The sequence below is a fragment of the Roseovarius sp. B08 genome, from assembly GCF_051417955.1.
In the GTDB taxonomy this organism is placed as follows: domain Bacteria; phylum Pseudomonadota; class Alphaproteobacteria; order Rhodobacterales; family Rhodobacteraceae; genus Roseovarius.
This window is the reverse complement of record NZ_JBPRLW010000001.1, coordinates 731,497-1,634,736: the sequence shown is the minus strand read 5'-3', so window position 1 is coordinate 1,634,736 and position 903,240 is coordinate 731,497. Positions and strand designations below refer to the sequence as shown.

Genomic DNA, 903,240 nt, shown 5'->3' with positions numbered 1-903,240 from the left:
GTTGGGGGTCCCCTCGCTGAAGTGAGGGGCGTTCTGGAAAGCACCAATCGGAGCGCTTGCCATGCCCACAGGGCTGTCGGAAAAACCACCTTCCGAGAACGCACCGACAGCCATGCTGATGAGGCCACCAGCGCCGCCGATGCTGTCGAGAAAACCACCACCGCCGCCGATTCCGCCAGCGGAGGCACTGCGGACCATCGAGGCATGCTGCTGTCCACCGGCCTCGATTGCCGTGCGGACGCGGGTCGCGTGCTGTCCGCCGCTGGTGGTGGTTGCCATCCGTACCTGCTGACCGTGCTGTACCCCTGCGAGGCGGGTTGCGTTCGCGGCCTGCTGGCCTCCTACGGCGTGCGCCTGCTGCGTGAACTGGCCTGCCTGCTGACCGCCCTGAGTCATCGCCTGTGCAAGCTGCTGGGACACGGTCTGACCTGCCTGCATCATGGCGGTGGAAATGTGCTGACCGGCCTGTACGCCGCCGTTGGCGACGGCTGCGCCCTGTCCGGCGGAGGGGTCATCGCCCTGTGAGTTGAAGAGACCGCCGAGGAGGCCACCAAGTCCGTTGCCTTCGCCACGTCCAAGGAGGTTCGCGAGTTCCGCGACGGCCTTGTCCGCTACGATGTCTGCGATCACGCCGAGGATGGAGTCGCCCAACGCTTCGATGTCAAACTTACCAGTCTTGATCATCTCTGAGATGGAATCCCTCAGGGAGTTGATTGCGCCCATTTCGATCTGCTGACCGGCCTCAATCCAGTTCGGGACGGAGTCCATCCATTCCTTGACGGGGTCCCGCGCAACCTTCCGAAGCTCTTCGTTAAGCTTCGCGGCGGCGTCGATCTGCCGGATCATCGCCTCAGTCTGCTGATCGACCTGCCCTTTGCCGGTGGTCATGGCTTCCGCCATCGCTGCCGCGCCCTGCGCGGTCTGGAACTGCCCACTTGCCAGAAGCTCCAATTCGATCCGCTCCGCCTGAAGGGACGTGAGACGCGACGTCAGACTATCATTCAAGGATTCGACCGCCTTCTGCTCTTCGCTGAGCGCCGCCTTGCGGGACCCGCCGCCACCGCCAGACCTGCCAGCCTTGCGGGCCGGTCGATTGGCTTCAGAGAGGGCCTTGCGAAGCTCTTCCTGCTTCTTGGCTGCGGCGTCGAGTGCTTCGATTGCCTCCAACTGCGGCGCGATCTGGTCAACGGTCAGATGCTGGCCCCGGTCGGCGGCGGTGGTCACCATCTGGTCAAGCTGGACTCGGCGGTTGGCGGCGGCACCGGACAAACCATCGGTGATCTGAAGATTGAGCGCCTTGTTCTGTGCCCGGATAGAGGCGATCTGTCCTTCAACGCTCTTGCCCATGACTGCGAGGGCGGACGGAACGCCGTTCAGGTTTGCGAGAAGGCGGGCGGCTTCGTCTGCCGCCGTGCCAATCGAATAGGTCAGGTTAGAGGCCGCGCCAGAGGCGTTGCCCGTGGCGTCGGTGACGCCGTTCTGCGCTGCCATAAGGCGCATGGCGGCGTCTTCGGCGCGGACAAGCTGCACCAGCACCCCACGGGCGGTACCTTCGCTCTTGTCGAGGCCGCCGGTCGTGGACTCCACGGCCTGACGGAGTCGGGTTACCGCTTCGGCCTGCTGCTCGAAGGTCCTAGCACTCTTGACCTGATTCATGAGGTTCAAGAGGTTCCGGGCCTGATCGTTCGTGGTCTCAAAAGCGCGGCGAACGGCGTCAACATTGCCCGTGAACAGATTCCCGTCGCTGGTCAGGCCGTCGCGGATGCTGGCGATCATATCGGCATTGGCCATGCCCGCTTCCAGTTCCGCGACCTTGCGCAGGCGTTCAAGATGTTCATCGAGAGCCGTGTTCAAGTGCCCATATTCTTCGCGAAGCTGACGCAAATTGTTCCCGGCAAGCGTGTCGGTGGCGCGGCGCAGTTCGTTGATGCGGGACTCCGCGTCGGACAGGCTGTCAGAAAAGCTCCTCGTTTCTTCCCCGGCTGCGAAGAACCACTTCGCGACGGCTGCACCCGCGGCGACCGCGCCAATCGTGATCAATGAAAGCGGATTAACAAGCGAGGTGAACCCCGCAAGAAGCGTACGGAAAGCGCTGCCGCCGGATGCCTTCAAGGCCTGCATCTGAGCGGCAAGCTGGGACCCCTGCTGGAGACTAATCATGGCGACGCTCTGGAAACCCATCTGCGAGGTAATCAGGACGTCGCTAAGCTGGTGCCCTACCATGATGCCCTGCTGCGTGCTCTGCGTGCTGCGCTTCATGGCGGCGTTGTACTGGTCAGTCGCCGCTGACGCGGCCAGCATCGACTGGGCAGCATCCTGTCGGGCCTGAGCCGCGCGCGCGGCGCTGATCATGCCTGCCTCTTCCAGTTCGGACAGGTCACTGAGAGCGCGGGCATAGCGCATGGAGTTTGCGCGGATCGGGTCATAGCGCTGCGCCAAGGTTTCGAGGCGGTCGGAGTGGTGAGAGGCCGCGTCAGCGGCACGGCGGTGAGCACGGGACTCCGCTTCAAGGTCATTGGCAAGCCGCTTCAGTTCCGCGCTGGTATCACTGAAGGAACTGCGGGCCGTTCGAACGTCCAGCCCGGACTGCGCGGAGGTGAGCGCCCGCTTCATGTTCACGAGATCACGGTTAAGACGGTCGATTGCGTCGGTGTTGCCAAGAGCGGTGAAACGCTCTGTGAGCCTCTGAACTTCGTTCTGGCTCGTACGCAACGCCGCACTGCTGGACAGGGCGACACGCTTCATTTCGGCGGCGACGCGTTCGGATGCCCGTTCGGCCTGCCCCTGCGCCTTGGTGACGTTGTTTGCTTCGCGGGTAGCGGCCTTCAGGCCGGACACGTCCACCTTGGGGCTGATGTTCTTAAGCTTCGTGAACGCGCCTGCACTGTCCCGCTCAAGGTCGCGGACCGCCGCCTTGACGGCATTGATTGCGCCGACAAATTCGCGGCTTCCGCGCTTGGCGGCGGCGGCGTCGATCTTCAAACGGAGTTCATGGGTTTCGGCCATTTCTGGGCCTTTCTTTTTCGTGACTGCTCGGAAAAGGAGACAACGGTCAGGCCGTCCAGTGGCAGCCAAAACGGGCTGACCGTTGTCAAGTGCATGGCGGAGAAGAGGTGCCGCCTAACTGCTAGAGATATTCACATAATACATTATCTTTATGTGATCTGGCAAGGAAACGGGCCGAACGGGTCACGGTCGGGCCTGCAACTCGATCTCGCTCGATTTTGAAATTTTCGGACGCGGGATTCTGATCCGGAGAGGTCGGGGGTCGTTTTGGGGCTGGGTCCCCGGTCGGGCAAAATTTGCATGGCAGCAGAACAAACGTAACAAACATGACATAGAAAAATCGCGGCGCACTTTTCGGCGGGTTTGCACCACCTATGCGGACAGCATCTACGCCCGATTTCGCCCCCCACCCCTAGTACCGCCTTGGGTCCCATGCACTAAATATAGTGCCTAAGGGATTGAATGGCGTTAAGTCTGCTAACGCAGACAACATCTGCTTCACCCGCTCACGCGGGGGCGCTGCCCTGTCCCGCACCTGTTTTGTCAGTGGTTTTCAGGCCGGATTCAGCCTGTTTAGGGCGTTCTTCACAGTCTGTGGATACCAGACCTTCTTGCCTCTTGGCGTCTCGACACCTGCCTTCGTCAGGGCGTCTGCGATGGCCTGATATGATGACTTAGCCGCACGCATCGGCAGGGCAATCTGGGCGATATTCTGGGCGTGATTGTCAGCGATACGTCGATTGGCAATGGCCGCGTTAGCGGCTCCGCCCCTGTCCCCCCCAAGGACCGTCCCCTTGGCCTTCACAGAGGCCAGACCTGCTTTGGTCCTGATGCTGATAAACTCGCGTTCCTGTTCTGCCAAGGATGCATAGATATGAAGCTGGAAGTTGTCCGCCTGAGGCATGCTCACGACCTTAAAACTAACGGTTTTGTCATCGAGAAGCTGTGCGATGTGCAGGACTTTCCTAGACAGCCTGTCGAGCTTACTGACAAGGAGCGTCCCGCCGATGCGGCGGCAATGTGCTAGCGCCTCAGACAGCCCCGGACGCCGCCTAGGATCGTCGTGCTTACCGCTGGCAACATCCTGATAGGAGGCCACTAGAGCCGCGCCCTCGCAGGCGTAGTTGGCAAGGAACAGGCCAATGTCTCGGCGCTGCGCCTCCATTCCGTTTCCGGTGCGGTCTTGCTTGGCAGACGACACCCTATAGTAGGCGATGAAAGGACCTTCGATGCAGTCATTTTCAGCCATGTACAACCCTCTCTACAACCATCCATTGTTCGTTGAGATTCTTTAAGGGTTTTATACGTCGCCCAAGGCATGATTCGCCAGTGAAATCAACGCCTTGAATCCGAAACGATCTGTTTCCGTGTGTCTTGCGATGATTTGCAAAGCGTATATCAAATGTATATACCCTATGAGGGTTTGCAAGTCGGCGTTCGACGGCGTCTGCGACGCCGCCTATCAGATATTCGGGCGCGGCATGTTATCTACTTAACTAGACTCAACTTCGCTTGCTCAGGGCGGGCCGGAAGATGTCCGGCAAGGTCGAAAATCAGCGTTTCCACCTCTTCCCAAGGCAGGTTCAGTTCCTTCGCAATCTCAGACCGGGTCACACCGTTTTTCCAGAGTGCAGCCAAGACCTTCCCTAGAACCGTTGACGTCTCGCGCTCCACTCCAACCGGTTCGGCCTTTCTATACCCACGCTGTCCCAGTTCAATGATGATCGAACGGTAGTGCCAATCACTCAGCATCCCTAATCCATGCAGCCTAGTTGCCAGCGCCATTGCAGAGACCTTCCAACGCTGCTTAACCCTGATAATCTGCGAGGCGCTATAGGCGCGGGCAAGGCTGCTCTTAATGTCCGCCTCGGGCATCAAGAAGGCCGATGCGAATTGGTCTGCCTGCTTTTCGGCGTCCTCAATCTGGGCCGACTCCCTTGCCGCGTGGAAGTGCAGCACAAGGTGTCCCAGTTCATGCGCGGAGTCGAAGTTCGACCGCTCCGCCGTCTTGCGTTGGTTCAGGAACATGTAGGGCCGTTCGGCGTGCCAAAACGAATAGGCATCGACGTTCGGGGTGTTCTCGGACAGGGAAAGCACCCTGATACCCTTGGACTCGTAGAGCTTGAGAAGACTCCCAATCGGTCGATCACCTAGCCCCCAGTGCTGGCGCAAGAGGCGCGCGGCGACTTCGGGGCGGTCCCGCTCTTTGCTCAGGTCTATAAGGTCCGGCGCGGGCAGGTTGAAGTGACGCTCGATCCAGTCATAGAAGGCGATACCAATCGACCCCGCAGCCAAGGACGCATTGCGTTCCGCCGCGCTCATTTTCTTGAGGCTTCGGAACGACACGGCCTTCGTTTCGAGGGTTTCCGGGGCTTCCATGAAGAAGAAGTCAACGGGGTAGTCTAGGGCGCTCGCGAGCTTCTGCACCGTGGCGTCGTCGGGTTGGTGCCCGTTCTCAGCCTTGGACACAGTAACAGGTGTCAGGCCTGCAGCTTCTGCGAGTCCCTTCCCGGACAGCTTCCGCCTAAAGCGGGCCATCTTGAGTCTTTCTGCGCTGAACATCACAGGTTGTCTTTGATGCTTACTGGCACTTCGAAGTCGTCGAGGGGGTCGGCCTCTGGGTCGATACGGGCTTCCCAGTCTTCATCCGGGCGGTCCACGAAAATGCGTTCGCGGAAGTCTGCGTACCGTTGATTCTCGATGATGGGGCTGGACAACTCAACGCTGCCGTCTTCGCCGACCATGACGAAGTAGGTGGCGACCTGATCGCCGTGTGGGTCTTTCACATCGTCGCGGGGGACTCTGTCGTGGTCGGTTTCAAGAACCATGCCGTAGTGCTCGAACAGGGGAAAGCTGCACATCCGCTCCGCAGCGGGACCCTTTGCCGAACGTGGCATGGGTTTGAAGACCGGATCGCACGCCTTGTCCACGTTCTGGTAGCCAATACGGATTCCCCGCTCGCGGTTGATCACAGCTTCCACGCCAAGCGTGCGGTCTATCACCCACTCGCCGTCCAGCACCTGAGCGCGCAGAGCCTCCACCCCCGGATGTAGGCTAGCGTCCCCGGCGCGTTCAGCGGCATGAGCGGGCTTGCGTCGTCTGCAGCCGCACGGGCAGAATCGCGCACGGCGAGAAGCTGCGGCAATGTAAGGCCAAAGTCGGCGAGCCTTACTTCGGCGTCAGATGGGTTATCGGTGATTGCGGTGTTGAAGGGTGCCATGCCTGCCTCGTTTAAGATTCTACCCCACATTAGAGGGGAAAAATCTTAAACGCGCAAGCCCCCAAAATCATGATCGCCGACGCGGGGCAGAACCGCCGGGAGTTGCGGGAGTTGGCGGGAGTTGGCATTTCAACTCCCGCCCCAAGTTTATCTATATTTTACAGGGCGTTACGAACAAAGGGCGGGAGTGCGGGAGTTGCGGGGGTATTCTGAGGGTAGATGAGAAAAATTATTTTTCAGGCATCAAAAGGAGGGGATCAAAATATTATTTTCTGTAGAGGCTGAGAGGGCCGAATAACTCCCGCAACTCCCGCACTCCCGCCCCCGCCTCGCAAGCCCCTGATAAAAAGAAAAACTTCCGCCGGGAGTTGCGGGAGTTTTGCCGGGAGTACGGGAGTTACTCCCGCGCTAGGCCAGATTCAGTTCCAACCGATAACACTTGGCATTTGCCTTGGAGTCGTGTTCCTGCACAAACCGCGCCTCGTACGCCTTGCCGCCAATTTCGACGCGGTACGTCCGCTTTGCCGCTGCCTTGAACCGGAGTCCGGCCTTGCGTGTGTTCTCGTACCGTACTTCCGTTTCGTCACCGGTGAAGACTTCCCGATAGCCCCACTGGTCCAGCCGGGGCGTGTCCTCCATCGCGTGGAGAATGTCGAACATGCCGAACTTACCGGCGGCGGTTTCCTCGTCGGTCTTCGATCCGATGTAGAGGCGCGCGTCAGCATTACCGTGCATGGTTCCGGCAATCGCCTGCATGACAGACGACATTTCATCGTCGCGCCCATCTGAAAGTCCGGTCAGTTCAGACTGGTTCCCCATGAAGCCGCCCACGCCAGCCGCCTTGAGAATGCCGCCCATGACGCCTGCCCAGTTCTCAAAACTGGCCAACGTGTGGTCGCTGCGCTGCATCCCCTCCGCAACCCAGTGCTGAATGATGGTCAGGCAAGCGTGGACCAACCCCGCCCGGTGTTCGAGCGTCCACGTCCGAACGTCCTTATGCCGCCAGCCGCCTTCAGGTACGAACTTCGCCGGGTCCACGGCCTTCCGGTCCAGATCAATGAGAATGCAGCGGCGCAAAAGTTCGTCACTCATGGTCAGCGTGTTGGCCGCGAACACCCATGACGACATGATCTGCACCAGTGCAGTCTGTGTCTTGCCAAGGATACGCGCACGATAGCCGGTATCCGGCGGCGTCATCGCAGAGGCCAGTTCCGCCGAGTCCATCTCGTGATTGATGTTGTCGAAGAAGACTGCCGGTTCGCCGTCCAGCAATACCGCAGTGAGTGTCTTCGCCAGTTCATCCTTGTTCTTCGGCATGGGCAAGGCGGGCGCGGGAGCACCACTGCGGATCGTCGTGCAGACGTCTACCAGATACCCGGCTCCGGTCCCCGGCGCAGGCTTGTTGACCACGTGCCCCGGCGTAGCACCGCGGATCATGTTCCGGGCAAAGTGCAACAGGATGAAGGTCAAGGAATTGGCCACGGCGGGGACGCCTGACGGCGTAAACGTCTTTTCCATGATCTCCTGCCGCGTCAGACCGCCCAGCGGAAAGTCGGCAAGGCATTCCTCCACGATGAAACGCGCGGCCTCCTGTGCCTCTTCGGCAGTCGGGCGCGGGCTAACGCCCGCCAGCACCAATTCACTGTCCAGATACATCTGCGACCCGGCGTGATACCCGTTCGCCGTCACAAGCGTCCCGTCCGCCGCGAAAAACGGCGTGTCCACGACACCGCGAAGAGGCAAGGCGAATTCCGAGAGGTCCGACGAAAACAGGTCATCTACCACATCGTAGGGCGGATAAACGTGCTGCAACTCACCCTCGCCCTTCGGCTTCCAGAACGTAGTGACCTTGCCCAGTTCATGCCGCCGTCCGGCACGGTCCAGCGTCTTCAACCGCCCGCGCCGAACGATTGCCGGGGCTTCCATGTACTCGAACAGGAAGGGGGAGTTTTCATTCGCGGCCCTGGCGGCGTCAGCCGCATAGCGCGTCTGATCCGGGGCAGGTTCAGTGATGTACATGCCGCCTGAGAATTCCTGATCCTTTTCCCGCTTGCGCAGCTCTTCTTCCAGCTCCTTCCAGAACTTCTTGATCTCCCGCTTGCCGAGATTGGTGCCCTTCGCCAGAACCGCCGTCACGTTGGCCTGCACCGTGAGGTCTACGCCTTCGCGGAACAGCTTCTTGATGAACTTGCGAATGTCTTCTTCGCTGCTTTCCGAATTGAACGCTTCCGCACGCTGCTCGGGAGTCTTGCTTTCGCCTGCGCTCCCTTCTTCTCCCAATTCACTAGGGGTCAGCTCTTCGAAAGGACCCGGCGGCTCGGGTGTGTCTGCCATAAATGACGGGGCTTCCAGCCATGCCGGATCAATAACTTCGTCTTCAATCCATCGCCGGACATAATCTACGGTGTGGTAACGTTCCTTGCAGGTATGCTGGCACAGGGCCATGGCGTAGCCGTATTCGCTGTCAGGTGCGTTCCAGACCGTCGTGGAAGTGGGGCCGCTTTCGCTGGTGTGTTCATCTGAGAACGGACATTCGACATGCAGGCGGTCACTGGCTTCTTCCTTGGCCACGTGTGAGCCTGCCAACATGTCCGCCAGCATCCACCGCTTACCATAACTGCGATAGAGCGCAGTCACGTCGACTCCAGTGCTGGTGATAACGTCAGGAATGGAAGAGCTTCCGATGGCCTTGGCTGCCTTCAGATACGGGTTGTTCTCGCCCTTCGCCTTCTCAGGAATCTCTTCCCACCGGACGGGACGTCCCTGAAAGACGGCGCAATACCATTCCGCATTGGTGCGGTGCTTTGCGACATACAGAATCCGCGACGGGTCGGTTGCGACGGGATCAATGGTCACGCCCAGAAGATCGGCAATACCGCGGACCTTGTTTGCCCAGATTTCCCCGCCCTTCTTGGGGCTGGGGTGAAGCTCTGAGACGTCTACAGGCTCGTCAAGGAGGGCAACAGCACGCATCTTCTGAAGCGGCGGGCAGGACCAGACACACTGCTTCTTGCCGTCAATGTCGGCGCGGGGGTCCACCAACTCGCACTGGGAAATGAAGGCTTCGGAATACGTCTTCTTACTCCGAAGGAAATCCCGGACGGTTGCCGTGGAAATCTCTTCGCCGTACTTCAGAATCGTGTCCACCTTTTCGCAATCGGTGGTTCGTGCGTGGTTATGAGAGGTGTAGAGGACGATTGCGAGGCCCGATGCTTCGCACCGGTCGATAACGTCTGACAGAGGCTGTTCCGGTTCAATGTCCAGACCGATTGCCACCATGTGGCGCATGTTCTCCGCAGCGCGTTCACCATTGGCACTGGTGCCGAAGACGTACCCCGCGCCGTCCTTGCGGATGTCTTCGCGGTGCCACGTCAGAGAGTCTTCAAACCACTCGCGCCACGTCTTCTCCTTAGAGCGCCAGCCGCGCTGCTTGATCCTGTCCCAGTGACGTTCGATGAAACGCGCGCGGCGCTCCAAAAGCGCCTGCCATTCCGGCGCGTCTTCGCCGCGCAACTCAGCATCGTTCCAATGGGTGCGGGCGTTGTTCACCGCCAGCTTGATATTACCTGCCATTTACTCTTCTCCGTGCAGCTTAGTTTAGCATCGCTTGACCTCCTCTTTCTTGGTCGGCAGGCCCGCTAAACGCGGGCCACACCAATTCGATTAAACCCCGCGCAGCGCGGCATTCACCAGCCGCGACTCCTGCACGAGATACCCGGCAAGCTCCTCGATCATTTCGAGCATCTTGATCCGCTGGTGAGGGCCTCGCTCCTCCAAGGACTTGTCCGCAATCTCGTGCGAAAGCTTGATGATCTTGTCTTCCATTCTGTGTCCCGTCATACTAAATGTTGATTCCCAGTTTCGGTGGCAGGTACTACGTAAACCGCTGGAAAAGCATCCGTCAATCGCGATTTGAAAATCATACATAGCCATAAAAAACTGGCGAAATTCACTTTTCCGCTTCAAGCTGAAAGCCCAAATCAGGACTGCGCTCGAAGCTTAAATCCGCAATGCAGTAAATCAACATATTGTGTTTTGCGCAGGCGCGGCGCACAAGCTTGTTGCGCAAACGGAAACCGATTGTTTCGCCTGCTCAAGCGTAATCGTCGACGATCTCGGCAAGGTCGTCGGCGAGCTTTTCCGGATATGCTGCGACTTCGAGGCGCTTCGCCCCATGTCCAACATACCACTCCTTAGACGCGGGCCGCTTGAAGCCTGCCGCCTTGAACACGCGGCGCGTCAGCGCCGCATCCCCGCCAAGGGCGTCCCGAAGCCAATTAAACTCGATCCTCACGCCACCATTGCGTGCACCTACGGCGCGCAACCGGTCGGCGAGGTCGTCAATCATGTCTTCGTCGTAAGTCGTCTGGTGGGGCAACGCCCCGAGATGGTGCTTCCTCATGTCGTTTTCTCCTTAGATATTTTCGTGGCGCGAGGGGGCGAACTCAGCGGCGAGGATTTTCTCGATCCCCCTCTGGACGCTGGCCAGATGACTCTTGAAAGTTTCGAGGTCGGGAAACAGTAAGCGGGCGTTGTACCAAAGCTGGCGACGCCTGTGCATCCGGGCCAGCGCCTGCTCCATCGGCAGGGGTGAATTCTTACGCGGCACGGCGCTGCTCCAAAAGTTCTTCGACCTCACGCTTGAGCCGTTCGGACTCTTCTGCATGCTGTTCATCCGTCCAGTCCTGTCTAAGCGCCATGGCCCGCTCCCAGCGTTCCCGATGCGCGCGGCGGCGGTTGATCTGCGCCTTGGACAGCTTGCCGTCATTGAAAGAACCCGCGCCACCGGGATTCTCATCCAAAATGCTAGCCATGCCCGTGCTCCGCGCGGTAGCGCAGTGCATTCCTGCGGCGCGCTTCTGAAGTAAGGTCTGCCGGTACAGTCGCAGGTTCATCTTCAGCCAAGCCTTCGGCGGGGGCGTCCAATGCCGCACAGACTGCCTGATATTCTTCTTCAGTGAGGTTCACGGAACTATCGGGGCGGTAGGTGTAAGACCCAGCAATAACCCCGCCTTCCACATACACCGGTGGACCGTCCGGCGCGTCCCGAATATCCGTGGCAACGTCATGGCGCTCAAACAGAAGGTGGTATGTACCGGCGTGGGCGGCGTGGGGCCAATCCTCCTTGATGGTGGCCACGGTACGGTCTACGCGGCTCATACCAAGCCCCACTTACGCGCCATCGACAAGCGAGTACCTGCGTCCTCGATTTCGCTCAGCATCTCCAACCGCTCTGCGCGAGAGACGGTGTCCGCTTCGGCAGGGGCGGTGGCAATCCCAAGCTCGCGCGCCTTCGAGATACGGCGCGACGCCGAACTGGCCCAGCGGTCGGGGTGGACGTCGCCCTTCCCGCGATTGACCTGTGATACGGCCTCTGAGCGAGCTTCTGCGTCCCCCTCTGCAATACGGCGGGCCAGCGCGGATTCATGAAGCGCCGGAAGTGCTTCCAGTTCAGCAATGTAATTGTCTGCATCCATCTTGCCGCCGCCATTTCCGAGCGCTGCAAGGCGTGCTTCGCGGATGTCCAGAACCTGCGCAGGTTCGATCTGAACGCCGCGTTCCGCCGCGTCCGAAATCACCTTCTCGCAGATTTCGGCCCATCGCTCTGCGATGACCTGCGAGCCGCGAACAAGGTCCAGAAACGTGTCGTGGTTAGCCATGTTATGCGGCCTCCTTAATGTTGGTGTAATTGCAAATGGCAAATGCGGGAGACATTCGGTCCATGTCAGGAACGTCCCCGGCCCGGAAGACGAACTTCAGCACGTCGGGCTGCAGGACGATCAGGACCCGCAACAGTTCAAGGTTCTCGACTACGGGGGCGGCGCAGACGTTGCTGTTTGCCACGCTGACCACGAAGAAATTCTGGACCTTGCTCAAGCGCGTCCGGGCATCTTCAGGCATCCATTCAATCAAGCCTCGGGCGACCTCTGCGGCTTCAACACCGCCGACATATAAGGTATCTTCAGGGGCGTAGCGGCGCTCAAAAGCGCCGGAATAGCGCCCTTGGCGACTTCGCGCGGGCGAACGGTCGGCAGGGCTTCTGCCAAATTGTAAAGGCGGGTGCCGCGCGACCCGGAACGATAGGTGGCGCTGCGGAGTCGTCGCCCCGCCGTCTCGACGCAGCACCCGCAGGCCCGCGCATAGTCATGCTGATTGATTTCCATGCTAATCCTCAAAGGTCGGGAAAATTTGTCGCACAGTCAGTTTGTGCTTGACAAAACAAATAGCATAATTCGAATCGGATGTCGATGTTTTGGAAAATTCGGGTCAGGGTCAGTATTGCTGACCCACCTTGGTGGCCCGAAACCGGACCGCCGCACGACAATAAAAACGCCCCGCCGTGATGGCGGGGCGCTGTGCTTTACGAGCGTCGCGTATCTGGACGCGCCTCGAACGTTTTGACAGTCTCTATCATTAGGGGGCGACACACCGGCCCTTAGATTTGATTGGAGGAGCTGAGTGAACTACGCCGAACAGTTGATTTCGATAGTTGAGGCGGGCGGCAAGGTCGTTGGCTCAGTGTTTCTTGCCAGCACGGCAGTACTTGCTTTCGAGTACTTTTTGCCCGGCCTATTTGTGGGGCTGCCCGCTTGGGTACTTCCCGGCGTAAGGGTTGTCGCAATCGTCACATTCACGCTTTTCATTGCAGCGCTCTCAGGATCGGCGCTCAAGCACCTTACCAGCCTTGGAAAAAAGATCACCGCCCCGATGCGCCGCGAGACGATCCGGGCCAAACTATTGGAGCTACACCACCAAGAGGTTCTGGTCCTGTGCAAAGCACTTTCCGAAGATGAACGAGTGCTTTGGATAAACCCGGATTTAGCAGTGACCATCAGCCTACAGGATAAAGGCCTCATCAAGAGTTATTTTCTTGGCGTCGGGTTTGGAGACGGGACTACCAGCTTCAGGATTCCAATGGAAGTGTGGAGGGCTTTACTCGGAATGGAAGAATTCAGGATGCAGGACAAAGCAGCGCTAGCACGTGCGCTAAAATCGAACAGCACGGATGCTCAGATATTAGCGCTCTTACCGCAATCCCACCCCGCGATCAGCGCCATGTGAGCCTCCACTCATGTGTCTACCCTGTACGTCGGCGCGCCTTAATTTCCCCACGGACCGTGAACGAGTCGCCTTCGCGTTCCGCACGTTCGCACTCACGCGCTACAGCCGCATACAGAATCCCTTTCTCTTCGATGCTACAGCGCTGCTACAGTTGCCCACCCCGCTGTAGCAAAATCGTAGCAGTAGCAGGAATTTTCCGTCCCGCCGAAGTTATAAAATCTAATTTTTGTGTTTAATTTCAGTGTGGTGCGGGTGAAGGGACTTGAACCCCCACGCCTTGCGGCGCCAGAACCTAAATCTGGTGCGTCTACCAATTCCGCCACACCCGCATCGAGCCGCGTCTTAGCAAAGCCTGAAACAGGAAGCGAGTGGAATTTCCCGCAATACGGCCCCACCAAATATGCCGCGCCCTTGAACAAAAGGCGCGACATTGACGAAATGTTGACGTATGGTGATGAAAAATTCGAGGCAGAAAACAGAGCGAGATAGCCCATGGAACCGAAAACGGTCGGGCGCACAGGCGGGACCAACCCGTCCGGGGCCAAGGTGCAGGCCAGCGGCTTTGTCGCGGGCGCAGTAATAATGACATTAGAAGGCGAGAAGGCGGTGGAAGATCTCCGTCCCGGCGACCGCGTGATCACGCGCGACACCGGCATGGCCATCCTTCGGGACATATCCTCGGCGACCCTGCGCACCCGTGCGATCCGGATCCAGGCCGGCTCGCTGGGCCACACCCGCCCGGTGCGCGACGTGCTGTTGCCGTCAGGGCAATACCTGCTGATCCGCGACTGGCGCGCCGAGGCGATGTTCGGCGCGAAACGGGCCATGGCACAGGTATCGCAACTGGTCGATGGCGAGTTCATCACCGACGAAGGCGAGGCCGAGATGACGCTCTTCACCCTCGACTTCGACACGCCGCACGTGCTCTACGTCGACGGGCTCGAAGTCGCCAGCACGGCCGATATCGCCGCGTTGTCGAAAGCGGCCTGACGCGCCCGCCCCGGGCCTCGGACCCGGGACCTCGCCCTCTCAACCGAACAGATCCCGAAAAACCTTCGGCAGCTCCTCCGGCAGATCCTCCGCAATCAGCCCCGGCCCAAAGGCGCGCGCGCACTCGACGTGCAGCCAAGCCGCGGCCTCCGCCGCCTGCATCGGCCCATGCCCCCGCGCCAGCAAGCCGGTGATAAACCCGGCCAGCACGTCCCCTGCCCCGGCCGTCGCCAGCCACGGCGCCGCGCGGTCATACTGCGCGGAATTGATGCTGCACCGCCCGTGCGGCGCCGCGATCACCGTGTCAGCGCCCTTGAACAGCACCACGCAGCCGGCACGCGCCGCCGCGTCCCGCGTCGCGTCCACCTTGGAGTAGGCCGGGCCTGTAACCGGGGTCGCGTTCAACCGTTCGGCGATATCGGGGAAAAGCCGCGCAAACTCGCCCCCGTGGGGCGTCAGCACGCAAGCTTCGTGAAGCATCCCGAACAAATCCTCGGGTTCCTCGACAAACGCCATCAGCGCATCCGCATCCATCACCGTAGGGCGGGCTTCCACCCCGCCTTGCCCCAACGCAATCGGCACAAGCTCCCGCGCTCGCTCGACGCCCAGTCCGGGCCCCAGACAGAGCGCGCTCAGCCGATCGTCCTTCAGCACCTCCGCCAGCCCGTTGCCCCCCTCGATCCGCGACAGCATGATCGACGTCACCTGGCAGGCCACCTCCTGCTGCGCCCTCGGCGGCACACCGAGGCTGACCAGCCCCGCCCCGATCCGCAGCGCGCCCCGCGCCGCCAGCCGCGCGGCGCCGGTGCGTCCTGCACCGCCAGAGAGGACAAGGGCATGGCCGTGAGAATATTTGTGGGCCGCCGCCTTGCCCAGCCGAGCAATTGGAGACCCCACAAGCCGAACCATGCCGCCCGGCGGCACCGCCGGGCAGCCTCCGACCGCCCCCCTCGGGCGCGGGCTTCACCCCCACCCGCGGCCAGGGGCCGCCCTCAAGGCCAATGTCTGCCACGACCACCTTGCCACAGGCGAAATGCCCATCCCCGATGAGATGCCCTTGCTTCATCCCATGGAACGAGACCGTCAACTGAGCGTTCAAGGCGCTGTGCACGCGCCCCCCGCGTTCTGGCCGAAGGGCCTTGCCGCTGTCGCTACATAGCCCGCTGGGAAGGTCCACCGATACGATGCGCATATTCGGATGCCGGAAACTTCGCGCCCTGCCCCGCTGCTCATTGATATGAAAAAAAGCATCCGAGAGATCGACAACAGGCCGCGTCAACCCGGTCCCGAATAACGCATCTACCAGCAAGTCGGGCAGGTCCTGCGTCCAGTCTGCGATAGCGCCGACGTCCCCCATCTCCGCCCACCGCTCGTAATTGACCCGCGCATCCGGCGACAGCTTGGCGGCGTCGCCATAGAGAAACACCTCAACCTCCCAGCCCCAGTCCTTCAACAGCCGCGCCACCACGAACCCGTCGCCGCCGTTATTCCCCGGCCCGCACAGCACCACCGCCCGATGCGGCGCCTTCGCGATCTCCGGCCATTCCTCGAACACCGCTTCGACCACGCCGCGCCCGGCGCGCTCCATCAGCTCCAGCCCGGTCACCTCGCCCGAGGCAATCGCGGCCTCTTCGATGGCCCGCATCTGCGCCGCCGTCAGTAATTCGGTCATTCCCGCTCCATAACGATTCATTTTCGCACAAAACTCAGGCATATTGCCCAAATTTTAATCACACGATTGGATCACCCTGCCGCAACTCCGCCCAAACCCCTATCCGATTGTGCCGCGTTACCAGAAATGATCTGCAAATCCCGCAAGTCAGTCGGAGGAGTCGACCCATGAAAAAAATCGAGGCGATCATCAAGCCCTTCAAGCTCGATGAAGTCAAGGAAGCGCTTCAGGAGGTGGGTGTGCAGGGCCTGTCGGTGATCGAAGTCAAGGGCTTCGGCCGCCAGAAAGGCCACACCGAGCTTTACCGCGGCGCCGAGTATGTCGTCGACTTCCTGCCGAAGGTGAAGATCGACGTCGTGCTGGACGACGATCAGGTCGACGCCGCGATCGAGGCTATTGTCGATGCCGCAAAGACCGACAAGATCGGCGACGGCAAGATTTTCGTCAGCCCCATCGAACAAGCCATCCGCATCCGCACCGGCGAATCCGGTTCGGACGCGCTTTAAACCTACACTTGGAACCAAAACGAAGGGATCAATGGACATGAGCGCAAAAGATCTGCTCAAGACGATCAAGGACAAGGAAGTCGAGTATGTCGACATCCGTTTCACGGACCCCCGCGGCAAGTTGCAGCACGTGACGGTCCTGGCCGATCAGGTCGACGAGGATTTCCTCGAGGAAGGCTTCATGTTCGATGGCTCGTCCATCGCGGGCTGGAAATCGATCGAAGCCTCCGACATGAAACTGATGCCCGACACCGCGTCCGGCTACATCGACCCCTTCTATGCGGAAACCACGATGTGCCTGCACTGCTCGATCGTCGAGCCCGATACCGGCGAATCCTACGAGCGCGACCCGCGCGGCACCGCCGAAAAGGCCGAAGCCTACCTGAAATCCAGCGGTCTCGGCGACAGCGCGTTCTTCGGTCCGGAAGCCGAATTTTTCCTGTTCGACGACGTGCGGTTCTCGAACTCGATCAACAAGGTCTCCTATGAGGTCGACGCGATCGACGCCTCCTGGAACACCGACACCGAGTACGAGATGGGCAACATGGGCCATCGTCCGGGCGTCAAGGGCGGCTATTTCCCGGTGAATCCCACCGACGAGGCACAAGACATCCGCTCGGAAATGCTCTCGACCATGAAGCGCCTGGGCATGAAGGTCGACAAGCACCACCACGAGGTGGCGTCGTGCCAGCACGAGCTTGGCCTAATTTTCGACAGCCTGACCAAGCAGGCAGACGAACTGCAGAAATACAAGTACGTCATCCACAACGTCGCCGCCGCCTACGGCAAGTCGGCCACGTTCATGCCCAAGCCTATCGCGGGCGACAACGGCACGGGGATGCACGTCAACATGTCGATCTGGAAGGACGGCAAGCCGCTCTTCGCCGGTGACAAGTATGCCGACCTCAGCCAGGAGGCGCTCTACTATATCGGCGGCATCCTGAAGCACGCCAAGTCGCTCAATGCGTTCACCAACCCGTCGACCAACAGCTACAAGCGTCTGATCCCGGGCTTCGAGGCTCCCGTGCTGCGCGCCTATTCGGCCCGCAACCGCTCGGGCTGCGTCCGTATTCCGTGGACCGAGTCGCCGAAAGCCAAGCGCGTCGAGGCCCGCTTCCCCGATCCGTCGGCAAACCCCTACCTGTGCTTTGCCGCGCTCCTGATGGCCGGCCTCGACGGCATCAAGAACAAGATCGACCCGGGCGAGGCGATGGACAAGAACCTCTACGACCTGCCCGCCGAAGAGCTGGAAGGCATCCCGACCGTCTGCGGCAGCCTGCGCGAAGCCATGCAGGAGCTTCAGGCCGATCACGAGTACCTTTTGGCCGGTGACGTGTTCACCAAGGACCAGATCGAGGGCTATATCGAGCTCAAGATGGAAGAGATCGAGACCTACGAGCACACGCCGCACCCGGTCGAATTCGGCATGTACTACAGCTGCTGATTGATCAGTCGGCTGAGACCCAAGCGGGCGCCCTTTCTGGAGGGCGCCCGTTTTTTTGCGCATATCACTGTGAAAAGCAGCGGCATGGCATCCAAAACAGGCGGATATCCGCTCGCCCCGGCACAGCGCCCAATTGGTTCCACATTTGAAACACACTGATTTCATTTACGAGATGAAAGATTGGTTAAGTGCGGAAACAACCGGGGTTTGTGAAATGCCTGATACTGAAAATCACATCATGGCGGGGCTGGTCTTTACCGAGGAGAAGCGTATCGACCTACTGGATATGGTCACCCGCACAGTGAAAACCTTGAGCGGACTCTGCCAGGATGTCCGGTCGCTCGGATTGCATACTGAAACGGTCGCCGGGATCGAGGCCGCGCATTGCCGCATCAGCCTTACGCTAAGCCGAAATGTCCTCCTGCCCGGTCTTGCACGGCCGGCGAGTGTCGTGTTGCGGATCGACGTCCAAGGCCTTGAACATGCGTCGCCCGACACCGGTCCGGCGATCGACGCCGTTCTGGCCCGCGTTGCGATCGAGCTCAGTGACCACCTTCGTCCGCCGCATCTGCAGTGGGTCGAGCAAGAGGCGCTACTGTCGGCTGCCGATGTCACGATGGCCTGCGAGCTTGCCGCGCATGATACGCCCGCGGACGACACGCAGAAGGACCAGGCGTTGCGCGCCCGTGCCGCTCTGACCAGGGTCGAGGATTTACATACCAAATTGGATGAGCGGCTGGCACGCATGCCCCCGCCAGCGGTGCATTTCCTGCCCTCAAAGGTTTTAATCGACGTGTCCGAGGGCATCATCGAAGACACGCCGGAGATGATCGCCCCGTCCATCGAGAACATAGCCGAGGAGACCGATCGCCTTCGCCTGTCGGCCTGGTTTCTGACTTTCGCGGTGGCTTGCTTTGCACTGCCGGTCGGGCTGACGCTGGTGATAATCAATCTGGTGAAAGGTGAAAACCTGCGCCTCGCCGGCCAGGCGGCGGCACTGTCGGGGCTTTTCGTGTCGCTTCAGACAAGCGGCGCAACCGCCGCCGCAGCGCAGGTGGTTCAGACTGTTCTGCACTGACCTGCTGCCTCCCGACGCGGCTTGACGAAAAACAAGCTCGACCTTTGGGGAACGGACGCGCCCGATCGGCCGTTTCTTACCCCGAGGGGCGGCGTTCAGTCGCCCGTTCCAGTGTGTCGAACGTCATGGAGAATTGACTTTGTTCCCCTGACCCGCTCGACTAACATCGCCTGTGTCTGACTTGGAGCTGCCCAATGTACCCGAAACTTAAATCTCGTTTTTTTGCGCTTGCCGTTGCTTGCGCCGCCACCGCAACGGCCGGCACCGCTGCCTATTCCCAATGTGGCAACAACGCCAACGGGTTCGAGCAGTGGAAGTCCAGCTTCGCCCAGCAGGCCCAGGCCGCCGGCGTCGGCCAACGGGGCCTTCAGGCGCTGGCCCAGACCAGCTATGCCTCCAGCACCATCGCCGCCGACCGCAACCAGAAAAGCTTCCGCTATTCGCTGGACAAGTTCATGCAAGTGCGCGGCGCCAACACGATCATCTCGCAGGGCCGCCAGCGCAAGGCGCAGAACCCCGGCTTCTACAACTGGATCGAACAGAATTACGGCGTGCCCGCCGGTGTCATCATCGCCATCCACGGCATGGAAACCGGTTTTGGCGGTTTCATGGGCGACAGCTCCGTCGTCTCGGCCATCGTGACCCTGACCTACGATTGCCGCCGCTCGGATTTCTTTCGCCCGCACGCCATCGGCGCGCTGAAACTGGTGGATCGCGGCTCGATCACCGTCAACACCCGCGGCGCCAAGCATGGCGAGCTGGGCCACACCCAGTTCTTGCCCGGCAACGCGCTCACCTACGGCGTCGACGGCAATGGCGACGGGCGCGTGGACTTCTACAATCAGGCCGATGCCCTTGTTTCCACCGCGAATTTTCTACGCCGCAAGGGGTGGCAGCCGGGCGCCGGCTACCAGCAGGGACAGCCGAATTTCCGTGTGATTCAGCAATGGAACGCCGCCACCGTTTATCAACAGGCGATCGCGATCATGGCCGCCAAGATCGACGGCTGAGCACCGCAGGCTTGACGCAGCGGCACACCATGCCTATCTGCGGGTCTCACGGGCGTCAGGTCCCCGCCGCCCGCAGGCCGCCCGGCCGTGGTGAAGCCCTGACAGTGACATTGCATCGACCCGGGGCTCGACCGGGCAGCAACGCGGGCCCTGCCGATCTTTTCGCCCCGTTTGGGATCAATGCAATGACACAGACCACACTTCCCCCGCGCGACGTGCTGAAAGGCCATGCGCGCAATCTTCGCCAGACGCTGGGACGCGCCGGAACGCCGATCAGCCACTCCACCGCGCTCGAACACGTGGCCCATCAATGGGGCTTTCGTGACTGGAACACCCTGTCCGATGCCGTGCCGGTCGCCGCCCCCCGCGCCTGGACACTCGGTCAGCGCGTCTCGGGCCGCTACCTCGGTCATGACTTTACCGGCACCGTCCGCGCGGCGCGCCGTCGCGGACCGAATCATGTGGAGTTGGGCATCGACTTCGACACCCCCGTCGATGTGGTCGCCTCGCCGCGCTTCAGCGCCTTGCGGCAACGGGTTACCTTCACCATCGGCGCCACCGGACGCACGGTCGAGAAAACCTCGGACGGGCAGCCTCACGTTGTCCTCGACCTGACCTGAGGCAAAGGGCGTGCCGCGCCGGTATTAAGCGCGGCACGCCCCTTTTAATTCAAGGCTTCGGATCCCCTATCCGGGATCGCAATCGTAATCTTGCCGCAGTTTTTTCCCAAGCCGGTCGCAGTTGCTTCATAGATCTTGGTCCGCCCCTTTCCTTGCAGGCCAGGCATGCACGACGAACGGCAGACATCTATCGCGACCTTCGGTTATCGCCATGCGCCCCCGATGCAGGCCGGTGATATCGTGCAGGCGATCGACGAGATGCTGCAAGGCACCGACGCCCAGCCGCGCCGGATCACTTGGGTCAGCGACGCCCTTGCGATGATCGACCGCATCGACGTGCGCGTCGCGATGGCACTTTTGCCGCCCAGCTGCGAGGATCGCCAAACGCGCCTTGTCCTTGCCGTCGGGCGCGCCCCCATCGCGCCGGCCGATGACGACCTGCTGGGCCCCTCCTTCGTGCATCTCGCCGACCGGCTGGTCTATCGCATCTGGGTAGACATGCCCTACGACACGATAATGCGCGGCGAAACGCCCGAGCCGGTCGACCACGACCTCATCCTGTCGCTCTGTGATCTGCTGCGAAAGTCGTCCCGCGGCTCCGACTCCTCGGCCACCGCCAACATGCAGCCTGTCGGGGGCCGAAGACGCACTTCGGCCACCATGCCCGCCGAAGAGCGGTTCGACGTGATCCTCGCTGACGATGTGGCGGACATCATCCCGAGCGTGCCCGCCTGGCTGGAAAAACGCGCCGCGCCCACCAAGCCGCTGCGCTTGACCGTGCATACCATGGCGCTGACGATCATGCTCTACTCCGCCCCGCTCGGCGCGTTTCTGTTCACCTATTCCGTGCTCCGCGACATCACCGGCGACAACTGATCCGTCCCGTCCGCGCCAGCCGTGAAAAATGAAACGGGCGGCACCTCCCTGGGTGCCGCCCCGCCTGTATGAAGCCCGTTTCTCCGGCTTTTTGTCTGTTCGCCCGGGTCAAGGACCGTGCCCACCCGGCACTTTCATTTGCTATTGTCCCTAATAGCGAAACAATTTGACCGAATTAAGGCAATCTATTCACCTCTGGCCCGCGCCGGGTCACGTGTACCGGCTGACCATCCGATAGGCCTTGCGCGGTCCCGTCACGGCCCAGGTTGCCGTCCACTCCGGCCAGAGCGTGAAATCATAGGCTACGTGATACATATCCGGATCGCACCAGTGCCGCGCCTCTGCGCTGTCCGTTATACTGTGAAAGAACCGCGCGTCCTCGAACAACACATCGATCCCGCCGCCCTTGCCGACCCGCCACAAGTACCCCCGCTCGGCCCGCATCGGCCCCTGCCCGGCCACGGTCAGCACACCGGTCTCGCGATAAGACAGCCCGCCGTCATCGGGGACAAAATACGCCGTGCCCTCGAACCGTGCGGGCGGCGCGCCCGCGTGCACCACGTCGCGCTCCAATCGCCACTTTCCTTCGAATTCTGCCAGTTCCGGTACCAATCGCCACGCCCGTCTTGCCGCCACCCGTTCCTCCGTCTAAACCGCGCCCGACACCCATTCAATCCAAAGGTCCGTTCGCATGATCCCTCGCTATTCCCGCCCCGACATGGTCGCCATCTGGGAACCCGCCACCAAGTTCCGCATCTGGTACGAGATCGAGGCCCATGCCTGCGACGCCATGGCCGACCTTGGCGTGATCCCGCGAGAGAATGCCGAGGCCGTGTGGAAGGCCAAGGATGTGCAATTCGACGTCGCCCGGATCGACGAGATCGAGGCCGTGACCAAGCATGACGTCATCGCCTTCCTCACCCACCTGGCCGAGCATGTGGGCTCCGAGGAAGCCCGCTTCGTCCACCAGGGCATGACCTCGTCGGACGTTCTGGACACCTGCCTCAACGTCCAACTCGTGCGCGCCGCCGACCTGCTGATCGCCGACATGGAGAACCTGCTCGCCGCCCTCAAGCGCCGCGCCTTCGAGCACAAGATGACCCTGCGCGTTGGCCGTTCGCACGGTATCCATGCCGAACCCACGACCATGGGCCTCACCTTCGCGCGTTTCTACGCCGAGATGGACCGCAACCTCACACGCCTGCGCACCGCCCGCGCCGAGGTCGCCACGGGCGCCATCTCCGGCGCGGTCGGCACCTTCGCCAATATCGACCCGCGGGTCGAGGAACATGTCTGCAAGCAATTGGGCCTCACCCCCGAACCGATCAGCACGCAGGTCATCCCCCGCGCGACCGCCACGCCGCCTTCTTCGCGACCCTCGGCGTCATCGCCTCCTCGATCGAGAACGTCGCCATTGAGATCCGCCACATGCAGCGCACCGAGGTCCTCGAGGGCGCCGAATTCTTCTCGATGGGCCAGAAAGGCTCGTCCGCCATGCCGCACAAGAAGAACCCGGTTCTGACCGAAAACCTGACCGGCCTCGCCCGCCTCGTCCGCATGGCCGTGATCCCCGCGATGGAAAACGTGGCCCTCTGGCACGAGCGCGACATCTCGCACTCGTCGGTCGAGCGCATGATCGGCCCCGACGCGACTGTGACGCTCGATTTTGCGCTGGCCCGCCTCACCGGCGTCGTGGACAAGATGATCATCTTCCCGGAAAACATGCTGGAAAACATGAACAAGTTCCCAGGTCTGGTGATGTCCCAACGCGTCCTTCTGGCCCTCACCCAGGCCGGTGTCAGTCGCGAGGATGCCTACGCCATGGTCCAGCGCAACGCGCTCAAGGTCTGGGAACAGCGCACGGATTTCAAAGAGGAACTTCTGGCCGACGCCGAAGTCGTCGCCGCCCTGGGCACCGATCAGATCGAAGAGAAATTCGACATGGATTACCACACCAAGCATGTCGACACGATCTTCACCCGCGTCTTCGGGGAAAGCTGAATTTCCGGGCAGATCGGGCGATACGCCGCGCAAGTCCGGACCAAAACACTGGTCTGAATCCGATTCCGTGTTACCATCGGGGTTCCAGTGAAAAGGAGTTCAATCCATGAAGTCCAAGACCATTACCACGTCCCTGGCCCTCGTTCTGGCCTCCACCCTTTCCGCCGCCGCGATGTGCCCTGGCAAGTCGCATCAGGCTGCCTCCTGCGCCGAAGGCATGGTGTGGGACAAGACGTCCGGCACCTGCATCGAACAGACGATGAGCTGACCGACGCACATTTCCCAAGCCGAGACGGCGCACCCGGGACCGGGCGGCGCCGTTTCAAATTTTAGCTTTAGACATTTCTTCACCCCTCCTGCCCTAGTGTGCCGGAACCTGATCCGGGGACTGGAATGAGCAGCAGTAATTTTGGGCAACTGGCGCTTCCGGGGCCGTCCGCAAACGCGGCGGCCCAGCTGACCCGCCGGCAAAAGGCCGCGATCATCGTGCGGTTTCTCATCAACGAAGGCGCCGACGTGCCCTTGCACGACTTGCCCGACGAATTGCAGCGCCGCCTGACCCAGCAGATCGGCACGATGCGCTATGTCGATCGCTCCACCCTGGCCGATGTCGTGGCCGAATTCGCCTCCGAGGTCGAGGCGATGGGCCTGACCTTCCCGCGCGGCGTCGCCGGGGCGCTGACCGCTCTCGACGGACGCATCAGCCCGCAGACCGCCGCCCGCCTGCGCAAGGAGGCCGGCGTGCGGCAGTTCGGCGACCCGTGGGAGCAGGTTCGCGCCGCCGATACCGAAGATCTGCTGGATATCCTGCAATCCGAAAGCACCGAGGTCGCCGCTGTCCTGCTGTCCAAGCTCGACGTGGCCCGCGCCGCCGAACTCTTGGGCAAGATGCCGGGCGACGCCGCGCGCCGCATCGCCGTCGCCATGTCTCAAACCGGCGCGGTCACCCCCGATGCCGTCGACCGGATCGGCCTGTCGCTCGCCGCGCAACTGCACAGCATTCCCGAAACCGCCTTTCCCGACGGCCCCGTTGAACGGGTCGGCGCCATTCTCAACTACTCCCCCGCCGCCACCCGCGACGACGTGCTCATGGGCCTCGACGAAAGCGACCAGGGCTTCGCCGCCAAGGTGCGCAAAGCGATCTTCACCTTCGTCAACATCTCCGAACGGCTCAATCCCATCGACGTGCCCAAGATCACCCGCGATGTCGATCAGGCCGCGCTGATACAGGCACTGGCCCATGCCCAGACCGCCGACGAGACCCGCCTCTCCGCCGACTTCATCCTCGAAAACATGTCGAAACGCATGTCCGATGCCCTGCGGGAAGAGGTCGAGGCATTGGGCAAGGTCAAACCCAAGGACGGCGAAGCCGCCATGACCGAGGTGGTCAACGTCATCCGCACGCTCGAGGCCAGCGGCGAATTGCAACTCATCATTCCCGACGAGGAAGAAGAGGACGGTGGCTGAGGCTCAGTCCACCGGAAATATGAAGCATTTGTCGCGCCGGATGGTCAGCCACATCGGCGTGTCGTTCTGCGGTAGAAATACCGCCGGCACCGTCACCTTGAAGCGTGGTCCGCCGAATTCCATTTCGAACTCGACCAGGCTCTCGCCGCCCATGAACCGCGCCCGCTTCACCACGCCGCGCACCGCCGTGCCGTCGCTGATCGTTGGCACCGGCCCCTTGCCCGCGCGGTCGAAATCCAGCTTCACATGCTGCGGGCGCACCACGATCTCCACCGCCTGCCCGTCCGGCACACCGGGCGCCAGGAACTGGCCGAACGGCGTCTCGGCCAGCGCGCCATGCACCTCGCCGCGCACCACGTTCACGTCGCTGAAGAACGAAACCGCCGCGCGGTCCGCCGGCGCGTTGTAGATATTGTAGGGCGCGCCCTGCTGCACGATCCGGCCGTCGCGCATCAACGCGATCGTGTCGGCCATGCGCATCGCTTCCTCGGGCTCGTGCGTGACCAGCAAAACGGCGGTGTCCTGCTCGCGCAGGATCTCCAGCGTCTCATCCCGGATGCCGTCCCGCAGCCGGTTGTCGAGACCCGAAAACGGCTCGTCCATCAGCATGATCGAGGGCCGCGGCGCCAAGGCACGGGCCAGCGCCACCCGCTGCTGCTCGCCGCCCGACAACTCGTGCGGAAAATTCCGCGCATAGCCTTCCAGCCCCACGCGCTCCAGCAACTCGCCCACGCGCGCGGCCTTCTCGTCGGCCGTACCGCCAAGGCCGAATGCTACGTTCTCTCCTACGCGAAGATGCGGAAACAAAGCGAAGTCCTGAAACATCAGGCCGATATGGCGACGCTCGGGCGGCACGCGAAAGACGGTGTCGCAGACCAGCTTGCCATCGACCCAGATTTCGCCCGCGTCCTGCATCTCGACGCCCGCGATCATCCGCAGCGTCGTTGACTTGCCACAGCCCGACGGCCCCAGAAGGCACGTCACCTGCCCCGGCAGCACCGACAGCGACACGTCATCCACCACCAAGCGCCCGTCGTAACGGCGCACAAGGTTGCGTGTCTCAAGGCGCGGGGTGGGATCCTGCACGTCTGCCTCTTCGCTATCCCGATCAAATGCGTCGGGCTTGTCGTCGCAGATAGCAACCCCGCCTGCCCCGCGCAAGATGCCCGGCACCGCGCCCTTGCAAGCTCCGTCATCCGCGCACACCGGCTCCGAGCCAAATCGCACCGCCTCAAAGCGATCTCCTGCCGGCGCGCCCGCACCCGACGCCCTGCGCGATCGTTACCTGGGCCATACTCCGCGCGCCATCCCGCGATCTTTGCAAGTTCACGCCGATGTGCGCAGAGGTCAGTTTTTTCAGACTATCGCGGCACGACAGTTGTGCCTAACTGGATCGTACGAACGAGCAGCAAAAACAAAAAAACCATCTACGGAGCCTACCGATGCGAAAATACGTGATCTCCATACAGGTCGCCTTGATCGCCCTTCTGGCCATCACCGGCGCCCTGGCCAGCCCTGACACGCCCCCCGCCTGCCCGCTGGGCGAAACCGCGCAGGTCGAAACCTGCAAAAAATAACAGGTCTCAGCCGCCCCGCGCTTTCTCGATCGCGGGGCGGATCTGGCTCTCCATCACGCGCTCGGTGATCGGCCCCGGAAAGCGCAGCACGACCCGCCCCTCGCCGTCGATCACATAGGTCTCCGGCACGCCGTAAAGCCCCCAGTCCAGCGCCATGCGCCCGTTCGGATCCGCCCCGATGGCCGTGTAGGGATCGCCCAACTCTCCAAGAAACCCCAGCGCATTGCCCGGCTGATCCTTGTAGTTCACGCCGTAAATGGTGACGCCTTCCTCGGCCAGCGCCTCCAGATGCGGATGCTCCACCCGGCAGGGCGCGCACCAGCTGGCCCAGTAATTCACCAGCTTCACGCCGCCGCTGCGCAGGTCGGCATCGGTGAACGGCGTTTTGCCGTCCAGCGGCGTCAGCGCCACCGCCGGGGCCTGTTTGCCCTCGATGGCCGAGGGCAGCGCATCGGGGTCATCGCGCTGCATCCCGATATAGAACACCGCGGCCAGCGCCGCGAAGATCACCGGCGGCAATACCATCAGGAAAGAGGTTCTAGGCATCCGATTTCCGCTTTCTTTCAACGTCTTTCAACGCGTTCTTCACGCGCACCGACCGCCGCCAGCTGAACACGACCAGCGCGATCAACAGCACCAGCGACACCGCGTAGGATGACAGCACAGCCTCGGCGTATTTTCCAAGATCCGGCATCACGCCTCCATCCGGTCACGCGCCAGAAGCGCCCGCATCCGCCGCGCCCGGATCTCGGTTTGCGTGCGCAAAAACACCAGCGCGATGAACAGGAACACGAACCCCGCGATGCAAACCAGCAGCGGGAAATAGAACACGTCCGCCACGTTCTCTTCCTTGTCGAGGCTCAGCGACGCCCCCTGGTGCAACCCCTGGTTCCAGAACAGCACCGCATAGCGGCTCAGCAGGGCAAAGACCGACCCCACGATGCACAGGATCGAGGTCAGGTCAGCCGCCGTGTCGTCATTCTCGATGGCTTCCCACAGCGCGATGTAACCGAGGTAGAACAGGAACAGGATCAGGAACGACGTTAGCCGCGGGTCCCAAGCCCACCACGTCCCCCACATCGGCTGGCCCCAGATCGCCCCGGTGGCCAGCGCGATCACCGTCATCACCACGCCAACCGGGGCGGCCGCGCGGGCTGCCAATGCACTCACATGGTGCCGCCGCACGACCCAGATCAACGATGCCACCAGCATCATGATCCACGCGTTGATCGCCATCAGCGCGCTCGGCACATGCAGATAGATGATCTTGACGGTCGATCCCTGCCGGAAATCGTCCGGCGTGAAGAAGAACCCCCAGATCAGCCCCGTTACCAGACACAGCACCGCCAGCACCGACACCCACGGCAGAACCTTGTCGGTCGTGTCGATGAACTTCTTCGGGTTGGCGTATTCCCAGAGTGATGCCACGCGCGCAGATCCTTTCATTAACGCAGGTTGACCCTCAATACCGCAGCCGATGCAAAAGGCAAAAGCGCGATGGTGCCGCAGGTGATCCCCGCCAGCATCAGCATCGGCGTCGTGTAATCCTGCCCGTCCACGCCCCGCCGCGCCATCTCGGCGCCAAAGATCAACGTGGGTACGTAAAGCGGCAGCACCAAGAGGCTCAGCAACAGCCCGCCCCGGCGCAGCCCCACTGTCAGCGCCGCCCCGAACGCACCGATCATGCTCAGCGCCGGAGTGCCAAGGAGCAGTGACAGGACCAATGGCCCATAGCCCTGCACAGGCAGGCTCAACAACACGCCAAGCACAGGCGCCGCCAGCACCAGCGGCAATCCTGTCGTGATCCAGTGCGCCAGTCCCTTGACGGCGGCCACCGCCTCCATCGGCAGGGGCGCGGTCGCCAGCAAATCAAGGCTCCCGTCCTCCCAATCGAGGGCGAAGATCCGGTCGAGCGAAACCAAGCAGGCCAGCAGCGCCCCGATCCACAGGATGCCCGCTGCGATCCGCGACAACAATTCCGATTGCGGCCCCACGCCGAAGGGCACCAGCACCACGACGATCAGGAAAAAGGCCAGGCCCAGCCCGAACCCGCCCCCGGCCCGCACGGCCAGCCGTATGTCTCGCAGCAGCAGCGCCTTCACAGGAACGCCTCGTCGAAGTCATCCAGCCCCTGCCGCACCGCGCGAAACGGCGCCACGTCCAGCATCCTCGCCTCGTCCAGGCCCAGGTCGATATGCGTGGCCAGCACCGCGATGCCGCCCTCGCCCAGATGCGCCCGCACCACTGCGGCGAACATCCCCACCGCACGCGCATCAAGCGACACGGTCGGCTCGTCCAATATCCAGATCCCCCGGCCCGTCACCAACAGTCGAGCCAGCCCCAGCCGCCGCTTCTGCCCGGCCGACAGTAATCCCGCGGGCCGGTCTGCCAGTGCCTCCAGATCATAGGCCGCCAGGGCCCGGGAAATGTCTTTGCGGCCAAAGACCTGCGCCCAGAAGCTCAGGTTCTCCGACACGCTCAGCGCAGGCTTGATCCCGTCGGCATGGCCCGCGTAAACCACGCTGTCGGCCGGGTACTCTACGTCTCCCGAAACCGGCGGTTGCAACCCGGCCAGCGTCCGCAACAGCGTCGTCTTGCCCGCGCCATTAGGCCCGCGCAGCACCAGCGCCTCGCCCGCCGCCACGGCAAAGCTCAGACCGTCCAGCACCCGCACGCCGCCGCGCGCCACGCAAAGGTCCCGAACCGTCAGGCGCATCGCCGGCCCACCGCTCTCAGACCGGCAACAGGGCCACGGCCACGCGCCGCCCTTCCGAAATCAGCACGTTGTAAGTCCGCGCCGCGGCGGGCGAATTCATCGCCTCCACGCCGATGCCAGTCTCCTCCAGCGCGGTGCGGAACGTCCCCGGGACATGCGCCGTCTCGGCGCCCGTGCCGATGAACAGCACATCGACCTTGTCCACCAGGTCCATCAGCGACGCGCTGTCCTCGTACCCGCCCCAGGCTTTCACCCCGTCCGGGCCCACGCAGACCGCGCCCTCGACCGCCTCTCCACCCACGCGGAAAAAGCCGGGGCCATAGCCGTCGATCGGCTTCGCATCGGAAAAACTCACCTCGTTCAGGCGCATTGCGTCCTCCTCAGTCCCACAGCGGCAGGCCGGAAATGACCGCCAGCGCGATCACCCCGTAGGCGGCCCAGCGATACAGGCGCTCGCGCGTCGGGTCAAACAGGGCCTGCCCGATCAGCGTCGTCATCAGGTAGGGCACCGACATGACAACGGCTAGCAGGGTCAGTTCCCACGTCACCGCCCCCTGCCACAGCAGGTTGGCGATCAGGACCACGTCCAGTGCCGCCAGGAACAGGATCGTGTTGCCCCGCACCGACTGCACCGCCGCCTGGCCCGACAGGTAGAACAAAATCACCACCGGCCCCGTCAGGCCCGTCAGGCCCCCCACGACCCCCGCCGCGGCCCCTATCGCCAACAGACCCGGCTTGGTGATGCGGCGCGTATAACGCCAGCCAGCGATCAGCGCCGCCAGCATCCCCGCCGCAACGCCGGTGATGATCCAACGTACCGTGTCATTGTCCAGCAGGTCCAGCAGCGCCAGGCCCAGCGGCACCGTAACAAGGGCCGCCAGCACCAGGACACCGACCTCCTTCGGCTCCCCCTGCTGCCACGCCCGGCGCAGGATCACCGCGTTGCTTGCGATGCCCGTCAGCATGATCACCACGATCACTTCCTTGGGCGTGAGGAAGATATTGGCCACCGGCACCACGATCAGCGCCGTGCCAAAGCCGGTGAACCCGCGCACCAGCCCCGCGACACCGATGGCGAAACACAGCCAGACCAGCCCCGGGGTGGCCAGCACCCCGCTCAGGACCTCAGGCATCTATATTCGCGAACTGCGTCCCGGCATTTGCGTCGGGCTTCGACCAGTCGCGTTTGACCCCCAGCCACAGCAGTACCGTGCTGGCCACGAAAACCGAACTGTAAGTGCCTACGATCACGCCCCAGATCATCGCGAAGACGAAGCCACGGATCACGTCGCCGCCCAGAATGAACAGTGCCAGCAGCGCCAGCAGCGTGGTGACAGAGGTCATCATCGTTCGGCTCAGCGTCTCGTTGATCGAGATGTTCAGCACTTCCTTCAGCGGCTTCTTCTTGTATTTTCGCAGGTTCTCGCGCACCCGGTCAAAAACAACCACCGTGTCGTTCAGCGAATAGCCCACGATGGTCAGCAGTGCCGCGATGATCGCAAGGTCGAACTGGATCTGCACCTCCGAGAAGATGCCGATGGTCAGCACCACGTCATGTACCAATGCTATGACCGCGCCCAACGCGAACTGCCACTCGAACCTCAGCCAGATATAGACCAGCACCGCGCCGATGGCCAAAAGCACCGCGATCACCGCCGTCTGGATCAGTTCGCCCGACACTTTCGGTCCGACGCTCTCGACCGAGGTAAAGGTCAGGTCGGGCACCACCTCCTGCAACGCCGCCTCGACCTCCGCTATGGTGGCCGCCGACACGCTTTCCTGATCATCCTGCGCCTGGATGCGGATCATGGTCACGTTCTCGTCCGGACCAAAGGTCGGGTCGAACACCTCGGTGATGCTCACGTCGCCCAGCTCCAGCGGCGTGATGGCGTCGCGGTACTGCCCCACGTCCACCGTCTCGGCGCTCTGTGTGCGGATCGTCGTTCCGCCGCGGAAATCGATGCCGAAGTTCAGCCCCTGCAACAGGAACGAGACCAGAGCGACCACGATCAGGACCCCCGACAGGCCCAGCGACAGCTTCCAGCGCTTGAAGAAATTCCAGTCGGTGAACGTCGGCACCAGCTTCAGCGACCGTCCCTGCAACACGGTCTTGGGCCGCTTGCGCTCGAACCACATGACCGCGATCAGGCGCGTGACGAAGATCGCCGTAAAGACCGAGGTGATGATCCCCAGCCCCAGCGTTATGGCAAAGCCCCGCACAGGGCCGGAGCCCATGGCGTACAGTATCAGCGCGGTGATGAAGGTGGTGATGTTCGCGTCCGTGATCGCGCTCAGCGCTCTTTCGTAGCCAAGCTGGATCGCCCGCGACGCGCCCTTGGCGGTCTTCATCTCTTCCCGGATACGCTCGAACACCAGCACGTTGGCGTCCACGGCCATCCCGATGGTCAGCACGATCCCCGCGATGCCGGGCAATGTCAGCGTGGCCCCGATCAGGCTCAGGAGGCCGAATATCAGCCCCACGTTGATGATCAGCGCGATATTGGCAAACAGACCGAACACGCCATAGCTCGCCCACATGAAAACCAGCACCATCACGAAGGCCACGATGCACGCGATCTGACCTGCCGCGATGCTGTCGGCGCCCAGTTCCGGCCCGATTGTGCGCTCTTCGAGGAATTCAAGCTCTGCGGGCAGCGCACCCGCGCGCAGCAACACGGCAAGGTTCGTGCTGTCCTCTACCGTGAACTGCCCGGTGATGATGCCGGTGCCGCCGGGGATATGCGCCTGGATCACCGGCGCGCTGATCACCTCGTTGTCCAGCACGATGGCAAAGGGGTTGCCGATGTTCTCGGCGGTATAGTCCCCGAACTGCCGCGCCCCCGTGGGGTTGAAGCGGAAGGAAACCGCCGGCCGCCCGTTCTGGTCGAAATCGGGCTGCGCATCCACCAACTGTTCGCCCGTCACCACCGGCGCACGCTCCAGGATGTAGAACACGCCCTCCTCGTCCACCGAGGGCAGGATCTCGTTTCCGCCGCCCGGGTTCTCGTTGCCGTTCGTCGTGCGGCTCACAACCGGCTGGAATGTCAGCTGCGCCGTGGTGCCGATGATGTCCTTCAACTCCGCCGCACTGCCCACGCCCGGCACCTGGATCAGGATGCGGTCGGCTCCCTGCCGCTGGATCGTGGGCTCGCGCGTGCCCATCTCGTTGATGCGGCGTTCGATGATCTCGCGCGCGGTGCGCACGGTCTGCTCATCGCTGGCCTGCCGTTCGGCCTCGCTCAGCGTGACGACAATCGCGTCGCCCTCGACATTGACCGCGATGTCGTTCTGCCCCGCCCCAGTGACACTGGCCACCGGACGTGCCAGCCCGCGCACAAGGCTCGCGGCGTGCTCCGCCTCGCCGGGATTCTCGACCAGCCGTATGCGCAATTCCGGCGCGTCGGTGTCCTGCAGGCGGATCGGCCCCACCCGGTCGCGCTCCTCGCGCAGCAAATCGCGGATCTCCGGCCACATCGCCTCGATCCGCGCGTCATAGACGTCCTCGACCTGCACTTCCGCCAGCAGATGCGCCCCACCCCGCAGGTCGAGACCAAGGTTCACCAGCCCAGAAGGCAGCCAGTCGGGCCACATCTCGGCCTGTTCCTGCAGCCCCTCGCCTTCGCCGCCCATCTCAAGCGCCATGGTGGCGTCGTTATGGGTCTCGACCCGGGAATAGAACGCGTTGGGCATCGCCAAAGCCAAGCCCAAGGCCACGACGCCCCAAATCACCACACGTTTCCAAAGGTCGATCTGAAGCATCTGTAGTGCCTTTTATGTCTCTAGAGGGTCTGTCGGCCGGGCTGAGCGCCCCGAAATCAGTCGGCGGGCTCGGTCTTGGACAGAACCTGCGCCACGGTGTTGCGCACGATGCGCACCTTCACGCCCTCGGCGATCTCCACCTCGATCTCCTCACCTTCCTTCACGCGGGTCACCTTGCCGATCATCCCCCCCTGCGTGACGATCTGGTCACCCTTGCGCAGTGCGGCCACCATCGCCTGGTGCTCTTTCATCTTCTTCTGCTGCGGACGGATTAGAAGGAACCACATGATCGCGAAGATCAGGATGAGCGGGATGAATTGGCCAATGGCTTCCATGCGAATCTTATTCCTTTTCGGGCTTTGCGAGCACCCCGGCCCGCGTTTGCGCGAACCTAAGTCCGGCTTTTGCGTTTTGCAAGGCGCGAACCGGGGGGCCTGCGGCAATGTCGCAGGGGCGCCGCAAACGCCTGTATATGGAATAAATCGGCTATTATCCCTCGCGCGTTACTTGCTACAACCCACCCCACGACTCAACCTGACGCAAGGACCAAGACGATGCACGACATCCGCGCCATCCGCGAAAACCCCGCCCAGTTCGACGCCGCCATGGCCCGTCGCGGGGTGTCGAGCGCGTCGTCCGAGATCCTCGCGCTGGACGAGGACCGCCGCGCCAAGATCCAGGCCGCCGAGACCGCGCAGGCCGATCAGAACAAGGCCTCCAAGGAAGTGGGCGCCGCCAAGGCCAAGGGCGACGAGGCCGAGTTCGAGCGCCTCCGCGCGCTCGTGTCCGAGAAAAAGGCCGAGGTCGCCGCGATGCAATCCGAGGCCAAGGCGCTCGACCAGAAGCTGACCGACCTTTTGATGACCCTCCCCAACCTCGCGCTCGACGACGTGCCCGAGGGCGAGGACGAGGACGACAATGTCGAACTGAAACGCTGGGGCACCCCCGCGAGTTCGACTTTACCCCGGTCGAGCATTACGACCTCGCCGGCGTCAAACCCGGCATGGATTTCGAGCTGGCCGCGAAACTCTCCGGCTCCCGCTTCGTGGTGCTCTCGGGCGCAGTCGCCCGCATCCACCGGGCGCTGGCGCAGTTCATGATCGACACCCATGTCGAGGAAAACGGCCTGTCCGAGACCTGGACCCCGTTCTGGTCCGCCCCGAGATGATGTACGGCACCGGGCAACTGCCCAAGTTCGGCGAGGACAGCTACGAGACCACCAATGGCTGGTGGCTGGTGCCCACCGCCGAGGTGACGCTGACCAACATCGTCAACGGCTTGGTGGTGGACGAAGACACCCTGCCCCGCCGCTATGTCGCCCACACCCAGTGCTTCCGCTCCGAGGCCGGCAGCGCGGGCAAGGACACCGCCGGCATGCTGCGCCAGCACCAGTTCGAGAAGGTCGAGATGGTCTCGGTCACCCATCCCGACACCTCCCTCGATGAGCACGAGCGTATGACGAACTGCGCAGAAGGCATTCTCGAACGCCTCGGCCTGCCCTACCGCACCATCGTGCTCTGCACCGGCGACATGGGCTTCGGCGCGCGCAAGACCCATGACATCGAGGTCTGGCTGCCCGGTCAGGGCACCTTTCGCGAAATCAGCTCGGTCTCCGTTTGCGGCGATTTCCAGGCCCGACGCATGAATGGCCGGTTCAAGCCCGCGGATGGCGGCAAGCCGCAATTCGTGCATACGCTCAACGGCTCTGGCCTTGCCGTGGGCCGCTGCCTGATCGCGGTGCTGGAAAACGGCCAGCAGGCGGACGGCTCGGTCGACCTGCCCGAGGCCCTGCACCCCTACCTGCGCGGCAAGACCCGGCTTCTGGCGGACGGTACGCTGGGCTAAGCCGCCCGAACGCCTCCGGCGTCCCCACGCGTCCCGGGCTTGACCCGGGACCTCTTCTTTCACGTGCGATGCCCACCGCCCGCCACATTGACCAATCCTTAACCGTCCCGCGGCATCCTTACCGCCGTGAAACAAATTTTGTATATACGCCGTATTGACGCAAAATATACATGCGTCATAAATTCGTTACATGAAAACTGAAAAGCACACCCTCGCGGCGGCGGCTTTTCTGGTAACGAGCACGCTGGCCGCTCCATCGAACGCCCTGTCCCTCGCCGAGCAGGCACAGGCCTTCGCCACCTGCGCCGGGCGCTACTCCGCCATGGCCACGCGCCAAAGCGCGACCCACAATCCCGACAGCGACGCGACCCGGCAGTTGCAAACCAGCTTCGAATCCCTGTTGGAGGCCACCCTGCCCCATGCCGCCGAGGCCGGCATAGACCCGCGCCGCGCCCGCAGCTGGCAGGCGTCGGGCTGGTCCGAAATGGCCCACCTCATGCGCCTGCAACAACGCAGCGCCGACGTCACCCATGCCGACCGCGCCGCCCGCGACATGCGCCGCCGCCTCTCCACCTGCCGCCGGCTCATCCTCTGACGCGGCAATTTCCGCGCCGCGCCCACTGGTCATTCCGCGCCCGTCAGCCTAGGTTGCATTCCTGAAACCGCAGCGTGACAGGGCCCCGCAGAATGGCGCAATCCGACAACCCCGCCGATCCGTTCAAAAAGGCGCTGGCCGAGGCCACCAAGGTACTGGCCGACGACCCGGAACTGAACGTCTCATACTCGGTCGATCCCGCCGGGGTGTCGGGCGATTCCATGCGCCTGCCCCAGATCAGCCGCCGCATGACCAAGGACGAGGTGCTGCAGGCCCGCGGCACCGCCGATGCGCTGGCCCTGCGCCACAAGTATCACGACGCGGGCACGCATACCCGCTACTGCCCGCCCGGCGACATGGCCCGCGACCTTTACGAGGCGATGGAAACCGCCCGGTGCGAGGCGATGGGCGCGCGCCACATGCCCGGCACCGCCGGCAATATCGACGCCAAGATCGGCGCCGAGGCCCGCCGCCGCGGCTATGACCAGATCACCGACCCCGCCGAGGCGCCGCTGGCCAACGCCGCGGGCTACCTCATCCGCCACCTCGCCACCGGGCGCGAGCTGCCTGACGGCGCGCGCAACGTCATGGAACTCTGGAAGGGCTTCATCGAGGAACAGGCCGGCGGCACGCTCGAAAACCTCCAGGCCAAGCTCTCCGACCAGTCCGAATTCGCCCGCTTCGCCCGCCAGATCATCGACGACCTGGGCTATGGCGATCAGCTGGGCGACGACCCCGACGCGCTCGACGACGACGAGCAGGAGCAGGAGGCCGAAACGGACCAGGACGAAGAGGAACAGCCCGACAGCACCGGCGAGGATGACAGCGACGAGGCCGAGGCCGACGCCGATCCCGAGCAATCCCAGGACCAGCAGCAGGACGAGGCGCAGGCCCAGGTCAGCATGGACGACATGGCCGACCAGGAACAGGGCGACGAGACCGAGATGCCCGAAGGCGAGGCGCCGCTCGATCCCCCCGCGCCCCAGCCCTTCTCGGACGCCGACCCGAACTACGCCGTCTACAATTCCAACTTCGACGAGGAAATCCACGCCGAGGACCTCGCCGAGCCGATCGAGCTCGAACGCCTCCGCGCCTTCCTCGATCAGCAGTTGGAGCCGCTCAAGGGCGCCGTCAGCCGGCTCGCCAACAAGCTGCAACGCCGCCTGCAGGCGCAACAGAACCGCTCCTGGGAATTCGACCGCGAGGAAGGCATCCTCGACGCCGGCCGCCTCGCCCGCGTGGTGGCCAACCCCACCACGCCGCTCAGCTTCAAGGTCGAAAAGGACACGGAATTCCGCGACACCGTCGTCACGCTCCTGCTGGACAATTCCGGCTCCATGCGGGGCCGTCCCATATCCATCGCCGCCATTTGCGCCGACGTCCTTGCCCGCACGCTGGAACGCTGCAACGTCAAGGTCGAGATCCTCGGTTTCACCACCCGCGCCTGGAAAGGCGGCCAGAGCCGCGAAAGCTGGCTGAACGAAGGCCGCCCGCAACTGCCCGGCCGCCTCAACGACCTGCGGCACATCATCTACAAGTCCGCCGACGCGCCGATGCGCCGCACCCGCGCCCATCTGGGCCTGATGATGAAAGAGGGCCTGCTGAAGGAGAACATCGACGGCGAGGCGCTGGAATGGGCGCATCGCCGCCTCGCGGGCCGCCGCGAGGCCCGCAAGATCCTGATGGTCATCTCGGACGGGGCGCCGGTGGACGATTCCACCCTCTCGGTGAACCCGGCGAACTACCTTGAAAAGCACCTGCGCGACGTGATTGCCATGGTCGAGCGCCGCAAGCAGGTGGAACTTCTGGCCATCGGCATCGGTCATGACGTCACGCGCTATTACAACCGCGCCGTCACCATCACCGACGCCGATCAACTGGCCGGGGTGATGACCGAACAGCTCGCCGCGCTCTTCGACAGCGACCCGCGCGCCCGCGCCCGCGTGATGGGCATGCGCCGCGCCAGCTAGGCCCCTGAAGGATCTACGAATCCTCGCCGTCGCGCATGCGGAATTTTGCAAAATTCCGCGCTGGAAAATTCAATTTTCCAATCCGATTTCTTGCAAGAAATCGGCCCCTGTCACAGCCGCACTTGCACTTCACCCCGCGCGGCCCTAGCACTTTGCCCATGACAGATTTGCCCGACACCGTCTTCCAGTCCTTTTCCGGATCCTCCTCGCCCGACCAGGGCCCACCGCGCCTGAAACTCCTGCGCGCTGAACTGGAGCGTGACGGCATCGACGGCTTCATGATCCCCCGCGCCGACGCGCATCAGGGCGAGTACGTGGCGCCCGGAGACGAGCGGCTGGCCTGGCTCACCGGCTTTACCGGCTCCGCGGGCTTCTGCATCGTGCTGCGGGATATTGCCGGCGTCTTCGTCGACGGCCGCTACCGGGGTCAGGTCCGCGCCCAGGTCGACACCGATCACTTCACCCCCGTCGACTGGCCCGACACGCGGCCCGCCGGCTGGCTGAAGACCCACCTGCCTCGGGGCGGCACCGTGGCCTATGACCCGTGGCTCTACACGCCCGAGCAAATCGCCGCGATCGAGGAGGGCCTCAAGGGCACGCAAATCACACTCAAACCCACCGACAACCTCATCGACCGCACCTGGCCCGACCGCCCTGCCCCGCCCACGGGCGCCGTGCGCGTCTACCCCGACGACCTCGCCGGCAAATCCCATGCCGACAAGCGCCGCGAGCTTGCCGCAACCCTGCGCGCGGACGGCCATCGCGCCGCCATCCTCACCCTGCCCGATTCCATCGCGTGGCTTCTGAACATCCGCGGCAGCGACATCCCCCGCAACCCGATCCCCCACGCCTTCGCCATCCTGCACGACGACGCGGCACTGGACCTTTTCATCGACCCGGCCAAGCTCGACAACGCCGTGCGCACCCATCTGGGCGACGATGTCACCCTCGCCATGCCGCAGGATTTCACCCCGGCCATCAGCGCACTCTCCGGCCCCGTCCGGCTCGACCGCGGTTCGGTGCCCCTGCGCATCGTGTCCCTGCTCGAGGATGCAGGAACCGAAATCGCCTATGACGGCGACCCGTGCATCTTGCCCAAGGCCTGCAAGACCGACGCCGAGATCGCCGCCACGACCGAGGCGCATCTGCGCGACGCCGCCGCCATGTGCACTTTCCTTGCATGGTACGACGCACAATCGCCCGGCACGATCACCGAGATCGACGTGGTGAAAATGCTCGAGGCCTGCCGCCGCGCCACCGGCGCCCTGCTCGACATCTCCTTCGACACCATCGCCGGCTCCGGCCCGCACGGCGCCCTGCCGCATTATCGCGTCTCGGAGGCAACCAACCGCACCCTGCAAGAGGGTGACCTGCTGGTGCTCGACAGTGGCGGGCAATATCAGGATGGCACAACCGACATTACCCGTACGCTCGCCGTGGGCCAGCCGGGCGACACCGAACGCGCTGCGTTCACCCGCGTGCTTCAAGGCATGATCGCCATGAGCCGCGCGCGCTGGCCCAGGGGCCTTTCGGGCCGCGACCTCGACGCCATCGCGCGCTATCCTCTATGGCTGGCCGGGCAGGATTACGACCATGGCACCGGCCACGGCGTCGGCGTGCATCTGTGCGTCCACGAGGGCCCGCAGCGCCTGTCGCGCGCCTCGACCGAGCCGCTCAAACCCGGCATGATCCTGTCGAACGAGCCGGGCTACTACCGCGAGGGCGCCTTCGGCATCCGCATCGAGAACCTCGTTGTCGTCACCCCCGCACCCGCCCTGCCCGATGGCGACCACACGCGTGAAATGCTGCACTTCACCACACTCAACTACGTACCCGTCGACCGCCGCCTCATCGATGCGGACACGCTCACCGGCACGGAACTCGAGTGGCTGAACGACTACCACGCCACCTGCCGCACCCGGATCGGGCCGCGCCTCGACACCACCGCGCGCCACTGGCTGGAACAGGTGACCGCCCCTCTGTGACATCCCCCTGTCACACGGACGGGTCACACAAGCGCGGGCCAACGGGTTGACACCGGGCCGCGTCCCGGTGCCTATGACACAACACGAGGGAAGGAAGAAAAGACATGGCAGCGATCACGATCCACAAGGCAGAGGGCACATGGACGGTCCGCGCAGGCGGCGCGGTGCTGGTCGAAAGCAGGAACGCACTGGTTCTGGCCGAGGATGGCCTGAACGACGTCATCTATTTCCCCCGCGAAGACATCGCCATGGCCTTCCTCGACGAAAGCGACCACCGCACGACCTGCCCGCACAAGGGCGAGGCCCGCTATTTCTCGATCGTCACCAAAAGCAAGACTTTGGAAAACGCCGCCTGGAGCTACGAGGACCCCAAGTCCGACGTGGCCCGCATAAAGGACCACCTCGCCTTCTACTCTTCCGATGACGTGACGGTGGAAAAGGTCTGACGCGCCAGATTATTCGTACGAATAATCTTACCTGAAATTCTTCGTACGAAGAATTTCAGGCCCCCGCGACCATACCGCGCCGCGCTCGTCGGCACGGGAACGGCACCAGCTTCTCGCTCTCTTCATCCCACAGCTTGAGCCGGAAACTCGCCAGCGCCTCGCGCCAGCGGATCTCGTCATGCACCCGCAACTCGTCGGGCAGGTTCTTCTGTGCCCGGCGCAGATTATAGGACGGGATCTGCGGGTTGTAGTGATGCAGATCGTGATAGGCGATGTTGCCCGTCCCGATATCCCACCAATGCCCCAGGTCCAGGCTCGACGAGCCTTCCAGCGTCGCCTTGCGGAAATCGAGGTCGGGCTTGCGGTCCCAGTAGGTGTCCTCGAAATTGTGCTGCAAGTAGACCAGGAACACCCCGATCACGCCGGCCAGCAATGCGCTCGTGCCCAGCACCACCAGCCCCGGCACGCCCAAGAACGTCCAGACAATGGCGACATATGCGGCGACGGCCAGGTTGTGCGCAACCACGCCCCACGGACCCACCTTCATGGTGTTCACCGGCCAGCGATAGGCGATGAAATAAGCGTAGATGCCGCCCAGGCTCAGCATCACGACCGGGTTGCGATAGATCCGGTACCACGTCCGCGTCCAGACCCCTGCCTCGCGCCATTCCTGCAAGGTCATGGTATAGACCTCGGTGGTCTCGCGGTGCTCCAGGTTGCCGAGATAGGCATGGTGCTGGTTGTGATTGAACTGCATCACCCGGTAGGGCGTCAGCGAAAACACCGACAACACATGCCCCGCCACGTCGTTCAGCCATCGTGTCGCGAAGAGCGAGTAATGCCCGCAATCATGCTGCAACACGTAAAGCCGCACCGACGCGAAGGCCAGGATGACCACGCAGGGCAGCACCGCCCACCATGCAGGCCACGCCCACGCGCCCAGGCCCAAGGCGGCGAAGTAGACCGCGAAACTCGCGCCATAGCTGAGCGCGCCCATCGCGTCGGACTTGCGCGTGTAATCCCTCAGGTAATCGCGGATTGTCATGGCGAAACGCCTCCACAGGCAGGAAATCCGTCAAAAAACGTAACCAGAAACACCCTTTACAGGTTCAATTTGAAACTATTTCAGTCATTTGCAAGAGTCGGCAGCGAAATTCCGTCAAGCCGCCTCCCGCAGCGAAAAATGAGAGGCATCATGTTCAAGGTCAAGGCCGTCTTCGCGCTCGTCGCCGCCATTCTCTTCGCCCTGTCCCCGGTCTACAGCGCCGGCTTCAACGGGTTCAGCGCCGACCAGTTCCCGATCCCGCAGGACAACCCCCGGTGCAGCCCGCGGGCTATGCTTTCTCGATCTGGGGGCTGATCTATATCTGGCTTCTGGCCGGGGCGCTCTTCGGGCTCTTGAACCGCCACGACGATCCCGCCTGGGACACCATGCGCTGGCCCTATATCGCCAGCCTCGTCATCGGCGCGGCCTGGATCCCGGTGGCCAATATCAATCCCGCCTGGGCGACGGTCCTGATCTGGATCATGTGGGCCACCGCAGCGCTGGCCTTCCTGCGCATGGGGCACCGCGACCGGATCTGGCTGCGCGCGCCCATAGCCCTTTATACCGGCTGGCTCACGGCGGCATCCTGCGTGGCGCTCGGCCTCTTTCTGGCGGGCTACGGCTATGTCTCTGAACAGACCGCCGCCCTCGCCATGATCGCGCTTGCCCTCGTGCTGGCCGCCATTCTGCTGACGCTGCGCCCCGACACGCCGGAATACGCCGTCGCGGTCGTCTGGGCCCTGATCGGCATCGGCGTCGCCAATGCCGAGCCCGTCAACTGGCCGGTGCTGGCGCTCTGCGCCGCGGGCCTCGTCGCATTGTCGGTGCTGGCCCTGCGCACGTCCCGCGCCTAGCCCTGCCCGCGCCCCTTGATGTGCTTGCGCAGCTTCGACGGCCCGGCCTTTTTCTTGGCCTTGTAGGGGTTCTTGTCCGACTGTGACCGCAGGGTCAGGCGGATGGGCGTGCCCGGCATGTCGAAATCGTCGCGCAACCCGTTCACCAGATAGCGCGAATAGCTCGCCGGCATCTTGTCGGGATGGCTGCACATCACCACGAACCCGGGCGGCCGTGTCTTGGCCTGGGTCATGTAGCGCAGCTTGATGCGCCGCCCGCCTGGCGCGGGGGCGGGTGCGCCTCCAGCATCCCCGTCAGCCAGCGGTTGAGCCGCGCGGTGCTGACCCTCCGGTTCCACACGTCATAGGCCTTCTCGACCGCGGCACGCAGCCGGTCCAGCCCCTTGCCCGTCTTGGCCGAAACCGTCACCAGCGGCGCGCCGCGCAGCTGCGGCAACAGCCGCTCGAACGCCTCGCGCAGGTCGCGCAGCTTGCCCTGCTTGTCGTCTTCGATATCCCACTTGTTCACCGCCACGACCACCGCCCGACCCTCGCGCTCGGCCAGGTCGGCGATACGCAAATCCTGCTGCTCGAACGGAATGGCGGCGTCCAGCAGAACCACCACGACCTCGGCGAATTTCACCGCGCGCAGCCCGTCGCTCACCGACAGTTTTTCCAGCTTTTCCTGTACCTTGGCCTTCTTGCGCATCCCCGCAGTATCGAAGACCCGCATCGGCAGCCCGTCCCAGTCCGTCTGCAACGAAATCGCATCCCGCGTGATCCCGGCCTCCGGCCCGGTCAAAAGCCGGTCCTCGCCCAGGATCCTGTTTATCAGCGTGGACTTGCCCGCGTTGGGCCGCCCCACAACCGCCACCTGCAGGGGGCGCGCCTTGGTGGGCTTGCGCACACCGTCGGGATCGGCCTCGCCATCCTCGTCCACGGCCACGTCCACCTCGGGGGCTTCCGCCTCGGCCCGCTCGGCATAGCCGTCGGCCAGCGGCAAAAGCGCGGTGTAAAGGTCGTGCATCCCCTCGCCATGCTCGGCCGACAGGCGAATGGGCTCACCCAGCCCCAGGCTGTAGGCCTCCAGCACACCGGCATCCGCCGCGCTGCCCTCGGACTTGTTGGCGGCGACAAAGACATGGTCCGCCCGCTTGCGCAGGATCTCGGCGAACATCTCGTCCAGCGCGGTCACCCCGGCCCGCGCATCGATCAGGAACAGGCACACATCGGCCATGTCCACCGCCCGCTCGGTCAGCTTGCGCATCCGGCCCTCGAGGCTGTCGTCGGTGGCATCCTCCAGCCCCGCGGTGTCGATCACCGTGAAGCGCAGGTCGGCCAGCCGCGCATCCCCTTCCCGCAGATCGCGCGTCACGCCGGGCTGGTCGTCGACCAGCGCCAGCCGCTTGCCCACAAGCCGGTTGAACAGCGTGGATTTGCCCACGTTGGGGCGGCCCACGATTGCCAGTGTGAAACTCATCTTGTCAGGCTCCGGATCGGATGAACCGCGCGGACCCTGCGCATCAGGGCCCTTGAGGCCGCCCAGTTACACCATGTCCGGCTTAACGGAAAGCCATCAACTGGCCCTTGGACGACACGACATAAAGCGTGCCTCCGGCCACCACCGGGTTGGTCGTCGCTCCGCCCGGCATCTGCACCTGGCCCAGCGCCGCGCCGTTCGTGGGGTCATAGAATCGCATCAACCCGTCGCTCGACGCGATGATCAGGCGGCCACCGGCAATGATCGGCCCGTGATGGGCAAATATCCGCGCCTGTTTCTTGGGCTTCGACTTGGTGAAGAACGGCAGTTTCACGCCCCACAGCCGCCGCCCGTCGGATTTTGCCAGCCGCAACAATTCGTTTCGGTCCGACACCATGAAGATGGAATCACCCGCCGGCCACACCCGGTTCAGCGGTCCGTCCGCTGCAGTCCACAGCCGCTCGCCATTGCCCAGGTTCAGTGCCACGGTCCGCCCGGTATGATTGCCCGCAAAGATCGTGTTGCCGTCGATCACCGGGTCGCCGGTGACATCGGCGATCTGCCCGCTGGAATAGCCCTGCCGCCTGCCCGCGATCTGCGCCGTCCAGCGCCGCAGCCCGCCTTTCAGGAACGCGCCCTGCACCTCGCCCGAGCCGAAACCGAAGACCACGTACTTGTCCGTCACCGCAGGCGACGGCGCGCCCAGAACGTTCTGGATGTCCGGCGTCGCCTCCAGCTGCCAGGCGATGCGGCCGTCGGTGCGGTCCAGCGCCCAGGCCAGCTCGTCGCCCGCCACCACGTAAACCAGGTCGCCCGCCACCGTGGGGCTGCCCGATCCGGTCGCGCGCAGGTTCTGCTGCCATTGCTGGGTGCCTGTCGAAGCATCCAGCGCGGTCAGCAGGCCAAAGCCGGACGACACGAAAAGCTGTCCGTTGTCATAGGCCAGACCGCCGCCGCTGCCATCGATGCTGCTGTCGTTCGCGGGCACCAGGTCGCGGGTCCAGACCTGCTGGCCCGCGGTGGTAAAGGCCGAGACCTGCGCTCGTGCATCGAGCGTGTAAACCATGCCACCGCCCACCACCGGGTCGGCGGTGATGCGCGACTTGCGCCCATCGCCCTGCCCGATGTTGGCCGTCCAGGCCAATTGCGGCGTGCCGCGCAGCGCCGGATGCGCCACGCGGGTGCGGGCGTTGGAAATACTCTGGGCCCAGCTGGCGTTGCTACGGGCCGCCGGCAGGGCCAGAGGCGGCACGCTGCCCGTCACCGTCTGCGCCGCCAGATCCGGCTCGCCCTGCTCGGTCTGAAGGATCTCGCTGATCTCCTGGCGTTCGCCGGTCAGGATGTTTTCCTTCTTGGTACAGGCCGCGACGAGGCACAGCGCACTCAGGCCAATCACTCCCGCTAACGTCTTCACCGCTGTCGCCCCCGTACTTGTCCTCGCGTCGGCCCGGGTCCGGGCCTGGGTCACGCCTAGTTGCCGTCGGTCGTGCCGCCCGGCTCCTCTTCAATGTCACCGTCCAGCGCAACAATCAACTGCTCGGCGCGCCGACGCAAGCCCGCTGTGGCTTCCGCACTCTCGTAGATCCCGCGCAGCCGCTCCAGCGCAGCGTCCCGGTCGCCGGCCTCCAGATCGACCAGCGCAAGCTGCTCCTCGGCCAGCAGACGCACGATCCCGCCGCTCGCCGCCATGCCTTCCAGCCGGGCGCGCTTGTCCTCGTTGCTCAGGCCCGACCCGGGCAGGGCCACGGCCTTCAGGGTCGCGATCTGGCGATAGACCAGCGGAACATCGGGCGAATCCGCCAGCGTCAACAGCTGCTCGACCGACTCCGGGGCAATCTCCGCCCCGCTCTCTCCCGCCGCCAGCAGCCCGACAATGGCCTTCGCCCCGCCGGTTTCGGGCTGGATGGCGTCCAGCGCCGCGGTGCGGGCCGCGCGGTCCTCCTCGCCCAGCGCCGCGATGATCGCATCGCCCAGCGCCTGCGCCTCGGCCCGCTCCTGCGCCTTGTGCCATTCGTTGTAGGCCGCGCCGCCCACCAGCAACAGGACCGCCAGAATGCCGATCCATCCGTACCGCTTGAAATTCCGGTACAGGCGGTCGCGGCGAACCTCTTCGGTCACCTCGTCGATGAAACTGTCAGACTGGCTCACTCCGGGCTGCCTTTCCTTGCGATTTCGCCCCTCTTACCGTGTCGTTCCGGCCCTGCCAAGGGGCGCGCGGCCCGCTCTGCCGGCCAGCGCCCGCACGGACCCGTAGACCGGCTTGATCATTCCGCTGAAAAGAACTAATCTGAACTCGATAGTTCAGCGCATAACGCACCAAGACGCATGGCCTTGCGGGCCAAGTGCCTGTAAACACATGTAGACGACGCTCAGAAAGCCTTTCCATGCGACTGTTTCCCATTCTCGCCGCCATTTTGGTCAGCGCAATGATCTATGCCCTCGTGATGGAACGCGAGCGCATTGCGGCACTTTTCGCCGCAGAGGGGGATACCGAACAGACCGCCGCGGTCACGCCGGAGACCGAAGAGGCCGAACCGCTCGCCGAAACCGAGGCAGAACGCGATGGCACCGTCGGTGTCGTCGCCCTGCGCTCCACCGCCCGCACCATCGACAGCGCCGTCACTGTAAGGGGCCAGACCGAGGCCGACCGCCAGGTCGAACTGCGGGCCGAAACCGCGGGACAGATCGTCTCGGATCCCATTCGCAAGGGCGCCTTCGTGGACGAAGGCCAGACCCTCTGCCAGCTCGACCCCGGTACGCGCGAGGCCAACCTGGCCGAGGCGCTGGCCCGCCTGGCCGAGGCCAAGTCCCGCATCCCCGAAGCCGAGGCCGCCGTACCCGAGGCCGAGGCCCGCATCGAGGAAAGCCGCGCCCGCCTGGTCGAGGCCCGCGCCGTGCTCAGCGAGGCAGAGATAAACGCCAACGCCGCCGACAAACTCTCCACCGACGGCTTCGCCTCGCAAACCCGCGTGGCCCAGACCAAGGCCGCCGTCGAAGGCGCCAAGGCCCAGATCACCAGCGCCGAGGCCGCACTCAAGGCGGCCCAATCCCGACAGGAAACCGCCGCCGCCGGCATCGAAGCGGCCCGCTCCGGCGTACAAAGCGCCGAGGCCGCCGTGGCCTCCGCCCGCAAGGAAATCGACCGGCTGACCATCAAGGCGCCCTTCTCCGGCCTGCTGGAATCCGACACCGCCGAGCTTGGCAGCTTCCTTCAGGCCGGCACGCTCTGCGCCACCGTGATCCAGCTCGATCCGATCATGCTGGTGGGCTACGTCCCCGAAACCGAGATCGGCAAGGTCAGCCTCGACGCCCCCGCCACCGCCCGGCTGGCCTCGGGTGGCACCGTCAAAGGCACCGTTACCTTCATCTCCCGCGCCGCCGATCCCACCACCCGCACCTTCCGCGTCGATATCCGCGTCCCGAACGAGGATCTCTCCCTGCGCGACGGCCAGACCGCCGAGATCCGCATCGACTCCGCAGGCGTCAAGGCGCATCTCCTGCCGCAATCGGCCCTCACGCTCGACGATGACGGCGCTCTCGGGGTCCGCATCGTGACCCCGGACAAGACGGCCCGGTTCAAGCCCGTGACCCTGCTGCGCGACAGCCCCACCGGTGTCTTCGTCACCGGCCTCGACGAGACCTCCGACGTCATCATCATCGGTCAGGAATTCGTCGCCGACGGCGTGCCGGTGAAACCCGCCTACCGCGAGGCGATCCAATGACCGGAATCGTCGACTGGGCCTCGCAACGCGCCCGGATGGTGATCGCCTTCATCATCCTGTCGATCGTCGCCGGGACCACAGCCTACATATCCCTGCCCAAGGAAGGCGAACCGGATATCGAGATCCCGGCCCTCTTCGTCTCGGTCAACTTTCCCGGCATCTCGGCCGAGGATTCCGAGAAACTGCTGGTCAAGGTCATGGAAACCGAGCTTTCAGACCTCGACGGCCTGAAGGAAATGACCGGCACGGCCGCCGAAAACTATGCCGGCGTGGCGCTGGAGTTCGAATTCGGCTGGGACAAGACCCGGATCATGGCCGACGTGCGCGACGCCATGAACGCCGCCGAGGCCGACTTCCCCGAAGGCGCTGAGCAATACACGATCAACGAGATCAACTTCTCCGAGTTTCCCATCATCATCGTGTCGCTTTCCGGCCCCGTGCCGGAACGCACGCTGGCCCGCATCGCCAAGGACCTGCAAGACCGCCTCGAAGGTCTGGAACCGGTGCTCGAGGCCGGCATCGCCGGCAACCGCGACGAGATGGTCGAAGTGGTCATCGACCCTCTGCGGCTCGAAGCCTACAACGTCACCGCGAACGAGCTTCTGAACGTCGTCCAGAACAACAACCAGCTCATTGCCGCGGGCGAGGTCGACAGCGCCCAGGGTGCCTTCTCGGTCAAGATCCCCTCCTCTTTCGACGACACCCGCGACATCTACGACCTGCCCGTCAAGACCAACGGCGACCGCGTCGTGACGCTGGGCGATCTTGCCCGTATCAACCTCACCTTCGAGGACCGCGCCGGCACCGCCCGCTTCAACGGCGAGACGGCCATTGCCCTGCAAGTCGTCAAGCGCAAGGGCTTCAACATCATCGACACCGCCGCGCTGGTGCGCGAGGTCGTGGCCGAGGCCGAGGACAACTGGCCGTCCGAACTCCAGGTCGCGGTACAGGTCGACACGTCCAACGACCAATCGCGCATCATCGCCTCGATGGTTTCGCAACTCGAAGGCTCGGTGCTGACCGCCATCGCGCTGGTGATGATCGTCACGCTGGCCGCTCTCGGCATCCGCCCCGCCCTTCTGGTGGGTTTCGCCATCCCCACCTCGTTCCTGCTCTGCTTCGCGCTTCTGGCGGTGATGGGCGTGCCGGTGTCGAACATCGTCATGTTCGGCCTGATCCTCGCCGTGGGCATGCTGGTGGACGGCGCCATCGTCGTGGTCGAATACGCCGACAAGCGCATCGCCGAGGGCGAAGGCCCGATGCACGCCTACGTGGCCGCCGCCAAGCGCATGTTCTGGCCCGTGGTCAGTTCCACCGCCACCACGCTCTGCGCCTTCCTGCCGATGCTCTTCTGGCCCGGCGTGCCGGGGCAGTTCATGATGATGCTGCCCGTCACGCTCATCTTCGTGCTCTCGGCCTCGCTGTTGGTGGCGCTGGTCTACCTGCCCGTCATGGGCGGCGTCACGGGCCGCATCGAACGCTGGTTCACCCAGCGGATCGACTCCATCGCCACCACACGCTGGTATCTCCATATCGCGCTCGCCGTGCTCGCCGTGGGCGGCCTGATGCTGGCCGGTCAAGCCATTGGCCCCCTCGCCCAGCAGGCCGGGGCACAGTTCGCGGGCATGGACGGCGGCAACATTCTCGGCTCGGTCATCCCGTCGCTGCTCACCGCATTCGGGCTGGGTCTGGGCATGGTCATCGCCGGCGGCGTGGCCCTCGCCGGCGCGCTGACCGCGCTCCTTTGCGTGCTTGCGCTGTTCCGCCGCTTGTCGCTCTTGTGGCAAAGCCTCGACGCCTGGCAGGCGCGCAAGCTGCCCTTCCCGGTGGCCCGTGGCCTGATCTTCGCGGCCGCCGCCATCGGCGTCGCCTGGGCCTCGGGCATCGGCTGGACCGCCGCGATTATCGTCGCCCTGATCGTCTTTGGCGCCATCGCCATCGGGCAATACACCCGACTGCACCGCGCCCGGCGCGTCGACGCGGGCTACCGCCGCTCGCCCTTCGGCTGGGTGATCCATGCCATCGCCGCCAACCCGATCATGCCGCTGGTGGCCTTCTGCGCGATCTTCGTCTTCGTCGGCTCGGTGCTGATGTACTACGTGAACAACAACAACGGCACCGAGTTCTTCGTGGAATCAGAGCCCGAGAACGCCATCGTCTACGTCCGCGCCCGCGGCAACCTCTCGATCGGCCAGAAAGACGCGCTGGTCCGCGAGGCCGAAGCGGTCGTGCTGGCCCATCCCAACGTCCTCTCGGCCTTCTCCTTCGCCGGCGATGGCGGGCTCAACAACAACACCGGCGGCGCGCAGCCCCCGCTCGACACCATCGGCCAGGTCCAGTTCGAGCTGATCAAGTGGGAGGACCGTCCGACCACCTATGAGACGTGGTTCACCATCCCGGTCCTCGACTATGACGTGCAGCGCCGCGTCAACGACCCCGTGGCGGACGGCGAACGCACCATCGACCAGCTGACCGCGCAGCTTGAACAGATCCCCGGCATGAAGGTCGAGATCCTGTCGCTCGAACAGGGCCCCGCCTCGGCCAAGCCCGTGCACCTGCGCCTCAAGGGCGACAACTGGGAAGAACTGCAAGCCTTCACCGCCGCGGCCCGCGAGAAGTTCGAGGGCACCCGCGGGCTGGAACTGATCGAGGACACGCTTCCCCTGCCCGGCATCGACTGGCAGATCGACGTCGACGTGGAAAAGGCGGGCCGCTTCGGCGCCGACGTGGCCACCGTGGGTGCGATGGTCCAGCTGGTGACGCGCGGCATCCTGCTCGACACCATGCGCGTGCCCTCCTCGGACGAGGAAATCGACATCCGCGTCCGCCTCCCCGAGGAGGACCGTGTGCTCTCGACCCTCGACACGCTCAAGGTCCGCACCAATGACGGCCTCGTGCCGCTGTCGAACTTCATCACCCGCCAGCCGGTGCCGAAACTGGCCCAGATCGACCGCGTCGACCAGACCCGCTATTTCGATGTCAAGGCCGCCGTGACGGACGGGCTCACCGTCACCACCACCGGCGAAAACGGCGAGGAAACCCAAGCGCCCCTCACCGCCAACGAGCGGATCGAGACCCTCACCCAGTGGCTCGAAACCACCGACATGCCGCGCAGCGTCTCCTATGAATGGACCGGCGACGCCGAGGACCAGGAGGAATCAGGCACCTTTCTGCAACAGGCCTTCCTGGGCGCCCTGGGGCTGATGTTCATCATCCTGCTGGCGCAGTTCAACTCGGTCTACAACGCCATTCTCGTGCTTCTCGCGGTGGTGCTTTCGACCACCGGCGTCCTGATCGGGATGCTCGTGATGAATCAGCCGTTTTCCATCATCATGACCGGCACCGGAATCGTCGCGCTCGCGGGCATCGTGGTGAACAACAACATCGTGCTGATCGACACCTACCAGGAATATTCCCGCTACATGCCGCGGATCGAGGCGGTCACCCGCACGGCAGAGGCGCGCATCCGCCCCGTCCTGTTGACCACGATCACCACCATGGCGGGCCTTGCCCCGATGATGTTCGGCCTCAGCCTCGATTTCTTCGCCGGCGGCTACACGTTCAACAGCCCCACCGCGCTCTGGTGGAAGCAGCTGGCCACCGCGGTCGTCTTCGGCCTCGGCATCGCCACGGTGCTCACGCTGGTCTTCACCCCTCCATGCTGGCCCTGCGCATCTGGGCCACCACCTACGTCCTCTGGGGCGCCCAGCTTCTGGCCAAGCTCTCCTTCGGCCGCACCAGCCGCGCCGCACGCGACTGGGCCCTCTCGCGCCAGGCCGCCCGCGTCCGCGCGCCCGAGATCATCTGGACGGAAAGCGTTTCCGATGTCGCGTACCAGGACGACACGCCCAGGGACAAATCCCTCCGTGCCGCCGAGTGACCCTGTGTAGGGTGGGTGAAAACCCACGTCCCCTCACGCTTCATGCTCCGACGCCAGGTGCAGCGACACGATCCATTGTCCGTCAGACGTCTCGCCATCAAAGACCACTTCCTTGCCAACCTGCAATGCCAGCCAAAGCCCGGGAAAATCGGACTTCCTCGCCCGGAACAGGGGATTTGCGGCCGTCGCGCACCAGATATGCGCGACATCTCCATCTTCCGAGAAATACAGAATCGTCCCGCGGTACATGTCACCTCTTGCTCAGCGCGCCGTCAGCGTCGGCCGTTCGCACCAAAACCAGAAGTAACTCGTAAAAACGCGGCCAGGGACTCGCGCTCTACCGCATGTCGCCCAAACTGTTCCACAGGAAAATAGCCGGATGACGCGACGTATCCAGCAAAGAAAATCCAAGCCTTCAAACAAGGGAAATTCGTCCGCAGGACCGGGGCGCGACGCGCGGTTTTTCGCCGGTGCGGGCCGCCTTGTCCTCCACGACGCGCCTCATGCGCCCGGCCCGTGCTCTCTTTGGCGAATCAGGCCGCCCGCTCCCGCTCGCTGGCCTGCCGCGCCCACAGGCCGGCATAGCGACCCTCACGCGCCAACAGCTCGGCATGGGTGCCTTCCTCGACGATCTGTCCGTCTTCCAGCACCACGATCCGGTCGGCATCGGCCACCGTCGACAGCCGGTGCGCAATGGTGATCACCGTGCGCCCCTCGCCGGCCCGGCGCAGCGCGTCCTGGATCTCGCGCTCGGTCTCTGTGTCCAGTGCCGACGTGGCCTCGTCCAGCAGCAGGATCGGCGGGTCCTTCAGCAGCGTGCGCGCAATGCCCACCCGCTGCTTCTCGCCACCCGACAGCTTCAGCCCGCGCTCGCCCACCTGCGTCTCATACCCCTTCGGCAAGCTCTCGATGAATTCGTGGATCTGCGCCGCCTTCGCCGCCGCCTCGATATCGGCCTGCGTGGCCCCCTCGCGGCCATAGGCGATGTTGTATCCGATCGTGTCGTTGAACAGCACCGTGTCCTGCGGCACCACGCCGATGGCCGCGTGCAGGCTTTCCTGTGTCACGCCGCGCACGTCCTGCCCGTCGATCTCCAGCGCCCCGCCGCTCACGTCATAGAACCGGAACAGCAGCCGCCCGATCGTGGACTTGCCCGACCCCGACGGCCCCACCAGCGCCACGGTCTCGCCCGCCGCCACGGTCAGAGAGATGCCGTGCAGGATCGGTCTTTCGGGGTCATAACCAAACGAGACGTCCCGAAACCGCACCGCCCCGCCTTCGATTTTCAAACCTTTTGCATCCGGATCGTCGGTCACATCCGGCGTTTTCTCTAACAAATCGAACATTTCCGCCATATCGACCAGGCTCTGCCGAATCTCGCGGTATACCGTGCCCAGAAAGTTCAGCGGCATGGTGATCTGGATCATGTAGGCGTTGACCATCACGAAATCGCCCACCGTCAACGCGCCGCTCTGCACCCCCATCGCGGCCATCACCATCACCGCCACCAGCCCGCCGGTAATCAGAAAGCTTTGCCCGACATTCAGGAAGGCCAGCGAATAGGATGTCTTCAGCGCCGCCGTCTCGTAGCCTTCCATCGCGCGGTCATACCGCGCCGCCTCGCGCCCCTCGGCGCCGAAATATTTCACCGTCTCGAAATTCAACAGGCTGTCGATGGCTTTCTGATTGGCGTCGGTGTCCTGCTCGTTCATCCGCCGACGCAGCTTCACCCGCCACTCCGTCACCTTGAAGGTAAAGATCGTGTAGGCCGCGATCACCCCCATGACCACGGCAAGGTACGAAAAGTCGAACAGCGTCCACAGCACGACGCCGATCATCAACAACTCCAGAATCAACGGCCCGACCGAGAACAGCAGGAACCGCAGCAGGAATTCGACGCTCTTCACGCCGCGCTCGATGATCCGGCTCAACCCGCCGGTCTTGCGCGTCATGTGAAAGCGCATCGACATCCGGTGCACATGCTCGAACGTCTCCAGCGCCAGCCGCCGCAGGCCGCGCTGCGCCACGGGGGCGAAAATCGCGTCGCGCAACTGCTGGAAGCCGACGTTCATCAGCCGCGCCATGCCATAGGCCACAGTCAGACCGATGGCGCCCGCGCCCAGCATCCACGCCGCCGTCTCGCCCTCCCCGGCCAGCTTGTCCACCGCCGCCTTGTAGAAAAAGGGCGTGCCCACGGCCACGACCTTGGCCATGACCAGCGCGATCATCGCCAGCACCACCTTGCGCTTGGCCCAGGTCTGCCCCTCGGGCCACAGGTACGGCGCCACGCGCCGGATCACCTGCAAGCCGTTCTCAGGCATTTCCGTCGCTGTCGTGGGTCTTCGCCGCATCTGGTCTCCTTCGCTTGTGCGTCACATAGGCCAAGCCCGTTCCCAAGGCCAGACGCACCGCCGCACAGGAGTGTCGCAGTTTCTGCATTTGCCCCGGAACCAAACCCGGCGTCCCGCGTTTCCGTGCCAAGCGCAGGCAACGTGCCTCGGTAAACGGAGAAAGAACATGCGTTTCATCGCAGCTCTCACTGCCCTTTTCGCCCTCGCCGCGTGCGAGACGACCGAAGGGTTCGGGCGCGACCTGTCCAACCTCGGCGACAGCATCGAGGAAGAGGCCGAAGAAAACGATTGAGCCCTCTTTCAGGCGGCGTCGTGATCCCCGATCCAACCTTTATCACGGCGTTTGCCAAGGAAAGTTACAAAGGCCCCGGCGCATCCCGCGTCGGGGTTTTTCCTTGCCGGGCCTACTCCGCATGGTCGGGTATGGTAAAGACCTGCCCCGGATAGATCAGGTCGGGGTCTCGGATGCGGTCGCGGTTGGCCTCGAAGATCCGCACATACTCGATCCCCTCGCCGTAGTTGCGCCGCGAAATCCCCCCACAGCGTGTATCCCGGCTGCACCGTCACCGCCTGCACCAGCTTGCCCGCCTGCGTGGCTTCGGCCAGCAGAGTCTCGTCCTCGCGCTTGAACGGTGTCTCGACCCGGCTGGTGACGTTGCCGTCGGCATCCACCTCGTCGATCCGCAGCGTATAGACGCCGGTATCCACCTCCGGCAGGTCCGACTGCCAGCTGCCATCCGCCTCGATCCGCGAGGTCGTGACCGGCGTGTTGTCCAGGTAGACCCGCACGAACCCGTCCTTGGCGCCCCGGCCGGACAGTTCAACCTCGCCGGTGTCGGAATAACTGATCGCGTCCAGCGCCACGACAGACATCACGTCGGGGCGGGCATCGCCCGGCGCGGGTTGGATCACGCGCACGCCATCCGCGTCGGACATCAGCACCGCCGCCCCCGGCGCATCATCGCTGACGTCGCTCGCGCCATCGCCAGTGCCTTCGGCGGCAGGGCTTTCGCCCGCCGTATCGCTGTCCTGCCTCGTCCCGGCCTCCCCCGTCACCGCAGCCGTCACCGTCTCGTCGTCCCCGGCGCCCGTGGTGTCGGTTTGCTCCGTGCCGGCCGCATCCTTCGCCGCGTCTTCGCTTCCTGCCCCTGTGGCGGCGGCGGCTTGATCCACTCCGGCGGCGCCTGTCGCCGCGTCGCCGTCTTCGGTCTGCATGGAAACGGCGGCCTGATCCGTCCCCGCATTGTCCGGCGCCGTGGCGTCACCTCCTGTGCCTGTGGTGGCGGCTTGCTCCGTACCGGCCTCGCCCGCAGCCACGTCGTCCCCTTCGGCCTCGGTGGCAGCGGCAGTCCCGGCCCCGTCAGCCGCACTGTCCGACTGCAACTCGGACGCAGTCCCGGTCTGCGCCCCAGTCTCTCCACCCTCGGCTTCTGCCTCCGGCGTAGCGGCCCGCGCCTCGCTCTCCTGCGCGGCGGCCGACGTCTCACCGTCGCGCGCCGGTGCCGCGGGGTCAGACAGCGCCGCCGTTCCGATCTCGGGCGCGGCCTCCTCCTCCACAGCATCCGCCACGGTGTCTGCGCTCGTCCCGTCCGGCTCCACGGCCTCTACCGGCTCGGCAGCCTGCATTGTCGTGTCGGCAGGCGCCACGGCCTGCGCCTCGTCATCAGACGTCGCACCCTCCGGCCCCGAGGCCTCCAGCGCCGCGACCGCATCCCCGCCGGCCACGTCCGGCTGCCTCGGCGCCCGCAGCGGCGCGATGATGATTTCCCCTTCGCTGACAACATCTTCGCCCGTCTCCGGCGAACGCATGCTCAGCGACAGTACCCGAGGCTCCTCGCTCGGGTCGACCGTCACGAACTCCACGAACTCGCCATTGCCCTCGGGCACGAAACTGCGCAGCACGTCGCGGTCCAGCCGGATCGCGGTTTCCCAGCCCGGCTCGGCCCGCCCGGCCACCAGCATCTGGCCATCCGGGTCCAGCCGAAAGGTGTTGACCTTGGGCGGCGCCGGCATCTCCGGCGCCGTATCGGCGGTCTCGGCCTCCGGGCGCTCTGCCGCGTCAGCCTCTGTTGTATCTGTGGCCTCGGCCTTCGCCGCGTCCTCCGCCTCCCTGGTTCCGGTCTCCGCCGTCTGCCCAGCCTGGCTCCCGGCGCTATCGGCCGGCGCCTTCCCCTCGCTCTCAGGAGCCGTGCCCGCACCGCTCTCCGCAGTTGCGGTCTCCGCCGTGGTCGCGTCGGAACTGTCGCCAGTGCCGCCCGTCCCCCGCTCCGGTGCATCCAGATCAGGATCGAAGACGCCCGCAACGTACAGTCCGACCACGACAACCAACGTCCCGACCGCCCCCGTGATCGCGGTACCGTATCCTCCGGCCATGCCAGACTGCTTGCTCATATCCCGTTATCCCCCGACCGCGCCGACAGCTCTGCGGTTGCAGGAGTTTAGCAACACCGGCTAGAACGGTCAAAACAAGCCCCTCCAGCCATTGGTGATTTCATGTCCAAGCGTTCCGTCTGTGTCTTTTGTGGCTCACGCAAAGGGCAAAACCCGGCCTACGAGGCCGCGGCGACGGAACTTGGCACCGCCCTTGCGGAACACGACATGCGGCTGGTCTACGGTGCAGGCGACGTGGGCCTGATGGGCGCCGTGGCGCGCGCCGCCCAGGCCGCCGGGGGCGAAACCTTTGGCGTCATCCCCGACCACCTCGTGAAATGGGAAGTCGGCAAGACCGACCTCACCCGCTACGTCGTCACCGAGACCATGCACGAGCGCAAGAAAGTCATGTTCATGAACTGCGACGCGGTTGTGGTCCTGCCGGGCGGCGCAGGCTCGCTCGACGAGTATTTCGAGGTCCTGACCTGGCGCCAGATCGGCCTGCATGAAAAGCCTGTTTTCCTATTGAATGCCGAAGGCTACTGGACAAAGCTCATCCAGCTGATCGACCACGTCATTAATGAGGCTTTCGCTGACACCTCCCTACGCGACTACACAACAGTCGTCGACACGGTTCAGGACCTGATGGAGGGCCTTGGTGCCACCGGCCGGTAACGCCAGCGCGCCAGGCTGTAGAGCGCCAGCGCGGTCCAGATCATGACGAAGGCGACCATGTGCCAGCCGGTGAAAGCCTCGGCAAATATCAGAACCGCGACGGCGAATTGCAGGCTGGGATTGAGGTAGGACAGCACGCCCACGCTCGCCAGGTCGATCCGCCGCGCGCCATAGCTGAACAGGATCAGCGGCGTGGCCGTCATCGGCCCGGCCAGCATCAGGGTCAGCGCCAGCGCCCAGGATCCCCCGTCACCGCCCCGCCCTGCACCGCCGACCAGACCAGCCATGCCAGTGCCGGGGTCGCCAGCAGCAGCGATTCCGCCGTCACGGATACGACCGGGCCCACATCCAGGTGCTTTTTCAACGCGCCATAGGCGCCGAAACTGGCCGCGATGCTCAGCGCGATCCACGGCGCCACACCCAGGCCCGCGGTCAGAACGGCGACGGCCAGCGCCGCCAGCAGCACCGCCAGCGCCTCGGCCCGGCGCAGCCGTTCGCCGAAAAACAAAAGCCCGAACAGCACCGCCACCAGCGGGAAGATGTAGTATCCCAGCGACGCCTCCAGCGCCTGCCCCGACTTGATGGCCCAGACGAACAGCATCCAATTGAGCGCGATCAGCACCGACGCTCCGGCCAGGATGCGCAACGTGCCGCGCCCGCGCAGCACGCGCAGCGGTGCACCGACCCGGCCCTGCACACCGAGGATCAACAGGAAGAACACCGCGCCCCAGAGCGTGCGATGCGCCAGAATGTCCAGCACCGGCAGCCCCGCCAGCAGCTTGTAGAACAGGCCGGAAAGCCCCCAGATGGTACAGGCCAGGATGATGGCGCCGACGCCCTTGGCGGTTTCGGTCATGCAGGGTGGCTCCGACAAGAAAACCCCGGCCAAGCGGCCGGGGGCTGAAATCAGATGATTGGAGGTCGCTGGCACCTACATGCGCGAGGCGACGTTTTCCCAGTTTACCAGCTTGTCGAGGAAGTTCGACAGGTAGTCGGGCCGCTTGTTGCGGAAATCGATATAGTAGGAATGCTCCCACACGTCACAGCCCAGCAGCGCGGTCTGGTTGAAGCAGACCGGGTTCACGCCATTCTCGGTCTTCGTGACCTTCAGGCTGCCGTCGGTGTCCTTGACCAACCATGCCCAGCCCGAGCCGAACTGACCGCCACCGGCGGCCTTGAACTCGTCCTTGAACTTGTCGACCGAACCGAAGCTGTCGTTGATCGCCTTCTCCAGCTCGCCCGGCATCTTGCTGTCCTCGGGCGTCATCATTTCCCAGAACTGGTTGTGGTTCCACAACTGGCTGATGTTGTTGAATATACCCGACTGCGCGACAGCGTTGGGGTCATAGGTGCCCTTGATGATCTCTTCCAGAGACTTGCCGTCCCACTCGGTCCCTTCGATCGCCTTGTTGCCGTTGGTGACATAGGCGTTGTGGTGAATGTCGTGGTGGTACTCCAGCGTCTCCTTCGACATGCCTTTGCTGGCCAGCGCGTCATGTGCATAAGGAAGATCGGGAAGTTCAAAAGCCATTTGGGGCCCCCTGTTCTTTGAGGTGATATTGCGCGACTACATGGTAGCCTTCGAGGATCAACGTCAAGGCTGTTGTTTTGTTCCTGCGCTGCGGGCGGGCTGTGCGCGGGCGCAGAGCCTGAAAAAACCGCATGATCGTCAGACCTACGTAGGGTGGGTTTCCAACCCACCGCCCCACACAACAGAAACCACGCGCCCGTCGCTGGAACCCCGTGCAGATCCTCAGGCGAAAAGCCCCGTCTCGCCCCCCGGCTCCGCCGCATCCTTGAGCAGGTTGAACGCATATTCCGCCACCGAGCGGAAGCAGACCACCCGGATCGTCTCGCCATCCACCATCCAGAACGCCGCCGCGATCTGCGCCATGCGCGTCAGCCGGATCTGCCCCGGCTCGAACGCGCCGGGTGCCATATCGACGGGACAGAGCTTTGCGATGATCTCGCGCGCGGCCTCGCCCGTCAGCTGGAACACCGCCCGCGCGTCCGACACGTTGACGGCCAGGAAATGCTCGCCCTTCAACGCCGTTTCCAGCGCCGCCAGCGCGTCACCGACACCCTCATAGGGCACCATGAGCAGCAACTCGTCCGGCGACATCCACGCCGCGCCCTTGTCGCCCGACACCGCGATCTCGCGCTGTCCGGGCAGGTCCACGCCGCAGGCTTCCTTGACGGCTTTCTTCATCTTGGCCGACGACAAATCCCCGCGCAGCGTGATCATGCCCACCAGGCCCATCTCCCGGACCTCCACGTAGCCTTGATAAACCGCGCCTTGCAAAGCACTGACAGCCTTAGACATTCTGCTTCTCCCCTTCAGGGTCATAGAAGACCGCGCTGACGATCTTGGTGGGCACCGTGGTGCCGTCCACCTTGGCGAACTCGATCACCTCGCCCATCCGGTCCGGGCCATGCTTGACCAGACCCATGGCAATCCCCCGCTCCAGCGTCGGCGAATAATAGGTCGAGGTCACCCGCCCCTGCACGTTGCGCTGCCCGTTGGCATTGTCGCCCTCGGCCACGCAATAGGCCCCATCGGGCAGGACCGATCCGTCCACCGTCTGCAAGCCCACCAGCTGCCACCGCTCGGGATCGACCATATGACTGCGCTGTTGCGCGCGCTTGCCGATATAGTCGTCCTTCTTTTTCGAGATGGCCCACTGCATGCCAAGGTCCTGCGGAATGATCGTGCCATCCGTCTCGTCCCCGATCATGATGAAGCCCTTCTCGGCCCGCATCACGTGCAGCGCCTCCGTGCCGTAGGGCATCACGCCGAACTCTTTCCCGGCCTCCAGCAACTGATCCCAGAACGCCCGGCCCTGGCTGGCCGGCACGGCGATCTCGTAGCTGAGCTCGCCCGAGAACGAGATCCGGAACACCCGCGCCTTGACGTCGCCAAACTCGATGTCCTGCCACGCCATGAACGGCAGCGCCTCGGCGCTCAGGTCCGCATCGGTCAGCTTTTCCAATGCTTTACGGGCATTGGGCCCGACCACGCCGATCTGCGCGTATTGCTCGGTCACGTTGGCGACATAGACCTTCCAGTCCCACCACTCGGTCTGCAACCACTCTTCCATATGCGCATGAATGCTGTCGGCACCGCCCGTGGTGGTGTGGCACAGGAACGTGTCCTCATCCAGCCGCGCCACCACGCCGTCATCCATCAGGAACCCGTTCTCGTTGCACATCAGGCCATAGCGGCAGCGCCCGGGCTTCAGCGTGCTCATCATGTTGGTATAGAGCATGTCGAGGAACCTGCCCGCATCCGGCCCCTTCACGATCAGCTTGCCCAGCGTGGACGCATCCAACAGGCCAAGGCTGCCCCGCGTCTGGTTGATCTCGCGCTTCACGGCCGCACCAATCTCCTCGCCCGGCGACTTGCGGAATGTATAGGGACGCCGCCAATGGCCCACCGGCTCCCAATAGGCGCCGTTCGCCTCGTGCCAGTCATGCATCGGCGTCTTGCGCAGCGGCTGGAATATCTCTCCCCGCGCCTCGCCCGCGATCGACGCCATGGAAATCGGCGTATAGGGCGGCCGGAACGTGGTCGTACCGGTCTGCGGAATCGGTTGATTCAATGCATCAGAAAGGATCGCCAAGCCGTTGATATTGCTCAGCTTGCCCTGGTCCGTCGCCATGCCCAGCGTGGTATAGCGCTTGGCGTGCTCGACGCTTTCATACCCTTCGCGCGCCGCCAGCTGCACGTCCGACACCTTAACGTCGTTCTGGTAATCCAGCCACGACTTCATCCGCAGCTTCACGTTGGCGCCCTGCGGCATCATCCAGATCGGCTGAATGACGTTGCTCTGCACGCCCTCCGCCTTCGGTTTCTCGGCCTTCTTCGGGGTCTTGCCCACCGCCTTGGCCGCCGCACGGCCCGCATCTTCGGCATCGGCCAGCACCGCGCCCAACTCCATCTCGCCACTCGCGGTTCCGGCGGTCGACACGAACGCCTCGCCCGCCGCCCCCGTGGGGGCCTTTTCCGGGTCGGGCCGGAACATCGCCTGTGTCTCGTCCCACAGCAATTTGCCGCCGCAATGCGACCACAAATGCACCACCGGCGACCAGCCGCCGGACATCGCCACCGCGTCGCAGGCGATCTCTTCCGTGACCGCGCCCTCGCCGGCTTGTGCACAGATACCCACACCGGTCACGCGCTTGCCGCCCTTGACCGATGCAATCCCCTTGCCGGTCTCCACGCGGATGCCCGCGGCCTTGGCCTTTTCGGCCAGCGCGCCCGCGCCCGCCGCCCGCGCGTCAATGATTGCAGGCACGTCGAGGCCCGCCGCCTTCAGCGCCAGCGCGGTCAGGTAGGCGTCGTCGTTGTTGGTCACCACAACCGTACGGTCCCCGACGGAAACCCCATAATTTACGACGTAATCGCGCACCGCCGAGGCCAGCATCACGCCCGGCACATCGTTTCCAGCAAAGCTCAGAGGCCGCTCGATCGCGCCTGTCGCGGTCACGATCCGGCCTGCACGAATGCGCCACAAACGGTGCCGCGGCCCCTTGGCTTTGGGTTTGTGATCGTTCACCCGTTCATAGCCAAGAAGGTAGCCGTGGTCGTAAACGCCCGCCCCCATCATGCGCAACCGCATGGTCACGTTGGACATTTCGCCCAGCTCGGCGAGCAGTTCATCCACGAACTTATCCACAGGCCCATCGTTGACAGTCGCATCGTAAAGCGGACCATCCACCGGCGTCCGTCCGCCCCAGGCGGCAGTCTGCTCCATCAGCAGCACCTTGGCACCCGACGCCCCCGCCGCACGGGCCGCCATCAGCCCCGCGACACCGCCGCCGATCACCACCACGTCGTAGAACGCGTAAAGATGTTCGTACTTGTCGCCATCCTTGTCCTTGGGCGCCTTTCCCAGGCCCGCGGACTGCCGGATGAACGGCTCATAGACGTGCTTCCACAGCGGGCGCGGATGGATGAACATCTTGTAATAGAACCCGGCAGGCAGGAACCGCGACAGCTTCGCGTTCACCGCCCCCACATCGAACTCCAGGCTCGGCCAGTGGTTCTGGCTCGTCGCCTCCAGCCCGTCGAAAAGCTCGGTGGTCGTCACCCGCTGGTTCGGCTCAAACGTCTCGCCCCGGCCCATGTTGACCAGGCCGTTGGGCTCTTCCCCGCCCGACGCCACGATCCCGCGCGGGCGGTGATACTTGAAGGACCGGCCCACCAGCATCTGGTCGTTGGCCAGCAGGGCCGAGGCCAGCGTGTCACCCTCGAAGCCCTTCAACCGCTTGCCGTTGAAGGTGAATTCCATCGCGTGCGCCTTGTTGACCAGACGCCCGCCCGTTGCCAGACGCGTGCTCATGAAAACTCTCTCCAGCTCCAGCCCGGCACCCGGGCCGAGATCTTGTCCTTGATGTCCTTCGGCGGCTCGGTGGTCTGCGCCGAATAGGTCCCGTAAACCTCCAGCGTCACCGTGTTGCGCGCGGCGTGAAACCACTTGCCGCAGCCGTTGCTGTGCCGCCAGCGTTCCAGGTGCACGCCCTTGGGGTTCTCGCGCTGGAACAGGTAGGCGTGAAAATCGTCATCGCTCGCACCGGGTCCGAACCGCTTCAGATGCGCCTCGCCGCCGCCTGCGAACTCGGTTTCCTCGCCCTTCACCCCGCAATAGGGACATTCCAGGATCAGCATGCCATCCACCTTTCCATGTTGTCTGCGCCAGGCACGACAAAGGCGGGCACCACATGGCACCCGCCCAAGCAATTGCAATCAGTTCCGCCGACGCGGAACGTGTTATTCTGCGACAGCGCCCGTGCTTGCCACGCCGTCCGCCGGCGTGTCCGGCACGATGAAGCCGTCCGGCACGTCGGACAGGTCCGGCACGGTGCCGTTGCCCAGCGACCCGGCAAAGACCAGCGCGCCCAGCGCGACGACAACGACGAGGACCCAGAAGAGGCCTGCACTGCCCGCGTCATGGACAGGCATGCCGTAGCCGCGCCTCTGCTGCCATTGTTCGTGGTCAGACATCTCTCGAACTCCTCATGGTGGGAGTTCAACCATGCGCCTGTCGGATGATGCGCGGAAGCACCGGCAAAACCCCGCGCAGGGTTTGGGCCGGTTCCTGCAACTTTCGCGGGAAGGGATGGGCCGCTTTCCGCCAAGTGTGGGCATACCGACACAGGGGCGTCACACACCCCTGCGCCGAGCCACGCAAACAGGTCGGGGCCGGTTGCGGCCCCGAAACCGTTATTGCTGGGTTTCGCCTTCCACGTTTTCGGCAGCGCCCTCGACGTTCTCGGCAGCGCCTTCGACTTCTTCAGCCGCGCCTTCGACAGCGTCGGCGGCGTCGTTGGCCGCGTCGGCGACGCCGTCGGCTGCCTCGTCAGACGTTTCGACCGAAACATTGACATCGGACGCTTCGCCACCGTCGCCCGCGGTGTCGGCGCCGTCGCCACCGAACATGATCCATGCGATGATGCCGACAGCGATGACAAGGCCGCCCACGATAAAGGCCATGGTTGCGCCGCCACCGCCGCCTCCGCCACCGGAATGCTGCGGCGGGGGTGTCGTATTGTTTGTATTGTAATCGGACATCTCGGTTCTCCGTTCCTTCTGGAATCCGACACCCTAACGCCCAATATGGCTCGGCGGTTCCCCATCAGTGCGCGACCCCGGCGGCAACGCTCTCATCGATGAACCGCCCTTCGTAGAACCGCTCCAGCCCGAATTCGGCCGTCAGCGGCGAATACCCCTTCGCCATCAACTCGGCAAAGCCCCAGCCCGAGCCCGGGATCGCCTTGAACCCGCCAGTGCCCCAGCCGCAGTTGATGAACACGTTCTCCACCGGCGTCTTCGACAGGATCGGCGAGCGGTCGCCGGTCATGTCCACGATCCCGCCCCACTGCCGCAGCATCTTCAGGCGGCTGATCATCGGGAAGGTCTCGATCAGCGCCCTGACCGTCTCCTCGATATGGTGAAAGCTGCCCCTCTGGGTGTAGTTGTTGTAATTGTCCGCACCGCCGCCGATCACCATCTCGCCCTTGTCCGACTGGCTCATGTAGCCGTGCACCGTGTTGGCCATCACCACCACGTCCATGCAGGGCTTGATCGGCTCGCTCACCAGCGCCTGCAGCGCGACGGACTCGATCGGCAACCGGAACCCGGCCATGTCGGCCAGATGCCCCGAATGTCCCGCCACGACGATACCAAGCTTGTCGCAGGCGATGTCGCCGCGGTTGGTGCTCACGCCCGTGACCTTGCCACCCTCGGTGCGGATACCCGTCACTTCGCATTTCTGGATCACGTCCATGCCCATGGCCGAGCACGCCCGCGCATAGCCCCACGCCACCGCGTCGTGCCGCGCCGTGCCGCCCCGCGCCTGCCACAGCCCGCCCAGCACCGGATAGCGCGGACCCTCCAGGTTGATGATCGGGCACAGCTCCTTGACGCGGCTGGGGCTGATGAACTCGGTCTTCACGCCTTGCAATGCGTTGGCATGCGCCGTCCGCTCGTACCCCCGCACCTCGTGCTGGGTCTGCGCCAGCATGATCACGCCGCGCGGGCTGAACATCACGTTGTAGTTCAGGTCCTGGCTCAGCGTCTCATAGAGGCTGCGCGACTTCTCGTACATCGCCGCAGAGGCATCCTGCAGATAGTTCGAGCGGATGATCGTCGTGTTCCGCCCGGTATTGCCACCGCCCAGCCAGCCTTTCTCAAGGATCGCCACGTTCCGGATCCCGTGGTTCTTGCCCAGGTAATACGCCGTGGCCAGGCCATGCCCGCCCGCGCCGATGATGATCGCGTCGTATTTCTTCTTCGGCTCCGGCGAGGCCCAGGCCCGCTCCCACCCCAAGTGATATCTCAGCGCTTCTTTCGCGACGGCAAAGGCGGAATAACGTTTCATCAGGCGGGTCTCGCTCATGGCACAGAATGGGTCCGGCGCGGCACAGATTCGCCCCCGCGCCGCATCATTGCCCCCGTATGTATCAGACGGGCCAGAACGCCGACACCTGATGCGGCACGAAAGGCCCGGTTTGCGACATGCCGCCGCCGATCCGCCCCTGCGACACCAAGGGCGACCACTTGCCCCTTTCGGTTTGGCCGCCCAATCGTTAAATCACCCCCGAAGACAGGGAGTTCACATGACATTCTGGGTGCTCGCCATCGCCTTGGGTCTCGCCTGTGCCGCCGTTCTCGGGCTGGTGCTGTTCCGTGGCCGTGTCGGCGACGCGCCGCCTGCCGCCTATGACCTTCAGGTCTACCGCGACCAGCTGAAAGAGGTCGACCGCGACCTCGCCCGCGGCGTCATCACCCCCGAGGATGCGGAGCGGACCCGCTCGGAAGTCTCCCGCCGCATCCTCGCCGCCGACGCCCAACTTCAGGCGACCGGACAGGCCGGCGCCCGGCCCGCCCTCCCGGGCAGGCTGTTCGCCGCCCTCGCCCTTCTTGGCCTCGTCGCAGGCGCCGGCTGGCTCTACACGCAGATGGGCGCGCCCGGCTATGCCGACATGCCCCGCACGGCACGCCTCGCCGCCTCCGACACGGCCCGCGCCAACCGCCTGCCCCAGGACGAGGCCGAAGCGCGCTTCGAGGCCTCCCAGCCCGTCAGCCCCGATATGGACGAGGTCGATCCGCAATATCTGGAACTCATGGAGCGTCTGCGCGAAGCCGTCGAAAGCCGCCCGGACGAGCTTCAGGGCTACGTTTTGCTGGCCCGCAACGAGGCCGCGCTCGGCAACCTTTCCGCCGCCGCGAAGGCCAAGGGCCGGGTCATCGAACTCAAGGGCGACGCCGCCAACGCCGGCGACTATGCCGAACTAGCCGACATGATGATCTCCGCCGCCGGCGGCTACGTCTCCGCCGACGCCGCCGAGGCCATTCGCGCCGCCCTCGCCCACGATCCGGCCGAGCCGCGCGCACGCTACTACATGGGTCTCTACATGATCCAGGTCGACCGCCCCGACATCGCCTTCCGCACCTGGGACCGCCTCTTGCGCGAAAGCGCTCCCGACGCCCCCTGGACCGCCCTCATCCGCCCCAGGATCGAGGAACTGGCCTGGCGCGCCGGCATCAACCGCTACGATCCCCCCGCAGAGAATGCCGCCCCCGGCCCCTCGCAGGGCGATATCGACGCCGCCGGCGACATGAGCGCCGAGGACCGCGCCACCATGATCCGCGGCATGGTCGACCGCCTCGCCGCCCGCATCGACGAGACCGGCGGCACCGAGGCCGAATGGGTGCGCCTCTCGAACGCCTATGCCGTGCTGGGCGATTTCGACGCGGTGCGCGACCTCATCGCCCGCGCGCAGGACCGCTTCGACGACCCCATGGTGATCGACACCATCACCAACGCTGCCAAGCAGGCCGGTTACTCCGAATGATCATCGAGGATTTCGCCGAATTCGCCGCCGCCCTGCCCGGCTTCCGGCCCCTGCTCGCGCTCGACCTCGGCACCAAGACGATCGGCGTCGCCGCCTCCGATGCGCTTCTGTCGTCCGCCAACCCGGTCGAGACCATCAAGCGCACCAAGTTCACCGCCGATGCCGACCGCCTGCTGGCCATCGCCGCCGACCGCACCGCCGCCGGGATCATCCTCGGCCTGCCCCGCAACATGGACGGCTCCGAGGGTCCGCGCTGCCAATCCACCCGCGCCTTCGCCCGCAACTTGGCGGCGCGCACCGACCTCGCAATAGGCTTCTGGGACGAGCGCCTGTCCACCGTTGCGGCAGAAAGAGCACTGATCGAGGCCGATTTGACCCGAAAGCGTCGCGCAGAGGTGATCGATGCCGTGGCCGCCGCGTATATCCTGCAAGGAGCGCTGGACCGAATCCGCCACCTGAAAGCCGAGACATGAACGACAACCCCGTCTGGAACCGCAACGAGATCGAAAGCCCTTGCGTGCGCATCTGCGTCGTCCACCCCGAGGCGCGGATCTGCACGGGTTGTTATCGCACCATCGACGAGATCGGCCGCTGGTCCAGGATGACGCCCGACGAGCGCCGCGAGGTCATGGCCGACCTGCCCGACCGCGCCGCCACCCTCACCAAGCGCCGCGGCGGCCGCGCCGCCCGGCTGAAGCGCGGCTGAACCCGCCCGCACGGACGGCCTCCCTCGGCGCACCGAAAAATTGCAATTTTTCGGCCCGGAATTTTGCAAAATTCCGCACCCCGCTCCGACGTCACGCCCAAAGCAACCCTTCAGGATAACGCCGCAACTATTGCGCCCCGGCAAACGCACCGTACGCTCTGTTCATTTCACCCTTCGGCCAATGGCACCGACGGAATACCACCCGGATACCGACGCGATACCGACACGGAATTCACGGTTTTCCCGGCGTTAACCGTCGAGTCGCCCGACCCTCAGGGCGCAGTCAGCCACTGATGGCCCAGGATCGGCCATTCGGGCCTGAAATAGACGATCATCCGCCCCTCGTCCGGTGCCTCCGCGCCGTCCTCCCACGGTGCCACGCCATGCAAGGCCAGCCGGTGAACGACATAAGCCTCCCCCGGTCTCGCCGGCAGCAGAACCCTCTCGCACGTGTCGAACACCTCCCGCCGTGCGGCCTTGTAGATATCCGTCAGATCGACCCTGTCCCACGCCTCCGGCGGCACGCCTTCCAGCGCCTCGGCAAAGGCCGCTCGCATCACTTTATGACTGCCTTCCCAGACACTTAGCGGGCTGGCGCCAGTGCCGCACTCCGTCACCGGCAACCCCAGGATATATGCGTGCCGCTCCTTCAGGAACCGCCGCCGGTCCGGCCCTTCCAGCAACAGCCCGTCCACATGCGCCGCGTCCCGCCGCAGCCTGTATCCGAACGCCGCGTCCCCCTCGCCCGCCTTGGGCCGGGGATAGCCCGGATACATCACCGACACCTGCCCCCGGTGCAGCGGAAGCCGCCCATAAAGCGCCGACACCGCCTCCCACGCCTCTCCCGTCAGCGACCCGGCCTCGCCCACGGCCCCGTCAGGCGCATTGGGCAGGGTCTCCACCCCCACGAACCACGTCCCTTCGCAATACATCCAGCGCTGTTCCTCAGGCGCTCTAACCCTCTCTTTCGCAACGGAAAACGCCGCCTCGACCCAGGCCTTCACGGCCGGTTCATACGCGAACCGCGCCCATCCCCTCTCAAGAAATTCCTTCACGCGGCGACCCCCGTCACCTGCGCCAGCGCCTCCTCGACCAGCGCCGTTCCGGCGCCCGGTTTCGTGGCGCGTTCCGACAGCACCCGCCGCCACGCCCGCGCCCCCCGGCTGCCCGGCAAAAAGCCCCAGCATGTGCCGCGTCACCTGATGCAGCTTACCGCCTGAAATCAAATGATTTTCGATGTAGGGCAGCATGGCCTTCACTGCCTCTTCTCCCGTCCGGTCCGGCCCCGGTTCGCCGAACACCCGCCGGTCAACCGCGCCCAGGATATCGACCGGTCGGTGATAGGCCGCCCGCCCCAGCATCACACCGTCCAGCCCGGCCTCCAGACGGGCCACCGCCGCGTCCAGCGTCTCAACCCCACCATTCAGCGAAATATGCAACTCCGGAAACTGCTCCTTCATGCGCGCCACAAGGTCATAATCCAGGGGCGGAACATCCCTGTTTTCCTTGGGGCTCAGCCCCTGTAGCCACGCCATGCGCGCATGAATGGCGAACCGCTGCACCCCCGCCGCGCTGACCGTTTCAAGGAACGCCGGCAACACCGCCTCGGGCACTTGGTCGTCCACCCCGATCCGGCATTTCACCGTCACCTCGACATCCACCGCCGCCTTCATCGCGGCGCAGCAGTCCGCCACCAGTTCCGGCTGTTTCATCAGCACCGCCCCGAAGGTGCCGGACTGCACCCGGTCGCTTGGACAGCCTACGTTCAGGTTGATCTCGTCATAACCGGCCTCCGCCCCCAGTCGCGCGGCCGCCGCCAGTTCTTCCGGCTCGGATCCTCCCAGTTGGAGCGCCACCGGATGCTCTTCCGGTGCATAATCCAACAGGTGCAGCGCCCCACCGCGTACCAGCGCGGGCGCCGTCACCATCTCGGTGTAAAGCAACGCGTTTCTCGACAATAGCCGATGCAGGAACCGGCAATGACGGTCGGTCCAATCCATCATCGGGGCGACAGAGAGGCGAGAGGCATGTTTTGCGTTTGGCGTCATATGCTTAAATCATATCTCAGCTTGCACTCACCGGCAGTGATTTCCTGTGGTTCCCGAAGATTTCCCTCGGTTTCCAAGGGTTTTTCGACCGCATCTGCTACCGAGTAGCATTATCCCCGCGCGCGCGTCACCTCCGAACCGGGTTTCGGCCGGACGATCATATATACAGAAGGATATCTTTCCAGCCGCGCAGCGGAATCCCGCGCGGCAATGACGCCATGCCCCGATAGAGCCGTGTCACCAGACACGGTGACGATCCCGCCAAGGACCGTCACCGCGGCATGGCGCGCGCAGGCCACACAAGCCCCGCCGAACCGCCTGACCCGAGACGCGGGCCGCGTCTCAGAACGCTTGCGTCAGCGACACCTTGAACGTCCGCCCCGGCGCCTTGCGCGTGGGAGAGGACAGGTGCCCGACATAATCCTTGTCGAACGCATTCTCGATCCCGAACCGCACCTCGGTGCCTTCCAGCCAATTGGTCTCGGGCCTCCACGTGGCGCGCAGGTTGTGTACCGTGGTGTCGCCCAGATCCGCGCCAAGCGCGTCGAACCGATCGGCAGCGTGCACCACCTCCCAGCTCAGGTCCAGGTCGTCACCGACCCGCTGACCGACCGTCAGCTGCAGCCGGTCGGCCGCACTGTTGCGCCAGGTATCGGAGGTGCCGTCGGGGTTGTATTCCCGCCCCTCGCCGACATGCCCCGCCAAATCGACGTAAAAGCCGCCCGCGGTGCCATAGGACGCCTCCAGTTCCAGCCCCTCGGTCGTTACGCCGTCAAGATCGGTCCCGGTCACTCCGGCCACGGTATAGGTGGTGATATCCCACAGTTTCGTCTGGTAGAGGTTGCCGCGCACGGTGAACGAGTCACCTGCCGCGAACACGTCGGTGCCGGTATAGGCGGCGCCGATCTCGAACGTATGCGACTTTTCCGTCATGGCCAGCCGCCGCTGCGAGGTGGGCGTGGCATCGAGGTCGTCAATCAGCGGCAGACCTTCGGTATAAGCCGCGCTGCCGAACAACGAGAACCCGTTGCCGAAGTCATAGGCCAGCGCCAGCCCCCCATCAGCGCGTCGTTGCTGTAGCTGTCGGGCACCCCGGCCAGCGGCGCCGAGCTTTCGATCTTTGAGCTTTCATAGCGCAGCGCCGGCGTTACCGTCACCGGCCCGATCGTCATCTCGTTCACCATGAACGCGGCAAAGCGGTCGTCGGTGCCGCCCGGCGCGGCGGCCGCATCCAGGCGCTTCTTGTGAATGCCTTCGATCCCCGCCAGCATGTCGTGCTCCACCTGCCCCGTCGTGAAAAGCGCCCGGTTGGAAATCGTCAGCTTGGTCGTCTCGTAGCGGTTGTCTGCACAGATCACACCAAAGAACGGGTTGGCGCAGAACACGTCCACCGGCTGCCCGCCCTGGAAGGGCGAGCTTCCGTCGATATAGGTCGTGTCGATTTTCTGGTCGGCATAGGACAGGTTCGCCCGCAGGTCGATCAGGTCGCTGAGCGGATTGAAGCGATATTCGACGGTCGTCTGTTTCGTGTCGGTGAGGCGATCGACCCGGCCAAAGCTGCCCGCCGTCGTCTCGAACTGATCATAGGGCACGTCCTTGTCGTCGGCCTCGGTCCGCGAATGGCTGAACATCAGCGAATGCGCGTCTTCCTGCCCAAAGGTGAACCGGGCCTTGGCCAGGAAAGACGGCGTATTGAAGGAACTGTTACCGATCTTCGTGCCGTCGCCGGCTTCCAGCGTGCCTTGGTCACGCCAGGTATAGTTCAGCAGGAACTCGGCTCCCTTGGCGGGCATCCACGCAAGGTTCGTCGAACTGGTGAAGCCATGTCCGTTCGAGCTGAACTCCAGCGTCTGCGACCCGCCAAAACCGGGCAGCCCGCCGGTGAAATCCGATGCGTCCTTGGTCTCCAGCTTCACGACTCCGCCAACGATGCCCGACCCATAGGCGAAGCTGCCGATCGTGCCACGGATCACCTCGACTTCCTTGTAGAGCAGCGGGTCGGTGAACAGCTGCGTGCCAAGCCGATAGATCTCTTCCGACCCGACCGAGGCGCCGTCGATCTGCACCGCGATCTTCTGGTCCGAGCCGTAAGTGGTGTTGGCCCCGAACCCGCGGATATTGATCCCCGACCCCTGCGGCGTGGTGCCGTTCACCAGCGTGACCCCGGGAACCGAGTCAATCAATTGCGCGACCGTGCTGGCCTGCCGGTCCTTGATTTCCTCTTCGTCTACGACTGTCCTTGGCAGCGCCGTGCCGAATGTCAGATCCCGTTTGCCGGGGGTCAGGACCAGGGTCCCCAAAAAGCCGGGCTCTTCCTGCGCCATGGCCGTTCCGGCCAGGGAGAGGCAGACGAGCGCGGTCGTCCCACGCATGAATGTGGTAAGCATGAACGCCATCCTTCTTGCACGTTTTTCACCGGTGCTTGCGAAGGGCTGGCGCGGTAGATTGATTGATTGCGATGCACATCATCGCGATGGGTTGCACCGTTACTCTTAACCGACTAAAACAGTCAAGTACTTAGTCGACAGCCACGCTCCACAGCATCGCGAGCCAAGCCATCGGACCCAGCTTCATTCCGAGGATGCCCAATGAGCGAGCGATCTGCCCCCACCCCCGATTCGATACGCGCCTTTCAGGCCGACAACCCCAAGATGCGCACCCGCGATCAGGCCGATGCGCTGGGGATTCCAGAGGCGCAGCTTGTCGCCGCCCATGTCGGGCGCGGCACGGTGCGGATTGCCGCGCATCCCGACCGGATCATCCCGGCCGCCGAGACGCTGGGCGAGGTCATGGCCCTGACGCGCGTCGAGGCCTGCGTGCACGAGAAAGTCGGCGAATACGGCAACTACCATCCCGGCGAACATGCCGCGATGACCCTGACGGAAAATATCGACCTGCGGATCTTTCAGTCGCACTGGGTTCACGCCTTCGCCGTGGAAGCCCCGTCGGATGACGGCCCGCGCCGGTCGCTCCAGGTGTTCGACGCCGCCGGCGACGCCGTGCACAAGATCCACCTGCGCGAAGCCTCGTATCATGACGCTTGGGCGGGTGTCCTCAAAGACCTCACGCATGAAGACCAGACCGAAGGTCAGACCGTCGCCGCGCGCAAACCCGTCGAGGCCCCGAAATCGCGGCCCGACAAGCTCGACATCCTGCGCGAGGAATGGGCGCGCCTGACAGACACGCACCAGTTCCTGCGCCTGTGTTCCAAGCTGAAGATGAACCGTCTCGGCGCCTACCGCATCGCGGGCGCGCCCTTCGTGCGACAGCTCGATCCCACCGCGGTCGATGCGGTGCTGCACGCCGTGCGCGATGCCGGGATCGAGATCATGCTCTTCGTCGGCAACCGCGGCTGCATCCAGATCCATTCCGGCCCGATCCGCACCCTGCGCCCGATGGGGCCGTGGCAGAACGTGATGGACCCCGGATTCAACCTGCACCTGCGGCGCGACAAGGTGGCCGAGGTCTGGGCCGTCGAGAAACCCACCCAACGCGGCCCCGCCATCTCGGTCGAGGCGTTCGATGCCGAAGGCGGCCTGATCTTCCAGACCTTCGGGCTGGGCAAGGAAGGGCGCGATTCGCGGCCCGAATGGGGCCGGATCGTCGCGGATCTGCCTTCGCTTGAAGAGGTGCCGGCATGATGTGCAGCAAGTCGACAGGCGCCGCGATTGCCGCGATCTGCACCTCGATGGTCGGGGCCTTCGTCGCCCTGGCCGTCAGCGCGCAGCAGGCCGAAACCCCCGCCAATCCACATGCCGAGATCCTGTCCATCGGCGGCGCGGTGACCGAGATCGTCGCCGCGCTGGGGCAGGACCACCGGCTGAAGGCGCGCGACACCACCTCGACCTACCCGCCCTCGGTGCAAGACCTGCCCGACGTGGGCTACATGCGCGCACTCTCGCCCGAAGGCGTCCTGTCGGTGGGCCCGACGCTCATCATATCGGGCGAAGGCGCCGGCCCGCCCGAGGCGCTGGACGTGATCCGCGCCGCAGATGTTGAGTTCGTCGAAGTGCCCGACGCCCTGACCACCGACGGCATCCTGCGCAAGATCGACATCGTGGGCGAGGCACTCGAAGTGCCGGACCGGGCCGATGCGCTCGCCGCCAAGGTCGAGGCCGAGATGCAGACAGCCATCGAGGACGCCCGCCGCCCCGAGGCCGACAAGAAGCGCGTGCTGTTCGTGCTGTCGACTCAAGGCGGCCGGATCAACGCCTCGGGCACCGGCACCGCCGCCGACGCGATCATCCGCATGGCCGGCGGTGTGAATGCGATCTCTGAATTCGAAGGCTACAAGCAGGTCACCGACGAGGCGATAGGCACCGCCGCGCCTGACGTGATCCTGATGATGGACCGCACAGGCGATCATGCCGCCGACGATGATACGCTCTTTGCCATGCCCGCGATCCGGCTGACGCCCGCGGCACAGGACCGCGCGGTGGTGCGCATGGACGGCCTTCTGCTGCTGGGCTTCGGCCCCCGCACCGCGACGGGCATCCGTCAGCTGAACGCCGCACTTTACGAAACGGACAGCTAGACCATGGCCGCCCTCACTGATATCGACGCCGCCCCACGTGACCGCGCATCCCGCGCCCGCGTCCTGCATTGGGCGCTGGCGGCCGCGTTGGTCCTCGTGTCCCTCGCCAGCCTCCAGGTGGGCGCGACCGACGTAACCCTCTCGAACCTCGCGGCCAAGCTGGCGCGGGGCGAGGCGCTGACCCAGATGGACCGCGTCGTGCTGTGGGATATTCGGCTGCCGCGCCTCGCCATGGGCGGCCTTGTCGGCGCGGCACTCGCGGTGTCGGGGGCCGCAATGCAGGGGCTGTTCCGCAACCCGTTGGCCGATCCCGGTATCGTCGGCGTGGGCGCCGGCGCCGGGCTGGGCGCCATCCTCGCTATCGTTCTGGGCGGCCTGCTGCCGCCCTGGGTGAACACCCTCACCGGCAACCAGCTGACGGCCTTCGCCGCGTTTCTCGGCGGCTGGGGCTCGACCCTCCTGCTCTACCGCGTCGCCACGCGCCACGGGCACACGTCTGTGGCCACGATGCTGCTGGCGGGCATCGCGCTCGGGGCGCTGGCCGGGGCGGTCTCGGGTATCCTGGTCTATATCGCCGACGACACGCAATTGCGCGACCTCACCTTCTGGGGCCTCGGCTCGCTGGCCGGGGCCAGCTGGGCCAAGGTACTGACGGCAGGGCCGATGATCCTGCTGGCCATCGCCGCCGCGCTGACGCTGGGGCGCGGCCTGAACGGCCTGGCCCTGGGCGAGGCGACGGCGGCCCATATCGGCGTCAGCGTCCAGCGTCTGAAATCCATCGCGATCCTCGCCGTCGCTGCGGCCACGGGCGCCGCCGTCGCCGTCTCCGGCGGCATCGGCTTTGTCGGCATCGTGGTGCCGCACCTTCTGCGGCTCGCCTCCGGCCCCGACCACCGCACGTTGCTTCTGAACTCGGCACTGCTTGGCGCCATCCTGCTGATCCTCGCGGACGTCATCGCACGGGTCGTGATCGCCCCCGCCGAACTGCCCATCGGGATCGTCACGGCGGTGCTCGGGGCGCCGGTCTTTCTGTGGATCCTGCTGACACGCCGGGGGCTTGCCGACCTATGAGCTTCACCGCCGAAAACATCCGCGTCTCCTATGGCAGCCGCGAAGCTCTGCGCGGCGTATCGCTGATAGCCGATCCGGGCAAGATCACGGCCATCGTCGGCCCCAACGGCTCGGGCAAGTCCACCCTGCTCGGCGCGATGACGGCCTCCCTGCGCCACAACGGCGCGGTCCGCCTGAACGGCCGTGACGTCGCGGCGATGAAACCGTGGGAACTGGCCGCCGAACGCGCGGTGTTGCCACAAGCGGCGCGCCTCGCCTTCCCGTTCACGGTGATCGAGGTGGTGCGCCTCGGTCTGCAATCGGGCTCCGCCGGCGACCGCCCCGAGGTGCCCGTACAGGCCCTCTCCCGCGTCGGCCTTGCCCATTATGCCAACCGCACCTTTCAGGAGTTGTCCGGCGGCGAGGCGCAGCGCGTCATGCTGGCCCGCGTGCTCGCCCAGGTCTGGAGCCCGGTCGAGCATGGCCGCCCCCGCTGGCTGTTGCTGGACGAGCCGGTCAGCAGCCTCGATATCGCGCACCAGTTGCAGGTGATGGAGATCGCCCGCAGCTTCGCCCGCGCCGGCGGCGGGGTCATCGCCGTCATGCACGACCTGAACCTGACGGCACTTTTCGCCGACCGCGTCGCTGTCCTGTCCGAAGGGCAGCGTCTGGCCTTCGGCACGCCGGCCGAGGTGCTGACCGATGCCACCCTGTCGCGGGCCTATGGCTGCGAGCTGCGTGTTTGCTCTCCACCGCCCGTCGGTGTGCCCTATATACTGCCGCACGCGGCCTCTGCCTGAAAGGATACCCGGTGCGCCTAGCCATTCTCTCGCTCTGCCTCGCGGCCCCCGCGCTGGCCCAGCCCGCCGCGGATATCGTCATCCTGGGCGAGGTGCACGACAATCCCGACGCCCATCTGGGCCAGGCCGCGGCGATTGCCGAATTGCAACCCACTGCCGTCGTCTTCGAAATGCTGACCGCCGACGAGGCCGCCCGCGTCGATGTCGATCGGTCGCTGGCCGAAGAGGCATGGACCGCCAGTGGCTGGAGCGACTTCGACATTTACGCCCCCATATTCGATGCGCTGAGCGAGGCCCGGATCATCGGCGCCGCGGCTCCGCGGGACAGCGTGCGCACGGTCTATACCGAAGGTGCCGCCAAAATCTTCGGCCCCGACGCCGCGCTTTATGGCCTGGACACGGCCCTGCCAGCGGATCAGCAAAGCACCCGCGAGGAGATGCAGTTCGCCGCCCATTGCGAGGCCATGCCCCGCGACATGATGGCCGGGATGGTCGCCGTGCAACGCTACCGCGACGCGGTGTTCGCCCGCGCAGCACTCGAGGCGCTCGAACGCCACGGCCCGCCCGTTGCCGTGATCGCCGGAAACGGCCATGCCCGCACCGACTGGGGCATTTCCGCGATGATTGCCCGTGCGGCCCCTGAAGTCACCACGCACTCCATCGGCTTCGTGGAGGCCGAAACCAACGGGCCATTCGACGAAACCCGTATCGTGCCCACGGCCCCGCGCGACGACCCCTGTGCTACCCTCACCAACCAGTAAGGATCCCCGGATGCATCTCGCCATGAACCGCTTCACCGTGCCTCTCGAAAACGCCGCCGAGTTCGAGGACCTGTGGCTGAGCCGCGAAAGCCGCCTCAAGGACATGGCGGGCTTCGTATCGTTCCACATGCTCAAGGGTCCCGAGGAAGACGGCCGCGTGCTCTATGCCTCGCACACAGTCTGGGAAACCGAAGAGCATTTCCGCGCCTGGACCACCAGCGAGGAGTTCCGCGCCTCCCACGCCCGGGCAGGCCAAAGCCGCAAACTGCACGAAGGCACACCGCGTTTCGAAGGGTTCCGCGCGATCCAGAAGATCGACGCCGACGCACCGGCATGACCCCGCAGGTCACGCGTACGGCGCCGGTCTTTCGCAGCTTCGACGAGGCCCGCGCGCGGGAATTCTACGTCGACTGGCTGGGATTCGAATGGACCGGCCAGGTCCGCGTGTTTGATGGCTCTCCGCTCTATGCCTTCCTGCGTCTCGGGGGTTTCCACCTGCATCTGACCGAGCACCATGGCGATGCCACACCCGGTTCGACCGCCATGGTCCATGTCGACAACCTGCGCGACTGGCATGCGGGTCTGCCGCCCAATGCGAACATGCGCCCGGGACTCGAAGCGTTGCCCTGGGGTCTGCAGATGGAAGTGATCGACCCGTTCGGCAACCGCCTTCGGTTTCTGGATCAAGCCGACGACGCGTAATTCCTCGCGCTTCTATGTCCACCTGCCTCACAACCTTTCTTGACTGAAACAATCGGAATAAGGTACGAACGGGTAAATCCCGACTCGAAAGGTCGGGTTTCTTTTGGCCGCACCCGCAGGAGGCCACCGGAAAGGTTGCTGCATGACGACAACTGAGCCCGCCTCGAGCCCCGCACCGGACACGTCCGGCATCGCCACTCACGATGCCCGCGATCTGGTTCCCAACGGCGTCACCGCCAACATCGCCCTCGACGGCCAGGTCTACACCCTGCGCATCACCCAAGCCGGCAACCTGATCCTGACCAAGTGACCCCCGATCCCGATCCACTTCAGACCCAGCCACACTCCAGCGAGGCCCCATGCCGAAAGTCCCAAGTCCCTGCATCGACGTCTGCAAGTTCAAACGCGAAGGCCACTGCATCGGCTGCTCGATGACCAAGGCTCAGAAAAGCCTCTTCAAGCAGCTTAAAAAGGACAAGCAGCGCGAAGCCTTCGTCGAACTTCTGGTGGCGCAGCAGGCCGTGATGGGTCGCTACAAGCACTGGGAGGCCGCCTATGCCAAGAAATGCCGCAAGAAGAAAGTGACGCTCACCGCGATCGAAGGCGGCAAGGCCGCCTGAGGCGAATGCATCCCCACGCCGTACATCGCGAATGACACAAGATTAGATTTTAGGACAATCCACCGCTCATGACCTCAGCACTGCGCCTTCCCCACCATGACGGCTTGCATGACAACCGGACCGAGACAGGTCACACGCCTCTGCTCGACCACCTGCGCCACGCCGCCCGCGACGCGCGGTGCAAAAGCTATGTCGACCTCTTCGGCGCCTGCGCGGCACTGTCGGTGAACCGCGATGTCGCCACGCAGGCGGCGTCGGACGTGCTGATGCGCTGCCTGTCGCAGGCGCTCGGCCGCCGGCCGATCCTGTTCCGTGCCGGCGAACCCGAAACCTCATTCGACGAGGACTGGCTCCTGGCCCTCGCCCGCAGCCTCCAGACCGGCGACACGGCCAGCTGCACCTTCTTGCTGCATTCCCGCGTTCCCAAGCATGCGCACCGCAATCTCGTCTTTCTGCTGGGCAATGTGGCTGACAATTTTTCTCAGATTTAGAAAGATTCTAAAGTATCTTGCCGAATGCTGGTTCAGGCCCTATCTTCAGCCTGCAAGCCAGCCAATTGCCAGCCAGCAAAACTCCCTAACAACCTAGGAGGCGAGAATGACCGAAACGGCACAATCTCTTTCGACCGATGCCAATGCGCAGATAGCCGAGGCTCTCAACCAGTGCGTCGCGGAAACCGCCGTGACAACGATGCTGGCCCAGAATTTTCACTGGAACGTCACCGGCATGGCCTTCGGCCCGCTGCATGAGCTGTTCCAGACGATCTACGAGGATCACTTCGTGGCGCAGGACGACCTGGCCGAGCGGATCAAAGCGCTTGACGGTCACGCCGAAGGCGTTCTGGCCGGTATGATCAAGCGGTCCAAGGTTCCCGAGGCCGAAGGCACACCCGCCGCCGAAGAGATGATCCGCATCATGAAAGAGGCCCAGGAAACCCTCGCCGAAACTCTCGCCGGCGCCGGGGAACTGGCCGCCAAGCATGGCGATACGCTGACCGAGGATCTGTGCATCGCGCGCGGCCAGGCGCACGAGAAATTCGCCTGGATGCTGCGCGCCCACCTGCGCTGAGACCTGCCGCGCCGCGACGCTCCAGCGTCCCGGCCGGTCCCTCGCACTTCTTCGCGTCCTGCCGGGCGGCGGCAGCCTGCCGTCCGGCCGCATGCCCGATCCCCGCGTGCAAAAGTTGACTTTTTAAATCGGGAATTGTGAATCCCGACAATTTCAGTCAGACTATTGTCGAACAATCGATTCCCGGCGCTTTTGACCCGGCTCGACCGATGCGACAATCGAAGGATCCTCCCATGCCACGTCTCCTGCCGGCCGCAACAACCATCGCCCTGTGCCTTGGCGGCACTGCCCAGGCCCAAAGCGCCGCCGAAGTTCTGGACACCTATGCCGACATCGCGCAGGCCAATTATGCCGACAGCCTTGCCTCCGCCCAGGCTCTGCAACAAGCCGTGACCGAGCTGATCGACACGCCGTCGGCTGACACCATGCAGGCGGCCCGTGCCGCATGGCTTGCCGCCCGCGTCCCCTATCAGCAGACCGAGGTCTTCCGCTTCGGCAATGCCATCGTCGACGACTGGGAGGGCAAGGTGAACGCCTGGCCGCTGGACGAAGGTCTGATCGACTATGTCGACGGCGCCTATGGTGGCCCGACCGATGCCAACCAGCTGGCCGCGCTCAACGTCATCGCCAACCCCACCTTCACACTGTCCGGCAAGGAAATCGACGCCACCGGGATTACGCCTACCCTTCTCGAAGACACCCTGCACGAGGCGGACGGGATCGAGGCCAATGTTGCCACCGGCTATCACGCGATCGAATTCCTGCTCTGGGGCCAGGACCTAAACGGGCACAAGCCCGGCGCGGGCAACCGCCCCTGGACCGATTATGCCGAGGGCGAGGACTGCACCCACGGCAATTGCGACCGCCGCGCCGCGTATCTGTCGGCGGCCACCGATCTGCTGGTGTCCGACCTCGAATGGATGGCCGCGCAGTGGGCCGAAGACGGCGCCGCCCGCGCCGCCCTGATGCAGGACGAAACGGCAGGGCTTTCCAGCATCCTGACCGGCATGGGCAGCCTCAGCTACGGCGAAACGGCGGGCGAGCGGATGCGCCTCGGCTTGATGCTCAACGACCCCGAGGAAGAGCATTCCTGCTTTGCAGACAACACCCACAACGACCACTTCTACAACGGTGTCGGCATCCGCAACGTCTATCTGGGCGAATACATCCGCACCGACGGCACAAGTGTCTCCGGCCCCTCCCTGTCCGATCTGGTGGCCACCGACAACGCCGAGCTTGACCAGGAAATGCGCACCCGTCTGTCCCAGGCCGTGCGGGCGCTTGGCCGCATCAAGACGGCAGCCGAGGCGGGCTTTGCCTACGACCAGATGCTCGCCCGTGGCGATGAGGGCGGCGAGGCGCTGATCATGGGCGGCGTCGACGGCCTGATCGCGCAAACGCGTTCGATCGAGCGTGTCGTCTCGGCCCTGAACCTTGACGAAATCGCGATCGAAGGTTCCGACAGCCTCGACAATCCCTCTGCCGTCTTCCAGTGAGACCCTCACGCGGGAGGGCGCGCGTTGCACCTCCCGCCCGTTCACAGCCGTCCGCCATGATCGTCAAACCCGTTGCCCGGCTGCCCCTCGCGGCGGCGCTCGTCCTCACCGCGCTCCCCCTCGCACACGCTGGCGACAGCGCAGCGCCGCCCTGGGACGGCTTAACTGACCCGCACCTCGATATCGTACCACGCACTGCCGCCGAACGTGCGCGCATTGCCGATGTCACCGCCCTGCCGCAGGATTTCTCCACCCCTGGACCTTCGAGGAAAACGCCGCCGGGGCACAGACCGTCCGCGTCCGCACCACACCCGACGCGTTTTCCCAGCCCGCCGCCAACCTGACCTTCGCGCAGGAGCTCGACTTTCGCGTCGGCAACGGCCTTTTCCGCCGGCTCTGGGTCTCGCCGCCCGCCTCGACCATCGCGTCGGATGGCCTCGGCCCTCTCTACAACGCCCGCTCGTGCCAGCGCTGCCACCTCAAGGACGGGCGCGGCCATCCGCCCGAAGGCCCCGACGACAGCGCCGTCTCGATGTTCCTGCGCATCTCGGTCCCCGCCGCGTCCCCGCAGGAGGTCGAGGCGTTCATCGCAGGCACCCACCCAACCGTGCCCGACCCCACCTACGGCACGCAGTTGCAGGATTTCAGCCTGCCCGGCCACGCCCCCGAATACCGGCTCAAGGTCACCTATGACGAGGTCACCGTGCCGCTCTCGGGCGGGCAGACCGCATCTCTGCGCCAGCCCACCTACCGTGCCGCCGACCTTGGCTACGGCCCGCTCGCCGACGGCGCGATGCTCAGCCCCCGCGTGGCGCCGCAGATGATCGGCATGGGCCTGCTCGAGGCGATCCCGGCGCAGGACATCCTCCGCCTTGCCGACCCCGAAGATGCCGATGGCGACGGCATTTCCGGCCGCGCACAGATCGTCTGGTCCGACGTCCACGACCAACCGATGCTGGGTCGGTTCGGGCTGAAGGCGGGCAACCCAACCATCCTTGAACAGGTCGCCAGCGCCTTTGCCGGGGATATCGGCATCTCCAACCCCATCCACCGCGCCGGATCCGGTGACTGCACCGACGCGCAGACCGACTGCACCGCCGCGTTGCATGGCGGCGACCTCGAACAGGGCGGGTTCGAAATCGACCAGGCCGGCCTCGACCTCGTCACGTTCTACAGCCGCACGCTCGGCGTGCCCGCCCGGCGCGACGTGGGCGATCCGCAGGTGCTGGCCGGGCGTCGCGTGTTCTTCGAGATCGGCTGCGCGGCCTGTCATCGCCCCAACCACGTCACCCACCGCCTGAAGGGCGAGAACCCCGCCAGCTTTCAGCTGATCTGGCCCTATACCGACCTGCTTCTGCACGACATGGGCCCGGGCCTTGCCGACAACCGCCCCGAGGGGCGCGCGGGCGGCACCGAATGGCGCACCGCGCCGCTCTGGGGCGTGGGTCTGACCGAAACGGTTTCGGGCCACACCAACTTCCTGCATGATGGCCGGGCCCGGTCCTTGCTCGAAGCGGTCCTCTGGCATGACGGCGAGGCCCGGACGGCCCGCGACCGCGTGGTGCAAATGCCGCCCGAAGACCGCGCCGCCCTGATCCGCTTTCTGGAGAGCCTGTGAAACGTCTGTCCCTTCTTGCCCTCGGTGTCAGCCTCTTGGCCGTCCCCGCCCTCGCCGATATCGACGATGCGCTCGACCAGCATATCCTGCCAGGCTTGAAGCATTTCGCAGCTGCAAGCGAAGCACTCGCGCAGACGGCGGAGGCCGATTGCCGTCCCGAAACCGTCCGCCCCGCCTACCAGCAGGCGTTCGACGCCTGGATGCCCGTGGCGGACCTGCGGATCGGCCCGTCCGAGACCGGCGCGCTTTCCATCGGCTTCTGGCCCGACCCGCGCGGGTTCACCCAGCGCACCCTCAGCCGCCTCATCGCCGAGGCCGACCCCGTGGCGCAGGACCCCGCCGCCTATGCCGACGTCTCCATCGCCGCGCGCGGCTTTTTCGCGCTGGACATGCTGCTCAATGACCCCGACTTCTCGGGCTATGGCGCCGACAGCTATACCTGCACCCTTGTCGCCACCATCGCGGCGGACCTTTCCAGGCAGGCCGATGCCCTGCACGCGAACTGGTCCGGCGATTTCGCCGCGACGCTACGTAGCGCGGGCGACGCGGGCAACGCCGACTACCTCTCCCTGGCCGAAGCACAGCGGGCCCTCTTCACCCAGATCCTGTCCTCGCTGGAATTCACCACCACCAAACGGCTCGGCCTGCCGATGGGTGAGTTCGACCGCCCCCGCCCTGCATTGGCAGAGGCACGTCGGTCGGGGCGGTCCCTGCGGAACGTACTCTTGTCTGTCGAAGGCGCGCACAACCTCGCCCACGCGCTGGCCGATCACGACCTGCCGGACACCGACGCGGCCTATGCGCATGTTCAAGAGGTCGCCGCGCATATCGAGGACCCGACCTTCAGAGACGTGGAAACACCGCAAGGCCGGCTTCGGGTCGAAGTGTTGCAACAGGCCATCGAGGATCTGCACGAGGCCATCGCCGAAGATGTGGGCGCCCCGCTCGGCATCGCGCCGGGCTTCAACGCCCAGGACGGAGACTGAGCCGATGACCACGCGCCGCACCTTCCTCGCCAGCCTGCTGGCCGCCGGCACCGCACCGCGTCTCGGCTGGGCGGCGGCGGGCAATCCCGCCTTCCTCGCCGCCGCGAAAGAACACGATGAAAGCTTTGCACTCTATGGTCTCGACACGGACGGCCACGCCACATTCCGCATTCCCCTGCCCGCGCGTGGCCATGCCGGTGCCGGACATCCCCGCCGGGCCGAAGCCGTTGCCTTTGCTCGCCGCCCCGGCAGATTCGTGCTGGTGATCGACTGCGCCCGGGGTGAGGTGATCCACCGTCTGACACCGCCGGCAGGAAACCAGTTCAACGGCCACGGCGTCTTTGCCGATGGCGGCACAAGGCTTCTGACCAGCGAACAGGCCAGCGCCACCAGCGAAGGCCAAGTCGGCATCTGGGACGTGGATGCAGGCTATGCGCGCATCGGCAGCTTTCCCACCGGCGGTATCGGACCGCATGACCTGCGGCTCATGCCCGATGGCGCCACGCTCGCCTTGGCCAACGGCGGCATCGCCACGGATCCCGCCGACCGCACCAAGCTGAACCTCGACACCATGCGCCCCAACCTGACTTATCTCGACCTCGCGGGCGAGACGATCCAGCAGGTTACGCTGCCACCCGATCTGCACCAAAGCTCGATCCGGCACCTTGCCATACGCGGCGATGGCCTGGTGGGTTTCGCCATGCAATGGGAAGGCCTGCCCGACAGCGCCACGCCCCTGCTCGGCCTGCACCGCATCGGGCAGGAGCCCACCCTTGCCGCCGCGCCGCTGGCCGACGAACTGGCAATGCAGGGCTATGCCGGCAGCATCGCCTTCAGCGGCGATGGCCGCGAACTCGCCATCACCTCGCCCCGCGGCGGCCGGCTGCACCGGTTTTCGGATAAGGGTGACTTTCTCGGCGCCGTCTCGCGGGCCGATATTTGCGGCCTCGCCCCACGCGGCAAGGGCTATCTTGCGAGCGACGGGCTTGGCGCCCTGTTCGACGTCCGATCCGACGAACGCCGGGCGCTCGAACGGCACGCCTGTGCGTGGGACAACCACATCGTGACACTCTAGAGTGCGGACGCCTCAGAACATCACGCGTGGCAGCCACGTCGCCAGGGATGGCCAGATCCAAACCACGGCGACGCCCAGCGCCTGCAACCCGATAAAGGGCATCACGCCGCGATAGATATGGCCGGTCGTGATCTCCGGCGGCGCAGCACCCCGCAGATAGAACAACGAGAACCCGAATGGCGGCGTCAGGAAGGACGTCTGCAGATTGATCGCCAGGATGATCCCCAGCCAGATCGGGTCATGCCCCAAGAGGATCAGCGACGGTGTCACCAGCGGCAGCACGATCACCGAAATTTCCACGAAATCGAGGAAGAAGCCCATGAAGAAGACGATGATCATCGTCACGATCAGCGCCCCGGTCGCCCCACCCGGCAGGTTCGCCAGCCAATAGGCCACCCGGTCCTCGCCGCCCAGCCCGATGAAGACGAGCGAGAACATTCCCGCGGCCAGGATCGTGGCAAAGATCATCGCCGTCATCGTCATGGTCGAGGTGACGGCATCATGCGCCACCCGCTCGGCCAGTACGTTGCGCAGCGCCGCCAGCACGCCCAGCACGCCGATCACGGCCAACAGGATATACAGACCGCCCGCTACGTAGGACCCTGCGCCCAGGTCACCGCGTTGCAACCGCACCGGAAACACCCCCGCCGCGATGGCCAGCACGATCAGCGCAGCGGCGGCGAACAGGATCAGACCGCGCGCCCGCCCCAGCCGCGCGCCCGACATCAAAAGCGCGCCCACCGCCCCCACGGCGGCGGCCTCGGTCGGCGTCGCCAACCCGCCCAGGATCGAGCCCAGCACAGCAAAGATCAGCAGCACGGGCGGCACGATGGCCCCCAGCACCTCACGCCCGCTCGGCTTGGCCATGGTCGCGTCCGCAGGCGGCATGTCCTGCGGACGCAGCGCACCGCGCACCAGAACATAGATCAGGTAAAGCGACACCAGCACCAACCCGGGGATCAATGCAGCGGCAAAGAACTGCCCCACCGACAGCGCCTCGACCGAGAACTTGCCCTGCTCGTACTGCGCCTGCTGATAGGCATTCGACATCACGTCGGCGAGGATAATCAGCAGGGTCGAGGGCGGGATGATCTGCCCCAGCGTTCCCGCGGTGCACACGATCCCGGCCGACACGCTCGGATTGTATCCCGAGCGCAGCATCGTCGGCAGCGCGATCATCCCCATCGCCACCACCGTCGCCCCCACGATGCCGGTCGACGCCGCCAAAAGCGCGCCCACCAGGATCACGGAAATACCAAGCCCGCCACGCAACGATCCGCAGGCCCGGCCCATCGTGTCCAGCAACTCCTCCGCGATGCGGCTTTTCTCCAAAAGCGCGCCCATCAATACGAAAAGTGGTATGGCGATCAGCACCTGGTTCGAGATCAGCCCGAACACCCGTTGCCCGAACGCCCCCAAAAGCGAGATATCCATCGCGCCCAGCGCCCAGCCCAGATAGGCGAACAGCACCGCGATACCGGCGATGCTGAACGCCACCGGAAAGCCCGAGAGTATCGCCACCACCAGGGCCGCGAACATCAGAAGATCGAGATATTCCGTCACGCCGGCTCCTCCCCGACGAAAAGCCGCAGCAGGATCGCGATGGATTGCAACGCCACCAGCACGCAGAACACCGGGATCAGCGATTTCAGCAGGAACACCGCCTCGATTCCTCCGACCGAGATCGGCCCTTCAAGAATTTTCCAGGAATTTCGCACCGACGGCCACGACCACCAGATCAGCGCCACCATCGAGGGCAGCAGCAAAAACAGATGCCCGGTCATGTCGATCCACCGCCGCGTGGCCGGGGCGGCCTTGGCATAGAAGATGTCCACCCGCACATGCTTGTCCACCAGCAGGGTGTATCCGGCCGCCAGCATGAACAGCGTGGCGTGGAGGTACAGCACGCTTTCCTGCACCCAGATCGAATTGACGCCGAAGACATAGCGCCCGACGACGATGCCGAACTGCACCAGCACCATCAGCAGCGCGAACCAGCGTAGAACGCCGGCTATGCCGCGATTGATCGCGTCGATGATTCCTGCCAGTGCCAGCATTCTCCGGCCTTCCCTGCCCCTTTGGTCGTGGCGCGCGAGGTTGCCCCCGCGCGCCCGATGTTTCAGTAGCCCATCACCTCGGCGCGGGCATTCATCTGCCCGTTGTCGGCATAGGTCATGTAGGCCCCGATGCTGTCGCGATAGGCGACAAAGCTTTCGGTGATCCGCTTGACCAGTTCGTCGTCGTCCTGGCGCAATTCGTCGATCACTTCCTTGGCGGCCTCGCCCATGGCGTCGATCACCTCTTGCGGGAACTTCTTGACCTGCACGCCGTCTTCCTCGACCAGTTTCTTCAACGAGGCCGCGTGCTTGGTGGTGTACTCGGTCCAGACCGGGTTGTAGAGGCTTTCGCACGCCACCGACACCGCTTCTTTCAGGTCGTCGGACAATGCGCCGAACACCTCGGCATTCACGCCGCATTCCTCGGCCGAGGACGGCTCGCCCACGCCGGGCCAGTAATAGTTCTTGGCCACCTGCTGATAGCCCAGCGCGCTGTCGGTCCAGGGCCCGATGAACTCGCCCGCGTCCAATGCGCCGGTCTGCAACGCCTGGAACATGTCCGGCCCGCCCATTGCCTCGGCCGCCATGCCCAGCTTGGCGCACATCTCGGAGGCAAGGCCCGTGGTGCGGAACTTCAGCCCCTTCAGATCCTCGACCGAGTTGATCTCGTTGCGGAACCATCCACCCCATTGCGGGCCCGAGTTGCCGCACAGGAACGGCTTGATGCCGAACTGGCCGTACATCTCGTCATAGAGCGCCTGTCCTCCACCGTGATACAGCCAGCCCACCTGCTCATCGGCGCGCAGGCCGAAGGGTTGCGAGCCGAACAGAAGGATTCCCTTGGATTTCGAGCCCCAATAGGCCGGCACCGCGTGATATAGCTCCGCCGTGCCTTCGCTGACGGCGTCGAACACGCCGCGCCCGGGGACCAGTTCGCCCGCGGCGAACAGCTTCACCTCGATCCGCCCGCCCGACAGGGTGGTGATCCGGTCGGCCAGCATCTGTGCGGCGACACCGGGGCCAGGCAGGTTCTTGGGCCATGCCGTGACCATCTTCCATTGCTGCACGTCCTGCGCGATGGCCGGGGTGGCCAGCGGCGCGGCGGCGGTGCCGATGGCGGCGGTCGTCAAAAATTTACGTCTATCCATGGGTCTCTCCTTGTTGGTTGGTGGTGTTTGGTATTGTTTCATAGAGGCGCCTCGCACGTTTTCCCAGCAGTCGCGCCGAAGCTGCGGTTTTTCAAGGCCGCAAAGCGGTTTGCAGCAAGCGGCGCCGGCCCGAGGTCCGATCTCGGGCGCGGTTGATTAATTTCCGTGCCATGGCACGCGCGTCGCCACAGTTGGCAAGCTGCATCCCTGACGCTGTCGGCCCTGTCCATAACTCAGTTCCCCAGGATGCCGGGCAGACGCAAGCCGTGATCCTTCGCGCAGTCGATCGCGGTCTCGTAACCCGCATCCGCATGGCGCCACACACCCGACGCCGGGTCGTTCCACAGCACCCGCTCCAGCCGTTTCGCGGCCTCCTCGGTCCCGTCGGCCACAATCACGACGCCCGCGTGCTGGCTGAACCCCATGCCGACACCGCCGCCGTGATGCAGGCTGACCCAGGTCGCGCCGCTCGCGGTGTTCACCAACGCGTTCAGCAAGGGCCAATCGCTCACCGCGTCCGATCCGTCCTTCATCGCTTCCGTCTCGCGGTTCGGACTGGCGACCGAGCCGCTGTCGAGGTGATCTCGACCGATCACGATCGGCGCCTTCAACTCGCCACTCGCCACCATCTCGTTGAACTTCAGCCCGGCCCGGTGCCGGTCGCCCAGCCCGATCCAGCAGATCCGCGCAGGCAGCCCCTGGAAGGAAATCCGCTCACGGGCCATGTCCAGCCACGTGTGCAGCTTCTCATTCTCGGGGAACAACTCCTTCATCGCCTGGTCGGTCTTGTAGATATCCTCGGGGTCGCCCGACAGCGCGCACCAGCGGAACGGCCCGATCCCCTTGCAGAACAAGGGCCGGATATAGGCCGGCACGAAACCGGGGAAGGCAAAGGCGTTCTCCAGCCCTTCTTCCTGCGCCACCTGCCGGATGTTGTTGCCGTAATCCAACGTCGGCACGCCATCATTCCAGAAATCCACCATCGCCTTCACATGCACCTTCATCGACGCGCGCGAGGCCTTTTCGACCGCCTTGGGGTCGCTCTCACGCTTCTCGCGCCACTCGGCCATGCTCCACCCCTGCGGCAGGTAGCCGTTCACCGGGTCATGCGCGCTGGTCTGGTCGGTCACGATATCGGGCCGCACGCCGCGCTTTTGGATTTCGGGAAAGATATCCGCCGCATTGCCCAGCAGCGCGACCGACTTGGCCTCGCCCGCCTTGGTCCAGCGGTCGATCATCTCCAGCGCCGCGTCCAGGCTGTCGGTCTTCTCGTCCACATACCGCGTGCGGAGGCGGAAATCGATGCTGTCCGGGTTGCACTCCACCGCCAGACAGCACGCGCCCGCCATCACCGCGGCCAAGGGCTGTGCCCCGCCCATGCCGCCCAGGCCGCCGGTCAGAATCCACTTGCCCGTCAGGTCGCCGTCGTAATGCTGACGCCCGGCTTCGGCAAAGGTCTCGTAGGTGCCCTGCACGATGCCCTGGCTTCCGATATAGATCCACGACCCGGCCGTCATCTGGCCGTACATCATAAGACCCTTTTTATCGAGCTCGTTGAAATGGTCCCAGTTGGCCCAATGCGGCACGATATTGGAATTGGCGATCAGAACGCGCGGCGCGTCCGCATGGGTCTTCACGATGGCGATAGGCTTGCCCGACTGCACCACCAACGTCTCGTCCGTCTCCAGATCCTTCAGCCCGGCAACGATCCGGTCGAAATCATCCCATGTCCGCGCGGCACGCCCGATGCCGCCATAAACCACCAGTTCATGAGGGTTCTCGGCCACGTCGGGGTGCAGGTTGTTCATCAGCATCCGCATCGCCGCCTCGGCCTGCCAGCTCTTGGCGGTGATCTCGGTGCCGGTCGGCGGGTAGATGTCGCGCAGGTTATGGCGGGGATTGGTCATTCGGGCCTCCAACGTATCAGATCTTCGAGAATGGTCTTCAAATGCGGGCGCAGACGGTCGGCGCGATCAGGCGCATACTCCCACGGCGGGCTTTCCTGCATGTAGGTGGACTGCGCCAGTTCCATCTGGATCGCGTGCAGGCCCTCCTCGGGCCGGCCGTAATGCCGCGTTGTCCAGCCGCCCTTGAACCGCCCGTTCAGGATGGCGCTGTACCCTTCGGCCGCCTCGCAGACCCCATACACAAGCGTCTGGATCGGTGCCGCACAGGTCCGGCCCTCGTCGGTTCCGACGTTGAAATCAGGCAGCGTCCCGTCGAAAAGATAGGGTATCTCCGACCGGATCGAATGGCAGTCATAAAGTACCGCGAACCCGTGTATCCCGCGCACTCGCTCCAGCTCAGCCATCAACGCCGCGTGATAGGGCGCGTGATATGCCTCCCGCCGCCGCGCGATCTCGGCCTCGTCGGGTTCCGCCCCCTCGCGCCATATGGGCTGCCCGTCGAAATCGGTCACCGGGCACAGCGACGTGGTGTTCTGACCGGGATAGAGACTCACACCCTCCGGGTCGCGGTTCACGTCGATGACATAGCGGTGGATGGTCGTGCGCACCGTGGTCACGTCGCCCACCAGCCCGGCGTAAAGCTGATGAATATGCCAGTCCGTATCGGCCAGCCCTTGCCCGGTCTCGTTCAGCCCTGCGGCGATATCACCGGGAACATCCGTGCCCGTATGGGGCAATCCCAGAACCAGCGGGCTTTGCCCGCGCGTCACCTCGAGAAAACTCACAGCCCGACCTCCACGCCCGTCTCGCGCGCCAGCGCGTCCTCGCGGACCAGCGCCGCTGCCCGCTCCATGTCGGGCGCCATCATCCGGTCTTCTTCCAGCCGCGGCACCTCCGCCCGGATCGTCGAAATCGCGCGTTGCAAGGCTTGCGACGTCACCAGCGGCGCGCGCGCCTCGATCCCCTGCGCCGCGCACAGCGCCTCGACGCCCAGGATCATCGACAGGTTCGCGTTCATCCGGCGCAACCGCCGCGCGCCATGGGCGGCCATGCTCACATGGTCCTCCTGGTTGGCAGAGGTCGGCGTGCTATCGGTCGAGCACGGATTGGCCAGGTGCTTGTTCTCGCTCATCAGCGCCGCCGTCGTCACCTCGGCGATCATGAAGCCCGAATTCAGCCCCGGCGCGGGCGTCAGGAATGGCGGCAGGTCATGGCTCAGCGCCGGGTCCACCATCAGTGCCACCCGCCGCTGCGCGATGGCCCCGATCTCCGACAGCGCCAGCGCGATCTGGTCGGCGGCAAAGGCCACCGGCTCGGCATGGAAATTCCCGCCCGAGACGATCCCCGCCTCGATCACCAGCGGATTGTCCGTGACGGCATTCGCCTCGATCTCCAGCGTTTTCGCGGCAAAGCGCAGCAGGTCCAGCGCCGCCCCCGCCACCTGCGGCTGGCAGCGGATGCAATACGGATCCTGCACCCGGCTATCGCCTTCCCGATGGCTCTCCCGGATCTCACTGCCCGCCATCAGTGCCGACATGGCGGTGGCCACGTCGATCTGTCCGGCATGGCCGCGCAGACTGTGTATCTCCGGTTGCAGAGGCTGGGTTGATCCCATGATCGCGTCGGTCGAAAGCGTTGACGTCACGATCGACGCGCGAAGCGCGCGCACGCCGTCGAACAGCGCCGCCATTGCGCAGGCGGTAGAAAACTGCGTGCCGTTGATCAGCGCCAGCCCTTCCTTGGCCCCCAGCACCACGGGCGTCAGCCCGGCCTGCTTCAACGCATCGCGGGCGGGCATCCGCACGCCGTCCAGCAGCGCCTCGCCCTCGCCGATCATCGCGGCGGCCATATGCGCCAGCGGGGCAAGGTCGCCCGACGCACCCACCGACCCTTGCGACGGGATCACCGGAACCACGCCCCGCGCCAGCATCCCCTCGATCAGCGCACAGATCTCCCACCGCACGCCCGAGGCGCCACGCCCCAGCGACAGCAGCTTCAGCGCCATCATCAGGCGCGTGGTTTCAGGCTCCAGCAGCTCGCCCACGCCGCAGCAATGGCTGAGGATCAGGTTGCGCTGCAACGTCTCCACATCCTCGGGCGGTATCCGCACCGAGGCCAGTTTGCCGAACCCGGTGTTCACCCCGTAGACCGGCACATTCCCGCGCGCCGCTTCCGCGACCTGCCCTGCCGCCGCCTCAATGGCAGGTCGCGCATCCGGTGTCAGCACCGCCGCCACACCCTCGCGCCACAGCTGCTCCAGCGTGTCCAGCCGGGTCTCTCCCGGCACCAGCGTCAGGGTCATGTCCGGCCTCCGAATATCCGTTTGTGCAGCGGGTTCACCCCGATGCGATAGCTCAGCTCCGCCGGTTCCTCGACATCCCAGATGGCCAGGTCCGCCCGCATCCCCGGCGCGATCTCGCCCCGGTCATATAGCCCCAGCGCCTGCGCGGCATGGTGCGTCGTGCCCGCCAAAGCCTCGGCCGGGGTCAGGCCGAACAGCGTGCAAGCCATGTTCATCGCCAGCAGAACCGAGCCCATCGGCGACGATCCGGGGTTCCAGTCCGTCGCCACCGCCATCGGCACGCCATGCGTGCGGAACGCCGCGACCGGCGGCTTTTGCGTCTCGTGCAGCGTGTAGAATGCCCCGGGCAACAAGACCGCCACGCTGCCCGCTTCGGCCAGCGCCCGGGCGTCATCCTCGCTCGCATACTCCACGTGATCCGCCGACAGCGCACCGCGCTCCGCCGCCAGCTTCGTCCCGCCGATACTGCTCAGCTGCTCGGCATGCAGCTTGACTGGCAGACCCAGCGCCGCGGCCTTGTCGAACACCCGCGCGATCTGGGCGGTGTCGAACGCGATCCCCTCGCAGAAGCCGTCCACCGCATCGACCAGCCCTTCGGCATGGGCCGCCTCCAAGGCGGGCTGGCAGATCTCGTCGATATAACTGTCCGCATCCGTCCCCTTGGGCACCGCGTGCGCACCCAGGAAAGATGTCACCACCCGGACCGGACGCGCCTCGCCCACCGCGCGCGCCACGCGCAGCATCTTGAGTTCCGTTTCTATATCAAGGCCATAACCCGACTTGATCTCGATCGTCGTGACCCCTTCCGCAATCAGCGCATCGGCCCGTGTCAGCGCCTGCGCCAGCAGCAGATCCTCGTCCGCCTCCCGCGTCGCCGTCACGGTCGAGACGATCCCGCCCCCGGCGCGCGCCACCTCTTCATAGCTCGCCCCCTCGAGGCGCATCTCGAATTCCCGCGCGCGATTGCCGCCATGCACGATATGGGTGTGACAGTCGATCAGTCCGGGCGTCAAAAGCCGCCCTCCGGCATCGATCACCTGCGCGTCCTGCGGCAACTCGGCAAGCTCGGCCATCGGCCCGATCCAGTCTATCCGCTCGCCCTGCACCTGCACCACCGCGTTGCGACGCAGGCCATAGCCATCTTCGGAACCGTCCATGGTCGCAACGGTGGCATTGGTGATCGTCAGGTGATCCGGCATCGTGACCTTCCTTGCAAAGCGGGCTACATAACGGTAATATGTAGGTACATATTTTGTCAATGGAGATCGCCCGTGCAGGAAATCCAGTCTCGCCAGACCCTTACTCCGGATGGCTGGGTCAGCGACCTTTGCCTCACCATCGAGCAGGGCCGCATCACGCGAATCTCCCGCAGCCCTTCGCCGGACGCGCAGCCTGTCGACCTGCTGCTGCCTGCTCCGGTCAATTTGCACAGCCACGCCTTTCAACGCGCCATGGCCGGGCTGACCGAAACCCGCGGCCCCGACCCGCGCGACAGCTTCTGGACATGGCGGAAACTGATGTACCGTTTCCTAGACCGCCTCACGCCCGATCATGTTCAGGCCATCGCGGAGCTCGTCTTCATGGAAATGCTCGAGGCCGGCTACGGCGCGGTGGCCGAATTCCACTATCTGCATCACGACATCGGCGGCAAACCCTATGCCGACCTGGCCGAAATGGCCGCGCGTATCACGCAGGCGGCGCAGGATACCGGCATCGGCCTCACGCTTCTGCCGGTGCACTACATGCAAGGCGGCTGCGACGGGCGCGCGCTGCAAGGCGGACAGCGCCGCTTCGGCAGCGATCCCGACCTTTTCGCCCGGCTGCACGCCGACAGCGCCGCATTGGTGGCCAACGGACCCGAGGATTTCGCCATCGGCGTCGCGCCCCATTCCCTGCGTGCCGTCCCGCCCGAGGCGCTGGCCCAGGCGCAGGCCATCTGCCCCGACGGCCCGATCCACATGCACCTCGCCGAACAGGTGGCCGAGGTCGAGGAGGTCGAGGCCCACCACGGCGCCCGCCCGGACGAATGGCTGCTGGACAACGCGGCGGTCGACGACCGATGGTGCCTTATCCACTGCACCCAGATGACCGACGCCGAAACGACCGCCCTGGCGCAAACCGGCGCCGTGGCCGGACTCTGCCCCATCACCGAATCCAGCCTTGGCGACGGTATCTTCAACGGGACCACCTATCGCGACGCCGGGGGCCGGTTCGGCATCGGCTCTGATTCCAACATCCACATCGCCCTGTGGGAGGAGTTGGCCACGCTCGACTATTCCCAACGCCTGCGCGACCGCAGCCGCGCGGCGATGGCCACGGCGGACCACTCCACCGGCCGCGTGCTTTTCGACGCGGCCTCCCGCGCCGGGGCGCAGGCGGCTGGCCGCGCTTCGGGGCAGATCGCCGAAGGCCAGCTGGCCGATCTCATCGCGGTCTCCACCGACAACGAGTTCCTGTGCAACCGCACCGGCGACGCGGTCCTCGACAGCCTGATCTTCTCCGGTCGCGGCCGCGCGTGCGTCACCGATGTCTGGAGCGCGGGCCGTCACATGGTCGAGGACGGCCGCCACGTCGACCGCGACCGCATCACGCGCACTTTCCTCGACGTCGTCACCACGCTGGGACAGGACATATGACCTCCGAGTCCCGCCTGTCGTGGAGGGAAGTCCGCGACCGGATCCACGAACAGATCCTCACCGGCCGCTACGGCCCCGGAGACCGCCTGCCCCGCGACGCCGACATCGCCGAAGATCTCAGCTGCGCCCGCTCCACTGTCCAGCGCGCGATGCAGGATCTCTCCGACAGCGGCCTCGTGGAACGCCGCCGCAAGGGCGGCACGCGGGTCCGGGCCGAACCTGTCACCCGCGCCACGCTCGACATTCCCATCACAAGGCGCGAGGTGGAACAGAGCGGCGCGCGCTATGGATATCAGCTGATCCGCCGCCGCATGGCCCCGGCGCCGCGCGGCGTCGTCGCCGCCTTCGGGCTCGGGGCATCCCGTCCGATGCTTCGCGTCGAGGCGCTGCACCTGTCCGACGGACGCCCTTACATTTTCGAGGACCGCTGGATCTGTCCCGAAACCTCCCCCGAAGTGCAAAACCTCGATTTCACCGGCCAGAGCGCGAACGAATGGCTGGTTCTGAACAAGCCCTATACACGGCTCGACCTGCGGTTCTACGCCATCTCCGCCAACACTCGATTGGCCGACCTGCTGGAGGCCGAGCCGGGCGCAGCCCTTCTGGTGATCGAGCGCACCACCTGGATCGAGGACGCCCCCATCACCACAGTCAAGGCAATCACGACCCCCGGCTACCAGCTTCTGACCGGCACCTGACCCGGGTCAGAGGCACTCCGCCAGCGCCGTCGCAAGGTTACGCAAAAGCTGCGGATAAAGCTGCACTCCGGGCTCCAGATCCGATCCCAACGGGTCGATCACGCCGACATTCACCGCGGCTCCGTCCGTGACAGCCTCCACGATGCCCCGGGAGAATTGCGGCTCCGACATGACGCAGGTCACCCCGGCCTCACTGACCCTGTCGCGGATCTCCGCCACCCGCGCCGGGCTGGGGTCCGACGCATCGGAAACCGAAATCGCACCCGACGCCGTCAGATCGAACGCCGCCTCGAAATACTGATAGGCGTCGTGGAAGACGATAAAGCTGCCATCCCGCGCGGGCTCGAGAATACCGTCGATTTCGGCCTTCAGGCTGTCGATCTCCTCGCGCCCGGCCGCGGCGTTGGCGTAATAAGCCCCGGCATTGTCGGGATCGGCCGCCGACAGCGAGGCCGCAATCGCGTTCAGCCAGGTGGCCGCATTGTCGGGCGACAGCCAGGCGTGCGGGTCGTGATCTCCGTGCGCGTGCCCGTGTCCGGCATGGTCCTCGTCGTGCTCTGCGTGCTCGTCATGACCATGGTCCGCATGATCTGCGTGGTCATGCTCGGCATGGTCGTCATGGCCTGCCTCTTCATGCGCCTCGTGGTCATGGTCGGCGTGCTCGTCATGGCCCGCCTCTTCATGCTCCTCGTGGTCATGCTCGGCGTGCTCATGCGCGGCGTCGTCTTCGTGCCCGTGATCATGCGCGTGGTCGTCATGGCCTTCGTCCCCGTGGTCGCCATGGTCATGCGCCTCGAACAAAGCATTCTCGCGGACCGGCAACTCGACCGTGCCATCCGCCTCCATCAGGGTCACCACCCGCGCCTCGCCCGACAGCGTGCCCAGCGCATCTTCCAGCCAGGGCGTCAGGTCCGGACCGATCCAGAACACCACGTCCGCGTCCTGCATCGCCGCCGCTTCCGACGGGCGCAGGCTGTATTCATGCGGACTGGCGCCCGGCGCTACGATCAGAACGGGCTCGCCCACCCCATCCATCACCCGCGCCACGAGCGAATGCACCGGCGCGATATCCACCGCCACTTGCGGTGCCTCGGCCAAGGCGGGTCCGGCCAGAACAGCGACCGCGGCGGACAAGGGAAGAAGGTTTCTGGACATTGGCGACCTCTTGTGATTGTATAACATTTCCTATCGGATACACGAACTGTTATACTATGACAAGTAGCGCAAGATCAGAAGACACGCCGCCGACCGACCCGGTCGGGTTCGAGACGCATGACCACGCCAGTTGCATCGCCTCCGCCATTGCCGAGGCCGAGGCGCATTGCGCCCGCGAGGGCCTGCGCTTCACGCCGGTCCGGCGCAAGGCGCTTGAAATCCTGTTGCGCGAACACCGGGCACTGGGTGCCTACGAGATGCTTGATGCCCTGCGCGAGGCCGGGTTCGGCTCGCAGCCGCCGGTCGCCTACCGCGCGCTGGAATTTCTCGTCGGCCACGGGTTCGCGCATAAGATCGAACGGCTCAACGCCTTCATCGCCTGCGCCCATCCCGGCGCGAACCACTCGCCCGCCTTCATGATCTGCCGAAGCTGCGATTCGGTCGCCGAGGCGCAGGCCACCCCGGCCCGCGGCGCCCTGGGCGATGCCGCCCGCGCCGCCGGTTTTCGGATCGAGCGGACCGTCGTCGAGGCCGAGGGCCTCTGCCCCGCCTGCTCGGAGAAGGCCGGGACATGAGCCTCGTCTCCGTCCAGAACATCAGCGTCGGCTACGGCGCCACTAAGGTATTGCGCGACGTGAGCCTGGAAATCGACCCCGGCGAGATCCTCACCGTGGTCGGCCCCAACGGCTCGGGCAAGACGACCTTGCTGCGCGCGCTCATCGGCGCGGTGACGCCGGCCTCGGGCCGGATCGAGCGTGGCGCCGGGCTGCGCATTGGCTACGTGCCGCAAAAGCTGCATATCGACCCGACACTGCCGATGACCGTGTCGCGTTTCCTGCGCCTGCCCGGCGGCGCGACCCCGGCCCAGATCGCCGCCGCCCTCGACCGCGCCGGCGTGCCCGACCTGTCGAACCGGCAGATGTCGGGCCTGTCGGGCGGTCAGATGCAACGCATCCTCCTGGCCCGCGCCCTGATCGGACAGCCCAACCTGCTCCTGCTCGACGAGGCGACGCAGGGTCTCGACCAGCCCGGGTCTGCCGCCTTTTACCGCCAGATCGAAGAAGTTCGCGCCGCGACCGGCTGCGCCGTTGTGATGATCAGCCACGAACTGCACGTGGTCATGAGCGCCTCCGACAGGGTGATCTGCCTCAACGGACATGTCTGCTGCGAAGGCACGCCCGAGATCGTCTCGGCGGCCCCCGAGTACCAGGCCCTGTTCGGCACCGGCACCGGGGGCGCGCTGGCGCTCTACCGGCACGACCATGACCACAGCCATGACGCCACCTGCGGTCACGACCACGCGCACGACGACTCCACGACGAAGGCTGCCGAATGATGCTGGACGATTTCATGACCCGCGCCGCACTGGCCGGCATCGGCGTGGCCTGCGCCGCCGCTCCTCTGGGCAGCTTCGTCGTCTGGCGGCGCATGGCCTATTTCGGCGACGCCACGGCCCATGCCGCGATCCTCGGCGTGGCGCTGTCGCTGGCCTTGCAGATCTCGATTTTCGCCGGCGCCGTGGCCGTGGCGCTGGCCATGGCCCTCACCGTCACCGTTCTGACCGGCCGCGGCTACGCGATGGACACGCTTCTGGGCGTGCTGGCGCATTCCGCGCTGGCCTTCGGGCTAGTGGCGGTGTCATTCCTCTCGGGCATCCGGATCGACCTGATGGCTTATCTCTTCGGGGACATTCTTGCGGTCTCGCGCGGCGATCTCGCGGTTATCTGGGGCGGCGCGGTGCTGGTGGTGGCCCTGATCGGCTGGCGCTGGTCCGCGCTCCTGACCTCGACCCTCAGCCCGGATCTCGCCCATGCCAGCGGCATCGACCCGCGCCGCGAGCAGCTGATCCTCACCCTGGCGCTCGCCATCACGGTGGCTGTGGCCATCAAGGTGGTCGGCGTTCTGCTGATCGCCGCGATGCTGATCATCCCGGCCGCCGCCGCCCGGCCACTGTCGCACACGCCCGAACAGATGGCCCTGTTCGGCGCCGTCATCGGCGCGGTCTCCGCCGTGGCGGGGCTGCACTCGGCCTATCTGCTCGACACGCCGGCGGGGCCCTCAATCGTCTGCGTCGCGGCGATCTTCTTCGCACTCACCAGCGTTGTGCGCGGCCTGCGCGCCTGACCGGTCACGCTCGCGCCGGCCCGTACCGGACCCGGTGGCAAAGCGTGGCCGCATCCTCCAGTATCGCGCCATAGTCCTCCTCCAGGCGGTCGAACGCCGTCTCGCCCGAAATCAGCACGTCCAGCGCGGGGTCAACCAAAAGGTCCAGCGCCTTTTCCAACCTGCGGCGATAGCTCCAGCGCGCCCGGCGCCCGGGCGGCACCTGTCCCACCTGGCTACCGACGATCCGCAGGCGACGCTGGTGAAACGCTCCGCCAAGCGGCACCTCGGGCCGGCGCGTCCCGAACCAGCTGGCCTCGACGATGGTCGCCTCCATTCCCGGCAGCCCGATCGCCGTCGCCAGCCCCTCCGCGCTTGCCGAGGCGTGGACCACCACGTCGCGCTCGCCCGCCGCCTGTCCCGGCGCCGCGAAGTCGCAGCCCATGGCCTTGGCCAGGGCCGCCTTTCCCGCGTCGACATCCACGAGGCACACCTCCGCCCCCGGCATCCTTGCGCACAGATATCCCGTCAGAGCGCCGACAACGCCCGCCCCGACGACCGTCACCCGGTCGCCGGCCGACACGCCGGAATCCCAAACGATGTTGAGGGCGGTTTCCATGTTGGCGGCCAGCACCGCACGCTTGGCCGGCACGCCCTCGGGCACCGGCACGGCGGCCTCCTGCGGCACGGCGAACCGATCCTGGTGCGGGTGCAAGACAAAGACGGTCTGCCCCTTGCCCGAACCTTCCGCCACGCGGCCCACGGCGGCATAGCCATACTTCACCGGAAAGCTGAAATCGCCTTCCTGGAACGGCGCCTTCATCGTCTCGTGCTCGCTCTCCGGCACGCCGCCGCTCCAAACCAGCCGTTCCGTGCCCCGGCTGATCCCCGAATAAAGCGTTTCGACCTCCGCCATGCCCGGCCCGGCCTTGAACGCGGTCTCGCGCATCGCGACCGCACCCGCGCCGGTGATCCAAAGGGCCCTGGCCACGCCGTCGCTCACAGCGCGTGTCCGGATTTCAGCGCCTTCACCGCCAGATAACCGCTGTTATGGAGGTTCTTGCCGACCCGCAGCGGCAATTGCTCGACAACCTCGATCCCCTGCGCCCGGAACGTGTGCACCTTGGCGGGGTTGTTGGTCAGCAGCCGCACCGCCCCGAAGCCAAGGTTACGCAGCATCACCGCCGCCACGCGGAAATCTCGCTCGTCATCCTCGAACCCCAGCGCATGATTGGCATCCACCGTGTCCAGCCCCCGCGATTGCAGGTCATAGACCCGCATCTTGTTGGCCAGCCCGATTCCGCGCCCTTCCTGGTTGAGGTAAAGCAGCAGGCCCGCGCCCTCCTCGCCCATGCGCAGCATCGCCGCGCGAAGCTGCGGCCCGCAATCGCATTTCAGACTGCCCAGCACATCCCCGGTGAAGCACGCCGAATGCAGCCGCGCCAGCACCGGGCGTGCCGGATCTGGCGTGCCGATCTCGAACGCATAGTGCTCTGTCCGGCCATCGGGGTCGCGGAAAACGTGCAGCTTGCCGCTGTCATGCGCCTCGACGGGCAGGCCGGCCGCGGCCACCGGCGACAGCGCGGGTGTCTGCGCGAAATGGCTCAATGCCTCGGCCAGGTCGACCGCCGTCATGCTCAGCCCCTCGGGTATCGCCCGGTCGTCGGCCAGCGCGAAGATCAGCGCCGCAGGCAGCAGTTCCGACGACTTCACCACGCTCAGCGCCAGCCCGTGCAGGCGCGCCTCCCGGTCCCTTACCCGGTGCAGCGGCGCGACCGGACCCGCGGTATCCTGCCCGGCATCGGCCAGCCGCATGAACCAGGCGAGGTCGGCCTGTTCCGGCGGACGGATCCGCACCGGCAGATCCCAGATGTCGGCACTTTGCACGGGCGCCATCGCGGCCCTGGCCCGGTTGCCCGTCAAAACCAGCTCCGGCACACCGAAAAGGTCGCGCAACGCGTCCAGCCGCGCCTGTGTCAGTGTCTCGGCCGCCACCGCCACGGCGCGAACCGGCCCATCTGTCAGAAGGCATGGCAGCCCAAGCCGCAGGTCTGATTGCACCCGGCTCAGGCGTTCGGCGACACTGGGAAGAAGGCTTTGAGGAACTGGGGACATGTGCGGTACTTTCGGACTATCGGTTGGGGTATCTGGCATGGGGGCATTTCCTTCAGTGCCGCAGCGCGGGACGTTCGCGCACGCGATGCGGCCACAGCACCTGCGCCGGCGGTGCCGGTGCCAACGTACAATCGAAGAGCACGTCGGACCCCAGGCCATACACCTCGGTCTTGGGACGCAACGCCTCGGCCAGGCAGGGCACGGGCGACGTCTTCAGCCCGGTCGGCCCGGCCCCGATCAGCAGCGGCGCCACGGCCACGTGCAGCCGCGTCAACAGGCCCGCCTCCAGGAACTGCGCGATGGTGATCCCGCCGCCCTCGATCAGAACGTGATCCAGGCCAAGCCCCCGCAGCGCGGCCAGGATCTGGCCCGGCGAGATCCATTCGCCACGCGGCAGCCGTATCACCTCCACGTCTTCGGGGCGGGGTTTGTCCACCGCCTGGATCACGATCCGCCGGGCACTTTCGTCGCGCAGCAGGCCGGCATCGTTGGGCAAGCGGCCGTGGGGGTCGATCACCACCCGTGCCGGATTGCGCCCCTTGGCCAGCCGCACGGTCAGGCGCGGGTTGTCATGCAGCGCCGTCTTCACACCGATCACCACCGCGTCGGCAAGCGCGCGCAGCCGGTGCAAGTGAGCCAGCCCGTCCTTGCCCGAAATGTCCTGCGCGTCGCCCGACTCGGTGGCGACGCGCCCGTCGAGGGACTGCCCGATCTGCGCGATCACGCTTTGCCCCGACACCGTGCGCGTCATGCCGCCATACAGCGTCAGCGCCGCGCGTTCGCCCGAGTTCCAGTCGCCGCAGCACAGGCACGCCTCGTCTTTGCGTGCGGCCAGGATACGGGCCCAGACCCTTGGGGTGACATCAATCATTTCCATGCTTTACTCCGATCATCCTGCCCGGCCCGGTGTTGCGGCGGGAGCGCCAGAAGGTCCCTGTGCCCGACGCTCAGCGCGGTATGACCCGCCGCCCCGCGCCTTGTCTCCGCCCAGCGATCCGCCCTGGCCTCTCCGGCCTCCGCGGCCGCCTTGCCCACGCCGTTCACGAACTCGGCCTGCAAGGCCGCGTCGTCCGGCCCGAGGCGCCAGACGCTGTCGGCCAGCGTCACCGCGAAGCCCCGCGCCTCGAACGCCTTCGCGGTCAGCTTCGCGGCCTCCGGGCCCATCGCCGCCTGTCCGCCCTTGTCGCCCTGCTGATGCCGGTTGAACGCCGCGATCACATCGGCCTCTGCCGCCCCTGGCGGATCCCACCGCATCCGCCCGTCAAAACTCAAGGCGGCGTAGAACGGCAGCCCCGCATCCCCCAGCCTTTCGGCAAGCGCGTCGGCCCAGCCGATGCTCATCAGGTCCAACAGGGCCGAAGCCGTCACCAGCCCCACATGCTCCAGCGGCAGGCCGTCCACGTCCCACGCACTGGCCTGGACGCAGTCGGCCATCGGGTGGCGCGCCTTGGCCACTTGCAAGTGCTCCGCGTCGGTGTCCAGAAAACACCACTCCAGCCTGTCGTAGCCCGCTGCCGCAAAGGCCCGCGCGGTCGATCCGGTGCCGCTGCCAAGGTCCAGCACGCGCATTCCCGGCCGCACGCAATCCGCGGCGCGCGCCAAAAGCGTCGCGTCCCGCGCCGCGTGGTCCGCCGCCTCGCGCAGGCTCAGCCAATCGGCCTGAAACTGTGTGTCAGATATCTGATTCATACCACCCACGCGCCACATGGCTTTCATGAAGCTGGACCCGGATGCGCTTGACTCGCCCGCCGTCGCCAAGCCCTTCCGATTTCGCCCGATCCCGAAGCTGCGCCCAGATGTGGTGGCACAAGAATTCGGTGGTGGTGATCCTGCCCTCGAACTCGGGCTTGTCATCCAGGTTACCGTATTTCAGCGGCTCCAGCGCGGCATTAAGCGCTTCGGTCGCCAGACCGATATCCACGACCAGCCCGTTTTCGTCCAGGTCCTCGGTATAAAACGCGGCATCGACAACAAAGGTCGCTCCGTGCAGGCCCTGTGCGGGGCCGAAGACCGGGGATGGCAGGGAATGTGCGATCATGATGTGATCGCGGACTTCAACAGCGAACATAAGACTTCCGTTTCCTGAAGTGATGCGGCGCAAAAGCCGCTTTTTTCCGATATGTTAACCGGCTCATGAGCCAATCCGTTCCAGAACGCCGGCGAAAATGCGTGCGGTGTGATCCCAGCCGGTCAGGGACTGCGCCCGCGCCTGCGCGGCGGCGGCGTAGTGCTCCGCCGTACCGGGGTCTGTCAGCAACCGCTCGATCGTACCGGCCAGCGCGCCGGGGTCGTCCGGCGCCACCAGCAGCGCGGCCTCCCCCACCGTCTCCGGTACCGCGCCCACCCGGCACGACACCACCGGCAGGCCGTGCAGCATCGCTTCGCTCAGAACCATGCCATAGCCTTCGTACCGCGTGGCCAGCGCAAACAGGCTGGCGCGGGCATAGGCGTCCTGCAACGCCCCCGCGCTGACCTCCCCTGCAAAGGTCACGCGATCCTGCAAACCCAGCTTGGCGGCCTGCGCCTCCAGCGCCCGCGCGGTCTCGGCGTCATGCGCCTTGCCGACGATCTCGGCCTGCCAGTCCAGCGCTTTCAACCGGCTCAGCGCCTCCAGCAACACGTCATGCCCCTTGCGCCGCGCCAACAGCCCCACCGACAGGATCAGCGGCGGCTCCGCCTTCTTCGTGTGGGATCCTACCGCGTCTATTGTCCGCTCGAACCCCGGATGCGCGACCGTGACCTTGTCGCGCGCAACTCCAAGCTCCCGCATCACCGTTCCGGCGATATGCGCGCTCGGCACGATCACATGCGCCGCGCGGTCCAGCACTTCGGCCTCGTTGCGCAATAGCGCCCGCGCCCGCCCCGGCTCCAGCCCGCTTTCCAGGCCCAGCGGATGGTGCACCATGCCCACCACGGGTGCCGCGATCGCGGCCATCCGGGCGGGGTCCATCGCTCCCAGAGCCAGCCCGTCCACGATGATCGGGCGACCGCGCGGCACGGCGGCCAGCGCATCGAACGTGGCCTGCATGTCCGCCGCGGAGGGCACGGGGAAACTGCCTGGCAATTCCAGATGCGCCGTGTCGAAGCCCATCGCGTTCAGCCGGTCCAGAACCGTCGCGTCATAGACGTAGCCGCCCGTGCGCTGATCCTTGTCTCCGGGAATGGCGAACACCGCGCGGCTCATGACGGCCCTGCCCTTTCCGGAGCCGCGCGCACACCGCCCGGCACCCACAGGAACGCCAGCCCCGGCAAGGCGGACACCAGCATCATTGCGCCATAGCAGATACCCATCGCCACCCCCGCATTGGCATCCAGCCCGATCAGCGGAAAAAGCGCCGCCGCCGCCCCCTCGCGCCAGCCCCAGCCCGCGACCGACAGCGGCACAAGCATCGCGCAGAAGACCAGCGGCAACACCGTGAACAGCCCTTCCGGCGGAATGACCGATCCGGTGGCCCGCGCCGCGGCATAAAGGCCCAGAACCAGCAAAAGCGCTCCCAGCAGCGCGTGCACGACGATCCGCTGGTGCCCGATCAGGCGCCACACCAGCGCCGGAAAGGACCGGGTCGTTTCGAACCGCCGCGCGCCCCACAGCGCCACGGCGCACAGCACCGGCAGCGCGACCAGCAGCGCCCACACCCCGCCGGGCCACGCAATCCCGCCGGGCACCAGCACCGCCCCGATCAGCCCCAGCGCCAACAAAGCGAACATCGCCACCTGCCCCATCAGCCGCTCTGCCGCCACCGACTGCCCGGCACGTGCAAGGTCGGCCTGCCGCCGCACCCGCACCGCGCGCCCCACATCGCCCAGCACACCGCCGGGCAGGACCGAGTTGATCAGCTGTGCCACGTAGTATTCCCGCACCGCCGCGCCGAACCCGATCGGTATCTCCAGCGCCTGCGCCGTCAATTGCCACCGCCGCGCCATCGACAGCGTCGCCAGCGTCAACGCCGCAAGGCTCACCGCCAGCCACCCCCAATCGGCCCGCGCCAGCCGTGCGCCCACTTGGGCGGTGTCGGTCCACCACAGCATCGCGGCCATCAACGCCGCCGAGACCAGAAGCTTGATCACCCACATCTTCATCGCGCCACCCCCGCGATCTGCTCGATCGAGGAAAAGGCCCGGATGAACTCGTTGCGGAACCCGTCCATCCGCCACGCCTCGAGGTCGGAGGCCGGAACCATTCCCTCGCTCCATCCCCAGCCGTCGATCATCGCCAGAACGTCAGGCGGCGCGATCATGTGTACCGGTACGTCCCGGTTCTCGCTGCCTGCCACGAAGCCGGCCGCCTGGTGGTCTCCGGCCACGATCACCAGCGGTGCCGCTTCCCCCAGACGTGCCACGTGCGAAAAGACCGCGTTCAGCGAATAGTCCACCGACCGGCGATAGGCGTCGCGCACCGCGTCCCGGTCCTTCCACAATTCTTTGGGCGTCGGTCCTTTCGCGGCCATCTCGTTGAACTCTGTGCCGTCGCCGATCGCGCCCCATGGCAGCATTTTAGGAACCGGCGTCCACGGCGCGTGCGACGAGATCAGCGCAACCTGGATGAAATCCGGGCGTGGATCGTCGGGCAACAGGTCACCATAGGTTGCCAGCGTGAACTGGTCGGGCATCGTGACCCAGTTGAACGGCGCCCCATCATAGGGGATGTCCTTGGCCTCGAACACGCGCTCGAACCCCATCGCGGCGCTTTCTGGCCAGGCCATCGTGATCGCCGGCATCACCGCGGCGGTGCGATAGCCCGCCTCTGCGGCCAGCTGGAACAGCCATTTCTGCCCGCTTGCAATCATCGCGCCATAGCGCGCGTTGTCCGGCGTCCAGAGCCCGCTGCCGAACGCCCCATGTGCCAGCCAGCTTTGCCCGCCAGCGGTGGGCGAGGTCAGCCAGCCGCTCTTGATCTCCAGCCCCGCCGCTGCGATCTCTTGCTCGGCACGGCGCAGCGTGGCTACGTGGGTCGGGGCGTATTCCGGGTTGTCGATGCTGGCGCGCCCATAGCTTTCGACCCAGATCAGCAGGATATCGCGCCCCTCCAGCCGGTCGAACGCACCCGCGATGTCGCGCATCGGATCGGCCTCCGCCGTCTGCCGGAACCGTGCCAGGTCCGCCACCGTTTCGCGCGCGTCGCCGATGCGGGCGACGGCCACGCGCGTGGTCCGGGCTGATCCGGGCGGACTTTGCTCGAACGTCCAGTAGCCCAGGTGGTGACCTGTATCCGCCACCGCCCAGCCGCCGGTCGCAAGCGCCGCCACCAATGCAGCCGCCCGTGCCGGCCCCGGCAGGTAGAGCCGGCCCCACGCCTTCAGCCCGCCGCGCAGCAGCATATAGACAAGCACCGTCGCCAGAATGCTCCCCACGACCACCAGGCTCGCGCTCGCGGTCCCGATACTGTCGCTCAACAGGCCGAAACCCGCCTCGACCAGGAACAGGTCCGATATCGGGTTGAAGGCCCGGTTATAGGCCGTGAAGCTCCCCAGGTCCGCCAGTTTCAGCAGCGTGACCGCCACGATGACCAGCGCCAGCCCCGACGCCACGCCGCGCGTCCCTCCCAGCGCCATCATTGCGAACAGCAGCACCGACAACTCGATCGGCCAATAGGCCATCCCGGCATAGCTCATCTGACCCGGATGGTTGGGCAGGGCCAGCACGCAGAACATTACGCCCGCCGCGGCAATCAGGATCAGGGCACGGATCATCGGCGGTGTCGCACCAGCCAGGCGGTATCGATGGCAAAGGACAGCACCAGCAGCATCGAGGCCACCAGCGCGACCGGACCGGCGATGCCTGGCGAAATCAGCGGGCACGTCAGCACGATCAAGGTCCCGACCTGCACCACGCAGATGGTCTTGCGCCGCATCGATTCGGGTAACGCGCCGCGCAGCAGCGGCCATGCCAGCCCCGCCAGCACGAAGACATAGCGCATGAACCCCAGCATCAGTATCTCCGCGCCCGTCCGGCCCGACAGCAGCAGCCACAGCGCCAGCACTGCGCCCAGTGCCGCATCGACCTCCATGTCGAACCGCGCCCCGAAGTCGGATTTCAGCTGCGACCGCCGCGCCAGCCAGCCGTCCACGCCGTCCAGCGACAGGATCGTCAGTCCGACCCAGAACACCAGCCACGGCGATACCGCTCCGGCGTCGAACAGCGCAGCGGCCAAAAGCGACAACAGCGCCGCGCGCCCCAGCGTGACCGTGTTGCACAAGCCGAACACCGCGTGCGGATAATTGCGCCGCAAGCCCAGAACCACCAGCCCCACGCACAGGGCAAACGCCCCCAACGCCCAGCCCGGCGACGGCAGTACCGCCGCTGCGAACGCGGCCAATCCAAGCGCCATCGCCGCCGCGATCACGATGACTTCCGCCATCGGCGGACGAACCGTCAGCGTCGCGGTCCTTTTATGCGGGGTTATGTCGACCATGATTATCCTTGCGCGTTCTGCATTTAAGTAGAACGCACGAAACCGGCGACCAGATCACAAATCTTTCAGCGTCGCGGGCTCAATTCCGACGCGGATATAAGAACCTCGCCCCGGATCGGCAGGTGATCGGACGCCGCCCGCGTCTGATCGGTGGCGATCACCCGCACATCCGACACCGCCCCGGCCCTGTCGGTCAGGATCCGGTCCAGCGGCAGCAGCGGTCTGTGTGCGGGAAAACTGCGCGGTGCGGCCCCGTGAAACCGCCTTCCCACCAACCGGCCATTGAACATCAGCCCGCCCCAGGGTCGCCATTCGTTGAAATCGCCCATCATGATCGTCTGCATGATGGGACGCCGGCGCAGGTACTGCCCCACGATCCGCATCTGCACCACCCTCAACGGCTGTGACAGCGACAGGTGCATCGACATGATCCGCACGCGCAGGCCGTCCACCTGCGCCTCCACCACCACCGCGCCGCGGTGACAATGCCCCGGCAAGTCGATCACGTCGCGATGACCGACCTCCAGCCGCGGATGCAGGAACAGAATCGTGCCCAGGAACCCGTCGCTCTGCGGCCCCCAGCGCATCTCGGGGTCCTCATGCTGCCAGACCAGCCCGCTATCCGATGCGATCCCCGCCATATCGAGGATGCTTTCATGCGGCCGGCACTCCGCATCGGCCTCCTGCAACGCCAGCACATCAGGCGCCTCCGGCACCAGCGCTCCGGCGATCGCCGCGCGCACCCGGTCCGGGTCGACCCGCCCGTCCGCGCCCTTCGCCCGATGCACGTTCCAGCTGGCACAACGCAGGCGCAGGCCATCCGTCCGGCTTTTCCCCGTTGCTGCAACCACGTCTTGCATTACCATTCGCACATTAACCTATCATACGCTGCACATGACAGGAGACCCCATGTCACTTCAATTCCCGACTTCCCTGCTCGCCGCGATCCCGCTCGCCACGCTGCCGGTCCTCGCACAGGCCGAAATGGCCCGCTACGAGCTCGATGCAAGCCATACCACCGTCTATTTCACCGTCGACCATATCGGCTATGCCAAGACACTCGGCATCTTCCCGGGGGTCGAGGGCGGCTTCGACTACGATGCCGAAACCAACGAACTGGGCGAGGTCAGCGTCACCATCGCCGCCACCAGCGTCGATACCTTCCACGAGGGCCGCAACGAGCATGTGCGCAAGGCGGATTTCCTCGATGTCTCCAACCACCCCGAGATCACCTTTACCACCGATGGCGGCACTGCCAGCTCCGAGACGGAAGGCACCGTCGAAGGCGAACTGACCATTCTCGGCGAGACCCGACCGGTGACGCTGAACGTGACGCTCAACAAGGCCGCGGAATATCCCTTTGGCCACGAGCGGTTCACGCTCGGTCTGTCGATGCAGACAAGCATCCAGCGCAGTGAATTCGGCATGACCTACGGCGTCGAGAACGGCATGGTGGGCGACACGGTCGACATCATGATCGAAACCGAAGCCATGCGGATGGAGTGACGCCGCTCGCTTGTCGGCGGGCCGCACGCCGGCTCAGCTCGCGCACGTATCGTACTGAAATATAACGGAAAGACCCCCGATGTCCGACATCTCCGGCAAACCCTGCATCCTGTGTTGCGCCATAACCGGTTCGGTGCCGCGCACCTCCGACAACCCGGCGGTACCGATCACCGTTTCCCAGCAGATCGAAAGCAGCCACGCGGCGGTCGAGGCCGGGGCCAGCATCATCCACGCGCATGTCCGCAACGAGGACGAATCGCCCTCCTCCGACCCCGGGAAATTCGCCGCGCTCAAGGAAGGGCTGGAGAAACACTGCCCCGGCGTCGTGATCCAGTTCTCCACCGGCGGGCGCTCCGGCGCCGGAAAGGCGCGCGGCGGGATGCTCCCCTTGCGCCCCGACATGGCCTCGCTCTCGGTGGGCTCCAACAACTTTCCCAGTCGCGTCTACGAGAACCCGCCCGACCTCGTCGATTGGCTCGCGTCCGAGATGACCGCCCACGACATCACCCCCGAGGTCGAGGCGTTCGATCTCTCGCACATCCTTCAGGCCATCGCCCGGCACGAGGCGGGTACCCTGCCCGGCAAGCTCTATGTCCAGTTCGTCATGGGCGTGAAAAACGCCATGCCCGCCGACAAGGCCGTATTCGACTTCTACGTGAAGACCATGCGGGACCGCGCGCCGCGGGCCAACTGGTGCGCCGCGGGCATCGGCGCCAATCAGGTGGTGGTCAACGAATGGGCCATCGCCGCGGGCGGCCACACCCGCGCAGGGCTGGAAGACAACGTGCGGCTCGACCGCGACACGCTCGCGCCGTCGAACGCCGCGCTGATAACCCGCGCGGCAGAGCTTTGCGCGAAATACGAAAGGCCCGTCGCCACCCTTGCCCAGACGCGCGAGATACTCGGACTGCGCCCAGCCTGAAAACCATGTGAAACAGGCGCTTATGGCACAACGCTCATGCGGCTGGCATCAGGCGGACCTGGCAAATTCCGCAGTCTCATCCAGCATCTCGGGATACCACCGCTCCAGCACCGGCGCGAAGGCCTCCCGGATGCGCCCCACCTGCGCCGGCGTCAGGTCGTCTTTCCAGCCGCCTGCCCTGCCCTTGGCGAAAAAGCTTTTCATCCCCTCGGGCCGCTCGGTGAAACCGTGCTTTTCTTCCTGTTTCTTCAGCGCCTCGAAACTGGTGGCCTTGATCGCGCGGGCCAGCTTCGGCCGATCCGGCTTGACGCTCAGAAAGTCCAGCAACCGCTCCGTGGTCTTGGCGGGCTTGTCCAGCATGTCCTCGTAACGGATCAGGTGCCGCGGCATTCCCGGCACCGTGGCCCAGCGGGTCACATGATCATCCCACCGCCCCAGCGCATCAAGGATTCCGGTCGAGGTTCCCATCACGTTTTCCGGGTCGCACATCTTGGCAATGGCCTCATCCAGCGACACCGAGGTGTGACGCGCAAAGGAGGGTGCCACATCGAACGGATTGCGCATGATGTAAAGCGCCCCGGCCGTGACGGCGGGGGGAATCAGGTCCACGCTTCCAACCCGGATCGGTGTACAGTGTGTCTTGACGAAGTGCTTGCCCGGCTTGGCCCCGGCAATCATGTGTATCGCCTTGGTGCGCACGCGCAGCCAATCGTCGATGGTCTTTCCGTGAAAGGTCCCGCCATTCGCGGCATCGAAGAAATCCTGCCGGATGTCGGCGGTCGTAAACTGGCGCAAGTTATTGATATCGGGCGCCATTCCCGGCGGCATGAAATAATGCGCCAGCAGGCTGCGCAGCCACGTATTGCCCGATTTGGGGAACGACGCCAGCCAGATGATCCGCTGCAGGTCAGACACTGTAGTACCCGTGTTTCTTCATCATCCGCTTATGCTCCCGGCGCACCTTCGTCACCAATGCCGGGTCCAGTTCGTCCTTCCACTGTCCCGCCTGTCCCTTGGCGAAAAACCGTTCGGAATGGGGCGACTTTTCGGTGAACCCGCCCGCGTCTTCCTGTTTTTTCAACTCGTCGAAGCTGGCGAAACGGATCGCGCGGTCCAGCCGCTCGGGCACCACTGGCACCCCCATGAACTCCAGCGTCTTGACGAAATGCGTTTGCGGGTCTTCCAACAGGTCCTCGTAGCGCAGCGCCAGCACCGGAAAGGCCCCGCCCTGGGTCCAGTCCTTGACGTGGTCGCTCCAGCTTCCCAGGAACTGCCAAGTCGTCGTCTCGTCCGGCGAATTTGCATTGTCCGTCCGACCGATCGCCTCTGCGGTTTCGGCATGACTCAGCCCGTAGTGTCGGGCATAGGACAGCAGCATGTCCAGCGGATTGCGCAGGATATAGATCGCCTGCCGCGTGAACCGCGGCGGAATCAGCTCGGTCCCGAAGGCCACGTTCCGGCAGTTATGCGTCTTGACGAAATTCACGTCCGCATTGTTGGCAACGATCCGCTGAAGCACTCGGTCGCGCAGCTGCAATGTCGCTTCCGGGCTCGTGAAGTCCACGGGCCGGCCCGCCGCCGCGGTGTACTGGTCCGGCTTGGAATCCCCGAACCCGAACCGTTGTATCTGGTTGATATGAAGCGGCTTCTGCGCGTCAGACAGATAGTTGGCTAGGAAAATCCGCATCCACGTATTGCCGGATTTCGGGTAGGAGGCCAGCCAGACAATACTTCGTTTCATATCCATCCTTCGAGGCACATCAAAAGGGAACGGTTGCCCGTTCCCTAAAAGAAAACGGCGGGAGAGTACACTCCCCCGCCGTTCAAAGTCGTTCAAGCTAAACTTAGAAGCTCAGGTTGATCGCGGTGCCGATCGCGGTGCCGTCGATGCTGCTGCCGGTGGGACCATCGGTGGTTTCACCGTAAAGCAGGTAGGTCGTCCAGCTGACGCCCGGTCCCAGGTCCCGGTTGGCTGCGAGTTTATAGAACTCGTAGTCGTCGTGCGTAACAGCCGAACCATCTTCGATTTCACCGAGGTAGGCTTCAAGGCCGAAGGTCCAGGGACCGGCGGCATCGTATGCCACACCAACGCTGTAGCCTTCTTCGTCGAAGTTGCCGGGGTTGGAGTTCTCGGCGTAGGATGCACCGAAGGTGAAGCCGCTGAAGCCGACTTGGAAGCCAACGCCCCAGGTTTCTGGATCCGAACCAGCACCTTGCAGGTCGCCGGTGCCCCAGCGCGCGGCCAGCGTGATGTCGGTGGTGCCGAAGGACTGGCTGTAGTTCACACCGAGGTCGAAGATGTCGACAAGTCCGACGTTGCGATCGACGGGAAAGATGTTCTGCGCGTTACCGGCACCCGAAGGTGCGTACGAGATACCGGCGGTGAAGCCAGAGAAGCTCGGCGTGTAGTAGCTGATACGTGCAACGTCGTTGTTGCCGGCAACTTCGGTGTAGGACGACAGACCGGCCTGACGGAAGTTACCGCCACCGCCACCGTCGTAGGCCCCGTCAAACGGGATGAAGGCCGAAGCGGAGGGCGAGTTGATCGCCATGGAACCGACTTGCGGTGCGCCAACCATCATCTTGTAACCGGCCGAGTTTTCGTAACCGGCGTCGATGCGGCCGAAGGTGTCGCTCGAGATCGACATGTACGATTCGTCGATACCGTCTGTACCACCACCGCCGTTCAGAGCTTCCATCTGAACGTTGATGCCGAAGGTCATGCCGTTGTCCAGCGTGATGTTCGGGGTGAAGATGATTTCGGCGTTGGTCAGCATCTGGATGCCGTCGAAGTCAGATGCGCCGACACCGGTGCCGCCAACATCGGCATACGCGATGTGCTGTTGGAAGAAACCACCCCAATCCAGGTTCCAGTCCTGGGCCGAGGCAGGGGCAGCAGCGACGCCGAGGGCGATTGCGCTGGTGCAGAGAAGTTGCTTTTTCAAGGTTATCCCTCCTTAAAGCAGGAAAGTTACAAGTTCCACCGCCCCCGATCCAGGACACGGCTTGAGGGATGAATGCTGTAAATGCCCCCTCACTGTCAACGAACCGCCCCCTTGCACCGTGTTGTTGGACGCTCTGTGACGTATTTCCCACACAGACCTGTTCGACGCCGTCGCTTTCCACGCTGAATCCGTTGAAACGCACGGTTTTTAAGGGGTTCGGCGCAACCTTCGGCTGCACCGAGGCGGGCCGTCAGAGTCCCCGCGCCGCGCCCATTCGCGACTCGCCCGGGGCCGGCCCGCGCGACTCGGGGCGCCACCGCGACATTTCCATCACACCTTCCGCCACCCACCGTACTGTACGTCCCGCCCGACGCCGCCCGTCCATACCGGCAAGGTCTTCCAACGGCCCGATCCGCCGGCCAGGACCGGGGCTTACAGCCCGCGCTCCTCCAACACCTTGCGCGCGTGCCGAAAGCATTCCAGCCCCTGCGGCACCCCGCAATAGATTGCGATCACGTGCACGATGGCGCGAATCTCTTCTCTGGTGACACCGTTGTTCAGCGCCCCCCGGCAATGGATCTCGAACTCGTTCATCTTTCCCAGCGCCCCGATCATGCTCAGGTTCATCATGCTGCGGGTCTTTGCGTCGATCACCTCGTCGCCCCAGCCGAATCCCCAGCACCACGCCGTCATCGCTTCCTGGAAAGGCCGCGTGAAGTCATCGGCCGCGGCAAGGTTCTTCTCCACATATTCGGCGCCCAGCGTGGCCTTGCGCTGCTTCAGCCCTTTCAGGAACAGGTCTTCGTCGAACAGGCTCATGAGTTTTCCTCTCTCCTAGATGTCGATCGGGCGCAGGGCATAGAGGTCCTCCGCCGCGGTCCTGATCTTGTCATGGTCGTATAGCCGCGCGCGCCACGCATCGGGAATGCCGGCATATCCGTAAATACGCCCGGCCAGCTGGCCCACCACGGCACCCACGGTGTCGGCATCCCCGCCCAGGTTCACACCCGCCAGCACCGCGTCGCGGAACGTCTCGCCCTGCGTCAGCGCCCAGAAGGCCGCGTGCAGCGTATGCACCACGTATCCGCTGGCCTCGTCGGGCGGCGCGTCGGGGCGCGGCAAAATCTCCCTGTCGCCGGTCACCAGGAACTCCGCCATGTTCGCCGCCGCCCTCTGGCACAGGGGGCTCGCGTGGGTCAGCCGGCTCTGCAACCGTGCGACCGCCATGGCGCTTTCCTTCGAGGCGCCATAGGCGATCACAACCGGCGCCAGCCGCATGATTCCACCATTGCCGCTATATTCATCCTCCACCGGCCCGGCATAGGGGTTGCCGGTCTGCTGAAACCGGGTCAGCGCCGCGTTGGTCTGGTTGCCGATGTCGAAACATACGCGGGTCGACGACAGGTACCCGTTGTCGCGCCAGTTCACGAATCGCTTCATCGCGTCCTCTGCGTCCCAGCCATTGGCCGAGCGCAGCATCTGCGCCAGGCACATCGCCATCGAGGTGTCGTCCGTCCACTTGCCGGGCTCCAGGTTGAAAGGCCCGCCGCCCACCATGTCGGTGATCGGCTCGAACGTGCCGCGCGGGCGGAACTCCAGCGTCGTGCCCACCGCGTCGCCCACGGCCAGCCCCACCAGCATCCCGATCGCCTCGTCCTCGCTAAAGGGTTTCTGCATCATGGCTCTGGCACCTCGTCATCGAACCGGCCAACCTTCGCGCGGCGCAAGGCGCCCGCCTCTTCGTCCGCGTCCTTTGAATCCAGCGTGTCCAGCTGCAGCCCGTCATGTGCATATACCGGGCGCCCCGCTGCCGCCAATCCCCGCAACCGCGCGGCCATCGCCTGCTTGCGATGCACCTGGTGCGGCTGAAAGCGGTCATAGTCGCGCGGTGAATGATCGGCCCCCCGCACCAGGTCTCCGGCCGCGACGGCAGCGTCGAACAGCGCCTGGCCTGTGGGCGAGCGCACGATCACGCCGTTGAAACCGTCATCCTCTCCGTCGGGCTCCGCACCGGGCCAGATATCCGCCGCGGCCACGTCCGCCGCTTCGCCGATCGCATCAGGGCACAGCTTGCAGCGGCTCTGGATGCGCCAGCCCGCCTCGTCCGCCCACATCTCATTATAGGTCTTTTCGAAATGCCGTCCGTCCCGCGTCTCGATCCGGGTCGGCCCCGGGTTTCCGTGGCCACGATAGCGAAACAGCGCCAGTTCGTTCTCCGCCACGCCCAGCTCGTCCAGCACTGCCTGCGACTTGCCCAGGTCCGACGCCCCGCCGCAGACCATCACAAGCACCGCAACCAGCAACCTGTCCAGCCGCGCATCCGCCTTCGCCCGGGCCCGCACCGCACCCGCATCGCAGGGTTTGGCGATGACGGCAAAGGGTTCCCCCGCGCCAGCGCCGCCTCCAGCCCGGCCAGCGTATCGGTCGGCCCATAGCGTGATCCGGCGCGTGCGGCCAGCTTCTCCGGCGTGTCGGACATCACCCAGCGCGAGCGCATGGGCCGCCCGGGATCGGCGGCGCAATGCAGGACAAACGCGGCCTTGCCCGTGCGCAGCAAATGCACGCCCAGCGCCGTCAGCACCCCGCCCGACGACGCGCGGAACCGGATATCGGGGTCGCCAGCCCAGGCCTCGCCCATGTGCGTGTAGCTGCCCCAGACGGCATCGTCCCTATCGCCCTGCGCATCGGCCCTGGCGACCACGCCGGGACAGGCGGCAAGGATTTCGGCATCCGCGCCGGAGTCTTCAGCCGCCACCGGCGCCGGCCGCAGCCGCCCGTGCCGGTTCATCCGCATGACCCAGCGCGCCGGGGCAAGCGCCTCGCAGAGACCGCAGCCGATGCAAAGACCGCTCTCGACCACCTCTCGCACGCTGCCTGCCTGTCGCACCTCTGTCATGCCGCCTTTCCCTCGTACCGGTTCTACCGTATTGGTGACCGGCCCCGCCGCCACACGCAAGCCCCTGACCAGCGCCATCCAGGGAACGAGACGCCGCATGACCATGACCTGCACAGCAACCGTGCTCATCGACGACGCCCGCACCCGCGTCACCCGGTTCGACTTCGCGCCGGGCCAGCAGACGGGCTGGCACACGCACGAGCTCGACTATGTCATCACCGCGATCACCGAGTGCCGGATGCGCCTGCAAGAGCCAGATGGGCAGACGCGCGAGGTAACCGTGCCCGCCGGCAGCGCCTATGCTCGTGCGAAGGGCGTGAAACACAACGTCATCAATGCCGGCTCTGCGCCGATGAGCTTCGTCGAGGTCGAGATCCGGTAGCGCGGCAGCGCGCCCCGCCCTCGCACAACGCGCGACTCGCCCGCCATCGCATTCCTAGCCAGCGAAAACACCGGCAAAGCGGTCGAGGTTCCGCGTCTGCGGTGGCTTCAACTCCGCACGCGTCACAAGCGAAAATTTCTTCACAGGAATTATTTATTCATTCAGAGGCTTTTTTTGTGGTAAATCGCACAAGAATTAAGCATCGTGTGAAAATCCGGCCCGCCGTATTTCACGGCTCGCCGGACACCGGCCTCGTCCAAGAATGGCCGGCAAATGAAATGGGTGCTTGCCCGAAGGCGCCATCGCCCTGTCGCCTCCGGGACCGCACCAGAACGGGAGGACAGTAAATTGGATACCGATATCGGTGCACTGACGGTGATCTTCACCGAGTTCTATTATTGGGTGACCGTACCACTCATGTTCCTGATCCACGTCGGCTTCTGCATGTACGAGGTCGGCGCAAGCCGCCACAAGAACCACATGCACACGGTGATGAAGAACACCATGCTCATGCCGCTGGTGACCGTCACCTTCTTCTTCTTCGGATGGTGGATCTACTTCGCCTTGCCCAACGGCCCCGGCATCACCGGCGGTCTGACGCAATCGGACAACGCCGTGCCGTGGTCCGAACTCATGGGCACGCACCTGGGCGGCCCCGGCCCGGCGCTGGAAAGCGCGCAGGGCTATGGTGCCGAACTTGGCAACAGCTTCTGGAACCGTCTCAACGGCGTCTTCTGGGCGGCCTTCCTGCTGTTCAGCTGGACCGCGGCCTCGATCGTGTCGGGCGCCACCATCGAGCGCATCCGGCCTACCGCCTTCTGGATCCTGGCCGTGGTCATCGGCTCGGGCACCTGGATCATCGACGCGGCCTGGGGCTGGCACCCCGACGGCTGGATGGTCACGCAGCTGGGCTATCACGATGCCTATGCCTCGGGCGTGATCCACGCCATCGCGGGCGGCTTTGCCCTCGGCGTGATCGTCGTGCTGGGCCCGCGGATCGGCAAGTTCGCCCCCGACGGCACACCGCGCAACATCAACCCGCACAACAAGTGGCTGGTCACGATCGGGCTCTTCCTGATCTATTGCGGCTTCTGGGGCTTCTACGTGGCCTGCAACGTGCCGATCATCGACCATGGCACGCTGGGCGGGGCCGAAGGCGTGGTGAACTTCACGGCCACCACGATCTACCTTACCCCCACAACCCTGTCGGCCATCGTCTTCAATTTCCTGATGTCGCTCTCGGGCGGCCTGCTGGCCGGCTACGTCGTCTCGAAGGGAGAGGCGTTCTGGACCTACTCGGCCGGGCTTGCCGGAATCATTACGGCCTCGGCGGGCAATGACCTCTATCACCCGATCCAGGCCATGCTGATCGGCGGGGTCGGCGCGGTCTTCGCCTACAAGATGCACTTCTGGGTCGAGCGCCGCTTCAAGATCGACGATCCGGTGGGCGCCGTGGCCGTGCACGGTTACGCGGGCTTTCTCGGGCTGGTGATCTGCGGCTTCATGCTCTGGGGCCACCCGGCCACGGCGGCCTATCACGAAACCGTCGCGGTCATCACGCCCTGGGGCCAGTTCGCAGGTGCGCTCATCATGTTCGGCGTGCTGGGCTTTCTGCCCGCCTGGATCGTTTCGAAGATCCTGATGGGCATGGGGATGTTGCGCGTCCCGCCCGCGGTCGAACTCGTCGGGCTCGACATGTCCGAGGAGATCGCCGAGGAAATGGACGCCATCGAGGTGTCCGAAGCCGACATCGCCGAGGCCAAGCGCCTTGGCCTGCTGACCTGAGGAGGACCGCACAATGTCAACGACATCCATCGAAACCTGGGCAGGCGCCGACCTGTCCCAGATCGGCCCGATCTATCCCATGGTCGGCACCGAAATGATCCTCCTGATCGTCGGCGTCCTGTTCTGGCTGGCGTTTCACGTCCTGCAAGCCAGGATCGAACGCCGTGAACTCGACGCCGACGAGGCGGCGGCCCACGGTCAAGAGCGCATAGCGCGGGTCTTCGAGGACGAAGCGCGGGAATAAGATCTCCTGCGCGCGCTTTGAACGCCGGTCTTCGGGCCGGCGTTCTTCGTTTCAGGCCGGTGGCATACCGGCCTTGCATCCATCGCTATGGACACGCCCCGCGCCCTCTGCCACTGATCGCGCCATGACAGCCCAGACCACCCTGCCCGAGGATATCCAGAACCGCACCCTCGGGCTCGCTGCCGCCTTCGGCGTGCTGGTGATCTGGTCGGGCTTCATCGTCTTCTCCCGCGCGGGCGTGCAGACCGAATTGACACCGGGCGACATCACCGCGCTGCGTTTCATGGTGACCGGGGTGCTGATGGCGCCCTTCGCCTGGGCGTGGTGGCCGCGCCACCTCGGGGCGGTACCGCTGGCGCTGATCGCGCTTTGCGGGTCGGGGGCGCTCTATGCGATGCTGGTCTACATGGGCCTGCGCTACACGTCTGCGGCCTATGCCGGGGTCTTCACCAACGGCGCGCTGCCCTTTTTCACCGTGCTGCTGGTGACCGCCTTCACCGGCGCGCTGCCCAACCGCCTGCAATTGGTCAGCCTCGCCATCGTCACTGTCGGGGCGGTTTTCGTCGCCGTCACCGGCATCCGCACCACCGGCGAAGGCGCGGCGCTGGGGATCGTCTTCTTCCTGACCGCCGCCGCGATCCAGTCGGTCTATATCTTCGGCGTGCGCCGCTGGCGGCTGACCCCGCGACAGGCACTGGTGGCGATCAATATCCCCAACGCGCTGGTCTTCCTGCCGCTGTGGTACTTCTTCCTGCCCTCGGGCCTTGCGCAGGCCGACACCGGCACGATCCTGTTCCAGGCCGCCTACCAGGGCCTGGGGCCAGGCATCCTGGCCATGGCGTGCTTTGCCATCGCGGCGAACCACCTGGGGCCCACGCACACCGCGGGGTTTTCGGCCGCCGTGCCGGCTTCGGCGGCCCTGCTGGCCATCCCGGTCCTGTCGGAAATCCCCGGTCCGCTGGAATGGACCGGCATCGCACTGGTGACCATCGGCCTGCTGATGCTGGTCCGCGCCCGCGACACGTAGCGTTCCTGCGGCCCCCAAAGGGCCCTCAGGGACAGCCGAACGGAACGAAGGTGCTCGCCATGCCCTCGTTCATCGTCATCTTCAGCAGCGTGTCGGCCAGCCGCCACTCCTCGTGGGTCATCGGGCAGATCTCGACCCGCGCGGTACAGCCCGCGTCGATGAACTTCTGGTTCTCCGTCAGGAACTCCATCCGCAGCCCCTCCGGTCCGTGCAACGAAATGGCATCGCGCACCGACGCCTCGTAAAGGCTGCATTTCCGCGCTGTCCAGCCATCCGCCTGCCGGTCCGTGGCAGACACTGGCCCGGGACCGATTCCGCCGATCGCAGCCACCATGGCCAGCATCGACATCACGCCTGTGCGTGCCAGCGGTATCCCTCTGCTTTTCATCGAGATTCTGCCTCGCCCTCGTTTTTCCAAAGGCTACGTTGCCGGGTCGGACGGAGCCACTCCTCCCTGGCATGTATGGCAGAAAACCGCCTACACGCATAGGCGGTACCACAGTCACCGGCGCCGCGCCTGCCAGGCCTCCGCCCGGTCGACCCAGTGGCGATAAACCACATCCGCCGCCTTCAGGAAATGCGGCCGGTCGAACAGGTGCAGCACATGCCGCGGCAGGCGGGTTTGCGCATAGGCCGTCTCGGCCCGGGCATCGCCCACCGCCAGCCAGCCCGCCTTGGCGCCCAGGTAGGGCGCCATTACCGTCCCCGACCCGCTGAAACCCATGGCGAAACTGATACCGTCGCGCTGCCCTACATGCGGCATCTGTGCGAAACTGAACCCGGTATAGCCGCTCCAGACGTGGCTCAGCCTGGCCTCTTCCAGCTCCGGCCAGACCTCCACCATCGTCTGCCTTTGCCGCGCGGCGGCCACGTGCAACGGCACGTCCCGCATTGCGGCCCGCCCGCCGAACAGGATGCGCTTGCCGTCCGGCGAAACACGGAAATAGCTGTGCCGCGCCCGTGTTTCGACCATCATCCGCCGCCCCGGTGCCAGGTGCCCGATCAGGTTTTCCGGCAACTCCTCGGTCGCAATGATATAGCTCGGCAAAGGAAACACCCGCTTCGCGTGCCAGGCAAAGGGCCGCGTGGTATAGCCGTTCGTCGCCAGCACCACCTTGTCGGCCCGGATGCGCCCCTTCGGCGTGCGCGCCACGTGCCGGGTGCCGTCGCGCTCCATCGCCTCGACGCGGGCATGGCTGACCACCGGCACTCCGCGCCGCCGCACCGCGTCCAGCATTCCGCGATGATACTTCGCCGGATGCACCGCGCCATGCTCGGGAAAAAGGATGCCGCCATGATACAGCCCGGTATCGATCTCGCGTCCCAGCGCCTCCCGCTCCAGCAGCTCGACCTTGACCCTACTTTTCGCGCGCACCTTCTCGGCCAGCCGCTTCTGCCCCTCGAAATGCGCCGCCGTATAGGCCAGTTGCACGCGTCCGGTCTGCTGGAAATCACAGTCGATGGTCTCGTGCGCGATGAAATCCCGCGCCCATTCCAGCGCCGGGGCCGCCTCGGCCAGCAGCGCGTCCGCCACCTCCGCGCCAAAGGCCGCCGCCATCTTGTCCCAGCTCAGCCGCGGATGCGCGCCCACCATCCCGCCATTGCGGCTCGACGCACCTTCCCCCGGCACGCCCGCCTCGACCACCACGACCTTCGCGCCGCTGTCATGCGCTGCAATCGCCGCCGACAATCCGGTGTACCCCGCGCCGATCACCAGCACGTCGCAATGATCCGGCAAACCGTCCGCCGTGGCCTCGGGTGCCACCGCTTCCCACCACCACGGGCGGCCCGGTTCCGCCTCGCCTGTCCATCTTATCATGATATCGCTCCTGCTGACGCGCCCAGATTGCCCGGACCATGAGGGCCGTCAAGCCTCGTTGCCGACACCCCACGCGCCGTTGCCGGATACGCTCGGAACGTCAGCGCACGACCTTCAGCAGCAACAGCGCCGCGTCCGGCCCCTCGACCGGCACCAGCCCCTCGGCCGGCACCCCGGCCGCCAGCCGCGTGGCAAAGGATGTCCCGTCGCCATATCCCGCATCGCGGCACAACAGCAGGTAATCCGCGCCGGTCCGCTCCAACGCCCGGCGCAGCGCCGCCTCGTCGCCGTCGAACGGCACCGCCCCGTTGGCGATCGCGTCCGCACTGCGATGATAAGGCCCCGCCAGCGCGTCGTGATGCGTCAGCAGCAACAGCGGCGGGCCATAACTGCTCGAAGTCAGAACCACCCCTGCGGCACCGTGTTCAGGCTGCGCAGAAGCTCCGGCTGACGGCACGTGTCCGCATTTCTCATGCGCACGCCGGCGTTCGTGATCGTCGTGGGCACCGCCGCCCCCGCGCCGCCCCCGCCGGTGACCAGCCCGTGCAGCGTCGGCAGCATCAGCGTCAGGCCCACCGCCACCAACGCCGGCAGCGCGCCCATGCGGCCGAACCGGCCCGCCCGTCCCGCCGCCAGCAGCGACGCGACCCCCACGCCCGTCAGCATCGGCACCGCGGCTGCCCCCATCAGCACCAGCCGGATCTGGAACAGCGCCCCGATCACGCCCAGCCAGCCGAACAGCAACAGCACACCCAGCCTTGCCCGCGCCGCGCCCCCGCCGCCGCGCCACAGCTGCCACGCCCAGACCGCGCTGCCCAGCGCCACCGCCATTGCCGCCGGCGCCACGAAACGAAAGCCAAGCCCGTTGGCCTGCCATAGATACGGCAAGGCGGGACGCGCCTCGATGATCCGCCCGGTGATAAGGTCCTGCACCTCCTGCGGCAGGCTGCCATAGGGGCCGCTTGTGCACGGCCCGATCAACGGCCCCAATGCGGCGAGCCCGGCCACCGACAGCACCACCAGCACGCCCACCCTCAGCGCCACGCCGGGCACCCTCGGCGACAGCACGACCATCGCCATGCAGATCGCCGCCCCCACCCAGGCCAGCACAAGGTAGGGCAACGACAGTTCGTCACACCGCGCCACCAGCCACTCGGCCGGCATGGTCTGGCCCATGAAGAACAGCGTCGCGCCCCCCGCCAGCGCCAGGCAGAACCCCGCCATCTGGCGCGCTCCGCCCGGGCGCAACAACACCACGCGCCCCGCCAGCACCAGCCCGGCCAGCGCGATCGTCACCATCGTCTCCAGCCCCACCGCCAGCGACAGCGCCGCGGCCAGCCCTCCGGCCACGCCCAGCCGCGCACACGGCCCCGGCCACAGGACGGTGATCATCATCAGCGTCATCAGCAGGATCTGCACGTTGTGATGGTCGATCCGCGCCGGTGCGAAATAGGTCAGCCCGGTCGGCGGCCACAGCAGCACGGCCATGACCGCGACCAGCCCCGCCATGCTCCCGAACAGCCGCCGCGCCGCCAATCCCGTGACCGCGATCAGCGCCACGAACAGCAGCGTCGGCCACACCACCAGCGCAACCGCCGCCGCCTGTCCCTCGTCCATCACCAGCGACAGCGGCCAGATCACCGCCGCGATGCCAAGGTCCACGTAACGCGACCAGTGCATCTCCAGCCCCTCGGGTGGCAGCATCCGGTACTGCACCGTGTCGTACCACCCCTGCCCGGCCAGCCAGTCGCGTACCATAAGGAACCGCATGATGTCGTCATTGTCCGACACCGCCAGCGTGTCCACCGGCGCCAGCCCCGTCGCCACCGCCCGGAACACGACCATGACGACGGCCAGCAACAGCACGATGGTGAACAGCCTGCTCTCTCTCGCCGTGTCCTGCATCGCCCGGCCCTCTTTTCTCGTTCGTTGGGGTCACTAACCCGACATTCCCCCAACCGTGCAAGCCTTAATGGCACGTGGTCCGCAACACCGCGCGGCCGTGTTTCCTCCGCGCCAGCCAATAGGCTCCGATAACCCCGTAACTCCGCAGATTTGCCCTATTTTGGCCCGTTTCCCCGGCTTTTCTGGCCCAGATCCAGACAGCAAGAGAACCGCCCCATGTCCGTCCTGTTTCCCAGCGAGTTCAACGCCAAGCCCCGCCTGACCGGCGATGCGGCCCTGCGCGTGGCGGTGCTGATCCCCTGCTACAACGAGGCCGCGGCCATCGGGACCGTGGTGCGCGACTTCCGCGCCGCCCTGCCGCAGGCGCAGGTCTTCGTCTACGACAACAACTCCTCGGACGGCACTGCCGAGGTCGCCGCTCGCGCCGGTGCCATCGTCCGCCACGAGCCGCGCCAGGGCAAGGGCCACGTGGTGCGCCGCATGTTCGCGGATGTCGAGGCGGACATCTTCGTCATGGTTGACGGCGACGACACCTACGATGCCGCGGCAGCACCCGCGATGGTGGCCAGGCTGGCCAGCGAGGGGCTCGATCTCGTCAACGGCGTGCGCGTCGCCGGCAGCGACACCGCCTATCGCCCGGGTCATAAATTGGGCAACAAGGTTCTGTCGGGTCTCGTCCAGACGATCTTCGGGCGCGGCAGCAGCGACATGCTCTCGGGGTTCCGCGTGTTCTCGCGCCGCTTCGTCAAGACCTTCCCGATGATGTCCCGCGGCTTCGAGATCGAGACCGAGCTGACCGTGCACGCGCTTGAACTCGACATGCCCACCGCCGAGGTGCCGGGCCGGTTCAAGGACCGCCCCGAAGGCTCGGAAAGCAAGCTCAACAGCATCCGCGACGGGATGCGCATCCTGCGCACCATCTCGCGGCTTCTGAAACAGGAGCGCCCGCTGCTGGTCTTCTCCACGCTGGCCGCCGCCTTCGCCGTCACCGCGCTGGCGCTCGCCGCGCCGGTCTTCGCCGAGTATTTCGCTACCGGCCTCGTGCCGCGCCTGCCCACCGCCGTGCTGTCGGCCAGCCTGATGATCCTGGCGTTCCTGTCGGCCGCCGTGGGGCTGATCCTCGACACCGTCACCCGCGGCCGGCAGGAAGCCAAGCGCATGCACTACCTTTCGGTGCCCGGCGTGCTGGCGGCACAAGCCACCGCGGCGCCCGCCGCCCCGTCCCGGGCGCGATGACACGTCCGGGCAAAACCTTTCCCCGCTTTCTTGCCGTTGGCAGCGTCGGCTTCGCCATCGACGCGGGCGTGCTCTGGGCGCTGATGACCTTGGGGGGCGACGCCTACCTCTCCCGTTGCATCAGCTTTGCGCTGGCCATGTCTGTGACCTGGGCGCTCAATCGCCGCTGGACCTTCCGCGGCGCGCACCGCACCGCGCTGCACCGCGAGTACATCGCCTACGCACTTGTCCAGGGCCTCGGCATCGCCATCAATTTCGCCGTCTACGCGCTGATGCTCATGCTCCTCGGCACCGGCCCGATCCTGGCGGTCATGGCGCTGGCCTGCGGGTCCGGCGTGGCGCTGGCCGCCAACTACCTCGGCCTGAAACACGCGGTCTTCCGCCCCGCCGCACCGCCCAGCGGCACGTGAATCACCCCGTTCGGATCGACTGCGCCCGACCTGGCTGACAACATGTCGCAGGCCGGCACCGCACGATCGGTGCACATTCGCTGCACACATCGGCATACATCCGCCGGGAATCGCCAAATACTAGTATGCGGGAATCGCTGCGAAAATTCTTCGTCTGCAAATTTATTTACTATTTCCAATGCCCAATCGGGAAAGTATTTACAAATAAAAGTCAATGATCCCAACGACTAAGTGTAAAATTTTACGCAACGTTTTATAACGCCGCCAATGCGCGAATTGATCTATACCTCGAACTTGAGGAGCGTCACGTGCGGAGGAGGAAAGACATGACCACACAACCGGAAACAGGTGCGCCCACGTACCCGCCCAGTGCCGATTTCGCGGCGCACGCGCATGTCGACGCGGCGAAGTATGACGAGATGTACGCCGCCTCGATCGAGGACCCCGAGGCGTTCTGGGGCGCGCAAGGCAAGCGCATCGACTGGATCAGGCCCTACTCCCGCGTGAAGGATGTCGATTACACCTACGGCAACGTTTCCATCAAGTGGTTCGAGGACGGCACGCTCAACGTCGCCGCCAACTGCATCGACCGCCACCTTGCGGGCCGCGCCGACCAGACCGCCATCATCTGGGAACCCGACGACCCCTCCGAGGACGCCCAGCACATCACCTACCGCCAGCTGCATGCCGAGACCTGCCGCATGGCCAACGTGCTCAAGAACCTCGGCGTCGGCAAGGGCGACCGCGTCGTGCTCTACCTGCCGATGATCCCCGAGGCGGCCTATGCCATGCTGGCCTGCGCCCGCATCGGCGCCATCCATTCCATCGTCTTCGCCGGCTTTTCCCCCGACGCGCTCGGCGCCCGGGTCGACGGCTGCGACGCCAAGCTCGTCATCACCGCCGACACCGCCCCGCGCGGGGGCGCGTGACCAAGCTCAAGGACAACGTCAACCAGGCGCTCCGCCGCGACTTCGACGAGGTCAAGTGCCTCGTCGTCAAGCGCACCGGCGACCAGATCGCCTGGCGCGACGGGCTCGATTTCTGGCTGCACGAAGAGGCCGAACGCGTCGAGGACACCTGCGAGCCGGCCGAGATGAACGCCGAGGACCCGCTCTTCATCCTCTACACCTCGGGCTCCACCGGCCAGCCCAAGGGCGTCGTGCACACCACCGGCGGCTATCTGGTTTACGCCGCCATGACGCACGAGATCACCTTCGATTACCACGAGGGCGACGTCTACTGGTGCACCGCCGATGTGGGCTGGGTCACCGGCCACAGCTATATCGTCTACGGCCCGCTCGCCAACGGCGCCACCACGCTGATGTTCGAGGGCGTGCCGACCTATCCCGATGCCTCCCGCTTCTGGCAGGTCTGCGAAAAGCACAAGGTCAACCAGTTCTACACCGCCCCCACCGCCATCCGCGCCCTCATGGGCCAGGGCGACGAATACGTCACCAGGTGCGATCTGAGCGATCTCAAGCTGCTGGGCACCGTGGGCGAGCCGATCAACCCCGAGGCCTGGAACTGGTACCACAACGTGGTCGGCGGCGGGCGCTGCCCCATCGTCGACACCTGGTGGCAGACCGAGACCGGCGGTCACCTGATGACCCCCCTGCCCGGCGCCCACGCCACCAAGCCGGGGGCTGCGATGAAGCCCTTCTTCGGCCTGAAGTTCGAGGTGCTGGACCCTGAATCCGGCAAAACGGTCCAGGGCAACCCCGCCGAGGGTGTCCTGTGCATCGCCGACAGCTGGCCCGGGCAGATGCGCACCGTCTGGGGCGATCATGAGCGCTTCATGAACACCTATTTCCAGCAATACAAGGGCTACTACTTCACCGGCGACGGCTGCCGCCGGGACGCGGACGGCGACTACTGGATCACCGGCCGCGTCGACGACGTGATCAACGTCTCCGGCCACCGCATGGGCACGGCCGAAGTGGAGAGCGCCCTCGTCGCCCACTCCAAGGTCTCCGAGGCCGCCGTGGTGGGCTACCCGCACGACATCAAGGGCCAGGGCATCTACTGCTACGTCACGCTGATGTCGGGCGAGGAACCCACCGAGGAGCTGCGCAAGGAACTGCAGGACTGGGTCCGCCAGGAGATCGGCCCCATCGCCAAGCCCGACCTGATCCAATGGGCCCCCGGCCTGCCCAAGACCCGCTCCGGCAAGATCATGCGCCGCATCCTGCGCAAGATCGCCGAGGACGATTACGGCGCATTGGGCGACACCTCCACCCTCGCCGACCCCTCCGTCGTCGACGACCTCATCGACAACAGGATGAACCGGGGGAAATGACCATGGACGGCGTACAAACACCCCAGGCCGCCCCGGTCCTGATCCTGCTCGGCCCGCCGGGCGCGGGCAAGGGCACGCAGGCCCGCCTGCTGGAGGAAAAGCACGGGCTCTTGCAACTCTCGACCGGCGATCTTCTGCGCGCCGCCGTGGCCGCCGGCACCCCTGCCGGCCGCGAGGCCAAGGCGGTCATGGAGGCCGGCAACCTCGTCAGCGACGCCATTGTCATCGCCATCCTGCGCGACCGCCTGGCCGCGCCCGATTGCGCGAACGGCGTCATCCTCGACGGCTTTCCGCGCACCACCGTACAGGCCGAGGCGCTCGACACCCTGCTGGCCGAGACCGGGCGACGCATCAACGCCGCCATCAGCCTCGAGGTCGACGACGCGGCCATGGTCGAGCGCGTCTCGGGCCGCTTCACCTGCGGCAGCTGCGGCGAGGGCTATCATGACAGTTTCAAGCCCACGGCCAGGCCCGGGGTCTGCGACAATTGCGGCGGCACCGACATGCAACGCCGCGCCGACGACACCGCCGAAACGGTGGCGCAACGGCTGGAGGCGTATCACGCCCAGACCGCGCCGCTCATCGACCACTACCAATCCACGGGTGCGCTGATCCGCGTGCCCGCCATGGGACCGATCGGCCAGATCGCGTCCCAATTGGACGATGTCGTGTCGCACCGTGCGGCATGACCACATATCGGCCGGGCCGCATGACGCGGCCCGGCCATTTCACGAAGGAGGAGGGACCCCTCGCATGTCTCTGGACAAAACAAGCGCGCAATACTGGAAAGCCAATGTGCGTCTCATCCTGATCAGCCTCGTCATCTGGGCGCTGGTCTCTTTCGGGTTCGGGATCGTCCTGCGCCCGCTCATTTCGGGCATCAAGGTCGGCGGCACCGATCTCGGCTTCTGGTTCGCCCAGCAAGGCTCGATTCTCGTCTTCCTGGCGCTGATCTTCTTCTACGCCTGGCGGATGAACAAGCTCGACCGTGAATACGGCGTCGACGAGGTTTAAGTCATGGATCAGTTTACCATCAACCTGCTGTTCGTGGGCGCAAGTTTCGCGCTCTACATCGGCATCGCGATCTGGGCCCGCGCGGGCACCACATCGGAATTCTACGCTGCCGGCCGCGGCGTTCACCCCGTCACCAACGGGATGGCCACGGCAGCCGACTGGATGTCGGCGGCCTCGTTCATCTCTATGGCGGGCCTGATTGCCTTCACCGGCTACGACAACTCCACCTACCTCATGGGCTGGACCGGCGGCTACGTACTGCTGGCGCTGCTGCTTGCGCCCTACCTGCGCAAGTTCGGCAAGTTCACGGTGTCGGAGTTCATCGGCGACCGGTTCTACAGCTCCTCGGCACGTCTCGTGGCCGTGATCTGCCTGATCGTCGCCTCGGTGACCTACGTGATCGGCCAGATGACCGGCGTGGGTGTGGCTTTCGGCCGCTTCCTCGAGGTCGACAACACCACCGGTCTTCTGATCGGTGCGGTCGTCGTCTTCGCCTACGCGGTGTTCGGCGGCATGAAGGGCGTGACCTATACGCAGGTGGCGCAATACGTCGTGCTGATCATGGCCTACACGATCCCGGCCGTCTTCATCTCGCTGCAGCTGACCGGCAATCCGATCCCGGGCCTCGGCCTCTTCGGCACCGACCAGGAAAGCGGAGAGCCGCTCTTGGCGCGTCTCGACCAGATCGTGCGCGAACTGGGCTTCAACGAATATACCGCTCATAACGGCGATACGTTCAACATGGTGCTCTTCACGCTCAGCCTGATGATCGGCACCGCCGGCCTGCCGCACGTCATCATGCGGTTCTTCACCGTGCCGCGCGTGTCCGACGCACGCTGGTCCGCCGGCTGGGCGCTGGTCTTCATTGCGCTTTTGTACCTCACCGCTCCGGCCGTGGGTGCCATGGCGCGGCTCAACATCACCGAACAGTTCTGGCCCAACGGAACGGAAGGCCAGGCCGTCTCGGTGGAAACCATCGAGTCCGATCCGGCCTATGACTGGATGGCGACCTGGCAGCAGACCGGACTTCTGGGCTGGGAAGACAAGAACGGCGACGGCCGCATCCAGTACTACAACGAAAACTCGACCGCGATGCAGGAAAGGGCCGCGGCCGAGGGCTGGGAAGGCAACGAGCTGACGAATTTCAACAACGACATCCTCGTGCTGGCCAACCCCGAAATCGCCAACCTTCCCGGCTGGGTCATCGGCCTTGTCGCGGCGGGCGGTCTCGCCGCGGCGCTGTCCACGGCGGCCGGCCTGCTGCTGGCGATCTCCTCGGCGGTCAGCCATGACCTGATCAAGGGACAGTTCGCGCCTCAGATCAGCGAGAAGGGAGAGCTTCTCTCGGCCCGGATCGCCATGGCCGTGTCCATCGCGGTCGCGACGTACCTGGGTCTCAACCCACCGGGCTTCGCGGCGCAGACGGTGGCGCTGGCGTTCGGTCTCGCGGCGGCGACGATCTTCCCGGCGCTGATGATGGGGATCTTCTCGACCCGCATCAACAACACCGGGGCGGTCGCAGGCATGTTGGCCGGTCTCGTGGTGACACTGGTCTACATCTTCCTGCACAAGGGTTGGTTCTTCATTCCCGACACCAACACCTTCACCGACGCCGATCCGCTTCTCGGTACGATCAAGTCGACGTCCTTCGGGGCGGTCGGTGCGGCGATCAACTTCGCGGTGGCGTTCTTCGTGGCCAGCATCACGAAAGACACCCCGCAGGAGATCAAGGACCTCGTCGAAGGCGTCCGCGTCCCTCGTGGCGCCGGTGCCGCCGTCGAAGGCCACTAAGCTCAACGATGGCCCCGCCGCGACAGCTTGCGGCGGGGCTTTCGCTTCAAATCCGGTCCGGCCCGCGCCAAGGTGGGCCCGACCACCCCCTCAAGAGGCTTCGACCATGCCCCTTTCGAGCGACCTCACGCAGTTCCTGCGTTCCGTTCACCCCTATGACAGCCTCGACGATGGTGACCTCCTGCAGCTCGCAACGCGCTGCGACGACGCCGCCTATGCCGCCGGGACCCACGTCTTCAACCTCGGCGACACGGTCGATAGCCTCTATATCGTCGTCACCGGCGAGATCGAGATCACCGACGAGGCCGACGTCCAGCTGTCCCTGCTCGGCCCCCGCAATTCCTTCGGCGAACGCGCGCTCCTGCGCGAGGATGTCGCCAGCCGCACCGCCACCGCCCGCTCCGATTCCACGCTGATCGTGATGCCGACGGACGCGCTTTTCGCGCTCATCAAGTCCTCCGCCAAGGTCGCCCGGTTCTTCGACCGCCGCCGCCCCGCCCGCGCGGACCGCAAGGACCTCACCACCCTGCGCGTCGCCGACCTGATGACCAGCGACCCGCTCACCTGTGCGCCGGACACCCCGATCCGCGACGCGGCGGCGCAGATGCACGCCAAGCACATCTCCTCGATCTGCGTCACCGAAAACGCGGATTTGCGCGGCATTCTCACCGTCCGCGACATGAACGGCAAGGTGGTGGCGCAGGGCGCAGACCCCTCCGCCCCCATCTCCACCATCATGACCGAAGACCTCCTGACCCTCGGCCCGGACGCGCTTGGCACCGACGTGCTGCACCTGATGATGGAACGCGGCATTGGCCATGTGCCCATTACGGAAGGCACGCGCCTCGTCGGCATCGTCACGCAAACCGACCTCACCCGCGTTCAGGCGCTGTCCTCGGGCGCCCTCGTGGGCCGTATCGCAAGGGCCGGCGACGCTGCCGAAATGTCCCGCGCCACCGCCGAGATTCCGCAACTCTTGGCCCAGCTTGTCGGCTCGGGCAACCGCCATGACGTGGTCACCCGCCTCATCACCGACATCGCCGACACCGTCACCCGCCGCCTGCTTGCACTGGCCGAGGCGGAACTCGGTGCGCCGCCCGTCCCCTATCTGTGGCTCGCCTGCGGCTCTCAAGGTCGGCAGGAACAGACCGGCGTCTCGGACCAGGACAACTGCCTGATCCTGTCGGATGACGCGACCGACGCCGACATGCCCTGGTTCGCCAGCCTCGCCAAATTCGTCAGCGACGGGCTGGACACCTGCGGCTATTTCTACTGCCCCGGCGACATGATGGCGACGAACCCGCGCTGGTGCCAGCCCCTGCGCGTCTGGCGCGGCTATTTCGACGATTGGATCGCGCGCCCCAACCCCGAGGCGCAGATGCTGGCCAGCGTCATGTTCGACCTGCGCCCCATCGGCGGCGACACCACGCTCTTCGACACGTTGCAGACCAACACGCTCGCCAAGGCCGCGAAGAACTCGATCTTCACCGCCCACATGATCTCCAACTCGATCAAGCACCAGCCCCCGCTCGGCCTTCTGCGGGGGCTTGCCACTATTCGTTCCGGCGAACATCGCAACCGGCTCGACCTCAAGCACAACGGCGTCGTCCCGGTCACCGACCTGGGCCGCATCTATGCGCTGCAGGGCCAACTGCGCCAGGTAAACACCCGCTCCCGGCTAGAGGCTGCTCAGGCCGCGGGACACCTCTCCATTTCCGGCGGCGCCGACCTGCTCGATGCCTATGATCTCATCGCCACCATGCGGCTCGATCACCAGGCGGCGCAGGTCAAGGCGGGCGATCTGCCCGACAACTTCCTCGACCCCTCCACCCTATCGGATTTCGAGCGCAGCCACCTGCGCGACGCCTTCGTCGTGGTCAAGACGATGCAATCTTCGGTGTCCTCCGGCAAAGGCATGTTAGGGTAGCTTCATGTTCATAGAACTCATCGCCACCGTCTTCGCAGGCATCGCCGCCGCCGGCCTTCTGATGCTCGTCAACATCGCATTGGGCCGCCGCCTGCCCCGCTGGCTCACGCCCGTCGCGGCGGGCTTGGGCATGATCGCCGCGACCATCTCCAGCGAATACAGCTGGTACGACCGCACCGCCGCCGCCCTGCCCGAAGGCATGAAAGTCGCCGTCACGGTCGACGAACAAAGCTGGGTCCGCCCCTGGACGCAGGCCTGGCCCTATACCGAACGCTTCGTCGCGGTCGATACCGGCAACGCCCTGCGAAACGAAAACCTGCCCGGCCAGGTCATGACCGACCTCTATTTCTTCGGCCGCTGGTCGCCCGTGAACAAGGCACCGATGCTCTTCGACTGCACCGCGAACCGCTCCGCCCTCCTCATCGACGGCGCCGAGTTTGCCGAGGACGGCACCGTGTCGGACGCAAGCTGGCAGACGCGGCCCGAGGGCGACCCCATTCTCGGCATCGTCTGCGAGACCTGACATGGGCACCCGCCTCAGCCTGCGCCTGCGCATCTTCCTCTTCTTCTGCCTCCTGGCGGCGGGCGCGGTGGCACTGTCGGGCGCGGCGCTCTGGATCGGCTGGACGCGGGCCGACCCCGCGCTGCCCGCGGCGCCCTTTGTCACGGCCTTCATCGTTTTCACGCTCCTGAACACCGCCCTTCTGGTTGGCGTCTGGCTTCTCTTCGACGAAAATCTCGCCAAACCCATCGGCAAGCTCACCGCCAACCTGCGCCTGCGCGCCCATTCCGGCGTCGACACCGAACTCCACGTCGAGGACACCCGGTATCTCGGCGACCTCGGCTCCGCCGCCGATGCTGTCACCCGCACGCTCAGCGCGGGCGTCATGGACACCGCCGCCCAGGTCGCCCGAGAAACCGAACGCCTGCGCAGCGAAGCCAGGCGCCTGACCTCGCTGCTCACCGAGATCCCCGTTGCCACGATCCTCGTCAATCCGGCCCATGAAATCGTGCTTTATGACGGACAGGCCGCCGATATCCTCGGCCAGATCGCGCAACCCCGCCTCAAGGCGCCGCTTGGCGATTATTTCGATGCCGACGACCTCGCCACCGCTCAGGGCAGGCTGGCCGGAACCGAAGCCGAAATCACCGCCGAACTGCACGACCATTCCGGCGCGCGACGCTATCAGGCACGGCTGAAGCCCCTCGGCGAAGGCGGCTACATGCTGTTCCTCGACACCCAGGAAACCGAGGTGGACCCCACCAAGCCACGCCCGCTGGTCTATGACTTCGACCTGATGGAAACCGCGCAGGCGTGCGATATCCTCGACACGCCGCTCACGTCGCTCTGCTGCGTCGCGTTCGATACCGAAACCACCGGCCTTTCGCCCAGCGACGACCGCGTGATCCAGCTGGGCGCGGTGCGCATCCTCAACGGTCGCATCGTCGAGGGCGAGACCATAGACACCTATGTCGACCCCAAGCGCCCGATCCCACGCGCCTCGACCAAAATCCACCGCATCACCGACGAACAGGTGCAAGGCGCACCCGACTTCCATACCGTGGGCCGCGATTTTCACCATTTCGCCCGCGATGCCGTGCTGGTGGCCCATAACGCGCCCTTCGACCTGGGGTTCTTCCACCGCGCCGCCGACCGGATGGGCGTTGCGTGGAACCACCCCGTGCTCGACACCGTACTGCTGTCCGCGGTCGTCTTCGGCACCACCGAGCAGCATTCCCTCGACGCCCTCTGCGAGCGCCTGGGGGTCACGATCCCCCCCGAACTGCGCCACACCGCCCTCGGCGACGCGCAGGCCACGGCTCAGGCGCTGGTCAAACTCATTCCCCTTCTGGAGGGCAAGGGCCTGACCACCTTCGGCGCCGTCATCGCCGAGACCCGGCGCCACGGCCGCCTGATCCAGGATCTCAACACACCGCGCCAATAGCTCGGCACCGGATGGACACGCCCGCCGCCTGTGTTAGCAACGCCTCCAGCACAGCACATCCGGACCCCACGCCATGAAGACCTTCCCTCCCGAACGCATCGTCTGCCTGACAGAGGAGACCGTCGAAACCCTCTACCTCCTGGGCGAACAGGACCGCATTGTCGGCGTCTCGGGCTACGCCGTGCGCCCCAAGGGCGTGCGCCAGGAAAAGCCCCGCGTCTCGGCCTTCACCTCCGCCGACATCCCCAGGATCCTGGCACTTCAGCCCGATCTCGTGCTGACCTTCTCCGATCTTCAGGCCGACATCGCCGCCGAACTGCTGCGCGAAGGTATCGCCGTCATGGGCTACAACCAGCGCGACCTGCACGGCATCCTCGCCATGATCCGCCACCTCGGCGCCACCGTCGGGCAAGAGGCCAAGGCCGCGCAACTGGTCGACCACTACCGCGACCGGCTGGCCCAGGTGGCCGCAAATGCCGCCGGCAAACCGCGCCCGAAAGTCTATTTCGAGGAATGGGACGAGCCCATGATTTCCGGCATCGGCTGGGTCTCGGACCTGATCGAGATCGCCGGCGGGCAGGACGCCTTCCCCGAGCTTGCCACCAGGGACAAGGCCCGCGACCGTTTCGTCACCTCCGATCAGGTCATCGCAGCCGCCCCCGACGTCATCCTCGCCTCGTGGTGCGGCAAGAAGGTCCGCCCCGAGAAGATCGCCGCACGCCCCGGCTGGGACACCATTCCGGCGGTCCGCGACGGACGCATCTACGAGATCAAGTCGCCCCTCATTCTGCAACCCGGCCCCGCCGCGCTGACCGACGGGCTCGACGCCATCGTGACGGCCCTCTCGTGACCCCCAAGGCTCTTCTCTATCTGCGTTCCAAACAGGCCAGCGCCATGATCCATGATGCCTTCCGGCGGCAAGCAACGTGATTTGCAGCTTGCCAACCGCGCAATTAAGCTAACTAACACGATGATGCGCGACACCCCGCTTCCCCTCGACGATATGATCGTCTGCCCGCAATGCGACGCGGCCTACAGCCTGCGCCGGCCGGCGATCGGCGAGCGGGCCCGATGCGTGCGATGCGGCACCGTACTGATCACGCCACGGCACAAGGCCGGGATGCAGATCATCGCCCTGTCCATGACCGTGGCGATCCTCATTATCTCGGCTACGGTGTTTCCCTTTCTGACGATCACAGCGGCGGGCACGTCGAACTCGGTCTCGATCCTCGACGCGGCACTGGCCTTCAGCGACGGCCCGCTCATCGCGCTGTCGCTCGCAACGGCGGCGCTCATCGTCTTCATCCCGCTCGCCCGGGTGCTCCTGGCGATGTACGTGCTCATCCCCATCGTGCTGGACCGTCCGCCGGCACGCGGGGCCAAGCAGGCGTTCCGCCTGTCCGAGGCGATGCGGCCCTGGTCCATGGCCGAGATCTTCGCCATCGGCTGCGCGGTCGCGCTGGTCAAGATCACCGATCTGGCCGATGTCGGGTTCGGGCCGGCGTTCTGGATGTTCGCCGCGCTGGTGTTTCTGGTTGTGGTTCAGGACAATTTCCTGTGCAGATGGTCGGTATGGAACTCGCTGGAAAATCCCAAAAGATAAAAAGCGCCCGCGAGCTTGGCCTCGTCGCCTGCACCCGCTGCACCAAGGTCTGGCCCGCCGGAACCGAGACCTGCGGCCGCTGCGGCAAGCGCCTGCAATCGCGCGACTCCACCAGCTTGCAGCGGGTCTGGGCCTACTGGTTCGTGGGCTTTCTGTGCTACATCCCGGCCAACATGTATCCGATGCTGCAAACCCGCACGCTGCTGACCGTGCAGGAAGACACCATCGTCGGCGGCGCGATCGAGCTGTTTCACTACGGCTCGCCCGGTGTGGCGCTCATCATCCTCATCGCCAGCGTCGCCATTCCCGTGGGCAAGTTCCTGGCCATCGCCTTTCTCGCCCTCTCCGTCGTGCGCGTCTCCAGCGTGTCCATGCACCAGCGCCAGCTTCTCTACGAAGTGGTTGAATACATTGGCCGTTGGTCCATGATCGACATATTCGTGGTTGCCATAATGTCGTCGCTGGTGCAGTTGAACACACTGGCCGCGGTCACACCGGGCCGCGCCAGCCTGTTCTTCGCCCTATCGGTTATCTTTACGATGCTCTCTGCCCAAGCCTTCGACAGCCGCATGATCTGGGACCTCCAGTCCCGCAGTTCCGATACGCCCGACGACACGTCGGATACCTCCGACACGTCCGCCACACCGAACCGGACCGCGTCATGAGCGACACGCCGCCCCCCGTCCAGGTCGAACGCCAGCGCAAGTCGCGCCTCAGCCGTGTCTCCATCGTCTGGATCATCCCGGTCCTCGCCATGGTCATCGCCCTCGCCGTGGCCTGGCAGACCTACAGCGCCCGCGGTCCGGTGATCACCATCGCCTTCGAGAACGGCGCCGGCATCGCCGAACGCGAGACCGAGCTGCGCTACCGCGATGTCGCCGTGGGCATTGTCGAGGAAGTCCGCTTTTCCCCGGATCTCGCGTCCGTCGTGGCCGAGGTGCGCGTCGACAAGGACGTGGCCGCCTATATCGACGTCTCCGCCAGCTTCTGGATCGTCCGCCCCGAGGTTACCGCCCGCGGCGTGACCGGTCTCGATACCGTCCTGTCGGGCGTCTATATCGAGGGCACCTGGGACAGCAAGATCGGCGCGCCGCAGACCAGCTTCGACGGGCTTGCCGATGCACCGCTCTTCCGGCCCGGCGGCAATGGTCTCGAGATTGTCCTGCGCACCACCCCGGGCGGCACCATGACAGACGACAGCCCGATCACCTTCCGCGGCATCGAGGTGGGCCGCGTCGGCAAGGCCAGCATCTCGCCCCAGGGCAACTACGCCGTGGCCGAGGCGCTGATCTACGAGGAGCATTCGCGCCTGATCTCCTCCTCCACTCGCTTCTGGGAAACCTCCGGCTTCACATTCTCCGTCGGACCGCAGGGGGCCGAAATCGACTTTTCCTCGATCGCAACGCTGGTTAGCGGCGGGCTGACATTCGACACCTTCGTCTCGGGCGGCGAGCCGGTGCGCAACGGCACCGTGTTCGAAGTCTACACAATCGAGGAAGAGGCCCGCAACAGCCTCTTCCAGGCACCCGATGTCGAGCCACTGGAAGTGCGCGTGATCTTCGACGAGAACGTCTCGGGCCTCGCCGTCGATGCTCCGGTCGAAATCAACGGCCTCAAGATCGGCGAGGTCCAGAGCGTCCTCGGCGTAATCGACGAAGAGGAATTCGGCGACACCCGCGTGCGCCTCAGCGTCGTGCTGGCGATCCAGCCGGCCCGCCTCGGCCTGCAGGACGACGCCACGCCCGAGACCGCCCGCGAATTTCTCGCTGACCGCGTCGCGAACGGGCTGCGCGCCCGCCTGACCAATGCAAGCATTCTGACCGGCGGTCTCAAGATCGACCTCGTGCAGGTCGACGATGCCGAACCGCAGACCTTGGAAATCACCGAGGACGACCTGCCGACCATTCCGACCACCGAAAGCGACATCATCGATGCCGCCGCAACGGTCGAGGGCGTGGTTTCCCGCATCAACAACCTGCCGATCGAGGAACTGCTGGGCAGCGCCATCGACTTTCTCGACAGCGCCCAGGCGCTCGTCGCCAACGAGGACCTTCAGCAGACGCCGGGCGATGTCCGGGCCATCCTCGCCGAAATTCGCCAGATCGTGGCTTCCGAGGACGTCCAGAACATTCCCGTCGCGCTCAACGCCTCCGTCACCCGGCTCGAGACGCTGCTGAAGGACATCGAGGAAAACCGCCTGGCCGAGCGTCTGGGCGAGGCCGTCGATGCCGCCGCCGCTGCCGCGCAGGGCGTCTCGACCTCGGTCGAGGGCATCCCCGACCTGATCGAACAGATCGACGCCGTCGCCGCCAAGGCCGAATCCCTGCCGGTCGAGGAACTGGCCACCCAGTTGACCGAGCTGGCCGCCGCCGCCGAAGCCATCCTCGACACCGAGTCCGCCCGCCAGCTGCCCGCCGACCTGGGCGCGGCCCTCAACCAGATCAACGCCACGCTGACCGAATTCCGCGAAGGCGGCGCGGTCACCAATCTCAACGCCACGCTCGGCTCTGCCCGCCGGGCCGCCGACGCCGTCGCCACCTCCACCGAGGACCTGCCGGCGCTGGTCGAACGGCTCGGCAACGTGCTCAATCAGGCCAGCGTCACGATCGCGGGCTACAATAAGGGCGATACGCTCAGCCGCGAGGCCCAGAGCGCCCTGCGCGACATATCCGAGGCCGCGGATGCCCTGACGTCCCTGGCCCGCATGCTGGAACGCAATCCCAGCGCGCTCATTCGAGGAAGATGACCATGACGTTTCGCACCACCGCCCTTGTCGCTGCAACCTTGCTGACCGCCGCCTGTGGCGGCCCCTCCGCCGATCTCTACCCGGTTGCCGCGCCACAGGTCACCGACACGATCCGTATCTCCTACAGCACCGTCGAGGTGCGCGATGTGTCGCTGCCCGCCTATGCCGCCGCCGACGAGATCGCGATCGAAGACGAGGACGGCAAGCTCGTCACCGACGCCAATGTCCGTTGGGCCGACTCGCCCGAACGCGCCGTCGCACTCGAAATCGCCCGCAACCTCGCCCGGCTTTCGGGCGCGCGCGTCGCGTCCGAGCCCTGGCCGTTCGAGGAATTTCCCGACGCGCGGCTCGAAGTACGCTTCGAGAGCCTCGTCGCCGGCGCCGACGGCAATTTCCGCGGATCCGGGCAGTATTTCGTCGGCGTCCCCGACGGGCGCCGCGAACGCTCGGGCATCTTCGAACTCGCCGTGCCCTACGACCCCGAAGGCGGCATCCCCGCCCTCGCCAGCGCCCGAGGTAAACTGGTGCTCGACCTGTCGCGCATCATCGCCCGCGAGGGGTTGCGCTGACCGCGTCCGTCGCGCGGGGTTCGGTAAAATTTTAGCTAAATTGGTATGGCACGCGCGTCGCCGTCAAAACCGCCTCGCCCCACGACTTTCGGGTGCCCGAGCACGGCAAAGGGGCGAATGTATCGCCCCTGCCTGTGCGCCAGCGTTTGACGTCAGATCAATTCTGGGTGTCGTCGACGATCTCGACGTCTGCATCGCCTTCGATCTCGATAACTTCCTCAGCGCTCTCTTCAGAGTCGAGATCCGAGGCATCGGTACCGGCGTCCGCCGTGTCGTTTGCAGCGCCACCGGTCTCGGTCTCGGGTGTCGAGGTCGCCGTGCCGGTGGCGGCATCGGTTCCGGCCGCGTCATTCGCGGCGCCATCGGTCTCGGTCTCGGGCGTCGAGGTCGCGGTTCCGGTAACCGCACCGTCCTCGTTGCCGGTTTCCGTCGTTTCGATGGTTTGATCATCGTCGCTGACGACCGCTTCCTCGGGTGAGAAAACGTTTCCGAACAGCAGGAAAATGAGCAACAGCACGATAACGACGACACCGATATACATCGGCAAGCGGCTGCGCTTGCTGCCGGTCGCGCCCATGTGGGCGTCGTGCTGATCGTTTCTTGGGGGGGTCGCCATGATATGGTTCCTTTGTCTTTGTGGTTTCTGTCTTCGTCGCGGCCACGCCGGTGCTATCGTCAGATGCCCAGGCTCGGGCGCGTCAAAGGGGCTCAAGGCACGGTACAGAAATCCGAAGCGAGGGTGCGCCGCACCGGGTCAACCGGTGCGGCACTGATCGCTCGTGTCCGTTACCCCGCGTCGGAGTAATCGTTCAGACGGTCTTCGCTCAGGTCGATGTAGACCCGCATGTCGTCTGCTTCGTCGTTCTGCAGCAGCGTCAGCTCGGAAAGCATGACCTCCACTTGACGCTCCTCCTCTTCGACGAATTCGCTGATATCGACGATGACAGAGCGGGTGTCTTCACCGTTGAGGTTCAGTTCACCTGCTTCGCTGATCTCGTCGCCTTGAACAGCGTAGACCGTGGTGCCGGCAAGCTCCCGGACTTCCACTTCGTCAGCGGAAACCTCCGTATATCCGTCACGGCGCACGGCAGGTCCGCCGTCTTCCGCATCGGATGCCTGCATGTTGGCGGCCGCGTCACCTTGCGACGCTTCGTTGCGCGCCATCTGTTCCTGCTCGTTCTGCGAATCGCTCTCTTGCGATTGCATCGCGGCAGCAGTTTGCGACTCGGCATCGTTGCCTTGCTGCGCGTCGTTGCGCGCCTGGTCGCTGGACGACTGGCCACTGGATGCGTCGTCAGCGTTCTGCCGGAACGTAACCTTCGGCTCACCGGATTGGCTCCAGTTCACGGTCGGCTCGCCCGAGGAAGCAACATTCACTTCAGGCTCGGCCTGTTCGAAGCTGACGCTCGGCTCGCTGCGCGACACGTTCACGTTTGCCTGCGACTGGCTTTCCTCAAAGGTGATCTCGGCCTTCGAGCGATTGATGTTCACCTGCGGCTCGGCAGTGTCGCTTGCGCCATCACCCGAGGCCTGGCGGCTCTCCACCTCGATGCCGGGCGAATTCTCGGGATCTTCGGCCTGGTAAAGGTCCAGTTCCACCGTCGGTTCGGCCATGGAAACCCGCACTTCGGGCTCTGCCTGGCGCACCTCGACTTCGGGGCGTGCGTTGCTGACATCAACCGACGGATCGGGCATCGTCACGATGATTTCCGGCGCCGGCTGCTCGATCGTGATCGAGGGCTGCGGCATCTCCATCGAGATCTGCGGCGCATCCTGGCGGATCAGCACGTCGATCGGCCCTTCCTGGACGTTCACATCCGGGCTGGGGTTTGCGACGGCCACTTCGGGCGCCTGCTCGTCAACCTCGACACTCGGCTGTTGTTGATCGACGATCACCTTGCCCTCGATGACCACTTCATCCTGCAATTCGACGCGGGCGCGTTCGGTCTCGGCGACCTCGCCCTCGATACCGGCCTCTTCTCTTACCTGGGCCAGCCACGTCGTGCATTGCTGCGGATCATTACCATCGACGACGGAATTGAACTCGTCCTGCGAAATGCCGGACTCTTCGAAATTGATCCGGTCGCCGGCTTGCTGAAGTTGCATGCAAGGTTCTGCGTCGCCCTGCTGTTGCGCGGACGCCGCCACGGGCGCCATGAGCGGTGCGGCAATCGCGCTGCAGAGCAGGGCGGTCCGGACCGAAAATTTGTTCTGGGGATTCCTCAAAGTCATTAAGGCTTTTCTCTCCTTTGCTTGACTGGTTTCGCGTAGAAGGAAAACGGGGCCCGTCGTGAAGATGTTCCAACTTTATTGCCCGATTTCCCATCCGGTCCGGCCACGTACAAAGCATTCACCCGACCGGATTCACCGTATCGCAGGCGACGTGAACGCGGCCGGGCCGGAGAACAGCCTCGCCCGGAAGGGTCTCTGAAAACTCGAGAATTGCCAATTCGGGACAGTGCGGATGCGAGGATCTCCCGCGACCCTTGCCAGCCTAAAGTCGCCGAAATCGTCGGTCGAGAAAATGGTGCGGTCGGGGGGACTCGAACCCCCACGAGTGTTAGCTCACAGCGACCTCAACGCTGCGCGTCTACCAATTCCGCCACGACCGCCCGTGACCGAAAGGCGCCCCATGGGACCGCCTTGGTGAAGCGCCGTATAGGCAATCGCGCCGGGCTTGTGAAGGCCAAATTTTCCACGGCTTTGACAAAATCCGCGCCACCTGCCAAAGCACGCCGATGACGGAATGGATCACCTCCCCCGGCCTCGTCGACTACGAGACCGCCTGCACCTGGATGGAGGCCCGCGCCGAAGCCATCGCGCGCGGCGCGGCCGACGAGGCGATCTGGCTCCTGGAGCACCCGCCCCTCTACACCGCCGGCACCTCCGCCAGGCCCGCCGACCTCACCGATCCCGACCGCTTCCCGGTCTACCCCACCAGGCGCGGCGGGCAATACACCTATCATGGTCCCGGCCAGCGCGTCGTCTATGTCATGCTGAACGTGGGCCAGCGCGGCCGCGACGTGCGCGCCTTTGTCCAGCAACTGGAAAACTGGATCATCGCCACCCTCGACCAGTTCAACGTCACGGGCGAGACTCGCGACGGCCGCGTCGGCGTCTGGGTCGTGCGCGACGACAAGCCCCTCACCGCCGCGGGGCACAAGCCCGAGGACAAGATCGCCGCCATCGGCATCCGCCTGCGCAAATGGGTCAGCTTTCACGGCATTTCGATCAACGTCGAGCCGGACCTCGGTCACTTCACCGGCATCGTCCCCTGCGGCATTACCGAGCACGGCGTCACCTCGCTGGTCGATCTCGGCCTGCCGGTGACGATGGGCGACGTGGACGTAGCCCTGCAAAAGACCTTTCCCAAGGTGTTCGGCTGATCGGCATAAAAAAGCCCGGACGAAGCGCGACTCACGGTCTTGCTCCACCCGGGCTTCACGCGGGGCCACAATCGCCGGCCGTCAGGCCAGCTCGGTTTTCACCTCGATATTGCCCTTGGTCGCGTTGGAATACGGACAGATGAAATGCCCGCGCTCCATGATCTTCCTGGCGGTGTCCTCATCGACACCCGGCATCTTCACCTTCAGTTCGACCTTCAGACCGAAGCCGCCATCGTCACGCGGCCCGATCCCGACCCTGGCATCGACCGATGCATCCTTGGGCACCACGCCCAGCTTCTCGCTCTGCGCGGCAAACCGCATCGCGCCCAGGTAACATGCGGCATAGCCCGTCGCGAACAGCTCCTCGGGATTGTGTCCCTTGCCGGCGCCGCCCAGCGCCTCGGGTGTATCCATCGTAAGGGTCAGCATTCCGTTCTTCAGACGCGAAACGCCTTCACGCCCGCCCCCCGTGGCATGGGCTTCGGTCCAGTACTTGATATCGGTCGACATGGAGATCTCCTTTTCCATCGCTCGCAATTAAATCGCACACGATAAATATTACGGTTATCCCGCATGTCAATGCTTGCGATCAAATCGCGCGCGACATATCTTACCGAGATGACCTCCCTCCCCCCGCCCGACATGCTGTGCTTCGCGCTCTACTCCACCGCGCACCGGATGCAGCAAACCTACAAACCGCTCCTGGCGCCGCTGGGCCTGACCTATCCGCAATATCTCCTGCTCAGCGCGCTCTGGTCCGAGGACGCCCGCACCGTCGGCGCCCTCGGGCGCGAATTGCAGCTCGAAAGCAACACGCTCACCCCCTGATCAAGCGTCTGGAAACCAAAGGCCTCGTGCAACGCACCCGCGACACGGGCGACGACCGTCAGGTTCGCGTCACCCTCACCGACGCGGGCCGCGCGCTGCAGGCCGAGGCCACCCACATCCCCGACTGCATCGCCCGTGAAACCGGCATGGCACCGGAGGACCTCACCCGCCTGCGCGACGAAATCCTCGCCCTGCGCAACCGGCTGAGTTCCACCTGAAGACTGCGCAACCCGACGCGCCTTGTCTTCCTCTGGCCGAAAATATCCCCGCCGGAGGGGTATCCTTTTTGTGTCATACGTTCTCACTGCGTGTCACGGGAGTAAATCTTCCTTTAATCGTAAAAGTTTAAGGTTTCAGCACGTCCCGGAATGACCCGGGAAGTGCCACGCCAGAACGTATATAAAATGGAGGATATTTTCATGGCAAAATCTAATGCATTCACAGTCGCACAACTGAAATCTCTCCCCACAGGCAAGCATTGCGATGGGCTAGGCCTATGGCTTTATAAACGCCCTGACGGCGGTGCCCAATGGATCTTTCGCTTTCAACTCTGGGGACGTCAACGAGAGATGGGCCTCGGGTCATATAGAAACGTCAGTCTCGCCGAAGCACGAAAGCAAGCCGAACTCGCACGTCAGCAGGTGCTACGGGAGGTAGATCCGATCAAGCAGCGCCAATTGAACCGCCAACAATCGAACTCTACTGATGGCCGCCTCGAGCACCTTGCATGGGAAGCATACGAGAAACATAAGAAAAGCCTCAAGCATGGTGGGTCCGATGGCAGATGGTTCAGCCCTCTTCGGCTCCACGTCCTGCCGAAGCTCGGCAAGATGCCGATTGTGAAGATTGACCAGGAAGACATCGCGCGTGCGCTGGAACCCATCTGGCATGAGAAGCCGGTTACCGCCAAAAAGTGCATTTCCCGTCTAAGGACCGTATTTAATTATGCAAGCGCCAAACGCTTCCGCGTCAGCACAGCAGTTATCGACGATGCTGTGGTGATCCTCGGCTATAACAAGAAACGCTCGACGCCACACCAAGCGCTCCACTGGAAAGACGTACCTGCGTTCTACGCGACCCTCTCGGATGACGAGCCTACGCAACTGGCATTGCGGATGCTGATCTTGACGGGCGTTCGCTCGGACTCGATCAACAACATGCGATTGGGTCAGCTTATGAGTTCCGTCTGGATCATTCCCCCGCTCCACGTCAAAGGCCGCGCCGACAGCGACTTCGTATTTGACGTACCTCTGAGTAAAGAACATTTGCAAGTGATCGAACTCGCAAAGAAACACGCACAAAACGGATACTTGTTTCCCAACTCAAAAGGCGGCCCCCTGAACAAAATGGCTATGCGTAATTTCCTGGTGGACAACAACATCCCGGCACGACCACACGGGTTTCGCTCTTCTTTGCGCACATGGCTCATGGATGAAATTCAATGTGAGGAAGAGATTGCCGAAGCTTGCATCGGTCACGTCAGAACAGGCGATGATGCTGTCGATGCCTACAAACGTTCAACTTACCTGCCAAAGCGCACACCCTTGATGAAAGAGTGGGCAAACTTTGTTACCGGCAATTCCTGAACAAAACGTAAACTTGGCTTAAATCTTTCGCTGCTAAGGTGGATCCATGCAACAAAAGAGAGGACATGCATGACCGATAAAATATTAAGGCAGAAAGATATTCAGGAACTGACCGGCCTCAGCCGCTCGACAATTTACAGACATATTAACGCTGGCACATTTCCAGCACCCGTAAAATTGACCGAGCGTCTCATCGGATGGCGCCACAGCACGATTTCTGAATGGATCGCGGATCGCCAAGAGGTTTAACTTCGTAGGTCCCACACCCGCCCGGCATATTGAGTGTCGGGCTGCTCTCGGCCCATAGCTGCCGCTGGCCAGCACATTTGCTGAGGCCGCGATAACTGGCGAACCTGAAATCTACCGAGTGTGGGACGGTGCGGACGTTGACACTCCTCACGTTAACGGGCGCTCTAAGCGCTGAACATGCATTGGTCATAATCACTAGAGAAATGGCATCTTAGCACTAGGGAATAGCTTCATTTCGGGCACAGTTGAGCGAGCGGTATGCATCCTTCGCGCCTTACAAAGTCCGTGTAACGCGCTTCGGAGGGCTCCATGTATAGAATGTGAAGCGGCAAGCGCTCTTCAGCCTTTTGCAATTCTCTTTTGACTTGGCTAAGTGCCTCGTCGCTGGGGCCAACGACAAGAATGTCGATATCTTCACCGATGCCATTCAAGGTTGAACCGAAGATGTAGACATCAAATTGTCGAAGCGAGCTGCAGCTGCCCAATAGAAAAGCGGCGATCTCATCGGCCGCCATCAAGCCGTCCTTAGGCGTTCTTTCAGTTCGTCCCATTTCATGACCTCACAACCAAGCTCCCGACCTGCACCAATCGCCTCTGGAGTAGGGTTTCCATTGGGGTTGATGTTCCACACGATCTCCACTGGACCGAAATTGCCCCACAGGGTCCGAACCGCGTCCGCGGTGGGTTCGTAGTCAGCGAGCATCGCAATCCTAACGCTTGAACCGCTCTTAAGGGAAACTTGGCAGATGCGGTCAAATTCACGGTGAACCTCCGTCACTGGACCATACTGACCTAAAAGGCGGTAAGAGAATTTGTAGGTTTTGTGTGAGGCATTATTTGCATCTCCTTCGCGCGCTCCTGAGCACAGTGTCGCGAAACTGCCCCAGCCGATACCAGCGTCTTCGAGAATTTGTATGCCTTCACCGTGCCAGATGCATGTCTTCCGATAGCCGCATAGGAAATCCAAATCAGGATGGTTTTCCATGTAGCGAACCACAGTTTCTGCATCGATGGCATCGGCAGCAGATATCGCGGCCAGTACGTCAGGTTGCTCCGGTGTTATTATCCGGACTAGCTCACCCTCAACGTGCTTCGCGGTTGACCCGATCTGCTTTGTGACATTAGCGAGTGCATAACTGACCTGCCAGTTCACGAGAACAAACCTTTCATCCCCTCCGGAAACCGGATTGCACGGCCTGACACGCCGCATACGTGGCGCTCCGATAGACCACGAACATGCTCTTGGTATTCTGCAATTGTTTGCCGCTCTTTGTCAGTGGCATGTCCAAGGTTCGCGTTAATTATCGCCTGAATGCGAAAGTGATTGGGCAGGATCACGCTTCTCATTCGTTGGCTCCAAACTTTCGCAGCCTCGGATTCTGGGTCATATTCGAATTCCTCGCCTTGCTCAGGCGCGAATTTATCCCAAATAGCCTTATTCTCAGCCATGATGCTGGCCACTGCCGCTCTTGCCTGAGCACGATCTTCGTAAGTCATAATGCCCTGCTTGGCCGCTAAGTTGACAAGGTGATTAGCTTTCCAGACCAAAAGGATATTTCTTGGGAACCCTTCAGGGTCTTTGTCGATCTTTGTATGACACGTCGGACACAGCAAAATCAGATTCTCGAAGGCATCGGGGTCGAATTCGCCTTCAGGTCTGTCTTCGTGTCGCGGGCCAGTTTCACCATGGGGAATGACGTGGGCCATTTCAGCTATGTGTTTCATGCCGCCTAGTTCATCAGGGAAAAGGGCGTCAAGACAATCCGGCTTTTGGCAATGACCCGCAGCTTCAGAGAAAAGTCGCAGTCGTGTCGCCACTGGTATCGCCTTCCGATCTGACATCAGAACATCTCTTCTTTGGCTAATTTTGTACATGAGGATGGCAGGATCACTCGTTGGCGACCAGCCTTCCCAGGCAAGAAGCAGTGACTAAGCCGCAGCAATCGTGCGGCGACGAGGTGAACCGGACTTTCGTCGCTCACTCATAAGATGCGATGGGGTGCGATTTCTTCAGACCTGCCGTCCCGCTATAGAAATTCCTACCACCGGCTTACTCAGTCCCCTGACAAGATCATGTCGCCTCGTTGCATTATTTCGATCACAGCGGGATCACTCGTTACGTTAACTTCCTCAGATGCAAATATGTGGTTTCTAACATTGGTAAACTCGCCGTCCGCTAAAGCATTTTCAAAGTGACTGGCAACTACAAGATGGTGTGTGTGATGGGTTTCATTTCCACAATCACATTCTTCTGGGTGGGAGATATAGTTCCAAACCCCTTCGTCGCTTGGCATGTAGTAGACGCCGCGCGTGATACCAAACCCTGCCGGTCTTAGCCCATGTTGGTCTACGGCTAGTTCGGTAAGTAGGACACTTCCGTCCTCTTGGCGCTCAAGATAAATGCCTTTTGCAAACGATCCTCCTTGCGCATAGGGGTACGCGACTAGCCCGTCCAATTCCACCGCTACCGATGTGACGTCAGTCAACAACTCCGTTATCTTGGGAAACTCAGTGTGACTCCCGGCTGTGCCGTGAAATAGGGTCTCTCCACCTAGGTAGAAGCGGGTCTCAGAGAAGACTGAGTCTTCAGGAAGAATATCAGCAATCCAAAACCTGCGATAAAAACAAACCGCTGGTCCGTTGCGTTTCATAGACCTCACGTTGTACTCGGGTAGTCCAAGGCCCCTATCAAAAAAATCTATACCTCCTTTTTCTTCATCAATGTATCTCTTCACCCACGGCACAGAGCTAAGTGCGGCCAAAAACGGGTCGGAGGATGACGAGGGGAACAGGTCTTCTTGCGTCAGTGAACTGCCTTGTGCTGCAAACTCTCTAAAGGCGCTGGTGGGTGCAAAAATCTTTGCGAAAATACAGTCGTCGGGCAAGTTTCCATTCAATGGACCAACCATGAAGGCGGATTGGGCGCTACATCTATGGCTGCCTGCTTCAGTCGCGATTTCAACCAAATCTACTGCGTCAACATCGTTCCGTCGCAGCCCTTTTCTTCCGATCGCATACAAACACGCGACCTGCTCATCTGCGGGCTCGTACCACGCCTCTTCGCGAACGGCGAACACGGGATCTTCCCAGCAGTCTTCTACTAACTCAATCGCCTGTTTGGATTTGTATTTGTGACCGGCGAACCAAGCAGCCACTTGGGCGGATGATGAAGCATCCAGGAAAAATGAACGCCAGCCATAATGCTGTAAGATCGCTTGATCAGTCGCTAGGTCACTTATCATATCGAATGATCTTACAAAGGCTCCGAGAATAAACCGAGAGTATTGCCACCACTTGAGCATTCGGTCCGGCACGCAGCCGTGCCGATCAATGGATGAGCGAAGATCGGGGCCTCCATCGTCCCTTAGGTATTCCTTGGTCTGGCCACGGAACAAAAGACCCGGTGGCAAAGACCCAATGGCTTCATGCAATTCAGCCGCACTATTGCAATGCCACTCCCTCATTCATCTAAACTCCTACCAAAGCGATCCATCCATTATTAGAAATAGCTACATAAAAAGCCGGTATGGATATTCTCTGCCAGGGAGGCTGGGTACGCTGGCAATTGTTTTAGCCAAGGTTTGCGAGTATCTGATTGTCACGGGAACAGGATCATAGAGCGCGTCATTGTTCCAATCCATCTTCGTGAGCGCGAGCGCTTCTAGTGCCGTGCATTCAAGAGGGCCTGAACCAGTATGTCTGACCAGCTTTAGGGGTTGGGGAATGCTCTTTTTGCCTTGGTAATAGTTGCGTGCCAGAGACGCTTCGGGCGCGTTACCTGCCACCCATACCAGAGCCGAACATCCTGAGTGTACTAGCGTTGTTCCTCTTGGCACTGGGAACCCATCTGGCTTGCTCGGGCCTCCTTGTCCTTTGTTTTCAGTTAACCAAACAGACCGCCATGCTGACGATTGGCTGACTTCGATGCACTCAACCTCAGGAATCGCTGCAGTGGCGTCCAACACTCCTTCAATCTCTGCTTGTTTGTAGGATGTTGTCTTGTGAACAACTAGCCTGCGCGGCGATGCACCACCATTTCTTGATCGATAGAGACTTAGGCTTCGCGCCATAACTGCTCGCATGTCGCTGCGGGTCAAATAGGGGTTCCTTCGCAGTTCAGGCGTGTCTTCGTGGGGATCTCGCGCTTCGTAAGCGACAAACTGCATCCCTCCACCGTCAGCGTCGAACACCTGTGAGCAACAAGTAACAAACTTAGCTCCTTCAGCAGTCTTTCGAAGCGAGTAAGCGAGTCCGATATAGGCAGTTTGGTCGGGTACACCTGGCAACGGCCCTAGCTTCCATGGCACACCGCCCGCTTTGACATAAAGAGCAATCGACAGGCGCCATGCCAGAGACGCTTTGTAGCTAAACGAAAAAGTACGATCGTTAATTACTTGAGTTGGAATACCTTTCGCCGCGCCCAGAGCTTTCAGCTCATCATGGGCATCGAAGCCCTCTCCTCGGGAAGCGGCCCTCCACATTTCGGGCAAGTGAACAAGCACAACATCAAATTGGTCTCTAACGAGGCTTAGCCTGTCCAACCCTTGCCGTAGTGCTTTTCGAAGTTGCTGATATAGGAGCTGATCCGGAGCGATCACATTCAGATCGTCATCCCATTTGATATGAGCACTTTGTGAAGCGGCAACTAACGGCACCCCAAACACCGATTCAAATCCCCTGAAGGACGGCACGTAGTCTTTTCTGTCAGCGGGTGCGTGGTGTGATCGAAGAGTATTCACCAATTCCCTGATGCGGGGCCAACCGCTATGTGGTCCCATCGTGGCTAATCGAACCAGCGGAGTATAGTTCGGGAACACCTCTCCTGAGTGGGGACCAAAACGATCCAAACCTCGGAGCGGACTTACATCCTGCTTTGTTCCTTCTTCGTCAAATGAGAGTTTTGGCTCATCGAGAAGAGCGAAGGGCGGCAACTTGGAATTTTCATAGTTTAGTGTCATGCCTAGGCCCTTTGAAAGTAAGGGTGGTCGTGTGATGGTCTAGACCAAGCCGGGACCGGTGAAATGACGAATTTTGCATCAACTCCATTTCTCTCGCCTACTCCAAAGGCCTGAAGCTTTCCGCTATCTTCGCGCGCTATCAGGGGTATCCATGCGGCTATTATCTTCGCCCAGACATTATTGTACCTTCTCGCCCACCTTTCGCGCGTCCAATCCGCCACGACGCCCTTGTGTCGTTTTTGCGTTTCAGGGTCTTCAGTTTGAGGGGACCTAACAACTGTGGTTGGCTCAAAAACACACCACCAACCATCTAATACTCGGTCAAGCTTGATGCGCGCGCCTTCATTGAACAAGAAACCTTTGTGGTTCGGGATCATGCCAGTGAGCGATGCGCTATAGGCAGCCTGCGGCCCGGACTGCAGAGACTTTCGTTCCCTTTGCGCAGCCTCATCTTCGTCGCGTTTGGCATGACTGAAGACTACCAAGTGGCCATTGCGCCTCAAGCGTGGTGCAAGAGCTTGCTCTCGACAAATCGCATGTACCAAAGCGTCATAGACGAGCCCCATCGCCCAGCTATCTTCGGCAATGTTAAGATCAATTGTGCCGGCCAGTTCAGCACCTTGTTCAGCAAAGGCAACCAATAGGTCGTCGTCAGCGCCAAATGCAGCTAGTTCACGTCCAGTGCTAGCAACGGCCCCCATTTTTTGGGAGACTTTAAGTACTTCCTGAGCTTGCCGAGTGTCCAACGAAGAGCTGAGTTTGATTTTTCGAGCGAATTTGGGCCACTCTATGAGAGGCAATGCCGAGCTTTGCAGGACTGGGAATCTTAAGTGGTCTCCAGTGGGTAACGGCGCCGACTTATTGATCTCGGAGGGCCATTCTTGCAGCACGTGTTTTTCCAGTTCGTCGGGTAATTTGATGCCATCCAAAACATCTGCAATTAGTTCGTCGAATGTGTGACACTCAAGTACAGAAGTCGTCACACCAGCAGAGTGAGCTGCGTTTAAAAATTCAACGACTGCAGGTAGTAGTCGACTTGCAGACCTGCAAGTCCAGACTATCCCTGACGGAAAGGCATTTGCTTCCTTCAACGCATCTGTCAGCGCCTCCATAACCGACTGGTCTCTACCACTGTAACCGACGACAATCAGACCGAACCGGCCACATGCGCCAGTCAGAACACTTCGCATTTTTAGGTCTTGAGTCGCTAACTCCTCCGAAGTGTTCTTCAGGTCGACAGACTGAAAATCTCCATGGACCTTGGCAAGAAGCGGCCATTGAGATTCGCGCAAGCATCGGGAGGCTCTGTCAGCGTTGTCGATCCCCGCAACCGTCAAGTTTGCTCTGGCTGGTGCTGCCAACAATTGATCCGTGACGGTCGCTGCTGTCTCGATCATAGAGTCGAAGTTTGTGGTGAAGATGCACGGAACTTGTCCACTCGAAATTAGTGCTGCTAGACCACGATGGGCAAAGGAAGGCGTTCCTTTTGTAACAGCCTGCTCGATATAAGATCGGCGATCTTCTTGGCTTGGGTACACTGCCTCGAAAGCTGCGGCGTACTCGGTGGGGTCGTCTTTCGGAGGCAAAATTGATCTTCGCGATAGAAAGAGTTCAATACGCTCGACCCACAGTGGATCGTTGGAATCCACTTGTTTGCGGCTGGTACCACTGAATTGACAAAATAGCTGCTTCTTGAAGTCCACAATCATATCGTACCCAGTCGGGATTCCCGAAGATGCCGACGCGCCTGCGCCTAGGAACCATGAGAACCCTGCGGGCTTTAAGCAGAATTTGGGGAGAAACCTTGCTGCAGAAGTAACCTCAATCTCTTTATTTAAGTTCAATCTCTTGCCATCCACAAAATACTATTTGCTTCTTCCGCTCGCTCTCGATGAGAAAGATCGCATTTTTCCGTACCCAGAATTGCGTTCTAAAGGGCCCCTCCCACTCTTTGATGAGTACCGAGCTACCTGGGGATGATGACGAAACACTAGATTCAATTCAAGACAACGCTGATCTAACAGGCATACGGAGTGTAATATCAACAACTCTCCGGTGTGCTAAGTAAGGCCTCTTAGGCATACACTGACAACCCTTTCCCAAGTGGCGGGACCAAACGCCACCCGGACTCAGGATGCTGTGCACAAATGTCTGAATTTCTTGAGTGTGTCCTGCACTTTGTGGGCGCAGCGAATGTCCTGTGTGGATGGCTCCTGCATAGCAAGTCCTTTTTGATCTGATTTGTGCGTTTGTCAGAAGCAGTCATGTGTCCGGCCTGTTTGCGCGGTCCTGACCGCTGGCCCTGATGGGTTCCGCAAACCAGGTCCCTTACAGGAATACGGGCTGTGACGCCCGGGACATTCGGCGGGGTGTCCTGGTTTTGGCGGCTGACTTTTGCACCATCATCTCGCGGGTCTTGCTAACTCTGTGTTCCTTTCTTCTCAGGCTGCAGCGTGCGGGCTGTAAGGTTCGTTGCGGGTAAGCACCGCCCAGACGATGCGGGCGGTCTTGTTGGCCATGGCGACTGTCGCGACACGGGCGGGTTTGCGCTCCAACAATGACGTCAGCCATTTGCTGGCGCGCTCTGGATGGGATCGGGTTTGCCGCACCAGTGAAGTCATGCCAACGACAAGCAATGATCGTAGATACTGATCGCCCATCTTTGTGATCCTCCCCAGTTTCTCTTTACCTCCACTGGATTTGTTCGCGGGCGTCAGACCGAGCCAGGCTGCGAACTCCCGACCATTGCAGAACTGATGCCCGTCGCCGATGCTGGCGATTATGGCAGACGCTGTTACCGCGCCAACGCCAGGGATCGTGCGCAGAAGACGAACACGCGCGTCCTCTTTTGCAACTTGCTTCAAACGGTCTTCGTACCAGCGAACCCGATGATGCAAAGCCATGAGTTGCTCGGACAGGTTACGGATCACCTCGTTGGCGATGTCTGGCAAGTCGAGCACTTCACCAAGGGTGATGTCCTCGGCAAACCCAATCACGCGGGCCAGCCCTCTGGGGATAGAAATGCCAAACTCGGCGACCAGACCTCGCAATCCATTGATCAATTGCGTCCTTTGGCGAACAAGAAGTTCACGGGCGCGATGAAGCGCAAGCAATGACTGCTGCTCCACGGTCTTAATCGCCACGAAGCGCATCGTCGGTCGTGTCACTGCCTCGCAGATCGCCTCGGCATCAATGGCATCAGACTTCCCCCGTTTGACGTAGGGCTTCACATACATCGGCGGGATCAAGCGAACCTCGTGACCCAAGGCCGTAAGTTCGCGCGCCCAATGATGTGCGCTGCTGCAGGATTCCATGCCAACCAGGCAGGGTTCCAACTTCGCGAAGAAAGGCAGAAACTGCGCCCGCCGCAGGGGCTTGTTGAACACCACTTCCTCGGTGGCAGTGATCCCATGGACTTGGAAAACGTTCTTGGCCAGATCAACGCCGATTGTGGTAACTTGCATGGGGTGGCTCCTCTCATAGGCAGACTTCGACACCTGCATTATGGCGCATTGCGACGCCGGTTGGAGCAGGAGCCATCCACCCCATCAGTAATCCGCCCTTATTGTTGTAAACTTTTCGATCATCCTAAACCTCGGCTTATTGCACTGACCGTCTGTAAGCGAACCCCGGTCAGCATAACTTTAGAGCCGAAGGTTTCTGTGCGGCTCCACAACTTCATGTAGAAGTTCGATTTCGTTCAGGGCGAATTGTCGAGTTTGCCAGCCTAGCCTGCCGCAGGCGGCTACAGTGTGGAATGGCTCATCTTCGGACCATTCGCGCCCAGTGCAAGTTACCCCGCCACCAGCCAACAGAAGAAGCACATCGGGCTGCTCAATAAAGAAAATTCTACGGCGACGTAATCGGTGGCGGTTTCCGACGTTTGCCTGAGATCGCGTTGCCGGCAATCGCCACTAGCAGCACGGCACCGCCGATCAACGTATTGATGCTCGCCGTCTCGCCGAGAAACAACCAGACCCAGACCGGCCCCAGCAATACCTCTGCCAATGAAAGCAAGGCCAGCTCCGCAGCGGGAAGGCTACGAGATCCGAGCGTGTAGAGGATCAGTCCGGCTCCGACTTGGAACAGCCCCATCCCCATGGCGACCCCACCATCGGTCCATGTCAGAACAAGCGACTGCCCCAGTATCAGGCAAATGGACGACGTGATGATGATCGCGAATATGCCTGACAGGAAAACAGCCGGAAGCATCTCTCCGGTCCGCCCCCAACGCAGTGCGACGGTAAACACGGCAAACCCGAACGCCGATCCGAGCGCTGCAAGACTGCCCGCCAGAACCACACCGCCGGATTTATCTGCCACCATTATGCCGATACCACCGATGGCAACCGCGATGGCAACCCAAGTGGCGGGTCTGACGGGCTCTCGCAAAACGAGCCACCCCAAGACCGCAGCCATGAACGGCGCCGTCGCGAACAACAGCATCGCATTTGCGACCGAGGTGTTCTGGATCGCGAATATGCCCCCCGAATACGCGGCAACCAGCGACAGCCCTGCGACAACGGCGGGCCCGCCGATATGGTGCGCTTGCGCGAAAGGGCTTTCGCCTGACCTGACACGAATGACGGCGTACAGGAACAATGACATGCTGACCGACCGATACAGCAGGATCTGCCAGACCAATGCATCCTCGATCAGGCGGATTCCAAGACCGACCGTCGACCAAAGAACGCCTGCTGCGAACACGAACAGCACGCCATATCTTTGGCTCTCGCCGTGCGAAGCGGGTTGACCAATAGACGTCATCTGGGTCCAATCTGGAAAACCTGACCGGCAAGGCAGAGCGAAGCAGGTCTATGCCCCTCCTCTGGCCGCCATTGCGAACTTACCTCTGTGTCTAAGCGAGTTCCTACAGAACGGCTATAGCACTCGCGGCAATTCGAACGCATCAGCAGTTCCATTTACTGTCGGGGCATAGGCAGGTGCAGGTCTACCCTTGCCCATTAAAGCTTCAGCAATATCAACTGCCATATCTCCCGGACACAGGGAGAAAGACATGGACCATACCCAGACCTCGAAAACCGGCACGTGGCGCGCTTCAGCCGAAGAAACGAGGCGAGATTACACCTCATTTGCTTTAGCCGGGCTAAGGGCCCGGCACTACGTAGGCGTGTTTCACAGAGTCGAGCGCGCAAAGAACCCAACGTTCCTGGCGACCATCCTGCTCGACGGGTTCGAGCGGGCGCTGGAAGTCAAGTTCACTTCTGTGCCGAAGACCGGTGGCAATGTCCTCATACAAGGCCAGCTTTCTGGGTTACCCCTTTCCGAGAACCACCGCCGCTTTGACTTCTGCCACGATGTCGAAGCGCCTTACCGGGCCCAAGGCATCATTAGTCTGACTGGAGCAACTCTGAGCATAGGCATTCTGCCGGCGCGCTCCGCCGACGGCTCGAGGATTTACGTTTGCCACCTGGAGATCGTTCGAGACCATGCATAATCCGACCAAAAACCCGAGGCCGAAAGTTCAACAATTCCGTTACCAGCACGCGCATTTTTGCGACCGAAGGCTACCGCTGCGTTATCGCGATATCGGAAACAGGGCTTCGGAAGCCTTCGGTTTTTCATCCAACTTTCATGTGCTGAATAACCATCCTCCCCCTGAACCCCAAGGGGATCACTATGGACAGCGGCGGACTCTCAAGAAACGCTCGCTTCTTTCAGCACAAATTGCAGACCACCAATTTTTCAATTTCAGGAGACATCACAAATGACCAATCATGATCGCGATCTCTCACGCTCTTCGCAGAGCAGTCCTACAGCAACAGGTAATCCTTCAGACGACTTCGAAGGCTACAACACGGACCTGTTAGAAGCCTCTTTGCAAGCACACGAGCTCGCAGTCAGAGCCCAAAAGAAAGTTTCGATGGCAGAGCTCTATGCGAGCGGCAGCTGGGAAAAATACGAACATCGCGCCAAGTCTCTTGCTCGAAAGCATCCCTCACGCGATCCATTTCTGGCATACCTATCGAATGATGAGCACGGTACGTGGCCCAGCCCGAACAGTCGGCAGAGCTACAGGTCGGCCCTGGTGCGCCTTGCGGCGCGCGACATTCTCGAACTTGCGCCTTCGTTCTGGCTTCAAACGGTCGGCCTTGCCGTCGGCGAGGAAGAGAAATCCGATCTGGTTCGAACGATCTCGGCACGCCTTGAGCCGGAAACTCAGGATCGAATTCGTCAAGCAAGTAAAACCATTTCCATTTTCCAGATCCGCAAGCTCGAACGCGCGGTCGAGTTCATCATCGCGATTCCGCCATACCCGGACCACACAGCATTGCGGCATCGATCTCGTCAGCCATCGCCAATGGAGACCAGGCCGGGTTCTTCCGCTTCGAAGAACAGCACTCTCTACAAGCTGAACCAGCACCAGAGAAGAAAGGCCAAAGAGGCCTCGACATACGATTGGCGCAGCCATTTCTGGAGGGCCGCAGTAATCTCCGACGCATTTCTCGACGACTACAGGCGTGCGTGTATCGCAGCCATGATGCTCAGCGGCTGCCGACCCTCAGAGCTCTGCGATGACCTCGGCGTTACAATCGCTGCTGCTGGCGCGGGTGACAGTCAACATCTTGCGTTTGAGGTCTCCGGGGCAAAATGCACAGAAAGCGGCGGAATCCATCCTGGCAAAGGTCAGCAGAGCCGGTACATCGAGATCGCATGCGAAACACCGGAAGCCGCATGGCTTTTCGACCATGTTGCCGAACAGCCAGATCGTGCAGTCCGGTTGTTTCTCGGTGCCCCGACATATGACCGGAAAGGCATAGAATTGATGCCAACTGAACGCCGGCGTCGAGTGTCCAACCAGCTTGGCAAGCTGATCGCACGGCTCGGGAAGGTTGCCTTTCCAGGGTTGAGTAGCAATCTGTCGCCATATGTATTCCGGCATGCTCTTTCATCGGATCTGCGCGCGCCTGGAAACCAGTTCAGCACTTGCGAGATCGCCGCGGGCCTCGGGCATCAGAGCGAGCGGACACAAAATCATTACGGCAGTCCGAATACATCGAATGGCTTAAACGGGAGCCGGGCCGCGCAGATCATCCATGTATCAGCAACCTCGCCTATTCGAACATTTAGGCGCGCGCAGTATGGGCGAAATCCCGACGTCACCCCAGAATAATCATCCGGGACTTCGAGTGAGGCACGTGAAAGTTTGGAGTCAGATTACTCATAGCCGGTATCGCCTGCCCTCTCGAAAGGCAGCACTCAATCGCCGCCGACGAGTTTACTCCTCGGAATCTTGTATTTTTTGGTCGAGCCAGTCCGCAATGATCCTTCTGATCATTTCCGGTCGTGTCGGGACGTCCGCTTCTTCGCGCCGAATGTCATCTATCGCCTGAAGCATGTCGACATGGAGGCGCAACGTGACGGCGGATGTGTCTGTTTTTGGGCGTCCGAACTTGCTCATCTGGGGGGATTCCAAATTAAGGATTGACTTTATGATGTCAAAATGTCATAAAGTGACGAGCAAAGCAAGAGTTCCCCCTCCTGCCTTGCTCTAACCAAAGCGATCTACAGAGGAGATCACCATGACTAATAATATTAATATCACTTCCAATCCGGCTCCGAAAGCGAGTGCGAAGCCACAAAAATATTTGTTTGACGGGTTTTCGGACCTGCTGATCAGAATGCACTATGCGCTCGAAGAAGAAGAGTGGGCCGATGATACCTGTTGGGACATCGCATGCGACCAATCCGTCTCGGAGGTGGAAAAGGCCTGGTGTTTTGTCGAGCGAAAGGCCGAAGACCTCATTGCGGTTCAGCCTCTTTCGGAGAATGACCTGATCTTGCACCGCATCGCCGGACTGGTGAAGCGCGCAGTCTCCACCGACAATATCGTCACACTGTGCGCGACGCATGCGAAAGCGCTCGAGTGCCTGTCCCATGCGTCTCAGGGTCTTGCGCCTGCTGTCAGAGATCTGGCTGAGGAAGCCGAAAGCTGCCTCGATCAATTGTTCGAGCATGCCTTGGAAAGCGAAGGCACTCCGGACAGCATTCTGCCGCTCGCCGCGTAACCGGCACCGCTATTATAGCCAGTCGCTTTGCCCGGTCGGATTTTTCCCTTCGACCGGCAGCTCAAGCTTACTCATAAGGATATTGAAAATGAAGAAACAACCGCCTTTACGCGGCTTCGAAGAGCTGTTTGCATCTGAAGAGTCGCCGTGCAGTGAAGACTTGCGAGACTTCCCGAACTTGTCGCGAGATACCCTCACCAGAAACGCAAAGTGGTTCGGGCTCGCCGGCGAGTACTTCGTCGACAGCATTCTGTTCCGGTTCGGACACCACACCTCAGAGCTGGCCGAGATGCTACCGGCTGACAGGATGGTGTACTGCTCAGACATTGCATTGCGCCTCCAGATCAAGACGGCCTGCCGACCGCGAAACGGATATTTCCATTTCAATTTGAAGAAAGGCTATCACGGGTCACCCAGCGGCGTCCGAAACTATGAGCCGGACGATTTCGATCTCGTCGCGCTTGTGGCGCTTTCTGAGAACGTCGTGAAGTTCACCACCGACCGACGTCAGTCGCACCGCATTGCGCTCTCCGAAATCGAGAGTTTGCGTGCCAGTCCCTGCGCAAGTTTTGACCGCGCCATGAAGGACTTGGTACTGTCGGATGCCTTGGCCGAAACCATCACGCTTGGAGGTCAAGGATGAAGGAGCAACATGTGAAAAAACCCTCAGACTCCGCGGCTGAGAGCTCATCGGAATTCGCAGAACGCCTCGCGCGGTCCACTGTACTGTGTCTGTTCGAAACAGAATGGTTAGGGTTCGTCTCCGTCGATCACGCCCCGGATGCAGATGAGTTCGAGGATGATGAAGATCCTGAATTTATCGCCAACCTGCCTGACGATGTGACGGAGGCTGCCGCGAGACGGTCTTGGGAACACCCAAAGACCCCTTTGGCTCAATCGATGACCGAGGGCGAAATCGCAGAGGCAATCGGCAACGGCTGCGACCCCTGGGCACAGTCTTCGCCCGCTGAAGGTAGAATTCAACAGAAAGACGATCCGCCCGCTTCCATTATCGCCGCGGCTTTGGGTCTGAGCGTGCTTGTGGACAGCGATAAGCATTTGCATGAGCTCTTTGCACCTGGCAGCGTCACGAATTTCGTTTGTCCGAAACAGTTTTTGTGGCAAATGAAGCAGATTCTCGAGCGCGCAGAAAAGCGCTGGAAAAGCCATCTGCGCGACCCGGAGAACGCCGAATTACGTCACTTCGTGCAGGACGAAGACGACAAACGCGGCCTCAGACTGAGTGGACTCAAACAGGACATGTGGGGCGCGCGTTTGGAACGAAGCCTCTCCCAGGGTGGTGCTGTCTTGCTAGTGACAACTGATGCCGGGCAACTCGATGATGCAATGAATGCACTCGTCACGCGTCAGGTGACCTGGCGGGGTCTTTCTTCGGATGTGGTCTTGGAGACGCTTCGGTTGACGCATTCTTCAACGGGCCATCTGTCCGAGTCTGAAATCCGGAGTCGATTGCCGGGAGGCAGCAAGCTGGCGATGTTTCAACCGGCGCAGATCGACGCGGCTTTCGCTGCACCCACCACATTGAAAGTTGCCGATGGCCTTACGAAGATCTCAGGTAAGCTTTCGCGCCAAGTTCCGGCGGTCACGCTCGATTCCGTGTTCGGTCTCGCTGAAGTGCGAAAGTCCCTTGATCGCATGTTGAACGATCTCAGTCTTTGGCAAAGGGGTGATCTGCCGTGGTCTGATGTTGCCTCGAGCGCGGTGTTCCATGGGCCTCCGGGCACCGGGAAAACAACGCTGGCCAAGGCGTTCGCAGGGTCGGCGGGCATTCCGATCATCGCGACATCGTATAGCGATTGTCAGAAATACGGACATCAAGGCGACATGCTTGGAGCTCTCGACCGCGCGTTTGTCGAGGCAAAGCAAACTGCACCTGCGGTGCTCTTCATCGATGAGCTCGACAGCTTCTCGCAGCGAGACGCACGGGCTCACAACGTCGACTACCTCCGAGGCGTCGTGAATGGGTTGCTCGAACAGATCAATCACACCAAAGATATCGGTGGTTTGGTTTTGTTCGGCGCAACGAACTACTTGGACACCGTAGACCCAGCTGTCATCCGCAGCGGTCGCTTCGATCTCAAGATTCACGTCCCCTATCCAGACAAAACCGGACTCGAGGCGATCCTGAGAGCCAAAATCGGGTCCGCAATCGCCGAGGATGTTGATATCGCCGCAATTGCAGATCGCCTGGTCGGGCTGTCCGGCGCTGACGCCGAGGCGGTTGCGCGCGATGCGCTCGGACGCGCGCGGGCCGATGCTGCCCACGTTGCCCAGCACCACCTTGAGATTGCTGCAGATCAGGTTGCACCTCAGCTCGACGACGACACCTTTAGGCGGGCCGCTGTGCATGAAGCCGGACATGTGGTGGTTATTTCGCAGCTTGGATTGCCGCTTCCGAAGCGCGTTTCGCTCTCTTCACAAGGCGGCCAGGTAGAGCACGTGCCGGTCAATTCCCTGACGCCGGCGACAGCCCAAATGCGACTTCAAGTCCTGCTCGCGGGTCGCGCTGCGGAGATCTGCACCTTCGGAGATGCGAGTTCCGGCGCTGGCGCTGGAGAGCAAAGCGACTTGGCCAAGGCCACGAGCCTCGCATTGGCAATCGAACGCCAATGGGGGTTCGGCGACAGCGGACTGCTCTGGGACGGCATTGCAGCTGCGGACGTATGGCGTGCGCCGGCAGATGTCCGGGATAGGGTTGAGGCCCATCTGCGCCGCGCGCAAGACCAAGCACTTGATCTGGTCGACAAAAACAGGGGCTTTCTTCTCCGCCTTGCCGAGACACTGATCCAGCAGCGAGAAATCCATGGGGAGGAGATTGAAGCCGTCGCACGGGAGTGCACGAACGGCACTGAAGCAGGCTATGCGATTTGAACCCAGAACCGATTGCACATAGAGGCCGGGGCGCCAATCGCACCCGGCCTCTGGATGCTGTGCCTTAAATTGTAGCAGGCGTCGGAACCGTCGACGGATCCTGAAGTGCCATCTCCATCCACTCGTCGGTCGAGTGCCATTCCACGACATCACCCGAATTGAGGTCGAAGAGCATGACTCCCCCTCCGAATTCAGGAACGCAGTTTGTAAACCTGTTACAGCTATATTCGAAACCCCAAGTGCCGGTGAGGGCGATTTCGCCGCAAAGGCGCTCTATGAAATAACGTACTGCACCTAGTTCAGCCTGTTCATCCACGTCTCGCAACCAGATGACAGTTGAAGCCTCTGATGGCTCGAGAACTGACACGTTGAAGCTGAACATGCAGATGGGTCGATGATGCTCATTGCGAAGAGTTTCATGCAATTCGAGGGCGGTTAGAACGTTTTCGTCTTCCTTGAGATCAAGTGTGCACGAGAATTTAATGGGGTCTATCAACATATCTTATCCTTTAGTTAGAATTCCTATGTACGCAAAGATCCTTAAGGGAATGTTAAACACGGTAAATTTCTTTAGTTACGGGTAGATCATGGGCTTCTCTGGGCTTATCCTGCCAACAGTCGAATTTCGTTCGTGAACGCCGTTTAACTTAGCTTTCGGCTGTCGCTTCTTGCAGGATATAGCCAGAAGTGGCTTCGCTGGGACCGTGGTCGCAGCGGCGGAGGCAGAAGTTGGGTAAGGCTAGAAAAGTCGAGCCGCCGAGAAAGCAGATATCCGAACCGGCTGGACTATGTTAAAAAGCTTCCCATTCAGTACGTGCGTGGAGCTCAGCCTGTGATCGACGCGGATCATCAGCGCCTCACGGGTGTATTCGTCGATGGTTTTCAGCTTGCGATAGACCCGTCCGTCAGCCGTGCGATCGTGAACGAAGTCATAGGACTAGACGTGGTCCGGTCGTTCCCGCCGCAGGCGCATGCATGACAGGTCGTTCCGCCAGAGCTGCCCTCTCTTCTTCTGTTTCTGTGGCTCTTTCAACCCTTCACGTCGCCAAATACGTTCGACCCGCTTGAGGTTCACACGCCAGCCCGCGTTGTTCAGCAGGCCAGTAACCGTGTGGTAGCCATAGCTCCCATGCCGGTCGACCAGTTCTAAGAGGTGATCGGTCAGAAGTTTCTCATCGATACGGCGTTGCGGCAGTTTGTTTTGCGTGGACTGGTGCTGCCCGAGCGTGCGGCAGGGGCGGCGCTATTTCGATGACTGCGACGAGATCGTTACCGAAAGAAGAGCTGATCCCGGTATACCGTCGCCGCCTACGCCCTTGACGCCGCCAATGCGGACCGGCTCTGGGCCATGGGCGAGCGAATGCGCGCCGCATTCTGAACGGGAAATCCAAGCGGTCGTCGAAAATTTTTTCCCGGTGATGTCACATCACACAACGCTGTCTCGTCAATTTCATGTCAGACTGAAATGGAGACAAAGATGACACCTCGCATGACCGATCACATGAAACGCGCCAAAGCCGGGTTCGAGCCGATGTTCGCAGTGGAAACCGCCATTCAGGGCAGTACGCTGGAGCCTCTGCTGATCCACCTCATCAAGCTGCGCTCAAGCCAGATCAATGGCTGCGCCTTCTGCATCCAGATGCACGTCGCCGAAGCACTGAAGGATGGCGAGACGCCGCTGCGACTGCACATGCTGCCCGCGTGGCGCGAAAGCGGGCTCTACTCAGCGCGTGAGCGCGCGGCACTCGGATGGACCGAGGCGCTGACCCGCCTCGCCGATACCGGCGCGCCGGATGAGGATTGGGCAGCTGTCGAGGCCGCCTTCGACGTGGACGAACGTGCTTGGCTCACGCTCTCCATCGGAGCAATCAACCTCTGGAACCGTGTGCAGGCGGGCCTGCGCGTGCCCCACGCCACCAAGTTGCCCCCGGTGCAGGCCGATGCGGCCTGATCCGGCGCAGCTCTTCGAGGCGGAGCGGCCCCGGCTGCTTCGCCTCGCCTACCGCATGCTCGGCAGCTACGCCGAGGCCGAGGACATGGTGCAGGAAGCCTTCCTGCGCTGGCAGCAGGCCGAGGCGGTCGAAGTGCCCGGGGCCTGGCTGACGCGGGTCGTGTCTCGGCTCTGTCTCGACCAGATGAAATCGGCCCGCACCCGGCGCGAGACCTATCCCGGCACCTGGCTGCCCGAACCGCTGATCGAGGAGGCCGATGACGCGCTGCGCGAGGACAATCTGACGCTGTCGCTGATGATTGCGCTGGAACGCCTGTCGCCGCTCGAACGTGCGGCCTTCCTCCTGCATGATGTCTTTGGCCAGCCGCTGACCGAGGTCGCGGCAACGCTCGACCGCAGCGCCTCGGCGACGCGCCAGCTTGCCAGCCGCGCCAGGGCACATGTGCAGATCGACCGGCCTCGATACGAGGTGCCGCGCGAGGCGGGCGAGGAAATTGCCCGTGCCTTCTTCGACGCCTGCCGCTCTGGCGATGCCACGGTGCTGAACGCCATGCTGGCCGAGGGGGCCATGCTCTACTCGGATGGTGGCGGGCGTGTCAGCTCCTACCCGAATGTCATCGAGGGGGGGACCAATCTCGTCAGGCTCTTCCAGGGACTTCAGCGCAAGTTCGGCGAGCAAATGCAGTTTCTCGGCGCGACGGTCATCGATGGGTTGCCGGGCTTTATCAGCCGCATAGACGGCAACCTGCAGACCACCGCGCTCGAGATCGAGGATGGCCGTATCACGGCCCTCTACATCACCCGAAATCCCGACAAGCTCGGCGGCCTGCTGCCGCACTGAGCCTGTCGGACAACCTTGCCCGGCGCCCACGGCCACAGCGTCGGCCCGCCCGTATGTCCGGAGACATTGCCATGAAATCTGCCCTTCTGGTCCATGCCAGCCCGATGGGGACCGACGCCCGCGGTCACGCGCTTGCAGAGCATGCCATGGATAACCTGCGCCGACGCCATCCTGGCCTTCGGACGATTTACCGTGATCTGTCTCAGGGCGGCTTTGGATGGATCGGACGCGATTACGCCCATGCGGTCCTGAGCGGTGCTGCCCCCCACGCCCCGGAGTTCTCGGATTCCGAGGCGTTGATCCGGGAACTCGAGCAGACCGACGCGCTGATCGTGTCGACCCCCATGCACAACTACACGGTGCCTGCGACGCTTAAAATCTGGATCGACCTCGTGTTGCGCGTCGGGCGCAGCTTCGGGTTTCGTGACGGGCGCAAGGTCGGTCTGTTGGCGGATCGCCCGACGCTGATCCTCGTGGCTTCGGGAGGCGCGGTCACTCAACAGGCCGGGGCAATGCAGCCGGATTACCTGACAGGATATATGCGAGACGTCTTTGCCACGATCGGACTCGAGGATCTGCGGTTCATCCATCTCGAATGCCTCGCCCGCCCGGAGCTGGCCGATAAGGCGTTGGCCGCGGGCAAAAGCCAGTTGAACCGGATGCAGCACTTCGGGACCAACACCGCGAGGATCATAGACACCGCTTGAGGCCCGTCGTTGCTGCCGCGATCAGCGCCTGCGCGCGGCCGCAACAGCGCGGCGGGGGCTGGTCCCTGTCACGCGCCGGAAGGCCGCGCCGAAGGCACTTTCCGAAGCATACCCCAAATCCGCGGCGACTTGCGACACCGTGGCCCCGGGCCGTGACAGCGCCTGCCTTGCCAGCGCCATGCGCCAACGCAGGATATAGTCCATCGGTGCCCGGCCGACGGCGACGCGGAAGCGCGCCGCAAACTGGGATCGTGACAGGTTGGCCCGGCGGGCCAGTGCGTCAAGCGTCCAGGGGTGGGTGGGATCGTCATGGATTGCCCGCAGTACCGGCCCGATGCGCGGATCGGTCAGTGCCGCCAACCAGCCGTTTGGCATGTCCTGCGGAAGTGTCCGCATGAGTTCCACAAAGATCATCCGCATGGCCGAGGCCGCCAGTGCACCACTTCCCGGCTGCGCTTCCGCGAGTTCAGCCTCGAGGCGGTCCAGCAGCCACGCGATGCGCTTGCCCGCCGGCAGCCCGTCGCGCAGCAGGATCACCGGCGGAAGCGCCTCTGTCAGGAACACCGCCATGTCGCCAAGCTCCATTCGGCCGCCAAGGCAGCGGAAACCCGGTCCTTCTCCGCCATTTAGCCGTGCGAACGGCCCCCTGTCGCCCGCGGCGAAAACCTCGGCCGCAGGCCGGGGGCATGACAGATCGGTGCCAATCAGGAAGGGTCGTTCCGGCGCGACGAGGAAGCAGTCTCCCGGGCCAAGTTCATACCGCATGCCGCCCACCTCCAGCAGGCCGTGGCCTTCGCGCACGAGGTTGCATTTCAGCGCGCTGGTGGGCGGCACATGCACCGCCCAGCGCCCCGTGGCGATGAGCCCGGTCGAAACCGCGGCCTCCGCGCTCGCGAGATGAAGAAGCTGAGAAAGTGGATCCATCGGATGATCTCGACAAACAACAGGCCATCCTAGCATGGAAAATCCTGTCCTGACAGAGCAACTTCTGCCTCAAAAGGAGATCACCCATGCAATATCCTCTGTCGACACCCTATGATGCGAGCACCACTGCCGAAGACGTCGCGGCCGGTGTGGATCTGTCCGGCAAGACCGCGCTCGTGACCGGCGGCGCATCCGGCCTGGGGCTAGAGACCGTCCGAACCCTGTCGGTGCGCGGTGCCCGGGTCATCGTACCCGCACGCGACACGGAAACTGCGCGCGCCGCCCTCGGCGATCTGGCCGAGGTACGGCACATGGATCTGCTCGATGCATCCTCCATTCTTGCCTTCTCAGACGAATTACTGGCCGAGGGCCACACGCTGGACATTCTGATCCTCAGTGCCGGTGTTATGGCCAGTCCGCTCTTTCGCGACCGCGATGGTCACGAAGGACAGTTTGCAACAAATCATCTCGGGCATTTCAGACTGACCTGCGCGCTTTGGCCGGTTCTGGCCGAGGGCGCGCGCGTTGTGGTGCTGTCCTCCCGTGGCCACCAGATTCCCGGTTTCGATTTGAGCGATCTCGATTTCACCCGCCGCCCCTATGACAAATGGTTGGCCTACGGACAGGCGAAGACCGCCAATGCGCTCTTCGCGGTCGCGTTGGATCGGCGGGGCGCCCCGAATATCCGAACCTATTCGGTACACCCCGGTTCCATCCTCGGGCCACTCGCTCGACACCTGAGCCCCGAAGAGCTGGCCTCGTTCGACGCGGTAAATCCGGACGGCACGCCACGGATCGACCCGTCTCGGGACATGAAATCCCCCCAACAAGGCGCCGCGACGATCATCTGGTGCGCCTTGGCTCCCCAGCTCTCGAACATCGGAGGGGTCTATTGCGAGAACTGCGATATCGCGCCGGTGGAGAGTGAAGGAAATTTCGGCGTCCGGCCGCTTGCAGTTGATACGGATTTTGCAGAGGCGCTTTGGCAGGAGAGTGTTCGGATGACAGGCTGCGATATTCGTGCATAGAGCGGGACCGCTTGGCAGGGATTGGAACCGCTCGTCACCGCGGAGTGTCTGGCAGATCGTCTGTCAGGCACAAACTCCTCGCCAGAACCATGCAATCCCGAGCGGTGAACACTCTTTCGAAGAGAACCGAGCGGCCTTGCACCCAAAGAAAACATGGCCTTTTTTCGTCGATTGGCCGCGCCGGGGAGCCACGCAATCTTTCACATGGGGCCGTCAGGGTAAACTCAAAAGCGATCTAGCCGCTCCCGCCACAATCAGCACCGTGAGGCTGCAAACCGTTTTGCCAAGATCAATGCCCAAAATCTTAATGTCCATCTGATGCTACTCTCCTCCAATACTTCCGCCACATAGCAGCGGCTTGGTGGAAAGGCAGTTCATCCTAATAGGTCAATTCGGAAGGGGCGCAATATCAAACGGGCCGCCCTGAGGAACGGCCCGGTGAGTTAGTAAAGTATCATTCGATGGCGAAACCCATCTGGTTGTCCTTCTCTTCATCGAAGTAGGGAGCGCCATTTTTTTCAGACCCATCTGGTTGTCCTTCTCTTCGTCGAAGTAGGGAGCGCCATTTTTTTCAGACCCATCTGGTTGTCCTTGTTCTCGTCGAAGTAGAGTGCGGCATTTGCATAGCCCAACTGGTTATCCTTCTCTTCGTCGAAATACGGTGCGCCGTTGCTCAAAACGGCTCTGTTGTGAATCGTCGCCTGTTGACCAAGTACGATGACGACCTGCATGGCGGCCACCGGGATGACAAGCGACACGGCGATTGCTGCAGTGCTACTCAGTTTCATGATGTGTTCCATTTGTGAGATTTGAGGGTACTTAACTTTCGGCGGCGTCAGGCAACCAATGAGCACTTCTTTCTGTGGATGACTGTCCGTTTGTCAGATCGGACGCTCGTTCCGAACCGAGAAAAATGCGCCTTGGCAAGCCAACTTCTAATCAGTGTTGCTGTGTCCTCCTTTCCCTATCTCCGTCGTCAATTCAGTTTCGTGAGTGCCAACGACGAATACGGCCAACAGGCGCGCAGGTTCGGTGATACTGTCGTTCAGGCTGACGCCGTGTCGATCACCAGGAAATTCTGAGAAACTCTCGCCCGCGCGATAGGTCAGCACAGGACCGTCGTTAACCTGGCTGCGGATAGCGCCTTCCAGCACAGTCGCATAGATAAACGCCGATTCCGGATGGATATGGGCGGGTGAAGACCCCCCCGGTTCATACTCGACAAGCACGGCCCGCATGCTCATGCCAGGTGCGTTTGGGAGTTCCTGATCGAAGATCAAAGTGACGTTCTCGCCTAATCCCTCACTCGCCAGTATGGTGGGAGGCGCCAAAAGCGAAATTGCCAGAAAAGTAAGTGCTACGCGATTCATTGGATCTACCTTCTTTGGAGGGTGACGCCGGCAGGGAGCTGCACTGCCCCACGCCGGCACGGGATTAACTCTGGATGAATGCGAGCAGGTCAGGGTTCACCACATCGGCCTGGGTGGTGCACATCCCATGCGGAAATCCCTTATAAACTTTGAGCGAACTCCTTTTGAGGAGTTTGTCTGAAAGCAGGGCGGAATTTGCGATGGGCACGATTTGATCATCATCGCCGTGCATGACCAGCGTCGGCACTTCAATCAGCTTCAAGTCTTCGGTGAAATCCGTTTCCGAGAACGCTTTGATGCAGTCATAGTGCGCCTTGGCACCTCCCATCATCCCCTGACGCCACCAATTCTGGATAATTCCGGTAACTGGCTTCGCATTCGGGCGATTGAAGCCGTAAAATGGGCCCGTGGGGAAATCGACGTAGAACTGCGACCGGTTGTCGACGAGCTGCTTCCGCAGACCATCGAAAACCTCAATCGGAATCCCGTCCGGATTGGATGCCGATTTCACCATAACGGGCGGCACTGCGCCGATAAGCACCAGCTTGCTTGCCCTGCCGTTGCCGTACTGAGCGACATATCGGGCAGCTTCCCCCCGCCTGTCGAATGGCCGATGTGAACGGCATTCCGAAGACCCAGATGTTCAACAACCGCAGCGACATCCGCAGCATAGTGGTCCATATCATGGCCATCGCTGACTTGGGACGAGCGCCCATGACCGCGACGATCATGAGCAATGACCCGGTAGCCCTTATTGACGAAGAACAGCATCTGAGCGTCCCAGTCATCAGAGCTCAACGGCCATCCATGATGGAATACAATCGGCTGAGCATTAATAGGACCCCAGTCCTTGAAGAATATTTCAGCGCCGTCTTTTGTGGTGATCTTGTTCATTTTGTTTGATCCGTTGTTTGATTCAGGGACAGTGGTGTGAGGCTCTCGAGCCCAACCTGCAGAGCTGGCTGACACGCCAATTGCGACGGCTGCCATAGTGCCACCCAACAACACATTTCTGCGCGTGGCATGGTTTTGGAACATGTTCTTACCGGACATCGCGGTACTCCTTCTCGACCGTTCAGGGCTGCGTTTTCGCAAGCCTTCCCATGACTGTGTTTCATTTCGAACTCGTTGGATGACTTGCGCCGGCGGCGACCTGGACCCTGTTCCAAAGATTGATCGCACCGATAGCCATTGTGAGATTTGCCTGCTCGGTATCCGTGAACTGTTCTTCCAGTTGCTTATAGATCTCATCCGGAGCACCTTTCTCCGCGATGAGTGTAAGTGCCTCCGTCCAGGCAAGCGCCACGCGCTCTCGATCCGAATAGAGAGGTGAGTCGCGCCAAGCATTCAGCAGATAGAGACGCATTTCGGTCTCGCCGGACTTTCGAGCGTCTGCCGCATGCATGTGGACGCAAAATGAACATCCGTTGATTTGCGATGCGCGAAGTTTGACGAGCTCGAGAAGGCTATGTTCAAGCCCACTCTCGTCGATGGCCTTTTCCACAGTCATCATAGCTTTTGCAGCTGCTGCCGCGGCCTTGAATGGCAAGAAGCGTTGAGGCATTGGTAGTCTCCTTTAAAAGAGAAATTTCAGTTGGATTTGCGTTGCCCAGCGCGCCGCCAAAAAACTGCGCCCGACAGAGACCGCTGGGCGCTACAGGAGGCGATCTGGAATGGTGATGGCCGAAGCCGGGTCAGGCATTGAGAGGGAATTCGATGTTGATCCACTCGTCGAAGGCAACTTTGCCAGTTCTTACCTTTGGACCGGGCATGAGCGAAGCGTCGTTCAACTCCACACCGAAGTAAGACGCGTGCGGATCGCCGATGACACTTCGTTCATCGTTTCTGGCTGACAAATAGCGTTCCACTGCTGTGTTCAGCCGCACCTTCTGACGACCCGCGATCTCGACAATTCCGTAATTTGGCGCTCCCAGAGCCAGGTCGGCAACGAAATCGGCCACATCATCAGAGGCGATTGGCTGGATAAAAGCCGTCGGAACGCGTATCACATTTCCATCCGCACCCGACGCAGCGATCCCACCCATGAATTCGAAGAACTGGGTTGAGTGGATGATCGTATAGGGAATTGGGGATGATTTTATGAGTTTTTCTTGAACTTGCTTGGCACGGAAATACCCGCTTCCCTGAAGGTTTTGCGTTCCAACAACAGATAGAGCGATGTGATGACCTACGCCGGCTTCGGTTTCAGCGGCGATAAGGTTTTCTCCAGACGTCTTGAAAAAGTCGAGAGCCGGTTCATCATCGAAAGAGGGCGAATTTGCCAAGTCGACCACAACTTGTGCGCCCTCTAGCGCGGCGTCAAGACCTTCACCTGTGATCGTATTTACCCCGGTATTCGGCGCAGCGGCGATTACATCGTGGCCCTTTTTTTGAAGCCGTTGAACGGTCTTGGAACCGATTAGACCAGTTCCTCCTATGACGACGATTTTCATTCTTTTCATCCTCGGCGTTTTGTTTCTGAACACGTCCGACGATGAACTCATTTCGGCCTTCACACTATTCGACTTGAGGTTCGCTCTTCTGATGCGAAAGTCTAGTAGTGCATGAACATATGGAGAGTTGAGAAATTCGCGGCATGATACCTTAACCAGATGTCCTGAACCAACTTACGGCAGACAGTTCTCGCCAAGCGCGATCATGAGTATGGGGACATCCGCCGCTGCCGGGACAAGCTTGTCGATTGCAGACCCCGTCCCTGCGATTGAACGCCCGCTCCAATCTGCCTTCAGCGGTCTAGCGCCGAGTTAAATTGCGATTTGCTCCCGCATCGTTGTTGGTAAAGTTTCCCAAGCTCGAATAAGCTGTCCGACGGAAGACGCCGCCATCTTCTTCATCACATTGCCCCGGTGGAGCTTGACCGTAACCTCGCTGATACCAAGATCGAAAGCGATCTGCTTGTTCAATCGTCCCAAAGCAACTTCCTTGAAAACCTGGCGCTCGCGCGGCGTAAGTGTTTCCGCCCGTGCGACGTTGCGTTCAACGATTTCGGCTTTTGCTATCTGCGCAATATCACGCTCAATACCGCCCTTAACCGCATCGAGAATGGTTTGATCGCGCACCGGTTTGGTCAGGAAATCAAGCGCACCAGCCTTCATTGCCTGAACAGTCATAGGGATATCGCCATGCCCGGTAAGGAAGATAATCGGCTTTGGAATGCCGCCATTCCTTAGCTCCTTTTGAAAATCCAGCCCGCTCGGCCCCGGCATACGAACGTCGAGGATAATACAGCCGGGGCGGTGCAGGACGCCTGCCTCGAGGAGCTCGCGTGTTGTCTCGAAGCAAGCAACTTCAAGACCGCTCGACAGCATCAATTCTTCGAGTGCTTCTCGAACAGCAGCATCGTCGTCCACAATCATGACGAGTGGCTCCGTGCTGCTTTGGCGGCAGTATGTCTCCAAATGGTTGGGACCTAAGTTAATCATTTGTCTGGATTGTATTGTTCGACGTGTATTCATCATCTTTCTCCTTTCATTTATCAAAGAAGATGTTCTCGACCGCCATCAACAGACGCTGACTGTCGAAGGGCTTTCGAAAAAACTTCGTTGCACCGCACGACATTCGGGCCACATCGTCCGCTTCATGACGTCCAGAGACAAGAAAGACGGGGAAGTGTGGCCTCGTGTGCTTCACTCTTTTGCAGAGTTCGAACCCGTCGATGCCTGGCATGCTGAGGTCCGTTACGAGGCAATCCACGCCGGACAATCCAGCTTGCAGGAATAAGCTCGCTGACTGGTAGGGGCGAGTGGTAAAGCCAGCGGATTCGAAAAGATTGGCGAGAGATTCGAGAATTCGTTCATCGTCATCCACGAGAGCCACAACGCGATGATTATTACCCACTGTCATTTTCCGTCATCTGGTTTGCGAGAGTGGGTAAGAATGCTCAGCCTCTCAGCCGTCCGCACAAGGTCGGCAAGTGACGTCGCGCCCATTTTCCGCAATACGTTTCGACGGTGCACCTGCAAGGTCACTTCGCTTATGCCAAGCTCGGCGGCAGCCTGTTTGTTCAAGAGCCCACCAACGACCAGTGGCAACACGTCTCGCTCGCGAGGTGTAAGCTTCTCGTAGCGCTCACGAAGCTTGGCACGCTCCAATCGGACGTTGCGGGTCTCCCGATCCTTTTCCATGGCTTGTTCCACGGAATTGATTAGCGCGTCGTCACTAAAAGGTTTGGTCAGGAAATCGACAGCGCCATACTTCATAGCGCGAACAGATGACGGTATGTCACCATGCCCCGTGATGAACACGATCGGCGGGTGATTTTCTTCAGCAATCTGCTTCTGAAACTCCAACCCATTTCTATCCGGCAACTCCACATCCAAAATCAGACAACCAGGCAGGTCTGATTTCGCCGCATCCATGTATTCACCCACCGACCGGAAGAGCTGTGATTCAATACCGTGTGAGTCCAAAAGCTCCGAGATCGCTTCACGGATCCGAAAATCGTCGTCGACGACATAAACGATCATCTCCCTTTTCTTCATCAGATATCCGTCACCGTGACTGGCAAAGTGAACGAAAATGTCGTTCCCTTCATTTCGTTCAACTCGGCCCACATACGTCCTCCATGAGCTTCCACAATTGATCGGCAGATAGCCAACCCCATCCCCATTCCGTGCTCTTTTGTCGTGAAGAATGGTTCGAAAACTCGTTCCGGATCATCAACTCCGTGTCCGTTGTCGCTCACTTGAACAAGAACTTCAGAACCATGATGCCGAGCGCCAACCAGTAATGTCTGGTGAGTGGATACAACGTCCATAGCCTCCACCCCGTTCTTCATGAGGTTGATGAGAACCTGCTGAATCTGGATCCGGTCCAGGGCTATCGGAGGAATATCGCTCTCGATGACGGTTTGGATTAGTATCTTGTGATCTTCCGCAGCGTCCGTCATCAATCGCTGCGCTTCTCTGATGATGTCTTCAATTCGGGCCTGCGCCCATTTCTTGCGGGATTGCTTGAATAGAGCGCGGATCCTACTTACGACCTCTGCCGCAGAACTTGCATCGCGCAATATGCGGGTCAAAGTAATTTGCGCGCGATCTAGGTTGGGCGGATTTGCTCTTAGCCAGCGCTGGCAAGCGTGAGAGTTCGCCACAACAGAGGCGAGCGGTTGGTTTACTTCATGAGCTATTGATGCGGATAGCTCTGCAAGGCTGGACGTCTGCGCTGCCCGTGCCAACCGTTCTTGCATGAGGCGTAGTTCATTGCGAGCTTTGACTTGGTCGTCAATATCCAGACAAATACCATTCCACTGAATGATCTCGCCTTTGTCATCTCGCATGGCTGCTGCGCGCGTTTCTACCCAGCGGTAGGACCCATCGAACCTTTTCAGGCGATGTTTTCGCACGTATGGCTCACCGGTTGCCAAGGAGCGGGCATAGTTCTCCCTGACGGCAGGCAGGTCATCGGGATGTATGATTGCATCCAGCGTTTTGTTAAGCCTGCTTTTGCCACCTTGCTCGGTTTCCTCCAATTCAATTCCCAAAAAGGCGCGTAGTTTTTCACTCCGGTAGGTAGGTTCACCTTCGGGGCTAGCGCAATAGATCATCGCCGGCAGCGTTCCAACGAGTTGCCAGAGGTGTCGCTCGCTCTTTTGCAGCGCTTCCTGTGTCGTCAACAAGTCGTCTATATCGTGGCAAATTCCGTACCAATGGATGATATCACCGTCGAGCCCTTGGATCGGTTCCGCCCTGCTCGACATCCAATGATACACACCGTCCGCGCGCCGCAATCGATAACGAAATGCAAAAGGTTTACCTGTTGCGAGACAGTGGTCGATTGTCCTGCGGAAATCTTTGGCATCTTCCGCGTGAACAGATCCTAAGATCATCTCCAATCCGGTAATGCCGCGCTTTTCTGCTTCTGATAAATCGAACCCTAGATAATCCACCATTTGCTTGTTGAAGAACGTAGGCTCGCCCTCAGGCGTCAAGCTCCAAACATGGCTTGGAACCATATTGATGAGTTGAGAAAGTTCCAGTTTCTGCCTCAGCAACTCTGCTTCGGTCCGTTTGTAGACATCCACATCAATCGACGTTCCATACCAACCTGTGATGCGGCCCATCCTGTCCTTGGTGGGTCGAGCGGAAATGCGATGCCAAACGTATCGTCCGGTTGTTTGCAGCATGCGGTATTCAACATTCCAGGGCTCGCCCGTTTTCAGGGAATGTCGCAGCGATGCTGCGGCCTCCTGATAGTCGTCTGGATGTACTCCACGGCTCCAGCCGACATCTCCACCGTCTATAAAGCGTCCTCCTCGTATCGGGGCATTCAGTGTTTGCAACGTCATACCGATCACCTTTTGCGCCGACGGTGTGACATAAGTAAATCTGCCCTCGCTGTCGAAGGCCCATGCTTTGCCGTGAAGGCTTTCTATTACGGTTGCCGCCCTGACAGCTTCAGCCGTCTCACCAAGCGATTCTGCTTCTGTCCATGGCTCATCCTGAAGAGACACAGACGGGGCAACGTCTACACCTACGCAATATCCTGGCTCTGCACGAAGTTCGGTCCAGAGGTACTCACCGTCCGATTGGCGCTGGCGGCAAGAGACAATCTGCGGAACACCTGTCCAAAAAGAATAGGCCGCCGCATGCGCAGCTGCCGCTCTGTCGTCAGGGTGTATGAGGCTCAACGATGGCGGCCCCTCTGACGCCTCACTGTGAAACTGCGGGATATCGATATCGATGACAGTGCCGTACCATCCCGCCACGCGACCGCCCGCCAGACGCAATGGCTGGCCGGAACACCAAACCCAGCCATACACTCCTGCATTACGCAGCATTCGGTGCTTGAAACTATACTGTTCGCCAGATTGTAAACTTTTGCGCCAAAGGGATTTGGCAGAGGCGCGATCATCCGGATGGACAATTTCCTCCCATGGAAACCCTTCGGTACCGCTCTCGACGAACTCGGCAAATGTCATCCCCAAACGCACGAGAACTTCCCTTGTAACATGGATGAACTTGCCTTCGGCGTCGGTAGCCCACCCTTTACCAACGACGTTTTCTACAACTTTCGCGGCCTCCACGACCTGGTCGAGTTCAGTCGTAAGTAAACTCATCGGGCCTGCTCCTGTTTGTCAGCCTAGGTCCAAGAAGGCTCAAACGTGAAGTCTGACATGCAGGGCATAGTTGCGGCTCGCCCAATGTCGCCGCCACTCTACAACCATCTGGTGATTTCGACACCCTATGGAAATCCATCGAAACACCACAAAAAACGGCGCAAATGCATTAGGTTCAATGGAGCAGACACCATGCCCAACTGATTTCTGGCCTGATGCGAACAAGAACTCAGGGCCTCACTCGCATGCTGAAAGCCTGTGCTTTGGCGCAGGCGCAACGGGCGGCTTCAAATCGCCCGTTGCCATACTTTGCAAATTTCACCCTGAGAAACTGAAGCGTGAGTGAGTTCAGTAGTCCCAGAAAACTGGAACCCAGCGGAAGGCGTCGCCATCAATCGCCACGCGGCCAACCGACGGGAACGGCAGATGGGTTGCCACCAGCATCTCGCCGGAAGAAGCAAGTTCTTCCAGAAGGCGGATTCGGACACGGGCGGACTCTTCGGGATCGTGTTCGAAACCATTGTGCCAATCGGGCTGGTCGAACCCAACTGCGAAAACAGCGTCACCTGCGAAGACCAGACCTTCTCCCTGAGACGACACCCGAACAACGCTGTGCCCCGGAGTATGGCCACCAGTTCGACGCACAACCACGCCCGGTGCGACCACATGTTCGTCATCGAACGTTCGCAGGTGGCTTTGATATTCTTTCGCAAAGCGCTTGGCAGTCGCTCGCAGAGCGTCCGGAAAGCCCTGCGGCATCGCGGTATGGGCAAAATCGGGTGCTTCCCAGAATTTCACCTCGGCAGCTGCCACGTGGATTCGAAGATCTGGACGCAGCCGCTCCTTTATCCCCTTAACAAGCAACCCGCCAATATGGTCCATATGCATATGCGTAAGCACTACGTCTGTGACGGATGCAAGATCAATTCCCGCAGTCTCCAACCGTCTGATCGACTGCCCGGCGCGCGGCAGGTTCAGGTCTGGATCCAATCCCAACCCAGCATCAATCAGAATGGTTTGATCGCCGCTCTTCACCATCACTACGTTCAGGGCCCAGTCAAATGCATCGGGCGGCAAAAACATGTCGTCCAGCCATGCAGCGCGGACAGCAGGGTCTGCGTTATGCGCCAACATCTCGGTTGGCAGTGGAAGAACGCCATCGCTAATTACCACCACCTCAATTTCGCCCACCTTTACCGCATAGCGCGACGAGACCAACTCGTCAGGTTCAGCTCTGCCTTGGAGTGAAGTGTTTTCTACGTTCATGTTTGTCTCCTTTTGATCGCGAGTTCGCGACGGGGTTATCGGTTGCTTCGCTAGTACCGAGGAGAGAATTGCACGCTGGGCTTGGCTGCGACACTGTGCGGCCAGTTAGGTTCCGTTATCCTAGAAGCAGGTGAACATACACCTTGAGATAGGTCCTCTCGATGTATGTCGAAGCGATGCCTAGGGGTTTACGGACCTAAACTTCCGCTGACGGACATCGGCGGTGATGGTTCAAGGGATAATGCACCCGATGGCCTGCAAATCCTTCCACTTTAAGGTTTGCGTCCAACCCGTTCGAGGCGGCCGGAACCCTATTGTCGAACCCAGCGTTGGCCAAGGCGATACCGCATCTCACCGGATGCAGCCGTATCGCCTTGGCCATTCAGTTGCAGCAAATCTTTTATATGCGAAAACGGTCATTCTCCTGCATGGCTCAAGTCCCTAGCCAGAAAATCTAGTGATCTCGTGGATCTGGCTACGATCCATAGCTACATTACTTGCTGCTCACTTATGAAAGTGACATGCCACCATCCACATGCAGCTCAATACCGTTGACGAAGCTGCCTGCATCCGACGCGAGAAATAGTGCGGCACGAGCGAGCTCGTCAGGCCGCCCCATCCGGCCCACCGGGATAGCCAATGCCATTTGCTCTTCGAATGCAGGACGATCGACTTCGCTCACGCCGAGTTTCCCGAGAATTTCGGTTTCGACGGGCCCTGGGCTCAGAACGTTGACGCGAATTCCGCGCTCCTTGAATTCCATAGCCCAACTTCTGGCGAAGGCCGCCACTGCCGCTTTTGAGCCGGCGTAAACGGGATGGTCAGGCAGTACTTTGGTGGCTGCAAGTGAACCGGTCACGACAATCGAGCCGCCATCGCGGATCAAAGGCGCAATGGTCTGCACACCGAAAAAAACGCCGCGGGTATTTGTCTCGAAATGGCGGTCGTAATCTTCCAGCGTCACAGCCTCTGAACGAGAAAGGTTAATCACACCGGCATTGGCAATGTAAATGTCGATGCGACCGAAGCGCTCTCTAACGAATTCTGCGAGCTTGTGATGTTCCGCAAGGTCGGAGGCGTCCGAGACAAAGCCCAAAGCATTTTGTCCAATTTCCGCCACCGCGCTATCAACCGCATCCGGTCGACGACCGGTGATAACGATCTGTGCACCTTCCTGCGCGAAAAGCTTCGCGATGGCCTTTCCTATTCCGCTATTGCCGCCGGTAACGACCGCAACCTTGTCTTTCAGATTTTGCATTGCATTTCTCCATTCTTGGAGACTGGAGGTAGCGACTTAAATCTCGCACTATTAGATGATCGACGGGAATATGATTTTTCCCTGGAGGACAAATGCCAAATCTGTTGAACGAGACGTCGGGCATGTTGGCATTTGTGCGCACCGTGGAATCCGGCTCTTTTAGTGCGGCGGCTCGCAACACGAATACGACACCTTCCGCAATCTCAAGAAGTGTTGCGCGCCTGGAGAAGTTGTTAGGAACGCGCCTGTTTTTGCGGTCGACGCGTGCCCTTACCCTTACGCAGGACGGGCAGCAGGTCTTTGAACATATTTCTCCACTTTTGCGAGAATTGGATTCGACCGCTGACGTGATAGGTTCCTCGAACAACCTCAGTGGACGATTGCGCGTCACGATGCCGGGCGAGTTGGCACCGCTTCTGCTTCCCGGTATTTTCAGTCGATTTGCTGTGAAATATCCGGCGCTGCACCTTCAAATCGGATTGACTGATCGCTTCGTGAATCTTGTTAGCGAAGATTACGACGTCGCCTTTCGGGTTGGATACCCGACAGAGGGAGATCTGATCGTTCGAAAGTTGGCGGAAATGCCAATGGTTCTCGCTGCATCTCCAGATTTGATAAAAGCTTTGGGGCAACCGGCGTCTTTGGAGGATTTAGAGCGATTTCCGTTCGTACGTTTTCTTGTCGACCGCAAGGTTTCGCCCGTGCGTTTTTGCGATGGAACGACTTTCACACCCTCCGGCAGGATAGATTGCGATTCCGGGACCGGCTTACTTCAGGCGGTGCACAGTGGTCTTGGTGCAGTTTACCTCTTGCGATGCCTCGTGGCTGAGGATCTCGAAGAAGGGCGGCTGGTTGAACTCCTACCGGAAATTGCTCTTCCCAAACTGCCGCTGAACGCCCTTCACGCCTTCGGAAAAACCGTTCCCATGCGCGTGAAGGTACTTTGCGAATTTGTGGCCAGTGAAGCACGACAGTTAGCAGAAGCTGAGTTTCGACCTGCTAGCATTAAGGCTAGGTGAAGTTCTCGTACTCCATTGCAAGTCGTCAGGTGGATAGAAAGTTGGCAACTTCCACCCGCAACATTTAACCGAGTTCCTATCGAATGGGTATGTCAATCCCTGCGGTTAGGCAGGTTGATCGCTTTCGCAACCGTCGTTACCCGCAGCAATAGCGAACGCGCTCTGACGACAGATTGGAGACCCGATCTCATGAACCGCAAGATTGAAGTTTGCCTGCGTGCCACGCTGATTGGAACCATGGCAGTAGTGGCGGGTTTCTGGGCGAACTACTGGTTTGTCTCTGGTCGGCATGAGGTTCGCAGTGACGATGCCTACGTGGCAGGCGATATCATCGCGGTTGCCCCTCGCGTGTCAGGCCATGTCACGAAAGTTAATGCGCCCGACAACGCATCGGTACGTAAAGGTGACGTTCTCTTCCTGATCGATGACCGCAGTTATAAGTTAGCTCTGGAACGCGCAGAAGCTACTGTCGCCCAAGCAGTGGCAGAAATTTCCGCACTTGATGCGCAAATTACCGTGCAGCGGTCGCTGATAAGGCAAGCTGAGGCGAACAGAAAGCAAGCGCAAGCAGAATTTGCCTTGGCACAACTATCATTCACGCGCGTCGATAGATTGGCCAAGCTAGATGCAAGGTCAACGGCAAATTCCGATGAGGCGAGGAGTACCCTCACTCAAAGTGAAGCTAAACTGGAAATGACGCGAGCTGCACTTTCAGCGGCAGAGAGCCAGGTGGAACTAATCCGTAGGCAAAGGTGGTCCGCCGAGGCAAGGCTTGCCGCTGCGAAAGCGACGCGGAACTCCGCAAGAATCGATTTGGAGTCGACAATCGTAAAGGCTCCGGTCGACGGGGTGGTGGGCAATCGGACCGTTCAAGTTGGGCGCTTTGTATCTGTCGGCGCCACGGCACTCAATCTGGTGTCACTCAAGAAGCTTTGGATTGAAACAAATCTACTGGAAACTCAGTTACAAGATATCCGGCCAGGTCAACTCGCCGATATCCAAGTAGATGGCTTTCCGGATGCAGCTATCACCGGAATTGTTGATAGCCTCTCACCAGGATCTGGCTCGGTTTTTAGCCTGTTCGCACCAGATAACGCGACAGGAAATTTTGTGCGAATTGTTCAGCGCATTCCTATCAAAATACGCCTTACAAACGCGCCTGAAGCTTTGCGTCTGGTTCCAGGGCTCAGCGCACGCGTTGCGATCCACATTGATCACCAGAATTCTGCAAAACGACTGACATATCCCTCTCAGCACGAAGAACCTGGCGAATGACTTCCAATCCTGAATTTCGCGAGGCTTTTACGTCACCACAACGGTACAGGCTGGAAAAGACAATACTTTGCATTGCCGTTGTGGTCGCGCTGTTAGCGGATGCGATCGGTTCAACTGTTTTCAGTTTCGCTCGAAGCGATATCAACGGAGCATTCTCTACCACCCAAGATCAATACTCGCTTTTGATCATCACCTACGTAGCAGCAAAGATCGGTGGCTATCTATTTGCCCCTTGTACCTGCGCGGTAGTCGGTGCACGCGCCTCGATGTCAGCAGCATTATCAGTCATCACGACGGGCTTTGCATGGATGACGTTATCCGACAATTGGTTCATCCAGTTGGGCTTAGTTGCCTGTATTGGAGCGTCAGGCGGCGTATTGGTCGTTTCAGGGCAAACTTTGCTATTTTTGTCTTTTCCCAGACGGCAACAGCCGATTGCCCAGACGTTTTACGCTTTAGGCTCTGCTGCCGGGGCTGCGTCTATTGCACCTGCAATTGAGGGCTGGATGCTTCTGGTGCTGAATTGGCGTTGGATACCAGCGGCGGCTGTCGGCATCGCACTGCTTGCATCAATTCTTTTGCGCCTTACAGCGGTTGGCAGGTCCCCTAAGATCTACCCTGGTACGTTTAACACCAAGTTCTTCGTGTTTGCGATGATCGGTACCACCTGCGCAGCTTATATCTCAACCCAAGGCGACCGATGGAACTGGTTCGAGGCACCGCACATTCTGCTGACTTCGCTAGTAGGATTTAGCGCGACACTCTTGGCTATCCGATACTTGATCCGGAAAGCACCGGAATTTCGCATGCTCGACCTCACAATTTTCCGCGAGCTGGATTTCTCATTCGCCTTCTTGGCAAGTTTTGTTGCGGGATTCGCGCTTTTTGGCACAGGATTCTTGATTCCTGCCTATTCGACGGTTGTCTTGGGCATGAACAGCTCACAGCTTGCTGAACTATTGTTGCCAGGTGTCTTCAGTTTTTTTCTAGCTATGTGTGTATCGGCGTTTGCCCTCCCAATTCTGAAGGTTCCGATGGTGCTGACGGTACCCTTGGGCGTAGCAATGCTCATCCTTGCCATGTGGCAATTGTCACTTCAGGGAGCAGGAGCAGGTGTGTCCGAATTATTGCCCGCGATTCTTATCCGGGGTGGCTCACTCGGTTTCCTTTTTCTAGCGATCACACTGATGGCAATGATGGCCTTACCAGAACACCAAGTAGCTCACGGATCTGCTTTGCTTTTCACAGCACGCCAGATTGGAGGTCTCGCCGGAACGGGCCTATTGGGTTCCCTCGTGACCCGTCAGACAGAGTTGAACAGCCAGATCCTGTCCGGCCAACTCATTCCCGGAAATCCGATATTGGCGACGCGAACTGCCGAACTTACGGATTATTTTTACCAGAACGGAATGACCTCATCCGACGCAACACGTACTGCAATCAGGCAATTGGGGCTCTCACTGTCCTTGCAAGCAAACGATATCGCATGGAGCCGTGCATTCCTCACGGTAGCAGCTTTCCTCCTCCTGGCAGCTCCCATCCTCGTTCTCTACCGCCTGTTTCTGACCAGGTTCATAAATCGCCAAAGCCATTGACGGCTTTGGCGAGTTGGAAGTGACCCAGGTCTCCATTTGGCCGGTTAGCCTATTTAAAGGGTATCAGTTCAGGAAGACTGGAACGCGCGGCCCGCTGTGGTTGTGGTCAGTGCGGTATTCAATTTCAGATCGTTGCCGTTAAAGACCCCCTCTCCCGCGGTAAGCAATGGCGCCGAGTTCTACCTTCCCCGGCCGTACTATCCCGTGAGAAGCAAGGGCATTCCACCTTCGCTGGCACAATAGATGTTCCGCCTATCCACCTAATAACGAAACTAGTCGACGGCCATCTTCCGATGATGCTGCAGACCTGCGAGCCGAGGGCATGCGGTTGATCCAAACTCACTAGGAAAGCGACAATGGGTAAAATGCAAGAAATCTTGAACTTCATCGATGCTCTGGCAGAGACAGGAAGTAACTACCGAATAGAGGAGATGGAGCCTCTTTATACCGAAGATCTAGCTTTTCTGGCCCTGATGCCGGACGGGACAGTGACACGCTTTTCCAAGCAGGAAATTTTCTCGGAATTCAGCAGTCGCCGTGATGCTGGCGAGCCGCCGTTGTCCACTGAGAAGAAGGTTTTGCACGTCGAGGCAGGCGAATACGAAGCGACCGTGATCTTGTTCAGGCAAATGAGCCAACAGGCACACCCGGCATTCTACGAGCTACGCTTGCGCAAAAGTGAGGCGGGCTGGCAGGTTTGCGGTGAAACAGTGCTCCCTTGGCCAGAGCTGACCTCGACCGCAGGTTTCCTGCCTCCCAGAACACAAGCGGCTTGAAACACCACCGAAAAAGTGATGTCAGCAATCCCTGCCATCACTTTTTCGGCCAACATCAATCCCGTCGACTCGGGGGTGTCAATCACCCGGAACAGGAAACATCAAACTGAACAAGCGATAGAAGATCTAATCTTTTAAACTTTTTGACCTTCATTCAATACGTTGCTTACGATCTCTTCGATCCATGCGTCATCAATTTGAGCATAAGGGATCAGCAGTCGATAGTAGACGGCTCCATACAAGAGATCGAGAATGACCTCTCCTTTAGCATTGGAAAAGCCCGCGGCGGCCAAGACAGAGAGCCCCCTCTTGGCGACGAGGTGAAATCCAGTTTGCCCAGAAAGCTTTCGCAAGTTCTTCATCGGCCTGTGCACTGCCAATCAGATGTCGAAGCAATGCCAAGCGCTCAGGAGTAAGCGAGCGAACAAAGTCTTTGAGCGCGACAATCATGGTTTCACTGATCTGCGGCTGCGGACGATATCGGATAATAGGATCGACGTCGCACAGGAACGCATCCATGATGACTGCAGCCGCATTGGGCCAGCGCCGGTAGATCGTAGTCTTGGCTACACCGGAAGAGGAAGCAATACCTTCCATTGTTAGGTTTTGCGGGCCAATCTCGCTTGCAAGCCTCAATGCGGTTGTGCGGATGCCCTGTGTTGCCTCGTCACTAAGCTGGCGTCCACTGCGCCGTCGGCCGTTTGCGTCTGCCATAACGTCAATCCTCCATTGCACAACAGTTAGCACTGTCAACTCGTCTTGCGCAACGGTACGTATCGGATTGACTTGGAGCAACACGATGCGTATCGTTTCGTTTTAGTGGTGCAACGAGGATTCTCGTATGATCGGCGAATCAACAATCAAGTGGGACGCCCTTCCAAAAGCTGATGGAAGCTTTCTGTATCCTTCAGACTTGTTGCGCCCTGAGATGGTTCACGTCAGGGTTCTACGAGCGCAGCGACCTCATGCCCTCATCCTCTCCATCGATACGAGTCTGGCAGAGCAGTCGGCCGGAGTCGTGTGTGTTCTGACGCATGCCGACATAAGTGGGCTCAACCGCTTCGGCCTTATCGCGCCGGATCAGCCAGTATTTTGCGATAGCCGTGTACGGTTTGTTGGAGATGTGGTCGCTGCTGTTGCCGCTGAGACCGAAGAGCAGGCGCGCGCCGCGCTAGTTCGGATCAAAATCATCTATCAGGACATGCCCGCATTGCTTGATCCCAAGTATGCGCTTGAGCCCGGCGCGCCACAGCTGCATGACGGGGGCAACCTGTGTCACCACGTCGATTTTGGCTTCGGTGATATTGATGAAGCCATGACACAATCGGCGGTCGTCGCCCGGGTATCCTATGCAACGGGACGCCAAGAGCACGCTTATCTCGAACCTGAAGCAGGCATCTCGTTCGTCGATGAAAAGGGTCGGATCTGCGTTATCTGCGGCGGTCAGAACCCCTTCGCTGACCGTGTTCAACTTGCCCGGATCCTTAATCTCCCGGAAGACAAGATATGGGTTAGCCATCCCCCGATGGGTGGAGCGTTTGGAGGAAAGGAAGACCTTAACGTCCAAGCATATATTGCTCTTGTAACCCAGAAGACCGGCCGGCCCGCCAAAATGGTCTATGACCGCACTGAGAGCATCGCCTACTCAGTCAAGCGCCACCGGTTTGATGTGGAGGTCGAGGTGGGCGCGAATGCATCTGGGGACCTGACAGGATTTCGCGCCAAGCTACTTGCCGATACTGGCGCTTACCTCACCCTGGGGCCTGGTGTCATGGTGCTGGCAGCCGAACACGCCTCTGGCCCGTATCGGTTCATGGCAACGCAGATCACCGGCGACGTTGTTTATACGAATACGGGAAACGCCTCGGCGTTCAGGGGGTTTGGCAACCCTCAAGCCATCCTTGGCATTGAGCAGGCGATGGACGATCTGGCCGCCAAGTTAGACATGGATCCGATCACTTTTCGCTGCCGCAATCTTCTCAAGCAGGGCGACCGTGCGGGCGCGGGACATATCCTGCACTCTGATGCAACACTCGGACGTCTGGCCGAACAGGCATCCAGAAGCCATCTGCTGAGAGCACCTGAACGTAGGGCAGCCGTCTCGAGCGCAACTGGCATCGCCTTTGTATGGCAGGGCTTCGGCCTCGGTTCAGGTGCCGAACGCGGATCCAGTGTCCGGTTGTGCCGCGAGAACGATGGCCGTTTCTCGCTTGAGCTATCGCAGCCTGATTTGGGAGAAGGCAATCTCGCTGCGTTCATGCAGATTGCCGCATCCACCCTTGAATGCAAGTTGGAGCATATTGTCCTGCATAACGGATCTACTGATCATACCAATTCCTGGTCCACTGTTGGATCGCGATCAATCGCAGTAACGGGAAGCGCTGTTTTGAAAGCAGCCGAAGCTGTCCGAACCAGGGTGAATGCGGGGGAAGTTGGACGGATTGAAGAAACCGCCTTCTTCTCTCCAACCATGGACGCGCCATTGCAGAAAGGAGCGCCTCATGCGGGATATGCCTATGGCATCCAGCTTGTCCGCGTTGCTCTGGATGAAGTCACCGGCAATCTCAGTGTAACTGAGGCAGAGACTTATCTCGACCCAGGTACAGTCATCAGTCCTAAGGGAGTCGAAGGGCAGATCGAGGGAGGTTTCGCGCAGGGTTTGGGATACGCGCTCAGCGAGGAATTGGCGTTGTCCGGCGGTGAAGTTCAGAACAATCGGTTTTCCAATTATATCCTCCCTACGATACGCGATGTTCCGCCCGATATCAGGACGATACTGGTCTCGACGCCTGAACCATCCAATCCATTGGGCGCGCGGGGTATCGCAGAAATCGGTATCACGCCCGTTGCGGCTGCCATCGCCAATGGTCTCGCGCGGCTCACAAGCCAGCGATACGCCAAGTTCCCCATCACACCAGAACAGATCATCGGATCCGGAGGTATCGAATGACGGACCTCACTATCAACGGGACCCGCCACCAAATCGTTGCGGCACACCGGACTATTCTCGACGTTCTACGAGACGACCTGGGACTGCTTGGAACCAAAAAGGGGTGCGGAGAAGGGGAATGTGGCTCTTGCACCATTATTGTTGACGGTCACGCTGTTTGTGCATGCTTGCAATTAGCCTCGTCACTGGAAGGCAAGTATGTCGAAACGGTAGAAGCAATACGCGAAACAGATCTGGGACGAGAAATCACCGCATCTCTTGCGGTTCATAACGGAGTTCAGTGTGGGTTCTGCACGCCTGGAATCGTCATGTCGGCAGTTGGTCATTTTCGGCAGATTCGACCTGTGGAGGACATCGACGCGAGCCTTGAAGGCAATATTTGCCGTTGCACCGGATATTCCAAGATCCGTGATGCCCTACGCGATGTCGAGCGACGTTCCGAGCCACCTCGGGCGCGCCGCAGCACACGAACGCGCCGCGATGTACTCGTTGAGTTGCAAGCAGAGCCAGACCGCGTCGCAATCGCCGGCGGAACCGACCTGTTGGTTAAGTTCGAAGGAAAGCTGAGGCAATCGAAGTTTCTGGACCTGACCGATATCTGCGACCCGGTCATGACTTCGATATCCAAGGGGCCACAAGAAATTTCGATTGGCTCGCTGGTTACATGGTCGCAAATTATTTCGGATCCAGTGGTTTCGGTGGATCTTCCAATTTTGCAAATGGTCGCCCGGGGTGTGGGATCTGTGCAAGTCCGCAATGCGGGTACACTCGGAGGGAACATGGCGACGGCATCGCCTGCCGGAGACAGTCTTCCTGCACTTGTCGCGTTGGGAGCCTGCGTCGAGGTTGACGGTCCCCGAGGGCTTCGTCAAGTGGCCGTCAAGGACTTCCTTGAAGGACCCTCGCAGACGGCGCTGGGCCATGGTGAGTTGATCGTAAGAGTTATCATCCCCGTCCCGGTGGAAAGCAACTGGCAGATCTTCCGAAAAGTCGGTCCAAGACGTGCTCAGTCCATCGCAAAACTCTCACTCGCCCTTGCTCTGACAATACAAGATGGATGGCTGCATGAAGTTGGGATCGCTTTTGGGGCAGTCGGTCCTGTACCAATGACCTGTCCCAAGACTCGGTCGCTGCTTCTTGCCAGGCCACTGAGTAAACTGCGTCATGATGAGCTTGCTGAGTATGTCAGATCAGAAATTTCTCCTATTGATGATTTCCGATCTACAAGCGCGTATCGTTCGGAGGTGGCTTCGCGATTGCTATGGCAGCAAATAGAATATATCCGCTCCGGGAGAGGTAGCATATATATTTGACTTACATAGATAATTCCGCCCACTAGTCACAGCCGAGCAGGCCCGCACAAATGGCCGGGCGCATTGGACACGTTCTACAGGGCAGAGGCCGCAATCGTGGTCTTGGACAGATCGGACGATACTTTCTGGGCTTGCCCTTCACCAGCATTCACGAAATTGCCTTGTCGCGCTCGCTGGTGAGGCCCGCGCCATCAACGAAGGTGATGCCATCACGCGATCTGGCATTGTTTCAGACATCGTTTTCGATCAGATATGACATTGATGTACGTAGACAAGAAGAGGGATAGCGATACTCCCTCAAGCTTTAGACGCCTGATGTAAATAGGTATTACCGTTTGACAATACTCCCGCCGGAGGCCCCGGCCTGCCACGCACGCCACGCCCAGCACGACGCGGGACATCTGCAACGCCCGCGAGACGCCGCACATGGCGGTGTCGAGACGTACTGTGCGCGTGAAACGCGCTCCTTTAAGCAACCGGAGCCACTGAAACCCCACCCCGTCAGAACGGTATATCATCCGCCCCGGTCACGAAGCGGGCCACCACCTTCTTGACCCCGGCCTTCTCGAAATCGATCTCCAGCTTGTCGCCTTCGATCCCGATGATCGCGCCATAGCCGAACTTCTGGTGAAACACCCGTTCCCCCACCTCGTGCGCACTCACCGCCTGCGCGTCGATCACCATGTCACGCGCCTCCTGCGGCTGGCTCATGGGCCGCGGCTGGCTGCGCGCCTGCATCCGGCGCCATCCCGGCGAGTTGTAGACATTGGCCTCCGCGACACGGGACTCGATCGTGCCAAGACCACCGCCAGCGGCCCCGTAGCCCCCGCCATAAAGCCCGGGGGGCGTCAGCACCTCGACGTGATCTTCCGGCAACTCGTCGATAAACCGGCTCGGCATCTGGCTCTGCCACTGCCCGTACACCCGCCGGTTCCCCGCAAAGGAAATCGTGCAAACCTCCTCGGCCCGCGTGATCCCCACATAGGCCAGCCGGCGTTCCTCCTCGAGACCCTTCAGCCCGCTTTCATCCATGCTGCGCTGGCTGGGGAACAGCCCATCCTCCCACCCGGGCAGGAACACGGCGGGAAATTCCAGCCCCTTGGCGGCGTGCAGCGTCATGATGCTGACCTTCTCGCCCACCTCCTCGCTCTCGTTGTCCATGATCAGGCTGACATGCTCCAGAAACCCCTGCAGGTTCTCGAAGCCTTCCAGCGCCTTGACCAGTTCCTTGAGGTTCTCCAGCCGCCCCGGCGCCTCGGGCGTCTTGTCCATCTGCCACATCTCGGTATAGCCGCTCTCGTCCAGCACCATCTCGGCCAGCTCGACGTGGCTGACATCCTTGTCTCCCACCAGCCGCCCCCAGCGCCGAAAACCATCAAGCAGCTTGCCCAGCTCCGCAGCCCCCTTGCCGGTCAGCCCCTTTTCTTCCAAGAGGATCGCAGCCCCTTCCACCAGCGACACGCCATTCTGCCGCGCCGTCACCTGGATCTTCTGCTGCGCCTTGTCGCCCAGGCCCCGCTTCGGCGTGTTCACCACCCGCTCGAAGGCCAGGTCATCCGCCGGGCTGACGACCAGCCGGAAATAGGCCATGGCATCGCGGATCTCCATCCGCTCGTAGAAGCGCGGCCCGCCGATCACCCGGTACGGCATCCCGATCGTCAGGAACCGGTCCTCGAAGGACCGCATCTGGTGCGACGCCCGCACGAGGATCGCCATGTGGTCCAGGCTCATCGGCGCCATGCCCCGCGTGCCCCGCTGCATCGCCTCGATCTCTTCCCCGACCCAGCGCGCCTCTTCGTCGCCGTCCCAGTGGCCGATCAGGCGCACCTTCTCGCCCTCCTCGGCTTGCGTCCACAACTCCTTGCCCAGCCGGTCCCTGTTGCCCGCAATCACGCCCGACGCGGCAGCCAGGATATGCGGCGTCGAGCGATAGTTCTGCTCCAGCCGCACCACCGTCGCCCCCGGAAAATCCGTCTCGAACCGCAGGATGTTGCCCACCTCGGCCCCGCGCCAGCCATAGATCGACTGGTCGTCATCGCCTACGCAACAGATGTTCTTGTGCCCCCCCGCCAACAGCCGCAACCACAGGTACTGCGCCACGTTGGTATCCTGGTACTCGTCCACCAGGATATAGCGGAACCAGCGCCGGTACTGCTCCAGCACGTCGTCATGGGTCTGAAAGATCGTCACCATGTGCAGCAGCAGATCGCCGAAATCCACCGCGTTCAGCTCGCGCAGCCGGGTCTGGTACTGCTTGTACAGCGCCACGCCCTTGCCGTCATAGGCGCTGGCCTCGGCCGCGGGCACCTGGTCGGGCGTCCATGCCCGGTTCTTCCACTGGTCGATGATCCCGGCCAGCATACGCGCGGGCCAGCGCTTGTCGTCGATATTCGCCGCGGCCACCAGTTGCTTCAGCAGCCGCAGCTGGTCGTCCGTGTCCAGAATGGTGAAGTTCGACTTCAACTCCACCAGCTCTGCGTGCCGGCGCAACAGCTTCACGCAGATCGAGTGGAACGTGCCCAGCCACGGCATCCCCTCGACCGCCTCGCCCATCATCCGGCCCACGCGCATCTTCATCTCGCGCGCCGCCTTGTTGGTAAAGGTCACCGCCAGAATCTCGTTCGGCCGCGCCGTGTTCGTGTTCAACAGATGCACCATGCGCGTGGTCAGCGCCTTGGTCTTGCCCGTGCCCGCGCCCGCCAGCATCAGAACCGGCCCCTCCAGCGCCTCCACCGCCTCGCGCTGCGCGGGGTTCAGGTCATCCAGATAGGGCGTCGGGCGGGCCGCCATCGCGCGCGTCGCCAGCGACGCGCTCTCAAAGGCATCGGATTCGTCGAAACTGCTCATGGCCGAAGAATAGCGCGGGCCCCTCCCGAGGGAAAGCCAATGTTCACACTGTGTTCCAACCCGTTAACACTTATTTTCACCCGTCAACGCCGCGTAGGGTGGATTTCAAACCCACCTGTGTTCCACCAAAGACAACGCGCACCCGCCTCACGACCTCGCGCCACGCGCCCGCCGCAAGGCTTGCAAATCGCAACTGGCCGCAACCGCGCCCGGCCCCGGCAGGTCATCCGCCCCCGGCATCCCCTGCCGCAGGCCCGACGTCGCCGCCCAACGCTGGATCGCGCCTTGCGAACAGCGCAGATACAGCACCCCCGCCGCCTTTGTGACATGGCGCATCTCGAACTCGAACCGGCCTTCATGCCCGTCCCGGTCGATCAGGATCACAACCGGCTGCTTGCCCGTCAGATGCTGCGCAAACAGCGCCTGATGCACCGAATCCCGCGCGCTCGGGCTTCCATCGAGCCCAAGCTCGATCACATGGCGGTCGGTTTCACAGTCCACACGCACGTATCGCTTCATGCCCGCGACATCGAAGTAATGCCTTTGCTCCTCGGCACTTCCCGCAAGAAACGCGCATAACAACGCGGCCAGTTCGACCTCACCCATCCAACACACCCTCGCACGCCTGCAAATCGTTAACAAAAGGTTAACACGGGGGCCGCGACGAACCATATCCCCGATTTCCGTCGCACCGGCCGGGCATCGGGACAACAACAAATCTCAACAAAGGTTAACGCGTGCCACCCTGCCATTCTCGCCCGTCGCACGAAGAAAATTCTTCCCCGACAATTTGCGCCCGCACCGCGAAGGGCTTGCACCGCCACCACCGGCACAAACCCGCCGCCCGCCGAGGTCCTGTCGGAACGAAACGGCGACAGTCTCGTTGGAGAGGCAATGGAAAAATCGGAGGAGAAACCCATGAAACACAAACTGACAAGCGCCATCGCACTTTGCGCCATCGCCGGCCTGTCCGGCCCCGCATTCGCGGATTGCCAGGAAGAACTGGCCAAGCTGACCGGCGAGGCCGGCATGGAAACCGAAGGTGAGATCTCCAAGGATGGCAGCCTCGCGCCACTGGAAGATCCCGATGCGGACGCTGGTGCGACCGACACGTCCGCAGCCTCGTCCGGCGACACCGGCGACGACGCCACCGATGACGGCGAGGTCGTCAAGGACGGCGACAACGAGCCGCTTGACGCCGACACGTCGCAAGTCGCCACCTCCGGCCAGGATGCCGCGGCGCAGCAGGAGGGCGACAGCGCCGACAGCTCCGCCAGCGCCGACAGCGCAGACAGTTCGGCAAGCGGCTCGCAAGAGATGTCGCAAGAGGCCAAGGACGCGATCGCAACCGCGAAGGCCGCGCTCGAAGCGGGTGACGAGACGGCGTGCATGGAAGCCGTCGAAGAAGCGCGCAACTCGTAACCCGAACCCGACGTTCGACATAATCTCGAAACGCCGCCGCTCCGCCCCGGACCGGCGGCGTTCTCGTGCCTGCCCCCGTTTCCGGACCTGGTCCGGGACCTCCCCGTTTTCCTCTCCGTATTCTGAATTCGGCCTCCCGCGCACCGCCCGGTGCATAAACCCCGCAAGACAGCGACATCGGCACTGTCGCCATACCGCCAGAATACCGACGCGATACCGACGTGTGTTTTCGAATCGATCTGCGCCGTTAGCTTTCCGGCGGATGATTTCTCTTTCCGGTCGCATCCCGGCTTGCTATCGCTTTGCCATGTCGCTCGATGCCCGTTTCCCTGCCATCTCCGATCTGCGCACCCGCGCCCGTCGCCGGCTACCGCATTTCGTCTGGGAATATCTCGACAGCGGCACCGGATCCGAAGCCACGACGCGGCGCAACAAGGCGTGCTTCGACGATGTGCGGCTCATGCCCTCGATCCTGCATGGCGAGATCACGCCAGACCTGAAAACTTCCCTTATGGGGCAGGACTTTAACCTGCCCGTGGGGATCGCACCCCTGGGCATGTCCGGGATGATCTGGCCCGGCGCGGAACAGCACCTGGCGCGCGCCGCAGCCCGCGCCGGCCTCCCCTACACGCTCTCGACCGTCGCCACGCAAAAGCCCGAGGACCTGATCGACGTCATCGGCGAACATGCGTGGTTCCAGCTTTACCCTCCAAGGGATCCCGACATCCGGACCGATATGCTTGAACGTATCAGGAACGCCGGATTTTCCACGCTCGTCCTGACCGTCGACGTCCCCATCGCCTCACGCCGCGAAAGGCAGATCCGTTCCGGCCTGACCACCCCGCCCCGTATCACGCCGCGCATCCTTGCGCAGATCGCCATCCGCCCCGCCTGGGCCATGGGCATGGCCGGGCGCGGCATGCCCCGGATGCGCTTCATCGACGATTATGCCCCGGATACCAAAGGCTTGCCCTCGAACAAGCATGCGGGCTACCTGCTGCGCACCTCGCCCGACTGGTCCTACCTGACATGGCTGCGCGAGCATTGGGATGGCCCTTTGATCGTCAAGGGCGTGCAGGATCACCGCAACGTCCCGCGCCTGCAATCCGAAGGTGTCGATGCGATCTGGATATCCAATCACGCCGGCCGCCAGTTCGACGCCGCCCCCGCCACGATCGAGGCTCTGCCCCGCATCCGCGCCGCCACAGATCTGCCCATCATTCTCGACGGTGGTGTCGAAAGCGGACTCGACATCCTGCGCGCGTTGGCTTTGGGTGCGGATTTCGTGATGATGGGACGGGCCTGGCACTATGCGCTGGCCGCGCTTGGCCCGCGGGGCCCCGACCATCTCGTGCATATCCTCAAATCCGATCTCGAGGCGAACATGGGACAGCTCGGTCTGGCCCGGCCCCAGGATGCCGCCAATCGCCTGCCGCCAGACGGGGCGTGACTGGTTTCGCTCTCCGGATTAATCCGCTGTTAACAGGCATGGTGGATTGTCCCGCATAAAAACGCGAAAATGCGTTTTTCTCCCGCTCGCTCTCCGAACGGGTAGTTTTTCTACCCGCCCGGCCAAGAAATTCGCCCAGCGGTGGTTCTACCCACTTTGTCGGATTGCGCAATCTTGTTGCAAAACTTACAAACCTGCGAAACGCTGCGTTGCAGCACGATAGGCTCTGCGCGACCGCAGCGAACGACACGACGGGAGGACAGGCTATGGCCGAATTCAAGAAAATTCTCATCGCCAACCGGGGCGAGATTGCCATCCGCATCATGCGCGCCGCCAACGAGCTGGGCAAACGCACCGTCGCCGTATACGCCGAAGAGGACAAGCTGGGCCTGCACCGTTTCAAGGCGGACGAGGCGTATCGGATCGGCGAGGGACTGGGCCCCGTGCAGGCCTATCTCAGCATCGACGAGATCATCCGCGTCGCCAGGAAATCCGGCGCCGACGCGATCCATCCGGGCTATGGCCTTCTGTCCGAGAACCCCGCCCTCGTGGACGCCTGCGAGGCCAACGGCATCACCTTCATCGGCCCCAAGGCCGAGACCATGCGCGCCCTTGGCGACAAGGCCAGCGCCCGCCGCGTCGCGATCGAGGCCGGCGTGCCCGTCATCCCCGCCACCGAAGTTCTGGGCGAGGACATGGACCAGATCCGCAAGGAAGCCGCCGAGATCGGCTACCCGATGATGCTCAAGGCCTCCTGGGGCGGCGGCGGCCGCGGGATGCGCCCCATCGAATCCGAAAAGGAACTGGCCGAGAAAGTCCGCGAGGGTCGGCGCGAGGCCGAGGCGGCCTTTGGCAACGGCGAGGGCTACCTTGAAAAGATGATCACCCGCGCCCGCCATGTCGAGGTCCAGATCCTCGGCGACAAGCACGGCAACATGTATCACCTTTTCGAGCGCGACTGCTCGGTCCAGCGCCGCAACCAGAAGGTCGTCGAACGCGCCCCCGCACCCTACCTGACCGACGCGCAGCGCGACGAGATCTGCCAGCTGGGCTACAAGATCTGCAAGCACGTCAATTACGAATGCGCGGGCACCGTCGAGTTCCTGATGGATATGGACACCGACCAGTTCTATTTCATCGAGGTCAATCCCCGCGTCCAGGTCGAGCACACCGTGACCGAGGAGGTCACCGGCATCGACATCGTCCAGGCCCAGATCAAGATCGCCGAGGGCAAGACGCTCGAGGAAGCCACCCGCAAGAAATCGCAACGCGAGATCACCCTCAACGGTCACGCGATCCAGACCCGGATCACGACCGAGGATCCGCAGAACAACTTCATCCCCGACTACGGCCGCATTACCGCCTTCCGCGAGGCCACCGGCATGGGCATCCGCCTCGACGGCGGCACGGCCTATTCGGGCGGCGTGATCACGCGGTATTACGACAGCCTGCTGGTCAAGATCACCGCGCATGCGCAGACGCCGGAAGGCGCCATCGCCCGCATGGACCGCGCCCTGCGCGAGTTCCGTATCCGCGGGGTTTCCACCAACATCGCCTTTGTCGAGAACCTGCTGAAGCACCTCACGTTCCTCAGCAACGAATACACCACCAAGTTCATCGACACGACGCCCGAACTCTTCGATTTCGCCGCCCGCCGCGACCGCGGCACCAAGGTGCTGACCTACATTGCCGACATCACCGTCAACGGCCACCCCGAGGTGCAGGGCCGCGTGAAACCGCGCGAGGATCTTGCCCTGCCCCGCGCGCCCAAGCCGAAGAACGAAACGATCACAGATGGCGCCAAGCAGATCCTCGACCGCGACGGCCCGCAGGCGGTGGCCGACTGGATGGCGGCCCAGACCAAGGTCCTGATGACCGACACCACCATGCGCGACAGCCACCAGTCGCTCTTGGCCACGCGCATGCGCTCGATCGACATGATCCAGATCGCCGAGAACTATGCCCATGATCTTCCACAGCTTTTCTCGGTCGAATGTTGGGGCGGCGCCACCTTCGACGTGGCCTACCGCTTCCTCGATGAATGCCCATGGCAACGCTTGCGCGACCTGCGCGAACGCATGCCCAACCTGCTGACGCAGATGCTGCTGCGCGGCTCCAACGGCGTGGGCTATACCAACTATCCCGACAACGTCGTGCAGGCCTTCGTGAAACAGGCGGCTGAGAGCGGCGTGGATATCTTCCGCGTCTTCGATCCGCTGAACTGGACCGAAAACATGCGCGTCTCGATGGATGCCGTGCGCGACGCCGACAAGGTTCTGGAAGCGGCCATCTGCTATACCGGCGACATCCTCGACCCGAACCGCGCCAAGTACGACCTGAAATACTATCTCAACATGGCCCGCGAGCTGAAAGAGGCCGGCACGCATATCCTCTGCATCAAGGACATGGGCGGCCTCCTGAAACCGGCCTCCGCGACGGTGCTCTTCAAGGCCCTCAAGGAAGAGATCGGCCTGCCGATCCACTTCCACACCCACGACACCGCCGGCGTCGCCTCGGCCACCATCCTTGCCGCTGCGGATGCGGGCGTCGATGCCGTCGACTGCGCGATGGATGCGCTTTCGGGCAACACGTCACAGGCCACCATGGGCTCGGTCGTCGAGGCTCTGCGCCACACCGACCGCGACACCGGCCTCGATATCGACGCGATCCGCAAGATCTCGATCTACTGGGAAAACGTCCGCGAGCATTACGCCGCCTTCGAAAGCGCGATGCAGTCGCCCACCTCCGAGGTTTACCTGCACGAGATGCCCGGCGGCCAGTTCACCAACCTGCGCGCCCAGGCCCGCTCGCTGGGGCTCGAGGCCAAGTGGCCCGAGATTGCCCGCACCTATGCCGACGTGAACCAGATGTTCGGCGACGTGATCAAGGTGACCCCTATCGCCAAGACCGTTGGCGACCTGGCCCTGATGATGGTCAGCCAGGGCCTGACCTGCCAGGACGTGCTCGACCCCAAGACCGAGGTCAGCTTTCCCGAAAGTGTCGTCACCTTGATGAAGGGCTACGTGGGCCAGGCCCCCGGCGGCTTCCCCGACGATATCTTGCGCAAGGTCCTGAAGGACGAGAAACCCATCACCGTCCGCCCCGGCACCCTGCTCGAGCCGGAGGATCTCGAGGCGCGGCGCAAGGAACTTCAGGACAAGTTCGAGGACGAGGAGATCGACAACGAGGACCTGATGGGCGCGATGATGTATCCCAAGGTCTTCGATGCCTACATGGAGCGCCACCAAGTCTACGGTCCCGTCCGCACCCTGCCAACCAAGACGTTCTTCTACGGCATGGAGCCGGCGGAAGAGATCTCGGCCGAGATCGATCCCGGCAAGACGCTGGAAATTCGGCTCGTGGCCGTGGGCGAAACCCACGAGGACGGCGAGGCGCGCGTGTTCTTCGAGTTGAATGGCCAGCCCCGCACCATTCGGGTCCCCGACCGCCGCGTCAAGGAAACCGTGCAGGCGCGTCCCAAGGCCGAAGCCGGCAACGCCGACCATATCGGTGCGCCCATGCCGGGCGCCGTAGCCACCGTGGCGGTCAGCGCGGGCCAGCAGGTCAAGACCGGCGACCTGCTCCTGACCATCGAGGCGATGAAGATGGAAACCGGCCTGCACGCCGAACGCGACGCCACCGTGAAGGCCGTCCACGTCCAGCCCGGCGCACAGATCGACGCCAAGGACCTGCTGGTAGAGTTGGAATGACAGGGTGCGGGCGCGCAACCCAGTGCGCCCTGCCCGGTCTCGTTCAACTGACCCTTTCAAAACCCCGCGAATCCGACAAAGCTGTACCGGTCCAAACCCGGGGGTGGTATGCACAAAATCATCGTCTTCACCGACATCCATTTCGTCCCCGAGGGCGAGACGATCATCGGCCTCGACCCGGCCGAGCGGTTCACCCAAGGGCTTGCCCACGCGCAGGAAAATCACCCCGACGCCGCCCGCATCGTGATCACCGGCGACCTGACGCATCACGGCACGGCGCCCGAATACGAACGACTTCACGCCGCACTGGCCGCGGCGCAGATCCCTGTCTCGCTGATGCTGGGCAACCATGACCGCCGCGGCCCCTTTCGCGCGGTCTTTCCCGACACGCCGCAAACGCCCGACGGTTTCGTGCAGGACGTGATCGACCTCGATGACACCCGCCTTATCCTGCTCGACACCCTCAACGAAGACGCCGACGACACCCATAGCGGGCTTCTGTGCGACGCGCGGCTCGACTGGATGGAGGCCGCCATCGCCGGGGCCGGACGCCGCAGGGTCATCCTTTTCATGCACCACCCGCCCATCCTGACCGGGTTTGGCGGGATGGACTGGATCGGGCTGAAATCACGCCGCCAGCTGGCCGCGCGGCTGGAAGGTCACGACACCGTTCACCAGATCGTCGCCGGCCATATCCACCGCACCATCCAGGGCGGTTTCGCCACCCGCGCCGGCAACCGCATCCCCACCGCGATCTTCAAAAGCCCCTGCCACCAGATGCCCATGGCACTCGGCTTCCAGGATCCCAGCCTGTCGATCGACGAACCCGGCGCCTATGGCCTTCTGCTGCTCACACCCGAGGGTATCGTCGTGCATACCGAGGATTTCACCCTGCCGCCCGCAGCGGGGGTCTGTTACGACCACTAGCCCGCCGGTCACCTTGTCCCGGTAAGCCTTTCGTTACGTGCAGGACCAAAGTGCCCCTTCCCGTGACCCGAGTAATCGGCAATCATGGGACTCTTGAATTGGCATGATGACATAAGGGAGGACGTGACATGTGCCGCATGTTTGCCGGGCAGGACCCGGAACGATATGAGCTCGAGACCCGACGGATGCGCCTGAACGGCCAAAGCACCAGCATCCGCCTGGAAAAATCCTTCTGGCGCATTCTCGACGATATCGCCGCGATCGAGGATATTTCCACCCCGGCCTTCGTGTCGAAACTGCATGGGGAGGTGCTGGAACTGCATGGCGAGCCCAAGAATTTCACCTCGCTTTTGCGCTGCACCTGCCTTGTCTGGCAGGACAATCAGGCGACCCAGCCTGAATCCCGCATCGCCGCGGAATAAGCATAGGCGCCTGTAGTAACGGTTTACTACCCCTACTCGCCGGCTGCTTGGTACGCTTCTTCGACCATTCACAAAGTCGGAGAAGCCCATGGCAAAAGCCATTCACAGCATGATCCGCGTCCTCGACGAGGCGCGGTCGGTTGAGTTCTACAAGACAGCCTTCGGGCTGGAGATCGCGGACCGCCTGGATTTCGAAAAATTCACGCTGGTCTATCTCAGCAATTCCGAATCCGAATTCGAGCTTGAGCTGACGGTCAACAAGGGGCGGGAGGAGCCCTACGACCTTGGCGATGGCTATGGCCATTTCGCCGTGTCCGTTGACGATCTGGAAGCCGAGCACGCCCGCTTTACCCAAGCCGGGCTGGAACCGCGCAAGATCGTGGAATTCGCACCCGACGGCGAACTTGTCGGCAAGTTTTTCTTCGTCGCAGACCCCGACGGCTACGAGATCGAGGTGCTGCAACGCGCCGGGCGCTTCAAGTAGCACCCGCGACAACCGGCTTCGGGCATGGCGTGTCCCGGGGCCGGGTCAAACATCAATCACCAAAACTCACGCCGCATCTAGGGAGGACAAGATGTTGAGTACCCAGACAAGACAACTCCGCCGGCTGACCCGGCGCGACCTGCTGAAAGGCACGACCGCCTTCGGCGCCTTCGTGCTCGGCTCCGGCTACGTGGCGGGCGCGGGCGGCGCCTGGGCCACCGAAATGGACGCGCTGAAGCCCGAAACATTTGCGACGCTCGTCCAGATGGCGCGCGATATCTACCCGCATGACCGCATTGCCGACGAATTCTACGTGGCCGCCGTCAAGGGCTACGACAAGCCCGAGGAGGTCGACGCCGTCACCGCCGGAATCGACGCGGTGAATGACGCGGCACGCAATATGCACGGCCTAGAATACGCCGATATCGGCTGGGAACGCGACCGCGTCGACGTGCTGCGCTCGATGGAGGACGACCCGTTCTTCCAACGCATCCGGGGCGGTCTGGTGACCGGGCTTTATAACCAGAAAGCGGTCTGGCCGGTCTTCGGCTACGAGGGCGAAAGCTTCTCCAAGGGCGGTTACATCAACCGCGGCTTCGATGACATCGCCTGGATCGGCTGAGGGAGGATTCAATCAATGACTGCACCATTTGAACTTACCGACGACAGCGTCGTCGTCGTCATCGGCACCGGCGCGGGCGGCGGCGTCCTGGCCAACGAACTCGCGCAGAAAGGCGTCAGTGTCGTGGCTCTCGAAGCAGGCGGCCGTTATCTGCCAGAGGACTATGTCAACGACGAGTGGGAAAGCTTCGGACAGCTGGCCTGGCTCGACCCGCGCACGACCTCCGGCGACTGGCGCGTGGCCAAGGATTTCTCGGGGCTGCCCGCGTGGATCGTCAAGGCCGTGGGCGGCACCACCACCCACTGGGCCGGCGCCTCGCTGCGCTTTCAGGATCACGAATGGAAGGCGCTCACGAACTACGGCGAGGTCGAGGGCGCATCGCTGCTCGACTGGCCCATCGACCCGCGCGAGATGGACGCCTATTACGACAAGGCCGAGAAGAAGCTGAACGTCACGCGCACCAACGGCAACCCCGGCCTGCCCGGCAACAACAACTACAAGGTGTTCGAGGCCGGCGCGAAAAAGCTGGGCTATACCGAGGTCCACACCGGCCGCATGGCGATCAATAGCGAAGACGGCGACAGGTCGACGTGCCAGCAGACCGGCTTCTGCTTCCAGGGGTGCAAATGGGGCGCCAAGTGGTCCGCAGCCTATACCGACATCCCCCAGGGCGAGGCAACCGGCAACCTCGAAGTGCGTGAAAAGGCCCACGTTGCACGCATCCTGCACAACGAGGCAGGCAAGGTCACCGGAGTCGAGTATTTCGACGAAAACGGCGATCTGCAGATGCAGAAGGCGCGCGTCGTCTGCGTCGCAGGCAACTCGTTCGAGTCGCCGCGAATGCTGCTGAACTCGGCCTCCAACATGTTTCCGAACGGTCTTGCCAACAGCTCCGATCAGGTGGGCCGCAATTACATGCGCCACATGACGGGCTCGGTCTATGCCGTCTTCGACAAACCGGTGAAGATGTGGCGCGGCACGACGATGGCGGGCATCATCCAGGACGAGGCCAAGCATGATCCAAGCCGCGGCTTCGTCGGCGGGTACGAGTTGGAAACCCTGGCGCTCGGCCTGCCCTTCATGGCGGCTTTCCTCGATCCCGGCGCATGGGGGCGCGAGTTCACAACGGCGCTCGACGAGTACGAGAACATGGCCGGCATGTGGATCGTGGGCGAGGACATGCCCCAGTCGACCAACCGCGTCACGCTGAACGACGAGGTCAAGGACCAGTTCGGCCTGCCCGTGGCGAACGTGCATTTCGACGATCACCCAAACGACATCGCAATGCGCAACCACGCCTATGAACGCGGTGCCGCGGTATATGACGCGGTGGGCGCCACGCGCACTTTCCCGACGCCCCCTTACCCCAGCACCCACAACCTCGGCACCAACCGGATGTCGGAGAACCCCGAGGACGGCGTCTGCAACAAGTGGGGCCAGACACACGACATCGCGAACCTGTTCATCTCCGACGGCTCGCAATTTACCACGGGGGCGGCGGAAAACCCGACCCTGACCATCGTCGCCCTGGCCATCCGTCAGGCCGATCACATTGCCGGCGAGTTGTCAGCCGGCAATATCTGACCCGCATCTCCCCGGGTCGGGGTTCCCGGGCGGGCCTTGCGCTCGCCCGGGGCAATTTTCCGCCCAAAGGCGTGCTTCAGGCGGTTTTTCTTGCCGCACCGTTCCGAACACACTACTTTCGGTTGCACCTTGCTGCCTTTGGCGCCCTCTCTTGAAGGAGATGTGACGTGACCGGACTGCACGATCAGGATCAGGATATTCCCACGCCGCCCACCAAGCTGCGACGCGCCCTGTTCCTCGCCTTTCTTTTGCTGGCCTCGACACTGGTCTATGTCGAGTTGATCCTGCGCTACAGCGCTTGATCGGCGGGCACGGAAAAAAATCTTGGAAAGCTGCGATTTTCTCTTGCAGGGCCGCGCCAGACTTTATATCTCCGCCTCACCCAAGGACGCGGGCGTAGCTCAGGGGTAGAGCATTACCTTGCCAAGGTAAGGGTCGTGAGTTCGAATCTCATCGCCCGCTCCAATTTCTCTCCAAGTTGATCGACTGGACCGGTAGAACACCGGTCCAAGTGCCGATTGGCACCACGTTCCCCCCACCCTCTTTCGCCCCCTTGGCGCGCTGGCCAACCCCGCCTATAACGGCGCGGCAAACACTCAGGAACGCACCCATGCGCAGCGCCAGCATCACCCGCAAGACCGCGGAAACCGACATTTCCGTCAAGGTCGACCTCGACGGCACCGGCACCTATGACAACAAGACCGGCGTGGGCTTCTTCGACCACATGCTGGACCAGTTGGCCCGCCACGCGCTGATCGACATGGAAATCCGCTGCAAAGGCGACCTGCATATTGACGACCATCACACGGTCGAGGATGTGGGAATCGCACTCGGCCAGGCGCTGGCACAGGCCGTGGGCGACAAGAAGGGCATCCGCCGCTACGGGTCCTGCCTGCTGCCTATGGACGACGCGCTGGTGCGCGCCGCGCTGGATATCTCGGGCCGGCCCTACCTCGTGTGGAACGTCGCCATGCCCACCGCCCAGATCAAGACGTTCGATACCGAGCTGGTCCGCGAGTTCTTTCAGGCGTTCAGCACCCATGGCGGGCTGACCCTGCACGTGGACGCGCTGCACGGCATCAACAGCCACCACATCGCCGAGGCCGCGTTCAAGTCCGTCGCACGCGCCCTGCGCGACGCGCTGGAAATCGACCCGCGCAAGGCCGATGCCATCCCCTCGACCAAGGGCACCCTCTGATCTCATGACAACCGTTATCGTCGATTACGAGTCCGGCAACCTGCACTCGGCCGAAAAGGCGTTTCAGCGCATGGCGGCCGAGGTGGGCGCGGACGCGGTCGTGGTCACTTCCGACCCCGACACGGTACGCCGTGCCAGCCGCATCGTCCTTCCCGGCGATGGCGCCTTCCCGGCCTGCCGGAACGCACTTTACGACCATCGCGGTCTGTTCGAGGCGATCGAGGAGGCCGTGCTGACCGGCGGCCGCCCGTTCATGGGCATTTGTATCGGGATGCAGATGCTGGCGACGCGCGGACTGGAATATTCCGAAACCGACGGGTTCGACTGGATCGCGGGCACGGTCGCGCCGATTGCACCTGCAGATCCGTCGATGAAGGTGCCGCACATGGGCTGGAACGACGTGGTGATCGACACGGCCCACCCCGTTCTCGATGGGATCAGCACCGGCGACCACGCTTACTTTGTCCATTCCTACCACTTTGAGGTATCGGACCTTGCGCAGCGTATCGCTCATGTCGAGTATGGCGGAAAGGTCACCGCGGTCGTGGGCCGCGACAATCTCGTCGGCACCCAGTTCCACCCCGAGAAAAGCCAGGCGACCGGCCTGCGCATCATCCGGAATTTCCTGACCTGGACGCCCTGAGACCTATCGGATGCGGATCCACTTCTGCGACATGCAGACCGGCCCCATGCAGCCTCGCACGGTCATCCGATCGCCCTGAAGGGTCATGCCTGCCGGGTATTCCCGCTGATGTGCCGGGATCCAGGCGCGGCCTTCATACTTGCCGTTGCCGGTGGGCGTAGCGTTGCGGATCACCGTGTGACCCAGGCTCGCGGCCTTGATCTCCTGCCCTTGCGAGTTGAAGGTGCGGGTGATCTCGCCGCACACCGCATCGCCGCAATCGTAAACCTTCACATACGCGGTAATGCCCTTCTTGTCGGGCTCGGTTTGCCAGGTTCCCATTGCCGGGTCGGCCATCGCCGCCCCGGTCATTGCCAGAAAAAGTGCACAGGATGTCGTCAAACGCATTGGCCGGGCCTCCTTCTTGCCTGAAATCAATATTCTACAGGTAAGACGTCCAGCCCGGCCAAATCGTTCAATCACGGTTTCGTATGCGCAGGAAAGGGCCTATTTCACCTTCGTCCACGTCCCGCCATCCCGGCAGATGCCCAGAACGCAGCCCGACACCTTCAGCGCATTCCCATTCATCTGAAGCCTGGAATTGTAGGTCTTGCCTCGGTCCGGGCTGTAGACCTTGCCGGTATAGCTGCCGTTACCCTTGGGCACGGTCGCCGAAATGATGTTGCGGCCCACATTCTCACTCTGGATTTCGTTGCCATTCGCGTCATAGGCCTTGACCAGCGTACCGCAAAGCTGCGCGCCACAGGGCTGGACGTGGACCAGCCCGGAATGGCCGTTGTCGTCCTTGGCGGTGCGCCAATAACCTTCCAGCGGATCGGCGGCAAACGCGGCGCCGGCACTCATCAAGGTGGCCACGAAGGCCAGTGTCATCGTTCTCATGCGTATCTCCTCCCGCAAATGATGCCGCATAGCATGCGGCCACCGCCCGGCCCCGATCAAGCCTGACGCCACGTCGCGTTGCAAACGCCGTCCCGTCATGGCACATCGCGACAAAGCCCTTGCCCGGATGACCACCCATGATCCTCTACCCCGCCATCGACCTAAAGGACGGCCAGGCCGTACGCCTCTTCAAGGGCGAAATGGAGAAAGCCACCGTGTTCAACGACGACCCCGCCGCACAGGCGATGGAGTTCGTGAATGCCGGCTGCGAATGGCTCCACCTCGTCGACCTCAACGGCGCCTTCGCGGGCGAGCCGGTCAACGCCGCCCCGGTCGAGGCAATACTGGAACGCACACAGGTCCCCGCCCAGCTTGGCGGCGGCATCCGCGACATGGCGACGACAGAACGCTGGCTCAGCAAGGGTCTCGCCCGGGTCATCCTCGGCACCGTGGCCGTCGAAAACCCCTCGCTCGTGCGCGAAGCCGCACAGGCCTTTCCCGGCCAGGTGGCGGTCGGCATCGACGCCCGCAACGGCCGCGTGGCGACCAAGGGCTGGGCCGAAGAAACCGATGTGATGGTCACCGACCTCGCCCGCAGCTTCGAGGACGCGGGCGTCGCCGCGATAATCTACACCGACATAAACCGCGACGGCGCCATGCAGGGCCCGAATATCGAGGCCACGGCGGCGCTCGCTAATGCCGTCTCGATCCCGGTCATCGCCTCGGGCGGGGTGTCCTCCCTAGACGACCTCGTCGCGCTTAAAAACTGCGGCGCGCCCCTCAACGGCGCCATCTCCGGCCGCGCGCTCTATGATGGGGCGCTCGACCTGAAAGAAGCGCTGCGCGCTCTCTCCGCCTGACGCGAGCCCCGCACGCAAGGGCGGGGCATTCGAGTCAGCCGCCCGCCGCCTTGCCCGTCAACTTGCCGAGCGCACCAGTCATCTTCTGGATATACTCCGCGTCGTCGTCGATCCCATCGAGTTCATCGAACGTCTCCTCGGGATCCTCGTAAGCCAGCCAGACCTGCCCATCCGCATCCTCGTACACGAGGACCTTCATCGGCAGGTACAGGCCGGCCAGCGGATCGTCCTGCATCGCGGGCGTGCCCAGCTTCGGATTGCCGAAGATCAGAACCTGTGACGGTGCCAGTTCCATGCCCACGCCCTCGGCACCGCCGGCATGATCCACACGGGCAAAGACCGTGGCGCCCGCCTCTTCCAGCGCGTCCATCGTGCTCGCAACATCGCTGCTGGCCTCCACCTTCGTCAGGTCGTCATCGGCCAGGGCGGGGCCGGCAAGAAAGCTCAACGCGGCAAGTGTCAAAAATCGTTTCATCTCGAATATCTCCTGCAAGGGGTCCGTGACCCCATAACGTAAGCCGACCGCGTCGCGTGGGAACAGACATTCGCGTGATGGGCCCGATCCTGCCGGAAGCCCACGTTCACGCACGCAAGCACCCGGCAAACCGCCGGGTGCAGGCTCTCTCGGACAGGCAGACTTACCGCCAGGTCGTGTAGCCCAGCTTCAGCGTCTTGGGCGATCCGCCCGACACCGCGTTCACGCGAAACTGGCTGATCCGTCCTTCATTGGTCTTGGCGCAGATGTAGGACCCCACCGGAATATCCCGCAACGACACCCGGTTCGCGCTGAACCGCGCACCCCGGCAGCCATCGAAACCCCGGTTGCGCCGGTCCCCCACGCCCAGCTTCGCGCCGTTGCGCGGCGCCAGGTACAGCAGCTCTGCCGTCTCGGCCTGGAACCAGATGTCCACGCCACTGCCGCGGCCCACCGCCCCCCGGTCAAGGTCCGCGGTCCAGGTCTGCGGAATATCCAGCGGCCCGGTCGAAAAGGTCCGCGCCCCCGCGCCCGAGGCCGAGCCACTGGTGCACTCGAATTGCCGCCCGCTCACCCGGCAGGTCGCGCCGTCCGGCGCATAACGCTGGACCGATCCTGCCGGGCCATAGATGCACTGCAACGCGGCACGCCCGCCGATATTGGCGACGCGCGCCTCGGTCAGCGAGTTGACGATCGGCGTGTTCCACCAGCCCCCGGGCAAGGCCGTGGTCACTTCGCGCCGGATCTGGCTGTGCGGGCAGGTAATGGTCTCGGCCTTTGCCGGCGCGGCCGGCGCGGCGACGGCGGCTGTCATGGCCAGCGACAGCACGGCAAGGGTGGATTTGAAAGACATCATGGCTTGGTCCTTTCGGAAGGATTGGATTGAGGCGCAGAACCGCGCCGACACCTGTCCGTCGCCCATCCCCCCGGAAGCGTTCAAAAATCACCGCCAGACCGTGCGCGCGTTCCAAGCCCCATTGGCACCGCCCGCCGCCCACGCTAGAAGGCAGGCGCGAAAGGATGGCCCATGCTCAAGATCCGCATCATTCCCTGCCTCGACGTGGCCGATGGCCGCGTGGTCAAGGGCGTGAACTTCGTCAACCTGCGCGACGCGGGCGATCCTGTGGATGCCGCCCGCGCCTATGACGCCGCCGGTGCCGACGAGCTGTGTTTTCTCGACATCCACGCCACCCACGAAAATCGCGGCGTGATGCTCGACGTGGTCACCCGAACCGCCGAGCAGTGCTACATCCCACTTACCGTGGGTGGCGGCGTCCGCACCGTGGCGGATGTGCGCGCGCTGCTGCTGGCAGGGGCCGACAAGGTCTCGTTCAATTCCGCCGCCGTCGCCGACCCCGACGTGGTACGCCTTGCCGCCGACCAGTTCGGCAGCCAGTGCATCGTCGTGGCCATCGACGCCAAGACGGTCAGCCCCGGCAAGTGGGAAATCTTCACCCATGGCGGCCGCAAGCCCACCGGCATCGACGCCGTCGAGTTTGCCAAGCTGGTCGAGGACAAGGGCGCCGGGGAAATCCTGCTGACCTCGATGGACCGCGACGGCACCCGCTCGGGCTTCAACCTGCCCCTCACCCGCGCCATCGCGGACGCGGTCTCGATCCCCGTTATCGCGTCGGGCGGCGTCGGCACGCTCGATCACCTTGTCGAAGGCGTGACCGAGGGCGGTGCCTCCGCCGTACTGGCCGCCTCCATCTTTCACTTCGGCGATCACACCATTGCCGAGGCCAAGGCCCACATGGGCGCGGCCGGCATTCCCATGAGGATCGGCGCATGACCCTCGAAGAACTGGAACAGATCGTCGCCGCCCGCGCCAGCGCCTCGCCCGAGGACAGCTGGACCGCCAAGCTCTTGTCCAAGGGCCCCGAGAAGGTGGCCGAGAAGTTCGGCGAAGAGGCCATCGAGGCATTGATCGAGGCCGTCAAGGGCGATCCGCAAGGGCTCACCTCAGAGGCCGCAGATGTGATCTTTCACCTTGTCGTCATGCTGCACAGCCGCGGCGTGTCCGTCGCCGATGTCATGGCCGAACTCGCCGCGCGCCAGTCGCGCTCCGGTCTTGCAGAAAAGGCTTCCCGTTCCGAATGATACGCCACATCGTCTTTTTCACGGCCCGCGATCCCAAGCATCTGCCAGAGATCCGCGCCGGTCTCGAAACGCTCGGAACCATCCCCCACTCCACCCATTTCGAGGTCGGAGAGAACCTGCATACCGACACCCTGACCGGGACCGAGGTCGATTTCGTGGTGTATGTCGAGTTCGAGACCGAGGCGGACCTTGCCGCCTACAAGGCGCATCCGACCTACGAAGAAGCCATCCGCCGTGTCCGCCCCTTGCGCGAAATGCGCGTCGCGGCCGACGTGGTCGCGCGCTGACGGGCCGGGGTAGCCCCGGCGCTCACAGCTTCGACGAGATCACGCCGGTATTGAACCCGCCCATGCGCAGCTCGCCGAACAGGCGCTGGTACTCAATCTTGGGACAGCGGTTCATCACCACGTCCACACCGCGCGCCCGCGCCTTTTCCGCGGCCTCTTCGTGTCGTACGCCAATCTGCATCCAGATCGTCTTTAGGTCGGGAAACCGCTCCAGCGCCTCGTCCACGATCGGCGGCACATGCTCGGACCGGCGAAAGATGTCCACCATGTCCACATCCCCCTCGATCTCCGCCAGCGACCCCAGAACGGTCGCCCCGAACGCCGTCTTGCCCGCATGGACGGGATTCACTGGCACCACCTCGAACCCTTTCAGCTTCAGGTACCGCGCGACATAGAAACTCGGGCGCACCTCGTTCATGGATACGCCCACTACGGCGATCCGCTTGGTCCGCTTCAGGATGTCCCGCAGGTCGGAATCTTTGTAATATTCGTTCATTGCCTCACTCTAGACCGGCGCGCCGGAAGAAAAAGCGCCCGGGAAAACCCGGGCGCCAGTCGCGGAACGAGGGACAGTGAAGGGAAGCACCGCAGTTCCAGTTCGGCGCTTCCAAGCTTTCAGATAGGTACTGATCCTCGGATATAAAGAGCTGGTAACCTAGGTGTGAATGTTCGGTAAAAATCCGCCGTTCTCAGTCGATGATATCTTCCAGCACGTCCCAGACCTCGTCCAGAACCCGGCCAAGGATCGGTTTGCGCTTGCGCTTCGAGCGCCGCTTGGGGCGGTCCGGCCCTGGGCCGCCATGCCATTCCGGCCGAGGCGCCACGGGGCGCCCCTGCCGCCGTCTGTCCTCTTTCTTGCCGGGGTGCACTCCGCGCCGCTGGCCCTTGCGCTCGTCGGCATCGTCGCGCGACACCGGCATCATCTTCATGTCGTGCAGCGGCGCACCGCAGGCCCCGCAGGTCAGTTCATGCCGGCCTTCGTCCAGCACCAGCACAGCCCGCGTTCCGCAGTAACAGCATGTCGCGATCTTCCGGCCCATTCCGCCCCCGTCGGTTATATCTGTCGGTTATCCTCTGGATGCATATAGGGCCACTGCCGCCGCATTTGAGACGTTGAGCGATCCGAACGCCCCCGCGTAGGCGATCCGCACCAATTTGTCGCAGGTCTCGCGCGTTTTCTGGCGTAGCCCCGGTCCTTCGGCCCCCAGCACCAGCGCGACGGGGCGGTCCTGCATCCCGTTCAGCGCCTCTTCCACGGTCTCATCCGCCGCACCGTCAAGCCCCAGCACGAGGTATCCCATGCCTTGCAACACGCTTATTGCATCGGCAAGGTTGCGCACCCGCAAATAGGGCTGGCGTTCCAGCGCGCCGCTCGCGGTCTTGGCCAGCGCCCCGGTCTCGGGTGCCGAATGGTGCCGCGGCGCAACGACCGCCGAGGCGCCGAAAACCTCGGCCGAGCGCAGGATCGCGCCCACGTTATGCGGGTCCGTCACCCGGTCCAGCATCATTACCCGCGGCGGTCGCACCCCGTCGCCAAGACAAACCTCCTCCAGCGCGCCCCAGTCCAGCGGCTTCACTTCCAGCGCCGCACCCTGATGCACCGATTGCGGGTCCAGCGGCGCGCTGAACTTGCGCGGATCGGCCAACTCGGGCTCCAGGCCAGAGGCCCCGATGGCATCGGCCAGCTTGTCGGCGGCGTTCTTCGTCACCACCAGCCGCAGTTTCTCGCGGCGGGGTTTTCCAATGCGTCGCGAACTGCATGCAGCCCGAACAGCCACACGGTTTCCGCCGCCGACGCCTTTTTCGCCTGTTCCTTTTCCACGACCCACTTGGGTTTCTTCGTTGCCATCCGGGGGCCTCCTTCACAGGCGGCGGACAATGGCCCCTGACCTGCGCAATCGCAAGTGATTTTCCGGTTGACGGGGCAACGGCCCGCTTCTAAACACCCGCCTCAGTGGGCGACAGGCCGCAAGGTGTGGCAGGGGACTGTAACTCCCTCGCGGAGACGCACGCTAGGTTCGATTCCTAGGTCGCCCACCACTTTCCCACCAGGATCCAGCCGGCAGAAACGCAGCCCCTCACCTATGCGGCGCGGCAAATTATTCGCAGGATAATCCACTCCGCGCATCGCGCCGCCTCATGTCCAACTGTTCGCAGCATGGTGCGGCCAGGAGCATATCCGCAAAATATTGCGCGATTCCGCTTCATGCGCTACACTCTCGCCATAAAATTAAAAAAACAGGCACCGGGCAGGTCCATGAAATACGTAATCCATCTGGGCGTCCACAGGACGGCGTCCCTGCTGTTGCAGCAAAACCTTTCATCCAATCTCGACCAGTTGCGCGCACAGGGCGTCTTTTACGTGAACGCCGAAATTCCCAAGCTGGTGCAGCGCCAAATCCGCATGATCCGCCGCAGGCACAAGCCTGGCTCGACACCGCACGCCATCGGCAATTTCGCGGAGATAAACGCCGCCATCACCGACGCCGCGGCGCAGGCCGGGGCGCAGACGGTTCTCATCTCGGACGAGCACCGGCTCGGTCCCTCGATGACCCGCAGCCTGCTCTGGAACCAGCCGCATCCCGGCTTCTACCCGCAGGCCGCTACAAACCTTCAGCACGCACAGGCCGGCCTGCCGCTCGAGCAGACGCGCCTGCTGCTCTACACTCGCAACGCCGAAAGCTACCTGCTCAGCCTTTATTCCGATGCGATCCGCCAGAACCAGGTCGCCATGACGCTGGAGCAGTTCTGCCGCAGCGTGAACTTCAATTCGATCAATTTTCACGCCCTGGAACAGGAGCTTGCCGCTCTGCACCCCGACCTGCAGGTCAAGTCGCGCCAGTTCGAGCGGATCAAGCTCGGGCCCGAAACTTACCTGCGCAGCTTTCTGCGCGACATCGGCCTCGATCCCGCGCCCTTCGCCCTGTGCCCCACGCCGCCGCGACCGCAACTTGACGCGATGCAGGTCGAGGCGCTGTTGCACATCATGTCGGGCACCCAGTCGAGACGCGCCGACATGGTCGCCTCGCTGCGCGAGAAGGTGCTGCGCGGTGCGCCAAACCCGCTTGCGCCGCTGGTGCTGCCGGCATGGGTTACCGACTCGATGCGCGTCACCGACGAGGGCCGCGCCTCTGACGCAAGCCGCACCCAAGTCGCCTGAGGCCGCAATCTCCGGGTCTCAGCCCCGGCGCTTGTCCTTGGGCCGCCAGGTATCCAGCCAACGCCGGACCCGTCCGCGTCTGTCCTCGATGGCATTGCCCGCCGCGTCGAACCGCGCCTCGACCCCGTCCCACATCGGGTCGATCCGCCGCGCCCGGAACCTTCGCCACAGCCGCCAGACGCCAAAGGCCAACAACCCGAACGCCGCCAGGATCAGGATATTCAGCCACGGTAAGGGCTTGCCCACATCCGGCCCCGCCACCGGCCAGATGCTCACCCCGTTGGGAAAAATCGACAGGAACTCGTTGCGCCACCCGTAATGCTTCAGCGCCGCCCAGCGCGGCGCCTCCGAGGTCGATTTCAGGTCCGCCGCCTCGGCCTGCAGGTTCGACGTGTCGAACTTGAAATAGGGCGGCCAGCCCCAGCTCGTGTCCTCGTTGCGATAGACCATGGTGCTGCCATCCGCCCGCACCGTCTGGATGAAGAACACATCGCGGTTGATCGCCGTGGCGTCGTTGCCGGCGTCGGGGCTGGCCCAGAACAGGCTGTTCTCGCCGAAATCGATCCGCTTTTCATAGGTGTCGGTGACCCGCACGATATCTGTCTGCGGCAACGTATAATGAAAGAACGCCGCCACCAGCACCCAGAACACCGCCCAGAAAAGCCATTTGAGATACACCATCGCCCGCCCCCTCAGTGAAAGTTCGTGAAATAGATGATCGCGGCCACGATGCTGAACGGCACGACGTAGACACCAAGGATCAGCTTGCGCCTCAGCGAGCCATCATACTCTTCCAACCCCTTCTCGATATAGGCGTCACGGTCGCCGGGCCGGCCCTCCTCTTCCCACCATTCGCGCAGCTTGGCTTTCCGCACGCTGCGCGAATAGAGCGACAGCACCACGTAAAGGATCGTACAGACGATGAACCCGATGATCAGAAGCCGTCCCAATGCCGCCATGTGCTATCCCCTTCCCTTCTTGCCACCCGACCGCCGCACCACCGGCCCCCACGGGCCGACTCGCGCCACCACCGCATCGAGATCCGCCGCCGGCTCTGGCGGTTTCGGCGGCGCGGGCTCTTCCATCGGCGCCTCGTGCCCGAAGAGTGCCGCCCGCGTGCCCAGCTTGTCCACCTGGTATTCGTTCAGCAGGACATCGACGACATAGGCGCGTTTAGTATCCGCCCAGGTCTCGTAACGGCGGTAGAACAGGCTCTTGTGGCAGATGAACAGCTGCCGCACATCCTTGGGCGCCAGTTCCGCCAGCAGCATGTTCACCAGCTCCGCGTCCTTGTGCGCCGCCGCCCGCAGCGTGTAGAAATAGGCCGGGTTGTCCGAGGTGATGACCGGCCACGGCCCGCCATTCTCGGCCCAGTTCAACAGGGCATTCAGCGTGTGAAACTCCTCGGGCAGAAGGTCAGAATGCCGCCGCGCCAGCCGGCGCATCTCGGCCCGGCTGCGACCGGCGAATTCCACGCCTTCCCCGGCCAGCGCATCGACCAGCACGAAATCCATCTTCTGCCGCAGGATCGCCGCCGCGTCGATGCCGCGCGCCTTGACGATCGGCTCCACCAGCCCATTCAGGTCAAGAAAACTGGCGATCCGGTTGCGCTCGCCCAGGTCGAAGACGTACCCAATCCGCCCGCCCTCGAACGGCGTCTTGTCCTGCACACAGATCACGCCGGGTAGCTCAAGGTCCTGAAACAGGTACACCCCGCCAAAATGACTGGTCCAGTAATTGCGCTGCTCGAAACTCATTTCCTTCAGGTCGATGGGGTTGCGCAGCACGTCGCCCGTCTGCCCCGCCAGATCGATCATCTCGGCGATCAGCACGTCGTCGAACCACGCATCCTCCTCCGACATGAACCGCTCGACCCTCTCGTCGAGCTTTTCGGCCTGCCGCAGCGCGCCATTGGTGGTGTCCGCCTCGATCCTGATCCGCCGGATATCGAACAGCCGCTCCGGGCTCGACATGTCATAGACCGAATTCACCAACTCGCCCGCCACCGCATCCCGCGCCGTCAGTGCGAAAAGCGCCGGCTCGTTCTCCTCGATGAACTGTTTCAGGATGCCGCGCGAGGTCGAGAACTGTGCATTCAAGAGCGGTGCGCGCTTCTGGTCCGTGGTCAGCAGGATGAACTGCCGGTTCACCCCCGCATGGTTGAGGTAAAGATCATCCCCCAGCTCATGCCCCACTTCTGGGCTATAACCCGAGATATCGACGTAGAAATCCGTCAGTGTCGTGGTCTTGCCCGTCAGGTGCCTCAGCGCCCGATTATACCGCTCCACCAGCGCCGGGCTCGCCACATGCACCAGGTTGCCAAACATCAGGCCGGATCTGATCAGACGCTCCATGCACCACCTCCGTAGGGTGGGTTTCCAACCCACCATCCCCCACCTGCCTGAAGGGCGACCCCGCCCCGGACCCGATCCGGGGCCTCTTCTTTCCGGCACCGAGGTCCAGGGTCAAGCCCGGGACGGGCGCTCGCAATGATCGCCTCCACGCCCATCACGCCTCCCTCCTCGCCATATCCTCGCCCTTCAACCGCTCCACCCGCTGCGCCAGCCCCAGCCAGACGAAGGCCAGCACCGGCCCCCACACCGCCGCCGCCCCCAACGAACTGCGCAAGTACATCCAGGCGATGATCCCCTGCCCGGCAAGGGTCTGCCCACCCAACAGGCTGCGCTTGTCGAAGAGCGCGAACACACCCGCGCTCGCAACCAAAAGCAGAAGGATCGACAGCAGCACCGACATCAGCACCCGCAGGTGCGACCGCGTCCCACGTGGCGTCAGCACCCACGGCAACAGCGCCGCCAGCCCGCCGATGATCAGCAGCGGCAGCCCCGTATTCACCAATGTCACGCTCGTGTCGTTCATTTCCTAGAGTGCGTGATGTCACGCACTGCCCTCCTTCGCCGCCAGATACCGCCGCTTGGCTTCCTCCGTCCGACCGAAATCGCGCACCATGTTCTCGATCGCCACCTCGTCGGACTTGTCGGCATAGCGGAATTCGCTGTCCGCGTATCGGTTGATCTCCTGAACAACCATCTCCACCGTGATCGGCTGGCGCAACTCCTCGATCATCCCCTTCTTTTCCTCATAGGACTTGAACAGGAACAGGTCGGGCTTCTCCATCCACTCGTCCGGCAATTCGAAATCCATTGCCCGCACTTTCACCGCATCGGTGATGTTCTTGATCGCACGGCCCGTAAACCGCTCGTCCGCCTCTTGGATACCTTTCAGGTAGGTCCCCAGCTTGGCAATCGTGTCCAGCTTGCCGATATCCTTCTCCACTCGCTCATAGACCCGGATCAGGCCCTCCTCGTGGGGCCTGGCGTGACTTTCGAACGAGGCCGCCACGGCCTTCTTGATCTCCTGCGCGGCATAGACCTCGTGCTGGCCCAGCGGGATGTCGTGGTTCTTGCCCATCAGCAGGTAGAGGATGTCGATGTAATCCTCCCGAGTCTGCGGTCCGTCCACCAGGAACCGCGCGCCCGCCCGCTGGCGCAGCGCGTCGTCCACATTCTCGGGATAGTTCGAGAACATGCCGAAGGTGCAGTTCCCCCGCACCACCGTATTGGCCCCGGCAAAGCTCTCCATCAGCACGGCGGTGATCTCCAGCTGTCCCGCGCTCGATTGCCGGTCGCCCCGCTTGCCCGCCAGTTGGTCGATATCGTCGATCGTGCCGAACCCGATCACGCCCGGATCGATCACGGTGTTGATGAACGCCTTGGCATTCTGCGCCGACTTGCCCTGATAGCTGTCGATGCTCTCGGTGCTCAGGTTCTGATACCGAAACGGATATCCCACGTTGTCGCAATAGCCCTTTATCAGCCCCGCCATCATCTGGATCAGCGTCGTCTTGCCCGTCCCCGGCTTGCCGTCGCCCATGAAGGTGAAGATGAACCCGCCCAGCTCGGCAAAGGGGTTCAGCTTTCGCTCGAAATCATAGGCCATCAGAATCTTCGACAGCTTCAGCGCCTGATACTTGGCGATATGGTTGCCCACCACCTCATGCGGCTGCTTGAAGGTCATGGTCAGGGTCGAGGATTTGCCCTTCGATGCCGCGTCAAAACCGCGAATGGTGAAATCATCCGCCTCCACCCGCCAGCTTGCGCCGGTGAATGCGCTCAGCCGCCCGGCATTCTGGGCGCGCAGCGCGATCTTCTCCATCAACTGCTCTGCAAAGGCGCTGACCGTCGCCACCAGCCGCGCATCGTCGCCCGCATGGGCCGCGATATCCTGGTCCAGCTCCCACAACGCACCGTGCAGGGCCAACTGCGAATTGTCGGTCAGAACCTCCTCCACCTCGCCCACCTCGACGCTCACCTCCGAGCCATGCGGCGCAAGCAGGAAGGCCGTCGCGTTGGCAAAGACATGCCCCACCGCCAATGCCTCTGCGCCCAGAAGTTCGGTGAACTCGGTCTTGCGGTCCGCGCCCAGCGACCCGGCCAGGTTCGCCCGCCGCAAATCGGCCAGCCCCGTGGCGTCGGAAAACTGCTCGCCCACGGCAAGTGCGATGGCAATCGCCCGCCTCAAGCCGTGCAATACCGTCGCCTGCATCGGGCTCACCAGCGGGTCGTCGCCATCGGCGGCCTCGATCCGCTCCACCAGATGCACGCCCTCGGGCCGCGCGGTCGAGCGTGTCACCAGCCCCGGCGTCGTCGTGCGGAACCGCCGCCGCGTGCCCAGTCCGGCTGACTTCTCTTCCTGCGGCGCATCTGCCGTTTTCGCAATCCGGGGGGTGTGATCGAACCCCGCCAGCATTGTCGCCGCCGCCGCGTAATGCGTGGCGATATCCTCTTCGCGCAATTCCATCGTGTCTGCCGTCAGGCTCATTAATCTTCTCCCCGATGGTGGGTTTGAAACCCACCCTACAATCTGGCGTAGGGTGGGGTTTCACCCCACCTCGCGTTCAATATCTCAGCACCCGCCCCCCCGGGCTGACCACGTACTTGGTGACCGACGAAAACCCCGGCGGCGCCTTTTCGGCCAGCACCTGATACGGCCGCTCGGGCAGGATGATGCTCCGGTCCATCCGCGTGGCCCCGGTCTCGGCCCCCTGCCCGGAAAACGGGTCCAGCGCGAAGACCTCGCGCTCCACCGTTCCGAACCATCCCGACCGCTCCTCGATCACGCGCTCGCTTTCAAGCACCTCATCGGTCCACGCGAGCGCCCAGTCCTGACCCACAGGCGATCCCGCTTCGGCCAGAACGTCCCGCATCGGCCCCGACTGCCGGGTAAAGGCATGGCTGTACATCGGCCCCACGTGAAACCGCCGCATCCGCTTGGGATGCAGGTCGTCAAAGCTTTCGTCGAACCCCTTGGCGATGGTCAGCAGCTTCAGCCCGCCCAGGGATTGCGCCATCAGGTGCGCCTGCACCTCGGGCCAGCGCCGCTCGTCCTTGCCCAGGGGCGCGCGGCCCGTATCCTCGAGCTCCATCAGGTAGATCGTCGGCAGGTTCACCTGGCTGTCATAGACCGCCCAGTGCAACAGGTAACGCCGCCGCTCGTCCAGCCCGCTTACCCATTGGATCTGCGGATCGTTCTGGGCCCAGAACAGATGACCCTTCGTCATTTCCTCGTAGTAAAGCCGCTGCGACAGCGCGAATTGCAGCCGCGTCGGGATCGTCCTCTCGGAAATGATCTGCTCGACCATCTCGCGCTTCAGCGTTTCGGTATCCGGCATGCCTTCCAAATGCCGCCGCGCCTGCGCCGCGTCATTTGCCATCACCATCAGTTCCGAAAACATCGGAAAGCCGCTTTCCTCAATGTCCATCGCCAGCGAGCCAAAGAACTGCCCGGTATCGCGCCCCACCAGCAGGTACTTCATGCTCAGCGCCTTGAAGGTATAGGCGATGCCCTGAACATAGGTCGTCAGAACCTCGACCTCCTGCGTGCTCAGGGCGCCTTCTGCCTGCATCACGGCGGCCACGCGACCCAGATGCGCCGTGATCCGCTCGAACTTGGCGAAGTACCGGCGCGACGCGAAAAGGTCGGTCAGCGCGGCACGGTCCGATTGCTGGGGGATACTATCCGTCATGCTTCGACTTTTTCAAATCACCCCAAACACTTACAATACCGTCTGTCAGCACAAGCGCCAGAGCGACGGTCGATAGTAGCAAGAAACCCTCATGGTAGACGTCGCGCCCCCATGCCTCGATGACGACTCGCTTTGCGAGCAACAAACCGAACAGGACAATCAGGGCCAGGTTGCGCGTGCTGGAATATTTCATCTTTTTCCCTGCAATGCTTCGCTCAAGAACCTCCGCCGCCCTTGCGCCCCCTGCTGATCACGATCAAGCCCGCAACGCCGAAGCCCACACCGACAAGGTTCACCCAGGCCGGCACGGTAAACACGAACGATACCACGAGGCAGACGACGGACAGAACGATGGCAAGCGTTCCCAGCCCCATGCCCTAGCCGCCATACGCGTTGGCGTCATGCTTCTCGATGATCTTGGAAAACCGCCGCGCGAACCGCTCGTCGGCCTTGGCCTTGGCCTCCAGCACCTCGCGGGCAAAGACCATGTGATCCTCGTGCGCTTCCAGCATGTCGGCCATCTTCTGGTTGGTGGCCGCGCCGATCCCGGCCATGGCGCTCTGCGCCTCCTGGTCGGTCTTGACCCCGATCTCGTTGATCCGGTGTGCCACGTCCTGCTGCTGTGCGGTCTTCAACGACTTGGTCAGCGCGTCATACAGCACCACGCGCTGCTTGGTGTCGGTCTGCAACTTGTTGATCAGCACCATCTGCGTCGCCGCCTGGTTCTGAAGGCTGTCGACCCAGGTCTTGCCCTTCTCGATATACCGCTCCAGCGTCTGGCTTTTCGCCAGCTTCACCTGCTCCTGCTGCACCATCTCGTTATACCTGGCGTTCATCTCGGCCAGTTCGCTTTCCAGCTTGGTGCGCGACGCCGCGTCGGTCTCGTTGGCGATCTTGTTCTCCAACTCGATGATCTTGGGGTCCATCCCCTGGATATCCGCGCGCAGCGTCTCCAGCTCGCCCACCGTCGCCTCTCGCTCATCCAGCGTTTCGGTCAGGTTCGTCTCCACCTTCACCTTGTGCTCTTCCAGCGTGCGCAACTGGCCTTCCAGCAGTTGCACGATGATGTCGGACTTGGAAATCAGGTCCTGCAACTTGTCGTCGATGCTGGCGGTGCGGATCCGCTCCTGCCGCATGCTGTCGGCCTTGTGACGGTTGAAGATGCCGACGAAGCTTTCCCAGCCCGTCTTGGTCCGCATCTCGTCGAAATCCCTGGAAAACCCGGCCGTCACGTCGTCCAGTCCCATGATCAGCTCGGCGATGTTTGCGTTCATCGTCTCGGTATGGGCATGGACCTCGTCCAGCGTCGCGTTCTCGATATCGAGGCTGGCATCCTCGCCGCCCTTGATCTTGGACCGCGCGCTTTCGATCTTGCTGGTCAGCTCGGCGATCTTCGCCTGCGCCGACGCGACCTGTTCCTGACTTTCGCGCACCTGCGCATCCAAATTCGCCATCACTGATCCCTTTCAGGCAAAGTTAATAACCTTAACATCAATATAGGCGCGCCGCCGCGGATTTGAAGGCGCCCCGCTCCCCCAAGGTTTTCGCAAAACCTTGGACGCGGGGCAAGAAAGACGTGCATGCTCAGGGGATCAAAACTTCCGTCCGTCCAAAAGTCCCCTCCGCCGTGGCCAGGTCGTCATACAGAATCTCCACCGCGATGCTCTCGATCTCGCCCGGCCCGAAGCTCTTGTAGATCACCGCGTCGTCGGGGAATGCGTTGGGGGCAGCAGTGTCCGTCTGACACGGCGGCATCTGCCAGACTTCCATCGCCCCGCCATTCACGCCGACCCGAACCTGGTGCATCCCGCAGCGCCAGCTCAGCAAATGGGTCAGGTACAGAAGGTCCTGGCCATCGTATTCGCGCACCGCCACCCAGTTGCCGCGCGTGGCCTCGATAATTGGCTTGATTTCGGCGGCGGTGGTGAACTTGCCTGTGGGCGTCTGGTCCTCGGCTTCGAACCCGGCGAGCGCTTGGGCCCCGCCCGCTCCCGCCCGTGCCGCGCCATCGCGGCTTGTGTCCTCCGCGCCGCCGCCCAGCGCCACGACAAGCCCGATCAAAAACCAGTCGATCATCCGAAAATACCTTTCCTTTCAAAAATCTGCGCAACTGCCTCTCGCGCAACCGCGCCGCACCGCCTATACTGCGCCGAAAGGGCAGTTCAGGCAGGCGTGACCCGAGTATGGCCGGGAAAAAGTCAAAAGACCAAGCGTTCAATATCGTGGTGGTCGGCCAGGCCGGCCGGCTTCAGTTCGAGGCGGTGCTGTTCGCCGCCTCCCTGCGCGCTCGCAGTCCCGACTTCAAAGGCCGCCTTTTCGTGGCAGAGCCGCAGCCCGGCCCGCTGTGGAAGAACGACCCAACCATGCGCGGTGACATCCGCGCCTTGCTGGAAAGCTACGGTGCCGAGATCGTGCCGTTCGAGTCCCGGCACTTCGGTCAGGCCTATCCCTACGGCAACAAGATCGAATGTCTGACCGCCCTGCCCAGGGGCGAGCCGTTCGTGTCCTTCGACACCGATACCCTGATCACGGGCGACCTCACCCGCGTGCCGTTCGATTTCGACCGTCCCACCGCCTCGCTCCGTCGCGAAGGCACCTGGCCAGAGATCCAGCTTTACGGGCCGGGCTACACGCAGACCTGGAAATCGCTTTACGACAAGTTCGGGCTTGATTTCGAATCCTCGCTGGACACGTCCCAACCGGATGAATACTGGCGCCGCTACCTTTACTTCAATGCCGGCTACTTCTTCTACAAATGCCCGCATGTCTTCGGCCAGCGCTTCCTCGACTACGCGTTGGCGATCCGCGACGATCCGCCCCCCGAACTGGTCTGCCAGTCGCTCGATCCCTGGCTTGATCAGGTCGCGCTGCCGCTCGTCATTCATTCCCTTGGCGGCGGTCGCGACACGCTGCCCGAAGGTTTGCTCGACGGCGAGGTGTCGTGCCATTACCGCCTGCTGCCGCTGCTCTATGCCCGGGAAAACGATGATGTCGTCGCCCTGCTGGAAGAGATCAGCGCGCCCAATTCGGTCAAGAAGCTCCTCAAGAACTACGACGCCATGAAGTTCATGATCTACCACGGCCGCGGCCACAAGGTGCGCGACCTCTTTGACCGCGGGGACATGCCGCGCAAGGAACAGGCGATCCGCAACACCATCCGCCGCAACGGCTTCTGGATGCGCTGATGGCGCTCGCCCATGTGCCCGGCCTGACCCGCATCGCGCAGGTCTTCGGCCCGTCCGACGCGATGCTGGCCGTCGCCGCCCTCGAAGGCGCGGGCTTCCGCGTTTTCGTTCCCGGCTTTCACACGCTCTCGAACGCGCAATACCTCTCGGTTGCCCTGGGCGGCGTGCCTATCATGGTCGAGACCGCCCGCGCAGCCGAGGCCGCGGCCTTTCTCGACGCGCTGGAAGCGTCCTCCGTCGAGGTGCTTTCCCCCTCGGACTTCGAGAGCGCCCCCGATGACGAGCTGCCACCGCCCCGCCAGCGTTCCCTGTTACGCCGGGTCGTGGAAAGCGCGTTCTACCTCTTCACCGGAACCGCTCCCGCGCTCCGGGGCCGCTATGGGCGTACCCCGAAGAAGTAGCCCCATATCTCTGCGCCAGTCTCAGCAGACCTCGTCAATACGCTTGTCCTGCGTCCCGCCATCGCTTACCCAAAAGACAAACGCCATAAGGGAGGCTTTCCATGTCCGACGACGACCGCATTCACCAGTTCGGCTTCGACACGCTGCAAATCCACGCCGGCGCCCGGCCCGATCCGGCCACGGGCGCGCGCCAGACGCCGATCTACCAGTCCACGGCCTATGTGTTCCGCGACGCCGAGCACGCCGCGGCCCTCTTCAACCTCCAGGAAGTGGGCTACATCTATTCCCGCCTCACCAACCCCACCGTCGCGGTGCTTCAGGAACGCGTCGCCACGCTCGAAGGCGGCGCCGGCGCCGTCTGCTGCTCGTCGGGCCACGCCGCCCAGATCATGGCGCTGTTCCCGCTGATGGGCCCGGGCAAGAACGTCGTGGTGTCCACCCGTCTCTACGGCGGTTCGATCACCCAGTTCAGCCAGACCATCAAACGCTTCGGCTGGTCGGCCAAGTTCGTCGACATCGACGACATGGACGCCATCAAGTCCGCCATCGACGATGACACCCGCGCGGTGTTCTGCGAATCCATCGCCAACCCGGGCGGCCACATCGCCGACCTGCGCGCCGTGGCCGATGTCGCCGATGCCGCCGGCCTGCCGCTCATCGTCGACAACACCTCGGCCACGCCCTACCTCTGCCGTCCCATCGAACACGGCGCCACGCTCGTCGTGCATTCCATGACCAAGTTCCTCACCGGCAACGGCACCGTCACCGGCGGCGTCGTGGTGGATTCGGGCACCTTCGACTGGTCCGCCTCCGACAAGTTCCCGTCCCTCTCGGAACCCGAACCCGCCTATCACGGCCTGAAGTTCCACGAGACCTTCGGCCCGCTGGCCTTCACCTTCCACGGCATCGCCATCGGCCTGCGCGACCTTGGCATGACGCTCAATCCACAAGCCGCGCATTACACCCTGATGGGGATCGAAACGCTGTCGCTGCGGATGCAGAAACATGTCGAGAACGCCGAGACCGTCGCCGCCTGGCTGGAAAAGCACGACGCGGTCGAGGCGGTCACCTATGCCGGGCTCAAGTCCTCGCCCTACCACAAGCGCGTCAAGACGGTTTGCCCCAAGGGCGCGGGCGGGCTTTTCACCGTCGCGCTCAAGTCGGGCTACGAGGGCTGCGTCAAGCTGGTGGACAGTCTCGAACTCTTCAGCCACGTCGCCAACCTCGGCGACACGCGGTCGCTCATCATCCACTCGGCCTCCACCACCCACCGCCAGCTGACACCGGAACAGCAGACCGCCGCCGGAGCCGCGCCCAACGTGGTGCGCATTTCCATCGGCTGCGAGGATGCCGACGACATCATCGCCGATCTGGAACAGGCCCTGGCCAAGGCCGGCGCCTGACCACCGGGGGTCTCCGCCGATCGCGCGGATCGTGAACGGGGTATGCCTTTCCCTCGGCGGTAAGCTGCTGTAGAATCCATGCGCGACAGGGGTTCGCCCCTGCCGTGTCCATGGTGCCAGAGCGTTGTGAATGAAACCGAATTTTGCCCTGACCCTGTCCTTCGAAGGCATCAGCCTTCTGCATCGTGCCTTCCCCGGCTGGCACATGGTGGGCGAGGTAAGTCTCGACAATAGCGACCTGCCCGGCGCCCTGGCCGACCTGCGCCACCGGGCGGAACAGCTCGACAGCAACCCGATCCGGTCCAAGCTGGTCATTCCCAACGACCAGATCCGCTTTCTCCAGTTCGATTCCGAGGGCCTCGAAGCGGACGAGATCGCCTCGGCCGTGCACCGCGCCCTCAACGGCGCGACGCCATACCCGGTCGACGACCTCGCCTATGACTGGTCGATTTCCGCCGGCCAGGTGCATGTCGCCGCGGTGGCCCGCGAAACCCTGTCCGAGGCCGAGGCCTTTGCCGCCGAACATGGCTTCAATCCACTGTGTTTCGTCGCCGCCCCCGGCGGTCGCGATTTCGTCGGCGAACCCTGGTTCGGCGAAACCAAAGGCGCCGCATCCCTTTTGCCCGAAGGCGGGCGCATCGACCGTGACACCGCCGCCATCCGGGTCATCGGCACAGCCCCGTTGCACGCGACGCCCGCTGCGGCCTCCGCCGCTGAAAGCGCCGCGCCCGAAGCCGCCCTCGAGGGCGCGCCCGACACCGTCGATCCCGAAGTGCCACACACGCCCGACCCGGACCTCCCTCCCGGCCCGCAGCCCGAAGTGCCGCCCGCGCCGGAACCCGACCTTCCGCCACAGCCCGACCCAGAGGTCCCGCCCACACCCGACACGCCCCCCGCGCCGGACCCCGAGATCGAGCCCGAGATTCAGCCCGACACCGAGCCTGTGCCGGAGGTGCCCCCGACGCCACAGCCCGACATCCCGCCCGAGCCTACGCCAACGCCGGACCCGGACATTCCGCCCAACCCCACGCCCGGCCCCGCGGCCAAGACCGCGCAGGCTGAGGACGTTCCTGTTGAGACAGGCCCCGCCTCCCTCCCGGACGCGAAGGAGGACGACACCGGTGCCGCCGCCGGAACGCCCGCCGCTCCAGTCGCCTTCACCTCGATCCGCGCGCAGCGAGACACGTTGCCGACCGTCCCACGCCGCCTGACCGGCGCGACCCGCGACAGCGCCACGCCGGCCGCCGAGGCACCGGCGCGCGAAACGCCGCGCACCGAACCGACGCTGACAGCCGCGCCGCCCGTCCCTAACGCCATCGCCAAGGTAACCGGCACGCCACAAGACGCGCTGCCCGCCGACGCCGCCGCACGGATCGGCGCCACGCTGCGCCCCTCCGAAGAAGGTCGCCTCACTCCACCGGACCCGGACCGTTCCGCCGATGACGGGGTTTTGGCGCGCTCGGACGGTGACGTCGATGACGACGGTGGCGATATTCCGCCGCCGCCCGCCTTCATGGCCGACAGCACCGATCCGGCGCCTTCCGAACTTCCCGAGGACACCCCCAACGCGCCCCTCGCAGCACCCGCCGTTGCGAAAAGTCTGTCGACCGCGCCCTCCGGCGCCATGTCGTTCATATCCCGCCGCCAATCGGGCAAGCCCGGCAAACATCACGACACGCGCGCCGCCGCACGCCTCTCTCCCCCGAGGCGCAGCGCGAGCAGGAGCGCCAGCGCATGACCGTCTTCGGTGCGCGCAAGCACGCCTCGGTCGGGGGCAAGCCGCGCTTTCTGGGGCTGATACTGACAGCCGTGCTGCTGATTTTCCTCGTCGGCGTGGCCGCCTGGGCCTCAATCTTTCTCGAAGACGGCATCTCCCGCGTCCTGCGCGGCGACCCCGATCCCCAGGAACAGATCGCCGCAACGCCCGAGGCCGAAATCCCGCCCGACGACACCGTCGACACGCCCGAGGCTGACCTCGGCGAGGAGGGCGAAACGGTTCTCGCCGCCCTGCCCGGCGTCACCTCCGACGGCACCGAGACGCCTGGTGCCGACCCACAGCCGGAACCGAACGCGGCCGAGCTGACCGATCAGCAGGCTCGCACCCGCTATGCCGTCACAGGCATCTGGCAACGCGCCCCCGACGCGCCCACCGATCCCGGCACGCAGACGCTGGACGATTTCTACCTCACCTCGATCGATCCAAAGGTGGTCGAACAGGACGCCGTCGCGTTGCCCGCCCCCGAAACCCTGCGCGGCGACACACGCCCCGATACCCCGGCCGATCCGGCCGCCGCCGATACCATGTTCACCATGGATACGCGCGGCCTCGTGCAGCCGACCCCCGAAGGCGCGCTGAGCCCGGATGGCGTACTGGTCTACGCCGGCCAGCCCGCACTGGTCCCCCCCGAGCGCCCGGCGGAAAGCCTGGCCCAGCCAGGCGAGGATCCGACCGACGCCGCCGCCCGAATCGCTGCCGCCGAGCGCATGGCCGCGCTGCGCCCCAAAGTGCGTCCCGGCGACCTGGCCGAAACCAACCAGCGTGAAACCCTGGGCGGCCGCACCCGCGACGAGCTTGCCTCCCTACGTCCGCGCCTGCGCCCCCAAAGCGCACAGGAACTGGCCGAACAGGCCGCCGCGGCCTCCACCGCGACCGCTGCCGCAACGTCCGAAGACGTCTCGCCCGACCCCGAGGCGGTCGACGCAGCGCTTCAGGCCGCCGCCGCGGTCCCGGCCCCAGACCCCTTCGCAGGGGCCACCGCCGAGGCCGTCAAGGTCTCGGTCAAACCCAACGCGCGGCCGCGGAACTTCAGCCGCGTCGTTCAACGCAGCCAGCGCCTTGCCGAACAGCAGGAAGCTCGCACCGCTGCTGTCGCCGTGCCCCGCAACCAGCGCATCGCGCCCAGCGGCCCGACGCCCACGACCGTCGCCCGGGCGGCGACGGAAAAGAATGCCCTCCGCATGCGCCAGGTCAACCTGATCGGCGTCTACGGCAGCAACTCCAACCGCCGCGCCCTCGTGCGCCTCGCCAACGGCAGCTACAAGAAGGTCAAGGTCGGCGACCGGCTGGATGGTGGGCGCGTCGCCGCCATAGGCACCAGCGAGCTGCGCTACGTGAAATCGGGCCGCTCGGTAACCCTCACCATGCCGCGCGGCTGACCGCCGCCGCCACCGCACCTGTCGCCCAAAGACCGCTCTTGCGCCCTTCTTTCGGCAGAGTAAATCTCTGCCGGAGGCTTCCACAGCCGTAAAGAGGCGCGCACCCCAAAAAAATGAAGCACCACGCGCGCAATGCGGCACCAAGTCGTTTGCACACGCGTCCACCCCGCCGCATACTCCCTCACGTGGCGACGCCCACGCCTGTCCGAATTTCCGCAAGGGACCCCGATGGAAGGATTTTTCTTTCAGGCCACCGTTTTCCTGGCGGCCGCAGTGATCGCGGTGCCGCTGGCGGCACGGCTGGGGCTCGGCTCTGTGCTGGGCTATCTCGCGGCCGGAATCGCCATCGGCCACATCCCCGGCCTGCTGGGCGGCCACGATGCCGAGGAATTGCAGCATTTCGCCGAATTCGGTGTGGTCATGATGCTCTTCATCATCGGGCTGGAGCTTGAACCCAAGGCACTCTGGGACATGCGGCACAAGCTCATCGGCCTGGGCGGGTTGCAGATCACCCTGACCACCGCCGCGGTCATGGCAGGCTGCATGGCGCTCGGGGTCGCATGGTCCGTGGCGCTGGCCATCGGCATGGTCTTCGCGCTCTCGTCGACCGCCATCGTCCTGCAAACCCTGTCGGAAAAGGGCCTGATGCAAACCGGCGGCGGGCGCTCGACCTTTTCCGTGCTGCTGACGCAGGATATCGCCGTCATTCCGATGCTGGCCTTCCTGCCGCTCCTGGCCCTGCCCAAGACACCTGACATGATCCTGGGCGAAACCCTTCAACGGCTGGCCGACGAAGGCCACCTCGCCGAGGGCGACCATGGCGGTGCCCCCGTGCAGGTGGCCCAGTCCATGATCGACAGCCTTCCCGCCTGGGGCGTCACGCTCCTGACGCTGGGGGCCGTGGCCGGCATCATCGTTTTCGGCGTCTATGCCACGCGCCCCGTTTTCCGTTTCATCCACCACGCCCGCCTGCGCGAGATGTACACCGCGCTGGCGCTCCTGATCGTGGTGGGCATCGCCTTCGTGATGAACCTCGTCGGCCTCTCGCCCGCCCTCGGCGCCTTCCTCGCCGGTGTGGTCCTCGCCTCGTCCGAGTTCCGGCACGAGCTGGAAAGCGATATCGAACCCTTCAAGGGCCTCCTGCTGGGCCTTTTCTTCATCACCGTGGGCGCAGGCATCAACTTCTCGATCCTCTTCGCCTCGTTTTTCACGATCATGGGGCTGGCCTTTGCCATCATCCTGATCAAGGGCGGCATCCTCTACGGGCTGGGCCGCATCTTCGGGCTCAAGGGCCGCAATCTCTGGCTCTTCACGCTGGGTCTGGCGCAGGCGGGCGAATTCGGATTCGTGCTGATCAACTTCTCGGGTCAGAACAACGTCATCCCCGTGGAACTGCGCGAGACGCTGTTGCTCGTCATCGCCATCTCAATGCTGATCACGCCGCTCCTGTTCATCCTCTATGACTACCTGTCGACCCGTATGACCGACCCCTCCGACGCGCAGGAACCCGACGAGATCGACGCCAAGGGGCCGGTCATCATCGCCGGCATCGGACGCTTCGGGCAGGTGGTCAACCGCATGGTCCGCTCCTCGGGGTTCGAGACCGTCGTGCTGGACCACGACCTTGCCGCGATCCAGCGGATGCGCCGCTTCGGCATCAAGGGCTTTCTGGGCGATCCCGGCCGGCCCGATCTGCTGCATGCCGCGGGCCTCAATCAGGCCAAGGTACTGGTGGCCGCTCTCGACGACCCCGACGCCACCACGCGCCTCGTGGCCTTCGCCCGGCGGGAACGGCCCGATCTGCACATCGTCGCCCGCGCTCGCGACCGCACCCATGTCTTCCGACTCTACAAGGCCGGCGCAGACGACATCGTGCGGGAAGTTTTCGACAGTTCCCTGCGCGCCGGGCGCTATGTGCTGGAAAACATGGGACTGACCGAGTTCGAGGCGGCGGAACTGCAGAAAACCTTCTACCACCACGACCGCGACTCCGTGCGCGACCTGGCGGCGCTGTGGGACCCCAACATTCCCACCATCCAGAACGGCGCCTATATCAAGCGCGCCAAGGAGCTGGAGGCGGAACTGCAGACCATGCTGCTGTCGCAACTGGAAGAAAAGGCCGCCGAGGACATCTCGGACGACCGCAGGGAGGCGTGAGCCCACCTCTCGCGCGGCGCGCCGGCCAGCCTCATCCCGGATATCCCGGCAAGCGCACAAAAGCAAAAGGCCGCACCCACCGGCACGGCCCTTCCCTTCAAATCTTCGGATGGGTCACGCCGCGCGCGACACCAGCACCTCGTCGACTTCCTTCGCGGCCTGAACCTCGTCGCCGCCGCTCACGGCGGCCACTTCACGGGTCAGACGCTCCAGCGCCGCCTCGTACAGCTGACGCTCGGAATAGCTCTGCTCGCGCTGGTCGTCGGTGCGGTGCAGGTCGCGCACCACTTCCGCAATCGCGATCAGATCGCCCGAATTGATCTTCTGTTCATATTCCTGGGCCCGGCGCGACCACATGGCGCGCTTCACCTTGGCCTTGCCTTTAAGCGTGGTCATCGCCTTCGACACCACGTCCGGGCTCGACAGGCTGCGCATGCCGATCTCGGTCGCCTTATGGGTCGGAACCCGCAACGTCATCTTGTCCTTCTCAAAGGAGATCACGAACAGTTCCAGTTCAATCCCGGCGATATCCTGCTTCTCGATCGACATGATCTGGCCAACGCCGTGCGCGGGGTACACAACGTAATCGTCAGGGCGAAACTCGGACTTCTTCGATTTGCTCATTCAGGTTTTCCTCACAAGCTTCCCAGTTCAAACTTGGCGGAGCATCTCCCGGGCGGCGGGCCATCAGGGTCTGGCGTCAAGCACAAGAAATCCACCTCCCATGCGTCAGCGCGGGCAGATGGATAATATATGGGCGGTGTCTACATTTGTAACGGGAGTGTATCACAAAAAAGGCGCCACGGGAAGCGGGCTCGAAGCGCCAGCCGGATTATACCTTCGCCACCAAGTCGTTATGCGGCGAAGTTACCGCGATTGACGAAGCGTCAATCGTTTGATCAAACGAATCGGCTCTCGCCCGCAGAGGTCGCCTCAGCCGCCTTCGCCTGCCGCCTCGGAAAAGTATTTCTCCAGCTTTCCATCCTCGCCGTCGCGCTCGTCCGCCTCGGGCAGCGGGTCTTTCTTGGTCACGATCACCGGCCACATCTCCGAATACTTGCGGTTGAACTCCACCCATTTCTCCATGTCCGGCTCGGTATCCGGGCGGATCGCGTCGGCGGGGCATTCGGGCTCGCAAACGCCACAGTCGATGCACTCGTCGGGGTGGATCACCAGCATGTTCTCCCCCTCGTAGAAACAATCCACGGGGCACACCTCCACGCAGTCGGTGTATTTGCACGCGATGCAATTGTCATTGACGATATAGGTCATCTCACGCCCCGGTCCTGATCTCTTCGGGCTGACGTAATCCAGTCCGGCGGATCATTCAAGCGCCAGACGTCCCTTCGCGCCTTCCTATCGCGTTTCCTGGTCCATCTTGCGGCGATCCTTCTTCGTCGGACGCCCCTTCCCCTCGTATCGCGGGTTTGACGGCTCGGCCACGTGGTCGCGCGGCTTCGGCGGGTCCAGATCGTCGTAAAGCCCCTGCGCCTCCGGCGCCGGGCCACGCCGCTCGCCGATGGCGACGATGCGGATCACACGGATATCGCGCTCCTTGGGAAAGGTCAGCACATCGCCAGGCCCCACCGGGGACGACGCTTTCGAGACGCGTTGCGAATTGACCCGCACATGCCCACCCGTCACCAGCTTCGTGGCAAGGCTGCGGGTCTTGAAGAACCGCGCATGCCACAGCCACTTGTCCAGCCGGATCTTCGGCTGGCCCGGCTCGCTCATCTCACGACTTGTCCTTCAGCCCCATCAGGGCTGCCGCGAACGGGTTGTCGGGATCGATCCGGTCCTTCTTCTCGGGACGGGAAGAAAAGCTCTTGGCGCCCTCCTCGCGGCGCGGCTTGCCCTTGCCTTTCGGCTTGCCGCCCTTGGGTCTCGGCTTGCCGCCCTGCGGTTTGCCACGGCCCTCGCCGCGGGTCTTCGCCGCGCGCCCGGCCCAGGTGAAGGTGTAGTAAACCTCCATCTCGATCTCGTCCTTGGCGGCGTCGGGCACCTCGCCCAGCGGCACCTCGGTTTCCGACATCTCGGGAATATCCGGCTCGACCTCCGGATCTTCCGGTGGCACTTCGGTCACCGGCGCCAGCCCGTCCTCGACAATTTGCTCCACCGCGTCTTCGGCGGTCGTTTCCTCTGGCACCGCTCCGGCCTCGGACGGCTCCGGAGCGTCCTCCAGCGCGGCATCCACCGGCTTGACCTTCTCGCGCTCGCCCTGTTCGGCATTATAGCCCAGGCCCTGCATCAGGTCGGCAAACTGCTCCAGCGTCATGCCGGTGATCGACAGCATGTCGGCATTGGCCTCAAAACCGCCGCGGCTGTCCTCTGAGCGCAGCATATCCGCCAGCCGCTCAAGCATGTCGATCCGGATCGCCCGCTCGCCCGCGGCCCGATAGCCCGACATGGAATGATATCCTCGCGGCGCAGCCGAGCCCGACGGCACCGTTACCAGCCCAGGCGGCGGCGCCTCGGGGAACTCTTCCAAACCCATTTTCAACGACCACAGCACCAGACGCAGGCGTGTCGGCGCGGGTTTCAGCAACAGCGGCATGAAAACCGTGAACTGGCCAAAGCGGACGCCATGCTTGCGCAACTGCCCGCGCGCGTCCTGGTCCAGCGCCTTGACCTCATCGGCGACTTCGCCACGCGGAATGATCCCGAAATTCTCGACCAGCTGGAAACCGAACCCACGCGCAAGCCCGCTCAACGCCTCGTCTCGCTGGATGTTCAGAAGCGGCTCGAACAGCGTCGCCACCTTGCGGTCGATGAAATGCTGCAAGCGGCGCTGCACCTTCTGCATCACTTCGGGCCCGGCGGTCTCGTCGACAAAGGCCTCGACCTGCGGTTTCAGCGGATCCGCCCCCGCCACCAGTTTGCCGACGGCACTTTCGCCCCACATCAGGCCGCCCTGCTCGGTAAAGTCGATCTCGGTGTCGGGCGCATTGTAGAACTTGTCCGCCCGCAGATGGAAATGCGGCGCCAGCGCCTGCAGGCTCGCCTGCGCCACCGCCTTGGCCTCCTGTCCGCCGGCCGTCTTGTCCTGACGGAACCGGAACCCTTCCAACCGTCCGACGAATTCGCCCTCGACGGTCACTTCACCCTTGTCATTCACTTTGGCCACGATGGCGTCCTTCTGCTTGAGCCGGCGCATCAGCACGCTGGTGCGCCGGTCCACAAATCTTTGCGTCAGCGCGTCATGCAACGCGTCCGACAGGCGGTCTTCTACAGCGCGGGTGGTTTCGCGCCAATGGTTTTCGTCCCCGACCCAGCCCTTTCGCTGGGCAACATAGGTCCATGTGCGGATATACGCCAAGCGTTTGGAGAGCGTGTCGATATCCCCGTCCGTCCGGTCGATCCGCGCCACGTGCCCGGCCAGCCAGTCCTCGCTGACACGGCCATGTTCGTGCAGGTCACTGAATATACGCTCAAGCAGGCCCGCATGTTCCGCGTGGCTGATCCCGCGGAAGTCCGGAACCCGGCACACATCCCACAACAGGCGCACCGACGCGCCGTCGCTGGCGCGCGCTGCAATTTCGGCATCCCCGGCCAGCGTGCGCAGCACCACAAGGTCATCCGCCTCCCGCGCCCGGGCCAGCCAGTCATCCTCGGGCTTCTGTTCCAGCGACGCGATCAGCGCGTCGACCGTCCCGAACTGCAGCGCCGCGTTGCGCCATTCCAGCTTGCGAATGGGGGTAAAGCGATGATCCATGATCGCCTGCGCCATATCTTCTGGCAGCTCCGGCGCCTCACCCGTCACCCCGAAGGTGCCGCTGGTCATGCCCCGCCCCGCGCGCCCGGCGATCTGGCCCAGTTCATTGGGGGCAAGGTTGCGCATCCGCCGCCCGTCAAACTTCGTCAGGGACGAGAACGCGACGTGGTTGATGTCCAGGTTCAGCCCCATCCCGATGGCGTCGGTGGCCACCAGGTAATCCACGTCGCCATTCTGGTAAAGATCCACCTGCGCGTTGCGCGTCCGGGGGCTCAAGGCCCCCATCACGACCGCCGCACCGCCCTTCTGGCGGCGCAGCAGCTCGGCAAAGGCATATACATTCTCAACCGAAAACCCCACGATGGCGGAGCGTGCAGGCATCTTGCTTATCTTTTTCGAACCTGTGTAGGTCAGCTGGCTCATCCGCTCGCGCCCGACGAATTCCACCCCCGGCACCAACGCCGCAATCGCCCCGCGCATGGTGTGCGCGCCCAGAAACTGCGTCTCTTTCTGCCCCCGCATCCGCAAAAGACGGTCGGTGAACACATGCCCCCGCTCAGGATCGGCACATAGCTGGATTTCGTCCACCGCGACGAAATCCGCGCCCATCCCCTCGGGCATCGCCTCGACCGTGCAGACCCAGTATTGCGTCCGCGGCGGCACGATCCGCTCCTCGCCGGTAACCAGTGCCACGACCGAAGGACCGCGCACAGCGACGATCTTGTCATAGACCTCCCGCGCCAGCAGGCGCAGCGGCAGGCCGATCACCCCCGTGCGATACCCCAGCATCCGCTCGATCGCGAAATGGGTTTTCCCGGTATTCGTCGGGCCCAGGACCGCCAGGATCCTCGACTGCTCGCCCATGGGACTTGCCCCTTGTCGTTTAAGTGCTTACAGGTCCCGGCCGCCGATCTCGCGTTCCACCAGCGGCATCACCTGTGCCACGTCTTCATGATGTGGATGCAGGGCCAGCACAAGGTCGAATGCCTGCTTGGCCTTCTCGTAGTTCTCGACGTGGTAGAGGATACCGCCGAGGCTCGCGATGGCATTGTAGTGCCGAGGGTTCAGCACCAGCGCCCGCTCGATGTCGGCCAGCGCAGGGCCGAACATCTCGGAGTCGGCATAGGCCATCGCCCGCATGTGAAATCCTTCGGCGAAATCCGGCGCATGATCGGTCAGCGCGGTAAAATGCTCGATCGCGGCGCCGGTGTCCCCGGCCTCCAGCGCGTCGCGCCCGCGTTTCAGCAGCAGATCCGCCGTGGCCGAGCCCGATCGCGTCCAGGCCAGCTCGATCTCCTTGGCGATCCGGCCGGCGTCCCGCGGCTCGGCTTCCTTCAACTGCTGAAAAAGCGGATCGAGCGCCGCATCCTGCGCCGCCACGGGTAAGGAAAACATGACTAACGGCAAAACTGCCGCGACGATATATTTGGAAAGTCGGTTCATAACGCCCATAACACTCCCAGTTTAGCGCGCATGACCGGGAATCAAAGCCCCCGGTCGATCAAATCTGGAGGAACTGACATGAGCGACGTAACGAAATCCGCGGTCGAGGCCCTGTCCGCCAAAATGAACGGCAGCTTCGACGGCAGCGCAAAGTTCGTGATCGAGAACGAGGGCTCCATCGTGATCGACGAATCCGGCGTGCGCGAAGGCAATGACGAAACCGATGTCACCATGACCGCCGACGCCGACACGTTCCAGTCGATCCTCGAGGGCGATCTCGACCCGACCGCCGCCTTCATGTCGGGCAAGCTGTCGGTCGACGGCGACATGGGCACCGCGATGAAACTCGGCTCTGTCCTGTCCTGACGCCCATGCTGACGGACGCGCCTTTCTTCGACGATATAGCCGACGGCCCCGATGGCGGCCGCGCCTACTGGTGCGACACCGCCGACGGGGTGCGCATCCGGCTCGGGATCTGGCGCCCGCAGGACGATACGGGCGAAAGCGCCGGCACGCTCCTGCTCTTTCCCGGTCGTACCGAGTATATCGAGAAATACGGCCGCACGGCCAGGCAGTTCACCGCCGCGGGCCTGACCACGCTGGTCGTCGATTGGCGCGGACAGGGCCTTGCCGACCGGCTGATCGAGGACAAGATGTCGGGCCACGTGCTGCATTTCGACGATTATCAGCACGATGTCGCCGCCATGGTCGACGCCGCGCGGGACCTCGACCTGCCCAGGCCCTGGTTCGTGCTGGGCCATTCCATGGGCGGCGGCATCGCGCTCAAATCGGTGATGGACGGCCTGCCGGTGGCGGCGGCGTCGTTCTCGGCGCCGATGTGGGGCATCCGCATCTCCGCCGCGCTGCGCCCCGTCGCCTGGTCCCTGGGCTGGAGCAGCCGCAGCGTCGGATTCGATCACGTCTACGCCCCCGGCACCTCGCCCAAAAGCTACGTGCTGGTCGAGCCGTTCGAGAAAAATCGCCTGACCACCGATTTCGAAAGCTACAAGCACATGATCGCCCAGGTCACCGCGCGTCCGGAACTGACCATCGGCGGCCCTTCCCTGCGCTGGCTCTACGAATCGCTTCTTGGCACCCGCCAGATGTGGCGCCGCCCTTCGCCCGATATGCCCTGTCTGTGCCTGCTGGGGTCGGAAGAGGACATCGTCGATGTCTCACGCGTCCATGACCGCATGGCCCGCTGGCCCGGCGGCGAACTGGAAATCGCGCAAGGCGCCCGTCACGAGGTGCTTCAGGAAGCCCCCCATATCCGCGACGCGCTGATCGGCAAACTGGTCGGCTTCTACGCCCGCGTCAGGGATCGGCACGCACCGTCTGACGCTGACGCCCAAGCCCCTGGATCTCCAACTCCATCACGTCGCCAGGCTTGAGGTACCGCTTGGGGTCCCGCCCCATGCCCACACCCGGCGGGGTGCCGGTGGCAATCACATCTCCGGGCTCCAGCCGCATCACCTCGCTCAGATGCGCGACGATCTGCGCCACGGTAAAGATCATCGTCGAAGTGTTGCCGGTCTGCATCCGCTCCCCGCTCACATCCGCCGACATATCAAGGCTTTGCACGTTGCCCACAGCCTCCGGTGTCACCAGCCAAGGTCCGATCGGCCCGAACGTGTCGCAACTCTTGCCCTTGGTCCATTGCCCGCTGCGCTCGATCTGGAAATGCCGCTCGGACACGTCGTTGACGATGGTATAGCCCGCCACGTAGTCCAGTGCCTCGGCCTCGCTGACGTATTTCGCCTCACGCCCGATCACGACGCCCAGTTCGACCTCCCAGTCGCTGTGGGTCGATCCGCGCGGCAGCACCACGTCGTCGTCCGGCCCGGTAATGCTCGACGTGGCCTTCATGAAGACAACCGGCTCGGCCGGCGGCTCGATCCCGATCTCGGCGGCATGGTCGCTGTAATTCAGCCCGATGCCAATCAGCTTGCCGATCCCCGCGACCGGCGGCCCCAGCCTCGGCGTGCCGTCCACAAGCGGCAGCTTTTCCGGGTCCAGCTTCGGCAGCGCCCCCAGCACCGCGCCGGAAATATCCGCCACCACGCCGCTCAGGTCACGCACCCGCCCCTCGGCGTCCAGCATCCCGGGCTGTTCCCGCCCCGGTGCCCCGTATCTCACGAACCGCATACTTTCTTGTCCCCTGTCTGTTTCGTCCGACGATAGCGGGCCTGCCCGCCACGGCAAGCATTCATCCTCTGGCCCCTGCCGGCCGCCACGCTAACTTCCCCGCATGGTTCTGGAATTCAAACCCCAAGGCATCTACTGCCCCGCCGGCGATTTCTTCATCGACCCGTGGCGCCCCGTCGACCGGGCGCTCATCACCCATGGCCACGCCGACCACGCCCGGCCCGGCCACGCCCGCTATCTCTCGACCGCCGCTGCCGCGCCTGTGATGCGCCACCGTCTTGGAGAGATCACCCTCGACACGGTCGACTACGGCGAAACGCGCCAAATCGGCGAGGCGCACGTGTCCTTCCACCCCGCCGGCCACGTCCCGGGCTCGGCCCAGATCCGCGTAGAAGTCGAAGGCGAGGTCTGGGTCGTCTCCGGCGACTACAAGACCGAAGCGGACCGCCTGTCCGAGCCGTTCGAGCCGGTGCCATGTCACAGCTTCATTACCGAATGCACCTTCGGCCTGCCGGTCTTCACCTGGACACCCGAAGACGACGCCGCCAAGCAAATCAACGACTGGTGGGCGACCAATGCCGCCGCCGGCACCTTCTCGCTCCTCGGTGCCTATTCTCTCGGCAAGGCCCAGCGAGTCCTGTCGCTGCTCGATCCCTCCATCGGCCCCATCCTCACCCATGGCGCGGTGGAAAACACCAACGCCGTCCTGCGCGACCAGGGCCTCGCACTGCCCGACACGCTGCACGTCACCCCCGACCTCAAGGCCAAGGATCACCCCGGCGCGCTCGTCCTCGCGCCGCCCTCGGCTTTGGGCAGCACATGGGCCCGCCGCTTCCGCCCGGCCTCGACCGGTTTCGCCTCTGGATGGATGCGCCTGCGCGGCGTCCGCCGCCGCCGCGCCGTGGATCGCGGCTTCGTCATGTCCGACCACGCCGACTGGCCGGGCCTGATCTCCGCCATCAAGGAGACGGGCGCGGAAAACATATACGCTACACATGGTTACACGGATATCTTCGCGCGCTACCTGAACGAACAGGGCTGGAACGCTCAGGTCGTCCCGACCGAATTTACCGGCGAAACCCTCGACGCCACCGACGACGCGGAGGGGGCGGCATGAAACGCTTCGCGTCCCTCTTCACCACGCTGGACCAGACCACCAAAACCAACACCAAGGTCGCCGCCCTGGCCGATTACTTCTCCACCGCCCCAGACGACGACAAGCTCTGGACCGTCGCGCTCTTCTCCGGCCGCCGCCCCCGCCGCGCCATCACCACCACCAAGCTGCGCGAATGGGCCGCCGACCGCGCCGGCATCCCTCTCTGGCTCTTCGAGGAAAGCTACCCGATCGTCGGCGACTTGTCGGAAACCATCGCTCTCGTCCTGCCGCCCCCGGCGCGCGACCATGACGACAGCCTCGCCACATGGATCACCCGTCTCCGTGCGCTCGACCACGAGACCGAAGAGGCGCGCAAGGCGGCGATCCTCGACGCCTGGGACCAGATGCAGCCCCATGAACGGCTGGTCTTCAACAAGCTTCTGACGGGCGGCTTCCGCATCGGTATCTCGCGCAAGCTGATGACCCGCGCGCTGGCGCAGGCCACAGACCGGGACGAGGCCGAGCTAGCCCACCGCCTGATGGGCGACTGGACACCGGGCAGCACGTCATGGTCCACGCTGATCGAAGCCCACGACGCCAGTGCCGACCTCTCGCGCCCCTATCCATTTTGCCTCGCCTATGGCCTCGAGGACGATGAACCCGAAACACTGGGTGACCCCGCCAACTGGCTGGCCGAATGGAAATGGGACGGCATCCGCGGGCAGCTGATCCTGCGCGGAGGCGAGCATTTCACGTGGTCCCGCGGCGAGGAACTGATGACCGACCGCTTTCCCGAACTTGCCCGCGCCCGCGACTACCTGCCGCCCGGCACCGTGCTCGACGGCGAAATCCTGGCTTGGCAGGACGATGGCCCGATGTCCTTCAATGCCCTGCAGAAACGCATCGGGCGCAAGACCGTGCCGAAGAAACTGCTGAAGGACGCGCCGGTCATCCTCTACGCCTACGACCTGCTGGAGGAAAACGGAACGGACCTGCGCGACACACCCTTCGCCGAGCGTCGCGCCCGGCTCGAAGCCCTTCTGCAAGACCTTCCGCTTGAGGCGCCCATCCGCCAATCCCCACTCATCTCCTTCCATTCGTGGGACGATCTGCGCGAGACCCGCGCGACCGCAAGAGACGCGCGCGCCGAGGGCCTCATGCTCAAGCGCAAGGACTCCCCCTACCATTCCGGCCGCAAGAAAGGCGACTGGTGGAAATGGAAGCTCGACCCCTGACCATCGACGCCGTGATGATCTACGCACAGCAGGGCAGCGGCCGGCGTGCCAACCTCTTCACCGATTTCACCTTCGCCGTGCGCGACGGCAACGATCTCGTGCCCTTCACCAAGGCCTATTCCGGCCTCACCGACACCGAGTTCCGCAAAATCACCGCCTGGGTGCGCAAGAACACCCTGCAACGCTTCGGCCCCGTGCGGCAGGTCAAACCCGAACATGTCTTCGAGATCGCCTTCGAGGGCATCATGGAATCGACCCGCCACAAGTCCGGCGTGTCCCTGCGCTTCCCGCGCATGAAACGCTGGCGCCACGACAAGCCGGTGCAGGAGGCCAACACGATCGAAGACCTCCGCGACATGCTGACCCACTACGGCTAAAGAAAATTCGTACGAATTTTCTCCCCAAGATTATTCGTACGAATAATCTCCCCCGCCTCACCGCAACAGATCATCCTCGAACGGAAAGCGCGACAGCAGCTCCACGCCCGTCTCGGTGATCAGCACCTGCTGCTCCAGCTTCACGCCCTCGGCGCCGCCTTCCGCGCCGATATAGCTCTCGACACACAAAGTCATGCCCGGCGCGATCACCCCGTCATAGCCCGCCTCCGGGAAATCCCCGTGGTGATAGAGGTACGGATATTCCCCCGTCATCCCGCAGCCATGCGCCGACAGGTAATAGCGGTTGGCATAGTATTGCTCCGGAATATCCCACGCCGCATCGGCATAGTCACGGAACGTCATGCCGGGCCGCAGGATGCCCATGTTGTGATGCACCTGCTCATGGGCCACCTTGTAAAGCTCTCGCTGCGTCACGCTGGGCTTGTCCGGTCCGGAATGGAACGTGCGCGAGAAATCCGAATAATAGCCGTGGCATCCCACAACATCCGTATCCAGCGCAATCAGCTCATTCGCCCCGATCATGCTATCGCTCGTCTCCTGGAACCACGGATTGGTCCGCTCCCCGGCATTCAACAGGCGGGTTTCCACGTAATCCCCGTTCTGCGCGATGATCGACTGGTGCAAAACGGACCACAACTCCGCCTCGGTTATCCCCGGCCGTATCGCCGCGCGCAGCTTGGCCACGCCGATCTCGGTCGCCCGCAACGAGGCGTTGACGCATTTCATCTCTTCCGCCGACTTGATCGCCCGCGCCATCTCGACCGGTTCTTGCGCATCCACGATCCTGAGCCCCGCATCGCGCAGCGCAATCGCACTGCCAGCGTTCAGCCGTTCGATCCCCAGCGTCGCCCCCTTGCCCACCAGCGAGGTCACCAGGTCCGCCATCTCAGCAGCCCAGGCTTTCTCCCGCTTGGCGATATCCGGCCCCGCCGCTACGAAACTCGCGGTGCGTGCGGCACGCACCTCGTCGATCGTCTCCAGCCCGTCGGCCAGGTGCGCACAGCCGGTGAACTCGAACAGGATCGAGCGGTCCTGCGTCAGCAGCAGATACCGCGACGGCGCATTGCGCTGGCTGAACACCTGCATGTTCCGCGCCCCCGTGGCATAGCGGATGTTCACAGGATCGGACAAAAGAACCGCCGCGATGTCCCGCTTGCGCATCTCCGACCGCACCCGGCCCTGCCGGTAGCCGCGCACCGCCACAAGGTCGATGCCCTCGTCCTCCGGCGCCCGGTCCAGCAGCGCCAGATCCGCAAGGTCCGCGCGCTCCGCGTGCCAGTCCAGTTCCGCCATGTCATCCTCCTCGGCGCAATTTCATGCATTCCATATCCGACCCAAAGCACCTCGAAAACGCTGGAAATTCTCACGCTCTTGGATAACCTCAGGGAATGACTCAGGACCGCCGAGACCTTCCCCCGCTAGAAACTCTCATCTTCTTCAACACTGTGATGAAACGGGGCGGATTTTCCGCCGCCGCGCCCGAGCTCATGGTCTCCCAGGCCGCCGTCAGCAAGCGCATCCGCCAGCTCGAAGACTGGCTCGGGACGCCGCTTTTCGACCGCGGCGCGCGCCATGCGGTGCCCACCGACACCGCCCTTCGGCTGGAAGAGCCCGTGCGCCTCGCGCTCGACTACCTGGCGGCGTCACTCGACATGGCCCGTGCCGCCGACACCAGCACGCTCCGGATCGCGGCCAACGGCGCAATGTCGATGTTCTGGCTCTATCCCCGGCTTCAGGCCTTCGCCACCAGTTCGGATGCCTGCAATGTCAGCGTGCTCACCGCCGACGACCCCACGGCCCTCACAGCCGACACGCTCGACCTTGCCATCCACTACGGCGAAGCGCCGCCGCCCGGCTGGACAGGCACACCGCTCTTCGACGAAACGATCGTACCCGCCGCGACGCCGCCCATCGCCGCCCGCCTTGCCCACCACCCCGATCTCCCGCTGCTCGACTACCCCCGTCTCGCGCCCGACTGGATCAACTGGCGCATCTGGCGCGACCGCAAGCCGGCCTCCGGACTGACCGGCCGGTCCATCGAGATCTGCCGCAGCTACGGCCACAGCATCGGCCGCGCCCTGGCAGGCGAGGGCATCGCCCTGGCCAGCCTGCCGATGCTCGACACCCTCGTCAAAACCGGCCGACTCGTCCCCGTGAGCGACGACAGCCTGACGACCACACGCCGCTATTGGCTCGACCACCGCGCGTCCGCGCCGCTCTCACCCAATGCCCTCCTGCTTCAGCGTGCCTTGCTCGCCGGAACGGCCTGACATACCGCGCCATCCTCGGGCTCGACCGGAGGATCTTCAACAACAAGAGATCCCGGATCAGGCCTGGGATGACCGCGCGCCCGTCCCCCGTAACGCACGCAATCCCGATCCCGGCTTGAGCCTGCCCGTCCCGCCCCCTATGTCTTGACCAACGCACGCACATCAGGAGATCCGAATGTTCCATCTTCCCAAACCCGCCTTCGACGTCAACGCCTCTTCCGGCTCCGACAACCTGGGCGACCTGCCGGAATGGAACCTCGACGATCTCTACACCGGTCAGGACGCGCCCGAACTCAAGCGCGATCTCGACTGGCTGGAACAGGCCTGCGCCGACTTCGCCGCCGACTACGAAGGCAAGCTGGCCGATCTCGACGCCGCAGGCCTCCTCGAATGCATCCAGCGCAACGAGAAGATCTCGTCCGTCGCGGGCCGCATCATGTCCTTCGCCGGCCTGCGCTACTACCAGCAAACCACCGATGGCGAGCGGGCCAAGTTCCTCTCCGACTGCCAGGAAAAGATCACCAACTACACCACCCCGCTGGTCTTCTTCACCCTCGAGCTCAACCGGCTCGACACCGACACCCTTGTGGCGATGTATGCCGAAAACGCCGATCTCGCCCGCTACGCCCCCGTCATTCGCCGCATCCAGGCGATGAAGCCCTACCAACTTTCCGACGAGCTCGAGAAATTCCTGCACGACCTCGGCGTCGTCGGCGACGCGTGGGAACGGCTCTTCGATGAAACCATCGCCGGCCTCAGCTTCGACGTCGATGGCGAGGAACTGGGCATCGAATCCACCCTCAACCTGCTCACCGAGCAGGATCGCGACAAGCGCGAAGCCGCCGCCCGCGAGCTTGCCCGCACCTTCCAGGCCAACATCCGCGCCTTTGCCCGCGTCCACAACACCACCGCCAAGGAAAAAGAGGTCATCGACCGCTGGCGCGGCATGCCCACCGCCCAGACCTCGCGCCACCTCAGCAACGATGTCGAGGCCGAGGTGGTCGAGGCACTACGCAACGCCGTGGTCGACGCCTACCCCAAGCTCAGCCACCGCTACTACGAGCTCAAGCGCAAGTGGCTCGGCCTCGACCGGATGCAGGTCTGGGACCGCAACGCGCCCCTGCCGATGGAGGCCCCGCGCAAGATCGACTGGCCGACCGCCCGCAGCATGGTCATGGACGCCTATTCCGATTTCGACCCGCGCATGGGCGATCTGGCGGAGCCGTTTTTTGACCGCGGCTGGATCGACGCCGCCGTCAAACCCGGCAAGGCCCCCGGCGCCTTCGCGCACCCCACCGTCACGGACGTGCACCCCTACGTGATGCTGAACTACCTCGGCAAACCCCGCGACGTGATGACCCTCGCGCACGAGCTGGGCCACGGCGTCCACCAAGTGCTTGCCGCCGAACAGGGCGAGCTCCTCTCCTCCACCCCCTGACCCTCGCGGAAACCGCATCCGTCTTCGGCGAGATGCTCACCTTCCGCAAACTGCTGGATACCGCCAAGGACAATGCCGAACGCAAGGTCCTGCTCGCCGGCAAGGTCGAGGACATGATCAACACCGTCGTCCGCCAGATCGCCTTCTACGATTTCGAATGCAAGCTGCACGACGCCCGCCGCGGCGGCGAGCTGACCTCGGAAGACATCGGCGCGCTCTGGATGTCCGTGCAGGGCGAATCCCTCGGCCCCGCCTTCGACTTCATGGAGGGGTACGAGACCTTCTGGGCCTACATCCCCCACTTCGTCCACTCGCCCTTCTACGTCTACGCCTACGCCTTTGGCGACGGTCTGGTGAACGCGCTCTATGCCGTCTACGAGGAAAACCCGGACGGCTTCCAGGACAAGTATTTCGACATGCTCAAAGCCGGCGGCTCGATGCACCACAAGGAGCTTCTGGCCCCCTTCGGCCTCGACGCCTCCGACCCGGCCTTCTGGGACAAGGGCCTTTCGATGATCTCCGGCTTCATCGACGAACTGGAGGCGATGGAGGACTGATCCTGCCCCGCACCCACAGCCACCACGGCCTGCGCACCCGGCTCAGACGCGCCCTCGTGCGCATCCGCGCGCGCGTCCCCCCGGGGCTGCGGCTGGTGCTGGGTGTTTTGCTGATACTCGGCGGGCTCTTCGGCTTCCTGCCGGTGCTGGGCTTCTGGATGATCCCCCTTGGCGTTGCCGTGGCCTCGCTCGACATCGTCCCGCTCTGGCGTCGCCTCACCCGCCGCGCGCCAAGGCGCTGAGCCCATCTCTTCCTCTGGCCCGAAATATCCCGGGGGAGCGGCGAAACCATGTTTCGCCGTGGGGGCAGAGCCCCCGCGACACCTGGCTATTTCAGCTGGCTGTCTTTCGAGCCGCGCCGGTTGATCCCGCCCCGCGCCTGCTGCGCGCCGTCGCGCTCCTGGCTGCAATCGATGCACAGCTTCACGCCCGGCAGCGCCTCGCGCCGCGCTTGGGGGATTTCCTCCTCGCACTCGGCACAATGCGTCAGGCTTTCGCCCACGGGCCGCTTGGCGGCCTTCATCCGCGCCAACTCGTCCTCGATCGAAGCTTCGATCTGTTCAGACACCGCGCCGTCGCGCGCCCATCCACCGGCCATGGCAATACCCTCCTGAACGATAGATATAGGATGCCGCAGGCCCGTGTCACGGCTGCGCCGTCAGCACCATGTAATCCTCGAACGCATCCCGCCCGAGGGAGGCCTGCTCCAGCATCCCGTTCAGCACCGAAATGGCCGAGGGCGAGGTGATCGCCACCGCATGGTCCAGCCCCTCGCCATCCGCGAGCCCGGTAAAGTCGATCACCTTCACCGGCAACCCCGCCACCGCCTCGGGCCCGTCGATCACGCCCAGCCGTTTCTTGCGCCCGGTGATCAGGCTGGCCAGGCTCAGCGCCCGGTCCTGCTGCGTCACGAATATCAGGAACGGCTGCGGCAGTTCCCCGATCGCCTCGGCCTGACGGCGAAACAGGTCCGGGTCGATATCCGGCGACATCAGCACCACGCCGCTGATCCGGTTCAAGAGCTGCCGGTCGCCCTTCAGCGCTGCCTGCCGCATCACCTCCATCACCAGTTGTGCGCCCATCGAATGCGCCAGCAGGGTTACATGGTCGTCCGCCCCGCTGGTCAGTCGGCCCAGAAGGTCTTCAAGGTCGTCCCGGGCATAAAGCACGCTGTCGCGGTCATAGACATAGCCCCGCGGGTCCCCGGCCGAGGCCCACGAGAACAGAACCGACGGCTCGGCAACCCCGAAATCCTCGCGCATCTGTGCCAGGCGGTAGAGGCCCTCCGACATCGTCACGTTGTAGCCATGCACGAAAACCTGCGTCTCCCGCCCCGGACGCGCCGCCTTCACATCGGCAAGAAACTGTGCCGAGGACGGGTAGACATCCGTCGCCGCCACCACGAAGTCCGTCGCGGCATCCGGCGGACCCTCGGGCCATTCCACGTGGCCGGCCCGGTGTGTCGGCGGAATCGAGATATCCGCCCGGAAGTAACGCATCTGCCCCGTGCGTTTCGCGCCAAAGGTCCACCCGGTATGGTCCAGCGCCTTCTGCGTCGCGACATAGAGCGTCTGAAGGTGCGCCGCAGGCGATGTCGGCGCGTATTCCGCGGCGGGGCGGGGCGCGCAGGCGGCCAGCACGGTCACGCAAAGTATCGACAGACTGCGCAACGGGCACGTCCCTTCCATTCCGACTCAGGTGCCAACAATAAGGCCCCTTCCGCGAGGCGAAAGGGGCCAATTGTCTTGTCCTGAAAATGCGCACGGGATCAGGCCGTGGCCATCATGCCCTTCTCGGCGGCAAGGCTGCGCATGCGCTTCTGCAACTTCTCGAAGGCGCGCACCTCGATCTGGCGAATACGCTCCCGGCTGACATCGTATTGCCCGCTCAGATCCTCCAGCGTGACCGTACTCTCGCTCAGCCGGCGCTGCGTCAGGATATCCTTTTCGCGGTCGTTCAGCACGTCCATCGCCTCGGCCAACAGCTCTCGCCGCGCCTCCAGCTCGTCGCGCTTTTCATAGTCGCCGGCCTGGTCGGCATCCTCGTCCTCCAGCCAGTCCTGCCATTGCATCGTGCCTTCGCCCTCGGTGCCCACCGTGGCATTCAGCGACGCATCGCCACCAGACATCCGGCGGTTCATGCTGATCACCTCGTCCTCGGTCACGCCCAAGTCATGCGCGATCTGCTTGACCTTGTCGGGATGCAGGTCGCCCTCTTCCAGCGCACCAATGCGGGCCTTGGCCTTGCGCAGGTTGAAGAACAGCTTCTTCTGCGCGCTCGTCGTACCCAGCTTGACCATCGACCAGCTGCGCAGGATGTACTCCTGGATACTGGCCCGGATCCACCACATCGCATAGGTCGCCAGGCGGAACCCCTTCTCGGGATCGAACCGCTTGACCGCCTGCATCAGGCCCACATTCGCCTCGGAAATGACCTCGGCCTGCGGCAGGCCATAGCCGCGATAGCCCATGGCGATCTTCGCCGCCAGCCGCAGGTGGCTGGTGACCATCTGGTGCGCGGCCTCGGTGTCCTGTTCCTCGACCCAGCGCTTGGCCAGCATGTATTCCTCTTCCGGCTCCAACAGCGGGAATTTCCGGATTTCCTGCAAATACCGGTTCAGCCCGGCTTCGGGCGACGGCGCAGGAAGATTTGCGTAATTGCTCAACCCTGTGACCCTCCAATGTTTATAGTCTTAACATCCATATGGGCAGCCATCAGCCCGGATTCAAGACAGGTGAACCAGATGGTTTAATTCTATATGAATCAAACCGGCGCCGTTTTCCAGCGATGTGACGTTCGCTCACGCACACGTGCTGTGCTGTCATATTAACGTCAGGCCGGGGCACCCAGTTCCTGCAACAGGCAGGCCATGTCTTCGGGCAGCGCCGCCTCAAAGCGCATCATCTCACCCGTTACCGGATGCTCGAACCCAAGCACGGCGGCATGCAGCGCTTGGCGCGGAAACCTTTGCGCAGCTGCAAGAGCCCGCGGTGACAATGCCTTTTCATTCAGCTTGCGCCGCCCGCCATAAACCGGATCGCCCACCAGGCCATGCCCCGCATGGGACATGTGCACCCGGATCTGGTGCGTGCGCCCGGTCTCCAGCCAGCACTCGATCAGCGCGACCTGCGGCGGTGCCCCGAACGGGGTAACAACACGCGCCCGCGTCACCGCGTGCCGCCCGCCCTCGAACAAAACGGCCTGTCGCTGCCGGTCGGTCTTGTGCCGCGCCAGCTGCGTCGTCAGCTTCAGGATGTTGCCCGCCTCGAAACTGGCCCCGCGCACGCCCCTCAGCCGCGGATCGGCCGCATCCGGCACCCCGTGCACGACGGCCAGGTACTTGCGCTCCACGCTATGCGCCTCGAACTGCGCCGCCAGCCCGTGATGCGCCCGGTCCGACTTCGCCACCACCAAAAGGCCGCTGGTATCCTTGTCGATCCGGTGCACGATCCCGGGCCGTTTCTCGCCCCCCACGCCCGACAGCATGCCGCCGAAATGATGCAGAAGCGCATTGACCAGCGTCCCGTCCGGGCTGCCCGGCGCCGGATGCACCACCATGCCCGCAGGCTTGTTCACGACGATCAGGTCGTCATCCTCGAACACCACGTCCAGCGCGATCTCCTGCGCCACCACGTCCACCTCGGCGGCCACCGGCACGGTGATCTCGACGATATCGCCCTCGGCCACCTTCGCCTTGGGGTCCGCCACCACCGCGCCGCCCACCCGCACCGCGCCCTCGGCGATCAGCCGCGCCAGCCGCGTCCGCGACAGCGACGCTGCCTCTGGCACATCGCGCGCGAGCGCCTTATCAAGGCGCGGCGGCGGATCGGCCCCGATCCGCACGGTGACACTGGACTCAAAGGGGGCAGCGCCCATGAACGACTCTCCGCAGCAGCCGCTGGACCCCAAGATGGTGCGCTACCTGCGCACACTCGTGACCGTCCTGACGGGCGTGATGATTCTCGGGTTTCTAGTGATCGTCGCGCTCTTTGTCACCAAGTTCTCCCGCGCGTCCTCGCCGACCCTGCCCGAGGTGATCAGCCTGCCCGATGGCACCACGCCCACAGCCTTTACCCGCGCCGATGGCTGGTACGCCGTCGTGACCGACGCCGACACGATCCTTATTTTCGACGAGACGACAGGCGAGTTGCGCCAGACCATCGAGGTCACGACGGACGAACCGCGCGAATAGGACTTCCGCAGAAAAAGGGATGGTACAACCTCCCCGGCTCGAACAGGGGACCTCCTGATCTTCAAAGTTTAAGGTCAATGGTTTCTTACTATCCAAAAATAAACTCGTAGACTTTTCAACTTCTCCCCTTGATGAATCTCATCCTGACAAGACGAACTAAAAGAACCACCGCAGGACATTTGTAGTGAGCAACCTTTGGTTTATTGGCGACAGTCACGTCTCGGTGTTCTCGGGCGCCAACCGAATGATTCCAGAATACCCTGTCGTAACGCCTTCAGCCTTTCCTGATGTCATGACGTGCCGTGTCGGACCTCAACTGGCGGGCACACTTCCTTTCGCCACATCCTCCACTCAAGGGCGGCAAAAGGTGTTGGATCTGGCGAACCGGATTCCAACCGCGGCTAGGATCTTCTTCGTCTTCGGAGAAATCGATTGTCGGGCGCACGTTATCCGACGCACCAATTACGACAGTACGCAGATCCAATCAGTCGTAGCTGACACGATCACGAATTACTTTGCCTTCGTGAATGATTTTCTAGATCTAAATAAAAGCAAGAAGTTTCGCCTCGGATTCGTTGCACCACCGCCAACGTCAGCTCAATTGCATCAGGCCTACGGCCTCCCCTACAACGAATTCCTGGCTCGTGCGGCACAACACAAGGCCGGCCGAGAAATTTTGAAGGCCTTGCGAAACTTCTTTCCTCGACGGTCGGGTGTACGAAAAGCTATCGGACTCGCACTCAACTATTCTGGAACCGATGTACAACGGCGACTGGCAAGCGAGGCATTCCTTGAAAAATTGCAGAACATTTGCGCGCGCCGTCAATTCGACCTTCTCGATTGTTACACGCCATTTCTCGACAATGAGAAAAGTCCGGACCCGATCTATTTTGCGGATGAGATACATCTCAACACGCTGGCACTCAAAAAACTTCAGCCGCAGTTCCGCAGCTTAGGTTTGTCACAGTTTGAAGATGCGCTAACTCATTAAAGTGATGTTGGCTTGGACCACCCGACAAAAATCAACTTCCGGTCGGCGTAATCGTGCGTAGCTATTTAGCTGAGCTGTCAGCACTTCACGTTTAGATTAGAGAGTGGTACCACCTCCCCGGCTCGAACGGGGGACCTCCTGATCCACAATCAGGCGCTCTAACCAACTGAGCTAAGGCGGCACGCGGCACGGATTTAACTTTCCCGGCCCGCGATTGCAAGCCTCTTCGACACGATGTCGCCCATTCCAACCCGCTTGCCTTCATACGTCCAAGGCGCTACGCCATCCCGGATATTCAGGAGGCCGCCATGGGCATCAACGACGAACGCGACATCGAGGCGAATCTGCAGATTGGCCCAACCGACCAGGGCATGGTCCGTCTATTCATCATGGCAGGCCCCACCGAGATCCCCATGGATTTCGACCCCGACGAGGCCCGCGAGATCGCCGAGGAAATCCTCGCCGCCGCCAAGGCCGCCGAGGTGAAACGCTAGCCCCCCACCCAAAATTTACGTAAATTTTGGGATAGAAAATACGCATTTTCTATTCCGTTTTCTGCACAGAAAACGCCCCCCTAAAGCCCCGGATCGCGCGCGCCCTGCAACCGCAGCGCCGCCTGCCGCGCAAACCGCCGCGTCAGCGCCGTGCGCCGCGCGCCCGCCAGCTTGTGCTCCGGGGCCATGCGAATGATCTGCGCGTCATAGGCATCCGCGATGATCAACCCCGTGCCCTCTGGCAGCAGATCGGTCGGAAACGCCTCGTCCACGGCCCAGAAATACCGGTCACACCATTCCAGGTACCCGTCCCATTTCAAATCCGAGGCGAAATCCGCACGGCTCGATTTGCATTCCACCACCCATATCTCGCCCTTCGGGCCCAGCGCCATCACATCCACGCGCTTGCCCCGCTCGGGCGAAAACTCCTCGACCGTGGCGAAATCATAGCCCAGCAAATGCCGGCACACGCCCCGCGCCAAAAGCTGGCCGGGCTGCAACGTGGGGATATCCGTGGCGAAGTCCTGCATGGACTCAATTTATGAACAATACGTGAACATTGGCAACCCCTGCACGGGACATGCACATCACGTAGCCTTGTCTTGTGCTATTTATTAACCATTTCATACTGATGTCTTGGGGTCTGGCACGGTCGCGCCCCCTTCAGTCGCAGCAAAAAGGTCCGCCATGCCCGATCCCCACTCAGACTCCTCCCGCACCCGCGGCGCCCGCTATGCGCGCGACCTCGAAGGCCATATCGAGTGGCTGGAAACCTTTTCGGGCACCGCCCTCGGCGTGCTGGCCGTGGCGTCGGGCATCTACACCTATCTTGGCGTCTCGTCCCTGCTGGACGACACAGGCGCCATGTCCACCTTCGCGGCACTGGCCTATTCCGTTGCCGTCTCGGTGGGCATCTTCGTCTTCTGGTCCTACCTTCTGCGCCTCTTTCCCGCCGTCACCACCGCCCGCGCCCGCGTCGGCCTCTTGGGCGCGATGGGCCTCGGCTCGGTCGCCATCATCGCCATGTCCAGCTGGCTCAACGCCGCCGCGCTGGCCGGCTCGGCGGCGGTCGAACAGCACCTGGCAGAGACCGTGCAGGACTACCAGCAAAGCCTCGAACGGGCCCATGAGATCGCCCTCACCGGCCAGGCCCTCGGCCGCGATGTCGCCCGCGTGCGCCAATCCTTCGAGGATCTCAGCGAGCAGGAAGCCACCGGCAATCTCTCGGGCCTTGCGGGCCGTGGCGCCGTCTTCCGCGTCCTGCGCCAGAAATCCGCCGAACTGGCCGCACTCGAACAACAGATCGCCGAACAGACACCGCTCGTCGACACCGCCTTCGCCGAAGGCAACACCATCCTCAGCCGGATGCGGTCCCTCACGGTCGAACCGGGGCCCGTCGAGGCCCGTTCGGTCGAGTTCTCCGAATCCGCCGTGCGGCTCCAAGGTCTTATCACCCAGATGCGTCAGCTGACCGTCGCGCCCCTTGTGGAACGTGCCGCACAGGATCTTTCGGCCTCCGTCGTCCTGCCCGAGCTAGACAGCCGCACCGAGGCCGGGCGCGGCGACCAGGCCGCCACCATCACCTCGGTGCTCGAGGTCCTGGGCCAGCGCGCCGCGACCTTGGAAAACGCCGCACAGGAAGTGGCCGCGCTCGAACCCGCGGCAGAGGTCACCTACACGCCCATATCATCGGCCGACGCCGTCATCCTCTATGCCCGCAACTTCGTGCCCTCCTGGGCGGGCGCCATCGCCATCGACCTGCTGCCCGCCGTGCTGGTGCTGATCCTGTCGATCACCCACGGCATGATCCGCTCGATGCGCGACGGCACCGATATCGAGGACACGATGACCGTGGCCGAACTGCGCGCCGCCATCGCCGTGGCGCACGAGATCGAGGACACGCCCGCCCCGCGCAAACCCGGGCACGATGACACGCGCGAGGATGCCAACAAGGTCAAGCGCATCACCGGAACCACGCCATGAGCGAAAGCACGGACGAAAGACCGGACGACACGCCCAATAGCCGGCACGGCCCGCCCGTCGCGCGCATCCTGACCGGTGCGCTGATCTTCCAGATCGGCATCGGCGCCATGCTCGTGCTGGGCGATGTCAATGCCTCCGGCCTGCGCCTGCCCGGCACGTCCCCCGACGCTCCCCGGCTGACCGAACCCGTGCGCCCCGGCGACCAGCGCCGCCTCTTCCGCCCCGACCGAGACCGCCCCGCCACGCGCCCCGCCCGCGACCCGGGCGAGTTGCCCGAGCGCCTGGTGCTGACGCAGGAGGACGGCACCACCTACCGGCTCGAGGGCGGCATTGCCGAGGGCGACGCCGCCCGCATCATAAAGCGGCTGGAGGACAGCACGCCCGCCCCCGAAACGCTCATATTGCAATCTCCCGGCGGCACCGTGACCGAGGCGCTGGCCCTGGGCCGCCATTTCCGCGAAACCGGCCTTACGACACAAATGCTGTCGGGCGAATACTGCTTCTCCGCCTGCCCCTACATGCTGGCCGGCGGGGCCAGCCGCGATGTCGACGATGCCGCCCAGGTCGGCGTCCACCAGCACTATTTCGGCGAAAGCACGATCCTGCCCGCTTCCTTCGCGGTCGAGGATATCCAGGCGGGCCAGGGCGAGGTCATGAGCTATCTCGACGAGATGGGCATCGACCCCATGGTCATGACCCACGCGCTCGCCACGCCCCCCGACGAGATCTACGTGCTGCTGCCCGAGCAACTGCGCGACTACGGATTTATTTCGGATGCCGCGGAATAGCCCCTTGCCGCACCGCCCCCGACGACTTACCTCAGTCTGGTGACGGGTGCTGCCCTTCTCGTGAACGGTTGCATTCCGGTGGCCTTAAGCAATTCCGAGGGAGCTGGCTCTGTCCGGGCCCTGGTCCGGTTACCCGGCGCCCACCTGTAAAAACAGGTCCTCGGGAATGAGAGAACCAAACGGTTGCGTGCGGGCCCGTCACACCATCCGCACAAAAGCCCGTCAGTGGCGTGAAAGCGTTGCTTTTATGAGAAGCTTATCCTGATTTGTGCCGCGAAAGATCCTCGGGTCAGGCCCGCGCATGACGTTGGACTGGCGCGTAGGGTGGGTGAAAACCCACGCGTCAACCACGCAGGACACCACTCCGCCACCTTGTGAACTACGCAATCGGAAACGCCCTAGCGCTTGCTCCAGAACGGGCGCGCGCCCTGATCCGCCCGGACCGGGATCGTGGCATGATCCTGCCGCATCACATGCTGGCGCAATCCGCCGCCCGGGCCGTCATCGTCGTCATCGTCCTTCATCCGCATCACCGCAATGCCGAACTGCACGCCCGCAAAGACGATCCCGTTCGACACCCACAGCAGCAGAACCGCAAGCCAGCCCTTGTCGGAATGGCTGACGAGATGCCACAGGTTCGCGATATCGAACCACAGCAACATCCCCACGAACACCGCCGCAAGACCGAAACCGATGGCAACGTTCACGATATACATGGCGATAAGCTTGGGCATTGGACGACTCCCTTGCGCTGTGCACCTGACTGTAGCACATCGGCCCCGGTCCTCAAGAAAAAGACCCGGCACAATTGGCCGTTCATTGCCATACCGCCATGAAATGCCGTCCGACACCGGCCGCCGAACCCGTCAGCGGCCCGGCATAACCCGACATCCCCTCTGGCCTTCCGCAAACCCCTGCGCTATCTGGCGGGCCTGTAACCCCAGAGGCGCCAGATGTCCGAAACCCAAGCCTTCGAAAAACCCGGTCCCGTCGAGGCCGAACTGCGCTCCGCGATCTCTCCCACCGAAGAGATCATCGCCGAGGCGCGCGCGGGCCGCATCTTCATCCTCGTAGACCACGAGGACCGCGAGAACGAGGGCGACCTGGTGATCCCCGCCGAATTCGCCACGCCCGAGGTGATCAACTTCATGGCCACCCATGGCCGCGGTCTCATCTGCCTGCCCATGACGGCGCAAAGGATCGACCGCCTCGGCCTGCCCATGATGGCCGTCAACAATTCGTCCCGCCACGAAACCGCCTTCACCGTCAGCATCGAGGCCCGCGAGGGCGTCAGCACCGGCATTTCCGCGGCCGACCGGGCGCTGACCATCGCCACCGCGATCAACGAACAGAACACCCAGGCCCATATCGCCACGCCGGGGCACGTCTTTCCGCTGCGCGCGCGCAACGGCGGCGTGCTCGTCCGCGCCGGCCATACCGAGGCCGCCGTCGACATCTCGCGCCTCGCCGGCCTCAACCCGTCCGGCGTGATCTGCGAGATCATGAAGGACGACGGCACCATGGCCCGCCTGCCCGACCTGGTGGAATTCGCGCGGGCGCACGGCATGAAGATCGGCACCATCTCCGACCTCATCGCGTATCGCCACAAGCACGACAACCTCATCCGCGAGGTTCGGCGCGAGACGGTCACGTCGTCTCATGGCGGCGAATGGGACATGCGCATCTTCGCCGACCAGATCACCGATACCGAGCATGTCGTGCTGTCCAAGGGCGATATCACCGACGGCGAGCCGGTGCTCGCCCGCACCCACGCGCTCAACGCGCTCGAGGATGTGCTGGGCATCGGCCTTGACGCCAAATCCGAAGGCCCCACCGGCAAGCTGCCCCGCGCCATGAACATCATCGCCCGCGAAGGCCGCGGTGCCGTGTTCCTCTTCCGCCAGCCCCGGCCCTCCCTCGCCTCGGAAATGGAAGAGGACGACACGCCGCGCACCATCAAGCAGACGGGCCTGGGCGCCCAGATCATGTCCACGATGGGCCTGCACGAACTCATCCTCGTGACCGACAGCCCCAAGACCCGCTATCTCGGGCTTGACGCCTATGGCATCAGCATCGTCGGCACGCACCCCCTCAGCGAAGGATAACGCCATGGCCGGAACCGAATACACCCTGCCCCGCGCCACGTTCGACAAGCCCGTCAAGTTGCTGATCGTGGTCGCCCCCTTCTACCGCGACATCGCCGACATGATGATCGAAGGCGCCCGCGCCGAGATCGAGGCCTCGGGCGCCACGTTCGACCTCATCGAGGTCCCCGGCGCACTGGAAATCCCCACCTCCATCGGAATCGCCCAACGCCTCTCGAACTTCGACGGCTACGTCGCCCTCGGCTGCGTCATCCGTGGCGCCACCACGCATTATGAAACTGTGTGCAACGATTCCAGCCGCGGCATCACCCTGCTCGGCCTTCAGGGCCTGTGCATCGGCAACGGCATCCTCACGGTCGAAAACCGCGATCAAGCCATCGAGCGCGCCGACCCCAACCGGATGAACAAGGGCGCAGGCGCCGCCGCCGCCGCCCTGCACCTCGTTGCGCTCACCCGCAAATGGGGCACCCGCAAGGGCGTCGGCTTCAGGCCCGACGCCGAGGAACTGAGGCTCGCAGGCGCGCTCAAGGACAACCCCACCGCATGACCGAACTATCCGGCAACCAGAAACGCAAGATGCGCTCCGCCGCGCGGCTCTACGCCGTGCAGGCCCTGTTCCAGATGGAACATTCCAGCCAGTCCTACGAGAAGATCATCCGCGAGTTCCTCGATTTCCGCTTCGGGCAGGAATTCGAGGAGGGCATCGAGATGGCAGACGGCGATATCGACCTCTTTCGCAAGCTGGTCGAACAGGCCGTCAACTGGCAGTCGAAGATCGACCAGATGACCGACCGCGCCCTGGTGGCCAAATGGCCCATCGCCCGCATCGACCCCACCCTGCGCGCTCTCTTCCGCGCCGCCGGGGCCGAGTTCCTCGAGGGCGAAGCGCCCGTGAAGGTCGTCATTAACGAATTCGTCGACATCGCCCGCAGCTTCTATCCCGAAGGCAAGGAAGGCAGCTTCGTCAACGCGGTGCTCGACCACATGGCGCGCGAGGCGAAACCCGAGGCGTTCTGATCCGGGCCAAGCCCTTACCCTGCCCTCGCCGTCCCGGACCTGATCCGGGACCTCGAACGCCGGCGTAGGGTGGGGTTCCACCCCACCACACCGGCGTCCGCCTCACGCCTCTTCGTCCTCGCCCTGCTCCGCCGACCACGCGCCCGCCGCCTCGACCACGAAGGCCGAAGAGGCCGGCAGCACGCCCAGGTAACTCTCGGTCTCGTCCACCGGCGTCGCGGCCCGTTTCGTCATCCGGTAGGCGGCATAGGCCGCAATCGCCGCGAACGCCGCCGCCAGCACCAGCCAGAACGCCGCCGGCCCCACCACGTCCATCACCCAGCCTGCCGCCAGCGGGCCCAGGATGGCCCCGATCCCGAAGGTCAGCACCAGCCCGTCCGACGCCGCCGCCATGTCCTCGACCGGCAGATAGTCGTTGGTATAGGCCAAGAGCAGCGAATAAAGCGGCGTCGTTACCCCGCCCGTCAGGAACGCCGCCGCCATCAGCGGCCAGAACGTCCCGCCCATGGCCCAGCCCAGCAGGCAGAACGCAGCCCCCAGCGCCGCCGCGCCGAAGATCACCCTGCGCCGGTCGATCCGGTCCGACAGCCACCCGATGGGATATTGCAGCACCAGCGCGCCCCCGAACAGCATCGCGATGAAGAGCGCAATTTCGCCCTTGCCCATCCCGATCTGCGCGCCATAGACCGCGCCCATCCCCGATTGCGTGGCGTAAAGACTGCCCAGCAGGAATATCCCCACCGTGCCCAGCGGCGAGCCGGTGAACAGCTCCCGCAACGGCATCGCGCGGATCACCTCCGCCGCAGGCACCGGCGTCACCGACAGCAGGATCGGCGCGAACGACACCGACACCAGGATCGACGCCCCGATGAACAGCGACGCGCCCGCCGTCTCGCCCAGGTTCAAAAGCCCCTGCGCCCCGATGATGCCCAGCGTCTGCGCGATCATGTAGGCCGACAGGATCTTGCCGCGCGTCTCGTTCGTGGCCGCGTTGTTCAGCCAGCTTTCCGCGGTGACATAAATCCCCGACATGGCAAACCCGATCAGAACACGCAGCAGAGTCCACGCCCAGGGCTCGGCCAGCAGCGGAAAGGCGATCAGACCCGCCGACATGAAGCTGCCCAATGCCGCGAACACCCGCACATGCCCGACCCGCCGGATCAGCCGCGGCGCATAGCGCGCGCCCAGCAGAAAGCCTACGAAATAGCCCGAGGTCACCACCGCCAGCTCGGCCGAGGAAAACCCCTCGATATCCCCGCGCAACCCGATCAGCGTGAAATGCATCCCGTTGCCCAGCATGATCAGCACGATCCCGATCAGCAGCGCCCAGATCCCCGCAAAAGCCTGAAACATCGCGTGCCCCTTTTCGATTCGCCGGCCCGTCGACCCTGTCGTCACTCCTGCCAGGGTCACCCACCGCCGCCGTCCCAACGCCGCCGCTTTGGTGTGCCCCCGCGGCACCGTAGGGTGGGTGAAAACCCACCTTTGGTGGGTGACAACCCACGCGCGCCCCCTAATCCAGCTTCTCGCGCACCCGCTTGATCATCCACCACACCGCCACCACCACCGGCAGCGCTACGATCGCCGTCAGCATCTCCTTCGACAGCCCCGTCGGCTCGGTCAGCGGGTAGAGAAGATACCCCGCCAGCGACACCGCGTAATAACTGATCGCCACCACCGACAGCCCCTCGACCGTGCGTTGCAGCCGCAGCTGCATGTCCGCCCGCCGGTTCATGCTCTCCAGCACGTCCTGGTTCTGCGCGCTGCGCTCCACGTCCACCCGCGTCCGCAAGAGCTCGCCCGCCCGCATCGCCCGGTCCGACATCGCGTCCAGCCGTTCTTTCGTCGAAAGCACCGTGCGCATCGCCGGATCGTACCGCCGCATCATGAACTCGCCAAAGGTCTGCCGCCCGTCGAACCGCTCCTCGCGCAGCACTGTGATGCGCTGCTTGACGATCTGCTCATAGGCAGAGGTCGCCCCGAACCGATAGGACGACCGCGCCACCATCCCCTCCAGCTTGGCCGAGATCTCCAGCAGATCATCCAGCGTGTCCTCCGCGGCCACCGACCCGCCCGGCATGTTGCTGATCAGGTGCGTCAACCGCTCTTCCAGCGCGCCCATATCGGGGCGCATCTCGCCCACCCGGGCAAAGCCCAGCATCGACATGGTCTTGTAGGTCTCGATCTCGAACAGACGCTGCACCACGCGCCCCATCCGCCGCGTGCCGATCTCTTCCGAGGCATTGACCATGAACCGCAGGTGCCCCGCCGGATCGATTCTGAAATCACCCGCGACGATGGCGCTGTCATCCAGCACCCGCGCCACCGCCACGCTGTCGGCGACGAACCAGTCGTGGATGTTCTGCCGCACCGTGTCCTCGTCCTTGCGCGTCTCGATCCGCACGATGGCCGAGGTCATCCGGTGCCCCGGTGCCGCCTCCAGCCAGTCGGCAGGAAACACCTCGAACTCCGCCGGATCGAACGGCCGGTCGCTGACCCCGTCCCGGAACGCGGTATAGGTCACGAACTCGGTATGCTGCTCCCATTTCAGGTGGTGCTTGCCGATGTCGCCGGAATAATGCGAGGCGCCCGGCTTGGGATGCGCCGCGCCATAGCGATCCAGCAGCGCCGTCAGGTGGGTCAGGTCATCGCCCCGGTCCCGGCCCGCCGCCCCCTCGACCCGCTTGATCGCCAGGAATGTCCCCGTCGCCGGCGCGGTCAGGTTGGGAAAGGGTCGCGCGTGCAGCTCGTTCGACAACTCGAAGCGCAGGGGTGGTCTTCAATGGGCGGCATGGCTCTCGCGTCCTGGCAGATCCCGGCACTCTAACGATACGGCCCGGCGATGAAAATAGATTGAAACGCACTTTCAATGACTTAGCGGAATGCAGCCGTATACTGGCGCAAATTTAGCCATCTTCAATGGCACCTGCATCATCATCCATCTTGTCGCGTGAAATCAAGCGACCCTCGTAGGGTGGGTGAAACCCACGCGGGCCGACGTCCCAAGCCACGCAACACCTCCCAAACCATCCGTCCCGAACCTGGTCCGGGACCTCCGCCTCGGCCCCGACGAAAAAGGCCCGCCAGCCGGCTGACGCATTCCGCGCCGTGGGACACAAACCGTAGGAGTAGGCTCCGATAAGAATGGCCGCGATGAGAACCATCGCGGCCATTTTCTTGTGGTGAGAGACACGCATCTTACAAGATGGAGGGCTCTCGCAGGATCAGGTCCGGCCCGCCGGCTTCTCCTCGTCGGACGACAAGTCGGTCGGAATACCCAAAATCGCGGAAATCGGCACGACTTGCGCCTCCTGACTGCCGTCTTCCGGCGGGTCTATTGGTTGCGCGACGGCTTGGTCGGCTGGAGCTTTCCACGACCGGTCCAGCTTGGCACCCACCTTCGTGCCAGCATAGAGCCACGGCCGATAGAGCACGCGGTAGAGATCAGGCACATCTTCGCCTCCGCCCTTCCGGAGCTTGCGCGCATCCAGACCGTGGCGCATTGCCGGCGTGCGCTTCTGCGGCGAGCGCCGCGCGCGAGGCGGAAGCTGGACATACTCGTCTGTCCCCGGGATGCGGAGGGCCCGCGGCATCAGCTTCCCTGCCTTCGCGAAGTCGTCGATTTCCTCGTATGGCGGCGTATAGACCCTTGGCTCGAAGAAGTTGTAGTTGATCCGGAAGATGTTGATGATCGAGATCAGCATCGCAGGATTGAAGATCGCCCCCTGGACATAGGAACCGCCGATCCGTGCGCCTCCGCTCCCAGCTCTGTCCGCCAGGCTGAGGCGCTCGCGGAGCGAGTTCATGAAGGTGCTCGCCGGTTGCAGGGTCGCCTTGTAGACCCACGGCGCCAGCTCCCCGCGGACATCGGCATCGAGCGGGCCGTCGAACGGGATGTTCTTCAACTCCCGACGCAGATACCGCGGAAGGATCGGGAATCCGACCTTCTTGTCGAGTTCTCCGCTTGCCTGCCTAGGCGCAGACACCCAGAGCTTCGGAAATGCCGGGATCTGGTAGTACGATCCGGGATACGGGCCTATTCCACGCAGCGCAGGCTCCATATGGTCCGCGATGTAGGCTTCCGTGACGGTTCGGGCATCGGTCTCCGGGGAGAAGCGACCGGCATACATGCCGTCGTTGTGGAACTGACGGCGGTCCTTCTTGTATGCCTTCACTTTCCCGAGCTTCTCCGGCTTCGTCGTCTTCTTCTTGAACTTCATCGCCAACCAAACGAAGCGGTCCGGCCGGATGTCCTCTTCGAACACATGCGGAATGATATTGGGAAGGGTGGCTTCCAGCTCGGTCGTCAGGACAATCCGCCCCTTCGGTAGCATCTCCCTGAGAAGAACGAAGTGCGCGGCCTTCGTATAGAAGTCGTCGGTCGTCATTCCCTTGAACGAGCCGCGTTCGGCTCCGGTGTCCGCCGGGAATCCGAACCAGTCTTCAGCGATAACGCGGATGTCCTCCTTCATTCCGCTCACACGGACGGTGAGATCGTTCCTGGCCTTGATCTCAGCCTTTGATTTCTTAGGCATCCGGCGCCGCGCACGCACACGGAAGGCTTCCAGCTCATTGACGCAGGCCGCGAAGAACTGTGGCTCATGCAGCCGCCCGGTTGGCCGCTGCCAGGAGAACTTCGGCGCAGATCCGAACTTGCTGCCAGGGTAGCTCTGCGAGAGGTTTCTCGGACCTCCCTGGCCGTCGGTGTAGGTCTCGTTGAAGAGGTCCAGGGGTTTGACGCGCGGGTCGAAATCGACATCCATTCGATAGACATACCCGCTCTTCGCGTCCGCCGTGATGGCGCAGTTGAGTTTCGTGTTGCGCTGATCGGTCGCCGTCTCCCAGTTCACGGTGAGGACCATGTCGTCGTGGCTGAGGCAGTGCTCTACCTGCTGACCGCTGCGTTCCACCTTTTCCCGCCAACGGCGGAGCATCTCTCGCTCATAGGCGAGGAACACCCCTTCCAACCAGGCAATGCGATCGTAGATCCGGGAGAAGCCGATCGTCTTGCCGGTGGCCGCTGTGCCCAGCATGCGCTGCATGTCGGTGATGCCGGCGCTGTTCAGCACCGCCCCGAGAATCCGCAGGTTGTCCGCGGTCGTCTTTTGCCCCGCGTGCGGCAGCGAGATCGAGAACCGGGCGCCCTTCTTGCCTTTGCAGGGCTTGTGCAAGACCCGAACGGCCTTCGGTGTGGCCTTCGCCTTCGTGGCCTTGCCCTTGCTGTCGCGGGTCCGCTGATGTGCGCCATTCAGCGAGAACTCGTCCGGAGCCGCAAGGAAGCGGGTGCCACATGCACCACAGCCGGGTCCGTCCAGGATTCCGTTGTGATTGCGCAGGCGGGAAACCTCCTCATCGAGGTGTGCGGGCGATACGAGCGAGAAGGCGCTATTGCAGACCTTTCGTTCGAAGGTATGCCCTTGGCAGCGCACCGTCCGCTGGTCGGCCCATAAATGAGGGGCGCGGCGATACTGGAACGCGCAACTGACCCGCCGATGCTTCTTGTCCGCGCCCGAGAGCTTGTATGCGCCCGGGCCGTGTTTTGCGACGATATCCAGTTGCTCCTCGGTGAGTTCAGGGCGGGCCTCTTCCCAGGCTTTCCTGCGCACGGCCGAGTCCGAGAGCGGCTGTCCGAAGTTGGAGCAGTCCGGATTGGCGCAGGTGTTGAGATGATACTTGCCCGCGCCCGGATAGAGCTGAGAAAGCTTGAAGTTGAAAGTCGCCAAACTTGCCATTCGGAACCTCGTCTTTCGCGGGTTCCGCCTCGAGTCGTTTTCCGACCAAAGAGCAGATTTTCCGCGGGGTTAGGAGTCTCACGATGCGGAAATCTCCGCGTGTCCTCCGGAGAGAACGGTCAAGCTTGCGGCGTAAGAACATTGGCTCTATGTTCGGAAACAGAAGGAAAAAGAGCCGAAAGGGCTCCATTTTCTGCTGGCAAGGGGCTGCCAGATGTGTGCGAGACTATTTTCTCGCACATCTTCTGCCTGATGCAGCTCAGGCGCGTTTCAAATCTTTCAGTAAATCAATAGCCTGCCGCGTTTCCGCGACAGGCTTGGTTGTGGCTACGTCCCACCGGACGGAATGCGTCACCAGCCGGCGGGCCCTTTCCAATTCCCTGTAACCGGGCCTTACCCGATCTTCGACAACAGCGCCGTCACGCTGTCCTTGGCGTCGCCATAGAACATCCGCGTGTTGTCCTTGAAGAACAGCGGGTTCTCGATGCCGGAATAGCCCGTGCCCTGCCCGCGCTTGGACACGAACACATTCTTGGCCTTCCAGACCTCCAGCACCGGCATGCCGGCGATGGGGCTGTTGGGGTCGTCCTGTGCCGCCGGGTTCACGATGTCGTTCGAACCGATCACGATCACCACGTCGGTGTCCGGGAAATCCTCGTTGATCTCGTCCATCTCCAGCACGATGTCATAGGGCACCTTGGCCTCGGCCAGAAGCACGTTCATGTGCCCCGGCAGACGCCCCGCCACGGGGTGGATGGCGAACCGCACGGACTTGCCCTGCGCCCGCAGCTTGTTGGTCAGCTCGCTGACCGCCTGCTGCGCCTGCGCCACCGCCATGCCGTAGCCCGGCACGATGATCACGCTGTCGGCCTCGTTCAGCGCATTGGCCACGCCGTCGGCGTCGATCGGCACCTGCTCACCCTCGACCTCCGCCGCCGGACCGCTGGAACCGCCGAAGCCGCCCAGGATCACGCTGACGAAGGACCGGTTCATCGCCTTGCACATGATGTAGCTCAGGATCGCACCCGACGAGCCCACCAGCGCGCCCACCACGATCAGGAGGTCGTTGCCCAGGCTGAAGCCGATGGCGGCCGCCGCCCAGCCGGAATAGCTGTTCAGCATCGAAACCACCACGGGCATGTCCGCGCCGCCGATCCCCATGATCAGGTGATAGCCGATGAAAAGCGCCAGCAGGGTCAGAACGACCAGCGTCCAGCTGCCCGACCCGCTCAGGTACATGATCGCCAGCACCAGCGACAGGCCCGCCGCGACGGCGTTCAGGATATGCCCGCCCGGCAGCTTCTTGGCCGCGCTATCGACCTTGCCGGCCAGCTTGCCATAGGCAATCACCGACCCGGTGAAGGTCACCGCGCCGATCCAGATGCCCAGCACCAGCTCGACCTTGAGGATGGTCACTTCCACCGCCGTCTTCTTGGCGACGATCGCGGCGAACCCGCTGAACTGCTTGGCAAAGGTCACGCCTTCCGCCGTCACTTCCTCGGGCCGCGGGAAGCGAAGGCCCGCCTCGGCGAACTCGGCGGCGACGCGCCCCAGTTCGATATCCGCGTTGAAGCCCACGAACACCGCCGCGAGACCCACCAGGGAGTGCATGATCGCCACCAGTTCCGGCATCTGCGTCATCTGCACCTTCGTGGCCAGCTGATAGCCCACCACCGCGCCGCCGGCGATCATGATCAGCGACACCAGCCACAGCCCGGCACCGGGACCGATCAGCGTCGCCAGAACGGCAATTGCCATGCCGGCAATGCCATACCACACCGCGCGTTTCGCGCTTTCCTGCCCCGACAGACCGCCCAGGCTGAGGATGAAGAGAACTGCCGCGACCGCATAGGCCGCAATGGTAAATCCGAAATCCATCGTCCCTTACCCCCTTACGATTTCTGGAACATGGCGAGCATGCGCCGTGTCACCAGGAAGCCGCCGAAAATGTTGATCGCCGCCATGAAGATGCCAAGACCGGCCAGCAGCGTGATGAGGTAGGAGGTCGAGCCGATCTGCGTCAGCGCCCCCAGGATGATGATCGACGAAATCGCATTCGTCACCGCCATCAGCGGCGTGTGCAGGCTGTGCGCCACGCCCCAGATCACCTGGAACCCGATGAACACCGACAGCACGAAGACGATGAAGTGCTGCATGAAGCTCGCCGGCGCCACGGTGCCGACCAGCAGCACCAGGAACGCCCCGATGCCCAGCAGGGCCACATGGCTCTTCGTCTGCTTCTTGAAGGCCGCGACTTCCTGCTCCCGCCGCTCCTCGGGGGTCAGTTCGCGCGGCTTCTCCTTCTTCGGGGCCGCGGCAATCGCGGCCACCTTCGGCGGCGGCGGCGGATAGGTGATCTCGCCTGCGTGGGTGACCGTCGCGCCTCGGATCACGTCGTCTTCCATGTTGTGATCGACCTTGCCGTCCTTATCGGGCGTCAGGTCGGTCATCATGTGACGGATGTTGGTCGCATAAAGCGTCGAGGACTGCGTCGCCATCCGGCTCGGGAAGTCGGTGTAGCCCACGATCGTCACGCCGTTGTCGGTGACGATCTTCTCGTCCTTCTGCGTCAACTCGCAGTTGCCGCCCCGCTCGGCGGCCAGGTCCACGATGACCGAGCCGTTCTTCATCATCTCGACCATGTCCTTGGTCCACAGGACCGGCGCGGGCCGGTTCGGGATCAGGGCCGTGGTGATGACGATGTCCATCTCGGGCGCCATCTCGCGGAATTTTTCCAGCTGCTTTTCCTGGAACTCGGGGCTGGACGGCGCGGCGTACCCGCCGGTCGACGAGCCATCCTGCTGCTCCTCCTCGAAATCCAGGAACACGAACTCGGCGCCCATCGATTCGATCTGCTCGGCCACTTCGGGGCGCACGTCGAACGCATAGGTGATCGCGCCCAGGCTGGTCGAGGTGCCGATCGCGGCAAGACCCGCGACGCCCGCGCCGACCACCAGCACCTTGGCCGGCGGCACCTTGCCCGCGGCCGTCACCTGGCCGGTGAAGAACCGGCCGAAATTGTTGCCCGCCTCGATCACGGCACGGTAGCCCGCGATGTTGGCCATGGACGACAGCGCATCCATCTTCTGTGCACGGGAAATCCGCGGCACCGCCTCCATCGCGATGACGGTCGCGCCCTTCTCGGCGGCGATCTTCATCTGCTCTTCGTTCCCGCCCGGGTTGAAGAAGGAAATAAGGGTCTGGCCCTTGGTCAGGCGCTTGACCTCGGTATCCGTGGGGACGCGCACCTTGGCAATGATGTCACAGGCTTTCCACAGGGCCGCCGGCGACTTGATGATCTCGACACCGGCCTCCTTGTAATCCGCATCCGTGAAACCCGCGCGCTCTCCCGCGCCGGTCTCGATGGCGCATTCATGGCCCAGTTTCTGAAGTTGCAAGGCCGAGTCCGGCGTCATCGCAACGCGCGCCTCACCTTCCATCACCTCTTTTGGTGTTCCGATCTTCAACTTTCACTCCCCCCGTTTTCTGACGGTCACATGTGGCGGCCTCTCGGCCTGTCGTTTTCTGTACCCTAAGGGTCGGGCACGGCTTATCACACAAATTTTACCCGCTTGGAATGTAGCGATTGTCGCATCCTGTCAAATCACCATCGTGTCTTTCCATAGTATTGCGCAAAATTCATTCGAAACTTTCGTCGCAGCCGGTCTCTCCGGGCCGTATGTTCGGAATCGCCCGAAAGCTGGTATAGAGTATACCAGATGGCCTTGCCAGCCTTTCCAAACCGGCTCTTGGCAAGCCGCGCGCCCTGCGGCACAGTTGCGCTCATGACGCTCACAGGAAAACACGCCCTCGTCACCGGCGGGGGCACCGGCATCGGTCTCGCCATCGCCCGCGCCCTGCAGGACAACGGCGCCACCGTCACCATTACCGGTCGCCGCGCCGAGGTTCTGAACGAGGCCGCCGGCGCCCACGGCCTGCACCCACAAGTCATGGACGTACGCGACGAAGCCAGCGTGGTCGAAGGCATCGCCGCCTCCGTCGCCGCGCGCGGCCCTATCCAGGTCTGCGTGCCCAATGCCGGCATCGCCGAAGGCCGCAGCCTGTCGAAGACCGACACCGATTTCTGGCACCGCACCATGGCCACCAATCTCGACGGCGCATTCTGGACCATCCGCAGCGCGATGGCCTCGATGAAGGGCACCGACTGGGGCCGCGTTGTCGCGATCTCTTCCATTGCGGGCCTGCGCGGTCTCAAGGGTGCGGCCGCCTATTCCGCCTCCAAGCACGGGCTTATCGGCCTCATCCGCGCCCTTTCCGAGGATTACATGGGCAGCGCCTTCACCTTCAACGCGGTCTGCCCTGGCTATGTCGATACCGACATCATCACCCGAAACGTGGACGCCATCAGCGCCCGCGCCGGAGTCGATGCCGACACCGCCCGTTCGATGATGGTGGACGCCAACCGCCACAAGCGCCTGATCGCCCCCGACGAGGTCGCCGCCGCCGTCACCTGGCTTTGCGGTCCGGGGTCCGAAAGCGTCAACGGCCAGACCATCGAAATCGCCGGCGGCCAGGTCTGACAATGCTGCCCCGCGACGCGTTCATGGACTTCTGCGCGTCGCTTCCCGCCAGCACCCATGTCGTGCAATGGGGCAACGCCGACGTCTGGAAAGTCGGCGGCAAGGTCTTTGCCATCGCCGGCTGGAACGACGGGCACGACGCCTACACCTTCAAGGCCTCCGACATCGCCTTTGAGGTTCTGCAGGATCAGCCGGGTATCCGCCCGGCGCCCTACCTCGCCTCACGCGGGATGAAATGGTTGCAGGTCCACACCGATCCGGGCCTGTCCGACGACAGCCTTCGCGAGCATATCAAGGCCTCCTACGACATGGTCGTGGCCGGTCTGACCCGCAAGAAACGGGCGGACCTGGGTCTCTGAGCCCCCCACCACGTCAGCAAATTGCCTCAATTCATCTAAAATTCGCCTGAAACTTCCCGTCTTCCGGCCACGGACGCTCTGTATCCATTCCGGAAACAAAGGGCGCGCGAGCAGTCGAAACGCGCCCATGGGTCACGCGGCCAGAGACCTCGGATCCACCGGACAAAGAGGCAGGAAAACATGGCCACGTACACGGTCAATTTCTACAATTACAACCCGGCGGGCAACATCCCCACCGGCACGGGCAGCACCTTCACCTGGGGCGGACCCGGCACCGCCGCGGGGCGCGCCACCATCACCGACAACGAACCCGGCATTCAGGAATTCACCCTCGACGACGACAGCGCCGGCGGTGAAACCGCAACCGCGACCGTCACCCTGGGCAACAACACATCGGTCAACACCACCGTCGATGCCGAGCTTGTCTGGACCTTGCGCGATACCGTCACCGGCCAGACCTTCCAGGTCATCCAGTTCGATGTCGAGAACGGCGCCGCCGCCGGGCTCTATACCCTGTCCGAGGTGCCGCTGGTGGCCGGGCGCAGCTACCAGGTGCAGGCCTACGACAGCAACCCCAACGCCGCTGCGGGCGACATCGCCTTCAGCGCGCAGGACTACACCGACCAGATCGTCGACGGCACTGAAGGCGACGACACCATCGACGGCAGCTATACCGGCGACCCCCAGGGCGACGTGGCCGATGGCGGCGACGGCACCGGCGCGGGCCTCAACGCCGACCTCATCCATGCCGGCGCCGGCAATGACAGCGTCGTGGCAGGGCTGGCCAACGACACCGTCTATGGCGGCTCGGGCAACGACACCATCCTCGGCGGCTCCGGCAACGATCTCATCTACGGCGACAGCGACCCGCGCGAGAGCAGTTCCTCCGGCGGTACCAACACCGTGGGCAGCAACTTCACCGTCATCAGCCTCGGCTCGGCCCCCGATGTGGACCCGACCGAAACCAACACCGCCAGCGAAAACGCCGCCAACCTGCTGGGCAGCTACGGCGACGCCGGCAACCCGCTCTTCCAGCAGTTCCTCGACGCCCAGACCTTCGACAGCAACAGCGACGGCACGCTGCAGGACAACGACAACAGCCAGACGCCCGAGAACATCGTCATCGGCGGCACGACCTACCAGATCGATTCCGGCATGGTCTACAACGCCACCGTCACCTTCACCGACGGGCTGTCCGAGAATTTCACCGCCGTGGTCGTCCAGACCACCAGCGGCGACGTCTTCATGCTGCCCGAACTGACCAACAACGCCGACAACGCGATACTCACCAGCAAGCCGATCCAGTCGATCACGCTCAACGGCGTCGACAACGCCAGCGCGACCATCGGCGCCAACCGGCTCGATGCCGACTACCGGCTCGGCGACGGCACCCCCGGCGACGACAGCATCGACGGTGGCACCGGGAACGACACGATCTATGCCGAGGGCGGCTCCGACACCGTGACGGGCGGCGACGGCAACGATGTCATCTACGGCGACGAGGCGCCGGTCGCGGGGCAGTGGGACTATCAGGTCTACAACTACGATTTCACGGCCGCCAACGGTCAGGCCTTCAACATCGAGTCGGGAACGCTTGTCGGCTCGGGACAATCGAATGGCTTCAATTCGGCGACGCTCGTGCACGACGCCCGTGGCACGACCGGCGACGCCAATGACTTCGGTGTGATCTACACCTCGCAGTTCCTGGCGTCCCAGAACGGAACCTACACGTTCTCGACAACCTCGGACGACGGCTCGACCATCCGGCTGCTGGATGAAAACGGCGACCCCTGACCTTCACCAACCAGGGCGGCAGCACGGCCGATTTCATGAACAACGACTTCCACCAGGGCGCGACAACCCGGTCGGGCACCGTCGAGCTGGAAGCCGGACGCATATACACCATAGAGGTCCGGCACTGGGAAAACGCCGGGGCCGAAGTCATCTCGGGGCAGGTCACGAGCCCGAGCGGCACAACCGAGGCCCTTGCCAGCAGCAGCCAGGTCATTGGACCGCGCGTCGCTTCCGGCGGCGACGACAGCCTGAGTGGCGGTGCCGGCAACGATGTCATCTTCGGCGGCGCCGGAAATGACACGCTGATCGGCGGCACCGGCGCCGACAGCCTCTACGGCGGGCTTGGCGATGACGAGATGTACCTGGCCGAGGGCGATATCGCCTTTGGCGGTGATGGCGACGACCTCTTCGTGCTGGGCGACCTGGGCGAGGCCGGTTCCGGCACCATCACCATCGTCGGCGGCGAGGGCGGCGAGACCAATGGCGACACGCTGCGCCTGACGCCCGACGTCAGCCGTAACGACATCACCTTCTCCAACACCGATGACGACACCGGCGGCCTCTCGGGCACCTTCGTGCTGCCAGACGGCACCGTCGTGAATTTCTCGGAAATCGAGAACATCATCTGTTTCACCCCCGGCACCCGCATCCTGACACCCCAGGGCGAGCGCCCCATCGAAACCCTGCGCCCGGGCGACCTCGTGATCACCCGCGACAGCGGTCCCCAGCCAATTCGCTGGCTCGGCCACCGCACCGTCATCGGCCGCGGCAAGTTCGCGCCCATCGCCGTCAATTCCACCATAATGGACGGCGCCCCCCGCCCGCTCCTGGTCTCGCCACAGCACCGGCTCCTGTTCTCGGGCTACCGTGCCCAGCTTCTCTTTGGCGAAAGCGAGGTTCTCGTGGCCGCCAAGCACCTGGTCGACGGGATCGACGTGCGCATCGCCGAACGCCGGCTGGTGACCTATTTCCACATGATGCTCGACCGGCACGAGGTGGTCTATGCCGAAGGAGCCGCCACCGAAAGCTTCCACGCCGCCGATGTCGGCATCGGCGCGCTCTCGGATGCCTCGCGCGAGGATATGTTCCGTGTCTTCCCGCACCTGCGCGGCGACCTTTCGGCCTATGGCGACACCGCCCGCATGTGCCTGCGCGCCCACGAGGCGCGCCTGTTGGTCGAACCCCGCACGGCACTCGCCATGGTCGCGTGATAAAGCCTTAAATTTTAACGGAATATCCAAGTCTTGCCACATTCCGCCCGAATTCCCGTCAAGCCCGGATCCTAGTGTCGTGTCCAGCGTCGGCCAGTGAACGAACCGGCACAGACAAACCGAATCGAGCAGTGACAATGGTGACAAGGGTCAACAAACGCCCCCGTCAAAGGGCCTCGTGCGACGCGTCGCGCGCGCAGGTGCGGATTGCGCCATGACCACGTATACCGTCACCGCGGCCAACTGGAACGACCCGCTCTTCTGGGCATCGATCAGCGAGGCGTCGGGCGGCCACATGCTCGATTTCTCCGGCCTTGCCGCGAACTTCGACGTGATCGTCGACAAGGCCACCGGCACGGTCACGCTGACCGACGGCGCCACGACCTTCACCGTGGCCGAGGCCGGCTACGGCGGCAGTTCCGACGCCACTTTGGGCGGCGGCACGCTGTGGGACTATTTCGCGACGCTCGGCTTCGGCGGCGGCGATCAGGCGATCACCGGCGATGCCGCGGCCGAAGCCATCACCACAGGCGCGGGCGACGACACGATCGACGCTGGCGGCGGCAACGACACCATATTTTACGGCGACGGTGCCGACACGGTACGTGGCGGCGACGGCGACGACCGCATCGACGACGCCGCGGGGATCAACTCCACCTCTACCGGCAGCCGCGTCGACGCCGGCGCGGGCAACGATACCGTCTTCGGCGCCGCCGGTGACGACACGCTGCTTGGCGGCACCGGGAATGACCGGCTGGATGGCGAGGCCGGAACCGACCACATCCAGGGCGGCGCCGGGGCCGACACGATCTCGGGGGGCGCCGGGAACGACCGTATCGCGTCGGACGACTTCACCGCCACCGGCCCCAACCTGATCGTCAACGGCTCGTTCGAGGACACCACCGGCATGACGGCGGCCTCCTTCGGCCATCAGGGCACCGGCGGCAGCATTCCCGGCTGGACCGACAGCGGCGGCAACAGCGTCGATTATCACAACGACGGGCGCGGCGGCCTTTCCGCCACGGACGGCGCGAACTGGCTCGACATGGAAGGAGGCGGGGGCCAGCAGCTGGCGATCTCGCAGACCGTTGCCGGACTCCAGCCCGACGACGTCTACCAGCTCAGCTTCGATATCGGCGACAAATCCGACGGCAACGATGGCACCGCGCTCGACAACACAGTCGACGTCTACTGGAACGGCGAACTGCTCGACAGCATCGATCCTCCCGACGGCAACTGGCAGACCTACACCTACCACGTGACCGGCGCCTCCGGCGACGGCACCGGCACGCTCGAGTTCCGTGGCGCGGGCGCCACCGATTCCGAGGGTGCCTCAATCGATTCCGTCTCGCTCCACGCCACGACAGAGGCCGCGGGCGCAGCCGACTCCGTCACCGGCGGCAGCGGCGACGACGTGATCTTCACCGGTGCGGGCGACGATACCGCCACCGGCGGCAGCGGCGCCGACACCATCCATGCCGGCACCGGCGCAGACACCGTCTCGGGCGGCTCGGACGCGGATAGGATTCTGATCGCCGATGGCTTCGGCAACGATTCGATCACCGGCGGCGAGGGCGTCACCACCGGCAGCGACAGCGACACGATCGACGGCAGCGGCCTCTCCGGCCCGGTCACCCTGACCCTGTCCGGCAGCGAGGCCGGCACCCTCACCGATGGCACCGACACGCTCTCCTTCACCGAGGTCGAGAACGTCTTCACCGGCGCGGGCGACGACAACCTCGATGCCTCCGCCGACAGCGTCGGTCTCGGCCTCTTCGGCGCGGACGGCGATGACACGATCACCGGCGGCAGCGGCGCCGATCACATCGAGGCGGGCACCGGCGCCGACCGGGTCGCGGGTGGCGGCGGCGACGACACCATCGACCTCGGGGCGCATGACGGCGCGCCCGACACGCTGGCCTTCTCCGATGGCGACGGCGCCGACGTCATCGCCGGCTTCGAAGGCCCCGTCGACAACGGTGACGGCACCTTCACGGGCCGCGATCAGCTCGACCTCTCCGGTGCCACCGACGCGGCAGGCAACCAGATCAACACCCGCGACATCACCGTCGGCGATGACGGCTTCGGCAACGCGCTTCTGTCTCTGCCCAACGGCGACAGCATCACCCTTGTCGGCATCGCCCCCGCCGATGTCGCCGACGCGGACGCTTTCGCCGCCATGGGCGTCCCCGCCCCCGACGACATCGTCGAGGGCACGTCCGGCGCCGACAGCATCGACGCCACCTATACCGGCGACCCCGAGGGCGACGCTATCGACGCCGGCGACAATGCTGCGGGCACCGACGCTGACCGGGTCGAGGCGGGCGCGGGCGACGACACCGTTGTGGCTGGTGCGGGCAACGATACGATCTACGGGCGCGACGGCAACGACAGCCTGCTGGGCGGAGACGGCAACGACCTGCTGGATGCCCGCGGTGGCAACGGCTACGGACTGCCCGACACAGGTTACAACGACCCGGCCAATCCCGGCCTGAATTACGCCGCCGACAGCAACCCCTTCGACGACCGCGACATCGTCGATGGCGGCGGCGGCGATGACAGGATCCTGACCGGCGACGACAACGACGTCATCACCGGCGGCGCGGGCGACGACACCATCGACGCGGGCTTTGACGCCGACAGCATCACCGGCGACGCCGGCGCCGACGAAATCGAGGGCAACGCCGGGCGCGACACCGTCGACGGCGGCACCGGGAACGACCTCATCTACGGCGACATCTCGGCCTCCAACCCGCTCTACCCGTATTACCCGCTCTACAACCTGCCCAATGATGGCACCGACCGGAACCCCGACGACCACGCCGACAGCATCCTCGGCGGCGACGGCGACGACACCATCTTCGGCCAGGACGACGACGACACCATCTCGGGCGGCCAGGGCCACGACGTGCTCGACGGCGGTCTGGACGACGACGTCATCTCCGGCGGCGACGGCGACGACAGCATCATCCTCTCCGACAACTTCGGCAACGACACCATCGACGGTGGCGCACTGTCGGAAACCGGCGGCGACACGCTGGATGCCAGCGGCATGACCCAGGACGTGGTGCTGGATCTCGGGCAGAACGGCGCCGCCGACCCCGAATCCGGCCTCATCGCCGACGGCATCGATTTCGCCACCTTCACCGAGATCGAGAATATCACCCTGGGCGCCGGCAACGACCTCGTCTTCGGCTCCGCCGAGGCCGACAGCGTCAGCACCGGCGCGGGCGACGACACGATCGACGGCGGCACCGGCGCCGACAGCTTCGACGCAGGTGCCGGCAACGACAGCATCACCGTCGACCAGGGCGATACCGTGCAGGGTGGCGTCGGCGACGACACGTTCCGCCTTGCGGATCTCGACACCACCGGCACCGGCAACGCCGCCATCGACATCACCGGGGGCGAAGGCGCCGAGACGAACGGCGACACGTTGATCCTGACGCCCGATGTCTCCTACGGCGACCTTCTGTTCTCCGACAGCGATCCCGGCACCGGCATGTCGGGCAGCTTCACCATGGCCGACGGCACGCCCGTCACCTTTTCGGAAATCGAGAACATCATCTGCTTCACCCCCGGCACGATGATCCTCACCAGTCACGGCGACCGCCCCGTCGAGACGCTTCAGGTGGGCGACATGGTCGTCACCCGCGACCAGGGCCTGCGCCCGATCCGCTGGGTGGGCGCGCGCACCGTTCGGGGCCACGGCCGCTTCGCCCCCATCCGCGTCGGCGCCAATGCGCTCGATCCCACGCGCAAGGGGCTGCTGGTCTCACCCCAGCACCGCATCCTCTACACCGGCTACCGCGCCGAGCTTCTCTTCGGCGAGTCCGAGGTGCTGGTGCCCGCCAAGCACCTTGTCGACGGGCGCGACGTCTTGCGCCAGCCCTGCGACGAGGTCACCTATATCCACCTGATGTTCGACCACCACGAGGTCATCTACGCCGAAGGCTTCGCCACCGAAAGCTTTCACGCCGGCGATGTCGGCCTCGATGCCATCGAAGAGGCCGCGCGAGAAGAGCTGTTCGCCCTCTTCCCCGAACTGCGCACGGCCCCCGGCCATCACCTGGAAACCGCCCGCACCTGTCTCAAGAAACACGAGGCCGCCCTGCTGATCGAAGATACCGACGGCCCGCATTACTGAGCCAAGCTGCCGTCTTGCGCCGCAGGCTTCCCGCCTCAGGCCGAGCGCAGCGCTGGCCCCCGCTCACCTGCCTGCCACGCGCGCGCCGCATCGCCCAGCGCCTCGAACAGGCACCGGCTCACCGAATCGTTCGCCGCGTTCCACTCCGGGTGCCACTGCACCGCCAGCGCAAAGCCCGGCGCGCCTTCGATGTAGACGGCCTCAGGGGTGCCATCGGGGGCACATCCGTCGATCACGACGCCCTTACCTTCCCGGATGATTCCCTGCCCGTGCAGCGTGTTGGTCATCACCTTCTGCGACCCCATCAGCCGGTGAAACACCCCGCCTTCGACAAAGCTCACCTCGTGGCGCAGCGCGAACCGTTCCTCCAGCGTGCCGTCGGGCGGCATCCGGTGATTGTCCCGGCCCGGCAGTTCGCGGATCTCCGGGTGCAGCGTGCCGCCCAGCGCCACGTTCACCTCTTGGAACCCCCGGCAGATCCCCAGGATCGGCTGCCCCTTGGCCACGCAGGCCCGCACCAGAGGCAGGGTCAGGGCATCACGCTCGCGGTCGAAGGCGCCATGCGCCTCGGTGGGTGCCTCGCCATACTCCTCGGGGTGGATGTTGGGCCGCCCCCCGGTCAGCACGAAACCGTCGCAGATCTCCATCAACTCCTCGACGCTTACCAGCGCGGGGTCGCTTGCCACCAGCATGGGAATACAGTCGGACACTTCCGACACCGCCTCGGAATTCATCCGCCCCACCGCGTGCACGGGATAGCGGTCGTCGATGGAATAACTGTTGCCGATAATGCCGATAACGGGACGCGTCATGTCTATCCTTCACCTGCTGTCGTTGCGACTTAAGGATAATATCCCGAACCAATAAGAAAACCTCAACAGGCGCACAAGAGGGACTGCAAATTTGCCGCCCTGTTAACCGTTTCCCAAGTCCCGTCGCCTAGTTTCAGGGCGCAGGCGGAGGCACCAGACCCTCGCGGGCGCCACTTCGCATCCCGGCGCCGGGGGGCTGGGGGCGTCCGTCTGTACCTGCACCCCCGTTTCCACGTTGCCTCCCCTTTCGCATCGCCCTACCCTCCGCACGAACCTTCTCAGACGGAGAGACACGCGATGAAAGACGCCGCCCCCCAGCCAATCTACCTGGCCGATTACACGCCCCCCGCGCATCTGGTCGATCATGTCTCGCTCACCTTCCGTCTCGACCCGGAAAAGACCCGCGTTCTCAGCCGGATATCCTTTCGCCCCAACCCCGGCGGCCCCGGCGGCCCCCTGCGCCTCGACGGCGAACAGTTGACGCTCGTTTCCGCCCGCATCGACGGCGACGAGGTCACGCCCGAGGTCACGGCGCGCGGCCTGACCGTCCCCGCCCCCGACGCCCCCTTCACCTTCGAGGCCGAGGTCGAGATCGCGCCCGCGGGCAACACCGCGCTCGAAGGTCTCTACATGTCGAACGGCATGTACTGCACCCAGTGCGAGGCCGAGGGCTTTCGCAAGATCACCTATTACCCCGACCGCCCCGACGTGATGGCCACCTTCGACGTCCGCATCGAGGGCGACGAGAAAATCAAGCTCTCCAACGGCAACCCCGGCGACGCGGGCGACGGTTTCGCCGAATGGCACGACCCATGGCCCAAGCCCGCCTATCTCTTCGCGCTGGTGGCCGGCGATCTGGTCAACCACCCCGGCACGTTCACCACGAAATCCGGCAAGGAGGTGGAGCTCAACATCTGGGTCCGCCCCGGCGACGAACACAAATGCGCCTTCGGCATGGAGGCCCTCAAGAAGTCCATGAAATGGGACGAGGATGTCTATGGCCGCGAATACGACCTCGACATCTTCAACATCGTCGCGGTCGACGATTTCAACATGGGCGCGATGGAAAACAAGGGGCTGAACATCTTCAACTCCTCCGCCGTGCTGGCCAGCCCGGAAACCTCGACCGACATGAATTTCCAGCGGATCGAGGCGATCATCGCGCACGAATATTTCCACAACTGGACCGGCAACCGCATCACCTGCCGCGACTGGTTCCAGCTTTGCCTCAAGGAGGGCCTCACCGTCTTCCGCGACGCCCAGTTCACCGCCGACATGCGCTCCGAACCCGTCAAGCGCATCGACGACGTCATCACCCTGCGCGCGCGGCAATTCCGCGAGGACAACGGGCCACTCGCACACCCCGTCCGCCCCGCCAGCTTTGTCGAGATCAACAATTTCTACACCGCCACCGTCTACGAAAAAGGCGCCGAGCTGATCGGGATGCTGAAAACGCTCGTCGGCGACGAAGCCTATTACAAGGCGCTCGACCTCTACTTCACGCGCCACGACGGCGACGCCGCCACGATCGAGGATTGGCTCAAGGTGTTCGAGGACACCACCGGCCGCGACCTCTCCCAGTTCAAACGCTGGTACGAGGACGCCGGCACCCCCCGCGTCTCGGTCACCGACGATTTCGCGGACGGCACCTATACTCTCACTTTTGAGCAGCACACGCCCCCCACCCCGGGACAGGACGACAAGCCCCCCCGCGTCATCCCCATCGCGGTCGGTCTTCTCTCGCCCAACGGCGACGAGGTTCAGCCCACCAAGGTGCTCGAAATGACGGAAGCCAAACAAAGCTTCACCTTCGACGGCCTGTCGTCGAAACCCATCCCCTCGATCCTCCGCGGCTTCTCCGCGCCGGTGATCGTCGAGCGCGAAACCACCAACGCCGAACGCGCCTTCCTGCTCGCCCACGACACCGACCCCTTCAACAAGTGGGAGGCGGGCCGCGACCTTGCCCGCGACGCCCTCATCGCCATGATCCGCGACGGCGCCGCACCGGACGAGGCCTATATCGACGCCGTGCACACCATGGCCCGCGACGACAGCCTCGACCCGGCCTTCCGCGCCCTCGCCCTCGGCCTGCCCAGCCAGGACGACCTCGCCCAGACGCTTTTCGACACCGGCACCACCCCCGACCCGCAGGCCATCTGGGACGCCATCGAGACCTTGCGCCACGCCCGCGCCGAGCGGATGCAGGACACCGCCACGCGCCTTTACGCCCAGTTCCAGGTGTCCGAGCCCTACCGGCCCGATGCCGAACAATCCGGCGCCCGGTCGTTCGCCAACGCCGCCCTCAGCCTGATCAACCGGCTCGACGGCGGCGCACAGGCGCAAAAGCAGTTCGACACCGCCGACAACATGACCCAGCAGCTTGCCGCCTTTTCCTGCCTGCTCCAGGCCGGCAAGGGCGCGGCGGCCACGCAAACCTTCTATGACCAGTGGCGGCACGACCGCCTCGTGATTGACAAGTGGTTCATGATGCAGGTCGTCCACGCCGCGCCCGAGGATGCCGTGGCGACCGCGGAACGCCTCACCGAACATCCCGACTTCACGATGAAAAACCCCAATCGCTTCCGCGCCACCCTGGGCGCGCTCACGATGAACGCGGCGGGCTTCCATCATGTCTCCGGTGCGGGCTACGACCTTCTGGCCGACTGGCTGATCAAACTCGACCCGCTCAACCCGCAAACCACCGCGCGGATGTGCTCGGCCTTCGAGACGTGGCGGCGCTATGACGACACCCGCCAGGGTCTCATCAAGGCCCAGCTCGACCGCATCCTTTCCACGCCCGAGCTCAGCCCCGACACGACCGAAATGGTGACCCGCATTCGGGGAAGCTGACCCGGCGACAGAATCTTTCCGGCCACGTTGCGACTGACAGATCAAGCGCCCCTGCAAATCGCCTCCGTGCAGGGCCGCTCGACTACTGTTCGCACTTCGTCGCAAGGGATCCACAACATCCTCGGCGTCATCGGCGTCGTCACCGTCACGGCGCAGACCGGACAGGGCGATCTCGACGCCGGGCAGCGCACCGCGCTCGACGAGATCCGCCACGCCTTCCGCATCAGGTGATCTGTACCTACTCGCTGACCGGGATCGGCTCTGGCTCCGGCGCGGCATCTGCCGCCGCCGGCACTTCCTTTGCCGGCGCCGCTGCGCTTCCGACAACCTCCGGCAGGTCCTGCACCACGGGCTCGGTCCCGACCGCCTCCGGCTCGGGCTCGGGCAGCGTCCGCACCACCACCAGGTCCGCGGGCCGCAGCCTCGGGCGCACGCTGCTCATCGGCCTGCAATAGGTCTGCCGACGGATCCACGCCATCATGTCCTGCCGCTTGCTGCTGCTGTGCAATGGCCCCCAGTCGGCGGCCACGCCACGCATCCCCCGCGACACCACGCCGTCCCGCTTTACGGTCTTGGCCATGATGCGGATCGCGCAGCTCAGGTTCGTCGGCCCGTGCTTCAGTTCCCCCCCGCTGCGCGCCCGGCAGCCGTACAGCCGTGCCGTCGACGGCAGGATCTGCGTCAGCCCGTACCACCGCCCGCCCCCGCCCACGGCGTAGGACCGATAGGTGCTCTCGTGCTTGACCAGCGCCGACAGAAACCCCACCCAGAACGCGCGCCTCTGCGCCGGGCTGGCGTCGGGATAGGCCGGGCACCACTCATCGATGTCGTGCGGCACGATGTCGGTCAGCGGCTTGCCGTGATCCTTCAGCGCCGCCAACGCCGCCCGCGTCCACAGCCTGGACTCGCCCACATGCTCCCACCGCGTGCGCGGAACATTGCCGTCGCGCGCGGGCGGCGACACCCGTGTCACCACTCCGTCCCTCAGCACCACGCCGTCCTCCTCGGCCGCGGCAAGTGACTGAAAGCACAGGCATATCACAATGGCAGCGATCCTGAGCATCGGCGCAGTCTGCCCCGAACCCCGGGGCAAATCAAGACTGTTGCGGCGATGGGCAGATTCCCTCTTGTCTCCGCCTCCCTGCCCTTTTTTGGCCGGATTGGCCGGTCACCGTGACCTCAGACATAACGAGCAGGCCGAGGTATGGCACGACAGTCCAGACACGACAGCGCGCGCACGGACGCGCCCCGCCCCCCATCCGCCAAGCCGCCGCGCGGCTTGCTCCGGTGGTTCGCACCGCGCGCAGGATCCGCGCGGGCCGATGCGCCGCCCCGCCGCTCGACCGAGGACATCGATTCCCTGGCCAAGCGCATCATCCTGCCTTCCCTGCCCGTCTCGGACGAGGAAATGGCCCGCGCCACCCACCAGGACCGCGGCATGCAGCTCGCCCGGCAGGAGGCGTGGGACACCCTGTCGGAAAAGATCCGGTACGCCGATCATACCCGCCTCGCCACCCCGGGAGGCGAAAGCGCTTCGCTGCTGCTGGCCGCCGGGGCGCGCAGCGATATCGTCGCCGCCGCCGAGGATGCCCTGCATGACGGCCAGCCCCCCGCGCCCGAGGCGATCGAGGCGCTGGAGGAGGCGCTCGACGAGATGCCCGGCGACTACCCCACCGCCCTCGTCGTGGCGCTGGCGCATATCGACATTGCCTGGGCCTGGCGCAACATCGCCGCCCGCGACGACCCGGCCACCGCCGCCCGCGCCATCGCCGGTCACATCGCCAGTGCCGAAGCCATACTGGAACCTTACGACGGCGCCGCCATCGACGCGCCCTCGGTCGCCGCCGCCCGCTGCGCGCTCATCGCCGCCTGCGACAAGCGCGGCCGCCGCGTGGCCGAGGAGTACGAGGCGCTGATCGCGCTCGACGCTGACGGCCACCGCCACATCCGTGCGCTCGGCCGCCACATCCTGCCGCCCTATGCCGGCGGGGTAAACGCGCTCGAGGTCGTCGCCCGCCGCCTCGCCGCCCGAAGCCAGGACACCTGGGGCGCCGGGGCCTACACCTGGGCCTATCTCGACGCCCTGGCGCTCGAGCCGCGCGCGCTCGACCTGCTGGAGCCCGGTTTCTTCGTCGAAGGGCTGCGCGACATCCTCGACCGCAAGGACGACCAGCACATCATCAACCTGCTTGCCGCCTTCTGCGCCATCGCCATGGCCCCCGGCGCGGGCAACCGGGTGCTCTCGCCTCATGCCGACCGCACGAGGGCCGAGATCCACGATTGCGTCGACTGGATCCTCGAACATCACCTTCAGGAATTGCATCCGCTCATATGGTCCCAGACCCTGCTGATGCCGGGCCACGCGCCGCTTCTGCCCTCGCGCCGCGCGCTGATCGCCAAGGGCCGCCAGACCGCCCTGCGCATCATCGCCGCCCGCTTCGCCGGCCATATCGCCGACGGCTCCTCGCTCGCCTTCTCGCGCCAGGGCATGTACCGCCTGCCCGCGCTTTGAGCCACAAGGCGCCCGCGCGGAACAAGGGCGAAGCCCGCCGTCGGAAAATGACGTCCGCTTCGTCCGGTCGGTCATTCATCTCTACCGCAGCGAATGTCGGGTGCGAGCCCATTGTGACGGATGCTGCGTGACGTACGAAGGTCGGGTTTCGGTTGAAGACCTAGTAGCCGATTGGCAATGTGTTGGTGAAAAAGGATGCCAAATTTGCTTCCAATAAACTCAGAAACTGTATTCCATCTCGCGCTGATTGGAGTTGCCTTGTCCGGGGCACTTGCAATGCAATTCGGCTGGCTATGGCGCACGGTGCTTTTGTTTCTGGCTGTCGCGCTTACAGTTGGGTTTCTTTGGTCCGAAGCGCCAACTGGCCAATACGTAGGACTAGCATACTTAATCATTTTGGGCGCTTCTGCGATCGCTCTAGTTCTCGGAGTAGCACTAGGTTGCGTTCTGCGTTTCGCAGCTTCTGGAGTGTTGTTTTCTATCGCGGCCATATTCTTTGTTGCAGCCTCCGCAACAGGGTTCGAATTGTATCGGCAATACGTTCCCAATGCGTGCCTTGAATCACCTCTTCAGGTTCGGATCGCGGGGAAAGTTCTGCGTATTCCACCTGAGCTGAGACCTCGCCTAGAGAACGGTGATGACATTGGCCATTTCGGTCGCATCGACAGAAAGCTCGATTTTGCTCGGTTTTGTAGTACGAGTGAAAACGGAACTCACGCTATCGACATGGACACCGTATGGCTTACCCCCGCATCAAACCATAGCGCCATGAGCTCTGCCTGTAATGCCAAAGAGCCGCCCAATTGGTGCGACAGCTACTCCCCAGAGCCATATCGATACATTGGAAAGATTCTATTTGCGCCTGAGGCCACCCCCGGCTTCCCTCTGCCGTATTGGAAGGAAGGTGGTTCTCTCAAGAAGAACCGACAAGGAGATCTGAGCTTCGGTTCCGTTTGCCTATTGCCGGACGCCGATACCAGGACGCAATGCTGGATTTGGCAACTCTTTGGCGATGGGTCGCGGTTGACAGTGAGCACCAATAACCTTGACCCTACATTTGACGAAATGCCGATTGAAGTGGCCCGCGAAATGATAAGGCAAGCACGTGAAGTTACTCTCTCGATAGTTGACCAATAGTTGAAGCGGTTCAAAGCAGTTGCCTTTCACTCCCATTGGCTGCAATGCAGACGTTCGATTGTTAAATGTTTATGGCAGCATTGTCCGCATTTCGGCCATTCATCTTTACTGCAGCGAATGACTAGTTCGAGCCCTTGTGCGACATCTGTATCGAGCCCCCAGCCGGTTAACAGCCGCGCAGCGGCCCGGCCATCGTCAGCCCCTCCCTCGGGCTGGCAATTTGGCGAGGCTGGGCACAACGACCCTTCCGAGGATGTGTTTTGCAGGCATAAAGTGCTTCCGAATTGCCGTCGGATCGCCACCGCAGGGGCTGACGCTCGCCTCCGTCAGGCGTCCCCATCCGTTTCTCCCACGACCACGTGATCGTCGGGGATATTCGGCTGCGGATAATCCGCCTTCGTCCCACGCCGGACGAAAACCGAGGTATGCACCCGCGCGCCCTCGGGAATGTGCCGGTACTCGCAGAGCGGCAGGTAAAACCCCAGGAACGTCTTGCGCCGGCTCAGGCTGTAGCGCGTCTTGTAGAAGGGCAGGAACTCCACCACCCTCCAGATCCCCTTCATCGACACATTATGCGGCGCCAGCGGGTCCGGTCCCACGTACCGTCCCTCATCACCTTCGCCCAGAACCAGCCGCCGCACAGTGCCCTCCTTGAACCGCACCCCCAGCGGGCGCAGCTCGTCGATCATCCAGGCCAGCGGAAATTTCGCCAATTGACTGCGCTTCTCCGGATAGCCGCCACCCACGTCGCCATGCACGCCGGAAAACCATACTTCGTCCACGTCCTGCGGCGCGATCTTGCTCTCGTCGCGGGGCCGGACCGCGCCGCCCCAGTATTCGCCGCCCTCGGGCCAGGGCGTCGGCAGGTACATCGTGCGCCGCTCGTCGATCGCCAGCGCGTGGCGCACTGACCGCACGGACGGGTTCTCGGACACATGAGCGTGGTTGCGAATGCGCGGCAACCGCGCGCTCCACTCGATCACCGATCCCACCGTATCGAACAGGCCCAGCGCCCGGATCGCGGGCCGCCGCGGCCGCAACATCCGCTCGAACAGGCGCACCTCCGCAAAGGGGTTGCGCTCGGGCTCGCGCGCGTCGGTCACGTCCCGCCCCGTCGCCTGACCGATATTCTTGTAGGCCCGGTAGGCATAGTTCAGCAGGTTCAGGTTGCGCGCCTCGATCAGCCCCAGCGCATGGATGAACCCCGCCAGCACCCGCGCCGTATAGGCCCCCCGGCTGAACCCGATGATGTAGATACGGTCCGGCGCCTCGTCGGTCACGTTCTCGCGCGTGCCGTCATCGTAATTCTCGACGAGAAAGCGGTACGCCTCCTTCACGTTGGCATCCAGCCCCCAGCCGGTGATCAGCCCCCAGACCTCCACCGCCCTGCGCCAGAAGGACAACCAGGCGTTCTCGGCCCCGAAAGTTCCCACCCCGGGGTCGTAGAACACCAACTGGTCCTCGTCCTTCTTCAGACAGCCATAAAGCCGCAGGATATTGGTCCGGTTTCGCGCGATCTCGTTCGACGTTCCGTCACACAGCAGGATGATGTTCTTCGGCATGACAAAGGCCTTTCTCGAAAAGACGTATCGCCGGAAAACCCGGCACAACCAAAAAGCAATGCCGCCACCTTAACTCTCAACCAATCCGGTGCCAAGCGCGCCGCCCGCGGCAGTCCCGTCAGTGCGGCCCACGCAGCCGCCCGGCGGCCCGGGCGCGGACATCCGATGGCGTCGTCCCGGTCCAGCGGCGGAACGCGCGGCTGAAATGCGCCGCGTCGCTGTAACCCAGCCGCTGCGCGATATCGGTCAGCGGCATGGCCCCCGCGCGCACCATCTCCAGGGCGCGATCCCGCAACATCCCGTCCAGCACGTCGCGGAACGACACACCCTCGCGGTCCAGGACGCGCTGCAGCGACCGCCGGCTCATGCCCAGCTTGCCCGCCGCCCAGTCGATGCGCGGCTGTCCCTCCAGCAGCGCGATCGCCGCCAGCGCCGCCACCTCGCCGGCCGGCCCCCGCGCGCCAGCGGCAGCTCCGGCACCCCGCCGCCCTCAACCCCGCCGGCCTGCGGACCGGCCGCCGCCAGCAGCGACAGGTCGAACTCCACCGCCGAGACCCGCGCGCCATGCCGCACCGGCGCGCCGAAAATCCGTTCCAGCGCCGCCGCCTGCTCCCGTCCCGCACAGGTCGCATGCACCAGTGCCGGCCGCCAGCCCGGCCCGGCATAAAAGCGCACCGCGTCGATCAGGTAGCTCACGCCCAGCAATTCGTTCTGGAACCGCCCCTCCCCGCCCGGATCGAGAAACCCGATCGACCAGCAGGCCCGATCCCCGCGCATCCGCAATGTCAGGTCGGTCGCCGTCTGCAAGTATCGGTTGAGGCATCGGTTCGCCCGGTCGATCGACCCCGCCAGGGTCGGCGCTTCCCCGATCCACCGGCCGAAGTCGCTCAGCTTCGCGGCTTTCACCTCGCGCCCCAAAGTCGCGCCGAAAAACGCATCGCCGGTTTCACGCCCCGCCGCACTCAGCACCCTGAACTGCTCCTGCAGGGGCAGCGCCATCTCGGGATTGTCCAACAGCGCCAGCGGCAGGTCGACGTTGCGAAAGACCCGTTCGATCGAACCGCCCCGTCCCTCGACGACCTCGGCGATCGGCCCCAGCGCACTTGCCCGTGTGTAGCCCCGCATCCGCCGCGCCTCCCCGCGCCGCGCCGGGGCCACCGCGCGCCCGGCTCGCTCAGCAAACAGCCCCTGGCACCGATTGGCAAGCGTCGCCGCCCCGCGCCATGCTATCCTGCCGGCATTTCCACCGGAGGACAGAATGACCGAAACCAACCTCAGCCGGCCCCCGGCCCCCCCGTCGCCCACGGCCGGCCTTCTCGACCAGTCCAACGTCACCTGGAACACGCTCGAAGGGTTCGACCACGTCTGGTATCACATCCTGAAAGTGGACCCGGACGCCAAAACCGTCGACCTGCTCCTCAAATTCGCGGCCAACCAACGCATCCTGCTGCACCGGCACCACGCCGATTACAGCACCCTCATCCTGCAGGGAGAGCTGCGCCTCTACGACGCCTCCGGCACCCTGACCGAGATTCGCCCCACCCTCAGCTTCGTCGAGAAACCGGCCGGCGGCCCCCGCACAGCGAAGGCGGCGGCGACATCGACTGCATCGCCTGGTTCAGCAATCGCGGCACCGACGGCATGATCTACGAAATCCTCGGCCCCGACCTCGAAACCGTCGCCACCCTCGGCCTGCCCGATTTCCACGCCCTCTGGCAGGCCCAGGTGCCACCCGTGCAGCCGTCGCATCCCGAATAACGCGCCGTTCCCCCGCCGCGGGCATCGGTGCAGACGCCCTTGCCCGCGCCTCCGCTCTGGCCTAGAACCGCGCTGATACCTTGAACGGAGCGCGCAACCCATGCTGGACCTGACCTATGAGACCCCGAAACCCAAGGTGATCGCCGGGGCGAAACAGGACTGGGAACTCGTCATCGGGATGGAGGTCCACGCGCAGGTGGCCTCGAACGCCAAGCTATTCTCCGGCGCCTCCACGCAATTCGGCGCCGAGCCCAATTCCAACGTCGCCTTCGTCGACGCCGCCATGCCTGGCATGCTGCCCGTGATCAACGAATTCTGCGTCGAGCAGGCGGTGCGCACCGGCCTCGGCCTCAAGGCGCAGATCAACCTCAAATCCGCCTTCGACCGCAAGAACTACTTCTATCCCGACCTGCCGCAGGGCTACCAGATTTCGCAGCTCTACGAGCCGCTGGTGGGCGAAGGCGAAATCCTCGTGGACATGGAGCCCGGCATCGCCCGCCTCGTGCGGATCGAACGCATCCACATGGAACAGGACGCTGGCAAGTCGATCCACGACATGGACCCCGCCATGTCCTTCGTCGATCTCAACCGCACCGGCGTCTGTCTCATGGAGATCGTCAGCCGCCCCGACATCCGCGGCCCCGAAGAGGCCGCCGCCTATGTCGGAAAGCTGCGCCAGATCCTGCGCTACCTCGGCACCTGCGACGGCAATATGCAGAACGGCAACCTGCGCGCCGACGTCAACGTATCGGTCTGCCAGCCAGGCGCCTACGAGAAATACCGTGAAACGGGGGATTTCTCGCACCTGGGCACGCGCTGCGAAATCAAGAACATGAACTCCATGCGCTTTATCCAGATGGCCATCGAGCATGAGGCCCGCCGCCAGATCGCCATCGTCGAGGGTGGCGGCACGGTCGATCAGGAAACCCGCCTCTACGACCCCGACAAGAACGAAACCCGCTCCATGCGCTCCAAGGAAGAGGCGCACGATTACCGTTACTTCCCCGACCCCGACCTCTTGCCGCTGGAGATCGAACAGGGCTGGATCGACGACATCGCCGCGTCCGTGCCCGAACTCCCGGACGAGAAAAAGGCCCGCTTCGTCAAGGATTTCGGCCTGTCGGAATATGACGCCAACGTCCTGACCGCAGAGCACGAGAACGCCGCCTTCTTCGAGGAAGCCGCCGCAGGCCGCGACGGCAAGCTGACCGCCAACTGGGTCATCAACGAACTTTTCGGCCGCCTGAAAAAGGACGGCCACGACATCACCGAAAGCCCCGTTTCCCCCGCCCAACTCGGCGGCATCGTCGATCTTATCGCCTCCGACGCCATCTCCGGCAAGATCGCCAAGGACCTGTTCGAGATCGTCTATACCGAGGGCGGCGACCCCGCGCAGATCGTCGAAGAGCGCGGCATGAAGCAGGTCACCGACACCGGCGCCATCGAAACGGCGGTGGACCAGATCATTGCCGACAACCCCGCGCAGGTCGAAAAGGCCAAGCAAAACCCCAAGCTCGCCGGCTGGTTCGTCGGCCAGGTGATGAAGGCCACGGGCGGCAAGGCCAACCCCAAGGCCGTGAACGAGATCGTCGCCCAAAAACTCGGGCTGTAAGCGGCCAGAATTTTCGTACGAAAATTCTCAAGTCCAGAAAATTCGCACGAATTTTCTGGGCGCGCCACCACATCACCGCAAGCTCGCGCCCGAGACATTCCGATAATGCCGTCGGTCACCATGCGCGTTTCTGTGAACGAATGCCACGAAGCTTTCCTCGCCAAGGGCCTCGCCTCCGAAAGCTGACCCTAGCCGCGGCGCCGCAACCCCATCCCGCGTCCCGCCGTCTCGGGACGCGGCAGATTTGCATGCGCCTCGGCCACCTTCCGCAACCGCGACAAAAGCTCATCCGGCATCGGCACCACTTTCGGCCCCGACTGATCGACATGCAGCGCGATCCCCTCGCCCGTGGCCACCAGCGCGCCATCCTCGCGCATCAGTTCCTGAAAGCTGTGAAATCGCTTCTCGTCATGGTCGAGAATGCGAAACGAAGCCTGCACCCGGTCGCCCAGCTTCAACTCGCGCAGATAGCGGACATGGAACTCCGCCGTATAGGTGGTGCAACCGCTGGTGGCCCGATAGTCCGGCCCGAAACCGATCTCGGCATAGGCCTCGTCGGCGGCGCGGTCGAACAGGACCGTGTAGTAGCCCATGTTCATATGCCCGTTATAATCGATCCAATCCGCCTCGACGGTCTGGAAACTGGACAGGAAAGGTGCAGGTTCGCTCATGCACCCCGCATATCACGCGGGCGGCGGGCATGACCACGCTTTACGCGCCCACCAGACCAATTTATACCAGTTACACCGAAATTGGTCTGGTCCGATGAGCACACACGCCGAAGACACCGCCCCCGAACTGCGCCTCGCCCACCCGGTCGGCGCCACCGTGCAGATCGTCGTCGACACGCTCTTCGCGCGCATCAAATCCGAGGAATATCCCCGCGACACCCGCCTGCCCTCGGAACGCACGCTGGCCGCCGAACTGGGCGTCGCCCGCAACACCGTGCGCGAGGCGCTCGACGTGCTCGAAGGCCAGGACGTCATCCGCCGCCGCCCCGGCGCCGGCAGCTTCGTCACCTTCCGCTCCACGCCCCAGTCCGCCCCCTCGCCCGATTCCGTCGCCGGCGAGACCAGCCCCCTCGATCACCTCGTCGTCCGTGGCATCCTGGAACCCGAGATCGTCCGCCTGGCCGTGGTGAACATGACCCCACGCATGCTCACCGCACTGTCCGAAACCCTGTCGCGGATCGAAACCGTGACCACCGATATCGACGCCTTCATCGCGCTCGAGGAACAGCTCTACATCCAGATTGCCGAAGGCACCGGCAACGCTCTTCTGGCCTCGTGCTACCGGCTGGCCATCGACACCTACCACGAAAGCTATCGCACCCGCCTGCGCCGCCGCGCCCTCACGCCGCGTCGGATGCAGGAGTACCAGAAGCGCTACAACACGCTCTACAATGCCATTGCATCGCGCGATGTCGGTCAGGCGGTGGAGTTCATCAAGCTGCACCTCGTCGAGGAACAGAAACTGCTTCTGCAAGACGATTGACGCGCCTTAACCCCGGTTAACCCAAGGCCAAGACTTTTCAAAAAGTCTTGGCAAAAGTTTTCAAAAGACTTTTCCGCCGCGCGCCCTGTTCACACCCGGGGGACGCAATAACGCACCGATGCAATACAGTCGGACATACCGACGCGATACCGACGCAGGTTTCGGGGTTCGGACCACGTTTACCTTTGAGTCGCATCTTCATCCTGCACCACCCGCGCTCCCAGCGCCAGAACCCGCTCATAAGACAACCGCTGCTGCCACATCTGACCCAGGTCCCGCATCTCGGCCCGCAGCAGATCCTCGTGCCGCCGCAGCCATCCCGGCACCGACCCGAACCCCACGACCCGGGCCCGCCCTTCTTCGATCCGCACCACCGGCCAGTCCCCCACCAACGCGTTGTCGATCCCGAACACCTCCGCACCCCACCACTCCGCCGGCCCGAACGCGTGGGTCACCTCGCCCAGCTGTTTCATCGCCGCCAGCACGCTGGCCGGCGCCACACTGTCGGCCTTTTCGACGGCGGCATGCCAGATATCCAGGATCGCCGCGTACTCCCAGCTCACGGCCGTCCAGCTGTCGGGATAAAGCGCGTTGTATTCTTCGTAAAACGCATTCGGCTGATTGAAGAAGAACGCCTTTTCGCTCAGCGCCGGATCGTCGAAATCGGGAAACTGGAACACCAGCCCCTCCATGAACTCTGCCCCCAGCCGCTCGACCAGCCGGTCGTAGTGATCGCAGGTGCAGGACAGGATTTGTCCTTTGAACCCATGGGCATGGGCGCATTCCGTCAACGCGTGCACCATCGGCGTATAACTCGTGCACCAACACAGGATGTCCGGCTTTGCGGCCAGCATCGGCCCCATCACGTTCTCCGCCGGAGCACCCTCGGCGTGGTACTGCACCTCGTGAACGATCTCGATCCCCGCCGCCTTGAACGCCGCGCGGTACGTGGCCAGCGACGGCAGCCCCATCCCGTCCTGCTGCGCGCACAGCGCCACGGTCTTCAGCTCCGGGCGTTGCCTGGTCAGCCACTCCACCCCGGTCACCACGTAGACCGGATGCACCTCCGACGGCGCGATCAGATAGGGCGCATCCGGCGACAGGTCCGAGGGCAGCAGGGTCGAGGTCAGGATCCGCTTGTCCATCAGGCTCTGGCCCACGGCGCGATACGCGTCTCCGCCCAGCATCATCATCAGCTTGATGTCATGCTCGCGCAGCAGCGCCTGCGCCCCCTCGCGCGCCGCGTCAACACTTTCTCCACTGTCATATGCGTGAATGCGGATCGGATAACGCCGCCCCCCGATCAGAACGCCGCCGGCGGTGTTCAGCCACCGCTCCCAGATTCGGCAGCCTTGCAATCCGGGCAGCCCCCAGCTTTCCGCCTGGCCCGACAACGGCGCCAGAAACCCGATATCCACCGTCCGCGCCATGCCCACCGACAGACGCGGCATCACTCCCGAAAGGGCCAATCTTTGAGCAAAACTAGATGTTTCCGAGGCCACGGCGCGCTCCAGCAAGGAATCCTTGACAGACTGGTCCAGTCTTTGGCTTAGTAAAAGGAACCAAAAGAACCAAAGTCAATAATTGGTTCACACCAATCTAGGGAGATACGAAAAAATGGCCAAGAAAAGAGTTGCCGTCATCGGCGCAGGACCGTCCGGCCTGGCTCAGCTGCGCGCGTTCCAGTCCGCCGCCGACAAGGGCGCCGAGATCCCCGAGGTCGTCTGCTACGAAAAGCAAAGCGACTGGGGCGGCCTGTGGAACTACACCTGGCGCACCGGCGTCGCCGAGGATGGCGAACCCTGCCACGGCTCCATGTACCGCTACCTGTGGTCCAACGGTCCCAAGGAAGGCCTGGAATTCGCCGACTACACGTTCGACGAACATTTCGGCAAGGAAATCGCCAGCTACCCGCCCCGCGCCGTTCTGTTCGACTATATCGAAGGCCGCGTGAAAAAGGCCGGCGTGCGCGACTGGATCCGTTTCAACAACGTAGTCCGCGACGTGCGCTACGACGACAAGACCGAGAAATTCACGGTGACCGCCCGCGATTCGAAGACAGACACCGAATCCACGGAGGATTACGATCACGTCATCGTCGCCACCGGCCACTTCTCCACCCCGAACGTGCCGCATTACCCCGGTTTCGACACGTTCAACGGCCGTATCCTGCACGCGCACGATTTCCGCGACGCGCGCGAGTTCGAGGGCAAGGACATCCTGATCATGGGCGCGTCCTACTCGGCCGAGGATATCGGCTCGCAATGCTGGAAATACGGCGCCAACTCGATCACCTCATGCTATCGCTCGGGCCCCATGGGCTATGGCTGGCCCGACAACTGGGACGAGGTTCCCGCCCTGGAAAAGGTCGACGGTAAGACCGCCCATTTCTCCGACGGCCACACCCGCGAGGTGGACGCCATCATCCTGTGCACCGGCTACAAGCACCACTTCCCGTTCCTGCCCGACGACCTGCGCCTCAAGACGGCGAACCGCCTGGCCTCCGACGACCTCTACAAGGGCGTCGTCTGGATCAACAATCCCAGGATGTTCTACCTCGGCATGCAGGATCAGTGGTTCACCTTCAACATGTTCGACGCCCAGGCCTGGTGGGTCCGCGACTGCATCATGGGCCGCATCGCCCTGCCCGACACCGCCACGATGGAAGCCGACTGGAAAAAGCGCCAGGCTGACGAGGACGCGCTCGAGGACGATTACGCCTGCATCCGCTACCAGGGCGACTATACCGAGGAGCTGATGTCCGAAACCGACTATCCCGGCTTCGATGTCGAGATGGCCTGCCAGCAGTTCTACGCCTGGAAGAAGCACAAGAAGAAGGACATCATGACCTTCCGCGACCACGGCTATGTCTCGCCCATGACGAACAAGCAGGCGCCCGCGCACCACACCTCGTGGAAAGAGGCGCTGGACGACAGCCTGGAAAGCTACCTGCAAACCAACTGACCGGAATCGTTTCCGTCAGTCCGAAACATGCATCGCTTTTTGCGTTTGATGAGGCAGCGAAAAGCGGTTCGATGCTTCCCGGAAACGCTGTGATTGCGCGCCGGCCCGCCACACCGCGGGCCGGCGCGATCTGCGCCACAACTTTTCCTCTGGCCGGAAATATCCCGGAGAGCGCGAGAGGCAGCGCCTCTCGCCCCGGTCGACGCGGGCGCAGCCCGCGGCGAAACCGCTCTACCCCGCCTTCACCGCAGCCCCCAGCCGTGCCGCCCGCCGCCCCGGCTCGTCGCGCCCGATCGAGCGGCACAGCACGATCACCGGCAACAGCCCGAACGCCACCAGCACCAGCGACGGCACCGCCGCCTCGTGCAGCCGCTCGTCGGCGGCCAGCCGGTGCGCCTGCACCGCCAGCGTCTGAAAGTTGAACGGATGAAGGATCAGCGTCGCCGGCAATTCCTTCATCACGTCCACGAACACGATCAACAGCGCCGTCAGCACCGAGGACCGCGCCACCGGCAGATGCACCCGCATGAGCAGCTTCGGCCCCGACTGCCCCAGCGACCGCCCGATGGCATCGAAATGCCCCGGCACCGTCGCCATGCCACTGTCATAGGCATTCAGGGCCGCGGCCATGAACCGCGTCATGTAGGCCAACACCATCAACCAGATCGACCCGGTGATCAGCAGGCCTGTGTCGATGCCGAAATTGGCTTCCATCACCCGGTCGATCAGGTTGTCGAGCGCGGCCATCGGCACCATCAGGCCCACCGCGATGACGCCCCCCGGCACCGCGTATCCCAGCCCCGCGCCCACCACCAGCGCCTTGCTGCCCTTTGTGGGCCGCGTCCGGGCGCGGAACCCGATCAGGATCGCGCCCATCACCGTCAGGACCGCCGCCACCGAGGCCAGCATCACCGAGTTCTGCATGAAGCCGATATAGCGCGACGCGAACAGGTTCTGTCCCGAGCCCACGGCCATCGTCCCCAGCATGATCACCGGCACGATGAAGCCCAGCAACACCGGCACGAGACAGATCAGTGCCGCGATCCACCCCGCGCCGCCGGTCAGCCGCGGCTTCTCCAGGGTGTCGAATCGCGCCCCGCGTCCCGCCGTCTGGGCGCGCCCCCGCTGCGCCCGTTCCAGCCCGGCCACCAGCAGCGCGAACATCAGCAGACACAGCGACAATTGCGCCGCCGCAGGCCTGTCGCCAAGGCTGAACCACGCCTGGTAGATCCCGGTGGCGAAGGTCTGCACGTTGAAGAAGGCCACCGTGCCGTAATCCGCGATCGTCTCCATCACCGCCAGCAGCGCACCGCCCGCAATGGCCGGCCGCGCCATGGGCAAAGCTACCCGCCAGAAGGCCTTCATCGGCGAGCGCCCCAAAGTACGCGCCACCAGAAACGCGTTCGACGATTGCTGCCGGAACGAGGCCCGCGCCAGCAGGTAGACATATGGATAAAGCACGATGATCAGCATCAGCGCGGCCCCGCCCAGGCTCCGGATCTCGGGAAACCAGTAATCGCGTGGCCCCCATCCCGTCACATCGCGCAGAAGGGTCTGCACCGGCCCGGGATGATCCAGCAGATAGGTATAGGCATAGGCCAGCACATAGGCCGGAAAGGCCAGCGGCAGCGCCAGCGCGATCTCCAGCCAGCGATGCCCCGGAAAGCGATAGACCGTCACCAGCCACGCGGTGACCGACCCGATCACGGCCGTCGATACCCCCACCACGACCACCAGGATCAGTGTCGTTATCGTATAACGCGGCAGAACGCTGGACAGCACGTTGCGCCACGTATCCAGGTCGCCGGTAAATGCCGCCAGCGCCGACGCGGCAATCGGCGCCACGCACAATGCGACGACGATCCAGGCCATGCGATGCAACAGGCTTTCCGACATCCGGCGGTCCCTTGTGGAAATGACCGCCCTTCGCTGCCACATCCGGCCACGACTTGCCAGCAAAAACCTGACCAAAACGGTTTGCCCGGCCAGGGTCCAGTGGGCCGGACGGGGCCGTCAGCGCCCCGCCATCCCGGGCCCGACCCGGGATCTCCCGTCTACGGCGGGCGCAGCCTCACTTCGTCAGGATCAACTTGCCCGCCCGCGTGATTCGCAAGGTGTAGACCTTGCCATCCAGCGTGATATGCGCGGTCGATTGCCCGCGCGTAAGCTCGCGTGCATCATGCAGGGTCTCGCCCGTCTCGCTTGCCGGTACGAGCTGCGGCATTTCCTTTGTCTGCGCCCGGATCATGCCCCGGCCTCCCCGGCGGCGGAGTGAAGCAGCCGTTCCAGCATCAGGTCAAGACACAGACCGCTCGTCATCGCGGCTTCCAGAAGGTGAAAGGATCGGGCGTCCGGCAACATTCCGTGCCGCGGGTCTCGGCCAGCCTGTTCGGGGTGAGGCATCACATGCATGATCGCGCTCCATTGGTTGCGATTTTAAGTGGATGGCTGACCTTGCTGGCTGGCTTGCCTAATTTCTGATTGAATTAGTCAGAAATGTCAACGGGCGGATTTCAGCCAGCCGCACCGCCGATGCTGACGCGCGGAATCGCGGTCGCGTTCAGGATCGCAAAGCATGTCATTCCGGGGGCGATCCGCAGTTCGGTCGCCGCACGCTGCGTGATGCGTGCAAGAAACACGTCCCGTCCCGCCCGCAACTGCACTGCCACTCCGGGGCCCATCCCCCGATGCAGCGCCACCACCTCGACCGGCAGCACGTTGTGCGACGACAGCCCCTCGGGTGCTGCCCGCGACAACAGCACGTCCTGCGCCAGCACCCGCAGCCGAATTGTGCTGCCTTCGGGCGCCGACACCCCGGGCAACAGCAATTCGCCCCCCGACAGGGTCAGCCGGCTCAGCCCGTCTGCGCCATGTTCCGCCACCTGCGCGGGCAGGATCGCACCCGCCTCGCGCACGCCCACCAGCGGCAACGCCTTGGGGTCGCTCAGCACCGCCTCGGCCCGGCCCGACAAGACCACCTGCCCGCGTTGCATCACCACCAGTTCATCGGCCAGCCGCGCCACCTCGGCCAGGTTGTGCGAAACATACACGATCGGCACCTGCGACACGTCGCGCAGCCGCTCCAGATAGGGAAAAATCTCGTCCTTGCGCGGCTCGTCCAGCGCCGCCAACGGTTCGTCCATCAGCAACAGCCGCGGCCGCGACAGCCAGGCCCGCGCCAGCGCCACCCGCTGCTTCTCGCCGCCCGACAGCGTGTTGGGCCGACGCTCCAGCAACGCCTCCAACCCCAGCAATTCCACGACGCGCCCCATCTCCGCCCTGTCGAGCCCGCCTTTCGCAAAGCGCGCACCATAGCCGATATTGGCGGCGACGGTCATGTGCGGAAACAACCGCCCATCCTGGAACACATAGCCGATCCGCCGCTGCGCCGCAGGCACGTGCACGCCCCGGTCCGCGTCGAACACCACGCTGTCCCCCAGCGCGATCCGGCCACCGTCCGGCCGCAGCAATCCGGCTATGGCGTTGACCACACTCGACTTGCCGGCGCCCGAGGGACCGAACAGCGCCGTCACCCCCGGCCCCGCCGCGAACGCCACGTCCAGGTCCAGCCCCGGAAACCTATGGCGGACCTCTACACCCAAACTCATCGCGGCGGTTCCTGCCCGATCCGCCGGGCCACCCGCCGCGCAAGCCATTCAGACATCAACACCGCGCCCAGCGCCACGATGATCGCAAGGATCACCAGCCGGACCGCGCTGTCCTCACCGCCCGGCACTTGCAGAAAGGCGTATATCGCCGACGGCAACGTCTGGGTTTCGCCTGGGATGTTCGCGACGAACGTGATGGTCGCGCCGAACTCGCCCATCGCCTTGGCGAATCCCAGCACCACGCCCGCCAGGATACCGGGCGCGATCAGCGGCAGCGTCACGGTGCGAAACCGGGCCGCCCGCCCCGCGCCCAGCGTCTCGGCCGCGTCCTCCAGTTTCGGGTCCACCGCCTCGATCGCCAGCCGGATCGCCCGCACCATCAGGGGAAAGCCCATGATCCCGGCCGCCAGCGCCGCCCCGGTCCAGCGAAAGGCCAGCACGATGCCCCAGTCTGCCAGCAACCGGCCCAGCACGCCGTTCATCCCGAACGTCAGCAGCAGCAGGTAGCCGGTGACCACCGGCGGCAGGACCAGCGGCAGATGCACCAGCGCGCTCAGCAACGCCTTGCCGGGAAACCGCTTGCGGGCCAGCACCCAGGCCACTGCGATGGCCGGCGGCAGACTGATCACCACCGCCCAGGCCGACACTTTCAGCGAGAGGGTCAGCGCAGCCCATTCGACTTCGCTGAGCCCCAGGCTCACGATGGATCCCCTGCGAGGGTAAATCCGCTGGCGACGAACGCTTTCCCGGCATGCTCGGACTTCAGACGCGTCAGAATCGCCCGTGCCGCGTCGCTGTCGCGCCCTGCGACCAACGCGGCAGGATAGACGATCGGTTCGTGCAGCCCGGGGTCGATCCGGCTCAGGACCCGCACCCCCGGATCGGCCTCGGCATCACTGGCATAGACCACGCCCAGCGGCGCTTCGCCCCGCGACACCAGCGCCAGCGCGGCGCGGACATTCTCCGTCTCGGCAAGCTGCGGGCGCAGTGCCTCCCACAGGCCGGCCGCTTGCATCCACTGCCGCGCGTAAATCCCCGCCGGAACCGCCTCGGTATGGCCCACGGCCAGACGCCCCCCGTCCAGCCGGTCCACCAGCCCCGCCGGGGTCAGGTCCTCCAGCGCCGGTGCCTCCCGCGTCCCAACCAGCACCAGTTGGTTGCCCAGAAGGTCCCCGCGCGTCGAATCCGCAAGCTGGCCGCGCTCCTCCAGCCAGTCCATCCACGCCGCATTGGCCAGTATCACCAGGTCCGCCGGCGCGCCCTGCGCCACTTGCCGCGCCATCGCCCCCGACCCGCCATAGGAAATGCGCGCTTCCGTCCCCGACCCCTCCAGCGCAGCCTCCAACGCCCCGCGCAACGACGCCGCGGCAAAGATCGTCACCGGCCCCTCGGACCGGGCAGGCAAGCTGGTGGCGATCGCCGCGCAAATGATTGTCAAAAGGCCGAAAATCCGTATCATGGCGCAAGTATCTTGTACTTTAGAAGGTGACACAAGACCTGCCCTGCCGCATGGCGCACCCGCCGCCTTCGGCCCCGACACCACAGCCGGTTCGATTTCCACCCGGCATCATGGAAATTTCATATCAATCTGCGACAATCTTGTTTATACTACGTATATACACGCCGAGCTGAACAGGATCGCAGGGAACAAACCCGGATGAGCTTGCAGGGCAAGGACCAGTATCCTCTCACGCTTGCGATCACCGACAAGCGCGACGTGCGCAGCCAGTTCGGCGCGCTCTGCTACCGCATGAAAGGCGGCAAGCCGCAGGTGCTGATGATCACGTCGCGGCGCACCGGGCGCTGGATCATTCCCAAGGGCTGGCCGATGGAAGGCAAGACACCCGGCCAGAGCGCCCTGCGCGAAGCCTGGGAAGAGGCCGGTGTCCGCGGCAAGGTCACCGGCACGTGCCTTGCGCTGTTCTCCTATTCCAAGGGCGTGGGCGTGTCCGACAGGTTGCCCTGCGTCGTCATGGTCTACCCCGTCAAGGTCGATGCCCTGGCCGACGAGTTCCCCGAAGCGGGCCAGCGCAAGCGCCGGTGGATGAGCCTCAGGAAGGCGGCCAAGCGCGTTGGCGAGCCCGAGCTTGCGCACCTTCTCAAAACCTTCGACCCGCGCCGGCTCTGATCGCGCCAATTCCCCGTTCTGCTTGATTTTTCCCGCATTGCGCCTATCTATGGCGGTGGTTTCAATTCGGAGCAGCCCGGTGATAAAGTTCACCCTCAAATGCAATCAGGACCACCAGTTCGAAAGCTGGTTCCAGTCGACCGAGGCCTTCGACAAGCTCGACGCCGCCGGCATGGTCTCCTGCGCCGTCTGCGGCACGACATCCGTGACCAAGGCGCTTATGGCCCCCAGCGTCCGCGCCAGCCGCGAAACCCGTCCCGATCGCGCCGCGCCCGCCAGCGGCCAGCCGCGCCTCGCGGCGCCATCCGATCCGCGTGCCCGCGCCATCGCGGCGCTCAAGAAACAGGTCGAGGCGAATTCCGAATATGTCGGCCTCGAATTCGCGGCCCAGGCCCGCGACATGCATGACGGCCTGACGCCTGAACGCGCCATCCATGGCGAGGCGAAACCCGACGAAGCCCGAAAGCTGATCGAGGACGGCGTGCCGGTGCTGCCTCTTCCTTTCGTGCCGGGCCGCAAATCGAATTGACATCCCGCCCCGGGATGGAACACCTCAAGTAAGCGTTTTCGCAATCCACAAGGGGGACATCCCATGCATGTCGTGATCACTGGTGCCAACCGCGGCATCGGCGCCGCCCTCGCCAAAGGCTATGCCGCCCGCGGCGACACGGTCACGGGCACCTCCCGCGATCCGGAGGCGGACCATACCCTCGACGTCACTGATCCGGCCAGCCATCGCGGCTTTGCCGCCCGGCTTGACGGCACGCCGGTGGACCTGCTTGTCTGCAATGCCGGCGTCTATCTCGACAAGGACGAGAACCTGCCCGACGGCTACCCGGCCAAGATGTGGGCCGACAGTTTTGCCGCCAACGTGACCGGCGTGTTCCTGACGGTGCAGACCCTCCTGCCATGCCTGCAAGCCGCCGGGACGGGCAAAATCGCCATAATCTCCAGCCAGATGGCCAGCGACGAACGCGCCCCCGGCGGCAGCTATATCTACCGCGCCTCCAAGGCCGCCGCGCTGAATCTCGGGCGCAACCTCGCCAGGGATCTCGCCCCGCTGGGACTTGCGGTCGGCATCTACCATCCCGGCTGGGTGCGCACCGACATGGGCGGCGACAGCGCCGATATCTCGGTGGACGAGGCCGCCGCAGGCCTGATGGACCGCTTCGATGCGCTTGATCTGGACACCACCGGCTGTTTCAAAACCTGGGACGGCCAGGATCACCCGTTCTGAGCCGCGCCATTTTCTTCGGCGAAGAAAATGGCACAGAAAATTCGTACGAATTTTCTGTGCCACGCCCGACCCACGCTCGGCTCTTGCCCTTCTCCGCGCACCCGCGTAAAGCACCTGCGATCTGACCCAAGGACGCAGCCATGCCCCTGCTCGTGATGAAATTCGGCGGCACTTCGGTGGCCAATATCGACCGCATCCGCCGGGCGGCAAAACGCGTCGGCGTCGAGGTGGCCAAGGGCTATGACGTGATCGTCATCGTCTCGGCCATGGCGGGGCGCACCAACGAACTTGTCGGCTGGGTCGACGAGATCTCGCCGCTTTATGATGCCCGCGAATACGATGCCGTCGTCAGTTCGGGCGAGGTCGTGACCGCCGGCCTCATGGCGCTGACCTTGCAGGAAATGGACATCCCGGCGCGCAGTTGGCAGGGCTGGCAAGTGCCGCTAAGAACGAACTCGTCCCACTCTGCCGCCCGGATCGAGGAAATCCCGACCGACAATATCAACGCCAAGTTCGGCGAAGGCATGCAGGTCGCCGTGGTCGCCGGATTCCAGGGAGTCAGTCCCGAGGGCCGGATCACCACGTTGGGCCGGGGCGGCTCGGATACCACGGCGGTGGCCTTCGCCGCCGCCTTCGGGGCCGAGCGCTGCGACATCTATACGGATGTCGACGGTGTCTACACCACCGACCCGCGCATCACCGACAAGGCGCGCAAGCTCGACCGCATCGCCTTCGAGGAAATGCTGGAACTGGCCTCGCTCGGGGCCAAGGTTTTGCAGACCCGCTCGGTCGAGCTGGCGATGCGCTACAACGTGCGCTTGCGCGTGCTATCAAGTTTCGAGGAACAATCGGACGACGCAGGAACCCTGGTCTGCGCCGAGGAGGACATCATGGAATCAAACGTGGTCAACGGCATCGCCTACTCCCGCGACGAGGCGAAGATGACCCTCATCTCGGTGGCTGACCGCCCCGGCATCGCCGCCGCCATCTTCGGGCCCCTGTCGGATGCCGGCGTCAACGTGGACATGATCATCCAGAACATTTCCGAGGAAGGCCGCACCGACATGACCTTCTCGTGCCCCACCAACCAGGTGGCCCGCGCCGAAAAGGCGCTTCAGGGCGCCAAGGAACGGGGCGAGGTCAACTATCACGACCTCGTCGCCGACACCAACGTGGCCAAGGTTTCGGCCGTGGGCATCGGCATGCGCAGCCAGTCGGGCGTCGCCGCCAGGATGTTCCAGACGCTGCGCGACGAAGGGATCAACATCAAGGTCATCTCGACCTCCGAGATCAAGATCTCGGTGCTGATCGACCGCAAGTACATGGAACTGGCCGTGCAATCGCTGCACGACGCGTTCGAACTGCACAAGACCACCTGACGCCCGCTTCGCGCACGACCGCCGACGGCGCCCGTCCCCTGCCTTGTCAATAAGCGCAACCCAGGCATGTACTGCTCTAATTTCAGCAATCCATACGTGATGCCGAACATTGTTCTTTCACATCGACCGACACCTGTGATTTAAACGGTCCGGCTCCATGCCAGCCGCGGCTGAACTGAAAGGCTTCCGAACGCCATGTCACCTTCCGGCGATCAGATCGAGACGGACAGCCGCCAGATGCTCTCGCGCCTGCGGGCGCTCATGGCCGAAGATGCGGCCGGCCAGGCTCGGCTCGACGCGATCACCACGCTCATCGCCGAGGAGATGCGCACCGAGGTGTGCTCGATCTACCTCTTCCGCGACGAGAATACCCTGGAGCTCTGCGCCACCGAGGGTCTCAAGCGCGCCGCCGTGCACCAGACCCGCATGAAACTGGGCGAAGGCCTGGTGGGCCGCGTGGCCCGCACCGGCAAGGTCGTCAACACCGACAACGCGCCTGCCGCACACGGCTTTCGCTACATGCCCGAAACCGGCGAAGAGGCCTATTGCTCGTTCATGGGCGTGCCGATCCAGCGGCTTGGCGAGACCCTGGGCGTGCTGGTGGTCCAGTCCAAGCAGGCCCGCGAATACTCGGACGAGGAGCTTTACGCGGTCGAGGTCGTTGCCATGGTCATCGCCGAGATGGCCGAGCTGGGCGCCTTCGTCGGCGAGGGCGCGGCGATGTCGGCCCGTCACCAGCAGCCGGTGCTCTTCCGCGGCGGCATCGCGCAGGAAGGCGCGGCGCAGGGCCATGTCTGGCTGCACGAGCCGCGCGTCGTGGTCACCAACCCCATCGCCGAAGACCCCAACCGCGAACTGGAACGGCTCGAAGAGGCCGTGGACGCGTTGCGCGTGGGCGTCGACCGCATGCTGTCGACCGCGGCCACCGGCGACAAGGACCAGTTGCAGGTGCTCGAAGCCTACCGCATGTTCGCCAACTCCAAGGGCTGGATGAAGCGAATGGAAGAGGACATCGCCCGCGGCCTCTCGGCCGAGGCGGCGGTGGAAAAGGAACAATCCACCACCCGTGCCCGGATGACCCAGGTCACCGACCCCTACCTGCGCGACCGGCTCCACGACCTCGACGACCTCAGCAACCGCCTGTTGCGAATCCTCACCGGCCAAGGCTCGGAAACCGGCGCCGAAATGCCCGACGACCCGATCCTGATCGCCCGCAATATCGGCCCCGGCGAACTCCTGGACTATGGCCGCAAGCTGCGCGGCATCGTCCTCGAGGAAGGTTCGGTCGGTTCCCACGCCGCCATCGTCGCCCGGGCGCTCGCCATCCCGCTCGTAATCCACGCCAGCCGCATCACCAACGAGGCACTGAACGGTGATTTCGTCATGGTCGACGGCGACCAGGGCATCGTGCACCTGCGCCCAGACGACAACGTCGTCACCGCCTTCCGCGACAAGATGGCGATGCAGGCGCAGGCACAGGAACGCTACGCCTCGATTCGTGACAAGCCCGCCGAGACACTCTGCGGAACCCGCCTGTCGCTGCAAATGAACGCCGGTCTCATGGCCGATCTGCCCAGCCTCGAAGGCTCCGGCGCCGAGGGCGTGGGCCTTTTCCGGACCGAGCTTCAGTTCCTCGTCCGCGCCCACATGCCCCGCCGGTCGGAACTGAGCGAGCTTTACGCCCACGTGATGGACGCCGCAAAAGGCAAGCGTGTCTGCTTCCGCACGCTCGACATCGGCTCGGACAAGGTCCTGCCCTACATGAAGGTGGTGGACGAGCCCAACCCCGCGCTCGGCTGGCGCGCGGTGCGCGTGGCGCTCGACAAACCCGGCGTGATGCGCATGCAACTGCAAGCGCTCGTCCGCGCTGCCAAGGGGCGGCCGCTGTCGGTGATGTTCCCCTTCGTCGCCCAGCGCGAGGAGTTTTCCGCCGCCAATGCCGAGATGAACAAGGCACTGGACCGCGAGCGCATCCTCGGCCACCCCCTGCCTTCCGAGATCGAGGTCGGCGCCATGCTGGAAACCCCGTCATTGGCCTTCGCGCCGGACTCCTTCTACAAGGAGGTCGATTTCCTTTCGATCGGCGGCAACGACCTCAAACAGTTCTTCTTCGCCGCCGACCGCGAAAACGAACTAGTCCGGCGGCGCTACGACACGCTCAATGTCAGCTTTCTGACCTTCATCGAATCCATCGTGAAACGCTGCGAGGCGCATGACACGCCGCTCAGCTTCTGTGGCGAGGATGCCGGCCGTCCGGTCGAGGCCGCCTGCCTTGCCGCCATCGGCCTGCGCAGCCTGTCGATGCGTCCGGCCTCCATCGGACCGGTGAAATCCATCCTGCGCCGCATCGACCTGGGCGAACTTTACGCGGTGATCGACGCCGTGCGCAACGCGGGCGACCAATCCGTGCGCCCGGCGGTGATGGATTATCTCAAGGGCAAGCTCTGAACCCCAGAAAATTCGTACGAATTTTCTCGGGCCCGGGCCCGGCCGCGGCGTTCAGGCACGCTTGACGGTCGGAAGCTCCACCAGCGCGCGGAAATCCTCCAGCAGTTCGGCATGATCGCGGTCGGCCTCGATGGCCAGCCGGCGCAGACCGAAATGCACATGCGCCATTTGCTGGTAATAGCTGGTGAACGCGTAATTCGTGGCCGCGCCCGCCGCGGCACCGAGCACGGGCACCGTCTGCGCCGCCAGCTTCTGGCCCAGCACCGTGGCCAGACGCGGCGCGACCCGCGCCACCAGCGCCTGCACCGCCTTGCCGGTCACTGCCACCCGCGTGCTGAGAAACGCAAGATCGCTGCCATCGTCATGGTCCAGCGGGCCGGCCGCGGCAAAGACCTTGATGCAGTCGTATTGCACGCCCGGCTCGTCCGGGTCGAAGCCGTATTCCGCTGCAACGTCCTGGATCGCGCGCAGCAGGACCGTCGTGGTAACCGGAAGCTCTGCAAGCGCCGTGGGCAGCCCACCCGCACCGCCCGCGGCGCCCATCGCCGTGGTCATCGCGCGGCTCAGCCAGCCGGGACTGTCCGGAAAATATCCCCGCGACCGGTGCGCGGTGTCCATTGCCATGCGCAGCGCCCGCTCGGTGCTGTCGTCCAGCCGCGAGCGCACCGGCGCCGGCAGGCGCGACAACAGCCCTTCGGCCTGTCCGCCGACCATGTTCAGCAACTGGATGCCGACGTTCCCGGCCCGCCTGTGCCGCAGCGCCAATGCCTTCAGGCGCGCCTCCACCGCGATCGCATCTATCGCCGCCGGCAGGATCTCGGAGTAGGTTTTCTTACCCATGGTCAAAAGATCGGGCACCGGGGCCGTTTTTTCAAGCGTCGCGCAAGACTTTGCCGGCAATCCCGTCCCAGGCGCCGGGGGTCAGCGCGAGGCCCAGGACCCGCTCCGGGTTGGTGGGCGGCGGCATCTTCACCTTGTCGAGCCGGGCAAAGCCGAACCGCGCGTAATAGGGCGCATCGCCCACCAGCATCGCCCGGTCCCAGCCGGCCTCCTGCCCGATCTTCAGCGCCTCGCGAATAAGGTACCCGCCCAGCCCCTCGCCCTGCCGTGTCGGGTGCACCGCGATAGGCCCCACCAGCAATGCGCGCACCTTGCCGATCCGCACCGGCCAGACCCGGATCGCACCGGCCAGGATGCCGTCTGCATCCCGCGCGACCTGACACAGCGCCGCCACCGGTGCCACGCCCTCGCGCAGCCGGTAGGACGACAGCGCCTCGCGCCCGGGCGCAAAGCACAGGTCATATAGCGCCTCGACATCCCACCAATCCTCGCGTCTTTCCGGAGCCAGGTCGTACACAGGCGCTTTATCCTTCGAAAAACAGGTGGATCGTCGCCTAGCACGCAGGTAGGCCTATGTCCAAACGCAATCGCAACCTGCCCCGAAAGACGCCCATGTTCTACCGCCCCGAAAACGGCCACGGCCTGCCGCACAACCCGTTCAACGCCATCGTGGCACCCCGCCCCATCGGCTGGATTTCCACCCGCGGCAGCGACGGGTCGGAAAACCTCGCGCCCTATTCGTTCTTCAACGCCGTGGCCTACGTGCCGCCGCAGGTCATGTTCGCCTCCACCTCGGCCAAACCCGACCGTGGCGATACCAAGGACAGTGTCGCCAATATCCGCGACACCGGCGTGTTTTGCGTGAACATCGTGGAATACGCCATGCGTGACGTGATGAACCGGACCTCCGGCCCCTGGCCCATGGACACCGACGAATTCACCGACGCCGGAATCGAGCGTGTGGCCTGCGAAACCATCCCCTGCTCCCGCGTGGCCGCCGCACCTGCCGCGCTGGAGTGCAAGCTGACGCAGATCGTCGACCTGCCGGGCGAGGCCAACAAGGTGGTGTTCGGAGAGGTCACGGGCGTCTACATGCGCGACGATTGCCTGAAGGACGGCATCTTCGACGTGCTCAGCTTCAACCCGCTGGCGCGGATGGGCTACAAGGATTACACCGTGGTGCGCGAGAAATTCGCCATCGCGCGTCCCGGCGAAAGCTGAGCCGCGCCATCGCTGCCCCCCGGGGTGGCGATACTACAGCCGTTCAGCAGCACTTTATCTTTGCCAAGTCCGTATCAGCTTAGATCGGCGAAATACGGGCAAACCAATCGCCGCCCCCTGGGTGGGGGCAGCGATGGCGCGGCGGCCTTCGGCCTTGAGTCCGCGCTCAGGTCGAGAACGCGGGCGCCGTCCCGCGCTTGACCCGGGACGGCGATGACAAGGAGATCCCGGATCAAGTCCGGGATTGCGTAGGGTGGGTGAAAACCCACGCGTCGCCTGACCGGCAACGCCTCCTCAATGCCCCCCGCCCAGAACCCCGGTCTTCACATCGTAATCCACGGCCAGCCCGTAATCGGGGTCATCATCGCTGTCGACCATAAGGTGCCCGGCCTTCTTCAGCATCCGGTGGCAATCCCGCGTCAGGTGCCGCAACTGCAACCGCTTGCCCGCGGCCAGGTACTTGCCCGCCACCGCCTCGATCGCCTGCAACGCCGACTGGTCCACCACCCGGCTTTCCGCGAAATCCACGATCACCTTGTCGGGGTCGTTTTCAAGGTCGAAAAGTTCCACGAACCCGCTGGCCGAACCGAAAAACAGCGGCCCCTGCACGCGGTAGACCTTGGTGCCATCCATCTCCTTGCCGGTGATGGCGTGAATGCGCTTGGCGTTGTTCCACGCATAGGTCAGCGCCGACACGATCACCCCCACGACCACCGCGATCGCAAGGTCGTACTGCACCGTCACCACCGTGACCAGCACGATCACCAGCGCGTCAGACAGCGGCACCTTGCGCAGGATCCGCAGCGAGTTCCACGCAAAGGTTCCGATCACCACCATGAACATCACGCCCACCAGGGCGGCCAGCGGGATCTGTTCGATCAGGGGCGCGGCAAACAGGATGAAAATCAGCAGGAACACCGCCGCCGCGACACCCGCGATCCGGGTCCGCCCGCCCGATTTCACGTTGATGATCGATTGCCCGATCATGGCGCACCCGCCCATGCCACCGAAGAACCCCGTCACCGTGTTGGCCACGCCCTGCGCGATGCATTCCTGGCTGGCGCCGCCCCGCTTGTTCGTCATCTCGCCCACAAGGTTCAGCGTCAGCAGGCTCTCGATCAGGCCGATGGCGGCCAGGATCACGGCATAGGGCAGGATGATCTCGAACGTCTCCAGCGTCAGCGGCACGCTCGGGATGTGGAACGGCGGCAACCCGCCCTCGATCGAGGCAAGGTCCCCCACCCGCGGCACGTCCAGTCCGAAGATCAAGACGATCGCCGCCACGAGCCCGATGCCGGCCAGCGGCGCCGGGATCGCCTTGGTGAAGCGCGGCATCAGCCAGACCACCGCCATGGTCAGCGCCACCAGCGCCAGCATGGTATAGAGCGGCGTGCCGGTCAGCCATTCGCCACCGCTCATGCCATGCCCGGTATTCTCCATCGTGCCGGGCACCTTGAACTGGCCCAGTTGCGCCAGGAAAATCACGATAGCGAGGCCATTGACAAAGCCCAGCATCACCGGATGCGGCACCAGCCGTATGAACTTGCCCCAACGCAGCACCCCGGCCGTGATCTGCAATGCCCCCATCAGCACCACCGTCGCAAAGAGGTATTCCACCCCGTGCTGCGCCACCAAAGACACCATAACCACCGCCAGCGCGCCCGTGGCCCCGCTGATCATGCCGGGCCGGCCGCCGATCAGCGCGGTGATCAGCCCCACGATGAAGGCCGCGTAAAGCCCCACCAGCGGATGCACCCCGGCGACAAAGGCGAACGCCACCGCCTCGGGCACCAGCGCCAGCGCCACGGTCAGCCCGGCCAACAGCTCGATGCGCAGTCGTGTCGCGCTGAACGTCTCTCCGGGCGTCAGGCTTAACTCGGACAAATCGAAGCGTTTGGCCCAGTCGGCCAGCAAGGTGCGTTTCACGGCGGGGTATCCTGATTGGGTGTCTCTGCGCGAGCGCTCCCCTACCGCGAACGGGCCCGGTTGACCATTGCCAATTTCAGAACCCCGCATGAACGTGGCGGAATTACTTGCCGTAATAGTCCCGGAACCATGCGACAAACCGTGCCACGCCCTCGCGCACATCCGTATCCGGGCGATATCCCGTCAGGCTTTGCAGCAGGCTGGCATCGGCCCAGGTGGCCGGCACGTCGCCTTTTTGCATCTCCATCAGGTTGCGCTCGGCGGTCATGCCCAGTGCCGCCTCGATGGCGTCGACGAAATCGGTCAGGCGCACCGTCCTGGAGTTGCCGATATTGACCACTCGGTAGGGCGCCACCGGCGACAGGCTGTCGCCCTCGGCGATCGCCTCGGGGCTGTCCGGGCGCACCGGCGCCGCGTCCATCAACAGGCGGATTCCTCGCACCAGGTCGGTGACATAGGTAAAGTCGCGGTACATCTCACCGTGATTGTAGACGTCGATCGGCCGCCCTTCCAGGATCGCGTCCACGAACTTGTAAAGCGCCATGTCCGGGCGTCCCCACGGCCCGTAGACCGTGAAGAACCGGAACATCGTCGTCGGCAGGTTCCACAGATGCGCATAGGAATGGCCCATCGCCTCGGTCGCCTTCTTGGTGGCGGCATAGATCGTCATCGGCGTGTCGGCCTTCTGCGCTTCGCGATAGGGCATGTCGGTCTCGGCACCGTAGACCGAACTGGTCGAGGCCATCAGCAGATGCTTGACCGCGTGGCGCTTCGCCGCCTCCATCACGTTGAAGGTGCCCACCACGTTCGCCTCGATATAGGCGCGCGGGTTCTCCAGGCTGTAGCGTACGCCCGCCTGGGCGGCCAGGTGCACGATGATGTCCGGCGCGCAGGCATCCACGGCCCGGTCCAGTGCCGCGACATCCTCCAGCATCGCCTCGGTCGCGGTGAAATTGGGGGACTGCAACAGCATCTGGTGCCGCCGCGCCTTGAGTGACACGTCATAGTAATCGGTCATGCCGTCGAACCCGTGCACGACCATGCCTTCGTCCAGCAGCAGCTGCGCCAGGTGGTATCCGATGAAACCGGCCGTGCCTGTGATGAAAACCCGTGTCATGCGCCTCTCGTTCCCGCTGCCCCGCTTCGCCGACATTCGTTAGCGGGCGCGGCTCTGCGGCACAAGGCCCGGGGCCCTTCAGACCGGCGTCACCGCACCGCCAGGCGGCGACTCGACCGCTTTGCGCAGCGCGGGCTTGAATGCCACGTGGCGCCCGCGGCCAGCCTGCTTTGCGGCATAAAGCGCAAGGTCCGCGTCGTCCATCATCATGGCCAGCCGCGGCTCGGCATAGCTGCTGCTGCGTGTCGAGCCGATGCTCGCCGATATTCGCGCGACCTCTGCGTTGAAGGCGACCGGCTGCTCCAGCCGCTGGATCAGCCGGCCGGCCACGCGCGCCAGCTCCTCTTCTGAGGTCCGCCCCTCCAGGATCAGCACGAACTCGTCGCCGCCCACGCGGATCACCGTATCCCCGTCCCGGGTTTCCGTCCGCAGGATCTGCGCCACGCGCCGCAACACGTGGTCGCCCGCCGTGTGGCCCAGTGTGTCGTTGACCGACTTGAAGAAATCGAGATCGAGATGCATCAGGACAAACTCCTCCCCGCCCGCGATCAGCCGCTGTGACACGGGCTCCAGCGCGCGGCGATTGCACAGACCGGTCAGCGTATCGGTATAGGCTTCCTCCTCGGCCGCCGCCTTCGCGCCGTGCAACCGCTGGTTCAGCTTTTGCCAGGCGTCGGTCACAACCGCCTTGGCCTCGGCCAGATAAAGCATTTCCACCGCCAGATCCGTCACCGCGAAATCTGCGCTGCACAGGTCGTGACGTCCCACCGCGTCGATGACGCCGATGCCAAAGCTCAGATCGACGATCACACCGCCCGGCGGGCCCAGAACCTGTTCCTCGGGCAAAGGTACGGCGACCCCTTTGAACTCGGTCCGTGGAGGTCCGCGCAAAACACAATGCAACCGCCGTCCGCCCGCCGCGCGAAGGCCCGGCGCACCGGGATCGAGCCGTGGACGCTTGACCTCGAAAAGATCGAAGAAATGCCGCCCGATCAATCCCGTGGCGCCCAGGACCTTTCGCGCCGTGGGACCGGCGTGCACGATCTGCGCCCTGGCATCCAGCACCAGGCACATCGGGCACAGTTCGTCCAGCAGAGCCGCCGAGGTCTCGATTGCATCGGCTTTCACCCGGCGGCCCCCAGCGTGAAACTGCGACCGCTGGCAAAGGCCGTCTCGAGCAGTTGAACCTCGACCGTCTCCGCCCTGCCGCTCCGGCCCTTGTACTCCAGCAAGACCAGCGCACCGTAATCGTCCGCCATCGCCCGCAACAGCCCCAGCACCACGTGACCAAAACCAAAGCCCCCTGTCCCGTGCTGCCCCACCGTGACCGAGAACTTCTGTCCCCCATGATCTGTCAGCGTGACCGGCGGCAAGTCCAGCTGCGGCACCGCCAGCCGCGCCCGCGCGGGCAGATCGTCCAGCGAATGCAGGAAATCGGTGAAATCCGCACCCGAGAACCGCAGCAGGCGCCGCAACGCCTCGGTGGTGGGGTGCGAAACGAGGTAGGTGCCTATATCCTCCAGCACCTCGTCCTCGGGTTTACCCAGAAGTTCCGCGGCCTGAGCCAGCACGTCGACGGTCAGCGCATCGGGATAATCCAGCATCGCCTCGAATTCCGGCGGTGCAAGCTCCGCGCGGCGGGCAATCTCTTCCCACGCTTCCTGCCCGTACGTATCGCGCAGGAACAACTCCATGGCCCGGTTGATCAGCCCGTGCATCGCTCACTCCTGAATCTCGGGCAAGCCTTTGCACAACGGGATTAAGAAGCCTTGAACGTTTAAACTTGTCTCTACCTTCGCTCGGCCCGGAAGGGGTCAGAAATCGGTCGGCGCCCCGCCCTCTTCCTTTCGCTTGGCGACAAAGGCCGCAAGCTCTTCCCGGATCGCCTCGTCCATCGGCGGCGCCTCGAAGCTGGCGATAATGTCACGGAACACCTGATGCGCGCGTTGCGGCGTCCACATGCCGCCCGCCGCTTCCCAGGCCTCGAAATTGCGCCAGTCGCTCAGGAACGGCTGGTAGAACGCGGTCGTATAGCGGTCCTGCGTGTGCTGAATGCCAAAGAAATGCCCCTGGTTGCCGACCTCGCGCACCGCCTCGACGGCAATCTCGTCCGGCCCGGTCGCCGTCACCTGCGGATCCATATAGCGCTGGATATGCTGCAGGATCTCGCAGTCCATGATGAATTTCTCCGGGCTCGCGATCAGTCCGCCTTCCAGCCATCCGGCGGCGTGATAGACCATGTGCGCCCCCGACTGCACCGCCGACCACAGGCTGTTCGAGGTTTCCCACATCGCCTGCCCGTCCGGCACGTTCGCCGCACACACGCCCGACGCGCGCATCGGCAGGCCGTAGAACCGCGCCAGTTGCCCCGTCATCTGCGTCGCACGCATGTATTCCGGCGTGCCGAAGGCCGGCGCGCCCGACTTCATGTCGACATTGCTGGTGAACGTGCCGATGGCGCACCCCACCCCGGGTCGGATCGCCTGCGCCAGCACGATCGCGCACAGCCCCTCGGCCAGGCTTTGCGCCACCGCCCCCGCCATGGTCACCGGCGCCATCGCCCCGGCCAGCGTGAACGGCGTCACCACCAGCCCTTGGTTGCGCCGCGCCAGGCGGATCCAGCCGTCCAGCATCGGGTAGTCATGCTTCAACGGCGAGGTCGAGTTGATGTTGGAATACATGTGCGGGCTGGATTCGAACTCCGCGTCCGTCAGGCCGCCCGCGATACGCACCATCTCCATCACGTCCTCGACGCGTTCGCGGCCCAGGCAATAGGCGTGCGCCACCTTGTCGGTAAGCGTCAGCTTGTCATAGAGCACATCCAGGTGCCGCACGCTGGCATGAACGTCCTGCGGTTCCACCGGATACCCGCCGACGAAATGGATGCAGTTGAAATACTGGCTCAATTTCAACAGGTTGGCGCACATCTCGCGCGTGCCCGTCACCTTGCGGCCTATGCCCATGTCCCAATAGCTCGGCGGCGAGGAGACATTGCCGAAATTGAGGTGCCGGCCCCCGATGGTGATCGCATGGTCCGGGTTGCGCGGCGTGATGGTGAACTCGCCCGGCGCCTTGCCGATCATCTCCATCACGAACTCGCGGCCCATCCGCACGTTCTCGCCGTTGATGTCGCAGCCCCCCGTGCCGCGCAGGATCTCCACCGCCTCCGCGTTCAGGAACTCGATCCCGATCTCCTCGAGGATTCGCATGGCGCCATGGTGGATCGCCTCGATGCCCGTCTCGTCCAGAGGCTCGACCGGCCGGTCGATGTTGATCGGCGGGTTCCAGGGCATCTGGTCGATGACGGCCGTGCCCCGGCGCGTCGCGTTCCCGGCCCGTCCGCCGCTGCGTTTCCTGCGTAAGGCTGTGTCTGCCATGGCGAGTCTCCTCCAGGGGCTCTCTCCATGCAATCACCGCGCAGGCCCGCTGGTTTGCCGCTTTGCGACAGAACCTGTCGCAGGTGAACTATCGCGGCACTATTAGCGCCGCGCGCCGTCGCAGGATCGACAGATACACGGCCAGGCTGCCCACCACGACCGCCCCGCCGATCAGCATCGCCACGGTGGGCCGCTCGCCCGCGCCGATCCAGACCCACAGCGGCCCCAGCACCGTTTCCAGCAACATAAGCAGGCTGACATTGGCCGCCAGCGTATGGCGCGCGGCCAGCGACAGCATGAAGAACGACACCGGCAGCACCACGCCCCCGGTGATCGCCATGGCCCAGACCCGACCCTCGAACATCGCGTCAACGCCGGTCAGCGACCAGCCGATTCCGCCCGCGATCCACGCGCCCACCCCGATGGCCAGCAGGATCGGCAGGTCGGGGCTCGCACGGACCGTGACGAAGTTCAGCGCCAGCACGAACGCCACGCCCAGGCCAAACACCGCCCCGGTCGCCGCAGCCCAGTTCAACGCCACGTCGCCGTGCCCGCTGCCCAGAACCGCGATGCCAATTCCCGTCATCACCGCCGCAATGGCGGCCCAGGTCAGCGCCGATGTCGCCTCTCCGGTCACCACCCGGCTCAATACGGCCGAGAACACCGGCACCGCCGCCACGCCCATCAGCACCATCGCCGCGGGGGCCGACGCGATCCCCAGGCAGAACAGCATCGAGTTCAGGACCTGCGCCGCCACGATCAGCATCCCCGGCCCGCGGCACAGCCGCGCGACGTCCCCCGCCCGGTCCCGGCTCAGCGCGGCCCAGGCCAGCACCATCATCGTGCCCATGAACAGCCCGCGCCAGCCGGTCATCTGAAAGCCTTCCATGCCCGACAGCCGCATCAGCATCGCGTCGGGCGTCAGCACCAGCGTGCCGAAAAGCGCCAGAAGTACGCCGCGGGACAAGCCCGCGCTCACGCCGTCATCCAGTCCGGGATATGCCCGATGTCGGGCAGAATGACATCCGCATGCGCCCGCAGCGCCTCGGCGGGGGCCGGGCCGGTCAGCACCGCGATGGTCTGCATCCCAGCCGCGCGCCCCGCGATCAGGTCATGTGTGCTGTCTCCCACCATCGCCACCCGCGCCGGGGGCAGGCCGGTGGCGCGGGCAAACGCCAGACACGGCCCGGGTTCGGGCTTGGCGCCGTGACCCGAATCGAACCCGGCGATGAAATCGAAAAAAGCGGTGACATCGGCTTCGCCCAGATGCGCGCGGGCGCCATATTCGGTATCGTTGGTCGCCACACCCAGCGCGATGCCCTCCGCCTTCAGCGCCGCCAGGAACGGTATCAGCGGCACCGCTTCGGCCTGTGGCGCTGTGGCCGAGGTCTGCATCAGGTAAAGCTCCAGGTCGGCCACCTCCCGGTCCGGCAGCGCCCGCGCGACGCATTCCGCCGCCTCGCGGTTGGTGCCCGCGATGATCGGGCTTGTCGGCCGAAAGCGCCGCGTCGCCAGGTCGTAATGCATCTCCCGGGCCAGCCGCGCCCGCACCTGCGTGTCACCGCCGGCCAGGTCCTCGATCAGCTCCCCTGCCCAGGTGCTCCAGGTGGTGTGAAAGTCGAAGAGCGTGCCATCCTTGTCAAAGAGCAGCCCATCAACCTTTCTTGCCGGTCCGTTCACCTTTCGATCCTCGCCCTGACCTCATGTCCAATGGGTCTGCACCCCGCCCGGCAGGGCGGCACGCGCCTGAATCAGCGCCTCGGGCGCCATGTCATGCGCATCGCAGAACTCCATGACCCAAGCGTCGTCCATAAGAATGAAATCCAGCACAGATGCAAGGAAATCAGGATCTTGCGCCCGTTCCCGCAGGTCGTCCAGACCCGCGCCCGTGGACCCCATGAACACGTCCAGCAGGTTTTCGTGGCCCGCGACCCAGGCCAGGGCGGTCAGCCCGACAGTTTCGGCATGATCTTGCTCTGCGCCCATATTGATTAATTCCCGGCAAGGTTTTCTTAACCATTGACAGGGATAGTGTAGCCATCGGAAAGGACAAGTCGGAAAGGCTTGGCGCATGTCGGGCACCATTCTCATCGTCGATGGTCTTGCGACCAATCGCATCGTGCTGAAGGTCAAGCTGTCGGCGGCCTATTTCAGCGTCGATCAGGCCAGCACCGCGGCCGAGGCCGTCGCCGCGATCCTGCGCGACCGGCCGCAATGCGTCCTGATCTCCGGCGACCTGCCCGACCGCGCCGCCGGCGACCTGATCCGCGACATCCACGCCCTGCCCGGTTGCGACCGGCTGCCGGTGCTGGTGCTCACCGCCACATGCACGCCCCTGCGCCGACTCGATCTGCTGCGGGCCGGGGCCGAGGACGTGATGCCCAGGCCCTTCTGCGACAAGACCCTGCTGGCCCGCCTGCGCTCGATGTCGCGCCACGCCCCGGTCGAGGCCGACCTGAACCTGACCACCGGCACCGCCGAGGCTCTCGGGTTCGCCGAGGCGCAGGCGGGCTTCACAAGCCGCGGCCTGATCGTCGCCCTGCATTCCGGCACCGCCCGGGATCAGGCGCTGTGCCGCCGCCTGGCCCAGGGCACCGCGCACAGGTTCGAAACCGTCCGTGCGGGCCATGCCGAGATGCTTGCCGGACTGCGCGCATCGCCCGATGTGCTGCTGGTCTTCCTGCCCGCCGGTGCCGGCGAGCCCGAGCTGGTTCGCCTGGCCGAGCTTTGCGGCGCGCCGCAGACCCGCAGGTCGCGGGTGCTTGCGGTGATGGACCCCGCCGACGACGGTCTGGCGGCAAAGCTGCTGGACCTCGGCGTGCACGACATCGCCGTCCAAGAGGCGGACCCGCACGAGATCACCCTGCGTCTCGACAAGCTGCTGCGCGCCAAACAGGCCGACGACACGCAAAAGGCCCGGTTGCGAACCGGGCTGCACGCCGCGGTGACCGACCCGCTGACCGGGCTCTACAACCGCCGCTACGCGCTGTCGCAAATGGCCCGGATGATCGAGACGTCCCGCGCCAGCGGGCAGCCTTTCGCGCTGATGGTGGCCGACCTCGACCATTTCAAGGCGGTCAACGACACCTACGGTCACGCCGCCGGCGACCAGGTCCTGACCCGCATTGCCCATGCCCTGCGCGACGCGTTGCGCCCCGGCGACAGCCTGTCGCGCATCGGCGGCGAGGAATTCCTGGTGCTGATGCCCCAATCGGGTATCGCGGACGCCCGCGCCATGGCCAAGCACTTGTGCCAGACCGTGCGCGACACCGCCATCATCCTGCCCGGCGTCGAGGCCCCGGTTTCGCTGACCGTCAGCATCGGCGCCACTGTGGCCAATCCCGCACTTCGGGGGGACACGCTGGATCCCGAGGCCATGGTGGCCGAGGCCGACCACGCGCTCTACGCCGCCAAGTCCGGCGGGCGCGACATGGCTACGATCTCGCAGCCCTCGGCGGCCTAGGACCGCCCGACCGGCCTCAGCGTCGGCGCCGCTGCAACTCCTGCTCCAGCCGGTCGGCATAGGCCGCGCGGTCTTCCAGGCTCATTTCGCTCCAATACGCGATCAGCAAGTCCTGCGCCGACGCCACCCGCCCGCCGAATAGCGCCCGCACCTGCGCCATCCGCTCCGTCGCAGCGGCCGTGTCGAACGGCTCGGCGCGCAGCAGCACGACCAGGGCGTCCATTTCCCGGCGCACCGCCGTGCGCTCGTCTTTCCTGTCACGGAACTCGCGGATCATCCGGCTCTTGAGGTCGTCGCGTTCGGCATCGCTCAGCGCCCGGTGCATCGCCCCCATGCTGCCCGGCGGCCCCTTGCGCCCGTCCGGTCCGCCCTTGATCGCGTACCCGGCCACCACGCCGACGACCAGCAGGTTCAACGCCAGCGACGCCACCAGCAGCCACCGCATCCACCGCGGCGCCCCCGTGCGGGGGGCCTGTTCGGTCCGGTCATCCATGCTCATCCCTCCTCGTCCGGGAACAGGTCGGTTCCGATATCGGGCTGCAAGGCCAGGGTGATGTCCTCGCCCCACACCTGCTGCGCGGTCGCGTCCAGCCGCTCAGGCGGCGCCACCCCGATCCAGAGGCCCGTCACCGCCGCCGCCCCCAGCCCCGAAACCGCGGGCCAGCCACCCAACGCCTGGAACACCCCGCGCCATCCACCGCGTGACGTGGTTCCAAAACGTGCCTCAGCAGCCGCTTCGGCCACCTTTGCCTTGGCGAAACCCTCCTGCACGCCTTCCGCATCGGCCAGCACCCGCGCCAGGAAATCGGCCTCCGGCTCCGGCGCCGTGCGCCGCGCGGCGGCAAAGGCTGCCGTCAGCGCGTCTTCAGGTGTGCCGCTCTTGCTCATTCGACGTACCCCAGTTCATCCTTCCTGCCCCGCAACATGTCGCTCAGGGCCCGCTTTCCCCGCGCCGTCAGGCTTTCCACCGCCTCGACGCTGATCTCCATGATCTCGGCGATCTCAGGATTGCCGAGTTCCTCGATATGGCGCAACACCACCGCCTGCCTCTGGCGGTCCGGCAAGGCCTGCAACGCGGCCTGCAACGCATCGGTCCGTGTGCGGTCCTGCATGTCGTCGGCCACGCTCGCCTGCGCGTCCGCCGGCTCGCCCGCGGCCTCCAGCGGACGCTGGCGCCAGCCCCGGCGCAGCCGGTCGGTGCACAGGTTCGCCACCACCCGGTACAGCCAGGTGGTCACCTTCGCCTCGCCCTGCCGCCACTCCGGCGCCACCCGCCACAGCCGCAGCAGCGCCTCCTGCGCTACGTCCTCCGCCTCCGCCCTGTTGCCCAGCAGGCGATAGGCATGGGCCAGAACCCGCGGGCTCAACCGCAGGGTCAGTGCCCGCGCCGCGTCCCGCTCGCCATTGGCGAACAGCACCAGCAGCGCCTCGTCGGGCACGTCGTTCATGGCGTCGAGCGGCATCGTCATGTCCCGGTCGTGCATCCTGCCCCGTCATCTGCGTCCGGTTCTTACGCCGAAACGCCCCGCCCCGGCCAGCCCGGCGAAGGGCACCGGGGCGGGACCGCGCGAATCACTCCGCGTTCTGCTCTTTCTTCTTGCCGTGATGCTTGGCCCGCATCTCGCGCATCTTCTCCAGTGCGGTGTCGAACTCGGCCTTGCTGATCGCGCCGTCGCCATCGGCGTCGACCCGGTCGAACATCTTGCCGCCGCGCCGCGCCTGCGCCTCCTCGAAGCTCACGCCGCCATCGCCGTCGGTATCCAGCCGCTCGATCATCTTGCCGGCCCGCCTGGCCGCCTTCTCCTGACCCCGGGCCTGGAGCTCTTCAAGGCTCATCACGCCGTCGCCATCGATGTCGGCGGCATCGAACCGCGCTTTCATATGCGCCTGCATCTCTTCTTTCGTCAGCTGGCCATCACCATTGGCGTCCAACTTCTCGAACGAATGCCGCGGGCCCTTGCCCTCGCCCGACGCGGCGTGGCCCTGCACGGCCCCGCCCAGGGCGATCGACATCCCAAGGGCGCTCATGATCATCAGGTTCTTCATCTTCATGCTCCATCTCGGACAGGTTCGTTGCAGCGCGATCCCGCGCCTCGCCAGTTCGTCCCGACCGCGCCTGCCGTCGCGATCTTGTCCCCTAAACGGCGGGCCTGCCGCGTTCCGTCGCGCCGCATCGACTTTTTTCCGGGCAGCACGGCCCCCGCCTTTGCGACATCCCGACGCACGGACAGCCTGTCACCTTCCAATTTCACCCCCGACAGCGCACCTGTAGAGCCATTGACTGGCGAGGCCCCATGACCACCACCGACCACCCCACACAAACGTCCGCCGCGTCGCACGGATCGACGCAAGGCCAGGACACCGAGGAACGCGCACTCTGGCCCGCCGTCTTTCGCGGGTTCCGGCGCACGTGCCCAAATTGCGGCTCCGGCCCGATCCTGAAAAGCTATCTCAAGCTGCGTCAAAGCTGCCCCGTCTGCCGCGAGGATCTCAGCCATGCGCGCGCCGATGACGGCCCGGCCTACCTGACGATCCTGTTCGTGGGCCACCTCATGGCGCCGCTCCTGCACATCGTCTTCGTCACGTGGCGGCCCGATCCGCTGGTGCTCTTCACCATTTTCGCTATTGGCTGCGTCACGCTCTCGCTTTACCTTCTGCCCCGGCTGAAGGGGGCCATCGTCGGCTTCCAGTGGGCGCGCCAGATGCACGGTTTCGGGGACGACACCTGACCCCTTCGGCGCCGAAGGACAGGATCAGATGACCGCAAGCTACCCCGTACATTCCGACAAGACCGCCATCCGCGATGCGGCCACCGTGATCGTGCTGCGTGACCGCATGACCCGGCCGCGGGTGCTTATGGGCCAGCGCGGCGCCAAGGCCGTCTTCATGCCCAACAAGTTCGTCTTTCCCGGCGGCGCGGTGGATCCGGGCGATGCCAAGATCCCGCTGGCCCGCCCCATGCCCTCAGGCTGCGCCGCCCGCCTGCGCGACGACAGCGAATCCGACCTGTCGCACGCGCTGGCCGCCGCCGCGGTCCGAGAGCTGTGGGAGGAAACCGGCCAGGTGCTGGGTCAGCCCGGCGACTGGTCCGACCCGCCGCCGGCCGACTGGGAAAGTTTCGCCGCCACCGGCCATCTGCCCGACGCGTCCGCGCTGCAATTCGTCTTCCGCGCCATCACCCCGCCGGGCCGCCCCCGGCGCTTCGACGCGCGCTTCTTTCTGGTCGACGCCACGGCGCTCGCCTCCGACCCGGACGACTTCTCGCCCGCCTGCGACGAGCTCAGCCACCTGCAATGGGTCTCGCTGGCCACCGCCCGCCACGACTACGATCTGCCCTTCATAACCGAGGTCGTACTGGCCGAAATCGAGGCCCGCGCCCAAGACCCCGCGCCGCCCGCCTCGGTGCCGTTCTTCCGCAACGACGACGAAAGCAACCTGTTCAAGCGTCTCCACGGCGCGCCGCTGCCAGACTGAACGGCCCGGCTGAGGCGCGACGCGGCTATCCCAGCAAAACCAGCAGCAGGATGCTGGCACTCACCAACACGATCCCGAACAGCTCCCGCCGCGTGACCGTCTCGCGAAAGAACATGACCGAGGCTATCAGCGAAAAGATCACCTCGACCTGCCCCACCGCGAACACATAGGCCGCGTTCTGCAAGGTGAAGGCCGTGAACCAGCCGACACTGCCCAGCAGGCTGGTCACCCCCATCCACACCGCGCGCCCCCGCGCCGCCCAGACGCGGGTCAACTGCCCCGGCTCGCCCCAGCGCAGATAGGCCGCCATGCCGAAGCTCTGCGCCGCCGTCACCGCCGCCACCGCGATCATCGCCCGCAGGAAAGCGTCGTCGCTCGCCACCTCCAGCGTCGCACCCCGGTACGTCACCGCCGACACGGCAAAAAACGCCCCCGAGGCCAACCCCAGCGCCGGCGCCCGGCTCGCCACCCGGCGCCACCAGCCGCCCGCCCCGCCCGGCACGTCCGACAACACCAGCACGCCGATCAGCCCGAGGAAGATCGCCACCAGTCCCGGCAGGCTGATCCGGTCGCCCAGCACGATCAGCCCCACCAGCGCCGTCTGCACCACCTCGGTCTTCTTGAAGGTGATCCCCACCGCGAAATTGCGCTCCGCGAACAGCAGCACCACGCACCACGTCGCCAGGATCTGCGCCAACCCGCCGCTCAACACGTAGATCCAGAACAGCCCGCCCACCGCTGGCAGCCCCACCCCGGACCACGCCGCATAGCCCCCCGCCAGCAGCGCCGCCATCGGCGCGGCATAGGCGAACCGTGCAAAGGTCGCACCCAGGGCGCTCAACGTCCCCATGCTCAGCGATTTCTGCAACATGAAGCGCAGCGTCTGGAAAAACGCCGCCATGATGGAAAGAAGGATCCACGGCTCGACCATGGATCCCCTCTTGCCCGCGTTTTACTTCCTCCGCCAGAGCGGATGCGCCACCGGGTCCTTCGCCCTCAGCAGGTGCCGCGCGAATATCTCGCCGTAAGAGCGATAATAGTACCCGCCATTGCGCCGCAGGTACGTCTCGCGGTTCTGCCGCCACATCGCCGGCAGGTGGTACCACGCCACGCGCGGATGCATGTGATGCACCACGTGCAGGTTGTTGTTCAGAAACAGGAAACTCAGCGGCCCGCCATCCTCGACCACGACCGTGCGCCCGCTGGCGCGCTCATGCGCCCGGTGCTCCAGGAAGGTGCGGATCTTCAGCATCGCATAGGCCGCATAGGCGCTGACCAGATAGGCCCAGACCGGCATCGGCGAGGCCGCGACCACCGCCAGCACGCCTGCAACGCCCACCCCGTGCAACGCCCAGGCCCGCGCGATGCCCCGGTCGCCGGCCCGGATCGCGGCCCAGTCGCCGCGCATGAACACCACCTGCCCCAGCACCGGCCCCACGATCATCCGCCCCAAGAGCGTGTTGTTGAACCGCAGCACGGCCCGGAACCAGCCCGGCAGCCGCGCCCAGACAGCCGGGTCCAGGTAATTCGATTCCGGATCGTCATAGGGATCGGTCAGCAGGCTGTCGCGGTGATGCGCCAGGTGCAGGTCCATGAACCGCCGGTAGGGCACGCAGAGCCCGAGGCTGAAAAACCCGAGCGCCTCGTTGACCCTTTCGTTTCGGGTCGGGTGCCCGTGGATCATCTCGTGCACCAGCGACGAGTGCAGCGTGATCCCGATCGCCGCCACCGCCACACCTGCCGGCAGCCACAGCCCCGCCAGCCAGTAGAGCGCCAGGCCCCAAAATGCGTAACATCCGGCCAACAGTCCCAGTGTCGGCCATTCCACGTCCGCGAGCGCACGCGCCCCCGGCCCCGGCACCGGCCCGGCGCCGCCTTCGAATTCCACTTTCATCTTGTCCCCAGTTCCGTCCTTCACAAAAAGCGTTACGACAGATCCTGTCAGGGGGGCAGTCAGAGAATGATTAACAAACCTCTCGTTTGTTGATAAAATCCAACACATGATCCAGAAATCCGACAAGCGCGACCGCGCCACCCTTTTCCGCACCCGCCTGAACGAGGCGCTGCGCCTGCGCGGCACCTCGCAAAGCGCGCTGGCCCGCAGCGTCGGCGTCGACCGCTCGACCATCTCGCAACTGCTCAAGGGCACCGGGGCCCGCCTGCCCAATGCGCAGGTGGTGGGCGAATGCGCGCGGGCGCTCGGCGTCTCCGCCGACTGGCTTCTCGGCCTCACCGACCGGCCGGAGACCGCCGCCGACATACTCGCCAACACGCTCTCGCTGACCGAGGCCCCCCGGGCGCTCGTCGACGAACAGATCTTCACCTGGCACCGCGAGGCCGCGGGCTACAAGATCCGCCACGTCCCCGCCGGCCTGCCCGACATGCTCAAGACCCGCGAATTGCTCGAATGGGAATACGCCCCCCACCTGGGCCGATCCACCGAACAGGCCATCGGCGCGTCAGAGGATCGCCTCGAATGGATGCGCGGCACGCAGTCGGACTACGAGATCGCCCTGCCGCTCTTCGAGTTGCACAGTTTCATCGCCGGCGAAGGGTACTATCACGGCCTGCCCCGCGACATCCGCCAGGGCCAGGTCGACTACCTGCTCGAGATCACCGAGCAGCTCTACCCCCGCCTGCGCCTCTACCTCTTTGACGCCCGCCGGCTCTACTCGGCGCCCGTCACCGTCTTCGGCCCCCTGCTCGCCGTGCTTTATATCGGCCGCAACTATCTCGCGTTCCGCGACACCGAACGCGTCGCGGCCCTGACCCTGCATTTCGATGCGCTCGTCCGCGAAGCCGCAATCGGCGCCCGCGAGCTGCCCGCCCACATCCGCCACTGCTGGGCGCGGACATCGGACTAGCCTCGTCTCTTCTTCTGGCCGAAAATATCCTGGGGAGCGGCGAAACACGGTTTCGCCGCGGGGGCAAAGCCCCCGGCAACGCCCGCCACATAGGCGACTTCGGTCGGATATCGCGTAGGGTGGGTGAAAACCCACCGCCCTCACGTCAAAACGGCATCGGATGCGCCTTTTGGGTGTCGTCCAACGCCTCCAACACTTCCTCGGACAACGTCACCTCCGCCGCGCCCAGCGCCACGTCCAACTGCTCCAGCGAGGTCGCCCCGAAAATGGCCGCGGTCATGAAGGGCCGCGTCAGGCACCACGCCAGCGCCATCTGCACCGGGTCAAGGCCGAACCGCCGCGCCACCCCCAGGTAGGCGTCGACGGCGGCAAAGGCCTTCTGCGTCTTGCGCCCGCCCAGCGTCTCGTTCAGCGTCAGGCGCGAGCCCTCGGGCACCGCGCCGCCCTGGTACTTGCCGGTCAACAGCCCCGCCGCCAGCGGCGAAAACGCCAGCAGCCCCACATCCTCGTTCACGCTCAGCTCCGCCAGATCGGTGTCGAAGAGACGGCAGAGCAGCGAATACTCGTTCTGGATCGTGGCCACCCGTGGCCCGCCCACCTCGTCGGCCACCCGCAGCCACTGTGCCGTCCCCCACGCGCTCTCGTTGGACAGGCCAAAGGCCCGGATCGCGCCCCGCTCCACCTCGCGTTCCAGTGCGCCCAGCGCATCCTCCATATGCGCCCGGGTCTCCGCCGGGTCCTGCCCCGAGGGATCGAACCGCCAATGCTGGCGGAACATGTAGCTGCCCCGGTTCGGCCAATGGAACTGGTAGAGGTCGATATGATCGGTCTGCAACCGCTTCAGCGAGCCTTCGATAGCCTGCGGAATCGTCTCCGACGAGATCGGCGCGCCTTCCCTCGCGTGCTGCATCCCCTCGCCCGAATGCTTGGTGGCCAGCACGACCTCATTCCGCCGTCCCGTCCGCGCGAGCCACGTGCCGATGATCTCCTCGGTGCGCCCGATGGTCTCCTTGGCGACCGGATTCACCGGGTACATCTCGGCGGTGTCGATGAAATCCACACCCCGGTCCAGCGCCATGTCGATCTGGGCGTGGCCCTCGGCCTCCGAATTCTGGCTGCCCCATGTCATCGACCCGAGGCAAAGCGCGCTCACCTCGATTCCCGTCCGTCCCAATTGCCTGCGCTGCATGTCCCGCTCCGTCTTGCCTGTCGTCAAAGCCCCATATGTAGCGGCTCTGTCACGGGCGTCACCCCTATTTCGCGATTGAGAACAAAGAGCGAACAAATTACATTTAACGGCATGGACACCACCCTGCTCACCCGCCGCAGCAGCCACCGCACGCGCGCCTCTCTCACCGTGCTGGGCGAGATGGCCCTGACGCCCGCGCGCCTGCACGAGCTTTGCGGGCCGGCGCGGCACATGGCGGCGATGCTCGTGGCCGCCGCCACGCAAGGCTCGGTGTTCTGGATCGCCCCCGACTGGGCGGCAGACCGGCTCAACCCCGACGGCATGGTCGCTCTGGTGGGCCCCGAACGCTTCACCTTCCTGTCACCGCGCCAGCCCATCGACCTTCTGTGGTGCCTCGAGGAAGTGCTGCGCTCCGGCGCCGTGCCCCTCGCGGTGGCCGAACTGCCGGACCTGCCCAATCTCACCCAGGTCCGCCGCCTGCATCTGGCCGCGGAAACCGGCGCGGCCGAAGGCTCCGGCGCGCCGCTGGGCCTCATTCTCACCCCCGGCGAGGGCGGCGCCCCCGGCGTCGAAAGCCGCTGGCACATGGCCCCCGCCCACGCGCCCGGTCGGCTGGGCTGGACGCTCTCGCGCCGCCGCGCCCGCACCCTGCCCCCGGCGACATGGGCCGTGACCCGCGCCAGGGGCAGCTTTGCCATGGCTCCGGCCCCGTCCTCTTCCGCCCCGTGAGGCCGCAGGCGGATCTCAGCCCTCCGCACCCATCTCGCGCAGCGCGGTCAGCAGCCGCGCCACCTCGGCCTCGGTATTGTAGTGACACATCGAAATCCGGATACAGTCGCTCAACCCCAGCGGCTTCAGCACGTTGCCGCTGTAATGGTCGTCCTTGCGGATATGCGTGCGGATGCCCTGCGCGTTCAGCCGCTCCACCACCTCCGCCGAGGGCACGCCCGCGACCACCACCGACACCAGCCCCTCGCGCGCGGGGTTCTCGGCCCCTCCCAGGATGCTCACATGCTCCATGTCGCGCAGCCCGGGCAGGTTGCCGGTGCCCTTGATCATCGCGTCCGTCAGATGCGTCTCGTAGGCATGAATGGCCCGCCCCGCCGCCTCGATCCGGCGGCGGCGGTCGGTCTCGCCCGACACCTCGCCGCCCAGCCAGTCAAAATAATCCACCACGTCCGACACGGTGGCATAGGACCCCGCATCGCGCGTGCCCATCTCCCAGGCGTCTTCCGGCGACCCGATCAGCCGCTCATGCGGCATCACCGCCAGCCGGTCCGAGATCCAGCCGATCCCGAAACCGTGCCGCGAGAACACCTTGTAGGGCGAAATCGCATAGCCATCGGCCCGATAGCTGTCGATATCCAGCTGCCCATGCGCCGCGTGCTGGATACCGTCCACGATGATCACCGCCTCCGGCGCTACCGCCCGGATCGCAGCGCTGATCGCCGCCACGTCCATGCCCATCCCCGTCACCGGCGAGGCATGCACGATGGTCGCCACCGCCACGTCCGGCGTCATCCGTTCGGCATAAGCCTCCGCCGTGACCAGGCCCAGCGCGTCGTCATGCGGCACCTCGACATACTCGAGCCCCGCCACCTCGGCCCAGTGCCGCGCGGCACTGCGCGACGCGGGATGCTCGATCGACGACCCGATCACCTTGCCCCCCTCGGGCGCGTTCACACAGGCCGTCCGGATCATCCGAAACAGCAACTCGGTCCCGCTTTCGCCGGCAAGGAACTGCCCCGAGGATGCGTTCATGAACACCGCCAGATCCGCCTTGGCGCGGTCGATCACGTCCTGGATGCCCTGCCCCGCCGGGTTCGACCGCCCGGGGTTGTCAGGGATCGCGGCATAGAAACCGGATGTCTCCACCACTTTTTTCAGCGTCAGCGCCCCGCCCGCGTTCTCGAAGAAAATCCGCTCGCCCTGGAACGGGCAACTCTCCACATGGGCGAAGCGGCCCCGGATCGCGTCGATAAGCTCGGGAGTCTCGTGGATCATGACATCTCCTGTCGGGTTGGCGGGTCTTGCGCCATATGCGGGGATTCTTCCGCCGCTTACAAGACGTCAGCCGCGCAGCCGACGAACGCGGCGAAATCAGGCACTTGACCAAAGCGGTGCCCACGCCGGGGCCTTGCCCTCACATACGTCGAAAACGACGCAGTTCTGTCGAAAACGCGGCAGGACATCGCCGCGCCCGCGTGCCAAGTTGCCCCCATGCGCATGATCATCTCCTTCGCGGCCCTCTTTTTGTCGGTCATCCTGTTGCAGCTTTCCACGGGCGGCGTCGCCCCGCTCGACGCGCTGTCCGGCATCACGCTCGACTTCTCCACCCAGCAGATCGGCTTTCTCGGCTCGGCGCATTTCTTCGGCTTCTTCATCGGCTGCTGGTTCGCGCCGCGCCTGATGGGCTCGGTCGGCCATTCCCGCGCCTTCGCCGCCTTCACCGCCGCAGGCGCCATCGGCCTTCTGATGCACATGATCATCATCGACCCTCTTGCCTGGGCCCTGATGCGCGTGGCCTCGGGCCTGTGCATCGCGGGCTGCTACACGGTGGTCGAGGCATGGCTGCAAGCCAAGGTCACCAACGAGACGCGCGGCCGCACCATGGGCATCTACCGGGTGGCCGACATGGGCGCGTCGCTCGTCGCGCAAATGCTGATTTCCGTTCTGGAACCGGCCTCCTACGTCTCCTACAACCTGCTCGCCATCATCTGCTGCGCCTCGCTCCTGCCGCTGACGCTGACCACCGTGCGCCAGCCCGAAACGCCCAAGGCCCCCCGCCTGCGCCCCATGCTGGCGGTCGAATGCTCGCCCCTCGCCGCCGCCGCCGTGATCGTCGCGGCGCTCTCCAGCGCCACCTTCCGCATGGTCGGGCCACTCTATGGCCAGCAGGTCGGCCTCGCGCTCGACCAGATCGCGTGGTTCCTCGCCGCTTTCGTCCTGGGCGGTGCGCTGGCGCAATACCCCGCCGGCTGGCTCGCCGACAAGTTCGACCGCCGCCACGTGATGATCGCCCTCTCGGTCGCCGCCATCCTGTGCTGCATCGTCACCGCCCTGGCCGGGACCGTCTCGCCCAACGGTGCGATGATCGCCGCCTTCTTCTTCGGCTTCACCGCCTTTCCGATCTATTCCGTCGCCGCCGCCCACGCCAACGACTTCGCCACCTCCGAACAACGGGTCGAACTCTCCGCCGCGCTGATGTTCTTCTTCGCCCTCGGCGCCATCGCCGCTCCTTTCGTGGCCTCCGCCCTGATAGAACGCTTTGGCCCCCAGGCGATGTTCGTGATGATCGCCACAGCCCACGCCATCCTGATCGTGTTCAGCTTCGTGCGCATGCTGGCCCGGCCCAGCGCCGGCGCCCGCACCCGCTATGTCTGGTCGCCCCGCACGTCCTTCACCATCGGTCGGCTGACGCGTGGCGCGCGCGAGAACGACAAGCGCACCGACCCCTGACGCCAACCGCCTCTGGCACAGCCCGCGCCGTTGCGCTACACGGACGCCCAAAGCTCCAAGGACGTCTCGCATGGCCCGCCACCTCATCACCTCCGCCATTCCCTATATCAACGGGATCAAGCACCTCGGCAATCTCGTTGGCAGCCAGCTGCCCGCCGACCTCTATGCCCGCTACCTGCGCGGCCGCGGCCACGAGGTGCTGTTCCTCTGCGCCACCGACGAACACGGCACGCCCGCCGAACTGGCCGCCGCCAAGGCCGGCAAGCCCGTGGCCGAATACTGTGCCGAAATGTGGCAGGTGCAGGACACGCTGGGCCAGGGCTTCCGCCTCAGCTTCGATCACTTCGGCCGCTCGTCGTCCGAGCAGAACCGCAAGCTCACCCAGCATTTCGCCGGCAAGCTCTTTGAGGCCGGCCTGATCGAGGAAATCACCGAGAAACAGGTTTATTCCAACGCCGACGGCCGCTTCCTGCCCGACCGCTATATCGAGGGCACCTGCCCCAATTGCGGTTACGACAAGGCCCGTGGCGACCAGTGCGAGAACTGCACCAAACAGCTCGACCCCACCGACCTCATCGACCCGCGCAGCGCCATCTCCGGCTCTACCGATCTGGAGGTGCGCGAGACCAAGCACCTCTATCTCAAGCAAAGCCAGATGCGCGACCGCCTCAACGCCTGGATCGACGACCAGAAGGACTGGCCGATCCTCACGACCTCCATCGCGAAGAAATGGCTCAACGACGGGGACGGACTGCGGGACCGCGGCATCACCCGCGACCTCGACTGGGGTATCCCGGTCAAGCGCGGCGATGACGACTGGCCCGGGATGGAGGGCAAGGTCTTCTACGTCTGGTTCGACGCGCCCATCGAATACATCGCCTGCGGCGCCGAATGGGTCGAGGCCGGCAAGGGCGAAGACTGGGAACGCTGGTGGCGCACCGACAAGGGCGCCGATGATGTTCGCTACACCCAGTTCATGGGCAAGGACAACGTGCCCTTCCACACGCTCAGCTTCCCCGCCACGATCCTGGGCAGCGGCGAGCCGTGGAAGCTGGTGGATTACATCAAGTCCTTCAACTACCTCAACTATGACGGCGGCCAGTTCAGCACGTCGCAGGGTCGTGGCATCTTCATGGACCAGGCGCTGGAGATCCTGCCCGCCGACTACTGGCGCTGGTGGTTGCTCAGCCACGCCCCCGAAAGCTCGGACGCCGAATTCACCTGGGAAAACTTCCAGGCGAGCGTCAACAAGGACCTCGCCGACGTTCTGGGCAATTTCGTCTCCCGCGTGACCAAGTTCTGCCGCTCCAAATTCGGCGAAACCGTCCCCGACGCAGGCAGCTACGGCCCCGACGAGACCGCGCTGATCGACACGCTCACCACCCGAATCCGTGTGTATGAAAAACACATGGAAGCCATCGAGGTGCGCAAATCCGCCACCGAACTGCGCGCCATCTGGGTCGCGGGCAACGAGTACCTGCAAACCGCCGCCCCGTGGTCGACCTTCAAGGAAGACCCGGACCGCGCCGCTGCGCAGATCCGCCTCGCGCTCAATCTCATCCGTCTTTACGCGGTGATCTCGGCCCCCTTCATCCCCGACGCCTCCGCCGCGATGCTGCAAGCGATGCAGACCGACGATTGCCACTGGCCCGACGACCTGGCCCAGGCGCTCGAAAGCCTGAAGCCCGGCCATGCCTTCAGCGTTCCGGAGGTGCTCTTCGCCAAGATCACCGACGACCAGCGCGAGGACTGGGCCACGCGCTTCGCCGGGACCCGCGCCTGACCCTTTCGCGCGCTCCGCGCAGGCTCAGCCGCCCGCGGCCAGTTCGATCTCGATCTCGCGGGTTTCGCGGCCCCGTGTCAGGCTCAGTTCGACCGTCTCCCCGGGCCGGTACGCGCCAAGTGCCGCCAGAAAGTCATCGATCCCGTTCACCTTCTCGCCGCTCAGCCCGATGATGACATCACCCGGCACCAGCCGCCCGTCCCCGGCCAGTTGCGCCGGCTCCAGACCGGCCCGGGCCGCCGGCGACCCCGGCTCGACCCCCAGCACCAGAACCCCCTCGAGCCCCTGGCGCCGCGCCAGGTCATTGACCCGCGGATCAAATCGAATTCCAAGCGCCGGCGGCGCATAGTTCCCGGTTTCGATCAGTTCCGGCACCACGCGGTTGACCGTGCCCACCGGGACCGAGAAACCGATCCCCGCACTGGCCCCCGACGGGCTGTAGATCGCCGTGTTCACGCCAATGAGCCGCCCCGCACTGTCCAGAAGCGGACCGCCGGAGTTGCCGGGGTTGATCGCGGCGTCGCTCTGGATCAGCCCGGTGATCGGCCGTCCCGTGCGCGACGGCAACTCCCGGTCCAGCGCCGAAACGATCCCCCGTGTCAACGTCCAGTCCAGTCCGAAGGGGTTCCCGATCGCCAGCACTGTCTGACCCACCTGCAGATCGTCACTGCTGCCGACGGTCACGGGTGCGGGCAAGTTTCCCGCATCGATCCTCAGCACCGCCAGATCGTGCGACGGGTCGCGTCCTACCAGTTCGGCCGGAAAGCTTCGTCCGTCGGCCAGCCTGACCGTCGCGGTCGATGCCCCCTCGATCACGTGCGAATTGGTCACGACGTGGCCGCGATCGTCCCACAGGAAACCCGATCCGGTTCCGCGCGGCTGCTCGTAAACGTTGCGCGACCACGGGTCCCGCACGCGCTCGGCAGTCGAAATGAACACCACGCTGTCGCGCGCCGACTGGAACAGTTCGATCGTCGCCGTTTCCTCTGCGGCCAGGTCGCCGCGCGCCGTGATCACCCGCGGCTCGGCTTCCGGTTCGAAATAGGCCAGCCGCAGCGCCGGCATGAGCTGATAGGTGGCCACCACCAGCATCGCGGCAAGGGTGATCATGATCAGCCGGATTATGAAACGATAGGACAATTCAGGCGCGCTTTCGAACGGGACATTCCATGCTGAAGACTTGCGTCACGCGCATCAGGTTTCAAGATGATGCCTGGTACCCGCGGCCGGACTCGAACCGGCACGGCCTTTCGGCCTGGAGATTTTAAGTCTCCTGTGTCTACCATTCCACCACGCGGGCACGGCCCCCGTCGTAGCGTGACGCCTCTCTGATCATCACAACTCTTCTTCGCCCTGCTCCAGCACCGGCAAGAGGTGCCGCTCGCCCAACCACGGGTTCAGAGCCAGCGCGCGGCGCAGCGCCAGCGCCGCCTCGCCGTTGCGGCCCAAGGCGTGCAGGGTCAGCGCCTGCCCCGTCCGCGCCGCCACGTGGCGCGGCTGCAATTCCACGGCCCGTGCAAGGTCCGGCAACGCCGCCTCGAAATCCTGCCGCAGGAAATGGATGAAGGCCCGCTGGTTGTACCCTTCCGCATAGTCCGGACAATAGGCCACCAGCGCCTCCGCCGCCGTCATCGCCGCGTCATGGTCATACGCCTCGCGCCGCGCCATCGCCTCATCCAGCAACCCTTGCGCCTTGGCATCCGGCGCTTCTGCCCACAGCGCCCACATCTTGTCCGACAGCGCCCGTCCCGCCGCCTCGTCCGGTGCATCCTGCGCGGCGTCGATCAGCCGCGACAGTTCCGCCGAATGGTCAGGCGCTTCCGGACAGGTCCCGGCCCAGGCCGGGCCGGCCAGCACGCAGGCAATCACCAAAATTCTCATGGGATCAATGATGCGCCCCGACCCCCGCAAGATCAACGCGTAAATCCACCCGGTTCAAAAGACCTCCGACAGCGCGTTCTCCTTCACCGCCTCCATCGCCACGTAGGTCGAGGTTTTCGACACATGCGGCAAGGTGCTGATCTGTTCGGCCAGCACCCGGCGATAATCCTGCATGTCCTGCGTCCGGATCTTCATCAGGTAATCGAAATTCCCCGCGATCAGATGCACCTGCTCGATCTCGGGGATCAGCTTCACCGCCGCGTTGAACTCCGCCAGCGCGGTTTCCCGCGTGTCGGTCAGGCTGACCTCGACGAAACTCACGTGATCCATCCCCAGCCGGATCGGGTCCACCAGCGCCCGATAACCCGAGATCACCCCATCCCGTTCCAGCCGCCGCAGCCGCGCCTGCGTCGGCGATTTCGACAGCCCGATGCGCCCGGCAAGCTCGGTGATACTGATGCGCCCCTCCGCCACCAGCACGCGAAGAATCGCCTTGTCGAACTGATCAAGCTCGCTTGCATCCATTTGACTTGTCTCCCCGTGTGAATTACCGTCCTTTTGGCCCGCGAAACGCCACCAATCGGGAAATCAGATCAGATATTGAGTGGTACACTAGTCCAAACCGCCATCCCCCAGCAAGAGGACCGCAATGCCCTACGATTCCGACCTGCGCCGTGTGATCGACCAGACCACCTATGCCGAAGAGGCCGAAACCGTCGCCCGCCTGACAGAGCAGGCCGGGCTGTCGCAAGAGGACCGCGCGCGCATCTCGAAATCCGGCGCCGACCTCGTCCGCCGCATCCGCAACCAGTCGGATCCCGGCCTAATGGAGGTGTTCCTGGCCGAATACGGCCTCTCCACCGACGAGGGCATCGCGCTCATGTGCCTGGCCGAGGCGCTCCTGCGCGTGCCCGACGCCGACACCATCGACGCCCTGATCGAGGACAAGATCGCGCCCTCGGACTGGGGCAAGCACATGGGTCACTCCACCTCGCCGCTGGTCAACGCCTCCACCTGGGCCTTGATGCTGACCGGCAAGGTGCTGAAGGACGAGAACCCCGGCCCCGTCGGCCACCTGCGCGGCGCCATCCGCCGCCTGGGCGAGCCGATGATCCGCACCGCCGTCGGCCGCGCCATGCGCGAAATGGGCCGCCAGTTCGTGCTGGGCGAGACCATCGAGTCCGCCATGGACCGCGCCGCGAAGATGGAAAAGAAAGGCTACACCTACTCCTACGACATGCTGGGCGAGGCCGCGCGCACCGATGCCGATGCCATCCGCTATCACCTGGCCTATTCCCGCGCGATCAGCGCCATTTCCAACGCTTGCACGCACAAGGACATCCGCAAGAACCCCGGTATCTCGGTCAAGCTCTCGGCGCTCCACCCCGCGCTACGAGGTCGCGCAGCAGCATCAGGTCATGGACGTGCTCATGCCCCGCCTGCGCTCGCTCGCCATCCTCGCGAAATCCGCCCGCATGGGCCTCAACATCGACGCCGAGGAGGCCGACCGCCTGTCCCTCTCGCTCGACGTGATCGAGGCCACGCTTTCCGAGCCGTCGCTCGCCGGATGGGACGGTTTCGGCGTGGTGGTGCAGGCCTATGGCCAGCGCGCTTCCCACGTGCTCGACTACCTGCACGATCTCGCGCAAAAGCTGAACCGCCGCATCATGGTCCGCCTTGTCAAAGGCGCCTACTGGGACACCGAGATCAAGCAGGCCCAGGTCGAAGGCATCGACGGCTTCCCGGTCTTCACCTCGAAACCGGCCACCGACATTTCCTACATCGCCAACGCGCGCAAGCTCCTGTCGATGACCGATCACATCTACCCGCAATTCGCCACGCACAACGCGCACACCGTGGCCGCCATCCTCGATATGGCCAAGGAGATGGACAAGGGCACCGACACCTTCGAATTCCAGCGCCTGCACGGCATGGGCGAGGCGCTGCACAACATCGTCATGCAGGAACACGGGACCAACTGCCGCATCTACGCCCCCGTCGGCGCTCACCGCGACCTGCTGGCCTATCTGGTGCGCCGCCTTCTGGAAAACGGCGCCAACTCCAGCTTCGTGAACCAGATCGTGGACGAGGACGTGGCCCCCGAAACCGTCGCCCGCGACCCGTTCGAGGCCTATCAGGACGACCGCCCGCAACTGCCCACCGGGCCGGAACTCTTCCTGCCGGAACGCCCCAACTCCAAGGGCTTCGACCTGAAGCATCAGCCGACGCTCGACGTCATCGAAGCGGCTCGCGGCCCCTTCGCCAATGCGTCGTGGGACGCCGCGCCGCTGATCGCGGGCACAGCAGCCCCGGAAGACCCCGAAGCGGTCTCGAACCCCGCCGACCCCTCCGACAACCCCGGCACCGTCGCCACGGCCAGCAAGGCCGACATCGAGGCCGCCCTTTCCGCCGCCACCCCGTGGGACGCCCCGATCGCGGAACGCGCCAAGGTCCTCAACGCCGCCGCCGACCTCTACGAGGAAAACTTCGGCGAGATCTTCGCCATCCTCGCCCGCGAGGCCGGCAAGACCCCGATGGACGCCGTGGCCGAACTGCGCGAGGCGGTGGATTTCCTGCGCTACTACGCCGCCAACGCGCCGCAGGACCCGCCCGTGGGCACATTCACCTGCATCAGCCCGTGGAACTTCCCGCTGGCCATCTTCACCGGCCAGATCAGCGCCGCGCTCGCCGCCGGCAACGCCGTACTTGCCAAGCCCGCGGAACAAACCCCGCTGATCGCCCATTACGCCATCTCGCTGATGCATAAGGCCGGCGTGCCGAACACGGCGGTGCAACTCCTGCCCGGCGCGGGCGACGTCGGTGCGGCGCTCACCTCCGACCCGCGCGTCGGCGGCGTGGCTTTCACCGGCTCCACCGAAACCGCGCTCAAGATCCGCGCCACCATGGCCGAAAACCTCGCCCCCGGCGCGCCGCTCATCGCCGAAACCGGCGGGCTCAACGCCATGATCGTCGATTCCACCGCCCTGCCCGAACAGGCCGTGCAGGCCATCGTCGAGTCCGCCTTCCAGTCGGCGGGCCAACGCTGCTCCGCCCTGCGCTGCCTCTACGTGCAGGAAGACGTGGCGACAGGCTTCACCGAAATGCTCACCGGCGCGATGGACGCGCTTTCCATGGGCAAACCGTGGTCGCTCTCCACCGACGTCGGCCCGGTCATCGACGAAGAGGCCCGCCAGGGGATCGCCGCCCATATCGAACAGGCCCGCGCCGACGGTCGCCTGATCCACGAGATCCCTTCGCCCAACTCTGGCTGCTTCATCGCACCCACGCTCATCAAGGTGAACGGGATCGAGGACATGCAGCGCGAAATCTTCGGCCCGGTCCTGCACATGGCCACCTTCAAGTCGCGCGACCTCGACCGCGTGATCGACGCCATCAACGGCACCGGCTATGGCCTGACCTTCGGCCTGATGACCCGCATCGACGACCGCGTCCAGCACGTGACCGAGGCGGTGCATGCCGGCAACATCTACGTCAACCGCAACCAGATCGGCGCCATCGTGGGCAGCCAACCCTTTGGCGGCGAAGGACTTTCCGGCACCGGCCCCAAGGCGGGCGGCCCCAACTACCTCGCCCGATACACGTCCCGCCCCGCCGAGCACACCCATGCCACTTGGAACAGCACGATGGACGCCAAGGCGGTGCAATCCGCGCTCGACAAGTCCGCCAAGACCCACACGCCCCAGCCGGTCGAGGCCATCGTCCTGCCCGGCCCCACCGGCGAGTCCAACCGCCTCACGGCCCATGCCCGCGCGCCGCTCCTCTGCCTCGGCCCCACCAGGGACATGGCCGAAGCCCAGGCCAAGGCGGTCGAGGCCCTGGGCGGCCGCGCCCTGCGCACCACCGGCCATGTCGAGCCGGACGCGCTCACCACGCTCTCGGGCTTTTCCGGCGCGCTCTGGTGGGGCGATACTGACACGGCCCGCGCCTACGCATCGGCGCTCAGCCAGCGCAATGGCCCGATCCTGCCGCTGATCACCGGCCTGCCGGACACCGGCCACGTCATGGGCGAACGCCATGTCTGCGTCGACACCACGGCGGCAGGCGGCAACGCGGCCCTGCTGGGTGGCGTCGCCTGAGCCACAGCCGGCACCCCGGTTTTTTCTTGCCAAGAATACTCACATCCCGCCGCCCGCCACCGGGCGCGGGGTCTGAGCCATGGCACAGACCCCGCCACCCCGCCCATTTTCTGCGCAGAAAATGGCCTGGAAAATACGCATTTTCCAAAACAGAGTTTGCGCAAATTCTGCCCGCCCTACCCCACGCGCGCGCTTGACTGTCTCGCGGCGCGCGGCCACTTTGCGCCCATGATCCCGATACGCGACCATAACCCCTCGGGGCGCGCCCCCTTCGTCACCTACGGGCTGATGGCGCTCAACATCGGCATTTTCCTAAGCTATTTTCCTGGTCTCTCGGGCGATCCCCGGGCGCTGATGATGTTCTATTACGACTGGGCCATGGTCCCGGCGCTGGTCACGACCGAAGGCACTTACAGCACACTCCTGACGTCGACCTTCCTGCACGGCGGCTGGATGCACCTTGCCGGCAACATGCTCTTTCTGTGGATCTTCGGCGACAACATGGAAGAGGAGTTCGGGCATGTCGGCTACCTGATCTTCTACCTCGCCTGCGGACTTGCCGCCAGCGGGGCGCAGCTCGTCTCGGCCCCGCTCGGCCAGGTGCCCACCGTCGGTGCCTCGGGGGCCATCGCCGGCGTGATGGGCGGCTATCTGCTCCTGTTCCCCAAGGCCAAGATCGACATCTTCATCTTTCTCGTCTTCATCATCCGCATCATCTCGGTCCCCGCCTGGATCATGCTGGGACTGTGGTTTTTCTTCCAGCTTTTCGGCGGCGCTGGCAGCAGCGCCGACGATGGCGGCGTGGCCTACTGGGCCCATGCGGGCGGTTTCATCGCCGGGCTCGTCCTCACGCTGCCGCTCTTCCTGCGCCGGGGCGGTCCGGCCTATTGGGACCGCACCGAAGGCCACCCGCCCCACCCCGAGGCGAAATACAAGCTCAGCCGCAGCAACATCCCGAAGGTCACCCGCAAATGACCCTGCACAAGGCCAGCTGCCATTGCGGCGCGGTGCGCTTCACGGTCGATATCGACGGCCCCATCGAAGGCGCGATGCGCTGCACCTGTTCCTTCTGCCGCCGCCGCGCCGCGCCCAATATCAGCGTGCCGCTCGACCGCCTGACGATCACAGACGGCGCCGACAACCTGACGCTCTACACCTGGGGCACCGGCACGGCACAGCACTATTTCTGCAAGACCTGCGGGATCTACACCCACCACCAGCGCCGCTCGGACCCCAATGAATACGGCGTGAACCTGGGCTGCATCGACGGCCAGAACCCCGCCGAGCACGAGCCGATTCCGTGGAACGACGGCGTCAACCATCCCTCCGACGCAAAACCGGCCTGAGCCGCCTTACGCGTTGCGAATGATTCCGGCGAACTTGTCGAAAATCGCCTCGTTGGCGCACACCACGTCGCCCCGCTCCAGCAACTCGGCGCCCGGCGTCAGCGGCTCGACGAACCCGCCCGCCTCTTTCACGATGATCACGCCCGCGGCGATGTCCCAGGCGTTCAGCCTGCGCTCCCAGAACCCTTCGTAGCGGCCCGCCGCCACATAGGCCATGTCCAGCGCCGCCGACCCCCAGCGCCGCACGCCGGCACAGGTCGGCATCAGCCGCGCCAGGTCCTGCAAGGTCGCGGGCAGGTCGCCGCGCCCGCCAAAGGGCACGCCGGTTGCAAAAATCGACTCGATCAGCTTGCTGCGCCCCGACACCCGCAGGCGCTTTTCATTGATGAACGCCCCCTCGCCCTTCTCGGCCAGAAACATCTCGTCCTTGGCGGCGTCGAAAATCACGCCCGCCACGACCTGCCCCTTGTGCTCCAGCGCGATCGAAACACACCAATGCGGCAGCCCGTGCAGGAAATTCGTCGTCCCGTCCAGCGGGTCCACGATCCAGCGCCGGGTGGGGTCCTTGCCCTCTTCCTCGCCACCTTCCTCCGCCAGCCAGCCATAGGTCGGCCGCGCGCCCATCAGCTCTTCCTTCAGGATTGCCTCGGCGGCGATGTCGGCGCGGCTGACGAAATCGCCCGCGCCCTTCATGCTGACCTGCAGGTTCTCGACCTCGCGGAAATCCTTGACCAGCGACCGCCCCGCCTTGCGCGCGGCTTTCAGCATGATGTTGAGATTGGCACTGCCGGGCATGTCGGGGGCTCCTTTGAGGGTCAGGCCGCGCGTATACGCGGGCCGGCCCCAGCCTGCAAGAGGCCGCAAACGCCACCGCGCCGACACCCCCTTTCCACTCGTGTGCCGTGCCCCTAGCATGGCGTCAAACGAACAGGGGAGCCCGCATCATGGACAAGGTCAGCTTCACCCAGATGAAGGACGGCACGAAGGAAGATTACGAATTCCTCAACGACCACGAGATCGACCACACGAAACACACCGCCAAGCGCCTGATGAAGGCGCTGGTGGAACTGGACGAAAGCCTGTCGGGCTACCAGATCACGCGCCTCGGGCATTCCCTGCAATCGGCCACCCGCGCCTGGCGGGACGGCGCGGATACAGACTGGGTCGTCGGCGCGCTTCTGCATGATATCGGGGATATCTACGCGCCCTACAATCACGACGAATACGCCGCCACGATCCTGAAACCCTTCGTGCGCGAACAGGTCACCTGGTGCGTCGCCACCCATGGCGATTTCCAGATGCTCTATTACGGCCACCACCTCGACGGCGCCGACCCCAACAAGCGCGACCGCCACGCGGGCCATGCCTATTTCGACGACTGCGCCGAATTCTGCGAACGCTGGGACCAGGCCTCGTTCGACCCCGGCTACGACACCCTGCCGCTGGAGTTCTTCGCGCCCATGGTCGAGGAGGTCTTCGCCCGCACACCCTATGACCCGCAGGTGATCCGCCCCGGCGCGCGCGAACCGCTGGTGAACGGCGACGTCGCCGCGACGCGCTAGGGCAGGTCCGCCGACCGGACGCCAACATCGCCGGCCCACCACGACCGCTTCGGGCCGTGGTACACGGTCAGCGTCGCGCCCGGTCCGTACCCGTCGAGCCTGCCAGCACGATACTTCAGGCTCTTGGCTTCTCGCCCCGCGTCATCGCGCCAGACCAGCCGGTACCAATTGCCTTCTTTCCGGGTCTGAATCCTGTCCACGCGCAGAACAGTGCCCTTGCCTTTGCGCCCATGCTGACGCCCAAGGTACCCAGCAACGGCCTTGCGCCCGGAAAACCAGAGAATCCCAAGCCAGAGCACGCCCATCAGCAACGCAAACCACTGCGCCATCCGCCCCTTGTTCCGAAAGCTGTCCGGCACCAGCTCGACCGTCTCCGGCTCTGACGGCAGGTACCACAGGTCCAGGGTTTCACGCGCGCTTGCCCTCTCATAAAGGTCGCGCCCCACCTTCTCGGACACGGCGACCCCGCCCCCATTCTCGGTCGCAAAGCGCAGGTCCAAATGATAGTCGGTAACTGTCCGGCCATCGCGCCGCCGCTCCGAGGTATAGGCGCGTTCCACCTGCGCCACGGTCTTGATGCCTTCCGTCGCAAATCGGTGGGCGGTGATAAGCTGGCTATAGGACACCGCCGTCATCACGATCACGATGACCATCCCAAGCAGGAAATCCTTGCCGCCGATCCGAAAAAACAGGCGCATAACGCCCGGGGACTGGTTTACGATCGGATGTATCATGCAGTCCACCTGCACTTTGCGCTGCGTACCCTTGCCAACTCTTGCATGCGGGATTTATCGCTGACCATACCGGCCCTGAAAAGGGAAAAGCGCGTCGTATTCTCCCCTCGATGCTGACCAATTGCGTGATTGTTTCCAATGTTCGTTTCAAATCCACCTGCTATCCTTGGCTTGCCTCCCCTCGCTCACCGCGCCGCACTCCAAGAAAATAGCGCCCGCATCTTTCCCTTGCCCCGCGCTTTCGGTATTCGACCCAAGACCTTATTTCCAAGCACGGGACCTGCATCATGGCGATGGAAAAGACCTTCAACGCAGCCGAGGCCGAACCGCGCCTCTCGACCGCCTGGGAAGAGAGCGGCGCCTTCAAGGCCGGCGCCAATGCCAGGCCCAGGGCCGAGACCTTTTCCATCATGATCCCGCCCCCCAACGTGACGGGCAGCCTGCACATGGGCCACGCCTTCAACAACACGTTGCAGGACATCCTGATCCGCTGGCACCGGATGCGCGGCTTCGACACGCTCTGGCAGCCCGGCACCGACCACGCCGGCATCGCCACGCAAATGGTGACCGAGCGCGACATGGCCGCCAATGGCGAGCCCACCCGCACCGAGATGGGTCGCGAAGACTTCGAGAAACGCGTCTGGGAACAGAAGATCAAGTCCCGCGGGACCATCATCGGGCAACTCAAGCGCCTCGGCGCTTCCTGCGACTGGTCGCGCGAGGCGTTCACCATGTCCGGCGCCCCCTCGGCCCCCGAGGGCGAGGAGGGCAATTTCCACGACGCCGTCATCAAGGTCTTCGTGGATATGTATAGGAAGGGCCTGATCTATCGCGGCAAGCGGCTGGTCAACTGGGACCCGCATTTCGAGACCGCCATTTCCGATCTCGAGGTCGAGAACACCGAGGTCGCCGGCCACATGTGGCACTTCAAGTACCCGCTGGCGGGCGGGGCCACCTACACCTATGTCGAGCGCGACGAGGACGGAAACGTTACCCTCGAAGAAGAGCGCGACTATATCTCCATCGCCACCACGCGCCCCGAGACCATGCTGGGCGATGGCGCCGTCGCGGTTCACCCGTCGGATGAACGCTACGCGTCAATCGTCGGTAAACTCTGCGAAATTCCGGTCGGGCCGAAAGAGCATCGTCGCCTGATTCCGATCATCACCGACGAGTATCCAGACCCGGATTTCGGCTCGGGCGCGGTCAAGATCACCGGTGCGCATGACTTCAACGACTACGCCGTGGCCCAGCGCGGCGGCATCCCGATGTACCGCCTGATGGATACCAAAGGCGCCATGCGCGACGACGGCGCCCCCTATGCCAGGATGGCCGAGGTCGCCATGGCGGTGGCCAAGGGCGAGCGCACCCTGACCGAGACCGAGGCCGACACGATCAACCTCGTCCCCGACGACCTGCGCGGGCTGGATCGCTTCGAGGCCCGTGAAAAGGTCGTCCAGCAGATCACCGAAGAGGGTCTGGCGGTCAATGTTGAAAATGATCAAGGCGAGCTGGTCCCGCTTGTGGAAAACAAGCCGATCATGCAGCCTTTTGGCGACCGCTCGAAGGTCGTGATCGAGCCGATGCTGACAGATCAGTGGTTCGTGGCGACCGACAAGATCGTCGGCCCCGCCATCGAGGCGGTCAAATCCGGCGAGGTCACCATCCTGCCGGAACAGGATCGCAAGGTCTATTTCAACTGGCTGGAAAACATCGAGCCGTGGTGCATCTCGCGCCAGCTCTGGTGGGGGCACCAGATTCCGGTCTGGTACGGGTTCGACCTGACCGCGCCGGACTTTCGCGATGCCGAAGGCGACGGGGCCCTCGATCTCGTTGAAATGCTTGAGGTTCTCAACGAAAGCCACTTCGCGCCCCTGATGGAATGCGGCCATGACTTCGAGACCACCGCACAAGCCTTCGCGGCACAGCTCACCGACCTGCCCACGCCCCTGCAATCCATGACCGTGGTCGAGGCGAAGGACCGCGAGGATGCCCTGCACAAGCTCGCGTCCAGCCTTGCCGACTACACCGCCAGCCAGGACCCCACGCATCTCGTCTACCCGGTCTGGCGCGACCCCGATGTGCTCGACACCTGGTTCTCGTCCGGTCTCTGGCCCATCGGCACGCTGGGCTGGCCCGAAAAGACGCCTGAGCTGGAAAAATACTTTCCCACCAGCGTGTTGGTCACCGGCTTTGACATCATCTTCTTCTGGGTCGCCCGGATGATGATGATGCAATACGCCGTCGTGGGCGAAAAGCCGTTCTCGGATGTCTACGTCCACGCGCTGGTGCGCGACGAGAAGGGCAAGAAGATGTCCAAATCCCTGGGCAACGTCCTGGACCCGCTGGAACTGATCGACGAATACGGCGCCGACGCCGTCCGCTTCACCCTGACGGCCATGGCCGCTATGGGCCGCGACCTGAAGTTGTCGCCGCAACGCATTGCAGGATATAGGAATTTTGGCACCAAACTCTGGAACGCCGCCCGTTTCGCCGAAATGAACGAGGCGGTCGGCAGCACCGGCGCCATTCCGCAACCGAAACAGACCGTAAACCGTTGGATTCTCGGCGAAACCGCCAAGACCAAGGCCATCGTCGATTCCGCGCTGGCGCAGTATCGCTTCAACGATGCCGCCAACACGCTCTACGCCTTCGTCTGGGGCACGGTCTGCGACTGGTATGTCGAGTTCTCCAAGCCACTCCTGCTCGACGGCACTGGCGAGGTGAAGCGTGAGACACAGGACACAATGGCCTGGGTCATCGACCAGTGCCTGATCCTTCTGCACCCCATCATGCCCTTCATCACCGAAGAGCTCTGGGGCACGCTGGCCAGCCGCGACGGGATGTTGATCCACGCCGACTGGCCCGCCTACGGCGAGGAACTGATCGACGCCGAGGCGGATGCCGAGATGAACTGGGTCATCGCCCTCATCGATTCCGTACGCTCGGCCCGTGCGCAGGTCCACGTTCCGGTGGGCCTCTACACCCCGCTCCTCGTCACCGAGTTCTCGAAATCCGCGCGCCTTGCGTGGGACAACAATTCCACGATGATCAAGCGCCTCGCCCGGATCGAAAACCTCGAAGTGGTCGACAGCTTCCCCAAGGGCTGCATCACCATCCCCGCCGAGGGCGCCAGCTTCGGCCTGCCCCTGGCAGACGTCATTGACGTGGCCGAGGAAAAGGCGCGGCTGGAAAAAACCCTCGGCAAGCTGGAAAAGGAACTGGGCGGCCTGCGCGGCCGGCTGAACAACCCCAAATTCGTCGAAAGCGCCCCCGAAGAGGTGGTCGAGGAAGCCCGCGAGAACCTCGCCGCCCGCGAAGAGGAAGAGACCAAGCTGCGCGCCGCCCTCGACCGGCTCGCCGAACTGGGCTGACCCCGCGCTTTCACTGTTCCTGAAATACTCATAACGCCACGTCCGCCACGGGCGTGGCGTTAACCTTTCCGGGTGCCGTAAAATCGCACCGACGCGATACCACCCAGATACCGACGGGATACCGACACGCGTTCTGACCGTTAACCTCTCTACCCTTCGCCTTGCACCCGGCCCGGCTTTGACGTTACCTCTCCGCATGACCGGCCCACGCTATACCGATATCGTCCGCGCCCTGCCCGCCTCCGTGCCGTTCGTCGGCCCCGAGGTGCGCGAGCGCGAAACAGGCAAAGCTTTTGCCGCCCGCCTCGGCGCAAACGAGAACGTCTTCGGCCCCTCGGCCAAGGCCATCGCGGCCATGCAGGAGGCGGTCACGGACATCTGGAAATACAGCGACGCCACCAGCCACGATCTGCGCCACGCCCTGGCCGCGCATTTCGACATCGCCCCGGAAAATATCGTTGTGGGCGAAGGGATTGACGGCCTTCTGGGCTATCTTGTGCGCCTGCTGATCGCCCCCGGCGATACCGTCGTCACCTCGGACGGGGCCTATCCCACCTTCAACTACCACGTGGCGGGCTTCGGCGGCGCCCTGCACAAGGTGCCTTACAAGGACGACCACGAGGATCCGTCCGCGCTCTTAACCAAAGCGAAAGAGGTTGGCGCCAAACTCGTCTACCTCGCCAATCCCGACAACCCCATGGGCACCTGGCATGACGGGGCAACAATTCGCGCCGCGCTTGACGATCTGCCCGAGGGATGCCTTCTCATGCTCGACGAGGCCTATATCGAGTTCGCCCCCGACGGCACCGCGCCGGAGATACACATAGATGACCCGCGCGTCATCCGAATGCGCACCTTTTCAAAGGCTTACGGCATCGCGGGCGCCCGCATCGCCTATGCGATGGGCGCGCCTGACCTGATCCGGAGCTTTGACAAGATCCGCAACCATTTCGGCGTCAACCGCGTCGCCCAGGCCGGCGCCCTGGCCGCCTTGCAGGACGAGGCGTGGCTGACAAAAGCGATCACCCGGATGGCCGAGGCCCGCGACCGCATCGCCGAAATCGCCGCCGCCAACGGCCTGCACAGCCTGCCCTCGGCGGCCAATTTCGTCGCTGTCGACTGCGGTCGCGATGGCGATTTCGCCCGCACGGTCCTGAACGAACTGATCGAACGCGACCTCTTCGTGCGCATGCCGGGCGTGGCCCCGCTCAACCGCTGCATCCGCATCAGCTGTGGCCGCCCGCAGGATCTCGACCTGCTGGAACGGGCTTTGCCCGAGGCGCTCGCCACAGCGCGCGCGTAAAATTTAACTGACAGCACCGAATCCGGCACTAAAATCGGGGGCATGAAACGTGGTCAGATGCCCGCCGCACCGAACTACACCAATGCCGCACTGGTCATGGGGCTGGTCAATTTGCTTTGGATTTTCATGGCCTTGTGGATGATGTTCGGCCTGCCCGTGGTCATGGCCGTGGGCTATGGGCTGAACCTGCTGATCACCCGATTCAGCCGCTCGAGCGCCTAGACCCCTGCCAGAACCCGCGCCGCCTGCTGCACCGCACCATCGCCATGCGCGATATTCAGCGCAGTCAGCCCCGCCTCGACAGCCCCCAGAACGCCCAGCAGCGCGTGACCGTTCAAATGCCCCATATGCCCGATCCGGAAATAGCCGGTGCTCCGCGGGTCGTCCTCGGTCTGCATGCCAAGCCCGATGCCCAGCGTCACCCCCATATGCGCCTCGACCCACTGGCGCAGCTCTTCGCCCAAGGGCTTGCCGATCGCCACGGATGTCACGGCCCGGCTGCGGTGCCCCGCCTTCGCGATATTCAGCCGCAGCGGCCCCGCCGCCCCCACACCTCGCACGCGGCCCAGACCGCGCGGGCCAGCCGTTCGTGCCGCGCCCAGACCGCCTCGAGCCCCTCTTCACCAAGCATATCAAGGGCTTCGCGCAGGCCGTAGAGGTGATGCGTCGGCGCCGTACCGCCGAAATACTGATAGAACATCTCCGGCTCGCTGCGCGGGCTCCAATCCCAATAGCGGCTCACACGCGGCATTCCGCGCCGCCGCTCGTCCGCCTTGTCGTTGAAAAAGACAAAGCCCAGGCCAGGCGGCGTCATCAGCCCCTTCTGGCTGCCCGCGACCATCACATCGACACCCCAGGCGTCCATCTCGAAGGGGTCGCAAGCCAGCGAGGCAATGCAATCGGCCGCCAAGAGCGCGGGATGGCCCACCGCGTCCATCGCCGCACGCACCGCCGCCACATCGTTCAGAACGGACGAGGACGTGTCCACATGCGTGACCAGCACCGCCTTGGTATCATGCGATTTATCGGCGCGCAGCGCCTCCTCGACGGCTTGGCAGTCAACCCGCGCCTGCCGCCCGAAATCCAGCAGCTGCACCTCCAGCCCCCGCGCCTCGGCCACCTCGGCCCAGCCGTGGCCGAACCGCCCCGTGGCCAGCACCAGCACCCGCTCACCCGGCTGCACCGTGTTGGCCAGGCTCGCCTCCCACGCCGCATGTCCGTTGCCGATATAGATCGCCGCATGGCCCTTGGTCCGCGCAACATCGCACAGGTCCGCCACCAGGTCCGGCATCATGTCCACCAGCTCGCCCGCATAGATATTCGGCGAGGCACGGTTCATCGCCCGCAGCACCCGGTCGGGCATGACCGAAGGGCCGGGAATGGCCAGGTAGGGGCGTCCGCCGGCACCACTCATCACGTGTCTCCACTTCCAGAATTGCGTGCAACTTAGCCGCATCCCCGCCGCCGTCAATCGCCCTTCCTTGCCATGGGCGCGGCCTGCCCCTACATGGGGGCGTCACCGGCAGACGGCGAAGGGCCTACATGAAATTCATCAAGCGGATCACGGACTGGGAACGCGCCTTGCGCGCCTCCTACAACACCGACCTGTCGACACCGGAAAACCGCCGCCGGGCGCGGATCTACAACCTGTGGTTCGACCACGAGATCCTGCGCGGTGTCTGGACCAACTTCTTTCAGATCGCGCCGGGCGTTTACCGCTCCAACCACCCGACGATGAAACGATTTACGAAGATGAAGGAAAAGGGCATCAACACGGTGCTGAACCTGCGCGGCGAATTCCCGTCGGCGCATTACTTCACCGAGGTCGAAACCTGCGCCGCGCTGGGAATGAACCTCGTCAGCATCAGCCTGCAGGCCCGCCATGCCCCGCCCGCCGAAGACCTCTTGGCGCTGATCGACACGTTCCGCACGCTGGAAAAACCCTTCGTCATGCACTGCAAATCCGGCGCCGACCGCGCCGGGCTCGCCTCGGCCATCTACCTTCTGGTGATCGAAGGCGCGCCGCTCGCGGTGGCCCGCCGCCAACTTGGCCTGCGCTACCTGCATGTCCGGCGCTCCAAGACCGGCACGCTCGATCATATCTTCGACGTGTACGAGGCCCGCAATGCCCAAGATCCCATCTCCTTCGAGGATTGGCTGAAGACCGAATACGACCACCTCGCCCTGCAAGCCGATTACCAGGCGACCTACAAACCCTGGTTCTGAGCGCGTTCAGTAGCGGCGCGCCAGGTCCTCGGGCCTGGCCCCGCCCAGGTAGCGCAGCAAAAGCCACAGGTTCCGCCCACCCCGGCGCAGCCAGCCGTCGCGCCTGTAGCGGTCGGCGCTCGTCGTTACCGCCGCGGGCAAGAGCGTGATCCGCCGCCCCAGCGCGCGCGCCAGCGCCACGTCCTCCATCAGCGGCACGTCAGGATAGCCCCCGGCGGCATCGTAATCGGACCGCGACAGCAGCAGCCCCTGGTCCCCATAAGGCAGCCCGAACACCTTGCTACGCAGGTTGGCCCAGCCCGCTACGATGACCGGCGCCAGCCCCCTGGAGTCAAAGGACAGTCGGAACGCCGCCGCGCCCTGCCCTTGCGCGATGTGCGCCTTCACGACCTCCGGCCAGCCCTGTGGCAGCACCGTGTCGGCGTGCAGCATCAACAGCCACTCGCCCCGCGCCACGGATACGCCGCGCCGCAATTGCCCTCCCCGTGACGCGGCCCCGGTGACCAGCACCGCGCCCGCAGCCTCGGCGATCTGCCCGGTCGCGTCCTCCGATCCTCCGTCCGAGATCACCAGTTCCCGGATCAGGCCCGCCTCCAGCCCCTCGGCCAGCGCAGGCAGCGACCGCGCCAGCCCGGCTTCGGCATTCAATGTCGGCATCACCACGGAAAGTTTCGCCCGCATCGCTGCAAACCCTGTCATTTCACCGCCGGTTTCATATATGACGGCCAAAGCAATGACGAGGCCCCCGATGACCCGCAAGATCCTTCAGATCACCGGCGCCGATGCCCGCTCCTTTCTCCAGGGGCTGGTCACCAATGATATCGCGAAACTGGACCACGGGCTGGTCTACGCCGCCATGCTGACACCGCAGGGCAAGTACCTCGCCGATTTCCTGCTGGTGCCCTGGGACGGCGCGATCCTGCTCGATGTGGACGAAAGCCTTGCCGACGGGCTTCTGCAACGGCTCAACATGTACAAGCTGCGCGCCGATGTGCAGATCACGCTCACAGATCTCGCGGTCTGGCGCGGCACCGGCGACCGTCCCGAAGGCGCCTTTGCCGATCCCCGCCACACGGCTCTGGGCTGGCGCCTCTACGGCGCCGAGGCGGGCGATGACGGCAGCGATTTCGAGGCGATCCGGGTGGCCCACTGCATCCCCCGCGCGACGGTCGAGTTGACCCCCGACACGTTCATCCTCGAAGCCGGGTTCGAGCGGCTGAACGGCGTCGATTTCCGCAAGGGGTGTTTCGTCGGGCAGGAAGTGACCGCGCGCATGAAACACAAGACCGAACTGCGCAAGGGTCTGACCACGGTCGCGCTCGCCGGCGACGCTCCGATCGGCACACCGATCACCGCGGACGGCAAGACTGTCGGCACGCTCTTCACCCAGTCCGGCGGGCGCGCCATTGCCTATCTGCGGTTTGATCGGGCGAAAGGCGCGATGCAGGCCGCGTCCGCGACCGTCACCCTGCCCGAGTGACGCGACGTCTCGACGCAGCGGGCCCGTGTGGCGCGCGCCCGGGGGTCAGGCGCGTTCGGCGTATTCCATCGTCTCGGTGTTCACGATGATCTCTTCATCCTGGCCCACGAAGGGCGGCACCATGACCTTCACGCCGTTGTCCAGAATCGCGGGCTTGAAGCTGTTGGCAGCCGTCTGACCCTTGACCACCGGCTCGGTCTCGACCACGCGGCAATTCACCTTCTGAGGCAAGGTCGCGTTCAGTGCTTCACTTTCATAAAATTCGACGGTGATCGTCATGCCGTCCTGCAGGAAGGGCCGGCGCTCGCCCAGCAGATCCGCCGGCAGTTCGATCTGCTCGTAAGTCTCTGAATCCATGAAGACAAGCATGCCGTCAGTTTCGTAAAGGAACTGCTGATCCTTCTGCTCCAGCCGGACGCGCTCGACTTTGTCGGCGCTTCTAAACCGTTCATTAAGCTTTGATCCGTTACGAAGGTTGCGCAACTCCACCTGGGCGAATGCGCCGCCTTTGCCGGGCTTCACATGATCCACTTTGACGGCACTCCAAAGGCCGTCATTGTGCTCGAGGACGTTACCGGGACGAATTTCGTTTCCGTTGATTTTGGGCATTGAGGCGAAACCATGACAAGAGGTTGATCAGTGTTACGCCAACCCTATATCTAGCGAAGCGATGGCGTGCAAGACGACGACATATCGTGCTGCAAACGCAGCAAGCCATGCGGACGACGCAAGGGTGGTATGCGATTGGGGACTATCCGAATCGCATAAAACCCGTCATAACCGGCGCCACGCCTGAAACACAAGAGCAATAAAAACAAGGACGAAACATGAAAGATTTCGTTGACGGTACGGCTTTCAACGCTGAACAAGGCAACCGTGCCCGCAAACTCTTCGCAGCCGTGGTACTGGCTGCACTGGACGACGCCATTGCCGATGACAAGAAGTATGGCAACGGGCCGGAACAGATCGCCCGCTGGGCCCGCTCACGCGATGGGCGCGAGGTCCTGTCCTGCGCGGGGATCGACCCTAACGAGCGTGTGGTTTCCGGACTGATGGAATTCGTGGGCAAGGGGATACGTACCTCTGTTGCCCTGTCGCGCGAGGAAAGCGAGCGCCGCAATGCCGCCGCCGCGCAGGCCGAAGCCGCCTGATCCCCGACGCCTCCGAATTTGAAAAAGCCCTGCCGTCTTGGCGGGGCTTTTTCGTTCATGGGTCAGGTCGCAAAGACAAAGCCCCAGATGAACAGCGGTGCAAGCTGCAGTCCCGCCAGCCCCGCAATCGCCAGCCGAGACCGCAGACTTTTGAAACGCCACATCAACACACCGCACAACAGCGCCGATAGCCCCATCTCCAGCGGCCCGACCAACCCGGCATGGTGTGCGCTGTCCCAATAGCTGATCGGGCTTTCGAAAACCCAGTCCGTCAACGGCCAGAAATGCGGACGCCCGTCGTCGTGGTGCAACGGAAGATCCAGCGCCAGGTGCATCAGACCCGATGCACCGAAAATCATTCCGTTTCGCGCGCCACACCACCACGCCAGAGCGAACCCCGCGCCCCAGACAAGGAACGAGTTGTCGATCCTGAACATCTGTTGCCACGGCTCCGAGAAATAGAGCGTGCCGAAGACATATCCTGGATCGAGACCCAGCAGGTAAAGCGAGACCGCGACCATCAGGTAAAGCGACAGGTCCGGCGCCAGACCACCTGCCACCGCGGCAACCGTGCGCCGCCGGTCACCCGGACGGGCAAAGGCCGCGGCCGCGAATATCACGTGGGCCGGCGTGTTCATCTTGTCCTTTCCCGCAGCATTGTCGTCTGCCGCAGCTGAGCAGCTGCGCAGGCCTTTCCAATACCAGATAGCCGGCTCAAAGGCATCGCGGGTTGCGAGACAGAAGGTATATGGACCTCATTGGTCCTTGTCTGGCATCGCGATCGCCATGCCGGTCGATACCCTGGCCGAGCTTCCGGGAATGCCCTGAAAGTGGGAAATTTTTCGGGCCGGCCGACGACGCCCGCGCGTCAGTCGAAATCCCGGCCCATCATCGCGCGGTGGATCTCGCGGCGCACCAGTTTTCGTACGTTGCGCGTGATCCGCTCGCCCAACGTGCCCTGCAATTCCTGCCGTACGATCTCGCTCACCAGGTCCCGCAACGCATCCTCGTCAAGGAACGCATCCGCATCCTCGCGATACCACTTGCCCTCGCCTTCCTGCGCCTCGACGGTCGCGGTATCCCCGCTGCGCGGCGCAGAGGCATCCCGTTCTGCTGCCCCGCCATGGCGCGCCGTCTCGCGCGGCGCTTCGTGCTCGCCCGAAGCGGCCGTGTCGTCTTCGGCGTCTTCCCCCGGCGATCCTCTTCGGCCGCCGCCGAATACTCGTCCTGCGCCGCGTAGGACACGAAAACAGGCTCCTCTGGCTCGACGTGGTCCTCCCACGGAAGCGGCTCGGTCTGGCCGCCTGCATATGGGTCTTCCGACGCGCCATCCGGCTCCCACTGGTCGTCACGCGCGGCAACGGCGGCCTCGACCTCCGCGATCCGGGCCTCCAGTTCCGAGGTCACGACCTCACGCTCCGGCGCCTCCTCCACCGCGTCATCACCAGCTTCAGCGTACTCGAAGGCAACATCCTCGTCTCCGACAAAGGCCGCCGCCCCGAAATCGACACCCTCTTCAAAGCCGTCGCCAAAGCCTTCCTCGGACAGATCGACAGACGACTCGTCCGCGTCCTCCCAAATGTCAGCCTCTTCGGCGCGATCGTCCTCGGCCGTCAGCCACTCTTTCAGCTGCGCGTCGTCGCCTTGCCCCGCATCCTCATGGACGTCGTCGGGCGCATCGAAAGCCTCCGCCTGGTCCCGCCCATACAAGCCGGAGCCGGCCTCCTCGACACTCTCGTCAATCGCGTCTTGCCATTCATCAAGCGTCAGATGCTGCGGCTCGCCCTCCGCCGACGGCTCCGCGCCGTGGTCCTCCGAATCGCCTTCGTCCTGCAGATCTTTCGGCTCGACCCGAAACGATGGAGTCAGGACCAGTCGCGCGCCACCCGCAGGCGCCGCGGCGTCCGGTTTGGCCCCATCCGAGACGGCAGGAGCAGGCTTTGACTTGTGCGCGGCTGCACGATCCGGCTCCGCGTCCCTGGAGCCGGGCGACTTGTCGACCGACACCAGCCGACGAATAGACGACAGGACGTCCTCGATTTCCGCATTCGATACGGGATCAGACATGCTCAACTACCATTCTTGCCTGCGCTACAGTGTAGCGGCTGCCGCAAATTCGCACAACAATTTAGAACGCCGCCTTTTAGGCGCTTTTACCGTTCCGCGCCTGTGCCGACCGTGCCGCTACTGACGCCCCAGCGATTTCAGGACCCTGTCCAACTGCTGGCCCTGCCTGCTCAGCGGCACGGGCGCGTCCTTGACCAGGTTGTAATAGGCCGCCGGGTCGTAGGTCTGCACGTTCAGGTTCAGGTCTTTCGCAGTCAGCTCGCCGATGGCCGCCAGCACCTGATAGGCCGCGATGGCTACATCGACATCCGCCGAAATCAGGTTGCTTCGCGCGTCCAGCAATTCCTGCTCGGCGTTCAGCACGTCCAGCGTGGTTCGTGCGCCCAGCGTCGCCTCTTCGCGCACGCCGCGAAAGGCCACCTGCGCCGCCCGCACCTGCTCTTGGCTTGCCTCGCGCACCACGCGTGCCGACTGCAAAATCGCAAACGCGTTGCCCACGTCCTGCACCACCGCGTGGCGCACCACGTGAAGGTTGCCGCGCGCCGCGTCGCGCTGTGCCTGCGCCTGCCGCTTGGCAGAGCTCAGCAGCCCACCCTGATAGATCGGCGCCCGCATGTTCAGCCCGACACTGCCCGACCGGCCGTAGTCGCTGCCTTCCAGGTCCTCGCTGATCCCGAGCGTGCCCTGAGCGGTGAAGCGCGGCTTCATTGCCGCGTCCGCGGCCAGGATCGTCAGCTCGGCCGATGCCACCCGGCGCTGTGCCTCCAGGATGTCGGGATGGTTGCGCACCGCGATATTCTTCGAGGTCTCGATCCCGCCCGACAGGTTCGGCAACTGGCGCGGCGATTGCAACGCTCCGGGCGGCTGCCCGACGACGGCGACATATTCCTCGATCGCCTGGGCGAGGCTGCCCTGTGCCTGGGCAAGCTCGCCCTGGGTGCTGGCGACCCGCGCCTCGGCCTGGGCCACGTCTGTCCGCGTCACCTCTCCCACTTCGAAACGATCGCGGGCGGCCCGCAATTCCTGCCGCAGCAGGCGCAGGTTGTTCTGGCGCAGCGACACGAACTCCCGGTTGCGCTGCACATCGTAAAAGGCCGCCACCGCCCGCAGCAACACCTGCTGCTCGATGCTGCGCAGCGATTGCCGCGTCGCCAGGACAGTCTCCTTCGCGGCGTCGATCTGGAATCGCGTCTGGCCGAAATCGAACAGCAGCAGTTCCAGCGTGACGCCGGTGCTGAAAGAGGTGTTGCGCGTGGTATTGATGAGGTTGGTCGTCCGGTTCTTGCCGAAGTTGCGCGTGATGTCTGCGGTCCAGTTGATGATCGGCCGCAGACCGGCCACCGCCTGGGCCACGTCCTCGTCCGCCGCCCGCAACAGCGCGCGGTTCTGCTCCAGAAGGCCGCTGTGTTCATAGGCCCAGGCCAGCGCCTGGCCCAGCGTTTCGGATTTGGCTCCCCCGGGCAGCGCCATCGTGCCCGCCAACGCCACAAAGCCGGCCGCCATCCAGTTCCTCAGCGGGGAAACCCGCGCGTTGCCTGCTGCCCGTGCCGGTTTCCGCCCGGCTTGCTTCCGCATCATCATAGGATAAAGGCCGCGTGCCGCTCGAAGCCCGACAGAACCGGTGCTCCTGCGTTGAAGGCGAACCGCCAGTTCATCGCGCCGTCGATCTTGTAGCCCACGCGCACCGCGCCCAGGCCCCCCTCGGCGAAAAGACAGGCTATGCGGCCACCTTCCTTGATCTGTTCGATGATGGTATCCGGCAGATGCTCGACCGCGCCCTGAAGCATCACGACATCGTAAGGGCCGTGTTCCGCCGCGCCCTCGGCCAGTGGCCCCTCGTGCACGATCACGTTGTCCGCGCCCTGTTCCGACAGGATGCCGCGGGCCTCCTCGGCCATGTCTTCCATCTCTTCCACGGCGACCACCGCCTCAGCCATCCGGGCGGCGACCGCAGAGGAATATCCCAGCCCGCAGCCGAGGTCGAGCGCCAGTTCGTCGGCCCGGATGTCCAGCGCGTCGAGGATCTTGGCGAGCGTCCGTGGCTCCAGCACGACGCGTCCGCCGCCCAGGTCGACATTCTCGCCGACATAGGCGGCCTCTCTCAGGTGGCGTGGCACGAAAGCCTCGCGGGCAACCGACAACATGGCGTCGATGATTGGAAACTTGGTTACGTCGGCTGGACGTACCTGGGTGTCGACCATCATGGTCCGGCGCGCGGCGAAATCGGTCATACGGTCATCTCTGTAGCTGCTCTATCCTGACTAAGGTTTTGCCACAAACCCGCCCCCCTCACAATGGCCTTGGACCGAGCGGTACAGATCGCTTCCCAGGCGATGCCGATGGGAGACACCAAGCGCCATTCGAATTCATCCGCGGCGAACCTGTGTGCTTTTCTCGTATCCCGCCCACACGCGCGACGCGGCATCCCAACGCCGGCCGACCAAAGTGTATTCATCAGAATTGTCATCGTTGGGACCCGTCACGCGAGGTATGGACATCGCCCCGACGAAACACTAAGCAGGCATCTCAGGCCGAATGGCCCACCACGGCTGGCGAGTTGGCGGAGTGGTGACGCAGCGGATTGCAAATCCGTCCACACCGGTTCGATTCCGGTACTCGCCTCCACCTTATTTTACTGGGATTTTCGGCGTTTTCGGACCTCTTCGGAGGAGCCGGAAAATCGCCGGTTTACGGGCCGGTTTACAGCGCGCCCCGGATTTGAGGCCCGGGCTCGTCCCATGTCCGCACGAAAAAGCCGCGAAGAGTATTCCTCGCGGCTGCAGTTTTTCGGGGGCGAAGACCCGGCCTCACGGGGCCATGCCGAAGGCGTTGAAGAAGTGCAGCGCGGCTGCGTGGTCGTGGTGGGACCGGGGGCCGACCTTGACCATCGTCGCCTTGATCCTCGGCGGGTGCGAGGCATAGGTCACGGGCGGGTAACCAACCAGGTCGAGACACGCGCGGGCGATCCTGTTGACAGTGGCGGCGTGCCTGTAACGGCGCGACAGCTCCACCATCGGCGTGACCGTCGTCCGCCCCGAGCTAAGCAGGTAGACCTGGCCGTAGAAATCCGCCCCCCGCACGGACGGATCGACGATGTCGCACCAGGCGGCCGCCAGTTTCAGGTCGGCCCGCACCTCGTCCAGGGCGATCATGACAATCCCTCCTTCTTCGCCTTCTCTTCCGCCTTGCGCGCCGCCTTCGCCGCCTTCTTCTTGGCCTTCCGCAGCTTGCGGTGCACCTCGTCCGAGACCTCGGGGACAAGCGCGGCATAGCTCTCGATCACGTTCGCCGCGTGCCGCAGCCCCCAGCCCATCGTCACCGCGATCTCGTTGAGGGAGCATCCCGCGCGCAGCAGGGCCGTCGCCGCCGTGCCGCGCATGTCGTATGCGCGCAGCTCGTCGCGGATCCGCATCGGCAACAGGCCCTCGTCGACCTTCTTGTTGTGCCGGAGCTTGAGGTCACGGATGATCTGGGACGCGCGCAGCGCCTTCAGCGGCTTGCCGGTGAGGGAGGTCACCAGCAGGTCCTGCCCCTCGGGGAGGTTGTCGATCACCTCGCCCAGCGCCTTGGTCACCGGCAGGCTGACCGGGTTCTCGGTCTTCTTCCGGGCGAAGAACAGCCGCCGGCCCTTCGGCGTGGTCTGCACGTGCCGGCGCCGAAGCAGGCCCACGTCTTGCGGGGCCAGACCGCCCTCGCTGAAGGCGATCACCACGGCCTTTTCTTTCGGGCTCGCCTCCGCCAGCAGCATGTCGATCTCTTCCGGAAGCCAGACGATCTGCGCCCGGTTGGCCTTGTAGAGCTTTTTTTGGCCCTTGTGATGGTGGACCTCGAGCGAGTGATCGATGTCGACGCACCAGTTGAGAAAGGTGGTGACAACGCCGCCGGCATAGTCGTACTGCCTGGGCGACTTCTTCCACTTGGTGCGCCACGCCCGGATTTCCCCGATGACCGCCCGCTCCTGGAACATGGCGAGAGGGTCCTCCCCGAATTCCTCCTCGAAGGGGGTGAGGTACTTCTCGTAGTCGTCCCTCGTCCGCTGCGAGAGCTCGCAGAACTCGGCCGAGTCCCGGTATCGCTGCAGGGCGAAGGCCGTCGACTTGCCGTCCACCTTGGGCGCGCGATCGTTGCGCAGGTCCCGCATGACCGCCTCGTAGGCCGAGACGTAGCGATCATCGGTGGTGTCGAAGGCCATGGTGCTGTCCCAGAATCTCGGCCCGCCCCGAAAGACGTAGTGATACTTGCTCTTGGTGCCGTCCTTGCGCTTCTTCGTGATGCGGTGGACGCCCGCGATGCGATGCTCTTGCTGGTTACTTCCCACGGCGCAGCCTCCGTTTGTCGGTCAGGCTCATGGGTTCGGTGTTTGCCTCCGACGCATCCGGCGTCGCGGCGGTCCGCGGAAACATGCCCTGCGCGACATCGAGGCGATGGCGCACGTGGTGCGGGTCGTAGAGGCCGTTGCGGCCGGGCACCGACTTGATGCCGAGGGTCTTGAGCCAGCCGCGGAATGCCGAGGTGACACCGGAATAGCGCATCACTTCGGCCAGCTCCGCGCCCGTCATGAGCGGCGGCAGCCACGGGTTGGAAGGGAGGGTGTCGAACATTTTTTCGTCCTTTGCGTGTCGTTGTACGCAGGAGGTGCGAGCGTTCCGGACCGGTCGGCCGGAACTTTGACCAGGGTTCGTTATCTCAAGTTCGGCGCGCCGGCCGGGAGCAGCAGAAGGACTGCCGGCGCGCCGGCATGCAGTTGTTTTCACTGCATGTTCCGGAGTTCAGAGGGCTTGGCGCAGGGCCTCCATGGCGGCCTCGGCGGCGAGCCGGTCCTGGATGGCCTCGAGAAGAAAATTGAGCTCGAGGAGGACGGCGAGAGCGCTCGAGAGCGCGTCGGCCTCCTCCGTCATCCTCGGCTCCTGCCAGAGCACCGGAGAGACGTTGCCGTCGCCGCCTTCGAACCTGTCGGCCATGAAGGTGCCCTCGGTGATCCGCTCCACGAGCCGCCTTTCGAGGCTCGCGAGGTGATCGAGCACCGGGGCGTCGAAAATCTCTCGCGCATCGAGCATCCGCAGCAGCCGCTCCGGCCCCATCCGCTCCTGAGGCGCCAGGCGGTGGAGCACGTCCTCGCGGACGGCGGTAGCGACGGTGCGGGCCATTGCGAGCGCCTCGGCGGCGAGGTCTTCGACGGTGGGGGAGGTCTCGGGGCCGGTCATCGGGCACCTCCCGCCAGCGAGCGGTCTTGCAGGAGGGCGCGATTGTGTCGGGCCGCCGCGCGTCCCTCGGCTTGCCAGCGGCGGCGTTCCTCGCGCCGTGCCCGGCGGCGGTCGGCGGCGATGTCGGCCTCGGCCTGCATCCGGGCGCGCAAGGCGTGCAGCCGCTCCATCAGCGCCTCATCGAGGTGCCCGATGCGGGGTCGCCGTGGGTCTCGGCTTCAAAGCCGGGGTGATCGAGGCTGACCAGCAGGGTCCGGTTGAGCGTGAAGCGCGAGGGTCGGTCGAGACCGGCGGTCGTGATGGAGGGCGCCTGCCGCACGAGAACTTCGCGGCCCCTGTTGGATTTGCCGTAGGCGGAGCTGCCATAGGCCAGCTTGGCGAAACGGCGATCGCCAAGCCGGGGCGTGTCGAGGACGAGGCAGGGCCGCATCTTGGGCGCCTCGCCATCAGGCAGATCCTCGGTGGTGGGGAAGCGGTAAAGGACCACGTCGCCGGGTGCGAGATCCTGCTGCCAGTCATGGGAGTGTTGGTCGAACATGAAAACTCCTGTCGTGAAGGGAAACGACGGCAGCCTGTCCTTCAGAGGCCCCAAGGACCCTTGCCGCTGCGCGTCACGCGGCGCGTGCGGCGGCAAAGGGGTCGGGGGCCGGCATCATCCCCGGGAAGATCTCCTCGGCCAGCGCGATCTCTTTGGCTGTAGGCGACAGGTCCGGCAGGCTGTCGGGCGGACTTCGGCCGGCGTCGGGCCGGGTCGGGGCCGGTTGCGCGGGAGGCTGGCGGCGGTTTCGCTCGGCTTCGGGGGATGGGTGGAGGGGTTGGTGCCCCGCTGAGAGGGCGGGGCGGGGCCTGCGGCGTGGCAAGCCCCCCTGTAGCGGCGGCAGACCTGTCTCACTCGGGGTGCGCGTGGCCGGGCGTGCCGGTTCGGCGGTTTTCGCGGCAGGCGCTGGCGGGCAGCCCCGGCGATACCAGGTCGCGCGGGAATAGCCGTGCGCCTCCCATGGCTTCTCGCGCGAGGTGGCGTGGGCCGCGAGGTACTTTTCGCGCGTTGCCATACCCTTCGCGCGGCGGCGGCTGGCCTCCCTCTCCAGCCGCCGCCGGCCCCTCTCCGCCTCGGATTGGATATGTTTCAGCTTCAGGCGGCGGGCGAGCTCGTCGGAGACGCCCAGCATCTCGGCCATTCGCGCGCCCGAATAGAAGTACCGATCCTGCTCGCCTTTCTGACGCCGCTCCGCCGCGCGGATCACGGCGGAGACCTCGGAGGGCGCCAGCCCGGCGCAATGGCGCGCGGCGTTCTCGACTTCGACGGCCAGATCGAGGTTCCCGTGCTGATGGGTGAAGCAGGTGGCGACCAGGTGGAGCCATGAGTTGCGCAGCCCCTCCGGCACCTGCCCGCCCCAGTGCCGGGCGAGCGCCATCAGGTCAGCGCGCACCTGCGCGAAGCGGGCAGCGGGGGCGAGGCCGCGCGGGCCCTTGGTCGATGTCTTCCGCCGCTTCCGGGCCTTCCTCGCCCCAAGCTCCGCCCGCGTGGGCCGGCCGGCGGCGGTGTATAACGCATCGGCGAGCGCGTCGAAATCGTGGCGCCGCAGGGTGCCGTCGATGACGGTGACGGTGCGGCCCGACTTGACGTTGATGGTTTCGGGAATACGGAAGATCCGGGCCGTATCACCGCAGGACCGGTCGGCGCCGAAGGCCGAAAACAGGTCGATCAGGCAGCGCTGCGCCGCCCGCCAGCGCGGCTCGGCGGCGGCGGGCAGCTCGTGGATGAGCCATAGCACGGCGAGGCCCCGGCCGGTGTCGGTGATCACTGAGGGCAGCGGCAGGCCGCGGCCCTGCGCCGCCGTCTTCACCGCCAGCGCCACCTGCCCCGGCGCTGCCCCGCGCCATTGCGGCATGGTCCGATAGTCGAGATCGAGCGATAGGAGGTTGAGCGCCGCCAGCCTCCCGCCGGAGCGCGTGCCACGGAAGCGATGCAGAGTGACATAGGTCTGGCGGTCCAGCCAGTTGAGCGCCGCGAAGGGCAGCGCATCGGGGCGGTATGTGCGGGCGCAGCGCCTGTCGTCTTCGAGCAGCATGAGCGTGGCCGAGCCTTGCGCGTCCAGCGGATGCAGCAGGCGCAGGTATTCCTCCGCTGTCATCCGGGCGGCGGCGGGGCGCGTGGCGGTGCTGAAACTGTGGTGCTGCGAAAGATCCATTTGCAGGACCTACGTCCGGCCGGCCCTGCCCGGAAATTGACGTTAAGTCATATGGCCGATCGTTATCGGCCCACCCCGGGCGCATCCAGATCCTGGTCAGGCAGCCGATCCCCGGCCGCCGCGCATCACAGGAAAGGACCCCCGATGCATGTTCTCCCCATCGGCCTGCCGGCACTTCTGCCCGGCATGGTCGCCCTCGAAGCGGCGAAGCTGAAGCTCCAGCTCAACGCCTCGGTCTCCGGCCCGCTGCGCGATGCGATGAGCCGGTTCGATGTGACCTGCCACGCCCGCCTGCAGTTCGACACGCGCGGTGCGTTCAGATCGGTGACCGCCAGCCTCGAGCGCACCTCGCCCGAAGATGTCGAGGCCCAGATTTCGTGGGAGACCTTCGGTCTGCTGCGCTACCGGCTCGAGGAACAGGTCGTCGCGGCATACCTGGACCATGCCGTCGAGCGCCGACTGAAGCGGGGGCGCGAGCTGGCGCATCTCGAAGATGAGGCGCTCGAGGCCCTCCGCCTGCGCTGCCACGCGCGCATCGGCTCAGACCGGCTCTCCACCTCTCACCTGCAAGAGGCGTTTCTCGGCCGGCTTGCCGACGCCGAGGCCGCGGAGCGCCAGCGCGACAGCTCGAAACACCGCAGGCTCCAAGCCATCGAGCAGGCCAAGCCCCTGCGCGAGCTTCTGGAATTGGAACACGCTGATGCCGAGCGCGAGGGCGCGCGGCATCCCGATATCAACGGCTGCAACCACTACGGCGTGGCGGAGAAGGCGCCCAAAGAGACCCGGATGATCTACGCCTACCGGGCCTACCATGCCGAACGGCGCGAGGGGTTTCCGCTGTTCGACATGTGGGGCGAGCCCTGGCCGAAACGCGGGCGGCGCAAGAAGACGGCCGCGGAGAGCCAAGAGGTCGCGAAGACCCAGTGACCGGGTGGAGGGTGCCTCGCGCGCCCGGCCGCGACGCGCGCCGTCCGTGTGTTGGCGCCCTGACGCAAGGTCATGCCGCCGATGATTTCCGCGCGATCCAAGAGGTTCCGAAATCCTTCTCAGGCGGCCGATCCCCGGCCGCCGCGCTTCACAAGAAGGAAGACTTCCATGAACGACGCACTCGACATGCTCCGCCGCGCCAAGGCGGAGAAAGCCGCGCATGAGGCCGCCCTGGCCGAGATCACCAACGGCACCGGAGGCGGTGACACCGGCGCCTGCCGGCGGATCCTGAACGGCGCCGAGGTGGACGAGGAGATCGGCCCGCTCTCGACCAGCGAGACCATCGCCGTTGCGCTCGCCTGCGGCCGGCTGGATCTGCTGCCCGAGGACTATGCCGATTTCCGCGATGCCTGGCAGCGGCTCGACACCCGGCAGCGCCGCCTCGTCGACACGGTCGCCCGCGCGCCCTGGCGGCGGGGCTGACCGAACCGGCACCCCGAAAAATTCATCCGCCGCGCAGGCGGCAGCGCCAATCCCGGCGCAGCATCCACGCCAAGAGAAAGGCATTCGATATGGCAAAGAAAGTTCTCGATCTGCAATACGGCATCGGCCGGTCGTTTCTGACCGGCCATGTCACCATGCTGGGCCGCGATTCCTACCGCGCGTTCCTGGTGGACGACTCGAAGGTGGTCGCGCGCCGCGATCTCGACCGGGCGCAATACAAGAGGCTCGCGCGCGAGCTGAGCGACCACTCCGAAGGCAATCCCGAGCACGAGTTCAACTCAATCTGGCCGTTCGAGGATTTCGTGCTCTACGGCGAGTATCCCGAGGAACGGAGCGAGCGTCTGCGGCGCGAGCGTGAGCGTGACGAGGCGCATCGTCACCTCGACGACTGAGCGACGTCCCGGTCCGGCATCGCGCCGCGCCGGGGCTCACCCGCCGCCCCTCACCCTCTGCCTCTGGCGTGGCGGGCGGGCGCGTTTTTTGGCTTTCTCGCTCATCACGAATTTCGGCGGCTGCCCTTTTTCAGGGGTGGCCGCCGTTTCCGTTTCGGGGTCGAGGGTCTTGTCGCTTTCGGGGTCGATCTCGGCATTGAGCCTGCCCTCAGCCCAGGCGATCGCGGCCTGCTGCGGATCGAGCGCGTCGAGATGGGGGGCGGCCTCGATGGCCTCGGCACGCGCAGCGGCGGTCTCGGCGGTGTCTATTTTGACCTCGGCCTCGGCGGCCGCCACCCGGCGCGCCGCCTCGGTTTCAGCGGCGATTTTCTCCGACTTTTCCAGCCGCGCCTTTTCGCGTTCGGCGTCCCGAAGGATCTGCCAGCTTTGCCACAGCGCCTCGTTCGCGACGCGCGTCTTCGCGCGGGTCTGGCCAAGGATGGTGTCGTCGCGCCCCGTCTCCTGCTCCCGCCGCCGGCCGCGTGCGGCGTTCCTTGGCCCGAGCTTTGGCTGCGGGATCAGCCCCTCGGGCGCGTCACCGGCCGCCGCTGCCGCCGCATAGCTGCGCAGGTCAACGCGCGCCGTCACGCCGGCCTTTTCCAAGTGCCGGTTGACCCGCCGCTGCCATTCCTCGCGCATCTGCCTGACACATTCAGGGCCGGTTTTCACATCATCAAGATCGCGAATTTTCTCGCCAAAGCTTTGCGTTTCCTCGTCCCAGACCCGCGTGGGGCACAGGATGTGCACGTGGTGATTGAGCGCGTTGCCGCGCTCATCCTTTCGTGGCTTCGCCGGTTTTTTCCGCCCCTCGGTCTGCGGGATCATGTCGGCGACAAGCTCGTCATCGAGGCCATCGGCAAGCGGGTGATGGATCGCCGCCATCGAGGAAATCCCGTAGCGGTCGTGCAGCCAGAGGCCGAAACCGCGCACCAGAACGCGCTGCGTCTCGAGCGGTAGCTCGTGCGGCAGCGACACCAGAATTTCACGGGCGAGCCGGGCGCGGGGATGTTTCTCGGCCGCGCTGGCGAGGTTCCAGATCCGCTCGGGATCATGGGGCATCTTGATGGATTCGACCGAGACGACATCGCGGCGCCGGGAATAATTCTTCACCTCTCCCGTGCGGTCGCAGCGGTAGCGTCCGCCCGCACAATAAGCCGCCGCCGCCACGATGGAGGCGGTGTTGGCGCGGTTGCGGATCTTGATCTCGAGGCGGGAGGCTTTGTGTCGCATGGCGAGGAGATGGCGCCCCCTGCCCGTCCCCGCCCAGAAAAAGCCCGCCACAGGCGCGCGGCAACTCCCCGGGAGTTGCGTAACCGCGCCCTTCGCCTTTTCAGGCTCGGTGGGGGCTCCTTTCGCCGCCATCGAGCACACAGGAATTTTCCGGGGAGCGGCACGGGCACCGGGGCCGCATTTCCCGTTCGGTGACAACGAACCAAATGGAGATGACCATGACACCCACCGAGAAACAGATCGCCGCACTGGAGGCGAAGATCGCGCGGGAACGCGAGAAACTGGCCGATGCGAAGGCCAAGGCGGCCGCCGAGAGCCGCAAGCGCGACACCCGTTGCAAAATTCTGTTCGGCTACGCCTTCCTCGACTGGCTCACCACCTTGCCGAAGCCCGAGCGGCAACGCATCCTAAAGCTCGTTCATGTTCGCCTGAAAGAAAGGGAGCGCATAGCGTTCCCCTTGGCTGAAATACTCAATGATGTCGATGCGGCTGCGGCGGAGCATATCTCAGCGAAAAAGGACGCCGCTGAGACGACGCAATTGCCGTTTCCCTCAGAAGACTCTTGACCGTTCAGAAGAACCTCGGTGGCCTCGCTGAGGGCGCAAACTCAGCAGGCTTCCAGCACGATCTCCGGCAGCACGACTTCCCAGGTATCGCGCCGAAGCTTGGACCGGTGCTCTTCGCTGCTTGCATGAGCGTGGCGACTGACAATCGCACCGACCTCGGCAGAAACGACACGCTGTCCATCAGGGACATCCCATCCGCCTTTCATCATGATCAACGTGCGCCCGCGCAAGTCTCGGACCGACCAACGGACCCCATCTTTCACCAGCGTGAGGCTATCGTCCACTTGTGCCTCTGCGATCGCTGCGAGACAGCGATCCCCTTTGCGCAAACGACCAGACCAATCAATGAACACCTGGCTCATGTCAGGCATCAGATATGTTCGATCCGGCGGCAGATCGCGCGCGTCAGGCAGCGCGGCTTGCCTACGCAAAATGTTGTCGCCGCTTGCGGGAACGAAAGCATGTGGGCCCTGTGTCATCACCGCAAGGCTGCGCCTCGCCCGCGTCATGGCGACGTAGAACAGGCGGCGCGGCGCATCGAGATCCTCATTCCGAGATGGCCTTTCCCAACCACCATTCAGGATCACCACGTCGTCGAATTCGAGCCCCTTGGCGCGGTGCGCCGTCGTCAGCAAAAGCCCCCGCTGCTCACCCCGCGCGTCACGCGCCCATTCACCGAACCACTCCACGAGATCGGGAACTGAGACCTGACCTGTACCGATCTCCTGGGCCAGCGCGGCGATGCCTTCTGCGATAAGGTCGGTCCACCGATTGCGCTGCATGTGGTTCACGACATCCAGCAGGTCTGTCACGCCCAGAACGCAAGTTCGGTCGCGGCTTATGCGGTCGATGAATTGCCGCATCTCGCGCAGTCGCCAGAGGCTCGGTAGACTCTCATTGGCCATTTCGACCGGGATTCCTTGCGCCTCGGCAAAGGCGCGCACTGGGGCAAGTTGTCTCCAGTTTCGCGCGATGATGGCCGTGCGAGACCAGTTCCAGCCAGGTTGCAGTGCCGCCAGACGCTGCAACTCACTCACCGCTGCGACGGCCTGCATCCGATCCTCGGGGGGCATTGGAGAAGCTGCACCCGACCATGCCCTACAGGGTCACTGGCTTCCATCACGCCGCCCGGCGAGTCCTTGCGGCGCTTCCGGTCGATGGTGATGTCGTGGCCCAGCTTCATCCTTTCACCGGCCCCGGCGATCACTGTGTTGGAAGCCTCGATGATATGTCGGGTGGAGCGATAATTTTCGATGAGAAATTCAGGCTTCGCCCGGTAATCCTGCTCGAACTGTCGGATGAATTTGATGGACGCTCCAGCGAAGGCGTAGATGTTCTGATCGTCATCACCCACCGCGAAAAGACTGAGCTTCATATCCTCATCATCGATCGTCCGTCCTGCAACGGCAGCGATCAGGGCGTATTCCTCGGGGCCGATGTCCTGGTATTCGTCTACGAGGATCCAACGATACCCTTGGATCAGCGTCTCGCGCTGCGCCTCGGCTTCGGCCTTGCTCAGGCCTTCGCCGTTTAGCTGGCGCACCGCCTCCATGACGATATTGTCGAAATCCCGGCTCTCTGCCTGCGACCCGGCAAAGCTGGCGCCCACGAGCCGCATGGCCATCGCATGACAGGTCGACACCGTCACACCGAATGCCTCGTCCCCCACCAGATGCCGAAGACGCGCTCGGATCTCCACCGCAGCGTGGCGGTTGTAGCTCAGGACAAGGATGCTGCGCGGGTCTTCGCGCCGGACGCGGATCAGGTAGGCGATGCGGTGCACCAAGACGCGGGTTTTGCCCGAGCCCGGGCCGGCAAGGACCAGAACATTGGTGGCGTCCCGATCATCGGCCACGATTTTCTGCTGGACGGGATTGCCGAGGGCCTCCACGACGTTCTGCCACGACTTCCCCGTCGTCTGCCGTTTCACTTCGGTTGTCTTGCCCTTCATCCAGCGGCCCATGAAGCCTTCCTGGTCGAGGGCGAAATAATCCTCCGTCAGGCGGATGGCATCCTGCATCGAGGATAACCCTGTTTCCGCGTAGGCCGCCATTACATGGGTCTGCACTGTCTGTTCGTCATAGTGCTCCTGCAATGGCGCGAAATCCTTGACCAGGAACTGCGTCTTACCGGGCGCAAGCTGAACCGTCATAGCGGGCCGAAACACGGTGAGGCCCTTACCAAGTGCCACCACTTCCTGCTCGTGCAGCCATAGAAGCGCGCGGTCCATCAGCCGAGTCATTTCTTTGACCTGACCACGGAGGAAAGCATCGCCCGTCAAGGTCGCCAGCATGTCGCCCAAAGTGGTCTCAACCTGCTGATCCTTGCCCCGCTGACCTTTTTCGAGCCGCCCCAACAGATGCTCCACCAGCGCTTCACCGGCTTGCCGGCGCAGCGCGGCCGACTGCTCCAATACCGACCAAGACCGTTGCAGAGCTACGAACAGCGTGTCGCGAGAGGCCTTGCGCAGGCGCACATTGCCCTTGCCACCGTCGAGATCACGGCCGTCGCGCGCCATGCCGCGCAGCAATTTCTCGACCACGTCGGGCCGGACGTGGCTATGGCCCTGGTCGCGCAGCTTCTGGCTGGCCATTTGCAGGTTGAAAGGCGTGGCGACTGCATCCTCCGCGTCAGGCGCTTCTTCCCTCATGACCGCGATCAGGTCTGTTTCCAGCCGTGTCGCCTGCCTCAGCCGCTTGCGGGAGTCGTCCGTCACTCCGGAATGCACGAAGACCGTGACCGCTGTGTCGTTCCGCGCGATCCCCAGAGATTCAAGGTCGGCCAGAGCCTTGGTCAGCTGACCACCCGTCAGTCCGCTCACGCCGGTCAACTCGTCAGTGGAGATGCCTTCGTCAGGGGGCGCATTCATCAGGTGGCGGACAATGTCCATCAACTGCGTCCGGCGCATCCCGGTGATCTGCGCTTTCTCCATCCGCGACCCCGCCTCGTCGATGCTGCGCACCCGCAGTGACGACGGAAAGACCTGCACGCGGTTTTCCTCGCGAGACAGGAGCTTGGCCTCCTCCAGCCAGGAAATCGCGGTCTTGACCCGCGTGTCATCCGTCGCGCTTTCACGCTGGAATTCGCGGTCGTGTTCCTGCCGGACGATCTCGCCAGGGGTGGCGACAACGGTGCCCGTGCTGCGCGTCCGGGCATCCATGCGCCGAACAGCCCTCAGGATGGCTCCGATCTCGCGCCGGTCGAGCCGCGACCGCGCGGTCAGTTGAAACTGCCGCTCCACGTCGTCCGGCGCGTAGAGCAGCACGCAATTGGCATGAGCACGGTCCCGCCCAGCGCGACCGGCCTCCTGTAGGTAGTTTTCGAGCGAGCCGGGGATGTCGCCGTGCACCACCAGCCGGATATCGGGCTTGTCGATGCCCATGCCGAAGGCGTTGGTAGCGGCGATCACCCGCAACTCGCCCACCCGGAACCGTTCCTGGATGGTCTTCTTCTCATCGGGTGTCAGGCCGGCATGGTATCGCTCCGCCGACAGGCTCTGTTGCTGCAGGAACTGCGCGACTTCCTCTGTCGCCTTGCGCGTCGCGCAATAGACCACGGCGCCAGAGGCTCCCTCGGCCGGAAGACGCTGTTCGATGACATCCAGGATGTCGGCCAGCTTCGTCCGCTTGCCGGTCGATCGCACCTCGAAACTCAGGTTCGTGCGCGATGCCCCGCCGTCCAGCAGCAACAGCTCGGTTCCAAGCCTCTGATGGAAATGGTCGCGAATATCGCGCACCACCTCCGGCTTGGCAGTGGCGGTCAGGCAGATCACCGGGGCCGGATCTTCATCGCCCGCCGTTTCACGAATGAAACGCGAGATGTAGCGATAGTCAGGCCGGAAATCATGCCCCCATTTCGATACACAATGCGCCTCGTCCAGAACCCAGAGGCCGATTTCGCGTTGCTTGAGAACGGAGCGCACAGAGACACTCCGCAACTGCTCGGGCGAGATCAGAAGCATCGCGGCCTCGCCCATGCGGACCTTGTCGAGCGCGTCCTGACGTTCAGGCAGCGATAGCATCCCGTTCACGGTGACCGCGGAGGAAATGCCTGTCCGTTCCATCCCCGCCACCTGGTCGGCCATCAGCGCGACAAGCGGCGAAATCACGACCGTCAGCGCACCGGTCCGATCGAACTTTGCCAGTGCCGGAATCTGGTAGCAGACAGATTTGCCTGTCCCGGTGGGAAGGATGCCCAGCAGGCTGTTGCCGCGCATGCCCTCGTCGACGATGCGCTCCTGCAGTGGGCGGCCATCGGCATCGGTGGGCGTGGGCCGGAAACCGTCGAAGCCGAACCAGCGTGAGAGCGCCTTTACGGGATCGCTCTTCTCGCGGCACCAGGGGCAGTCCGCAGCATCGCATGCCGTGTCGCGTAGGCGTTTCACCATACGCGCGGCATCCGGAAACTGCATCCTGACCCAGGGGGGCATGACGGAGTCGCCACCGGCGACCGAAATCCACGCCAACGCATAGGCCAACGGCCACCCCGTCTGCAGCGCGCCCAACTGATCCAGCATGTGCTGCACCGCTGTGCGGCAAGCCTCACCCTCCAGCAATCGCGACAGCGCCTGTCGGGCTTGATCAGCAGAGGGCACGCTCGCACCACGGACATGGCCGAACACAGCACCGAAACCCTGATCCTGTTCGCCACGCGTCGTCAGGTAATGGTAGGCGACGACTGTATCCGGCGCCTTTGCGTTCAATGCGCGGAAGGCTCCGAGTTGGTTCTCCAGCACATCGAACACAAGCCGCGCGTCTGCCTCTGGATCGTTGACATGGCCCGACAGAAGCCGCCCGTCATGGTAGTGCTTGACGAGGTGGTGATACGGGTTGCGCGGGAAGGCCAACGGATTGAGCCAGAGGGTGTCGATCGGCGCTTCGGCCAGGTGCGCCAGCCTCGGCCGCATGGCCGCCAGATGCGGCAGGTCATGGCGCAGGATGTTATGCCCAATGAGATGCCGGACATCGCCGAGGTCGGCCTCCAACCGATCCAGCGCGACCGCCATGTCACCTTTCTGGCATCGCAATGCAGGCCTGTCATCACAGCGCACCGCCGCCAGGTCAAATACGCGCGCCGTTTTTGGATCGACCTCAAGATCGACAGACAGGCATCGCGCCAGGAATGGATCAGGTTGGTTGACGGCCTGTAGCAGGGGGCACCGGTGGAGCTATTTATATCAACAACTTATCTGAAACGCTTGGCCTGGCGTGGTCAAGCATGACAGAATATTTAATGTCGCCCGACCGCGACGCCTGTGTTCACAAAAACACTTACTCAGAATGGAAAAAGCTAAGCGTTGTCGAGTTGATAGAGGCCTCGCGAATACTCCGAACCGGCCGTCAATAACTGGTGCGAACCCGATAACCTTCCAGAAACCACAACGAAAAGACCGCGGCAATCAGAATTGCCAGAAAAGTTATATGAACGGATTTTACGACACGAACGCCGAGAAATTTCTGCAAGACACTCAAAACGTCGACATGTCGTCCCTTCGCGATCGATTTCTTGCCGCAGTTCCGAAAACGTATACCGGCAGCGCTCGCATCCTTGATGCGGGGACAGGATCCGGTCGCGACGCGCGCTCATTTCACCTCGCAGGATACCAGACTGAGGCCTTTGACGCCTCGCCTTCCATGGTGCGGGCGGCGACCGCTTTTTCCGATCTTCCCGTCCGGCAGATGCGCTTCGAAGATTTCGAATGGGAACACCCTTTCGAGGGCATCTGGGCCTGCGCTTCTCTTCTACACGTCGCGCGCGGCGACTTGTCGGAAGTCATGCGAAGGCTGGCAGACCATCTGGTCTCTGCGGGGGCTCTGTATGCCTCGTTCAAGATTGGAGACGGCGAGCGGCAAGAGGCGGCGCGACATTTCACCGACATGACCGAGGAATCCTTTGCGGCGCTCCTGGACGAATGCCCGTCGCTCCGGCAGGTTGAAACTTGGTGGACTGAAGGCCGCCGTCCGGATAGAAAAGACGACCTTTGGCTCAATGCCTTGATGAGAAAAACCTGACGAGTGCCCTCCGAGATTACCCTACCTGAGCCAAAAACATCCTGCCCGTGCTGCGCGCCATCCATCGAGAAGATTGTCGAATGCGATGCGCAGACCATCCTGGTCCGAGATGGCATGGGCATTATTCTCGCCCCACGCCGCCATGTGACCCGTTGGCGCGACCTTTCGGAGCCCGAACAAGCCGCCCTTGTTGCGCGCATCACTCCAGCCCAGGCTCTCTTGGAGGAGGACGGTGGCCCGGCACCAGTCAAGCTTATTGAAACCGCCGAACACTTCCATATCCGGTTGGATGTCCCCACCACCGCCTCCAGCCCCATCCCTGGCGCGCCACATGACCGACCGTTGATCTCCGGCGGCGAGGATGCACTGCACGCTCACCTGCGCCCCCTCATCGACCAGGCGCAGTCTGTCGACCTGGCAGTGTCCTTTCTGATGACCTCGGGGGCGCGCCTGGTCCTGCCTCATCTGCGCGACCTGTTGGAACGCGGCGGGCAGCTCCGGTTGCTCACGGGCGACTACCTCGACGTGACCGAGCCGACTGCACTGCGCCTGATGGAGGATCTGGACCACGATCGACAGCTCTACGTTTTTCGAGCTGCCCGCATCCCGTTTCACCCAAAGGCCTGGGTGTTCTCTTTTGCCGATGGAGCCGGGGCCATGATCGTTGGCTCGTCGAACCTTTCCCGTTCGGCATTGACCGAAGGTGTCGAATGGAACCTCCGCCACTTCGATCGGTCGGACGCTGTCCCCCTGATCGCTGCCCGAAATGCTTTCGAGAACCTGCTGGTGCGGCCGGAGGTGACAGAACTCTCCGGGGAATGGATCGACAGCTATGAGACCCGCCGGGTCACCCCCATGCCGATGCGCTCCGGCGTTCCGGAAGAGACGCCGGAAGATGCGCCGAAGCCCCACGACATCCAGAGGGAAGCCCTGAACGCTCTGGCTACCACGCGAGCCAAGGGATATCGCGCCGGCTTGGTCGTGCTTGCCACCGGACTTGGCAAGACTTTCCTTGCCGCATTCGACAGCCAGCCGGCCACACGCATTCTCTTCGTTGCCCATCGCGAAGAGATCCTGACCCAGGCCATGGAGGCTTTCCGCGCTGTAAGACCCAAGGCACGCCTCGGTCGGTTCGGCGGGGGCGACAAGGATTTCGACGCGGATGTGCTTTTTGCCTCGATTCAGACGCTCTCCCGCAACCAGCACCTGCAACGCTTCGCTCCAGACGCCTTCGACTACATCGTCGTCGACGAATTCCACCACGCCGCCGCGGCGACCTACCGCAGGATCATCGACCATTTCAGCCCGAAATTCCTGCTGGGCTTGACCGCAACACCAGACCGCAGCGATGGCGGCGACCTTCTGGGTCTCTGCGAGGAAAACCTCGTCTACGAATGTGACCTGTGGTCCGGCATCGACCGCGAGCTTCTTGCCCCGTTCAAATACTTCGGTGTGCCCGACCCTGTGGAGTATGCGCAGATCCCGTGGCGCAGTGGCAAGTTCGACGAGGCCGCGCTGACCTTGGCCGTCGCGACGAAAGCGCGCGCGGAAAATGCGCTCGACCAGCTGGCCAGGCGCGGTGGCAAGAAGGCCATCGGGTTCTGCGTCTCTCGCCGCCACGCTGATTTCATGGCCGAGTTCTCGCAGGTGCGGGGATTGCGCGCTGTCGCGGTCCATTCCGGCGACACGTCATCCCCGCGCGCCAGCGCCCTCAAAGCCCTGGAAGACGGCGACCTCGACATTGTCTACGCCGTTGACATGTTCAACGAGGGCGTGGATGTGCCATCCATCGACACCGTGCTGATGCTCCGCCCGACGGAAAGCCCGGTGATCTGGCTTCAGCAACTCGGGCGCGGCCTGCGCCGCTCGACCGAGAAGAGCCACCTTGCCGTGATCGACTACATAGGCAATCACCGGATCTTCCTGACCAAGGCGCGCACTCTACTGCAGATCGGCGCAGGCGAAGGTGCCCTCCGAATGGCACTCGAGAGGTTCGAGCGCCATGAGATAAGCTTCCCCGCGGGTTGCGAGGTCACCTATGATCTCGAAGCCCTCGACATCTTGAAATCGTTGATCCGCCAGCCCCGGGATGGCGAGGAACTGACGGCTTTCTACCGCGACTTCCGAGATCGGCATGGCGTCCGTCCAACCGCGTCCGAGGTCCAACATGCGGGCTTCAACCCAGGCCGCACGGGGCACGCCGGCTGGCTCGGCTTCGTAAACGACATGGGCGATCTCGCCGGCACTGACCATACGGCGTGGACCTCCCACAAGGCTCTGCTCGACGAGATCGAAACAACCCGCATGACGCGTAGTTACAAGATGCTCGCGTTGCGCGGCATGATTGAGGCTGGAGCCTTCCCGGGCCGCATCTCTGTCACAGCTCTTGCTGAGCGCGTTGCTCGCCTTGCCAAGCGAAACCCAGAAATCCAGGCAGATATCAGCGTCGATCCGGACGACCTTGAAGCCGTTCAGACCATGCTCACGAAATACCCCTTGAAGCTCTTGGGCGAGACCAAATGGTTCCGATCCGGCCCGGGCGCATTCGAGACCACCCTGGACGACAACGGTGACACTGCCCTTTCCAATCTCGCCTCGGAACTCGTCGACTGGCGGTTACTTCGTTACTTACAAACCCGCAGCGTGACATACGATCAGCAGGAAAAAAGCCCTCTTGCCGAGGCCGCCGAGGCCCCGGGAGGGTCTCTCTATCCCCCTGCTACCGGCCCCCGGATCTGGGAAGAATATCCTCGCGACCGCATCCCGCCGCTCTTTGGCGCCGTGTTCAACACAGGCTCTTGGAATTCCGGCATCGTCGTCATTCCAGATGCCAAAGCCATGGTGCTACTTGTGACCATGGACAAGAGGAGTATGTCCGTCGGCGACCACTATGCCGACGAATTTATCAGTCCTACCCGCTTCGTATGGCAGACCCAAACCAGCACACGGAGGAACAGCACCCGCGGGCGGATCATCTCTGGGGAAGAACCGGGCTGGTCCTTGCACCTCTTCGTCCGCAAATCGAAGCTCCGCGACGGCCGCGCGGCGCCTTTCCGATATGCTGGGCCAGTCCAATTTGCCGGATGGGAAGGCGAGGCACCAATCACCGTGCAACTCGACCTGGTGGAACCGTTACCCGAGGGTTTGCGCACACTCTTTGGGATGGGATGAACCAGCCCTCAAAGCCGCCGAGCACGCGCGCAGCACGGTGCTCAGCCCTGTAGGTTAAGCGGGGGGTCAGACGAGTCGTGGCGGTTTCTGGACATCCGCTACATATTGCATCACGTTTTGCTTTGAGGGGCAGGTCCCCGACGCTGGCGGCGCGAAGTGCGTTTCAGCAAAAGACCGCGCCCCGAGGCACCACAAGTCCGCTTTGGAACACAGAGCCTGCCCAGTGCACGCTGGCTTGCACAAATACATCGCTTCGCGCGCCTTAGCGGTCCGGCAACGGCTTTGCGTTGAAAATGACTTGAATCGGCAACAGATAATGAAAGAGGGATTTTACTCTGAGGCTTCATGATTTCGTTTCGCGGCCCACAGCAATTCCGGCCATCCGGCTGGTAGGATAACTCAATGAAGGTAAATTTGAGAAAGATCGCAGGAAACTGGGACATTGGATATGCTCTCGACAAGCATATGCTCTATAGTAATTTCTTGGGGCACGATGAATACGGGCATCCCAGATTCGACAACCACCGCACCGAAGCTGGCGAGGCAGTCTACCAGCTCAAGTACCGATCAGATTGGGATCAGGTGGAACCCCTGGCGGACGCCATAGTCGATCACATCGTGCCCAGGTTCGGCCCAGTCGGTCTGGTGATCCCTGTCCCCGCTACGATGACAAGGGCACGTCAACCCGTCTACGAAGTGGCCAAGGCAGTAGCGAAGCGGATCAACGTGGAATCATTCGAAAGGATAGTCTGTAAGGCTGCTGCTGAGAATGGCGCCGTGCCGCTCAAGAACCTTGGCACCAGAGAAGAAAAGGTTGCAGCCCTTGAAGGTCGGTTTACAATCACTGACACCATCACGAACGAAGGACGCTGGAACGCCTTAGTGGTGGATGACCTTTTTGATTCCGGAGCTTCGATGGAGGCTGTGTGCGCCGCGCTTCGAACCTACCGAAAGATCGACAAGATCTACGCCGCAACACTAACATGGAAATAAGATGGCAAAGGTATTTATAGCAGGTTCTATAAAGATCAAACGGCTGGATTCGAAGTTCATTGAACGCATACGAAATATTGTCGCCGACGACCTCGAGGTGGTTGTCGGTGACGCAAACGGTGCGGACACTTCCATTCAGAACGAACTTCGCAAGCAGTCTGCCAAGAATGTGACCGTCTATTGCTCCGGCGATGAGCCTCGAAACAATGAAGGAGGCTGGAGAGTCAAGGTAATCCACTCCTCAGCGGAGCCGGGCACTCGGGCCTTCTTCACAGCAAAGGATAAAGCAATGGCAGCAGATGCTGACTACGGCCTAATGCTCTGGGACGCAGCAAGTGCAGGCACACTGAGCAACGTCATTGAACTGGTCAAAGGCGGGAAGAAGTGTGTCGTTTTTGTGAACAAGGAAAAGACGTTTATAAATGTAAAACAGCCGGAGGACCTCATAGATCTGGTTTCGGTGATGTCACCTGGCGCGAAAAATCGCGCCGAAAAAAAATTGGTTTGAGTCGTCTTCTTTCCGAAGTCAAGAACCCGCAACTTGGGTTTTCGATTTAGTATGCTAAGATAGCGCCACTCTAAGATAAGACTTGAAGGCGTCGCAGAATCAGACAGCCTCCCTTGTATGAGCTCTACTACCAGTTCAAAACAAACCCACCTGTCCAGTCGCCTCTTTCACCGTCAGCCATGGGACAGTTACGCCGCCCGTGACCTGCCACTGAACTTTCACCCATCCGGAACCAGAGCCCTTCGGGTTGATACGCCGATTGGCGCAGGTGGAGCAACCGACATCCGCGCGGAGCTTTCAGATGGCGCAGCGCGGGTGTCGGTTGCGGTGAACAGGCGCTCGGCGAACGCCTTGGGCGTCTGATAGCCAAGCGCCGAATGTGGGCGCTCCTCGTTGTAATCTGCTGCCCAGGCACGGATCACGGCGCGCGCATGGGGCATGTTGCGGAACATGGTTTCGTTGAGGAGTTCATCGCGCATGCGCCCGTTGAAACTCTCCACAAACCCGTTCTGCATCGGCTTGCCCGGGGCGATGTAATGCCATTCGATCCCCTGCGCGGTAGCGAAGGTTAAGATCGCGTTACTGGTCAGTTCGGTGCCGTTGTCCGAGACAATCATGCCGGGCTTTCCACGCCGTTCGATCAGGGCCGCCAATTCCCGCGCGACACGCCGCCCCGAGATCGATGTGTCCGGAACGGCCGCCAGGCATTCCCTCGTCACGTCATCGACCACGTTCAGGATGCGGAACCGCCGGCCACAGGCGAGCTGGTCATGGACAAAATCCAGCGACCAGCGCGCATTGGGCCGGGCCTCGACCAGGATCGGTGCCCGGGTTCCTACCGCCTTGCGCCTGGCCCGGCGTTTGCGCACCGCCAGACCTTCTTCTCGATACAGCCGGTAGATACGGTTGATCCCGGAGGGTTCTCCCTCCCGGCGCAGCAGCACAAATAGCCGCCGATAACCGAACCGGCGGCGTTCATTGGCCAGATCCCGAAGCCGCTGGCGCAGCCCGGTCTCGGGCGGTCGCGCGGACCGGTAGCGGATCATCTTGCGGTCCGCTCCAACAATCTGACAGGCCCGCCGTTCCGACAGGCCAAGCCTGGCCCGCAGATGCGCAACGGCTTCGCGCTTCACGGCGGGCCTCACCATTTTTTTGAGAGCAGTTCCTTCATCGCCGCAGCGTCGAGCATCTGCTCCGCCAGCAACTTCTTCAGCTTGGCGTTCTCGTCCTCCAGCGCCTTCAGTCGTTTGGCGTCCGAAACCGTCATCCCACCAAACTTGGCTTTCCAGGCATAAAAGGTGCCTTCCGACATCCCGTGCTTGCGGCACAGATCGGCGCACTTCGCGCCTGCCTCATGCTCGGTAAGGATGCCGATGATCTGTTCTTCGCTGTATCTCGTTCGCTTCATTGTCCGTCCCTTCGTTGGGGCGGACTCTAATTCCAAATGGAGGAAAAATCCCGTGGCAGGTCACCCGGTCCCGGCGGGCGGACGGCGGACTCTCCGCCCGATAGGGCAGCATGGTTCAAGCTCCGGAGGTCGGCGTAATTTCGGCATGCGGTTCAATTATGAAGCCTTACAGGTCGAAACCATAGGCAAGCTTGTCATAAAACGAGCATAGCTTTCTGTAGAAAGAAGAATAAGGGTCGATAAACTCGCTCGGCTTATGGCTGATTATGAAGTCCCGCAAAGCATCTAAATCAACATCCTGCGGTTCTTGATGCGGAATGAAAATTGATACCTTCTCTACGGCGGCTTCCTCAATAATCTCGGCGGTAGTCTTTCCCCTCCAGTGCTTTTCATACTGGCTCCTGTAGGACGGAAGTGCATAACTTTTTGCCGCGATCCTTTCACAGATGACGCGCGCAGACGTGTAAGGTGATTCTTTCAATTTTTCCATGTCATTGATTCCCGCGTCTCGGAGGTAGCGAAAGACTGGTATGAACGTTGTATTCGACCTTCGAAATATCGGGAAAGCGAGCCTCAAAAGCTTATTGGGATCAAATACCGATTTATCCCGAGCAAAGTCCGTGTAGATATCGGAGAGATTTATGCCCTGATAGCCGCTTTCCGCAAGCGCTTTCTCTTCCTGCTCCGCGAGCTTCTCCCTTTTCTCTGCTTGCACCTTTGCAATTCCAACGCCTACGACGAATTCTATTTCCTCAGTTGCATCCAGCTCGTCGATATCCACTACCGAAATTTTCTTCTCTGGCTGCTCTGACTTTACGAGCTCATACATTTGCTCTTTGCAATAGCGAAGTATGCGTGCAGGGATTTTCCGCTTATTCTCGCTTATTGCGGAGTAAATTTTGGAAAAGTCGTCGGTTACGATAACAGTGGCGGTAATATTTCGCCCTCCTTCGCTGAAGGTGAACTTCTGAAAAGCATCTTCTTTTCCACCCGCACGGCGGACAAAAATGAGATTTTCGCTGAACCTTTCCAGTTTCTCCGGCGTCAAGCATTCGGCGATTGAGAAAATGATAGACTGAATATGAGGGTCAGTCACGGAGTACCCAATAAATATTATTGGATGCTCTATGAATATCGTGATCAGCTTCGCCGCAAGATAAGGATTCTTGCCTTCAAAATCTTCATAGTCTTCTTCCGTTAAGATTAAGCTATCAGGTCTCGTCGCGCAGCCGTGAATTTTGTATATTTCGGCAATTGCCTGCGGGTTAGAAAATAGCAACTCGTCCTGACCGATATAGACGCGATACTCCGGGAACAATTCTTCCAGCATGAAGTCCCAGTTCGTCGTTATTATCCCGTCAACGTTGACCCCCTTCAGAATTGCCAGCTCCTCTTGAAGGGATTCACTTGAAACTCCGGAGATATCAGCGGCAGAGATATATTCGCAGATTTCATTTTTTAGAGCGTCCGAGATGACCTTTGTGCGCTCCTTATGTTTCGCCCTGGAATCCTTGTACTTTTCATCTTTCCACCAAATTTCATGGAAATCTCTTGCGATTAAACCGGCCGCTCTCGGTAAGTTGCCGTTCGCTGTTGCTGAGTAATAGTCGAAATCTCCAATTCCATCACAGAATCGGGTCAGAAGGCCGCGCCAGTCTTCCATTCCAATGTATCGCCGGGAAAATCCAGATCCGATGAATAGAAAAGGAGATCCGGGTTTTGACTTGAGGAGTTCCACGATCCCATCTTTCAGATCTGGTATTCGATCCTTGCTCCCTCGGACAAGTTGCTTTTCTCATTCATACCTGACCAGCAGGGCGGTTCCTACTCGAGGTGTCCTGAAAAGGTTATGAAGGAATCGCCCTAAGTGGGTCCCAATGTCAATGGAAGAGAAGTATGCTTCGATCTTGGTCACTCGGCATTATCATTGGCGCGTAGACCGATTGCTCTTGGCGACCGAAGCGAGCAGCGCCCGGCGGATGCGTAGTGCGCATTGCTATCATTCATGCAAAGCTGGCTAACGACGGCGCTCCGGTCGGTGGCACCTCATACTGCACCTTGCGCGAAATTAGTGGGCGGGCTCGAAGTCGACCCTCGCCCGCCCATACACGAATGGCCGCTCTGGGCCGGAAGCGCCTGAACGTCGTCACGACCCTACGCCAAGTTTGGCCTCCATCTCGATCCGATCAACGGCGAACAGTGATACCTGGACCTCATGGCGTCGAGCGGGCTGATTGATGGTTTACTGGAGTCCGGATAACCCATTGAAATTACATGACCAACAGGCAGTACAGTTTACAATAAAAACCAACGAAATCAACGATGCAGACGGATTGCAAATCCGTGTACACCGGTTCGATTCCGGTACTCGCCTCCAAGCACTCCGAAATATGCGCGACTGAAACACGTTTGCGGTCAAGCGGTTTGCCTTATAGGGGTCAAAGAGCCAATCAGGAGCGGTGTCACGCTCCTCCGCCGACGCCATAGGTCCTGTCACCAACACCGACCCGCGTCAGGTCGCCCTCGATCATCTCGAGAAACTTCGCCTCCGCCTCCGACTGGCGTCGCGCAGGGTTGCTCAGCAGATAGATATCGACCATCGGCAGGTCGTCATGGGGCGGCAACTGGCGGAGATGGCCCGCCGCCACGTCCTGAGCCGCCACGTGCAACGGCAGTGCCCCGATCCCGACATTCGCCATGATCATCCGCCGGATCTCGTTCAGGCTCGAGGACACGCCGCGCCAGTTGCGCGACAGGTTCAGCCGCGCCCGCAGTTTCGAGATCACCTCAAGCGGTCCGCCTTCGGCTTCCGTCTGGAACGCCACGAAGGGCTCGCCCTCAAGATCCTCTGTACGGATCACTTCGGCCGCGAACAGCGGATGGCGCGCGCCGCAGTAAAGGCCGAAATACTCGCGGTAGAGAACCATCGTCGTGAGGGTCTTGGGCAGGCTCGACAACAGGCAGATCCCGAAACTGGCCCGGTTGAGCTTGATCATCGTCTCGACCTCGTCGCTCTCGTAGACCGTGAAGGAATAGGTCACGCTGGGATGCGCCTGGGCAAATCGGTTCAGCACGCCGTCGAAATGCTCCGAAATGACCGAGCTGGTGATCGCAATGGAAAGATGCCCGCGCAATTCGGCATTGTCCTCGTCCAGGATCGCGGGAATCTGCGACACCGTCCCGAAGATCGTCGCGCACTCGGTATAAAGCACCTGCCCCGCGCGGGTTATGGCGAACTCGTTGGGCTTGCGGATCACCAGCGTCTTGCCGACGGTTTGTTCCAGCCGCTTCAGCGCCGCCGACACCGTGGGTTGTTTCAGCCCCAGATGGCCGGCCGCCTTCGAGATGCCGCGCTCCTCGACCACCACCATGAAGGTGCGCAGCAGGTTCCAGTCGAGGTTCCAGGGAAAACGACGGCGCTGGGGGAGGCTCATAGATTTTACCTATATTAAGAATGCTTATTATTTATTTGCGCAATATCACGCCCCATGCAAGGCTTTCGCCGGAGCGGCACAGGCCGCCAATGCCGCCCGGGCACAGTCCCGGCGCCGACAAACCAACATGGAGAGACATATGACATTCCGCCGAACCGTTCTGAAATCCGTTGTCGTGGCCATGGGCCTTGCCGTGGCGGGTTTCGCCCCCGCCGCTGCCGAAGAGCTCGAAACCCTGAAGGAAAAGGGTGTCATCCGAATAGCGATGTCCGGCGCCTACCCGCCGTTCAACTTCGTCAACGACCAGAACGAGGTCGTGGGCTTCGACCCGGCCATCGGCAAGGAAATCGCCAAGCGCATGGGGCTCGAGGCCGAGATCGTCACCACCGCGTGGGACGGAATCATCGGCGGCCTGCTGTCCAACAAGTACGACGCCATCGTCGGCTCCATGACCATTACCGACGAACGCGACGAAGTCGTGGATTTCGTCGGCCCCTACTATTCCGACAAGCGCGCCATTTTCTCCCAGCCCGGGTCGGGGATCTCCAGCCTGGAGGATCTCGAAGGCAAGAAGGTCGGCCTCACCCTGGGTGAAACGCACGAGGACTGGGCGCGCGAGCGCGGCTACAACGTCAGCACCTACAAGGGCCTGCCCGAACTGCTGCTGGAGCTTGAGAACGGCCGCGTCGACGCCATCGTGAACGACTCCATCGCCGCCATCCTCGCCATGGGCGAGAAAGGCCAGGAATACGAGATGTTCGCCGATCCCACGACCGAACCCTTCGGCGCGGGCATCGCCATCCGCGAAGGCAGCCCCGAACTGGCCGCCGCCATGCAGGAGGCGCTCGATTCCATGATGGAAGACGGCACCTATCTCGAACTCGCCGAAAAGTGGGTCGGCGCGGACATCCGCTGAGCCTTTCGCCCCGCCGCCATTACAGGTCGGCGGGGCCTTCCGGGACCCTGACCCCGATCGGACCGGCTGACGGCACGGGCGCACTGCGCCTTGCCCCGGCCCCGTCCAAACACGTACCCGATTTCGCCGAACAGAGCCTCGTGCACGCCCCGGCCCCGCGACCTGCCAGAAGGACACGCCATGGACATAGAGTTGATGCAAAGGGTCTATCCCTTCTTCCTGCAGGCTGCCTGGGTGACGATCCAGCTGTCGGTCCTGACGGCCATCCTTGGCCTGACCTGCGGCGCGCTCGGCGCGGCGATGCGCCTGTCGCGGCTGGCTGTCTTCCGCTTCCTCGGCGCGGCCTATGTCAGCGTCTTTCGCGGCACACCCGCGCTCATCCAGCTGTTCATCCTCTATTTCGGCGGGCCCCAGGTCGGCATCCAGCTTGACGCGTTCGAGGCCGGCGTCATCGGCCTTGGTGTCAATGTCGGCGCCTACATGACCGAAACCATCCGCGGCGCGATCATCTCGATCCCCAAGGGCCAGCGCGAAGCCGCCCGCACCCTGGGCCTCAGCCGGTGGCAGACATTCTACAACGCGATCCTGCCCCAGGCCGCGCGCCTGATGGTCCGCCCCTTGGGCGTCAACCTCAACATGCTCATCAAATCCACGGCGCTGGTGGCGGCGATCTCGGTCGTGGAACTCACCTATACCGCGCAGCGCTACATCGGCTCGACCTACAAACCGTTCGAGATGTTTCTGCTCGCGGGCCTTCTCTACATGATCATCATCTACGCCACCGGTCGGGCCGTCGCCTGGCTGGACCGCCGCGTCCAGATCAACTGACCGGAAAGGAAAACCACAATGGGCCTCGACTTCACGGTTGTTCCGGAACATCTCGACGTGATCCTGCTGGGCTGCCTCTGGACGATCTTCATCGCCGTCGCCGCCGCGCTCGTCAGCTTCTTCGGCGGCATCATTTTCGCCGTCATCGCCCTTTATGCGCCGTGGATCATCCGCCAGCCCTTCCGGCTGATCGAATGGGTCTTCATGGGCACGCCGCTGCTCCTGCAGCTCTTCCTGATCTATTTCGGCCTCGTGCAGATCGGCATCGACCTGCCCGCCTTCGTCGCCGGCATCATCGGGCTTGGCCTGCACTTCGCGGTCTACAATTCCGAACTGATCCAGACCGCCATCCTGTCCGTCGACAAGGGACAGATGGAGGCCGCCCGCACCGTCGGCCTCAGCCGGGGACAGGCGCTGCGCAAGGTGGTGATCCCGCAGGCCGTGCGTGACGTGATCCCGCCCATCGGCAACAACATGATCGCACTTCTCAAGGACAGCGCGCTGGTGTCGGTGATCGGCGTCAGCGAGCTGACCCTGTCGGCGCAGCGCGCAATCGGCGCGACCTACCGCCCGTTCGAGTTCTACCTCGTCGCCGCCGCCTTCTACTATGTCATCAACCTCTGCATGGAATGGGTGCAGCGCCGCATCGAGCGCCGCATCGCAATCTCGCGCTGATCGTCAGGAGACAGACCATGACCGACACCGAACATTTCGTCGAAATCAAGCACGCCCAGAAATCATTCGGCAAGCTCGAGGTCCTCAAGGACATCAGCCTCAACGTCGCGCGCGGCCAGATCGTGGCGATCATCGGCCCCTCCGGCTCGGGCAAGTCCACGCTCCTGCGCGCCATCAACGACCTCGACGCGCTGACGGGCGGCGAAATCTGGCTCGACGGCGTGCAGGTGAACCGCGACCTGCCCTACCGCCAGTATGAAAAACACATCAACCAGATGCGCCAGGACATCGGCATGGTGTTCCAGCACTTCAATCTCTTCCCCCACATGACCGCCCGCGACAACGTCACCATGGCGCCGAAGCTGCTCAAGGGCCTTTCCAAGGCCGAAGCCGACACGCTGGCCGAGGAACAGCTCGACAAGGTCGGGATGCTGGAACGGATCGACTATTACCCCTCGCAACTTTCCGGCGGCCAGAAACAGCGCGTCGCCATCGCCCGCGCACTCGCCATGAAGCCCAAGCTGATGCTCTTCGACGAGGCCACCTCCGCCCTCGACCCCGAACTGGTGGACGAGGTGAACCAGGTCATGAAAAAGCTGGCCGAGGAACACATGACCATGATCATCGTCACGCACGAGATGGATTTCGCCGCCTCGGTCTGTGACCGCGTGCTTTTCATGGACAAGGGCGTGGTGGTCGAGGAAGGCCCGCCCAGCGTCGTCTTCAAGAACCCCACCAAGGACCGCACCCGCGAATTTCTCCGCAAACACCTCGCAGGCGCCAAATGAGTGACACGCAATCTTACCTCTTCTACCAGTCGCGCAACCCGCGGCCCTTCCTCGACCATGGCGAGGGGATCTACCTGATCGACGAGTCCGGCAAACGCTACATTGACGGATCGTCGGGCGCGATGGTGTCCAATATCGGCCATTCCAACCCGCGCGTGCTGGCCAAAATGAAGGCCCAGATGGACAAGGCCACCTTCGGCTACCGCCTGCATTTCCGCACCCACCCGTCCGAGGATCTGGCCGCCAAGACCGTCGCCATGACGCCCGACGGCCTCGACCGCGTCTTCTTCGTCTCCGGCGGCTCCGAAGCGGTGGAAAGCGCCGTGAAACTCGCCCGCCAGTATGCGCTGACCCAGGGCCATAACGGCCGCTACAAGGTCATATCGCGCTTTCCCTCCTACCACGGCTGCACCTTCGGCGCGCTCGACCTCACCGGCTACGCCCCCCTGCGCGACCCCTTCGCCCCGATGCTGAGCAAAATGCCCAAGGTCGCCGCCCCCACCACCTATCTCGACCGCGACAACCTGACGGAAGAGGCGCGCGGCCTGAAATACGCCGAGCTTCTCCGCGACAAGATCCTCGCCGAGGGCCCCGACACCGTGCTGGCCTTCATCATGGAGCCCGTCGGCGGCGCCTCCACCGGCGCGCTGGTCGCCCCGGACAGCTATTATGGCCGCATCCGCGAGATCTGCGACGAATTCGGCGTGCTCCTGATCTATGACGAGGTCATGACCGGCGCGGGCCGCACCGGCCGCTTCCTCGCCGCCGAACACTGGCGCATCACTCCCGATATCGTCGCCATGTCCAAGGGCTTCGGCGCAGGCTACGCCCCGCTGGGCGCGATGGTCGCGGGCCGCCGCCTTGTCGATCCGGTGCTCGACGCGGGCGGCTTCGCCCACGGCTTCACCTATGCCGGCAACCCGCTGGCCTGCGCCGCCGGCCTCGCCGTGCTGGAAGAGATGGAGGCGCACGACCTCATCGGCAACGCCGCTCGCATGGGCGACGTGCTGATGACCGAACTGCGCGCCCTGATGCACCGCTACCCCTTCATCGGCGACGTGCGCGGCAAGGGGCTGCTCATGGCCTTCGAATTCGTCTCCGACCCCACCACGATGGAGCCGCTGAACCCCGCGCTCAACGCCCATGACCGCCTCGTCGAACTGGCCTATGCGCGTGGCCTCATCCTCTATTCCCGCCGCACCCGAGGCGGCACCAAGGGCGATCATTTCCTCGTCGCCCCACCCCTCATCATCACCGAGGACCAAATCGCCGAAATGATGGCAATCCTCCGCGACGCCCTCGACGCCTTCGCGCAAGAGATCGGCCTGCCGGTGGAGAGTGCAGCATGAGGCTCCCCGACAAGCGCACCTCCATCGAGGCCGCCATCGCCCACATCAAGGACGGCGCCACCGTCATGGTCGGCGGCTTCGGCGTCCCCGGCACGCCCATGACGCTGATCCGTGCGCTGGTGGCCCACGGCGCCCGCGACCTCACCCTCATCAAGAACGACGCCAACGAGCCCGGCATGGGCATCGACCACCTGCTGCAAGCAGGCCAGGTCAGACGCCTCATCACAACCCATCTCGGCCTCAACAGCCACGCCATCGGCCTGATGAACTCCGGCGCAATCGAGGTCGAGTTCAACGCGCAAGGAATCCTCGCCGAGCGAATCCGCGCAGGCGGCGCCGGCATCGGCGCGATCCTCAGCGATATCGGCATCGACACCGAACTGGCGCGCGGCAAGCAGGTGGTCGAGATGCACGGCACCCCCTACCTCGTCGAGCCCGCCCTGCGCGCCGACGTGGCCCTCATCCACGCCGACACCGCCGACCCTTTCGGCAACCTCGCCTATGTCGCCACCGCGCAGAACTTCAACCCGCTCATGGCCATGGCAGCACCCCTGGTCATCGCCGAGGCCGAGCGCGTCGTGCCGCTGGGCGCGCTCGATCCCAACGCCGTCCACACCCCCGGCGTCTTTGTCGACCACGTCACGGAACTGCCCGAGATATCAGAGGATTACGCCGTTGTCCGACGCTAGGGATCGCATGGTCGCCCGCGCCGCGCGCGAGATTGCACCGGGTATGGTCGTCAACCTCGGGATCGGCCTGCCGACCAAGGTCGTGAACCACTTGCCCGCCGATTTCCCCGTCTGCCTGCACACCGAAAACGGCATGACCGGCATCGGCCCCGCCCTCTCGCCCGAGCGCGCCGACCGCAACCTGATCGACGCGGGCGGCGCCTATGTCACGCCCGTCCCCGGCTCGGCCTTCTTCGACAGCGCCACCAGCTTTGCCGTGGTCCGCTCCGGCCGGCTGGACCTCACGATGCTGGGCGCCTTCGAGGTCAGCCAGACCGGCGATCTCGCCAACTGGAAGATCCCCGGCAAGTTCAGCCCCGGCGCGGGCGGCGGCATCGAACTGGCGCAAAAGGCCCGCCGCGTCGCCGTGCTGACCACCCACACCGACCGCGCCGGGAACCCAAAGCTGAAGCAAACCTGCACCCTGCCCCTCTCGGCCAGCGCCTGCGTCGCCCGCATCTTCACCGACCTCGCCGTGATCGACGTCACCCCCACCGGCTTTGCCCTTGTCGAACACGCCGCAGGCACCAGTATCGAGGACGTGACAAAGGCCACAGACGCCCCCCTCACGATCCCCGACGCACCAATTCCGACATTCTGAGCTCCCATGACCGAAGATCTCAAAACCCGCCTCTGCGCCGCCGTCGACGCCGCTTTTGACCAGCAGGTCGCGTTCCTGACCGAACTGACCTCCCACCCCTCGACCCGCGGCAACGAACAGTCGGCGCAGAACTTCATGGCGACCGAACTCCAGACCCGCGGCTACGACATCGACCGCTGGCAGATCGACCTCGCCGACATCCGGCACCTCCCCGGATTCTCCCCCGTCCTCGGCCCCTACGAGGACGCCGTGAACGTCGTCGCCACCCACCGCTCGAAAACAGCCAAGGGCCGCTCCCTCATCCTCAACGGCCATATCGACGTGGTCCCCGCCGGCCCGCTCGACATGTGGGACAGCCCGCCTTTCGAACCGCACGTAAAAGACGGCTGGCTCTACGGCCGCGGCGGCGGCGACATGAAGGCGGGCCTCGCCTCCAACCTCTTCGCGCTCGACGCGCTCACCGCCTGCGGCCTCGCCCCCGCGGCTGACGTCCACTTCCAATCGGTCGTCGAAGAGGAATGCACCGGCAACGGCGCCCTCGCCTGCCTCGCCCGCGGCTACAAGGCCGACGCCGCCCTCATCCCCGAACCCTTCGCCGAACAACTGGTCAGCGCCCAGCTCGGCGTCCTGTGGTTCCAGGTCCACCTCAAGGGCCTGCCAACCCACGTCGCCTATGCCGGCACCGGCGCCAACGCCATCGAGGCGGCCTTCCCGCTCATCCAGGCCCTGCACGACATGGAGCACCGCTGGAACGAGGCCGCGAACCGCCCGCCCGAATACGCGCACATGGACCACGCGCTCAATCTCAACATCGGCAAGTTCCAGGGCGGCGACTGGACCAGTTCCGTCCCCGCCTGGGCCGTCTTCGACGTCCGCATGGCGCTTTTCCCCGGCCAATCTCTCGACGCGGCCAAACAGGAGATCGAACAGGTCATCCGCGACGCCGCGCAGCAAAACGCCTTCCTGCGCAACTCCCTGCCCGAGATCGTCTATCACGGCTTTCACGCCGAGGGCTACGCGCTCTCTCGCGACACATCCCGGACCGCTTCCAACGCCGTCACGTCACTGGAAACCGCCCACCAAACCGTCACCGGCATCCCCCTCACCCACGAGCCGATCACTGCAACCACCGACGCGCGTTTCTTCGGCCTCTACGCCGACACCCCCGCGCTGGTCTACGGCCCCCGGGCCGAGGCGATCCACGGTTTCAACGAACGGGTCGACCTCGAAAGCCTCCGCCGCGTCACCCAGACCACCGCGCTGTTCATCGCCGACTGGTGCGGCACCGAGGAGGCCTGACCCATGCGCGACGCCGTCATCGTCTCCACCGCCCGCACGCCCATCGGCAAGGCCTATCGCGGCGCCTTCAACAACCTCACGGCCCCCAGCCTCGCCGCGCCCGCCGTCCGCGCCGCGCTCGAACGCGCCGGGCTTGAAGGAGCCGAAATCGAGGACACCATCTTCGGCTCCGCCCTCACCCAGGGCACCTCCGGCGTCAACGTCGCCCGCCACATCGCGCAGGCAGCACACCTGCCAGACAGCGTCGCTGGCGCCACGATCGACCGCCAATGCGCCTCGGGCCTCAACGCGCTCGCCATCGCCACCCACATGGTCCGCGCCGAGGCCGTGAACGTCGCCCTTGCAGGCGGCCTCGACAGCATCTCCCTCGTGCAGAACGACCACTGGAACGCCCACCGCTACCGCGACCCCGCCGTGCCCGACAGCTACTACATGGCCATGCTGGATACGGCAGAGGTCGTCGCCGCCCGATACGGCGTCACCCGCGCCGCACAAGACGCCTACGCCCTGCAAAGCCAGCAGCGCACAGCAATGGCGCAAGAGGCCGGCCTTTTCGCGGATGAGGTCATCCCCGTCGAGGCGACCAAGCTGGTCACCGACAAGGCCACCAAGGAAACACACGAGGAGCCCGTCCGTATCGAACAGGACGAATGCAACCGCCCCGGCACCACCGCCGAAGGGCTGGCAGGCCTCCAGACCGTGCGGGGCGAGGGCAAAACCGTCACCGCCGGCAATGCCAGCCAGCTCTCCGACGGCGCCGCCGCCCTCGTCGTCATGTCCGAAGCCGAGGCGGCCCGCCGCACCCTCACTCCCCTCGGCGCCCTGCGCGGCTTCGCCGTCGCCGGCGTCGCGCCGCAGGAGATGGGCATCGGCCCCGCCCACGCCATCCCCCGCCTGCTCGACCGCGCTGGCCTCACCCAAGACGACATCGACCTTTGGGAAATCAACGAGGCCTTCGCCGCGCAGCTTCTCCACTGCCGTGACACGCTGGGCATCCCCGACGACAAGCTCAACGTCAACGGCGGCGCCATCTCCATCGGCCACCCCTACGGCATGTCCGGCGCCCGCATGGCCGGGCATATCCTGCTCGAAGGCCGCCGCCGCGGCGCCAAGTGGGGCGTCGTCTCCATGTGCGTCGGCGGAGGCCAGGGCGCCGCTGGCCTTCTGGAAATCTTCTGAGGCTCCCATGACCACCCTCCCCTCAAACCAGATCGCCTACCTCACGGCCCTGCGCCACGACCTGCACCGCCAGCCCGAAGTGTCGGGCGAAGAGGTCGAGACCGCCAAACGCATCACGCGCGAACTCACCGCCCTCGGCGCCGACCGCATCTGGCAGGGCCTCGGCGGTCACGGCGTCGCCGCCGAATTCACCGGCCACGCCCCCGGCCCCACGGTCCTTCTGCGCTGCGAACTCGACGGTCTACCCATCCGCGAGATCAACACCATCCCCCATGCCTCGCGGATCGACGGCAAGGGCCACCTCTGCGGCCATGACGGCCACATGGCCTCACTGATGGGCGTCGCCATGCGCCTTGCCGCACGCCCCGCCAAGGGCCGCGTCGTCCTGCTCTTCCAGCCGGCCGAGGAAACCGGCGCAGGCGCGCAGGCCGTGATCGAAGACCCGCAATGGGCTCAGATCCGCCCCGACTACGCCTTCGCCTACCACAACGTGCCGGGCCGCCCCCTGGGCGAGATCGGCCTGCGCTCCGGCCCCGCCAACTGCGCTTCGCGCGGGATGCAGATCCTGCTGACCGGCAAAAGCTCTCACGCCGCCGCGCCCGAGGACGGCCTCTCGCCCGCTCCTGCCATGGCGAGCCTGATGACCGCCCTGCCCGCACTCAGCCGCGGCACCATCGCCGACACCGATTTCACTCTCGCCACCCTGACCCATGCCAACCTTGGAGAACCCGCCTTCGGCATCGCCCCCGCCGATGGCGAGCTGCGCGTCACCCTGCGCACCATGACAAACGAGGGCATGGAGGCGCTGGTAAACACCGCCCTGCACAAGGTCGCCGAGACGCAAGGCGAGCTTGTCACCGACATCCACTGGCACGACGTCTTTCGCGCCGTGGTCAACGACCCGGACGCCACCGACATCGCCCGCCGCGCGGCCCATGACCTCGGGCACGAGGTCAACGAGATGCCCACTCCCATGCGCTGGTCCGAGGATTTCGGGCGCATCGCCGATGACGGCGCGAAGGCCACGATGCTCTATATCGGCGCGGGCACGGACATGCCCCAACTGCACAATCCCGACTACGATTTCCCCGACGCACTCCTGCCCGTCGTGATCGACCAGTTCACCGGCATCGTCGACCGCATTCTGGGCCTGCCCGACACATGACCGACCCCGCGATCCCCGACGCCTGGTGCGAGGTGCATCGCGACCGGATCGACGCCAACATCCGCATCGCGCTGTCCCGCGTGCCCAAGGGGCGCCGGTTCTGCGCCGTGCTCAAGGCCGACGCCTATGGCCACGGTATCGCCACCGTCGTCCCGCTGGTGCGCGCCCACGGCATCGACTGCATCGCCATCACCTCGAACACCGAGGCCCGCGCCGTACGCGACGCAGGCTACACCGGCCAGCTCATCCGCCTGCGCGCCGCCACGCCTTCCGAGACCCGCGCCGCCCTTCCCGACCGGGTCGAGGAACAGGTCGGCACGGTCGAAGCCGCCGAAAACCTCGCCGCACTCAGAGCGTCCGGCGCCGCCGTCCGCGCCCACCTGTCGCTCAACGCCATGGGAATGTCCCGCGACGGGCTGGAGATTGAAACCGAACAGGGCCGCGCCGCCTGCCGCGCCATTCTCGGCCACCTCGGCGACAGCATGACCGCCATCTGCACCCATTTCCCCAGCAATGCGCCGGACGATCTGCGCGCCGGCGCCGCGCTCTTCCAACAGCACGCCGACTGGGTCCTGCAGCAAGGCAACCTCTCCCGCGACAGCACTCTCATCCATGCCGGCAGCTCGCTCACTCTCGTCTCCGATGAACCCGCCCGGACCGACATGTACCGCTGCGGGGCGGTGCTCTATGGCATCCTCAAACCCGAATGGGGCTTTCAGACCACGATGAACCTAAAGACCCGGGTCGTCAGCGTGGGCGATTATCCGGCGGGCGCCACCGTGGGCTACGACCGCACCTGCGTTCTGGACACGCCCCGCCGCCTGGCCTGCCTCTCCATTGGCTATGCCAACGGCATCCGCCGCGCCGGTCATAACACCGGCACGGTCCTGATCGGCGGGCACGAGGCGCCCATCCTGGGCCGTATTTCCATGAACACCACCGTCGCCGACGTCACCGGCCTGGGTGACATTTCCATCGGTGACCCGGCGGTGCTCTTCGGCGGCCGCCGCGATACGCGCAGCGCGCTGGACGATGCCGAGGCGCAGTTCGGCACCATCATCGCCGATCTCTACACCGACTGGGGCCTGAGCAATCACCGGATCACGCGCTAGACGCAGCCTCAACTGCCCTTGATGTTGATCGAGAAACTGGTGCGCGCCCCTGCAGGCGGCGGCGGGAACGGGGCAGCCCGTTGGATCATCCGCACCGCCGCCTGGTCCAGCGCGGAAGAGCCCGAACTGCGCGCAATCGAAACCCCCGCAAGCCCGCCATTCCCGGCAATGCGGAACGCAACAACCGCCGTCCCCCGGCTGCCCACCCGCGGGCGCGGAACGCGCGAGATCTTCCGCATCACCTGTCCGGGATAGTTGCTGGCCGCGGCGTTTCCGCTGGCCTGCGACCTGCCCGTGCCCTGCGACGCGGATTGCCGCGTCGTCTGCGACCCCGTCGCGGTACCGGTGCGCGCGTTCTCCTGCGCGTTGCCCTTGGGCTGCGGCTTGGGCTTCGATTGCGTCGTGCGCTGCGGCTTCGGTTCGGTCCGCTTCGGCTGCGCCTTCGGCGGCTCGGGCTTGTGCGCTTCCTCGAACTCCGCGCTGCGCGGCTTGGGCCGCAACGACCGGGTCACCGCCGTCGGCGCCTCGTCCACCGGCTCCAGCACCTCCGCCTGCTGCGGCTCTGTCGGGTGCACGCTTTCCTCCGGCACGGTCTCGGACGGGGTCACCGGGACCAGTGGCACGTTGGGCGTGATCTCTGCCTGCTCGACAGGCTGGGCCTCGACCGGCTCCGGCATATTTTCGACGGGCGTTTCGGTCGGCGTCATCGGCGCGGTCTCGGCCTGCTCCACCGGCTCGGCGGGCTCCTGCGGCGCGACTTCGGGCGTCGTGTCCTCGGGCCGATCCTGCACAGTCTCTTCCGGGGTGACCTGCGTCGTTTCCTGCGGTGTCTCTTCTTCTGTCACCTCGTCCGGCGTGTCCTGCGCCGTCACCTCCTCCGGCGGCGTCTCCTCGACAACTTCGTCGGTGGCATCGGGTGTCATCACCCCCGCCGCCATGTCGGCAAAGCTGTTGCCGATGCTGGCCTCCAGGCCGCCCGCATCGCCCTCGATCTCGATCGCCTCGCCCTGGAACACCGCCGCAACCACCGTGCCGTGCAGCACCAGCGCCGCCGCGGCGGCAAACGTTTTGACAAGTCGGGACGACGCGATCATTCCAGCCCCCTTTCGGTGACGATCACCACCCGCTGCGCCCCGGCGCCGCGTAGATCCCGCGCCAGGTTCACCAGCGTCTGCGCTGACAGCTCCTGGTCGGGAACCACCCGCACCACCTCGCGCTCTTCCTCGCTGCGCCGTTCCAGGAAATCCTCGGCCGAGGCGATATCCTCGCCGCGGAAACTCATCCGCCCGTCGGGATGCACCACCAGTGTATCGGGCGGCGACCGCCCTTCCAGGTCCGCCGTCCGCACCAGGCTCAGATCCTTGTCCAGCGGCTGCGACAGGGTGCCGGCCACCATGAAGAAGACCAGCATCAGGAACACGATGTTGATCAGCGCAATGGTCGGCTCCCGGCGCGAGGATGTCTTGGCCTTGCGCATCTCAGGACCCCAGCACGCTGATGCTGACGCGCTCGATGCCGCGCAGCACCACCAGCAGATCGGTCAGCCGCTGCGACGTCACACCATCGCGCAGGCTGACCACCACGGGCCGCGCCTCGTCGCCGGGCGGCATCTCGGCAAAGGCGGCGCTCAGGCCCTCTATTTCCATCTCGCGACCGTTCAGGCTCAGCCCCTCGTCGCTCAGGCGCAGAAAGCTGATCTTGGCCTCGCTGCTGCCGCTGCCGCCCGCGCCTGCGGCGGCCAGTTCGACCTCGGCAAAGCGCGAAAAGGTCGAGGACAGCATGAAGAACAAAAGCAGCAGGAAGATCACGTCGATCAGCGACGTCATCGACAGCCGCCTGCGACGGCTCATCCTACGCACGGGCCGGCTCCGCCACCGGATCGGCCACCTGTTGTCCGGCCCGGCCCTGCGGATGCAGCACCGTCGAAATCGCCCGCTCCGCCGTGACCCGTTCGCCGTCCATCCGGCCCTCGAACCAGCTCAGCACCATCGAGGTCGGCATCGCCACGGCCAGCCCCACGGCGGTTGTCAACAGCGCAACCCAGATCCCGCCGGCCAGCAGCGACGGATCGACCTGCGCGCCCGCCTCCTGCAACGACTGAAACGCCTCGATCATGCCCAGCACGGTGCCGAAGAGGCCCAGAAGCGGTGCCAGTTGCGCCACGCTGTCCAGCAAGCGGAACCCGCCTTCCAGCCGCGCAAAGCGCGACTCCGCCTCCGCCTCCAGCCGCTTGGCATCCTCCGGCCGGGCCGAGAACGCCATCTCGATCACCGGCGCCAGGTAGCTCTTCGACTGTTTCAACGCCGCCAATGCCGCCGCAAGGTCGCCTTCGTCCCAGGCCGCCACCGCCTCCTTCAACGCCTTGTGCCGCCCGACGCCCGCCGCCGAGAACTGCCACAGCTTGTAAAGGACAGTGGCCAGCGTGATCACCGACACCGCCAGCAGGATCAGGACGACCGGACCACCCAGATCGGCGATCTGCCGCAGGCTTTCGAGAACCGCATTCATCCCGTCACCTCGATATCCGTGCGCGTTTCCAGCTTCAGCCCGGTCTCGCAGGCATTGTCGGGCAGCTCCGCCGCTTCGCAGGTATGCGCGCCGTTGATCAGCACCTGCCCCAACCCGTCACAGGCCATGCCGGGCACCGAGAACTGCCGCACCCGCGGCCGCCCCGGCGGCAGCGTGCCGAAATCGAACAGCGTCAGGCGATCCACCTGCCCCGAGCTATCGAACAGCACGGTCTCGTAGACGGCCTTGTCGATCTGGCTCGGGTAGCCGTTGATCACCAGAAAAGTCAGCGTGCAGCTGCTCTCGTTGGCCTTGGTCGCGTTCAGCTCGATCAGGACGGCCTCGCCCAGCTCTTCTTCCTGCGCCAGAGCGCCTTGCGCCCCGGCGAACCCGGTGGCTATCGCCACAAGGGCGGTCGTGATCCATTTCATCTCGCGTCTCCCTTTCACGTAATCCGCGCCGCTCCCGCGGCCCGGATCCCGTTTCAAACCATTCGTGTGCGCGGTCAAGCGCCGCGCGATGGCGACTATCGCGGAAAATCGTGGGATTCGAAACGCGGTGCGCCCGCAAAACGCGATTTCGCGCTGCCCCCCGGCTCCTGCCGCCAGTATTTCGCTCGCGTCGGCCTGGCAGGAGGTGAAACTCGGCTCGGAGACGCTTTGCCCCTGATGTGTCACACTCCCGGCGAAATCTCAATACCCAAACAAATCAATCAGGAATAACCGCGGCGCTCTGGGCCGCCGGTCACGTCGAACGAAACGGGGCGCACCCATTGCTGGATGCGCCCCGCAAGATCAGGCATGTCGCCCGGTTAAACTTTTCTGGTCGCCGCGCCGCGCGGGCCTGCGATCAGCCAGATGATGAAGCCGATGATCGGCAGGATAATCACCAGCAGGCTCCACAGAACCTTCTTGCCGGTCGAAGCGTTCGAGCCGATGATCGACACAAGCGCCCAGATATCCAGAACCAGAACGATAAGGCCACCAAGGCCACCAATCTCCAACATTATATTCTCCTTTTCTTTTGCGTTCTACGGGTACAGTTCACGTTCATCTCAGGACTTGCGCACTTCGCTGGCGCCTTTCAGCACCTGGTCGCCGTCCTGTTGTTCGATCAGGTACGCGGGGCACTCCTTGTCGGCGTCCCGCGTGATCTCGGACCCCTTTATCTTGACCGTCGTTTTCTGGGTGTAGACCTTCTTGACCTCACCCTTGCCGGTGCCGTTGCCCCAGTCCCATTCGACGGTGTCACCTTGCGAAATCGCCATCTCAGCCGCGCCTCAGCGCGTCGATCAACTCTTCCCTGGTCATGTCCGAGCGCCCTTCGACGCCGACATTCTGCGCCTGGTCATAAAGCTCGGCCTTGGACCATTCCTCATAGGGCGGCGACTTGCCCCCCTTCTTGGACGGGGACATGTTGTCGTTGGCCTGTGCGTTGGCGATCCGGGCAGCCTTTGATTTGGTGTAGCCCTTGTCGCGCAGCGCCTCATAGGTCTCTTCGTCCTTGATCGACGAGCCGTTGGGCTTTGCCATGACGTTCACTCCGAAATTAGCTGGGGATAAAACGTCCTGCCGATCTATTTGTTCCCGGAAAGCCGATGAAATCACGACACTTGCAGGCGGAATGCCGCATACCGGAGACCTGAATGGCCGAGCAGAAGAACGACGATCTGATCAAGCAGGAAAAGGAAAAGGAGGCGATCGAGGAAGCCGCGGCCCTCTCTCCGCGCCTGATATTCGAATCGATCCGGCGCAATGGCGAGGAAGAGCTCGAGCGCCCCAAGACGGCACTTTGGTTCTCGGGCATGGCCGCGGGCATGCTGATCTCTTTCTCGGTGCTGGCCGAGGCGCTTTTGCGGGCGCACCTGCCCGAGGCCGAATGGCGCTACATCATCGAGAACTTCGGCTATTCGCTGGGCTTCGTGCTGGTGATCCTCGGCCGCTTGCAGCTTTTCACCGAGAACACGATCACCACGGTCGTTCCCGTGATGCTGGATCCGTGCAAGCACACCATCAGCCGCACCGCCATTTTGTGGAGCACGGTGCTCGCGGCCAACGTCATCGGTGCTTTCGCCGTGGGCACCTTCTTTGCCTTCGGCGGTGTGCTGTCCGATCCCGTCGCCACCGCCTTCACCGATCTCAGCCGTCACGCCACGGGCATTCCCGCCTTCGAGGGTTTCATGCGTGGCATTCCCGCCGGCGTCCTGATTGCCGCGATCGTCTGGATGCTGCCATCCGCCAAGCAAAACGAAATGGGGGTCATCGTCATTTTCACATGGCTCATCGCGCTGGGCGACTTCACCCACGTGATCGCCGGTTCGGTCGAAATGGCTTATCTGGTGGTGCAGGGGCAGTTGGGCATCTCTCCCGCCGCGTTCGGATTCTTCCTGCCGGTCCTGCTGGGCAATATCATGGGCGGCACCCTTATATTCACCGTGCTGACCTACGCCCAGGTCATGCCCGAGGTGGAATAGCCTTTGACGCGGCGCGAAAAAACGGGTGCATCCCGAAAAAATGCACCCGTCGCACTGGTTACCTCACGATCTTTTGGGGGCGATCAGTTGTACGAAGCCAGACCCACCTGCGTTTCAGGGGCATCAAGTGGCCCGCCGTGGATATCGACTTCGCGCAACGCGCCGTGACGGTCGAGCACGCTGTGCACGCTCAGCACCTTGTTGCCGTGGCTCCTGTCCGGGTCGTCGAGGATCGTGCGCAACTCGGTCCGCGCCTCGGTATCCAGCGCGGCCATGTCGAACGCGACGACGTAATTCTTCAGATCCTCGGCCAGCGGCGTGGCCGCGGCTGCGATCGGCGAAAGGCTCAGCAGCGTGGCAAGTGCAAGACGTTTCATAACAGGCTCCCGTTGAAAGCTTCATCTGCCCAACGCGAAAGATTCTTCAAGGTTCCCAAAAAGTTAAGCACCGCAGCCTGGGACGGGCTGCGGTGCTGGGCGCGTCTGGCGCGCCGCGCTGACAGGGGACGGGGATGCAGTCAGCGCTTTCTCTCGGCGTGCGTCTCACCCGTCGGGTGGTCACGCCTATGTTCTCGTCTCTTCACCATCACGGCGAAGCAAAGGATCGCCACGTTTGCAGCGAGGAACAGCCCGGGCACGAGGACATCTGCCGCGGTGCCGGTCTGCATCGCCTAGTTACTGGTGTCGGAACCGACAGACGTCTCTGTGCTCTGCGTGCTTTCCGTGGGCGCCTGCGCGCCATCGCCGGCCTCATCGCCACTGGTGGCCAGAATGTAGAACACGCCGAACAGGATCGACACGAAAGCCACGACGAGCAGCATTCCTCCAAGAGGGCCTATATGGCGCTTCTTCTGGCGTTCCAGGTTTGTTTCGGGCGCGGACATTGCCGTTTCCTCATTTACTGTTTCACTCTTCCAACGCCCGGCCTGACAGCCGGTTCCCAAAAAATATCGCCGCTCACGAAATAAATTTGATCAGCGCTTCCTCGCCGCGACGGAACCCGTCCCCTGACGTGCGAATCTTCGGAATCTCGGCCCCATGCGTTCCCGCTTTCAGCCGCCCAAGTTCCAGAACGTCGGGGTGGATATAGCTTTTCTGCGCAATCGCCGGCGTGTTGTGCAGACGCTCTGCAGCGGCCTCGGCCAGCGCCCTGATGCTGATCTCGTCCAAACCGGCGGCAGCCAGGAACGCCGCCAGCGTCCCGTGCCACGTGCGCAGGGTTTTCGCGGTGGCCTCGGTCTCGCACAGCTCGTTCAGCTTGGCATTCAACTGGTAGGAGGACACCGACCGCGCCGCGCCGTCCTCGTCCAGCCAGGACACCAGCGATGGGCCCGGCAGGTCCTGGCAGGCCTCCATCACCTTGGCCAGCTTCCTGCCGCGCAAGGTCTGCTCGACCTGCTTGCCGCCCTTGCCCTTGAACGCCAGCACGATGGCGTCACCCTCCACGCTCAGGTGCCGCCGCTTCAGCGTGGTCGCGCCGTAGGTCCGGTTTTCCTCGGTATAAGCCTTCGATCCGGGGCGCAGCGCCGCGCGGTCGACCAAAGCCAGCACCGCCGCCACCGCGGTGTCCTCGCTGCCCGCCTCGCCCGAAAGATGGTGGTCGATCCACCGGCGCAGTCTCGGCAGGCTCCGCCCGAATTCTGCAAGACCCTCGAACTTGGTCTGCGCCCGCTGCGCCGCCCAATCGGGATGATACCTGTATTGCTTGCGCGTCCGCGCGTCGCGCCCGGTGGCCAGCAGATGCGCATTGTCCATCGGCGCGATCCAGACATCGGTATAGGCCGGCGGCACCGCCAGCGCCTGCAACGCCCGCCGCTTCTTGGGGCAGTCGATCAGCGTGCCGTCGACATTGATGTACGAAAACCCGCGACCCCGCTTTTCGCGGCGTATGCCGGGGTTGCTGTCCGGGTAATAGACCAGCCGCTCTGCCACGGGCGATATCCTCCATCGTTCAGATAAGAGGACGCTTTGCGATCCCTCCCGGTTCCACGTTGGCCAGCTGTGCCAGTTCAACTTCCTTGTGAACGACCAGCGCATCGTCCTGCCAGGTCGCCACACCGGCCTCGCGCAGGCGCGTCAGGGTCTTGTTGGTATGCACCAGCGACAGGCCCACCGCATCGGCCAGGTCCTGCTGGCGATAAGGCAGCGGCACGCGGCCATTTTCCATCAGCTCCAGCGCCTTCAGGCGCTGATAGAAACGGTACAGCGCCCAGGCCACGCGGGCCACACCGTTCATCTGCCCGATCGTGACCAGCGCCTCGCCCAGAAGCTTCTCCTCCCGCGCGGCCAGATGCGTCAGGTCAAAGGCCCTTCTTGGCTGCGACTCGAACAGCCGCCAGAATTCCGAACGGTTGAAGACACACAGTGCCATCGTCGTGGTCGCCTCGACCGAATGATCCATCTCGCCCATCACGCCGCTTTGCAGGCCGACGAAATCGCCCGGCAACACGAAGCCGACCACCTGGCGCCGCCCGTCCGGATTTGTCTTGTACCGAATGCCCATACCGCTCAGCGCGGTGTAAAGCTGGGTCGAGGACGCCCCCTCCGCCAGGATCTCGGTGCCCCGCTCGGCGCGCAGCTCACCTGTCTTGAAGCTCGCCATGAACTCAAGCTCTGCGGCCGTCATCGGGCTGAACAGGTCCAGTTCCCTCAGCGGACAGATGCTACAATCGATCGCCATTCTTCGAGGTATGTCTCAGTTTAATGTGGGCGTCATGATTCTGTGCAATGATTGACGCATACCGAGGGGGTAGTAAATGCAGAATGTTGCGCCGCGCGAGGACCTTGTCCTGGTTTCTTCGCGCAAAATGCTCGAGGCCGCAGACCTTGCGGATTTCGCGAAATCGCGTTCGCTCGGCGAGGTGATTGTCGAAAGCGACACCGAGCGTGCGTACCGTCTTTTATCGGAAAGACGATTTTCCTTCGCCTTCATCGGCCTGCCCGATACCGAACGGCGCGGCCGACTTCTGAGCGCCTTGGCCGCAAAGCACACGCACATCGTGCTGGTCGACGACAGCGGCGCGACGCCGGGATCGGTCGGCATGCGCGTGCTGTCGCGTCCCTTCACCGACTCCGATCTCGAAGGCGCGCTCCGGGACGAAGACGACACTTCGGACCATGACAGTGCCATGCGCCACAGCCAGCCCGCCGCCTGAAAAATCTTGGGAACCCGCCCGCCGCTTGGCTGTTTATGTCGCATGAACGACATGAACAAAGGATCAAGCAAATGCTTCATTGGGCTCTTATATTTCTGGTCGTTGCCCTGATCGCCGGCATCTTCGGATTTGGCGGTATCGCATCGGCCTCTGCCGGCATCGCGCAGGTGCTGTTCGTCATCTTCCTGGTGCTCTTCGTCGTGGCCATGGTGGCCCGCGCCCTCAGGGGCCGCACGCCGTGATCCGACAACCGGAACCAACCTACGCTTTCCGAAGGGGGCCGACCGACACCGTCTGCCCCCTTTTTCGTTGTACCGCAGCGATACGCGCCCGACGCACACGCGAAAACGCTTCCCGCGCTGGCACACGGGAGGCGCTCATCAATTCCTGAACCGCGCGGCGCTTCAGGCTTTCAGCGTCTCGGTCGACGAAAAGAACATCGCCTGGCTTACCGCCGAACGCACCTGGTCCGACTGGTACGGCTTCGGAATGAGGAAGGCCGGCTCCGGCCCCTCGCCCGTCAGCAGGCGCTCGGGGAAGGCCGTGATGAAGATCACGGGGATCTCGGGCGAGTTCTCCATGATCCGGTTGACCGCGTCGATGCCGCTCGACCCGTCCGCCAGCTGGATATCCGACAGGATCAGGTCCGGTGTCTCATCGTTGAACAACTTCACCGCATCGCTTTCGGTCCGGGCGATGCCGGTGATCCGGTGGCCCATCTCGCCGACGATGCCTTCCAGATCCATCGCGATGATCGCCTCGTCCTCGATGATCATCACACGACCCGACAGCACGCTCGACATCTCTTCGTAGGCGATATCGACCAGCGACCGCGCCTCGTCCTCCGACACGTCCATGATAATTCCGACTTCGGAAAAACTGAATTCCTCGATCGTGTGCAATAGCAGCGCCTCGCGCGTGTTAGTTGTCAGCTTTGCCAGATGCGCCTGCGCCTTGGCCTGCAACCCGGTGTCGTCGTCCGAAAACACGGCGCCCGACGTCGCCCAGATGGGCTGAAACACCTTGAAAAGCGCCGTTTTCGGGGAAATCGAGGTGTCGAATACGTCGCGATCGCTCAGCACCGCCTCAAGAGTCGCCATGGCATACTGGTCGCCGCGCTCCTGCGACCCGGTCAGCGCACGCGCGTACCGGCGAAGATAAGGCAAATTTGCACCGATCTTCTCGCTAAGGTTCTCGGGATTGTTTTCGGTCATTTGATTGCTTCCAGTTTTTTTCTACTATCTTGGAACCTAACCCGTCTGATGACGTTTAGTTCCAGACACAGTGCACAGATGTCAAACCTAGAGACAATAATGACCCGAGCAAAACGGACTTCAAGTGTGGAAAATACCATTGACGAAAATCTGAAACGCGCGTTCAACGACGTGGCCAGCGAGCCGCTCCCTTCGCGCTTCACAGACCTTCTGGAGCAACTAAAAACCAACGGCACGCCCGAGGGCGCAGATCGGGAATCGGACGATAATTCATGAGCGACCCCGCGACGAATTGGTAGAACACCTGGGCCCGATGCGGGCCTTTGCCATGAGTCTGACCCGCAATTCCGCACTTGCCGATGACATGGTGCAGGACGCTCTGGTCAAGGCCTGGACCAATATCGAAAAGTTCCAGCCCGGCACCAACATGCGGGCGTGGCTCTTTACCATCCTGCGCAACACCTACTATTCGCATCACCGCAAGGCCCGCCGAGAGGTGTCCGACACCGACGGCGAACTCGCCGCATCCCTCGCCAAAAAGCCCGATCACGACGGGCGCCTGCAGATGCGCGACTTCCACGTGGCCTTCGACAAGCTGCCCGACGAACAGCGCGAGGCCCTCGTGCTGGTGGGTGCCGGCGGATTTTCCTACGAGGAAGCCGCCGAGACCTGTGGTGTCGCCGTCGGTACGATCAAGAGTCGCGTGAACCGCGCGCGGGCACGACTGGTGGAATTGATGCATCTGGACGAGGATCAGGTACTCGAAACGACGGACGCGGTCACCGCGGGCATCGTATCGGCGAACAAAAGTGTTGCCTAGGAAGTCCAAAGCCCTGCTCGATGCATACGGAACGATGGTCAATCGGCTGTCGTTTCGTCTTTTTGCGTTGATGGCACTGGCGCTGTTCCCCTTGGGCATCATCGCAGTCTACCAGACCGACCAGGTTCTGGACGAAACAGAGAACCTGCGCCGCAATGCCCTGTTTTTCGAGACCACCTCCGCCGCGCGGGACGAACGCGAACTGATCCAGATGACGCTGGGTTCGGCCGAAGGGCTCGCCTCGCTGTCCATCCTCGACGACGCCCCCGCCTGCCGCGAGGTCATGCGCGAGTTCACCGAAAGCAACTCGCATATCGCCTTCGCCGGCTACACCAAGGTGTCGGGGATCATGGAATGCGGTTCGCACGGTGACGAGATACGCGACTTCACCGGGCTCGAGCGTTTCCAGCGCGCGTTCGACGCGGATGGGCCCAGCGTCTATGTCGCGCCCCTCGGCTCGATCACGCAACAGCCCGTGCTGGTCGTCAACCATCCGGTCTACACCGACCGTAGCCTCTCGGGCATCGTGTCTCTGTCGGTGCCTCTGCGCCTGACCTACAAGCCGCTCAGCTCCCGCCGCTTCGATCACGAACTGCAATTCGTGACCTTCACCCGCGACGGCCAGGTCGTGTCGGCCAGCGGCGGGCGTGATAATGCGGCCAACCTCCTGCCAGAGTTCATCGAGCCCCAGGATCTCAACCGCCAGGTCGGCACCACCTTCACCGGCGTCAACGGGCTGGGCGAGGAACGCATCTATGCGGTGGCCAGCATTTTCGAAGACCAGGTCAGCGTCATCGCAAGCTGGCCGGCCCGCGCCTCCGCCTGGGGCGGCGGAACCTTCTTCTACTACGCGCTCAACCTGCTCTTTCCGTTCGCGATCTGGGCCGCCGGCCTTGCCTTCGCCTGGTACGAACTGCGCCGCGTCGTGATCCGCCACGTCCGCGACCTGCGTTCGGCCATGCGCCGCTTCGCCCTGGGCCAGCGTGACGGCTTTCCCCTGCGTCTGAAAAACCCGCCCGAGGAATTCGCCGAGGCCGAGCGCGCGTTCAACCGCATGGCCATCATCATCGCCGAGTCCGAAGCACGGCAGGACAAGGACCTGAAAGACAAGGAGGTGCTGCTGAAAGAGGTGCATCACCGGGTCAAGAACAACCTGCAAATGATCGCCTCGATCATGAACATGCAGCTGCGCAGCGCCAAGACGCCCGAGGCCAAGTTCATGCTGGCCAGCCTGCAACGGCGCGTCAACGGCCTCGCCATGCTGCACCGCACGCTCTACACCTCGCCCGATCTTCTGACGATCGAAGCCAACGAACTGCTCGAGGCCGTGGTCACCGACATCTCTGTCATGATGACCGTCCCCGGCATCGTGATCGACCGCGATATCGACACCCTGCCGCTCTACCCCGACCAGGCCGTTCCTTTGTCGATGCTGCTGGCCGAGGCACTGACCAACGCGCTCAAATACGCCGGTGCCGACGAGGGCGAAACCCCGGCCGTCAGGGTCACACTCAAGGAACTGGACGATGGCCGCTACCGGCTCAGCGTCACCAACACCAAGGGCCCGGTCCGGCCACAGCCGATCCCCGATGTCGAGACCGTCAGCGGCCTCGGCACAAAGCTCATGCAAGCCTTCGTCAGCCAACTCGAAGCCGAGCAGCAGGTGACCGAGGACGATCACCACTACGGGCTGCACATTGTCTTCGAACGAAAGGACTTCGAAGCCCCAAGTTGACAAAAGCCCAGGACGATCCCGACTTCCAGGTCTTGATCACCGCGCAAGAGGCGTGGCCGGTCTTCGAGCGTGCCGTGCTGAACGTCAGGTCTCACATCCTCGCGTCTTTCCGCATTTTCGACCTGTCCACCAGGCTGCGCAGCGACGAGGCGCGCGAGATCGGCGAGACGTGGTTCGACCTTCTGGAACACGTGCTCTGCCGCGGCGTGCGCGTCGAACTCACGGTCAGCGATTTCGACCCGGTCTTCGCCACCGAGCTGCACCGGCAGACCTGGCGCACCGTGCGGCAGGCGGCGGCACTGGCCGAAATTTCCGACTGTCACATCCACAACCTGCGCATCCGCGCCGACCTGCACCCGGCCAGGGCCGGCCGGCTGCCCTGGCTGGCCTTCCTGCCCGCGGCACTGCGGCGACGCTCCAAGCGGCTGATGGCGCTCAACGACGACCAGAGGCAACGCGAGGCGATCCGCCTCGACGACGGCTCCCTGCCCCAACTGTGCACCACCTCCCATCACCAGAAGATCGCCGTGATCGACGACGAACTCCTCTACATCGGCGGTCTCGACCTCAACGAGCGGCGCTACGACACGCCCCAGCACGATCAGATCGCCGCGCATACCTGGTCCGACGTGCAACTGATGGTGCGCGGCCCCGAGGCGCTGGAGGCGTCGCACCACATCAAGACCTTCCTGCTCAGCATCGACGCCTGCCGCAAACCCGGCGCAATGAAATATCTCCGCCGCACCCTCTCGGCCCCGCGCAAGACCCAGCTGCCCTATGTCTCGCCCCGCACCCTGCTGCACGAGATCGAAGAGGACCATATCAGCGCGTTCAAGAAGGCAAGGAACCTCATCTATATCGAAACGCAGTATCTGCGCGCCCGCGGGCTCGCCCGGCGTCTCGCCAAGGAGGGGCGCAGGCGGCCGGACCTTCATGCGATCATCATCCTGCCCGGCCTGCCCGAGGAGGTGGCCTATTGCAGCGAGGTCGGCGTCGACGGTCGCTACGGGTTGTCGCTGCAGCACGATTCGATCGAGATGCTGCGCGACGGCTTCGGCGACCGTATCGTGGTTGCCACCCCGGTCCAGCCGCGCTTTGCCGCCCGCGACACGATCCAGACGCTCTCTGGCTCGCCCCTGATCCACGTCCACAACAAGGTCCTCGTCCAGGACGAGGATTTCGCGCTGGTCGGGTCCGCCAATCTCAATGGCCGCTCGCTCTACTGGGATACCGAGGCCGCCCTGCGCATCACCGACCCCGGGCGCATCGCCACGCTGCGCGACCGTGTCATGTCCCACTGGTGGTTCGACGAACTCCCGCCAGAGGCCCGCGCTCACGACACCATGTTTTCCTGGTGGTCCAGGAAGATCGCCGAGAACAGCGTGATGAACCCCGAGAACCGGCACGGCTTTCTCGTGACCCATGACAGCGCGCAACTGCGCGATGTTTGGCTCACGTTGCCCGGCGTGACGGAAAATATCGTCTGACGCCGCCCGCGGCTGGAACTCAGGCCCGCGCCCCGCGTTTTCTAGATACAGGAAAGATCACGGGCCGCCCCACCGCCGGGACGGCTCAAACCCTCAGGATTATGGGAGAATACGAGATGGACCAAGATCGCATCGAAGGCAACTGGACCCAGATCAAAGGCAAGCTCCGCGAGATCTATGGTGACCTCAGCGACGACGACCTCGAAGAGGCACGTGGCGAGCGTGAGCAGATGATCGGCAAGCTTCAGTCGAAAGTCGGCAAAGACAAGGACGAGGTCCGCCGCGACGTCGACAACATTCTCGCAGGCTTTTGATCGGGCCTGAACCAAAGGTCAAAGGGCGCCCTGGCGGCGCCCTTTTTCATGCCCGCTCCAGCACTGCCGCGACCTGTGCCTGAGATGCGCGATAGGCCAGCGCGGCGGATACAAGCGCCCTGAACAGCAGCCGCTGCCGCTTGGCATAGAACAAATGCTCGGGGTGCCACTGAACCCCCAGCGCAAACGGGTCTTCCCTGCGCTCCACCGCCTGGATCATCCCGTGCGTGTCCCGCGCCGCAACCCTCAATCCCCGGCCCAGATCCTGAACCGCCTGGGTGTGCAGCGCGTTCACCCGCATCGGGCCGGGTCCGCAGATCCGCGCAAGATGGGTTTCCGGCGCGACCTCCACGTCGCGCTTGGGCAGAACCGTCTTGATCTTCTCGGCCTTCCCGAAGGTCTGCCAGGCGTTCTGGTCCAGGGTCCCGCCCAGCGCCACGTTCATCATCTGCGCGCCGCGGCAGATTCCCAATACAGGAACCCCTGCGCCAGCGCATCGGTGGCCAACTTGCGTTCCAGCGTATCCCGCGCCCGGTCCAGCGTGGCCGAAATGCCCAGCACCCCACCGTAAAGCTCCGGCCCCACATCGTCGCCGCCTCCGATGACCAGCCCGTCGACCTCCGCCAGGGCTGCGGGCCGTCCCACGCCCCAGCGCACGGCCTTCGCCCCGGCGAGCCACAGGTTGAACCACACCAGCGGAAAGATCCGCCACCCCGACCGCTCCGAGGTGGTCACGGCGATCACCGGACGGCTCAAAGCTTGTCTCTGCCCAGCACGTCGCCCGCGATCCGCACCCACGCGCTTTCGCGCCGCAACACGCCCCCCAACCGGGAATGGTCCCGCCAGGCTTCCTCCAGCGCCTCCAACTGCTCGGACGCGGCCACTTCCTCGACCAGCCGCCACATCTCCCACGGCTCCTGCAACGACCAGCCGGTCTCGTTGATCCGGCTGTCGGGAAGACGAAAATGTAACGCCGGCCGCGCCTTCGTGCTGCGTTCATCGGGATAGCTCGCCTCGAACAGCCTCGGCCGCGCGTGCTTCAGCAACGGCAGCAGGTCCAGCGCGTGATTGCGGGTGCGCACATGCGGGTCGATCAGGTCGATCAGCAATTCCAGGCTGTCCGGCTTTTCCGCGACCAGATCGTCGACCAGTGCCCGCGGCCAGGCGTTGACGAAAGGCAGCATGCGCCGCGTGACATCGATGCCCTTCTCCGCCCGCAGCACCGGGTCCAGCAGGCCAAAGGCCCGCACCGTGCGCAGCGTGTGCGGGTCCGCCGGAGCAACCACCTCGACGTTCAGATGCACACCGAACCCAAGGAACACGCCGTTGCGCGATCCGCTCGCCCCGGCGTCGCGCAGGGCGGGAATGACCGCGTCGAACCGCGCCACCTCGTCGGGCACCAGGGGGGGCGTCACGATCTCCACCGGCACCAGTCCGCGCAGCAGTTCCTTGACCTGCACCCCGGCCACCCCGCCGCTGTTCTTCTTGCCCAGGCTGGTGTCCAGTTCGATCTCCAGATCGCCAAGCGTACTGCCCCGCACGATCAGAAGGTGGGAATCGGTGTCCTCCAGCGTGCCGCCAAGTAGATCCTGCAGGATCGACGCCGCCTTTCGCTCGCACAGGCCCGAGAACTCCACCTCGACCCCGACGCGCCGCAATTCACCCCGTGGGTTGGTCTCCACCGGCAGGGGCGCAAAATGATATGCTTCAGTGTCCTGCCATGTCATGCAACCTGTTCCATCTTGTATTCGGACGCCGTGCCGCGCTTGGATTGTGCAGAGACAAGGGCATAGACCCAAATCACCACGGGCAGCGCGACGATACCGCCAAGCGGCCCCCAAAGCCACAGTCCGAATACGATGGACAGGAAAACGATCAACGGGTTGACGCTCATCCGCTTGCCGACAAGCGCTGGGGTCACGAACTGGGCTTCGATCGCGTTCAGGCACAGGAAAGCGACCGGCGGCACAAGCGCATAGGCCGAGCTGAACGTCACCAGTCCCGCCATGAGCAACGAGAAAGCGATGGCGAGCGGCCCCAGGTACAATACGAAATTGGCCAGGAACGCCGCCGCCCCCCAAAGCATCGGGTTGGGCAGGCCGATAAGCAGCAGCAACCCGCACAGCGCCACGCCCAGCCCGAAATTGATCAGCGTGATGGTGACGAAATAATAGGCCACCGCCTGGTCCGCGTGCTTGAGCGATACCTTGAAGTGCGGCACGGCCGAATACAGCTCGTCACGCGTCAGCAGGAAAAAGAACAGCGTCCCGGCAAAGATCAAAAGCTGCGCCAACAGGTTCGGCGCCAGCCACAGCGCCTCGACAACCGACGGAATCGCCTCTTCCACGGCGTCCTCGCCACCTTCCGAAATCGTGCGCTCCAGATCGAAGCTGATGCCCCCTATGCTGCGCAGCATATAGGTCAGCTCGTTCAGCCATCCCCGGAACTGCTGCTGAATGCGCGGCACTTGGTCGGCCAGTGCCGACAGCACCGGGCCCAGCATCGCAAGCAGCACGAATATCATCGCGGCTGCCGTCAGCAAGGCCAGCGCCGCACTGACGGCGCGCGGCACGCCCATATTCTCCAGACGCGCAGCCAAGGGCGACAGAACCACGCCCAGCACGATCGCCAAGGTCGCCGGGGCCAAGAGGTTCTGTGCCATCTTGGCCGCGGCGACCACGGCGAGAAAGGTCAGTATCAGAAGACAGGCACGTACCAGCTTCGACGGGGCGTGATCCATTACCACCTTGGGTATTTACTCTCAGCCGGTCTTGGACTGGAACTGTTCGGTTCCGGCACGGACCGCTTCGTTGACCGCTGCCTTGCCCTTGGTCTCCAGTTCCGAGATCTCCGCCCTCAGGCGTTCCTCGGCCGCGCGCAGGAATGCATCCCGACGGGCGCCCATGATCTCTGCCTCGCGGCGCGTGCTGGGCAGAAGCGCGCCCAGCATCCCGCCGATGCCTGCCGCCACGAGACCCGTGATCAGCGGCTGCGAGTTGTGGGTCTCGACTGCCGAGTTTGCCGCTCCGCGGGCATACCGCTCTGCGGCCTCCTGCGCGTCGACGGCCTTGAGCCGCAACGAAATCACACGATCCCGCGCTTCCGGTCCAAGGCGGTCCAGACCGTTGTGCAGCATCTTGCGCATCCGCGTGGCCGAGGCGGAAAGACGGCCTGCGGCGATATGGGTGCGCCGGGCGTTGCGCTCCGCCGCGCGGGCGATACGCTCGTCCTGGCTCAATCCGTCCGAACTACGGCCCATACCGGAGAATGCACCCTTCTGATGCGCCGCACCGCCGGCCACGATGATCGCCGCGCCAATGCCCACCAGTGCAAGGCCCACAGGGTTGTCCTTGGCCGATTGCGTGATGCTGTGCGTGGCACTGCGTCCGAATTCCGCGGCATCGTCGATGGCTTGGCGGCCAAGACGTCCGGGGTTCACCGCGTGGGCGAAATCCCCGATGGCGTCCGCCAGCCCGGCACGATGTTGCTCTGCGTCTTTTTCAAGCTTTTCCATAGACTTCGCGGTCATTGTGACTCTCCTCGAATAATGCAATATCGGATTTCAGGCTTTCGATCGTGCGCCGGGGCAGCATCGCGCGGGCCGACAGGCACCGCATCCCGATCGCGCCCAGTATGATCGTCAGCACGACGAACACCCCGAACACGATGGCTGCGGCGGTTCCCAGCCCGAGGCCCATATCGGCCAGCGCCAGCACGGCCACGACGCCCAGCGCATGAACGCTGACAAGTGCAAACAGCAGCGCCGCGGCGATCAGGATCAATCCCGCCTTGGCCGACCGCAGGTTCTGGCGCAACTCGCGCTGCGCCAGGTCGGTATGGGCGGACAGCAGCCCCCGCGCTTCACGCAGGATGCGGGCCACCACCACGCCGAACGGTGGTTTGGGGGCGTCCTTCATCAGTCTTGCGTCCCCGTGCTCGAGCTTTCGGGCAGGTAGCCCGACCAGACATCCTCGTCAGCTGCGATCAGTTCGGGTCCGTCATCCTTCGGCGCACTGGCGCTCAGGAACCGCGCTGCGGCAAACCCGGCCAGCGCGGCGCCGCCCAGAAAGAGCAGCGGGTTGCGCCGGGCAAATGTCGAAACGTCTTCCACGAGGTCCGGGATGGACCGCTCGCGCAGCCGGTTGGTCGCGTCCTCCACGGCCGCTCCGGCCTGTGTCAGGATCGATTGCACGGCCTCGTAATCGTCGAATTCCCCCGCGGCCTTCTTCGCCGCGCTTGAAACGGTGTCGCCGTGATCGGCCACGTCATCGCGGAATTGCGTCGCGCGAACTTCGGCTTCCTTGCTCACGGCTTCCTTGCCGTCTTCCACCAGCTCTTTGGCTTTGGTCTTGGCGCTCATCTTGATGTCCTCACGATGTCTCTTGTTGAATGATACGTCGATCTGTGCACCAACGCGCGATGGCCTGCGTTGTTCCGTCGCGCTGGCAATATCTTCGGTCACCGCCCTGCGCCGTAAGCGAACTGTCGCGAACGCATGAAAAAGCCGGGACGCATACGCGCCCCGGCCAATGTGTCATGTTAGTTTCAGGCGTTAGCCGCGGTTGATCGCGTCGGCGATACGGTCACGCAGGTAGTCCACGGTGAACGCATACTCCAGCGCCTTGCCTTGGTTGGTCGTCTGCAGCGACTTCACCTGGATACCGACGGTCGGCACCTGGTAGCCACCTTCGGGATCAAGGTCGACAAAGACCAGACCGCCCAGTTCACCATTGTCCTCGGTATAGGACACGGTGCCCACCGGGTCGCCGGTCACGGTAAAGATCTCTTTACCCGGCTCTGCGATCAGCAGGATGTTCTCACCCTCGGTGTTTTCCGCACCGGTTTCGTCCTGTGCAACCTCGTCATCGACACCTTCGTCGGCCGAGCCCGAGGTTTGCGTACCGATCACGACGATGTCGTCGCCATCTTCGGAATAGGTCGTCGCTTCGATTTCAGTGTTGCCATCTTCAACTTCAGCGGCGTTTTCCAGGACCTGACCCTTGTTGGTCACGTCTTCGCCAACGGTGGATTCGGCGTAAGCGGCAAGTGCGCCTGCGGTCGAAAATGCGGCTGCGAGTGCAATCGTACGGTTAAACATTGTAATCTCCTTCGCTATGCAGCACCGTGCTGCGATCTGGGGTAAGAACCGCCTGGCCCCGCCCAGGTTCCCAAAAATTTCTTGCGTCACATTTGGTGGCCTTCCGGCACGCGCCGGAATTGCGTAGACCCCTTGACAGACATGGCATTTATGCCACTGATAAAAAACGGTATTTTCCACATCCAAGCGCAGAATCGCGGCTTCCGCACTCGCCCGCGAAAACAATATCGTGAACCCTGTGTGATCTCCGCGCGACCCGTACTCGCTACCCGAGGCGTGCCAATTCTTGCCGGACCTTGCTGTGTCATTCCCCGCCGCGCCGCGCTATCCTGCGCACGAAACGCCCTGAAACGGACTCGATCATGCACGCCTATCTCGCCTCGGCCCAGTCCGACCACGCGCCGCAAACCTTTCTTCACCAGGGCGTTCTGAAACCTTCGCCCGAGGCCCCGGAACGCATCGCCATCCTCAGGGACGCGGCCAGCGCGGCGGGCTGTTCCTTCGCCGCGCCGCCCGATGCCAGCCTCGCCCCGATCGCGGCGGTGCACAGCGCCGAATACCTCACCTTCCTGCGCACCATCCATGACCGATGGTCGGCTCTCGACGGCGCCGCGCCCGAGGTCGTTCCCAATATCCACCCGCGCAGGCGCCAGGACAGCTACCCCAGTTCCCCTGTCGGTCAGGCCGGCTATCACCAGGCCGACACCGCCTGCCCCATCGGCCCGCACACCTGGAACGCGGCCTATGCCTCGGCCCAATGCGCCATCGCCGCCGCCGACGCGGTGGCCTCCGGCGCGCCCCACGCCTACGCCCTCTGCCGCCCGCCCGGCCACCACGCCTATGCCGACCAGGCCGGCGGCTTTTGCTTCCTCAACAACTCCGCCGTCGCCGCCGCCCGCCTTTTGGCCACCGGCCACCGCCCCGCCATCCTCGACATAGACGTGCATCACGGCAACGGCACCCAAGGCATCTTCTACGACCGCGCCGACGTGCTCACCGTCTCCATCCACGCCGACCCCTCGGATTTCTATCCGTTCTTCTGGGGTCATGCGCAGGAACGCGGGGCCGGCCCCGGCCTTGGCGCCAATCTCAACCTCCCCCTGCCCCGCCGGACCGGCGACGACGGCTATGCCCCCCGCGCTCGACACCGCCCTTGCCCGCATCACCGATTTCGGCACCACCGCGCTGGTCGTCGCGCTCGGCCTCGACGCGCACGAAGCCGACCCCTTCAAGGGCCTCGCCCTCACCACCCCCGGCTTCACCCGCGTCGCCCGCACCCTTGCCGACACCGGCCTGCCCCTCGTGCTGGTGCAGGAGGGCGGCTATGTCTCCGATCATCTGGGCACGGCCCTCTCGGCCTTCCTCTCGGGGCTCTGAGATCTGTCACAAAACCATCAAACTCGCCCGCTAGACACGCCCGAACCGACAGCAGGAAACCCGCGCATGACCCGCTTCACCGCCGCCGTGTTCGACTGGGCCGGCACCACCGTCGATTTCGGCTCTTTCGCCCCCATGGGCGTCTTCGTAGAAGCCTTCGCGCAGTTCGGCATCACAGCCACGATCGAACAGGCCCGCGGCCCGATGGGCGCGCCCAAGTGGGACCATATCCGCACCATGCTCGACATGCCCGACCTCGCCCGCCAATGGCACGAACAGCATGGCCGCGCCCCCGCCGACGCGGATGTCGATGCCGTCTACAAGGTCTTCGTGCCCATGAACGAAAAGGTGGCCGCCGATCACGCCACCCTCGTCCCCGGCTGCGCCGAGGCCATCGCCGAACTGCGCGCCATGGGTCTCAAGATCGGCTCCACCACCGGCTACACCCGCTCGATCATGGACCACGTGCTGCCCGTCGCGGCCGCACAGGGCTACGCCCCCGACAACCTGGTGTGCTCGGACGACCTGCCCGAGGGCCGCCCGGGCCCCTTGGGCATGTATAAATGCATGATCGACCTTGTCGCCTACCCGCCCGAAACGATCCTCAAGGTAGATGATACCGCCCCCGGCATCCTGGAAGGCGTCGCGGCGGGCTGCGTCACCGTGGGTGTCGCCCTCTCCGGCAACGCGGTCGGCAAGACGCCCGAAGACCTGGCCGCCCTCACCGAGGCCGAGATCGCGCCGCTCCGCGCCCACGCCACCGCCCTGCTGAAAGATGCGGGCGCCGAGCACGTCATCGACACCGTCGCCGATCTACCCGCCCTCGTCCGCCGCCTCGGTCACGTCTAGCCACCCGTGATAGCGCAGCACCGGCGCGCGCCCCCAGGGCAGTCCGATGGAAATCTCGAACCGGTAGCGCCCCGCCTCCGGACGCTCGCGCGCTGCGACCTTCGGCGCCGCCCTTCGCGGCACCGGCACCCCCAGGCATCGGAACCGCCAGTCGACAAGGTCCAGCCCGCCCTGCGCCGGCACCAGCCTGCTGATGGCCACCACCGCGCCCATCCGCTCGGCAAGCCCTCCGTCGGGCGTGGCCCATTGGACGGTCTCCATGACCTGCCCGTCCATGCGGCGCGTTCAGACGTCCCGATCACCGCGCCTGCGCTCTTCGAACCTCAACTCGGCACCCTGCACCGCCAGCGGAAACCCCGCCAGCCGCAGCGCCACCCGCAGCACCGGGTTGCGCGTCACCTCCACCGTGATCCGGCCGTGAAACACACCATCGCCCGCGTGCAACGCCCGGCATTCCGGCGCCAGCGCCGCCATCCCGTTCGCGCCCGGCAGATCGGCATAGTCCGTCACCGCAACGGCCGCCGCTGCACCTGCGGGTCCGGCAAGGCGCACAAGTCGCCATACCCGAACACCGCATACCTGTTCCACGCGATCCGCGCATAGATCCGATCACGCAGCCTGACCGGCAAGACCCACACCAGCCGCGCGGGCGCGTAAGCCCAATGCAGCTGCGGGAACAGCCTCGCCATTCCCTCCAGCGAGCCCCACGCCCGCCCGTGCTCGATCATCAGCCACGACGCCGGGTCGTCGGCATCCAGCCCGTAATGCTCCAGCAGCCCCCGCCCCAGTGCGCCCTGCATCGGCGCGATCCGCACCCGGTCGTGCTTGTCCAGCTTTGCGATCCGCCGCGCCGCGCGGGAACACAGCGCACATTCCGCATCCATCACCACGACGATCCGCCCGTTATCGAACCCCGGCACCGCCGGATCATCCCGAAAAGAATAGGGCTGCCGCACGTCGGGCTGCATCACCGCACCCCGGGCTTTTTCTTGCCGGAAATACGCAAATCCACACCGCCCACGCCCCGCACCGCCGCCGGATCATGGCACCGGCAGGTCTTCACTGTTCCAAAAATACTCAAAAGAAGACCTCAGTCCACGCCCAGCGTATCCAGCAGCGCCTTCAGCGCCGCATGATCCTCCGGGTCATGCGCCACCCTGCGCGACCGGAACAATGTCGCCTGACTGCGCAGGATCATCCCGTCCTCCAGCGTCTTCAGGTGATTGGCCCGCAGCGTGTCCCCGGACGAGGTGATATCGGCAATCGCCTCCGCCGTCTCGTTTTTGACGGTGCCCTCGGTCGCGCCCTGGCTGTCGACCAGCTGGTAATCCGCCACGCCGTTGTCGCGCAGGAACTCCCGCACCAGCCGGTGATACTTCGTCGCGATCCGCAATCGGAACCCGTGCCGCTCGCGAAACGCCGCCGCCGCCGCATCCAGATCATCCAGCGTGCCCACGTCCACCCACGCCTGCGGCACCGCCAGCACAAGGTCGGCGGCACCAAAGCCCAGCACCTCGACCTCTTCCACCACCTGCTCCCAGCCGCCCAGCTTCTCGCGTATCAGGTCCTGGCCCGTCACGCCGAGGTGGATCCGGCCCGCGGCCAGCTCGCGCGGGATCTCCCCCGCCGACAACAGCACCAGCTCTACATTCTCGACGCCCCGGACAAAGCCCGCATATTCGCGCTCTTCCCCGCTCCGGCCCAGTTCCACACCGCGGTCCGCGAACCAGCCAAAGGTCTTCTCCATCAACCGGCCCTTCGAGGGCACACCGATCTTCACGCTCATGCCCCGCCCTCCAGCGCCACCACCTGGTCGGGACGGATGACGCCGCCCACCGCCGGAATCTCGTCGCCCCCGCCCAGCCGCCGGGTCAGCGCGTCATAGCGCCCGCCCGTGGCAACGGGGGGCAGGTCCGGGCGTTTGGGCACCAAGAAGCCGAACACGAAGCCATCGTAATATTCCATCTGCGTCCGGCCATAGCTGGCCTCGAACTCAAGCGTTTGCGGCGCCACGCCCGCGCGCTCCAGCGCCTCCAGCCGGCGGGCCAGCAACTCCACCGCACCCGAAATCGCCGGCATGTCCACCGCGATGTCGCGCAGATGCTCCAGCGCGTTGTCAGCGCTCTCGCGCACCGCCAGCACCGCGTCCAGCAACTCCACGTCCCGCGCCGCCAGCGGCGGAGCGTCCGCATCCTCGCGCAGCGCCTTGATCCGCGCCGCGATCTCGTCCGGCCCGCGCAACCCGATCATCGGCGCGTCGCAGGCCATCGGGTCCCTCGCCTTCAAGAGCGCCGCCCGGCTCTCCGGCACCGGCGCCCGGCCCGAAAACCGCTCGATCAGCGCGCGAAACCGCCGGGGCCGCCAGATATGGCGGCGCAGCGCCACCTTGCGCCGTTCCGTCGTCTCCAGCCCTTCGACCGCGGCCATCAAAATGCCGATATCACCGATAACGGCCTGCAACGGCAGGTGCTTCACCGCCTCGTGGATCACCGCGAAGACCCGCGCATCGGCCTCGGCGGGCGCGCGCCGGTCGAACATCTCGAAACCCACCTGCAGGTATTCATTGGGCCGATCCGGGTCGTCTTCCTGCCGCCGAAAGACCTCGCCGGCATAGGTGTAACAGGCCGGCTCCGCCCCATGCGCCATGTGCATCTGCACCACCGGCACGGTAAAGTCGGGCCGCAGCATCTGCTCGCCGCGCAGCGCGTCCGAGGTCACATAGGCCCGCGCCCGGATATCCTCGCCGTAAAGGTCCAGCAGAGTGTCCGCCGGTTGCAGCACCGACGTTTCCACCGGCACCGCACCCGCCGCCTCGAACATGTCGCGCAGCCGCGCCGCCTCGGCCTTCACCGCCGCGCGGTTGTCCGGGGTGATACTCATCCCTCCTGACCGTCCAGGATCTCGCGCACCTTCGCCACCAGCTGGTCGCGCGGCACCTCGAACTGGCTCGGGCGTTCCTTCCATTCCTCCAGCGTGGCGTTCTCGGCAATCTGCGCGCCAAGGACCAGGTCCTTGATCTGAACGATCCCGCGGTCCTTCTCCTCGCCACCCTCGATCACCGCCACTGGGCTGCCCCGCCGGTCCGCGTATTTCAACTGATTGCCAAAGTTCTTGGGGTTGCCCAGATACACCTCCGCCCGGATGCCCGCGCTCCGCAACTCCGACACCATCGCCTGGTAATCCGCCATCCGGTCCCGGTCCATGACGGTCACCACCACGGGACCCTCGACCGTGCCCCCGATCCGCCTCTTCTCGCGCAGCGCCGCCAGCAGGCGATCCACGCCAATCGACACCCCCGTCGCCGGCACCGCCTGCCCGGTGAACCGCTTCACCAGGTCATCGTACCGACCCCCGCCCGCGACCGAGCCGAACTGCCGCTTGCGGCCCTTGTCGTCACGGATCTCGAAGGTCAACTCCGCCTCGTACACGGGGCCGGTATAATACCCCAGGCCCCGCACGACGCTTGGATCGATCACGATCCGGTCCGGCCCATAGCCCTGCGCCGCCAGCAGATCGGCAATCGCCTCAAGCTCCTGCACGCCTTCCGCGCCCATCGCGCTTTCGCCCACCGCGTCGCGCAGGTTGGCCAGCGTCTCGGCCGCGTCCTCGGCCTTGGAGGTCAGGAAGGCCAGCACCGGCTTGGCCTGCGCATGGGTCAGCCCCACACCGTCGATATAGGCCCCCGACGCGTCCAGCCGCCCTTCGGTCAAGAGCGCCCGCACGCCCTCCTCACCCACCTTGTCGAACTTGTCGATGGTGCGCAGAACGGCGTCGCGCTGGTCGCCTTCGTCAAGGCCCATGACCTCCAGCACCCCGTTCAGAACCTTCCGGTTGTTCACCCGGATCAGGTAATCCCCGCGCGGGATTCCCACCTCTTCCAGCGTATCCGCCAGCATCGCGCAGATCTCCGCATCGGCCGCCATGCTGGCCGTGCCCACCGTGTCCGCATCGCACTGATAGAATTGCCGGTACCGCCCCGGCCCCGGCTTCTCGTTCCGCCACACCGGCCCCATCGCATAGCGCCGGTAGGGCGTCGGAAGATCATTGCGATACTGCGCATAGACCCGCGCCAGCGGCGCCGTCAGGTCATAACGCAGCGCCATCCAGTCGCCCTTGTCGTCTTCATCGAACTCCTGCCATGCAAAGACGCCCTCGTTCGGCCGGTCGACATCCGGAAGGAACTTGCCCAGCGCCTCGACCGTCTCGACCGCGCTCGTCTCCAGCGCGTCGAACCCATAGCGATGATAGACCCCGGCAATCTTGCGCAGCATCTCGGCGCGTTCGGTAACCTCGACACCGAAATAATCGCGGAACCCCTTGGGCGTTTCCGCCTTGGGGCGCGGGGCCTTCTTGGTCTTCGCCATGTCCCTAATTCCTTGGCTGGGGGCTTTGCGGCGCGGTCTAGCCGAAGGCGCCTTGCGGGGCAAGCACGGCAAGATGCGGGCCGAAAGGCCATGGCGGCTTTTCCCCTTGATTGGAGCGGGAATCGGGCCAATTCTGCATCGAACCGCAGTCGATAGGCCAGATATGCAAGAGCTCGAAGAGAAAATCGCCCACCTGATCCGGGCCGTGGACGACCTGTCCGACACCGTCGCCCGGCAGGAGACGGTGATCGCCCTGCTCAACCGGCGCGTCCAATTGCTGCTGGAGCGCGAGGCCGAGCGCGAAACGGCATTGGACGGACAGGAAGTCGTGGGCGACAGCCGCCCGCCTCACTGGTAAGCCCCGAACCCGGCGCGGCCCGCCTCAGCCGCCCTTGCGATCCTGCGCCAGAACATCCCCGTCATGCACCAGGACCGTGTTCCACTGCGCGTTGCTGCCGAACCGCTCGTAGATGCTGACGAACACCGTGTCGTTCTCCAGCCGGCCTATCCGGTTGCCACAGGGCTTGCCCCGGCCCACCCTGCACACGCGCGACTTGAGGTCCTCATACGCCTTGTCGGTCGTGCTGTAGGGGTGAACCTCGGCCGGCAGACCGTACCGCAGCTGCTCGTGCGACTCGGCCCCCGCCAGCACCGCAACCGCGGCCGAAAACTGTCGCGCACAGCCATCATCGAACCCGGTCAGGTAGAAGGTCCGCAGCGCCGTGCTGCCCGGCGAACTGTCGTAAAGCGCGTAGGTGCCGCGCCGCTCGGGGTAGGTCTCGACCCGCCGGCCCATCTGCCGGTCGCTCATCCCGCACACCCGCGCGACCCGGCCATAGGGCAGCACCGTTCCCGGCGCGACCTCACTCGTGGCGCCCTCGGCGGGCGTGTTGCCGCCGCCGCCCAGCAGCCCGAATAGGCCCCGCTTCCGCGGTGCCCGCTCGACCTCCCGCGACGCGCCATAGGTCTCCGGCGGCGTCAGGCTGGCCGTTTGCGTCGAGGCGTCGGCCTCCGCAGTCTCCTGCGGCGCATCCTCCGCGCTCGGGTTGCCCCCGCCCAGCAACCGCGCCAGGAACCCGCCTCCGGCGGCCTCGTCCTGCGCTTCGGGCCCGGGCACGGCGCCCATCCGTCCGGCGTCCTCGGGCACGTCCTGCTCCGACAGGCGGCCGATCTCGGCTTCCGGTGCGCCACAGCCCGCGAGGGCCAGCACGCAAATCAACGCAATTTTCCGCATGGTCCTCCCGGCGTCCCATCGCATCCCGGCAACGATCTAGCCCAGAACCGGGGCGCGGTCCACTGGCCCGCCCGCGGACCGGTGAACTGTTGCCGATGCGAATCACCTGAGGCCGGTTCAGAGGTCCTCGACCATCACCACGCCGTCGAGGCTCTTGATCGCCCCCTTGATCTGCGGCGTCACCGGAAACTCGCGGCCCGCGTCGATCTCCACCTCGCCGGGCAGCGCCTCGTTCATCAGGCAGAACCTGATCGGCCCGCGCCCGCCCCGCGCCGCGGTTGTCGGCGCATTGGTCAGAACCTGCGCGACCGACCCGATCGCGGTCTCGCTGTCGACGAAGATCTTCAGCCCGCTGGCGCCCGCATCCGCGACCACCGCATCGGCCGGCTGCACCGACCGCGCCAGCAGCTTCAGCTGGTCGCTTTCCATTGTCGCCTCGACCACGATCACCACCTGGCTGCCGGTCTCCAGATGCTCGCGCGCCACCTCCAGCGTATCCGAGAACATCGTCACCTCGTATCCACCGGTCACGTCGCTCAGCTGAACAAATGCAAAGCGGTTGCCCCGCGCCGACTTCCGCTCCTGCCGCCCGGCCACGACGCCCGCCATCTTGGCCACCACCGCGCCCGACCGCGCCGCCAGCTCGTTGACCTCGTCCAGCGTCTTGACGTCCTTGCGCTTCAGCGCGGCCATGTAATCGTCCAGCGGATGCCCCGACAGGTAGAACCCTACGGCGGTATATTCCTCGGTCAGCCGCTCGGCTGGCAGCCAGTCCTCGACCGGGCTCAGCCGCGGCTCCGGCAGGTCCTCGCCGGCCTCGCCGAACAGCGACACCTGCGCCGAACCCTTCTGTTCATGGATCGCCGCCGAATAGCGCATCAGCGCCTCCAGGCTGTCGAACACCCGCCGCCGGTTCCGGTCCAGCTCGTCGAACGCCCCCGACCGCGCCAGCATCTCCAGCGGGCGCTTGCCCACCGCCTTCAGATCGACCCGCCGCGCAAAATCATAAAGCGTGACGAACGGCTTCTCGCCCTCCCCGCCCCGGACCTGATCCGGGGCCTCGTCGCCCCCATCACGCCGCGCCGCCACGATCAGCCGCATCGCCTCCACGCCCACGTTCTTGAGCGCGCCCAAGCCATAATGCAACACGCCGTCCTTCACCTGGAAGGTCGCGTCCGAGCGGTTCACGCAAGGCGGCGCCCAGGGCAATTCCAGCCCCTTCTTCACTTCCTCGAAATAGACGGCCAGCTTGTCCGTCAGGTGGATATCGCAGTTCATCACCCCGGCCATGAACTCCACCGGGTGATTGGTCTTCAGCCACGCCGTCTGGTAGCTGACCACCGCATAGGCCGCCGCGTGCGACTTGTTGAAGCCGTAGTTGGCGAACTTGTCCAGAAGGTTCCACACCTCCAGCGCCTTGGCGTCGTCCACCCCGTTTTCCTTGGCCCCCGCGATGAACTTGGGCCGCTCGGCATCCATCGCTTCCTGGATCTTCTTGCCCATGGCCCGGCGCAACAGATCCGCGCCGCCAAGCGAATACCCGGCCATTTCCTGCGCGATCTGCATCACCTGCTCCTGGTAGACGATGATGCCCTGCGTCTCGTCCAGGATATGGTCCACCGACTTGTGCAGATAATCGCGCTCGCTCAGCCCGTTCTTCACCTCGCAGTATTTCGGGATGTTCTCCATCGGCCCGGGCCGGTAGAGCGCCACCAGCGCCACGATATCCTCGATGCAGGTCGGCTTCATCCTCTTCAGGGCATCCATCATGCCCGAGCTTTCCACCTGGAACACCGCCACCGTCTTCGCCTTGGCATAAAGCGCATAGGTCTTTTCATCATCGAGCGGGATCTGCCCGATATCGTTCTCCGCCCCCTCGTTGGGTTCGTAGATCTGGGACCCATCGGCGGCGGTATGCAAATCCCGCCCACCCGCATGGATCTGCTCTATGGCGTTCTGAATGACCGTCAACGTCTTCAGGCCCAGAAAGTCGAACTTCACCAGCCCGGCCTGCTCGACCCATTTCATGTTGAACTGCGTCGCCGGCATGTCCGACCGCGGATCCTGGTACAGCGGCACCAGCTCATCCAGCGACCGATCCCCGATCACAACCCCGGCCGCGTGGGTCGAGGCGTTGCGCAAGAGCCCCTCAACCTGCATCCCGTATTTCAACAGGCGGTCCACGACCTCCTCGTTGCGGGCCTCCTCACGCAGACGGTCCTCCTGCGCCAATGCCTTCTCGATGCTGACGGGCTTAACCCCTCCACCGGAATCATCTTCGACAGGCGGTCCACCTGCCCGTAAGGCATCTGCAACACCCGCCCGATATCGCGCACCGCCGCCTTGGACAAAAGCGCACCGAAGGTGATGATCTGCCCCACCTTGTCGCGCCCGTATTTGCCCTGCACGTACTGGATCACCTCTTCCCGGCGATCCATGCAGAAGTCGATGTCGAAGTCGGGCATCGACACACGTTCCGGGTTCAAAAACCGCTCGAACAGCAGGCTGTAGCGCAGCGGATCGAGGTCCGTGATCGTCAGCGCATAGGCCACAAGGCTGCCCGCGCCCGAGCCACGCCCCGGCCCCACCGGGATATCATGGTCCTTCGCCCACTTGATGAAATCGGCCACGATCAGGAAATAACCGGGAAAGCCCATCCCCTCGATGATCCCCAGCTCGAATTCCAGCCGCTTCTCGTACTCCTCCACCGACGCCGCGTGCGGAATGACCGCCAGCCTCTCCTTCAGTCCCTCCTGCGCCTGCCGCCGCAACTCGTCCACCTCGTCATCGGCAAAGCGCGGCAGGATCGGGTCGCGCCGATACGCGCCAAAGGCACAGCGTTGCGCGATCTCCACCGTGTTCTCCAGCGCCTCGGGCAGGTCGGCAAAGAGCGTTGCCATCTCGGCGGGCGACTTGAAGTAATGCTCCGCCGTCAGCCGCCACCGCGGCTCGGACTGGTCCACATAGGCCCCTTCCGCGACGCAGATCATCGCGTCATGCGCCTCGTACATCCTGGCTTCGGGGAAATAGACGTCATTCGTCGCCACCAGCGGCAGCTCCATGGCATAGGCCATCTCGACGAACCCGCGCTCGGTCTTGGCCTCGGCCTCCGGCACGCCCGCCTCGCCGCGATGCCGTTGCAACTCGACATAGAGGCGATTTCCGAAGATCCCCGCCAGCCGCTGCATCAACGCCTCCGCCGCCGGGCGCTGGCCCAGTTGCAAGAGCTTGCCCACCGCCCCCTCCGGCCCGCCGGTCAGGCAGATCACCGACGCGCCATGCGCCTCCAGATCTTCGACCGTCAGATGCGGCAACTGCCCGTCTCCGCGCAAGTAGAGCGCGGAATTGAGCTTCATCAGGTTCTCGTAGCCTTCCTCGTTCTGCGCCAGCAGAACCACCGGCGCGGGCGGCACCGGCCGCTTGCCCGGCTCGGGCGTCATGTATTCCAGATCCATCTGGCAGCCCATGATCGGCTGCACCCCGCCCCCCTGCGCCGTGACGGAAAACTCCAAAGCGGCGAACATGTTGTTCGTGTCGGTCACCGCCACCGCGGGCATCTGGTGCCTGATGCAGAGGTCCGCGAGCTTTTTCAGCCGCACCGCCCCTTCCAGAAGGGAATACTCGGTATGGACGCGAAGATGGATGAATCGGGGGGAACTGCTCATGCCACCACACTATCCAGCGCCGCCCCCGCCGCCAAGCCCGACATCTGCCCAAATCCGCATCAGGCGCATCGCTGCGACACCGCGTTTTGCCGCTCCCCCATTGCCGTGGCCGCCCGGCTTGGGCTAACAGGGACGGGTAGCCGCGAAACCGGGGGATAACGGCGCGTGACCAAACCGCTGCTCAGCATCGAAGGGCTGACCAAGGCCTATCCCGGCGTGGTCGCCAACGAGGACGTGTCCTTCGACATCCACCCCGGCGAGGTGCACGCGCTTCTGGGCGAAAACGGCGCAGGCAAGTCCACCCTCGTCAAGATGATCTACGGGCTGGTCAAACCCGACAGCGGCACCATGCACCTGCACGGCAAACCGTATTCCCCCACCGAACCCAGCGACGCCCGCCGCCACGGCGTGGCGATGGTGTTCCAGCATTTCTCGCTTTTCGACGCGCTGACCGTGGCCGAGAACGTCGCCCTCGGCATGGAAACCCCGCCGCCCATGCGCACCCTCGCCGCCCGTATCCGGGACGTCTCGGAAACCTACGGCCTGCCGCTCGACCCCGGGCGCACCGTGGGCGACCTGTCGGCGGGCGAACGCCAGCGGGTCGAGATCATCCGCTGCCTGCTGCAGGACCCGCGCCTGCTGATCATGGACGAACCCACCTCGGTGCTGACCCCGCAGGAGGTGGCGATCCTGTTCGAGACGCTGCGGAAACTCACCTCCGAGGGCGTGGCGATCCTCTATATTTCCCACAAGCTGGAAGAAATCCGTACGCTCTGCGACCGCGCCACAGTCCTGCGCCGGGGCCGCAACGTGGGCACTTGCGATCCCGCGCAGACCACCGCGCAGGCCATGGCCGAAATGATGGTGGGCAGCGCCTTTGCAAGCCCGGCCAAACGCGACACCGCGCCCGGGCGGCCGCGCCTGACGCTCGATGCGCTCTGCGTCCGCGCCCCCTCCGCCTTCGGCACCTCGCTCAAGGACGTGTCTCTCACGCTCCATGCCGGCGAAATCCTCGGCATCGGCGGCGTCGCGGGCAACGGGCAGGACGAACTCCTGGCCGCGCTCTCGGGCGAATTGGCGGTGCCGGCCGACGCGCTGCGCCTCGACGACAGTCCCATCGGCCGCCTGCCGCCGCAGGCCCGCCGTGATCTCGGCCTGTTTTCCGCCCCCGAGGAACGGCTGGGCCACGCCGCCGCCCCCGACATGAGCCTCACCGAGAACACCCTGCTGACCGGCACCGCGCGACAGGACCTTTCCCAGCGCGGCTTTCTCGATTGGCCCCGCGCCCGCGGTTTTGCCGAAAAGGTGATCGGTGCCTTCGACGTCCGCACGCCCGGCCCCGAAACCGCTGCCCGCGCGCTGTCGGGCGGCAACCTGCAGAAATTCGTCATCGGCCGCGAGATGGCGCATGACCCCGAGGTGCTGGTCGTCAACCAACCCACCTGGGGCGTCGACGCCGCAGCCGCCGCCTTCATCCGTCAGGCTCTGATGGACCTCGCCGCCAGGGGCGCCGCCATCCTGGTGATCAGCCAGGACCTCGACGAACTGATGCAGATCTCCGACCGCTTCGCCGCCCTCAACGCGGGCCGCCTGTCGGACATCCACCCCACCGCAGAGCTCACGACTGAACAGGTCGGCCTGATGATGGGTGGTGCCCATGACATGGAGGTGGCACATGTCTGAGCCCGCGCGAAAAGAGATTCTTGCCTCCGGCGGGGATATTTTCGGCCAGAGGAAGAAACGGCATTTCGCCCTCCGCTCGGGACGCCCCCCGTGCTGACACTCGAGCGCCGCCCCCAGCCCTCCCGCACATGGTCCGCTGTTGCGCCCGTGCTTGCCGTGGTGATCACCATGATCGCCGGGGGGGCGATGTTCGCGGCCCTGGGCCAGGACCCCGTCGAGGCCATCCGGACGATCTTCTGGGAGCCGCTTTTTGGCGAGTTCGCCTCCTATTACCGCCCGCAACTGCTGGTAAAGGCCGCGCCCCTGATCCTCATCGCCATCGGCCTCGCGCTGGGATTCCGCGCGAATATCTGGAATATCGGCGCCGAGGGGCAGTACATCATCGGCGCGCTCACCGGCGCCGGCGTGGGCCTTGCCTTCTATCCCGCCGAGTCGATTCTGATCTTCCCCCTGATGGTTCTCGCCGGCGCTTTGGGCGGCTGGGCCTGGGCGATGATCCCGGGCCTTCTGAAGGTGCGTTTCGGCACCAACGAGATCCTCGTGTCGCTGATGTTGGTCTACGTGGCCGAGCAATTGCTGGCCAAGATGGCGCTGGGCCTCTTGCGCAATCCCGAGGGCCGCGGCTTTCCCGGCTCGCGCAACCTGCGCGACTATCCTTCGGCCCACAATGCCGAGCTTTTCGCCAATACCGGCATTCACTGGGGGTCGTCGTCGCCGCGCTCATCGCCGTGATCTTCGCCTATATCCTGCTCACGCGGCACGTTCTGGGCTTTTACATCAGGCTGGCGGGACAGGCGCCGCGCGCCGCGCGGTTCGCGGGCGTGGCCCCCGCGCGCCTGACCCTGATCTGCCTCGGCCTTTCCGGCGCGCTCGCGGGCCTTGCCGGCCTGTTCGAGGTCGCGGGCCCCGCCGGGCAGGTCAGCATCGACTTCAACGTGGGCTACGGCTTTACCGCGATCATCGTGGCCTTCCTGGGCCGGTTGCACCCTGTCGGCATCCTGCTCGCAGGGCTTTTGATGGCGCTCACCTATATCGGCGGCGAAACCGCCGAATCCAATCTCGGCCTGCCCGCCGCCGCCATCCAGATGTTCCAGGGCATGCTGCTCTTCTTCCTGCTGGCGGTCGACATGCTGACCCATTTCCGCCTGCGCTGGAAAACGGCGGAGGTGGCCTAGATGGACCTCTCCGCGATCAATCCCACGCTGCTTCTGGCGTCGCTCATCGTGGCCTCCACCCCGATCCTGCTGGCCGCGATCGGCGAACTTGTCGTGGAGCGTGCGGGCGTGCTCAACCTCGGGGTCGAGGGCATGATGATCACCGGCGCGATCTGCGGTTTCGCCATCGCGGTCAACACCGGCTCGCCATTCGTGGGCTTCGTGGCAGCCGCCCTTGGCGGGGCGGTGCTGGCGCTGCTCTTCGGTTTTCTGACCCAGTTCGCCCTGGCCAACCAGGTCGCCTCGGGCCTTGCCCTCACGCTTTTCGGCCTCGGGCTCAGCGCGCTGCTGGGCCAGGGCTACCAGGGCATCAAGCCGCCGCCCACGCGCGCGCTCGATATCCCCGTCCTGTCGGACCTGCCCATCGTCGGCCCCATCCTCTTTTCCCACGACCTCATGGTCTATCTCGCCCTCGCCCTTGTGGCGGCCGTCTGGGCGATGCTGAAATACACCCGTGCGGGCCTGATCCTGCGCGCGGTGGGCGAGAACCACGACGCCGCCCACGCGCTGGGCTACAAGGTCGTGCGCGTCCGCCTCCTGGCGATCCTCTTCGGCGGCGCCTGCGCGGGGCTGGGCGGCGCCTACCTCTCCCTCGTGCGCGTGCCGCAATGGACCGAAGGCATGACCGCCGGATACGGCTGGATCGCGCTCGCGCTCGTCGTCTTCGCCAGCTGGAAGGCCGGCCGCGTCCTATTAGGTGCCTGGCTCTTCGGCGGCATCTCGGTGCTGCAACTCAACCTTCAGCCCACCGGCATCCCGATCCCGGCGGAATACCTTTCCATGTCGCCCTACTTGATCACCATTCTCGTGCTGGTCATCATGTCGGGCGACAAATCCCGCGCGCCCGGCTCGCTGGGCCGCATGTTCCATGCCTCCGAGTGAGGCCAACCACACCAACAGGGAGATCTCAATGACCCTCACCCGCATCCTCGGCGCCGCCGCCCTGACGCTCGGCCTCGCCCTGCCCGCGCTGGCGCAGGACAAGACCAAGGTCGGCTTCATCTACGTCGGCCCCGTCGGCGACGGCGGCTGGACCTATGAACACGACCAGGGCCGCCTCGCGGTCGAGGAACATTTCGGCGACCAGGTCGAAACCGTGTTCCGCGAAAGCGTGCCCGAAGGCGCCGATGCCCAGCGTGCCATCACCCAGATGGCCCTGCAGGGCGCGGACCTCATCTTCACCACGTCCTTCGGCTTCATGGACGCCACCATGGCCGTGGCGCAGAAATTCCCGGACGTGAAGTTCGAACACGCCACCGGCTTCAAGACCGCAGACAACGTCTCGGTCTACTCCGCCCGCTTCTACGAGGGCCGCGCGATCCAGGGCCATATCGCCGGCAAGATGACGGAGTCGAACATCATCGGCTACATCGCCTCCTTCCCCATCCCCGAGGTGATCCGCGGCATCAACGCCGCCTATATCCACGCGCGCAAGGTGAACCCGGAGGTCGAGTTCAAGGTGATCTGGGCCTACACCTGGTTCGACCCCCCGAAAGAGGCCGACGCCGCCACCGCCCTCATCGACCAGGGCGCCGACGTGATCCTGCAACATACCGACTCGACCGCGCCGCAGGCCGCGGCGGAAAAGGCCGGTGACGTCATCACCTTCGGCCAGGCCTCCGACATGGCCGAGTACAAGCCCACGCCGCGCGTCAGTTCCATCATCGACAACTGGGCGCCCTACTACATCGCCCGCACCCAGGCCGTGATCGACGGCACCTGGGAAAGCACCGAGACATGGGACGGAATCGCCCCCGGCATGGTCGAGATCGGCGAGATCACCGACGCGGTGCCGGCGGACGTGAAAGAAGAGGCGCTGGCGATGAAAGAGGCCATCGCGGCAGGCGAATACCACCCCTTCACCGGCCCGCTGAACAAGCAGGACGGCACGCCCTGGCTGGCCGATGGCGAAGTGGCCGATGACGCCACGCTGCTGGGCATGGATTTCTTCGTCGAAGGTCTCACCGCCGAGATCCCGAACTGAACGTCAAAGCCCCGCCCCACCCGGCGGGGCGTCTCAAAGGGTGGGTGAAACCCACGCGCCTTGCCGTCTGCAAACACCGGCGATCATTCCGCGCCAACCCGTCCCGGGCCTGACCCGGGACCTCTGGCTGTCGGAATCCCCCTTGCACCCCGCACCGATCCCGTCCCAACTGTCCTTATGACTGACACGCCGCCCCGCATCTCCGTCGCCCACCAGGGGACAGGCGCACGCCTGCACGCCCCCGCCGCCGAACGCAACGCCGACGCGATCCTCAACCTGTTGCGCTCCCATGCCCCCTCCTCTGGCACCGCGCTGGAAATCGCCTCCGGCACCGGCCAGCACGTCACCCATTTCGCAACCCGCCTGCCCGGCCTCATCTGGCAGCCAACCGAGATCGTCGAAGAACGCCGCGCCTCCATCGCCGCATGGTCCGCCGATGCGCCCGAGGGCACCATACGGCCGCCTGTTCACCTCGACGCCACCCAACCCGGCTGGTCCGCCACCTACAACGGCTTTGACCTCATCCTGCTGGTCAACCTCCTGCACCTGGTCTCGACCTCCGCCGCCCGAACCCTCATCGCCGAGGCATCCCGCGCCCTCTCCCCAACGGGCCGTTTCATCGTCTACGGCCCGTTCCTGCGCAACGGCCGGGCCACGTCCGAAGGCGATGCGCGTTTCGATGCCGCCATCCGCGCCGATCACCCGGAAGCGGGCTACAAGAACGACACCGACATGTTACGTTGGGCGCACGAGTCAGGGCTGGCCGTCATCGCGCGCACCGAGATGCCGGCCAACAACCTGGCCCTTGTAATGGTACGATCACAGGAGACGTCATGATCCGGTTTCTCGTCGCGGCGCTGGCCTTTTGCATCCTCACCCTGACAGCCGCCTGCGCCGGGCCGCGCTTCGGCGACAACGACCCCGTTGAGTGGGATGGCCCGCCGCCCTGGAACTACGACATTCACGGCATAGACGTCTCCCGCTTCCAGAACGATATCGACTGGGCCAGCGTCCGCCAGTCCGGCATCGAATTCGCCTTCATCAAGGCCACCGAGGGGGGCGACCGCCTCGACCCCAAGTTCGCCCAAAACTGGAGCGGCGCGGCCCGGGCCGGCGTCGCCCGCGGCGCCTATCACTTCTACTATTTCTGCACCCCGCCCGAGGTGCAGGCCCGCTGGTTCATCCGCAACGTCCCGAATGAGGGGGGCGCCCTGCCCCCGGTGATCGACCTGGAATGGAACCCCTATTCGCCGACCTGCACCACCCGCCCGCCGGGGGCCGAGGTCCGCCGCCAGGCGCGCGTCTTCATGGACATCCTCGAGCGGCATTACGGCCAGCGCCCGATCATCTACACCACGCTCGAATTCTACCGCCAGACCGGCATCGGCCAGCTGAACGAGGAGTTCTGGCTGCGCTCCACCGCCCGCACGCTCGCCACCACCTATCCCGGCCAAAGCTGGAGCTTCTGGCAATATACCGGCACCGGCGTGGTGCCGGGCGTCGGCGGCGGCGTCGACATCAACGTCTTCGCCGGCAACCGCGCCACCTGGCAGCGCTGGCTTCGGGCGCGCACCCGCTGACGGCCTACCCCGTCCCGGGCCTGACCCGGGACCTCCAGGGCGAAATCCACCGGTCCGTCCCGAACGCTCCATTAAGAAACGCGTCGGCGCGAAAGGCACCGACGCGTTACCACTGAAATACCGACGTGATACCGACACGGGTTTCAGCCGTTAACACCCCGGGTCGCGCACCCCTCACCCATCCTTGCGGATGGTCTCGTTCTTCGGATCGTAGGGGCTGTCGCAGGTCACGGTTGCGTCCCACAGCTTGTCGAACATCTTGACCTTCAGCCTGGTGCCCTCCACCGCCAGATCAGGCGTGACATATCCCATCCCGATCGACTTGCCGAAATGCACCGAATACCCGCCCGAGGTCAGCCGCCCGACCCGCGTGCCGTCCTCGGTGTAGAGCACCTCGCGACCCCACGGATCGGCATCCTGCGGCCCGTCGATCAGCAGAGTGCAGCACTTCGAGCGGACACCCGTCTCCTGCAATTTATCCTTGCCGTGGAAGTCCTTGTCCAGATCGACAAAGCGCGGCAGATCGGCCTCCAGCGGGGTCGCATCGCGGCCCAGCTCGTTGCCGAAGGCGCGATAGGATTTCTCCTGGCGCAGCCAGTTCTGCGCCCGTGCCCCGACCAGCTTCATGCCATGCTTCTCGCCCGCCTTTTCCAGCAGGTCGAACAGGTAGTTCTGCATCTCTATCGGGTGATGCAGCTCCCATCCCAGCTCGCCGGTATAGGCCACGCGGATCGCCTTCACCGGGCACATGCCCAGTTCGATCTCGCGGCACGACAGCCACGGAAAACGCTTGTTGCTCAAGGCCGTAGCCGGATCGGCGTCCTTAATGACCTCGTTCAGCACATCCCGCGATTTCGGCCCCGCGATGGCGAAGACACCCCATTGCGTGGTGACGTCCTGGATCTCGATATACCCGAATTCCTCGGCCTTCTCTTCGGCCGCCTTGCGCATGTAATCGGCGTCGTATTCCGTCCAGGCCCCTGCCGAGACACAATAATACGCATTCTCACCGGTTCGGACGATGGTGTATTCCGTGCGCGTCGTGCCATGATCGGTCAGCGCATAGGTCAGGTTGATGCGGCCCACCTTGGGCAGCTTGTTGCAGGTGAACCAGTCGAGGAACGCCGTCGCACCCGGCCCCTTCACCACGTGCTTGGTGAACGCCGTCGCGTCGATCAGGCCCACGCCGTTGCGTACCGCCTCTGCCTCGGCCTTGGTATGCTCCCACCAGCCGCCGCGACGGAAGGACCGCGCGTCGTGGTCAAAGCTGTCCGGCGCATCCAAGGGCCCGAAATAGTTGGGTCTTTCCCATCCGTTGACGAACCCGAACTGCGCGCCACGCGCCTTTTGCCGGTCATAGGCGGGCGCCGTGCGCAGCGGGCGGCAGGCGGGCCGCTCCTCGTCGGGGTGGTGCAGGATATAAACGTGCTCGTAGGCTTCCTCGTTCTTGCGCGCGGCAAACTCGGTCGTCATCCAGCCCGAGGAATACCGCTTGGGATCCAGGCTCGCCATGTCGATCTCGGCCTCGCCCTCGACCATCAGCTGCGCCAGGTAATAGCCCGTGCCGCCAGCCGCAGTGATGCCAAAGCTGAAGCCCTCTGCCAGCCACATGTTGCGCAGCCCCGGCGCGGGGCCGACCAGCGGGTTGCCATCGGGCGTATAGCAGATCGGACCGTTGTAATCGTCTTTCAAACCAACGGTTTCCGTCGACGGGATCCGGTGGATCATCGACATGTATTCTTCCTCGATCCGCTCCAGATCCAGCGGGAAGAGGTCGGCGCGGAACGTGTCCGGCACAGAGTATTCGAACCGCGCGGGCGCGTTCAGCTCGTAAGGGCCAAGGATCCAGCCGCCACGCTCCTCGCGGACGTACCACTTGGCGTCGGCATCGCGCAGAACCGGGTGCTCTTCGCCGCCGTCCTGGCGGTACTTGACCAGCTCGGCATCGGGCTCGGTCACGATGAACTGGTGCTCCACCGGGATCGCGGGCATCTTGATGCCCAGCATCCGCGCGGTGCGCTGCGCGTGGTTGCCGCTGGCGGTCACAACATGCTCTGCCGACACGACAATCTGCTCTTCGGAAGGCACGAGGTTGCCGCCCTTCTCGACCATCTTGGTCAGCGTCACATCCCAGTGATCGCCCTTCCACTCAAAACCGTCGGCCTGCCATTTCCGCTCGATCGTCACGCCGCGCTGCCGCGCGCCCTTGGCCATCGCCATGGTGACGTCCGCAGGGTTGATGTAGCCATCGGTCGGGTGATAGATCGCGCCTTCCAGGTCGTCGGTATTGACCAGCGGCCAGCGCTCCTTGATCTGCGCGGGCGTCATCCACTCATAGGGCACGCCACAGGTCTCGGCGGTCGAGGCGTAAAGCATATATTCATCCATACGCTCTTTGCTCTGCGCCATGCGCAAGTTGCCCACGACCGAGAACCCGGCGTTCAGCCCGGTCTCTTCTTCCAGCGTCTTGTAGAACTTGATCGAGTAGTCATGAATATGCGTCGTCGCATAGGACATGTTGAAATAGGGCAAGAGGCCCGCGGCGTGCCAGGTCGAGCCGGAGGTCAACTCGTCGCGCTCGATCAGCATGACGTCTTCCCAGCCTGCGCGGGCCAGATGATAGGCAATCGAGGTTCCGACGGCTCCGCCGCCGACGATCAGTGCTTTGACTTGGGTCTTCATGCCATCCGACTCCCTTGGCAGGTCTGCTGGCGTGCGTTTTATCACGCCTGTAAACGTGCGGCGGGTCCATCCGACATGTCACGGAACAAAAACGACGCACCGCCCCCATCCTCGGGTACGGTGCGTTCAGGTTTCGTTAAGACAGGTCGGATTTAGTCGCAGAAGCTTCCGACGCAGCGCCGCCCGGAACCGGCCTTGCCGTTCGACAGCTCCAGCCGCTTGGGCTTGGCCGCCGGTTCTTCGCGTTGGGGGACCGGCGATGCGCCTTCCTCACCGCCTGTGACCTCGCTGATCAGCTTGGACAGCAGACCGTTGGGTTGCACCCCTTCGACGTGTCGCATTCCAGCCGCAGCGCGCCCATGTCGAAGCTGCAACTGCCCTGCGGCAGATCGTGCTTGCTCTCGAACCCCGAAGCAGCGATCGCCATTCCCGCCTCCATCTCCTCGTCCGTGGCGTTGCGGGCCGACCGGAACGACTCGAACGCGACAAGGTCGATAGCTTTCGAGAAAATCTTGCCCGCCTCGCGGTCGCTTTGCGCTTCGTCGATCTGCATCAGGATTTTGCCGCCGGCCGAGGCTTCCATATCCCGAGCCCGGTTGGCGGCGGCAATCGCCGCCGTGTCGGGTGCATCTGACGATTGTCCGGGCGTGGCCGGCATGGTTGCGGCACCGCCCAGCGCGGCAAGTTCGGCCTGCAGTTCGGGCGACATTTCCGGTTCGGGTGCGTTGGCGGCGCGGGCGGCGGCGGCGGCGGTCTCGGCGTCGGCCACCATCATCACGGTGTCGACCATCTGCGTGACCTCGTCCTGCACCTCCTCGGCGGATTTGCCCGCCATGACGGCCTCGCGCCCACGATAAAACCCTAGCTCGATCAGTCCGCTCAGGTCCGTGACCTTGCCCCCGGTGATATCGACAGCCCCGTCAGCACCTCCAAGACGCATCGAATAGGCGTTCAGAACCAAGGCGCCCGTGTCAATGTTCTCGATCTTGTATTGCGCCTCCCGCGCCCGCAGCCCCAGGAAATCCGATTTCAGGCGGTGCAGTTCCAAGCTCAGTGCGACCGGGTCGATATCTTCCGGCAAAGCGACGTCGTTCCCGACGCTGGGCACTGGGCGCGGCAGCAGGTTGTTCAGGCCATCATAGTCGATCCGGCTCAGGATTTCCTCGGTCGCTTCGCGCGACGCGTTGGCGTGAACCCTCAGGTGAACCTCATGGCCGAACCCGATCGACCCTTCGAGGTAGCGGAAGTGATAGGGCCGCTTGCCGTCATGTCCCAGCTTCTCGGTCAGTCCGAAACCACCCTTGACACCATAACCCACGTTGCGTTCGAAGGCATCCATCATGACACCGTCCATTGCGCTGGCCACGATACCGATAAGAGAATTCGAGCTGGGCCGCTCCACCAGCCGCACCTCGACGAACACCGTTTCCGTGCCGCGTTGGTAGATCCAGGATTGCTCGGCGCGCTCCTTCAGTTGCTTGACGTGGTCGCGGGCGTTCATTTGCTGAAGAAAACCCTTGCCGGTAGAGCTGCTCATCGCTCCGTCCAGCCCGGCCTCCGGCGGCAGGATCGCGCTGTCGTCACCCTCCAGCAGGGCACGCCGTTCCCATCCCTCGGGCGCGTCGGGCAGGTAGACCTGCCCACCCTGTCGCCAGCGGCTCTTGCGCTCTCGTTCGGCCTGTTCGGCCAGTTTCTCTTCCTTTGCTGAGGTGAACCTGTTCGGGATCGTTTCGATATAGGCGCCGGGCGTCATCTGCCCCAGCGAAAAGCCGGCCTTGTTAGACTGGTCGTAGTAATCGACACCGGCCAGGACGGTGCCGGCAGTCAGAACGAACCCGATGGAATAAGCGTTGATCATAACCTGCTCCGCAAAGTGTTTTGCAGGTGGTCATGCCAGCCAATTCGGGCAGGATTGGGATGGCTGCGGGGCTATTTCCCGGCGCGATCTATTCGCCCAGGGCAATACCTTCGCGCCGTGGATCGGCCCCGCCTTGCAAAATGTCCCCGATGGAGATCGCGTGCAGGCCCGACACAAGGACCTGCGGCGCCATTTCGAACCCCAGCGCCTCAAGCCCCGGCAACAGTTCCATCGCCGGCGTGCCCGCCTCGATGTCATAGGTGCCGAACCTGTTGACAAGATGGGGCAAATCTATCGCCGCCTGCACGTCGAGACCCCAGTCCAGATGCGCAATGATCGTCTTGGCGACGTAGCCGATAATGCGGCTGCCGCCGGGGCTGCCCACGGCCAGCACGGGCGCGCCATCCTCCATCACGATGGTCGGCGCCATGGACGATCGCGGCCGCTTTCCCGGTTCGACGCGGTTCGCGATCGGCCGCCCGTTCTCATGACTTTCAAAGGAGAAATCCGTCAACTCGTTGTTAAGCAGGAATCCCCGCACCATCAGGCGCGAGCCAAAAGCGTTCTCGATCGTCGTGGTCATCGAGGCCACGTTGCCGAAGCGGTCTACGATCGAGACGTGCGAGGTAGACGGAAGCTCGATCGAGACATCATCCGCGAAATCGAGCGCATGATCGAACTCCGGCTCCCCGGGCGCGACCTCTTGCAACGCCGCGTCGCGCTGCAGAAGTTCGGCACGATCCGCCAGGTAACCTGCGTCCAGCAACCCCTTCACCGGAACCGGCACGTAATCGCTGTCGGCCATGTAGCGGCCCCGGTCGGCAAAGGCGAGGCGGCTGGCATCCCCTATGAGCCGCCAGGCCTCGACGCTGCCCGGCCCGAGCGCCCCGATGTCGAATGGCTCCAGCAACCCCAGTATCTGCCCGACGGTCAACGCGCCCGAGGATGGAGGCCCCATCCCGCAGACATCGAAGCCACGGTAAGGCGCGCAGACCGCCGGACGCTCCTTGACGCGGTAGATCGCAAGGTCGACCGCCGACATCACGCCGGGATTGCCTTGCGCATTGGCGACGGTGGCGACGATGTCGGCCGCGATGTCGCCCGTGTAAAACGGCGCTGCGCCCTCTTCGGCAAAGCGTCGCAAGCTGTCGGCATAAGCCTGGTTCTTCAATAGGTCACCGGGTTGTACGCGCTGTCCGTCGGGGAAGAAATAGTCGCGCGTCGCCTCGAACCTGAAAAGGCGAATGGCGTCCTGGGCCACCATCGCGGCCAGCCGCGGCGACACCTCGAATCCGTCCTCGGCCAGCGCGATGGCTTCCGTAAACAGGCTTTCCCACGCGGCGTTTCCCCATTTGGCATGCGCCTCGGAAAGAAGTGCAGGCGTACCCGGAACACCCACCGACCGGCCCCCCACGACCGCATCGTAGAACGAAAGCGGCTCGCCCGCCTCATCATGGAACAGTGTCGGTGTCGCAGCCAGGGGCGCAGTTTCCCGGCCGTCGAGCGTTGTCAGTCCGCCGCTTTGTGCATCGTACCAAACCAGGAACGCCCCGCCGCCCAGGCCGGAACTTTGCGGTTCCACAAGGCCCAACACCAGTTGCACCGCCACCAGCGCATCCGCCGCCGTGCCGCCCTCGCGCAATACCCGCGCTCCGGCCTCGACCGCCAGCGGGTTGGCCGCGGCCACCATCCACTCCTGCGCCTCGACCGGGCGCCCGGCTTCTTTCGCCTCCAGCGCCGCCGCTCCGGTATCGGAGGTTACGACCGCGCCCACGCCTTCGCCCTCGGGCTGGAGTGCGTCGGCGGCCTGCTGGGCCGCCGCCATCCCGGCGAGACACAAGGCAAGACTGACAAGAAGCAGGCGCATGGACACTCTCCGGAGTTTCCGGCCCCAGCGGGGCCCTACAGCATCGACGGCACAACCTGGTCGGGCGGGCGGTGGCCGTCGTCGAAAGTCTTGATGTTCAGCAGAACCTTCTCGCCCATCTCCAGCCGACCCTCGACCGTGGCCGATCCCATATGCGGCAACAGGACCACGTTCTTCAACTCTCGCAGGCGCGGATTGATCGCGCTTGCATTCTCGTACACGTCCAGACCCGCGCCCGCGATCTCTCCGGCACGCAGCATCCGCGTCAGGGCGTTCTCGTCCACAACTTCACCCCGGCTGGTATTGACCAGGACCGCGTCCGGCTTCATCAGTTTCAGCCGCCGCGCGTTCATCAGGTGAAAGGTCGACGGCGTATGCGGGCAGTTGACGCTGAGCACGTCCATGCGAGCCACCATCTGATCGAGGCTTTCCCAGTAGGTCGCACCAAGCTCGTCCTCGATCTCGGACCGCAGGCGATGCCGGTTGTGATAATGCACCTGCATGCCGAATGCCGCGGCCCGCCGCGCCACCGCCTGCCCGATCCGTCCCATGCCCAGGATACCCAGGCGTCGTCCGGCGATGCGCCCGCCCAGCATGGCGGTCGGGGACCAGCCGGGCCAGTCCTCTTTCTGCATCATCGACAGCCCTTCGGGAATGCGCCGCGTCACGCTCAGGATCAGCGCCATGGTCATGTCGGCAGTGTCATCGGTAAGAACGCCGGGCGTGTTCGACACGAGGATGCCCCGCTGGCGCGCGGTATGAACATCGATGTGGTCGACCCCCGCGCCGTAATTCGCAATCAGCTTCAACCGCTCGCCCGCCTGTCCGATCAGCCCGCCGTCGATCTGATCGCTCAGCGTCGGCACCAGCACATCCGCCGTCCGGACCGCCTCGACGAGAGCCTCGCGGCTCATCGGCGTGTCATCCTCGCGCAGCGTGACGTCGAACAGTTCCTGCATGCGTCGCTCTACGACTTCCGGCAGGCGTCGCGTAACGACAACACTCAGTCGACCAGATGGCATGTAGCGTCTCCCCCGTCTTCCAATACGCGCTTTCTTCTGTACAGTGACGCAGGACGCCTCGGGGCACAAGAACCCCGGGTCAGATGAGTGAGCAGTATTGACACCATGAAACGGTTTTCCGCCTTGATCGGTGCCGCCATGATCGCGGCGCTGGGAGTGCCCGCCGTCGCTCAGGAAACAGAGCGCGGGCCTGTGACCAACCTACCCCTGCCGCGCTTCGTGTCGATGAAGGCCGCCGAAGGCAACGTGCGCCGCGGCCCCAGCCTGACGCACCGTATCGACTGGGTGTTCAAGCGCAGGGATCTGCCACTTGAAATCACCGCCGAACATGGCCACTGGCGCCGCGTGCGCGACCGCGATGGCCAGGGTGGCTGGATCCACTATTCGCTTTTGTCGGGCACCCGCACCGTGATCGTCGAGGACGAACTGGTCGATCTTCAATCCAAGCCCGATCCGGACGCGATGACCGTGGCGCAGCTGGAAATGGGCGTGGTGGCGCGCATAGATCGTTGCGCGATCGACTGGTGCAGGCTGATGGCCGGCGGCTACCGCGGCTGGGCCCGCAAGTCGGCCCTCTGGGGCGTGGAGCCGGGTGAAATTCTGGAGTGAGTCCGCAAGATCGGACAATCCCTGTCAAGCCGCCAAATAAATTCAACTCGGGCCTTGAACCACGCGAAAGAGCAGAGTAATTAGCGCGGCACTGTTGGGGTGTAGCCAAGTGGTAAGGCAGCGGTTTTTGGTACCGTGTACCGTAGGTTCGAATCCTACCACCCCAGCCACGCACTTCCAGCAATCCAGACCATGCAAGGTACGCCCGGTATTCGGCCGTGGTTTCAAAGCCTTGCCGGATGGCCGCGTTCCCCGAGACCGGAACGCACCGTGCGAATGGCCCGCAATTGCGTCAAAATCTCAGGTCGCCATTTTCGCCATACGAGGTTGAGAAGAGTGGGATCAGAGAGTCGCCAGAAGCTTACGCTGCTGGGTCCAGTCCGAGGGCAGGTCATGCCGCAGGCACCACTCGGATGTGAAGCCGATGGGTTGCCGGCCAGCCAAGACATCACGGATGATGTCCGGCGCGAGAAACGCGAGACCGACCAGTTGCTGAATGCGCCGCTTCGAGGTGTGGTCGCTGGCTGCGATCTTGGAGAAAGTCTCTCCAGCCTTGAGCCGCTCGACCCAGGCATGCGCCTTCGCTAAATTGCGTATCAGAGTGTCATCTGTGCCCGAAGGTGCATCGTTGAGGATGATCTTCGTCTCCACTCCGCGCTTGCGGATCTGGAAAGGAAAGCTTCTGTTGAGGCAGGTTTGATCGAGATCGTCCGGTGCAATGTTGATCAGATTTGACAGCGCCGCCGGCTCAAGCTGCAGGCCAAGCTGCCCGGGCATGATGTCGATCCGTTCCACCAGGCCGAGAAGCGTCGCGGCATCAGCATCGGCTGCGTGAGCGGCCAACGTTGCCGCATGCCGGCCGATGGCATCGGCGGACGCGCCCCGCACGAGCTTCGCCAAGAAACCATGCTCAGCAAGCATCGTCTGGACGAGTTTGGCGACTTTTGTTTCAATGTCCTCGGCAGGGAGGCGCCAACCATCGGGATGGGCCTGTCCAGCCTATTCGACCAGCCGATGCGAGATGTAGTATCGCAGCCGCACGCCTTTCCTCGTCTTTGAATGCGACGGCGTGAGCCGGTCCCCGGTCTCGTCGAATAGCTTTCTGAAGAGCAGGCTCTTGCGCCTGGCTGTTGAAGAGCGGCGACTGCGGGCGGCCCCTGCCTGAAGCTGCGTCTGCACCTTGTCCCAGCGGTCCGGTTCGATGATCGCTGGATGGGCCCCGTCGAAGACCTTGTCGCGGTGCCGGATCCGCCCGGCATAGATCGGGCTGGTCAGGATATGATGGATGTGACCGCGGTCAAAGGGCTTGCCGCCTGTCACCTGACCAGATGTGGTCTTCCGGCGTCGGCTTCTGAGACCCAGCCGGTCCGCCTCTTCCTTAACGGCGCGGACCGTGCCTAGCCGCTCGTAGAGATCGTAGAGCGTTCTGATCGCAGCGGCTTCGGCCGCATTGATCTTGAGCGTCCGGCCATCTGGATCGTATCCCACGGGGACCTGCCCGCCCATCCAGAGGCCCTTCCGTTTCGAGGCCGCGATCTTGTCCCGGATCCGCTCCGCCGTCACTTCACGCTCGAACTGGGCGAAAGACAGGAGCATGTTCAGCGTGAGCCGCCCCATGCTGGTGGCAGTGTTGAACGACTGGGTGACCGAGACGAAGGAGGCGCCGGCCTCATCCAGCACATCTACTATTTTCGCGAAGTCCGCGAGCGAGCGGGTGAGCCGGTCGATCTTGTAGACGACGATCTGGTCCGCCCGGCCCCCCTGCACATCGTTCAGGAGACGTTGCAAGGCTGGCCGCTTGAGTGAGCCACCGGAGAGGCCACCCTCGTCATAAGCATCAGGCAACATCACCCAGCCCTCGTGCTTCTGGCTGGTGATGTAGGCGCTGCAGGCGTCCCGCTGGGCATGGAGCGAGTTGAACTCCTGCTCCAGACCGTCCTCGGAACTCTTGCGGGTATATACGGCGCAGCGGATCTTCTTCATGCGCTGTCCCCTGCCCGGCCGTTGAGACCGAAGAAGCGCGGACCCGACCAGTTCGTTCCGGTGATGTGTTTCGCGATCGCCGTGAGCGATGACCAAGTGCGCCCATCGATACGATAGCCCGTGTCTGTCACCTCGACCTGGTAGGTCCGGCCGTTCCACTCCCGAACGAGATGGGCTCCAGGCTTGAGACTGCCACGCGAGGCCTCTGCAACCGGTTGACCTTCAGCAATACGCGCCAGGGACTTGCGCGTCACCGCGGACAATCCTCCATGGCGACGACACTGCGCGTCATAGGCCAGCGCCTTCACCATGAAGGTCACCGAGAGATACGGCGGAGGAGGAGATCCGAAGACCTCCCCCCAACGCGCCTTGACGTCGTCTCGCGCCGGATGCGGCTTACCTGGCATGGGTGGCCTCTGGGGAACCGGAGGTCTGTCGTTTGACGTCAGGCTCCGCCGTGATGCGGTATCGCGTCGGCTTGCCGTCCTCCAACTTTGTCGCCGCGATCTCGAAGCCAGCCTTCCGCAAACCGGTGAGCGCGGCGCGCGTTGTATGGCTCTGCCATCCCAGCTTCTTGCTGAGCGCCGCAATGTCGGACCCCGTCTTGCTTTGCAGCATCCGGATCAGGTGCGCCTTCTTCGTCGTTCGCCCTTTGGCTGACGTTGTCTTCTTCGGCTTTTGGGATTGCTGTGCGGTCATGATTGTCTCCTTTTGCTCGGTTCCAGGAGCGTGTTGCTCCTGCTACCGGGCAGAGCCCGGAGGTCCGGGCGGAGATCATGACGCGGGCGACTTGAGCGCGTCGGTGAAGACAGTACCGCTCTGTTGCCAGGCGAAGTCCAGTGGGAAATATGAAAGTCTGGCCAAAAAGTTCGGCAGTCTAAAATCGCGAGTTTGGGCGGATTGTGTTGAAAAACTCGGCGCAGCGAAATCCGCGCCAAAATATCGGAACGCTGTTCCCGGAAATGGCTGGTCAGGAAACGATGTTTGTAAAGAGGGCTTTTGAAGGGAAGAGGTTCTGAGGCTTTGACTGCTCTCGACCGGACAATGAGTTTTTCAACACAATCGGCGGATTCCTGACGTTCGCTGCGATTTCTTCCAATGGCGGCTTCGCAGCGTTTGCAAGACCTCCGATAATAAAGCGCGCCCAAACTCGACGGGGTCAAGGCGCGCCCTTCGCGGCAAGGCCGTCTTACTCTTTCGGCATCAGCGCGCGGATGGCGTACATGCCGTCCTCGCCTTTTTCGAGCATCATCATAACCTCGTCGCCATCTTCCACGTCGCCAATTTCAGCGCCGTCCAATACAGGCAAGTCCATTGTCATAGCAGGCCAGCCGATCTCGGCGATCGGCCCGTGGGAGATGTTCGCGGTGCCGTCACCTATGCTGTTGACCGTCGCCTCGGCATGGACGCCCGCCATGCCTGCGTGGGACTCGTCATGCATACCGTCGTGCGACTCGGTGCTCATGCCCTCGTGCGAGGACATGTCGTGACCGGAATGCGAGTCGTCGCTGGCCAGGGTAAGTGCCGGGGCGGCTGCGGCGAAGGCGAGGGAAAACAGGAATTGACGCATGTTGGTTCTCCTTTTGCGCATGTGGTGCCCGGTCATACACCGGGCTGGGGGGAGTGGAAGGGACGGACGGGCTGCAGCATTTGCCGATTGACCCGTCCCAGGGTGAAACGTTTCCAGATGACGAAGATCGACGGGATCACGAAGAGCGTCAGTACCGTCGCGGTTGCCATTCCTCCGATCATCGGCGCGGCGATGCGCTGCATCACCTCGGACCCAGTGCCGTCGCCATACATGATCGGTATGAGACCGGCGAAGATCGTGGCCACGGTCATCAGCTTAGGCCGCAGTCGCAGGAGCGCGCCTTCGAACACCGCCGTCTCGATGTCGTCGCGGTTGACCTCGCGGTCCTGTTCCTTGGCGGCCAGCACGCGCCGGTCCCAGGCAAGGTTGAGGTAGAGCAGCATCACGATGGCTGTCTCGACCGCCACGCCGGCGAGCGCGATGAAGCCCACCAGCACGGCAACCGACACGGCGTAGCCCAGATAGAAGATCAGCCACACGCCCCCGGCCAGCGCGACCGGCAGAGCCAGCAGGATGATCGCCACTTCCGTCACCCGGTTGAACGCCAGGAACAGCATCAGCGTGATGATCATTAGGGTCGCCGGGGCCACGAGGCCCAGCCGCTCCTGCACGCGCTCGATATACTCGTACTGGCCCGACCAGGCGATGGAATAGCCCGGCGGCAGCTCGACAGTGTTAGCCACCACCTGCTGCGCCTCGGCCACGTAGCTGCCAAGGTCGCGCCCCGCGATGTCGATGAAGACGAAGCCGGTGCGCCGGGCGTTTTCGGACCGGATCATGCCGGGGCCGTCGACCAGCTTGACCGCCGCCACGGCGCCCAGCGGGATATGCGCGCCCGAGGGCGTGACGACGGGCAGATCGTCCAGCCTGTCAGGGCTGTCCCGCCAGTCGCGCGGATAGCGCAGGTTGATCGGAAAGCGTTCCAGCCCTTCGACGGATTCCGCGATGGTCTGCCCGCCGATGGCCGTCTGCACCACCTCCTGCACATCCTCGATCGACAGAGCGTAACGGGCCGCCGCCGCGCGGTCGATGTCGATCTCGATGAACCGGCCGCCCACGGGGCGCTCGGCATAGGCCGAGGCGGTGCCGGGGATGTCGGCCACGGCCTGTTCGACCGACACGGCGATCTCTTCGATGACGTTCAGGTCCGCGCCCGAGACCTTGACCCCTACGGGTGTCTTCACCCCCGTGGCCAGCATATCGATCCGGTTCTTGATTGGCTGAATCCAGACATTGGTGACGCCGGGCACCTGAACGCGGGAGTCCAGTTCGTTGCGGATGTCGTCCATGCCGACACCCGGCCGCCACTCTTCCCGCGGTTTCAGTTGGATCGTCGTCTCGATCATGGTCAACGGCGCGGGGTCTGTCGCCGTGTCGGCCCGGCCCAGCTTGCCATGCACGGTTTCCACCTCTGGCACCTGCGCGATCATCCGGTTGGTCTGTTGCAGCACCTCCCGCGCCTTGCCGATAGAGACGCCGGGATAGAGCGACGGCATGTAGAGGAAATCGCCCTCGTTCAGTTCCGGCATGAACTCGGTGCCCAGCCGTTGCAGTGGGTGCGCCATCGAGAACACCAATGCGGCGGCCAGCAGGACCGTCGCCCGAGGCCAGGCCACGGCGGCATCGAGGAACGGTCGATAGATCCACTGGCAGGCCACATTCAGCGGGTTGCGCCGCTCCGCCACGATCTTGCCCCTTATGAAATAGCCCATCAGAACCGGCACCAGCGTGATCGACAGGATCGCGGCGCCGGCCATTGCGTAGGTTTTGGTGAAGGCCAAAGGCTTGAAGAGCCGCCCTTCCTGCGACTCCAGCACGAAGGCGGGAAGGAAGCTGATGGTGATGATCGCCAGCGAATAGAACAGCGCCGGTCCCACCTCGGCGGCCGCGTCGCGCGCGGCTTGCCATCGCTCGTCGGAGGACAGGCGCTTGCCCTCCATCTTGCGGTGCATAGCCTCGATCATCACCACTGCGGCATCCACCATCGCGCCGATGGCAATGGCGATCCCCCCCAGTGACATGATGTTGGCATTGACCCCTGCAGGCGCATCACGGCAAAGGCCGCCAGCACGCCCAATGGCAAAAAGAGAACGATCACCAGCGATGAGCGCAGGTGCAAAAGGAAGGCACCGCAGACAAGGATGACGACGATGAATTCCTCGGTCAGTTTCTTTTGCAGGTTGTCGATGGCCCGTTCGATCACGCCCGAGCGGTCGTAGGTGGTCACGATCTCCACCCCCTCGGGCAGCGAGCCGCGCAGCTCGTCGATCTTGTCTTCGACCGCATTGATCGTGGCAAGTGCGTTCTCGCCCCACCGCATGACGATCACCGCGCCCACCGCGTCGCCCTCGCCGTTGAATTCGCCCACGCCGCGCCGCATTTGCGGCCCCAGCCGGATCTCGGCCACGTCCCCCAGCGTGACAGCCGCGCCCCGGTCGTTGACCATCAGGGGGATCTCGGACAGGTCCTCGATACTGTCGACATAGCCGGTGGCTCGGACCATGTATTCGGCCTCGGCCATCTCAATCACGCTGCCGCCGCTTTCGCGGTTGGCCTCGCCGATGGCGGCGCGCAGGGTGGCCAGCGGGATGTCGAATGCGCGCAGCTTGTCGGGGTCGACGACCACCTGGTACTGCTTGACCATGCCGCCGATGGTGGCGACCTCGGAAACGCCCTCAATGGTCTGCAATTCGAATTTCAGGAACCAGTCCTGCAGCGTGCGCAGCTGCGACAGGTCATGCCCGCCGGTGCGGTCGACCAGCACGTACTGATAGATCCAGCCGACGCCTGTGGCATCCGGGCCAAGCTCGGGGTTCACGCCAGCCGGCAGGCGTGACTGCACCTGCGCGAGGTATTCCAGTACCCGCGACCGCGCCCAGTAAAGGTCGGTGCCATCCTCGAAGACGACATAGACATAGCTGTCGCCGAAAAAGGAAAACCCGCGCACGTCCACCGCCCCCGGCACCGACAGCATGGCGGTGGTGATCGGATAGGTGACCTGGTCCTCTACCACCTGCGGCGCCTGTCCGGCATAGGGTGTCTTGATGATGACCTGCACGTCCGAAAGATCGGGAATCGCATCGACCGGCGTGCTGCGCAGCGCCCAGACCCCGGCGGCCCCGAGGAACAGCGCCAGCACGATCACGATGAAGCGGTTGGCGACGGACCAGCGGATGATGGCGGGGATCATTGGCCCAACTCCACTGTTCCGGCGAGCGAGAGGGTCATGTCAGGCCCCTGCAGCAGCAAAAGCCCGGTTTCCTGCCCGACAGGCAAGCCTGCCGGATCGACATCCCCCGCGAGGGCGAAATCCATCGTCATCCCGGGCATGCCGATGTCGGCGATGGGGCCATGGGTGATATTGGCCATGCCCGCCTCGGCGTCGACGCTATTGATCGTGCCGGTGACGGTCATCGGTTCGGGTTTGGCCGCTACCGTCTCCAACACCATCGTCATCCCATCGGGCCGCAAGAAGGTCAGCATCACCTTCTGCTCCAAGGGCAACTCTACCGGGTCGAGCGCGTCGGTCAGGGCAAAGTCCATCGTCATGCCCGGCATCCCGATCTCGGCAATTGGGCCGTGGGCGATGGTCGCCATGCCGGTTTCGGCATCGACCGCCTCGATACGACCCTCAACGGTGATCGGTGGCGCTGCATCCTCTTGCGGTTCGGCCTGGGCCATATCGGGCGTTGTCTCGGCCTCCGCGCCCCCGGCCCTCACGGCCACGATGACGGCCATGCCGTCCTCTCCTGCGGACAGGTCGAAAGACACCGGCTCGCCCAGCGGGATCGCGGCGGTATCGACGCCCTGCACGTCAAGATCCATCTTCATCGCGGGCCAGCCAAGCGCCGGGATCGGATCGTGGCTGACGGTCAGCTTGCCCTCGGGCGTGACGGCATGAACCACGCCCTCGCCAGTGGCATCCACGCCGTCGTCCCGCCCCAGGCGCGTCAGCGCGATCAGCCCGTCGGCCCCGCGCACCGCCTCGAATTCCACGTCTTGCCCCTCGGTCAGGTCCTCAAGGTAGACATCCGAGCGCAGGGCAAACTCGGTTTCCATCGCGGGCCAGCCCAATGCCTCGATCGGTGCATGCGCGATCCGGGCGCGTCGCGTTTGAGTGTCCAGCGACAGCAGGACGCCCTTACCCATGGCTGGCTCCGCATCCGTAGGGGCAAAGCGCATCATCCCAGCGTTCAAGGCACTTTCGCTGTCAATCAGGAACTGCGCCGAAGCCACGACCTCGTCCCCCGGAGCCAACCCCTGCACGATCTCGGTGCGCCGTCCCTCGGCAAATCCGCCGCGCAGGCCGGTGGTGACCAGCCGGGGGCGAAAATTGCCGTCCGCCAACCTTAGGATCACACGCTCGGCGCGGCCGGTGCGGATCACCGCCTCGGACGGTACGGTCAGCGCCTGCCGCGCCTCGTTCGGCACAAGCGCCACCTTGGCAAACATGTTGGGCCGCAATAGACCCTCGTCATTGTCAAACCGCAGCCGCACCCGCAGCGTGCGCGTTTCGGCGTCCAGCTCGGGGAAGATATAGTCGATCTCGCCGGTAAAGACCTGGCCCGGCAGGTGATCGAACCTCGCCTCGGCGCGCATGTCGTCCGACAACAGCGTCATGTCCCGCTCGAACACGTCCACCAGCAACCAAACGGACGAGGTATCGGCTAGAGACATCGCCCGCGTGTCGGGCCTCAGGTACATGCCGTCGGCGGCGTCGAGCGCGAAGACCACGCCATCCTGCGGCGCATAGAACCGAACGCGCTGCGCCGGGCGTTCGGCCTGCGCCATCTCGTCGATCTGGCGCGCGCTGACACCGAAATTCATCAGCTTGGTCCGGGCGATCGCGATCTCGTCGGCATTGCCCGACCGCGTGGCGCGCAGAAGCTCGGAACTGGCGATGGTGATCTCGGGGGCGTAGAGTTCAAACAGCAGGTCGCCCTCGGAGACCTCGTCACCCACGGCGCGCAACTCCAGCTGCTCGATCCATCCTTCTACGCGGGTATGGATGTGGCTGGTCGCGTGTTCGTCGTAATCGACAAAGCCCACCGTCTCGATCCGGTGCGCGATGTCCTCGACCCGTGCGACGGCAGTGCGCACACCGATGGTGTTCACCTCGGCCGCCGACAGCGTCACCTCCTCGGGGTCGCCCGACGGCTCCTGTCCTTCGTAGACCGGCACGAGGTCCATGCCCATCGGAGACTTCCCCGGGCCGTCCTTGCGGAAATTTGGGTCCATCGGCGCGACCCAGTAGAGGATCTTGTCACCGTCGTCGCCCGCATCCATCGTCGGGGCCATCCGCTCACGCTCATACAGCACACCACCGGCGCCTCCAGCGGCCAGCGCCATGATCGCCAGCGCGAAATATCGTCCACGCATATCACATACCTGTCTCTTGGCGTCCCGCGGGCGCACCGCGGCAACAAGGGTGCCCGGACGCGACAAGGCGCCCGGACCATTCCGGTCAAGCGATCAGGAGTGTTTTGGGGGGTTTCTTGTCGCGCTCGGGTTCGGCCTGCGTCAGGCGTGCCTCAACGGATTGGGCGTAACTTGCCAGAAGAAGCTGCGGCTCGGGCTGAAGCGCAACGAAATCGGGACCTTCGGAGAAACAGCAGACAGTCATCGTGCAGGCTGCATGGCCCTTCTGCATCGGCGCATCCGTCTCGTCCATCGTCGGACAATCGCTGCCGGACTGGCCTGCGTGCTCCATCATGTGCGCGGGCTCGTCCACCGTCGCAGCACCGGCGGCGCCCATGCCAAACGAGCCCATGACGAAAATCGCCATGAGCACGACCATCAGGCATTTGGCAAGAACGGCACTCAGCTGTCTCATAAGCCGCGAAGATACCGGGCTTTCCAAGACTGTCCAGTCAAACCGTCGATTCCGTAAAAGTGACCGCCCCAATTTTTCGTGATCCGAAGATCCTTGACTGTTCCTTTGCAATTTTTTCCATCCAGCCTTGACCCTCCCGTGACTGGAACCTTTACGTAAGGTGCCACGGACAAGGAGACAGTCATGACCGGGCATGCAAACCACGATCACCCCCAGCATCACCATGATCACGGCCATGATGGTCCCGCCGGGGCCGTTACCGCGACCGACCCGGTCTGCGGCATGACCGTCCAGGTCACCGACAAGACCCGCACCGAAACCTATAATGGACGAAGTTTCCATTTCTGCTCCGACGGCTGCCAGGAGAAGTTTCGCAACGATCCCTATTTCTATGCGTCCGGCAACGCCGAAAAGGCCAAGGGCAATGTGGCGCAAGGCACGCAATGGACTTGCCCGATGCATCCCGAGATCATCCGGGACGAACCCGGCGCCTGCCCGATCTGCGGCATGGCGCTGGAGCCGATGGTGCCCAGCGACGAGCCAAGCGAGGAACTGACCGACTTTACGCGCCGCCTCTGGGTCAGTGCGGCGGCTGCTGTGCCCCTCATGGTGCTGACAATGGGTGAAATGGTCGGTCTCAACCTGCGCGACTGGCTGGGTCACCAACTGTCTGTGTATATCGAATTTGCGCTGGCCACGCCGATCGTCTTCTGGGCGGCGCTGCCGTTCTTCAAGCGCGGGGTCGACTCGATCCGCAACGTCTCGCCGAACATGTGGACGCTGATTTCGCTCGGCGTGGGCGCGGCCTATCTCTATTCGCTCTTCGCCACCTTCGCGCCGGGGATTTTTCCGCAGGAATACCGCATGGGCGACGGGGTCGGTACGTACTACGAGGCGGCCGTGGTCATCGTCACCCTGATCTTCGTGGGGCAGGTGCTGGAACTGCGCGCCCGCGAGCGCACGGGCGACGCGATCCGCGCATTGATGGACCTCGCGCCCAAGACGGCGCGGCGCATCCTGCCGGACGGTTCGGAATACGATGCGCCACTGGAAAACGTGGTCGAGGGCGACATGCTTCGCGTGCGTCCCGGTGACAGCGTGCCGGTCGATGCCGAGGTGATCGAGGGGCACTCGTCGGTCGATGAAAGCATGATCACGGGCGAGCCGGTGCCGGTGGAAAAGACCGAAGGCGATCAAGTCACCGGTGGCACGATCAACAAGAACGGAACCCTCGCCATCCGGGCCACGCAGGTAGGCGCCGATACCGTGCTGGCGCAGATCGTCGACATGGTCGCGGGCGCACGGCGCTCCAAGGCGCCGATCCAGGGCCTTGCCGACAAGGTGTCGGAGATCTTCGTGCCGACGGTCGTGGCCGTCGCCGTGATCGCCTTCGGCACCTGGCTGGCGGTCGGGCCGGACCCGGCGCTGGCCTTCGCCATCGTCTCGGCGGTTTCGGTGCTGATCATCGCCTGTCCCTGCGCGCTGGGTCTCGCCACCCCGATCTCGATCACCACCGCCGCCGGGCGCGGGGCACAAGCCGGCGTTCTGATCAAGGATGCGCAGGCGCTCGAGCGCATGTCCAAGGTCGACACGCTCATCGTCGACAAGACCGGCACCCTGACCGAGGGGCGACCGCGCCTGACCGATGTCGTCACCCTGTCGGATCGCAACGAGGACGACGTGCTGGCCGTCGCCGCCGCGCTGGAGATGGGCTCTGAGCACCCGTTGGCGGAGGCCATCGTGGCCGGCGCGCGAGACCGTGGGCTGAAACCCGCGCGTGCCAGCGATTTCGAGGCCGTAACCGGCAAGGGCGTAAGGGGCCGGGTCGATGAAAGCGACGTGGCGCTCGGCAATCCGGCGATGATGGACAGCCTCGGCGTAGATACAAGCGGCGCCGAAGAAAGTGCCGATACGCTCCGCGCCGAGGGCAAGACCGCGATGTTCATCGCCATCGGCGGTACCTTGGCAGGAGTCGTCGCCGTGGCCGACCCGATCAAGGACTCAACCGAAGCCGCAATCCGCGACCTGCATGGTCAGGGACTTCGGGTGATCATGGCGACAGGCGACAACCAGCGCACCGCCGAGGCGGTGGCTGCCAAGCTGGGTATCGACGACGTGCGCGCCGGCGTCCTGCCGGAGGACAAGAAAGCGCTGGTGGACGAGCTTCACGCCGCGGGCGCATTTGTGGCAATGGCCGGTGACGGCGTGAACGATGCACCCGCGCTAGCGGCGGCGGATGTGGGCATCGCGATGGGCACAGGCGCCGACGTGGCTGTGGAAAGCGCCGGCATCACGCTGCTCAGCGGGGATCTGACAGGGATCGTCCGGGCGCGCAAGCTGGCCCGCGCCACGCTGCGCAACATCAAGCAAAACCTGTTCTTCGCCTTCGTCTACAACGCCGCCGGCGTGCCGGTCGCGGCGGGTATCCTCTACCCGGTCTTCGGCCTCCTGCTCTCGCCAATGATCGCGGCGGCGGCGATGTCCCTGTCGTCAGTTTCGGTGATTGGCAATGCGCTTCGATTGCGCGGGGTAAGGCTCTGACCAACACTCGGTAACTGGAGCCGGACACGGCCTGCCGGCGACACGTCCGGCAGGCCTGATGTTCCATCATACCGACGTCAGTTGATTCCGTTGGCCTGCTGGACTTCGCGTACATAGGCGACGATCGCGTCCACGTCGCCGCGGGTCAGGCCCTCCTGCGGCGGCATGTTGCCGAACTTCCAGTGATGCGCGCGCACCCCGTTCTGCACCGCCAGGTGAAACGCCATGTCGCTGTGATGCGAAGGCTCATAGACCTTGTGAATCAACGGCGGTCCGTTGCCCATTCTGCCGGCTGCATTCGTGCCGTGGCACTCCGCACATGCAGCGTCGAAGGCCTTTTGCCCGATTTGCGCGGTCTGCGACAGTGTCTGGGGGAGAGCGACCTCCACCATGGCCGCACCCTCCGCCGGAACGACCCCGGTGCCGGAGGTGGTCTCGCCTCCGCCGGTGTCCATGAAATAGACCGCAGCGGCGCCGACAAGTGCCGCTACCGCGCCGATGATAAGCGTTCTGTTCATGGTCATTCCTTTCCGGACGCTGCCCCGTTCGGGGCGGCGTAAGTCATCGTAGAGGGGTCTTCATCCAGCAGGTACGCGGCCATCGCTTCGCGGTCGGCCTGAGACAGCCAGGCGGTTCCGTCGCGCACTACCTCGCCCATGCCGGTGCCGAACGTGTCGCCATCCGGCATTACGCCCGACTTCAGCCCGAAGGCCAGCGAGGACACGGTCCAGCCTGACTCGCGCAGGTCACCGGGTCGGATCGGTGGAGCCTTGCCTCCATCCGGCAGGTCGTCGCTCCCAGAGAGATATTGCTCAGGTCGCCGCCCACCCAGAAGGTTGCGGTCGGTATGGCACGCGCCGCAATGGGCCAGGCCGTTGACCAGCCAACGCCCCCGGTTCCAGGCATCGGACCTGTCGGCATCCGCCGCCGTCGCCGGGCCCTCGGCATAGGCCGCCCGCCACAGCTTCAGCCCAAAGCGCAGGTTGAACGGAAAAGCGATCTCGTTCCCGCCCGCCGTCACTTCCTGAGGTCCCACGCCTTGGAAAGCCGCCCATAGGTCGGCGATGTCCTGGTCGCTCAGGTGGCCGTAGAAGGCATAGGGAAAGGCCGGGTAGTAGGGATCGCCGTCTGGGGCCACGCCCTGTCGCACGGCGCGTGCGAAGTCGCCGATCGTCCAAGCGCCGATACCCGCCGTTTTGTGGGGGGTGATGTTGGGCGGCACGAACCGGCCAAAACCGGTTTCGATGGGCGCCCCGCCGGTCAGGGCGGGACGGCCGGAGCCGGGATCGGAATGGCAGGCAATGCAGCCCCCGGCCCGGGCGAGGTAGGCGCCCCTTTGGGCGTCACCTTCGCGCTCGGTCAGGTCGGGCGCTTCACCGATCGGCCAGACGGCCAGCGACGCACCGCCCAGCCCCGCCAGCGCGGCGAGGCCGAAAAGAACACGAAAACTGCGGCGCATGGTCAGTCGTCGTCCTGCCGATAGCGATCATGACAGGCCGAACAGGTCTGCGTGACCATCATGAAGGCCCCGTCGGCGGGCATCTGACCTATATGCTCGGCGCTGATCCCTTCGGCCACGGCGCCGTCGCCCATCATCATGCCACCGCCCATCATGCCGGAGCTGTCCCCCATCATGTTGCCGCCCATCATCCCGGACTGGCCGCTCATCATGTGGCCGTCGCCATGCAGGCCGTTGCCCGAGGCAAGGGCAAGCCCTTGCGCCGCCGTTTCCAGCTGGGTTGCGAGGGTGGTGAAGCGGTCCCATTCCTCCCACGTGCGCGGCAGGGTTTCGGACGGGTGCTCATTCGAGCCCTCCGGGAACTTGCCGGTCATGGCCTTGCCCGCCTCTGTGGCTATGGACTGCGCGGCCTCTCGCACGGCGGCTTCGTCATAGCCGGCCTCGCCGGACATCATCGGTTTGATGCGCTTGATCGCGTCCCCCATGTATTTCATCGCGTCCATCCGCTCCTTGACCACGCCAGTGGCGCCCGAATGCGCGAATGCTGCGGCTGAAAGGCTCGCGATGGCGGCCCCGCCAAGTACCAATTGTCTGAATGTCATTCCTGATTTCCTTTGATCCGATAGAGTATACCCCGATTTCCATCGGTCAGGCGCGTGGCGGGGGCGGGTCGGTCGCCGAAGAGATCGAAGCATACCGCACAGTCGCGAACCCGCGCCCGATCGTGCCCAACTGGACCTCGATCGGGGTCATATCCGAACTGGCTTGCAGGAATTGTACGACGCATGTGCCGGCCGTGTGACAACAGGTATCTTCGGCCAGAACCCCGCCAGCCGGGGACTGCTCCTGTGCGACCACTGCGGGCAGGTGACTGTCATTACCGTGCGCATACGCGGGCATAGCCATAGCTGCGTAGAACACAACAAAGGCAATCATCACGTATGCGGCGGAAAAGACCATGCGGTCTGTGCAGACTGTCATCTTGGAAATGATGTCTCCTGATCGCATGGCATGTCAACATACTGAGAGCGAAACAGCGGTGTACTTGAGCTCATAGCCTGAAGTTTCACGCACACAGGCATGGAGATTTCAGCTTGCTTGAGTGAATGGAAACGCCAGCTGACGGCAGAGAGCGGCCAATTGGCGCAACGCTAACAAACGGCTGCTCTGGGCCGGGAGCGTTCATGCGACGTTGATCCGACCAGGGTCGGCTCGGCGGGACTTTCCGGACCTTCGCTGAAGTGAGAGTGATAGCCGCGAAATCGGCCCTTACCGGACTTTCAGCAAAGCCGCAACGAAAGGCGGCTGCAAGCCCAAACGCACAGAGGTGTGCCAAGTCAAGCTTACCTGTTCAGCGACGCGCTCACCTCAGCCCATCAGGGCCGTTCCCCCCATCCAAAGGCCCATGGCAACCATCATCACGTTCTCGGTCAGCGAGACGAAACCCAAGGGAACGTTCGACGCCCCGCCCACGCAGGCACATTTCAGCTCGCGCTTGTCGATGTAGACCGCCTTGAACACGCTCGCCGAGCCGATGGTGCCGATGAACAGCGCCACGGGGGACGAGATCCACGTCAGCGCGCCCGCCGTCATCAGGATGCCCGCCAGCGCCTCGCCGAACGGATAGACCTTGCCATAGGGCACCCAGCTCCGGGCCAGCAAGTCGTAGTTCAGAAACATGGTCGAAAAGCTCTCGATGTCCTGCAGCTTCTGGATCGCGAGGATCGTCATCGACAGCGTGATGAACCATTCCAGCGCGCGGACCGACAAGATCGTGCCGTACTGGTGCCACGACAGGCCCAACGCCAGCAGGGCGGCGACGGAAAAGATCGCAATCACAGGCTGGTAGCTGGTGTCGCTCTGCTCCTCTTTCGGCGGGTCGAGGTCGAAATGCACTCGCAGGTCATCATAGCCGCCGATGCGTTCGCCATTGATGAAGGTCTGCGGTGTGGTCTTCATCCCGTGCTTTTCGAGGAAGGCATCGGTTTCCTCGCGGGTCTCCAGGTGGTGGTCCTCGACCGTGTAACCCTGCCGTTCCAGCAGGTCCTTGGATTTGAGGCCAAACGGGCAGAGGTGATCCGGCATGACCATGCGATAGAGCGTGGCGGATTGCGTGTCCTTCGGCATCATTGCTCTCCTTCGCAGCTGTACTGACCACGGAACCCGGCGTGATAGCCGGGCTCGGCCGTGACGATCAGGTCCTGCAGGTCATCGCCCTTACGGACCTCGGCGGTCATGGGCTCGGCGGCGAAGCTGTCGGTCTGCACGCCGCCCGATTGCAGGTCGAGACGTACGAGATCGCCGCTAATCTTCATCACCGCCGCATCGGCGCCCACGGCCAGCACCGCCGGGCTGGACGCCGTGTAAGTGAAGCGGCAGGTTGCGCCGTTGGGCAGTACCTTGGCGATGTCGTCGTCGGTCATGAATTCCGGGTCGACCTTGGCGATGACCTCTGTCGACAGCGCCTGTTCGGCATCGACCACCTGAGGCTCGGGGGCAGGCTGGGCGGGCGCGGCCTCGCCATCGGCGGAAATGTCGGCAATCAGATAGCGCATCTCGGCTATTTCCTTGTCCTGCGCAAAGGCGATGTCTTCGGCCAGCGTCTGCACGCGCGGATCGGTCAGTTGAGACCGGGACGAGGTCATGATGGCGATGGAATGGTGCGGGATCATTGCCCGCATGAACGACCGGTCCTGCACGGTCACCTGGCTTCGTACGAGCCAGAGGCTGAGCGCGAAGACGATCACCGACCCGACGAATATCGCCGCGTTCACCGCCTTGCTGGGATACATCGCCATCATGAATCCCATCATGACGAAAGCCATCGTGGCCCCCATCAGGATCGCCATGTAGGCGCGCGTCTCGGAAAAGAAGACATGCCCCCACAGGTACGTGTTCAGATACATCAGAACGAACATCACGAGGGTGGATGTCGCGATCATTGCAAAGAACCTGGTGTAGGTCATGGGGCCTCCGTCAGTCCGGCGTTTGCCTTACTAACGAACTTCCAGCGCCGGAAGGTTCCATCCGGGCCGCCGGGATCTTTTGGACCTGCCCCGCCTAACCTCTATCCGCTCGGCACGCGTACTCCAGACTACATCGCCCGTTTCTCCGCCCTTCACGACGGATGCCGCGCGAAGCATCAATGTCGTAGTAGGGCTCGTTGCGGACCTTCTCTGCAGGCGCAACTTTCAGTGATATGCTCTATTTCCAACGTCAGGTTGGCGTTGAGGCAGGGAGTGGCGGATCGGAGTATTCGCCGGCGGCTTGGCATATCCCACCTCGTAGTCGGCGTCAGTTTTCTGGACCGGCAGCTTGATCTTCTTGTTCGTCATTCCGCGGCCTCCAGCGTCACTTCGGCCGGCTGCCAGCCACAGACCATCTGCACAGCCTCGTCCTTGGCGTAGGCTTCCCACCTGGCCAAGATACGATCGCAATAGATCGGATCCAGTTCGCATAGATACCCGTCCGTGCTGGCCCAGCTCGAACGTGTTGATATGCGCGGCCTTGCCTTTCTTGAACACGAATATCAACTCATGGCGCGAGCGATAAAAGGTCCCCATCCCGCCATTGTCCTTGGCCCAGACGATCAGGTTCTTCAGTTCGTCATAGACCCCTGCGCCGCGGCCAGCATCTCCGACATGTGCCGCCAGTCCATGCATAGATAATGGATCGATCCGTCGACGCTGTGATCCGCCATGTTCTGGAAACCGTTTCAGCGAAGCACAGATCGTTGGCATCCTGAAGGAGTACCAGGCACGCATGTCGGCCGGTGACCTGTGCTGCAAGCACGGGATCAGCGATGCGACCTTCTACAATTGACGGGGCAAGTACGGCGGAATGGAGGTTGCCGATTCCAGGCGGCTGAAGGCTCTAGAGGCCGAGAACGCGAAGCTGGAGAAGATGCTCGCTCAACAGATGATGGGCGTCGCCACGCTGAAAGAGATGCTCGGTAAAAACTACTGAGGCCCGGCTTGAGGAGGAAGGCCGTGGACTGGGCCATGAAGAGCAAGGGTTAAAATCAGCGGCGGGCCTGTGCGTTAGCCGGAGTAAGTCCGCGCGCCTAGGGTGCGTCGCCGCCCCTTCTTTATTCTCGCATCCGTCAACTCGATCCTGCGATCTGACTGGCCGCACGTCTACGCGCAGCGAGCCTCTCTCGGTTGATTGCTATCGCATCCGCGCCGAAAGCTTTTCCGGTTGCGGCGTCTGGCGGTTCAGAAGGTGCAGCAACTCGACCTGATTGCACGTGCTCGTCTTTGAGAAAACAGAACTTAGATGGGTACGAACCGTTGCCGGCGCCACAGACAGAGCCTTCGCAATCACGTTGACGGTCATCCCATCCTTCAGCAAAGTGCACACGCGGAATTCTGAACGGCTCAGTTGTGCTGGATTCTCGATATCGAGTATGGCGACATCGCTTTCTCCGGAGGCATTGATGCAGGTGAAATTTCTTTTCCGCGCCAGTGTTTTCGAGACTAGCCCCGAAAGACGCTTGTGCCAGCACGAGGCCAGTGTGCTCGCCAGCATCGTCAGAAGGTCGACATCGTGCTGGGCTGGCGTTTGGCGAAAATGAAACTCCAGAACATCGACGCGCCGGGTTGTCTTCTCCAGCGGACAGACGGCGACTTCCGAAACGTGCACCATCAGCGCGCCCGAAACGGGATTGATCGCCGTGTCCTTGGAAAGGTCCGACAGTTTCCAGACCGACCCGTTTCTGGCCGTCGCCAGCCAGTCTCCGAAAAGTTGCCGCGCGCAGGTACGTGGTTGCTGAGGCCACGCGCCTCCGTCCTGAAGCGTGCAGCGTGCCACGTATTTCGTCGTTTTGTCCGTAAGGGAAACCCGTGCGATCAAGGCGACGTCGGCTTTAACGAGCCGCATCAACCGTTTCAGAATATCGCCCAGGTCACCTTTCCCGTTAAGCGCTTGCGTCCAGTCCGCAACGAGTCCGAAACTTTCGGACGCGGGCGCACGACCAATAAAACTGGTCACCATAAACCTACTCCCCGTCCCCTCCCGCAACAGCAGGCGGGTCGACACGTGGCCCCCAACCACGGCCGCTATTTTCTGTGGACAAAATCGACTTGGCAATAATTATGGCGAATTTTCGGCAAAGCGTAAGAGAGGGAATTCGTCGCAAAACGGCTCGAGGACATTGAAATATTGAAGTTTTATAACGCACCCTGTTGTTCCGGATCCTGCGGTGAACTTGCGCGATCAGCGTGCGATCCTGTAAACAAAGCCCCTGTTTTGCCACAATCGGTTCCACTTTCTGTCCTTTTGTCGCGTTGCCCACCCGCGGCAATTCCTGAAAGTGATTCGTTTTTCGGACGGTGGTCGAGTTCCGCGACATGCAACGTTTTCCCTAAGGAGGAGACCGTCATTTTCACGGCGCAATTTTAAAGGGAATTTTCACTTCGTTTGACGGAAGCGGGGACGCCGTCCGAGCCGGTAATCTGTTTCTCACCTGCGGCAGGCTTCTGCCAGGCTTCTTCCCGGTTTGTCTCCGGGTTCATTCAGCAAAATCCTTAAGGGGGAAACATGATCAAACTTTTCAAAAAGTTCGCCAAGGACGAAAGCGGCGCAGCCATCGTCGAGTATGGCCTCGCGCTTCTGGTGACCGCATCCATCGCGGTCGGTGCATTTCAATACCTCGGCACAACGACCAACACGAACGTGACGGGCGCGTGCGCCGCTCTTGGCAGCGAGAACTGCTAAGGCATCCGCTTTCGCCAATAGAAACCGTCCTGCGCCGTCGCTTTGCCGTACCGGCGCGGGACAAACCCGGAGACGGCGGATGCACCGCTTGATCGGGACGAGAATTTCAAGACTTTTCACTGGAGATTGACATGCGCGCCAAGCCGATCATCACGACGCTCTTTGGACTCGCGATCGCGGCGGGTTCCGTATTCCTCGCCAAGGATCACCTGCTGTCCGAGGCGGACCACGCCAACGCAACGCCGGCATCCGACATTGTCGAGATCTACGTCGCCCGCTCGGAGATTGCGTTTGGACAGGCCATCGAGGGCCACCTGGTCACCCTTCACAAATGGCCGCGCGAGGCTTTGCCCGTCGGGGCCTTCTACGACATCGCCAGCCTCGTGCCAGCCGACCGTGAACAGCAGCGCCGGGCCAAGGGCCGTTTCTTTCCCGGCGAGGTGATGCTGGCCTCAAAGGTGTCGGAGTTCGGTGAAAAGGTCACCCTTGTTCAGAAACTAGGCGAGAACACGCGCGCCATGGCGATCAAGGTCGACGCGGTGACAGCGGTGGGTGGTTTTGTGACGCCGGGCGACTTCGTCGACATAGTCCTGACCCAGGGTGCACAGCTGGAACTGCGCGCAGTCACTATTCTTCAGAACATTCGCGTGATCGGCGTCGATCAGCAATCAGAGGAACTGAACGATCAGCCTGAAGTGGCCCGCACCATCACCGTCGAAGTGACGCCTGAACAAGGCCAGCGACTGGCGCTGGCCCAGAAGGCCGGAACGCTTAGCCTGACGCTCAGAACACTCGAAGGGGTCGAAGACAAGCCGATGGAAATGGTCCGCCTGCGTGACCTTCTGCAAGAAGAAGGCCCGGTCGAGAAGGTCGAAGTGCAGCCGACCGTGCGTGTGCGTCGCGGGACCGAGTCCGAGATCGTGACGATCATCCGCAACCCTGTCGAACCGAAACCGATCCTCGAGCCGGAGATCGTTCTCGATCCTGCGAAGACGGTGGAGCCGACGCAAAGCATCCAACTGCCGGTAAGAGATGACGCCGAAAAAGCGGCGCCCGTGCAACTCAACCCGCGCATCCGGCCGATCAGCCTGACGCAGATCCTTGGGCAGTGAGCAGGCAAAGATGCAAACCTCGATCTTCATCAAGCGGTTCCTCGGAGAGGAGTGCGGCACCGTCGCCATCCTTTGGGGCACATCGCTGGTCGCGTTCTTGGGCTTTCTGGCGATTACGCTGGATGTCGGTCGGCTGAACGCGACACATGCGGAATTGCAGGCCTTCGCCGATAATGTCGCGCTGGCAGCGGCGGGCGAGCTCGATGGCCGGAACGATGCGATCACGAGATCGCAGAATGCTGCGGCCAACATGATCAGTGACAGCCAGACTTTCGCAGCCGGCACCGGAACCTTGTCCGGCGCGACGGATTACACGCTCACATATCACTCGGCTCTGCCCGCGTCGGACCTGACGCCGCTGGGCGCCGACATCACGACCGATCCCAACGAGGCGAAATTCGTTCAGGTCGTCGTGACACCGAAATCGCTGAGCATGAGCTTGGCCTCTGGCCTGGACAAGATGTTGGGCGGCAAGGGCATCACGGCCGCGCAGGTGTCGGCCGAAGCAGTCGCGGGGTTCACTCAGGCGGCCTGCGATATCTCGCCGCTGATGTTCTGCCTGCCTTCCAACTGGGAAAGCACCCTGGATATCGGCGATCAGATCTTGCTGCGCAGCGGTGGCAACGGGGCGGATTGGGGCCCGGGCAATTTCGGCTTCATAGACCTTTCTGCGTTCGAAGACTCATCCGGTGTCTGCGCCGACGAGGGCGGCAACAAACTGGCCTGCCTCATTGCGGCGCAAAGCCAGATCACACAGTGCGTCCTGACCAATGGCATCTCGACGGAGCCCGGCCAGAAGGTCGGCATCACGAACGCGGCCTTCAACGTGCGGTTCGATATTTATCGCGCGGTTCTGAACGGAGAAAAGAACAATCCGGACTTCGCACCGGCCCCGAACGTCATCAAGGGGATCAAGAAGAACGGCGGCGGCGCCTGCATTCAGGGCAACGAGGAACTGACCGGCGACACCATTGCTCTGGGCCGTGACCTGTGCATGGGCACGCAGACGTGCGGCGGAAACAACCGGTTCGGCGACGGGACGTGGGATCGCGCGGGATATCTCAACAAGAACCATGACCTCGCCGACGGAACGGCGGACGGGATTGGCAGCGACGCTCATCTGCCGGCGCTGTCCGGTACGAACACGCAATATGCCGGCACGCGCTTCGGCATGTACCTGCGCGAGATCGCCTACGGGGATTCGAACCCGTACGCGCCGCCCAATGCGAGTGCCATTCTAAATCCCGCGCTGTCCGAGACCGGGCGTCCGATCTGTTCGAATGCCACGCCCGGTGGTCCTGAGCGGCGGGTCATCACCGCAGCCGGTATCGACTGTGCGAAAACCAAGATCAGTGGCGCGACAACCGGCGTGCCGGTGACCAAGTTCGTCAACGTCTTCCTGACAGAGCCGGTCGGCGATGACGGAGCCTCGCCGCCCAGCTTCGATATCCACGGCGAGGTCGTCGGCTTTCCCGACATTCTTGGCGCCGGCGGCGCGTCCGGCGGCTTCGGCGGTATCTTCCGCGATGTCGTGCAGTTGTACCGGTGAAGGAGCGCGCGATCATGCACCGGTCACCGGCCCTTTCCGCAAGACGCTTCACCGCCGATGAGGACGGCGCCATCTTGGTCGAATTCGGGATCGTTCTGCCGATCATGCTGCTGTTCCTGGCTTTGACCGTCGAAGCCGGACGCATGATGTGGTCCTACCAGTCGGTCATCGCCGGTGTGCGCGATGCGGGGCGTTACATGGCCCGGGTGACCCCTGCTGATATATGCGACTCAGGTGGCAGTGTGTCCGCCTTGGCGCCAAAGCTGAAGGATATCGTCGAAAAGGATATCGGCGGCACGGTGATCTTCCCGTCGAAGGTCAAGGTGAACTCCGTCACGGCCAGCTATTCTTGCGTCACCGGTACTTACCGCGTCAGCCCGGCCCCGGTGGGCCGTGTCAGCGCGAATGTCACCATTCACTTCCCGCTGGGGGGCATTCTGGATCTTTTCGGCAATGCGATTTCCACCGTCACGACCGACGTCGCCGACAGTTCGCGGATCTTCGGACAATGACGGGCGCATGTCATATGCCCCGCGTTATCTTGCAGTGGGTCAAAGCGTTCCTGGCGGATCGGTCCGGCGGTGTGCTGGTTGAATTCGCGCTGGTCGTGTCGCTGTTTCTGTTCCTTTTCTCGGCGCTTCTGGATTTCGGGCGTCTGTCCTACAGCGGCGTGACCGCCCAAAATGCGGCGCAGCTAGCGGCGCGGCTGGCAATTGTCCGACCCCGGCCTGCGCCGGGGTTCCGCAGACGCATCAGCGGGGCACCGCCACTCCCGCGCCGCGGTTCGGAACATCCTGCAGCGCGGCAAGCGGGACCTGCGCCGCGGTCGCCACTATCTCTTGCGACGGCAGCGCGACAGACGCGACCGCGTCGGAAATCTGGGTCCGGATCAACCGGCTGCTGCCGGTCGGAACGACGATTGATGCGGTGGAATTTTCCTATGCCTTCGATCCCAATCTCGGATTTCTCGGCGGGCCCTACACGCCGATGGTCACGGTGTCGCTCGACCTCGACAATTTTCAGTTCGTCTCGCCGCTGGCAAGCCTGGCCAATGCGGCCGGTGCCACCAACAGCAACATCGGATCGGTGGCCACCTATTCGGATTTCAGCGTCTCGCTGCCGGCGGAAGATCTAGCGGAAGGAGAGTCAGGATGAAAAACAAAACGCGCCTGGACGGCAAATCCCGTTCCCTGTTGGTCGTATCCCAAAGGACCGCGTTCGCGGAAATCATCAGCGAGGTTTTCCCGGCGGACGATACCATGACGATAACCAATTCAAGCGAAAGCTTCACCGCCATGAACGGCCGCGCGGTTAATCTGGTCTTCGACCACGACGTGGTGATCCTCGAGGCGGACCCCGATGACGAACACGAAGTCGGTGCGATAAAGGACCTGCTGTCGCAGCGCCGCGGCGACACGATATTCCTGGCGCTCACCAATTCGGACATATCCATCGCCAAGGCGCGAAAGCTGCGTGAGATCGGGGTCGACGAGGTTCTGCCCCTGTCCATCGACGGGGAGGGGCTGAAAGCCGTCGTAGAGGAGCAGATAAAGGGAAGGCAGGTCCCGGCGCAGATGACGCATGATGGTCCCGCCGCCCTTGGAAAGGTGATCCCGGTCACCCAGGCCCGGGGCGGTGTCGGCGCCACAACCGTTGCGGTGAACCTCGCCTGTGCCCTCGCGGCGAACCGGTCGAGCCTCTTCCGCAAGTCGGCGCGCAACCGCGTGGTACTTCTGGATTTCGACCTGCAATTCGGCAACGCGAACGTATATCTCGATTTCGAGGATAACGGCGGGTTCCTGCAGATCATCGAGGCACTGGATGAACCGGATGATCATTTCCTTGTTTCGACCCTGCAAAAAAACGCTCTGGGCGTTGACGTTCTGTGCTCGCCACGTCCCATCGTGCCGCTGCAGTCGCTGCGCGCGGATCTGATCGAAAGCATAATCACACTTCTGAAAAAGCGGTACGATTACATCGTCGTCGACCTTCCGCGCGCAGTGGTGGATTGGGTCGAGCCGATCCTGAAGCAAGCCACGCAGCTTGTGCTGGTCACAGATACCAGCGTGCCCTGCGTGCGGCACGCGCGTCGCTTGATTGACCTTTACCGCGAGGAAAATGTCGGTCTGCCGGTCGAGATCGTGATCAACCGAGACCGCAAGCCCATGATCAAGTCCGATCATGTGCGCGAGGCGGAAAAGGTGCTGGAAACGAAATTCCGTCACTGGATCCCGGACAATCCGAAACTGGCGCGTACCGCCGTGAATCTCGGGCGTCCGGTTGCCGACCTCAAGCCGCGCTCGGACATGGGCAAGGCGCTGGCGAAGGTGGCGACAACCGTCGCCACCGAAGAACAAGTCATCAGAAAAGCCAAACGATAGGGGGAACTGCCGTGTTCAAGGAATACCGTTCGCGGCGCGCCGAGGCGCAGCCAAATGTGCTCAAGCTGGAACGCAAGGTCGAGGCCCCCGTGCCCAAGGACGTACGCCCGGTGGAGGAAGACACCGATCTTCAGGCGCATCTGGAACTGAAAAGCCGCCTGCACAGTGAATTGCTGGACCGGCTGAACCTCGCGCTGATCGACAAGGTCGAACGGTCGGAACTCAAGCGTCAGATCGCTTCGCTTGTCACCGGCCTGGTCGAGGCCGAAGGCGTCTACATGCGGTCCGAGGCCTTTTCCGCGCTGGTCGAGGAACTGATCCACGAGGTCATGGGGCTCGGCCCGCTTGAACCGCTGCTGGAGGACCCCACGATCAACGACATTCTCGTCAACTCCTTCGACAAGATCTACGTGGAACGCTACGGTCTGCTGGAACGCTCGAAGGCCCGGTTTCGCGACGAACGGCACCTTTTGCGCATCATCGACAAGATTGTCACCAAGGTCGGTCGCCGCATCGACGAGTCCCAGCCGTGGGTCGATGCGCGTCTCGAGGATGGCAGCCGCGTGAACGCGATCATCCGCCCGTGTTCCGTGGACGGCCCGGCGCTGTCGATCCGCAAATTCGCGCGCACGCCCCTGACGATTCAGACGCTCGTCGGTCAGGGCAGCCTGAACCAACAGGCCGCGAGGTTGCTCGAGGCGCTGGTCGACGCCCGCCTCAACATCCTGATTTCGGGCGGCACAGGATCGGGGAAAACCACGCTTCTCAACGCCATGTCGTCTTTCATCGACACAAAGCAGCGCATCGTGACGATCGAGGACGCGGCGGAACTGCAATTGCAACAGGAACACGTGGTGCGGCTGGAAACCAGACCTGCAAATGCCGAGGGGCAGGGCGTCATTACCCAGCGCGACCTTGTGCGCAACGCCCTCAGGATGCGGCCCGACCGCATCATCGTGGGCGAGGTCCGTGGATCGGAATGTTTCGACATGCTGCAGGCCATGAACACGGGCCACGAAGGATCGATGACGACGGTACACGCCAACTCTGCCCGCGATGCGCTAGGCCGCGTTGAACAGATGGTCACGATGATGGGCGCAGAACTGCCGATCAAGACCATCCGGTCGCAGATCGCCTCGGCCATTCATATCGTCGTGCAACTGAACCGGATGAGTGACGGCAGCCGCCGCGTCGTCAGCATTTCCGAGATCACAGGCATGGAAAACGATACAATCACCATGCAGGACATCTTCGTCTACAAGCGGCGCGGCAAGGCCGAAACGGGGGCCGTGCTGGGAGACTTCATGCCCACCGGAATCCGCCCGCATTGCTTCGATCAACTCGTCTCGGCGGGCGTCAAGGTGAACACCGACATGTTCAAGCGGGTGGAGATGTAAGCATGTTCGATCTGCAACCCTTCACGGTCAATATCATCGTCTATATCTGCGTCTTTCTCGGCGTGCTTCTAGCCTACGAGGGATTGCAGCAGCTTGTGTTTCGTCGTGAAACGCAGTCCGAGGCGCGCAACCGGCGGATGAAGATGATCAAGCGCGGCGCCACGTCCGAGGATGTGCTGAAACTTCTGCGCGATCCGGCCTTGCTTGGCCCCACGCAGAAGGGCGAGTTTTATGCCCGCCTTCGCCGTTTGCTGGTGCAGGCGGGCCTGTCGATCGCCCCGGTCTGGATCATCATTTGCATGGGGGTATCGCGGCGGTCGCCTATGTGGCGGGGTCCCGGTTTCTGCCGCCGCTTCCGACCGCTGGCATCAGCACCGCACTGGCGGTCGCCTTGCCCCTGCTGGTCCTGCTTCAAATGAAAACCGCCCGTCTCAAGAAACTGACGCAGCAATTGCCGGACGCGCTCGACCTCATGTCGCGCGGTTTGAAAGTGGGACATCCCGTCGCCGTCACCGTCGGCAGCGTGGCCACCGACATGCCGGACCCGGTCGGATCGGAATTCGGCGTCATCGCCGACCAGATCAATTTCGGCGACGACATCGGAACCGCGTTCCACGATTTCGCCAGACGAGTCGGAACCGAAGACGCAAATTATCTGGCGGTCGCCATCGGCATTCAGCGCGGTACCGGCGGCAATCTGGGTCGCATCCTGAACGTGCTGTCTCAGGTCATCCGCGACCGGTATACGATGCGCAAGAAAATCAAGGCTATTTCAGCCGAAGGACGGCTCAGCGGGCTTATCCTCACGTTTCTGCCGGTGGTGATCTATCTTTCGATCGAGCTCAGCACGCCGACCTTTTACGGCGACGTGCGCAACGATGACCTTTATCCGTTCTTCGCGCTGACGATCGTTGGCCTCGTACTTCTGCAAGGCCTGCTTCTGCGACGTCTCGTGGCGTTCAAATTCTGAGGGGCTTGATCCGATGGACGTGCTGGAGGATTTCATTCGTACCCTAGGCGCGACGCCTGAATATCTGATCCTGGCCGGGATCGGGGCCAGCGCCTTTGCGATCGTCTACGGCCTTTCGGGCATGCTGGCCGGACCCGCGCCCGAAACCCGCCGGATGCGCGCCGGCAGCGTAAACCGTGCGTACGACGAGGATTTCGACCTGATCCAGGGCGACGACAGCGACCCGCATGGCATGTTGCAGGCTTTCGTGCCGTCCTCGCGCGAGGAACGGTCGAAAATCGGCAAGCAACTGCAGCGCGCGGGCATCAAGCGCAAGAACGCGGTGCGCACGTTCTACGCCTTCCGGGCCCTCGTGGGCGTCACCCTTCCGGCGCTTTTCGTCGCGGCCATGGCCCTGCCGCCGGAAATCCAGTTTTGGCTTCAGATCGCGCAAGCACTGCAAAGCCTGACCTGGATCAACGCGATGCAGATCTTGACCGCGCTAATGGTGGTTGGGTTTTACGGCCCGTCATTGTGGCTGCGCGCCAAGATCCGCAAGCGGGTGGAGGCGATCGAGCACAGCCTGCCAAACGCGCTCGACCTGCTGCAGGTCGCGATGGAGGCCGGCCTGGGCTTCGACGCCGCCATGGTGCGCGTGTCGCACGAGCTGGCCTACGCCGCGCCGGAGATTTCGCAGGAATTCATGATCCTGCAACTGGAGCTTCAGGCCGGCAAGGAACGGCAGGCCGCCTTGCTGGACATGGCCGACCGCGTGGGCGTCGAAGAGCTGGCCTCCTTCGCCAACGTCATACTTCAGTCCAACCATTTCGGCACAGGCGTGTCGACAGCGCTGGAGCGGTTTTCTAAGGACATGCGGCTGGACCGCGAGCTGCGCGCGCAGGAGAAGGCCAATCGCCTGCCGGTACAGATGTCCGCGGTGATGGCGCTTTGCATGATGCCGGTGCTGCTGTTGATCTGCCTGGCTCCGATGCTGATCCGCTGGGTCAACATGTTCGGCTGACTGGAAATTCTGAAAGAGCGGTGCGCATCGCTCTCCTTCCGTCCGCGGGCCGGAATGAGCAGCCTGATCTGATTGGTACAGTTTTATTGTTAGTGCATGGTTCGCCTTTGGTCCATTGGAACGGAATAGGGTGCGATTTTAGGAAACCGAGCCGCGCTGCGGCGAAGCGATAGATCTCAGAGAGTAATCTCGACGTTTGCGTATGCCGCTGATGCAGCGGCCCGGCTCGTTCGCATTGGAGACATCCGAGCAGCTTCGCTTTTCGTGGTTGCGGCGAATGGCAGCTTTGGCGGGCCACAACGCAGCACTGGACATGGATGTCGAATGGCAGAAATGGGCCGTTCTTGACACTCGTCAGAATGGGCGGAAAGTGGACATTCGCTGCATCCAGCACGAACGTCCGGATTGCGGGCGAAGCTGCCGTCCGCGCAGTTCATGGCAATGGCCGCTTCCAGCCCGAAGCGGACATGGTGCGGGACGCATGAGGTAGCAAAAGCGGACGCAAGCGCTACGCTGTTGGAAAGGTCGAGATGCGGAAAAGCTATGCTTAATAGATTTGCCTTCAAAGACCCGTCTCAATCCGAAGGGTAGCCGCTGGTATTGCTTAGGGTCTGCTTTCACTGACTTTCACCTCGCCGGTTGCGAACTGGTGAACCTGCAAACCTTTCATACTCTGTCACCAGTGAATTTGGTCTGTTACCAATCGAGTCGCTTACGAAATGAAACGCCTCAAACGTCAAAGTTCTCCCGAGAAGGTTGTCTGCGTGATTTGACGCAGAAGCACTTCTCTGAGCCGGCAAGGTTTTTTCGTAAGGCGGCACTTATTCTATATTTTTGCGCCGGACTCTCGGAAGAAAGCAAGCATCTCGTCGCTCAACAGTCCTTTCCCTGTGGCCATCTGCATTAATTCAAATGCACAACCCGAGTTTACCTCAACGACTACTGGTCCATCCTTGGTCAACGCAATATCGGTTGAGCCATACCTGTTCGCCCCATGCAGAAGCGCAATTTGTTCGTTCAGCGCCCTCAATTCCGACCACATGGGCAGTTGCTCACCAATTAGCTTGCGCGCAGAACCTGGCAGGCTGTCGTATTCAACGCGGGTCCCGTCCTGTGCGTCTACAATCGTCAAGACCGTTCCGGTCTCAGGGTCCAACTGACTCAGCAGATTGCCTGGCCGCCAAAAGTTATCGGCCACGTTACTATGCATTGGAAGCTTCAGCGCGGTGAAGGGAACGTTCAGTCCGTTCTTACCGATCAGGTTTAGCGATCGTACAGTCCCTATCGCACCTGTGAGGCCATCAAAAAAACTGTGCGGGGTTAGGCATTCTTGGATCAGGTAGCTCTGGTCACCAAAGACCTTTTCCGACAATTCCTCAAATGTAACCGGGTCCTGACCTTCGATCAGAATATGAGAATCGGTACAGCCGTTGATGCGGAATGCGCCTGCGCTCCACATGCCCCTCATCGGCTTGGCGAAAAGAGGTAAAGCCGGTCCTGCGGCAAAGAATGACCTGAGGTCTTCCGCCGTTCCCAACTTCGGTACATCGGGAAAGCTTCGCGGCCCTTGGTCGAAAACAGCGGCGATTACAGGAACGGGCAGACCGTGCCGGCTCAAAAAGCTTGAGGACAACCATTTGTCTTCAGTGACTGCCCACCAACTTGTGTCATTGCATGCGTTGGAGATAGGCCAATGGATGTGGGCTGAAACAAACCGAGAGCGATCCTCTTCGCTCCAGCGTTTTTTGTCGTAGAGTTCATAGAGCATGTATTCGTAGAACCGAAGCTTGCCTCGCCCGCGCTTCAGTTTCCTGTAGTCAAGCCAGATAGATAGAGGATTTATGCCACTGCTTCGGGCTGCTCGAACGAGAGCTGCGGAGCGACCTCAATCTGCTGCTTGCTGCCGATCAAGCCAACGTCATGTGCATGCGCCGTCATTTTTGCCCCGTCCTTCGACTTTCCATGATATGAATAACACTGAACGAACTACCCGAGAAAAAAGGTGACGAGTTTGGCGTAATTTGGGCGTTCTAGAGTTCTTGTATTGGCAAGCATCCTCTCCTTCGGACTTGATTCCGCCGGACACAGCACGAATGGTCGCTGTCGGGAAACGAGCCAAACTTTGCAAACTCCGCTTCCTGCGCATTGCTGCCCTTCGCGCGTCGCGCAGCATCATTGAATTTGGGCTCGAACCGTACATTCGCTGCGATATAGAAGAATGGCCGAAATGCAGAACGTAGCGGCCATTGGCAGCAGCATTTGCAGTTATGAACTCGATCAGGACGTTCGCCGCAATGTGCAAAAATTCAGCAACGCGGATGAAGCAGACGTTGGGTTAGCGGCGATTTATAGACGCGCCGTCTTCTCCTAGCAAGAGACGCTATAACCAACACTCAATAGCAACAAGCACGCGCCGAAATAGGGCATTTGCCCAATCTTGCGGAATTTCGCAATAAACGAGTGACCGGAAGGGCCTTGGTTTGTTCAGTTCCACATATGAAGTACCGTTGCCCACGAGCCGTCGCCTTGGCGCTTATGGATCGTGACAACCTTCCCGCCGTAATCTTTGCCGTCACCGCCGACGCCTGACCAGTCTCCGGTCATATAGACCATGGCATCGGTGCCTTGAACTTGCGAAACCGCAATGGAGTGCTGGCCGAAACCGCTGTCGATGAAGCTTTGGAACAGTGCTTCAATCTCCTCGCGGCCATCCTTTACTGTGCCGTCTCCAGTTACGACCCGGGCATCCTCAGCATACATTGCTGCCACCGCATCGGCGTCGCCCTGATTGAATGCTCTGTCCCAGGCCGCGCTGAGTTCCTCGATCTTAGCCGACATATCTTCGGCCCCAGCGGGTTGAGAAAGTGCGGCGGTCAGCGCAACTACGGCAGCAGCATAGCGAATTTGAAGTATCTGGATCATTAGAAAAGCCCTCCCTTTTCAAGCCTGCATTGATGCAAAGCTTGTGCGAGCAATACTAACATAAAACGGGTCGCAAGTCTTAAGCGCGACCGAAGCAAAATCAGCGGCCTATCTCCATTTCGGGCTTAATACCAAGCTCTACCGGGCCGCGAACCTAAGTCTGCTGCCCAACATCGACCAACTTGGTCTGCTTACGCTTTGACCTCAGCCGACTGCACCGTGCGGCACTTCCAACTATAAACCTGCCAAACAGGATTTTCAGAGGCCCACTTGGCCATCACCGGCTGCGCACCCATCATGCAGGCCATCAAAGATACGTCGTAAAAGAGTAATTCTCTTTCTAGGCATTCGGACGGATCGAAAAGTCGACAAGTCAAGAAAACGAGTTCAACCATCGCCATCTCCCAGTAAATCAATACCAAAGTATTAACACACTAGCGATTTCATTGCACTCAACCTGCGGTTCAAACCGTTTGCGCAAATCAAACCTCCGAGGAGTTGGGTTTCAAAGTGACCCACTACCAAAACTGGGCATACCCACGTTCTCATTGGCGAAATTGTCTTTAGACGCGAGAAAAGTAGCTTGGACCGAAGATAGAGAGCAAACGCTTGAAGAGGTAGAGGAGGACCATACAAGGGGTCAACGCTTAAGGTTCTATTGAAATCGTAGAAAGCCGACGTTCGTCTAGCGTGCAGCAATCAACATGTTGGGCTCGAACCGTACATTCGCTGCGATATAGAAGAATGGCCGAAATGCGGAACGTAGCGGCCATTGGCAGCGACGATGTCGAAGGCAGCTTACGATGCTGTTATCTCCAATATTGACAGCCGTAATTATACTCCAGCACACTCACGGGATGAAAAATGATATTGCAACTTGTGGCTGCGGTAAGGCTCAAGTGACAGTGACTGCTATGCCGTCCAGCAGGTTCAGGTGCCATTGCACAATCTGCCAGAATGTCTATGCGTCTGGCTTCGCAGATGTGCTTGTCTTTCGGCGCGGGCAGGTGAAACCCGTTGATTGGGACCAGATCAAATGGACCCGCACCAAATCGGTAACACCTCTTCGGAGAGGGCTCTGTATCCGCTGCAATGAACCTGTAATTGCACATTTCTATGGTATTCTCGCGTTCATGCCCGCGCGAACCTTGCCGGAAATGTCACTGCCCAAGATCAGCAAGGACATCTACTATGACACCCGTATCAGCGCCGTTCTTGACGATGTACCAAAGTCGTCAGGCCTGATCGCTGCCTATGCGAGTCTGACCATTCCATTTCTGAAAGTGTTACTCAGCCCGGGTCGGCCCTTGCCCGCATAGCGCGCCCGCGCATGGCGCACCCCGTGATCGCACCTCGGGTATTCTGGGTCGGTAACCGCGTGGCCCGCCCCTGGATAGTCCGAAAGTTTTTGTCAGTTCTCAATCCAGCCATTAATTCGGACTGCAGCATTTGCAGTTATGCACTCGATCAGGACGTTCGCCGCAATGTGCAAAAATTCAGCAACGCGGATGAAGCAGACGTTGGGTTAGCGGCGATTTATAGACGCACCGTCTTCCCCTAGCAAGAGACGCTATAACCAACACTCAATAGCAACAAGCACGCGCCGAAATAGGGCATTTGCCCAATCTTGCGGAATTTCGCAATAAACGAGTGACCGGAGGGGCCTTGGTTTGTTCAGTTCCACATATAAAGTACCGTTGCCCACGAGCCGTCGCCTTGGCGCTTATGGATCGTGACAACCTTCCCGCCGTAATCTTTGCCGTCACCGCCGACGCCTGACCAGTCTCCGGTCATCAACATGTTGGGCTCAAAACAGACTTTCGCTACAAGGTTCGTGAAGGTCGGTACTACGGGACAAAGCAGACGGTGCCGAGATCTGCTTGCTGGAGCTTCTAAGCGCCCCGCCCGCTGCAAGGCCCACCCATGCAGACTTGATCTGTGTCCGGAACGGCAGCACCCTGTCTTTGTGGTCAATTCATTTGCGGAGAAGTCTGTCATGCAGCCAAGGTTTTTTGGGTCTGAGGCTCAGCAGCGCATGCAAGAGATCGCGTATGCGTTATCCCCATTGCTGAAGGATGATCCTGCATACGGCAGCGAAGGTCGCATGTGGGGCATTGATGGACCCGAGCTTGCCGACTTGGACAAGGTGGCCTCACTCGCATCGCTGCAAGGCGCTACGGTCAACCACTACGTCTCCAAATCCCGAGAAGCAGGGTTTGCCAAGGAATATGCAGACCGTGGTTTTGCGAATGATCGATGGGACCAGTTCATGGGGCGGCGCGAATGTCTTGAAATCTGCTCTGACTATATCGCCGACTTCAAGCTGCCAGATAGCTATGAACTGCATCACATCGGCACCGAGACACCGACACGCATCCTCGATGCCCTCGAGGAAACGGCAGTAGCCTGCGGGGTACTGCCGCCAATGACGCCGGTCCTTTTCGGGCGGTTGCGCAATGCCGCTTATTTCTGCCTTGAGGCCCCCGACGGCGGCGTTGCAGCCTGTGCCGGCGCTTGCCTGCGCAACCACCCTGCGAGCCGCTTTGGTAAGGCTTCATGGTGGGGCATGCTTGCCACGCGTGACCAGGACCGCGGTCAGAGCCTGTCGCTCTATCTCGGTGCGCTGGCCGCTCTCCACATGAACGAGACTTTTGGTGTCGAGGAGTTTTATACCGGCGTGCGGTCCGACAATGCCGTATCGCGCCATGTCTGCCGGAAACTGGGTGTCCGTGACAGCGAGTATGCCTGCCTCGCCATTCTCAACCCGTCTTCATTCGGCGAAGGTGGATATACCAAGTAACACTTGCCGGGAGCTTCTTTTCTCTAGCTTTCGGGACAGTTCCTGCAAATTGAAACAAAGTCCGCATCGGGCTCAGAGCGGCCATGCGGCGTTGCAGAACAGAGTCCTCATGTTACGCCAGATGCATGTCCGCTAACGATCTTGAAGCCCCACTGCTTTGCGACTGCAGAGAATAACGGCTTCCCGCCCTGTCCGGCCGGAAACAACATTCCGAAGATACATTTTCGAGCTGCGCCCTAACCTTTCAATACCCAATCCTTTCCACCAACTTTTCGATGATTTCCAGCACCCGATCGACCTGCTGCAAGTCTTCTTCCATGCGAGCCCTGACTTTGGCGTCATCCTCGGCCCTGATGTCCTCAAGCAACTCGTCTCGCTCTTCTTCGAACATCGTCTTCCGTCCAAGCCAGAGCTCGAGCTGCGCCTTTTCTTCTTTCGTGGCTGGCCCTTGGATGCGCGCCTCGGCCGTGTTCATGTCGATCTTGACCTGGTCGGGATGCGGCACAGGCTCCGGCAGATCCGTAATACCCAACCGCCGCCGGCGATCCAATTCCCGCTCCCACTCGATCTTGTAGTCGAGCGCGGTACTGAACCACTCGTCCGCAAGTTCCTTGTTTTGCCGCTCTGTCGCACTGAGCATTTCCGCAAAGAGCCGCTGCGAGCGATGCAGCCCCTTGGCCGCGTTGACCGCAAGGGATCGAACAACGGCCTGGGCCATAGGGATCGTCACGTTGCGACCCCGTCCCGGACCGTGATGCCGCGGTAGGCCTCATCCAGGATAATGCCTTTCAGGCGTTCCTCGTTGAGCCTCGGGCGTTTGTTCTTCGCGCCCTTGGGGCGGCCTTTCGGATTGCCGGATTGGCCGGGTTTGAACCGCGTATTCGCCGGCGGCTTGGCATATCCCACCTCGTAGTCGGCATCAGTTTTCTGGACCGGCAGCTTGATCTTCTTGTCCGTCATTCCGCGGCCTCCAGCGCCACGGCCGCCGGCTGCCACCCGCACATCACCTGCTCTGCCTCATCCTTGGCATAGGCTTCCCACCTTGCGAGAATGCGGTCGCAATAGATCGGATCCAGTTCGCAAAGATACCCCCGGCGGCCGGTCTTCTCGGCGGCGATCAAGGTCGACCCCGAGCCGCCAAAGAGATCCAGCACGATCTCACCGCGACCCGAGACATCGCGGATCGCGTCGGCGATCATCTGCACGGGCTTGACCGTCGGGTGCAGCGCAAGCTCGTCCATCCGCCCTGCGTGCCGGCTGTTGGCCCCGCGATATTCCCAGACATTGGTGCGGTACCGCCCGTGCTGACCCAGCTCGAACGTGTTGACATGCGCGGCCTTGCCTTTCTTGAAGACGAAGATCAACTCGTGGCGCGAGCGATAGAACGTGCCCATGCCGCCATTGTCCTTGGCCCAGACGATCAGGTTCTTCAGTTCGTCATAGACCCCTGCCCCGCTGCCAGCATCTCCGACATGTGCCGCCAGTCCATGCAGAGATAATGGATCGAGCCATCGACGCTGCGATCCGCCATGTTCCGGAAGGCGCGCTCCAGGAACCCGGTAAATTCCGAGGCCATCATCTCGCCCGAGGCCGTGGCGAACTCGCGGTGCTGGATCTTGCCGGAATTCCCCACATGACCGTCGATCTTCACGTTGTAGGGCGGATCACTGAACACCATCCGCGCGAGTTCTCCGCCCATCAGGCGCTCGACGACCCTTTCCTCCAGGGCATCACCGCAAACCAGCCGATGTGGCCCCAACTGCCACACGTCGCCTTCCCGCACCCGGGACGCAGTCTCGCCAGGCAACAGATCATCCTCGGGATCGCCCGGCTCTTCGGGCGCAACGCTGGCCAGCACACCGTCGATCTCCGGTATGGAGAAGCCGGTGATGGAGACATCAAAGTCGAGATCCGCCGACATCAGCGCGCCGAGCTCCGCCGCGAGCAGGTCCTCGTCCCAGCCGGCGTTCAAGGCGAGCTTGTTGTCAGCCAGAACGTAAGCCCGCTTCTCGTCTTCACTCATGTAGTCGAGACGAAGGCACGGCACCTCATCGCGTCCCAGCAACCTGGCCGCTTCGACGCGGCCATGGCCTGCCAGGATCGTCCTTCGCTCGTCTATCAGGACAGGGTTCGTGAACCCGAAGGTCTCGATACTCTCCGCAATCTGGCGCACCTGCTTCTTCGAATGCGTCCGGGCATTGCGCGCCCAGGGTTTGGGATCGCTGATCGCGATCAGTTCTATTTCTGCGTGGGCCATGTCCGGCTCCTTTCTTGTTCCGCTCGAAGGTCGATCGCAAGAATCGACCGCCGTCGTAAGATACATCAAGCGACTGGCCATTCGTAAAGCGCGGGTGTATCGTGTCGTTCGACACATCAAACGGGAGAGCGGATATGGGGATCGGAGAACGTCTGTTCAGCCTGCGTCAGAAGAGCGGCCAGTCCCTGCAACAGGTGGCAAATTCGGTTGGCGTATCGAAAGCGCATGTCTGGGAACTCGAGAAGGGACGCACGAGCAATCCCTCCTTTGAACTTGTCCAGAAGCTGGCACGGCATTTCGGGGTGTCGATCGACACGCTCGTGGGCAATGCAGACGAGCCCGATGCCGCCGCTTTGCAGATCGAACGCCTGCATCGCGGGTTTGAAAATTTGTCCGACGGAGACCGGGCCGTCGTCGAGGACATGATCAAGTCCCTTAGAACACGGGCGCAGAAAGCGGGCTGACGCGTGAAGCTCGACAGGATTGATTTCTTTGACATCCGCCAGCCCGACCGGTTGGCGAAGGCTATCCACACGCAGATGGGCGATCTTGTCTTGCCGGTGCCCGTGGAGGACATCGCGACCGCCTTGGATATCTCCGAAGTCCGGACTGGCAGCTTTGATGGGTTCGAGGGCATGCTGCTGACGGATCAGGCACGCAGCATCGGCGCGATCCTCGCCAATACCCGCGGCGGGTTCCGCCGGGCGAGGTTCACGATCGCGCATGAACTGGGGCACTTCCTGTTGGAGCATCACGTGCTGTCTTCGGAAGCGGGTTTCCGGTGTCGCGCACAGGACCTGAAAGAAACCCGCGAAGGCCGCCGGCACCAAAAACAGGAGACCCAGGCCAACCAGTTCGCGATCGGTCTCCTCGCTCCCGTCAAAGCGCTCGACGAGATGCTTTCCAGCGAGCCAGATTTGCAGGACGCCGTGCGCCTGTGTGTGGCATTCGACATCAGCGTAGAGGCGTGCGTTCGGAGAATGATTGAGCGACGGCCGGAGCCACTTGCTGCTGTTTGGTCGAAGGATGGCCAAGTTAGGTATTGGGACAAAAATAACGGCTTCCCCTTTGTCCAGCTTAGGAAGGGAGATCGTCTGCCCCAGACCACGCAAGCCTTCCGCGTGCACGCGAGCAGTAAGTCGGGCTTTACGGATTTCTCGGAGTCTCCGCCCATGGCCTGGACCAGCCGCGACGATATCGAGATATTTGAGCAGACGCGCCGATCACCGTCCGGACATGCTGTGACCCTGCTCTGGGCCGACACGCCTGGGCCAGACGACCTCGACGAGGAACCGGACCCCTATCATCGCGAACTCGGCGAGCCAGGGTTTCGATAGCGTGCTGCGTTGAGATCGGCATTCCGTGTAACCTCAAGAATATTTCCCTGATCACTCGTGATTTTTCCCTGATGCGCGCGGCAAAATTCCCTGTTTTTGCAGGAACAGGGAATTGCGGCCTAACTCATTAATAAAGCGAACTACATCCGGGCCGAAATAAGCTGATCAGCCCGAAAACCCGCCTCCAATCGTTAGATTTCCCTGTAAATTCCCTGTAAATCGGGGTTTCGGACCCGAGACCGGATAGCCGGAGACTGGCCGCACAGCCACGCACTTCCTGCAATCCAGACCATGCAAGGTAGACTCGGCACTCTGCCGTGGTTTCAAAGCCTTGCGGGATGGCCGCGTTCCCTGAGACCAGAATGCACGGCGTGTGCCCTCTGTGATCTCGAAACGCACCGACCTCTGCGTCTTGCTTTGGATGACCGAAGCGCGCTCCTTCACTTGGCCGGAGGCATAGACGTCGCTCACCTTGAGCTTTACCAGATCACACCCTCGCAGTTTGCTGTCGATGGCGAGGTTGAACAGAGCCAGGCCCCGGTGGTTCTCGGCGATCTCAAGACGAACGCGAATGGCCCAAACGTGCTTGGGCAGCAAGGGTCACTTCTGGCCGATAACACGGCCTTTGTTCCAAGCGGGTCTGCAGGCTCGAATTGTAGGTAAGTTCGCAATTGTCATGGCGGTTACTCCGATCCGCCACTCCCTGCCTCAACGCCAACCCGACGTTGGCAATAGAGCATATCACCGAAAGTTGCGCCTGCAGAGAAGGTTCGCAACGAGCCCTCTTTACCGATTTTCTGTACCGAAGCTACAGTCCGGTTTCGGGAAGTAGATACCTGAAGCTCGGTAGGACCGGCCCTGAGCAGTCATTGGCAAGCTCGAAACGCCATGTCCGCTGTGCTGATCGGAAATGCGTCGCTTCAACCTGATCGCTTACAATGGGACCGTGATAGACACGAACTTCACGGGGGCCTTGTCCTAGGTGTATGACACACAATACCCGTCCGCCTGGACGACAGACTGAGCCCGCACCACATCGCCCCCGGAGGCCACCATCCGTTTCTCGATCACCATCCTTCTGATCCTCGTCCTGTCCGCCGTCGGCCTGACATACGAGATCGCCGCCGGTCGTGTCCTCGCGCCCTTCTTCGGAACCTCGCTCCTGACCTGGACCACTGTCATCGCCACGGTGCTTGGCGGCTTCTCTCTCGGCAGCGCCCTGGGCGGCTTCGTGGCAGAACGTCCCCGGGCCGTTGCAATTGGGAATGTCCGCGCCGCGCTGATCGCAACGGCGGTTCTCATGGCCGTGTCGCCGACGCTGCTCAGTGCATTCCATGCCTCCGGCGCGCGGGGCACCTGGGGGATGATCATCACCGTGCTCGTTGTCTTCTTCCCGGCCTCGGTCGCCGTGACCCTGCCGTCACCGCTGCTGGCCAAGTTCGCCATCGAGGCGCGGCCGGGCCGCGAGGGCTCGTCGCTGGGCATCGTCATGGCCGCCGGATCGGTCGGCGCGATCTTTGGTGCCATCCTCGCCGGCTTCGTCACGCTTCCGCTGATCGGCTCGACCATGACCTTCGCCGCCTGCGGTGCGGCGGCGCTCCTCTGCCTGCCGTTCCTTCGTGGAGGGAAGCCGGGCGACAAGGGCATCACCGTAGCCGCCGTCGGGTTCGTCGCCTTCGCGGGGATTGCAGCCCCCCCGTCATGCCAGTTCGAGTCCGGTCTGTCCTGCCTCCATGTGGAAAAGCGCGGGCCGGAGGTGCGGCTGATCTCGGACGGCATCATGCAAGCCTCCGAACGGCGCGTGCCGCCCGGCGCCGCGGACAATACCGTCGGACTCGGGCTCAGATACACCGAGTGGCTCTGGTCCCGGATGCAGCGCGACCTCGGCACCGCACCGTCGGTTCTGTTCATCGGTGGCGGCGGCTACACGCTCCCCACGAAGCTACTGGAGACACGCCCGGATGCGTCCGCCGTGGCCGTCGAAATCGACCCCTTGGTGACCGAGGTCGTGCGAACGCACATGCCCCGCGCCAGCCAGATGATTGCCCGGGCCGGTTACGATGCTTCCGATTCCGCCGAAGCCACCAACGGGCGCCTCGGCCTCGTGCATGCCGATGGCCGAGTCTACCTGAACGAGACGGAACGACGCTTCGACGCCGTGGTGATGGACGCGTTCTCCTCGAACTCCGTCCCCGCGCACCTGGTCACCTTGGAGACGTTCGCCCGCCTGCGCGACATCGTCGACGGGCCAATATATGTGAACCTGATCGATACCGAGGACGGCCCGCTGGCGCGTGGGGTCAACGCGATCCTGCGGGACCTTTTCCCCCATGTGGAGGTCGTCAACGGTGCGTTGAACCAGCGCGATCGGGGGAACATCTTGTTCGTTGCGTCCGACACGCCGGTGCGCCCCTTGGCGGGGCTCCCGGAAGGATACAGACGCACGACCATTTCGGAAGCGCGGGCGTTCACCGATGACAGAGGGTGGACTGGGCATCGTTAAAAACGGTTAAATCTAAAGCGATCAGATAGATACCGGATTCGTCCGCCGAAGCAACGAAAGTCGGGAATCCACCCTCCTGGCGGATCGAACGGCCCAAAGCGGTAGTTCACGACATTCGCAGCGAATGTCCGACGCGAGCGCATCAGACATCTCAGGTCAGTCGCGGCGAGCTTAACACCTGTAAAACGTCGCTGCGCCGACCCCGTGCTTCGGATGGGAGCGCGTTCAAAGTTTGCCAGGCTCTCCCAGAAAAGGCGATCGTAAAAGATATTGTCCATCGCCGCAGGTCGAACATCGTTTTTTTACGCTGCGTTGTCGGTCAATGACTTATCATCCAAGGGCGGGAGGAAGGGAAACTCTTGGAACCGTCCGCGCGGCGGAGTGTGCGACTGGGTAGCTTTTTTGAGCTTGCAGAGCAGCACGAACAGCCGGGTCCATGGGACTTGGTGGATTTGGGCGCGTGCTGGCTGCGTTCGTTTGTCGCCATCGCGGCACGCTTGCTTCCTTCCATGTTGGCAAACGCCGGGGCGCGCAACAGAACGCGCGGGGCGGTTGCCTCACAGGTGGGGCAGGCGCAAGGTTTGTCGAAGTCCGCCATCGCGGCAAAATCGGTGAAGGGACCGCATTCAGGGCAGCTGTAGTCATAGTAAGGCATTGAAATCTCCGCGCAACTGGATCGACGGGCCACGTCAGTGGCCCGTCTGGCAATCGGGGTCTCAGAGGTCTGGGGCCAACGGGATATCGACCGAGCCATCCAGATGCTTGGTCGGTCCGTCCGAGCCCGGCATGATGTCGAAATCGAAGATCTCGTTCGGCAGCCAGAGCGTGGCACAGGCGTTGGGAATGTCCACCACACCCGAGATATGCCCCTGCACCGGTGCGGTTCCGAGGATCGCGTAGGCCTGTGCTCCGGTATAGCCGAACTTCTTGAGGTACTCGATCGCATTCAGGCACGCCTGGCGATAGGCGACGTGCACGTCGAGGTAATGCTGCTCGCCGCTTTCATCGACCGAGATGCCCTCGAAAATCAGGTAATCGTCGTATTTCGGCGTGATCGGCGAGGGTTTGAAGATCGGGTTCTTGATCCCGTACTTCTCCATCCCGCCTTTGACCAGTTCGACCTGAATATGCAGCCAACCGGCCATCTCGATGGCGCCGCAAAAGGTGATTTCGCCATCCCCCTGGCTGAAGTGCAGGTCGCCCATGGAAAGGCCCGCGCCATCGACATAGACCGGGAAATAGCAGGTCGAGCCGCGGGACAGGTCCTTGATGTCGCAGTTGCCGCCATGTTCGCGCGGCGGAACGGTGCGGGCGGCTTCGCCGGCCGCTTTCATCTTCTCGTCGCCAGTCAGCTTGCCCATATGCGCCGACTGGGTATCGGGCAGAGCGGCGAGGGGCGGCACGCGGTCGGGATCGGTGTCCACCAGCGCTTTCTCACGCGTGTTCCACATGTCCAGCATCTTGCGGTCGGGCAGACAGCCGATCAGGCCGGGGTGGATAAGACCCGCATACTTGACCCCCGGCACGTGGCGGGACGAGGTGAACATACCGTGGAAATCCCAGATGGATTTCTGCGCCTCGGGGAAGTGATCCGTCAGGAAGCCGCCGCCATTCTGTTTCGAAAAGAACCCGTTGAAGCCCCAGTTCATCTCTTCCTTGGCGCCGATATCGAGGATGTGAACCTTCAGCAGGTCACCCGGTTCGGCGCCTTTGACGCCGATGGGCCCCGACAGGTAGTGGACCTGTTCCAGTTCCACGTCCCGCACGTCGGCGGCATCGTCATCATTCTTGATCTGGCCGCCGGTCCAGTCGTAGGTCTCTATCTTGAAATCGTCCCCCGGCTCGACCCAGACGGCGATCGGGATGTCCGGGTGCCAGCGGTTGTGCACCGCCTCGTTGGTGTGCGGGCTTTCGGAAAGATCGACCGAGATAAGCGTATCTGCCATGTTGTCCTCTCTTCAGTTTTAGTCAGACGGATAGGAATTTCGAGACTTTCGCCTCGTCGATGCCCTCGCGCGGGCTGTCGTGGACGAAGGTGCCGTTCTCCAGAACGACGACCCGATCCGCCACGTCGAGCGCGAAGGTCAGGACCTGCTCGGAGACGATGATGGACAGCCCCTTTTCGTCGCGAATGCGGCGCAGGGTGCGGGCCATTTCGCGAATGATCGAGGGCTGGATGCCCTCGGTCGGTTCATCGAGCAGCAACACCTTGGGCTTGGACGCGAGCGCGCGGGCGATGGCGAGCTGCTGTTGCTGGCCGCCCGACAGGTTGCCGCCGCGGCGCGACTTCATTTCCAACAGCACCGGAAAGAGTTCGTAGATGTCCTCTGGCACGGATTTCTCGCCGGTGGACGTAAGGCCCGTCTCGACGTTCTCCTTCACGGTCATCGTCGAAAAGATCATCCGGCCCTGTGGTACGTAGGCGATGCCGTTGGCAACGCGTTGATAGGGTTTGAGATTGGTGACCTCGTTGCCTTCGATGCTGACCGCGCCGGCTTTGGTGGGCATGATGCCCATGAGCGTCTTCATCAGCGTAGTCTTGCCCATCCCGTTGCGCCCCATGATGGCGACGATCTCGCCCGGTTTCACATCGAGGTCGAGCCCGTGCAGCACCTCGCTTTCGCCGTAGGAGGAGCGGAGATCTTTGACGTTCAACATTTGCGTTCTCCTGATTAGTGGCCAAGGTAGACTTCGACGACCTTGGGGTCGGCCTGCACGTGTTCCATCGAACCTTCCGACAGGACCTGGCCCTGGTGCAGGACGGTCACGCGCGTCGCGATGTCGGCGACAAAGCCCATGTCGTGCTCGATCACGATGACCGAGCGGTCGGCGATGATCCGGTTGAGAAGCTCCGCTGTCTTCTTGCGCTCGGCCACGGACATGCCGGCGACCGGCTCATCGAGCATCAAGAGCTCGGGATCCTGGATAAGCAGCATCCCGATCTCCAGCCACTGTTTCTGGCCGTGGCTCAGGAAGGCGGCCTTCTGGGTCAGGTGATCGCTGAGGAAGATCATCTCGGCGATTTCCTCGATCCGCTTGCGCACCGCCTCGTCGCGCTTGAAGAACAGCGCGCCGAAGACACCGTGGCCCTTGGGATAGCTGAGCTCGAGATTGGCAAAGACAGTCAGATCCTCATAAACTGACGGCGTCTGGAACTTGCGCCCCACCCCGGCATGCACGATCTGGTCCTCGCGCATCTTCAGCAGGTCCTTGCCCTTGAAGGCGACCGAGCCCGATGTGGCGCGGGTGCGCCCGCAGATGAGATCGAGCACGGTGGTCTTGCCCGCACCGTTGGGGCCGATGATCACCCGGCACTCGTTGGGTTCGACATAGAAGCTGAGGTCGTTGACCGCCTTGAACCCGTCGAACGAAACCGTAAGGTCCTCGACCATCAGCACGAAGTTCTGGTTATCGTAATCCAGCATGTCTTACCTCATTCCGCCGGGGTTTCTTCGGCCGTGGCCGGGGTCGTGGATGCGGGGTGTTTCGCATCGCCGCGCGGCCAGAGCGATTTCAGCCGCGGTTCGACATGATCGGCCCAGAGACCGGCGAGACCGTTCGGGAAGGCCATCACGACCGCGATGAAGAGCGCGCCCAGACCGAAAAGCCAGAGTTCCGGGAAGCTTTCGGAAAAGGTGGTCTTGGCATAGTTCACCAAAAGCGTGCCGTAGACCGCGCCGATGATCGAAAGCCGCCCACCGACGGCGGCGTAGATCACCATCTCGATCGAGGGCACGATGCCCACGAAGGTCGGGGACATGAAGCCCACCTGCAGCGTGAACATCGCCCCGCCGATGGCGGCGAACCCCGCACCGAGACAGAAGACGAAGATCTTGAAGTTGGCCACGTCATAGCCCGAGAACCGCACGCGGTCTTCCTGGTCGCGCATGGCGATCAGAAGGCGGCCCAGCTTCGACTTGCGCACAAACTGCGCGATCAGCAGCACAGCAAAGAGCAACGCGCCGTTGACGAAGTAAAGCAGCGTCTTGGCTTCGTCGGTGCGGATATCCCAGCCGTTGAAGGTGCGCAGGTCGGTGATACCGTTGACGCCGCCGGTAAAGCCCTGCTGGCCGATGATCAGGATCGTCAGGATCGCGGCGATGGCCTGGGTGATGATGGCAAAGTAGACGCCCCCCACGCGGCGGCGGAACATGGCCACTCCGATGATGAAGGCAAAGGCCACCGGTACGATAACCACCGCGATGAAGGTGAAGAAGAGCGAGTTGAACGGCTCCCACCACCACGGCAGGGCCGTCAGCTGGTTCCAGTCCATGAAATCGGGGATGCCCGGCGTTGACTGGATCGAGGTGTTTTCCGGCGTCGAGGCCTCCAGCTTGAGGAACATGGCCATGCAGTAGCCGCCCAGCCCGAAGAAGATGCCCTGCCCCAGGCTGAGGATGCCCCCCACGCCCCAGCAGAGCACGAGGCCGACCGCGACGAAGGCATAGGTCAGGTACTTGCCGAAGAGGTTGAGGCGGAAGGGCTCCAGCAGCAGCGGGAAGACGACGAAGATAACCGCGGCGAGGATCGCATAGCCGACAATGTCGCGCCGGGTCAGGAAGGGGTGTTTGATCGGCATGGGGTGCATTGGTGCCTCCGGCTTACTTGCGCAGTTTCAGGGAGAAGAGGCCCTGCGGGCGCAGCATCAGGATGCCGACCACCGTCAGGAGAGTGAGGACCTTGGCCATCGAGCCGGAGATGAAGAACTCCATGATCGACTGTGCCTGGCTGATCGAGAAGGCGCTGGCGATGGTGCCCAGAAGGCTGCCCGCGCCGCCGAACACGACCACGAGGAAGGTGTCGACGATATAAAGCTGTCCCGCCGTCGGCCCGGTAGAGCCGATCATGGTAAAGGCCGAGCCTGCCACCCCCGCCACGCCGCAGCCGATGGCGAATGTCATGCGATCCGTCCAGGCGGTGTTGATGCCCACGGCATCGGCCATCTGACGATTGTTGTTGATCGCGCGCACCTGCTTGCCCCAGCCCGAGCGATAGAGCATGACGTAGACGGCGACCGAGATGCCGATGGCGAGCACCATCACGAAAATGCCGTTTATGGGCACTTCGATCAGGTCGGTAAGCGGCAGCGAGCCCATCATCCAGTCGGGGATCGTGACGCCCACCTCGCGCGCGCCAAAGACGGTGCGGTAAAGTTGTTGCAGGATCAGGCTTAGGCCCCATGTCGCCAGCAGCGTGTCGAGCGGGCGTTTGTAGAGATGACGTATAAGCGCCCATTCCACGAGCATTCCCAGCGCCCCGGACGCGATGAACGCGAAGATCATTGCGATGAAGAAATAGATGCTGAACAGCGCCGGCATGTAATCGGCGAAAAGGTTCGACATCAGGTAGGTCACGTAGGCGCCGAGGATCATGAATTCGCCATGCGCCATGTTGATGACGCCCATCTGGCCGAAGATGATCGCAAGGCCGAGCGCCATGAGGACGAAGACCGAAAACAGGATGAGACCGGCAAATCCCTGCATGGCAAAGATCGCGGTCAGCTCGCTCATGGAATAGTCTGAGAACATGGAACGTCTTTCCGTTTCTGGAAGGGGGCAGCAGATCGCAGGAGGTCATGCCTGCGCCGCGCATTTCTGACACGCGGCGCAGGCGGAGCGCGGTTCGCGCCCGGCCCGGTTACGCATTCGGGCCGGACGCGGTCAGCGCTTACTGGTAACCTTCGGGGAAGGGATCGGGCTCGACGAGGTCGGCGGTCTCGTAAACCACATCGTACTGGCCGTCCGTCTTGGCGCGGCCGACCCGTGTCTTGGACCACAGGTGGTGGTTTTCGTGGACCTTGACGTAACCCTCGGGCGCCGTCTCAAGCTCGATGCCCGGGCTGGCCTCACGCACCTTGTCGACGTCAAACGAGCCGGCCTTTTCGACCGCCGCCTTCCACAGCCACGGGCCAAGATAGGCCGCCTGCGTCACATCGCCGATGACGATGTCCTCGCCCCACATTTCCTTGAAGGCCGAAACGAATTCCTGGTTGTTCTCGTTCTCGAGGCTCTGGAAATACTTCATGCAGGCATAGGCGCCGTCGATGTTCTCGCCGCCGATGCCGCGGATCTCGTCCTCGGTGACCGAGATGGTCAGGACGATCGGGCTTTCCTCGGCCGGGTCGATGCCTGCGGCCTTGAGCTGCTTGTAGAAGGCCACGTTCGAGCCGCCCACGACGATGGCATAGATCACGTCGGGCTTGCGCAGGCGGATCTTGTTGATGACCGAGTTAAACTGGGTGTGGCCAAGCGGATAGTATTCCTCGCCCACGACCTCGCAGCCCTCCATGAAGTTCTCGATATGCTTGCGGGCGATCTTGTTCGAGGTGCGCGGCCAGATGTAATCGGACCCGAGCAGGTAGAACGACTTGGCGCCTTTGGTCTGGTTCACCCAGTTGAGGCCCGCGATGATCTGCTGCGTGGCTTCCTGACCGGTGTAGATGACGTTCGGGCTTTCCTCGAGGCCCTCATAGAAGGTGGGATAGTAGAGGAAGCCGTTGTTCTGTTCGAAGACCGGCAGCACAGCCTTGCGGCTGGCCGAGGTCCAGCAGCCCATGACCGACGCGACCTTGTCCTGCACCAGCAGCTTGCGCGCCTTTTCGGCGAAGGTCGGCCAGTCGGATGCGCCGTCTTCCTGGATGTACTCGATCTTGCGGCCCAGGATACCCCCTGCGCGTTGATCTGTTCGATCGCCAGCTTCTCGGCCTGAACCGAGCCGGTTTCCGAGATCGCCATCGTGCCGGTGACCGAGTGCAGGATCCCGCAGGTCACGGTATCGTCGGTGACGGCCAGGCCCGTGGTGTTGACCTCTGCAGTCGGGTAATCTTGCGCGCGCAGCATTTTCGGCGTGAACAGAGACGCCGAAAGCGCGGCCCCACCCGCGAGAACGGCGCGGCGGCTGAGATTGTTGATTCCGGATGATTTTTTGCTGTCAGACATAGTGCCTCCTTGTCAGTGCAACAGTCGGTGAGACGGGACGAGTGTGCCTCTGGCGGACAAGCTGGCAGGGATTGCTGCGATGCAGTATACGTCGAATGACGTATATGGTTAGGTGTTTTTACCCGGCAGTATGGCACCCAATATCGGGCCTGTACCGGGACGACGCGCAAGCGAACGCGCGGGGTGTCTGCGGCAGGAACGGGCCGGCTCGGGGAAACCATCGTGTGTATCGGAACGCCCGGGTTCGAAATGCGGAAACTGGATAGGTGATGGCCATATCATTCAGCGCCACGGGCGGACGGCGGAAATACAACCGCTGGGTCGCTAACGAGACCATGGAGGACTTCGCCCTGCGCTATACCGCGCGGCGTGCGCGGCGCTGGAGCTATGGACGCGTGGCCAACACCGCACTCGGCTCGATCTCGTTCCTGGCGCTGGAGGCGATCGGCGGGGCGCTGACGCTGATCTACGGCTTCGACGCGGCGATCATCGCGATCATGCTGGCAGGGCTGATCCTGTTCCTGACCTGCCTGCCCATCAGCTATTACGGTGCGCGCTACGGTGTGGACATCGACCTGCTGACGCGCGGCGCGGGGTTCGGCTATATCGGCTCGACGATCACCTCGCTGATTTACGCGAGCTTCACCTTCATCTTCTTCGCGCTGGAGGCCGCGATCCTGGCCTTTGCGCTGGATTTCTGTTTCGGCGTGCCCCTGGGGGTCGGGTACCTGGTGTCCGCGATCGCAGTCATTCCACTGGTTATCAATGGCTTTTCCAAGATCTCGACCTTCCAGACATGGACCCAGCCGTTTTGGATCGCGCTGCATATCCTGCCCTTCGCCCTGCTGGCCTATTCCGGCGTCGACCTCGGAACGTGGACACAGTTCACCGGCCAGCGCGGCGGCGACGGGCCGACGATCATGATGATCGGGGCGGCGATGGGGGTGGTGCTGTCGCTGATCGCGCAGATCGGCGAGCAAGTCGATTTCCTGCGCTTCCTGCGCGAACCACGGACCCCTGCCGAGCGCCGCAAGTGGTGGCTCGCGCTGCTGGCCGCCGGTCCGGGCTGGACGGTTCTGGGCGTGGCCAAGATGCTGGCGGGATCATTCCTGCTTGTGCTGGCGATCGATGCAGCGGTGCCGCCGCGTGACGCCACCGACCCGACAAAGATGTATTTCACGGCACTCGACCAGGTGATCACGCTGCCCTTCGCGGCACTGGCCCTCACTGGCGCGTTCGTGATCCTGTCGCAGCTGAAGATCAACGTGACGAACGCCTATGCCGGGTCGATCGCTTGGTCGAACTTCTTTTCCCGGATTACTCATTCGCACCCCGGACGGGTGATCTGGCTCGTGTTCAACGTGTCGATCGCGCTGATGCTGATGGAACTGGGCGTCTTTCACGTCATAGAATCGATCCTTGGTCTTTATTCGCACGTGGCACTGGCATGGATCGGCGCGCTGACTGCGGATCTGGTTGTGAACAAGCCGCTGGGCCTGAGCCCGAAGGGCATCGAGTTCCGGCGCGCGCATCTTTACGACATCAACCCGGTGGGCACATGTGCAATGCTTGCCGCGGTTATGGTCTCCATTCTTGTGCTGCTGGGCGGGGCGGGGACGATCTTGCAGCCGTTCTCGGCGCTGATCGCGCTGGCCACGGCCTTTGTCGTGGCACCGCTGATCGCGTGGGGGACGGGTGGCAAGTATTACATCGCGCGCCCCGACACCGCGCCGCAGCCTGCCACACCGGAAGGCGCGCAGACCTGCTGCGTCTGCGAATACCGGTTCGACCGCGAAGACATGACCGACTGCCCGTTCTACGCCGGGCCGATCTGTTCGCTGTGCTGTACGTTGGATGCCTCGTGCCGCGACAGCTGCAAACCGCATGCCACGCTGGGCGCGATGTGGATGAGCGCCCTGCGCCGGATGTTGCCGCAACGGGCGATCGAACTTCTGACCGCGCGACTGTCGGTGTTCTTCATGGCCACGGCGGTGCCATCATCGGTCGTGGGAGGGCTGTTGCTTCTGATCCGGGCACGGGCGCAGAGCGAACAGCTGGACGCGGTGCTGACGATCATCTTTTGCACGCTGCTGGTGGTGAACGGGATCGTGGTCTGGACCTTGATCCTGTTCCGCGAAAGCCACCACAAGGCGCGCGACGAGGCCGAATTTCAGACACAGCGGCTGCTGCGCGAGATCCGGGCGCACGACCGAACTGACGCGGCGTTGCAGGCCGCCAAGGAAAAGGCCGAGGCGGCAAACCTGGCCAAGACGCGATACATGGCCGGGATCAGCCACGAGCTGCGCACGCCGCTGAACGCGATCTACGGTTATGCGCAGCTGCTGGAACAGGACCGCGACATGCCCGCCGGCCGACGCGAGGCGGTACTGGCGATTCGACGCGGGTCCGAGCATCTGGCGGCGCTGATCGAGAACCTGCTGGACATCTCAAAGATCGAAGCGGGCCGGCTGGAAATCTACCGTGACCGGATCAACCTTCCCGAGCTGCTGCGGCAGATCGCGGCGGTTTTCAAGCGGCAGGCGCGGGAAAAGGGGCTGGATTTCGGGATTCAGACCTCGGGAAACCCGCCCGAGTGGATCGAGTTCGACGAGAAGCGCCTGCGCCAGATCATCATCAACCTGCTGTCCAACGCGATCAACTACACGCCCCAGGGCACCGTGACCCTGCACCTGCATTATCGCAACGAGGTCGCCCGGATCGAAGTCAGCGATACCGGGACCGGGATCGAAGAAGAAAATCTCGAACGAATCTGGAAACCGTTCGAGCGGTTCTCGACTAGCTCTCCGGGTGGATCGGGGCTGGGCCTGACGATCACGCGGCTGCTGGTGGATATCCTTGGCGGCGAGATCACGGTCGACAGCGCGCCGGGCGAAGGCACAACATTCTCGGTGCGCCTGATGCTGCCGTCGCTGCGCGAGAGCGCCATTCCCAGTGCCGCTTGGAGCATGCAGGAACGCGCCATGGCGGTAGGCTATATCGGGGCGCGCAAGACGGTGATGGTGGTCGATGATGACATGAATCACCTGCGCCTGCTGGACGCCACGCTGAAACCTCTGGGGTTCCTTGTGCAGGCGATGCCCTGCGGCGAAGATGCACTGAAGGCGCTGGAAGACGTGACACCGGACCTTTTCGTGCTGGATATAGACATGCCCGGGATGACTGGCTGGGAACTGGCGCAGGCACTGCGCGACCGGCCTGCGTACCGCTCGACCCCGATCATGATGGTGACGGGCCACGCTCTCGAAGCGAGGCAGTCGATCGATCGCGAACAGCTTTACGACGCGTTCATCGTTAAGCCCTATTCGCTCAGCGATTTCCTGGCGCGGATGGCCGGTCTGCTGAAGGTGGAGCTTACGACTGAAGCTCCCGAAACAGTGGCAGGGCCGGCGGCCGGAATACCCGACGAAGCGCTGGCACGGATGATCCGGCTGGCCGAGATCGGCCATGCCGCGGGTATCGCGCGAGAACTGGATACGCTGACGGCCGGGACCGGACCGGAAAGCGGGCAGATCGCGCGCGTGCGCCGCCACCTGGAGGTGTTTGATCTACCCGGGATCGCCCGGATACTTAAGGAGATGATGCAAGATGCCGCCTGATGCCTTGCTTGACACCGTCGCTGCCGGCCGTTTCATCGCGCTGGTAATCGACGACGCACCCGAAACACTGGGGCTGGTATCCCGTGCGCTGGAAGAAAACGGGATGACCGTGCTGGTGGCGCGGTCTGGCGAGGAAGGCATCAAGCTGGCACAAAGAGTGCAGCCGGATGTCATCCTGATGGACGCATTGATGCCGGAACTGGACGGGTTCGAAACGACCCGGCGGCTGAAGTCCGCGCCGGGCGCAACACCTGCGCCGGTGATCTTCATGACCGGAATGACCGAAAGCGAACATATCCTGAAGGGGCTGCGGGCCGGAGGTGTGGATTATATCACCAAGCCTGTAGTGGTCGAGGAACTGCTGGCGCGAATCACGACGCACGTTTTGAACGCCCGCGCGATCCAGTCGGCCCGCGCCGCGCTGCACTATGCCGGGCAGATGGTGGTCAGCTTTGCAGTTGACGGACGAATAAGCTGGGGCACGCCGCAGGCGGTCGAACGCCTTTCGGAAACGCCACTGACAGAAGACGGCGTCGCATCGCTGCCGGTGCAGGCGTGGCTGGCAAAGCTGGGGGCGCAGCCGATGTCGGATGCGCAGCCCTATGTCAAGGGGCGGCTGAGCCTTGTATACCTGGGGCAAGTCCAGGGCGAGACCGTTGTGCGGCTGAAGGAGGTCGAGACGGCGATCAGCGAAGATGCGCAGTTGGCGCAGACCTTTGCGCTGACCACGCGCGAGGCGCAGGTCCTGTTGTGGCTGTCACACGGCAAGACCAACCGCGATATCGCGGAAATCCTGTCGCTGAGCGCGCGTACGGTCAACAAGCATCTCGAGCAGGTCTTTCACAAGATGGGCGTGGACAACCGCACCTCTGCCGCCGTGCTGGCGGACCGGGCGCTGCACGGCGTTTGAAACGCTTGAGCCCGAAGAAGGTCCTGGTGAGCGAGACCATTGATCTGCTCAACGAAGTAAGCGATTTCCTGCAAATTGCGCCATGACAACTGCGAACTTACCTGCCATTCGAGCCGGCAGACCCACTTGGAACAAAGGCCGTATTATCGGCCAGAAGCGACTCTTGCTGCCCAAGCACGTCTGGGCCATTTACGTTCGTCTTGAGATCGCCGAGAACCACCGGGACCTGGCTCTCTTCAACCTCGCCATCGACAGCAAACTGCGAGGGTGTGATCTGGTAAAGCTCAAGGTGAGCGACGTCTATGCCTCCGGCCAAGTGAAGGAGCGCGCTTCGGTCATCCAAAGCAAGACGCAGAGGTCGGTGCGTTTCGAGATCACAGAGGGCACACGCAAGTCGCTCGCCCGATGGATGGATGAACCGCTAATGGTTGGCTCAGAATTTCTCTGGCCCGGCCGGTTTCATGAGCGCCTCCACATATCGACGCGGCAATACGCCCGCCTCGTGCGGTACTGGGTGCGTTCCATTGGATTGGATGCCACGTCCTGCGGCACGTACTCGATGCGCCGGACCAAGGTTGCACAAATCTAAAAGAAAATCGGCAACCTGCGTGCCGTGCAGCTCCTGCTCGGTCACACCAAGATCGACAGCACCGTCCGATATCTCGGGGTTGAGCTCGAGGACGCTCTGGAATTCTCCGAAAGCGTAGAAACCTAAAAGCCAGGGCCGCCTTCGCGGGCGGCCCAGAGCCGACATTCGCCCCTCTTTGATCAAATGACCACTTGGCAATCGGAATAATCAACCGGGTTGGTACTACCATTCGGGCCCCAGCTTGCCAGTTGGTTTCACTCGCACCAGTTTAGATATCCGACAACTTCTGAGGAAACATCACTTATAGTTGAAGTCGACCTAAGTGCCCTAATAGTATCGGCTCTGGATACGGCTCAGGGCATGAGAGAGCTGCTCGCTTTCCCGGCTGGAATGGTATTCCTCCGGATATGGTTCCGCGCCCTCGGCTATCTCGCGGGCGATCCCGGTCAGGCGCTCAAGGGGGCGCACGAAATGCCGCGTGAACAAGATCGAGAAGACGCCCAGGAGGCCCAGCAGGCTCAGAAGACTGACCCACATTGCAACGGACAATTCCGAGGCACCCTGCCCGTAAGACGCCGGAGGCACGCGCACGACGACCGAGAGCCGGGTCGGCGGGGCATTTCCGATAGCCAACTCCGGCGCGACGGCATAGATGTTCTTAGCGCCCTCCTCGTCCTCGATGATCTGGGCTGATCCGATATTGAGCGACAGGGAGCCCAGGCTGGCCGGGGTTAGATCCACCCGGCTGTCTTGATCCGGCCCGAAGATCGCGCGGCCACGCTGGTCGACGACATAGGCCAGAAGGCCCAGTTCATCCGCGGCGGCCCGGACATAGTCCCGGAGCCAACTCACCTTCAGGCTGTAGGTGTAGACACCGCGGATCTGGCCCTCCGGGGATTTGACCGGGACGGCGATGTTAAGCACGTCCTTCCTGTCATGCGCCTGATCGGTGGCGGAAGAGGTCAGCTCGCCGAAGAAAGGCCCCCGCAGCCCGCGTCGGTACCAGCTTGCGCCGGATACGGCTGTCCCTTCCCGAAGGCCGTTTGTGCCAACCCGGATCGTACCGGAAAGATCCGCCAGTCCCGCCCACGCGACCTGTCCGCCAGCCTGTACGACGGCATCCGCGAAGGCGCGAACCTCGTCGTCTTCTTTGACGGCAATCTGATCGGCGACGGCCTGAAGGCTTTCCCATTCCCGTTCGAGCGCGCGGGAAACGGCCAGGCGCAGCGCCTTGGCTCCCCTGATGGCGTGGTCGGTCTCGACACGGGTCTCGAAGTCGCGCGCATGCTGGTGAATAGGCCACCAGATCGCCAGGATCCCCAAGAGGCCAGAGATCATGACGAAGCCGATGATCGACGTGGCAAGGCGGGGCGCATGCATTTGCGGAATACGGGGGGAGACGGTTTCCATCTGGGACATTTGTCAAGGGCCAGTCATACTAACGATCGTGGGCCATGCTCTTCCCGCCTTGCAACAGGCAACGCCGGTGGGAGCGCCCGATACCAGTGACCAACTGGATAGAGACAGAATTGGGCGACATTAAGGTTAATGGCTGTGAATTCGCCCAGTAGTGGCAACAGAATGCCTCTTGACCACCATCCTGGCGGATCGGCGAATTTTCCAACCTGCCATACTATCGTCAATTTAGTTGTTAGAATTACCTAAAAAATTAACCATCGATTGCGAGAGGGTTCGAGCTTGCGGTATCTGCGCCTGTGTATTGGTTTTTTCCTCCTGTTCGGGGCGCTTTACGTCATTGTCGTGGAACAGATGACCGGCGCCAGCTCGAATGCATTCATCAATGCTCCACTCTTGACGGCTCGTGCGCCCGTTGCGGGGGATGTTGCCCTTCCGGATCGTGTGCCTGGCGCCGTCATCAAGAAGGGAACGATGCTCTTCTCCGTCGAAGATGCCAGGGCCGACCGGGTGCGCCTGGACGACCTTCGGCTTGAAAGGGATTTGTTGGCGGCAGACCTCGAGCGCCACGAAGCCGAACGGGATACACGGCAGGACGCGCTGCGCTGGATCGAGAAGACGGCCGGCAAGTACGCCGCCGGTCGGACGCGAGAGCTTGAGGTCGTCGCAGGCGTGCCATCCTCTGGACCGAACACGCCGAGCCGTTCTGCATCGGAAGCAAACACCGGTCTCGCCGATGAAAACAAGCTGGCGCCGGACGAAGATGACCCGGGACGCTTCCTCGAACTGTCCGGCGCGTTCCTGGACGGCGCCGCCGGGAATTTCGACGATATCGAGGCCCTGCAACTGCAAGCCGCGCGAAGCGCGGTATTCCTCGACGATTCCGCGGGCGCGGCTTGGAACATGGTCCTGCGGCAACGCGAAGCAACGACATCGCTCGCGCTTGTCGAGGCGGATATCGCCCGCACCCAAGACCAACTGGCAGCTTACGAGGCCCGCATCGAACGAGAGCTTTCGAGCCTCGTATCGCTGCGCGGTGATACGCTGGCCTCGCCGATCGACGGCGTTCTCTGGCAGGAATTGACCGCCAACGGCGTAAACGTCCAGCGTGGCGACCCCATCATGAACATCGCCGACTGCGCCTCGGTGCTGGTCACGCTTTCGGTGTCGGAAACCATATACAATTCGCTTTCCACCGGCGACGCGGCGACGTTCCGCCCGCTTGGCGGTGACAGGGTGATGCAGGGCACGGTCGCCCGCCTCGCCGGGTCGGGCGCGGCCTCGGTCTATGAAGGCATGGCGGTGGCCCCGAGCGAAGAACACCTTCAACGCTACGACGTGGCGCTTGTCGTCCCGGAGCTGCGGGCCTCCCCGGCGGAGGGGTGCAGCATAGGCAGGACGGGCCGCGTGTTCTTCGATGACCGCCCACTCGATATATTGTGGAAGTTCTGGGAGTAATGCTTCCGAACCTCTACCTCGGCGACGTGGGCGCGAGCCTGATGCACGTGGTTCCGATCCTCGGGGCGGCGATGATCCTGCCCAACGTCGTCGATCGGAACAACACGTATCACCGTATCTTCCTGTTCGTGATCGCGATCGTTTTCGCTGTCAGGTACGCGTGGTGGCGCACGACCGAAACGATCGCCCCGGTGGGCTGGACGCTTGATTTCCTGGGCAGCGGTCTGCTGCTGGGACTTGAGCTTATGGCAATCGTGAGCTCGATCAGCGCTTTCGTCATCCTCATGCGGCACCGCGACCGCAGCCCGGACGCCGACCGCAACGCCGGCTGGTGGGGAGACACGCCGCCGAAGGTCGCGATCCTGATCGCGACGTATAACGAAGAGCTGGAGGTGCTCGAACGGACAATCATCGGCTCCAAGGCCCTCCGCCACCCCGACAAGGAAGTCATGGTTCTCGATGACGGGCGCCGCGACTGGTTGCGGGAGTACTGCGAGGATCACGGGGTCACCTACATGCAGCGCCCCGACAACAAGCACGCCAAGGCCGGAAACATCAACCATACGCTTCAGCTTCTCTGGGCGCGGGAGACGCCCCCGGATTACGTGGCCGTGCTGGATGCCGATTTCGTGCCGCATCGCGGATTTCTCTCACGCACGCTGGCGCTTTTTCACGACCCGGCTGTAGGTCTTGTTCAGACGCCCCAGCACTTCTTCAACGCCGATCCGATCCAGCACAACCTCGGGATAAGCCGGTCCTATCCCGATGAACAGCGCTTCTTTTTCGACGACATGCAGCCCTCGCGCGATGGCTGGGGTGTCGCTTTCTGCTGTGGGACATCCTCGATCATGCGGCTGGACGCATTGAAGGATATTGGCGGCTTCCCCACCGACAGCATCACCGAGGACTACATGATCACGCTGTGCCTGCAGAATGCAGGCTGGCACACCGCCTACCTCAACGAGCCGCTGACCGAAGGGCTCGCCCCGGAAGGCTTGAAGGAATACGTCACGCAGCGCTCGCGCTGGTGCCTGGGGATGATGCAGATCGCGCGCAGCCGGGTCGGGCCATTTCGCAATAACGGGCTGCGCTTGCGCGACCGCTGGAGCGTCATCGACGCCAGCCTCTACTGGATCACGACATTTCCCTTCCGCGTCGCGGCCATGGTTTTCCCGTTGCTCTACTGGTACGGGAACATCACCGTCGTGGATGCCAGCCCGGCCGACGTGATTACCTATTTCGGCTGTTTCTTCGTCTGGAACCTGATGGCGATCAACCTGATGTCGCGCGGCAACGTGGTGCCGATCCTGACCGATGTCAGCCAGTTGCTGGGCGCCCTGCCGATCACCCGTGCGGCGTTCACCGGGCTGGTGCAACCAAGGGGCCACCCCTTCAGCGTGACGGCCAAGGGCGGGGACCGCAGCCGCATCGTGGTGCAATGGAACATGCTGGCCCCTTTCGCCATCCTGCTCGGCCTTACGATTGTCGGGCTTTTGCTTGGTATCGTCACCGACCGTTTTGCCTTCAACGACGCGGGCGAAGGCAAATGGGTCATACTCTTCTGGACGATTTACAACATGATCGTGCTGACGCTGACGATCATCGCTTGTGTGGAACTGCCCCGGCGCGAACGCCACGTTGCCGACACGCCCGAGCGCGTCACCTTCACGGCGGGCAGCGTTGCAAAGCGCATGTGGGTGACCAGCCTGACACAGGATACAGCCCGGCTGCGGGGTGACCTTTTCGAGGTCGGAACCTACGGAAAGATCGTCCTACCGGGGGTTGGCGAACTGCCAGTCTTCGTGCTCGCGCAGACAGCCGACGGAGTGCGCGTGGAACTGATGCCCGACGAGGAACAGCGCGATGCCCTGTTCATGAAATTCTATACCGAGGACAATACGCCCGGTATCAGTGTGGTGGATACCTGGAACATGCTGGGTGACATGGCGCGGCGCCTCTCGCGCATCAGCCGGGACAGGACAGGCAGGAAAGGAGCGAAACTTGACCGCAGGGACTAAGACAATCCGCTATGCCGCCGCGATGCTTGCGCTCGCGGCCCCGGCTGCACAGGCCGACGGAGAATTCTATCAACTGGACCTCGGCGAAGACACCACGACGGCCGTGATCTCGGTCGAGCGGGGGAGGCTGGCATACGGCATGGTGTTCAGCGACTATACCGGGCCGGAGGATCTGAACCTGACGGCCAGCTACAAGTTCACGCTGGGAACGCCGGTCACGTTCCGCGCCGGTCCGGCCATCCAGCTCGAGGGGCTCGACACGGTCAAGGGCGGGATCCGGCTCGTGGCCGAGCATTATCGGCCCACAAGTTTCGGGAGCATCTTCCTACTCGGTGAGTTCACGACGATCGACCGCGGTTATTTCACCCTTGCCGCCATCGGGTTCGACAAACCGGACGTGACAGTCGAGTTCAGCTATCTCGGTGACGACGACGGTTTCCACGACACGGTAGCGGCGGTGGCTTTCGGAATCCCGAACACCAAGGCAAGTTTTCGCGCCGGCTACAAGTTCGATACCGAGGAAAGCTTCTTGGGCATCTCAATCAACACGTTCTAACTGGAAGAACCAAGTAAACCTGTTGCATTTCCGCCAAAGCGGACACTGGTGATCAGCGCAGCGAATGACGTGTGTGGATGGCTCCTGCATAGCAAGTCCTTTTTGGTCTGATTTGTGCGTTTGTCAGAAGCAGTCATGTGTCCGGCCTGTTTGCGCGGTTTCGACCGCTGGCCCTGATGGGTTCCGCAAACCAGGTCCCTTACAGCTTAGCGGGCTATGAAGCCCGGGCCATTCGGCGGGGTGTCCTGGTTTTGGCGGCTGACTTATGCACCATCATCTCGCAGGTCTTGCTAACTCTTTGTTCCTTTCGTCTCAGGTTGCGACACGAGGGTTGTAGGGCTCATCGCGGGTCAGAACAGCCCAAACGATCCTGGCGGTCTTGTTTGCCATGGCGACTGTCGCGACACGGGCGGGTTTGCGTTCGAGCAACGACCTCAGCCATTTGCTGGCCCGCTCTGGATGCGATCGTGTTTGTCTGACCAGTGAGGTCATCCCGACGACCAGAAGTTGTCGGAGATACTGATCGCCCATCTTGGTGATCCGCCCCAGCTTTTCTTTGCCACCGCTGGATTTGTTCGCAGGCGTCAGGCCCAGCCAGGCGGCGAACTCTCGACCGTTTTTGAACTGATGGCCATCTCCGATGCTGGCGATGATCGCAGAGGCCGTCACGGCCCCGACACCAGGTACCGTGCGCAACAGTCGCACACGCGCATCTTCTTTGGCCACTTGCTTGAGGCGCTCTTCATACCAGCGGACCCGCTTATGCAAAGCCATGAGCTGTTCGGACAAATTGAGGATCACTTCATTGGCAATGTCGGGCAGATCGAGAACTTCCCCCAGCGTAATGTCTTCGGCGAAGCCAATCACCCGAGCCAGCCCCCTTGGGATGTAGATGCCAAACTCGGCAACCAGTCCGCGCAAGCCGTTGATCAACTGCGTCCTTTGACGAACCAAAAGGTCGCGAGCCCGATGCAGTGATAGCAAGGATTGTTGCTCAACCGTTTTGATCGCGACAAACCGCATGGTCGGTCGGGTCACTGCTTCGCAGATGGCCTCGGCATCGATCGCGTCGGACTTCCCACGCTTGACATACGGCTTCACATACATCGGAGGGATCAGCCGAACCTCGTGACCCAAGACAGTGAGTTCGCGTGCCCAGTGATGGGCGCTGCTGCACGATTCCATGCCAACCAGGCAGGGATCCAGTTTTTCAAAGAACGATAGAAATTGCGCTCGTCGCAGCGGGCGGTTGAGCACCACTTCTTCGCTTTCTGTAATACCGTGGACTTGAAAGACGTTCTTCGCCAGATCAACGCCGATTGTGGTAACTTGCATGGGGTGGCTCCTCTCATAAGCAGATTTTGACACCTGCAATATGGCGCATAGCGACGCCGGTTGGAGCAGGAGCCATCCACCCCATCAGCTTTCCGCCCATTCTGTGGAAAAACGCCCGTCCGCTACCGCAGAAACCCGGTGCTTGAGAGGTTCGCGTGCGCCTTGCTTGTCAGGCTTTATGCTGTTTCTGCGGTGCGGGAAGGATCTTCGCCAACTTCCGAAGGTTCTGGGCGGTAGCGGCGAGGAGAAATTCGTCGTTTGCGCCGCATGGGCCACGTAACCGAAGCCGGCCGAGGCCAAGAACGCGCTTGAGGTGCGCGAAGAGCATCTCGACCTTCTTCCGAAGCTTCATCGAGATCTCATATTGCTTGGTTGTGGCGATGTCGCGGGCGACCTGGCGAGCGTCTTCGTGTTCTTCGCGGGTGATGGAGCGAAAGTCCATGTTCGGACAGCAGCGCGTTTTCGATGGACAGGTCTGGCAGACGTTCTTGAGACCGCGATACTTGGCGACGCCCTTTCCGGTCGGCCCCCTGTTCGGGTCAGAGTAGTTCCGGCGGAACTGCTTCAACTCCTGGCCTTCCGGGCAGATGTATCGGTTGTTGTCCGCGTCCCACTCGAAGTCCGCCCGGGTCCAGGTGCCGTCGCTGCGGCCTGACTTGTCGAAGACCGGGATGTGCGGGGCGATCTTGCGGTCGACCAGCCAGCCCAGCATCGGTCCGGTGCCGTAGGCGGTGTCGGCTATCACGCGCTCGGGATGCAGGCCGAACCTGGCCTTCACTCGATCCAGCATGGTCTTGGTCGATCCGACTTCGGCCTGCCGGATCGACCGCGTCGCCTCGACATCGACGATGACGCCATGATCCGTGTCGATCAGGTAGTTGTCGGAATAGCTGAAGAATGCCGGCCCCTTGCGCGCCGCGGTCCACTGGCTGGCCGGATCGGAATGCGACGTGAACTTGGGCTGGACCTCACTGGCGGCACCGAACGCGGCCTCGTCCAGAGTGTCGAGATACTCGCGGACCGCGCGGGGCGCATCGGCTGGATCAATCTGCGAGACGTCCCAATCCTCCTTCGGCGTCGAGTTCTGCTTGTTGGCATCTGCTGCGATCAGGCTGGCATCTACCGCCATGCGCTGACCGCTCACGAGCCCTTCCTCGATGCAGCGCGCGACGGTCGTCTCAAACAGATGACGTAGAAGCTCGCTGTCGCGGAATCGGCCCCTCTCGGCAGATTGCTTCGCAATCGCCTGCCGGGCAGCGCATGGCGGTTCTTGGAAAAGGCAGAGTGATCCGGGACCCGATCAGCCAGGTCGAGCCGGCAAAACCAGCGATACGCGAGGTTCAGATGCACCTCCTCGCAGAGTCATCGCTCCGACCGAATGCCGAAGCAATAACCGACCAGCAGCATACGGATCAGCAGTTCGGGATCGACGGAGGGACGGCCCGTGTGGCTGTAGAAATCCGCAAGATGGGCACGAATGCTGCTCAGGTCGACGAACCGGTCGATGGATCGAAGCAAGTGGTCCCGCGGGATGTGATCCTCAAGCGAGAACTCGTAGAACAGCGCCGGTTGCGCCTCCTGCCTTGGTCCCATCATCGCTATCCCTCCCGCCCGCTGGCAGAATTGAATCAGCAGGATGCCCCTCGATCAAGCGCGAGTTTTTCAACAGAATAAGCCCAAAACAACTGATGCCGCGGTACGCACCAACGACGTGTATACATTGCAATGCTACCTACTGCACCGGCTAACTTCTTCAATTTGAGCCGAGCTTGCCGACCGATGCGTTTCGACCTTATTATTGCTGTAGTTCAGGTCTACCGATCAAGAAGGGCGTCATTGGAACCGCAGATTCCTCAAAAGACAGTGAAGAAATGGCAACGTATTGTTGACCTGATTGCGCGGGTTGCCGAAGTACCTGCAAGCTTGGTGATGCGCACCAGCGCACCATACCATTCGGTTTTTGTCAGTAGCGAAAGCGACAACAACCCTTATCAGGTTGGCTGCCAGTTCACTTTAAACGAAAAACTATACTGTCACGGCGTTCTTCAAAAGGATGGCGAGTTGTTTGTCGAAGACGCGAGCAGTGATCCGGTATGGTCAGACAATGACGATATGGAGCACGGTATGTCTTTCTATATCGGCTATCCTCTGAAATGGCCGAATGGTGAGATATTCGGAACAATCTGCGTGTTGGACTCACGGCGCAACCGACGTGCGATTTTGTTCCGGGAAGGGCTGCAGGAATTTGCCAGAGTGATCGAGGCCGATCTTGAACTGTTCACCGAGATGAACCGGCGGATCGAGCTGGAAGCTGAATTGCAAACGACACTGGACGAACTTGAGCTAAGGGTCGTGGATCGCACGGCGGATCTGGAAGAAGCAAATACCGCTCTTCGGGTGCTGCTGGGAAGCGTCGAAAAGGCACGCGAGGAATATGATCTAAAGTTGCTGCGTCAGATCAAGGGTCTGGTGATGCCGCACTTGTCAAAGCTGCGTATCCGGCTGGAAAGTGACCCGATCGGGTCCAACTATCTTGATACGGTCGAAGATCAGTTGAACTCAATCACCGCAAGCGTAAACAGCAAACTGATGACAATCATGGAAAAACTAACACCGGTCGAGCGGGAAGTTGCACAAATGATTATGCGGGGGCAGTCCACAAAGGAAATCGCGCGCACATTGTCGCGCGGGCGTAGCACCGTTGAATTTCATCGCAACAACATTCGCTCCAAGCTGGGTCTCAGACATAGCGGGAGAAACCTGCGAAGCTTGCTGCTTTCCCTGCACTGAACCGACAGTCGTTTCACTCGGAGTAAGATTTGACGAGCGGAAAAACATGGGGAATACCCCCACATTACGCTATCATTATTCTAATACGTCACTGGTAAACCTTCATTGATACCATCCTGTCATCTGGAACCAAGATCCAGATCTTTGAACAACAACAGGGATGCTAATCATGGACAGAGATTCTCTCAATTTAGAACCGATGGTTATCAATGGCGAAGCGGATGAGGTGGCCAGTGGCATTTCACGCCGCTCTTTCTTTATGGCCGCCGGAGCTGCGGGTGTTGGCGGGGCCACGAGCCTGCTAACTGGTACTTCGGTGCAAGCCCAATCAACCGACTGGACACAGCCCGGCAACAATAACGGTGTGATTGAGTTGCAACAAACCACCGGAACAGACGTTTCGGGTGCTGTGGGTGTCGATTACTACGGCCATTGCGCGATCAAGATCACATCGCCGGGTGGCGCGACACTCATGTTCGACCCCTGGCGCGACGATCCATCGGGTGCATGGGGCCTTTGGTTCAAAAACGAATTCCCCGAGACACCGGTGGATATTTGCCTGTCTACACACACCCATTTTGACCACGATGCCATTCACCGCCCGGTTTCAACTATGGTCCTGGACCGCATGGTAGGGAACTTTGAATTCGCTGATGTTAAAATTACTGGGTTTGCCGACAAACATGTCTGTCGCGCACCTGGCTGGTATAATTGGACAAACGCACTGGGCGAATTCGGCGTCAATGCTTGCCCGCCGGACAATGTCAGCCACATGGATATGGTGGTGTATCTCGTTGAAACAGGCGGTGTCCGAACCCTGATTTGGGGCGACAATCGGCACAATCCACCGGAGGAATTTTGGGATGTGATCGGACAGGTCGATGTGCTGACACTACCCGTCGATGGGTCACAGCACATTCTGGATTACCAGCAAGGCAACGACATCGTCGAGAAGCTCAAGCCGAAAATTATCATCCCAACTCATTACCTGAGTGAAACGACAAGCTATACTCTGACCACGCTTCAAAGCGCGGATGAATGGGTCAAGGCGCAACAAAGCTTCAAGATGCTCGATAGCGCGAGCCTATCGCTCGAAGCCGGGGATGTCGCCGGTATGGATCGCGAGTTCCTCTATTTTGGGAACCATGCTCATACGGCTTAACCGTGTGTGAAGGCGGGTGAAGGAGAGCCATATTTCCTTGCCCGCTATTAAGCGGGGATCCTGTCAGCGATAGCGGCCGTTTCAAGCTCGCGCAGCGAATTTACGCTTTGTCCGCGAACGAGCCCACTATGTTGATTTTCGGCCTCGCGGCTAAGGTCCGCTCGTTTGAGATTGCGACCTGAATCGGATATAATTTTGTTTGGAAATTAAGCACGACGATAGGTTTGCGACAGCAGCCACACTGCGGTGTACATGTCATCCTGTTCCGCGCATTGCATGAAGATCGAATGCGTCCAGCGACCTACATCGCCCGAACGGAGGACCAGCATCACCTATGCAAAGACCCTGAGAGCATTCGTTGGCGGAGCCATCGCAATCGTGATAGCGAATATCGTCAGCAACATACTTTTCTTCAACTTGGCAGACCGATCCTCTTTGAGAACGACCTTCAGAGCGTCAAAGTCATCGCTGTTCTGTTCGAGATGGAGCCACTCCCCCTCATGTTCACCAATGGCCTGTTATACTTGGCAATAGCCGCCGGGATTGGTGGCATTCATGGCTTGATTTTCCATTGGGTTGAGCCAGTCTTGCCGCCCGGTGTCGTCAAACGGGGATCGGCCTTCGGTGTTATTCTCTGGGCGCTGATGGCGTTATATTTTGAGTTTCACCCCTTTCAACATGTTCGGTGAGCCCGTTGCGCTCGTGGCCGTGGAGCTTCTGTTCTGGATTCCCGTGGCCATCGTGCAGGGTCTTGTCTTGTCAGTCATCTACGGGAAGGGACGCGATGGGCTGGCAAGCCCTGTGGAATGACGGCGCACTCATTTCTGTGCATGCGCTGGTGGCCCTTCTGGCTATGGGCTTCGGCGCTGATCAACTCGTTGCGGGCAAGGGAACGCCTCTCCATAAAACGCTGGCTATAATTGGGTAGGCTCGACGGGAATTGTCGCGGCCTTGAGCTTCTGGATTCGTGAGTTTCGGTGGTTTGGACCATTCTCCAGGACGCACCATGCACGCGGTCATTTTTGGTGACTGATTTATCCGCCCTTTATAAGGACGGTTCTGCATCAAGTTGATCGTCAAACGCAAACATCCGGCGAAGCCGTGATGCAGCGCTGCCCGAATGGTTCCTCATGGCTCTACCGCCAGATGCGTCGGCACTGCGTGCTGAGTAACGGTCAAGCAGATCAGGATTCCTACGCTGGTTTCAGAACCACCCTTTCTCAGCATTTGTTCAGTCCGATTCCGCCTCTTGGGTCAGCTCGACCGCGATGAAAAGCGTGTTCCCGCCACGGTTGACCTGCAAAAGAAGTGGGCGATCCGCGTCACGTGCCTCGGCCCAGGCGGCCGACAGATCTTCCGCCGCGCCGATGTCCTCACCGGCGGCGCTGAAGATGACATCTCCTTGCGTCAACCCCGCATCGGCAGCGGCGCCACCTGGCTGCACATTCCGGACCATGACGGCTTCGCCCTCTTCCAGACCCAGATTGCGGCGCACCAGTTCGGGAACTGGCGAAACGGACAGTCCCATGAGTTCACCGTCGTCGGTCGGCGTCGGAGATCCAGCCTGCTCCCGACCGGGATTGCGCTCGGCGAGTGTCAGCGAAATGTCGATTTGTTCGCCATCGCGGAATACCGAAACCGGCACCTCTGATCCGGGCGTGAGGGCCGCGACAAGGCGGGACACTTCCCGGGGATCCTCGGCGCTTTCTCCGTCAACGGACAGAATGACGTCGCCTTCTTCGATGCCTGCGTCCTCGGCCGGGCCGCCGGTTTCAACCGCCGTTACGATGGCGCCTTCGGTGTCTTCGAGTCCCAAGGCACGCGCCAAGACCTCGTCGAGGCCTTGCAGCGACACGCCGATGAAGCCGCGCTCGACGCTGCCGGTGTCGATCAGTTGCCGCACCACGTCCTGTGCCATACCGGAGGGCACGGCAAAGCCGATCCCGACATTGCCGCCACCGGGCGAAAAGATCGCCGTGTTGACGCCGATCACCTCACCCGAACCGTTGAAAAGCGGCCCCCCGGAATTACCCGAATTGATCGAGGCGTCGGTCTGAAGGAATGCGTCATAAGGGCCGGCGCCGATGACACGCGACGTGGCCGACAGAACGCCGACGGTAACGGTGCCTCCCAGCCCGAAGGGGCTGCCGATGGCGATTGTCCATGCGCCCGGCTCCATCGCGTCACTGTCGCCCCAGGAGGCGACGGAAATACCCGATGCATCGGCGATGCTGAGAACCGCGATATCGGTCGCAGGATCGGTGCCGACCAGCGTTGCGTCGCGTGTGGTGCCATCTGACAGCAGGATCTCGATTTCCGACGCGCCCTCAATGACGTGATTGTTGGTTACGATATACCCGTCTTCGCTGATCATAAACCCGGACCCCCGGCGACAACTTCACGCTCCGGGGCCTGCTGGCCCGGCATGTTACCGAACGGGCCGGGCATACCCTCGGGCATCGTCCGGCGCGGAGCCGCCACGCCGCGCGCTGTGATGCCGACCACGGATGGGCTGAGTTCTGCCACGATGTCCGTGAAATCCTGAGGCGGCGTAAGCATTTCCTCTTGCGCATGAACCGGCGCGCCGACTCCGGACAGGCAAACAGCCACGGCCATGGCCGATACTGCATGATGCAACTTTCTGGTGTCCATGATATCTCTCCCTTCAGGTTTTGAAGCCGGTCGGGTCGGACAGGTCTTGCGCATCGGTGCATTTGCGTTGCAACACGCGCTCCGGACCCAGGCCTGTTGTCCAGCGGCGTTCGGTCAACGCCACCGTCACTGGCCCAACAGACCGGGTCGACTATTGTTCCAACTGTTGCGTGCATCGCCCGCGGGCTGTTGACCCGTCGAAAGGGGTGACGTGCGCCCGGCCGAAGACGAGGCCTTCGGACAGGGTCGTAAGCATCAGGCTTAGGCTGCGGTCATGCGACGTGGCGGTGCTCTGTAGCTCTCCAGTTCCGTGGCAGCAGAGCGGGAACCTGCCAGGCCATCATGTCTGGCAGTCGGGCGAGGACGTCTGCCAACCATGCCTGCGGGTCGATGTCGTTCATCTTCGCGGTGACGACCAGGGAATACATGAAGGCCGCGCGGTCGCCACCGAGTTCGGAGCCGGCGAAGAGCCATGACTCCCGGCCCAGGGCCACGCCGCGCAAAGCCCGCTCGGCCGCGTTGTTTGTCAAGCAGATCCGGCCATCGTCGAGAAAGCGGAAGCATAGCGCGCTGCTCACCGGGCCGGGATCACGGTCGCCGCTCGCCGAAATAGAGATCGTTGTTTCCGCCATAGGCATCCGCTTGCAGGATCCCCTGCCATCCCGCGAGATTCCGTTTCGGATGGGTCACCTCCCTGTCCCTGGAGAAGTAAAATAACGCCGCCGGCGGCGCACCGCCCGCAAACGGGCGGTCGTCAAGGACATAGGTCCAGAGCCGCGCCGTGCGCGTCCCGACCTTCGCCAACAGCGGCACCGTCGGGTCATCGCCGTGCAGCCGCTCGGCTTGCAGGACATGGTCGCGGATCAAGGCATGGATCGGCTCGAGCGCGACGGCACGGGCGACCACCTGGTCGGCCAGGATCGACAGGCTACTGTCGCCGCCATGTGGTGATCAACGAGCGCGAGATGCCATGCCGCCTCGCCGTTGCACTGGCCTGCCGGTGCCCAAGGAAACTCTCCTCGACGATCCGCAGCTTGTCCGCATCGCTCCAGTGGCGCCGCTGCACACCATCGGCTGCAGAAAGAACTTCTATCTCGGGTCTAACCGTAAGGTCGGCCATAAGGCCGAACCTACCACGAACGCCTAAATGGAACCGCCCCGGTTTTCCCGGAGGCTGTTTACTTCGTTTCAGGCGACTTTATCGAACTCGTTGTGACCTGCCACTGAACTTTCACCCATCCGGAACCAGAGCCCTTCGGGTTGATACGCCGATTGGCGCAGGTGGAGCAACCGACATCCGCGCGGAGCTTTCAGATGGCGCAGCGCGGGTGTCGGTTGCGGTGAACAGGCGCTCGGCGAACGCCTTGGGCGTCTGATAGCCAAGCGCCGAATGTGGGCGCTCCTCGTTGTAATCTGCTGCCCAGGCACGGATCACGGCGCGCGCATGGGGCATGTTGCGGAACATGGTTTCGTTGAGGAGTTCATCGCGCATGCGCCCGTTGAAACTCTCCACAAACCCGTTCTGCATCGGCTTGCCCGGGGCGATGTAATGCCATTCGATCCCCTGCGCGGTAGCGAAGGTTAAGATCGCGTTACTGGTCAGTTCGGTGCCGTTGTCCGAGACAATCATGCCGGGCTTTCCACGCCGTTCGATCAGGGCCGCCAATTCCCGCGCGACACGCCGCCCCGAGATCGATGTGTCCGGAACGGCCGCCAGGCATTCCCTCGTCACGTCATCGACCACGTTCAGGATGCGGAACCGCCGGCCACAGGCGAGCTGGTCATGGACAAAATCCAGCGACCAGCGCGCATTGGGCCGGGCCTCGACCAGGATCGGTGCCCGGGTTCCTACCGCCTTGCGCCTGGCCCGGCGTTTGCGCACCGCCAGACCTTCTTCTCGATACAGCCGGTAGATACGGTTGATCCCGGAGGGTTCTCCCTCCCGGCGCAGCAGCACAAATAGCCGCCGATAACCGAACCGGCGGCGTTCATTGGCCAGATCCCGAAGCCGCTGGCGCAGCCCGGTCTCGGGCGGTCGCGCGGACCGGTAGCGGATCATCTTGCGGTCCGCTCCAACAATCTGACAGGCCCGCCGTTCCGACAGGCCAAGCCTGGCCCGCAGATGCGCAACGGCTTCGCGCTTCACGGCGGGCCTCACCATTTTTTTGAGAGCAGTTCCTTCATCGCCGCAGCGTCGAGCATCTGCTCCGCCAGCAACTTCTTCAGCTTGGCGTTCTCGTCCTCCAGCGCCTTCAGTCGTTTGGCGTCCGAAACCGTCATCCCACCAAACTTGGCTTTCCAGGCATAAAAGGTGCCTTCCGACATCCCGTGCTTGCGGCACAGATCGGCGCACTTCGCGCCTGCCTCATGCTCGGTAAGGATGCCGATGATCTGTTCTTCGCTGTATCTCGTTCGCTTCATTGTCCGTCCCTTCGTTGGGGCGGACTCTAATTCCAAATGGAGGAAAAATCCCGTGGCAGGTCAGCTTGTCACGGACTGTCGCAACCTGTCGCGACCTTTCGCAGTGTGCCTACCGAGTTGGGTTCCGACAACACGACCTTAAGGCCAAGTGAGTGCTATTCAGCAGCTTCCCGTGACGAACTAGACGAACCGTCGAAGAGTGGATCGCCCTTGCGAACGAAGGACAGCCTGGCCGCTTCAAGGAAGTTCTGGTTACGGACCTTCGCATCCCTCACAAGTTCTTTCCACTCGATCACTTCGATGGAGCCACGGTCATCCCCGGTCAGATACTGGAACCGGCCTCGTCCACTCGGCGAGCGGTGCCAGTTCCGCGTGTCCATCTCAAGATCACCCACGATGTCCGCGACAACATAGCAATGGAACACCACGTCTTCGGACAGCTCGACGAGCTCTCCAGTGTGCGACCTCACCTCTCGATTTTTGAGCTTTTCGATGTAGCGGTTCATTTGCCGCCCAAGGACGTAGTTGCCGCTGTAACCAGTCCGCTCCGGCTTCTTGAACTCGACAAGTAGAACCCTCGACAGCTTGTCGTCATGGCTCAGACCGAGCCCGTGAACTTTGTCCCAGATCATCAGGTCGACACGGTCCTTGTCGCCATCGACCACAAAATCCTCGATGCGCGCATCTGATGCAAAATACTTCGCAGGTGCCAACCGCTCGTCGAGCAGCCAGAGGTCGTGTGGGGCCGGGGCTGTGCGGTATGGGTCGTTGCCCACGACTCGCATCGGGCAGATCAGTTGGTGCAGCGTCCCCTCCAAGTGTGTTTCAAATTTACCACTCAGCACGCGAACTTTGCCCAAAAGAGCGTCCAAGATTTCAATGATGAACTTGCGGCGAATGACATATTCCATAAGCTGACGGTTCTCGTCCGCCGAAGCTGCAGCGGCAACCTTGCTGATCTCTTCCGACAAATCAGGTTGAATCTCTTCCTCGGACATCAGCTTTTCCAAGACGAGTTGGACTTGTTCTTTTCGATGCTTGTCTGCCCTGATTTTGTGCGGAATGAGCGCCTTAGCAAACGCTTCATGATTGTCGGCATTCACTGGAGTTTTCTTCAAGAGTGAAGTTGTCTCCTCAAATCCGAAGCTTGGGTAATGTTCAACAAAATCGTCCAAACGACCTATTCGATACTCCTCGTATTCTCCAACCTCTTCCGGAACGATTTCGACCTTGGCATGCTCAACGCATTCCTTGGTCAATTCAGTTGCAACTTCTTCTGAAAAATTGAACTGGGTCCGCTCTTGATTGACGCGTTCGTCTAGGAATGCACCCGTGACACAACAGTGCAAGACGCTATCGCTATCCTCACCAATCCGCTTTACCCCCAATAGGCCGTCTATTTTCCTTGTTTGCACCGTCCGACCTGATGAAACCAAGTGAAGTTGGTGGTTGCCATCGAGATCGGAGCTAGCCTCTTTCTTCATGACGTAGCCATCAAGCGTCAGGTCGCCAAATTGCGAGGACGGGAAAGTTACACTCTCACGTTTCTCGACAAGCAAATCTTCGACTGCCTGCGGAAACCGGGCATCACGGTCCTCGAATGCTATGGTCATCCCGGGAGCCTTGCCCAAGAGAAAGTCCGCCAAGAAGTGCGAAGCGAAGTGTTTTCGGATCACGGCAAACTGAACCGGCATCTTTGCTGAGTAGGAGTTGGAGCGGAGCCCAGTCAATGTGATCGAGGTTCCCGGCTCTGCCGTCCCTTCTACTCTCGAAATCGTCTCGTTGAAGATTGGCTCGTCGCTCGACAAACTGAAATCGAACTTGCGCCGGTAGAGCCCGCCGTCGCCGGCATAAATGCTGTCCACCTTGACCAACGCAAACGCGTCGAGCCAAAGCAACCGTCCCACGCCCTTGCCGCCACGAGCTATCTTGAACGGCGTATCGGTCGTGCAGAATGCTCGAAACCTCTCGTCCTCAAGTCCGATACCGTTGTCGGTCACGACGACCGTGTATGTTGAGGGGTCACGAATGTTCTGAAAGCCGACCTGGATGGAACCACGCCTGCTCGCGTCGTCGCCAAATTGGTCTTGGACAGCGTGCATCCCGTTGCTCACCGCCTCAAAGACTGGTTGGAGCGCATCGGCGGTGTTTGAGGGCTTAGGAAGTCGCCTGACGCGATTTGCTACGTCCCCTATGAGTTGCGTCAACCTTACCCTCCTCCCCGCCAGCTAGACAGTTGATTGCTAGGCGTTCGATTCATTTTCCATCAATGTGATTCCGGTTTTGGGAACCGAAGTGCGGTATAGCACTGGTATAACAATTTTGTGCTGAACATGACTTTAGCCCAAATCACCTAAAAGCTCAATATTCCCAAATACTTGGCGCTAAACGGAAAATCTCTGAGCTAAAACGTGATCAGAGTGATTTTCGGTATACAATGGTATACTGGTGCCCGGGGGCGGAATCGAACCACCGACACGAGGATTTTCAATCCACTGCTCTACCCCTGAGCTACCCGGGCACGGGTGAACGGCCGCGCCGTTCGGGTTCCGGCTTTCTAGGCGAGGGCCACGCGACTGTCCAGTGGGTTTTTGCCACTTTTCAATGGGGTTTTCCCGAGCCCGCGTCCTGTGCCTCTTCCAGTGCGTCGGCGACTTCCTCGGCATCGTCCAACCGGCTGGAGGGAATGGCATAATCCCCGCGCAGCCACGCGCCAAGGTCGCGGTTGGCGCAGCGTTCGGAACAGAAGGGGCGGTATTTCTTCACCGTATCCTCCCCGCAAATCGGGCAACTCATATCACACCTTTCGGCAGCGGCAGCCTGTCTCGCTTTCTCTGCAACTCATAGTGCCCAAGCGGGGTCCAGCCGACAAGGGCCGTCTCCACCGTGTCACGGCGGAACGCGGCGCGCAGAGCGGCCTCGAATGTCTTGCGATCCTTCTTGGGCATCGGCGCCAGGTCCAGAACCACCTGCCCGCCCAGGCCCCGCAGCCGCAAGGCCCGCGGCAAGGCCCGCGCGGCGGCCATGTTGGCCTTCACGCTTGCCGCCGGAGAGGTGTCGCCGCCCGCGTTCACATCCACCGCCACCAGCGCCCGTGTCGGCTCGACATAAATGCTGGCGCCGCCCGGCAGATCCTCGCGCGCAGAACGCAACGCCTCTACCGCATCCAGCACCCCGTGGTGCGCGAACGCCTGCGCGTCCTCGTCCCAGATCTCGGGCTCCGGCCAGTCGCGCCAGGCCAGCTCGTGCGGCCCCGGCCCCTCGACCAGCTTCTCCGGCTTGCCGCTCACGTCGGCCATCACCGCGCGGGCCAGTTCCGCCATGCGCGCCACGTCCTCGGCCACGGCGTCCTCGTCCGCGCCCTCGCAGGCCGAGCGCAGGATCAACCCATTGTCGTCGCCCGCCATCACGTCCTTGCCGATCAACATCAGCCGGTCCTGCAGGTCGTCGTCCTTGATCGCCCGCGACACGTTGATCCCCGGCGCGCCGGGCGTCACGATCGCATAGCGGCTCTTGAACAGCACCTTCGCCGTCACCGGGATCGCCTTGCCCGGCTCGGCATAGCCCGTGACCTGCACCAGAACCGTGCCCCCGGCGCTCATCCCCTTGACCTGCCGCAGGAACCCGTTGCCGTCGGGCGTGCGCACGAACAGCCCTCCTTGCCCCTTCACCGGCCGCTCGATCACGGCGCGATAGATCGTGCCGGGGCGCGGCTGGTCGGTATCGACCAGCAGATCGGACAGCACACCGTCCTCCATCAGCGCCGCCGCCTCGAATGCGCCCAGCTGGCCCAGCGCCACCACGCGTCCCTTCATGTTGTCCCTTTCCAGACCGGATATCCGGCGGCCAGCAAGAGCCCCGCCGTTTCCTTCAGCGGCAAGCCCACGATGGCCGTGAACGAGCCTTGGATCCACGGAATGAACGCGCCCGCAGGTCCCTGGATGCCATAGCCCCCGGCCTTGCCCTGCCAGTCGCCGCTGGCCAGATAGAACGCGATCTCGTCGTCATCCAGCCGCTTCATCTTCACGTCACTGATCACGTCTCGCTCCCAAATGCGCGCGCCGCGGCGCACCGCCACCGCCGTGATCACCTTGTGCCGCCGTCCCGACATCTTGCGCAGGAACGCCTCCGCCTCGCCCGCATCCTCGGGCTTGCCCAGGATGCGCCGGCCCAGCGCCACGGTCGTATCGGCGGAGAGCACGATATCGTCAGTCCCGGCCTCAACGGCCAGCGCCTTTTCGCGCGCCATCCGCACGCAATATGGCCGCGGAAGTTCCGCCTTTTCGGGGGTCTCGTCGATATCCGGCGGGCGCACGTCGTCAGCGACAACGCCGATCTGCGCCAGCAGATCCCGGCGTCGCGGGCTACCGGACCCCAGGATCAATCGTGGCGGCTGCATCATTCCGCTCTCATATTAGCAACGGGGTGCGCACGCATTTCACCTCAGGTGAAACGCTTCCGCGCACGGCGCAAACCTGCGGTTCACGTCATTTGAAGCGATAATTGATCCGACCCTTGGTCAGATCGTAAGGTGTCATTTCCACCTGAACCTTGTCGCCTGCCAGAACACGGATGCGGTTCTTGCGCATCTTGCCTGCCGTGTGCGCGATGATCTCATGGCCGTTCTCTAGCTCGACCCGAAATGTCGCATTCGGCAGGAGTTCCTTCACGACACCTGGAAATTCGAGCGTATCTTCCTTGGCCATGGTCTCTCCTTGGTTTCCGCCCTGCCGGTTGCAGGACAGGCGTTTAAATGGCCCCATTCCCCAAGGTTTTCAAGTCAAATATCATTGCAGCCGTTCAACTGTGGGTGCGCCGTCACGACCCGCCTGCTCGGCCCAGTGGGTGCGGTTCAGCACCCCGCCATCCGCCCGCACCTGCGCGATTTTTTCCAGATCGGCCTCTGCATAGGTCCATCCCGGCGCGTCCAGCACGCCCTCGGCCAGCACGCCGGTAGGCGGAAAGCCGACGTCGGGCGGGCCGAATACGCCGCCCGCGCCGGTGTTGACGTCGCACACCTCGCACCAGTCGGCAGGCCCCACCAGAGACGACATCGCACTCACGCATTGCTGTTCCAGCGCGCGAGCCATGGCGCCGATCCGCACCCGCCAGTACCCGGCCAACGTGTCGGTGCAGGACGGCACCAACAACACGTCAACGTCCTGCATCGCACGGCCCAACAGCGGAAATTCACTGTCGTAACAGATCAGTACGCCGATCCGTCCCAGGTCGGTGTCGAACACCTTCAACGGCCCGCCACCCACGCACCCCATCGGCTCGCGCTCCCAGCGCGTCATGATCTGCTTGTCCACCACGCCCTTGTCGCCCCCCGGCGCAAAGACCACCGCCCGGTTCACCGGTCGTGCGCCCAGCGCGTCGTCATAGACCGGCGCCGAGCCACCCAGGATATGCACGCCGTACTGCCCCGCCAGCTTGGAATGCAGTGCGTCGGCCTCGGGCATCCTCTCCGACACCGCCCGCAGCGACGGCTCCAGCTCCGCCGTGACCGCCCGCCCGGCCAGGGGCGCCAGTTCCATCGCCGCATATTCGGGGAACACCAGCAGCTTGGCACCCTGCCCGGCCGCCTCGGCCACCCAGGCCTCGATCTTGTCGGCATAGGCCTGCCAACTGTCCAACTCGTCCAGCGGGTAAGCCGCGGTCGCAATCTTCAACATGGTCGCATCCCGTCAGTGGTTTCGACAGCACCCTAACCGCACGGGGCCTCCGGCACCACTCAGACCGTCTCCGGCGTTACAGGCCGTTGGAGCCGCAGCGGAATCTCCCGCGCCAGCCGGATGAGATGCGCCATATAGGGCTTGTCCGCCTCGTCCTCGCGGATCGCCGCATACAGCCGCTTGGTCAGACCGCCCTTCGTGACCGGCCGCGTGACATATTCCGAACTCGTCCGCTGTTCGCGCAGCACCCAGTCAGGCAGCACCGCCACCCCTCGATTCGATGCCACCAGCAGCAGAATCACCGCCGTCAGCTCGATCTGCCGCACCGCCCGCGGCTCGACCTTGGCAGGGGTCAAGAGCTCGGTGAAGATATCCAGCCGCGAGCGGTCCACCGGGTAGGTGATCAGCGTCTCGTCCCTGAAATCCTCCGCCTCGACGAAATCCTTGCCCGCCAGCACATGCTGGCTGGAGGCCACGAACAGCGGCTCGTAATCAAAAAGCGGCTGAAAGATCACTCCATCCAGGTCCTCGGGGTCCGACGACACCACCAGATCCACCTCTTCCTTCTGCAACGCCGGTAGCGCGTCAAAGGCGAGGCCCGGCCGGATGTCGATATCCACTTCTGCCCAGGTCTGGCGGAATCGCTCCAGCACCGGGAACAGCCACTCGAAACAGGCATGGCATTCGATGGCGATATGCATCCGCCCGGCGCTTCCCTGCCGAAGACCGCTGAATTCCGCCTCCAGCGCCTCGACCTCGGGCAGCACCTTTTCCGCCACCCGCAACAGCCGCAGCCCCGCCGCCGAAAGCTTCAGGGGCTTCGAGCGCCGCACGAACAGCTCGACCCCCGCCTGATCCTCCAAGCCCTTGATCTGGTGGGACAAAGCCGACTGCGTAATGTGCAACAAGTCCGCCGCACGGGCCAGCCCGCCGGCCTGGTGAATGGCCCGGATCGTGCGCAAATGGCGAAAGTCGATATGCATGTATATTAGCCCACCTCATTCAAACCATGAATTTTATGAAGTTGTCTCACATACGCGCGCCTGCGACAAGGGACTCAACACCCCATTGCAGGATACCCGTCATGAGCACACCGACCGTTTCCTTCGAATTCTTCCCGCCCAAGTCGCTGGAGGCGTCCTTCCGCCTCTGGGACACCGTCCAGACACTGGCGCCACTGGACCCCAGTTTCGTGTCCGTGACCTACGGCGCAGGCGGCACCACCCGCGAGCTGACCCGCGACGCGGTGGCCACGCTGCACAAGTCCAGCGGCCTCAACGTCGCCGCCCACCTCACCTGCGTCGAGGCCACGCGCGAAGAGACGCTCGCCATCGCCCAGGACTTCGCCGATGCCGGCGTGAACGAGATCGTCGCCCTGCGCGGCGACCCGCCCAAGGGCGCCGACGGCTTCACGCCCCACCCCGAAGGTTTCGCCGACAGCTGCGAGCTTATCTCGGCGCTGGCCGACATGAACCGCTTCAAGATCCGAGTCGGCGCCTACCCGGAAGTGCACCCCGAGGCGGCGGATGCCCAGGCCGATATAGACTACCTGAAGCGCAAGATCGACGCCGGCGCGTCCGAGGCGATCACCCAGTTCTTCTTCGACACCGAGGCGTTCTTCCGCTTCCGCGACGCCTGCGCCGCTGCGGGCATCGACGCCCCCATCACCCCCGGCATCCTGCCGATCGAGAACTGGGCCGGCACCAAGCGCTTCGCCAACTCCTGCGGCACGAAGATCCCCGCCTGGCTCGACGAGGCCTTCACCAAGGCCGCCCGAGACGACCGCGAAACCCTGCTGGCAACGGCGCTCGCCACCGAACTGTGCAGCGAACTGATCGACGGCGGGGCCGAGCATCTGCATTTCTACACGCTCAATCGCCCCGAACTGACCCGCGACGTCTGCCACGCGCTCGGCATCGCGCCCAAGGTGGACCTGCGCGACGTAGCCTGACCCACCCCACTCACGATCCCTGTGACATTCCCCTCCCCGGGGTTGTCGCAACCGCCTGGCCCCGCCCTCCCCCGGAAGGCGGGGCTTTTTCCGTGCACACCGCGCAGGTAATGCGGCGCGTGCTTGACCCGTGCTCGAACCTCAGGATTGAGCCCATAATTGCCACAGTCATAAAGCGCCCGCGCGGAACAAGGGCGAAGCCCGCCGCGCATCGCCGGGCCGTCCCCCGGCACGGCGATTTGGCAGGTGACGTGCCACGCTCTCGAGGTGGATGTGCTTGGCAGGCATAAAGTGCCCATCACCATCGTCGGTTCGCGGCACCACGGCCCGGCGATGCGCGTCTCCTCACCGTGAGAAAATAACGTCCGCCTCGTCCGCATTTCAACCGGTTAACAGCCGCGAAGCGGCCCGACCATCGTCAGCCCCTCCCTTGGGCTGGCGATTGCCTCCGTCGTGAATGGGCAGCAAGGTCCGTACAGCCCACCTTTGCCAGGTCCCGCGACAAGAACCGCAAACCTTCTGCGCATCAAAATGGGGCCCTGTATCACCGCCACGCCCTGCGAAAGCCGTGAGGCTTTCATGCCCCGCCGCCGGGGCGGGCTTGCCACCCTCCCCGGCCCGAACTAGCGTGCCGCCATGACCGACACGGCCCGCCCCTTCACCGCCACATCGCTTGACCAGATGCCCGACATGGACGCGCTTTTGTCCTGCTCCGGCCTCGACTTCATGCGCGACATGATCGCCGGCCGCCTGACCGCCCCGCCCATCGGCGCCACGCTCGGCTTCACCGCCCTCTCGGCCGATCCCGGCCGCGTCGTGTTCGAAGGCACCCCCGGCTTCGGCGCGCTCAACCCGATGCGCGGCGTGCATGGCGGCTGGTACGGCGCCATTCTGGATTCCTGCATGGCCTGCGCGGTGATGACCCTGCTGGACAAGGGCCAGATCTACACGACGCTCGAATACAAGGTGAACATCACCCGTGCCCTTCCCCTGGGCATGGCGGCGGTGGCCACCGGCACCACCCAGCATGGCGGCCGCCGCACCGCCACCGCTGTGGGCGAGCTGCGCGGCCGCGACGACGGCAAGCTCTACGCCACCGGCAGCACCACCTGCCTGATCATGGACGCCGCCTGAACCGCTCTGCCGGCGGGCTTGCGAACGAAACCCCGACCCGACGATACAGCCAAGTGCGATCGTTTGAGGGGTGTTCCTGACAGCTTCTGTCTGCGGCCCGTGTTACCATTCCTGTCAACCGCGGACAGGGACACCCTTCATGCACATCATTCTCGGCGGAACCGGGCAGGTCGGATCGGCAACCGCGCGCGCCTTGCTGGACAAAGGCGAAACGGTGACCGTCGTGACACGCAACAGGGATAACGGCGCGGAATTGGCCGGGGCGGGGGCGCGGGTCGCCGAGGCCGACATTCGCGATGTCGCTGCCCTGCGCGATATACTCGCATCCGGCAGGCGGGCGTTTCTGCTCACTCCTCCAGCGGACCCGGCGAGCGACACCGACACGGAGGAACGCAGGAACGTGGATGCGATCCTGTCGGCCCTGCAGGGCTCCGGCCTGGAAAAGGTGGTCGCGGCCTCGACCTTTGGTGCGTTCCGGGGCCACCGCTGCGGCGACCTCACGGTGCTCCACGCCTTCGAGACGGCACTGGCGTCACAGCCCATCCCGGCCGCGATCAACCGGGGCGGATATTACATGAGCAACTGGGCCGGAATGGCGGACCAGGTGCGGCAAAGCGGCATTCTGCCCAGCTTCTTTCCGGCGAACTTGCGCCTCCCGATGGTGGCTCCCGGGGATCTGGGCAAGGCCGCAGCGCGGCGTCTCATGTCGAGCACCGAGGACATCGGCATCCAGCATGTCGAAGGGCCGGAGCGTTACACCGCGCACGATGTTGCCGCCGCGTTCGCCAAGGTGCTGGGGCGCACGGTAAAGGTCGAGGAAATCCCGCCCGCCGAGCTGGAAGAAACCTTCCGCAACTTCGGGTTCTCCGACGCGGCGGCAGCGTCCTACGCCTGCATGACCCGACGCCTGATCGACGGAAAGACGGACACGGATGAAAGGCCGTCGCGCGGCAGGACCCGGTTGGAAGATTACGTGGCTGCCTCGCTCGCCTGAAACCCACCATCGGCTGTGCCCTGCGAAACGACGCGACCGGAAGCGAGGAAGGCCTCCACCTGCGCGGCGCCATCGCTTTGACAAGCCGCCCTACATCGCCGCCTGCGCATCCGGAGCGTCCGGCTCTGCGCGCCCCCGCACGCTTTCGTGCAGCCGCTCGGACGGGTCCTGCCCCACCACCCGTGCCTTGCGGAACAGGAATATCTTTCCCCAGCCCCGCCACTTGCCCACCGACGGCGCATCCGGGTCCACAGGATACCGCGAGCGCCAGCCCTCGGGCAGGAGCAGCCCGTGCGATTCCGCGCGCTCCAACATCCACACCAGCGGAATGTTCGACAGGGGCCGCGCCGCGTGAAACCCGTCCAGCTGCCCGCCCACATCGCCATGGGTGCCCCGGAACCAGACCTGCTCCACCCGTCCCTCGCCGGCATTGCTGCCCGGCCCGGTTTCCCACATCACCGGCGCATAGACCTGGCGCGTCTCGTCCAGCGCCAGCGCGTGATAGCCGTGGTGGATATGCGGCCCCAGCGCATGGCTGTGAAACGCGTTCTTCGGCGTCAGCAGCCGCCAGGTCAGCGGCCCCGTCAGGTCCAGCGCCTTCACCGTGTCCCATACTCCGACCATCTCGATCGGCGAGGCCGCATGACACAGATCGCGCGTGAAATCCGCCGCCGCAACGCTCGCCGCCTCCTCGCGATAGTGGCGATAGGCGGTCTTCACCTGCCGCTCGGTCGCGTGTTCCGCCTTCAGCAGCCCGACCCGGTCGATCACCCCCGCCAGCGACCGCACCGCATAGGCCCCGCGCGAGAACCCGAACAGGAAAATCCGGTCGCCGGGCCGATAGCGCGACGCGAGATAGCCATAGGCCCGCCGGATCTGCCGGTTGATCCCCCGCCCCAGCATCACGTCGCCCGTCCGCCGCCAGTCCGGCCACTGCACCCCCGGCTCGTAATACAGCGACATGCCCGCCCCCACCGCCTCGCTCAACAGCTTGAAGGTCAGGCCGGCATTGCTCTCGTATCCGGCCTCCAGCGAAGACATGGTCCCGTCCAGGATGATCACGTGGGTCACGGCCCCTCTCGGGCCGTGCTTGATCCGCGCCCGCTCGCCACGGGTCAGGCCAACCAGCCGCCGGACGGCCCGGCTAACGCGTTTCGTCCAGCTCATCGCTTCTCAACATCATCCAGACGCGGTGCGGGGTAAAGGGCATGTCGGCCCGGCTTACGCCCCGGTCGTGCAACGCATCGAACACCGCGTTCGCCGTGGCGGCCATCGCCCCCACGGTCCCGGCCTCGCCACAGCCCTTCATGCCCATCACGTTGGTGGTCGACGGCACCGGCTCGGTCTCAAAGGCGATCATCGGCAAATTGTCCGCCCGCGGCATCGCGTAATCCATGAAGCTCGCCGTCAGCAATTGCCCGTCCTCGTCATAGACCACCCGCTCGCACAGCGCCTGGCCGATGCCCTGCGCCACACCGCCATGGATCTGACCCTCGACCAGCATCGGGTTGATGAGGTTTCCGAAATCGTCCACCACCGTGTAACGCGCCACTGTGACCGCGCCGGTCTCGGGATCGACCTCCACCTCGCAGACATGCGCGCCGTTGGGAAAGGACCGCGCCTCCAGCTCCGCGCGCTGCTTGTGGCTCAGCAGATCGTCGCGCCCGTCGGCCCGCGCCCAGGCGACCGCTTCCAGCAGTGTCGGCGTCTGGTTCGATCCCGGCGCGCGGAACGTCTCGTGGTCGAACTCCACCGCGTCGGCATCGACGCCCATCTTCTCCGCCAGATAGGGCCGGAACGCGTCAATCATCGCGTCCACCGTCACCAGTGTCACGTTGTTCTGCACCGTGACCGAGCGTGACCCGCCCGTGCCGCCCCCCTGCGCGATCCGGTCGGTATCGCCCTGCACAATCTCGATACGCTCCACCGGCACCCCGGTCTGGTCGCTCAGGAATTGCGCGTAAACGCTCTCATGCCCCTGCCCGTTCGAGATCGTGCCGACGTATAGCCGCATGCCCTCGTCGGTAAACTCGATCTGCGCACCCTCCGCCGGGTCGCCCAGTATGCTCTCGATATAGAAACACAAGCCCATCCCCCGCAGCCTGCCCCGCGCCTCGCTTGCCGCACGGCGCGCCGCAAACCCGGCCTTGTCCCCATGCCGCGCGACGCTCTCCAGCACCCGCGCGAAATCGCCCACGTCATAGGTCTCGCCAAAGGCGGTGGTATAGGGAAACTGCTCGGGCCGGATGAAATTCCGCCGGTGCAGCTCCCACACATCCACGCCCAATTCCCGCGCCGCGTGGTCCATCATCCGCTCCAGCGCATAGATCGCCTCGGGCCGCCCGGCGCCGCGATAGGCGTCGACCGGCGTGGTATTGGTGTAAAACCCCTCGACATGCAGGTAAGCGGCGCGGATATCAAAAACCCCATCATCACCTTGGCGAAAAGGTTGGTCTGGATGTTCTGCGCCAGCGGGCTGTTATAGGCGCCAAGGTTCATCGCGGTGTCCACGCGGTAGGCCGTGATCCGCAGATCCTCATCGAACCCCATCACAAGGTCATGGCAAAGGTCCCGCGCGCCCGTGTCCGACAGCATCCCCTCGGTCCGGTCCGCAACCCAGGCCACCGGCGCCTCCAGCATCCGGGCCGCCTGCGCCACCAGCAACGTCTCGGGATAATCCGGCGCCTTGGTGCCGAACCCGCCGCCCACATCCGGGATCGTGACCCTGATATCGGCCTCGTCCATCTTTAGGATGCGTGCCGCATGCGCCTTGGTGTTCCACACGTTCTGCCCGCCATAAGCGATATGCAGACGGCCCTCTTCCATCTGCGCCAGCACGCTGCGGGTCTCCATCGGGTTGGAGATCACCCGGTTGTCCTCCAGCGGCATGCGCACCACATGCGCCGACCCGGCCAGCGCGGCCTCGACCGCAGCCGCGTCGCCCATGCCGAAATCGAACGCCCGGTTCTCCGGCGCCGCGTCATGCAGCGTCAGCCCGCCCGCTGCCCGCTCCAGGTGCACCGGCAGGCTGTCATACTCGACCTCGATCAGCTCCGCCGCGTCCCGCGCCGCGTCCAGGCTCTCGGCCACCACCAGCGCGATCGCCTCGCCGACAAAGCGCACGCGCCCTTCGGCCAGCAAGGGCCGCTTCGGCGCCGCGCCCATGCTGCCGTCGCGGTTCTCCACCAGCAGCGCCGGCATCCCTTCGATGATCCCCGCCGCCGCCAGGTCGTCCGCGGTCAGCACCAAGCGCACGCCCTCTGCCTCGCGCGCCGCCTGCACATCCACCGTCATCTCCGCATGCGCCTCGACAGACCGAAGCACGTAGGCCCGCAAACATCCCTCCGGCCACAAATCCGAGGTGTACCGTCCCGCTCCCGTCAGGAACCGCCGGTCCTCGATCCGGCTCACGGGTTGCGCGCGGCCGAATTTCGCCATGCGTTGCTCGGTCATGTCGGACACCTTTGCGCGGGAATTCTTCCGCGACCCTAACGCCCGACGGCGCGGTGTCCACCCCCCGATCAGGCCAGCCGCGCCACCGTCACCGGCCCCTCGGGCCCATAGCCGTTGAACCGTGTCGCCAGCGCCCGCGAATAGGCCCCCATGCCTTCGAACAGCACGTAATCGCCCTCCGCCACGTCCCCCGGCAAGACCAGCGGATCGGGCAGCCGGTCCAGGCTGTCACAGGTCGGCCCGAACGCCACCCGCGCCACCGGCGCACCCTCACGCGGCCGCCCATCCGGGCTGACAAGCCGCACCCGTGTCAGCGCGTCGATATCCCGCGCTTCGGCCAATGCACCGTAGATCCCGTCGTTCAGAAACAGGCTCCCGTCCGGGCGCACCGCTTTCACGCGTGCAGCCAGCGTGAACGCCTCGGCTACCATCGCCCGCCCCGGCTCGCAGACCAGGCGGGGCGCCACCTCGAACACCTCTTGCGTCACCTCCGCCACGTGATCGAAAATCGCCTCCAGGTCCGGCGCCGCGCCCGACCGATGCGCGGCGAACCCGCCGCCCACGTTCAGCCGTTCCAGCCTCACACAGGCCTGTCGCGCCACCTCCGCGCTGGCCCGCACATACGCGCCCCACGCGCGCGGGTCGGCGCATTGCGTGCCCGGATGAAAACAGAGGCCCGGACGAAACCCCATCTCGGCCACCTTGCGCAACAGACCCGCCGCCGCGTCAGGCCCGGCCCCGAACTTCGCGCCGAAATCATAGGCCGCGCCCTTGACCGGCAGTGCCAGCCGCACCGTCACCTCCATGTCGCGCGGCAGTCCCGCCAGTTTTTCCAGCTCCGACGCGCAATCCACGGAAGCAGACGCCACGCCCATCCTCGCGGCCGTCTCGACCTCGGACACCGACCGCACCGGGTTGTTGTAATGCAGCACCGCTTCGGGGGCCGCCTTGCGCACCGCCCGCATCTCCGCCGGGCTCGCCACGTCGAAGGCGCGCACACCGGCTGCGGCCAGGTTCGCCAGCACCTCCTCGCCCGGATTGGCCTTGACCGCATAGGTCACCAGCCCGTCGAACCCCTTCAGGAACCGCCGCGCGGTGGCCTGCAACGTTTCGGGGCTGAAATAGAGCATCGGCGCATCGGGCCGGTGCCGGTGTAGATGCGCCTCGGGGGTATCCCACGGGGAAGTCTGATGTTGCATCGCTCTGCCTCTCGGGTCGTCTTTTCCTCAGTGTGCCAAGAAACCTGGTGATTTTGTCAGGGCAGATTGCACTAAATGCAGTATCATTTCGGCATAACGCCGGAGGAATCATGCAAACAGACGAACTTGATGAGGCACTGATCGCACTCCTGCAGGAAAACGCCCGTCTGCCCGTCGCCACCCTCGCCCGCCGGCTGGGCCTGGCGCGCACCACTGTGCAGGCCCGGCTCGACAGGCTGGAAACCTCCGGCGTCATCCTGGGCTACACCCTGCGCCTCAACGCCGCGCGCCACGCCCCCCTGCGCGCCACGGCCCTTGTCCAGATCGAGGCGCGCAGCCAGCCCACCGTGCTCTCGCGCCTGCAATCCCTGCCCGGCGTGCGCCGCGTCCACACCACTTCCGGGCGCTTCGACCTCATCGTCACGCTCGAGGCCGAGACGACCGAGGAACTCGACGACACGCTCGACCGCATCGGAGACGCCAAGGGCGTGCGCGGCTCGGAATCGCTGATCCACCTCGCTACCAAGCTCGACCGCGGCAGCTAGGCGCGCACTGTCCCGGGCCTGACCCGGGACCTCTGACGCGAATCGAATCACGCCCCGCGAACCGCCCCTGTTTGCGGTCCGGCGCGGCACCTTCCCGCTTCAGGCAATACCCCGTCCCACGTCGCCGCATCCTACCCCCCGGACGCCGAACCACCCACTCGCCCGCACCGCCACATTCCCGCCAGATTTCGCCCCGAAACCCGTACGACCTTGGTCGGACGACCGTCAGACGATGGGGTCGTAAAACCGTCCACCGACCGAGGAAGGATTTCGCATTTCCCCGACAGGCGTCAGTGTCAGGGCACACGAGGGTCGTATCGGCCCGCAATCACAAACCTGTTCAAAACCTACAGAAAGAGACGACCATGACCATCGCACGCAAATCCATCAAGACCATCGCCCGCACCTTCGCCCGTGACGAAGACGGCGCAACCGCCATCGAATATGGCCTCTTTGCGGCTCTCGTGGGCGCCGTGATCGTCGGCACCATCGCCACGCTGGGCGGCCAGACCAACACCGGCTTCACCACCATGAGCACCGAGCTCAGCGCCCAGGGCATCGACGCACCGGAGTAAGCCCTGCTCGTCCCGCCGGGGCGGCCCCCGCCGCGCGGGCGGGACGCCCTGCCTCTCACCCCCGTCCCTCCAACCCCGCAACCCGAGGATCGCCCCATGCCCTTCGACACCCAAGATGGCGTCGCCCCCCCCCTTCAGGCCTATGTCTGCACCGACAAGGGCGCCGCCACGGCCCGTGCCGTGCTGACCGAGAGCGGCCAGGCGGCCAAGGCGATCCACGGTGGCGGGCTCAGCGGCGCGGCCCGGCTTCTCAGCGGTCCCTCCGCGATGAAATGCATCCTGGCCGAGATGGGCCAGATCAACCTGGCGATGGCCTGCGAATGCGTCGAGGAACTGGCCCGCGCCGGCATCGACGTGATCGTGCTCGGCACGGCCGACGATCTCGCCACCTACCGCGCCCTGCGGCAGGCCGGGGCGCGCGACTATTTCTGCCTTCCCGCCGACGCGTCGGACATCCTCGCCGCCACCACCGCGCCAGCCGCGGCCGGACCCGCAGCCGTCCCTGCACCCGCCGCCCCCGCGCCCGAAACCCTTCAGGGCCTCACGATCGGGGTCATCGGATGCAAGGGCGGCACCGGCGCCAGCCTCCTGGCGCAGAACCTCGCCGCGCTTGCCGCCGCCCCCAAGGGCGCCAACCGCTCCACTGCGCTGGTGGATGCCGATCTCGAATTCGGCACCCAGGCCATCGACCTCGACCGGGACGAAACCCGCGGTCTCTTCGACGCCCTGCGCGCCCCCGACCGCGTGGACAGCACGTTCATCGGCGCCACGATGGATCAGATCAGCGATACGCTCTCGCTCTATTCCGGCCAGGTCCGCGGCGATCAGACCGCCGCCGCCTACGAGCCCGGCATCGCTGCCCTCCTGCCGCGCCTGCGCGCAGGCTTCGACACCGTCATCGCCGACCTGCCCCGCGGCCTCGTCCTGCGCCAGCCCGACGTGATCGGCACGCTCGACCGGCTGGTCCTGGTGCTGCCGGCGGGCTTTGCCGGCGTCAACGCCGCCAGCCGCCTGCTGGGCCAGATCCGGGCCGATCACCCCGATTTGCCGGTCCTCGCAGTGCTGTCCGAGATCCGCAAGGACGCGGGACTGCGCCCCAAGGACATCGCCAAGACGCTCGACATGCCCCTCACCGCGACCCTGCCCTGCTGTGCCCCGGCGCTTGCGCGCGCGCACAAGGCCGCCAAGCCGCTGGTCACACTGCAACCGCGCGCGCCCTGGGCCCGCGCCGTGCGCACCGTCTTCGAGGCCGCCACCAAGCCGGCGGGCGCCGCCTCGGCCCTGCGCAAACCCCGCAAGAGACTGTTCGGATGAAACACGAGGTCATCGAGCACCACAATCGCGAAGCGCTCGACCGGGTGCTGCACATCGCGCGCCAGATCGACGCCGACGGGCTGTCGGTCGAGGAAAAGGTGAACACCGCGCTCACCTTCGTGGTCGAGGCGAGCGAGGCACCCATCTCGCTGGGCCAGCAACGCGCCCTGCTGGCCCAGGCAGTCGCGGCCCTGGGCGACAACGCAACGGCCGCCACCGCTGCACCGCTCGCGCCCCCGGCAGCGCCGCAATCCCCGGCCCGGTCACCGGCACCGAAGCTTCCCGCCCTGATCGAAGCCGTCAACGCCGCCGCCACGTCCGACTCCGACATTTCGGCCATGGCGGGCGAGATGATACAGGCGCTCTCCGAGGTGCTCGACTTCACCGAGATGTCCGGTCTGCCGCGTGCCGAACAGGAAAGCCGGATCCACGATGCGATCCACGCCCTGTCCGAAAAGCGCAAGATGCACCTCAATGGCCGCGAGGTCGCCGACCTGGTGAAGGCGGTCTTGGCCGACATGCTGGGCCTCGGCCCTCTGGAACGCCTGCTGGCGGACGAGACGGTGACCGACATCATGGTCAACGGACCCAAACGGGTCTATGCCGAGCGCGGCGGCAAGCTGGAACTTACCGGCGTGCGCTTCCGCGACGACGCGCATGTCCACGCCGTCGCCTCCCGCATGGTCGCCGCCGTGGGCCGCCGGATCGACGAGGCGCAGCCGATGGTCGACGCCCGCCTCAAGGACGGCAGCCGCGTCAACGTCGCCATCCCGCCGCTCGCCATCGACGGCCCGACCATCACCATCCGCAAGTTTCCCGCCGCCCCCATGAAGCTGGAAACGCTCGTTTCCAACGGCTCGCTCTCCGAACAGATGGCGCGCTTCCTCGGGCTTGCGGCCTACCTGCGCCTCAACGTGCTGGTCTCGGGCGGCACCGGCTCGGGCAAGACCACGCTGATGAACGCGCTCTCGGCCTTCATCCCAGCCACCGAACGGCTCGTCACCATCGAGGACGCCGCCGAACTGCGCTTCCAGCAGCCCCACGTGGTCCGGTTCGAGACGCGCCCGCCCAATGTCGAGGGCAAGGGCGAGGTCACCATGCGCACGCTGGTGCGCAACGCGCTCAGAATGCGCCCCGACCGCATCATCATCGGCGAGATCCGCGGCGACGAGGTGCTGGACCTGCTGCAGGCCATGAACACCGGCCATGACGGCTCGATGAGCACCCTGCACGCCAACTCCCCGCGCGAGGCGATGACCCGGATCGAAAGCATGGCGGCGCTCGCCGGCTTCGACATGGCCTCGGGCGTGGTCCGCCGGCAACTGGCCGATGCCGTGCAGCTGGTGATCCAGATTTCACGGATGCGCGACGGCACCCGCCGCATCACCTCGATTTCCGAGGTCGCCGGGCTCGAAGGCGATGTCGTCACCCTCCAGGATCTCTTCACCTTCGAGACCGACCCCGACAGCACCCGCACCGAAGTGCGCGGCCACTTCCGCTATTCCGGCTACCGTCCCAAATTCGCCCGCCGCGCGGCCGATTACGGCGTGTCCGAAGATCTCGACGCGGTTCTCGGAGGATAACCCATGAGCCTGTTCCTGATCGTCCTCACCGCTTGCATCGTCACCTTCACCGCCCTGGTGCTGTGCGTGCTGGTCCATACCGACCGCACCCGCCGCCGCCACCAGGCCCGGATGCAGCGCGGCCTCGTCCGCCCCGGCCCCGCGGCGCCCAAACCGCCGCGCCGGACCGTTCGCGACACGCCCGACATCACCGGCCTCACCCCCGGATCGAGGCGCTGCTGGAACAGACCGGCCTGCGTCTGACGCCCACCGACATCTGCATCCAGATCGCCATCGCCGCGCTGTCGATCTACGGTCTCGCGGTGCTCTATGCAGGGCTCAACCCGCTCATCGCGCTGGTACTCGCCGTGGCCCTGCCGGTCCTGCTGGCGCTGGTCGTGCTGCGCCACGCCCGCGCCCGCTACCAGGCCGCCTTCATCGAAGGGCTGCCCGATGCGCTCGACATCTTCGCCCGCGGCCTGCGCGCCGGGCGGCCCATCGCGGATTCCCTGCGCATCGTGGTCGAGACCACCACGGGCCCCGTGCAGGCCGAATTTGCCCGCACCCATGGCGAAATCTGCCTCGGCACCTCCCTTCAGGACAGCCTCGCGGCACTCTACATGCGCCTGCGCACCGCCGAGCTCGGCTTTTTCGCCGTGGCCACCGCGCTTCAGGCCGATTCCGGCGGCAACCTCGTCGAGACGCTGGAAAACCTGGCCGAACAGCTGCGCGAACGCCGCAAGCTGCGCAAGAAGGCCCGCGCGCTCTCGTCCGAGGCCCGCGCCAGCGCCATGATCCTCGCGGCCCTGCCCTTTTGCATCGCGCTCGCGCTCTTCGTGCTGAACGGCGCCTATCTGAAACCGCTCTTCACCGATCCGCGTGGCCAGGTGATGGCGGCGGCGGCCCTGACCAGCGTGGCACTCGGGGTCTTCGTGATGGCCCGGATGGGGCGCGCCGATGTCTGAGACAACCGTTGATATCCTGTCGTGGATGGCCTTCGCCGGGCTGATCCTGGTGACCCTGGGCCTGGGCGCGCTGGTCGATACCGAACGCCGCCGCGCCGTCCTGATGCTGCGCCTGCGCCGCGCTGGCGGCGAGGCGCTGCCGCCGCGCGACGCCACCCAGGGGCCCGCCCGCCGGTCCGGCACGCTCGCCCGGGCCGGCGCGGCGCTGCGCCGGATCGTGCTGCGCATGGGCGAACGCCTGTCGGTCATCCTGGGCGGCGAGGCGCGCGACACCGCCGCCGACCTGCGCTCGGCAGGGTATCGCAGCCGCGACGCCCTTCTGGTCTTCGCTTTCCTGAAAACGGTCCTGCCCGTCGGCGCCTTCCTGTCCGGCGGCGCGTGGGTGGTGACCGTCTATCCCATCGGCATGCCTGCGCTCATCCCTTCGGCCATCGTACTGGCCGTGGCGCTCGGCCTGTCGATGGGTGTCGACATGGTGGTCGATTCCCGCCGCCGCGCCCGCATGGGCCAAATCCGCCGCAGCTTTCCCGACCTGCTGGAACTGCTTGTGATCGCGTCCGAGGCCGGACAAGGCCCGCAGCAGGCGCTGCACCGCGTCGCGCGAGAACTGCAATACAGCGCCCCCGAGCTTGCCGCGGAGACCCGCCAACTGGTGGCCGAAATCGGCATGACCAACGACCGCCGCACCGCCTATGACAAGCTGCGCGCCCGCGTGCCACTGCCCGAGATCGCCATCTTCACCCAGGCGCTGGACCAGTCCGACACCTACGGCACGCCCTTTGCCCGCGCCATGCGCAACCTGGTGTCGGAACAGCGCGCCAACCGCCTGATCGCGATGGAGGAAAAGGCCGCCCGCCTGCCCGTTCTGATGACCATCCCGCTGATCTTCTGTATCATGCCGGCGGTCTTCGTGGTGCTGGTCGGGCCCGCAGCACTCTCGATCTTCGACAACATCCTCGCGGGACGCTGAGACCATGACCCTGCACCGCCTCACAACCGCCGCCCGCCGCTTCACCCGTGACACCACCGGCGCCGTCGCCATCGAGTTCATGCTGATCGCGCCGATCCTCTTTGCGCTGATCCTCGGCATCATCACCCTGGGCTTCTACATGGGCGTCAGCCATTCGGTGCACCAGCTCGCCGCCGGCGCCGCCCGCGCCTCGGTCGCGGGCCTGGACGAGATCGAGCGGCGCGACATCGCAACCACCTACCTCGCACAGGGCACCACCCGCTATCCGCTGCTGAAGGATGACGCACTCTCCACCTCGCTGGCCTATTCCGGCGCGGCCACGGGCAGCATCACGGTCAACGTCACCTATGCCGCCGAAGGCACGCTGCTGGACGTGGCCAACGGCTTTCTCGGCCTCGGGATCGACACGATCGAGGGGCAGGCCTATGTCGCCTACTGACCGCATTGCCCGGTTCCGCCGCGACGAATCCGGCGTCGTGGCCATCATCGTGTCGCTGATGCTGACCGTGCTCTTCGGGTTCGTCGCGCTCGGCGTCGACGTGGCCGCGCTCTACCGCGACCGCGCCCGGCTTCAGGCCACCAGCGACCTCGGCGCGCTCAGCGCAGTGGCCGACGCCTCCGCCGCCGAGACCCGCGCCATCGACGCCATCATGGGCAACGGCCGCGCCGCCTCCACGCTCTCCGAGCTGCAAACTGGGCGATACTTCCGCAACCCCGCCATCCCCCGGACCGAGCGGTTCGTGCCGCTCGACGCCGGCACGGCCGGCGTGAACGCCGCGCGGGTTACGCTCAGCGACGCCTCGCCGCTCTATTTCGCACAGATCTTCAGCGGCACGCCCACCATCGACCTCAGCCGCAGCGCCCTGGCCACCCGTACAGGCGCGGCCAGCTTTTCACTCAACAGCCACTTGGCCGATCTCGACCCCGCAGCCCTGGATGCGGTGCTGACCGCCAAATACGGCGCCGCTGCCGCGGTCGGCGTGGGCGACCTTGCCCTGCTGGCGGAAGCGCAGGTCAACCTCGGCACGCTGATGGAAACCCTCGACGGGCTCACCGGCGGCACCTCGCGCAATCCCGCCGACGTGCTGAACCTCGTCACCACCGCCGACACCCTGCTCGATGCGCTCGCCTCCGACCTGCCGCCCGCCCTCGTCGGCAGTCTCGCCGGGCTTACCGGTGCCGTCGCGGGACAGCAGATAGACGTGGCCGCGGTCGTCGGCGGCATCGACACGCGCCTGGGCCTGACCGCCACCGACTTCCTGACCGAGATCGACGTCTCCGCCCTCGACATCGTCAAGGCCGTCGTCGCCGCCGAAGCGCTCGACCCGGCCGCATCGCTGGGCCTCGACCTCGACGTGGCGGGCATCGTCGGTGTCGATGCACAACTGTCCGCCGGCGAACCGCCCGTGCAGTCCGGCTGGGTCGGGCTGGGCGAGGAAGGCGTGCAATTGCACCGCGCCGCCGCGCGCCTCGCGCTCGATATAGATGTCGATCCCGGCCTGCTGACCGGGCTGGCCGGCGAGGTCACCGCCACCGATCTGCGCGTGCCGCTCTACGTGGAACTCGCCGGCGCCACCGCCACGCTGGACGAGATCGGCTGCAGCGCCTCGCGCGCCACGGACCTGGCCGCCTCCTTCTCGGTGTCGCACACGCCCCTGCACCCGCAGAACGGCACATCCGTCGCGGCGCTCTACCTCGGCACGCTGCCCGCGGGCACCGGCGCCAGCGACGCGATCGACCCTGCAAGCCTCGGCTTCGCCGATCTGCTGACCGTGCGCATCGCCATTCGGGTGCCGCTCCTGCCCGACCTGGTGCTGGCCGACCTTGTGGTGCAGGCCCGCAGCCACGTCAGCGTCGGCAGTTCCGACACCGATCGCATCACGTTCACCCATGGCGATATGGCCGCCGGCGACACCGTGCGCGGCTTCGGCTCGAAACTGCTGGTGACCAACGCCGTCAGCACGCTCCTGTCGTCCGAACATACCGAACTGCGCATCAGGCCCGACCAGCAGGGACTTGTCACCGGCCTGGCGGCCCCGGTGGTAAACACCCTGCTCGCCAACCTTCCGGCCCAGCTTCTGGCCGCGCTCACCACGCCGGTCGACGGGGTGGTCGACGGCGTGCTGGCAAGTGTCGGACTGGAACTCGGCGCAGGCGAACTGACCCTGACCGGGCACCACTGCGAACGCGTTCGGTTGGTCCAGTGATGCCGGCGGCCCGTATCAGGCCGCGTGCTGCTTGCGGCGCCCGACCAGCGGCAGGGCATCCTTGGTGCTGATCTTGGAGGCGGGCTCCTCGGCCTCGCGCGCCATCGACACCACCTCGTCAGTGACGAAGGCGATCAGCTGGTAGCGCGATTCAAGCCCCGATTTCTGATAGATCCGGCCAAGCTGCGATTTCACCGTGGTGATCGCGCTGCCGCGCATCTCGGCGATTTCGCTGTTGGAGAATCCCTTGGCCACGAAAATCGCCACGTCCGCCTCGGCCTGCGACAGGCTCCAGTCCGGCGCGTGGCGCAGGATGACGGTCTCCTTGGCGACGGGTTCACTCATGCCCGGGGCCAGCTTTTCACGGCGCTTCTGCACCATGTGCCGGCTCAGCTGCGTGCAGGCGACATAGGCCACGACCGACGTCAGCGCGAAGAACAGCGCGAAAAGTCCCGACAGCGCCGCAAAGCTCGGCACGGACACTTCGCCCCCATAGGCGAAATGGACGACAAGCAACGTCTTCAGTGCTGCGATGACCGAAACAAGGACAGATCCGAAAATCCAGATACGTGACATTAATGATTACTCCTGTGCGCGCTGCATTCGGGCCGGACTTTTAATCGGAATTAAGGCAAATTTGAGGAAACCGTTTCCCCGCTACGGACAATATTGCGGAAATTTCGCGCCTGACGCGCGAGTCGCCCTCGACATGCAACCGCAGGCCTCACCTTACCCTGCGTAAACCACGCTCCAGCGCTCGATCAATCCCTGCTGAAGCTGCTTGGCCCGCCGATTCCAGCTGGACGCGCCCGGCGGGCTCACATCCGACCGGCTGTCGATCGGCGCACGCAGGCTCTCGTTGTGGGTAAAGACGGCAAACGCCAGTTCGGTGCCGTCCGGCGCCGTGGCATACCCCGCCAGCGTGCTGACGAAATACAGCGTCCCGGTTTTCGAGGCGACCTTCACGGGATGGTCGGCCATGATCCCGCCATTGCTGTCGCGCATCCCGAACGGCTTCAGGATCGGCTTCAGCCGCCCATCCCCGTGCACGCGCGCCAGCCCCCGGGCCATGGCCAACGGCGTCACCCGCGATGTCTCACCCAGGCCCGAGTGATCGACCAGCATCGCGCCGGTCATGCCCAGTTCCTCTTGCGCCCATTTGCTCATCTCGGCACCCGAGGCCGCGAGGTCCGCGCGCCGGCCCAGCCGCGCGGCGCTGGCGGTCATCCCCACCAGCTCGGCGGTCAGGTTGTTGGAATATTTCAACATATCCTTCAGGATCGGCACCAGCGGCTCGCTCAGATGGCTGACCAGCACCTCGCCCTCGGGCGGATCGTCGAACGTCTCTCCGGCGGTAACCGTCACGCCCTGCGCCTGCGCCAGCGCGGTGAACACCTCGGCGGCATAGTCCCCGGGCCGCCGCACCGGCAGCCAGCGTGCACCGCCATTGCCCAGCGCCCCCGCCGCCACGGTCCAGCTGTCATGATCGCCCGCGTCCTCGTAGGTATAGACCGGCCCCTTGCGGTTCGTGACGCGCATCCGCGCCACCCGCACCGACGGGCGATAGCGACCCGACCGCGCGTCCATCGAGACCGAGTATTCCCCGCCCGAACGCTTCCACTCGAAATGTACCCGGTTGAAGTTCAGGTTCAGCCCCGACAGAGAAGGGTTGTATCCCACGTGCAGGGGCTGCTCATCGTCGATGAAACGGACAAAGGGCAATGCCCCGTCCCAGGCGCGCAGCTTGCCTGTCACCCGGGTCACCCCGGCCGCCTTCAGCCGTGCGGCCATGTCCGCGAGCCCATCGGTGTCCAGCACCGGGTCGCCGCCGCCCGCCAGCACCAGGTCGCCCTCCAGCACACCGTCCTTCACCGGCCCGGTCGCGATCAGCCGCGTCTCAAAGCGATAATCCTCGCCCAGCGTCTCCAGTGCGTAAATCGCGGTGACCGCCTTCATCACGCTCGCCGGCGGCATGCCTGCGCCCGCGTTGTGACCCTCCAGCACTCTGCCGGTCTTCACGTCGATGACCGTGAACCCCACATCGCCGCCCAGCTTGGCGCGCTCGATCAGCGCATCGACGCTCGGAACCGAGCGAATGCGGGCCGCCTCGGCGCCACCCTCGGGGCGCAACTGCGGCCGCAACGAAACCTCGGGCGCATTGGCCATCGCGCCGCCCGCCAGGCTGGCCAGCGCCGTCGTCAACAAAAAACGTCTGGAAATGTCTCTTCGCATGCGCCCAATTAACCCAAGCGTGGCGTGTCGCACAATCGGCAATTCGGCTCTGTCGGTGCCATTGCCGCGGCGCTCCGATCAACTTTCCGAAATATCACCCCAGTCGCCCTGTGCCCGCAGGGCCGTCGACGACAGCGCACTCATCGGCACGTTGACGAAACACCACGCCGGCGCGTCGGCAAAGCGCAACGCCCGCGACTGCCGCGCCGGGATGCGCACCGTGCGATAGATCCGCGCCGGCTTCGACATCCGTGCCGAAATCCGCTGGCCGGGACGGGCCAGAACGCCGATCGGCACCGTCTCCATGATCCGCTGCCAGTCCTGCCAGTGCTCGAACTGCGCCAGGTTGTCGGCGCCCATCAGCCAGACGAACTGCACATGCGGCCGCATCTTTTGCAGCACCACCAGCGTCTCGGCGGTAAAGCGCGTTCCGACCTGCGCCTCGAAATCGCTGACCTGGATGCGCGGATGATCCACCAGCGCCCGGCACGCCGCCATCCGCCGCTCCAGCGGCTGCGGGCCCCGCGCTTTCAGCGGGTTGCCGGGGCTCACCAGCCACCACACCCGATCGAGGCCAAAGCGCCGCAGCGCCTCGCGGCTGATATGCACATGGCCCGCATGGGGCGGATCGAACGATCCCCCCAGCAGCCCGATCACCATGCCGGGCCGTGTCATCGGCAAGCGCACACGCATGTCCTTTCCCTCCGCGCTCCCTGAAATCGCCGGGATGCCGCGCGATGTCCAGCCTTTTCAGCGCCGGGCCACATCGCGGGATTCGGCGCAATTTTAGGGATTTAGCCCTTGCGCCGGCACCGCTTGTTAAGCCGCCTGTGGCATGACGCCTCCCAGGTGAGAGACAACAAGGGCATGGGCGTGGCACAAGATGGCAACAGGCCGACCCCGCATTCCCCACATGCGGCGCAGGGGACGGATGCGGACGTGTTGCGCCCACCGCCCTCCGCTGCCGACCTGCCCTATTGCCCGCAATTCCTCAACGGGATCCGGGACGCCGTCATCATCCAGGACATCGAGGGCCGCCTGGAATGGATGAACCCCGCCGCCGAGGCGATGTTCCGCGTCACCCTCGACGCCGTCCGCGGGATCAAGGTGATGGGCCATGTCCTGCCCGATGGCGCCCGGGTCGATCCGGCCAAGATCGCCGCCTTCCGCTATGACATCGACAGCGGCATCTTCCGTCGCGACCACCTCGCCCGGCACAAGCGCGTGGGCGGCGAGACGTTCTGGAACCTGCACAGCTTCACCCTGCTGACCACGCCCACGGGCCACAAGGTCGCCGTCACCTGCCGCGACGTGACCGAAACCGTGGAAACCGAACAGGACCTGCGCCGCGGCCAGGCGCGGCTGCAACACGCCGCCCATCACGACGCCCTGACGGGGCTCGCCAACCGCAAGCGCCTCTCGCAATACATGGGGTCCGACATCCTGCGCCGCGCGCTGGCCGACCGTCGCGTCGGCGTGCTGCATCTCGACCTCGACAAGTTCAAGGAGATCAACGACACGCTCGGCCACGCCGCCGGCGACGCCGCTCTCCTTCACGTGGCCGACCTCCTGCGCCGCTTCTGCGGCCCGCAGGACCTCGCCTGCCGCATCGGCGGCGACGAATTCGTGCTGGTCTGCCTCGGCATGACGACCGAGGACGCCCTGCTGACCCGCGCCGAACTGCTGCTCGGCGCCGCCCACGATCCGCTCAACTGGAACGACCAGGCCATTCGCGTGGGCCTGTCGATCGGCGCCTGCCTCGCGCAAGACGGTGCCGAAAGCGGCGAAACCCTCATCCATCACGCCGATCAGGCGCTCTACGAGGCCAAGACCCGCGGTCGGGGCCGGGTCATGCTCTACACCCCGGCCCTGGGCCACGTGCAGATCGCGCAGAACCGGCTGGCCCGCGAACTGCGCCTCGCCACCGCCGAAAGACAATTGACCGTGCACCTCCAGCCCCAGCTCGACCTGGCCCGCGGCCGCATCACCGGCTGCGAGACGCTGCTGCGCTGGAACCACCCCCGGCTTGGCCTCCTGCCCCCCGGCGCGTTCTTCGAGACCGCCCGCCGCACCGGCGTGCTGGCCGATCTCGACTACCAGTCGATGCACCTGTCGCTCGACGCGCTCACACGCCTGCACGCGGCGGGCTTCGACGATCTGACCATCGCCCTCAACGTCTCGGCCGAGGCGCTGACCGACGTGAACTATCCCGGCCTGCTGGACTGGGCGCTGCAATCGCGCGGCCTCACGCCCTCGCAGATCTGCGTCGAGATCACCGAGACCACCATCCTCCAGGGCGGCGGCCGCACCATCGCCACCGCGGTCGAACGCCTGAAACGCATGGGCGCCCGCGTGGCGCTCGACGATTTCGGCACCGGCTATGCCGGCCTGGCCCACATCTCGGAGATCGAAGTCGACGAGATCAAGCTCGACCGCTCGCTCACCGCCAACATCGCCACCGATCCGCGCAACCGCGCCATCGTCCGCTCGATCATCGAACTGTGCCGCAAGCTGGGCACCCATGTCACGGCCGAAGGGGTCGAAACCGCCGAGCAGCTTCGCCTCCTGCGCGTCGCCCGCTGCCCCGCGATCCAGGGCTTCGTGCTGGCCCATCCCCAGCCCTGCGACGACATGATCGCGTGGCTCTCCGCCAACCTGCCCCTGCCCGCCGGTTTCGGCACGGCGCAGCCCGCCGCGCCCGTCGCCCGCCTGCGCCCCGCCACCTGACGCGTTTTGACCGTTTGAATTCGCAGGGCGGTGCGGTTACATGACGCGCAACGCATTCCCTTCAGGAAAAAGAGCACGGAAAATGGCAGCCTACCAATACGTCTACCACATGCAGGGCGTCTCCAAGACCTACCCCGGCGGCAAGAAATGCTTCGAGAACGTCCATCTCAGCTTCCTGCCCGGCGTGAAGATCGGTGTCGTCGGCGTCAACGGCGCCGGTAAATCCACCCTGATGAAGATCATGGCCGGCCTCGACACCGATTACACCGGCGAGGCCTGGTCCGCCGAGGGCGCACGCGTTGGCTACCTGCCGCAGGAGCCCGAACTCGACCCCAACCTCTCGGTGCGCGAAAACGTCATGCTGGGGGTGGCCGCTCACAAGGCCAAGCTCGATCGCTTCAACGAACTGGCGATGAACTACTCCGACGAGACCGCCGACGAGATGGCCGCCCTCCAGGACGAGATCGACTCCAACAACCTGTGGGATCTCGACAGTCAGATCGACGTCTCGATGGAGGCGCTGCGCTGCCCGCCCGACGACGCCGACGTCACCACGCTCTCGGGCGGTGAGAAACGCCGCGTCGCGCTCTGCAAACTGCTCCTGGCAGCCCCCGACATGCTGCTCCTCGACGAACCCACCAACCACCTTGACGCCGAAACCATCGCCTGGCTGCAACAGCACCTCATCGACTACAAGGGCACGATACTGATCGTCACCCACGACCGCTATTTCCTCGACGACATCACCGGCTGGATCCTCGAGCTCGACCGCGGCCGCGGCATCCCCTACGAGGGCAACTATTCCGCGTGGCTGGAACAAAAGGCCAAGCGGCTGGAGCAGGAAAAGCGCGAGGACAAGTCCAAGCAGAAGACGCTGGAACGCGAGCTGGAATGGATGCGCCAGGGCCAGAAGGCCCGCCAGTCGAAACAGAAGGCCCGGATCGAACGCTACAACGAGCTGGCCAACCAGTCCGAGCGTGAAAAGGTCGGCCGCGCCCAGATCGTCATCCCCAACGGCCCGCGTCTCGGCGGCAAGGTGATCGAGGTCGAGGGCCTGCAAAAGGCGATGGGCGACAAGCTCCTGATCGAGGATCTGACCTTCTCGCTGCCCCCCGGCGGCATCGTCGGCGTGATCGGCCCAAACGGCGCCGGCAAATCCACGCTCTTCAAGATGTTCACCGGGCAGGAGCAGCCCGACAAGGGCGAGATCACCTATGGTGACACGGTCGAATTGTCTTATGTCGACCAGTCCCGCGACGACCTCAAGGATGGGGAAACCGTCTGGGAGGCCATCACCGGCGGCGCCGAGATCATCCAGCTGGGCGACGCGCAAGTGAACTCCCGCGCCTACTGCTCGTCCTTCAACTTCAAGGGCGGCGACCAGCAAAAGAAAGTCTCGCTGCTGTCAGGCGGCGAACGTAACCGCGTCCACATGGCAAGGCTGCTCAAGGAAGGCGGCAACGTCCTGCTGCTCGACGAGCCCACCAACGACCTCGATGTCGAAACCCTCCGCGCGCTGGAAGACGCGCTGGTCGATTTCGCCGGCTGCGCCGTGGTCATCAGCCACGACCGTTTCTTCCTCGACCGCATCTGCACGCATATTCTCGCCTTCGAGGGCGAGGCCCACGTGGAATGGTTCGAAGGCAACTTCGAGGATTACGAGGAAGACAAGAAGCGCCGCCTCGGCCCCGACGCCCTGGAACCCAAGCGGATCAAGCACAAGAAATTTGCGAGGTGACATCTGGCTGAAAGCCAGATGTCACCCGTGCGCGAAAGCGTTTCCGCAGGAAATGCGTGCGCACCGCGTCGACCTGCCGGGAACTGACCTGTCCCCCCGCCGTCCCGGACTTGATCCGGGACCTCCGGACCCCGAGATCCTCGAGCCAAGCCCGAGGATGACACAAGGCGGGGTGAAACCCCGCCCTACGTCCTGCAAATACCTGTAGGGTGGGGTTTCACCCCACCCCCATACATCCCCGCGCATACCGCCCGTCCGCCCTGTCCCGATGCACCGACGAATACGCCCAATCCTCCGGCTCCGCCACGAACCCATGCTTCACCGGGTTCATCCAGCAATACCGCATCAGCGCCGCATAGTCTGCCTCACCCCGCACATGATGCTCCCAGAACCGCCGCTGCCATATCCCCGCATCACCCTTGCGTCGTTTGCTCGCCGACCTGTGTAGGGTGGGGTTCCACCCCACCGCGTGTCCCGCCTCCTGCGCCAGGGTGGGGTGGAACCCCACCCTACACCCATCCCGCAAACTGCGCGTGAACCGGGCCTTGATCGCCCCCCACCGGGTCGAGAAATCCGCATCACCCTCCGGCAAGGTCCAGATCGCATGCAGGTGATCCGGCAACACGACCCAGGCGTCGATATGGAAAGGTCGCTCGGCCCGTGTCTGCCGCACGGCAGCGCGCAACCGTTCGATTTCATCCACGAGAAGATGACCGCCGCGTTCCGCCAGGTTGACGGAAAAGAATACCGTGGCACCGGAAACGCGGGGGCGAAGATAATGCGACATGGCGCCACCATGCCGCAAGTTTGGTTAATGAATGGTTGAGGGCGTCTCTCACCCCCAACCCGCTCCCGCAAAACCTCCTCCAACCGAACCTCCTTCGCCAGATGCATCTGCATATACGTCGCCAGCAGCCGGTTGATCCGCGCCTGGTACCCCTTCCCCATCGCCCGGTAGAACTTCGCCACCGACCGGTCCAGATACAGCGTCACCTTCTCCTTCGGCTCCTCCACCGGCACGTCCATCTCCAGCGTGTGCCACGCCTCCGGAATCTCCTCGGCGATCGTGTCGGGGATCCAGCTTTCCTGCTGCAGATAGATCAGGCTGTGCATCAGGCTGGCGCGGGCGGCGCGTTCGGTCTTGGTGGGCATGTCGGGCTCCTCTGTGGCGAGCCTGCATCCTCGCCCGCGCCCCTTACCAAAACCTGACCCCACCGCACCGACGCGCTGCCACCCGGATACCGACGCGATACCGACACGTCTTTTCGCGCCCCTCGGGATGCTCTATCTCCCCTTTTCAAGATGCCCGATTTCGACCTTGTCATCCTCGGCGCCGGCCCTGCCGGAACAGCCGCCGCCATGCAGGCCCGCACCCTGGGTCTCAGCGTGGCGTTGGTCGACAAGGCATTGTTTCCACGCCAAAAACTCTGCGGCGGACTTGTGACAGGCCGCTGTGCGGCGCACCTGGCCGACATTTTCGGCATGCAGATCACCACTGACCTTTTCGAGACCCGGCGAAATTTCGAATTCTACCTGAAAGATCAATCTCTTGGAAATCTCCAGGACGTCCCCCCCTGCACCTGACCATGCGCTGGGACTTCGATCACCACCTGCTGAAACAGGCCCTTGCCGCCGGCGCCGCCGACTTCACCGGCCATCGCATCGAAGCCATTGATTTCAAAGCAAATACCATTGATCTGGCCGAGGGCGAACCCCTCACCTACCGACTGCTCATCGCCGCCGACGGCGTTCAAAGCCCGACCGCCAAAGCATTGTTCGGCAAGCCTTTTTCCCAAGACACCATCGGTTTCGCCCTAGAGGTCGAAGGCCCCTCGCAAGCCCCGACCGAGGCCACGCCCATCCGCATCGACTTTGCCGCCGCCGACTGGGGATACGGCTGGTCTTTCCCGAAAAAATCCAGCACGACCATAGGCTTGGGCGGCCTGCACGCTAAAAACCCCGACATGAAATTGCACCTCGCCACCTATCTCGACAAGCTGGGAACCGGAAAGACCGCCAAGGTCAAAGGCCATTTCCTGCCCTTCGGCGCCCCAAGGCCCATCCCCGGCAAGGGCAATGTCCTGCTCGCGGGTGACGCCGCCGGCCTGGTCGACCCGATCACCGGCGAGGGCATCGGCTATGCCATCCACTCCGGAGCCCTGGCGGCCGAGGCCGCCAAAATCGCGCTGGATCAGGGAGATACCCGCCGCGCCCTACCGCTCTACACGAGCGCGACCAAACCGATCCGCCGCTCTATCGCCCAAGCCCGGCTACTGCGCCCGCTGATTTTCTCGGCGCGCCTGCAGCCCTTCTTCGCCCGCACCTTCGCCACGTCCACGACGCTCAAGCGCGACTACATGCACCTGCTCTCGGGCGAGATGGAGTATCCCGCCCTTCTTCGCCGCACTGTTTTGCGCCTGCCCCGCGCGGCCCTGCGTTACCTCTCTGCCGCAGCGTCCGGAAACTGAGGCTTGACGGTCATGGAATCGCTTGCCCTTCTCCCATTCACTTGTTTTTGATTTCTAAATGCTCATGTGGCGGAATATCGCCATACCCAACTGCCGCCGTTTCGAGGGAAGAAAATCATGATGAATCGCCGCCAATTCGTGGCCACAGCTGCCGCGGTCGCCACCGTGCCCGCACTGCCTGCCGCCGCCCAGACATTCCAGCTCGACCAGAAATACATGCCTCAGGACGTGAACATCTCGGCCCGCTATGCGCCCGGACAGATGCTGATCCTGCCCAAGGCGCATTTCCTTTACCTGATCACCGAGCAGGGCCGTGCCCGCCGCTACGGTGTGGGCGTCGGCAAGGCCGGGCTGGAGTTCACCGGCCGCGCAACCATCGACGTCAAGAAGAAATGGCCGACATGGCGACCGACGCAGGAAATGATCGAGCGCGAGCCCAAGACCTACGCCAAATTCAAGGGCAACGACTATGTCCAGCCGGGCGGCAAGGGCAACCCGCTGGGCGCGCGCGCCCTGTACCTGTTCCAGAATGGCCGCGACACCTATTTCCGCATCCACGGCACCAACGCGCCCCGCTCGATCGGCCGCTCGGTCTCCAACGGATGCATCCGCATGATCAACGAGCACGTGATCGACCTCTACGAGCGCGTGCCGCTGGGAACCGTGGTCACGGTTCTGTAAAAACGGCGCACCACAAGAGCGCAGACTTTTGCGCAATCTACGGGCCGCCCCGCCTCCAAACTCCCGTCCCGGGCTCGACCCGGGACCTCTTCCTCCGGTGCAGACTGGGATCCGGCCAGGGATCAAAGCCGCTTGGCTTCACTCCGCCCGTTCCGCCAATTCGGCCACCGCCGGCCCTAGGGCCTCCACGATCCGGCCGACTCCGTCGGCGTTGGGATGAATCCCGTCCGACTGGAAATAGCCCTGCAATTCGGATGGATCGCCTTCACCCAACCCTTTGAAAAAGCTCTCGAAATACAGCGCTCCGAACTCCTCGGACAGCTCGGGATACATCGCATCGAAGGCCGCCTTGTAATCCGGCCCGAAATTGGCCGGCGCCTGCATCCCCACCAGTAGCACCGGCAGGTCTTGCCCCTCGGCCACCTCCAGAATCGTTCTCAGGTTCGCCCGCGCCGCGCCCGGGTCCAGCCCGCGCAGCATGTCGTTGCCTCCCAGCGCCACGATCATCGCGTCAACCTCGGGTGTCAGGCTCCACTCCACCCTTGACGCACCGCCTGCCGTGGTGTCGCCGGAGACCCCGGCATTGATCACCTCTGCCGCAACATCGTTCTCCTGCAACCAGCCCTCCAACTGCGGCACGAACCCGTTTTCCTGTGCCAGACCATAGCCCTGCGTCAAGCTGTCGCCCAAGGCGAGGATCGTCACCGGCTCTTCACCAAAGGCCGGTAAACCAATGAAAACAAGCGCCGCGACCTTGCCCGCCAAGGCCCGGACCCCATATGTGAAACGACTAAAAACGAACAGGCAGAACCCCATGACAGACCCCGTGTTATCGCTGCGCGAGGCGGCGCTATCGCTGCAAGGCAATGCCGGCCCCGTCGAGATACTTGAGGCGATCAGCCTCGATGTCCACCGCGGCGACACGCTGGGGCTGGTGGGGCCGTCGGGCTCCGGCAAATCTTCGCTGCTGATGCTGATGGGCGGGCTGGAACGCGCCACCGGCGGCACGGTCAAGGCTTTGGGCCACGACCTCACCACGATGTCCGAGGATGCGCTCGCCCGCCTGCGCCGCGACCATATCGGCGTGGTGTTCCAGTCCTTCCACCTTATCCCCACCATGACCGCGCTGGAAAACGTCGCCACCCCCTCGAACTGGCCGGTAACCCCGACGCCTTCGCCCGCGCCGAGGAGGAACTGACCACCGTGGGCCTGGGCAAGCGCCTGAACCACTATCCCTCACAGCTTTCGGGCGGCGAGCAACAGCGCGTCGCACTCGCCCGCGCCGCCGCCCCGCGCCCCGATATCCTGCTGGCGGACGAGCCCACCGGCAACCTCGACAGCACGACCGGCACCGCCATCATCGATTTGCTTTTCGGGCTTCAGGAACGCCACGGTGCCACGCTGGTTCTCGTCACCCACGATCCCGGCCTTGCCGACCGCTGCGCCCGCGTGGCCGAACTCAGCGACGGCCACCTCACCGAACGACAGCCCATCAAGGCCCGCACGGCATGAAACTCCGCCTCGCCGCACGCCTTGCCGCCCGCGAACTGCGCGGCGGGCTGCACGGCTTCCGCATCTTCCTGGCCTGCGTGATCCTCGGCGTTGCGGCCATCGCCGCCGTCGGCACCGTCCGCGAAAGCATCACAGAAGGCCTCGCACAGGAGGGTGCAACCCTGCTGGGCGGCGATGCCGAGATCGAGCTGACCTACCGGTTCGCCAACGAGGCGGAGCGCGCGTGGATGGAAGACACCGCCACGCAGGTCTCCGAGATCGCCGATTTCCGCTCCATGGCCGTCATGGGCGAGGAACGCAGCCTGACGCAAGTGAAAGCCGTCGACAGCGCCTATCCTCTTGTCGGCACAGTGGAACTCTCCCCCGATATCCCCCTGGACGAGGCGCTGGCAGACAACGGCCTCGTCATGCACCCCACCTTGGCCGACCGCCTCGGCGCAGCCCCCGGCGACACCGTCACGCTGGGGTCCAAATCCTTCACCCTGCGCGCCCTGATCGAGCGCGAACCCGACAGCCGCACCGGCGGCTTCGGCCTCGGCCCCCGCACCATCGTGTTGCGCAGCGCGCTCGACGGCGCGGGATTGCTTGAACCCGGCACGCTTTTCTCCTCGCATTACCGCCTCGACCTGCCCCCCGGCACCGATCTCGACGCCACGCACGGGGACGCCGAGCAAGCCCTCGAAGGCAGCGGAATGCGCTGGTCCGACGCCCGCAACGGCGCGCCGGGCGTGGCCGAATTCGTCGAGCGCCTCGGCGCGTTCCTGATCCTCGTCGGCCTCTCAGGCCTCGCAGTCGGCGGCGTCGGCATCTCCGCCGCCCTGCGCGCCTACCTGTCGGGAAAAACCCAGGTTATCGCCATCCTGCGCAGTCTCGGTGCAGATCAACGCACGATCTTCCTGACCTACCTGATGCAGGTCGCCGTTCTAGGCGTCCTTGGCATCACCGTCGGCCTCGCCCTCGGCGTCGGGCTGCCCGTGCTCCTGTCGCCCATCATCACTGCGCAACTGCCCGTGCCTGCCGTCTTCGCCCCCTACCCGGGGCCGATGGCCGAAGCCGCGATCTACAGCGCCCTCAGCATCCTCATCTTCACCCTCTGGCCGCTGGCCCAGGCGCGCGACATCCGCCCCGCAGCGCTCTACCGCGACGCCGACACCTCCGGCACCCTCCCCGGCGCGGGGTTCATCCTGACCACCGCCGCGCTCGTCGCGGCCCTCGTCTGGGTCGCCGCGTGGTTCTCGGGCAATTCAACCCTCACCTACTGGACGGCAGGCTCCATCGCCGGTGCCCTCGTGGTGCTGGCCCTCGCCGGTCTCGCCCTGCGCGCCGCTGCCCGGCGCATGCGCCCTCTGGCCCGGGGCCGCACCGCGCTCGGCTGGGCGCTCGGCGCCATAGGCGGGCCGCGCAGCACCGCCAGCGCCGTGGTTCTATCACTCGGCCTTGGCCTCAGCGTGCTCGCCGCCGTCGGTCAGGTCGACCGCAACCTGCGCGACGCCATCACCCGCGACCTGCCCACCCGCGCGCCCAGCTTCTTTTTCGTCGACATCCAGCGCGACCAGATGTCCGGCTTCTCGGCCCGGCTCGACAGCGACGAAGGCGTCACCCGCGTCGACGCCGCCCCCATGCTGCGCGGCATCATCAGCGAAATAAACGGCCAGCCCGCAGCCCAGGTCGCCGGCGATCACTGGGTCCTTCAAGGCGACCGCGGTGTCAGCTATGCCGCCGCCCTGCCCGAGCGCAGCACGCTCACCGCCGGCGACTGGTGGGCGGAGGATTACGATGGCCCGCCCCAAGTCAGCTTCGCCGCCGAGGAAGCCGAGGAAATGGGCCTGGAACTCGGCGACGAAATCACCCTCAACATCTTGGGCCGCGACCTGACGGCTGAAATCACCTCTTTCCGCGAGGTCGATTTTTCCACCGCCGGCATGGGCTTCATCATGATCCTGAACGAGGCCGCCCTGGTGAACGCCCCCCACAGCTATATCGCCACGGTCTACTCCGACGCCGAGTCGGAAACCGCCATCCTCCGCGACCTCTCGCGCCAATTCCCCAACATCACCGCCATCTCGGTGCGCGACGCCGTCTCGCGGGTCAGCGACCTTCTGGGCAGTCTCGCCTCGGCCACCGCCTGGGGCGCCGCCGCCACACTGCTGACGGGGTTCATGGTCCTGATCGGCGCCGCCGCCGCCGACGCCCGCGCCCGCAGCTACGAAGCCGCGATCCTCAAGGTCCTGGGCGCCAGCCGCGCACGCATCCTGTGGGGTCTCTCCCTGCGCGCCGCCCTGCTGGGGCCGCGGCCGGCAGCGTCGCGCTTGGCGCCGGCATCGCAGGCGCGTGGGCGGTCAGTCACTACGTCATGGAAACGTCCTTCGCCGTGGCATGGCCACCCGCCCTCGGCATCGTCGCGGGCGGCGCGCTGATCAGCCTTCTGGCGGGCCTGGCTTTCGCCCTCGGCCCCATTTCCGCCCGTCCCGCCCAGGTTCTGCGCAGCCGCGAATAACCGCCCATCGCGCGTCCCGATCCGGTTGCGGTCCGGCGACCGGGATGGCACTCATCCCGCACCCCCTCGCCCCACCGAGTCGTTCAAGGAGTGCCCATGACGGAAACCCTGCCCATCCCCGTTTCCTCGCCGCTGACCAACGCGCAGAAGGCCGCGCTCGTCAACCTCGTCCGCCGCGCAGCGAAGGCCGAGATCATGCCCCGCTTCCGCAACCTCGCCGCTGCCGAGATCACCACCAAAGCCGGCCCCGAGGACCTGGTGACCGAGGCCGACCACGCAGCCGAAGCGATGCTCTCGCGCGGCCTGCAAAAGATGTTCCCCCACGCCCTGATCGTGGGCGAGGAAGCCGCCGCTGCCGACCCGTCGCTGCGCGGCAAGCTGGCCGAGGCCGAACTGGCCTTCATCCTCGATCCGGTCGACGGCACGTGGAACTTCGTCAACGGCCTGGCCATGTTCGGCGTCATCGTCTCGGTCACCCGGTTCGGCAAGCCGGTCTACGGCCTGCTCTACGATCCGGTCATGGACGATTTCATCGCCGCCGAAGAGGACGGCCCCGCCGAAATGACCCGCGCCACCGGCCGCGCCCGCCCCGTCTTGGCCTCGCAAGGCGGCGATATCGACAGCCTTTACGGCTACATGCACTATTACCTGATGGATCGCGCCGTGCAGGAACAGCTTGCCCCGCTCATGCCACGGTTCGGCCGCATCGGCTCGCTGCGCTGCTCGTGCCACGAATACCGGATGCTGGCGCAGGGCCGTGCCGATTTCCTGCTCTCGGCCGCGCTTAACCCGTGGGACCACGCGGCGGGCGTGCTGATCGTCCAGCGCGCGGGCGGCGTGGTGCGTATGCTCGACGGGCGCGACTACAACGCCGGCATCGACACCGGCTACCTGCTTGCCGCGCCTAATGAGTCCAGCTGGCAGAAGCTGGCCGAGGTGTTCAACCCGCGGCTCGCCCCGGCAGCCGAGCCTCCGAAGGCCAAAAAAGGCGATTGATCGGCGCTCTTTTCACCCATGAATTGAAACGTCACGACCGGGCCATTTTGCCGGAACCCGGCCCCGCGCCCGGCGTTATTTCCACACTGCATATCGAACGTGCCAACAGGCCTTCGGAACAGGCAAGGCGCCGCCGCGAAATGGCCGGCGCCCTGCAAGTGTACCAAATTTCCCGAGATCAGTTTGAACCGACTGACCGGCGGCCACGACCGACAGGTATTCGTTCCAAGGGTCACTCCCGCCCGACCGAACGAGGGCATTGCCCCTGTCCCGGGCAAGGCCCGATCATTTTAGCGAGTGATTTCAGTACCAAGTAAGGGCGGTCTCCTTCGGGAGGCCGCCTGATTGCCTGCCTCACTCCGCCGCCTCGGCATACGCCTCCATCGGCGGGCAGGTGCACACCAGGTTCCGGTCGCCAAAGGCATTGTCCACCCGGTTCACCGGCGGCCAGTACTTGTCCACCCGGAACGCGCCGGGCGGGAAACAGGCCTGTTCGCGGCTATAGGGCCGGTCCCACTCGCGCACCAGGTCCTCCATCGTGTGCGGCGCATGTTTCAGCGGATTGTTCTCGCGGTCCATCTCGCCGTCCTCGATGGCGCGGATCTCCTCGCGGATCGCCAGCATCGCGTCGCAGAACCGGTCTAGCTCCGCCTTGGTCTCGCTCTCCGTCGGCTCGATCATCAGCGTGCCCGCCACCGGCCAGCTCATCGTGGGCGCGTGAAACCCGCAATCCATCAGCCGCTTGGCGATGTCGTCCACCGTGACGCCCGCGCTGTCGGCGAAGGGGCGCGTATCCAGTATGCATTCATGCGCCACCCGGTCATTCCGCCCCCGGTACAGCACGTCATACACCCCCTCCAGCCGCTTGGCCACGTAGTTGGCGTTCAGGATCGCCACCCTGGTCGCTTGGGTCAGCCCTTCACCACCCATCAAAAGCGTGTAGGCCCAGCTGATCGGCAGGATCGAGGCCGAGCCGTAAGGCGCCGCCGACACCGGCCCCGGCCCGTCTTCCTGCCCGCGCGGATCGCCAGGCAGGTGCGGCGCCAGGTGCGCCTTCACGCCGATCGGTCCCATGCCGGGCCCGCCCCCGCCGTGCGGAATGCAAAAGGTCTTATGCAGGTTCAGGTGGCTCACGTCACCACCCAGATCCCCGGGCCGCGACAGCCCCACCATGGCATTCAGGTTCGCCCCGTCGATATAGACTTGCCCGCCATGGTCGTGGGTAATCTTGCAGACCTCCAGCACGGTTTCCTCGAACACGCCATGCGTGCTTGGATAGGTGATCATGCACCCCGCCAGCCCGTCAGCATTGGCCTCCGCCTTGGCGCGGAAGTCGTCAAGGTCGATATCGCCATTGGCATCGGACTTCACCGGGACCACCTTCCAGCCCACCATCTGCGCGCTCGCGGGGTTTGTGCCATGGGCACTGGTCGGAATCAGGCAGACGTTGCGATGCCCCTCGCCATTCGCGGCGTGATAGGCGGCAATGGTCAACAGCCCCGCGTATTCCCCCTGCGCACCCGAATTGGGCTGCATCGACATGGCGTCATAGCCGGTGATCTCGCACAACCGCGCGCTCAGATCCTCGATCAGCACGCGGTAGCCCTCTGCCTGGTCCTTTGGGCAGAACGGGTGCAGCCGCGCGAACTCGCGCCAGCTCACGGGCATCATCTCGGCCGCCGCATTCAACTTCATCGTGCACGACCCAAGCGGAATCATCGCCCGGTCCAGCGCCAGGTCCCGGTCCGCCAGCCGGCGCATGTAACGCATCATCTCGGTCTCGGCCCGGTTCATGTGAAAGATCGGATGCTCAAGGTACCCGCTCTGGCGGTGCAGCTTTTCCGGCACGCGGTACTCCGGCGTGAAGTCCTCGTCGGTCTTCTCGATCCCGAAGGCGCGCCAGACCCCCTCGATATTCTTGGGCCGGGTCGCCTCATCCAACGTGATGCCGACGCGATGCTCGCCCACCCGGCGCAGGTTGATCCCCTCGTCGACGGCCGATTTCATTACCGCTGCCTGCAATGGGCCCACGTCCACCGTGATCGTGTCGAAATAGACCTTCGGATCCACCTTGAACCCCGCCGCCTCCAACCCCTTGGCCAAGCGCACGGTCTTGCGGTGAATGCGCTGAGCGATGGCCTGCAAGCCCTTGGGCCCGTGAAACACGGCATACATCGACGCCATGACGGCCAAGAGCGCCTGCGCGGTACAGACGTTCGAGGTGGCCTTCTCACGCCGGATATGCTGCTCGCGGGTCTGCAGGGACAGCCGGTAGGCCCGGTTGCCATGGGAATCGACCGACACCCCCACGATCCGCCCCGGCATGGCGCGCTTCATCGCGTCCTTGCAGGCCATGTAGGCCGCGTGCGGCCCGCCATAGCCCATCGGCACGCCAAACCGCTGAACCGAGCCCACGGCGATATCCGCCCCCATGGCGCCCGGCTCCTTCAACAACGTCAGCGCCAGCGGGTCCGCCGACACGATCCCGACCGCGTTCTCGGCGTGCAACGCCTCCATCTGCGCCGTGAAATCACGCACATGTCCGTAGGTGCCGGGATACTGGAACAGCGCCCCGAAGACCTTGTCGGCCTCCAGCTTTTCCGGATCACCCACGATCACCTCGATCCCCAGCGGTTTCGCGCGCGTCTGCACCACGGCGATGTTCTGCGGATGGCAATCGCGGTCCACGAAGAACGCCTTGGCCTTCGACTTCGCCACCCGTTGCGCCATGGTCATCGCCTCGGCGCAGGCCGTCGCCTCGTCCAAGAGCGACGCATTGGCCACCTCCAGCCCGGTCAAGTCGCAGATCATCGTCTGGAAGTTCAAAAGCGCCTCCAGCCGCCCCTGGCTGATCTCGGGCTGATAGGGCGTATAGGCTGTGTACCACGCCGGATTCTCGAAGATGTTGCGCTGGATCGCCGGCGGCGTGACCGTCCCGTGATACCCTTGGCCAATGAGGCTGACCAACACCTTGTTCCGCCCCGCGACCATGCGCATCTCGTGCATCAGCTCGCGCTCGGACTTGGGCTTGCCGAAATCCAGTTTCCCGGCCTGCCGGATCGATTTCGGCACGGTCTCGTCGATCAGCTGATCGAGGTCCTCGACCCCCAGCGCGGCATACATCTCGGCCATCTCCTCGGGCGACGGCCCGATATGGCGCCGGTTGGCGAAATCGTAGGGCAGGTAGTCTGTGGGCTCGAACGGCATGACAATCGCTCCTTGGTGTCAGACAAGAGACGGCGCCGGGGCGACGGGCGCCGCCCCTGCTTCCTCTGGCTCAAAATATCCCCGCCGGAGGCACAAAAATCTTCAAAAGATTTTTGCCAAAATTTTTCAAAAATTTTGCGCCCGGCGGCGCGGATCAGTCGATGAAATCCTTGTAGGCGGCTTCATCCATGTAATCGTCCATCGGCGAGGTGTCCGAGGGCTTGATCCTGAAGAACCAGCCGTCGCCCTCGGGGTCCTCGTTTATCTTGCTGGGCGTGTCGGCCAGCACCTCGTTGACCTCCACAATCTCGCCGTCCAGCGGCGCCAGGATGTCCGAGGCCGCCTTGACGCTTTCGATCACCACGATCTCGTCGTCCTTGGTCACCTCGGCGCCCACCTCGGGCAGTTCCACGAAAACGATATCGCCCAGCTGCTCGGCGGCATGGCTGGTGATGCCGACCGTGACGATATCTCCGTCCTGGTCCAGCCACTCGTGTTCTTCGGTGTATTTCATTCAAGTCTCCCTGATGTTCAGCGTTTGAAATTCGCAGGCGTGAACGGCATCTCCGCCACGGTCACCGGCAGGCGCTTGCCGCGCACCTCACCATATAGCGTCGTGCCGGCCGAGGCATGGCTGGCCGCGACATATCCCATCGACATCGGCGCCTCGATGCTGGGCCCATAGGCGCCCGAGGTCACCTGCCCCACGGCCTCGCCGCCCGTCTCGCTGCCGAAAATCTGCGTGCCGGCCCGCATCGGCGCGCGGCCTTCGGGGCGCAGGCCCACCCGGCACCGCGCCACGCCGTTCTCCAGCTGGTCCAGGATCACCTCCGCGCCGGGAAATCCGCCTTCGCGCTCGCCGCCCCGGCCGCGCACCTTCTGGATGGCCCAGCTCAGCCCCGCCTCCACCGGCGTGGTGTGTTCGTCGATATCCTGCCCGTAAAGGCACAGGCCCGCCTCCAGCCGCAAACTGTCGCGCGCGCCCAGGCCCACCGGCTCCACCGCCTCGTGCAGCAAAAGCGCCCGCGCCAGCGGTTCGGCCTGCGCCGCGGGCACCGAAATCTCGTAGCCGTCCTCGCCGGTATAGCCCGAGCGCGACACCCACAACTCCCCGTAATCCGAGGTGAAAATGCCGGTATCCAGGAATTTCATGATCTCGCAGCCCGCCGCAATCGGCGCCAGCGCATCGACCGCCTTCGGCCCCTGCAACGCGATCAGCGCGCGGTCCGTTACCTCGGTCACCTCGCACTCGGGCAGCCCTTCACGCATCAACGCGATATCATCGGCCTTGCAGGCCGCGTTCACCACGACCAACAGGTGATCTCCCCGGTTGGTCAGCATCAGGTCGTCGCGAATGCCGCCCGCATCGTTGGTAAAGAACCCGTAGCGCTGCCGCTTTTCGCCCAGCCCCAAAAGGTTGACCGGCACCAGCCGCTCCATCGCCTGCGCGGCCCCGCCATAGCCCGCCTCGTGGCGAATCAGGACCTGCCCCATGTGGCTGACATCGAAGAGCCCCGCCTTGTCCCGCGTATGCAGATGCTCGCCCATGACGCCCAGGCCGTACTGCAGCGGCATCTCGTAGCCCGCGAACCCGGTCAACTTCGCGCCCAGCGCCTTGTGCAGGCCCGTTAGCGGCGTTTCGCGCAGATCGTCCAAGCGGCTCTCCTTCGCATCTCGATCCGGGCGCATCTGGCAGGGCAGCCGGCATCCGTTCCGCGTCTCGCCTGACGCGCCCGATGCCCCCTCTGTCCTTTCGCCTGAGATCGCTATCCCTTCGGCGCCGCGGGATCTTTCCGCGATCTCTCCAGAGTCTTACATCGGCCGGTCCTTGCGCCTGAGAGTTTCCGGGGCGGTTGCTCCTTCGGCACCGGCATTGCCGGTTCTCCCGTTCCGATACTTTAGTAGCGTAGTGGCCGGCCCAAGCCTCTGCAAGCAGAATGACCGTCACCGATCACAGTTTGATGGCAGTCCTTGACCTTTGCCGCCGCGACTGTTGACATCGTGCGGCAAACAGAAAGGCGGTACCCCTCGTGCAACCCGGATTCTTCTTCGGCTATGGCAGCCTGGTGAATCGCGGCACCCATACCTATGCGGATGCCCACCCCGCCCAGCTTTCGGGCTGGCGGCGGGCCTGGCGCAAGACGACCCTGCGCGAGGTGGCGTATCTCACGGCCGTGCCCGACACCACCGCCCAGATCGACGGCCTCGTCGCCGGCGTGCCCGGTGCCGACTGGGCCGCGCTCGACGCGCGCGAGCGGGCCTACATGCGTGTGCCCGCCCGCCACCAGGTCCGCACCCACCTGCCCGAGGATGCCGACCTCGTGGTCTTCGCCATAGAGGACGGTCAGCACCAGAACCCCGACGCGGTCAGCCCCGTGCTGCTGAGCTATATCGACGTGGTGGCGCAGGGCTACCTGCATGTCTTCGGAGAGGAGGGCGTTCAGCGTTTCTTCGAAACGACCGACGGCTGGGACGCCCCCATCCTCGACGACCGCCGCCGCCCGCTCTATCCACGGCACCAGAAGCTCAACCGACAGGAAACCGCGCTGGTCAACGACATGCTCGACCGTGTCGGAGCCAAGGTCCAGCCGGCCTCCACCTACAACCCGCTCAAGGACTGAGGCGCGTCCCGCACGACCTCCGTGAACCGCTCGAAACGACGCGGCCTTTCCGTCAGGTAAATCCTAACCCGTTCAAGTCGCGCAACCGTCAGATGCGATTCCGCGCCGACGACGCCAGAAAAGCAAACAGAAGAACGGCCACGATTGCCATCCCGATCAGTACAATGACGCTAGACATGTTTCGACCCCAGGTGAAGGTATGAGCAGACCACTTGAATGAGGCGGAATCAGGGCTGACAACAAGCCACCTAGGTCATCACATCTTCGATGTGTTGCTCAAATGCGCAAGCCATCGGCAAAGAAGCACCGATCAGGGGCCGGTCCGCGCCCGGCGCAGCCAAGTTGCCGCCCCGTGGGGACGTCCCCGCGATACGCGGCCCTGGATCAGCCACATCGCCAATGGCACACTGCGGTCGTTCCGCCTGAAATGCTTCAGGGCCTGCTATGCGGCGAGCTGACCATTCCCCTTCAAGCTTCGGAAGAGGCCACCATCTCTCCGACATACGCATCCATCAACTCGGCACCGAATTCTTCAGCGCCTTCGCCCCGAAGTGCCGATATGCGCGAGAAGGCTTCATCGCGCACCGTCCGGCTTGGGTAGACTGTTACAATGGCAAAACGGTCCAGTTCGGTATCGACCAGCATCGAACGCTCTGCACCCAGGGCCAACAGTCCCGGAAAGTATTTCCGCACCATCAGGTCTTTCACGTGCTCGAGATTCTCGGTCTCGACGACCATTCGCCACGTCGTGATCGAAACAAAGCTCATTTGATCATCCTCCGCGAAATCCAGATATAGCACAGTTTGGTGCTTCGGTCCCCTTGCGGCGACACTCATGGATTGCGTGGCAGGAATTACCGGCGGCGCAAAGCACCGTCCCTGAAAGCTTTCGGCAAACTTCAGGGAAAGGCAAGCAATGCCCGTGCTCAGCCCTTCGCCTTGATCACCTGCAACAGTGGCAGCACCTGGCTCATGTCCGGCCCGTGGTTCTGCCCGGTCAGCGCCTTGCGCAGCGGCATGAACAGGCCCTTGCCCTTGCGGCCCGTCTGCTCCTTGACCGTGTTCGTCCACTGCCCCCAGGTGTCGCCATCATGCGGCCCCTCGGGCAGCAGCGCCAGCGCTTGAGCCACGAACTCCCGGTCCTCGTCGTCGATCACCGGCTCCGCCCCGTCGCGGAACATCACCCACCACGGCTCCAGATCGTGCAGCGTCGTGATGTTCTCTCGCGTCACGCTCCAGAACCGCTCGGCTTGATCCTCCGGCACGCCAAGCGCCACGATATGCGCCTTCACATCCGCAAAATCGCGCCCCTGCAGCACCCGCGCCGTCAGCGGAAAGAGGTCATTCGCATCGAACTTCGTCGGCGCCGAACCGAAGCGCGAGATATCGAACCCCTCGATCAGCTCCGCCATGTCCGTCCGCATTTCCACGGGATCGGCCGAGCCCAGCCGTGCCATCAGCGACAACAGCGCCATCGGCTCCACGCCCTGCGCCCGCAAATCGCGCAAAGAAAGCGTGCCCAGCCGTTTCGACAGCGACTCCCCCTGCGGCCCGGTCAGCAGCGAATGATGCGCAAACTGGGGCACGGTGCCACCCAGCGCCTCGATGATCTGGATCTGCGTCGCGGTATTGGTCACGTGATCGGACCCGCGCACCACGTGGGTCACGCCCATCTCGGTGTCGTCCACGACCGAGGCCAGCGTATACAGCACCTGCCCGTCGCCGCGGATCAGCACCGGGTCGCTGACACTCGCCGCATCAATCGAGATGTCGCCCAGGATCCCGTCATTCCACTCGATCCGCTCATGATCCAGCTTGAACCGCCACACGCCATCCCCGCGCTCTGCACGCAGCGCGTCCTTCTGCTCGTCGGACAACCCCAGGGCAGCCCGGTCATAGACCGGCGGCCGCCCCATGTTCAGCTGCTTCTTGCGCTTGAGGTCCAGTTCCGTGGGCGTCTCGAACGCCTCGTAGAACCGGCCCATCCCACGCAGCTTCTCCGCTACCTCGGCATAGCGGTCCAGCCGCTCCGACTGCCGCTCGACGCGGTCCCAGGTCAGGCCCAGCCATTCCAGGTCTTGCTTGATCGCATCCACGTATTCCTGCTTCGACCGCTCGGGATCGGTGTCGTCGATGCGCAGGATGAACGTCCCGCCGCTCTTGCGGGCAATCAGGAAGTTCATCAGCGCGGTGCGCAGGTTGCCGATATGGATGTACCCGGTGGGGGACGGCGCGAAACGGGTGGTTGTCATGGGGTGTCTCCTGTTGCCGCGCCAAATGTCATAAGGGGGTCGCTTGTCCAGTATCACGGGCGCGGCACGCGACCCTGTCCGCCTGCCGGGGTGTAGCTCGGCCTCACTTTCCCGTGACATGCTCGGGACATATGCGCGACTTTTCCACACCCCGTCCTATCCTCTCGCTCGACATAAACAGGAGGTCCGACATGTCCACACGCTTTTCCCGCCGCGGGTTCCTCGCCTCGGCCACCGCCCTCTCCGCCGCCCCCGCGCTGCCCGCATGGGCCACGGCGCCGATGCTGGGCGCCGCCACGCCGCCCTTCCGCCGCTTCCAACTGGGCGGGTTCGAGGTCACGACACTCCTGGCGGGCGAGGCCACGCGCCCCGATCCGCACACCATCTTCGGCCTCAATGTCGAGGAAAACGAGTTCAACGCCGTCTCCGAGGCCGCGATGATCCCGACCGATCAGGCGCAGTTCTTTTTCACCCCCACCGTGGTCAATACCGGCTCCGAGCTGGTTCTGTTCGACACCGGCCTGAACGCCGAGGGGCTTACGGACGCGCTCGAGGCCGCGGGCTATTCCTCCGACATGATCGACACCGTCGTGATCACCCACATGCACGGCGACCATATCGGCGGCCTGATGGACGGCGACACGCCCACATTCGCCAACGCGTCCTATGTCACCGGATCGGACGAGTTCGACCACTGGGCCGCGGCCGGCGACGAAAATTTCGAGGCCAAGGTCCGCCCCCTGGCCGAGCAATTCACCATGATCGAAGATGGCGGCTCGGGCTTTTCCGGCCATACGGCGATGGCCGCCTTCGGCCACACGCCCGGCCACATGGTGCACCTGATCGAAAGCGAGGGCGAAAGCCTGATGATCGCCGCCGATTTCGCCAACCACTATGTCTGGTCGCTGGCCCATCCCGACTGGGAGGTGAAGTTCGACATGGACAAGGAAGCGGCCGCCCAGACCCGCAAGACGCTGCTCGACATGCTGGCCACCGAGCAGATGCCCTTCGTCGGCTACCACATGCCCTGGCCCGCCACCGGCTTCGTCGAGAAATCGGACAGCGGCTACGCCTACGTGCCCTCGTCCTACCAACTGCGCCTCTGAGCGCTTGCGCACCCCGGGCGCACGGCCTAGATCACGTCCATGCCCGCTCCCGACACCTCTCTCGACTGGATGGAAGACGTGGCCCGCCGCACCGTGGCGGGCTTTCCCGACGCCTTTGCCGAGGCCGCGCGGGCCGTCGCGATCCACGTCGCCGACTGGCCGGATCAGGAGATGCTCGACAGCCTAAGCATGACCGACCCGGCCGAGCTGACCGGGCTCTATGACGGCATCCCGATGACCGAAAAGTCGGTCTTCGACCAGCCCACCGGCCCCGATATCGTCTGGCTGTTCCGCGAACCCATCCTGGCGGAATGGCGCGACCGGGGCAACGTGGACCTGGCCGATTTGGTCGCCCACGTAACAGTCCACGAATTCGCCCACCACTTCGGCTGGTCCGACGACGACATCGCCAGCATCGACCGCTGGTGGGAATAACAAACCCCGTCCCGGGCCTGACCCGGGACCTCCCGCCGCAAGAGATCCCGGATCAGGTCCGGGATGACGTTACGCCACCAACACACGCGCGGCACCCTCATATTCCCGTTGCACCCCCGCGCCCCCCGTGCATTCTGGCCCCATGGATGATTACCGCGCCCACGACATGACCTCCCTCGCCGGCCTCGTCGCCAGGGGCGAGGTCACGCCCGACGACCTCCTCGACACCGCCCTCGCCCGGATGCACGCCGTGAACCCCGCGCTCAACGCCGTGGTGCACGACTATTCCGACACCGCCCGCCGGATGATCGCCGATGGCCTGCCCAAGGGTCCGCTCACCGGCGTGCCCTTCCTGCTCAAGGACATGGGCGCGGAATCGACCCGCTTTCCCGCCTCGCTCGGCTCGCGTCTGCTGGCCAACACCAGCTACAAGATGAATTCCACCATCTACGACCGCCTGGAATCGTCGGGCCTCGTCACCTTCGGCCGCACCGCCGCGCCCGAGGGCGGCGTGGGCGCGGCGACCGAGGCGGCGGTCTATGGCGGCCCCACCCGCAACCCTTGGGACACGTCTCGCACCCCCGGCGGCTCGTCCGGCGGCTCGGGCGCTGCGGTGGCGGCGGGCATCGTCCCCGGTGCCCATGGCAGCGACGGCGGCGGCTCGATCCGCATCCCGGCGTCCAATTGCGGCCTCCTCGGGTTCAAGCCCACCCGCGCCATGGTCCCCGACGGGCCCTACGCCGGCGAAGGCTGGGCCGGCATGGCGATCGAGGGCTTTCTCACCCGCTCGGTCCGCGACACGGCGCTCTTGCTCGATATCGTCTGCGGCCCCGACCTCGGCGCGCCCTATGTCGCGCCGGCTATGCCCTGCACCTTCATGGAATCGCTCGACCGCCCCAACACGCCCCTGCGCATCGCGCTCTGCGACACCACCCTCACCGGCGAGGCGATCCACCCCGAATGCCAGGCCGCCGTGCAGGACGCCGCCGCGCTTTTGCACGACATGGGCCACCACGTAACGCAAGCCCGCCCCACCGCCGACACCGCAGGGATGATGCACGCCTGGACCAAAATCGTCGCCTGCGGCACCGCCTCCTGGGTGCGCCGCGCGCTGGCCAAACAGGGCCGCGACCTGCGACAGGGCGACATCGAAGGCGTCGCCCGCGGCGCGGTGGAATACGCCAGGACCGTCAGCGGCACCGATTACCTCGACGCCGTGGAGACCGTGCACGCCTACGGTCGCCAGATGGCCGCGTTCTTCGAGGATCACGACATCCTGCTGACACCCACCATGGCCGAGCCACCCGCCTCCATCGGCCGCTTCGCCCACGACACCGAGGATTACGTGGCCTACCGCATGGGCGAAAACGGCATCTTCGCCTATTCCCCCTATACCGCCGCCTTCAACGCCACCGGCCAGCCCGCCGTGTCCCTGCCGCTCTGCCGGGGCGCCGACGGGTTGCCCATCGGCATCCATCTCGCCGGCCGCTTTGGTGCCGACACGGCGCTCATGTCGCTCTGCGCCGAGGTCGAACGCGCCCGCCCATGGTTTGATCAAATTCCGTCCCTGTCTGGCGTCGATACCTGAAAACACTTGAATATCGCGGTCGTGTCGGGAAACACTGACCCCATGAACATGGGGGACTTTGCATGACCGAAGCCGCGGTCGAGGCCCGATCGGCCCGCAAGGAATACGGTGCCGGCGACAAAAAGGTCCGCGCCCTGAACGATGTGTCCCTGGTGATCAACAAGGGCGAATTCTTCACCCTCCTGGGCCCCTCGGGCTGTGGCAAGACCACCCTTTTGCGCCTCATCGCCGGCTTCGAATCGCCCACATCGGGCATGATCCTGCTGGGCGCGCGCGACATAAGCACCATGGCGCCCTACGACCGCCCCGTGAACACCGTCTTCCAAAGCTACGCACTCTTTCCGCATCTCAGCGTGGCTGACAATATCGGCTTCGGCCTAGCCATGCAGGGCACGCCCAAGGCACAGGTCGACGCCCGCGTGGCCGAGATGCTCGCGCTGGTCAAACTCGAAGCCTTCTCCGAGCGCAAACCCCAGCAACTCTCCGGCGGCCAGCAACAGCGCGTGGCGTTGGCCCGCGCGCTCGCCCCCGAGCCCGAGGTTTTGCTCCTCGACGAGCCGCTCTCGGCGCTGGACCTCAAGCTGCGCAAGGAAATGCAGCTGGAACTCAAGCGCCTGCAAAGCGAGACCGGCATCACCTTCGTCTTCGTCACCCACGACCAGGAAGAGGCGCTGACCATGTCCGACCGCATTGGCGTCATGCGCGACGGATCGATCTTGCAGATCGGCGGCCCGCGTGAGATCTACAACAAGCCGGTCAACCGTTTCGTCGCCGATTTCATCGGCGAAACCAACGTCCTGACCGGCACGGTCGAGACGGGCGGCGTACGCCTGCCCACCGGCGACGTCATCGCCGTGGACAACATCGACGCCGCCTCCCAAGGTAGCAAAGTCAGCCTCGCCGTGCGCCCCGAACAGGTCCGCATCGGTGACGGCGCGCTCTCGGCCCGTGTGGCCGAAACCGTCTATTTCGGCACCGACACCCATTGCCACCTGCGCATGTCCGACGACACCGAAGTGGTCGCCCGGATGCAAAGCCCGCCCTCGGGTGACACCGGCCTTCACGAAGGCCAGCAGGTCTCTTTTGATTTCGTCCCCGGCGCCGTCCGGGTGCTGGAGGACTAGGATGGCGGGCCCCACCCATGGCAGCGGACGCGCCGGCTGGATCCTCTCGATCCCGGCGCTGATCCTTCTGGCCCTGGGCGCCGCCGGCCCGCTGCTGATCGTGGTGGTCTATGCTTTCCTCGAGCCGGGCGAATATTCCGGCGTAGTCTGGGAGTTCACGACCGAGGCATGGTTCCGCGTCTTTTTCGAGCGCGACATCTTCGACGACACCGTCACCTTTGCCGATGCGCACCTGACGATATTCTGGCGCTCGGTGAAACTGTCGGTCCTGACCACGCTCATCGCCTTCGCCATCGGCTTTCCCACCGCGTGGTTCATCGCCACGCGCCCGCCCAACAAGCGCGGCTTCTGGCTGTTTTTGATCACAATTCCGTTCTGGACCAACCTGCTGATCCGCACCTTCGCCATCATGGAAGTGGTTCGCAACCAGGGCCTGCTCAACTCCTTCCTGCTCAGCTTCGGGATCATCGACCAGCCCTTGCAGATTCTCTACACTGACACCGCGGTGCTGATCGGCATGGCCTATGTCTACCTGCCCCTGATGGTGCTGCCGCTTTACGCCGCCATCGACCGGTTCGATTTCCGCCTCGTCGAGGCGGGTTACGACCTCTACGCCACCCGTATGAAGGTCTTGCGCCGGGTCATCCTGCCCATCGTCAAACCGGGCATCGTCGCGGGATCGATCCTCGTCTTCGTGCCCTCGCTGGGTGCCTACGTCACCCCCCGCATCCTCGGCGGCGGCAAGAACATGATGGTCGGCAACTTCATCGAGCTTCAGTTCGGCCAGGGCCGCAACTGGCCCCTCGGCGCTGCCCTGTCGCTGCTTCTGCTGATGATCGTCCTCGTCGCCCTGCTGGCCTATGTCCGCGTCACCTCACGGGACCAGACCAATGGCTAGGAACAAAAGCTTCTCCGTCACCACGCTGCCCGGCTTCACCGCCATCGCGCTCACGACCTTCGTGCTGCTCTACGCGCCGATCGTCACCATGGTGATCTACTCGTTCAACGATTCCGAATCCGTGGCGCTCTGGGGCGGCTTTTCCATCCGCTGGTACGTCGAGGCCTGGGACAACACGCAAGTCCAACAGGCGACCGTTCGCTCGCTGGTCATCGCCGTCTCGGCCGCGCTCATCTCCACCACCGTCGCCACCATGGCCGCGCTCGGCACCACCCGTCGCGGCCGCTTCAAGGGGCAGACCTTCATCTATGTGATGATCAACCAGCCCCTGATGGTGCCCGAGATCGTCACCGCCGTGGCCCTCCTGATCTTCTTCGCGTCGATCAAGGTCGCCACCGGCTACACCGGCCTCGCCTACCTGATCCTCGCGCATTCGGCCTTCTGCGTGCCCTTCGCCTACCTGCCCATCCGCGCCCGGCTCGAGGGCATGGACCTCGCACTGGAAACCGCCGCAGCCGACCTCTACGCCCGACCCTGGCAGACCTTCCGCCACGTGACCCTGCCGCTGATGATGCCCGGCATCGCCGCCGGCGCGATGCTGGCCTTCGTCATCTCTCTCGACGACGTCATCATCACCGAGTTCGTCAAATCCGCCGGGCAGGATACCCTGCCCACCTACATGCTGGGCCAGCTGCGCCGCGCCGTCACGCCCGAGGTCAACGCGATCTCCACAGCGCTACTCGCGCTGACCGTGCTTTTGCTCACGGCCTTCTTTATACTGAACCGAAAGCGGGACTAACCCGCGCACAACCTCAACAGGGAGAAAGACGATGAAAACATACCTGACCACCTCAGTCGCGGTCATCGCGCTGGCCGGGGCGGCCCATGCCGAAGGGTCGCTCAATATCTACAACTGGGGCAACTACACCAGCCCCGAGATGATCGAGAAGTTCGAACAGGAACACGACATCGACGTCACGATCACCGACTACGACAGCAACACCACCGCCCTGGCCAAGATCGAGGCCGGCGGCCACGGCTTCGACATCGTCGTGCCGACGCACAGCTACATGGGCGTCTATATCGACAAGGGCCTCCTGATGAAGGCCGGCATCCCCGAGATGGAAAACTACGACAACATCTCGGACCAGTGGAAGAACGTCGAATGGGACCCGAACCGCGAATACTCCGTGCCCTGGCAATGGGGCACGACGGGCGTTGCCGTGAACACGTCCGCCTATGATGGCGACATCAACACCTCCGCCATCTTCCTCGACCCGCCCGAGGAACTGGTGGGCAAGGTCAACGTCGTGCCGGAAATGCAGGACGTGATGAACCTCACGCTGTTCTACGTCGGTGGCGAGCCCTGCACCACTGACAAGGAAATGCTGAAAAAGGCCCGCGACGTGCTGATCGAGGCCAAGCCCAAGTGGATGAGCATGGATTACGGCATGACCGAGAAGCTCTCGAACGGCGACGTCATGGCCTCCGTGAACTGGAACGGCTCGACCTTCCGCGCCCGCAACAACAACGAGGACGTGGCCTATGGCTACCCCAAAGAGGGCTACCCGGTCTGGATGGACAGCGCCGCGATCCTGGCGGACGCGCAGAACGTCGAGAACGCCAAGCTCTTCCTGAACTTCATCATGGAGCCGGAGAACGCGGCCATGCTGTCGTCCTTCGCCCGCTACGCCAACGGCATCGACGGTTCCGAGGAGTTCATGCCCGAGGACATGAAGACCGCGCCGGAAATCGTCGTGCCCGAAGAGCTGAAGGAAGCGGGTCAGTTCACCACCGCCTGCCCCGCCGAGGCGCAGGAATTCTACACCGCGATCTGGACCGAACTGCAGAAATAAGCCAGTCGACGAGGGACGAGAAACGGGGGCCTTCGGGCCTCCGTTTTTCCGTCTGATCGCCTGTCCCGGGCTAGACCCGGGACCTCCCCGCCACCCCGCGCGATGTTATCCCGCTTCCCTTAACCCGGACGCCTGCCGCCTGTCCTTGGGGTCTGGACCTTGCATCGGGCCCGCGTCGCTCGGAGGGCCGGCATCAGCCGATCGGTCGCGGGTCGGATTTCAGTTTCGTGGCAATGGCCTCGATCTGCGCCTGCAACAGCGGCTTGTTGACGAACTCGTCCACCGCACAACTCGCGTTCGCCCGCTCGATGTCCCCCGGGTCGAGCGATGAGGTCAGCATCACGACGATCATGCTGCAAAAGTCCTTGCCGAAACGTGCGGTCGCTTCCTCAAGAAACTCGAAGCCGTTCATCTTCGGCATGTTTATGTCAAGGAAAAGGACGTCGATCCGGGGCCTGTCCTCTCGGGCCAGGAATTCCAGCGCGTCTTCGGCCATCGGAAAGGCGATCAGGGTCTTCACCAGGCCCGACCGCTGCATCAGCCGCCTGCACGCGACGTGAAAGAACGTATCGTCGTCAACCAGAAGCACGGTTTCGATCGGCACCAGCGGTTTGTCCTGTGGTTCACTCATGTTCGGGCACTCTTAGCGACACGGTGAACACGGAGCCGCCACCGGGGTTCTCGCCGACCTCCAGCCCACCTTTCAAATTGTGGACGATCCGCCGGCACATCGTCAGGCCAAGCCCGCTCCCCGGAATATCCTCATGCCGGTGCAACCGGTTGAACAACTCGAAGATGCGGTCGCGATACTCGGGCGCTATTCCGATCCCATTGTCGCGCACCTCGATCCGGGCACGCCCGTCCGGATCGCGCGCGCCGGCTTCTACCATTATTTCGGGGGGCCGGTCGGGGCAGCGAAACTTGACCGCGTTGGAAACGAGGTTCTGAAACAGAACGCGCAGCATGACCGCGTCGCCCAGAACCACCGGCAAATCGCCCCGCCGCACCGTGGCCCCCGCGCCTTTCACCTCGGCTCTGAGATCCGCAATCACCTCTTCGACAATCGCGTTCAGATCGCAGGGCGTTTTCCTGATGTCGGTCCCTATCAACTGCGTGTAACGCAACAGGTCCTCGATCAGTACCGACATCCGCGAAAGGGTCTCCCGGCTCATATCGACCAGTTCCGTGACGTCATCGCTAAGATCGCCCTCGTCGCATTCGGACATTTCGGACAGCAGCATCGCCACCGTCTGTACCGGCGACTTCAGGTCATGCGACACCGCGTAGGCAAAGGATTTCAATTCGGCGTTCGACGCGTTCAGTGCCTCGTTCGCCCGCTGCAGGGACCGCCGGTACGCCCGTTCACGCCGTGCCTCGGCTTCGACGTGTTCGAGCTCCGCGTTGAGATCGCGAAACGTCTTACCCAGCGCGTCTCCCCGCTCCGAAACAAGCACGAAGTGCCGAGGCGCGGCACCGCCATTGCGGACGGGGCTTACGCGGAACCGCATTCTCGACGGGCTGCCCGGAGCCGGGTCGCGCAGCGGAAACAACAATATCCCGCCAGAGGCGGCAATGATTATCTCCTTTATCGCGGCTTCGGGCGAGATGTCGAAGACATCGGAAAGGCCCCACTGGTCCGGCACGGCGCTGCATCCCGTGACACCTCGGGCCAGACGCGCCGCCATGGCATTGCTGGCGCAGACACGCGCCGATCGGTCGACCAGGATCGCATGTTTCGGCAGCGCCATGAAGGCGCTGCGTTCCAGCTCTTCCTGTCCGACCCGATTAACCAAAATACTCGCGGCCAATTTCGCCCTCGGTCAGGTGCACGACGATACGGCACCGCGAGTCACCGCGCGCGATCGTTTCGGTCTTTTCGATACGGGCATAATCCAGGTTGTTGGCGGCGAGGCGCCCGAAAACGCTGGATGTCATCATGCAAAGCGCCTGCCGCCCGTGCACGTATTCCCCGAACGGACAGGCACTGTTCACCAGCACGATACGGTCACCCGATATCTCTTCTATCTCGAACCCGCCGTTGATGCGCGCCTTGAGATCCACCAGGGCGCCGGCCACCTGCTCCAGGTCCATCCTGTCGACATCGAGAAGTCCGCGATATTCCGCATCCATCTTGTCGCCGATCCGCGCCCCGACCCGCGCGATGAACCCCTTGGCCTCGTCAAGGCCGACGCGATCCTCCAGCACGTCTGCGAGTTCGCGCAACAGCTCACGCAAAAACTGATCGCGATCTCTGGAAATTTTTCCCTCGGTGTCCGGGAAAGACAATGCCGCCATGCGTTTTCCTCCAGTTGGAACAGCTGCGAAAACCGATTCTAAGCGGCAAGACTTAACGAAAGCCAAACCTCCGATTGCTTGGAAATGGCAGTTCATACTATCACTTAGTTGTTTGATAAAATTCACTTAATACAGTCTATTAATCTCACACTTATCGCATGTCGATAATAAAATATCACATATTGGTCAGAAAAGGGTGGACTTCCAAAGCCGTCATCCCGAGGCTCCACATCAGAAGCCGGCCCGCGACCCGGCTTCGCAAGGGAGGACAGTTTGACCGATACCGACCCGGACACCGGCACCCTGCCTGCGGGGCAAAGCGACAGGACGGCCGAGACATCGCTGGCCAAGGCGATCCGCCTCTTGCCGATCGTGGCCGCCCGCAACGCGACCGGAATCACCCTCTCGACCGTGGCCCGCAAGGCCAACCTCAAGACCGCGACCGCCCGCCGGCTGCTGCAGGGGCTGGTCGACGGCGGCCTGCTCAGCTTCGATCCCTATTCCAAGATCTACACGCTCGGCATCGGGATCTTCGACCTTGCCGGCGCCCCCGGCTCGCCGCGCCAGTTCGATCCTCTGCGCATGGAGCTGCGGCCCGCCCTGGCCGAAATCGCCGCCGCGACCGGCGAGACCGCCTTTCTATCCGTGCCATTCGGCGACGAGGCGCTCTGCATCGACGCGGCGGGAGATACCTTCGCGCTCTGCGCCAACACGCTTCAGGTCGGCGCGCGGCGTCCCCTCGGCGTCGGCGCGGGCAGCGCCGCTCTTCTCGCCGCCCTGCCCGAGGACCAGTGCGACCGCCACATCGCCGCCAACGCCGACGTCTACAGCCGCTATGGCGAGCTCAATGCCGCCGATGTCCGCCGCATGGTCCGGCACTGGCGCGAGCACCGCTGGCTGATCAACGCCTCAATCATCATCCCGGAGGTCGGCGCCATCGGCGTCGCCGTCTTTGACCCGTCGGGCCAGCTTCGGGCGGCCATCTCGGTGGCGGCCCTCAAATCCCCGCCTGGCGCCTGCGCGGCGCAAGGAAATCGTATCGGTCATGACCCGCGCCATCGTGCGGTCGGGTTTCACCACCTAAGGCAAAAAGAACGCATGTACCCCATTCACTTCTTCCACCGCGCCGCCCGGCTCTGGCCCGACCAAATCGCTGTCGAACATGGCGACCAGGCACTCACCTATGACCAGCTGCACGCCCGCGTCCAGGCGCTCGCCACCGGCCTGCAAGAGCTTGATCCCGAATTCGGAAGTCGCGTCGGCATCTGCTGCTACAACACCATCGACCACCTGACCTGCTGGCTGGCCGTGCTGGCCGCGGGCAAGGTCTGGGTGCCGTTGCAACCGATGAACGCCAGCGCCGAGCTGGTGCGCGCGGTCGGCTTCACCCGCGCCAGCATCGTCATCGTCCAGACCGAGACCGCCGAAAAACTGACCGGCGCGGACACCACATTCCTGTTTTCCGATCCCGCCGGCGGCCCCGGCACCACCGGCGACCTCATCCGCGCCAACATGGGCCAGGCACCCGCCAAGGCCAACCTGCCATTGTCCGCCACCCAGGCGATCAAGTTTACCGGCGGCACCACCGGCCTGCCCAAGGGCGTGATGCAGCCCTACCGCGCGTGGAACACCAACATCGCGACCCAGGTCGCCGCCTGGTCTCTGGGCGAGGGCCAGCGCTACCTCGCTGCTGCCCCCATCACCCATGGCACCTCCACCTATATCCTGCCGACGCTGGCAACCGGCGGCACGCTTGTCCTGCTGGACCGGCCCCGCCCCGAACAGACCCTGGACTTCCTCCAGAACGCGCGGATCACCACCACCTTCGTGCCGCCCACAGTGCTGTACATGCTGATGGAGCTCGACGGCGTGCGCGACGCCGACTATGCCCACCTCAAGAACCTGATCTATGGCGCCGGCCCCATGCGCCCCGACGCCATCGGCCGTGCGCAGGACATCTTCGGCCCCTGCCTCGCCTCCACCTACGGTCAGACCGAGGCACCCCAGATCGCCACCATGATCTCGGCCGAAGAGCTGAAGGACCCCTCCAAGCGCGCCTCGGTGGGCCGCGAGACCCTGCTCAGTCAGGTCGAGATCATGGACGACAAGGGCAATGTCCTGCCCGCGGGCGAAACCGGCGAGATCGTCATCCGCGGCGACCTTCTGATGACCGGATACTGGGACCAGCCCGAGGCCACCGCCAAGACGCTGGTCGACGGCTGGCTGCACACCGGCGACCTGGGCCAGAAGGACGCGGACGGCTATCTGTTCATCCGCGGCCGCGCCAAGGAGATGATCATCACCGGCGGCTTCAACGTCTACCCGGCGGATGTGGAAACCGTCATGGGCGAACACCCCGAGATCATCGACTGCGCCGTCTACGGCGTGCCCGACGACAAATGGGGCGAGGCGGTCCACGCCGCCGTTCAGGTGCGCGATGCCAAGGCCGTCACGGCGGACGAGATCATCGCATTCATCCGCAAGCGCCTCGGTCCCGTCCAGACGCCCAAATCCGTCAATTTCCGTGACAGCCTGCCGCGCAACGCGATCGGCAAGCTTCAGAAAAATCAACTTGCCGAAGAGCACGCCGCCGCGCGCGCCGACGCATTGCAGAAAGGCTGACTCATGTCCAAACCAGCGCCCACGACTTCCCTGTGCCGCTACACCGACACCGAGATATTCTACCGCAACAGCAACCTGGTGGACGAGCTGCTGACCGATGACAGCGATTTCGTCACCGTGATGATGCAGCACATCCTGAATCGCCCGGTCAGCCCCAGCCAGAAACGGGTGATGAACGCGATCCTGATCGTGATGATGGAACACGGGCTTACCCCCAGCGCCATCACCACCCGGTCGATCTACATGTCTGCGCCGGAGAATCTGCAAGGCGCCGTCGCCGCCGGGCTTCTGGCCGTCGGCAGCCAGTTCGTCGGGACGATCGAGAACAACGCCCGCCTGCTGTCGGAACTGGTCGATCTGGACGCCGACGCCCAGGCCGCCCGCGCGACCGAAATCGTGCGCGAACACCGCGCCCGCAAGGCCCATCTGCCGGGCTTCGGCCACCACCTGCACAAACCCGACGACCCCGCGCTCTCAAACTGCTGGAGATCGGCGAGAAAGAATCCGACAACCCCCGCTACCTGCCCGCGCTGAAAACACTGTCGGCTGCCGTCGATGCCGAATTCGACCGCCACATCACCATCAACGCCACCGGCGCCACCGCCGCCCTTCTGGGTGACATGGACATCCCCGTGAACCTGATGCGCGGCTTCGCCGTCATCTCCCGCGCCGCCGGCCTCGTGGCGCATATCGCCGAAGAACAACAGAAACCGTCGGGGCGCTTCATCTGGGAGACGATCGACAAGGCAATGCCGTTCGAGGAGTGATCCATGAGTGATTTCGCCATCGTCACCGGCGGCGCCCGCGGCATCGGCGCAGCCATCGCCGAGCGACTCAAGGCCGACGGTCTGCGCGTCGCCGTGGTCGACCGCATCGCGCCCGAGCATGACCATGCCGACGAGGTGCTGGAACTGGACCTGTCCGATGTCGAGGCTACGCGCACCGCGCTGGAAAAATTCTGCGGCGGCCGACGCGTGACGCGCCTGGTGAACAACGCCGGCATCGTCGAGCCCGCGGACGTGGAAGGGACCGATCCCTATTCCATAGACAAGGTCGCGGCGGTCAACCTGCGCGCGCCGCTTGTCTGCCTGCAAGCCGCGCTGCCAGCGATGAAAGAGGCGCAGCTGGGCCGTGTCGTCAACATTTCCAGCCGCGTGGCCCTGGGCAAGGAGTTGCGCACCGCCTATGCGGCCACCAAGGCCGGCCTGCACGGCATGACCAAGACCTGGGCACTGGAACTGGGCCGGCACGGCATCACCGTCAACGCGCTCGGCCCCGGCCCCATCGCCACCGAGCTTTTCAACAAGGTGAACCCGCCGGGTGACCCGCGCACCGAAAAGATCATCGCGACGGTGCCCATGAAGCGCACCGGAACCCCCGAGGACGTGGCCGACGCCGTGTCGTACTTTTGTTCGGAAAGAGCGGGGTTCGTGACCGGACAGGTCCTCTACGTCTGTGGAGGAATGACGATCGGATCTGTCTGAGAAAACATCCGGACGCAAGGAAAGACACGACACTTCATCAAAGGAGGAGACCAAGATGAAACTCAACCGCAGAACCATGATCGGCGCCGTCAGCGCCACTGCCATGCTGGCCTTCGGCGGCTCTGCCTTGGCGCAGGACTACCCGACCAAGCGTATCACCCTGATCGTGCCCTACAGCGCCGGCGGCGCCACCGACGTTCTGGCCCGCCAGGTCGCCGACGGCCTCAGCCAGGTGCTTGACGAAACCGTGACGGTCGAAAATCGCCCCGGTGCCGGCGCCACGCTGGGCACCACCCAGGCGGCCAACGCCCGACCCGATGGCTACACGCTCTTCATGGGGCAGGTGTCGTCGCACGGCATCGCGCCCGCTGTCTACAAGAACCTGCAATATGATCCGGTCGAGGATTTCGCACCTATCAAGCTGATCATGTCGATCCCCAACGTCATGGTGGTCAACGAGGACAGTCCCTACCAGTCGGCCGAAGAATTCCTCGAAGCCGCGAAATCCGAGAACATGACCTTCGGGTCCTCGGGCGTGGGCAGCTCGATCCACCTCTCGGGCGAGATGTTCAAGGCCCGCACCGGCGCCGACATGACCCACGTGCCCTTCCGCGGCAGCGGCGAGGCCGTACCGGCCCTCTTGTCGGGCGATGTCGACGTGATGTTCGACAACCTGCCCTCGGCCATGCCGCATATCCAGTCGGGCGCCCTGCGCGCGCTGGCGGTCACCACGCCGGAACGTTCCGAGCATCTCGAGGACGTGCCGACGCTGGACGAACTGGACATCGCCGAGCTTGACGGCTTCGCCGCGCGCTCGTGGTTCGGCCTGTTGGCCCCCGCGGGCACCGACGACGCGGTTGTCGCCACGCTGAACGAGGCGCTGGACGAGGTTCTTGCAAGCGACAGCTTCAAGAAATTTGCCGACACGCGCGGCGGCCAGATCGAGGGCGGCAGCCCCGAGGATTTCGCCAAGTATATCGACGGTGAACTTTCCAGCTGGAAAGCCGTGGTTGATGAGGCCGGTGTAACCGTCGAATAATTCTGACGAACGGCAGGTGGCGGCCCCGCGGGCCGCCACTCTTCAAAGGCGGCATGGGAGGGCCAGCCATGAGCGGAACAGATACAGACACCGAGAACCGCAAGGGTCGCCGCCGCGAGATCGTCTTCGCGGTGTTGACGATTCTGGCGTCGGTGCTTTTCGCACTCTTCGTGATCCCCGCCGGGGTGACGTCGCCGGCGTCGGTCAAGCATCTGCCCCTGTCGCCCACCTTCCTGCCTTACGTATTGACGATCGGCGTCGGTCTCTTCGCCCTGATCCACCTTCTGGAAGCGATCTTTGCCGCGCATATCCCCGGCGAGGATGACGCCTCGCTTGGGACACATCCGCGCTGGAAATCCCGCGTGCTGATGCTTGTCGGCCTGCTTGCGCTCTATCTTTTGATGCCCGAGCGGCTGGGCATGCCGCTCACCGCCATCGTCGTGACCATCGCCCTCATGGCCATCGGCGGGGAACGCCGCCCGCTCATCCTGCTGGGCGTCGGCATCGCCGTGCCGCTGCTGGTCTATCTCTTTTTCGCCCATGTCGCGCAGGTGCCCCTGCCCATGGGCCTGTTCGAAGACTGGATGTGATCCATGCTTGAGAATATCGCAACCGGCTTCGAAATGTTCTTCACGCTCGGCAACCTGCTGGCGATCACCGCCGGTGTCTGCCTCGGCGTGACCGTTGGCGCAATCCCCGGCCTCACGGCGACCATGGCCGTTGCCCTCGCCCTGCCCTTCACCTTCAACCTCGATCCGGTCACCGGCATCCTGCTGCTGGTGGGCGTCTACAAGGGCGGCGTCTTCGGCGGCTCGATCACCGCGATCCTGATCCGCGCGCCCGGCACGCCCGCCGCCGCCTGCACCCTTCTCGACGGCTACCCTCTGGCGCAGCAGGGCCAGGCGGGCAAGGCGCTCAACATGGCGCTCTACGCCTCCTGCATCGCCGACTTCCTGTCCAACCTGTCCCTGATCTTCTTCGCCAGCCTTATCGCGGGCCTGGCGCTCGCCTTCGGCCCGCCCGAATATTTCTGGCTGATCTGCTTTTCACTTACCGTGGTGATCTCGATCTCCGGCTCGTCCCTGACCAAGGGCCTGATCTCGGGCCTGCTGGGCCTCCTGACCTCCACCATCGGGCTCGATCTGGTCTACGGCACCCAGCGGTTCACCTTCGACAATTTCAACCTGATGGGCGGGGTCAGCTATATCCCCCTGCTGATCGGCCTCTTCGCCCTGCCAGAAGTGATCGACTTCTACGTACGCAAGGTCGCGCCCTTCACGGTCAAGACCGCCGACAAGAGCCGCGTGAGTCTGGCCGAACTCAAATCCAGCCTCGTCACCATCGTGCGCGGCAGCTTCATCGGCGTCATCATCGGCACAATCCCCGGTGCCGGCGCCACCGCCGCCGCGTTCCTCTCCTACGGTGAGGCGCGCCGCACGTCCAAGTCCCCCGAAACATTCGGCAAGGGCAATATCGAGGGCGTCGCCGCCTCCGAGGCAGGCAATAACGGCGTCGCCGGGGCCACGCTCATTCCCCTGCTGGCGCTCGGTATCCCGGGCGACGTTGTAACGGCGGTGATCCTCGGGGCATTCATGCTCCAGGGCCTCACCCCGGCCCGCTGATGTTCCAGGACAACATCACCATCATCTACGCCATATTCATCGGCATCATGCTCAGCTCTGTCGTGCTGCTGGGGTCAGGCAAGCTCGCCATCCGCTACTTCGCCCGCATCGCCGACATCCCGCGCCATATCCTGCTGCCCATTGTCCTGATGTTCTGCGTCTTCGGCAGCTATGCCGTGCAAAGCCAGATGTTCGACGTGGGCGTGATGCTGGCCTTCGGCGTGCTCGGCTACATCATGATGAAGATCGACATGGCTGCGGCCCCCTTCCTGATGGGCTTCATCCTGGGCCCGCTCTTCGAGGACAACCTGCGCCGCTCGTTCCTCATTTCCGAGGATATCACGATCTTCTTCCGCAGCCCGATCTGCTGGATCTTCATCGTCATCACCATTCTTTCGGCCTTCGTCGGCGTCCGTCGCGAGCTGCGCGCCACCCGCGCCAAGCGAGACGCCCTGCGCTCCTCGGGGGCGGCATGACCAGCGCGGCGGACACCGGCCTTCAGGGCCGCATCGCGCTGGTGATCGGCGCCGGCTCCATCGCGTCGGGCATCGGCATCGGGCGGGCCATCGCTATTTGCCTCGCCCGCGAAGGCGCCCATGTCATTGCCGCCGACAATGATCTTTCCTCTGCCCAGGAAACCGTGAACCATGTCACCAATGCAGGCGGCAGCGCCGAGGCCGCAACGGTCGATGTCCTCGACGACGTCAGCGTCACCGCCCTGATCTCGGGCGTCGAGGCCAAACACGGACGCCTCGACATCCTGCACTGCAACGTGGGCCTGGGCAAAAGCGGGCCGTCCGAAAACACCACCCCCGCCGACTGGCGCCGCATCAGCGACGCCAACCTCACTTCGCTGCACGTCGCCGCGCAGGCCGCGATTCCGATGATGCGTGCGCAGGGTCGCGGGGTCATCACCGTCACCTCCTCGATCGCGTCGATCCGGCATGTGGGCTATCCCCACCTCGCCTATTCCGCCACCAAGGCCGGCGCCAACCAGTTCGCCCGCGCCCTTGCGGTGGAACTCGCGCCCGACAACATCCGCGTGAATTCCATCATCGCGGGCCTCATCGACACCCCCCGTATCGGCGTCACGCTCGCTAACAGCTACGGCGACCGGACCGAGGCGCAAATGCGCGCCGCCCGCGCCGCGCAATGCCCGTTGGGGCGCATGGGCACCGCCTGGGACATCGCCGAGGCGGCAGTCTTCCTGGCCTCCGACAAGGCCGGCTACATCACCGGTACCGAACTGGTGGTCGATGGCGGTCTGTCGGCCAGCATACGCCAAACCGTCGATGGCTGACGCACCCGTCATGTTCGGGCGGGTGCGCGACGTCCTCAACCCGCTGCTGGCGCTCTACCTGCTTGCCACCGGTGCCGCGGCCATCGTCGTGCCGGTGCCGGAAATCCCCGTGGTCTTCGCCCTGCTGGCCGTGGCACTGCTCAATCGCCGCGGCCTCAACCGCCCCGCCTGGATCATCGGCGGCCTTGTTTTTGTGCTCTTCCTCTGGGGCTGGGCCGGCGGCTGGATCGCGGAAACCGGCGGCCTCGACCGTATGATTTTTCTCTCCGCCTTCCTCGTCGCGCTCGGCCTGCTCAGCCGCGCGGCCTCCCGCGCGCCGGACATTCGCAAGGCCGCGGCCGTGGTGGCAAGCCGCCCGCGCGGCGCACGCTATCTCTTCGTCACGCTCGGCACCCATATCTTCGGCATCTTCCTAAATTTCGGCGCCGCAAGCCTGATGGCCACCCTGCTCGCCCAGACCCGCGAGACACTCGAAAGACAGAACGCGGTCGAGGACCTGACCCTCTCGATGCTGCGCGGCTTCGGCGCCATGCCCATGTGGTCGCCCCTGGCCCTGTCGACGATCATCACACTGTCCATCCTCCCCGAGGTCGATTACTTCCAGATCCTTCCCTACGGCCTCGCCGCCGCGGTTCTTTACCTCGGCGCGGGCTATGTCGCATCGCGCGGCCCCCGCGCCACCGATCCCGACCCCGGCAAATCACCCATGACGCGCGCCCTGCCCGCCCTGCCCGAACAGCTCATCCTGCTGCGCGTCGTCGCCCGGGTCGCCCTGCTCGTGGCGGTGGCCTTCGTGCTGCACGTGGCCGCGGACCTCTCGATGCCGGCCTCGGTGCTGGTGGCGGTGCTGGGCTTCTCGCTCGCGTGGTGGGCGATCCAGGTTGCCGCGCGCATCGCCCCCGGCCTGCACCGGGAACTGGCCGCCACCGCGGCAAGCGGCGTCAACGAGATCGTCATCGTCTCCTGCGCAGGCTTTCTCGGCGCGATCATCGCCTGGTTCGTCAGCAGCTTCGACGGCGCCCTGCCCTCGCCCCCCGATGCGCTGGTGCCCGCCCTCATCGCGCTGGTTCCCCTGGGCATGGTGCTGGGGGGCGTCTCGGCGCTCAATCCCATCGTGTCGGCCAGCATCCTTTTGGGCGTGCTGCACCCGCTGGTGCCCGAACCCGCCCTGATGTGGCTGGCGCTCGCCGCGATCGTCGGCTGGGGTCTCACCGCGGGCTCCACGCCCTTCACCGCCAACGTGCTGATCACGACCCGCATCATGCAACTGGAGCCGGCCCCGCTCCTGCGCCGGGGCAACCTGAAACTCACCGTACTGTCCTTGACCGCACTCGGCCTCTTCCTCGCCGTCGGCACGGTCATCTCACTCCAAGGTTAGGAGCCCTCTCATGCCCCAGGCCATGCAAGCCATCTTCGCCACAAGCCCCGGCGGCCCCGAAGTGCTGGAGCCCCGCGAGATTCCCGTACCCCGCCCCGGTCCGGGCGAGGTGCTCATCCGCGTCGCCGCCGCGGGGGTCAACCGCCCCGACCTGCGCCAGCGCCAGGGCGGCTATCCCCGCCTCCCGGCGTGACCGAGGTGCTGGGGCTTGAGGTGGCAGGCGAGGTCGTCTCCTGCGGCGACGACGTGCTGTCCTTTGCCGAGGGCGACAAGGTTGTCGCGCTGGTCGCGGGCGGCGGCTACGCCGAATACTGCGTCACGCCAGCCCCGCAGGTCCTGCCCTGGCCCTCCGGCCTCTCGGCACTCGAGGCCGCGGCCCTGCCCGAGACCTACTTCACCGTCTGGACCAATCTATTCCGCATCGGCCGCCTCGCCGAAGGCGAAACCGTCCTGATCCACGGCGGCGCCAGCGGCATCGGCACCACCGCCATCCAGCTTGCCCGCGCCATGGGGGCCACCGTCTACGCCACCGCCGGCACCGACGAGAAATGCCGGGCCTGCCGCGACCTCGGCGCGACCGAGGCGATCAACTACCGCACGGCCCGGTTCGAGGATGAAATCGCCCGCCTCACCGACGGCGGCGGCGTCGATGTCATTCTCGACATGATCTGCGCCGATTATCTCGACCGCAACCTCGCCTCGCTTGCCGTCGCGGGGCGGCTGGTCATCATCGCGTTTCTCGGCGGCGGCAAGACCGAAATCGACATCGAGGGCATGATCCGCAAGCGCCAGACCCTCTGCGGCAGCACCCTGCGCCCGCAATCGCCGCGGGAAAAGGGCCTTATCGCCGCCGATCTGCTGGCCCGGGTCTGGCCCCTGCTGGAACAGGGCGCGGTCAAGCCGGTCATCAACTCCGTCCACCCGCTCGCCCGCGCCGCTGATGCCCATGCCGAGCTCGAAGCGGGCGGCCACGTCGGCAAGATCGTCCTCTCGGTGCGCGAATAGTCAGTCCTCGCGCGGCGGCCCGCTGGTGGCGCGCACCATGATCTCGGGCGGGATAAGTGCTGCCACGTCCACCGCCTCCTCCGAGGTGGTCAGCTGCACGATGGCGGCGGCCGCCCGCGCCCCGATCGTCCGTGCCGGGATGCGCACCGTGCTCAGCGACGGCTCGAACTCCTTCGAGCCCTTGAAATCCCCGATGCCCGTCACCGTCACCCGCCCCGGCACCGCGATCCCGGCCCGGTTCAGCGCATGCAGCGCGCCCCAGGCCAGCACGTCGTTGCCGCAGAGGATGGCGGTCGGCAACGCGCCCTCCGCAATCAGCGCCTCGACCGCGCTCTTCGCCGTCGCCACGCTGTATGGCGCCACCAACTGCCACGCCTCGGGGATACTGCACCCCGCCTCCGCCAGCGCATCCTTCACCCCTGCAAAGCGTAGCGAGGCCCGGTCGTTGCCTTCAACGGGCGGGAATATCGCCGCCACCTGCCTGTGGCCCAAAGCCGCCACGTGCCGCCCGATCAGGTACCCCGCCTGATAATTGTCCGACCCCACGCAGGGAAACGGCGCTTGCGGTGAAAAGCTCCACAGCAACAGCGTCGGCATCTCCTGCTGCGCCAGCAGGTCCAGCGTATCCCGAGTATGCTCGATCCCGATCAGCGCCACGCCATCCACCCGATGTTCCAGCATCTTGCGTGTCAACGCATACTCCCGGTCCAGGTTGAACCCGTGCGAGGCCAGCAGGATCGTGAAGCCCAGCTCCTCCACCGCCTCGGAAAAACTCTGGATCATCTCGGCAAATATCGCTTGGTCCACGGTGGGCACGATCAGCCCGATCGTGCCGCTGCGAATGCCGTGGATCGTCTGTGCCGCACGGTTGCGGATATAGCCCAACCGCCGCACCGCAGCATCTATCTTCTTGCGGGTCGTGGCCTTTACCAGGTCCGGGTGGTTGAAGCTGCGCGACACTGTCGAGGGCGACACGCGCGCCGCCTTGGCCACGGCGATTATATCTGTCTTTTTCTTATTTTTGTCAGACACTTGCGCGACCCCGCGTGGCCAAAAATGAAAACATTTGCAATATTGTTTTCATTGCATACCCTTCCAGGTCACTTACGACAAGCCAATGGGAGGATACGGCTTGGAGTTCCTGTTCTACTTCGGCGACGTGTTCACGCCGTTCAACTTCATGCTGCTTCTGATCGGCACGATCGGCGGGCTGATCCTCGGCGCCACGCCGGGCCTGTCGCCCACCATGGCCGTGGCCCTGCTCATTCCCTTCACGTTCAAGCTCGACGCCACGCAGGGCCTTATCCTGCTGGGCGCGGCCTATACCTCGACGGTCGCGGGCGGCGCGGTCAGCGCCATCCTGCTCAAGATCCCCGGCGCGCCGGCCAACATCGCCACAACGCTCGACGGGCACACCATGGCCAGAAACGGCCAGGGCGCACGGGCGCTGCAACTGTCGTTCATCTCTTCGGCCATCGGCGGCGTCTTCGGGGTTCTGCTGCTGATATTCCTGACGCCGGTGCTGGCCGAATGGGCGCTGGCCTTTGGCCCCTCGCACCTCTTCTGGCTGGCCATCCTCGGCGTCACCGTCATCGGCTCGCTCGATTCAAGCTCGGTGGTCAAGGGCCTCTTGTCGGGCTGCATCGGGCTCTGGCTCGCGACCATAGGCTTCGACGACGTCATGGGCGCCCAACGCTTCATCTTCCATTCCAGCGTCTCGGGCGGCATCAACATCATCCCCGCCCTCATCGGCCTCTTTGCCATTCCGCAGGTCATCACCATGTTCGCCAAGGGCCGGCATCAGCATGACGCCGAAGTCCTCAAGGTCGAGAAAAGCCCGATCATGGATTCGATCCGCGAGGTCTTCCGCCGCTCCCGCGCCTTGGGCATCGGCACGATGACGGGCTCCTTCATCGGCCTCATCCCCGGCGTCGGCGGCCAGATCGCCGGGCTCGTGGCCTATGACCAGGCCCGCAAGACCAGCCGCGAGCAAAAGAAATTCGGCACCGGCCACAGCGAGGGCGTGATCGCCGCCGAAAGCGCCAACAACGCCATGGTCGGACCCTCTCTTGTCCCGCTGCTGACCCTCTCGATACCCGGCTCGCCCACCGCCGCCGTGCTGCTGGGCGGCCTGCTGATCCACGGCATCTTCCCGGGCAGCGACCTGTTCGAGAACTACCCCGATGTCGCCTGGACCTTCATCAACTCCATGTTGATCGGCCAGATCCTGATGTGCGTCTTCGGCCTCTACGTGGCCGGGCTGGCGGCGCGGGTGGCGCAGGTCCCCAACGCGGTCATGGCCGCCGTGGTGCTGGCGCTCGCCGTCTTCGGCAGCTACTCGGTGCAGAACTCCATGGGCGACGTCTACATCATGGCCGCCCTGGGCACCGGCATGTATTTCCTCGAGCGCTTCGGCTTTTCCGCAGCACCGCTGGTGCTGGGCCTCATCCTCGGCCCCATCGCCGAGGCGAATTTCGTGCAGGGCGCCATGATCGCCAACGCCACCTCCAGCATGGGCAGCTACTTCTTCACCGGCGCGCTCAACCTCACGCTCATCGGCATCGTCGTGGCCTCCATCGCCTACTCGGTCTGGATGGAACTGCGCCAGCGCCGCTTTCTCAGCAAGGAAGACACCCTCGAACAACAGGAGCGGACCACGTGACCGACCGCCCCCGCGCCCAGCACATCCTCGCCAGCGGTCTGGTCGCCCTCGTCGGCATCTGGGTCGCCTGGCTCAGCTTCACCGGCGAACCCGCCCGCGCCTTTCTGTTTCCCCGCATCATCTCGGTCGTGTTCGTGGCGCTCGCCCTCTGGACCTTCGGCAAGGCGCTCCTGGGCAAGACCCGCGTCGGCCCGGGCCTCAGCGTCATCGCCGTGCGCAACATCCTGCCCGGCATCCTCGTCCTGCTGGTCTATGTCTTCTGGGCCGCGCCCACGCTGGGCTTCTACACCGCGTCCACCATCGCGTTCTTCATCCTGCTGTCCCTCTACGATCCCGCCCCCCACGGCGAGCCACGTACATGGGTCAAACGGGTGCTGATCACGGCCGGTTTCCTGGCCGTGATGTACGGTCTCTTCGCACTGCTGCTCGGGGTCTTCACCCCGCGAGAGATCCTTTTCTGAAAACCAAGAAGCGAAAGACAACTTTCCAAGGGAGGAACCACCGATGAAGAAACTGATTGCAGCCGCATCCATTGCGCTCATGGGTCTTGCCGGCTCTGCCAGCGCGCAGGACAACTACCCCGAACGCCCCGTCATGATGATGGTTAGCTACGGCGCCGGCGGCGCCACCGACTTTCAGGCGCGCATCGTCACCATGACGGCAGGCAACGAGGACGCGCTCGGCGTGCCCATCGCCATCGTCAACAAACCCGGTGCCGGCGGCCGCGTCGGCTGGAACTGGCTCGCTACTCAGGTTCAGCCCGACGGCTACACTCTCGGCGCCTACAACGTGCCCCACTTCATCGCCCAATCGATCGAGGGTGGCGTCGAATACAGCACCGACAGCTTCGAGCCCATCGCCAACTGGGGCGCCGACCCGGCGGTCTTCGTGGTAAGTGCCGACAGCCAGTTCAATTCGATGGAAGACGTCGTGAACTACGCCAAGGAAAACCCCGGCGGGCTCACCTTCTCGGGCGCCGGGCTGTTCGTCGGCCACCACATCGCCGCGCTTCAGCTTGAAAAGGCAGCAGGTGTGAAACTGGCCTACATCCCCAACAATGCAGGCGGAGCCGGTGCCATGAAAGCCGTCATCGCCGGCGACGTGCTGGGCGGGGTCAACAACCTCTCCGACGCGTTCCGCGCCGAAAAGGCCGGCAACGTCAAGATCCTCGGCGTTTTCGACAACGAGCGCAGCGACTTCCTGCCCGACGTACCGACGATGAAGGAACAGGGCTACGACATCGACAACGCCTCGGTCAATTTCCGCGGCGTGATGGTGCCCAAGGGCACGCCCCAGCCGATCATCGACAAGCTGGCCGAGGTGGTCCCGACCATGTTCGAGAACAGCCGTGTCAAGGGCAAGATGGAAGCGGGCGGGTCGCCCATGCACGTCATGACCCGCGACGAGGTGATCGAGATGTGGACCGCCCGCGAGGAGACTCTCAAGGAACTGCTCGCCGGTCTCTGAGCCCCAAAGCACCGGGGCGCGCGCCCGATCCGCGCGCCCCTCACAAGAAAGGTCACCACCATGAACGCCGCCGATCCCATCGCCGAACTGGATGCCACCATCGCCCGCGCCCGCGCCGCCCAAGGCCGGTACGAGGCGGACGGCAGCCAGCAGCGCTACGACCGCGCCGCACAGGCCGTCGCATGGGCGATCATGGAACCGGGCCGCAACCGCGCACTGGCCGAACTGGCGGTCCGGACCACAGGCTTGGGCAACGTGCCCGACAAGATCACCAAGAACCACCGCAAGACGCTGGGCCTCATGCGCGACATCAAGGGCGTCACCACCTTCGGCGTGATCCGCGAAGACCCCGCCACCGGCATCACGGAAATCGCCCGCCCCAAGGGCGTCGTGGCCGCCATCGTGCCCTCGACCAACCCCGCCGCCACGCCCGCCAACAACATCATCAACGCGCTGAAATGCGGCAACGCCATCGTCGTGGCCCCCTCGCCCAAGGGCGTGCCCAGCTGCGAGAAACTGATCGAATTCATCCATGCCGAGTTCGCCAGGATCGGCGAGGACCCCGACCTCGTCAGCATGGTCCCCGCGCCCGGCTCCAAGGACAAGACGCAACGCCTGATGGAGACCTGCGACATGATCGTCGCCACCGGCAGCCAGAACAACGTCCACCGCGCCCAAACCTCCGGCACCCCCGCCGTCGCCGTGGGCGCGGGCAACGTCACCGTCATCGTGGATGAAACCGCCGATCTCGACGCCGCCGCCGAGAAGATCCGCGCGTCGAAAACCTTCGACAACGCCACCTCCTGCTCGTCCGAGAATTCGATCGTCGTGGTCGAGGCCGTGCGCGACGCCTTCATCGCCGCCATGGCCCGCGCCGGCGGCGCCGTGGTCGAGGACGAGGCCGCCATTGTCGCCGCCCTCTGGCCCGACGGCCACCTCAACCGTTCCGTCATCGCGCAGGATGCCGACAAGATGATCGACGCGCTGGGGCTGACCGGCCAGGTCCCCGACGGCACCGAATACATCGCCGTGCCCACCACCGGCATCGGTCCCGACCATCCCCTGTCTGGCGAAAAGCTCAGCCGCGTCCTCGCGCTCTATTCAGCCAAGGATTTCGACGATGCCATCCGCATCACCCGCGACATCCAGCTATTCCAGGGCGCCGGCCATTCCGTCGGCCTGCACAGCACAAACGACACCCGCCCGATGACGCTCGCCCGCGCCATCCCCACCAGCCGCATCATCGTCAACCAGGCCCATACCTTCGCCACCGGCGGATCTTTCACCAACGGTATGCCGTTCTCACTCTCCATGGGCTGCGGCAGCTGGGGGGGGAATTCCATCGACGAGAACGTTCATTGGAAGCATTTCCTGCAATCCACCAAGATCGTGCACGAAATCCGCGCCAATGAGCCCACGCTAGACGATATCTTCGCCGACTATTGGGAGGCCGCCGGCCAATGAAGCTGCGCCGCGACACACCGCCCGAGGGCACCGTCCGCGACTGGCTCGCCGCCCGCGCCCACCGGGGCGGCACCGCCTTCGTCTTCCCCGAGGATTGCAGCCACCTCGACTGGCCCGCGCTACAGGACGCGGCACTTGCCTTCGCCCGCGCCCTCACCGCCCGCGGGGCGGGCAGAGGCGAAAGCGTGGCCATCGTCGCCCCCAACAGCCGCGAGGGGCTCGTCGCTCTCTACGGCGCGCTTGCGGGGGGCTTTCGCGCCACCATGATCAACCTCGCCGCGGGCCGGGATGCCATCGCCTACGCGCTGGAGCATTCCGAGGCCCGACACGCTTTCGTCCACGACGCCTGCGCCGAGCAATTCGCCGCCGCCAACACCACCCGTATCACCCCCGTGCCCCTCTCCGAGCGGGCCGAGGCCGACCTGCACCCGGTCACTCCGACGGACCACGCCCTCCTGATGTACACGTCCGGCACCACCGGCCGACCCAAGGGCGTGCTGCACACCCATGCCAGCCTGCTGGCCGGGGGCTGGACGACCACCATCGCGCACGATCTTTCCGAAGCCGATCGCGGTTTCTGCGTACTGCCCGTGTACCACATCAACGGCCTCTGCGTGACCGTCATGGGCAGCCTCGTGTCCGGCGGCTCGCTCGCCGTCACGTCGAAATTCTCCGCCTCCCGCTTCTGGGATCAGGCCGCAGACGCGCAGGTCACCTGGTTTTCCGCCGTGCCCACCATCATCTCCCACCTGCTGCACGGCACGGACGAACCCGGCCCCGAGGTCCGAACCCGCCTGCGCTTCGGTCGCTCCGCCTCCTCGGCGCTGGCGGTCGAGACGCAATCGGCCTTCGAAGCCCGCTTTTCCGTGCCCATCATCGAGACCATGGGCCTGACCGAGACCGCGGCCCAGATCCTGGCCAACCCCTGCCACCGGCGACCCGCAAGATCGGCTCGTCCGGGATGGCCTATGGCTGCGAGGTCCAGATCCAGGACAGCACCGGCGCCGCGCTGCCACCCGAAACCGAGGGCGAAATCTCCGTGTGCGGCCCCAACGTGATGCAGGGCTACCTCAAGAACGCGCAAGCCACCCGCGACACGTTCCGCGACGGCTGGCTGCGCACCGGCGACCTCGCCCGCATGGACGCCCAGGGCTACGTCTTCGTGACCGGCCGCCTGAAGGAGCTCATCATCAAGGGCGGCGAGAATATCGCCCCCCGCGAGGTCGACGAGGCGCTCTACACCCATCCCGACGTGATCGAGGCCGCCGCTTTCGCGCGGCCCTGCACCACCTACGGCGAAACCGTCGAGGCGGCGGTGCGGGTCCGCGATGGCTCCGCTCTCAAAGGCGCCGACCTGATCGAGATCTGCCGCAACCGCCTCGGCGCGTTCAAGTCACCCGACGAGATCCACTTTCTCGACGAGTTGCCCAAGGGCCCCTCGGGCAAGATCCAGCGTCTGAAACTCGCCGACATCGTCGAACCCGCCGACCGCTGACACAGCCCTGCCCCGGCCCGACCCGGCTTTGAGCGATCCGGGAGCTGCGACGGAAACTCGGCGTCTATAAACCGCTTGGCGCATGGGTCAGAAGGTACGGGAGCAAATTGACAAGAACGAGGTTAAGCAAACGCTGACCGGCCACGTCGAGATTGATGAGGCCTATGTTGGCGGCAAGCGCCCCGTCAAGCGCGGTCGCGGTGCCGCCGGCAAGACAATCGTCATGGGCTTAAGCAGCGTGGCGACGTCTGGTGACGGAGATTATTCCGAACATCAAAATGACAACGCTAAAAGCGAAGACGGCCGCTACTGTCGCGCCGGATGCGGTTGTCTCGGCTGACGAATTGCTGTCCTACGGCTTATTGAAAGAGGACGGGTACAACCACGTTGCCGTCAAGCACGGCAAGAAAGAGTGTGCGATCTACAATTACCGGACGCAACAATTTCACTATACGAACGCCGTGGAAAGCTTCTGGCGGCTGTTCAAAAATTCGGTGCGAGGCACACACGTTTCAATCAGCCAAAAGCAAATGAAGCGGTATCTGCACGAGCTTACTTTCCGCGCGAACCATCGCGGCGAGGTTAGCAGGATGTTTGATCGTCTGATTGCTGCGTTTTGACAACCTTTGTCACGGCGTCTGCAAAACCGATTTGCTGATCGGCATCACTCCACGGCGTTCTTCTTGCTCTATAAACTCTTGTAAACGCCAAGGTTTTCGTGTTTACTCAAAAGATAACATGCTGGATTTGCTCCAAGAATCTTGACCAACAATCGATTGTAGCATAATAAGAGGGCGGACCTAAGGCCCGCCCTGCGAAGTCACCCTAATATAAGCGAGGGGTGCCACCGCCACACACCATACTTGGGCATGGTTCACTCACCTCCTTCCCTGCCGCTGTGCGGGGCAGGGTCCGCAGCCGGAACTGGCTTTGGTGAATATCCTGCACTACCCGGCGTTGCCGGGCTGAGCAGATCTGAGGAAGATGCACCTTCCTCGATTTCTGAGCCGCCTTCGGGCGGCTCATTCTTTTTGACGGAATGCTTTGCAGACCGCCAAATCTTTGTTGACATATCAAGACTAACCGCGCCGTCAGACTTTGCGCGGGAAAGTTGTGACGAAATGCTGGCCTGCGAGATTTCAACGCCGAACCTATCGTTGACCCACTCTATTACTTTGTCAGATGTACCACCATTAGGGCGCTCATCAAGCACGGCAACAATCATCTCGCGGTGTGTCATGCGGCTATTGGAAGCCGCCACACCCTGCGAAGTGGTCGAGCCTTCAATGGCAGATTTAGCGGCGCGAAGTTCGCGCAACTCATCATTCAGCGTTTTCATCTGCGCCTTAATCTCCGTCTCGCGAGCGTTGATAAAATCTCTGAGAGTTTGTGACATGACGACTCAGCCCCTTGATCTTGCCAAGCTTTATGTACGGATTGACGGCGCTCGTCAAGCGTCAATTGAAACTCAGAGGGTTGCATCAATCAGGGCAGAACGATCATGAAACTTGTCTCAAGGGGATACACCCCATAATTTAAGCTGTCAGTTCGTTGAAAGATTGCGAGAACTGTCGGTTCGACCGTATAGCGCGCTCCGCGCAAGCGCGGCGACCAAGTCCGTTCTTGTGACAATGCCGATGATCCTGCCGTATTCGATGACAGGCACAGCATCCGTATCCCCGTCGGCCATCATCGGCAGCAACGCCCCGATGGGCGTATGTGACATCGCACGCGGACCGGCGACACTCATGATCTCCCCGGCCTTTGTCGGATTCTCGCGGTTTCGGTCAAGCAGCCGTCGCAGGGCGGCACCGTACCCTCGATCCAGGCGCAATGCATCCTGTCTTGCCTGGCTGATCAGATGAATCTGGAAGATGACCCCTAGAAATTTCGCATCCCTTTCGACGACAGGAAGGGACGTGAAACGGTGTTGCCGGAAAAGGTCCGCGACCTCGCTCAGCGATGTTTCAGGACAGACCGTGACAAGGTCGCGGGACATGATGTCCTGCGCCGTCATCGGACCGGAAAAATGTGCGGCGGCCTGAAGCTCCGCCGCGCCGATCAGGCGCGCCAGGTCCTCGACACCAAGGTTGAAGGACTGGCTGTAGCGTTCCAGGATGCCGGTCAATTCCTCTTCGGACAACCCGAGCCGTTCGGACGGGGTGCGGTCATCCGTTCCGTGCTTGCCGGGGTCGTCGAACTGGCGGAACGGATAGTGCCGCCCGGTCAGACGGGCATAGATGGCGGCAACGACGACGAGCGCGATCGTGCCTGCGCCAATTGGCGCAATCGCGAACCAGAAGCCCAGATGCGCAATGGCATCGGGCGACATGGCCGCGGTCATCGCGACCGCCCCGGCCGGAGGGTGGATCGCGCGACACAACATCATTGCCATAATGGCAAGACCGACCGCCAGACCGATCCGCAGGGCAGGATCTTCGACCAACAGGCAAACGGCCACAGCGACCAGTGCAGCAACCGTATTGCCGACGATCGCGGACCAGGGCTGCGCCAAAGGGCTGTTCGGGACCGCGAACAAAAGGACGGATGAGGCGCCGAATGGCGCGACAAGGTACAGCCCCAGTTCCAGGTCGACATCGGGCGACAAAATGAAGAGCCCGGTCAACCCGAGACCGATGAGGGCGCCCAGCCCTGCACGAACGGCTTCAACGCCTGAAACGCGCGCGACAGCAGGACCAAGGGATTTCAGAATGTGCAAAGACGCGCCTCCCGGCAAGTTGTGCACAAACTTTCATCACTTGATCAAAGGTTCAACTGGTCAACGACACGCAGCCTGCCGTCCGACGCATCCTCTGCTTTTTGCGAGGCGAACGGAGACAGAGCACCTGACACGCCATCAAGCAGAGCAGGCTGTCCTGCGGGTGGAGGCACACCCGAACCGATCGGACACCCTTTATACATCTATGGAAGTCGGGTCCGATCAACCTTCAAACGATCAACCCGATAAGGCGTCTTTAGCCGAGCTTGCAAAAGTACGGTTGGGCGTAGTCTCCAGTCACACCCGCGGGAAGGGGTTTCGCCCCGAACCCCGTCCCGGGCTTGACCCGGGACCTCACCCTGAACAAGCGGGCAGAGGCCGGGGCGCGTCAGCCTGTGGACAGGACCTGCAACCGCGCTGCCGCTCACACCCCGACATACCGCTCCGAAATATCCGGTGTCAGTTCCGCCATCGCGCCAGCCCAGACCGTCTTGCCCCGCTCCAGCAACACCGCGCGGTCCGCCACCTGCGCCAGTTCCCGCACCGACTTGTCGATGACCAGCAATGCCATCTCGGTCGCGTCCCGCAACTGTCCCAACGCCGCCCAGATTTCGGCCCGCATCAGCGGTGCCAGACCCTCCGTCGCCTCGTCGAGGATCATCAGCCTTGGGTTGGTCATGAGCGCGCGGCCAATCGCCAGCATCTGCTGCTCGCCCCCCGACAACGACGCCGCGACCTGCCCCGCCCGTTCGCCCAGCCGCGGGAACAGTTCCGCCACACGCGCCCGGTCCCAAGGGCCGGGCCGGGCCGCCGCCAACAGGTTCTCCGCAACCGTCAGGTCCCGGAAACACCGCCGCCCCTCGGGGACCAGCCCGATGCCCAGCCGGGCCGCCCGATGGCTCGGCAGAGCGTGCAAGTCCCGCCCGTCGAACCGCAATTCCCCGCGGCTCGGAATCATCCGGCAGATCGCCCGCACCGTCGTGGTCTTGCCCATCCCGTTGCGCCCCATCAGCGCCACGACCTCTCCCGCGCCAACCTCCAGGCCCACGCCAAAGAGCGCCTGGCTCACGCCGTACCTTGCCTCCAGCCCCTCGACCCGCAACAGGCTCATGCCTCCTCCCCCAGATAGGCCTCGCGCACCGCCCGGTCGGCCCGGATCTCGGCCACCGTTCCCGTGGCGATGATCCGGCCATAGACCAGCACGCTGATCCGGTCCGCGAGGGCAAAGACCGCATCCATGTCATGCTCCACCAGCAGGATCGGCGCCGTGCCGCGCAACTCGCTCAGGAACCCCGTCATCCGTTTCGAGCCTTCCGCCCCCAGCCCCGCCATCGGCTCGTCCATCACGAAGGCGCGGGGACCCAGCGTCAGCGCCACCGCCACTTCCAGTTGCCGCCGCTGCCCGTGAGACAGGTCCGCACAGCGCACCGCCGCCACGTCCCCCAGCCCAACCTGCGCCAGCGCCGCTTCCGCCCGGTCCCGCAATTCCGCATCGCGCAAGGCCGCCCCGAAGAACCGCCAGGGCCGTGTCGCCGCGCCCAGCGCACCCAACAGCGCGTTCTGCAACACCGTATCCTCCATCGCCAACTGCGAAACCTGGAAAGTCCGGCCCAGCCCGGCCCTGGCCCGCGCCGCCGCCTCCAGCCGGGTAACCTCCGCGCCCCCCAGCCACACCTGCCCCGCATCGGGGCGCATGAGCCCGCAGATCTGTTGGATCAAGGTCGACTTGCCTGCGCCGTTCGGCCCGATCACCGCGTGGATTTCCCCCGCCCTCAGGTCCAGCGACACGTCCTCGCTTGCCGTCAGCGCACCGAACCGCTTCGTGATCCCCCGTGTCTCCAGTACCGGCTCAGTCATGCGCCACCGACCTTCCCGCCAAGAGCCCGACGAGGCCGCCCCGCGCGAACAGCACGATCACCAGCAGGATCACCCCCAGCCAGATCAGCCAGAACTCCGTCAGCCCGCCTAGCCAGTGCTCCAGCACCACAAAGACCGCCGCGCCCACGACCGGGCCAAACAGCCGCCCTACACCACCCAGAATGACAAGGATGATGATCTCGCCCGAGAACTGCCAGCTGAACATCGTCGGGCTGACGAACCGGTTGAGATCGGCAAAAAGCGCCCCCGCCAGCCCCGTGATCGCGCCCGAAATCACGAAGGCCACCAGCTTCAGCCGCACCGGGTTCAACCCGACCGTCTCCACCCGCACCGGCACCTGCCGCGCGGCATTGAGCGCAAGGCCGAAAGGCGACCGCATCAGCCGCGCGTTCAGCCACAGCACCGCGCAGAGGATCGCGAAACACAACCCGAAAAATTGGATCGGCACCAAAGTGTTCAGCCCCGGAAATCCGTTGCGCACATAGATCGACAACCCGTCCTCGCCGCCATAGGCGCTCCACGAGATCGCGAAGTAGAAAAACATCTGGCCGAAGGCCAGCGTGATCATGATGAAATAGACCCCGCTCGTGCGCAGGCTCAGCACCCCGATCACCAGCGCCGCCAGCGCAGAGGCCACGACGGCCACCAGCCAGATCACCGGCATGGACTTCGTACCTTCGATCAGCATCGGCCACTCGGCGACAGCGGTGTAGGTCTGCGCATGATGCGCCAGGATGCCCATCGCATAGCCGCCAATACCAAAGAACACCGCATGGCCCAGGCTCACCAGCCCGCCCAGTCCCAACGCGATGTTCAGTCCCACCGCGGCCAGCGCCAGGATCGCCACGCGCGTGGCCAGCGTGATCGTGAACGGCTCGTCGACCGCCAGCGCCCACAGCGGCACCGCGACCAGCCCCGCCAGAACCGCGAGGTTGATCCAGGCCTCCCGGCTCATGCCCCCGATCATGCCCCCAATCATGCCCGTGCTCCGAACAGGCCCGTGGGCCGCCAGACCAGCACCACGCTCATCAGGATGTAGATCGCCATCGACGCCAACGACGCCCCCACCTGTGTACCCGCCGCCGGCTCCATGAACAGCTTGAAGAACTCGGGCAGGAAGATCCCCCCCAGCGTGTCCGTCAGCCCCACCAGGATCGCACCCACGAAAGCGCCCTTGATCGAGCCTATCCCGCCGATCACGATCACCACGAAGGCAAGGATCAGCACCGGCTCGCCCATCCCCACCTGCACCGACTGGATCGCGCCCACCAGCGCACCCGCCAGCCCCGCCAGCGCCGCGCCCAGTGCAAAGACCAGCGTGTACAGCTTCGAGATATCCACGCCCAACGCCGCGATCATTTCGCGGTCGTTCTCGCCCGCGCGGATCCGGATGCCCACCCGCGTCCGCTCGATCAGCAACCACAGGCCCACGGCGACCGCCAGCCCCACCCCGATCAGCGCCAGCCGGTACAGCGGATACTGGATCCCGCCGGGTAGTGTCACCGGCCCCGACAGCGCGTCGGGAATGTCCAGGTACAGCGGGAAAGAGCCAAAGAGGTACCGTGTGCCCTCGGAAAAGATCAGGATCAGCGCGAAAGTGGCCAGCACCTGGTCCAGGTGATCGGTCGCGTATAACCGCCGGATCACCGCCACCTCCACAACCGCGCCGACCGCCGCCGCCACGGCCAGCGCCGCGCCCAGCGCCAGCAGGAAACTCCCCGTCGCCGCCGCCACCGCCGCCGCGGCAAAGGCGCCGACCATGTACAGCGACCCGTGCGCGAGGTTGATGAGCCCCATCACCCCGAAGATCAGCGTCAGACCCGCGGCCATCAGGAACAGCATGACGCCGAACTGAAGCCCGTTCAGAACCTGTTCGATGATCAGAATGCTCGACATCCGCGCCGCTTTCCCCTGCCGCTATCCGCTCCCCGATGGCGCGGGGTTAAACCACGCCCGGCGCCCAAGGCCAAGCCCTGGCGGCACGTCTCGAAGCCGGTGCGCTCCGCTGACGCTCCCCCCGCCCCCAACGCCCGTGAACGGCCCGGCCGAAGGGGCGGCCATCCGCAGCGCACCGAGTCGCACCCCCACGGCTGCCCGGCTCAGAACCCCGTCGATTCTTCATTGAGGTCAGGGACTTGGCATTTAACCCGATTTTAAGCCCACGGCTCTAGCCTGCCACGAACCAGGCATGTGCAGTGTGAAGGGCCCCGCATGACAGAGACAGCCAATTCCGTCGACGATGCGTCGCTCGACCTCCCCGAACGATTGGATTTCGCCGCCTGCGAAACCTTGGCGGCAAGTTTTGCTGCCCGGCGCGGGGCCGCCCTGCACCTGCGGGCCGGCAAGGTCGGCTTCCTCGGGGCCCTCGCGGCCGAGATTCTTCTGCGCGCCCGTCTGGAATGGCAGGCCGACGGCACCGCCTTCGACCTGGCCGATCCGTCTCCCGATTTTCTCAGGGGGCTTGCCCTGCTCGGCATCCCCCGACACGCCCTGCTTCAAGAGGATTCCGCATGACCCGCATTCTGGCCGTCGACGATTCAAGAACCATGCGCAGCATGCTGCAACAGGCGCTGACCGGCGCCGGGTTCGAGGTCGAGCTTGCCGAGGACGGGGTCGACGGGCTCGAACGCCTGGAAACCGCCGATCCCGACCTGATCATCACCGATATCAACATGCCGCGGCTCGACGGGTTCGGCTTCATCGACGGGGTGCGCAAGGGCGACAGGATCTCGTCCGTTCCGATCCTCGTGCTGACCACCGAAAGCGGTGACGCGCTCAAGCAGCGGGCGCGCGATGCCGGGGCCACCGGCTGGATCGTCAAGCCCTTCGACGAAGAGAAGCTCGTCCAGATCATCCAGCGTCTCGTGGTCTGAGGGAGGACGCCGCACATGAACGATCTCAACCAGATGTTCTTCCAGGAATGCGACGACCTGCTGGAACAACTTTCCTCCGGCCTGAACGATCTCGAGGCCGGCACCGGTGACGCGGAAACCGTCAACAGCATGTTCCGCGCCGTGCACTCGATGAAGGGCGGCGCCGGCGCCTTCGGCCTCGATCAGATGGTCTCCTTCGCCCACGCCTTCGAGAACGTGCTCGACGATATCCGCAGCAACCGTCTCGTGGTGAGCGCCGATGTCGTGAACCTCCTCCTCACGGCCAGCGACCACCTCGCCGACCTTGTCGAGGCCGCCAGTCAGGCCGCCGAACTTCCGCCAGACCAGGGCGCCTCGATCCTCAGCGATCTCAAGCACGTCAGCAACGCCGCCAACGGCACCTCCGGCGATGCGGGGCAGGCTGTTGCAGAGGCCGAAGAGCCCGCTTTCCAACCGACCTTCCTCGCACTCGACGGCGACCTGCCCGCGCTCGACGAGATGGGCGCGCCCGAGGGTAACGGCACTGTCGAGATCCGATTCAGAGCCTCGCCCCAGCTTTTCGCCAACGGCCATGACCCCGCGATCCTGTTCCGCAGCCTCGAAGCTCTCGGCACGCTCGAGGTCGCGGCCGATCTCTCCGCGCTCGCACCCCTGCGTGACGGCCCATGGTCCGACCCCGCGCTCAGCTGGACGCTGACCTTCACCGCCGACGATTCCGTCGACGAGGCCGCCATCCGCGAAGTCTTCGAATTCGTCGAAGGCCTGTGCGAGCTCGAGATTTCCGCCACCGCGACCGGCCCGGGCGGCCTGCCGCCTCTGCCCGCGCCTTCGGATATGGCGCCGCTCTCGGACGCCACCTCCGACGATACGATCGCGGCGCCACCCGGCGACAATCTGTCCACGCCCGAACACCCCGCCGCCGCGGTGCCGGCGTCCGGTGCTCCCGCCCCCGCGTCCCGGCCCGCAAGTTCGCGCACCAGCACGATCCGCGTCGATCTCGACCGTGTCGACCGCCTGATCAACCTCGTGGGCGAGCTTGTCATCGCCGAGGCGATGCTGCGCCAGTCGATGGACGAGATGCCCAGCTCCGCCAACAGCGGCGTGGACGAGGCCATGAGCCAGCTCAAGACGCTGTCGGGCGCGATCCAGGAAAGCGTCATGGCGATCCGCGCGCAACCCGTGCGCAGCCTCTTCCAGCGCATGTCGCGAATCGTCCGCGAGACCGCCCGAGAGGCCGGGAAATCCGCCCGTCTGGTCACGCTGGGCGACGCCACCGAGGTGGACAAGACCGTCACCGAACGGCTGGTCGAGCCGCTCACCCACATGATCCGCAACGCCATCGACCACGGGCTCGAAATACCCGAGGCGCGGCGCAGCGCCGGCAAGGACGAGCGCGGCACGGTTACGCTCGAGGCCAGCCACCGCTCTGGTCGCGTCGTCATTCTGATCAAGGATGACGGGGCCGGCATCAACCGCGAGAAAGTGCGCCAGATCGCGATCGAGAAGGGCCTGATCCGGCCCGAGGATGATCTCAGCGACAGCGATATCGACAACCTGCTTTTCCGCCCCGGATTTTCCACCGCGGGCGAAATATCCAACCTGTCGGGCCGCGGCGTCGGCATGGATGTGGTCCGCAACGAGATCCAGTCGCTGGGCGGGCGCGTCAGCCTGCAATCGGTGCCCGGCCGCGGCACCTCCGTCACGGTCTCCCTGCCGCTCACCCTCGCCGTGCTCGAGGGCATGGTGGTCAAGGTCGCCGACCAGTCGCTGATCGTGCCCACCCTGCCTCTGCGCGAAATGCTGCAACCGGGCCAGGCCAAGGTGCACACGCTCTGTGACGGCGACAACGTGCTGGCGCTCGACGGCGAGATGGTCCCGATCAAGGATCTTGGCGCCGCGCTCGGCTTCCGCTCCACACCGATGTGCCTGGGCAAGCAGTCCCTGCTTCTGATCGAGGGTGATTCCGGCCACCGCTACGCCCTCGCCGTCGACGGCATCGCCGAGCAGCGCGAGGTCGTGATCAAGGGGCTGGAACAGAACTACCAGAAAATCCCGGGCATCGCCGCGGCCACGATCCTCGGAGACGGGAAAATCGCGCTCATTGTCGACACCGACCAGATGATCGCCCCCCCTGGCCAGGGCGGATGGGTCGACCGCGCCTGGCCAGACACCACAGGAGACGTTCATCATGCATGATACCCAGACCGAATCCCGCACCGTCAACCGGGTGGAGATCGTCTGCTTCACCGTCGAGGATCAGGACTTCAGCATCGAGATTTCCCACGTTCTCGAAATCCGCGGCTGGACAAGCACGACAACGCTGCCCCACGCTCCCGATTTCGTCGTCGGAATGATGAACCTGCGTGGCATCGTCCTGCCCGTGGTCGACCTGTCCCTGCGGCTGGGCTTCGGCAAGACCGAACCGGGCAAGCGCCATGTCATCATCATCGCCCAGATCGACGACAAGATCGTCGGCTTTCTGGTTGACGCCGTCTCCGACATCATCACCGTCGACGAGTCCGAGATGCAGGCGACCCCCGATGTCTCCTCCTCGCGGACCCAGGCGTTCATCCGCGGCGTCCATTCGCTCGACGACAAGCTCGTGCGCGCGATCGACGTTCGCGAGGTGCTGCCGCAAGAGGCCCCGTTGAGCGCATGAATGACCAACCGCAATCCGCGGCCCCGCCCCTGATCAGCCCCGACGACTTCGCCATGGTCGCCGACCTTCTCAAGCGTATGACCGGCATCCATATCGGCGGCAACAAGCGGGCGATGGTGTCCGGACGCTTGGCCAAGCGGCTCAAGGCGCTGGGGATCGGCTCGGTCGATGCCTATTGCACCTGGCTGCAACAGCCCGGCAATGCCACCGAGCAGGATGCGTTCATTTCCGCGCTGACCACCAACATGACCCGGTTCAACCGCGAGGATCACCATTTCACGCACCTCGCCGATCGCATCCTGCCCAATCTAGCCGCCGCCGCCCGCGCGGGCCGCCGCGTGCGGCTCTGGTCCGCCGCCTGCTCGACCGGCGAAGAAGCCTACGACCTGGCCTTTCGCACGCTTGATGCCTGCCCCGAGGCCGCGCGGCTCGACCTGCGCATCCTGGCCACCGACATCGACAAGGCAGCGCTCGAGATCGCCCGCGCCGGCGCCTACCCGGCCTCCAGCCTCACGGATCTGCCCGCCGGCTACGCCGAGCGGCATCTGGACCGCGGCGCAGGGCGAAACGGCATGGTGCGCGTGGCACAGGCGCCGCGCGACCTGATCACGTTCCGCTGCCTGAACCTCAATGGCGAATGGCCGTTCCACGGCAGCTTCGACGTCATCATGTGCCGCAACGTGACGATCTATTTCGACGACGACACGCAGGCCCGGCTGTGGCAGCGCCTCGCGGACCGGATCGCACCGGGCGGGGCGCTCTATGTCGGCCATTCCGAACTCCTGCCCGAACCCATCGCCCGGCGGTTCACCCAGCAGGAGCGTGGCGCCTTCTGCCTGCCCCGGGACGTTTCGCCCGATCCAGCGCACAGGCGCGCTGACGTCCGCCCCCTGAAAACCACCGGCGCCCGGCGTCCAGACAGCAACGGAGCCCTCGGATGAGCCTGAAAGAGAAACTGCATATCCTTGTCGTCGACGACATGTCCACCAGCCGCGGTCTTCTGACCCAGGCGCTCGACGAACTGGGGATCAAGAATTACCGCACCGAGGCTGACGGCCACACCGCCTGGAGCAGCCTTGCTTCCAAGCCCGTGCATCTCGTGATCTCCGATTTCAACATGCCCCGCATGGACGGCCTGCAACTGCTCGAGGCGATCCGCTCGCACCGGGCCATCGCCCGGACCGGGTTCATCCTGGTGACCGGCCGCGCCGACAGGGACATCATCGAGCGGGGCACCCGGCTGGGCATGAACAACTACCTCAAGAAGCCGTTCCAGACCGCGCAACTCAAGGCCTGCATCGAAAAGGTCGTCGGCCGCCTCTGAGCCGCCGCCCCCCGTCAACCATCAGGAGCATTCCGTGACGCCTCGCCCCATCTCCCGCATTCTCGCCATTCTGGCCGAGGAAACCGACGATCTCGCGGGCATCGCGCAGCGTCTGGACACCCTGATTCCCGAACTGGTCATGCACCTGCCCGAGCATGCCACGGCGGATCTGCGCGACCTTCAGCGGGTCGATGCGCTCTGGCAGCATCTGCGCGACATCTCACGCGTGCTCGACACCGTGTCGGCCTCGGTCGAAACCGGCGCGCGGCTCGATCCCTCCGCGCTGCTCGACCAGGTTCGCCTCGATTATTTCCGGCACCGATTGCTGGATGACCCCGTGAAGCCCGATCTGGGGCGCGGCGACGGCCAGCCGATCCTGTTCTGACACCTCTGCGGCGCGCGGTGCGGCCGCCTCTGAAAGGACCTTTCGCGATGCAACAAACGGCAACCGCTACCGACCACCCCACACCGCCCGGGGCCGAGGTCGACTATCCGCCTGAACAGCTTCTTGCCTCGGCAACCGATCCCCGCGGTGTGATCGGCTATGCCAACCAGGAATTCTGCCGGGTCGCGGGCATGCCGAAGGAGGATCTCGTCGGTGCGCCGCACAAGGTCGTGCGCCATCCCGACATGCCCCGCGGCCTTTTCCACCTGATGTGGGCCAGGCTTCATGCCAAGCTTCCGGTCTGCACATATGTCAAGAATTCCACCGCCGATGGCGGCTTCTACTGGGTCTTCGCGACCGTCACGCCGACGCGCGACGGGTACCTTTCGGTCCGGATCAAGCCGCGCTCGGACTTCTTCGATCTGACACGCGACATCTACACCGCCATGCTCGCAGAAGAGGCCGGCGGCCTGCCCCCGGACAAAAGCGCCGATTGGATGCTGGGGCGGCTCGCCGAGCAGGGGTACCCCGATTTCGACGCCTACAGCCTTGCCGCGCTCGACGCCGAGTTCAACAGGCGCGAGGATATCGACCAGGCCGCGGAATCCGACCTGAGGAAGATCGCCCAGCTGACAGAGCTGATGAACGAGTCCGATCTACTGGTCCAGAGGATCATCGAGATATTTCAGCAGGTGCGCGGCGAGCCGATCAACCTGCGCATCCTCAGCAGCCGGTTGGAGGGCGCGGGGGTTGCGATCGGCACCATCTCCAAGAACTACGAGACGATGTCGTCGGACATGTACCAGATGATCGAGCGTCTGCGCTGCGACGAGACGGGCCTCTTGGTGCGCATGCGCGGCGCCCTTGTCCGCGCCCAAAGCCTGTCTCAGATCGCCGGACTGATGGACCTGACCGCCCGCCAGTCGGCCGTGAAATACGACGCGGCAAACCGCAATCTCGGCGGGCGCGAGATCCTGCATGCCCAATCCGCGTCACTCACCGAGATCAGCCGCGCCGCCGTTTCCGAGGTTGCCAGCCTGGGCAAGCTTGTCCCGGATGTCTGCCGCCAGCTGCGCCGCCGGATCAACGGCCTCGACCTCGTCAAGCTGCTCTGCCGTGTCGAAAGCGGCCGGATGAGCGACGTGGACACCGGCCTTGTCGGCATCATCCAACGTCTCGAGGAGGCCCATCAACAGACCGACCGACACCTTGCCGCGCTCTCCGCCACCGCGTTCCAGATCGACGCCACGTCCAATGCGCTCTGATCTGACGGGGTTCAGAGGATCTTAAATCTTATCGCCGATCATGCCGGCTGACCTTGACCAACCTTCGGAGGGACCCATGAAGAAGACGCTTACAACCCTTGCCGCGACGATTCTCGTCGCCACCGGCGCCCAGGCGGCCGGCGAATATGACGGCGCACTGACCGATCTTGCCAACAGCACCATTGCCGCCTGGGTCGCAGATCCGGTCGTCCTCGGCGCCGTCCGCGCCCAGAACGTCTCGACCGCCAGCCTGACCGAGCACGAGATCATTGCGCTCGACGCCACCTGGCGGCAACAGACCGTCTCGGGCGGTGATCTGGTCGACACCGTGCTGTCGAACACGCTGTCGGCCCACCTCAAGGATATCCACATGCAGGGCGCCGGGCGCTATACCGAGATTTTCGTCACCGACATCCGCGGGCTCAATGTCGGACAGAGCGGCATCACCTCCGACTACTGGCAGGGGGACGAGGCCAAGTGGCAGGTCCCGCACGAGACGTCGGGCATCCATATCGGCGATATCGAATTCGACGAATCCACCCAGTCCTACCAAAGCCAGGTCAGCGTTCCGATCATGGATGACGGCAGTTTCGTCGGCGTGATCACCGTCGGCGTCAACGTCGAAATGCTTGCCTCCGCAAACTGACAATTCCACCCTAGGGGAGTCCGTGATGACCACGACCGCACCAACCACCGACACCGGTACCGGCCGGATTACCGCCGCCCTGTCGGCGCTCAGCATCCGTTCGAAGCTTGCGGTTGCCGTCGCCCTGGGCTTCCTTCTCACCTTCAGCGTCTGTTTCGCACTGCTCAGCGTCAACCTCAGATCCATGAGCCAGGCAAAACAGGTCGAACACCAGGCCGACTTCGCCGAAATGCTCTCGAGCCAGATGCGCGGACCGATGCAGTTCAAGGACGGAAACCGACTGACCGAAATCTACCAGCCTGCCACCGAAAAGGATCCGTCGCTGGTCGCCGTCGATATCCTGCACGTTTCGGGCGAGCACCTGTCGGCCTACAACGCGCGCGCCACCCCGCAGGCGCAATTGCCCCATGTCTTGCAGGACGCGATCGACACCAAGCGTTTGGCCCAGGTTCAAAATGGCCATATCGACATCTTCGCCGTACCGATCCTGGCCAAGGACGGCGAGACGGTTCTGGGCGCAGCCGGTTTTGCCTGGGACAACGGCATTTTCCTCGCCGCCCAGCAGATGCAGATCCTGCGCGTGCTGGGCATCAGCTCTGTCGTGGCCATCGGCGGACTGGTTGCGATCGTTCTTGCGATCTCGCATCTGGTGACCGGGCCGATCAAGGCGCTCAGCCGCGCCATGCAGGCCGTCTCCGACCATGATTACACGACCGCCATACCGGGCGCCCGGCGCGGCGACGAGATCGGCACTATGGCGCAGGGCCTGGAAGGGTTCCGCGACACGCTGCTGCGCGACCAGACCGAGGCCCGTGAGCGGCAGAAGCTGACGGCGATGCGGCAAAACCTGCTGCACCAGCTTGGCGAGCGCATGTCGCGTCTTTCTGCCGGTCAGACCGATTGCATGATCCAGACGGCAGAGTTCGAGGGGCTCGATTCCGACCACATCGAGATCTGCGACAATTTCAACGACGTCGTCTCGAACCTGCGCAGCATGCTGTCGACCATCGTCTCCACCGCCGACAGCGTGCGAACCAGCTCTCAGGAAATCTCCGAGGTGGCCGAGGAACAGTCCAAGCGCTCCGAGGCGCAGGCCGCAACACTCGAGGAATCCGCCGCCGCCATCGAGGAACTCAATACCAGCGTGCAGACGACCGCCACCCTGGCGATGGACGCCAACGAGCGGATCGCCGACAACAAGACGCGCGCCGCCACCGGCGGCGCGGTCGTCGACCGCACGGTCAAGGCCATGCGCGATATCGAGGAATCTTCCCAACAGATCACCGCGATCATCGGCGTGATCGACGACATCGCGTTCCAGACCAACCTTCTGGCCCTGAACGCCGGCGTCGAGGCCGCGCGCGCCGGGGATTCCGGCCGCGGCTTTGCCGTGGTCGCCTCCGAAGTGCGCGCCCTTGCGCAACGGGCCTCGGATTCCGCAAACGAAATCAAGGAACTCATCATGCGCTCAAGCGAGCATGTCACCGAAGGCAGCGAACTTGCCAACCAGGCCGGCGCGGCGCTCAGCGACATCATCGACGGCGTCAACCACGTCTCCGACCTGGTGTCGCGCATCGCCAGCGGCTCCAGCGAACAGGCGACCAATCTCGCCGAGATCAAGGACAGCGTCACCGAACTCGACAAGGTGACCCAGCAGAACGCCGCCGTGATCGAGGAATCCTCGGCCGCCAGCCGCAGTCTCAGCCACGAGGCGCAACGCATGTCCGACATCCTGCGCCAGTTCAACCTTGACGAGTTGCGCGACACGTCCACCGACAGCGCCGGACCGGATGACACGGCACCAAGCAAGACCGGCTGGGAAGATGAACTCGCCCGGACCGATCCGCACGCGGCCGCCCCGGCCCGGCCGGACATACCGGCCAAGGCACCCGCGCCCGCCGTCAGTGCCGTCGCGGTGAACGGCGCGGAAGACTGGCATGAATTCTGATCGAACCTCCGTCCCACCGCGGCGCCAGGAGGCAGAATGACACGTCCCGGCAGCCGCGGCGGAGCGCAGCCGGCCCGGGCCGGCCTGCGCGGTCAGGCCCCCGGCCCCGTCGAAGGAGCCGTCTTCATTCCGCTGTTTCAGGGCGAAACTCGGATCTCGTCCCGGCGCGACGAGGTCATGACCACGATTCTCGGCTCGTGTATCGCCACCTGCATGTGGGACGCGGTGACCGGTGTGGGCGGCATGAACCACTTCCTGTTGCCAGGCGGGAACAGCGATCGCGGCGACAACATGCGCTATGGCGTGAATGCCATGGAACTGCTGATCAACGGCCTCCTGAAAAAGGGCGCGGACCGCCGTCGCCTCGAGGTCAAGCTTTTCGGCGGCGCCAAGATGTTCGACGGCGGCTCCGAGATCGGGGCCAAGAATGCCAGCTTCGCCAAATGGTACATGGAAAACGAAGGCTTCAGCGTGACGGGCAGTTGCCTCGGCGGCACGAGGGGCCGCAAGATCAGGTTCTGGCCCGTCTCGGGTCGGGTCCAGCAATGCTTCATGTCGAGCATGACGGATCCCGCCCTGCCCGTTCCCGCGCGACCGCAGCGGGACGACACCGCGTCGCAGGGTGATATCCAACTTTTCTGATTATCGGCCCGAATTCGCAATCGTGCCTGGAGGATCAGCAATATGGCGCTCCACCGGTTTCCGCAGTCTGACTTGTTCCTCACGCGCGGACGGGCCAAAGCCGCGGATCCGGGAAACCACAGACAGTCTTGAGCCCGTTTCGCCGGGGCGCACTCCACGGGCAGAAAACTATGGTTCGCCTCGAGACCCCAGCGAGTGACGGCGCAGTGCCTCGACAGGGAGGCCTGACAAGGTGGTACCGAAGCCAGTCGGCATGACATGCGCGTATAGTTCGCGCGTGTCTTGCGGGTCAACGCAATGCCCCTGCAACGATCGGGCCGTTCATTTCCGTGTGCGATCCCTGCGCGCCCAGCGACAGGACGTGGTCCGCCGTCGCCCCGACCAGCGCCGCTTCGTGGCTGACCAGCATCAGGCCGCATCCTTCACGCTCGACGGTTTCGGTGAGAAGGCCGATCACTTGTCTCTGCGTGATCGGATCGAGGCGCGAGGTCGGCTCGTCGGCAAAGATGAACCTGGGCCGGACAAGCAGAAGGCGCAGCAGCGCGAGGCGCTGAAGCTCACCGCCGGAGACGGCGCCGGGCCTGCGGTTCAGCAATACCGTCGCAAGGCCGAGGCGCGGCATCAGAGCTTTGATCCGATCTTGCGTCTGACCGTGACGGCGGGCCACATCGGCCAGCGTGCGCCCCAGCGTCCGGTGCCGCGGAAAGGCCGCGACCGGATCCTGGTAGAGCTTCTGAAAGGTGGTCGGCGAAAGGCCCGGGGCCCGTTCCACCCGCCCTGCGACAGGCCGCACAAGACCCAGAACGACATCGCCCAGCGTGGACTTCCCACAACCCGAGGGCCCAGTGACCCCAAGAATGCGCCCTTCGCAGAGATCAAAGGAAATCTCCGAGAATAGCCGGTTGCCGCGGCGCTCCGCCGCAAGGCCGGTGGCGGTCAGCACGGCGGCGCCGGCGGGCGGCTTGCGCCGGGCGGTCCAGGTCTCGGGATCTGCGGCGATCAATTCGCGGCTGTAATCCTTGGCAGGGGCGGCCATGACGGACCGCGTCACGCCGGCCTCCACCACCTTCCCGTCGCGCAGGATGACGATCCGCCCGCCGATTCGCCGCGCCAGTGCCAGATCGTGGGTGATGACCAACAGCCCCCCGCCCTGCGCCAGTTCCGCCAGCAGCAGGTCGGCCACCTCGTCGCGGCGCGCGGCGTCCAGCCCCTTGGTCGGCTCGTCGGCGATGACGATGCGCGCACCGCCCGCCCGCGCCGCCGCGATGGCCACGCGCTGCGCCATGCCGCCCGACAGCTCGTGAGGATACTGGTCCGCGGCGCCATCCAGGCCAAGCCGCGCAAGATCCTTTTGCGCCTGCGCGCGCGCCTCGGCGGCGCCCAGCCCGCGCACCAGCCGGTGCGCCTCGCTCACCTGCGCCCGGGCCCGCATCAAAGGGTCGAGCGACAGCCACGGCTCCTGCGGCAGGACCGCGATCTCGCGCCCCCAGAGCGGGCGGAATCCCGCGGGCCGCGCGGCGTCAAGCAAACGGTCACCCAGAACCACGCGCCCTTTCGGCGAGAGATCCTTGGGCAAGGTGCCCATGATGGCCTGTGCCAGCAGGCTCTTGCCCGATCCCGTCTCGCCCAGCACGACCAGCGGCTCGCCGGGGTCGAGATGCAGGGACACCGGGTGCAGGATCGGGGTGTCGCCTTCGGAGACGGTGATGTTCTCGGCACGCAACAGGGTCATGTCTCACGGCTCCCGGCCAATAGTGTCAGTCCAAGCAGCAGCACGAAGGTCGCCACCACCGGCGACAAGAGCGCCAGCGGCGCCTCGCGCCAATAGGGAAGAAGTTCGACCATCATCAGGCCCAGTTCCGGCGTCGGGGCGCGCATCCCCACATGCACGAAGCCCAGCGCCGCGATGGCCATGATCGCCGTTGCCGTCCCAAAGGCGGCGGCGGTCAGCATCATCGGCGCGATTTCGGGCCAGATATGCGTGCGGAAGACATAGACCGGGCCGAAGCCCAGCAGGCGCGACGCCTCGACGGCGGGCGAGGCCAGCGTGTCGCGCGTGGCCGCCCGCGTCAGGCGGAAGAACTCGACCCACAAAACCAGCGACAGCCCGGCCCAGAACCCCAGCGCCGTGCCCGGCACGATCGCCAGCACGATCAGCACCAGCAGCAGCCCCGGCAAGGCCAGAAGCGCATCGGCCAGCATTGTCAGGATCCGGTCCATCCAGCCGCCCCGTGCCGCCGCCAGCGTGCCCAGCACCAGCCCCGCGCCCCCTGCGGTCAGCACCGCGGCGATGGCGATGACGGGCGACAGGCGCAGGGCATGGGCCAGCCGGTGAAAGATCGACCGGCCAAGGTGGTCATAGCCCAGCGGCGCGGTCGCGTCGGGCGCGCCCAGCGCCTGCATCAGCGACTGCGCATAAGGGTCGCCCGGCACGATCATCGGGCCGATCAGGGCAAAGGCGAGCACCGTCGCCACCAGTGTCGCGCCGGCAAGGCGCACGGCCTGTCCCGCGGGACGCGGGATCGCAACAGCATCGGTCATGCGGCCCTCCTTGGATCGATCCGTTGCGTGACAAGGTCGATGACCGCATTGATGACGACAAAACTGAGGCCCAGAACCAACGCCGTGCCCTGCACCATCGGCACGTCCCGCGAAAAGATCGCGTGCACCAGGGCGTGGCCGATCCCGGGCCAGCCGAACACCGCCTCGACCACCACGACGCCCTCGACCAGGGTCACGAATTGCAGGCCGAGATAGGTCAGCAGCGGCACCGACACGTTGCGCAGCCCATGGCGCATCAGGGTCTGTTGCCGGCTGAGGCCTTTCCACCGGGCGAAGGCGTAATAGGGCATGGCACCCACCCTTGCCATCGCGTCCCGTGCGATGCGCGCGTTCACGGCGGCAAGGCCCAGCGCCAGCGCCAGCGCGGGCAGGATGAAGTGGCGTGCCTCGCCGTGGCCCGCTGCGGGCAGCAGTTTCAGCTGGACCGACAGGACCAGGATCAGGATCAGCGCCATCAGGAATTGCGGCACCGCCTTCAGCCCCGTCGAGACGATCAGCAGGGCGCGGTCCAGCACGCCGCCCGGGCGCAGGCCCGCCAGTATGCCCAGCGGCGGGCCGATCAGAAGCGACAGCAAAACCGCCACCGCCGCCAGCGCGAGGCTGGCCCCCAACTGGTGGCCGATTTCGGCGATGACGGGATTGCCGGTCACCAGCGAGGTGCCGAAATCCAGCCGCGCGAGGTCGCCCAGCCAGCTCAGGAAGGCGGGCAGCGCAGGGCCGCCCAGCCCCAGTTCTTCGCGCACCGCGTCGGCGGCGGCGGTGTTGACGTTGTCGTAGCCATAGCGCCCGGCGGCAATGCGATAGGCCGCATCCCCCGGCAGGCTGCGCATCATGGCGAACGTGGCGGCCCCGATCAGGACCGCGACCATCACCGCCTGGATGCCGCGTGTGAACAGTGTCTTCATTGTGCCAGCTTCAGGTCCTGCAGCCCAAAAGTCCGCTCCCACGGGTCGATGACGGTGCCCTCGACACCCTCTGCGACCGCAAGCGTCTGGCGGTACCATGCGATCGGAATGATGGGCAGCTCGGCCTGCAGGATCTCGGCGATCCGTGCACGCGCATCCGCGCCACCGTCACCGCGCCCGACACTGCGGGCCAGCTCCGCGATCTCGTCGTTCTGCCATCCCATGGCGCCCCAGTCGCCGGTCGGCGCGTAATCCGACAGCACCGTGCCCACAGGGTTGGGGATCAGGCCGAAGTTCCGCGCGATCAGCCCAAGGTCGAGCGAGCCGTCGGCGTGACCCGAACTGATTTCGCTGGAATTGGTGGTGTTGATGCTCAGCTCCACCCCGATGGCCCGGAACTGCTGTTCCAGAACCGAGGCGACCAGCGGCAGTTCGGGCCGGTCGGGATAGGTGGTGAGCGTCAGCGCAAACCGTTCGCCGTCACGCGTCAGGATGCCGTCGCCGCCCGCTTCCCATCCCAGGTCGGCCAGCAGCGCCTTGGCCGCTTCGGGATCATGGGCCAGCGGGTCGAGCGTCTCGTCATGCCATTCTCCCACCGCAGGCGGGAACAACTGCGTGGCGCCTTCGGGGTAGCGCAGAACGGCCTTCGCGATGCCCTCGCGATCGATGGCCAGTGACAGGGCCTGCCGGGTCTCGGGCTCGGTCAGGAAAGGATGCCCGGCGTTGACCTTTAACAGCAAGGTGCGCGGGATGGCGACGGAATGGACGGTCGCCGCCTCGGTCGCATCCAGCCGCGCGACCGAGGCCGGGTCCAGCCCGAAAACGAAATCGGCCTCGCCGGACTCGGCCATCAGCGCGCGGGTTTCGACCCGGCTGACAGCGGCATAGCTGACATTGGGCACGTTGGGCGCTGGCCCCCAATAGTCGGCAAAGGTCTCGGCCTTCAGGCTGAGCGGCGGGGCAAGTTCGGTCACCTTGTAGGGGCCGGTGCCGATGATCTCGACACCCGCGCCATCCGGGCCGTAGGCGCCGGGCGCCAGGATCTGCGCGCTGTAATGCGCAAGGTAGGCCGGAAGCGCTGCAAAGGGCTCCGACAACGTGAACATCACGACACCGTCGCCTGCTTGGATCGCCTCGACCGGCGCATCCGATAGCGGGCCGGGCTTGCCCTGTGCGATGGTCAGCGCGTTGGCCGCGGCCTCCGGCGTCATCTCGGTACCGTCGTGGAACATCACGCCCTCCCGCAGAGCGAAGGTCCAGGTCAGCCCGTCGTCGGATGTGCTCCAGTCGGTGGCTAGCCCGGGCGTGAACTGACCCTCTGGGTCGGCATTTGTCAGCGTCTCGGTGACACCCATGCGGGTGAAGATATAGCCCGAGGTCGAGGGTTCCGGCGACTGGATCTCGAATTGGGCGACGACATCGAGCGTGTCGTCGGCCTGCGCGAGTGACGTCGCGGCGAGCAGTGCCGCGAAGATCAGGGTGCGTTTCATGGTCTTCGGTCCTTTGGTCTTGTCATGTCTTTGTGTTGCTGGCCGGACAGGTCAGCCTGTCGCGGGCCAGCGCCATCCGCTCGGCCCGGTCGAGCCGGGCAAGGATGGTGTCGGGCGCTTCACCTTCGGCCCGCGCCTTTTGCCAGATGCGGCGGCACGAGGCAGGCGACCACGCCAGCGCCGCCTGGTGCATCCAGTTGCGCAATGGCTCGGGCGGGCATCGAAATCACGCATCGGGTCGCTGCGCCGCCGGCGGCGCAGGCTGGTGGCGATGTTGCGGCTCATGCCTCGGCGTCCGGATCGGTGACCGGGTCAAGCGCCAGCATCAGGCGGGTTTCGCCCGTGCCCTCGATCGGCGGAGATCGGTGCAGCAGGTGCGGATCGGGTTGCGCCGGCCAGAGCGTGCCGCGCATGACGAAAGGCGATCCGGTCGGCACCGTATGGATGGTGGCCGGCACATCGTCGCGCGCCACACCGTATTGCGTGCCGGCGCCGCGATAGGTGCACACGAGCCGTGCCGTGACCCTGTCGATGTGGAACCGGCGACAGGCATTGGTGGCAATCGGGTCCAGCCGCAGCCGCAGCCACCGCGCACGTGTCATCTCGGCAAAGCTGGCGGCCAGTCCCGCGATATCGTCGATGAGGATCCGACGCTCGGGCGCGGCGGGCAGTCCCGCCTCGTCGCAGGCCAGGGTGACGGCCGAGGCAATCTCGCCGGGTCGCACGATGACGCGGGTCGCGGGCAATGTTTCGGGTGGTAGCGTCTCCAGCCAGTGCAGCACGGTTTCGGGAAGCCTGCGCCGGCAGATCACGCCACCGACTCCCGGCAGCCTGATCGCGCCCATGTCCTCGGGGCCATTGACGCTCAGCACGCCCGACCCTGCGCTCTTGGGAACAATCGGATGCAGGGTCATGACGCCCTCCGCCACGCGGGGAACGGATCGGGCAGATCGGGCAGGCTGTCCGGTCCCGGCGCCACCATCGCGGGCACCAGCGCCGCGTCCAGCCGCGCCTTCAGCGCCGGCCAGTCGATACCTGCCCCGATGAACACGATCTCCTGCCGGCGGTCGCCCCATGGCTCCTGCCAGTGCACCCTCAGGTACTCCTGCGCGCCGGCGTGGTCGGGATGCCGCTCCTTGGGCACCGTGGCCCACCATTGGCCCAGCGGCGTGACCGAAGACAGCGCCCCGGCCAGCGAATATTCCGCCACCCAGTCGGGCCGCGTGGCGATCCAGAAATGTCCCTTGGCCCGGATGACGCCCGGCAGGTCGCCGTTCAGCACCGCCATGATCTTTTCCGGCTCGAACGGCTGCCGCGCGCGATAGACGAAGGACGCGACCCCGTATTCCTCGGTTTCCGGAACATGGTCCGCAAAGCCGTAAAGCTCCTTCGCCCACATCGGGTGCTCATGCGCCTTTTCGAAATCAAAGAGGCCTGTGTCGAGGATCTCGGCCGCCGCGACATCGGAGTGATCGGTCTCGATGATCCTAGCGTCCGCGTTCAGGCTGCGGATGATCTTGCGCGCGGCATCGGTGCGCTCTGGCCCGGCATCGCTGACCTTGTTCAGGATCACCACGTCGGCAAACTCGATCTGGTCGGTCAAAAGGTGGACCAGCGTCCGCTCGTCCTCCTCCCCCATCGTCTCGCCGCGGTCGCTCAGAAAGTCGTGGCTGGCATAGTCCTTCAGCAAGTTCACCGCGTCGACAACCGTCACCATCGTATCGAGACGCGACACGTCCGACAGGCTCTCGCCCGCTTCATCGCGAAACTCGAAGGTGGCGGCGACGGGCAAAGGCTCTGAAATGCCGGTGGATTCGATCAGCAGGTAGTCAAAGCGCTGTTCGCCGGCCAGCTTGCGCACCTCCTTCAACAGATCATCACGCAGGGTGCAGCAGATACAGCCGTTGGACATTTCCGTCTCGTCGGTGCGCGACAGCTCGCTGTCGGCCCGCACGAGGTCGGCGTCGATGTTCACCTCGGACATGTCGTTGACGATGACGGCGACGCGCCGCCCTTCGCGATTGTTCAGGACGCGGTTCAGCAATGTCGTCTTGCCGGCGCCGAGAAACCCGGAAAGAACGGTGACGGGAAGGCGGGGTTGCAAGGCTGTGTTCATATAAGCACCAGTTGACGAGTGGACGTGGTGAACGGTTTGGGATTGGGGTGTCGGCATCCGACGCGGAACGGCCTCGCCGAAAGCTTCGCCCCCGGCAACCCGGGCCGCGTCACTGCCTTACGTGCGATCTCGGAACAGTCTCTTTCCGAGGGGTCTTCAGAGCGTCTCATTTTCCAGTCCGGGCCAGTCCGCAATATCGATCCTTGAGCAGCACAATTCGTGCTACCTTATAACATAACAGTGTTATCTTATATCATTTTGGAAAACGCAAGTAACAGAATGCTTGGTCGGACCGATTTCGCTCGTGACCTGAATTACCGTTCAGACCCGAAGGCGGTCATTCGGCAAGCACGCGCGAATGGACGCCGCATCCGGATACGGAACGTCTGACGCAGCACGGCGGCCAGCGCATCCATCGGAACCTGCCCGTCGCGCCAGGCCACATCCAGAACCCGCGCCTTCCTGTTGGGCGTGCGACCGGCGGAACCCACCGCACATGCAACAACCCTGCTCGGGTTGGTCCGTCCCGAACTCGATCAGTCCTGAAACGGCCATGGGCCGGGGAACAGGCCCGTCGGGATGACGTCCGAGACCAGTCCCGCTCTGGGCCGGTCGAGCCAGCGATGGACCATGACGGCGCCCGGTTCCAGCATCAGGCGAGGGTCGGCTACCGGCCGGTGATCGGTTAACACCGCGTGGCAGGTCGCCGGCGCGATCTGGCAGGTCACGCGTCCGATCTGGGTGGTCATCGCCCGGTGGACATGGCCGGATATCATGCGGACCGGGCCTGGATGGGCCTCCAGCCGCGCCATCATCGCCGCGCCGTTGCGCAGATTGTCCGCGTCCATCGCGGGAATGCCCGCGTGCATGAAGGGGTGGTGCGTGGCCACGACGGCCGACTGGTCGCCGATGGCGGATAGCGCGGTGTCGAGAAATTCCATGCCCTCGTCGCAAAGCGCACCGTGATGAGCGCCTTCCAGAAGCGTGTCGAGACCGATCACCGAGAAGGGGCCGAAATCCCGCACCCACTGAACGGGGCCTTTGCGGGGCATCCAGAACGCATCCGCCAACGCCTCGCGCATTGGCCCACGCAGATCGTGCGTTGCCGGGGACGGCAAGCCAGGGCAAGGCGAGGCGTTCCATGATCGACAGGAAATGCGCGTATTCCTCGGGCGTGCCGTGATCGGTCAGGTCGCCGGTGACGATGGCACAGTCGATCCCGCTCCAGAGCGGCAGCTTGGCGTTGATCGTTTCCACCGCGCGGCGCAGTGCATCGGCCGTGTCCGATCGTCCATAGGCCAGCCTGCCGGGGGCGACGATATGGGTGTCGGTGATCTGAACAAAACCGGGCATCACGCGGCCGTATCCAGCGGGAGAACCAACAACGCCTCCGGCGGGATGGAGATACGCACCTCGTCCCCCGGCTTCGGTGCGCTGAAACCCGCGTGCAGCATGAACAGAGGCCCGGTCATCGCGCCGGACAGGGCGATCCGATAATGCGTGCCAAGAAAGGTCACCGTCTCGACCCGGGCCGCGATCGGGCCTTGCGGGTCTATCCGGATATCCTCGGCCCGGACCAGGACCTGCTGGCCGTCGCTCGCCCTGGGCAGGCCCAGCACGCCGCCCTGCAGATGCAGGGTTTCGCGCATCGCCGACGAACCGGGCCACGAAGCCGGTGGCGGGGTGGCGGTAGAGCGCTTCGGGAGTGCCGATCTGGGCAACCTCGCCCTGGCTCATCACGGCCACGCGGTCCGCAATCGCCATCGCCTCGTCCTGGTCGTGGGTCACGAAGATCGCCGTGATCCCGAACTCGCGCAGCAACAGCGCCAGCTCGTCGCGCAACTGGCCCGCAGCGCGGCGTCCAGGGCCGACAACGGCTCGTCCAGCAGCAGCACCCGCGGACGCGGCGCCATAGCGCGGGCCAGCGCGACGCGTTGACGCTGGCCGCCGGACAAGGCGGTGATCGCGCGGTCGGCGTAAGGCTCCAGACGGCAAAGCTCGATAACCTCTTCCACCCGCGCGGCGATCTCGGCCCGGGGCAGCTTCTGCATCTTCAGCCCGTAGCCGATGTTGCCGCGCACCGACATGTTGGGGAACAACGCGTAGGATTGGAACACCATGCCGATCTTGCGGCGGTCGACCGATTGATGGGTCACATCCTCACCGTCGAAGACGATGGAGGCGCCGGGGTCCGGCGTCTCCAGCCCCGCGATGATGCGCAGCAGGGTGGACTTGCCGCAGCCCGAGGGCCCCAGCAGCGAGAGGATCTCGCCCTGCTCGATCTCCAGGTCGGTGGGCCTCAGCGCCCTTGTGCCGCGGGGAAAGGTCTTGGCGATATTGCCGAGTGTCAAAGTCATTGCGTGATCCTTTGGGCGCGGGCGCTGGCCCATTGCATCGCCATCAAAAGCGGGACGATCATCACGAAGAAAACCAGCGTGTAGGCCGAGGCGACTTCGAGCCGCATCGAGGCGTAGCTGTCGGCAAGGCCCACGGGCAGCGTTTTCAGGTAAGGCGTGTGCAGCATCCAGGTCAGGTTGAATTCACCGATCGACAGCGTCACCACGGTCAGCGCGCCGGCAAGGATGCCGGGCATGGCGTTCGGCAGGACGATGTCGATGAACCGCCGTACCGGACTCGCCCCCGGGGAGGCCGCCCCTTCCTCCAGCGTCTTCAGGTCGATGGCGGCCAGCACTGACAGGACCGACCGAACCATGAAGGTGCCCTGTCCGTCTTGTGGATCAGAATTTCCGATGCCAACCGGAGCGCGTCGGCCGTTCCCATGTCGACGAGTTGCCGGAGGCCTCCCGCCGGCTCGTAGGTCTGGTCGCTGAGTAGACATGATAGTGCGTCCATGCGCGGGCCGACGTAGGCTTGCTCGTCGAGGAGGATTGCCTCCAGATCAGGGCGCAGCTCAATAACAGCAGGCGACCCGACAAGGAGCTCGAGCAGCAGTTGTCGGAGATGCCCGACACCCGGACCTACCAGCGCCCGTCGGCTTCGTCATAGGCGCTTGCGAAGAGGCGCAGGAATTCGGGATTGCCCAGAATGTGGTGGAGGTCGAACCGGGAAATATTGGCATGGAATTCATCGAACGACCTTTGGAGATGGAAGTGTTCGAAGAGCTGTCGCTGTTCGCCGCCATCCAGCGGAACGAGGTGAGCGACCTGTGGTTCTATTCCAAAGAGATCGCGGATGAGCCGCGTTCGGGAGACCTCCCATTCTCCCGATCTACTTGAAAGGAGAACACGATTAGGTTCGGCATCTCGTATCTTGTAAAGGATGTCGTAAACTCGAGCATCACCAACCCGCGCCACTTCGTCGAAAGCGTCGACGATGAGGGTCGTGTCACGATCTGATGGCCGGGCGATACTGGCGCGGACACGCGCACCCCCGAGACGGTCGGCCTCGCTGTCGAGCAGATCGGTCTTCCCCGCACCTGGCTCAGCGAGGACGATCGCAATGCCCGGCGCCGTCACCAGGTCGGGCCTCCGGGACTGTGCTATCTCCAATGCGAAGTGTGCGAGGTATGTGGAAGCGTTCCGAGATGACTTTACCTTAACTCAAGACCTACGTGCAGGAAACGCGGTGCCTTGAGCTGGCGATTCCTGATCCTGGAATGATATCCTTACTTGGAGCGCCACGAACCCTAAGTGTTTGAAATGGACACGAGATGGTTGTCGAATGGCCATCTGAATAGGTTCAATGGCCAAGTTTTGGTGGTCGCTTCACATCAGCCGCCCCGCCCCGTCACGCGCATTTGGAGTGCCCGCAGGACGCGCAGGTCAGGCAGCCTTCGACCTTGCGCATGTCATAGCTGCCACATGACGGACAGGCCGGCCCGCGCGGCGCGTCAAGGTTCACCACATTGGCCGTCGGGTCCTCCTTCAGGCCCAGCCCCTCGCCTTCGAGAAAGCCGATATTGATCATGTGGCTCTCCAGCACGCCGCCGATCGCGGCCAGCATCGAGGGGATGTACTTCCCGTTCATCCACGCGCCACCGCGCGGGTCGAACACCGCCTTCAGTTCCTCGACCACGAAACTCACGTCGCCGCCCCGCCGGAACACCGCGCTGATCATCCGCGTCAGCGCCACGGTCCAGGCGAAATGCTCCATGTTCTTGGAGTTGATGAACACCTCGAAGGGTCGCCGCCGCCCGTCCAGCACGATATCGTTCACGGTCACGTAGATCGCATGGCTGCTGTCGGGCCACTTGAGCTTGTAGGTCGCACCCTCCAGCTCGGCCGGCCGGTCCAGCGGCTCGGACATATAGACCACCTCGCCGCCCTCCACCGGCATCGGCACCTTCTCCGCGGTCTCGCTCACGCTCAGAACGCTGCCGGTGATGTCGTTGGGCCGGTACGTGGTGCATCCCTTGCAGCCCGTGTCCCAGGCCTGCATGTAGACTTCCTTGAACGCCTCGAACCCGATATCGGCGGGCACGTTGATCGTCTTTGAGATACTGCTGTCGACCCATTTCTGCGCCGCCGCCTGCATTTTCACATGCGCCTGCGGTTCCAGCATCTGGGCATTGACGAAATAGTCCGGCAGTTCGGCGTCACCCTTGGTCTCGCGCCACATCTGAACGGCGTAATCCACCACCTCTTCCTCAGTGCGGCTTCCATCTTTCTGCAACACCTTGCGGGTATAGGAATAGGCAAAGACCGGCTCGATGCCGCTGCTGACATTCCCCGCATAAAGGCTGATCGTCCCGGTGGGCGCGACACTGGTCAACAGCGCGTTGCGGATCCCGTGCTCGGCCACCGCCGCGCGCACATCCTCGTCCATCGCCTGCATCATGCCGCTCTGCAAATAGGGTTCCGCCTCGAACAGCGGAAACGCCCCCTTCTCTTTCGCCAACTCCACAGACGCCAAGTAAGCCGCCCGCGCGATGGCCTTCATCCACGCCTCGCATTGCTCCGCCGCCTCGTCGTCGCCATAGCGCAGCCCGCACATCAACAGCGCATCGGCCAGCCCCGTGACCCCCAGCCCGATCCGCCGCTTGGCCTGCGCCTCGGCGCGCTGCTCGGGCAGCGGAAATTTCGATGCGTCCACCACGTTGTCCATCATCCGCACCGCCGTGCCCACCAGCTCGGCCAGCGCGCCCTCGTCGATGCCCGCCCCCGCCTCGAACGGCTCCGTCACCAGCCGCGCCAGGTTGATCGACCCCAAGAGGCACGCGCCATAAGGCGGCAACGGCTGCTCGCCACAGGGGTTCGTCGCCGCGATCGTCTCGGCATAATGCAGGTTGTTGGCCTTGTTGATCCGGTCGATGAAGATCACGCCCGGCTCGGCGAAATCATAGGTCGCCCGCATGATCCGGTTCCACAAGTCGCGCGCCTGCACCGTCTTGTAGACCTTGTCGCCGAACACCAGCTCCCACGGCCCGTCCGCCTTGACGGCCTCCATGAAATCGTCCGTCACCAGCACGCTCAGGTTGAACATCCGCAGCCGCGCCGCATCGCCCTTCACCGCGATGAATTCCTCGACATCCGGGTGATCGCACCGCATCGTCGCCATCATCGCCCCGCGCCGGCTGCCGGCACTCATGATTGTGCGGCACATCGCGTCCCACACGTCCATGAAGCTGAGCGGCCCGCTGGCATCGGCGGCCACGCCCTCGACCAATGCCCCCTTCGGCCGGATTGTCGAGAAATCATACCCGATGCCACCACCCTGCTGCATGGTCAGCGCCGCCTCGCGCAACCCGTCGAAGATGCCGTTCATGTTGTCGGGGATCGTGCCCATGACGAAACAGTTGAACAGCGTCACCGCCCGGCCCGTCCCGGCCCCCGCGGTGATCCGCCCGGCCGGCAGGAACCGGAAATCCTCCAGCGCGTGATAGAACCGCTCTTCCCAGATGTCCGGCTCGGCCTCGACAGCCGCCACCGCCCGCGCGATCCGCCGCCAGCTGTCCTCCACCGTGCCATCCACCGGCGTGCCGTCCGCCTCTTTCAGGCGGTACTTCATATCCCAGATGGCCTCGGCGATAGGAGCGGCGAATCGAGTCATGCGGGGACCTGTTTTGTCTAGTGTTTTCGGGCAGCGATAGTGGCGAGCGAGACGTAGCACACTAGTCGTTGTAGCCGTTCGGGTCAATCCTCCGAACTATCTTCTACTACCCTGCAGCCCTTTCCTCTGGCCGAAAATATCCCAGGGGTTTGGGGGACTGGTCCCCCATACAAAGGGGGTTTGGGGGCCCCGCCCCCAAGGCCTGCGTGGCCCGAACGCAGTCACCCCTGCGTGCCAACGGCACACCACAAGGTCGCACCCGCTTGAATTCCCCCGCCCCGACCATAGGATATGCCGGGTGGAAATGGGGGCAGTCGTGACAGACCCGAAAATTCATCTCGTCAAGCTCTCTGTCGGCTCGGAAACCGTCGAAAGCCTCATCGCCTGGCAATCCGGCAAGCAGGCGCAGGGCCCCGACGGCCTGCCGCGCCACGTCACGCGCATGTGGCCCCGGCGCGAGACCGAGTTGCTCGAGGGCGGGTCGATCTACTGGGTCATCCAGGGCCTGATCCAGTGCCGGCAGCGGATCATTCGGCTCGACGAGGTCACCCGCGCCGACGGTACCCGCCGCTGCGGCATCGTGCTGGAGCCGGACATCATCCGCACCACGACCGCCCGCAAGCGCCCGTTCCAGGGCTGGCGCTACCTCGCCGCCGCGGACGCGCCCGCCGACCTGCCGAAAAACCGTCAGGACGAAGACGCGTTGCCCGCGGGTCTCAGCGCCGCGCTGGCGGATATCGGCGTACTCTGACCCTCACTCTTCATTTATGCACAGGCGGTCGATCACCGGCGAACAGAGCTTGCCGCGTGACCGGCAGGTTCTCGCTTTCAAACCTTGAATCCTGTCGGGATTTCAGCAGGTTCCCGCCGATAATCCGCTGTATTTCGGCACTTGGCCGCACCTCACACCGACGTGATCGTGCGTGTCCGCCTCCCCCCTTGTCGCAGCTTCACGCCAAGGCATATCTGCCGTCACACAGCGCCGAAAAGACGCGCTGCGGAACGAAACAGACATGCCGAAAGGAAAGCATGATGAAACGAGCAACTTCGATCCTCGCCAGCGCCCTCGCTCTGGGCGCCGTCCCCGCATTCGCAGGCAACACCTCGGCTCCGGTCGAGGACACCATCGTCGCCGCGCCGCAACCGGCTCCGGCGCCCACCAATTTCGGCCCTAACTGGACCGGCGCCTATGGTGGTGTCCAGCTCGGCTACGGTGATGTCGACACAAACGTGTCAGGCGGCGACGACGGCGTGATCGGCGGTCTGACCGCGGGTTACGACTATGATTTCGGCACGTTCGTGCTGGGTGGCGGCCTTGACTACGACTTCGCCGATATCGGCGTGGCCAACAATGCCGCGACGCTTGAAAACGTGTTCCGCGCCAAGGTCCGCGGCGGCTACAAGCTGGGCGATGGCCTGCTCTATGCCACCGGCGGTTACGCCCAGGCCGACACCGACAACCTCGGCAGCGATGACGGCTACTTCATCGGCGGCGGCTACGAGCACATGATCACCCAGAACTTTTCCATGGGTGGCGAACTGCTTTATCACGAGTTCGACAACTACAATGGCACCGCTACCGACGTCGAAGCGACGACGCTCCAGGTGCGCGGCACATTCCGCTTCTAGGCACCGTTCGAGACTCTGTCAGAACATTGGCCCGGGCCGGCATCTCGCCAGCTCGGGCCGAACTTTGTGGAACAGGTCAAAGCTCGTAAAGTTCCATCATTTCTTTGAGGCGAGTCAAAAAAAGCGGATTTCCGCCAAAGGTGTATCCCCCGCGCATCGCCCTTGAAAATAACGCGCGCCAGACAAGCCAATCCGGCACTTTTTCTTGCCCGGCGGGCGTTCCACGCCATATGCCCGAGACAAAGGCGCACGCCCCGCGTTCCGTCTCCCAACCGCAAGTAAATGGTCCTGAAAGGATAACCGTATGCACCGAGCAACCACTCTTCTCGCGGCCGCCTTCGCCCTCGGCGCCGCGCCCGCACTCGCAGGCAACCTCACGCCGCCCGCCGACGATATCGTCACCCCGCCGCCGCCGCCGCCTGTCGCCGCGACCCCCAACTGGACCGGTCTCTACGGCGGCGTGCAACTGGGCTACAACAACCTCGACTCCAACATCTCCGGTGGGGACGACACTGTCATCGGCGGCCTGTTCGTCGGCTACGACTACGACTTCGGCAACTTCGTGCTGGGCAGCAGCCTCGACTACGACTTCACCGAGGCCGAAGTCTCGACCGCGCCGAACCCGCAGGTCGACCTGGAAAACATCTTCCGCGCCAAGCTGCGTGCCGGCTACAAGCTTGGCAACGGTCTGATCTACGGCACCGGCGGCTATGCCAAGGCGTTCACGGACAACCTCGGCGACGACGATGGCTACTTCGTCGGCGCAGGCTACGAAACGATGGTCACCGACAGCTTCTCGCTCGGTGGCGAACTGCTCTACCACGAGTTCGACAATTTCAACGGCTCCAACGCCGATGTCGAGCCGACGACGGTTCAACTGCGCGGCACGTTCCGCTTCTGATCGGACAAGATCATCCTGCCCGGCACCTCCGGGCAGGATCCACGGATCGAGGCGCCTCCCGTCCCCGGGCGGAGGCGCCTTTTTCACGCGCGGCGGGCCCCGTCGCGGCGTTGCGCAACGCGCGGTCCGGTAAGCCGCATTCTCCGCGAAAACGGCACCGTCGCCGCACACCCCGAATACCGACGCGATACCGACGTGCCGTTTCAGGCCGCATCGCGCCCATTAACCTCCGATTCGAAACGCCCGCTACAGGATGTCCAGCACGGCCTCCGGCGGCCGACCGATCGCCGCCTTCTCCCGCGCGAACACGATCGGCCGCTCGATCAGGATCGGATGCGCCGCCATCGCGGCCAGCAAGGTCTCTTCCGGGCAGTCCAGCGGCAATCCCAGCTCCTTGAACCGGGATTCTCCTCGGCGGATCAGGTCCTTGGCGGGAATATCCAACAGCGCCAGCGCGTTACGCAACTCAGCCACGTCCGGCGCGTCTTTAAGATAGCGGCGCACCTTCACCTCAAGGTCCCGCTCCTCCAGCAGGGCCAGCGTCTGGCGCGACTTCGAACATCGCGGGTTGTGCCATATCTCGATCAAAGCCATGCGTCCCTCCCCGTGCCAATCGCCGCGCCGACATTCGAAAAGCCGTTTTCTTCCAACAGCTTGTCCAGGCCTCCAGCAATGCGCTCCACCAGGCCGATCCCTTCATAAACCATCGCCGAATACAGCTGAACCGCGCTCGCCCCGGCGCGGATTTTTTCCAGCGCCTGCTCGGCAGTTCCGACACCGCCCACACCGATCAGCGGCATCCGCCCATCGGTCAACTGCGACAGCCGCGCCAGCACCTTCGTCGACCGCTCGAACAGCGGCGCCCCCGACAGCCCGCCTGCCTCATTCTTCACCGGGCTTCGCAGCCCGCTCCGGTCCAGCGTGGTGTTGGTGGCGATGACCGCCGCAACACCGCCCGCCTGCGCAACATCGGCCACCTCGGACAGTTCCAAGTCACTGAGATCCGGGGCGATTTTGAGAAAGATCGGGATCGGATTTTCCAACCAGCTTCGCGCCTCCATCACGCCTTTCAGCAGCGCTGCCAGCGCCTCGGCGCCTTGCAGGTCGCGCAGCTTCTCGGTGTTGGGGCTGGAGACATTGACGGTCGCGAAATCCAGATGCGGCCCGCAGCGCGCCAGCACCCGGGCGAAATCCTCGGCGCGGTCCACGCTGTCCTTGTTGGCACCAAGGTTCAGCCCGATCACCGCATCCCTGGGACGTGTCGCAAGGCGCTGCACCACGTCCTCCATACCCTTGTTGTTAAACCCGAAACGGTTGATCACCGCACGGTCCTCGGCCAGCCGGAACAGCCTTGGTCTGGGGTTGCCCGCCTGCGGTTTCGGTGTCACCGCTCCCGCCTCGATGAACCCGAACCCGGCCCGAGAGAGCGGCGACAACGCCACCGCGTTCTTGTCGAACCCCGCCGCCAGCCCGATCGGGTTGGCCAACCGCAGTCCCGCCACCTCGCAGCGCAACCGCGCCGTCGTGACCAGCCCCGGCAGCGGTACCAGCCCGGCCCTGAGCGCCTGCAGGGCCAGCCCGTGCGCCCGCTCCGGGTCCATCCGATGCATCAGGCCAAGCCCGATCCGGTCGGCCAGTGTCATGCCGCGCCCACCGGGAACTGGTGCGTGCCATCGACCAGCGGCAGGGGCTGGGCCCAGACCACATCCTCGAGCCGCAGGACCCTGTAAAGATGAGGAAATTTGTCGCCGCCACGGGATGTCTCCCAAGCCAGGTCCTCGCCCAGCCGGTCGGTCTCGACCGCCACCAGCACCAGGTCGTCCTCACCCTCGAAATGCTTCGCCGCCGTCTCCGGCGCCTGCATCGGCGTCGAGAAATGGATGTACCCGTCCGCCACGTCCACCGGCGCGCCGCGCGTTTCCTTTTCGGACCGCAGCGCGGCCCACTCGTGTGCCCGGAAAATCTTGTAAATCAGCATGGCTTGGTGATGCCCCGCCACATGCGCCCGGTCAAGCAGATTGCCTTTGACGCATCGCCAACCATGCCGCACTCTGCCTGCATTCCCTCAGGAGACACGCTCATGCGATTCATTTCCCTTGCCCTCTCCGGCATCCTGTCCGCCACCGCCGCTCAGGCCGACTATACGCTCAACATATTGCACACCAACGATTTTCACGCCCGGTTCGAGCCGATCAGCAAGTACAACTCCACCTGCGCCCCCGAGGACAACGACGCCGGCGAATGCTTCGGCGGCTCCGCGCGTCTGGCCACCGCGATCGAACAGGCCCGTGCCGACGCTCCCAACCCGGTGCTGTTCGACGGCGGGGATCAGTTTCAGGGCACGCTGTTCTACAATTATTACAAGGGCAAGCTGGCCGCCGAAATGATGAACCGCCTGGGATACGACGCCATGACCGTAGGCAACCACGAGTTCGACGACGGACCCGAGGTTCTGCGCGGTTTCATGGACGCGGTCGAGTTTCCCGTGCTGATGTCCAACGCCGATGTCAGCCGCGAGGCGCTTCTCAAGGACGTTCTTCAAAAGTCCACCGTGATCGAACGCGGCGGCGAAAAGATCGGCCTCATCGGCCTCACCCCCCAGGACACCGACGAGCTGGCCAGCCCCGGCCCGAACGTCATCTTCACCGATCCCGTCGATGCCGTCCAGCACGAGGTCGACAGGCTGACCGAACAGGGCATCAACAAGATCATCGTGCTGTCGCATTCAGGGTACGGGGTGGACCAGCGCGTGGCCAAGGCCACGACGGGCGTCGACGTGATCGTGGGCGGCCATTCCAACACCTACCTTGCCAATGACGACCCCGACGCCGCCGGCCCATACCCCACGATGGTGGGCAATACGGCCATCGTGCAAGCCTATGCCTATGGCAAGTTCCTGGGTCGTCTCGACGTGGTGTTCAACGACGCAGGCGAGGTCACGTCAGCCATCGGCAACCCGTTGATCATGGACGCCGCCGTGGCCGAGGATGCCGAGGTTGTCTTGCGCATTCAGGAAGCCGCCGAGCCGCTGGATGAGATCCGCAACAAGGTCGTGGCCGAAGCAACCGATGCCATCAACGGCGACCGCGACGTCTGCCGCGCCGGGGAATGCGCCATGGGCAATGCCGTGGCCGAGGCGATGCTGGCCCGCGTGGCCGACCAGGGCGTGCAGATCGCCCTGATGAATGGCGGCGGCGTGCGCGCCTCGATAGATGCCGGCCCCGTCACGATGGGCGAGGTGCTGACCGTGCTGCCCTTCCAGAACACGCTCTCGACCTTCCGCATCGACGGCACCACGCTGAAAGAGGCGCTGGAAAATGGCGTCAGCCAGGTCGAGGAGGGCGCAGGCCGCTTTCCGCAAGTGGCCGGGATGACCTTCGTGTTCGATCCCTCCGCCGCACCGGGATCACGCGTCACGCAAGTGACCGTTGGCGGCGAACCCCTTGATCCGGACCGCGATTACCTTGCCGTGTCGAACGATTACCTGCGCAACGGCGGCGACGGCTATTCGATGCTGCGCGACGCCGCCGACGCCTATGATTTCGGCCCCGACGTGGCCGATGTGCTGGCCGAGTATTTCGCGCAGAACTCTCCCGTCTCGCCCATGACGGACGGCCGCATCCGACAGACCGGACAGTGACGTGACGCGCGCCGGTTCGGCTTTGCAATCCGGGCGGCACGCGGCATAAAGGCGCCATGAACAAGGTGCGCGACCAGTACGAGGCCTTTCCCTATCCCGAGCGGGATCCGAGGGACGAGAAAAAGCGCCTGATCACCGGCTCGCCCTCGCTGCCGCAGGAGATCGACCATTACGTCTTCGGCGGTCAGCGCGACTGGTCGCAGCCGCTGCGCATCCTCGTGGCCGGTGGCGGCACCGGCGACGGGCTGATCCAACTGACGACGCTGCTCACGCAATACGGCAAGCCCTTCGAGGCAACCTATATCGACCTCTCCACCGCCTCGCGAAAGGTGGCCGAGGCACGGGCAAAGGCCCGTGGGCTGAACAGCATCACTTTCGTCACCGGCAGCCTGCTGGACGCGGGCGATCATGGCCCGTTCGATTACATCGACTGTTGTGGTGTGCTGCACCATCTGCCCGACCCCGATGCGGGCTTCAGCGCCCTGCGCGCGGCCCTCGCCCCCGGCGGCGGCATGGGCTTCATGGTCTATGCGCCCTATGGCCGCTCTGGCGTCTATCCCCTGCAAGAGGCGTTCGCCGCGCTTTACAGCGACAGCCCTCCGAAAGACCGGCTGAAGGCTGCGAAAAAGGTCGTCGAAAGCTTGCCCGCGGGCCATCCCTTCAAGTCGAACCCCAACCTCAACGATCACAAGAGCGGCGACGCGGGTTTTTACGACCTGCTGCTGCACAGCACCGACCGCGCCTATGACGTGCAATCGCTGATCGACACGCTCGACCGCACCGGCTGGTCCTTTTCGGGTTTCACCGTTCCGGTCCTCTATGACCTCGCGCGGTTGGCACCCGTGCCTGCGGGGATGGACCCGGTCGCGGCGATGGCCGTGGCAGAAAAACTGAACGGTACGATCCGCACCCACACGGGCTATGCCACCGATAGGCCCCGCCCGGTGGCTTCGGGAAAGACGCGCACGCTGGTGCCGCATCTGAAGGGCGTGCCCCCCGCGCAACTGGCGCGCGCCGTGGCGCAAGGGCAGGCGCCCGCGCTCGACACCGACGGGATCGAGGGCAAGCTCGCCCTGCCCCGACAGGCCGCCGCCCTGCTTGCCGCCGTCGACGGTCGCCGCAGCCTGCAGGAGATCGCAGGGCATGCCGGAATGGACCCGATCACCTTCGGCGGGCATTGGAGCCAGGTGGAAAAGGCGCTCCTGCCCTGGGGAATGCTGGTCTACTCGAACGTGCTGAGATAGGCCGATGTGCGGACGTTTCGCCGTCACCCTGCCGCAGGACGCCATGGCCAGGCTCTTTGCCGCGCGGCCCGTTAACGATTTGCCAGCAGTTCCCAATTACAACGTCTGTCCGACCAATGATGTGCATGTGGTGACCTCCGATGGCACCGACCGGCAGCTTGGCTCGATGCGCTGGGGTTTCATCCCGCACTGGTACAAGAAGCCCGCTGACGGCCCGTTACTGATCAACGCCCGGGCCGAGACCATCGCGGAAAAGCCCGCATTCCGGGCGGCGTCGCGCGAGCGGCGCTGCCTGATCCCGGCCAGCGGATTTTACGAATGGACCAAGGACGAGGACGGCAACCGCCTGCCCTGGTTCATCCACCCGGCCCGGGGCGACGCACTGGCGTTCGCGGGCGTCTACCAGTCGTGGGACAAGGGCGATGAACCTATGGTCACCTGCGCGATCGTCACCACCGGGGCGAACGAACCGATGCAGCAGATCCATCACCGGATGCCGGTGATCCTAGCCGAAAAGGATTGGCCGCTCTGGCTGGGCGAGGCAGGCCACGGTGCGGCCACGCTGATGACCGCGGCACCGGACGACGCGCTGAACTTCTACCGCGTTGACCCGAAGGTCAATTCCAACCGCGCCTCCGGTCCTGACCTGATCGACCCGCTCGACGACTGATTATTCGTACGAATAATCTATTTATCGGCCCGCCATCAGCCGCGCCATATCGAGCATTCGGCAGGAAAAGCCCCACTCGTTGTCATACCAGCCGAAGACCCGCAGCAACCCGCCGGTCGACACGCTGGTCTCGGGGCCGACGAGGACGAGCGATTCCGGCCGCCCCCGCAGGTCCGAGCTGACCAGCGGTTGCTCGGTCCAGCCGAACACGCCGCCGGGCCGTACCGCGCCCTGCAGCACCGTATTCACCGCCGCCTCGTCCGCCCTCTCGCGCGTCTGCACCGTCAGGTCGATGCACGACACGCTGGCCGTGGGCACGCGGATTGCCCGGGCCTCGATCCGGCCTTTCAGATGCGGCAGGACAAGCCCGGTCTGATCCTGCGCGCTGGTCGTCGTCGGCACCATCGAGAGGGCCGCGGCGCGGCTGCGCTCGGGCGCGGCGCGGGGCTTGTCCACCGTGGGCTGGCTGCCGGTATAGCAGTGCACCGTCGTCATCTGGCCACTGACCAGCCCGAGCGCCTCGTCCAGAAGGCGCGCCAGCGGCGCCAGCGCGTTGGTCGTGCAGGAGGCGTTCGAGACGATCCGGTGCTCGCCCAGCTCGCCTTCGTTCGCGCCCATGACTAGCGTCACGTCCGCCTCCGGCGAGGGGCCGGAGATCAGAACCTTCCGCGCTCCGGCCTCGAGGCCGCGCTCGGCCACGGCGCGCTTGCCACCCATGCCGGTGCATTCCAGCACGATGTCCACGCCTTTCAGATCCAGACGGCGCAGGTCCGGCTCGGCATGGAAAGGAATGTGCCGCCCGCCCACGATCAGCGTCGACTCTGCAAAGCCAACCTCCTCCGGCCACGGTCCGAAAACACTGTCGTACTGAAAGAGGTAGGCACAGGTGCTCAACGGCTCGATATCGTTGATCGCAACCAGCTCGAAATCCCGGGCATCACGCAGCAGGATCCGCAGCAGCGTCCGGCCGATACGACCGAAACCGTTGATGGCAACACGGATCGGCGGATTAGACATGACGGTGACTCCTGTGTTTGGTTTTCGGATCGAACAATCGCCGCGACATTAAGGGCTTTCCAGCCGTGAAATATTATTTGATCAAATTCCTAGCGCGCGGCGGCACCCCCGGTGTGCCCGGTCGGGGCAACGGAGGCTTCCAGCGCCGGATACCGAAACCACAGCGTCGCGCCCCGCGCAACGAAGCTGATCAATAGCGCCAGCCACAGCCCGTGGTTGCCCAGCCACGGCACAAGGACCATTGCTGCCAGGACATAGAGGATCAGGCTAAGCGCCATCATGTTGCGCATGTCCCCGGCCCGCGTCGCACCGATGAAGATGCCATCCAGCATGAACGGCGCGACGCCGACCACCGGCGCGATACAGACATAGACCAGAAAAGCGCGCGCCTCGGCCTGCACCTCCGGCGCCTTGGCCATCAGGTCGATGATCGCCCCGCCCCACAGCGCAAAGGCAAGCGCCATCAGCACCACGATGGCCATCGCCCAGATGCTCGTCAGGAGCGCCCCCCGGCGCAGCCGCGCGACGCTGCCCTGTCCGAAGGCCTGCCCGACAAGCGCCTCGGCGGCAAAGGCGAAACCGTCGAGCGCGTGGGCTGAAATGTTCAGGAACTGCAATAGCACCTGGTTGGCCGCGAGAGTGACATCCCCGAAACCGCCGCCGAGCAGCAGGAACGAGATAAATATCGCCTGAAGCATCAGCGAACGCAGTAGAATATCGCGATTGACCGCCATCATGCGCGCCAGTTGCACCCTGTCGAACACCCGGCCCCAATCGCGCCACGCGGGCATGCCCCAGACGTCGCGGCACAGCCACAGGCCAAGGATGAGGCCCGACCACTCGGCAATGAAGGTGGCCCATGCCACACCGGCCACGCCAAGGTCCAACCCCAGCACGAACCACAGGTCCAACAGGATGTTCACGCCGTTCATCACCACCTGCAGCACCAGCACCGCGCGGGTCCGCTCCAGCGCGATCAGCCAGCCGGTCACTCCGTATAACGCGATGAGTGCCGGTGCGCTCCAGACACGGATCGCCATGTACTCCCGTGCCAGCGCCTCCACCTCCGCACTGGCCGGAGACACGAGGAATGCGCCGGCGAAGAGCGGCCATTGCAAAGCGATGACACCGATGCCGCCCGCCAGCCCGATCATCAGCGACCGGGTCAACATGGCGGCCACCTCGGCGGAACGCCCGGCCCCGTGGGCCTGACTGGTCAGGCCGGTCGTACCCATGCGCAGAAAGCCGAATATCCAGTAGACCCCGGTAAGGATGATCGCGCCTATACCGACCGCCCCGATCGGGACCGCCTCGCCCATTTGTCCGACCACGCCGGTGTCGACCGCGCCGAGGATCGGCACGGTTGCGTTCGATAGCACGATCGGTATGGCGATGTTCAGGACGCGCCTGTGCGTGACCTCCACCGGGGTCTCAGCCATCGCGGCGCGGCATCAGAAAGTGCCCCGTGGCCTGCGCGAAGGGGCGCGCGCGGTTGTCCTGCCACGCCTCGGCGCGGACCGAAGCATAGCGCCGCCCCGAGCGGGTGACCACGGCGCGGGCATAGGCGTCTCGCGGCAGGCCCGAGCGCAGGTAATCCACGGTGAAATCAATCGTCTTGGGCAGGCGGGGCACGTCACCGGCCTCGAACGCTTCGACCGCCAGTTCGCCGGACTCCATCTCGTCCCACAGCATCGCCCAACTCAGTGTGATGATCGACGTCACCTCGAGGAAGGCCGCCGTCGCCCCACCATGCAGCGCCGGCAAGAGCGGATTGCCGATCAGCTTTTCGTCGAAGGGCATTAGCCCAGTCAACTCGTCGCCGCGCCGGTCAAACTCGATCCCCATGAACCGGATATAGGGCACACCTTCGACCAGCGCGCGCAGGGCCGCGTCGCGGCGTTGCTTGATCACCTGAACGGGTTCGGGACGCGCGCGGCTCATGTCTTGTCCGCCACTGTAAAGGTGCCGGTGGCCTGTGCCACGGGCCGGTCGGCATCGTCGTCCAGCGTCTGCGCCCGAACGAAGGCGACCGAACGGGTGATATGGTAGCACTCGGCCCGCGCCCGGATCGCCTGGCCGGGCTTGGCCGGCCGCATGTAGTCTATGCGCAGGTCGATCGTCGCGGTGGCCCCGGGCGAGTCCGGGTGGCTCATCACCGCGGCGCCACAGCACGTGTCCATCAGCGCCGACACCGCCCCGCCGTGGATCACGCCGGATTCCGGGTCGCCGACGAGGTGCTCGGCATAGTCCATCTTCATCTCGGCCACGCCGTCGCCCACATGGGTGATCTCCATCCCCATCGCCTTGGCGTGCGGTATCGCGCCCATGAATTGCGCGGCGATCTTGTTGTTGTTGGTCATGAAACGTCCTGCGGCTTGGTCGCCTCTTTATGGTCTCTAATCCAGACGCGCCGCAAGGGTGCCTGTTGCGCGATCCGACCTATGTCTCTTAAGTAGACGTGAGGAGGACCCGTAATGTCAGAGCAACGCCTGTCATTCAAGGAGATGTGCGCCAGGTTCGACGTGACCCCGCGCACGCTTCGGTACTATGAATACATCGAATTGCTCAGCCCCGACCGCGAGGGGCGTTCCCGCTATTACGGTCCCCGCGAAGTGGCCCGCATGACCCTGATCTTGCGCGGTCGTCGCTGGGGCTTTGCCCTCGAGGATATCCGCCAGTGGCTCGAGATCTACGAGGAAAAAGGAACCGACGCTCAGTTGCGCACCTGGATCGACCTTGCCGACCGCCAACTCGAGGAATTGCGCAGCCAGAAGGAACAGCTGGAGCAGTCCATCGCCGAGCTGAAAGAGGCCCGCGATTCGACCGAAAAGTCGCTTGGCTAGAGCCTGCCGCGCCGGCAATTTCAGATTAATTCCGCACATAAATTGCGCCGCTCGCCGGTTGACCTTGCCTGATCTTACGTAAAGCGCAAAGTGACGTTACGTAGCGGTTACGTAAACCGGGCAACGTGTTGTACCGGTACGCATCGCCTCACATGTTCCGGCCAGTTGATCAGATTTATGGAAAGCGACATGACCGACGAAACGATGACAATTCGCGAGATGTGCGACGCGTTCAACGTGACGCCGCGGACCCTGCGTTTCTACGAGGCGAAAGAGCTGCTCTTCCCCCGCCGGGAAGGTCAGAAGCGACTGTTCACCAAGAGCGACCGCGCCCGGCTCAAGCTGATCCTGCGCGGCAAGCGCTTCGGTTTCAGCCTCGAGGAAATCCGCCAGCTTCTGAACCTTTACGACCGTGGCGACCAGCAGCTGACGCAGCTGGAGACGACCTACGAGATCGCCAAGGACCGGCTGGAAGAGCTTGAACGCCAGCGCGACGAACTGACCGCCGCCATCGACGAGCTGCGCGACCAGATGAAATGGGGCGAGAGGATGATCTCCTCGCTCCGCCAGACACCGAAAGCCGCGGAATGATCCCCGGCCCGACACTGTGATGTTTTAGGGAGACCACCACATGCCGAGCTACACCCCGCCCACCAAGGACATGCAGTTCATTCTGCACGATGTCCTGAAGGTCAGCACCACCGACACCCCCGGCTATGCCGAACTGGATCGTGACTTCACCGGCGCCGTGCTGGAAGAGGCCGGCAAGATCGCGTCCGAGGTTCTGGCCCCGCTCAACGTCGTGGGCGACACCGAGGGCTGCAAGCTGGAAAACGGCGTCGTCCGCACGCCCACCGGCTTCAAGGCGGCCTTCGACCAGGTGCGCGAGGGTGGCTGGACGGCGCTCGACCTGCCCGAGGAATTCGGCGGGCAGAACATGCCCTATATCCTGGGCACCGCGGTGGGCGAGATGTTCTCGGCCGCGAACCAGGCCTTCACCATGTACCAGGGCCTCACACACGGCGCGGCCTCGGCAATCCTGGCCCATGGGTCCGAGGATCAGAAAGCGACCTACCTGCCCAAGATGGCGTCCTGCGACTGGACCGGCACGATGAACCTGACCGAGCCGCATTGCGGCACCGACCTTGGGCTCATGCGCACCAAGGCGGAACCGCAGGGTGACGGAAGCTACAAGATCACCGGCCAGAAGATCTTCATCTCGTCGGGCGAGCACGACATGGCCGACAACATCATCCACCTGGTGCTGGCCAAGATCCCCGGCGGCCCCGAGGGCATCAAGGGCGTCAGCCTCTTCATCGTGCCGAAGTTCATGGTCAAGGAAGACGGCTCGCTGGGTGAGCGCAACGGCGTCGCCTGCGGCAAGATCGAGGAGAAGATGGGCATTCACGGCAACTCGACCTGCGTCATGAACTATGACGAGGCGACGGGCTACCTGCTGGGTGAGGAACACAAGGGCATGCGCGCGATGTTCACCATGATGAACGAGGCCCGAATCGGCGTCGGCATGCAGGGCCTGGCCCAGGCCGATGTCGCCTACCAGAACGCGCTGGCATACGCCAAGGACCGTCTGCAAGGCCGCGACGTGACCGGCGTCAAGAACCCCGACGGCCCGGCCGATCCGCTGATCGTGCATCCGGATATCCGCCGCGCGCTCTTGGACCAGAAAAGCTTTGTCGAAGGCGCCCGCGCGTTCCTTCTGTGGGGCAGCCAGATGATCGACCAGTCGCATCGCGGCAATGACGCCGCCGCCGAAGGGATGGTCAGCCTGCTGACCCCGATCATCAAGGGCTTTTTGACCGACGAGGGCTTTGACATGACGATCCTCGCCCAGCAGGTCTATGGCGGGCACGGCTATATCGAGGAATGGGGCATGTCCCAGTTCGCCCGCGACGCCCGGATCGCCATGATCTACGAAGGCGCCAACGGCGTTCAGGCGCTCGATCTGGTGGGCCGCAAGCTGGCGCAGGACGGCGGCAAGCACGTCATGGCCTTCTTCGACATGGTCAAGGCGTTCATCAAGGAAAACGAAGGCCACCCGGCGCTGAAGGCCGATTTCCTCGATCCGCTCAAGGAAAGCTCAAAGCACCTGCAACAGGCTGGCATGTTCTTCATGCAGCACGGCATGAAGAACCCCAACGCGGCGCTGTCGGGCTCCTATGACTTCATGCACCTCTTCGGGCATGTCTGCCTGGGCCTGATGTGGGCACAGATGGCCAAGGCCGCGCACGCGGCGATCGAGGCGGGCGAAGGCGACACCGCCTTCTACAAGACCAAGATCGCCACGGGCCGCTTCTACATGAAGCGCCGCCTGCCCGCGACGGGGATGCACCTGGCGCGCATCGAATCCGGCGCCGAGCCCGTGATGGAGCTTGAAGCCGAGGCATTCTGAAGACTGTAGGGTGGGTTTCAAACCCACCCTACGCACGCCACGATGACTGGGAGGACATCATGCCGAAACGCTTTCGCCTGACCCGCCGCTTCAACGCCGCGATGACCGAGGACGGCTATCGCCGCCTGCGAAAATTTGCACAGGAAGCGGGGCTCGACGAAGGCGAGGCGCTGTCCTTTCTCTTCGAGAATTTCGACAGCGTGATCGACGAGGACACGTTCGGTCACCGCCTGCGTATCTTCAATTCAGAACTCGACGCCCGCAAACGCTAGGGAGGCACCTCATGTCCGCATGGATGACCGACGAGCACGAAATGCTCACCGAGACGACGGCCAAGTTCATCACCGAGGAATGGGGCCCGCATTTCGAGCGCTGGCGCAAGGCCGGCATCATGGACCGCGAGATCTGGCAGCAGGCCGGCGAGTTGGGCCTGCTCTGCCCCTCGATCCCCGAGGAATACGGCGGCGCGGGCGGCGATTTCGGCCACGAGGCGGTGATCTGCATCGAGCAATCCCGCGCTAACCTTGCCAGCTGGGGCAACCCGATCCACTCCGGGATCGTGGCGCATTACCTCTTGGCCTATGGCAGCGAGGAGCAAAAGAAGCGCTGGCTGCCCAAGATGGTTTCGGGCGACATGGTCGGCGCGCTGGCCATGACCGAACCCGGTGCGGGCTCAGACCTGCAAGGGATGAAGACCAAGGCCCTGCGCGAGGGCAATTCCTATCGCCTGACGGGGCAAAAAACGTTCATCACGAACGGCCAGCACGCCGACCTGATCATCGTCGCCGCCAAGACCGATCCCAGACAGGGGGCGAAGGGCATCTCGCTCGTCGTGGTCGAAACCGAGGGTGCCGAGGGGTTCAGCCGCGGTCGCAACCTCGACAAGAACGGGCTGAAGGCCGGCGACACGTCCGAGCTTTTCTTCGACAATGTCGAGATTCCCCCTGAGAACATCCTCGGCGGCGAAATGGGCCGCGGCTTCTACCAGATGATGGAGCAGCTGCCCCAGGAACGCCTGATCATCGCCTGCGGCGCCCAGGGCGCGCTGGAAGGCGGCGTCGCCCGCACCATCGCTTACACAAAGGAGCGCGAGGCGTTCGGCGCGCCCATCTTCGACAAATTCCAGACCATCCGTTTCACCCTGACCGAGTGCCTGACCAAGACCAAGGTCTGCCGCGCGTTCCTGGATGAATGCATCGAGGAACACCTGCACGGGAAACTGAGTGTCGAGAAGGCCGCGATGGCGAAATACTGGCTGACCGATACGCAGTTCGAGGTGCTGGACGCCTGCGTGCAACTGCATGGCGGCTACGGCTACATGACCGAGTACGACATCGCCGAGATGTGGGCCGACGCGCGGGTGCAGCGCATCTACGGCGGCACCAACGAGATCATGAAAGAGCTGATCTCGAGGTCGCTATGACTTTCTGGCCCGACCGCATGACACAGCGCGCTGGACGCCTTCGGCGAGAGTATTTGGGGAACAGTGAAAGCGCATTCCGCCTTTCATGGTTCTTCAAATACTCGATTGCGACGCCTGCCACGAACACCACACCGGGAGTGAGAACATGACGATCAAGCTGTACTGTTTCGGCGAAAGCGGCAACGCCTACAAGGCGGCGCTGGCGCTGGAGCTTTCCGGCCTCGACTGGGAGCCGGTGAAAGTCGATTTCTTCGGCGGCGAAACCCGGGGCGACGCATACCGAAAAGACGTCAACGAGATGGGCGAAGCGCCGGTGATGATCGACGGCGATCTGCGCCTGACCCAGTCGGGCGTGATCCAGCAATACGTCACCGACAAAACCGGCAAGTTCGGCGGTCGGGATCAAGCCGAGAAATACGAGGTTTTGCGCTGGGTGCTATGGGACAATCACAAGCTTAGCAGCCAGGCCGGGATGACGCGGTTCCTGATGAACTTCCTGCCAGAGGACAAGCGCCCGGCGGAGGTCATCACCTTCACCCAGGGTCGCCTGAAAGCCGCCTATACTACTCTGAACGACCGGCTTGAGGGGCGCGACTGGATCGTGGGCGACGGGCTGACCAACGCGGACATCTCCTGCTGCGCTTACCTTTTCTATCCCGAGCCCTTCGGCTTTGACCGCGCCGAGTGGCCCAATATCGACAGGTGGCTTTCGGGCATCGAGGCCCTGCCCGGCTGGAAACACCCCTATGACCTGATGCCGGGCTCTCCGGCGGATCGCGCCTGAGCCGACCTCGGCGCGCATGAGAAACAAACAGACACGACAGGACAACCAAAGGAGTCCGCACATGACCGAAGCCTATATCTATGACGCGGTCCGCACGCCGCGCGGCAAGGGCCGCAAGGACGGCGCGCTACACGAAGTGACCGCCGTGCGCCTCAGCACCCATGTGCTGAACGCGCTGAAAGAGCGTAACGGCCTCGACGGTCACGCCGTCGAGGACGTGATCTGGGGCAACGTCACTCAAGTGATGGAACAGGGCGGCTGCCTGGCACGGACCGCCGTGCTGGCCTCGGACCTCGACGAATCCATCCCCGGCCTCGCCATCAACCGCTTTTGTGCGTCGGGCATGGAAGCCGTGAACCTGGCCGCGAACCAGGTCAAGGGCGGCGCGGGCGAGGCCTATATCGCTGGCGGCGTAGAGATGATGGGCCGAGTGGCCATGGGCAGCGACGGCGCGGCGATTGCCGTTGACCCCGGAGTGGCCATGGACAGCTATTTCGTCCCGCAAGGGATCTCGGCGGACATCATCGCCACCGAATACGGCTTCAACCGCGACCAGGCCGATGCGTTGGCCGTCGAAAGCCAGAACCGCGCGGCGGCGGCGTGGAAGGACAACCGTTTCGAGAAATCCATCATCGAGGTGAAGGACCAGAACGGCCTCACGATCCTCGACCATGACGAATACATGCGCCCGGGCACCGACATGCAGGCGCTTGGCGCGCTCAACGCCAGCTTTCAGCAGATGGGCGAGGTGATGCCCGGCTTCGACGCCGTGGCGAAGCTGAAGTACCCGCACCTCGAGAAGATCAACCACATCCACCACGCCGGCAACAGCTCGGGCATCGTGGACGGCTCGGCCGGTGTGCTGATCGGCTCCAAGGAGTTCGGCGAGAAATGGGGCCTGAAGCCCCGCGCGCGCATCCGCCAGACCTGCAAGATCGGCACCGATCCCACCATCATGCTGACCGGCCCGGTGCCCGCGACGCAGAAGATCCTGGCAGACTCGGGCATGAACATCGGTGACATCGACCTTTTCGAGGTGAACGAGGCCTTCGCCTCGGTCGTGCTGCGCTTCATGCAGGCCTTCGACGTCGATCCCGAGCTGGTCAACGTCAATGGCGGCTCGATTGCCATGGGCCACCCGCTGGGCGCAACCGGCGCGATCATCATCGGCACGCTTTTGGACGAGCTGGAACGCTCGGACAAGGAAGTCGGGCTCGCCACGCTCTGCATCGCGTCCGGCATGGGTGCGGCCACGATCATCGAACGCGTGTAACCCCAGGGATACGAGGATTAGATACATGACTGATTTCACGATGGAAAAAGGCGCCGACGGCGTCGCGATCATCACTTGGGACACGGCTGGCAAGTCCATGAACGTGATGAACATGGAAGGCTGGCCCCTGCTGGAAAGCCTGGTGGACGACGCGCTTGCAGACGATGCGGTCAAGGGCATCGTCATCACCTCCGGCAAGGAAGGCAGCTTCGCCGGTGGCATGGACCTCAACGTCATCGCCAAGATGAAGGAAATGGCCGGCGACAACCCGGCGCAGGGTCTGATGGACGGGCTGATGAATATGCACTCCATCCTGCGCAAGATCGAGCGTGGCGGCATGGACGACAAGAACAAGGGCGGCAAGCCGATCGCCGCCGCCCTGCCCGGCACGGCGCTTGGCATCGGGCTGGAAATCCCGCTGGCCTGCCACCGCATCTTTGCCGCCGACAACCCCAAGGCCAAGATCGGCCTGCCCGAGATCATGGTGGGCATCTTCCCCGGCGCGGGTGGCACCACCCGCCTTGTCCGCAAGCTGGGCGCAATGGGCGCCTCGCCGCTCCTGCTCGAAGGCAAGCTGAACGATCCCAAGAAAGCCAAGTCCGCCGGCGTGGTGGACGAGGTCGTGCCCGCCGACGAGTTGATTGCAAAAGCCAAGGAATGGGTCCTTTCCGAGCCCAGCTTCGTCAAGCCGTGGGACGAGAAAGGCTACAAGATGCCCGGCGGCGCGCCCTATCACCCGGCAGGCTTCATGACCTTCGTCGGTGCCTCGGCCATGGTCAACGGCAAGACGCAAGGCGCCTTCCCGGCGGCCAAGGCGCTCTTGTCTGCTGTCTATGAAGGCGCGCTCGTGCCCTTCGACACCGCCCTCAAGATCGAGGCGCGCTGGTTCACCAACGTCCTGATGAACCCGTCCTCGTCGGCCATGATTCGCAGCCTTTTCATCAACAAGGAAGCGCTGGAAAAAGGCGCCAACCGCCCCGACGTGCCCGACCAGAAGGTCAAGAAGGTCGGCGTCATGGGCGCCGGCATGATGGGCGCGGGCATCGCGCTCGTGTCGGCCATGGCGGGGATGGAGGTCGTGCTGATCGACCAGAAACAGGAAGCCGCCGACAAGGGCAAGGCCTATACCGCCGACTACATGGACAAGGGCATCAAGCGCGGCAAGGCGACCGAAGACAAGAAGGCGGCGACGCTGGATCTCATCACCGCGACCACCGATTACGACGCGCTGAAAGGTGCCGACCTGATCATCGAGGCGGTGTTCGAGGACCCGGGCGTCAAGGCCGAGGTTACCAAAGAAGTGCTGAAGGTCGTGGGTGACGATTGCATTTTCGCCACCAACACCTCGACCCTGCCGATCACGGAACTGGCCAAGGCGTCGGATAGCCCTGAGCAGTTCATCGGCATCCACTTCTTCTCGCCCGTCGAAAAGATGATGCTGGTCGAGATCATCAAGGGTGCCGAGACCGGCCCGCGCGCCGTCGCCAAGGCGCTGGATTACGTGCGCCAGATCCGCAAGACGCCCATCGTCGTGAATGACGCGCGGTTCTTCTACTGCAACCGCTGCATCATCCCCTACATCAACGAAGGCATCCGCATGGTGGCCGAGGGCGTGACGCCCGCGCTGATCGACAACGCCGCGCGTCAGTTGGGCTTCCCGGTGGGTCCCCTGCAACTGGTCGACGAGACCTCGATCGACCTTGGCGCCAAGATCGCCCGCGCCACCAAGGCCGCGATGGGTGACGATTATCCCGACGGTGCCGTGGACGAGGTGATCTTCTGGATGGAAGGTGAGGACCGTCTGGGCCGCAAGTCCAACGCGGGCTTCTTCGACTATGACGAGAAGGGCAAGCGGCAGGGCTACTGGTCCGGGCTGGAGGAGAAGTACCCTCACGCCGAAGATCAGCCCGACCTGATCGAAGTGCAGCATCGCCTGATGTTCGCACAGGTGCTGGAAGCCGTCCGCGCGTTGGAAGAAGGCGTGCTAGAAGATATTCGCGAAGGCGACGTCGGCGCGATCCTCGCCTGGGGCTTCGCGCCGTGGTCGGGCGGTCCGTTCTCGTGGCTCGACATCATCGGCACGCCCTACGCGGCCGAACGCTGTGACGAGTTGACGTCCAAGTTCGGCGAACGTTTTACCACCCCGGACCTGCTGCGCGAGATGGCCGGGAAGAACCAGTCCTTCTACAAACGGTTTGGCACAGAGGCAGAAGCCGCGTAACCGCACCCCTTCGAGCAAAGGCAAAACCTGCGCGGCAAGGCAACCGCGCGGTTTTTTTCTTTAAGCTAAGACAAGCTGGCCGCCGTTAGGCCGGAACAGCCGCCGCCCAGATATCCTGCGGGGAGTTGCCGCAAACCGCGGCAATCTCGTCCTCGATCTGCGCGGCCAGGAACCGCGCCTCGTCCATCGACAGGACAGAATAGAAAGGGCGGGGTTCTTCGGTGAAGGCCGCGTCGATCATGTCCGCAAAGCCCGGGCAGAAGAACAGCGCGCCGTCCTCACCGAACACCACCTGGTCGGCGGCGAAATGCAGGACTACGACCTCCACATCGTCATCGGGCGGCGTGCGGGCGACACCGTAAAGCCCCTCGATCGCCTCGGCGGGGATCAGGGTGAAGGGATCGCCGTAGAGATCCTCAGCCGCGTCGCTTTCCACCATGATGTTCTGCCGCGGCAGCACGCGCATCACCTCGCGGTTGCCAAGCGCACCGACGGGCACCTCAAGCGGCCAGAATTGACGCGGACAATGGTCCTGTCCGCTCCACAGACGGATACGGCTGACCTTTGTGACTGTCTGAAGCCCCCCATCGAAGGTCAGAACCCTGTCGCCCTCTGCAATCGCCTCGACCGGGCGCCAGCCCATGCCGGTCGCCACTTTCGTGCCGGAAATCAGACCTGATTTGACTGCCGTCGCATCCGCGTTTTCGAAACTTTCGCGCGTCTCAGGCGTGGATTTCCATCCGAACATCGCTCTTTTCCCCTCATGGGCCGTTGGCAGACGGCATCAGCAGACCGATCCCATGTGGCGTGATTCTCGGGACGCTCCTTGGTCGAAAAAGTGGCACGATTAGGGCATTGTTTCCTTCGCGTGACCATTCGGGACGGCTCCTGACAACAAGGCTAAACCTTGAAACGAAAGCGGCTTAAAATTTGTAGCCGAACCTTTCGATATCGACTGCACACAGACGCGACACCAGTTCCGCGTCAGCCTCATTGTAGTAGCCGCGGTAATCCTGCGCGCGGTCCGACCGGTTCTCATACGGCAGGTCCAGCCGGAATCCCAGATGTGCCCACAACGGTGCGGCGTCTGCCTCGAAATGCTCCAGCCGGATATAAAGCTGCGCCTGCGGCTCGCCCTTTGCCGCGCGCATGTAGCTGGCGTAATCCGCGGCACGGATCGACGCCTGGATCTCCGCGGCGTTCAGAAACCCAGTGAAATCCGCGGCTCTGGCGCGGGCTACGGCGGGATGGTCGAAGGTCTGAACCCGCAACCAGTGGTAATAGCTGACCATCCTGTCCCAAGGGTTGCGCACCAAGGTGAAGCACAGGGCCTGCGCCACGAAGTCAGGCGACACCAGCCCGTCGATATCCGCCAGCGTCGAATGCTTCCACAAACGTCCAGCGGTTTGCGCATCCTTGATCCGACGCCGCCTCTTCTTCGCTTTCGGCGTGTCGCCGATCAGGATGTCGTCCCGCATCGCCCGCCCTTCCAGGGCCAGCGCCAGGGAGGTGCCCCCCGTCTTCGGGATATGCACGAAGATATATTTGCGGCCCGGCGAGATAATCATGGAAGGACGCTAGGCCATAGGGGATGCCTTGGAAAGATTGCCGCAAGTGCGAAACAGCTTTGCGTTCGGCCGGGAAATACGCGATACCTCCTGCCGATCAGAACATACGCTTTCACGAAAGGAAGTCTGGCATGGGTTGGATGAAAGACGAGACCGGGCTTGGCCGGAACCCCGCCAACTACGTCCCGCTGACGCCGCTGTCGCACCTGCGTCGCGCCGCGCACGTGTTCCCCGACCACGATGCGGTCGTCTACGGCACTTTTCGCAAGACCTATGCCGAGTATTACGAGCGCGCGACGCGTCTTGCCTCCGCCCTCCAGAAGCTTGGCATCGTCCCCGGTGACGTTGTGGCCACGCTCCTGCCCAACATCCCCGCACATGCCGAGGCGCATTTCGGCGTGCCGGCCTCCGGTGCCGTGTTGAACACGATCAATACCCGCCTGGAACCTGACACCATCGCCTATATCCTCGACCACGGCGAGGCCAAGGTCGTTCTGATCGACCCGCAGTTCCTGCCCGCCTGTGCCGCAGCGATCGAGATGATGGAGGGCCCTGCCCCCACCCTGATCGAGGTCCCGGATGACGAGGCCGGTGTAAAGGCTTACGGCGACTACATGCTATACGAGGATTTCCTCGCCACGGGCGATCCGGCCTTCAAGTGGATCATGCCCGAAGACGAATGGGAAAGCCTTGCGCTCAACTACACCTCCGGCACAACCGGGCGGCCCAAGGGCGTGGTCTACAGCCATCGCGGCGCCTACCTGCTAACCACGGGCGTCGCGGTCACCTGGCCGATGCCGCGCCACGCGCGCTACCTGACCATCGTCCCGCTGTTTCACTGCAACAACTGGAACCATACGTGGATGATGCCGATGGTCGGCGGCACCGTGGTGTGCTGCCGCGACATCACCGCGGCCAATATCTATAACGCCATCGCCGATGAGGGTGTCACCCATTTCGGTGCGGCCCCCATCGTGCTCAACATGATCGTCAACGCCAAGGACGAAGAGCGCCGCGAATTCGACCACGCGGTCAATGTCTTTACCGCCGGCGCGCCGCCCCCCGCCGCCACCCTGCGCGCAATCGAGCCGCTGGGCTTTGACGTGACGCAGGTCTACGGCTTGACGGAAACTTATGGCCATGTCACCGAATGCCTGTGGCACGATCGCTGGAACGACCTGCCCGAGGACGAACGCTACGCCATCAAGGCCCGCACCGGTATCCTCATGCCCTTCATGGAAGATATCACCGCGCTGGACCCCGAGACGATGGAACAGGTTCCCATGGACGGCGAAACCCAGGGCGAGGTGATGATCAAGGGCAACGCGGTGATGAAAGGTTATCTCAAGAACCCGAAGGCTACCGAAGAGGCCTTCCGCGGCGGCTATTTCCACTCCGGCGATATCGCCTACCAGCACGAGGACGGCTACCTCAAGATCGCCGACCGCGCCAAGGACATCATCATCTCGGGCGGCGAGAACATCAGCTCGGTCGAGGTCGAAGGCGCATTGATGATGCATCCCGCCGTGCTGCTGTGCGCCGTGGTGGCCATGCCGGACGAGAAATGGGGCGAGGTGCCCTGCGCCTTCGTCGAGGTCAAGGACAGCGCCACGGTCACCGAGGACGACCTGATTGCTTTCTGTCGCGAGCGGCTGGCCGGGTTCAAATGCCCCAAGAAAGTGGTGTTCGAGGAACTGCCCAAGACTTCCACCGGCAAGATCCAGAAGTTCGAACTTCGCAAGGCGTTCAAATAGGCGCGGCGTCATCGGCAATTGCCCGCGCGCGGGTCGGCGTGATATGCTTGCCCGAACGCGCTAACGAGGCAGAGCAGGCCCACGCGACATGACGGCGTTGAGCGAATACGAACGGCTGGAGGCCTCCGGCCTGTGGCGGGCGTCCCCGGACGCGCAGCGCGTCGATGTCTACGTCTCTCTCGGTGATGCCACGCTGACCATTCTTGACAGGCGTGAACGGCCCCTCACCCACTGGTCGCTCGCCGCCATCGCGCGGGCCAATCCCGGCAAACGACCCGCGCTCTATCATCCCGACGGCGACGCGAGCGAGGTTCTGGAACTGGACGACGACGCGTCCGAGGTTATCGACGCCATCGAAAAACTTCGCACCGCCGTGGACCGGGCCCGCCCGCGTCCGGGCCGGCTTAGGCTGGTGATGTTCTTGGGCAGCCTCGCGGCCGTGGCGGCTCTATCGACCCTTTGGTTGCCCGGCGCGTTGCGCGACCACGCCACCAAGGTCCTGCCGCAGGTCACCCGCGACGAGATCGGCCAAGCCCTGCGCCACCATATCGAACGGGTCACCGGCCCGGCCTGTGATGGCCCGGACGGCCGCCGCGCCCTTTCGGAACTGGGCAACCGGCTCCCGGCCGGAGACGACCCCGGCACTCTGGACGTGATGCGCGACGGCGTGAAAGGCGCGGTCGCCCTGCCCGGCAAGACCATCCTGTTGGACCGCGCCCTCGTCGAGGATTTCGAAGAGCCCGACGTGCTGGCCGGTTTCATCGTCGAGCAACGTATGCGCGCAAGTGTCCATGATCCCATCGATGCCCTGCTGCAACATGCCGGAACGTGGGACAGCCTCCGCCTGCTGACCACCGGCGATCTGCCCGAGGATGTCCTGTCGGACTATGCCCGGCACCTTCTGACACGCAAGCAGGAGCCGCTGCCCGTCGAAACGTTGCTGAACGGATTTGAGAGCTGGTCGGTGCGGTCGACGCCTTATGCCTATGCTCTGGACGTCACCGGCGAGTCCACGCTCGGCCTGATCGAGGCGGATCCGTTCGCCAGCGAAGCACCGCCGCCGATCCTCAGCGATGCCGACTGGATCAGGCTGCAAGGCATCTGCGGCAGCTGAGGCCACCACAGAACGCACCGATCATTTTCGCAAGTAGGCGTTGGGATATCCCGCGCGACGTACGGCCCGCATGCCTGCCTGAAGCTGTGCCTGCGTCTCAAAAGGACCCACCACCACCGAGGAATAGCGCTCGCGCTTGTGGGTGGTCTTGCCCATCCGGGCAGGAAGCCCCGCATTGGCGAGCCTCTGTGCAGCACTTCGCGCCAGGTTCGGTTCGCTGAAGATGCCGACCTGCACATAGCGATGGCTGGCCGCCTTGGCCGCCGATCTGGGTGCCGAGGACCGTGTGGAAACCGTGGGCTTCACGGCTTCGCTGCGAGGAGCGGTCTTGGCGACGTTACGAGTCCGCTTGACGGAACGCACCTGCCCATCACCGCGGCGCACGACAGTGATCGGATCGGGCACCATCCGGCCTCGCGTGGCGATGATCACACCCGCTGCCCGTTGCTGTTCAAAGCTGGTATAGGGGTATTGCAGACCCGGAAAGTTGTGCGTCACCTCGCGCCCGGTGCGGCGGTCCATAAGGCGGCGCGGCACGGTTTTGGTCCAGGTGACCTCCATCATCGCCTTGCCGGCGAAGGTCTGGTGGGCGCGCCGCGGGTTCAGGCGGTCATCCTCCCAGACCGGCTGATAGCCCTCGGGGACGTAGACGCCGCGCGTGCTGCTGACTTGCCTTTCATAGACGTGCCGCGGCGCCACGCGCACGGGCGGCGACGGCACCTCCCGCGGGGTCACGACTTGGCCGGGCTGCACCACATACACGGGCGCGGGCACGGGCGCGGACCGCGTTTGCGGCGCCGGGGCCGCCGTCACGACCCGGATCGCGGTGCCGGTGCCGGACCCGCCGGAAATGATGTTGGCGTGCGGTGCGGTTTGCGGCCCACAGCGCACGGCGAGGCCCTGCTTGTTTTGCATGTAACGTTGCGACAGTGCGCTGACGCCTTGGCAGGCGGGCTGGCTCTGCACCACGCGTTCAGCCTTCGGGGCGGGCTTCGGCGCAGGTTTCGGCGCGGTCGCCGTCTTGGGCGAGACCGTGATGATTTTGGGGGAGGTTGCGGCCGTGCTGGGCGCAGCCGGCTTCGACGCAGGTGCAGGGCGCATGACTTTCTTCGGCGCAGTGGCCACGCGCCTGGTCGTCGGGGCCGGCTTCGGTGCCGCGGCAGGCTGTTGCGGAACGGTGATAACCTCGGGCTGCCGTGCAGCCGGTTGCGCCGGGGCGGGCCGCGCCGATGCGGTCGCGGTACCGGCACCCAAAGACGGCTTGAACCCGCAAATCACCTTGCGGCCCCGCGTCACGCGCGGCACCCAGGTCACGTTGCCGTCGATGCCCGCGCGGATGAACACGCATCCCCGGCTGTCGACATATTGCCGGCCGGTGTAGCTCGCCGGTGGAAACTCCGCCGGAACCCTCGCACCCGAATCACTCTGCGCGACGGCCTCGCCGTGCGCTAAAGTCGCGGCGATTGCAGCTATCGCCAGAACACGCGTCAGTCTCATTTTGCCCCCAAGACAGATGGGGAAAGAGTGCCTTAATATCCTCTCTGAGTAAACAGCAATTAGCCTATTTGGTGCCGAACATCCGATCGCCCGCATCACCTAGACCCGGCAGGATATATCCGATGTCGTTCAGCCGCTCGTCCAGCGCCGCCGTCACGATGGGCACATCCGGATGCGCCTCCTTCATCCGGGCCACACCCTCGGGCGCGGCCAGCAGGCACAGAAACCGGATATCCGTAGCACCCGCCTCTTTCACCATCTCGACTGCCGCCGCCGAGGAATTGCCAGTGGCCAGCATCGGATCGACGAGAATGGTCAGCCTTTTACCCAACTGCTCGGGCACCTTGAAATAGTATTTCACCGGCTTCAGAGTCTCCTCGTCGCGGTACAGCCCGACGAACCCAACGCGGGCTGACGGGATCAGCTCCAGCATGCCGTCAAGCAACCCGTTGCCCGCCCGCAGTATCGAGATCAGCGCCAGCTTGCGCCCCGCCAGCACGGGCGCGTCCATCTCCTGCAACGGCGTTTCGATGGTCTGCGTGGTCATCTTCAGCTCCCGTGTGACCTCGTAGGCCAGCAACTGGCTGATCTCTCGCAGAAGCTGCCGGAACACGGCGGTTGGCGTGTGCTTGTCGCGCATCAGGGTCAGCTTGTGCTGCACCAGGGGGTGGGTCACGACGGTCAGGTGCTCTTTCATCTCGGCTCCGTTCGGCAAGGCAGGTATGGGCTGAACTGTTCTTTCCAGAAAAACCCGCGAAGGGCAACGCAGAGGTCAGGGAAGAAAAGACCGCCCCGGTCCACGCTCCGCCAATCCAAGATGTGCGGCCACGCTCGCGGCCACATCGACGAAATCCACGATCCCGGCCTCATGCGCCCCGACCCCGGCCGCCAGCACCGGCACCCGTTCGCGCGTGTGGTCGGTGCCCGGCCAGGTGGGGTCGTTGCCGTGATCGGCGGTGATCAACATCAGGTCGCCCGGTCGCAGGAGCGACAGGCATTGGCCGATCCCGAGGTCGAACCGCTCCAGCGCCTCCGCATAGCCTTTCACGTCGCGCCGGTGCCCGTACTTGCTGTCGAACTCGACGAAATTGGCGAATGTCAGGCTGCCCTCGGCCGCCACGACCACGGCCTCCTCCAGCTCTTGCATCAAAGCCGCATCGCTGCCGGTCGTCACGTCGTCGATCCCTTGCATCGAGAAAATGTCGCCTATCTTGCCGAGACCGTGCACTTGTCGCCCCCCGCCTGAGCCCAGTCGCACAAGGTCGGCGCCGGCGGCGCCATGGCAAAGTCCTTGCGCCGTCCGGTCCGCTCGAACCCATCGCGTTCCGAGCCAACGAACGGGCGCGCGATGACACGCCCTACGCCCATGTCGTGCAAGATCGGCGCGATCGTGCGGCACAGGTCCAGCAACCTGTCGAGTCCGAACCGGACTTCGTGGGCGGCAACCTGGAACACGCTGTCGGTCGAGGTATAGCAGATCGGCCAGCCCGTGCGCATATGCTCTGCGCCAAGCGCCTTCAGGATCTCCGTGCCCGAGGCGTGGCAATTGCCGAGGATGCCGTCCACCCCCGCGGCCTTTCGCACCGCCGCGACCAGCGCCTCGGGAAAGGCCGGCACCTCTTGCGGAAAGACATGCCACGCAAACGGTACCGGCACCCCGGCCAGTTCCCAATGCCCGGTCGGCGTATCCTTTCCCGGCGAAATTCCTTGCGCCGCACCCCAGCATCCTTCGGGCGCCGCGCCAAGCCCCGGCGCCGCCGCGCCCGAGGCCAGCGCCACCGCCGCTCCAAGCCCCTGCCGGTCAAGGTTGGGCAGACTCAACCCGCCCGGTCGCGCCTGCGCGATATGGCCGAGCGTGTTGGCGCCGGTATCGGGAACAATCCCGTTGAAGAACCTGTCGGCATCCGGCGCCCCGCCGATACCCACCGAGTCCATCACCACCAGAAAGGCGCGACTCATGGCCCGACACGCTCGATCACCAGAGGGCTCTCCGCAGGCGCAGCCGGCCCGATCTCGATCGCGCGGCGCACGATGGCCTCAGCGATATCGGCATGGGCCGCCCGGCTGGCATGAATGCGCAACAAAGGCTGTCCCGCGATCACCTCTGCGCCCAGGGTCAGAATGTCGGACAGGCCCACCGCCGGGTCGATCCGGTCGGTTTCAACCTTGCGACCACCGCCGAGCGCGATTACCGCGTGGCCCAGCGCCTCGCCGTCAATCGCGGCGACAAAACCCGGCGCCTGTGCCGGGACCTCGCGGATGATGGTCGCCTCGGGCAGGAACCGCTGCCACGTATCGACGAACTGAACCGGCCCGCCCAGGGCGCGCAGCATCCGACCAAAGGTCTCTGCCGCCTGCCCGTTCTTCAACACGTTCAGCACCTGGCGCACGCCGCTTTCCGGACTGTCGCACAGACCGCCATGATACAGCGCCTCGCCGCCCAGATAGCAGGTCAGCTTCGCCAGCCGCCCCTCGACCGTTTCGGTCAGGACGCGCATCGCCTCGGCCACTTCCACCGCGTTGCCTGCCGAGGGCGCAAGGGGCTGGCTCATATCCGTGATCAGCGCGCTGCACCTGCATCCGGTCGCGTTCGCGGTTTCGACCAGCGATCCGGCCAGCGACCGCGCCGCGTCCAAATCCTTCATGAACGCGCCCGAGCCCTGCTTGACGTCCAGCACCAGCCCCGTCAGCCCCGCCGCCAGCTTCTTGGACAGGATCGACGCGGTGATCAGATCCACGCTTTCCACCGTGCCCGACACGTCCCGCACCGCGTAAAGCCGCCGGTCCGCCGGGGCGATCTCGGCGCTGGCCGCGGCGATCACGACGCCGAGCTCCTCGACAATCCTTTGCAACCGCCCGGTCTCCAACTCGGTCGAAACGCCCGGAATGGCCTCCAGCTTGTCCAGCGTTCCCCCGGTATGGCCCAGCCCGCGACCCGAGATCATGGGCACCGCCGCGCCGCAGGCCGCCAGCGCCGGCGCCAGCACCAGGCTGATGCAATCGCCGATCCCTCCGGTCGAATGCTTGTCCAGAACGGGGCGATCGGTGCGCCACTGCAATATCCGCCCGCTGTCGCGCATCGCCAGTGTCAGCGCACGGCGGCTGTCGGGCGCAAGCGATTTCAGCAGGACCGCCATGGCAAAGGCCCCGGCCTGCGCATCGCTCACGCCGCCATCGGCCAGACCGCTCACGAAACCTTCGAGGGCCTCGTCAGATACCGCGTCACCATCGCGTATCGCCGCTATGACCTGTCGTGCTTCCAACGCTCAGCCGTTCGCCATGTGTTTGGTCGCAAATGCGCCGGGCAGCAGGTCCTTCAGGGCCCGCGTCTCACTTGCGCCGCCCAGTGTGGCCATCGTGACCGGCGTGTCCCCGCCGCCGAATTCCGCCAACTTCTGTCGGCACCCGCCGCAGGGCGTCACCGGTTCGGGGCTGTCGGCAATGACCACGATCTCTGCAATTTCGGTCTCGCCCGCAGCCACCATCGCGGCAATGGCCCCAGCCTCGGCGCAAGTGCCTTCGGGATAGGCAACGTTCTCGACGTTGCACCCGGCGAACGTCCGACCGTTGCGCGTCGTCAGAGCGGCCCCGACCTTGAAGCCCGAATAGGGCGCATAGGCATTCTCCCGCACGCGCCGCGCCTCGTCCAGCAAACTCATCACGCCTCCCGGTCTGTTGCCCGCATCCTCGCTCTTTTGAGATTGCGTCGCCACGCCCCGATATGCAAGCTAACTGTGGCCCGGCACCAACAGGGCTGGAACATCCGGCGGATACAATATAGTTTAGCCTTAAACTATTTCCTCAGAGGGACCTTATGGCCGATAATTCGAACGAAACCCTGCGCCAGGCAGCGCTGACCTACCACGAATTTCCAAAGCCCGGCAAACTCGAGATTCGTGCGACGAAACCGCTGGCCAACGGCCGCGACCTGGCCCGAGCCTATTCGCCCGGCGTTGCCGAGGCCTGCCTCGAAATCAAGGCGAACCCGAACGACGCCAGCCGCTATACCGGTCGCGCCAACCAGGTTGCCGTGGTCACCAACGGCACTGCCGTCCTCGGCCTTGGCAATATCGGCGCGCTGGCCGCCAAACCGGTGATGGAGGGCAAGGCGGTCCTGTTCAAGAAGTTCGCCAATATCGACTGTTTCGACCTCGAACTGGACGAGCAGGACCCCGAGCGCCTGGCCGAGATCGTCTGCGCGCTGGAGCCGTCCTTCGGCGCCATCAACCTCGAGGACATCAAGGCGCCCGACTGTTTCATCGTCGAAAAGATCTGCCGCGAACGCATGAACATTCCGGTCTTTCACGACGACCAGCACGGCACCGCCATCGTCGTTGGGGCGGCGGCCACCAACGCGCTGCACGTCGCCGGCAAATCCTTCGAGGACATCAAGATCGTCTCCACAGGTGGCGGCGCTGCCGGCATCGCCTGCCTCAACCTGCTGCTGAAACTGGGCGTGAAGCGCGAAAATGTCTGGCTCTGCGACATCCACGGCCTCGTCTACGAGGGCCGCACCGAGGACATGAACCCGCAAAAAGCCGCCTTCGCGCAAAAGACCGACCTGCGCACGCTCGACGATGTAGTCGAAGGGGCCGATCTGTTTCTCGGCCTTTCCGGTGCGGGCATTGTGACGCCCGAGCATGTTTCCCGCATGTCCGACCGCCCCATCATCCTGGCGTTGGCCAACCCCGTGCCCGAAATCATGCCCGACGAGGTGCGCAAGATCGCGCCCAATGCGATCATCGCAACGGGCCGCAGCGATTTTCCGAACCAGGTCAACAACGTGCTCTGCTTTCCGTTCATCTTCCGCGGGGCGCTGGACGTGGGTGCGACCGACATCAACGACGCCATGCAGATCGCCTGCGTCGAGGCCATTGCCGAACTGGCCCGCGCTACCACTTCAGCAGAGGCTGCCGCCGCCTATCAGGGCGAACCGATGAATTTCGGACCCGATTACCTGATCCCCAAACCCTTCGATCCGCGGCTTTCCAGCGTCGTACCCACCGCCGTCGCCAAGGCCGCAATGGACTCGGGCGTGGCCGCGCGTCCGATCGAGGATCTGAACGCCTATTCCGCCAACCTCCAGGCCTCGGTCTTCAAGTCGGCAATGCTGATGCGCCCGGTCTTCGAGGCCGCGGCCACCGCTGCCCGCCGGATCGTCTTTGCCGAGGGCGAGGACGAGCGCGTGCTGCGCGCCGCGCAGGCGATCCTTGAGGAAACGACCGAGCTCCCGATCCTGATTGGCCGCCCCGACGTGATCGCCGCGCGCTGCGAACGGATCGGGCTGGAGATCCGCCCCGACAAGGATTTTAGCATCGTGAACCCGGAACGCGACCACCGCTACCGCGACTACTGGGCCACGTATCATGACATCATGAAACGGCGCGGTGTCACCCCCGACCTCGCCAAGGCAATCATGCGCACCAACACCACCGCCATCGGCGCCATAATGGTCTACCGCGAGGAGGCCGACTCGCTCATCTGCGGCACGTTCGGCGAGTATCGCTGGCATCTGAACTACGTCACGCAAGTGCTGGGCGACGCCGATCATCACCCGCACGGCGCGCTCTCGATGATGATCCTCGAGGACGGCCCGCTGTTCATCGCCGACACCCACGTACGCGTTCGCCCCACGCCCGAGGAACTGGCCGAAACGGCCATCGGCGCAGCGCGCCACGTCAAGCGGTTCGGGTTGGAACCCAGTGTCGCCTTCTGCTCGCAGTCGCAGTTCGGCAACCAGGGCAGCGATTCCGGCAAGCGCCTGCGCGAAGCGCTCGAAATCCTTGACCGCGCGCCGCGCAATTTCTGCTACGAGGGCGAGATGAACCTCGACGCCGCACTCGACCCCGATTTGCGGCAGCGCTTGCTGCCCGACAACCGTATGGAAGGCGCCGCCAACGTGCTGCTCTTCTCCAACGGCGACACCGCCTCAGGCGTGCGCAACATCCTCAAGATGAAGGCCGGCGGGCTGGAGGTCGGGCCGATCCTGATGGGCATGGGCAACCGGGCGCATATCGTGACCCCGTCGATCACCGCGCGCGGGCTCCTCAATATGGCGGCCATCGCGGGCACGCCGGTGGCACATTACGGCTGACGCGCCAGCATATTCCCTTCGCAGGGCGGCTTGCGATATTGTGACACGGGCCGCCGGGACAGTCTTGTCTCGGCGCGTTGCCCTGGCGTAAACGATGCGCGAGGACCGTGGAGGGGATACAATGGCATACAAAGACATTTACGAAGGTTGGAAAGCCGATCCGGAAGGCTTCTGGATGCAGGCCGCCGAGGCGATCGACTGGGAGGAGAAACCTTCCAAGGCGCTGTTTGATGACAAGCCCCCCTTCTATGAATGGTATAGCGACGGCAAGGTGAACAGCTGTTTCAACGCCGTTGATCGCCACGTCGCGAGCGGACGCGGCGACCAGGTGGCGATCATCCATGACAGCCCCATCACCGACAGCGTAACCAAGATCACCTATGCCGACCTGAAAGACCGCGTCGCCAGCCTCGCCGGCGCTCTGCGGGCCAAGGGCGTCGAAAAGGGCGACCGCGTCATCATCTACATGCCCATGGTTCCCGAGGCGCTGGAGGCCATGCTGGCCTGCGCCCGGATCGGCGCGATCCACTCGGTCGTCTTCGGCGGTTTCGCGGCGCACGAACTGGCCGTGCGGATCGACGATGCGAAGCCCAAATGCATCATCGCCGCCTCCTGCGGGCTGGAGCCGGGCCGTGTCGTCCACTACAAGCCCCTGCTCGACGGCGCCGTGGACCAGGCCACGCACAAGCCCGACTTCTGCGTGATTTTCCAGCGCGAGCAGGAAACAGCCCCTCTGACAGAGGGCCGCGACGTTGACTGGCACGATTTCCAGAAAGGCACCGAGCCTGCCGACTGCGTCCCGGTCGAGGGCAACCACCCTGCCTATATCCTTTACACCTCCGGCACCACCGGTGCGCCCAAGGGCGTCGTCCGCGCCACGGGCGGCCATCTCGTGGCGCTGAACTGGAGCATGAAGAACATCTACAACGTCGATCCCGGCGACGTGTTCTGGGCCGCGTCCGACGTCGGCTGGGTCGTGGGACACAGCTATATCTGCTATGCGCCGCTGATCCACGGCAACACCACCATCGTGTTCGAGGGCAAGCCTGTCGGCACCCCCGATGCCGGCACCTTCTGGCGCGTCATTGAAGATCACAAGGTGAAGTCCTTCTTCACCGCGCCCACCGCCTTCCGCGCCGTGAAACGCGAGGATCCGCATGGCGAGTACCTGAAGAAATACGACCTCTCGAATCTGAACGCTATCTACCTCGCGGGCGAACGTGCCGACCCCGACACCATCGAGTGGACACAAAAGATGACCGGCAAGCCGGTCTATGACCACTGGTGGCAGACCGAAACCGGCTGGACCATCGCCGGCATGCCCGCGGGGATCGAGGCACTGCCGGTCAAGATCGGCTCGCCTACCGTGGCGATGCCCGGCTACGACATCCAGATCCTCGACGATGCGGGCCACCCGGTCGCGCCCGGCACGCTGGGCGCCATCGCGATCAAGTTGCCCCTCCCCCCGCGGCACCCTGCCCACGCTCTGGAATGCCGAGGACCGTTTCCGCAAAAGCTATCTCGACCATTTCCCCGGCTATTACGAGACCGGCGACGCCGGCATGATCGACGAAGACGGCTATGTCTGGATCATGGCGCGCACCGATGACGTGATCAACGTCGCGGGTCACCGCCTGTCTACCGGCGGGATGGAAGAAGTGCTGGCCAGCCACCCCGACGTGGCCGAATGCGCAGTAATCGGCGTCAGTGACGAACTCAAGGGGCAACTGCCCGTCGGCTTCGTCTGCCTGACGAAGGGCGTCGACCGTCCGCACGAGGAGATCACCGCCGAATGCGTCAAGCTGGTGCGCGACCAGATCGGCCCGGTCGCCGCCTTCAAGCTGGCCGTCGTGGTGGACCGCCTGCCCAAGACCCGCTCGGGCAAGATCCTGCGCGCCACCATGGTCAAGATTGCCGACAGCCAGGATTTCAAGATGCCTGCCACGATCGACGATCCGGCCATTCTGGACGAGATCCGCGATGCGCTGCAAACCATCGGACTGGCGAAGTAGGGTTTAGCTGAACTGCTCCCGCAACAGCCGTTCCTCCAGCCCGTGGCCCGGATCGAACAAAATTCGGTGCTGAATGGTGGGATCGGACCGCACCTCGACCGACAGGACATCGCGGATCGAACTGCTGTCCGCATCCGCCATCACCGGCCGCTTGCCGGGGTCCACCACGTCGAACCGCACATGCGCGTTCTTCGGCAACAGCGCCCCGCGCCAGCGCCTTGGTCGGAAGGCCGCCACCGCCGTCAGCGCCAGAACGTCCGACCCGATCGGCAGGATCGGTCCGTGTGCGCTGTAGTTATAAGCCGTCGATCCGGCGGGTGTCGCCAGAAGGCAGCCATCGCAGCTCAGCTCTTCCAGCCGCAACCGTCCGTCCACCGTAATCCGCAGCTTGGCGGCTTGGGGCCCCGCCCGGAGCAAGGACACCTCGTTGATCGCCAAAGCTTCGTGCGTGCGCCCGTCCTTGTCGGTGGCCGACATGAACAGCGGGTTAATAACCTCTTCCTCGGCTTCCTCCAGCCGCTCCAGCAGGTCCGATTCGCTGTATTCGTTCATCAGGAAGCCGACTGTGCCGCGATTCATCCCGTAAACCGGCTTTCCCAGCTTCTGAACCGCATGCAGTGTCTCCAGCATGAACCCGTCGCCGCCCAACGCGACGATCAGGTCCGCCTTCTCCGGCTCGGCATGATCGAACCGCGCCGCGAGGGCTGCACGGGCCGTCTGCGCTATGGGCATATTGCTGGCGACAAAGGCGATTTTCTGCGGATTGCCCATTTTGGCTACCTTGATTTGTTCTGGATGTTGATCGAAGCATAAATCGCGCCCTCGTACCAGCGATGCCGGTCCGCGGGCCGCATGTGTCGTATTACCGCCTTCCAAAGAGACGGTGTTTCCGATACGAAATCGCCTGGCTCGCAATGTGGAGGACATCACCAATGGCGCACGACGGAAATCAAGATTTTGTTTCAGAAGGCTTTTTCACGGAATCGCTGGCGTCTCGCGACCCCGATATCGCTGAAGCCATCCAAAAGGAATTGGGTCGCCAACGCGACGAAATCGAATTGATCGCATCGGAAAATATCGTCTCCGCCGCCGTGATGGAAGCGCAAGGCAGCGTGATGACCAACAAGTACGCTGAAGGCTATGCCGGCCGACGCTACTATGGCGGGTGTCAGTTCGTTGATATTGCCGAGGACCTGGCGGTCGAGCGCGCGTGCAAGCTCTTCGACTGCGGCTTTGCCAACGTTCAGCCCAACTCGGGCAGCCAGGCCAATCAGGGTGTGTTCACCGCCCTGCTGCAACCCGGCGACACCATCCTCGGCATGAGCCTCGATGCAGGCGGCCACCTGACCCACGGCGCTGCGCCCAACCAGTCGGGCAAGTGGTTCAATGCGGTGCAATACGGCGTGCGCAAGGAAGACAACCTGATCGACTACGACCAGGTCGAGGCCCTGGCCAAAGAACACCAGCCCAAGCTGCTGATCGCCGGTGGTTCGGCCGTGCCGCGCCAGATCGACTTTGCCCGGATGCGCGAGATTGCCGACATGGTCGGGGCCTACCTGCACGTGGACATGGCCCACTTCGCTGGCCTCGTCGCGGCGGGTCTGCACCCCTCGCCCTTCCCGCACGCGCACGTGGCCACGACGACCACGCACAAAACCCTGCGCGGCCCGCGCGGCGGCATGATCCTCACCAATGATGAGGCGCTGGCGAAGAAGTTCAACTCCGCCATCTTTCCCGGCATCCAGGGCGGTCCCCTGATGCACGTGATCGCCGCCAAGGCCGTCGCCTTCGGCGAGGCGCTTCGGCCCGAGTTCAAGTCCTACATCCAGCAGGTCATCACCAACGCGCAGGCGATGAGCGACCAACTGATCAAGGGCGGGCTCGACACCGTGACCCACGGCACCGACACCCATGTCCTGCTCGTGGACCTGCGGCCCAAGGGCGTCAAGGGCAACGCGACCGAGAAATCGCTGGGCCGTGCGCACATCACCTGCAACAAGAACGGCGTTCCGTTCGATCCGGAAAAACCCACCGTCACCAGTGGTATCCGCCTTGGCTCGCCCGCCGGCACGACGCGCGGTTTCGGCGAAACCGAGTTCCGGCAGATCGCCGACTGGATCGTCGAAGTCGTCGATGGGCTTGCCGCCAATGGCGAGGAAGGCAACAGCGACGCCGAGGCCAAGGTCAAGGCCGAGGTCGCGGATCTCTGCGCCCGCTTCCCGCTGTACCCGAACCTCTGATTTCGGTCTGAACGCACCTGGAACCCGCGTAAGCCCTTGCTCGCGCGGGTTTTTATATGATCCCCTGCCAGCGCAACGCGAACAGCACCAGCGCGCCCAGGATCAGCAGGTTGAACACCAGCCCGGCCAGCCAATGGATCAGCCGGCTGCGCCGCCGATCAGCCGCATCGATGGTATTCAGATGCGTCTCCAAAGCCTCGAACGCCTTTTCTACACGCGCCTCATCGACCTGGGTGGCCAACCGCGGATGCGACAGTTTCCGCTCCGCGTCCACAAGGTACCGGCCGTCTTCCCGGAGGCGCTTGGGCAATATCCGCCCGGCGCGGCGCAACCGCGTGCCAAGGGTCTTGCCCCGAAGCCCCAGCTTTTCGTAAAGCTGCTTTTCAAGCGCCTCGCGCCGTGTACCAAATTGTTTGCGATCAATCACTTAAGCCACCCCTCGGCAGCGCACATTAGGCGCAATTGAATGCGGGAGCAATGGCGTGTATTGGCTTGAGCCATGCTGAACGTCATTCACCACACCTCGGACGGCAATGCACCGCCGCTTCTCATCGCCCACGGGCTTTATGGCTCTGGGCGAAATTGGGGCGTCATCGCCAAGCGGCTGTCCCACCGTGGCCCGGTCATGGCCGTCGACATGCGCAACCACGGCACAAGTCCTTGGTTTTCCACGCATTCCTATCATGACATGGCCGCCGATCTCGTCGAGGTGATCGAGGCCGAAGCAGACGGGCCGATCGACGTGCTGGGCCATTCGATGGGCGGCAAGGCGGCGATGGTGCTGGCGCTGACCCGGCCCGACCTTGTGCACCGGCTGATCGTGGCCGACATCGCGCCGGTCAGCTATGGCCACAGCCAGGCTCAGTATATCGCCGCGATGCGCGGCGTGGACCTGTCGCAGGTCACCAAGCGGTCGGACGCCGAAGCACAGTTGAAAGGCGTCGTGGATGACCCGGCGCTGATCCCGTTTTTCACGCAATCGCTTGATGTAAAAGAGAAAAAATGGCGTCTCAACCTCGATGCGCTCGAGGCCGAGATGCCGAAAATCCTCAGCTTTCCCGAAATGGACAGCCGCTTCGACGGCAAGACGCTGTTCCTCTCCGGCGCGAACTCCGACTATGTCGCGCGGGAGTACCGAGCCCGCATCAAGGAGCTGTTCCCCGACGCCACCTTCATCAAGATCAAGGACGCGGGTCACTGGCTGCATGCCGAGCGGCCGCGGGAGTTCGAATCCGCCGTGCGCGGCTGGCTGGAAAATACCGCGTCGGTATAGCGTCGGTATCCGGGTGGTATCGCGTCGGTGCCGCGTCACCCGGCGCAGCGGGGATGGCAGGGCTGCTTCGCCTCGACCCGCGACGCTCACGGAGCCTGTGGCCGATTTGCGAAGATATGGTGAAATTTGATCGCCGCGCCGCCAGATATGGTTGACCGGCGGCAAACAGCGCTATATCGCAGAAGCACAGGTGTTAGACGCGGTAGCATCACTGACAACGGGGTCCGGCGGCCATTGGCCACGGACCCCGTTCGCATTCCGACCTACTGCCATTCGGCGCATCGGATGATGAAAAGGCGCCAGGTGCTCAGACGCGGTCCTTGCATCGCGGGGGTCACCCCGCACCCTGACGCCTTTGCCGAACCGACCACCCCAGGGGGCATCCGGCCCAGCTTTGCCGCAGGCCTCACAGAGGCCCTTGGCGATCCCGCCGCCGGAAGGCAGCGACACCGTTCCACACCCGTCGCCGGGCGTGGCCGCCTCAAGATCCGAAGACCTCCTGGCCACGGACAAGGGGCACGCCCCTGCCCGCCTGCATCGACCCGGCGATACGCGGTTCGTTCTGCCCCGAAGGACGTGAACGTTTCCGGCATCGGCCTGAGCCGGCTTGAGCGGTCGTTAAGGCCCAAAGGCCCCCGTTTCCACCCGCGCCGGCCCCGAGGGGCCTTTGCGACGCTGCGCTGGGTCAGCGACCCGTTGCAGTCATTCAAATGACACACCCGAAACCATGTTCGGGCAAGAAAAAACTATCGCGGCATCGAAATTTCTTGGGGATAACCTGTTGATATTGCGCCGGGAATTCCTGTGGATAAGTCTCGAAACCTTAATGTTTTGGCTGCTTTGCTCCGGGCTAACTGCAATCGTGACGGGAGCAGGTGCGCTTAGGCGGTTTCTGCAGTTGCAAATTTACCTTTTTTGGAAAATTGACTCAGAAATGCGCGACTCACGTGATATGCTGTCCGGACATATCACCAGGGTGGGGACCCATGTTTAAAACATCTTTGTGCGCCGCCACGGCGGCATTTCTCGTTATGGCCGACACTGCCAAGGCCGATACCTACATCCTCGTCAGCTGCTATCGCGGACCATGGAACGAAGTGATCTGGGACAAGGCGAACCCGAACTTCGTCGATTCGCTGGTCAGCGCGGGCTACAGCGAGCAGGAAGCGGCCAGCGTCGCGAACTACATCTGCCGCGACCCGCGTCTCGTGAATAATCCGATCGCCCTGGCGAAGGAAGTCCGTTCCGCAATGGCCAACGCGCCGCGTGGGTGAGGGACGGTCCGGACGCGGCTCTTCAAACCGTCCGGGCGACGGTTTGAAGCGCGAACGGGCGGAGCCTAGGGAATAGGCCGGGCGGTAACGCCCTGCGTCCGATTCGTGCCGCCGTAGGGTGGGTGAAAACCCACGCGTGCCGAACCGTTATGCCGGGTGGGTTTTCACCCACCCTACACGGTTTCTTAACCTCGGCGCGGAACGGTGGGCGCATGCCCAGGTATCGACGCCTCTATGTTCCCGGTGGGACGTACTTCTTCACCGTCACACTCGCCGACAGATCGGCGACGACCCTGACCGACGAGATAGGTCTTTTGCGGTCGGTCTATGCCTCCGTCACCGCGCAACATCCCCTGCATTGCGATGCCATGGTCGTTCTGCCGGATCACATTCATGCGGTCTGGACGCTGCCCCCAGGCGACGATGATTTTTCAACAAGGTGGAAAAAGGTCAAAGGTTTGTTTTTACGTCATTGTTCGGCGACCGGTTTCGCCAACCAGAGCAGGCGGCGGAAAGGCGAAAGAGGTATCTGGCAGCGGCGTTTCTGGGAACATGCGATACGCGATGATGCGGACTTTGTCGCGCATGTGAATTATTGCCATTTCAACCCGGTGAAACACGGATTGGTCGACCGCCCCGAGGATTGGCCCTATTCGACGATACATCGAGATATCCGCGCCGCCGCGTAGGGTGGGTGAAAACCCACGTGTTTTGGAACGTCGCGCCGCGTGGGTTTTCACCCACCCTACGGCTCAATTATCCATCTTGAGCGCCGAAATGAATGCCTCCTGCGGGATATCCACCTTCCCGAACTGGCGCATCTTCTTTTTCCCCGCCTTTTGCTTGTCCAAAAGCTTGCGCTTCCGGCTGGCGTCGCCGCCATAGCACTTCGCCGTCACGTCCTTGCGCAGGGCCGAGAGCGTCTCGCGGGCGATGACCTTGCCGCCGATGGCGGCCTGGATCGGGATCTTGAACATGTGGCGCGGGATCAGGTCCTTCAGCTTTTCGCACATCGCCCGGCCGCGCATCTCGGCCCGGTCGCGGTGGACCATCATGCTGAGCGCGTCCACCGGCTCGTCATTCACCAGCACCGACATCTTCACCAGGTTGTCCTCGCGGTAGCCTTCCAGCTGATAGTCGAAGGAGGCATAGCCCCGCGTCACCGATTTCAGCCGGTCGTAGAAGTCGAACACCACCTCGTTCAGCGGCAGGTCATAGACCGCCATCGCGCGGCTGCCTGCATAGGTCAGGTCCATCTGGATGCCGCGCCGGTCCTGGCAGAGCTTCAGCACGTCGCCCAGGAATTCGTCCGGCACCAGGATGGTGGCCTTGATCCGCGGCTCCTCGACATGGGCCACGGTCGAGGGGTCGGGCATGTCGGCGGGGTTGTGCAGGTCGATCTGCGTGCCGTCCTTCATGTAGACGTGGTAGATCACCGAGGGCGCGGTGGTGATCAGCTCGATATCGTATTCCCGCTCGATCCGGTCGCGGACCACCTCGAGATGCAGCAGGCCGAGGAACCCGCAGCGAAAGCCGAAGCCCAGCGCGGTGGAGCTTTCCATTTCGTAGCTGAAGGACGCGTCGTTGAGCGCGAGTTTCTCAATGGCGTCGCGCAGATCCTCGAACTCCGCCGAGTCCACGGGGAAAAGCCCGCAGAAGACCACCGGCTGCGACGGGTTGAAGCCGGGCAAGGGCTCGGGTGTCTGGTTCTTTTCCAGCGTGATCGTGTCGCCCACGCGGGTGTCGCGGACCTGCTTGATCGAGGCGTTGAGATAGCCGATCTCGCCCGGTCCCAGCTCCTTGACCGGTTTCATCGACGGGCGGTAGACGCCGATATCGTCCACGTCATAGGTGCCGCCGGTCTTCATCATGCGGATGCGGTCACCTTTCTTCAGGACCCCGTCGATGATGCGGACAATACAGATCACGCCCAGATACTGGTCATATTTGCTGTCGACCAGCATCGCCTTGAGCGGCGCGTCGCGGTTTCCCTTGGGCGGGGGCAGCAGGTTGACGATCGCCTCCAGCACCTCGCGGATACCCTCGCCCGTCTTGGCCGATACCGGGATCGCACCCGAGGCGTCGATGCCGATCACGTCCTCGACCTGTTCGGCGACGCGGTCGATATCGCTGGCAGGCAGGTCGATCTTGTTGAAGACCGGCACGATCTCGTGGTCGGCGTCGATCGCCTGATAGACGTTGGCCAGGGTCTGCGCCTCGACCCCTTGGGTGGAGTCCACCACCAGCAGCGAGCCCTCGACCGCCCGCATCGAACGCGAGACCTCGTAGGCGAAATCGACATGGCCGGGCGTGTCGATCAGGTTCAGCACGTAATCCTCGCCATCGAGTGCGGTATACTCGATGCGCACGGTGTTGGCCTTGATGGTGATGCCGCGCTCGCGCTCGATATCCATCGCGTCGAGAAGCTGTTCCTTCATGTCGCGGTCCGGCACCGTGTCGGTGGCCTGGATCAGCCGGTCGGCCAGCGTCGATTTCCCGTGGTCGATATGCGCCACGATGGAGAAATTGCGGATATGCGAAAGCGGTGTCATGCGCAGGGTATGTAGTGGATTTGGGAGGTGGTCAAGGTGGCTTGATCGCGCGGGACATCAGGGTGAAACGCCCTATGTCACAACACGGAACAGGAGGCGACCATGCATAACGAGACGACACTGACCGGCGTTCTGGTCACCGGCAAGGTGCAGGGCGTGAACTATCGCGGCTGGACGCAGAAAGAGGCCCGGGCACGTGGCCTGCGTGGCTGGGTCCGCAACGAGGAGGATGGCTCGGTCCGCGCCGTTCTGTCGGGGCCGGAGGAGGCCGTGGCGGACATGCTGCGCGCGATGGGAAAGGGCCCGCTGGCGGCGAATGTCGCGCGGGTGGAGCCGGAACCGGCCGAGGCACCGCAGCAGGACGGGTTCGAGATCCTGCGCTGAGCTGTCGGCCGCCTGTCCGGCGTCATCCCGGACTCGATCCGGGATCTCTCTGCCCCTGGGACCGCGCAGCTTATGCCGCGGAAACAGGCACCGCGCCATGCCGCGTCGTATCACCGGCCGTTCAACGCTGACTTTCCCACGCCATGCGCTACACTCCTCGCCAGGAGGTATCGCCGATGGTCCGACTTGCCCTGTTCCTCGCCGCTCTTGCAACACCTGCCGTCGCACAGGAGGCCGAGCGCAAGCCCAGCCATTGCCTCTCGATCGCGCAATCCGCGCCCGGCATCGACTTCGTGCACAAGGCCAGCTTCCGCGATCCGGTGCCGCAGGACCGGGTGCGCATCCATTACATCGCCCACGCCTCGTTCCTGATCCAGGCGCATTCCGGCACCAGCGCGGTCACGGATTTCACCGGCTTTATCGGCAACGTGGATTTCCTGCCCGATGTCGTGACGATGAACCACGCGCACGAAACCCACTGGACTCCCTTTCCCGACCCCGGCATCCCCAACGTCCTGCCCGGGTGGGGCGAAGAGCATGGCGCAGGCATCGACCACTATCTCGATCTGGGCGACATGGTCATCCGCAACGTCTCGACCGATATTCGCTCGCGCTATGGCGCGCCGGCCGAGCCCGAGGGCAACTCGATCTTCGTGTTCGAGACGGCGGGGCTGTGCATCGGCCACCTGGGGCACCTGCATCACATGCCGACCGACGAGCAATTCGCGGCCCTGGGCCGGGTCGATGTGCTGCTGGCGCCGGTCGATGGGGGCTATACCCTGCCCCTGCCCCGGATGATCGAGACTGTGAAACGCCTGCGGTCGTCGATCGTCATTCCGATGCACTGGTTCGGTGACGGCACGCTGCAAAGCTTTCTGAATGCGATGGAAGAGGAGTTCGCGGTCGTCCGGACAGAGGACAGCGCGCTCACCGTTTCGCTGGATACGCTTCCGGGGCAGCCCACAATCATGGTGCTGCGGCCCCGGTGGCTCCGCGAGCCGGAATGAGACCTACCGTTTCCGGTCGCGGCGCGAGCTCATCGGCTGGAACGCGACGCCGACATGCGCCTCGCAATAGGGCTTGCCGGATTGCACAGGCAGGCCGCAGAACCAGAAATCATGCGTCGCCGGATCGCCCACGGGCCATTTGCAGGTCCGCTCGGTCAACTCCATCAACGTCAGCCGCTTGGCCTTTTTCTCGATCTCGCTGACCTTGGCCAGCGCCTCGGGGTCGATCTCGTTCGCAGAAGGTTGCGGCGGCAGGGGCTGGCCCGCCGGGATGATCGCCTTGACGCGGCTCGCCGCGGCGGTGGGCGCGGGTTCTTCCTTGGGCTCGGGCTTTTTCGCCTCGGGCTTGGGCGCGGCGGGCTTGGTCTTGGCCGCCGCCGGTTTGGCCTTGGTGGCGGGCTTGGCCTTGGCCGGCGCCTCGGACGCGGCGGCGCCATTGCCCGACCCGCTGCGGTTCGACAGGCCAAGGCGGTGTACCTTGCCGATCACCGCGTTGCGGGTCACGCCGCCCAGTTCCTTGGCGATCTGGCTGGCCGACTGGCCCTCGCTCCACATCTTCTTCAGCAGTTCGACGCGCTCGTCACTCCAGGACATGAGCCACCTTTCATTGGTTCATCACGCCGCCGGTGCACCCGGGGGCGTGGTCTTTTTGTCAGTTGCCCTATTCTAATCACTGGGCGTTGAGTTACAAGGCACCGCGAGACGACAATCGAGGCCAAGATGCAGGAATTTCACGAAATGGGCAGCCGCCGCTTCGGGCGGGTCAACTGGCTTGGGCTGGCCACGCTGGCGCAGCGCGAAACCCAGCGGTTTCTTGCCGTCTGGACCCAGACGCTGATGGCGCCGCTGGCGACAGCCGGCCTCTTCCTGGTGATCTTTTCCATCGCCATCGGAGAGCGCCGGGGCGATGTGATGGGCGTGGATTTCACCACCTTCATCGCGCCCGGCATCCTGATGATGACGGTGATCCAGAACAGTTTCGCCAACACGTCCTCGTCCATCGTGATTTCCAAGGTGCAGGGCAATATCGTCGACACGCTGATGCCGCCCCTGTCGCCCGCCGAACTGGTGCTGGGCTATCTGGCCGGGGCCGTCGCGCGCGGCGTGCTGGTCGCGCTGGCCATCGCGGTGGGGCTGGCGCTGTTTCTGGGGATCGTGCCGGCGCATCCGCTGATCTGGCTGGGCTTCGTGACGCTGGGCGCGGCGTTTCTGGGCGCGCTTGGCATGGTGGCGGGGATCTTCGCGCAGAAGTTCGACCAGATGGCGGCGATCACCAACTTCATCGTCACGCCGCTCGCGTTCCTGTCCGGCACGTTCTACTCGGTCGAGGCGCTGCCCGGCGCGCTTTACACGATCAGCCACGTGAACCCGGTCTTCTACCTGATGGACGGGGGCCGGTACGGCATGATCGGCGTATCGGACAGCAGCGTGTCGGTGGGCGCGGCGATCGTGCTGATATCGACACTGGCTGTCTCTGCCCTGGCTTGGGCGCTCTTCCGCAAGGGCTATCGGCTGAAGGCGTGAGCGGGGCCATTTTCCGCGCGGAAAATGTTGGCGAAAATGCGCATTTTCGCGCGCCCCGTGGCGGCGGTCAGCCCTGGCCTGCCGGGCTGAGCGCGCAGACATGGCGCACCTTGCGCCCGTCGCGGAAATAGTCGTGCATCCCCCGCCTGTCCTCGCCCAGGATCATGTCGTGGTCGAGCCACGTGGCCTCGTAATTCAACGCCTCGGCCATGAAATCGGTGGCCTTGCGCGACGGGACGCCCACGACCGTGTGGCTGCGCCCCTCGACCTCGGACACCGCGTTCAGCGGGTTCGACACGTCTTCCTTCAGCACCTGTATCACGGCGTTGTCCAGCACGATGAACTCGCTGTCGATGATCACCAGCTTGGGCTGCAACGCGCGGATGAGCGACAACAGGCGGAAATGGTCCATCACATGGTAGAAGATGCCGTAAAGCGCCACCACGTCGAACTGCTCGCCCGCCGCGCCCCGCGCCTCGAGATCGGCGAAAAGATCGCCGCAGGTCAGGCGCACGCGGCGCTTGAAATCGGTCTCGGGGAAGGCGTCGAACCGCGCGACCAGTTCGGGCCGTGCCTCGACCCCCACGACTTCGGCCGCGCCGGCGGCGGCCAGCGCGTAGGACCACCGCCCGTCATGGGCGGCGAGGTCCAGCACGCGGGCGCCCTCGATCTGCGGCAGAAACGGGTCGATGATCAGCTTGTGACGCTGGTTCAGCCGATAGATCGTGGTCGCGTTGTCGTCATAGGGGGAAGCTCGGCCAGAAAGTCGAACAGTCCGCTCATCGGCACAGTTGCTCGGCGCGGTCCCCGTAAGCGCGATACGCCTTCCAGAAGGCCTCGTCCCGGCCCCGGTCCGACTGGCGGATTTCCTGCGCCTGGTGCGGGTCGCGGTAGAACGCGGCGGCGCGCCGCTGGTCGGACGGGTTCAGCGTCTGGTCCGCCACCGCCTGGATGCAGCCGCACAGCGCCTGCGAACGCGATTTGCGATCCGACGCCATGCAGGCGCTGGAAATCGGGCCTGACGCCATCGGGGCGGCCCGGCTGACCGCTCCGCTGCGCCCGTCGAAGCGGTCCGGCTGGCCGCATCCGGCAAGGCCGAATGCCATAAGGGTCATCAATAGCTTTTTCATCGGGACTGTCCTGCTCTGTCCTCGTGGGGCGGCGGGATCGCGGGTTTGCCCCGTCTTGGCCGCGCCGTTTCGTTAACCTTCAGTGGGCGCGATATTGCCCCATCGCCAGAGGTTTTTCAATTGAGTTGATACCGGCGGCGACGCTCAGTCCCGCGCCGTGTTCTGCTCGGGCGGTGTCGTCTCGTACTGGTCGCCGGGCGAGGTAAAGCGCGTCCACCGCGCCGGCAGAATCGAGCCCTCGGTCAGCGCGAGGTTTTCGCCCGTGGCCGGCATGAACCAGATCTCCATGCCGCTGTCGGCCCTGCCCAGTTCCCGCACCACGGCCCGGCGCGGGATGCGGATCTCGACGGCGGCCCCGTCGCGATAGGCCAGTCCGGTGCCCACGCAGGTGGCATCCTGCCCGATATAGTTCTGCGCGGGGGCAACCTCGTTGAAGACCCGCAGATCATGCAGCACCACCTGCCCGTTCACCGCCAGCGTCGCGGGCGCGAGAAGGTCGCGCACATGCGGGCGCACGTATGCGGTCAACCGCTCGCTTTGCGCCCAGACGCCACACAAGGCCAGTTGACCGTCGATGGCCCGGCGCGGCTCGACCGCCACGGTGATGCCGCCGCCGGTGGTGAACCCGCCGCCGCCCAGCGTGACATCCCCTGCCAGAGGCACGGTGTCGGGTGCCGCAACGGCAGAGCCCGACACCGAAACTGCGGCCAATGCGGCGATCATAAAGGCGCGGAATGACATGATGCGGCTCTCCGTTGCATTTCGCGTGAGTCTACGCAGCACCAAGCCACTCTTCAACAGGCGTGCACGCACCTTTGCGTGAAACCGCGCGTGCGCTTTCGAAAAAAATTTCGGGCGCGGCGAAACTTCCCGAAGCGGTCTTTCGTGTCTTGGGTCAAGCACCGGCCAGAAAGGTCGGTTGCCCGACATAGTAACGAAGAGAGGACCACAATGTATACTCGTACCATCACCGCCGTTTCCGCCCTGTCGCTGCTGGGCACTGCCGCGTTTGCGCAAAGCGAAGGCGCGGACATGGGTTTCGCGCTGGCCAATGACGGCATGACACTCGTTTCCATGGCCGATATCACGTCGCCAACCGACGTGCAGACCATGGACCTCTCCGAGGCGCTGGACGCCATCGCGTGGCGCCCGGTCACCGGCGAACTTCTGGGCTTCAAGAACGGCAAGGTCGTCACCATCGACCCCGCCAGCGGCGAGATGACCGATCTCGAGGCTTCGTTCAACGAAGATGCCATGGTCGCCGACGGCTCGAAGGTCGCCTTCGACTTCAACAACAAGATCGACGCCGTGCGCGCCGTCTCGTCCGGCGAAGACAACCTGGTCTACTTCCCGACCGACTTCAGCGATGGCGAGAAGGCGGGCAAGGTCGTGCGTGTCACCGATCTGGCCTATGCCGAGGGTGACGCCAATGTCGGCGCCGATCCGATGATCTATGCCAACGCCTATACCAACGCGATCAATGGCGAGACCGCCGGCAGCACGTTCCAATATGCGCTCGACGCCGAGACGGACTCGCTCGTGAGCCTGGCCAACAACGAAGGTACGCTGGAAACCATCGCAGAGGTCACCGTCGACGGCGAAGCCGTGGACCTGAGCGACTGGGGCGGGTTCGACATCATGTCGCCGTCCGAGGGCGAGGACATGGCCTATGCCATCCTGCAGATGGAAGGCGCCGAAAACGCTGGCTTCTACACCATCGACCTGGAAACCGGCGAGGCCACGATGGAAGCCGACCTGGGCATGGGCGGCTTCACCGCGCTGGCCATCGCACAGGCGCGCTAAGCCAAAGGTTGCGTAGCGAGTTCTCTTTTGAGTTCGTAACGAGTGATGAGGGGGGCCTTCGGGCTCCCCTCTTTTTATGCGTTGCCGATTTGAGCCGCGGGATTGCCAGACCGCGGGGTGGCGACCGGCAGTTGTTCAGGGCACTTTATCCCTGAAACATCCGCGAAACTTCCAATCGAGGCGCTGACTGCAACCAATCGCCAGCCCGGGGGGCGGTCTGGCGATCGCGCGGCGGCGCGGCAAGGCCGCGCCTTTATTCCGCGCGAAGGATCATTTGGCCGTCGCGGCGGGGTCAAACCCCGCCCTACCCCACATCCGTCCGACCGCGCCGGTCGCCTCGCAGCGCGGCGTAAAGCACATGCGTCCGCCAGCGCCCCGCGATCTGCAAATAACTTTGCGCCACGCCCTCGTACTTGAACCCGCAGCTTTCCAGAAGCCGCCGCGACGGCGCGTTTTCCGGCAGGCAGGCCGCTTCCAGCCGCGACAGGTCCAGCCGCTCGAACGCATAGTGCGACACCGCCTGCAATGCCTCGCGCATGTACCCCATCCGCGCATAGGGTTGGCCGGTCCAGTAGCCTAGGGTGCCCGACTGCGCGGGGCCGCGGCGGATATTGTCCAGCGTGATAGCCCCCACCAGCCTGTCGTCGTCGCGGCGGAACAAAAACAAGGGCACCGCCGAGCCTGAGGAGATCGACCGCTGCGACCAGTAGACCCGGTTGGCGAACCCCTTGCGCGACAGGTGGTCGGCGGCCCATTGCGGCTCCCACGGGGTCAGGAAATCGGCGCTGCTTTCGCGCAGGGAAGACCAGTCGCGGAAGTCGGTCAGGACGGGCTGACGCAGGGTCAGGCGCTCCGTCTCGATCCGGATCTTCCGGCGTGGCAGGAACATCAGGCGGCGCGCCTTTCCTGCAAGGTCTGCAACGATGGCGCATGGCTGACGGGGCCGTAAAGCGCCAGCGCGGCGGGCGCTTGCGTTGCGATCACCTCGGCGTGGGATTTGAGGTCCTTCAGCGTGACCGCGTCGATCCGCTCGACCACCTCGTCAAGGTCCGGCACCCGGCCCCAGATCTGCATCATCCGCGCCGACCGCTCGGCCCGGTTCGACGGGCTTTCCAGCCCCATCAGCAGGCCCGCCTTCATCTGTGCGCGCGCCCGGTCCAGCTCGGCCTGGCTGAAATCTTCGGCGGCGCGCTTCATCTCGTCCACCGTCAGCCGCCCGAGGCTCTCCATCTCCTCCGCCGAGGTACCGGCATAGATCGTCAGCATCCCGGTATCCGAATAGGCCCCGGCCTGCGCAAAGATCGTATAGCACAGCCCGCGCCGCTCGCGGATCTCCTGGAACAGGCGCGACGACATCGAGCCGCCCAGCGCCGAGGCGTAGATCTGCGCGGTGTGAATGTCGGGGCTGGTGTAGTTGGAACTCTCGAACGCCATGGCGAAATGCGCCTGTTCCAGCGTGCGCACGGTGCGCGTCTCGCCACCGGCGAATTTGGCGGAAGGCGGCGCGATGGTGTTGGAGGGCTGCATGTCGCCAAACGCCTCTTCGGCCAGCTTGACCAGCGCGTCGTGATCCACGGCACCGGCGGCGGACAGGATCATCTGCCCCGGGCGATAGCGCTGATCGACGAACCGCGTCAGGTCAGTGCGGGAGAAACCGCGCACCCGGTCCTCGGGGCCCAGGATGGTGCGGCCCAGCGGATGGTTGGGATAGGCCTGCTCCTGCAACCAGTCGAAGATGATGTCGTCGGGCGTATCCAGCGCCTGTCCGATCTCCTGAAGGATCACGCCGCGCTCCACTTCGATCTCGCGCGCATCGAAGACAGGGTTGCGCAGAATGTCGGACACCACGTCCAGCGCCAGCGGCACGTCGTCGGCCAGCACGCGGGCGTAATAGGCCGTCACCTCGCGGCTGGTATAGGCATTGATATAGCCGCCCACATCCTCGATCGCCTCGGCAATCTCAAGCGCGTTGCGCCGCTTGGTGCCCTTGAAGGCCATGTGTTCGAGGAAATGCGCGATGCCGTTCTGCGCGGCGTCCTCGTGCCGGGCGCCGGCGAGCACCCACACGCCGATGGCGGCCGATTGCAGGCCGGGCATGTGTTCGGTGACGATGCGAAATCCGTTGTCGAGAGTGGTCAGGTTGACGGTCAATTCGGGATGCGGTCCTTGATGAGGGTTTCGATGGCGGCAAGGTCGTTTTCGACCCGTGTCACGCGTTCCGACCGCTCATACAGGTCGGCCATGCGGTCGGGCAAGGGGGGATGTTGGCCGCTGGCCTCTTCCACCGCCGCCGGGAATTTCGCGGGATGCGCCGTGGCCAGCGTGATCATCGGGGTGGCCGCGTCGCGCATTTCCTCGGCCACCTTCACGCCCACGGCGGAATGCGGGCACAGAAGTTCGCCGGCGGCGTTCCACGTCTCCAGGATCGTCGCGCGGGTCTCGTCCTCGTCGCTGCGGCCCGAGGCGAAGCTCTCCTGCAGCGCCTCCAGCGCGCCCTGGCTGACCGAAAAGCCGCCCGCCTTCAGCTCGTCCATCAGCTGGCCCACCGCCGCGCCGTCCTGATCATAGGCATAGTAAAGCGCCCGCTCGAAGTTGGAACTGACCTGGATATCCATCGACGGGCTGATCGAGGGGATCACGCCGTCGGGCTTGTATTCCGAAGTGGTCAGGCAGCGGTGCAGGATATCGTTCTGGTTGGTGGCCACGATCAGCCGGTCGATGGGCAGACCCATGCGCTTGGCGATGTAGCCCGCGAAGATATCCCCGAAATTGCCGGTGGGCACGGTGAAACTGACCTTGCGCTCGGGCGCGCCCAGCGACACGGCGGAGGTGAAGTAATACACCACCTGCGCCAGCACGCGCGCCCAGTTGATCGAGTTCACGCCGGCCAGCCCCACCGCGTCGCGGAACTCGAAATCGTTGAACATGTCCTTCACCCGGGCCTGGCAGGCGTCGAAATCGCCGTCGACGGCAATGGCGTGCACGTTGTCCTCGACAGGCGTGGTCATCTGCCGGCGCTGCACCTCGCTGACGCGGCCATGGGGGTAGAGGATGAAGACATCCACCTTGTCCAGCCCCCGGAACGCCTCGATCGCCGCCGAGCCGGTATCGCCCGAAGTGGCCCCCACGATGCACACCCGGTCGCCCGAGCGTTTCAGTGATGCCTCGAACAGCTGGCCGATCAGTTGCATCGCGAAATCCTTGAACGCCAGTGTGGGGCCGTGGAACAGTTCCAGCAGGAAATGCCCGGCATCCAGCTGTTTCAGGGGCGCCCGTGCGGCATGGCCGAACCCGGCATAGGTCTTGGCGATGATGGCGCGGAACTCGTCGTCAGTAAAGGCGTCGCCGATGAAGGGCCGCATGATGCGGAACGCCGCCTCTTCGTAACTGACCCCGTGCAGCGCCTTGATGTCGTCCGCCGACAGCGGCGGGATGCTCTCGGGCAGGTACAGCCCTCCGTCCCGCGCCAGCCCGGTCAGCATGGCTTCCTCGAAACTCAGCACGGGGGCGTTGCCACGGGTCGAGATGTATTTCATCGGTCCAGTCCTTTTTCGGCGCCGCGGTCGCGGAAGATGTAGAAGCCGGTCATGCCCAGCCAGATGGCCGCCAGCGAGAACCACGTGATCGCGTATTGCAAGTGATCGTTCGGAATATGCGCGGTGTCCACCGGCAAGGGCGTCACGGCGTCCTCGGGTTGCGACAATTCACGTGCAACCAGCAGCACCGGCTCGGTCTCCAGCACCTCTGCCATCTGGCCCAGGTCCCGTGCGAACCACGTGTTGCCCGCGACATCGTTCTCGGGCGTCGAGCTGTTGCGGTCGTCGGGCCAGTGCAGGTTGCCGGAAACGGTCAACTCACCTTCCGGCGGCCCCGGCAACGCATCGCTTTGCCGGATAAAGCCGCGATCCACCAGAATGCGCCGCCCCGCCTCGGTGACGAAAGGCGAGATCACCAGGTACCCCGCGCCGACCTGCTTGCGGCTGACCAGCACGCGCAGCGCGCCATCGCCGAACTGCCCGGTGACAGCGACCGGCAGGTACCTGTCGGCCTCGGGTTCGAAACTCTCGGGCAGCGCCACCGGCTCGGCGGCGATCCGCGTCTCGATCCGGGACAGGATGCCTTGCTTCCACTCCAGCCGCTGCATCTGCCACACGCCCAGCCAGATCAGCACGGCCGCGCCGGCCAGGCCGAAGATCAGCGGAAGTACCAGGTTTCTTTGCATGACGCCCCATGTGACGCGAAAATGCGGAAGGAACCCCCTCCGCATCTTCCTCTGGCTTCAAATATCCCCGCCGGAGGCAGAGAATTTTCGTACGAAAATTCTTCAGCCGCCCCAGATATAGACCGCGGCGAAGAGGAACAGCCACACCACGTCGACGAAGTGCCAGTACCAGGCGGCGGCCTCGAATCCGATGTGTTTCTCAGGTGTGAAGTGCCCCCGCATCAACCGCATCAGGCAGACGAACAGGAAGATCGTGCCGATGACCACATGCGCGCCGTGAAAGCCGGTCGCCATGAAGAAATTGGCGCCATAGATATTGCCCGAGAACCCGAAGGCCGCGTGGCTGTACTCGTAGGCCTGCAGCCCGGTGAAGATCACACCGAGGGCGATGGCGATCGTCAGGCCCCACTTGACGTCGTCGCGGTTGTTTTCGTGCACAAGCGCGTGGTGCGCCCAGGTGGCGGCCATGCCCGAGCACAGCAGGATCAGCGTGTTGATCAGCGGCAGGTGCCAGGGGTCGAAGGTCTCGATCCCCGCGGGCGGCCAGACGCCATCGGTGATCGGGGACATCTCGCCCATCGGATAGATGGCGTGCTTGAAAAAGCTCCAGAACCAGGCGGCAAAGAACATGACCTCGGACATGATGAACATGATGAAGCCATAGCGCAGACCGATCCGCACCACCGGCGTGTGATCGCCGGCATGGCTTTCCTTGATCGTGTCGGCCCACCAGCCGAACATCACGTAGGCGACGCCCACGAAGCCGGCCAGCAGCATCCACGGCCCGCTGCCGTGGAAGAACAGGACCGCGCCGAACAGCATGACGAACCCGGCCAGTGCGCCAAGCAACGGCCAGATTGAGGGGTTCAGAATGTGATAGTCGTGATTTTTTTCATGTGCCATCTGGCTTGGTCCCTCGTCGGTGGCTCTCAGTTCACGTTATTATCAGGTGTCGCGCCCTTGTCGAGCGCAGCCTGCGTTTCGTCTTCGGGCAGGTCGATCTCGTAGAACGTATAGCCCAGTGTGATGGTTTTCGTGTACTTCGCGTCGCGGTCGTCGACAATCTCCGGATCGACGAAAAACGTCACCGGCATCTGCACGCGCTCGCCCGGTTGCAGCACCTGCTGCTCGAAGCAGAAGCAGTCGATCTTGGTAAAGAACCCGCCCGCCTCGAATGGCGTCACGTTATAGCTGGCCGATCCCGCGACAGGCTTGTCGGTGGGGTTGTACGCCTCGTAGAAGGCAAGGCCCGTCTCGCCGATGCGGATCTCCATCTCGCGCTGCACGGGCTTGAATTCCCACGGGAAGCCACGCTCGTTGCTGGCGTCGAAACGCACCTTGATGGTGCGGTCGAGGATCTCGTCCGAGCCCAGAGCGGCCACATTGGTTTCGCCGCCATAGCCGGTGACCCGGCAGAACCAGTCGTAAAGCGGCACCGAGGCCCAGGCCAGCGCGCCCATCGTGACCCCCACAGCCACCAGCTGCATCACCGTCTTGGTGTTCCGGTCCATCGCCATCAGTTCGCCTCCTCTGTCGTTACCGCGAAGTCGTCGTCGGAAACCTTGGCAATGGTCAGCCCGAAGACAAGCGCGACGAAAGCCGCCAGAACCAGACCAAGGCCGAGGTTGCGCGAAAAGCGGCGCTTGTGCATTTCATGCTGGCGCGACAGCGACATGGCTTACCACCCTCCCAGGCCGTAAGGCGCCAGAAGCGCCTCGGCGGCAATCGCGCCGAAATGGGCAAAAAGGTACAGCAGCGACGCCTTGAAGAACTTGCGCTCGGCAAGGTACTTGTCGGCTTCCGAGGCGGCCTCGTCCCGGCGCCAGATATCCACGGCGCCCTTGAGGAAGTTCAGGTTCAGCACCACGGCGACGGCGAGGTAGAGCGGCCCGCCCACGCTGGTGAACCCCAGCCCGATGGCGAGTGCGGCGAGCAGCACGGTATAGACGAGGATATGCACGCGGGTCGACCGGCGGCCGTGGGTCACGGTCAGCATCGGCACCTGTGCGTTGTCGTAATCCATCTTGGTGAACAGCGCCAGGGCCCAGAAATGCGGCGGCGTCCACATGAAGGTCAGGCAGAACATCAGCACCGCCTCGACCGAGACCGAGCCGGTGGCCGCGGCCCAGCCGATCATCGGCGGAAAGGCCCCTGCGGCGCCGCCGATCACGATGTTCTGCGGCGTCCAGCGTTTCAGCCACATGGTGTAGATCACGATGTAGAAGAAGATGGTGAAGGCCAGCAGGCCGGCCGCCAGCAGGTTGGTCGCCAGTCCCAGCATCACCACGGCGAAACCCGACAGCGCGATTCCGAAGGCGAATGCCTCGTCCCGTGTCACCTTGCCTGCCGGAATCGGGCGCTTGGCCGTGCGTTTCATCACCGCGTCGATATCGGCGTCCCACCACATGTTGAGCGCGCCCGACGCGCCCCCGCCCACGGCGATGAACAGGATCGCGGCAAAGCCGACCACCGGATGTACCGAAACCGGCGCGGCGATCAGGCCGACGAATGCCGTGAACACGACCAGCGTCATCACCCGCGGCTTCAGGAGCGCGAAGAAATCGCCGAAGGTGGCCTCGTCCTCGAGACCCTGGACCTTGCTGGTGTTGAGACTTGCGTCGCTCATGTCGTCTCCGAAACACGGGACGCGCCCGGGGGCGCATCCTGCGGGGGATGGCATGGGGCGCGCCATGGCGCACCCCGGCTGTCTTTTACTCGGCGGCGGCCAGCTTCACCCGATCGGGAAGCGTCGACGGATCGCCGGCGTATTCCTCGATCGCGCCTTCGAGCCATGTGTCATAGTCTTCCTGGCTGACCACCTTGACCGTGATCGGCATGTAGGCATGCGCCTGGCCGCAAAGCTCGGAACATTGGCCGAAATAGACGCCTTCCTTTTCGGCGGTGAACCAAAGCTGCGCGATCCGGCCGGGAACGGCGTCCTGCTTCACGCCGAAGGCCGGGATGGTCCAGCTGTGGATCACGTCCGCGCCGGTGACCTGCATCACGACCGTCTGGCCCACGGGCACGACGACGGCGGTGTCGGTGGCCAGCAGGAACTCGTCCTCGGAATAGCCGGCCTCTTCCAGCTGCGCGCGCACGTCGTCGGTCAGACGGTTGTCGCCGCCGGTGGCCGGTGCGCCGATCATGTAGCTGTCGAAGGCGAAATCGTGGTCCATGTATTCATAGCCCCAGAACCACTGGTAGCCGGTGACCTTGATGTTGATGTCGCCCTCGGGAATTTCCTGCTGCTTGAACAGCACCGGCAGCGAGAACGCGGCGATGAAGACCAGGATCACGATCGGCACCACTGTCCACGCCACCTCGATCGGCGAGTGGTGGGTAAAGCTGGCCGGGTTCGGGTTGGCCTTCTTGTTGAAGCGCACGATGCAATAGCCCAGCAGCGCACATACGAAAATGGTGATCGCGGCGATGATCACCAGAACCATGCCGTCAAGCCAGTGAAGGTCGCGCGCAAGCTCGGTTGCCGCCGGTTGGAAGCCCGTCGCGCCCGGTTCGGGCTTGCCGATGACCTCGAGGTTGTCCTGTGCCATTGCCGGAAGCGCCGTTGCGGCGGCCGCGACGGACGCCAGAAAGCTGGTGAATTTGCGCATGTTGCACCCTGATCCCGTTAGTTCGGTTTTGTCTTTGCAGAACGTTCCAAGGCGCACGCCATGGAATCCCGTTGTTTCCGGGCCGTAAATAACAATATTCTTACGGGGCGCACAAGGAAATGCGTTGCGGCAAACGGACGCTTATAAAACCGTTAAAATATTGGCGTTTCAGGCGCCGGGAGCAGGAGCAAGCAGATGACATCAGACGTTTTTCGCCCCTTCGAGACCCAGATCGAGCGCGAGGCGGCGCTGGCCAAGCTGCGCGAGGCCGTGGCCGGGGCGGATGACGGCGAGCTCTTCTTTGAGCGTCGTCGCGCGGAATCGCTGGTGTTCGACGATGGCCGGGTCAAGACCGCTTCCTACGACGCGGGCCAAGGGTTCGGACTGCGCGCCGTGCGGGGCGAGGTGGCAGGCTATGCCCATTCGTCCGAGATTTCCGAGGCCGCAATGGGCCGCGCCGTCGAGACCGCCCGGCTTGCCGTGGGCGAGGGCGGCGGCACGATGGCCGACGCCCCTGCGGCCACCAACCGGCGGCTCTATTCCGACGCCGACCCCATTGCCGGGCATGAGTTTCCCGTCAAGCTCGACACCCTGCGCGAGATCGACGCCTACCTGCGCGACATGGACCCGCGCGTGGTGCAGGTGACCGCCACCATCGCCGCGTCCCTGCAAGAGGTCGTGATCCTGCGCGCCGACGGTCACGAGGTCTCCGACACCCGCCCCATGACGCGCCTCAATATAAGTGTCATCGTCGAAAAGGACGGCCGCCGCGAAACCGGTAGCGTCGGCGGCGGCGGGCGCGTCATGCTCGACGGGCTGATCGCACCCGAAGACTGGCAGGCCAAGGCGCGCGAGGCGCTGCGCGTGGCACTGGTCAACCTTGAGGCCGAGGCGGCGCCGGCGGGCGTGATGGACGTGGTCCTCGGCCCCGGCTGGCCCGGCATCCTGCTGCACGAGGCCATCGGCCACGGGCTGGAGGGCGATTTCAACCGCAAGGGCAGTTCCGCCTTCGCCGGCCTGATGGGCCAGCGCATCGCCGCTCCCGGCGTCACCGTGCTGGATGACGGCACCATCCCCGACCGCCGCGGCAGCATCACCGTCGATGACGAGGGCACGCCCTCGGGCAAGAACGTCCTGATCGAGGACGGCATCCTCGTGGGTTACATGCAGGACCGCCAGAACGCCCGCCTGATGGGGGTCGAGGCGACCGGCAACGGGCGTCGCCAAAGCTATGCCCACGCGCCCATGCCGCGCATGACCAACACCTACATGCTGGGCGGCGACGCCACGCGGGACGAGATCGTGGCGGACCTCAAGGACGGGATCTATGCCGTGGGCTTCGGCGGCGGGCAGGTCGACATCACCAACGGCAAGTTCGTCTTTTCCTGCACCGAGGCCTACCGCGTGAAGAACGGCAAGATCGGCGCGCCGGTCAAGGGCGCCACCCTGATCGGCGACGGTGCGACCGCGCTGCAACAGATCCGGGCGCTTGGCAACGACATGGCGCTCGACCCCGGCATGGGCAATTGCGGCAAGCAGGGTCAATGGGTGCCCGTGGGCGTGGGCCAGCCCACCGTGATGATCGGCGGGCTGACCGTGGGCGGCTCGCAGGCGGGGAGTTGAGCGACGCGTCCGCGAAACGCCGCGCGACACAAGCTCCAGGGGGCCGCAATAAAATGACCGACCCGACCGGAAATCTCGACACCGACGCCCTCCGCGCTTTCGGCAAGGACGTCGATTTCGGCCGCACCGCCAGCGATTACGCCACCCATCGCGCCGGCTTCCCGCCTGCCTTTTTCGAGCTTCTGACACAGCGCGGCTGGGCCGGCCCCGGCCAGACCGCCGTCGATCTGGGCTGCGGCACCGGCACCGTCGCGCGCGGGCTGGCGGCGCTTGGGCTCGAGGTCACAGCCATCGACCCCGCGCAGCCGCTGCTCGACGAAGCCGTGAAACTCGACACGGCTGCGGGCGTCGAAATCACCTACAAGACAGGCACGGCCGAGGCGACGGGCCTTGCGTGCGGCGTGGCCGATCTCGTCACGGCTGGGCAATGCTGGCACTGGTTCGACCGATCCGCCGCCGCAGCAGAGGTCGCGCGGCTGCTGCGCCCCGGCGGGCGGGCGGTGATCGCCCATTTCGACTGGCTCCCCTTGCAAGGCAACGTGGTGGCGGCGACCGAGGCGCTGATCCTGCGCCACAATCCCGACTGGGCCGGCGCGCACGGCAGCGGGATCTATCCGGCATGGCTGACCGATCTCGCGCAGGCGGGCTTCACCGCGCTGGAGTCGGCCTCGTTCGACCTCTGCCAGCGCTACACGCACGCCGCCTGGCGCGGGCGCATCCGGGCCAGCGCCGGCGTCGCCGCCTCGCTCGACGCCGCGGCGACCGCGCGATTCGATGCCGACCTCGCCGCGCTCCTGGAACGAGACTTCCCGGGCGATCCCATGGCGGTTCCGCATCGGGTCTGGCTGGCCACCGGCGTGCGGGGCACCTGAAACACGTCCGTTGCCGGTGTCCTGCGGACCCTGCGCAGCAGCCCGAAACCCCATGGCAAAAGCGTCTTTCCGCCCCGCGATCGGAATTTCTTCAGACGATAAGGGTTTGGTTTACTCCCTATTAACCAACCGCGCGTATCACTGAGGCTGCAATCAGGCGAAGTCACGATGTCCGAGGAACTACATCCTTCCACTCACCCCCAACTCCCACCCACCACGGAAGATGATCGGGTAGCGTGGCTTCGTCTGTTGCGTTCCCGCCGGGTCGGGCCGGCGACGTTTCACAGGCTGATGAACGAACATGGCAGCGCCCAAGCCGCGCTCGAGGCCCTGCCCGAAGTCGCCCGTGCGGCCGGGGTAGAGAACTATGAGCCCTGCCCCGTCGGCGTGGTCGAGGCCGAGTTGAAGGCCGGCGCCGCCATCGGCGCCCGGTTGATCTTCATGGGCGCACCCGATTATCCCCCCCTGCTGGCGGACAACTCCGACGCACCGCCCTTCCTGTGGGCCATCGGACAGGGTGCGCATCTGCTCGACCGGCCCATGGTGGCGCTCGTCGGCGCCCGCAACGCCTCGTCGCTGGGCCTGCGCATGGCCAAGGCGCTGGCGGGCGTGCTGTCGGAACAGGGGCATGTCGTTGTCTCCGGCCTCGCTCGCGGGATCGACGCGGCCGGGCATCTGGCATCGCTCGACCACGGCACGGTCGCCGTTGTCGCGGGCGGCGTCGACGTGAAGTATCCCGCCGAGAACACCAAGCTGGCCGAGGATATCGCTGTCACCGGCCTGCGCCTGTCCGAACACCCCCCGGGATGGTTCCGCAGGCGCGTCACTTTCCGGCCCGCAACCGTATCATCAGCGGGCTGGTTCGGGCCGTCGTCGTGGTCGAGGCCGCGGCGAAATCCGGCTCGCTGATCACCGCGCGCACCGCGCTCGACCAGGGGCGCGACGTGCTGGCGGTGCCGGGTCACCCGTTCGATGCGCGCGCCGCGGGCTGCAACATGCTGATCCGCGACGGTGCCACGCTGGTGCGCAATGCCGACGATGTGCTGGCCGCCCTGCCGGCCCCGTCACAACCCGTCCCGCCCCCACAACCGGAACTGCGCCTCGCGCCGCCGCCCGAAAAGCGCAGCCTGGCCGAAACCGCCCGGCTACATACCGACATACTGAACCGTCTCGGCCCGGCACCGCTGGCCGAGGACCAGCTGATCCGCGACCTCTCCGCGCCCGCCGCTCAGGTTTCGCCCGCGCTCACCGATCTGGAGGTCACCGGCAAGATCACGCGCCATCCCGGCGGCCTCGTCTCCCGGACCTGATGCAGCCTCAGTCAAAGGGCGCACAGGCCCCCGGCGTCACCGCGCGATACTCCCTGCACAATGGCTCCCACGACCACCACGCGTCGGTCGCGCCGAAGCTGTAATGCACCGCGACCCAGGTATCGCCCGATTTCTTGTAGAGAACGAAAATCTCCGAAATGTCGAAGCTGCCATCCTCCTCGCCGCGCGCCACGGCGGGCGTTTGCCTCGGGTCGATCGCCCCTCCGCCCGGACGCTGCGCCTTCAGCCCGGCAAAGGCCACGTTTCCCTCGCGGCGCAGGTCATGCACCACAAACTGCACCGGCGCGCCCAGTTTCCACTCGGCGATGGGCCTAATCGCATCCATCAATGCACCGCGCGTCGCGCTGCCCCGCGCCGGCTCCTCCCACGCGGCGGCGGACCCTGCCAGCATCACGAGCAGCATGGTGAAAAGGGATCTCGGCATGACATCCTCCGTCGCTGCATCCACATAACGCCGTCCTGCCGGGATGAACAAGCCCCGGGATACCCCGCATTGACAATCCCCATTGAGACACCACATGTTGCGCCGCCATGGGGCCGGGCCGAGTCGCCTGCCCCGTTTTTCAGACCACAGGAGTGTTCATGCCAGTCGTTGTTGTCGAATCCCCGGCCAAGGCCAAGACGATCAACAAGTATCTGGGCAAGGACTATACCGTGCTGGCCTCCTACGGCCACGTGCGCGACCTGCCGGCCAAGAACGGCTCGGTCGATCCCGACCAGGATTTCGAGATGACCTGGGAGGTCGGCAATGACAGCAAGAAACACATCAAGGCCATCGCCGACGCGCTGAAGGATGACAATTCGCTGATCCTCGCCACCGACCCCGACCGCGAGGGCGAGGCGATCAGCTGGCACCTGGAAGAGGCGTTGCGCAAGCGCCGCGCCATCAAGAAGGACACCGACGTCAAGCGCGTGGTGTTCAACGCCATCACCAAGACCGCCGTCACCGAGGCGATGCAGAACCCGCGCGAGGTGGACGCGCCGCTGGTCGAGGCCTATCTCGCCCGCCGCGCGCTCGATTACCTCGTGGGCTTCAACCTGTCGCCGGTGCTCTGGCGCAAGCTGCCCGGCGCGCGCAGCGCGGGGCGGGTGCAATCGGTCTGCCTGCGACTGATCGTCGAGCGCGAGATGGAGATCGAGGCGTTCAACCCGCGCGAATACTGGAGCGTGAAGGCACTTCTGACCACGCCCCGGGGCCAGGAGTTCGAGGCGCGGCTGGTCAGCCTCGCCGGGGACAAGCTGGACAAGTACGACCTGGAAAATGCCACGCAGGCCGAAATGGCTCAGCAGGCCGTCGAGAGCCGCGACCTGACGGTCACGAGCGTCGAAGCCAAGCCCGGCAGCCGCAACCCCAGCCCGCCTTTCATGACCTCCACCCTGCAACAGGAAGCCAGCCGCAAGTTCGGCATGGGCGCCCGGCAATGCATGAGCGCGGCCCAGCGCCTGTATGAGGCCGGACACATTACGTATATGCGGACAGACGGGATCGACATGGCCCCCGAGGCCGTCGAGGCCGCCCGCGATGCCATCGGCGAGCGCTTCGGCAAGGAATACGTGCCGTCCTCCCCGCGCATCTACAAGAACAAGGCCAAGAACGCGCAGGAAGCGCACGAATGCATCCGCCCCACCGAAATGACGCGGGACGTCGACAGCCTGAAGCTCAGCGAGCCCGACCAGCGCAAGCTGTATGACCTGATCTGGAAGCGCACGCTGGCCTGCCAGATGGAAGGCGCGCGGCTGGAACGGACCACCGTCGAGATCGGCAGCCGCGACGGTCAGGTCGGCCTGCGCGCCACGGGCCAGGTCGTGCTGTTCGACGGATTCCTGCGGGTCTACGAGGAAGGCCGTGACGATGCGGTCGTCGATGATGACGACAAGCGCCTGCCGCAGATGTCCGAAGGCGACAAGACCGACAAGCGCTCGGTCACCCCCGAACAGCATTTCACCCAGCCCCCGCCCCGCTATACCGAGGCGACGCTGGTCAAGCAGATGGAAGAGCTCGGGATAGGCCGCCCCTCGACCTATGCCAGCATCGTCACCACCATCCAGGAGCGTGAATATGTCCGCAAGGACAAGAACCGCCTGATCCCCGAGGACAAGGGCCGGATCGTCACGATCTTCCTGCTCAACTTCTTCCGCAAATACGTGGGGTACGAATTCACCGCCAACCTCGAAGAAGAGCTGGACGTGATTTCGGCCGGCGACGCCAACTATAAAAAGGTGCTGGCGGATTTCTGGCGCGATTTCCACACCGCGGTCGAGGAAGCCTCCGAGCTGCGCATCGCCGAGGTGCTCGACAAGCTGGACGAGGTTCTGGCCCCGCAACTCTATCCCCCGCGCGAGGACGGATCCGATCCGCGCATCTGTCCCAAATGCGGCGAGGGGCGCCTGCACCTCAAGACCTCGCGCACCGGCGGCTTCGTCGGCTGCGGCAACTATCCCGAATGCACCTATACCCGCCCCATCGCCGGCGAGGGCGCCGAGGGCGACGAGCGTCTGCTGGGCGAGGATCAGGGCGACGAGATCTGGCTGAAGTCCGGCCGCTTCGGCCCTTACGTGCAGCGCGGCGAACCCACGCCCGAAAACAAGAAGCCGCCCCGCGCCTCCCTGCCCAAGGGCTGGGACAAGGACGACATGACGCTGGAAAAGGCGCTGACCCTGCTCAGCCTGCCGCGGATCGTCGGCACCCATCCAGATGGCGGCGAGGTCAAATCCAACTTCGGCCGCTTCGGGCCCTACGTGATGCACCAGGCCGAGGACGAGGCCAAGCCGGTCTATGTGAACCTCAAGGATCCCGCCGACGTGTTCGAGATCGGCATGAACCGCGCGGTGGAGCTTTTGGCCGAGAAACGCACCAACCCGGGGCGCGGACGCGGGCGCACCGCCGCCAAGCCGCTCCGGGAACTGGGTGAACACCCCGAGGGCGGCGGGCCGGTCAATGTCATGGAAGGCCGTTATGGCCCCTACGTGAAGTGGGAAAAGGTCAACGCCACCCTGCCCAAGGACGTGGAGCCGGCGAACGTGACGATGGAAATGGCGGTGGAGCTCATTGCCGAAAAGGCCGCGAAAAAGGGCACGAAGAAGGGAACGGGCCGCGCCAGGAAGAAGGCGTGACGCCCGTCCTCAGTACGACGCCAGCGTCAGCGCACAGGCATCGGTGATAAGCTCCGGGCGGGTCTTGCACAGCCCGCTGGCCACCTGGAACGCGGCCAGCACCTTGGGCACGTAGTCGCGGGTTTCGGCATAGGGCGGCACGCCTTCGTGCTTCTTCACCGCGTTCTCACCCGCGTTGTAGCCCGCCAGCGCCAGCACCGCGTCGCCGCGGAATTCCTTCATCAGCCAGTCAAGGTAGGCTACACCGCCCTTGATGTTCTGCGCCGCCTGCATCGAGTCGCTGACGCCGAAGCGTTGCGCCGTGGCCGGGATCAGTTGCATCAGCCCCTGCGCCCCGGCGCCGCTGACGGCATCCGTACGTCCGCCCGACTCGACCGAGATCACCGCCAGCACCAGCGCCGGTGACACCTCGGTGCCGATCGTGGCGCGCAGGATGTCGGCGCCGTGGGTACGAGCGATCTCCTGCATGTGCTGCAATCGCGGCCCCTTGACCGATGTGCCGCCCGGCCCGTCACGCAGGTTCTCGAACGCCAGGCGCAGCCGGTCCGGCCCGCTGGTCTTGTCGTCCGTCGGCACTTTCGTCCAGAACCAGCCATAGGCGGCGGTCACGCTCGGCACCACCGGAATGTCGGCGGTCTTGTCGTCGCCGTCCTTGGTTTTGCCGGCGGGTTTCAGATGCGCCTGGTCCTCGGGGTCGATCTGGACCGTGATCAGCTTGCCACCGCCTTTCTTGGGCGGCTTGCCTTTCTTGAACGTGAACTCGGGAAACGGAGGCGGATCGCCGGCGTGAACGGGGAGTGCACACGCCAGGCACACGCCCAGGGCGAGAAGTCGTTTGAATCGCATGTTCGGGCCTGCTCTGCCTCGATTGGTTTTTTGCCAGTATGCCACCAATCGTGCGATTTGCCCACAATTGTCGTGGCTTGCGACACGGCAAAACCAGGATTTTGTGGCCGGTCATCCCCTTCAAAGCCTTTATTCAAAAAAATTTACTCATTTATATCTGTCAAAATCAAACGCTTAGCTAAGACACTGCAGAAAAAGTTAATAAGTTCCAAAATCGCGCGAAAGCGGCCTAAATCTTGCCGGATTCGGACGGCTATATGCTCCCCATACCGCAACGCAGCGGGCCAAAGAGAGAGGCGGCCCACTCACCTGCTAACGGTTGTAACCTGAATTAAACTGATCCTTTGGAGGGACCAACCATGATCAAATTCATCAAAAATTTCCGCAATGACGAAGACGGTGCCGTGACGGTTGACTGGGTCGTTCTGACCGCAGCTGTCGTGGGCCTGGGCGTTGCCGGCGTTGCCACCGTTTCCGGCGGTGTGAACACGCTGGCCACCGCGATCAGCGATGGCGTCGAGGGCCAAGATGTTGGCACCGGCGGCACGTAAGCGGCACGCGACAAGTCAACCTCGTGACTTGCAAAGCGCCGCGTACCTTTCGGTATGCGGCGTTTTCTTTTGGATTAAAGGATTCAGGCGAAATCGCCAATCTTGAGCCTAATAAAGGTCACATTCACCAAGCATAAAAAACCGGTGAGAAACCTGATGAGGTCTGAAATGTTGAAGATGCTGAAGCACTTCTCAAAGTCGGAGGACGGCGCAGTAGCCGTGGACTGGGTGGTTCTGACCGCAGCCATCGTGGGCGTGGCAGCTGGTGCAATTCAAACAATTGGCTCTGCCAATGAAGCCTTGGGGACGTCTGTTTCCACGACGGTCGCCGAGCAGAATGTCGGAATCGCCGATTAAGGTCGAAGCGCGCGCACCTTTCAAGCAAGCGCGCGTCGGCAATTCTTGGTCGTCCATCCCTTGGGTTGGAAGAACCACGGTCGATGCTCGTCCGGCCCTAGGGGCGGAGCAAAGATCAAGAAAGGCGCTTCACGCGCCCCGTGAGCAGTAGAAATTTGAAAGGACACGCCATGCGTTTGGTGTTTGGACTTGTACTCATTCTCGGCCTCGGGCTGGCAGGCTTTGCCGTCTACATGGCCAAGAATTACATCCAGGGCTACCAGGCCCAGCTTGAACAGGAGCGCGCCAAGAGTGCGCCCGCCTTCGAAACGGTCGAAGTCTACGTTGCCAAGCAGAAGCTGGAATATGGCCAGCGCCTGCTGATGGATCACGTGTCGCTGGTGGCCTATCCGGCCGGGTCGCTGCCAGAAGGCACCTATTCCACCGAGGAAGAGCTGTTTCCCGAGGGCAAGAACGAGCCGCGGACGGTGCTGCGCACGATGGAACCGATGGAAGCGATCCTTGAGGCCAAGGTCACCGGACCGGGCGAAGACGCCGGCATCACCTCGCAGCTCGAGCGCGGCATGCGCGCCTTTGCCATCGAGGTGGACGTGTCCAGCGGCGTGTCGGGTTTTCTGCGACCCGGTGACCGCGTGGACGTCTACTGGACCGGCAGAGCCGGCACGGCACAGGCCGTCGACGGTCGTCGCGGTGGCAGCGAAGTGACCAAGCTGATCGAGACCGGCGTGCGACTGATCGCGGTCGACCAGGTGGCCAATGGCGACACGACCGAGGCGATCATCGCCCGCACCGTTACAGTGGCCATCAAGCCGCAGCAGGTCGCATCCCTCGCCCAGGCCCAATCCACCGGCAGCCTGTCGCTGTCGCTGGTCGGCGCCGACGACGAAACCGTGGCCGAGGCGATCGAGGTTGACCAGAACATGCTGTTGGGCATCGAGCAGGCCGCCGCCCCCGCGCCGCAGGTTCAGGAAGAGATCTGCACGATCAAGACCCGCCGCGGCGGCGAGGTGATCGCGACGCCGATCCCCTGCGCAACCAACTGATCCACACAACATTTTGTGTTCACGAGGCGCCCCCACCACAGGGCGCCTCGTTTCATTCCGGCAACTGTCCCCCAAAATCCACACCAATTGCGCGTCAAAAGGTGTTGATTCTTGAAAAAATTTTCGAGTTGGCCCACAGTTCCCGCAATTCTGGGCGAAAAGACCCGATAAATGAGGCGTGATCGGAAAGGCAGGTCACATGAAAAATTCGAGCGTGTTCAAGGCTGCCCTTGTAGGGCTGGCTTTTATATTTTCTCCTGTGGCCGAGATGGCGATGGCGGAAAACATCACGGTGATCCGCAAGGGCGCGAACCGTGATCTCAGCATTCCGATGAACCGGGCGGTCGTCATCGAAAGTGACGTCCCCTTCGCGGAGCTGAGCATCGCCAACCCTTCCATCGCGGACTTTTCGACCCTGTCGGATCGCACCGTCTACGTGCTGGGCAAGGCGCCCGGGCGCACCACCCTGACCCTTCTGGATGCCACCGGCCGGCTGATCACGAACGTAGAGGTTCATGTCAGCCCCGACATCTCGGAGTTCAAGGAACGGCTGCAACAGATCATGCCCGGCGAAAAAATCGAGGTCCGGTCCGCCAATGACGGCATCGTGCTGTCGGGTACCGTGACCAGCGCCAGCAAGATGGACCGCGCGCTGGAACTGGCCAACCGCTACGCGCCCGAGCGCGTGTCGAACCTGATGTCGGTCTCGGGCAAGCAGCAGGTGATGCTGAAGGTCCGCTTTGCCGAGATGCAGCGCACCGTGTCCAAGGCGCTTGGTACGTCGCTTTCGCTGGATGCCCGCTCGGCCGGCAGCGCCGGGTTCATCGGCGGTACCGGCACGACCAACACCCAGGGCGGCGTCCTGGGCACGCTGGCAGGCGCCATCCCGACTGTTCAGAACAATTTCGGCGCGCTGGCCATCGGCTTCGACATCGGCTCGACCGAGGTTGGTATCCTTCTGGAAGCCTTGGAAGAAAAGGGTGTCGTGCGCACCCTGGCGGAACCCAACCTGACCGCCCTTTCGGGGCAGGAGGCAAAGTTCCTCGCCGGTGGCGAATTCCCGATCCCGGTGGCGCAGGAAAACGGCACCACGACGATCGAATTCAAGCCCTTCGGCGTCGAGCTCAACTTCACCCCGCGCGTGCTGGATGACGAGGTCATCAACCTGGAGATGGCCGCCGCCGTCTCCTCGCTCGACCCCGCCAACGGGATCACCGCCGACGGTCTGAACGTGGCCGCCTTCCGCCGCCGCGACGCCTCGACCACCGTGGTGATGCGCGACGGACAGAGCTTTGCCATCGCCGGCCTGCTTCAGGATGATTTCCGCGACAACGCGGGCCAGATCCCGTGGCTGGGCGACATCCCGATCCTGGGCGCGCTTTTCCGCAGCGCGGAATACGAACGCGCCCAGACCGAGCTGGTGATCATCGTCACCGCGCATCTTGTGACCCCGACCAGCGGCACGGTCCTGGCCCTGCCGACCGACCGGGTCAAGCTGCCGACCGAAAAAGACCTGTTCCTGAACGGCCGCGTGGCCAAGGACGTGCGCCAGTCGCGCGGATCCGCCGGCGAAGTCGCCCGGCAGGATTTCAACGGGTCCTACGGCTACGTGATGGACTGAGGAGAGGCCAGGTCATGAAAAAATTCCTGATAACAGCATCGGTCCTAGCCCTTGCCGGGTGTTCCCAGCAGGGCCAGGTCTACAAGTCCTACTTCGGCGAAGCCGGCGGGTTGGTGGATGGCGGTAACTTCGGCAACGCCACGGTCCACAATCAGTTGGTGATGCGCGGCGAGAAAGGCTATGTCTACGACCTTGCCAACCGCTTCTCGAACGAGGTTCTGAGCACGGTCAACTTTGCCTTCAACAGCGCCCAGCTGGACGCCGGGGCCCGCGACACGCTGAACGAACAGGCGCGCTGGATCAAGCAGTTCCCCGAGGTCCGTTTCCGGGTCTACGGCCACACCGACCTTGTCGGCTCGGCCGGGTACAACAAGAGCCTTGGACAGCAGCGCGCCAACGCGGTCGTCAACTACCTCGTGTCCCACGGCATCAGCCGCAGCCGGCTGGAGGCAGTCGTTTCCTTTGGCGAAACCCAGCCGCTGGTCGTGACGCAGGGCCGCGAACGCCGCAACCGCCGCACCGTGACCGAGGTGACCGGCTTTGTCGCGTCGCATCCCATCGTGATGGACGGCAAGTATGCCGAGGTGGTCTACCGTGAATACATCGCCAGCGCCGAGCCCCGCTCGACCCTGATCATGGTCGAAGAGGGTGGCGAGATCACCAGCGGCGAGGAATGAACTGATTTCTCCCTGTCCGGCCACAGGCCGGGCCACCTGAAGAACCCGCCCGAAACAATCTGTTGGGCGGGTTTTTTTTGTCGCGAGATATCGCACAATTACGATCTTTTGGCCCAATTATCGACAATATTTTCCAGCAGTTTCCACGCATGGCAATGGGCCCCCTGCGTGCATTCGCAAGGCCCCTCAGCCAATGAAATAACGGTTTCCGACGCATCGACGTCGCAACAATCATGGGGCCGACAAGATGAGTAGTGTGCAAAAACAACCCGAGTCCAGTCCGATCACGGCCTGTACCATCAGCCGTGACGTGCAAGATTTCGACTTGTTGATCGAGGACATGGAAACCGCACTGGGCGAGGCCTGGGGCGATCTGGGCTTTGCCGAGGCGCTGGCTTTCTTCAACCAGCCCGAGGCCGACGGTCTTGAATTCGTGGCGCTGGCCATCGACGCCAGCGACGAGGACGAGATCGGCCTGCTCAGCGAAATCATCACCATGGCCAAGGCGCGCGGGATCAAGGTGATCCTCATCGCCGAGGATGTCAGCCCGGCGTCGCTGCACCAGCTTTTGCGCCAGGGCGCGGACGAGTTTGTCCCCTACCCTCTGCCCGAAAACGAGTTGCAGGCCGCAATCGACCGGCTGGATCGCGCCGAGGTGCCCGCTGCCGCCGCCCCGTTCGACGCGTCCAGCTCGCGGGGCGACGGTGTGCTGCTTGCGGTCCAGGGCCTGGCCGGCGGGACCGGCGCCACGACCCTGGCGGTGAACCTTGGCTGGGAACTGGCCTCGGTCAGCAAGACCGACGCACCGCGCGTCTGCATTCTGGACCTCGGACTGCAGACCGGCTCGGTCGCAACCTATCTCGACCTGCCGCGCAAGGACGTCGTCTACGAGATGTGGGCCGACACCGATTCGATGGACGAGGATATCTTCAAGCAGGCGCTGGTCACCTTCGAGGACAAGATGTGGGTGCTGACCGCGCCGACCGATATCCTGCCACTCGACATGATCACCCCCGAGGACGTGCAGCGCGTGCTCGATTTCGCGCGCGCCAAGTTCGACTATGTCATCGTCGACATGCCCAGCACGCTGGTCCAGTGGACCGAAACGGTGCTGCATTCCGCGCAGATCTATTTCACCACGCTCGAGCTTGACATGCGCTCGGCCCAGAACGCGCTGCGCCTGAAACGCGCGCTGCGCTCCGAGGACCTGCCGATCGAGAAACTGCGCTTTTGCCTGAACCGCGCGCCCAAGTTCACCGACCTCAACGGCAAGAGCCGCGTCAAACGCCTGGCCGAAAGCCTTGAAATCAGCATCGAGGTGCAGCTGCCCGACGGAGGCAAACCGGTGATGCAGGCGGGCGACCACGGCACCCCGCTGGCCAGCGCCGCCGGCAAGAACCCGCTGCGCAAGGAAATCGCCAAACTGGCGGTCTCGCTGCACGCGCTTGGTCAAAGCGACGCCGAGCAAGCCGCATAAAGGAAACCGTACCGATGTTCTCGCGATACAAGAAGACGACTGAAGGCGCCCAGCCGGTCAAGGCTGCCAAGAAGGCCGCCGCGGAGGCGCCCAAGACCGCCCCCGTGAACGAGGTGCAGAGCGCTTCGCTGCGCAAACCGCTTCAGAAAGCTGCGGCGACCGCTGCGCCTCAGGACAAGGACCGCAAGCGCAAGGAACGGCTGGCCGAGATCAAGATCGACCTGCACCGCGCGCTTCTGGACAACCTCAACCTCGGCGCGCTCGACACCGCGACCGAGGCCGACCTGCGCGCCGAGATCAGCGCCATCACCGGCGAGGCCCTGGAAGAGCGCAGCATCGTCCTGAACCGCGAGGACCGCACCACCCTGACGCAGGATCTCTACGACGAGGTGCGCGGCCTTGGCCCGCTGGAGCCGCTGCTGAAGGACGACACGGTCAACGATATTCTCGTCAACGGCCCGCACCAGGTGTTCGTGGAACGCGCAGGCAAGCTGATGCTGACCGACACCACCTTCAAGGACGAAAAGCACCTGCTGCGGATCATCGACAAGATCGTGTCGGCCGTGGGCCGCCGCGTCGACGAATCCAACCCCTATGTCGACGCCCGTCTTCAGGACGGCTCGCGCTTCAACGCCATGGTGCCGCCCGTGGCCGTGGATGGCAGCCTGGTGTCGATTCGTAAGTTCAAGAAGGACAAGCTGGGCATCGACGACCTGGTGAATTTCGGCGCCTTTTCCGAGGAAATGGCCGCCTATCTTCAGGCCGCCGTGGCCACGCGCCTCAACGTGATCGTCTCGGGCGGGACCGGCTCGGGCAAGACGACCACGCTCAACGCGCTGTCGTCCTTCATCGACAATTCCGAACGCATCCTGACCATCGAGGATACCGCCGAACTTCAGCTGCAACAGATCCACGTGGGCCGGATGGAAAGCCGTCCGCCCAACGTCGAAGGCAAGGGCGAGGTCAGCCCCCGCGACTGTCTGAAAAACGCCCTGCGGATGCGCCCCGACCGCATCATCGTCGGCGAGACGCGCGGCGAGGAAGTGATCGACATGTTGCAGGCCATGAACACCGGCCACGACGGCTCGATGACGACGATCCACGCCAACAACCCGCGCGACGGCATCAGCCGTCTGGAGAACATGGTGGCCATGGCCGGGATCGAGATGCCGCTCAAGGCCGTGCGCTCGCAGATCGCCTCGGCCGTGAACCTTCTGGTGCAGGCCAGCCGCCTGCAGGACGGCTCGCGCCGGATGACCTCGATCACCGAGATCACCGGGATGGAAGGCGACGTGATTTCCATGCAGGAAATCTTCCGCTTCCAGCGCGTCGGCCTTACGCCCGACAACAAGATCATTGGCCACTTCACCGGCACCGGTGTGCGGTCGAACTATTCAGAGCGGTTCCGCCTGTGGGGGTATGACCTGCCGCCCAGCATCTACGAACCGGTAGGGGAATAACGTCATGTCAATCAGTGCAGAACCAATCATCTACGGCCTGATCTTCATCGGGATCATGGTCTTGGTGCAGGGTCTTTACCTCACCGTCTTCGGGCGCTCGATCAGCCTCAACAACCGCGTGAACCGCCGGCTGGAGATGCTGGACAAGGGCGGCAACCGCGAAGAGGTGATGGAAAAGCTGCGCAAGGAGATGGAACAGCATCTCAAGGCGCGCAAGATCCCGCTTTATTCCATCCTCGCCACCAAGGCGCAGATGGGCGCCATCGCGTTCTCGCCCAAGCAGCTCATGATGCTGATGGTGGCCTGCGCGTTCATCGCCTTCATCGGCCTGTCCGTGGGCACCGACACGGCGCTACCCGTGCGCATTCTCGTCTCGGTGGCGATGGGCGTCGGCGGCATCTTCGTCTGGGTCAACATGAAGGCCGGCAAGCGCATGGCCATGCTGGAGGAACAGCTGCCCGATGCCATCGAACTGATGGTGCGCAGCCTGCGCGTCGGCCACCCCTTCACCTCGGCCATCTCCATCGTCGCCAACGAGGTCGCCGACCCGCTGGCCACCGAATTCGGCGTCATTGCCGACGAGGCCGCCTATGGCCGGGATATCGGCGAGGCATTGAAGGACATGGCCGAGCGCCTGAACATGCAGGATTTGCGCTTTCTCGCCGTGGCGGTGACCATCCAGCAGCAATCGGGCGGCAACCTTGCCGAGATCCTCGACGGCCTGGCCAAGGTGATCCGCGCCCGCTTTCGCCTGTTCCGCCGCGTCAAGGCCATCACCGCCGAGGCCAAGTGGTCCGGCAAGTTCCTGTCGGGCTTCCCCGTCCTGGCGCTGATCGCGATTCAGTTGATCAAGCCCGACTACTACGATGAGGCGATGGAACACCCCTACTTCATCCCGGCCTGCCTGGCCGTGGGCTTTTTCCTCGTGGCGAACCTCTTCGTGATGCGCGCCCTCGTGAACATCAAGGTGTAAAGGCCACGAAAATGCTGGATACCGTCACACAACTCATGACAGACACGCTGGGCCCCTTCGGCCTGCTGATCGCGGTCGGCACGCTGGGCGTGGTCCTGGTCCTGCTGACGATCCCGATCCTGATCCGCGAGTCCAATGACCCGCTGGACAAGATCAAGAAGGCGTCGCGCTCGGGCGTGTCGCAGGAAGAGCAGAAGAAAAAGCTGCGCTCGGGCCAGCGCAACGAGAAGCTGGACAAATATGCCAAGTTCCTTGAGCCCGAGGACGAAAAGCAGCTCAGCCAGATCCGCCTGACCCTGTTGCAGGCCGGCTATCGCAGCCGCGACGCGGTGCGCTATTTCCACTTCGCGCAGTTCGCGCTCGGCATCGGCTTTCTGATCCTGGGCGTGCTCTACTTCGTCGTGTTCCTGGCGGGCGACGAGAGTACCACGACCCAGCAGACGCTGATGTATATCCTCGGCCCCGGCGGCGTGGGCTACATGCTGCCCAAGTACTGGGTGACAAAGCGCCAGCAGCAACGCCAGCAGGAGATCGAGGAGGGCTTTCCCGACAGTCTCGACATGATGCTGACCTGCGTCGAGGCGGGACAATCGCTCGACCAGGCGATCATCCGGGTCTCCAAGGAAATCCGCGCCTCCTACCCTGCGCTGGCCGACGAGTTCGAAATCGTCTCGCACCAGATCAAGGCCGGGCGTGACAAGCCTTCGGTCCTCAATGAAATGGCCGAACGCTGCGGCGTGCAGGATATCTCCAGCTTCGTGACCGTGCTGGTGCAGTCGCAGAGTTTCGGCACCTCGATCGCCGACGCCCTGCGCGTCTATGCCGGCGAGATGCGTGACAAACGGGTCATGCGCGCCGAAGAAAAGGCCAACAAGCTTCCGACGAAGATGACTTTGGCCACGATGATGCTTACAGTGCCGCCATTGCTGATCATTCTGGTCGGCCCGTCGGTGCTGGGGATCATGGAACTCTTCGCGATGGCGGGTCAGTAACGACCGGACCAACGAAAGGCAGGCCCCGCGCGGGCCTGCCGCCACGAAGAAGAGGCGGCAAGAAAGGCATGACACGAGCAGGTGTCTGGCTATTGGTTTCCTTCGCTCTCGTCGCGGGCTGCGGCGAGGGCGCTTCGCGTGATCCCGACAACCCCTACGCCCCCGGTGTCGCCCGCGGTGGCGAGCCCGTGGATTCCAAGCTGGTGGGCCACCGCCTTGTCGCTGCCGGGGAATTCGAGCTGGCGATCGACGCCTTCTCCCGCGCCGCGCTCGACGAGGGCATGAGCGCCGACGTGCTGGCCGGTCTTGGCACCGCCAATCTCGGCCTGGGCCGGTTGCACACCGCCGAACGCCTGCTGCGCCAGGCCATCAAGAAAGACGAATTTTCGCCCGAGGTCTGGAACAACCTTGGCGTCGTCCTGCTGGAAAAGGGCGAGACCGGCGAGGCGGAACAGGTCTTCAAGAAGGCCTATGCGCTCGACAATGGCCAAAGTGACTCAATCCGCGACAATTTGCGGTTAGTTCTCGCAAAATCGGAAAATTCCCTTTATAGTGAAGAGTTAGAACAAGATTATAAACTGGTGCGGCGTGGGAGTAGCGACTACCTGATCCGCAACATACCAGGTTGAGGCAAAGGCAGTAAAAGGACGCAAAAATGCGCCATCCTATTCTTATGTGCATCTGCGTGGGCAGCGCATTTGCCCTTTCCGCTTGTGATGAAAAGGCCGGCAAGGCCGATGTGGACCGGGCCCTGTCCGATCTCAATGTCGTCGACGAAAGCAACCTTGGCGACGTGATGCTGACGGTCGCCGACCCCAACGAGTCCGTGAAGTATTTCCAGCGGACCCTTGGCGAAAAACCCGACCGCATCGATGTGCGCCGCGGGCTGGCACAATCGCTCATCCGCGCCAAGCGCCACACCGAGGCCGTCGCGGCCTGGAAAAACGTGGTCGAGCACGAGAAATCCAACAATGACGACCAGGTGGAATACGCCGATGCGCTCATTCGCAACAACGAGTGGAAGCGCGCAGACGAAGTGCTGGACGCGGTTCCGCCCACGCACGAGACCTTCAAGCGCTACCGCCTCGAGGCGATGATCGCCGACAGCAACCAGAACTGGACGAAGGCCGACAGCTTTTACGAGACCGCCGTCGGCCTGACGACGACGCCCGCCAGCGTGATGAACAACTGGGGGTATTCCAAGCTGACCCGGGGCGATTTCGCCGCAGCCGAGCGCCTGTTCACCGACGCGCTGCGTCAGGACGACAGCCTGTTCACCGCCAAGAACAACCTTGTCCTGGCCCGCGGCGCGCAAAAGAAATACTCGCTGCCCGTCATGCAGACCAGCCAGGAAGAGCGCGCGCAGTTGCTTTACACGCTGGGCCTCTCGGCCATCAAGCAGGGCGATACAAGCATCGGCAAGGGCCTTCTGCGCGACGCCATCGACACCCATCCCCAGCATTTCGAGGCCGCCGCGCGCAGCCTGCAAGCGCTGGAAAACAACGTCGAGTAACCGGCAGACGAGGCGCGGTCCATGCCCCTTGAAATCACCAGCTGGGCGGCGCTCTGGTTCCTGCCCTTCGTCACCCCGATTTGCCTCTGGGTGATGTGGAGCGACCTCAAGGCGATGCGCATCCCCAATACCTCGGTTATGACGCTGGCGGGGATATTCGTGATCGTGGGCCTGTGGGCCGTCACCCCCTTCTGGCCCGATTACGCCTGGCGCATCGCGATCATGTTCATCGCGCTGGTGATCGGTTTCATCGCCAATGCCGGCGGTCTGATGGGGGCGGGCGACAGCAAGTTCATCGCCGCCGCAGCCCCCTTCATCGCGCCCGCCGACTGGCGGATCATCATGTTTCTCTTCGCCGCCAACCTTCTGGCCTGTTTCGTCAGCCACCGCGTGGCCAAGCACTCGCCCCTGCGTCGGCTTGCCCCCGACTGGGTCAGCTGGGACCGGGGCAAGAAGTTTCCCATGGGCTTTGCCCTGGGCGCCACGCTGGTGATCTATCTAGGCCTCGGCGCAGCCTACGGGGCCTGAGGCCCCTGCCCCATCCCCGCCCGCAGGCGACCATAATTTCCGCATGATTTGATGCCATCCTGGCCCGGATTGCGCCGCTCGACGCGGTGCGTGAAACATGTCGACTTGTCAGAAAATACGGGCAGAATACCATGAACATGCAAGTGACCTCCGGCGTTCAGCCACCCCCGCCGCCGTCCGGGATCGAAGAAATGCGCCTTCCGGTCGTGATGATGCGGGACATCCTGCTGAAGACGATGTTCCGCAAGAACCTCGACATGGTCAGCGAAATCGCCGAGGCGATCTGCCTGCCCCGCGCCGTCACGCAGGAACTGGTCGACATGGCCCGCCAGCAACGCCTGCTCGAGGCGACCGGCACGCTCAACGCCAACTCGGGCGGCGAAATGGGCTTTCAGCTGACCGACGCGGGCAAGTCCCGCGCGCTCGACGCGCTGTCGCAATCGGAATATTTCGGCGCCATGCCCGTGCCGCTGGCCGTCTACCGCGAACAGGTTCAGCGCCAGTCGATCCGCAACATCCAGATCACCCGCGACGAACTGACCGGCGCCATGGGCCACCTCGTTCTGCCGCCCAGCCTGCTCGACCACCTCGGCCCCGCCGTCTCGGCCGGCCGCTCGATCCTGATGTACGGCCCCCCGGCAACGGCAAATCCTCGATCTCGAACGGCATCCGCGACGCCATGGGCGACAAGATCTATGTCCCCCGCGCCATCGAATATGCGGGCCAGGTCATCACCGTCTACGACCCGATCGTCCATTCCAAGGCCGAGGTCGAGGTCGACGACCCCAACAGCCTGCGCCGCAAGCGCACCTTCGATACGCGCTACGTGCGCTGCGAACGGCCCACGGTCATCACCGGGGGCGAGCTCAGCCTGTCGATGCTGGATCTGGTCTACAACCCCACCGCGCGCACCTACCAGGCACCGCTGCAGCTGAAATCGACGGGCGGCATCTTCATCGTCGATGACCTTGGCCGCCAGGCCGAGCCACCGCAAAGCCTCGTCAACCGCTGGATCGTGCCGCTGGAGGAATCCAAGGACATCCTCGCGCTGCAATCGGGGGAAAAATTCGAGGTTCCCTTCGACACGCTGGTGATCTTCTCGACCAACTTCCACCCCAACGAGATCTTCGACCAGGCCGCCCTGCGCCGGATCTTCTTCAAGATCAAGATCGACGGGCCCAACCAGCAGGATTTCCTCAAGATCTTCGCCATGGTGGCCAAGAAACGCGGGATGCCGCTGGACGAGGAAACGCTGCTGCACCTGCTCAAGGTCAAGTACCCGACGATCAACAACGTCTACGCCAACTACCAGCCGATCTTCCTGATCGACCAGATGATCTCGATCTGCGAGTTCGAGGGCATCCCCTACCAGATGCGCCCCGACCTGCTCGATCGCGCTTGGGCGAACATGTTCGTCAAGGACGAGAAGATCGTGAAGTAGGCGCGCCCCGGAGTTTTCAAAAACTCCGGGCAAAACTTTTCCTGAAAAGTTTTGCGGTTGCGCCTACATCTGGCGGATGACGACGCTACCCCCCGTTTTCACCGAGTGGTTCGCCGCGCGCGGATGGTCCATCCACCCGCACCAGCAGGAGATGCTGGACCGCGCCGATGACCCTGCCCTTCTGCTCATCGCCCCCACCGGCGGCGGCAAGACGCTGGCCGGGTTCCTGCCCACGCTGGTGGACATCGCCGAGCACGGCCATGAGGGTCTGCACACGCTCTATATCTCACCGCTCAAGGCGCTCGCCGCCGATATCCGTCGCAACCTGACCACCCCCGTCACCGAGATGGACCTGCCCATCCGCATCGAGGACCGCACCGGCGACACGTCCTCGGCGGCCAAGCGCCGCCAGCGCGCCGACCCGCCGCATATCCTGCTGACCACGCCCGAGAGCCTCGCGCTGCTGACTTCCTACGAAGACGCACCGCGCATCTTCAAGGGCCTCAAGCGCATCGTGGTCGACGAGATCCACGCGCTGGCGGAATCCAAGCGCGGCGATCAACTGTTCCTCGCCCTCAGCCGTCTTCAGGCCATGTGCCCCGGCCTGCGCCGCGTCGGCCTCTCGGCCACGGTCGAGGATCCTGCCGCCATCGCGCAATTGCTCGCCCGCCACCCCGACCCGTGCGAAATCCTCATGGCCGATCCCGGCCCCGAGCCTGACATCGCCATGCTCCAAACTGACGCTTACCCGCCTTGGTCCGGAGGTGGTGCGGCCTATTCGATTCCCGCCGTTTTGGAAGAGGTGAAACGCCACCGCATCACCCTCATCTTTCACAACACCCGCGCACAGGCCGAGATCTTCTTTCACAACCTCTGGCTCGCCAACGACGATGCGCTGCCCATCGGCATCCACCACGGCTCGCTCGACCGGGCGCAGCGGGAACGGGTCGAGGTTGCCATGCAGCGTGGCGAGCTGCGCGCCGTGGTCTGTACCGGCAGTCTGGACCTTGGCATCGACTGGGGCGACGTGGACCTCGTGATCCAGGTCGGCGCGCCCAAGAACGTCAAGCGCCTGGTCCAGCGCATCGGCCGCGCCAACCACCGCTACAACGCGCCATCCAAGGCGCTCCTGGTGCCCGCCAACCGGTTCGAGGTCATCGAATGCGTCGCCGCGTTGCAGGCCGTGCGCGACCACGACCTCGACGGCGAACCGCGCGGCCCCGGCCCGCGTGACGTGCTCTGCCAGCATATCCTGATCCGCGCCTGTGCGGGGCCGTTCGATGCAGATGCATTGTTCGAGGAAATCAAGACCGTCGGCGCCTATGCCACGCTCACCCGCGCCCAGTTCGACGCCTGTCTGGATTTCTGCGCCACCGGCGGCTATGCCCTGCGCGCCTATGACCAATGGCAGCGCCTGCTGAGCCGCGACGGCCTGTGGCAGCTGCGCGATCCGCGCAGCGCCCGCCTCATCCGCATGAACGTAGGCACCATCCAGGACGCCGACCTGCTCAAGGTCCGCATGCGCCGCAATCGCGGCGGCAAGCCGCTGGGCGAGGTCGAGGAAGGCTTCGCCGCCTCCCTGACGCCCGGCGACACCTTCCTGATCGGCGGGCAGATCGTGAAATACGAGGGCCTGCGCGAAACCGTGGTCGAGGTCAGCCGCGACGCCGCGAAGAAACCCAAGATCGCCACCTTCGCCGGGACGAAATTCGCCACCTCCACCCAGCTCAGCCAGCGCATTCTCGCGCTCTTGCACTCAGGCGACCACTCCGCCCTGCCCGTCCACACCACCGACTGGATCGCGCTTCAACAGGACGTGTCGCAGCTACCCAAGGCGGGTCGACTGCTGATCGAAAGCTTCCCCCACGAGGGTCGCGAACACGCCTGCATCTACGGCTTCGCGGGCCGAAACGCGCAGCAGACGCTGGGCCTGATCCTCAGCAAACGCATGGAGGAGATGGGCCTCGCCCCCATGGGCTTTGTCTCGACCGATTACGCCACGCTCATCTGGGGGCTGGAGCCCTTGACCGACGCCACCGGCCTTCTGGACCGCACCGCGCTGCGCGAAGGTCTCGACAAGTGGCTCGCCGGTAACCAACTGATAAAACGCACCTTTCGCGCCTCGGCCACCATCGCCGGCCTCATCCAGCGCAACCTGCCGCAAGTCCGCAAGACCGGGCGGCAGGCCACGTTTTCCTCCGATATCCTCTACGACACATTGGCCAAATACGACCCCGATCACCTGCTTCTGGACATCACAAGGCAGGAGGCGATGCGCGGCCTGATCGACTTTGGCCGGATCGAGGAAATGCTCGACCGGATCGGCAACCGCGTCGACCTTGTCCGCCTGCCCCGGGTCACGCCCTTCGCCGCGCCGCTCTTCCTCGAGGCCGGGCGCACCCCCGTCGAAGGCAGCGCACAGGACCGCCTGCTCGAGGAAGAAACCCAACGCCTGATGCAGGCCGCCGGCCTCGCCTGACCGGGCGGACAATTCCCCGGAAACCGCTTGCAAAATCGCTCGCCCCGCGTGATGAACGAAGCATGAACGGCTACGAGTTCACATTAGCAGGCGCCCGCCTCACCGCTCTCGGCTCCGGCGCGCTTTTCTGGCGTGACCAGAACCTCTTGTGCGTGTCGGACATGCACCTTGGCAAGACCGAACGCCGCGCGCGGCTGGGCGAGGCGCAACTGCCCCCCTACGAGACGCACGACACGCTTTCCCGCCTGCAGGCCGACTTGGAGGCCACCGGCGCGCACACCGTCATCTGCCTCGGTGACAGCTTCGACGACGCGCTGGCCGCCCGCGCCCTCTTGGAGGCCGAAAAGCTCTGGATCAGCCGCCTGCAGGCCGGCCGCCGTTGGGTCTGGATCGAGGGCAACCACGATCCCGGCCCCGTCGACCTTGGCGGCGCGCACCTGTTCGAATTGCCCGTGCCGCCGCTCACCTTCCGCCACATCGCGCAACAGGGCTATTCCGGCGAGGTCTCGGGGCATTACCACCCCAAGGTCACCCTGCCCGTCCGGGGCCGCGCCATCACCCGCCCGGCCTTTTTGCTCGACACAGACCGGCTGGTGATGCCCGCCTACGGCACCTATACCGGCGGCCTGCGCAGCCACGACAGCGCCCTTTGCAACCTCATGCGCCCCGAGGCGCTGGCCATCCTTACCGGCAAGACGCCGCATCCCGCCCCCATGCCGCGCGGCGCGAAGGCATGATCGGCGCGGTTTCTATCCACACGCGCACAGCCTAGACTGCCTTAAGACCGCACGGAGACCCCAGCCCCATGTCCGCCCCCTTCGAAACCCGCATCCGCGACAGCTTTGCCCGGCAATCCATGATGCAGACACTTGGCGCCACGCTCACCGGCATCGCCGAAGGCCGGGTCGAGATCACCGCCCCCGTCCTCGAGGGCAGCCGCCAGCAGCAGGGCGTCGCCCATGCCGGACTGACTTTCGCCATCGGCGACAGTGCTGCGGGGTACTCCGCCCTCACGCTGATCCCCGAGGGGATGGAGGTGATGACGACGGAGATGAAGATCAACCTGCTGGCCCCCGGCGCAGGCGACACCCTCGTCGCCCGGGGCCGGGTGATCAAGCCGGGCCGACGCCTGATGGTGGTGCAATCGGATATTTTCGCCGTGACGGACGGTGCGGAACGCCACGTCGCCATGATGCTCGGCACCATGATCCCGGTGGACCTGTAGCGGCACGACACTAGGCCGCAACCCTTCAGATCAGCGATGAGGGCGGCCTCCGTACGAGTGTGGGAGTGAAGCCCCGACCGTGGGGGCGGTCGGGGGCTGCCCGGCGATGGCCGCCGGGCGAGAAACCTCAGGCCGTCAGCCCTTCGGGCTCCGGCAATCCGTTGGCGCGGCAGCAGGCCGTCACCGTGTTGGCCAGAAGGCACGCGATGGTCATTGGCCCCACGCCGCCCGGCACCGGCGTAATCGCCCCCGCGCGCGCCTCGCAGCTCTCGTAATCGGCATCGCCCACCAGCTTGTTCTTGCCGTCGCGCTCGACCCGGTTGATGCCCACGTCAATCACGGTGGCCCCTTCCTTGATCCAGTCGCCCGGCACCATCTCGGGCCGACCCACGGCGGCAACCACGATATCGGCGCGGCGCACGACCTCGGCCAGGTCCTTGGTACGGCTATGAGCGATGGTCACCGTGCAGCTGTCGCCCAGCAAAAGCTGCGCCATCGGCTTGCCCACGATGTTCGAGCGCCCGACAACCACCGCATCCATACCGGAAAGGCTCCCGTGGTGTTCGCGCAGCATCATCAGACAGCCCAGCGGTGTGCAGGGCACCATGCTTTTCTGCCCGGTACCCAGCAGGCCCACATTCGAGATATGAAACCCGTCGACGTCTTTCGCCGGGTCGATCGAGTTGATCACCAGGTCGGAATCCAGATGGTCCGGCAGCGGCAGCTGCACAAGGATGCCATGCACGTCCTTGTCGTTGTTCAGCTTGTCGATCAGCGCCAGCAGATCCTCTTCCGAGGTGTCCGGCTCCAGCTTGTGCTCGTAGGAATTCATGCCGACCTCGACGGTCTGCTTGCCCTTCGAGCGGACGTAAACCTGGCTTGCCGGGTCCTCGCCCACCAGCACCACGGCCAGCCCCGGCGTGATGCCATGCTCTTCCTTCAGGCGGTCCACATGGCCCGCCACCTTCTCGCGCACTTTTGCGGCAAACGCCTTGCCGTCGATAATCTCTGCCGTCATGTCTGTCCTCCCGGCCCCAAGAATGGTCCCCCACCCTATACCGTTGGTACCGGGCGGGGGAAACACGTCCTTTAGAACAACCCTTCGATTTCGCCCTGGTCGTTCAGGCGGATGTTTTCCGAGGCCGGTCGGCTGGGCAGGCCCGGCATGGTCATGATCTCGCCGCAGACCACCACGACAAAGCCCGCGCCGGCCGAGAGCCGCACTTCGCGCACCGGGACCGAGTGGCCCGTCGGCGCGCCGCGCTGCGTGGGATCGGTCGAGAAGCTGTACTGCGTCTTGGCCATGCACACGGGCAGGTTGCCGTATCCCTGGTCTTCCCATTGCTTCAGCTGGTCGCGCACCTTCTTGTCCGCGATCACCTCGTCGGCACGGTAGATCTTCTTGGCGATGGTCTCGACCTTCTCGAAGAGACCCATCTCGTCGGGATAAAGCGGTTTGAAGTCCGCCTCGCCCTTCTCGATCGTCTCCACGACCTTCTTGGCGAGATCCGCCGACCCTTCCGAGCCCAGCTCCCAGTGACGCGACAGCACCGCCTCGGCGCCGTTCTCGGCCACGAAGTCCTTCACCGCCTGCACCTCGGCATCGGTGTCGGTCACGAAGTGGTTGATCGCCACCACCACCGGTACACCGAAAGACTTGACGTTCTCGATATGCCGGCCCAGGTTCGGGCAGCCCGCCTTGACCGCGTCGACGTTCTCGGCGCCCAGGTCGGCCTTGGCCACGCCGCCGTTCATCTTCATCGCCCGCACCGTGGCGACCAGAACCACCGCCGAGGGCGCGATCCCGGCCTTGCGGCACTTGATGTTCATGAACTTCTCGGCGCCCAGGTCCGCGCCGAAGCCCGCCTCGGTCACCACGTAGTCGCACAGTTTCAGCGCCGTCTTCGTGGCGATGACCGAGTTGCAGCCATGCGCGATGTTGGCGAACGGGCCGCCATGCACGAAGGCCGGATTGTTTTCCAGCGTCTGCACCAGGTTGGGCTGCATCGCGTCCTTCAGAAGGACGGTCATCGCGCCTTCGGCCTTGATGTCGCGGCAATAGACCGGGCTGCGGTCGCGGCGGTAGGCCACGATCATCGAGCCCAGCCGTTCCTCGAGGTCCTTCAGGTCGCTCGCCAGGCACAGGATCGCCATGACCTCCGAGGCCACGGTGATGTCGAAGCCGTCCTCGCGGGCAAAGCCGTTGGCCACACCGCCCAGGGACGACGTGATCTGGCGCAAGGAGCGGTCGTTCATGTCCACCACGCGGCGCCAGACGATCCGGCGGGTGTCGATCTCGGCGTCGTTGCCCCAGTAGACGTGGTTGTCGATCATGGCACTCAGCAGCGCGTGGGCGCTGGTGATCGCGTGGAAGTCGCCGGTGAAGTGCAGGTTCATGTCCTCCATCGGCACGACCTGCGCATAGCCGCCGCCCGCGGCGCCGCCCTTCATCCCGAAGTTCGGCCCCAGGGACGCCTCGCGGATGCAGATCATCGCCTTCTTGCCGATGTGGTTCAGGCCGTCGCCCAGCCCCACGGTCGTGGTGGTCTTGCCCTCGCCCGCCGGCGTCGGGTTGATCGCGGTCACCAGGATCAGCTTGCCGTCCTCGTTGCCCTGGACCGAGTTGATGTAGTCCTGGCTCACCTTCGCCTTGTCATGCCCGTAGGGCAGCAGGTGCTCGCCCGGAATGCCAAGCTTGTCGCCAATCTCCTGGATCGGCTTCTTCAACGCCGCACGCGCAATCTCGATGTCTGATTTGTGGCTCATTTTGTCTTCCCTTTGGACATAAGCGATGATGCTTCGGGGACAGCCATACAAATTCGGATGCCCTCACCCGGTCAGGAATCCGACATTTCCGCGGGCTGATGCGGCAGCCTGTCGCGCCCGCGTTTCACATCGGAAACTCGAGTGTTTCCAATGTGCACCGGAAACGCCGGGCCGTGCTCAGAACGACTTGCCGCTGAGGCATCCTTCCAGATGCAGCCAGGGCCGCTGGTCGGGCACATGCAGGCGCATCCTGTCGCCCACGCGCAAGGGCCCGGGCCGTTCGACCCAGGCGGTCACACCCCGCCGGTGCGCCGCAGCGGGCTTGAACCGCTTGCCAAGGCCGGGATGGTCCTTTTCAAGCTCCTTCGCGGGCCAGATGCAGGGGCGGTTTTCCATGTCCACGATCAGCGCCGTCCCGGCCTCGGTCTGCAGCCGGGACGAGGGCGGCAGACGGCTGAAATCGTCGATCCCCTTCAGTACCAGCGACGCGCCCAGCCATTCGGGGCGCACGGCGTCGATCCCGATCTCGTCGGCGATGGCCGCGATTTCCTCGGCCGAGACGATGGACATCTGCCGCACATTGGCAATCTCGGTGCCTTCCGCGTGCTGGTCCTTCACCCGCACACAGGCCGGACGGGTGCGCCCGCCGTGAAACTCGCCCGGCACGCCGTCCCATGTGAGGTCCACCCCGTCCAGCGCCGCCGAGCGGATGTCGCTGTCCTGATCGGCGACGCAGCCGATCCAGGTGACTTCGGCATAGTGGTCGGTGGGTATCAAAGCAGGCATGGCACTCTCCGGGATGTCGGGCGCACTTTCAGCCTGTCACGCCTGCGGGTCAATCCTGGCACACGCCGGAATTTTGAAAAAATTCCGTCCCGTTTTCTTTCCAAGAAAACGCCCCGCTCAGACCGACAGGGTAAAGAACATCCGGCGGAACGGGAACAGGACCGAACCGTCGGACCGCACCGGATAGGCCGCGTGCATGGCTTCCTCGTAACGCTTGATCAGCGCCGCCTTCTCGCCTTCGTCGAGCGCTTCCAGCACGGGGCGTGCATATGTGCTCTCGGTGAAGCGGCGCACCGGGTGGCTGCCCGGTTCGGCCATCAGGCGCTGGTAATACTCGGTTTCCCACAGGCGGAACTGGCCCATGCCGGACAAAAGCTCATCGTACTTGACCGGCGCCATGACGCCGGGCGTGCCCATCTTCTCGACCCGGCCGGGAAACATTTCCTCGACCAGGCTCAGCCAGACGCGGTGCGACGGCGCCTTGTTCTGGTGCGGCATCTGCACGGCCAGCGTGCCGCCCTTGCTCAGCATCCGGGCCAGTCGGGGCAGCAACTGCTCGTGGTTGCCCACCCAGTGCAGCGCGGCGTTGGAAAAGATCAGCCCCGGCGCCCGCGACGGTGTCCATTCGGCGATGTCGGCCTGGCTGTAGCTGTCGTGGCCCTTCGACGCGCGGGCCTTTTCCAGCATCGCCGGGCTGGCATCCACGCCGATCACCTTGCGGCCGCCCGCGCGGGCGCGCAGCGCCTCGCCCAGGGCGCCGCTGCCGCAGCCCAGATCGTAGATGTCGCCCGCGCCCATGCTGCTGATCGTGTTCACGAGGTCGAGGCCCGGCCGCAGCCGGAGATCGTGAAACCGGGCATAGGCGCCCGGGTTCCAGTCGGTCTTCGCGGTAGTCGTCATCGTCACGCTGTGGGTTCCGGCTCCAGCCCGCCATCGGGGGGCGACGATTTCGGCTTGGTCTTGGGGATCGCGGTCAGTGAAGGCTTGTCGTCCTTCTGGGGTGTACCGCCCTGGTCGTCGTCATTTGCCTCGGGCGGATCGCCGTTGATGACGCGCTCGATCTCCTCGCCGGTCAGGGTTTCGTACTCCAGCAGGCCCTGCGCAAGACGTTCCCACTCTTCCTGCCGTTCGGTCAGGATGTCATAGGCCCGCTGATACGCCTCGTCGATCATGCGTTTGACCTCGTCCTCGATCAGCTCCTTGGTGTGGGCCGAGATCGAGAAGCCGCCGGCGCCGTTGCCCATGTAGCCTTCGTGCGCCTGTTCGTAATCGACATTGCCGACCTTGTCGGACATGCCCCAGCGCAGCACCATGGCCCGCGCCAGCGACGACGCCTGCTGGATGTCGCCCGCCGGACCGTTCGACACCGCGTCGGGGCCGTACTTGATGATCTCGGCGGCCTTGCCGGCCATGGTCATGGCCAGCTTTTCCTCGCATTCCGACTTGTGCCAGTTCAGGCGGTCGATCTCCGGCAGGCTGACCACCATGCCCAATGCACCGCCGCGCGGAATGATCGTGGCCTTGTAGACCGGGTCGCATTGCGGCAGGGCCAGGCCGACGATGGCGTGACCGGCCTCGTGATAGGCGGTCTTTTCCTTCTGCGCGGGCGTCAGCACCATGCTGCGCCGCTCGGCACCCATCATGACCTTGTCCTTGGCCTGTTCGAAATCCACCATCGAGACGAACCGCCGGCCCACGCGGGCGGCCATCAGCGCCGCCTCGTTCACCAGGTTGGCAAGGTCCGCCCCCGAGAAACCGGGCGTGCCGCGCGCGATGATGCGCAGGTCCACGTCCGGGCCCAGCGGAGTCTTGCGGGCATGGACGCCGAGGATCTTCTCGCGGCCCTTGATGTCGGGGTTGGGCACCGTCACCTGCCGGTCGAACCGGCCCGGGCGCAGCAGCGCGGGGTCCAGCACGTCCTTGCGGTTGGTGGCTGCGATGATGATCACACCTTCGTTCGATTCGAACCCGTCCATCTCGACCAGAAGCTGGTTGAGCGTCTGTTCGCGCTCGTCGTTGCCGCCCCCATAGCCGGCGCCACGGTGGCGACCCACGGCGTCGATCTCGTCGATGAAGACGATGCAGGGCGCGTTCTTCTTGGCCTGCTCGAACATGTCGCGCACACGGCTGGCGCCGACACCCACGAACATCTCGACGAAGTCCGAGCCCGAAATGGTGAAGAACGGCACGCCCGCCTCGCCCGCGATTGCGCGGGCCAGCAGCGTCTTACCGGTACCCGGAGGGCCGACCAGCAGCGCACCCTTGGGGATCTTGCCGCCCAGACGGCTGAACTTCTGCGGGTTGCGCAGGAACTCGACGATCTCTTCCAGTTCTTCCTTGGCCTCGTCGATGCCCGCCACGTCGTCGAACGTCACGCGGCCATGCTTTTCGGTCAGCATCTTGGCCTTGGATTTGCCAAAGCCCATGGCGCCGCCCTTGCCGCCGCCCTGCATGCGGTTCATGAAATAGATCCACACGCCGATCAGCAGCACGAAAGGCAGCAGCGAGATCAGGAAGGTCTGAAAGCCGGATTGCTCCTGCGATTCCGCCTTGATCGGGATATCCTGCTCCAGCAGGAGGGCGGTGATCTCGGCGTCCTCCGGCTTGATGGTCGAGTAATTGTTGCCGTCCTCGCCCCGAAAACGCACGTTCTCGCCGTCCAGCGTCACCTCGGACACTTCACCGCCCTCGACCGCCTGAACGAACTCGGAATAGGGAATTGCCTTGCTTTGCAGGGTGTTGCCCGATCCGTTGAACAGGCTGAACAGCGCCATGATCAACAGGAACAGGACCAACCAGAAGGCGAAGTTTCTCGCGTTGCCCAAGGGCTTTCTCCTCACGTCATTCCGGGCCTGACCTAACACATGGCCCGAACCTTATAAATAGAGATCGTTAAGTGTTGTTCAATGCGCAAGGACGCTTGCAAAGAACATGTCTTCATCCCGCAAAAGTGTTGCCGTCCAGCCCTCTGCATGCCCGGCCAGCGGCGCCGCGACCAAATGCCCGTCCCGCCAGACGGCCGGGCTGGCCGCCAGCGACGTGTGCGGCAGCCCCGATTGCGCACGGTTTTCGCAGTCCAGCACGCCCGCCTCGCCCAGTGCGGCCACCTTGGCGCCCTCGGGCCACGGGCCGTCGAGTTGCCAGCGCCCGTCCCAGGCGGCGCCCGGCTTCGCCGTCACGTCCGCCACCGCCTTTGCCTCGCGCGAGAACCGAAGGCGTTCGGCCTCGACGCTCAGGATCACGCCGTGCAGCGTCATGCCGGTGCCGCCACGGATCGCTTCCAGCATCAGGTCCACGGCCTTGCCGCGCGGGCCGTACTCCGCGCCGCTGATCCAGCACAGGATCTCCTGCACCATGCGGCGGCAGATGTCGCGCGGCAGGGTACGAAAGCCCTTGCGGTCGATCAGCACGTCGCCCCTGTCGAATGTGGCATAGTTGCGCGCCGCCAGGAAAACGTACCAGTAAAGTGTCGTGCGGACCTCACCCAGGTGGCGGGCGACGTTGCCGAGCCCGCGGGCGGTGATCCCCAGATCCTCCAGCACGGCCAGCGCCTTGCGCGCCCGCGCCCGCTCGAACGCGTCGTCGACATTGCTCGGGTCGTCTACCCAGTCCAGCCCTTCGCGTTCGACCAGCGCCCGCAACTCGGCCCGCGACACCTGCAACAGGGGGCGGCGGAACGCGACCTCGCCCTGCCGCCAGCTTGGTGCCATCGCCGCCAGCCCGTCGACCCCGGCCTCGCGCGCGAGCCGCATCACGAAGGTCTCGGCCACGTCGTTCAGCGTGTGCCCCAGCACGACGTCGGTGATGCCCTCGGTCTTGGCCCAATCGGCAATCAGGCTGTACCGCGCTCGGCGCGCCGCGTCAGACAGGTTTCCCGCGCCCTTCCAGCCCCGCCATTCCAGCGTCTTGTGCGCGACGCCCAGCCGCTCGCAGATGCCCGAGACCGCCGCCGCCTCGTCCGGCGACGCCGCGCGCAGGCCATGGTCCACCGTCACCGCATGAAGGTCCGGCCCGCCCTGCGTCGCCCATTTGCGGGCCAGCAGAAGCAGGCCCAGCGAATCGCTGCCGCCGGATACGGCAATGCCCAGCCGCCTGGGCCGGGCATTGCCGAATGTCGCTACGAACTGATCGAGAATATGCGACGTGGAGTCGTTCACGAACACCCGAGGTTCTGCATCGCCGACGCCGCCTGCCCCACCGCGGGCGATTGCGGAAAGCGTTGCGCCACCTCCCCCAGGGTCAGGCAAGCCTCGTTGGTCTGGCCCAGCGCGCCCAACGACCGGCCCAGCAGGAACAGCGCCTGCGGCGCTTGCGGGCCGTCCGGCGCGGTGCTGAACGTGTCGAGATAGGCGCGCGCGGCGCCCGTCATGTCATTTGCCTGCTCCAGCGCCTCGCCCCGCTTCAGCCCGGCTTGCGCCTCCATCGGGCTGCCGGGATAATTGGTGGTGAAACGCTCGAACTGCTCGGCCGCGGCGGCGTATTCGCCCGCCTCGAAGGCCGCCATGGCCGCGTCGAAATCGGCTTGCTCGGCGGCGGCCATCTGCACGTTGCCCTCGCCCCCTGCGGTGCTGCCGCTGGCGTCCCCCGTGGTGGCGTTGCCGGTCGTGCCGGTGGCCGGTGCGGCGCTCGTCGCGCCCTGCCCGGACGTCGCCGGCGCCACCCCGCCCAGCGTGTCGCCGGGCTCGATGCTGCCGATATCGCACGAGGGTTCCAGCTCGCAGATGCGGAACTCCAGGTCGCCCACGCGGTTGGTGCCGTCGGTCACCACGCTGTCGATACGGAACTCAAGCTCCTCGGTCTTGGAGGTCAGGCGCTGCAATTCGGATTCGATCGTGTTGACCCGGTCCAGCACGCTGCCGCCCACCGTCGCGGTGCCCGTGGCCCCGGTGGTGTTCAGCTCACGCTTCAGCTTCTGAAGTTCGACATACAGCACCGACAGCTCCTGCCGGATATCCGCCAGGGTTTCGGTATTGGCCTGCTGGGCCGAGGCCGAAACCGGCCCCATCCCGAACGCGGCCACCACGAGGCCCAGTATCACACGACGCATGTTCACTCCACCAATCGCCCTAGCTTGTCGGCACAGCCGAGATCACCGTCACCGCCCGGCGGTTCTTGGCATAGCACGCTTCCTCGCTGCAAATCTCCAGCGGGCGTTCCTTGCCGTAACTGATGACCTTCAGCCGGGCCGGGCTGACGCCCCTCGAGATCAGGTACTCCTGCACCGCGTTGGCGCGGCGTGCGCCCAGCGCGATATTGTATTGCCGCGTGCCCTGCTCGTCGGCATGGCCTTCGATGATGGCGTTGTATTCCACGTTGGTGGCCAGCCATTGCGCCTGTCCGTCCAGCGTCGCCGTCGCCGTGGGCGACAGCGTGGACTGGTCCACGGCAAACAGCACACGGTCACCGATCGTCTGCTGGAAATACAGCGGCGATTGCGGATCCTGCGCGGTGCCCGCGACGCCGCCTGCCGTGCCGCTGGTGCCCGTGCCGTCGCCGTACTGGTCGCCGAACCGGTCGGGATTGCTGCAGGCGCTGACCGCCAGCCCCGCCACCACGATCAGTGCCTTGCTCAGATGTTTCATTTCAGTGCCCCACTCGATGTCTTGTTGCTCTTGCAATGGTTAATATCATAGGCCCGCATCGGATGCATGTCCCTTTTGCGGCCTCAGTTCTGCAACGGTCCCCAGGACGGGTCCGAGGCGCCGGTTTCGGTGCGCACCTGCTTGAGGTTGCGTCCGGTGATGTCCACCGACCACAGGCTCGACGCGCCCTGCGCGCCCTGGGTTTCGCGGGTGAACATGATGACCCGGCCATTGGGCGCCCAAGTGGGCCCCTCGTCCAGGAAGGAGGCGGTCAACAGGCGTTCCTCGCTGCCATCCGTGCGCATCACGCCGATATGGAACCGGCCTTTGGATTGCTTGGTGAAGGCAATCAAATCGCCCCTCGGCGACCAGACCGGCGTGCCATAGCGGCCCTGCCCGAAGCTGATCCGCGTCGCCTCGCCGCCGCCGGCGGGCATCACGTAAAGCTGCGGCGTGCCCGAACGGTCGGATTCGAACACGATCCTGCTGCCATCGGGGCTGAAGCTGGGCGCGGTCTCGATCGACGGCGTGGTGGTCAGGCGCGAGGTCTGACCGGACGCGATATTCAGTTGGTAAAGGTCGGTGTTGCCGCCCGTGGTCAGGCTGTAGACGATGGTCTGCCCGTTGGGCGCAAAGCGCGGCGCGAAACTCATCTCGCCATCGGCGGCGTTCAGCACGTTGCGCCCCGCCGTCGCCACGTCCAGCACGTAGATCTTGGGAAACCCGCTTTCATAGCTGGTGTAAAGCACCCGATCCCCGCCCGGCGAAAACCGCGGCGCCAGCACGATCGACGCGCTGTCCGTCAGGTAGGTCACGTTGGCGCCGTCATAATCCATGATCGCCAGCCGCTTTTGCCGCGCGTCCTTGGGGCCGGTCTCGGACACGAAAACGACCCGGCTGTCGAAATACGGGTCCTCGCCCGTCAGCCGGGAATAGACCTGGTCCGACACCTTGTGCGCGATGCGCCGCCAGCCATCCACCGTGCCCACGAATTGCAGGCCCTGGCCCATCTCCTGCCCCGCGAACACGTCGTAAAGGCGAAACCGCACGACCACCTTGCCGCTGTCATCCACGCTGACCCCGCCCACGATCAGCGCCTGCGCGTTGATCGCCTTCCAGTCGGGAAACTGCACCGGGCTGGAAAACGCCGTGACCCGCGCGATATGCGCGTCCTGCGGGATTTCCCGGAAAAGGCCGGTGCCCGTCAGGTCCGCCGCGATCACCCGCGTGATATTGACCGCCATCTCCTGCGCCTGCGCCGTCTCGGCAACGAAGGTCGGCACGGCAAAGGGCAAGGGCTCGATCACGCCGTCGCGAATGACGATACGCTCGCGAAAATTATCCAGCGTCGTCTGGTCTTGGGCAAGCAAACCAGTCGGAAAGAGCAGTATGGCTGCAATAAGAAATTTCCGTATCATGCACATGATTGCACCTCACCCATTATCGTGACCTCAGCCTTGCCGGATCAAATTCCAGTTCAATCTCTTTCCAGCGCGCGTAGTTGTCGGCAGGCAGGTCAAAGCCCTGCGCACCACAGCGCAGCACAGCGCGGCGTGCGGCTTGAAACGCCTGGTCGGTGCCAGCACCGGAACCGCCTTTCGATTCAAGAAGTCTGATCGAATTTGCAATAGGCACGCCATCCTGTCCGAGACCAACTAGCAGCACGACGGTCGTTTGCAATGCGTCCGTACTCAGACTTCCACCATTCCAGCACTGCTCAACGGCAACTCTAAGACCATCCCGCTCGCCCCTCGTAAGGGGTCGACCTTGCGGCGTGCCCTGCGGCTCGGGGTCGCCGCCCAGCGCCTCTGCCAGCGCGTCGTTCACGGCCGAGCTGTCCGGGCTGGTGGCCTCTTGCGTCTCTGGCTCCGCCGCCGGTTCCGGCTCGGCCTGCTGCGCGGGCTCCTGGCTTGGCTCGGGGTCCGGGTCGGGCTGGGCCGCCGGGGTCACCTGTTCGGGCCGCGTGCGCGGCCGGACCGAGCGTGTCGGCGCGGCGGATGCCACCTCCTCGGCCTCGGTCACGATCTCGGTCGTGGCCTCCTGGCGGGCGGTTTCCTCCTGCTCGGGCACCGGCTCCTCGGCCTGCTCGGCCGGCTCGGGCGCCTGCTGGTCCACATCGGCGATCTCGACATCCGGTTCCGGCTGCTCCACCGCCTCGGGCGCCACGCGCGGCGCGGGCCGGGGCTGCGGACGTTCGGACGTCTCGGGCGCAAGAACGGCGGTATCCTCCTGCGGCGGCGTCGGCTCCTGCGGCGCGTCGGCAATTTCGGCCTCGGGCACCGGGATCGGCTCTGGCTCCACGGCCTCGGGTACGGGGTCCGGCTCGGCGGTCTCGGTCACTTCCGGCTGGTCCTGCTCGGGCGCGGCGTCGGCCTCGCTCGACAGCTCCGGCGCCTGGCCTTCCTCGGGCGGTTCAGGCGTATCGACATTGGCCACCGCGTCGGGCGACGGCTCGGCGATCATCGCCGCGTACTCTTCTTCCGAGATGGCCGTCACCTCGGTCACCTCGAACGGCAACGGTTCGGACTGGAACGCCCCGCCGAAGATGGCAAAGACGATAAGGCCCGTGTGGGCCACACCGGAAATGATCTGCCCGGTGTCCAGCCGCATCTCAGCCGCCCTGCTCGTCAAGCGTGGGACCGCCGGCATCGGTCACCAGCCCGATATTGGCAAACCCGCCGCGATTGAGCGCGCCCATCACCTGCATCACGTCCGAATAGGGCACCGCCCCGTCCGCGCGCAGGAAGACCCGCGTGCTGTCGCGCTCCGTCGCAATGGCGCGCAGCCGGTTCACCAGCTCGCCGCGCTGCACCTCGGTGGTCTGGATCATCACCACGCCCTCGGCGGTCAGCGTCACGGTCAGCGGCTCCTCCTCCTCGCCCGGCAGGGCGTTGGCCGCGGTTTCCGGCAGCTGCACCGGCACGCCCACGGTCATCAGCGGCGCGGCCACCATGAAGATGATCAGAAGCACCAGCATCACGTCCACGAAAGGCGTGACGTTGATTTCCGCCATCGGGCGGCTGCGCCCGCGACCTCTGCGCCTGCGGCCTGAATCTCCCGATTTCTGGACGACACCGGCTCCCATGTCAGGAATCCAACTGCCGGCTCAGGATGGTCGCGAACTCGTCCGCGAAGGCCTCGTAGCTCGCCACGATCCGGTCCGCATCCGCGCTCAGCTTGTTGTAGAACACCACCGCCGGGATGGCCGCCAGCAGGCCCAGGCCGGTCGCCAGAAGCGCCTCGGCGATCCCCGGCGCGACGACGGCCAGGTTGGTATTCTGCTGCTCGGCGATCTCGATGAAGGCGTTCATGATGCCCCAGACCGTGCCGAACAGACCCACGAATGGCGACACCGACCCGATCGAGGCCAGGATGGTCAGCCCGCTCTGCAGCTTCTCGCTTTCCTTGACGATCGCCACGTCCATGCTGCGGTCGATCCGCGCCGTGGCGCCTGCGATCAGCGCCCCGTCGGTGCGGTGCGACCTCCGCCATTCACTCATGCCCGCGGCGAACACCCTCTCGGATTGCCCGTCCGGATCGGGGCCGATTTCGTCGAAAAGCTCGTCCAGCGGCTCGCCGGACCAGAAGCGGCGGTCGAACCGCTCCGCCTCGGCGCGGGCCTTGCGATAGGTGATCGTCTTCTGGATAATGATCGACCACGCCCAGAAGGACGCCACGATCAGCATCAGCATTACCAGTTTCACGATCAGCGTCGCGCGTGCGAATAGCGCCCACAGCGAGAAATCCATCTCCTGTGCCATTGCCAGGGTTTCTGCTTCCATCTGCCTGCTCTTTTACCTGTCCGGGCCTTGTTGACTGGCCGTATTGAGCGCAAAACTAGACGATTTCCAAGGGGAAAGCCAACCTCAACCGCAGCCGCGCGGTCAATTGCAGGTGATCAGTGCAGCATCAGGCGGATATTCGCCGGTAGGCGCGCCGGCTGGCCCGTGTCGTTGATGCAGACGATGGTCACCTGTGCCGAAAAGACCAGTTCGTCGCCGCGCAGGACCTTCTGTTCCATGACCAGCCGCGCGCCGGTGACCGTGACGACGGTAGTGTTTACCACCAGTTCGTCATCGAACTTGGCCGGATGGTGATAGTCCGCCTCGACCCGCCGCACGGCGAACACCACGCCATCCTCTCGCCGCATCGCGTTCTGGTCGATGCCCAGTCCTCGCACCCAATCGCTGCGGGCCCGCTCTATGTATTTGAGGTAATTGGCATAATAGACGATCCCGGCCATGTCGGTATCTTCGTAATAGACGCGGATCGGGAACGCATGGGCCATACCCGCCTTGTAAGGCGCGCGGGTGGCGACGGCAACGCAAAAGAGGGGCTCCGCCCCACGGCGAACCTGCGGTTCACCGTTCCCCGGGATATTTTTGGCCAGAGGAAGACATGGCCGCTACAGCGGATAGTCGGCCAGAACGTCATAGACCGGGCCATCCGGCGTGAGGGTCGAGCCATAAAGGCAGAAGCGGTCCACCGCAAACGGCCCAGCGCGAAATCCGCCGAATTCCGACAGGAACGCCGTCAGGCGGCCCATGTCCACCGGCCGCGACCTTGGGAACCGCGCCAGTGTGACATGCGGGCGAAACCGCTCGCGCGGCAGGTCGATCCCCGCCAGCCGGGCCGCGCCGCGCACCTTGTCGTGCAACTGCCGCAGCGGCTCCACCTTGGCCACTTCGGCCCAGACCAGCGCCGGACGCCGCCCGCCCTTCGCCTCGATTCCGGTGAACTCCATCTCCCATGGCGACACGCGGATGTCTTGCAGCGCCGCGTCCAATTCCGCTAGCGCGGCCTCCGGCTGATCGTCGAGAAAGGCCAGCGTCAGGTGAAAGTTCTCCTCGTCCACCAGACGCCCCTGGCGCAGCGCCTCCTGAACCGGCAAGAGCGCCTCGATGGCCGCGTCGTCCAGCGGGACACCGACAAAGACCCGCAACCGCTACACCTGCCTCAGCCGCGCGCTCAGACGCAGTGCGTGGCTGGCATCCTGCGCCACGGCGGGCATGACCGGATCGTACCCCGCCCGGATCACCGCGCCGATATCAGGCCGCAGGATCACCTGCCCCTCGCCCGCCTGCGCCAACACCGAGCGGTCGGTAAAGGCCGTGTCGGACCACAGCAGGATCGTCTGCGCCACCTGCGCCAGCGCCAGCGTATCGGCGGGCACCCGGGACAGTTGCTCATCCATCCGCAGGAACACGAAACTTGCCTTGATCGCGCCTGCCTCGTCAAAGCGGAAGATCCGGTACTGGTTGGCATCGGCCTCCTTCAGCCGCGCCACCAGTGGGCCAAGCTCTGGGATCATTCGGTCCAGGTCCGGTACCTCCAGCAACTCGTCCCACTCCCGGAAGAAAAAGAACATCAGGTTCACGCCCAGCTCCGGGTCGGTCTCTGCCATCTGATGGCCGGCCATCATCACCACGGCCTCGACCGCGCCCTTGACGATTTCCAGCGTCTTGTCGTCGGTGCCGAACACCACCGGCACGATGGGCCGCCCCCAGCGCGCAAAGAGGTAAGAGCCATCGGCGCGCGTGAACAGCGCCTCGACGTCATCGGGAGAGATCAGGTCAGCCATGTCGTCTCCCTACCAAAGCCGCCGCCCCATGCAAGCCAAAGCCCGCTTCCTCTGGCGACAAATATCCTCGCCGAAGGCACGAAACTCTTTTGGCACTACTTGCCGAACAAATCGCTCTGCCCCGCCGCCTTGGGCGCTGCCATCCCAAGATGCGCCCAGGCCCGCGAAGCCAGCATCCGTCCTCTCGGCGTGCGCTGGATCAGCCCCTGCTGCAACAGGAACGGCTCGATCACCTCTTCCAGCGCATCGCGGCTCTCGCTCAGCGCCGCACTCAGCGTCTCGATCCCCACCGGCCCGCCCTGGTAGGCCTCGGCAATGAGCCGCAAATACCGCCGGTCGGCCCCGTCAAGGCCGAGGGCGTCGACCCCAAGCCGCGTCAACGCGCTGTCCGCCAGGTCTTGCGTGATCCGCCCGTCGCCCTCGACCACGGCGAAATCCACCACGCGCCGCAGCAGCCGCCCGGCCACCCGCGGAGTCCCACGCGCCCGCCGCGCGATTTCCCGCGCGCCCTGCGCCTCGGCGGGAACGCCCAGCTTCTGCGCATTGCGCGTCACGATCTCGTTCAGCTCGTCCTCGGTGTAGAACTGCAACCGCGTCGGGATCCCGAACCGGTCGCGCAAGGGCGTCGTCAGCAGCCCCAGCCGTGTCGTCGCTCCGACCAGCGTGAAGGGTTGCAGCTCGATCCGCACCGTCCGCGCCGCCGGTCCCTCGCCGATCACCAGGTCCAGCTCGAAATCCTCCATCGCGGGGTAGAGCACCTCTTCCACCGCCGGGTTCAGCCGGTGGATCTCGTCGATGAACAGAACGTCATTGGCCTCCAGGTTGGTCAGGATCGCCGCCAGGTCGCCCGCCTTGGCCAGCACCGGGCCCGATGTCATCCGAAACCCCACGCCCAATTCGCGCGCCATGATCTGCGCCAGGGTCGTCTTGCCCAGGCCGGGGGGGCCGTGAAACAGCGTGTGATCCATCGCCTCGCCCCGCTGCCGGGCGGACCGGATGAACACCTTCAGGTTGGCCCGCGCCTCGGCCTGCCCGATGAAATCCGCCAGCGCCTGCGGGCGCAAGGCGCGGTCCACATCCTCGGGCAACGCCTCGGGGCGCAAGGTCGGGTCAGGCTCGGTCATGCGTCAATCGTCCCACGTCCGCGAGGCAGGCCGCAAGGCCTGATGCGCCGCCTGCCCATCATCCTTTCGGCGCCAGCAACTTCAGCGCCGCACGGATCAGATCCGCCGTCGCCGCCTCCGGCATCTCGTCCGCCGCCTGCGCCACCGCACCCGCGGCCTCGCCGGGGCCATAACCAAGGTTCGTCAGCGCCGACAGCGCCTCGGCCTGCGCCGCGCCGCTCGGGGCTTTCACGGGCGGCGTCCTGGCCACCGGTGCCTCGATCACGTCGTCGTCGCTTTCAGACGGCTCCGGCGCGGCAACCGACGCGCTCGCGCCCATCGCCATCACCTCCGGCGCCTTGTCCTTCAGTTCGATCACAACGCGCTGCGCCGTCTTGGGGCCGATCCCCTTGGCCGCCTTCACCGCGTTCACGTCGCCCAGCGCAATCGCGCGCCCCACGCCGTCCGGTCCCAGCGTGCCCAGGATCGCCAGCGACGCCTTCGCCCCGATCCCCTGCACGCTCATCAGCAGGCGGTGCCACTCCTTCTCCACCAGCGAGGTGAAGCCATAAAGCTGCAACAGGTCCTCGCGCACCAGCAGGTCGGTATAAAGCGCCACATGCTCCCCCGCCCCCGGCAGCGACGCCAGCGTCCGGTCCGAGCAATAGACGAGATACCCGACCCCCTTCACATCAATCAGAACATGATCGGCGGCGCGATAATCAATACGGCCCGCGATCCGCCCGATCATGCCCGCACCTTCTCTTTCAACACCCGCGCGCCCCCGTGATGCGCGTGGCAGATGGCAATCGCCAGCGCGTCGGCGGCATCCGCCCCGGCCAGTTCGACCCCGGCAACTGCACGCGCACCATATGCGCCACCTGCTCCTTGCCGGCATGGCCCACGCCCACCACCGTCTTCTTTACCGTGTTGGGCGCGTACTCGCCCACCTCCAGCCCGAACTGCGCCGGCACCAGCAGGGCGATGCCCCGCGCCTGCCCCAGCTTCAGCGTGCCGGCCCCGTCCTTGTTGACGAAGGTCTGCTCCACCGCCGCCGCGTCGGGCGTGTATAGTTCAATGATATCCGTAAGTTGACCGTGCAACGCCAACAGCCGCGCCGCCAGCGTGCCCCCTGCCCCGTGACAAACCCCGTTCGCCACATGGCTCAGGCGGCTGCCCTCCATGTCGATCACGCCCCACCCGAGGTTGCGTAGGCCCGGATCGATCCCGATGACCCGCATCTGCACTGCCCGCCCTTCGTTGTTTTGCCAACGCCCTAGCACGAAAGGGGAACAAACGCCAAGCACTTCCGCCGGTCAGGCGGCCGCCGCGGCCCACGCGCGACACGCAGATCACACCGTGCCAGCCCCCCTGCGCACAATATGTAATCGACAAAAATACAGCATTAACATAATGTTAACAGAAAATGACCCATGCAGCGCCTGCATAGTGACTATGCGGAAAATGCGTGTTGTCCGACTCCGCCGAACCCCTAACTCCAGCCTCAGAACAAGAAACAAACCGACTTTTATCAAGGACCATCACAATGGCTTCAATCGACAACACCCGCAGCATGCATCACGGCGCCCATTTCGGCTCCCTCTTCGTGCGCATCTTCGCCGCCGTTTCCGCCTGGAACGACGCCCGCGTCACCCGCAACGCGCTGAGCCGCCTGTCGGACCGCGAGCTTGACGATATCGGCCTGTCGCGCGGCGACATCGAACGCGCGATCCGCTAAGCGCGGATCCCGCCCGCCCGGCGTCCTCTCCCTGCGCCGGACAGCAAAAAGCCCTGCACGTGACCAGCGTGCAGGGCTTTTTCATTCAGAGAGGTCTTTGGAAGGCTGAGAGGCCTTGGGTCTGAAAGGATATCTATTTCACGAAGGGGCGCAGGTATTGCGCGATCACGTTGGTGACCTGGTCCCGCTGCATCACGAACGCGCCGGCCTGTTCCACCACCGTGCCGGATCTGAGCGCCTCGACCCGCAGGTCATAGGTGGTGCCGCCCAGATGCGCCAGGATCATCGCCTTGAACAGGAACGCGCCCAGAACCAGGAACACCAGACCGCGCACCGAAAAGCCCTGCGCGCGGCGCTTGGGGCGAAAGACGATCAGCCCGTCGCGCGTCACCTTGGCCGAATAGCCGTTGGCGAGGCGGGCGCGGTTGCGGTCGATCTTTTTCAGGCGGGCATCAAAGCCCTGATGGGTGTTGGTCGCGTTGGTCATGGCAGCGGTCCTAAATTCTGTTCAACTGATCCCCGGCCCTTATTGAAAAAACTAGGTTTCAAATGTGGCAAAAGTGGGGCCTACGCCTTAAAAACGCTGTTTTTAAAAGCCTTTTCAAACACTTTTGCAGGTCATTATCGTGGTCCACTCACCAATCTGGTCGCGGGATATGACACTGTTTCCGCACTGTGAATAAACCTCGACGACCTCATCCGCCTGTTCGTTCAGAATGCCCGACAGGATCACGAATCCCCGGGGCTTCAGCGCCTGGGTGATTCGCGGCGCCAGCGCGATCAGGGGCGCTTTCAGGATATTCGCGAACACCAGGTCGAACGGCGCGGCCCCGGCGATGCCCGGATGCTCCAGCCCTTCGGCCTCGAGGCATTTCACCCGGCCCACCAGGTCATTGGCCGCCACGTTGACCTCCGCCACCTCGACCGCCACCGCGTCGATGTCGCTGGCCAGGATCGTCGCCTCGGGCCAGACCCGCGCCGCCGCCATGGCCAGCACGGCGGTGCCGCAGCCAAGGTCCAGCACGCTCTTCTGCGGGCCTTCCGCGGCGTTCAGCCGGTCCAGCGCCTTCAGACAGCCCAGCGTCGTGCCGTGATGCCCGGTGCCGAACGCCATCGACGCCTCGATCAACAGCGGCAGCGCATCCTCGGGCACCTTGTCGGCATCGTGACTGCCGTAGACAAAGAACCGCCCCGCCACCACCGGCGTCAGCTCCCGCTTCACCTTGGCGACCCAATCCGTCTCGGGCAGTTCGGACACGGTGAAATCCTTCGCCCCGTGCAGCGACGCCAGCAAGGCCAGCCCGGCCGCATCCGGCGCATCCTCGAAATAGCCGCCCACTTCCCACAGGCCCGATCCGTCCTCCAGCTCGAACACGCCAACGCCCGTGGGTTCCGGCGTCAGCCGTTCCAGCGCCTCACCCAGCGCTTCCGCCTGGGATTTGCCGGGCAGGGTAGTCAAAGCGGTGAATGTGGGCATGCGGCCTCCCTTGGACAGATCACTCCGCCGGGGCGGGCGCCCGGGCGGTCAGGATCGTCTCATACCCCGGTTCGGGGTGACGGGGAATAAGCATCGCAAGGATAAATGACACGCCCGCCATCGCGGCCGCCATCACGAACACCGCCACCGGCGAGACCAACCACAGATAACCCAGCGCAGCGGGCAGGAACACGGCGGCGATATGGTTGATGGTGAACGCCACCGCTGCGGTGGGGGCGATATCCCCCGGATCGGCGATCTTCTGGAAATAGGTCTTCAGCGCCAGCGCCAGCGCGAACAGCAAATGGTCTATCACGTACAGCGCCGCCGCCAGCACCACGCCCCAACCGAAGAAATACAGGCCTCCATAAAGCAGGAAGACCAGCGCCAGTCCCGCGTACTCGAACAGCAGTGTCGCCCGCTCCCCGAACACATGCACCGCGCGACCCATCAACGGTGCGAACAGCATGTTCGCCACGAGGTTGATCAGGTAGAGCGCCGTGACCTCGTGCACCTCGAACCCGAACTTCTCGACCATCATGAAGCCCGCGAAGACGATGAAGATCTGCCGCCGCGCGCCCGACATGAATTGCAGCGCATAATACAGCCAATAGCGCCGCCGCAGCACCATCTTCTTGATCTGCGGGTTGGGAGCCTCGAACTGCGGAAAGGCAAAGACACAGTAAAGCGCGATCAGAACCGTCGCCCCGCCCGCGATCATGTAGACGGTGTTGTAGCTCAGGTCGAGCGTTTCCCACGTCATCACGATCAGCACATAGGCCACCAGCGTCGTCCCCGACCCGGCCGCCAGCAGCCAGCCCAGCATCTGCGGCGCGCGCTCCTTCTTCAGCCACTGCAGTTGAAGCGACTGGTTCACCGTCTCGAAATAGTGAAACCCGATGGAACTCAGCATCGTGATCGTCAGGATCCCGCCCAAGGACGGGAACCAGGCCGTGATCGCGGTGGCCACACCCAGCAGGATCAGCGACACCAGCGCCAGCGTCTGCTCGCGCATGAAAATGATGATCGCGATCACCCCGATGGCCAGGAAGCCGGGAATTTCCCGCACTGTATGCAGCCAGCCGATGTCGGACCCGTCGAATCCCGCCGCCTCGATGACGAAGTTATTCAGCAGCGCCGACCACGTGGCAAAGGCCAGCGGCATCGCGGCCGCCATAAGGAACAAGAGCGCCACGGGCCGCTGCCAGATCGGCAGCTCGCGCGCCAGTTCAAGGGGATATGTTCTCGCCATGAAAATGCTTTACGCCCAAGCTTCGGCTTTGACCATGCCTCTCGGCGCAAGGCGAATGTGCAAAAATACGCGGCACCGGCCGCGCGCTTTTCTCCATACGGGTCGGCGCGATGATCACCGAACTGCTTGTGGACCAGCGCCGCCCCGGCGCATTTATGGCAAAGCTCCGCCGTCTGGTCACCTTACCGCCTCTCGATGTACGCCATTTCCCTCTCTTCCATCCCGCCGCGCTTCTCCCGGCTCGGCCCTGTGCTGGCGTCGCTGCTGGCGCAGCGTCCCGCCCCGGCGCAGGTCATCCTTACGCTGCCCGCGCAGTACAACCGCTTTTCCGGCCCGGTCACGCCGCCGCCTTTGCCGGATGGCGTCACCCTGTTGCGGTGCGAGTCAGATCTCGGCCCCGCCACCAAGGCCCTGCCCGCCGCCCGTGCCCTTGCCGACACGGATCTGCGTCTGATCTATTGCGATGACGACTGGCTCTACGCGCCCGATTGGGCCGCGCAACTGCTGACCAAAGGCGAAGAGGCCACCACCGGCCAGGCCTGGGACATCGCCCGCCTTGGCCGCGTGGGCACCGGCACCGACATTGCCCAGGGGTTTGCGGGCGTCTGCATCCGCCCCGCCTGGCTGGCCGCGCCCGACATGGACCCGCCGCCCGAGGCGCGCCCCGTCGATGACATCTGGCTTTCGGGGCAACTGGCGCGGCAGGGTATCCCCGTGCGCGCCCGCCCCAAGGCCCGCCAGCACATGCGCCCGGCCTATGACGATGCCCATGCCCTGCAAGACATCTCAGCCCGCGACGCCGCGAACCGCGCCTCTGCGGCACGGCTTCATGCCCTCTATGGCATCTGGCCCGAGCGCCCCTCGCCCAGCACCGCCCGTGCCGCCCGCTCGTAGAACTCGGCATAGACTTCCGCCTGCGGGATGGCCGCCTCCAGCTTGGGCAGCAGCGCGGCATACCGCGCCTCCGACAGGTCCGTCAGGGCAGCCTTCATGTCGTCCTCGCTCTCGCAGACGATCATCCCGGCCGGGTCGATGAACTCCGCGATGTTGGGACACCCCCAATAGACCGGCACGCATTTGCACAGCACCGCGTCGATCAACTTTTCGGTGAAGTAGTTCATCTCCCGCACGTTCTCGATCACCAGCGAAAACCGGTAGGGCGCCAGCCCCTCCGCCTTGTGCTCGAAGGGCTGGTACCCGCCGCCCATCACGTCCACGTCCAGCCCCTCGGCGCGCGCGAAATCCGCCACCCTGTGGCGCAGCGCGTGCCCCTCCTGCGACCGCTTGGCCGAGGCGATCAGGCTGCACGCCCTGGTCTTGGTCAGGTCCAATGCCGTCCAGTCCCCGACCCACGTACAGCCCAGCGGAAACAGCACACCGTTGGGTATCGCCGCCAGCAGGTCGGCATTGGAACACAGCACCTTGTGAAACCGCGCATACTGCCGCCGCAGCTTTTGCATGTGATCGCCGTGAATGGCCTCGGGCTCCAGCACCATCACCGAAACCTTGGCCGGCGTACCCAGCCATGGCCGCCGGTACAGCAGGCTCGACGTGTAGACCACCAGGTGATCGTCGGGTCCCAGGTCGCGCAAGGTCTTCTCCGCCCCCGTCAACCGGTCCGGCCGCCCCCTGGGCCAGGCCAGTGCGTCCAGTTTCACCCGCCCCGGCCGCAGGCCCGGCCGGACATCGTAAGGCATGATCGCGATGGCATCGAAATTGTCGCTCATGGCCGCCCTGATACGGCCAAACCCGGGCCCGCGCAATCGCCCCGGCACACCGCGCCCCGCCATTGACATCCCCGCTCAGGATGCCAGCTTATGAGGCACCCGGAACAGGACGGGTTCCGCCGGAAGGACAAGGCAATGACAAATGCGCGCGAGGCCTTCATCGGGGCCATGCGACAGGTGGCCGCCACGGTCACGGTCGTGACCACCGACGGCCCCGCCGGTCGCGCGGGGGCGACGGTCAGCGCGTTTACGTCGCTGTCCGCCGACCCGCCATCGTTGCTGGTGTGCCTCAAGGCCGACAGCACCATCGCGCGCGCGGTTTCGGCCAACGGCGTCTTCTGCGTCAACATCCTGCCCGAGGATGCCGACGACCTTGCCCGTCGCTTCGCCGGCCTGCTCGACGCCGACCACCCCGACAGATTCGAGGGGATCGAGGTGTTCGACACCGAATTCGGCCCCCTCCTGCCCCGCGCAACCGCCTTTTCCTGCACGCTCACGCACCGGCACGTGCATGGCAGTCACGCCATCTGCATCGGTGACGTCACCGGCATTTCCGACGCCGGGGAAAAGCCGCTCACCTACATGAGCGGCAGCTTTCATATCGTGCGCCCCAAGGCCCGCGTCTGACGCCACGAAGGTCCGGTCCGTCCGCCGCCTCACCACAACCTGCACGAGAAATACCCCGCTTTTGGCACCGTCTTGCTGCGCAGAAGCCGCATTCTGGCCCGGATTCATTTTTAACGCTTTCTCAACAACAGCGAGAAGGAACCAGGAAATGGCCTATCTTGAGGCAAACAGAAAAGCAGGCTGCCACACCGTCGACATGCAAGCCACCGCCCGAGGTCTGGTGGCCGGCGAGCGGTCCGAGCGGTTCCGGCTCGAGGCACTGACAGAGATGGTGCTGCGCATCGCGGGCACCCTCATGGTCATGGGCTCGATCATCATGTGGTTCTTTCTGCCGGTCGACCCCGATACCGGGCGGCTCGAATCCTTCGGCCTGGCAGCCTCGGTCATCGCCGCCGGCGGGCTTTGCGTCTTCGCCTATGGCACGCGCGGCTTTCGCCGCCGCATGACGCTGGATGTCGACGCCGGCACCCTGACGCTGACCAAGATCAACATGCTCGGCCACGCCCGCGTCCGCCGCGAGATCACCCTCGGCACGGTCGAAAGCGTGTACCTGCGCAGACCAGCCCAGCCGGGCGGAATGGCCACCCTGTTGGTGCGCGTGGCGGGCAAGGACGCCCCGGCCATCGCCCTGTCGGGCGACCGGCACGAGGTCGAGGAGGTGCATTCGGCGCTTTGCGCGGTGCTCAACAACGACACCGCGCCCGCCGGTCAGGAACCTGTGCTGCGCGTTACCTCCCCCCGCCCCAGGCCGAGCCTTTTCACCGCGTATCCCCGGCGCATCACTTCGCGCACGGTGGGTGAAAACCCGCACCTTCCCGGTATGCCCGCCCCGCGGCCCTGACCGCCACTCGAAAGAACAAAAAGGCCGCCCCACCGGGACAAGATCCTTGCCAGATGTGTTGAAGCGCCACGTACGACACTGCGTGCAGCACGTTGCCAGACAGGCCGCGAATTTCTAACGTGCGGCGCGGAATCCGACCAGACGAGCCTTGATCGACGTGCGCAAAAGACGCTCCGGTCCGACCATGACGGCCCAAGCCAACCCGAACACGATGACGGACGCAATCAACAAAAGCAAAAGGTCCTGACGAATGTACTCTCTCAGGGCTGGGATCAGATGCATCCCGATCACGAAGTGACCGAGATAGATAGGGTAGGACAAGTTGCCGAGGTTCCGCAGAAGTGACGGCGAGCCGGCTTTCCGCACGGTGCGGTTGTGCCGCAGGCTGAACACGAAGAAAGCGAGCAGTCCGCCCCAGACAGTCACCGGCGCAACCGGATTGTGCCCTTCCGCTTGAAGGACGATTTGGACCACCGCTGCTCCGACGTACAACGACAACAGGGAGCTTCGCAGGGTGTTGTACCCGTCCTTTTCGCTTCTCCACAGAAGCATGCCAATTGCAAAGAAAACGCCATGGCGAAGCAGGATGACACTGAAAAAGTACCTATCCAGCAGGCTCTGTAGCCTTTCCGGATTGCCCGTGGGCTCCATCAGGGTAACAACGCCAGAGACAAGCAAGAAGGACGTGCTGACAAGGCCAAGGGCAATCGCGCAAGCTTGGAAAATGTCGAGGTTGGGCCTTCGTGACCGGACAGCAAGAAGCAAGGCGATCAGGGAGTAGAAAACGGCTTCTACGACAAGTGTCCAGATAACCCCGTCAATATAGGGACCGATCGGAAACAGGATGACCGACCTGAAAAAGAGTCGAGCAGGAGCGATAGGGGCTCGCCTGCCAAATACCTCACCGCGAAGGCAATGATCGTGTAGATCCAGAGCGCTGGAAGAATTCGGACCGCACGGCGTTTCAGGAATTCGCCTGGTGCGGACCGGTCAGCGCTGGCGACGATGACAAACCCGGAGATGACAAAGAAGACTTGAACGCCGACCCACCCGTGGCCGGTGAATTGATCCATCCATGGCCAAGGGCGGTCTTGTTGCGCCGCAGGAAAGGCCGGTTGGGCGTCACTGAACAATCCGAAATGGAAATAGACTACAAGAACGGCCGCGATGAACCTTATGATATCGAGACCGTAGAGATGCCTGTCGAGGCCAGCGTCCAGGTTACCGCTCATAATGAGCTACTACGCAACCGACGCGGCGTTACTGGCTCAGACATCAATAAACCCTTGCTCAAAAAACACGATGCTAGTGTGGCTCGTGCATATTGCAAAAGTCAATTCACGCGCCGCGCCAGGAATTCGTCGAGCTCGAGAAAACAATGATCGTCTTGGCGAAAGCCTGGCGCACTGGCAGAGGAGGACAACAAAAACTGTGCAAAATCATGAATGGTTCACATCTCCGCGCCGAGAACGGTCGTTCGCGCTCCCGCAATCGAAGGTGAGAATTTCCGTGAGTGGCGCTCCGAAAGGGCTCCAAGCGGACGAGCGCCCTTTTTTGTGAGCACGACCGCCCCGGCCGCGATCAACACATACGCAAAAGGGCCGCCCCACCGGGACGGCCCTCTGCCGTATTCTTGCGGCACCCGCCGGACATCTGAGCTGTGTCAAACGCCCGCCGGGCAACGGTTTTCGCGGATGCGAAAACCTTACATCATGCCGCCCATTCCGCCCATGTCAGGCATGCCGCCGCCCGCGGCTGCGCCCTCCTTTTGCGGTTTATCGGCTACCATCGCCTCCGTCGTGATCAGCAGGCCAGCGATCGAGGCCGCGTCTTCCAGAGCCGTGCGCACGACCTTCGCAGGGTCGATCACACCGTATTTGAACATGTCGCCATATTCTTCGGTCTGCGCGTTGAAGCCGAATTTCGGGTCTTCGGATTCGCGGATCTTGCCCGCGACGACCGAGCCGTCCACACCGGCGTTCTCGGCGATCTGACGCAGCGGCGCTTCCAGCGCGCGGCGCACGATGGCGATGCCGTTGTTCTGGTCGCTGTTGGCGCCTTCCAGCCCGTCCAGAGCCTTGGCACCCTGAACCAGGGCAACACCGCCGCCCACGACGATACCTTCCTGAACGGCCGCACGGGTCGCGTTCAGCGCGTCATCGACGCGGTCCTTGCGCTCTTTCACTTCGACCTCGGTCATGCCGCCCACGCGGATGACGGCAACGCCGCCGGCCAGCTTGGCCACGCGCTCTTGCAGCTTCTCGCGGTCGTAGTCGCTGGTGGTGTCCTCGATCTGCTGACGGATCTGGCTGACCCGTGCTTCGATCTCGGCCTTCTCGCCCGCACCGTCGACGATGGTGGTTTCGTCCTTGGTGATCTGAACCTTCTTGGCCTGGCCAAGCATGTCCATCGTGACGCTTTCCAGCTTCATGCCCAGATCTTCCGAGATGACCTGGCCGCCGGTCAGGATCGCGATGTCCTGCAGCATGGCCTTGCGACGGTCACCAAAGCCCGGCGCCTTCACGGCGGCGATCTTCAGGCCACCGCGCAGCTTGTTGACCACCAGGGTCGCCAGCGCTTCGCCTTCCACGTCCTCGGCGATGATCAGCAGGGGTTTCTGCGACTGGATCACCGATTCCAGCAGCGGCACCATCGGCTGCAGCGACGAGAGTTTCTTCTCGTGCAGCAGGATCATGCAGTCTTCCAGCTCGGTGGTCATCTTGTCGGCGTTGGTCACGAAGTAGGGGCTCAGGTAGCCACGGTCGAACTGCATGCCCTCGACGACGTCGGTCTCGGTGACGAGGCCTTTGTTTTCCTCGACGGTGATGACGCCTTCGTTGCCGACCTTCTGCATCGCGTCCGCGATCATCTGGCCGATCTCGGCTTCGCCGTTGGCCGACACGGTGCCGACCTGTGCGACTTCGCTCGAATCGTTGACTTCGCGTGCGGCGTTCTTGATGGCTTCCACGACCTTGGTGGTGGCCAGGTCGATGCCGCGCTTGAGGTCCATCGGGTTCATGCCGGCCGCGACGGCCTTCATGCCTTCTTTCACGATGGCCTGGGCCAGGACGGTCGCGGTGGTGGTGCCGTCGCCGGCTTCGTCATTGGTGCGGCTGGCGACTTCTTTCACCATTTGCGCGCCCATGTTCTCGAACTTGTCTTCCAGCTCAATTTCCTTGGCAACCGACACACCGTCCTTGGTGATGCGCGGCGCGCCAAAGGATTTGTCCAGAACCACGTTACGGCCTTTGGGGCCAAGGGTCACCTTGACCGCATCGGCCAGGACGTTGACGCCGCGCAGCATCTTGTTGCGGGCATCGGTATCGAATTTCACGTCTTTTGCAGACATTTAAGTCGCTCCTGATGTATTTGGATTTTCAGATGTGGAGATGATCCGGGGCGTTCAGGCCGCTTTCGCCGCCTTCTTGTCCGTCATCACACCCAGGATGTCGCTTTCCTTCATGATCAGCAGCTCTTCGCCGTCGATCGTGATTTCCGTGCCCGACCATTTGCCGAACAGGATGCGATCCCCGACCGAGACGGCCATCTCGATCAGCTCGCCGCTATCCTTGCGGGCGCCATCGCCAACAGCAACGACTTCACCTTCGCTGGGTTTTTCCTTGGCACTGTCGGGGATAATCAGCCCACCAGCGGTTTTTCCTTCGCTCTCAACGCGGCGTACAAGCACGCGGTCATGCAGCGGTTTGAATGCCATAGCTTTTGCTCCTTGGCTATCAAGTTTCCCTCATGCCCCCCTGCGGGGACCGTTATCACTCACCGTAGTCGAGTGCTAACGGCGCATAGCTAAGGACCGATCACGAAGCTGTCAACATACCTTCGGCAAAAATTTCGCGGGCCGGCACGGGCAGTTTGTTGCGCCCGGCGTCGCACCCCTCTACATCTTGTTTCACAGCCTGAAAATGAGGGGTCGAAGGATGAAATTTCTCTGGTCCGCACTGCTCGCGCTTATGATCGTCGCCGTGGCCCTCGTCACGCCTTTGTCCGCTCAGGATACCACGGGAGACACCTGCGGCGGCGCCGACCTGATCGAGGCGCTGGACCCCGCCAAGCGCGAGGCACTGCGGCGCGAGGCCGCCGACATGCCCCATGCCGAAGGCCTGCTCTGGCAGGCCACGCGCGGCGACACGGTGATCGACATTTTCGGCACCTATCATTTCAAGCATCGCCTGACCGAGACCCATCTCGACCGCCTGGCGCCGCTGGTCGAGGCCGCCGACAAGGTCTATCTTGAGGTCTCCAACGACGACCAGATGGCGATGCAGCGGGCGATGGCCGAGGACCCGTCGCTGATGTTCATCACCGAGGGCCCCACCCTGCCCGACCTTCTGGGCGAAGAAGACTGGCAGCATTACCGCGCCGAGATGCAGGCCCGGATGATCCCCGGCTTCATGGCCGCCAAGTTCAAGCCGCTCTGGGCCGGAATGATGCTGGGCATCGGCCCCTGCGAGGCCAAAGCCGGCGCGTTCGAGGCCAAGGGCATCGACATGCTGGTGGGCGAGCACGCCGCCGAGGCCGGCAATCCCACCCGTTCGCTCGAGAATTTCGACGACCTGTTGACCCTGCTCGACAGCTTTCCGATGGACGACCAGATCGAGATGATCCGCATGTCGCTCGCCTGGCCCGGCGACATGAACGACCTGTCCTACACGATCCGCGAGCGCTACCTCAGCGAAGAGATCGCGCTGACGCTGGTCTTCTCGCGCTACGTGTCCGAAGAATACGGCGGCGAGGCCGGCGCCGAAGGTTTCGCCATGGTCGAGGACTTGCTGCTGGAAAAACGCAACCTCGGCTGGATCGACCGGCTGGAGGATGAGGTCGCGCCGGGCGACCATGTGCTCGTCGCCGTCGGCGCCGGGCATCTGCCCGGCGAGGTCGGCATCCTCAAGCTGCTCGAGGACAAGGGCTACACCGTCACCCGCGTGGACCTCTGACGCCACCGCCCCGCCCGCGCGCCCGTCCGGGGACTCGTAGGGTGGGGTTCCACCCCACCACGCGATCAACAATTCTCTCGCGTCCCAACCGCGTAGGGTGGGTGAAAACCCACGCGCACTCCCGTTAACCACCCCTTAACCGCGTACGCCCCGTCAACCGCCGCCCCCGCGACGACCGCACCGTCGCCATACCCCCCGAATACCGACGCAATACCGACGTCGATTCCACCGCTCCGCCGCGGTTAACCCTTCGATTCGGAAAGCCGGTCCAACACCCGTTGCGCCGCCACGCTGGGCACCGTGCGCCCTGCCGCCACATCCTCGGCGCCCTCTTCCATCATCGCCCGCGCCTCCGGTGTCTCCAGCTGCGCCATCAGGCCCCGCTTCACTTCCTCGCCGAACCAGTACCGCGCCTGCGCCTCGCGACGCGCATCGAAATGCCCGTTCTCACGGCGCCAGTCGACCAGCGCATTCATCTCGTCCCAGGCCGCCTTCAACCCTTCGTCCTGCAAGGCCGACACCATCATCGCCTTGGGAAACCCGTCCGGATCCTGCGGCCGCTTGCGCAACAACCGCAACGCCCCGGAATAATCGGTGCAGGTCCGCGTCGCCGCCGATTTCAGATCGCCATCGGCCTTGTTCACAAGGATCAGATCGGCAATCTCCATGATCCCGCGCTTGACCCCTGCAACTCGTCGCCGCCCGCAGGCGCCAACAGCAACAGGAACAGATCGCACATCTCCGACACCACCGTCTCGGACTGTCCCACACCCACCGTCTCGATCAGCACCACGTCGAATCCCGCCGCCTCGCACAGCGTCACCGCCTCGCGGGTGCGCCGTGCCACGCCGCCCAGATGCGTCTGGCTGGGCGAGGGCCGGATGAACGCGCCCGGCTCCCGGCTCAACCGTTCCATCCGCGTCTTGTCGCCCAGGATCGAGCCGCCCGACCGCGCCGAGCTCGGGTCCACCGCCAGCACCGCCACGCGCAGGCCCATGCCGGTCAGCATCATGCCGAACGCCTCGATAAACGTGCTTTTTCCAACACCGGGCGTCCCCGACAGCCCGATGCGAACGGCCTGCCTGCCATGCCCCGCGACCCGGTCCAGCAGGGCCTGCGCCGCCTCCCGGTGATCGGCCCGCCCGCTTTCCACCAGCGTGATCGCCCGCGCCAGCGCCCGGCGCTCCTGCGCCAACAACTGTTCGGCAAGCTTTTCCGTGTCGGTCATGGCGCGTCGTCTCCTCCGGTCCGGTGCGCGGCGTGGCGCGGCGCGGCCTCGTCAGGGCCTTCCGACTTGTGCCCCAGCCGGGCCGGAAATGTCCAGCAACCGCGGCAGCCCCGGCACCGCAGGGCCGGTTTACTAAATCGTAACCACTTGCCCGACATATTCCCGCACGGTCCCGCGCCAGATGCCGGGATGAAAACCGGGCGGAACGTGTTACCTTGGTTTTTGCGCCATGTCCAATCTCGGACACAATGCAAGAGGCCCGCACGTGACAGTCAAAACCCGGTTAACCCATATCGCCCTCGCGGCGTTCTTCACCGCCACCGGCGTGCCCTCCGCGCTGGCCGACAGCATGCAGGCGCGCTATGACGTCCGCCTGATCGGCGCCAAGGTCGGCGAAATGGCCATGGCCAGCACCGAGACCTCCGGCACCTACAGCACCCGTGCCCGCTTCGCCACCACCGGGGCCATCTCCGCGCTCAAACAGGCCAGCTTCGACCTGTCCGCCAAGGGCCGCAGGTCCGGCACCCGCTTCATCCCCTCCAGCTATACCGAGGTCACCTCGGAAGGCCGCCGCTCCACCAACCTCAGGATCGGCTTTTCCGGCGGCGTCGCGACCCACGTCACCGGCGACACCGGCAGCAGTGCGCCCGCCGTGAATCCGCGCACACTTCCCGGCGCCTACGACCCCTTGACGGCTCTCTACGCCGCCCTGCGCGACCAGCCCCCGAGTGAACTTTGTTCTTTGAACGCAGATGTTTACGACGGCCACCGCCACGCCCGGCTCAGCCTCACCAGCCGCACGGCCCTTGATGGCGGGCGGGTGCAATGCTCGGGCCAGTACCGCCGCATCGCCGGCTACTCCGCCAGTGAACTGCGCCACAGCACTGCACCAGTGTCGATCATCTACGTCCCGCAGGGCAACACCATGCGCGCCGACACCGTCGTGGTGCGCACCCGCTATGGTCAAGTGTCGATGCATCGCCGATAAGGCGGTCATGACCCGCGACAGGCTTCCCATAGACGACGCCATCCCGGCGCTTCTCACCGCACTGCGCGACACCGGCCGCGCCGTCCTGCAAGCGCCCCCGGCGCGGGCAAAACCACCGTGGTGCCCCTTGAAATGCTGACCGCCGGGCTCACCCGGGGCCGCCTCGTCATGCTCGAGCCCCGCCGCCTCGCCGCCCGCGCCGCCGCCGAGCGCATGGCCTCAACGCTTGGCGAAAAAGCAGGCGAAACGGTGGGTTACCGCGTCCGCGGCGACGCCAAGGTCTCGGACGCCACCCGGATCGAGGTCGTCACCGAAGGCATCCTCACCCGCCGCATCCAGTCCGACCCCGAACTCACCGGCATAGGCGCGGTGATCTTCGACGAATTCCACGAACGCTCTCTCAACGCCGACCTCGGCCTCGCCCTCTGCCTCGAAGTGGCCCATGCCCTGCGCGACGACCTGATGCTCTTGGCCATGTCCGCCACGCTCGACGCCGCCCCGGTGGCCGAGCTGATGCAGGCCCCCATCGTCACCTCCGAAGGCCGCAGCTTTCCGGTCGAGACCCGCCACCTCGACACGCCAACGCCGAAGAAAACAAGGTGGGACGCGGCCCTTACCGACCTTGTTACCAAGGCCGTCTCCGAGACCACTGGCGGCGTCCTTGTCTTCCTCCCCGGCGAAGGCGAGATCCGCCGCGCGCAGGCCCTGCTGAAGGACCGCCTGCCCCCCGACTGCCACATCCGCCCCCTTTTCGGCGCGATGGACTTCGCCGCCCAGCGCGCCGCCATCGCGCCCGTGACCGAAGGCCGCAAGGTGGTCCTCGCCACCTCCATCGCCGAAACCTCGCTCACCATCGAGGATATCCGCGTGGTGGTCGACGGCGGCAAGTCCCGCCGAGCCCGGTTCGACCCCGGCTCCGGCATGTCGCGGCTGGTGACCGAGCCCGTCACCCGCGCCGAGGCCACGCAACGTACAGGCCGCGCGGGCCGCGTCGCGGAAGGCACCTGCTACCGCCTCTGGACCAAGGGAGAAGAAGGCGCCCTGCCCGCCTATCCCCCTGCCGAAATCCAGGCCACCGACCTTTCGGGCCTCGCCCTCGAACTGGCGCTCTGGGGCGCTGCGCCGGACGACCTGCCCTTCCTCACCCCACCCAATCCGGGCAGCTATGCCGAGGCGCAGGCGCTTCTGCACATGCTGGGTGCTCTGGACGATACCCACCGCATCACCGAGCATGGCAAGGCTTTGGCCAAACTCCCCCTGCACCCCCGCCTTGCCCATATGCTGGGAACCGCCGGGCCGGACGCGGCCCTTCTCGCCGCTCTCTTGGCCGACCGCGATCCGCTGCCGCGCGGCGCGCCCGTCGACCTCACCCTGCGCATGGCCGCCCTGCGCGACCCCAAGGGCCGCCACCCGCATCCCGCCAACCACGGCGCGGTGACGCGCATCCGTGCCGAGGCCAAGCGCCTGGCCTCACAGGCAAAATCGACAGGGGCCAGCGGGATGTCCGACGCCGAATGCGCCGCCCTCGCCTACCCTGACCGCATCGGCCTGCGCCGCAAGGGCGACGCCCCGCGCTTCGTTCTGTCCGGCGGCAAGGGCGCGCTTTTGCCCGACGAAGACCCCCTGGCCGGTCAACGCCTGCTGGTCGCCACCGATCTTGACGGCAACCCGCGCGAGGCCCGCATCCGGCAGGCCATCGCGCTTTCCGAATCCGAACTCCGCGCGCTTTTCGCCGACCAGATCGCATGGCATGACGTCTGCCACTGGGACCGCCGCGACCGCCGCGTCATCGCCCGCAAACAGGAACGCTTCGGCGCGCTGGTGCTGGATGACCGCATGTGGAAGGATGCCCCAGACGACGCCATCGCCCTTGCCATGCTCGACGGCATCCGCGACCTCGGCCTGAACTGGTCCGACACCGCCCGCCGTTTCGCCGCCCGCGTCGCCCTTCTGCGCGCGGCAGGCGAGGACCTGCCGGACATGACCGACGAGGCCCTCCTCGAAGACCTCGAAACCTGGCTCCTACCTTACATCACCGGCCTCAAGACCGCCGCCGACTGGAAGCGCTTCGACATGCTGGACGCCCTGCGCGCGCGCCTCACCTATGACCAGATGCAGCGCGTCGACGCCGCCGCCCCGGCGCATTTCACCACGCCGCTGGGGCGGCGCATCCCCATCGACTATTCCGGCGACCATCCCGAGATTTCCCTGCGCCTGCAGGAAATGTTCGGCCAGACCACCCACCCCACCGTGGGCCGGACGCCCCTGCGCGTCACGCTCCTGTCGCCCGCAGGTCGCCCGGTGCAGACCACGCTCGATATTCCCGGCTTCTGGGATAGCTCCTACGCCGACGTTCGCAAGGACATGCGCGGCCGCTATCCCAAGCACCCTTGGCCCGAAAACCCGCGCCAAGCCGACCCGACGCTGCGCGCCAAGCGCCGCCCCGGTTCCTGATCCCGCATCCATGGGTTTGAAAATTTGACTTTTTATCACCCTAACGTATATACTTTTATGAAAACACTTCGACACGAGCAGAACCATGACGACCTCGATGAAAAGGGCTTGGGCGGAATTCGTCCAGCCGATCCTCCGACGCCCGCCCGAGTTGCAGGTCGCGGCGCTGTGCTATCGTGAAACCGCGACCGGCGAGACCCAGGTCCTGCTGATCACCAGCCGGGGCACCGGACGCTGGATCGTGCCCAAGGGCTGGCCGATGGAAGGCAAGAAAGCCGCCGATGCCGCGCTTCAGGAAGCCTGGGAAGAGGCCGGCGTCACCAGGGGCGCCACGATCGAGGGCCATGTCGGCAGCTATGCCTACGACAAGCACCTCGACGACGGCTACGACGCCCCGGTCGAGGTCGAGGTGTTCAAGGTCCGCGTCAAGCAACTGGCCGACATCTATCCCGAACATGACGAGCGCACCCGCCGCTGGGTCAGCCCCACCGATGCGGCTGAAATGGTACAGGAACCGGGCCTCAAGGCCATTTTGCTGGAAATGTAACGGTTTTATGACAGTGCGGCATTGAACCGCCGCGCCAGACGGGCTAGCGCTCTGCCCCGAACCGGACCGGGAGGGGACCGTTGGCCGAGGACCCGCAGAACAACCAGTGGAAGACGCTCGACAAGGATCTCGGGCGCATCTCGCAGATCGAGTACGCGACGGCCTATGTCTCGCGTCCGCTGATCTCGCTCGGCATTGCGCTGGCGTTCATGGTCCTCGCCGGTTTGGGCGCGGGGCTGTTCTTCGGGGCCTTCCCCAACAACATGGTGGTCATCGCCGCGGCGATCTTCGGCGCCTATATGGCGCTCAATATCGGCGCGAACGACGTGGCCAACAACATGGGGCCGGCGGTGGGGGCCAATGCGCTCACCATGGGCGGCGCCATCGTTATCGCGGCCATCTGCGAAAGCGCGGGTGCCCTGCTGGCGGGCGGCGACGTGGTCTCGACCATTTCCAAGGGCATCATCGACCCCGACGGCATGCAGAACACCCAGACCTTCATCTGGGCGATGATGGCGGCACTGGTCTCGGCCGCGCTCTGGGTCAACCTCGCCACCAAGGTCGGCGCGCCCGTGTCCACCACGCATTCCGTCGTCGGCGGCGTCATGGGTGCGGGCATCGCCGCCGCGGGCCTTGCAACCGTGAATTGGCCCACGATGGGTGCCATCGCTGCCAGCTGGGTGATCTCGCCTGTATTGGGCGGCATGATCGCTGCCGGCTTCCTCGCTCTGATCAAGAGCCGGATCGTCTACCGGGAAGACAAGATCGCCGCCGCCCGCCGCTGGGTGCCGATCCTGGTGGGTCTCATGGCCGGCACCTTCGCCACCTACCTGGCGATGAAGGGTCTCAAGCGCATCGTCAGGATCGACATCGGCACTGCCCTCTTGATCGGCGCGGCAACCGGCGCGGCGATCTACGCCCTGACCATCCCCCTGATCCGGCGCCAGTCGGAGGGCATGGAAAACCGCCGCCGCTCGCTCAAGGCGCTCTTCGGCCTGCCGCTCATCATCTCGGCGGCGCTTTTGTCCTTCGCCCACGGCGCGAACGACGTCGCCAACGCCGTGGGCCCCCTGGCCGCCATCGTTTATGCGTCCGAGGCCGGCGGCTTTGCCGGTGAAGTGACCATCCCCCTCTGGGTCATGATCATCGGCGCCTTCGGCATCTCATTCGGCCTCTTCCTGTTCGGGCCCAAACTCATCCGAATGGTCGGCAGCCAGATCACCAAGCTCGATCCGATGCGCGCCTATTGCGTCGCCCTGTCGGCGGCGATCACCGTCATCGTGGCCAGTTGGCTGGGCCTTCCGGTCAGTTCCACGCATATCGCCGTGGGCGGCGTCTTCGGCGTCGGCTTCTTCCGCGAATGGTACATGGAACGCCGCCTTCGCAAGGGGCTGACAACCGGCGGCAAGGGCAAGCGCCTGGCCCCCGAGGAACGCCGCCGGCGCAAGTTGGTGCGGCGCAGCCATTTCATGACCATCGTCGCCGCCTGGGTCATCACCGTCCCTGCCGCGGCGCTGATGTCCGCGGTGATCTTCTTTGTCCTCAACAGCCTGACGGGCTAACCCTCACGCGCCGCACAGGCCGGCCCTTGACGGGCCCCGGTCGTGCCATCCCGCGATGCCCCTGCCCATCGGGCTCAGGTCTCGTCCCACCACGGCCCGTGGAACCTGCCTTCCTGTCCCAGCCGCTCGAACCCGTGATAGCCGAAGAAATCGCGCTGCGCCTGAATGATGTTCGCGGTGCCATAGCCCTGGCGCATGCTGTCATGCCATTGCAGCGCCGCCGACAGTGCCGGTATGGCATGGCCTCCCGCAACCGCCTCCGCGACGACCTTGCGCAGCGCGGGTACGGTCCGTTTCAGGATCTCGGCGAAACGAGGCGACAGGAACAGCTGCCCATGTGGCAGATCCTCGCGGAACGCCTCCGAGATATCGTCCAGCAACACCGACCGGATGATGCACCCGGCGCGCCAGACTTCGGCGACGCGGGCATGGTCCAGATGCCAGTCGTATTCCTGCGACGCCGCCTCCAGCACACGAAACCCCTGCGCATAGCACAAAACCCGCGCCGCCATGAACGCCTCTGCCAGAACGTCCTCGTCCAGGCTCAACAGACCACGTTCCGCGCCCAGCAACTCCTCGGCCCTGGTGCGCGTGTCCTTTTCCGACGACCACGCGCGTGCGCCCACCGCGGCCTCGATCATGGTCGCGGCCTGGCCCATGCGCACGGCCTCCACCACGGTCCAGCGCCCGGTTCCCTTTTGTCCCGCGGCATCCTTGATGACATCGACCACGGGATGCCCGGTCGCGGGGTCGGTATAGGCCAGCAACTCGCCGGTGATCTCTACCAGGTAGGATTTCAGCGGCCCCTCGTTCCACTTGGAAAACAATGCCCCGATCCGCGCCGGCGGCCAGACGCACCCGTTATGCAAGAGGCCGTAGATCTCGGCGATCACCTGCATGTCGGCATATTCGATCCCGTTATGCACGGTCTTGACGAAATGCCCCGCCCCGTCCGGGCCAAGGTGATCGACGCAAGGGTCACCCTCATACCGCGCAGCGATCGCGCGGAGCACATCGCGCAGCTGTTCCCAGCTGTGGTCGCTGCCGCCCACCATCATCGACGGTCCGTGCCGCGCGCCCTGCTCGCCGCCCGACACGCCCATGCCGACAAAATGCAGTCCCTTTTCCGCCAGGGCCTTCGCGCGTCGGCGCGTGTCGTGGAAATCGGCGTTTCCGCCATCGATGATCGTGTCGCCGTCTGCCAGCAGGGGCGCTCACCTCCTGGATCATCGCATCCATCGGCCTGCCCGACGGGATCATGAACAGGATCACGCGCGGCGTCTTCAGCCCGGCCACGAAATCGTGCAGGCTCTCGTGCGGATGCAACCGCTCGGCCAGCGGTCCGGCCTCGTCGACGAACTCGCCGATCCAGTCGGCCTCGCGGTTTGTCACGGCCACCTCGAAGCCCTTCTCGGCCATGTTCAGCGCCAATGCGCTGCCCATCGTGCCCAGCCCGTAAACGCCGATCTGTGCCTTGCCCGGTACCATGCGCTCTCCTTTTCTGGGCGCCGTTCGCCCCAAGCCTAGACCGACCCGCGCCCGATGCCAAGAAAGCCGACCGCACACGACCCGGCCTTTCGCGCCACGCGCTCTTTTTCCCGGCAGACATGGCGTCGCGCCTAGCACGCCCGGAATGCCGCGTCGCACAAACCTGCGCGCGTGCAACGCGCTCCGTCAGGTCAGGCTCAGACGCCCAGACACCAGCGCATGATCGCTTTCTGCGCGTGCAGGCGGTTCTCGGCCTCGTCGAACACGACCGAATGCGGCCCGTCCATCACGGGGCTCGTCACCTCTTCCTCGCGATGCGCGGGTAGGCAGTGCATGAACAGCGCGTCGGGCTTGGCGTGCTTCATCAGCTCGGCATTCACCTGGTAGGGGCGCAGCATGTTGTGGCGGCGTTCCTTGCTGGACTGGCTGTCATGCATGCTGACCCAGGTATCGGTCACCACCAGATCCGCGCCCTCAACGGCCTTGGCCGCGTCACGCTCGATGGTGATCGTACTGCCCGCCTTTCGCGCCAGCCCGACGAATTCGTCCTCGGGGTCCAGCTGCGACGGCCCGGTGAAAGTCATGTCGAACCCGAACTGACCCGCCGCATGCAGGAAGGATGAACAGACGTTGTTGCCATCCCCGGCCCAGACCACCTTCTTGCCCCGGATCGGCCCGCGATGCTCCTCGTAGGTCATCACGTCGGCCATGATCTGGCAGGGATGCGTGCGGTCGGTCAGCCCGTTGATCACCGGCACGTCGGCATATTCGGCCATCTCCTGCAACACGCTCTCGTCGAAGGTCCGGATCATGATCAGGTCGACGTAGCGGCTCATCACCCGCGCCGTGTCGGCAATGGTCTCGCCATGTCCAAGCTGCATGTCAGCGCCCGACAGCACCATCGTCTCGCCGCCCATCTGGCGCACGCCCACGTCGAAACTGGTGCGCGTCCGTGTCGACGGCTTCTCGAAGATCAGCGCGACCATCCGGCCCGCCAGCGGCTGCTCGTCATCGGCCGCGCCGCGCGGCCGACCGGCCCGCGAGGTTTTCATGTGCCGCGCCCCGTCGATGATCCCGCGCAACTCACCCGCGTCGGTGGTGTGAATATCCAGAAAATGCTGCATCGTCCCGCTCCTCATGCCTCGGCCAGCGCCGTCTTCACGGCGGTCGCCGCTTTGTCCAGCCGGGCCACTGCCTCGCCGATCTCCTCGTCCGTCAGGGTCAGCGGCGGCAGGATCCGCACCACGTTCTCCGCCGCGGGCACCACGGCCACTTCGGCCTCATAGCCGGCGGCCACCACGTCTGTATTGGTCGCCACGCATTCCAGCCCCAGCATCAGGCCCATGCCGCGCACGCCCCTGAACACCTCCGGGTGCGCCGCCACCAGCCCTTCCAGCTTCTGCCGGAAAAGGCCTGCCTTGCGGTTCACCTCGGCCAGAAAATCGGGGTCGGAGATGATATCCATAACCGCGCAGCCCACGGCACAGCCCAGCGGGTTGCCGCCATAAGTCGAGCCATGCGTGCCCGCCGTCATCCTGCTGGCCGCAATCTCGGTGGCCAGCACCGCGCCAAGGGGAAAGCCCCCGCCGATGCCCTTGGCGACCATCATGATATCCGGGTTGGCGCCCGCCCATTCGTGGGCAAAGAGCTTGCCGGTGCGACCCATTCCGCATTGAACCTCGTCAAAGATCAGCAGGATGCCCTTCTCGTCGCACAGATCGCGCAACCCTTTCAGGCACCGGTCCGGCACCGGCTTGATCCCGCCCTCGCCCAGCACGGGCTCCAGCAGGATCGCCGCCGTATTCTCGTCGATGGCGGCGTGCAGCGCGTCATGATCGCCAAACGGCACATGCTTGAATCCCGGCAAGAGCGGCCCGAACCCCTTGGTCATCTTCTCCGACCCGGCAGCGGCAATCCCCGCGCTCGACCGGCCATGGAAAGAGCCGTGGAAAGCGATAATATCGGTCCGGTCCGGCTGGCCCTTGTCATGGAAATACTTGCGGCACATCTTCACCGCCAGCTCGCAGGCCTCGGTGCCCGAGTTGCAGAAGAATGCCGTGTCCGCAAAGGTCTCGGCCACCAGCTTGTCCGCCAGTTCCTGCTGCTTCGGGATCCGGTAGAGGTTCGAGGTATGCCACAGCGCCCCCGCCTGCTCGGTCAGCGCCGCCACCAGCGCAGGGTGCGCATGGCCCAGCGCGTTCACCGCGATGCCCGCGCCAAGGTCGAGAAAGCGTCGACCATCCGCCTCGATCAACCAGGCGCCCTCGCCTTTGACAAAGCTGAGCGGTGCACGGTTATAGGTCGGCAGAACGGACGGGATCATGTTGGGTATCCTCAAGTATGGAAGCCCTTTGAGTGCCGTAAGGCAGGGCGTTCGTCAATGGTGGAAAGGGTTTGGTGCACTCCGGCACCGGGGATCGAACAGGCGAAGCGGACGTCAGGCGCAGGTGCGGCGGCGTCGGCTCTGAATATATGTGTGGCGTTCGATCATGGGCGCTGACATAGCCGCTTGCGTCTCCCGCGCAAAGCGTTTTCTTCGGGCGCTCACATGACGCTTGAGTTTCCCGCGCCGGCCTGCCACTGGACAGGCGATGACACCGACCTCCCAGAACCCCGGCGCCGCTGCGCTTTTGACCCTTGCCGCCGCCGCCTTCATCGCGGGCTGCACGCTCCTGGCCAAGGCGCTCGGCACCGACGCGCTCGGCCCGGCATTGCACCCGCTGCAGATCAGCCAGGGCCGGTTCCTCTTCGCACTCATCGTCTTCTCTACCTTCGCCACCGTCACGCGGTTTCGCATCGTGCGCCCGGCGCTGCACCTGCACCTTCTGCGCTCGGGCTTGGGCTGGGGCGGCGTCACCCTGATGTTCGCCGCCGCCGCCTTCATCCCGCTGTCCGACGCCACCGCGATCAGCTTCCTGAACCCGGTCTTCGGCATGATGCTGGCGATTCCCATCCTTGGCGAAAAGGTCGGCCCCGTCCGCTGGACCGCCGCCGCAATCGCCCTTTTGGGCGCGCTCGTCCTGACCCGCCCCGGCGGCAGCACGATCGAGCCCGGTGCGCTTTTGGCGCTGGCCGCAGCCGCCTGCGTCGGGGCCGAGCTTATCGCCATCAAGTTCCTCTCTGGCCGCGAACGCCCGCTTCAGATCCTGCTGATCAACAACCTCTTCGGCTGCCTGATCGCCAGTGCTGCCGCGTTTTTCGTCTGGACCGCGCCCACGCCCGCGCAATGGGCGGCGCTGGCCGGGATCGGCCTCTTGATGGCGACCGCGCAAACCTGCTTCGTCAACGCGCTGGCCCGCGCCGATGCCAGTTTCGTGGCCCCATTCTTCTATGCCACGCTGGTTTTCGCCGCGCTCTACGATGCCGCCGTATTCTCGGTCCTGCCCGATGCGGTCTCCATCCTGGGGGCGCTCACCGTCCTCTCCGGCGCCGCCCTCCTTGCCTGGCGCGAGGCGCGGCTAAAATCCCCCACCACGCCGCCCGCGCGCCCGCTCTGACCCCGCTTGCCATCGCCGACGGAATGCCTACGGTCGGCCCCGACGCTGAAAGGAACTGCCCCATGGCCCACCGCCCAAACCGCCCGCTCTCGCCGGCCACCAAGCTGGCCCAGGCCCTGCGCTTTCTCGATCCTGCCACTGGCGCGATCGTGCCTCAGATTCAGACAGCCGCCACTTACGCGCGGGATGAAAACTACGCCCTGCGCCAAAGCTACATGTACCGCCGCGACAGCAACGTGACGACCGAACAGGCCGAAGCGATCATCGCCGACCTCGAAGGCGCCGCGGAAAGCCTGCTGTTCTCGTCGGGCATGGGCGCGGCCACCGCCGTGATCGAACACCTGCCCGCCGACGCGCACGTCGTGGTGCCCGAGGTGATGTATCACGGCGTCCTTAGCCAGTTCAAAACCTATCAGGCCAAGAACCGCCTGCGGGTCAGCTACTATCCCGCCGGCGATCTCGACGCGATGAAGGCCGCGACGGTCAAAGGCGATACCGCGCTCGTCTGGGTCGAAAGTCCCAACAACCCCAACTGGGACACGACAGACATTGCCGCCGCCGCCGAGATCGCCCATGCCGCCGGGGCGAAACTGGTCACCGACTGCACCGGCACGCCCCCTGCGCCACCCGCGCGCTGGAGCTTGGCGCGGACATTTCGTTCCACTCCGCCACCAAGTATCTCAACGGCCATTCCGACGTGACCGCCGGCGTGCTCTCGGTGCGCGAAACCGGCGCATATTGGGAGGAAATCTTCCACACCCGCATGATCCAGGGCACGGTCCTGCACTCCTTCGACGCCTTCCTGCTGATCCGCGGGATGCGCACCCTGATGCTGCGCTATGAGCGCGCGACCGAGAACGCCTTGGCCGTCGCCCGGCATTTCGAAGGCCACCCCGGCATCGAGGCGGTGATGTATCCCGGCCTGCCCTCGCATCCCGACCACGAGATCGCCAAGCGCCAGACCGGCGGTCATTACGGCGGGATGCTCTCGATCCTCGTCAAGGGCTCCGAGCAGACCGCGATCGACGTCAGCCGCTATTGCGAGGTCTTCTATCCCGCCACGTCTCTGGGCGGCGTCGAAAGCCTGATCGAGCACCGCAAGACCGTCTCGGGCGAGGGCTTCCCGGTCCATCCGCGCCTGCTGCGCCTGTCTATCGGGATCGAGGACGCGGGCGACCTCATCGCCGACCTCGAACAGGCGCTCGACCGCGCGGGCGCCGCGGCGTCGTAACGTCACCCTTGATCGCGGAGCCTCTTCCTTGGCTAAATGCGACCCGAGGGAAGAGGACATGCCGCTCAGCATCTTGTTACCGATGGTCGTGCTCGGCATCGCAGGCATTGCGGTGCTTTTGCACCTGCTTGGCCTCTCGAAACCCGCCACGTTCCAGGACGAGGCCGCCGCCCGCCGCGCCTGGCTGCGTGAATTTCCCGAAGATACACCGACCCGCGTGATCCTCAGCCAGGACCGCCACGCCGCCCTCGTGGAAACTCCGCAAGGCCCCGGCGTCGTCTGGCCCATGGGCGCCGACACCACGGCGCGGTATCTCGACGGAGCGCAGATCAAGCAGACCGAAACGGGCCTGCGGATCACCCTGCCCGACTACACCGCGCCACGGATCACCCTGACACTCGACCCCGAAGAGGCCCGCCACTGGCCCGGCCTGATGGAAGCCCGCAGATGACCGATCAACTGACCTATCCCGACGTGGTGAACTTCGCCGTGCCGGTCTTCATCGCCCTCATCCTGATCGAACTCACCTGGATCGTGCTCAAACGCCGCGGCGGCCGGTACGAGACCTACGACGCGCTCACGTCTCTGGTGATGGGCGCGGGCAACGTCGCCTCCGGCATCCTGCTGGGTTTCGTCGCCTACGGCTTCTTCATGGCGCTCTGGGCCATCACGCCGCTCGACCTCGGCACGTCGATCTGGGTGGTGATCCTGTGCTTCGTGCTCGATGACCTGCGCTACTACTGGGTCCACCGCTTCGGCCACCGCATCCGCTGGGTCTGGGCCAGCCACGTCAATCACCATTCGTCGCAGCACTACAACCTCACGACCGCCTTGCGCCAGACATGGACCGGCACGTTCACCTTCATGATGCTGGTCCGCGCGCCGCTGATCCTGCTGGGCTTTCACCCCGCGATGGTGCTCTTCTGCGGCGGGCTGAACCTGATCTACCAGTTCTGGATCCATACCGAGGCGATCACCCGCCTGCCCCGCTGGTTCGAGGCGGTGATGAACACGCCCTCGCATCACCGCGTCCACCACGGCCGCAACGCACGCTATCTCGATGCCAACTATGCGGGCGTCTTCATCATCTGGGACAAGATGTTCGGCACCTTCGTGCCCGAACAGGACAGCGAGAAAGTCGACTACGGTCTCGTGCGCAACCTCGGCACCTTCAATCCGATCCGCGTGGCCTTCCACGAATGGGTCGGCATCTTCCGCGACGTGATCCAGCCGGGTCTCACCTGGCGCGACCGGCTGAATTACTGCATCCAGCCCCCGGGGTGGAGCCATGACGGCAGCCGCGACACCTCCGAGACGATCAAGCGCAAGCACCTCGCCAAGCACCCCGAGGACGCGAACACGCCCGGCTTCGAGAACCTCACCTGATCGCGGGCGCGGAAATTTTCTTGAAAAGAAAATTGCCCGGAAATTTTTCAAATTTCCGCCTCTGCCAAAATGCGTTCCCTTCCGCCACGCCGCGCGCTACGCATGACCCATGCGCCTCTTCCTGCTCACCGCCGTGACGATGGTGGCCTTCGCCGCCAACTCCATCCTCAACCGCCTCGCCTTGGCGGGCGGCCATATCGACGCCGTCCCCTTCGGCGCAATCCGGCTGGTGGCGGGGGCGGCGATGCTGGCCGGCCTCTGCATCGTCCTGCGCGGCGGGCTGCGCCTCGGCGGGCCCGCGCGGGTCTCGGGCGTGTTGTCGCTTCTGGTCTACATGTATGGCTTCTCATTGGCCTATACCGCGCTCGACGCCGGGCTCGGCGCGCTCATTCTCTTCGGCATGGTCCAGATCACCATGTTCGCCGCCGCGTTCATGACGCGCGAGCCCCTGCCGGCCCGCCGCTGGATCGGGGCGGCACTGGCGCTTTCGGGTCTCGCCTGGCTCATGTGGCCCGGCGCCGGCACGCCGGTCGGCCCGTTGCACGGGGCCCTCATGGCGCTCGCGGGAATCGGCTGGGGCATCTATTCTCTCGCAGGCCGCAAATCCAGGGACGCGCTCCAGGCCACCGCCGCCAATTTCACTCTCGCCTCGCCGTTCGGCCTGCTGGCGTGGCTGGCCCTGCCCGCCGCGACCGACGCCGCCCCCCTCACCGGCTACGGTATCTTCCTCGCCATCGTCACCGGCGCCGTCACCTCCGGGCTGGGCTACGCGCTCTGGTACACCGTCCTGCCCTCGCTCGCCGCCTCCGTCGCGGCCGTTGCACAGCTCACCGTGCCCATCATCGCGCTGCTGGGCGGCATCCTCCTATTGGGCGAATTCCTCACCCTGCAGATCGTGCTCTCCTCCGCCCTCGTTCTGGGCGGCGTTGCGCTTTCCATGCCGCGGCGCCGCACTTCCTGACCGCGGGGACTGTTCGCACGCCGCATTATTGCCTATCTGACAGGTCATGAAAGCCGCGCTCACAGCCCTTGCCCTGGTTCTGCCCGCCCCGGCCCTGGCCGATTGCGTGGTGCTGCTGCACGGTCTGGCGCGGACCGAGACCTCCTTCATCGTGATGGAGGAAGTGCTGAAAAACGAGGGCTACACCACCTTCCGCACCGACTATCCCTCGACCGAACTCGACATCGCCAAACTGGCCGAGGAAACCCTGCCGCAAGCCGTGCGCGTTTGCAGGGACGACAAGGTTCACTTCGTCACTCATTCCATGGGCGGGATCCTGCTGCGCCACTGGCTGCGCGACAACCGCCCCGCTGACATGGGCCGCGTCGTGATGCTCGGACCGCCAAACCACGGCTCGGAACTGGTGGATCAGCTCGGCGGGCTTGAGCTTTTCGAATGGCTCCACGGTCCCGCCGGCCTGCAACTCGAAACCGGCGACGGCGGTTTCGCAAGCGGACTGCCCGACGTGGATTTCGAGCTTGGCATCATTGCCGGCACCCGCTCGCTCAACCCGTATTACTCGACGCTGATCGAGGGCGCCGATGACGGCAAGGTCTCGGTCGAGTCCACCAGGGTCGAGGGGATGGCCGACCATATCGAACTGCCCGTCAGCCACACCTTCATGATGAACAACCCCTATGTCATGGCCCAGGTGCTGGCCTTTCTGCGGACCGGCGCCTTCGATCACGACATGAACATCACCGACATGCTGATGGGCCTCACGGAATGAGCCTGTCACTGCGCCTGACCGGGGCCGAGGTGCTGACGCCCTCGGGCCTCGAAGACACCCCGCTCTGCCTGTCGGACGGTGCGATCACCGATGAGACGTCAGCGCGCGAGGTTGACCTCTCGGGCTATGTCATCCTGCCCGGGCTGGTCGATGCCCATGGCGACGCTTTCGAAAAACACCTCGCCCCCCGGCGCGGCGCCATGAAAGACCTCGACCAGGGACTGATGGTGGCCGAGGCCGAGCTTGCCGCCAACGGCATTACCACCGCCACGCTGGCCCAGTTCTACAGCTGGGAAGGCGGAATGCGCGGGCCGGATTTCGCCCGGCGCGTGCTGGAAAGCCTTGACGATATCCGCCCCCGCGTCGGCACCGACCTGCGCGTACAGCTGCGCTTCGAGATCTCGATGCTGGACGACTACGCCACGATAGAGGATTGGATCATGCGCTACGCCATCCCCTACCTGGTGTTCAACGACCACCTGCCGCATGACCTGCTGGCAAAGGGCAAGACGCCCCCCGGCCACGTGGGCAAATCCCTCAGGATCGGCAAGAATCCCGACAGGCATCTCGAAGACATTCACGCGCTGCACGCCGGGATGAAGCATGTTCCCGCCGCCCTCGACGCCCTCTGCGCCCGGCTCTCGGACCTGCCCGTGCGCCTTGGCAGTCACGACGACACCACCGCCGCCCAGCGCGCCGCGTGGGACGCTCGCGGCGTCCACATCGCCGAGTTTCCCGAAACCGCCGAGGCGGCCGAGGCCGCCCGTTCCAGCGGCGCCCCCATCGTGCTGGGCGCGCCCAACGTGGTGCGCGGCGGCTCGCACAAGGGCAATGCCAGCGCGCTCGACCTCATCGCCATGGGCCTCTGCGACGCGCTTGCCTCGGACTACCATTACCCGTCCATGCGCCGCGCCGCCTTCCTTCTGGCCGATGGCGGGCTGATGGAGTTCGCCGCCGCCTGGGGAATGATCTCGTCGGGCCCGGCACAGCTTCTTGGTCTTTTAGATCGCGGCACGCTCACCCCCGGTCAACGCGCCGACCTCGTCATCCTCGACGCAAAGACACGCGACGTCTGCGCCACGGTCTCGGCCGGTCAAATCACCTACATGAAGGGCGAGGTCGCCGCCCGCTTCGTTGGCTAGCCCGACCGCGCGACCCGGTTCACATGCCCCATCTTGCGCCCCGGCTTGGCCTCGGCCTTACCGTAAAGATGCAGGCTCGCCCCGGGCTCCCCGGCAATCGCCGGAACACGGTCCATGTCATCGCCAATGAGGTTCTCCATCACCACGTCCGCATAACGCGACCCGTCGCCCAGCGGCCACCCGGCCACCGCGCGGATATGCTGCTCGAACTGGTCCACCGCACAGCCCTGCTGCGTCCAGTGGCCAGAGTTATGCACCCGCGGCGCGATCTCGTTCACGATCAGGCCCCGAGGCGTCACGAACAGCTCCACGCCGATGACGCCAACATAGTCCAACTCGTTCAGGATCCGCCCCGTCAGCAACACCGCATCGGTGCGCTGCACCGTGCTCAGGTTGGCCGGCACCGAGGTGGTGTGCAAGATCCCGTCACGATGCACGTTCTCGCCCGGATCGAAGCAGGCCACCTGTCCGTCCACGCCCCGTGCCCCGATCACCGAGACCTCGTGGCTGAACTCGACGAACCCTTCCAGGATCGCGGGCGCGCCGTTCATCTCGTTCAGCGCCGCCTCGGCCTCGGACACGTCATTGATGCGAACCTGCCCCTTGCCGTCATAGCCGAACCGCCGCGTTTTCAGAATCGCGGGCGTGCCCATATCCTCCAGCGCAGCCTTCAGGCTCGCAAGATCGGTGATGTCGGCATAGGGCGCGGTCTTCAAACCCAGCCCGGTCAGAAAGTCCTTCTCGGTCAGCCGGTCCTGGCTCACCCGCAGCGCCTCGCGCCCCGGGCGGATCGGGCGGGCGGCTTCCAGCACGTCCAGCGCCGAGGTGGGGATATTCTCAAACTCGTAGGTCACCACGTCCACCGCCCCGGCGAACTGCCGCAGCGCATCCTCGTCGTCATAGGATTTCTGCAAATGAAAGTTCGACACATGGCTCGCCGGGCAATCGCCGCCGGGCTCGAAAATGCACGTCTTGAACCCCAGCCGGCTGGCCGCGACCGACAGCATCCGTCCCAGCTGTCCGCCCCCCAGGATACCGATCACCGCCCCCTGTGGCAAAGGCTCAGTCATCGCTGGGCTCCTCGGGGATCGAGGCCGACAGCGCATCGCGCCACTTGTCCAGACGCTCGGCCAGCGCGATATCTTCATTCGCCAGGATCGCCGCGGCCATCAGGCCCGCATTCGCCGCCCCCGCCGCGCCGATCGCCATGGTGGCCACCGGGAACCCCTTGGGCATCTGCACGATGGAATACAGGCTGTCGACACCGCTCAGCGCCCTGGTCTGCACCGGCACGCCGATCACGGGCACGCGCGTCTTGCTGGCCATCATTCCCGGCAGGTGCGCCGCGCCACCCGCCCCCGCTATGATCGCCTTCAGGCCCCGGTCCACGGCGCTCTTGCCATAGTCCCACAGCCGGTCCGGCGTGCGATGCGCCGATACGATCTTCGTCTCGTACGCCACGCCCAGCTCGTCCAGAATGACCGCGGCCTCCTTCATGGTGGCCCAGTCCGACTGGCTGCCCATGATGATACCGATCTGCGGATTGCCCATCGCTCGCTCTCCTTTACGGAGCGCGCACTATACCCATCGCCGCTGCCTACGCAATGATATCCGGCAACAGCCGGTCCTCGATCCACTGGATCCGGTCCTTCAGCCGCAGTTTCTGCTGCTTGAAGCGTTTCACGGTCAGGGGATCGCTGGTGCCCTTTTCCTCCAGCGCCCGGATCGCCTCGTCTAGGTCGCGGTGCTGGCGGCGGAACTCTTCCAGTTCCACCCGCAGCACCTCGTCGGACTTCATCGACAGCTCGTTGAACTTGTTCATGGGCGCTCGATTCTCCCGAAACCACCGAAGAACCCGACAATAGCGTCAAAGCTCTCGTGGGCATAGCCCTTGCAGGCCCCGCCCCGCCGCCCCATATTCAGTTCCAAGAGGTCGCCGCGAACGGGGCCTTCACATACGGACTGTCGCTTGACTGGATAAGGACACGCCCATGACAAAGCTATCTATGGGATCGCACCCCTACATGCTCGGCTTCGAGCAACTGGAACGCCTGCTGGAACGCAGCGCCAAGTCGGGGAACGAAGGCTACCCGCCCTTCAATATCGAACAGACCTCCGAGAATTCCTACCGGATCACGCTGGCCGTGGCCGGATTCGCCGATGGGGACCTGTCGATAACGCTGGAAGACAGGCAACTGGTGATCCGTGGCCGCCAGCGGGACGATGCGGACGGTCGTGTCTACCTGCATCGCGGCATCGCCGCCCGCCAGTTCCAGCGCAGCTTCGTGCTGGCCGACGGCGTCGAAGTGGGCGAGGCGATCATGGAAAACGGGCTTCTGCACGTGGACCTCACGCGCGCCGCACCAGAAACGGTGGTTCAGACCATCAAGATAAACAAGGGGTAAACAGTATGGACACGCAATACGAATTCGATCACGGGGCCGAGCGCCCCATCGTCTATGTCCGCCAGGTCAACGCAGATGATCTGCCCGAGGGCATGCGCGAACAGGTGGGCGAGCTGGAAACGCTCTATGCCGTGCACAACGAGGAAGGCGAGCGCTTGGCACTTGTCGCCGACCGAAAGATGGCTTTCGTGCTGGCCCGCCAGAACGACCTCGACCCGGTCACCGTGCACTAGCGTGCGAATTCGGTTTCGGCCCCCACCCCGGGGCCGAAACCCCGCTGGCCAAGCGGCATCCGCGCTGGCATACCGGCTTTCGACGCTCCTCCGACGCGAAAGGCCCGTATCCCAGTGACCCAGATCATCACGTCCCTCTCCGACATCTCCGGCAATTACGACGCGCTTTTCGTCGATCTCTGGGGGTGCGTGCACAACGGCGTCACCGCCTATCCCGAAGCGGTCGAGGCGCTGATGACCTACCGCGCCGATGGCGGCACGGTGGTGCTGGTCACCAATTCTCCCAAGCCCCGCGCCGGAGTCGAGTCCCAGCTTGAAAGCTTCGGTGTCCCCGCCGCCTGCTATGACGCCATCGCCACCTCCGGCGACAGTGCCCGTGCCGCAATGTACCGCGGCGTGGTGGGCAACAAGGTATGGTTCATGGGCGAATGGGAGCGTGACGCAGGTTTTTTCGAGCCGTTGGAGATTATCGACGACCCCGCCGAGATCGAGCGGGTCGACCTCAAGGACGCCGAAGGTATCGTTTGCTGCGGCCCCAACGATCCGATGGCCCTTCCCGACACCAATCGCGCCGATTTCCTCTATGCCAAGCAGAAGGGTCTGAAACTGCTCTGTGCCAACCCCGACATTATCGTCGACCGCGGCGACGTGCGCGAATGGTGCGCGGGTGCGCTCGCACGGCTTTACACCGAGATGGGGGGCGAAAGCCTCTATTTCGGCAAGCCGCATCCACCCATCTATGACCTCGCCCGCCGCCGTCTCTCGGCGCTCGGCCGCGATGTGTCCAGCGACAAGATTCTCGCCATCGGCGACGGCATCGCCACCGACGTGCAGGGCGCGATGGGCGAAGATATCGATTCTCTCTTCATCACGGGCGGCCTGGCGGCCAAGGAAACCAAAACGTCGCACCACCCCGATCCAAATGCGTTAAACGCCTACCTGAAAACGGAAATGTCGTCTCCGACCTACGCCATCGGCATGCTGCGCTGATAAAAAAACCCTTGATTTTCTGCGCCTGCAAAGTAATAAAGTTGCAACCTTGCCCGTGTTAAGGTGTTATTTATTGCGCGCAGTATGGGCGCGCAGGTGGAAATGGAGGGTCTGATGTTGGACAACATGCCGCGCGGAACGATCACGATCGAAGAGATCGAAATGGGAATGACCCGGTCGCTGCGCAAAGTGGTGACCGACGAGGATATCCGCATGTTCGCCGAGGTCTCGACCGATCATAACCCGGTGCACATGGACGACGACTACGCCCGCGACACCATCTTCGAGGGCCGCATCGCCCACGGGATGCTGACCGCCGGGCTGATCTCCGCTGTGATCGGCGAACAGCTTCCGGGGCACGGCACCGTCTACATGGGCCAGACCCTGAAATTCCTCGCCCCCGTGCGCCCCGGCGACATGGTCGAGGCCGAGGTGGAGGTGACCGCCATCGACTACGCCAAGCGCCGCGTCACGCTGGAGACCCGTTGCCTCGTCGACGGCAAGAAGGTCCTTGTGGGCGAAGCCACCGTGCTGGCACCGACAGGTAAGTTCGACTGATCGGCGCACGACCGCGCAACCCACTCTTGGCCGCGTCACACGCCCGGAACACGAATCGTGTATGATGCGTTTCGTAAGTGGAGAACCAGAGGGAGGACCCAACCTATGGATGCAATCCAGACAGCCGAATATGCCCGCGCCCTGCTCAGCGCCCATGGCCCCAAGGCCGAGGCCGAGGCCGCCCGCAAGATGCGCGAGTCTCAAGATGCCGGGCGCAAGTCCGAGGCCGCCGATTGGGCCGCCATCCGTCAGGCGGTTTCGCAACGGCGCGGCCCCAGCCAGACCTGAGGCGCGCACCCAAGGCGATCAGCCCATATCGGGCTCGGTCGCCTTGAAACTCTCGATCTCCTGCATCGGCGCCCACCACCGCGCCAGCTTGCCGGTGATAATGTTGTGGGCCTCCGGCGTCAGCGATACGTAATGGATCATCGGGGCCAGCCGCCATCGAAGGCTCCTTGCCGCAGATGAACGGATCGGCCCAGTCCATCAGCAGCGCGTTCAGCGTCTGTGAATCGGCAAGGCTCTTCGACAGGGCATCGTCATTCTTGCCGCCGACAAGCTCGGGAAACAGGTGATAGCCCGCGGCGCTCATCAGGGCGTCATAGCCGTAGCTGCCGAAGACGCTGATCGCCTCGTTCATCTTCGCCCGCGCCCTTGGGTCGTCAGGCACCCGGCTCGGCCCCTTGCCCGTCTCGTCGATATAGCGGCAGATCGCATCGGCCTCGCGCAGGCGCATGTCGTCGATATCCATAACCGGCACCTTTCCGAACGGATGCCGTTTCAGGTGCTCGGGCTGCTTCGGCTCGCCTTCCAGAACATTGACGTGCACCTGGTCATAGTCGATCTCGTTTTCCATCAGGAACATGCGAACCGTGCGCACATAGGTCGATCCGTCAAATCCGTACAGAACGGGTTTATCGGCCATTCTCTCATCTCCAATCATTGCGTTGCCTACCGCAGAACGCATCAGGACCATTTACGTTTCTTCCAACACGCCATGCGCGGCACCGCCTCTTGATCACCCCTGCGCATATCGCTACCCCTGCGCCATGCGCATCATCCGCGATTACACCTTCATTGATCCCCAGGACCGGGGCGCCTCCGTCGCCATCGGAAACTTCGACGGTGTGCATCTGGGCCACCAGTCGGTGATCGACCTCGCCCGCAAGGGCGACGGCCCCCTTGGTGTGCTGACGTTCGAGCCGCACCCGCGCGAATATTTCGCCCCCGACGCGCCCCCCTTCCGCCTGATGGGCCACGAGGCCCGCGCCAACCGCCTGGCCAAGCTGGGCGTCGAACGGCTCTACGAGCTCAACTTCAACGCCGCCCTCGCCAGCCTCACACCCGAAGAGTTCGCGCGCAACGTCATCGCCGACGGCCTTGGCCTGACCCACGTGGTCGTCGGCGCCGACTTCTGTTTCGGCAAGGGCCGCGCCGGCAATGCCGCCGATCTTCAGCGCTTCGGGGCCGAAATGGGCTTCGACGTCACCATCGCCACGCTTCTGGAGGGCGATGACGGCCAGGTCTCCTCCACCGCCATCCGCGACGCCCTCTCCGAAGGCCGCCCCCGCGACGCCGCCGCCATGCTGGGCCACTGGCACCGCATCGACGGGCCGGTCATCGGCGGCGAACAACGCGGCCGCGACTTGGGCTATCCCACCGCCAACATGTCCATCGAAGGGCTGCACCCGCCCCGCTTCGGCGTCTACGCCGTGCTGGTCGACGTGCTCGACGGTCCGCACAAGGGCCACTACCACGGCGCGGCGTCCCTCGGCGTACGCCCGATGTTCCAGGGCGAGATCCCCAATATCGAGACCTTCCTCTTCGATTTCTCCGGCGACCTCTACGGCGCCGACCTGTCAGTGGCCCTCGTCGAGTACCTCCGCCCCGAGGAAACCTTCGACAGCCTCGAGGCCTTCATCGCCCAGATGGACGCCGACTGCGACCGCGCCCGTGCGGTGCTGGCCGCCATATGACCGACGCGTCCGACCCCATCGACCGCTCCGGCCTGCGCCCGCGCTACTGGGAAACCGTGCCGCTGGACCGCATGACCCAGAAAGAGTGGGAGGCGCTCTGCGATGGCTGTGGCAAATGCTGCCTCAACAAGCTTGAGGACGAGGACACCGGCGAGGTCGCCCTCACCCGCATCGCCTGCCGCCTCTTCGACGACAGCACCTGCCGCTGCGCCAATTACGAGATCCGGCACCAGTTCGTGCCCGAGTGCATCTCGCTTTCTCCCAGGACCATCGAGAAAAGCCTCTACTGGCTGCCCGAAACCTGCGCCTACAAGCTCCTGTGGAACGGCAAGCCGCTTTACGACTGGCACCCGCTCATGTCCGGCACGCCCGAGAGCGTGCACGCCGCCGGCGTATCGGTGCAGAACGCCACCCTGCCCGAGTTCGAAATCCCCGAAGACGAGTGGGAAGAGCACCTGATAGAGGAACCGCTGGGATGCGACTAGGCTCCGACAACACCGGTCCCGCCCTTCCCCAGGTGATGGAGGCGCTGGCAAAGGCGAATGACGGCCACGCCACCCCTTACGGCGCCGACACGCTTACAGGTGCCGCCCGCGACAAGGTGCGCGAGGTTTTCGAGGCCCCCGACGCCGCGGTCGAGTTCGTCGCCACAGGCACAGCGGCGAACGTCCTCGCGCTCGCCACCCTGACCCAGCCGTGGCAGACCATCTTCTGCACGCCCCGCGCCCACATCCTGGTCGACGAATGCCACGCGCCCGAGTTCTACACCGGCGGCGCGCGTCTGACCCTGACGGGGCACGAGGACAAGATGACGGCTGATGACCTCGCCGCCGCCATCGCCGCCCTGCCTCGCCGCGACGTCCACGCGTCCGAGGCGGGCACCGTGGCCCTCACGCAGGTCACCGAGATGGGCCAGCTCTACACACTGGACGAGCTGCGCAGCATCACCGACGTGGCCCATACCCACGGCCTCTCGGTACATCTCGACGGTGCCCGCTTCGCCAATGCCTGCGCCGCCCTCGGCTGCACGCCCGCCCAGATGAGCCATGAGGCCGGCATCGACGCCGTCTCCTTCGGCGCCTCCAAGAACGGATGCCTGAATGTCGAGGCTGTCGTCCTGTTCGACCTCGCCAAGGCATGGGAACTGGAACGACGCCGCAAACGCGGCGGGCACCTTGTGTCCAAGGGCCGCTTCCTCGCCGCGCAAATGCTGGGATATCTCCAAGACGATGTCTGGCTGCAATCGGCACAGCGCGCCAACGCCAACGCCGCCCGCCTCGTCGCGGGCCTGCGCACCCTGCCCGATTGCACCTTCACCGCCGAGGCGCAAGCCAACATGATCTTCGCCCGCCTGCCCCGCGCCACACATCAGCGTCTGCATGCGGGCGGCGCCGTCTACGGCCTCTACGAAGGCCCCCTGGAGGATGGCGACCCCGACGAACCGCTCCTGATGCGCTGCGTCTGCGACTGGTCCCTCACCGAGACCCAGATCGACGACTTTCTTGCGCTCGCGAAAGGATGACGCGCGGTTTCAGGCCCACCACCGCGCCACGGCAACGCCCACGGTCGCGGACACCGCAGTAAGCAGCGTACCCCAAGTGAAGTCCGTGGCCACCATACGCCACGTCCAGTCCTTCAGCGTCGACAGGTTGGTGAACTCGTAGGTGCCATAGCCCATCGCCCCGATCAGCGCAGCCGTTCCGAACACCCACAGCAAACTGTGATCCTGCTGCATCGCGGGCCAACTGACGAACCACAGCACGCAGAAGACGTAGAAGGCATAGAATGCGACCGCCGGGCCAAGCCGGGGGCTGTCCAGCAGCAGGCCCTTGATATCCTTCTCGAAGGTCGGCTTGATCAGGTAGCTCAGCCCCAGGTAATCCAGCCCCAGAAAGACTGCAAAGGTGACGACGTAAAGTATGACGATGGTCATGCTTGGCCTCCCGACCGGTTGAACGCGGCCCGGACCTGGCCGGTTCCTGCCGCCCGTCAACAGCTAGCGCGAAGTTACGCAAGACCAGCCGTCGGCGTCACACATCGCGCAGGAACCGCAGGATTTCCGCGCTCACCTGCCGGGGATGGCTGATCGGCACCATGTGCCCCGCCCCGGCCATCACCGCCCGTTCCGCGTTGGGCAACCGCGCCGCGAGTCCCTCGTTGATCGCGCCGATGATGTCCGGCGACTCGCTGCCCTCGATCAGCAGCGCGGATTGCGTCACGCCCTGCAGGACACCGGGCGCCAGCATACCGCCCACGTCATCGTAGAGCGCCCCGTGCCCCGCCTCGACCAGCGGCATCTGCGCGGCCAGCCGGTCGCGCTCCTCGGCGCCCAGGCTCTGCCACTCCGCCCCGTTGCCCCAGACTGACAAGAAGGCCCGCGCCGCCGCGTGCCGGTCCCCGGTCGCCATCCCCTCGGTAAACCCGGACATCTGCGCTGCAAAGCCCTCGCGCATCTCCGGATGATCGTCCAACGCCACGGCAAAGAACACCGGCTCGATCAGCACCAGCGACCGTACCAGTTCCGGCCGCATCAGGGCCAACCGCAACGCCACCGTCGCACCAAAGGAATGCCCGACGACATGCGCCGGACCATCCAGCAGATCGGCCGCGATCTCGGCGGTCACTTTCTGGATCTCGCCGCGCCCGTCCCAAGTGCCGCTGCGCCCGTGCCCCGGCATGTCGAACGCTGTGAACGTCAGCGCCCCCGACAGGTGCCGCGCCAGCCCGCTCAAACTGCCCGAATGCGCCAGCGAGCAATGGATGGCCAGCGCGGCTTCGGGGCCTTGCCCGAATGTCGTCCAATAGGTCGGAAATCCGGCTTTCAACCCGTCAGGCATCGCGCACCACGGGGGCATCTGCGGGGAAATGCGGCAGGGTGCGTCTCATTTGTCGGGCCTTTCGCGGCATTCGGCACCCTTACCCAATGCATGTCTTTGCCACAGGTGCCACCCATGCTAATCGGTGTCAACGTCACGAATCTGTCAAGATCGACCACCCGGGGACCCTTTCACATGTCAGTCACACACGAGCCGAAGCTCATTTCCGGCAACGCCAACATGCCGCTCGCCAAGGCGGTCGCGCGCCGGATGTCCATGCACCGCGGAGTCAATGTCGGGCTGGTCGACGCCCGCGTCGAGCGCTTCAATGACGGCGAGATCTTCGTCGAGGTGTTCGAGAACGTCCGCGGCGAGGACATGTTCATCATCCAGCCCACCTCGAACCCGGCCAACGACAACCTGATGGAACTGCTCATCATGTCCGACGCGCTGCGCCGCTCCTCGGCCAAGCGCATCACCGCCGTGATCCCCTATTTCGGCTATGCGCGGCAGGACCGCCGCACCAAGGCCCGCACACCCATCTCGGCCAAGCTGGTGGCCAACATGATCGTCGAGGCGGGCATCGAACGGGTCCTGACGATGGACCTGCACGCGGCCCAGATTCAGGGGTTCTTCGACATTCCCGTCGACAACCTCTATGCCTCTCCGGTTTTCGCACTCGATGTGATGACCCAGTTCCGCAACCACCTCGACGACGTGATGATCGTTTCGCCGGACGTCGGCGGCGTGGCCCGCGCCCGGGAACTGGCCAAGCGGATCAACGCCCCCCTCAGCATCGTCGACAAACGCCGCGAGAAAGCCGGCGAAGTGGCCGAGATGACCGTGATCGGCGATGTCAGCGAGAAGATCTGCGTGATCGTCGACGACATGTGCGACACCGCCGGAACCATGTGCAAGGCGGCACAGATCCTGCTCGACAACGGCGCCAAGGAGGTGCACGCCTACACCACCCACGGCGTACTCTCTGGGCCCGCAGTGGAACGGATCACCAACTCGGTGCTGAAATCCATGGTCATCACCGACACGATCCAGCCCACCGAAGCGGTCAAGAACACCCCCAATATCCGTATCATCCCCACCGCCCCGGTCTTTGCCCAGGCGATCCTGAACATCTGGAACGGCACTTCGGTGTCGTCGCTCTTCGAAACCCCGACGCTGGAGCCCATCTACGAAGGACAGTTTGGCACCTGAGCCTGACCCGATCGAGTGGCTGCGCCACGCTCTTTTGCTTGATTGGGGCCAGCCCCAAACCCCGGGATATTTGTAGCCAGAAGAAGAAACACCGCCGTGCTGCTTCCTCTGGCGAAAAATATCTCCGCCGGAGGCACAAAGCTCTTCAGTGAAGCTGCCAGTCGTCCTCGTGCGGCACGGCACCGATGGCCATCCACCGGATCCGGGCGCGGGCGACGCGCGTATCGCCCCATGTGCGGAACACCACCTCGAACCCCGTCGTCACCACCTTCTCGGCGGTGACATCGGCGCGGGCGTTCGTGGCGCTGTCCATGTCCCACATCGACAGGCTGACATGCACGGCGGGCGGTTCCTTGAAGGCGGTGCCGAACGTCACCTTGCGGCGGCGTTCGCGGGCGCCGGTGCCGGTCCACATCTCGCCGCCATCCTCATAGTCGGAAAACAGGACATCATCACCCTGCTCAATCCCGATGGTCTGATTGACAAGATATTTCATTTACCGCCACGCGCCGCCACGCCAATGGTCCTACTATCGCTTTTCGTCGAAATTGAGAACCAAAAAGGAAAAGGGCCCGACATTTGTGGGCCCTTCCCAGAATGCTACCTTGCGCGTCAGCCCCTCAGGGCGCTGGCGCCTTGGACGTGGTGGACAGGCCGATCTGGTCGCCCATCGCCACCATGTCGGCCAGCAGTTTCGCCGCGTCGTCCACCGGCCCGGGCTCGTTGACGAATGTTTCCTGCGCCTTGGCCAGCCGGTCTGTCGCCTCGTCCACCATCTTCTGGAATTCGTCCTGCGTCATGTCCTCGCGCGGCAGGGCGCGTTCCGCCAGCACCGAGATCGAGTCGGCGTTGATCTCGGCAAAGCCTCCGGTGACGACATATTCCTTGTCACCATCCGAGCCGGAGACGCGTACCACGCCCGGTCGAAGGGTCGTGATCAGCGGCGCGTGATCGGCCATGGCCGTCATGTCGCCGTCGGTGCCGGGGATCTGCACCTCGGTCGCCTCCACCGACGCCAGCAGGCGCTCGGGGCTCACAAGGTCGAACTGCACTGTATCAGCCATATTGGCCTCCGTTTCTGTCACGCCAGGTCTCGCCCACCCTTTGGGCCCTCCCGTAGGGTGGGTGAAAACCCACGCTTATGCGGCGTCCGCGGCCATCTTCTCGGCCTTGGCCTTCACGTCGTCGATGCCGCCCACCATGTAGAATGCGCCTTCGGGCAGGTGGTCGTACTCGCCGGCCACAACCGCCTTGAAGGACGCGATCGTGTCTTCCAGCGGCACCTGGATGCCGTCCGAGCCGGTGAAAACCTTGGCCACGTCGAAAGGCTGCGACAGGAAGCGCTGGATCTTCCGGGCGCGCGCCACGGTCAGCTTGTCCTCTTCGCTCAGTTCGTCCATGCCGAGGATCGCGATGATGTCCTGCAGCGACTTGTAGCGTTGCAGGATCCCCTGCACGTCACGCGCCACCTTGTAGTGCTCCTCGCCCACGATCTGCGGGTCCATCAGACGCGAGTTCGAGTCGAGCGGGTCCACGGCCGGGTAGATGCCCAGCTCCGAGATGGCGCGCGACAGAACGGTCGTGGCGTCGAGGTGGGCGAATGTCGTGGCCGGCGCGGGGTCGGTCAGGTCGTCCGCGGGCACGTACACGGCCTGGATCGAGGTGATCGAACCGGCCTTGGTCGACGTGATGCGTTCCTGCATCGCGCCCATGTCCGTGGCCAGCGTCGGCTGGTAACCCACAGCCGAGGGGATGCGGCCGAGCAGAGCCGACACCTCGGAGCCCGCCTGCGTGAAGCGGAAGATGTTGTCCACGAAGAACAGAACGTCCGTCCCCGAGGCATCGCGGAACTGTTCGGCCAGCGTCAGTCCGGTCAGCGCCACACGAGCACGCGCGCCCGGCGGTTCGTTCATCTGGCCGTAGACCAGCGCCACCTGGGAGTTCTCCAGGTTCTCGGGGTCGATCACGTTCGACTCGATCATCTCGTGATAGAGGTCGTTGCCCTCACGCGTACGCTCGCCCACACCGGCGAAAACCGAGTAGCCCGAGTGCACCTTGGCGATGTTGTTGATCAGTTCCATGATCAGAACCGTCTTGCCCACGCCGGCGCCGCCGAACAGGCCGATCTTGCCGCCCTTGGCGTAAGGCGCCAGCAGGTCGACGACCTTGATGCCGGTGACCAGGATTTCCGACTCGGTCGACTGTGCCTCGAACTCGGGCGCGGGCTGGTGGATCGCGCGGGTCTCTTTCGCCTCGATCGGCTTGCCCTCGTCCACCGGCTCGCCGATGACGTTCAGGATGCGGCCCAGGGTGGCGTCGCCCACCGGCACGCTGATCGGGCCGTCGGTGTCGGTCACTTCCTGGCCGCGCACCAGGCCCTCGGTGGAGTCCATGGCGATCGTGCGCACGGTGTTTTCGCCAAGGTGCTGGGCCACTTCGAGAACCAGCCGCTTGCCGTTGTTGTCGGTTTCCAGGGCGTTCAGGATTTCGGGCAGGTGGTCCGTGAACTGCACGTCCACCACGGCGCCGATCACCTGTGTGATTTTGCCTTTTGCTTTGGCCATTGTCGTTTCTCCGGTTGTTCTTAAAGCGCCTCGGCGCCCGAAATGATTTCAATCAGCTCGTTGGTGATCACGGCCTGACGCGAGCGGTTGTACTCGATGGTCAGCTTGTCGATCATCTCGCCCGCGTTGCGCGTCGCGTTGTCCATGGCCGACATCCGCGCGCCCTGTTCACTGGCGCCATTCTCCAGCAGGCCGCTGAAGATGGCCGTGGCCACGCCCCGGGGCAGCAGGTCGCGCAGGATCGCGTCCTCGTCGGGCTCGTAGTCATAGATCGTGCCGGCATCGTCCGACTCTTCAGCCGCCGCTTCGTCGATCTCGAAGGGGATCACCTGCTTCATGGTCGGCTTCTGGCTGACCACGTTCTCGAATTCCGAGAAAAAGATCTTGGCGACGTCGAACTCTTCGTTGTCGAAACGATCCAGCACGTTCTGCGCCACCTTCTGCGCGTCGGCATAGCCCACGTTCTTCACCTCGGACAGATCGACATGGTCGATAAACAGGTCGGAAAAGTCACGCTTCAGCGCGTCCCGGCCCTTCTTGCCAACGGTGATGATCTTCACGGTCTTGCCGTCGGACTTGAGCCTGTTGATCTCGGTCCGCGCCAGCTTGGCGATGTTGGCGTTGAAGCCACCGCACAGGCCCCGCTCGGCGGTCATCACGACCAGCAGATGCACATCGTCCTTGTCCGTACCGCGCAGCAGGGGCGGCGCGTTCTCGGCATCGCCCGCGGCGGCTGCCAACTTGGACATCACCGCATTGAACCGCTCGGCATAGGGGCGGGCCATTTCGGCCGCATCCTGGGCCCGCCGCAGTTTCGCGGCGGCCACCATCTGCATGGCCTTGGTGATCTTGCGGGTCGATTTGACCGACTCGATCCTGTTTTTTAGGTCCTTCAGACTCGGCATTGCCTCGTCACCCCCTTATCCGAAGTCGGCTGCGAACTCTTCGATGGCCGACTTGAGCTTGTCTTCGGCGTCGCCCTTGATCTTGGGATCCTCGTTGGTGATCCAGTCCAGAACGTCCTTGCGCTTGGTGCGCATGTGGTTCAGCAGCCCGTCCTCGAACCGGCCAACCTGGTCGACGCTGATCTTGTCGAGATAGCCGTTCGTGCCGGCGTAGATCACGCAGACGATCTCGGCGTTGGTCAGGGGCGAGTACTGCGGCTGTTTCATCAACTCGGTCAGACGCTCACCACGGCTCAGCAGACGCTGGGTCGAGGCATCGAGGTCCGAGCCGAACTGGGCAAAGGCCGCCATTTCGCGGTACTGCGCAAGGCTCAGCTTCACCGGGCCGGCAACCGACTTCATCGCGTTGGTCTGGGCCGAGGAGCCCACGCGGCTGACCGACAGACCGGTGTTCACGGCCGGGCGGATGCCCTGGTAGAACAGCTCGGTTTCCAGGAAGATCTGGCCGTCGGTGATCGAGATCACGTTGGTCGGAATAAAGGCCGACACGTCGCCGCCTTGCGTTTCGATGATCGGCAGCGCCGTCAGCGAGCCCGAGCCGTTCTCTTCGTTCAGCTTGGCCGACCGCTCCAGCAGGCGGGAGTGAAGGTAGAAAACGTCGCCCGGGTAGGCTTCGCGGCCCGGCGGGCGGCGCAGAAGCAGCGACATCTGGCGATAGGCCACGGCCTGTTTCGACAGGTCATCGTACACGATCAGCGCGTGACGGCCGTTGTCGCGGAAATGCTCCGCCATGGCGGTCGCCGAATAGGGCGCCAGGAACTGCATCGGCGCGGGGTCCGACGCGGTGGCGGCCACGACGATGGAATATTCCATCGCGCCGGCTTCTTCCAGCTTCTTCACCAGCTGCGCCACGGTCGAGCGCTTCTGTCCCACGGCAACGTAGACGCAGTAGAGCTTCTTGCTCTCGTCGTCGCCGGCGGCGTCGTTATAGGATTTCTGGTTCAGCATCGTGTCCAGAGCCACGGCGGTCTTGCCGGTCTGGCGGTCGCCGATGATCAGCTCCCGCTGGCCACGGCCGATCGGGATCATGGCGTCGACCGATTTCAGACCCGTTGCCATCGGCTCGTGCACCGATTTGCGCGGGATGATGCCCGGCGCCTTGACGTCCGCGACGCCACGAGCCGAAGCCTTGATCGGGCCCTTGCCGTCCAGCGGGTTGCCCAGACCGTCCACGACCCGGCCCAGCAGCTCGTCACCGATGGGCACGTCCACGATGGACTTGGTGCGCTTGACGGTGTCGCCTTCCTTGATGTCCCGGTCCGAGCCGAAGATCACGACGCCGACGTTGTCGGTCTCCAGGTTCAGCGCCATGCCCATGATGCTGCCGGGGAACTCCACCAGCTCACCGGCCTGCACGTTGTCGAGGCCGTGGACGCGGGCAATCCCGTCGCCGACTGACAGCACGCGACCCACCTCGGCAACTTCGGCTTCCTGGCCGAAATTCTTGATCTGGTCCTTAAGGATCGCAGAAATCTCTGCAGCTTGGATACCCATTTATCCGACCTCTTTCATTGCATTCTGTAGGGAATTGAGGCGCGAGCGGATCGACGTGTCGATCATCTTCGAGCCTACCTTTACGACAAGACCGCCAATGAGGCTTTCATCGACGGTCGCATTGATCTTGACGTCTTTTCCGACGGTGCTCTTCAGCGTCTCGGCCAGCTTCTTCGATTGCGCGTCGGTCAGCTTGACGGCGCTGGTCACATCGGCGGTCACTTCGCCCTTGTGATCGGCAATGCGCTCGTTCAGCAGGCGGACCAATTGCGGCAGCACGAACAGGCGGCGCTTTTGCGCCATCAGCGCCAGGCCGTTCTTCAGCTCGGGGACAAGACCCATCTTCTCCGCAATGGCCGTGATGGCACGGCCCTGGTCCTCGCGACTGACGACCGGGCTGCTGATCAGGTCACGCAGATCGGCACTGTCGTTCAGGGCGGCGGAAAGATCGGCAAGGTTCGTTTCAAGCTTGTCCAGCGAGTTTGCGTCTTTGGAAAGCTCGAAAATGGCAGTGGCATAGCGTTCGGCAATGCCGGAGGAGATCGAAGCTGGTTCGGACACGTCCACCCTTCCGATAGTTTGACCCCGGCTCGACAAAAGACGGCGCAAAGGCCGTCTTTACCAGGGTGGTTAGAGACGATGAAACTCGCGAGACATCGATTTTCGTGGGCGGTTTAGCAGACCGTTCCGAACCTCGCAAGCTAGCAGAAAGGAGTTGTATGCCGGTGGATACCATTGTTTTTCAAAGGCTTACCCCGGATGCGACCGAATGCGCATTTTTATTGCGACAAAAATCGTAACTTTTCGTCGCTTTTTTGCGATTCCTTCGTGAACGGCGTGCCGAAAACTCCGGCAAGACTGGCCCTCGCAGGGCGCGCGTCGCGTTACCGCTATCACGCGCCAAGCGTGTTCTTCCGGCCTCGAAACACGCCGATTGCACGCCGGCCGGTCTGGTCCTAAGGAGCCTGCGATGACCCGTCCCGCCTCTTCCCTTGTCCGGTACGCCCGCGCCCTGACCCTCCTTCTGGCGGTCGGCATCCTCGTGGTCATGCTCTGGCCGCACGACGCGGCGCCGGTACCGTTCACGCTGATCGACAAGGTGTTGCACTTTCTGGCCTTCGCGGCCCTGATCCTGCCCATGGCCTGCACCGAGCCGCGCCGCGCCCTGCGTCTCGCCCCCGCCTGCATCGCCTTCGGCGCGGCGATCGAGATCATCCAGCCCGCCTTCGGGCGCGGCGCCGAGTGGCTGGATCTTCTCGCCGATGCGCTCGGCGTCGGGCTGGGACTTTGCGCGGGAATGCTGGTGCGCGCGGTCTTGCGGCGTAGCTAGACCGGCTTGGCCTGCGGATCCGGCTTTGGCCGCAGAACGCCCAGCGGGCTGCGCACCGTGTCGCGGATGGCCGAGCCGCGATCGGTGGGCGCGTGCACCCGCTTGGTGGCCTGCACGATCAGCACGCCGCCTTTCAGCACCACCGACAGCTTGCCGCCCATGTTCTCCCACATGCCCGCCGTCTTGCGCCAGAATTTGCGGTGCGACGGCGGCTGGTAGAGCGCGGTCACGTGCCGCTCGGGCAGGAAATTGCGGGTTTTCAGCTGCGACTCCAGCTGGCTCTGGCTGTAAGGGCGCCCGAACCCGAATGGCGTGCGGTCGCTGCGCGACCACAGCCCCGCCCGGTTCGGCACCACGAACAGCGCCGAGCCCCCCGGCCCCAGCACCCGCCAGCACTCCTCCAGCAATTCGCCGGGCCGCTCGCATGTCTCCAGCCCATGCACCAGCATCAGCTTGTCGACACGCCCCGTCTCCAGCGGCCACAGGGTTTCTTCGCACAGAACGCTGATATTGGGTTTGTCCGACGGCCAGCGGATCACCCCTGCGGCGCCGGCATCAGCGCGATCACCCGGCGGCTGTCCTTCAGGTAGGGCCGAAGGAACGGCACGGCAAAGCCGTAGCCCGCCACCGTCTGACCCTTCGCCTCGGGCCAAAGCGCCCTGATTTCGGCGCCCACGGTTTTCTGCACCGCGCGCCCCAGCGGGTTGCGGTAATAGAAATTCCTCAGGTCCTGCACGTCCAGATGCATTGCAGCCCGCGCCTCGATCCGTCACTCTCGGGGCAAACATAACCACGAATTCAAGGATCGACCAATGACATTGCAGATCGAAACCGTCCCGTGCCTTTCGGACAACTACGCCTTTCTCGCCCACGACCCTGAGAGCGGCGAGACCGCCGTGGTGGACGTTCCCGAGGCCGCGCCGATCCTCAAGGCTTTGGCAGACAAGGGCTGGAACGCCACGCATGTGCTCATCACCCACCATCACGCCGACCACGTGCAGGGCCTGGATGAGCTTCTGGCCAAGCATGACGCAAAGGTCGTGGGCCACGCCGCCGACGCCTCCCGCCTGCCAAAGCTCGATATCGCGCTTCAGGACGGCGACACCATCAACATCGGCTCGGACACGGGCACCGTCATGGACGTCTCGGGCCACACCATCGGACACATCGCCTTTCACTTTCCGGACAGCAAGGTGGCCTTCACCGCCGACAGCCTGATGGCCCTGGGTTGTGGCCGCGTCTTCGAGGGCACCATGCCCCAGATGTGGGACAGCCTGTCTAAACTCGCCGCCCTGCCGCCCGACACGACCATCTGCTCCGGCCATGAATACACCGCCGCCAACGGCCGTTTTGCGGTCACTATTGATCCCGACAATCCGGCGCTTATATCAAGGGTCAAGGCGGTCGAAGCCGCCCGCGATCAAGGGAAACCGACCGTTCCCTCGACCCTGTCCGAAGAATTGGCCACCAACCCGTTCCTGCGTGCCACCGATCCCGCCGTGCAGGCGAATCTTGGCATGACGGGCGCCGACGCCGCCGACGTGTTCGCCGAAATCCGCACCCGGAAGGACAATTTCTAGGCACGCCCGGCTGGGCTTGCCAAATTGTCACGGGGACGGCCTGCAAAAGCGGCTTTTGTAAGATCGGACAGGGAAAAGTGAACGGGTTTTGGAAAAAAGTCCTTGAAGGCTGGCCTGTATCGACCAAACTTTAATCATATAAGGCGAAGGTCGCGGGACCGGCCCTAGCCCAAGCAGAGGGAGCACACCGTGCCGTCATTCTCTAACACGCTGGAACAGGCAATCCACGCTGCACTGGCCCTGGCCAATGCGCGCCAACACGAATTCGCCACGCTGGAACATCTCCTGCTGGCCCTGATCGACGAACCCGACGCCGCCCGCGTGATGAAGGCATGCAGCGTCGAAACCGAAGACCTGCGCACCACGCTGGTGGAATTCATCGACGATGACCTGTCCAATCTCGTCACCGACATCGAAGGCTCCGAGGCGGTGCCCACCGCCGCCTTCCAGCGCGTGATCCAGCGCGCCGCCATCCACGTGCAGTCCTCGGGCCGCACCGAGGTGACGGGCGCCAACGTGCTCGTCGCCATCTTCGCCGAGCGCGAGTCGAACGCCGCCTACTTCCTGCAGGAGCAGGACATGACCCGTTACGACGCGGTCAACTTCATCGCCCATGGCGTGGCCAAGGACCCGGCCTTTGGCGAATCCCGGCCCGTGCAGGGTGTGGGCGAGGAAGAGGCCGAACAGACCAAGTCCTCGTCCGAGGGCGAGCAGGTTGAGAACGGCGAATCCGCCCTGGCCAAGTACTGCGTCGACCTCAACGAGAAATCCCGGCGGGGCGACGTCGATCCCCTGATCGGTCGCGACAGCGAGGTCGAGCGCTGCATCCAGGTGCTCTGCCGCCGGCGCAAGAACAACCCGCTCCTGGTGGGCGATCCCGGCGTCGGCAAGACCGCCATCGCCGAAGGCCTCGCGCACAAGATCGTGGGCGGCCAAACGCCCAAGGTCCTGTCGAAAACGACCATCTTCTCTCTCGACATGGGCGCGCTGCTGGCCGGCACGCGCTATCGCGGCGATTTCGAGGAACGGCTCAAGGCCGTCGTGACCGAGCTCGAGGAACATCCCGACGCGGTGCTCTTCATCGACGAGATTCACACCGTGATCGGAGCCGGCGCCACCTCGGGCGGCGCGATGGACGCCTCCAACCTGCTGAAGCCCGCGCTTCAGGGCGGCAAGCTGCGCTGCATGGGCTCCACCACGTTCAAGGAGTTCCGCCAGCATTTCGAAAAGGACCGCGCCCTTTCCCGCCGGTTCCAGAAAATCGACGTGGTCGAGCCCACGGTCGATGACGCGATCAAGATCCTCAAGGGCCTCAAGCCCTATTTCGAGGAGCATCACAGCGTGAAATACACCGCCGAGGCCATCCGTACTGCGGTGGACCTTTCGGCGCGCTACATCAACGACCGCAAGCTGCCCGACAAGGCCATCGACGTGATCGACGAGGCCGGCGCCGCACAGCATCTCGTGGCCGCCTCCAAGCGGCGCAAGTCCATCGGTCCCAAGGAGATCGAGAATGTCGTGGCCAAGATCGCCCGCATTCCTCCGAAAAACGTCTCCAAGGACGATGCCGAGGTGCTTAAGGATCTCGAAGGCTCGCTCAAGCGGGTCGTCTTCGGCCAGGACACCGCGATCGAGGCTCTGTCGGCAGCAATCAAGCTGGCCCGTGCCGGCCTGCGCGAGCCCGAAAAACCCATCGGCAACTACCTCTTCGCCGGCCCCACCGGCGTCGGCAAGACCGAGGTGGCGAAACAGCTTGCCGATACGCTGGGCGTGGAACTGCTGCGCTTCGACATGTCCGAGTACATGGAGAAACACGCGGTCTCCCGCCTGATCGGCGCGCCTCCGGGCTATGTCGGCTTTGACCAGGGCGGCCTGCTGACCGACGGCGTCGATCAGCATCCGCATTGCGTGCTCCTGCTCGACGAGATCGAAAAGGCGCATCCGGACGTGTTCAACATCCTTCTGCAGGTGATGGACCACGGCAACCTGACCGACCATAACGGCCGCACTGTGAACTTCCGCAACGTGGTCCTGATCATGACCTCGAACGCCGGCGCCACCGAGCTTGCCAAGGCCGCCATCGGCTTTGGCCGCGACCGCCGCGAGGGCGAGGACACGGCCGCCATTGAACGCACCTTCACGCCGGAATTCCGCAACCGGCTGGACGCGGTCATCTCCTTCGGCCCGCTGCCGAAAGAGGTCATCCTGCAAGTGGTCGAAAAGTTCGTGCTGCAACTCGAAGCCCAGCTGATGGACCGCAACGTGACCATCGAGCTGACCAAGCCCGCCGCCGAATGGTTGGCCGACAGGGGCTACGACGACAAGATGGGCGCGCGCCCCCTGGGCCGCGTGATCCAGGAACACATCAAGAAGCCGCTGGCCGAGGAGTTGCTCTTTGGCAAGCTCGCCAAGGGCGGCGTCGTCAAGGTCGGGGTCAAGGACGGCCAGATCGATTTGCGCATCGAGGGCCCGGAACATCCGCGCCTGTCGGGAAAAAAGCCGCCTCTTCTCACGGCAGAGTGACACGGGCGCAGGCTTTGCGGTAAGCTATGACACGGGCGGCATCTCATGCCGCCCGTTTTAGCGTCCGCCCCCAGCTTTCGAGGTTTCCCCTTGCCGACCGTCGATCATGCCGCACTGACCGCCGCCCTCATTCTGCTGGCCACTCCCGCCATGGCAGAGCCGCCGACCCTCGCGCTGCCCATCGACTGCGCCCTGGGCCAAAGCTGCTATATCGAGGATTACGTCGACCTTGACCCCGGCCAGGGACAATTCGATTTCATGTGCGGCCTCAAAAGCCGAGATGACCATCGCGGCACCGACTTTCACCTGATGTCATTCGAGGCGATGGAGACGGGCGTTAACGTGCTCGCCGCCGCGCCTGGCCGCGTCGCGGCCACCCGCGACGGGATGGAGGACATCGCATTCACCCCGGAAACCAGCGACCGTGTGGCAGGGCAGGAATGCGGGAACGGCGCGCGCATCGACCATGGCGATGGCTGGCAGACCCTCTATTGCCACCTCAAGAAAGGCTCGATCGTCGTACAGGAAGGCCAACAGGTCGAGACCGGAACGCCCCTGGGCGAGATCGGCCTGAGCGGCATGACCAACGCACCGCATCTGCACCTGACCGTTCTGAAGGATGGCGAGGTCATCGATCCCTTCCTGCCCGAGGCCGAACCCGGCACCTGCGGCACCGCCACCGGCCCGGGACTGTGGGAAACCGCCCTGCCCTATCACCGCGCGGGGCTCTTCACCGCCGCCTTTTCCACCGCCGTACCCGCGTTCGACGACGTGAAATCCGGCGATGCCCGCGTGACCGAGACCACCTTCGACACGCCTTTGGTGCTATACGGTTACGTCTTCTATGCCCAGCCCGGCGACACCATGCGCATCACCGCCTCGGGCCCCGAGGGCGAGATCTTCTATCATTCCGAGACGCTCGAGGCGCCGCAGGCGCAGCTCTTCCGCGCCTATGGCCGCCGTGCGCCCGAAGGCGGCTGGCCCCCCGGCGCCTATCGCGGCTACGTGACTTTGGAACGGGACGGCCAGGTGCTGGCCAACCGCCACGCCGACATCATCGTGCTGGCAGAATAGCGAGACGCCCCAAAGGCAGCCGGTCGGCAGCAACCCCGCCACGCCCGCCGGGTATCGCGCACCCGCCCGCCTATTTCTCCGTCAGCTTCAGCTCGATGCGCCGGTTCTGCGCCCGCGCCTCGGGCGTGTCGGCGGGATTGATCGGCTGGTACTGCCCGAACCCGTTGGCCGACAACCGTTCCGGCGGCAGACCAAGGAAATCGACAAGGTAACGCACCACGGACAGGGCCCGCTGCTGGCTTAGCTCCCAGTTATCCTCGAACTGCGCCCCCGCGCGCACCGGCACGTTGTCGGTATGCCCGTCCACCTGGATTACCCAGTCGATATCGTCGGGTATATTCTCGGCCACCGTGCGTAGGATGTCGGCCACCTTGGCCAGTTCTCCTTCGCCCGCGTCCGATAGCCGCGCTTCACCTTGCGCGAACAGCACCTCGGACGAGAACACGAAGCGGTCGCCCACGATCCGAACGCCTTCCTGCTCTTCCAGCAACTGTCGCAACCGGCCAAAGAACTCCGACCGGAACTTCTCCAGGTCCGCACGCTCCGCTTCCAGCCGCTTGCGCTCGGCTTCCTCCAGCTCGCGCCGCCGCCGTTCCTCGGCCGCCACCCGCGCCAGCGCGGTGTTCAGCTCGTTGCCCAGGGATTGCAGCTGCACCTCCGTCGCCGCCTCGCGGGCCTTGGCATCGTCCAGAAGCGCCTGCAACTGCCCCAGCTGTTCGCGCAGCGCCCGCACCTGCTGGTTCAAGAGCGCCTCTTCCTGCTGCGCCTCGTCCGCCAGCGCGCGCTGCCGGTCCAGCTCGGCCTGCACCTGCCCCAGCATCGCCGCGCGCTGCTCGGCTTCCGTCAGCCGCGCCTCGGCCTCCTCTTCGGCGGCCAGCTTCGCGGCCAGGGCGGCGGCCAGCTGTGCGCGCACATCCTCCGCCGACATGGCCTCGGCCGTGGCCGCTTCGTTCGCCGCCATCAACGACGCGATCCGCTTGTCCCGGGCCTGCACATCCGCCTCAAGCGCCTCGATCTGCCGCCGCAAATCCGCGATCAGGTCGGCATTCTCGACCGCCTCGTTCTCGACGGCGGTCTTCGCGGCCAGCGCCTCGGCCAGCCGTTCCTCCAGGCTCGCCGCCGTTTCCGCCACCTGCCCGCTGTCTTCCTGCAATGCGGCCAGTTCCGCCTCGGTCTCGCTCAGGCGAACCTGCAATTCTTCCGCCCGCACCGCCTCGGTCTCCACGTCGGCCAGCGCCTGCGCCAGTTCCGCCTCCAGCGCGCTCAGTTCCGAGCGGCGCACCTCGCGCCCGCTCTCGGCCTCTTCCAGCGCTGCCTCGGCCTCCTGCCGCGCCATCAGCGCCGCCGCCAGCCGCACGTCGAGGTCCTCCTGGGCGTCCTCCGCCGCGGCCAGCATGGCCAGCGTCTCCTCGGCGCGCCGGCGCTGTTCCTCCAGCGCCAGCGTCATCGCGGTCAGTTCCGCATCGGCATCTTCCAACCGGTCGCGCAGCGCCTCCGCTGCCGCCGCCTCGGCCAGCCGCGCCTTCTCCTCGTCCGACAAATGCGCCTGCAAATCCTCGACCTGCGCCGTCAGTTCCGCCTGCGCCGCCGCGTCCTCCTCGGCCTCGCTGCGCAGATCGGCAATCATCGCCTCCAGCGCATCGGCCTGCGCCGCCGCCAGCCGCGCCGCTTCTTCCTGTGCATCGATCTCGTCGCGCAGCCCCGCCAGCGCCAGTTGCAACTGCTCCTGCTCGCTCAGCAATTCCTCGCGCTGGCCTTCGAGGTCGGCAATCGTCCCAAGATTCTCGTCGCGCTGCGCCAGCAGCCCCGCCACCTGTTCCTCGAAACTGGCGATCCGCGCCTCCGCCTCGGCGATCTGAGATTCCTGCGCCGCGATCAGCGCCGCCTGCTGCTCCTGCCGCTCGCGCGCATCGCCCAGCGTCGCGGTCAGCGCGCCCACCCGTTCGGTCAGCGTGGCGTTGCGGTCCTGTTCCAGCCCCAGCGCCCGGCTCAATGCGGCCACCTCGTTCGACAACTCGTCCAGCCGGCTTTCCTGTCCGCTGATCGTCTCGCGCAGCACGAACTGCACCACCATGAAGATGGTCAGCACGAACATCAGCACCAAGAGAAGGCCCGTCATCGCATCCACGAACCCGGGCCAGATCGAGGCCTGGAACCGTGCGCCGGTGCGCCGTGACAGGGCCATCGCCTAGCTCCCCTGCTCCCGCTCGGGCCGGCGCAACGCCCGCAGCGAGGTATCGCCCCGCCCGTGGCTGGACGCCAGCTGCCCGATCGCCCGCGACAGCGCGTTCAGATCGGTGCGCAGCTCGCTCATGCTTTCCTGCCGCCCGGCGCTGATCTCCTCAAGGATGCGCAGCATCTGCACGTCGATCGACCGCAGCCGCATCCTGCTTTCCGCGTCGATCCCGCCACTCTCGCCCTCGTGGCTCGCCATCTGCCGGATCAGCTCTTCCTGCCCGTCCGCCACGCGCGTCAGCGCGTCGTGCAAGGGCGCGGTGTCGGTCAGCCGCTCGGTCAGCTTTTCCATCGAGTCGGCCAGCAGGCCCAGCTTTTCGTCCACCATCGCGCGGCTCACATCGGATTGCGTCAGCATCAGCTGCAGGCTCTCCATCTGCTCGCCCATGTGATCGACGACGCTCGCCATAACCCCGGCCTCGCTACCGGTCTCTCCGTCGCCCGAGGCAAGGCCCACGCGCGTGATCGTTGACATCCACTCTTCCAGCTCGCGGTAGAACCGGTTCTGCCCGTGTCCCGCGAACAGCTCCAAAAGGCCCACCACCAGCGACCCGGCCAGGCCCAGAAGCGAGCTGGCAAAGGCCACGCCCATGCCGCCCAGCTGGGATTCCAGCCCGGTCATCAGGCGGTTGAATACGTCCACGCCTTCCTCGCCCTCCTGCGGGGCCAGGCTGCGGATCGTGTCCACCACCGCCGGCACCGTCGTGGCCAGGCCATAGAACGTCCCCAGAAGTCCGAGGAAAATCAACATGCTGGTGATGTAACGCGTGATTTCCCGCGCCTCGTCGATCCGCTGCGCCACCGAGTCCAGGATCGACCGGGCCGAGCCCGAGGCGATCTTCATCCGCTTGCCGCGCTGTTTCAGCAAGGTCGCCAAAGGCGCCAGCAGTTGCGGCGCCTTGATCTCTTCGCTGCCGGGTCGTTCACCCACGAACCCCTCGATCCAGCGCACCGAGCCGATCAGCTGGTACATCTGCCAGAAACAGGCCACCACGCCGATGACAAAGACGAACAGGATGAACCCGTTCAGATACGGGTTCGCCTGGAACACCGGCAACACCCGCGGCAACGCAAAGAACGCGCCAAGCCCCGTCAGGGCCAGCACGATCAGCATCAGCGTGATCTGCCTTACGGGGTGTGAAAAGTTCGGCTCGACCTCACGGTCCGGCTGGTCCATCTGGACGGCTCCCGGCGCGGTTATTGTTTGGCGACACCCTACGCGTTAACCACTGTGAAGCCAAGGTTTTAAAGCGTTTCCGCCGCGTCCGCTCCGTGCGCCCGCTCAAATCCCGATCCCCTTCACCCGACGCACCAGCCAGTCCAGTTCGGGGTCGTGGATGCCCAGCTCCTCCAGGTGCGCGACGGTCTGGAAAAGATACTCGTGGTTCGGCCCCCGGCCGCCATGGGCGCGCGCGATGATCCGCGCCTGTTCCTCCAGGTCCAGCCCGCCGCAATACTGCACGTGATCGGCGTCGATGACATAGGTCAGCGCCCGCACCTGCCGCCCGTCGCGCAGCATGATGTCCAGCTCTTTTTCCAGATAGGCCGCCGACACCAGTTCCCGCTCGCGCAGGTAGGCCAGCACCTTGTCCTCCTCGTCCTCGTGCACCGCCAGCGCGACACCCCGGCAGAGCGCATCGGGGCTTTCGTCCAGCGCCAGCACAAGGCCGGGATTCTCCTCGGTGCCGCGATGATGGATCGAGCGCATGCAGAAACTGCGGTGATAGCCCGGCAGGGCCGCCAGCACCCGCTGAACGGGGGTAAAGCCGGGGTTCCAAACCAGCGACCCATAGCCGAACACCCACATCGTCATTTTTCGCTCCTTGCGCTTTCCCCTGCCCCCTAATCACTTTAGATACCACTCGGCAAGGGCTCGAAAGAAGGCGGGTAGGCAGATGCGCGGCATGTTGATCCTGATCGTGGTGGCGGCCCTGGCGTGGTCCGTCTATTGGGCCGTGGGCTCCACCGGCGCCACCAAGGCGTTCGAGGCGTGGTTCGAGGGCCGCCGCGCCGATGGCTGGGTCGCGGATTATTCCGACCTGTCGACACAGGGCTTTCCTAACCGCTTCGACACCACCTTCACCGACGTCAGCCTCGCCGACCCCGACACCGGCCTGGCGTGGGAAGCGCCGTTCTTCCAGGTCTTCGCGCTCAGCTACAAGCCCAATCACATCATCGCCGTCTGGCCAGACGTGCAGCTTATCGCCACGCCCGAGGCCAAGTACGATGTCACCAGTACCGACATGCGCGCCAGCCTCGTCACCCGCGCCGCGCCCGGCCTGCCGCTCGAGCGCCTGACCCTCACCGCCGAGGATCTCGCGGTCCAGCCCGTCACCACCGTACAGCCGACCACCGCCGACAGCCTGCGGCTCGCCGCCGAACGCACCACCGCCTCCGACAGCAGCTATCGCCTCGGCCTCACAGCCGACGGCTTCGCGCCCGCCCTCGACTGGCGGGTCAAGGTCGATCCCGGCGATACCCTGCCCGATACGCTCGAGGCGTTGTCTCTGGACATGACCGTGAATTTCGACAAGCCTTGGGACCTCTCGGCGATCGAAGAGGCCCGTCCCCAGCCCCGCCGCATCGACCTCAAGCTGGCCGAGGCCCGCTGGGGCCGGCTGGAACTGCAGGCCGCGGGCGAGGTCACGGTCGACGCGGCCGGCATCCCCACCGGCGAGATCACCGTCAAGGCCCGCAACTGGCGCGACATCCTGCGCCTTGCCGTGGACAGCGGCGCGCTGCCGCAGGGCCTTGCCGGCACGCTCGAGGATGGATTGGCGCTGGTGTCGCAGATGGCCGGCAACCCCAGGACGCTCGACATTCCGCTGGGTCTGCGCGACGGCCGCGTGCTCTTGGGCCCCGTTCCGCTCGGCCCGGCGCCGGTCCTGCGCCTTCGCTAGGCTTCAAGGTTTGTTGCAAGACTCCGGAGCCCCGACAGTCCGGAGCCCCGAAAACACCCTTGGGGATGTCCGGGAAAATGCTCACAAGGGCCCGCCGTCGCCGGGGCGCAGCGAACCCGTTCAGGCACATCATCTCGACCGTGCAAGGAACTCATACCGTCACGACACGTTTTTCCCCCGGGACGCCAATATCGGAGGAGTGACACAACATCCGTCCTCCCGACCGTTTGAATAAACGAAAGGAGACACAAGATGAAAACCCTGACGACAACAATGTTGACATCCGCCGCGCTTGCCACGGCGGCCCCCGCACTGGCTCAACAGAGCGATGCGGAAACCGACATGCCCGCCTTCTGCGAAACCGCCTTCATGCCGGCCGACCAGAACAAGGACGGCTTCATGAGCGAGCAGGAGATCAACGAGGCACGCGATGCCGAATTCGCCGCCCTCGACCTCAACAAGGACGGCTCCGTGGACCGTGAAGAAATGGTCAACTGCATCGGCAACGCGCAGGACAAGCAGCAGGCCGCGATGGACACGTCGCAGACTGACGGCGACTCGCGTGATTGGGCCGAACTCGACACCGGCGGCCAATCGGAAATGTCTGTCGAGGAATGGCAGAACATGACCAACAAGATCTGGAAAAGCGACGACTCCGACATGAAATCGGCCGTCTCTGAAGACACGGACGATGCAGAGCGCTTTGCCAAAACCGCCGTCGATCGGTTCCAGATGTACGACGGAAACGGCGACGGGGTCATCACCCAGGCAGAATACGAGGGTGAAGTCGACAAGGACTGGAGCCAGAAGGCGATGGAAAAACGTTTCGACGCCATGGACTCCGATGATTCCGGCGCACTGTCGCCCGCAGAGTATCGCGGTGCCGGCACAACCGCACTGGACATGAACGCCGACACGTCGGACAGCAAAAACATGAGCAGCGACAGTGCCGATGCGTCCGATAGCACGGACATGAGCAGCGACAGCGCCGATGCGGCCGATAGCATGGACAGCAGCAGCGACAGCGCCGATGCGTCCGATACCAGCGACACGACCGCAACCGAGACGCAGAGCGCAAGCGACGCGAACACCATTCCCGTCGTGGTCTACTACTACTCGCTCGTGTAAGCTGACGCGCATCTAGGATCAGCAAGACCTCGAAAAGAGAGCGCCGGACCTCGCCGTCCGGCGCTCTTTCTGTTGCGCGGCGTCGTGTGCGCGCAGAGTCGTGTGATTCGGGAACGGCAATCTCCCGCCGGGGGCCATGCGACATCGTTGGCGCCGACTTGCTCTGCACCCGCGCGGGTCTAGTTCAAGTTTATTAAGACGCGCCCACCGGCGCGCCAGTACCAGTAGGCGTAGGAGGTTCGCATGTGGCGAATTATTACGTTTTGCTCCACCGCTATCGTGCTTTCCGCGGCGGCCATGGCCGACGACACGGTTACTGACGACAACCGCTCGGTCACATCAGACATGCCGCAACTCAACGCCGCCGGCTTTCTCTTCGACGACGCACTTACCGAAGACGGCAATACGGACAGCGACGAAGAGGACGATAGCGACGACGGCGATAGCGACGAAGACCGCAAGACGTCAGACGAAGACCCTGCAGAGGATGAAGACGAAGAGGACGACCGCTGATCACCCTCTCGCCTGATCCGGACACGCAGCGACGTCAGTCGCCCTCGCCCATCTCGAACCCGAGGTGCCGCGCGACGGTAAAGATGTCCTTGTCGCCCCGCCCGCACATGTTCATGCACAGGATGTGATCCTTGGGCAGGTCCGGCGCGATCTTCATCACATGGGCCAGCGCGTGGCACGGCTCCAGCGCCGGGATGATCCCCTCCGCTTCGCAGCACAGCTTGAACGCGTCCAGCGCTTCCTTGTCGGTGATCGACACGTATTTCGCGCGCCCGATCTCGTGCAACCAGGAATGCTCGGGCCCGATGCCCGGATAATCGAGGCCCGCGGAAATCGAATACCCTTCCAGGATCTGCCCGTCATCGTCCTGCAGCAGGTAGGTCCGGTTGCCATGCAGGACGCCGGGGCGGCCGCCGGTCAGCGACGCGCAATGTTCCATCTTCTCGTTCACGCCCTTGCCACCGGCCTCGACGCCGATGATGTTCACGTCCTTGTCGTCGAGGAACGGATAAAACAGCCCCATCGCGTTCGACCCGCCGCCGATGGCCGCGATGATCGTGTCGGGCAGGCGGCCCTCGGCCTCCTGCATCTGTTCGCGGGCTTCCTTGCCGATGATCGACTGGAAATCGCGCACCATCGCAGGATAGGGATGCGGCCCGGCCACCGTGCCGATGCAGTAGAACGTGTCACGCACGTTGGTGACCCAGTCGCGCAGCGCGTCATTCATCGCGTCCTTCAGCGTGCCGCGCCCGCTGGTCACCGGGATCACCTCGGCGCCCAAGAGCTTCATGCGGAATACGTTGGGCCGCTGACGCTCGACGTCATGCGCGCCCATGTAGACCACGCATTTCAGTCCGAACTTGGCACAGACCGTCGCCGTCGCCACACCATGCTGGCCCGCGCCTGTCTCGGCGATGATGCGGGTCTTGCCCATGCGCCGCGCCAGCAGGATCTGCCCCAGCACGTTGTTGATCTTGTGTGCGCCGGTGTGGTTCAACTCGTCGCGCTTCATATAGATCTTCGCCCCGCCCAGTCGCTCGGTCAGCCCTTCGGCAAGGTAAAGCGGGCTTGGCCGGCCGACATAATGCTTCCACAGGAAATGCATCTCGTCCCAGAAACTCTGGTCGGTCTTGGCGTTCTCGTACTGCTCTTCCAGTTCCAGGATCAGCGGCATCAGCGTCTCGGACACGAAGCGTCCGCCGAATTCTCCGAAACGCCCCTTTTCGTCGGGGCCGGTCATGAAGGAGTTGAAGAGATCGTTCATGGTCATCATCCCTGTTTGCTAGAGCCTCAATAGGCCACGGGCCCGCCGGTTTCCAGAGCAATCCACTGCGACGAAGCGCCAGAATATTCGTACGAATATTCTCGGGCGCTCACCTCACCCGCACGACATAGCCGGTGCTCAGCAACTCCGGCTCGGCCAACAAGAAAGGCCGGAAGGGTGGCGTGGTATGGATCACCTCCCACGCACCGGACGCGGCCAGCTTGTCCAGAACCGGCGGAAATCCCTGCTCTTCCCAAGTCGCGTCCAAGAGGTTGAACACCCCGATACCGCCGGGCCGCGTCACCCGCGCCAGGTGTTCCAGAGTGGCAGGCGGCGCATGGCCCGGCCCGAACGCCCCGACACAGACAAACCCTGCAAAGGCACCGTCGTCAAACGGCAACCCGACGCCGGTATCGGCCTCTTCCAGCCGCTCGTAGGCCCCGGTCTGCTGGGCAAATTTCAGCATGTCCGGCGACAGATCGCAGCCCACGATCCGGCCATATCCCATCAGCCGCAGCGTCTCGCCGACCAGCCCGGTGCCACAGCACGCGTCCAGCACCGGCGCATCCGCGTCCCCCAGGTACCGCCCCAGCAGGCCGGCCCCCAGCGCGGGTAGTCGAAACCCCTTGCTCAGGCAGTCCGCGTCATAGGAGGTCGACCACTTGTCATAGATCGCCTTCGATTCGTCCGGGCTCTTCGCCCCGTAAACGTCGTCCAGATCCTGCGTATCCATTGGCACCTCCTTTGCCCCAGCTTGGGCAAAGTGGCGCGATGCGTCAATCGAGTGCCAGCTTGAAACCGGTATGCGACGCGACAAAGCCGATGCGCTCGTAGAACCGCCTGGCATCTTCCCGGTCCACGTTCATCGTCAGCTGCACCAGCGAGCAGCCCGCCGCCCTCGCCCGCGCCTTGACGTCGTCGAACATCGCCTCGCCCACACCTTGCCCGCGCAGGTGCCCCGCCACGCGCACGCTCTCGACCTGCGCCCTTCGCGCGGCGCGCAACGACAGACCGCTGATAAAGGTGATCTGGTAGGTGGCGACAATCCGGCCCGCGGCATCCTCGCCCACGACAAGATGGTTGCTGCCCTCGTCCTGCATCCGCGCAAAAGCCGCCTCGTAAAGCGCCGGATCGGCCCCTTCACGCCCCTGCCCCAGCATGTCATCTGTCAGCAGTTCCACCACGCCGGCCACATCCGCCGCTACCGCCTCACGAAACCGGATCATGCGCGCGCCGCGTCGGCAAAGGCTTGCATCTTGCCATGGTCCTTGACCCCCGGCGCACTTTCCAGCGCAGAAGACAGGTCAAGCTGCCGCGCCCCGGTCACCCGGATCGCCTCGGCCACGTTTTTCACCGTCAGCCCACCGGCCAGCATCCAGGGAACGTTCCAGTCACGCCCCGCAATCAGGCTCCAGTCGAAACTCTCCGCATTGCCTCCGGGCCGCGTCGCGTTTTTCGGCGGCTTGGCATCCAGCAGGATCTGGTCCGCCACCGCCGCGTACCGCTCGATCGCCTCGAGGTCGCCCGCCTCGCGCACCCCCACCGCCTTCATCACCGGCAGGCCATAGCGGGCCTTGATCCCGGCCACCCGCTCGGGGCTTTCCTGTCCATGCAATTGCAACATGTCCAGCGGCACGACGCCCGTCAGCTCGTCCAGCAAGGCGTCGTCCGCATCCACCACCAGCGCCACCTTGGCCACGCCCGGCGGCACCGCCAGCGCCATCTCTCGCGCCAGTTCCGGCGTCACGTAGCGCGGCGATTTCGGGAAAAACACGAACCCCACATAGGCCGCCCCCGCCGCCGCCACCGCGGCAGGGATGTCCTCGGGCCGGGTCAGCCCACACATCTTTATACGAATGTCCTGCGCCATGACGCGGTCGGTTAGCTGGCCTCGTCCAGAAGCGCAAGAACCTCGTCCTTGTCCTTGTGCCTCTCGCCTTTCAGTCGCCGCACCTCGGCGCGCAGCGCCGCCATTTCCCCGCGCCTGCCGCGCCGCCGCCGCACGCTCCTTGGCCTCGCGGATCCACTCCCAGATGAAACCGATCACCAGGCCCGCCAGGATCCCGCCGAACATCACGATGAACAGCGGAAGTTCATAGGACGGATTCACCGCCGCCATGCCGCCCAATTCCCCGGGCAGTATCCGGACTTCGACAAACTGCCGGTTGGCCAGCGCGATCAGGATAAGCGCCAGTCCGAAGATGGCGATCGAAAGGTAGCGGATATATCGCATCAGGATTTCCCGTTCAGCCGTTCACGCAACAGCTTGCCGGCCTTGAAGAACGGCACATGCTTTTCCTCGACCTGCACCGATTCTCCGGTGCGCGGGTTGCGGCCGGTGCGCGCATCCCGTTTCTTGACCGAGAACGCCCCGAAGCCGCGCAACTCGACCCGGTTGCCTTCGGCCATGGCATTGGTGATTTCGTTGAAAATGGTGTTCACTATGCGCTCGACGTCGCGCTGGTAAAGGTGTGGGTTCTCGTCGGCGATCTTCTGTATTAGTTCCGACCTGATCATCGGTTCCCCCCTGCGTTGTTCTTTGGTCGAGCAGCGTAGCGACTTTAACGACTATAGATAGAAAAAGCGCAATTAGAAACTGCAACCTACCGGATAAACTGGAAAATTCTGGGGGTAAACCCGCAGGACTTTGCCCATATCGCGGACTTTTCTGTCCTGATGCAGGGCAGCGCGCCGCGCCGTCAGGGCGAGTTCAGGCTGCGGAACGTCTGATTCGGGACCCGTGCGGCAGGGTCTCCGCCCGGCACCGATGAGCCGGACCGAATGGCCCGCTGCCGGGTCGCGACGAGGGCTGTCGCGGCGTGAATTTGCAGGCGACATCACTCCGGTTTCGCTGATCGCGCCACCGGCACAGGCGCTGACATCCAATGTAAAAGGCCCCGCGCAATTGGCGGGGCCTTTCAAATCCGCAAACCGTCGTCGGCTTACTTGTCGTCGTCGCCTTTCAGCGCGGCGCCCAGGATGTCGCCCAGCGAGGCGCCCGAATCCGAGCTGCCATACTGTTCCACGGCTTCCTTCTCTTCCGCGATCTCGCGCGCCTTGATCGACAGGCCCAGACGGCGGGTCTTGCTGTCGACGTTGGTGACGCGCACGTCGACCTTGTCACCGACTGAGAAACGCTCGGGGCGCTGTTCGGAGCGGTCGCGCGACAGGTCGGAGCGGCGGATGAAGGATTTCATGCCTTCGTATTCCACCTCGATGCCGCCATCCTCGATCGAGGTGACCTCGACGGTGATGATCGAGCCGCGCTTCACGCCGCCCACGGCCTCGGCGAACTTGTCGCCGCCCAGCGCCTTGATCGACAGCGAAATGCGCTCTTTCTCCACATCCACTTCCGAGACGACGGCCTGAACCACATCGCCCTTCTTGTAGCTCTGGATCGCGTCTTCGCCACGCTCGTCCCAGCTGATGTCCGAAAGGTGCACCATGCCGTCGATGTCGCCGTCCAGACCGATGAACAGGCCGAACTCGGTGATGTTCTTGACCTCGCCCTCGACCTCGGTGCCCTCGGGATGGGTTTCCGCGAACACTTCCCATGGGTTGCGCATGGTCTGCTTGAGGCCCAGAGACACGCGGCGCTTGGCCTGGTCGATTTCCAGCACCATGACTTCGACTTCCTGAGAGGTCGAGACGATCTTGCCGGGGTGGACGTTCTTCTTGGTCCACGACATCTCAGAGACGTGCACCAGACCCTCGACACCGGGTTCCAGCTCGACGAACGCACCGTAGTCGGTGATGTTCGTGACACGGCCGGTATGCACCGATTCCAGCGGGTACTTGGCAGCGACCAGATCCCACGGATCGTCCTGCAGCTGCTTCATGCCCAGGCTGATACGGTGGGTTTCCTTGTTGATCTTGATCACCTGGACCTTGACGGTCTCGCCGATGTTCAGGATCTCGGAGGGGTGGTTCACACGGCGCCACGCCATGTCGGTAACGTGCAGCAGGCCGTCGACACCGCCCAGGTCCACGAAGGCCCCGTATTCGGTGATGTTCTTGACCACGCCGTCCACGGCCTGACCTTCGGTCAGGTTGCCGATGACTTCGGCGCGCTGCTCGGCGCGGCTCTCTTCCAGGATGGCGCGACGCGAGACAACGATGTTGCCACGGCGGCGGTCCATTTTCAGGATCTGGAAGGGCTGCTTGAGACCCATCAGCGGGCCGGCATCGCGCACGGGGCGCACATCGACCTGGGAGCCGGGCAGGAACGCCACGGCGCCGCCAAGATCGACGGTGAAACCGCCCTTGACCCGGCCGAAGATCGCGCCTTCGACGCGCGCGTCGTCCGCGTATGCTTTCTCCAGGCGATCCCAGGCTTCCTCGCGGCGGGCCATTTCACGGGAAATGACGGCTTCGCCACGGGCGTTCTCTGCCGAGCGCAGGAACACTTCGACCTCGTCGCCCACTTCGATTTCGGGCGCTTCACCGGGATTTGCGAATTCCTTGAGTTCGACGCGGCCTTCCATCTTGTAGCCGACGTCGATGATGGCTTGTCCCGCTTCAACCGCGATGACCTTGCCTTTGACAACCGTTCCCTCTTGGGGGTGTCCATTTCGAGGCTTTCATTAAGGAGGGCCTCGAATTCCTCCATCGATGCGTTTTGAGCCATGTGGCGTTTCAATCCTAACGTTTCGTTGTGTCCGGCCGCGCGGTTGTCTCCGCCGGTCTTCAGGGTTTCGTTGGTCAGACGGGTCGCCTCATATACGCAAAACAAAGAGGGCCGGTATTCCCGACCCTGCTCGCTCTCAATGCTCTGCGGCGGTTCCGCCTTGTCGACGAGGGGCGCTATAGCCCGCTCGGCCATGACAATCAAGGGGTTTCGTGCCCCGCCCCGGCCCCGGGCCCGTCCTCGCGCAGCCGCAGTTGCAGGTAATCGCCCGGCGCCCGCACCATCACGCCTTGCCCCCGGAACGGCCCGTTGGGGTTGAAGACCTCCACATCCACCGCCTCGCCCTCCGACAGGTCCACATAAAGGATGTTGCTGCCGCACCAGTCGATGCTGGCCCGCAACATGTGCTGGGTCGGCTCCACCTCGACGCTCACCTGGCTCTTGCGCTTGATCGTGCCGACTTCCTCGCCCGTCACAGTCAACCGGTAGGCCCGGAAGATATCCATCCATCCGCCGCCACGGTGAAAGGTGATCCGCGCCGTCATAACGCCGCACGCACCCGCGCGACCTCGGCACAGGCCGCTTCGACCGCGCCTTCGATCGACAACGCGGTCGTGTCCAGCAATATCGCGTCCCGCGCCGGCTTCAGCGGCGCCGTCGCACGCGCCGAGTCGCGGTCGTCGCGCAGACGCAGGTCGGCCAGCACCTCGTCATAGGTGGTGACGGTTCCCTTGCCTAGAAGTTCCTCCAGCCGCCGTTGCGCCCGCACATCATCGCTCGCCGTCACGAACAGCTTCACGTTCGCCTCGGGGCAGATCACCGTGCCGATGTCCCGCCCGTCCAGCACCGCGCCGCCCGAGCGCGCCGCAAAGGCCCGCTGGAACTCCACCAGCGCGGCACGCACCTCGGGCACCGCGGCCACGCGGCTGGCGGCCTGTCCGACTTCGGGCGAGCGCAGATCGTCTGCGTCGAGGTCCTCGGCCCTCAGCGCGCGCGCGGCGTCCACCGGCTCGGTCCCGTCCAGGGTGCGCCGTCCCGTCGCGCGATAAAGCAGCCCGGTATCCAGATGCGCGAAACCGAACCGTTCGGCCACCGCCCGCGCCACGGTTCCCTTGCCCGCCGCCGCCGGCCCGTCGATCGCTACAGTAAAACCCATGATGTCCTTCGCCTCGCTTGCCGCCGTCGCCGCGCGGATTGCCCTGGCGGGTCCGGCCCGCGCCGCAACACAGTGTTTCCCGAAACTGCCCGTTTCCGTCGGCCAAATCACCCCACTAGGGCGATAACAAGGCAAGATTTTCACACTTCTGTCGCCTTTGCACCGCACAACGTCTCCATGACCCCACCCGATGACCCGACACCCGCCGAACGTCCATGCCGCCCCTGGTGCAGTCGCACGACGCGCCGCATCTGCGGCGGTGGATTGTTGTCCGGTCTGCCTTTCGCCGAAATGGTTCTGCTGGCGGGGTTCCTGATGTCCGCAGGCATGTTCCTCACGGTCGAGGACAACCACGCCGCGCAGGCACCATCGCCTTCGACAGCATCCAGCCCGACACGCTGACGCGCGACCGCGCGCCGCCCGTGCAGCGACCGTCGGCGCGTGGTTTTTCGAACGAAGGAAGCATGGAGCGGGTAGCGGGAATCGAACCCGCGCGTTCAGCTTGGGAAGCTGACAGGCTACCATTACATCATACCCGCCTGCGCGACCGTCTAGGTATGCCGCCCGTCCCGCCCGGTCAAGACGGATTCGCGTCTCCGTCGCCTCACTCGGCCGCCCGCACCCCGGTATAGGTATAGGTCTCTTCCTCCCCGTCCGAGGTGCTGGCCACCAGCAGGCCGACCCCCAGTTCCGGAAGGTAGTGATAGCGCTCGGTGTATGTCGGATCGTCATTGAAGGTCAGGTCGATCTCGAACGCCGGATAGGTGCAAGGTCCAAGCTCGATCGTCTTCAGCGGCCCCGATTTCGCCGTCCCGCCGCCGGTGCTGTCATTGCTCCATTCCGCGTCAGGGCGGGGCTCGTCCCATTTTTCCAGGTCGGCATAACTGGCGAACACATCCTTCTCCCCGACCTTCACCACCCCGTCCTCGATCGGCGTCGAACTGGCCAGGTACAGGCCGTGCCGCGTTTCGAGAACCGAGCCCGACCCATCGGGAAACTCCGTCTGGATCAGGATCTGCTCCGGGGCAAAGCGCCGGTGCGTCTCGGTCATCCCGTCGCGGGTCTCGAACACCACACCGCTGTCAAGCGCCTCGGCATCGGGACAGCCCATCGCGGGCAGCGCCGATGCGCTGGCCAGAACAAGAGAAAGCAATATCGATTTCGGTGTCATCTCGGCTCGATCAATCGGTTGCGCCCTGTCGGCATCGGAAAAAGGGACCGCCCCGCGGCGACCAACGCTCAGGGCACATCCTTACCCTGCGCAATCGCCGGTCGCAGCGCAATGCCCTTCTGCGTGGCCGCCTCAGCCGCGCCTGCGCCGGCGCCGTCCGCCCTCGTCCCCCCCGCCGGTATTGAATGACGGGTTCGGCAACGGCGCGACCTTCGCCAGTTCCGGGAACGGATCGGTCTTGTGTGGAATGGCGTTGGCGGCCACGAAATGCTCCTGGAACTTGGGTTCGATCGCGGTCTCGACCTTGGTGATCTCGCGCACCACCCGCTCGATCTCGCGCCGCGCTCCCACGTTGCACAGCGCGATCCGCGCGCCCGTGCCCGCGGCATTGCCCACGCTGGTGACCTTGTCCAGCGGAACATCCGGGATCATCCCCAGCACCATCGCGTGCTTGGCACTGATATGCGCGCCGAACGCCCCGGCCAGCACCACGCGGTCCACCTTGTCCACGCCACGCTCGTCCATCAGCAGGCGGGCCCCAGCATAGAGCGCAGACTTCGCCAGCTGGATCGCCCTGATGTCCCCCTGCGTCACGGTGATCCGCGGGCCACCCTCGGCCGTCGCGTCGTGAATGAGGTAGGAATGCGTCCGCCCCTCGGCCACCATCCGCGCGGTCCCGGTCGCCTCGGCCGAGCCGATCAGCCCGCTTTCATCCATCAGCCCCGCCATGCGCAGCTCGGCCACCGCCTCGATGATGCCCGACCCGCAGATGCCGGTGATCCCCCCTGGCCCCACCTCCTCGGCAAAGCCTTCCTCGTCGGACCACTTATCCGATCCGATCACGCGAAAGCGGGGCTCTTTCGTCTCCGGGTCGATCCGAATGGCCTCGATGGCGCCGGGCGCCGCCCGCTGTCCGCTGGAGATCTGCGCCCCTTCAAAGGCCGGCCCGGTCGGTGACGAACAGGCCAACACCCGTGTCTTGTCGCCCAAAAGGATCTCGGCATTCGTGCCCACATCCACGATCAGCGCCAGGTCCTCGGATTTGCCAGGCTCCTCGCTCAGCGCCACGGCGGCACAATCCGCGCCCACATGGCCCGCGATGCAGGGCAGCACGTAGACCCGCGCCCGCGTGCTGATGGCGGTCAACTCCAGCTCCCGCGCCTCCAGCGCCATGCTGTCGGACGTGGCCAGCGCGAACGGCGCCTGTCCCAGCTCCACCGGGTCGATCCCCAGCAGCAAGTGATGCATCACCGGGTTGCAGACGAACACCGTCTCCACGATCAGGCTCGGGTCGACCTCGGCTTCCCTGGCGATTTCCTCTGCCAGCGTGTTGATTGCCTCACGCACCGCGCGGGTCATTTCCTGGTCGCCGCCGGGGTTCATCATCGCATAGCTCACCCGGCTCATCAGGTCCTCGCCGAACCGGATCTGCGGGTTCATGATGCCCGACGACGCCTTGACCTCTCCGCTTTCCAGGTCCGTCAGATGCGCCGCCACAGTGGTCGACCCCAGGTCGATCGCCAGCCCGTAAAGCCCGCTCTCGTGCAGCCCCGGCCAGATCTCGATCACCCGCGGCACGCTCTCCATGTGCGACTGGTGCAGCGCCACAGTCACCCGGAACTTGCCCTTGCGCAGCACCGGCTGCAGCTTGGCCAAAAGCGTCAGGTCGGCGGTGATCTCGGGGATCTCCCACTGCTCGCGCAGCGCCCGCTCCAGCCGCTCCAGGTCGCCCGTGGGCTCGTGCATGTCCGGCTCGTCCACCTCGACGAAATACAGCCGCGTCGCCGGGTCCATCTGGATCACCCGGGCCGAGGCCGCCTTGCGCACCACCTGCTTGTGCACCTGGCTTTCCGGGGGCACGTCGATCACGATGTCGCCCATCACCTGCGCCTGGCAGCCCAGCCGCCGCCCCGCCTTCAGCCCGCGCTTCTGGTCATAGCGCTCCTCGACCGCGTTCCACTCCGACAGCGCGCCCTGATGCACGGTCACACCATGCTTGGAAAACTCGCCATAGCCGGGCGTGATCTGGCACTTGGAACAGATCCCCCGCCCGCCGCAGACCGAGTCCAGATCGACACCCAGCTGCCGTGCGGCGGTCAGCACCGGCGTGCCTTTCGGGAACCGCCCGCGCTTGCCCGAGGGCGTGAATACCACCAGTGGATCGGTCTCGTTCATCTTGCATCGCCTTTGGCCAAAGCATTTTCCAGCGGCACCATACCGCTTTACCGCGCCGCCGAAAGCCTGCGACCGGCAGAATCTGGCCCGCCCGCGACCCCGAAAATTCGTACGAATTTTCGCCGCCAAAGATTATTCGTACGAATAATCTCTGGCTTCCCGCTCAGATGCGCCTGATCTTTGCCCCCAGCCCGGTCATCAGCGCCTCGAACACCGGAAAGGACGTGGCGATCGGCCCGCCGTCATCCACCGTCACGGGATCCTTGCTCGCCAGGCCCAGCACCAGGAACGACATGGCGATCCGGTGATCCAGATGGCTGGCACAGGTCGCCCCGCCCGGCACGCCGCCCGCGCCCATGCCCTCGACGATCCACCAGTCCTCGCCCTCCTCGACCGTTACGCCACAGGCGCGCAGGCCGGTGGCCATCGCGTCGATCCGGTCGCTCTCCTTGACGCGCAGTTCCTTGACCCCGCGCATCACCGTGCGCCCGGTCGCATTGACCGCAACGGCCGACAGCACCGGGTACTCGTCGATCATGCTCGCGGCGCGCTCGGGCGGCACCTCTATGCCTTTCATGTCGGGCGAAAACCGCGCCCGCAGGTCCGCCACCGGCTCGCCGCCTTCCTCGCGCTCGTTCTCATAGGTCAGATCCGCGCCCATCTCGCGCAGGGTGGTGAACAGCCCCGCCCGCGTTGGGTTCAGCCCGATATTGGGCACCAGCACGTCCGACCCTTCGGTGATCAGCGCCGCACAAACCGGGAAAGCCGCACTCGACGGATCCCGCGGCACGACAATGGTCTGGGGCATCAATTCAGGCTGCCCAGTCAAGGTGATCACCCGGCCCTCGTCCGTCACCTCGGTCGAGATCTCGGCTCCAAACCCGGCCAGCATCCGCTCGGTATGGTCGCGCGTGGCCTCGCGTTCGATCACCACGGTCTGCCCCGGGGCGTTCAGCCCCGCCAACAGCACGGCCGATTTCACCTGCGCCGACGGCACCGGCACCTCGTATCGCACCGGCACCGGCTCCCGCGCGCCCACAATCGTCATCGGCAGCCGCCCGCCCTCGCGCCCCACGGCGCGCGCTCCGAACAGCGCCAGCGGATCGGTCACACGCGCCATGGGCCGCCCGTTCAGGCTGGCATCCCCTGTAAACGTCGCGGTGATGGGCGCCGTCGCCATCGCCCCCATGATCAGCCGCACGCCGGTTCCCGAATTGCCACAGTCGATCACCTGGCCCGGCTCGGCAAAGCCGCCGACACCTACCCCGTGCACATGCCAAACACCGTCCGCGTTTCGCTCTACCTCCGCGCCCATCGCCCGCATGGCCTTGGCCGTGTCCAGTACATCCTCGCCTTCCAGCAGGCCGGTCACCACCGTCTCGCCGATGCTGAGCGCCCCAAGGATGAGGCTGCGATGCGAGATCGACTTGTCGCCGGGCACATGCGCCTCGCCTTTCAGGCCAGAGGACAGGCTGGATTGCATCGGGACGGGCGCGCCATGACCAGACATCGGACTTCCTTCCTTAAAAATTCGCCCCGCTGATAGCGCAGCCCCCGGGCAGCGTCCATCACGCCTTTCCTCTGGCCATAAATATCCCGGGGGTTTGGGGACTGGCCCCCAATTCAACCTGTGTTTGGGGGCTGGCCCCCAATTTAACCTGTCTTTGGGGGCTGGCCCCCAATCGATCGAACCTGCGTGGCGCAGCCACTCCTTCAGGTCACTTGCCCTCGCGCTTGCGCACCGCCGCCGTCACCAGCAGTTCCACCTTCAGCTCGGGGTGCGCCAGCTTGGCCTCGCCGCAGGCCCGGGCGGGCGCGTGACCCTCAGGCACCCAACTGTCCCACACCTCGTTCATCTCGGCGAAATCGGCCATGTCGGCCAGCCAGATCGTGCATTGCAGAATCCGCGTCGCATCCGACCCGGCCTCGCCCAACAGCGCCTCGACCTTTTCAAGGCAGGTGCGGGTCTGGTCGGCCACGCTGTCGCCGCGGTTGCCCACCTGCCCGGCCAGATAGATCGTGTCGCCGTGGATCACGATCTGGCTCATGCGGGCGGCGGTGTGGTGGCGGACGATATCTGTCATGACGGGGCTCCCTTCCCAAGGTTCGCCCCGTCATATCGCGCCCGGCCCTGCTGTGCCAGATCCGCGATGCTGCCCGCAATGGCCCAGTCCGTCATGCCCTTGCGCCAGGCCAGCGTCCGGTCCCCGACCCGGCCCGCCGCCATTTCGGCCCCGAGGTCGATCAGCCTCATCGGCCCGACCTGCTGCTGTGCCTCCGCGAACCACCAGATCGCCTCCCGCGGGCACCACACCCACGTCGCCGTAATAATAATGGATCACCCCGCCCATGCAGCCGGGGCGGCCGCCCAGCTGCCTGCATCTCTGATCGGCAGGCTCATCCCGGTCGAAGGCGACCACTTCACCGGCGCCACCACTGCCGAAACCGTACGGGACAACGTCGTCGCGACGACCGGCTGAGGCGTTCGGCCAATACAGCAGCCCCTACGCCTCACCGTACGAGGTTCAATGATCGCCGTTTTCCAGGTGCAGCTTGATGTCGACCAGTACCTGCTGAAGCGCCATGGTCTCCTTCAGCAGACGCCTGGCCTCGGCGGCCGAGATCACCCCGTCCTCGATCGACTGGTGATACTCCGCCATCAGCATGGCAAATCGTTGCGACAGCGCGATCACGTCCGAATTGACGCCGCCCGTACCGCTGTCGTTGCGCCGCGCGTCCTCAAAGCTCAGCTGCGTGCCGTTCAGCTCCGCCAGCGCGGCGGTTACATGCGGATAGGACGCCGCCGCCTCCAGAGCGGCCACCGCGTCGACCGGCATGAACCGGTCGGCATGTTCGTCATGACCCGAATAGTACCGCCCCAGCGTCGCCTTGGACTTGCCGGTCAGCTTGCAAGCCGGCTCCACGCCCACGTCCTTGACCAGCGCCTCGGTGTGTTTCTTCAGATATGATCCGGCTTTCGACATCGCGCCCTTTCCCTTTGTCGCGCCGTTATCCGGATTGCTTCATGACGCCGCAATGGTGGAAAACCTTACGTTTCCGTAGCCCGCGCGGACCCCGACGCGCTTGATCCCGCGCCCCTCTTGCGGATAACTCGACGCATGGCCAAGCTCTACTTCCACTACTCCACCATGAATGCCGGCAAGTCGACGCTGCTGTTGCAGGCCAGCCACAACTACCGCGAGCGTGGCATGAACACTCACCTTCTGACCGCCGCGATCGATGACCGCGCCGGACCTGCCCGAATCGGCTCGCGGATCGGCATCGGGTCCGAGGCCGACACCTTCACCGCCGAGGACGACCTCTTCGCCCGCCTCGAGGCGATACTGGCCACGGGCCCGCTGGCCTGCATCTTCGTCGACGAGGCACAGTTCCTGACCGAGCCCCAGGTCTGGCAACTCGTCCGCGTGGTCGATGACCTGGGCGTCCCGGTCATGTGCTACGGTCTGCGCGTCGATTTTCAGGGGCATCTTTTTCCCGGCTCCGCGACCCTTCTGGCCTTGGCCGACGAGATGCGCGAGGTCCGTACCATCTGCCACTGCGGCAAGAAAGCCACCATGGTCGTGCGCCGCGACGCGCAGGGAAACGTGGTGACCGACGGCGCCCAGATCCAGGTCGGTGGAAACGAGACCTACGAAAGCCTCTGTCGCCGCCACTGGCGCGAGGCCACGGGCGATGCCGTGCCGGTCACGCCCGGGGCCTAGGGTGCTGAAATACACCGCGCTCGACGTCCTGATGTTCGTCGCCGCGCTGATTGCGGTCTGTCTCTACGCCATCAACACCGTCGACTTTTCCCTCGACAAGACCACCGCCGCCCATAACGCGGCGCGGCAGGCTGACCTGCCCAACTCCGGGTGCCTGCGCGTGACCGTAAAGCCGCCCCTGCCCTTCTCTACCGAGGACGAGAACGCCCAGGTCTTCGCCTTTGACGATGCGGGCTGCGCGGTCGACTGGTCCCACGCCTCCGGCCCCGGCTCCACCTGCGCCGAGTGACGCCGGGCGCGGGGCCGCTCTGGAACCCGCCTCCCCGTCCGAGCGTTTCTCTTTGGTATCGCAAAGGAGACCGACATGGACCGCTTGTCCTTCTACATCACGTTTTTCACCGGCAGCTTCATCACCGGCGTCATCGTGATCGCCGGGTTTTCATTGGGCTATTATACCGTCTGGACCATCGCGATCGCCGCCGTCGCGGGCCTGCTGCTCGCCTGGCCAACCGGCTACATGATTTCGCAGCGCATCAAACGCGACGATCCGGACTGGACGCCCGAGGCCGACCCTGGCGACCAGCCCGTCATCCCACGGCCGGACGCGCCCGAGGTCTAGGCCCGCTCGACCAGAACCGACCCCACGGAGTATCCCGCTCCAAACGAACAGATCAGCCCGGTGTCGCCGGGTTGCAGATCATCCGAGTATTTCGAGAACGCGATGATCGACCCCGCCGATGACGTATTGGCATAGTCCTGCAAGATGTTCGGCTGCTCGTCGGCCTCCGGCACCCGCCCCATCACCTTGCGCCCGATAAAATCGTTCATCGTCTTGTTGGCCTGATGCAGCCACAGCCGTTTGAGGTCCGCCGCCGCGACCCCGGCCTCTTCCATATGTCCGGCAATATGCGCGCTGACCAGCGGCAGCACTTCCTTGAACACCTTCCGGCCCTCCTGCACGAACTGCATGTCGCGCCGGTCCTGCAGCTCCGGGTCGCGCGTGCGCCGCAGAAAGCCGTTATTGTTGCGGATGTTGTTGGAAAACTGCGTGGCGCAGCGGGTCGAATGCACCAGGAAATGCGCGCCCTTGGCATCCTCCGCCCGCTCGATCACCAGCGCGGTGCACACGTCCCCGAAGATGAAATGACAATCCCGGTCGCGCCACTCCAGGTGGCCCGAGCATATCTCGGGGCTGACCACGATGGCGCAGCGCACGCTGCCCGACCGCACCATGTCCGCCGCCGCCTGTATCCCGAACGTGGCCGAGGAACACGCCACGTTCATGTCGAACGCGAACCCCTGCGCCCCTAGCAACTGCTGGATCTCGATCGCCACGGCCGGATAGGGCCGCTCGTGGTTGCTCGCGGCGCAAATTATCAGGTCGACCTCGCCCGCCTCGCGCCCCGCCTGCGCCAGCGCCTTGCCGCAGGCATCCAGTGCCATCTCCGCCATGATCCCCGGCTCGTCATTCGACCGCTCGCGCAGCCTGGGATGCATCAGTTCGGGATTCAGCACGCCGGACTTGTCCATGACGTAGCGCTGTTCGATCCCCGAGGCATTGACGATGAACTCCGAAGACGACGGCGCCTTGGCCTCGATCTCTCCCTCCGCGATTGCGTCGGCGTTCTCGGAGTTGAATCGCTCGGCGTAGGCGTTGAAGGCCACCACCAGTTCGTCGTTGGTGATGGTTTCTTCCGGCGTGAAAACGCCCGTGCCGGTGATCGCAGGCTTGAACATGTCTCTCTCCCTCGAAGTATCGGCCACCACGCCAGAACCATGCCCCGAGGTCAAGCGAAACGCCGCGGAAAACCGGCCGCCCGGGGGAACCGCTTCTGTCGCGGCGGCGTTTGACGCACGTAAACGCGCAGCGTGCGGCGCGCCTTCAGACAGACTTGCGAGAGATGACATGGCGCACCCCGACCGCTCATCAAGACCCATCACTGCCATCATCGACCGCCTGGAGGACACCACGACCAGAAAACAGGTGACCCTGCGCTGCATGATCGAGGCGTTCGGCAAAAGCTCCTTCACCACCGCGATGTGCGTCCCGGCGCTCTTGGTGGCTTCGCCGCTCAGCGGCATACCGCTTTTCTCCAGCGCCTGCGGCATCCTGATCGCCTCCATCGCGGCGCAGATGCTGGTGGGCCGCAAACACCTCTGGCTGCCCAACTTCGTGATGAACCGAAGCGTCGGCAACAAAACGATGTTCGCCGCGCTCCGTCGCCTGCACCGGGTGGGCGAACGGATCGACGCGATCACCCGTCCGCGCCTGTCGGCCCTGATGACGCTACCGATGCGCAAGCTCTACCAGGCGCTCTGCGTGCTTTGCGGCGTTCTGATGATCTTCCTCGAGATCATGCCGTTTTCATCGTCCATCCTCGGCATGGCGACGATCTTCTTCGCCACCGCGATCATCGTCCGCGACGGGGTTCTGGCGTGCCTCGGGGTGACCATAATGTGCCTCGGCGCCAGCCTGCCACTCTTCGCGCTTCAGGCGATGTAGGGTGGGGTTCCACCCCACCACGGTGCCGCGCGGGTTTTGCCCCTGACCGTCCCGGACCTCTTTCCGTCACGTAGGGTGGGGTTTCACCCCACCTATGCCCCGCCCGCTCAATTCACCAGGTTCGGTGGCGTTTCCCCGGCCAGGGCCGCCCGCAGGTTCTCCACCGCCACGCGCCCCATCATGTCGCGCACCTCCAGCGTCGAGGTGCCCATATGCGGCAACAGAACCACGTTCTCCAGCGCGGTCAGCGCCGCCGGCACCTCCGGCTCGTTCTCGTAGACGTCCAGCCCCGCCCCCGCGATCCGCCCTTCCTGCAACGCGGCGATCAGCGCGGCCTCGTCCACGATATCGCCCCGCGCGATGTTGATCAGGTGCGCGTGCCTCGGCATCAGGGCAAGCGCCTCCGCGTCGATCAGGTGACGCGTCTCCGGGCTGACCGGCACCGCCACCACCGCGAAATCCGCGCGGGCCAGCAGGTCTTCCAGTTCCACACGCTCGCAGGGAAATCCCGGTTCCTTGTCGCTCCGCGCGGTATAGATCACGTCCATTCCGAACCCGTGATGACACCGCTGCGCAATCGCCGCCCCGATCCGGCCCATCCCGATGATCCCCACGGTCTTGCCGGTGACATGCGTTCCCAAAAGTTGCGTCGGGTTCCACCCCGGCCACTTGCCGGCCCGCACCATGCGCTCGCCCTCGCCGGCGCGGCGCGCGCTCATCATGATCAGCGTCATGCCGATATCCGCCGTGGCCTCCGTCACCGCCCCCGGCACGTTTGTCACATGCACGCCCGCCGACCGCGCCGCGGCCAGGTCGATATGGTTGATCCCCACGCCATAATTCGCCAGCACCTTGCAGCGCGGGTTCTGCGCCTCGCGGAACACCTCGGACGAGAACGTGTCGCCGAACATCATCAGAACCCCGTCATAGAGGTTCAGTGCCGCGCGCATCTGCCCGATCTTCAGCGGCGTGTTTTCCTCGCGCATCTCGACATCGAAATGCTCGCGCGCCATGTCCACCACGCTTTCGGGCAGGGGCCGGGTGAAATAGACCCGTTTCAATGCATCCGCCCTCCGATGGGCACCTCAAGGTCCGGCGAGAGCAGCACGATCCCGCCCTCCGAGTCACTTACGCCCAACACCAGCACCTCGGACATCACCGGCCCGATCTGGCGCGGCGGAAAGTTCACCACCGCCATCACCTGCTTTCCCACCAAACCCTCGGGGTCGTAATGCTTGGTGATCTGGGCCGAGCTCTTTTTCTCGCCCAGTTCCTCTCCGAAATCGACCCAAAGCTTGATCGCGGGCTTGCGGGCCTCGGGGAAGGGCTCGGCCCGGGTGATCCTGCCCACCCGGATATCCACCTTCAGGAAATCGTCGAACGTGATCCCGTCAGCCACGGCGCAACTCCTTCGAGCGGTCGGCAGCGGCCTTCACAGTGGCCTTCATCAATGGCGGCAGGCCGTTCTGCTCATCCATCAGAACCTCCAGCCCCGCCTGGGTGGTGCCGTTGGGGCTGGTGACATTCTCGCGCAGCTGCGCCGGCGTCTCGTCCGCCGCTTCGGCCAGCGCGCCCGCACCCGCCACCGTGGCCTGCGCCAGCTGCATTGCAAGTTCCGGCGACAGCCCCTCGGCCTCGCCCGCCTTGGCCATGCATTCGATCATGTGAAACACGTAAGCCGGGCCAGACCCGGACACGCCCGTGACCGCGTCCATCTGGTGCTCGCCTTCCAGCCGCACCGCCTGTCCCACGGCCTTCAGCAACGCCTCGGCCAGGTCCATCTGATCGCCGCTCACCTCGCCATTGCCGACAATGGCGGTAATGCCGCGGCCCACGGCGGCGGGGGTGTTGGGCATCGCGCGGATGATCGGGCTGTCACTGCCGAACGCCGCTTCGAACGCCTCGATCGGCGTGCCCGCGGCGACCGAGACGAACAGCGTCCCGCCCCCGCCCATCGCCGCGATGGTGGGCAGCGCCTCGCCCATCATCTGCGGCTTGACGGCGATCAACACGATGGCCGGATTCGCCGGCAGATCCGCGTTCAGATTCACCCCCGTCCCTTTCAGCCAGTCCGACGGCTTGGGGTCGATCACCCAGACCGAGCCGGGCGGCAGGTCGCGTTCCAGCCACCCCGCCAGCATCGCCGATCCCATCTTGCCACAGCCCAGCAGGACAAGGCCCTTGTCGGCCACATGCTGCATATCCATTCCGGTGCGCCCCTCTTTCCTTGTCTTTCACGGGGTTGATAGTCCGCGCATCGCACCCCTGCAATACGCCACGGCCCACCTCGGCCACACCTCGCGCAAAAGAAAAAGGGCGCGCCGCCCGGCACGCCCCGTTCGCCTTAAAATTGTGCGACGTCAGGCCCGGCCATACGCCTCGCCGATGGCGATCTGCAGCGCCTCTTTCGGACTCCTGTCGCCCCACACCACCAGTTGCAGCGCAGGATAGAACCGCTCGGCACTCGTCACCGCCGCGCCGATCAACGTGTCGATCTGTTCGGGGCTGATCGCCTGCGCGCCGGTCATGACCAACCCGTAGCGATAGACCATCAATTGCTGCTCGGCCCAGAAGGTGAAGGCGCCCGCCCAGCATTGGTCGTTCACGTCGTTCAGCACGTGGTAAAGAGCCGGCAGTTTGTCCTCCGGCGGCTCCATCTCGAAGGTGCAGACCATGCGCAGCGTCTCGTCATAGGCCGACCAGGCCAGCGTGATCGAATAGGTCCGCCACTGCCCCTCTACCGCCATGGCGATCTGGTCGTCACCGATCCGGTCGAAATCCCAGTCGTGATGCTCGGCCAGATGCTCGACGATGTCTATGGGATGAAGGTCTTCTGAAAAGAACTGCTCGGAAAGTGCCATGGCGCCACCTCATGTGTTGTAGCGAAGGGGCTGGCAGCGCCCAAACGCTAGGTGCCTGCTCTAGGAAAGGGGTTCATTCCCGCTTTTCCTACAAGATATGGTGAGGGGGGATTTGCGACCTGTAAAGCTATTTCTTGGGGATAACCGCAATAAGTTGTGGATGACATGAAAATTTCATCAAGCCTTGGGCGTGGCGGTCCCTGCCTCGCCCAACCGCCGTCCCGGACTTGATCCGGGACCTCCTGCGCCGACGAACCTCATGCTTGCACGGGCGGATCGCCGCGATCGAACGAGGGTTCGGCCAAATGAAAATGGCTGCCCGAAGGCAGCCATTGACTTGAGTTTCAGACTGTATACGGCGACTTAGCCGCCCATGTTCGTCCGTGCGTTCGCTTTCAGCGCCGTCTCGAACTCGGCCTTGGTCATGTTGACGGTCACACCGTCGTCACCGACCATCAGCGCGTTCAGCGGAATGCCCGCACGTTCAACGGCGCGGTTGTCGGCACCTTCCATCTCGCCGTCCAGATCGACGACTGCGATGTTGCCTTGGGAATCGGCGTCGTTATACGTACCGATCAGCTCACCGTCGGTCGTGTAGACCTCCGTGTCGCCGGTCAGCGCGGCGTCCAGCTCCGCCGAAACGTCGCTTGCGGCGTCATAGGCGTCTTCGGCCACGCCACCCACGGCATCGACCCCGGCCTGTGCCGTATCGGTCGCGCTCTCACTGATGGCATAGACCGTATCGCCGACTTCCTCGGCCGCGGCGCCGGCCTGTGCCGAAACGCTCGCCTCGGCCTCGGTATCTGCCTGGGCCGTCTCGTCGCTTGCCGCGAACGGCATGACAGGTGCGGACACCAGGGCAGCAATCGCCAGGGCGGATGTGAATGTCGGTTTCATAAGGACTCCTCCTTTTTCCATCTTGCGGGCAAGTGGCCCGCGTGAATGTATGGATTCAATGCGACCGCCGGGCCTCACGTTCCATGCGGATTTGCCGGGGGAGCAGGGAACTCGGAAAACAGCAAAATAATGCCGATTGGCCACCCTGGCACACGCCACGTACTGCTCGGCTCCCCGTCCCGCGCGCGACCCGGGCCTCGTAGGGTGGGTGATAACCCACCTCCGCCGAACGCAAAACGCGGCCCGCAATGGGGCCGCGCCTCGAACCAAACCGATGGAAACGTGCCTTACGTCGCGCCTTTCTCCAGCGCGTCCAGCCGCGCCTTGAGCGCCTCGTTCTCCTCGCGGGCCTTCTGCGCCATGGCGCGCACCGCGTCGAACTCCTCGCGGGTGACGAAATCGCGGTCGGCCAGCCAGCGGTCCACCATCGACGACATCGCCGTCTCGGCCTCCTGCTTGGCACCCTGCGCCACGCCCATCGCGTTCGTCATCAGCTGGCTGATATCGTCCAGAACCTTGTTGCGCGTCTGCATATCGCTCTACCTTCCGTTACACTTGATCTCTATATGGGCGCGAAACCGCGTCGGGGCAAGGTTGACTTCGCCCCGCGCCAGCAGCAGAACGGCGCCCATGAAAGCAGCGATCCCCTTCCCCGACATCTCGTCCGAGCTGTTCTCGTTCACCGTCTTCGGGTTCGATATCGCCCTGCGCTGGTATGCGCTTTCCTACATCGCGGGCATCCTGATCGGCTGGCGGCTGGTCGTGATGGCCGTGAACCGCCCGCACCTGTGGAAGGACAACGTGGCGCCGATGAGCGTGAAGCAGGTCGAGGATCTGGCCACCTGGGTCATCCTCGGCGTGATCCTCGGCGGGCGGCTGGGCTTCGTGCTCTTCTACCAGCCACTCTATTATCTGCAGAACCCGGCCGAGGTCCTGGTGATCTGGCAGGGTGGCATGTCTTTCCACGGCGGGCTTCTGGGCGTCATCATCGCCTGTATCACCTACTCACGCGTCCAGGGCATCCGCTGGCTGACCGTCGCTGACATCCTGTGTGCCGTCACGCCTGTCGGTCTCCTCCTGGGCCGCATCGCCAACTTCATCAACGCCGAGCTCTGGGGCCGCCCAACCGACCTCCCCTGGGGCGTGATCTTTCCGGGGGCCGCGGCACAGGACTGCGCGAACGTCGCTGCCGGCCTCTGCGCCCGCCACCCCTCGCAACTCTACGAAGCGGCGCTCGAGGGTCTGATCCTCGGCGCCATCCTGCTCTATCTCGTCTTCCGCCGCGGCCTGCTGAAACGCGTCGGCGCCGCCACCGGCATCTTCTTCGCGGGCTACGGCATCGGGCGCTTCATCGTCGAGTTCGTCCGCCAGCCCGATGCGCAGTTCGTCAGCCCCGGCAACCCGCTGGGCCTGGCGTGGCACGTGAACGGCTATGGCCTGACCATGGGCCAGATCCTGTGCATCCCGATGATCGCCATGGGGCTCATCACGCTGGTGCTGGCCTACCGCAAGCACGCCCGTTCCACAGCCACCGGATGACCGCTCTGGCGGAGATCCTGCGGGCCGAGATCACGGCAAGCGGTCCCATGCGCCTCGACGCGTTCATGGCCGCCTGCCTGATGCACCCCGAGCATGGATACTACGCCACCCGCGATCCGTTCGGTGAAAAGGGCGATTTCATCACAGCCCCCGAGATCAGCCAGATGTTCGGCGAACTCACCGGCCTCTGCCTCGCGCAAGCCTGGCTCGATCAGGGGGCACCCAACACCGTCGCCCTTGTCGAACTCGGCCCCGGCCGTGGCACCCTGATGGCCGACGCCCTGCGGGCCACACGCGGCGTGACCGGCTTTCACGACGCCCTGCAAGTGCATCTGGTGGAAACCTCCCCCGCCCTGCGCGCCCGCCAAGCCGACACGCTGTCCGGCCATACCCCCACCTGGCACGACAGCGCCGACACCCTGCCCGACCTGCCCACGCTCTCGGTCGCCAACGAGTTCTTCGACGCGTTGCCCATCCGCCAGTTCCAGCGCCAGGGCGACGGCTGGTGCGAACGCGTCGTCGGCCTCTCGGACGACACGCTCGCCCTCGGCCTCAACGCCAAGCGGATCGAGCCGACCCTCGCCCATCGGCTCGACGACACGACCGACGGCGACATCGTCGAGACCTGCCCCGCCGCCGCCCCCGTCATCGACGCGCTGGCCCGCCGCATCGCGGCGCGTGGCGGCGCGGCGCTCGTCATCGACTACGGCGACTGGCGCTCGCTTGGCGACACGCTGCAAGCCGTCCGCGGCCATGACCGCGACGATATCCTCGCCGCGCCGGGCACGGCCGACCTCTCCGCCCATGTGGATTTCGAGGCATTGGCCCACGCCGCCCGCGGCACCTGCAACACCACCCGCCTCGCCCCGCAGGCGCTCTTTCTCTCGCGCCTCGGCATCACCCAACGGGCCGAGGCCCTTGCCGTGAACATGAGCGGCCCTAAGCTAGAGGCACATCACGCCGCGTTTCACCGCTTGACCGGGCGGGATGAAATGGGGACGCTCTTCAAGGTGATGGCGCTCTATCCCGAGGGTGCCGCACCCCCACCCGGACTGGAACCATGACGCTGGAAATCCTCACCGACGACAGCCTCGCGCCTGTCAGCCACGGTTTCTTCACCCGCAAGGGCGGGGCGTCCTCGGGCGTGTTCCACGGGCTGAACTGCGGCCAGGGCTCCTCCGACCAGTCCGAGGTCGTGACCATCAACCGCGCCCGCGTCGCCCGCGCCATGGACGTCCCCGAGGATCACCTGGTCACCGTCCACCAGACCCATTCCACCGATGTCCACGTTGCCACCGGCCCCTCCGATACCCGGCCCAAGGCCGACGCCATCGTCACCGCCACGCCGGGCCTTGCGCTGGCCATCCTGACGGCCGATTGCCAGCCCGTGCTCTTTGCCGACCGCAAGGCCGGCGTGATCGGCGCCGCCCATGCCGGCTGGCGCGGGGCGGTCGATGGCGTGCTGGAATCCACCCTCGACGCGATGGAAGCGCTTGGTGCCAGCCGCGCTGACACCACCGCCGTCATCGGCCCCTCGATCAGCCAGCCCGCCTACGAGGTCGGCACCGAGTTCTTCGAGCGTTTCGCCGACGACGATCCCGACAACACCCGGTTCTTTACCAACGGAAAGCCCGGCAAGTACCAGTTCGACCTGCCCGGCTTCGGCTTGCACCGCCTGCGAGCCGCCGGGATAGGCGATGCCACCTGGACCCGTCACTGCACCTACAGCGACGCCGAGCGCTTCTTTTCCTACCGCCGCGCCACGCATAACGGCGAGGCAGACTACGGGCGCCTGATCTCGGCCATCCGGCTCTAGACCGGCCCCCGCCCGATTCTGGCGCGAACGGGGCGAAACCCTGCACAAGATTGCCTCAATTCTGGAAACAATCACCGTCTATCACATTGGATTGGCCACGCGTCCGCAGCGGCCAACCTTGTTTTACTGGTCATCCGCAATTGGGACGGCGCGACCACATTCGCGCCCGCGCGACCCGAAAAATTTCCGAAATTTTTCGCGCCACGCCAAACCATGGCCGTAAACCCGGGCAAATATAAAGCCATCAGAACAACACGCCCCAAAAGGCGGCGAGGCAGGAAAGAGTTGAGAGGAAAGACCATGAAGAAGCGTTGGATGAAATCGCTGATCGAAACCAGCCGGCAGGCCACCCCGGACATGCCGTTCTCGCGCCGTGTGCGGTATGCAAACCGCCTGACGCCCAAGGCATCCGCGCTTCGGATCGCCTGATCCGCTCCAAGCCCCGATCCCGGCAATGGCCGCCTCTTTCCAAGGGGCGGCCATTGTTGATTCGAATATGTCTCGAAATCGAATTGTGGCGCGGGTGTTTATGCTACGCGGACAATGCCCCGGCCATTTCGCAAATTGTCCGGCCTTATGGAACAATGCCCCGCAAAATTTGACGACAGTTTGCCGTTTCTGCCTTTATCGTGCCCGTAACGTACATGACGGACCATCCCTCTGTCGTTGTCGGTGGGGGCCGACGCGGTTGTGATGACCCTGTAAAGGATCGCACGATGGGCACCCCTACCATTGCCACCCCCTTCCCGGTGGCGCGCAAGACAGATGGCACACCCGGTTGCACCGGAACGGCCAGCGTACCGGCCGCCGCTCGATCGCCGCGCCCGATGCGCAATTTCCGGATGGCGTATCTGCGCCCGGACGGTACGCCCCACCAGACCGAACAGATCGCGCCCGCCACCCCGATCTTCGACAGCGCGTTTTCCGCCTTTTCCCACGGCACGCTTCTGCGCACGCCCTCCGGGCAGGTCGCCGTGCAGGATCTCGAACCGGGCATGAGCGTTTCGACCACCGAGCACGGCCCCTCCCGTGTGCTCTGGATCGGCTCCATGACGCTGGTGCCTGCCGCCGCCGGCATCGACCAGGCGGCCTGCCGCCTGACCCGGATCATGCCCGACACCTTCGGGCTGGGCCGCCCCGAGGCGAACCTCACCGCCGGTCCCGGCGCGCGGGTCCTCGCCCGGCCACCCGGCCTGCGCGACAGCTTCGGGCGCGAACGCGTTCTGACCCCGGCCACCGATCTCGTCGATGGCATGAACGTGGTCGAACTGGTGCCACCCCGGCCCGTGACGGTCTATCATCTCTGCCTGCGCCGTCATGCCATCCTGCGCGCCTCGGGCATCGAGGTCGAAAGCTTCCATCCCGGCCCCGGCTTTGAACGCGCCATGGGCCCAAACATGCTGGCGCTCTTCCTGTCGCTCTTTCCGCATGTCAAAAAACCGGCCGATTTCGGCAGCACCAGCCACCCGCGCCTGCCGCTCCAGGGGCTCTCCGTCTGACCGGACCGGATCAGGACCGGCCCCAGCCGATCCTGGCCCAGGCCCGCTCGTGCACAAAGAAACTGGCAAAGCCGATCGCCGACGTGATCATCGCATAGACCCCGCCCTGGGCCACCGACCCGGTCATCAGGAACCCGATCAACGTCATCACCATCAGGCCCATCACCTGCCAGGTAGTCGCTTTCGCCAGCGTGCGTTTCTTCGTGTCCATGTCCTATGCTCCCCTTTGCGTGTGCCGTTCTTCGATCAGCTAGCATCAGGACGCCCTGTCGTGTATTCTGTCTTTGCTTAACAAACATGACGGATGTCCATTAAAATGGACAAGGTGCGTTACTATGAACAAGCAGGCCCGCGCCACGATCTTCCGAGACCGGCTCACCGGCGCCATGACGATGACCGGAACCAATCTCAGCGCGCTCGCGCGCCAGACCGGCGTCAGCCGCTCCACCGTGTCGCAACTGCTCGATACCGAGACCGCCCGGATGCCCAACGCCCATCTCGCCGCCGGCTGCGCCGAGGCGCTTCAGGTCAGCTCCGACTGGTTGCTGGGCCTCACCGATCGCCCCGAGCGCCCCGGCGACGTGATCGAGGCCGCGCTCAGCATGACCGAGGCCGACCGCACATCCGCCGACGCCCAGCTGCTCGACTGGCACCGCGAGGCCAGCGGCTACAAGATCCGCCACGTGCCCGCCACGCTACCCGACATGCTCAAGACCGAGGCGGTGATGCGCTGGGAATACGCCGCCTTCCTCGGCAAGACACCGGGCCAGGCCGTGCGCGCCATGCAGGACAACCTCGACTGGCTTCGGCGAGAGGCGACCGAGTACGAAATCGCCATGCCCCGGCACGAGCTCGAGGCGTTCGCCCAGGGCACCGGCTATTGGCAGGGGCTCGACCGCGCCGCGCGTCGTGAACAGATCCTGCATCTCGCCGAGCAAGCCGAGACGTTCTTTCCCTCCCTGCGCCTCAACCTCTTCGACGCGCACAATCTCTTTTCCGCGCCCGTCACCCTCTTCGGCCCACTAATGGGCGTGATCTACGTGGGCCGCTTCTACCTGGCCTTCCGTGAACCATCGCGACTAAAGCTGCTGTCAGGCCACATGGACTGGCTGATCCGCGAGGCGGTGGTCGATGCCCGCGACGCCCCGGGCTGGATCGCCGACCTGACGAAACACCTCTGACCCAACTTCGGACGCACGCCCGTTGCGCCGCCCCGCGCATCACCGCTATCGTGACGGCACGCCCGTGACCGTCCATTGCGTTTCCAACAGAAAGCCTTTGCCCATGCCCCGCCTTTTCGCGCTCAGCCTCACCACCTGCCTCGCCCTCGCCGCCGCGCTTGTTTCGACCCTGCCGGCCCAGGCCCAGGACAATCCGGTCATCGCGCGCATGACCGCTTTCGTTGAGACATACAACGCGCAGGATGCCGAAAGCCTCGCCGGCTTTTACGCCCCCGACGCGGCTCTCCTGCCGCCCGGCCAGGCCTCGGTGCTGGGGCGCGAGGCCATCGCCCAGCATTACGCCCAGGCCTTCGCCGCCGGCGCACGCGACCTGCAATTCAAGACCTTCGACATCCGCGCCTTCGACACCAGCGCGGTCGAGATCGGCGAAACCGTCGTCATGGTGGGCGAGCAACGCATCGTCGGCCGCTACATGCACCTGTGGGAGGTGATCGACGGCCAGCTCCTGCTGACCCGCGACATGTACCACGTGCTGAAGGTCGAGTAGCGACCTCAGGCCGACCGGCTCAACCGCTCTTCCAGGATCTCGAAGGGCACGCCCGGCTCGTCCTTGGCACAGCGGATGACCAGCGAGGTCTTCACCGACGCCACATTCTCCGCCGCCGTCAGCTCGCCGGTCAGAAAGCTCTGGAACGTGCTCAGGTCCGGCGCCACGCATTTCAGGATGAAATCCACCTCGCCGTTGAGCATATGGCACTCCCGCACCAGCGGCCACGCCCGACACCGCGCCTCGAACGCGCTCAGGTCCGCCTCGGCCTGGCTGACCAGTCCGACACTGGCAAAGACCTGCACCTCGAATCCCAGCTCACGCGCGTCCACGTCGGCATGGTAACCCTTGATGTACCCCTGCTCCTCAAGCGTGCGCACCCGGCGCAGGCAGGGCGGCGCGGAAATGCCCACCCGGCGGGCCAGTTCAACGTTGGTCATCCGCCCGTCCGCCTGCAGTTCGGCCAGGATCATGCGGTCAATGTCGTCAAGGCGGGTCGCAGGCATTGTATGCTCCGGTTGATTTCGCGATTGTTATATCACGACCGGCGCCACGCGCAATATTGTTTCACCCCAGCGCAACATCCTTTCGGGAAAGAAAATGTCGTCCCGATCGCCGCATACCGGGGTTGCGGGGCTACACACCCCCGCCCGGCCCCGTTATATCTGTCCGGACTCACGCGGGGCGTCTCATGCCCCGCACCACGGATCAAGGGGAATCGGATATGGCCGAGAAACGTCACACTAGGGTTTTGATCATCGGCTCGGGGCCCGCGGGCTACACCGCCGGGGTCTATGCCAGCCGCGCCATGTTGGAACCCATCCTTGTGCAGGGCATCGAACCCGGCGGCCAGCTGACCACCACCACCGAGGTCGAGAACTGGCCCGGCGACACCGAGGTGCAGGGCCCCGACCTGATGGTCCGGATGGAGGCCCACGCCAAGGCCATGGGCTGCGAGATCGTGGGCGACATCATCTCGTCGCTCGATGTCGATGCGCGCCCCTTCGTGGCAAAAGGCGACTCTGGCACCACCTACACCGCCGACGCCGTCATCCTCGCCACCGGCGCCCGCGCCAAGTGGCTCGGCCTGCCGTCCGAGGACGCGTTCAAGGGCTTCGGCGTGTCGGCCTGCGCCACCTGCGACGGCTTCTTCTACCGCGGCGACGAGATCGTCGTTGTGGGCGGCGGCAACACCGCCGTCGAAGAGGCGCTCTTTCTCACCAACTTCGCCTCCAAGGTCACCCTCATCCACCGCCGCGACGAGCTGCGCGCCGAGAAGATCCTGCAGGACCGCCTGCTCAAGCACCCCAAGATCGAGCCTTTGTGGTTCCACGAGCTTGACGAGGTGCTGGGCGACGACACTCCCAAGGGCGTCACCGGCGTGCGCGTCAAGCACACCAAGACCGGCGAGACGCAGGAGATCCCCTGCAAGGGCGTCTTCATCGCCATCGGCCACGCGCCGGCCAGCGAACTGGTCAAGGGCAAGGTCGAGATGCACCACGGCGACTACGTCAAGGTCGAGCCCGGCTCCACCCGCACCTCGATCCCCGGCCTCTTCGCCGCCGGCGACCTCACCGACCACGTCTACCGCCAGGCGGTGACGTCGGCGGGCATGGGCTGCATGGCCGCGCTCGACGCGGAAAAATTCCTCGCCGAATTCCCCGAGGACGCCCCCGCGCCCGAGGCCTACGTCCCGCAAGCCTGAGCCGCATCGGCCTTCTGTCTCCCGTCTTCCTCTGGCCGAAAATATCCCGGGGGTTTGGGGGCTGGCCCCCAATTGAGCGTGTGTTTGGGGGCTGGCCCCCAATTGAACCTGTGTTTGCTGGCTGGCCCCAAACCCACACCAATGCGCTACCGCCGCGACCCCACTCCAGCCGTCCCGGACCTGATCCGGGACCTCGTAGGGTGGGTGAAAACCCACGCACTCGCGCCCCTCACTCCGGATGAATATCCCGCTTCGTGCATCCCGCCTCCAGCACCACCGCCACCCAATTCACATCCGGCTCCAGCCCCAGCGCATTGAGCCACGCCTCCTGCGCCCGGTAGGCCGGCAATTCCTGTGCGCCGGGGCAATACCAATGCCCGTGCGCCGCCTGCCGGTGATGCACCAGCTCGTGCAACAGCACGCTGACGTCATGGGGGTTCTTCGCAATCCACGGCCGCACCAGCCAGATCGTCTCGACCTCCGGGTCATAAAGCCCCCTTGTCCGCGACGCCTCCGAGGCCGCCCGCATCGGCGCCAGCCGCGCAACCGTCGCCTGGGACGTCAGCCGAATTTCCGGCACGTCCGCGCGACGCGGCAGATCGGTGTGCTCGTCCAGCCAGACCTCCAAATGCTCCACCAGTTCCGGCATGTCGCCCGCCGTGCGCCAGGCCAGCGGATCCGCCGCCATAGACGCACCGCAAAACGCGTTGAGACCAAGACAGAAAAGACCGGTACGCGCCGACCACAGGCCGGCTCGGGACAGGATGCACATTGCAACCTCCTCTCGGGATTTGGATTGATGTCCCTAAAATGCTAAGCTGCCCCCGCGCCCCGGCGCAAAAGGCCATTTTTCATGTGCCAATGAAGGAAATTCATCCGCCATGGGACGGCACCTGCCCCCCTTCGCCGCGGTCAAGGCGTTCGAGGCCGCCGCGCGCCACAAAAGCTTCAAGCATGCAGCCGAAGAGCTGTGCCTGTCGCCCTCTGCCGTCAGCCACCAGATCCGCGCACTGGAAGAGTATCTCGACACCGCGCTGTTCGAGCGCTGCGGCAACCGCATGGACCTGACGCTGACGGGCCACGCCTATGCGGGCAAGCTCACCGGCCTTCTGGACCTGCTCGACGACACCACCCGCGCGGTCCGCGGTGCGGGCGAGAAACCCCTGCGCGTGCTCTGCACCCCCGGCTTTGCCGCCCGCTGGCTGGTGCCGCGCCTCGGCCGACTTTCCTTCGGCGACCGCATCCGCCTGCGCGTCTCGGCGGGCGCGCCCGACACAGATTTCTCGTCCAATGACAGCGACGTGGTGATCCAGTGGCGCGATGCAGACCGCCCCGGCCTTCATACCGAACCGCTGATGAGCTCCAGCCGCTACCCGGTGATGCGCGCCGACCTAAAGGACCGGGAAAACATCCGCACCCCGCGCGACCTTCTGCGGATGCGCCTGATGTACGACGAAACCGACGATTCCTGGAACGAGTGGTTCGCCGCCGCTGGCCTCGACGCGCCCGACCTGCCGCCCGGCCCGACCTTTCCCAATTGCGAACTGGCCACCACCGCCGCCGAACAGGGCCACGGCGTGGCCATGGCCTTCGACGCAATGGTGCAAGGCACGCTGACCTCGGGGCGCCTGGTGCGGCTCTTCGACACCGACACGCTCCCCAGCGTGATCTATTCCGTGGCCTGCACCGAGGACCGTAAGAACGACCCGATGATCCAAACCTTCCGATCATGGCTGCATGATGAGGTCCGGCAGGCCCGGACGGCCACCGCACCGGTGTCCGCTGCGGAGTAATTCCGGCGGCGCATCGCGCAACATATCCGCAACTTTAATGTTTTCGGCCCGAAAGGGGTTCACAACGCGGCTCACCTGCCATATGCGTTCACGCGTGAACACACTTGAGTCGACGCATGACCGCGCATGATACTAAACAAGGCCTTCCCGACCGGGACCTCCTCTTCCGCCTTTTGCGGCAGCTGGACAGGTCGTCGGAGGCCTCGCAGCGCACACTCGCGGCGGCGCTCGACGTGTCCCTCGGCCGTCTCAACGCCCTGCTCCGGCAGGCGACCGAGGCCGGCTTCGTCAAGATCGGCGACCGCTCCGGCCCCGACAAGCGCCAGCGTTTCGCCTACGCGCTCACCTCCCGCGGCGCGGCCGAGATGCTGCGCCTCACCGACGACTTCCTCGCCCGGAAATTCGCCGAATACGACGCGCTTCATGCCGAACTGACCGGCACGCGAAGCGGACTCGACCCTCTCAAACACAGGACCAGACTAGTGCAGAACAACCTTGCCCCCATCCCCGAGCTTTACGTCTCCTACGAAAGCGCCCAGAAACTGAAGGTCGAAGCGGCCGATCTCGTCAGCTGGGATCTCACCCCACGCCAGATCTGCGACCTCGAGCTGCTGATGAACGGCGGCTTCAACCCGCTCAAGGGCTTCCTTGGCGAGGAAGATTACAACTCCGTCGTCGACACCATGCGCCTGGCCGACGGCACGCTCTGGCCCATGCCGATCACACTCGACGTTTCCCAGGACTTCGCCGACAGCATCGAGCCGGGCCAGGACATCGCCCTGCGCGACCAGGAAGGCGTCATTCTCGCCACCATGACCATCACCGACCGCTGGTCGCCCGACAAATCGCACGAGGCCGAAAAGGTCTTCGGCGCCGACGACTCCGCGCACCCGGCGGTGAACTACCTGCACAACACCGCCGGTCCCGTCTATCTCGGTGGTCCGGTGACGGGCATTCAGCAGCCCGTGCACTACGACTTCCGCGCCCGCCGCGACACTCCCAACGAACTGCGCGCCTTCTTCCGCAAGATGGGCTGGCGCAAGGTCGTGGCCTTCCAGACCCGCAACCCCTGCACCGCGCACACCAGGAACTTACGTTCCGCGCCGCGAAGGAGGCTCAGGCCAACCTGCTCATCCACCCCATCGTCGGCATGACCAAGCCGGGCGACGTCGATCACTTCACGCGCGTCCGCTGCTACGAGGCGGTGCTCGACAAGTATCCGCAATCCACCACCACCATGAGCCTGCTGAACCTCGCCATGCGCATGGCCGGCCCGCGCGAGGCCGTCTGGCACGGCCTCATCCGCAAGAACCACGGTTGCACCCACTTCATCGTCGGCCGCGATCACGCCGGCCCCGGCAAGAACTCCGCCGGTGAGGATTTCTACGGCCCCTACGACGCACAGGACCTCTTCCGCGAGCACGAGGCCGAGATCGGCATCGAGATGGTCGACTTCAAGCACATGGTCTACGTGCAGGAACGGGCCCAGTACGAGCCGATGGACGAGATCGACGACAAGGATACTGTCACCATCCTCAACATCTCGGGCACCGAACTGCGCCGCCGCCTACAGGAAGGGCTGGAAATCCCCGAGTGGTTCTCCTTCCCCGAGGTGGTCAAGGAACTGCGCCGCACCCGCCCGCCGCGGGCCAAGCAGGGCTTCACCGTGTTCTTCACCGGCTTCTCGGGGAGCGGTAAGTCCACCATCGCCAACGCGCTGATGGTCAAGCTGATGGAAATGGGCGGCCGCCCCGTGACGCTGCTCGACGGCGATATCGTCCGCAAGAACCTCAGCTCCGAGCTGGGCTTTTCCAAGGAACATCGCGACCTCAACATCCGCCGAATCGGCTACGTCGCCTCCGAGATCACCAAGAATGGCGGCATTGCCATCTGCGCGCCCATTGCGCCCTACGCCGCCACCCGCCGCGCCGTGCGTGAAGACGTCGAAACCTTCGGCGCTTTCGTCGAGGTTCACGTGGCCACGTCCATCGAGGAATGCGAGCGCCGTGACCGCAAGGGCCTCTACAAGCTGGCCCGCGAAGGCAAGATCAAGGAGTTCACCGGCATCTCCGACCCTTACGACGTGCCGGAAAACCCCGAACTCAGTGTCGAGACCGAGAATGTCGACGTCGACAACTGCGCCCATCAGGTCGTGCTCAAGCTCGAACAGATGGGCCTGATCGCCGGCTGATCTCGCGCCGTACCGATCACAAGGGCCGTCCCGACCGGGGCGGCCCTTTTCCTATCGGTCGCTCACCGCGTAGGGTGGGGTTCCACCCCACCCCCCGGGATCACATGAAACTCTGCGGATCGATATCCACCGCAAGCCGGAACTGGTTCGAGCCCTTCACCGGCGCGATCCACTGCGCCAGCGCCCCCTGCAACGCCACGCCCTTGGGCGCCTTGACCAGCAGCCGCACCCGATGCCGCCCCCGCACGCGGGCAATGGGGGCCGGCGCCGGGCCGAATACCTGCGCCCCCACCGCCCTGATGGGGCCGTCGTTGCGCGCCAGCGCGTTGCCGATATCGAACGCCTCCTGCATATCCGTCGACGACAGGATGATCCCCGCCATACGGCCAAAGGGCGGCACGCCCGCGTGCTGCCGCTCCCCGGCCTCGGCCCGCCAGAACCCTTCCTCGTCCCCGGTCAGGATCGCCCGGATCACCGGATGCTCCGGCTGGAAGGTCTGCAACAGCGCCACCCCGGCCTTCTCGGCCCGCCCCGCGCGGCCCGCCACCTGCCGCATCAACTGGAACGTCCGCTCCGCCGCCCGCAGGTCCGACCCCTGCAGGCCCAGATCGGCGTCGATCACGCCGACCAACGTGAGATTGGGAAAGTTGTGCCCTTTCGCCACCAGCTGCGTGCCCACGATGATATCCGCGCCGCCCGCCGCGATCTCCTCGATCTGCGCCTTCAGCGCACGGGCCGAGCCAAACATGTCCGATGACAGCGTCGCCACCCGCGCCTCGGGGAAAAGCGCCACCGCCTCTTCCGTCATCCGCTCCACCCCCGGGCCCACGGCGGCCAGCTTGCCCTCGACGCCGCAGGCCGGGCACGCCTCGGGCATCGGCTTGGTCTCGCCGCACTGGTGACAGACCAGCCGCTTCAGGAACCGGTGCTCCACCATCCGCGCGTCGCAATGATCGCACCCCACCTGGTGCCCGCACGCCCGGCAGATCGTCACCGGCGCATAGCCCCGCCGATTGAGGAACAGGAGCGACTGCTCGCCCTTCGCCAGCCGCGCCTCGACCGCGGCCCGTAGGGTGGGTGAAACCCACGCGTTGCTCGCCAGCCGCTCGTCGCGCATGTCCACCGCGCGCAGCTCGGGCATCACCGCCGGCCCGAACCGCGCCGTCAGGTCCAGCCGCCGGTACTTGCCGGCTTGCGCGTTCGCCCATGTCTCCAGGCTCGGCGTGGCCGACGCCAGCACCACCTGCGCCGAACACAGGCTGCCGCGCAGCACCGCCATGTCCCGTGCGTTATAAAGAACGCCATCCTCCTGCTTGTAGGAGGTGTCGTGCTCCTCATCGACAACAATCAGCCCCAGATCCCGAAACGGCAGGAACAGCGCCGACCGCGCGCCCACCACCAGCTGGCAATGCCCCTGCCCCACCATCTTCCAGATGCGCCGCCTCTCGGTCATGGTCACGCCCGAATGCCACTCGGCGGGTTTCACCCCGAACCGCGCCTGCACCCGCGTCAGGAATTCCGAGGTCAGTGCGATCTCCGGCAAGAGCACCAGCGCCTGCCGCCCCTGCGCGACGCATTCCGCCACCGCCTCCAGGTACACCTCCGTCTTGCCCGACCCGGTGACACCCCGCAGCAAGGTCGTGCCGAACACCCCCTCGCGCAGCCCCGCGCGCAGCGCCTCGGCCGCCACCGCCTGATCCTCGGTCAGTTCCGCGCCCGGCCGCGCCGGATCGAGCCTTGGGAAAGGCGCATCGCGCGGCGTGTCCTCTTCGCGCACGACGCCCTGCTTCACCAACCCCTTCACGACCGAGGACGTCACCCCGGCCATGTCGCTCACTTCCTTCAGGGTGAACCCCAGACCGCCATACTCCTCCAGCACCGCAATGACCTTGCGCCGCGCCTCGGTGTCACGGTCGGGCCGTCCCTCGCCCAGCCGATAGATCTTCTGCATCGACGGCGGATCGCCCAGCCCCGGCGCGCGCGTGGCCAGCCGTAGCATCGCGGGCAGCGGCGTCAGCGTGTAATCGGCCGCCTTGCGGATGAACGCCTGCAACTCCTCGCGCATCGGCGCCGCCTCCAGCACCCGGATGACCGACCGAATCTTCGACAGGTCATAGTCGCCCTGACCCGCCCCCCAGACCACGCCCAGCACCTTGCGCGGGCCCAGCGGCACCTCCACGAACGCCCCAAGGTGACACCCCCTTCGGGCGCCTTGTAATCCAGCACCCGGCCCAGCGGCTGCGTCGTCAGAACGCCCACCAGCTGGCCGGTCTCGAAAAAACTTGCACCGGAATACGTCAAAAACGGCGGCCTTCGTCACGAGGTCCCGGGTCAGGCCCGGGACAGGGGTTTCGGGCGCATACCTTATGAGGTAAACGGTCGGACAGGAAACCCCAACGCGGCCATGAGAGGGCCTTTCGAGATGAAATTCTTCGTAGACACCGCCGATGTCGACGCCATTGCCGAACTGAAGGAACTGGGCATGGTCGACGGCGTCACCACCAACCCCTCGCTGATCCTGAAATCGGGCCGCGACATCCTCGAGGTCACCAAGGAAATCGCCGGCATGGTCGCCGGCCCGGTCTCGGCCGAGGTCGTGGCGATCGACGCCGACACGATGATCAACGAGGGCCGCAAACTGGCCGAGATCGCCGACAACATCACCGTGAAGGTCCCGCTCACCTGGGACGGGCTGAAAGCCTGCAAGGTGCTGGCGGGCGAGGGCAACATGGTCAACGTCACGCTCTGCTTTTCCGCCAACCAGGCGCTGCTGGCGGCCAAGGCCGGCGCCACGTTCATCTCGCCCTTCATCGGGCGGCTCGACGACATCAACCTCGACGGCATGGACCTGATCGGCGACATCCGCACGATCTATGACAACTACGGCTACGAGACCCAGATCCTCGCCGCCTCGATTCGCACGGTGAACCACGCCACCCAATCGGCCCTCGTGGGCGCCGACGTCATGACCGCGCCACCGGACGTGATCAAGAAAATGGCGCTGCACCCGCTGACCGACAAGGGGCTGGAAGCCTTCCTGGCGGACTGGGAAAAGACCGGGCAGAAGATCCTGTAACCCACGGCCCGCACCGCCGCGATTCCTTTCAGAGATCCCGAAGGCCGGGCGTCACGGCGCCCGGCCGGAGCGGAATGAACGCGGAGCGGGTAACGAAAAGCAGCCAGGCGGATCCCAAGTGACGACAGGGAGTGAGACGTTGGTGAAGCCGAATATTCCAGGGAATTCCCAAGCGACACAGTACGACCTGAAATTCGCTCGGGGCTTTCTGTACTCCTTGAACCCTGTTTTTGTACCTCCGAATTTCGTCGGTGCTAAAAGCCGTTTGCCCATATTCTTGCACCCGCTCACGACATTCGCCGAAGCTTCTAAGGGCAACCAGATCGTAGCTGTGGTCGGCACGATGCTAGACCCAGACAGACCCGAACTCGGTCCATCCGGTGTGGCAGAGATGCTGCTGGAAAACATTGGAGACTTGCAGCGACACATCGACCGCTGCATTGGGAGATTCGCTGTTTTTTGGCAGGACGCGGGGTCCCGTGGCTTTCAAATAGATGCAATGGGTTTGCGTAGTGCATTCTGCCGCATTGAAGAGAACCAGGTAACTGTCGCTTCGCATGCGCGACTTACGATGCTTGCTAGCGGCGAGTCCAAACAGCGCCCGATCCGGTACCGCTGGGGGTATCCAGGGATCAGCACTCCCTTTGCAAATGTCATTCGCATGAATCCGAACGCCCGTTTGGAGTTCGAAACAGGCAGATTTGTCAGGTTCTTTCCCGTCAAACCAATCCCGCAACAGTCGATTGAAGTTGCTTGGGATCTCGCTTTTCGGCGAGCCGAACAAGCGGCTGAAGCTCTGGCAAGAAGGGATGGAAAAATTGTTCTCTCGCTTACGGCGGGCCTTGATAGTCGAACCACCCTAAGCGTGACGCAAGAACTATGGTCGAATATAGATTTCTTTACGTACAACCATGCTGAGCAGCACAAGATAGATCTGCGCATAGCTTCGAAAATTGCTGACTGCTACGATTTGCATTTTTTGCACCTTGGGTCGCAAACCGAGGATGATATCCCGGAAAGTATGAAAAAACTGTTCAGAAACAATACGTTTTTATCACATAACAGGGCAGTGGCCTACGCATATAGTGAAGTATTTCCTGTATCAACCTTTCATATTAGATCGAATCTTCTCGAACTATTTCGCTCTAATCTATTCCAAAAGGGTCATTCTGACTCTCGGTTTCGAGATGGCCTTCAAGGTAGTAAGGAACTGACAGATTATTATTGCTCCAAATTACCCGGCAAAAACAAAACTAACGCCAAATATCAAAACTATTTTGAAGAAATGTGCGAGGTTTTCGACTGGAAGGGTGGCGTAGCTTTTGCTTCAAGCTGGGATCTGTTCTTTGTCGAGCATCGTATGGCAGCTTGGCAAGGCGGTGTTGCACTCGAATGCGATGTGGCATTTGAGACAGTATTTCTCTTCAACAGCAGGGAAATCATCCGCGCGTTCATGGGCGTCCCGCAAGAAGTGCGCGCGAAAAGTGGCTACTTGAAGAAAGTATTGAAGCGGCGTCTACCAGAAATCAGCGATATTCCGATAAATCCACGTCAGTTCAGCTACCCTGTCCCAGAGCGCGGAAACTGGCGGTAGCGTAGGGCATTGGATCAACGGGTAATACCCTTTGTCCCGGATAAAAAAGTGACAAGATCGTCCGGGTTTGACCAGTGAGCCTCCTCCCAGCATATGCAGCAAAAGCGCAGCGCGCGCGGGTCACGCGCCACGCAAAAATCCGGACATTTCCAAGAAATTTATTGCGGCACCACCCCGCCGCATCTGATAAGCTTTGAAAAAATAATCAGAGGCACACATGAGCAGCAAGCCCGAGATAAACGACCAGATGCGCGACAAGATCATCGCGCAGCCCGATGTTATCCTTGAAGATCAGGACCTTATGCGCGCCCTCATCGCCGCCAACGAGCGGGCGATGGGCAACAACATCGTCGATTTGCGCGGCATCGCCATGGACAGGCTCGAAGCGCGGCTGGAACGGCTGGAGGACACCCACCGCTCCGTCATCGCCGCCGCTTACGAGAACCTCGCCGGCACCAATCAGGTCCACCGCGCCATCCTGCGGATGCTCGACCCGGTCGAGTTCGAGGACTTTCTCAAGGATCTGGGCGGCGATGTCGCCACCATCCTGCGCGTCGACTGCGTGAAGCTGGTGCTGGAATCCGTCCAGAACGACGACGACCCCGCCGTCAAACGACTGGGCGACGTGCTCTCGGTGGCCGAACCCGGCTTCATCGAGCAATATCTCGGCGCCGGCCGTTCCGGCCCCGTGCGCCAGGTCACCTTGCGCCAGGTTCACGAGGGCGACGCCCGCATCTATGGCCGCGAGGCCGAGTTCATGCGCTCCGAGGCGTGCCTGCTGCTCGATTTCGGCGAAAGCCGCCTGCCCGGCCTGCTGGTCATGGGCTCCGAGGACCCGCACCAGTTCAGCCCGCAACAGGGCACCGATCTGCTTTCCTTCTTTGCAGGCATCTTCGAACGGGCGATGCGCCGCTGGCTGTCATGATCTCGGCCGCGGCCCGCGACGCGCTTCAGGCCTGGCTGGATCATCACAAGTCCCTGCGCGGCGCTTCCCCCACACGCTCGACGCCTACGGGCGTGACGTGGCGGGCTTCCTCGTCTTCATGACCGAGCACAAGGGCGCGTCCCAGGGCCTCGGCGCACTGGCCAAGCTCACCGTGTCGGACATGCGCTCCTGGATGGCCTTCACCCGCGGCCGCGACGTGGGCGCCCGCAGCCTCGCGCGCAAGCTCTCGGCGGTCAAAAGCTTCTTTGGCTGGCTGGCCGAGCGCGAGGGCGTCGATCCCGCTGCCGTCCTCGCCGCCCGCGCGCCCAAGTTCCAGCGCAAGCTGCCCCGGCCGCTCTCCCCCTACGCCGCGCGGCAGGTGATCGAGACGACCGAGACGCAGCACCCCACCACATGGATCGCCGCCCGGGACCAGGCAGTCATCACGCTCCTCTACGGCTGTGGGCTCCGCATCTCCGAGGCGCTCGGCCTCACCGGCCGCGCCCTGCCCGTGGGCGACAGCCTGCGGATCGTCGGCAAGGGCGGCAAGGAACGCATCGTGCCGGTCATCTCCCCCGCGCGCGCCGCGCTGGCCCGCTACCTCGACCTCTGCCCCTACTCCACCGCCCCCGACGCGCCGCTTTTCCGCGGCGCGCGCGGCGGTGCGCTCTCGCCCCGTGCTGTGCAAAAGCTCATGGCCAGCGTCCGGATGCAGCTTGGCCTGCCCGCCACGGCCACGCCCCACGCCATGCGCCACAGCTTCGCCACCCACCTGCTGAACGCCGGCGGCGACCTCCGGGCGATACAGGAACTGCTGGGCCATGCGTCGCTCTCGACCACCCAGGCCTATACCGCCGTCGACACCGCCCGCCTCATGGATGTCTACAACCAGGCGCATCCCAAGGCGCGATAAGCGCCTGTCGAACCAAAGCCACAACCCGCCCGCGTCTGCCCGTCGCACCGGATTTGCAATTGCATCCATCGCCTCGATCCCCCATCACGGGTCCCATGAGCCTGCGCATGAAAGCCCTTCTCGTGCATTTGCTGACCGCCACCGGCGCGGTCTTTGCCATGCTCGCGATGCTCGCCGCCATCCAGGAGAAATGGAGCCTGATGTTCCTCTGGCTCGTGGTGGCCTTCGCCGTGGACGGGATCGACGGCCCGCTGGCGCGAAAATACGACGTCAAGACGAACTTCCCGCTCTTCGACGGCGTGCTGCTCGACCTGATCATCGACTACCTCACCTACGTCTTCATCCCCGCCTTCGCGCTCTTCGAATTCGGCCTGCTGCCGGGCTGGACGGGCTGGTTCGCGATCATCATCATCACCTTCGCCTCGGCGCTCTACTTCGCCGACACGCGGATGAAGACCAGGGACAACTCGTTCTCGGGCTTCCCCGGCTGCTGGAACATGCTGGCCCTCGTGCTCTTCGCGATCGAGCCCAATTTCTGGGTCTCGCTCACCATCGTGACGCTGCTGGCGGTCTCGATGTTCCTGCCGCTGAAATTCATCCACCCGGTGCGCACCGAACGCTGGCGCTGGATTTCCCTGCCGATGATCACCGCATGGACCTTCTTCGCCGGCTGGGCCGCCTGGGTCGATTTCCACCCCGAAAGCTGGGCGCATTGGGGCCTCGTGGTGACCTCGGTCTACCTCACGCTCGCAGGCATCGCGCAACAGCTGATACCCCAGCGCAAGGCGGCACAGGAATAGGCCGAACGCTCTCCGGACCAGTTTCGCCCTAGAGCAACAGCCCCGCCGCGCCTTCGTGGCGCAACAGCCAGACCTTGGTCTCGATCCCGCCCGCGCCGGAATAGCCGCCCAGGCCAGCGGCCCCCAGAACCCTGTGGCACGGGATGATCACCGGGATCGAATTGCCGCCACAGGCCCCGCCCACCGCCTGTGCCGGCACGCCCAGCGCCTTCGCTATATCGCCGTACTCCCGCGTCTCCCCCACGGGATCGCCAGCATCGCGGCGCAGACCTCGCGCTGAAAGTCGGATCCTTCGGGCGCCAGCGGCAGATCGAACGCCTGCAACCGGCCCTCGAAATACGCCGCCAGCTGCGCGCAGGCCTCCTCCAGTTCGGGCCGCGCCTCCACCGTCCCGGCCGGCCCCCAGCCGACGCCAGTGATCGATGCGCCGTCGCTCGTCACCCGCAGCGGTCCCACCGGGCCTCTCCATCCCGGCCTCGTAAACCGCTCCCGGCTTTTTCTTGCCAAAAATACTCAAATCCCGCCCTCTCGGCCCCGCGCCTCACTCGGTGTTGAGCAGAACCGCCTCCACTCGCCGGTTCGCCTCGCGCCCCGCTTCCGTCAGGTTCGAGGCGACGGGCTCAAGATACCCCATGCCTTCCGCCTCCAGTTGCCGGCGCGGGATGTCGTAGTCCGAGACCAGCCGCTCCAGCACCGCTGCCGCCCGACGCCGCGACAACGCGGTGTTGTCCTCCAGCGTGCCCACCGTGTCGGTATGCCCCACCAGCGCAACGCGCCGCTCGGGGTCTTCGCGCAGAAACGCCGCAAGCGCCTGCAACGACGGGTGCGGCCCCGGCCCCAGCGACACCGTCCCGGTCTCGAAATCGAGATCCGACAGCACCGCGTGCCCGGTCTCCAGCAACTGTTCGCCCAGCGGCCCGGGCGCCGCCTCGGGGATCGCGCCGGTGGTGACCGTTTCCGCCGCGCCTCCCTCCACCTCCGGCGCCGCCGCACCCAGGCTTTCGCTGGCCGCCTCCGACTGCGCCAGCCTTATCACCTGGATATACCCGCTGCCCGACACCTGGCTGACCAGTACCGTCACGTAATCCATGACGCCGCCCGCACCCTCCTTGCGGGCCGACAGGAAGCGATAGTCGCGCAAGTCCACGAACATGTCCGGCGCGGCCAGAACAGGCGTGTTGAACCGGAAATCGAAACCGCCGCAGTCGCGCGCCGCGCAATCCAGCATGATGGAATAGCCCGCCTCGGTGATCTGCCGCCGCAGGGGCCGCTGCAACTGCAGGCTGGTCAGCCCCGGCGCATCCAGCCGCCACGCCTGTTGCAGAAAGAACCCTTCCGCGTCGATCGCCGGAATGTGCCCGTCGGCATAACCTTCCGTCGGCACGGCATAGGCCTTGGCGGCGCGGCGCACTTCCCCCGTCATGGTGGCGCCCGCGGGCAGGCTCAGTTCCAGCGCCCCGGCCTCAGCAGCGGCCCCCAGACCGATCACGATGCCAAGACAGGCCGACCGCCGCCCCACCGTTCAGCGGGCCTGGCCGTGATATTCGGAGTTGGGTTTCATGCCCGTGGCACTGGCCATCCGGTTCGACATGCTGAAGAACCCGACAACGGCGGCAATGTCCCAGATGTCCCGCTCCGAGAAACCCGCATCGCGCAACGCCTGCCGGTCCGCTTCCACCGTCTCGGCGCTGGCCTTGGTGACCTTTTCGGCAAATTCCAGCATCGCCGTCTTCCGCGCATCCAGCCCGGCGGCGCGCCAGTTCATCACCATCGCCTCGCCCAGGGCCGGGTCACCCGACAGCGCGCGCACGGCCGCGCCATGCGCCACCTGGCAATACCAGCAGCGATTGATCGAGCTGACCACCACCGCGATCATCTCCCGTTCCAGCTTGCTCAGCCCGCTCTCGCCAAGCATCAGGTCGTTATACATCGCCGTGAAGGCGTTCAGCTTCTCGATATCGAACGCATAGGCCCGCAGCACGTTCGGGATCATGCCCAGCTTGTCCTGGCACACGTCGAAATATTTCCGCGTGTCCTCGGGCAGCGGGTCCGCCATCGGCAGGTTCAGGGCGGTCGGCAGATCATCCTGGCTCATGTGGTCCTGGCGTCCTTCTTGATACGGTAATGATATTGTCCCACAAGCGTCATGCCGAGGGAAGAGTAGAGCGCGTTGGCCGCATCGTTGGCGATGGTGCACAGCACGCTCAGATGCGTCGCCCCCTGCCCCGCGGCCCAGTGCGCGGCATGATGCGTCAGGTGCCGCCCGAGCCCGGCCCTTCGCTCGTCCTTGCGCACTTCCAGCGCGTGGATCATCGCCACCCCGTCCGAGATCGCGACGAACCCCGTGGCGGCAGGCCGGTTCTCCGTCCGCCCGAACAAAGACGTTTTCGTCCCCTCGACCCGGCGCATCACGTCGATCCGCGCAGGCCCGATGCCCCCGTCCTTCCAGATATCCAGCTGGATCGCCATCGGCTCCCACAGATCGAACGTCGTCACCGGCGGCGGATCCTCGCGCGTCAGCGTGTCCACCGGGCAGACATACATGTTCACCGGGTCGATCACATCGTACCCGGCGGCCCGCAGCATCGCGTCCAGCGACTCGTCGCCATGCCGGATCATGAACAGCGGGTCCTGCCCCATCTGACGCATCCCGGCCTCCGCCTCGGGCAGCGCATCGCGCGATACCGGCGTGCCCGGCTCGCGCAGCGTCGCCGCCGAGACCCGCTTGCCGCCGCCCTGCCCGTCGCGCAGCGTCCACGGCCCCGCACCATGCCTCGAGGCGGCGGGCCACGTGGCCTCCGTCACGGCATAGAGCGTCTTGGCATCGGGTAGCCCGCTCATGCCGGAAACGTCTCTTCCAGTTCCTGCATCGCGCGCGTCACCTCCGCCTCGTCCTCACCCCGGATCACCACGTTCACCCCGAAGCGCCCATTCACGATAAACGGATACGAGCCGAACGACAGTGCGTCATACCGCTCCGCCAGCGCGCCCAGCGGCCCCGCGATATCCCCCTCGCCGCGCTCCACGCGCAAGGTCTGCGACACCACCGGCCGGCCGGCCGTCAGCGTCGGCAACAGCCCCTCGACCATCGCCTCGAAGATCTTGGGCACGCCGGCCATCACATGCACGTTCTCCAACGTGAACCCCGGCGCCCCGCTCACCGGGTTATCGATCAGGTTCGCGCCCTCCGGCACCCGCGCCATGCGCAGCCGCGCCTCGTTGATCTCCAGCCCCTGCTTCTCGTAATGCGATTCCAGAATGGCCCGCGCATCGTCCCGCACCCCGATCGGCAGGCCAAAGGCCGCCGCCACGTTCTCGGCGGTGATATCGTCATGGGTGGGCCCGATCCCGCCCGAGGTGAAGAGGTGATCATACGCCCCCGCCAACGCCTTGACCGCGTCCTGGATGGCGCGCGCCTCATCCGCCACCACCCGCACCTCCTTCAGGTCGATCCCGTGCTCGGTCAGCCGCCCGGCCAGATGATGCATGTTGGCATCGCGCGTGCGGCCCGACAGGATCTCGTCACCGATCACCAGCATCGCGGCGGTTGGGTTGGGCATGGCGGCTCTCCTTGCGGCAGGTCTTGCTCCGGTATAGGCATCGCGGATGCGCTTTCAAACCCCTCTTGAACAGGCCACGCTGATCCGCCGCTACAAACGCTTTCTCGCCGATATCCGGCTTCAGGACGGGCGCGAGGTCACGGCCCATTGCGCCAATCCCGGCTCGATGATGGGGCTGGCCGAGGAAGGCACCCGCATCTGGGTCGAACCCAATGACGACCCTAGGAAAAAGCTCAGATACGGCTGGCGGCTGGTCGACCACGGCGACGGCCATTTCACCGGCGTCGACACCGCCCTGCCCAACCGCGCGCTGAGGGCGGCGCTGACCGCAGGCGACATCCCCGAACTTGCCGCCTACGACACCGTCCTGCCCGAGCGGAAATACGGGGCAAACAGCCGCATCGACTTTCTTTTGCGCGGCGCGGGCCTGCCCGACGCCTATGTCGAGGTCAAATCCGTCACGCTCAGCCGCGAAAAGGGCCTCGCCGAATTCCCCGACAGCGTCACCCTGCGCGGCGCCAAACATCTGCGCGAACTGGCCGATATGGCCCGCGCAGGGCACCGCGCCGTGCTCTTCTACCTCGTTCAGCGCACCGACTGCACGCGGCTCACCGTGGCCGCCGATATCGACCCCGCCTATGCCGAGGCGCTGCTGATGGCACGTCTCGCCGGGGTCGAGGTTTTGGCCTATGATTGTGCGATAACGCCCCGGGAGGTCGAGATTCGGCGTACATTGCCCCTGCGATGACCTGCCCCCTCTGGTCCTAGGGCCGGATTCAGCCTACATACAGACACAAAGCTTGACTGACATGGACTCACACGTGAACGAACAGCACCGAGGCAGACTGACCCGCGACGGCATCCGCATCCACGAGAGGGCGGATTTTGCAGGCATGCACAAGGCCGGTGCACTGGCGGCCGAAATCCTGGACGAGGTCGCCGACCTGGTGGAGGTGGGCCAGACCACCGCCGTTCTGGACAAGTTCATCGAGGACAAGGTCACCGAGGCGGGCGCGAAATCCGCCACCATCGGTTACAAGGGCTACCAGCACGCCAGCTGCATCAGCGTCAATCACGTGGTCTGCCACGGCATCCCCGGCGACAAGAAGCTGAAGGACGGCGATATCCTGAACATCGACGTCACCGTGATCGTCGACGGCTGGTACGGCGACACCTCCCGCATGTACGTCGCGGGGCGGCGCAATCGCAAGATCGAGCGCCTGATCGAGGTCACCCATGACAGCCTGATGAAGGGGATCGAGGCGGTCAGGCCCGGCAACACCTTCGGCGATATCGGCCACGCCATCCAGACCTTCGTCGAAGGCCACCGCATGAGCGTGGTGCGCGATTTCTGCGGCCACGGTCTGGGCCGGGTGTTCCATGCCCCGCCCAACGTGCTGCATTACGGCCGCGAAGGCACCGGACCGACGCTAGAGGAAGGCATGTTCTTCACCATCGAACCGATGGTGAACCTCGGCCGCCCCGAAACCAAGGTGCTGTCCGACGACTGGACCGCCGTGACCCGCGACCGCTCGCTCTCGGCCCAGTTCGAGCATTCCATCGGCGTCACGGCAGAGGGGTGCGAGATCTTCACGCTGTCACCGGGCGGCCACTTCCACCCGACGTGGAGGGACTAGTCGAAGCGCAAGGCCTGCAAGGGCGGCTTTGACCCCATAATTGCCATAGTCACAAAGTGCTGGCGCGGAACAAGGGCGAAGCCCGCCGCGCATCGCCGGGCCGTCCCGTCACGCCAGAGGCGTGCCGACTATAGTTGGCGCACCTTTGGTGCGACGGCACGGCGATTTGGCAAGTGACGTGCCACGCTCTCAGGTCGGGTGTGCTTGGCCGGCATAAATTGCCCATCACCAACGTCGGTTCGCCGCACCACGGCCCGTCGATGCGCGTCTCCTCACCGTGCGAGAATAACGTCCGATTCGACCCGCAAAGCCGACATTCTTTTCACCCGCAACGCATGTCGGGATCGAGCCCTTGCAAGACACTGGTATCGCGCCCCCGGCCGGTTAACAGCCGCGCAGCGGCCCGGCCATCGTCAACCCCTCCCTCGGGCTGACGCTCGCCTCCGTTGTGCCTTGCATCAACGAATATCGAGTTTCGTAGGGTGGGTGAAAACCCACGCGCGACTCCACGGCCTACCCCTTCACCCACTTCACCACCTGCACCAGCCCTCCGGCCAACAGCCCCCAGACGGCCCCGCCCAGCCCGAACACCGTCACGCCCGAGGCCGTGACGACAAAGGTGATCACCGCCGCCTCGCGATACCCCGCATCCTCCAACGCGGCCGCGGTCGAATTGGCGAACACGCCCAGCAAGGCAACCCCCGCCACGCTGGCCATCACCATCGGGGGCGCAAGGCCCGCAAAGGCCGTGATCACGCCGGCAAACACCCCCAGCACGCAATAGAAGACCCCCGCCATCACCGCCGACCAATAGCGCTGCGCAGGGTCCGGATGGCTGTCCTCGTCCGCGCACATCGCCGCCGTGATCGCCGCAAGGCAGGTCTGCGGCGCGCCGCCGGGCGCCGACAGCACGCTGAACCCGCCCACCACGCTCAACAAGGGCCCCGGCTCCGGCGCATAGCCATGCGCCCGCAAGACCGCCAGCCCCGGCACGTTCTGCGTGGCCATCGTGACCACGTAGAGCGGCAGGCCGATCCCCAGGACGGCGGCCAGCGAAAACTCCGGCATCACGAACACCGGCACCGTCATCCACCCCCGGCATCGAACGCGCCGAGATCACCGTAGACCAGCACCGTGATCCCCGCCGCGGCCACGGCTCCCGGCACCGCCAACGACTTGTTGATCCGCCCCAGCAGGAACCACGCCGCCAGGATCGGCCCGATCACAACCGGCGTCTCGGCCACCGCCAGCACCGGCACCACCACCAGCGGCATCAGCACGCCCCCCAGCATCGCCTGCGCCAGCGGCGCCGGTATCGCAGCCGCCAGCCGCCCCAAAGGCCGCCAAAGCCCCGAGATCACCGTCAAAGCTCCCGCCACCAGGAACCCCGCCACCGCGCCGGCAAACCCCGCCTCCACAGGGGCCGTCACCGCCAACAGCGCCGCCCCAGGCGTCGACCACGCGACCGAGGCGGGCATCTTCGTCCACAGGCTCAGCACGATCCCCGCCAGCGCCATCGCCAGCGCCGCCGCCATCAGCCCCGACGCCGCCTGAGCGGGCGAGGCGCCCACGGCGGCCAATCCCTGCAGCACGATGGGAAAGGAACTGAAGAACCCGACCATGGCCACCACGAACCCGGTCGAAATCGTCTGGATGGGGGGCATCACGTCTCTCCTTCGGCCAATCCCAACCGGATCGGCCCCTTGGCCGCGACCGGATCTACGGCCTGGCCCTTCTGCGTCGCCACCAGCGGCAGCCCTGCTGCCACCTCACGCACCCGCGGCATCAATTTCCGCCAGTCACCCGACAACGCCCGCGCCGCCTCGGACGGGCAGAATGTGCCCGTCCCACGCGCCCGCGCCAGCCGCATCAGCACTTCGGCAATCTCGTCATCCGTCATGTCGTAGGGTGGGGTTTCACCCCACCGTCACCCCAACGCCGCATCACACCGCGCACAGGTCCCCGGATGCGTGTGCGTCCCCACATCCGGCAGGATCTTCCAGCAGCGCTGGCACTTCTCGCCCTCCGCGCGCTCGAAGACCACAGTCACGCCATCCACTTCCGGCAGCCGATACGCCTCCGCCGGGCTTGGATCGTCGGTCAGCCGGATATCGGAGGTGATGCAGATATCGTCGAAATTGACCGATTTCAGCACCTCCAGCGCCTCGGCATCCCGCACATGCACCACCGGCGCGGCCTCCAGGCTCGCCCCGATCACCTTGTCGGTCCGCTGCACCTCCAGCGCTGCCGTCACCACGCGCCGCGCCTGCCGCACCGTGGCCCATTTCGCCGCCAAGGGCTCGTTCAGCCATTCCTTCGGCGTCTCCGGGATATCCACCAGGTGCACCGAGCTGTCGTCCCCCGGGAACCGCTCCAGCCAGACCTCTTCCATGGTGAACACCAGCACCGGCGCCAGCCACGTGGTCAGGCGATGGAACAGGATATCCATCACCGTCCGCGCCGCCCGCCGCCGGGGCGTATCCCCGTCGCAATACAGCGCATCCTTGCGGATATCGAAGTAGAAGGCGCTCAATTCCACCGTGGCGAAGTTAAAGAGCGCCTGGAACACCCCCTGGAAATCATAGGCGGCATAACCCGTGCGCACCCGATGATCCAGTTCCGCCAGCCGGTGCAGCACCCAACGCTCCAGCTCCGGCATGTCCGCGGGCTCCACCCGGTCCGCGTCGCTGAAATGGCTCAGCGCCCCCAGCATAAAGCGCATCGTGTTGCGCAGCCGGCGGTAACTGTCGGCGGTCCCTTTCAGGATCTCCGGCCCGATCCGCTGGTCGTTGGTGTAATCCGTCTGCGCCACCCAAAGCCGCAGGATATCCGCGCCATACTGCTTGACCACTTCTTCGGGCACGATCGTGTTGCCGAGCGACTTGGACATCTTGTTGCCCTTCTCGTCCAGCGTGAACCCGTGGGTCAGCACACCGCGATAGGGCGCGCGGCCATTGGTGCCGCAGGATTGCAGCATGGACGAATGGAACCACCCCCGGTGCTGGTCCGTGCCTTCCAGGTACAGATCCGCCATCCCGTCCTCGGACCCGTCCGCGCGGTCGCGCAGAACGAACGCATGGGTCGAGCCGGAGTCGAACCAGACGTCGAGAATGTCGTCGACCTTCTCCCACTCGTTCGGGTCATAGTCATTGCCCAGGAACCGCTCCTTGGCCCCGTCCTTGTACCACGCATCCGCGCCTTCGGCCTCGAACGCCTCAAGAATGCGGGCATTGACCGCCTCATCCCGCAGCAGGAAGCCCTCGTCGGTGGGCATCGCGCCCTTCCTGACGAAGCAGGTCAGCGGCACACCCCAGGCCCGTTGCCGCGACAGAACCCAGTCGGGCCGCGATTCCATCATCGAATACAAACGGTTGCGCCCGGTCTTGGGCGTCCACTGCACCTTGTCGATCTCGGTCAAAGCACGCTGCCGGATCGTGGTGCCGCTTTCATCCTGCCCGTCGCCCACCTCGCGATCAATTGCGGCAAACCACTGCGGCGTGTTGCGATAGATCACCGGCGCCTTCGACCGCCACGAATGCGGATAGCTGTGCTTGATCTTGCCCCGCGCCAGCAGACCGCCCACCTCGACCAGCTTGTCGATGATCGCCTTGTTGGCGTTGCCCTCCTTGCCCTTGCGGTCCAGGATATAGGTCCCGCCAAAGAACGGCAGATCGGCGCGGAAACCGCCATCGTCCATCACGTTATAGGTGATGACTTCTTCCAGTTCGCCGCGAGCGCGGAAAAGCTCGTATTCCTCCATCCCGTGCGACGGTGCGCAATGAACAAAGCCTGTACCTTCCTCGTCGGTGACGAAGTCTGCAGGAAGAAACTTCCGAGGTTCGTCCCAGTAGCCCTCTGATTTTTCAGCTCCCGCAAGCGGGTGAGAAATTGACAGGCTAGCAAGCTCTTCCTGACTTACGCTTCTCACCCGCGTCCACTGATCATCATTCAGCCGCGCCCGCCCCATGACGTCGCGGGCCAGCTTGTCGGCCAGGATGAACCTGTCGCCCACATTGGCCCAACATTCGTCCGGCGTGCCCGTGACCTCGTAAAGGCCATAGGCGATGTCCTCACCGTAAACCACCGCCTTGTTCGACGGCATGGTCCAGGGTGTTGTGGTCCAGATAACAACGAATGCCCCTTGCGCCGACTCGACTTCTTCCCCAGTCGAAAGAACGATTTTGTCTGTCGTTTTCCCCTCACCAGGAAAATTGATAAAGTCAGTGGTATATACGTCGACAACCTCAAACTTCACCCAAACCGTAAAGCTCTCCTTGTCGTGGTACTCCACCTCCGCCTCGGCCAGCGCGGTCTTCTCCACCGGCGACCACATCACCGGCTTGGAGCCCTGATACAAAGTCCCGTTCATCAGGAATTTCTGGAATTCCTCCGCAATGATCCGCTCGGCGCGAAAATCCATCGTCAGGTAGGGCTTTTCCCACTTGCCGGTCACGCCCAGCCGCTTGAACTCGTCGCGCTGGATGTCGATCCAGCCTTCGGCGAACTTGCGGCATTCGGCGCGGAAATCGACGATATCCACGGCGTCCTTGTTCTGGCCCTTCTTGCGGTACTCTTCCTCGATCTTCCATTCGATCGGCAACCCGTGACAATCCCAGCCGGGGATATACCGCGCATCGCGCCCCATCATCTGCTGGGACCGCACCACCATGTCCTTCAGGATCTTGTTCAGCGCGTGGCCGATATGCAGGTGCCCGTTGGCGTAAGGGGGGCCATCATGCAGGGTAAACGGCTGGCGCGTCTCGCCTGTCGCCTTCTCGCGCAGGCGGTCATAGACCTTCAGGCCGTTCCACCGCTCCAGCCACTCGGGCTCGCGTTTCGGCAGGCCCGCGCGCATCGGGAAATCGGTCTGGGGCAGGTTCAGCGTGTCTTTGTAATCGGGTGTGTCAGAACACATCTGTGACGTCCTTTGTCACTGGCATTTCAATCTCTGGGTGGGGGCGGCGCGGTGCGTCCATACGCCTTGTCCCGGCGGCTCGTCTGTTTCAGAGCGCCGGGCATGTAATTCGAATGATGATCGCAAAGCGGGTCATGATGGGGGGCGTTATAGGTGCGCGCGTTCCAAGGAGCAAGCCGTAGAACCCGGGCTCACCACCCGCGCCAAGACTTTTCAGAAAAGTCTTGGCAAAAGCCTTCTCAAGGCTTTTGCAACGCCCGCCACGTTAACCCGCCGGATCGGCAAAATCCACACCGTCGGCACACCACCCAAATACCGACGCGATACCGGCGTGCCGATTTCCGGCTATCCGGCGGCGTTAACCATGTTTCCCGAATCGTGTTTGCCATTGCATCCGGCCCATCCAACGGCCAGATTCGAGGCCATGACACCGGCCCTGCCCCCCCGTTTCGAGATCACCCGCGCCGAGATCGAACGCGTCGTGGCGGCCTTCTATGCCGCCTGCCGCGCCCACCCTGGGCTGGCCCCGGTCTTCGCCGCGCATGTCACCGACTGGCCCGCGCACGAGGCGCGCGTCAGCGATTTCTGGGCCAACACGATCCTGCACGAGCGGTGCTACGTGGGCAATGCAATGCAGGCCCATGTGCAGGCGGGCAATGTCAAGCCGGGCATGTTCTCGACATGGCTCGACCTCTTCGACACCACGCTGCAATCCGAGCTTTCCCCGACCAAGGCCGCCGCCTGGTCGGCGCTCGCCCACCGCATCGGCCAGACCCTGCGCGCAGGCGTCGTGAACCGCGAGACCCTGCCCGGCGGCATCCCGAAGCTGGGCAACCCGTTCTGACGCACGGCCCCGCGACCGGACGTTAACGATTTCGCGCTAATTTGGGCAAAACGGCGAGGCTCCACCTGCCTTGGGGCGAAAATACCGACGCACCGAGCGAAAATTGCCGGTCGTTTACCCTTTGTTAACCCCGCTGAAGAGCCCGGTCAGCGCCCGCTGCACCATCCGCGTCACCGAGGGGCGCTTGCCCGCCCGAAACGGCAAGGGACGGCAGACTTCCATCGCCGCCACGCCCACCCGTGCGGTCAGCGCGCCGTTCACGATCCCCTCGCCGAACCGGCGCGACACCTTGGACAAAAGGCTCCCCCCGGCGACCGAGCCAATCAGGTCGTCGCCCACCGCCACGGCGCCCGTGGCCACAAGATGCGTCATCACCGCACGGGCCAGCCGCCAGCTGCCCAGCGTGCCCGACCGCCCGCCATAGATCTCGGCGATGCGCCGGATCATCCGCAGGTTCGACGTCAGCGCCGCGATCACGTCGGCAAAGGCCAGCGGCACCACCGCCGTCACCGTCGCCACCTGCCGTGCGGCGGCCTCGATCTCGCGCGCCGCGGCCCGGTCCAGCGGCGCCAGAAGTTCCGTCTCGGCCAGCCCCAGCAGGCTGGCGGCATCCATCTGCTCGGGGCCATAGTCGCGCAGCCGATCGCGGCCCCAGCTGGTATCGTCGCGGCCCGCGTAAAGCTGCGTAAGGTCCCGCACCACGCCCCGCGCCTGCTTCAGGTCCGCCCCCGCCAGCGCCGCATCGGCCTCGCGGTGCAGCGTGTCGATCCGCGCCAGCCTGGAAAAGGCCGCCAGTTCGCGGGTCGCGATGATCAGGCAGACAAGGGCGAACGCCGCGATCAGGGCCGTGACGGCATAGCCCAGCACCACGTTCCGGGCCAGCAGAGCCATCACGAAATCCCACGCGGCAAAGGAAATCACCGCCCCCAGGATCGACAGCAGCAAGCCCCAGAACCACCGCGCCAGGCGCGACGGTTTCCTGGCCGCCAGCGTCGCCACGGTCTGCATCGCGCGGCCCTCGGGATGACCGCCCATCACGGGGTCCGGCACCGGCGGCGCCATGTCGGGTCGCGGGCTGTCGCCGCCCTCTTCGATGTCGATCAGAACCGGCCGTTTGCTCATGACTCCACCCTGCGTTCCGGCGGCCAGACCATCAGGATCTCGGGCCGCCCCTCGTCATTTTTCGCACCATCGGCCCGTGTCTTTTCGGCAAAGCCGTGCCGGCGGTAGAACCGCCGCCCCCCGGTGTTTTCCTCTGCAACCCAGAGGTTTAGCCGCTCGTGCTGTTCCTGGGCATCATGCAACAGAACGCGCCCCAGCCCGCGCCTCTGCGCCCGCGGATGCACGTAAAGTGCATGCAACTCGGCTCCGCGGCAGAGGCTGAAGCCAGCGATCCCCATGCCATCCGCCACGGCCCGGACACAACCCTGCCGCGTCACGCGCAGCATGATCCTCAGGTCATCCCACCAATGCCCGGTTCGATGCTGCCACAAGACGCCCAAAAGGCCCGGCACATGCTTCAAACGTGCATCGAAAGGGGTCATAACCGATCCCCGATCAGGAACTGCGTTGCCCGATCCAGCCGGATATGCGGCGGGCCTTCCCCACGCTTCAGCGTCAGGCGCGCGGGGGCGAAATTCATCACCTCGTACTCGGCCTCCAGCCACGCCTCGGCCCCGTCCCGCGCGGGGCCCAACAGGTGCGCCGGGTCCTCCGGCAAGGCACCGGGATAGAACGCTGCCTGTTTGCCGCGCCCACCCTCGGGCGTCATCAGCGTGCCACGCACGCAATCCAAGGTTTGCCCGTCATGCTCCCGCGTTTCCTCGGTCGTGGCCCTGAGCGCGGCGATCGCCATCCCCGCCGTCTCGGCCCCGGCAAAGGCGGCCCGGTCCCGCGCATCGCGCATCAGCGCCTCGATGATCGCCGTCAGCGCGCCGTGCTGGGTATGGTGCAGGTGATCGGCCTTGGTCGCCGCGAACAGGATCTTCTCGACCCGCTGCCCGATCAGAAGCCTGGACAGAAAGGCATTCCGCCCCGGCCGGAACGCCCCCAGGATTTCGGCCATCGCGCGGCGCAGGTCCTCGACCGCCTGCGGGCCGTTGTGAATGGCACCCAGCGCGTCGACCAGCACGATCTGGCGGTCGATCCGGGAAAAATGGTCGCGGAAGAAGGGTTTGACGACCTTGGATTTATAGGCCTCGAACCGCCGTTCCATCTCGCGCCAGAGCGACCGCCGCGGCGGGCTGTCGGGCGCGGGCAGCGGGGCGAAGGTCAGCACCGGAGACCCCGCAAGATCGCCCGGCAGCAGGAAGCGCCCGGGCGTGCAATCCGACAACCCCGCCGCGCGCGCCGCGTTCAGGTAGGCGGTGAAGGCCTCGGCCAGCGACTGCGCAACCGGCTCGTCCAGCTTGGCCGAGGCATCAACCTCGCGGGCCAAGGCAAGAAAGCCCTGTGCCTGCTCGCGACGTCCCAACCGGTCCAGCGTTTCGGCGGACCAGTCCGCATAGCTCTTGTCCATCAGGCCCAGATCAAGCAACCACTCGCCGGGGTAATCCACGATGTCCAGATGCACCGTGCGCGGCCCCTGCAACCCGGCCAGCAACCCCGAGGGGCGCACCCGCAGCGAAAGGCGCAATTCCGACACCGAGCGCGTGCTGTCGGGCCAATGCGGCACCTCGGCGGTCAGCGCCCCCAGGTGTTTCTCATACTCGAACCGGGGCAGCGTATCGTCGGGTTGCGGCTGCAAATAGGCCGCCGAAATGCGCCCTTCGGCGGCGGCGACCAGCCCCGGCATTCGCCCGCGATCCATCAGGTTGGCCACCAGTGACGTGATGAACACCGTCTTGCCCGCGCGGCTCAGCCCCGTGACACCCAGCCGGATCACCGGTTCCATGAACGCGCCCGACAGCGTGTCCCCCACGCGCTCCACGCCGCGTGTCAGCCCATCTGCGATATCCGAAAGCACCGAACTGCCCCTCTCTCTGTCCTCAAGATAGGCCGCGCACCCGACATGTGCCAGAGGGGAGCGTTGGGGGATTGTTCCCCGTCCCGACCCGCGCTAAGGGCTTTTCATGCCCCGCTATGCATTGAAAGTCGAATATCACGGCGCACCCTTCGCTGGCTGGCAGCGACAGGCCGACCAGCCTTCGGTGCAAGGCGCGATCGAGGATGCGCTGGCCCGGCTGGAGCCGGGTCCGCACACGATTGCGGCAGCAGGGCGCACAGACGCGGGCGTCCACGGGCTGGCACAGGTGGCACAATGCGACATGACCAAGGCGTGGGACCCCTTTCGCCTGTCCGAGGCGCTGAACTATCACCTGAAGCCGCTTCCGGTCGCGATTCTTGCCTGTGCGCGGGTGGACGACGACTGGCACGCGCGGTTCTCGGCCGTGGAACGGCGCTATCTTTTCCGCCTGCTGATCCGCCGCGCGCCGGCGACGCATGACAAGGGGCTGGTCTGGCGTGTCCAGACCCCGCTGGATGTCGACGCGATGCGCGAGGGGGCGGCGCATCTTGTCGGGCATCACGATTTCACCACCTTCCGCTCGACCATCTGCCAGGCAAAAAGCCCGGTCAAGACATTGGACGAGATAGATATTTCATGTATGGAATGCTTGGGCGGTCCAGAGATCCACTTTCGTCTGCGCGCCCGGTCTTTCCTGCACAACCAGGTGCGCAGCATCGTCGGCACGCTGGAACGCGTCGGCGCCGGAGCCTGGTCACCAGATCAGGTCAAAGCCGCGCTCGACGCCCGTAACCGCGCCGCTTGCGGCCCGGTTTGCCCGCCGCAGGGGCTGTACCTTGCCGGCGTTGGCTATCCCGACGACCCGTTCGCGTGATTTCGCCTTTGAATTCGCGCCCGCGCTTGGGTAAGGCTTTTGCCAAGCGGTCCCGTAGCTCAACTGGATAGAGCAGCTGACTTCTAATCAGCAGGTTCGGGGTTCGAGTCCTCGCGGGATCGCCAGAAGCTCCATCGCAGCTGCCGGACCGAAAAAAGGGGCGTTGCCGCCCCTTCTTCCAAGTCTCGAGCAACTGGCCTCAGGCCAGGCCGTGCTGCGACATCGGCAGGCTGCGCACCCGCTCGCCCGTTGCCTTGTACACCGCATTGGCCACGGCAGGGCCTATGGGCGGCGTACCCGGTTCGCCGATGCCGGTGGGCGCTTCGGTCGAGGGCACGATATGCACCTCCACCTCCGGCATGTCCGAGATGCGCAGCGGCGTGTAGTCGGGGAAGTTGAACTGATCCACCTCGCCATCCGTGAGGGTGATCTGCTCGCGCAGGATTGACGACAGGCCGTACCCCAAGGCGCCCTCGACCTGCGCCACGATATTGTCGGGGTTGATCGGAACACCGCAATCCACGCCGCATGTCACTTTCTCGACCTTGATCGTGCCGTCTTCGCGCAGTCGCACGTCGGCCACTTCGGCCACGTAGCTGCCAAAACTCTTGTGCACGGCGATCCCGCGATGCGTGCCCTCCGGCCCGGTCTCTCCGGCTCTCTCGACCGCCAGCTGAAGCACGCCGGCCAGCCGCGCGTCCTCGCCCAGATAGGATAGGCGGAACTCCACCGGGTCACGCCCTGCGGCCTCCGCCAGTTCGTCCATCATGGTTTCCATGACATAGGCCGTATGCGTGTGCCCGACCGAGCGCCACCACAGGACCGGCACGCCGACATCTGGGTGATGCACATCGACCGTGAGGTCCGGGATGGCATAGGGCGTCGGGTGAATACCCTCGATGGTGGTGTCGTCGACCCCTTCCTTGACCATGTACTGTTCGAACGGCGTGCCCTTTGCGATGCTCTGGCTGACGATGCGGTGCTCCCAGCCCGAGATGTTGCCGTCGGCATCGAGGCCAGCACGCACCCGGTGCATCGTCAGGGGGCGATAGTAGCCGCCCTTGATGTCGTCCTCGCGGGTATAGACCAGCTTGATGGGTCGCGCCTCATGCCCGGCGTCCCGCCAGGCCTTGCCGATGGTGGCGGCCTCGGCAACCAGATGCGCATCACCGGTGGCACGCCGCCCGAAAGAGCCGCCGCCCCACTTGGTATGGACCTGCACCTGCCCCATCTCGAGCCCGAGAACCGAGGCCGCGGTGCCATGATCCACGGTCTGCAATTGCGAGCCGCCCCAGAACTGCGCCGAACTGCCGTCATAAAGCACGGTCATGTCCAGCGGCTCCATCGGAGCGTGGGCAAGGTAGGGAAAGACGTAATCCGCCTCGATGACTTTCTCGGCCTGCTCCAGCTTGGCCGCGGCGTCGCCCTTTGGCCCCGCCGGGTTTCCGGGCTTGTCCAGAAGCGCGCGGAACTCTTCCATCAGCGCATCGGTGCCACGGGTCTCGCCCGAGCCTTCGGTCCATTCGAGCGTCAGCGCGTCCCGCGCCTGCATCGCTTTCCACGTGGTGTCGGCCACCACGACGACGCCTTGCGGGATTTCCAGCACGTCATGCACGCCGTCCATCGCTTTCGCGTCGGCCGCGTCCACCGAGGCCAGGGTTGCGCCGAACCGCGGCGGCCGGGCCGTTACGGCAACCAGCCCACCCTCGGGCTGCTGGTCGATCCCGAACATGCCGACGCTGCCTTGCGTCTTTTGCGGCACCTCCACGCGGGCAAAGGACTTGCCGATATAGACCCAATCCTCGGTTGCCTTCAGCGCAACATCCTCGGGCGGTTGCTGGCCGGCCGCGAGGCTCGCCATCTCGCCGAAAGTGACAGTGTTTTCGCCAACCGAAAGTTTGCCCTCGGAAACGGCGATCTCGGAGGCATCGACGCCCCACTCGGCTGCCGCCGCATTGACCAGCATCGCCCGGACGGTCGCGCCGGCCTTGCGGTACTGCTCCCACGAATTGGGCATTGCGGTAGACCCGCCGGTACCCTGCACGCCAAACGCGGTGTTGGCGTAAAGCTCGGGGTTGGACGGCGCGAAATCGGTGATGATCTGGTCGATCGAGGCATCCAGTTCCTCGGCCACCAGCGTGGCAAGACCCGACGCCGTGCCCTGCCCCATATCGAGGTGCTTGCTGAGTACCAGAACGGTGTTGTCGGGCATGACATGCACGAACGGCGTCACCAACACGTCGCCCTCGGCACCGGACTGAGCCAGACCACGCACCGGCACGGCAGCCCCAAGCAGCAGACCACCGGCGGCACCGGCCGACAGTGTCAGGAATCCGCGCCGCGTCGTCTCCAGCGTTTTGGTTGCCGGCATCAGGTCGCGTTTGTCGATCAGTCTCATCTTACGCCTCCATGATTTCTGCGGCCCGGTGGATAGCCTTGCGGATACGGGCATAGGACGCACAGCGGCAGAGGTTGCCGTCCATCGCCGTGTCGATATCGTCGTCAGTGGGTTTGGGCGTTTCGGCCAGCAGCGCCGAGGCCGACATGATCTGCCCCGATTGGCAATAGCCGCATTGCGGCACCTGAAGCTCGACCCAGGCTTTCTGGATAGCCTTGGCGGCCTTGCTTTCGACGCCTTCGATCGTGGTAATGGCCGCCCCGTCCAGATCGCCCAGGTAGGTCTGGCAGGACCGCGTCGGCACGCCGTCGATATGCACAGTGCACGCCCCGCAAGCGGCCACGCCGCAGCCGAATTTCGTGCCTGTCATCTTGAGTTCATCGCGCAGCGCCCAAAGCAGGGGCATATCCGGACTTGCGTCGACTTCCGTTTCTTTTCCGTTGAGTGTGAATGAAATCATGTCTGGCTCCTATCCCTGTTGGCAGTCGCTGGAACGTCAAACGGTCGTGAGGTCCGCGCCGTGATTGCCGCAGTCTAGAAGTTAGGACGGAGCGGCAAAAGCCGATAAGCCGGCAGTTTCTGCACAGACGCGCGTTCATATCCGCACAGCTTTTCGGCTTCAGCAACTGAAACGCTCGGGCGCGAAGGGGCCGACGTCGATATTGGGCCGCCTGCCCGAGATCATCTGCGCCAGGATACGGCCCGTCTTGGGGCCCGCGGTCAGGCCGACGTGGTCGTGGCCGAACCCGGTGTAGACCCCAGAAATCCCCGGCACGGGCCCGATCATGGGAAGAGAATCCGCCATCGCCGGCCTGTGACCCATCCATCGGGTCGTTTCCTTCCATTCCAGTCCCGGCAAAGCCTTCTTCAGATGGCGCAGGAACATGCGGTACGGCGCCTCGGGCGGTGGCGCATCGAAACCGCCGTAGCCCACCATCCCGGCCAGTCGGATGCGCCCCTCCATCGGTGTGATGACGAACTTGCCCGCCGCGAACATCAACGGCGCACGCGGGGTCTGTGACGGGTCCCACAACTCGATATGAAAACCGCTTTCGGGGTGTAGGGGAACGACGAGCCCCAAGGATCGGGTCAATTCCTTGGACCATGCCCCGGCCGCGACAACCACCGTGTCGCAAGGCAGGGTGTCGCCATCGAGGCGCAGTCCCCGAACCTGTCCATCCTTGCGTACGATCCCTTTTGCCTCGCTCCGGACGAATTTGGCGCCAAGGCCTTCGGCCGCAGCCGCAAGCGCTTTGACATAGGCGCCGGGATCGGAAATACGTCCGTGGTTCGGCATTCTGACGGCGCACCCGATCGCGTCGCCAAAGATCGGGTCGTAGCTTCTGAACGCGGTGCGATCCATCACCGAGAAATCGAAGCCTTGTGCCGTGCGCAGGTCCCACGAAAAACGGTCGGCCTCGAACCCAGACCGATCCGCATAGCCGTAGACATAATCACAGGGCAGCACGTATTTCTCGGCGGGCGTTCCAGAGGCCAGCGCCTGGTGGTCGGCAAGGCTGTCGCCGATCAGTGGCAGGATCGCGTCGGCACGTTTTCGTGCCGCTTCCGCTGACGCATGGCGCAAATACCGAAACAGCCATGGGGCCAGAGCCGGAAGATGTCGCATCCGCAGATACAGTGGTTCGCGCGGATCCAACGCCATGCGCGGCGCCTTGCGCAGCAGCCCCGGCCCCGGCACGGGCAACGTGGCTGCGGAGGCCAGCAGCCCCGCGTTTCCAAAGCTTGTCGCCTCTCCCGGTCCGGCCCTGTCGACCAGCGTGACCTGCTGCCCCTCCCGCGCCAGCCATAGCGCGGTTGACACGCCGACGATGCCGGCGCCGATTACGGCCACATTTCGGGGAATGCTTGTCATGGGCGCAGCTTTAGCGGCGCTCGCAAGGCTGTCAATGGCGCCGCAGTTCGCGCGGTGTCGTCCCGTATTGCCGCCGGATGGCGCGGGTCATGGCGGCCGGAGAATCATAGCCGCAGCGCACTGCGATCTCGGCGACCCCCAGGGTGCTGTCCTCGATGAACTTGCGTGCCGCGGCGAGCCGAAGATGCCGATAGACCTTACCCGGCGGCGCGCCCAACCGGGCCCGGAACCGCCGGTCGAGCGTGCGCGGCTGACAGGACAGGCGCTGTGCAAGCTGTTGCACGGAAATGGGGTTCTCGATCGTATCCCGCATGAGCTGCAACCCCTTGCGGACCAGCGGATCCGTGACTTGGGTCGCGCGGCCTCCACCCACGGGCGGGTCGCCTTGCAGGAACAGCGCCTCGACATCCAAACGGGCCGACATTCCAAGATGCTGGGCGATCAGATCCAGCGTCAGGCCCAATGCCGACATGGCCCCTGCGCATGTGATCACGTTGCCGTCGGTCAGAACGTGCGCGCGCTCCGCCTCGACCGCCAGAAACCGTTCGGTAAACGCATCCAGCACGTCCCAATGTACCGTCGCGCGCTTTCCATCGAGCAGACCGGCCGACGCCAGCAGCCAGGGACCTGTATCCAGTCCCACGACCCGGTTGGTGTGCCGCACGGCATCGCGGAGTTGCCGGCGGGTCCGCGGGGTGTCATGTGCCTCGTGACCATAACTGGCGAGCACGAAGAGGTAATCGACCTTCGCCATCTGCGACACCGCGCTTTTTGCAATCATCTCGATGTCGCTGGAAGATCGCGTCGGGGCGCCGTCGAGGCTCAGCACCGTCCACTCGAACACGGTACTTACCCCAAGCGAATTGGCCGCGCGCAAGGGTTCGATGCAGTTGGCCAGGCACAAGTTGGAAAAACGATCGAAAAGCAGAAAGCCTATCCGTGTACGCGGCGCAGATGATTTTGTCCATTCCGGCATGATTTTTGACTATTATTGCAATATTTTCGAGGTATCCAGCGCACTATGCTGTCGGCACCGAAAGAGGAGCCTGCAATGCCACTTGCCATGAACCGAGAGGTGTTCATCACCTGTGCCGTAACGGGCTCGGGCGGAACCCAAGACAAGAGTCCGCATGTACCGCGCAGCCCGAAAGCGATTGCCGAAAGTGCCATCGCCGCGGCCAGGGCCGGGGCGGCGGTGGTGCATTGTCACGTTCGGGATCCCGAGACCGGTGTGCCATCGCGGGACGTGAAGATGTTCCGCGAGGTGACCGAGCGGATCCGCGATTCCGAGGTCGACGTTGTGCTGAACCTGACCGCCGGAATGGGCGGGGACATGGTGTTCGGCGATGTCGAAAGCCCGCTGCCGCTGAATGAGGCCGGAACCGACATGATCGGCGCGACCGAGCGGGTGGCGCATGTGGCCGAATGCCGCCCGGAGATCTGCACGCTGGATTGCGGCACGATGAACTTTGCCGAGGCCGACTACGTCATGACCAACACGCCGGGCATGTTGACGGCGATGGGCCGGATGATGACGGAACTGGGCGTGAAGCCCGAGATCGAGGCCTTCGACACGGGACATTTGTGGTATGCGAAACAACTGGTTAGCGACGGCGTGCTGGACAGCCCCGCGCTGGTGCAGCTGTGCATGGGCGTGCCGTGGGGCGCGCCGGATGACCTGAACACCTTCATGGCGATGGTCAACAACATCCCCGACGACTGGCACTTCAGCGCGTTCGGACTGGGGCGCAACCAGATGCCTTACGTCGCCGCCTCGGTGCTGGCGGGGGGCAACGTGCGCGTCGGGCTGGAGGACAACCTGATGCTGGACAAGGGCGTGCTGGCCACCAACGAACAGCTTGTCGCGCGGGCGCGCGAGATTATCGAGCGGCTGGGCGCCCGCGTGATCGGGCCCGAGGACGTGCGCAAGAAGCTGGGGCTGACAAAGCGGGCGCCGGTCTGAAAATGGCTGTCGGTATCGCGTCGGTATTTGGGTGGCATCGCGTCGGTGTCGTTTGCGCCTGCCGGACAACCCGGCCATGAGCCGCCGCGTGGTCATCACCGCCGGGGCCTCGGGCATCGGCAAGCGGCTGACCGAGCGGTTCCTGGCCGAGGGCGACCGCGTGGCGATCTGCGACGCCGACCCGGTGGCGGTGGCCGCTGTGGCCGAGGCCAACCCGTCGCTGATCGCGCATGAGGCCGATGTCACCAACGAAGCCGAGATGGACGCTTTCCTCGGCCAGGTCGAAGGCGAATGGGGCGGGGCCGACGTGGTCTGCGCCAATGCCGGGACGGGCGGTCAGGCGGGACTGATCGAGGACCTGGACTATGACGCGTGGCAGCAGTGCATCGCGGTCAACCTGCACGGCTCGTTCCTGACCTGCCGCTGGGCCGCGCGGGTGATGCGGGCGCAGGGCGCGGGGCTGATCGTGCTGACGACCTCGACAGCGGGGCAATGGGGCTATCCCTATCGCTCGCCCTATTCCTCGGCCAAATGGGCGCTGGTGGGCCTGACCAAGACACTGGCGATGGAGCTGGGCCCGGCGGGCGTGCGGGTGAACGCCATCGCCCCCGGCGCGGTGGAAGGCGACCGGATGGATCGCGTCGTGGCAATGGAGGCCGCCGCCAGCGGCAAGACCGAGGACGAAGTGCGCGCGCAATACGTCAGGGGCGTCAGCCTGCGCAGTTGGGTCACCGCCGATGACCTTGCCGACATGGTGCTGTTTCTCGCATCGCCGGGCGCGTCCAAGATATCGGGGCAGGTGATGGCGGTGGACGGCCACACCGAAACGCTGGTGCCATGACCATGTGCCCTATCCGGACCGCACCACGCGGCACAGGAAGCAGTTGTTCGACGCGCTGCGAATATCGACGAACGCGATCTGCGGGTTCTCCAGCAGCCGTGTTGCGTAGGCCCGGATATCCGGTGTCGGCGTCACCTGCCCCGTGCCGGGGCATATCCGTTCGTCCGCCGTGTAGCCCCGGACGATATAGGCCGGTGCCGCAAGCATCGGCGGCAACGCGTCTGACCGCGAGGCCGCCTCGCAGTCTTCGGCACACAGGAAGATCGGCCCGGTCTCGGTGTATGGGTTCAGCCCCCGGAACGGCCGCCATGCCAACACGAGATAACGCTGCCCGTCCGGAACGTTCCGCAGGCAGTGACGGCAAGGGACTCCCACGCCGTCGGACACCAGCGCCGCGATGGGCTGACTGTAAATGTCGCGCAGGGTTCCGCGCAGGTGCCGCACCTGATCGGTCGGCAGAGGTTGAAACTGGATGCTCATCATGTGTCTCCTTTACCAAGGGCAGTCTTGCCACGTTCGGCGGGCCGAACGACCCGGATTTTGCGGAAAGGAACGCGCGATGCTGAGATACGTGACCGGAGCAGGCATCGGCTTGCTGATGCTGGCGGGCTGCGCGAACGGGCCCATGGCCCCGGACAGATCATTCCGCGACACGGGTCAGCCACTGTCGGTGACGACGCGCGGCAACGGGATGCAGGATATGGGCGGGCCGTGGTTCGTGCGCGGGTATTTTCCCGGCGATGGCGGGCTGGCGATGGTGACCCTTGTGCCGGACCTGCGCGGACAGCAGGCGGTGGAGTTCCGCACCGAGGCCTGCCTTTTGTCCGGCGACTGCGAGACGGACACCGAGATATGGCTTGCCAAACCGCTGGGGCAGAACCGCTGGCAACTGAATCGCGAGGGCGAAGCGCCGCGGCAGATGTGGGTCGTGTGGGTGGATGACGATTTCCGCACGGCGGCGATCAGGGACGCCCGATGGCAGCTATGGCTGGATCCTCGACCGTCGCCCCGAAGGCGGGGCGGACCGGCTGCGGGCGGCGGCGGAGATCCTGAATTTCAACGGCTATGACACCTCGCGGATCAAGCTGAGATGACGAAGGGAACGACGATGACGAAAAGGGCGGCAATCATCGGTGGCGGCGTGATCGGCGGCGGCTGGGCCGCGCGGTTCCTGCTGAACGGCTGGGATGTGGCCGTGTTCGACCCCGACCCGCAAGCCGAGCGCAAGGTGGGCGAGGTTCTGGACAATGCGCGCGGCGCGTTGCCGATGCTCTATGACTGTGCCCTGCCCGCCGAGGGCAAGCTGAGCTTTCACGGCTCGATTGCCGAGGCGGTCGAGGGCGCGGACTGGATCCAGGAAAGTGTGAGCGAGCGGCTGGACCTGAAGCACAAGGTCTTTGCCGAGATTCAGGCCGCGGCACCCGGCGTGCCCATTGGCTCGTCGACCAGCGGCTTCAAACCGTCCGAATTGCAGGACGGTGCTGCCGATCCGTCGACCATCATGGTCACGCACCCGTTCAACCCGGTCTACCTGCTGCCGCTGATCGAGGTGGTGCCGTCCGAGGCCACGGCGCCCGCGATGGTCGAGGCGGCCAAGGCGGTGCTGACCGAGGTGGGGCTTTATCCGCTGCATGTGCGCAAGGAGATCGACGCGCATATCGCGGACCGCTTTCTAGAGGCCGTCTGGCGCGAGGCGCTATGGCTGGTCAAGGACGGGATCGCCACGACCGAGGAGATCGACAACGCCATCCGCTATGGATTTGGTCTGCGCTGGGGGCAGATGGGACTGTTCGAGACCTACCGCGTGGCCGGCGGCGAGGCCGGGATGCGGCACTTCATGGCGCAGTTCGGCCCGGCGCTCAGCTGGCCGTGGACCAAGCTGATGGACGTGCCCGAATTCACGCCCGAACTGGTGGACCTGATCGCGGACCAGTCCGACGCGCAGTCCGGGCACCTCACGATCCGTGAACTGGAACGCAAGCGCGACCGCAACCTGATCGCCATGATGCGCGCACTGAAACAACAGGGCAACGCGGCGGGCCGTCTTATCGCCAACCATCAGCGCATGCTGATGCAAACCCCGGCCGAGGCGGTGCCGCTGGTCAGCCAGGACCGCATCGTGCCGGTCGACTGGACCGACATCAACGGCCACATGAACGAGGGCCGCTACGGCCAGATCTTCAGCGATGCCGCCGAGGGCGTGATGGCGGTTGCGGGCGCCGACGAACGCTATGTGACAGAGCGGGGCCTCAGCTATTTCACCGTCGAGACCACGATCAAGTACCTGGCTGAGACCCATGCCGGTGAAGCCGTGATCGTGGAAAGCCGCGTGACCGAAGGCGGCGGCAAGAAGCTGCGCTGTTTCCACGAAATGAAGCGCAAGAGCGACGGCGAAGTCATGGCCACCTGCGACCAGCTGATGCTGCATGTGAGCCTGGAGACCCGGCGCACCTGTGAGCCGCCCGAGGATGTGGCGGACAAGGTGGCGGCGCTGGTCGCCCTGCACGCAAAGGAGTGAGACCATGCATTTCGGATTGACGGACGAGCAGGAAATGATCGTGTCGACGGTGCGCAGCTTCGTCGAAAACGAAATCTATCCTCACGAGGAACTGGTCGAGCGCACCGGAGAGGTTGCGCCGGAAGTGGCCCGCGAGATCAAGCGCAAGTGCATGGATCTTGGCTTTTACGCCTGCAACTTTCCCGAGGAGGTTGGCGGCGCGGGCCTTGGCCATGTGGATTTCGCGCTGGTCGAGCGGGAACTGGGGCGCGGATCCATGGCGCTGACGCATTTCTTCGGTCGGCCGCAGAACATCCTGATGGCCTGCGAGGGCGAGCAGCGCGAACGCTATCTGCTGCCTGCGGTACGGGGCGAGCGGATGGATGCGCTGGCGATGACCGAGCCCGATGCCGGGTCGGACGTGCGGGGGATGAAGTGCTTTGCCAGGCGCGACGGTGGCGACTGGGTGGTGAACGGCACCAAGCATTTCATCTCGGGCGCGGATCATGCCGATTTCATCATCGTCTTCATCGCCACGGGCGAGGACGACACCCCGAAAGGCCCCAAGAAGCGCATCACCGCCTTCCTGGTGGATCGCGGCACGCCGGGCTTTACCATCCGCGACGGCTACAAGTCGGTCAGCCACCGGGGCTACAAGAACATGATCCTCGAGTTCGACGACTGCCGCCTGCCCGATGCCCAGGTGCTGGGCGAGGTCGATGGCGGGTTCGCGGTGATGAACGAATGGCTTTACGCCACTCGGATCACAGTGGCGACGATGAGCGTGGGGCGCGCGCGGCGGGTCTTCGACTATGCCCTGAACTACGCCGCCGAGCGCCGCCAGTTCGGCCAGCGTATCGGCAAATTCCAGGGTGTGAGTTTCCAGGTCGCCGACATGATCACCGAGATCGACGCCGCCGACTGGCTGACGCTCGCCTCGGCCTGGCGGCTGGACCAGGGCCTGCCGGCGAACCGCGAGATCGCCTCGGCCAAGCTTTATGCCAGCGAGATGCTGGCGCGGGTGACGGACGCTACGTTGCAGATCTTCGGCGGCATGGGGCTGATGGACGACTTCCCCATCGAGCGGTTCTGGCGTGACGCGCGGGTCGAGCGGATCTGGGACGGGACCTCGGAAATCCAGCGCCATATCATCAGCCGCGAGCTTTTGCGGCCCCTGGGGGCGTAAGAGATTAATGCCTTCGGCGAGGATATTTACGGCCAGAGGAAAAGGGGGGAGCCTGCAAAGCTCCCCCCGGGAAAAGGCGTCGCCTCTTCCCCTGGCACGGTCATCGGCGTCCCCGCCTGTACCGCACATGCAGTGTGGCAAACCTCGGTTAATAGTCCGTAACTTCCTCTGGCGAAAAATATCCCCGCCGGAGGCAAGAAACTCTTTGACACAGCGACCAGCCCCATGCGCCACCTGAGCCGCCTTTTCCAGCCCAGGTCGATTGCCGTCATTGGCGGCGGTGCGTGGTGCAAGAGCGTGGTGGAACAATGCCTCAAGATGGGCTTTGCCGGGCCGGTCTGGCCGGTCCATCCGACCAGGGCCGAGATCGCGGGACAGCCTGCCCGGGCGCGGCTGGAAGATCTGCCCGAACCGCCAGATGCGGTTTTCATCGGGGTGAACCGGCACGCCACGGTGGACGTCGTGCGGCAGTTGCGTGCGATGGGTGCAGGCGGGGCGGTCTGTTTTGCAAGTGGCTTCAGCGAGGCGCAGGCCGAAACCGGCGACGGGGCCGACCTTCAGGCTGCCTTGCTGGAGGCGGCAGGCGCCATGCCGATCCTCGGGCCGAACTGCTATGGCTTCATCAACTACCTCGACGGCGCCCTGCTCTGGCCGGATCAGCATGGCGGCGCGCGTGTCGAGACCGGCGTGGCCGTGCTCACCCAAAGTTCCAACATGGCCATCAACATCTCAATGCAGTCGCGCGGCCTGCCGCTGGCCTATGTGACCACCGCAGGCAACCAGGCGCAGACCGGACTGGCCGAGCTTGGGATGGCGCTGCTCAACGACGACCGGGTTACCGTTCTGGCGCTTCATGTCGAAGGCGTGGGTGACGTGGCGGCGTTCGAGGCATTGGCGCGGACAGCACGACAGCTGGGCAAGCCGATCGTGGTATTAAAGGCCGGGAAATCGGCACGGGCGCGGGCGGCGGCGGTGTCGCACACAGCGTCGCTGGCAGGCAGCGATGCCGGGGCGCGGGCGCTGCTGAAACGCCTGGGGATCGCGCAGGTCGACAGCCTGCCGGCCCTTCTGGAGACGGCGAAGCTCTTGCATTTCGCCGGTCCGTTGCCGGGCACGTCGCTTGCCTCCCTCTCCTGCTCGGGCGGCGAGGCCAGCCTGATGGCCGACAGTGCAGAGGAAAGAGGTGTGCAGTTCCCGGATCTGACGGCTGCGCAAGTCACCCGTTTGCGCGAGATTCTGGGAGCCATGGTGGCGCTGGCCAACCCATTGGATTACCACACCTTTATCTGGAACGATGCGGAACGCATGGCGCAGGTCTTTGCCACGATGCAGCGCGGCGCGGCCGATCTGACCTGCGTGATCATCGACTTCCCGCGCACGGATCGTTGCAACCCGGCCGCATGGGACTGCGTGTTCGCGGCCGGTGCGGCGGCAGTGGCGGAAACCGGAAAACCGCTTGTGCTGGTGTCGACCCTGCCGGAACTGCTGCCCGAGGACATGGCGGTGCGGGCCGTGGCCGGGGGCATGATCCCGATGCAGGGGCTCGACGATTTCCTGACCGCGCTGGAAGCCGCGGGATTCGTCAGGAACGCCGGCCCGCCGCCGCCGCCGGCCTTGCAGGTGACGCCGGTCGGGGCCACCGTGGTTCTGGATGAGGTCGAGGCCAAGCGGCAATTGGCCGAGGCCGGGCTGGACGTGCCGCGCTCGTGTTCCGCCGATACGGTGGACGACGCCGTGGCGGCGGCCGGGGAGGTTGGGTTTCCCGTGGTGCTGAAAGGCACAGGCGCGGCCCACAAGACCGAGGCGGGGCTTGTCGCGCTTGGCCTGAAGAGTGCCTGTGAGGTCGAGGCGGCGGCGCGACGGATGGCCTGCAAGGACTACCTCGTGGAAGAGATGATCGGTGGTGGCGTGGCCGAACTGTTGCTGGGCGTGGTACGGGACCCGGCACATGGGTTCGTGATGACATTGGGGGCCGGGGGCACGCTGACGGAGATACTGCGGGACACGGTCTCGATCTTGTTGCCGGTCTCGGAGACCGAGATCGCCGAGGCGCTGGCAGGGTTGAAGATCGCGCCGGTCCTGCAAGGGTATCGGGGCCAGCCCGGCGTGGACGAGGCAGCGGTCATTCGGGCGGCGATGGGTCTGCAGGACCATGTTGCGGCGCATCGTGAAACGTTGGAGGAAATCGAGGTCAATCCGCTGATCTGCACGCAGACGCGCGCGGTCGTGGCGGATGCCTTGATACGGCAAGGAGAACAAGATGACGGATAATCCGGTAAGGACAGAAAGACGCGGCCATGTTCTGGAGGTGACCCTGGACAGGCCCAAGGCCAATGCGATCGACCTGGCGACCAGCCGGATCATGGGCGACGTGTTCAAGGAGTTCCGCGACGATCCGGAGTTGCGCGTGGCGCTGATCACCGGGGCGGGCGAGAAGTTCTTCTGCCCTGGCTGGGATCTCAAGTCGGCCGCCGAGGGTGATGCCGTGGATGACGATTACGGGGTCGGCGGGTTCGGGGGCTTGCAGGAGATGCGCGCGATGAACAAACCGATCATCGCGGCGGTGAACGGCATCTGTTGCGGCGGTGGTCTGGAATGGGCGCTGAGCGCGGACATCATCCTGGCCGCCGATCACGCGCAGTTCGCCCTGCCCGAGATCCGCTCGGGCACGGTCGCTGACGCGGCCAGCGTGAAGCTGCCCAAGCGCATCCCCTATCACATCGCGATGGAAATGCTTCTGACCGGGCGCTGGATCGACGCCGAGGAGGCCGCGCGGTGGGGTCTGATCAACCAGATCCATCCCGGCGATCAGCTGATGACCAAGGCGCGGGAGATGGCCGACCTCTTGGCCGGCGGGCCGCCGCTGGTCTATGCGGCGATCAAGGAGATCGTGCGCGAGGCCGAGGCGATGACGTTCCAGGACGCGATGAACCGGATCACGCGGCGGCAGTTCGAGAGTGTCGATGTGCTTTACGATTCCGAGGATCAGCTGGAAGGGGCCAAGGCCTTTGCCGAAAAGCGCGACCCGGTGTGGAAGGGGCGCTGAGCGCGGCAGCGGGCACCTGAAAATTCGGAGGATTTTCTGGCGCGCGGAGTTCGGACCGCGCGCCGGCTTCGTCAGTTGGTGATGATCTCGGGGCCCATGAAGGTGTTGGGCAGGAAGGTCGAGATCCAGGGAATGTAGGTCACCATGATGAGGAACACGAAAAGCACGGCCAGAAACGGCAGGGCCGCGCGCACCACGTTCATCATGGGCATTCCCGCCACGCCCGAGGTGACGAAGAGGTTCAGGCCCACGGGCGGCGTGATCATCCCGATTTCCATGTTCACCACCATGATGATCCCGAGGTGAATGGGATCGATGCCAAGCTCGATGGCGATGGGGAACACCAGCGGGGCCACGATGACCAGCAGGCCCGACGGCTCCATGAACTGGCCGCCGATGAGCAGGATCACGTTGACCATCACCAGGAACATCACCGGGCCGAGGCCCGCGGCCAGCATGCTTTCGGCGATGGCCTGGGGGATCTGTTCGTCGGTCAGCACATGCTTGAGGAGAAGCGCGTTGGCGATGATGAACATCAGCGTGATCGTCAGCTTCGCGCCCTCGAAGACGGTGTTCACCGTGTCGCGGTGCCAGAAGGCCGTTACCAGCGCCCAGGGCTTTTGCAGCAGTGTCGCGGGGCGCGGAGCCTCGGCGGCGTTGACACTGCGTTCGCCCATGGCGCCGGTGTATGTTTCTTCTTCGGACGGTGCCGCGAGGGGGCCCATGTCGCGGTAGATGAAGCAGGCCACCAGGAAGGCATAGACGGCGGCGACGGCGGCGGCCTCGGTCGGGGTGAAGGCACCGGGCTGCCAGTAGATCAGGCTGCCTTCGCCAGTGAGGTTGACCCATGGGTGGCCATAGATGCCGCCCATGATGATCCCGATCAGCAGGAGGCCCCAGAAGGCGTCGCGGAAGCTGTCCCAGATCTCGACCCAGCCTTTCCACTCGCCGGCCGGCATGTTGCGGATGCGGGCCATGACGTAGATCGTGATCATCAGCATCGTGCCGGCCAGCAGGCCGGGGATGACGCCGGCGAGGAACATGCGGCCCACGGAGACGTCGGTGGCCGAGGCATAGACGACCATCACGATGGAGGGCGGAATGAGGATGCCGAGCGTGCCGGCGTTGCAGATCACCCCGGCGGCGAAGTCCTTGGTATAGCCGACCTGCCGCATGGCGGCGATCACGATGGTGCCGATGGCGACCACGGTGGCGGGCGACGAGCCCGAGAGCGCGGCGAAAATCATGCAGGCCAGAACCCCCGCGATGGCGAGACCGCCCTTGAGGTGGCCCACGCAGGCGATGGAGAAACGGATGATCCGTTTCGCCACGCCGCCCGTGGACATGAAGCTGGAGGCGAGGATGAAGAACGGGATGGCCAGAAGTGTGTAGTGTTCGGCCATCGCGTCATAGAGCGACTTGGCCACGGCGCCGATGGAGGTGTTCGAGAACATCAGCTGGAACACGATCGAGGAGAACCCGAGCGAGACCGCGATCGGCACGCCGATCAGCAGCAGGCCGATGATCATGATGAAGAGAAATGCGACTTCCATGGTCTCAGCCCCTGTTCACGTTTTCGCCACGGGCAAGCTTGTCGGCGGCGGTTTCCACCGCGTCCTCGGCCTCGTGACTGGTGATGATCCGCTGGCGCGTGCCGCGAAGGACGCCCAAGGTGGCCTGAACCACACGAAAGAGAAGCAGCGCCGCGCCAATGGGCAGGATCAGGTAGGGGATCACACGCGGCAGGTAGTCGTATTCCTCGACCACGCGGGTGTCGCCGTCCATGTACCAGTTGAAGGTATTTTCAAGAAATTCCTTGCCGAAGGGGATCGGCACCGGGCGCACCACGGCATATCCCTGGTCGCGCGCTTCCTCGAAACCGGTGGGGAACCAGCGGCCCGATGTGGGATCGAGGTTCGAGAATGGCGCCCAGAAATCGTAGGCGCCCTTGAGCAGAAGAAAGGCATAGGCGACGCAGACGACGCAGGCGATGATCGCCATACCGCGCTTGAGACCGCCGCTAACCATGTTGACGATGGCGTCCACGCCCAGGTGTGCGGTGACCTTGAACCCGTAGGAAATGCCGAAGAGAACCAGCCAGGCAAAGAGGATTTCCACCACTTCCTGCCCCCAGAGCAGGCTTTCGGCGAAGCCGTAGCGCAACACGACGTTGGCGAAGGTGATCAGGGTCATCGCGCCCAGGATCAGAGCGATGAAGATTTCCTCGGCGCGGTGAACGAAGCGTCCGACCGGGCCCGATGGTGTGTATCCGCTCACGCTCATGGCGTTTCCCTCCGGATCATGTGGGGTAAGGCGGTGCAGGGTCCGGCGGCACGCGGGGTGCCGCCGGTATCCGGCGCAGCGGGCGCGGTCGGGCCTCAGAGAAGCCGCAGGCGCGCGCCCGCTTGGCCCTGCGTCAGCTGCCGCTGTTGTGAGACTGGGCCGCGTCGATGTTGTCCTGGCCCACATCCTCGACGAACTGGTCCCAGACCGGGCGCATCGCGTCGACCCAGGCCTGACGCTGTTCGGCGCTCAGCTCGCGCACCTCGCCGCCGGCGTCGATGATCGCCTGGCGGTTTTCCTGGTTCACGCTGTAGCTTTCGGCGTTCCGGGTCTGCGTCACTTCGCTGACGATGGTCATGAACTGATCGCGCACATCGGGCTCAAGCGAGTCCAGCCAGTCGCTGGAGGTGACCAGCAGGTAATCGATGATGCCGTGGTTGGTCTCGGTGATGCCGTCCTGCACCTCGAAGAACTTCTGACCGTAGATGTTGGACCAAGTGTTTTCCTGACCGTCGACAACGCCGGTTTGCAGCGCACCGTAGACTTCGGAGAAGGCCATCGGCTGCGGCGAGGCACCCAGGGCTTCCATCTGTGCGACCAGAACGTCGGAGGTCTGCACGCGGAACTTCAGGCCCTCGGCATCCGACGGCTCGATCAGCGGCACGTTGGCCGAGAACTGTTTCATGCCGTTGTGCCAGAAGGCCAGACCCTGCAGGCCTCGGCGCTGCATGGAATCGAGCATGTCCTGGCCCGCGTCGGAGGCCTGGAAGCTGTCGACGGCGTCGATGTTCTTGAACATGAAAGGCAGGTCGAAGATGCGGAACACCTTGGTGAAGTTCTCGAACTTCGACAGCGACGGCGCGGCCAGCTGGACATCGCCCTGAAGCATCGCCTCGAGCACCTGGTCATCGTTGTAGAGCGTGGAGTTGGGGAACACCTCCATGCACATCGTGCCGTCCATTTCCTCGTTGACGCGCTCTTGGAGCAGCGAGGCGGCGATGCCCTTGGGGTGCCGGTCGGTGTTGGTGACGTGGCTGAACTTTACGACGATTTCGCCATCGTCGCAGGCCGCGCTCACGGCGCCGGCAGACACGGTCAGTGCGAGTGCCGCGGTTGCGGCAGACAGAAATTTCATGCTCTCTCCTCCCAAATTAGAGACAGGTTTGGATACCATACGGTATTGCGAGGCCAGAATGGCGATTGGTTGGAATGCCTCAAGCTGAATCTACGGCCGATGTGGCGAATCAGGATATCATTAATGTTTTCCGACGCTTGAATGACTCGAATCACCTGCGCCGAGAAACTCTGCCAAACGTCTGTGCGGAATCCCGCACGCGCTTTGCGTAACCTGTGCGGATTTCCGCACAAACCGGGTCTGCGACGTGCCGATCATCTCGCCCGGCCAGCGCGGTGATCAGGTGATTGCGGTGGCAACGCTCAGCCGTCGCCGCGCCGATAGTCCTCGGGCTTGATGCCGTAGCGGGCAAGCTTGTCATAGAACGTCTTGCGCGGCAGCTTCAGCGCCTTCGCGGCCTCGGATGCGCGGCCGTTCTGGCGACCGAGCGCGGCGATCAGAAGCGAGCGCTCGACCTGGGCCATCTGCTCGGACAGGCCAAGATCGGCGGCGCGGGTGACCTCATCCGGCATCCCGAGGACAAAGCGCATGGCGGCACTCATCAGCGAGCGGGCGTTGCCGGGCCAGTCCTGGGCCATCAGGCGGGCGAGGTGATCGGGCGCGATATCCGGCGCGGCGATGCCAGACTGCTCGGCCGCCTGGGCCACGTAGTGCCGGAAAAGAACGGGAATGTCCTCGGGTCGCTCGGACAGGGCCGGGATGCGCACCGGTGCCACGTCCAGCCGGTAGTAAAGCTCGGGGTAAAAGCGCCCCTCCTCGGCGGCCACGGCTAGATCCGTCGTGGTGCCTGCGATGAGGCGGGCCTCCGCGCCTTCCTCCAGCCGGTCCAGCAGGGCGTGCTGCGCGTGCGGGGGCAGCCCGGTGATCTCTTCGATGAAAAGGCTGCCACCGCGGGCCGAGGCCAGAGCATCGTCGAGGGCGGCGACATCGAGCGCCGCCGCTGGCTGTTTGACGTAAGGCCCGCGGCCCGCGGGCGTCATCAGGTGCACCACCTCCGCCACCTTGGAGATCCCCGCGCCGGGAGGGCCGGTGACCAGCACGTCGGCCCCCATGGCCGCCACGCGGCGCACGCGTTCGCGCAGGTTGTCGGCCAGTTCGGAGGTGCCGAAAAGCATGCGCGCCGCCGCATCGCCCGTCTCGAGCTGGCGCTTCAGGCGCCGGTTTTCCAGCACCAGCGACCGGGTCTGCAGGGCGCGGGTCAGCACGGTCAGCAGGGCATCGGGCGCGCAGGGCTTTTCGAGAAAATCGAACGCGCCCTGTCCCATCGCGCGGACCGCCATGGGAATATCGCCCTCGCCGGTCAGCAGGATGACCGGCAGTTCGGCGTCGGTCTTGCGGGTGTAATCCAGAAGATAGAAGCCATCGCGGCCCGGCATCCGGATGTCCGACAGGATGACGCCGGGAAAGTCGGGGGTGATGTGATCCTTGGCCTCGATGAACGAGCCGGCGACGCGCGGAGAAAGGCGGTTGAGCTCCAGCGTCTGGGCCAGCGCCTCGCGGACGGCCGCATCGTCATCCACGATGAGTATATCGGTTTTCATGCCGCGACCTCGTCCTGCCAGGGATCCAGTTCGATGCGAAAGATCGCGCCGCCATCCGCCGCGTTGCTGCCGCTGATGCGGCCGCCGAAGCTTTCGACCAGGCCGTAGGAGATGGAAAGACCGAGACCCAGGCCATCCTCGCCGCCGACTTCCTTGGTGGTGTAGAACGGCTCGAATATCTTGGCGGGGTCGGAGATGCCCGGCCCGGTGTCGCGTACCGTCACGGTGGGGCGAATGCCGGGCACGAGCAAGACCTCGATATGTTTGTCCGATTGTCCGGCCATGGCGTCGATCGCGTTGTTGATCAGGTTGACAAAGACCTGACCCAGCCGCACCTCGCCGGCGCGGACATGGACGGGAAACTCCGGCCGGTGCCACGACAGCGCGACGCCTTCGTGATCGAGGCGCTGTTCGGTCAGCTCGACCGCGGTGTCGATCACGCTTCCCAGATCGACCTTGCCCGCAGGTTCGGCCTCGTTCCGGGCAAAGGCGCGCAGGTTCCGGATGATCCGCGCGGCGCGTCCGGCAAGGTCGGAAATTCGGCTGAAGTTGTCCCGCGCGGGCCGCGCCTGCCCGGCGTCGAGAAACGACGCGCCGTTATCCGCGAATTGCTGGATCGCCATCAGGGGCTGGTTGAGCTCGTGGCTGATGCCCGCCGACATCTGGCCCAACGCGCCAAGCTTGCCGGCCTGGACCAGATCCTCCTGGGCGCGGGTCAGGGCCGCCTCGGCCTCCATCCGCTCGGCCACCTCGCGGCGCAGGGCGACATTGGTCTGCGACAGTTCCGCCGTGCGGTCGGCCACGCGCGCCTCGAGCTGGGCGTTGGAGATGGCGAGCGCGCGGCGACGCTCGGCCAGAAGCAGCAGCACAGCACCGAAGGCAAGACAGGTTGCCGCGAAGAAGGCCGCTTGCAGGCCGGCCATGCGGGACACGGGCGCGGCGTCCATCAGGGCATGTCCGGTCATTCCGATCACCGGCTTGGGGCTGGCAAGGTGCAAGGCCTGCTCGGGCAGGTAGCTGCCATGATCGAGCGTCCAGATATCCCGATCGCCGCGCGTCGTGTCGGGCGCAGGTGCATCGGCGTCGGGTGCGGCCAGCCCGGCCGCGCCCGACCGGAGGCGCCAGCCCAGAATTTCCGCACGATTTGAAAGAAAGACGCGGCCCTCGTGGTCGGTAAAGAACACGACGGGCTGGCCGCCGATCCAGCCCCACTCGATTTCATCGATGTCGACGACGGCGATGAGGCTGCCTCGGATTGTGCCGTTTTCCGCGAAGGATGGCGCGGCATAGGCATAGACGCGGCGCCCGTCGGGCCCGAGCCTGCCGAAGAAGGAGCCCAGCGCGCCGTGCATGGCGCGGCCGAAATAGCTGCTGCCCGAGGGGTCGAGCGTGACCTCGCCGGCCTCTGCCAGCACCGTGCCCGTGGCATCGGCGAAGATCAGCGCCGCGGCGCCGCTTTTGTCGACGGCCTCCTGCAACAATTGCGTGGCCGCGGGAGTATCGGGGGTGTCCGTTGTCAGCGCCGCGAGGTCGGGGTGGTCCGACATGAGCACGGCCAGTTCGCGGAAACGGCGCATCTCTCCGGTAAAACGGTCGGCCGCAAGCGCCAGATCGGCGCGGCCCTGTTTGGACAGCTGGGTCAGACCCTGACCGTAGCCGTATCGCCAGACGGTCGCCGCAGCCGCGGTGACCGCAAGCAGGAACAGGGCGATGACAACCCACCGGGCGCGAAGAAGCGACAACATGGCAGATAGATAGCAAGCCTGTCCCCCGCTTGACCAGATAAAGGATAACGGGCGGAAGGGTCAGGCGCCGCCATCCGCCCCGGGCAGGTCGAACCGCACGCTCAGGCCGCGCGGCGCTTCCGTTGGGATGATCGCGATCTCGCCCCCCAGGCTGCGCACGACCTTGCGCGCGATGGCGAGGCCGACGCCGGAATGGCCCGTCTCGCTTTTGGGCCGCAGGGTCGCGAGCGGTTTGAACACGGCGGTCCAGTGAGCCGGAGCAATGCCGGGACCATCGTCGGAGACGGTGACCTGCACGCGATCGTGCCACGTGCGGGCCACGATCCGCAGGTTGCCGAAGTCACGATCGTGATGCGCGGCGGCGTTGCCGAGAATTGCATCGAAAAGTCTGTTCAGATCGTTCAGCGGCCCCTTCACGTGCAGACCGCCGCATTCGGTATCACAGGTCAGCCTGGGGGTGGCCGGCAGGCGGGTGCACGCGCCGGTCACCAGCGCCTCAAGGTCGTGCGCGGCGGGCGGGTCGGCCAGGCGCGCCACACGGGACAGCTCTGTCAGGGCAGTGAGCGTATCGTCCAGCCGATGCGCGTAGTCGCGCAGCATGGCGAGGTTGTCCGCGGCGTCGGCAGACAGGACAATCCTCTGCGCCGCGAGATCCTCCCCGATCCAGTCGGGGATGGTACGCATGGCCCGGGCGAATGCCTTGAGGTCATGCGTCATGATATAGAGGAATTCCTCGGCCTCCTGCACCGGGCCCTGGCTGTTCGAGGTGAACGGACGTGACACGTATCTCCTCTCTTTCCTTGGTTGTTCGCGCAACCGCAAGCCTCGCAGAGGCGGGTTTCCAACCAGTGAACACCGCTGCCGGGCAAGCGGAACAATCGTTTAAAATCCGCGGCAACGGAAGCAGCGCCGGTAACATATTGGTAAGGCTCGCGCCTCTAGCATCAGCTTACGATTTCCGGGTGTTTTCGTGAGAAAGGTTATGACATGGCGTCTATTTCCCCCATCCCCAAGGAACCGATGGTCGCTCAGGCGCTTCCCGCAACCTGCCTGAACGGCGGTCGGCGCGGCGACTGCTTTGACGTGCTTATCCTCGACGACGATCCGTTCGATCAAAAGAGGCTGGCGCGCACGCTGGACGCCACCGGAATGCCCGTGAGCGCGGTCAGCGCCGCAACGATCGGCGAATTCGGCGCGGCCCTTGACGCCGGCAGTTTCGATGTCGTCCTGATCGACTATATGCTGCCGGACAGCGATGGTCTGACGGCGCAGAAAATGGTGCAGAGCCACCCGACGAACTTTGCCGCCGCGGTGGTGATGATGTCGAACCGGATGCGCACCGACGTGGCGATCGAGTCGATCAAGCAGGGGTCGCTGGATTGTCTCGACAAGGGCGAGTTGAATATCGACAAGCTGCGCGAACTGATGATGGCGTCGGTCAAGGTGCTGGCGGAAACCTCCCGGCACTGGATCGGCGAACTTCTGGCGCAGCAGCGGACGCTGATCGCGCAGGATGTCGCCAAGCTTGTACGCGACGAGATGGAGTTCGGGCGTTTGATCGACACGATCGACAAGCGCATCCTGGACATGCTGGCGGCACGCGGGCTGACCCTGGCGGACCGTTGGGATGCCGAGGGTGTCCTGGACCCGGACCCGCCCTTCGCGTTTCGCTAGATCTGTCGCGGGCAGACACCCGTTGCCAAGCTGCCCTTGGTCGGCAAGACTGTCCCCCGGTAATCGCGACGGAGGAAGATCATGGCTGCAAACGAACCACCGGTGTGTGATTTCAATTGGCCCGCCCCGGATTTCCGGCTGCCGGCCACCGACGGACGGACCTACACCTGGGACGAGATTGCGGGTCCGCGCGGCACTCTGATCATGTTCATCTGCAATCACTGTCCCTACGTTCTGGCGGTGCTGGACAGGATCGTGCGCGACGCGAAGGACTTGCAGGACCTTGGCATCGGGGTCGCGGCAATCTGCTCCAACGACGCCAAGACCTATCCTGACGACAGTTTCGAGAACATGATCAAGTTGGCCGAGAAGGCCGGCCTGCCGTTTCCCTATCTGCATGACGAGGATCAGTCGGTGGCACGGGCCTATCACGCCGCCTGCACGCCGGATTTCTTTGGCTTCGACGCGGACGGCGGGCTGCAATATCGCGGGCGGCTGGACGCATCGCGCATGAAACCCGCGCCCAAGGACGCGCCGCGCGAACTTTTTGACGCGATGAAGCAGGTGGCGGAAACCGGCGAGGGACCGCGCGATCAGGTCGCCTCGGTCGGGTGCTCGATCAAATGGAAACCGGCGGCGTAAGGGACGACGCTTGCGCGGCTCGAAACATTCTCACATATTCTTATAAGAGAATTTTCGGGAGGGATACCATGCGATTGACCCGACGCCGCCTGATGGCGACCGCTGCGGCCCTGCCGCTTGCCGCAGCCTTGCCGCGCTGGAGCCTTGCGGAGATGTCGCTGGGCGATGCGACGGTCACGACCGTCAGCGACGGCAACCTGGTGCTGCCGGGCGACTTCGTCTTCGAGCCGATGCCGCAGGACAAGCTGCTGCCGATCCTCGAGGCCACCGGCCAGAGCCGCGACGAACTGCGCCCCGAATGCAACCTGACGCTTTACCGCGATGGTACCAATACCGTGTTGTTCGATGCCGGCGCAGGGCCGAACTTCATGCCGAGCGCGGGCGAGTTGCCGGCCAGCCTCGATGCCGCCGGACTTGCGCCCGAGGACATCACGCACGTGGTATTCACCCATGCGCATCCCGATCACATCTGGGGGGTCCTGGATGATTTCGGAGACCTTCTTTTCCCGCAGGCGGTGCACATGATGGGCCGCGCGGAGTGGGATTACTGGTGGGACCCCGAAACCGTGAACACGATAGGCAAGGCGCGCGCCGCGTTCGCCGTGGGCGCGAAGAACCGGATGGAGGCGATCGAGGATCTGGTCGAGCTTTTCGATGATGGCGAGGAGGTGCTGCCGGGTATCGCCGCCGTTTCGACGCCCGGCCACACGCCCGGCCACATGAGTTTCGAGCTGCGCCGCGGGTCTGAGGCGGCGATGGTCGTTGGCGATGCGATCGTCAATCATCACGTGGCCTTCGCCCGGCCCGAATGGCCCAGCGGATCGGACCAGAACCCGGAGCAGGCGGTGGCGACCCGCAAGGCCCTGCTGGATCGGCTGGTTGCCGATGACATGACCCTGATAGGGTTTCACCTGCCGGAAGGCGGCGTCGGCCGGGCCGAGGCGACCGAATCCGGGTATCGGTTCGTCGAAATGGACGTGTGAGGCACCCCGGCGGCGTCGGGACCGGCTTTACTCGGCGGGAACGGCGGCCCCGCGCGGCGAGAGGACAGCGCGCGCCGCGACCGCGCCCAGCACGATGAAGCCAAGCGCCAGCAGGGCGGCGATGCTGAGGTTCGCCCCGCCGCTGAGGCCCGCGCCGATGGTGCAGCCCCCGGCCAGCACACCGCCGAAGCCCATGAGTACCGCGCCGGCGCTGTAGCGCAGCGTCTGCACGGGGGACGAAAAGCTTTGCAGGGCAAGCTCGCCGCGCGAGGCGGCGCTGAGGAAGCTGCCGACGATGACCCCGCCGATCACACCGACGCCGAACCCCGCGGGCACGGCGGTGGAGGCGATGGCGTAAAAGAGCGTGTCGGTCCAGGGCAGGGTGAAGGCCATCGACTGTGCCGGCAGCGGATCGAATTCATCGAGCAGAAGAACGGAGGTTCCGGCCCATCCCGCGACGACGACGAGACCGATCACCGCGCCCATGGCAAGATGCAGCACGCGCGCGCCGGGAGCGGTGCGCAAGCCACACGGCGAAAGCGAGAAGCGCCAGTGCAATCGCCGGCGCCATGCCGGGAATGCCGGCAAGGCTGCCGATGCCGAAATCATACTGGACCGCGCCGAGCGACGTGCGGACCGGTGCCAGAACACCCTTGAGCGTTGCGTGCGCGACGATGGCAAAGAGCGCGATGACGCTGACCGCCCGCAGGTTGCCCGTACCGGCCAGAACCGTAAGGCGCGACATGCAGCCTCGCGTCAGCACCATGCCGATGCCGAAGGCCAGCCCGCCCAGCGCAATCGCGGCGACCGGCACGCTGCTGGAGAGGTAACGGTGGTCGCCAAGCTCGACGAGGCCCATGCCACCGGCCACGGCCGCCCCGCCAATCGCCACGGCAAGCGCGACCAGCCAGATCGAGAGGGCAGAGTGGTCCATGCCGTCATCGCCTGCCACGGCACGCCGCAGGCAGAAGCGCGAAATCTGGGCGGCAACGCCGAAAACGAGGCCCAGAAGCGCGCCCAGCAGAAGATGCAGGGTTTGCGCGGGCAGGTCGAACGGCAGGGAGTCAAGCAGCATCGGTCACGTCCTGATTCAGGTAATCCGTCCTTATCTGGTGCGTTTCCGCGCGAGTCAAAACCCCAAGGTGAGAGTATTGTTCCGCGTTGCAGGGCAGATTTGAAACAACGTTCCGCAACGCGGACAGCGTTGCGACGCGGTACCGTCAGGAAGCGGACCGGCGAAACGAATTTTCCTATTTTCTGCGTTGGCGGAATATTTTTCCGATTACTGCGCCGCGATGGGAAGGCGGGCAAGCTGGCACTGTGCCCAGAGATTTTCGAGGGCGCCGATCAGCCGATCCACATCCTCGGCGGAGTGAACCGGCGACGGGGTAATGCGCAACCGTTCGGTGCCCTTGGGCACGGTCGGATAGTTGATCGGCTGGATGTAGATCCCGTGATCGCGCATCAGCACGTCCGAGATGTATTTGCACTTGACCGGGTCGCCCACCATCACCGGGATGATGTGGCTGGGGTTCTCGATATGCGGCAGGCCGATGTCGTCGAGCCGGGCGCGCACCTCGGCCACGCGGGCCTGTTGCTGGTTGCGTTCCTCGCTGCTGTGCTTGAGGTGGCGCACGGCCGCGGCGGCACCGGCCGCAACGCAGGGCGGCAAGGCCGTGGTGAAGATGAAGCCCGAGGCGAAGGAGCGGACAAAGTCGCACAGCTCGGTCGAGGCGGCGATATAGCCGCCCATCACGCCGAAGGCCTTGCCCAGCGTGCCCTCGATCACGGTCAGGCGATCCATCAGCCCCTCGCGCTCGGCGATTCCGCCGCCGCGCGGACCGTACAGGCCGACGGCGTGCACCTCGTCGAGATAGGTCATGGCGCCGTATTTGTCGGCGAGATCGCAGATCTCCTTGATGGGAGCGATGTCGCCGTCCATCGAATAGACGCTCTCGAAGGCGATCATCTTGGGCGCGTTGGCGGGAAGGGCCGCCAGCTTGGCCTCGAGATCGGCGAGGTCGTTGTGTTTCCAGATCACTTTCTGGGCGCGACTGTGACGGATGCCTTCGATCATGGAGGCGTGGTTGAGCGCGTCGGACAAGACCACCAGCCCCGGAATGCGCGACGCCAACGTACCCAGCGCCGCCCAGTTCGAGACGTAGCCGGAGGTGAACAGCAGCGCGCTGTCCTTGCCGTGCAGGTCGGCCAGTTCGGCCTCGAGCTGCACATGGGCGTGGGTGGTGCCGGAAATGTTGCGCGTGCCCCCTGCCCCGGCGCCGGTGGTATCGAGGGCATCGTGCATGGCGTCGAGCACGACCGGGTGCTGGCCCATGCCGAGGTAGTCGTTCGAACACCAGACCGTCACGCTCTCGGGGCCGTTATAGCAATTCGCCTGCGGAAACTGCCCGCGCCGCCGCTCGAGCTCGGCGAATTCGCGGTAGTTGCCTTCGGCCCGCAACCCATCGAGTTCGGAGCGGAAAAATTCCTGGTAGTTCATCAGTTCTCTGTCGCCTCTTGCACGATCTCGGCCAGGAGCGCCTCGACCTTTTCCATCGGACCATCGGGGTAGTCGCGGTAGCCTATCGTCACGGCGCCTTCGGCATCCTCGGCCACGAAGATGCCGTAGGGGCAGTGCGCGATGTTCATCGGGTCGGCCTCCATCACCTCGCGCGACAGGACGGCCGAGCAGAAGATGAAGATGTCCGCCTCCTTGAACAGCATCACGTCGCTGCCCACGTCCTCGCCCGTGCGGTTGAGCATTTCGCCCACGTGGCTAACATAGTCGACCACGAGCCCCTGCCCCACGATCGCGGTTTCCACGGCGAAGGCCGCGTCGTCGAACGAGCCTTCAAAGGGCGTGGTGATCGGGGCTTCGGCATGGGCCGTTGTGGCAAAGGCCAGGGCCGCCGTCAGAATCACGGGTTTCATGGTGGGTCCTTTCAGATGTCGTGTGTAGATCGCACGCGGGCGATGCCCCGGTCTTTGAGCGAGATCAAAGCCGGGGCAATTGCGCGGGCTAGCAGCCGAACATGTCGGTCGTCATGCCGGTGTACCAGCCTTCGGATTCTTCGTAGGTCGCCTTGCGCAGGGCGGAATCCTCGCCGGTTTCACTGATGAAGCTGTCGACCGAGGCGATCTTTTCGTCCGTGGGCTCGTAGGTGGCGCCGACCTTGACGCCGTCATCGGTGGCGATGAGCGACCAGCAGGTGTTCGAGTATTTCGCCGGGAACACCTTGGATCCGGTCAGCGCACCGCGCACGGCGTTGGCGCAGACCTTGGCCTGGCTGTTGGCAGAAAAGCCCGATTTGGGCATGTCGCCCTGTTCGGCGGCGTCGCCCAGCACGTAGACATCGGCGTCGGCCCGGGCGGACATGTCGGCAGGGTTCACCGGTGCCCAGTTGCCATCGGTCACGCCCGCCATTTCCGCGATACGGCCCGCCTTTTGCGCGGGGATGACGTTGCAGACATCGACCTGGGTTTCCTCTCCGTCGATGGTGATGGTCATGTTCGCCGGGTCGACCGAGACGTTGCCGCCGCCGAATTCCTCGCCGATCCAGTCGATCACGCCCGGGTAATGCTTGTTCCAGCCTTCCTGGAACAGGGCCATCTTGGAGAATTTCGGCTTGGGGTCGGCCACGATGATCTTCGCGGTCGGGTTATTTTCCTTCATGAAATGCGCGACCATCGAGACCCGCTCGTAGGGGCCCGGGGGGCAGCGATAAGGGTTCGGGGGGGCGACCATGGCAAAGGTGCCGCCCTCGGGCATGGCCTCCAGCTGGGCGCGCAGCAGTTCCGACTGAGAGCCGGCCTTATAGGCATGGGGCATGGCGTTCTGGGCCTCGACGCTCCAGCCTTCGACGGCGCCATCGACAAAGTCGATGCCCGGGCTGAGGATCAGCTTGTCATAGGGCAGAGTGGTCCCGCTGGCGAGCGTCACGGTCTTGGCGTCCCGGTCGACGTCCACGGCCCAGTCGTGAAGGACGTTTATACCGGCCGCGGCGAGGTTGCCGTAGGTGTGGCCGATGTCGCTGATCTCCTTGAAACCGCCGAGGTAGAGGTTGGAGAAGAAGCAGGTGAAATAGGTGCGTGTCGGCTCCACGAGCGTCACGTCGATGGCGCCGTCGCTGTCCTTGGCGATGTAGCGTGCCGCGGTGGCGCCGCCGGCCCCGCCGCCGATCACGACGACACGCGGCTTGCCCGCGTCCTGCGCCAGAACCATGGGTGCCGCAAGTGTTGTCGCCATGGCTGCCGTTGTTCCGAGGAACGTCCGTCTGTCGAGTGTCATGTTTGGTCCTCCCTAGGGTAAATTTCTTTTTATTCTTTGGTCAGTTGGCCAAAATAGGCGGCCAGCGCGGCGATCTCCTCGTCGCTCAGGCGTCCGGCGACCATTTGCATCACCGGATGGTTGCGCTGCTTGTTCTTGTAGGCGTGCATTGCAACCACGAAATCTTCCTCCGGCCATTGCACGATAGACGGAATACCATCGTTTGCGCCACCTGTCTGGTGGCAGGCCACGCATTCGCCGCTGAGATATTCACCATACTCGGGGTCTCCCTTCAGCGCCAGAATCTCTGGGTCGAGGTCGTGATCCGTGCCCTGGCTCGTCGGGTCCGCCTCGGGGATGTCGCGGGGATTGTCCGAAAAGCCCCGCAGGTAGGCGATCAGGTCCAGGCGCTGTTGCGGGTCCTTGAGCCCGTCAAAGCTCATCCTTGTGCCTGAGACGAGCGCGGAGGGTTTCTGGAGATAGACGTCGAGGGTGTCGGCGTGCCATTCCAGGCCGCCCGCGCCGGCGCGCTTGAAGCTTTCGGAATAGGCAAAGCCCTCTTGCGTGGCCGCCCGACGCCCGAAAAGGCCATTGAGGTGCGGACCGATGCCATGCTCGGCCCCCTTGCCCACCTCGTGGCAGTCGGAGCACGAGTCGAAAACCTTTTTGCCGGCCTCCGGGTCGGCCTCTTCCGCCAGTGCGGCGGTGACGACGCAGGTCAGAACGCCTGCCGCCAGCGCGAAGGGCAGTGCGCGCGGTCCGACCGTCATGGGGTCAGTCCCCGAAGCTTGACAGATAGGCGATGATGGCGTCGATGTCCTCTTGCTTCCTGAGACCGGCGAAACTCATCTTGGTGCCTTTCATATAGCTTTTGGGCGCGGCCAGGAATTCGGCCATGGAGGCTTCGTCCCAGACCCGGCCCTCGGCCGCGGCTTTTTCGAAGACGCTGGAATACGCGAAATCCTCGTGCCCGCCGATGGTCGCGCCCATGACGCCGTTCAGCATGGGGCCGACGCGGTTCCTGGCGCCCTCACCGACCATATGGCAGGCCTTGCATTTGCGGAAGACTTTTTTGCCGGCTGCGACCAGTTCGGGATCGGGGGCGGCGTCCTCGACGGCGCCGGGCGCGGCCGACTGGGGGCGCGCGGGATCGGCGGCGGCCATCGCGGCCCCTTCGGGAGCAGGGTCTGCGGCGGTTTCCTCTTCGGTGCTCTCCTCCTCCGGGGTCACGTCCAGGACCGAGGCGCGCATGGTGATCTCGACGCTGTCCTTGCAGCCTTGCATGCAGGGCTCGGTGCGCCAGATCGTGTACTCGGTTTCCGGCCTGTCATCGACGATGAAGCCGTCGGCGTTGGGCATCTCGAACGCGGCAAGGTTTTCGTGGCTAAGCTCGAAATCGTCTTCGACGAGGTAGTTGGAATAGAGGATGTAAGCGGTGATGGCGTAGACCTCATCCGGAGACAAAGACTGCGCGTTGCCGAATGGCATGGAGCGGTGCACGTAGTCCCAGGCGGTCGACAGGTACGGCCAGTAGGAGCCGACGGTCTTGACCGGGTCCTTGTTGTCGAGCGTGTCGAAGCCGCCTGCCAGCACCGGCCAGTTGCCGACGCCCTCGGCGAAGTCACCGTGGCAGACGGCGCAGACCTCGGCGAAGACCTGTTCACCGGTGGCCACGTCACCGCGGCCTTCGGGCAGGCCCTGGCCATCGGGGCGCACGTCGACGTCCCAAGCGGCGATCTCTTCGGGGAGGGCCTCGCGGCCCAGGCCGAAGCCGCCTTCGGGTGTTGCGGTGGAAGCGGTTTGTGCAGCGTCGGTCGAGGCGGCGTTGGCCTGTGACACGAGCGTGGGGCCGAATGAGGGGATGTCGACCACGAACTGGTCGGCCAGCATGTAGGACATCGTCAGGACGCCGGCAGCGCCACCGGCGGCGGGGGCGAATATTCTAAGAAACTTCGACATTTTCGGCCTCCCCGCTGGTTTTAACATGCCAGGTCTGGATGCAGTTGTTGTGGTAGACCGAATTCTCGCCGCGCACCTCGCGCAGCTGCGCCTTGGTGGGCTGGACATAACCCGTCTCGTCCATCGCGCGGGCCTGAAGCAGCATTTCCTCGCCGTCCCAGGTGGTGTCGAGGTAGAAGCGGGTCAGCGCCTTGCTGTCGCCCTGTGTGCCGAGGCGGGCGGTTTCCCAGGTCATGCCGCCATCGCGGGAGACATCGACACGGGTGATCCTGCCGTGGCCGGACCAGGCGAGGCCGGAAATGACCAGCGGGCCGGGGCCGTGGGCGATCGGCGCTTGCGGGCTGGGCGAGGTGATGACCGATTTGGCATCCATCACCCAGGTCCACTTGCGGGCCGTGCCGTCGGCCAGCACGTCTGTGTATTTCGACGTCTCCTCGCGGCTTTCCACGGGGCCGTCCATCACCTCGATCCGGCGCAGCCACTTGACCCACATGTTGCCTTCCCAGCCGGGCACCACGAGGCGGACGGGGTAGCCGTGCTCCTTGCGCAGCGCCTCGCCATTGGCCTTGAAGGCGACGAGGCAGTCGTCCAGCGCCTTTTCCATCGGAATGGACCGCCCGTTCGAGGACGCATCGGCGCCTTCGACATAGACCCACTTGTCCTTGAGGTCGTCGGCGGCATCCAGCCCCGCCTCTTTCAGCAGGATGCGCAGGGGGACGCCGGAATACTCCATGTTGTGGATCATGCCGTGGGTGAACTGCACGCCGTTGAGCTGCGCGCCCGCCCATTCCATGCCGGTATTGGCGGCGCATTCGCAGAAATAGACGTGGTTTTCGCGCGGGAAGCGTTCCAGATCGACGTAGGTGAAGACCAGCGGCGTATCCACCAGACCGTTGATCATCAGGCGGTAGTCTTCCTTCGCGAGTTCGATGGCGCCGGAATGGTGACGCTCGAACGCGCAGCCTTGCGGGGTGATCGTGCCGTCAAGCGCATGGATCGGCGTGAAGTTGATCGAGCTGATCGGATCGGCGGTCAGCCATGGCACGTTGCGGCGCACCACGTCATCCTCGAACCGGATCGGCAGGCCATAGGGGTTTCATCGACCCCTTCGCCGGTGATGGCGGCCCAGTCCTGAACCTCGGTGATCAGCGGATCGGGTTCGGTCGCTGCCGCGGCCCCTGCCACGGATCCAGCGACGGCCGCCGCGCTGCCGCGCAGGAAGGCGCGGCGGGACGGGGACTTGAAAAGATCATTCATGGCTGAACGCTCCCTGATTGACGGCTCAGATGCCGGTAACTTCGACGCTGTCGTTGGGCTGCGCCGTGACGGTGCCCAGTGTGCGGATGTGGCTTTCGACCACGTCCCAGATCTGTGGCCCTTCGGTGCCTTCGTTGACCGAGGCCCAGCCCGCGACGACGTAGTTGCGCGCGGGGTCGATCGGCTCGCCGGTCTCGAGCAGGGTCATGTTGCTGATCCGCTCGCCCTGCGGCGCGGAGACGTCGATGGTGTAGCCAAGGCCGCCGGTGCGGACCATGTCGCCGCCCTGCTGGTAATAGGGGTCGGGGTTGAAGATGTTGTCGGCCACGTCTTCCAGCACGACCTTGAGGAATTCGCCTGTCATTTCCGTGCGATACGCCTCGCCATAGGTCATGGAGGTGACGTTCCAGATATCCTCGCGGGTGATGTCCTGACCGGGGATCAGGGACGGGCCCCAGCGGACGCCGGGGCTGAGCGCGATTTCTGCGTCCCGCTCGGACAGGAGCGCATCGCAAATGAGGTCGTCCCAGCTGCCGTTGAAGTTGCCGCGGCGGTAAAGCAGGCTGTCGGTCTGGCCGATGACCTCGGACAGTTGCTCTTGGTAAGGTGCGCGCTGTTCTTCAATCAGCGCGGTCATCTCGGCGTCGGGTTCGATCACGTCCGAGAAGACCGGGATCAGCTTGTGGCGGTAGCCCATCATCCGGCCATCGCGGATATCGAGGTCGACGCGGCTGACGAACTTGCCGTTGCTGCCCGAGGCGATAATGAGCGTCTCGTTCGACAGGACGGGTTCCGGCAGGGCGTCGTGCGTGTGACCCGACAGGATCACGTCAATGCCGCCGACCACGGTGGCCATCTTCTTGTCCACGTCAAAGCCGTTATGGCTGAGCACGACGACGCATTCCGCGCCTTCGCTGCGGACCTGGTCGACGATTTCCTGCATGTTCTCGTCCCGGATGCCAAAGGCGTATTCGGGGAACATCCAGCCCGGGTTGGCGATGGGCATGTAGGGGAAGGCCTGCCCGATCACCGCGATCTTGGAGCCGCCGCGTTCGAACATCGTGTAGGGCGGGAAGAGATCGGTGGGTTCGTCCCACTCGGCGTCGAAGATGTTCTGCCCCAGCGCGGCGAACGGCAGGGATTCGACGAGCTCGGTTACGCGATCGGACCCCAGCGTGAATTCCCAGTGGAAGGTCATCGCATCCGGTTTAAGCGCGTTCATCACGTTAACCATGTCCTGGCCCTGGGTGTGATAGCAGGTGTAGGAGCCGTGCCACGTATCGCCGCCATCGAGCAGGATGGCGTCGGGACGGTCGGCGCGAATGGCGTTGATGACGGTCGCCACGCGGTCGAGCCCGCCGACGCGGCGGTATTCACGGGCCAGCGCCGTGAAGTCGCCGCTGCTGAGCGCATAGTGGCTGGGGCTGCCGTCCTCGATGCCGTAAAGGCGGCGGAAATCGGCGCCGGTGACGTGCGGCACCTCGCCCTTGTTCTCGCCCACGCCGATATTGACCGAGGGTTCGCGGAAATAGATCGGCTTCAGCTGCGCGTGGATGTCGGTGACGTGGATCAGGGACACGTTGCCGAACGTGTCGAACTGCAAGAGCTGATCCTGGGTCAGCGATTGTTGTGCGGCCAGTCTGGCCCAGTTGCCAAAGCCCGAAGCCCCGACGAGCGCTGATGCCGCCATGCCGACCTGAAGGAAATCCCTGCGCGAAATCATGAGTAAGTCGTCCCTTAAATCATATGCGCATATTTGAATGTTGTGCGCGGTGAAAAGGCCCCGCCCGACGGACGGAGCCTTGAATTGAGTTTAGTTGCGGACCGAGGGCCCTTCGACGCTGAGACCGTTGCCGCGCGAGGCGACGTAAAGCTCGAGCGCCACGAACTCCGGGCTGCCGGGCGAGAAGGTATGCGCCCGGGTATCGCGGATGCAGCCCTTGAAGCGGGACTGCACGGCGTTCAGCTTGGTGTTCTTCAGACGGTAGGTCGGGAAGCCGTTGATCTGCCCTTGGCTGAGATGATCGGCGCGGATCATGTTGCCCCAGTTGTCCTCGTGACAGTTGGCGCAGCTGAGTTCCAGCTGCCCGAACCGGGTATAGTAGATCTCCTTGCCCTTTTCCCAGGTGGACTGGGCCGGGCCGTCGATGGCGACGTTCACGGGCATGCCGCGCGACACCGACGCCAGGAGGGCCGACATGTTGGTCATGTCGCCGCCGGCGTATTTCCAGGGCTCTGCACCCATCCGGTTCTCGCGGCAGTCGTTGACCTGCATCTCGATCGTGCGCACCTCGCCCGCGTCCTCGTTCCACTTTGGGTAGACGGCCCTGACACCGGCCATGCTATCGACGTCGTTGTGGCACGAGGCACAGGACTTGCCCTCGGACCCTTCCGCGGTTTTCCAGACCTCGGCGGCCTGTTCGACCCAGAGCATTGCCGGGTTGTCGAAGTCGTCGGTCTGCACGGCCTGCGTTTCGTCCGAGCGGAAGCGCCAACCGGAGTAGATCGTGTCCAGCCCGTCCAAATGCGCCGGCGCGTCGGTCTTGGTGACCATCTCGATCTCTTCATTGACAACCAGTTCGTCCTCGTCCGGCCCGGCATGGGCCGCCAGCGCGAACACGCTGGCGGCTGCTGCCAGCATCAGACGCCCACCCGTTACAGTCGTTTTTTTCATGTTATCCTCCCTGACGCCCGGGCGCCTTATCCGACCGTGATCGTCTGCGTCTCTTCGTAGACGGAGCCGTCATCGTCGTACCAGGTGAACTTGAAGTCACCGGTTTCCGGCACGGTGGCCTCGAATTCGAAGAACGGGTTGGTCGAGATCGCCGGCTCCATTTTCACGTCGATCACGTTCTCGCCGTTGAAGTCGACAACGAAGCGGTTGATGATCGAGCGGGGAATGGTGTTGCCGTCATCGTCCTTGCGCTGACCGCTTTCCATCTGGTGGCTGATCAGCGTCTTGATGGTGATCGTGTCACCGGCGCTTGCCGTCTTGGGGACCTTGACGCGGGGTTTTACACCTTCGGCCATGTTCTGTTCTCCTTGTCCTCTGTTCAGCCGCCGCAGCCGCCGATGGTGACCTTGATGTTTGCCGAGGCCTGCTTGAACGAGCCATCTTCCATCTCGGCGACGGCGATGACGTCCTGGGTGCCGGCAAGGCGAATCCGTGTCGCCGCGAATTGCGACGCGGCCAGCGGGCCGAACTTGAATGTCGCGACGGGCGGCGTCGGGTTGCCATCGGCGAAGATCGCGATTGCCACGGCGCCGGGGGCGCTGACCTCGATCGGGACGGTGTTGCCGTTCTCGGCGATTTCCGGCGCGGTCAGTTCGACACCGCCCTCGCCCACATCGGCACCGCCGGTGAATTTCGCGATCGCATCTTCGGTGGCCGACGCGGAGGCCGGCAGCGCGCCGAAGGCCGTCACGGCTGCGCCTGCGGTGCCGAGCACCAGCATCTTTCGGCGATTCAGTTCCATCTTGTCCTCCAGATATCTGAGTTATTCGTCCTTGAGCGTCATCAGGTAGGCGACGACGTCCTCGATCTGCTGGCCGGTCAGCAGCGGATCGACCTCACCTTCATGCGGCTCGCCCGTGTAGGCGTCGCCCAGGCGAGTGAAGCCGTCGACCTTGTAGAAGCCCGGCATCATCGTGCCTTCGAACATGATCTTGGCATTTGCCACGATACCGCGGATCTCGGCCTCGCTCCAGCGGTCGGCGACGCCATCGAGCGGCGGGCCGATCTCGCCGTGGAACTGCAGGTGCGACAGGTCCGAGACCGCGTGGCATGCGATGCAGTTGCCCGCTCCCTTGTTCATCAGTTCGGCGCCCGCTTGCGGGTCGCCGGGCTGGCCGGTCAGCGACGTTTCAACCGCCCCATCGACGTAGTCAACATCCTGGGGTGCGATGGTTTCCGCAGCCGCAACGGTCGCAAATAGCGCTGTTGCGGATACAAAAGCAGTTAGACGTGTCATGTGCCCTCCCGTATGACAGTTAAGGTAAACTTGCACACACAAAAACGATTCACGCAACAACAAATTCAAGAAAGCGAATTTTTAAATCTGTTCGCCTTTGCAGAAAAACCGAGTTGGTTTTCTTTGCGTATGCAGCAATTCCTGCGGTCACTCCGCGAGTTTCCGCGCAAGGTATTTCTGGAACGGCTCGTCGGTTTCATATCCCTTTTCCACGACCCAGCGCAGCAGGTTCAGGGTGGTCCCCTTCTCGAACGCGCCGGGCATGGTGACAACCGCCAGTTCGTCGGCAGGCAATTCGCCCTCGGATTCTTCGGGAAAGAACATCATCGTCGGCGTGAACATGGCGTTCCAGCGGCGCACGGCCTTTTTCTCCGCCATCGCCTCGCCGTCGAAATCGGTGACTTCCACATCGCCGAACATGTTGATCTGCACGACAAAATAGTTGTCCTCGATGAACTGCTCGATCTCGGGGACGACGAACACTTCCTCGTGCATCTTGGTGCAGTAGATGCAGCCGCGCTGTTCGATCAGGACGAGCAGGCGCTTGCCCTCGGCGGTCGCCTCTTCGAGATCGTCGCCAAGGTCCTTGAACGTGTCGCGCATCCACGGGGCCTTGTGCAGGCCATCATCGCCAAGTTCGGCGGCGAAAACCGGCAGCGCCACAAGTGCGGTGAGAAGAATAGCGAAAATTCTGGTCATCTGACTGTGTCCTTTGATTTATCCGATTGTGCTGAACCAGGGGACATTTTCAAGCATCCACTGGGCGATGATGTTCACCGAGTTGGTCGCGATCAGGACGCCGAACAGGATCAGCAGCGCGCCCATGATCTTTTCAACCAGGCCGAGATGACGGCGGAACCGCGCCATGAACCGCATGAACGGCCCGATGAAAAGCGCCGCCGCGATGAACGGCAACGTCATGCCGAGACCGTAGACGAAGAGCAGCAAAGCGCCTTGCGCCGCGGAGTCCTGCCCGGCCGCCGTGAACAGGATCGCCGCCAGAACCGGCCCGACGCAGGGCGTCCAGCCGAAGGCGAAGGCGAGGCCGATCACGAACGCACCGGCGAGCCCGACATTGCTGGTATCGCCGGCATCCGCCCGGAACTGGCGATAGAGAATCCCGATGCGGATTACGCCAAGGAAATGCAGGCCCATCGCGATGATGATCGCCGCCGCAACCCAGCGCAGGATGTCGAAATACTCCTGCACCAGCTGGCCGAAGGCCGTGGCCGACGCGCCCAGGCCGACAAAGACCGTGATTACCCCGAGAGCGAAGAAACACGCCGCGAGAAAGGCGCGCACCCGGACGCCGCGGGAAATCGCGGCCTCTGCCGTGATCTGGTTCATGCCGACGCCGGCGAGGTAGCTGAGGTAGAAAGGCACCATGGGCAGGATGCAAGGCGACAGGAACGACAATAGCCCCGCGATCAACGCCCCGTAAATCGTTACGTCAAACATGCCTTCACCCGTCGCATTTCCTTGAAATATTCAAATATTAGATTATGATGGGTTTTAGCAAGCCGTCAATCGGAGTTTCACGTGGCTGCACTCAGAGCGTTCGTGCTCGTTATTCTGACCTGGCTGCCCGGCCCCCTGCTGGCGGAGACCTATTTGCTCATGGCCGAGGAGGATGGGTGTTACTGGTGTGCCCGATGGAACGAGGAGGTTGCGGCGGCGTATCCGAAAACCCCCGAAGGACAGGCCGCGCCTCTGCGCCGTTACGATCTATACAGCGAAACGCCGGACGTGGATTTCGCCCGGCGCGTGCGCTTCACCCCGACCTTCATCCTTGTCCGGGACGGAACCGAACTGGGCCGGATCGAAGGATACCCCGGAGAGGACTTTTTCTGGGGGCTGCTTGGCGAGATGCTGGAAGAGGCGCGCATCGACCTCGACAAAACAGGCTGACGATACCCATGACCCTCGATCCTCAAGATTCCCCCGACGCATCCGAGCCTGAAACGCGGCGGCTGCCGGTGCTCGACGCCAACATGTGCGCCGAGGACATGGAAAAGATGATGAAAAACGCGCAGCGGGCGTCGAACTTCCTGAAGGCGATCAGCCATGAAGGGCGGCTGATGATCCTGTGCCATCTTGCCTCGGGCGAAAAATCGGTGACCGAGCTGGAGGACCTGCTGTCGGCCCGTCAGGCAGCGGTGTCGCAACAGCTGACGCGGCTGAGGCTGGAAGGGCTGGTCACACCGCGGCGGGAGGGCAAGGCCATCTACTACAGTTTGACAGACGACAGACCCAGGCAGATCATGGAAGTCGTCTATGACCTGTTTTGCAGGGAGGGCTGACCGGGGCTGAGGAGAGCGCCCGGTCGGTGAACGGGAACCAGGATGCTGGAACTTCTGGGCGAAGCGAATAGCGCGGCGCTGATCGGGCTATTGGGCGGCCTGGCCTTGGGGCTGGCCGCGCGGCTGGGGCGTTTCTGCACGCTGGGCGCGATCGAGGACGTGCTCTATTCCTCGGACGATCGCCGGATCCGCATGTGGGGCATCGCCATCGGCGTGGCCATCATCGGCACGCATTTCGCCATGGCCGGTGGCTTGATGGACGGGGCCGCCGCCGCCTATCTCGATAGGGTCTGGAACCCTTTGGGCACCATCGTCGGCGGGCTGATGTTCGGCTATGGCATGGCGCTGTCGGGCAATTGCGGCTACGGCGCGCTGGCGCGGCTGGGCGGGGGCGACCTGCGGTCCTTCGTCATTGTGATCGTGATGGGGCTGTCGGCCTACCTGGTGATGTCCGGCCCGCTGGCCCATTTCCGCGTCTGGCTTTTCACCGTCGAGGACGGCGCGCGTTCGCCGCAGGGGTTCAGCCAGTTGGCACAGGTGCATTTGGGCATTGGCCCCGCGCTGACCGGCCTACTTCTGGGAGGGGCCATCCTGATGTCTTCCCTCGCCAGCGCCCGGATGCTGCGCTCGCCCGGCATGGTGTTCTGGGCCGCCGTTGTGGGCATGGCCATCGTCTTTGGCTGGGTCGGCACCTACTGGGTGGCCATGACGGGGTTCGAGGCCGAACCGACCGAGACGCATTCCTTTGCCGCGCCCATCGGCGACACGATCTATTTTGCCATGACCGCTTCGGGCAACAGCCTGTCGTTCAGCGTGGGCTCGGTGCTGGGCGTGGTGATCGGGGCGTTTATCGGCTCTTGCGTCAAAGGGCACTTCCGGTGGGAAGCCTGCGAGGACCCGCGAGAGTTGAAGCGCCAGATCTTCGGGGCCGCCCTGATGGGGCCGGGTGCGATTTTGGCGGTGGGGTGCAGTATCGGACAGGGGGTTTCGGCCTTTTCTGTGCTGGCCTTCTCCGCGCCGGTGGCGTTTCTGGCGATCTTCGCCGGGGCGGCGCTGGGGCTGAGACAGCTGATCACCGGGTTCGCGCCGGCGAAGTAGCCACACAGCGGCGGACACGAAAAGGCCGCGCCGGGATGGAGCGGCCTTTGTGTCTGCGTCGGGGCGGTCTTAGCCCAGCACGGACTTCACGACCTTGCCCAGCTTGGTGGCCACTTCGTCGGCCTCTTGCCGTGTCATGCAAAAGGGCGGCGCAAAGCCAAGGATATCGCCCTGCGGCATGGCGCGGGAAATCACGCCTTCCTTGACCAATTCGCCGGCCAGCCGTGCGCCGACCTTTTCCGAGGCGTCGAAAAACACGCGGTCGTCACGGTCCTTGACGAATTCCACGGCGCAGAGCAGGCCCTCGCCGCGCACCTCGCCGACATGGGCGTGGTCGCCCACGGCCTCGGTCAGCGCCTTCTTGAAGTAGGCCCCAACCTCGCCGGCGTTTTGCACCAGGTTCAGGTCGTCGATCAGCTGCAGGTTGGCGACGCCAGCTGCCGCACCGATGGGATGCGCCGAGTAGGTCCAGCCGTGGCCGATGGGGCCGTTCTCATCCGTGCCCTGCTCCAGCACTTTCCAGACCTTGTCGGACACGATGGAGCCGGACAGGGGGGCATAGGCCGAGGTCAGGCCCTTGGCGATGGTGATGATGTCCGGCTTGATGCCGTAGTGGTCGGAGCCCATCATGCTGCCCAGGCGGCCAAAGCCGGTGACGACCTCGTCAGCGATCAGCAGGATGTCGTGCTTGGCCAGCACTTCCTGGATCGCGGCCCAGTAGCCTGCGGGCGGCGGCACGAGGCCGCCGGTGCCCAGCGCGGGTTCACCGATGAAGGCGCCGATGGTGTCCGCGCCCTCGCGTTCGATCAGCGCTTCCAGTTCGGCCACGCAATGGGCGACGAACTCATCCTCGGTCTGGTTCACGTCGGCGCGGCGATAGTAATACGGCGCCTCTGTGTGCAGCACCTGCGCCAGCGGCAGGTCGAACTTCTGGTGAAAGAGGTGCAGCCCGGTCAGCGAGCCGGTCATCAGGCCCGAGCCGTGATAGCCGCGCCAGCGCGAGATGATCTTCTTCTTCTGGGGAAGCCCGCGGATGTTGTTGTAGTACCAGACCAGCTTGATGTTGGTCTCGTTGGCGTCCGAGCCCGACATGCCGAAATAGACCTTCGACATGTGGTCGGGCGCGCGGTCCAGCACCATCTTGGCAAGCGTGATCGCGGCCTCGGTGCCGTGGCCGACATAGGCGTGGTAATAGGCCAGTTCGCGTGCCTGAGCGGCGATGGCGTCGGCAATCTCGGGCCGGCCGTAGCCCACGTTCACGCAGTAAAGCCCGGCAAAGGCGTCGAGCAGGCGGTTGCCGTCGCGGTCCTCGATATGGCAGCCGGAGCCGCCGGTCACGATGCGCTGCGGCGCCTCACCCCGGGCGAATTCCGCCAGGTGGGTCGAGGGATGGAAAAAGTTCTCGCGGTCCCACTGGTCAAGTTGATCGTTCTTCAGCATTCGTAGTCTCCTTAGCCCCAATCGCGGCAGACGTATTTGATTTCCATGAACTCTTCCATGCCCTTTCGGGCGCCCTCGCGGCCGAGGCCGGATTGCTTGACCCCGCCGAAGGGAATGGGCGCGCCGGTGACCTTGGTGCGGTTGACCGCGACCATGCCGAACTGCAGCGCGCGGCTGAGCCGGTAGATGCGGCGCGGGTCGTGGGCGTGGACATACGCCACAAGGCCGTATTCGGTGTCGTTGGCGCGGCGGATGGCTTCTTCCTCGGTGTCGAAGGGGGTGATCGGCGCGACGGGGCCAAAGGTTTCCTCGCGCATAATCTCGGCCTCGTCGGGCACATCGGTCAGCACGGTCGCGTCATAGAACAGGCGTCCGAGCGGATTGCGTTTGCCGCCGCAGGCCAGCGTCGCGCCTTTCTCCAGCGCGTCGGCGACGTGCGCCTCCTGCTTGGCCACGGCGGCTTCGTTCATCAGCGGGCCAAGGTCGCAGTCATCCATGCCGACGCCGATCGTCAGTTCCTGGGTCGCGTTGGTGAAACGCTTGCAGAATTCATCGTAGATGCCGCGCTGGACGTAGATGCGGTTTGCGCCTAGGCAGTCCTGCCCGGAGGTGGCGAACTTGGCCTTGATGGTCTCGGCCACGGCATGATCGAGATCGCAATCGTCGAACACGATCACCGGCGCATGACCGCCCAGTTCCATGACCAGTTTCTTCACGGTTTCCGCCGACGCGCGGTAGAGCAACCGCCCCACCTCGGTGGAACCGGTGAAGGACAGCGCCCGCACCCGCGAGTCGTCGGTCCAGGGCGGCACCACGGTCGAGGCGCGGCCCGTGACCACGTTGAACACGCCCGGCTCGACGCCCGCGCGTTCGGCCAGTTCGGCCAGCGCCAGCGCCGAGAACGGCGTCTCATGGCTGGGATGCGCGACGATGGTGCAGCCGGCGGCAAGCGCCGCGGCGGCCTTGCGGGTCAGCATGGCCGAGGGGAAGTTCCACGGCGTGATCAGCGCGACGACGCCCACGGGTTCGAGCCACAGCTCGACCTCGGCGGTGTTCAGGTGGCTGGTGACGCCCTCGATGTTGGGGCGCTTGGCCTCCTCGGCGTAGAATTCGACGAAGGACGCGGCATAGTCGATCTCGCCCCGCGCCTCGGACAGGGGTTTGCCCTGTTCGGCGACCATCAGCTTGGCCAGATCCTCGCGGTTCTCGATGATCAGGTCGAACCACCGGCGCAGGATCGCGGAGCGGTCCTGTGGCAGCTTGGACGACCACTTGGGAAAGGCCTCCTGGGCGACGGTGACGGCATCACCGCTTTCTTCGGCGGAAAGGCTCGCAACCTCGCCGACCACGGCACCATCGGCGGGGTCGGTCACGGAAAGGGTGCTGCCATCGGCGGCGGCGACCCATTTGCCGCCCACGTAGGAAAAGTTGCGCACGAGGCGCAGGTCTTCGATCAGTCGCAGAGACGAGTCGGGCATGGTGTCCTCCTGTAAGTTACAGGAGTTCTACAGTGTCCGGGCAATGACCGAGCCTGAATGCGGCCGTCGTGCCAGAGGAATTTTCTGCGCATCCAGCCCGCCTGCAGAAGAATCTACTGCAATCCGACAATTACCTCGATCGGTGGCGCGGTCGGCCCCTTGACCGGCTTGGTGACAACATAACTGAAATAGCGTGCCATACCGATCCTGTCGTTCAGCATCTGATCGACCAGCCGCTGATACGCGTTGATGTCGGGGGTCACGACCTGAATCAAATAGTCGTAGCCGCCGCCGATCCCCCAGCAGGCGATAATCTCGGGGTGGTGCTGGACCGCGTCCTCGAAAATGCGGAAGGTCGCGGCGGTGTGGTCTGTCAGTTCGACGGCGACGAACACCGTGACGTGCGGGCCCAGTTCACGCAAAGCGATTTCGGCGCGATAGCCGGTGATGAACCCCGCCTTTTCCAGGCGTTTCAGCCGCTCCCAGCAGGGCGAGGCCGACAGGCCGACGCGCTCGGCCAGGGCGGCCTTGGTGATCCGGCCATCCTCGGCCAGGACCTTCAGGATCTCGATGTCGCGCGCGTCGAGCCGGGTCATCGGGTGGTCATGTCCGGATACGCGAGCCGGCGGCGGGCAGCGCGGCGCGGACGTGACTGGCGATCGCTGTGTCCTGCGCGCCGGTGCCGGTCAGATCGCAGATGGTGATATCCCGGTCAGACCGGCGGCCCGTGGCGGAGCCGGTGACGATCTCTCCCAGCTCGGGCGGGGTCACCCCCGCGAGCACGCCCGCCGCGCGGGCCGCTTCCAGCTCGCCGCTGGTTTCGCACTGGCTGACGCGGTCGCAGACGTAAAGGTCCGCGCGGGCCAGAGCGGCCGGGTCGATCTCGTTCTTGCCTTCCTGGTCGGAGCCCATGGCGGTGATGTGCAGCCCCGGATGCAGCCAGTCGGCCATCAGCACGGGCGCTCGCGCGGGCGTGGTGGTGACCACAAGCTGGCTGTCGGCCACGAGGGCGGCGGGATCGTCCACGGCATCCGCCTCGATCCCCAGCGTGGCGGCAAGGTCTTCGGCGCAGGCGGCGGCCTTGTCGGGGTTGCGCCCGTGCACGAGCACGCGTTTGAAGGGACGTACCAGATGGGCCGCCTGCATCTGAAGCCGCGCCTGCACGCCGGTTCCGATGACGCCCGCGGTCTCGACCGTTTCCGGGGCGAGGTGCCGCGCGGCCACGGCGCCCGCAGCCGCCGTGCGGATGTCGGTCAGGTACCCGTTGTCCAGGTAGACGGCTTCGACCAGGCCGGTCTTGGCCGAGAACAGGATCATCAGGCCGTTGAGGCTGGAAAGGCCCAGGGCGGGATTGTCGAAGAACCCGGGACTGACCTTGATGGCGAAGCCGTCGAAGCCGGGAATATAAGCGGTTTTCACATCGACCTCGGCATTGGCCTGGGGAAGGTCCATCGACAGGATGGGCGGCATGACGACGTCGCCCCCCGCAAGCGCGGCAAAGGCGCGTTCGATGACGTCCACCATCTCCACGTCCAGCCGGACAGCCTGGCGCAGGTCGGCTTCGGTCACGATCTGTATCTCATGGGACATAGGTTTTTCCCTTTACCAGCGTATCACCCAGTTGGATGTCCTCGCCCGCCATGATCCGGTGGAACATCCCCATATCGAGGTTGCGGCCCGTGATGATAGTGCCCACGGGGCCCGGCAGGCCGGACAGCTTGCCCGACAGCAGCGCGGCGATGCCGACGACGCAGGCGCCCTCGGCCACTATGCGGTCCTCGTAGAAGAGCACTTGCATGGCGTGATAGATCTCCTCTTCGGTCACCAGCACCGTATCGTCCAGGTGGTCGCGGCAAAGCGCGAAAGACAGCTTGTTGTTCATTCCGATCCCGCCGCCGAGACTGTCTGCGAGGCTGGCGACCTCCTCCACCTCCACGGGACGCCCCTTGGCAATCGAGGCGTGCATGGCCGCGCCGCGATCCATGCTGATGCCGATGACCTTGATCCCGGGGTTGATCGACTTTGCCGCGACCGCCACGCCCGCGGCCAGACCGCCGCCGGACAGGGGGACGAGGATCGTGCCGAGATCGGGGCGCGCCAGCAGCATTTCGAGGCCGATGGTTCCCTGCCCAGCGATGACGTGCCGGTCGTCGAAGGGGGAGATTTCGACGAGCCCTTCGGAGTCGACCAGCCGCAGGCTTTCGGCCAGGGCATCGTCCTGGCTGCGGCCGCAGGTTCTGACCTCGGCACCCAGGGCCCGGATGCCGTCGACCTTGGCCTGGGGCACGAGGTTCGACATGCAAATTACCGCGCGAAGCCCGCGATGCGCGGCGGCATAGGCCACCCCGCGCCCGTGGTTTCCGGTGGAACAGCAGGTCACGCCCTTTACATCGTCCGCCAGATTCATCACCGCGTTGACCGCTCCGCGCAGTTTGAATGCGCCGATGGGCTGCATGTTCTCGAGCTTGAGCAGGAATTCCGAGCCTGTCTTCTGCGTCATGAACGGGGACGGCACGAAAGGGGTGCCGTCGGCGACACCGGCGATGGTCTGTCTTGCGGCCAGGATATCGGACAGGGCGAAGGCCAAATGGACACTCCTTTTAACTGGTTGCGGCGCGGGGACGGACGGGCCGAACACCGCATTGCTTTGGCGCAGGATGGGGGATGGGACGGTCGGAACGCAACCGTAATAGACAGCGGGCCGCAAGAGCCCGCCCGGCACCATGCCTTTCGCAGCCCGTTTTCGCGTGGAGCGGAGGGGAATTTATCGACCGGAGGCCAGAATGCTTGCGGCCCTTCCGGGGCCGGATCATGAGCTGTGGAGGTGCGGCCAGACCGGAGAAGTGACTGGCCGATGTCCAAGCGACGGACGGCCGAACCGATTGCCAGATATCCTCACCGCAGGCTTAGCGCGCGGCTTATGACGGGCAGTGCGGCGCCGGGTGGGTGTCAAAGCGATACGTCACCATCGTGGCCGGATGATCCGGCGCCACGGCAGTCCAAGTGCATAAGGATTGTCGTGGGCCGGGCCACCCGCGCGAGCGCGTCCGCCTCAGGCCGCCGCCTTGCGGCGGTTTTCCTCCAGACGCTTGTTGATGATGTCGGACGTCTCGTCCGCCTCGGCCATCGGCGTGCCCATCTGGTCGGCGATCAATTTGACCAGCAAGTCCACACGTTCGATCTCCTCGGCGCCGCCGTCGATGGCGCGCGCCGCAGAAGACGGCTTGAGAAGGCCGTTTGCCGCGTTGGCGTATTTCTCGAAGGGGACCTGATCCTCTTCGTCGGCGCCGAGGTCCGTGACGAGGTCGCACACCTTCTTGTAGATCGCCTGCGACTCCAGAAGATCGCCGTGCACGGCTTCCTTGATGGGACGAACCCCGTCACGCTGAACGCAACGGTAGTTGCCGGTCAGCAGCATGGCCCATTTCGCGAACGGCACGAACAGCGAGTCGAAGAGGCGCAGCTTGACGGGCACATCCTTGCCGTCCACGCGCACCGCTTCGATCTTTTCCTCGAGCTCGCGCACGATGGCGGTGTGGGCCGGGTCCTCGAACGGCGCGGCCTTGAAATTGGTGGGCAGGCCCACATGCAGCACGTTCGGCCCCTCTTCGGGCGGGCGGAAGGCCTGCGGGTCGGGGCTGCACAGCGAAACGAGGCCCGGCTTGAAATCTTCCCACGGCTCGATGCTATTGAATGCCGGGCGCAGGGCGTCGGCATCCAGGCGTTCGATCCGCTTGAGATACGGCAGGGGGGCATGTTCATGATCGACATGCAAGGCCGCCCGGACGCGGCGATCCGCTTCATCAGGTCGGTAATCTCGGCGTTGCCGTATTGCGGCTCGGACATGGCCAGCGCGATGAGGTCGTATTCTTCGGGCTTCACGTTCGCAGGCGCCTTGGCGTCGAGCTGGCCGGGAAGGTCGCCGGATTTGAACGCGCGGTGCTCATCCTCGTCCCGCAGTTTGATGCGGACCTCGGTGCCCTTTTCGTTGATGATGTCGGCCGTGGCCTGGCGGCATACCAGCGTCACGTCCTGCCCCGCCATCAAGAGCTTGGTCCCCAGCAGCGAGCCGTAGGATGCACCCAGAATAAGAACCTTGCGAGCCATGTTGATCTCTCCTTGCACTTTCATCACGCAACATAATTGCGCGGAGAGATTCTTCTACAAAATTCGTGTAAATGTGTTATTGATAATATTAACAAGCTTATATCTTGTAATTTTGTAAAGACCCGGGATGTCAAAGACCTTTATCGGACCCAAACTGCGTCAGCTCAGGATCAGCCGCGAACTGACGCAGGCCGACGTCGCACAGCGGCTTGGCGTGAGCGCCGCCTACGTCAACCTGTTGGAAAACAACCAGAGAAGCCTGTCGGTCAAGATGTTGCTGGCGATTTCCGAGGCGTTCGATGTCGATGTCAAGGAACTGACCCAGGACGACGGCGCGCATGTGCTGGCGGACCTTCGCAACGCGTTCAGCGACACGACGCTGGAAGGGGCCCCGCCGGACGTGCAGGAATTGCGGAGCGCGATCGAGCGGGCGCCGGCGTTCGTCGATCATTTCCTGCAACTGCATCGCGCCCATCGCGCCGCGCTCAGGGTCATCATGCGGGGCGAGGCCGATGGGCGCGACGAACAGGTGCTGCACGCCTCTCCCGAAACCGCGATCCACGACTTTTTCAGAAAGCACAACAACTACTTCGCCGTTCTGGAGGTCGCGGCAGAGAATGCCCGGCGCGTCATTCCCGTGGCATCGGAGTCCCTTTTCGTGGACCTTCGCGCCGGGCTTCGTGACGTCCACGGCGTTTCGGTGGAGGTACGCCCCATCGAGGAACTCGGCGACTCGCTTCGCATCTACGACCAGGACAGCCGCACGCTGTTGCTGTCGCAGGCGCTCAACAACGAGAACCGCGCCTTTCAGATGGCGCATATCCTGGCCTTTCTCACCGAGGGAAGAATGATCTCGAAAATGGCGAAGGACGCGCAGGCCGATTCCGAACGGGTCCGGCCCAGGCTGGAGGTCGAACTGGGAAACTATTTCGCCGCCGCGTTCCTGATGCCCTACGAAGAGTTCCTGGCGACGGCGGAACGCACCGGGTACGACATCGACCGCATTGCGCTGGCGTTCGGCGTGACGTTCGAGCAGGCCTGTCACCGCCTGACGACGATGCAGCGCGACAAGGCGCACGGGATCCCGTTCTTCCTGTTGCGGCTCGACAGGGCCGGGAATGTCACCAAGCGATTCAACGCCTCGTCATTCGACCTTGCCGAGTACGGAGGCGCCTGTCCGGTGTGGAACGTGCATGCGGCGTTCTCGGTTCCCGGTGTCATCTTTCCGCAATTCGTGGAGATGCCAGACGGGCAGCGGTTCTTTTCCATCAGCAGGACGGTGCACCGTCCGGTTTTCAGCGCCGACACGCAGGATCGGCGGCTGACCCTGACGCTTGGCTGCGAGGCGCGGCACGCGCATCGCATCCGCTATGCCGCGAGCTTCAAGATCGACGATCATACCGTTTATCATCCGATCGGCATCAACTGTCAGCTTTGTCCGCGGCAGGCCTGTTCGCAGCGTGCGCATCAACCGTTGTTCATCAACCTGCCCATCAATGCAAATCGCCGCGGGTCGACACGCTACGAAAGCTGAACGTGCAAAGAGAAAGCCTGCCCCCCGGGAGATCAGAGGGCAGGCTTGTGGCGCGGCGGAGAGATCCGCGGCCTGTGTGGTCAGGCCTGGCTTTCCGCGGCCTTCTTGCGCTTGCGCATGATGCGCTGCACCACCGGGAACAGGACCAGCGCCAGTGCAAGACAGATGCAGACCAGCGAGATCGGCCGGGTGATGAACGTGGTCGCGTCACCCTGGGCCGAGATCAGCGACTGGCGCAGCGAGCGTTCGGCCAAAGGCCCGAGCACGATGGCCAGAACCGCCGGTGCCACCGGGTAGTTCAGCTTGCGGAGCAGATAGCCCACCACACCGATGATCAGCATGATCCAGGTGTCGAACATCCGGTCGGTCGTGGCGAAGACACCCAGCACGCAGAGCGTGAAGATGATCGGCGTCAGCAGGGTGAACGGCATCGCCAGAACCCGGATGAAGACCGGGATCAGCGCGATGTTCAGGATCACCGTCACCGCGTTGGCCACGTACATCGAGCCGATCAGACCCCAAACGAAATCCGGGCTCTCGGTGAACAGCAGCGGCCCGGGGCGCAGGCCCCAGATGATCATGCCGCCCAGCAGGATCGCCGTGGTGGGCGAGCCGGGAATGCCCAGCGTGATCATCGGCAGCATCGAGCCCGTCGAGGCCGCGTTGTTGGCCGACTCGGGCGCGGCCACACCGGCCACGTTGCCCTTGCCAAAACTGTCGGGATCCTTCGAGAACGTCTTGCTGAGACCGTAGGACATCAGCGCCGCAGGAGTGGCCCCCGCCGCGGGCAGCGTGCCCACGAAGAAGCCGAGGACCGAGCCGACCCAGGTCGAATTGATGTATTCGCGGATCTGCTTGAAGTTGTTCTTCATGCGCGACATCGAGATCTTGACGTTGTGCATCTGGACCTTGCCGCTGGTGGATTCCAGCGTCCAGAGCATCTCGCCGATGCCGTAGATACCGATCGCCAGGACCAGGAAGCCGATGCCACGCTGGAAGTCGACCATGTCGAAGAAGATCAGACGCGGGCTGCCCGAGATGATGTCGAAGCCGACTGCAGCCAGAACGAGGCCCAGAAGGATCGAGAAGATCGTCTTTGGTATGTCGTCCCCGCCCAGCCCGATGAAGGTGGCAAAGGCCAGCAACATCAGCGCGAACTCCTCCTGTGGTCCGAATTTCAGCGCGAAGGCAGCCAGGGGCGGCGCGAAGAGCGTGAAGAGGATGATCGAGACCGTGCCGCCGATGAACGACGCGATGGCCGCGGCCATCAGGGCCTGATCGGCCCTTCCGCTCTGGGCCATTGGTCGCCCGTCGAACACCGTCGCCACGGCCGTCGAGGCCCCTGGAATGCCCAGCGTGATCGAACTGATCGCCCCCCGTACATCGCGCCGTAGTATAGCGCGGCAAGGAAGATGATCGCCGTCGTTGGCGGCACCAGGAAGGTGATGGGCAGCAGGATCGCCACCCCGTTGACCGAGCCGAGGCCCGGCATACAGCCCACGAACAGCCCCGCAAGGCAGCCCGCGAAAATCATCATCAGGTTCAGGGGCTGGAACGCCTCAAGAAGGCCTGCTGTCAAAGATACAAGTATCGTTTCCATTTTTCGTCAGACCTCTCAATAGAACCATGCGTAGCGGAAGTTATCGACCCAGAGGAAAGCGTCCTCGAAGATCGGCAGCCCCTTCGGCAGGTACTTCGTCAGCGCCACCTCGAAGAGCAGGTAGACGAAGATCGGCGTGCCGATCGCGAAGCCCAGGGTCATCGGCCACGAATGCCGCCCCATGAAGCGCACGAAGAAGAGCATGAAGACGACCAGCGCCAGGTAGGTGCCGATGAACGTCATCATGATCAGCAGTGCAAGGACCGACCCTGCCGAGATCGACACGAGGAAAATCGTGTCTCTCGAAATGTATGGCTCGGTGTTGCGCGATTCGGGCGTCTTTTGCTGCACCCACCGCACGAGTGTGGCGACGGAGGCCAATGCCATCCCCGCCGACAACCAGAACGGCCACATGCCTGCACCAGGACCCCTGCCCCTGACCCAGCCGATACTGAGGTCGTCTGAGTATACGTTAAACATCAGGCCGAGCGACACCAGCAGTGTCGCGATCGCCATCAGAAGTTCCGCTGTCCGGACCGTCATTCTCTTTGGCTCCGTATAATTCGTTTGCGATCTATCGGGGGGGCGTGTCCCTGCCGGACCAACCTGCCCGCGCCCGGATCATCAGGCATCCAGGTGCAGGGCCCGGTGTCTCCGGACCCTGCTGTTCTCAGGACTGGCTTACTCGCCGGTGATGGACGCGGCGCCGACCTTCTCGATCAGCTTTTCATGCGCGACCTTCTGGTTCTCGTGGAACGTGGCCAGGTCCTCGCCTTTCATCATCTTCTCGCAGGTCAGGCCGTCGGACTTGCAGAACGCCTGCCATTCCTCGCTGTCGAAAAGCTCCTGGAAGAGGTTCACGTACCAGTCCACCGCCTCGGGATCCATGTCCGGCGGGCCGTTGACCGAGCGCTGCATGTAGTACTCGATCTCCACGCCCAGTTCCATGGCGGTCGGCACGTCCGGGAACGCAGCCATACGCTCGGCCGAGAACTGCACCAGCGGCTTGGTGTTGCCGGCGCGCCAGAACTCCATCTGCTCGGCGGGGTTGTTCACCGTGCTGTCGATCTGGTTGCCCACGAGGTTCTTGGCCACCGTGCCGCCACCCGGGAACGGAATGTAGGTCACGTCATAGCCGAACTCTGCTTCCATCATCGCGGTCAGAACGCTGTCTTCCTGGCCCGACCCGGTGCCGCCAACCTTCCAGTTCTTGCCCGCTTCGGACACAGCCGCGTTGAAGCTGTCGAGATCCGTGATGTCCTCGCGGTCGGTGTTGACCCACAGCAGGAACGTGTCCATCGCCATCAGGCCGATCGGCGTGAACTCGGTCACGTCGATGTTCAGGTCCTGCTGGATGATCGGCGTGGTGTAGAAGCTGTTCAGCGTCATCATGACGGTGTGATTGTCACCCGCCTTGTCCTGCATGTAGCGCAGCGCTTCGGCGCCCGATCCACCCGGCTTGTTGATCGGGATGAACGGCCGCGGGCTCAGATCCTTCTTCTGGATGAGGCCCTGCAGCAGGCGGGCGATCTGGTCCGCACCACCGCCGGTGCCGGCCATGATGATGAACTCGACCGGCTTTCTCGGCTGCCATTCCGCCAGCGCCGCGGGCGCCGTCAATGCCAGCGCGGATGCGCTCGCTACAAGTAGTTTAAAGGTTTTCATGGTTGTCCTCCCTATGGTCTCCATGTGTGTCAGGGCTAATGCGCGCTCATTCTTGATGTGTTTGGCGCCCGCCCCATTCTTGGTACTGCAGTCAGTCTTCGCCTGTCCTCCCTAGTCTCCTCAATGAACCATGATGACCGGGAAATCCGCTTCGGCGACAACAACTTGCGAGTTGCCACCGAACAGGGATTCCCGTTCGTAACTGTCGTGATAGGCACCGATGATCAGCATACCGGCACCTGCGGCGCGGGTTTCCGACAAGAGTTGCCGACCCACGTTGCGGCCTTCGGCCTTGAACATCCGGATATCGGACGCGACGCCGCGCAGCTCCAGGTAGCGCTGCAACTGGTCTGCCCCGGGATGTTCGTCCCTGGGGCTGTCGCCGGTGTGCAGGATCGTCACCTTCTTGGCGCTGGAGATCAGCGGCATGGCCATCGCAACGGCCCGCGTCGCCTCGAGCGAGCCGTTCCAGCCGATGGTCACGTGATCCGCGAAATTCGCATCTGTCACGTCCTGGTCGGGACACATCATCACCGGGCGGCCAGAAGAGAACAACGCCGATTTCAGCGTGTTGATCCCGAGGTTCATCTGCGGGTCAGGCTTGGCCACGCAGACCAGGTCGCACAGGCGCCCGTATCTCTGGACCGCGTCGACCTGCTTGCCCTCGTACTCGATGAACCGGGTCGTCGGCTTGTCGAGCTCGTGATCGGCGATCTCGAGCCCGAGCTTCTTGGCTTGTTTCTCGAACTCGCCGTACAGCTGGTCGCGCGTCGAGTCGGCATTGGCATGCGCCGCATCCTCGATGTGGCGGCGCAGCATGGTCGGGATCACGACGCCGTAGGGCATCATGTCCTCGGTCTTGGGATGGCAATGCACCACGCGGACCCGGGCACCGAAGCGCCGTGCCAGGGCGGCGGCGTGGGCAAAGACGTTGTCGCCTTTGCCGTCGCCCCGCACCGGAAGCATGATGCTGTGGAGAGAGTCGTAAGCCATGGCTTAGAACAACCCTTCGATTTCGCCCTGGTCGTTCAGGCGGATGTTTTCCGAGGCCGGCCGGCTGGGCAGGCCCGGCATGGTCATGATCTCGCCGCAGACCACCACGACAAAGCCCGCGCCGGCCGAGAGCCGCACCTCGCGCACCGGCACCGAGTGGCCCGTGGGCGCGCCGCGCTGCGTGGGATCGGTCGAGAAGCTGTACTGCGTCTTGGCCATGCACACGGGCAGGTTGCCGTAGCCCTGATCTTCCCATTGCTTCAGCTGGTCGCGCACCTTCTTGTCCGCAATCACCTCGTCGGCGCGGTAGATCTTCTTGGCGATGGTCTCGACCTTCTCGAAGAGACCCATCTCGTCGGGATAAAGCGGCTTGAAGTCCGCCTCGCCCTTCTCGATCGTCTCCACGACCTTCTTGGCGAGATCCGCCGACCCTTCCGAGCCCAGCTCCCAGTGACGCGACAGCACCGCCTCGGCGCCGTTCTCGGCCACGAAGTCCTTCACCGCCTGCACCTCGGCATCGGTGTCGGTCACGAAGTGGTTGATCGCCACCACCACAGGTACACCGAAAGACTTAACGTTCTCGATATGCCGGCCCAGGTTCGGGCAGCCCGCCTTGACCGCCTCCACGTTCTCGGCGCCCAGGTCCGCCTTGGCCACGCCGCCGTTCATCTTCATCGCCCGCACCGTGGCGACCAGAACCACCGCCGAGGGCGCGATCCCGGCCTTGCGGCACTTGATGTTCATGAACTTCTCGGCGCCCAGGTCCGCGCCGAAGCCCGCCTCGGTCACCACGTAGTCGCACAGTTTCAGCGCCGTCTTCGTGGCGATGACCGAGTTGCAGCCATGCGCGATGTTGGCGAACGGGCCGCCATGCACGAAGGCCGGATTGTTTTCCAGCGTCTGCACCAGGTTGGGTTGCATCGCGTCCTTCAGAAGAACGGTCATCGCGCCTTCGGCCTTGATGTCGCGGCAATAGACCGGGCTGCGGTCGCGGCGGTAGGCCACGATCATCGAGCCCAGCCGTTCCTCGAGGTCCTTCAGGTCGCTCGCCAGGCACAGGATCGCCATGACCTCCGAGGCCACGGTGATGTCGAACCCGTCCTCGCGGGCAAAGCCGTTGGCCACACCGCCCAAGGACGACGTGATCTGGCGCAAGGAGCGGTCGTTCATGTCCACCACGCGGCGCCAGACGATCCGGCGGGTGTCGATCTCGGCGTCGTTGCCCCAGTAGACGTGGTTGTCGATCATCGCCGACAAGAGCGCGTGGGCGCTGGTGATCGCGTGGAAGTCGCCGGTGAAGTGCAGGTTCATGTCCTCCATCGGCACGACCTGGGCATAGCCGCCGCCCGCGGCGCCGCCCTTCATCCCGAAGTTCGGCCCCAGCGAGGCCTCGCGGATGCAGATCATCGCCTTCTTGCCGATGTGGTTCAGACCGTCGCCCAGGCCCACGGTCGTCGTGGTCTTGCCCTCGCCCGCCGGCGTCGGGTTGATCGCGGTCACCAGGATCAGCTTGCCGTCCTCGTTGCCCTGGACCGAGTTGATGTAGTCCTGGCTCACCTTCGCCTTGTCATGCCCGTAGGGCAGCAGGTGCTCGCCCGGAATGCCAAGCTTGTCGCCAATCTCCTGGATCGGCTTCTTCGACGCCGCACGCGCAATCTCGATGTCTGATTTGTGGCTCATTTTGTGTTCCCTTTGTCGCGTTTCAGCTTGGAAATTCTTCGCCGACCTCAAGGCCGACCTCGGATGCCCACTGGGCGGCGGGTGTCTTGTCCCCGCCCTCGGGGCGTACTCGTTTCACCAGGATACGTCCGCCGACGCACTGCACCTCGATGCCGTCGTCGGTGATGGCGCGGACCCGGCCGGAAATGCCGTCGCCGGGGGCGCGGGCACTGTCGTAGATCCCCAGCTTGGCGCCCTTGTAGGTCGTCCATGCGCCGGGCGCGGGGTTGGTGCCGCGAATGAGATCGTAGACCTGGCCCACCGGGCGATGCCAGCAGATTTCCGAATGCCGCGCGGTGCAGCGGCGCTCGTAGGTGGCCTCGTCCTCGTCCGGCACGATATGCGGCGGATTGCCTTTGCGGAACAGGTCGCAGACCTCCAGCACGCTGTCGACCGCGGCGGGGTAGATCTTCTTGAAATAAAGGTCGATCACCGTGTCGTCGGGACCGATTTCGCATTCCCACTGCATCAGGCTGTCGCCCTCGTCCAGCCCGTCGGACGGGTAGAACCAGCTGAAGCCCGACTTGTCCGAACCCATGATGATCGGCCAGTTGACCGCGCTGGGGCCGCGATGCAGCGGCAGCAGCGACGGGTGGAAACAGATCGAGCCGTGGGTGGGCGTGTCACGCGCCGCCTCGGGCACGAAGACGTTGACGAAGGCCATGACCATCAGGTCGGCGTTGAAGCCTTCCAGCGTTTCCAGTGTCTCTGGCGCGTCGAAATTCGCCGGCTGCTCGACGGGCAGGCCCTTTTCGAGCGCGAATTCCTTGATCGGGTCGACCGGTTTGCCCTCGCGGTCCGGCTCGCAGTAGACGGCCACGACCTCGTCGGTTCCGGTCTCGATGATCTTGGCCAGCACGTCCTTGCCGAAGGCCTGCTGCCCCATGACGATCAATCGCATTTTAGTCCTCCCTTGGGTCCGGCAGGTGCGGATTTGCGCCGCACGCTGCCGGTCTTTCCTTCAACTATTCCGCCGCAGTCCTCTGCGGGTCTCCGACCGCGCCGCTGTCGAGCACGGCCTGCAGCTCCTCTCCGTCATAGCCCAGCACGTCGCGCAGGATCTCCACCGTGTGCTCGCCCAGAAGCGGCGAACGGGTCACCTCCACCGCGCTGTCCGAAAGCTTGATCGGGCAGCCCACCGTCGCGTACTTGCCGCGCTTGGGATGGTCCACATCGACGATCGTACCGGTCGCCCGCAGCCCGTCGTCCTCGATCAGCTCCTTGGTCGACAGGATCGGGCCCACGGGGATGTTCAGCGGGTTGCAGATGTCCATCACCTCGAACTTCGTCTTGGTCATGGTCCACTCCTCGATCGTGCCGAAGATCTCGTTCAGCTTGTCCAGCCGCTCGGGCGGCGTGGCATAGCCCTCGGCCGTCTTCCACTCGGGCTTGCCGATCACGTCGCAGATCTGCTCCCACACCGCGGCCTGGGTGATGAAGTAGGTGTAGGCGTTGGGGTCGTCCTCCCAGCCCTTGCACTTCAGGATCCGGCCCGGCTGGCCGCCGCCCGAGTCGTTACCCGCGCGCGGTGTCGCCTCGCCGAACTCGATGCCCTCGCCGTACTGGCTGTACTCCTTCAGGGGCCCGGCCTCCAGCCGCTGCTGGTCACGCAGCTTGACGCGGCAGAGGTTCAGCACCCCGTCCTGCATCGGCGCCAGCACCTTCTGGCCGCGGCCGGTACGCTCGCGCTGGAAAAGCGCCGTCATGATGCCCAGCGCCAGGTGCAGCCCGGTGCCGCTGTCGCCGATCTGCGCGCCGGTCACCAGGGGCGGGCCGTCACGGAAGCCGGTGGTCGAGGCCGCCCCGCCGGCGCATTGCGCCACGTTCTCGTAGACCTTGCAGTTCTCGTAATTGCCGGGGCCGAAGCCCTTGACCGAGGCCATGATGATCTTGGGGTTGATCTCCTGGATCCGCTCCCAGGAAAAGCCCATGCGATCGAGCGCCCCCGGCGCGAAGTTCTCGACCAGCACGTCGCATTCCTCGATCAGCCGGGTCAGAACCTGCTTGCCGGTCTCGTTCTTGGAATTGAGCTCGATCGAGCGCTTGTTGTGGTTGAGCATGGTGAAGTAAAGGCTGTCCGCGCCCGGCACATCCACCAGCTGTTGCCGCGTGGCGTCGCCCACGCCGGGCCGCTCCACCTTCAGAACATCCGCCCCGAACCACGCCAGAAGCTGCGTGCAGGTCGGACCGGACTGCACATGCGTGAAGTCCAGAATCTTGATGCCGTCCAATGCTTTCATAATGTCTCTCCCGCTCAGATGTTCTTGGCTTGGGGGTAACGGTTCTGCGCCACCACCGAAGACGGGTTCAGGTTGCCGATGTTGCCGCTCTCCTTGCCGGCATCCTCGGCGATGATGGCGTTGATCAGGGTGGGCTTGCGGCTTGCAAACGCCTCCTTGATCGCCTGGCGCAGTTCGTCGGGGTTGTTGGCGGTCACGCCGACCCCACCGAAGGCCTGCATCATCAATTCGTACTTGCTGTCCTTGACGAACACGGTGGTCGAGGGATCTTCGCCGCCGGACCAGTTTTCGCCGTCACCGCGATAGATGCCGTTGTTGTTCATGATCACGATGCAGACGGGCAGGTTGTAGCGGCAGACCGTCTCGATCTCCATTCCGCAGAAGCCGAATGCGCTGTCGCCTTCGACCGCCAGGACCTGGTTGCCGGTTTCCACGGCGGCGGCGATGGCAGAGCCCATGCCGACCCCCATGATGCCCCAGGTGCCCACGTCCAGACGCTTGCGAGGCTTGTGGATGTCCACGATCGAGCGGCACTGGTCCAGCGCGTTGGCGCCTTCGTTGACCAGAACCGTATCCGGGTTCTCGGCGATCAGATCCTTGATGACGCCCAGGGAGCCCTGGTAGTCCATCGGCGAGTTGTTGTTCTTCAGGCGGGGGGCCATCCGTTCGATATTGGCCTCGACCTTGGAGCGCACGGCGCCGGTCCAGTCCTCGGACGGTTTTTCCCAGTTGCCGCGGATCTTTTCCAGCAGAGCGCCGGCGCAGCTGCCGATATCACCGATCAGCGGGGCCGCGATGGGCTGGTTGCTGTCCATCTCGTTGGGTTCGATGTCGATCTGCACGAATTGCTTTGCGCCCTTCTCGCCCCAGGCCTTGCCCTGCCCGTGGCTGAGCAGCCAGTTCAGGCGCGCACCGATCAGGAAGACGCAGTCGCTTTCCTTCAGCACAAGAGAGCGGGCCGCCGAGGCGCATTGCGGATGCGTGTCGGGCAGAAGGCCCTTGGCCATGGACATTGGCAGGTAGGGAAAGCCCAGCGTTTCCACCAGTTCCTTCACCTGTTCGTCCGCCTGTGCATAGGCCGCGCCCTTGCCGATGATGATCAGCGGCTTCTTGGCGTTTTTCATGACGTCCAGCGCGCGATCCACCGCTGCGGGGCTGGGAACGCTGGCGGGGGACGGATCCACGACCTTGATCAAGGACTTGCTGCCCTCGACCTCGTCCATGACCTGCCCCAGCAGAGCGCCGGGAACGTCCAGGTAGACACCGCCGGGACGGCCCGTCAGTGCCGCGCGGACGGCACGGGCAACACCGAGGCCGATATCCTCGGCGTGCAGGATACGGTAGGCGGCCTTGGCATGGGGCCGCGCGATTGCCAGCTGATCCATCTCTTCGTAATCGCCACGCTGAAGGTCGACGATTTCACGCTCGGACGAACCGGAGATCAGGATCATCGGCCAGCAATTGGTCGTGGCATGGGCAAGCGCGGTCAGGCCGTTCAGGAAGCCGGGCGCGGATACGGTCATGCAGACGCCGGGCTTCTTGGTCAGGAAGCCGGCGGCAGCGGCGGCATAACCTGCGTGTTGTTCGTGACGGAAAGACAGCACGCGCATACCTTGCGCCTGCGCGTAGCGTCCAAGATCGGTGATCGGGATACCGGGAACGTTGTAGATCGTCTCCACCCCGTTCAGCTTCAGCGCATCGATCAGAAGATGAAACCCGTCGGTCAGCGTTTCCGGATCCGTCTCGATCCGCGAGACGAGGTCATCGTTCATCTGGGTCACACCCATGGTCTTCCTCCCTGTTCGGGGCCCCCTAATGGCCCCTTGCTAGTGCTCATTCCCTGTTCTCAGCCGGCCTTGGCGCCTCCAACGCCTTCGGCCAGCTCGAAATTGCTCCAAGTGCGATTGACATGTGTATGCAATCGCATCGTGTGCTCGCGGACGAGGCGCTCGGACAGCGCGGCATCCCGCGCCTCGATCGCCTCGATGATTTCAGCGTGATCGACGACCGACCGCCGCACGCGGTTGCCCTCGCCCATCGCCCGGACACGCACCGCGTTCATGTGCAGGAACAGGCCATCGGCCATCGTCCGCAGCAGCGTGCAGCGCGAAATCTCCAGGATGCGCTGGTGAAAGCGGATGTTGTCGTCGGAATATTCCGAGATGCGCGTGTTGGCGATCTCGTCGTTGTACTTTGCCGCGATGGTGCGCAGACTCGCGATCTCGCGGTCGGTCGCGTATTCACAGGCCAGACGCGCCGCCATGCTTTCCAGCGCCGCCCATGCCACGATCATGTCCAGGATGTCGGCCAGGCTCTTGCGCTGCACGAAGACACCCTTGCGCGGCTGAACCTCGACCAGTCCGTCACGCTCCAGCCGGGCCACGGCCTCGCGCAGCGGTGTCCGGGAGACACCCAGTTGCTCGGCCAGATTGCGCTCGTCGAGGCGCAGATCGGTCGCGGCATCATAGATGTTCATCTCGGTGATCGCTGTCCGAAGCATTTCGTAGACGTGATCCTTCAGCGTGAAGTTCGAAGGCACAGGTTTAAGCTTCATGCGCCCTCTCCGATCTCAAGTTGCGCGGCGTCATTTGCGACGTTGGTATACCATACACAGCATACCTAGCACGACAAACGATTTTTGAGGTTTTGACGGAAAATCGCCGAAACAGGGCGGGATTCCGGTCGGAAAAATCTGTCTATCCATAAGTATTTAAATAATTTTTTATACGGGAAAAAAATCTGGTCGAACCATCAGTCAAAGCTATTGCAGGCCGGAATCTCGCAGGTTGCGGTAACGAGACTTTGCTGGTATCTGGTATTCCACAAGGTCATGAAGACGTTCAGGAAAGGACCTGTTTTTGCTTATCCGCGCCGACGAATCAGCCCTAATCGTCATCGATATGCAAGAGCGCCTCGTCCCCGCCATGCAGGCGCCGGCACGGACGATTCGCAATACGCGAACGCTTTGCGCCGGTGCGCGTGAAATGAACATTCCTATCGTGATGACCGAACAATATCCCAAGGGTCTGGGCCGAACCGTGCCCGAGCTGCAGACGCCGGATGCGACCGTGCTTCCCAAGATGCATTTCTCGTGCATGGAAGACGAAGGATTCGCCACGCATTTCCGCAGCCTGGATCGCAAGCAGGCGGTGATCGCTGGGATGGAGGCGCATATCTGCGTGGTCCAGACCGCCGCCAGCCTGATCGAGGATGGCTATGAAGTTTTCGTCGTATCCGACGCCACCGCCTCGCGCACGCTGGAAAGCGAGGCGGCGTGCATCGCACGGCTGAGCGCCTGTGGCGCCGGCATCGTGACCACCGAAATGGTCGTCTTCGAGTGGCTGGGCTGCGCCGGGACACCGCAGTTCAAGAACATGTTGCATCTCATCAAGTAAGTAAAAGCATCGGGAGGAGCTTTGAGACAATGAACATCCATGAATACCAGGCGAAGGCCTTGCTGCGCTCTTACGGGGCGCCTGTATCGGACGGGCGTGTCGTGTTGCGCGCGGAAGAGGCGAAGACGGCGGCGGGTGAGCTTGACGGCCCCGTCTGGGTGGTCAAGGCGCAGATTCATGCGGGCGGCCGCGGCAAGGGCACCTTCAAGGAGGAAGGCGCCGGCGACGCGGGCGGCGTGCGCATCACCAAATCGGTCTCCGAGGCCGCCGAGGAAGCCAAGAAGATGCTGGGCCGCACGCTGGTGACCAAGCAGACCGGCGACGCCGGCAAGCAGGTGGGCCGCATCTATATCGAGGAAGGCGCCGCCATCGCCAGGGAGTTCTACCTCGCACTTCTGGTCGACCGGGTGACGTCCCGCGTCAGCTTTGTCGCCTCCACCGAGGGTGGCATGGACATCGAGGAAGTGGCCGAGAAGACGCCCGAGAAGATCCTCAGCCTGAGCGTCGATCCGGCCACCGGCTACCAGCCCTTTCATGGCCGCCGCATCGCCTTCATGCTCGAGCTCGAGGGCGCGGCGGTCAAGCAATGCGTCAAGCTGATGGGCACGCTCTACAAGATGTTCCTGGAAAAGGACATGGAGATGCTCGAGATCAACCCGCTGATCCTCACGGAGGGCGGCGAGCTCAAGTGCCTCGACGCCAAGATGGGCTTTGACTCCAACGCGGTCTACCGGCACGCGGACATCGCCGAGCTGCGCGACACCACCGAGGAAGACCCCAAGGAGCTGGAGGCGTCCAAGTACGACCTCAACTACATCGCGCTCGACGGCGAGATCGGCTGCATGGTCAACGGCGCGGGGCTCGCCATGGCGACGATGGACATCATCAAGCTCTACGGCGCCGAGCCGGCGAACTTCCTCGACGTGGGCGGCGGGGCCACAAAGGACAAGGTGACGGAAGCCTTCAAGATCATCACCAGCGACCCGCAGGTGAAGGGCATCCTGGTGAACATCTTCGGCGGCATCATGCGCTGCGACGTCATCGCCGAGGGCGTGGTCGCGGCCGTCAAGGAGGTGGGCCTGAAGGTCCCGCTGGTCGTGCGCCTCGAAGGCACCAATGTCGAGAAGGGCAAGGAGATCATCAACAACTCCGACGTTGACGTGATCGCCGCCGACGACCTCAAGGACGGCGCCCAGAAAATCGTCAAGGCCGTCAAAGGCTGAGCCTCGTAGGGTGGGGTTTCACCCCACCTCCCCCAAGATAATATCAAGGAGAACGCCAAAATGGCTGTCCTCGTCGACGAAAATACCAAAGTCATCTGCCAGGGCCTGACCGGCTCGCAAGGCACCTTTCACTCCGAGCAGGCCATCGCCTACGGCACGCAAATGGTCGGGGGCGTGACCCCCGGCAAAGGCGGCCAGACGCATCTGGACCTGCCCGTGTTCAACTCGGTCCACGAAGCCGTCCACAAGACGGGCGCCAACGCCTCCGTCATCTACGTGCCGCCGCCCTTTGCCGCCGATTCGATCCTCGAGGCGATCGACGCGGAGGTTCCGCTGATCGTCGCGATCACCGAGGGCGTGCCGGTGCTCGACATGATGCGCGTCAAGCGCGCGCTCGAGGGCAGCAGCTCTGTCCTCATCGGCCCCAACTGCCCCGGCATCATCACGCCGGATGCGTGCAAGATCGGCATCATGCCCGGCCATATCCACAAACGCGGCTCGGTCGGCGTCGTCTCCCGCTCCGGCACGCTCACCTACGAGGCCGTGAAGCAGACCTCCGACGTTGGCCTCGGCCAGTCGACCTGCGTCGGCATCGGCGGCGACCCCATCAAGGGGACCGAGCATATCGACGTGCTGGAATGGTTCCTGGCCGACGATGAAACGGAATCGATCATCATGATCGGCGAGATCGGCGGCAGCGCCGAGGAAGACGCCGCCCAGTTCCTGAAAGACGAAGCCAAGAAAGGCCGTTCCAAGCCCTGCGCCGGCTTCATCGCCGGGCGCACGGCGCCTCCGGGCCGCCGCATGGGCCACGCCGGCGCCATTGTTGCGGGCGGCAAGGGCGGCGCCGACGACAAGATCGAGGCGATGAAATCCGCCGGCATCGTGGTCGCGGAAAGCCCCGCGGGCCTCGGCGAAGCGGTGCTGGAAGCCATCGGGAAGTAAACGGCTGAACCGGGGCGGCGACACGCCCCGGTCGCTCTCCTCTAAGCGGCAGAGACCAAGGTATCACCCTCAGGGGGGTGGTGCCATTTCTCATCAGCGCGCATACTGCCATCATTGACAGCTCAATCGCCCTTGGTATACCACACACCAAGGAGCCGTCGCAGAGGGGAGGCCGCGCATGCTGCTTGCAGAATACCAGTCCAAGGAATTGCTGGCCCAGTATGGTGTCTCGGTTCCGCCGGGCAAAATGGCTCGCACCGCGGACGAGGCCGAGGCCGCCTGCGCCAACATTCCGGCGCGGAAATTTGTCGTGAAGGCGCAGATCACCTCGGGCGCGCGCGGTCTGGCGGGGGGGATCAAGTTCGCCGCCACTGCGTCCGCCGTCAAGGACGAGGCCGGCAGACTTCTGGGCAAGCAGCTTGTCACCAACCAGACCGGTGCCACGGGCGAGACGGTGCACGCCGTCTATGTCGAGGCCGACGTCAAGCATGACGCCCAGTATTACATCGCCTTCGCGCTAGACCCCGATACCGGGGCGCCGCTCCTCGTCGCTTCCCCCGATGGCGGAGTGGAGTTCGAGCAGAAGGCGCAGATGAACGCCAGCGAGGTCGCCAAGCACAGCCTGACCGGCAAGCCCGAGACGGATCGTGCCGGGCTGACCGAGTTCCTGTCCGGCATCGGGATGGAGGACGAAAAAGCGGTCGAGCAACTGCTGTCGGCCTGCGAAGCGTTCATCGAGAACGACATGGCGCTGCTGGAGATCAACCCGTTCGTGCGCACTCCGGAAGGGACCTGGATGGCCATCGACGCCAAGGTCGCGCTGGATGCCAGCGCCGCCTTCCGCCACCCGGAATGGGATTCGATGGTTTCGGGCGAGGGTCTGCCCGCCGTGGAAAGCACGGCGCAGAAAAGCAACATCAACTTCGTTAAGCTGACCGGCAACCTTGGCGTCGTGGTGAACGGTGCGGGGCTTGGGCTGGCCACCAATGACATGATCATCGACGCGGGCGGCAAGCCTGCGAACTTCATGGACATCCGGACCACGGCCACCAGCATGGACATCGCCCGCGGCGTGGAACTGCTGCTGCAGGAGCCGTCGGTGACCGCGATCCTGCTGAACGTCCACGGCGGCGGCATGACGGTGTGCGATACCGTGGCCGAGGGCGTCAACTTCGCCTATTCACGCAACAACGGAACCAAGCCGGTGATCGCCCGTCTGGCAGGACAGAACGCCGAGTGGGGTCAGCGAATCCTCGTCGATCGCAAAGTCCCCGTCGAGATTTGCAGCACCATGTCCGAGGCGGTCAAACGGGCTGTCGAGGTCGCATCCGGGGGAGGACGGTAATGGCCATTCTGGTAAACGAAGACACCCGCCTTCTGGTGCAGGGCATGACCGGCCGAGCCGGCACTTTCTATACCGATCAGGCGATGCGGTATGGCACGACCTGCGTTGCGGGCGTCCGTCCCGGTCGCGGCGGAACCTCTCATCTGGGGCTGCCCGTGTTCCACACCTGCGCCGAGGCGGTCAAGGAAACGCAGGCCAACGCCAGCCTCGTGACCGTGCCGGCCCCCAAGGCCGCCGACGCCATGATCGAGGCGATCGAGGCGGAACTGGGCGTGATCGTCTGCATTACAGAACGCGTGCCGCAGCATGACATGCGCCGGGTCAAGGACGCGCTCAAGGGCTCGGACACCGTGCTGATCGGCCCCAACAGCCAGGGCATTCTGACACCGGGCACATGCAAGATCGGCGTGATGCCCACCGTCGACGCCAAGCCGGGCCATATCGGCATCGCGTCACGCTCGGCGTCGCTGACCTCCGAGGTGCTGGCCAGTTGCAGTGCGGCCAACCTTGGCCAGTCCACCACGGTCGGCGTGGGGGGCGACGTCCTGCACGGGATCGGCTTTGTCGGCTGTCTCGAGCAGTTCCGCGACGACCCGGACACCAAGGCGGTCGTTCTGATCGGCGAGATGGGCGGGCGCGAGGAAGAACTGGCCGCCGAGTATCTGTCGTCTGTCGACTACGGCAAGCCCGTCGTGGGGCTGGTGGTCGGGCGTCACGCGCCGGTCGGTCGCCGGATGGGCCACGCGGGAACGCTTTCTGTCTTCGGCAACCTGTCGGCAGATGAAAAGATCTCGCTGCTGCGCGACGCCGGCGTTGTCATCGCCAAGGATGCCGGAGACGTGGTACGAACCGTGCAATCCTGCCTCTCCTGACACGTTCGCCTGCGTCCTCACGCGCCACCATGCGGTGCGGATATCGCCAAGTGGGTGCCTGACGCCGAACGACTTGTGACAGCCGGGGCAAGTGGTCGCCGGCAGCGCAAGATCGCAATTCCGAGACCGCCGCCGCAACCGTAACTACCGGACGGGCGTTGACCTACAGGTCAGGAGATCCGGCGAACTCATCGCTTTGTCCGGATCCTGCGGGCACGCCGCGCAGGGTGCCGTCCCGGTCGACGGGCGGGAAGGGAACTTTTGCGCAGGGCCGCACGTTTTGTGCCGAAAGGAGTTCCCGCATGTCCAGCTTCCGCGCGCGCGCGATCACCAAGCCCATCTTCAAATGGGCCAAGGGCGTCCTGCCCGGCTTGTCCAAGACCGAAAGCGAAGCACTGAGCGCCGGAGAGGTCTGGTGGGAGGCCGAGCTTTTCTCGGGCAACCCCAACTGGTCCAAGCTGCGCGCCGTCAAGACACCCCGCCTGTCGGACGAGGAACAGGCGTTTTTCGATGGGCCCGTGAAAGAGCTGTGCGGGATGATCGACGACTGGAAGATCAACCATGAAACCGGAGATCTTTCGCCGGATGTCTGGCAGTTCATGCGCGAGAACAAGTTCTTCGGCATGATCATCCCCAAGGCGCATGGTGGGCTGGAGTTCTCCGCCTTCGCCCATTCCGAGATCGTTCGCTACATTTCGACGCGCTCTGTCGCCGCCGCGGTGACCGTCATGGTTCCCAACTCGTTGGGCCCCGGCGAGCTTCTGCATCAGTTCGGCACCGACGCGCAAAAGGATTATTGGCTGCCGCGCCTCGCGGATGGACGCGAACTGCCTGCCTTCGGCCTGACCAGTGCCGAGGCCGGCTCGGACGCCGGTGCGATGGTCGATGACGGGGTCGTCTGCAAGGGCCAGTGGAAAGGCGAGGAGGTGCTGGGCATCCGCCTGAACTGGGCCAAGCGTTATATCACGCTGTCGCCGGTCTGCACCGTGCTGGGTCTGGCCTTCAAGCTTAGAGACCCTGACGGCCTGCTGGGCGACACCCCGGATATCGGTATCACCTGCGCACTTGTTCCGACCGACCTTGAGGGCGTCGAAACCGGTCGCCGCCATATCCCGTCGTCCACCATGTTCATGAACGGCCCGACCACGGGCAAGGACGTGTTCATCCCGCTCGAAAACATTATCGGCGGGCAGGAGTATGCCGGCGAAGGCTGGATGATGCTGATGAGCGCGCTTGCCGCCGGGCGCGGCATCTCGCTACCCTCCATGGGCTGCGCCGCCATCGCCCTGTCGGCCCACACCACCGGCGCCTACGCCCGCATCCGCGAACAGTTCAACCTGCCCATTGGCAAGTTCGGCGGTGTGCAGGCCCGCCTTGGCCGCCTAGCCGCCGACGCCTATTCGATGGATGCCGCCCGGCACCTGACCTGCGCCGGGCTGGACGAGGGGCGCGCGCTGTCGGTGATCTCGGCGATCATGAAGGCGCACGCGACCTTCCGCATGCGCGAGGCGCTGAATGATGCTATGGACGTACATTCCGGCAAGGCGGTGATCGACGGGCCGTCGAATTACCTTCTGCCACTTTATCGCGCCGTGCCCATCGGCATCACGGTCGAGGGGGCGAACATCGTCACCCGCAGCCTGATCATCTTCGGGCAGGGCTCGATCCGCGCCCATCCCCATATGCTCGACAACATGCTGGCCTTGGAAGAGGACGATCCCGACAAGGCGCTTGAGATGTTCGACAAGTCGCTGTGGGCCCATGTCGGGCACAGCACGCGCACGCTCTTTCGCAGCTGGGGCCGCGCCCTGACGGGCGGTCGGTTCGCACCGGCCCCCGCGGCAGGCGACGCAACGGATATTTACAAACAGCTGTCGCGCTGGTCCGCGGCCTATGCCCTGACCGCCGACATGCTCTTTTTGTCGCTGGGTGGTGAGCTCAAGCGCAAGGAGATGATCTCGGGGCGCATGGGCGACATCCTGTCCGAGATGTATATTCTCTCCGCCGCGCTCAAACGGTGGGAGGACGAAGGCCGCCAGAAGGCCGACCTGCCGGTGCTGCGCTACGTGGCCGCCGACGCCTTTCACAATATCCAGACAGCGCTGGATGAGGTCATCGCCAACCTGCCGGCCCGCTGGGCGGCGTGGCTGTTGCGCATCTTCACCCTGCCCGGCGCGGCGCAGCGCAAGCCCGATGACAGGCTCGTCGCGCAATGCAGCGATCTGCTCTACGACCCGTCGGATACCCGCGACCGTATCGTCGGGCGCATCGCTGACGGCTGCAACCGCGACGGCGTGCAGGTGCTGAACGAATGCTACGCCAAGGTCACCCGGATGGCGCCGGTCATGAAGCGCCTGCGCGATGCGAAAAAGACCCCGCAGGAGGCGCTGGAAGCCGGCATTCTGAGCGATGCCGAAATGGCCGATATCGAGGAGATGTCGCGTCTGGTCGATGAAGTCGTCGCGGTGGAAGACTACGCCCCCGAAGACTTTGCCGCGCTCTTTCCCGCACCGCACGAGGGTGAACGGCCCCACCGCGAGGCCGCGGAATGACCACGATCAACGGCAATCGAGTCTTTCTCGTCGACGGCGCGCGGACGCCGTTTCTCAAGGCGCAGGCAGGCCCCGGACCTTTCACGCCCGTGGACCTTGCGGTGCAATGCGGTCGGCCCCTGCTGGCGCGGCAACCCTTTGACCGCGCGGCGCTCGATCTGGTCATCCTTGGATGCGTCAACGTCATCGCAGACGAGATGAACCCGGCCCGCGTCGCCGGGCTGCGCCTTGGTCTGCCCGAGGCGACCGTGGCATTCACGGTGCAGATCAATTGCGGGTCCGGCATGCAGAGCATCGACACCGCCTATCGCTATATCCGCGACGGCAGCCACCAGATGATACTGGCCGGCGGTGCCGAAGCGCTGAGTCACGCACCCCTGACCCTGCGCCGGTCCGCTGTCGAATGGTTCGGCCGGATGAGCACCGCCAAGGGCCCGCTCGAGCAGGCAAAGAACATGGCCGGGATCAAGCCTGAGTTCTTCAAGCCGGTCGTCGGGTTGGAACGTGGCCTGACGGACCCCATCACGACCCTCAGCATGGGCCAGACGGCCGAAGTGCTGGCGCATCATTTCAACATCGATCGCGAGACTGCCGATGCCTATGCCATGCAGAGCCACCACCGGCTGGCCGCCGCCCACAAGGAAGGCCGGCTGAAGGACGAGCTCATGCCCGCCTTCGCCCGCGACGGCACTGTCTACGATCACGACAACGGCGTGCGGCCCGACAGCGACATGGAAGGACTGGCCAAGCCCAAGCCGGTGTTCGAGCCACCCTATGGCAAGGTCACGGCTGGCAATTCCAGCCAGATCACCGACGGCGCAAGCTGGTGCATTCTTGCCTCCGAACAGGCCGTGGATGCGCATGGGCTGGAGCCGCTGGCCGAAATCACCGACAGCGAATGGGCGGGTCTTGATCCCTCGATCATGGGCCTCGGCCCGGTGATGTCTTCCACCCCGATCGTGAAACGTCATGGCTACGGGATAGGCGATATCGACCTGTGGGAATTGAACGAGGCCTTCGCGGCACAGGTCCTTTCCTGCCTCGCCGCCTGGAACGACGAAGAGTTCTGCCGCGAGGTCCTTGGGCTGGACGGCGCCTTTGGACGGATAGACCGGGATCAGCTCAATGTCGATGGCGGCGCGATTTCGCTGGGCCACCCTGTCGGCACCAGTGGCAACCGCATCGTGCTGCACCTTGCAAACGCGATGAAGGCCCGCGGCGCGAAACGCGGCATCGCCACGGAATGCATCGGCGGCGGCCTTGGCGGCGCGATGCTGCTGGAGGCTGTGCAATGACCGGACATGTTCTGAAATTTCTCGGAGAGACCAGACTGGAGCTTGGCCCGGTGGGCGAGGCTCACGGCAACTGGCGCTCGGGTCGGGACGAGAGCAATGGGCTCTGGCTGGTGCTCGACAAGACCGGCAGCAGCGTCAACACCATCTCCGAGGATGTGATCCGCGAACTGGACGACCATATCGCCGCGGCCGAGGCGGACAAGCCCGCCGCCCTCGTCATCCGCTCTGCCAAGCAGGCCGGTTTTGCCGCCGGGGCCGACATCACCGGTTTCGAGTCCATGACCGATCAGGGTGCCGCCGACCTGCTGAGACAGGCGCATGACGTTCTCGACCGGATCGAGGCGCTGCCCTGCCCCACCATCTGCGTCGTCCACGGCGCGGCGCTTGGCGCAGGCTTCGAACTGGCGCTCGCCTGCGACTACCGCATCGCCACGCCCGGCGCGTCCTTCGGCTTTCCCGAGGTGCAGCTTGGCCTGCATCCCGGCCTTGGCGGCACCTTCCGCCTGCCCGCCCTGATCGACCCGACGGACGCCATGACCATGATGCTGACCGGCAAGACCGCGCATACCAGACGGGCCAAGTCGCAAGGTATTGCCGATGCCGTTGTCGAGGAACGCCACGTTGCCGGTGCCATTGCGGCCGCCAGGGACGGCAAGATCGAGCGCCAGACACCCGGCCTCAAATCCCGCGCATTTTCCTTTGATCAGGCCCGTAGCCTCGCCGCCCGCCAGATGCGCGGCAAGACCGAGGAAAAAGCCCCGAAAGAGCATTACCCGGCGCCCCACGCCCTGATCGACCTCTGGGAAGAGCATGGCGACGACCGCAAGGCCATGCAGAAAGCCGAGATCGACAGCTTCGCACGGCTTCTGGAGACCGAGACCTCGAAGAACCTGCGCCGCGTCTTCTTTTTGCAGCAATCGCTCAAAGATGCCGGGCGCGGTGATGATGGCATTGTCCATGTCCACGTGATCGGCGCCGGCGCCATGGGGGCCGAGATTGCCGCCATTGCCGCCATCAAGGGCAAGATCGTGACATTGGGCGATATCGAGACCGATCCGCTGGGCAAGGCCGTCAGAACCGCCGCGAAGATCTGCGAGGCCAAGCACCTTAGCGGACCCGAGACGCGTGATGCGCTCGACCGGCTCATGCCCGATCCGCATGGCTATGGCCTGGCCCATGCCGACCTGGTGATCGAGGCGGCCAGCGAAGAGCAGGAGATCAAGGAAAAGATCTTCAAGGGCCTCAAGGGCAAGCTGAAGAAGGACGCGATCCTCGTCACGAACACGTCGAGCCTGTCGGTCGACGATCTCGCCAGCGCCGCGCCCGCCAAGTCCCGCTTTGCCGGTCTTCATTACTTCAACCCGGTCTCCAAGATAGACCTCGTCGAAGTCGTCAAAGGCAGCGCTACGAATGACAAGACCGCCTCGCGCCTTGCCGCCTATTGCGGCGCGACCGGCAAGCTGCCCGCGCTGGTGACGGACTATCCCGGATTCGTCGTGAACCGCGCGCTGGTGCCCTACATGCTCGAAGCGATGGTGCTGATGGACGAGGGCGTGCCCAAGGAGGTCATCGACACCGCCGCCATCCGCTTCGGGATGCCCATGGGGCCGGTCACGCTGGCCGATCAGGTGGGGCTGGATATCGGCCTGCACGTGGCCGAAAGCCTGGCCGAAAGCCTCGACACGTCGATGCCACCGATCAGCGACGACCTGCGGAGTCGCGTCGACAAGGGCGAGTTGGGCAAGAAGACCGGGAAGGGCTTTTACGACTGGTCGGACGGCACGCCCCATCCCGACGCCGACATGGAACACGCGCCCGACGACCTGACCGACCGGCTGATCCTGCCGATGCTCAACGCCTGCGCCGAGGTGCTGCGCAAGGGCGTGGCCAGGGACGCCGACCAACTGGATGCCGCGATGATCTTTGCCACCGGCTGGGCGCCGTTTCGCGGCGGACCGATGCACTATGCCAAGGCCCGTGGCATCCCCGACATCACGAAACGACTGACGGACCTCGAGTCCGCCCACGGCCCGCGCTTCGCCCCTGATCCCGGCTGGTCCGACCTTGGCTGAAAGGCCCGAGGTCCATACCGACGCCGGCGCGATGGCGCGGGCCACCTTTGATGCCACAGGCGGCGAGATACGCCTGGCCCTGCCGCTTGGACTGGGCAAGCCGGTCACCTTCGTGAATGCCCTCGTGCGCGCCGCGGTCGAGGATCCTTCCCTTACACTGAAAATCTTCACCGCCCTCAGCCTGCAACGCCCCGAGCCGTCTTCGGATCTCGAGGCCCGGTTCCTGAACCCCGCCATGGACCGGTTCTTCGGAGCCGCGCCGTCGCTCGCCTATGTCGATCTCATCAAGGACAAGGGCCTCCCCGACAATATCGAGGTCTCGGAGTTCTTCTTTCAGGCCGGATCGTGGCTCGGCAACGACTATGCCCAGCGGCAGTATATCTCCGCCAACTACACCCATGCCCGCGACGTGCTTGTCGACCAGAATCCGAATGTGCTGGCACAGCTCATGCCACGGCAGGGTGACCGGTTCAGCATGTCGTGCAACACCGACATCTCCGCCGATCTCTTCGCCTGCCGCGCCGCGGGCGAGATGGATTTCATCGCCGTGGCCGAGATCAACGACGCCCTGCCGTTCATGGACGGCCCGGCCGCGCTCGATGCAGGCGAAGTTGCCATGGTGCTGGACCCGCCCGAGCAGATTGACCTCTTCTCGGTGCTGCGCCGCCCGGTGGGCGACGCCCAACACGCCATCGCACTGCACGTCTCGCGCCTCGTGCCCGACGGCGGCACCCTGCAAATTGGCATAGGTGCCATCGGCGATGCCGTGGCCAATGCCCTGATCGCCCGGGACCGGGCCGCGCTGCACGCACTATGGCGCGACGCCCCCCTGCCACTCCAAGGGGTGGAGGAAGAACCCTTCCGCACGGGCCTTTACGCCGTGACCGAAATGCTCGTCGGCGGGCTGGTCGCCCTGTTCGAAGCCGACATCCTGCGGCGCGAGGTCGATGGCGCGGTGATCCACGCGGGGTTCTTCGTCGATGCCCGCGACATGTACGAACGCCTGCGCGCCCTGCCCCCGGACCGCCGCGCCAAGATCCGTATGATGCCGGTCAGCTATACCAACGCGCTTTATGGCGATGAAGAGGCCAAGCGCGCTGCCCGGCAGGACGCCCGCTTCGTCAACGGCGCCATGCAAGTGAGCCTGTTGGGCGACGCCATGTCCGACGCGGCCAAACCCGGCCAGGTGGTCAGCGGTGTCGGCGGCCAGTTCAATTTCTTCGAACAGGCTTTCGCGTTGAAGGATGCACATGCCGTCCTCACCCTGCCGGCCACGCGGCAAAGCGGCGGGGATCTGACGTCGAACATCGTCTGGCAACTGCCCGTCACCACCGTGCCGCGCCACATGCGCGATATCGTCGTTACCGAATATGGCGCGGCTTTTCTGCGCGGGCTGCCGGATGAAGAGGTCATCAAGCGACTGATTTGCATCGCCGACAGCCGGTTTCAGCCGGATCTGGTGGAAAAGGCGCGAAAGGCCGGAAAGCTCGACCCCGCCTGGACCATCCCCGACGCGCACAGGCGCAACGCGCCAGACACGATCGCCGATTGGCTTGCCCCTCACAGGGACGGCTTGCTGCTGGATTACCCGCTGGGCACCGACTTCACCGAGACCGAGAAACTGCTGGTCAAAGCGCTGTCCCGCCTTCGCGAGGCCGCACACAGCAAGCCCGCGCTGCTGTCGCTGGTCTGGTCCGGCCTGACCGCAAGCCCGCACCCGCAGGAAGGCGCGGCAATGGAGCGCATGGGCTACGGCGCCAGGCCTCAGCTTGCCGAACCGCTTCAGGCGCGCGCCCTGCGCGGGGCCCTGCGCCAACTTGGCTAAGTCCGCGCGCCGCGCTCGCCCTTCTGTCGACATCCCCTTTGACCGGCTTATGTCTCTGCACGATCTGCAGAAAAGGCACGTGATGACCGACCCGATCTTGACGCCGGAGTGGCCAACGCCGACCCGGGACGCCGCCGAGGCGCACTTTGCGCGTGTCTTGCCGAGCCTCGGAACCCGCTATGCTCATGACCGCAATTTCGATTACGGGCCGGGCCGGCACGACTTCGTCTCAAGGCTTTCGCCGTACTTGCGCCGCCGGCTTCTGCTTGAACCCGTTGTCATCGCGAGTGTCCTGCAGGAACATGGCATGGACGTCGCCGAACGGTTCGTGCAGGAAGTTATGTGGCGGAGTTATTTCAAAGGGTGGCTGGAACGCCGCCCCGCGGTCTGGCGCGCCTACCGCGAGGGCCTGCGCACCGATCTCGAACGCATGGACGCAGACGACGATCTGCGCCACGCCGTTCACCGCGCAGAGGCGGGCGAAACCGATCTCGGCTGCATGAATGCCTGGGCGCGGGAACTGACCGACACCGGCTACCTGCACAATCACGCGCGCATGTGGTTCGCCTCGATCTGGATCTTCACCCTGCGCCTGCCCTGGCGGCTGGGCGCGGATTTCTTCTATCGGCACCTGCTGGACGGTGACCCGGCGTCCAACACGCTGAGCTGGCGCTGGGTCGCGGGGTTGCATACGCGGGGCAAGTTCTACGCGGCCGAGGCCTGGAACATCGCCAGGTTCACCAACAATCGCTTTACGCCGCATGCCTCGGACCTTGCAGATGTGACCGAAGGCCTGGAGGCCGAAGAGCCGGACGGCTTGCCCCAGGTACAGCCGCTGCGCGAGCCATTGACGCCGCAAGCCGGCGCGCCTGCTGCGCTGCTGATCACGGAAGAGGATTGTCGCCCCGACGATTTTGCGCTCTCGGGACTCGACATCCGTGCGACGGCAACGCTCGCGGCCAGCGCTCTTCGCTCGCCGCGACCCGTATCCGGCAAGGTGACGGAATTCGAAGCGGCGGCACTGGCCGACACCGCCCACCGCATCGCCGCAAGGGCGGACAACCTTCAAGTCGACGACCCCGGAGTGCTGGCGCGTTGGGCCGCGGAACACGGCGCGACCCAGATCGTGACGCCCTTCATTCCCCAGGGGCCCTTGCGCGACTGGGTGACGATGGCCGGGCCGACGCTGAACGCGGCAGGTGTGCCACTTCGGGAATGGCGCCGAGACTGGGACACTCTTGTCTGGCCCCACGCCACCGCAGGCTATTTCAAAGTCAAGAAGAAGCTACCCGACATCCTGCACGATGCCGGGCTGAGCCGATACGTCACGCGGTGACGAACAGGTCCTTGAACTCGTCCCGCAGCAGGTTTTTCTGCACCTTCCCCATGGAGTTGCGCGGCAACTCCTCGCGGACGATCAGCTTCTTGGGATGCTTGAAGCGCGCCAGCGCCTTCGAGGTCGCCGCGCCGATTGCATCGAGGTCCGGCTCGGCCCCCGCCTCGGGCACGATCACGCCCACGACCGTCTCGCCGAAATCCGCATGGGGCACACCGATCACCGCGCTTTCCAGAACGCCGGGCTGTTCGTCCAGCACCAGCTCGATCTCCTTGGGATAGATGTTGTACCCGCCCGAGATGATCAGGTCCTTGTTGCGTCCGACGATCTGGACGTAGCCGCGATCATCTATGACACCCAGATCACCCGTGATGAAAAACCCGTTCTCCCGCAGCTCCGCCGCGGTCTTTTCGGGCATCTGCCAATATCCCTGGAACACATTCGGCCCGCGCACTTCGATCTGGCCAACCTCGCCCTGCGCCACCTCCTCGCCCGTCTCGGGATCGGTGATCTTCAACTCCACCCCCGGCAGCGGAAAGCCCACGGTGCCGGCGCGCCGGTCCCCGTCATAGGGGTTCGAGGTGTTCATATTGGTCTCGGTCATGCCATAGCGTTCGAGGATGCGATGTCCGGTGCGCTTCTCGAATTGCGTATGCGTCTCGGCCAGAAGCGGGGCGCTGCCCGACACGAAGAGCCGCATATGCGCCACCAGGTCCTTGTCGAACCGCGGGTCGTCCAGAAGGCGCGTGTAGAAGGTCGGCACGCCCATCATCGCGGTCGCTTCGGGCAGAAGGTCGATCACCTTGTCCAAGTCGAACTTCGGCAGGAAGATCATCGCCCCTCCGGCGACCAGCGTGATGTTGGTCGCCACGAACAGGCCATGCGTGTGAAAGATCGGCAACGCATGCAGCAGGACATCGTCACTGGTGAACCGCCAGTGTTCCGCCAACGTCTCGGCGTTGGACAGCAGGTTCTCCTGGCTCAGCATAGCGCCTTTCGACCGCCCCGTAGTCCCCGACGTATAGAGCAGCGCCGCCAGGTCATCTGCCTTGCGGTCCACGGTCTCGAACGTCTCGGGCGCCTCCGCCGCCTTTTCTGACAGACTGCCGGAGCCATCTTCGTCGAGCGTCTCCAGCGCCGCGCCATGTTTGGACGCGATAGGCTGAAGCGCCTCGCGCCTGTCGCCCTTGCAGATCACCATCGACGCGCCACTGTCTTCGATGAAATAGCTCAGCTCCTCCACCGTGTAGCCGGTGTTGAGTGGCAGAAAGACCAGTCCGGCCTGCACGCAGGCGGCATATGCGGCCAACGCGAAATGCGATTTTTCCACCTGCGCCGCCACCCGCGCACCGGGCTCTAGCCCAGCGGCGGTAAAGGCGTTGGCATATTGCGCGGCCAGCCGCAGAAACCGGTCGTGTGTCAGCGTCTCGCCGTCTGGCAGATACAGGAACGGCGTGTCCTTGCCGGCGTGATTTCCGAACAGGGCATCGAAAAGGGGATTGGTCATGCGTGTCCCTCCTCCGGCATCGTCTTGGCGGCGCTTGCGGCCAGCGACTTGATCTCGCTCGAGACCGCGACCCGTTGCTCGGCCGCAAACCGTTCGTGGTTCTGCGATACCTTGCCCAGGTCATAGAGGTAATTCACCATCACTCCCGCGGATTGCTTCATCCCGTTGGTCGACACGTCCGCATTGGCGTGAACCTTGTGAACCTGCGCCCCGTTGCCCAGGTGGAACCGCGCCACGGGGTCAAGCGGCAGGCCATCGCCCCGCTTGGCCTGCGTCAGGTAATAGGCGGCATATTCGCACAGCGCATCGGGCTGCTGCGCCTCGGGATTGATGTCGACACTTTCCATCCACCGGGTCAGTCCCGGGATCGGCGACAAGGTGACGAAATTCTTCAGCGCCGGATTCTCCAGCGCCAGATCCGCCGCCACCTGCTTGATCAGCGAGTTGCCGAAAGAGATCTGCGCCAGACCGGATTGGCAGTTCGAGATCGAATAGAACACCGCCGTGTTTGCACGGTCGACGTCGATCTGGTCGCGCTCTTCGGCCAGAACTTCCTGGATCGAGCCCGGTATGCCGTCGGTCAGCGCCACCTCGACGAAAATAAGCGGCTCGTCCGGCATGGCCGGGTGAAAGAACGCGAAACAGCGTCTGTCCGCAGGCTCCAGCCGCCGGCGCAGATCGTTCCAGCTGTCGATCGCGTGCACGGCCTCGTAGGCAATGATCTTTTCCAGGATATGCGCCGGGCTTTCCCAGCTGATCGGGCGCAGCACAAGGAAGCCGCGGTTGAACCAGCTTGCAAACAGATGCCGGAAATCCAGGTCCAGCGCCTGCAACTCGTCATCGTCCCGGCCCAGCCGCAACAGGTCGGTCCGCATCCCGACCAGCCGCCTGGTGGCACCGGGCACCTGGTTCATCCGCCGGATCAGTTCCTGCCGGGGCGACTCCGAGGCATTCAGGAAGGCGCGATAGGTGGCCTTGGACTGGCCGCGCTCATACGCGTCCAGCGCGTCGCGCACCTGCTCGGGGTTGATCACCATGTCCCGGGCAAGATGCCGGAAAAACTCCAGCTTCGCGGTATCGTCCCAGCTTTCGTACCGGGTCAGGATCTGGCGCGCCACGGCCTGCCCCGAGACCTCGCCGGTGGCCCCGATCAGGTCGGCGGTCAGGTCCTCGATCGGTCGGTCGTCCCGCGGCACGCCGCGTGCGGCGCCGTAACGGCGCTCGAACACGGTGGACAGAAGATCGGCAAGCAAGGTCATAGCTCGGCTCCCATCACCAAATCGGGCAGCCACGTGGCGATACCCGGAAACAGGCACAGCAGGACAATCGCGATCACCATGCAGGCGACGAAGGGCAGCGACCCGGTCAGGATCGTCTTCAGCGAGATGTCCGGCGCAATGCCGTTGATCACGTAAAGGTTCAGGCCCACCGGCGGCGAGATCAGCCCGATTTCCATGTTGATCGTCAGCACCACGGCAAACCAGATCGGGTCGAACCCGGCGGTGGTGATGATCGGCAGCAGGATCGGCGCGGCCATCAGGATCACCGCGACCGGCGGAAGGAAGAAGCCCGCGATCAGCAGAAAGACGTTGATCGCGCCCATCAGCACCCAGCGGTTCACGTCCAGCGTGCCGATCCACTCGGCGATGGATTGCGTGATGAAGAGCGACGACAGCATGTAGGAAAACACGCCGGCGGCCGCGATGATGAACAGGATCATCACGCTTTCCCGCGTGCTGTCGCGCAGCACCGTCCAGATCTGGCGCGGGTCCCACAGGCGGTAGATCACCATAGCGATCAACATGCACATCAGCGCGCCGACGGCGGCCGTTTCCGACGGCGTGGCGATGCCGCCATACATGGCGTAAAGCACACCCAGGATGATGAACAGGAACGGCAACACCCGCGGCAGGATCTCCACCCGCTCCTTCCAGGTATAGCTGCCCGCCGACAGGACGCTCGCATTGCCCGACTTCCAAGTGGAATACAGCGACCAGGCCATGAACAGCCCCACCAGCAGCAGCCCCGGGAACACACCCGCAAGGAACAGGCGCCCGATCGAGGTCTCGGTGGCGATACCGTAGACGATCATCGTGACAGACGGCGGGATCAGGATACCCAGCGTCCCGCCCGCGGCGATCGAGCCTGCGGCGACACCATCGGGATAGCCCCGCTTGCGCATCTCGGGAATGCCCATCTTGCCGATGGCGGCACAGGTGGCCGGGCTGGAGCCGGACATCGCGGCAAAGAGCGCACAGGCGCCCAGGTTCGACACCACAAGCCCGCCCGGCACGCGGGTCAGCCAGCGTTCCAGCGCCTCGTAAAGGTCCGCACCCGCGCGGGTCGAGGCGATGGAGGCGCCCATGATGATGAACATCGGGATCGACAGCAGCGCGAAATTGTCCAGCTTGCCAAAGAAGATCTCCGGCATCAGCGACAGCGAACTCATCCCGTCGAAGATGATCAGGAACCCGGCAGAGACCACCAGCAGGCCCGCGGCCACGGATATCCCCGAAAACAGGACGACGATGGTGATGAGGGCGACAAGGCCACCCAGTGCAAGCGGATCCATCAGACGTCCTCCAGCCCGAAGGGCTTGTCGATGCCCGTGGTCATTGCGAAAAGGTCAGCCGCCAATTGCAGCGCATAGAGGCCAAAGCCCAGCGGCAGTGCGAGGTACGGCACCCACAGCTTGGGGTTCCACGGCGTGTTCGACGTCTCCCCCAGTCCCAGGCCTCGTGCCAGAAATGATAGCCGTGCCACAGCATCGCGCCAACCACCGCCAGCGTCAGCGCCATGACGATCCCGGCCAGCACGCGCCGCGCCTTGTTGGGCAACATGATCGGCAGCAGATCCACATTCACGTGGCCGCGCACATATTGCACGTATGGCAGGCCCAGCATGGTCGCGCCGATCATCAGGTAGGTCACGCCCTCGGTGTGCCAGATCGTCGACTGGTTCAGCACGAACCGGATAAAAATCATCTGGCAGACGATCAGGACGGACGCGACGATCATCAGCGCGGCGACGATGCCGCAAATCTGGCTGATCCAGCCGATTATCCGCAGAACGGGGTTGCCACCATGGCGGGCGGCCGCTGTGGCGTGGGCGGAACCGGACATCGCTCGGCCTCCGTTGAAAAAGTGGAAATGGTACGCGAGGTCGGGCCCGGCGCGGTGCCGGACCCGACGATTGGTTCAGCGGATCACTCGACGGCCAGCGCCTTGTCCAGCAGTTCCTGACCCTCGGGCGAGCCCTCAAGGAAGGCCTTGTAGGCGGTCTCCTGCGCGATCTGGCGCCACGCGTCGAACTCTTCCTGGCTCATCTCGGCAATCTCGACACCGTTCTCGGCAAAGACTTCGCGGGCATTGCCGTCCTGGCTCTTGGCCTCTTCTAGGTAGAACGCCTCGGCCTTCTCGGCGGCCTCCATCAGCGCGGTCTGCTGCTCTTCGCTCAGGCTTTCGAACTTGGACTTGTTCATCAACAGCGGCTGATACATGAACCACAGCGCATAGTCGCCCGCCGGGGTAAAGCACGACACCTGCTCGTAGATGCGGTAACTGACAAAGGACGAGGACGAGGTGTTCGCGGCATCCAGAACACCCGTCTGCATGGCGTTATAGATCTCGGCCGAGCTCATCGAGGCGATCGACGCACCGGCGCCCGCCAGCATCTGCTCGAACGCCTTGCCCGCCGCGCGGGTCTGCAGGCCTTCCACGTCCTCCGGCGCGGTGATGCACTTTTCCTTGCCCGCGAAACCGCCGGCCAGGTAGCCGTGCACGAGGACCATGATGTCATCCTCGGCCATGATATCCTCGATATCGCCCATGAACTCGGACTCGTTCAGACGCGCGGCATGGTCGTGGTTCTTCACCAGCCCCGGCATCAGGGTCAGGTTGTAGGCGTTGCGCAGGCCGCCCGCGTAGGACAGCGGAAAGACGATCATGTCGACCTGCCCGCGCGCCAGCGGCTTGTATTGCTCGCGCGCCTTGAACAGCGACTGCGAGGGGAAGATCTGGATATCCAGATCGACATCCGCCGCCGCGACCTCGTCGGCGACCATCTGCGCCACCTTGTGACGCACGTCACTGGTGGACCACTGGTGCGACAGGCGCAGCTCTTCGGCGCTTGCCGTCAGGCTGCCTGCGAAAAGGGCTGCTGCCGCGACCGCGGCTGTGAAATTCAGTTTCATGTGTTCCTCCCAAAACGTCCTGATTCGTGTTCGGACTGCCCGAACCCTAACGAGATTGTGTCGTCAGTCAAATTTTTTGTATACAAGAACGGATTTCTTGCGCTCTACGCGGCGCTGTGCTAGCGGATTTACATGGAACGCAAGCGTGCAGACCTCATCGCGGACGCCATCGAGGAGTTGATCCTCGAGGGGACGTTCGACGATGGCGACCGGCTTGACGAAGTTCAGCTGGCCGAACGTTTCGACGTTTCCCGAACGCCAATTCGTGAGGCTCTTCAACGACTTGCGCTTTCTGGCCTCGTCGAACAGATCCCCCGGCGCGGCGTGTTCGTGCGGCAACCCGGGCCGGTCGAACTGATCGAGATGTTCGAGGTGATGGCAGAGCTTGAAGCGATCTGCGCGCGGCTGGCCGCGTCGCGCATTTCGGATGATGCGCTGGCCCGGCTGCGCATGATCAATGACCGGTGCCGAGCGGCGACAGAGGCGCAGGACGCCGACGGAAACTACCACCAGAACGACCTTTTCCATGCCACGCTCTACGCCCAGACCGGCAACGCGTTTCTGGAACAGGAGTGCTTGCGGCTACAGCGCCGCCTGCGCCCTTTCCGCCGCCTGCAACTGCGCTGGCGCGGGCGGATGGCGCAATCGGTGGCCGAACATGACGCGATCCTTGCGGCCATCGAGGCCGGCGAGGGTGAGCAGGCCAGCAATCTGCTGCGCCAGCACGTCACCGTTCAGGGCGAGAAATTCCACCGCCTGATGTCCAGCCTGAAAGCCGCTGCCGAATAGGCACGCCGCTCAGGCCAGCACGGTGTCCACCGCCGTTCCCAGCTTGTGGACCAATTCATCGACCTGGTCCTCGGTCAGGATGAAGGGCGGCGCCAGCAGTACGTGATCGCCGTGTTGACCATCCATCGTGCCGCCCATGGGGTAGCAGATCAGCCCCGCCTCGAACGCCGCCGCCTTGATCAAGGCGTGCAGCTTGCGGGCCGGGTCGAACGGCGCCTTGGTGTCTCGGTCCTCCACCAACTCGATCCCCTGGAACAGCCCGCGCCCGCGGATGTCGCCCACATGCGGATGGTGCCCGAACCGCTCGACCAGCCGCGCGCGCAGCGCCTCTCCCAGAGGGGCGACGCGCGCCGCCACGCCGTCGTCCAGCAAGCGGCCCAGAACCGCGCCCGCCGCCGCACAGGCGGTGGGATGCCCCAGGTAGGTGTGCCCATGCTGGAAGAACCCCGATCCTTCGGCGATCGTGTCGTGTATCTCGGCGGTGCAGAGCATGGCACCGATCGGCTGATACCCCGCGCCCAGCCCCTTGGCGATGGCGCAGATATCCGGCGCGATTCCGTCCTGCTCGCAGGCGAAAAGTGTTCCGGTGCGCCCCATGCCGCACATCACCTCGTCGAGGATCAGCAGGATGCCATGCCTGTCGCAGACCTCCCGCACCGCGCGGTAATACCCCGCGACGGGCGGCACCGCGCCCAGCGTCGCCCCCACCACGGGTTCGGCCACGAAGGCCATGATCGTCTCTGCACCGTGCTCCTCGATCTCGGCATCCAGTTCGGCCACCAGCCGCGCGACATAGCCCTGCGCCGTCTCGCCCTCCTGCATGCCGCGATAGGCATAGCACGGCGAGACATGGCTCACCTCCATCAAGAGCGGCGCGAAAGGCGCCCGCCGCCACGCATTGCCGCCCGTGGCCAGCGCCCCCAGCGTGTTGCCGTGATAGCTTTGCCGCCGCGCGATCACCCGGCTGCGCTGCGGTTGTCCAGCCTCGATGAAATACTGCCGCGCCAGCTTCAGGGCCGCTTCCATCGCCTCGGACCCGCCCGACACGAAATAGACCCGCGCCAGGTCGCCGGGTGCCACGGCCGCAAGCCGCGCCGCGAGCGCCTCGGCGGGCTCGGACGTCATAAACCCGGTATGGGCAAAGGCGACCCGGTCAAGTTGCGCCTTGATCGCTTGAGTCACGTGCGGATCGCCATGGCCCAGGCAGGACACCGCCGCGCCACCCGATCCGTCCAGATAGGCCTTTCCGGACTGGTCGAAGAGATAGGCCCCCTCGCCCCGCGTGACGGTCGGCGGTTCGACGCGGCTGTTGCGGTGAAACACGTGGCTCATTCGGCTAACACCTTGAATCTATTCATTTGTCGCCTCATGGTCTTGCAAGCCCGGCCAGTTCTGGCTCTACTGGCCCCATCGACTCATCTCGAGATGATGTTCGCAACTAAGGGAGAACACCATGAAAAACTACCTTCTCGGCGCCTTCGCCGCCGCAGGAATCGCCATTTCCGCGCCGGCCTCGGCGCAGGAATTCATTTCCATCGGCACCGGTGGCGTGACAGGCGTTTACTATCCCACCGGGGGCGCGATCTGTCGTCTCGTCAACAAGTCCCGCAAGGATCACGGCATCCGCTGCGCCGTGGAATCCACCGGGGGTTCGGTCTACAACATCAACACGATCAAGGCCGGCGAGCTGGAATTCGGCGTGGCGCAGTCCGACTGGCAGTACCATGCCTATAACGGCACCTCGACCTTCTCGGACAATCCGTTTCCGGAAATCCGCTCGGTCTTTTCGGTCCACCCCGAACCCTTTACGCTGATCGCCCGGTCCGACGCCGGCATCGAGAGCTTCGAGGATCTCAAAGGCAAGCGCTTCAACGTCGGCAATGCCGGCTCCGGCCTGCGCGCCACGACCGAGGTGCTGATGGCCGAGTACGGCATGACCATGGACGACTTCGCGCTCGCCACCGAGTACAAGGGGTCGGAGATGTCGCAGCAACTCTGCGACGGCAACATCGACGCCATGGTCTACGTCGTGGGTCACCCGGCGGCCGCCATCCAGGAAGCGGCGACCACCTGTGACGTCACACTCGTGAACGTCACCGGCGATGTGATCGACAAGCTGATCGAGGAAAATCCCTATTACCGTACCGCCACGGTTCCCGGCGGCATGTACGCCGGCAATGACGAGGACGTCACCACCTTCGGCGTCGGCGCGACCCTCGTGACATCCGCCGACGTGTCGGAAGACACGGTATACGTGCTTGCGAAGGCGGTCATGGAGAACATCGACGACTTCCGCCAGTTGCACCCGGCCTTCGCCAACCTGGAACCTGCCGAAATGGTTCAGGATGCCCTGTCGGCCCCGCTGCATGCCGGTGCCGAAAAGGCCTACAAGGAACTGGGCCTGATGGAATAAGCCCGCGGGCTTCGAAGGGCGCCCCCTCGCGGGCGCCCTTTTACTTCATAGGAATTGCCTGAGGGGGCATGACAGTGAGCGACCTGACCGAAAACACACGTTCCGCCGACGACATGTTGGCCGAGGCCGATACCGGCGCCCGCAACCCGTCCGCGGCCTGGCAGACCAAGCTGATCATCGGCACCTGTATCGCCTGGTCCATCTTTCAGCTCTACATCGCCTCCCGCGTCCCCGGCATCGTGGCCCAGGCCACGGGCATGTCGATCTTCGCCAATATCGTCGCACAGGCCCGCTTCGTGCACCTGGCCTTTGCCATCATGCTGGCGACGCTCGCCTTTCCGCTGTTCAAATCCTCGCCCCGCGACCGGATTCCGCTTTATGACTGGGCTCTGGTGATCCTGGGTGTGTCGGCCTGTCTTTACCTGGTGGTGTTCCGGTTCGAGATCGCCGACCGACCGGGCCTGTGGAACACCACGGACGTGACCATGTCGGCGATCGGGATGATCGTGCTTCTGGTCTCGGTCTACCGCTCGCTGGGCCTGCCACTGGTCATCATCGCGTGCTGTTTCATCCTGTTCGCCTTTTTCGGCGGGTATTCGGAATGGGCGCGCAACATCACCAATTACGGCGGCTCGTCGCTGCCCAAGGCACTGGGTCACTACTGGATGCAGACCGAAGGGGTGTTCGGCGTGGCGCTCGGCGTGTCGACCACGATGATCTTCCTTTTCGTTCTGTTCGGCGCCCTGCTGGACCGGGCCGGCGGCGGCAACTGGTTCATCAAGGTGGCCATCGCGCTTCTGGGCGCGCTGCGCGGCGGGCCGGCCAAGGCATCGGTTCTGTCGTCGATGATGACAGGCATGATCTCGGGCTCGTCCATCGCCAACACCGTCACCACCGGCACATTCACCATCCCGCTGATGAAGCGCATCGGCTTTCCGGCGGAAAAGGCCGGCGCGGTCGAGGTGGCCTCGTCCACCAACGGCCAGCTGACACCGCCCGTGATGGGCGCGGCGGCCTTCCTGATGGTCGAATACGTCAACATTCCCTATATCGACGTGGTCAAGCACGCCTTCCTTCCGGCGGTCATCTCCTACATCGCTCTGCTCTACATCGTGCACCTGGAAAGCCTGAAGATGGGCCTCAAGGGGCTGGAAAAACCCGGCCGCCGCATCGGCGTTCTGATGATCCTGATCCTGTTCCTGTCGGGCTTCCTCTTCCTTGCCCTCTGCACCTTCCTGATGATCGGCCTGCGCGGCATCCTTGAGCCGATCATGGGCAACTCGGTCTATGCGGCGGTGGCGCTCGTGGCCGTGCTTTACATCGTGCTCGTCGCCATCGCGGCCCGCTATCCTGATCTGCAACTGGACAAGGATGAAGGCGGCCCGCCCGTCGCACCGCGTCTGACGCCCACACTGATCGGCGGGCTCTACTTCGCGATCCCGATCTTCATCCTGGTGTGGAACCTGATGGTGCGCACCGACACGCTCGACCGGTTGTCGCCCGCGCTCTCGGCCTTCTGGGCCACGATCTTCATGATCATCATCGCGCTGACGCACCGCCCGCTCAAGGCGATGTTCCGCGGCGAGGGTTTTGCCGGCGAAACCTGGCACGGCTGGCGCGACTTCATCGACGGCCTGATCCTGGGCGCCCGCAACATGATCGGCATCGGTGTCGCGACCGGGGCCGCCGGCATCATCGTCGGCACGATCAGCCTGACAGGCGCGCACCAGGTCATCGGCCAGGTGATCGAGGTGATCTCGGGCGGGAACCTGATGATCCTGCTGTTCCTCGTGGCGGTCCTGTCACTGATCCTCGGCATGGGCCTGCCGACCACGGCCAACTATATCGTCGTTTCCTCGCTGATGGCGCCGGTCATCGTGTCCGTGGGCGCCCAGGCGGGCCTGATCGTGCCGCTCATCGCCGTGCACATGTTCGTGTTCTACTTCGGCATTCTCGCCGATGACACGCCGCCTGTGGGCCTTGCCGCCTATGCCGCCGCCGCCATCTCGCGCGGCGACCCGATCAAGACGGGTATCCAGGGGTTCGGCTATGACATCCGCACAGCGCTTCTGCCCTTCCTCTTCATCTTCAACACCGACCTGCTGCTGATCGACGTCGGCTTTGCCAAGGCGATCATGGTCTTCTGCATATCGCTCATAGCCATGTTGCTCTTCGCGGCGGCGACGCAAGGGTATTTCATCGCCAAGTCCCGGAAATGGGAAAGCGCGGCGCTGCTTTTCATCGCCTTCATGCTGTTCCGTCCGGGGTTCTTCCTCGACCAGATCTCGGAGCCCTACCAGACCGCCACCGGAACCGAGGTCTATGCGCTCATGGACAGCGCCGACACCGGCCAGCCGATGCGCCTGACCATCGAAGGCCCCGATTTCGACACGGGCGAGAACAGGCCCATCACCATTTCGGTGCCCGGAATCGAGGACGACGGCACCGCCGCCCTGTCCGAACAGGGCCTCAGCATCTTCGAAGAGGACGGCCAACTGAAGCTCGAGGAACCCTTCCCCGGCACACCGCATTTCGAGGCGATCGGCATCGAATACGACTTCTACGGCGACAGCCCCGTGGTGGTCAGCAAGGTCGAGATCGAGAACGAGCGCCTGCCCAAGGAACTGTTCTTCATCCCCGCTCTGATCCTGCTGGCCGGCGTCGTCCTGATCCAGCGGCCCCGCGCCAAGCAACCCGCCTTCTGAGGAGAACCGCGATGTTCCAGAAACTACTGCTGGCGATCGATATCAACGCGATGGAAGGCGCCAACCGTTTGGCACAGGCGGCCAGGCTGCTTGCCGCCGGCGACGGCGCCGAAATCCACGTCATCAACGTGGTTCCCGGCAGCGGCATGAACATGGTCGGGGCCGCGTTTGAGGGCGACTATAACCGCTCCGCAAAAGGCGCCGCCGAAAAGGCGTTGAAAGACTGGACGGATGGCGCCTTCGACGGCAAGGCGCATGTGCATGTGACCGAGGGAAATATCTATGACAGCGTGTTGCGCACGGCCGACAAGATCGGCGCCGACGTGATCGTCGTGGGCGCGCACCGGCCCGAGTTGCGCGACTACCTCGTCGGCCCCAACGCTGCGCGGATCACCCGCCATGCCAACCAGTCGGTCATCGTCATACGCTAGGAGCTTTTGGCGGTCACCCGCGCCAGCAATGCTTTCGCGGCGGTCTGCTCGGCCTGCCGCTTGGCCCCGGCGGTCGCCTGCTCGGCCTCGCCGTTCTCCAGCCGCGCCTCGATGGTGAATTGCGGCGCGTGGTCCGGCCCGCTGCGGGCGGTCTCCGCGTAGACGGGCGGGGCCAGCCCCTGCGCCTGTGCCCATTCCTGAAGCGCGGTCTTGGCGTCCCGCGCATCGGCCTTGACGGATGTCACGCGGTCCCCCCACAGCCGCAGGATCACCTCCTGCGCCGCATCGAACCCGGCATCGCGGTAGACGGCGGCGATCACCGCCTCCATCGCATCGCCGAGCAGCGCCTGCTTGCGCCGCCCGCCCGACATCATCTCGGACCGGCCCAGTTTCAGAACCGCGCCAAGGTCGATCTGCCGCGCCACCTCGGCGCAGGTTTCCTTGCGCACCAGCGCGTTGTAGCGCGGCGCAAGCTGGCCTTCGGCGGCGCCCTTGTCGCTTTCCAGAAGCGCCTCGGCAATCACCAGCCCCAGCACCCTGTCGCCCAGGAACTCCAGCCGCTGGTTGTCATCCCGGTTGGCCGTGGTCATCGACCCGTGCGTCACGGCCCGCACCAGCAGTTCGGGCCGCCCGAACGCATGCCCCAGGCGGCTCTCGAAAGCCTTGAGATCGCCTGAGAGCTTCATCACTGCATCAGTCCAGCTTTTCGAAAAAGCGGTCGCCGCGCCATGTCCAGAAGAACAGCATCGACCGGCCTGCGGAGGAAAAGATCACCCGGTCCGCGCGTCCGATCAGGTTCTCGAAAGGAACATACCCCACCCCGCCCGGGGCCGTCAGCGGCGCGCGGCTATCGGTGGAATTGTCGCGGTTGTCGCCCATGAAGAAATAATGCCCGTCCGGCACCTCGTAGACTCCCGTGCTGTCGTAGCGCTGAGGACCCACGTTCAGGATACTGTGCGACACGCCGTTCGGCAGGGTTTCGATCTTGCGTTCCTTTTCGCAGATACCGCCCACGCCGACCGCGCCATTGGCGCAGCGCGGCGTCTTGCCCAGCGGCCCCTGCGGCTCCAGCACTTCCTCGAAGTTTCCGGCATCTTCCAGTTCGACCGGCTCGCCGTTGATATGCAGCACGCCCTCTTTCATCTGGATACGTTCGCCGGGCAGGCCCACGACGCGCTTGATGTAATCCGTGCCGTTGCTGGGGTGACGGAACACGATGATGTCGCCACGTTCGGGTTCCGAGCCGAAGAGCCGCGTGTTGTCGCCATCCAGGAACCCGCAGATGTTCTTGGCGTCGATATCCAGCCCGATCCGCTCGATCTTGATGTTCGGGCAGGACGCATAGGAATAGCCATAGGCGAACTTGTTGACGAACAGGAAATCCCCGATCAGCAGCGTGTCCTTCATCGACCCGGACGGGATCCAGAAGGGCTGGAACAGGATCGTGCGGAAAACACCGGCAATCAGCAGCGCCCAGAACACCGTCTTGATGGTCTCCCAGATCGTGCTCGATGTCTTGGATTCTTCGGCCATGCCTGCCTCCGGTTGCTCTTCTGCGCTACATGCGGGGCGGGGGGACGGGTGTCAAGCCACGCTCGCGTCAGCGGCCCGGGTTGCGGTCTGCGACACCACCACGCAGAGGTGCTTCACGTCGCCCGCCGCGCCTCGATCACCACGAAGGCCTGCGCCCAGGGATGGTCATCTGTCAGCGTGACATGGATGATCGCCTCGTGCCCCTCGGGCGTCATTTCCGCAAGCCGTTCCGCGGCCCAGCCCGTGACCTTCATCACCGGCTGCCCGGTCTCCAGGTTGCTGACCGCCATGTCCTTCCAGGCGATGCCCATGCGCAGGCCGGTGCCCAGCGCCTTGGAACACGCCTCCTTGGCCGCCCACCGCTTGGCGTATGTGCCGGCCACGTCGCGGCGCCGCTCGGCCTTGCGCTGCTCCACGTCGGTGAAGACGCGGTTGCGGAACCGGTCGCCGAACCGCTCCAGCGTGCCGGCGATCCGGTCGATATTCGCAAGATCCGTGCCGATTCCCAGGATCATGAGTGCGCCCCTTATCCGGCTGAAAACAGGGGGAAACTTACAACCAAAGCCCAAGCAAGCGCCAGCCCCGGACCGACGCTCTCCCCAACACCGCCAAAGCGTGACCCGGCAAGATCAAAAAGCCCAGCCGCGCCAAGATGCGACGGCCCCCTCCGGATGCAGGCATCGGCCATCAGCCACGCCACCTGTCATTTTCCGGGCCGCTCGTTACGGGCCTTGTCGCGGCTCATCGTGTTGCCCGCGCCGATCCCGAAAAAGAACCGGTTGGCCAGCAGATAGCCCCCCGCGTACATCAACAGCAGCGTCACGAATTGCTGCGATCCCGGCGCGGCGATGGCCAGCTTGGCGAATTCCGGCGCCACGGTCGGTCCGGCATAAGTCAGAGCCACGTTCAAAACCGTTGCCACGCCCATCGCGATGAAGGCAAAGCGCCATGCCCCGCCCGACCCGGGCAGCGCCGCGTGGCGGCGGACATATTGCTGCCCTTCGATCAATGCGGCGATCATTGCCGGCACCATGATCTGCGCCGCCGATCCCAGCATCTCGTCCTTGGTTATGTCCAACAGCCGTACAACCTGCGCCACGCCGATGGCGACCGCCAGGAAAACGACCCCGTAGCGCAGCCAGGTCATCCGGCCGTCCGCAACGCGTCGCTGCGCGCCTCGTCCATCAGCCGCCGCATCTCGCCGATCGCCGGCCCCAGCCCGCGAAAGATCGATTCTCCTATCAGGAAATGCCCGATATTCAGCTCCATGACCTCGGGAAACGCCGCGATGGGCTTTACCGTATCGTAGGTCAGCCCGTGACCGGCATGCACCTCCAGCCCCAGAGAATGGGCGAAAGCGGACATGTCTCGCAGGCACTCCAGCTCCCGGTCCCGTTCTTTGAAATGTCCCTCCGCATGGGCATCGCAATAGGCGCCCGTGTGAAGCTCGATCACCTCGGCGCCGATCCGGTGGGCCGCCTCGATCTGGCGGCGGTCGGCGGCGATGAAGATGGACACCCGGCAGCCCGCCTCGCGCAAGGGTGCGATGAAATGCGCCAGCCGGTTTTCCTCGCGCGCCACTTCCAGCCCGCCCTCGGTGGTGCGTTCCTCGCGCTTTTCCGGCACGATGCACACGGCGTGCGGTTTGTGGCGCAGCGCGATCTTCTGCATCTCGTCGGTCGCCGCCATCTCGAAATTCAGCGGCAGCTTCAGCGCCGCCATAAGCCCGTCGATATCCGCGTCCGAGATGTGCCGACGGTCCTCGCGCAGATGCGCCGTGATCCCGTCCGCCCCGGCCTCCTCGGCCAGTTTGGCGGCGCGGACCGGGTCGGGATAGGCCCCGCCTCTGGCGTTCCGCACGGTCGCCACGTGGTCGATATTCACGCCAAGGCGCAGTTTTCCGGTGTCGCTCATGACCTCTCCCGCTACAGATGCACGACTCGCTTCAGACCCTAGTGCTTCTCGATCTCCGCGTCAGCCTTGTCCTTGCGCTTGCCCCTGGCCTCTTTCGCGGCGGCTTTCTCGGCGGCTTTCTCGGCCGCCTTTTCCCGGATCGAGGCCAGCTTGGCCTTGAGCATCCCCCGGCGGCGATTCTGGTAGGCCTGGATCAGCGGCAGGCTGACATAGTAACAGGTCAGGCCCGCAATCGTGCCCGGGATCAGCCCGCCAACCATGTAGGGAAAGAACACCTCTTCATAGAAAACCGTCAGCCGGCTCCAGTCGGCGCTCTGTTCATTGAAGATCGCCCAAAGGTTATCCTTCAGGTCCCGCCCCGCATCCACGAACTTGCTCCCAAGCGAGCCATGCGCCTCCAGCTCGGGATTGTTGCGCAGGCCCAGCAGGAAATATCCCGTCTGCAATGACGACGCCCCGATAAACACGAATGTCAGCGGGTTGCCGAAAAAGGTCGACAGCAACGCGGCCACGATATTGCCGCGCAGGATCCACGCCACGACGGCAGCCAGGAGAAAGTGCAGACCGAAAAAAGGCGTGAAGCTGACGAACACGCCGGCCAGGATGCCCCGCGCGATCCGGTGCGGCGGGTCCGGCAGGCGCCGCACCCGGTGCTTTACATAGTGAAAAGCCCGCGTCCAACCCGATCTCGGCCAGAGAAACCGTAACGTGGCCTTCCACCAAGGCAGTCTGTCACGGCGTTTGAAAACCACGGGGCGCGGCTCCTTCGGGTCAGCTTTGTTCCGTTCCGCTACTGGCCGCCAGCCGGCCGGGATCGCGGAACCGTTCCACCGTGGCCACGTCGCTTTCGGCATCCAGAACCGAGATCACGCCATGCAGGTGTTCCGCATCGCGCAGCTCGACATCTATCAGCAGCCGGTAGAAATCCGGTTTGCGGTCCACGAATGTCAGGTCCGAGATATTGGCCTTCTGCTCTCCGATCAACGTGCAAATACGTCCCAGCACGCCGGCGTCGTTCCCGATCGTGACATCCAGGGTCGCCTCGTAGACGGCCGCGTGCGTGCCGCCATGCCACTGCAGGTCCATCCAGCGATCTGGCTGCTCTTCGTAGCGTTGCAGGTTCTCGCAGTCGATCGTGTGCACCACCACGCCCTTGCCGCGATAGGTGATCCCGACGATCCGCTCGCCGGGCAGAGGCTGACAACACGGCGCGCGGTCGAATCGCTGGTCCGGTTCAAGCCCGATAACCGCCCGGTCCAACCCCACTTCGTTGCCCGTATCCGGCGCAAGGTCCGGGTAGACCGCATTCAGAACCCGGCTGGTGGTCAGCTCGGCGCTGCCCAGACGCGCCAGAACCTCGTCGCGGCCTTTCAGGCGCAGGGTCTTGGCGGCGCGTTCCAGCGCCTTGTCGGTTGGTTTCTTGCCCACATGCTCGAACGCCGCGCGCGCCAGTTCGCGGCCCAGCCGGATATAGCGGTCCCGGTCCACCTCGCGCAGCGCCCGGCGGATTGCCGCGCGCGCCTTGCCCGTGGTGGCGATATCCAGCCACGTCGCCTGCGGCGTCTGACCGTCCGCGGTAATCACCTCGACCGACTGGCCGTTCTTGATCCGCGTCCAAAGCGGCACGCGCATCCCGTCCACCTTGGCGCCGACGCAGCCATTGCCGATGCGGGTGTGGATCGCATAGGCGAAATCGATCGGCGTCGCACCGCGCGGCAGCTTCACCACGTCGCCCTTTGGCGTAAAACAGAACACTTGGTCGGCATACATCTCCAGCTTCACCGCCTCGAGGAACTCGTCGTGGTCCTCCTCGCTGTCGAACTGTTCGGTCAGGCTGGAGATCCACTTGGCCGGATCGACGGCAAAAGGGTTCTCGGCCGGCACACCGTCCCGGTAGGACCAGTGCGCCGCCACGCCCGTCTCTGCGACCTCGTGCATCTGGCGGGTGCGCAGTTGCACCTCCACCAGCTTGCCGTCGCGCCCCGATACCGTCGTGTGGATCGAACGATAGCCGTTCGACTTGGGCTGACTGATGTAATCCTTGAACCGCCCCGGCACCGCCCGCCAGCGACGGTGGATCACGCCCAGCACGCGATAGCAGTCATCCTCGGCCGCGGTGATGATCCGGAACCCGTAGATATCGCTCAGCCGGGAAAATCCCATCTCCTTTTCCTGCATTTTGCGCCAGATCGAATAGGGTTTCTTGGCCCGGCCCAGGATCTCTGCCTTGATCCCGGCTTCCTGCAATTCCAGCCGCATGTCGCCGGTGATCCGCTCGATCACGTCGCCTGCCTCGCGTTGCAGGGTGATGAACCGCCGCATGATCGACGCCCGCGCCTCGGGGTTGATCACGCGAAACGCCAGGTCTTCCAGTTCCTCGCGCATCCACTGCATGCCCATCCGGCCCGCCAGTGGCGCGAAGATGTCCATCGTCTCGCGCGCTTTCTTCAGCTGCTTCTCGGGGCGCATCGCCCGGATCGTGCGCATGTTGTGAAGCCGGTCCGCCAGCTTCACCAATATCACGCGCATGTCCTTCGACATAGCCATGAACAGCTTGCGGAAATTCTCGGCCTGCTGCGTCTCGGTGCTGGAAAGTTGCAGGTTGGTCAGCTTGGTGACGCCATCGACCAGATCGGCGATCTCGCCCCCGAACCGCTCCGCCACGGCGTTATAGGACGCGCGGGTGTCCTCGATCGTGTCGTGCAGAAGGGCGGTGATGATGGTGGCATCGTCCAGCCGCTGTTCGGTCAGGATCGCCGCCACCGCCACGGGATGGCTGAAGTAGGGCTCGCCCGAATGCCGGGTCTGGCCCTCGTGCATTTCCTGGCCAAAGGCATAGGCTGCCCGGATCAGAGATGCATCACTCTTGGGGTTGTAGGCGCGGACAAGATCGACAAGCGTATCTGCACCAATCATCCGGTCCGCTTTCCGTCATCCGCCGCCTGGGCCGTGGTTCAACCCTGGCCCTGCGCCTCCATCAGCGCGCGCAGCAGCTTCTCTTCGGACATGTCGTCATCGGCCGGCTTCTCGGTTTCCTCGCCCATCAGCAGTGCCATGGAATCGTCTTCCGGTTCGTCGACCTCGATCTGGCTCTGGTTCGATTCGATCAGGCGTTCGCGCAGGTCGTCGGCCCCTTGCGTCTCCTCGGCGATCTCGCGCAAGGCCACGACCGGATTCTTGTCGTTGTCGCGGTCCACGGTGATCGGCGAACCCGACGAGATCTCACGTGCGCGGTGCGCCGCCAGCATCACCAGGTCGAAGCGGTTCGGAACTTTGTCAACGCAGTCTTCAGTGGTTACGCGCGCCATGGGGCCTCCGGATAGGGCAAATCTCTCAAGAAGCCCTTCATTTAAAGCCTCCGTCACGGGTTTACAAGCAGAGAATCAGTCCAGCGGCACCACCTCGGCGACCTGATCCTCCGGCAAGGCGGCCAGCATTGCCGCCACGGTCAGGTTCGACACGGGATGCACCCAGTCTGACGCGACGTCATTCAGCGGGACAAGCACGAACCCCCGCTCGTGCAGTCTCGGGTGGGGCAGGATCAGGCGGTCGGGCGCATCGCGCATCTGCCGCTCCAGCGGCAGGCCCTGCCACGCGTCGAACGTCTCACGGTCCGGCAAGATCCTGTCCCCCGCCGCCAGCAGGTCCAGATCCAGTGTCCGCTGGCCCCAGCGCTGAACCCGCGCGCGCCCGAACCGGTTTTCCAGTTCGTGCAGAAGTAGCAAGAGTTCTGCAGGGTTCCCATCGAATGCCAGCCGCGCCGCCGCATTGACGTAATCCGGCCCTGCCCCTGCTGGGAAACATGGCGTGCGGTACATTCGGCTGGCCGCCAGCACCCGCGCTCCCATGCCGGGCAACCGCGTCAGCGCGGCGTGCAACGTCGCACGGGGCGCCCCCGCATCGGATGGCGAATTCCCGCCCAAGGCGATCAGATAGTGTTGCTCAGACATGCCGCGGCCTTATCCTTGTTCTTTATCTAACGGTCTTGCGAAGGTCCCACTAAACTTCTAAGTACAGCGCCTAGTTCTGTCGGGTTCCCAATCCACTCACTCGTACACCGTTTAGTACATCGTCGCGGCAGAGCAATCACATGCGGAAGGACATTTTAATGTTTTACAAGGACGAACGGCTTGCGCTGTTCATCGACGGCTCGAACCTGTACGCGGCCGCCAAGGCGTTGGGGTTCGATATCGATTACAAGCTTCTGCGAACGGAATTCATGCGCCGTGGCAAGTTGCTCCGCGCCTTCTACTACACGGCGCTTCTGGAAAACGACGATTATTCCCCGATCCGCCCGCTGGTCGATTGGCTGAACTATAACGGCTTCACGATGGTCACGAAACCGGCCAAGGAATACACCGACAGCCAGGGCCGCCGTAAGGTCAAGGGCAACATGGATATCGAACTGACCGTCGACGCGATGGAACTCGCGCCCCGCATCGACCACATCGTCCTGTTTTCCGGCGACGGCGATTTCCGCCCGCTGGTGGAAAGCCTTCAGCGCCAGGGTGTGCGTGTCTCGGTCGTCTCGACCATCCGCAGCCAGCCACCGATGATCTCCGACGACCTGCGTCGTCAGGCCGATAATTTCATCGAGCTTGAAGACCTGAAGGAAGTCATCGGGCGCCCCCCGCGCGAGGATGCAACGGAACGTCAGCAGGCCTCTGCCTGACGGATCGCAAGCCGAAGTAACGGCCGGGGCGCGGGCATTCCGACGTCCCGCGCCGACAGACGCCAACCTCCTTTGCCCCGCCCCCTCTGGACGCCGCACGCCACAGCCCTTAGGTCTGGAGAGTGAACAGGAGTGTCCATGACCAAGCCGCCCCTCACCCTCTACCTCGCCGCGCCGCGCGGTTTCTGCGCCGGAGTCGACCGCGCGATCAAGATCGTGGAGATGGCGCTCGGCAAATGGGGCGCGCCGGTCTATGTCCGGCACGAGATCGTCCACAACAAGTACGTGGTCGACGACCTGCGGGCCAAGGGCGCCGTGTTCGTCGAGGAACTTGACGAATGCCCCGATGATCGGCCTGTGATCTTCTCCGCCCACGGCGTGCCCAAGTCGGTCCCGGCCGAGGCCGCCTCGCGTCAGATGGTCTATGTCGATGCCACCTGCCCGCTCGTCTCCAAGGTGCATATCGAGGCCGAGCGCCACGCCGCGAACGGCCTTCAGATCATCATGATCGGCCATGCCGGCCACCCCGAGACCGTCGGCACCATGGGCCAGCTGCCGGACGGCGACGTCCTGCTCGTCGAAACGCCCGAGGATGTGGCGCATGTTAAGGTCCGCGATCCCGCCCGCCTGGCCTTCGTGACGCAGACCACCCTATCGGTCGACGACACCGCCGATATCGTCACCGCTCTCCAGACCCGGTTCCCCGACATCACCGGGCCGCACAAGGAAGACATCTGCTACGCCACCACCAACCGGCAGGAGGCCGTCAAGGCAATGGCCGAAAAGGCCGAGGCGATGCTCGTGGTCGGCGCCCCCAACTCGTCCAACTCCAAGCGCCTGGTCGAGGTCGGCGCCCGCGCCGGCTGTTCCTATTCCCAACTCGTGCAACGCGCCGCCGATATCGACTGGCGCGCACTCGAAGGCATCACCACAATGGGCATCACCGCAGGCGCCTCGGCCCCCGAGGTGCTGATAAACGAGGTCATCGACGCCTTCCGCGACCGCTATGACGTCACCGTCGAACAGGTGGAAACCGCGCAAGAGAACGTCGAATTCAAGGTCCCGCGGGTTCTGCGCGAACCGGCCTGATCACATGGCCCGCCGCTGTATTTACTGGCGCGAATACGTGTGATCCGTTCCCGGGCCGCCAGCACAACGTCACTCGAAAACGCGCGACGGCGCCACCTGCGCCGCCCGTCCCGGGCCTGACCCGGGACCTCCTGATCGCGAGTCAGGTTTTCCTGCCTTTTCAATTCCCACCGTGACTGTAGGTTTCCCTCGAAAGACGGGAACGATCCTTTGACACGCAGCTTCCTCGCCTGGATAACGGGCAGCGCCATCACCACTTTCGCCCGGCTCATCACCGCCGTGCGCGCCATCTGGGACGGCTCCGAGCCCGTGCCGACGCAGCGCGTCTATTTCGCCAATCACACCTCCAACGGCGATTTCATCCTGATCTGGACCGTGCTGCCGCCCACCTTGCGCGCCCAGACCAGGCCGGTCGCCGGTGCCGACTACTGGCTCACGTCGCCGCTGCGCAGCTTCATCGGCCGCGATGTCTTCAATGCCGTGCTGATCGACCGCAACGCCCAGGACCGCACCCGCGATCCGATGGACCTCATCCTGGAAGGGCTCGATACCGGCGCCTCGCTGATCATTTTTCCCGAGGGTACGCGCAACACCACGGGCAAGCCCCTTCTGCCCTTCAAGAGCGGCCTCTACAACATTTCCGACGCCCGTCCCGAGGTCGACCTCGTTCCCGTCTGGATCGACAACCTCAACGACGTCATGCCCAAGGGCAAACTCGTGCCGATTCCGCTTTTGTGCACCGTTACCTTCGGCGCGCCGATGCGGGCCGAGCCCGGCGAGGCGCGCAAGGATTTTCTGAAACGTGCCGAGGCCGCCCTGCTGGCACTGGCCCCTGCGGGTGACGCCGCCGAAGAGGCCCCCGCATGACCGAAACACATGCCGATTTCCTGACCGTTCTGGCCGGCATCCTCTGCGTCCTCATCGTGGCCAGCGGCCTCGGCTACGTGCTCAAGCAGCGCGTCGCGCCCGATGGCACCAACGCCACGATCGAGAACCTCAACGCCCGCATCCTCGCATGGTGGGGCATGACCGCCTTCCTCGCCGTGGCCTTCCTCGCCGGGCGCGGCGGCGTTATCGCGCTTTTCGCCTTCACATCCTTCGCCGCCCTGCGCGAGTTCGTCACCCTCACAACCCGCCGCGCCTCCGATCACTGGGCCATCGCGACCGCCTTCTTCGTGATCCTGCCCGCGCAATACCTGCTTATCTGGTACGAATGGTACGGCATGTGGTCGCTCCTGATCCCGGTCTACGCCTTCCTCATCCTTCCCATCATCGCGGTGCTGCAAGGCGACAGCCGCAACTTCCTCGTCCGCATCAGCCAGATGCAATGGGCGCTGATGATCTGCGTCTTCTGCGCCAGTCACGTGCCCGCGCTCCTCTTCCTCGACATTCCCGGCTTCGAGGCGCGCAACGTCCTGCTGATCGCCTTCCTCATCGTCGTGGTCCAGCTGTCGGACGTGCTGCAATACACCTGGGGCAAGCTTTTCGGCCGCCACCCGGTCGCGCCGTCGCTCTCGCCCTCCAAGACGTGGGAAGGGCTGGTCGGCGGGGTGGCGTCGGCCACGCTGATCGGCACGGCACTTTTCTGGATCACGCCCTTCACACCGCTGCAAGCGGCGGGCATGTCGCTCGTCATCACGCTTGCGGGGTTCTTCGGCGGGCTGGTGATGTCGGCGATCAAACGCGACCGCGGGGTCAAGGACTGGGGCCACATGATTGCCGGCCATGGAGGGTTCATCGACCGGCTCGATTCGGTTGTCTTCTCTGCCCCGCTGTTCTTTCACCTGACCCGGTACTACTGGTCGCTGACGTGAGCCTGCTGCGGTCGAATTTCGCGCACATGGCGGGCGGCTTCGTCCTGATGGGCGGCTGGGCCGTCTGGGCCAACTCCGCCCATCCGATGCCCGCGCCTTTGACCGCTGGTCTGGTTCAGGGCGTGCTGTCCGCTTGCATAACCCTGCTGCTGAAAACCGTGACCGAGCGCCTTCTGCCGCGCCTCTCCGGCGCGCCCGGCCTGGTCCTGCCCCCGCTCACCTGCGCCGCGCTATCGGTCACGCTTTTGTCGCTCGTGCATCATGCCGCCGGCACGCCCGAAATCACGACGACGCTCGCCCTGCCCGTCACGGTCGCGACCAGCTACGCCGCGCTCTACAATTACCGCCTGAGACATGCATCATGACCAACACCCGCCGCCCCCTGAACAGCCGCGACACCGGCTGGGCCCGCCGCATCGCCCGCTGGCTCGGCCGCACATCGCTGACGCCCAATCGCATCAGCCAGGGCTCGATCCTGTTCGCCGCCCTGGCCTGCCTGGCTTTCTGGGCCTCCGCCCATACCGCCGTGAACAGGGCCGTCGTCCTCCTGCTCCTTGCCGCGCTCTGCTGCCAGCTGCGGTTGCTGTGCAACCTCTTCGACGGAATGGTCGCCGTCGAAGGCGGCAAGTCCGAACCCGACGGCCCGTTCTGGAACGAGGCGCCGGACCGCGTCGCCGACCTTCTGATCCTCACCGGAGCGGGGCTGGCCACAGGGTATCTTGATCTCGGCCTGCTTGGCGGCGCGCTGGCAATCGCCACCGCCTATATTCGCGAACTTGGCCGGGCCGAAGGGTTGGGCTCCGATTTCTCCGGTCCGTTCGCCAAGCCTCAGCGCATGGCCGCCCTGACCGGCGGCGCGGTTCTGGCGGCTGTCGAGACCGGGCTTTGGGGCACTGCCCACGCGCTCCTTGTGGCGCTGGTCATCACTGTGCTCGGCACGGGCTGGACAGTTGTCTCCCGTTCGGTCCGCATGATCCGCGCCCTGAATGACCGCCCGACGGGCAGTTCCGGCACTTGATCCCGTCCGGGCGGGCTTCTAAACCGAACCGACCGCAACCGACCAAGGACCGCCCCGCGCCGTGACCGAGATCCCCCGCACGCCCCTCATCCTCGCCCTTGCCGGCCTTCTGCCGTTCGTCTGGAGCGCCGCGACCGTGCTGTCGCCGGGTCTGTCGGACTGGGCGCAGGGCACGCTGGGCGCGCGGTTCGTCGGGCCCTATACGGGCCTCTTCTATGGCACGGTGATCCTCAGCTTCATGTCCGGGGTTCTCTGGGGCTTTGCCACGAAGATGACCGGATCATCGGCCAATCTCGGCTACGTACTGTCTGTTCTGCCCGCGCTCTGGGTGTTCTTCACCACGGGCGGCGGGGCCCATAATGCCGGGGTCATGCTGCTGATTGGCTTCACCGGCATTCTCGGCCTCGACTGGTATTTCTGGCGCGCCGGCGCGGCACCCGGCTGGTGGATGCGCCTGCGCCTGACGATCACTGCCATGGTGCTGCTCTGCCTTGTCATCGGCCTGACGCAATGAGCCGCGACGCCGAGACCATCCGCGTCTACGGCGCCGAGGCCGCGCGCTATGCCGACGTGACGAAGGATGCCGCAAAGGACCCTGTCCTGCGCCTCTTTCTCGACCATCTCGCCATGGGCAGCCACGTACTCGACCTTGGCTGCGGCCCGGGCATCGCCTCGGCCGCCATGGCCGCTGCGGGCCATACGGTCACGGCCACGGATGCCACGCCCGAAATGGTCGCACTCGCCGCCGCTCAGCCGGGCGTGTTCGCCCGGCTCGCAACCTTCGACGACGTGACGGACGTGTCGGCCTATGACGCGATCTGGGCCAATTTCTCGCTGCTGCACGCCGCCCGTGCCGACCTGCCACGCCACCTCTTCGCGCTGGTCACAGCCCTGCGGCCCGGCGGGCTCTTTCATATCGGCATGAAGACCGGCGAAGGGTCTCAGCGCGACAGGATCGGCCGCCTTTACACCTATGTCACCGAGGATGAACTGACCGGCCTGTTGCAGGAGGCGGGCCTGACACCCTTCGAGACCCGAACCGGCGCAGACGCCGGCCTTGACGGCACCGTCGCACCCTGGGTCACGATCCTGGCAAGGAAGACCACCGATGGCTGATCTTTTCGCCTTTACCGACGGCGCCTGTTCCGGCAATCCCGGCCCGGGCGGCTGGGGCGCGCTGCTCCAGGCCAAGGAGGGCGATGCGGTCGTCAAGGAGCGCGAACTCAGCGGCGGCGAGGCCGAGACCACCAACAACCGCATGGAACTTCTGGCCGCGATCACCGCGCTGGAAACCCTGTCAAAGCCCACGCGGATCACCATCGTCACCGACAGCGCCTATGTGAAGAATGGCGTCACCGGCTGGATTCACGGCTGGAAGCGCAACGGCTGGAAGACGTCGAACAAGAAGCCGGTCAAGAACGTCGATCTCTGGCAGCGGCTGGACACGGCGGCCCGGCGCCACGACGTGACATGGGAATGGGTCAAGGGCCATGCCGGCCACCCCGAGAACGAACGCGCCGACGAACTGGCGCGCGCGGGCATGGCGCCGTTCAAACCGGGCAAGTCCCGCGCATGACCGTGCTCTTCCTGCTCGATCACGCCTCGGTGCTGATCTTCGCTCTTACCGGCGCTCTGGTGGCCTCCCGCGCGCAGCTCGACGTTGTGGGCTTTGCCTTCATCGCCTGTCTCACCGCGGTGGGCGGCGGCACGGTGCGCGACGTGCTTCTGGATCGCAACCCGATCTTCTGGATCGCCAACCCCAGTTTCATCGCCACGGCCTGTGCCGCAGCACTTCTGATCTTCTTCACCGCGCATCTGTTCGAGAGCCGGTACCGCCTGCTGTTGTGGCTCGACAGCCTGGCGCTGGCCGTGGCCGTGCCGGCGGGCGTCGGCACCGCGCTGGCGATGGCGCAGCCCTTGCCGATCGTGGTGATCATGGGAATGGTCACGGGTTGCCTTGGCGGTCTGATGCGGGACGTGGTGTGCAACGAACTGCCGCTGGTGCTGAAACAGGGCGAGCTTTACGTGACCGCCGCCTTCGCCGGATCGCTGGCCGCGATGGGGGCGCTCATGGTCACCGATCGCGAACTTTTCGCCCTTTTCGCCTGTGCCGGGGTAACCTGGGCCCTGCGCGCAGGCTCACTGGCCTTCGGCTGGCGTCTGCCGGTCTACCGGTCTCGCCCCCCGCGGGCCTGAGCTATTTCCGCGCCTTGTACGCCTGGTAGCCCCAGATCAGGACAAGCGCGCCCAGAACCGCGCCGATGATCCCGCCCAGAAGACCGAGAAACGCCAGGATGCCTTGCAGGATCAACCCACCCAGCAGCGCGCCGGCCATGCCGATGCCGATGGTCACGAGCGGGTCGGCGTCGAACCGCATGATCCGCGTCGCGAGATACCCCGCCACGGCCCCGATGATGATGAGATAGATCAGCCCCATGGCGGCCCTCCGTTGTCAGCGCCCGCGGCGCCAATGGGTCGGGATGACGATCAGCGCCCCGATCGACGAGATGATCGCATCCACCCCCGGCGCACCAAAGCGAAGCCCGAACATGATCCGCACGAAGTAGAACAGGAAGGCCCCGCCGACGCAGATGATGATGGATTGCAGGGTCCCGTTGCGGGTAAAGCCGGACTTCTCGCTGAGATATCCGACGATCCCGGCAATCACGACCGTTCCGAACAGTTGAAGGTACATGCGGCCTCGTCGCTTTGGCTGGCCGGATGCTGGCCTGTTTCGTGGCGGGACGCAAGCGCGTGTCGGCGCGTTTCGGATTGCGCGAGCGCAATCCGACCGGGGCGAGGGGCCAGCCCCTCGCGCTCCCCGGGATATTTGGGGCCAGAGGAAGGGGCGGGTCAGAGGCGGGTTCCCCTGGTCAGCGCAATGCCGCGCAGGAAGTCCGCCGTCGCCTGGGGCCCACGTCCGGCCTTTTGCAGGCGCAGGGCCCGGATCGCGCCCGTGCCGCAGGCAATCGTGAGCGCGTCGTCGAGAACCTCGCCGGGCGCGCCGCTGCCCGTGCCGATCCGCGAGGCAAGAAACTTGATCCGCGTGCCGTCGTGGTCGATCCACGCGCCGGGAAAGGGCGAGAGGCCGCGGATCTGACGGTCGATCTTTTCGGCAGGTCGGGTCCAGTCGATCCGCGCCTCGGCCTTGTCGATCTTGTCGGCATAGGTGACACCGTCCTCCGGCTGCGGCTCGGGCGTCAGATCCTTCAGTCGCGCAAGCGCCTCGGTGATGGCATCGGCGCCCATCCGGGACAAACGGTCATGCAGGGCGCCCGTGGTCTCCTCCACCCCGATCGGCGTCTCGCGGCGCAACAGGACAGGGCCCGTGTCCAGCCCTGCCTCCATCTGCATGATGCACACGCCGGTCTTGTCATCCCCCGCCATGATCGCCCGGTGAATCGGCGCCGCCCCGCGCCAGCGCGGCAGGAGGCTGGCATGGATGTTGAGACAGCCCTGCCTGGGCGAGTCCAGGATGGCTTGCGGCAGGATGAGGCCGTAGGCCACGATCACCGCCGCATCCGCCTCGAGCGCCGCGAACGCGGCCTGCTCATCGGCGCCTTTCAGGCTGACAGGATGGCGCACCCTCAACCGCAGCGCCTCGGCCCGCGCCTGCACCGGGCTGGGCCGGTCCTTCTTGCCGCGACCCGCCGGCCGGGGCGGCTGGCAATAAACCGCCGCGATCTCGTGGCCCGCCGCGACCAGCGCGTCGAGCGCCGGCACCGAAAACTCGGGCGTTCCCATGAAGATCAGGCGCATGACACTCTCCTGCCGTTGGTTCAGCGTCGCTTGGCCGCGCGGCGCAGCAGCATGTCACGCTTCATCTTGCTCAGTCGGTCGAAATACATCCGCCCGTCGAGGTGATCCACCTGATGCTGCACGCTGGTGGCCCAAAGGCCGACAAAATCACGCTCCTCGACCTCGCCATCCGCGTTCAGGAACCGCACCGTCACCGCGCGCGGGCGGCTGATCTTCGCGTGGACACCTGGCAAATTGGGGCTGGCCTCGTCATGGTCGCGCATCTCTATGCTGGAATGCAGGATCTCGGGGTTGGCCATGCGCACCGCCTGTCCGCGCGTGTCGCTGGCATCCACCACGGCCAGCCGGCGCATCACGCCGATCTGCACCGCGGCCAGGCCCACGCCGGGCATCGCGTCCATCGTCTCGATCATATCCTCCCAGATCGCTTGCTCGGCCTCCGTCACCGCCTTGACCTCCGCCGCGGGCGTGCGCAACCGCCTGTCCGGCCAGGGCACGAAAGGGCGCACGGCCACGGGGCTAGCCCCGCGCCTTTTCGCGCTTCAGCTTCTGCATCTTACGCGTGATCAGCTGGCGTTTCATCGGACCAAGGTAATCGATGAAGAGCTTGCCGTTCAGGTGGTCGATCTCGTGCTGCACGCAAGTGGCCCACAGCCCGTCGAACGTGTCGGACCGTTCGTTGCCGTCGCGGTCGATCCAGGTCACGTCCACCACCTTGGGGCGCGTCACCTCGGCGAACTGGTCGGGGATCGACAGGCACCCCTCCTCGTAGACGTTCGTTTCGTCCGACGACGCCACCACCTCGGGGTTGAACATCACCAGCGGGCGTGGCGGCTCGCCCGCCTCGTCATCCTTGGCGCAATCCAGCACGATCAAGCGGTTCATCACCCCGATCTGCGGCGCGGCCAGGCCGATGCCCGGCGCGTCATACATCGTCTCAAGCATGTCGTCGGCCAGCGCGCGCAAATCGTCGCTCAGGTCGGACACCGGGTCGCACACCTTTTTCAGACGCGGGTCGGGATGGATCAGGATCGGTCGCAGCATCGGCCCTATCTATGCGTTCGTGGCACTCTTTTGAAGCCGGGCACCCGGCCATCGCGCCAAATGCTTTAGGCGATTGCGCCCGCGCCTGCAACGCCATAGCTTGCGCCCAGGATCCAAGCCACCAACACCGGAGACAGCCTTGAATTTCGACGACCCGATCGACCGCCGCGGCAGCAACTGCAGCAAGTGGGACAAGATGGAACAGCTCTACGGCGTGCCGGCCGAGGATGGGCTGGCCATGTGGGTGGCCGACATGGATTTCCGCCCCCCGCAGTGTGTCAGCGATGCGCTGCGCGGGATGCTCGACCACGGTGTCTTCGGCTATTACGGCGATGACAGCGGGTATCGCAAGGCGATCACGTGGTGGATGGACACCCGCCACGGCTGGCAGGTGGATCCCTCCTGGATCTTTACCACCCACGGGCTGGTCAACGGCACGGCCATGTGCGTCGACGCGTTCACCCAGCCGGGCGACGGGGTGGTCCTCTTCACGCCGGTCTACCATGCCTTCGCACGGGTGATCACTGCGGCGGGACGGCGGGTGGTCGAATGCCCGCTGACGAACAACGAGGGCCGCTACGAGATGGATTTCGCCGCCTATGACGGCATCCTCGACGGGTCCGAGAAACTGCTGGTCCTGTGTTCGCCGCACAACCCGGGCGGGCGGGTCTGGACCAGGGAAGAATTGCAAGGCGTGGCCGAATTCGCCCGGCGGCACGACCTCGTCCTCGTGTCCGACGAGATTCACCACGACCTCGTCTTTCCGGGGCAAAACCATACCATCATGGCCCATATCGACGGGATCGCCGACAGGCTGGTGATGATGACCGCCACCACCAAGACGTTCAATATCGCGGGCGCCCATGTCGGCAACGTGATCATACCCGATGAAACCCTGCGTGGCCGCTTCGCCCAGCGCATGGCGGGGCTGGGTCTGTCACCCAACGCGTTCGGGCTTGTCATGGCCGAGGCCGCCTATTCGCCCGGCGGCGCGGAATGGGTGGACGCGCTGGTGCCCTATCTCGATGCGAACCGCAAGGCGTTCGACGCCGGCGTCAACGCCATTCCGGGCCTCAGCTCCATGCCGTTGGAGGCGACCTACCTGTCATGGGTCGATTTCTCCGGCACGGGCATGACTCCCGAAGAGTTCACCGCCCGGGTCGAAAAATCGGCAAAAATCGCGGCCAATCACGGGCCGACCTTCGGGACCGGCGGCGAAAGCTTCCTGCGCTTCAACATCGCCACGACCCGCGCGCGGGTAGAAGAGGCCGTTTCCCGGCTTCAGGACGCGTTTTCCGACCTGCAATAGCCTCTGACCGGATGCGCCCCGGTCGCCATCCCGGCACGGGGGCGCGCCGCGTCAGTCTTCCGCAATCAGCGCGACAGGCGCGTCGTCGGGGCGTTCGAAATCCACCGGCTGCTCGCCCGAGGCCTCGTTGACCACCTTCAACTCAAACCGGATCTCCCCGCCGTCCTCCTCGGACGCGACGATCAGGCACCGCTTGAGGTGACGCGCGCCGTCATAAAGGTCCACCAGCCCGCGCAGGTGTGGCGCCGCCCCGGCGGGCAGCGCGAAACCGTCGTGCCAGGCCCGCAGAACCGCATGGGATTGTGCGCCAGCCTCAACGCGCAACCGGTTGCTTTTTTGCCAGCCGCGCATCCGCGCCTCTTCGAGGCCCGCAAGAACTTCGGGGGAAAGAAAGGTCGTCATGTCCGGCATCCGAGCAGAGAATCGTCCCGACAGAATGTAAGGCTAAATCGTGACAGTCACGTAAAAATTTCGCCGCATTGCCGCAATGCAGACGCGGCGCGTCATTCCCCCAGCAGCCCGTCCAGCTGGTCGCCGAGATAATAGCACACGGCCACCTGCCCGCCGGCGCCATGCGGCCCCATGAAAACGCCGTCGGCATCCGATATATAGGCGCAGATCGCCTGGAATTCAGCCAGCCGCGTCGCATCCACCGGCCCGCCCCGGCTCAGCAGGTCCTCGATCTCCTGCCGTTCTCCGAACTGCTGCACCGCCCAGGCCGCCTGCTGCATCCGCAGGGGCACATCCGGATGCCCCCAGGCCCACATCCAGCTGCCATCGTCCGAATAGGTGCCGACCACCTGCGCCTGCGCCGCGGTCTCCTGACCGGTCTCGGACGAAAAGACAATGCGGCCCTTCTTTAGGTTCAGGCGAAACCCGGTCGAACCGTCCGGCGGCGGCGCACGGTCGCTGCCGGCCATGCGGGTCTTCAGGTAAAAGCCCGCGTTGACGGCCAGTTGGCGGTAGCTTTCGGGCAATTGCGTCGCCCCGGCATCCGCCTGGCGGCCGGCAAATTCCAGCAGGATCTCGTTCATGTCCTCGTTCCTTTCGGGATGGCGGGTGGGGCGCCGTTGCACCGCGGCGCAACCAGCGTCACCCGGCATCCTGTTCAGCGCTTCACCATGCTCCATTGCATGACGGGCGCCAGGGGCCGCCAGCGGGGCTCGCCATCCAGGACCTCCCCCGCTCGACCACCATTCTGACAAGGTCTCCGCCAAGCGCGCCAGCGAGATCCGACAGGACAGCTTCGGTTTCCGGCGTGTCCGCGTTCGCCACCAGCCGGCCCAGCGGGCGCAGCCGCGCCCACGCCGCGTCGAACACTGCCCGGT

The 903,240-nt window shown here is 64.3% G+C and carries 852 protein-coding genes, 12 tRNA genes, 58 pseudogenes and 1 riboswitch (2 of these 923 cut by a window edge); of the genes and pseudogenes, 426 read left to right on the top strand and 496 right to left on the bottom strand.

All coding sequences use genetic code 11. The features are described from left to right. The 12 genes from ACSQ76_RS08285 to ACSQ76_RS08230 form a co-directional block, all read right to left on the bottom strand. Positions 1–3,006: the 5' portion of a phage tail tape measure C-terminal domain-containing protein gene (locus tag ACSQ76_RS08285; protein WP_437156201.1), read on the bottom strand. The gene continues 237 nt to the left of window position 1, outside the view; only the first 3,006 of its 3,243 coding nucleotides appear in the window; it begins with the start codon at positions 3,004–3,006; the stop codon falls past the left edge of the window. A 553-nt stretch (positions 3,007–3,559) separates the two neighbouring features. Then, positions 3,560–4,255, bottom strand: coding sequence for a recombinase family protein (locus ACSQ76_RS08280; protein WP_437156200.1), 696 nt, complete (start codon positions 4,253–4,255; stop codon positions 3,560–3,562). A 239-nt stretch (positions 4,256–4,494) separates the two neighbouring features. Beyond that, positions 4,495–5,568: a helix-turn-helix domain-containing protein gene (locus ACSQ76_RS08275; protein ID WP_437156199.1), complete on the bottom strand. Its 1,074-nt coding sequence runs from the start codon at positions 5,566–5,568 to the stop codon at positions 4,495–4,497. Then, positions 5,568–6,026 carry a hypothetical protein gene (locus tag ACSQ76_RS08270; protein WP_437156198.1) on the bottom strand — a complete coding sequence of 153 codons (459 nt, stop codon included), beginning with the start codon at positions 6,024–6,026 and terminating at the stop codon, positions 5,568–5,570. The genes ACSQ76_RS08275 and ACSQ76_RS08270 overlap by 1 nt, the downstream gene beginning before the upstream one ends. Positions 6,027–6,634: 608 nt before the next feature. Beyond that, positions 6,635–9,799 carry a hypothetical protein gene (locus ACSQ76_RS08265; RefSeq protein WP_437156197.1) on the bottom strand — a complete coding sequence of 1,055 codons (3,165 nt, stop codon included), beginning with the start codon at positions 9,797–9,799 and terminating at the stop codon, positions 6,635–6,637. A gap of 90 nt (positions 9,800–9,889) precedes the next feature. Beyond that, positions 9,890–10,051 (bottom strand): hypothetical protein, encoded by a 162-nt coding sequence (locus ACSQ76_RS08260; RefSeq protein ID WP_437156196.1) that lies wholly within the window; start codon positions 10,049–10,051, stop codon positions 9,890–9,892. Positions 10,052–10,319: 268 nt separating this feature from the next. Continuing rightward, positions 10,320–10,628, bottom strand: coding sequence for a hypothetical protein (locus ACSQ76_RS08255; protein ID WP_437156195.1), 309 nt, complete (start codon positions 10,626–10,628; stop codon positions 10,320–10,322). A 12-nt stretch (positions 10,629–10,640) separates the two neighbouring features. Next, the gene (locus ACSQ76_RS08250) at positions 10,641–10,835 is read right to left on the bottom strand and encodes a hypothetical protein (RefSeq protein ID WP_437156194.1); all 195 of its coding nucleotides are present in this window, start codon (positions 10,833–10,835) and stop codon (positions 10,641–10,643) included. Next, positions 10,825–11,121 (bottom strand): hypothetical protein, encoded by a 297-nt coding sequence (locus tag ACSQ76_RS08245; protein WP_437156193.1) that lies wholly within the window; start codon positions 11,119–11,121, stop codon positions 10,825–10,827. The genes ACSQ76_RS08250 and ACSQ76_RS08245 overlap by 11 nt, the downstream gene beginning before the upstream one ends. 261 nt (positions 11,122–11,382) lie before the next feature. Continuing rightward, entirely contained in the window at positions 11,383–11,886 is a 504-nt protein-coding gene (locus ACSQ76_RS08240; protein ID WP_437156192.1) for a hypothetical protein, read from the bottom strand. Position 11,887: 1 nt separating this feature from the next. Further along, positions 11,888–12,127 (bottom strand): hypothetical protein, encoded by a 240-nt coding sequence (locus tag ACSQ76_RS08235; RefSeq protein WP_437156191.1) that lies wholly within the window; start codon positions 12,125–12,127, stop codon positions 11,888–11,890. An 8-nt stretch (positions 12,128–12,135) separates the two neighbouring features. Continuing rightward, on the bottom strand, positions 12,136–12,390 hold the full coding sequence (locus ACSQ76_RS08230; protein WP_437156190.1) for a hypothetical protein: 255 nt from the start codon (positions 12,388–12,390) through the stop codon (positions 12,136–12,138). Between the two features lie 295 nt (positions 12,391–12,685). Here ACSQ76_RS08230 and ACSQ76_RS08225 point away from each other — a divergent pair, with 295 nt between their 5' ends. Continuing rightward, positions 12,686–13,288, top strand: a complete 603-nt coding sequence (locus ACSQ76_RS08225) for a hypothetical protein (protein WP_437156189.1) — start codon at positions 12,686–12,688, stop codon at positions 13,286–13,288. Positions 13,289–13,532: 244 nt separating this feature from the next. Here ACSQ76_RS08225 and ACSQ76_RS08220 read toward each other — a convergent pair. Continuing rightward, positions 13,533–13,617, bottom strand: a tRNA-Leu gene (locus tag ACSQ76_RS08220). Positions 13,618–13,780: 163 nt separating this feature from the next. Between ACSQ76_RS08220 and ACSQ76_RS08215 the strand changes: the two genes are divergently transcribed. Further along, on the top strand, positions 13,781–14,278 hold the full coding sequence (locus tag ACSQ76_RS08215) for a Hint domain-containing protein (RefSeq protein WP_437156188.1): 498 nt from the start codon (positions 13,781–13,783) through the stop codon (positions 14,276–14,278). A 39-nt stretch (positions 14,279–14,317) separates the two neighbouring features. Here ACSQ76_RS08215 and ACSQ76_RS08210 read toward each other — a convergent pair whose 3' ends face one another. Together ACSQ76_RS08210 and ACSQ76_RS08205 are read right to left on the bottom strand one after the other, a co-directional pair. Next, on the bottom strand, positions 14,318–15,187 hold the full coding sequence (locus ACSQ76_RS08210) for an NAD(P)H-hydrate dehydratase (RefSeq protein WP_437156187.1): 870 nt from the start codon (positions 15,185–15,187) through the stop codon (positions 14,318–14,320). Positions 15,188–15,332: 145 nt separating this feature from the next. Beyond that, positions 15,333–15,923: pseudogene (locus ACSQ76_RS08205) on the bottom strand (NAD(P)H-hydrate epimerase); the annotation flags it as partial. A gap of 194 nt (positions 15,924–16,117) precedes the next feature. Between ACSQ76_RS08205 and ACSQ76_RS08200 the strand changes: the two are divergent. From ACSQ76_RS08200 to ACSQ76_RS08175, 6 genes are all read left to right on the top strand, one after another. Next, complete coding sequence (locus tag ACSQ76_RS08200; RefSeq protein ID WP_306129722.1) at positions 16,118–16,456, top strand: P-II family nitrogen regulator; 339 nt, start codon at positions 16,118–16,120, stop codon at positions 16,454–16,456. Between the two features lie 37 nt (positions 16,457–16,493). After that, positions 16,494–17,900, top strand: a complete 1,407-nt coding sequence (gene glnA, locus ACSQ76_RS08195) for a type I glutamate--ammonia ligase (protein ID WP_437156186.1) — start codon at positions 16,494–16,496, stop codon at positions 17,898–17,900. Positions 17,901–18,045: 145 nt separating this feature from the next. Next, entirely contained in the window at positions 18,046–18,978 is a 933-nt protein-coding gene (locus ACSQ76_RS08190) for a hypothetical protein (RefSeq protein ID WP_437156185.1), read from the top strand. A gap of 194 nt (positions 18,979–19,172) precedes the next feature. Further along, the gene (locus tag ACSQ76_RS08185; protein ID WP_306129725.1) at positions 19,173–19,988 is read left to right on the top strand and encodes a lytic murein transglycosylase; all 816 of its coding nucleotides are present in this window, start codon (positions 19,173–19,175) and stop codon (positions 19,986–19,988) included. A 185-nt stretch (positions 19,989–20,173) separates the two neighbouring features. Next, positions 20,174–20,608 carry a glyoxalase superfamily protein gene (locus ACSQ76_RS08180; protein ID WP_437156184.1) on the top strand — a complete coding sequence of 145 codons (435 nt, stop codon included), beginning with the start codon at positions 20,174–20,176 and terminating at the stop codon, positions 20,606–20,608. Positions 20,609–20,773: 165 nt separating this feature from the next. Beyond that, positions 20,774–21,484 (top strand): hypothetical protein, encoded by a 711-nt coding sequence (locus ACSQ76_RS08175; protein WP_437156183.1) that lies wholly within the window; start codon positions 20,774–20,776, stop codon positions 21,482–21,484. A 210-nt stretch (positions 21,485–21,694) separates the two neighbouring features. On the opposite strand, the gene ACSQ76_RS08170 is transcribed toward ACSQ76_RS08175, so the two are convergent. After that, the gene (locus tag ACSQ76_RS08170; RefSeq protein WP_437156182.1) at positions 21,695–22,120 is read right to left on the bottom strand and encodes a DUF6314 family protein; all 426 of its coding nucleotides are present in this window, start codon (positions 22,118–22,120) and stop codon (positions 21,695–21,697) included. Between the two features lie 55 nt (positions 22,121–22,175). Between ACSQ76_RS08170 and purB the strand changes: the two are divergent. The 3 genes and pseudogenes from purB (at position 22,176) to ACSQ76_RS08155 (ending at position 24,952) form a co-directional block, all read left to right on the top strand. Further along, positions 22,176–23,485, top strand: a pseudogene (purB, locus tag ACSQ76_RS08165) (adenylosuccinate lyase). 106 nt (positions 23,486–23,591) lie between these two features. Next, complete coding sequence (locus ACSQ76_RS08160) at positions 23,592–23,753, top strand: hypothetical protein (protein ID WP_306129730.1); 162 nt, start codon at positions 23,592–23,594, stop codon at positions 23,751–23,753. Between the two features lie 125 nt (positions 23,754–23,878). Next, positions 23,879–24,952 (top strand): flagellar motor switch protein FliG, encoded by a 1,074-nt coding sequence (locus ACSQ76_RS08155; RefSeq protein ID WP_437156181.1) that lies wholly within the window; start codon positions 23,879–23,881, stop codon positions 24,950–24,952. Positions 24,953–24,955: 3 nt separating this feature from the next. Here the strand turns inward: ACSQ76_RS08155 and ACSQ76_RS08150 are convergent, their stop codons facing one another. Further along, positions 24,956–26,038 (bottom strand): ABC transporter ATP-binding protein, encoded by a 1,083-nt coding sequence (locus ACSQ76_RS08150; RefSeq protein ID WP_306129732.1) that lies wholly within the window; start codon positions 26,036–26,038, stop codon positions 24,956–24,958. 356 nt (positions 26,039–26,394) lie between these two features. On the opposite strand from ACSQ76_RS08150, the gene ACSQ76_RS08145 reads away from it, so the two are divergent. Further along, on the top strand, positions 26,395–26,529 hold the full coding sequence (locus ACSQ76_RS08145; RefSeq protein WP_306129733.1) for a hypothetical protein: 135 nt from the start codon (positions 26,395–26,397) through the stop codon (positions 26,527–26,529). A gap of 6 nt (positions 26,530–26,535) precedes the next feature. Here ACSQ76_RS08145 and ACSQ76_RS08140 read toward each other — a convergent pair whose 3' ends face one another. The 9 genes from ACSQ76_RS08140 to yajC are packed head-to-tail and all read right to left on the bottom strand — an operon-like array spanning position 26,536 to position 33,339. Further along, complete coding sequence (locus ACSQ76_RS08140) at positions 26,536–27,075, bottom strand: DsbE family thiol:disulfide interchange protein (protein WP_437156180.1); 540 nt, start codon at positions 27,073–27,075, stop codon at positions 26,536–26,538. Next, entirely contained in the window at positions 27,068–27,223 is a 156-nt protein-coding gene (gene ccmD / locus ACSQ76_RS08135; protein WP_437156179.1) for a heme exporter protein CcmD, read from the bottom strand. Before ccmD ends, ACSQ76_RS08140 begins: the two co-directional genes overlap by 8 nt. After that, positions 27,223–27,957 (bottom strand): heme ABC transporter permease, encoded by a 735-nt coding sequence (locus ACSQ76_RS08130; RefSeq protein ID WP_437156178.1) that lies wholly within the window; start codon positions 27,955–27,957, stop codon positions 27,223–27,225. The genes ccmD and ACSQ76_RS08130 overlap by 1 nt, the downstream gene beginning before the upstream one ends. Before the next feature lie 17 nt (positions 27,958–27,974). Then, positions 27,975–28,631 (bottom strand): heme exporter protein CcmB, encoded by a 657-nt coding sequence (gene ccmB / locus ACSQ76_RS08125; RefSeq protein WP_437156177.1) that lies wholly within the window; start codon positions 28,629–28,631, stop codon positions 27,975–27,977. Next, positions 28,628–29,245: a heme ABC exporter ATP-binding protein CcmA gene (ccmA, locus tag ACSQ76_RS08120; RefSeq protein ID WP_437156176.1), complete on the bottom strand. Its 618-nt coding sequence runs from the start codon at positions 29,243–29,245 to the stop codon at positions 28,628–28,630. Before ccmA ends, ccmB begins: the two co-directional genes overlap by 4 nt. Before the next feature lie 16 nt (positions 29,246–29,261). Further along, complete coding sequence (locus ACSQ76_RS08115; protein WP_437156175.1) at positions 29,262–29,615, bottom strand: Mth938-like domain-containing protein; 354 nt, start codon at positions 29,613–29,615, stop codon at positions 29,262–29,264. Positions 29,616–29,625: 10 nt separating this feature from the next. Further along, complete coding sequence (locus tag ACSQ76_RS08110) at positions 29,626–30,378, bottom strand: TSUP family transporter (RefSeq protein WP_437156174.1); 753 nt, start codon at positions 30,376–30,378, stop codon at positions 29,626–29,628. Then, positions 30,371–33,004, bottom strand: coding sequence for a protein translocase subunit SecD (gene secD, locus ACSQ76_RS08105; RefSeq protein WP_306129313.1), 2,634 nt, complete (start codon positions 33,002–33,004; stop codon positions 30,371–30,373). The genes ACSQ76_RS08110 and secD overlap by 8 nt, the downstream gene beginning before the upstream one ends. A gap of 56 nt (positions 33,005–33,060) precedes the next feature. Continuing rightward, entirely contained in the window at positions 33,061–33,339 is a 279-nt protein-coding gene (gene yajC, locus ACSQ76_RS08100; protein ID WP_306129312.1) for a preprotein translocase subunit YajC, read from the bottom strand. A 219-nt stretch (positions 33,340–33,558) separates the two neighbouring features. On the opposite strand from yajC, the pseudogene serS reads away from it, so the two are divergent. From serS to ACSQ76_RS08075, 5 genes and pseudogenes are all read left to right on the top strand, one after another. Continuing rightward, a pseudogene (gene serS / locus ACSQ76_RS08095) lies at positions 33,559–34,849 on the top strand (serine--tRNA ligase). A 190-nt stretch (positions 34,850–35,039) separates the two neighbouring features. Further along, positions 35,040–35,444 (top strand): hypothetical protein, encoded by a 405-nt coding sequence (locus ACSQ76_RS08090; RefSeq protein WP_437156173.1) that lies wholly within the window; start codon positions 35,040–35,042, stop codon positions 35,442–35,444. Between the two features lie 92 nt (positions 35,445–35,536). After that, positions 35,537–37,414 (top strand): cobaltochelatase subunit CobT, encoded by a 1,878-nt coding sequence (cobT, locus tag ACSQ76_RS08085; RefSeq protein ID WP_437156172.1) that lies wholly within the window; start codon positions 35,537–35,539, stop codon positions 37,412–37,414. A gap of 158 nt (positions 37,415–37,572) precedes the next feature. Next, the gene (locus ACSQ76_RS08080; protein WP_437156171.1) at positions 37,573–39,399 is read left to right on the top strand and encodes an aminopeptidase P family protein; all 1,827 of its coding nucleotides are present in this window, start codon (positions 37,573–37,575) and stop codon (positions 39,397–39,399) included. A gap of 104 nt (positions 39,400–39,503) precedes the next feature. Beyond that, entirely contained in the window at positions 39,504–39,845 is a 342-nt protein-coding gene (locus ACSQ76_RS08075) for a DUF427 domain-containing protein (RefSeq protein WP_306129307.1), read from the top strand. Positions 39,846–39,900: 55 nt separating this feature from the next. Here ACSQ76_RS08075 and ACSQ76_RS08070 read toward each other — a convergent pair whose 3' ends face one another. Continuing rightward, positions 39,901–40,890: a fatty acid desaturase gene (locus ACSQ76_RS08070; protein ID WP_437156170.1), complete on the bottom strand. Its 990-nt coding sequence runs from the start codon at positions 40,888–40,890 to the stop codon at positions 39,901–39,903. 150 nt (positions 40,891–41,040) lie between these two features. Here ACSQ76_RS08070 and ACSQ76_RS08065 point away from each other — a divergent pair, with 150 nt between their 5' ends. Continuing rightward, positions 41,041–41,205 carry a hypothetical protein gene (locus ACSQ76_RS08065; protein ID WP_437156169.1) on the top strand — a complete coding sequence of 55 codons (165 nt, stop codon included), beginning with the start codon at positions 41,041–41,043 and terminating at the stop codon, positions 41,203–41,205. Further along, positions 41,166–41,744: a hypothetical protein gene (locus ACSQ76_RS08060; protein WP_437156168.1), complete on the top strand. Its 579-nt coding sequence runs from the start codon at positions 41,166–41,168 to the stop codon at positions 41,742–41,744. The genes ACSQ76_RS08065 and ACSQ76_RS08060 overlap by 40 nt, the downstream gene beginning before the upstream one ends. Here ACSQ76_RS08060 and der read toward each other — a convergent pair. The 3 genes and pseudogenes from der to ACSQ76_RS08045 all read right to left on the bottom strand — a co-directional run bounded on the left by der (position 41,741) and on the right by ACSQ76_RS08045 (position 45,351). Beyond that, positions 41,741–43,203, bottom strand: a pseudogene (gene der / locus ACSQ76_RS08055) (ribosome biogenesis GTPase Der). The gene ACSQ76_RS08060 and the pseudogene der sit on opposite strands and share 4 nt — an antisense overlap. A gap of 82 nt (positions 43,204–43,285) precedes the next feature. Then, positions 43,286–44,617 carry an outer membrane protein assembly factor BamB family protein gene (locus tag ACSQ76_RS08050; RefSeq protein WP_437156167.1) on the bottom strand — a complete coding sequence of 444 codons (1,332 nt, stop codon included), beginning with the start codon at positions 44,615–44,617 and terminating at the stop codon, positions 43,286–43,288. Positions 44,618–44,673: 56 nt separating this feature from the next. Then, positions 44,674–45,351: a hypothetical protein gene (locus tag ACSQ76_RS08045; RefSeq protein ID WP_437156166.1), complete on the bottom strand. Its 678-nt coding sequence runs from the start codon at positions 45,349–45,351 to the stop codon at positions 44,674–44,676. Between the two features lie 236 nt (positions 45,352–45,587). Here ACSQ76_RS08045 and ACSQ76_RS08040 point away from each other — a divergent pair, with 236 nt between their 5' ends. Beyond that, complete coding sequence (locus ACSQ76_RS08040) at positions 45,588–46,925, top strand: efflux RND transporter periplasmic adaptor subunit (RefSeq protein ID WP_437156165.1); 1,338 nt, start codon at positions 45,588–45,590, stop codon at positions 46,923–46,925. Continuing rightward, entirely contained in the window at positions 46,922–50,815 is a 3,894-nt protein-coding gene (locus ACSQ76_RS08035; RefSeq protein ID WP_437156164.1) for an efflux RND transporter permease subunit, read from the top strand. The genes ACSQ76_RS08040 and ACSQ76_RS08035 overlap by 4 nt, the downstream gene beginning before the upstream one ends. A 23-nt stretch (positions 50,816–50,838) precedes the next feature. Here ACSQ76_RS08035 and ACSQ76_RS08030 read toward each other — a convergent pair whose 3' ends face one another. After that, positions 50,839–51,054, bottom strand: coding sequence for a hypothetical protein (locus ACSQ76_RS08030; protein WP_437156163.1), 216 nt, complete (start codon positions 51,052–51,054; stop codon positions 50,839–50,841). A gap of 284 nt (positions 51,055–51,338) precedes the next feature. After that, entirely contained in the window at positions 51,339–53,156 is a 1,818-nt protein-coding gene (locus ACSQ76_RS08025) for an ABCB family ABC transporter ATP-binding protein/permease (protein ID WP_437156162.1), read from the bottom strand. Between the two features lie 166 nt (positions 53,157–53,322). On the opposite strand from ACSQ76_RS08025, the gene ACSQ76_RS08020 reads away from it, so the two are divergent. Next, the gene (locus tag ACSQ76_RS08020; protein ID WP_437156161.1) at positions 53,323–53,448 is read left to right on the top strand and encodes an entericidin A/B family lipoprotein; all 126 of its coding nucleotides are present in this window, start codon (positions 53,323–53,325) and stop codon (positions 53,446–53,448) included. An 8-nt stretch (positions 53,449–53,456) separates the two neighbouring features. On the opposite strand, the gene ACSQ76_RS08015 is transcribed toward ACSQ76_RS08020, so the two are convergent. Beyond that, the gene (locus tag ACSQ76_RS08015; protein ID WP_437156160.1) at positions 53,457–55,547 is read right to left on the bottom strand and encodes a hypothetical protein; all 2,091 of its coding nucleotides are present in this window, start codon (positions 55,545–55,547) and stop codon (positions 53,457–53,459) included. A 102-nt stretch (positions 55,548–55,649) separates the two neighbouring features. Here ACSQ76_RS08015 and ACSQ76_RS08010 point away from each other — a divergent pair, with 102 nt between their 5' ends. Beyond that, positions 55,650–56,201: a TIGR00730 family Rossman fold protein gene (locus ACSQ76_RS08010; RefSeq protein WP_437156159.1), complete on the top strand. Its 552-nt coding sequence runs from the start codon at positions 55,650–55,652 to the stop codon at positions 56,199–56,201. Here the strand turns inward: ACSQ76_RS08010 and ACSQ76_RS08005 are convergent. The 9 genes from ACSQ76_RS08005 to ACSQ76_RS07965 all read right to left on the bottom strand — a co-directional run bounded on the left by ACSQ76_RS08005 (position 56,162) and on the right by ACSQ76_RS07965 (position 64,081). Continuing rightward, positions 56,162–56,488 (bottom strand): hypothetical protein, encoded by a 327-nt coding sequence (locus tag ACSQ76_RS08005; protein ID WP_437156158.1) that lies wholly within the window; start codon positions 56,486–56,488, stop codon positions 56,162–56,164. The genes ACSQ76_RS08010 and ACSQ76_RS08005 overlap by 40 nt on opposite strands. After that, the gene (gene rarD, locus ACSQ76_RS08000) at positions 56,425–57,057 is read right to left on the bottom strand and encodes an EamA family transporter RarD (RefSeq protein WP_437156157.1); all 633 of its coding nucleotides are present in this window, start codon (positions 57,055–57,057) and stop codon (positions 56,425–56,427) included. The genes ACSQ76_RS08005 and rarD overlap by 64 nt, the downstream gene beginning before the upstream one ends. 75 nt (positions 57,058–57,132) lie before the next feature. Next, positions 57,133–57,732 carry a superoxide dismutase gene (locus tag ACSQ76_RS07995; RefSeq protein WP_437156156.1) on the bottom strand — a complete coding sequence of 200 codons (600 nt, stop codon included), beginning with the start codon at positions 57,730–57,732 and terminating at the stop codon, positions 57,133–57,135. A gap of 222 nt (positions 57,733–57,954) precedes the next feature. Continuing rightward, positions 57,955–58,524 (bottom strand): sarcosine oxidase subunit gamma, encoded by a 570-nt coding sequence (locus ACSQ76_RS07990; protein WP_437156155.1) that lies wholly within the window; start codon positions 58,522–58,524, stop codon positions 57,955–57,957. Further along, on the bottom strand, positions 58,517–61,543 hold the full coding sequence (locus tag ACSQ76_RS07985; RefSeq protein ID WP_437156154.1) for a sarcosine oxidase subunit alpha family protein: 3,027 nt from the start codon (positions 61,541–61,543) through the stop codon (positions 58,517–58,519). The genes ACSQ76_RS07990 and ACSQ76_RS07985 overlap by 8 nt, the downstream gene beginning before the upstream one ends. Beyond that, positions 61,540–61,869, bottom strand: a complete 330-nt coding sequence (locus tag ACSQ76_RS07980; RefSeq protein ID WP_437156153.1) for a sarcosine oxidase subunit delta — start codon at positions 61,867–61,869, stop codon at positions 61,540–61,542. The genes ACSQ76_RS07985 and ACSQ76_RS07980 overlap by 4 nt, the downstream gene beginning before the upstream one ends. A gap of 102 nt (positions 61,870–61,971) precedes the next feature. Then, on the bottom strand, positions 61,972–62,205 hold the full coding sequence (locus tag ACSQ76_RS07975) for a hypothetical protein (protein WP_306129289.1): 234 nt from the start codon (positions 62,203–62,205) through the stop codon (positions 61,972–61,974). Between the two features lie 219 nt (positions 62,206–62,424). After that, the gene (locus ACSQ76_RS07970) at positions 62,425–62,772 is read right to left on the bottom strand and encodes a hypothetical protein (RefSeq protein ID WP_306129288.1); all 348 of its coding nucleotides are present in this window, start codon (positions 62,770–62,772) and stop codon (positions 62,425–62,427) included. Positions 62,773–62,836: 64 nt separating this feature from the next. Continuing rightward, positions 62,837–64,081: a sarcosine oxidase subunit beta family protein gene (locus ACSQ76_RS07965; protein ID WP_437156152.1), complete on the bottom strand. Its 1,245-nt coding sequence runs from the start codon at positions 64,079–64,081 to the stop codon at positions 62,837–62,839. Positions 64,082–64,319: 238 nt separating this feature from the next. Between ACSQ76_RS07965 and ccmI the strand changes: the two genes are divergently transcribed. The 3 genes from ccmI to ACSQ76_RS07950 are packed head-to-tail and all read left to right on the top strand — an operon-like array spanning position 64,320 to position 66,264. Further along, positions 64,320–65,558 (top strand): c-type cytochrome biogenesis protein CcmI, encoded by a 1,239-nt coding sequence (gene ccmI, locus ACSQ76_RS07960; RefSeq protein ID WP_437156151.1) that lies wholly within the window; start codon positions 64,320–64,322, stop codon positions 65,556–65,558. After that, positions 65,555–66,031, top strand: coding sequence for a Holliday junction resolvase RuvX (gene ruvX, locus ACSQ76_RS07955; RefSeq protein ID WP_437156150.1), 477 nt, complete (start codon positions 65,555–65,557; stop codon positions 66,029–66,031). Before ccmI ends, ruvX begins: the two co-directional genes overlap by 4 nt. Beyond that, positions 66,028–66,264 carry a DUF1289 domain-containing protein gene (locus ACSQ76_RS07950; RefSeq protein WP_437156149.1) on the top strand — a complete coding sequence of 79 codons (237 nt, stop codon included), beginning with the start codon at positions 66,028–66,030 and terminating at the stop codon, positions 66,262–66,264. Before ruvX ends, ACSQ76_RS07950 begins: the two co-directional genes overlap by 4 nt. Positions 66,265–66,536: 272 nt before the next feature. Here ACSQ76_RS07950 and ACSQ76_RS07945 read toward each other — a convergent pair whose 3' ends face one another. From ACSQ76_RS07945 to ACSQ76_RS07930, 4 genes and pseudogenes are all read right to left on the bottom strand, one after another. Further along, complete coding sequence (locus ACSQ76_RS07945) at positions 66,537–67,319, bottom strand: hypothetical protein (protein WP_437156148.1); 783 nt, start codon at positions 67,317–67,319, stop codon at positions 66,537–66,539. After that, a pseudogene (gene dusA, locus ACSQ76_RS07940) lies at positions 67,316–68,267 on the bottom strand (tRNA dihydrouridine(20/20a) synthase DusA). The gene ACSQ76_RS07945 and the pseudogene dusA overlap by 4 nt, the downstream one beginning before the upstream one ends. A 387-nt stretch (positions 68,268–68,654) precedes the next feature. Further along, on the bottom strand, positions 68,655–69,329 hold the full coding sequence (locus ACSQ76_RS07935; protein WP_437156147.1) for a TonB-dependent receptor domain-containing protein: 675 nt from the start codon (positions 69,327–69,329) through the stop codon (positions 68,655–68,657). Then, a complete protein-coding gene (locus ACSQ76_RS07930; protein WP_437156146.1) occupies positions 69,290–70,699 on the bottom strand; it encodes a TonB-dependent receptor plug domain-containing protein in 1,410 nt (469 codons plus the stop codon). Before ACSQ76_RS07930 ends, ACSQ76_RS07935 begins: the two co-directional genes overlap by 40 nt. 201 nt (positions 70,700–70,900) lie before the next feature. On the opposite strand from ACSQ76_RS07930, the gene ACSQ76_RS07925 reads away from it, so the two are divergent. The 15 genes and pseudogenes from ACSQ76_RS07925 (at position 70,901) to ACSQ76_RS07855 (ending at position 83,022) form a co-directional block, all read left to right on the top strand. Continuing rightward, positions 70,901–71,953 carry a hemin-degrading factor gene (locus tag ACSQ76_RS07925; RefSeq protein ID WP_437156145.1) on the top strand — a complete coding sequence of 351 codons (1,053 nt, stop codon included), beginning with the start codon at positions 70,901–70,903 and terminating at the stop codon, positions 71,951–71,953. 47 nt (positions 71,954–72,000) lie between these two features. After that, entirely contained in the window at positions 72,001–72,846 is an 846-nt protein-coding gene (locus tag ACSQ76_RS07920) for a heme/hemin ABC transporter substrate-binding protein (RefSeq protein WP_437158177.1), read from the top strand. A gap of 3 nt (positions 72,847–72,849) precedes the next feature. Further along, positions 72,850–73,917: a FecCD family ABC transporter permease gene (locus ACSQ76_RS07915; protein WP_437156144.1), complete on the top strand. Its 1,068-nt coding sequence runs from the start codon at positions 72,850–72,852 to the stop codon at positions 73,915–73,917. After that, positions 73,914–74,696 (top strand): heme ABC transporter ATP-binding protein, encoded by a 783-nt coding sequence (locus ACSQ76_RS07910; protein WP_437156143.1) that lies wholly within the window; start codon positions 73,914–73,916, stop codon positions 74,694–74,696. Before ACSQ76_RS07915 ends, ACSQ76_RS07910 begins: the two co-directional genes overlap by 4 nt. An 11-nt stretch (positions 74,697–74,707) precedes the next feature. Continuing rightward, positions 74,708–75,457: a ChaN family lipoprotein gene (locus ACSQ76_RS07905; RefSeq protein ID WP_437156142.1), complete on the top strand. Its 750-nt coding sequence runs from the start codon at positions 74,708–74,710 to the stop codon at positions 75,455–75,457. 10 nt (positions 75,458–75,467) lie between these two features. Then, positions 75,468–75,794, top strand: coding sequence for an antibiotic biosynthesis monooxygenase family protein (locus tag ACSQ76_RS07900; protein ID WP_437156141.1), 327 nt, complete (start codon positions 75,468–75,470; stop codon positions 75,792–75,794). Further along, entirely contained in the window at positions 75,791–76,159 is a 369-nt protein-coding gene (locus tag ACSQ76_RS07895) for a glyoxalase superfamily protein (protein ID WP_437156140.1), read from the top strand. Before ACSQ76_RS07900 ends, ACSQ76_RS07895 begins: the two co-directional genes overlap by 4 nt. A 142-nt stretch (positions 76,160–76,301) precedes the next feature. Next, complete coding sequence (locus ACSQ76_RS07890; RefSeq protein WP_306129274.1) at positions 76,302–76,469, top strand: hemin uptake protein HemP; 168 nt, start codon at positions 76,302–76,304, stop codon at positions 76,467–76,469. Positions 76,470–76,518: 49 nt separating this feature from the next. Further along, complete coding sequence (locus ACSQ76_RS07885; RefSeq protein ID WP_306129273.1) at positions 76,519–76,779, top strand: DUF1289 domain-containing protein; 261 nt, start codon at positions 76,519–76,521, stop codon at positions 76,777–76,779. Positions 76,780–76,847: 68 nt separating this feature from the next. Next, a complete protein-coding gene (locus tag ACSQ76_RS07880) occupies positions 76,848–77,270 on the top strand; it encodes a hypothetical protein (RefSeq protein ID WP_437156139.1) in 423 nt (140 codons plus the stop codon). Positions 77,271–77,376: 106 nt separating this feature from the next. Continuing rightward, positions 77,377–77,847 carry a Dps family protein gene (locus ACSQ76_RS07875; protein WP_437156138.1) on the top strand — a complete coding sequence of 157 codons (471 nt, stop codon included), beginning with the start codon at positions 77,377–77,379 and terminating at the stop codon, positions 77,845–77,847. 233 nt (positions 77,848–78,080) lie between these two features. Beyond that, the gene (locus ACSQ76_RS07870) at positions 78,081–79,343 is read left to right on the top strand and encodes an imelysin family protein (protein WP_437156137.1); all 1,263 of its coding nucleotides are present in this window, start codon (positions 78,081–78,083) and stop codon (positions 79,341–79,343) included. A gap of 56 nt (positions 79,344–79,399) precedes the next feature. Beyond that, positions 79,400–80,961: pseudogene (locus ACSQ76_RS07865) on the top strand (di-heme oxidoredictase family protein). Beyond that, positions 80,958–81,947, top strand: coding sequence for an imelysin family protein (locus tag ACSQ76_RS07860; RefSeq protein WP_437156136.1), 990 nt, complete (start codon positions 80,958–80,960; stop codon positions 81,945–81,947). Before ACSQ76_RS07865 ends, ACSQ76_RS07860 begins: the two are co-directional and overlap by 4 nt. Positions 81,948–81,951: 4 nt before the next feature. Then, complete coding sequence (locus ACSQ76_RS07855; protein WP_437156135.1) at positions 81,952–83,022, top strand: DUF1513 domain-containing protein; 1,071 nt, start codon at positions 81,952–81,954, stop codon at positions 83,020–83,022. A 12-nt stretch (positions 83,023–83,034) separates the two neighbouring features. Here ACSQ76_RS07855 and ACSQ76_RS07850 read toward each other — a convergent pair whose 3' ends face one another. The 7 genes from ACSQ76_RS07850 to hutI all read right to left on the bottom strand — a co-directional run bounded on the left by ACSQ76_RS07850 (position 83,035) and on the right by hutI (position 91,635). Continuing rightward, positions 83,035–84,585 carry a TRAP transporter large permease gene (locus tag ACSQ76_RS07850; RefSeq protein ID WP_437156134.1) on the bottom strand — a complete coding sequence of 517 codons (1,551 nt, stop codon included), beginning with the start codon at positions 84,583–84,585 and terminating at the stop codon, positions 83,035–83,037. Continuing rightward, positions 84,582–85,079: a TRAP transporter small permease subunit gene (locus tag ACSQ76_RS07845; protein ID WP_437156133.1), complete on the bottom strand. Its 498-nt coding sequence runs from the start codon at positions 85,077–85,079 to the stop codon at positions 84,582–84,584. The genes ACSQ76_RS07850 and ACSQ76_RS07845 overlap by 4 nt, the downstream gene beginning before the upstream one ends. A 62-nt stretch (positions 85,080–85,141) precedes the next feature. Beyond that, positions 85,142–86,227, bottom strand: coding sequence for a TRAP transporter substrate-binding protein (locus ACSQ76_RS07840; protein WP_437156132.1), 1,086 nt, complete (start codon positions 86,225–86,227; stop codon positions 85,142–85,144). Between the two features lie 233 nt (positions 86,228–86,460). After that, positions 86,461–88,134, bottom strand: a complete 1,674-nt coding sequence (gene hutU / locus ACSQ76_RS07835; RefSeq protein ID WP_437156131.1) for a urocanate hydratase — start codon at positions 88,132–88,134, stop codon at positions 86,461–86,463. Further along, on the bottom strand, positions 88,131–88,919 hold the full coding sequence (gene hutG / locus ACSQ76_RS07830) for an N-formylglutamate deformylase (RefSeq protein WP_437156130.1): 789 nt from the start codon (positions 88,917–88,919) through the stop codon (positions 88,131–88,133). Before hutG ends, hutU begins: the two co-directional genes overlap by 4 nt. Continuing rightward, complete coding sequence (gene hutH / locus ACSQ76_RS07825) at positions 88,916–90,436, bottom strand: histidine ammonia-lyase (RefSeq protein WP_437156129.1); 1,521 nt, start codon at positions 90,434–90,436, stop codon at positions 88,916–88,918. The genes hutG and hutH overlap by 4 nt, the downstream gene beginning before the upstream one ends. Continuing rightward, positions 90,433–91,635, bottom strand: a complete 1,203-nt coding sequence (gene hutI, locus ACSQ76_RS07820; protein ID WP_437156128.1) for an imidazolonepropionase — start codon at positions 91,633–91,635, stop codon at positions 90,433–90,435. The genes hutH and hutI overlap by 4 nt, the downstream gene beginning before the upstream one ends. A gap of 72 nt (positions 91,636–91,707) precedes the next feature. Here hutI and ACSQ76_RS07815 point away from each other — a divergent pair, with 72 nt between their 5' ends. Beyond that, positions 91,708–93,072, top strand: coding sequence for a formimidoylglutamate deiminase (locus ACSQ76_RS07815; protein WP_437156127.1), 1,365 nt, complete (start codon positions 91,708–91,710; stop codon positions 93,070–93,072). Next, positions 93,069–93,770, top strand: a complete 702-nt coding sequence (locus tag ACSQ76_RS07810) for a GntR family transcriptional regulator (RefSeq protein WP_437156126.1) — start codon at positions 93,069–93,071, stop codon at positions 93,768–93,770. The genes ACSQ76_RS07815 and ACSQ76_RS07810 overlap by 4 nt, the downstream gene beginning before the upstream one ends. Before the next feature lie 6 nt (positions 93,771–93,776). Here ACSQ76_RS07810 and ACSQ76_RS07805 read toward each other — a convergent pair whose 3' ends face one another. Continuing rightward, entirely contained in the window at positions 93,777–94,925 is a 1,149-nt protein-coding gene (locus ACSQ76_RS07805) for a metal ABC transporter solute-binding protein, Zn/Mn family (protein ID WP_437156125.1), read from the bottom strand. A 56-nt stretch (positions 94,926–94,981) separates the two neighbouring features. Here ACSQ76_RS07805 and ACSQ76_RS07800 point away from each other — a divergent pair, with 56 nt between their 5' ends. Genes ACSQ76_RS07800 through ACSQ76_RS07790 form a run of 3 tightly spaced genes read left to right on the top strand, consistent with a single transcriptional unit; the run spans position 94,982 to position 97,049 of the window. Continuing rightward, entirely contained in the window at positions 94,982–95,500 is a 519-nt protein-coding gene (locus ACSQ76_RS07800; protein WP_437156124.1) for a transcriptional repressor, read from the top strand. Beyond that, the gene (locus ACSQ76_RS07795; protein WP_437156123.1) at positions 95,497–96,261 is read left to right on the top strand and encodes an ATP-binding cassette domain-containing protein; all 765 of its coding nucleotides are present in this window, start codon (positions 95,497–95,499) and stop codon (positions 96,259–96,261) included. The genes ACSQ76_RS07800 and ACSQ76_RS07795 overlap by 4 nt, the downstream gene beginning before the upstream one ends. Next, a complete protein-coding gene (locus ACSQ76_RS07790; protein WP_437158176.1) occupies positions 96,261–97,049 on the top strand; it encodes a metal ABC transporter permease in 789 nt (262 codons plus the stop codon). Before ACSQ76_RS07795 ends, ACSQ76_RS07790 begins: the two co-directional genes overlap by 1 nt. A 4-nt stretch (positions 97,050–97,053) precedes the next feature. On the opposite strand, the gene ACSQ76_RS07785 is transcribed toward ACSQ76_RS07790, so the two are convergent. The 10 genes from ACSQ76_RS07785 to ACSQ76_RS07740 all read right to left on the bottom strand — a co-directional run bounded on the left by ACSQ76_RS07785 (position 97,054) and on the right by ACSQ76_RS07740 (position 106,415). Continuing rightward, entirely contained in the window at positions 97,054–98,019 is a 966-nt protein-coding gene (locus ACSQ76_RS07785) for a zinc-dependent alcohol dehydrogenase (protein ID WP_437156122.1), read from the bottom strand. 8 nt (positions 98,020–98,027) lie between these two features. Next, positions 98,028–99,143 (bottom strand): GTP cyclohydrolase II, encoded by a 1,116-nt coding sequence (locus tag ACSQ76_RS07780; protein WP_437156121.1) that lies wholly within the window; start codon positions 99,141–99,143, stop codon positions 98,028–98,030. A 52-nt stretch (positions 99,144–99,195) separates the two neighbouring features. Further along, complete coding sequence (locus tag ACSQ76_RS07775; protein ID WP_437156120.1) at positions 99,196–100,020, bottom strand: RibD family protein; 825 nt, start codon at positions 100,018–100,020, stop codon at positions 99,196–99,198. Then, on the bottom strand, positions 100,011–100,832 hold the full coding sequence (locus ACSQ76_RS07770; protein ID WP_437156119.1) for a class I SAM-dependent methyltransferase: 822 nt from the start codon (positions 100,830–100,832) through the stop codon (positions 100,011–100,013). Before ACSQ76_RS07770 ends, ACSQ76_RS07775 begins: the two co-directional genes overlap by 10 nt. Next, positions 100,816–101,181 carry a 6-pyruvoyl trahydropterin synthase family protein gene (locus ACSQ76_RS07765; RefSeq protein WP_437156118.1) on the bottom strand — a complete coding sequence of 122 codons (366 nt, stop codon included), beginning with the start codon at positions 101,179–101,181 and terminating at the stop codon, positions 100,816–100,818. Before ACSQ76_RS07765 ends, ACSQ76_RS07770 begins: the two co-directional genes overlap by 17 nt. 93 nt (positions 101,182–101,274) lie before the next feature. After that, positions 101,275–102,327 carry a glycosyltransferase family 4 protein gene (locus ACSQ76_RS07760; RefSeq protein ID WP_437156117.1) on the bottom strand — a complete coding sequence of 351 codons (1,053 nt, stop codon included), beginning with the start codon at positions 102,325–102,327 and terminating at the stop codon, positions 101,275–101,277. After that, a complete protein-coding gene (locus tag ACSQ76_RS07755; RefSeq protein ID WP_437156116.1) occupies positions 102,324–103,223 on the bottom strand; it encodes a lysylphosphatidylglycerol synthase transmembrane domain-containing protein in 900 nt (299 codons plus the stop codon). The genes ACSQ76_RS07760 and ACSQ76_RS07755 overlap by 4 nt, the downstream gene beginning before the upstream one ends. Further along, positions 103,220–104,833 carry a sulfatase-like hydrolase/transferase gene (locus tag ACSQ76_RS07750; protein WP_437156115.1) on the bottom strand — a complete coding sequence of 538 codons (1,614 nt, stop codon included), beginning with the start codon at positions 104,831–104,833 and terminating at the stop codon, positions 103,220–103,222. Before ACSQ76_RS07750 ends, ACSQ76_RS07755 begins: the two co-directional genes overlap by 4 nt. Further along, complete coding sequence (locus ACSQ76_RS07745; protein ID WP_437156114.1) at positions 104,830–105,555, bottom strand: CDP-alcohol phosphatidyltransferase family protein; 726 nt, start codon at positions 105,553–105,555, stop codon at positions 104,830–104,832. Before ACSQ76_RS07745 ends, ACSQ76_RS07750 begins: the two co-directional genes overlap by 4 nt. Positions 105,556–105,620: 65 nt before the next feature. Continuing rightward, entirely contained in the window at positions 105,621–106,415 is a 795-nt protein-coding gene (locus ACSQ76_RS07740) for an endonuclease/exonuclease/phosphatase family protein (protein WP_437156113.1), read from the bottom strand. A gap of 49 nt (positions 106,416–106,464) precedes the next feature. Between ACSQ76_RS07740 and ACSQ76_RS07735 the strand changes: the two genes are divergently transcribed. Together ACSQ76_RS07735 and ACSQ76_RS07730 are read left to right on the top strand one after the other, a co-directional pair. Next, positions 106,465–107,061, top strand: a complete 597-nt coding sequence (locus ACSQ76_RS07735; protein WP_437156112.1) for a YceI family protein — start codon at positions 106,465–106,467, stop codon at positions 107,059–107,061. 79 nt (positions 107,062–107,140) lie between these two features. Continuing rightward, on the top strand, positions 107,141–107,983 hold the full coding sequence (locus ACSQ76_RS07730) for a 3-keto-5-aminohexanoate cleavage protein (protein WP_437156111.1): 843 nt from the start codon (positions 107,141–107,143) through the stop codon (positions 107,981–107,983). A 48-nt stretch (positions 107,984–108,031) separates the two neighbouring features. Here the strand turns inward: ACSQ76_RS07730 and ACSQ76_RS07725 are convergent, their stop codons facing one another. The 7 genes from ACSQ76_RS07725 to ACSQ76_RS07695 all read right to left on the bottom strand — a co-directional run bounded on the left by ACSQ76_RS07725 (position 108,032) and on the right by ACSQ76_RS07695 (position 113,923). Then, positions 108,032–108,898 carry a sulfotransferase domain-containing protein gene (locus ACSQ76_RS07725; protein ID WP_437156110.1) on the bottom strand — a complete coding sequence of 289 codons (867 nt, stop codon included), beginning with the start codon at positions 108,896–108,898 and terminating at the stop codon, positions 108,032–108,034. Beyond that, positions 108,891–109,724 carry a sulfotransferase domain-containing protein gene (locus ACSQ76_RS07720; protein WP_437156109.1) on the bottom strand — a complete coding sequence of 278 codons (834 nt, stop codon included), beginning with the start codon at positions 109,722–109,724 and terminating at the stop codon, positions 108,891–108,893. The genes ACSQ76_RS07725 and ACSQ76_RS07720 overlap by 8 nt, the downstream gene beginning before the upstream one ends. 103 nt (positions 109,725–109,827) lie before the next feature. Continuing rightward, positions 109,828–110,928, bottom strand: a complete 1,101-nt coding sequence (locus tag ACSQ76_RS07715) for a porin (RefSeq protein ID WP_437156108.1) — start codon at positions 110,926–110,928, stop codon at positions 109,828–109,830. Positions 110,929–111,360: 432 nt separating this feature from the next. Continuing rightward, positions 111,361–111,747 carry a carboxymuconolactone decarboxylase family protein gene (locus tag ACSQ76_RS07710; RefSeq protein WP_437156107.1) on the bottom strand — a complete coding sequence of 129 codons (387 nt, stop codon included), beginning with the start codon at positions 111,745–111,747 and terminating at the stop codon, positions 111,361–111,363. Between the two features lie 15 nt (positions 111,748–111,762). Then, positions 111,763–112,608, bottom strand: a complete 846-nt coding sequence (locus ACSQ76_RS07705; RefSeq protein WP_437156106.1) for an ADP-ribosylglycohydrolase family protein — start codon at positions 112,606–112,608, stop codon at positions 111,763–111,765. Next, positions 112,605–113,270, bottom strand: coding sequence for a Coenzyme F420 hydrogenase/dehydrogenase, beta subunit C-terminal domain (locus tag ACSQ76_RS07700; RefSeq protein WP_437156105.1), 666 nt, complete (start codon positions 113,268–113,270; stop codon positions 112,605–112,607). The genes ACSQ76_RS07705 and ACSQ76_RS07700 overlap by 4 nt, the downstream gene beginning before the upstream one ends. Continuing rightward, entirely contained in the window at positions 113,210–113,923 is a 714-nt protein-coding gene (locus ACSQ76_RS07695; protein ID WP_437156104.1) for a coenzyme F420 hydrogenase/dehydrogenase beta subunit N-terminal domain-containing protein, read from the bottom strand. Before ACSQ76_RS07695 ends, ACSQ76_RS07700 begins: the two co-directional genes overlap by 61 nt. Between ACSQ76_RS07695 and ACSQ76_RS07690 the strand changes: the two genes are divergently transcribed. The 4 genes from ACSQ76_RS07690 to ACSQ76_RS07675 all read left to right on the top strand — a co-directional run bounded on the left by ACSQ76_RS07690 (position 113,922) and on the right by ACSQ76_RS07675 (position 117,262). Further along, on the top strand, positions 113,922–114,206 hold the full coding sequence (locus tag ACSQ76_RS07690; RefSeq protein WP_306129236.1) for a cupin domain-containing protein: 285 nt from the start codon (positions 113,922–113,924) through the stop codon (positions 114,204–114,206). The genes ACSQ76_RS07695 and ACSQ76_RS07690 overlap by 2 nt on opposite strands. A gap of 348 nt (positions 114,207–114,554) precedes the next feature. Next, positions 114,555–115,991, top strand: coding sequence for an ammonium transporter (locus ACSQ76_RS07685; protein ID WP_437156103.1), 1,437 nt, complete (start codon positions 114,555–114,557; stop codon positions 115,989–115,991). Between the two features lie 13 nt (positions 115,992–116,004). After that, positions 116,005–116,235, top strand: a complete 231-nt coding sequence (locus tag ACSQ76_RS07680; protein WP_437156102.1) for a hypothetical protein — start codon at positions 116,005–116,007, stop codon at positions 116,233–116,235. Between the two features lie 124 nt (positions 116,236–116,359). Continuing rightward, entirely contained in the window at positions 116,360–117,262 is a 903-nt protein-coding gene (locus ACSQ76_RS07675) for a DMT family transporter (protein ID WP_306129233.1), read from the top strand. Between the two features lie 25 nt (positions 117,263–117,287). On the opposite strand, the gene ACSQ76_RS07670 is transcribed toward ACSQ76_RS07675, so the two are convergent. The 4 genes from ACSQ76_RS07670 to ACSQ76_RS07655 all read right to left on the bottom strand — a co-directional run bounded on the left by ACSQ76_RS07670 (position 117,288) and on the right by ACSQ76_RS07655 (position 120,986). Further along, on the bottom strand, positions 117,288–117,650 hold the full coding sequence (locus tag ACSQ76_RS07670) for a hypothetical protein (RefSeq protein ID WP_437156101.1): 363 nt from the start codon (positions 117,648–117,650) through the stop codon (positions 117,288–117,290). Positions 117,651–117,764: 114 nt separating this feature from the next. Then, positions 117,765–119,081, bottom strand: coding sequence for an NAD(P)/FAD-dependent oxidoreductase (locus ACSQ76_RS07665; protein ID WP_437156100.1), 1,317 nt, complete (start codon positions 119,079–119,081; stop codon positions 117,765–117,767). A 100-nt stretch (positions 119,082–119,181) separates the two neighbouring features. Next, the gene (locus ACSQ76_RS07660; protein WP_437156099.1) at positions 119,182–119,490 is read right to left on the bottom strand and encodes a hypothetical protein; all 309 of its coding nucleotides are present in this window, start codon (positions 119,488–119,490) and stop codon (positions 119,182–119,184) included. After that, positions 119,481–120,986, bottom strand: coding sequence for a hypothetical protein (locus tag ACSQ76_RS07655; protein ID WP_437156098.1), 1,506 nt, complete (start codon positions 120,984–120,986; stop codon positions 119,481–119,483). Before ACSQ76_RS07655 ends, ACSQ76_RS07660 begins: the two co-directional genes overlap by 10 nt. 216 nt (positions 120,987–121,202) lie before the next feature. Between ACSQ76_RS07655 and ACSQ76_RS07650 the strand changes: the two genes are divergently transcribed. From ACSQ76_RS07650 to ACSQ76_RS07585, 14 genes and pseudogenes are all read left to right on the top strand, one after another. Next, positions 121,203–122,222: a glycosyltransferase family 2 protein gene (locus tag ACSQ76_RS07650; protein ID WP_437156097.1), complete on the top strand. Its 1,020-nt coding sequence runs from the start codon at positions 121,203–121,205 to the stop codon at positions 122,220–122,222. Then, positions 122,219–122,632, top strand: a complete 414-nt coding sequence (locus ACSQ76_RS07645) for a GtrA family protein (protein WP_437156096.1) — start codon at positions 122,219–122,221, stop codon at positions 122,630–122,632. Before ACSQ76_RS07650 ends, ACSQ76_RS07645 begins: the two co-directional genes overlap by 4 nt. 326 nt (positions 122,633–122,958) lie before the next feature. After that, a pseudogene (acs, locus tag ACSQ76_RS07640) lies at positions 122,959–124,928 on the top strand (acetate--CoA ligase). Positions 124,929–124,930: 2 nt separating this feature from the next. Beyond that, positions 124,931–125,617 carry an adenylate kinase gene (locus tag ACSQ76_RS07635; RefSeq protein ID WP_437156095.1) on the top strand — a complete coding sequence of 229 codons (687 nt, stop codon included), beginning with the start codon at positions 124,931–124,933 and terminating at the stop codon, positions 125,615–125,617. A 64-nt stretch (positions 125,618–125,681) separates the two neighbouring features. Then, entirely contained in the window at positions 125,682–125,942 is a 261-nt protein-coding gene (locus ACSQ76_RS07630; RefSeq protein WP_306129225.1) for a DUF4212 domain-containing protein, read from the top strand. A 3-nt stretch (positions 125,943–125,945) separates the two neighbouring features. Further along, positions 125,946–127,733: a sodium:solute symporter family protein gene (locus ACSQ76_RS07625; protein ID WP_306129224.1), complete on the top strand. Its 1,788-nt coding sequence runs from the start codon at positions 125,946–125,948 to the stop codon at positions 127,731–127,733. A 106-nt stretch (positions 127,734–127,839) separates the two neighbouring features. Then, entirely contained in the window at positions 127,840–129,660 is a 1,821-nt protein-coding gene (locus tag ACSQ76_RS07620; RefSeq protein ID WP_437156094.1) for a DUF294 nucleotidyltransferase-like domain-containing protein, read from the top strand. Positions 129,661–129,664: 4 nt separating this feature from the next. Next, entirely contained in the window at positions 129,665–130,183 is a 519-nt protein-coding gene (locus ACSQ76_RS07615; protein WP_437156093.1) for a hypothetical protein, read from the top strand. A 1-nt stretch (position 130,184) separates the two neighbouring features. Next, on the top strand, positions 130,185–131,606 hold the full coding sequence (locus tag ACSQ76_RS07610; RefSeq protein ID WP_437156092.1) for an exonuclease domain-containing protein: 1,422 nt from the start codon (positions 130,185–130,187) through the stop codon (positions 131,604–131,606). 73 nt (positions 131,607–131,679) lie between these two features. Then, positions 131,680–132,456, top strand: a complete 777-nt coding sequence (locus tag ACSQ76_RS07605) for a cobalamin-binding protein (protein WP_437156091.1) — start codon at positions 131,680–131,682, stop codon at positions 132,454–132,456. Positions 132,457–132,579: 123 nt separating this feature from the next. Continuing rightward, entirely contained in the window at positions 132,580–133,209 is a 630-nt protein-coding gene (locus tag ACSQ76_RS07600) for a paraquat-inducible protein A (protein ID WP_306129219.1), read from the top strand. Further along, positions 133,170–133,874 carry a paraquat-inducible protein A gene (locus tag ACSQ76_RS07595; RefSeq protein ID WP_306129316.1) on the top strand — a complete coding sequence of 235 codons (705 nt, stop codon included), beginning with the start codon at positions 133,170–133,172 and terminating at the stop codon, positions 133,872–133,874. Before ACSQ76_RS07600 ends, ACSQ76_RS07595 begins: the two co-directional genes overlap by 40 nt. Beyond that, positions 133,871–135,955 carry an MlaD family protein gene (locus ACSQ76_RS07590; RefSeq protein ID WP_437156090.1) on the top strand — a complete coding sequence of 695 codons (2,085 nt, stop codon included), beginning with the start codon at positions 133,871–133,873 and terminating at the stop codon, positions 135,953–135,955. Before ACSQ76_RS07595 ends, ACSQ76_RS07590 begins: the two co-directional genes overlap by 4 nt. 2 nt (positions 135,956–135,957) lie before the next feature. Next, positions 135,958–136,524, top strand: coding sequence for a PqiC family protein (locus tag ACSQ76_RS07585; protein ID WP_437156089.1), 567 nt, complete (start codon positions 135,958–135,960; stop codon positions 136,522–136,524). A 157-nt stretch (positions 136,525–136,681) separates the two neighbouring features. On the opposite strand, the gene ACSQ76_RS07580 is transcribed toward ACSQ76_RS07585, so the two are convergent. The 3 genes from ACSQ76_RS07580 to ACSQ76_RS07570 form a co-directional block, all read right to left on the bottom strand. Continuing rightward, positions 136,682–137,140 carry a hypothetical protein gene (locus ACSQ76_RS07580; protein ID WP_437156088.1) on the bottom strand — a complete coding sequence of 153 codons (459 nt, stop codon included), beginning with the start codon at positions 137,138–137,140 and terminating at the stop codon, positions 136,682–136,684. A gap of 170 nt (positions 137,141–137,310) precedes the next feature. Continuing rightward, complete coding sequence (locus tag ACSQ76_RS07575; protein ID WP_437156087.1) at positions 137,311–138,681, bottom strand: hypothetical protein; 1,371 nt, start codon at positions 138,679–138,681, stop codon at positions 137,311–137,313. Between the two features lie 368 nt (positions 138,682–139,049). Further along, positions 139,050–139,136 (bottom strand) — tRNA-Leu (locus ACSQ76_RS07570). A 99-nt stretch (positions 139,137–139,235) separates the two neighbouring features. On the opposite strand from ACSQ76_RS07570, the gene lipB reads away from it, so the two are divergent. Beyond that, complete coding sequence (lipB, locus tag ACSQ76_RS07565; RefSeq protein ID WP_437158175.1) at positions 139,236–139,910, top strand: lipoyl(octanoyl) transferase LipB; 675 nt, start codon at positions 139,236–139,238, stop codon at positions 139,908–139,910. Positions 139,911–139,991: 81 nt separating this feature from the next. On the opposite strand, the gene ACSQ76_RS07560 is transcribed toward lipB, so the two are convergent. Then, complete coding sequence (locus ACSQ76_RS07560; RefSeq protein WP_437156086.1) at positions 139,992–140,420, bottom strand: organic hydroperoxide resistance protein; 429 nt, start codon at positions 140,418–140,420, stop codon at positions 139,992–139,994. A 63-nt stretch (positions 140,421–140,483) separates the two neighbouring features. On the opposite strand from ACSQ76_RS07560, the gene ACSQ76_RS07555 reads away from it, so the two are divergent. The 4 genes from ACSQ76_RS07555 to ACSQ76_RS07540 all read left to right on the top strand — a co-directional run bounded on the left by ACSQ76_RS07555 (position 140,484) and on the right by ACSQ76_RS07540 (position 142,573). Further along, positions 140,484–140,738, top strand: a complete 255-nt coding sequence (locus ACSQ76_RS07555; protein WP_437156085.1) for a MarR family winged helix-turn-helix transcriptional regulator — start codon at positions 140,484–140,486, stop codon at positions 140,736–140,738. 26 nt (positions 140,739–140,764) lie between these two features. Further along, the gene (locus tag ACSQ76_RS07550; protein ID WP_437156084.1) at positions 140,765–140,956 is read left to right on the top strand and encodes a hypothetical protein; all 192 of its coding nucleotides are present in this window, start codon (positions 140,765–140,767) and stop codon (positions 140,954–140,956) included. A 186-nt stretch (positions 140,957–141,142) separates the two neighbouring features. After that, positions 141,143–142,324 carry a tyrosine-type recombinase/integrase gene (locus ACSQ76_RS07545; RefSeq protein WP_437156083.1) on the top strand — a complete coding sequence of 394 codons (1,182 nt, stop codon included), beginning with the start codon at positions 141,143–141,145 and terminating at the stop codon, positions 142,322–142,324. A gap of 69 nt (positions 142,325–142,393) precedes the next feature. After that, the gene (locus tag ACSQ76_RS07540; RefSeq protein WP_274593170.1) at positions 142,394–142,573 is read left to right on the top strand and encodes a helix-turn-helix transcriptional regulator; all 180 of its coding nucleotides are present in this window, start codon (positions 142,394–142,396) and stop codon (positions 142,571–142,573) included. A gap of 230 nt (positions 142,574–142,803) precedes the next feature. Here the strand turns inward: ACSQ76_RS07540 and ACSQ76_RS07535 are convergent, their stop codons facing one another. The 8 genes from ACSQ76_RS07535 to ACSQ76_RS07500 form a co-directional block, all read right to left on the bottom strand. Continuing rightward, positions 142,804–143,088 carry a nucleotidyltransferase domain-containing protein gene (locus tag ACSQ76_RS07535; protein ID WP_437156082.1) on the bottom strand — a complete coding sequence of 95 codons (285 nt, stop codon included), beginning with the start codon at positions 143,086–143,088 and terminating at the stop codon, positions 142,804–142,806. Then, entirely contained in the window at positions 143,088–143,726 is a 639-nt protein-coding gene (locus tag ACSQ76_RS07530; protein WP_437156081.1) for a hypothetical protein, read from the bottom strand. Before ACSQ76_RS07530 ends, ACSQ76_RS07535 begins: the two co-directional genes overlap by 1 nt. Further along, positions 143,723–144,391, bottom strand: a complete 669-nt coding sequence (locus ACSQ76_RS07525; RefSeq protein WP_437156080.1) for an HNH endonuclease — start codon at positions 144,389–144,391, stop codon at positions 143,723–143,725. Before ACSQ76_RS07525 ends, ACSQ76_RS07530 begins: the two co-directional genes overlap by 4 nt. Before the next feature lie 236 nt (positions 144,392–144,627). Further along, the gene (locus ACSQ76_RS07520; protein ID WP_437156079.1) at positions 144,628–146,037 is read right to left on the bottom strand and encodes an FRG domain-containing protein; all 1,410 of its coding nucleotides are present in this window, start codon (positions 146,035–146,037) and stop codon (positions 144,628–144,630) included. Positions 146,038–146,082: 45 nt separating this feature from the next. After that, on the bottom strand, positions 146,083–147,531 hold the full coding sequence (locus tag ACSQ76_RS07515; protein WP_437156078.1) for an argonaute/piwi family protein: 1,449 nt from the start codon (positions 147,529–147,531) through the stop codon (positions 146,083–146,085). A 2-nt stretch (positions 147,532–147,533) separates the two neighbouring features. Next, complete coding sequence (locus ACSQ76_RS07510; protein ID WP_437156077.1) at positions 147,534–149,234, bottom strand: SIR2 family protein; 1,701 nt, start codon at positions 149,232–149,234, stop codon at positions 147,534–147,536. 738 nt (positions 149,235–149,972) lie between these two features. Beyond that, positions 149,973–150,995 (bottom strand): IS110 family transposase, encoded by a 1,023-nt coding sequence (locus ACSQ76_RS07505; protein ID WP_437156076.1) that lies wholly within the window; start codon positions 150,993–150,995, stop codon positions 149,973–149,975. A gap of 385 nt (positions 150,996–151,380) precedes the next feature. Next, entirely contained in the window at positions 151,381–152,298 is a 918-nt protein-coding gene (locus ACSQ76_RS07500) for a DMT family transporter (protein WP_437156075.1), read from the bottom strand. 250 nt (positions 152,299–152,548) lie between these two features. Between ACSQ76_RS07500 and ACSQ76_RS07495 the strand changes: the two genes are divergently transcribed. Then, the gene (locus ACSQ76_RS07495; RefSeq protein ID WP_437156074.1) at positions 152,549–152,989 is read left to right on the top strand and encodes a hypothetical protein; all 441 of its coding nucleotides are present in this window, start codon (positions 152,549–152,551) and stop codon (positions 152,987–152,989) included. 270 nt (positions 152,990–153,259) lie between these two features. Continuing rightward, positions 153,260–154,666, top strand: coding sequence for a hypothetical protein (locus tag ACSQ76_RS07490; RefSeq protein ID WP_437156073.1), 1,407 nt, complete (start codon positions 153,260–153,262; stop codon positions 154,664–154,666). A gap of 105 nt (positions 154,667–154,771) precedes the next feature. Here ACSQ76_RS07490 and ACSQ76_RS07485 read toward each other — a convergent pair whose 3' ends face one another. Further along, positions 154,772–154,954 carry a ribbon-helix-helix protein, CopG family gene (locus ACSQ76_RS07485; protein WP_437156072.1) on the bottom strand — a complete coding sequence of 61 codons (183 nt, stop codon included), beginning with the start codon at positions 154,952–154,954 and terminating at the stop codon, positions 154,772–154,774. Between the two features lie 121 nt (positions 154,955–155,075). Between ACSQ76_RS07485 and ACSQ76_RS07480 the strand changes: the two genes are divergently transcribed. The 3 genes from ACSQ76_RS07480 to ACSQ76_RS07470 all read left to right on the top strand — a co-directional run bounded on the left by ACSQ76_RS07480 (position 155,076) and on the right by ACSQ76_RS07470 (position 158,453). After that, positions 155,076–155,561, top strand: a complete 486-nt coding sequence (locus tag ACSQ76_RS07480; RefSeq protein ID WP_437156071.1) for a hypothetical protein — start codon at positions 155,076–155,078, stop codon at positions 155,559–155,561. Positions 155,562–155,649: 88 nt separating this feature from the next. Next, the gene (locus ACSQ76_RS07475) at positions 155,650–156,204 is read left to right on the top strand and encodes a hypothetical protein (RefSeq protein WP_437156070.1); all 555 of its coding nucleotides are present in this window, start codon (positions 155,650–155,652) and stop codon (positions 156,202–156,204) included. Continuing rightward, a complete protein-coding gene (locus tag ACSQ76_RS07470; protein WP_437156069.1) occupies positions 156,201–158,453 on the top strand; it encodes an AAA family ATPase in 2,253 nt (750 codons plus the stop codon). Before ACSQ76_RS07475 ends, ACSQ76_RS07470 begins: the two co-directional genes overlap by 4 nt. Positions 158,454–158,517: 64 nt before the next feature. Here ACSQ76_RS07470 and ACSQ76_RS07465 read toward each other — a convergent pair whose 3' ends face one another. Both ACSQ76_RS07465 and ACSQ76_RS07460 read right to left on the bottom strand, forming a co-directional pair. After that, positions 158,518–158,952: a hypothetical protein gene (locus ACSQ76_RS07465; protein WP_437156068.1), complete on the bottom strand. Its 435-nt coding sequence runs from the start codon at positions 158,950–158,952 to the stop codon at positions 158,518–158,520. Positions 158,953–159,258: 306 nt separating this feature from the next. Next, positions 159,259–159,696: pseudogene (locus ACSQ76_RS07460) on the bottom strand (IS3 family transposase); the annotation flags it as partial. A 234-nt stretch (positions 159,697–159,930) separates the two neighbouring features. Between ACSQ76_RS07460 and ACSQ76_RS07455 the strand changes: the two are divergent. From ACSQ76_RS07455 to ACSQ76_RS07445, 3 genes are all read left to right on the top strand, one after another. Continuing rightward, positions 159,931–160,404: a carboxymuconolactone decarboxylase family protein gene (locus tag ACSQ76_RS07455; protein WP_437156067.1), complete on the top strand. Its 474-nt coding sequence runs from the start codon at positions 159,931–159,933 to the stop codon at positions 160,402–160,404. Then, positions 160,394–161,245 (top strand): sigma-70 family RNA polymerase sigma factor, encoded by an 852-nt coding sequence (locus tag ACSQ76_RS07450; RefSeq protein ID WP_437156066.1) that lies wholly within the window; start codon positions 160,394–160,396, stop codon positions 161,243–161,245. Before ACSQ76_RS07455 ends, ACSQ76_RS07450 begins: the two co-directional genes overlap by 11 nt. 71 nt (positions 161,246–161,316) lie before the next feature. Next, positions 161,317–161,952, top strand: a complete 636-nt coding sequence (locus ACSQ76_RS07445; RefSeq protein ID WP_437156065.1) for an FMN-dependent NADH-azoreductase — start codon at positions 161,317–161,319, stop codon at positions 161,950–161,952. A 21-nt stretch (positions 161,953–161,973) separates the two neighbouring features. Here ACSQ76_RS07445 and ACSQ76_RS07440 read toward each other — a convergent pair whose 3' ends face one another. Further along, positions 161,974–162,876 carry an AraC family transcriptional regulator gene (locus ACSQ76_RS07440; protein ID WP_437156064.1) on the bottom strand — a complete coding sequence of 301 codons (903 nt, stop codon included), beginning with the start codon at positions 162,874–162,876 and terminating at the stop codon, positions 161,974–161,976. Between the two features lie 86 nt (positions 162,877–162,962). Here ACSQ76_RS07440 and ACSQ76_RS07435 point away from each other — a divergent pair, with 86 nt between their 5' ends. Continuing rightward, complete coding sequence (locus ACSQ76_RS07435; protein WP_437156063.1) at positions 162,963–163,904, top strand: SDR family NAD(P)-dependent oxidoreductase; 942 nt, start codon at positions 162,963–162,965, stop codon at positions 163,902–163,904. 518 nt (positions 163,905–164,422) lie between these two features. Here ACSQ76_RS07435 and ACSQ76_RS07430 read toward each other — a convergent pair. The 12 genes from ACSQ76_RS07430 to ACSQ76_RS07375 all read right to left on the bottom strand — a co-directional run bounded on the left by ACSQ76_RS07430 (position 164,423) and on the right by ACSQ76_RS07375 (position 174,876). Beyond that, positions 164,423–164,692: a hypothetical protein gene (locus tag ACSQ76_RS07430; protein ID WP_437156062.1), complete on the bottom strand. Its 270-nt coding sequence runs from the start codon at positions 164,690–164,692 to the stop codon at positions 164,423–164,425. A 147-nt stretch (positions 164,693–164,839) separates the two neighbouring features. Further along, entirely contained in the window at positions 164,840–165,274 is a 435-nt protein-coding gene (locus ACSQ76_RS07425; protein ID WP_437156061.1) for a cupin domain-containing protein, read from the bottom strand. Positions 165,275–165,338: 64 nt separating this feature from the next. Beyond that, on the bottom strand, positions 165,339–165,815 hold the full coding sequence (locus ACSQ76_RS07420; RefSeq protein WP_437156060.1) for an alpha/beta fold hydrolase: 477 nt from the start codon (positions 165,813–165,815) through the stop codon (positions 165,339–165,341). After that, positions 165,782–166,327: an alpha/beta fold hydrolase gene (locus tag ACSQ76_RS07415; RefSeq protein ID WP_437156059.1), complete on the bottom strand. Its 546-nt coding sequence runs from the start codon at positions 166,325–166,327 to the stop codon at positions 165,782–165,784. Before ACSQ76_RS07415 ends, ACSQ76_RS07420 begins: the two co-directional genes overlap by 34 nt. A gap of 61 nt (positions 166,328–166,388) precedes the next feature. Beyond that, positions 166,389–166,838 carry a carboxymuconolactone decarboxylase family protein gene (locus tag ACSQ76_RS07410; protein WP_437156058.1) on the bottom strand — a complete coding sequence of 150 codons (450 nt, stop codon included), beginning with the start codon at positions 166,836–166,838 and terminating at the stop codon, positions 166,389–166,391. A 130-nt stretch (positions 166,839–166,968) separates the two neighbouring features. Continuing rightward, on the bottom strand, positions 166,969–167,727 hold the full coding sequence (locus ACSQ76_RS07405) for an SDR family oxidoreductase (protein WP_437156057.1): 759 nt from the start codon (positions 167,725–167,727) through the stop codon (positions 166,969–166,971). A gap of 312 nt (positions 167,728–168,039) precedes the next feature. Continuing rightward, positions 168,040–168,651: a response regulator transcription factor gene (locus ACSQ76_RS07400; protein ID WP_437156056.1), complete on the bottom strand. Its 612-nt coding sequence runs from the start codon at positions 168,649–168,651 to the stop codon at positions 168,040–168,042. A 112-nt stretch (positions 168,652–168,763) separates the two neighbouring features. Further along, positions 168,764–169,132, bottom strand: a complete 369-nt coding sequence (locus tag ACSQ76_RS07395; protein WP_437156055.1) for a response regulator — start codon at positions 169,130–169,132, stop codon at positions 168,764–168,766. A gap of 2 nt (positions 169,133–169,134) precedes the next feature. After that, positions 169,135–169,776 carry a response regulator transcription factor gene (locus ACSQ76_RS07390; RefSeq protein ID WP_437156054.1) on the bottom strand — a complete coding sequence of 214 codons (642 nt, stop codon included), beginning with the start codon at positions 169,774–169,776 and terminating at the stop codon, positions 169,135–169,137. Beyond that, positions 169,776–172,352, bottom strand: coding sequence for a PAS domain-containing protein (locus ACSQ76_RS07385; RefSeq protein WP_437156053.1), 2,577 nt, complete (start codon positions 172,350–172,352; stop codon positions 169,776–169,778). Before ACSQ76_RS07385 ends, ACSQ76_RS07390 begins: the two co-directional genes overlap by 1 nt. Before the next feature lie 348 nt (positions 172,353–172,700). Further along, entirely contained in the window at positions 172,701–173,618 is a 918-nt protein-coding gene (locus ACSQ76_RS07380; RefSeq protein WP_437156052.1) for an MBL fold metallo-hydrolase, read from the bottom strand. 508 nt (positions 173,619–174,126) lie between these two features. Next, positions 174,127–174,876, bottom strand: a complete 750-nt coding sequence (locus ACSQ76_RS07375) for an SDR family NAD(P)-dependent oxidoreductase (RefSeq protein ID WP_437156051.1) — start codon at positions 174,874–174,876, stop codon at positions 174,127–174,129. Positions 174,877–174,968: 92 nt separating this feature from the next. On the opposite strand from ACSQ76_RS07375, the gene ACSQ76_RS07370 reads away from it, so the two are divergent. The 4 genes from ACSQ76_RS07370 (at position 174,969) to ACSQ76_RS07355 (ending at position 179,541) form a co-directional block, all read left to right on the top strand. Beyond that, positions 174,969–175,895 carry a LysR family transcriptional regulator gene (locus ACSQ76_RS07370; RefSeq protein WP_437156050.1) on the top strand — a complete coding sequence of 309 codons (927 nt, stop codon included), beginning with the start codon at positions 174,969–174,971 and terminating at the stop codon, positions 175,893–175,895. A gap of 189 nt (positions 175,896–176,084) precedes the next feature. After that, positions 176,085–177,170, top strand: a complete 1,086-nt coding sequence (locus ACSQ76_RS07365; protein WP_437156049.1) for an HlyD family secretion protein — start codon at positions 176,085–176,087, stop codon at positions 177,168–177,170. Further along, positions 177,167–178,765: an MFS transporter gene (locus ACSQ76_RS07360; RefSeq protein ID WP_437156048.1), complete on the top strand. Its 1,599-nt coding sequence runs from the start codon at positions 177,167–177,169 to the stop codon at positions 178,763–178,765. The genes ACSQ76_RS07365 and ACSQ76_RS07360 overlap by 4 nt, the downstream gene beginning before the upstream one ends. Before the next feature lie 356 nt (positions 178,766–179,121). Further along, positions 179,122–179,541, top strand: a complete 420-nt coding sequence (locus ACSQ76_RS07355; RefSeq protein ID WP_437156047.1) for a hypothetical protein — start codon at positions 179,122–179,124, stop codon at positions 179,539–179,541. A 264-nt stretch (positions 179,542–179,805) separates the two neighbouring features. Here ACSQ76_RS07355 and ACSQ76_RS07350 read toward each other — a convergent pair whose 3' ends face one another. Continuing rightward, entirely contained in the window at positions 179,806–180,255 is a 450-nt protein-coding gene (locus tag ACSQ76_RS07350) for a TetR/AcrR family transcriptional regulator (protein WP_437156046.1), read from the bottom strand. Between the two features lie 127 nt (positions 180,256–180,382). On the opposite strand from ACSQ76_RS07350, the gene ACSQ76_RS07345 reads away from it, so the two are divergent. Both ACSQ76_RS07345 and ACSQ76_RS07340 read left to right on the top strand, forming a co-directional pair. Continuing rightward, positions 180,383–182,491: a xanthine dehydrogenase family protein molybdopterin-binding subunit gene (locus ACSQ76_RS07345; protein ID WP_437156045.1), complete on the top strand. Its 2,109-nt coding sequence runs from the start codon at positions 180,383–180,385 to the stop codon at positions 182,489–182,491. Next, entirely contained in the window at positions 182,488–183,804 is a 1,317-nt protein-coding gene (locus tag ACSQ76_RS07340; protein WP_437156044.1) for an FAD binding domain-containing protein, read from the top strand. Before ACSQ76_RS07345 ends, ACSQ76_RS07340 begins: the two co-directional genes overlap by 4 nt. A gap of 501 nt (positions 183,805–184,305) precedes the next feature. Here the strand turns inward: ACSQ76_RS07340 and ACSQ76_RS07335 are convergent. Both ACSQ76_RS07335 and ACSQ76_RS07330 read right to left on the bottom strand, forming a co-directional pair. Beyond that, positions 184,306–186,651, bottom strand: coding sequence for an ATP-dependent helicase (locus ACSQ76_RS07335; protein ID WP_437156043.1), 2,346 nt, complete (start codon positions 186,649–186,651; stop codon positions 184,306–184,308). Between the two features lie 147 nt (positions 186,652–186,798). Next, positions 186,799–187,257: a hypothetical protein gene (locus ACSQ76_RS07330; RefSeq protein ID WP_437156042.1), complete on the bottom strand. Its 459-nt coding sequence runs from the start codon at positions 187,255–187,257 to the stop codon at positions 186,799–186,801. Positions 187,258–187,569: 312 nt separating this feature from the next. On the opposite strand from ACSQ76_RS07330, the gene ACSQ76_RS07325 reads away from it, so the two are divergent. The 12 genes from ACSQ76_RS07325 (at position 187,570) to hisH (ending at position 199,113) form a co-directional block, all read left to right on the top strand. Then, positions 187,570–188,073: a hypothetical protein gene (locus tag ACSQ76_RS07325; protein WP_437156041.1), complete on the top strand. Its 504-nt coding sequence runs from the start codon at positions 187,570–187,572 to the stop codon at positions 188,071–188,073. Positions 188,074–188,380: 307 nt separating this feature from the next. Next, positions 188,381–189,523, top strand: coding sequence for an alpha-hydroxy acid oxidase (locus ACSQ76_RS07320; protein ID WP_437158174.1), 1,143 nt, complete (start codon positions 188,381–188,383; stop codon positions 189,521–189,523). 266 nt (positions 189,524–189,789) lie between these two features. Then, positions 189,790–193,233, top strand: a complete 3,444-nt coding sequence (pyc, locus tag ACSQ76_RS07315; RefSeq protein WP_437156040.1) for a pyruvate carboxylase — start codon at positions 189,790–189,792, stop codon at positions 193,231–193,233. Between the two features lie 108 nt (positions 193,234–193,341). Continuing rightward, complete coding sequence (locus tag ACSQ76_RS07310) at positions 193,342–194,160, top strand: phosphodiesterase (RefSeq protein ID WP_437156039.1); 819 nt, start codon at positions 193,342–193,344, stop codon at positions 194,158–194,160. A gap of 128 nt (positions 194,161–194,288) precedes the next feature. Continuing rightward, a complete protein-coding gene (locus tag ACSQ76_RS07305; RefSeq protein ID WP_306129206.1) occupies positions 194,289–194,582 on the top strand; it encodes a ribbon-helix-helix domain-containing protein in 294 nt (97 codons plus the stop codon). Positions 194,583–194,670: 88 nt separating this feature from the next. Next, positions 194,671–195,066: a VOC family protein gene (locus ACSQ76_RS07300; protein ID WP_103762445.1), complete on the top strand. Its 396-nt coding sequence runs from the start codon at positions 194,671–194,673 to the stop codon at positions 195,064–195,066. Between the two features lie 91 nt (positions 195,067–195,157). Further along, positions 195,158–195,688 (top strand): Twin-arginine translocation pathway signal, encoded by a 531-nt coding sequence (locus ACSQ76_RS07295; protein ID WP_437156038.1) that lies wholly within the window; start codon positions 195,158–195,160, stop codon positions 195,686–195,688. A 15-nt stretch (positions 195,689–195,703) separates the two neighbouring features. Then, complete coding sequence (locus tag ACSQ76_RS07290; protein ID WP_437156037.1) at positions 195,704–197,272, top strand: GMC family oxidoreductase; 1,569 nt, start codon at positions 195,704–195,706, stop codon at positions 197,270–197,272. Positions 197,273–197,439: 167 nt separating this feature from the next. Continuing rightward, the gene (locus tag ACSQ76_RS07285; RefSeq protein ID WP_306129202.1) at positions 197,440–197,574 is read left to right on the top strand and encodes a hypothetical protein; all 135 of its coding nucleotides are present in this window, start codon (positions 197,440–197,442) and stop codon (positions 197,572–197,574) included. A gap of 88 nt (positions 197,575–197,662) precedes the next feature. Continuing rightward, positions 197,663–197,737: transfer RNA gene (locus ACSQ76_RS07280), tRNA-Gly, on the top strand. A 145-nt stretch (positions 197,738–197,882) separates the two neighbouring features. After that, entirely contained in the window at positions 197,883–198,470 is a 588-nt protein-coding gene (gene hisB, locus ACSQ76_RS07275; RefSeq protein ID WP_437156036.1) for an imidazoleglycerol-phosphate dehydratase HisB, read from the top strand. Between the two features lie 4 nt (positions 198,471–198,474). Then, a complete protein-coding gene (gene hisH / locus ACSQ76_RS07270) occupies positions 198,475–199,113 on the top strand; it encodes an imidazole glycerol phosphate synthase subunit HisH (protein WP_437156035.1) in 639 nt (212 codons plus the stop codon). A 3-nt stretch (positions 199,114–199,116) separates the two neighbouring features. Here hisH and ACSQ76_RS07265 read toward each other — a convergent pair whose 3' ends face one another. Both ACSQ76_RS07265 and ACSQ76_RS07260 read right to left on the bottom strand, forming a co-directional pair. Then, positions 199,117–199,500, bottom strand: coding sequence for a DUF2147 domain-containing protein (locus ACSQ76_RS07265; protein ID WP_437156034.1), 384 nt, complete (start codon positions 199,498–199,500; stop codon positions 199,117–199,119). A gap of 99 nt (positions 199,501–199,599) precedes the next feature. Then, complete coding sequence (locus tag ACSQ76_RS07260; RefSeq protein WP_306129198.1) at positions 199,600–199,992, bottom strand: DUF2147 domain-containing protein; 393 nt, start codon at positions 199,990–199,992, stop codon at positions 199,600–199,602. A gap of 137 nt (positions 199,993–200,129) precedes the next feature. On the opposite strand from ACSQ76_RS07260, the gene hisA reads away from it, so the two are divergent. Next, positions 200,130–200,852: a 1-(5-phosphoribosyl)-5-[(5-phosphoribosylamino)methylideneamino]imidazole-4-carboxamide isomerase gene (hisA, locus tag ACSQ76_RS07255; protein ID WP_437156033.1), complete on the top strand. Its 723-nt coding sequence runs from the start codon at positions 200,130–200,132 to the stop codon at positions 200,850–200,852. A 34-nt stretch (positions 200,853–200,886) separates the two neighbouring features. Here the strand turns inward: hisA and ACSQ76_RS07250 are convergent, their stop codons facing one another. Both ACSQ76_RS07250 and ACSQ76_RS07245 read right to left on the bottom strand, forming a co-directional pair. After that, positions 200,887–201,327: a DUF302 domain-containing protein gene (locus ACSQ76_RS07250; protein WP_437156032.1), complete on the bottom strand. Its 441-nt coding sequence runs from the start codon at positions 201,325–201,327 to the stop codon at positions 200,887–200,889. A 163-nt stretch (positions 201,328–201,490) separates the two neighbouring features. Continuing rightward, complete coding sequence (locus ACSQ76_RS07245; protein WP_437156031.1) at positions 201,491–202,183, bottom strand: hypothetical protein; 693 nt, start codon at positions 202,181–202,183, stop codon at positions 201,491–201,493. Between the two features lie 171 nt (positions 202,184–202,354). Between ACSQ76_RS07245 and hisF the strand changes: the two genes are divergently transcribed. The 3 genes from hisF to ACSQ76_RS07230 are packed head-to-tail and all read left to right on the top strand — an operon-like array spanning position 202,355 to position 203,714. Beyond that, the gene (gene hisF, locus ACSQ76_RS07240; protein WP_437156030.1) at positions 202,355–203,119 is read left to right on the top strand and encodes an imidazole glycerol phosphate synthase subunit HisF; all 765 of its coding nucleotides are present in this window, start codon (positions 202,355–202,357) and stop codon (positions 203,117–203,119) included. Then, the gene (locus ACSQ76_RS07235; protein ID WP_437156029.1) at positions 203,116–203,427 is read left to right on the top strand and encodes a phosphoribosyl-ATP diphosphatase; all 312 of its coding nucleotides are present in this window, start codon (positions 203,116–203,118) and stop codon (positions 203,425–203,427) included. Before hisF ends, ACSQ76_RS07235 begins: the two co-directional genes overlap by 4 nt. Then, positions 203,424–203,714 carry a Dabb family protein gene (locus ACSQ76_RS07230; RefSeq protein ID WP_437156028.1) on the top strand — a complete coding sequence of 97 codons (291 nt, stop codon included), beginning with the start codon at positions 203,424–203,426 and terminating at the stop codon, positions 203,712–203,714. The genes ACSQ76_RS07235 and ACSQ76_RS07230 overlap by 4 nt, the downstream gene beginning before the upstream one ends. 22 nt (positions 203,715–203,736) lie before the next feature. On the opposite strand, the gene ACSQ76_RS07225 is transcribed toward ACSQ76_RS07230, so the two are convergent. The 3 genes and pseudogenes from ACSQ76_RS07225 to rlmB all read right to left on the bottom strand — a co-directional run bounded on the left by ACSQ76_RS07225 (position 203,737) and on the right by rlmB (position 205,563). Continuing rightward, positions 203,737–204,210, bottom strand: coding sequence for a CoA-binding protein (locus ACSQ76_RS07225; RefSeq protein WP_437156027.1), 474 nt, complete (start codon positions 204,208–204,210; stop codon positions 203,737–203,739). Between the two features lie 193 nt (positions 204,211–204,403). Continuing rightward, positions 204,404–204,754 carry a hypothetical protein gene (locus ACSQ76_RS07220; protein ID WP_306129190.1) on the bottom strand — a complete coding sequence of 117 codons (351 nt, stop codon included), beginning with the start codon at positions 204,752–204,754 and terminating at the stop codon, positions 204,404–204,406. 27 nt (positions 204,755–204,781) lie between these two features. After that, positions 204,782–205,563, bottom strand: a pseudogene (gene rlmB / locus ACSQ76_RS07215) (23S rRNA (guanosine(2251)-2'-O)-methyltransferase RlmB). A 107-nt stretch (positions 205,564–205,670) separates the two neighbouring features. Between rlmB and ACSQ76_RS07210 the strand changes: the two are divergent. Together ACSQ76_RS07210 and ACSQ76_RS07205 are read left to right on the top strand one after the other, a co-directional pair. Further along, positions 205,671–205,754 (top strand) — tRNA-Tyr (locus ACSQ76_RS07210). Positions 205,755–205,971: 217 nt separating this feature from the next. After that, a complete protein-coding gene (locus tag ACSQ76_RS07205) occupies positions 205,972–206,874 on the top strand; it encodes a hypothetical protein (protein WP_437156026.1) in 903 nt (300 codons plus the stop codon). An 18-nt stretch (positions 206,875–206,892) separates the two neighbouring features. On the opposite strand, the gene ACSQ76_RS07200 is transcribed toward ACSQ76_RS07205, so the two are convergent. The 10 genes from ACSQ76_RS07200 to ACSQ76_RS07155 all read right to left on the bottom strand — a co-directional run bounded on the left by ACSQ76_RS07200 (position 206,893) and on the right by ACSQ76_RS07155 (position 214,993). Further along, the gene (locus tag ACSQ76_RS07200; protein ID WP_437156025.1) at positions 206,893–207,555 is read right to left on the bottom strand and encodes a DUF1523 family protein; all 663 of its coding nucleotides are present in this window, start codon (positions 207,553–207,555) and stop codon (positions 206,893–206,895) included. Between the two features lie 11 nt (positions 207,556–207,566). Then, positions 207,567–207,833 (bottom strand): hypothetical protein, encoded by a 267-nt coding sequence (locus tag ACSQ76_RS07195; protein ID WP_437156024.1) that lies wholly within the window; start codon positions 207,831–207,833, stop codon positions 207,567–207,569. A 3-nt stretch (positions 207,834–207,836) separates the two neighbouring features. Continuing rightward, positions 207,837–209,228 carry a DUF6638 family protein gene (locus ACSQ76_RS07190; protein ID WP_437156023.1) on the bottom strand — a complete coding sequence of 464 codons (1,392 nt, stop codon included), beginning with the start codon at positions 209,226–209,228 and terminating at the stop codon, positions 207,837–207,839. Between the two features lie 154 nt (positions 209,229–209,382). After that, positions 209,383–209,751 (bottom strand): hypothetical protein, encoded by a 369-nt coding sequence (locus ACSQ76_RS07185; RefSeq protein ID WP_437156022.1) that lies wholly within the window; start codon positions 209,749–209,751, stop codon positions 209,383–209,385. Between the two features lie 18 nt (positions 209,752–209,769). Then, positions 209,770–211,713: an ATP-binding protein gene (locus ACSQ76_RS07180; RefSeq protein WP_437156021.1), complete on the bottom strand. Its 1,944-nt coding sequence runs from the start codon at positions 211,711–211,713 to the stop codon at positions 209,770–209,772. A 76-nt stretch (positions 211,714–211,789) separates the two neighbouring features. After that, entirely contained in the window at positions 211,790–212,917 is a 1,128-nt protein-coding gene (locus ACSQ76_RS07175; protein ID WP_437156020.1) for a hypothetical protein, read from the bottom strand. Next, positions 212,907–213,110, bottom strand: coding sequence for a hypothetical protein (locus ACSQ76_RS07170; RefSeq protein ID WP_437156019.1), 204 nt, complete (start codon positions 213,108–213,110; stop codon positions 212,907–212,909). The genes ACSQ76_RS07175 and ACSQ76_RS07170 overlap by 11 nt, the downstream gene beginning before the upstream one ends. 22 nt (positions 213,111–213,132) lie before the next feature. Then, on the bottom strand, positions 213,133–213,291 hold the full coding sequence (locus ACSQ76_RS07165; RefSeq protein ID WP_437156018.1) for a hypothetical protein: 159 nt from the start codon (positions 213,289–213,291) through the stop codon (positions 213,133–213,135). A 3-nt stretch (positions 213,292–213,294) separates the two neighbouring features. After that, entirely contained in the window at positions 213,295–214,371 is a 1,077-nt protein-coding gene (locus tag ACSQ76_RS07160; RefSeq protein ID WP_437156017.1) for a hypothetical protein, read from the bottom strand. Between the two features lie 130 nt (positions 214,372–214,501). Further along, complete coding sequence (locus ACSQ76_RS07155) at positions 214,502–214,993, bottom strand: hypothetical protein (protein WP_437156016.1); 492 nt, start codon at positions 214,991–214,993, stop codon at positions 214,502–214,504. 107 nt (positions 214,994–215,100) lie between these two features. On the opposite strand from ACSQ76_RS07155, the gene ACSQ76_RS07150 reads away from it, so the two are divergent. The 6 genes from ACSQ76_RS07150 to ACSQ76_RS07125 all read left to right on the top strand — a co-directional run bounded on the left by ACSQ76_RS07150 (position 215,101) and on the right by ACSQ76_RS07125 (position 223,219). Further along, entirely contained in the window at positions 215,101–216,102 is a 1,002-nt protein-coding gene (locus ACSQ76_RS07150; RefSeq protein WP_437156015.1) for a hypothetical protein, read from the top strand. Further along, positions 216,102–216,503, top strand: a complete 402-nt coding sequence (locus ACSQ76_RS07145; RefSeq protein WP_437156014.1) for a hypothetical protein — start codon at positions 216,102–216,104, stop codon at positions 216,501–216,503. The genes ACSQ76_RS07150 and ACSQ76_RS07145 overlap by 1 nt, the downstream gene beginning before the upstream one ends. 101 nt (positions 216,504–216,604) lie before the next feature. Then, positions 216,605–217,906: an O-acetylhomoserine aminocarboxypropyltransferase/cysteine synthase family protein gene (locus ACSQ76_RS07140; protein ID WP_222449596.1), complete on the top strand. Its 1,302-nt coding sequence runs from the start codon at positions 216,605–216,607 to the stop codon at positions 217,904–217,906. A gap of 130 nt (positions 217,907–218,036) precedes the next feature. Next, a complete protein-coding gene (locus ACSQ76_RS07135; RefSeq protein ID WP_437156013.1) occupies positions 218,037–219,644 on the top strand; it encodes a hypothetical protein in 1,608 nt (535 codons plus the stop codon). Next, positions 219,641–221,062 carry a hypothetical protein gene (locus tag ACSQ76_RS07130; RefSeq protein WP_437156012.1) on the top strand — a complete coding sequence of 474 codons (1,422 nt, stop codon included), beginning with the start codon at positions 219,641–219,643 and terminating at the stop codon, positions 221,060–221,062. The genes ACSQ76_RS07135 and ACSQ76_RS07130 overlap by 4 nt, the downstream gene beginning before the upstream one ends. A gap of 228 nt (positions 221,063–221,290) precedes the next feature. Continuing rightward, positions 221,291–223,219, top strand: a complete 1,929-nt coding sequence (locus ACSQ76_RS07125) for a cation:proton antiporter domain-containing protein (protein ID WP_437156011.1) — start codon at positions 221,291–221,293, stop codon at positions 223,217–223,219. A 114-nt stretch (positions 223,220–223,333) separates the two neighbouring features. On the opposite strand, the gene ACSQ76_RS07120 is transcribed toward ACSQ76_RS07125, so the two are convergent. The 5 genes from ACSQ76_RS07120 to ACSQ76_RS07100 form a co-directional block, all read right to left on the bottom strand. Beyond that, on the bottom strand, positions 223,334–223,843 hold the full coding sequence (locus ACSQ76_RS07120) for a CarD family transcriptional regulator (RefSeq protein ID WP_057792822.1): 510 nt from the start codon (positions 223,841–223,843) through the stop codon (positions 223,334–223,336). A 309-nt stretch (positions 223,844–224,152) separates the two neighbouring features. Continuing rightward, positions 224,153–224,491: a ferredoxin FdxA gene (gene fdxA, locus ACSQ76_RS07115; RefSeq protein ID WP_306130690.1), complete on the bottom strand. Its 339-nt coding sequence runs from the start codon at positions 224,489–224,491 to the stop codon at positions 224,153–224,155. Between the two features lie 84 nt (positions 224,492–224,575). After that, positions 224,576–224,953, bottom strand: coding sequence for an RNA-binding S4 domain-containing protein (locus ACSQ76_RS07110; protein WP_437156010.1), 378 nt, complete (start codon positions 224,951–224,953; stop codon positions 224,576–224,578). A gap of 1 nt (position 224,954) precedes the next feature. Further along, complete coding sequence (locus ACSQ76_RS07105) at positions 224,955–227,795, bottom strand: helicase-related protein (RefSeq protein ID WP_437156009.1); 2,841 nt, start codon at positions 227,793–227,795, stop codon at positions 224,955–224,957. Positions 227,796–227,822: 27 nt separating this feature from the next. After that, positions 227,823–228,326: a tetratricopeptide repeat protein gene (locus tag ACSQ76_RS07100; protein WP_306130693.1), complete on the bottom strand. Its 504-nt coding sequence runs from the start codon at positions 228,324–228,326 to the stop codon at positions 227,823–227,825. A gap of 126 nt (positions 228,327–228,452) precedes the next feature. Here ACSQ76_RS07100 and ACSQ76_RS07095 point away from each other — a divergent pair, with 126 nt between their 5' ends. Together ACSQ76_RS07095 and ACSQ76_RS07090 are read left to right on the top strand one after the other, a co-directional pair. Further along, entirely contained in the window at positions 228,453–228,740 is a 288-nt protein-coding gene (locus ACSQ76_RS07095; RefSeq protein WP_057792812.1) for an SCP2 sterol-binding domain-containing protein, read from the top strand. A gap of 5 nt (positions 228,741–228,745) precedes the next feature. Next, positions 228,746–229,765: an alpha/beta fold hydrolase gene (locus ACSQ76_RS07090; RefSeq protein WP_437156008.1), complete on the top strand. Its 1,020-nt coding sequence runs from the start codon at positions 228,746–228,748 to the stop codon at positions 229,763–229,765. Here the strand turns inward: ACSQ76_RS07090 and ACSQ76_RS07085 are convergent. Beyond that, positions 229,689–230,519, bottom strand: coding sequence for a fumarylacetoacetate hydrolase family protein (locus ACSQ76_RS07085; protein ID WP_437156007.1), 831 nt, complete (start codon positions 230,517–230,519; stop codon positions 229,689–229,691). The two genes, ACSQ76_RS07090 and ACSQ76_RS07085, sit on opposite strands and share 77 nt — an antisense overlap. A 103-nt stretch (positions 230,520–230,622) precedes the next feature. Here ACSQ76_RS07085 and ACSQ76_RS07080 point away from each other — a divergent pair, with 103 nt between their 5' ends. Then, positions 230,623–231,636, top strand: coding sequence for a ligase-associated DNA damage response exonuclease (locus ACSQ76_RS07080; protein WP_437156006.1), 1,014 nt, complete (start codon positions 230,623–230,625; stop codon positions 231,634–231,636). Then, positions 231,633–233,227, top strand: a pseudogene (locus ACSQ76_RS07075) (ATP-dependent DNA ligase). The gene ACSQ76_RS07080 and the pseudogene ACSQ76_RS07075 overlap by 4 nt, the downstream one beginning before the upstream one ends. 57 nt (positions 233,228–233,284) lie before the next feature. Here the strand turns inward: ACSQ76_RS07075 and ACSQ76_RS07070 are convergent. Further along, positions 233,285–234,541 (bottom strand): M24 family metallopeptidase, encoded by a 1,257-nt coding sequence (locus ACSQ76_RS07070; RefSeq protein WP_437156005.1) that lies wholly within the window; start codon positions 234,539–234,541, stop codon positions 233,285–233,287. 95 nt (positions 234,542–234,636) lie between these two features. On the opposite strand from ACSQ76_RS07070, the gene ACSQ76_RS07065 reads away from it, so the two are divergent. From ACSQ76_RS07065 to ACSQ76_RS07055, 3 genes and pseudogenes are all read left to right on the top strand, one after another. Then, positions 234,637–235,518 carry a LysR substrate-binding domain-containing protein gene (locus ACSQ76_RS07065; RefSeq protein ID WP_437156004.1) on the top strand — a complete coding sequence of 294 codons (882 nt, stop codon included), beginning with the start codon at positions 234,637–234,639 and terminating at the stop codon, positions 235,516–235,518. A 175-nt stretch (positions 235,519–235,693) separates the two neighbouring features. Continuing rightward, positions 235,694–237,513, top strand: a pseudogene (locus ACSQ76_RS07060) (M3 family oligoendopeptidase). A gap of 95 nt (positions 237,514–237,608) precedes the next feature. After that, a complete protein-coding gene (locus ACSQ76_RS07055; protein WP_306130702.1) occupies positions 237,609–237,755 on the top strand; it encodes a hypothetical protein in 147 nt (48 codons plus the stop codon). Positions 237,756–237,841: 86 nt separating this feature from the next. Here ACSQ76_RS07055 and ACSQ76_RS07050 read toward each other — a convergent pair whose 3' ends face one another. From ACSQ76_RS07050 to ACSQ76_RS07035, 4 genes are all read right to left on the bottom strand, one after another. Continuing rightward, entirely contained in the window at positions 237,842–238,111 is a 270-nt protein-coding gene (locus ACSQ76_RS07050; protein ID WP_103762405.1) for a DksA/TraR family C4-type zinc finger protein, read from the bottom strand. Between the two features lie 46 nt (positions 238,112–238,157). Continuing rightward, on the bottom strand, positions 238,158–239,183 hold the full coding sequence (locus tag ACSQ76_RS07045) for an alpha/beta hydrolase (protein WP_437156003.1): 1,026 nt from the start codon (positions 239,181–239,183) through the stop codon (positions 238,158–238,160). 98 nt (positions 239,184–239,281) lie between these two features. Then, positions 239,282–240,178, bottom strand: a complete 897-nt coding sequence (gene rpoH / locus ACSQ76_RS07040; RefSeq protein ID WP_437156002.1) for an RNA polymerase sigma factor RpoH — start codon at positions 240,176–240,178, stop codon at positions 239,282–239,284. 167 nt (positions 240,179–240,345) lie between these two features. Beyond that, positions 240,346–241,389 carry an RluA family pseudouridine synthase gene (locus tag ACSQ76_RS07035; RefSeq protein WP_437156001.1) on the bottom strand — a complete coding sequence of 348 codons (1,044 nt, stop codon included), beginning with the start codon at positions 241,387–241,389 and terminating at the stop codon, positions 240,346–240,348. On the opposite strand from ACSQ76_RS07035, the gene ACSQ76_RS07030 reads away from it, so the two are divergent. Both ACSQ76_RS07030 and ACSQ76_RS07025 read left to right on the top strand, forming a co-directional pair. After that, positions 241,388–241,705, top strand: coding sequence for a DUF6476 family protein (locus ACSQ76_RS07030; protein WP_437156000.1), 318 nt, complete (start codon positions 241,388–241,390; stop codon positions 241,703–241,705). The genes ACSQ76_RS07035 and ACSQ76_RS07030 overlap by 2 nt on opposite strands. A 184-nt stretch (positions 241,706–241,889) precedes the next feature. Further along, positions 241,890–242,696, top strand: coding sequence for a hypothetical protein (locus ACSQ76_RS07025; RefSeq protein ID WP_437155999.1), 807 nt, complete (start codon positions 241,890–241,892; stop codon positions 242,694–242,696). A gap of 104 nt (positions 242,697–242,800) precedes the next feature. On the opposite strand, the gene ACSQ76_RS07020 is transcribed toward ACSQ76_RS07025, so the two are convergent. Further along, positions 242,801–242,877 (bottom strand) — tRNA-His (locus ACSQ76_RS07020). Positions 242,878–243,004: 127 nt separating this feature from the next. On the opposite strand from ACSQ76_RS07020, the gene ACSQ76_RS07015 reads away from it, so the two are divergent. Next, the gene (locus tag ACSQ76_RS07015; RefSeq protein ID WP_306130708.1) at positions 243,005–243,190 is read left to right on the top strand and encodes a DUF6324 family protein; all 186 of its coding nucleotides are present in this window, start codon (positions 243,005–243,007) and stop codon (positions 243,188–243,190) included. Between the two features lie 80 nt (positions 243,191–243,270). Here the strand turns inward: ACSQ76_RS07015 and ACSQ76_RS07010 are convergent, their stop codons facing one another. Next, entirely contained in the window at positions 243,271–243,720 is a 450-nt protein-coding gene (locus ACSQ76_RS07010) for an MmcB family DNA repair protein (protein ID WP_437155998.1), read from the bottom strand. Positions 243,721–243,877: 157 nt separating this feature from the next. Here ACSQ76_RS07010 and ACSQ76_RS07005 point away from each other — a divergent pair, with 157 nt between their 5' ends. Both ACSQ76_RS07005 and ACSQ76_RS07000 read left to right on the top strand, forming a co-directional pair. Continuing rightward, positions 243,878–245,173 carry a hypothetical protein gene (locus ACSQ76_RS07005; RefSeq protein ID WP_437155997.1) on the top strand — a complete coding sequence of 432 codons (1,296 nt, stop codon included), beginning with the start codon at positions 243,878–243,880 and terminating at the stop codon, positions 245,171–245,173. Continuing rightward, on the top strand, positions 245,170–245,961 hold the full coding sequence (locus tag ACSQ76_RS07000) for a hypothetical protein (RefSeq protein ID WP_437155996.1): 792 nt from the start codon (positions 245,170–245,172) through the stop codon (positions 245,959–245,961). Before ACSQ76_RS07005 ends, ACSQ76_RS07000 begins: the two co-directional genes overlap by 4 nt. Before the next feature lie 398 nt (positions 245,962–246,359). Here the strand turns inward: ACSQ76_RS07000 and ACSQ76_RS06995 are convergent, their stop codons facing one another. Then, positions 246,360–246,695 (bottom strand): hypothetical protein, encoded by a 336-nt coding sequence (locus tag ACSQ76_RS06995; protein ID WP_306130712.1) that lies wholly within the window; start codon positions 246,693–246,695, stop codon positions 246,360–246,362. Between the two features lie 219 nt (positions 246,696–246,914). Between ACSQ76_RS06995 and ribB the strand changes: the two genes are divergently transcribed. From ribB to nusB, 3 genes are read left to right on the top strand one after another with little or no spacing between them, the layout of a single operon-like run. Next, positions 246,915–248,066, top strand: coding sequence for a 3,4-dihydroxy-2-butanone-4-phosphate synthase (gene ribB / locus ACSQ76_RS06990; protein ID WP_437155995.1), 1,152 nt, complete (start codon positions 246,915–246,917; stop codon positions 248,064–248,066). Positions 248,067–248,070: 4 nt separating this feature from the next. Continuing rightward, a complete protein-coding gene (locus tag ACSQ76_RS06985; RefSeq protein ID WP_437155994.1) occupies positions 248,071–248,613 on the top strand; it encodes a 6,7-dimethyl-8-ribityllumazine synthase in 543 nt (180 codons plus the stop codon). Beyond that, a complete protein-coding gene (nusB, locus tag ACSQ76_RS06980) occupies positions 248,610–249,083 on the top strand; it encodes a transcription antitermination factor NusB (protein ID WP_437155993.1) in 474 nt (157 codons plus the stop codon). The genes ACSQ76_RS06985 and nusB overlap by 4 nt, the downstream gene beginning before the upstream one ends. A gap of 102 nt (positions 249,084–249,185) precedes the next feature. Here the strand turns inward: nusB and ACSQ76_RS06975 are convergent, their stop codons facing one another. The 5 genes and pseudogenes from ACSQ76_RS06975 to ACSQ76_RS06955 all read right to left on the bottom strand — a co-directional run bounded on the left by ACSQ76_RS06975 (position 249,186) and on the right by ACSQ76_RS06955 (position 258,282). Continuing rightward, positions 249,186–250,436, bottom strand: a complete 1,251-nt coding sequence (locus ACSQ76_RS06975) for an MFS transporter (RefSeq protein ID WP_437155992.1) — start codon at positions 250,434–250,436, stop codon at positions 249,186–249,188. A 160-nt stretch (positions 250,437–250,596) separates the two neighbouring features. Then, positions 250,597–251,876, bottom strand: a pseudogene (locus ACSQ76_RS06970) (DUF3422 family protein). 431 nt (positions 251,877–252,307) lie between these two features. Beyond that, positions 252,308–254,815, bottom strand: a complete 2,508-nt coding sequence (locus ACSQ76_RS06965; protein ID WP_437155991.1) for a hypothetical protein — start codon at positions 254,813–254,815, stop codon at positions 252,308–252,310. Between the two features lie 393 nt (positions 254,816–255,208). Then, positions 255,209–256,693 carry an NAD(P)(+) transhydrogenase (Re/Si-specific) subunit beta gene (locus ACSQ76_RS06960; RefSeq protein WP_437155990.1) on the bottom strand — a complete coding sequence of 495 codons (1,485 nt, stop codon included), beginning with the start codon at positions 256,691–256,693 and terminating at the stop codon, positions 255,209–255,211. A gap of 14 nt (positions 256,694–256,707) precedes the next feature. Then, positions 256,708–258,282, bottom strand: coding sequence for a Re/Si-specific NAD(P)(+) transhydrogenase subunit alpha (locus ACSQ76_RS06955; protein ID WP_437155989.1), 1,575 nt, complete (start codon positions 258,280–258,282; stop codon positions 256,708–256,710). A gap of 318 nt (positions 258,283–258,600) precedes the next feature. Here ACSQ76_RS06955 and ACSQ76_RS06950 point away from each other — a divergent pair, with 318 nt between their 5' ends. From ACSQ76_RS06950 to ACSQ76_RS06930, 5 genes are all read left to right on the top strand, one after another. Continuing rightward, positions 258,601–259,356, top strand: coding sequence for an SDR family NAD(P)-dependent oxidoreductase (locus ACSQ76_RS06950; protein WP_437155988.1), 756 nt, complete (start codon positions 258,601–258,603; stop codon positions 259,354–259,356). A 2-nt stretch (positions 259,357–259,358) separates the two neighbouring features. Beyond that, complete coding sequence (locus ACSQ76_RS06945; protein WP_437155987.1) at positions 259,359–259,715, top strand: MmcQ/YjbR family DNA-binding protein; 357 nt, start codon at positions 259,359–259,361, stop codon at positions 259,713–259,715. A gap of 180 nt (positions 259,716–259,895) precedes the next feature. Continuing rightward, the gene (locus ACSQ76_RS06940; protein WP_437155986.1) at positions 259,896–261,509 is read left to right on the top strand and encodes a hypothetical protein; all 1,614 of its coding nucleotides are present in this window, start codon (positions 259,896–259,898) and stop codon (positions 261,507–261,509) included. Positions 261,510–261,544: 35 nt separating this feature from the next. Beyond that, positions 261,545–262,720, top strand: coding sequence for a Hint domain-containing protein (locus ACSQ76_RS06935; RefSeq protein WP_437155985.1), 1,176 nt, complete (start codon positions 261,545–261,547; stop codon positions 262,718–262,720). Positions 262,721–262,934: 214 nt separating this feature from the next. Then, complete coding sequence (locus tag ACSQ76_RS06930) at positions 262,935–266,867, top strand: Hint domain-containing protein (RefSeq protein WP_437155984.1); 3,933 nt, start codon at positions 262,935–262,937, stop codon at positions 266,865–266,867. A gap of 35 nt (positions 266,868–266,902) precedes the next feature. Here the strand turns inward: ACSQ76_RS06930 and ACSQ76_RS06925 are convergent, their stop codons facing one another. Then, complete coding sequence (locus ACSQ76_RS06925) at positions 266,903–267,679, bottom strand: gamma-glutamyl-gamma-aminobutyrate hydrolase family protein (protein ID WP_437155983.1); 777 nt, start codon at positions 267,677–267,679, stop codon at positions 266,903–266,905. Between the two features lie 297 nt (positions 267,680–267,976). Here ACSQ76_RS06925 and pepN point away from each other — a divergent pair, with 297 nt between their 5' ends. Both pepN and ACSQ76_RS06915 read left to right on the top strand, forming a co-directional pair. Then, positions 267,977–270,529, top strand: a complete 2,553-nt coding sequence (gene pepN, locus ACSQ76_RS06920; RefSeq protein ID WP_437155982.1) for an aminopeptidase N — start codon at positions 267,977–267,979, stop codon at positions 270,527–270,529. A 27-nt stretch (positions 270,530–270,556) separates the two neighbouring features. Next, entirely contained in the window at positions 270,557–270,760 is a 204-nt protein-coding gene (locus ACSQ76_RS06915) for a hypothetical protein (protein ID WP_437155981.1), read from the top strand. 7 nt (positions 270,761–270,767) lie between these two features. Here ACSQ76_RS06915 and ACSQ76_RS06910 read toward each other — a convergent pair whose 3' ends face one another. Continuing rightward, positions 270,768–271,592, bottom strand: coding sequence for a transglycosylase SLT domain-containing protein (locus ACSQ76_RS06910; protein WP_437155980.1), 825 nt, complete (start codon positions 271,590–271,592; stop codon positions 270,768–270,770). A 216-nt stretch (positions 271,593–271,808) separates the two neighbouring features. Between ACSQ76_RS06910 and ACSQ76_RS06905 the strand changes: the two genes are divergently transcribed. Both ACSQ76_RS06905 and ACSQ76_RS06900 read left to right on the top strand, forming a co-directional pair. Further along, positions 271,809–273,041 (top strand): hypothetical protein, encoded by a 1,233-nt coding sequence (locus tag ACSQ76_RS06905; protein ID WP_437155979.1) that lies wholly within the window; start codon positions 271,809–271,811, stop codon positions 273,039–273,041. 195 nt (positions 273,042–273,236) lie between these two features. Continuing rightward, the gene (locus ACSQ76_RS06900; protein WP_437155978.1) at positions 273,237–274,178 is read left to right on the top strand and encodes a hypothetical protein; all 942 of its coding nucleotides are present in this window, start codon (positions 273,237–273,239) and stop codon (positions 274,176–274,178) included. A 326-nt stretch (positions 274,179–274,504) separates the two neighbouring features. Here the strand turns inward: ACSQ76_RS06900 and ACSQ76_RS06895 are convergent, their stop codons facing one another. From ACSQ76_RS06895 to ACSQ76_RS06885, 3 genes are all read right to left on the bottom strand, one after another. Continuing rightward, positions 274,505–275,740, bottom strand: a complete 1,236-nt coding sequence (locus ACSQ76_RS06895; protein WP_437155977.1) for a T6SS phospholipase effector Tle1-like catalytic domain-containing protein — start codon at positions 275,738–275,740, stop codon at positions 274,505–274,507. A 118-nt stretch (positions 275,741–275,858) separates the two neighbouring features. Continuing rightward, the gene (locus ACSQ76_RS06890) at positions 275,859–276,107 is read right to left on the bottom strand and encodes a helix-turn-helix transcriptional regulator (protein ID WP_437155976.1); all 249 of its coding nucleotides are present in this window, start codon (positions 276,105–276,107) and stop codon (positions 275,859–275,861) included. Continuing rightward, positions 276,104–276,865: an AraC family transcriptional regulator ligand-binding domain-containing protein gene (locus tag ACSQ76_RS06885; RefSeq protein WP_437155975.1), complete on the bottom strand. Its 762-nt coding sequence runs from the start codon at positions 276,863–276,865 to the stop codon at positions 276,104–276,106. Before ACSQ76_RS06885 ends, ACSQ76_RS06890 begins: the two co-directional genes overlap by 4 nt. Before the next feature lie 133 nt (positions 276,866–276,998). Here ACSQ76_RS06885 and ACSQ76_RS06880 point away from each other — a divergent pair, with 133 nt between their 5' ends. Together ACSQ76_RS06880 and gatB are read left to right on the top strand one after the other, a co-directional pair. Then, the gene (locus ACSQ76_RS06880) at positions 276,999–277,385 is read left to right on the top strand and encodes a hypothetical protein (RefSeq protein WP_437155974.1); all 387 of its coding nucleotides are present in this window, start codon (positions 276,999–277,001) and stop codon (positions 277,383–277,385) included. 213 nt (positions 277,386–277,598) lie between these two features. Next, positions 277,599–279,110 (top strand): Asp-tRNA(Asn)/Glu-tRNA(Gln) amidotransferase subunit GatB, encoded by a 1,512-nt coding sequence (gene gatB / locus ACSQ76_RS06875; RefSeq protein WP_437155973.1) that lies wholly within the window; start codon positions 277,599–277,601, stop codon positions 279,108–279,110. Between the two features lie 188 nt (positions 279,111–279,298). Here the strand turns inward: gatB and ACSQ76_RS06870 are convergent, their stop codons facing one another. Next, a complete protein-coding gene (locus ACSQ76_RS06870) occupies positions 279,299–279,781 on the bottom strand; it encodes a thioesterase family protein (protein ID WP_437155972.1) in 483 nt (160 codons plus the stop codon). Positions 279,782–279,875: 94 nt separating this feature from the next. On the opposite strand from ACSQ76_RS06870, the gene ACSQ76_RS06865 reads away from it, so the two are divergent. Continuing rightward, on the top strand, positions 279,876–280,604 hold the full coding sequence (locus tag ACSQ76_RS06865) for a FadR/GntR family transcriptional regulator (protein ID WP_437155971.1): 729 nt from the start codon (positions 279,876–279,878) through the stop codon (positions 280,602–280,604). A gap of 179 nt (positions 280,605–280,783) precedes the next feature. On the opposite strand, the gene ACSQ76_RS06860 is transcribed toward ACSQ76_RS06865, so the two are convergent. Then, the gene (locus ACSQ76_RS06860; protein WP_437155970.1) at positions 280,784–282,055 is read right to left on the bottom strand and encodes an ABC transporter substrate-binding protein; all 1,272 of its coding nucleotides are present in this window, start codon (positions 282,053–282,055) and stop codon (positions 280,784–280,786) included. 166 nt (positions 282,056–282,221) lie between these two features. Between ACSQ76_RS06860 and ACSQ76_RS06855 the strand changes: the two genes are divergently transcribed. Beyond that, positions 282,222–283,568 carry a flavin-containing monooxygenase gene (locus ACSQ76_RS06855; RefSeq protein ID WP_437155969.1) on the top strand — a complete coding sequence of 449 codons (1,347 nt, stop codon included), beginning with the start codon at positions 282,222–282,224 and terminating at the stop codon, positions 283,566–283,568. Positions 283,569–283,799: 231 nt separating this feature from the next. Here the strand turns inward: ACSQ76_RS06855 and ACSQ76_RS06850 are convergent, their stop codons facing one another. The 6 genes from ACSQ76_RS06850 to modA form a co-directional block, all read right to left on the bottom strand. Next, positions 283,800–285,464, bottom strand: a complete 1,665-nt coding sequence (locus tag ACSQ76_RS06850) for an ABC transporter permease (RefSeq protein WP_306130736.1) — start codon at positions 285,462–285,464, stop codon at positions 283,800–283,802. A gap of 175 nt (positions 285,465–285,639) precedes the next feature. Further along, positions 285,640–285,792, bottom strand: a complete 153-nt coding sequence (locus ACSQ76_RS06845; RefSeq protein WP_437158173.1) for a hemin uptake protein HemP — start codon at positions 285,790–285,792, stop codon at positions 285,640–285,642. Between the two features lie 20 nt (positions 285,793–285,812). Beyond that, complete coding sequence (locus tag ACSQ76_RS06840; RefSeq protein ID WP_306130737.1) at positions 285,813–285,980, bottom strand: hypothetical protein; 168 nt, start codon at positions 285,978–285,980, stop codon at positions 285,813–285,815. A 101-nt stretch (positions 285,981–286,081) separates the two neighbouring features. Next, positions 286,082–287,176: a molybdenum ABC transporter ATP-binding protein gene (modC, locus tag ACSQ76_RS06835; RefSeq protein ID WP_437155968.1), complete on the bottom strand. Its 1,095-nt coding sequence runs from the start codon at positions 287,174–287,176 to the stop codon at positions 286,082–286,084. After that, complete coding sequence (modB, locus tag ACSQ76_RS06830) at positions 287,173–287,877, bottom strand: molybdate ABC transporter permease subunit (protein WP_437155967.1); 705 nt, start codon at positions 287,875–287,877, stop codon at positions 287,173–287,175. The genes modC and modB overlap by 4 nt, the downstream gene beginning before the upstream one ends. After that, positions 287,874–288,635, bottom strand: a complete 762-nt coding sequence (gene modA / locus ACSQ76_RS06825) for a molybdate ABC transporter substrate-binding protein (RefSeq protein WP_437155966.1) — start codon at positions 288,633–288,635, stop codon at positions 287,874–287,876. Before modA ends, modB begins: the two co-directional genes overlap by 4 nt. Before the next feature lie 198 nt (positions 288,636–288,833). Here modA and ACSQ76_RS06820 point away from each other — a divergent pair, with 198 nt between their 5' ends. The 5 genes from ACSQ76_RS06820 to ptsP all read left to right on the top strand — a co-directional run bounded on the left by ACSQ76_RS06820 (position 288,834) and on the right by ptsP (position 294,368). Next, entirely contained in the window at positions 288,834–289,304 is a 471-nt protein-coding gene (locus tag ACSQ76_RS06820; RefSeq protein WP_306130740.1) for an NUDIX hydrolase, read from the top strand. 79 nt (positions 289,305–289,383) lie between these two features. Continuing rightward, the gene (locus tag ACSQ76_RS06815; RefSeq protein ID WP_437155965.1) at positions 289,384–289,833 is read left to right on the top strand and encodes a DUF1178 family protein; all 450 of its coding nucleotides are present in this window, start codon (positions 289,384–289,386) and stop codon (positions 289,831–289,833) included. Positions 289,834–289,896: 63 nt separating this feature from the next. Beyond that, on the top strand, positions 289,897–290,541 hold the full coding sequence (locus ACSQ76_RS06810; RefSeq protein WP_437155964.1) for an SDR family NAD(P)-dependent oxidoreductase: 645 nt from the start codon (positions 289,897–289,899) through the stop codon (positions 290,539–290,541). 140 nt (positions 290,542–290,681) lie between these two features. Next, the gene (locus ACSQ76_RS06805; RefSeq protein ID WP_437155963.1) at positions 290,682–291,920 is read left to right on the top strand and encodes an aspartate kinase; all 1,239 of its coding nucleotides are present in this window, start codon (positions 290,682–290,684) and stop codon (positions 291,918–291,920) included. A 195-nt stretch (positions 291,921–292,115) separates the two neighbouring features. Continuing rightward, complete coding sequence (ptsP, locus tag ACSQ76_RS06800) at positions 292,116–294,368, top strand: phosphoenolpyruvate--protein phosphotransferase (RefSeq protein ID WP_437155962.1); 2,253 nt, start codon at positions 292,116–292,118, stop codon at positions 294,366–294,368. Positions 294,369–294,419: 51 nt separating this feature from the next. Here ptsP and ACSQ76_RS06795 read toward each other — a convergent pair whose 3' ends face one another. Next, entirely contained in the window at positions 294,420–295,208 is a 789-nt protein-coding gene (locus ACSQ76_RS06795) for an EcsC family protein (RefSeq protein ID WP_437155961.1), read from the bottom strand. 31 nt (positions 295,209–295,239) lie between these two features. Continuing rightward, positions 295,240–295,725, bottom strand: coding sequence for a GNAT family N-acetyltransferase (locus ACSQ76_RS06790; RefSeq protein ID WP_306130746.1), 486 nt, complete (start codon positions 295,723–295,725; stop codon positions 295,240–295,242). 95 nt (positions 295,726–295,820) lie between these two features. On the opposite strand from ACSQ76_RS06790, the gene ACSQ76_RS06785 reads away from it, so the two are divergent. Then, positions 295,821–296,429, top strand: a complete 609-nt coding sequence (locus tag ACSQ76_RS06785; protein WP_437158172.1) for a flavin reductase family protein — start codon at positions 295,821–295,823, stop codon at positions 296,427–296,429. Between the two features lie 294 nt (positions 296,430–296,723). Here the strand turns inward: ACSQ76_RS06785 and ACSQ76_RS06780 are convergent, their stop codons facing one another. The 8 genes from ACSQ76_RS06780 to ACSQ76_RS06745 all read right to left on the bottom strand — a co-directional run bounded on the left by ACSQ76_RS06780 (position 296,724) and on the right by ACSQ76_RS06745 (position 304,835). After that, a complete protein-coding gene (locus ACSQ76_RS06780; protein ID WP_437155960.1) occupies positions 296,724–298,355 on the bottom strand; it encodes a SulP family inorganic anion transporter in 1,632 nt (543 codons plus the stop codon). Positions 298,356–298,458: 103 nt separating this feature from the next. Continuing rightward, positions 298,459–299,472, bottom strand: a complete 1,014-nt coding sequence (locus tag ACSQ76_RS06775) for an NAD-dependent epimerase/dehydratase family protein (protein ID WP_437155959.1) — start codon at positions 299,470–299,472, stop codon at positions 298,459–298,461. A gap of 78 nt (positions 299,473–299,550) precedes the next feature. Further along, entirely contained in the window at positions 299,551–300,600 is a 1,050-nt protein-coding gene (locus ACSQ76_RS06770) for a diguanylate cyclase domain-containing protein (protein WP_437155958.1), read from the bottom strand. Then, complete coding sequence (locus ACSQ76_RS06765) at positions 300,597–301,190, bottom strand: heme NO-binding domain-containing protein (RefSeq protein ID WP_437155957.1); 594 nt, start codon at positions 301,188–301,190, stop codon at positions 300,597–300,599. The genes ACSQ76_RS06770 and ACSQ76_RS06765 overlap by 4 nt, the downstream gene beginning before the upstream one ends. 96 nt (positions 301,191–301,286) lie before the next feature. Next, positions 301,287–302,849, bottom strand: a complete 1,563-nt coding sequence (locus ACSQ76_RS06760) for a trimethylamine methyltransferase family protein (RefSeq protein WP_437155956.1) — start codon at positions 302,847–302,849, stop codon at positions 301,287–301,289. A gap of 88 nt (positions 302,850–302,937) precedes the next feature. After that, entirely contained in the window at positions 302,938–303,828 is an 891-nt protein-coding gene (locus ACSQ76_RS06755; RefSeq protein WP_437155955.1) for a DMT family transporter, read from the bottom strand. Beyond that, positions 303,825–304,529: an HAD family hydrolase gene (locus ACSQ76_RS06750; protein ID WP_437155954.1), complete on the bottom strand. Its 705-nt coding sequence runs from the start codon at positions 304,527–304,529 to the stop codon at positions 303,825–303,827. The genes ACSQ76_RS06755 and ACSQ76_RS06750 overlap by 4 nt, the downstream gene beginning before the upstream one ends. 21 nt (positions 304,530–304,550) lie before the next feature. Next, positions 304,551–304,835, bottom strand: a complete 285-nt coding sequence (locus ACSQ76_RS06745; protein ID WP_437155953.1) for a DUF3572 domain-containing protein — start codon at positions 304,833–304,835, stop codon at positions 304,551–304,553. An 85-nt stretch (positions 304,836–304,920) separates the two neighbouring features. Between ACSQ76_RS06745 and ACSQ76_RS06740 the strand changes: the two genes are divergently transcribed. Next, positions 304,921–306,312 carry a diguanylate cyclase domain-containing protein gene (locus tag ACSQ76_RS06740; protein WP_437155952.1) on the top strand — a complete coding sequence of 464 codons (1,392 nt, stop codon included), beginning with the start codon at positions 304,921–304,923 and terminating at the stop codon, positions 306,310–306,312. A 16-nt stretch (positions 306,313–306,328) separates the two neighbouring features. Here ACSQ76_RS06740 and ACSQ76_RS06735 read toward each other — a convergent pair whose 3' ends face one another. The 4 genes from ACSQ76_RS06735 to ACSQ76_RS06720 all read right to left on the bottom strand — a co-directional run bounded on the left by ACSQ76_RS06735 (position 306,329) and on the right by ACSQ76_RS06720 (position 308,358). Next, the gene (locus ACSQ76_RS06735) at positions 306,329–306,805 is read right to left on the bottom strand and encodes a periplasmic heavy metal sensor (RefSeq protein ID WP_437155951.1); all 477 of its coding nucleotides are present in this window, start codon (positions 306,803–306,805) and stop codon (positions 306,329–306,331) included. A gap of 2 nt (positions 306,806–306,807) precedes the next feature. Next, positions 306,808–307,200, bottom strand: coding sequence for a hypothetical protein (locus tag ACSQ76_RS06730; protein WP_437155950.1), 393 nt, complete (start codon positions 307,198–307,200; stop codon positions 306,808–306,810). After that, entirely contained in the window at positions 307,197–307,781 is a 585-nt protein-coding gene (locus ACSQ76_RS06725; protein WP_437158171.1) for an RNA polymerase sigma factor, read from the bottom strand. The genes ACSQ76_RS06730 and ACSQ76_RS06725 overlap by 4 nt, the downstream gene beginning before the upstream one ends. Positions 307,782–307,884: 103 nt before the next feature. Beyond that, on the bottom strand, positions 307,885–308,358 hold the full coding sequence (locus tag ACSQ76_RS06720) for an EF-hand domain-containing protein (protein ID WP_437155949.1): 474 nt from the start codon (positions 308,356–308,358) through the stop codon (positions 307,885–307,887). A 248-nt stretch (positions 308,359–308,606) separates the two neighbouring features. On the opposite strand from ACSQ76_RS06720, the gene ACSQ76_RS06715 reads away from it, so the two are divergent. Then, on the top strand, positions 308,607–309,041 hold the full coding sequence (locus tag ACSQ76_RS06715) for a DUF983 domain-containing protein (RefSeq protein ID WP_437155948.1): 435 nt from the start codon (positions 308,607–308,609) through the stop codon (positions 309,039–309,041). Positions 309,042–309,069: 28 nt separating this feature from the next. Continuing rightward, complete coding sequence (locus tag ACSQ76_RS06710) at positions 309,070–309,786, top strand: NUDIX hydrolase (RefSeq protein WP_437155947.1); 717 nt, start codon at positions 309,070–309,072, stop codon at positions 309,784–309,786. A gap of 25 nt (positions 309,787–309,811) precedes the next feature. On the opposite strand, the gene ACSQ76_RS06705 is transcribed toward ACSQ76_RS06710, so the two are convergent. Together ACSQ76_RS06705 and ACSQ76_RS06700 are read right to left on the bottom strand one after the other, a co-directional pair. Then, positions 309,812–310,717, bottom strand: coding sequence for an EamA family transporter (locus ACSQ76_RS06705; protein WP_437155946.1), 906 nt, complete (start codon positions 310,715–310,717; stop codon positions 309,812–309,814). A gap of 21 nt (positions 310,718–310,738) precedes the next feature. Continuing rightward, positions 310,739–311,680 carry a fatty acid desaturase gene (locus tag ACSQ76_RS06700; protein ID WP_437155945.1) on the bottom strand — a complete coding sequence of 314 codons (942 nt, stop codon included), beginning with the start codon at positions 311,678–311,680 and terminating at the stop codon, positions 310,739–310,741. A 106-nt stretch (positions 311,681–311,786) separates the two neighbouring features. Between ACSQ76_RS06700 and ACSQ76_RS06695 the strand changes: the two genes are divergently transcribed. Beyond that, positions 311,787–312,650 (top strand): helix-turn-helix domain-containing protein, encoded by an 864-nt coding sequence (locus tag ACSQ76_RS06695; RefSeq protein ID WP_437155944.1) that lies wholly within the window; start codon positions 311,787–311,789, stop codon positions 312,648–312,650. A 145-nt stretch (positions 312,651–312,795) separates the two neighbouring features. Here the strand turns inward: ACSQ76_RS06695 and ACSQ76_RS06690 are convergent, their stop codons facing one another. Further along, a complete protein-coding gene (locus ACSQ76_RS06690; RefSeq protein ID WP_437155943.1) occupies positions 312,796–313,839 on the bottom strand; it encodes an aldo/keto reductase in 1,044 nt (347 codons plus the stop codon). A 111-nt stretch (positions 313,840–313,950) separates the two neighbouring features. On the opposite strand from ACSQ76_RS06690, the gene ACSQ76_RS06685 reads away from it, so the two are divergent. Next, positions 313,951–314,568 (top strand): ImuA family protein, encoded by a 618-nt coding sequence (locus tag ACSQ76_RS06685; RefSeq protein ID WP_437155942.1) that lies wholly within the window; start codon positions 313,951–313,953, stop codon positions 314,566–314,568. Between the two features lie 15 nt (positions 314,569–314,583). On the opposite strand, the gene ACSQ76_RS06680 is transcribed toward ACSQ76_RS06685, so the two are convergent. Continuing rightward, positions 314,584–315,843 (bottom strand): aminotransferase class V-fold PLP-dependent enzyme, encoded by a 1,260-nt coding sequence (locus tag ACSQ76_RS06680; protein ID WP_437155941.1) that lies wholly within the window; start codon positions 315,841–315,843, stop codon positions 314,584–314,586. Between the two features lie 216 nt (positions 315,844–316,059). Between ACSQ76_RS06680 and ACSQ76_RS06675 the strand changes: the two genes are divergently transcribed. After that, on the top strand, positions 316,060–317,298 hold the full coding sequence (locus ACSQ76_RS06675) for an MFS transporter (RefSeq protein WP_437155940.1): 1,239 nt from the start codon (positions 316,060–316,062) through the stop codon (positions 317,296–317,298). 70 nt (positions 317,299–317,368) lie between these two features. Then, a complete protein-coding gene (metG, locus tag ACSQ76_RS06670) occupies positions 317,369–319,081 on the top strand; it encodes a methionine--tRNA ligase (protein ID WP_437155939.1) in 1,713 nt (570 codons plus the stop codon). A 24-nt stretch (positions 319,082–319,105) separates the two neighbouring features. Here metG and ACSQ76_RS06665 read toward each other — a convergent pair whose 3' ends face one another. The 4 genes from ACSQ76_RS06665 to ACSQ76_RS06650 form a co-directional block, all read right to left on the bottom strand. Then, positions 319,106–320,221, bottom strand: coding sequence for a S1C family serine protease (locus tag ACSQ76_RS06665; protein WP_437155938.1), 1,116 nt, complete (start codon positions 320,219–320,221; stop codon positions 319,106–319,108). 74 nt (positions 320,222–320,295) lie between these two features. Beyond that, a tRNA-Leu gene (locus ACSQ76_RS06660) sits at positions 320,296–320,381 on the bottom strand. Between the two features lie 35 nt (positions 320,382–320,416). Beyond that, a complete protein-coding gene (locus ACSQ76_RS06655; protein WP_437155937.1) occupies positions 320,417–320,962 on the bottom strand; it encodes a tetratricopeptide repeat protein in 546 nt (181 codons plus the stop codon). 54 nt (positions 320,963–321,016) lie between these two features. Next, positions 321,017–321,487: an Lrp/AsnC family transcriptional regulator gene (locus tag ACSQ76_RS06650; protein WP_306127915.1), complete on the bottom strand. Its 471-nt coding sequence runs from the start codon at positions 321,485–321,487 to the stop codon at positions 321,017–321,019. Positions 321,488–321,611: 124 nt separating this feature from the next. Here ACSQ76_RS06650 and putA point away from each other — a divergent pair. The 3 genes and pseudogenes from putA (at position 321,612) to ACSQ76_RS06635 (ending at position 326,405) form a co-directional block, all read left to right on the top strand. Beyond that, positions 321,612–325,059: pseudogene (gene putA, locus ACSQ76_RS06645) on the top strand (bifunctional proline dehydrogenase/L-glutamate gamma-semialdehyde dehydrogenase PutA). 228 nt (positions 325,060–325,287) lie between these two features. Beyond that, positions 325,288–326,034 (top strand): rhomboid family intramembrane serine protease, encoded by a 747-nt coding sequence (locus ACSQ76_RS06640; RefSeq protein ID WP_437155936.1) that lies wholly within the window; start codon positions 325,288–325,290, stop codon positions 326,032–326,034. Continuing rightward, positions 326,031–326,405, top strand: a complete 375-nt coding sequence (locus ACSQ76_RS06635; protein WP_437155935.1) for a GFA family protein — start codon at positions 326,031–326,033, stop codon at positions 326,403–326,405. The genes ACSQ76_RS06640 and ACSQ76_RS06635 overlap by 4 nt, the downstream gene beginning before the upstream one ends. Positions 326,406–326,411: 6 nt before the next feature. On the opposite strand, the gene ACSQ76_RS06630 is transcribed toward ACSQ76_RS06635, so the two are convergent. Then, positions 326,412–327,200, bottom strand: coding sequence for an inositol monophosphatase family protein (locus ACSQ76_RS06630; protein WP_437155934.1), 789 nt, complete (start codon positions 327,198–327,200; stop codon positions 326,412–326,414). A 149-nt stretch (positions 327,201–327,349) separates the two neighbouring features. On the opposite strand from ACSQ76_RS06630, the gene ACSQ76_RS06625 reads away from it, so the two are divergent. Continuing rightward, a complete protein-coding gene (locus ACSQ76_RS06625; protein ID WP_437155933.1) occupies positions 327,350–327,967 on the top strand; it encodes an HD domain-containing protein in 618 nt (205 codons plus the stop codon). On the opposite strand, the gene ACSQ76_RS06620 is transcribed toward ACSQ76_RS06625, so the two are convergent. Beyond that, positions 327,964–328,701, bottom strand: coding sequence for a hypothetical protein (locus tag ACSQ76_RS06620; protein ID WP_437155932.1), 738 nt, complete (start codon positions 328,699–328,701; stop codon positions 327,964–327,966). The two genes, ACSQ76_RS06625 and ACSQ76_RS06620, sit on opposite strands and share 4 nt — an antisense overlap. Before the next feature lie 287 nt (positions 328,702–328,988). On the opposite strand from ACSQ76_RS06620, the gene ACSQ76_RS06615 reads away from it, so the two are divergent. The 3 genes from ACSQ76_RS06615 (at position 328,989) to ACSQ76_RS06605 (ending at position 333,600) form a co-directional block, all read left to right on the top strand. Continuing rightward, entirely contained in the window at positions 328,989–332,075 is a 3,087-nt protein-coding gene (locus tag ACSQ76_RS06615) for a valine--tRNA ligase (protein ID WP_437155931.1), read from the top strand. 196 nt (positions 332,076–332,271) lie between these two features. Beyond that, positions 332,272–333,378: a pyridoxal phosphate-dependent aminotransferase gene (locus ACSQ76_RS06610; protein ID WP_437155930.1), complete on the top strand. Its 1,107-nt coding sequence runs from the start codon at positions 332,272–332,274 to the stop codon at positions 333,376–333,378. Between the two features lie 42 nt (positions 333,379–333,420). After that, positions 333,421–333,600, top strand: coding sequence for a hypothetical protein (locus ACSQ76_RS06605; RefSeq protein WP_306127907.1), 180 nt, complete (start codon positions 333,421–333,423; stop codon positions 333,598–333,600). On the opposite strand, the pseudogene ACSQ76_RS06600 reads toward ACSQ76_RS06605, so the two are convergent. Further along, positions 333,597–334,792: pseudogene (locus tag ACSQ76_RS06600) on the bottom strand (pyridoxal-phosphate-dependent aminotransferase family protein). The gene ACSQ76_RS06605 and the pseudogene ACSQ76_RS06600 sit on opposite strands and share 4 nt — an antisense overlap. A gap of 128 nt (positions 334,793–334,920) precedes the next feature. Between ACSQ76_RS06600 and ACSQ76_RS06595 the strand changes: the two are divergent. After that, a complete protein-coding gene (locus ACSQ76_RS06595) occupies positions 334,921–335,604 on the top strand; it encodes a phosphatase domain-containing putative toxin (RefSeq protein ID WP_437155929.1) in 684 nt (227 codons plus the stop codon). Between the two features lie 6 nt (positions 335,605–335,610). On the opposite strand, the gene ACSQ76_RS06590 is transcribed toward ACSQ76_RS06595, so the two are convergent. Further along, positions 335,611–336,285 carry a TIGR04283 family arsenosugar biosynthesis glycosyltransferase gene (locus ACSQ76_RS06590; RefSeq protein ID WP_437155928.1) on the bottom strand — a complete coding sequence of 225 codons (675 nt, stop codon included), beginning with the start codon at positions 336,283–336,285 and terminating at the stop codon, positions 335,611–335,613. A gap of 67 nt (positions 336,286–336,352) precedes the next feature. Between ACSQ76_RS06590 and ygfZ the strand changes: the two genes are divergently transcribed. Continuing rightward, positions 336,353–337,084, top strand: coding sequence for a CAF17-like 4Fe-4S cluster assembly/insertion protein YgfZ (ygfZ, locus tag ACSQ76_RS06585; protein WP_437155927.1), 732 nt, complete (start codon positions 336,353–336,355; stop codon positions 337,082–337,084). A 45-nt stretch (positions 337,085–337,129) separates the two neighbouring features. On the opposite strand, the gene efp is transcribed toward ygfZ, so the two are convergent. Beyond that, entirely contained in the window at positions 337,130–337,693 is a 564-nt protein-coding gene (efp, locus tag ACSQ76_RS06580) for an elongation factor P (RefSeq protein ID WP_306127902.1), read from the bottom strand. A 218-nt stretch (positions 337,694–337,911) separates the two neighbouring features. On the opposite strand from efp, the gene ACSQ76_RS06575 reads away from it, so the two are divergent. Next, positions 337,912–338,235, top strand: coding sequence for a DUF6280 family protein (locus ACSQ76_RS06575; RefSeq protein ID WP_306127901.1), 324 nt, complete (start codon positions 337,912–337,914; stop codon positions 338,233–338,235). A gap of 62 nt (positions 338,236–338,297) precedes the next feature. Here ACSQ76_RS06575 and ACSQ76_RS06570 read toward each other — a convergent pair whose 3' ends face one another. From ACSQ76_RS06570 to ACSQ76_RS06555, 4 genes are all read right to left on the bottom strand, one after another. After that, positions 338,298–338,873, bottom strand: coding sequence for a cobalamin biosynthesis protein CobQ (locus tag ACSQ76_RS06570; protein WP_437155926.1), 576 nt, complete (start codon positions 338,871–338,873; stop codon positions 338,298–338,300). Positions 338,874–339,219: 346 nt separating this feature from the next. Beyond that, positions 339,220–340,302: a hypothetical protein gene (locus ACSQ76_RS06565; protein ID WP_437155925.1), complete on the bottom strand. Its 1,083-nt coding sequence runs from the start codon at positions 340,300–340,302 to the stop codon at positions 339,220–339,222. Positions 340,303–340,419: 117 nt separating this feature from the next. Continuing rightward, positions 340,420–341,805: a TolC family outer membrane protein gene (locus ACSQ76_RS06560; RefSeq protein WP_437155924.1), complete on the bottom strand. Its 1,386-nt coding sequence runs from the start codon at positions 341,803–341,805 to the stop codon at positions 340,420–340,422. 74 nt (positions 341,806–341,879) lie between these two features. Continuing rightward, on the bottom strand, positions 341,880–342,533 hold the full coding sequence (locus ACSQ76_RS06555) for a protein-L-isoaspartate O-methyltransferase family protein (protein ID WP_437155923.1): 654 nt from the start codon (positions 342,531–342,533) through the stop codon (positions 341,880–341,882). A 320-nt stretch (positions 342,534–342,853) separates the two neighbouring features. Here ACSQ76_RS06555 and ACSQ76_RS06550 point away from each other — a divergent pair. Then, a tRNA-Cys gene (locus tag ACSQ76_RS06550) sits at positions 342,854–342,927 on the top strand. A 182-nt stretch (positions 342,928–343,109) separates the two neighbouring features. On the opposite strand, the gene ACSQ76_RS06545 is transcribed toward ACSQ76_RS06550, so the two are convergent. From ACSQ76_RS06545 to ACSQ76_RS06515, 7 genes are all read right to left on the bottom strand, one after another. Further along, positions 343,110–343,454, bottom strand: coding sequence for a hypothetical protein (locus ACSQ76_RS06545; protein WP_437155922.1), 345 nt, complete (start codon positions 343,452–343,454; stop codon positions 343,110–343,112). Continuing rightward, positions 343,451–344,620, bottom strand: a complete 1,170-nt coding sequence (locus ACSQ76_RS06540) for a tyrosine-type recombinase/integrase (RefSeq protein ID WP_437155921.1) — start codon at positions 344,618–344,620, stop codon at positions 343,451–343,453. The genes ACSQ76_RS06545 and ACSQ76_RS06540 overlap by 4 nt, the downstream gene beginning before the upstream one ends. Then, positions 344,610–344,903 carry a hypothetical protein gene (locus ACSQ76_RS06535; protein ID WP_437155920.1) on the bottom strand — a complete coding sequence of 98 codons (294 nt, stop codon included), beginning with the start codon at positions 344,901–344,903 and terminating at the stop codon, positions 344,610–344,612. The genes ACSQ76_RS06540 and ACSQ76_RS06535 overlap by 11 nt, the downstream gene beginning before the upstream one ends. A gap of 168 nt (positions 344,904–345,071) precedes the next feature. After that, on the bottom strand, positions 345,072–345,506 hold the full coding sequence (locus tag ACSQ76_RS06530) for a hypothetical protein (protein WP_437155919.1): 435 nt from the start codon (positions 345,504–345,506) through the stop codon (positions 345,072–345,074). Further along, positions 345,503–345,676, bottom strand: a complete 174-nt coding sequence (locus tag ACSQ76_RS06525; protein WP_437155918.1) for a hypothetical protein — start codon at positions 345,674–345,676, stop codon at positions 345,503–345,505. Before ACSQ76_RS06525 ends, ACSQ76_RS06530 begins: the two co-directional genes overlap by 4 nt. Beyond that, positions 345,676–346,044, bottom strand: a complete 369-nt coding sequence (locus ACSQ76_RS06520; RefSeq protein WP_437155917.1) for a hypothetical protein — start codon at positions 346,042–346,044, stop codon at positions 345,676–345,678. The genes ACSQ76_RS06525 and ACSQ76_RS06520 overlap by 1 nt, the downstream gene beginning before the upstream one ends. Positions 346,045–346,117: 73 nt before the next feature. Continuing rightward, positions 346,118–347,698, bottom strand: coding sequence for a hypothetical protein (locus ACSQ76_RS06515; RefSeq protein ID WP_437155916.1), 1,581 nt, complete (start codon positions 347,696–347,698; stop codon positions 346,118–346,120). 144 nt (positions 347,699–347,842) lie between these two features. Here ACSQ76_RS06515 and ACSQ76_RS06510 point away from each other — a divergent pair, with 144 nt between their 5' ends. From ACSQ76_RS06510 to ACSQ76_RS06500, 3 genes are all read left to right on the top strand, one after another. Further along, positions 347,843–348,625, top strand: a complete 783-nt coding sequence (locus ACSQ76_RS06510; protein WP_437155915.1) for a hypothetical protein — start codon at positions 347,843–347,845, stop codon at positions 348,623–348,625. Positions 348,626–348,793: 168 nt separating this feature from the next. Beyond that, positions 348,794–349,108, top strand: a complete 315-nt coding sequence (locus tag ACSQ76_RS06505; protein ID WP_437155914.1) for a hypothetical protein — start codon at positions 348,794–348,796, stop codon at positions 349,106–349,108. Between the two features lie 89 nt (positions 349,109–349,197). After that, complete coding sequence (locus tag ACSQ76_RS06500) at positions 349,198–349,521, top strand: hypothetical protein (RefSeq protein ID WP_437155913.1); 324 nt, start codon at positions 349,198–349,200, stop codon at positions 349,519–349,521. Between the two features lie 36 nt (positions 349,522–349,557). Here ACSQ76_RS06500 and ACSQ76_RS06495 read toward each other — a convergent pair whose 3' ends face one another. Continuing rightward, positions 349,558–350,790 carry a MobA/MobL family protein gene (locus tag ACSQ76_RS06495; RefSeq protein WP_437155912.1) on the bottom strand — a complete coding sequence of 411 codons (1,233 nt, stop codon included), beginning with the start codon at positions 350,788–350,790 and terminating at the stop codon, positions 349,558–349,560. A 218-nt stretch (positions 350,791–351,008) separates the two neighbouring features. Between ACSQ76_RS06495 and ACSQ76_RS06490 the strand changes: the two genes are divergently transcribed. Further along, a complete protein-coding gene (locus ACSQ76_RS06490; protein ID WP_437155911.1) occupies positions 351,009–351,356 on the top strand; it encodes a hypothetical protein in 348 nt (115 codons plus the stop codon). Between the two features lie 41 nt (positions 351,357–351,397). Here the strand turns inward: ACSQ76_RS06490 and ACSQ76_RS06485 are convergent. After that, a pseudogene (locus ACSQ76_RS06485) lies at positions 351,398–356,415 on the bottom strand (RecQ family ATP-dependent DNA helicase). A gap of 361 nt (positions 356,416–356,776) precedes the next feature. Between ACSQ76_RS06485 and ACSQ76_RS06480 the strand changes: the two are divergent. The 4 genes from ACSQ76_RS06480 (at position 356,777) to ACSQ76_RS06465 (ending at position 362,039) form a co-directional block, all read left to right on the top strand. Beyond that, a complete protein-coding gene (locus tag ACSQ76_RS06480) occupies positions 356,777–357,367 on the top strand; it encodes a class I SAM-dependent methyltransferase (protein WP_437155910.1) in 591 nt (196 codons plus the stop codon). 114 nt (positions 357,368–357,481) lie between these two features. Then, on the top strand, positions 357,482–360,538 hold the full coding sequence (locus tag ACSQ76_RS06475) for a DUF3427 domain-containing protein (protein ID WP_437155909.1): 3,057 nt from the start codon (positions 357,482–357,484) through the stop codon (positions 360,536–360,538). Between the two features lie 402 nt (positions 360,539–360,940). Further along, on the top strand, positions 360,941–361,531 hold the full coding sequence (locus tag ACSQ76_RS06470; protein ID WP_437155908.1) for a ComF family protein: 591 nt from the start codon (positions 360,941–360,943) through the stop codon (positions 361,529–361,531). 1 nt (position 361,532) lies between these two features. Further along, entirely contained in the window at positions 361,533–362,039 is a 507-nt protein-coding gene (locus ACSQ76_RS06465) for a hypothetical protein (RefSeq protein ID WP_437155907.1), read from the top strand. Positions 362,040–362,257: 218 nt separating this feature from the next. Here the strand turns inward: ACSQ76_RS06465 and ACSQ76_RS06460 are convergent. Both ACSQ76_RS06460 and ACSQ76_RS06455 read right to left on the bottom strand, forming a co-directional pair. Continuing rightward, positions 362,258–363,447 (bottom strand): IS3 family transposase gene (locus tag ACSQ76_RS06460; protein ID WP_437155805.1). Its coding sequence is split into 2 segments (ribosomal slippage): positions 362,258–363,186 and positions 363,186–363,447, totalling 1,191 coding nucleotides; the frame shifts between segments, so codons are not numbered across the junction. A gap of 166 nt (positions 363,448–363,613) precedes the next feature. After that, complete coding sequence (locus tag ACSQ76_RS06455; RefSeq protein WP_437155906.1) at positions 363,614–365,185, bottom strand: SIR2 family protein; 1,572 nt, start codon at positions 365,183–365,185, stop codon at positions 363,614–363,616. A 546-nt stretch (positions 365,186–365,731) separates the two neighbouring features. Between ACSQ76_RS06455 and ACSQ76_RS06450 the strand changes: the two genes are divergently transcribed. After that, positions 365,732–365,824, top strand: a tRNA-Ser gene (locus tag ACSQ76_RS06450). A gap of 85 nt (positions 365,825–365,909) precedes the next feature. Here the strand turns inward: ACSQ76_RS06450 and ACSQ76_RS06445 are convergent. Further along, positions 365,910–366,881 carry a LysR family transcriptional regulator gene (locus tag ACSQ76_RS06445; RefSeq protein WP_437155905.1) on the bottom strand — a complete coding sequence of 324 codons (972 nt, stop codon included), beginning with the start codon at positions 366,879–366,881 and terminating at the stop codon, positions 365,910–365,912. A 139-nt stretch (positions 366,882–367,020) separates the two neighbouring features. Here ACSQ76_RS06445 and ACSQ76_RS06440 point away from each other — a divergent pair, with 139 nt between their 5' ends. The 11 genes from ACSQ76_RS06440 to ACSQ76_RS06390 all read left to right on the top strand — a co-directional run bounded on the left by ACSQ76_RS06440 (position 367,021) and on the right by ACSQ76_RS06390 (position 377,521). After that, positions 367,021–367,797 carry a transporter substrate-binding domain-containing protein gene (locus ACSQ76_RS06440; protein WP_437155904.1) on the top strand — a complete coding sequence of 259 codons (777 nt, stop codon included), beginning with the start codon at positions 367,021–367,023 and terminating at the stop codon, positions 367,795–367,797. Positions 367,798–367,977: 180 nt separating this feature from the next. Next, entirely contained in the window at positions 367,978–368,625 is a 648-nt protein-coding gene (locus ACSQ76_RS06435) for an amino acid ABC transporter permease (protein WP_306127891.1), read from the top strand. 18 nt (positions 368,626–368,643) lie between these two features. Next, positions 368,644–369,300 (top strand): amino acid ABC transporter permease, encoded by a 657-nt coding sequence (locus tag ACSQ76_RS06430; RefSeq protein WP_222449490.1) that lies wholly within the window; start codon positions 368,644–368,646, stop codon positions 369,298–369,300. 17 nt (positions 369,301–369,317) lie between these two features. Beyond that, positions 369,318–370,088, top strand: a complete 771-nt coding sequence (locus ACSQ76_RS06425) for an amino acid ABC transporter ATP-binding protein (RefSeq protein WP_437155903.1) — start codon at positions 369,318–369,320, stop codon at positions 370,086–370,088. Beyond that, positions 370,085–371,437, top strand: coding sequence for an aminotransferase family protein (locus tag ACSQ76_RS06420; protein WP_437155902.1), 1,353 nt, complete (start codon positions 370,085–370,087; stop codon positions 371,435–371,437). Before ACSQ76_RS06425 ends, ACSQ76_RS06420 begins: the two co-directional genes overlap by 4 nt. Beyond that, positions 371,434–372,126, top strand: a complete 693-nt coding sequence (locus ACSQ76_RS06415; RefSeq protein WP_437155901.1) for a CoA transferase subunit A — start codon at positions 371,434–371,436, stop codon at positions 372,124–372,126. Before ACSQ76_RS06420 ends, ACSQ76_RS06415 begins: the two co-directional genes overlap by 4 nt. Then, positions 372,113–372,766, top strand: coding sequence for a 3-oxoacid CoA-transferase subunit B (locus tag ACSQ76_RS06410; RefSeq protein WP_437155900.1), 654 nt, complete (start codon positions 372,113–372,115; stop codon positions 372,764–372,766). The genes ACSQ76_RS06415 and ACSQ76_RS06410 overlap by 14 nt, the downstream gene beginning before the upstream one ends. Before the next feature lie 6 nt (positions 372,767–372,772). Then, the gene (locus tag ACSQ76_RS06405; RefSeq protein ID WP_437155899.1) at positions 372,773–374,065 is read left to right on the top strand and encodes an ArgE/DapE family deacylase; all 1,293 of its coding nucleotides are present in this window, start codon (positions 372,773–372,775) and stop codon (positions 374,063–374,065) included. Positions 374,066–374,068: 3 nt separating this feature from the next. Further along, on the top strand, positions 374,069–375,244 hold the full coding sequence (locus tag ACSQ76_RS06400) for a thiolase family protein (RefSeq protein WP_437155898.1): 1,176 nt from the start codon (positions 374,069–374,071) through the stop codon (positions 375,242–375,244). Positions 375,245–375,251: 7 nt separating this feature from the next. Further along, positions 375,252–376,409, top strand: a complete 1,158-nt coding sequence (locus tag ACSQ76_RS06395; RefSeq protein WP_437155897.1) for an amidohydrolase — start codon at positions 375,252–375,254, stop codon at positions 376,407–376,409. Next, complete coding sequence (locus ACSQ76_RS06390; protein ID WP_437155896.1) at positions 376,406–377,521, top strand: alanine racemase; 1,116 nt, start codon at positions 376,406–376,408, stop codon at positions 377,519–377,521. Before ACSQ76_RS06395 ends, ACSQ76_RS06390 begins: the two co-directional genes overlap by 4 nt. A gap of 8 nt (positions 377,522–377,529) precedes the next feature. On the opposite strand, the gene ACSQ76_RS06385 is transcribed toward ACSQ76_RS06390, so the two are convergent. The 8 genes from ACSQ76_RS06385 to ACSQ76_RS06350 all read right to left on the bottom strand — a co-directional run bounded on the left by ACSQ76_RS06385 (position 377,530) and on the right by ACSQ76_RS06350 (position 381,561). After that, complete coding sequence (locus tag ACSQ76_RS06385; RefSeq protein ID WP_437155895.1) at positions 377,530–378,615, bottom strand: TonB family protein; 1,086 nt, start codon at positions 378,613–378,615, stop codon at positions 377,530–377,532. Then, positions 378,612–378,998, bottom strand: a complete 387-nt coding sequence (locus tag ACSQ76_RS06380; RefSeq protein WP_437155894.1) for an ExbD/TolR family protein — start codon at positions 378,996–378,998, stop codon at positions 378,612–378,614. The genes ACSQ76_RS06385 and ACSQ76_RS06380 overlap by 4 nt, the downstream gene beginning before the upstream one ends. Position 378,999: 1 nt before the next feature. Continuing rightward, entirely contained in the window at positions 379,000–379,371 is a 372-nt protein-coding gene (locus tag ACSQ76_RS06375) for a biopolymer transporter ExbD (RefSeq protein WP_437155893.1), read from the bottom strand. Position 379,372: 1 nt separating this feature from the next. After that, positions 379,373–380,029: a MotA/TolQ/ExbB proton channel family protein gene (locus ACSQ76_RS06370; protein ID WP_306127879.1), complete on the bottom strand. Its 657-nt coding sequence runs from the start codon at positions 380,027–380,029 to the stop codon at positions 379,373–379,375. Next, positions 380,026–380,460, bottom strand: coding sequence for a hypothetical protein (locus ACSQ76_RS06365; RefSeq protein ID WP_437155892.1), 435 nt, complete (start codon positions 380,458–380,460; stop codon positions 380,026–380,028). The genes ACSQ76_RS06370 and ACSQ76_RS06365 overlap by 4 nt, the downstream gene beginning before the upstream one ends. Before the next feature lie 380 nt (positions 380,461–380,840). Continuing rightward, positions 380,841–381,035: a PLDc N-terminal domain-containing protein gene (locus ACSQ76_RS06360; protein ID WP_306127877.1), complete on the bottom strand. Its 195-nt coding sequence runs from the start codon at positions 381,033–381,035 to the stop codon at positions 380,841–380,843. Between the two features lie 48 nt (positions 381,036–381,083). Next, positions 381,084–381,296 carry a DUF2945 domain-containing protein gene (locus tag ACSQ76_RS06355; protein WP_437155891.1) on the bottom strand — a complete coding sequence of 71 codons (213 nt, stop codon included), beginning with the start codon at positions 381,294–381,296 and terminating at the stop codon, positions 381,084–381,086. Between the two features lies 1 nt (position 381,297). Beyond that, positions 381,298–381,561, bottom strand: coding sequence for a DUF7218 family protein (locus ACSQ76_RS06350; RefSeq protein ID WP_437155890.1), 264 nt, complete (start codon positions 381,559–381,561; stop codon positions 381,298–381,300). Positions 381,562–381,674: 113 nt separating this feature from the next. On the opposite strand from ACSQ76_RS06350, the gene ACSQ76_RS06345 reads away from it, so the two are divergent. Next, a complete protein-coding gene (locus ACSQ76_RS06345) occupies positions 381,675–382,502 on the top strand; it encodes a formate/nitrite transporter family protein (RefSeq protein WP_437155889.1) in 828 nt (275 codons plus the stop codon). Between the two features lie 83 nt (positions 382,503–382,585). Here ACSQ76_RS06345 and ACSQ76_RS06340 read toward each other — a convergent pair whose 3' ends face one another. The 4 genes from ACSQ76_RS06340 to ACSQ76_RS06325 all read right to left on the bottom strand — a co-directional run bounded on the left by ACSQ76_RS06340 (position 382,586) and on the right by ACSQ76_RS06325 (position 385,181). Continuing rightward, positions 382,586–382,879, bottom strand: a complete 294-nt coding sequence (locus tag ACSQ76_RS06340; RefSeq protein ID WP_437155888.1) for a hypothetical protein — start codon at positions 382,877–382,879, stop codon at positions 382,586–382,588. A gap of 293 nt (positions 382,880–383,172) precedes the next feature. Beyond that, a complete protein-coding gene (locus ACSQ76_RS06335) occupies positions 383,173–383,385 on the bottom strand; it encodes a hypothetical protein (protein WP_437155887.1) in 213 nt (70 codons plus the stop codon). Positions 383,386–383,458: 73 nt separating this feature from the next. Then, complete coding sequence (locus ACSQ76_RS06330; RefSeq protein ID WP_437155886.1) at positions 383,459–384,433, bottom strand: DNA topoisomerase IB; 975 nt, start codon at positions 384,431–384,433, stop codon at positions 383,459–383,461. Between the two features lie 19 nt (positions 384,434–384,452). Continuing rightward, on the bottom strand, positions 384,453–385,181 hold the full coding sequence (locus tag ACSQ76_RS06325; protein ID WP_306127870.1) for a Crp/Fnr family transcriptional regulator: 729 nt from the start codon (positions 385,179–385,181) through the stop codon (positions 384,453–384,455). A gap of 76 nt (positions 385,182–385,257) precedes the next feature. Between ACSQ76_RS06325 and ACSQ76_RS06320 the strand changes: the two genes are divergently transcribed. Both ACSQ76_RS06320 and ACSQ76_RS06315 read left to right on the top strand, forming a co-directional pair. Continuing rightward, complete coding sequence (locus ACSQ76_RS06320) at positions 385,258–385,656, top strand: hypothetical protein (protein WP_437155885.1); 399 nt, start codon at positions 385,258–385,260, stop codon at positions 385,654–385,656. A gap of 71 nt (positions 385,657–385,727) precedes the next feature. Next, positions 385,728–385,898 (top strand): DUF1328 domain-containing protein, encoded by a 171-nt coding sequence (locus ACSQ76_RS06315; protein WP_306127868.1) that lies wholly within the window; start codon positions 385,728–385,730, stop codon positions 385,896–385,898. A 162-nt stretch (positions 385,899–386,060) separates the two neighbouring features. Here the strand turns inward: ACSQ76_RS06315 and ACSQ76_RS06310 are convergent, their stop codons facing one another. Then, entirely contained in the window at positions 386,061–386,870 is an 810-nt protein-coding gene (locus ACSQ76_RS06310; protein ID WP_437155884.1) for a response regulator, read from the bottom strand. Positions 386,871–386,996: 126 nt separating this feature from the next. On the opposite strand from ACSQ76_RS06310, the gene ACSQ76_RS06305 reads away from it, so the two are divergent. From ACSQ76_RS06305 to ACSQ76_RS06285, 5 genes are all read left to right on the top strand, one after another. Continuing rightward, the gene (locus tag ACSQ76_RS06305) at positions 386,997–387,146 is read left to right on the top strand and encodes a NepR family anti-sigma factor (RefSeq protein WP_371931284.1); all 150 of its coding nucleotides are present in this window, start codon (positions 386,997–386,999) and stop codon (positions 387,144–387,146) included. Beyond that, on the top strand, positions 387,136–387,690 hold the full coding sequence (locus tag ACSQ76_RS06300) for an RNA polymerase sigma factor (RefSeq protein ID WP_437158170.1): 555 nt from the start codon (positions 387,136–387,138) through the stop codon (positions 387,688–387,690). The genes ACSQ76_RS06305 and ACSQ76_RS06300 overlap by 11 nt, the downstream gene beginning before the upstream one ends. A gap of 34 nt (positions 387,691–387,724) precedes the next feature. Continuing rightward, positions 387,725–389,425, top strand: a complete 1,701-nt coding sequence (locus tag ACSQ76_RS06295; protein WP_437155883.1) for a sensor histidine kinase — start codon at positions 387,725–387,727, stop codon at positions 389,423–389,425. Next, positions 389,422–390,912: a phospholipase D family protein gene (locus ACSQ76_RS06290; protein WP_437155882.1), complete on the top strand. Its 1,491-nt coding sequence runs from the start codon at positions 389,422–389,424 to the stop codon at positions 390,910–390,912. Before ACSQ76_RS06295 ends, ACSQ76_RS06290 begins: the two co-directional genes overlap by 4 nt. Before the next feature lie 116 nt (positions 390,913–391,028). Further along, entirely contained in the window at positions 391,029–391,226 is a 198-nt protein-coding gene (locus ACSQ76_RS06285) for a CsbD family protein (protein WP_306127862.1), read from the top strand. Positions 391,227–391,272: 46 nt separating this feature from the next. On the opposite strand, the pseudogene ACSQ76_RS06280 reads toward ACSQ76_RS06285, so the two are convergent. The 7 genes and pseudogenes from ACSQ76_RS06280 to ACSQ76_RS06250 form a co-directional block, all read right to left on the bottom strand. Next, a pseudogene (locus ACSQ76_RS06280) lies at positions 391,273–391,811 on the bottom strand (gamma-glutamyl-gamma-aminobutyrate hydrolase family protein). A gap of 167 nt (positions 391,812–391,978) precedes the next feature. Beyond that, positions 391,979–392,953 (bottom strand): amidoligase family protein, encoded by a 975-nt coding sequence (locus ACSQ76_RS06275; RefSeq protein ID WP_437155881.1) that lies wholly within the window; start codon positions 392,951–392,953, stop codon positions 391,979–391,981. Next, positions 392,950–393,966 (bottom strand): AI-2E family transporter, encoded by a 1,017-nt coding sequence (locus ACSQ76_RS06270; protein WP_306127859.1) that lies wholly within the window; start codon positions 393,964–393,966, stop codon positions 392,950–392,952. The genes ACSQ76_RS06275 and ACSQ76_RS06270 overlap by 4 nt, the downstream gene beginning before the upstream one ends. A 21-nt stretch (positions 393,967–393,987) precedes the next feature. Beyond that, positions 393,988–394,755, bottom strand: a complete 768-nt coding sequence (locus ACSQ76_RS06265; protein ID WP_306127858.1) for a hypothetical protein — start codon at positions 394,753–394,755, stop codon at positions 393,988–393,990. Further along, positions 394,727–395,143: a phage holin family protein gene (locus ACSQ76_RS06260; protein ID WP_306127857.1), complete on the bottom strand. Its 417-nt coding sequence runs from the start codon at positions 395,141–395,143 to the stop codon at positions 394,727–394,729. The genes ACSQ76_RS06265 and ACSQ76_RS06260 overlap by 29 nt, the downstream gene beginning before the upstream one ends. Continuing rightward, positions 395,143–395,586 carry a hypothetical protein gene (locus ACSQ76_RS06255; RefSeq protein WP_437155880.1) on the bottom strand — a complete coding sequence of 148 codons (444 nt, stop codon included), beginning with the start codon at positions 395,584–395,586 and terminating at the stop codon, positions 395,143–395,145. The genes ACSQ76_RS06260 and ACSQ76_RS06255 overlap by 1 nt, the downstream gene beginning before the upstream one ends. Before the next feature lie 192 nt (positions 395,587–395,778). Next, entirely contained in the window at positions 395,779–396,324 is a 546-nt protein-coding gene (locus ACSQ76_RS06250; RefSeq protein WP_437155879.1) for a hypothetical protein, read from the bottom strand. 362 nt (positions 396,325–396,686) lie between these two features. On the opposite strand from ACSQ76_RS06250, the pseudogene ACSQ76_RS06245 reads away from it, so the two are divergent. Then, positions 396,687–397,701, top strand: a pseudogene (locus tag ACSQ76_RS06245) (histone deacetylase family protein). Positions 397,702–397,767: 66 nt separating this feature from the next. Beyond that, on the top strand, positions 397,768–398,550 hold the full coding sequence (gene phnX, locus ACSQ76_RS06240) for a phosphonoacetaldehyde hydrolase (protein ID WP_437155878.1): 783 nt from the start codon (positions 397,768–397,770) through the stop codon (positions 398,548–398,550). Here phnX and ACSQ76_RS06235 read toward each other — a convergent pair. The 6 genes from ACSQ76_RS06235 to hisS all read right to left on the bottom strand — a co-directional run bounded on the left by ACSQ76_RS06235 (position 398,515) and on the right by hisS (position 402,914). After that, positions 398,515–398,826: a DUF4166 domain-containing protein gene (locus ACSQ76_RS06235; RefSeq protein ID WP_437155877.1), complete on the bottom strand. Its 312-nt coding sequence runs from the start codon at positions 398,824–398,826 to the stop codon at positions 398,515–398,517. The two genes, phnX and ACSQ76_RS06235, sit on opposite strands and share 36 nt — an antisense overlap. Before the next feature lie 9 nt (positions 398,827–398,835). Next, a complete protein-coding gene (locus tag ACSQ76_RS06230; RefSeq protein ID WP_437155876.1) occupies positions 398,836–399,060 on the bottom strand; it encodes a hypothetical protein in 225 nt (74 codons plus the stop codon). After that, on the bottom strand, positions 399,057–399,518 hold the full coding sequence (locus tag ACSQ76_RS06225; RefSeq protein ID WP_437155875.1) for a thiol-disulfide oxidoreductase DCC family protein: 462 nt from the start codon (positions 399,516–399,518) through the stop codon (positions 399,057–399,059). The genes ACSQ76_RS06230 and ACSQ76_RS06225 overlap by 4 nt, the downstream gene beginning before the upstream one ends. A 122-nt stretch (positions 399,519–399,640) precedes the next feature. After that, a complete protein-coding gene (hisG, locus tag ACSQ76_RS06220; protein WP_437155874.1) occupies positions 399,641–400,336 on the bottom strand; it encodes an ATP phosphoribosyltransferase in 696 nt (231 codons plus the stop codon). Next, on the bottom strand, positions 400,333–401,430 hold the full coding sequence (locus ACSQ76_RS06215) for an ATP phosphoribosyltransferase regulatory subunit (RefSeq protein ID WP_437155873.1): 1,098 nt from the start codon (positions 401,428–401,430) through the stop codon (positions 400,333–400,335). The genes hisG and ACSQ76_RS06215 overlap by 4 nt, the downstream gene beginning before the upstream one ends. Further along, positions 401,427–402,914, bottom strand: coding sequence for a histidine--tRNA ligase (gene hisS, locus ACSQ76_RS06210; RefSeq protein ID WP_437155872.1), 1,488 nt, complete (start codon positions 402,912–402,914; stop codon positions 401,427–401,429). Before hisS ends, ACSQ76_RS06215 begins: the two co-directional genes overlap by 4 nt. Positions 402,915–403,077: 163 nt before the next feature. On the opposite strand from hisS, the gene ACSQ76_RS06205 reads away from it, so the two are divergent. Then, positions 403,078–403,272, top strand: a complete 195-nt coding sequence (locus ACSQ76_RS06205) for a SlyX family protein (protein WP_437155871.1) — start codon at positions 403,078–403,080, stop codon at positions 403,270–403,272. A gap of 24 nt (positions 403,273–403,296) precedes the next feature. Here the strand turns inward: ACSQ76_RS06205 and ACSQ76_RS06200 are convergent, their stop codons facing one another. Both ACSQ76_RS06200 and dnaE read right to left on the bottom strand, forming a co-directional pair. Next, positions 403,297–404,148, bottom strand: coding sequence for a hypothetical protein (locus tag ACSQ76_RS06200; protein ID WP_437155870.1), 852 nt, complete (start codon positions 404,146–404,148; stop codon positions 403,297–403,299). A 117-nt stretch (positions 404,149–404,265) separates the two neighbouring features. Beyond that, positions 404,266–407,813: pseudogene (gene dnaE, locus ACSQ76_RS06195) on the bottom strand (DNA polymerase III subunit alpha). 165 nt (positions 407,814–407,978) lie between these two features. On the opposite strand from dnaE, the gene ACSQ76_RS06190 reads away from it, so the two are divergent. The 6 genes and pseudogenes from ACSQ76_RS06190 to ACSQ76_RS06165 all read left to right on the top strand — a co-directional run bounded on the left by ACSQ76_RS06190 (position 407,979) and on the right by ACSQ76_RS06165 (position 414,274). Next, positions 407,979–409,496 carry an ABC transporter ATP-binding protein gene (locus ACSQ76_RS06190; protein WP_437155869.1) on the top strand — a complete coding sequence of 506 codons (1,518 nt, stop codon included), beginning with the start codon at positions 407,979–407,981 and terminating at the stop codon, positions 409,494–409,496. Positions 409,497–409,586: 90 nt separating this feature from the next. Then, positions 409,587–410,671: pseudogene (locus tag ACSQ76_RS06185) on the top strand (ABC transporter permease). Next, positions 410,672–411,592 carry an ABC transporter permease gene (locus ACSQ76_RS06180; RefSeq protein WP_437155868.1) on the top strand — a complete coding sequence of 307 codons (921 nt, stop codon included), beginning with the start codon at positions 410,672–410,674 and terminating at the stop codon, positions 411,590–411,592. Positions 411,593–411,620: 28 nt separating this feature from the next. Beyond that, a complete protein-coding gene (locus ACSQ76_RS06175; RefSeq protein WP_437155867.1) occupies positions 411,621–412,694 on the top strand; it encodes a BMP family ABC transporter substrate-binding protein in 1,074 nt (357 codons plus the stop codon). Positions 412,695–412,871: 177 nt separating this feature from the next. Next, positions 412,872–413,531 carry a DUF938 domain-containing protein gene (locus ACSQ76_RS06170; RefSeq protein WP_437155866.1) on the top strand — a complete coding sequence of 220 codons (660 nt, stop codon included), beginning with the start codon at positions 412,872–412,874 and terminating at the stop codon, positions 413,529–413,531. After that, positions 413,528–414,274, top strand: coding sequence for a GH25 family lysozyme (locus tag ACSQ76_RS06165; RefSeq protein ID WP_306127837.1), 747 nt, complete (start codon positions 413,528–413,530; stop codon positions 414,272–414,274). The genes ACSQ76_RS06170 and ACSQ76_RS06165 overlap by 4 nt, the downstream gene beginning before the upstream one ends. A 174-nt stretch (positions 414,275–414,448) precedes the next feature. On the opposite strand, the gene ACSQ76_RS06160 is transcribed toward ACSQ76_RS06165, so the two are convergent. The 5 genes from ACSQ76_RS06160 to ACSQ76_RS06140 form a co-directional block, all read right to left on the bottom strand. After that, positions 414,449–416,956 carry a GcvT family protein gene (locus ACSQ76_RS06160; RefSeq protein ID WP_437155865.1) on the bottom strand — a complete coding sequence of 836 codons (2,508 nt, stop codon included), beginning with the start codon at positions 416,954–416,956 and terminating at the stop codon, positions 414,449–414,451. A gap of 152 nt (positions 416,957–417,108) precedes the next feature. Beyond that, positions 417,109–417,297 (bottom strand): hypothetical protein, encoded by a 189-nt coding sequence (locus ACSQ76_RS06155; RefSeq protein WP_437155864.1) that lies wholly within the window; start codon positions 417,295–417,297, stop codon positions 417,109–417,111. Further along, positions 417,249–418,814: a hypothetical protein gene (locus ACSQ76_RS06150; RefSeq protein ID WP_437155863.1), complete on the bottom strand. Its 1,566-nt coding sequence runs from the start codon at positions 418,812–418,814 to the stop codon at positions 417,249–417,251. Before ACSQ76_RS06150 ends, ACSQ76_RS06155 begins: the two co-directional genes overlap by 49 nt. An 88-nt stretch (positions 418,815–418,902) precedes the next feature. Next, on the bottom strand, positions 418,903–420,681 hold the full coding sequence (ggt, locus tag ACSQ76_RS06145; RefSeq protein ID WP_437155862.1) for a gamma-glutamyltransferase: 1,779 nt from the start codon (positions 420,679–420,681) through the stop codon (positions 418,903–418,905). Between the two features lie 35 nt (positions 420,682–420,716). Then, entirely contained in the window at positions 420,717–421,703 is a 987-nt protein-coding gene (locus ACSQ76_RS06140) for a 2-hydroxyacid dehydrogenase (protein WP_437155861.1), read from the bottom strand. Between the two features lie 105 nt (positions 421,704–421,808). Here ACSQ76_RS06140 and ACSQ76_RS06135 point away from each other — a divergent pair, with 105 nt between their 5' ends. Together ACSQ76_RS06135 and ACSQ76_RS06130 are read left to right on the top strand one after the other, a co-directional pair. Next, entirely contained in the window at positions 421,809–422,312 is a 504-nt protein-coding gene (locus tag ACSQ76_RS06135; RefSeq protein ID WP_437158169.1) for an SH3 domain-containing protein, read from the top strand. A 95-nt stretch (positions 422,313–422,407) separates the two neighbouring features. Beyond that, positions 422,408–422,482: transfer RNA gene (locus tag ACSQ76_RS06130), tRNA-Gln, on the top strand. A 172-nt stretch (positions 422,483–422,654) separates the two neighbouring features. Here ACSQ76_RS06130 and ACSQ76_RS06125 read toward each other — a convergent pair. The 8 genes and pseudogenes from ACSQ76_RS06125 to ACSQ76_RS06090 all read right to left on the bottom strand — a co-directional run bounded on the left by ACSQ76_RS06125 (position 422,655) and on the right by ACSQ76_RS06090 (position 431,719). Then, the gene (locus tag ACSQ76_RS06125) at positions 422,655–423,212 is read right to left on the bottom strand and encodes a hypothetical protein (RefSeq protein ID WP_437155860.1); all 558 of its coding nucleotides are present in this window, start codon (positions 423,210–423,212) and stop codon (positions 422,655–422,657) included. 99 nt (positions 423,213–423,311) lie between these two features. After that, positions 423,312–424,295 (bottom strand): recombinase family protein, encoded by a 984-nt coding sequence (locus ACSQ76_RS06120; protein WP_437155859.1) that lies wholly within the window; start codon positions 424,293–424,295, stop codon positions 423,312–423,314. Next, positions 424,292–424,702 (bottom strand): DUF2924 domain-containing protein, encoded by a 411-nt coding sequence (locus ACSQ76_RS06115; protein ID WP_437155858.1) that lies wholly within the window; start codon positions 424,700–424,702, stop codon positions 424,292–424,294. Before ACSQ76_RS06115 ends, ACSQ76_RS06120 begins: the two co-directional genes overlap by 4 nt. Then, positions 424,692–424,994, bottom strand: a complete 303-nt coding sequence (locus ACSQ76_RS06110; RefSeq protein ID WP_437155857.1) for a DUF3489 domain-containing protein — start codon at positions 424,992–424,994, stop codon at positions 424,692–424,694. The genes ACSQ76_RS06115 and ACSQ76_RS06110 overlap by 11 nt, the downstream gene beginning before the upstream one ends. 490 nt (positions 424,995–425,484) lie before the next feature. Next, positions 425,485–425,865 (bottom strand): copper-binding protein, encoded by a 381-nt coding sequence (locus tag ACSQ76_RS06105; RefSeq protein WP_437155856.1) that lies wholly within the window; start codon positions 425,863–425,865, stop codon positions 425,485–425,487. A gap of 32 nt (positions 425,866–425,897) precedes the next feature. Further along, positions 425,898–429,076: pseudogene (locus ACSQ76_RS06100) on the bottom strand (efflux RND transporter permease subunit). Then, positions 429,073–431,265 (bottom strand): efflux RND transporter periplasmic adaptor subunit, encoded by a 2,193-nt coding sequence (locus tag ACSQ76_RS06095; protein ID WP_437155855.1) that lies wholly within the window; start codon positions 431,263–431,265, stop codon positions 429,073–429,075. The pseudogene ACSQ76_RS06100 and the gene ACSQ76_RS06095 overlap by 4 nt, the downstream one beginning before the upstream one ends. An 85-nt stretch (positions 431,266–431,350) precedes the next feature. Next, entirely contained in the window at positions 431,351–431,719 is a 369-nt protein-coding gene (locus ACSQ76_RS06090) for a hypothetical protein (protein ID WP_437155854.1), read from the bottom strand. Between the two features lie 183 nt (positions 431,720–431,902). On the opposite strand from ACSQ76_RS06090, the gene ACSQ76_RS06085 reads away from it, so the two are divergent. Further along, complete coding sequence (locus ACSQ76_RS06085; protein WP_437155853.1) at positions 431,903–434,260, top strand: heavy metal translocating P-type ATPase; 2,358 nt, start codon at positions 431,903–431,905, stop codon at positions 434,258–434,260. Positions 434,261–434,337: 77 nt separating this feature from the next. On the opposite strand, the gene ACSQ76_RS06080 is transcribed toward ACSQ76_RS06085, so the two are convergent. From ACSQ76_RS06080 to ACSQ76_RS06070, 3 genes are read right to left on the bottom strand one after another with little or no spacing between them, the layout of a single operon-like run. Then, entirely contained in the window at positions 434,338–434,778 is a 441-nt protein-coding gene (locus ACSQ76_RS06080) for a c-type cytochrome (RefSeq protein WP_437155852.1), read from the bottom strand. A gap of 2 nt (positions 434,779–434,780) precedes the next feature. Further along, positions 434,781–435,719, bottom strand: a complete 939-nt coding sequence (locus ACSQ76_RS06075) for a c-type cytochrome (protein ID WP_437155851.1) — start codon at positions 435,717–435,719, stop codon at positions 434,781–434,783. Positions 435,720–435,721: 2 nt separating this feature from the next. After that, positions 435,722–436,321, bottom strand: coding sequence for a c-type cytochrome (locus ACSQ76_RS06070; protein ID WP_437155850.1), 600 nt, complete (start codon positions 436,319–436,321; stop codon positions 435,722–435,724). Between ACSQ76_RS06070 and ACSQ76_RS06065 the strand changes: the two genes are divergently transcribed. Continuing rightward, the gene (locus ACSQ76_RS06065; RefSeq protein WP_437155849.1) at positions 436,315–436,521 is read left to right on the top strand and encodes a hypothetical protein; all 207 of its coding nucleotides are present in this window, start codon (positions 436,315–436,317) and stop codon (positions 436,519–436,521) included. The two genes, ACSQ76_RS06070 and ACSQ76_RS06065, sit on opposite strands and share 7 nt — an antisense overlap. 566 nt (positions 436,522–437,087) lie before the next feature. On the opposite strand, the gene ACSQ76_RS06060 is transcribed toward ACSQ76_RS06065, so the two are convergent. The 3 genes from ACSQ76_RS06060 to ACSQ76_RS06050 all read right to left on the bottom strand — a co-directional run bounded on the left by ACSQ76_RS06060 (position 437,088) and on the right by ACSQ76_RS06050 (position 439,483). Next, positions 437,088–437,846 carry a MauE/DoxX family redox-associated membrane protein gene (locus ACSQ76_RS06060; protein ID WP_437158168.1) on the bottom strand — a complete coding sequence of 253 codons (759 nt, stop codon included), beginning with the start codon at positions 437,844–437,846 and terminating at the stop codon, positions 437,088–437,090. Beyond that, positions 437,846–438,685 (bottom strand): DUF305 domain-containing protein, encoded by an 840-nt coding sequence (locus tag ACSQ76_RS06055; RefSeq protein WP_437155848.1) that lies wholly within the window; start codon positions 438,683–438,685, stop codon positions 437,846–437,848. The genes ACSQ76_RS06060 and ACSQ76_RS06055 overlap by 1 nt, the downstream gene beginning before the upstream one ends. Before the next feature lie 225 nt (positions 438,686–438,910). Then, the gene (locus tag ACSQ76_RS06050) at positions 438,911–439,483 is read right to left on the bottom strand and encodes a hypothetical protein (RefSeq protein ID WP_437155847.1); all 573 of its coding nucleotides are present in this window, start codon (positions 439,481–439,483) and stop codon (positions 438,911–438,913) included. On the opposite strand from ACSQ76_RS06050, the pseudogene ACSQ76_RS06045 reads away from it, so the two are divergent. Next, positions 439,395–439,735, top strand: a pseudogene (locus tag ACSQ76_RS06045) (transposase); the annotation flags it as partial. The gene ACSQ76_RS06050 and the pseudogene ACSQ76_RS06045 sit on opposite strands and share 89 nt — an antisense overlap. 151 nt (positions 439,736–439,886) lie before the next feature. On the opposite strand, the gene ACSQ76_RS06040 reads toward ACSQ76_RS06045, so the two are convergent. Then, positions 439,887–440,711 (bottom strand): response regulator transcription factor, encoded by an 825-nt coding sequence (locus ACSQ76_RS06040; protein ID WP_437155846.1) that lies wholly within the window; start codon positions 440,709–440,711, stop codon positions 439,887–439,889. Between the two features lie 546 nt (positions 440,712–441,257). Between ACSQ76_RS06040 and ACSQ76_RS06035 the strand changes: the two genes are divergently transcribed. The 11 genes and pseudogenes from ACSQ76_RS06035 to ACSQ76_RS05985 all read left to right on the top strand — a co-directional run bounded on the left by ACSQ76_RS06035 (position 441,258) and on the right by ACSQ76_RS05985 (position 449,843). Further along, complete coding sequence (locus tag ACSQ76_RS06035) at positions 441,258–441,434, top strand: Flp family type IVb pilin (RefSeq protein ID WP_437155845.1); 177 nt, start codon at positions 441,258–441,260, stop codon at positions 441,432–441,434. 131 nt (positions 441,435–441,565) lie between these two features. Next, the gene (gene cpaB, locus ACSQ76_RS06030; RefSeq protein ID WP_437155844.1) at positions 441,566–442,546 is read left to right on the top strand and encodes a Flp pilus assembly protein CpaB; all 981 of its coding nucleotides are present in this window, start codon (positions 441,566–441,568) and stop codon (positions 442,544–442,546) included. Positions 442,547–442,556: 10 nt separating this feature from the next. After that, entirely contained in the window at positions 442,557–444,095 is a 1,539-nt protein-coding gene (locus ACSQ76_RS06025) for a TadE/TadG family type IV pilus assembly protein (protein ID WP_437155843.1), read from the top strand. Between the two features lie 14 nt (positions 444,096–444,109). Beyond that, positions 444,110–444,607 (top strand): TadE/TadG family type IV pilus assembly protein, encoded by a 498-nt coding sequence (locus ACSQ76_RS06020; protein ID WP_437155842.1) that lies wholly within the window; start codon positions 444,110–444,112, stop codon positions 444,605–444,607. Beyond that, positions 444,604–444,789 (top strand): annotated as a pseudogene (locus ACSQ76_RS06015) (TadE/TadG family type IV pilus assembly protein); the annotation flags it as partial. The gene ACSQ76_RS06020 and the pseudogene ACSQ76_RS06015, both read left to right, overlap by 4 nt. Before the next feature lie 233 nt (positions 444,790–445,022). Beyond that, complete coding sequence (locus tag ACSQ76_RS06010; RefSeq protein ID WP_437158254.1) at positions 445,023–445,250, top strand: hypothetical protein; 228 nt, start codon at positions 445,023–445,025, stop codon at positions 445,248–445,250. Beyond that, complete coding sequence (locus ACSQ76_RS06005) at positions 445,247–446,476, top strand: AAA family ATPase (RefSeq protein WP_437155841.1); 1,230 nt, start codon at positions 445,247–445,249, stop codon at positions 446,474–446,476. The genes ACSQ76_RS06010 and ACSQ76_RS06005 overlap by 4 nt, the downstream gene beginning before the upstream one ends. Before the next feature lie 11 nt (positions 446,477–446,487). After that, positions 446,488–447,873: a CpaF family protein gene (locus ACSQ76_RS06000; protein ID WP_437155840.1), complete on the top strand. Its 1,386-nt coding sequence runs from the start codon at positions 446,488–446,490 to the stop codon at positions 447,871–447,873. Positions 447,874–447,875: 2 nt separating this feature from the next. Further along, positions 447,876–448,292, top strand: coding sequence for a hypothetical protein (locus ACSQ76_RS05995; RefSeq protein ID WP_437155839.1), 417 nt, complete (start codon positions 447,876–447,878; stop codon positions 448,290–448,292). Further along, entirely contained in the window at positions 448,289–448,843 is a 555-nt protein-coding gene (locus ACSQ76_RS05990) for a type II secretion system F family protein (protein ID WP_437155838.1), read from the top strand. Before ACSQ76_RS05995 ends, ACSQ76_RS05990 begins: the two co-directional genes overlap by 4 nt. 13 nt (positions 448,844–448,856) lie before the next feature. After that, the gene (locus ACSQ76_RS05985) at positions 448,857–449,843 is read left to right on the top strand and encodes a type II secretion system F family protein (protein WP_437155837.1); all 987 of its coding nucleotides are present in this window, start codon (positions 448,857–448,859) and stop codon (positions 449,841–449,843) included. Between the two features lie 826 nt (positions 449,844–450,669). On the opposite strand, the gene ACSQ76_RS05980 is transcribed toward ACSQ76_RS05985, so the two are convergent. The 3 genes from ACSQ76_RS05980 to ACSQ76_RS05970 form a co-directional block, all read right to left on the bottom strand. After that, positions 450,670–451,611 (bottom strand): sugar-transfer associated ATP-grasp domain-containing protein, encoded by a 942-nt coding sequence (locus ACSQ76_RS05980; RefSeq protein ID WP_437155836.1) that lies wholly within the window; start codon positions 451,609–451,611, stop codon positions 450,670–450,672. Positions 451,612–452,327: 716 nt separating this feature from the next. Further along, positions 452,328–452,765: a YybH family protein gene (locus ACSQ76_RS05975; protein ID WP_437155835.1), complete on the bottom strand. Its 438-nt coding sequence runs from the start codon at positions 452,763–452,765 to the stop codon at positions 452,328–452,330. Positions 452,766–452,956: 191 nt separating this feature from the next. Further along, positions 452,957–453,160, bottom strand: a complete 204-nt coding sequence (locus ACSQ76_RS05970; RefSeq protein ID WP_437155834.1) for a hypothetical protein — start codon at positions 453,158–453,160, stop codon at positions 452,957–452,959. A gap of 408 nt (positions 453,161–453,568) precedes the next feature. Between ACSQ76_RS05970 and ACSQ76_RS05965 the strand changes: the two genes are divergently transcribed. Both ACSQ76_RS05965 and ACSQ76_RS05960 read left to right on the top strand, forming a co-directional pair. Next, positions 453,569–454,084, top strand: coding sequence for a GFA family protein (locus tag ACSQ76_RS05965; RefSeq protein ID WP_437155833.1), 516 nt, complete (start codon positions 453,569–453,571; stop codon positions 454,082–454,084). A gap of 716 nt (positions 454,085–454,800) precedes the next feature. Next, on the top strand, positions 454,801–455,565 hold the full coding sequence (locus ACSQ76_RS05960) for a hypothetical protein (RefSeq protein ID WP_437155832.1): 765 nt from the start codon (positions 454,801–454,803) through the stop codon (positions 455,563–455,565). A gap of 244 nt (positions 455,566–455,809) precedes the next feature. Here the strand turns inward: ACSQ76_RS05960 and ACSQ76_RS05955 are convergent, their stop codons facing one another. Genes ACSQ76_RS05955 through ACSQ76_RS05940 form a run of 4 tightly spaced genes read right to left on the bottom strand, consistent with a single transcriptional unit; the run spans position 455,810 to position 457,822 of the window. Then, positions 455,810–456,295: a hypothetical protein gene (locus ACSQ76_RS05955; RefSeq protein ID WP_437155831.1), complete on the bottom strand. Its 486-nt coding sequence runs from the start codon at positions 456,293–456,295 to the stop codon at positions 455,810–455,812. Continuing rightward, entirely contained in the window at positions 456,292–456,525 is a 234-nt protein-coding gene (locus tag ACSQ76_RS05950) for a DUF5681 domain-containing protein (RefSeq protein WP_437155830.1), read from the bottom strand. The genes ACSQ76_RS05955 and ACSQ76_RS05950 overlap by 4 nt, the downstream gene beginning before the upstream one ends. Then, on the bottom strand, positions 456,522–456,959 hold the full coding sequence (locus tag ACSQ76_RS05945; RefSeq protein WP_437155829.1) for a DNA-methyltransferase: 438 nt from the start codon (positions 456,957–456,959) through the stop codon (positions 456,522–456,524). Before ACSQ76_RS05945 ends, ACSQ76_RS05950 begins: the two co-directional genes overlap by 4 nt. 35 nt (positions 456,960–456,994) lie before the next feature. Beyond that, the gene (locus ACSQ76_RS05940; RefSeq protein ID WP_437155828.1) at positions 456,995–457,822 is read right to left on the bottom strand and encodes a ParB N-terminal domain-containing protein; all 828 of its coding nucleotides are present in this window, start codon (positions 457,820–457,822) and stop codon (positions 456,995–456,997) included. 134 nt (positions 457,823–457,956) lie between these two features. On the opposite strand from ACSQ76_RS05940, the gene ACSQ76_RS05935 reads away from it, so the two are divergent. After that, positions 457,957–458,286 (top strand): helix-turn-helix domain-containing protein, encoded by a 330-nt coding sequence (locus tag ACSQ76_RS05935; protein ID WP_437155827.1) that lies wholly within the window; start codon positions 457,957–457,959, stop codon positions 458,284–458,286. A 3-nt stretch (positions 458,287–458,289) separates the two neighbouring features. After that, positions 458,290–459,159 carry an ImmA/IrrE family metallo-endopeptidase gene (locus ACSQ76_RS05930; RefSeq protein ID WP_437155826.1) on the top strand — a complete coding sequence of 290 codons (870 nt, stop codon included), beginning with the start codon at positions 458,290–458,292 and terminating at the stop codon, positions 459,157–459,159. A 369-nt stretch (positions 459,160–459,528) separates the two neighbouring features. Here ACSQ76_RS05930 and ACSQ76_RS05925 read toward each other — a convergent pair. Next, positions 459,529–459,753: pseudogene (locus ACSQ76_RS05925) on the bottom strand (integrase); the annotation flags it as partial. Between the two features lie 460 nt (positions 459,754–460,213). Between ACSQ76_RS05925 and ACSQ76_RS05920 the strand changes: the two are divergent. Next, entirely contained in the window at positions 460,214–461,662 is a 1,449-nt protein-coding gene (locus tag ACSQ76_RS05920) for a fused MFS/spermidine synthase (RefSeq protein ID WP_437158167.1), read from the top strand. Positions 461,663–461,981: 319 nt separating this feature from the next. Here ACSQ76_RS05920 and ACSQ76_RS05915 read toward each other — a convergent pair whose 3' ends face one another. The 7 genes and pseudogenes from ACSQ76_RS05915 to urtA all read right to left on the bottom strand — a co-directional run bounded on the left by ACSQ76_RS05915 (position 461,982) and on the right by urtA (position 468,396). After that, positions 461,982–462,317 carry an FmdB family zinc ribbon protein gene (locus ACSQ76_RS05915; protein ID WP_437155825.1) on the bottom strand — a complete coding sequence of 112 codons (336 nt, stop codon included), beginning with the start codon at positions 462,315–462,317 and terminating at the stop codon, positions 461,982–461,984. A 61-nt stretch (positions 462,318–462,378) separates the two neighbouring features. Then, the gene (fmdA, locus tag ACSQ76_RS05910) at positions 462,379–463,608 is read right to left on the bottom strand and encodes a formamidase (RefSeq protein ID WP_437155824.1); all 1,230 of its coding nucleotides are present in this window, start codon (positions 463,606–463,608) and stop codon (positions 462,379–462,381) included. Between the two features lie 22 nt (positions 463,609–463,630). Beyond that, positions 463,631–464,320, bottom strand: coding sequence for an urea ABC transporter ATP-binding subunit UrtE (gene urtE, locus ACSQ76_RS05905; protein ID WP_437155823.1), 690 nt, complete (start codon positions 464,318–464,320; stop codon positions 463,631–463,633). Positions 464,321–464,334: 14 nt separating this feature from the next. Further along, complete coding sequence (gene urtD, locus ACSQ76_RS05900; RefSeq protein WP_437155822.1) at positions 464,335–465,087, bottom strand: urea ABC transporter ATP-binding protein UrtD; 753 nt, start codon at positions 465,085–465,087, stop codon at positions 464,335–464,337. Between the two features lie 8 nt (positions 465,088–465,095). Then, positions 465,096–466,241 carry an urea ABC transporter permease subunit UrtC gene (urtC, locus tag ACSQ76_RS05895; protein WP_437155821.1) on the bottom strand — a complete coding sequence of 382 codons (1,146 nt, stop codon included), beginning with the start codon at positions 466,239–466,241 and terminating at the stop codon, positions 465,096–465,098. 22 nt (positions 466,242–466,263) lie between these two features. Then, positions 466,264–467,172, bottom strand: coding sequence for an urea ABC transporter permease subunit UrtB (gene urtB / locus ACSQ76_RS05890; RefSeq protein WP_437155820.1), 909 nt, complete (start codon positions 467,170–467,172; stop codon positions 466,264–466,266). Positions 467,173–467,329: 157 nt separating this feature from the next. After that, positions 467,330–468,396: pseudogene (gene urtA / locus ACSQ76_RS05885) on the bottom strand (urea ABC transporter substrate-binding protein). 473 nt (positions 468,397–468,869) lie between these two features. Here urtA and ACSQ76_RS05880 point away from each other — a divergent pair. The 3 genes and pseudogenes from ACSQ76_RS05880 to ACSQ76_RS05870 all read left to right on the top strand — a co-directional run bounded on the left by ACSQ76_RS05880 (position 468,870) and on the right by ACSQ76_RS05870 (position 473,842). Then, positions 468,870–472,217 carry a hybrid sensor histidine kinase/response regulator gene (locus tag ACSQ76_RS05880; RefSeq protein WP_437155819.1) on the top strand — a complete coding sequence of 1,116 codons (3,348 nt, stop codon included), beginning with the start codon at positions 468,870–468,872 and terminating at the stop codon, positions 472,215–472,217. After that, positions 472,207–473,127, top strand: a complete 921-nt coding sequence (locus ACSQ76_RS05875; protein ID WP_437155818.1) for a response regulator — start codon at positions 472,207–472,209, stop codon at positions 473,125–473,127. Before ACSQ76_RS05880 ends, ACSQ76_RS05875 begins: the two co-directional genes overlap by 11 nt. A gap of 82 nt (positions 473,128–473,209) precedes the next feature. Beyond that, positions 473,210–473,842, top strand: a pseudogene (locus tag ACSQ76_RS05870) (tyrosine-type recombinase/integrase). A gap of 201 nt (positions 473,843–474,043) precedes the next feature. Here the strand turns inward: ACSQ76_RS05870 and ACSQ76_RS05865 are convergent. After that, positions 474,044–475,135: a cache domain-containing protein gene (locus ACSQ76_RS05865; RefSeq protein ID WP_437155817.1), complete on the bottom strand. Its 1,092-nt coding sequence runs from the start codon at positions 475,133–475,135 to the stop codon at positions 474,044–474,046. A gap of 225 nt (positions 475,136–475,360) precedes the next feature. Continuing rightward, on the bottom strand, positions 475,361–475,702 hold the full coding sequence (locus ACSQ76_RS05860) for a hypothetical protein (RefSeq protein ID WP_437155816.1): 342 nt from the start codon (positions 475,700–475,702) through the stop codon (positions 475,361–475,363). Here ACSQ76_RS05860 and ACSQ76_RS05855 point away from each other — a divergent pair. The 3 genes from ACSQ76_RS05855 to ACSQ76_RS05845 are packed head-to-tail and all read left to right on the top strand — an operon-like array spanning position 475,679 to position 479,164. After that, positions 475,679–476,590, top strand: coding sequence for an HlyD family efflux transporter periplasmic adaptor subunit (locus tag ACSQ76_RS05855; RefSeq protein ID WP_437155815.1), 912 nt, complete (start codon positions 475,679–475,681; stop codon positions 476,588–476,590). The two genes, ACSQ76_RS05860 and ACSQ76_RS05855, sit on opposite strands and share 24 nt — an antisense overlap. Beyond that, a complete protein-coding gene (locus tag ACSQ76_RS05850; protein ID WP_437155814.1) occupies positions 476,590–478,608 on the top strand; it encodes a glycosyltransferase in 2,019 nt (672 codons plus the stop codon). The genes ACSQ76_RS05855 and ACSQ76_RS05850 overlap by 1 nt, the downstream gene beginning before the upstream one ends. Next, on the top strand, positions 478,592–479,164 hold the full coding sequence (locus tag ACSQ76_RS05845; RefSeq protein ID WP_437155813.1) for a hypothetical protein: 573 nt from the start codon (positions 478,592–478,594) through the stop codon (positions 479,162–479,164). The genes ACSQ76_RS05850 and ACSQ76_RS05845 overlap by 17 nt, the downstream gene beginning before the upstream one ends. A 312-nt stretch (positions 479,165–479,476) precedes the next feature. Here ACSQ76_RS05845 and ACSQ76_RS05840 read toward each other — a convergent pair whose 3' ends face one another. Together ACSQ76_RS05840 and ACSQ76_RS05835 are read right to left on the bottom strand one after the other, a co-directional pair. After that, entirely contained in the window at positions 479,477–480,499 is a 1,023-nt protein-coding gene (locus ACSQ76_RS05840) for an IS110 family transposase (protein WP_437155812.1), read from the bottom strand. 169 nt (positions 480,500–480,668) lie between these two features. Further along, a pseudogene (locus ACSQ76_RS05835) lies at positions 480,669–482,095 on the bottom strand (IS1182 family transposase). Between the two features lie 240 nt (positions 482,096–482,335). Here ACSQ76_RS05835 and ACSQ76_RS05830 point away from each other — a divergent pair. The 3 genes from ACSQ76_RS05830 to ACSQ76_RS05820 all read left to right on the top strand — a co-directional run bounded on the left by ACSQ76_RS05830 (position 482,336) and on the right by ACSQ76_RS05820 (position 485,140). After that, positions 482,336–483,289, top strand: a complete 954-nt coding sequence (locus tag ACSQ76_RS05830; RefSeq protein WP_437155811.1) for a LuxR C-terminal-related transcriptional regulator — start codon at positions 482,336–482,338, stop codon at positions 483,287–483,289. A gap of 169 nt (positions 483,290–483,458) precedes the next feature. Then, on the top strand, positions 483,459–484,451 hold the full coding sequence (locus ACSQ76_RS05825) for an MBL fold metallo-hydrolase (protein WP_437155810.1): 993 nt from the start codon (positions 483,459–483,461) through the stop codon (positions 484,449–484,451). A gap of 287 nt (positions 484,452–484,738) precedes the next feature. Further along, positions 484,739–485,140, top strand: a complete 402-nt coding sequence (locus ACSQ76_RS05820) for a hypothetical protein (RefSeq protein WP_437155809.1) — start codon at positions 484,739–484,741, stop codon at positions 485,138–485,140. 542 nt (positions 485,141–485,682) lie between these two features. On the opposite strand, the gene ACSQ76_RS05815 is transcribed toward ACSQ76_RS05820, so the two are convergent. The 13 genes and pseudogenes from ACSQ76_RS05815 to ACSQ76_RS05755 all read right to left on the bottom strand — a co-directional run bounded on the left by ACSQ76_RS05815 (position 485,683) and on the right by ACSQ76_RS05755 (position 496,182). Beyond that, entirely contained in the window at positions 485,683–486,825 is a 1,143-nt protein-coding gene (locus ACSQ76_RS05815) for a trypsin-like peptidase domain-containing protein (protein WP_437155808.1), read from the bottom strand. Further along, positions 486,822–487,103: a hypothetical protein gene (locus tag ACSQ76_RS05810; protein WP_437155807.1), complete on the bottom strand. Its 282-nt coding sequence runs from the start codon at positions 487,101–487,103 to the stop codon at positions 486,822–486,824. Before ACSQ76_RS05810 ends, ACSQ76_RS05815 begins: the two co-directional genes overlap by 4 nt. 272 nt (positions 487,104–487,375) lie before the next feature. After that, a pseudogene (locus tag ACSQ76_RS05805) lies at positions 487,376–488,045 on the bottom strand (IS66 family transposase); the annotation flags it as partial. Continuing rightward, complete coding sequence (locus ACSQ76_RS05800; RefSeq protein ID WP_437155806.1) at positions 488,032–488,223, bottom strand: transposase; 192 nt, start codon at positions 488,221–488,223, stop codon at positions 488,032–488,034. The gene ACSQ76_RS05800 and the pseudogene ACSQ76_RS05805, both read right to left, overlap by 14 nt. Positions 488,224–488,334: 111 nt before the next feature. Continuing rightward, positions 488,335–489,524 (bottom strand): IS3 family transposase gene (locus tag ACSQ76_RS05795; protein ID WP_437155805.1). Its coding sequence is split into 2 segments (ribosomal slippage): positions 488,335–489,263 and positions 489,263–489,524, totalling 1,191 coding nucleotides; the frame shifts between segments, so codons are not numbered across the junction. A gap of 155 nt (positions 489,525–489,679) precedes the next feature. Further along, the gene (locus tag ACSQ76_RS05790) at positions 489,680–491,731 is read right to left on the bottom strand and encodes an ATP-binding protein (RefSeq protein ID WP_437155804.1); all 2,052 of its coding nucleotides are present in this window, start codon (positions 491,729–491,731) and stop codon (positions 489,680–489,682) included. A gap of 239 nt (positions 491,732–491,970) precedes the next feature. After that, positions 491,971–492,045 (bottom strand) — tRNA-Phe (locus ACSQ76_RS05785). A gap of 80 nt (positions 492,046–492,125) precedes the next feature. Continuing rightward, positions 492,126–492,290 (bottom strand): DNA gyrase inhibitor YacG, encoded by a 165-nt coding sequence (locus tag ACSQ76_RS05780; protein WP_437155803.1) that lies wholly within the window; start codon positions 492,288–492,290, stop codon positions 492,126–492,128. Between the two features lie 26 nt (positions 492,291–492,316). After that, on the bottom strand, positions 492,317–493,339 hold the full coding sequence (locus ACSQ76_RS05775) for a ribonuclease E/G (protein ID WP_437155802.1): 1,023 nt from the start codon (positions 493,337–493,339) through the stop codon (positions 492,317–492,319). Then, a complete protein-coding gene (locus ACSQ76_RS05770; RefSeq protein WP_437158166.1) occupies positions 493,336–493,923 on the bottom strand; it encodes a Maf family protein in 588 nt (195 codons plus the stop codon). Before ACSQ76_RS05770 ends, ACSQ76_RS05775 begins: the two co-directional genes overlap by 4 nt. Before the next feature lie 88 nt (positions 493,924–494,011). Next, entirely contained in the window at positions 494,012–494,230 is a 219-nt protein-coding gene (gene infA / locus ACSQ76_RS05765) for a translation initiation factor IF-1 (protein ID WP_005978431.1), read from the bottom strand. 81 nt (positions 494,231–494,311) lie between these two features. Then, positions 494,312–495,196, bottom strand: coding sequence for a carbon-nitrogen hydrolase family protein (locus ACSQ76_RS05760; RefSeq protein WP_437158165.1), 885 nt, complete (start codon positions 495,194–495,196; stop codon positions 494,312–494,314). Positions 495,197–495,258: 62 nt separating this feature from the next. Next, positions 495,259–496,182: a LysR family transcriptional regulator gene (locus ACSQ76_RS05755; RefSeq protein ID WP_306131035.1), complete on the bottom strand. Its 924-nt coding sequence runs from the start codon at positions 496,180–496,182 to the stop codon at positions 495,259–495,261. A gap of 101 nt (positions 496,183–496,283) precedes the next feature. On the opposite strand from ACSQ76_RS05755, the gene metF reads away from it, so the two are divergent. From metF to ACSQ76_RS05740, 3 genes are all read left to right on the top strand, one after another. Beyond that, the gene (gene metF, locus ACSQ76_RS05750) at positions 496,284–497,150 is read left to right on the top strand and encodes a methylenetetrahydrofolate reductase [NAD(P)H] (RefSeq protein WP_437155801.1); all 867 of its coding nucleotides are present in this window, start codon (positions 496,284–496,286) and stop codon (positions 497,148–497,150) included. A gap of 636 nt (positions 497,151–497,786) precedes the next feature. Continuing rightward, entirely contained in the window at positions 497,787–498,284 is a 498-nt protein-coding gene (locus ACSQ76_RS05745; protein WP_437155800.1) for a PaaI family thioesterase, read from the top strand. A 139-nt stretch (positions 498,285–498,423) separates the two neighbouring features. Next, a complete protein-coding gene (locus tag ACSQ76_RS05740; protein WP_437155799.1) occupies positions 498,424–499,278 on the top strand; it encodes an NmrA family NAD(P)-binding protein in 855 nt (284 codons plus the stop codon). A gap of 90 nt (positions 499,279–499,368) precedes the next feature. Here ACSQ76_RS05740 and ACSQ76_RS05735 read toward each other — a convergent pair whose 3' ends face one another. The 3 genes and pseudogenes from ACSQ76_RS05735 to ACSQ76_RS05725 form a co-directional block, all read right to left on the bottom strand. Beyond that, positions 499,369–500,445, bottom strand: coding sequence for a DUF2235 domain-containing protein (locus ACSQ76_RS05735; protein ID WP_437155798.1), 1,077 nt, complete (start codon positions 500,443–500,445; stop codon positions 499,369–499,371). Further along, positions 500,423–502,716 (bottom strand): annotated as a pseudogene (locus ACSQ76_RS05730) (xanthine dehydrogenase family protein molybdopterin-binding subunit). The gene ACSQ76_RS05735 and the pseudogene ACSQ76_RS05730 overlap by 23 nt, the downstream one beginning before the upstream one ends. A gap of 83 nt (positions 502,717–502,799) precedes the next feature. Beyond that, a complete protein-coding gene (locus tag ACSQ76_RS05725; protein WP_437155797.1) occupies positions 502,800–503,930 on the bottom strand; it encodes a type III PLP-dependent enzyme in 1,131 nt (376 codons plus the stop codon). A gap of 110 nt (positions 503,931–504,040) precedes the next feature. On the opposite strand from ACSQ76_RS05725, the gene ACSQ76_RS05720 reads away from it, so the two are divergent. The 9 genes from ACSQ76_RS05720 (at position 504,041) to ACSQ76_RS05680 (ending at position 512,068) form a co-directional block, all read left to right on the top strand. After that, complete coding sequence (locus ACSQ76_RS05720) at positions 504,041–504,475, top strand: Lrp/AsnC family transcriptional regulator (protein ID WP_437155796.1); 435 nt, start codon at positions 504,041–504,043, stop codon at positions 504,473–504,475. A 365-nt stretch (positions 504,476–504,840) separates the two neighbouring features. Then, a complete protein-coding gene (locus ACSQ76_RS05715) occupies positions 504,841–505,050 on the top strand; it encodes a Flp family type IVb pilin (RefSeq protein WP_306131042.1) in 210 nt (69 codons plus the stop codon). A gap of 96 nt (positions 505,051–505,146) precedes the next feature. Continuing rightward, positions 505,147–506,364 (top strand): AAA family ATPase, encoded by a 1,218-nt coding sequence (locus ACSQ76_RS05710; protein WP_437155795.1) that lies wholly within the window; start codon positions 505,147–505,149, stop codon positions 506,362–506,364. Beyond that, positions 506,361–507,947 carry a CpaF family protein gene (locus ACSQ76_RS05705; protein WP_437155794.1) on the top strand — a complete coding sequence of 529 codons (1,587 nt, stop codon included), beginning with the start codon at positions 506,361–506,363 and terminating at the stop codon, positions 507,945–507,947. Before ACSQ76_RS05710 ends, ACSQ76_RS05705 begins: the two co-directional genes overlap by 4 nt. 3 nt (positions 507,948–507,950) lie before the next feature. Then, entirely contained in the window at positions 507,951–508,190 is a 240-nt protein-coding gene (locus ACSQ76_RS05700) for a hypothetical protein (RefSeq protein WP_437155793.1), read from the top strand. A 59-nt stretch (positions 508,191–508,249) separates the two neighbouring features. After that, a complete protein-coding gene (locus ACSQ76_RS05695; protein ID WP_437155792.1) occupies positions 508,250–508,891 on the top strand; it encodes a type II secretion system F family protein in 642 nt (213 codons plus the stop codon). Further along, entirely contained in the window at positions 508,884–509,861 is a 978-nt protein-coding gene (locus ACSQ76_RS05690; protein ID WP_437155791.1) for a type II secretion system F family protein, read from the top strand. The genes ACSQ76_RS05695 and ACSQ76_RS05690 overlap by 8 nt, the downstream gene beginning before the upstream one ends. 4 nt (positions 509,862–509,865) lie before the next feature. Then, positions 509,866–510,300: a TadE/TadG family type IV pilus assembly protein gene (locus ACSQ76_RS05685; protein ID WP_437155790.1), complete on the top strand. Its 435-nt coding sequence runs from the start codon at positions 509,866–509,868 to the stop codon at positions 510,298–510,300. After that, positions 510,287–512,068 carry a TadG family pilus assembly protein gene (locus tag ACSQ76_RS05680; protein WP_437155789.1) on the top strand — a complete coding sequence of 594 codons (1,782 nt, stop codon included), beginning with the start codon at positions 510,287–510,289 and terminating at the stop codon, positions 512,066–512,068. The genes ACSQ76_RS05685 and ACSQ76_RS05680 overlap by 14 nt, the downstream gene beginning before the upstream one ends. Positions 512,069–512,083: 15 nt before the next feature. Here ACSQ76_RS05680 and ACSQ76_RS05675 read toward each other — a convergent pair whose 3' ends face one another. The 3 genes from ACSQ76_RS05675 to ACSQ76_RS05665 form a co-directional block, all read right to left on the bottom strand. After that, positions 512,084–512,644: a helix-turn-helix transcriptional regulator gene (locus ACSQ76_RS05675; RefSeq protein WP_437155788.1), complete on the bottom strand. Its 561-nt coding sequence runs from the start codon at positions 512,642–512,644 to the stop codon at positions 512,084–512,086. Between the two features lie 153 nt (positions 512,645–512,797). After that, positions 512,798–514,300, bottom strand: a complete 1,503-nt coding sequence (gene dacB / locus ACSQ76_RS05670; RefSeq protein WP_437155787.1) for a D-alanyl-D-alanine carboxypeptidase/D-alanyl-D-alanine endopeptidase — start codon at positions 514,298–514,300, stop codon at positions 512,798–512,800. 78 nt (positions 514,301–514,378) lie between these two features. Continuing rightward, entirely contained in the window at positions 514,379–514,993 is a 615-nt protein-coding gene (locus ACSQ76_RS05665) for a nicotinate-nucleotide adenylyltransferase (RefSeq protein ID WP_437155786.1), read from the bottom strand. Positions 514,994–515,149: 156 nt separating this feature from the next. Between ACSQ76_RS05665 and ACSQ76_RS05660 the strand changes: the two genes are divergently transcribed. Together ACSQ76_RS05660 and ettA are read left to right on the top strand one after the other, a co-directional pair. Then, positions 515,150–517,027: a putative bifunctional diguanylate cyclase/phosphodiesterase gene (locus ACSQ76_RS05660; RefSeq protein ID WP_437155785.1), complete on the top strand. Its 1,878-nt coding sequence runs from the start codon at positions 515,150–515,152 to the stop codon at positions 517,025–517,027. Positions 517,028–517,109: 82 nt separating this feature from the next. After that, on the top strand, positions 517,110–518,765 hold the full coding sequence (gene ettA, locus ACSQ76_RS05655; protein ID WP_437155784.1) for an energy-dependent translational throttle protein EttA: 1,656 nt from the start codon (positions 517,110–517,112) through the stop codon (positions 518,763–518,765). A 217-nt stretch (positions 518,766–518,982) separates the two neighbouring features. On the opposite strand, the gene ACSQ76_RS05650 is transcribed toward ettA, so the two are convergent. After that, positions 518,983–519,552, bottom strand: coding sequence for an REP-associated tyrosine transposase (locus ACSQ76_RS05650; protein WP_437155783.1), 570 nt, complete (start codon positions 519,550–519,552; stop codon positions 518,983–518,985). A 122-nt stretch (positions 519,553–519,674) separates the two neighbouring features. After that, positions 519,675–519,878: pseudogene (locus ACSQ76_RS05645) on the bottom strand (BrnA antitoxin family protein); the annotation flags it as partial. 189 nt (positions 519,879–520,067) lie between these two features. Here ACSQ76_RS05645 and ACSQ76_RS05640 point away from each other — a divergent pair. The 3 genes from ACSQ76_RS05640 to ACSQ76_RS05630 all read left to right on the top strand — a co-directional run bounded on the left by ACSQ76_RS05640 (position 520,068) and on the right by ACSQ76_RS05630 (position 521,914). Then, positions 520,068–520,349, top strand: coding sequence for an FAD-dependent oxidoreductase (locus tag ACSQ76_RS05640; protein WP_437155782.1), 282 nt, complete (start codon positions 520,068–520,070; stop codon positions 520,347–520,349). A gap of 2 nt (positions 520,350–520,351) precedes the next feature. Next, positions 520,352–521,233, top strand: coding sequence for a geranylgeranyl reductase family protein (locus ACSQ76_RS05635; protein ID WP_437155781.1), 882 nt, complete (start codon positions 520,352–520,354; stop codon positions 521,231–521,233). A 117-nt stretch (positions 521,234–521,350) separates the two neighbouring features. Further along, the gene (locus tag ACSQ76_RS05630) at positions 521,351–521,914 is read left to right on the top strand and encodes a L,D-transpeptidase (protein ID WP_306128001.1); all 564 of its coding nucleotides are present in this window, start codon (positions 521,351–521,353) and stop codon (positions 521,912–521,914) included. A gap of 138 nt (positions 521,915–522,052) precedes the next feature. On the opposite strand, the gene ACSQ76_RS05625 is transcribed toward ACSQ76_RS05630, so the two are convergent. After that, complete coding sequence (locus ACSQ76_RS05625) at positions 522,053–522,730, bottom strand: arylesterase (RefSeq protein WP_437155780.1); 678 nt, start codon at positions 522,728–522,730, stop codon at positions 522,053–522,055. Here ACSQ76_RS05625 and ACSQ76_RS05620 point away from each other — a divergent pair. The 3 genes and pseudogenes from ACSQ76_RS05620 (at position 522,729) to ACSQ76_RS05610 (ending at position 526,919) form a co-directional block, all read left to right on the top strand. Beyond that, positions 522,729–523,426: pseudogene (locus ACSQ76_RS05620) on the top strand (ABC transporter ATP-binding protein). The gene ACSQ76_RS05625 and the pseudogene ACSQ76_RS05620 sit on opposite strands and share 2 nt — an antisense overlap. Continuing rightward, positions 523,423–525,923 (top strand): annotated as a pseudogene (locus ACSQ76_RS05615) (ABC transporter permease). Before ACSQ76_RS05620 ends, ACSQ76_RS05615 begins: the two co-directional pseudogenes overlap by 4 nt. A 96-nt stretch (positions 525,924–526,019) precedes the next feature. Continuing rightward, the gene (locus tag ACSQ76_RS05610) at positions 526,020–526,919 is read left to right on the top strand and encodes an inositol monophosphatase family protein (protein ID WP_437155779.1); all 900 of its coding nucleotides are present in this window, start codon (positions 526,020–526,022) and stop codon (positions 526,917–526,919) included. A gap of 354 nt (positions 526,920–527,273) precedes the next feature. On the opposite strand, the gene gcvP is transcribed toward ACSQ76_RS05610, so the two are convergent. The 3 genes from gcvP to gcvT form a co-directional block, all read right to left on the bottom strand. Beyond that, on the bottom strand, positions 527,274–530,126 hold the full coding sequence (gcvP, locus tag ACSQ76_RS05605; protein WP_437155778.1) for an aminomethyl-transferring glycine dehydrogenase: 2,853 nt from the start codon (positions 530,124–530,126) through the stop codon (positions 527,274–527,276). A gap of 154 nt (positions 530,127–530,280) precedes the next feature. Further along, a complete protein-coding gene (gcvH, locus tag ACSQ76_RS05600) occupies positions 530,281–530,640 on the bottom strand; it encodes a glycine cleavage system protein GcvH (RefSeq protein ID WP_437155777.1) in 360 nt (119 codons plus the stop codon). Positions 530,641–530,657: 17 nt separating this feature from the next. Next, positions 530,658–531,782 (bottom strand): glycine cleavage system aminomethyltransferase GcvT, encoded by a 1,125-nt coding sequence (gene gcvT, locus ACSQ76_RS05595; RefSeq protein ID WP_437155776.1) that lies wholly within the window; start codon positions 531,780–531,782, stop codon positions 530,658–530,660. Between the two features lie 156 nt (positions 531,783–531,938). Then, positions 531,939–532,025, bottom strand: a riboswitch (glycine riboswitch). A 131-nt stretch (positions 532,026–532,156) separates the two neighbouring features. Here gcvT and ACSQ76_RS05590 point away from each other — a divergent pair. Then, a complete protein-coding gene (locus tag ACSQ76_RS05590) occupies positions 532,157–532,747 on the top strand; it encodes a gamma-glutamylcyclotransferase family protein (protein ID WP_437155775.1) in 591 nt (196 codons plus the stop codon). 468 nt (positions 532,748–533,215) lie between these two features. Here the strand turns inward: ACSQ76_RS05590 and ACSQ76_RS05585 are convergent, their stop codons facing one another. Both ACSQ76_RS05585 and gltX read right to left on the bottom strand, forming a co-directional pair. Next, entirely contained in the window at positions 533,216–533,515 is a 300-nt protein-coding gene (locus ACSQ76_RS05585; RefSeq protein WP_437155774.1) for a hypothetical protein, read from the bottom strand. Between the two features lie 158 nt (positions 533,516–533,673). Then, positions 533,674–534,999 (bottom strand): glutamate--tRNA ligase, encoded by a 1,326-nt coding sequence (gene gltX / locus ACSQ76_RS05580; RefSeq protein WP_437155773.1) that lies wholly within the window; start codon positions 534,997–534,999, stop codon positions 533,674–533,676. A 191-nt stretch (positions 535,000–535,190) separates the two neighbouring features. Between gltX and ACSQ76_RS05575 the strand changes: the two genes are divergently transcribed. From ACSQ76_RS05575 to ACSQ76_RS05545, 7 genes are all read left to right on the top strand, one after another. After that, positions 535,191–536,105: an MBL fold metallo-hydrolase gene (locus tag ACSQ76_RS05575; protein WP_437155772.1), complete on the top strand. Its 915-nt coding sequence runs from the start codon at positions 535,191–535,193 to the stop codon at positions 536,103–536,105. Between the two features lie 39 nt (positions 536,106–536,144). After that, on the top strand, positions 536,145–536,540 hold the full coding sequence (locus ACSQ76_RS05570; protein WP_437155771.1) for a metallopeptidase family protein: 396 nt from the start codon (positions 536,145–536,147) through the stop codon (positions 536,538–536,540). Positions 536,541–536,682: 142 nt separating this feature from the next. Next, positions 536,683–538,128: an amidase gene (locus tag ACSQ76_RS05565; protein WP_437155770.1), complete on the top strand. Its 1,446-nt coding sequence runs from the start codon at positions 536,683–536,685 to the stop codon at positions 538,126–538,128. Between the two features lie 62 nt (positions 538,129–538,190). Further along, positions 538,191–539,252 (top strand): ABC transporter ATP-binding protein, encoded by a 1,062-nt coding sequence (locus tag ACSQ76_RS05560; protein ID WP_437155769.1) that lies wholly within the window; start codon positions 538,191–538,193, stop codon positions 539,250–539,252. 1 nt (position 539,253) lies between these two features. Further along, positions 539,254–540,150: an ABC transporter permease gene (locus ACSQ76_RS05555; protein WP_437155768.1), complete on the top strand. Its 897-nt coding sequence runs from the start codon at positions 539,254–539,256 to the stop codon at positions 540,148–540,150. Beyond that, positions 540,143–540,949, top strand: coding sequence for an ABC transporter permease (locus ACSQ76_RS05550; RefSeq protein ID WP_437155767.1), 807 nt, complete (start codon positions 540,143–540,145; stop codon positions 540,947–540,949). Before ACSQ76_RS05555 ends, ACSQ76_RS05550 begins: the two co-directional genes overlap by 8 nt. A 31-nt stretch (positions 540,950–540,980) precedes the next feature. Then, positions 540,981–542,006 carry an extracellular solute-binding protein gene (locus ACSQ76_RS05545; protein WP_306128018.1) on the top strand — a complete coding sequence of 342 codons (1,026 nt, stop codon included), beginning with the start codon at positions 540,981–540,983 and terminating at the stop codon, positions 542,004–542,006. Between the two features lie 193 nt (positions 542,007–542,199). On the opposite strand, the gene ACSQ76_RS05540 is transcribed toward ACSQ76_RS05545, so the two are convergent. From ACSQ76_RS05540 to ACSQ76_RS05530, 3 genes are read right to left on the bottom strand one after another with little or no spacing between them, the layout of a single operon-like run. Further along, positions 542,200–542,637 (bottom strand): response regulator, encoded by a 438-nt coding sequence (locus tag ACSQ76_RS05540; protein WP_437155766.1) that lies wholly within the window; start codon positions 542,635–542,637, stop codon positions 542,200–542,202. Continuing rightward, positions 542,630–543,754 (bottom strand): sensor histidine kinase, encoded by a 1,125-nt coding sequence (locus ACSQ76_RS05535; protein WP_437155765.1) that lies wholly within the window; start codon positions 543,752–543,754, stop codon positions 542,630–542,632. The genes ACSQ76_RS05540 and ACSQ76_RS05535 overlap by 8 nt, the downstream gene beginning before the upstream one ends. A 37-nt stretch (positions 543,755–543,791) precedes the next feature. Further along, positions 543,792–544,427 (bottom strand): methanogen output domain 1-containing protein, encoded by a 636-nt coding sequence (locus ACSQ76_RS05530; protein ID WP_437155764.1) that lies wholly within the window; start codon positions 544,425–544,427, stop codon positions 543,792–543,794. Between the two features lie 147 nt (positions 544,428–544,574). Between ACSQ76_RS05530 and ACSQ76_RS05525 the strand changes: the two genes are divergently transcribed. The 9 genes and pseudogenes from ACSQ76_RS05525 (at position 544,575) to ACSQ76_RS05485 (ending at position 554,751) form a co-directional block, all read left to right on the top strand. Continuing rightward, positions 544,575–546,923, top strand: a complete 2,349-nt coding sequence (locus ACSQ76_RS05525) for an AMP-binding protein (RefSeq protein ID WP_437155763.1) — start codon at positions 544,575–544,577, stop codon at positions 546,921–546,923. Between the two features lie 3 nt (positions 546,924–546,926). Beyond that, a pseudogene (locus ACSQ76_RS05520) lies at positions 546,927–547,690 on the top strand (citryl-CoA lyase). 3 nt (positions 547,691–547,693) lie between these two features. Further along, positions 547,694–548,407, top strand: coding sequence for an SDR family NAD(P)-dependent oxidoreductase (locus tag ACSQ76_RS05515; RefSeq protein ID WP_437155762.1), 714 nt, complete (start codon positions 547,694–547,696; stop codon positions 548,405–548,407). A gap of 55 nt (positions 548,408–548,462) precedes the next feature. Then, complete coding sequence (locus ACSQ76_RS05510; RefSeq protein WP_437155761.1) at positions 548,463–549,446, top strand: Bug family tripartite tricarboxylate transporter substrate binding protein; 984 nt, start codon at positions 548,463–548,465, stop codon at positions 549,444–549,446. 68 nt (positions 549,447–549,514) lie between these two features. Further along, on the top strand, positions 549,515–550,036 hold the full coding sequence (locus ACSQ76_RS05505; RefSeq protein WP_437155760.1) for a tripartite tricarboxylate transporter TctB family protein: 522 nt from the start codon (positions 549,515–549,517) through the stop codon (positions 550,034–550,036). A gap of 3 nt (positions 550,037–550,039) precedes the next feature. After that, a pseudogene (locus ACSQ76_RS05500) lies at positions 550,040–551,544 on the top strand (tripartite tricarboxylate transporter permease). Then, positions 551,541–552,368, top strand: coding sequence for an SDR family NAD(P)-dependent oxidoreductase (locus tag ACSQ76_RS05495; protein WP_437155759.1), 828 nt, complete (start codon positions 551,541–551,543; stop codon positions 552,366–552,368). Before ACSQ76_RS05500 ends, ACSQ76_RS05495 begins: the two are co-directional and overlap by 4 nt. Continuing rightward, positions 552,361–553,746 carry a hypothetical protein gene (locus ACSQ76_RS05490; RefSeq protein ID WP_437155758.1) on the top strand — a complete coding sequence of 462 codons (1,386 nt, stop codon included), beginning with the start codon at positions 552,361–552,363 and terminating at the stop codon, positions 553,744–553,746. Before ACSQ76_RS05495 ends, ACSQ76_RS05490 begins: the two co-directional genes overlap by 8 nt. Before the next feature lie 10 nt (positions 553,747–553,756). Then, positions 553,757–554,751, top strand: a pseudogene (locus ACSQ76_RS05485) (NAD(P)H-quinone oxidoreductase). On the opposite strand, the gene ACSQ76_RS05480 reads toward ACSQ76_RS05485, so the two are convergent. Continuing rightward, complete coding sequence (locus ACSQ76_RS05480; RefSeq protein WP_437155757.1) at positions 554,752–555,783, bottom strand: LacI family DNA-binding transcriptional regulator; 1,032 nt, start codon at positions 555,781–555,783, stop codon at positions 554,752–554,754. Between the two features lie 100 nt (positions 555,784–555,883). On the opposite strand from ACSQ76_RS05480, the gene ACSQ76_RS05475 reads away from it, so the two are divergent. The 6 genes and pseudogenes from ACSQ76_RS05475 to ACSQ76_RS05450 all read left to right on the top strand — a co-directional run. Further along, the gene (locus ACSQ76_RS05475) at positions 555,884–557,413 is read left to right on the top strand and encodes a tripartite tricarboxylate transporter permease (RefSeq protein ID WP_437155756.1); all 1,530 of its coding nucleotides are present in this window, start codon (positions 555,884–555,886) and stop codon (positions 557,411–557,413) included. Further along, positions 557,410–557,874 (top strand): tripartite tricarboxylate transporter TctB family protein, encoded by a 465-nt coding sequence (locus ACSQ76_RS05470; protein WP_437155755.1) that lies wholly within the window; start codon positions 557,410–557,412, stop codon positions 557,872–557,874. Before ACSQ76_RS05475 ends, ACSQ76_RS05470 begins: the two co-directional genes overlap by 4 nt. 43 nt (positions 557,875–557,917) lie before the next feature. Continuing rightward, positions 557,918–558,880 (top strand): Bug family tripartite tricarboxylate transporter substrate binding protein, encoded by a 963-nt coding sequence (locus tag ACSQ76_RS05465; protein WP_437155754.1) that lies wholly within the window; start codon positions 557,918–557,920, stop codon positions 558,878–558,880. 27 nt (positions 558,881–558,907) lie between these two features. Then, positions 558,908–560,344 (top strand): acylating sulfoacetaldehyde dehydrogenase, encoded by a 1,437-nt coding sequence (gene sauS / locus ACSQ76_RS05460; RefSeq protein ID WP_437158164.1) that lies wholly within the window; start codon positions 558,908–558,910, stop codon positions 560,342–560,344. Beyond that, positions 560,341–561,839, top strand: a pseudogene (locus tag ACSQ76_RS05455) (AMP-binding protein). Before sauS ends, ACSQ76_RS05455 begins: the two are co-directional and overlap by 4 nt. 133 nt (positions 561,840–561,972) lie before the next feature. Then, positions 561,973–562,459: pseudogene (locus tag ACSQ76_RS05450) on the top strand (IS1595 family transposase); the annotation flags it as partial. A gap of 254 nt (positions 562,460–562,713) precedes the next feature. Here the strand turns inward: ACSQ76_RS05450 and ACSQ76_RS05445 are convergent. From ACSQ76_RS05445 to ACSQ76_RS05420, 6 genes are all read right to left on the bottom strand, one after another. After that, positions 562,714–563,235: a hypothetical protein gene (locus tag ACSQ76_RS05445; RefSeq protein ID WP_437155753.1), complete on the bottom strand. Its 522-nt coding sequence runs from the start codon at positions 563,233–563,235 to the stop codon at positions 562,714–562,716. Positions 563,236–563,382: 147 nt separating this feature from the next. Then, entirely contained in the window at positions 563,383–564,558 is a 1,176-nt protein-coding gene (locus ACSQ76_RS05440) for an HPP family protein (RefSeq protein ID WP_437155752.1), read from the bottom strand. A gap of 424 nt (positions 564,559–564,982) precedes the next feature. Next, complete coding sequence (locus ACSQ76_RS05435) at positions 564,983–565,669, bottom strand: ABC transporter ATP-binding protein (protein WP_437155751.1); 687 nt, start codon at positions 565,667–565,669, stop codon at positions 564,983–564,985. Continuing rightward, positions 565,666–566,415, bottom strand: coding sequence for an ABC transporter ATP-binding protein (locus ACSQ76_RS05430; RefSeq protein ID WP_437155750.1), 750 nt, complete (start codon positions 566,413–566,415; stop codon positions 565,666–565,668). Before ACSQ76_RS05430 ends, ACSQ76_RS05435 begins: the two co-directional genes overlap by 4 nt. Then, positions 566,408–567,391 carry a branched-chain amino acid ABC transporter permease gene (locus ACSQ76_RS05425; protein ID WP_437158163.1) on the bottom strand — a complete coding sequence of 328 codons (984 nt, stop codon included), beginning with the start codon at positions 567,389–567,391 and terminating at the stop codon, positions 566,408–566,410. Before ACSQ76_RS05425 ends, ACSQ76_RS05430 begins: the two co-directional genes overlap by 8 nt. Before the next feature lie 20 nt (positions 567,392–567,411). Beyond that, the gene (locus ACSQ76_RS05420; protein WP_306128040.1) at positions 567,412–568,332 is read right to left on the bottom strand and encodes a branched-chain amino acid ABC transporter permease; all 921 of its coding nucleotides are present in this window, start codon (positions 568,330–568,332) and stop codon (positions 567,412–567,414) included. Positions 568,333–568,647: 315 nt separating this feature from the next. Here ACSQ76_RS05420 and ACSQ76_RS05415 point away from each other — a divergent pair, with 315 nt between their 5' ends. From ACSQ76_RS05415 to ACSQ76_RS05365, 11 genes are all read left to right on the top strand, one after another. After that, positions 568,648–568,950: an STAS domain-containing protein gene (locus ACSQ76_RS05415; protein ID WP_306128041.1), complete on the top strand. Its 303-nt coding sequence runs from the start codon at positions 568,648–568,650 to the stop codon at positions 568,948–568,950. Next, entirely contained in the window at positions 568,947–569,309 is a 363-nt protein-coding gene (locus tag ACSQ76_RS05410) for a response regulator (protein ID WP_437155749.1), read from the top strand. The genes ACSQ76_RS05415 and ACSQ76_RS05410 overlap by 4 nt, the downstream gene beginning before the upstream one ends. A gap of 15 nt (positions 569,310–569,324) precedes the next feature. Next, the gene (locus tag ACSQ76_RS05405; RefSeq protein WP_437155748.1) at positions 569,325–571,505 is read left to right on the top strand and encodes a chemotaxis protein CheA; all 2,181 of its coding nucleotides are present in this window, start codon (positions 569,325–569,327) and stop codon (positions 571,503–571,505) included. Continuing rightward, entirely contained in the window at positions 571,498–571,968 is a 471-nt protein-coding gene (locus ACSQ76_RS05400; protein WP_437155747.1) for a chemotaxis protein CheW, read from the top strand. The genes ACSQ76_RS05405 and ACSQ76_RS05400 overlap by 8 nt, the downstream gene beginning before the upstream one ends. Next, positions 571,965–572,909, top strand: coding sequence for a CheR family methyltransferase (locus tag ACSQ76_RS05395; RefSeq protein ID WP_437155746.1), 945 nt, complete (start codon positions 571,965–571,967; stop codon positions 572,907–572,909). Before ACSQ76_RS05400 ends, ACSQ76_RS05395 begins: the two co-directional genes overlap by 4 nt. Continuing rightward, positions 572,906–573,292, top strand: a complete 387-nt coding sequence (locus tag ACSQ76_RS05390) for a response regulator (protein ID WP_306128046.1) — start codon at positions 572,906–572,908, stop codon at positions 573,290–573,292. Before ACSQ76_RS05395 ends, ACSQ76_RS05390 begins: the two co-directional genes overlap by 4 nt. A 34-nt stretch (positions 573,293–573,326) precedes the next feature. Next, positions 573,327–573,677 carry a hypothetical protein gene (locus tag ACSQ76_RS05385; RefSeq protein WP_306128047.1) on the top strand — a complete coding sequence of 117 codons (351 nt, stop codon included), beginning with the start codon at positions 573,327–573,329 and terminating at the stop codon, positions 573,675–573,677. A gap of 47 nt (positions 573,678–573,724) precedes the next feature. After that, positions 573,725–574,942 (top strand): PAS domain-containing protein, encoded by a 1,218-nt coding sequence (locus tag ACSQ76_RS05380; RefSeq protein ID WP_437155745.1) that lies wholly within the window; start codon positions 573,725–573,727, stop codon positions 574,940–574,942. Positions 574,943–575,018: 76 nt separating this feature from the next. Next, positions 575,019–575,588 (top strand): PDC sensor domain-containing protein, encoded by a 570-nt coding sequence (locus ACSQ76_RS05375; RefSeq protein WP_437155744.1) that lies wholly within the window; start codon positions 575,019–575,021, stop codon positions 575,586–575,588. Positions 575,589–575,613: 25 nt separating this feature from the next. Further along, on the top strand, positions 575,614–577,536 hold the full coding sequence (locus ACSQ76_RS05370) for a methyl-accepting chemotaxis protein (RefSeq protein WP_437155743.1): 1,923 nt from the start codon (positions 575,614–575,616) through the stop codon (positions 577,534–577,536). A 36-nt stretch (positions 577,537–577,572) separates the two neighbouring features. Then, positions 577,573–578,178 carry a chemotaxis protein CheD gene (locus tag ACSQ76_RS05365; protein ID WP_437155742.1) on the top strand — a complete coding sequence of 202 codons (606 nt, stop codon included), beginning with the start codon at positions 577,573–577,575 and terminating at the stop codon, positions 578,176–578,178. A 289-nt stretch (positions 578,179–578,467) separates the two neighbouring features. Here the strand turns inward: ACSQ76_RS05365 and ACSQ76_RS05360 are convergent, their stop codons facing one another. From ACSQ76_RS05360 to ACSQ76_RS05295, 14 genes and pseudogenes are all read right to left on the bottom strand, one after another. Next, complete coding sequence (locus tag ACSQ76_RS05360) at positions 578,468–579,910, bottom strand: ABC transporter ATP-binding protein (protein ID WP_437155741.1); 1,443 nt, start codon at positions 579,908–579,910, stop codon at positions 578,468–578,470. Next, complete coding sequence (locus ACSQ76_RS05355; RefSeq protein WP_437155740.1) at positions 579,907–580,719, bottom strand: ABC transporter permease; 813 nt, start codon at positions 580,717–580,719, stop codon at positions 579,907–579,909. Before ACSQ76_RS05355 ends, ACSQ76_RS05360 begins: the two co-directional genes overlap by 4 nt. Beyond that, positions 580,716–581,645 (bottom strand): ABC transporter permease, encoded by a 930-nt coding sequence (locus ACSQ76_RS05350; RefSeq protein ID WP_437155739.1) that lies wholly within the window; start codon positions 581,643–581,645, stop codon positions 580,716–580,718. Before ACSQ76_RS05350 ends, ACSQ76_RS05355 begins: the two co-directional genes overlap by 4 nt. Further along, the gene (locus ACSQ76_RS05345) at positions 581,642–583,135 is read right to left on the bottom strand and encodes an ABC transporter substrate-binding protein (RefSeq protein WP_437155738.1); all 1,494 of its coding nucleotides are present in this window, start codon (positions 583,133–583,135) and stop codon (positions 581,642–581,644) included. Before ACSQ76_RS05345 ends, ACSQ76_RS05350 begins: the two co-directional genes overlap by 4 nt. A gap of 22 nt (positions 583,136–583,157) precedes the next feature. Beyond that, positions 583,158–583,328 carry a DUF6525 family protein gene (locus ACSQ76_RS05340; protein WP_437155737.1) on the bottom strand — a complete coding sequence of 57 codons (171 nt, stop codon included), beginning with the start codon at positions 583,326–583,328 and terminating at the stop codon, positions 583,158–583,160. 88 nt (positions 583,329–583,416) lie between these two features. Beyond that, positions 583,417–584,049, bottom strand: coding sequence for a DUF1826 domain-containing protein (locus ACSQ76_RS05335; protein WP_437155736.1), 633 nt, complete (start codon positions 584,047–584,049; stop codon positions 583,417–583,419). Then, positions 584,046–585,251 carry a GTP-binding protein gene (locus ACSQ76_RS05330; RefSeq protein ID WP_437155735.1) on the bottom strand — a complete coding sequence of 402 codons (1,206 nt, stop codon included), beginning with the start codon at positions 585,249–585,251 and terminating at the stop codon, positions 584,046–584,048. The genes ACSQ76_RS05335 and ACSQ76_RS05330 overlap by 4 nt, the downstream gene beginning before the upstream one ends. Positions 585,252–585,787: 536 nt before the next feature. Continuing rightward, positions 585,788–586,333 carry a hypothetical protein gene (locus ACSQ76_RS05325; RefSeq protein WP_437158253.1) on the bottom strand — a complete coding sequence of 182 codons (546 nt, stop codon included), beginning with the start codon at positions 586,331–586,333 and terminating at the stop codon, positions 585,788–585,790. Between the two features lie 79 nt (positions 586,334–586,412). Continuing rightward, positions 586,413–586,604, bottom strand: a pseudogene (locus ACSQ76_RS05320) (phosphodiesterase); the annotation flags it as partial. Continuing rightward, positions 586,604–586,900: a TOBE domain-containing protein gene (locus tag ACSQ76_RS05315; RefSeq protein ID WP_437155734.1), complete on the bottom strand. Its 297-nt coding sequence runs from the start codon at positions 586,898–586,900 to the stop codon at positions 586,604–586,606. The gene ACSQ76_RS05315 and the pseudogene ACSQ76_RS05320, both read right to left, overlap by 1 nt. 135 nt (positions 586,901–587,035) lie before the next feature. Then, positions 587,036–587,608, bottom strand: a complete 573-nt coding sequence (locus ACSQ76_RS05310) for an ABC transporter ATP-binding protein (protein ID WP_437155733.1) — start codon at positions 587,606–587,608, stop codon at positions 587,036–587,038. Then, entirely contained in the window at positions 587,605–587,964 is a 360-nt protein-coding gene (locus tag ACSQ76_RS05305; protein WP_437155732.1) for an ABC transporter permease, read from the bottom strand. Before ACSQ76_RS05305 ends, ACSQ76_RS05310 begins: the two co-directional genes overlap by 4 nt. Before the next feature lie 265 nt (positions 587,965–588,229). Next, positions 588,230–588,727, bottom strand: a complete 498-nt coding sequence (locus ACSQ76_RS05300) for a hypothetical protein (protein ID WP_437155731.1) — start codon at positions 588,725–588,727, stop codon at positions 588,230–588,232. Positions 588,728–588,998: 271 nt separating this feature from the next. Beyond that, complete coding sequence (locus ACSQ76_RS05295) at positions 588,999–591,260, bottom strand: adenosylcobalamin-dependent ribonucleoside-diphosphate reductase (protein ID WP_437155730.1); 2,262 nt, start codon at positions 591,258–591,260, stop codon at positions 588,999–589,001. Between the two features lie 316 nt (positions 591,261–591,576). Between ACSQ76_RS05295 and ACSQ76_RS05290 the strand changes: the two genes are divergently transcribed. The 3 genes from ACSQ76_RS05290 to ACSQ76_RS05280 all read left to right on the top strand — a co-directional run bounded on the left by ACSQ76_RS05290 (position 591,577) and on the right by ACSQ76_RS05280 (position 593,790). After that, positions 591,577–592,011 (top strand): DUF1489 family protein, encoded by a 435-nt coding sequence (locus ACSQ76_RS05290; protein ID WP_437155729.1) that lies wholly within the window; start codon positions 591,577–591,579, stop codon positions 592,009–592,011. Positions 592,012–592,292: 281 nt separating this feature from the next. Beyond that, positions 592,293–592,889 carry an outer membrane protein gene (locus tag ACSQ76_RS05285; protein WP_306128078.1) on the top strand — a complete coding sequence of 199 codons (597 nt, stop codon included), beginning with the start codon at positions 592,293–592,295 and terminating at the stop codon, positions 592,887–592,889. Positions 592,890–593,193: 304 nt separating this feature from the next. Then, positions 593,194–593,790 (top strand): outer membrane protein, encoded by a 597-nt coding sequence (locus ACSQ76_RS05280; RefSeq protein ID WP_437155728.1) that lies wholly within the window; start codon positions 593,194–593,196, stop codon positions 593,788–593,790. 246 nt (positions 593,791–594,036) lie between these two features. Here ACSQ76_RS05280 and arsC read toward each other — a convergent pair whose 3' ends face one another. From arsC to ACSQ76_RS05265, 3 genes are read right to left on the bottom strand one after another with little or no spacing between them, the layout of a single operon-like run. Beyond that, a complete protein-coding gene (gene arsC / locus ACSQ76_RS05275; RefSeq protein ID WP_437155727.1) occupies positions 594,037–594,384 on the bottom strand; it encodes an arsenate reductase (glutaredoxin) in 348 nt (115 codons plus the stop codon). Continuing rightward, the gene (locus tag ACSQ76_RS05270) at positions 594,375–595,433 is read right to left on the bottom strand and encodes a quinone-dependent dihydroorotate dehydrogenase (protein WP_437155726.1); all 1,059 of its coding nucleotides are present in this window, start codon (positions 595,431–595,433) and stop codon (positions 594,375–594,377) included. The genes arsC and ACSQ76_RS05270 overlap by 10 nt, the downstream gene beginning before the upstream one ends. After that, positions 595,430–595,768 carry a DUF952 domain-containing protein gene (locus tag ACSQ76_RS05265; protein ID WP_437155725.1) on the bottom strand — a complete coding sequence of 113 codons (339 nt, stop codon included), beginning with the start codon at positions 595,766–595,768 and terminating at the stop codon, positions 595,430–595,432. The genes ACSQ76_RS05270 and ACSQ76_RS05265 overlap by 4 nt, the downstream gene beginning before the upstream one ends. 102 nt (positions 595,769–595,870) lie before the next feature. Between ACSQ76_RS05265 and ACSQ76_RS05260 the strand changes: the two genes are divergently transcribed. The 3 genes from ACSQ76_RS05260 to ACSQ76_RS05250 are packed head-to-tail and all read left to right on the top strand — an operon-like array spanning position 595,871 to position 599,344. Then, positions 595,871–597,430: a bifunctional metallophosphatase/5'-nucleotidase gene (locus ACSQ76_RS05260; protein ID WP_437155724.1), complete on the top strand. Its 1,560-nt coding sequence runs from the start codon at positions 595,871–595,873 to the stop codon at positions 597,428–597,430. Positions 597,431–597,486: 56 nt separating this feature from the next. Continuing rightward, entirely contained in the window at positions 597,487–598,674 is a 1,188-nt protein-coding gene (locus ACSQ76_RS05255; RefSeq protein ID WP_437155723.1) for a class I SAM-dependent methyltransferase, read from the top strand. 4 nt (positions 598,675–598,678) lie between these two features. Next, a complete protein-coding gene (locus ACSQ76_RS05250; RefSeq protein WP_437155722.1) occupies positions 598,679–599,344 on the top strand; it encodes an SOS response-associated peptidase in 666 nt (221 codons plus the stop codon). Between the two features lie 21 nt (positions 599,345–599,365). On the opposite strand, the gene ACSQ76_RS05245 is transcribed toward ACSQ76_RS05250, so the two are convergent. From ACSQ76_RS05245 to ACSQ76_RS05230, 4 genes are all read right to left on the bottom strand, one after another. After that, positions 599,366–600,361 carry a type I glyceraldehyde-3-phosphate dehydrogenase gene (locus ACSQ76_RS05245; protein WP_437155721.1) on the bottom strand — a complete coding sequence of 332 codons (996 nt, stop codon included), beginning with the start codon at positions 600,359–600,361 and terminating at the stop codon, positions 599,366–599,368. Between the two features lie 89 nt (positions 600,362–600,450). Further along, on the bottom strand, positions 600,451–601,800 hold the full coding sequence (locus tag ACSQ76_RS05240; protein ID WP_437155720.1) for an MATE family efflux transporter: 1,350 nt from the start codon (positions 601,798–601,800) through the stop codon (positions 600,451–600,453). Further along, positions 601,793–602,302 carry a PaaI family thioesterase gene (locus ACSQ76_RS05235; RefSeq protein ID WP_306128088.1) on the bottom strand — a complete coding sequence of 170 codons (510 nt, stop codon included), beginning with the start codon at positions 602,300–602,302 and terminating at the stop codon, positions 601,793–601,795. Before ACSQ76_RS05235 ends, ACSQ76_RS05240 begins: the two co-directional genes overlap by 8 nt. Beyond that, positions 602,299–602,721, bottom strand: a complete 423-nt coding sequence (locus tag ACSQ76_RS05230; protein ID WP_306128089.1) for a PaaI family thioesterase — start codon at positions 602,719–602,721, stop codon at positions 602,299–602,301. Before ACSQ76_RS05230 ends, ACSQ76_RS05235 begins: the two co-directional genes overlap by 4 nt. Positions 602,722–602,835: 114 nt before the next feature. On the opposite strand from ACSQ76_RS05230, the gene ACSQ76_RS05225 reads away from it, so the two are divergent. From ACSQ76_RS05225 to ACSQ76_RS05190, 8 genes are all read left to right on the top strand, one after another. Next, on the top strand, positions 602,836–603,204 hold the full coding sequence (locus tag ACSQ76_RS05225; protein ID WP_306128090.1) for a MerR family transcriptional regulator: 369 nt from the start codon (positions 602,836–602,838) through the stop codon (positions 603,202–603,204). A 189-nt stretch (positions 603,205–603,393) separates the two neighbouring features. After that, the gene (locus tag ACSQ76_RS05220; protein ID WP_306128092.1) at positions 603,394–603,795 is read left to right on the top strand and encodes a MerR family transcriptional regulator; all 402 of its coding nucleotides are present in this window, start codon (positions 603,394–603,396) and stop codon (positions 603,793–603,795) included. A 40-nt stretch (positions 603,796–603,835) separates the two neighbouring features. Continuing rightward, on the top strand, positions 603,836–605,614 hold the full coding sequence (locus ACSQ76_RS05215; protein ID WP_437155719.1) for an acyl-CoA dehydrogenase C-terminal domain-containing protein: 1,779 nt from the start codon (positions 603,836–603,838) through the stop codon (positions 605,612–605,614). A gap of 59 nt (positions 605,615–605,673) precedes the next feature. After that, positions 605,674–605,886: a hypothetical protein gene (locus ACSQ76_RS05210; protein ID WP_057796430.1), complete on the top strand. Its 213-nt coding sequence runs from the start codon at positions 605,674–605,676 to the stop codon at positions 605,884–605,886. A gap of 11 nt (positions 605,887–605,897) precedes the next feature. Then, positions 605,898–607,037, top strand: a complete 1,140-nt coding sequence (locus tag ACSQ76_RS05205) for an acyl-CoA dehydrogenase family protein (protein ID WP_437155718.1) — start codon at positions 605,898–605,900, stop codon at positions 607,035–607,037. Positions 607,038–607,182: 145 nt separating this feature from the next. Next, positions 607,183–607,821 (top strand): glutathione S-transferase family protein, encoded by a 639-nt coding sequence (locus ACSQ76_RS05200; protein WP_437155717.1) that lies wholly within the window; start codon positions 607,183–607,185, stop codon positions 607,819–607,821. Positions 607,822–607,882: 61 nt separating this feature from the next. Further along, positions 607,883–609,094, top strand: a complete 1,212-nt coding sequence (locus ACSQ76_RS05195) for an acetyl-CoA C-acetyltransferase (RefSeq protein ID WP_437155716.1) — start codon at positions 607,883–607,885, stop codon at positions 609,092–609,094. A 25-nt stretch (positions 609,095–609,119) separates the two neighbouring features. Next, the gene (locus tag ACSQ76_RS05190) at positions 609,120–611,315 is read left to right on the top strand and encodes a 3-hydroxyacyl-CoA dehydrogenase NAD-binding domain-containing protein (protein WP_437155715.1); all 2,196 of its coding nucleotides are present in this window, start codon (positions 609,120–609,122) and stop codon (positions 611,313–611,315) included. Positions 611,316–611,400: 85 nt separating this feature from the next. On the opposite strand, the gene ACSQ76_RS05185 is transcribed toward ACSQ76_RS05190, so the two are convergent. Beyond that, positions 611,401–612,063 (bottom strand): Hint domain-containing protein, encoded by a 663-nt coding sequence (locus ACSQ76_RS05185; protein WP_437155714.1) that lies wholly within the window; start codon positions 612,061–612,063, stop codon positions 611,401–611,403. Between the two features lie 175 nt (positions 612,064–612,238). Beyond that, the gene (locus ACSQ76_RS05180) at positions 612,239–612,883 is read right to left on the bottom strand and encodes a sulfotransferase family 2 domain-containing protein (RefSeq protein WP_437155713.1); all 645 of its coding nucleotides are present in this window, start codon (positions 612,881–612,883) and stop codon (positions 612,239–612,241) included. Positions 612,884–613,014: 131 nt separating this feature from the next. Here ACSQ76_RS05180 and ACSQ76_RS05175 point away from each other — a divergent pair, with 131 nt between their 5' ends. After that, the gene (locus tag ACSQ76_RS05175) at positions 613,015–614,637 is read left to right on the top strand and encodes a long-chain-fatty-acid--CoA ligase (protein ID WP_437155712.1); all 1,623 of its coding nucleotides are present in this window, start codon (positions 613,015–613,017) and stop codon (positions 614,635–614,637) included. 88 nt (positions 614,638–614,725) lie between these two features. Continuing rightward, a complete protein-coding gene (locus ACSQ76_RS05170; protein ID WP_437155711.1) occupies positions 614,726–615,751 on the top strand; it encodes a hypothetical protein in 1,026 nt (341 codons plus the stop codon). Positions 615,752–615,772: 21 nt separating this feature from the next. Here ACSQ76_RS05170 and ACSQ76_RS05165 read toward each other — a convergent pair whose 3' ends face one another. The 5 genes and pseudogenes from ACSQ76_RS05165 to ACSQ76_RS05145 form a co-directional block, all read right to left on the bottom strand. Continuing rightward, positions 615,773–617,248 (bottom strand): SPOR domain-containing protein, encoded by a 1,476-nt coding sequence (locus ACSQ76_RS05165; protein WP_437155710.1) that lies wholly within the window; start codon positions 617,246–617,248, stop codon positions 615,773–615,775. 64 nt (positions 617,249–617,312) lie between these two features. Continuing rightward, the gene (gene upp, locus ACSQ76_RS05160) at positions 617,313–617,945 is read right to left on the bottom strand and encodes a uracil phosphoribosyltransferase (protein ID WP_437155709.1); all 633 of its coding nucleotides are present in this window, start codon (positions 617,943–617,945) and stop codon (positions 617,313–617,315) included. 75 nt (positions 617,946–618,020) lie between these two features. Beyond that, a pseudogene (locus ACSQ76_RS05155) lies at positions 618,021–619,207 on the bottom strand (phosphopentomutase). Continuing rightward, entirely contained in the window at positions 619,204–620,511 is a 1,308-nt protein-coding gene (locus ACSQ76_RS05150) for a thymidine phosphorylase (RefSeq protein WP_437155708.1), read from the bottom strand. Before ACSQ76_RS05150 ends, ACSQ76_RS05155 begins: the two are co-directional and overlap by 4 nt. A gap of 3 nt (positions 620,512–620,514) precedes the next feature. Next, positions 620,515–620,910, bottom strand: coding sequence for a cytidine deaminase (locus ACSQ76_RS05145; RefSeq protein WP_437155707.1), 396 nt, complete (start codon positions 620,908–620,910; stop codon positions 620,515–620,517). A 152-nt stretch (positions 620,911–621,062) separates the two neighbouring features. Here ACSQ76_RS05145 and ACSQ76_RS05140 point away from each other — a divergent pair, with 152 nt between their 5' ends. Together ACSQ76_RS05140 and ACSQ76_RS05135 are read left to right on the top strand one after the other, a co-directional pair. Continuing rightward, entirely contained in the window at positions 621,063–623,342 is a 2,280-nt protein-coding gene (locus ACSQ76_RS05140; protein WP_371931291.1) for an NADP-dependent malic enzyme, read from the top strand. Positions 623,343–623,463: 121 nt separating this feature from the next. Then, positions 623,464–625,354: pseudogene (locus tag ACSQ76_RS05135) on the top strand (propionyl-CoA synthetase). Positions 625,355–625,357: 3 nt separating this feature from the next. Here ACSQ76_RS05135 and ACSQ76_RS05130 read toward each other — a convergent pair. Beyond that, the gene (locus tag ACSQ76_RS05130; protein ID WP_437155706.1) at positions 625,358–626,125 is read right to left on the bottom strand and encodes an NAD kinase; all 768 of its coding nucleotides are present in this window, start codon (positions 626,123–626,125) and stop codon (positions 625,358–625,360) included. 161 nt (positions 626,126–626,286) lie between these two features. Between ACSQ76_RS05130 and glyA the strand changes: the two genes are divergently transcribed. Next, complete coding sequence (glyA, locus tag ACSQ76_RS05125) at positions 626,287–627,594, top strand: serine hydroxymethyltransferase (protein WP_437155705.1); 1,308 nt, start codon at positions 626,287–626,289, stop codon at positions 627,592–627,594. 52 nt (positions 627,595–627,646) lie between these two features. On the opposite strand, the gene ACSQ76_RS05120 is transcribed toward glyA, so the two are convergent. After that, on the bottom strand, positions 627,647–628,021 hold the full coding sequence (locus ACSQ76_RS05120) for a hypothetical protein (protein WP_437155704.1): 375 nt from the start codon (positions 628,019–628,021) through the stop codon (positions 627,647–627,649). Between the two features lie 72 nt (positions 628,022–628,093). Between ACSQ76_RS05120 and ACSQ76_RS05115 the strand changes: the two genes are divergently transcribed. The 3 genes from ACSQ76_RS05115 (at position 628,094) to ACSQ76_RS05105 (ending at position 630,830) form a co-directional block, all read left to right on the top strand. Further along, positions 628,094–628,867, top strand: a complete 774-nt coding sequence (locus ACSQ76_RS05115; RefSeq protein WP_437155703.1) for an alpha/beta fold hydrolase — start codon at positions 628,094–628,096, stop codon at positions 628,865–628,867. Positions 628,868–629,853: 986 nt separating this feature from the next. Then, on the top strand, positions 629,854–630,141 hold the full coding sequence (locus tag ACSQ76_RS05110) for a hypothetical protein (RefSeq protein WP_437155702.1): 288 nt from the start codon (positions 629,854–629,856) through the stop codon (positions 630,139–630,141). Positions 630,142–630,263: 122 nt separating this feature from the next. Beyond that, positions 630,264–630,830: an REP-associated tyrosine transposase gene (locus tag ACSQ76_RS05105; RefSeq protein WP_437155701.1), complete on the top strand. Its 567-nt coding sequence runs from the start codon at positions 630,264–630,266 to the stop codon at positions 630,828–630,830. 63 nt (positions 630,831–630,893) lie between these two features. Here ACSQ76_RS05105 and lepA read toward each other — a convergent pair whose 3' ends face one another. Then, complete coding sequence (gene lepA, locus ACSQ76_RS05100; RefSeq protein ID WP_306128113.1) at positions 630,894–632,693, bottom strand: translation elongation factor 4; 1,800 nt, start codon at positions 632,691–632,693, stop codon at positions 630,894–630,896. Between the two features lie 102 nt (positions 632,694–632,795). Between lepA and ACSQ76_RS05095 the strand changes: the two genes are divergently transcribed. Both ACSQ76_RS05095 and ACSQ76_RS05090 read left to right on the top strand, forming a co-directional pair. Further along, the gene (locus ACSQ76_RS05095; protein WP_437155700.1) at positions 632,796–633,077 is read left to right on the top strand and encodes an acylphosphatase; all 282 of its coding nucleotides are present in this window, start codon (positions 632,796–632,798) and stop codon (positions 633,075–633,077) included. Positions 633,078–633,253: 176 nt separating this feature from the next. After that, complete coding sequence (locus tag ACSQ76_RS05090; RefSeq protein WP_437155699.1) at positions 633,254–634,084, top strand: MBL fold metallo-hydrolase; 831 nt, start codon at positions 633,254–633,256, stop codon at positions 634,082–634,084. 3 nt (positions 634,085–634,087) lie between these two features. Here the strand turns inward: ACSQ76_RS05090 and ACSQ76_RS05085 are convergent, their stop codons facing one another. Continuing rightward, positions 634,088–634,678 carry a GcrA family cell cycle regulator gene (locus tag ACSQ76_RS05085; protein ID WP_437155698.1) on the bottom strand — a complete coding sequence of 197 codons (591 nt, stop codon included), beginning with the start codon at positions 634,676–634,678 and terminating at the stop codon, positions 634,088–634,090. A gap of 126 nt (positions 634,679–634,804) precedes the next feature. Between ACSQ76_RS05085 and ACSQ76_RS05080 the strand changes: the two genes are divergently transcribed. Beyond that, positions 634,805–635,608, top strand: a complete 804-nt coding sequence (locus ACSQ76_RS05080) for an ABC transporter permease (protein ID WP_437155697.1) — start codon at positions 634,805–634,807, stop codon at positions 635,606–635,608. Positions 635,609–635,675: 67 nt separating this feature from the next. Here ACSQ76_RS05080 and ACSQ76_RS05075 read toward each other — a convergent pair whose 3' ends face one another. The 3 genes from ACSQ76_RS05075 to ACSQ76_RS05065 all read right to left on the bottom strand — a co-directional run bounded on the left by ACSQ76_RS05075 (position 635,676) and on the right by ACSQ76_RS05065 (position 637,479). Further along, a complete protein-coding gene (locus ACSQ76_RS05075) occupies positions 635,676–636,287 on the bottom strand; it encodes a methyltransferase domain-containing protein (RefSeq protein ID WP_437158162.1) in 612 nt (203 codons plus the stop codon). Positions 636,288–636,387: 100 nt separating this feature from the next. Further along, positions 636,388–636,738: a hypothetical protein gene (locus tag ACSQ76_RS05070; protein ID WP_437155696.1), complete on the bottom strand. Its 351-nt coding sequence runs from the start codon at positions 636,736–636,738 to the stop codon at positions 636,388–636,390. Between the two features lie 144 nt (positions 636,739–636,882). Beyond that, positions 636,883–637,479 (bottom strand): hypothetical protein, encoded by a 597-nt coding sequence (locus tag ACSQ76_RS05065; RefSeq protein WP_437155695.1) that lies wholly within the window; start codon positions 637,477–637,479, stop codon positions 636,883–636,885. 210 nt (positions 637,480–637,689) lie between these two features. Here ACSQ76_RS05065 and ACSQ76_RS05060 point away from each other — a divergent pair, with 210 nt between their 5' ends. Then, the gene (locus ACSQ76_RS05060; RefSeq protein ID WP_437155694.1) at positions 637,690–638,541 is read left to right on the top strand and encodes a DUF4394 domain-containing protein; all 852 of its coding nucleotides are present in this window, start codon (positions 637,690–637,692) and stop codon (positions 638,539–638,541) included. Positions 638,542–638,845: 304 nt separating this feature from the next. Here ACSQ76_RS05060 and ACSQ76_RS05055 read toward each other — a convergent pair whose 3' ends face one another. The 9 genes from ACSQ76_RS05055 to coxB form a co-directional block, all read right to left on the bottom strand. Next, entirely contained in the window at positions 638,846–639,430 is a 585-nt protein-coding gene (locus ACSQ76_RS05055; protein WP_437155693.1) for a GNAT family N-acetyltransferase, read from the bottom strand. Next, entirely contained in the window at positions 639,430–640,692 is a 1,263-nt protein-coding gene (locus tag ACSQ76_RS05050) for a M16 family metallopeptidase (protein ID WP_437155692.1), read from the bottom strand. The genes ACSQ76_RS05055 and ACSQ76_RS05050 overlap by 1 nt, the downstream gene beginning before the upstream one ends. Further along, on the bottom strand, positions 640,689–642,077 hold the full coding sequence (gene thrC / locus ACSQ76_RS05045; protein WP_437155691.1) for a threonine synthase: 1,389 nt from the start codon (positions 642,075–642,077) through the stop codon (positions 640,689–640,691). Before thrC ends, ACSQ76_RS05050 begins: the two co-directional genes overlap by 4 nt. Continuing rightward, entirely contained in the window at positions 642,074–642,763 is a 690-nt protein-coding gene (locus ACSQ76_RS05040) for an SURF1 family protein (RefSeq protein WP_306128125.1), read from the bottom strand. Before ACSQ76_RS05040 ends, thrC begins: the two co-directional genes overlap by 4 nt. Positions 642,764–642,865: 102 nt before the next feature. Continuing rightward, the gene (locus ACSQ76_RS05035) at positions 642,866–643,666 is read right to left on the bottom strand and encodes a cytochrome c oxidase subunit 3 (RefSeq protein ID WP_437155690.1); all 801 of its coding nucleotides are present in this window, start codon (positions 643,664–643,666) and stop codon (positions 642,866–642,868) included. A gap of 26 nt (positions 643,667–643,692) precedes the next feature. Beyond that, positions 643,693–644,280, bottom strand: coding sequence for a cytochrome c oxidase assembly protein (locus tag ACSQ76_RS05030; protein ID WP_437155689.1), 588 nt, complete (start codon positions 644,278–644,280; stop codon positions 643,693–643,695). Continuing rightward, positions 644,280–644,438: a hypothetical protein gene (locus tag ACSQ76_RS05025; RefSeq protein WP_306128129.1), complete on the bottom strand. Its 159-nt coding sequence runs from the start codon at positions 644,436–644,438 to the stop codon at positions 644,280–644,282. Before ACSQ76_RS05025 ends, ACSQ76_RS05030 begins: the two co-directional genes overlap by 1 nt. 3 nt (positions 644,439–644,441) lie before the next feature. Then, a complete protein-coding gene (gene cyoE / locus ACSQ76_RS05020) occupies positions 644,442–645,389 on the bottom strand; it encodes a heme o synthase (RefSeq protein WP_437155688.1) in 948 nt (315 codons plus the stop codon). A gap of 85 nt (positions 645,390–645,474) precedes the next feature. Further along, positions 645,475–646,374 (bottom strand): cytochrome c oxidase subunit II, encoded by a 900-nt coding sequence (gene coxB, locus ACSQ76_RS05015; RefSeq protein ID WP_306128131.1) that lies wholly within the window; start codon positions 646,372–646,374, stop codon positions 645,475–645,477. A gap of 195 nt (positions 646,375–646,569) precedes the next feature. Here coxB and tldD point away from each other — a divergent pair, with 195 nt between their 5' ends. The 4 genes and pseudogenes from tldD (at position 646,570) to ACSQ76_RS04995 (ending at position 650,179) form a co-directional block, all read left to right on the top strand. Continuing rightward, a complete protein-coding gene (gene tldD, locus ACSQ76_RS05010) occupies positions 646,570–647,997 on the top strand; it encodes a metalloprotease TldD (RefSeq protein ID WP_437155687.1) in 1,428 nt (475 codons plus the stop codon). A gap of 53 nt (positions 647,998–648,050) precedes the next feature. Further along, positions 648,051–648,869, top strand: coding sequence for a class I SAM-dependent methyltransferase (locus ACSQ76_RS05005; RefSeq protein WP_437155686.1), 819 nt, complete (start codon positions 648,051–648,053; stop codon positions 648,867–648,869). Positions 648,870–649,037: 168 nt separating this feature from the next. Then, positions 649,038–649,837 (top strand): annotated as a pseudogene (locus ACSQ76_RS05000) (DNA-processing protein DprA); the annotation flags it as partial. A gap of 27 nt (positions 649,838–649,864) precedes the next feature. After that, positions 649,865–650,179, top strand: coding sequence for a DNA processing protein DprA (locus tag ACSQ76_RS04995; RefSeq protein WP_437158161.1), 315 nt, complete (start codon positions 649,865–649,867; stop codon positions 650,177–650,179). 7 nt (positions 650,180–650,186) lie between these two features. On the opposite strand, the gene ACSQ76_RS04990 is transcribed toward ACSQ76_RS04995, so the two are convergent. Next, positions 650,187–650,624, bottom strand: coding sequence for a hypothetical protein (locus tag ACSQ76_RS04990; protein WP_437155685.1), 438 nt, complete (start codon positions 650,622–650,624; stop codon positions 650,187–650,189). Between the two features lie 158 nt (positions 650,625–650,782). On the opposite strand from ACSQ76_RS04990, the gene topA reads away from it, so the two are divergent. After that, on the top strand, positions 650,783–653,314 hold the full coding sequence (gene topA / locus ACSQ76_RS04985) for a type I DNA topoisomerase (protein WP_437155684.1): 2,532 nt from the start codon (positions 650,783–650,785) through the stop codon (positions 653,312–653,314). A gap of 9 nt (positions 653,315–653,323) precedes the next feature. Here the strand turns inward: topA and ACSQ76_RS04980 are convergent, their stop codons facing one another. Continuing rightward, complete coding sequence (locus ACSQ76_RS04980) at positions 653,324–654,160, bottom strand: lytic transglycosylase domain-containing protein (protein ID WP_437155683.1); 837 nt, start codon at positions 654,158–654,160, stop codon at positions 653,324–653,326. A 359-nt stretch (positions 654,161–654,519) separates the two neighbouring features. On the opposite strand from ACSQ76_RS04980, the gene ACSQ76_RS04975 reads away from it, so the two are divergent. From ACSQ76_RS04975 to ACSQ76_RS04900, 16 genes and pseudogenes are all read left to right on the top strand, one after another. After that, the gene (locus tag ACSQ76_RS04975; RefSeq protein WP_437155682.1) at positions 654,520–654,711 is read left to right on the top strand and encodes a Flp family type IVb pilin; all 192 of its coding nucleotides are present in this window, start codon (positions 654,520–654,522) and stop codon (positions 654,709–654,711) included. A 168-nt stretch (positions 654,712–654,879) separates the two neighbouring features. Continuing rightward, positions 654,880–655,068 (top strand): hypothetical protein, encoded by a 189-nt coding sequence (locus tag ACSQ76_RS04970; RefSeq protein WP_437155681.1) that lies wholly within the window; start codon positions 654,880–654,882, stop codon positions 655,066–655,068. A 170-nt stretch (positions 655,069–655,238) separates the two neighbouring features. Further along, a complete protein-coding gene (gene cpaB, locus ACSQ76_RS04965) occupies positions 655,239–656,111 on the top strand; it encodes a Flp pilus assembly protein CpaB (protein ID WP_437155680.1) in 873 nt (290 codons plus the stop codon). A gap of 199 nt (positions 656,112–656,310) precedes the next feature. Further along, positions 656,311–657,732, top strand: coding sequence for a type II and III secretion system protein family protein (locus ACSQ76_RS04960; RefSeq protein WP_306128140.1), 1,422 nt, complete (start codon positions 656,311–656,313; stop codon positions 657,730–657,732). A 14-nt stretch (positions 657,733–657,746) separates the two neighbouring features. Continuing rightward, on the top strand, positions 657,747–658,409 hold the full coding sequence (locus tag ACSQ76_RS04955; protein ID WP_437155679.1) for an OmpA family protein: 663 nt from the start codon (positions 657,747–657,749) through the stop codon (positions 658,407–658,409). 247 nt (positions 658,410–658,656) lie between these two features. Beyond that, the gene (locus tag ACSQ76_RS04950) at positions 658,657–659,886 is read left to right on the top strand and encodes an AAA family ATPase (RefSeq protein ID WP_437155678.1); all 1,230 of its coding nucleotides are present in this window, start codon (positions 658,657–658,659) and stop codon (positions 659,884–659,886) included. Positions 659,887–659,900: 14 nt separating this feature from the next. Continuing rightward, positions 659,901–661,346 (top strand): CpaF family protein, encoded by a 1,446-nt coding sequence (locus tag ACSQ76_RS04945; RefSeq protein ID WP_437155677.1) that lies wholly within the window; start codon positions 659,901–659,903, stop codon positions 661,344–661,346. A gap of 4 nt (positions 661,347–661,350) precedes the next feature. After that, positions 661,351–662,319 (top strand): type II secretion system F family protein, encoded by a 969-nt coding sequence (locus tag ACSQ76_RS04940; RefSeq protein WP_306128144.1) that lies wholly within the window; start codon positions 661,351–661,353, stop codon positions 662,317–662,319. Positions 662,320–662,330: 11 nt separating this feature from the next. Beyond that, positions 662,331–663,311 carry a type II secretion system F family protein gene (locus ACSQ76_RS04935; protein WP_437155676.1) on the top strand — a complete coding sequence of 327 codons (981 nt, stop codon included), beginning with the start codon at positions 662,331–662,333 and terminating at the stop codon, positions 663,309–663,311. 68 nt (positions 663,312–663,379) lie between these two features. Continuing rightward, on the top strand, positions 663,380–663,940 hold the full coding sequence (locus ACSQ76_RS04930) for a tetratricopeptide repeat protein (protein WP_437155675.1): 561 nt from the start codon (positions 663,380–663,382) through the stop codon (positions 663,938–663,940). Between the two features lie 26 nt (positions 663,941–663,966). After that, complete coding sequence (locus ACSQ76_RS04925) at positions 663,967–664,824, top strand: tetratricopeptide repeat protein (RefSeq protein WP_306128147.1); 858 nt, start codon at positions 663,967–663,969, stop codon at positions 664,822–664,824. Between the two features lie 21 nt (positions 664,825–664,845). Beyond that, on the top strand, positions 664,846–665,352 hold the full coding sequence (locus tag ACSQ76_RS04920; RefSeq protein WP_437155674.1) for a prepilin peptidase: 507 nt from the start codon (positions 664,846–664,848) through the stop codon (positions 665,350–665,352). Between the two features lie 131 nt (positions 665,353–665,483). After that, positions 665,484–666,793: pseudogene (locus ACSQ76_RS04915) on the top strand (ATPase). A gap of 76 nt (positions 666,794–666,869) precedes the next feature. Next, positions 666,870–669,272 carry a ligase-associated DNA damage response DEXH box helicase gene (locus ACSQ76_RS04910; RefSeq protein WP_437155673.1) on the top strand — a complete coding sequence of 801 codons (2,403 nt, stop codon included), beginning with the start codon at positions 666,870–666,872 and terminating at the stop codon, positions 669,270–669,272. Positions 669,273–669,334: 62 nt separating this feature from the next. Further along, complete coding sequence (gene pdeM / locus ACSQ76_RS04905; protein WP_437155672.1) at positions 669,335–670,009, top strand: ligase-associated DNA damage response endonuclease PdeM; 675 nt, start codon at positions 669,335–669,337, stop codon at positions 670,007–670,009. Positions 670,010–670,077: 68 nt separating this feature from the next. Further along, positions 670,078–670,497 carry a PaaI family thioesterase gene (locus tag ACSQ76_RS04900; protein WP_437155671.1) on the top strand — a complete coding sequence of 140 codons (420 nt, stop codon included), beginning with the start codon at positions 670,078–670,080 and terminating at the stop codon, positions 670,495–670,497. A gap of 127 nt (positions 670,498–670,624) precedes the next feature. On the opposite strand, the gene folD is transcribed toward ACSQ76_RS04900, so the two are convergent. The 18 genes and pseudogenes from folD to ruvC form a co-directional block, all read right to left on the bottom strand. Next, on the bottom strand, positions 670,625–671,515 hold the full coding sequence (folD, locus tag ACSQ76_RS04895) for a bifunctional methylenetetrahydrofolate dehydrogenase/methenyltetrahydrofolate cyclohydrolase FolD (protein WP_437155670.1): 891 nt from the start codon (positions 671,513–671,515) through the stop codon (positions 670,625–670,627). 71 nt (positions 671,516–671,586) lie between these two features. Beyond that, a complete protein-coding gene (locus ACSQ76_RS04890) occupies positions 671,587–673,263 on the bottom strand; it encodes a formate--tetrahydrofolate ligase (protein WP_437155669.1) in 1,677 nt (558 codons plus the stop codon). A 177-nt stretch (positions 673,264–673,440) separates the two neighbouring features. After that, positions 673,441–674,049, bottom strand: a complete 609-nt coding sequence (locus tag ACSQ76_RS04885; RefSeq protein ID WP_437155668.1) for an MOSC domain-containing protein — start codon at positions 674,047–674,049, stop codon at positions 673,441–673,443. Positions 674,050–674,166: 117 nt separating this feature from the next. Beyond that, positions 674,167–674,949 carry a methyltransferase domain-containing protein gene (locus tag ACSQ76_RS04880; RefSeq protein ID WP_437155667.1) on the bottom strand — a complete coding sequence of 261 codons (783 nt, stop codon included), beginning with the start codon at positions 674,947–674,949 and terminating at the stop codon, positions 674,167–674,169. A 2-nt stretch (positions 674,950–674,951) separates the two neighbouring features. After that, positions 674,952–676,874, bottom strand: a complete 1,923-nt coding sequence (ftsH, locus tag ACSQ76_RS04875) for an ATP-dependent zinc metalloprotease FtsH (protein WP_306128159.1) — start codon at positions 676,872–676,874, stop codon at positions 674,952–674,954. Between the two features lie 78 nt (positions 676,875–676,952). After that, the gene (gene tilS / locus ACSQ76_RS04870; protein WP_437155666.1) at positions 676,953–678,206 is read right to left on the bottom strand and encodes a tRNA lysidine(34) synthetase TilS; all 1,254 of its coding nucleotides are present in this window, start codon (positions 678,204–678,206) and stop codon (positions 676,953–676,955) included. After that, the gene (ybgF, locus tag ACSQ76_RS04865) at positions 678,203–679,096 is read right to left on the bottom strand and encodes a tol-pal system protein YbgF (RefSeq protein WP_437155665.1); all 894 of its coding nucleotides are present in this window, start codon (positions 679,094–679,096) and stop codon (positions 678,203–678,205) included. Before ybgF ends, tilS begins: the two co-directional genes overlap by 4 nt. A 19-nt stretch (positions 679,097–679,115) precedes the next feature. Next, positions 679,116–679,631, bottom strand: a complete 516-nt coding sequence (gene pal, locus ACSQ76_RS04860) for a peptidoglycan-associated lipoprotein Pal (protein ID WP_306128162.1) — start codon at positions 679,629–679,631, stop codon at positions 679,116–679,118. Positions 679,632–679,714: 83 nt separating this feature from the next. Then, the gene (gene tolB / locus ACSQ76_RS04855) at positions 679,715–681,058 is read right to left on the bottom strand and encodes a Tol-Pal system beta propeller repeat protein TolB (protein ID WP_437158160.1); all 1,344 of its coding nucleotides are present in this window, start codon (positions 681,056–681,058) and stop codon (positions 679,715–679,717) included. A 13-nt stretch (positions 681,059–681,071) separates the two neighbouring features. Continuing rightward, positions 681,072–682,241, bottom strand: a complete 1,170-nt coding sequence (locus tag ACSQ76_RS04850; protein ID WP_437155664.1) for an energy transducer TonB — start codon at positions 682,239–682,241, stop codon at positions 681,072–681,074. Position 682,242: 1 nt separating this feature from the next. After that, the gene (gene tolR / locus ACSQ76_RS04845; RefSeq protein WP_437155663.1) at positions 682,243–682,716 is read right to left on the bottom strand and encodes a protein TolR; all 474 of its coding nucleotides are present in this window, start codon (positions 682,714–682,716) and stop codon (positions 682,243–682,245) included. Position 682,717: 1 nt separating this feature from the next. Then, positions 682,718–683,413, bottom strand: a complete 696-nt coding sequence (gene tolQ, locus ACSQ76_RS04840; protein WP_306128166.1) for a protein TolQ — start codon at positions 683,411–683,413, stop codon at positions 682,718–682,720. 116 nt (positions 683,414–683,529) lie between these two features. Next, positions 683,530–683,919 carry a tol-pal system-associated acyl-CoA thioesterase gene (gene ybgC / locus ACSQ76_RS04835; protein WP_437155662.1) on the bottom strand — a complete coding sequence of 130 codons (390 nt, stop codon included), beginning with the start codon at positions 683,917–683,919 and terminating at the stop codon, positions 683,530–683,532. A 117-nt stretch (positions 683,920–684,036) separates the two neighbouring features. Continuing rightward, entirely contained in the window at positions 684,037–684,573 is a 537-nt protein-coding gene (thpR, locus tag ACSQ76_RS04830; RefSeq protein ID WP_437155661.1) for an RNA 2',3'-cyclic phosphodiesterase, read from the bottom strand. 3 nt (positions 684,574–684,576) lie between these two features. Next, positions 684,577–685,212, bottom strand: coding sequence for a hypothetical protein (locus ACSQ76_RS04825; protein ID WP_437155660.1), 636 nt, complete (start codon positions 685,210–685,212; stop codon positions 684,577–684,579). A gap of 95 nt (positions 685,213–685,307) precedes the next feature. Continuing rightward, on the bottom strand, positions 685,308–686,336 hold the full coding sequence (ruvB, locus tag ACSQ76_RS04820; RefSeq protein ID WP_437155659.1) for a Holliday junction branch migration DNA helicase RuvB: 1,029 nt from the start codon (positions 686,334–686,336) through the stop codon (positions 685,308–685,310). Positions 686,337–686,394: 58 nt separating this feature from the next. Further along, complete coding sequence (gene ruvA, locus ACSQ76_RS04815; RefSeq protein ID WP_437155658.1) at positions 686,395–687,066, bottom strand: Holliday junction branch migration protein RuvA; 672 nt, start codon at positions 687,064–687,066, stop codon at positions 686,395–686,397. Next, positions 687,063–687,556, bottom strand: a pseudogene (ruvC, locus tag ACSQ76_RS04810) (crossover junction endodeoxyribonuclease RuvC). Before ruvC ends, ruvA begins: the two are co-directional and overlap by 4 nt. A gap of 305 nt (positions 687,557–687,861) precedes the next feature. Between ruvC and ACSQ76_RS04805 the strand changes: the two are divergent. Next, entirely contained in the window at positions 687,862–688,053 is a 192-nt protein-coding gene (locus ACSQ76_RS04805; RefSeq protein WP_306128172.1) for a DUF1127 domain-containing protein, read from the top strand. A 133-nt stretch (positions 688,054–688,186) separates the two neighbouring features. On the opposite strand, the gene ACSQ76_RS04800 is transcribed toward ACSQ76_RS04805, so the two are convergent. From ACSQ76_RS04800 to ACSQ76_RS04790, 3 genes are all read right to left on the bottom strand, one after another. Then, entirely contained in the window at positions 688,187–688,540 is a 354-nt protein-coding gene (locus ACSQ76_RS04800; protein WP_306128173.1) for a hypothetical protein, read from the bottom strand. A gap of 114 nt (positions 688,541–688,654) precedes the next feature. Then, a complete protein-coding gene (locus ACSQ76_RS04795) occupies positions 688,655–689,530 on the bottom strand; it encodes a 50S ribosomal protein L11 methyltransferase (RefSeq protein ID WP_306128174.1) in 876 nt (291 codons plus the stop codon). 19 nt (positions 689,531–689,549) lie between these two features. Beyond that, positions 689,550–690,782 (bottom strand): MFS transporter, encoded by a 1,233-nt coding sequence (locus tag ACSQ76_RS04790; protein ID WP_437155657.1) that lies wholly within the window; start codon positions 690,780–690,782, stop codon positions 689,550–689,552. A gap of 195 nt (positions 690,783–690,977) precedes the next feature. Between ACSQ76_RS04790 and ACSQ76_RS04785 the strand changes: the two genes are divergently transcribed. Further along, complete coding sequence (locus tag ACSQ76_RS04785; protein WP_437155656.1) at positions 690,978–691,676, top strand: hypothetical protein; 699 nt, start codon at positions 690,978–690,980, stop codon at positions 691,674–691,676. Here ACSQ76_RS04785 and ACSQ76_RS04780 read toward each other — a convergent pair. Then, the gene (locus ACSQ76_RS04780) at positions 691,619–692,509 is read right to left on the bottom strand and encodes a glycosyltransferase family 10 domain-containing protein (protein ID WP_437155655.1); all 891 of its coding nucleotides are present in this window, start codon (positions 692,507–692,509) and stop codon (positions 691,619–691,621) included. The genes ACSQ76_RS04785 and ACSQ76_RS04780 overlap by 58 nt on opposite strands. Before the next feature lie 135 nt (positions 692,510–692,644). Here ACSQ76_RS04780 and ACSQ76_RS04775 point away from each other — a divergent pair, with 135 nt between their 5' ends. After that, positions 692,645–693,136, top strand: coding sequence for a flavin reductase family protein (locus ACSQ76_RS04775; RefSeq protein ID WP_306128178.1), 492 nt, complete (start codon positions 692,645–692,647; stop codon positions 693,134–693,136). Positions 693,137–693,284: 148 nt separating this feature from the next. Beyond that, entirely contained in the window at positions 693,285–693,977 is a 693-nt protein-coding gene (locus ACSQ76_RS04770) for a hypothetical protein (protein ID WP_437155654.1), read from the top strand. Between the two features lie 114 nt (positions 693,978–694,091). On the opposite strand, the gene ACSQ76_RS04765 is transcribed toward ACSQ76_RS04770, so the two are convergent. The 4 genes from ACSQ76_RS04765 to ACSQ76_RS04750 all read right to left on the bottom strand — a co-directional run bounded on the left by ACSQ76_RS04765 (position 694,092) and on the right by ACSQ76_RS04750 (position 697,692). Beyond that, positions 694,092–694,811: an acyltransferase family protein gene (locus tag ACSQ76_RS04765; RefSeq protein ID WP_437158159.1), complete on the bottom strand. Its 720-nt coding sequence runs from the start codon at positions 694,809–694,811 to the stop codon at positions 694,092–694,094. Beyond that, complete coding sequence (locus ACSQ76_RS04760; RefSeq protein ID WP_437155653.1) at positions 694,769–695,209, bottom strand: acyltransferase family protein; 441 nt, start codon at positions 695,207–695,209, stop codon at positions 694,769–694,771. Before ACSQ76_RS04760 ends, ACSQ76_RS04765 begins: the two co-directional genes overlap by 43 nt. 473 nt (positions 695,210–695,682) lie before the next feature. Next, on the bottom strand, positions 695,683–697,326 hold the full coding sequence (gene groL, locus ACSQ76_RS04755) for a chaperonin GroEL (RefSeq protein ID WP_306128181.1): 1,644 nt from the start codon (positions 697,324–697,326) through the stop codon (positions 695,683–695,685). Between the two features lie 54 nt (positions 697,327–697,380). Continuing rightward, positions 697,381–697,692, bottom strand: a complete 312-nt coding sequence (locus ACSQ76_RS04750; protein WP_437155652.1) for a co-chaperone GroES — start codon at positions 697,690–697,692, stop codon at positions 697,381–697,383. Between the two features lie 220 nt (positions 697,693–697,912). On the opposite strand from ACSQ76_RS04750, the gene ACSQ76_RS04745 reads away from it, so the two are divergent. Further along, complete coding sequence (locus ACSQ76_RS04745) at positions 697,913–698,929, top strand: TraB/GumN family protein (protein ID WP_437155651.1); 1,017 nt, start codon at positions 697,913–697,915, stop codon at positions 698,927–698,929. A gap of 242 nt (positions 698,930–699,171) precedes the next feature. Here the strand turns inward: ACSQ76_RS04745 and meaB are convergent. Next, a pseudogene (gene meaB, locus ACSQ76_RS04740) lies at positions 699,172–700,157 on the bottom strand (methylmalonyl Co-A mutase-associated GTPase MeaB). Positions 700,158–700,422: 265 nt separating this feature from the next. Between meaB and ACSQ76_RS04735 the strand changes: the two are divergent. From ACSQ76_RS04735 to ACSQ76_RS04720, 4 genes and pseudogenes are all read left to right on the top strand, one after another. Continuing rightward, entirely contained in the window at positions 700,423–701,145 is a 723-nt protein-coding gene (locus ACSQ76_RS04735; protein ID WP_437155650.1) for a DUF3108 domain-containing protein, read from the top strand. Positions 701,146–701,152: 7 nt separating this feature from the next. Then, positions 701,153–703,599, top strand: a pseudogene (gene hrpB / locus ACSQ76_RS04730) (ATP-dependent helicase HrpB). Between the two features lie 85 nt (positions 703,600–703,684). Further along, a complete protein-coding gene (locus ACSQ76_RS04725) occupies positions 703,685–704,146 on the top strand; it encodes an NUDIX hydrolase (protein ID WP_437155649.1) in 462 nt (153 codons plus the stop codon). Positions 704,147–704,226: 80 nt separating this feature from the next. Further along, the gene (locus ACSQ76_RS04720; RefSeq protein ID WP_437155648.1) at positions 704,227–705,708 is read left to right on the top strand and encodes an inorganic phosphate transporter; all 1,482 of its coding nucleotides are present in this window, start codon (positions 704,227–704,229) and stop codon (positions 705,706–705,708) included. Between the two features lie 74 nt (positions 705,709–705,782). Here ACSQ76_RS04720 and gndA read toward each other — a convergent pair. From gndA to ACSQ76_RS04705, 3 genes and pseudogenes are all read right to left on the bottom strand, one after another. After that, positions 705,783–707,196: pseudogene (gene gndA, locus ACSQ76_RS04715) on the bottom strand (NADP-dependent phosphogluconate dehydrogenase). 197 nt (positions 707,197–707,393) lie between these two features. After that, a complete protein-coding gene (gene argF / locus ACSQ76_RS04710) occupies positions 707,394–708,320 on the bottom strand; it encodes an ornithine carbamoyltransferase (RefSeq protein ID WP_437155647.1) in 927 nt (308 codons plus the stop codon). An 11-nt stretch (positions 708,321–708,331) separates the two neighbouring features. Next, positions 708,332–709,519, bottom strand: coding sequence for an aspartate aminotransferase family protein (locus ACSQ76_RS04705; protein WP_437155646.1), 1,188 nt, complete (start codon positions 709,517–709,519; stop codon positions 708,332–708,334). A 268-nt stretch (positions 709,520–709,787) separates the two neighbouring features. On the opposite strand from ACSQ76_RS04705, the gene ACSQ76_RS04700 reads away from it, so the two are divergent. The 7 genes and pseudogenes from ACSQ76_RS04700 (at position 709,788) to ACSQ76_RS04670 (ending at position 716,182) form a co-directional block, all read left to right on the top strand. After that, a complete protein-coding gene (locus ACSQ76_RS04700) occupies positions 709,788–710,693 on the top strand; it encodes a DMT family transporter (RefSeq protein ID WP_437155645.1) in 906 nt (301 codons plus the stop codon). Between the two features lie 23 nt (positions 710,694–710,716). Beyond that, a pseudogene (locus tag ACSQ76_RS04695) lies at positions 710,717–711,924 on the top strand (trans-sulfuration enzyme family protein). Between the two features lie 58 nt (positions 711,925–711,982). Beyond that, positions 711,983–712,375, top strand: a complete 393-nt coding sequence (locus tag ACSQ76_RS04690; RefSeq protein ID WP_306128194.1) for a hypothetical protein — start codon at positions 711,983–711,985, stop codon at positions 712,373–712,375. Next, positions 712,372–713,310 (top strand): sterol desaturase family protein, encoded by a 939-nt coding sequence (locus tag ACSQ76_RS04685; protein WP_437155644.1) that lies wholly within the window; start codon positions 712,372–712,374, stop codon positions 713,308–713,310. The genes ACSQ76_RS04690 and ACSQ76_RS04685 overlap by 4 nt, the downstream gene beginning before the upstream one ends. A gap of 109 nt (positions 713,311–713,419) precedes the next feature. Then, positions 713,420–714,271 (top strand): DMT family transporter, encoded by an 852-nt coding sequence (locus tag ACSQ76_RS04680; RefSeq protein WP_437155643.1) that lies wholly within the window; start codon positions 713,420–713,422, stop codon positions 714,269–714,271. A 46-nt stretch (positions 714,272–714,317) separates the two neighbouring features. After that, entirely contained in the window at positions 714,318–715,040 is a 723-nt protein-coding gene (locus ACSQ76_RS04675; protein WP_437155642.1) for an esterase/lipase family protein, read from the top strand. Further along, a complete protein-coding gene (locus ACSQ76_RS04670; RefSeq protein ID WP_437155641.1) occupies positions 715,037–716,182 on the top strand; it encodes an alpha-D-ribose 1-methylphosphonate 5-triphosphate diphosphatase in 1,146 nt (381 codons plus the stop codon). Before ACSQ76_RS04675 ends, ACSQ76_RS04670 begins: the two co-directional genes overlap by 4 nt. Here the strand turns inward: ACSQ76_RS04670 and ACSQ76_RS04665 are convergent. Genes ACSQ76_RS04665 through ACSQ76_RS04655 form a run of 3 tightly spaced genes read right to left on the bottom strand, consistent with a single transcriptional unit; the run spans position 716,179 to position 718,004 of the window. After that, on the bottom strand, positions 716,179–717,252 hold the full coding sequence (locus tag ACSQ76_RS04665; protein ID WP_437155640.1) for a 5-(carboxyamino)imidazole ribonucleotide synthase: 1,074 nt from the start codon (positions 717,250–717,252) through the stop codon (positions 716,179–716,181). The two genes, ACSQ76_RS04670 and ACSQ76_RS04665, sit on opposite strands and share 4 nt — an antisense overlap. Further along, entirely contained in the window at positions 717,245–717,733 is a 489-nt protein-coding gene (purE, locus tag ACSQ76_RS04660; protein ID WP_306128200.1) for a 5-(carboxyamino)imidazole ribonucleotide mutase, read from the bottom strand. Before purE ends, ACSQ76_RS04665 begins: the two co-directional genes overlap by 8 nt. A 46-nt stretch (positions 717,734–717,779) precedes the next feature. After that, positions 717,780–718,004 carry a YdcH family protein gene (locus tag ACSQ76_RS04655; protein WP_152491240.1) on the bottom strand — a complete coding sequence of 75 codons (225 nt, stop codon included), beginning with the start codon at positions 718,002–718,004 and terminating at the stop codon, positions 717,780–717,782. A 169-nt stretch (positions 718,005–718,173) separates the two neighbouring features. On the opposite strand from ACSQ76_RS04655, the gene ACSQ76_RS04650 reads away from it, so the two are divergent. From ACSQ76_RS04650 to ACSQ76_RS04635, 4 genes are all read left to right on the top strand, one after another. Then, positions 718,174–718,587 carry an Hsp20 family protein gene (locus tag ACSQ76_RS04650; protein WP_306128201.1) on the top strand — a complete coding sequence of 138 codons (414 nt, stop codon included), beginning with the start codon at positions 718,174–718,176 and terminating at the stop codon, positions 718,585–718,587. 5 nt (positions 718,588–718,592) lie between these two features. Continuing rightward, complete coding sequence (locus tag ACSQ76_RS04645; RefSeq protein WP_437155639.1) at positions 718,593–718,820, top strand: DUF1150 family protein; 228 nt, start codon at positions 718,593–718,595, stop codon at positions 718,818–718,820. A 114-nt stretch (positions 718,821–718,934) separates the two neighbouring features. Then, on the top strand, positions 718,935–719,810 hold the full coding sequence (locus tag ACSQ76_RS04640; protein WP_437155638.1) for a TIGR01459 family HAD-type hydrolase: 876 nt from the start codon (positions 718,935–718,937) through the stop codon (positions 719,808–719,810). Between the two features lie 114 nt (positions 719,811–719,924). Continuing rightward, positions 719,925–720,368 carry a MaoC family dehydratase gene (locus ACSQ76_RS04635; protein ID WP_306128204.1) on the top strand — a complete coding sequence of 148 codons (444 nt, stop codon included), beginning with the start codon at positions 719,925–719,927 and terminating at the stop codon, positions 720,366–720,368. Between the two features lie 145 nt (positions 720,369–720,513). On the opposite strand, the gene ACSQ76_RS04630 is transcribed toward ACSQ76_RS04635, so the two are convergent. Next, positions 720,514–721,293: a glutathione S-transferase family protein gene (locus ACSQ76_RS04630; protein WP_437155637.1), complete on the bottom strand. Its 780-nt coding sequence runs from the start codon at positions 721,291–721,293 to the stop codon at positions 720,514–720,516. 124 nt (positions 721,294–721,417) lie between these two features. Here ACSQ76_RS04630 and ACSQ76_RS04625 point away from each other — a divergent pair, with 124 nt between their 5' ends. Genes ACSQ76_RS04625 through ACSQ76_RS04615 form a run of 3 tightly spaced genes read left to right on the top strand, consistent with a single transcriptional unit; the run spans position 721,418 to position 723,866 of the window. Next, complete coding sequence (locus ACSQ76_RS04625) at positions 721,418–722,344, top strand: bifunctional riboflavin kinase/FAD synthetase (protein WP_437155636.1); 927 nt, start codon at positions 721,418–721,420, stop codon at positions 722,342–722,344. Continuing rightward, positions 722,341–722,829, top strand: a complete 489-nt coding sequence (locus ACSQ76_RS04620) for a YcgN family cysteine cluster protein (protein ID WP_437155635.1) — start codon at positions 722,341–722,343, stop codon at positions 722,827–722,829. The genes ACSQ76_RS04625 and ACSQ76_RS04620 overlap by 4 nt, the downstream gene beginning before the upstream one ends. Then, on the top strand, positions 722,820–723,866 hold the full coding sequence (locus ACSQ76_RS04615; RefSeq protein WP_437155634.1) for a threonine aldolase family protein: 1,047 nt from the start codon (positions 722,820–722,822) through the stop codon (positions 723,864–723,866). The genes ACSQ76_RS04620 and ACSQ76_RS04615 overlap by 10 nt, the downstream gene beginning before the upstream one ends. Positions 723,867–723,875: 9 nt before the next feature. Here the strand turns inward: ACSQ76_RS04615 and ACSQ76_RS04610 are convergent, their stop codons facing one another. Further along, a complete protein-coding gene (locus ACSQ76_RS04610) occupies positions 723,876–724,277 on the bottom strand; it encodes a DUF2177 family protein (RefSeq protein WP_437155633.1) in 402 nt (133 codons plus the stop codon). 97 nt (positions 724,278–724,374) lie between these two features. Continuing rightward, on the bottom strand, positions 724,375–725,181 hold the full coding sequence (locus tag ACSQ76_RS04605; protein ID WP_437155632.1) for an alpha/beta fold hydrolase: 807 nt from the start codon (positions 725,179–725,181) through the stop codon (positions 724,375–724,377). Between the two features lie 174 nt (positions 725,182–725,355). Between ACSQ76_RS04605 and ACSQ76_RS04600 the strand changes: the two genes are divergently transcribed. Further along, on the top strand, positions 725,356–726,372 hold the full coding sequence (locus ACSQ76_RS04600; protein ID WP_437155631.1) for a ribose-phosphate pyrophosphokinase: 1,017 nt from the start codon (positions 725,356–725,358) through the stop codon (positions 726,370–726,372). Positions 726,373–726,517: 145 nt separating this feature from the next. Here ACSQ76_RS04600 and ACSQ76_RS04595 read toward each other — a convergent pair whose 3' ends face one another. The 6 genes from ACSQ76_RS04595 to ACSQ76_RS04570 form a co-directional block, all read right to left on the bottom strand. Next, positions 726,518–726,868, bottom strand: coding sequence for an H-type lectin domain-containing protein (locus ACSQ76_RS04595; protein ID WP_437155630.1), 351 nt, complete (start codon positions 726,866–726,868; stop codon positions 726,518–726,520). 124 nt (positions 726,869–726,992) lie between these two features. Continuing rightward, positions 726,993–727,436 (bottom strand): F0F1 ATP synthase subunit epsilon, encoded by a 444-nt coding sequence (locus ACSQ76_RS04590; protein ID WP_306128214.1) that lies wholly within the window; start codon positions 727,434–727,436, stop codon positions 726,993–726,995. 75 nt (positions 727,437–727,511) lie between these two features. Continuing rightward, positions 727,512–728,936 carry a F0F1 ATP synthase subunit beta gene (atpD, locus tag ACSQ76_RS04585; RefSeq protein ID WP_306128215.1) on the bottom strand — a complete coding sequence of 475 codons (1,425 nt, stop codon included), beginning with the start codon at positions 728,934–728,936 and terminating at the stop codon, positions 727,512–727,514. A gap of 20 nt (positions 728,937–728,956) precedes the next feature. Beyond that, positions 728,957–729,841: a F0F1 ATP synthase subunit gamma gene (locus tag ACSQ76_RS04580; protein WP_437155629.1), complete on the bottom strand. Its 885-nt coding sequence runs from the start codon at positions 729,839–729,841 to the stop codon at positions 728,957–728,959. A gap of 15 nt (positions 729,842–729,856) precedes the next feature. Continuing rightward, positions 729,857–731,395: a F0F1 ATP synthase subunit alpha gene (gene atpA / locus ACSQ76_RS04575; protein WP_306128217.1), complete on the bottom strand. Its 1,539-nt coding sequence runs from the start codon at positions 731,393–731,395 to the stop codon at positions 729,857–729,859. Next, positions 731,396–731,962, bottom strand: a complete 567-nt coding sequence (locus tag ACSQ76_RS04570) for a F0F1 ATP synthase subunit delta (protein WP_306128218.1) — start codon at positions 731,960–731,962, stop codon at positions 731,396–731,398. A 403-nt stretch (positions 731,963–732,365) separates the two neighbouring features. Between ACSQ76_RS04570 and ACSQ76_RS04565 the strand changes: the two genes are divergently transcribed. Next, a complete protein-coding gene (locus ACSQ76_RS04565; RefSeq protein ID WP_437155628.1) occupies positions 732,366–732,725 on the top strand; it encodes a VanZ family protein in 360 nt (119 codons plus the stop codon). Here the strand turns inward: ACSQ76_RS04565 and ACSQ76_RS04560 are convergent. After that, positions 732,722–733,473 (bottom strand): annotated as a pseudogene (locus ACSQ76_RS04560) (class I SAM-dependent methyltransferase). The gene ACSQ76_RS04565 and the pseudogene ACSQ76_RS04560 overlap by 4 nt on opposite strands. 64 nt (positions 733,474–733,537) lie before the next feature. Between ACSQ76_RS04560 and gloB the strand changes: the two are divergent. The 3 genes from gloB (at position 733,538) to ACSQ76_RS04545 (ending at position 737,902) form a co-directional block, all read left to right on the top strand. Then, positions 733,538–734,305 (top strand): hydroxyacylglutathione hydrolase, encoded by a 768-nt coding sequence (gene gloB, locus ACSQ76_RS04555; protein ID WP_437155627.1) that lies wholly within the window; start codon positions 733,538–733,540, stop codon positions 734,303–734,305. Between the two features lie 189 nt (positions 734,306–734,494). Continuing rightward, on the top strand, positions 734,495–736,828 hold the full coding sequence (gene clpA, locus ACSQ76_RS04550) for an ATP-dependent Clp protease ATP-binding subunit ClpA (RefSeq protein ID WP_306128222.1): 2,334 nt from the start codon (positions 734,495–734,497) through the stop codon (positions 736,826–736,828). 90 nt (positions 736,829–736,918) lie between these two features. Then, a complete protein-coding gene (locus tag ACSQ76_RS04545; protein WP_437155626.1) occupies positions 736,919–737,902 on the top strand; it encodes a M23 family metallopeptidase in 984 nt (327 codons plus the stop codon). 70 nt (positions 737,903–737,972) lie between these two features. Here ACSQ76_RS04545 and ACSQ76_RS04540 read toward each other — a convergent pair whose 3' ends face one another. The 3 genes from ACSQ76_RS04540 to ACSQ76_RS04530 form a co-directional block, all read right to left on the bottom strand. Beyond that, on the bottom strand, positions 737,973–740,087 hold the full coding sequence (locus ACSQ76_RS04540; protein WP_437155625.1) for a peptidoglycan -binding protein: 2,115 nt from the start codon (positions 740,085–740,087) through the stop codon (positions 737,973–737,975). 3 nt (positions 740,088–740,090) lie between these two features. After that, entirely contained in the window at positions 740,091–741,314 is a 1,224-nt protein-coding gene (locus ACSQ76_RS04535) for a biopolymer transporter ExbB (protein ID WP_306128225.1), read from the bottom strand. A gap of 105 nt (positions 741,315–741,419) precedes the next feature. Continuing rightward, positions 741,420–741,950 (bottom strand): gamma-glutamylcyclotransferase, encoded by a 531-nt coding sequence (locus ACSQ76_RS04530; protein WP_306128226.1) that lies wholly within the window; start codon positions 741,948–741,950, stop codon positions 741,420–741,422. Between the two features lie 82 nt (positions 741,951–742,032). On the opposite strand from ACSQ76_RS04530, the gene ACSQ76_RS04525 reads away from it, so the two are divergent. The 3 genes from ACSQ76_RS04525 to ACSQ76_RS04515 all read left to right on the top strand — a co-directional run bounded on the left by ACSQ76_RS04525 (position 742,033) and on the right by ACSQ76_RS04515 (position 744,678). Continuing rightward, positions 742,033–743,037: a DUF2125 domain-containing protein gene (locus tag ACSQ76_RS04525; protein WP_437155624.1), complete on the top strand. Its 1,005-nt coding sequence runs from the start codon at positions 742,033–742,035 to the stop codon at positions 743,035–743,037. A gap of 252 nt (positions 743,038–743,289) precedes the next feature. Continuing rightward, on the top strand, positions 743,290–744,165 hold the full coding sequence (locus tag ACSQ76_RS04520; protein ID WP_437155623.1) for a hypothetical protein: 876 nt from the start codon (positions 743,290–743,292) through the stop codon (positions 744,163–744,165). A 243-nt stretch (positions 744,166–744,408) separates the two neighbouring features. Continuing rightward, positions 744,409–744,678: a hypothetical protein gene (locus tag ACSQ76_RS04515; RefSeq protein WP_437155622.1), complete on the top strand. Its 270-nt coding sequence runs from the start codon at positions 744,409–744,411 to the stop codon at positions 744,676–744,678. Between the two features lie 34 nt (positions 744,679–744,712). Here the strand turns inward: ACSQ76_RS04515 and trpB are convergent, their stop codons facing one another. From trpB to ACSQ76_RS04470, 9 genes and pseudogenes are all read right to left on the bottom strand, one after another. Then, on the bottom strand, positions 744,713–745,942 hold the full coding sequence (trpB, locus tag ACSQ76_RS04510; RefSeq protein WP_437155621.1) for a tryptophan synthase subunit beta: 1,230 nt from the start codon (positions 745,940–745,942) through the stop codon (positions 744,713–744,715). 109 nt (positions 745,943–746,051) lie between these two features. Beyond that, complete coding sequence (locus ACSQ76_RS04505; protein WP_437155620.1) at positions 746,052–746,675, bottom strand: class I SAM-dependent DNA methyltransferase; 624 nt, start codon at positions 746,673–746,675, stop codon at positions 746,052–746,054. A gap of 43 nt (positions 746,676–746,718) precedes the next feature. Next, the gene (locus tag ACSQ76_RS04500; protein ID WP_437155619.1) at positions 746,719–747,168 is read right to left on the bottom strand and encodes a GNAT family N-acetyltransferase; all 450 of its coding nucleotides are present in this window, start codon (positions 747,166–747,168) and stop codon (positions 746,719–746,721) included. Then, positions 747,165–747,812 carry a phosphoribosylanthranilate isomerase gene (locus ACSQ76_RS04495; RefSeq protein ID WP_437155618.1) on the bottom strand — a complete coding sequence of 216 codons (648 nt, stop codon included), beginning with the start codon at positions 747,810–747,812 and terminating at the stop codon, positions 747,165–747,167. Before ACSQ76_RS04495 ends, ACSQ76_RS04500 begins: the two co-directional genes overlap by 4 nt. Positions 747,813–747,823: 11 nt before the next feature. After that, positions 747,824–748,175 (bottom strand): annotated as a pseudogene (locus ACSQ76_RS04490) (lipopolysaccharide assembly protein LapA domain-containing protein). Continuing rightward, positions 748,175–748,459: an integration host factor subunit beta gene (ihfB, locus tag ACSQ76_RS04485; protein WP_057792171.1), complete on the bottom strand. Its 285-nt coding sequence runs from the start codon at positions 748,457–748,459 to the stop codon at positions 748,175–748,177. Before ihfB ends, ACSQ76_RS04490 begins: the two are co-directional and overlap by 1 nt. 425 nt (positions 748,460–748,884) lie before the next feature. After that, positions 748,885–750,569: pseudogene (gene rpsA, locus ACSQ76_RS04480) on the bottom strand (30S ribosomal protein S1). Positions 750,570–750,769: 200 nt separating this feature from the next. After that, entirely contained in the window at positions 750,770–751,114 is a 345-nt protein-coding gene (locus ACSQ76_RS04475) for a hypothetical protein (protein WP_437155617.1), read from the bottom strand. Next, a complete protein-coding gene (locus ACSQ76_RS04470) occupies positions 751,111–751,725 on the bottom strand; it encodes a (d)CMP kinase (protein ID WP_306128237.1) in 615 nt (204 codons plus the stop codon). Before ACSQ76_RS04470 ends, ACSQ76_RS04475 begins: the two co-directional genes overlap by 4 nt. Before the next feature lie 177 nt (positions 751,726–751,902). On the opposite strand from ACSQ76_RS04470, the gene ACSQ76_RS04465 reads away from it, so the two are divergent. Then, positions 751,903–752,127, top strand: coding sequence for a hypothetical protein (locus ACSQ76_RS04465; protein WP_437155616.1), 225 nt, complete (start codon positions 751,903–751,905; stop codon positions 752,125–752,127). A 63-nt stretch (positions 752,128–752,190) separates the two neighbouring features. On the opposite strand, the gene ACSQ76_RS04460 is transcribed toward ACSQ76_RS04465, so the two are convergent. The 6 genes from ACSQ76_RS04460 to ACSQ76_RS04435 all read right to left on the bottom strand — a co-directional run bounded on the left by ACSQ76_RS04460 (position 752,191) and on the right by ACSQ76_RS04435 (position 757,385). After that, positions 752,191–752,264: transfer RNA gene (locus ACSQ76_RS04460), tRNA-Gly, on the bottom strand. Positions 752,265–752,329: 65 nt separating this feature from the next. Further along, entirely contained in the window at positions 752,330–752,896 is a 567-nt protein-coding gene (locus ACSQ76_RS04455) for a hypothetical protein (protein ID WP_306128239.1), read from the bottom strand. 132 nt (positions 752,897–753,028) lie between these two features. Then, entirely contained in the window at positions 753,029–755,071 is a 2,043-nt protein-coding gene (locus ACSQ76_RS04450) for an ASKHA domain-containing protein (RefSeq protein WP_437155615.1), read from the bottom strand. 163 nt (positions 755,072–755,234) lie between these two features. Then, on the bottom strand, positions 755,235–756,581 hold the full coding sequence (gene aroA, locus ACSQ76_RS04445) for a 3-phosphoshikimate 1-carboxyvinyltransferase (RefSeq protein WP_437155614.1): 1,347 nt from the start codon (positions 756,579–756,581) through the stop codon (positions 755,235–755,237). Positions 756,582–756,789: 208 nt separating this feature from the next. Continuing rightward, positions 756,790–757,155 carry a RidA family protein gene (locus tag ACSQ76_RS04440; RefSeq protein ID WP_306128242.1) on the bottom strand — a complete coding sequence of 122 codons (366 nt, stop codon included), beginning with the start codon at positions 757,153–757,155 and terminating at the stop codon, positions 756,790–756,792. Next, positions 757,152–757,385, bottom strand: coding sequence for a DUF4339 domain-containing protein (locus ACSQ76_RS04435; protein ID WP_437155613.1), 234 nt, complete (start codon positions 757,383–757,385; stop codon positions 757,152–757,154). The genes ACSQ76_RS04440 and ACSQ76_RS04435 overlap by 4 nt, the downstream gene beginning before the upstream one ends. 19 nt (positions 757,386–757,404) lie before the next feature. Between ACSQ76_RS04435 and ACSQ76_RS04430 the strand changes: the two genes are divergently transcribed. Next, the gene (locus ACSQ76_RS04430) at positions 757,405–757,551 is read left to right on the top strand and encodes a hypothetical protein (RefSeq protein WP_437155612.1); all 147 of its coding nucleotides are present in this window, start codon (positions 757,405–757,407) and stop codon (positions 757,549–757,551) included. Positions 757,552–757,596: 45 nt separating this feature from the next. Here the strand turns inward: ACSQ76_RS04430 and ACSQ76_RS04425 are convergent, their stop codons facing one another. Further along, the gene (locus ACSQ76_RS04425) at positions 757,597–758,055 is read right to left on the bottom strand and encodes a hypothetical protein (RefSeq protein ID WP_306128270.1); all 459 of its coding nucleotides are present in this window, start codon (positions 758,053–758,055) and stop codon (positions 757,597–757,599) included. A gap of 135 nt (positions 758,056–758,190) precedes the next feature. Here ACSQ76_RS04425 and ACSQ76_RS04420 point away from each other — a divergent pair, with 135 nt between their 5' ends. The 3 genes from ACSQ76_RS04420 to ACSQ76_RS04410 all read left to right on the top strand — a co-directional run bounded on the left by ACSQ76_RS04420 (position 758,191) and on the right by ACSQ76_RS04410 (position 759,412). After that, positions 758,191–758,793: a thymidine kinase gene (locus tag ACSQ76_RS04420; RefSeq protein WP_437155611.1), complete on the top strand. Its 603-nt coding sequence runs from the start codon at positions 758,191–758,193 to the stop codon at positions 758,791–758,793. 1 nt (position 758,794) lies between these two features. Next, entirely contained in the window at positions 758,795–759,082 is a 288-nt protein-coding gene (locus ACSQ76_RS04415) for a hypothetical protein (RefSeq protein ID WP_437155610.1), read from the top strand. 75 nt (positions 759,083–759,157) lie between these two features. Then, positions 759,158–759,412: a hypothetical protein gene (locus ACSQ76_RS04410; RefSeq protein WP_306128246.1), complete on the top strand. Its 255-nt coding sequence runs from the start codon at positions 759,158–759,160 to the stop codon at positions 759,410–759,412. Here the strand turns inward: ACSQ76_RS04410 and ACSQ76_RS04405 are convergent. After that, on the bottom strand, positions 759,409–760,530 hold the full coding sequence (locus ACSQ76_RS04405; RefSeq protein WP_437155609.1) for a beta-ketoacyl-ACP synthase III: 1,122 nt from the start codon (positions 760,528–760,530) through the stop codon (positions 759,409–759,411). The two genes, ACSQ76_RS04410 and ACSQ76_RS04405, sit on opposite strands and share 4 nt — an antisense overlap. A gap of 169 nt (positions 760,531–760,699) precedes the next feature. Between ACSQ76_RS04405 and ACSQ76_RS04400 the strand changes: the two genes are divergently transcribed. Then, on the top strand, positions 760,700–761,296 hold the full coding sequence (locus tag ACSQ76_RS04400) for an exopolysaccharide biosynthesis protein (protein WP_437155608.1): 597 nt from the start codon (positions 760,700–760,702) through the stop codon (positions 761,294–761,296). 107 nt (positions 761,297–761,403) lie between these two features. Here the strand turns inward: ACSQ76_RS04400 and ACSQ76_RS04395 are convergent, their stop codons facing one another. From ACSQ76_RS04395 to ACSQ76_RS04370, 6 genes are all read right to left on the bottom strand, one after another. Further along, positions 761,404–762,357, bottom strand: a complete 954-nt coding sequence (locus ACSQ76_RS04395) for a 2-hydroxyacid dehydrogenase (RefSeq protein ID WP_437155607.1) — start codon at positions 762,355–762,357, stop codon at positions 761,404–761,406. Beyond that, on the bottom strand, positions 762,354–762,695 hold the full coding sequence (locus ACSQ76_RS04390) for a tRNA-binding protein (RefSeq protein ID WP_437155606.1): 342 nt from the start codon (positions 762,693–762,695) through the stop codon (positions 762,354–762,356). Before ACSQ76_RS04390 ends, ACSQ76_RS04395 begins: the two co-directional genes overlap by 4 nt. Beyond that, complete coding sequence (gene proC, locus ACSQ76_RS04385; protein ID WP_437155605.1) at positions 762,688–763,503, bottom strand: pyrroline-5-carboxylate reductase; 816 nt, start codon at positions 763,501–763,503, stop codon at positions 762,688–762,690. Before proC ends, ACSQ76_RS04390 begins: the two co-directional genes overlap by 8 nt. A 153-nt stretch (positions 763,504–763,656) precedes the next feature. Next, on the bottom strand, positions 763,657–764,157 hold the full coding sequence (locus tag ACSQ76_RS04380; protein ID WP_306128252.1) for a YbjN domain-containing protein: 501 nt from the start codon (positions 764,155–764,157) through the stop codon (positions 763,657–763,659). 363 nt (positions 764,158–764,520) lie between these two features. Continuing rightward, a complete protein-coding gene (locus ACSQ76_RS04375; RefSeq protein ID WP_306128253.1) occupies positions 764,521–765,054 on the bottom strand; it encodes a hypothetical protein in 534 nt (177 codons plus the stop codon). Between the two features lie 287 nt (positions 765,055–765,341). Then, entirely contained in the window at positions 765,342–765,587 is a 246-nt protein-coding gene (locus ACSQ76_RS04370; RefSeq protein ID WP_420558092.1) for an accessory factor UbiK family protein, read from the bottom strand. Positions 765,588–765,684: 97 nt separating this feature from the next. Between ACSQ76_RS04370 and lgt the strand changes: the two genes are divergently transcribed. From lgt to ACSQ76_RS04345, 5 genes are all read left to right on the top strand, one after another. Beyond that, entirely contained in the window at positions 765,685–766,593 is a 909-nt protein-coding gene (gene lgt, locus ACSQ76_RS04365; RefSeq protein ID WP_437155604.1) for a prolipoprotein diacylglyceryl transferase, read from the top strand. Further along, on the top strand, positions 766,590–767,657 hold the full coding sequence (locus ACSQ76_RS04360) for a class I SAM-dependent methyltransferase (protein WP_437155603.1): 1,068 nt from the start codon (positions 766,590–766,592) through the stop codon (positions 767,655–767,657). The genes lgt and ACSQ76_RS04360 overlap by 4 nt, the downstream gene beginning before the upstream one ends. Further along, entirely contained in the window at positions 767,654–768,409 is a 756-nt protein-coding gene (gene pgeF / locus ACSQ76_RS04355) for a peptidoglycan editing factor PgeF (RefSeq protein WP_306128257.1), read from the top strand. The genes ACSQ76_RS04360 and pgeF overlap by 4 nt, the downstream gene beginning before the upstream one ends. A gap of 300 nt (positions 768,410–768,709) precedes the next feature. Next, on the top strand, positions 768,710–768,838 hold the full coding sequence (locus ACSQ76_RS04350; protein ID WP_306128258.1) for a hypothetical protein: 129 nt from the start codon (positions 768,710–768,712) through the stop codon (positions 768,836–768,838). Positions 768,839–769,125: 287 nt separating this feature from the next. Next, complete coding sequence (locus ACSQ76_RS04345; RefSeq protein WP_437155602.1) at positions 769,126–769,908, top strand: Hint domain-containing protein; 783 nt, start codon at positions 769,126–769,128, stop codon at positions 769,906–769,908. 10 nt (positions 769,909–769,918) lie between these two features. Here ACSQ76_RS04345 and ACSQ76_RS04340 read toward each other — a convergent pair whose 3' ends face one another. Continuing rightward, entirely contained in the window at positions 769,919–770,119 is a 201-nt protein-coding gene (locus ACSQ76_RS04340) for a DUF2061 domain-containing protein (protein ID WP_437155601.1), read from the bottom strand. Positions 770,120–770,243: 124 nt separating this feature from the next. Here ACSQ76_RS04340 and ACSQ76_RS04335 point away from each other — a divergent pair, with 124 nt between their 5' ends. Together ACSQ76_RS04335 and ACSQ76_RS04330 are read left to right on the top strand one after the other, a co-directional pair. Further along, entirely contained in the window at positions 770,244–771,089 is an 846-nt protein-coding gene (locus tag ACSQ76_RS04335) for a helix-turn-helix domain-containing protein (RefSeq protein WP_437155600.1), read from the top strand. Between the two features lie 103 nt (positions 771,090–771,192). Then, positions 771,193–771,636 carry a YybH family protein gene (locus tag ACSQ76_RS04330; RefSeq protein WP_306128262.1) on the top strand — a complete coding sequence of 148 codons (444 nt, stop codon included), beginning with the start codon at positions 771,193–771,195 and terminating at the stop codon, positions 771,634–771,636. 5 nt (positions 771,637–771,641) lie between these two features. Here the strand turns inward: ACSQ76_RS04330 and ACSQ76_RS04325 are convergent, their stop codons facing one another. Continuing rightward, positions 771,642–772,142, bottom strand: a complete 501-nt coding sequence (locus tag ACSQ76_RS04325) for an Lrp/AsnC family transcriptional regulator (RefSeq protein ID WP_152496485.1) — start codon at positions 772,140–772,142, stop codon at positions 771,642–771,644. A 218-nt stretch (positions 772,143–772,360) separates the two neighbouring features. Between ACSQ76_RS04325 and trxB the strand changes: the two genes are divergently transcribed. Continuing rightward, a complete protein-coding gene (trxB, locus tag ACSQ76_RS04320) occupies positions 772,361–773,341 on the top strand; it encodes a thioredoxin-disulfide reductase (protein WP_437155599.1) in 981 nt (326 codons plus the stop codon). A gap of 229 nt (positions 773,342–773,570) precedes the next feature. On the opposite strand, the gene ACSQ76_RS04315 is transcribed toward trxB, so the two are convergent. Further along, positions 773,571–774,029, bottom strand: a complete 459-nt coding sequence (locus tag ACSQ76_RS04315; RefSeq protein WP_437155598.1) for a DUF6647 family protein — start codon at positions 774,027–774,029, stop codon at positions 773,571–773,573. A 193-nt stretch (positions 774,030–774,222) separates the two neighbouring features. Here ACSQ76_RS04315 and ACSQ76_RS04310 point away from each other — a divergent pair, with 193 nt between their 5' ends. Next, positions 774,223–775,134 carry a LysR substrate-binding domain-containing protein gene (locus tag ACSQ76_RS04310; protein ID WP_437155597.1) on the top strand — a complete coding sequence of 304 codons (912 nt, stop codon included), beginning with the start codon at positions 774,223–774,225 and terminating at the stop codon, positions 775,132–775,134. 116 nt (positions 775,135–775,250) lie between these two features. Then, a pseudogene (locus ACSQ76_RS04305) lies at positions 775,251–777,325 on the top strand (bifunctional sulfate adenylyltransferase/adenylylsulfate kinase). 100 nt (positions 777,326–777,425) lie between these two features. On the opposite strand, the pseudogene ACSQ76_RS04300 reads toward ACSQ76_RS04305, so the two are convergent. Further along, positions 777,426–779,626 (bottom strand): annotated as a pseudogene (locus tag ACSQ76_RS04300) (primosomal protein N'). A gap of 121 nt (positions 779,627–779,747) precedes the next feature. Between ACSQ76_RS04300 and fsa the strand changes: the two are divergent. The 5 genes and pseudogenes from fsa (at position 779,748) to ACSQ76_RS04275 (ending at position 784,633) form a co-directional block, all read left to right on the top strand. Continuing rightward, positions 779,748–780,401 carry a fructose-6-phosphate aldolase gene (fsa, locus tag ACSQ76_RS04295; protein WP_306131049.1) on the top strand — a complete coding sequence of 218 codons (654 nt, stop codon included), beginning with the start codon at positions 779,748–779,750 and terminating at the stop codon, positions 780,399–780,401. A gap of 139 nt (positions 780,402–780,540) precedes the next feature. Further along, complete coding sequence (locus ACSQ76_RS04290) at positions 780,541–781,995, top strand: hypothetical protein (protein ID WP_437155596.1); 1,455 nt, start codon at positions 780,541–780,543, stop codon at positions 781,993–781,995. 217 nt (positions 781,996–782,212) lie between these two features. Further along, on the top strand, positions 782,213–782,920 hold the full coding sequence (locus ACSQ76_RS04285; protein ID WP_306131051.1) for a DUF484 family protein: 708 nt from the start codon (positions 782,213–782,215) through the stop codon (positions 782,918–782,920). Further along, positions 782,917–783,833, top strand: a pseudogene (locus tag ACSQ76_RS04280) (tyrosine recombinase XerC). Before ACSQ76_RS04285 ends, ACSQ76_RS04280 begins: the two are co-directional and overlap by 4 nt. A gap of 95 nt (positions 783,834–783,928) precedes the next feature. Next, a complete protein-coding gene (locus tag ACSQ76_RS04275; RefSeq protein ID WP_437155595.1) occupies positions 783,929–784,633 on the top strand; it encodes a CDP-alcohol phosphatidyltransferase family protein in 705 nt (234 codons plus the stop codon). A 28-nt stretch (positions 784,634–784,661) separates the two neighbouring features. Here the strand turns inward: ACSQ76_RS04275 and ACSQ76_RS04270 are convergent. The 5 genes and pseudogenes from ACSQ76_RS04270 to ACSQ76_RS04250 all read right to left on the bottom strand — a co-directional run bounded on the left by ACSQ76_RS04270 (position 784,662) and on the right by ACSQ76_RS04250 (position 788,193). Further along, a pseudogene (locus tag ACSQ76_RS04270) lies at positions 784,662–785,053 on the bottom strand (methylated-DNA--[protein]-cysteine S-methyltransferase). Positions 785,054–785,174: 121 nt separating this feature from the next. Further along, complete coding sequence (locus ACSQ76_RS04265; protein WP_437155594.1) at positions 785,175–786,152, bottom strand: OmpA family protein; 978 nt, start codon at positions 786,150–786,152, stop codon at positions 785,175–785,177. A 3-nt stretch (positions 786,153–786,155) separates the two neighbouring features. Then, positions 786,156–786,728, bottom strand: a complete 573-nt coding sequence (locus ACSQ76_RS04260) for a peroxidase-related enzyme (protein ID WP_437155593.1) — start codon at positions 786,726–786,728, stop codon at positions 786,156–786,158. Then, positions 786,725–787,474 carry a GNAT family N-acetyltransferase gene (locus tag ACSQ76_RS04255; protein WP_437155592.1) on the bottom strand — a complete coding sequence of 250 codons (750 nt, stop codon included), beginning with the start codon at positions 787,472–787,474 and terminating at the stop codon, positions 786,725–786,727. The genes ACSQ76_RS04260 and ACSQ76_RS04255 overlap by 4 nt, the downstream gene beginning before the upstream one ends. Then, positions 787,471–788,193, bottom strand: coding sequence for a competence/damage-inducible protein A (locus tag ACSQ76_RS04250; RefSeq protein ID WP_437155591.1), 723 nt, complete (start codon positions 788,191–788,193; stop codon positions 787,471–787,473). Before ACSQ76_RS04250 ends, ACSQ76_RS04255 begins: the two co-directional genes overlap by 4 nt. A gap of 46 nt (positions 788,194–788,239) precedes the next feature. Here ACSQ76_RS04250 and sfsA point away from each other — a divergent pair, with 46 nt between their 5' ends. Both sfsA and map read left to right on the top strand, forming a co-directional pair. Next, complete coding sequence (gene sfsA / locus ACSQ76_RS04245) at positions 788,240–788,941, top strand: DNA/RNA nuclease SfsA (RefSeq protein ID WP_437155590.1); 702 nt, start codon at positions 788,240–788,242, stop codon at positions 788,939–788,941. 73 nt (positions 788,942–789,014) lie between these two features. Next, a complete protein-coding gene (gene map / locus ACSQ76_RS04240) occupies positions 789,015–789,830 on the top strand; it encodes a type I methionyl aminopeptidase (RefSeq protein ID WP_437155589.1) in 816 nt (271 codons plus the stop codon). A 513-nt stretch (positions 789,831–790,343) separates the two neighbouring features. Here map and ACSQ76_RS04235 read toward each other — a convergent pair. The 4 genes from ACSQ76_RS04235 to ileS are packed head-to-tail and all read right to left on the bottom strand — an operon-like array spanning position 790,344 to position 794,745. Then, positions 790,344–790,919: a benzoate/H(+) symporter BenE family transporter gene (locus tag ACSQ76_RS04235; RefSeq protein WP_437155588.1), complete on the bottom strand. Its 576-nt coding sequence runs from the start codon at positions 790,917–790,919 to the stop codon at positions 790,344–790,346. Then, complete coding sequence (locus ACSQ76_RS04230) at positions 790,916–791,494, bottom strand: benzoate/H(+) symporter BenE family transporter (protein WP_437155587.1); 579 nt, start codon at positions 791,492–791,494, stop codon at positions 790,916–790,918. The genes ACSQ76_RS04235 and ACSQ76_RS04230 overlap by 4 nt, the downstream gene beginning before the upstream one ends. After that, on the bottom strand, positions 791,494–791,730 hold the full coding sequence (locus ACSQ76_RS04225; protein WP_437155586.1) for a DUF3253 domain-containing protein: 237 nt from the start codon (positions 791,728–791,730) through the stop codon (positions 791,494–791,496). Before ACSQ76_RS04225 ends, ACSQ76_RS04230 begins: the two co-directional genes overlap by 1 nt. A 27-nt stretch (positions 791,731–791,757) precedes the next feature. After that, entirely contained in the window at positions 791,758–794,745 is a 2,988-nt protein-coding gene (gene ileS, locus ACSQ76_RS04220) for an isoleucine--tRNA ligase (RefSeq protein ID WP_437155585.1), read from the bottom strand. Positions 794,746–795,169: 424 nt separating this feature from the next. Between ileS and ACSQ76_RS04215 the strand changes: the two genes are divergently transcribed. Beyond that, positions 795,170–795,589: a group III truncated hemoglobin gene (locus ACSQ76_RS04215; RefSeq protein WP_306130467.1), complete on the top strand. Its 420-nt coding sequence runs from the start codon at positions 795,170–795,172 to the stop codon at positions 795,587–795,589. 114 nt (positions 795,590–795,703) lie between these two features. On the opposite strand, the gene ACSQ76_RS04210 is transcribed toward ACSQ76_RS04215, so the two are convergent. The 3 genes from ACSQ76_RS04210 to ACSQ76_RS04200 are packed head-to-tail and all read right to left on the bottom strand — an operon-like array spanning position 795,704 to position 798,554. After that, positions 795,704–796,711 (bottom strand): YcjF family protein, encoded by a 1,008-nt coding sequence (locus tag ACSQ76_RS04210; protein WP_437155584.1) that lies wholly within the window; start codon positions 796,709–796,711, stop codon positions 795,704–795,706. Continuing rightward, on the bottom strand, positions 796,708–797,133 hold the full coding sequence (locus ACSQ76_RS04205) for a GNAT family N-acetyltransferase (protein WP_437155583.1): 426 nt from the start codon (positions 797,131–797,133) through the stop codon (positions 796,708–796,710). Before ACSQ76_RS04205 ends, ACSQ76_RS04210 begins: the two co-directional genes overlap by 4 nt. After that, positions 797,130–798,554, bottom strand: coding sequence for a YcjX family protein (locus tag ACSQ76_RS04200; protein ID WP_437155582.1), 1,425 nt, complete (start codon positions 798,552–798,554; stop codon positions 797,130–797,132). Before ACSQ76_RS04200 ends, ACSQ76_RS04205 begins: the two co-directional genes overlap by 4 nt. 106 nt (positions 798,555–798,660) lie before the next feature. Here ACSQ76_RS04200 and truA point away from each other — a divergent pair, with 106 nt between their 5' ends. Beyond that, a complete protein-coding gene (gene truA, locus ACSQ76_RS04195; protein ID WP_437155581.1) occupies positions 798,661–799,428 on the top strand; it encodes a tRNA pseudouridine(38-40) synthase TruA in 768 nt (255 codons plus the stop codon). 48 nt (positions 799,429–799,476) lie between these two features. Next, positions 799,477–799,553: transfer RNA gene (locus ACSQ76_RS04190), tRNA-Arg, on the top strand. 74 nt (positions 799,554–799,627) lie between these two features. Here the strand turns inward: ACSQ76_RS04190 and ACSQ76_RS04185 are convergent. The 4 genes from ACSQ76_RS04185 to ACSQ76_RS04170 all read right to left on the bottom strand — a co-directional run bounded on the left by ACSQ76_RS04185 (position 799,628) and on the right by ACSQ76_RS04170 (position 804,675). Continuing rightward, complete coding sequence (locus ACSQ76_RS04185) at positions 799,628–801,826, bottom strand: molybdopterin cofactor-binding domain-containing protein (protein ID WP_437155580.1); 2,199 nt, start codon at positions 801,824–801,826, stop codon at positions 799,628–799,630. Position 801,827: 1 nt separating this feature from the next. Further along, complete coding sequence (locus ACSQ76_RS04180; RefSeq protein ID WP_306130473.1) at positions 801,828–802,286, bottom strand: (2Fe-2S)-binding protein; 459 nt, start codon at positions 802,284–802,286, stop codon at positions 801,828–801,830. A gap of 159 nt (positions 802,287–802,445) precedes the next feature. Beyond that, entirely contained in the window at positions 802,446–803,699 is a 1,254-nt protein-coding gene (locus ACSQ76_RS04175; RefSeq protein WP_437155579.1) for an NAD(P)/FAD-dependent oxidoreductase, read from the bottom strand. Positions 803,700–803,730: 31 nt separating this feature from the next. Further along, a complete protein-coding gene (locus ACSQ76_RS04170) occupies positions 803,731–804,675 on the bottom strand; it encodes a GlxA family transcriptional regulator (protein ID WP_437155578.1) in 945 nt (314 codons plus the stop codon). Positions 804,676–804,750: 75 nt separating this feature from the next. Here ACSQ76_RS04170 and ACSQ76_RS04165 point away from each other — a divergent pair, with 75 nt between their 5' ends. Together ACSQ76_RS04165 and ACSQ76_RS04160 are read left to right on the top strand one after the other, a co-directional pair. Continuing rightward, complete coding sequence (locus tag ACSQ76_RS04165; protein ID WP_437155577.1) at positions 804,751–805,662, top strand: 3-keto-5-aminohexanoate cleavage protein; 912 nt, start codon at positions 804,751–804,753, stop codon at positions 805,660–805,662. A gap of 76 nt (positions 805,663–805,738) precedes the next feature. Next, the gene (locus ACSQ76_RS04160) at positions 805,739–806,503 is read left to right on the top strand and encodes an SDR family oxidoreductase (protein WP_437155576.1); all 765 of its coding nucleotides are present in this window, start codon (positions 805,739–805,741) and stop codon (positions 806,501–806,503) included. Between the two features lie 9 nt (positions 806,504–806,512). Here the strand turns inward: ACSQ76_RS04160 and ACSQ76_RS04155 are convergent, their stop codons facing one another. Further along, positions 806,513–806,983 carry a DUF1203 domain-containing protein gene (locus ACSQ76_RS04155; protein WP_437155575.1) on the bottom strand — a complete coding sequence of 157 codons (471 nt, stop codon included), beginning with the start codon at positions 806,981–806,983 and terminating at the stop codon, positions 806,513–806,515. A 79-nt stretch (positions 806,984–807,062) separates the two neighbouring features. On the opposite strand from ACSQ76_RS04155, the gene ACSQ76_RS04150 reads away from it, so the two are divergent. The 5 genes from ACSQ76_RS04150 (at position 807,063) to ACSQ76_RS04130 (ending at position 813,232) form a co-directional block, all read left to right on the top strand. After that, positions 807,063–807,572, top strand: coding sequence for a hypothetical protein (locus ACSQ76_RS04150; RefSeq protein ID WP_437155574.1), 510 nt, complete (start codon positions 807,063–807,065; stop codon positions 807,570–807,572). A 39-nt stretch (positions 807,573–807,611) separates the two neighbouring features. Next, positions 807,612–809,021 (top strand): carnitine 3-dehydrogenase, encoded by a 1,410-nt coding sequence (locus tag ACSQ76_RS04145; RefSeq protein WP_437155573.1) that lies wholly within the window; start codon positions 807,612–807,614, stop codon positions 809,019–809,021. A 4-nt stretch (positions 809,022–809,025) separates the two neighbouring features. Beyond that, positions 809,026–810,186 carry an acyl-CoA dehydrogenase family protein gene (locus tag ACSQ76_RS04140; RefSeq protein ID WP_306130479.1) on the top strand — a complete coding sequence of 387 codons (1,161 nt, stop codon included), beginning with the start codon at positions 809,026–809,028 and terminating at the stop codon, positions 810,184–810,186. Between the two features lie 225 nt (positions 810,187–810,411). Next, positions 810,412–812,457, top strand: coding sequence for an acetate--CoA ligase family protein (locus ACSQ76_RS04135; RefSeq protein ID WP_437155572.1), 2,046 nt, complete (start codon positions 810,412–810,414; stop codon positions 812,455–812,457). After that, positions 812,447–813,232: a carnitinyl-CoA dehydratase gene (locus tag ACSQ76_RS04130; protein WP_437155571.1), complete on the top strand. Its 786-nt coding sequence runs from the start codon at positions 812,447–812,449 to the stop codon at positions 813,230–813,232. Before ACSQ76_RS04135 ends, ACSQ76_RS04130 begins: the two co-directional genes overlap by 11 nt. Positions 813,233–813,303: 71 nt before the next feature. Here ACSQ76_RS04130 and ACSQ76_RS04125 read toward each other — a convergent pair whose 3' ends face one another. The 6 genes from ACSQ76_RS04125 to ACSQ76_RS04100 form a co-directional block, all read right to left on the bottom strand. Continuing rightward, entirely contained in the window at positions 813,304–814,785 is a 1,482-nt protein-coding gene (locus ACSQ76_RS04125) for a TRAP transporter large permease (protein ID WP_306130482.1), read from the bottom strand. Between the two features lie 4 nt (positions 814,786–814,789). Next, on the bottom strand, positions 814,790–815,515 hold the full coding sequence (locus ACSQ76_RS04120; RefSeq protein WP_306130483.1) for a TRAP transporter small permease: 726 nt from the start codon (positions 815,513–815,515) through the stop codon (positions 814,790–814,792). A 133-nt stretch (positions 815,516–815,648) separates the two neighbouring features. Beyond that, positions 815,649–816,650: a DctP family TRAP transporter solute-binding subunit gene (locus tag ACSQ76_RS04115; RefSeq protein ID WP_437155570.1), complete on the bottom strand. Its 1,002-nt coding sequence runs from the start codon at positions 816,648–816,650 to the stop codon at positions 815,649–815,651. A gap of 302 nt (positions 816,651–816,952) precedes the next feature. Further along, positions 816,953–818,191 carry a sigma-54-dependent transcriptional regulator gene (locus tag ACSQ76_RS04110; RefSeq protein WP_437155569.1) on the bottom strand — a complete coding sequence of 413 codons (1,239 nt, stop codon included), beginning with the start codon at positions 818,189–818,191 and terminating at the stop codon, positions 816,953–816,955. After that, a complete protein-coding gene (locus ACSQ76_RS04105) occupies positions 818,188–819,936 on the bottom strand; it encodes a sensor histidine kinase (RefSeq protein ID WP_437155568.1) in 1,749 nt (582 codons plus the stop codon). Before ACSQ76_RS04105 ends, ACSQ76_RS04110 begins: the two co-directional genes overlap by 4 nt. 60 nt (positions 819,937–819,996) lie before the next feature. Further along, entirely contained in the window at positions 819,997–820,719 is a 723-nt protein-coding gene (locus tag ACSQ76_RS04100; protein WP_437155567.1) for a sensor histidine kinase, read from the bottom strand. Positions 820,720–820,923: 204 nt separating this feature from the next. On the opposite strand from ACSQ76_RS04100, the gene ACSQ76_RS04095 reads away from it, so the two are divergent. The 3 genes from ACSQ76_RS04095 to ACSQ76_RS04085 all read left to right on the top strand — a co-directional run bounded on the left by ACSQ76_RS04095 (position 820,924) and on the right by ACSQ76_RS04085 (position 823,235). Next, complete coding sequence (locus ACSQ76_RS04095) at positions 820,924–821,610, top strand: response regulator (RefSeq protein ID WP_437155566.1); 687 nt, start codon at positions 820,924–820,926, stop codon at positions 821,608–821,610. A gap of 81 nt (positions 821,611–821,691) precedes the next feature. After that, positions 821,692–822,252 (top strand): thioredoxin family protein, encoded by a 561-nt coding sequence (locus tag ACSQ76_RS04090; RefSeq protein ID WP_306130489.1) that lies wholly within the window; start codon positions 821,692–821,694, stop codon positions 822,250–822,252. Positions 822,253–822,320: 68 nt separating this feature from the next. Then, the gene (locus tag ACSQ76_RS04085) at positions 822,321–823,235 is read left to right on the top strand and encodes an MBL fold metallo-hydrolase (protein WP_437155565.1); all 915 of its coding nucleotides are present in this window, start codon (positions 822,321–822,323) and stop codon (positions 823,233–823,235) included. 27 nt (positions 823,236–823,262) lie between these two features. On the opposite strand, the pseudogene ACSQ76_RS04080 reads toward ACSQ76_RS04085, so the two are convergent. The 14 genes and pseudogenes from ACSQ76_RS04080 to ACSQ76_RS04015 all read right to left on the bottom strand — a co-directional run bounded on the left by ACSQ76_RS04080 (position 823,263) and on the right by ACSQ76_RS04015 (position 836,147). Further along, a pseudogene (locus ACSQ76_RS04080) lies at positions 823,263–824,169 on the bottom strand (YeeE/YedE family protein). A 348-nt stretch (positions 824,170–824,517) separates the two neighbouring features. Beyond that, positions 824,518–825,735, bottom strand: coding sequence for a 5-aminolevulinate synthase (hemA, locus tag ACSQ76_RS04075; protein WP_437155564.1), 1,218 nt, complete (start codon positions 825,733–825,735; stop codon positions 824,518–824,520). Then, positions 825,735–826,166 carry a DUF302 domain-containing protein gene (locus ACSQ76_RS04070; RefSeq protein ID WP_437155563.1) on the bottom strand — a complete coding sequence of 144 codons (432 nt, stop codon included), beginning with the start codon at positions 826,164–826,166 and terminating at the stop codon, positions 825,735–825,737. The genes hemA and ACSQ76_RS04070 overlap by 1 nt, the downstream gene beginning before the upstream one ends. Before the next feature lie 88 nt (positions 826,167–826,254). Further along, a complete protein-coding gene (locus ACSQ76_RS04065; RefSeq protein ID WP_437155562.1) occupies positions 826,255–827,523 on the bottom strand; it encodes an FCSD flavin-binding domain-containing protein in 1,269 nt (422 codons plus the stop codon). A gap of 29 nt (positions 827,524–827,552) precedes the next feature. Further along, positions 827,553–828,272, bottom strand: coding sequence for a c-type cytochrome (locus ACSQ76_RS04060; protein WP_437155561.1), 720 nt, complete (start codon positions 828,270–828,272; stop codon positions 827,553–827,555). A 4-nt stretch (positions 828,273–828,276) separates the two neighbouring features. Next, the gene (locus tag ACSQ76_RS04055; protein ID WP_437155560.1) at positions 828,277–829,461 is read right to left on the bottom strand and encodes a c-type cytochrome; all 1,185 of its coding nucleotides are present in this window, start codon (positions 829,459–829,461) and stop codon (positions 828,277–828,279) included. After that, positions 829,445–830,718: pseudogene (gene soxC, locus ACSQ76_RS04050) on the bottom strand (sulfite dehydrogenase). Before soxC ends, ACSQ76_RS04055 begins: the two are co-directional and overlap by 17 nt. A gap of 25 nt (positions 830,719–830,743) precedes the next feature. Further along, positions 830,744–832,441 (bottom strand): thiosulfohydrolase SoxB, encoded by a 1,698-nt coding sequence (soxB, locus tag ACSQ76_RS04045; protein ID WP_437155559.1) that lies wholly within the window; start codon positions 832,439–832,441, stop codon positions 830,744–830,746. Between the two features lie 90 nt (positions 832,442–832,531). Beyond that, a complete protein-coding gene (soxA, locus tag ACSQ76_RS04040; RefSeq protein WP_437158158.1) occupies positions 832,532–833,359 on the bottom strand; it encodes a sulfur oxidation c-type cytochrome SoxA in 828 nt (275 codons plus the stop codon). Between the two features lie 59 nt (positions 833,360–833,418). Next, entirely contained in the window at positions 833,419–833,748 is a 330-nt protein-coding gene (gene soxZ / locus ACSQ76_RS04035) for a thiosulfate oxidation carrier complex protein SoxZ (RefSeq protein WP_306130499.1), read from the bottom strand. Between the two features lie 23 nt (positions 833,749–833,771). Further along, a complete protein-coding gene (gene soxY, locus ACSQ76_RS04030; RefSeq protein WP_437155558.1) occupies positions 833,772–834,194 on the bottom strand; it encodes a thiosulfate oxidation carrier protein SoxY in 423 nt (140 codons plus the stop codon). A 21-nt stretch (positions 834,195–834,215) separates the two neighbouring features. Continuing rightward, complete coding sequence (gene soxX / locus ACSQ76_RS04025; RefSeq protein WP_437155557.1) at positions 834,216–834,689, bottom strand: sulfur oxidation c-type cytochrome SoxX; 474 nt, start codon at positions 834,687–834,689, stop codon at positions 834,216–834,218. 147 nt (positions 834,690–834,836) lie between these two features. Next, entirely contained in the window at positions 834,837–835,388 is a 552-nt protein-coding gene (locus tag ACSQ76_RS04020) for a thioredoxin family protein (RefSeq protein WP_437155556.1), read from the bottom strand. Between the two features lie 18 nt (positions 835,389–835,406). Continuing rightward, positions 835,407–836,147: a cytochrome c biogenesis CcdA family protein gene (locus tag ACSQ76_RS04015; protein ID WP_306130503.1), complete on the bottom strand. Its 741-nt coding sequence runs from the start codon at positions 836,145–836,147 to the stop codon at positions 835,407–835,409. Positions 836,148–836,228: 81 nt separating this feature from the next. On the opposite strand from ACSQ76_RS04015, the gene ACSQ76_RS04010 reads away from it, so the two are divergent. The 3 genes from ACSQ76_RS04010 to ACSQ76_RS04000 are packed head-to-tail and all read left to right on the top strand — an operon-like array spanning position 836,229 to position 838,087. Further along, positions 836,229–836,597, top strand: coding sequence for a hypothetical protein (locus ACSQ76_RS04010; RefSeq protein WP_437155555.1), 369 nt, complete (start codon positions 836,229–836,231; stop codon positions 836,595–836,597). 8 nt (positions 836,598–836,605) lie between these two features. Continuing rightward, positions 836,606–836,989, top strand: a complete 384-nt coding sequence (locus ACSQ76_RS04005; protein ID WP_437155554.1) for an ArsR/SmtB family transcription factor — start codon at positions 836,606–836,608, stop codon at positions 836,987–836,989. 42 nt (positions 836,990–837,031) lie between these two features. Beyond that, positions 837,032–838,087: a YeeE/YedE family protein gene (locus tag ACSQ76_RS04000; protein ID WP_437155553.1), complete on the top strand. Its 1,056-nt coding sequence runs from the start codon at positions 837,032–837,034 to the stop codon at positions 838,085–838,087. A 69-nt stretch (positions 838,088–838,156) separates the two neighbouring features. Here ACSQ76_RS04000 and ACSQ76_RS03995 read toward each other — a convergent pair whose 3' ends face one another. The 6 genes from ACSQ76_RS03995 to ACSQ76_RS03970 form a co-directional block, all read right to left on the bottom strand. Further along, complete coding sequence (locus ACSQ76_RS03995; RefSeq protein WP_437155552.1) at positions 838,157–839,527, bottom strand: aspartate aminotransferase family protein; 1,371 nt, start codon at positions 839,525–839,527, stop codon at positions 838,157–838,159. A gap of 11 nt (positions 839,528–839,538) precedes the next feature. Next, positions 839,539–841,005, bottom strand: coding sequence for an NAD-dependent succinate-semialdehyde dehydrogenase (locus ACSQ76_RS03990; RefSeq protein WP_437155551.1), 1,467 nt, complete (start codon positions 841,003–841,005; stop codon positions 839,539–839,541). A gap of 113 nt (positions 841,006–841,118) precedes the next feature. Continuing rightward, positions 841,119–841,601 carry an Lrp/AsnC family transcriptional regulator gene (locus tag ACSQ76_RS03985; RefSeq protein WP_437155550.1) on the bottom strand — a complete coding sequence of 161 codons (483 nt, stop codon included), beginning with the start codon at positions 841,599–841,601 and terminating at the stop codon, positions 841,119–841,121. Positions 841,602–841,608: 7 nt separating this feature from the next. Continuing rightward, on the bottom strand, positions 841,609–842,595 hold the full coding sequence (locus ACSQ76_RS03980; RefSeq protein ID WP_437155549.1) for a cyclodeaminase: 987 nt from the start codon (positions 842,593–842,595) through the stop codon (positions 841,609–841,611). Further along, a complete protein-coding gene (gene eutB, locus ACSQ76_RS03975; RefSeq protein WP_437155548.1) occupies positions 842,585–843,592 on the bottom strand; it encodes a hydroxyectoine utilization dehydratase EutB in 1,008 nt (335 codons plus the stop codon). The genes ACSQ76_RS03980 and eutB overlap by 11 nt, the downstream gene beginning before the upstream one ends. A 465-nt stretch (positions 843,593–844,057) precedes the next feature. Beyond that, a complete protein-coding gene (locus tag ACSQ76_RS03970; protein ID WP_437158252.1) occupies positions 844,058–844,780 on the bottom strand; it encodes a hypothetical protein in 723 nt (240 codons plus the stop codon). 459 nt (positions 844,781–845,239) lie between these two features. On the opposite strand from ACSQ76_RS03970, the gene ACSQ76_RS03965 reads away from it, so the two are divergent. Continuing rightward, positions 845,240–846,646, top strand: a complete 1,407-nt coding sequence (locus tag ACSQ76_RS03965; RefSeq protein ID WP_437155547.1) for a helix-turn-helix domain-containing protein — start codon at positions 845,240–845,242, stop codon at positions 846,644–846,646. Between the two features lie 80 nt (positions 846,647–846,726). Here the strand turns inward: ACSQ76_RS03965 and ACSQ76_RS03960 are convergent. From ACSQ76_RS03960 to ACSQ76_RS03920, 9 genes and pseudogenes are all read right to left on the bottom strand, one after another. Continuing rightward, a pseudogene (locus ACSQ76_RS03960) lies at positions 846,727–848,138 on the bottom strand (tripartite tricarboxylate transporter permease). A gap of 123 nt (positions 848,139–848,261) precedes the next feature. Beyond that, entirely contained in the window at positions 848,262–848,789 is a 528-nt protein-coding gene (locus ACSQ76_RS03955) for a tripartite tricarboxylate transporter TctB family protein (protein WP_437155546.1), read from the bottom strand. Between the two features lie 138 nt (positions 848,790–848,927). Then, entirely contained in the window at positions 848,928–849,911 is a 984-nt protein-coding gene (locus ACSQ76_RS03950; protein WP_437155545.1) for a Bug family tripartite tricarboxylate transporter substrate binding protein, read from the bottom strand. A gap of 120 nt (positions 849,912–850,031) precedes the next feature. Next, on the bottom strand, positions 850,032–850,904 hold the full coding sequence (locus ACSQ76_RS03945; RefSeq protein WP_437155544.1) for a universal stress protein: 873 nt from the start codon (positions 850,902–850,904) through the stop codon (positions 850,032–850,034). A gap of 3 nt (positions 850,905–850,907) precedes the next feature. After that, positions 850,908–852,584, bottom strand: a complete 1,677-nt coding sequence (locus tag ACSQ76_RS03940) for a formate--tetrahydrofolate ligase (RefSeq protein WP_437155543.1) — start codon at positions 852,582–852,584, stop codon at positions 850,908–850,910. Between the two features lie 22 nt (positions 852,585–852,606). Then, positions 852,607–853,524 (bottom strand): methionyl-tRNA formyltransferase, encoded by a 918-nt coding sequence (locus ACSQ76_RS03935; RefSeq protein WP_437155542.1) that lies wholly within the window; start codon positions 853,522–853,524, stop codon positions 852,607–852,609. 64 nt (positions 853,525–853,588) lie between these two features. Continuing rightward, positions 853,589–854,863 (bottom strand): formyl-CoA transferase, encoded by a 1,275-nt coding sequence (frc, locus tag ACSQ76_RS03930; protein ID WP_437155541.1) that lies wholly within the window; start codon positions 854,861–854,863, stop codon positions 853,589–853,591. Between the two features lie 14 nt (positions 854,864–854,877). Continuing rightward, complete coding sequence (gene oxc, locus ACSQ76_RS03925) at positions 854,878–856,650, bottom strand: oxalyl-CoA decarboxylase (protein ID WP_306130516.1); 1,773 nt, start codon at positions 856,648–856,650, stop codon at positions 854,878–854,880. 59 nt (positions 856,651–856,709) lie between these two features. Further along, positions 856,710–857,417: a GntR family transcriptional regulator gene (locus ACSQ76_RS03920; RefSeq protein ID WP_437155540.1), complete on the bottom strand. Its 708-nt coding sequence runs from the start codon at positions 857,415–857,417 to the stop codon at positions 856,710–856,712. A gap of 304 nt (positions 857,418–857,721) precedes the next feature. Between ACSQ76_RS03920 and ACSQ76_RS03915 the strand changes: the two genes are divergently transcribed. The 10 genes from ACSQ76_RS03915 to ACSQ76_RS03870 all read left to right on the top strand — a co-directional run bounded on the left by ACSQ76_RS03915 (position 857,722) and on the right by ACSQ76_RS03870 (position 871,723). Continuing rightward, a complete protein-coding gene (locus ACSQ76_RS03915; protein WP_437155539.1) occupies positions 857,722–858,258 on the top strand; it encodes a hydrolase in 537 nt (178 codons plus the stop codon). A gap of 29 nt (positions 858,259–858,287) precedes the next feature. Continuing rightward, positions 858,288–859,481: an ADP-forming succinate--CoA ligase subunit beta gene (sucC, locus tag ACSQ76_RS03910; RefSeq protein WP_437155538.1), complete on the top strand. Its 1,194-nt coding sequence runs from the start codon at positions 858,288–858,290 to the stop codon at positions 859,479–859,481. A 60-nt stretch (positions 859,482–859,541) separates the two neighbouring features. Then, positions 859,542–860,426 carry a succinate--CoA ligase subunit alpha gene (sucD, locus tag ACSQ76_RS03905; RefSeq protein WP_306130520.1) on the top strand — a complete coding sequence of 295 codons (885 nt, stop codon included), beginning with the start codon at positions 859,542–859,544 and terminating at the stop codon, positions 860,424–860,426. Between the two features lie 178 nt (positions 860,427–860,604). Next, the gene (locus ACSQ76_RS03900) at positions 860,605–861,771 is read left to right on the top strand and encodes a succinate--CoA ligase subunit beta (protein WP_437155537.1); all 1,167 of its coding nucleotides are present in this window, start codon (positions 860,605–860,607) and stop codon (positions 861,769–861,771) included. After that, a complete protein-coding gene (sucD, locus tag ACSQ76_RS03895; protein ID WP_437155536.1) occupies positions 861,771–862,643 on the top strand; it encodes a succinate--CoA ligase subunit alpha in 873 nt (290 codons plus the stop codon). The genes ACSQ76_RS03900 and sucD (ACSQ76_RS03895) overlap by 1 nt, the downstream gene beginning before the upstream one ends. Positions 862,644–862,945: 302 nt before the next feature. Next, complete coding sequence (locus ACSQ76_RS03890) at positions 862,946–865,195, top strand: acyl-CoA dehydrogenase (protein WP_437155535.1); 2,250 nt, start codon at positions 862,946–862,948, stop codon at positions 865,193–865,195. Further along, the gene (locus ACSQ76_RS03885) at positions 865,192–866,490 is read left to right on the top strand and encodes an acetyl-CoA C-acetyltransferase (RefSeq protein ID WP_437155534.1); all 1,299 of its coding nucleotides are present in this window, start codon (positions 865,192–865,194) and stop codon (positions 866,488–866,490) included. Before ACSQ76_RS03890 ends, ACSQ76_RS03885 begins: the two co-directional genes overlap by 4 nt. Next, the gene (locus tag ACSQ76_RS03880; RefSeq protein ID WP_437155533.1) at positions 866,487–868,562 is read left to right on the top strand and encodes a 3-hydroxyacyl-CoA dehydrogenase NAD-binding domain-containing protein; all 2,076 of its coding nucleotides are present in this window, start codon (positions 866,487–866,489) and stop codon (positions 868,560–868,562) included. The genes ACSQ76_RS03885 and ACSQ76_RS03880 overlap by 4 nt, the downstream gene beginning before the upstream one ends. Continuing rightward, positions 868,555–870,387 (top strand): acetyl-CoA hydrolase/transferase C-terminal domain-containing protein, encoded by a 1,833-nt coding sequence (locus ACSQ76_RS03875; RefSeq protein ID WP_437155532.1) that lies wholly within the window; start codon positions 868,555–868,557, stop codon positions 870,385–870,387. The genes ACSQ76_RS03880 and ACSQ76_RS03875 overlap by 8 nt, the downstream gene beginning before the upstream one ends. A gap of 82 nt (positions 870,388–870,469) precedes the next feature. Continuing rightward, entirely contained in the window at positions 870,470–871,723 is a 1,254-nt protein-coding gene (locus ACSQ76_RS03870) for an FAD-binding domain-containing protein (RefSeq protein ID WP_437155531.1), read from the top strand. On the opposite strand, the gene ACSQ76_RS03865 is transcribed toward ACSQ76_RS03870, so the two are convergent. From ACSQ76_RS03865 to dctP, 5 genes and pseudogenes are all read right to left on the bottom strand, one after another. Continuing rightward, on the bottom strand, positions 871,713–873,230 hold the full coding sequence (locus ACSQ76_RS03865; protein ID WP_437155530.1) for a malonate--CoA ligase: 1,518 nt from the start codon (positions 873,228–873,230) through the stop codon (positions 871,713–871,715). The two genes, ACSQ76_RS03870 and ACSQ76_RS03865, sit on opposite strands and share 11 nt — an antisense overlap. Continuing rightward, a complete protein-coding gene (locus ACSQ76_RS03860; protein WP_437155529.1) occupies positions 873,227–874,489 on the bottom strand; it encodes a malonyl-CoA decarboxylase in 1,263 nt (420 codons plus the stop codon). Before ACSQ76_RS03860 ends, ACSQ76_RS03865 begins: the two co-directional genes overlap by 4 nt. Continuing rightward, a complete protein-coding gene (locus ACSQ76_RS03855) occupies positions 874,486–875,802 on the bottom strand; it encodes a TRAP transporter large permease (protein ID WP_306130530.1) in 1,317 nt (438 codons plus the stop codon). The genes ACSQ76_RS03860 and ACSQ76_RS03855 overlap by 4 nt, the downstream gene beginning before the upstream one ends. Beyond that, positions 875,802–876,352: pseudogene (locus ACSQ76_RS03850) on the bottom strand (TRAP transporter small permease subunit). Before ACSQ76_RS03850 ends, ACSQ76_RS03855 begins: the two are co-directional and overlap by 1 nt. Before the next feature lie 83 nt (positions 876,353–876,435). Then, positions 876,436–877,422, bottom strand: coding sequence for a TRAP transporter substrate-binding protein DctP (gene dctP, locus ACSQ76_RS03845; protein WP_437155528.1), 987 nt, complete (start codon positions 877,420–877,422; stop codon positions 876,436–876,438). A gap of 132 nt (positions 877,423–877,554) precedes the next feature. On the opposite strand from dctP, the gene ACSQ76_RS03840 reads away from it, so the two are divergent. Beyond that, positions 877,555–878,211, top strand: coding sequence for a GntR family transcriptional regulator (locus tag ACSQ76_RS03840; protein ID WP_437155527.1), 657 nt, complete (start codon positions 877,555–877,557; stop codon positions 878,209–878,211). A 9-nt stretch (positions 878,212–878,220) separates the two neighbouring features. Here the strand turns inward: ACSQ76_RS03840 and ACSQ76_RS03835 are convergent, their stop codons facing one another. Further along, positions 878,221–879,543, bottom strand: a complete 1,323-nt coding sequence (locus ACSQ76_RS03835) for an aspartate aminotransferase family protein (protein ID WP_437155526.1) — start codon at positions 879,541–879,543, stop codon at positions 878,221–878,223. 121 nt (positions 879,544–879,664) lie between these two features. Between ACSQ76_RS03835 and ACSQ76_RS03830 the strand changes: the two genes are divergently transcribed. From ACSQ76_RS03830 to ACSQ76_RS03820, 3 genes are all read left to right on the top strand, one after another. Beyond that, a complete protein-coding gene (locus ACSQ76_RS03830) occupies positions 879,665–880,624 on the top strand; it encodes a TAXI family TRAP transporter solute-binding subunit (protein WP_437155525.1) in 960 nt (319 codons plus the stop codon). A 68-nt stretch (positions 880,625–880,692) separates the two neighbouring features. Beyond that, positions 880,693–883,329, top strand: a complete 2,637-nt coding sequence (locus ACSQ76_RS03825) for a TRAP transporter permease (RefSeq protein WP_437155524.1) — start codon at positions 880,693–880,695, stop codon at positions 883,327–883,329. Positions 883,330–883,340: 11 nt separating this feature from the next. Then, positions 883,341–883,760 carry a universal stress protein gene (locus tag ACSQ76_RS03820; protein WP_306128433.1) on the top strand — a complete coding sequence of 140 codons (420 nt, stop codon included), beginning with the start codon at positions 883,341–883,343 and terminating at the stop codon, positions 883,758–883,760. On the opposite strand, the gene rnc is transcribed toward ACSQ76_RS03820, so the two are convergent. The 9 genes from rnc to folK all read right to left on the bottom strand — a co-directional run bounded on the left by rnc (position 883,757) and on the right by folK (position 891,157). Further along, complete coding sequence (gene rnc, locus ACSQ76_RS03815; RefSeq protein ID WP_437158157.1) at positions 883,757–884,446, bottom strand: ribonuclease III; 690 nt, start codon at positions 884,444–884,446, stop codon at positions 883,757–883,759. The two genes, ACSQ76_RS03820 and rnc, sit on opposite strands and share 4 nt — an antisense overlap. A gap of 7 nt (positions 884,447–884,453) precedes the next feature. Continuing rightward, positions 884,454–885,293: a signal peptidase I gene (gene lepB / locus ACSQ76_RS03810; RefSeq protein WP_306128435.1), complete on the bottom strand. Its 840-nt coding sequence runs from the start codon at positions 885,291–885,293 to the stop codon at positions 884,454–884,456. Between the two features lie 113 nt (positions 885,294–885,406). Then, positions 885,407–885,808, bottom strand: a complete 402-nt coding sequence (gene acpS / locus ACSQ76_RS03805) for a holo-ACP synthase (protein WP_306128436.1) — start codon at positions 885,806–885,808, stop codon at positions 885,407–885,409. A gap of 188 nt (positions 885,809–885,996) precedes the next feature. Continuing rightward, positions 885,997–886,440 carry an ABZJ_00895 family protein gene (locus tag ACSQ76_RS03800; protein WP_437155523.1) on the bottom strand — a complete coding sequence of 148 codons (444 nt, stop codon included), beginning with the start codon at positions 886,438–886,440 and terminating at the stop codon, positions 885,997–885,999. Then, positions 886,437–887,207 carry a pyridoxine 5'-phosphate synthase gene (locus ACSQ76_RS03795; protein WP_306128438.1) on the bottom strand — a complete coding sequence of 257 codons (771 nt, stop codon included), beginning with the start codon at positions 887,205–887,207 and terminating at the stop codon, positions 886,437–886,439. The genes ACSQ76_RS03800 and ACSQ76_RS03795 overlap by 4 nt, the downstream gene beginning before the upstream one ends. Positions 887,208–887,245: 38 nt before the next feature. Next, positions 887,246–887,959: a DUF2062 domain-containing protein gene (locus ACSQ76_RS03790; protein ID WP_437155522.1), complete on the bottom strand. Its 714-nt coding sequence runs from the start codon at positions 887,957–887,959 to the stop codon at positions 887,246–887,248. Between the two features lie 19 nt (positions 887,960–887,978). Next, complete coding sequence (locus tag ACSQ76_RS03785; protein WP_306128440.1) at positions 887,979–890,123, bottom strand: RelA/SpoT family protein; 2,145 nt, start codon at positions 890,121–890,123, stop codon at positions 887,979–887,981. A gap of 38 nt (positions 890,124–890,161) precedes the next feature. Further along, positions 890,162–890,515, bottom strand: a complete 354-nt coding sequence (rpoZ, locus tag ACSQ76_RS03780; protein WP_306128441.1) for a DNA-directed RNA polymerase subunit omega — start codon at positions 890,513–890,515, stop codon at positions 890,162–890,164. 75 nt (positions 890,516–890,590) lie between these two features. Then, positions 890,591–891,157, bottom strand: coding sequence for a 2-amino-4-hydroxy-6-hydroxymethyldihydropteridine diphosphokinase (gene folK, locus ACSQ76_RS03775; protein ID WP_437155521.1), 567 nt, complete (start codon positions 891,155–891,157; stop codon positions 890,591–890,593). Between the two features lie 158 nt (positions 891,158–891,315). Here folK and ACSQ76_RS03770 point away from each other — a divergent pair, with 158 nt between their 5' ends. The 10 genes from ACSQ76_RS03770 (at position 891,316) to ACSQ76_RS03725 (ending at position 897,996) form a co-directional block, all read left to right on the top strand. Then, positions 891,316–891,879: a LabA-like NYN domain-containing protein gene (locus ACSQ76_RS03770; protein ID WP_306128443.1), complete on the top strand. Its 564-nt coding sequence runs from the start codon at positions 891,316–891,318 to the stop codon at positions 891,877–891,879. 138 nt (positions 891,880–892,017) lie between these two features. Then, on the top strand, positions 892,018–892,968 hold the full coding sequence (gene ispH, locus ACSQ76_RS03765) for a 4-hydroxy-3-methylbut-2-enyl diphosphate reductase (RefSeq protein WP_437155520.1): 951 nt from the start codon (positions 892,018–892,020) through the stop codon (positions 892,966–892,968). A 210-nt stretch (positions 892,969–893,178) separates the two neighbouring features. Beyond that, a complete protein-coding gene (locus ACSQ76_RS03760) occupies positions 893,179–893,835 on the top strand; it encodes a lysophospholipid acyltransferase family protein (RefSeq protein ID WP_437155519.1) in 657 nt (218 codons plus the stop codon). After that, complete coding sequence (locus tag ACSQ76_RS03755) at positions 893,832–894,782, top strand: phosphatidate cytidylyltransferase (protein ID WP_437155518.1); 951 nt, start codon at positions 893,832–893,834, stop codon at positions 894,780–894,782. Before ACSQ76_RS03760 ends, ACSQ76_RS03755 begins: the two co-directional genes overlap by 4 nt. Next, entirely contained in the window at positions 894,779–895,147 is a 369-nt protein-coding gene (locus ACSQ76_RS03750) for a hypothetical protein (RefSeq protein WP_437155517.1), read from the top strand. Before ACSQ76_RS03755 ends, ACSQ76_RS03750 begins: the two co-directional genes overlap by 4 nt. Continuing rightward, positions 895,144–895,800: a CDP-alcohol phosphatidyltransferase family protein gene (locus tag ACSQ76_RS03745; protein ID WP_437155516.1), complete on the top strand. Its 657-nt coding sequence runs from the start codon at positions 895,144–895,146 to the stop codon at positions 895,798–895,800. Before ACSQ76_RS03750 ends, ACSQ76_RS03745 begins: the two co-directional genes overlap by 4 nt. Positions 895,801–895,861: 61 nt before the next feature. Then, positions 895,862–896,314, top strand: a complete 453-nt coding sequence (locus ACSQ76_RS03740; RefSeq protein WP_437155515.1) for a DUF3429 domain-containing protein — start codon at positions 895,862–895,864, stop codon at positions 896,312–896,314. Next, positions 896,311–896,916, top strand: coding sequence for a class I SAM-dependent DNA methyltransferase (locus tag ACSQ76_RS03735; protein ID WP_437155514.1), 606 nt, complete (start codon positions 896,311–896,313; stop codon positions 896,914–896,916). Before ACSQ76_RS03740 ends, ACSQ76_RS03735 begins: the two co-directional genes overlap by 4 nt. Continuing rightward, positions 896,909–897,376 (top strand): ribonuclease HI, encoded by a 468-nt coding sequence (gene rnhA, locus ACSQ76_RS03730; RefSeq protein WP_437155513.1) that lies wholly within the window; start codon positions 896,909–896,911, stop codon positions 897,374–897,376. Before ACSQ76_RS03735 ends, rnhA begins: the two co-directional genes overlap by 8 nt. Beyond that, entirely contained in the window at positions 897,373–897,996 is a 624-nt protein-coding gene (locus tag ACSQ76_RS03725; protein WP_306128452.1) for a trimeric intracellular cation channel family protein, read from the top strand. Before rnhA ends, ACSQ76_RS03725 begins: the two co-directional genes overlap by 4 nt. A 1-nt stretch (position 897,997) precedes the next feature. Here the strand turns inward: ACSQ76_RS03725 and ACSQ76_RS03720 are convergent, their stop codons facing one another. The 5 genes from ACSQ76_RS03720 to def (ACSQ76_RS03700) form a co-directional block, all read right to left on the bottom strand. After that, positions 897,998–898,237 (bottom strand): GlsB/YeaQ/YmgE family stress response membrane protein, encoded by a 240-nt coding sequence (locus ACSQ76_RS03720; RefSeq protein WP_437155512.1) that lies wholly within the window; start codon positions 898,235–898,237, stop codon positions 897,998–898,000. Between the two features lie 15 nt (positions 898,238–898,252). Then, a complete protein-coding gene (locus ACSQ76_RS03715; protein WP_437155511.1) occupies positions 898,253–898,495 on the bottom strand; it encodes a hypothetical protein in 243 nt (80 codons plus the stop codon). A gap of 158 nt (positions 898,496–898,653) precedes the next feature. Beyond that, the gene (gene fmt / locus ACSQ76_RS03710) at positions 898,654–899,559 is read right to left on the bottom strand and encodes a methionyl-tRNA formyltransferase (RefSeq protein WP_437155510.1); all 906 of its coding nucleotides are present in this window, start codon (positions 899,557–899,559) and stop codon (positions 898,654–898,656) included. Between the two features lie 20 nt (positions 899,560–899,579). Further along, positions 899,580–900,074, bottom strand: coding sequence for a peptide deformylase (gene def, locus ACSQ76_RS03705; protein WP_437155509.1), 495 nt, complete (start codon positions 900,072–900,074; stop codon positions 899,580–899,582). Between the two features lie 4 nt (positions 900,075–900,078). Beyond that, the gene (gene def / locus ACSQ76_RS03700; RefSeq protein ID WP_437155508.1) at positions 900,079–900,603 is read right to left on the bottom strand and encodes a peptide deformylase; all 525 of its coding nucleotides are present in this window, start codon (positions 900,601–900,603) and stop codon (positions 900,079–900,081) included. Positions 900,604–900,742: 139 nt separating this feature from the next. On the opposite strand from def (ACSQ76_RS03700), the gene ACSQ76_RS03695 reads away from it, so the two are divergent. Further along, on the top strand, positions 900,743–901,912 hold the full coding sequence (locus ACSQ76_RS03695; RefSeq protein WP_437155507.1) for a MalY/PatB family protein: 1,170 nt from the start codon (positions 900,743–900,745) through the stop codon (positions 901,910–901,912). A 51-nt stretch (positions 901,913–901,963) separates the two neighbouring features. On the opposite strand, the gene ACSQ76_RS03690 is transcribed toward ACSQ76_RS03695, so the two are convergent. From ACSQ76_RS03690 to cbiE, 3 genes and pseudogenes are all read right to left on the bottom strand, one after another. Continuing rightward, positions 901,964–902,314, bottom strand: a complete 351-nt coding sequence (locus ACSQ76_RS03690) for a hypothetical protein (protein ID WP_306128460.1) — start codon at positions 902,312–902,314, stop codon at positions 901,964–901,966. 101 nt (positions 902,315–902,415) lie between these two features. Next, the gene (locus ACSQ76_RS03685) at positions 902,416–902,946 is read right to left on the bottom strand and encodes a DUF6882 domain-containing protein (protein ID WP_437155506.1); all 531 of its coding nucleotides are present in this window, start codon (positions 902,944–902,946) and stop codon (positions 902,416–902,418) included. 74 nt (positions 902,947–903,020) lie between these two features. Next, a pseudogene (gene cbiE / locus ACSQ76_RS03680) lies at positions 903,021–903,240 on the bottom strand (precorrin-6y C5,15-methyltransferase (decarboxylating) subunit CbiE); it runs 976 nt beyond the window's last position.

Bases quoted from the DNA above. Each gene is read 5' to 3' on its own strand.
- ACSQ76_RS08280 (WP_437156200.1), bottom strand. From the start codon at position 4,255: ATGGCTGAAAATGACTGCATCGAAGGTCCTTTCATCGCCTACTATAGG.
- ACSQ76_RS08275 (WP_437156199.1), bottom strand. From the start codon at position 5,568: ATGTTCAGCGCAGAAAGACTCAAGATGGCCCGCTTTAGGCGGAAGCTG.
- ACSQ76_RS08265 (WP_437156197.1), bottom strand. From the start codon at position 9,799: ATGGCAGGTAATATCAAGCTGGCGGTGAACAACGCCCGCACCCATTGG.
- ACSQ76_RS08260 (WP_437156196.1), bottom strand. From the start codon at position 10,051: ATGGAAGACAAGATCATCAAGCTTTCGCACGAGATTGCGGACAAGTCC.
- ACSQ76_RS08255 (WP_437156195.1), bottom strand. From the start codon at position 10,628: ATGAGGAAGCACCATCTCGGGGCGTTGCCCCACCAGACGACTTACGAC.
- ACSQ76_RS08245 (WP_437156193.1), bottom strand. From the start codon at position 11,121: ATGAACCTGCGACTGTACCGGCAGACCTTACTTCAGAAGCGCGCCGCA.
- ACSQ76_RS08240 (WP_437156192.1), bottom strand. From the start codon at position 11,886: ATGGCTAACCACGACACGTTTCTGGACCTTGTTCGCGGCTCGCAGGTC.
- ACSQ76_RS08235 (WP_437156191.1), bottom strand. From the start codon at position 12,127: ATGCCTGAAGATGCCCGGACGCGCTTGAGCAAGGTCCAGAATTTCTTC.
- ACSQ76_RS08230 (WP_437156190.1), bottom strand. From the start codon at position 12,390: ATGGAAATCAATCAGCATGACTATGCGCGGGCCTGCGGGTGCTGCGTC.
- ACSQ76_RS08215 (WP_437156188.1), top strand. From the start codon at position 13,781: ATGGAACCGAAAACGGTCGGGCGCACAGGCGGGACCAACCCGTCCGGG.
- ACSQ76_RS08210 (WP_437156187.1), bottom strand. From the start codon at position 15,187: ATGGTTCGGCTTGTGGGGTCTCCAATTGCTCGGCTGGGCAAGGCGGCG.
- ACSQ76_RS08200 (WP_306129722.1), top strand. From the start codon at position 16,118: ATGAAAAAAATCGAGGCGATCATCAAGCCCTTCAAGCTCGATGAAGTC.
- glnA (WP_437156186.1), top strand. From the start codon at position 16,494: ATGAGCGCAAAAGATCTGCTCAAGACGATCAAGGACAAGGAAGTCGAG.
- ACSQ76_RS08185 (WP_306129725.1), top strand. From the start codon at position 19,173: ATGTACCCGAAACTTAAATCTCGTTTTTTTGCGCTTGCCGTTGCTTGC.
- ACSQ76_RS08180 (WP_437156184.1), top strand. From the start codon at position 20,174: ATGACACAGACCACACTTCCCCCGCGCGACGTGCTGAAAGGCCATGCG.
- ACSQ76_RS08175 (WP_437156183.1), top strand. From the start codon at position 20,774: ATGCACGACGAACGGCAGACATCTATCGCGACCTTCGGTTATCGCCAT.
- ACSQ76_RS08160 (WP_306129730.1), top strand. From the start codon at position 23,592: ATGAAGTCCAAGACCATTACCACGTCCCTGGCCCTCGTTCTGGCCTCC.
- ACSQ76_RS08155 (WP_437156181.1), top strand. From the start codon at position 23,879: ATGAGCAGCAGTAATTTTGGGCAACTGGCGCTTCCGGGGCCGTCCGCA.
- ACSQ76_RS08145 (WP_306129733.1), top strand. From the start codon at position 26,395: ATGCGAAAATACGTGATCTCCATACAGGTCGCCTTGATCGCCCTTCTG.
- ACSQ76_RS08140 (WP_437156180.1), bottom strand. From the start codon at position 27,075: ATGCCTAGAACCTCTTTCCTGATGGTATTGCCGCCGGTGATCTTCGCG.
- ccmD (WP_437156179.1), bottom strand. From the start codon at position 27,223: ATGCCGGATCTTGGAAAATACGCCGAGGCTGTGCTGTCATCCTACGCG.
- ccmA (WP_437156176.1), bottom strand. From the start codon at position 29,245: ATGCGCCTGACGGTTCGGGACCTTTGCGTGGCGCGCGGCGGCGTGCGG.
- ACSQ76_RS08115 (WP_437156175.1), bottom strand. From the start codon at position 29,615: ATGCGCCTGAACGAGGTGAGTTTTTCCGATGCGAAGCCGATCGACGGC.
- ACSQ76_RS08110 (WP_437156174.1), bottom strand. From the start codon at position 30,378: ATGCCTGAGGTCCTGAGCGGGGTGCTGGCCACCCCGGGGCTGGTCTGG.
- secD (WP_306129313.1), bottom strand. From the start codon at position 33,004: ATGCTTCAGATCGACCTTTGGAAACGTGTGGTGATTTGGGGCGTCGTG.
- yajC (WP_306129312.1), bottom strand. From the start codon at position 33,339: ATGGAAGCCATTGGCCAATTCATCCCGCTCATCCTGATCTTCGCGATC.
- ACSQ76_RS08090 (WP_437156173.1), top strand. From the start codon at position 35,040: ATGAAAACTGAAAAGCACACCCTCGCGGCGGCGGCTTTTCTGGTAACG.
- cobT (WP_437156172.1), top strand. From the start codon at position 35,537: ATGGCGCAATCCGACAACCCCGCCGATCCGTTCAAAAAGGCGCTGGCC.
- ACSQ76_RS08080 (WP_437156171.1), top strand. From the start codon at position 37,573: ATGACAGATTTGCCCGACACCGTCTTCCAGTCCTTTTCCGGATCCTCC.
- ACSQ76_RS08075 (WP_306129307.1), top strand. From the start codon at position 39,504: ATGGCAGCGATCACGATCCACAAGGCAGAGGGCACATGGACGGTCCGC.
- ACSQ76_RS08070 (WP_437156170.1), bottom strand. From the start codon at position 40,890: ATGACAATCCGCGATTACCTGAGGGATTACACGCGCAAGTCCGACGCG.
- ACSQ76_RS08065 (WP_437156169.1), top strand. From the start codon at position 41,041: ATGTTCAAGGTCAAGGCCGTCTTCGCGCTCGTCGCCGCCATTCTCTTC.
- ACSQ76_RS08040 (WP_437156165.1), top strand. From the start codon at position 45,588: ATGCGACTGTTTCCCATTCTCGCCGCCATTTTGGTCAGCGCAATGATC.
- ACSQ76_RS08035 (WP_437156164.1), top strand. From the start codon at position 46,922: ATGACCGGAATCGTCGACTGGGCCTCGCAACGCGCCCGGATGGTGATC.
- ACSQ76_RS08030 (WP_437156163.1), bottom strand. From the start codon at position 51,054: ATGTACCGCGGGACGATTCTGTATTTCTCGGAAGATGGAGATGTCGCG.
- ACSQ76_RS08025 (WP_437156162.1), bottom strand. From the start codon at position 53,156: ATGCGGCGAAGACCCACGACAGCGACGGAAATGCCTGAGAACGGCTTG.
- ACSQ76_RS08020 (WP_437156161.1), top strand. From the start codon at position 53,323: ATGCGTTTCATCGCAGCTCTCACTGCCCTTTTCGCCCTCGCCGCGTGC.
- ACSQ76_RS08015 (WP_437156160.1), bottom strand. From the start codon at position 55,547: ATGAGCAAGCAGTCTGGCATGGCCGGAGGATACGGTACCGCGATCACG.
- ACSQ76_RS08010 (WP_437156159.1), top strand. From the start codon at position 55,650: ATGTCCAAGCGTTCCGTCTGTGTCTTTTGTGGCTCACGCAAAGGGCAA.
- ACSQ76_RS08005 (WP_437156158.1), bottom strand. From the start codon at position 56,488: ATGGCTGGTCTGGTCGGCGGTGCAGGGCGGGGCGGTGACGGGGGATCC.
- rarD (WP_437156157.1), bottom strand. From the start codon at position 57,057: ATGACCGAAACCGCCAAGGGCGTCGGCGCCATCATCCTGGCCTGTACC.
- ACSQ76_RS07995 (WP_437156156.1), bottom strand. From the start codon at position 57,732: ATGGCTTTTGAACTTCCCGATCTTCCTTATGCACATGACGCGCTGGCC.
- ACSQ76_RS07990 (WP_437156155.1), bottom strand. From the start codon at position 58,524: ATGTCTAAGGCTGTCAGTGCTTTGCAAGGCGCGGTTTATCAAGGCTAC.
- ACSQ76_RS07985 (WP_437156154.1), bottom strand. From the start codon at position 61,543: ATGAGCACGCGTCTGGCAACGGGCGGGCGTCTGGTCAACAAGGCGCAC.
- ACSQ76_RS07980 (WP_437156153.1), bottom strand. From the start codon at position 61,869: ATGCTGATCCTGGAATGTCCCTATTGCGGGGTGAAGGGCGAGGAAACC.
- ACSQ76_RS07975 (WP_306129289.1), bottom strand. From the start codon at position 62,205: ATGTCTGACCACGAACAATGGCAGCAGAGGCGCGGCTACGGCATGCCT.
- ACSQ76_RS07970 (WP_306129288.1), bottom strand. From the start codon at position 62,772: ATGTCCGATTACAATACAAACAATACGACACCCCCGCCGCAGCATTCC.
- ACSQ76_RS07965 (WP_437156152.1), bottom strand. From the start codon at position 64,081: ATGAAACGTTATTCCGCCTTTGCCGTCGCGAAAGAAGCGCTGAGATAT.
- ccmI (WP_437156151.1), top strand. From the start codon at position 64,320: ATGACATTCTGGGTGCTCGCCATCGCCTTGGGTCTCGCCTGTGCCGCC.
- ruvX (WP_437156150.1), top strand. From the start codon at position 65,555: ATGATCATCGAGGATTTCGCCGAATTCGCCGCCGCCCTGCCCGGCTTC.
- ACSQ76_RS07950 (WP_437156149.1), top strand. From the start codon at position 66,028: ATGAACGACAACCCCGTCTGGAACCGCAACGAGATCGAAAGCCCTTGC.
- ACSQ76_RS07930 (WP_437156146.1), bottom strand. From the start codon at position 70,699: ATGCTTACCACATTCATGCGTGGGACGACCGCGCTCGTCTGCCTCTCC.
- ACSQ76_RS07925 (WP_437156145.1), top strand. From the start codon at position 70,901: ATGAGCGAGCGATCTGCCCCCACCCCCGATTCGATACGCGCCTTTCAG.
- ACSQ76_RS07920 (WP_437158177.1), top strand. From the start codon at position 72,001: ATGGTCGGGGCCTTCGTCGCCCTGGCCGTCAGCGCGCAGCAGGCCGAA.
- ACSQ76_RS07915 (WP_437156144.1), top strand. From the start codon at position 72,850: ATGGCCGCCCTCACTGATATCGACGCCGCCCCACGTGACCGCGCATCC.
- ACSQ76_RS07910 (WP_437156143.1), top strand. From the start codon at position 73,914: ATGAGCTTCACCGCCGAAAACATCCGCGTCTCCTATGGCAGCCGCGAA.
- ACSQ76_RS07900 (WP_437156141.1), top strand. From the start codon at position 75,468: ATGCATCTCGCCATGAACCGCTTCACCGTGCCTCTCGAAAACGCCGCC.
- ACSQ76_RS07895 (WP_437156140.1), top strand. From the start codon at position 75,791: ATGACCCCGCAGGTCACGCGTACGGCGCCGGTCTTTCGCAGCTTCGAC.
- ACSQ76_RS07890 (WP_306129274.1), top strand. From the start codon at position 76,302: ATGACGACAACTGAGCCCGCCTCGAGCCCCGCACCGGACACGTCCGGC.
- ACSQ76_RS07885 (WP_306129273.1), top strand. From the start codon at position 76,519: ATGCCGAAAGTCCCAAGTCCCTGCATCGACGTCTGCAAGTTCAAACGC.
- ACSQ76_RS07880 (WP_437156139.1), top strand. From the start codon at position 76,848: ATGACCTCAGCACTGCGCCTTCCCCACCATGACGGCTTGCATGACAAC.
- ACSQ76_RS07875 (WP_437156138.1), top strand. From the start codon at position 77,377: ATGACCGAAACGGCACAATCTCTTTCGACCGATGCCAATGCGCAGATA.
- ACSQ76_RS07870 (WP_437156137.1), top strand. From the start codon at position 78,081: ATGCCACGTCTCCTGCCGGCCGCAACAACCATCGCCCTGTGCCTTGGC.
- ACSQ76_RS07855 (WP_437156135.1), top strand. From the start codon at position 81,952: ATGACCACGCGCCGCACCTTCCTCGCCAGCCTGCTGGCCGCCGGCACC.
- ACSQ76_RS07845 (WP_437156133.1), bottom strand. From the start codon at position 85,079: ATGCTGGCACTGGCAGGAATCATCGACGCGATCAATCGCGGCATAGCC.
- ACSQ76_RS07840 (WP_437156132.1), bottom strand. From the start codon at position 86,227: ATGGATAGACGTAAATTTTTGACGACCGCCGCCATCGGCACCGCCGCC.
- hutU (WP_437156131.1), bottom strand. From the start codon at position 88,134: ATGACCAATCCCCGCCATAACCTGCGCGACATCTACCCGCCGACCGGC.
- hutH (WP_437156129.1), bottom strand. From the start codon at position 90,436: ATGACCCTGACGCTGGTGCCGGGAGAGACCCGGCTGGACACGCTGGAG.
- hutI (WP_437156128.1), bottom strand. From the start codon at position 91,635: ATGCCGGATCACCTGACGATCACCAATGCCACCGTTGCGACCATGGAC.
- ACSQ76_RS07810 (WP_437156126.1), top strand. From the start codon at position 93,069: ATGACCTCCGAGTCCCGCCTGTCGTGGAGGGAAGTCCGCGACCGGATC.
- ACSQ76_RS07805 (WP_437156125.1), bottom strand. From the start codon at position 94,925: ATGTCCAGAAACCTTCTTCCCTTGTCCGCCGCGGTCGCTGTTCTGGCC.
- ACSQ76_RS07800 (WP_437156124.1), top strand. From the start codon at position 94,982: ATGACAAGTAGCGCAAGATCAGAAGACACGCCGCCGACCGACCCGGTC.
- ACSQ76_RS07795 (WP_437156123.1), top strand. From the start codon at position 95,497: ATGAGCCTCGTCTCCGTCCAGAACATCAGCGTCGGCTACGGCGCCACT.
- ACSQ76_RS07790 (WP_437158176.1), top strand. From the start codon at position 96,261: ATGCTGGACGATTTCATGACCCGCGCCGCACTGGCCGGCATCGGCGTG.
- ACSQ76_RS07780 (WP_437156121.1), bottom strand. From the start codon at position 99,143: ATGTCCCCAGTTCCTCAAAGCCTTCTTCCCAGTGTCGCCGAACGCCTG.
- ACSQ76_RS07775 (WP_437156120.1), bottom strand. From the start codon at position 100,020: ATGGAAATGATTGATGTCACCCCAAGGGTCTGGGCCCGTATCCTGGCC.
- ACSQ76_RS07770 (WP_437156119.1), bottom strand. From the start codon at position 100,832: ATGAATCAGATATCTGACACACAGTTTCAGGCCGATTGGCTGAGCCTG.
- ACSQ76_RS07765 (WP_437156118.1), bottom strand. From the start codon at position 101,181: ATGATCGCACATTCCCTGCCATCCCCGGTCTTCGGCCCCGCACAGGGC.
- ACSQ76_RS07760 (WP_437156117.1), bottom strand. From the start codon at position 102,327: ATGAGCCGCGCGGTGTTCGCCATTCCCGGAGACAAGGATCAGCGCACG.
- ACSQ76_RS07755 (WP_437156116.1), bottom strand. From the start codon at position 103,223: ATGAAGATGTGGGTGATCAAGCTTCTGGTCTCGGCGGCGTTGATGGCC.
- ACSQ76_RS07750 (WP_437156115.1), bottom strand. From the start codon at position 104,833: ATGATCCGTGCCCTGATCCTGATTGCCGCGGCGGGCGTAATGTTCTGC.
- ACSQ76_RS07745 (WP_437156114.1), bottom strand. From the start codon at position 105,555: ATGGTCGACATAACCCCGCATAAAAGGACCGCGACGCTGACGGTTCGT.
- ACSQ76_RS07740 (WP_437156113.1), bottom strand. From the start codon at position 106,415: ATGCAAGACGTGGTTGCAGCAACGGGGAAAAGCCGGACGGATGGCCTG.
- ACSQ76_RS07735 (WP_437156112.1), top strand. From the start codon at position 106,465: ATGTCACTTCAATTCCCGACTTCCCTGCTCGCCGCGATCCCGCTCGCC.
- ACSQ76_RS07730 (WP_437156111.1), top strand. From the start codon at position 107,141: ATGTCCGACATCTCCGGCAAACCCTGCATCCTGTGTTGCGCCATAACC.
- ACSQ76_RS07720 (WP_437156109.1), bottom strand. From the start codon at position 109,724: ATGAAACGAAGTATTGTCTGGCTGGCCTCCTACCCGAAATCCGGCAAT.
- ACSQ76_RS07710 (WP_437156107.1), bottom strand. From the start codon at position 111,747: ATGAGCCTGTTCGACGAAGACCTGTTCCTGAAAGGGCTGAAGCAGCGC.
- ACSQ76_RS07705 (WP_437156106.1), bottom strand. From the start codon at position 112,608: ATGATGCAGAAACCCTTTAGCGAGGACGAGGCGATCGGGATGCTGGTG.
- ACSQ76_RS07690 (WP_306129236.1), top strand. From the start codon at position 113,922: ATGACCATGACCTGCACAGCAACCGTGCTCATCGACGACGCCCGCACC.
- ACSQ76_RS07695 (WP_437156104.1), bottom strand. From the start codon at position 113,923: ATGCGGCGTCTCGTTCCCTGGATGGCGCTGGTCAGGGGCTTGCGTGTG.
- ACSQ76_RS07680 (WP_437156102.1), top strand. From the start codon at position 116,005: ATGTCAACGACATCCATCGAAACCTGGGCAGGCGCCGACCTGTCCCAG.
- ACSQ76_RS07675 (WP_306129233.1), top strand. From the start codon at position 116,360: ATGACAGCCCAGACCACCCTGCCCGAGGATATCCAGAACCGCACCCTC.
- ACSQ76_RS07670 (WP_437156101.1), bottom strand. From the start codon at position 117,650: ATGAAAAGCAGAGGGATACCGCTGGCACGCACAGGCGTGATGTCGATG.
- ACSQ76_RS07665 (WP_437156100.1), bottom strand. From the start codon at position 119,081: ATGATAAGATGGACAGGCGAGGCGGAACCGGGCCGCCCGTGGTGGTGG.
- ACSQ76_RS07655 (WP_437156098.1), bottom strand. From the start codon at position 120,986: ATGCAGGACACGGCGAGAGAGAGCAGGCTGTTCACCATCGTGCTGTTG.
- ACSQ76_RS07650 (WP_437156097.1), top strand. From the start codon at position 121,203: ATGTCCGTCCTGTTTCCCAGCGAGTTCAACGCCAAGCCCCGCCTGACC.
- ACSQ76_RS07645 (WP_437156096.1), top strand. From the start codon at position 122,219: ATGACACGTCCGGGCAAAACCTTTCCCCGCTTTCTTGCCGTTGGCAGC.
- ACSQ76_RS07635 (WP_437156095.1), top strand. From the start codon at position 124,931: ATGGACGGCGTACAAACACCCCAGGCCGCCCCGGTCCTGATCCTGCTC.
- ACSQ76_RS07630 (WP_306129225.1), top strand. From the start codon at position 125,682: ATGTCTCTGGACAAAACAAGCGCGCAATACTGGAAAGCCAATGTGCGT.
- ACSQ76_RS07625 (WP_306129224.1), top strand. From the start codon at position 125,946: ATGGATCAGTTTACCATCAACCTGCTGTTCGTGGGCGCAAGTTTCGCG.
- ACSQ76_RS07620 (WP_437156094.1), top strand. From the start codon at position 127,840: ATGCCCCTTTCGAGCGACCTCACGCAGTTCCTGCGTTCCGTTCACCCC.
- ACSQ76_RS07615 (WP_437156093.1), top strand. From the start codon at position 129,665: ATGTTCATAGAACTCATCGCCACCGTCTTCGCAGGCATCGCCGCCGCC.
- ACSQ76_RS07610 (WP_437156092.1), top strand. From the start codon at position 130,185: ATGGGCACCCGCCTCAGCCTGCGCCTGCGCATCTTCCTCTTCTTCTGC.
- ACSQ76_RS07605 (WP_437156091.1), top strand. From the start codon at position 131,680: ATGAAGACCTTCCCTCCCGAACGCATCGTCTGCCTGACAGAGGAGACC.
- ACSQ76_RS07600 (WP_306129219.1), top strand. From the start codon at position 132,580: ATGCGCGACACCCCGCTTCCCCTCGACGATATGATCGTCTGCCCGCAA.
- ACSQ76_RS07595 (WP_306129316.1), top strand. From the start codon at position 133,170: ATGGTCGGTATGGAACTCGCTGGAAAATCCCAAAAGATAAAAAGCGCC.
- ACSQ76_RS07590 (WP_437156090.1), top strand. From the start codon at position 133,871: ATGAGCGACACGCCGCCCCCCGTCCAGGTCGAACGCCAGCGCAAGTCG.
- ACSQ76_RS07585 (WP_437156089.1), top strand. From the start codon at position 135,958: ATGACGTTTCGCACCACCGCCCTTGTCGCTGCAACCTTGCTGACCGCC.
- ACSQ76_RS07580 (WP_437156088.1), bottom strand. From the start codon at position 137,140: ATGGCGACCCCCCCAAGAAACGATCAGCACGACGCCCACATGGGCGCG.
- ACSQ76_RS07575 (WP_437156087.1), bottom strand. From the start codon at position 138,681: ATGGCGCCCGTGGCGGCGTCCGCGCAACAGCAGGGCGACGCAGAACCT.
- ACSQ76_RS07560 (WP_437156086.1), bottom strand. From the start codon at position 140,420: ATGTCGACCGATATCAAGTACTGGACCGAAGCCCATGCCACGGGGGGC.
- ACSQ76_RS07555 (WP_437156085.1), top strand. From the start codon at position 140,484: ATGTCAATGCTTGCGATCAAATCGCGCGCGACATATCTTACCGAGATG.
- ACSQ76_RS07545 (WP_437156083.1), top strand. From the start codon at position 141,143: ATGGAGGATATTTTCATGGCAAAATCTAATGCATTCACAGTCGCACAA.
- ACSQ76_RS07540 (WP_274593170.1), top strand. From the start codon at position 142,394: ATGACCGATAAAATATTAAGGCAGAAAGATATTCAGGAACTGACCGGC.
- ACSQ76_RS07535 (WP_437156082.1), bottom strand. From the start codon at position 143,088: ATGGCGGCCGATGAGATCGCCGCTTTTCTATTGGGCAGCTGCAGCTCG.
- ACSQ76_RS07520 (WP_437156079.1), bottom strand. From the start codon at position 146,037: ATGAGGGAGTGGCATTGCAATAGTGCGGCTGAATTGCATGAAGCCATT.
- ACSQ76_RS07515 (WP_437156078.1), bottom strand. From the start codon at position 147,531: ATGACACTAAACTATGAAAATTCCAAGTTGCCGCCCTTCGCTCTTCTC.
- ACSQ76_RS07505 (WP_437156076.1), bottom strand. From the start codon at position 150,995: ATGCAAGTTACCACAATCGGCGTTGATCTGGCCAAGAACGTTTTCCAA.
- ACSQ76_RS07500 (WP_437156075.1), bottom strand. From the start codon at position 152,298: ATGACGTCTATTGGTCAACCCGCTTCGCACGGCGAGAGCCAAAGATAT.
- ACSQ76_RS07495 (WP_437156074.1), top strand. From the start codon at position 152,549: ATGGACCATACCCAGACCTCGAAAACCGGCACGTGGCGCGCTTCAGCC.
- ACSQ76_RS07490 (WP_437156073.1), top strand. From the start codon at position 153,260: ATGACCAATCATGATCGCGATCTCTCACGCTCTTCGCAGAGCAGTCCT.
- ACSQ76_RS07485 (WP_437156072.1), bottom strand. From the start codon at position 154,954: ATGAGCAAGTTCGGACGCCCAAAAACAGACACATCCGCCGTCACGTTG.
- ACSQ76_RS07480 (WP_437156071.1), top strand. From the start codon at position 155,076: ATGACTAATAATATTAATATCACTTCCAATCCGGCTCCGAAAGCGAGT.
- ACSQ76_RS07475 (WP_437156070.1), top strand. From the start codon at position 155,650: ATGAAGAAACAACCGCCTTTACGCGGCTTCGAAGAGCTGTTTGCATCT.
- ACSQ76_RS07470 (WP_437156069.1), top strand. From the start codon at position 156,201: ATGAAGGAGCAACATGTGAAAAAACCCTCAGACTCCGCGGCTGAGAGC.
- ACSQ76_RS07465 (WP_437156068.1), bottom strand. From the start codon at position 158,952: ATGTTGATAGACCCCATTAAATTCTCGTGCACACTTGATCTCAAGGAA.
- ACSQ76_RS07455 (WP_437156067.1), top strand. From the start codon at position 159,931: ATGACACCTCGCATGACCGATCACATGAAACGCGCCAAAGCCGGGTTC.
- ACSQ76_RS07450 (WP_437156066.1), top strand. From the start codon at position 160,394: ATGCGGCCTGATCCGGCGCAGCTCTTCGAGGCGGAGCGGCCCCGGCTG.
- ACSQ76_RS07445 (WP_437156065.1), top strand. From the start codon at position 161,317: ATGAAATCTGCCCTTCTGGTCCATGCCAGCCCGATGGGGACCGACGCC.
- ACSQ76_RS07440 (WP_437156064.1), bottom strand. From the start codon at position 162,876: ATGGATCCACTTTCTCAGCTTCTTCATCTCGCGAGCGCGGAGGCCGCG.
- ACSQ76_RS07435 (WP_437156063.1), top strand. From the start codon at position 162,963: ATGCAATATCCTCTGTCGACACCCTATGATGCGAGCACCACTGCCGAA.
- ACSQ76_RS07430 (WP_437156062.1), bottom strand. From the start codon at position 164,692: ATGAAACTGAGTAGCACTGCAGCAATCGCCGTGTCGCTTGTCATCCCG.
- ACSQ76_RS07425 (WP_437156061.1), bottom strand. From the start codon at position 165,274: ATGAATCGCGTAGCACTTACTTTTCTGGCAATTTCGCTTTTGGCGCCT.
- ACSQ76_RS07415 (WP_437156059.1), bottom strand. From the start codon at position 166,327: ATGTCCGGTAAGAACATGTTCCAAAACCATGCCACGCGCAGAAATGTG.
- ACSQ76_RS07410 (WP_437156058.1), bottom strand. From the start codon at position 166,838: ATGCCTCAACGCTTCTTGCCATTCAAGGCCGCGGCAGCAGCTGCAAAA.
- ACSQ76_RS07405 (WP_437156057.1), bottom strand. From the start codon at position 167,727: ATGAAAATCGTCGTCATAGGAGGAACTGGTCTAATCGGTTCCAAGACC.
- ACSQ76_RS07400 (WP_437156056.1), bottom strand. From the start codon at position 168,651: ATGATTGTGGACGACGATGCTGCTGTTCGAGAAGCACTCGAAGAATTG.
- ACSQ76_RS07390 (WP_437156054.1), bottom strand. From the start codon at position 169,776: ATGAAGAAAAGGGAGATGATCGTTTATGTCGTCGACGACGATTTTCGG.
- ACSQ76_RS07385 (WP_437156053.1), bottom strand. From the start codon at position 172,352: ATGAGTTTACTTACGACTGAACTCGACCAGGTCGTGGAGGCCGCGAAA.
- ACSQ76_RS07380 (WP_437156052.1), bottom strand. From the start codon at position 173,618: ATGAACGTAGAAAACACTTCACTCCAAGGCAGAGCTGAACCTGACGAG.
- ACSQ76_RS07375 (WP_437156051.1), bottom strand. From the start codon at position 174,876: ATGCAAAATCTGAAAGACAAGGTTGCGGTCGTTACCGGCGGCAATAGC.
- ACSQ76_RS07370 (WP_437156050.1), top strand. From the start codon at position 174,969: ATGCCAAATCTGTTGAACGAGACGTCGGGCATGTTGGCATTTGTGCGC.
- ACSQ76_RS07365 (WP_437156049.1), top strand. From the start codon at position 176,085: ATGAACCGCAAGATTGAAGTTTGCCTGCGTGCCACGCTGATTGGAACC.
- ACSQ76_RS07360 (WP_437156048.1), top strand. From the start codon at position 177,167: ATGACTTCCAATCCTGAATTTCGCGAGGCTTTTACGTCACCACAACGG.
- ACSQ76_RS07355 (WP_437156047.1), top strand. From the start codon at position 179,122: ATGGGTAAAATGCAAGAAATCTTGAACTTCATCGATGCTCTGGCAGAG.
- ACSQ76_RS07350 (WP_437156046.1), bottom strand. From the start codon at position 180,255: ATGGCAGACGCAAACGGCCGACGGCGCAGTGGACGCCAGCTTAGTGAC.
- ACSQ76_RS07345 (WP_437156045.1), top strand. From the start codon at position 180,383: ATGATCGGCGAATCAACAATCAAGTGGGACGCCCTTCCAAAAGCTGAT.
- ACSQ76_RS07340 (WP_437156044.1), top strand. From the start codon at position 182,488: ATGACGGACCTCACTATCAACGGGACCCGCCACCAAATCGTTGCGGCA.
- ACSQ76_RS07335 (WP_437156043.1), bottom strand. From the start codon at position 186,651: ATGAGCAGTTTCGACGAATCCGATGCCTTTGAGAGCGCGTCGCTGGCG.
- ACSQ76_RS07330 (WP_437156042.1), bottom strand. From the start codon at position 187,257: ATGGGTGAGGTCGAACTGGCCGCGTTGTTATGCGCGTTTCTTGCGGGA.
- ACSQ76_RS07325 (WP_437156041.1), top strand. From the start codon at position 187,570: ATGAAACACAAACTGACAAGCGCCATCGCACTTTGCGCCATCGCCGGC.
- ACSQ76_RS07320 (WP_437158174.1), top strand. From the start codon at position 188,381: ATGTCGCTCGATGCCCGTTTCCCTGCCATCTCCGATCTGCGCACCCGC.
- pyc (WP_437156040.1), top strand. From the start codon at position 189,790: ATGGCCGAATTCAAGAAAATTCTCATCGCCAACCGGGGCGAGATTGCC.
- ACSQ76_RS07310 (WP_437156039.1), top strand. From the start codon at position 193,342: ATGCACAAAATCATCGTCTTCACCGACATCCATTTCGTCCCCGAGGGC.
- ACSQ76_RS07305 (WP_306129206.1), top strand. From the start codon at position 194,289: ATGTGCCGCATGTTTGCCGGGCAGGACCCGGAACGATATGAGCTCGAG.
- ACSQ76_RS07300 (WP_103762445.1), top strand. From the start codon at position 194,671: ATGGCAAAAGCCATTCACAGCATGATCCGCGTCCTCGACGAGGCGCGG.
- ACSQ76_RS07295 (WP_437156038.1), top strand. From the start codon at position 195,158: ATGTTGAGTACCCAGACAAGACAACTCCGCCGGCTGACCCGGCGCGAC.
- ACSQ76_RS07290 (WP_437156037.1), top strand. From the start codon at position 195,704: ATGACTGCACCATTTGAACTTACCGACGACAGCGTCGTCGTCGTCATC.
- hisB (WP_437156036.1), top strand. From the start codon at position 197,883: ATGCGCAGCGCCAGCATCACCCGCAAGACCGCGGAAACCGACATTTCC.
- hisH (WP_437156035.1), top strand. From the start codon at position 198,475: ATGACAACCGTTATCGTCGATTACGAGTCCGGCAACCTGCACTCGGCC.
- ACSQ76_RS07265 (WP_437156034.1), bottom strand. From the start codon at position 199,500: ATGCGTTTGACGACATCCTGTGCACTTTTTCTGGCAATGACCGGGGCG.
- ACSQ76_RS07260 (WP_306129198.1), bottom strand. From the start codon at position 199,992: ATGAGAACGATGACACTGGCCTTCGTGGCCACCTTGATGAGTGCCGGC.
- hisA (WP_437156033.1), top strand. From the start codon at position 200,130: ATGATCCTCTACCCCGCCATCGACCTAAAGGACGGCCAGGCCGTACGC.
- ACSQ76_RS07250 (WP_437156032.1), bottom strand. From the start codon at position 201,327: ATGAAACGATTTTTGACACTTGCCGCGTTGAGCTTTCTTGCCGGCCCC.
- ACSQ76_RS07245 (WP_437156031.1), bottom strand. From the start codon at position 202,183: ATGATGTCTTTCAAATCCACCCTTGCCGTGCTGTCGCTGGCCATGACA.
- hisF (WP_437156030.1), top strand. From the start codon at position 202,355: ATGCTCAAGATCCGCATCATTCCCTGCCTCGACGTGGCCGATGGCCGC.
- ACSQ76_RS07235 (WP_437156029.1), top strand. From the start codon at position 203,116: ATGACCCTCGAAGAACTGGAACAGATCGTCGCCGCCCGCGCCAGCGCC.
- ACSQ76_RS07230 (WP_437156028.1), top strand. From the start codon at position 203,424: ATGATACGCCACATCGTCTTTTTCACGGCCCGCGATCCCAAGCATCTG.
- ACSQ76_RS07225 (WP_437156027.1), bottom strand. From the start codon at position 204,210: ATGAACGAATATTACAAAGATTCCGACCTGCGGGACATCCTGAAGCGG.
- ACSQ76_RS07220 (WP_306129190.1), bottom strand. From the start codon at position 204,754: ATGGGCCGGAAGATCGCGACATGCTGTTACTGCGGAACGCGGGCTGTG.
- ACSQ76_RS07205 (WP_437156026.1), top strand. From the start codon at position 205,972: ATGAAATACGTAATCCATCTGGGCGTCCACAGGACGGCGTCCCTGCTG.
- ACSQ76_RS07200 (WP_437156025.1), bottom strand. From the start codon at position 207,555: ATGGTGTATCTCAAATGGCTTTTCTGGGCGGTGTTCTGGGTGCTGGTG.
- ACSQ76_RS07195 (WP_437156024.1), bottom strand. From the start codon at position 207,833: ATGGCGGCATTGGGACGGCTTCTGATCATCGGGTTCATCGTCTGTACG.
- ACSQ76_RS07190 (WP_437156023.1), bottom strand. From the start codon at position 209,228: ATGGAGCGTCTGATCAGATCCGGCCTGATGTTTGGCAACCTGGTGCAT.
- ACSQ76_RS07185 (WP_437156022.1), bottom strand. From the start codon at position 209,751: ATGAACGACACGAGCGTGACATTGGTGAATACGGGGCTGCCGCTGCTG.
- ACSQ76_RS07180 (WP_437156021.1), bottom strand. From the start codon at position 211,713: ATGAGCCTGACGGCAGACACGATGGAATTGCGCGAAGAGGATATCGCC.
- ACSQ76_RS07175 (WP_437156020.1), bottom strand. From the start codon at position 212,917: ATGACGGATAGTATCCCCCAGCAATCGGACCGTGCCGCGCTGACCGAC.
- ACSQ76_RS07170 (WP_437156019.1), bottom strand. From the start codon at position 213,110: ATGAAATATTCCAGCACGCGCAACCTGGCCCTGATTGTCCTGTTCGGT.
- ACSQ76_RS07165 (WP_437156018.1), bottom strand. From the start codon at position 213,291: ATGGGGCTGGGAACGCTTGCCATCGTTCTGTCCGTCGTCTGCCTCGTG.
- ACSQ76_RS07160 (WP_437156017.1), bottom strand. From the start codon at position 214,371: ATGGCGAATTTGGATGCGCAGGTGCGCGAAAGTCAGGAACAGGTCGCG.
- ACSQ76_RS07155 (WP_437156016.1), bottom strand. From the start codon at position 214,993: ATGATCGACTGGTTTTTGATCGGGCTTGTCGTGGCGCTGGGCGGCGGC.
- ACSQ76_RS07150 (WP_437156015.1), top strand. From the start codon at position 215,101: ATGGCCGGGAAAAAGTCAAAAGACCAAGCGTTCAATATCGTGGTGGTC.
- ACSQ76_RS07145 (WP_437156014.1), top strand. From the start codon at position 216,102: ATGGCGCTCGCCCATGTGCCCGGCCTGACCCGCATCGCGCAGGTCTTC.
- ACSQ76_RS07140 (WP_222449596.1), top strand. From the start codon at position 216,605: ATGTCCGACGACGACCGCATTCACCAGTTCGGCTTCGACACGCTGCAA.
- ACSQ76_RS07135 (WP_437156013.1), top strand. From the start codon at position 218,037: ATGAAACCGAATTTTGCCCTGACCCTGTCCTTCGAAGGCATCAGCCTT.
- ACSQ76_RS07130 (WP_437156012.1), top strand. From the start codon at position 219,641: ATGACCGTCTTCGGTGCGCGCAAGCACGCCTCGGTCGGGGGCAAGCCG.
- ACSQ76_RS07125 (WP_437156011.1), top strand. From the start codon at position 221,291: ATGGAAGGATTTTTCTTTCAGGCCACCGTTTTCCTGGCGGCCGCAGTG.
- ACSQ76_RS07120 (WP_057792822.1), bottom strand. From the start codon at position 223,843: ATGAGCAAATCGAAGAAGTCCGAGTTTCGCCCTGACGATTACGTTGTG.
- fdxA (WP_306130690.1), bottom strand. From the start codon at position 224,491: ATGACCTATATCGTCAATGACAATTGCATCGCGTGCAAATACACCGAC.
- ACSQ76_RS07110 (WP_437156010.1), bottom strand. From the start codon at position 224,953: ATGAGCGAGCCGGGCCAGCCGAAGATCCGGCTGGACAAGTGGCTGTGG.
- ACSQ76_RS07105 (WP_437156009.1), bottom strand. From the start codon at position 227,795: ATGGGCGAGCAGTCGAGGATCCTGGCGGTCCTGGGCCCGACGAATACC.
- ACSQ76_RS07100 (WP_306130693.1), bottom strand. From the start codon at position 228,326: ATGTTTTCCTTACCCGTGGCGGCGCAGGATGCGGCGCTCGATCCGCTT.
- ACSQ76_RS07095 (WP_057792812.1), top strand. From the start codon at position 228,453: ATGAGCGACGTAACGAAATCCGCGGTCGAGGCCCTGTCCGCCAAAATG.
- ACSQ76_RS07090 (WP_437156008.1), top strand. From the start codon at position 228,746: ATGCTGACGGACGCGCCTTTCTTCGACGATATAGCCGACGGCCCCGAT.
- ACSQ76_RS07085 (WP_437156007.1), bottom strand. From the start codon at position 230,519: ATGCGGTTCGTGAGATACGGGGCACCGGGGCGGGAACAGCCCGGGATG.
- ACSQ76_RS07080 (WP_437156006.1), top strand. From the start codon at position 230,623: ATGGTTCTGGAATTCAAACCCCAAGGCATCTACTGCCCCGCCGGCGAT.
- ACSQ76_RS07070 (WP_437156005.1), bottom strand. From the start codon at position 234,541: ATGGCGGAACTGGACTGGCACGCGGAGCGCGCGGACCTTGCGGATCTG.
- ACSQ76_RS07065 (WP_437156004.1), top strand. From the start codon at position 234,637: ATGACTCAGGACCGCCGAGACCTTCCCCCGCTAGAAACTCTCATCTTC.
- ACSQ76_RS07050 (WP_103762405.1), bottom strand. From the start codon at position 238,111: ATGGCCGGTGGATGGGCGCGCGACGGCGCGGTGTCTGAACAGATCGAA.
- ACSQ76_RS07030 (WP_437156000.1), top strand. From the start codon at position 241,388: ATGAACGACTCTCCGCAGCAGCCGCTGGACCCCAAGATGGTGCGCTAC.
- ACSQ76_RS07035 (WP_437156001.1), bottom strand. From the start codon at position 241,389: ATGGGCGCTGCCCCCTTTGAGTCCAGTGTCACCGTGCGGATCGGGGCC.
- ACSQ76_RS07015 (WP_306130708.1), top strand. From the start codon at position 243,005: ATGGGCATCAACGACGAACGCGACATCGAGGCGAATCTGCAGATTGGC.
- ACSQ76_RS07010 (WP_437155998.1), bottom strand. From the start codon at position 243,720: ATGCAGGACTTCGCCACGGATATCCCCACGTTGCAGCCCGGCCAGCTT.
- ACSQ76_RS07005 (WP_437155997.1), top strand. From the start codon at position 243,878: ATGCCCGATCCCCACTCAGACTCCTCCCGCACCCGCGGCGCCCGCTAT.
- ACSQ76_RS07000 (WP_437155996.1), top strand. From the start codon at position 245,170: ATGAGCGAAAGCACGGACGAAAGACCGGACGACACGCCCAATAGCCGG.
- ACSQ76_RS06995 (WP_306130712.1), bottom strand. From the start codon at position 246,695: ATGCCCAAGCTTATCGCCATGTATATCGTGAACGTTGCCATCGGTTTC.
- ribB (WP_437155995.1), top strand. From the start codon at position 246,915: ATGTCCGAAACCCAAGCCTTCGAAAAACCCGGTCCCGTCGAGGCCGAA.
- ACSQ76_RS06985 (WP_437155994.1), top strand. From the start codon at position 248,071: ATGGCCGGAACCGAATACACCCTGCCCCGCGCCACGTTCGACAAGCCC.
- nusB (WP_437155993.1), top strand. From the start codon at position 248,610: ATGACCGAACTATCCGGCAACCAGAAACGCAAGATGCGCTCCGCCGCG.
- ACSQ76_RS06975 (WP_437155992.1), bottom strand. From the start codon at position 250,436: ATGTTTCAGGCTTTTGCGGGGATCTGGGCGCTGCTGATCGGGATCGTG.
- ACSQ76_RS06965 (WP_437155991.1), bottom strand. From the start codon at position 254,815: ATGGCAAGTTTGGCGACTTTCAACTTCAAGCTTTCTCAGCTCTATCCG.
- ACSQ76_RS06960 (WP_437155990.1), bottom strand. From the start codon at position 256,693: ATGGATTTCGGATTTACCATTGCGGCCTATGCGGTCGCGGCAGTTCTC.
- ACSQ76_RS06950 (WP_437155988.1), top strand. From the start codon at position 258,601: ATGACGCTCACAGGAAAACACGCCCTCGTCACCGGCGGGGGCACCGGC.
- ACSQ76_RS06945 (WP_437155987.1), top strand. From the start codon at position 259,359: ATGCTGCCCCGCGACGCGTTCATGGACTTCTGCGCGTCGCTTCCCGCC.
- ACSQ76_RS06940 (WP_437155986.1), top strand. From the start codon at position 259,896: ATGGCCACGTACACGGTCAATTTCTACAATTACAACCCGGCGGGCAAC.
- ACSQ76_RS06935 (WP_437155985.1), top strand. From the start codon at position 261,545: ATGAACAACGACTTCCACCAGGGCGCGACAACCCGGTCGGGCACCGTC.
- ACSQ76_RS06930 (WP_437155984.1), top strand. From the start codon at position 262,935: ATGACCACGTATACCGTCACCGCGGCCAACTGGAACGACCCGCTCTTC.
- ACSQ76_RS06925 (WP_437155983.1), bottom strand. From the start codon at position 267,679: ATGACGCGTCCCGTTATCGGCATTATCGGCAACAGTTATTCCATCGAC.
- pepN (WP_437155982.1), top strand. From the start codon at position 267,977: ATGAAAGACGCCGCCCCCCAGCCAATCTACCTGGCCGATTACACGCCC.
- ACSQ76_RS06910 (WP_437155980.1), bottom strand. From the start codon at position 271,592: ATGCTCAGGATCGCTGCCATTGTGATATGCCTGTGCTTTCAGTCACTT.
- ACSQ76_RS06900 (WP_437155978.1), top strand. From the start codon at position 273,237: ATGCCAAATTTGCTTCCAATAAACTCAGAAACTGTATTCCATCTCGCG.
- ACSQ76_RS06895 (WP_437155977.1), bottom strand. From the start codon at position 275,740: ATGCCGAAGAACATCATCCTGCTGTGTGACGGAACGTCGAACGAGATC.
- ACSQ76_RS06890 (WP_437155976.1), bottom strand. From the start codon at position 276,107: ATGAGCCGGCGGTCGCTGCAGCGCGTCCTGGACCGCGAGGGTGTGTCG.
- ACSQ76_RS06885 (WP_437155975.1), bottom strand. From the start codon at position 276,865: ATGCGGGGCTACACACGGGCAAGTGCGCTGGGGCCGATCGCCGAGGTC.
- ACSQ76_RS06880 (WP_437155974.1), top strand. From the start codon at position 276,999: ATGACCGAAACCAACCTCAGCCGGCCCCCGGCCCCCCCGTCGCCCACG.
- gatB (WP_437155973.1), top strand. From the start codon at position 277,599: ATGCTGGACCTGACCTATGAGACCCCGAAACCCAAGGTGATCGCCGGG.
- ACSQ76_RS06870 (WP_437155972.1), bottom strand. From the start codon at position 279,781: ATGAGCGAACCTGCACCTTTCCTGTCCAGTTTCCAGACCGTCGAGGCG.
- ACSQ76_RS06865 (WP_437155971.1), top strand. From the start codon at position 279,876: ATGAGCACACACGCCGAAGACACCGCCCCCGAACTGCGCCTCGCCCAC.
- ACSQ76_RS06860 (WP_437155970.1), bottom strand. From the start codon at position 282,055: ATGCCGCGTCTGTCGGTGGGCATGGCGCGGACGGTGGATATCGGGTTT.
- ACSQ76_RS06855 (WP_437155969.1), top strand. From the start codon at position 282,222: ATGGCCAAGAAAAGAGTTGCCGTCATCGGCGCAGGACCGTCCGGCCTG.
- ACSQ76_RS06850 (WP_306130736.1), bottom strand. From the start codon at position 285,464: ATGTCGGAAAGCCTGTTGCATCGCATGGCCTGGATCGTCGTCGCATTG.
- ACSQ76_RS06845 (WP_437158173.1), bottom strand. From the start codon at position 285,792: ATGCCGCAGCTCGTACCGGCAAGCGAGACGGGCGAGACCCTGCATGAT.
- ACSQ76_RS06840 (WP_306130737.1), bottom strand. From the start codon at position 285,980: ATGCATGTGATGCCTCACCCCGAACAGGCTGGCCGAGACCCGCGGCAC.
- modC (WP_437155968.1), bottom strand. From the start codon at position 287,176: ATGAGTTTGGGTGTAGAGGTCCGCCATAGGTTTCCGGGGCTGGACCTG.
- modA (WP_437155966.1), bottom strand. From the start codon at position 288,635: ATGATACGGATTTTCGGCCTTTTGACAATCATTTGCGCGGCGATCGCC.
- ACSQ76_RS06820 (WP_306130740.1), top strand. From the start codon at position 288,834: ATGAGCTTGCAGGGCAAGGACCAGTATCCTCTCACGCTTGCGATCACC.
- ACSQ76_RS06810 (WP_437155964.1), top strand. From the start codon at position 289,897: ATGCATGTCGTGATCACTGGTGCCAACCGCGGCATCGGCGCCGCCCTC.
- ACSQ76_RS06805 (WP_437155963.1), top strand. From the start codon at position 290,682: ATGCCCCTGCTCGTGATGAAATTCGGCGGCACTTCGGTGGCCAATATC.
- ptsP (WP_437155962.1), top strand. From the start codon at position 292,116: ATGTCACCTTCCGGCGATCAGATCGAGACGGACAGCCGCCAGATGCTC.
- ACSQ76_RS06795 (WP_437155961.1), bottom strand. From the start codon at position 295,208: ATGGGTAAGAAAACCTACTCCGAGATCCTGCCGGCGGCGATAGATGCG.
- ACSQ76_RS06785 (WP_437158172.1), top strand. From the start codon at position 295,821: ATGTTCTACCGCCCCGAAAACGGCCACGGCCTGCCGCACAACCCGTTC.
- ACSQ76_RS06775 (WP_437155959.1), bottom strand. From the start codon at position 299,472: ATGACACGGGTTTTCATCACAGGCACGGCCGGTTTCATCGGATACCAC.
- ACSQ76_RS06765 (WP_437155957.1), bottom strand. From the start codon at position 301,190: ATGCACGGGCTGATCAACCGGGCCATGGAGTTGTTCCTGCGCGATACG.
- ACSQ76_RS06760 (WP_437155956.1), bottom strand. From the start codon at position 302,849: ATGGCAGACACAGCCTTACGCAGGAAACGCAGCGGCGGACGGGCCGGG.
- ACSQ76_RS06745 (WP_437155953.1), bottom strand. From the start codon at position 304,835: ATGGGCGCAGAGCAAGATCATGCCGAAACTGTCGGGCTGACCGCCCTG.
- ACSQ76_RS06740 (WP_437155952.1), top strand. From the start codon at position 304,921: ATGTCGGGCACCATTCTCATCGTCGATGGTCTTGCGACCAATCGCATC.
- ACSQ76_RS06735 (WP_437155951.1), bottom strand. From the start codon at position 306,805: ATGGATGACCGGACCGAACAGGCCCCCCGCACGGGGGCGCCGCGGTGG.
- ACSQ76_RS06730 (WP_437155950.1), bottom strand. From the start codon at position 307,200: ATGAGCAAGAGCGGCACACCTGAAGACGCGCTGACGGCAGCCTTTGCC.
- ACSQ76_RS06725 (WP_437158171.1), bottom strand. From the start codon at position 307,781: ATGACGATGCCGCTCGACGCCATGAACGACGTGCCCGACGAGGCGCTG.
- ACSQ76_RS06720 (WP_437155949.1), bottom strand. From the start codon at position 308,358: ATGAAGAACCTGATGATCATGAGCGCCCTTGGGATGTCGATCGCCCTG.
- ACSQ76_RS06715 (WP_437155948.1), top strand. From the start codon at position 308,607: ATGACCACCACCGACCACCCCACACAAACGTCCGCCGCGTCGCACGGA.
- ACSQ76_RS06710 (WP_437155947.1), top strand. From the start codon at position 309,070: ATGACCGCAAGCTACCCCGTACATTCCGACAAGACCGCCATCCGCGAT.
- ACSQ76_RS06705 (WP_437155946.1), bottom strand. From the start codon at position 310,717: ATGGTCGAGCCGTGGATCCTTCTTTCCATCATGGCGGCGTTTTTCCAG.
- ACSQ76_RS06700 (WP_437155945.1), bottom strand. From the start codon at position 311,680: ATGAAAGTGGAATTCGAAGGCGGCGCCGGGCCGGTGCCGGGGCCGGGG.
- ACSQ76_RS06695 (WP_437155944.1), top strand. From the start codon at position 311,787: ATGATCCAGAAATCCGACAAGCGCGACCGCGCCACCCTTTTCCGCACC.
- ACSQ76_RS06690 (WP_437155943.1), bottom strand. From the start codon at position 313,839: ATGCAGCGCAGGCAATTGGGACGGACGGGAATCGAGGTGAGCGCGCTT.
- ACSQ76_RS06685 (WP_437155942.1), top strand. From the start codon at position 313,951: ATGGACACCACCCTGCTCACCCGCCGCAGCAGCCACCGCACGCGCGCC.
- ACSQ76_RS06680 (WP_437155941.1), bottom strand. From the start codon at position 315,843: ATGATCCACGAGACTCCCGAGCTTATCGACGCGATCCGGGGCCGCTTC.
- ACSQ76_RS06675 (WP_437155940.1), top strand. From the start codon at position 316,060: ATGCGCATGATCATCTCCTTCGCGGCCCTCTTTTTGTCGGTCATCCTG.
- metG (WP_437155939.1), top strand. From the start codon at position 317,369: ATGGCCCGCCACCTCATCACCTCCGCCATTCCCTATATCAACGGGATC.
- ACSQ76_RS06655 (WP_437155937.1), bottom strand. From the start codon at position 320,962: ATGAGAATTTTGGTGATTGCCTGCGTGCTGGCCGGCCCGGCCTGGGCC.
- ACSQ76_RS06650 (WP_306127915.1), bottom strand. From the start codon at position 321,487: ATGGATGCAAGCGAGCTTGATCAGTTCGACAAGGCGATTCTTCGCGTG.
- ACSQ76_RS06640 (WP_437155936.1), top strand. From the start codon at position 325,288: ATGATCCCGATACGCGACCATAACCCCTCGGGGCGCGCCCCCTTCGTC.
- ACSQ76_RS06635 (WP_437155935.1), top strand. From the start codon at position 326,031: ATGACCCTGCACAAGGCCAGCTGCCATTGCGGCGCGGTGCGCTTCACG.
- ACSQ76_RS06630 (WP_437155934.1), bottom strand. From the start codon at position 327,200: ATGCCCGGCAGTGCCAATCTCAACATCATGCTGAAAGCCGCGCGCAAG.
- ACSQ76_RS06625 (WP_437155933.1), top strand. From the start codon at position 327,350: ATGGACAAGGTCAGCTTCACCCAGATGAAGGACGGCACGAAGGAAGAT.
- ACSQ76_RS06620 (WP_437155932.1), bottom strand. From the start codon at position 328,701: ATGATACATCCGATCGTAAACCAGTCCCCGGGCGTTATGCGCCTGTTT.
- ACSQ76_RS06615 (WP_437155931.1), top strand. From the start codon at position 328,989: ATGGCGATGGAAAAGACCTTCAACGCAGCCGAGGCCGAACCGCGCCTC.
- ACSQ76_RS06610 (WP_437155930.1), top strand. From the start codon at position 332,272: ATGACCGGCCCACGCTATACCGATATCGTCCGCGCCCTGCCCGCCTCC.
- ACSQ76_RS06605 (WP_306127907.1), top strand. From the start codon at position 333,421: ATGAAACGTGGTCAGATGCCCGCCGCACCGAACTACACCAATGCCGCA.
- ACSQ76_RS06595 (WP_437155929.1), top strand. From the start codon at position 334,921: ATGAAATTCATCAAGCGGATCACGGACTGGGAACGCGCCTTGCGCGCC.
- ACSQ76_RS06590 (WP_437155928.1), bottom strand. From the start codon at position 336,285: ATGCGGGCGAAACTTTCCGTGGTGATGCCGACATTGAATGCCGAAGCC.
- ygfZ (WP_437155927.1), top strand. From the start codon at position 336,353: ATGACCCGCAAGATCCTTCAGATCACCGGCGCCGATGCCCGCTCCTTT.
- efp (WP_306127902.1), bottom strand. From the start codon at position 337,693: ATGCCCAAAATCAACGGAAACGAAATTCGTCCCGGTAACGTCCTCGAG.
- ACSQ76_RS06575 (WP_306127901.1), top strand. From the start codon at position 337,912: ATGAAAGATTTCGTTGACGGTACGGCTTTCAACGCTGAACAAGGCAAC.
- ACSQ76_RS06570 (WP_437155926.1), bottom strand. From the start codon at position 338,873: ATGAACACGCCGGCCCACGTGATATTCGCGGCCGCGGCCTTTGCCCGT.
- ACSQ76_RS06565 (WP_437155925.1), bottom strand. From the start codon at position 340,302: ATGTCTGATCCCGTATCGAATGCGGAAATCGAGGACGTCCTGTCGTCT.
- ACSQ76_RS06560 (WP_437155924.1), bottom strand. From the start codon at position 341,805: ATGGCGGCCGGCTTTGTGGCGTTGGCGGGCACGATGGCGCTGCCCGGG.
- ACSQ76_RS06555 (WP_437155923.1), bottom strand. From the start codon at position 342,533: ATGACCGATTTCGCCGCGCGCCGGACCATGATGGTCGACACCCAGGTA.
- ACSQ76_RS06545 (WP_437155922.1), bottom strand. From the start codon at position 343,454: ATGATCGCCCTGGACGAGGTGCGGGCCGACCTGAAACTGGCGGCCGCC.
- ACSQ76_RS06535 (WP_437155920.1), bottom strand. From the start codon at position 344,903: ATGTTCGACACCCTCCCTTCCAACCCGTGGCTGCCGCCGCTCATGACG.
- ACSQ76_RS06530 (WP_437155919.1), bottom strand. From the start codon at position 345,506: ATGACCGGCCCCGAGACCTCCCCCACCGTCGAAGACCTCGCCGCCGAG.
- ACSQ76_RS06525 (WP_437155918.1), bottom strand. From the start codon at position 345,676: ATGGAGCGGCTGCACGCCTTGCGCGCCCGGATGCAGGCCGAGGCCGAC.
- ACSQ76_RS06520 (WP_437155917.1), bottom strand. From the start codon at position 346,044: ATGTTCGACCAACACTCCCATGACTGGCAGCAGGATCTCGCACCCGGC.
- ACSQ76_RS06515 (WP_437155916.1), bottom strand. From the start codon at position 347,698: ATGGATCTTTCGCAGCACCACAGTTTCAGCACCGCCACGCGCCCCGCC.
- ACSQ76_RS06510 (WP_437155915.1), top strand. From the start codon at position 347,843: ATGCATGTTCTCCCCATCGGCCTGCCGGCACTTCTGCCCGGCATGGTC.
- ACSQ76_RS06505 (WP_437155914.1), top strand. From the start codon at position 348,794: ATGAACGACGCACTCGACATGCTCCGCCGCGCCAAGGCGGAGAAAGCC.
- ACSQ76_RS06500 (WP_437155913.1), top strand. From the start codon at position 349,198: ATGGCAAAGAAAGTTCTCGATCTGCAATACGGCATCGGCCGGTCGTTT.
- ACSQ76_RS06495 (WP_437155912.1), bottom strand. From the start codon at position 350,790: ATGCGACACAAAGCCTCCCGCCTCGAGATCAAGATCCGCAACCGCGCC.
- ACSQ76_RS06490 (WP_437155911.1), top strand. From the start codon at position 351,009: ATGACACCCACCGAGAAACAGATCGCCGCACTGGAGGCGAAGATCGCG.
- ACSQ76_RS06480 (WP_437155910.1), top strand. From the start codon at position 356,777: ATGAACGGATTTTACGACACGAACGCCGAGAAATTTCTGCAAGACACT.
- ACSQ76_RS06475 (WP_437155909.1), top strand. From the start codon at position 357,482: ATGGGCATTATTCTCGCCCCACGCCGCCATGTGACCCGTTGGCGCGAC.
- ACSQ76_RS06470 (WP_437155908.1), top strand. From the start codon at position 360,941: ATGAAGGTAAATTTGAGAAAGATCGCAGGAAACTGGGACATTGGATAT.
- ACSQ76_RS06465 (WP_437155907.1), top strand. From the start codon at position 361,533: ATGGCAAAGGTATTTATAGCAGGTTCTATAAAGATCAAACGGCTGGAT.
- ACSQ76_RS06445 (WP_437155905.1), bottom strand. From the start codon at position 366,881: ATGAGCCTCCCCCAGCGCCGTCGTTTTCCCTGGAACCTCGACTGGAAC.
- ACSQ76_RS06440 (WP_437155904.1), top strand. From the start codon at position 367,021: ATGACATTCCGCCGAACCGTTCTGAAATCCGTTGTCGTGGCCATGGGC.
- ACSQ76_RS06435 (WP_306127891.1), top strand. From the start codon at position 367,978: ATGGACATAGAGTTGATGCAAAGGGTCTATCCCTTCTTCCTGCAGGCT.
- ACSQ76_RS06430 (WP_222449490.1), top strand. From the start codon at position 368,644: ATGGGCCTCGACTTCACGGTTGTTCCGGAACATCTCGACGTGATCCTG.
- ACSQ76_RS06425 (WP_437155903.1), top strand. From the start codon at position 369,318: ATGACCGACACCGAACATTTCGTCGAAATCAAGCACGCCCAGAAATCA.
- ACSQ76_RS06420 (WP_437155902.1), top strand. From the start codon at position 370,085: ATGAGTGACACGCAATCTTACCTCTTCTACCAGTCGCGCAACCCGCGG.
- ACSQ76_RS06415 (WP_437155901.1), top strand. From the start codon at position 371,434: ATGAGGCTCCCCGACAAGCGCACCTCCATCGAGGCCGCCATCGCCCAC.
- ACSQ76_RS06405 (WP_437155899.1), top strand. From the start codon at position 372,773: ATGACCGAAGATCTCAAAACCCGCCTCTGCGCCGCCGTCGACGCCGCT.
- ACSQ76_RS06400 (WP_437155898.1), top strand. From the start codon at position 374,069: ATGCGCGACGCCGTCATCGTCTCCACCGCCCGCACGCCCATCGGCAAG.
- ACSQ76_RS06395 (WP_437155897.1), top strand. From the start codon at position 375,252: ATGACCACCCTCCCCTCAAACCAGATCGCCTACCTCACGGCCCTGCGC.
- ACSQ76_RS06390 (WP_437155896.1), top strand. From the start codon at position 376,406: ATGACCGACCCCGCGATCCCCGACGCCTGGTGCGAGGTGCATCGCGAC.
- ACSQ76_RS06385 (WP_437155895.1), bottom strand. From the start codon at position 378,615: ATGATCGCGTCGTCCCGACTTGTCAAAACGTTTGCCGCCGCGGCGGCG.
- ACSQ76_RS06380 (WP_437155894.1), bottom strand. From the start codon at position 378,998: ATGCGCAAGGCCAAGACATCCTCGCGCCGGGAGCCGACCATTGCGCTG.
- ACSQ76_RS06375 (WP_437155893.1), bottom strand. From the start codon at position 379,371: ATGAGCCGTCGCAGGCGGCTGTCGATGACGTCGCTGATCGACGTGATC.
- ACSQ76_RS06370 (WP_306127879.1), bottom strand. From the start codon at position 380,029: ATGAATGCGGTTCTCGAAAGCCTGCGGCAGATCGCCGATCTGGGTGGT.
- ACSQ76_RS06365 (WP_437155892.1), bottom strand. From the start codon at position 380,460: ATGAAATGGATCACGACCGCCCTTGTGGCGATAGCCACCGGGTTCGCC.
- ACSQ76_RS06360 (WP_306127877.1), bottom strand. From the start codon at position 381,035: ATGTTGGAGATTGGTGGCCTTGGTGGCCTTATCGTTCTGGTTCTGGAT.
- ACSQ76_RS06355 (WP_437155891.1), bottom strand. From the start codon at position 381,296: ATGGCGATTTCGCAAGGTGACACCGTCGAATGGGACTGGGGCAACGGC.
- ACSQ76_RS06350 (WP_437155890.1), bottom strand. From the start codon at position 381,561: ATGGCAAAGCCCAACGGCTCGTCGATCAAGGACGAAGAGACCTATGAG.
- ACSQ76_RS06345 (WP_437155889.1), top strand. From the start codon at position 381,675: ATGGCCGAGCAGAAGAACGACGATCTGATCAAGCAGGAAAAGGAAAAG.
- ACSQ76_RS06340 (WP_437155888.1), bottom strand. From the start codon at position 382,879: ATGAAACGTCTTGCACTTGCCACGCTGCTGAGCCTTTCGCCGATCGCA.
- ACSQ76_RS06335 (WP_437155887.1), bottom strand. From the start codon at position 383,385: ATGTCCGCGCCCGAAACAAACCTGGAACGCCAGAAGAAGCGCCATATA.
- ACSQ76_RS06325 (WP_306127870.1), bottom strand. From the start codon at position 385,181: ATGGCGATCGATTGTAGCATCTGTCCGCTGAGGGAACTGGACCTGTTC.
- ACSQ76_RS06320 (WP_437155885.1), top strand. From the start codon at position 385,258: ATGCAGAATGTTGCGCCGCGCGAGGACCTTGTCCTGGTTTCTTCGCGC.
- ACSQ76_RS06315 (WP_306127868.1), top strand. From the start codon at position 385,728: ATGCTTCATTGGGCTCTTATATTTCTGGTCGTTGCCCTGATCGCCGGC.
- ACSQ76_RS06310 (WP_437155884.1), bottom strand. From the start codon at position 386,870: ATGACCGAAAACAATCCCGAGAACCTTAGCGAGAAGATCGGTGCAAAT.
- ACSQ76_RS06295 (WP_437155883.1), top strand. From the start codon at position 387,725: ATGGTCAATCGGCTGTCGTTTCGTCTTTTTGCGTTGATGGCACTGGCG.
- ACSQ76_RS06285 (WP_306127862.1), top strand. From the start codon at position 391,029: ATGGACCAAGATCGCATCGAAGGCAACTGGACCCAGATCAAAGGCAAG.
- ACSQ76_RS06275 (WP_437155881.1), bottom strand. From the start codon at position 392,953: ATGACATGGCAGGACACTGAAGCATATCATTTTGCGCCCCTGCCGGTG.
- ACSQ76_RS06270 (WP_306127859.1), bottom strand. From the start codon at position 393,966: ATGGATCACGCCCCGTCGAAGCTGGTACGTGCCTGTCTTCTGATACTG.
- ACSQ76_RS06265 (WP_306127858.1), bottom strand. From the start codon at position 394,755: ATGACCGCGAAGTCTATGGAAAAGCTTGAAAAAGACGCAGAGCAACAT.
- ACSQ76_RS06260 (WP_306127857.1), bottom strand. From the start codon at position 395,143: ATGAAGGACGCCCCCAAACCACCGTTCGGCGTGGTGGTGGCCCGCATC.
- ACSQ76_RS06255 (WP_437155880.1), bottom strand. From the start codon at position 395,586: ATGAGCGCCAAGACCAAAGCCAAAGAGCTGGTGGAAGACGGCAAGGAA.
- ACSQ76_RS06250 (WP_437155879.1), bottom strand. From the start codon at position 396,324: ATGTTTAACCGTACGATTGCACTCGCAGCCGCATTTTCGACCGCAGGC.
- phnX (WP_437155878.1), top strand. From the start codon at position 397,768: ATGACCCGCTTCACCGCCGCCGTGTTCGACTGGGCCGGCACCACCGTC.
- ACSQ76_RS06235 (WP_437155877.1), bottom strand. From the start codon at position 398,826: ATGGACGGGCAGGTCATGGAGACCGTCCAATGGGCCACGCCCGACGGA.
- ACSQ76_RS06225 (WP_437155875.1), bottom strand. From the start codon at position 399,518: ATGCAGCCCGACGTGCGGCAGCCCTATTCTTTTCGGGATGATCCGGCG.
- hisG (WP_437155874.1), bottom strand. From the start codon at position 400,336: ATGAGCGTGAAGATCGGTGTGCCCTCGAAGGGCCGGTTGATGGAGAAG.
- ACSQ76_RS06215 (WP_437155873.1), bottom strand. From the start codon at position 401,430: ATGAGTATCACCCCGGACAACCGCGCGGCGGTGAAGGCCGAGGCGGCG.
- hisS (WP_437155872.1), bottom strand. From the start codon at position 402,914: ATGGCGAAGACCAAGAAGGCCCCGCGCCCCAAGGCGGAAACGCCCAAG.
- ACSQ76_RS06205 (WP_437155871.1), top strand. From the start codon at position 403,078: ATGCAAGAGCTCGAAGAGAAAATCGCCCACCTGATCCGGGCCGTGGAC.
- ACSQ76_RS06200 (WP_437155870.1), bottom strand. From the start codon at position 404,148: ATGCGGAAAATTGCGTTGATTTGCGTGCTGGCCCTCGCGGGCTGTGGC.
- ACSQ76_RS06180 (WP_437155868.1), top strand. From the start codon at position 410,672: ATGGACCTCTCCGCGATCAATCCCACGCTGCTTCTGGCGTCGCTCATC.
- ACSQ76_RS06175 (WP_437155867.1), top strand. From the start codon at position 411,621: ATGACCCTCACCCGCATCCTCGGCGCCGCCGCCCTGACGCTCGGCCTC.
- ACSQ76_RS06170 (WP_437155866.1), top strand. From the start codon at position 412,872: ATGACTGACACGCCGCCCCGCATCTCCGTCGCCCACCAGGGGACAGGC.
- ACSQ76_RS06165 (WP_306127837.1), top strand. From the start codon at position 413,528: ATGATCCGGTTTCTCGTCGCGGCGCTGGCCTTTTGCATCCTCACCCTG.
- ACSQ76_RS06160 (WP_437155865.1), bottom strand. From the start codon at position 416,956: ATGAAGACCCAAGTCAAAGCACTGATCGTCGGCGGCGGAGCCGTCGGA.
- ACSQ76_RS06155 (WP_437155864.1), bottom strand. From the start codon at position 417,297: ATGCGACACGTCGAAGGGGTGCAACCCAACGGTCTGCTGTCCAAGCTG.
- ACSQ76_RS06150 (WP_437155863.1), bottom strand. From the start codon at position 418,814: ATGATCAACGCTTATTCCATCGGGTTCGTTCTGACTGCCGGCACCGTC.
- ggt (WP_437155862.1), bottom strand. From the start codon at position 420,681: ATGCGCCTGCTTCTTGTCAGTCTTGCCTTGTGTCTCGCCGGGATGGCG.
- ACSQ76_RS06140 (WP_437155861.1), bottom strand. From the start codon at position 421,703: ATGCCATCTGGTCGACTGAGTGTTGTCGTTACGCGACGCCTGCCGGAA.
- ACSQ76_RS06135 (WP_437158169.1), top strand. From the start codon at position 421,809: ATGAAACGGTTTTCCGCCTTGATCGGTGCCGCCATGATCGCGGCGCTG.
- ACSQ76_RS06120 (WP_437155859.1), bottom strand. From the start codon at position 424,295: ATGAAGAAGATCCGCTGCGCCGTATATACCCGCAAGAGTTCCGAGGAC.
- ACSQ76_RS06115 (WP_437155858.1), bottom strand. From the start codon at position 424,702: ATGCCAGGTAAGCCGCATCCGGCGCGAGACGACGTCAAGGCGCGTTGG.
- ACSQ76_RS06110 (WP_437155857.1), bottom strand. From the start codon at position 424,994: ATGACCGCACAGCAATCCCAAAAGCCGAAGAAGACAACGTCAGCCAAA.
- ACSQ76_RS06105 (WP_437155856.1), bottom strand. From the start codon at position 425,865: ATGCGTCAATTCCTGTTTTCCCTCGCCTTCGCCGCAGCCGCCCCGGCA.
- ACSQ76_RS06095 (WP_437155855.1), bottom strand. From the start codon at position 431,265: ATGCGTGGACGATATTTCGCGCTGGCGATCATGGCGCTGGCCGCTGGA.
- ACSQ76_RS06090 (WP_437155854.1), bottom strand. From the start codon at position 431,719: ATGAGACAGCTGAGTGCCGTTCTTGCCAAATGCCTGATGGTCGTGCTC.
- ACSQ76_RS06085 (WP_437155853.1), top strand. From the start codon at position 431,903: ATGACCGGGCATGCAAACCACGATCACCCCCAGCATCACCATGATCAC.
- ACSQ76_RS06080 (WP_437155852.1), bottom strand. From the start codon at position 434,778: ATGAACAGAACGCTTATCATCGGCGCGGTAGCGGCACTTGTCGGCGCC.
- ACSQ76_RS06075 (WP_437155851.1), bottom strand. From the start codon at position 435,719: ATGCGCCGCAGTTTTCGTGTTCTTTTCGGCCTCGCCGCGCTGGCGGGG.
- ACSQ76_RS06065 (WP_437155849.1), top strand. From the start codon at position 436,315: ATGTCATTCCTGATTTCCTTTGATCCGATAGAGTATACCCCGATTTCC.
- ACSQ76_RS06070 (WP_437155850.1), bottom strand. From the start codon at position 436,321: ATGACATTCAGACAATTGGTACTTGGCGGGGCCGCCATCGCGAGCCTT.
- ACSQ76_RS06060 (WP_437158168.1), bottom strand. From the start codon at position 437,846: ATGCCGAAGGACACGCAATCCGCCACGCTCTATCGCATGGTCATGCCG.
- ACSQ76_RS06055 (WP_437155848.1), bottom strand. From the start codon at position 438,685: ATGACCTACACCAGGTTCTTTGCAATGATCGCGACATCCACCCTCGTG.
- ACSQ76_RS06050 (WP_437155847.1), bottom strand. From the start codon at position 439,483: ATGCGTGCCTGGTACTCCTTCAGGATGCCAACGATCTGTGCTTCGCTG.
- ACSQ76_RS06040 (WP_437155846.1), bottom strand. From the start codon at position 440,711: ATGGTGACCAGTTTTATTGGTCGTGCGCCCGCGTCCGAAAGTTTCGGA.
- ACSQ76_RS06035 (WP_437155845.1), top strand. From the start codon at position 441,258: ATGATCAAACTTTTCAAAAAGTTCGCCAAGGACGAAAGCGGCGCAGCC.
- cpaB (WP_437155844.1), top strand. From the start codon at position 441,566: ATGCGCGCCAAGCCGATCATCACGACGCTCTTTGGACTCGCGATCGCG.
- ACSQ76_RS06025 (WP_437155843.1), top strand. From the start codon at position 442,557: ATGCAAACCTCGATCTTCATCAAGCGGTTCCTCGGAGAGGAGTGCGGC.
- ACSQ76_RS06020 (WP_437155842.1), top strand. From the start codon at position 444,110: ATGCACCGGTCACCGGCCCTTTCCGCAAGACGCTTCACCGCCGATGAG.
- ACSQ76_RS06005 (WP_437155841.1), top strand. From the start codon at position 445,247: ATGAAAAACAAAACGCGCCTGGACGGCAAATCCCGTTCCCTGTTGGTC.
- ACSQ76_RS05995 (WP_437155839.1), top strand. From the start codon at position 447,876: ATGTTCGATCTGCAACCCTTCACGGTCAATATCATCGTCTATATCTGC.
- ACSQ76_RS05990 (WP_437155838.1), top strand. From the start codon at position 448,289: ATGAAAACCGCCCGTCTCAAGAAACTGACGCAGCAATTGCCGGACGCG.
- ACSQ76_RS05985 (WP_437155837.1), top strand. From the start codon at position 448,857: ATGGACGTGCTGGAGGATTTCATTCGTACCCTAGGCGCGACGCCTGAA.
- ACSQ76_RS05980 (WP_437155836.1), bottom strand. From the start codon at position 451,611: ATGCTCTATGAACTCTACGACAAAAAACGCTGGAGCGAAGAGGATCGC.
- ACSQ76_RS05975 (WP_437155835.1), bottom strand. From the start codon at position 452,765: ATGATCCAGATACTTCAAATTCGCTATGCTGCTGCCGTAGTTGCGCTG.
- ACSQ76_RS05970 (WP_437155834.1), bottom strand. From the start codon at position 453,160: ATGGTTGAACTCGTTTTCTTGACTTGTCGACTTTTCGATCCGTCCGAA.
- ACSQ76_RS05965 (WP_437155833.1), top strand. From the start codon at position 453,569: ATGCTGTTATCTCCAATATTGACAGCCGTAATTATACTCCAGCACACT.
- ACSQ76_RS05960 (WP_437155832.1), top strand. From the start codon at position 454,801: ATGCAAGAGATCGCGTATGCGTTATCCCCATTGCTGAAGGATGATCCT.
- ACSQ76_RS05950 (WP_437155830.1), bottom strand. From the start codon at position 456,525: ATGACGGACAAGAAGATCAAGCTGCCGGTCCAGAAAACTGATGCCGAC.
- ACSQ76_RS05945 (WP_437155829.1), bottom strand. From the start codon at position 456,959: ATGGGCACGTTCTATCGCTCGCGCCACGAGTTGATCTTCGTCTTCAAG.
- ACSQ76_RS05940 (WP_437155828.1), bottom strand. From the start codon at position 457,822: ATGGCCCACGCAGAAATAGAACTGATCGCGATCAGCGATCCCAAACCC.
- ACSQ76_RS05935 (WP_437155827.1), top strand. From the start codon at position 457,957: ATGGGGATCGGAGAACGTCTGTTCAGCCTGCGTCAGAAGAGCGGCCAG.
- ACSQ76_RS05915 (WP_437155825.1), bottom strand. From the start codon at position 462,317: ATGCCTTACTATGACTACAGCTGCCCTGAATGCGGTCCCTTCACCGAT.
- fmdA (WP_437155824.1), bottom strand. From the start codon at position 463,608: ATGGCAGATACGCTTATCTCGGTCGATCTTTCCGAAAGCCCGCACACC.
- urtE (WP_437155823.1), bottom strand. From the start codon at position 464,320: ATGTTGAACGTCAAAGATCTCCGCTCCTCCTACGGCGAAAGCGAGGTG.
- urtD (WP_437155822.1), bottom strand. From the start codon at position 465,087: ATGCTGGATTACGATAACCAGAACTTCGTGCTGATGGTCGAGGACCTT.
- urtC (WP_437155821.1), bottom strand. From the start codon at position 466,241: ATGCCGATCAAACACCCCTTCCTGACCCGGCGCGACATTGTCGGCTAT.
- urtB (WP_437155820.1), bottom strand. From the start codon at position 467,172: ATGAGCGAGCTGACCGCGATCTTTGCCATGCAGGGATTTGCCGGTCTC.
- ACSQ76_RS05880 (WP_437155819.1), top strand. From the start codon at position 468,870: ATGGCCATATCATTCAGCGCCACGGGCGGACGGCGGAAATACAACCGC.
- ACSQ76_RS05875 (WP_437155818.1), top strand. From the start codon at position 472,207: ATGCCGCCTGATGCCTTGCTTGACACCGTCGCTGCCGGCCGTTTCATC.
- ACSQ76_RS05865 (WP_437155817.1), bottom strand. From the start codon at position 475,135: ATGTCCCAGATGGAAACCGTCTCCCCCCGTATTCCGCAAATGCATGCG.
- ACSQ76_RS05850 (WP_437155814.1), top strand. From the start codon at position 476,590: ATGCTTCCGAACCTCTACCTCGGCGACGTGGGCGCGAGCCTGATGCAC.
- ACSQ76_RS05840 (WP_437155812.1), bottom strand. From the start codon at position 480,499: ATGCAAGTTACCACAATCGGCGTTGATCTGGCGAAGAACGTCTTTCAA.
- ACSQ76_RS05825 (WP_437155810.1), top strand. From the start codon at position 483,459: ATGGACAGAGATTCTCTCAATTTAGAACCGATGGTTATCAATGGCGAA.
- ACSQ76_RS05820 (WP_437155809.1), top strand. From the start codon at position 484,739: ATGCGTCCAGCGACCTACATCGCCCGAACGGAGGACCAGCATCACCTA.
- ACSQ76_RS05815 (WP_437155808.1), bottom strand. From the start codon at position 486,825: ATGATCAGCGAAGACGGGTATATCGTAACCAACAATCACGTCATTGAG.
- ACSQ76_RS05810 (WP_437155807.1), bottom strand. From the start codon at position 487,103: ATGGACACCAGAAAGTTGCATCATGCAGTATCGGCCATGGCCGTGGCT.
- ACSQ76_RS05800 (WP_437155806.1), bottom strand. From the start codon at position 488,223: ATGGCCGACCTTACGGTTAGACCCGAGATAGAAGTTCTTTCTGCAGCC.
- ACSQ76_RS05775 (WP_437155802.1), bottom strand. From the start codon at position 493,339: ATGAAGGGACGCGTGGTGGCGCTGGGCCAGCTGGGCGCATTCGAGGCG.
- ACSQ76_RS05770 (WP_437158166.1), bottom strand. From the start codon at position 493,923: ATGCAGCCGCCACGATTGATCCTGGGGTCCGGTAGCCCGCGACGCCGG.
- infA (WP_005978431.1), bottom strand. From the start codon at position 494,230: ATGGCCAAGGAAGATACGCTCGAATTTCCAGGTGTCGTGAAGGAACTC.
- ACSQ76_RS05755 (WP_306131035.1), bottom strand. From the start codon at position 496,182: ATGCATATCGACTTTCGCCATTTGCGCACGATCCGGGCCATTCACCAG.
- metF (WP_437155801.1), top strand. From the start codon at position 496,284: ATGAGCACACCGACCGTTTCCTTCGAATTCTTCCCGCCCAAGTCGCTG.
- ACSQ76_RS05745 (WP_437155800.1), top strand. From the start codon at position 497,787: ATGACCGACACGGCCCGCCCCTTCACCGCCACATCGCTTGACCAGATG.
- ACSQ76_RS05740 (WP_437155799.1), top strand. From the start codon at position 498,424: ATGCACATCATTCTCGGCGGAACCGGGCAGGTCGGATCGGCAACCGCG.
- ACSQ76_RS05735 (WP_437155798.1), bottom strand. From the start codon at position 500,445: ATGAGCTGGACGAAACGCGTTAGCCGGGCCGTCCGGCGGCTGGTTGGC.
- ACSQ76_RS05725 (WP_437155797.1), bottom strand. From the start codon at position 503,930: ATGCAACATCAGACTTCCCCGTGGGATACCCCCGAGGCGCATCTACAC.
- ACSQ76_RS05720 (WP_437155796.1), top strand. From the start codon at position 504,041: ATGCAAACAGACGAACTTGATGAGGCACTGATCGCACTCCTGCAGGAA.
- ACSQ76_RS05715 (WP_306131042.1), top strand. From the start codon at position 504,841: ATGACCATCGCACGCAAATCCATCAAGACCATCGCCCGCACCTTCGCC.
- ACSQ76_RS05710 (WP_437155795.1), top strand. From the start codon at position 505,147: ATGCCCTTCGACACCCAAGATGGCGTCGCCCCCCCCCTTCAGGCCTAT.
- ACSQ76_RS05705 (WP_437155794.1), top strand. From the start codon at position 506,361: ATGAAACACGAGGTCATCGAGCACCACAATCGCGAAGCGCTCGACCGG.
- ACSQ76_RS05700 (WP_437155793.1), top strand. From the start codon at position 507,951: ATGAGCCTGTTCCTGATCGTCCTCACCGCTTGCATCGTCACCTTCACC.
- ACSQ76_RS05690 (WP_437155791.1), top strand. From the start codon at position 508,884: ATGTCTGAGACAACCGTTGATATCCTGTCGTGGATGGCCTTCGCCGGG.
- ACSQ76_RS05685 (WP_437155790.1), top strand. From the start codon at position 509,866: ATGACCCTGCACCGCCTCACAACCGCCGCCCGCCGCTTCACCCGTGAC.
- ACSQ76_RS05680 (WP_437155789.1), top strand. From the start codon at position 510,287: ATGTCGCCTACTGACCGCATTGCCCGGTTCCGCCGCGACGAATCCGGC.
- ACSQ76_RS05675 (WP_437155788.1), bottom strand. From the start codon at position 512,644: ATGTCACGTATCTGGATTTTCGGATCTGTCCTTGTTTCGGTCATCGCA.
- dacB (WP_437155787.1), bottom strand. From the start codon at position 514,300: ATGCGAAGAGACATTTCCAGACGTTTTTTGTTGACGACGGCGCTGGCC.
- ACSQ76_RS05665 (WP_437155786.1), bottom strand. From the start codon at position 514,993: ATGCGTGTGCGCTTGCCGATGACACGGCCCGGCATGGTGATCGGGCTG.
- ettA (WP_437155784.1), top strand. From the start codon at position 517,110: ATGGCAGCCTACCAATACGTCTACCACATGCAGGGCGTCTCCAAGACC.
- ACSQ76_RS05650 (WP_437155783.1), bottom strand. From the start codon at position 519,552: ATGTCGCATTATCTTCGCCCCCGCGTTTCCGGTGCCACGGTATTCTTT.
- ACSQ76_RS05640 (WP_437155782.1), top strand. From the start codon at position 520,068: ATGCCCGATTTCGACCTTGTCATCCTCGGCGCCGGCCCTGCCGGAACA.
- ACSQ76_RS05635 (WP_437155781.1), top strand. From the start codon at position 520,352: ATGCGCTGGGACTTCGATCACCACCTGCTGAAACAGGCCCTTGCCGCC.
- ACSQ76_RS05630 (WP_306128001.1), top strand. From the start codon at position 521,351: ATGATGAATCGCCGCCAATTCGTGGCCACAGCTGCCGCGGTCGCCACC.
- ACSQ76_RS05625 (WP_437155780.1), bottom strand. From the start codon at position 522,730: ATGGGGTTCTGCCTGTTCGTTTTTAGTCGTTTCACATATGGGGTCCGG.
- ACSQ76_RS05610 (WP_437155779.1), top strand. From the start codon at position 526,020: ATGACGGAAACCCTGCCCATCCCCGTTTCCTCGCCGCTGACCAACGCG.
- gcvP (WP_437155778.1), bottom strand. From the start codon at position 530,126: ATGCCGTTCGAGCCCACAGACTACCTGCCCTACGATTTCGCCAACCGG.
- gcvH (WP_437155777.1), bottom strand. From the start codon at position 530,640: ATGAAATACACCGAAGAACACGAGTGGCTGGACCAGGACGGAGATATC.
- ACSQ76_RS05585 (WP_437155774.1), bottom strand. From the start codon at position 533,515: ATGAGCTTTGTTTCGATCACGACGTGGCGAATGGTCGTCGAGACCGAG.
- gltX (WP_437155773.1), bottom strand. From the start codon at position 534,999: ATGACAACCACCCGTTTCGCGCCGTCCCCCACCGGGTACATCCATATC.
- ACSQ76_RS05575 (WP_437155772.1), top strand. From the start codon at position 535,191: ATGTCCACACGCTTTTCCCGCCGCGGGTTCCTCGCCTCGGCCACCGCC.
- ACSQ76_RS05570 (WP_437155771.1), top strand. From the start codon at position 536,145: ATGCCCGCTCCCGACACCTCTCTCGACTGGATGGAAGACGTGGCCCGC.
- ACSQ76_RS05565 (WP_437155770.1), top strand. From the start codon at position 536,683: ATGGATGATTACCGCGCCCACGACATGACCTCCCTCGCCGGCCTCGTC.
- ACSQ76_RS05560 (WP_437155769.1), top strand. From the start codon at position 538,191: ATGACCGAAGCCGCGGTCGAGGCCCGATCGGCCCGCAAGGAATACGGT.
- ACSQ76_RS05555 (WP_437155768.1), top strand. From the start codon at position 539,254: ATGGCGGGCCCCACCCATGGCAGCGGACGCGCCGGCTGGATCCTCTCG.
- ACSQ76_RS05550 (WP_437155767.1), top strand. From the start codon at position 540,143: ATGGCTAGGAACAAAAGCTTCTCCGTCACCACGCTGCCCGGCTTCACC.
- ACSQ76_RS05545 (WP_306128018.1), top strand. From the start codon at position 540,981: ATGAAAACATACCTGACCACCTCAGTCGCGGTCATCGCGCTGGCCGGG.
- ACSQ76_RS05540 (WP_437155766.1), bottom strand. From the start codon at position 542,637: ATGAGTGAACCACAGGACAAACCGCTGGTGCCGATCGAAACCGTGCTT.
- ACSQ76_RS05535 (WP_437155765.1), bottom strand. From the start codon at position 543,754: ATGGCGCTGCCGAAACATGCGATCCTGGTCGACCGATCGGCGCGTGTC.
- ACSQ76_RS05515 (WP_437155762.1), top strand. From the start codon at position 547,694: ATGAGTGATTTCGCCATCGTCACCGGCGGCGCCCGCGGCATCGGCGCA.
- ACSQ76_RS05510 (WP_437155761.1), top strand. From the start codon at position 548,463: ATGAAACTCAACCGCAGAACCATGATCGGCGCCGTCAGCGCCACTGCC.
- ACSQ76_RS05505 (WP_437155760.1), top strand. From the start codon at position 549,515: ATGAGCGGAACAGATACAGACACCGAGAACCGCAAGGGTCGCCGCCGC.
- ACSQ76_RS05495 (WP_437155759.1), top strand. From the start codon at position 551,541: ATGACCAGCGCGGCGGACACCGGCCTTCAGGGCCGCATCGCGCTGGTG.
- ACSQ76_RS05490 (WP_437155758.1), top strand. From the start codon at position 552,361: ATGGCTGACGCACCCGTCATGTTCGGGCGGGTGCGCGACGTCCTCAAC.
- ACSQ76_RS05465 (WP_437155754.1), top strand. From the start codon at position 557,918: ATGAAGAAACTGATTGCAGCCGCATCCATTGCGCTCATGGGTCTTGCC.
- ACSQ76_RS05445 (WP_437155753.1), bottom strand. From the start codon at position 563,235: ATGTCACAAACTCTCAGAGATTTTATCAACGCTCGCGAGACGGAGATT.
- ACSQ76_RS05435 (WP_437155751.1), bottom strand. From the start codon at position 565,669: ATGAGCCTGTTGCGGGTCGAGGGGCTGGAGGCAAGGTACGGCGTGAGC.
- ACSQ76_RS05430 (WP_437155750.1), bottom strand. From the start codon at position 566,415: ATGACTGAGCCGGTACTGGAGACACGGGGGATCACGAAGCGGTTCGGT.
- ACSQ76_RS05425 (WP_437158163.1), bottom strand. From the start codon at position 567,391: ATGAGCCGGGAGGCCTGGATCAACCTCGCGGTTCTGGCGGGGCTGGTC.
- ACSQ76_RS05420 (WP_306128040.1), bottom strand. From the start codon at position 568,332: ATGTCGAGCATTCTGATCATCGAACAGGTTCTGAACGGGCTTCAGTTC.
- ACSQ76_RS05415 (WP_306128041.1), top strand. From the start codon at position 568,648: ATGACAGAGACAGCCAATTCCGTCGACGATGCGTCGCTCGACCTCCCC.
- ACSQ76_RS05410 (WP_437155749.1), top strand. From the start codon at position 568,947: ATGACCCGCATTCTGGCCGTCGACGATTCAAGAACCATGCGCAGCATG.
- ACSQ76_RS05405 (WP_437155748.1), top strand. From the start codon at position 569,325: ATGAACGATCTCAACCAGATGTTCTTCCAGGAATGCGACGACCTGCTG.
- ACSQ76_RS05400 (WP_437155747.1), top strand. From the start codon at position 571,498: ATGCATGATACCCAGACCGAATCCCGCACCGTCAACCGGGTGGAGATC.
- ACSQ76_RS05395 (WP_437155746.1), top strand. From the start codon at position 571,965: ATGAATGACCAACCGCAATCCGCGGCCCCGCCCCTGATCAGCCCCGAC.
- ACSQ76_RS05390 (WP_306128046.1), top strand. From the start codon at position 572,906: ATGAGCCTGAAAGAGAAACTGCATATCCTTGTCGTCGACGACATGTCC.
- ACSQ76_RS05380 (WP_437155745.1), top strand. From the start codon at position 573,725: ATGCAACAAACGGCAACCGCTACCGACCACCCCACACCGCCCGGGGCC.
- ACSQ76_RS05375 (WP_437155744.1), top strand. From the start codon at position 575,019: ATGAAGAAGACGCTTACAACCCTTGCCGCGACGATTCTCGTCGCCACC.
- ACSQ76_RS05370 (WP_437155743.1), top strand. From the start codon at position 575,614: ATGACCACGACCGCACCAACCACCGACACCGGTACCGGCCGGATTACC.
- ACSQ76_RS05365 (WP_437155742.1), top strand. From the start codon at position 577,573: ATGACACGTCCCGGCAGCCGCGGCGGAGCGCAGCCGGCCCGGGCCGGC.
- ACSQ76_RS05360 (WP_437155741.1), bottom strand. From the start codon at position 579,910: ATGACCCTGTTGCGTGCCGAGAACATCACCGTCTCCGAAGGCGACACC.
- ACSQ76_RS05355 (WP_437155740.1), bottom strand. From the start codon at position 580,719: ATGACCGATGCTGTTGCGATCCCGCGTCCCGCGGGACAGGCCGTGCGC.
- ACSQ76_RS05350 (WP_437155739.1), bottom strand. From the start codon at position 581,645: ATGAAGACACTGTTCACACGCGGCATCCAGGCGGTGATGGTCGCGGTC.
- ACSQ76_RS05345 (WP_437155738.1), bottom strand. From the start codon at position 583,135: ATGAAACGCACCCTGATCTTCGCGGCACTGCTCGCCGCGACGTCACTC.
- ACSQ76_RS05340 (WP_437155737.1), bottom strand. From the start codon at position 583,328: ATGCACCAGGCGGCGCTGGCGTGGTCGCCTGCCTCGTGCCGCCGCATC.
- ACSQ76_RS05335 (WP_437155736.1), bottom strand. From the start codon at position 584,049: ATGACCCTGCATCCGATTGTTCCCAAGAGCGCAGGGTCGGGCGTGCTG.
- ACSQ76_RS05330 (WP_437155735.1), bottom strand. From the start codon at position 585,251: ATGAACACAGCCTTGCAACCCCGCCTTCCCGTCACCGTTCTTTCCGGG.
- ACSQ76_RS05325 (WP_437158253.1), bottom strand. From the start codon at position 586,333: ATGCGCGAGGCGTTGGCGGATGCGTTCTGGATGCCCCGCAAAGGCCCC.
- ACSQ76_RS05315 (WP_437155734.1), bottom strand. From the start codon at position 586,900: ATGCGCGAAACCCTGCATCTGCAGGGCGGCGTGCTGGGCCTGCCCAGG.
- ACSQ76_RS05310 (WP_437155733.1), bottom strand. From the start codon at position 587,608: ATGACTTTGACACTCGGCAATATCGCCAAGACCTTTCCCCGCGGCACA.
- ACSQ76_RS05305 (WP_437155732.1), bottom strand. From the start codon at position 587,964: ATGGTTCGGTCGGTCCTGTCAGTGCTGGCCGCCATCGACCTGAAGACG.
- ACSQ76_RS05295 (WP_437155730.1), bottom strand. From the start codon at position 591,260: ATGACTCGATTCGCCGCTCCTATCGCCGAGGCCATCTGGGATATGAAG.
- ACSQ76_RS05285 (WP_306128078.1), top strand. From the start codon at position 592,293: ATGAAACGAGCAACTTCGATCCTCGCCAGCGCCCTCGCTCTGGGCGCC.
- ACSQ76_RS05280 (WP_437155728.1), top strand. From the start codon at position 593,194: ATGCACCGAGCAACCACTCTTCTCGCGGCCGCCTTCGCCCTCGGCGCC.
- arsC (WP_437155727.1), bottom strand. From the start codon at position 594,384: ATGGCTTTGATCGAGATATGGCACAACCCGCGATGTTCGAAGTCGCGC.
- ACSQ76_RS05270 (WP_437155726.1), bottom strand. From the start codon at position 595,433: ATGACACTGGCCGACCGGATCGGGCTTGGCCTGATGCATCGGATGGAC.
- ACSQ76_RS05265 (WP_437155725.1), bottom strand. From the start codon at position 595,768: ATGCTGATTTACAAGATTTTCCGGGCACACGAGTGGGCCGCGCTGCGG.
- ACSQ76_RS05260 (WP_437155724.1), top strand. From the start codon at position 595,871: ATGCGATTCATTTCCCTTGCCCTCTCCGGCATCCTGTCCGCCACCGCC.
- ACSQ76_RS05255 (WP_437155723.1), top strand. From the start codon at position 597,487: ATGAACAAGGTGCGCGACCAGTACGAGGCCTTTCCCTATCCCGAGCGG.
- ACSQ76_RS05250 (WP_437155722.1), top strand. From the start codon at position 598,679: ATGTGCGGACGTTTCGCCGTCACCCTGCCGCAGGACGCCATGGCCAGG.
- ACSQ76_RS05245 (WP_437155721.1), bottom strand. From the start codon at position 600,361: ATGTCTAATCCGCCGATCCGTGTTGCCATCAACGGTTTCGGTCGTATC.
- ACSQ76_RS05240 (WP_437155720.1), bottom strand. From the start codon at position 601,800: ATGGCTGAGACCCCGGTGGAGGTCACGCACAGGCGCGTCCTGAACATC.
- ACSQ76_RS05235 (WP_306128088.1), bottom strand. From the start codon at position 602,302: ATGAGCCGCGCGCGTCCCGAACCCGTTCAGGTGATCAAGCAACGCCGC.
- ACSQ76_RS05230 (WP_306128089.1), bottom strand. From the start codon at position 602,721: ATGACCAACAACAACAAGATCGCCGCGCAATTCATGGGCGCGATACCG.
- ACSQ76_RS05225 (WP_306128090.1), top strand. From the start codon at position 602,836: ATGTCAGAGCAACGCCTGTCATTCAAGGAGATGTGCGCCAGGTTCGAC.
- ACSQ76_RS05220 (WP_306128092.1), top strand. From the start codon at position 603,394: ATGACCGACGAAACGATGACAATTCGCGAGATGTGCGACGCGTTCAAC.
- ACSQ76_RS05215 (WP_437155719.1), top strand. From the start codon at position 603,836: ATGCCGAGCTACACCCCGCCCACCAAGGACATGCAGTTCATTCTGCAC.
- ACSQ76_RS05210 (WP_057796430.1), top strand. From the start codon at position 605,674: ATGCCGAAACGCTTTCGCCTGACCCGCCGCTTCAACGCCGCGATGACC.
- ACSQ76_RS05205 (WP_437155718.1), top strand. From the start codon at position 605,898: ATGTCCGCATGGATGACCGACGAGCACGAAATGCTCACCGAGACGACG.
- ACSQ76_RS05200 (WP_437155717.1), top strand. From the start codon at position 607,183: ATGACGATCAAGCTGTACTGTTTCGGCGAAAGCGGCAACGCCTACAAG.
- ACSQ76_RS05195 (WP_437155716.1), top strand. From the start codon at position 607,883: ATGACCGAAGCCTATATCTATGACGCGGTCCGCACGCCGCGCGGCAAG.
- ACSQ76_RS05190 (WP_437155715.1), top strand. From the start codon at position 609,120: ATGACTGATTTCACGATGGAAAAAGGCGCCGACGGCGTCGCGATCATC.
- ACSQ76_RS05185 (WP_437155714.1), bottom strand. From the start codon at position 612,063: ATGTTCGGATGGAAATCCACGCCTGAGACGCGCGAAAGTTTCGAAAAC.
- ACSQ76_RS05180 (WP_437155713.1), bottom strand. From the start codon at position 612,883: ATGATTATCTCGCCGGGCCGCAAATATATCTTCGTGCATATCCCGAAG.
- ACSQ76_RS05175 (WP_437155712.1), top strand. From the start codon at position 613,015: ATGGGTTGGATGAAAGACGAGACCGGGCTTGGCCGGAACCCCGCCAAC.
- ACSQ76_RS05170 (WP_437155711.1), top strand. From the start codon at position 614,726: ATGACGGCGTTGAGCGAATACGAACGGCTGGAGGCCTCCGGCCTGTGG.
- ACSQ76_RS05165 (WP_437155710.1), bottom strand. From the start codon at position 617,248: ATGAGACTGACGCGTGTTCTGGCGATAGCTGCAATCGCCGCGACTTTA.
- upp (WP_437155709.1), bottom strand. From the start codon at position 617,945: ATGAAAGAGCACCTGACCGTCGTGACCCACCCCCTGGTGCAGCACAAG.
- ACSQ76_RS05140 (WP_371931291.1), top strand. From the start codon at position 621,063: ATGGCCGATAATTCGAACGAAACCCTGCGCCAGGCAGCGCTGACCTAC.
- ACSQ76_RS05130 (WP_437155706.1), bottom strand. From the start codon at position 626,125: ATGGGCAATCCGCAGAAAATCGCCTTTGTCGCCAGCAATATGCCCATA.
- glyA (WP_437155705.1), top strand. From the start codon at position 626,287: ATGGCGCACGACGGAAATCAAGATTTTGTTTCAGAAGGCTTTTTCACG.
- ACSQ76_RS05115 (WP_437155703.1), top strand. From the start codon at position 628,094: ATGCTGAACGTCATTCACCACACCTCGGACGGCAATGCACCGCCGCTT.
- ACSQ76_RS05110 (WP_437155702.1), top strand. From the start codon at position 629,854: ATGTTTAAAACATCTTTGTGCGCCGCCACGGCGGCATTTCTCGTTATG.
- lepA (WP_306128113.1), bottom strand. From the start codon at position 632,693: ATGACACCGCTTTCGCATATCCGCAATTTCTCCATCGTGGCGCATATC.
- ACSQ76_RS05095 (WP_437155700.1), top strand. From the start codon at position 632,796: ATGCATAACGAGACGACACTGACCGGCGTTCTGGTCACCGGCAAGGTG.
- ACSQ76_RS05090 (WP_437155699.1), top strand. From the start codon at position 633,254: ATGGTCCGACTTGCCCTGTTCCTCGCCGCTCTTGCAACACCTGCCGTC.
- ACSQ76_RS05085 (WP_437155698.1), bottom strand. From the start codon at position 634,678: ATGTCCTGGAGTGACGAGCGCGTCGAACTGCTGAAGAAGATGTGGAGC.
- ACSQ76_RS05080 (WP_437155697.1), top strand. From the start codon at position 634,805: ATGCAGGAATTTCACGAAATGGGCAGCCGCCGCTTCGGGCGGGTCAAC.
- ACSQ76_RS05070 (WP_437155696.1), bottom strand. From the start codon at position 636,738: ATGAAAAAGCTATTGATGACCCTTATGGCATTCGGCCTTGCCGGATGC.
- ACSQ76_RS05065 (WP_437155695.1), bottom strand. From the start codon at position 637,479: ATGTCATTCCGCGCCTTTATGATCGCCGCATTGGCCGCAGTTTCGGTG.
- ACSQ76_RS05060 (WP_437155694.1), top strand. From the start codon at position 637,690: ATGTATACTCGTACCATCACCGCCGTTTCCGCCCTGTCGCTGCTGGGC.
- ACSQ76_RS05055 (WP_437155693.1), bottom strand. From the start codon at position 639,430: ATGTTCCTGCCACGCCGGAAGATCCGGATCGAGACGGAGCGCCTGACC.
- thrC (WP_437155691.1), bottom strand. From the start codon at position 642,077: ATGAAATACATCTCGACCCGTGGCAACGCCCCCGTGCTGAGTTTCGAG.
- ACSQ76_RS05040 (WP_306128125.1), bottom strand. From the start codon at position 642,763: ATGCAAAGAAACCTGGTACTTCCGCTGATCTTCGGCCTGGCCGGCGCG.
- ACSQ76_RS05035 (WP_437155690.1), bottom strand. From the start codon at position 643,666: ATGGCACATGAAAAAAATCACGACTATCACATTCTGAACCCCTCAATC.
- ACSQ76_RS05030 (WP_437155689.1), bottom strand. From the start codon at position 644,280: ATGGCGATGGACCGGAACACCAAGACGGTGATGCAGCTGGTGGCTGTG.
- ACSQ76_RS05025 (WP_306128129.1), bottom strand. From the start codon at position 644,438: ATGTCGCTGTCGCGCCAGCATGAAATGCACAAGCGCCGCTTTTCGCGC.
- cyoE (WP_437155688.1), bottom strand. From the start codon at position 645,389: ATGAGCGACGCAAGTCTCAACACCAGCAAGGTCCAGGGTCTCGAGGAC.
- coxB (WP_306128131.1), bottom strand. From the start codon at position 646,374: ATGCGCAAATTCACCAGCTTTCTGGCGTCCGTCGCGGCCGCCGCAACG.
- tldD (WP_437155687.1), top strand. From the start codon at position 646,570: ATGACATCAGACGTTTTTCGCCCCTTCGAGACCCAGATCGAGCGCGAG.
- ACSQ76_RS05005 (WP_437155686.1), top strand. From the start codon at position 648,051: ATGACCGACCCGACCGGAAATCTCGACACCGACGCCCTCCGCGCTTTC.
- ACSQ76_RS04995 (WP_437158161.1), top strand. From the start codon at position 649,865: ATGCTGATCCGCGACGGTGCCACGCTGGTGCGCAATGCCGACGATGTG.
- ACSQ76_RS04990 (WP_437155685.1), bottom strand. From the start codon at position 650,624: ATGCCGAGATCCCTTTTCACCATGCTGCTCGTGATGCTGGCAGGGTCC.
- topA (WP_437155684.1), top strand. From the start codon at position 650,783: ATGCCAGTCGTTGTTGTCGAATCCCCGGCCAAGGCCAAGACGATCAAC.
- ACSQ76_RS04980 (WP_437155683.1), bottom strand. From the start codon at position 654,160: ATGCGATTCAAACGACTTCTCGCCCTGGGCGTGTGCCTGGCGTGTGCA.
- ACSQ76_RS04975 (WP_437155682.1), top strand. From the start codon at position 654,520: ATGATCAAATTCATCAAAAATTTCCGCAATGACGAAGACGGTGCCGTG.
- ACSQ76_RS04970 (WP_437155681.1), top strand. From the start codon at position 654,880: ATGTTGAAGATGCTGAAGCACTTCTCAAAGTCGGAGGACGGCGCAGTA.
- cpaB (WP_437155680.1), top strand. From the start codon at position 655,239: ATGCGTTTGGTGTTTGGACTTGTACTCATTCTCGGCCTCGGGCTGGCA.
- ACSQ76_RS04960 (WP_306128140.1), top strand. From the start codon at position 656,311: ATGAAAAATTCGAGCGTGTTCAAGGCTGCCCTTGTAGGGCTGGCTTTT.
- ACSQ76_RS04955 (WP_437155679.1), top strand. From the start codon at position 657,747: ATGAAAAAATTCCTGATAACAGCATCGGTCCTAGCCCTTGCCGGGTGT.
- ACSQ76_RS04950 (WP_437155678.1), top strand. From the start codon at position 658,657: ATGAGTAGTGTGCAAAAACAACCCGAGTCCAGTCCGATCACGGCCTGT.
- ACSQ76_RS04945 (WP_437155677.1), top strand. From the start codon at position 659,901: ATGTTCTCGCGATACAAGAAGACGACTGAAGGCGCCCAGCCGGTCAAG.
- ACSQ76_RS04940 (WP_306128144.1), top strand. From the start codon at position 661,351: ATGTCAATCAGTGCAGAACCAATCATCTACGGCCTGATCTTCATCGGG.
- ACSQ76_RS04935 (WP_437155676.1), top strand. From the start codon at position 662,331: ATGCTGGATACCGTCACACAACTCATGACAGACACGCTGGGCCCCTTC.
- ACSQ76_RS04930 (WP_437155675.1), top strand. From the start codon at position 663,380: ATGACACGAGCAGGTGTCTGGCTATTGGTTTCCTTCGCTCTCGTCGCG.
- ACSQ76_RS04925 (WP_306128147.1), top strand. From the start codon at position 663,967: ATGCGCCATCCTATTCTTATGTGCATCTGCGTGGGCAGCGCATTTGCC.
- ACSQ76_RS04920 (WP_437155674.1), top strand. From the start codon at position 664,846: ATGCCCCTTGAAATCACCAGCTGGGCGGCGCTCTGGTTCCTGCCCTTC.
- ACSQ76_RS04910 (WP_437155673.1), top strand. From the start codon at position 666,870: ATGACGACGCTACCCCCCGTTTTCACCGAGTGGTTCGCCGCGCGCGGA.
- pdeM (WP_437155672.1), top strand. From the start codon at position 669,335: ATGAACGGCTACGAGTTCACATTAGCAGGCGCCCGCCTCACCGCTCTC.
- ACSQ76_RS04900 (WP_437155671.1), top strand. From the start codon at position 670,078: ATGTCCGCCCCCTTCGAAACCCGCATCCGCGACAGCTTTGCCCGGCAA.
- folD (WP_437155670.1), bottom strand. From the start codon at position 671,515: ATGACGGCAGAGATTATCGACGGCAAGGCGTTTGCCGCAAAAGTGCGC.
- ACSQ76_RS04890 (WP_437155669.1), bottom strand. From the start codon at position 673,263: ATGAGCCACAAATCAGACATCGAGATTGCGCGTGCGGCGTTGAAGAAG.
- ACSQ76_RS04885 (WP_437155668.1), bottom strand. From the start codon at position 674,049: ATGCCTGCTTTGATACCCACCGACCACTATGCCGAAGTCACCTGGATC.
- ACSQ76_RS04880 (WP_437155667.1), bottom strand. From the start codon at position 674,949: ATGACGACTACCGCGAAGACCGACTGGAACCCGGGCGCCTATGCCCGG.
- ybgF (WP_437155665.1), bottom strand. From the start codon at position 679,096: ATGCGTCGTGTGATACTGGGCCTCGTGGTGGCCGCGTTCGGGATGGGG.
- pal (WP_306128162.1), bottom strand. From the start codon at position 679,631: ATGAAACATCTGAGCAAGGCACTGATCGTGGTGGCGGGGCTGGCGGTC.
- ACSQ76_RS04850 (WP_437155664.1), bottom strand. From the start codon at position 682,241: ATGCGGCTGGACACCGGGCAGATCATTTCCGGTGTGGCCCACACGGGC.
- tolR (WP_437155663.1), bottom strand. From the start codon at position 682,716: ATGGGAGCCGGTGTCGTCCAGAAATCGGGAGATTCAGGCCGCAGGCGC.
- tolQ (WP_306128166.1), bottom strand. From the start codon at position 683,413: ATGGAAGCAGAAACCCTGGCAATGGCACAGGAGATGGATTTCTCGCTG.
- ybgC (WP_437155662.1), bottom strand. From the start codon at position 683,919: ATGGCCCATGCGTTCCCGATCCGCGTCTATTACGAAGATACCGACATG.
- ACSQ76_RS04825 (WP_437155660.1), bottom strand. From the start codon at position 685,212: ATGGCTGACCTGATCTCTCCCGATGACGTCGAGGCGCTGTTCACGCGC.
- ruvB (WP_437155659.1), bottom strand. From the start codon at position 686,336: ATGACCGAGCCTGACCCGACCTTGCGCCCCGAGGCGTTGCCCGAGGAT.
- ruvA (WP_437155658.1), bottom strand. From the start codon at position 687,066: ATGATCGGGCGGATCGCGGGCCGTATTGATTATCGCGCCGCCGATCAT.
- ACSQ76_RS04805 (WP_306128172.1), top strand. From the start codon at position 687,862: ATGGCTTCAATCGACAACACCCGCAGCATGCATCACGGCGCCCATTTC.
- ACSQ76_RS04800 (WP_306128173.1), bottom strand. From the start codon at position 688,540: ATGACCAACGCGACCAACACCCATCAGGGCTTTGATGCCCGCCTGAAA.
- ACSQ76_RS04795 (WP_306128174.1), bottom strand. From the start codon at position 689,530: ATGCCCACATTCACCGCTTTGACTACCCTGCCCGGCAAATCCCAGGCG.
- ACSQ76_RS04790 (WP_437155657.1), bottom strand. From the start codon at position 690,782: ATGGCGAGAACATATCCCCTTGAACTGGCGCGCGAGCTGCCGATCTGG.
- ACSQ76_RS04785 (WP_437155656.1), top strand. From the start codon at position 690,978: ATGTACGCCATTTCCCTCTCTTCCATCCCGCCGCGCTTCTCCCGGCTC.
- ACSQ76_RS04780 (WP_437155655.1), bottom strand. From the start codon at position 692,509: ATGAGCGACAATTTCGATGCCATCGCGATCATGCCTTACGATGTCCGG.
- ACSQ76_RS04775 (WP_306128178.1), top strand. From the start codon at position 692,645: ATGACAAATGCGCGCGAGGCCTTCATCGGGGCCATGCGACAGGTGGCC.
- ACSQ76_RS04770 (WP_437155654.1), top strand. From the start codon at position 693,285: ATGGCCTATCTTGAGGCAAACAGAAAAGCAGGCTGCCACACCGTCGAC.
- ACSQ76_RS04760 (WP_437155653.1), bottom strand. From the start codon at position 695,209: ATGAGCGGTAACCTGGACGCTGGCCTCGACAGGCATCTCTACGGTCTC.
- groL (WP_306128181.1), bottom strand. From the start codon at position 697,326: ATGTCTGCAAAAGACGTGAAATTCGATACCGATGCCCGCAACAAGATG.
- ACSQ76_RS04750 (WP_437155652.1), bottom strand. From the start codon at position 697,692: ATGGCATTCAAACCGCTGCATGACCGCGTGCTTGTACGCCGCGTTGAG.
- ACSQ76_RS04745 (WP_437155651.1), top strand. From the start codon at position 697,913: ATGAAATTTCTCTGGTCCGCACTGCTCGCGCTTATGATCGTCGCCGTG.
- ACSQ76_RS04725 (WP_437155649.1), top strand. From the start codon at position 703,685: ATGACGACCTCGATGAAAAGGGCTTGGGCGGAATTCGTCCAGCCGATC.
- argF (WP_437155647.1), bottom strand. From the start codon at position 708,320: ATGCAGCATTTTCTGGATATTCACACCACCGACGCGGGTGAGTTGCGC.
- ACSQ76_RS04705 (WP_437155646.1), bottom strand. From the start codon at position 709,519: ATGATCCCGTCCGTTCTGCCGACCTATAACCGTGCACCGCTCAGCTTT.
- ACSQ76_RS04700 (WP_437155645.1), top strand. From the start codon at position 709,788: ATGACACCGACCTCCCAGAACCCCGGCGCCGCTGCGCTTTTGACCCTT.
- ACSQ76_RS04690 (WP_306128194.1), top strand. From the start codon at position 711,983: ATGCCGCTCAGCATCTTGTTACCGATGGTCGTGCTCGGCATCGCAGGC.
- ACSQ76_RS04685 (WP_437155644.1), top strand. From the start codon at position 712,372: ATGACCGATCAACTGACCTATCCCGACGTGGTGAACTTCGCCGTGCCG.
- ACSQ76_RS04680 (WP_437155643.1), top strand. From the start codon at position 713,420: ATGCGCCTCTTCCTGCTCACCGCCGTGACGATGGTGGCCTTCGCCGCC.
- ACSQ76_RS04675 (WP_437155642.1), top strand. From the start codon at position 714,318: ATGAAAGCCGCGCTCACAGCCCTTGCCCTGGTTCTGCCCGCCCCGGCC.
- ACSQ76_RS04670 (WP_437155641.1), top strand. From the start codon at position 715,037: ATGAGCCTGTCACTGCGCCTGACCGGGGCCGAGGTGCTGACGCCCTCG.
- ACSQ76_RS04665 (WP_437155640.1), bottom strand. From the start codon at position 717,252: ATGACTGAGCCTTTGCCACAGGGGGCGGTGATCGGTATCCTGGGGGGC.
- purE (WP_306128200.1), bottom strand. From the start codon at position 717,733: ATGGGCAATCCGCAGATCGGTATCATCATGGGCAGCCAGTCGGACTGG.
- ACSQ76_RS04655 (WP_152491240.1), bottom strand. From the start codon at position 718,004: ATGAACAAGTTCAACGAGCTGTCGATGAAGTCCGACGAGGTGCTGCGG.
- ACSQ76_RS04650 (WP_306128201.1), top strand. From the start codon at position 718,174: ATGACAAAGCTATCTATGGGATCGCACCCCTACATGCTCGGCTTCGAG.
- ACSQ76_RS04645 (WP_437155639.1), top strand. From the start codon at position 718,593: ATGGACACGCAATACGAATTCGATCACGGGGCCGAGCGCCCCATCGTC.
- ACSQ76_RS04635 (WP_306128204.1), top strand. From the start codon at position 719,925: ATGTTGGACAACATGCCGCGCGGAACGATCACGATCGAAGAGATCGAA.
- ACSQ76_RS04630 (WP_437155637.1), bottom strand. From the start codon at position 721,293: ATGGCCGATAAACCCGTTCTGTACGGATTTGACGGATCGACCTATGTG.
- ACSQ76_RS04625 (WP_437155636.1), top strand. From the start codon at position 721,418: ATGCGCATCATCCGCGATTACACCTTCATTGATCCCCAGGACCGGGGC.
- ACSQ76_RS04620 (WP_437155635.1), top strand. From the start codon at position 722,341: ATGACCGACGCGTCCGACCCCATCGACCGCTCCGGCCTGCGCCCGCGC.
- ACSQ76_RS04615 (WP_437155634.1), top strand. From the start codon at position 722,820: ATGCGACTAGGCTCCGACAACACCGGTCCCGCCCTTCCCCAGGTGATG.
- ACSQ76_RS04610 (WP_437155633.1), bottom strand. From the start codon at position 724,277: ATGACCATCGTCATACTTTACGTCGTCACCTTTGCAGTCTTTCTGGGG.
- ACSQ76_RS04605 (WP_437155632.1), bottom strand. From the start codon at position 725,181: ATGCCTGACGGGTTGAAAGCCGGATTTCCGACCTATTGGACGACATTC.
- ACSQ76_RS04600 (WP_437155631.1), top strand. From the start codon at position 725,356: ATGTCAGTCACACACGAGCCGAAGCTCATTTCCGGCAACGCCAACATG.
- ACSQ76_RS04595 (WP_437155630.1), bottom strand. From the start codon at position 726,868: ATGAAATATCTTGTCAATCAGACCATCGGGATTGAGCAGGGTGATGAT.
- ACSQ76_RS04590 (WP_306128214.1), bottom strand. From the start codon at position 727,436: ATGGCTGATACAGTGCAGTTCGACCTTGTGAGCCCCGAGCGCCTGCTG.
- atpD (WP_306128215.1), bottom strand. From the start codon at position 728,936: ATGGCCAAAGCAAAAGGCAAAATCACACAGGTGATCGGCGCCGTGGTG.
- ACSQ76_RS04580 (WP_437155629.1), bottom strand. From the start codon at position 729,841: ATGCCGAGTCTGAAGGACCTAAAAAACAGGATCGAGTCGGTCAAATCG.
- atpA (WP_306128217.1), bottom strand. From the start codon at position 731,395: ATGGGTATCCAAGCTGCAGAGATTTCTGCGATCCTTAAGGACCAGATC.
- ACSQ76_RS04565 (WP_437155628.1), top strand. From the start codon at position 732,366: ATGACCCGTCCCGCCTCTTCCCTTGTCCGGTACGCCCGCGCCCTGACC.
- gloB (WP_437155627.1), top strand. From the start codon at position 733,538: ATGACATTGCAGATCGAAACCGTCCCGTGCCTTTCGGACAACTACGCC.
- ACSQ76_RS04540 (WP_437155625.1), bottom strand. From the start codon at position 740,087: ATGGCCCTGTCACGGCGCACCGGCGCACGGTTCCAGGCCTCGATCTGG.
- ACSQ76_RS04535 (WP_306128225.1), bottom strand. From the start codon at position 741,314: ATGGACCAGCCGGACCGTGAGGTCGAGCCGAACTTTTCACACCCCGTA.
- ACSQ76_RS04530 (WP_306128226.1), bottom strand. From the start codon at position 741,950: ATGACGATGTGGGTGTTCGGCTATGGGTCGCTGGTTTGGAACCCCGGC.
- ACSQ76_RS04525 (WP_437155624.1), top strand. From the start codon at position 742,033: ATGCGCGGCATGTTGATCCTGATCGTGGTGGCGGCCCTGGCGTGGTCC.
- ACSQ76_RS04520 (WP_437155623.1), top strand. From the start codon at position 743,290: ATGAAAACCCTGACGACAACAATGTTGACATCCGCCGCGCTTGCCACG.
- ACSQ76_RS04515 (WP_437155622.1), top strand. From the start codon at position 744,409: ATGTGGCGAATTATTACGTTTTGCTCCACCGCTATCGTGCTTTCCGCG.
- trpB (WP_437155621.1), bottom strand. From the start codon at position 745,942: ATGAACGATCTCTTCAACTCCTTCATGACCGGCCCCGACGAAAAGGGG.
- ACSQ76_RS04505 (WP_437155620.1), bottom strand. From the start codon at position 746,675: ATGGATACGCAGGATCTGGACGACGTTTACGGGGCGAAGAGCCCGGAC.
- ACSQ76_RS04500 (WP_437155619.1), bottom strand. From the start codon at position 747,168: ATGATCCGGTTTCGTGAGGCGGTAGCGGCGGATGTGGCCGGCGTGGTG.
- ACSQ76_RS04495 (WP_437155618.1), bottom strand. From the start codon at position 747,812: ATGGCGCAGGACATTCGTATAAAGATGTGTGGGCTGACCCGGCCCGAG.
- ihfB (WP_057792171.1), bottom strand. From the start codon at position 748,459: ATGATCAGGTCGGAACTAATACAGAAGATCGCCGACGAGAACCCACAC.
- ACSQ76_RS04475 (WP_437155617.1), bottom strand. From the start codon at position 751,114: ATGACGGCGCGGATCACCTTTCACCGTGGCGGCGGATGGATGGATATC.
- ACSQ76_RS04470 (WP_306128237.1), bottom strand. From the start codon at position 751,725: ATGGGTTTTACTGTAGCGATCGACGGGCCGGCGGCGGCGGGCAAGGGA.
- ACSQ76_RS04465 (WP_437155616.1), top strand. From the start codon at position 751,903: ATGACCCCACCCGATGACCCGACACCCGCCGAACGTCCATGCCGCCCC.
- ACSQ76_RS04455 (WP_306128239.1), bottom strand. From the start codon at position 752,896: ATGACACCGAAATCGATATTGCTTTCTCTTGTTCTGGCCAGCGCATCG.
- ACSQ76_RS04450 (WP_437155615.1), bottom strand. From the start codon at position 755,071: ATGAACGAGACCGATCCACTGGTGGTATTCACGCCCTCGGGCAAGCGC.
- aroA (WP_437155614.1), bottom strand. From the start codon at position 756,581: ATGTCTGGTCATGGCGCGCCCGTCCCGATGCAATCCAGCCTGTCCTCT.
- ACSQ76_RS04440 (WP_306128242.1), bottom strand. From the start codon at position 757,155: ATGACAGATATCGTCCGCCACCACACCGCCGCCCGCATGAGCCAGATC.
- ACSQ76_RS04430 (WP_437155612.1), top strand. From the start codon at position 757,405: ATGGATCACCCCGCCCATGCAGCCGGGGCGGCCGCCCAGCTGCCTGCA.
- ACSQ76_RS04425 (WP_306128270.1), bottom strand. From the start codon at position 758,055: ATGTCGAAAGCCGGATCATATCTGAAGAAACACACCGAGGCGCTGGTC.
- ACSQ76_RS04420 (WP_437155611.1), top strand. From the start codon at position 758,191: ATGGCCAAGCTCTACTTCCACTACTCCACCATGAATGCCGGCAAGTCG.
- ACSQ76_RS04410 (WP_306128246.1), top strand. From the start codon at position 759,158: ATGGACCGCTTGTCCTTCTACATCACGTTTTTCACCGGCAGCTTCATC.
- ACSQ76_RS04405 (WP_437155609.1), bottom strand. From the start codon at position 760,530: ATGTTCAAGCCTGCGATCACCGGCACGGGCGTTTTCACGCCGGAAGAA.
- ACSQ76_RS04400 (WP_437155608.1), top strand. From the start codon at position 760,700: ATGGCGCACCCCGACCGCTCATCAAGACCCATCACTGCCATCATCGAC.
- proC (WP_437155605.1), bottom strand. From the start codon at position 763,503: ATGGATATGCAGCATGTGGCCGACAAGGGCCTTGTCCTGCTGGGCTGT.
- ACSQ76_RS04380 (WP_306128252.1), bottom strand. From the start codon at position 764,157: ATGGCACTTTCCGAGCAGTTCTTTTCAGAAGACCTTCATCCCATAGAC.
- ACSQ76_RS04375 (WP_306128253.1), bottom strand. From the start codon at position 765,054: ATGAAACCGACATTCACATCCGCCCTGGCGATTGCTGCCCTGGTGTCC.
- ACSQ76_RS04370 (WP_420558092.1), bottom strand. From the start codon at position 765,587: ATGCAGACGCGCAACAAGGTTCTGGACGATATCAGCCAGCTGATGACG.
- lgt (WP_437155604.1), top strand. From the start codon at position 765,685: ATGAAAGCAGCGATCCCCTTCCCCGACATCTCGTCCGAGCTGTTCTCG.
- ACSQ76_RS04360 (WP_437155603.1), top strand. From the start codon at position 766,590: ATGACCGCTCTGGCGGAGATCCTGCGGGCCGAGATCACGGCAAGCGGT.
- pgeF (WP_306128257.1), top strand. From the start codon at position 767,654: ATGACGCTGGAAATCCTCACCGACGACAGCCTCGCGCCTGTCAGCCAC.
- ACSQ76_RS04350 (WP_306128258.1), top strand. From the start codon at position 768,710: ATGAAGAAGCGTTGGATGAAATCGCTGATCGAAACCAGCCGGCAGGCC.
- ACSQ76_RS04345 (WP_437155602.1), top strand. From the start codon at position 769,126: ATGGGCACCCCTACCATTGCCACCCCCTTCCCGGTGGCGCGCAAGACA.
- ACSQ76_RS04340 (WP_437155601.1), bottom strand. From the start codon at position 770,119: ATGGACACGAAGAAACGCACGCTGGCGAAAGCGACTACCTGGCAGGTG.
- ACSQ76_RS04335 (WP_437155600.1), top strand. From the start codon at position 770,244: ATGAACAAGCAGGCCCGCGCCACGATCTTCCGAGACCGGCTCACCGGC.
- ACSQ76_RS04330 (WP_306128262.1), top strand. From the start codon at position 771,193: ATGCCCCGCCTTTTCGCGCTCAGCCTCACCACCTGCCTCGCCCTCGCC.
- ACSQ76_RS04325 (WP_152496485.1), bottom strand. From the start codon at position 772,142: ATGCCTGCGACCCGCCTTGACGACATTGACCGCATGATCCTGGCCGAA.
- trxB (WP_437155599.1), top strand. From the start codon at position 772,361: ATGGCCGAGAAACGTCACACTAGGGTTTTGATCATCGGCTCGGGGCCC.
- ACSQ76_RS04315 (WP_437155598.1), bottom strand. From the start codon at position 774,029: ATGGCGGCGGATCCGCTGGCCTGGCGCACGGCGGGCGACATGCCGGAA.
- ACSQ76_RS04310 (WP_437155597.1), top strand. From the start codon at position 774,223: ATGGGACGGCACCTGCCCCCCTTCGCCGCGGTCAAGGCGTTCGAGGCC.
- fsa (WP_306131049.1), top strand. From the start codon at position 779,748: ATGAAATTCTTCGTAGACACCGCCGATGTCGACGCCATTGCCGAACTG.
- ACSQ76_RS04285 (WP_306131051.1), top strand. From the start codon at position 782,213: ATGAGCAGCAAGCCCGAGATAAACGACCAGATGCGCGACAAGATCATC.
- ACSQ76_RS04275 (WP_437155595.1), top strand. From the start codon at position 783,929: ATGAGCCTGCGCATGAAAGCCCTTCTCGTGCATTTGCTGACCGCCACC.
- ACSQ76_RS04260 (WP_437155593.1), bottom strand. From the start codon at position 786,728: ATGAGCCAGGATGATCTGCCGACCGCCCTGAACCTGCCGATGGCGGAC.
- ACSQ76_RS04255 (WP_437155592.1), bottom strand. From the start codon at position 787,474: ATGAGCGGGCTACCCGATGCCAAGACGCTCTATGCCGTGACGGAGGCC.
- ACSQ76_RS04250 (WP_437155591.1), bottom strand. From the start codon at position 788,193: ATGCCCAACCCAACCGCCGCGATGCTGGTGATCGGTGACGAGATCCTG.
- sfsA (WP_437155590.1), top strand. From the start codon at position 788,240: ATGCGCTTTCAAACCCCTCTTGAACAGGCCACGCTGATCCGCCGCTAC.
- ACSQ76_RS04235 (WP_437155588.1), bottom strand. From the start codon at position 790,919: ATGACGGTGCCGGTGTTCGTGATGCCGGAGTTTTCGCTGGCCGCCGTC.
- ACSQ76_RS04230 (WP_437155587.1), bottom strand. From the start codon at position 791,494: ATGCCCCCCATCCAGACGATTTCGACCGGGTTCGTGGTGGCCATGGTC.
- ACSQ76_RS04225 (WP_437155586.1), bottom strand. From the start codon at position 791,730: ATGACGGATGACGAGATTGCCGAAGTGCTGATGCGGCTGGCGCGGGCG.
- ileS (WP_437155585.1), bottom strand. From the start codon at position 794,745: ATGTGTTCTGACACACCCGATTACAAAGACACGCTGAACCTGCCCCAG.
- ACSQ76_RS04215 (WP_306130467.1), top strand. From the start codon at position 795,170: ATGACACCGGCCCTGCCCCCCCGTTTCGAGATCACCCGCGCCGAGATC.
- ACSQ76_RS04210 (WP_437155584.1), bottom strand. From the start codon at position 796,711: ATGAGCAAACGGCCGGTTCTGATCGACATCGAAGAGGGCGGCGACAGC.
- ACSQ76_RS04205 (WP_437155583.1), bottom strand. From the start codon at position 797,133: ATGACCCCTTTCGATGCACGTTTGAAGCATGTGCCGGGCCTTTTGGGC.
- truA (WP_437155581.1), top strand. From the start codon at position 798,661: ATGCCCCGCTATGCATTGAAAGTCGAATATCACGGCGCACCCTTCGCT.
- ACSQ76_RS04185 (WP_437155580.1), bottom strand. From the start codon at position 801,826: ATGAGACTGATCGACAAACGCGACCTGATGCCGGCAACCAAAACGCTG.
- ACSQ76_RS04180 (WP_306130473.1), bottom strand. From the start codon at position 802,286: ATGATTTCATTCACACTCAACGGAAAAGAAACGGAAGTCGACGCAAGT.
- ACSQ76_RS04175 (WP_437155579.1), bottom strand. From the start codon at position 803,699: ATGACAAGCATTCCCCGAAATGTGGCCGTAATCGGCGCCGGCATCGTC.
- ACSQ76_RS04170 (WP_437155578.1), bottom strand. From the start codon at position 804,675: ATGCCGGAATGGACAAAATCATCTGCGCCGCGTACACGGATAGGCTTT.
- ACSQ76_RS04165 (WP_437155577.1), top strand. From the start codon at position 804,751: ATGCCACTTGCCATGAACCGAGAGGTGTTCATCACCTGTGCCGTAACG.
- ACSQ76_RS04160 (WP_437155576.1), top strand. From the start codon at position 805,739: ATGAGCCGCCGCGTGGTCATCACCGCCGGGGCCTCGGGCATCGGCAAG.
- ACSQ76_RS04155 (WP_437155575.1), bottom strand. From the start codon at position 806,983: ATGAGCATCCAGTTTCAACCTCTGCCGACCGATCAGGTGCGGCACCTG.
- ACSQ76_RS04150 (WP_437155574.1), top strand. From the start codon at position 807,063: ATGCTGAGATACGTGACCGGAGCAGGCATCGGCTTGCTGATGCTGGCG.
- ACSQ76_RS04145 (WP_437155573.1), top strand. From the start codon at position 807,612: ATGACGAAAAGGGCGGCAATCATCGGTGGCGGCGTGATCGGCGGCGGC.
- ACSQ76_RS04140 (WP_306130479.1), top strand. From the start codon at position 809,026: ATGCATTTCGGATTGACGGACGAGCAGGAAATGATCGTGTCGACGGTG.
- ACSQ76_RS04135 (WP_437155572.1), top strand. From the start codon at position 810,412: ATGCGCCACCTGAGCCGCCTTTTCCAGCCCAGGTCGATTGCCGTCATT.
- ACSQ76_RS04130 (WP_437155571.1), top strand. From the start codon at position 812,447: ATGACGGATAATCCGGTAAGGACAGAAAGACGCGGCCATGTTCTGGAG.
- ACSQ76_RS04125 (WP_306130482.1), bottom strand. From the start codon at position 814,785: ATGGAAGTCGCATTTCTCTTCATCATGATCATCGGCCTGCTGCTGATC.
- ACSQ76_RS04120 (WP_306130483.1), bottom strand. From the start codon at position 815,515: ATGAGCGTGAGCGGATACACACCATCGGGCCCGGTCGGACGCTTCGTT.
- ACSQ76_RS04115 (WP_437155570.1), bottom strand. From the start codon at position 816,650: ATGAAATTTCTGTCTGCCGCAACCGCGGCACTCGCACTGACCGTGTCT.
- ACSQ76_RS04110 (WP_437155569.1), bottom strand. From the start codon at position 818,191: ATGAAAACCGATATACTCATCGTGGATGACGATGCGGCCGTCCGCGAG.
- ACSQ76_RS04105 (WP_437155568.1), bottom strand. From the start codon at position 819,936: ATGTTGTCGCTTCTTCGCGCCCGGTGGGTTGTCATCGCCCTGTTCCTG.
- ACSQ76_RS04095 (WP_437155566.1), top strand. From the start codon at position 820,924: ATGGCGTCTATTTCCCCCATCCCCAAGGAACCGATGGTCGCTCAGGCG.
- ACSQ76_RS04090 (WP_306130489.1), top strand. From the start codon at position 821,692: ATGGCTGCAAACGAACCACCGGTGTGTGATTTCAATTGGCCCGCCCCG.
- ACSQ76_RS04085 (WP_437155565.1), top strand. From the start codon at position 822,321: ATGCGATTGACCCGACGCCGCCTGATGGCGACCGCTGCGGCCCTGCCG.
- hemA (WP_437155564.1), bottom strand. From the start codon at position 825,735: ATGAACTACCAGGAATTTTTCCGCTCCGAACTCGATGGGTTGCGGGCC.
- ACSQ76_RS04070 (WP_437155563.1), bottom strand. From the start codon at position 826,166: ATGAAACCCGTGATTCTGACGGCGGCCCTGGCCTTTGCCACAACGGCC.
- ACSQ76_RS04065 (WP_437155562.1), bottom strand. From the start codon at position 827,523: ATGACACTCGACAGACGGACGTTCCTCGGAACAACGGCAGCCATGGCG.
- ACSQ76_RS04060 (WP_437155561.1), bottom strand. From the start codon at position 828,272: ATGACGGTCGGACCGCGCGCACTGCCCTTCGCGCTGGCGGCAGGCGTT.
- ACSQ76_RS04055 (WP_437155560.1), bottom strand. From the start codon at position 829,461: ATGTCGAAGTTTCTTAGAATATTCGCCCCCGCCGCCGGTGGCGCTGCC.
- soxB (WP_437155559.1), bottom strand. From the start codon at position 832,441: ATGATTTCGCGCAGGGATTTCCTTCAGGTCGGCATGGCGGCATCAGCG.
- soxA (WP_437158158.1), bottom strand. From the start codon at position 833,359: ATGCTGGCAGCAGCCGCCAGCGTGTTCGCGCTGGCGGCCCATGCCGGG.
- soxZ (WP_306130499.1), bottom strand. From the start codon at position 833,748: ATGGCCGAAGGTGTAAAACCCCGCGTCAAGGTCCCCAAGACGGCAAGC.
- soxY (WP_437155558.1), bottom strand. From the start codon at position 834,194: ATGGAACTGAATCGCCGAAAGATGCTGGTGCTCGGCACCGCAGGCGCA.
- soxX (WP_437155557.1), bottom strand. From the start codon at position 834,689: ATGACACGTCTAACTGCTTTTGTATCCGCAACAGCGCTATTTGCGACC.
- ACSQ76_RS04020 (WP_437155556.1), bottom strand. From the start codon at position 835,388: ATGACCAGAATTTTCGCTATTCTTCTCACCGCACTTGTGGCGCTGCCG.
- ACSQ76_RS04015 (WP_306130503.1), bottom strand. From the start codon at position 836,147: ATGTTTGACGTAACGATTTACGGGGCGTTGATCGCGGGGCTATTGTCG.
- ACSQ76_RS04005 (WP_437155554.1), top strand. From the start codon at position 836,606: ATGACCCTCGATCCTCAAGATTCCCCCGACGCATCCGAGCCTGAAACG.
- ACSQ76_RS04000 (WP_437155553.1), top strand. From the start codon at position 837,032: ATGCTGGAACTTCTGGGCGAAGCGAATAGCGCGGCGCTGATCGGGCTA.
- ACSQ76_RS03995 (WP_437155552.1), bottom strand. From the start codon at position 839,527: ATGCTGAAGAACGATCAACTTGACCAGTGGGACCGCGAGAACTTTTTC.
- ACSQ76_RS03990 (WP_437155551.1), bottom strand. From the start codon at position 841,005: ATGCCCGACTCGTCTCTGCGACTGATCGAAGACCTGCGCCTCGTGCGC.
- ACSQ76_RS03985 (WP_437155550.1), bottom strand. From the start codon at position 841,601: ATGACCCGGCTCGACGCGCGCGACATCGAGATCCTGAAGGTCCTGGCC.
- ACSQ76_RS03980 (WP_437155549.1), bottom strand. From the start codon at position 842,595: ATGTCCCATGAGATACAGATCGTGACCGAAGCCGACCTGCGCCAGGCT.
- ACSQ76_RS03965 (WP_437155547.1), top strand. From the start codon at position 845,240: ATGTCAAAGACCTTTATCGGACCCAAACTGCGTCAGCTCAGGATCAGC.
- ACSQ76_RS03955 (WP_437155546.1), bottom strand. From the start codon at position 848,789: ATGACGGTCCGGACAGCGGAACTTCTGATGGCGATCGCGACACTGCTG.
- ACSQ76_RS03950 (WP_437155545.1), bottom strand. From the start codon at position 849,911: ATGAAAACCTTTAAACTACTTGTAGCGAGCGCATCCGCGCTGGCATTG.
- ACSQ76_RS03945 (WP_437155544.1), bottom strand. From the start codon at position 850,904: ATGGCTTACGACTCTCTCCACAGCATCATGCTTCCGGTGCGGGGCGAC.
- ACSQ76_RS03940 (WP_437155543.1), bottom strand. From the start codon at position 852,584: ATGAGCCACAAATCAGACATCGAGATTGCGCGTGCGGCGTCGAAGAAG.
- ACSQ76_RS03935 (WP_437155542.1), bottom strand. From the start codon at position 853,524: ATGCGATTGATCGTCATGGGGCAGCAGGCCTTCGGCAAGGACGTGCTG.
- frc (WP_437155541.1), bottom strand. From the start codon at position 854,863: ATGAAAGCATTGGACGGCATCAAGATTCTGGACTTCACGCATGTGCAG.
- oxc (WP_306130516.1), bottom strand. From the start codon at position 856,650: ATGGGTGTGACCCAGATGAACGATGACCTCGTCTCGCGGATCGAGACG.
- ACSQ76_RS03920 (WP_437155540.1), bottom strand. From the start codon at position 857,417: ATGAAGCTTAAACCTGTGCCTTCGAACTTCACGCTGAAGGATCACGTC.
- sucC (WP_437155538.1), top strand. From the start codon at position 858,288: ATGAACATCCATGAATACCAGGCGAAGGCCTTGCTGCGCTCTTACGGG.
- sucD (WP_306130520.1), top strand. From the start codon at position 859,542: ATGGCTGTCCTCGTCGACGAAAATACCAAAGTCATCTGCCAGGGCCTG.
- ACSQ76_RS03900 (WP_437155537.1), top strand. From the start codon at position 860,605: ATGCTGCTTGCAGAATACCAGTCCAAGGAATTGCTGGCCCAGTATGGT.
- sucD (WP_437155536.1), top strand. From the start codon at position 861,771: ATGGCCATTCTGGTAAACGAAGACACCCGCCTTCTGGTGCAGGGCATG.
- ACSQ76_RS03890 (WP_437155535.1), top strand. From the start codon at position 862,946: ATGTCCAGCTTCCGCGCGCGCGCGATCACCAAGCCCATCTTCAAATGG.
- ACSQ76_RS03885 (WP_437155534.1), top strand. From the start codon at position 865,192: ATGACCACGATCAACGGCAATCGAGTCTTTCTCGTCGACGGCGCGCGG.
- ACSQ76_RS03880 (WP_437155533.1), top strand. From the start codon at position 866,487: ATGACCGGACATGTTCTGAAATTTCTCGGAGAGACCAGACTGGAGCTT.
- ACSQ76_RS03870 (WP_437155531.1), top strand. From the start codon at position 870,470: ATGACCGACCCGATCTTGACGCCGGAGTGGCCAACGCCGACCCGGGAC.
- ACSQ76_RS03865 (WP_437155530.1), bottom strand. From the start codon at position 873,230: ATGACCAATCCCCTTTTCGATGCCCTGTTCGGAAATCACGCCGGCAAG.
- ACSQ76_RS03860 (WP_437155529.1), bottom strand. From the start codon at position 874,489: ATGACCTTGCTTGCCGATCTTCTGTCCACCGTGTTCGAGCGCCGTTAC.
- ACSQ76_RS03855 (WP_306130530.1), bottom strand. From the start codon at position 875,802: ATGGATCCGCTTGCACTGGGTGGCCTTGTCGCCCTCATCACCATCGTC.
- dctP (WP_437155528.1), bottom strand. From the start codon at position 877,422: ATGAAACTGAATTTCACAGCCGCGGTCGCGGCAGCAGCCCTTTTCGCA.
- ACSQ76_RS03840 (WP_437155527.1), top strand. From the start codon at position 877,555: ATGGAACGCAAGCGTGCAGACCTCATCGCGGACGCCATCGAGGAGTTG.
- ACSQ76_RS03835 (WP_437155526.1), bottom strand. From the start codon at position 879,543: ATGAGCCACGTGTTTCACCGCAACAGCCGCGTCGAACCGCCGACCGTC.
- ACSQ76_RS03830 (WP_437155525.1), top strand. From the start codon at position 879,665: ATGAAAAACTACCTTCTCGGCGCCTTCGCCGCCGCAGGAATCGCCATT.
- ACSQ76_RS03825 (WP_437155524.1), top strand. From the start codon at position 880,693: ATGACAGTGAGCGACCTGACCGAAAACACACGTTCCGCCGACGACATG.
- ACSQ76_RS03820 (WP_306128433.1), top strand. From the start codon at position 883,341: ATGTTCCAGAAACTACTGCTGGCGATCGATATCAACGCGATGGAAGGC.
- rnc (WP_437158157.1), bottom strand. From the start codon at position 884,446: ATGAAGCTCTCAGGCGATCTCAAGGCTTTCGAGAGCCGCCTGGGGCAT.
- lepB (WP_306128435.1), bottom strand. From the start codon at position 885,293: ATGGCCGAAGAATCCAAGACATCGAGCACGATCTGGGAGACCATCAAG.
- acpS (WP_306128436.1), bottom strand. From the start codon at position 885,808: ATGATCCTGGGAATCGGCACGGATCTTGCGAATATCGACCGGATCGCC.
- ACSQ76_RS03800 (WP_437155523.1), bottom strand. From the start codon at position 886,440: ATGACCTGGCTGCGCTACGGGGTCGTTTTCCTGGCGGTCGCCATCGGC.
- ACSQ76_RS03795 (WP_306128438.1), bottom strand. From the start codon at position 887,207: ATGAGCGACACCGGAAAACTGCGCCTTGGCGTGAATATCGACCACGTG.
- ACSQ76_RS03785 (WP_306128440.1), bottom strand. From the start codon at position 890,123: ATGATTGGTGCAGATACGCTTGTCGATCTTGTCCGCGCCTACAACCCC.
- rpoZ (WP_306128441.1), bottom strand. From the start codon at position 890,515: ATGGCGCGCGTAACCACTGAAGACTGCGTTGACAAAGTTCCGAACCGC.
- folK (WP_437155521.1), bottom strand. From the start codon at position 891,157: ATGTCTGAGCAACACTATCTGATCGCCTTGGGCGGGAATTCGCCATCC.
- ACSQ76_RS03770 (WP_306128443.1), top strand. From the start codon at position 891,316: ATGTTTTACAAGGACGAACGGCTTGCGCTGTTCATCGACGGCTCGAAC.
- ispH (WP_437155520.1), top strand. From the start codon at position 892,018: ATGACCAAGCCGCCCCTCACCCTCTACCTCGCCGCGCCGCGCGGTTTC.
- ACSQ76_RS03755 (WP_437155518.1), top strand. From the start codon at position 893,832: ATGACCGAAACACATGCCGATTTCCTGACCGTTCTGGCCGGCATCCTC.
- ACSQ76_RS03745 (WP_437155516.1), top strand. From the start codon at position 895,144: ATGACCAACACCCGCCGCCCCCTGAACAGCCGCGACACCGGCTGGGCC.
- ACSQ76_RS03735 (WP_437155514.1), top strand. From the start codon at position 896,311: ATGAGCCGCGACGCCGAGACCATCCGCGTCTACGGCGCCGAGGCCGCG.
- rnhA (WP_437155513.1), top strand. From the start codon at position 896,909: ATGGCTGATCTTTTCGCCTTTACCGACGGCGCCTGTTCCGGCAATCCC.
- ACSQ76_RS03725 (WP_306128452.1), top strand. From the start codon at position 897,373: ATGACCGTGCTCTTCCTGCTCGATCACGCCTCGGTGCTGATCTTCGCT.
- ACSQ76_RS03720 (WP_437155512.1), bottom strand. From the start codon at position 898,237: ATGGGGCTGATCTATCTCATCATCATCGGGGCCGTGGCGGGGTATCTC.
- ACSQ76_RS03715 (WP_437155511.1), bottom strand. From the start codon at position 898,495: ATGTACCTTCAACTGTTCGGAACGGTCGTGATTGCCGGGATCGTCGGA.
- fmt (WP_437155510.1), bottom strand. From the start codon at position 899,559: ATGCGCCTGATCTTCATGGGAACGCCCGAGTTTTCGGTGCCGGCGCTC.
- def (WP_437155508.1), bottom strand. From the start codon at position 900,603: ATGCTGCGACCGATCCTGATCCATCCCGACCCGCGTCTGAAAAAGGTG.
- ACSQ76_RS03690 (WP_306128460.1), bottom strand. From the start codon at position 902,314: ATGACGACCTTTCTTTCCCCCGAAGTTCTTGCGGGCCTCGAAGAGGCG.
- ACSQ76_RS03685 (WP_437155506.1), bottom strand. From the start codon at position 902,946: ATGAACGAGATCCTGCTGGAATTTGCCGGCCGCCAGGCGGATGCCGGG.